This window comes from Nostoc sp. TCL26-01 (assembly GCF_013393945.1).
Taxonomy (GTDB): domain Bacteria; phylum Cyanobacteriota; class Cyanobacteriia; order Cyanobacteriales; family Nostocaceae; genus Trichormus.
This window is the reverse complement of record NZ_CP040297.1, coordinates 3783701-4706446: the sequence shown is the minus strand read 5'-3', so window position 1 is coordinate 4706446 and position 922746 is coordinate 3783701. Positions and strand designations below refer to the sequence as shown.

General features: G+C 40.8%; 785 protein-coding genes, 4 tRNA genes, 20 pseudogenes and 3 CRISPR repeat arrays (1 of these 812 running past the window's edge). Of the genes and pseudogenes, 383 read left to right on the top strand and 426 right to left on the bottom strand.

Going from position 1 to position 922746, the window contains the following annotated elements:
• Window positions 1-294 precede the first annotated feature (294 nt).
• Window positions 295-5970: an ATP-binding sensor histidine kinase gene (locus tag FD725_RS20330; RefSeq protein WP_179049819.1), complete on the top strand. Its 5676-nt coding sequence runs from the start codon at window positions 295-297 to the stop codon at window positions 5968-5970.
• Window positions 5971-6075: 105 nt separating this feature from the next.
• Here FD725_RS20330 and FD725_RS20325 read toward each other — a convergent pair whose 3' ends face one another.
• The 6 genes from FD725_RS20325 to FD725_RS20300 all read right to left on the bottom strand — a co-directional run bounded on the left by FD725_RS20325 (window position 6076) and on the right by FD725_RS20300 (window position 11357).
• Complete coding sequence (locus FD725_RS20325; RefSeq protein WP_179049818.1) at window positions 6076-6825, bottom strand: hypothetical protein; 750 nt, start codon at window positions 6823-6825, stop codon at window positions 6076-6078.
• 712 nt (window positions 6826-7537) lie between these two features.
• Window positions 7538-8320, bottom strand: coding sequence for a hypothetical protein (locus tag FD725_RS20320; protein WP_179049817.1), 783 nt, complete (start codon window positions 8318-8320; stop codon window positions 7538-7540).
• Between the two features lie 450 nt (window positions 8321-8770).
• Window positions 8771-8965, bottom strand: coding sequence for a 30S ribosomal protein S21 (gene rpsU, locus FD725_RS20315; protein ID WP_067764598.1), 195 nt, complete (start codon window positions 8963-8965; stop codon window positions 8771-8773).
• A gap of 117 nt (window positions 8966-9082) precedes the next feature.
• Entirely contained in the window at window positions 9083-9391 is a 309-nt protein-coding gene (locus FD725_RS20310; protein WP_179049816.1) for an RNA-binding protein, read from the bottom strand.
• 233 nt (window positions 9392-9624) lie between these two features.
• The gene (locus FD725_RS20305) at window positions 9625-10494 is read right to left on the bottom strand and encodes a 3'(2'),5'-bisphosphate nucleotidase CysQ (RefSeq protein ID WP_179049815.1); all 870 of its coding nucleotides are present in this window, start codon (window positions 10492-10494) and stop codon (window positions 9625-9627) included.
• Window positions 10491-11357 (bottom strand): sugar kinase, encoded by an 867-nt coding sequence (locus tag FD725_RS20300; RefSeq protein ID WP_179049814.1) that lies wholly within the window; start codon window positions 11355-11357, stop codon window positions 10491-10493. The genes FD725_RS20305 and FD725_RS20300 overlap by 4 nt, the downstream gene beginning before the upstream one ends.
• 146 nt (window positions 11358-11503) lie before the next feature.
• Between FD725_RS20300 and rsmI the strand changes: the two genes are divergently transcribed.
• Complete coding sequence (gene rsmI / locus FD725_RS20295) at window positions 11504-12361, top strand: 16S rRNA (cytidine(1402)-2'-O)-methyltransferase (protein WP_179049813.1); 858 nt, start codon at window positions 11504-11506, stop codon at window positions 12359-12361.
• Window positions 12362-12479: 118 nt separating this feature from the next.
• On the opposite strand, the gene FD725_RS20290 is transcribed toward rsmI, so the two are convergent.
• Window positions 12480-12677: a hypothetical protein gene (locus FD725_RS20290; protein ID WP_179049812.1), complete on the bottom strand. Its 198-nt coding sequence runs from the start codon at window positions 12675-12677 to the stop codon at window positions 12480-12482.
• A 359-nt stretch (window positions 12678-13036) separates the two neighbouring features.
• Between FD725_RS20290 and mnmE the strand changes: the two genes are divergently transcribed.
• Window positions 13037-14428, top strand: coding sequence for a tRNA uridine-5-carboxymethylaminomethyl(34) synthesis GTPase MnmE (gene mnmE / locus FD725_RS20285; protein ID WP_179049811.1), 1392 nt, complete (start codon window positions 13037-13039; stop codon window positions 14426-14428).
• Here mnmE and cofG read toward each other — a convergent pair.
• Window positions 14390-15400, bottom strand: a complete 1011-nt coding sequence (gene cofG, locus FD725_RS20280) for a 7,8-didemethyl-8-hydroxy-5-deazariboflavin synthase subunit CofG (protein ID WP_179049810.1) — start codon at window positions 15398-15400, stop codon at window positions 14390-14392. The two genes, mnmE and cofG, sit on opposite strands and share 39 nt — an antisense overlap.
• A 227-nt stretch (window positions 15401-15627) precedes the next feature.
• On the opposite strand from cofG, the pseudogene psbA (FD725_RS20275) reads away from it, so the two are divergent.
• Window positions 15628-16712, top strand: a pseudogene (gene psbA, locus FD725_RS20275) (photosystem II q(b) protein).
• 74 nt (window positions 16713-16786) lie between these two features.
• Here the strand turns inward: psbA (FD725_RS20275) and FD725_RS20270 are convergent.
• On the bottom strand, window positions 16787-17410 hold the full coding sequence (locus FD725_RS20270; protein WP_179049809.1) for an FMN-dependent NADH-azoreductase: 624 nt from the start codon (window positions 17408-17410) through the stop codon (window positions 16787-16789).
• A 135-nt stretch (window positions 17411-17545) separates the two neighbouring features.
• Between FD725_RS20270 and FD725_RS20265 the strand changes: the two genes are divergently transcribed.
• Window positions 17546-17887, top strand: coding sequence for a helix-turn-helix domain-containing protein (locus FD725_RS20265; protein WP_179049808.1), 342 nt, complete (start codon window positions 17546-17548; stop codon window positions 17885-17887).
• A gap of 13 nt (window positions 17888-17900) precedes the next feature.
• Here FD725_RS20265 and FD725_RS20260 read toward each other — a convergent pair whose 3' ends face one another.
• The 4 genes from FD725_RS20260 to FD725_RS20245 all read right to left on the bottom strand — a co-directional run bounded on the left by FD725_RS20260 (window position 17901) and on the right by FD725_RS20245 (window position 20978).
• Window positions 17901-18284, bottom strand: coding sequence for a salt stress protein, Slr1339 family (locus FD725_RS20260; RefSeq protein WP_179049807.1), 384 nt, complete (start codon window positions 18282-18284; stop codon window positions 17901-17903).
• Between the two features lie 57 nt (window positions 18285-18341).
• Window positions 18342-19247 (bottom strand): Rpn family recombination-promoting nuclease/putative transposase, encoded by a 906-nt coding sequence (locus tag FD725_RS20255; protein WP_179049806.1) that lies wholly within the window; start codon window positions 19245-19247, stop codon window positions 18342-18344.
• A 22-nt stretch (window positions 19248-19269) separates the two neighbouring features.
• A complete protein-coding gene (locus FD725_RS20250; protein ID WP_306296880.1) occupies window positions 19270-20277 on the bottom strand; it encodes an alpha/beta fold hydrolase in 1008 nt (335 codons plus the stop codon).
• 89 nt (window positions 20278-20366) lie between these two features.
• Window positions 20367-20978, bottom strand: a complete 612-nt coding sequence (locus FD725_RS20245; RefSeq protein ID WP_179049805.1) for a hypothetical protein — start codon at window positions 20976-20978, stop codon at window positions 20367-20369.
• A gap of 412 nt (window positions 20979-21390) precedes the next feature.
• Between FD725_RS20245 and FD725_RS20240 the strand changes: the two genes are divergently transcribed.
• A complete protein-coding gene (locus FD725_RS20240) occupies window positions 21391-21807 on the top strand; it encodes a biotin carboxylase (RefSeq protein WP_179049804.1) in 417 nt (138 codons plus the stop codon).
• A gap of 70 nt (window positions 21808-21877) precedes the next feature.
• On the opposite strand, the gene FD725_RS20235 is transcribed toward FD725_RS20240, so the two are convergent.
• From FD725_RS20235 to upp, 3 genes are all read right to left on the bottom strand, one after another.
• Window positions 21878-22156, bottom strand: a complete 279-nt coding sequence (locus FD725_RS20235; protein WP_179049803.1) for a YggT family protein — start codon at window positions 22154-22156, stop codon at window positions 21878-21880.
• Window positions 22157-22319: 163 nt separating this feature from the next.
• The gene (locus FD725_RS20230; protein ID WP_179049802.1) at window positions 22320-22670 is read right to left on the bottom strand and encodes a hypothetical protein; all 351 of its coding nucleotides are present in this window, start codon (window positions 22668-22670) and stop codon (window positions 22320-22322) included.
• Between the two features lie 168 nt (window positions 22671-22838).
• Window positions 22839-23489, bottom strand: coding sequence for a uracil phosphoribosyltransferase (upp, locus tag FD725_RS20225; RefSeq protein WP_179049801.1), 651 nt, complete (start codon window positions 23487-23489; stop codon window positions 22839-22841).
• A 424-nt stretch (window positions 23490-23913) separates the two neighbouring features.
• Here upp and crtH point away from each other — a divergent pair, with 424 nt between their 5' ends.
• The gene (crtH, locus tag FD725_RS20220; RefSeq protein ID WP_179049800.1) at window positions 23914-25437 is read left to right on the top strand and encodes a carotenoid isomerase; all 1524 of its coding nucleotides are present in this window, start codon (window positions 23914-23916) and stop codon (window positions 25435-25437) included.
• A gap of 90 nt (window positions 25438-25527) precedes the next feature.
• On the opposite strand, the gene FD725_RS20215 is transcribed toward crtH, so the two are convergent.
• The 5 genes and pseudogenes from FD725_RS20215 to FD725_RS20195 form a co-directional block, all read right to left on the bottom strand.
• The gene (locus FD725_RS20215) at window positions 25528-26463 is read right to left on the bottom strand and encodes an alpha/beta fold hydrolase (RefSeq protein WP_179049799.1); all 936 of its coding nucleotides are present in this window, start codon (window positions 26461-26463) and stop codon (window positions 25528-25530) included.
• A gap of 327 nt (window positions 26464-26790) precedes the next feature.
• A pseudogene (locus FD725_RS20210) lies at window positions 26791-27141 on the bottom strand (DUF4112 domain-containing protein); the annotation flags it as partial.
• A gap of 86 nt (window positions 27142-27227) precedes the next feature.
• Entirely contained in the window at window positions 27228-28130 is a 903-nt protein-coding gene (locus FD725_RS20205) for a YihY/virulence factor BrkB family protein (protein WP_179049797.1), read from the bottom strand.
• 190 nt (window positions 28131-28320) lie between these two features.
• Entirely contained in the window at window positions 28321-28734 is a 414-nt protein-coding gene (locus tag FD725_RS20200) for a hypothetical protein (RefSeq protein WP_179049796.1), read from the bottom strand.
• 56 nt (window positions 28735-28790) lie between these two features.
• Window positions 28791-29663: a zinc metalloprotease HtpX gene (locus tag FD725_RS20195; RefSeq protein ID WP_179049795.1), complete on the bottom strand. Its 873-nt coding sequence runs from the start codon at window positions 29661-29663 to the stop codon at window positions 28791-28793.
• Between the two features lie 451 nt (window positions 29664-30114).
• Here FD725_RS20195 and crcB point away from each other — a divergent pair, with 451 nt between their 5' ends.
• The gene (gene crcB / locus FD725_RS20190; protein ID WP_179049794.1) at window positions 30115-30513 is read left to right on the top strand and encodes a fluoride efflux transporter CrcB; all 399 of its coding nucleotides are present in this window, start codon (window positions 30115-30117) and stop codon (window positions 30511-30513) included.
• Window positions 30514-30626: 113 nt separating this feature from the next.
• Here crcB and FD725_RS20185 read toward each other — a convergent pair whose 3' ends face one another.
• Window positions 30627-30911 carry a DUF2470 domain-containing protein gene (locus FD725_RS20185; protein ID WP_179049793.1) on the bottom strand — a complete coding sequence of 95 codons (285 nt, stop codon included), beginning with the start codon at window positions 30909-30911 and terminating at the stop codon, window positions 30627-30629.
• A gap of 219 nt (window positions 30912-31130) precedes the next feature.
• Here FD725_RS20185 and FD725_RS20180 point away from each other — a divergent pair, with 219 nt between their 5' ends.
• Window positions 31131-31889 (top strand): metallophosphoesterase family protein, encoded by a 759-nt coding sequence (locus tag FD725_RS20180; protein ID WP_179049792.1) that lies wholly within the window; start codon window positions 31131-31133, stop codon window positions 31887-31889.
• A gap of 10 nt (window positions 31890-31899) precedes the next feature.
• Here the strand turns inward: FD725_RS20180 and FD725_RS20175 are convergent, their stop codons facing one another.
• Window positions 31900-32757 (bottom strand): M48 family metallopeptidase, encoded by an 858-nt coding sequence (locus FD725_RS20175; RefSeq protein ID WP_179049791.1) that lies wholly within the window; start codon window positions 32755-32757, stop codon window positions 31900-31902.
• Window positions 32758-33042: 285 nt separating this feature from the next.
• Here FD725_RS20175 and psbA (FD725_RS20170) point away from each other — a divergent pair, with 285 nt between their 5' ends.
• The 3 genes from psbA (FD725_RS20170) (at window position 33043) to FD725_RS20160 (ending at window position 37287) form a co-directional block, all read left to right on the top strand.
• On the top strand, window positions 33043-34125 hold the full coding sequence (gene psbA, locus FD725_RS20170; RefSeq protein ID WP_179046298.1) for a photosystem II q(b) protein: 1083 nt from the start codon (window positions 33043-33045) through the stop codon (window positions 34123-34125).
• A 131-nt stretch (window positions 34126-34256) separates the two neighbouring features.
• Window positions 34257-35345: a chorismate synthase gene (gene aroC, locus FD725_RS20165; RefSeq protein ID WP_179049790.1), complete on the top strand. Its 1089-nt coding sequence runs from the start codon at window positions 34257-34259 to the stop codon at window positions 35343-35345.
• Window positions 35346-35634: 289 nt separating this feature from the next.
• On the top strand, window positions 35635-37287 hold the full coding sequence (locus FD725_RS20160; RefSeq protein WP_306296879.1) for a hypothetical protein: 1653 nt from the start codon (window positions 35635-35637) through the stop codon (window positions 37285-37287).
• 84 nt (window positions 37288-37371) lie between these two features.
• Here the strand turns inward: FD725_RS20160 and FD725_RS20155 are convergent, their stop codons facing one another.
• A complete protein-coding gene (locus tag FD725_RS20155; RefSeq protein WP_179049788.1) occupies window positions 37372-41247 on the bottom strand; it encodes a hypothetical protein in 3876 nt (1291 codons plus the stop codon).
• 486 nt (window positions 41248-41733) lie between these two features.
• Here FD725_RS20155 and FD725_RS32180 point away from each other — a divergent pair, with 486 nt between their 5' ends.
• The 7 genes from FD725_RS32180 to FD725_RS20125 all read left to right on the top strand — a co-directional run bounded on the left by FD725_RS32180 (window position 41734) and on the right by FD725_RS20125 (window position 48798).
• Entirely contained in the window at window positions 41734-41916 is a 183-nt protein-coding gene (locus FD725_RS32180) for a hypothetical protein (protein WP_218653127.1), read from the top strand.
• An 88-nt stretch (window positions 41917-42004) separates the two neighbouring features.
• Window positions 42005-42691, top strand: a complete 687-nt coding sequence (locus tag FD725_RS20150; RefSeq protein WP_179049787.1) for a Crp/Fnr family transcriptional regulator — start codon at window positions 42005-42007, stop codon at window positions 42689-42691.
• 11 nt (window positions 42692-42702) lie between these two features.
• Window positions 42703-43485: a DUF2232 domain-containing protein gene (locus FD725_RS20145; protein ID WP_179049786.1), complete on the top strand. Its 783-nt coding sequence runs from the start codon at window positions 42703-42705 to the stop codon at window positions 43483-43485.
• 120 nt (window positions 43486-43605) lie between these two features.
• Window positions 43606-44796 (top strand): nicotinate mononucleotide-dependent phosphoribosyltransferase CobT, encoded by a 1191-nt coding sequence (gene cobT / locus FD725_RS20140; RefSeq protein WP_179049785.1) that lies wholly within the window; start codon window positions 43606-43608, stop codon window positions 44794-44796.
• Between the two features lie 184 nt (window positions 44797-44980).
• Entirely contained in the window at window positions 44981-46054 is a 1074-nt protein-coding gene (gene recA / locus FD725_RS20135) for a recombinase RecA (protein ID WP_179049784.1), read from the top strand.
• A gap of 382 nt (window positions 46055-46436) precedes the next feature.
• The gene (locus FD725_RS20130) at window positions 46437-47519 is read left to right on the top strand and encodes a polysaccharide pyruvyl transferase family protein (RefSeq protein WP_179049783.1); all 1083 of its coding nucleotides are present in this window, start codon (window positions 46437-46439) and stop codon (window positions 47517-47519) included.
• A 97-nt stretch (window positions 47520-47616) separates the two neighbouring features.
• Window positions 47617-48798 (top strand): hypothetical protein, encoded by a 1182-nt coding sequence (locus FD725_RS20125; RefSeq protein WP_256871670.1) that lies wholly within the window; start codon window positions 47617-47619, stop codon window positions 48796-48798.
• A gap of 126 nt (window positions 48799-48924) precedes the next feature.
• Here FD725_RS20125 and FD725_RS20120 read toward each other — a convergent pair whose 3' ends face one another.
• Together FD725_RS20120 and FD725_RS20115 are read right to left on the bottom strand one after the other, a co-directional pair.
• Window positions 48925-49620: an FHA domain-containing protein gene (locus FD725_RS20120; protein WP_179049782.1), complete on the bottom strand. Its 696-nt coding sequence runs from the start codon at window positions 49618-49620 to the stop codon at window positions 48925-48927.
• A 417-nt stretch (window positions 49621-50037) separates the two neighbouring features.
• A complete protein-coding gene (locus tag FD725_RS20115) occupies window positions 50038-51630 on the bottom strand; it encodes a serine/threonine-protein kinase (RefSeq protein WP_179049781.1) in 1593 nt (530 codons plus the stop codon).
• A 460-nt stretch (window positions 51631-52090) separates the two neighbouring features.
• On the opposite strand from FD725_RS20115, the gene FD725_RS20110 reads away from it, so the two are divergent.
• Window positions 52091-52252: a metallothionein gene (locus FD725_RS20110; protein WP_179049780.1), complete on the top strand. Its 162-nt coding sequence runs from the start codon at window positions 52091-52093 to the stop codon at window positions 52250-52252.
• A 118-nt stretch (window positions 52253-52370) separates the two neighbouring features.
• On the opposite strand, the gene hemL is transcribed toward FD725_RS20110, so the two are convergent.
• A complete protein-coding gene (gene hemL / locus FD725_RS20105; protein WP_179049779.1) occupies window positions 52371-53669 on the bottom strand; it encodes a glutamate-1-semialdehyde 2,1-aminomutase in 1299 nt (432 codons plus the stop codon).
• Between the two features lie 109 nt (window positions 53670-53778).
• Between hemL and FD725_RS20100 the strand changes: the two genes are divergently transcribed.
• Complete coding sequence (locus tag FD725_RS20100; protein ID WP_179049778.1) at window positions 53779-53973, top strand: ChaB family protein; 195 nt, start codon at window positions 53779-53781, stop codon at window positions 53971-53973.
• A gap of 95 nt (window positions 53974-54068) precedes the next feature.
• Entirely contained in the window at window positions 54069-54719 is a 651-nt protein-coding gene (hisIE, locus tag FD725_RS20095) for a bifunctional phosphoribosyl-AMP cyclohydrolase/phosphoribosyl-ATP diphosphatase HisIE (protein ID WP_179051614.1), read from the top strand.
• Between the two features lie 461 nt (window positions 54720-55180).
• Here the strand turns inward: hisIE and FD725_RS32615 are convergent, their stop codons facing one another.
• On the bottom strand, window positions 55181-55312 hold the full coding sequence (locus FD725_RS32615) for a hypothetical protein (RefSeq protein ID WP_256871669.1): 132 nt from the start codon (window positions 55310-55312) through the stop codon (window positions 55181-55183).
• Window positions 55313-55406: 94 nt separating this feature from the next.
• On the opposite strand from FD725_RS32615, the gene FD725_RS20090 reads away from it, so the two are divergent.
• Entirely contained in the window at window positions 55407-55604 is a 198-nt protein-coding gene (locus FD725_RS20090) for a DUF2811 domain-containing protein (protein ID WP_179049777.1), read from the top strand.
• A gap of 415 nt (window positions 55605-56019) precedes the next feature.
• Here the strand turns inward: FD725_RS20090 and FD725_RS20085 are convergent, their stop codons facing one another.
• A complete protein-coding gene (locus tag FD725_RS20085; RefSeq protein ID WP_179049776.1) occupies window positions 56020-56736 on the bottom strand; it encodes a response regulator transcription factor in 717 nt (238 codons plus the stop codon).
• 691 nt (window positions 56737-57427) lie between these two features.
• Between FD725_RS20085 and FD725_RS20080 the strand changes: the two genes are divergently transcribed.
• Entirely contained in the window at window positions 57428-58051 is a 624-nt protein-coding gene (locus FD725_RS20080; protein WP_179049775.1) for a CPP1-like family protein, read from the top strand.
• A 109-nt stretch (window positions 58052-58160) separates the two neighbouring features.
• Here the strand turns inward: FD725_RS20080 and FD725_RS20075 are convergent, their stop codons facing one another.
• The 3 genes from FD725_RS20075 to FD725_RS20065 all read right to left on the bottom strand — a co-directional run bounded on the left by FD725_RS20075 (window position 58161) and on the right by FD725_RS20065 (window position 61104).
• Entirely contained in the window at window positions 58161-58877 is a 717-nt protein-coding gene (locus FD725_RS20075) for an HAD family hydrolase (protein ID WP_179049774.1), read from the bottom strand.
• Window positions 58878-59242: 365 nt separating this feature from the next.
• Window positions 59243-60283, bottom strand: coding sequence for a 4-hydroxyphenylpyruvate dioxygenase (gene hppD, locus FD725_RS20070; RefSeq protein ID WP_179049773.1), 1041 nt, complete (start codon window positions 60281-60283; stop codon window positions 59243-59245).
• Between the two features lie 116 nt (window positions 60284-60399).
• Entirely contained in the window at window positions 60400-61104 is a 705-nt protein-coding gene (locus tag FD725_RS20065) for an SDR family oxidoreductase (protein WP_179049772.1), read from the bottom strand.
• A gap of 172 nt (window positions 61105-61276) precedes the next feature.
• Here FD725_RS20065 and FD725_RS20060 point away from each other — a divergent pair, with 172 nt between their 5' ends.
• Window positions 61277-61417: a hypothetical protein gene (locus FD725_RS20060; RefSeq protein WP_179049771.1), complete on the top strand. Its 141-nt coding sequence runs from the start codon at window positions 61277-61279 to the stop codon at window positions 61415-61417.
• Window positions 61418-61461: 44 nt separating this feature from the next.
• Here FD725_RS20060 and FD725_RS20055 read toward each other — a convergent pair whose 3' ends face one another.
• The 12 genes from FD725_RS20055 to sufR all read right to left on the bottom strand — a co-directional run bounded on the left by FD725_RS20055 (window position 61462) and on the right by sufR (window position 74976).
• Entirely contained in the window at window positions 61462-63132 is a 1671-nt protein-coding gene (locus FD725_RS20055) for an alpha/beta hydrolase (protein ID WP_179049770.1), read from the bottom strand.
• 29 nt (window positions 63133-63161) lie between these two features.
• A complete protein-coding gene (locus tag FD725_RS20050; RefSeq protein WP_256871667.1) occupies window positions 63162-63989 on the bottom strand; it encodes a nickel/cobalt transporter in 828 nt (275 codons plus the stop codon).
• Window positions 63990-63998: 9 nt separating this feature from the next.
• Window positions 63999-64445, bottom strand: coding sequence for a DUF6640 family protein (locus tag FD725_RS20045; RefSeq protein ID WP_179049769.1), 447 nt, complete (start codon window positions 64443-64445; stop codon window positions 63999-64001).
• A gap of 99 nt (window positions 64446-64544) precedes the next feature.
• Complete coding sequence (locus FD725_RS20040) at window positions 64545-65192, bottom strand: NADPH-dependent F420 reductase (protein WP_179049768.1); 648 nt, start codon at window positions 65190-65192, stop codon at window positions 64545-64547.
• A 99-nt stretch (window positions 65193-65291) separates the two neighbouring features.
• Window positions 65292-66203 (bottom strand): AraC family transcriptional regulator, encoded by a 912-nt coding sequence (locus FD725_RS20035; RefSeq protein ID WP_179049767.1) that lies wholly within the window; start codon window positions 66201-66203, stop codon window positions 65292-65294.
• On the bottom strand, window positions 66184-67290 hold the full coding sequence (locus FD725_RS20030; protein ID WP_179049766.1) for an alkene reductase: 1107 nt from the start codon (window positions 67288-67290) through the stop codon (window positions 66184-66186). Before FD725_RS20030 ends, FD725_RS20035 begins: the two co-directional genes overlap by 20 nt.
• A 224-nt stretch (window positions 67291-67514) precedes the next feature.
• A complete protein-coding gene (locus FD725_RS20025; protein WP_179049765.1) occupies window positions 67515-68978 on the bottom strand; it encodes a catalase in 1464 nt (487 codons plus the stop codon).
• Between the two features lie 249 nt (window positions 68979-69227).
• Complete coding sequence (locus FD725_RS20020; RefSeq protein ID WP_179049764.1) at window positions 69228-69788, bottom strand: DsbA family protein; 561 nt, start codon at window positions 69786-69788, stop codon at window positions 69228-69230.
• A 306-nt stretch (window positions 69789-70094) separates the two neighbouring features.
• The gene (locus FD725_RS20015) at window positions 70095-70727 is read right to left on the bottom strand and encodes a response regulator transcription factor (protein WP_179049763.1); all 633 of its coding nucleotides are present in this window, start codon (window positions 70725-70727) and stop codon (window positions 70095-70097) included.
• Between the two features lie 3 nt (window positions 70728-70730).
• The gene (locus FD725_RS20010; protein WP_179049762.1) at window positions 70731-73751 is read right to left on the bottom strand and encodes a GAF domain-containing protein; all 3021 of its coding nucleotides are present in this window, start codon (window positions 73749-73751) and stop codon (window positions 70731-70733) included.
• Between the two features lie 62 nt (window positions 73752-73813).
• On the bottom strand, window positions 73814-74074 hold the full coding sequence (locus tag FD725_RS20005) for a hypothetical protein (protein WP_179049761.1): 261 nt from the start codon (window positions 74072-74074) through the stop codon (window positions 73814-73816).
• A gap of 236 nt (window positions 74075-74310) precedes the next feature.
• On the bottom strand, window positions 74311-74976 hold the full coding sequence (gene sufR, locus FD725_RS20000; protein WP_179049760.1) for an iron-sulfur cluster biosynthesis transcriptional regulator SufR: 666 nt from the start codon (window positions 74974-74976) through the stop codon (window positions 74311-74313).
• A 245-nt stretch (window positions 74977-75221) separates the two neighbouring features.
• On the opposite strand from sufR, the gene sufB reads away from it, so the two are divergent.
• The 4 genes from sufB to FD725_RS19980 all read left to right on the top strand — a co-directional run bounded on the left by sufB (window position 75222) and on the right by FD725_RS19980 (window position 80199).
• Window positions 75222-76661 (top strand): Fe-S cluster assembly protein SufB, encoded by a 1440-nt coding sequence (gene sufB / locus FD725_RS19995; RefSeq protein WP_179049759.1) that lies wholly within the window; start codon window positions 75222-75224, stop codon window positions 76659-76661.
• Between the two features lie 91 nt (window positions 76662-76752).
• Complete coding sequence (gene sufC / locus FD725_RS19990; RefSeq protein ID WP_179049758.1) at window positions 76753-77541, top strand: Fe-S cluster assembly ATPase SufC; 789 nt, start codon at window positions 76753-76755, stop codon at window positions 77539-77541.
• Window positions 77541-78905 carry a Fe-S cluster assembly protein SufD gene (gene sufD / locus FD725_RS19985; protein WP_179049757.1) on the top strand — a complete coding sequence of 455 codons (1365 nt, stop codon included), beginning with the start codon at window positions 77541-77543 and terminating at the stop codon, window positions 78903-78905. Before sufC ends, sufD begins: the two co-directional genes overlap by 1 nt.
• A 31-nt stretch (window positions 78906-78936) precedes the next feature.
• Window positions 78937-80199, top strand: a complete 1263-nt coding sequence (locus FD725_RS19980; RefSeq protein ID WP_179049756.1) for a SufS family cysteine desulfurase — start codon at window positions 78937-78939, stop codon at window positions 80197-80199.
• A 61-nt stretch (window positions 80200-80260) separates the two neighbouring features.
• Here the strand turns inward: FD725_RS19980 and FD725_RS19975 are convergent, their stop codons facing one another.
• Window positions 80261-82201: an FAD-dependent oxidoreductase gene (locus FD725_RS19975; RefSeq protein ID WP_179049755.1), complete on the bottom strand. Its 1941-nt coding sequence runs from the start codon at window positions 82199-82201 to the stop codon at window positions 80261-80263.
• Between the two features lie 655 nt (window positions 82202-82856).
• On the opposite strand from FD725_RS19975, the gene FD725_RS19970 reads away from it, so the two are divergent.
• On the top strand, window positions 82857-83342 hold the full coding sequence (locus FD725_RS19970; RefSeq protein WP_179049754.1) for a hypothetical protein: 486 nt from the start codon (window positions 82857-82859) through the stop codon (window positions 83340-83342).
• Window positions 83343-83436: 94 nt separating this feature from the next.
• Here the strand turns inward: FD725_RS19970 and FD725_RS19965 are convergent, their stop codons facing one another.
• The 3 genes from FD725_RS19965 to FD725_RS19955 form a co-directional block, all read right to left on the bottom strand.
• Window positions 83437-84303, bottom strand: coding sequence for a hypothetical protein (locus tag FD725_RS19965; RefSeq protein ID WP_179049753.1), 867 nt, complete (start codon window positions 84301-84303; stop codon window positions 83437-83439).
• A gap of 68 nt (window positions 84304-84371) precedes the next feature.
• Window positions 84372-84962 (bottom strand): DUF1517 domain-containing protein, encoded by a 591-nt coding sequence (locus FD725_RS19960; protein ID WP_179049752.1) that lies wholly within the window; start codon window positions 84960-84962, stop codon window positions 84372-84374.
• A gap of 62 nt (window positions 84963-85024) precedes the next feature.
• Complete coding sequence (locus FD725_RS19955) at window positions 85025-86575, bottom strand: pentapeptide repeat-containing protein (protein WP_179049751.1); 1551 nt, start codon at window positions 86573-86575, stop codon at window positions 85025-85027.
• A gap of 106 nt (window positions 86576-86681) precedes the next feature.
• Between FD725_RS19955 and FD725_RS19950 the strand changes: the two genes are divergently transcribed.
• The gene (locus tag FD725_RS19950) at window positions 86682-87521 is read left to right on the top strand and encodes a prephenate/arogenate dehydrogenase (protein ID WP_179049750.1); all 840 of its coding nucleotides are present in this window, start codon (window positions 86682-86684) and stop codon (window positions 87519-87521) included.
• Between the two features lie 264 nt (window positions 87522-87785).
• On the opposite strand, the gene FD725_RS19945 is transcribed toward FD725_RS19950, so the two are convergent.
• The 4 genes from FD725_RS19945 to hisD all read right to left on the bottom strand — a co-directional run bounded on the left by FD725_RS19945 (window position 87786) and on the right by hisD (window position 92091).
• Window positions 87786-88634: an HIT family protein gene (locus FD725_RS19945; protein ID WP_179049749.1), complete on the bottom strand. Its 849-nt coding sequence runs from the start codon at window positions 88632-88634 to the stop codon at window positions 87786-87788.
• Window positions 88635-88763: 129 nt separating this feature from the next.
• A complete protein-coding gene (locus FD725_RS19940) occupies window positions 88764-89747 on the bottom strand; it encodes a ferritin-like domain-containing protein (protein ID WP_179051612.1) in 984 nt (327 codons plus the stop codon).
• A gap of 121 nt (window positions 89748-89868) precedes the next feature.
• Entirely contained in the window at window positions 89869-90294 is a 426-nt protein-coding gene (locus FD725_RS19935; protein WP_179049748.1) for a universal stress protein, read from the bottom strand.
• A gap of 486 nt (window positions 90295-90780) precedes the next feature.
• The gene (hisD, locus tag FD725_RS19930; RefSeq protein WP_179049747.1) at window positions 90781-92091 is read right to left on the bottom strand and encodes a histidinol dehydrogenase; all 1311 of its coding nucleotides are present in this window, start codon (window positions 92089-92091) and stop codon (window positions 90781-90783) included.
• A gap of 807 nt (window positions 92092-92898) precedes the next feature.
• On the opposite strand from hisD, the gene rpsT reads away from it, so the two are divergent.
• Both rpsT and FD725_RS19920 read left to right on the top strand, forming a co-directional pair.
• Window positions 92899-93192: a 30S ribosomal protein S20 gene (gene rpsT / locus FD725_RS19925; protein ID WP_179049746.1), complete on the top strand. Its 294-nt coding sequence runs from the start codon at window positions 92899-92901 to the stop codon at window positions 93190-93192.
• 79 nt (window positions 93193-93271) lie between these two features.
• Entirely contained in the window at window positions 93272-94057 is a 786-nt protein-coding gene (locus FD725_RS19920) for a TatD family hydrolase (RefSeq protein ID WP_179051611.1), read from the top strand.
• Window positions 94058-94155: 98 nt separating this feature from the next.
• Here FD725_RS19920 and FD725_RS19915 read toward each other — a convergent pair whose 3' ends face one another.
• The gene (locus tag FD725_RS19915) at window positions 94156-94440 is read right to left on the bottom strand and encodes a hypothetical protein (protein WP_179049745.1); all 285 of its coding nucleotides are present in this window, start codon (window positions 94438-94440) and stop codon (window positions 94156-94158) included.
• Window positions 94441-94898: 458 nt separating this feature from the next.
• Between FD725_RS19915 and rpoB the strand changes: the two genes are divergently transcribed.
• The 8 genes from rpoB to opcA all read left to right on the top strand — a co-directional run bounded on the left by rpoB (window position 94899) and on the right by opcA (window position 111357).
• Window positions 94899-98252, top strand: a complete 3354-nt coding sequence (rpoB, locus tag FD725_RS19910) for a DNA-directed RNA polymerase subunit beta (protein ID WP_179049744.1) — start codon at window positions 94899-94901, stop codon at window positions 98250-98252.
• Window positions 98253-98379: 127 nt separating this feature from the next.
• Window positions 98380-100257 carry a DNA-directed RNA polymerase subunit gamma gene (locus FD725_RS19905; protein ID WP_179049743.1) on the top strand — a complete coding sequence of 626 codons (1878 nt, stop codon included), beginning with the start codon at window positions 98380-98382 and terminating at the stop codon, window positions 100255-100257.
• A gap of 85 nt (window positions 100258-100342) precedes the next feature.
• Complete coding sequence (locus tag FD725_RS19900) at window positions 100343-104398, top strand: DNA-directed RNA polymerase subunit beta'' (protein ID WP_179049742.1); 4056 nt, start codon at window positions 100343-100345, stop codon at window positions 104396-104398.
• 619 nt (window positions 104399-105017) lie between these two features.
• Window positions 105018-105302, top strand: a complete 285-nt coding sequence (locus FD725_RS19895; protein ID WP_179049741.1) for an RNA-binding protein — start codon at window positions 105018-105020, stop codon at window positions 105300-105302.
• Window positions 105303-105708: 406 nt separating this feature from the next.
• Complete coding sequence (gene fbp / locus FD725_RS19890; RefSeq protein WP_179049740.1) at window positions 105709-106758, top strand: class 1 fructose-bisphosphatase; 1050 nt, start codon at window positions 105709-105711, stop codon at window positions 106756-106758.
• A 227-nt stretch (window positions 106759-106985) separates the two neighbouring features.
• A complete protein-coding gene (gene tal, locus FD725_RS19885) occupies window positions 106986-108131 on the top strand; it encodes a transaldolase (RefSeq protein ID WP_179049739.1) in 1146 nt (381 codons plus the stop codon).
• A gap of 202 nt (window positions 108132-108333) precedes the next feature.
• Entirely contained in the window at window positions 108334-109863 is a 1530-nt protein-coding gene (gene zwf, locus FD725_RS19880) for a glucose-6-phosphate dehydrogenase (RefSeq protein ID WP_179049738.1), read from the top strand.
• 114 nt (window positions 109864-109977) lie between these two features.
• Window positions 109978-111357 (top strand): glucose-6-phosphate dehydrogenase assembly protein OpcA, encoded by a 1380-nt coding sequence (gene opcA, locus FD725_RS19875; RefSeq protein ID WP_179049737.1) that lies wholly within the window; start codon window positions 109978-109980, stop codon window positions 111355-111357.
• 116 nt (window positions 111358-111473) lie between these two features.
• On the opposite strand, the gene FD725_RS19870 is transcribed toward opcA, so the two are convergent.
• From FD725_RS19870 to FD725_RS19860, 3 genes are read right to left on the bottom strand one after another with little or no spacing between them, the layout of a single operon-like run.
• On the bottom strand, window positions 111474-112331 hold the full coding sequence (locus FD725_RS19870; RefSeq protein ID WP_179049736.1) for a metal ABC transporter permease: 858 nt from the start codon (window positions 112329-112331) through the stop codon (window positions 111474-111476).
• A 10-nt stretch (window positions 112332-112341) separates the two neighbouring features.
• Complete coding sequence (locus tag FD725_RS19865) at window positions 112342-113178, bottom strand: metal ABC transporter ATP-binding protein (protein WP_179049735.1); 837 nt, start codon at window positions 113176-113178, stop codon at window positions 112342-112344.
• A 14-nt stretch (window positions 113179-113192) separates the two neighbouring features.
• Window positions 113193-114260 (bottom strand): metal ABC transporter substrate-binding protein, encoded by a 1068-nt coding sequence (locus FD725_RS19860; RefSeq protein WP_218653126.1) that lies wholly within the window; start codon window positions 114258-114260, stop codon window positions 113193-113195.
• A gap of 630 nt (window positions 114261-114890) precedes the next feature.
• Between FD725_RS19860 and FD725_RS19855 the strand changes: the two genes are divergently transcribed.
• Window positions 114891-116498: a cobyrinate a,c-diamide synthase gene (locus tag FD725_RS19855; RefSeq protein WP_179049734.1), complete on the top strand. Its 1608-nt coding sequence runs from the start codon at window positions 114891-114893 to the stop codon at window positions 116496-116498.
• Between the two features lie 172 nt (window positions 116499-116670).
• On the opposite strand, the gene ribBA is transcribed toward FD725_RS19855, so the two are convergent.
• On the bottom strand, window positions 116671-118326 hold the full coding sequence (ribBA, locus tag FD725_RS19850) for a bifunctional 3,4-dihydroxy-2-butanone-4-phosphate synthase/GTP cyclohydrolase II (RefSeq protein WP_179051609.1): 1656 nt from the start codon (window positions 118324-118326) through the stop codon (window positions 116671-116673).
• Between the two features lie 377 nt (window positions 118327-118703).
• On the opposite strand from ribBA, the gene argC reads away from it, so the two are divergent.
• A complete protein-coding gene (gene argC / locus FD725_RS19845; RefSeq protein ID WP_179049733.1) occupies window positions 118704-119762 on the top strand; it encodes an N-acetyl-gamma-glutamyl-phosphate reductase in 1059 nt (352 codons plus the stop codon).
• Window positions 119763-119864: 102 nt separating this feature from the next.
• Here the strand turns inward: argC and eno are convergent, their stop codons facing one another.
• Complete coding sequence (gene eno, locus FD725_RS19840) at window positions 119865-121154, bottom strand: phosphopyruvate hydratase (RefSeq protein WP_179049732.1); 1290 nt, start codon at window positions 121152-121154, stop codon at window positions 119865-119867.
• Between the two features lie 282 nt (window positions 121155-121436).
• Here eno and FD725_RS19835 point away from each other — a divergent pair, with 282 nt between their 5' ends.
• Window positions 121437-121994 carry a Uma2 family endonuclease gene (locus FD725_RS19835; protein ID WP_179049731.1) on the top strand — a complete coding sequence of 186 codons (558 nt, stop codon included), beginning with the start codon at window positions 121437-121439 and terminating at the stop codon, window positions 121992-121994.
• A gap of 109 nt (window positions 121995-122103) precedes the next feature.
• On the opposite strand, the gene FD725_RS19830 is transcribed toward FD725_RS19835, so the two are convergent.
• Window positions 122104-122412 carry a hypothetical protein gene (locus FD725_RS19830; RefSeq protein WP_256871663.1) on the bottom strand — a complete coding sequence of 103 codons (309 nt, stop codon included), beginning with the start codon at window positions 122410-122412 and terminating at the stop codon, window positions 122104-122106.
• Between the two features lie 26 nt (window positions 122413-122438).
• A complete protein-coding gene (locus tag FD725_RS19825; RefSeq protein WP_256871662.1) occupies window positions 122439-122912 on the bottom strand; it encodes a GNAT family N-acetyltransferase in 474 nt (157 codons plus the stop codon).
• A gap of 598 nt (window positions 122913-123510) precedes the next feature.
• Here FD725_RS19825 and FD725_RS19820 point away from each other — a divergent pair.
• The 3 genes from FD725_RS19820 to clpB all read left to right on the top strand — a co-directional run bounded on the left by FD725_RS19820 (window position 123511) and on the right by clpB (window position 127833).
• Entirely contained in the window at window positions 123511-124353 is an 843-nt protein-coding gene (locus FD725_RS19820) for a hypothetical protein (RefSeq protein ID WP_179049730.1), read from the top strand.
• A gap of 123 nt (window positions 124354-124476) precedes the next feature.
• A complete protein-coding gene (gloA, locus tag FD725_RS19815; RefSeq protein WP_218653125.1) occupies window positions 124477-124911 on the top strand; it encodes a lactoylglutathione lyase in 435 nt (144 codons plus the stop codon).
• A gap of 285 nt (window positions 124912-125196) precedes the next feature.
• Complete coding sequence (gene clpB / locus FD725_RS19810; protein WP_179049728.1) at window positions 125197-127833, top strand: ATP-dependent chaperone ClpB; 2637 nt, start codon at window positions 125197-125199, stop codon at window positions 127831-127833.
• 138 nt (window positions 127834-127971) lie between these two features.
• On the opposite strand, the gene FD725_RS19805 is transcribed toward clpB, so the two are convergent.
• The 4 genes from FD725_RS19805 to FD725_RS19790 form a co-directional block, all read right to left on the bottom strand.
• Window positions 127972-128163 (bottom strand): hypothetical protein, encoded by a 192-nt coding sequence (locus tag FD725_RS19805; RefSeq protein WP_179049727.1) that lies wholly within the window; start codon window positions 128161-128163, stop codon window positions 127972-127974.
• 98 nt (window positions 128164-128261) lie between these two features.
• Window positions 128262-128807, bottom strand: coding sequence for a DUF948 domain-containing protein (locus FD725_RS19800; RefSeq protein ID WP_179049726.1), 546 nt, complete (start codon window positions 128805-128807; stop codon window positions 128262-128264).
• A gap of 79 nt (window positions 128808-128886) precedes the next feature.
• Complete coding sequence (locus FD725_RS19795; RefSeq protein ID WP_179049725.1) at window positions 128887-129237, bottom strand: YtxH domain-containing protein; 351 nt, start codon at window positions 129235-129237, stop codon at window positions 128887-128889.
• 114 nt (window positions 129238-129351) lie between these two features.
• Window positions 129352-129699: a hypothetical protein gene (locus tag FD725_RS19790; RefSeq protein ID WP_179051606.1), complete on the bottom strand. Its 348-nt coding sequence runs from the start codon at window positions 129697-129699 to the stop codon at window positions 129352-129354.
• 244 nt (window positions 129700-129943) lie between these two features.
• On the opposite strand from FD725_RS19790, the gene FD725_RS19785 reads away from it, so the two are divergent.
• Together FD725_RS19785 and FD725_RS19780 are read left to right on the top strand one after the other, a co-directional pair.
• On the top strand, window positions 129944-130345 hold the full coding sequence (locus tag FD725_RS19785; protein ID WP_179049724.1) for a hypothetical protein: 402 nt from the start codon (window positions 129944-129946) through the stop codon (window positions 130343-130345).
• Window positions 130338-132470, top strand: a complete 2133-nt coding sequence (locus tag FD725_RS19780; protein ID WP_179049723.1) for an SUMF1/EgtB/PvdO family nonheme iron enzyme — start codon at window positions 130338-130340, stop codon at window positions 132468-132470. The genes FD725_RS19785 and FD725_RS19780 overlap by 8 nt, the downstream gene beginning before the upstream one ends.
• A 306-nt stretch (window positions 132471-132776) precedes the next feature.
• Here FD725_RS19780 and recN read toward each other — a convergent pair whose 3' ends face one another.
• On the bottom strand, window positions 132777-134528 hold the full coding sequence (recN, locus tag FD725_RS19775; RefSeq protein ID WP_179049722.1) for a DNA repair protein RecN: 1752 nt from the start codon (window positions 134526-134528) through the stop codon (window positions 132777-132779).
• Window positions 134529-134959: 431 nt separating this feature from the next.
• Here recN and FD725_RS19770 point away from each other — a divergent pair, with 431 nt between their 5' ends.
• Window positions 134960-136975, top strand: coding sequence for an AarF/ABC1/UbiB kinase family protein (locus FD725_RS19770; RefSeq protein ID WP_179051605.1), 2016 nt, complete (start codon window positions 134960-134962; stop codon window positions 136973-136975).
• Between the two features lie 757 nt (window positions 136976-137732).
• Window positions 137733-138614, top strand: coding sequence for a tetratricopeptide repeat protein (locus FD725_RS19765; RefSeq protein WP_179049721.1), 882 nt, complete (start codon window positions 137733-137735; stop codon window positions 138612-138614).
• A 236-nt stretch (window positions 138615-138850) separates the two neighbouring features.
• Here FD725_RS19765 and FD725_RS19760 read toward each other — a convergent pair whose 3' ends face one another.
• Window positions 138851-139243, bottom strand: coding sequence for a response regulator (locus FD725_RS19760; RefSeq protein ID WP_179049720.1), 393 nt, complete (start codon window positions 139241-139243; stop codon window positions 138851-138853).
• 303 nt (window positions 139244-139546) lie between these two features.
• Here FD725_RS19760 and FD725_RS19755 point away from each other — a divergent pair, with 303 nt between their 5' ends.
• Complete coding sequence (locus FD725_RS19755) at window positions 139547-142063, top strand: DNA topoisomerase (ATP-hydrolyzing) subunit A (RefSeq protein WP_179049719.1); 2517 nt, start codon at window positions 139547-139549, stop codon at window positions 142061-142063.
• A 158-nt stretch (window positions 142064-142221) separates the two neighbouring features.
• Here the strand turns inward: FD725_RS19755 and folE are convergent, their stop codons facing one another.
• From folE to FD725_RS19730, 5 genes are all read right to left on the bottom strand, one after another.
• On the bottom strand, window positions 142222-142938 hold the full coding sequence (folE, locus tag FD725_RS19750; RefSeq protein WP_179049718.1) for a GTP cyclohydrolase I FolE: 717 nt from the start codon (window positions 142936-142938) through the stop codon (window positions 142222-142224).
• 283 nt (window positions 142939-143221) lie between these two features.
• Window positions 143222-143947 carry an SDR family oxidoreductase gene (locus FD725_RS19745; RefSeq protein WP_179049717.1) on the bottom strand — a complete coding sequence of 242 codons (726 nt, stop codon included), beginning with the start codon at window positions 143945-143947 and terminating at the stop codon, window positions 143222-143224.
• Between the two features lie 529 nt (window positions 143948-144476).
• On the bottom strand, window positions 144477-145457 hold the full coding sequence (locus FD725_RS19740; RefSeq protein WP_179049716.1) for an acetyl-CoA carboxylase carboxyltransferase subunit alpha: 981 nt from the start codon (window positions 145455-145457) through the stop codon (window positions 144477-144479).
• 106 nt (window positions 145458-145563) lie between these two features.
• Complete coding sequence (locus FD725_RS19735) at window positions 145564-146583, bottom strand: long-chain acyl-[acyl-carrier-protein] reductase (protein ID WP_179049715.1); 1020 nt, start codon at window positions 146581-146583, stop codon at window positions 145564-145566.
• A gap of 381 nt (window positions 146584-146964) precedes the next feature.
• Complete coding sequence (locus FD725_RS19730; RefSeq protein ID WP_179049714.1) at window positions 146965-147660, bottom strand: aldehyde oxygenase (deformylating); 696 nt, start codon at window positions 147658-147660, stop codon at window positions 146965-146967.
• Between the two features lie 276 nt (window positions 147661-147936).
• On the opposite strand from FD725_RS19730, the gene FD725_RS19725 reads away from it, so the two are divergent.
• The 8 genes from FD725_RS19725 (at window position 147937) to FD725_RS19690 (ending at window position 159295) form a co-directional block, all read left to right on the top strand.
• Window positions 147937-148761, top strand: coding sequence for a carbohydrate ABC transporter permease (locus FD725_RS19725; RefSeq protein WP_179049713.1), 825 nt, complete (start codon window positions 147937-147939; stop codon window positions 148759-148761).
• 264 nt (window positions 148762-149025) lie between these two features.
• Window positions 149026-149250, top strand: a complete 225-nt coding sequence (locus FD725_RS19720; RefSeq protein WP_179049712.1) for a hypothetical protein — start codon at window positions 149026-149028, stop codon at window positions 149248-149250.
• A 204-nt stretch (window positions 149251-149454) separates the two neighbouring features.
• Window positions 149455-151821 carry an S-layer family protein gene (locus FD725_RS19715; protein ID WP_256871661.1) on the top strand — a complete coding sequence of 789 codons (2367 nt, stop codon included), beginning with the start codon at window positions 149455-149457 and terminating at the stop codon, window positions 151819-151821.
• Between the two features lie 54 nt (window positions 151822-151875).
• A complete protein-coding gene (locus FD725_RS19710; RefSeq protein WP_179049711.1) occupies window positions 151876-153489 on the top strand; it encodes an AAA-like domain-containing protein in 1614 nt (537 codons plus the stop codon).
• Between the two features lie 92 nt (window positions 153490-153581).
• Window positions 153582-154208 carry a type I restriction enzyme HsdR N-terminal domain-containing protein gene (locus FD725_RS19705; RefSeq protein WP_179049710.1) on the top strand — a complete coding sequence of 209 codons (627 nt, stop codon included), beginning with the start codon at window positions 153582-153584 and terminating at the stop codon, window positions 154206-154208.
• A gap of 169 nt (window positions 154209-154377) precedes the next feature.
• A complete protein-coding gene (locus FD725_RS19700; RefSeq protein ID WP_179049709.1) occupies window positions 154378-158214 on the top strand; it encodes an AAA-like domain-containing protein in 3837 nt (1278 codons plus the stop codon).
• A gap of 405 nt (window positions 158215-158619) precedes the next feature.
• Window positions 158620-158823 (top strand): hypothetical protein, encoded by a 204-nt coding sequence (locus FD725_RS19695; protein WP_179049708.1) that lies wholly within the window; start codon window positions 158620-158622, stop codon window positions 158821-158823.
• A gap of 271 nt (window positions 158824-159094) precedes the next feature.
• Complete coding sequence (locus FD725_RS19690) at window positions 159095-159295, top strand: type II toxin-antitoxin system HicB family antitoxin (protein WP_179049707.1); 201 nt, start codon at window positions 159095-159097, stop codon at window positions 159293-159295.
• Here the strand turns inward: FD725_RS19690 and FD725_RS19685 are convergent.
• The 5 genes from FD725_RS19685 to metG all read right to left on the bottom strand — a co-directional run bounded on the left by FD725_RS19685 (window position 159279) and on the right by metG (window position 163598).
• The gene (locus tag FD725_RS19685) at window positions 159279-159632 is read right to left on the bottom strand and encodes a DUF5615 family PIN-like protein (protein WP_179049706.1); all 354 of its coding nucleotides are present in this window, start codon (window positions 159630-159632) and stop codon (window positions 159279-159281) included. The two genes, FD725_RS19690 and FD725_RS19685, sit on opposite strands and share 17 nt — an antisense overlap.
• Window positions 159629-159865, bottom strand: coding sequence for a DUF433 domain-containing protein (locus FD725_RS19680; protein ID WP_179049705.1), 237 nt, complete (start codon window positions 159863-159865; stop codon window positions 159629-159631). The genes FD725_RS19685 and FD725_RS19680 overlap by 4 nt, the downstream gene beginning before the upstream one ends.
• A gap of 77 nt (window positions 159866-159942) precedes the next feature.
• Window positions 159943-161100 carry an LPS export ABC transporter periplasmic protein LptC gene (gene lptC, locus FD725_RS19675; protein ID WP_256871660.1) on the bottom strand — a complete coding sequence of 386 codons (1158 nt, stop codon included), beginning with the start codon at window positions 161098-161100 and terminating at the stop codon, window positions 159943-159945.
• Between the two features lie 104 nt (window positions 161101-161204).
• Complete coding sequence (locus FD725_RS19670) at window positions 161205-161834, bottom strand: NYN domain-containing protein (protein ID WP_179049704.1); 630 nt, start codon at window positions 161832-161834, stop codon at window positions 161205-161207.
• 162 nt (window positions 161835-161996) lie between these two features.
• Window positions 161997-163598, bottom strand: coding sequence for a methionine--tRNA ligase (gene metG, locus FD725_RS19665; protein WP_179049703.1), 1602 nt, complete (start codon window positions 163596-163598; stop codon window positions 161997-161999).
• A gap of 379 nt (window positions 163599-163977) precedes the next feature.
• Between metG and FD725_RS19660 the strand changes: the two genes are divergently transcribed.
• A complete protein-coding gene (locus FD725_RS19660; RefSeq protein ID WP_179049702.1) occupies window positions 163978-164703 on the top strand; it encodes a 1-acyl-sn-glycerol-3-phosphate acyltransferase in 726 nt (241 codons plus the stop codon).
• A gap of 336 nt (window positions 164704-165039) precedes the next feature.
• Complete coding sequence (locus tag FD725_RS19655) at window positions 165040-165882, top strand: alpha/beta fold hydrolase (RefSeq protein ID WP_179049701.1); 843 nt, start codon at window positions 165040-165042, stop codon at window positions 165880-165882.
• Here the strand turns inward: FD725_RS19655 and dcd are convergent.
• Together dcd and FD725_RS19645 are read right to left on the bottom strand one after the other, a co-directional pair.
• Window positions 165879-166448: a dCTP deaminase gene (dcd, locus tag FD725_RS19650; protein WP_218653192.1), complete on the bottom strand. Its 570-nt coding sequence runs from the start codon at window positions 166446-166448 to the stop codon at window positions 165879-165881. The genes FD725_RS19655 and dcd overlap by 4 nt on opposite strands.
• Window positions 166449-166534: 86 nt before the next feature.
• Window positions 166535-167071, bottom strand: a complete 537-nt coding sequence (locus FD725_RS19645) for a P-loop NTPase family protein (protein WP_179049700.1) — start codon at window positions 167069-167071, stop codon at window positions 166535-166537.
• 233 nt (window positions 167072-167304) lie between these two features.
• Here FD725_RS19645 and FD725_RS19640 point away from each other — a divergent pair, with 233 nt between their 5' ends.
• Window positions 167305-167718 carry a heavy metal-responsive transcriptional regulator gene (locus tag FD725_RS19640; protein WP_179051601.1) on the top strand — a complete coding sequence of 138 codons (414 nt, stop codon included), beginning with the start codon at window positions 167305-167307 and terminating at the stop codon, window positions 167716-167718.
• A 247-nt stretch (window positions 167719-167965) separates the two neighbouring features.
• On the opposite strand, the gene rppA is transcribed toward FD725_RS19640, so the two are convergent.
• A complete protein-coding gene (gene rppA, locus FD725_RS19635) occupies window positions 167966-168658 on the bottom strand; it encodes a two-component system response regulator RppA (protein ID WP_179049699.1) in 693 nt (230 codons plus the stop codon).
• A 108-nt stretch (window positions 168659-168766) separates the two neighbouring features.
• Between rppA and hisG the strand changes: the two genes are divergently transcribed.
• The 4 genes from hisG to FD725_RS19615 all read left to right on the top strand — a co-directional run bounded on the left by hisG (window position 168767) and on the right by FD725_RS19615 (window position 174118).
• Complete coding sequence (hisG, locus tag FD725_RS19630) at window positions 168767-169411, top strand: ATP phosphoribosyltransferase (RefSeq protein WP_179049698.1); 645 nt, start codon at window positions 168767-168769, stop codon at window positions 169409-169411.
• Window positions 169412-169530: 119 nt separating this feature from the next.
• The gene (locus FD725_RS19625; protein ID WP_179049697.1) at window positions 169531-170976 is read left to right on the top strand and encodes a cytochrome ubiquinol oxidase subunit I; all 1446 of its coding nucleotides are present in this window, start codon (window positions 169531-169533) and stop codon (window positions 170974-170976) included.
• 172 nt (window positions 170977-171148) lie between these two features.
• Entirely contained in the window at window positions 171149-172162 is a 1014-nt protein-coding gene (cydB, locus tag FD725_RS19620; RefSeq protein WP_179049696.1) for a cytochrome d ubiquinol oxidase subunit II, read from the top strand.
• A gap of 114 nt (window positions 172163-172276) precedes the next feature.
• The gene (locus FD725_RS19615; RefSeq protein WP_179049695.1) at window positions 172277-174118 is read left to right on the top strand and encodes a tetratricopeptide repeat protein; all 1842 of its coding nucleotides are present in this window, start codon (window positions 172277-172279) and stop codon (window positions 174116-174118) included.
• Between the two features lie 446 nt (window positions 174119-174564).
• On the opposite strand, the gene FD725_RS19610 is transcribed toward FD725_RS19615, so the two are convergent.
• The 7 genes from FD725_RS19610 to FD725_RS19580 form a co-directional block, all read right to left on the bottom strand.
• A complete protein-coding gene (locus FD725_RS19610) occupies window positions 174565-175848 on the bottom strand; it encodes a glycosyltransferase family 87 protein (RefSeq protein ID WP_179049694.1) in 1284 nt (427 codons plus the stop codon).
• Between the two features lie 187 nt (window positions 175849-176035).
• Window positions 176036-177358 (bottom strand): hypothetical protein, encoded by a 1323-nt coding sequence (locus tag FD725_RS19605; RefSeq protein WP_179049693.1) that lies wholly within the window; start codon window positions 177356-177358, stop codon window positions 176036-176038.
• 66 nt (window positions 177359-177424) lie between these two features.
• Window positions 177425-177763, bottom strand: a complete 339-nt coding sequence (locus FD725_RS19600; RefSeq protein WP_179049692.1) for an SMR family transporter — start codon at window positions 177761-177763, stop codon at window positions 177425-177427.
• Between the two features lie 20 nt (window positions 177764-177783).
• Window positions 177784-178353, bottom strand: coding sequence for a YqeG family HAD IIIA-type phosphatase (locus FD725_RS19595; protein WP_179049691.1), 570 nt, complete (start codon window positions 178351-178353; stop codon window positions 177784-177786).
• A gap of 107 nt (window positions 178354-178460) precedes the next feature.
• A complete protein-coding gene (locus FD725_RS19590) occupies window positions 178461-179441 on the bottom strand; it encodes a decaprenyl-phosphate phosphoribosyltransferase (RefSeq protein ID WP_179049690.1) in 981 nt (326 codons plus the stop codon).
• Window positions 179442-179903: 462 nt separating this feature from the next.
• The gene (locus FD725_RS19585; RefSeq protein WP_306296878.1) at window positions 179904-180833 is read right to left on the bottom strand and encodes a polysaccharide deacetylase family protein; all 930 of its coding nucleotides are present in this window, start codon (window positions 180831-180833) and stop codon (window positions 179904-179906) included.
• A 62-nt stretch (window positions 180834-180895) separates the two neighbouring features.
• Window positions 180896-182284: an ABC transporter substrate-binding protein gene (locus FD725_RS19580; protein WP_372726685.1), complete on the bottom strand. Its 1389-nt coding sequence runs from the start codon at window positions 182282-182284 to the stop codon at window positions 180896-180898.
• Between the two features lie 234 nt (window positions 182285-182518).
• Between FD725_RS19580 and FD725_RS19575 the strand changes: the two genes are divergently transcribed.
• The 5 genes from FD725_RS19575 (at window position 182519) to FD725_RS19555 (ending at window position 187306) form a co-directional block, all read left to right on the top strand.
• On the top strand, window positions 182519-183277 hold the full coding sequence (locus tag FD725_RS19575; RefSeq protein ID WP_179049689.1) for a YebC/PmpR family DNA-binding transcriptional regulator: 759 nt from the start codon (window positions 182519-182521) through the stop codon (window positions 183275-183277).
• Window positions 183278-183410: 133 nt separating this feature from the next.
• A complete protein-coding gene (locus FD725_RS19570; protein WP_179049688.1) occupies window positions 183411-183704 on the top strand; it encodes a hypothetical protein in 294 nt (97 codons plus the stop codon).
• 649 nt (window positions 183705-184353) lie between these two features.
• Window positions 184354-184560 carry a hypothetical protein gene (locus FD725_RS19565; protein WP_179049687.1) on the top strand — a complete coding sequence of 69 codons (207 nt, stop codon included), beginning with the start codon at window positions 184354-184356 and terminating at the stop codon, window positions 184558-184560.
• A 501-nt stretch (window positions 184561-185061) separates the two neighbouring features.
• Entirely contained in the window at window positions 185062-186336 is a 1275-nt protein-coding gene (locus FD725_RS19560) for an FAD-dependent hydroxylase (RefSeq protein WP_179049686.1), read from the top strand.
• 172 nt (window positions 186337-186508) lie between these two features.
• Window positions 186509-187306: a hypothetical protein gene (locus tag FD725_RS19555; RefSeq protein WP_179049685.1), complete on the top strand. Its 798-nt coding sequence runs from the start codon at window positions 186509-186511 to the stop codon at window positions 187304-187306.
• 287 nt (window positions 187307-187593) lie between these two features.
• Here the strand turns inward: FD725_RS19555 and FD725_RS19550 are convergent, their stop codons facing one another.
• The 4 genes from FD725_RS19550 to FD725_RS19535 all read right to left on the bottom strand — a co-directional run bounded on the left by FD725_RS19550 (window position 187594) and on the right by FD725_RS19535 (window position 195988).
• Entirely contained in the window at window positions 187594-188070 is a 477-nt protein-coding gene (locus FD725_RS19550; protein ID WP_179049684.1) for a HetP family heterocyst commitment protein, read from the bottom strand.
• A 99-nt stretch (window positions 188071-188169) separates the two neighbouring features.
• The gene (locus FD725_RS19545; protein WP_179049683.1) at window positions 188170-188310 is read right to left on the bottom strand and encodes a hypothetical protein; all 141 of its coding nucleotides are present in this window, start codon (window positions 188308-188310) and stop codon (window positions 188170-188172) included.
• 1007 nt (window positions 188311-189317) lie between these two features.
• Window positions 189318-192461, bottom strand: coding sequence for a peptidase domain-containing ABC transporter (locus FD725_RS19540; RefSeq protein ID WP_179049682.1), 3144 nt, complete (start codon window positions 192459-192461; stop codon window positions 189318-189320).
• Between the two features lie 1115 nt (window positions 192462-193576).
• Entirely contained in the window at window positions 193577-195988 is a 2412-nt protein-coding gene (locus FD725_RS19535; protein ID WP_179049681.1) for a GH116 family glycosyl hydrolase, read from the bottom strand.
• Window positions 195989-196308: 320 nt separating this feature from the next.
• Between FD725_RS19535 and FD725_RS19530 the strand changes: the two genes are divergently transcribed.
• Window positions 196309-196551: a DUF1902 domain-containing protein gene (locus FD725_RS19530; RefSeq protein WP_179049680.1), complete on the top strand. Its 243-nt coding sequence runs from the start codon at window positions 196309-196311 to the stop codon at window positions 196549-196551.
• A gap of 38 nt (window positions 196552-196589) precedes the next feature.
• Here the strand turns inward: FD725_RS19530 and FD725_RS19525 are convergent, their stop codons facing one another.
• Complete coding sequence (locus tag FD725_RS19525; RefSeq protein ID WP_179049679.1) at window positions 196590-197216, bottom strand: hypothetical protein; 627 nt, start codon at window positions 197214-197216, stop codon at window positions 196590-196592.
• Between the two features lie 182 nt (window positions 197217-197398).
• On the opposite strand from FD725_RS19525, the gene FD725_RS19520 reads away from it, so the two are divergent.
• On the top strand, window positions 197399-199024 hold the full coding sequence (locus tag FD725_RS19520; protein WP_179049678.1) for a hypothetical protein: 1626 nt from the start codon (window positions 197399-197401) through the stop codon (window positions 199022-199024).
• Window positions 199025-199410: 386 nt separating this feature from the next.
• The gene (locus tag FD725_RS19515; RefSeq protein WP_179049677.1) at window positions 199411-200580 is read left to right on the top strand and encodes a metallophosphoesterase; all 1170 of its coding nucleotides are present in this window, start codon (window positions 199411-199413) and stop codon (window positions 200578-200580) included.
• Window positions 200581-200722: 142 nt separating this feature from the next.
• Here FD725_RS19515 and FD725_RS19510 read toward each other — a convergent pair whose 3' ends face one another.
• Window positions 200723-201946: an FIST N-terminal domain-containing protein gene (locus tag FD725_RS19510; RefSeq protein WP_179049676.1), complete on the bottom strand. Its 1224-nt coding sequence runs from the start codon at window positions 201944-201946 to the stop codon at window positions 200723-200725.
• A gap of 337 nt (window positions 201947-202283) precedes the next feature.
• On the opposite strand from FD725_RS19510, the gene FD725_RS19505 reads away from it, so the two are divergent.
• From FD725_RS19505 to FD725_RS19470, 8 genes are all read left to right on the top strand, one after another.
• Window positions 202284-202520 carry a Calvin cycle protein CP12 gene (locus FD725_RS19505; RefSeq protein ID WP_179049675.1) on the top strand — a complete coding sequence of 79 codons (237 nt, stop codon included), beginning with the start codon at window positions 202284-202286 and terminating at the stop codon, window positions 202518-202520.
• Between the two features lie 313 nt (window positions 202521-202833).
• Window positions 202834-203430 (top strand): DUF3177 family protein, encoded by a 597-nt coding sequence (locus FD725_RS19500; RefSeq protein WP_179049674.1) that lies wholly within the window; start codon window positions 202834-202836, stop codon window positions 203428-203430.
• 40 nt (window positions 203431-203470) lie between these two features.
• Window positions 203471-203764 carry a hypothetical protein gene (locus FD725_RS19495; protein WP_179049673.1) on the top strand — a complete coding sequence of 98 codons (294 nt, stop codon included), beginning with the start codon at window positions 203471-203473 and terminating at the stop codon, window positions 203762-203764.
• Between the two features lie 362 nt (window positions 203765-204126).
• Window positions 204127-205239, top strand: a complete 1113-nt coding sequence (cbiD, locus tag FD725_RS19490; RefSeq protein ID WP_179051598.1) for a cobalt-precorrin-5B (C(1))-methyltransferase CbiD — start codon at window positions 204127-204129, stop codon at window positions 205237-205239.
• 222 nt (window positions 205240-205461) lie between these two features.
• The gene (guaA, locus tag FD725_RS19485; protein ID WP_179049672.1) at window positions 205462-207084 is read left to right on the top strand and encodes a glutamine-hydrolyzing GMP synthase; all 1623 of its coding nucleotides are present in this window, start codon (window positions 205462-205464) and stop codon (window positions 207082-207084) included.
• A 311-nt stretch (window positions 207085-207395) separates the two neighbouring features.
• Window positions 207396-207956 carry a GNAT family N-acetyltransferase gene (locus FD725_RS19480; protein ID WP_179049671.1) on the top strand — a complete coding sequence of 187 codons (561 nt, stop codon included), beginning with the start codon at window positions 207396-207398 and terminating at the stop codon, window positions 207954-207956.
• Between the two features lie 194 nt (window positions 207957-208150).
• Complete coding sequence (locus tag FD725_RS19475) at window positions 208151-209647, top strand: dolichyl-phosphate-mannose--protein mannosyltransferase (protein WP_179049670.1); 1497 nt, start codon at window positions 208151-208153, stop codon at window positions 209645-209647.
• Between the two features lie 171 nt (window positions 209648-209818).
• Window positions 209819-210283 carry a VOC family protein gene (locus FD725_RS19470; RefSeq protein ID WP_179049669.1) on the top strand — a complete coding sequence of 155 codons (465 nt, stop codon included), beginning with the start codon at window positions 209819-209821 and terminating at the stop codon, window positions 210281-210283.
• A gap of 17 nt (window positions 210284-210300) precedes the next feature.
• Here the strand turns inward: FD725_RS19470 and FD725_RS19465 are convergent, their stop codons facing one another.
• Both FD725_RS19465 and FD725_RS19460 read right to left on the bottom strand, forming a co-directional pair.
• Window positions 210301-211062, bottom strand: a complete 762-nt coding sequence (locus FD725_RS19465; protein ID WP_179049668.1) for a class I SAM-dependent methyltransferase — start codon at window positions 211060-211062, stop codon at window positions 210301-210303.
• Window positions 211063-211112: 50 nt separating this feature from the next.
• Entirely contained in the window at window positions 211113-211892 is a 780-nt protein-coding gene (locus FD725_RS19460; RefSeq protein ID WP_179049667.1) for a hypothetical protein, read from the bottom strand.
• Between the two features lie 13 nt (window positions 211893-211905).
• Between FD725_RS19460 and FD725_RS19455 the strand changes: the two genes are divergently transcribed.
• The 3 genes from FD725_RS19455 to FD725_RS19445 all read left to right on the top strand — a co-directional run bounded on the left by FD725_RS19455 (window position 211906) and on the right by FD725_RS19445 (window position 214175).
• Window positions 211906-212067 (top strand): hypothetical protein, encoded by a 162-nt coding sequence (locus FD725_RS19455; RefSeq protein WP_179049666.1) that lies wholly within the window; start codon window positions 211906-211908, stop codon window positions 212065-212067.
• Window positions 212068-212228: 161 nt separating this feature from the next.
• Window positions 212229-212483 (top strand): DUF4212 domain-containing protein, encoded by a 255-nt coding sequence (locus FD725_RS19450; RefSeq protein ID WP_179049665.1) that lies wholly within the window; start codon window positions 212229-212231, stop codon window positions 212481-212483.
• 9 nt (window positions 212484-212492) lie between these two features.
• Window positions 212493-214175, top strand: coding sequence for a sodium:solute symporter family protein (locus FD725_RS19445; protein ID WP_179049664.1), 1683 nt, complete (start codon window positions 212493-212495; stop codon window positions 214173-214175).
• 117 nt (window positions 214176-214292) lie between these two features.
• On the opposite strand, the gene FD725_RS19440 is transcribed toward FD725_RS19445, so the two are convergent.
• Both FD725_RS19440 and FD725_RS19435 read right to left on the bottom strand, forming a co-directional pair.
• Window positions 214293-215138 (bottom strand): tetratricopeptide repeat protein, encoded by an 846-nt coding sequence (locus FD725_RS19440; RefSeq protein WP_179049663.1) that lies wholly within the window; start codon window positions 215136-215138, stop codon window positions 214293-214295.
• 426 nt (window positions 215139-215564) lie between these two features.
• Complete coding sequence (locus FD725_RS19435; protein ID WP_179049662.1) at window positions 215565-216485, bottom strand: ribonuclease D; 921 nt, start codon at window positions 216483-216485, stop codon at window positions 215565-215567.
• Window positions 216486-216781: 296 nt separating this feature from the next.
• Between FD725_RS19435 and FD725_RS19430 the strand changes: the two genes are divergently transcribed.
• A complete protein-coding gene (locus tag FD725_RS19430) occupies window positions 216782-217690 on the top strand; it encodes a MoxR family ATPase (protein WP_179049661.1) in 909 nt (302 codons plus the stop codon).
• Between the two features lie 575 nt (window positions 217691-218265).
• Window positions 218266-218628, top strand: coding sequence for a four-helix bundle copper-binding protein (locus tag FD725_RS19425; RefSeq protein ID WP_179049660.1), 363 nt, complete (start codon window positions 218266-218268; stop codon window positions 218626-218628).
• A gap of 316 nt (window positions 218629-218944) precedes the next feature.
• Here the strand turns inward: FD725_RS19425 and FD725_RS19420 are convergent, their stop codons facing one another.
• Window positions 218945-222328 carry a leucine-rich repeat domain-containing protein gene (locus FD725_RS19420; RefSeq protein WP_179049659.1) on the bottom strand — a complete coding sequence of 1128 codons (3384 nt, stop codon included), beginning with the start codon at window positions 222326-222328 and terminating at the stop codon, window positions 218945-218947.
• A gap of 453 nt (window positions 222329-222781) precedes the next feature.
• Here FD725_RS19420 and FD725_RS19415 point away from each other — a divergent pair, with 453 nt between their 5' ends.
• The 4 genes from FD725_RS19415 (at window position 222782) to FD725_RS19405 (ending at window position 225148) form a co-directional block, all read left to right on the top strand.
• Entirely contained in the window at window positions 222782-223300 is a 519-nt protein-coding gene (locus FD725_RS19415; RefSeq protein ID WP_179049658.1) for a hypothetical protein, read from the top strand.
• Window positions 223297-223548 carry a hypothetical protein gene (locus FD725_RS32610; protein ID WP_256871659.1) on the top strand — a complete coding sequence of 84 codons (252 nt, stop codon included), beginning with the start codon at window positions 223297-223299 and terminating at the stop codon, window positions 223546-223548. Before FD725_RS19415 ends, FD725_RS32610 begins: the two co-directional genes overlap by 4 nt.
• A gap of 27 nt (window positions 223549-223575) precedes the next feature.
• On the top strand, window positions 223576-223974 hold the full coding sequence (locus FD725_RS32605; RefSeq protein ID WP_256871658.1) for a hypothetical protein: 399 nt from the start codon (window positions 223576-223578) through the stop codon (window positions 223972-223974).
• A 253-nt stretch (window positions 223975-224227) separates the two neighbouring features.
• Window positions 224228-225148 carry a TIGR01777 family oxidoreductase gene (locus FD725_RS19405; protein ID WP_179049657.1) on the top strand — a complete coding sequence of 307 codons (921 nt, stop codon included), beginning with the start codon at window positions 224228-224230 and terminating at the stop codon, window positions 225146-225148.
• A 66-nt stretch (window positions 225149-225214) separates the two neighbouring features.
• On the opposite strand, the gene FD725_RS19400 is transcribed toward FD725_RS19405, so the two are convergent.
• From FD725_RS19400 to FD725_RS19390, 3 genes are all read right to left on the bottom strand, one after another.
• A complete protein-coding gene (locus FD725_RS19400) occupies window positions 225215-225460 on the bottom strand; it encodes a hypothetical protein (protein WP_179049656.1) in 246 nt (81 codons plus the stop codon).
• 151 nt (window positions 225461-225611) lie between these two features.
• On the bottom strand, window positions 225612-226052 hold the full coding sequence (locus FD725_RS19395) for a M48 family metallopeptidase (RefSeq protein ID WP_179049655.1): 441 nt from the start codon (window positions 226050-226052) through the stop codon (window positions 225612-225614).
• A gap of 112 nt (window positions 226053-226164) precedes the next feature.
• Window positions 226165-226521, bottom strand: a complete 357-nt coding sequence (locus FD725_RS19390; protein ID WP_179049654.1) for an iron-sulfur cluster assembly accessory protein — start codon at window positions 226519-226521, stop codon at window positions 226165-226167.
• Between the two features lie 465 nt (window positions 226522-226986).
• Here FD725_RS19390 and FD725_RS19385 point away from each other — a divergent pair, with 465 nt between their 5' ends.
• From FD725_RS19385 to FD725_RS19370, 4 genes are all read left to right on the top strand, one after another.
• The gene (locus FD725_RS19385; protein WP_179049653.1) at window positions 226987-228627 is read left to right on the top strand and encodes a hypothetical protein; all 1641 of its coding nucleotides are present in this window, start codon (window positions 226987-226989) and stop codon (window positions 228625-228627) included.
• Window positions 228628-230755: 2128 nt separating this feature from the next.
• Entirely contained in the window at window positions 230756-230932 is a 177-nt protein-coding gene (locus tag FD725_RS19380; protein WP_179049652.1) for a ribbon-helix-helix protein, CopG family, read from the top strand.
• A 254-nt stretch (window positions 230933-231186) separates the two neighbouring features.
• Window positions 231187-232626, top strand: coding sequence for a 9,9'-di-cis-zeta-carotene desaturase (gene zds, locus FD725_RS19375; protein ID WP_179049651.1), 1440 nt, complete (start codon window positions 231187-231189; stop codon window positions 232624-232626).
• Between the two features lie 43 nt (window positions 232627-232669).
• Window positions 232670-233113: an SRPBCC family protein gene (locus FD725_RS19370; protein ID WP_179049650.1), complete on the top strand. Its 444-nt coding sequence runs from the start codon at window positions 232670-232672 to the stop codon at window positions 233111-233113.
• 272 nt (window positions 233114-233385) lie between these two features.
• Here the strand turns inward: FD725_RS19370 and cysE are convergent, their stop codons facing one another.
• Window positions 233386-234114 carry a serine O-acetyltransferase gene (gene cysE, locus FD725_RS19365; RefSeq protein WP_179049649.1) on the bottom strand — a complete coding sequence of 243 codons (729 nt, stop codon included), beginning with the start codon at window positions 234112-234114 and terminating at the stop codon, window positions 233386-233388.
• A 230-nt stretch (window positions 234115-234344) separates the two neighbouring features.
• Between cysE and FD725_RS19360 the strand changes: the two genes are divergently transcribed.
• The 3 genes from FD725_RS19360 (at window position 234345) to FD725_RS19350 (ending at window position 236457) form a co-directional block, all read left to right on the top strand.
• The gene (locus FD725_RS19360; protein WP_179049648.1) at window positions 234345-234800 is read left to right on the top strand and encodes an Rrf2 family transcriptional regulator; all 456 of its coding nucleotides are present in this window, start codon (window positions 234345-234347) and stop codon (window positions 234798-234800) included.
• A gap of 424 nt (window positions 234801-235224) precedes the next feature.
• Window positions 235225-235383, top strand: coding sequence for a DUF2256 domain-containing protein (locus tag FD725_RS19355; RefSeq protein ID WP_179049647.1), 159 nt, complete (start codon window positions 235225-235227; stop codon window positions 235381-235383).
• A gap of 105 nt (window positions 235384-235488) precedes the next feature.
• Window positions 235489-236457, top strand: coding sequence for an isoaspartyl peptidase/L-asparaginase (locus FD725_RS19350; protein ID WP_179049646.1), 969 nt, complete (start codon window positions 235489-235491; stop codon window positions 236455-236457).
• Window positions 236458-236459: 2 nt separating this feature from the next.
• On the opposite strand, the gene glmU is transcribed toward FD725_RS19350, so the two are convergent.
• The 3 genes from glmU to FD725_RS19335 form a co-directional block, all read right to left on the bottom strand.
• Window positions 236460-237809 carry a bifunctional UDP-N-acetylglucosamine diphosphorylase/glucosamine-1-phosphate N-acetyltransferase GlmU gene (gene glmU / locus FD725_RS19345; protein WP_179049645.1) on the bottom strand — a complete coding sequence of 450 codons (1350 nt, stop codon included), beginning with the start codon at window positions 237807-237809 and terminating at the stop codon, window positions 236460-236462.
• Window positions 237810-237999: 190 nt separating this feature from the next.
• A complete protein-coding gene (locus tag FD725_RS19340; protein WP_179049644.1) occupies window positions 238000-239229 on the bottom strand; it encodes a two-component system response regulator in 1230 nt (409 codons plus the stop codon).
• Between the two features lie 571 nt (window positions 239230-239800).
• Complete coding sequence (locus FD725_RS19335) at window positions 239801-240688, bottom strand: tRNA (5-methylaminomethyl-2-thiouridine)(34)-methyltransferase MnmD (protein WP_179049643.1); 888 nt, start codon at window positions 240686-240688, stop codon at window positions 239801-239803.
• 100 nt (window positions 240689-240788) lie between these two features.
• On the opposite strand from FD725_RS19335, the gene FD725_RS19330 reads away from it, so the two are divergent.
• Complete coding sequence (locus FD725_RS19330; protein WP_179049642.1) at window positions 240789-241607, top strand: sulfurtransferase; 819 nt, start codon at window positions 240789-240791, stop codon at window positions 241605-241607.
• Window positions 241608-241824: 217 nt separating this feature from the next.
• Here FD725_RS19330 and FD725_RS19325 read toward each other — a convergent pair whose 3' ends face one another.
• Both FD725_RS19325 and FD725_RS19320 read right to left on the bottom strand, forming a co-directional pair.
• Window positions 241825-243093, bottom strand: coding sequence for an EndoU domain-containing protein (locus FD725_RS19325; RefSeq protein WP_179049641.1), 1269 nt, complete (start codon window positions 243091-243093; stop codon window positions 241825-241827).
• 325 nt (window positions 243094-243418) lie between these two features.
• Window positions 243419-243910 (bottom strand): hypothetical protein, encoded by a 492-nt coding sequence (locus FD725_RS19320; protein WP_179049640.1) that lies wholly within the window; start codon window positions 243908-243910, stop codon window positions 243419-243421.
• Between the two features lie 391 nt (window positions 243911-244301).
• On the opposite strand from FD725_RS19320, the gene FD725_RS19315 reads away from it, so the two are divergent.
• From FD725_RS19315 to FD725_RS19295, 5 genes are all read left to right on the top strand, one after another.
• Entirely contained in the window at window positions 244302-245075 is a 774-nt protein-coding gene (locus FD725_RS19315; protein WP_179049639.1) for a lipase family protein, read from the top strand.
• A gap of 59 nt (window positions 245076-245134) precedes the next feature.
• On the top strand, window positions 245135-246259 hold the full coding sequence (locus FD725_RS19310) for an RNA-guided endonuclease TnpB family protein (RefSeq protein ID WP_179049638.1): 1125 nt from the start codon (window positions 245135-245137) through the stop codon (window positions 246257-246259).
• A gap of 136 nt (window positions 246260-246395) precedes the next feature.
• A complete protein-coding gene (locus FD725_RS19305) occupies window positions 246396-250283 on the top strand; it encodes a DUF2157 domain-containing protein (protein WP_179051597.1) in 3888 nt (1295 codons plus the stop codon).
• A gap of 92 nt (window positions 250284-250375) precedes the next feature.
• Window positions 250376-251554, top strand: coding sequence for a sulfate adenylyltransferase (gene sat, locus FD725_RS19300; RefSeq protein WP_179049637.1), 1179 nt, complete (start codon window positions 250376-250378; stop codon window positions 251552-251554).
• 238 nt (window positions 251555-251792) lie between these two features.
• Window positions 251793-253910, top strand: a complete 2118-nt coding sequence (locus FD725_RS19295; protein WP_179049636.1) for a caspase family protein — start codon at window positions 251793-251795, stop codon at window positions 253908-253910.
• 485 nt (window positions 253911-254395) lie between these two features.
• On the opposite strand, the gene FD725_RS19290 is transcribed toward FD725_RS19295, so the two are convergent.
• The 3 genes from FD725_RS19290 to psaM form a co-directional block, all read right to left on the bottom strand.
• Complete coding sequence (locus FD725_RS19290; protein WP_179049635.1) at window positions 254396-255685, bottom strand: cation:proton antiporter; 1290 nt, start codon at window positions 255683-255685, stop codon at window positions 254396-254398.
• Window positions 255686-256183: 498 nt separating this feature from the next.
• Window positions 256184-256600 (bottom strand): hypothetical protein, encoded by a 417-nt coding sequence (locus tag FD725_RS19285; protein ID WP_179049634.1) that lies wholly within the window; start codon window positions 256598-256600, stop codon window positions 256184-256186.
• A gap of 1014 nt (window positions 256601-257614) precedes the next feature.
• Window positions 257615-257710, bottom strand: a complete 96-nt coding sequence (gene psaM, locus FD725_RS19280; protein ID WP_179049633.1) for a photosystem I reaction center subunit XII — start codon at window positions 257708-257710, stop codon at window positions 257615-257617.
• Between the two features lie 158 nt (window positions 257711-257868).
• Between psaM and FD725_RS19275 the strand changes: the two genes are divergently transcribed.
• Window positions 257869-259122, top strand: a complete 1254-nt coding sequence (locus tag FD725_RS19275) for an FGGY-family carbohydrate kinase (RefSeq protein WP_179049632.1) — start codon at window positions 257869-257871, stop codon at window positions 259120-259122.
• 143 nt (window positions 259123-259265) lie between these two features.
• On the opposite strand, the gene FD725_RS19270 is transcribed toward FD725_RS19275, so the two are convergent.
• The gene (locus FD725_RS19270; protein ID WP_179049631.1) at window positions 259266-260552 is read right to left on the bottom strand and encodes an APC family permease; all 1287 of its coding nucleotides are present in this window, start codon (window positions 260550-260552) and stop codon (window positions 259266-259268) included.
• A 174-nt stretch (window positions 260553-260726) separates the two neighbouring features.
• On the bottom strand, window positions 260727-261686 hold the full coding sequence (locus tag FD725_RS19265) for a ribonuclease Z (protein WP_179051596.1): 960 nt from the start codon (window positions 261684-261686) through the stop codon (window positions 260727-260729).
• Window positions 261687-262137: 451 nt separating this feature from the next.
• Here FD725_RS19265 and FD725_RS19260 point away from each other — a divergent pair, with 451 nt between their 5' ends.
• The 5 genes from FD725_RS19260 to FD725_RS19240 all read left to right on the top strand — a co-directional run bounded on the left by FD725_RS19260 (window position 262138) and on the right by FD725_RS19240 (window position 270137).
• Window positions 262138-263088, top strand: coding sequence for a response regulator (locus FD725_RS19260; protein ID WP_179049630.1), 951 nt, complete (start codon window positions 262138-262140; stop codon window positions 263086-263088).
• An 894-nt stretch (window positions 263089-263982) separates the two neighbouring features.
• On the top strand, window positions 263983-266103 hold the full coding sequence (locus tag FD725_RS19255) for a hypothetical protein (protein ID WP_179049629.1): 2121 nt from the start codon (window positions 263983-263985) through the stop codon (window positions 266101-266103).
• 9 nt (window positions 266104-266112) lie between these two features.
• Window positions 266113-267492, top strand: a complete 1380-nt coding sequence (locus tag FD725_RS19250) for a hypothetical protein (protein ID WP_179049628.1) — start codon at window positions 266113-266115, stop codon at window positions 267490-267492.
• 20 nt (window positions 267493-267512) lie between these two features.
• Window positions 267513-269018 carry a hypothetical protein gene (locus FD725_RS19245; protein WP_179049627.1) on the top strand — a complete coding sequence of 502 codons (1506 nt, stop codon included), beginning with the start codon at window positions 267513-267515 and terminating at the stop codon, window positions 269016-269018.
• A gap of 12 nt (window positions 269019-269030) precedes the next feature.
• Entirely contained in the window at window positions 269031-270137 is a 1107-nt protein-coding gene (locus tag FD725_RS19240; RefSeq protein ID WP_179049626.1) for a hypothetical protein, read from the top strand.
• A gap of 227 nt (window positions 270138-270364) precedes the next feature.
• Here the strand turns inward: FD725_RS19240 and ruvC are convergent, their stop codons facing one another.
• Complete coding sequence (gene ruvC / locus FD725_RS19235) at window positions 270365-270856, bottom strand: crossover junction endodeoxyribonuclease RuvC (protein ID WP_179049625.1); 492 nt, start codon at window positions 270854-270856, stop codon at window positions 270365-270367.
• Window positions 270857-271029: 173 nt separating this feature from the next.
• Between ruvC and yvcK the strand changes: the two genes are divergently transcribed.
• Both yvcK and tsaE read left to right on the top strand, forming a co-directional pair.
• The gene (gene yvcK / locus FD725_RS19230; protein WP_179049624.1) at window positions 271030-272403 is read left to right on the top strand and encodes a gluconeogenesis factor YvcK family protein; all 1374 of its coding nucleotides are present in this window, start codon (window positions 271030-271032) and stop codon (window positions 272401-272403) included.
• A 232-nt stretch (window positions 272404-272635) separates the two neighbouring features.
• Window positions 272636-273091: a tRNA (adenosine(37)-N6)-threonylcarbamoyltransferase complex ATPase subunit type 1 TsaE gene (tsaE, locus tag FD725_RS19225; protein WP_179049623.1), complete on the top strand. Its 456-nt coding sequence runs from the start codon at window positions 272636-272638 to the stop codon at window positions 273089-273091.
• Between the two features lie 421 nt (window positions 273092-273512).
• On the opposite strand, the gene FD725_RS19220 is transcribed toward tsaE, so the two are convergent.
• Window positions 273513-273665, bottom strand: a complete 153-nt coding sequence (locus tag FD725_RS19220; RefSeq protein ID WP_179049622.1) for a hypothetical protein — start codon at window positions 273663-273665, stop codon at window positions 273513-273515.
• A gap of 914 nt (window positions 273666-274579) precedes the next feature.
• Window positions 274580-274652: transfer RNA gene (locus FD725_RS19215), tRNA-Ala, on the bottom strand.
• A 59-nt stretch (window positions 274653-274711) separates the two neighbouring features.
• On the opposite strand from FD725_RS19215, the gene FD725_RS19210 reads away from it, so the two are divergent.
• Entirely contained in the window at window positions 274712-275626 is a 915-nt protein-coding gene (locus FD725_RS19210; RefSeq protein ID WP_179049621.1) for a rhodanese-related sulfurtransferase, read from the top strand.
• A 66-nt stretch (window positions 275627-275692) separates the two neighbouring features.
• Here FD725_RS19210 and FD725_RS19205 read toward each other — a convergent pair whose 3' ends face one another.
• Window positions 275693-277282 carry a mechanosensitive ion channel family protein gene (locus tag FD725_RS19205; protein ID WP_179051595.1) on the bottom strand — a complete coding sequence of 530 codons (1590 nt, stop codon included), beginning with the start codon at window positions 277280-277282 and terminating at the stop codon, window positions 275693-275695.
• 460 nt (window positions 277283-277742) lie between these two features.
• Between FD725_RS19205 and ahcY the strand changes: the two genes are divergently transcribed.
• Complete coding sequence (gene ahcY, locus FD725_RS19200) at window positions 277743-279020, top strand: adenosylhomocysteinase (RefSeq protein WP_179049620.1); 1278 nt, start codon at window positions 277743-277745, stop codon at window positions 279018-279020.
• Between the two features lie 301 nt (window positions 279021-279321).
• Here the strand turns inward: ahcY and FD725_RS19195 are convergent, their stop codons facing one another.
• The 7 genes from FD725_RS19195 to FD725_RS19165 form a co-directional block, all read right to left on the bottom strand.
• Window positions 279322-280716: a TldD/PmbA family protein gene (locus FD725_RS19195; protein WP_179049619.1), complete on the bottom strand. Its 1395-nt coding sequence runs from the start codon at window positions 280714-280716 to the stop codon at window positions 279322-279324.
• A 118-nt stretch (window positions 280717-280834) separates the two neighbouring features.
• Window positions 280835-281635, bottom strand: a complete 801-nt coding sequence (locus tag FD725_RS19190; protein WP_179049618.1) for a D-alanyl-D-alanine carboxypeptidase family protein — start codon at window positions 281633-281635, stop codon at window positions 280835-280837.
• Window positions 281636-281664: 29 nt separating this feature from the next.
• Complete coding sequence (locus FD725_RS19185) at window positions 281665-282348, bottom strand: uracil-DNA glycosylase family protein (protein ID WP_179049617.1); 684 nt, start codon at window positions 282346-282348, stop codon at window positions 281665-281667.
• Between the two features lie 157 nt (window positions 282349-282505).
• Complete coding sequence (locus tag FD725_RS19180; protein WP_179051594.1) at window positions 282506-283588, bottom strand: tetratricopeptide repeat protein; 1083 nt, start codon at window positions 283586-283588, stop codon at window positions 282506-282508.
• A gap of 523 nt (window positions 283589-284111) precedes the next feature.
• A complete protein-coding gene (locus FD725_RS19175; protein ID WP_179049616.1) occupies window positions 284112-284429 on the bottom strand; it encodes a hypothetical protein in 318 nt (105 codons plus the stop codon).
• Between the two features lie 593 nt (window positions 284430-285022).
• Window positions 285023-286861: an ATP-binding protein gene (locus tag FD725_RS19170; protein ID WP_179049615.1), complete on the bottom strand. Its 1839-nt coding sequence runs from the start codon at window positions 286859-286861 to the stop codon at window positions 285023-285025.
• A gap of 17 nt (window positions 286862-286878) precedes the next feature.
• Window positions 286879-287772: a phosphate/phosphite/phosphonate ABC transporter substrate-binding protein gene (locus FD725_RS19165; protein ID WP_179049614.1), complete on the bottom strand. Its 894-nt coding sequence runs from the start codon at window positions 287770-287772 to the stop codon at window positions 286879-286881.
• 536 nt (window positions 287773-288308) lie between these two features.
• On the opposite strand from FD725_RS19165, the gene FD725_RS19160 reads away from it, so the two are divergent.
• Window positions 288309-289055, top strand: coding sequence for a DUF561 domain-containing protein (locus FD725_RS19160; protein ID WP_179049613.1), 747 nt, complete (start codon window positions 288309-288311; stop codon window positions 289053-289055).
• 165 nt (window positions 289056-289220) lie between these two features.
• On the opposite strand, the gene FD725_RS19155 is transcribed toward FD725_RS19160, so the two are convergent.
• Complete coding sequence (locus FD725_RS19155; protein ID WP_179049612.1) at window positions 289221-290369, bottom strand: DegT/DnrJ/EryC1/StrS aminotransferase family protein; 1149 nt, start codon at window positions 290367-290369, stop codon at window positions 289221-289223.
• Window positions 290370-290868: 499 nt separating this feature from the next.
• Here FD725_RS19155 and fetB point away from each other — a divergent pair, with 499 nt between their 5' ends.
• Window positions 290869-291648, top strand: a complete 780-nt coding sequence (gene fetB, locus FD725_RS19150; protein WP_179049611.1) for an iron export ABC transporter permease subunit FetB — start codon at window positions 290869-290871, stop codon at window positions 291646-291648.
• A 329-nt stretch (window positions 291649-291977) separates the two neighbouring features.
• Window positions 291978-292631, top strand: a complete 654-nt coding sequence (msrA, locus tag FD725_RS19145) for a peptide-methionine (S)-S-oxide reductase MsrA (RefSeq protein WP_179049610.1) — start codon at window positions 291978-291980, stop codon at window positions 292629-292631.
• Window positions 292632-292786: 155 nt separating this feature from the next.
• On the opposite strand, the gene FD725_RS19140 is transcribed toward msrA, so the two are convergent.
• The gene (locus FD725_RS19140) at window positions 292787-293977 is read right to left on the bottom strand and encodes a serine/threonine-protein kinase (RefSeq protein ID WP_179049609.1); all 1191 of its coding nucleotides are present in this window, start codon (window positions 293975-293977) and stop codon (window positions 292787-292789) included.
• A gap of 66 nt (window positions 293978-294043) precedes the next feature.
• Here FD725_RS19140 and FD725_RS19135 point away from each other — a divergent pair, with 66 nt between their 5' ends.
• Both FD725_RS19135 and FD725_RS19130 read left to right on the top strand, forming a co-directional pair.
• Entirely contained in the window at window positions 294044-294376 is a 333-nt protein-coding gene (locus FD725_RS19135; protein WP_179049608.1) for a DUF565 domain-containing protein, read from the top strand.
• Window positions 294377-294514: 138 nt separating this feature from the next.
• Window positions 294515-295384: a glycerate kinase gene (locus FD725_RS19130; RefSeq protein WP_179051593.1), complete on the top strand. Its 870-nt coding sequence runs from the start codon at window positions 294515-294517 to the stop codon at window positions 295382-295384.
• Between the two features lie 125 nt (window positions 295385-295509).
• Here the strand turns inward: FD725_RS19130 and FD725_RS19125 are convergent, their stop codons facing one another.
• Both FD725_RS19125 and FD725_RS19120 read right to left on the bottom strand, forming a co-directional pair.
• Window positions 295510-296502, bottom strand: a complete 993-nt coding sequence (locus FD725_RS19125; protein WP_179049607.1) for a PleD family two-component system response regulator — start codon at window positions 296500-296502, stop codon at window positions 295510-295512.
• Complete coding sequence (locus tag FD725_RS19120) at window positions 296499-300353, bottom strand: PAS domain S-box protein (RefSeq protein ID WP_372726684.1); 3855 nt, start codon at window positions 300351-300353, stop codon at window positions 296499-296501. The genes FD725_RS19125 and FD725_RS19120 overlap by 4 nt, the downstream gene beginning before the upstream one ends.
• A gap of 1387 nt (window positions 300354-301740) precedes the next feature.
• Between FD725_RS19120 and FD725_RS19115 the strand changes: the two genes are divergently transcribed.
• The gene (locus FD725_RS19115; RefSeq protein WP_179049605.1) at window positions 301741-302460 is read left to right on the top strand and encodes a PEP-CTERM sorting domain-containing protein; all 720 of its coding nucleotides are present in this window, start codon (window positions 301741-301743) and stop codon (window positions 302458-302460) included.
• Window positions 302461-302789: 329 nt separating this feature from the next.
• Here FD725_RS19115 and FD725_RS19110 read toward each other — a convergent pair whose 3' ends face one another.
• On the bottom strand, window positions 302790-304385 hold the full coding sequence (locus FD725_RS19110) for an iron uptake porin (protein WP_179051592.1): 1596 nt from the start codon (window positions 304383-304385) through the stop codon (window positions 302790-302792).
• 358 nt (window positions 304386-304743) lie between these two features.
• Here FD725_RS19110 and FD725_RS19105 point away from each other — a divergent pair, with 358 nt between their 5' ends.
• Window positions 304744-305745, top strand: coding sequence for a metal ABC transporter substrate-binding protein (locus FD725_RS19105; protein ID WP_256871968.1), 1002 nt, complete (start codon window positions 304744-304746; stop codon window positions 305743-305745).
• Between the two features lie 50 nt (window positions 305746-305795).
• Complete coding sequence (locus FD725_RS19100; RefSeq protein ID WP_179049604.1) at window positions 305796-306566, top strand: metal ABC transporter ATP-binding protein; 771 nt, start codon at window positions 305796-305798, stop codon at window positions 306564-306566.
• Between the two features lie 167 nt (window positions 306567-306733).
• On the opposite strand, the gene FD725_RS19095 is transcribed toward FD725_RS19100, so the two are convergent.
• Window positions 306734-307000, bottom strand: a complete 267-nt coding sequence (locus FD725_RS19095) for an ArsR/SmtB family transcription factor (RefSeq protein ID WP_372726742.1) — start codon at window positions 306998-307000, stop codon at window positions 306734-306736.
• A gap of 298 nt (window positions 307001-307298) precedes the next feature.
• On the opposite strand from FD725_RS19095, the gene FD725_RS19090 reads away from it, so the two are divergent.
• From FD725_RS19090 to FD725_RS19080, 3 genes are all read left to right on the top strand, one after another.
• Window positions 307299-308189 (top strand): metal ABC transporter permease, encoded by an 891-nt coding sequence (locus tag FD725_RS19090; RefSeq protein ID WP_372726683.1) that lies wholly within the window; start codon window positions 307299-307301, stop codon window positions 308187-308189.
• Window positions 308190-308264: 75 nt separating this feature from the next.
• A tRNA-Phe gene (locus FD725_RS19085) sits at window positions 308265-308337 on the top strand.
• A 173-nt stretch (window positions 308338-308510) separates the two neighbouring features.
• A complete protein-coding gene (locus FD725_RS19080) occupies window positions 308511-309665 on the top strand; it encodes an Arm DNA-binding domain-containing protein (protein ID WP_179049602.1) in 1155 nt (384 codons plus the stop codon).
• 143 nt (window positions 309666-309808) lie between these two features.
• Here the strand turns inward: FD725_RS19080 and FD725_RS19075 are convergent, their stop codons facing one another.
• The 4 genes from FD725_RS19075 to FD725_RS19060 form a co-directional block, all read right to left on the bottom strand.
• On the bottom strand, window positions 309809-310087 hold the full coding sequence (locus tag FD725_RS19075) for a hypothetical protein (RefSeq protein ID WP_179049601.1): 279 nt from the start codon (window positions 310085-310087) through the stop codon (window positions 309809-309811).
• A gap of 233 nt (window positions 310088-310320) precedes the next feature.
• Window positions 310321-311322, bottom strand: a complete 1002-nt coding sequence (locus tag FD725_RS19070; protein ID WP_179049600.1) for a hypothetical protein — start codon at window positions 311320-311322, stop codon at window positions 310321-310323.
• A gap of 52 nt (window positions 311323-311374) precedes the next feature.
• On the bottom strand, window positions 311375-331141 hold the full coding sequence (locus tag FD725_RS19065; protein WP_179049599.1) for a hypothetical protein: 19767 nt from the start codon (window positions 331139-331141) through the stop codon (window positions 311375-311377).
• 313 nt (window positions 331142-331454) lie between these two features.
• Entirely contained in the window at window positions 331455-331727 is a 273-nt protein-coding gene (locus FD725_RS19060) for a hypothetical protein (RefSeq protein WP_179049598.1), read from the bottom strand.
• Between the two features lie 53 nt (window positions 331728-331780).
• On the opposite strand from FD725_RS19060, the pseudogene FD725_RS19055 reads away from it, so the two are divergent.
• Window positions 331781-331951, top strand: a pseudogene (locus FD725_RS19055) (transposase); the annotation flags it as partial.
• Window positions 331952-332046: 95 nt separating this feature from the next.
• On the opposite strand, the pseudogene FD725_RS33165 reads toward FD725_RS19055, so the two are convergent.
• From FD725_RS33165 to FD725_RS19040, 4 genes and pseudogenes are all read right to left on the bottom strand, one after another.
• A pseudogene (locus FD725_RS33165) lies at window positions 332047-332214 on the bottom strand (IS701 family transposase); the annotation flags it as partial.
• Between the two features lie 338 nt (window positions 332215-332552).
• Window positions 332553-332726: a hypothetical protein gene (locus FD725_RS19050; protein WP_179049597.1), complete on the bottom strand. Its 174-nt coding sequence runs from the start codon at window positions 332724-332726 to the stop codon at window positions 332553-332555.
• Window positions 332727-332862: 136 nt separating this feature from the next.
• Window positions 332863-333162, bottom strand: a complete 300-nt coding sequence (locus tag FD725_RS19045; RefSeq protein WP_179049596.1) for a hypothetical protein — start codon at window positions 333160-333162, stop codon at window positions 332863-332865.
• A gap of 136 nt (window positions 333163-333298) precedes the next feature.
• A complete protein-coding gene (locus tag FD725_RS19040) occupies window positions 333299-333568 on the bottom strand; it encodes a hypothetical protein (protein ID WP_179049595.1) in 270 nt (89 codons plus the stop codon).
• A 24-nt stretch (window positions 333569-333592) separates the two neighbouring features.
• Between FD725_RS19040 and FD725_RS32600 the strand changes: the two genes are divergently transcribed.
• Window positions 333593-333715 (top strand): hypothetical protein, encoded by a 123-nt coding sequence (locus FD725_RS32600; protein ID WP_256871657.1) that lies wholly within the window; start codon window positions 333593-333595, stop codon window positions 333713-333715.
• Here FD725_RS32600 and cas2 (FD725_RS19035) read toward each other — a convergent pair.
• From cas2 (FD725_RS19035) to cas1 (FD725_RS19020), 4 genes are all read right to left on the bottom strand, one after another.
• Window positions 333705-333983: a CRISPR-associated endonuclease Cas2 gene (cas2, locus tag FD725_RS19035; protein WP_179049594.1), complete on the bottom strand. Its 279-nt coding sequence runs from the start codon at window positions 333981-333983 to the stop codon at window positions 333705-333707. The genes FD725_RS32600 and cas2 (FD725_RS19035) overlap by 11 nt on opposite strands.
• Before the next feature lie 2 nt (window positions 333984-333985).
• The gene (cas1, locus tag FD725_RS19030) at window positions 333986-335029 is read right to left on the bottom strand and encodes a CRISPR-associated endonuclease Cas1 (protein ID WP_179049593.1); all 1044 of its coding nucleotides are present in this window, start codon (window positions 335027-335029) and stop codon (window positions 333986-333988) included.
• 742 nt (window positions 335030-335771) lie between these two features.
• Window positions 335772-336065 carry a XisI protein gene (locus tag FD725_RS19025; protein ID WP_179049592.1) on the bottom strand — a complete coding sequence of 98 codons (294 nt, stop codon included), beginning with the start codon at window positions 336063-336065 and terminating at the stop codon, window positions 335772-335774.
• A 25-nt stretch (window positions 336066-336090) separates the two neighbouring features.
• A CRISPR array of direct repeats spans window positions 336091-337944; the repeat unit is 35 nt; unit sequence GTTTCCATTAATTCAACTTCCGAAGAAGTTTAAAG.
• Window positions 337945-338155: 211 nt separating this feature from the next.
• Window positions 338156-340162 carry a CRISPR-associated endonuclease Cas1 gene (cas1, locus tag FD725_RS19020; RefSeq protein ID WP_179049591.1) on the bottom strand — a complete coding sequence of 669 codons (2007 nt, stop codon included), beginning with the start codon at window positions 340160-340162 and terminating at the stop codon, window positions 338156-338158.
• 229 nt (window positions 340163-340391) lie between these two features.
• Between cas1 (FD725_RS19020) and FD725_RS19015 the strand changes: the two genes are divergently transcribed.
• On the top strand, window positions 340392-341159 hold the full coding sequence (locus tag FD725_RS19015) for a DUF4384 domain-containing protein (RefSeq protein WP_179049590.1): 768 nt from the start codon (window positions 340392-340394) through the stop codon (window positions 341157-341159).
• A gap of 163 nt (window positions 341160-341322) precedes the next feature.
• Window positions 341323-345147, top strand: a complete 3825-nt coding sequence (locus FD725_RS19010; RefSeq protein WP_179049589.1) for a CHAT domain-containing protein — start codon at window positions 341323-341325, stop codon at window positions 345145-345147.
• 42 nt (window positions 345148-345189) lie between these two features.
• Here the strand turns inward: FD725_RS19010 and FD725_RS19005 are convergent, their stop codons facing one another.
• From FD725_RS19005 to FD725_RS18985, 5 genes are all read right to left on the bottom strand, one after another.
• Window positions 345190-345639, bottom strand: coding sequence for a SitI3 family protein (locus FD725_RS19005; RefSeq protein WP_179049588.1), 450 nt, complete (start codon window positions 345637-345639; stop codon window positions 345190-345192).
• A 27-nt stretch (window positions 345640-345666) separates the two neighbouring features.
• Window positions 345667-347487, bottom strand: coding sequence for a hypothetical protein (locus tag FD725_RS19000; protein WP_179049587.1), 1821 nt, complete (start codon window positions 347485-347487; stop codon window positions 345667-345669).
• Between the two features lie 201 nt (window positions 347488-347688).
• Window positions 347689-348072, bottom strand: coding sequence for a hypothetical protein (locus tag FD725_RS18995; RefSeq protein WP_179049586.1), 384 nt, complete (start codon window positions 348070-348072; stop codon window positions 347689-347691).
• Window positions 348073-348269: 197 nt separating this feature from the next.
• Window positions 348270-348641 carry a hypothetical protein gene (locus FD725_RS18990; RefSeq protein WP_179049585.1) on the bottom strand — a complete coding sequence of 124 codons (372 nt, stop codon included), beginning with the start codon at window positions 348639-348641 and terminating at the stop codon, window positions 348270-348272.
• Window positions 348642-348900: 259 nt separating this feature from the next.
• Window positions 348901-349116, bottom strand: coding sequence for a hypothetical protein (locus FD725_RS18985; protein WP_179049584.1), 216 nt, complete (start codon window positions 349114-349116; stop codon window positions 348901-348903).
• 51 nt (window positions 349117-349167) lie between these two features.
• On the opposite strand from FD725_RS18985, the gene FD725_RS18980 reads away from it, so the two are divergent.
• Window positions 349168-350043: a DUF4351 domain-containing protein gene (locus tag FD725_RS18980; protein ID WP_179049583.1), complete on the top strand. Its 876-nt coding sequence runs from the start codon at window positions 349168-349170 to the stop codon at window positions 350041-350043.
• Window positions 350044-350175: 132 nt separating this feature from the next.
• Here the strand turns inward: FD725_RS18980 and FD725_RS18975 are convergent, their stop codons facing one another.
• The 18 genes and pseudogenes from FD725_RS18975 to FD725_RS18890 form a co-directional block, all read right to left on the bottom strand.
• A complete protein-coding gene (locus FD725_RS18975; RefSeq protein WP_306296877.1) occupies window positions 350176-352386 on the bottom strand; it encodes a WYL domain-containing protein in 2211 nt (736 codons plus the stop codon).
• A 10-nt stretch (window positions 352387-352396) separates the two neighbouring features.
• A CRISPR array of direct repeats spans window positions 352397-353526; the repeat unit is 37 nt; unit sequence GTTTCCATTAAATCGTCTCCACATTGTTAGTAGAGAA.
• 259 nt (window positions 353527-353785) lie between these two features.
• Window positions 353786-355480, bottom strand: a complete 1695-nt coding sequence (locus tag FD725_RS18970; protein WP_179049582.1) for a hypothetical protein — start codon at window positions 355478-355480, stop codon at window positions 353786-353788.
• Window positions 355481-355753: 273 nt separating this feature from the next.
• Window positions 355754-355912 carry a hypothetical protein gene (locus tag FD725_RS18965; RefSeq protein ID WP_179049581.1) on the bottom strand — a complete coding sequence of 53 codons (159 nt, stop codon included), beginning with the start codon at window positions 355910-355912 and terminating at the stop codon, window positions 355754-355756.
• Between the two features lie 38 nt (window positions 355913-355950).
• Complete coding sequence (locus FD725_RS18960) at window positions 355951-357744, bottom strand: RAMP superfamily CRISPR-associated protein (protein ID WP_179049580.1); 1794 nt, start codon at window positions 357742-357744, stop codon at window positions 355951-355953.
• A 2-nt stretch (window positions 357745-357746) separates the two neighbouring features.
• Window positions 357747-358160, bottom strand: coding sequence for a hypothetical protein (locus tag FD725_RS18955; RefSeq protein ID WP_179049579.1), 414 nt, complete (start codon window positions 358158-358160; stop codon window positions 357747-357749).
• A 2-nt stretch (window positions 358161-358162) separates the two neighbouring features.
• Window positions 358163-359029 (bottom strand): type III-B CRISPR module RAMP protein Cmr4, encoded by an 867-nt coding sequence (gene cmr4 / locus FD725_RS18950; RefSeq protein WP_179049578.1) that lies wholly within the window; start codon window positions 359027-359029, stop codon window positions 358163-358165.
• The gene (locus FD725_RS18945) at window positions 359026-360180 is read right to left on the bottom strand and encodes a type III-B CRISPR module-associated Cmr3 family protein (protein WP_179049577.1); all 1155 of its coding nucleotides are present in this window, start codon (window positions 360178-360180) and stop codon (window positions 359026-359028) included. Before FD725_RS18945 ends, cmr4 begins: the two co-directional genes overlap by 4 nt.
• Window positions 360158-363382, bottom strand: coding sequence for a type III-B CRISPR-associated protein Cas10/Cmr2 (gene cas10 / locus FD725_RS18940; protein WP_179049576.1), 3225 nt, complete (start codon window positions 363380-363382; stop codon window positions 360158-360160). The genes FD725_RS18945 and cas10 overlap by 23 nt, the downstream gene beginning before the upstream one ends.
• 261 nt (window positions 363383-363643) lie before the next feature.
• Window positions 363644-363907, bottom strand: coding sequence for a hypothetical protein (locus tag FD725_RS18935; protein WP_179049575.1), 264 nt, complete (start codon window positions 363905-363907; stop codon window positions 363644-363646).
• A gap of 214 nt (window positions 363908-364121) precedes the next feature.
• On the bottom strand, window positions 364122-366203 hold the full coding sequence (locus FD725_RS18930; RefSeq protein ID WP_179049574.1) for an NACHT domain-containing protein: 2082 nt from the start codon (window positions 366201-366203) through the stop codon (window positions 364122-364124).
• Window positions 366204-366407: 204 nt separating this feature from the next.
• A pseudogene (locus FD725_RS18925) lies at window positions 366408-367150 on the bottom strand (IS1 family transposase).
• Window positions 367151-367298: 148 nt separating this feature from the next.
• Window positions 367299-367694 (bottom strand): annotated as a pseudogene (locus FD725_RS18920) (type I restriction endonuclease); the annotation flags it as partial.
• 111 nt (window positions 367695-367805) lie between these two features.
• Entirely contained in the window at window positions 367806-368192 is a 387-nt protein-coding gene (locus FD725_RS18915) for a type II toxin-antitoxin system VapC family toxin (RefSeq protein WP_179049573.1), read from the bottom strand.
• Entirely contained in the window at window positions 368189-368440 is a 252-nt protein-coding gene (locus FD725_RS18910) for a type II toxin-antitoxin system Phd/YefM family antitoxin (protein WP_179049572.1), read from the bottom strand. Before FD725_RS18910 ends, FD725_RS18915 begins: the two co-directional genes overlap by 4 nt.
• A 164-nt stretch (window positions 368441-368604) precedes the next feature.
• Window positions 368605-368880 (bottom strand): AbrB/MazE/SpoVT family DNA-binding domain-containing protein, encoded by a 276-nt coding sequence (locus FD725_RS18905; protein WP_179049571.1) that lies wholly within the window; start codon window positions 368878-368880, stop codon window positions 368605-368607.
• 695 nt (window positions 368881-369575) lie between these two features.
• Window positions 369576-369839, bottom strand: coding sequence for a hypothetical protein (locus tag FD725_RS18900; protein ID WP_256871656.1), 264 nt, complete (start codon window positions 369837-369839; stop codon window positions 369576-369578).
• A gap of 107 nt (window positions 369840-369946) precedes the next feature.
• Window positions 369947-370183: pseudogene (locus tag FD725_RS18895) on the bottom strand (DUF4351 domain-containing protein); the annotation flags it as partial.
• 133 nt (window positions 370184-370316) lie between these two features.
• A complete protein-coding gene (locus FD725_RS18890) occupies window positions 370317-371714 on the bottom strand; it encodes an amidase (protein ID WP_179049569.1) in 1398 nt (465 codons plus the stop codon).
• 245 nt (window positions 371715-371959) lie between these two features.
• On the opposite strand from FD725_RS18890, the gene FD725_RS18885 reads away from it, so the two are divergent.
• Window positions 371960-373480 (top strand): hypothetical protein, encoded by a 1521-nt coding sequence (locus tag FD725_RS18885; protein ID WP_179049568.1) that lies wholly within the window; start codon window positions 371960-371962, stop codon window positions 373478-373480.
• Window positions 373481-373752: 272 nt separating this feature from the next.
• Here FD725_RS18885 and FD725_RS18880 read toward each other — a convergent pair whose 3' ends face one another.
• Window positions 373753-374754, bottom strand: coding sequence for a hypothetical protein (locus FD725_RS18880; protein WP_179049567.1), 1002 nt, complete (start codon window positions 374752-374754; stop codon window positions 373753-373755).
• A gap of 495 nt (window positions 374755-375249) precedes the next feature.
• Between FD725_RS18880 and FD725_RS18875 the strand changes: the two genes are divergently transcribed.
• The 4 genes from FD725_RS18875 (at window position 375250) to FD725_RS18860 (ending at window position 378977) form a co-directional block, all read left to right on the top strand.
• Window positions 375250-376020, top strand: a complete 771-nt coding sequence (locus FD725_RS18875; RefSeq protein WP_179049566.1) for a class I SAM-dependent methyltransferase — start codon at window positions 375250-375252, stop codon at window positions 376018-376020.
• Window positions 376021-376024: 4 nt separating this feature from the next.
• The gene (locus FD725_RS18870) at window positions 376025-376741 is read left to right on the top strand and encodes a TenA family transcriptional regulator (protein WP_179049565.1); all 717 of its coding nucleotides are present in this window, start codon (window positions 376025-376027) and stop codon (window positions 376739-376741) included.
• A gap of 210 nt (window positions 376742-376951) precedes the next feature.
• The gene (locus tag FD725_RS18865; RefSeq protein WP_179049564.1) at window positions 376952-377503 is read left to right on the top strand and encodes a heme NO-binding domain-containing protein; all 552 of its coding nucleotides are present in this window, start codon (window positions 376952-376954) and stop codon (window positions 377501-377503) included.
• A gap of 16 nt (window positions 377504-377519) precedes the next feature.
• A complete protein-coding gene (locus FD725_RS18860) occupies window positions 377520-378977 on the top strand; it encodes a sensor histidine kinase (protein WP_179049563.1) in 1458 nt (485 codons plus the stop codon).
• Between the two features lie 75 nt (window positions 378978-379052).
• On the opposite strand, the gene FD725_RS18855 is transcribed toward FD725_RS18860, so the two are convergent.
• Window positions 379053-379967, bottom strand: coding sequence for a hypothetical protein (locus tag FD725_RS18855; RefSeq protein ID WP_179049562.1), 915 nt, complete (start codon window positions 379965-379967; stop codon window positions 379053-379055).
• Between the two features lie 27 nt (window positions 379968-379994).
• On the opposite strand from FD725_RS18855, the gene FD725_RS18850 reads away from it, so the two are divergent.
• Both FD725_RS18850 and FD725_RS18845 read left to right on the top strand, forming a co-directional pair.
• A complete protein-coding gene (locus FD725_RS18850) occupies window positions 379995-380900 on the top strand; it encodes a metallophosphoesterase (RefSeq protein ID WP_179049561.1) in 906 nt (301 codons plus the stop codon).
• A 518-nt stretch (window positions 380901-381418) separates the two neighbouring features.
• A complete protein-coding gene (locus tag FD725_RS18845) occupies window positions 381419-381892 on the top strand; it encodes a hypothetical protein (protein WP_179049560.1) in 474 nt (157 codons plus the stop codon).
• 86 nt (window positions 381893-381978) lie between these two features.
• Here FD725_RS18845 and FD725_RS18840 read toward each other — a convergent pair whose 3' ends face one another.
• Entirely contained in the window at window positions 381979-383157 is a 1179-nt protein-coding gene (locus FD725_RS18840) for a DUF4336 domain-containing protein (protein WP_179049559.1), read from the bottom strand.
• A 487-nt stretch (window positions 383158-383644) separates the two neighbouring features.
• Here FD725_RS18840 and FD725_RS18835 point away from each other — a divergent pair, with 487 nt between their 5' ends.
• The gene (locus tag FD725_RS18835) at window positions 383645-384343 is read left to right on the top strand and encodes an ATP-dependent Zn protease (protein ID WP_179051587.1); all 699 of its coding nucleotides are present in this window, start codon (window positions 383645-383647) and stop codon (window positions 384341-384343) included.
• A gap of 41 nt (window positions 384344-384384) precedes the next feature.
• Here the strand turns inward: FD725_RS18835 and FD725_RS18830 are convergent, their stop codons facing one another.
• Together FD725_RS18830 and FD725_RS18825 are read right to left on the bottom strand one after the other, a co-directional pair.
• Complete coding sequence (locus tag FD725_RS18830) at window positions 384385-385404, bottom strand: GGDEF domain-containing protein (RefSeq protein WP_179049558.1); 1020 nt, start codon at window positions 385402-385404, stop codon at window positions 384385-384387.
• Between the two features lie 882 nt (window positions 385405-386286).
• The gene (locus FD725_RS18825) at window positions 386287-386487 is read right to left on the bottom strand and encodes a heavy-metal-associated domain-containing protein (RefSeq protein ID WP_179049557.1); all 201 of its coding nucleotides are present in this window, start codon (window positions 386485-386487) and stop codon (window positions 386287-386289) included.
• Window positions 386488-386765: 278 nt separating this feature from the next.
• On the opposite strand from FD725_RS18825, the gene alaS reads away from it, so the two are divergent.
• The 3 genes from alaS to FD725_RS18810 all read left to right on the top strand — a co-directional run bounded on the left by alaS (window position 386766) and on the right by FD725_RS18810 (window position 391552).
• Window positions 386766-389408: an alanine--tRNA ligase gene (gene alaS, locus FD725_RS18820; RefSeq protein WP_179049556.1), complete on the top strand. Its 2643-nt coding sequence runs from the start codon at window positions 386766-386768 to the stop codon at window positions 389406-389408.
• Window positions 389409-389700: 292 nt separating this feature from the next.
• Window positions 389701-390642, top strand: a complete 942-nt coding sequence (locus tag FD725_RS18815; protein ID WP_179049555.1) for a Dam family site-specific DNA-(adenine-N6)-methyltransferase — start codon at window positions 389701-389703, stop codon at window positions 390640-390642.
• 265 nt (window positions 390643-390907) lie between these two features.
• A complete protein-coding gene (locus FD725_RS18810; protein WP_179049554.1) occupies window positions 390908-391552 on the top strand; it encodes a Uma2 family endonuclease in 645 nt (214 codons plus the stop codon).
• 118 nt (window positions 391553-391670) lie between these two features.
• Here FD725_RS18810 and FD725_RS18805 read toward each other — a convergent pair whose 3' ends face one another.
• From FD725_RS18805 to FD725_RS18795, 3 genes are all read right to left on the bottom strand, one after another.
• Window positions 391671-392786 (bottom strand): sensor histidine kinase KdpD, encoded by a 1116-nt coding sequence (locus FD725_RS18805; RefSeq protein ID WP_179049553.1) that lies wholly within the window; start codon window positions 392784-392786, stop codon window positions 391671-391673.
• Between the two features lie 9 nt (window positions 392787-392795).
• Window positions 392796-393857 carry a hypothetical protein gene (locus tag FD725_RS18800; protein WP_179049552.1) on the bottom strand — a complete coding sequence of 354 codons (1062 nt, stop codon included), beginning with the start codon at window positions 393855-393857 and terminating at the stop codon, window positions 392796-392798.
• A 447-nt stretch (window positions 393858-394304) separates the two neighbouring features.
• Window positions 394305-395948 carry a B12-binding domain-containing radical SAM protein gene (locus tag FD725_RS18795; protein ID WP_179049551.1) on the bottom strand — a complete coding sequence of 548 codons (1644 nt, stop codon included), beginning with the start codon at window positions 395946-395948 and terminating at the stop codon, window positions 394305-394307.
• A 302-nt stretch (window positions 395949-396250) separates the two neighbouring features.
• Here FD725_RS18795 and FD725_RS18790 point away from each other — a divergent pair, with 302 nt between their 5' ends.
• Both FD725_RS18790 and murQ read left to right on the top strand, forming a co-directional pair.
• Window positions 396251-396679 (top strand): DUF3110 domain-containing protein, encoded by a 429-nt coding sequence (locus FD725_RS18790; protein WP_179049550.1) that lies wholly within the window; start codon window positions 396251-396253, stop codon window positions 396677-396679.
• A gap of 191 nt (window positions 396680-396870) precedes the next feature.
• Window positions 396871-397797, top strand: coding sequence for an N-acetylmuramic acid 6-phosphate etherase (gene murQ / locus FD725_RS18785; protein ID WP_179049549.1), 927 nt, complete (start codon window positions 396871-396873; stop codon window positions 397795-397797).
• Window positions 397798-398030: 233 nt separating this feature from the next.
• Here the strand turns inward: murQ and FD725_RS18780 are convergent, their stop codons facing one another.
• Window positions 398031-398909 (bottom strand): NAD(P)-dependent oxidoreductase, encoded by an 879-nt coding sequence (locus FD725_RS18780; protein WP_179049548.1) that lies wholly within the window; start codon window positions 398907-398909, stop codon window positions 398031-398033.
• A gap of 324 nt (window positions 398910-399233) precedes the next feature.
• Entirely contained in the window at window positions 399234-400397 is a 1164-nt protein-coding gene (locus tag FD725_RS18775; RefSeq protein WP_179049547.1) for a class I SAM-dependent methyltransferase, read from the bottom strand.
• An 88-nt stretch (window positions 400398-400485) separates the two neighbouring features.
• On the opposite strand from FD725_RS18775, the gene FD725_RS18770 reads away from it, so the two are divergent.
• Window positions 400486-401061, top strand: a complete 576-nt coding sequence (locus tag FD725_RS18770; protein ID WP_179049546.1) for a phosphotransferase — start codon at window positions 400486-400488, stop codon at window positions 401059-401061.
• Between the two features lies 1 nt (window position 401062).
• Here FD725_RS18770 and FD725_RS18765 read toward each other — a convergent pair whose 3' ends face one another.
• Window positions 401063-402397, bottom strand: coding sequence for an RNA-guided endonuclease TnpB family protein (locus FD725_RS18765; RefSeq protein WP_179049545.1), 1335 nt, complete (start codon window positions 402395-402397; stop codon window positions 401063-401065).
• A 68-nt stretch (window positions 402398-402465) separates the two neighbouring features.
• Between FD725_RS18765 and tnpA the strand changes: the two genes are divergently transcribed.
• Entirely contained in the window at window positions 402466-402888 is a 423-nt protein-coding gene (tnpA, locus tag FD725_RS18760) for an IS200/IS605 family transposase (protein ID WP_010994128.1), read from the top strand.
• Window positions 402889-403097: 209 nt separating this feature from the next.
• Here tnpA and FD725_RS18755 read toward each other — a convergent pair whose 3' ends face one another.
• Window positions 403098-403649: a Uma2 family endonuclease gene (locus FD725_RS18755; protein WP_179049544.1), complete on the bottom strand. Its 552-nt coding sequence runs from the start codon at window positions 403647-403649 to the stop codon at window positions 403098-403100.
• Window positions 403650-403951: 302 nt separating this feature from the next.
• Here FD725_RS18755 and FD725_RS18750 point away from each other — a divergent pair, with 302 nt between their 5' ends.
• Entirely contained in the window at window positions 403952-408400 is a 4449-nt protein-coding gene (locus FD725_RS18750; protein ID WP_179049543.1) for an S-layer family protein, read from the top strand.
• 205 nt (window positions 408401-408605) lie between these two features.
• Here FD725_RS18750 and FD725_RS18745 read toward each other — a convergent pair.
• Window positions 408606-408678, bottom strand: a tRNA-Ala gene (locus FD725_RS18745).
• Window positions 408679-408944: 266 nt separating this feature from the next.
• Between FD725_RS18745 and FD725_RS18740 the strand changes: the two genes are divergently transcribed.
• From FD725_RS18740 to FD725_RS18710, 7 genes are all read left to right on the top strand, one after another.
• A complete protein-coding gene (locus tag FD725_RS18740) occupies window positions 408945-409517 on the top strand; it encodes a hypothetical protein (protein WP_179049542.1) in 573 nt (190 codons plus the stop codon).
• 240 nt (window positions 409518-409757) lie between these two features.
• A complete protein-coding gene (locus tag FD725_RS18735; RefSeq protein WP_179049541.1) occupies window positions 409758-411020 on the top strand; it encodes an MFS transporter in 1263 nt (420 codons plus the stop codon).
• A 235-nt stretch (window positions 411021-411255) separates the two neighbouring features.
• Window positions 411256-413154, top strand: coding sequence for a biosynthetic-type acetolactate synthase large subunit (gene ilvB, locus FD725_RS18730; RefSeq protein WP_179049540.1), 1899 nt, complete (start codon window positions 411256-411258; stop codon window positions 413152-413154).
• Between the two features lie 371 nt (window positions 413155-413525).
• Complete coding sequence (locus FD725_RS18725; protein ID WP_179049539.1) at window positions 413526-415379, top strand: response regulator; 1854 nt, start codon at window positions 413526-413528, stop codon at window positions 415377-415379.
• A 136-nt stretch (window positions 415380-415515) separates the two neighbouring features.
• Complete coding sequence (locus FD725_RS18720) at window positions 415516-417855, top strand: PAS domain S-box protein (protein WP_179049538.1); 2340 nt, start codon at window positions 415516-415518, stop codon at window positions 417853-417855.
• A 257-nt stretch (window positions 417856-418112) separates the two neighbouring features.
• Complete coding sequence (locus tag FD725_RS18715; RefSeq protein ID WP_179049537.1) at window positions 418113-418493, top strand: response regulator; 381 nt, start codon at window positions 418113-418115, stop codon at window positions 418491-418493.
• Between the two features lie 265 nt (window positions 418494-418758).
• A complete protein-coding gene (locus FD725_RS18710) occupies window positions 418759-419139 on the top strand; it encodes a response regulator (protein ID WP_179049536.1) in 381 nt (126 codons plus the stop codon).
• A 90-nt stretch (window positions 419140-419229) separates the two neighbouring features.
• Here the strand turns inward: FD725_RS18710 and FD725_RS18705 are convergent.
• The 8 genes and pseudogenes from FD725_RS18705 to FD725_RS18670 form a co-directional block, all read right to left on the bottom strand.
• Window positions 419230-423442 (bottom strand): annotated as a pseudogene (locus FD725_RS18705) (chemotaxis protein CheB).
• Window positions 423443-424057: 615 nt separating this feature from the next.
• A complete protein-coding gene (locus FD725_RS18700; RefSeq protein ID WP_179049535.1) occupies window positions 424058-425419 on the bottom strand; it encodes a cytochrome P450 in 1362 nt (453 codons plus the stop codon).
• A gap of 14 nt (window positions 425420-425433) precedes the next feature.
• Entirely contained in the window at window positions 425434-425859 is a 426-nt protein-coding gene (locus tag FD725_RS18695) for a type II toxin-antitoxin system VapC family toxin (protein ID WP_179049534.1), read from the bottom strand.
• Window positions 425846-426112 (bottom strand): type II toxin-antitoxin system ParD family antitoxin, encoded by a 267-nt coding sequence (locus FD725_RS18690; protein WP_179049533.1) that lies wholly within the window; start codon window positions 426110-426112, stop codon window positions 425846-425848. Before FD725_RS18690 ends, FD725_RS18695 begins: the two co-directional genes overlap by 14 nt.
• Window positions 426113-426152: 40 nt before the next feature.
• Window positions 426153-427253 (bottom strand): Gfo/Idh/MocA family protein, encoded by a 1101-nt coding sequence (locus FD725_RS18685; RefSeq protein WP_179049532.1) that lies wholly within the window; start codon window positions 427251-427253, stop codon window positions 426153-426155.
• Window positions 427254-427522: 269 nt separating this feature from the next.
• Window positions 427523-427990 carry a DUF4870 domain-containing protein gene (locus FD725_RS18680; protein ID WP_179049531.1) on the bottom strand — a complete coding sequence of 156 codons (468 nt, stop codon included), beginning with the start codon at window positions 427988-427990 and terminating at the stop codon, window positions 427523-427525.
• Window positions 427991-428060: 70 nt separating this feature from the next.
• Window positions 428061-429230: a DUF1822 family protein gene (locus tag FD725_RS18675; protein WP_179049530.1), complete on the bottom strand. Its 1170-nt coding sequence runs from the start codon at window positions 429228-429230 to the stop codon at window positions 428061-428063.
• Between the two features lie 125 nt (window positions 429231-429355).
• Window positions 429356-430531, bottom strand: coding sequence for a sigma-70 family RNA polymerase sigma factor (locus FD725_RS18670; protein ID WP_179049529.1), 1176 nt, complete (start codon window positions 430529-430531; stop codon window positions 429356-429358).
• Between the two features lie 81 nt (window positions 430532-430612).
• Between FD725_RS18670 and FD725_RS18665 the strand changes: the two genes are divergently transcribed.
• Together FD725_RS18665 and FD725_RS18660 are read left to right on the top strand one after the other, a co-directional pair.
• Window positions 430613-431404, top strand: coding sequence for a hypothetical protein (locus FD725_RS18665; RefSeq protein ID WP_179049528.1), 792 nt, complete (start codon window positions 430613-430615; stop codon window positions 431402-431404).
• Between the two features lie 131 nt (window positions 431405-431535).
• Entirely contained in the window at window positions 431536-432006 is a 471-nt protein-coding gene (locus FD725_RS18660; protein WP_179049527.1) for a hypothetical protein, read from the top strand.
• Window positions 432007-432256: 250 nt separating this feature from the next.
• On the opposite strand, the gene FD725_RS18655 is transcribed toward FD725_RS18660, so the two are convergent.
• From FD725_RS18655 to FD725_RS18645, 3 genes are all read right to left on the bottom strand, one after another.
• Window positions 432257-432526 carry a hypothetical protein gene (locus FD725_RS18655; protein WP_179049526.1) on the bottom strand — a complete coding sequence of 90 codons (270 nt, stop codon included), beginning with the start codon at window positions 432524-432526 and terminating at the stop codon, window positions 432257-432259.
• Window positions 432523-432741 carry a hypothetical protein gene (locus FD725_RS18650; RefSeq protein ID WP_179049525.1) on the bottom strand — a complete coding sequence of 73 codons (219 nt, stop codon included), beginning with the start codon at window positions 432739-432741 and terminating at the stop codon, window positions 432523-432525. The genes FD725_RS18655 and FD725_RS18650 overlap by 4 nt, the downstream gene beginning before the upstream one ends.
• A gap of 77 nt (window positions 432742-432818) precedes the next feature.
• A complete protein-coding gene (locus FD725_RS18645; RefSeq protein WP_179049524.1) occupies window positions 432819-434225 on the bottom strand; it encodes a tyrosine phenol-lyase in 1407 nt (468 codons plus the stop codon).
• 459 nt (window positions 434226-434684) lie between these two features.
• On the opposite strand from FD725_RS18645, the gene FD725_RS18640 reads away from it, so the two are divergent.
• Window positions 434685-434822, top strand: a complete 138-nt coding sequence (locus FD725_RS18640; protein WP_179049523.1) for a hypothetical protein — start codon at window positions 434685-434687, stop codon at window positions 434820-434822.
• Window positions 434823-434890: 68 nt separating this feature from the next.
• Here FD725_RS18640 and FD725_RS18635 read toward each other — a convergent pair whose 3' ends face one another.
• Window positions 434891-435151 carry a hypothetical protein gene (locus tag FD725_RS18635; RefSeq protein WP_179049522.1) on the bottom strand — a complete coding sequence of 87 codons (261 nt, stop codon included), beginning with the start codon at window positions 435149-435151 and terminating at the stop codon, window positions 434891-434893.
• A gap of 641 nt (window positions 435152-435792) precedes the next feature.
• Here FD725_RS18635 and FD725_RS18630 point away from each other — a divergent pair.
• The 5 genes from FD725_RS18630 (at window position 435793) to lepB (ending at window position 442854) form a co-directional block, all read left to right on the top strand.
• Window positions 435793-436407, top strand: coding sequence for a helix-turn-helix domain-containing protein (locus FD725_RS18630; protein ID WP_218653124.1), 615 nt, complete (start codon window positions 435793-435795; stop codon window positions 436405-436407).
• Window positions 436408-436411: 4 nt separating this feature from the next.
• Window positions 436412-439126 (top strand): peptidase domain-containing ABC transporter, encoded by a 2715-nt coding sequence (locus FD725_RS18625; protein WP_179049521.1) that lies wholly within the window; start codon window positions 436412-436414, stop codon window positions 439124-439126.
• 31 nt (window positions 439127-439157) lie between these two features.
• Window positions 439158-440681 carry an HlyD family efflux transporter periplasmic adaptor subunit gene (locus FD725_RS18620; RefSeq protein ID WP_179049520.1) on the top strand — a complete coding sequence of 508 codons (1524 nt, stop codon included), beginning with the start codon at window positions 439158-439160 and terminating at the stop codon, window positions 440679-440681.
• Window positions 440682-440744: 63 nt separating this feature from the next.
• A complete protein-coding gene (locus FD725_RS18615; RefSeq protein WP_179049519.1) occupies window positions 440745-441500 on the top strand; it encodes a peptidylprolyl isomerase in 756 nt (251 codons plus the stop codon).
• A gap of 778 nt (window positions 441501-442278) precedes the next feature.
• The gene (gene lepB / locus FD725_RS32595; RefSeq protein ID WP_372726741.1) at window positions 442279-442854 is read left to right on the top strand and encodes a signal peptidase I; all 576 of its coding nucleotides are present in this window, start codon (window positions 442279-442281) and stop codon (window positions 442852-442854) included.
• A gap of 122 nt (window positions 442855-442976) precedes the next feature.
• On the opposite strand, the gene FD725_RS18605 is transcribed toward lepB, so the two are convergent.
• Complete coding sequence (locus FD725_RS18605; RefSeq protein ID WP_179049517.1) at window positions 442977-443795, bottom strand: Uma2 family endonuclease; 819 nt, start codon at window positions 443793-443795, stop codon at window positions 442977-442979.
• Between the two features lie 49 nt (window positions 443796-443844).
• On the opposite strand from FD725_RS18605, the pseudogene FD725_RS18600 reads away from it, so the two are divergent.
• A pseudogene (locus tag FD725_RS18600) lies at window positions 443845-444078 on the top strand (peptidylprolyl isomerase); the annotation flags it as partial.
• A gap of 50 nt (window positions 444079-444128) precedes the next feature.
• Here FD725_RS18600 and FD725_RS18595 read toward each other — a convergent pair.
• The 4 genes from FD725_RS18595 to FD725_RS18580 form a co-directional block, all read right to left on the bottom strand.
• Window positions 444129-444806, bottom strand: a complete 678-nt coding sequence (locus FD725_RS18595) for a hypothetical protein (RefSeq protein ID WP_179049516.1) — start codon at window positions 444804-444806, stop codon at window positions 444129-444131.
• A 118-nt stretch (window positions 444807-444924) separates the two neighbouring features.
• Window positions 444925-446259, bottom strand: coding sequence for a tetratricopeptide repeat protein (locus FD725_RS18590; protein ID WP_179049515.1), 1335 nt, complete (start codon window positions 446257-446259; stop codon window positions 444925-444927).
• Between the two features lie 240 nt (window positions 446260-446499).
• Window positions 446500-446682 carry a hypothetical protein gene (locus FD725_RS18585; RefSeq protein ID WP_179049514.1) on the bottom strand — a complete coding sequence of 61 codons (183 nt, stop codon included), beginning with the start codon at window positions 446680-446682 and terminating at the stop codon, window positions 446500-446502.
• A 437-nt stretch (window positions 446683-447119) separates the two neighbouring features.
• Window positions 447120-447410 carry a hypothetical protein gene (locus FD725_RS18580; RefSeq protein WP_179049513.1) on the bottom strand — a complete coding sequence of 97 codons (291 nt, stop codon included), beginning with the start codon at window positions 447408-447410 and terminating at the stop codon, window positions 447120-447122.
• Between the two features lie 555 nt (window positions 447411-447965).
• Here FD725_RS18580 and FD725_RS18575 point away from each other — a divergent pair.
• Window positions 447966-449735 carry a ShlB/FhaC/HecB family hemolysin secretion/activation protein gene (locus FD725_RS18575; protein ID WP_218653123.1) on the top strand — a complete coding sequence of 590 codons (1770 nt, stop codon included), beginning with the start codon at window positions 447966-447968 and terminating at the stop codon, window positions 449733-449735.
• Between the two features lie 197 nt (window positions 449736-449932).
• Here the strand turns inward: FD725_RS18575 and FD725_RS18570 are convergent, their stop codons facing one another.
• Window positions 449933-450940: a PstS family phosphate ABC transporter substrate-binding protein gene (locus tag FD725_RS18570; RefSeq protein WP_179049512.1), complete on the bottom strand. Its 1008-nt coding sequence runs from the start codon at window positions 450938-450940 to the stop codon at window positions 449933-449935.
• Between the two features lie 554 nt (window positions 450941-451494).
• Window positions 451495-451938, bottom strand: a complete 444-nt coding sequence (locus FD725_RS18565) for an aspartyl protease (RefSeq protein ID WP_179049511.1) — start codon at window positions 451936-451938, stop codon at window positions 451495-451497.
• 167 nt (window positions 451939-452105) lie between these two features.
• Between FD725_RS18565 and FD725_RS18560 the strand changes: the two genes are divergently transcribed.
• On the top strand, window positions 452106-452489 hold the full coding sequence (locus FD725_RS18560; protein ID WP_179049510.1) for a nucleotidyl transferase AbiEii/AbiGii toxin family protein: 384 nt from the start codon (window positions 452106-452108) through the stop codon (window positions 452487-452489).
• Window positions 452490-452593: 104 nt separating this feature from the next.
• Here the strand turns inward: FD725_RS18560 and FD725_RS18555 are convergent, their stop codons facing one another.
• The 4 genes from FD725_RS18555 to FD725_RS18540 form a co-directional block, all read right to left on the bottom strand.
• On the bottom strand, window positions 452594-453349 hold the full coding sequence (locus FD725_RS18555) for an outer membrane beta-barrel protein (protein ID WP_179049509.1): 756 nt from the start codon (window positions 453347-453349) through the stop codon (window positions 452594-452596).
• A 187-nt stretch (window positions 453350-453536) separates the two neighbouring features.
• Window positions 453537-453827, bottom strand: a complete 291-nt coding sequence (locus tag FD725_RS18550; protein ID WP_179049508.1) for a hypothetical protein — start codon at window positions 453825-453827, stop codon at window positions 453537-453539.
• Between the two features lie 174 nt (window positions 453828-454001).
• Window positions 454002-454724 (bottom strand): hypothetical protein, encoded by a 723-nt coding sequence (locus FD725_RS18545; protein WP_179049507.1) that lies wholly within the window; start codon window positions 454722-454724, stop codon window positions 454002-454004.
• A 113-nt stretch (window positions 454725-454837) separates the two neighbouring features.
• Window positions 454838-457546: a filamentous hemagglutinin N-terminal domain-containing protein gene (locus FD725_RS18540; protein WP_179049506.1), complete on the bottom strand. Its 2709-nt coding sequence runs from the start codon at window positions 457544-457546 to the stop codon at window positions 454838-454840.
• 328 nt (window positions 457547-457874) lie between these two features.
• Between FD725_RS18540 and FD725_RS18535 the strand changes: the two genes are divergently transcribed.
• Together FD725_RS18535 and FD725_RS18530 are read left to right on the top strand one after the other, a co-directional pair.
• Complete coding sequence (locus tag FD725_RS18535) at window positions 457875-460712, top strand: S8 family serine peptidase (RefSeq protein ID WP_179049505.1); 2838 nt, start codon at window positions 457875-457877, stop codon at window positions 460710-460712.
• Between the two features lie 497 nt (window positions 460713-461209).
• Entirely contained in the window at window positions 461210-463864 is a 2655-nt protein-coding gene (locus FD725_RS18530) for a CHAT domain-containing protein (RefSeq protein ID WP_179049504.1), read from the top strand.
• 45 nt (window positions 463865-463909) lie between these two features.
• Here the strand turns inward: FD725_RS18530 and FD725_RS18525 are convergent, their stop codons facing one another.
• From FD725_RS18525 to FD725_RS18515, 3 genes are read right to left on the bottom strand one after another with little or no spacing between them, the layout of a single operon-like run.
• The gene (locus FD725_RS18525) at window positions 463910-464641 is read right to left on the bottom strand and encodes a DUF928 domain-containing protein (protein WP_179049503.1); all 732 of its coding nucleotides are present in this window, start codon (window positions 464639-464641) and stop codon (window positions 463910-463912) included.
• Between the two features lie 25 nt (window positions 464642-464666).
• Window positions 464667-466571 (bottom strand): CHASE2 domain-containing protein, encoded by a 1905-nt coding sequence (locus tag FD725_RS18520; RefSeq protein WP_306296874.1) that lies wholly within the window; start codon window positions 466569-466571, stop codon window positions 464667-464669.
• Between the two features lie 26 nt (window positions 466572-466597).
• Complete coding sequence (locus FD725_RS18515) at window positions 466598-467293, bottom strand: response regulator (protein WP_179049502.1); 696 nt, start codon at window positions 467291-467293, stop codon at window positions 466598-466600.
• A gap of 475 nt (window positions 467294-467768) precedes the next feature.
• Here FD725_RS18515 and FD725_RS18510 point away from each other — a divergent pair, with 475 nt between their 5' ends.
• From FD725_RS18510 to FD725_RS18500, 3 genes are all read left to right on the top strand, one after another.
• Window positions 467769-469460 carry an NAD-binding protein gene (locus FD725_RS18510; RefSeq protein ID WP_179049501.1) on the top strand — a complete coding sequence of 564 codons (1692 nt, stop codon included), beginning with the start codon at window positions 467769-467771 and terminating at the stop codon, window positions 469458-469460.
• A 50-nt stretch (window positions 469461-469510) separates the two neighbouring features.
• Window positions 469511-470242 carry a hypothetical protein gene (locus tag FD725_RS18505; RefSeq protein ID WP_179049500.1) on the top strand — a complete coding sequence of 244 codons (732 nt, stop codon included), beginning with the start codon at window positions 469511-469513 and terminating at the stop codon, window positions 470240-470242.
• Between the two features lie 196 nt (window positions 470243-470438).
• Window positions 470439-470585, top strand: coding sequence for a hypothetical protein (locus FD725_RS18500; RefSeq protein ID WP_179049499.1), 147 nt, complete (start codon window positions 470439-470441; stop codon window positions 470583-470585).
• A 103-nt stretch (window positions 470586-470688) separates the two neighbouring features.
• Here FD725_RS18500 and FD725_RS18495 read toward each other — a convergent pair whose 3' ends face one another.
• The 3 genes from FD725_RS18495 to FD725_RS18485 form a co-directional block, all read right to left on the bottom strand.
• Complete coding sequence (locus tag FD725_RS18495) at window positions 470689-471939, bottom strand: DUF4912 domain-containing protein (protein WP_179049498.1); 1251 nt, start codon at window positions 471937-471939, stop codon at window positions 470689-470691.
• A 394-nt stretch (window positions 471940-472333) separates the two neighbouring features.
• Window positions 472334-473323, bottom strand: a complete 990-nt coding sequence (locus FD725_RS18490; protein ID WP_179049497.1) for an AEC family transporter — start codon at window positions 473321-473323, stop codon at window positions 472334-472336.
• A 97-nt stretch (window positions 473324-473420) separates the two neighbouring features.
• Window positions 473421-475706, bottom strand: coding sequence for an IMS domain-containing protein (locus tag FD725_RS18485; RefSeq protein ID WP_179049496.1), 2286 nt, complete (start codon window positions 475704-475706; stop codon window positions 473421-473423).
• 939 nt (window positions 475707-476645) lie between these two features.
• On the opposite strand from FD725_RS18485, the gene pdhA reads away from it, so the two are divergent.
• From pdhA to FD725_RS18465, 4 genes are all read left to right on the top strand, one after another.
• Window positions 476646-477680 carry a pyruvate dehydrogenase (acetyl-transferring) E1 component subunit alpha gene (gene pdhA / locus FD725_RS18480; protein WP_179049495.1) on the top strand — a complete coding sequence of 345 codons (1035 nt, stop codon included), beginning with the start codon at window positions 476646-476648 and terminating at the stop codon, window positions 477678-477680.
• An 86-nt stretch (window positions 477681-477766) separates the two neighbouring features.
• On the top strand, window positions 477767-478636 hold the full coding sequence (locus tag FD725_RS18475) for an aldose epimerase (RefSeq protein ID WP_179049494.1): 870 nt from the start codon (window positions 477767-477769) through the stop codon (window positions 478634-478636).
• Between the two features lie 62 nt (window positions 478637-478698).
• Window positions 478699-478770 (top strand) — tRNA-Lys (locus FD725_RS18470).
• A gap of 154 nt (window positions 478771-478924) precedes the next feature.
• The gene (locus FD725_RS18465; protein WP_179051583.1) at window positions 478925-479620 is read left to right on the top strand and encodes a Uma2 family endonuclease; all 696 of its coding nucleotides are present in this window, start codon (window positions 478925-478927) and stop codon (window positions 479618-479620) included.
• Between the two features lie 25 nt (window positions 479621-479645).
• Here FD725_RS18465 and FD725_RS18460 read toward each other — a convergent pair whose 3' ends face one another.
• From FD725_RS18460 to FD725_RS18450, 3 genes are read right to left on the bottom strand one after another with little or no spacing between them, the layout of a single operon-like run.
• Window positions 479646-479882 carry a type II toxin-antitoxin system HicB family antitoxin gene (locus tag FD725_RS18460; RefSeq protein WP_179049493.1) on the bottom strand — a complete coding sequence of 79 codons (237 nt, stop codon included), beginning with the start codon at window positions 479880-479882 and terminating at the stop codon, window positions 479646-479648.
• On the bottom strand, window positions 479882-480118 hold the full coding sequence (locus tag FD725_RS18455; protein WP_179049492.1) for a type II toxin-antitoxin system HicA family toxin: 237 nt from the start codon (window positions 480116-480118) through the stop codon (window positions 479882-479884). Before FD725_RS18455 ends, FD725_RS18460 begins: the two co-directional genes overlap by 1 nt.
• On the bottom strand, window positions 480111-480317 hold the full coding sequence (locus FD725_RS18450; protein ID WP_179049491.1) for a hypothetical protein: 207 nt from the start codon (window positions 480315-480317) through the stop codon (window positions 480111-480113). The genes FD725_RS18455 and FD725_RS18450 overlap by 8 nt, the downstream gene beginning before the upstream one ends.
• 173 nt (window positions 480318-480490) lie before the next feature.
• On the opposite strand from FD725_RS18450, the gene fba reads away from it, so the two are divergent.
• From fba to FD725_RS18435, 3 genes are all read left to right on the top strand, one after another.
• Complete coding sequence (gene fba, locus FD725_RS18445; protein ID WP_179049490.1) at window positions 480491-481570, top strand: class II fructose-bisphosphate aldolase; 1080 nt, start codon at window positions 480491-480493, stop codon at window positions 481568-481570.
• 266 nt (window positions 481571-481836) lie between these two features.
• Complete coding sequence (locus tag FD725_RS18440; RefSeq protein WP_179049489.1) at window positions 481837-482037, top strand: hypothetical protein; 201 nt, start codon at window positions 481837-481839, stop codon at window positions 482035-482037.
• Window positions 482034-482297: a type II toxin-antitoxin system RelE/ParE family toxin gene (locus tag FD725_RS18435; protein WP_179049488.1), complete on the top strand. Its 264-nt coding sequence runs from the start codon at window positions 482034-482036 to the stop codon at window positions 482295-482297. Before FD725_RS18440 ends, FD725_RS18435 begins: the two co-directional genes overlap by 4 nt.
• A 34-nt stretch (window positions 482298-482331) precedes the next feature.
• On the opposite strand, the gene FD725_RS18430 is transcribed toward FD725_RS18435, so the two are convergent.
• Entirely contained in the window at window positions 482332-484671 is a 2340-nt protein-coding gene (locus FD725_RS18430; RefSeq protein ID WP_179049487.1) for a WD40 repeat domain-containing protein, read from the bottom strand.
• A 319-nt stretch (window positions 484672-484990) separates the two neighbouring features.
• Between FD725_RS18430 and FD725_RS18425 the strand changes: the two genes are divergently transcribed.
• The 4 genes from FD725_RS18425 (at window position 484991) to FD725_RS18410 (ending at window position 489336) form a co-directional block, all read left to right on the top strand.
• Window positions 484991-486076: an aromatic ring-hydroxylating dioxygenase subunit alpha gene (locus FD725_RS18425; protein WP_179049486.1), complete on the top strand. Its 1086-nt coding sequence runs from the start codon at window positions 484991-484993 to the stop codon at window positions 486074-486076.
• Between the two features lie 277 nt (window positions 486077-486353).
• Entirely contained in the window at window positions 486354-487391 is a 1038-nt protein-coding gene (locus FD725_RS18420; protein WP_179049485.1) for an NADP(H)-dependent aldo-keto reductase, read from the top strand.
• Window positions 487392-487437: 46 nt separating this feature from the next.
• On the top strand, window positions 487438-488565 hold the full coding sequence (locus tag FD725_RS18415) for an aryl-sulfate sulfotransferase (RefSeq protein WP_179049484.1): 1128 nt from the start codon (window positions 487438-487440) through the stop codon (window positions 488563-488565).
• A 105-nt stretch (window positions 488566-488670) separates the two neighbouring features.
• Window positions 488671-489336: a glutathione S-transferase family protein gene (locus tag FD725_RS18410; RefSeq protein ID WP_179049483.1), complete on the top strand. Its 666-nt coding sequence runs from the start codon at window positions 488671-488673 to the stop codon at window positions 489334-489336.
• Between the two features lie 144 nt (window positions 489337-489480).
• Here FD725_RS18410 and FD725_RS18405 read toward each other — a convergent pair whose 3' ends face one another.
• Complete coding sequence (locus FD725_RS18405; protein WP_372726682.1) at window positions 489481-489888, bottom strand: four-helix bundle copper-binding protein; 408 nt, start codon at window positions 489886-489888, stop codon at window positions 489481-489483.
• Between the two features lie 622 nt (window positions 489889-490510).
• Between FD725_RS18405 and FD725_RS18400 the strand changes: the two genes are divergently transcribed.
• The 5 genes from FD725_RS18400 (at window position 490511) to FD725_RS18380 (ending at window position 494327) form a co-directional block, all read left to right on the top strand.
• On the top strand, window positions 490511-491698 hold the full coding sequence (locus FD725_RS18400) for an acyl-CoA dehydrogenase family protein (RefSeq protein WP_179049482.1): 1188 nt from the start codon (window positions 490511-490513) through the stop codon (window positions 491696-491698).
• Between the two features lie 113 nt (window positions 491699-491811).
• Window positions 491812-492897 carry an aliphatic sulfonate ABC transporter substrate-binding protein gene (locus FD725_RS18395; protein WP_179049481.1) on the top strand — a complete coding sequence of 362 codons (1086 nt, stop codon included), beginning with the start codon at window positions 491812-491814 and terminating at the stop codon, window positions 492895-492897.
• 30 nt (window positions 492898-492927) lie between these two features.
• The gene (locus FD725_RS18390) at window positions 492928-493725 is read left to right on the top strand and encodes a phosphate/phosphite/phosphonate ABC transporter substrate-binding protein (RefSeq protein WP_179049480.1); all 798 of its coding nucleotides are present in this window, start codon (window positions 492928-492930) and stop codon (window positions 493723-493725) included.
• Window positions 493726-493809: 84 nt separating this feature from the next.
• Window positions 493810-494046, top strand: coding sequence for a CopG family ribbon-helix-helix protein (locus FD725_RS18385; protein ID WP_179049479.1), 237 nt, complete (start codon window positions 493810-493812; stop codon window positions 494044-494046).
• Window positions 494043-494327, top strand: a complete 285-nt coding sequence (locus FD725_RS18380; RefSeq protein ID WP_179049478.1) for a type II toxin-antitoxin system RelE/ParE family toxin — start codon at window positions 494043-494045, stop codon at window positions 494325-494327. Before FD725_RS18385 ends, FD725_RS18380 begins: the two co-directional genes overlap by 4 nt.
• Here FD725_RS18380 and FD725_RS18375 read toward each other — a convergent pair.
• On the bottom strand, window positions 494324-495571 hold the full coding sequence (locus tag FD725_RS18375) for a tetratricopeptide repeat protein (RefSeq protein ID WP_179049477.1): 1248 nt from the start codon (window positions 495569-495571) through the stop codon (window positions 494324-494326). The two genes, FD725_RS18380 and FD725_RS18375, sit on opposite strands and share 4 nt — an antisense overlap.
• A gap of 294 nt (window positions 495572-495865) precedes the next feature.
• Here FD725_RS18375 and ssuD point away from each other — a divergent pair, with 294 nt between their 5' ends.
• From ssuD to FD725_RS18360, 3 genes are all read left to right on the top strand, one after another.
• Window positions 495866-497026, top strand: a complete 1161-nt coding sequence (gene ssuD / locus FD725_RS18370) for an FMNH2-dependent alkanesulfonate monooxygenase (RefSeq protein WP_179049476.1) — start codon at window positions 495866-495868, stop codon at window positions 497024-497026.
• Between the two features lie 194 nt (window positions 497027-497220).
• Window positions 497221-497460 carry a hypothetical protein gene (locus tag FD725_RS18365; RefSeq protein WP_179049475.1) on the top strand — a complete coding sequence of 80 codons (240 nt, stop codon included), beginning with the start codon at window positions 497221-497223 and terminating at the stop codon, window positions 497458-497460.
• Window positions 497457-497699 (top strand): hypothetical protein, encoded by a 243-nt coding sequence (locus FD725_RS18360; RefSeq protein WP_179049474.1) that lies wholly within the window; start codon window positions 497457-497459, stop codon window positions 497697-497699. Before FD725_RS18365 ends, FD725_RS18360 begins: the two co-directional genes overlap by 4 nt.
• A gap of 4 nt (window positions 497700-497703) precedes the next feature.
• Here the strand turns inward: FD725_RS18360 and FD725_RS18355 are convergent, their stop codons facing one another.
• Complete coding sequence (locus FD725_RS18355) at window positions 497704-498471, bottom strand: ATP-binding cassette domain-containing protein (protein ID WP_179049473.1); 768 nt, start codon at window positions 498469-498471, stop codon at window positions 497704-497706.
• A gap of 47 nt (window positions 498472-498518) precedes the next feature.
• Window positions 498519-499346, bottom strand: a complete 828-nt coding sequence (ssuC, locus tag FD725_RS18350) for an aliphatic sulfonate ABC transporter permease SsuC (protein WP_179049472.1) — start codon at window positions 499344-499346, stop codon at window positions 498519-498521.
• A gap of 1474 nt (window positions 499347-500820) precedes the next feature.
• Here ssuC and FD725_RS18345 point away from each other — a divergent pair.
• The 9 genes from FD725_RS18345 to FD725_RS18305 all read left to right on the top strand — a co-directional run bounded on the left by FD725_RS18345 (window position 500821) and on the right by FD725_RS18305 (window position 512670).
• Window positions 500821-502623, top strand: a complete 1803-nt coding sequence (locus FD725_RS18345) for an iron uptake porin (protein WP_256871654.1) — start codon at window positions 500821-500823, stop codon at window positions 502621-502623.
• A gap of 351 nt (window positions 502624-502974) precedes the next feature.
• Window positions 502975-503796 (top strand): class I SAM-dependent methyltransferase, encoded by an 822-nt coding sequence (locus tag FD725_RS18340; protein ID WP_179049471.1) that lies wholly within the window; start codon window positions 502975-502977, stop codon window positions 503794-503796.
• Window positions 503797-503812: 16 nt separating this feature from the next.
• Window positions 503813-505177, top strand: a complete 1365-nt coding sequence (locus tag FD725_RS18335) for an LLM class flavin-dependent oxidoreductase (protein WP_179049470.1) — start codon at window positions 503813-503815, stop codon at window positions 505175-505177.
• Between the two features lie 236 nt (window positions 505178-505413).
• Entirely contained in the window at window positions 505414-506943 is a 1530-nt protein-coding gene (locus FD725_RS18330) for an amidohydrolase family protein (protein WP_179049469.1), read from the top strand.
• 273 nt (window positions 506944-507216) lie between these two features.
• Window positions 507217-507867 carry a dienelactone hydrolase family protein gene (locus FD725_RS18325; protein WP_179049468.1) on the top strand — a complete coding sequence of 217 codons (651 nt, stop codon included), beginning with the start codon at window positions 507217-507219 and terminating at the stop codon, window positions 507865-507867.
• Window positions 507868-508031: 164 nt separating this feature from the next.
• A complete protein-coding gene (locus tag FD725_RS18320; protein ID WP_179049467.1) occupies window positions 508032-508673 on the top strand; it encodes a DsbA family protein in 642 nt (213 codons plus the stop codon).
• A gap of 63 nt (window positions 508674-508736) precedes the next feature.
• The gene (locus tag FD725_RS18315) at window positions 508737-509735 is read left to right on the top strand and encodes an aldo/keto reductase (RefSeq protein ID WP_179049466.1); all 999 of its coding nucleotides are present in this window, start codon (window positions 508737-508739) and stop codon (window positions 509733-509735) included.
• A 40-nt stretch (window positions 509736-509775) separates the two neighbouring features.
• A complete protein-coding gene (locus tag FD725_RS18310) occupies window positions 509776-510816 on the top strand; it encodes an ABC transporter substrate-binding protein (RefSeq protein WP_179049465.1) in 1041 nt (346 codons plus the stop codon).
• A gap of 3 nt (window positions 510817-510819) precedes the next feature.
• Window positions 510820-512670 (top strand): ABC transporter ATP-binding protein, encoded by a 1851-nt coding sequence (locus FD725_RS18305; protein WP_179049464.1) that lies wholly within the window; start codon window positions 510820-510822, stop codon window positions 512668-512670.
• Between the two features lie 367 nt (window positions 512671-513037).
• Here the strand turns inward: FD725_RS18305 and FD725_RS18300 are convergent, their stop codons facing one another.
• Window positions 513038-513592: a cysteine hydrolase family protein gene (locus FD725_RS18300; RefSeq protein WP_179049463.1), complete on the bottom strand. Its 555-nt coding sequence runs from the start codon at window positions 513590-513592 to the stop codon at window positions 513038-513040.
• A 425-nt stretch (window positions 513593-514017) separates the two neighbouring features.
• Between FD725_RS18300 and FD725_RS18295 the strand changes: the two genes are divergently transcribed.
• Complete coding sequence (locus FD725_RS18295; RefSeq protein WP_179049462.1) at window positions 514018-515109, top strand: response regulator; 1092 nt, start codon at window positions 514018-514020, stop codon at window positions 515107-515109.
• Between the two features lie 87 nt (window positions 515110-515196).
• Here the strand turns inward: FD725_RS18295 and FD725_RS18290 are convergent, their stop codons facing one another.
• From FD725_RS18290 to FD725_RS18270, 5 genes are all read right to left on the bottom strand, one after another.
• Window positions 515197-516378, bottom strand: coding sequence for an MFS transporter (locus FD725_RS18290; protein WP_179049461.1), 1182 nt, complete (start codon window positions 516376-516378; stop codon window positions 515197-515199).
• Between the two features lie 690 nt (window positions 516379-517068).
• A complete protein-coding gene (locus FD725_RS18285; RefSeq protein WP_179049460.1) occupies window positions 517069-517764 on the bottom strand; it encodes a M23 family metallopeptidase in 696 nt (231 codons plus the stop codon).
• A 652-nt stretch (window positions 517765-518416) separates the two neighbouring features.
• Window positions 518417-522886, bottom strand: coding sequence for an FG-GAP-like repeat-containing protein (locus FD725_RS18280; RefSeq protein ID WP_179049459.1), 4470 nt, complete (start codon window positions 522884-522886; stop codon window positions 518417-518419).
• Between the two features lie 257 nt (window positions 522887-523143).
• Window positions 523144-523311: a hypothetical protein gene (locus FD725_RS18275; protein WP_179049458.1), complete on the bottom strand. Its 168-nt coding sequence runs from the start codon at window positions 523309-523311 to the stop codon at window positions 523144-523146.
• A 112-nt stretch (window positions 523312-523423) separates the two neighbouring features.
• Window positions 523424-524266 carry an FAD-binding domain-containing protein gene (locus FD725_RS18270; protein ID WP_179049457.1) on the bottom strand — a complete coding sequence of 281 codons (843 nt, stop codon included), beginning with the start codon at window positions 524264-524266 and terminating at the stop codon, window positions 523424-523426.
• Between the two features lie 542 nt (window positions 524267-524808).
• Here FD725_RS18270 and FD725_RS18265 point away from each other — a divergent pair.
• Window positions 524809-525345, top strand: a complete 537-nt coding sequence (locus tag FD725_RS18265; RefSeq protein WP_179049456.1) for a DoxX family protein — start codon at window positions 524809-524811, stop codon at window positions 525343-525345.
• Between the two features lie 224 nt (window positions 525346-525569).
• Here the strand turns inward: FD725_RS18265 and FD725_RS18260 are convergent, their stop codons facing one another.
• The 9 genes from FD725_RS18260 to FD725_RS32990 form a co-directional block, all read right to left on the bottom strand.
• Window positions 525570-525797 (bottom strand): type II toxin-antitoxin system RelE/ParE family toxin, encoded by a 228-nt coding sequence (locus FD725_RS18260; protein ID WP_372726681.1) that lies wholly within the window; start codon window positions 525795-525797, stop codon window positions 525570-525572.
• Between the two features lie 35 nt (window positions 525798-525832).
• Entirely contained in the window at window positions 525833-526072 is a 240-nt protein-coding gene (locus tag FD725_RS18255; RefSeq protein WP_179049454.1) for a hypothetical protein, read from the bottom strand.
• A 432-nt stretch (window positions 526073-526504) separates the two neighbouring features.
• Window positions 526505-528982, bottom strand: coding sequence for an S-layer family protein (locus tag FD725_RS18250; protein ID WP_179049453.1), 2478 nt, complete (start codon window positions 528980-528982; stop codon window positions 526505-526507).
• Between the two features lie 150 nt (window positions 528983-529132).
• Window positions 529133-530935 (bottom strand): ShlB/FhaC/HecB family hemolysin secretion/activation protein, encoded by a 1803-nt coding sequence (locus tag FD725_RS18245; RefSeq protein ID WP_179049452.1) that lies wholly within the window; start codon window positions 530933-530935, stop codon window positions 529133-529135.
• Between the two features lie 116 nt (window positions 530936-531051).
• Window positions 531052-532029, bottom strand: coding sequence for a hypothetical protein (locus FD725_RS18240; protein WP_179049451.1), 978 nt, complete (start codon window positions 532027-532029; stop codon window positions 531052-531054).
• Window positions 532030-532062: 33 nt separating this feature from the next.
• A complete protein-coding gene (locus FD725_RS18235; RefSeq protein ID WP_179049450.1) occupies window positions 532063-533235 on the bottom strand; it encodes an MFS transporter in 1173 nt (390 codons plus the stop codon).
• 115 nt (window positions 533236-533350) lie between these two features.
• On the bottom strand, window positions 533351-533533 hold the full coding sequence (locus FD725_RS18230) for a hypothetical protein (protein ID WP_179049449.1): 183 nt from the start codon (window positions 533531-533533) through the stop codon (window positions 533351-533353).
• A 332-nt stretch (window positions 533534-533865) separates the two neighbouring features.
• Window positions 533866-534657: a hypothetical protein gene (locus FD725_RS18225; protein ID WP_179049448.1), complete on the bottom strand. Its 792-nt coding sequence runs from the start codon at window positions 534655-534657 to the stop codon at window positions 533866-533868.
• A gap of 368 nt (window positions 534658-535025) precedes the next feature.
• Window positions 535026-537707: a calcium-binding protein gene (locus tag FD725_RS32990; protein ID WP_179049447.1), complete on the bottom strand. Its 2682-nt coding sequence runs from the start codon at window positions 537705-537707 to the stop codon at window positions 535026-535028.
• A gap of 443 nt (window positions 537708-538150) precedes the next feature.
• On the opposite strand from FD725_RS32990, the gene FD725_RS18215 reads away from it, so the two are divergent.
• Window positions 538151-539983 carry a tetratricopeptide repeat protein gene (locus FD725_RS18215; RefSeq protein WP_179049446.1) on the top strand — a complete coding sequence of 611 codons (1833 nt, stop codon included), beginning with the start codon at window positions 538151-538153 and terminating at the stop codon, window positions 539981-539983.
• 175 nt (window positions 539984-540158) lie between these two features.
• On the opposite strand, the gene FD725_RS18210 is transcribed toward FD725_RS18215, so the two are convergent.
• On the bottom strand, window positions 540159-540464 hold the full coding sequence (locus tag FD725_RS18210) for a hypothetical protein (RefSeq protein WP_256871652.1): 306 nt from the start codon (window positions 540462-540464) through the stop codon (window positions 540159-540161).
• A 250-nt stretch (window positions 540465-540714) separates the two neighbouring features.
• Here FD725_RS18210 and thrB point away from each other — a divergent pair, with 250 nt between their 5' ends.
• The 3 genes from thrB to FD725_RS18195 all read left to right on the top strand — a co-directional run bounded on the left by thrB (window position 540715) and on the right by FD725_RS18195 (window position 544194).
• Complete coding sequence (gene thrB / locus FD725_RS18205; protein WP_179049445.1) at window positions 540715-541629, top strand: homoserine kinase; 915 nt, start codon at window positions 540715-540717, stop codon at window positions 541627-541629.
• A gap of 8 nt (window positions 541630-541637) precedes the next feature.
• Entirely contained in the window at window positions 541638-542177 is a 540-nt protein-coding gene (locus FD725_RS18200; RefSeq protein ID WP_179049444.1) for a hypothetical protein, read from the top strand.
• 403 nt (window positions 542178-542580) lie between these two features.
• Complete coding sequence (locus FD725_RS18195; protein ID WP_179049443.1) at window positions 542581-544194, top strand: NAD(P)H-quinone oxidoreductase subunit 4; 1614 nt, start codon at window positions 542581-542583, stop codon at window positions 544192-544194.
• Between the two features lie 271 nt (window positions 544195-544465).
• On the opposite strand, the gene FD725_RS18190 is transcribed toward FD725_RS18195, so the two are convergent.
• The 7 genes from FD725_RS18190 to purC all read right to left on the bottom strand — a co-directional run bounded on the left by FD725_RS18190 (window position 544466) and on the right by purC (window position 552929).
• Window positions 544466-545212: an SDR family oxidoreductase gene (locus FD725_RS18190; RefSeq protein ID WP_179049442.1), complete on the bottom strand. Its 747-nt coding sequence runs from the start codon at window positions 545210-545212 to the stop codon at window positions 544466-544468.
• Between the two features lie 395 nt (window positions 545213-545607).
• The gene (lpxB, locus tag FD725_RS18185) at window positions 545608-546762 is read right to left on the bottom strand and encodes a lipid-A-disaccharide synthase (RefSeq protein ID WP_179049441.1); all 1155 of its coding nucleotides are present in this window, start codon (window positions 546760-546762) and stop codon (window positions 545608-545610) included.
• A 210-nt stretch (window positions 546763-546972) separates the two neighbouring features.
• Entirely contained in the window at window positions 546973-547791 is an 819-nt protein-coding gene (gene lpxA / locus FD725_RS18180; RefSeq protein WP_179049440.1) for an acyl-ACP--UDP-N-acetylglucosamine O-acyltransferase, read from the bottom strand.
• Window positions 547792-548040: 249 nt separating this feature from the next.
• On the bottom strand, window positions 548041-548541 hold the full coding sequence (gene fabZ / locus FD725_RS18175) for a 3-hydroxyacyl-ACP dehydratase FabZ (protein WP_179049439.1): 501 nt from the start codon (window positions 548539-548541) through the stop codon (window positions 548041-548043).
• A gap of 72 nt (window positions 548542-548613) precedes the next feature.
• Window positions 548614-549441 carry a UDP-3-O-acyl-N-acetylglucosamine deacetylase gene (gene lpxC / locus FD725_RS18170; protein WP_179049438.1) on the bottom strand — a complete coding sequence of 276 codons (828 nt, stop codon included), beginning with the start codon at window positions 549439-549441 and terminating at the stop codon, window positions 548614-548616.
• Window positions 549442-549594: 153 nt separating this feature from the next.
• Complete coding sequence (locus FD725_RS18165) at window positions 549595-552087, bottom strand: BamA/TamA family outer membrane protein (RefSeq protein WP_179049437.1); 2493 nt, start codon at window positions 552085-552087, stop codon at window positions 549595-549597.
• 104 nt (window positions 552088-552191) lie between these two features.
• Window positions 552192-552929 carry a phosphoribosylaminoimidazolesuccinocarboxamide synthase gene (gene purC / locus FD725_RS18160; protein WP_179049436.1) on the bottom strand — a complete coding sequence of 246 codons (738 nt, stop codon included), beginning with the start codon at window positions 552927-552929 and terminating at the stop codon, window positions 552192-552194.
• Window positions 552930-553650: 721 nt separating this feature from the next.
• Between purC and FD725_RS18155 the strand changes: the two genes are divergently transcribed.
• Window positions 553651-553929, top strand: coding sequence for a hypothetical protein (locus FD725_RS18155; protein ID WP_179049435.1), 279 nt, complete (start codon window positions 553651-553653; stop codon window positions 553927-553929).
• Between the two features lie 207 nt (window positions 553930-554136).
• Here the strand turns inward: FD725_RS18155 and FD725_RS18150 are convergent, their stop codons facing one another.
• The 5 genes from FD725_RS18150 to FD725_RS18130 all read right to left on the bottom strand — a co-directional run bounded on the left by FD725_RS18150 (window position 554137) and on the right by FD725_RS18130 (window position 562156).
• Window positions 554137-556734 carry a GAF domain-containing protein gene (locus FD725_RS18150; RefSeq protein ID WP_179049434.1) on the bottom strand — a complete coding sequence of 866 codons (2598 nt, stop codon included), beginning with the start codon at window positions 556732-556734 and terminating at the stop codon, window positions 554137-554139.
• Window positions 556735-556947: 213 nt separating this feature from the next.
• A complete protein-coding gene (locus tag FD725_RS18145; protein WP_179049433.1) occupies window positions 556948-558084 on the bottom strand; it encodes a glycosyltransferase family 1 protein in 1137 nt (378 codons plus the stop codon).
• 369 nt (window positions 558085-558453) lie between these two features.
• Window positions 558454-559074, bottom strand: coding sequence for a TMEM165/GDT1 family protein (locus tag FD725_RS18140; RefSeq protein WP_179051579.1), 621 nt, complete (start codon window positions 559072-559074; stop codon window positions 558454-558456).
• Window positions 559075-559341: 267 nt separating this feature from the next.
• A complete protein-coding gene (locus tag FD725_RS18135) occupies window positions 559342-560331 on the bottom strand; it encodes a protochlorophyllide reductase (RefSeq protein WP_179049432.1) in 990 nt (329 codons plus the stop codon).
• 169 nt (window positions 560332-560500) lie between these two features.
• Entirely contained in the window at window positions 560501-562156 is a 1656-nt protein-coding gene (locus FD725_RS18130) for a hypothetical protein (RefSeq protein WP_179049431.1), read from the bottom strand.
• 482 nt (window positions 562157-562638) lie between these two features.
• Between FD725_RS18130 and lipA the strand changes: the two genes are divergently transcribed.
• From lipA to FD725_RS18110, 4 genes are all read left to right on the top strand, one after another.
• The gene (gene lipA / locus FD725_RS18125; protein ID WP_179049430.1) at window positions 562639-563505 is read left to right on the top strand and encodes a lipoyl synthase; all 867 of its coding nucleotides are present in this window, start codon (window positions 562639-562641) and stop codon (window positions 563503-563505) included.
• Window positions 563506-563567: 62 nt separating this feature from the next.
• On the top strand, window positions 563568-564497 hold the full coding sequence (locus FD725_RS18120; protein ID WP_179049429.1) for an NAD(P)H-dependent glycerol-3-phosphate dehydrogenase: 930 nt from the start codon (window positions 563568-563570) through the stop codon (window positions 564495-564497).
• A 761-nt stretch (window positions 564498-565258) separates the two neighbouring features.
• Window positions 565259-566509: an RNA polymerase sigma factor SigC gene (gene sigC, locus FD725_RS18115; protein WP_179049428.1), complete on the top strand. Its 1251-nt coding sequence runs from the start codon at window positions 565259-565261 to the stop codon at window positions 566507-566509.
• Between the two features lie 511 nt (window positions 566510-567020).
• Window positions 567021-567476: a Fur family transcriptional regulator gene (locus tag FD725_RS18110; RefSeq protein WP_179049427.1), complete on the top strand. Its 456-nt coding sequence runs from the start codon at window positions 567021-567023 to the stop codon at window positions 567474-567476.
• Between the two features lie 130 nt (window positions 567477-567606).
• Here the strand turns inward: FD725_RS18110 and FD725_RS18105 are convergent, their stop codons facing one another.
• Together FD725_RS18105 and cobN are read right to left on the bottom strand one after the other, a co-directional pair.
• Complete coding sequence (locus tag FD725_RS18105) at window positions 567607-568881, bottom strand: peptidoglycan-binding protein (protein WP_179049426.1); 1275 nt, start codon at window positions 568879-568881, stop codon at window positions 567607-567609.
• Window positions 568882-568899: 18 nt separating this feature from the next.
• On the bottom strand, window positions 568900-572868 hold the full coding sequence (gene cobN, locus FD725_RS18100) for a cobaltochelatase subunit CobN (protein ID WP_179049425.1): 3969 nt from the start codon (window positions 572866-572868) through the stop codon (window positions 568900-568902).
• An 84-nt stretch (window positions 572869-572952) separates the two neighbouring features.
• Between cobN and FD725_RS18095 the strand changes: the two genes are divergently transcribed.
• A complete protein-coding gene (locus FD725_RS18095; RefSeq protein ID WP_179049424.1) occupies window positions 572953-574959 on the top strand; it encodes a GAF domain-containing sensor histidine kinase in 2007 nt (668 codons plus the stop codon).
• A 30-nt stretch (window positions 574960-574989) separates the two neighbouring features.
• On the opposite strand, the gene FD725_RS18090 is transcribed toward FD725_RS18095, so the two are convergent.
• From FD725_RS18090 to FD725_RS18080, 3 genes are all read right to left on the bottom strand, one after another.
• Entirely contained in the window at window positions 574990-575289 is a 300-nt protein-coding gene (locus tag FD725_RS18090) for a protealysin inhibitor emfourin (RefSeq protein WP_179049423.1), read from the bottom strand.
• Between the two features lie 123 nt (window positions 575290-575412).
• Complete coding sequence (locus FD725_RS18085; protein ID WP_179049422.1) at window positions 575413-576495, bottom strand: M4 family metallopeptidase; 1083 nt, start codon at window positions 576493-576495, stop codon at window positions 575413-575415.
• A gap of 412 nt (window positions 576496-576907) precedes the next feature.
• The gene (locus tag FD725_RS18080) at window positions 576908-578197 is read right to left on the bottom strand and encodes a dihydrolipoamide acetyltransferase family protein (protein WP_179049421.1); all 1290 of its coding nucleotides are present in this window, start codon (window positions 578195-578197) and stop codon (window positions 576908-576910) included.
• Between the two features lie 453 nt (window positions 578198-578650).
• Here FD725_RS18080 and FD725_RS18075 point away from each other — a divergent pair, with 453 nt between their 5' ends.
• Window positions 578651-579151, top strand: a complete 501-nt coding sequence (locus tag FD725_RS18075) for a hypothetical protein (protein WP_179049420.1) — start codon at window positions 578651-578653, stop codon at window positions 579149-579151.
• Between the two features lie 63 nt (window positions 579152-579214).
• Here FD725_RS18075 and FD725_RS18070 read toward each other — a convergent pair whose 3' ends face one another.
• Complete coding sequence (locus FD725_RS18070) at window positions 579215-579664, bottom strand: YlqD family protein (RefSeq protein ID WP_179049419.1); 450 nt, start codon at window positions 579662-579664, stop codon at window positions 579215-579217.
• 45 nt (window positions 579665-579709) lie between these two features.
• Complete coding sequence (locus FD725_RS18065; protein ID WP_179049418.1) at window positions 579710-581686, bottom strand: long-chain fatty acid--CoA ligase; 1977 nt, start codon at window positions 581684-581686, stop codon at window positions 579710-579712.
• Between the two features lie 954 nt (window positions 581687-582640).
• Here FD725_RS18065 and FD725_RS18060 point away from each other — a divergent pair.
• A complete protein-coding gene (locus tag FD725_RS18060; protein WP_179049417.1) occupies window positions 582641-582820 on the top strand; it encodes a hypothetical protein in 180 nt (59 codons plus the stop codon).
• Between the two features lie 205 nt (window positions 582821-583025).
• Here FD725_RS18060 and FD725_RS18055 read toward each other — a convergent pair whose 3' ends face one another.
• On the bottom strand, window positions 583026-584297 hold the full coding sequence (locus FD725_RS18055) for a lipid-A-disaccharide synthase (protein WP_179049416.1): 1272 nt from the start codon (window positions 584295-584297) through the stop codon (window positions 583026-583028).
• A gap of 67 nt (window positions 584298-584364) precedes the next feature.
• Between FD725_RS18055 and FD725_RS18050 the strand changes: the two genes are divergently transcribed.
• The 13 genes and pseudogenes from FD725_RS18050 to FD725_RS17995 all read left to right on the top strand — a co-directional run bounded on the left by FD725_RS18050 (window position 584365) and on the right by FD725_RS17995 (window position 595713).
• The gene (locus FD725_RS18050; RefSeq protein ID WP_179049415.1) at window positions 584365-585135 is read left to right on the top strand and encodes an Rpn family recombination-promoting nuclease/putative transposase; all 771 of its coding nucleotides are present in this window, start codon (window positions 584365-584367) and stop codon (window positions 585133-585135) included.
• 4 nt (window positions 585136-585139) lie between these two features.
• A complete protein-coding gene (locus FD725_RS18045; protein WP_179049414.1) occupies window positions 585140-585334 on the top strand; it encodes a hypothetical protein in 195 nt (64 codons plus the stop codon).
• A 39-nt stretch (window positions 585335-585373) separates the two neighbouring features.
• Window positions 585374-585979, top strand: coding sequence for a hypothetical protein (locus FD725_RS18040; protein WP_179049413.1), 606 nt, complete (start codon window positions 585374-585376; stop codon window positions 585977-585979).
• A gap of 748 nt (window positions 585980-586727) precedes the next feature.
• Entirely contained in the window at window positions 586728-590717 is a 3990-nt protein-coding gene (locus FD725_RS18035; protein WP_179049412.1) for a magnesium chelatase subunit H, read from the top strand.
• Between the two features lie 84 nt (window positions 590718-590801).
• A complete protein-coding gene (locus tag FD725_RS18030; RefSeq protein ID WP_179049411.1) occupies window positions 590802-592604 on the top strand; it encodes a DUF262 domain-containing protein in 1803 nt (600 codons plus the stop codon).
• A gap of 48 nt (window positions 592605-592652) precedes the next feature.
• Window positions 592653-592877 carry a DUF433 domain-containing protein gene (locus FD725_RS18025; RefSeq protein WP_256871651.1) on the top strand — a complete coding sequence of 75 codons (225 nt, stop codon included), beginning with the start codon at window positions 592653-592655 and terminating at the stop codon, window positions 592875-592877.
• Complete coding sequence (locus FD725_RS18020; protein WP_179049409.1) at window positions 592874-593230, top strand: DUF5615 family PIN-like protein; 357 nt, start codon at window positions 592874-592876, stop codon at window positions 593228-593230. The genes FD725_RS18025 and FD725_RS18020 overlap by 4 nt, the downstream gene beginning before the upstream one ends.
• A 148-nt stretch (window positions 593231-593378) precedes the next feature.
• Window positions 593379-593690, top strand: coding sequence for a HigA family addiction module antitoxin (locus tag FD725_RS18015; protein WP_179049408.1), 312 nt, complete (start codon window positions 593379-593381; stop codon window positions 593688-593690).
• Window positions 593691-593819: 129 nt separating this feature from the next.
• Window positions 593820-594395 (top strand): Uma2 family endonuclease, encoded by a 576-nt coding sequence (locus FD725_RS18010; RefSeq protein WP_179049407.1) that lies wholly within the window; start codon window positions 593820-593822, stop codon window positions 594393-594395.
• Between the two features lie 123 nt (window positions 594396-594518).
• Window positions 594519-594620 (top strand): annotated as a pseudogene (locus FD725_RS32575) (type II toxin-antitoxin system HicB family antitoxin); the annotation flags it as partial.
• 143 nt (window positions 594621-594763) lie between these two features.
• A complete protein-coding gene (locus FD725_RS18005; RefSeq protein ID WP_179049406.1) occupies window positions 594764-595180 on the top strand; it encodes a XisH family protein in 417 nt (138 codons plus the stop codon).
• The gene (locus tag FD725_RS18000) at window positions 595168-595509 is read left to right on the top strand and encodes a XisI protein (protein ID WP_179049405.1); all 342 of its coding nucleotides are present in this window, start codon (window positions 595168-595170) and stop codon (window positions 595507-595509) included. Before FD725_RS18005 ends, FD725_RS18000 begins: the two co-directional genes overlap by 13 nt.
• 21 nt (window positions 595510-595530) lie before the next feature.
• The gene (locus FD725_RS17995; protein ID WP_179049404.1) at window positions 595531-595713 is read left to right on the top strand and encodes a hypothetical protein; all 183 of its coding nucleotides are present in this window, start codon (window positions 595531-595533) and stop codon (window positions 595711-595713) included.
• A gap of 145 nt (window positions 595714-595858) precedes the next feature.
• Here the strand turns inward: FD725_RS17995 and FD725_RS17990 are convergent, their stop codons facing one another.
• Window positions 595859-598273: a Tn3 family transposase gene (locus FD725_RS17990; RefSeq protein WP_179049403.1), complete on the bottom strand. Its 2415-nt coding sequence runs from the start codon at window positions 598271-598273 to the stop codon at window positions 595859-595861.
• Between the two features lie 177 nt (window positions 598274-598450).
• A pseudogene (locus FD725_RS17985) lies at window positions 598451-599360 on the bottom strand (tyrosine-type recombinase/integrase).
• A 77-nt stretch (window positions 599361-599437) separates the two neighbouring features.
• Here FD725_RS17985 and FD725_RS17980 point away from each other — a divergent pair.
• Complete coding sequence (locus tag FD725_RS17980) at window positions 599438-599896, top strand: zinc ribbon domain-containing protein (protein WP_179049402.1); 459 nt, start codon at window positions 599438-599440, stop codon at window positions 599894-599896.
• A gap of 75 nt (window positions 599897-599971) precedes the next feature.
• Window positions 599972-600214: a Uma2 family endonuclease gene (locus tag FD725_RS17975; RefSeq protein ID WP_256871650.1), complete on the top strand. Its 243-nt coding sequence runs from the start codon at window positions 599972-599974 to the stop codon at window positions 600212-600214.
• Between the two features lie 122 nt (window positions 600215-600336).
• Here FD725_RS17975 and FD725_RS17970 read toward each other — a convergent pair whose 3' ends face one another.
• The 4 genes from FD725_RS17970 to FD725_RS17955 form a co-directional block, all read right to left on the bottom strand.
• Window positions 600337-600780 carry a PIN domain-containing protein gene (locus FD725_RS17970; protein ID WP_179049401.1) on the bottom strand — a complete coding sequence of 148 codons (444 nt, stop codon included), beginning with the start codon at window positions 600778-600780 and terminating at the stop codon, window positions 600337-600339.
• Complete coding sequence (locus tag FD725_RS17965) at window positions 600768-600989, bottom strand: hypothetical protein (protein WP_179049400.1); 222 nt, start codon at window positions 600987-600989, stop codon at window positions 600768-600770. Before FD725_RS17965 ends, FD725_RS17970 begins: the two co-directional genes overlap by 13 nt.
• A 56-nt stretch (window positions 600990-601045) precedes the next feature.
• On the bottom strand, window positions 601046-601444 hold the full coding sequence (locus FD725_RS17960) for a RidA family protein (protein WP_179049399.1): 399 nt from the start codon (window positions 601442-601444) through the stop codon (window positions 601046-601048).
• A gap of 74 nt (window positions 601445-601518) precedes the next feature.
• Window positions 601519-601950 (bottom strand): NUDIX hydrolase, encoded by a 432-nt coding sequence (locus FD725_RS17955; protein WP_179049398.1) that lies wholly within the window; start codon window positions 601948-601950, stop codon window positions 601519-601521.
• 366 nt (window positions 601951-602316) lie between these two features.
• Here FD725_RS17955 and malQ point away from each other — a divergent pair, with 366 nt between their 5' ends.
• Window positions 602317-603831, top strand: coding sequence for a 4-alpha-glucanotransferase (gene malQ / locus FD725_RS17950; RefSeq protein WP_179049397.1), 1515 nt, complete (start codon window positions 602317-602319; stop codon window positions 603829-603831).
• A gap of 128 nt (window positions 603832-603959) precedes the next feature.
• Here the strand turns inward: malQ and FD725_RS17945 are convergent, their stop codons facing one another.
• Window positions 603960-604769, bottom strand: a complete 810-nt coding sequence (locus tag FD725_RS17945) for a RodZ family helix-turn-helix domain-containing protein (protein WP_179049396.1) — start codon at window positions 604767-604769, stop codon at window positions 603960-603962.
• Window positions 604766-605560, bottom strand: coding sequence for a pseudouridine synthase (locus tag FD725_RS17940; protein WP_179049395.1), 795 nt, complete (start codon window positions 605558-605560; stop codon window positions 604766-604768). The genes FD725_RS17945 and FD725_RS17940 overlap by 4 nt, the downstream gene beginning before the upstream one ends.
• 293 nt (window positions 605561-605853) lie before the next feature.
• On the opposite strand from FD725_RS17940, the gene FD725_RS17935 reads away from it, so the two are divergent.
• Window positions 605854-606567 carry a DUF2993 domain-containing protein gene (locus tag FD725_RS17935; RefSeq protein ID WP_179049394.1) on the top strand — a complete coding sequence of 238 codons (714 nt, stop codon included), beginning with the start codon at window positions 605854-605856 and terminating at the stop codon, window positions 606565-606567.
• 178 nt (window positions 606568-606745) lie between these two features.
• Here FD725_RS17935 and FD725_RS17930 read toward each other — a convergent pair whose 3' ends face one another.
• Both FD725_RS17930 and cbiT read right to left on the bottom strand, forming a co-directional pair.
• Window positions 606746-607636, bottom strand: coding sequence for a phosphatidate cytidylyltransferase (locus FD725_RS17930; protein ID WP_179051577.1), 891 nt, complete (start codon window positions 607634-607636; stop codon window positions 606746-606748).
• A gap of 178 nt (window positions 607637-607814) precedes the next feature.
• Window positions 607815-608417, bottom strand: coding sequence for a precorrin-6Y C5,15-methyltransferase subunit CbiT (gene cbiT / locus FD725_RS17925; RefSeq protein WP_179049393.1), 603 nt, complete (start codon window positions 608415-608417; stop codon window positions 607815-607817).
• Window positions 608418-608487: 70 nt separating this feature from the next.
• On the opposite strand from cbiT, the gene FD725_RS17920 reads away from it, so the two are divergent.
• The gene (locus FD725_RS17920) at window positions 608488-609882 is read left to right on the top strand and encodes a serine/threonine-protein kinase (RefSeq protein ID WP_179049392.1); all 1395 of its coding nucleotides are present in this window, start codon (window positions 608488-608490) and stop codon (window positions 609880-609882) included.
• A gap of 625 nt (window positions 609883-610507) precedes the next feature.
• Window positions 610508-611389 carry a 2OG-Fe(II) oxygenase gene (locus tag FD725_RS17915; RefSeq protein ID WP_179049391.1) on the top strand — a complete coding sequence of 294 codons (882 nt, stop codon included), beginning with the start codon at window positions 610508-610510 and terminating at the stop codon, window positions 611387-611389.
• A 338-nt stretch (window positions 611390-611727) separates the two neighbouring features.
• Here the strand turns inward: FD725_RS17915 and FD725_RS17910 are convergent, their stop codons facing one another.
• On the bottom strand, window positions 611728-612204 hold the full coding sequence (locus FD725_RS17910; RefSeq protein WP_179049390.1) for a hypothetical protein: 477 nt from the start codon (window positions 612202-612204) through the stop codon (window positions 611728-611730).
• A gap of 389 nt (window positions 612205-612593) precedes the next feature.
• Between FD725_RS17910 and FD725_RS17905 the strand changes: the two genes are divergently transcribed.
• Window positions 612594-613349, top strand: a complete 756-nt coding sequence (locus FD725_RS17905) for a hypothetical protein (RefSeq protein ID WP_179049389.1) — start codon at window positions 612594-612596, stop codon at window positions 613347-613349.
• A 150-nt stretch (window positions 613350-613499) separates the two neighbouring features.
• On the opposite strand, the gene FD725_RS17900 is transcribed toward FD725_RS17905, so the two are convergent.
• Window positions 613500-615212: a diflavin flavoprotein gene (locus FD725_RS17900; RefSeq protein ID WP_179049388.1), complete on the bottom strand. Its 1713-nt coding sequence runs from the start codon at window positions 615210-615212 to the stop codon at window positions 613500-613502.
• Between the two features lie 52 nt (window positions 615213-615264).
• On the opposite strand from FD725_RS17900, the gene FD725_RS17895 reads away from it, so the two are divergent.
• The 3 genes from FD725_RS17895 to FD725_RS17885 are packed head-to-tail and all read left to right on the top strand — an operon-like array spanning window position 615265 to window position 615792.
• On the top strand, window positions 615265-615372 hold the full coding sequence (locus FD725_RS17895; protein WP_179049387.1) for a DUF433 domain-containing protein: 108 nt from the start codon (window positions 615265-615267) through the stop codon (window positions 615370-615372).
• 59 nt (window positions 615373-615431) lie between these two features.
• Window positions 615432-615665 (top strand): hypothetical protein, encoded by a 234-nt coding sequence (locus tag FD725_RS17890; protein WP_179049386.1) that lies wholly within the window; start codon window positions 615432-615434, stop codon window positions 615663-615665.
• Window positions 615652-615792, top strand: a complete 141-nt coding sequence (locus tag FD725_RS17885; RefSeq protein WP_256871649.1) for a hypothetical protein — start codon at window positions 615652-615654, stop codon at window positions 615790-615792. The genes FD725_RS17890 and FD725_RS17885 overlap by 14 nt, the downstream gene beginning before the upstream one ends.
• Window positions 615793-616661: 869 nt before the next feature.
• Here FD725_RS17885 and FD725_RS17880 read toward each other — a convergent pair.
• The 8 genes and pseudogenes from FD725_RS17880 to FD725_RS17845 form a co-directional block, all read right to left on the bottom strand.
• Window positions 616662-619610, bottom strand: coding sequence for a HEAT repeat domain-containing protein (locus FD725_RS17880; RefSeq protein WP_179049385.1), 2949 nt, complete (start codon window positions 619608-619610; stop codon window positions 616662-616664).
• Between the two features lie 105 nt (window positions 619611-619715).
• Window positions 619716-620126 carry a hypothetical protein gene (locus FD725_RS17875; protein ID WP_179049384.1) on the bottom strand — a complete coding sequence of 137 codons (411 nt, stop codon included), beginning with the start codon at window positions 620124-620126 and terminating at the stop codon, window positions 619716-619718.
• Window positions 620127-620286: 160 nt separating this feature from the next.
• A pseudogene (locus FD725_RS17870) lies at window positions 620287-620931 on the bottom strand (Rpn family recombination-promoting nuclease/putative transposase); the annotation flags it as partial.
• 129 nt (window positions 620932-621060) lie between these two features.
• Window positions 621061-622695 (bottom strand): reverse transcriptase domain-containing protein, encoded by a 1635-nt coding sequence (locus FD725_RS17865; RefSeq protein ID WP_179049383.1) that lies wholly within the window; start codon window positions 622693-622695, stop codon window positions 621061-621063.
• A 294-nt stretch (window positions 622696-622989) separates the two neighbouring features.
• Window positions 622990-623199 (bottom strand): hypothetical protein, encoded by a 210-nt coding sequence (locus FD725_RS17860; protein WP_179049382.1) that lies wholly within the window; start codon window positions 623197-623199, stop codon window positions 622990-622992.
• Window positions 623200-623276: 77 nt separating this feature from the next.
• Window positions 623277-623489, bottom strand: a pseudogene (locus FD725_RS17855) (DUF2887 domain-containing protein); the annotation flags it as partial.
• Between the two features lie 262 nt (window positions 623490-623751).
• Window positions 623752-624207, bottom strand: coding sequence for a DUF29 domain-containing protein (locus FD725_RS17850; RefSeq protein WP_179049380.1), 456 nt, complete (start codon window positions 624205-624207; stop codon window positions 623752-623754).
• A gap of 228 nt (window positions 624208-624435) precedes the next feature.
• Window positions 624436-626160, bottom strand: coding sequence for a diflavin flavoprotein (locus tag FD725_RS17845; protein WP_179049379.1), 1725 nt, complete (start codon window positions 626158-626160; stop codon window positions 624436-624438).
• A 109-nt stretch (window positions 626161-626269) separates the two neighbouring features.
• On the opposite strand from FD725_RS17845, the gene FD725_RS17840 reads away from it, so the two are divergent.
• On the top strand, window positions 626270-627118 hold the full coding sequence (locus FD725_RS17840) for a pantothenate kinase (RefSeq protein ID WP_256871648.1): 849 nt from the start codon (window positions 626270-626272) through the stop codon (window positions 627116-627118).
• On the opposite strand, the gene FD725_RS17835 is transcribed toward FD725_RS17840, so the two are convergent.
• The 6 genes from FD725_RS17835 to FD725_RS17810 all read right to left on the bottom strand — a co-directional run bounded on the left by FD725_RS17835 (window position 627111) and on the right by FD725_RS17810 (window position 633104).
• A complete protein-coding gene (locus FD725_RS17835) occupies window positions 627111-628565 on the bottom strand; it encodes an amidohydrolase (protein ID WP_256871647.1) in 1455 nt (484 codons plus the stop codon). The genes FD725_RS17840 and FD725_RS17835 overlap by 8 nt on opposite strands.
• Window positions 628566-628925: 360 nt before the next feature.
• A complete protein-coding gene (locus tag FD725_RS17830) occupies window positions 628926-629492 on the bottom strand; it encodes a hypothetical protein (RefSeq protein ID WP_179049378.1) in 567 nt (188 codons plus the stop codon).
• 319 nt (window positions 629493-629811) lie between these two features.
• Complete coding sequence (locus FD725_RS17825) at window positions 629812-631872, bottom strand: ribonuclease catalytic domain-containing protein (protein WP_179049377.1); 2061 nt, start codon at window positions 631870-631872, stop codon at window positions 629812-629814.
• A gap of 218 nt (window positions 631873-632090) precedes the next feature.
• Window positions 632091-632306, bottom strand: coding sequence for a 30S ribosomal protein S18 (gene rpsR / locus FD725_RS17820; protein ID WP_066383809.1), 216 nt, complete (start codon window positions 632304-632306; stop codon window positions 632091-632093).
• A gap of 2 nt (window positions 632307-632308) precedes the next feature.
• Complete coding sequence (gene rpmG / locus FD725_RS17815) at window positions 632309-632503, bottom strand: 50S ribosomal protein L33 (protein ID WP_179049376.1); 195 nt, start codon at window positions 632501-632503, stop codon at window positions 632309-632311.
• 43 nt (window positions 632504-632546) lie between these two features.
• The gene (locus FD725_RS17810; RefSeq protein ID WP_179049375.1) at window positions 632547-633104 is read right to left on the bottom strand and encodes an RDD family protein; all 558 of its coding nucleotides are present in this window, start codon (window positions 633102-633104) and stop codon (window positions 632547-632549) included.
• A gap of 109 nt (window positions 633105-633213) precedes the next feature.
• On the opposite strand from FD725_RS17810, the gene FD725_RS17805 reads away from it, so the two are divergent.
• Both FD725_RS17805 and glp read left to right on the top strand, forming a co-directional pair.
• Window positions 633214-634287: an FkbM family methyltransferase gene (locus FD725_RS17805; protein ID WP_179049374.1), complete on the top strand. Its 1074-nt coding sequence runs from the start codon at window positions 633214-633216 to the stop codon at window positions 634285-634287.
• 95 nt (window positions 634288-634382) lie between these two features.
• Window positions 634383-635612: a gephyrin-like molybdotransferase Glp gene (gene glp, locus FD725_RS17800; RefSeq protein ID WP_179049373.1), complete on the top strand. Its 1230-nt coding sequence runs from the start codon at window positions 634383-634385 to the stop codon at window positions 635610-635612.
• 49 nt (window positions 635613-635661) lie between these two features.
• Here the strand turns inward: glp and ftsY are convergent, their stop codons facing one another.
• The 16 genes from ftsY to htpG all read right to left on the bottom strand — a co-directional run bounded on the left by ftsY (window position 635662) and on the right by htpG (window position 657359).
• Window positions 635662-637245 (bottom strand): signal recognition particle-docking protein FtsY, encoded by a 1584-nt coding sequence (gene ftsY / locus FD725_RS17795; protein ID WP_179049372.1) that lies wholly within the window; start codon window positions 637243-637245, stop codon window positions 635662-635664.
• Between the two features lie 206 nt (window positions 637246-637451).
• Window positions 637452-638096: a transcription antitermination factor NusB gene (nusB, locus tag FD725_RS17790; protein WP_179049371.1), complete on the bottom strand. Its 645-nt coding sequence runs from the start codon at window positions 638094-638096 to the stop codon at window positions 637452-637454.
• A gap of 109 nt (window positions 638097-638205) precedes the next feature.
• Window positions 638206-638979 (bottom strand): DUF502 domain-containing protein, encoded by a 774-nt coding sequence (locus FD725_RS17785; protein ID WP_179049370.1) that lies wholly within the window; start codon window positions 638977-638979, stop codon window positions 638206-638208.
• Between the two features lie 548 nt (window positions 638980-639527).
• The gene (locus FD725_RS17780; RefSeq protein ID WP_256871646.1) at window positions 639528-640460 is read right to left on the bottom strand and encodes a glycosyltransferase family 2 protein; all 933 of its coding nucleotides are present in this window, start codon (window positions 640458-640460) and stop codon (window positions 639528-639530) included.
• A 128-nt stretch (window positions 640461-640588) separates the two neighbouring features.
• On the bottom strand, window positions 640589-641434 hold the full coding sequence (locus tag FD725_RS17775; protein WP_179049369.1) for an HpsJ family protein: 846 nt from the start codon (window positions 641432-641434) through the stop codon (window positions 640589-640591).
• 277 nt (window positions 641435-641711) lie between these two features.
• Complete coding sequence (locus tag FD725_RS17770; RefSeq protein WP_179049368.1) at window positions 641712-642395, bottom strand: TIGR04282 family arsenosugar biosynthesis glycosyltransferase; 684 nt, start codon at window positions 642393-642395, stop codon at window positions 641712-641714.
• 197 nt (window positions 642396-642592) lie between these two features.
• A complete protein-coding gene (locus FD725_RS17765) occupies window positions 642593-643117 on the bottom strand; it encodes a Tfp pilus assembly protein FimT/FimU (RefSeq protein WP_372726740.1) in 525 nt (174 codons plus the stop codon).
• A gap of 72 nt (window positions 643118-643189) precedes the next feature.
• Window positions 643190-644173 (bottom strand): glycosyltransferase, encoded by a 984-nt coding sequence (locus FD725_RS17760; RefSeq protein ID WP_179049366.1) that lies wholly within the window; start codon window positions 644171-644173, stop codon window positions 643190-643192.
• Between the two features lie 239 nt (window positions 644174-644412).
• Window positions 644413-645426, bottom strand: a complete 1014-nt coding sequence (hpsE, locus tag FD725_RS17755) for a hormogonium polysaccharide biosynthesis glycosyltransferase HpsE (RefSeq protein ID WP_179049365.1) — start codon at window positions 645424-645426, stop codon at window positions 644413-644415.
• Window positions 645423-646394: a hormogonium polysaccharide biosynthesis glycosyltransferase HpsE gene (gene hpsE, locus FD725_RS17750; RefSeq protein ID WP_179049364.1), complete on the bottom strand. Its 972-nt coding sequence runs from the start codon at window positions 646392-646394 to the stop codon at window positions 645423-645425. Before hpsE (FD725_RS17750) ends, hpsE (FD725_RS17755) begins: the two co-directional genes overlap by 4 nt.
• A gap of 303 nt (window positions 646395-646697) precedes the next feature.
• Entirely contained in the window at window positions 646698-647342 is a 645-nt protein-coding gene (locus FD725_RS17745; RefSeq protein WP_179049363.1) for a type II secretion system protein, read from the bottom strand.
• A 39-nt stretch (window positions 647343-647381) separates the two neighbouring features.
• A complete protein-coding gene (gene hpsC / locus FD725_RS17740) occupies window positions 647382-648386 on the bottom strand; it encodes a hormogonium polysaccharide secretion pseudopilin HpsC (RefSeq protein WP_179049362.1) in 1005 nt (334 codons plus the stop codon).
• Between the two features lie 44 nt (window positions 648387-648430).
• Entirely contained in the window at window positions 648431-649177 is a 747-nt protein-coding gene (hpsB, locus tag FD725_RS17735) for a hormogonium polysaccharide secretion pseudopilin HpsB (RefSeq protein ID WP_179049361.1), read from the bottom strand.
• A 168-nt stretch (window positions 649178-649345) separates the two neighbouring features.
• On the bottom strand, window positions 649346-654310 hold the full coding sequence (hpsA, locus tag FD725_RS17730) for a hormogonium polysaccharide biosynthesis protein HpsA (protein ID WP_179049360.1): 4965 nt from the start codon (window positions 654308-654310) through the stop codon (window positions 649346-649348).
• Between the two features lie 591 nt (window positions 654311-654901).
• On the bottom strand, window positions 654902-655138 hold the full coding sequence (gene rpmB, locus FD725_RS17725) for a 50S ribosomal protein L28 (protein ID WP_179049359.1): 237 nt from the start codon (window positions 655136-655138) through the stop codon (window positions 654902-654904).
• A 250-nt stretch (window positions 655139-655388) separates the two neighbouring features.
• Window positions 655389-657359: a molecular chaperone HtpG gene (gene htpG / locus FD725_RS17720; RefSeq protein WP_179049358.1), complete on the bottom strand. Its 1971-nt coding sequence runs from the start codon at window positions 657357-657359 to the stop codon at window positions 655389-655391.
• 217 nt (window positions 657360-657576) lie between these two features.
• Between htpG and FD725_RS17715 the strand changes: the two genes are divergently transcribed.
• Window positions 657577-658302: a bifunctional 2-polyprenyl-6-hydroxyphenol methylase/3-demethylubiquinol 3-O-methyltransferase UbiG gene (locus tag FD725_RS17715; RefSeq protein ID WP_179049357.1), complete on the top strand. Its 726-nt coding sequence runs from the start codon at window positions 657577-657579 to the stop codon at window positions 658300-658302.
• A 102-nt stretch (window positions 658303-658404) separates the two neighbouring features.
• Here the strand turns inward: FD725_RS17715 and FD725_RS17710 are convergent, their stop codons facing one another.
• Both FD725_RS17710 and FD725_RS17705 read right to left on the bottom strand, forming a co-directional pair.
• On the bottom strand, window positions 658405-658716 hold the full coding sequence (locus FD725_RS17710; protein WP_256871645.1) for a transcriptional regulator: 312 nt from the start codon (window positions 658714-658716) through the stop codon (window positions 658405-658407).
• A 358-nt stretch (window positions 658717-659074) separates the two neighbouring features.
• Window positions 659075-659485, bottom strand: coding sequence for a hypothetical protein (locus tag FD725_RS17705; protein WP_179049356.1), 411 nt, complete (start codon window positions 659483-659485; stop codon window positions 659075-659077).
• 492 nt (window positions 659486-659977) lie between these two features.
• On the opposite strand from FD725_RS17705, the gene FD725_RS17700 reads away from it, so the two are divergent.
• Both FD725_RS17700 and FD725_RS17695 read left to right on the top strand, forming a co-directional pair.
• Window positions 659978-661048: a DMT family transporter gene (locus FD725_RS17700; RefSeq protein ID WP_179049355.1), complete on the top strand. Its 1071-nt coding sequence runs from the start codon at window positions 659978-659980 to the stop codon at window positions 661046-661048.
• A 264-nt stretch (window positions 661049-661312) separates the two neighbouring features.
• Window positions 661313-662491 (top strand): peptidoglycan-binding protein, encoded by a 1179-nt coding sequence (locus FD725_RS17695; protein ID WP_179049354.1) that lies wholly within the window; start codon window positions 661313-661315, stop codon window positions 662489-662491.
• Window positions 662492-662544: 53 nt separating this feature from the next.
• Here FD725_RS17695 and FD725_RS17690 read toward each other — a convergent pair whose 3' ends face one another.
• From FD725_RS17690 to hetF, 3 genes are all read right to left on the bottom strand, one after another.
• Complete coding sequence (locus tag FD725_RS17690) at window positions 662545-663000, bottom strand: DUF2141 domain-containing protein (protein ID WP_179049353.1); 456 nt, start codon at window positions 662998-663000, stop codon at window positions 662545-662547.
• Window positions 663001-663151: 151 nt separating this feature from the next.
• Window positions 663152-664519, bottom strand: coding sequence for an ATP-binding protein (locus FD725_RS17685; protein WP_179051574.1), 1368 nt, complete (start codon window positions 664517-664519; stop codon window positions 663152-663154).
• A gap of 359 nt (window positions 664520-664878) precedes the next feature.
• Window positions 664879-667389 (bottom strand): cell division protein HetF, encoded by a 2511-nt coding sequence (hetF, locus tag FD725_RS17680; protein WP_179049352.1) that lies wholly within the window; start codon window positions 667387-667389, stop codon window positions 664879-664881.
• Between the two features lie 2283 nt (window positions 667390-669672).
• Here hetF and FD725_RS17675 point away from each other — a divergent pair.
• A complete protein-coding gene (locus FD725_RS17675) occupies window positions 669673-669993 on the top strand; it encodes a thioredoxin family protein (protein WP_179049351.1) in 321 nt (106 codons plus the stop codon).
• Between the two features lie 34 nt (window positions 669994-670027).
• Here the strand turns inward: FD725_RS17675 and FD725_RS17670 are convergent, their stop codons facing one another.
• Together FD725_RS17670 and FD725_RS17665 are read right to left on the bottom strand one after the other, a co-directional pair.
• Window positions 670028-670261, bottom strand: a complete 234-nt coding sequence (locus tag FD725_RS17670) for a hypothetical protein (protein ID WP_179049350.1) — start codon at window positions 670259-670261, stop codon at window positions 670028-670030.
• Window positions 670262-670434: 173 nt separating this feature from the next.
• A complete protein-coding gene (locus FD725_RS17665; protein ID WP_179049349.1) occupies window positions 670435-672285 on the bottom strand; it encodes a S8 family peptidase in 1851 nt (616 codons plus the stop codon).
• Window positions 672286-672409: 124 nt separating this feature from the next.
• Between FD725_RS17665 and FD725_RS17660 the strand changes: the two genes are divergently transcribed.
• Entirely contained in the window at window positions 672410-672826 is a 417-nt protein-coding gene (locus FD725_RS17660) for a hypothetical protein (RefSeq protein ID WP_179049348.1), read from the top strand.
• Window positions 672827-672956: 130 nt separating this feature from the next.
• Complete coding sequence (thiD, locus tag FD725_RS17655) at window positions 672957-673793, top strand: bifunctional hydroxymethylpyrimidine kinase/phosphomethylpyrimidine kinase (RefSeq protein WP_179049347.1); 837 nt, start codon at window positions 672957-672959, stop codon at window positions 673791-673793.
• A gap of 127 nt (window positions 673794-673920) precedes the next feature.
• Here thiD and FD725_RS17650 read toward each other — a convergent pair whose 3' ends face one another.
• From FD725_RS17650 to cobU, 6 genes are all read right to left on the bottom strand, one after another.
• Entirely contained in the window at window positions 673921-674877 is a 957-nt protein-coding gene (locus tag FD725_RS17650) for an alcohol dehydrogenase catalytic domain-containing protein (RefSeq protein WP_179049346.1), read from the bottom strand.
• A gap of 52 nt (window positions 674878-674929) precedes the next feature.
• Window positions 674930-675499 (bottom strand): hypothetical protein, encoded by a 570-nt coding sequence (locus FD725_RS17645; protein ID WP_179049345.1) that lies wholly within the window; start codon window positions 675497-675499, stop codon window positions 674930-674932.
• A gap of 473 nt (window positions 675500-675972) precedes the next feature.
• Window positions 675973-676788, bottom strand: coding sequence for an inositol monophosphatase family protein (locus tag FD725_RS17640; RefSeq protein ID WP_179049344.1), 816 nt, complete (start codon window positions 676786-676788; stop codon window positions 675973-675975).
• 24 nt (window positions 676789-676812) lie between these two features.
• Complete coding sequence (locus tag FD725_RS17635) at window positions 676813-678240, bottom strand: BCD family MFS transporter (protein WP_179049343.1); 1428 nt, start codon at window positions 678238-678240, stop codon at window positions 676813-676815.
• Between the two features lie 219 nt (window positions 678241-678459).
• Window positions 678460-678888: a hypothetical protein gene (locus tag FD725_RS17630; RefSeq protein ID WP_179049342.1), complete on the bottom strand. Its 429-nt coding sequence runs from the start codon at window positions 678886-678888 to the stop codon at window positions 678460-678462.
• 129 nt (window positions 678889-679017) lie between these two features.
• Window positions 679018-679572, bottom strand: a complete 555-nt coding sequence (cobU, locus tag FD725_RS17625) for a bifunctional adenosylcobinamide kinase/adenosylcobinamide-phosphate guanylyltransferase (protein ID WP_179049341.1) — start codon at window positions 679570-679572, stop codon at window positions 679018-679020.
• A gap of 360 nt (window positions 679573-679932) precedes the next feature.
• Here cobU and FD725_RS17620 point away from each other — a divergent pair, with 360 nt between their 5' ends.
• From FD725_RS17620 to FD725_RS17580, 9 genes are all read left to right on the top strand, one after another.
• Window positions 679933-680718 carry a hypothetical protein gene (locus FD725_RS17620; RefSeq protein ID WP_179049340.1) on the top strand — a complete coding sequence of 262 codons (786 nt, stop codon included), beginning with the start codon at window positions 679933-679935 and terminating at the stop codon, window positions 680716-680718.
• A gap of 242 nt (window positions 680719-680960) precedes the next feature.
• On the top strand, window positions 680961-681896 hold the full coding sequence (locus FD725_RS17615) for a glycosyltransferase family 2 protein (RefSeq protein WP_179049339.1): 936 nt from the start codon (window positions 680961-680963) through the stop codon (window positions 681894-681896).
• A 38-nt stretch (window positions 681897-681934) separates the two neighbouring features.
• Window positions 681935-682876: a glycosyltransferase family 2 protein gene (locus FD725_RS17610; protein WP_179049338.1), complete on the top strand. Its 942-nt coding sequence runs from the start codon at window positions 681935-681937 to the stop codon at window positions 682874-682876.
• Between the two features lie 173 nt (window positions 682877-683049).
• Window positions 683050-683613 carry a hormogonium polysaccharide biosynthesis acetyltransferase HpsU gene (gene hpsU, locus FD725_RS17605; RefSeq protein WP_179049337.1) on the top strand — a complete coding sequence of 188 codons (564 nt, stop codon included), beginning with the start codon at window positions 683050-683052 and terminating at the stop codon, window positions 683611-683613.
• A gap of 298 nt (window positions 683614-683911) precedes the next feature.
• Window positions 683912-684136 carry a hypothetical protein gene (locus tag FD725_RS17600; RefSeq protein ID WP_179049336.1) on the top strand — a complete coding sequence of 75 codons (225 nt, stop codon included), beginning with the start codon at window positions 683912-683914 and terminating at the stop codon, window positions 684134-684136.
• Window positions 684137-684220: 84 nt separating this feature from the next.
• A complete protein-coding gene (locus FD725_RS17595) occupies window positions 684221-684931 on the top strand; it encodes a cadmium resistance transporter (protein ID WP_179049335.1) in 711 nt (236 codons plus the stop codon).
• A 59-nt stretch (window positions 684932-684990) separates the two neighbouring features.
• Entirely contained in the window at window positions 684991-685611 is a 621-nt protein-coding gene (locus FD725_RS17590; protein WP_179049334.1) for a hypothetical protein, read from the top strand.
• Window positions 685612-685815: 204 nt separating this feature from the next.
• Window positions 685816-687057: an HhoA/HhoB/HtrA family serine endopeptidase gene (locus tag FD725_RS17585; protein ID WP_179049333.1), complete on the top strand. Its 1242-nt coding sequence runs from the start codon at window positions 685816-685818 to the stop codon at window positions 687055-687057.
• A gap of 426 nt (window positions 687058-687483) precedes the next feature.
• Window positions 687484-687927: a hypothetical protein gene (locus tag FD725_RS17580; protein WP_179049332.1), complete on the top strand. Its 444-nt coding sequence runs from the start codon at window positions 687484-687486 to the stop codon at window positions 687925-687927.
• Window positions 687928-688205: 278 nt separating this feature from the next.
• On the opposite strand, the gene FD725_RS17575 is transcribed toward FD725_RS17580, so the two are convergent.
• From FD725_RS17575 to FD725_RS17555, 5 genes are all read right to left on the bottom strand, one after another.
• A complete protein-coding gene (locus tag FD725_RS17575) occupies window positions 688206-688535 on the bottom strand; it encodes a low molecular weight protein tyrosine phosphatase family protein (protein ID WP_179049331.1) in 330 nt (109 codons plus the stop codon).
• Between the two features lie 101 nt (window positions 688536-688636).
• Window positions 688637-690100: an alpha-amylase gene (locus FD725_RS17570; RefSeq protein WP_179049330.1), complete on the bottom strand. Its 1464-nt coding sequence runs from the start codon at window positions 690098-690100 to the stop codon at window positions 688637-688639.
• A gap of 465 nt (window positions 690101-690565) precedes the next feature.
• Entirely contained in the window at window positions 690566-691108 is a 543-nt protein-coding gene (locus FD725_RS17565; protein ID WP_256871644.1) for a GNAT family N-acetyltransferase, read from the bottom strand.
• 104 nt (window positions 691109-691212) lie between these two features.
• Window positions 691213-692043: a dienelactone hydrolase family protein gene (locus FD725_RS17560; protein WP_179049329.1), complete on the bottom strand. Its 831-nt coding sequence runs from the start codon at window positions 692041-692043 to the stop codon at window positions 691213-691215.
• Between the two features lie 267 nt (window positions 692044-692310).
• Window positions 692311-692823: a calcium-binding protein gene (locus FD725_RS17555; RefSeq protein WP_179049328.1), complete on the bottom strand. Its 513-nt coding sequence runs from the start codon at window positions 692821-692823 to the stop codon at window positions 692311-692313.
• A gap of 100 nt (window positions 692824-692923) precedes the next feature.
• Between FD725_RS17555 and FD725_RS33160 the strand changes: the two are divergent.
• Window positions 692924-693031 (top strand): annotated as a pseudogene (locus FD725_RS33160) (hypothetical protein); the annotation flags it as partial.
• A gap of 73 nt (window positions 693032-693104) precedes the next feature.
• Here the strand turns inward: FD725_RS33160 and FD725_RS17550 are convergent.
• Both FD725_RS17550 and FD725_RS17545 read right to left on the bottom strand, forming a co-directional pair.
• Window positions 693105-693338 (bottom strand): hypothetical protein, encoded by a 234-nt coding sequence (locus FD725_RS17550; protein WP_179049327.1) that lies wholly within the window; start codon window positions 693336-693338, stop codon window positions 693105-693107.
• Window positions 693328-693603 carry a hypothetical protein gene (locus FD725_RS17545; RefSeq protein WP_218653199.1) on the bottom strand — a complete coding sequence of 92 codons (276 nt, stop codon included), beginning with the start codon at window positions 693601-693603 and terminating at the stop codon, window positions 693328-693330. The genes FD725_RS17550 and FD725_RS17545 overlap by 11 nt, the downstream gene beginning before the upstream one ends.
• Before the next feature lie 142 nt (window positions 693604-693745).
• Here FD725_RS17545 and FD725_RS17540 point away from each other — a divergent pair, with 142 nt between their 5' ends.
• Window positions 693746-694063, top strand: coding sequence for a prevent-host-death protein (locus tag FD725_RS17540; RefSeq protein ID WP_179049326.1), 318 nt, complete (start codon window positions 693746-693748; stop codon window positions 694061-694063).
• A gap of 51 nt (window positions 694064-694114) precedes the next feature.
• On the opposite strand, the gene FD725_RS17535 is transcribed toward FD725_RS17540, so the two are convergent.
• Both FD725_RS17535 and FD725_RS17530 read right to left on the bottom strand, forming a co-directional pair.
• Entirely contained in the window at window positions 694115-694423 is a 309-nt protein-coding gene (locus tag FD725_RS17535; RefSeq protein ID WP_179049325.1) for a type II toxin-antitoxin system RelE/ParE family toxin, read from the bottom strand.
• The gene (locus FD725_RS17530; protein ID WP_179049324.1) at window positions 694420-694695 is read right to left on the bottom strand and encodes a type II toxin-antitoxin system ParD family antitoxin; all 276 of its coding nucleotides are present in this window, start codon (window positions 694693-694695) and stop codon (window positions 694420-694422) included. Before FD725_RS17530 ends, FD725_RS17535 begins: the two co-directional genes overlap by 4 nt.
• Before the next feature lie 53 nt (window positions 694696-694748).
• Here FD725_RS17530 and FD725_RS32570 point away from each other — a divergent pair, with 53 nt between their 5' ends.
• A complete protein-coding gene (locus FD725_RS32570; protein WP_179049323.1) occupies window positions 694749-694952 on the top strand; it encodes a hypothetical protein in 204 nt (67 codons plus the stop codon).
• 203 nt (window positions 694953-695155) lie between these two features.
• Here the strand turns inward: FD725_RS32570 and FD725_RS17520 are convergent, their stop codons facing one another.
• Together FD725_RS17520 and FD725_RS17515 are read right to left on the bottom strand one after the other, a co-directional pair.
• Window positions 695156-695419, bottom strand: a complete 264-nt coding sequence (locus FD725_RS17520; protein WP_179049322.1) for a type II toxin-antitoxin system RelE/ParE family toxin — start codon at window positions 695417-695419, stop codon at window positions 695156-695158.
• A complete protein-coding gene (locus FD725_RS17515) occupies window positions 695416-695664 on the bottom strand; it encodes a hypothetical protein (protein WP_179049321.1) in 249 nt (82 codons plus the stop codon). Before FD725_RS17515 ends, FD725_RS17520 begins: the two co-directional genes overlap by 4 nt.
• A 72-nt stretch (window positions 695665-695736) precedes the next feature.
• On the opposite strand from FD725_RS17515, the pseudogene FD725_RS17510 reads away from it, so the two are divergent.
• Window positions 695737-695937 (top strand): annotated as a pseudogene (locus FD725_RS17510) (DUF2887 domain-containing protein); the annotation flags it as partial.
• A gap of 948 nt (window positions 695938-696885) precedes the next feature.
• On the opposite strand, the gene FD725_RS32565 reads toward FD725_RS17510, so the two are convergent.
• Window positions 696886-697011, bottom strand: coding sequence for a hypothetical protein (locus FD725_RS32565; RefSeq protein WP_256871643.1), 126 nt, complete (start codon window positions 697009-697011; stop codon window positions 696886-696888).
• Between FD725_RS32565 and nifB the strand changes: the two genes are divergently transcribed.
• The 7 genes from nifB to nifD all read left to right on the top strand — a co-directional run bounded on the left by nifB (window position 697005) and on the right by nifD (window position 703812).
• Window positions 697005-698444 (top strand): nitrogenase cofactor biosynthesis protein NifB, encoded by a 1440-nt coding sequence (gene nifB / locus FD725_RS17505; protein ID WP_179049320.1) that lies wholly within the window; start codon window positions 697005-697007, stop codon window positions 698442-698444. The two genes, FD725_RS32565 and nifB, sit on opposite strands and share 7 nt — an antisense overlap.
• 123 nt (window positions 698445-698567) lie before the next feature.
• Window positions 698568-698918: a DUF362 domain-containing protein gene (locus tag FD725_RS17500; RefSeq protein WP_179049319.1), complete on the top strand. Its 351-nt coding sequence runs from the start codon at window positions 698568-698570 to the stop codon at window positions 698916-698918.
• Between the two features lie 2 nt (window positions 698919-698920).
• Window positions 698921-700117, top strand: a complete 1197-nt coding sequence (nifS, locus tag FD725_RS17495; protein WP_179049318.1) for a cysteine desulfurase NifS — start codon at window positions 698921-698923, stop codon at window positions 700115-700117.
• Between the two features lie 143 nt (window positions 700118-700260).
• On the top strand, window positions 700261-701163 hold the full coding sequence (nifU, locus tag FD725_RS17490) for a Fe-S cluster assembly protein NifU (RefSeq protein WP_179049317.1): 903 nt from the start codon (window positions 700261-700263) through the stop codon (window positions 701161-701163).
• Between the two features lie 100 nt (window positions 701164-701263).
• Window positions 701264-701425 carry a hypothetical protein gene (locus FD725_RS17485; RefSeq protein WP_179049316.1) on the top strand — a complete coding sequence of 54 codons (162 nt, stop codon included), beginning with the start codon at window positions 701264-701266 and terminating at the stop codon, window positions 701423-701425.
• Entirely contained in the window at window positions 701422-702309 is an 888-nt protein-coding gene (nifH, locus tag FD725_RS17480; RefSeq protein WP_179049315.1) for a nitrogenase iron protein, read from the top strand. Before FD725_RS17485 ends, nifH begins: the two co-directional genes overlap by 4 nt.
• Before the next feature lie 114 nt (window positions 702310-702423).
• Entirely contained in the window at window positions 702424-703812 is a 1389-nt protein-coding gene (gene nifD / locus FD725_RS17475; protein WP_179049314.1) for a nitrogenase molybdenum-iron protein alpha chain, read from the top strand.
• Between the two features lie 266 nt (window positions 703813-704078).
• On the opposite strand, the gene FD725_RS17470 is transcribed toward nifD, so the two are convergent.
• The 6 genes from FD725_RS17470 to FD725_RS17445 all read right to left on the bottom strand — a co-directional run bounded on the left by FD725_RS17470 (window position 704079) and on the right by FD725_RS17445 (window position 706523).
• The gene (locus tag FD725_RS17470; RefSeq protein WP_179049313.1) at window positions 704079-704552 is read right to left on the bottom strand and encodes a hypothetical protein; all 474 of its coding nucleotides are present in this window, start codon (window positions 704550-704552) and stop codon (window positions 704079-704081) included.
• Between the two features lie 258 nt (window positions 704553-704810).
• Window positions 704811-705002: a hypothetical protein gene (locus FD725_RS17465; RefSeq protein ID WP_179049312.1), complete on the bottom strand. Its 192-nt coding sequence runs from the start codon at window positions 705000-705002 to the stop codon at window positions 704811-704813.
• Window positions 704986-705474: a type II toxin-antitoxin system VapC family toxin gene (locus FD725_RS17460; protein WP_179049311.1), complete on the bottom strand. Its 489-nt coding sequence runs from the start codon at window positions 705472-705474 to the stop codon at window positions 704986-704988. Before FD725_RS17460 ends, FD725_RS17465 begins: the two co-directional genes overlap by 17 nt.
• 69 nt (window positions 705475-705543) lie before the next feature.
• Window positions 705544-705942, bottom strand: a complete 399-nt coding sequence (locus tag FD725_RS17455; protein ID WP_179049310.1) for a hypothetical protein — start codon at window positions 705940-705942, stop codon at window positions 705544-705546.
• 142 nt (window positions 705943-706084) lie between these two features.
• Entirely contained in the window at window positions 706085-706345 is a 261-nt protein-coding gene (locus FD725_RS17450) for a BrnA antitoxin family protein (RefSeq protein WP_218653122.1), read from the bottom strand.
• Window positions 706308-706523, bottom strand: coding sequence for a BrnT family toxin (locus FD725_RS17445; RefSeq protein WP_372726739.1), 216 nt, complete (start codon window positions 706521-706523; stop codon window positions 706308-706310). The genes FD725_RS17450 and FD725_RS17445 overlap by 38 nt, the downstream gene beginning before the upstream one ends.
• A gap of 220 nt (window positions 706524-706743) precedes the next feature.
• Between FD725_RS17445 and FD725_RS17440 the strand changes: the two genes are divergently transcribed.
• Window positions 706744-706983, top strand: coding sequence for a CopG family transcriptional regulator (locus tag FD725_RS17440; protein ID WP_179049308.1), 240 nt, complete (start codon window positions 706744-706746; stop codon window positions 706981-706983).
• The gene (locus tag FD725_RS17435) at window positions 706983-707339 is read left to right on the top strand and encodes a type II toxin-antitoxin system PemK/MazF family toxin (protein WP_179049307.1); all 357 of its coding nucleotides are present in this window, start codon (window positions 706983-706985) and stop codon (window positions 707337-707339) included. Before FD725_RS17440 ends, FD725_RS17435 begins: the two co-directional genes overlap by 1 nt.
• Window positions 707340-707671: 332 nt before the next feature.
• Here FD725_RS17435 and FD725_RS17430 read toward each other — a convergent pair whose 3' ends face one another.
• From FD725_RS17430 to FD725_RS17420, 3 genes and pseudogenes are all read right to left on the bottom strand, one after another.
• Window positions 707672-707881 carry a CopG family antitoxin gene (locus tag FD725_RS17430; protein WP_179049306.1) on the bottom strand — a complete coding sequence of 70 codons (210 nt, stop codon included), beginning with the start codon at window positions 707879-707881 and terminating at the stop codon, window positions 707672-707674.
• Window positions 707878-708060, bottom strand: a pseudogene (locus FD725_RS17425) (BrnT family toxin); the annotation flags it as partial. The pseudogene FD725_RS17425 and the gene FD725_RS17430, both read right to left, overlap by 4 nt.
• A gap of 66 nt (window positions 708061-708126) precedes the next feature.
• Complete coding sequence (locus FD725_RS17420; RefSeq protein WP_179049305.1) at window positions 708127-708315, bottom strand: hypothetical protein; 189 nt, start codon at window positions 708313-708315, stop codon at window positions 708127-708129.
• Window positions 708316-708442: 127 nt separating this feature from the next.
• Between FD725_RS17420 and FD725_RS17415 the strand changes: the two genes are divergently transcribed.
• Window positions 708443-708826, top strand: a complete 384-nt coding sequence (locus FD725_RS17415; protein ID WP_179049304.1) for a hypothetical protein — start codon at window positions 708443-708445, stop codon at window positions 708824-708826.
• 244 nt (window positions 708827-709070) lie between these two features.
• On the opposite strand, the gene FD725_RS32560 is transcribed toward FD725_RS17415, so the two are convergent.
• A complete protein-coding gene (locus FD725_RS32560; RefSeq protein ID WP_256871641.1) occupies window positions 709071-709208 on the bottom strand; it encodes a hypothetical protein in 138 nt (45 codons plus the stop codon).
• Between the two features lie 253 nt (window positions 709209-709461).
• The gene (locus tag FD725_RS17405; protein ID WP_179049303.1) at window positions 709462-710064 is read right to left on the bottom strand and encodes a hypothetical protein; all 603 of its coding nucleotides are present in this window, start codon (window positions 710062-710064) and stop codon (window positions 709462-709464) included.
• A 453-nt stretch (window positions 710065-710517) separates the two neighbouring features.
• On the opposite strand from FD725_RS17405, the gene FD725_RS17400 reads away from it, so the two are divergent.
• The 4 genes from FD725_RS17400 (at window position 710518) to brnA (ending at window position 712044) form a co-directional block, all read left to right on the top strand.
• Entirely contained in the window at window positions 710518-710751 is a 234-nt protein-coding gene (locus tag FD725_RS17400; RefSeq protein ID WP_179049302.1) for a hypothetical protein, read from the top strand.
• 173 nt (window positions 710752-710924) lie between these two features.
• The gene (locus FD725_RS17395; protein WP_179049301.1) at window positions 710925-711530 is read left to right on the top strand and encodes a hypothetical protein; all 606 of its coding nucleotides are present in this window, start codon (window positions 710925-710927) and stop codon (window positions 711528-711530) included.
• Window positions 711531-711614: 84 nt separating this feature from the next.
• A complete protein-coding gene (locus FD725_RS17390) occupies window positions 711615-711815 on the top strand; it encodes a BrnT family toxin (protein WP_179049300.1) in 201 nt (66 codons plus the stop codon).
• Complete coding sequence (gene brnA / locus FD725_RS17385; RefSeq protein ID WP_179049299.1) at window positions 711805-712044, top strand: type II toxin-antitoxin system BrnA family antitoxin; 240 nt, start codon at window positions 711805-711807, stop codon at window positions 712042-712044. Before FD725_RS17390 ends, brnA begins: the two co-directional genes overlap by 11 nt.
• Before the next feature lie 25 nt (window positions 712045-712069).
• On the opposite strand, the gene FD725_RS17380 is transcribed toward brnA, so the two are convergent.
• Together FD725_RS17380 and FD725_RS17375 are read right to left on the bottom strand one after the other, a co-directional pair.
• Entirely contained in the window at window positions 712070-715651 is a 3582-nt protein-coding gene (locus FD725_RS17380) for an NB-ARC domain-containing protein (protein ID WP_179049298.1), read from the bottom strand.
• Between the two features lie 96 nt (window positions 715652-715747).
• Window positions 715748-716362: a GNAT family N-acetyltransferase gene (locus FD725_RS17375; protein WP_179049297.1), complete on the bottom strand. Its 615-nt coding sequence runs from the start codon at window positions 716360-716362 to the stop codon at window positions 715748-715750.
• Between the two features lie 87 nt (window positions 716363-716449).
• Here FD725_RS17375 and FD725_RS17370 point away from each other — a divergent pair, with 87 nt between their 5' ends.
• Window positions 716450-717295, top strand: coding sequence for a bifunctional transcriptional activator/DNA repair enzyme AdaA (locus FD725_RS17370; RefSeq protein WP_256871640.1), 846 nt, complete (start codon window positions 716450-716452; stop codon window positions 717293-717295).
• Between the two features lie 81 nt (window positions 717296-717376).
• Here FD725_RS17370 and FD725_RS17365 read toward each other — a convergent pair whose 3' ends face one another.
• From FD725_RS17365 to FD725_RS17350, 4 genes are all read right to left on the bottom strand, one after another.
• Window positions 717377-717703 (bottom strand): hypothetical protein, encoded by a 327-nt coding sequence (locus FD725_RS17365; protein WP_179049295.1) that lies wholly within the window; start codon window positions 717701-717703, stop codon window positions 717377-717379.
• A 91-nt stretch (window positions 717704-717794) separates the two neighbouring features.
• Complete coding sequence (locus FD725_RS17360; RefSeq protein WP_179049294.1) at window positions 717795-718754, bottom strand: orange carotenoid-binding protein; 960 nt, start codon at window positions 718752-718754, stop codon at window positions 717795-717797.
• A gap of 263 nt (window positions 718755-719017) precedes the next feature.
• On the bottom strand, window positions 719018-719596 hold the full coding sequence (locus FD725_RS17355) for a hypothetical protein (protein ID WP_179051571.1): 579 nt from the start codon (window positions 719594-719596) through the stop codon (window positions 719018-719020).
• 81 nt (window positions 719597-719677) lie between these two features.
• Complete coding sequence (locus FD725_RS17350; protein ID WP_179049293.1) at window positions 719678-720667, bottom strand: Rieske 2Fe-2S domain-containing protein; 990 nt, start codon at window positions 720665-720667, stop codon at window positions 719678-719680.
• 115 nt (window positions 720668-720782) lie between these two features.
• On the opposite strand from FD725_RS17350, the gene FD725_RS17345 reads away from it, so the two are divergent.
• The gene (locus FD725_RS17345) at window positions 720783-721403 is read left to right on the top strand and encodes a TetR/AcrR family transcriptional regulator (RefSeq protein ID WP_256871639.1); all 621 of its coding nucleotides are present in this window, start codon (window positions 720783-720785) and stop codon (window positions 721401-721403) included.
• A gap of 13 nt (window positions 721404-721416) precedes the next feature.
• Here the strand turns inward: FD725_RS17345 and FD725_RS17340 are convergent, their stop codons facing one another.
• From FD725_RS17340 to FD725_RS17330, 3 genes are all read right to left on the bottom strand, one after another.
• Entirely contained in the window at window positions 721417-721968 is a 552-nt protein-coding gene (locus tag FD725_RS17340; protein ID WP_218653121.1) for a hypothetical protein, read from the bottom strand.
• Between the two features lie 44 nt (window positions 721969-722012).
• The gene (locus FD725_RS17335) at window positions 722013-722738 is read right to left on the bottom strand and encodes a DJ-1/PfpI family protein (protein ID WP_179049291.1); all 726 of its coding nucleotides are present in this window, start codon (window positions 722736-722738) and stop codon (window positions 722013-722015) included.
• Window positions 722739-722910: 172 nt separating this feature from the next.
• Window positions 722911-723330: a DUF6220 domain-containing protein gene (locus FD725_RS17330; RefSeq protein ID WP_179049290.1), complete on the bottom strand. Its 420-nt coding sequence runs from the start codon at window positions 723328-723330 to the stop codon at window positions 722911-722913.
• A 115-nt stretch (window positions 723331-723445) separates the two neighbouring features.
• Between FD725_RS17330 and FD725_RS17325 the strand changes: the two genes are divergently transcribed.
• The 4 genes from FD725_RS17325 to FD725_RS17315 all read left to right on the top strand — a co-directional run bounded on the left by FD725_RS17325 (window position 723446) and on the right by FD725_RS17315 (window position 725711).
• Window positions 723446-724111 (top strand): LuxR C-terminal-related transcriptional regulator, encoded by a 666-nt coding sequence (locus FD725_RS17325; RefSeq protein WP_179049289.1) that lies wholly within the window; start codon window positions 723446-723448, stop codon window positions 724109-724111.
• A 405-nt stretch (window positions 724112-724516) separates the two neighbouring features.
• Window positions 724517-724945 carry a hypothetical protein gene (locus FD725_RS17320; protein WP_179051569.1) on the top strand — a complete coding sequence of 143 codons (429 nt, stop codon included), beginning with the start codon at window positions 724517-724519 and terminating at the stop codon, window positions 724943-724945.
• A gap of 12 nt (window positions 724946-724957) precedes the next feature.
• Window positions 724958-725086 carry a hypothetical protein gene (locus FD725_RS32555; RefSeq protein ID WP_256871638.1) on the top strand — a complete coding sequence of 43 codons (129 nt, stop codon included), beginning with the start codon at window positions 724958-724960 and terminating at the stop codon, window positions 725084-725086.
• Between the two features lie 55 nt (window positions 725087-725141).
• Complete coding sequence (locus FD725_RS17315; RefSeq protein WP_179049288.1) at window positions 725142-725711, top strand: Uma2 family endonuclease; 570 nt, start codon at window positions 725142-725144, stop codon at window positions 725709-725711.
• 11 nt (window positions 725712-725722) lie between these two features.
• Here FD725_RS17315 and FD725_RS17310 read toward each other — a convergent pair whose 3' ends face one another.
• A complete protein-coding gene (locus tag FD725_RS17310) occupies window positions 725723-726283 on the bottom strand; it encodes a Uma2 family endonuclease (protein ID WP_179049287.1) in 561 nt (186 codons plus the stop codon).
• A 298-nt stretch (window positions 726284-726581) separates the two neighbouring features.
• On the opposite strand from FD725_RS17310, the gene FD725_RS17305 reads away from it, so the two are divergent.
• On the top strand, window positions 726582-727181 hold the full coding sequence (locus FD725_RS17305; protein ID WP_179049286.1) for a hypothetical protein: 600 nt from the start codon (window positions 726582-726584) through the stop codon (window positions 727179-727181).
• 166 nt (window positions 727182-727347) lie between these two features.
• Here the strand turns inward: FD725_RS17305 and FD725_RS17300 are convergent, their stop codons facing one another.
• The 7 genes from FD725_RS17300 to FD725_RS17270 form a co-directional block, all read right to left on the bottom strand.
• Window positions 727348-728013, bottom strand: coding sequence for a hypothetical protein (locus tag FD725_RS17300; RefSeq protein WP_179049285.1), 666 nt, complete (start codon window positions 728011-728013; stop codon window positions 727348-727350).
• Window positions 728014-728215: 202 nt separating this feature from the next.
• The gene (locus FD725_RS17295; RefSeq protein ID WP_179049284.1) at window positions 728216-728626 is read right to left on the bottom strand and encodes a hypothetical protein; all 411 of its coding nucleotides are present in this window, start codon (window positions 728624-728626) and stop codon (window positions 728216-728218) included.
• 206 nt (window positions 728627-728832) lie between these two features.
• Window positions 728833-729231, bottom strand: a complete 399-nt coding sequence (locus tag FD725_RS17290) for a type II toxin-antitoxin system VapC family toxin (RefSeq protein WP_179049283.1) — start codon at window positions 729229-729231, stop codon at window positions 728833-728835.
• Window positions 729216-729491: a hypothetical protein gene (locus FD725_RS17285; protein WP_179049282.1), complete on the bottom strand. Its 276-nt coding sequence runs from the start codon at window positions 729489-729491 to the stop codon at window positions 729216-729218. Before FD725_RS17285 ends, FD725_RS17290 begins: the two co-directional genes overlap by 16 nt.
• Window positions 729492-729522: 31 nt before the next feature.
• The gene (locus tag FD725_RS17280; protein WP_179049281.1) at window positions 729523-729660 is read right to left on the bottom strand and encodes a hypothetical protein; all 138 of its coding nucleotides are present in this window, start codon (window positions 729658-729660) and stop codon (window positions 729523-729525) included.
• A 10-nt stretch (window positions 729661-729670) separates the two neighbouring features.
• Entirely contained in the window at window positions 729671-730006 is a 336-nt protein-coding gene (locus FD725_RS17275) for a type II toxin-antitoxin system RelE/ParE family toxin (protein WP_179049280.1), read from the bottom strand.
• Window positions 730003-730263, bottom strand: a complete 261-nt coding sequence (locus FD725_RS17270) for a type II toxin-antitoxin system ParD family antitoxin (RefSeq protein ID WP_179049279.1) — start codon at window positions 730261-730263, stop codon at window positions 730003-730005. The genes FD725_RS17275 and FD725_RS17270 overlap by 4 nt, the downstream gene beginning before the upstream one ends.
• Window positions 730264-730301: 38 nt before the next feature.
• On the opposite strand from FD725_RS17270, the gene FD725_RS32550 reads away from it, so the two are divergent.
• Window positions 730302-730436: a hypothetical protein gene (locus tag FD725_RS32550; protein ID WP_256871637.1), complete on the top strand. Its 135-nt coding sequence runs from the start codon at window positions 730302-730304 to the stop codon at window positions 730434-730436.
• Window positions 730437-730496: 60 nt separating this feature from the next.
• Here FD725_RS32550 and FD725_RS17260 read toward each other — a convergent pair whose 3' ends face one another.
• Window positions 730497-731072, bottom strand: a complete 576-nt coding sequence (locus tag FD725_RS17260; protein WP_179049278.1) for a hypothetical protein — start codon at window positions 731070-731072, stop codon at window positions 730497-730499.
• 210 nt (window positions 731073-731282) lie between these two features.
• Here FD725_RS17260 and FD725_RS17255 point away from each other — a divergent pair, with 210 nt between their 5' ends.
• The gene (locus tag FD725_RS17255) at window positions 731283-731774 is read left to right on the top strand and encodes a hypothetical protein (RefSeq protein WP_179049277.1); all 492 of its coding nucleotides are present in this window, start codon (window positions 731283-731285) and stop codon (window positions 731772-731774) included.
• A gap of 66 nt (window positions 731775-731840) precedes the next feature.
• Here FD725_RS17255 and FD725_RS17250 read toward each other — a convergent pair whose 3' ends face one another.
• From FD725_RS17250 to FD725_RS17240, 3 genes are all read right to left on the bottom strand, one after another.
• Window positions 731841-732119, bottom strand: coding sequence for a type II toxin-antitoxin system RelE/ParE family toxin (locus tag FD725_RS17250; RefSeq protein WP_179049276.1), 279 nt, complete (start codon window positions 732117-732119; stop codon window positions 731841-731843).
• A complete protein-coding gene (locus FD725_RS17245; protein ID WP_179049275.1) occupies window positions 732100-732312 on the bottom strand; it encodes a hypothetical protein in 213 nt (70 codons plus the stop codon). The genes FD725_RS17250 and FD725_RS17245 overlap by 20 nt, the downstream gene beginning before the upstream one ends.
• A 151-nt stretch (window positions 732313-732463) precedes the next feature.
• Window positions 732464-733882 carry a site-specific integrase gene (locus FD725_RS17240; RefSeq protein WP_179051568.1) on the bottom strand — a complete coding sequence of 473 codons (1419 nt, stop codon included), beginning with the start codon at window positions 733880-733882 and terminating at the stop codon, window positions 732464-732466.
• A 100-nt stretch (window positions 733883-733982) separates the two neighbouring features.
• Here FD725_RS17240 and FD725_RS33155 point away from each other — a divergent pair.
• The 13 genes and pseudogenes from FD725_RS33155 to FD725_RS17180 all read left to right on the top strand — a co-directional run.
• Window positions 733983-734132: pseudogene (locus tag FD725_RS33155) on the top strand (nitrogenase molybdenum-iron protein subunit alpha); the annotation flags it as partial.
• Window positions 734133-734348: 216 nt separating this feature from the next.
• On the top strand, window positions 734349-735887 hold the full coding sequence (nifK, locus tag FD725_RS17235; protein WP_179049274.1) for a nitrogenase molybdenum-iron protein subunit beta: 1539 nt from the start codon (window positions 734349-734351) through the stop codon (window positions 735885-735887).
• A 151-nt stretch (window positions 735888-736038) separates the two neighbouring features.
• Window positions 736039-736362 carry a Mo-dependent nitrogenase C-terminal domain-containing protein gene (locus FD725_RS17230; RefSeq protein ID WP_179049273.1) on the top strand — a complete coding sequence of 108 codons (324 nt, stop codon included), beginning with the start codon at window positions 736039-736041 and terminating at the stop codon, window positions 736360-736362.
• A gap of 441 nt (window positions 736363-736803) precedes the next feature.
• Entirely contained in the window at window positions 736804-738243 is a 1440-nt protein-coding gene (gene nifE / locus FD725_RS17225) for a nitrogenase iron-molybdenum cofactor biosynthesis protein NifE (protein ID WP_179049272.1), read from the top strand.
• Between the two features lie 82 nt (window positions 738244-738325).
• Entirely contained in the window at window positions 738326-739657 is a 1332-nt protein-coding gene (gene nifN / locus FD725_RS17220; RefSeq protein ID WP_179049271.1) for a nitrogenase iron-molybdenum cofactor biosynthesis protein NifN, read from the top strand.
• Between the two features lie 142 nt (window positions 739658-739799).
• Window positions 739800-740213 (top strand): nitrogen fixation protein NifX, encoded by a 414-nt coding sequence (gene nifX / locus FD725_RS17215; protein ID WP_179049270.1) that lies wholly within the window; start codon window positions 739800-739802, stop codon window positions 740211-740213.
• Window positions 740210-740686 carry a NifX-associated nitrogen fixation protein gene (locus tag FD725_RS17210; protein ID WP_179049269.1) on the top strand — a complete coding sequence of 159 codons (477 nt, stop codon included), beginning with the start codon at window positions 740210-740212 and terminating at the stop codon, window positions 740684-740686. Before nifX ends, FD725_RS17210 begins: the two co-directional genes overlap by 4 nt.
• An 80-nt stretch (window positions 740687-740766) precedes the next feature.
• Window positions 740767-740982, top strand: coding sequence for a CCE_0567 family metalloprotein (locus FD725_RS17205; RefSeq protein ID WP_179049268.1), 216 nt, complete (start codon window positions 740767-740769; stop codon window positions 740980-740982).
• On the top strand, window positions 740979-741296 hold the full coding sequence (gene nifW, locus FD725_RS17200) for a nitrogenase-stabilizing/protective protein NifW (RefSeq protein WP_179049267.1): 318 nt from the start codon (window positions 740979-740981) through the stop codon (window positions 741294-741296). The genes FD725_RS17205 and nifW overlap by 4 nt, the downstream gene beginning before the upstream one ends.
• Window positions 741297-741307: 11 nt before the next feature.
• Complete coding sequence (locus FD725_RS17195; RefSeq protein ID WP_179049266.1) at window positions 741308-742111, top strand: HesA/MoeB/ThiF family protein; 804 nt, start codon at window positions 741308-741310, stop codon at window positions 742109-742111.
• A 100-nt stretch (window positions 742112-742211) separates the two neighbouring features.
• Window positions 742212-742583: an iron-sulfur cluster assembly accessory protein gene (locus FD725_RS17190; protein WP_179049265.1), complete on the top strand. Its 372-nt coding sequence runs from the start codon at window positions 742212-742214 to the stop codon at window positions 742581-742583.
• A gap of 309 nt (window positions 742584-742892) precedes the next feature.
• Window positions 742893-743192 (top strand): 2Fe-2S iron-sulfur cluster-binding protein, encoded by a 300-nt coding sequence (locus FD725_RS17185; RefSeq protein ID WP_179049264.1) that lies wholly within the window; start codon window positions 742893-742895, stop codon window positions 743190-743192.
• Between the two features lie 106 nt (window positions 743193-743298).
• Entirely contained in the window at window positions 743299-743544 is a 246-nt protein-coding gene (locus FD725_RS17180) for a FeoA family protein (RefSeq protein ID WP_179049263.1), read from the top strand.
• A gap of 22 nt (window positions 743545-743566) precedes the next feature.
• Here FD725_RS17180 and FD725_RS17175 read toward each other — a convergent pair whose 3' ends face one another.
• On the bottom strand, window positions 743567-744388 hold the full coding sequence (locus FD725_RS17175) for a pentapeptide repeat-containing protein (protein ID WP_179049262.1): 822 nt from the start codon (window positions 744386-744388) through the stop codon (window positions 743567-743569).
• A gap of 50 nt (window positions 744389-744438) precedes the next feature.
• Between FD725_RS17175 and FD725_RS17170 the strand changes: the two genes are divergently transcribed.
• The gene (locus tag FD725_RS17170; protein ID WP_179049261.1) at window positions 744439-745374 is read left to right on the top strand and encodes a phosphodiester glycosidase family protein; all 936 of its coding nucleotides are present in this window, start codon (window positions 744439-744441) and stop codon (window positions 745372-745374) included.
• A 204-nt stretch (window positions 745375-745578) separates the two neighbouring features.
• On the opposite strand, the gene FD725_RS17165 is transcribed toward FD725_RS17170, so the two are convergent.
• Window positions 745579-745788, bottom strand: a complete 210-nt coding sequence (locus FD725_RS17165; protein ID WP_179049260.1) for a molybdopterin-binding protein — start codon at window positions 745786-745788, stop codon at window positions 745579-745581.
• 700 nt (window positions 745789-746488) lie between these two features.
• Between FD725_RS17165 and FD725_RS17160 the strand changes: the two genes are divergently transcribed.
• Entirely contained in the window at window positions 746489-747085 is a 597-nt protein-coding gene (locus FD725_RS17160) for a CBS domain-containing protein (protein WP_179049259.1), read from the top strand.
• A gap of 214 nt (window positions 747086-747299) precedes the next feature.
• Window positions 747300-747764: an ankyrin repeat domain-containing protein gene (locus FD725_RS17155; RefSeq protein ID WP_179049258.1), complete on the top strand. Its 465-nt coding sequence runs from the start codon at window positions 747300-747302 to the stop codon at window positions 747762-747764.
• A 196-nt stretch (window positions 747765-747960) separates the two neighbouring features.
• On the opposite strand, the gene FD725_RS17145 is transcribed toward FD725_RS17155, so the two are convergent.
• On the bottom strand, window positions 747961-750690 hold the full coding sequence (locus FD725_RS17145) for an HAD-IC family P-type ATPase (protein WP_179049257.1): 2730 nt from the start codon (window positions 750688-750690) through the stop codon (window positions 747961-747963).
• A gap of 129 nt (window positions 750691-750819) precedes the next feature.
• Here FD725_RS17145 and FD725_RS17140 point away from each other — a divergent pair, with 129 nt between their 5' ends.
• The 3 genes from FD725_RS17140 to FD725_RS17130 all read left to right on the top strand — a co-directional run bounded on the left by FD725_RS17140 (window position 750820) and on the right by FD725_RS17130 (window position 753608).
• Window positions 750820-751956 (top strand): ATP-binding protein, encoded by a 1137-nt coding sequence (locus FD725_RS17140; protein WP_179049256.1) that lies wholly within the window; start codon window positions 750820-750822, stop codon window positions 751954-751956.
• Window positions 751957-752041: 85 nt separating this feature from the next.
• On the top strand, window positions 752042-752722 hold the full coding sequence (locus FD725_RS17135) for a Uma2 family endonuclease (protein WP_179049255.1): 681 nt from the start codon (window positions 752042-752044) through the stop codon (window positions 752720-752722).
• 181 nt (window positions 752723-752903) lie between these two features.
• The gene (locus FD725_RS17130; RefSeq protein ID WP_179049254.1) at window positions 752904-753608 is read left to right on the top strand and encodes a Uma2 family endonuclease; all 705 of its coding nucleotides are present in this window, start codon (window positions 752904-752906) and stop codon (window positions 753606-753608) included.
• A gap of 90 nt (window positions 753609-753698) precedes the next feature.
• Here the strand turns inward: FD725_RS17130 and nifV are convergent, their stop codons facing one another.
• The 5 genes from nifV to FD725_RS17105 all read right to left on the bottom strand — a co-directional run bounded on the left by nifV (window position 753699) and on the right by FD725_RS17105 (window position 758807).
• A complete protein-coding gene (gene nifV / locus FD725_RS17125) occupies window positions 753699-754829 on the bottom strand; it encodes a homocitrate synthase (protein WP_179049253.1) in 1131 nt (376 codons plus the stop codon).
• Window positions 754830-755264: 435 nt separating this feature from the next.
• Window positions 755265-755762: a phosphate-starvation-inducible PsiE family protein gene (locus FD725_RS17120; RefSeq protein ID WP_179049252.1), complete on the bottom strand. Its 498-nt coding sequence runs from the start codon at window positions 755760-755762 to the stop codon at window positions 755265-755267.
• 125 nt (window positions 755763-755887) lie between these two features.
• Window positions 755888-756517 carry a hypothetical protein gene (locus FD725_RS17115; protein WP_179049251.1) on the bottom strand — a complete coding sequence of 210 codons (630 nt, stop codon included), beginning with the start codon at window positions 756515-756517 and terminating at the stop codon, window positions 755888-755890.
• Between the two features lie 223 nt (window positions 756518-756740).
• A complete protein-coding gene (locus FD725_RS17110; RefSeq protein WP_179049250.1) occupies window positions 756741-757265 on the bottom strand; it encodes a hypothetical protein in 525 nt (174 codons plus the stop codon).
• A 291-nt stretch (window positions 757266-757556) separates the two neighbouring features.
• Window positions 757557-758807, bottom strand: a complete 1251-nt coding sequence (locus FD725_RS17105) for a glycoside hydrolase family 10 protein (protein WP_179049249.1) — start codon at window positions 758805-758807, stop codon at window positions 757557-757559.
• A 350-nt stretch (window positions 758808-759157) separates the two neighbouring features.
• On the opposite strand from FD725_RS17105, the gene FD725_RS17100 reads away from it, so the two are divergent.
• From FD725_RS17100 to FD725_RS17090, 3 genes are all read left to right on the top strand, one after another.
• Window positions 759158-759613, top strand: coding sequence for a hypothetical protein (locus tag FD725_RS17100; protein ID WP_179049248.1), 456 nt, complete (start codon window positions 759158-759160; stop codon window positions 759611-759613).
• A 278-nt stretch (window positions 759614-759891) separates the two neighbouring features.
• Window positions 759892-760743 carry a hypothetical protein gene (locus tag FD725_RS17095; RefSeq protein WP_179049247.1) on the top strand — a complete coding sequence of 284 codons (852 nt, stop codon included), beginning with the start codon at window positions 759892-759894 and terminating at the stop codon, window positions 760741-760743.
• A 330-nt stretch (window positions 760744-761073) separates the two neighbouring features.
• Window positions 761074-763572, top strand: a complete 2499-nt coding sequence (locus FD725_RS17090) for a CHAT domain-containing protein (RefSeq protein ID WP_179049246.1) — start codon at window positions 761074-761076, stop codon at window positions 763570-763572.
• Window positions 763573-763623: 51 nt separating this feature from the next.
• On the opposite strand, the gene FD725_RS17085 is transcribed toward FD725_RS17090, so the two are convergent.
• The 4 genes from FD725_RS17085 to FD725_RS17070 all read right to left on the bottom strand — a co-directional run bounded on the left by FD725_RS17085 (window position 763624) and on the right by FD725_RS17070 (window position 771760).
• On the bottom strand, window positions 763624-764838 hold the full coding sequence (locus FD725_RS17085; protein ID WP_179049245.1) for a DUF6575 domain-containing protein: 1215 nt from the start codon (window positions 764836-764838) through the stop codon (window positions 763624-763626).
• 12 nt (window positions 764839-764850) lie between these two features.
• Entirely contained in the window at window positions 764851-765267 is a 417-nt protein-coding gene (locus FD725_RS17080) for a hypothetical protein (RefSeq protein WP_179049244.1), read from the bottom strand.
• 89 nt (window positions 765268-765356) lie between these two features.
• Window positions 765357-770453, bottom strand: coding sequence for a hypothetical protein (locus FD725_RS17075; protein WP_179049243.1), 5097 nt, complete (start codon window positions 770451-770453; stop codon window positions 765357-765359).
• Window positions 770432-771760 (bottom strand): P-loop NTPase fold protein, encoded by a 1329-nt coding sequence (locus FD725_RS17070; protein WP_179049242.1) that lies wholly within the window; start codon window positions 771758-771760, stop codon window positions 770432-770434. Before FD725_RS17070 ends, FD725_RS17075 begins: the two co-directional genes overlap by 22 nt.
• 789 nt (window positions 771761-772549) lie before the next feature.
• On the opposite strand from FD725_RS17070, the gene FD725_RS17065 reads away from it, so the two are divergent.
• Window positions 772550-773200: a Uma2 family endonuclease gene (locus tag FD725_RS17065; RefSeq protein ID WP_179049241.1), complete on the top strand. Its 651-nt coding sequence runs from the start codon at window positions 772550-772552 to the stop codon at window positions 773198-773200.
• Between the two features lie 84 nt (window positions 773201-773284).
• Window positions 773285-773617: a XisI protein gene (locus FD725_RS17060; protein ID WP_179049240.1), complete on the top strand. Its 333-nt coding sequence runs from the start codon at window positions 773285-773287 to the stop codon at window positions 773615-773617.
• Between the two features lie 27 nt (window positions 773618-773644).
• Here the strand turns inward: FD725_RS17060 and FD725_RS17055 are convergent, their stop codons facing one another.
• The 8 genes from FD725_RS17055 to FD725_RS17020 form a co-directional block, all read right to left on the bottom strand.
• Window positions 773645-774196 (bottom strand): Uma2 family endonuclease, encoded by a 552-nt coding sequence (locus FD725_RS17055; protein ID WP_179049239.1) that lies wholly within the window; start codon window positions 774194-774196, stop codon window positions 773645-773647.
• A 104-nt stretch (window positions 774197-774300) separates the two neighbouring features.
• A complete protein-coding gene (locus FD725_RS17050) occupies window positions 774301-775071 on the bottom strand; it encodes a COP23 domain-containing protein (protein ID WP_179049238.1) in 771 nt (256 codons plus the stop codon).
• A gap of 69 nt (window positions 775072-775140) precedes the next feature.
• Complete coding sequence (locus FD725_RS17045) at window positions 775141-776823, bottom strand: M48 family metallopeptidase (protein WP_179049237.1); 1683 nt, start codon at window positions 776821-776823, stop codon at window positions 775141-775143.
• Window positions 776824-776984: 161 nt separating this feature from the next.
• Window positions 776985-777230 (bottom strand): hypothetical protein, encoded by a 246-nt coding sequence (locus tag FD725_RS17040; RefSeq protein WP_179049236.1) that lies wholly within the window; start codon window positions 777228-777230, stop codon window positions 776985-776987.
• Between the two features lie 98 nt (window positions 777231-777328).
• Window positions 777329-780022, bottom strand: a complete 2694-nt coding sequence (locus FD725_RS17035) for a PAS domain-containing protein (protein ID WP_179049235.1) — start codon at window positions 780020-780022, stop codon at window positions 777329-777331.
• A 2-nt stretch (window positions 780023-780024) separates the two neighbouring features.
• Window positions 780025-780480 (bottom strand): response regulator, encoded by a 456-nt coding sequence (locus FD725_RS17030; protein ID WP_179049234.1) that lies wholly within the window; start codon window positions 780478-780480, stop codon window positions 780025-780027.
• 154 nt (window positions 780481-780634) lie between these two features.
• Entirely contained in the window at window positions 780635-782884 is a 2250-nt protein-coding gene (locus tag FD725_RS17025) for an ATP-binding protein (protein ID WP_179049233.1), read from the bottom strand.
• A gap of 434 nt (window positions 782885-783318) precedes the next feature.
• Window positions 783319-784224, bottom strand: coding sequence for a cation diffusion facilitator family transporter (locus tag FD725_RS17020; RefSeq protein WP_179049232.1), 906 nt, complete (start codon window positions 784222-784224; stop codon window positions 783319-783321).
• A 542-nt stretch (window positions 784225-784766) separates the two neighbouring features.
• Between FD725_RS17020 and FD725_RS17015 the strand changes: the two genes are divergently transcribed.
• The 4 genes from FD725_RS17015 to FD725_RS17000 all read left to right on the top strand — a co-directional run bounded on the left by FD725_RS17015 (window position 784767) and on the right by FD725_RS17000 (window position 789504).
• Window positions 784767-786035 carry an FAD-binding oxidoreductase gene (locus FD725_RS17015; RefSeq protein WP_179049231.1) on the top strand — a complete coding sequence of 423 codons (1269 nt, stop codon included), beginning with the start codon at window positions 784767-784769 and terminating at the stop codon, window positions 786033-786035.
• Between the two features lie 38 nt (window positions 786036-786073).
• Complete coding sequence (locus FD725_RS17010; protein WP_179049230.1) at window positions 786074-787423, top strand: (Fe-S)-binding protein; 1350 nt, start codon at window positions 786074-786076, stop codon at window positions 787421-787423.
• A 147-nt stretch (window positions 787424-787570) separates the two neighbouring features.
• Window positions 787571-789235 (top strand): hypothetical protein, encoded by a 1665-nt coding sequence (locus tag FD725_RS17005; protein ID WP_179049229.1) that lies wholly within the window; start codon window positions 787571-787573, stop codon window positions 789233-789235.
• A 38-nt stretch (window positions 789236-789273) separates the two neighbouring features.
• Window positions 789274-789504, top strand: coding sequence for a hypothetical protein (locus FD725_RS17000; protein WP_179049228.1), 231 nt, complete (start codon window positions 789274-789276; stop codon window positions 789502-789504).
• A gap of 51 nt (window positions 789505-789555) precedes the next feature.
• Here the strand turns inward: FD725_RS17000 and hemW are convergent, their stop codons facing one another.
• Complete coding sequence (gene hemW / locus FD725_RS16995; RefSeq protein WP_179049227.1) at window positions 789556-790749, bottom strand: radical SAM family heme chaperone HemW; 1194 nt, start codon at window positions 790747-790749, stop codon at window positions 789556-789558.
• A gap of 418 nt (window positions 790750-791167) precedes the next feature.
• On the opposite strand from hemW, the gene FD725_RS16990 reads away from it, so the two are divergent.
• Window positions 791168-792244: a PIN/TRAM domain-containing protein gene (locus FD725_RS16990; protein ID WP_179049226.1), complete on the top strand. Its 1077-nt coding sequence runs from the start codon at window positions 791168-791170 to the stop codon at window positions 792242-792244.
• A gap of 5 nt (window positions 792245-792249) precedes the next feature.
• Window positions 792250-792450, top strand: a complete 201-nt coding sequence (locus FD725_RS16985; protein ID WP_179049225.1) for a hypothetical protein — start codon at window positions 792250-792252, stop codon at window positions 792448-792450.
• 17 nt (window positions 792451-792467) lie between these two features.
• On the opposite strand, the gene FD725_RS16980 is transcribed toward FD725_RS16985, so the two are convergent.
• A complete protein-coding gene (locus FD725_RS16980; RefSeq protein WP_179049224.1) occupies window positions 792468-792830 on the bottom strand; it encodes a hypothetical protein in 363 nt (120 codons plus the stop codon).
• Window positions 792831-793086: 256 nt separating this feature from the next.
• On the opposite strand from FD725_RS16980, the gene FD725_RS16975 reads away from it, so the two are divergent.
• The 3 genes from FD725_RS16975 (at window position 793087) to FD725_RS16965 (ending at window position 795990) form a co-directional block, all read left to right on the top strand.
• Window positions 793087-793497: a hypothetical protein gene (locus FD725_RS16975; protein WP_179049223.1), complete on the top strand. Its 411-nt coding sequence runs from the start codon at window positions 793087-793089 to the stop codon at window positions 793495-793497.
• A gap of 73 nt (window positions 793498-793570) precedes the next feature.
• Window positions 793571-794359 carry a hypothetical protein gene (locus FD725_RS16970; RefSeq protein WP_179049222.1) on the top strand — a complete coding sequence of 263 codons (789 nt, stop codon included), beginning with the start codon at window positions 793571-793573 and terminating at the stop codon, window positions 794357-794359.
• Window positions 794356-795990 carry a RimK family alpha-L-glutamate ligase gene (locus FD725_RS16965; RefSeq protein WP_179049221.1) on the top strand — a complete coding sequence of 545 codons (1635 nt, stop codon included), beginning with the start codon at window positions 794356-794358 and terminating at the stop codon, window positions 795988-795990. The genes FD725_RS16970 and FD725_RS16965 overlap by 4 nt, the downstream gene beginning before the upstream one ends.
• Before the next feature lie 111 nt (window positions 795991-796101).
• Here FD725_RS16965 and FD725_RS16960 read toward each other — a convergent pair whose 3' ends face one another.
• Both FD725_RS16960 and FD725_RS16955 read right to left on the bottom strand, forming a co-directional pair.
• Complete coding sequence (locus FD725_RS16960) at window positions 796102-799113, bottom strand: calcium-binding protein (RefSeq protein ID WP_179049220.1); 3012 nt, start codon at window positions 799111-799113, stop codon at window positions 796102-796104.
• 488 nt (window positions 799114-799601) lie between these two features.
• On the bottom strand, window positions 799602-799847 hold the full coding sequence (locus FD725_RS16955; protein WP_179049219.1) for a hypothetical protein: 246 nt from the start codon (window positions 799845-799847) through the stop codon (window positions 799602-799604).
• A gap of 238 nt (window positions 799848-800085) precedes the next feature.
• Here FD725_RS16955 and FD725_RS16950 point away from each other — a divergent pair, with 238 nt between their 5' ends.
• Entirely contained in the window at window positions 800086-800544 is a 459-nt protein-coding gene (locus FD725_RS16950) for a hypothetical protein (protein WP_179049218.1), read from the top strand.
• A 188-nt stretch (window positions 800545-800732) separates the two neighbouring features.
• The gene (locus FD725_RS16945) at window positions 800733-800885 is read left to right on the top strand and encodes a hypothetical protein (protein WP_179049217.1); all 153 of its coding nucleotides are present in this window, start codon (window positions 800733-800735) and stop codon (window positions 800883-800885) included.
• Here FD725_RS16945 and purN read toward each other — a convergent pair.
• Window positions 800871-801527 (bottom strand): phosphoribosylglycinamide formyltransferase, encoded by a 657-nt coding sequence (gene purN, locus FD725_RS16940; protein ID WP_179049216.1) that lies wholly within the window; start codon window positions 801525-801527, stop codon window positions 800871-800873. The genes FD725_RS16945 and purN overlap by 15 nt on opposite strands.
• Before the next feature lie 102 nt (window positions 801528-801629).
• Between purN and FD725_RS16935 the strand changes: the two genes are divergently transcribed.
• Together FD725_RS16935 and FD725_RS16930 are read left to right on the top strand one after the other, a co-directional pair.
• The gene (locus FD725_RS16935) at window positions 801630-802517 is read left to right on the top strand and encodes a carbohydrate ABC transporter permease (RefSeq protein ID WP_179049215.1); all 888 of its coding nucleotides are present in this window, start codon (window positions 801630-801632) and stop codon (window positions 802515-802517) included.
• A 432-nt stretch (window positions 802518-802949) separates the two neighbouring features.
• Window positions 802950-803579, top strand: a complete 630-nt coding sequence (locus FD725_RS16930) for a pentapeptide repeat-containing protein (protein ID WP_179049214.1) — start codon at window positions 802950-802952, stop codon at window positions 803577-803579.
• Window position 803580: 1 nt separating this feature from the next.
• Here FD725_RS16930 and FD725_RS16925 read toward each other — a convergent pair whose 3' ends face one another.
• The 3 genes from FD725_RS16925 to fraC all read right to left on the bottom strand — a co-directional run bounded on the left by FD725_RS16925 (window position 803581) and on the right by fraC (window position 806110).
• On the bottom strand, window positions 803581-804354 hold the full coding sequence (locus FD725_RS16925) for an ABC transporter permease (protein ID WP_179049213.1): 774 nt from the start codon (window positions 804352-804354) through the stop codon (window positions 803581-803583).
• Window positions 804355-804499: 145 nt separating this feature from the next.
• Window positions 804500-805531: a septal junction protein FraD gene (gene fraD / locus FD725_RS16920; protein ID WP_179049212.1), complete on the bottom strand. Its 1032-nt coding sequence runs from the start codon at window positions 805529-805531 to the stop codon at window positions 804500-804502.
• Between the two features lie 33 nt (window positions 805532-805564).
• A complete protein-coding gene (gene fraC / locus FD725_RS16915; RefSeq protein WP_179049211.1) occupies window positions 805565-806110 on the bottom strand; it encodes a filament integrity protein FraC in 546 nt (181 codons plus the stop codon).
• A 276-nt stretch (window positions 806111-806386) separates the two neighbouring features.
• Here fraC and FD725_RS16910 point away from each other — a divergent pair, with 276 nt between their 5' ends.
• Window positions 806387-807523 (top strand): cob(I)yrinic acid a,c-diamide adenosyltransferase, encoded by a 1137-nt coding sequence (locus FD725_RS16910; protein ID WP_179051566.1) that lies wholly within the window; start codon window positions 806387-806389, stop codon window positions 807521-807523.
• 221 nt (window positions 807524-807744) lie between these two features.
• Here the strand turns inward: FD725_RS16910 and FD725_RS16905 are convergent, their stop codons facing one another.
• Window positions 807745-808002: a DUF4278 domain-containing protein gene (locus FD725_RS16905; protein ID WP_179049210.1), complete on the bottom strand. Its 258-nt coding sequence runs from the start codon at window positions 808000-808002 to the stop codon at window positions 807745-807747.
• Window positions 808003-808175: 173 nt separating this feature from the next.
• Window positions 808176-809042, bottom strand: a complete 867-nt coding sequence (locus FD725_RS16900; RefSeq protein WP_179049209.1) for a WYL domain-containing protein — start codon at window positions 809040-809042, stop codon at window positions 808176-808178.
• 100 nt (window positions 809043-809142) lie between these two features.
• On the opposite strand from FD725_RS16900, the gene cas3 reads away from it, so the two are divergent.
• The 17 genes and pseudogenes from cas3 (at window position 809143) to FD725_RS16815 (ending at window position 828735) form a co-directional block, all read left to right on the top strand.
• On the top strand, window positions 809143-811320 hold the full coding sequence (gene cas3 / locus FD725_RS16895) for a type I-D CRISPR-associated helicase Cas3' (protein ID WP_179049208.1): 2178 nt from the start codon (window positions 809143-809145) through the stop codon (window positions 811318-811320).
• Window positions 811321-811646: 326 nt separating this feature from the next.
• Window positions 811647-811829, top strand: a complete 183-nt coding sequence (locus tag FD725_RS16890; protein ID WP_179049207.1) for a hypothetical protein — start codon at window positions 811647-811649, stop codon at window positions 811827-811829.
• 73 nt (window positions 811830-811902) lie between these two features.
• Window positions 811903-812121: a DUF433 domain-containing protein gene (locus FD725_RS16885; RefSeq protein ID WP_179049206.1), complete on the top strand. Its 219-nt coding sequence runs from the start codon at window positions 811903-811905 to the stop codon at window positions 812119-812121.
• Between the two features lie 17 nt (window positions 812122-812138).
• A complete protein-coding gene (locus tag FD725_RS16880; RefSeq protein WP_179049205.1) occupies window positions 812139-813158 on the top strand; it encodes a YhcG family protein in 1020 nt (339 codons plus the stop codon).
• Between the two features lie 113 nt (window positions 813159-813271).
• On the top strand, window positions 813272-816625 hold the full coding sequence (cas10d, locus tag FD725_RS16875) for a type I-D CRISPR-associated protein Cas10d/Csc3 (RefSeq protein ID WP_179049204.1): 3354 nt from the start codon (window positions 813272-813274) through the stop codon (window positions 816623-816625).
• A gap of 44 nt (window positions 816626-816669) precedes the next feature.
• Window positions 816670-817686 (top strand): type I-D CRISPR-associated protein Cas7/Csc2, encoded by a 1017-nt coding sequence (gene cas7d, locus FD725_RS16870; RefSeq protein WP_179049203.1) that lies wholly within the window; start codon window positions 816670-816672, stop codon window positions 817684-817686.
• Window positions 817686-818393: a type I-D CRISPR-associated protein Cas5/Csc1 gene (cas5d, locus tag FD725_RS16865; protein ID WP_179049202.1), complete on the top strand. Its 708-nt coding sequence runs from the start codon at window positions 817686-817688 to the stop codon at window positions 818391-818393. The genes cas7d and cas5d overlap by 1 nt, the downstream gene beginning before the upstream one ends.
• 24 nt (window positions 818394-818417) lie before the next feature.
• The gene (locus FD725_RS16860) at window positions 818418-819029 is read left to right on the top strand and encodes a 2OG-Fe(II) oxygenase (RefSeq protein ID WP_179049201.1); all 612 of its coding nucleotides are present in this window, start codon (window positions 818418-818420) and stop codon (window positions 819027-819029) included.
• Between the two features lie 39 nt (window positions 819030-819068).
• Window positions 819069-819941 (top strand): CRISPR-associated endoribonuclease Cas6, encoded by an 873-nt coding sequence (gene cas6 / locus FD725_RS16855; protein ID WP_179049200.1) that lies wholly within the window; start codon window positions 819069-819071, stop codon window positions 819939-819941.
• Window positions 819942-820081: 140 nt separating this feature from the next.
• Window positions 820082-820447 (top strand): four helix bundle protein, encoded by a 366-nt coding sequence (locus tag FD725_RS16850; RefSeq protein WP_179049199.1) that lies wholly within the window; start codon window positions 820082-820084, stop codon window positions 820445-820447.
• Window positions 820447-821109: a CRISPR-associated protein Cas4 gene (cas4, locus tag FD725_RS16845; protein WP_179049198.1), complete on the top strand. Its 663-nt coding sequence runs from the start codon at window positions 820447-820449 to the stop codon at window positions 821107-821109. Before FD725_RS16850 ends, cas4 begins: the two co-directional genes overlap by 1 nt.
• 112 nt (window positions 821110-821221) lie before the next feature.
• Complete coding sequence (gene cas1d, locus FD725_RS16840) at window positions 821222-822223, top strand: type I-D CRISPR-associated endonuclease Cas1d (protein ID WP_179049197.1); 1002 nt, start codon at window positions 821222-821224, stop codon at window positions 822221-822223.
• A 29-nt stretch (window positions 822224-822252) separates the two neighbouring features.
• Window positions 822253-822525 (top strand): CRISPR-associated endonuclease Cas2, encoded by a 273-nt coding sequence (cas2, locus tag FD725_RS16835; RefSeq protein ID WP_179049196.1) that lies wholly within the window; start codon window positions 822253-822255, stop codon window positions 822523-822525.
• A 255-nt stretch (window positions 822526-822780) separates the two neighbouring features.
• Window positions 822781-823820: direct repeats of the CRISPR family, unit length 37 nt; unit sequence GTTTCTATTAACTAAAATCCCTATCAGGGATTGAAAC.
• 87 nt (window positions 823821-823907) lie between these two features.
• Window positions 823908-824318 (top strand): annotated as a pseudogene (locus FD725_RS16830) (transposase); the annotation flags it as partial.
• A 331-nt stretch (window positions 824319-824649) separates the two neighbouring features.
• Window positions 824650-826233, top strand: a complete 1584-nt coding sequence (locus FD725_RS16825; RefSeq protein WP_179049195.1) for a hydantoinase B/oxoprolinase family protein — start codon at window positions 824650-824652, stop codon at window positions 826231-826233.
• 472 nt (window positions 826234-826705) lie between these two features.
• Window positions 826706-827665 (top strand): M23 family metallopeptidase, encoded by a 960-nt coding sequence (locus FD725_RS16820; RefSeq protein WP_179049194.1) that lies wholly within the window; start codon window positions 826706-826708, stop codon window positions 827663-827665.
• 263 nt (window positions 827666-827928) lie between these two features.
• Complete coding sequence (locus FD725_RS16815) at window positions 827929-828735, top strand: peptidoglycan-binding protein (RefSeq protein ID WP_179049193.1); 807 nt, start codon at window positions 827929-827931, stop codon at window positions 828733-828735.
• A gap of 142 nt (window positions 828736-828877) precedes the next feature.
• Here FD725_RS16815 and FD725_RS16810 read toward each other — a convergent pair whose 3' ends face one another.
• Window positions 828878-829618, bottom strand: coding sequence for a Uma2 family endonuclease (locus tag FD725_RS16810; RefSeq protein ID WP_179049192.1), 741 nt, complete (start codon window positions 829616-829618; stop codon window positions 828878-828880).
• 346 nt (window positions 829619-829964) lie between these two features.
• Between FD725_RS16810 and serA the strand changes: the two genes are divergently transcribed.
• The 3 genes and pseudogenes from serA to FD725_RS16795 all read left to right on the top strand — a co-directional run bounded on the left by serA (window position 829965) and on the right by FD725_RS16795 (window position 833149).
• Window positions 829965-831545 carry a phosphoglycerate dehydrogenase gene (gene serA / locus FD725_RS16805; RefSeq protein WP_179049191.1) on the top strand — a complete coding sequence of 527 codons (1581 nt, stop codon included), beginning with the start codon at window positions 829965-829967 and terminating at the stop codon, window positions 831543-831545.
• Window positions 831546-831804: 259 nt separating this feature from the next.
• Window positions 831805-832725 (top strand): 50S ribosomal protein L11 methyltransferase, encoded by a 921-nt coding sequence (gene prmA / locus FD725_RS16800; RefSeq protein WP_179049190.1) that lies wholly within the window; start codon window positions 831805-831807, stop codon window positions 832723-832725.
• 99 nt (window positions 832726-832824) lie between these two features.
• Window positions 832825-833149, top strand: a pseudogene (locus FD725_RS16795) (DUF433 domain-containing protein).
• Between the two features lie 144 nt (window positions 833150-833293).
• Here the strand turns inward: FD725_RS16795 and trxA are convergent.
• Window positions 833294-833611: a thioredoxin gene (gene trxA / locus FD725_RS16790; RefSeq protein WP_179049189.1), complete on the bottom strand. Its 318-nt coding sequence runs from the start codon at window positions 833609-833611 to the stop codon at window positions 833294-833296.
• A 483-nt stretch (window positions 833612-834094) separates the two neighbouring features.
• Here trxA and fabG point away from each other — a divergent pair, with 483 nt between their 5' ends.
• The gene (fabG, locus tag FD725_RS16785; protein WP_179049188.1) at window positions 834095-834838 is read left to right on the top strand and encodes a 3-oxoacyl-[acyl-carrier-protein] reductase; all 744 of its coding nucleotides are present in this window, start codon (window positions 834095-834097) and stop codon (window positions 834836-834838) included.
• 225 nt (window positions 834839-835063) lie between these two features.
• Here fabG and FD725_RS16780 read toward each other — a convergent pair whose 3' ends face one another.
• Window positions 835064-836146, bottom strand: a complete 1083-nt coding sequence (locus FD725_RS16780; protein ID WP_179049187.1) for an MraY family glycosyltransferase — start codon at window positions 836144-836146, stop codon at window positions 835064-835066.
• Window positions 836147-836304: 158 nt separating this feature from the next.
• On the opposite strand from FD725_RS16780, the gene groL reads away from it, so the two are divergent.
• Window positions 836305-837972 (top strand): chaperonin GroEL, encoded by a 1668-nt coding sequence (groL, locus tag FD725_RS16775; protein WP_179049186.1) that lies wholly within the window; start codon window positions 836305-836307, stop codon window positions 837970-837972.
• A gap of 336 nt (window positions 837973-838308) precedes the next feature.
• Here groL and FD725_RS16770 read toward each other — a convergent pair whose 3' ends face one another.
• Window positions 838309-839025, bottom strand: coding sequence for a heme oxygenase (biliverdin-producing) (locus FD725_RS16770; protein ID WP_179049185.1), 717 nt, complete (start codon window positions 839023-839025; stop codon window positions 838309-838311).
• Window positions 839026-839642: 617 nt separating this feature from the next.
• Between FD725_RS16770 and glmM the strand changes: the two genes are divergently transcribed.
• The 7 genes from glmM (at window position 839643) to FD725_RS16735 (ending at window position 848936) form a co-directional block, all read left to right on the top strand.
• Window positions 839643-841103, top strand: coding sequence for a phosphoglucosamine mutase (glmM, locus tag FD725_RS16765; RefSeq protein ID WP_179049184.1), 1461 nt, complete (start codon window positions 839643-839645; stop codon window positions 841101-841103).
• A gap of 668 nt (window positions 841104-841771) precedes the next feature.
• On the top strand, window positions 841772-843418 hold the full coding sequence (gene hpsL / locus FD725_RS16760) for a hormogonium polysaccharide biosynthesis protein HpsL (protein WP_179049183.1): 1647 nt from the start codon (window positions 841772-841774) through the stop codon (window positions 843416-843418).
• A 157-nt stretch (window positions 843419-843575) separates the two neighbouring features.
• The gene (locus FD725_RS16755; protein ID WP_179049182.1) at window positions 843576-844694 is read left to right on the top strand and encodes an acyltransferase; all 1119 of its coding nucleotides are present in this window, start codon (window positions 843576-843578) and stop codon (window positions 844692-844694) included.
• 21 nt (window positions 844695-844715) lie between these two features.
• Entirely contained in the window at window positions 844716-845708 is a 993-nt protein-coding gene (hpsN, locus tag FD725_RS16750; RefSeq protein ID WP_179049181.1) for a hormogonium polysaccharide biosynthesis glycosyltransferase HpsN, read from the top strand.
• A gap of 53 nt (window positions 845709-845761) precedes the next feature.
• The gene (gene hpsO / locus FD725_RS16745) at window positions 845762-846937 is read left to right on the top strand and encodes a hormogonium polysaccharide biosynthesis glycosyltransferase HpsO (protein WP_179049180.1); all 1176 of its coding nucleotides are present in this window, start codon (window positions 845762-845764) and stop codon (window positions 846935-846937) included.
• 269 nt (window positions 846938-847206) lie between these two features.
• The gene (gene hpsP / locus FD725_RS16740) at window positions 847207-848382 is read left to right on the top strand and encodes a hormogonium polysaccharide biosynthesis glycosyltransferase HpsP (protein WP_179049179.1); all 1176 of its coding nucleotides are present in this window, start codon (window positions 847207-847209) and stop codon (window positions 848380-848382) included.
• 173 nt (window positions 848383-848555) lie between these two features.
• Window positions 848556-848936 carry a hypothetical protein gene (locus tag FD725_RS16735; RefSeq protein ID WP_179049178.1) on the top strand — a complete coding sequence of 127 codons (381 nt, stop codon included), beginning with the start codon at window positions 848556-848558 and terminating at the stop codon, window positions 848934-848936.
• Between the two features lie 113 nt (window positions 848937-849049).
• On the opposite strand, the gene FD725_RS16730 is transcribed toward FD725_RS16735, so the two are convergent.
• From FD725_RS16730 to FD725_RS16715, 4 genes are all read right to left on the bottom strand, one after another.
• Window positions 849050-849400 (bottom strand): hypothetical protein, encoded by a 351-nt coding sequence (locus FD725_RS16730; protein WP_179049177.1) that lies wholly within the window; start codon window positions 849398-849400, stop codon window positions 849050-849052.
• A 21-nt stretch (window positions 849401-849421) separates the two neighbouring features.
• Window positions 849422-850549 (bottom strand): substrate-binding domain-containing protein, encoded by a 1128-nt coding sequence (locus FD725_RS16725; protein ID WP_179049176.1) that lies wholly within the window; start codon window positions 850547-850549, stop codon window positions 849422-849424.
• A 111-nt stretch (window positions 850550-850660) separates the two neighbouring features.
• The gene (locus tag FD725_RS16720; RefSeq protein ID WP_256871636.1) at window positions 850661-851389 is read right to left on the bottom strand and encodes a hypothetical protein; all 729 of its coding nucleotides are present in this window, start codon (window positions 851387-851389) and stop codon (window positions 850661-850663) included.
• Window positions 851390-851436: 47 nt separating this feature from the next.
• The gene (locus FD725_RS16715) at window positions 851437-853149 is read right to left on the bottom strand and encodes a VWA domain-containing protein (protein ID WP_179049175.1); all 1713 of its coding nucleotides are present in this window, start codon (window positions 853147-853149) and stop codon (window positions 851437-851439) included.
• Window positions 853150-853514: 365 nt separating this feature from the next.
• On the opposite strand from FD725_RS16715, the gene FD725_RS16710 reads away from it, so the two are divergent.
• The 3 genes from FD725_RS16710 to FD725_RS16700 all read left to right on the top strand — a co-directional run bounded on the left by FD725_RS16710 (window position 853515) and on the right by FD725_RS16700 (window position 855446).
• On the top strand, window positions 853515-854153 hold the full coding sequence (locus tag FD725_RS16710; RefSeq protein WP_179049174.1) for a peroxiredoxin: 639 nt from the start codon (window positions 853515-853517) through the stop codon (window positions 854151-854153).
• 90 nt (window positions 854154-854243) lie between these two features.
• Window positions 854244-854828 carry a Uma2 family endonuclease gene (locus tag FD725_RS16705; protein WP_179049173.1) on the top strand — a complete coding sequence of 195 codons (585 nt, stop codon included), beginning with the start codon at window positions 854244-854246 and terminating at the stop codon, window positions 854826-854828.
• A 33-nt stretch (window positions 854829-854861) separates the two neighbouring features.
• Window positions 854862-855446: a Uma2 family endonuclease gene (locus FD725_RS16700; RefSeq protein WP_179049172.1), complete on the top strand. Its 585-nt coding sequence runs from the start codon at window positions 854862-854864 to the stop codon at window positions 855444-855446.
• Between the two features lie 65 nt (window positions 855447-855511).
• Here the strand turns inward: FD725_RS16700 and FD725_RS16695 are convergent, their stop codons facing one another.
• The 4 genes from FD725_RS16695 to FD725_RS16680 form a co-directional block, all read right to left on the bottom strand.
• The gene (locus tag FD725_RS16695; protein ID WP_179049171.1) at window positions 855512-856126 is read right to left on the bottom strand and encodes a hypothetical protein; all 615 of its coding nucleotides are present in this window, start codon (window positions 856124-856126) and stop codon (window positions 855512-855514) included.
• Between the two features lie 132 nt (window positions 856127-856258).
• Window positions 856259-858445: a dynamin family protein gene (locus tag FD725_RS16690; RefSeq protein WP_179049170.1), complete on the bottom strand. Its 2187-nt coding sequence runs from the start codon at window positions 858443-858445 to the stop codon at window positions 856259-856261.
• Between the two features lie 98 nt (window positions 858446-858543).
• Entirely contained in the window at window positions 858544-860625 is a 2082-nt protein-coding gene (locus FD725_RS16685) for a dynamin family protein (protein ID WP_179049169.1), read from the bottom strand.
• Window positions 860626-860641: 16 nt separating this feature from the next.
• Window positions 860642-860968, bottom strand: a complete 327-nt coding sequence (locus FD725_RS16680) for a DUF3040 domain-containing protein (protein ID WP_179051564.1) — start codon at window positions 860966-860968, stop codon at window positions 860642-860644.
• A 286-nt stretch (window positions 860969-861254) separates the two neighbouring features.
• Between FD725_RS16680 and FD725_RS16675 the strand changes: the two genes are divergently transcribed.
• From FD725_RS16675 to FD725_RS16655, 5 genes are all read left to right on the top strand, one after another.
• The gene (locus FD725_RS16675; RefSeq protein ID WP_179049168.1) at window positions 861255-861485 is read left to right on the top strand and encodes an addiction module protein; all 231 of its coding nucleotides are present in this window, start codon (window positions 861255-861257) and stop codon (window positions 861483-861485) included.
• Complete coding sequence (locus tag FD725_RS16670; RefSeq protein WP_179049167.1) at window positions 861482-861787, top strand: type II toxin-antitoxin system RelE/ParE family toxin; 306 nt, start codon at window positions 861482-861484, stop codon at window positions 861785-861787. Before FD725_RS16675 ends, FD725_RS16670 begins: the two co-directional genes overlap by 4 nt.
• Window positions 861788-861947: 160 nt before the next feature.
• On the top strand, window positions 861948-862199 hold the full coding sequence (locus FD725_RS16665; protein ID WP_179049166.1) for a DUF433 domain-containing protein: 252 nt from the start codon (window positions 861948-861950) through the stop codon (window positions 862197-862199).
• Window positions 862183-862491: a hypothetical protein gene (locus FD725_RS16660; protein WP_256871635.1), complete on the top strand. Its 309-nt coding sequence runs from the start codon at window positions 862183-862185 to the stop codon at window positions 862489-862491. Before FD725_RS16665 ends, FD725_RS16660 begins: the two co-directional genes overlap by 17 nt.
• Before the next feature lie 101 nt (window positions 862492-862592).
• Complete coding sequence (locus tag FD725_RS16655; protein WP_179049165.1) at window positions 862593-863567, top strand: cysteine synthase A; 975 nt, start codon at window positions 862593-862595, stop codon at window positions 863565-863567.
• 68 nt (window positions 863568-863635) lie between these two features.
• On the opposite strand, the gene FD725_RS16650 is transcribed toward FD725_RS16655, so the two are convergent.
• The 3 genes from FD725_RS16650 to FD725_RS33150 form a co-directional block, all read right to left on the bottom strand.
• Window positions 863636-863932 carry a hypothetical protein gene (locus FD725_RS16650; protein ID WP_179049164.1) on the bottom strand — a complete coding sequence of 99 codons (297 nt, stop codon included), beginning with the start codon at window positions 863930-863932 and terminating at the stop codon, window positions 863636-863638.
• A gap of 137 nt (window positions 863933-864069) precedes the next feature.
• Window positions 864070-865194, bottom strand: a complete 1125-nt coding sequence (bchI, locus tag FD725_RS16645) for a magnesium chelatase ATPase subunit I (protein ID WP_179049163.1) — start codon at window positions 865192-865194, stop codon at window positions 864070-864072.
• 146 nt (window positions 865195-865340) lie between these two features.
• Window positions 865341-865388: a hypothetical protein gene (locus tag FD725_RS33150; RefSeq protein WP_372726738.1), complete on the bottom strand. Its 48-nt coding sequence runs from the start codon at window positions 865386-865388 to the stop codon at window positions 865341-865343.
• 83 nt (window positions 865389-865471) lie between these two features.
• Here FD725_RS33150 and FD725_RS16640 point away from each other — a divergent pair, with 83 nt between their 5' ends.
• Both FD725_RS16640 and FD725_RS16635 read left to right on the top strand, forming a co-directional pair.
• Complete coding sequence (locus FD725_RS16640; RefSeq protein WP_179049162.1) at window positions 865472-865726, top strand: UPF0175 family protein; 255 nt, start codon at window positions 865472-865474, stop codon at window positions 865724-865726.
• Complete coding sequence (locus FD725_RS16635) at window positions 865719-866219, top strand: DUF3368 domain-containing protein (RefSeq protein ID WP_179049161.1); 501 nt, start codon at window positions 865719-865721, stop codon at window positions 866217-866219. The genes FD725_RS16640 and FD725_RS16635 overlap by 8 nt, the downstream gene beginning before the upstream one ends.
• A 294-nt stretch (window positions 866220-866513) precedes the next feature.
• Here FD725_RS16635 and FD725_RS16630 read toward each other — a convergent pair whose 3' ends face one another.
• The 5 genes from FD725_RS16630 to FD725_RS16610 form a co-directional block, all read right to left on the bottom strand.
• Window positions 866514-867704: an FtsW/RodA/SpoVE family cell cycle protein gene (locus FD725_RS16630; protein ID WP_179049160.1), complete on the bottom strand. Its 1191-nt coding sequence runs from the start codon at window positions 867702-867704 to the stop codon at window positions 866514-866516.
• Between the two features lie 63 nt (window positions 867705-867767).
• On the bottom strand, window positions 867768-868763 hold the full coding sequence (locus tag FD725_RS16625; protein WP_179049159.1) for a UDP-N-acetylglucosamine--LPS N-acetylglucosamine transferase: 996 nt from the start codon (window positions 868761-868763) through the stop codon (window positions 867768-867770).
• A gap of 152 nt (window positions 868764-868915) precedes the next feature.
• On the bottom strand, window positions 868916-869533 hold the full coding sequence (locus tag FD725_RS16620) for an FHA domain-containing protein (protein WP_179049158.1): 618 nt from the start codon (window positions 869531-869533) through the stop codon (window positions 868916-868918).
• Between the two features lie 3 nt (window positions 869534-869536).
• Entirely contained in the window at window positions 869537-870202 is a 666-nt protein-coding gene (locus FD725_RS16615) for a hypothetical protein (protein WP_179049157.1), read from the bottom strand.
• A gap of 5 nt (window positions 870203-870207) precedes the next feature.
• The gene (locus FD725_RS16610) at window positions 870208-871089 is read right to left on the bottom strand and encodes a hypothetical protein (protein ID WP_179049156.1); all 882 of its coding nucleotides are present in this window, start codon (window positions 871087-871089) and stop codon (window positions 870208-870210) included.
• A gap of 348 nt (window positions 871090-871437) precedes the next feature.
• Here FD725_RS16610 and FD725_RS16605 point away from each other — a divergent pair, with 348 nt between their 5' ends.
• Window positions 871438-872625, top strand: a complete 1188-nt coding sequence (locus FD725_RS16605) for a glycosyltransferase family 4 protein (protein WP_179049155.1) — start codon at window positions 871438-871440, stop codon at window positions 872623-872625.
• Here FD725_RS16605 and FD725_RS16600 read toward each other — a convergent pair.
• The 3 genes from FD725_RS16600 to petJ are packed head-to-tail and all read right to left on the bottom strand — an operon-like array spanning window position 872589 to window position 875135.
• Complete coding sequence (locus FD725_RS16600; RefSeq protein ID WP_179049154.1) at window positions 872589-873746, bottom strand: glycosyltransferase; 1158 nt, start codon at window positions 873744-873746, stop codon at window positions 872589-872591. The two genes, FD725_RS16605 and FD725_RS16600, sit on opposite strands and share 37 nt — an antisense overlap.
• Window positions 873747-873751: 5 nt before the next feature.
• Window positions 873752-874771, bottom strand: a complete 1020-nt coding sequence (locus FD725_RS16595; RefSeq protein WP_179049153.1) for an aldo/keto reductase — start codon at window positions 874769-874771, stop codon at window positions 873752-873754.
• A gap of 28 nt (window positions 874772-874799) precedes the next feature.
• Window positions 874800-875135, bottom strand: coding sequence for a cytochrome c6 PetJ (petJ, locus tag FD725_RS16590; RefSeq protein ID WP_179049152.1), 336 nt, complete (start codon window positions 875133-875135; stop codon window positions 874800-874802).
• Window positions 875136-875412: 277 nt separating this feature from the next.
• Between petJ and FD725_RS16585 the strand changes: the two genes are divergently transcribed.
• Complete coding sequence (locus tag FD725_RS16585; RefSeq protein ID WP_179049151.1) at window positions 875413-876213, top strand: histidine kinase; 801 nt, start codon at window positions 875413-875415, stop codon at window positions 876211-876213.
• A gap of 69 nt (window positions 876214-876282) precedes the next feature.
• Here FD725_RS16585 and FD725_RS16580 read toward each other — a convergent pair whose 3' ends face one another.
• The gene (locus FD725_RS16580) at window positions 876283-876474 is read right to left on the bottom strand and encodes a YqaE/Pmp3 family membrane protein (protein WP_179049150.1); all 192 of its coding nucleotides are present in this window, start codon (window positions 876472-876474) and stop codon (window positions 876283-876285) included.
• Window positions 876475-876615: 141 nt separating this feature from the next.
• The gene (locus FD725_RS16575; RefSeq protein WP_179049149.1) at window positions 876616-877011 is read right to left on the bottom strand and encodes a phage holin family protein; all 396 of its coding nucleotides are present in this window, start codon (window positions 877009-877011) and stop codon (window positions 876616-876618) included.
• 336 nt (window positions 877012-877347) lie between these two features.
• Here FD725_RS16575 and rtcA point away from each other — a divergent pair, with 336 nt between their 5' ends.
• Together rtcA and FD725_RS16565 are read left to right on the top strand one after the other, a co-directional pair.
• Window positions 877348-878388: an RNA 3'-terminal phosphate cyclase gene (gene rtcA / locus FD725_RS16570; protein ID WP_179049148.1), complete on the top strand. Its 1041-nt coding sequence runs from the start codon at window positions 877348-877350 to the stop codon at window positions 878386-878388.
• Between the two features lie 247 nt (window positions 878389-878635).
• Window positions 878636-878875 (top strand): hypothetical protein, encoded by a 240-nt coding sequence (locus FD725_RS16565; RefSeq protein WP_179049147.1) that lies wholly within the window; start codon window positions 878636-878638, stop codon window positions 878873-878875.
• A gap of 42 nt (window positions 878876-878917) precedes the next feature.
• Here FD725_RS16565 and FD725_RS16560 read toward each other — a convergent pair whose 3' ends face one another.
• Both FD725_RS16560 and FD725_RS16555 read right to left on the bottom strand, forming a co-directional pair.
• Window positions 878918-879481, bottom strand: coding sequence for an SRPBCC family protein (locus FD725_RS16560; protein WP_179049146.1), 564 nt, complete (start codon window positions 879479-879481; stop codon window positions 878918-878920).
• A 435-nt stretch (window positions 879482-879916) separates the two neighbouring features.
• The gene (locus FD725_RS16555) at window positions 879917-880408 is read right to left on the bottom strand and encodes a GNAT family N-acetyltransferase (RefSeq protein WP_179049145.1); all 492 of its coding nucleotides are present in this window, start codon (window positions 880406-880408) and stop codon (window positions 879917-879919) included.
• Between the two features lie 515 nt (window positions 880409-880923).
• Here FD725_RS16555 and FD725_RS16550 point away from each other — a divergent pair.
• Complete coding sequence (locus FD725_RS16550) at window positions 880924-881829, top strand: hypothetical protein (protein WP_179049144.1); 906 nt, start codon at window positions 880924-880926, stop codon at window positions 881827-881829.
• 444 nt (window positions 881830-882273) lie between these two features.
• Here the strand turns inward: FD725_RS16550 and FD725_RS16540 are convergent.
• From FD725_RS16540 to FD725_RS16510, 7 genes and pseudogenes are all read right to left on the bottom strand, one after another.
• Window positions 882274-882495, bottom strand: a pseudogene (locus tag FD725_RS16540) (response regulator); the annotation flags it as partial.
• Between the two features lie 4 nt (window positions 882496-882499).
• Window positions 882500-882817, bottom strand: a complete 318-nt coding sequence (locus FD725_RS16535; protein ID WP_179049143.1) for an antibiotic biosynthesis monooxygenase — start codon at window positions 882815-882817, stop codon at window positions 882500-882502.
• Window positions 882818-882827: 10 nt separating this feature from the next.
• On the bottom strand, window positions 882828-883253 hold the full coding sequence (locus tag FD725_RS16530) for a hypothetical protein (protein WP_179049142.1): 426 nt from the start codon (window positions 883251-883253) through the stop codon (window positions 882828-882830).
• Between the two features lie 137 nt (window positions 883254-883390).
• Window positions 883391-884653 carry an exonuclease subunit SbcD gene (sbcD, locus tag FD725_RS16525; RefSeq protein WP_179049141.1) on the bottom strand — a complete coding sequence of 421 codons (1263 nt, stop codon included), beginning with the start codon at window positions 884651-884653 and terminating at the stop codon, window positions 883391-883393.
• A 142-nt stretch (window positions 884654-884795) separates the two neighbouring features.
• The gene (cysH, locus tag FD725_RS16520) at window positions 884796-885521 is read right to left on the bottom strand and encodes a phosphoadenosine phosphosulfate reductase (protein ID WP_179049140.1); all 726 of its coding nucleotides are present in this window, start codon (window positions 885519-885521) and stop codon (window positions 884796-884798) included.
• Window positions 885522-886894: 1373 nt separating this feature from the next.
• Window positions 886895-888157, bottom strand: coding sequence for a bifunctional sterol desaturase/short chain dehydrogenase (locus FD725_RS16515; RefSeq protein ID WP_179049139.1), 1263 nt, complete (start codon window positions 888155-888157; stop codon window positions 886895-886897).
• Window positions 888158-888374: 217 nt separating this feature from the next.
• Complete coding sequence (locus FD725_RS16510) at window positions 888375-891326, bottom strand: UPF0182 family protein (RefSeq protein ID WP_179051563.1); 2952 nt, start codon at window positions 891324-891326, stop codon at window positions 888375-888377.
• Between the two features lie 243 nt (window positions 891327-891569).
• Between FD725_RS16510 and FD725_RS16505 the strand changes: the two genes are divergently transcribed.
• Window positions 891570-892013, top strand: a complete 444-nt coding sequence (locus FD725_RS16505; RefSeq protein WP_179049138.1) for a cyclic nucleotide-binding domain-containing protein — start codon at window positions 891570-891572, stop codon at window positions 892011-892013.
• Between the two features lie 190 nt (window positions 892014-892203).
• A complete protein-coding gene (locus FD725_RS16500; RefSeq protein ID WP_179049137.1) occupies window positions 892204-892647 on the top strand; it encodes a hypothetical protein in 444 nt (147 codons plus the stop codon).
• Between the two features lie 10 nt (window positions 892648-892657).
• On the opposite strand, the gene FD725_RS16495 is transcribed toward FD725_RS16500, so the two are convergent.
• On the bottom strand, window positions 892658-893092 hold the full coding sequence (locus FD725_RS16495; RefSeq protein WP_179049136.1) for a hypothetical protein: 435 nt from the start codon (window positions 893090-893092) through the stop codon (window positions 892658-892660).
• Between the two features lie 148 nt (window positions 893093-893240).
• A complete protein-coding gene (locus FD725_RS16490; protein ID WP_179051562.1) occupies window positions 893241-893933 on the bottom strand; it encodes a hypothetical protein in 693 nt (230 codons plus the stop codon).
• 438 nt (window positions 893934-894371) lie between these two features.
• Between FD725_RS16490 and acs the strand changes: the two genes are divergently transcribed.
• On the top strand, window positions 894372-896345 hold the full coding sequence (gene acs / locus FD725_RS16485) for an acetate--CoA ligase (protein ID WP_179049135.1): 1974 nt from the start codon (window positions 894372-894374) through the stop codon (window positions 896343-896345).
• A gap of 186 nt (window positions 896346-896531) precedes the next feature.
• Here acs and FD725_RS16480 read toward each other — a convergent pair whose 3' ends face one another.
• Window positions 896532-897335 carry a PhzF family phenazine biosynthesis protein gene (locus FD725_RS16480; RefSeq protein ID WP_179049134.1) on the bottom strand — a complete coding sequence of 268 codons (804 nt, stop codon included), beginning with the start codon at window positions 897333-897335 and terminating at the stop codon, window positions 896532-896534.
• 89 nt (window positions 897336-897424) lie between these two features.
• Between FD725_RS16480 and psbM the strand changes: the two genes are divergently transcribed.
• Window positions 897425-897541 carry a photosystem II reaction center protein PsbM gene (psbM, locus tag FD725_RS16475; RefSeq protein WP_179049133.1) on the top strand — a complete coding sequence of 39 codons (117 nt, stop codon included), beginning with the start codon at window positions 897425-897427 and terminating at the stop codon, window positions 897539-897541.
• A gap of 82 nt (window positions 897542-897623) precedes the next feature.
• On the opposite strand, the gene FD725_RS16470 is transcribed toward psbM, so the two are convergent.
• Both FD725_RS16470 and FD725_RS16465 read right to left on the bottom strand, forming a co-directional pair.
• Window positions 897624-898475 (bottom strand): universal stress protein, encoded by an 852-nt coding sequence (locus FD725_RS16470; protein WP_179049132.1) that lies wholly within the window; start codon window positions 898473-898475, stop codon window positions 897624-897626.
• Window positions 898476-899579: 1104 nt separating this feature from the next.
• Window positions 899580-899888: a DUF3067 family protein gene (locus tag FD725_RS16465; RefSeq protein ID WP_179049131.1), complete on the bottom strand. Its 309-nt coding sequence runs from the start codon at window positions 899886-899888 to the stop codon at window positions 899580-899582.
• Window positions 899889-900116: 228 nt separating this feature from the next.
• Between FD725_RS16465 and petC the strand changes: the two genes are divergently transcribed.
• The 7 genes from petC (at window position 900117) to FD725_RS16430 (ending at window position 908316) form a co-directional block, all read left to right on the top strand.
• Window positions 900117-900656: a cytochrome b6-f complex iron-sulfur subunit gene (gene petC / locus FD725_RS16460; RefSeq protein ID WP_179049130.1), complete on the top strand. Its 540-nt coding sequence runs from the start codon at window positions 900117-900119 to the stop codon at window positions 900654-900656.
• A 118-nt stretch (window positions 900657-900774) separates the two neighbouring features.
• On the top strand, window positions 900775-901776 hold the full coding sequence (gene petA, locus FD725_RS16455; protein ID WP_179049129.1) for a cytochrome f: 1002 nt from the start codon (window positions 900775-900777) through the stop codon (window positions 901774-901776).
• 87 nt (window positions 901777-901863) lie between these two features.
• Entirely contained in the window at window positions 901864-902967 is a 1104-nt protein-coding gene (gene proB, locus FD725_RS16450; RefSeq protein WP_179049128.1) for a glutamate 5-kinase, read from the top strand.
• 257 nt (window positions 902968-903224) lie between these two features.
• Window positions 903225-904208: an AAA family ATPase gene (locus tag FD725_RS16445; RefSeq protein ID WP_179049127.1), complete on the top strand. Its 984-nt coding sequence runs from the start codon at window positions 903225-903227 to the stop codon at window positions 904206-904208.
• 49 nt (window positions 904209-904257) lie between these two features.
• Window positions 904258-906738 carry a S8 family peptidase gene (locus FD725_RS16440; protein WP_179049126.1) on the top strand — a complete coding sequence of 827 codons (2481 nt, stop codon included), beginning with the start codon at window positions 904258-904260 and terminating at the stop codon, window positions 906736-906738.
• 387 nt (window positions 906739-907125) lie between these two features.
• Window positions 907126-907494: a cyclic nucleotide-binding domain-containing protein gene (locus tag FD725_RS16435; protein ID WP_179049125.1), complete on the top strand. Its 369-nt coding sequence runs from the start codon at window positions 907126-907128 to the stop codon at window positions 907492-907494.
• 36 nt (window positions 907495-907530) lie between these two features.
• Window positions 907531-908316 (top strand): carbonic anhydrase, encoded by a 786-nt coding sequence (locus tag FD725_RS16430; protein WP_256871634.1) that lies wholly within the window; start codon window positions 907531-907533, stop codon window positions 908314-908316.
• Between the two features lie 276 nt (window positions 908317-908592).
• On the opposite strand, the gene FD725_RS16425 is transcribed toward FD725_RS16430, so the two are convergent.
• The 8 genes from FD725_RS16425 to FD725_RS16390 all read right to left on the bottom strand — a co-directional run bounded on the left by FD725_RS16425 (window position 908593) and on the right by FD725_RS16390 (window position 914135).
• On the bottom strand, window positions 908593-908904 hold the full coding sequence (locus tag FD725_RS16425; protein WP_179049123.1) for a DUF6679 family protein: 312 nt from the start codon (window positions 908902-908904) through the stop codon (window positions 908593-908595).
• Between the two features lie 545 nt (window positions 908905-909449).
• Window positions 909450-909665: a hypothetical protein gene (locus FD725_RS16420; RefSeq protein ID WP_179049122.1), complete on the bottom strand. Its 216-nt coding sequence runs from the start codon at window positions 909663-909665 to the stop codon at window positions 909450-909452.
• 316 nt (window positions 909666-909981) lie between these two features.
• Complete coding sequence (locus FD725_RS16415; RefSeq protein WP_179049121.1) at window positions 909982-910773, bottom strand: Nif3-like dinuclear metal center hexameric protein; 792 nt, start codon at window positions 910771-910773, stop codon at window positions 909982-909984.
• On the bottom strand, window positions 910773-911522 hold the full coding sequence (locus FD725_RS16410; RefSeq protein WP_179049120.1) for a hypothetical protein: 750 nt from the start codon (window positions 911520-911522) through the stop codon (window positions 910773-910775). The genes FD725_RS16415 and FD725_RS16410 overlap by 1 nt, the downstream gene beginning before the upstream one ends.
• A 244-nt stretch (window positions 911523-911766) precedes the next feature.
• The gene (locus tag FD725_RS16405) at window positions 911767-912180 is read right to left on the bottom strand and encodes a secondary thiamine-phosphate synthase enzyme YjbQ (protein ID WP_179049119.1); all 414 of its coding nucleotides are present in this window, start codon (window positions 912178-912180) and stop codon (window positions 911767-911769) included.
• A gap of 43 nt (window positions 912181-912223) precedes the next feature.
• Window positions 912224-912532 (bottom strand): hypothetical protein, encoded by a 309-nt coding sequence (locus FD725_RS16400; RefSeq protein WP_179049118.1) that lies wholly within the window; start codon window positions 912530-912532, stop codon window positions 912224-912226.
• Window positions 912529-913026: a hypothetical protein gene (locus FD725_RS16395; protein WP_179049117.1), complete on the bottom strand. Its 498-nt coding sequence runs from the start codon at window positions 913024-913026 to the stop codon at window positions 912529-912531. Before FD725_RS16395 ends, FD725_RS16400 begins: the two co-directional genes overlap by 4 nt.
• Before the next feature lie 17 nt (window positions 913027-913043).
• Window positions 913044-914135 carry a glycosyl transferase gene (locus tag FD725_RS16390; protein WP_179049116.1) on the bottom strand — a complete coding sequence of 364 codons (1092 nt, stop codon included), beginning with the start codon at window positions 914133-914135 and terminating at the stop codon, window positions 913044-913046.
• Window positions 914136-914230: 95 nt separating this feature from the next.
• Between FD725_RS16390 and FD725_RS16385 the strand changes: the two genes are divergently transcribed.
• The 3 genes from FD725_RS16385 (at window position 914231) to FD725_RS16375 (ending at window position 916555) form a co-directional block, all read left to right on the top strand.
• Window positions 914231-915283 carry a YhcG family protein gene (locus FD725_RS16385; protein ID WP_179049115.1) on the top strand — a complete coding sequence of 351 codons (1053 nt, stop codon included), beginning with the start codon at window positions 914231-914233 and terminating at the stop codon, window positions 915281-915283.
• Between the two features lie 72 nt (window positions 915284-915355).
• Window positions 915356-916027, top strand: a complete 672-nt coding sequence (locus FD725_RS16380; protein WP_179049114.1) for a ComF family protein — start codon at window positions 915356-915358, stop codon at window positions 916025-916027.
• 69 nt (window positions 916028-916096) lie between these two features.
• Entirely contained in the window at window positions 916097-916555 is a 459-nt protein-coding gene (locus FD725_RS16375; RefSeq protein WP_179049113.1) for a PPC domain-containing protein, read from the top strand.
• Between the two features lie 348 nt (window positions 916556-916903).
• Here the strand turns inward: FD725_RS16375 and FD725_RS16370 are convergent, their stop codons facing one another.
• Window positions 916904-917200 carry an RNA-binding protein gene (locus FD725_RS16370; protein WP_179049112.1) on the bottom strand — a complete coding sequence of 99 codons (297 nt, stop codon included), beginning with the start codon at window positions 917198-917200 and terminating at the stop codon, window positions 916904-916906.
• A 506-nt stretch (window positions 917201-917706) separates the two neighbouring features.
• Here FD725_RS16370 and FD725_RS16365 point away from each other — a divergent pair.
• The 7 genes from FD725_RS16365 to FD725_RS16335 all read left to right on the top strand — a co-directional run.
• A complete protein-coding gene (locus tag FD725_RS16365; protein ID WP_179049111.1) occupies window positions 917707-919260 on the top strand; it encodes a DEAD/DEAH box helicase in 1554 nt (517 codons plus the stop codon).
• On the top strand, window positions 919190-920410 hold the full coding sequence (locus FD725_RS16360) for a DUF790 family protein (protein WP_179049110.1): 1221 nt from the start codon (window positions 919190-919192) through the stop codon (window positions 920408-920410). Before FD725_RS16365 ends, FD725_RS16360 begins: the two co-directional genes overlap by 71 nt.
• Before the next feature lie 328 nt (window positions 920411-920738).
• Window positions 920739-921236 carry a molybdenum cofactor biosynthesis protein MoaE gene (locus tag FD725_RS16355; RefSeq protein WP_179049109.1) on the top strand — a complete coding sequence of 166 codons (498 nt, stop codon included), beginning with the start codon at window positions 920739-920741 and terminating at the stop codon, window positions 921234-921236.
• Window positions 921237-921292: 56 nt separating this feature from the next.
• Window positions 921293-921535, top strand: a complete 243-nt coding sequence (locus tag FD725_RS16350; protein WP_179049108.1) for a hypothetical protein — start codon at window positions 921293-921295, stop codon at window positions 921533-921535.
• Between the two features lie 72 nt (window positions 921536-921607).
• Window positions 921608-921874: a type II toxin-antitoxin system ParD family antitoxin gene (locus FD725_RS16345; protein ID WP_179049107.1), complete on the top strand. Its 267-nt coding sequence runs from the start codon at window positions 921608-921610 to the stop codon at window positions 921872-921874.
• Window positions 921871-922167, top strand: a complete 297-nt coding sequence (locus FD725_RS16340) for a type II toxin-antitoxin system RelE/ParE family toxin (RefSeq protein ID WP_179049106.1) — start codon at window positions 921871-921873, stop codon at window positions 922165-922167. Before FD725_RS16345 ends, FD725_RS16340 begins: the two co-directional genes overlap by 4 nt.
• 396 nt (window positions 922168-922563) lie before the next feature.
• Window positions 922564-922746 carry the beginning of a filamentous hemagglutinin N-terminal domain-containing protein gene (locus FD725_RS16335; RefSeq protein WP_179049105.1) on the top strand. 2493 nt of this gene lie beyond the right edge of the window, so 183 of the gene's 2676 nt are visible here — the first part of the coding sequence; its start codon is at window positions 922564-922566; its stop codon lies off the right edge, out of view.

The window sequence follows — 922746 nt, the reverse complement described above, 5'->3', positions numbered from 1 at the left end:
GATCAGGAAACATATCCCCAACTTAGTAAAGTTAGAAGTCGGGGATTTCCCTATTCTCATCATCAAGTTAATTATTTGAGACTTACGCAAGCCTCACCGATTTATAGTTGAGGTAGACAAGCATTTTTACGCAGAGTTTAATAAAAAATCAAAATTCATTAAGTGAAATCTCTCAGAAAGTAATTTCGTCTGGATGATTTAAATTAACTTAATTTGTGATTTATAAAATATGAGACAAATAAATGATAAAAGGGAATAATATATCAAAGTAACAAATTGTGTAACAACGCTGCGATGTTAGTATTACCCAATACATTATTTCCTCTTTCAGGATATCGTATCATAGAGCAAATCTATTGGGGCAGTAAAACCTCAGTTTATCGAGGCATCAGAGAACAAGACCAAAAGCCAGTAGTTATTAAACTGATGCGGAATGAATATCCCACCTTTCAAGAAATTGCTCAGTTCCGCAATCAGTACACAATTACTAAAAATCTCAACCTAGAAGGGATAGTCCAACCTCTGATCTTAGAAAACTACCGCAACGGTTACGCTCTAGTCATGGAGGACTTTGGCGGTATCTCGCTCAAAGAGTGGATACAACGTCATGAAAGTACCGAGGGATATTGTCTTGGGTTGAGTGAATTTTTTCATATTGCTATAGCGATCGCCGCTACACTAGAGAAATTACATTGCCATCGCATCATTCATAAAGATATCAAACCTGCCAATATTTTAATCAATCCTTACACTCAAGAAGTTAGACTCATTGACTTTAGCATTGCTACTCTCTTACCCAGAGAAATTCAATTTTTGACAAATCCTCATGTCTTAGAAGGAACAATAGCCTACATATCTCCTGAACAAACAGGGAGGATGAACCGAGGAATTGATTACCGCAGTGATTTTTATTCTTTGGGTGTCACCTTCTTTGAACTCCTCACAGGACAGTTACCGTTCACTAATACTGATCCGATGGAGTTAATTTACTCCCACATTGCCAAAAAACCACCAAACCTAGACAGCATCAAGGAAGAAATACCGCCGATTTTATCTGATATTGTCATGAAACTCATGGCAAAAAATGCCGAAGATCGTTACCAAAGCGCCCACGGACTCAAGCATGATTTGGAAGTTTGTCGTGACAAGTGGCAAAATACTGGCTACATTGCACTTTTTAAATTAGCAGTTAAAGATATCTCCAATCGTTTTCTCATTCCCGAAAAACTCTATGGTCGTCAACTAGAAGTTACCACCTTACTTGCGGCTTTTGAGCGTGTAACTAAAGGTACGACCGAAATGGTTTTAGTTAAAGGGTTATCTGGTATTGGCAAAACTGCTGTCGTCCATGAAGTTCATAAGCCGATTGTTCGCCAGCAAAGCTACTTTATTACAGGGAAATTTGACCAGTTCCAACGCGATATTCCCTTATCAGGACTAGTCCAAGCTTTTCAAGACTTAATCAGACAGATTCTGTTAGCAACTGATGAGCAAATTCAACAGTGGAAAGCGAAGATTCTGTCAGCATTGGGTGAACAAGCTCAGGTAATTATTGATGTCATCCCGGAATTGGAACTAATTATTGGTAAACAATCAGCAGTAACTCAACTCTCAGGTAACGCTGCCCAAAATCGGTTTAATTTTTTACTCCAAAAATTTGTACAGATATTCAGCACAAAAGAACAACCTTTAGTAATTTTCCTTGATGACTTGCAATGGGCAGATACAGCTTCTTTAAGGTTCATTCAATCATTAATGAGTCATAGCAACGCAGTTAAAAATAATTCTTCTTTATTTTTAAATACAACAAAAGAGAATATCTGTACAACCATATTTGAGGAAGAATTTTGGGAAATAGATGAAATAGCAGCGACAGCATCAAACGGAGAAGGATTACTGCTAATTGGTGCATATCGTGATAACGAGATTTATTCAGCACATCCTTTAGCTTTAGCAATACAAGAAATTGAGAAAACAGGAACTAAAGTTAGTCATATTGTTTTAACTCCATTGAATCAAAATCATCTCAATATGTTAATTGCCGATACTCTTTGTTGTCGGGAGGAAATAGCTGTTTCTCTCAGCCAAATGGTGTTTGCTAAAACCAAGGGTAATCCCTTTTTTACAACTCAATTTCTTAAGTCTTTACATCAAGATGGCATTATCAAATTTAACTTTGATGTTGGTTATTGGCAGTACGATATAGAAAAATTACAAGCCTCAGCTCTCACCGATGATGTCGTAGAATTCATGGCAATGCAAATTAAAAAATTGCCAAAAATGACTCAAGAGGTATTACAACTAGCTGCTTGTATTGGTAATGAATTTGACTTAAAAACTCTGGCAATTATCCACGAAAAATCTGTTGTAGATACGGCATCTCACTTGTGGAGTGCCTTACATGAGGGAATAATTTTACCCCAAACTGAAATTTATAAGTTATTTCAAGGCGCTAATAGTGACACAGAAATAATTGTTCGACAGCTACCACATGATACTGATCTGCAAATTCCTAAATACAAATTCATCCACGATCGCGTCCAACAAGCCGCCTATTCGTTAATCCCGGAAAATCAAAGACAGCAAATTCACTTGAAAATTGGATTACTTTTATTAAAAAGTACTCCAGTAATAGAACGAGAAGAAAAGATTTTTCTGTTTGTGAATCAGTTCAATATTGCTCTGGAATTCATCACAGATCAGCATCAGCGTGATGAACTAGCTCAGATGAACCTTGTTGCTGGACGTAAAGCATTAGCTTCAACTGCATATCCAGCTGCACTAAAATATTTAAAAACAGGAATTTGCCTACTTCCCAATGAAAAATGGGAAAGCCATTATGGACTAACTCTCGCTCTCTATGAAACAACAGCAGAAGCAGCATATTTAGCTGGTGATTTTGCACAGATGGAAGAATTTGTGCAAGTAGTCCTAGTCCAAGCAAAAACATTGCTGGAGCAAGTAAAGGTTTATGAGATTAAAATTCAAGCCTATACATCTCAGAATCGACTTTTAGAAGCAATTGCGATCGCCAAAGATGTCCTTAAACAGTTTGGAGTTAATTTTCCAGACAAGCCCAACGAATTGCATATCCAACAAGAATTGGAAGCAACAAATGCCATGTTGACTGAAACAACAATGGATGATTTACACAATTTGCCATTGATGTCATCTGTCGAACATCTCACAATCATGCGGATTGTATCGAGCATGATCCCAGCTACTTACCTTGCAGATCCCTTGCTCTTTCCACTACTGATATTGTCACAAGTTAAACTATCAGTGCATTATGGCAATGCACCTCTATCTGCATTTTGCTATGCCTGCTATGGCATCCTCTTAAATGGTATTAAAAAAGATATCGAAGCAGCTGATCAGTTTGGTCAATTAGCATTAAGTTTGCTTGCCAATTTCAATTACAAGGAAATTACAGCAAAAACTTTGTTTGTGGTTGGGGCATTCATTGTGCATGGGAAATCCCACATTCGGGAAACTTTACCAATTTTATTGGAAGGTTATCAAACAGCAATGGAAGTAGGAAATTTAGAGTTTGTTGGCTATTGTGCTAAAGATATATGCCAGCATTCCTACTTGATAGGTCAAGAATTACTCACATTAGAACAAGAAATACAATCTTATACCCAATCCTTAAATAAAATCAAGCAAACAACTACGTCAAATTATTGCCAAATATATTGGCGATCTGTTCATAAGTTATTAGGAAAAAGTGAAACCTATGATTATTCATCAGGAGAAAAATACAACGAAGATGAAAATCTAACTTTATTTACTGAAGCTAATGATATTACTGGACTACACTACTTTTATTTTCATAAACTTATTCTTTGTTACTTTTTTCACGATTTTGAACAAGCTAGAGAAAAGGCTGAAAAATTTAAGCACTACTTAGCTGGAGGCACAGGATTTGTCACTATACCAATATTTTATTTCTATGATTCTCTCATCGCCCTAGCAATATCTTCAGAAAATAAATCTGATCTAGATAACTTGCTAACTCAAGTGGCTGATAACCAAGCAAAATTAAAGCAATGGGCAGATCATGCACCAATGAATTATTTGCACAAATTTTATTTGGTTGCAGCTGAAAATCATCGTATCATGGGTCAATATGTTGAAGCCATAGAATGCTATGAAAGTGCTATCTCTCTAGCTAGAGAAAATAATTATATTCATGAAGAAGCACTAGCTAATGAACTTGCAGCAAAATTCTATTTTGCATGGGGCAAAATGAAAATCGCTCAAGTCTACATAACAGATGCTTATTATTGTTACAGTCGTTGGGGAGCTAAAGCCAAAGTAGATGATTTAGCAAAACGCTATCCCCAATTACTTACAGCGATTATCCAGCAAGAAAAAATTAGCCATCAAAAAAGAGATGAAATTACCTTTGCTAATTATCAATCTATATCTAACTGGAGTAATCACCAAACAGTTATTGGCTCACAAAAAAGTATTGCTGACTCCTTAGATTTAGCAACTCTCATTAAAGCTTCACAAGTACTTTCTGGAAAAATTGAACTTGAGCAATTACTAGCAACCTTAATGCAAGTTGTAATGGAAAATGCGGGAGCTTCCAAAGCCGCTTTAATTCTTCATCAAAGTGATAATTTAGGACTGAGTATTGCTGCAATTAGTTCCAGTTCATCAGTTGCGCCTATTTCGATCCAGTTACCGTTAAATTCTCTAGAATCTAGTGATGATGTACCGATTACTTTGATTAATTACGTCAAACGCTCTTTAGAAATTTTTGTCACTGATGATGCCAAAACAGTGACTTTTTTGAGTAGCGATCGCTATATTATTCGTGAACAACCCAAAAGCCTTTTATGTATTCCTATTATCAATCAAGGTAAATTATTAGGTGTTCTTTATCTAGAAAATAACCTGACAACAGGAGTATTCACACGCGATCGTTTAGAAGTTCTGAAACTCCTGACTACTCAAGCGGCAATTTCTCTAGAAAATGCTATGCTCTATCAGAATGTGGCACAAGCAAATCAAAGCTTAGAAGAATACAGTCATAGCTTAGAAGCAAAAGTGGAGTATAGAACACAGGAGCTATACGAAAAAAATCAACATCTACAGCAAGCTTTGCAAGAACTAAAACGTACACAAACGCAATTAATTCAAAGTGAAAAGATGTCTTCTTTGGGGCAAATGGTAGCGGGTATTGCTCACGAAATTAATAACCCCATCAACTTTATTCATGGCAATATCACTTATGCAAGCGCATACATTCAAAGTTTATTGGAATTAATTGCTGTCTATCAGCAAGAATATCCTCAGCCTACAAATCGAGTAAAACAGAAAGCTGCAGCCATTGAATTAGATTATTTGCTAGAGGATTTACCGAATATTATCGAATCCATGAAAAGTGGTAGCTCACGGATTAGTCATATTATTCTCGGTTTACGCAACTTCTCCCGCTTAGATGAATCAGAAATGAAACCTGTTGATATTCATGAAGGTATTGATAATACTCTGATGATTTTACAACACAGGTTGAACGCCAATGATGGTTCACCCAAAATTCAAGTAGTCAAAGATTATGGGCAATTACCGCAAATTACTTGTTATGCCGGGCAACTCAATCAGGTTTTTATGAATATTATCAGTAATGCGATCGATGTTTTAGACGAATCACTTGTCAATGTCTCAATAATTAATCAGCCAACAACTATTGATCATCCCACAATTTGTATTCGCACTGAATTAACCAAATTAAACACAGTCCAAATCCGTATTGCTGATAACGGTGCTGGGATGACAGAGGAAGTGCGGCAAAAAATCTTTGATCCGTTTTTTACTACTAAAACTGTAGGAACTGCTACAGGCTTAGGTTTGTCTATTAGTTATCAAGTCATTGTAGAACAGCATAAGGGTAAATTAACTTGTAATTCTGCTCCCATACAAGGAACAGAATTTATCATTGAGATTCCCAATATTTGAGCTAGATATCTCGTAGAGGTTTACAAATGTACCCCTCTACAAATGAGCAGCTTTATTGGCAAAAGTTGACATACCTGTATTGGTAGATATCTAGCCTGATAGAGTTCATGCAGATATTACTGCTTGCTTAATCTTCATTTTTGTAGTGAATGGTTGATGGTAAGAGTGTGTCTTGGCAAATGTTACCATTTCATTACACACATCTGTAAAATCTGCAAACACTCTATTTACCAAAGTAAAAGCTTTTTCTTGTTGTTCTTGTGTCAATTGGATGTTTTCAATAAAATTTTCGACATTTTCCATATCCGCTTGTAGATGTCCTTGCTCTACAGCATGATGAGATTCACCAAAATAAGGATAATGTTGCTTAGTGATTTGCCGCAGTTCATTTGTGACTTGTGCGGTTGCAAACGAAAATACGAAACCCATTGCTTCTATAGATTCAATGATAGCTAGTTTCATCAAAACATCTTCTTCAAAAGTACACAAAGCAAATAAGTTACGAGAAAATTGGCGGATTTTTTGTGTTTCCTCACCCCACAAAAATCTCAGTGTATCTGTAAAGTTAATTGAGTGATCTAATTGCAGCAATTTAATATCTTGTAGAAACCATACCCAGTGACGAGCATCTTCATATGTATGCAGGTTGATCATCTCTTGAATTTTGTCAGTCGCTGGTTCTTTTCGCAAAATATCCTTGTTAAAATCTCTAAAATCCATCGCAAAGAATGCAAAACAAGGAGCCCATGCAAGCCTTTGTTTAGGATCAATATTTGTATCTTGCAGAAAATCAAAGAATGCTAATTTAGTGAGTTCTTGTTTTCTTTTTTCTATTAATGCTAGAACTTCTCTCATTTTAATTACCAAGTATTTGAGTTGTTAGGTTTTTCGCTAATGGGCTAATTTGATTGAAAAACGCTATATCTAGGGAATAAGACTGTTCTTGAAAACAGACTAGTTATAAAAAATACTTCATAACTAGCTCTCAGTAGCTTACGATTATGCAACAGGATTTTTAATTAAGTCTCAGTATTTTAACTTAATTAAACTTACTTAACTATTTTTTTATATTTTCACAAAAAATATAACTGTAATATTCTGTAATTACTAAGAAACATTGAGTTTTTTATATACATCGTATAAAATTATACTTTTTTGTTTGGGCGGTAAGTGTGTCTTTGATATTTTTTTTACAAAAAAAATACCAAACATATTTTGTATAGCTAAAAATCAATAAAAGCATATAAAAGTTTATTAAAGTATATCATTTGTATAAACCAATATTTAGTAAATTTTAATACTTTTAACTTAAGCGGTTGCACTTACTAGTCAAGAAACCATGACATAATCTAATTCATGTAAAAATTTTATCCCCTCAATGAAAAAAAGTAGTGATGAGATAAACCCTATATTTATGGGATTTTATACTTAATTACAGTGAAAATACATAGTATAAATTTAGGGATATAAATATTACAATACAAACTAAATATTGATCAGTACTAAATATTCTCAGGGTAAATACTGATGTCAAAAGCCAAGTATTATGTGAATAATTTTGACATAGCTATGGTTGTGCTGATCGCTCACGTATAGGTAAGTTTAAGTTCTCAGCGATCGCTGACAAGTATGGCTGAAAAACCCCTAAATCTTCTAGGTTGGCAAATTTTCCTGTGATGGAGGCTGGATTAAAGGACGTATTAATCACATAAAGTGTTGTGCCGTCGTAAGTCACATAACCAATGTATTGCTCTTGGATTCCCCCCTCTGGCTTAATTCCTACAAAACCGTAGCGCATTCCGGGTAACTGACCAATAGTTACTTGTTGAGGAGGATAATTTGAGAAAATTACCTTATTCCCATATTTAGCTTGATGATTTTTGGCAAAAGCTGTGTATGAATCTGCAACCCAAGATTGGAGTGCTTTGACTAGTTTGGTTTGGGATGTAGGATTTTGATAGTCTAATTTAGAGCCTAATGGAATAGAGGACTCTGTGAGATGCTTTTGGAAATTCGGATCATTTTGCGCTGGATACAACTCAGCTGCTACTGTACCCAAACTTACACCTTTGGCAGAAACGCACAGTAAAGGCTCGTTTCCCTCACAAGGTATAATTTCCCAACCATTAGGCGCAGAATTACTCCCTAACAATTTTTTCCAAATATTTCCCTGTTTTGACTTAGAACTTGTTAATGCAGTTGGTTGAGAATTAATAGTCTTAGTTGGAGTTACTACAGAAGAGGATTTGGGATCTTTGGTTGTAGAAAATAGAGGGAGAACAAATTTTGCTCCCAATGGGATGAGGGCTATTAAAATCACACCAATGATCAGATGATAAACACGTAACATTTTTTTGAAAATCTCAAAATAAAAACTAACTATAGATCAAATAAACATCCCCATAAAATTAATTTGGTGCTGTCAGAAACTCTTTTAGAGACGTAGCAGGCTACGTTTCTACATGATTTTTGGGAAATGTCTAATCTATCTACAATACTTTGTGAGTATACATGAGTGTAGATAAATATCTATCTGAGTTACAAAAATGAAACGCTATTAACCAGCTTTTCCACATTGGTATTATCTATATCAATCATCAGTATGGGTGATAAACAAGATCCCCGCCTTTTATAAAAAGACGGGGATCTCAGGTATTTACGTTTAATAACCTATCCAAGAGATAGGGGTTTTATAAGCACATCAAGGCATCAACACCTAGCACTCAACTTGAATGTTGGTTAATTAAGCGCCAATTTTATCAGAGATGTTACTCAAGGATGTTCGCCAGTTAGTCAAGACTTATCTGAAGCGAGTGTGGTTGCGACGATTTTGTTTATGTCTAGCCACTGCTTTACGCTTTTCCTTTTCTAACGGCGTTTCAAAGTGGCGCTTTTTCCTCATATCTTGGAAAATTCCTGCTTTAGAAACTTCCCGCTTGAATCTCCGTAATGCCGACTCAATTCCCTCATTCTCCCCTAAAACTACTTGTGTCATTCGCATTCCTCCCCATGATGGATGAATAGTTGAAGACTGGAGACAAAATAAAACATTCCAGCAGATTTGAGCCTTGGCTTTACCTGCTGGAGACTCTAAAGGCGCTGTTTGTAGGCTTTAGTAACGGCGGTTACTGCGGTTATTATTGCCCCAGCTACCGCCTCCACGTGGAGAGCTTCTTTCTTCACGTGGTTTAGCTTTGTTTACCTTTAAATCACGACCCATCCATTCAGCACCATCAAGTGCTTCAATAGCGGCATTTTCTTGAGCTTCTGTTTCCATTTCTACAAAAGCAAACCCACGAGGACGTCCAGTTTCACGGTCGGTAGGCAACTGAACGCGGTTAACTTTTCCGTACTCTGCAAAGGCTAGCTTTAGATCTTCCTCTGTAACTTGGTAGGATAAGTTACCGATGTAAATTGACATACAATGTCTCCGAATTCAGGAAATGTAGAGAGTTAAATTCGGAGAGATACTTTTTATAAATCAAAATGAGTCACTCAACCGAAAATAATTCTTATAGACACAACTATAGCACAGCTGTTAAATATTGGCAGGATTTAGACAGCTTATCTATAATAATGGTTGGTAATTGTTTGAATTCTGGAAACAGTCGGTTATTTGGTGAAAACCCTCAATGTTAGATTGCTCAGTAGAAGTTATGTTTCTAGCTGTGCCAAGATTTTTTTGGCTTCCTCACAGAGTTTTTCATGATAATGACCGTTGCTTGCAAGCAAACTACCCCATTGATTAATGTCTCCAGTATTATATTCTAATATAGTTCCATCAAAGTGTGTGAATTTACCACCAGCTTCTGTCAAAATTAACTCTGGGGCTGCAATATCCCAGTCTTTAGGAGCAGATTTACCAGACAAGGAAATGTAAAGGTCTGCTTGCTGTTCGAGAATGGTAGCAATTTTACAACCCACACTACCAACAGCTTTTTGATGGCGACAGGGTAAATTCTGCAATAGATAATCTAATCTTTGATTGCGGTGGGAACGGCTGACGACTATTATTAAATCCTCCAGTCTTTGATTTTTGTGGGTGAAGGATAATTGTACTGGTACGGAATCATTGTGAGTTTCGACAAATGTACCTCCGTCTTTGGTCGCATAGTATAATTTTTTTGCTTCTGGGATGGCTACAACAGCTAAGATAGTCCTGTTTTCTTTAACTAGGGCAATGTGAACTGCGTAATCCCCTGTTTTTTCAATAAAGTCGCGTGTTCCATCAAGAGGATCAATAATCCATACCCATTTAGATGTAGATGATAGGTCTATATTTAATTGTGATTGATAAGTTTCTTCACTGATATAGATAAAATCTTCTTGCCCCAGTGCTGATTGCAGCTGCTCTAAGATATATTGACTAACAGCAATATCAGCTATGGTGACAGGCTCGTTTTGCTTATACTCGATTCCCAGATTTAAATCTGCTGCTGTCTGGTGATAATAAGAGTGTAGGATTTTTGCTGCACCCCAACCTACTGTACGAGCGATCGCTAGTATTTCTTGTAAGTCTTTCATTCTACATCCATCCAACGGCGCGTACCAAAATGTTTACAAGCATTGGCGGCAATTATCGCTGCTTTCTCCAGTGCATCAGCAAAACTTGTTTGTAAAATGTAGTGGCAAAAAGCACCGTGCAAAATATCTCCAGCCCCAAGTGTATCTACTGCTCGAATAGCAGGTACATTTACAGTACCAGTTTTTTCACCACTTAAGTATTCAATTGGCTGTTCTCCGTGGGTGATAGCGATGTGGGGAATTCCCCAGTTGTGGAGATAGGCAAAAACTGTTGCTGGGGAATCACAATTAGGAGGGTGAAAGTTCGCCGAACAAATGGCGTAATCTACAAATGGCAAGATTTTTTCCAATCCTGGTTTCCAGCTACCACCATCAACAACGACAGGAATATTATCTGCTTTAGCGATTTGGGCTACGGTATGACCTACTTTTATTTGATGTCCATCAATGAGGACTATATCAATATTATGTAAAATATCTGGGGGAATTGAGTCATCATTAGCTTGTGTTTTTACAGCATTAATAGAAATGACAGCTCGTTCACCTGTGTTTTGGGTAACAATAATTGAAGAGACAGGGGGTGCAGTATCGGTAGTAGGATCAAGATCAGCGATCGCCACTGGATATTTATGTAAATCAGAGCGAATTAATTCTGTCATTGGGTGGGAACCTAGCACAATCAAAGCTGTAGCTTGATTACCCAAATAACTAAATGTCACCGCCGCATTGGTAGCAGGACCACCAGCAGCTACAGTATAGTCAACAGCAACTAGTTTTTGATTATTTTTGGGTGCAGATTCAGCTAGATAAATTAAATCTAACGTGACTAAACCTACAAATAAACCACGATAAGATTTTGTCATTGGTCAATAGTCATTAGTCAATAGTCATTAGTCAATAGATTTTCTTCTTGTCCCTGACTCAGCACTCAGCACTCCCTCACTCCCTCACTCCTCCACTCCCTCACTCCTCCATTCCCTCACTCAGCACTCATCACTCATTACTCTGAATGCAAACTGATCCTCAACCTAGAACACTATATATAGTTGGTACACCCATTGGTAACTTGGAAGATATCACTTTTCGGGCTGTGCGAATTTTGCAGACGGTGGATTTGATTGCGGCAGAAGATACGCGCCATACAGGGAAACTGTTACAGCATTTGCAGATTAAGACACCCCAGATTAGTTATCATGAACATAATCGTACCAGTCGTATTCCCGAATTGTTAGAAAATTTGCAGACTGGTAAAGCGATCGCTTTGGTGAGTGATGCGGGTATGCCTGGTATATCTGATCCTGGATATGAATTGGTGAAGGCTTGTGTTGAAGCGGGATTAACCGTTGTGCCAATTCCCGGTGCGAGTGCTGCAATTACGGCTTTGAGTGCGGCTGGACTACCAACAGATCGGTTTGTGTTTGAGGGTTTTTTGCCAGCTAAGAGTCAACAAAGACGAGAATATTTAGAGTTTTTGCAAACAGAGTCCCGTACTTTAATTTTCTATGAATCGCCGCACCGTTTGCGGGAAACTTTACAAGATTTAGCACAAGTGTGGGGAAGCGATCGCCAAATTGTATTAGCACGGGAATTAACTAAATTATATGAGGAATTTTGGCGGGGAAATATTGCCGAAGCGATCGCTCACTACCAACAACGAGAACCCCAAGGAGAATACACTATAATAGTTGCTGGTAATATTGCTAACGAAACCCAATTAACGGAAGCCCAACTCAAAGCTGAATTGCAACAGTTAATTAGTCAAGGGATAACGCGATCGCAAGCTAGTCGTCAATTGGCAAAATATACTGCTTTAAACCGCCGCCAAATTTATCAACTAGCCCTTTCTATAGTTGTCGATCCTGAGTAAGTTGCTAGTTATCAATTTTAGGACTGGTTATGGGTAACGATAAAGAATTCCCCATCAATTCTCAATTACCAATCACCAAATCCAAAAACTATATTTACATAACTAGCAACTCGGATGATTAATCTTCAGGCAGAACCCACTTTGGTGGTTCCGTCATTTTTTTGCGTAGACGTTCTTCCGCGATTTGCAGCATTTGGTCTAGAGAAGTCTCAGCAATAAATTGGGATGTAGCTTCTCTGAACTCAATATTTGGGCATTTGTTCCCCAAAACACAGCCGTTGACGCAAGCTTGAGCGCAGTCAATTTTTTGCTCCACAGTTAACTCCTCTCTACTTGGGGCGTTTTTCTACCCTCCAGATAAATTTTACCTTGCTCTTTGCTATGTAATTAGTCTCTATACTTACCATTTTAGGTAATAAGTAAGAGTCATTGGTCAATAGTCAATAGTCAATAGTCATTGGTCATTAGCATTTCTTCTTCTCCCCTGCACCCCTACCAAATCAGTTACCAGTTAACAGTTATCAGTTACCAGTTAATAAACGTTCACTGTTCACTGTTCACTGTTCACACCCCTGCACCCCCCACTCAGCACTCAGCACTCCCCCACTCCCTCACTCCCTCACTCCCTCACTCCAATCCTTGTTACGCTAATCATATATATGTAAAAAGACGCTGATGTCGGAACTGTTAGCTACTACTGGAACTATTGCGGCGATCGCTACTGCTATTGTCCCTCAACAAGGTAGCGTGGGAATTGTGCGAGTGTCTGGTTCTCAGGCGCTGGCGATCGCACAAACTCTATTTCATGCTCCAGGGAAGCAAGTTTGGGAGAGTCACCGGATTCTCTACGGTTACATCCGTCATCCCCAAACCCGGCAATTAGTAGATGAAGCCTTGTTACTGATCATGAAAGCGCCTCGTTCTTACACCCGCGAAGATGTGATCGAATTTCATTGTCATGGCGGTATTATGGCGGTGCAACAGGTGTTGCAACTGTGTTTAGAAAATGGGGCTAGGCTAGCGCAGGCGGGAGAATTTACACTCCGAGCATTTTTGCATGGGAGGTTAGATTTAACTCAGGCTGAGGGTATTGCTGATTTGGTAGGAGCTAAATCACCCCAAGCAGCCCAAGCCGCTTTAGCTGGTTTGCAAGGAAAATTAGCTCATCCGATTCGACAGTTACGCACTAACTGCTTAGATATTTTGGCGGAGATTGAAGCTCGGATTGATTTTGAGGAAGACTTGCCTCCGTTGGATGATAAAGTCATCATATCAGCAATTGAAAACATTAGCGCAGAAATTTCTCGGTTACTGGCGACTAAAGATCAGGGTGAACTACTGCGTTCAGGGTTAAAAGTAGCAATTGTCGGTCGTCCCAATGTAGGTAAATCCAGTTTGTTGAATGCTTGGAGTCAGAGCGATCGCGCCATTGTCACTGATTTACCCGGTACAACCCGTGATGTAGTGGAATCCCAGTTAGTTGTGGGGGGAATTCCCGTACAGGTGTTAGATACAGCAGGCATTCGAGCCACATCTGACCAAGTAGAAAAAATTGGTGTAGAGCGATCGCGTCATGCTGCCAATACAGCCGATTTAGTCTTACTGACCATCGATGCTGCTACTGGGTGGACAACAGACGACCAAGAAATTTACGAACAAGTACAACACCGTCCCCTAATTTTGGTCATTAATAAAATCGATTTAGTCGAAAAACAATTCCTCACATCTTTAAAATATCCCCAAAATATTCATCACATTGTCTATACAGCAGCAGCCCAAAAACAAGGTATTTCTCATCTGGAAACAGCTATATTAGCCCTAGTTAAAACCGAAAAACTCCAAGCAGCTGATATGGATTTAGCAATTAATCAAAGACAAGCAGCCGCACTCACTCAAGCTAAAATCTCTTTAGAACAGGTACAAGCTACAATCAATCAACAGTTACCCCTAGATTTTTGGACAATTGATTTACGGGGAGCCATTCATGCACTAGGAGAAATCACCGGGGAAGAAGTTACAGAATCAGTGCTAGATAGGATTTTTAGTAAGTTTTGTATTGGCAAATAAATCATGCTGAATTAGCAATTTTCGCCACTGCTTTACCACCTCTTGCAACTCTGCTGATAACCAATCATCAAACTGGGGATACACAGGCAAACGTGGCACTAATTCCCAACCCCCAGACTGTAAAATTTCTTGTAAAGTTTGTGCCTGAAGATGAGGATAATCAGGATTTACCTCATCTTTGGGGCTAATTCCTCCTAAATCTCTAGCACCAGCTTCTACACAAGCGAGTAACCATTGTTTATCTTTAACTAAGTTTGGGGGAATTTGAATTGTGATGTCTAGTGGTAGAATTTGACGTGCTTGAGCAATCACTTCTGGTAATTGATGCGGATTAAATGGTGGCGCATCAAAAGTTTGCTGAGTTCCTGGACTATGGGGTTGGAGAATAACTTCTTGAATGTGATGGTAGCGTTGATGCAAATTGGCGATCGCTGTCAACGTTTCCCACCAATCCTCAACAGTTTCTCCAATCCCCAAAAGTAATCCAGTTGTAAAAGGAATTTGCAATTTTCCTGCCCACTCTAATTGTTGTAGCCTTAGTTCTGGTAACTTACTTGGTGCATGACGATGCACTGTCTCTAATAATTTTGGTGTTAACTGTTCCAACATTAAACCCATCGAAACATTAACGTTTTTTAGCTGTTGCATCTCTGCAAAACTCAGTGGCCCCGCATTCGTATGGGGGAGAAAACCCATTGTTAACGCTGATTTACATAAATCATAGATTCTTTGGAACCATGCGGAACGCTGTGATGAATTGGGGTGGACTTCACCACTCAAAATGAGGATTTCACAGACTTTGTGGTTTTGCAATTGCTTGAAGATAGTTTCTGCTGTGGATAGACTCATCCAAGGGCTATTGCCAGGGTCAGTGCGAAAGTTACAGTAGCTACAACGATTGAAGCATTCATAGGTAGGCACAATCGTGTAAGCAGGGCTATAAGTAATGATGGAAAAATTAGCAACTGGCATGAGGCAGAATTTTTTATATGAATTATTAATATTTGTAATAAGGAGCCGAAAAAGTTTACCTTGTCTGTTTCTGCAAACCCTTGCAGATACTTAGTTATAGGATTTTAGCCAAAATTATCTAAAAATTCTTTCTCAAAACTCTTTACAAAACTAAATATTAAGATTAATGTAGTAAGCAAGGTAGAAACACCTACCAAAAACATACATAAAACCGCAATCATAAAGCAATGACCGCAACCTTACAACAGCGCCAAAGCGCCAACGTATGGGAACAGTTCTGCAACTGGATCACCAGCACCAACAACCGCATATACATCGGCTGGTTCGGCGTATTAATGATCCCCACCTTGCTAGCTGCAACCACCTGCTTCATCATCGCCTTCATCGCCGCCCCCCCCGTAGACATCGACGGCATCCGTGAACCAGTAGCAGGTTCATTAATGTACGGAAACAACATCATCTCCGGAGCAGTAGTACCATCATCCAACGCAATTGGACTACACTTCTACCCAATATGGGAAGCAGCATCATTAGACGAGTGGTTATACAACGGAGGTCCATACCAACTAGTAGTATTCCACTTCTTAATCGGAGTATTCTGCTACCTAGGACGTGAATGGGAACTATCATACCGCCTAGGAATGCGTCCATGGATCTGCCTAGCCTTCTCCGCCCCCCCGTAGCAGCAGCAACAGCAGTATTCTTGGTATACCCAATCGGACAAGGATCATTCTCAGACGGAATGCCCTTGGGTATCTCTGGAACCTTCAACTTCATGATCGTGTTCCAAGCAGAGCATAACATCCTGATGCACCCCTTCCATATGTTAGGAGTAGCAGGAGTATTCGGTGGAAGCTTATTCAGTGCAATGCACGGAAGCTTAGTAACATCTTCCTTAGTTCGTGAAACCAGCGAAAACGAATCACAGAACTACGGCTACAAATTCGGACAAGAAGAAGAAACCTACAACATCGTGGCAGCCCACGGCTACTTCGGTCGTCTCATCTTCCAATACGCATCCTTCAACAACAGCCGTTCCTTGCACTTCTTCCTAGCAGCATGGCCAGTGATTGGTATCTGGTTCACCGCCCTAGGCGTAAGCACAATGGCGTTCAACTTGAACGGATTCAACTTCAACCAATCCATCATCGACTCTCAAGGTCGTGTAATCAATACCTGGGCTGACATCATCAACCGCGCTAACTTGGGTATGGAAGTCATGCACGAGCGCAATGCTCACAACTTCCCCTTAGATTTGGCTGCTGCTGAGTCTGCTCCTGTGGCTATCAGCGCTCCTGCTATCCACGGTTAATCTTTGAGTTGAGTTTAATTCAAAAAAGCGCCACCCGTGAGGGTGGCGCTTTTTTGTTTGAGTTTTTAGATGAGTTACCAATTAGTTACAGCTTGAGCGATCGCATCCTTAGCTAGAGCTAGAGATTTTTGTCTCGCATCATCACCCAAGTTAAGGCTATCAGCGTGAATGAAAGTTATCTCAGTTAAACCGATGAAACCTAAAATAGCACGAAGATAGTTTTCTTGAAAATCGTAAGCTGCGTAGGGGGTTCCTGGTGGATACGTACCACCACGGGATGTAATGATCAAAACTTTTTTACTGCTATCCACTAAACCTTTGTAGCCGTTGGCATCCATTGTAAAGGTGCGTCCCACTCGCACAATTTGGTCAATGTAGGCTTTAAAAGTAGAGGGTATATTCAAGTTATACATCGGCACACCAAAAACGTAGCGATCAGCAGCTAAAAATTCGTCAATCAGGCTATCAGACAACTCAATGACCTCATTGAGTTCCGGTGTACGTTGATCTGGCGGTGTAAAAGCAGCAGCAATCCACGGTTCGTCCACATGGGGAACAGGATTGTGGCCTAAATCTCTGTAAGTAACGGTATCATCAGTATGAGTATCTTTCCAGGATGTAATAAACTCATAAGAGAGTGTACGAGAAATAGAGCGATCGCCACGAGGACTAGTATCAATGTGGAGAATATTCGCCATAGTTAAATTCCTCAAAGATAGGCATACAAAGAAAGTAGGACTAAGTATCAAAATACTTGTCCAATCGACTTTAAACTATGTACAGTTAATATAAAAGTAGGCACTCGAAAGTTAGATACTTACTAAAAAGTAACTATGAAAGCTGAAGCAGAAAATGATCGCAGGCTGTCTTGTGAGGTGGAAACTACTTTAAAAATAATCGGCGGACGCTGGAAGGTTTTAATAATCAGAGAATTAATGTCAGGAATAAAACGATTTGGTGAGTTGCAACGAGCTTTACCAGGAATTACACAAAAGATGCTCACCCAGCAACTTCGAGAAATGGAAGAAGACGGCATTATACATCGAGAGGTTTATGCACAAATCCCCCCCAAGGTAGAATATTCATTAACACCACTAGGAACAAGTTTACAACCAATTCTTTATGCCATGCACGAATGGGCTGTAAAACATTTTTCTTCAGAAAATTCTCAGTAAAACAATCGTTAGTTCACTTTTGTAGATATTCCATCGCTGCCTCTAATTTAGAACGATAATTCTCAGAAAATCTTTCAAACCAAAGTCCTTCTGGAGAAAATGGGTCTAATTTTTTTAACCAATCTTTTGCTCGATTTTGCAAAGCTTCTTTTTGTTGAGCCTTAATTTGCTCTTGTTGAATTCTTTGTTTTTCTAATTCTTGCTGCTTTTCTAACTCCTGGGCTGCATCTTTTGCTGCAAAGTCAGCCTGAACTTCTGCTAATAAGTTATCTATGACTGCTGCTGATTTGTTGGATGTAGTTGGCTTGACTAAGTTAGGCTTTTGCTGCAACTGCTTTAGTTGTTCGCCACTATATTCAGAGTGAATTTCAGCTAATAGCTTATCAATACTATCCATTGTTTTTAATTAACCTATATTGAAAAATAAGAGTGCTGAAGCTGAGAAAAAAGTTTTTTAGTAACTACGAACTGCTGCTAACCAAGCCTGTAAATCAGCCAAGCTGGTAAAATCTAACAATGCTTCAGATAAATCTTCAAGAATAGGTAAGGGTAAACTAGAAACAGAAGAACGCATTTCCTCAGATAGTTCTCCAAATCGCTTCGTCAAAAGTCTAATAATTAAATTTATTGTAGCTTCCTCTCGTCCCTCTTCCCGTCCTTCTTCCCGTCCCTCTTCCCGTCCTTCTTCCCGTCCTTCTTCCCGTCCTTCTTCCTTAATTTCTTGATAAACTCGCGTTTGTTGTAGCGTTATCCCTAGCATTTGTTCTACCTCTCCTCGGCTCAATTTTTCAAACTTGTAGACCATAATCGTTGTAATCATTTCTATTATGGCGCGACTTGCTATCGATGATGATTCTTGATTGGTTTTGGTTAACAAATATCTGGCTGCTTCTGGTACTTGGGTTTCTTCTAAGGTAGTTAGTACCATAACTGCTATCCATAAAGGCAAAGAGCGAATATCGCCTAATTCATCTAAATATACTCGATGCACTTGCTCACTATTTAGAAATCCACGATGGGGATAAACGTTACTTTGTTCAATCTTGTGAGATGGATAAATAATTACTGCCTGCCAGTCGCTAAATCTAGTAGAGTTGCGGTAGAAATATAGTGAAGACTCAGCAAATACTCTTGCATAAAGCTGTTCGTCTCGCTGAAATTGCACCTCACAGAAATAGACTACCCCTGCGCCTGCATTTTCTGGTGGTAAAAATACCCCGTCAATTTCAAATTTAGGTTCTTTAACAGCTACAGAATCAAATCGATAAGCATCCGCATTAGTTGGAGGATCTGTTAATAATTCAAATAACAGAGTAGGATATTGTTGAAATAATTTGTAAAAAATTGAGTCTCGGCGCATCGGAATTAAATCGTAATTACTTCTATTGTCTTTTTAGCTTTTCTATAATCATTTGAACAGCACTCAAAATTATCTCTGGTTGATCAATCCAAACAAAATGTCCACTTTGATGAGCTTGAAGTTGTGTACAATCTGTAGATAAATTAAGGATTTGTCTGTGCATTTGTTCCCGCAAATCATTGGCAGCCGCTATTGGTAAAAAAGTAGTCCACATGGATGGATGGAAAAAAGTATGAGCTTTGATACTAACTATGGGTATTGTTCCCGACTGACTATTTGATAGAATTTGGCGACTACTTGTATCTAAATTGAATAGTTCCCGAATCATGGTAATCCAATGCTGGGGGCGGCAGAAAGAACGTTTGATAGGTTTTAAATATTCTGATGAATATTTTCTTAATTCTGGTTTAATCAATTCAAATGTTCCCATCACTTTCAGTAAGCGAATAATCCCAAAAATTGACCCTAAGATTGACATGATAAATCCGGAAATAAAAAATAATTTTAACCCTTGTAAATAGATAGACATTTTTAACATTCCAGTTTCATGGAGTCCATCAGTCAGAACTATTCCTACTACTTTTTCTGGGAAATAATGTGCATATAATCTCACGTTATAGCTACCGAAGGAATTGCCTACAAGTATATAAGGTGGGGCAATCTCTGCTTGCGTAAGGAGTGAATTTAACTCTTTGACAATTTGTTCACTAGTGCGGGGATGAGGACTATAATCACTCCACCCATATCCAGCACGATCATAAATACAAACTTGTGTCAGCTTGGCTATTTCTTGTACCAGTAAATAACCTTCAATACCACCTAAACTATGTTCTAAGACAACCGTGGGAAGAGTGGGACTAGATTTTCCCAAAGTGTAAAGGTGCAAGCGATGTCCTCCCACATCAATTAGTTGTCCTGGTGGTGGATTTCTATCTTCTATCCTGCAAGCGATCGCTTGATAAAAAGTTGTAGCTAATAGTAGACTAGTTTCGATAAAGGACGACATTTGCCAAATATAGATAATATTCAAAGCTGGAAACGAGACACTCAAGTAACCTGTACTGAGTATAGGGGTTGAATTACCTTAATATTCGCTAATTTCTCTATCCCTGACTCCAACTACTGTTTCGGCCAGCGCCAGTTGTAGCGGTTCCATTCGTAGACACCTACAATTTCGTACTCAGCGCCGTTGTAGAAGCGAACAACGCAGTTAGTTATAGAATCAGCACCATTGCTAATTTCATCAATCTTGATTACGTTCACCAGAAACCATTCTCGTGTACAGGGGCCATCATCTTGCACCCATTCCCACAGGGCATTGGCAACTTCAATGCGATCGCCTACTCTAATTCTTAGGGCATCTTCAAAATAAGCATACTTGTCAAAGTGATATGACTCAACCCGATTTAACCATTGCAAGCCATAACGTTCACGAATAAACTGCACCTGTCCCGAATCGTTCTCATGCAGCCAATCGTTTAGTAACTGTACTTTCCAAGTGCGGTTTTTTTGTTCTTCGGTTTTGACGAACCCTAAAAATATCTCTAATTCTTCTGGAGTGAGTTCGTCTAAAGGATTGACAGTATCTAAGTTTCCCGAATGAGATTGCCGATAAAGTTCCTCGACCAATTGCAATAATATCTCCTTTTGCGTAGCAGTGAGAGGACAGCTAGCTGCATCACAACGATGAAAGGCTGTTTGCAAAACTGTTGTAATCTCATCGGGAGTCATAATGTGATATTGATCAAGGGTCTGATTTAATAATTATTACAAAAGTTAAATAAAAGTCGTTAGTCATTGGTCAATAGTCAATAGTCAGTGGTCATTATCATTTCTTCTTCTCCCCTGCTCCCCTACCAAATCAGTTACCAGTGACCAGTTAACAGTTATCAGTTACCAGTTAATAAACGTTCACTGTTCACTGTTCACACCCCTGCACCCCTCACTCAGCACCGGCTAAACGCCGCGCTACCGCTAACAGCACTCCCTCACTCCACCCTATCTCCTATCCCCTAATCTCCCCTCATCGGTATAAAGTTTAGTTAGGTTGACTTGCTACCTTAATACAGATATGAAAAAGAAAAACAGTACACCGCTATTATTGAATTTTTTGTTGTTAGCTAAATGCTACTATTCACGACTAATGACAACCATAGTGATTTCTGGCTTGATAGCCGTTGTCTCGTGGATATGGACACCCTCGGCTTTAGCTTTGACTCAGATTAAATTGTCAGACTTGTCATATCAGGAATGCCCAGCAGAACTGGCTAAGGGTGCTGTCACTAGTTCGGGTAGTGGGGCGGCTAACTGTTTTATTGTCACTGGTAAAGCAGAAAATGGTACATATAAGACTGTCTACGATGCAGATATCTTCGGGCGCATCTATGATGCCAATAACGATCCGATATTACAAAACCGTACTCGTCTAGGTTCTATTGCCGAAGTTCCACCGGGAACTAGCGATTTTGAGTTGAGAATTTCTGTACCTGCAAATCAGCCATTACCTCTGAAACTGAAGCAGTTTAAAGCATCTGGATTTAGCGCTCAAGTCCGCAAGTAGAAGTGAGATGATGAGACTTGTAGAGACGCTGTTGACCTCACGTCTCTACGGAGTCTGTGGAGAGTGAGAATTAAAATCCCTGGGCAAATGGTAGAGTCGTGAGGGTTTTGAGGAAATCGCTAGTTAAAGTTAGTACCAAAAAAGCGAGGATTGGGGAAAAATCCATGCCACCCAGGGGGGGGATAATGGAACGGAAGAGATTTAAATAAGGATCAGTTATTTGGCTTAAAGCGGAAAATGGTTGGTTATACCAGTTGATATTGGGGAACCAGGTTAATAGAACTCGAATAATCAACAAGTAACTGTAAATGGTTATGAAGGTAACGAGGGTAGTAATCAGTAGATTCATGGATGTATTTGTTTCCTACTAAGTGTCAAAAGCGGTCATATTATAGATTTTAATTCAGTCTATGCTATGAGGTATGCAGATCCTTGCCGCATTAACCGTCATGGGAATCGGGCGTGGAGGATGGTGGGTTTAATTAAGAGATAAAAACTATCTACAGAATTTTTTAAGCATCTGTACTGGGAGAACGATCGCCTGTAGACTGAGTTGGTGTACCGTTGACGTTGCCTAGATGCTTCCTGACTTCATCGATTGTGGCATTTAACTGAGCAATTTTATCTTCTAGCGATCGCCTTGCCGATTCTATTTCCAGATTCTCACCCTCAGAAGACATCATCTGACGACGTTTAGCGGAAACTCTTTTATTGTCTGTGGAACCGTTAACCTGTTCTTTCCCTTCTTCAATCAATTCGTCATCTCGTCTGGAAGCAATCACAGCGCCTAAAATACCGCCGACGACACTGCCAAATACTGCCCCTGCTAAAAAGCCACTAGCAAAACCATCACGCTGACTCATAACTTTACCGCCTTGAAGCAACTTTTAATTTTTACTACGTTATGGGTGTCAGTTGTTAGTTGTCGGTTGTCATTTGTTTGTCTAGGCAAATTATTGCTAATGACTACTGACGAATGACCACTGACAAAATTCTCATAAACTATTTTCCTGCTCTAGGTGCATACTAGCTTATGTGCCGAAGATGCGATCGCCTGCATCTCCTAGTCCTGGTACAATAAAACCCTGGTTATTAACTACTTCATCAATAGTAGCTGTGTAAATTATTAGACCAGGATAAGCTGCACTCAATTTTTGTAAAGCTGGTGGGGCTGCTACGACACAAACGATGCGTGTCAATCCTGGGTCAACACCACGTTGTACTAATTCTGCCATTGCTGTCATAATCGATCCTCCTGTAGCTAACATCGGATCGGTAATCAACACTCTGGTTTGTGGGTCAAATTTTGCTGGTAACTTATTCAAATAACACGAGGGTTCTAGTGTCTCCTCATCACGCACCAACCCCAAGTGATAAATCGAAGCCAAAGGAAGGAGAGTTTGCGCCCCTTCTAATAATCCTAACCCTGCCCGCAAAATCGGCACAACTGCCACAGGTATTTGGGGATTTATCACAGTTGCGGGACAGCTATCTAAGGGAGTTTGTACCACTGTTTCTTCCGTTGGCAACCACTCCCGCGCCGCTTCATAAGTCAGCCACCTGCCTAACTCAGTTATGGCGCTACGAAATAATACTGAAGGTGTAGCAGCATCACGGGCAACTGCCAGCCAGTGCTTGATGAGAGGATGGGGAGGAACGTAAACACGCAGTTGTACCGTCATAGCCCGAAATAGCCACTTTTAATTCTATAAGAACTGAAACATCATCATACTCTTTCTTGTAATTCCTAATTCATAATTCGTAATTCGTAATTATAAAAATTTGGTTTCAAATTGGTAGTCGGACAAAATTATTGCAAAAATTTTTCATTAGTAGTTGACATCTATTCTCAATCACAGTTATATTATTAGTCAGTGTTCTCCTCTCTTTAAGGATCGGCAGACGGGATTGGTCGGCGGTAGCAGACTCGTCCCTCTTTTTTGTGTATTGGTCAATGGTCAATAGTCAATGGTCAATGGTCAATGGTCACTACTCAGCACGGGCTGCATCGCCCCGCTACCGCTAACAGCACTCAGCACTCATCACATAAATAGAAGTATTATAAAATGCGGGCTTCTTAGTTAATTTCATGTAAGTGTAACGTTTATGTCCGCAACTTCCATTAACTCCCGAAATTCTTTATTTGACGTGATTGTTATTGGTTCTGGCATTGGTGGGTTAGTCACAGCAACCCAACTTGCAGCTAAGGGTGCAAAGGTGCTAGTGCTAGAAAGTTACGTGATTCCTGGTGGTAGTGCTGGCTATTTTGAGCGTCAAGGTTATCGGTTTGATGTCGGTGCTTCGATGATTTTCGGCTTAGGAAGCAAAGGAACGACGAATTTACTGACTCGTGCTTTAGCAGCTGTAGGTACTAGCATAGAGGCGATCGCTGATCCCGTACAAATTCACTACCACTTACCTAACCGCTTAGACTTGAAAGTTGAGCGAATTTATGACAATTTTTTGCAAAATCTTGCTGCTTATTTTCCTCATGAACAAATCGGGATTCGTCGTTTTTATGACGAATGCTGGAAAGTATTTAATTGCCTCAATCGCATGGATTTGCTGTCCCTAGAAGAACCTCGGTATCTACTTAGAGTATTTTTGCAGCATCCTCTAGCGTGTCTTGGTTTACTTAAGTACCTGCCTCAAAACGCTGGTGATGTTGCCCGTCGCTACATCAAAGACTCTCAATTACTGAAATTTATCGACATGGAATGTTATTGCTGGTCTGTTGTTTCAGCCGAGATGACACCAATGATTAATGCAGGCATGGTCTTTTCTGACAGGCATTATGGCGGTGTCAACTACCCCAAAGGCGGAGTAGGACAAATAGCCCAGAAACTAGTAGAAGGACTACAAAAAGCTGGAGGTAAGATTCAGTACCAAGCCAAAGTTACAAAAATCATCACTGAAAAAAACCGTGCTGTCGGTGTCAAACTAACTAATGGTGAAATTTATCAAGCTAAACGGATAGTATCTAATGCTACAAAATGGGACACATTTACAAAATTACTACCCGTAGATAAAATACCATCTAATGAGAAAAAATGGCAACAAATTTATCAAAAATCACCCAGTTTTTTTAGTTTACATATGGGAGTAAAAAAATCTGTCTTGCCCCACGGCACAGAATGCCATCATATTGTGTTGGAAGATTGGGAAAACATGATGAAGTCGGAAGGTACACTTTTTGTTTCCATTCCCACCTTACTTGACCCAGATTTAGCCCCAGAGGGATATCATATCATTCATGCTTTTACACCCCACTGGATAAGTGATTGGCAAGGACTATCTACAAGTGAATACGAAGGCCAAAAAGAAACAGTAGCTTGGCGAATTATTGATCGTCTAGAGAAAATTTTTCCTGGGCTAGATGCAGGTTTAGACTATCTAGAAGTGGGAACACCCCGCACTCATCGCCGTTTTTTGGGAAGAGAAGATGGTACTTACGGCCCCATACCCCGACGCAAGCTACCAGGGTTATTAAAAATGCCCTTTAATCGCACAAAAATTCAAGGGCTTTATTGCGTAGGAGACAGTACCTTTCCCGGACAAGGTTTAAATGCTGTAGCCTTTTCTGGCTTTGCTTGCGCCCATCGCATAGCCGTAGATTTAGGATTTTCATGAGAGGCTAGAGGTTATACCAATTAAAAATTCAAAATGAAGAAATAATGACCAATGACCAATGACTAATGACCAATGACCAATGACCTATTATTAAATAAATCCCGTATCCCGCAGAAATTTCAGAATAGCGTGATTCACAATCTTTGCAGAACCCGTTGAGGCATCATGATAACAGTTCTCTAAAATTTGCAAGCGGGAATTAGGTAGGTGTTGATGTAATTTTTCTCCATGACTAGCAGGAAACCAACTATCTTGATCACCCCATAAAATTAATGTGGGACACTCAATTACACTCAAGTTTTTTTGAATGTGACTGAGCATATTTGGTTTGTTTGCTTGCCAATTTTCGATTTCTCTGGCTGCTATTTGTAACTCTTCTGCAACTTTGACAATAGTGCCAGGAATTTCAATAAATGGATAAGTAATCCAGTACACATCTTCTTGAGTTAAAATCGATGGATCAAATAAGACTTTACGTCTCTCTACAGCCATGATTTCTCGCAATAAAGGCGCAAATACATAAGCTAGGCGCAAAGAGTCGATTGTTTGTAATATTTCTATGGGAGTTCTGGCCAGTAGAGACATCGCCCAATGGGGAAGTTGTTCAGTAAAAATCGGTGCATTGATCACTACTAACCTGCTGATCAATTGGGGATTTTTTTGAGCTAAAGCTAGGGCAATTAATGCACCTAGAGACTCAGCAACAACAATCGCAGGTTCATCACATAAACTTTGAATAATCCGTTCTAACTCAACAACTTGATGCCCATTTTGTTCTCTACGCCACCAAGGCTTTTCGGAAAAACCGAAACCTTTAGCATCGACACAAATGACTCGAAAATTTTGAGATAAGGGGGCTACGCTATAACGCCAATTATAGCTCCAACTACCCATACCATGTAGTAAAAATAATGGTCTACCCTTACCTTTTTCACCGTAGGCAATTTGTACTGGATAACCTTGTACATCACTAATAATTACACTTTGCCGCCCTTGAGGGAAAGTTGCTTGCCACCAATCTTTCATTCTTTTGATCAATGAGTGATCTCAACACTCGCTAAGACATTCTACAGTAGAAAATGAAGAGTAGGAAATAGTTTTCTCCAACTTATCGAACAGAATTCAGGAGTCAGGAGTTAGAATGGGCTAAACGCCCCGCTACCGCTAACAGCATGAATTCTGTACGACTGGCGGATGAATAAATGGGTCTAAAACCCTCTCCAAATCTACGATTTAGAGGTTTTCAATCAATCGATGATTCAGACCCGCAACTAATTTATTCTGACTCCTGTAGCTTGCTTCCCGTAGGGTATTCTGACTTCTGAATTCTTCTTCAAGGTTATTTTCTATTTACCTTAAGTGTTCTTCTATTAGCCTGATATTATATTCGTTTGCTGTCCAAGCAAAATCAAATAAGTCACCCAAAACAGGAATACTACCTACTAAAGTATCGATGATGATATTAAATATCATTTTCTGCAAAATCTTTTTGGGTAAACCTAATCTTGATGCTTCAAAGACGATGTAGCTAGACAGGAGTAAACCTAAAACATCCCCGCCAATGGGGATAAATCCGATGATGGGATCTAAACCAAGGGCAACCGGTGTGCCGGGGATAGCGATAACCTTATCTAACAGGCGACTCAATTGCCGCAGACGTTTGATAGTAATTGCTCGCTCACTGATAGAAGAAAACTCTGGCATTTAGGCGATCGCTCATTTATTTCTCATAAAATCGTTCAATATTATACTGCTATCTAAAACTTTTGCAAAAGTTGTAATGATATTTATTAATTAACCTTTGCTGATAAATTTTTAGACGCTTTTGAACGCATTTGTTCACCTACAGTTACGTTTAATTGGTCTCCAACTAACAAAACAGCAGCACTCATCCACAGCCACAGCATCAACACGATCACTGTCCCTACTGCCCCATAAACTTTGTTATAGTTACCAAAATTGGCTACATATTGGCGAAATAAGGCAGAAAGAATTGCCCAAAAAACTGCGGCAATGATTGCGCCTGGCATCATTGGTGTGCCTGGATTCCAAACACTAGGCCCGTAGCGATAAACAAAACCAAATGCTGTGGCAACAATTCCTAAAGCCAAAGGCCAGCGTAATAACTGCCAAAGATGTAGGAGGAAAATTAAAGAACCATTTTCATTTACAACTACTCCTAACAGTAAATCACTGATAAACACCAAAAAAGAAGCCAGTACCAAAAGTAAGATAGTTCCTACTGTCAAGCCTAAAGAGACAAGTTTTGCTTGCCAAAAAGGGCGGATTTTTTCTGGGGGTATTTGATGGATTTGATCAAAGGCTGTCATTGCTGTATTTACTGCCCCAGAGGCTGTCCAAATGGCGAGTATGAAGCTGAGAGAGAACAAACCGCTATTTTTGGGGTTGGTAATTTCTTTGCTAGCAAAATCACTAATTAATGTCATCGCATCATCTGGTACTACTTGACTCAGTTGTATCGCCAATTGTCTGAATGTGTCTTGCAAAGATGCTTCTAACAAACCAATGGCTGTAAGCATAGCCAGAATGGCGGGAAATAAAGACAAGATTGCATTAAAGGCAATTTCTGAAGCTAGCCCTAGCAGTCGTCTTTCGGAGATTCTGGTAAAAGTTTTTTTGATTGCAGCCCAGTTGAGATGACGAAAGAAGCGGAGAAAACGAGACGAAACCATGATTTCTAGTGATGGCAAATAAGTTACTCAAATAATTTGCCAGATTTTACGTAGCGATCGCATCTATCCTGACGCTAACTTTATCTATCGCTGAGAAGGCATTGATACAAAAAGATTTGGGGGTGTAAGTGAGAGAAACTCTTGCACTTTTACACCCCCATATTTTTATACCTACTCTCAAGAGCTAATTTTAACCTTCATGACGAGGTGCATTGAAAGCTTCCCAAGCAGCTTTAGCAGCATTCTGTACACGGACACTTAAGTCTGTAAAATCTTTCATCATTAAGTGCCAGTTTCTCTCAGTTTCGTCTTTGAAAACTGCCCAAAAATATTCTAGGCGATCGCGTTCGATAATTTTTTCTCCTTCAATTGTTTCTCGTGCTTTGCGTACTGCATTTAAATAAGTTTCGCGGGTAAGAGTTCCGGCTGATTCGGCTTCTGCTTGAGCGCGTCTTCTGAGTGCTTCAATCAGCGCTTTAGTTTCGCGCTTCACTTCATCAGTTTCTCCAGCCATTTCAGTTTCCACGATTTCGTTGGTTTGAGAGCTGATTTCCACCACAACGGTAGATTCGACAGTTTCAATTTCGATGTTGTTAGGATTCATAAGTTAATACGTCCTTTTAGTCAACAGTCATTAGGCAATGTACTTAACCCACATTGTTAATAAGTATTGGTCTGAATTTGTTGCTCTAATTTCAGCAACTGTGCAACTCGTGCTTCGGTAGATGGGTGACTGGAGAATAAATTACCTAAAAATTTCCCAGAAATAGGATTGATAATTAACAATGGTTCAAAAGCTGGATTTGCATCCAATGGTAGTTGACGCGCACTGGTTTCTAATCTTTGTAATGCACGAGCTAAAGCGCGGGGATTACCTGTTAATCTAGCAGAACCAGCATCAGCAGAAAACTCTCTTGTGCGGGATATTGCTAATTGAATAACGGTAGCAGCTAGAGGTGCAAGCACTACAGTTAATAATATTCCCAAGGGGTTTCCACCTCTATCGTTATCGCGTGAACCTGCACCGCCAAACCACAAGCTATAACTAACCATTTGTGCTAAGAAAGAGATAGCACCAGCAACTGTCGCCGCTACAGCTTGTGTTAAAGTATCACGATTAATAATATGACTCAGTTCGTGAGCAATCACAGCTTCTAACTCATCTTCTGGCAGAATATTTAAAATACCTTCTGTGACAGCAACAGCAGCGTGTTCTGGATCTCGTCCCGTAGCAAAAGCATTAGCAGTTTGGCTGGGGACAATGTAAACTCCAGGCATAGGAATCTGAGCGCGTTGCGATAATCTTTGCACCATGCGATATAGTCCTGGTGCTTGGCTTTCGTTTACGGGTTGCGCGCGGTAAACTGCCAAAGCAATTTTATCTGATTGATACCAAGAAAACAGGTTTGTAACTGCTGCTAACCCAATCCCGATCATCAAGCCATTAGTACCGCCAATTACCCAATAACTAATGGCAATTAATAAGCCACTGAGGGCAGCCAGTAAAGCCAGCGTTTTGAATTGATTTCCCATATTTTGCTCTCCTGCTAATGCTGTATTAATTTTTTTAAGCTTTCCTAAACAACAGCATTACTTAAGCCGTACCTTGATTGTATCTATCTGAACATGGATTTATCAGGTAGAAATTGCGCCCCAAGCTAAGTACGGTTTTCCCTCTCAAATTTATCAAATAAAAGTCATTAGTCATTGGTCATTGGTCATTGGTCATTGGTCAAAAACTAAGATTTTTGACTGTTGACTTTGGACTTTTGACAACTATTGCTTTTATTTAGTCTGCCAGTTGCGTAAATCTTGTTTATTAATTACTAGTAAAAATTTACTTTTTTGAACGATTGATTATTGATGTTATAAAATACTGTGTTAAAGATTACTTTTTAGAAAAATTAATCCTGAGCTAGTACTTATACTTAATGTTAGCTATGCCACTACCCATGAGTTAAGTCATCAAATTAGATGCTTATATATGTTACAAGACCCTAATCTACGTATTCCTATTGCCATTAGTTTAGGTGCGATCGCAGGTGCATTAAGCCGCTACTATATTACTTTCTGGTTTGTCCAACGCTTTGGGGCAAGTTTCCCCTACGGAACTTTCTTTATTAATCTTAGTGGTTGTCTAGCGATGGGATTTTTCACTACCCTAGCTTTAGAAAAAGTAGTGACTATTTCCCCAGAAATTAGATTAATAGTAACAACTGGATTCTTAGGAGCATACACAACTTTTTCCACTTACGGTTTAGATTCTGTCACCTTATTCCGTAACGGTATGTGGTTATCTGCAACTGGCTATTGGCTAGGTAGTGCCATACTCGGCATTATCAGCGTTCAGTTAGGTGTACTCCTCGCTAGATTATGGAGATAAATTAAGTAGGGAGTGCTGTTAGCGGTAGCGCGGCGATGAGCCGCGTGCTGAGTGAGAGGCAAGAAGAGAATCTCTTGACTAATGACTAATAACTATTGACCATTGACCATTGACTATTGACCATTGACTCGCGCCTGCTTAACCATAGCAATCAGAGTTTGATGAGCATCTTCTGCATCGGCTAAAACATGATCAAATTGAATCCGCACAGGTATAGTTTCTCCGTCTACTTTTGCGGTTAAATCCATACCTTGAGCATCAATAGAGAGCATTTGAGCGGATGTGGTTTGGGTGATTTTGCCAAATACCTGAGCATAGAGAACGATCGCATCGCTATGATCTTCATTCATATGTTTGCAGATGCGTGAGCTAATTTCAGCAGAAAACTGTTCAGACATTGTAAAGTTAGGTGTCAGTGACAAAACATCTGCCTAAATTTTAAGCTACCTGAGAGCTGATGGGTCGTCATCATTTGTTCTATGTAATTCCCCCGGATTTTGTGAGAACACGCTAACATAGCTTTAAACTTGTCAAGTAATTTTTACCTTTTGATACGGAATCCCAAGCGCTTAAACTGTAGCAAAAGTATTCAGCTAAGTTATTTCACTTAAGAACCAATGAGCGAAACTAGTCAACGTCGAATAGTTATTGGGGATGTACATGGCCATTATGAGGGATTGATGAGTCTTTTGGCAGCGATCACTCCTGGGTTAGATGACGAAGTTTATTTCTTAGGAGATGTGATTGATCGAGGCCCCCATAGCTCATATGTAATTAATCTGATCAAACAGCACAACTATCAATGTCTGTTGGGCAATCATGAACAGATGTTATTAAACATTCTCATGAGTGACACAATGTCTGTTCCAGCAATGCAAGCATGGTTACATAGTGGGGGACAAGCAACTATGGCCAGTTATGAAGACAGCAGCATTCCTGAAGAACATATAGATTGGTTGCAGAGTTTACCTACATATCTTGATTTGGGGGATGTTTGGTTAACTCATGCCGGAGTTGATCCCAATTTACCTTTGTCAGAACAGACATCTGAACAATTTTGCTGGATTAGACAAGAATTTCATAGTATTACTCAGCCATACTTCTGTGATAAACTGATTATTATTGGTCATACTATTACTTTTACTTTCCCTGGCGTTAGTCCTGGTAAATTAGCTAAAGGGCAAGGGTGGCTAGGTATAGATACTGGTGCATACCATCCGCGTAGTGGTTGGCTAACCGCTTTGGATGTGACAAATAACCTAGTCTATCAAACGAATATTTTTACAAACTCCTCACGTACCATACCTCTAGAAGATGGGGTAGTTAATGTTGATCCCATCAAAATAACAGCTCGCCGCAATAAACAGCGAGCATAATTATTTAGTTTTAGAGTAATTCTCGGATTCTCGCTCGATAGGCAGCATTATCCAATCCGTAACGTCCATTACTGGGTTGAGAAGCAATACTGCGTCTGAGGGCATCGATGCGATCGCTAGTTGCAGGGTGAGTACTCAAAAACGTGGGAACCGAACCGCCGCCTTTCAGCAATTTTTGCATGAAGGAAACCATACCTGACTGAGCATAACCGGCTCTTGTTAAAGTTCTTAATCCTCGTTTATCAGCATCAAATTCATCTTGACGACTACGGGGACGGTTGAGTGCGAGTTCTACGCCAATCCCTACTGCTGTGTTGCGATCTAAACCTGTGGCTGAAGCTACACCACTAGCTAGGGCTTTTTGGCGCATCTGTTTAACGAGATGTTTACCACCAATATGACCAATTTCATGAGCCATGACACTGGCTAGTTCTGCTTCATTGTCGGCAGTTTTCAACAAACCCGTATTGATATAAACATAACCACCCAAAGTCGCAAACGCATTCACAGCATCATCTTCAACCACTTGGAAGGTAAAAGGAAGATTTGGGCGATCGCTATTTGCCGCCAGGCGTTCTCCAATTTGTTCCACGTAGCGATTGAGTTCAGCATTCCGAGAAATTCTCACTTCACCACTACGCAATTGCTGATTCATTTGCTTGCCCAGATCAACCTCTTGGCGATCGGATATATTAGAAAGCTGGAGTATTTGCACTCCTTGTAACAACAGAGGCCTTAAATCTAAAGCCTTCCCAGTTAAAGGTGTACCGAGACACAGACTCACAGCGACTACCACTGAAATTAATGGATAAAACCAGCGTCGTCGCCACACACGATAATTAGCAACTAAACCTTTCCTGCTCATCATAATCCGGTCAGAAGATAATTGCGGAAGCACATCAATTAATTAGGACGTATTTACAGTTTTTTAAGTTGCATTCTTGACCAAGATGCTACATTTCACAGATGTATAGGGATAAACATGAGCGATCGCTCCTTATCTTGCCGTTCAATAAGTAAAACTCATCATTAATATCAACTCTACAAAATCTCTCCTACTTGATTAATTTTTGTAAAGCGGTGTAAATTACTAATACAGGCGAAAACAAACACGCCTGATACATACATAAAATACAACCGCAATTATAAAACCATGACCGCAACCTTACAACAGCGCCAAAGCGCCAACGTATGGGAACAGTTCTGCAACTGGATCACCAGCACCAACAACCGCATATACATCGGCTGGTTCGGCGTATTAATGATCCCCACCTTGCTAGCTGCAACCACCTGCTTCATCATCGCCTTCATCGCCGCCCCCCCCGTAGACATCGACGGCATCCGTGAACCAGTAGCAGGTTCATTAATGTACGGAAACAACATCATCTCCGGAGCAGTAGTACCATCATCCAACGCAATTGGACTACACTTCTACCCAATATGGGAAGCAGCATCATTAGACGAGTGGTTATACAACGGAGGTCCATACCAACTAGTAGTATTCCACTTCTTAATCGGAGTATTCTGCTACCTAGGACGTGAATGGGAACTATCATACCGCCTAGGAATGCGTCCATGGATCTGCCTAGCCTTCTCCGCCCCCGTAGCAGCAGCAACAGCAGTATTCTTGGTATACCCAATCGGACAAGGATCATTCTCAGACGGAATGCCCTTGGGTATCTCTGGAACCTTCAACTTCATGATCGTGTTCCAAGCAGAGCATAACATCCTGATGCACCCCTTCCATATGTTAGGAGTAGCAGGAGTATTCGGTGGAAGCTTATTCAGTGCAATGCACGGAAGCTTAGTAACATCTTCCTTAGTTCGTGAAACCAGCGAAAACGAATCACAGAACTACGGCTACAAATTCGGACAAGAAGAAGAAACCTACAACATCGTGGCAGCCCACGGCTACTTCGGTCGTCTCATCTTCCAATACGCATCCTTCAACAACAGCCGTTCCTTGCACTTCTTCCTAGCAGCATGGCCAGTGATTGGTATCTGGTTCACCGCCCTAGGCGTAAGCACAATGGCGTTCAACTTGAACGGATTCAACTTCAACCAATCCATCATCGACTCTCAAGGTCGTGTAATCAATACCTGGGCTGACATCATCAACCGCGCTAACTTGGGTATGGAAGTCATGCACGAGCGCAATGCTCACAACTTCCCCTTAGATTTGGCTGCTGCTGAGTCTGCTCCTGTGGCTATCAGCGCTCCTGCTATCCACGGTTAATTTCTCAGCTTAATCTAGCTCGAAAAAGCGTCTCCCTCACGGGGGGCGCTTTTTTGTTAATAAATTTAGTTTGTGTGCAGAGCGAAAACTCTAGGTACAATACATAAACTGCATCCTTTTGCTTCAACGTCATGGGAAATACTTTTGGACATCTATTTCGGATCACTACTTTTGGCGAGTCTCACGGCGGAGGCGTGGGAGTTGTGATTGATGGTTGTCCTCCACGATTAGAAATTTCTGCTGAAGAAATTCAACTAGAGTTAGATAGAAGACGACCGGGGCAAAGTAAAATCACTACACCCCGCAAGGAAGCAGACACTTGTGAGATTCTGTCTGGAGTTTTTGAAGGTAAAACTCTAGGAACACCAATATCGATTTTGGTGCGGAATAAAGATACTCGTCCCCAAGATTATGACGAGATGGCACAAAAGTATCGCCCTTCCCATGCAGATGCAACCTACGATGCTAAATATGGGATTCGGAATTGGCAAGGTGGGGGTAGGTCGTCAGCTCGTGAGACAATTGGACGAGTAGCCGCAGGTGCGATCGCTAAAAAAATTCTCCGTCAAGTTGCTAATGTAGAGATAGTCGGTTATGTCAAGCGCATCAAGGATTTAGAGGGTGTAGTAGATCCGAATACTGTCACCTTAGAACAGGTAGAAAGCAACATTGTGCGTTGTCCTGATGCAGAATTGGCAGAACGGATGATTGAATTAATCGAGCAAACTGGTAGACAAGGTGATTCTATCGGTGGTGTGGTGGAATGTGTAGCGCGGAATGTGCCGAAAGGTTTGGGTGAGCCAGTATTTGATAAATTAGAAGCTGATATCGCTAAAGCTGTGATGTCTCTCCCTGCTAGCAAAGGTTTTGAAATTGGTTCTGGCTTTGCGGGAACTCTGCTCACAGGAATTGAACATAACGACGAATATTATATTGATGATCACGGCGAAATCCGCACTGTAACTAACCGTTCTGGTGGGATTCAAGGTGGTATTGCCAACGGCGAAAATATCATTTTGCGAGTTGCATTTAAACCCACAGCTACCATTAGGAAAGAGCAAAAAACAGTCACTCGTGAAGGTGAAGAAACTGTATTAGCCGCAAAAGGCAGACATGATCCTTGTGTTTTACCACGTGCAGTGCCGATGGTGGAAGCAATGGTGGCACTGGTGTTGTGTGACCATTTGTTACGCCAGCATGGGCAGTGTGGAGTATTGTAGCAATTACGCTGTGTATTTTGGGAAATTGTGTATTTTGAGAAATACTGATTTTTCTTGGGTGAGTATTTTACTCGCCTTTTTTTACTAGTGTTGTTATGGTAGTAGATAACACATTTTACTAAGTGCGTTAGCGGAGCTTACCGTAGGTATCGCATCTACTGTCAACATGGATCAAGAACAGGAAAATCGGCTCAAACACTTCACTGCACTAAAATCTAAGTATCAAGCTACTAATTATCAAGAATCATCACCGTCAAGTTTACTGTATCTCATTTTACGTAAAGTTGATTTGGGACTTAAACTGAATGAATTAGAGTTTGATTGGTTAAAAGAGCAAAGACTTTTGGAAACAATTGAAGTTATTCAGCTACAGCAATTTAGCGCTGGAGAAGCTAAAAGAATAGAAGCTGATTTTGCTTATTTGAAAAGTAAGTATAAAATTACTAAACCTTGGGAATTTTCAATCGATAGTTTTTTGTACACGATACTTTGGAAACTAGAATCAGGAAATGATCTCAGTAACGTAGAAATAGAATTATTACAAAATAATAATTTTACGCAAACAGTGGCAATTATTCAGGATTTAAAAAAATTTAAGGACTTGAAAAAAAAGTATCAAGCTACTAAATATCAAGATTCATTCCCTGACAGCCGATTGTACAAAATACTCAAAAAAATAGATACAGAAGATAATTTAAACGACTCTGAATATGAATGGCTATTAAATCAAGAACTTTTTGAAACTATAGAAATATTTGAACAACAAAAGTCTGCAAAGCAGGCTCAATTTACTCAACTCAAGATTAAGTATAATGCCAGTCAACATCCATATACATCTCTATCTAGTCAATTATATCAGATACTACAAAAACTTGATGCAGATAAAAAACTAATGTATTCGGAAATTTACTGGTTAGAACAACAAGGATTGACTGAAACAATTGCTATTGCAGAAGAACTAGAACAAAAACGAGAATTTACTGCCTTGAAGATAAAGTATAAAGCAGCTCAATATGATAACTTATCGCCAACTAATTATCTATATACAATTCTAAAAAAGCTTGATTCAGAAAGTCAGTTAGATGAACAGGATTTGACATTTATTACTCAAGCTAAATTGGTAGAAACACTGAAAATTGCCAATGATAAATATGCTGATACTCTGAAATTAAAGATAGGAAAATCAGTAATCCTCAGTGAAGTAGAAATCACATGGTTAAATAATCATGGACGTGAAGATATTATTCTGTTAGCTCAACAAAAACATTTTGAAATACTCAAAAGAAAATATGGATTGATAGACCCTAATCTAGAAATGCAGCCATTTTACACAATTATGGTGAAGTTGGATAACAAGGAACGTCTAGATCCTCTTTTAGTTGCTCAACTATTAGAACAAAAAATGTTGTCTCGTGATGGTAAGATTGCCATTGCTCATTACAGACTAGAAGCAGAGTTTCATGAGCAAGAACTTAAGCGAACTGGAAATAAGTGGCAAATACCTACAGCTAGTAGTTATTGGCGTAAAGCAAATGAACCAGAACAAGCATTAAAATTAACTAATCTAGACTTAGGAAAAATCAAAGAAGGTAATCTCAAGTCAGCTATTTTAGTGACTAGAGGTGCAGCATTCAGAGATATGGATGAATTGGCTGATGCTGAAAATTGTGCCAGAAAAGCTATGGAATATCAGCCTGATAGCTATCAACCTTATACCTTAATGGGCGCAATTTCTTATGATCGTAGTGACTATGTGGAAGGTGATTATCGGTTTGAACAAGCAATACAACGTGGAGCTAAAAGTGAAGATATTGATGATGAACTAAAACGAGTATTCCGTAGTACAAAAAATCAAGAGAAACGACATGAAGCAGCAGAATATTTACTAAAAAAAGATGTAAAACGCTACTCTTGGGCTAAGTCTTATCTCAACAAATCCTAAGATAAATTTGTGTAATTTAATATGAATTAGGGTGTTGGGTTGCGTGTTGCTCCACCCAACCTACATCTAATATTTTCTGGGATATTAATGAGTTGATCTGACAACAAAATTCACAGTATAAGGTTCCTCTAGTGATTGTTGGGTGCTGGCTTTGATAGCATCTAGATAACGATGGAATACTAGCAATTGTTGGGGGTTGGGACGGTAGGAAAGATTGCCTTGTTTGGCAAAAAGTGGTGTAGTAGCGATCGCCTGATAATCAGCATTACTCAGAGAATTTGCTGTTAACCAGGTAGATTCGGGGGTGACTGGAATTAAGCCGGGGGGTAGTTCACCTTCTAGGAAAGCTAATAAGCGTTGCTGACAAATACTGGTATTAATTCCCCGTGCTTCAAATAATTGCAGTACTTCGTTAAAAGATAAAGTTCTGTCTGGCAATAGCCGCAGTAATTCGGTGAACAGGAAATAATCAGTATATTGATGTCGGGATTCTTCTAAAACTTGGGGATGTAAGGGTAGCATCGCCAAACCACAAGCAACTCGACTACAGTTAGGTGCGCCGTTTTCCCCCAGATAGGAGTCTTGAATAATCTTTGCACTGGGGAGTTTTTGCCTCAGCCAACGATTTACCACACCCAAATTAGCTACCCCACCAGTTAAAATGGCTTGATTAATCGCTTCTGTCGGGATACCCCGCGCCACCAACAACTTGTTAAGTTCGCGGTTGAGACGACGAACGAAGGGGACAAACACCTGACTTTCTAAATCTCGACGCTGTAATACCCAGCGTTGATCAGCTAAATCTAAACTGAAAGACTCTTGGTGTTGTAAAATCAACTTCAAAGCCAAAGCAGCATCAATCACCGCTTGCCCTAGCAAGGAACTTTCTAGACGCTGCTGGAGGCGAATCCGCGCATGGATATCAGGTTCACCGACGCGGGGTAATACTAATTCTTCCCACCCTAAACTCTGCCATTGCATTCTATCTACACCAGGAACAGCCGATTGCCATTGCCAAGGGTTACTGGTAATTTTTTGATGATCTTCTGGATTTTCCCAGCGAGATTGGCGATATTTTGTTGATAAAAGTAACTGACAGATAATATCCTGCTCCAGTCCTTTGCTGGCGTAGGCGAAACTGTGGAGCATGAAATTATTGTGTGTCAGTTGTGATAAGCTATCTGGGATATCGACTAGTGCCATTTCTGTGGCTGTTGCACCCACATTGATAATCAGGGTATGACCAATTAAGGGATGATCGCTGCTATTGGCTGGGGATAAGCCTTTGTGAGTACTTAATTGGACAGCTTCACCATTAGCACCGTCAAGGAAACTGAGAGTATTGGCGATCGCTTCTTCAACAAAAAAGACTTGCCCTGGATGTGGGACTAATTTACTGGTAAGTAAAGCTTCTCGCACATTAAAACGATATTGTTCTGACCAACTAGATGGACAATTGCAGATAATTCCCGCAATATTACTGGTAATATGATGGAAAGTCCGTTGATTTAGACCGACAGCTGTGGCAATTAACCCCTGAGTTGTGCTGTAACGGTCTGCCTTGAGGGTTAAAAGTAACTTTGAGAGCGATCGCACTACCCAAATCAAAGGCCCTGCTGAAAGTTCATTAAATTGCAATACAGGTTCCCATTTTTGCAGTTGATTTTTGTAGGGAATCGCCACCTGTAAATATGGCTTCAACTGCACAGAGTAAAGATGACTTTTCACATCAGGGGTTGATGAACCTGGTGTTCCTTCCATCCCAGAGGGAGTCACAGAAGTCGTCGGTAGATAAACCTCTGCTGGTAAGCGGAATGACTGCTGGAATGAATTTGCCCCTGGTTGTGTTTCGGCTGACCAATAAATAGGATACACCACACCCGTAGAGCGATTTAATAAAGCCGCAGAAATCCCTGTGGTTCCTAAATCAATCCCCAAATACCAAACAGAATCAGAACTTTGTGGCGTAACTTCTGGATTTGGCTGTATGGGAGTAGGTGTATTGACTGCTGTTTTGGTTTCGTTTTCGCTATTGGGGGTGAAGTCCAAAACTGTTTGTGTTTGCGGTAGAGATATGGAAGCAACCTGGGGAACTTCCACATCAGCAACCACGCTAAGATGATTTTCGGTTACTTCCGGTTCCTGTTGGCTATGAACTTCTGGAGTAATCTCGGCAAATTGTGTCTCTGATGACGGCTGCTCATCTAATTTAGCCAAATCTTGATGTAATTTCAGCCATTGCTCCTCATTTAAGGAAATATCTGGCAGCTTGATTAATTGAGTGACTTCTGGAGAAAGTAAATTTTCTTGAGGTGAAGCAGGGGTATAGTTATTGGCTAATTGTTCTGGTTGCTCATGGGGAATGACTACTGCTGGTGTTTGAGGTGCTGGAGTTACAGGTGATTTTTCTGTATCTATCAACTGTTCTGCCAAATCGACATCAGTGTTAATTGATAAATCTGCTAGGGTGGCAATAATATCATCATTTGTTGGCGGTGTGGAGATCGCTGGAGCCATTTCCAGTAAATTTGTTTGAGTTTCCACCTCAAACAACGGCGCTTGCCACAAATCTGATGATGGTGTGGAAGTAATTGGGGTTTCGTCTGAGTTCAGTTCAACTAAATCAAATAAACCCGTATCTGATTGATCAAACCACGCATCCGGCATCATTGCTGCCATATCCACATCTGCAACAGGATGAATCGGAGTTGTGGGTGCATCTTCCACATCCAAGTCTGGTAAATCAGTCGTCATGGACTCTGGATTGAATGCCATACCGACATGAGAAAAACGATCATTGCCAAACAAGCTCGCGTAGATTAAATCTACTTCATCACCTTCTAATTCCCAACCCTCCGAAAATAATGTTGTTGGTGTATCCGGCTCATCTGCTGCTAAAGGTGTATCAACACCAAGCTGTAAAAGTACTGCATCTAGCTCATCTGTGTTAGTAACTGCTTGATTATCTGGTGCTGGCGGTGTCGATACTAACTCTGGACTAGGTGTAGGAATGGGGTCTAGTTTAGGGGCTGGTGGAATAGTTGGCAAAGATAGCGATAAACTAGGCAGAGAATTTTCTTTGTCTTGGATAGATGAAGGTAAATTTGATACTTGTTGTTGTAAATACTGTGTCAAATTATTCAGAAAATCCGCCATTACCCTTTCGCCTTGCAAGCCTGTACTGTGCATTCTTGCCAGTGCTTGAGACAAAGACTCATGATAAGTATTAATATTGCGCTGTAGTGCGTCAAAAATTACGTTAACAGTCCCATCCAAGGACAACAAACGCTGATCTAATTCCTGAGTGAGTTGTGTTAAACGTTCCCCCTGTTCTGATGACTCCCAAAATGTTGGAGGTGGGGCGGTTGAATTCAAGCTAGAGCGATCGCTATCATGAACATCATGAGGAAGATTAGCCGTAGTTCCCGTTACCTGAACGGCTAAAGCTGGTGCTAAACGATTCATCAGCACCTGCAAAAAGTCGGTAATTATTTGCTCTTGATTCGCTAACTGCTGACTTAAGGAATAATTTTGTAATCGTTTTTGTTCCAACTGGCGAATTTCCTGCATCAGAATTGTTCGCTCTTGCAACAATGCGGTGATTTCTCCTTGCAAGGGTTGGATTAATTCGGATAACTCATTTTTAAATTGTTGAAATGAAGCATAACTATCTTCTTGCTGAGTTTGCTCCAGCTGTGTAGAAGACTGATGCTGATCTTGATTAATAAATTTTGTTAACAAAGATGAATTATAATTCTGTCCCGTAGCTAAATCGCGGTTCGCATTTTCTGCTATCTCACTCTCATAGAGATTAACTAAAAAAGTCCGAATTTTCTCCAAAACCTCATTTGGATCTTGCGCCTGACTAGACAGCAGCCGAGACAGGCGCTTACCACTGCTACTGAGTAAACTGTCAATATCTGCAATTAGTTTTTGAATTTCATCAGTACGGGAAGTCACTTTAAATTACCTTAGCTAGAACTTTTAGGTTAACTGGGTGGAAAATTAATTTGACAATTGTAGTTTTTTTAAGCTTTGTCTCTAAATTCCTGGTTTTAGGGTGTAAGGGTATAAGGTTTTACGGGTGAAGACATAATGATTTCGTTGGTTTTATAGTCATGACTCATTGCTTGATTAAAACTCTCAAATTGTCAGGGAATAGGGAGTGAGGGAAGAGAGATTTATCATAATTGATGATGAAACTTGTTTCATTGGGAATACCTACTTTCAAGTCAGTTGTTCAAGCGAATATTACAGCCTTTGGGACTTCATAGTATGAAAACACAAAAAAATCCAAACCGCCAAGCAAATTTTCTACTATGTAAAAACACGGGGGAGTAGAGAGTGAGGGAGTGCTGAGTGCGAAGTGCTGAGTGGAAGTCGGAAGTCGGAGAGTGGTGACTAATGACTATTGACTATTGACCATTGACTAATGACTAATGACTAATGACTATTGATTATTACCCATTCCCCTTTCTCACCCCCTTGCGAGTATTATTAGTTCTAACAGCATATTTACGAAAGGCAAACAGTTGTTGCGGGCCGGAAGTTCACACAGTTCTATCTCTTAAGATAGAGATTGTAGAGAAAAATGCTTCAATCACTAGCTGGAGTAGCAAACCGGGATGATTTTTTGTAAAAATAAGTACCTGAATCGCTTAGGCTGAATATAGCGCTCTTGTTTTTTTACACATAGCTGCTGAATCATAATGTTGTAATGGAAGACCGATATAACAATAATCCTTGGATGAATTTGATTTCTTTTTTTCAAGGATTACCAGAAAATGCCGTAAAACTAGCTCTTACTCATCTTGTTACTCGTACACACCCAGCTAATCAAGTCATCTTGCTAGAAAATGACTGGGGAGGTTCGGTATATTTTATAGTTGAAGGCTGGGTAAAAATCCGTACTTATAATTTGGAAGGGAAAGAGGTAACGCTGAATATTTTAGGTAAAGGAGAATTGTTTGGGGAAATGGCAGCACTAAATGAAGTAACTCGCTCTACAGATGTGATTACTTTGGCTACCACGGTGATTGGCAGTATACCATCCCAAGATTTTCTGAAATTATTGGAAACAGAACCAATGGCAGGAGTTCGCCTATCTAAGTTGATGGCTCAACGCTTGCGACAAGTCAATCGGCGCTTGCGGCTGCGGGAATCAGATAGTCAGTCACGGGTAGTAGATACATTGTTGTTTTTGCAAGAAAGCCAAGGAAAACATGGGCAGACAGGCACAGAAATTCCCAACTTACCTCACCGAGAAATCAGTAGTTTGAGTGGGTTAGCGCGAGAAACAGTGACTAGGGTATTGACAAGATTAGAAAAAAAAGGCTTGATTAAGCGAGATCAAGACACCATCTCGATTCCTGATGTCTTAGCTCTAGAAAAAATGTTAAATTAAAGACTTTCAAAATGAGTATTTTAGATTCTCAGCCAGATGAGCCAGAAGCAGATCCATCCCCTGAATCTCCAACCCCCGGCAATCAAAAGTCTAATCCACAAGAGCCGATAAGCGATCGCCAATCTTGTGTAGAGGCTGGCATGGAGAATCCTCACAAGCTACTGTCACCACAATTGAAAGTTGATGCGCCTTTGAGAATGGTGGAAACGGCATTTTTAGCAAGTGCCTCCAGTCTGATTTGGTTTATTAATTTTTACTTTCCTTTGGGGCCAGTATTACGGATATTTTTCCCTGTACCCATTGCTTTAGTTTATTTACGTTGGGGCAAACGAGCCGCGTGGATGGCGGCGGTGACATCTGGGTTACTATTGTCGGTGCTAATGGGGCCTGTCCGCAGTCTCTTATTTGTCATGCCCTTTGCGTTTATGGGGGTGTTACTTGGGGCTAGTTGGTATCGTCGTGTTTCTTGGATGATTTCTATGACTTTGGGTACTCTGTTGGGTACTTTAGGAGTATTTTTTCGCCTGTGGTTATTGTCCGTATTGTCGGGGGAAGACTTGTGGGTTTATTTGATTACCCAAGTCACGGAAATTACGGAGTGGCTATTCTTGCAGTTGGGTTTATTATCTAGCCCCAGTGTGTTCTTGATTCAAGTTGGGGCTGTAGTCTTAATTGTGATCAATAATTTTATTTACCTGTTTGTTGTTCATTTGGCAGCATGGTTACTTTTAGATCGGTTGGGCAATCCCATCCCTCGTCCACCCCATTGGGTACAAGTTTTGATGGATTATTAATGTTAGTCATTGGTCATTGGTCATTGGTCAAAAACTCATAGGATCATCACGTCAATGATTTATTGATTACTTTCATCGACTAATGACTATTGACTAATGACTATTGACTATTGACTAAAAATGATTCGTATTTATACGCAAATAAAACAAGGTGAAGCGTGGTTGCAACGATATAGCGATCGCCTACCTTTATTTACCTGTATCTTAGGTTTTACGGAAACGGCTTTAATTCCCGGTATCTCGGCGGCTGGGAAGACTCCAGAGGATCGGCTATATACGGCTTGTGCTGATGCAGAGTATTTATATTATGGTGCAGAACACAATCCCAAATTTCCTTTACCGCCATTGACTGCGGGTGCATCACCTGTCTTCATTTCTCGTGCGGTAGTTGAGTCACTAAATATCCCCTTATATTTATTTAATGCTGGTTTACCCCAACCTCCGGCTGTTCCCATAATTGACTTGGGTGGCTTTCCTGCTAAGTGTTTAAGCACAGGTGCGGCGATGTCATTAGCCACTGTACAGCACTTATTTGAGCAAGGGTTACTTTGGGGTGAACGTCTAGCTACTCAAGCTGAACAAGGATATGTAATTTTCAGTGAATGCGTTGTCGGTGGTACAACAACTGCCCTGGCAATTTTAACTGGCTTGGGTATTGAGGCAGTCGGTAAGGTCAATAGTAGTCACCCAATTTGTAATCACGAGCAAAAATGGCAGGTGGTGGTAGAGGGATTGGGGACTGGGGACTGGGGACTGGGGGACAAGGGGACAAGGGGACAAGGGGACAAGGAGAAAAATTATCCTTCCATCTCCCCATCCTTCTCCAATCCTCTAGAACTCGCTGCGGCTGTGGGTGATCCGATGCAGGTGGTGGTGGCAGGAATGGCGATCGCTGCTAGTCGCAGTTGTGGTGTAATGCTAGCAGGGGGAACGCAAATGCTGGCTGTCTATGCTTTGCTGAGTGCGATCGCTGAAGTTTACAATTTATCTTGGCAACCGACTCAAGTAATTGTGGGTACAACTCGTTGGGTAGCAGAAGACCCAACGGGTGATACTGTGGCATTAGCTCTGAATCTGGGTAAAAACCGTCAATATCCCCAAATGCAGGCTCCTCCTCTTCTGGCGACTAGCCTCAGTTTTGCTAATTCTCGTTATCCCCAACTCCAAGCTTATGAGCAGGGGTTTGTCAAAGAAGGTGTAGGTGCTGGTGCAGCTTGTATCGCCGCTAGCCTCTATCAAAATTGGCAACAAGAGCAACTTTTGCTAGCCATTGAATCCCAAATTGAACGTCTAATGAAAAGGAGTAGCTAATTGATGTAAGTGTTTGACATTCTGCAAAGTTACCCTAATCAGGTAGCGATTAGGTTAGGATCTTGTCAAAGTTACTTTTTCACCAGAGAAGACTTATACTAGAATTTTCCAGTTAAAATAGTATATCTGTTCTACTAAACTCCAAACCACACAATTCTTAGATCCATATATTTTAGAGGCACGAATGGCTATCAATACCGACACTTCCGGCAAGCAAAAAGCGCTGACTATGGTACTCAACCAGATTGAGCGCAGCTTCGGTAAAGGAGCAATCATGCGCCTGGGCGATGCTACTCGGATGCGAGTAGAGACGATTTCTACCGGGGCGCTTACCTTGGATTTAGCATTGGGTGGCGGTTTACCCAAGGGACGAGTGATTGAGATTTATGGCCCGGAAAGTTCTGGTAAAACAACAGTAGCACTCCATGCGATCGCCGAAGTGCAAAGAGAAGGCGGTATTGCTGCTTTCGTAGACGCAGAACACGCTCTTGATCCCACCTATGCAGGAGCTTTGGGTGTAGATATCGACAATCTGCTGGTTTCTCAACCAGATACAGGCGAATCAGCTTTGGAAATTGTTGATCAGTTGGTGCGTTCCGCCGCAGTTGACATTGTAGTGATCGACTCAGTTGCTGCGTTGGTTCCCCGTGCGGAAATTGAAGGAGATATGGGTGATGCTCACGTCGGTTTACAAGCGAGATTGATGAGCCAAGCTCTACGTAAAATCACTGGCAATATTGGTAAATCTGGTTGCACAGTCATTTTCATCAACCAACTGCGACAAAAAATTGGTGTTACCTACGGTAGCCCAGAAACCACAACTGGTGGTAACGCACTGAAATTCTATGCTTCAGTCCGCTTAGATATTCGTCGGATTCAAACCTTGAAAAAAGGAACTGATGAATTTGGTAATCGAGTGAAAGTCAAAGTTGCTAAAAATAAAGTTGCACCACCTTTTAGAGTTGCAGAATTTGACATTATCTTTGGTAAAGGAGTTTCTACTATCGGTTGTTTAGTAGACTTGGCTGAAGAAACTGGTATTCTCATCCGCAAGGGCGCTTGGTATAGCTACAACGGCGATAATATTTCCCAGGGACGAGATAATGCTATTAAATACTTAGAAGAAAAGCCAGAATTTTCTGAGCAAATTAAAAAACTGGTGCGAGAAAAGCTAGACAAAGGTGCTGTGGTTTCTGCTAACTCTGTAGCTAAGGCTCATGAAGAAGAAGAAGAAGATATGGATGTTGAAGAAGAATAATATTCATATCTAGCCTAGTATTAGTTTTTTGGTGTGATTAGTTAGGAAAAATCCATTAATTGAAAATGCAATCACACCACCCAATTCTGGGAATGAATACCATAAAGTTGGTGTTTATTAGCATATTCTAGGTAATATCTTCATGCCTTAATCAAAAAAATCTCCACCTTCTTTAAGAATCTGGGGATTTTTGATTTTTGATTCTTATAAATCAGATAAAACTATCATACTTCTTGTTTTTAGTTAGTACTTTTACTATTAACTAAATTATAAAATTTAGAAAAATAAATTCAGAAGTTCATTTTTTGATAGATAGAAAGTATAATTTAATTTTAGTTGGCGAAAGCAACATTTTTAACCACATTCTTGCGTTTAATTCAAAATGAAAATTTCTACACCCGAAAAAATTACAGAACATTTACACAATGCCCTATCAAAGGTAGGTAGTTTTCAATCATGTGCATTTCTAGACTATCCTGCACATCCAAACATAGGAGATAACCTAATATGGCTTGGTAGCATACTTTATTTAACTAATGTGATGGGTACAAAAATTAAATATGCTACTAGTAAATCCAATTTTTCTGCAACTACTTTAGAAGAAAAAGCTGGTAACTCACCTATAATACTGCATGGAGGAGGCAATTTAGGAGATTTATGGCCTGAGTATCAAAACTTCCGAGAATATATTATTTCTACATATTGCGATCGCCCAATTGTTATTTTACCTCAAAGCATATATTTTAGTAACTCTGCTAATTTAAAGAAAGCAGCAGATATTTTTAATCGCCATCCCGATTTAACTATATTCGTACGTGATAATCGTAGTTACACAATAGCCATTGATGCTTTTGATAGATGCAAAGTTTTTAAAGCACCTGATATGGCTTTCCAAATGACTGGTTTACCTAAAATACCGGACGTTAATAAATCAAAGTCCTCCATTTTGTATCACTGTAGACAAGATAAAGAAATAAATGAACAATTCCTAGCAAATATTTTGGAAATTCCTAATTTGTTAGTTGAAGACTGGGTTTCATATAAGTGGAAGTTTGGACATCCTGATAAAAGATTATCACGTTATGGTTCTCAATTATTCAGAGAACTATGGCAAAAAGGTCTGGCAAATCCATCTGAGTGGATATCTAGACAAAAATGGCAATATCTACATCCTTATAGTCCTGTGTTTAAGCAAATTGATAGACCATCCATACATCAATATTCATGGAGTTTAATGCACAGTGGTATTTATCAGCTTCAACAGCATAAATTAGTGATCACAAACCGATTACATGGACATATTCTCTGTACTCTTTTGCAGATCCCTCATATCTTCTTACCTAATAGTTATTACAAGAATGAGTCTTTCTATGAAGAATGGACTAAAGAAATTCCCTTTTGTAAATTTGTCAAAGATACTTCCAAAATCAAGTCCGTAGTTCAAAAATTCTTAGCAGATAGTTAAATCTTAAAACCATTTTTGAAAATCTCTAATTTGTTCTGCAATTTAAAGGTACAATCATCTTTTAAATTTATTTAATCAAGTAAGTTGGTAAAATTCAATGCTCCAAACTCATCTTTGGCCAGAAGAAATTGTTAGACATGAAGACTCATTACTCGTGAGTGTCACTATAGAAAATGCTCACAATATTCGGAAATCTCTTTGGTATCAAATTCCTTTAGAATATGAAAACCTAATTACTCACACCTGTGATCCTTTTGTCTTAGCAATTATGTTTATGGCAATGAGTCAGGGTACAAACTTAGTTGTTCATGGCGAAGTTTCACCTTCTCTGTTGCAAAATTTAGCGGAGTTTCAAGCTGCTTGGGTTACTTGGAAACCTAATCTTTACAGATTAATTGATATTTACGCAGAGGTAGAAAAAGAGCCAAGCAATCATCGAGATTTAGATAAAGTTATTACCACTTTTTCTGGTGGTGTAGATAGCTGCTTCACATCATTTAATCATCGCTCTAACAATTCTGTGAATGTAAAACGCAACTTACAAACAGGGTTGATGATTCACGGATTAGATATTCCTCTAGAACAAAAAGAAGTGTTTAATAATGCAGTTCACAAATCAAAGGAAATACTATCTAGTTTAGATGTGGATTTAATCACAATGAAAACAAATTTCCGCCAATTGATTAAACTAAATTGGGATAGTGTTTATGTCAATGCACTTGCATCTTGTCTGAGCTTATTACAACGTGGATATACAGTAGGCTTAATTCCCAGTGGTTCTTATTATAAGCAACTTTCCGTTTTTAATGCTTCTAATCCAGTTACAGATAATTTATTATCAAGTAATAGCTTTCGGATTATTCATGATGGTGCAGCCTTTACCCGGATAGATAAGATCCGAGCAATTACTAATAGCGCAGAAATTTTACAAAACCTGAGAGTTTGTTGGCAAGGAGAGCAAAAAGATCGTAACTGTTGTCGCTGTGAAAAATGTATTCGTAATATTCTTTGTTTTCGCGTTTTAGGTAGAGATTTACCACCTTGTTTTGCACAAGATGTGACAGACAATCAGATTTTACATATTCAGGCTCAGGGAGTTCCATTAGAAGCTCTTGAAGAAATTCTGATAGAAGCAAAATCTATTGGTATATCTGATAATTGGGTACAAGTATTAGAGCAAGCTATAAAACGCAATCGCTTAAAAATTTTATTAAAACAATATGTGCCTAATAATATCAGAAAAAAATTACAACCACTGAAGAAAATATTTGCTAAATAAGTATTGATAGTAGATTGGATTGACGTAAGGAAACCCAACACCCAGATATATGTTGAGCTTTTGAGTCGATGTTGGGTGGCGCTGCGCTTAACTCAACCTACCCCCTATGTGCTACTTGTTAATATTTTAGCCTGGTTTTAATGATGTGTTTCTTTGAAAGAGACGATCTAAAATAGCTGATTTTTTTTCTAAGCTCAAATCATTATGTTCACATTTGAGACTTTCGATGTAATTAAAATCTAGAGTAATTTGTACAGTCTCATCTAAATTTGCACTTGCACAAATTGTCTGCTCAGGGATTGCTTGTGCTAAAAAATCATTGGCGACTTGTGGTAATGTCCGACATTTATAATTGAGGAAAAAATCGCAAGTCAGACTTCCCAATCGGATGCGATCGCCATCTTTTAGTAGGATGGATTGATATACTCGTTCGCCGTTGACAAAAGAACCATTTTTACTTTTGAAATCAACTAGGTAAAACCCCTGGTTTTCAATATACTGTATCGCAGCATGGCAACGAGATAAATGTTTATCACCAGTATAAATCCCATTGTGGCGATCGCGTCCTATCGTCCAAATATGCTGCGATTGTTGTAACGTTTGTGTCTGATTTTCACAGAGGTTAGTGACGACATAAATAGCTGAATCATCAACAACACCTTGAACGTAACGCGGTTTCACACTATGCAAAGATGGTTGATATATGTTATCTAACTGAAGAATTTCATTCAGCAGATTACTATGTCTCTCATACAAGGAAACAAATACCTGATATAAACTTAACCGTCTTTCCATTTCTCGATCTTTTAAATTAGCTGTCATATCTATATCTTTATTTTTTCAAGAGTGTTTCACTAGTCATTGGGGTCAAGAATATTTTATTTCAGTCCAGAAGCAAACAAATGCTTTTGATTGCTTACCTCTCTATATAACCAAGACAGTAAATGTCAAAAATTTTATATCGTAATTTTAATATATATTATTTATTAACAACAATCAATAAAAAATGTGAAATATTTAAATATATATTTAAAATATTTAAAAAAAATCAGCCACATCAATAATTTATTTTTGCGTAATATTACTTAAGATTATTATTAATACCGAGAAATTACTGACAATATCAAATAACAATTACTAATTTGATTTTTACATAACCGATTACTAGCTCTTGAGGTGTGACTTTAAGCAAATCAGTTACAAATTACTAATTTTTAATTCATCCAATTTTTAGTTTCCTCATGACAACAAACCCCGTTTACCATTAGGACGGACTGTCATCCAATTGGTTTTAGCCAATGCTAATTGCTCATCAGTAATTTTTGCGCCTGTGAGATTAGCACCACATAAATTAGCTCCCCGGAGATTAGCATTACTGAGATAAGCATAACTAAGGTCTGCACCACGTAAGTCTGCTCCTTCTAAATCGGCATGATTGAAGTAAGCTTTTGTCAAATTAGTATCTTTAAGATTGGCGTGTGTCAGGCTAGCTCTACCAAAATCACTATTGTGGAGATTAGCTCCTTGAAGATTAGTATTTTGTAGTTGAGAAGAATGGAAATTTGTGTCTGATAAATCAGCACCTTGGAGGTTAAGCAAGTTTAAATTGTGCAGAGCAAAATCACGTCTTCCTTTAAGATAGGCTTTGAGAAAAGATTGGGTATCGAGTCTACGTCCAATTTTAGATTGTTGAATTTGTGAGCTATTGCCATTACTGTTGCTGTTAGGTAAAGCTGGCGATCTACCGACATCTAAGCGAGTGCCTTCTACAATTTTGGCTCTTCTGGCTCGAATTGCTGCTGCTACCTGTGCCATACCAACACCAGTGGCTGTCGCCGCAGGATTACTACATAAAACCGCAGAATCTTCCGTGCGGTTAGAAATTTGCTCTTTATCCGATTTAACTAATAATCCTTGAGCTAAACTTTCTAGATACGGCTCTATTTCTAAAGCTTTGAGTACGTCCTTGGCAGACTGGTAGCGATTGCGGACTGAGACTTCTAACATTTTCCGCAACACACTAATTAAATGATCACTGGCTAGTACCAAGTGTTCCCATATTACTTCGCCTGTGGTGGGATTATAATCTAAATCTTTAGGTGTTTTGCCTGTCAGTAGATAAACGCAAGTTACTCCTAGTGCGTAAATATCACTAGCATAGACTGGACGCATTGCCATTTGTTCTGGGGATGCAAAACCAGGAGTACCAATTGCATAGGCCGTCAATGCTGTCTGTCCTGATTGCCCGGTCAGAGCTTGGTTAACTTGATTTTTAACTGCACCAAAGTCAATCAGTACCATTCTGGCATCTTGAGAACGGCGAATTAAGTTAGCGGGTTTGATATCACGGTGAATAACTTTTTGTTCATGGATGTATTGCAATAAGGGAAGAATTTCACTTAAGAATTGCTTGACACCAGCTTCGCTAAATGTGCCATTGAGTTTAACTTCTTGTTGTAACGTAGAACCACTAATATATTCTTGAACTAAGTAGAATTGCTCCTGCTCCTCAAAATAGTCTAATAATCTTGGTACTTGGGGATGATTACCAATTCTGCCCAAGGTTTTAGCTTCTCGCTCAAAAAGTTCTCGCGCCATTTGCAAAAAATGTGGTGCTGTACCTGAAGGGCGTAGTTGCTTGATCACACAACTGGGTTCTCCCGGAAGAACTTCATCATAGGCTAAGAAGGTTGCACCAAAGCCACCCTGACCTAATGGCTTTTGCACTCGATAGCGATCGCGCAAAATCAAGCGCGAGCCACAAGTGTCACACCTTTGGCTGTATGCTACATTTTCTGGATTTGGACAGGTAGGATTTATACAGTAGCTCATGCACTATCAACTCACTGCACGAAATAATGGCGGAGAGCTTTAATGCTCTCTCTCAATTATGGAAATAAAAAATCTAATCCTACTAGGTAATTTTTGCGGGAAATCTTTTGAAGAGTTCCTAAAGTTGTACCGAAATCAATTCAAGTACATTATTCTATTAAGTATTTTTTTATACTAATTATTGAGATTATTTTTCAAGATATATTTTTTCTTACAATTCATATCTGCTGAGACTTGTATCTACTCCAACTGAATGATTAGCTATTTTTTCTACTTAGTTTTATAGTAAATTTACTGTTTTTATTGAATATATATACGTACTTTCACTTACGTTTACAGTTTCTACACAATTCTTGTTTTTTTACCTTTGAGACACAATTTAGATTTAAATTATATTAACTATACATGAACAGATATTCATGTATTCTAGTGAGATAGCTCGTAGGAAATGGAGAAAATTATGACAACTGTAACCCAACTAAAATGCGCTTGTCCAAAATGCCTGTGTATTGTGTCTGTAGAAGATGCCATTAATAAGGATGGTAAATACTACTGTTCTGAAGGTTGTGCAGAAGGTCATCAAACCCTCAAAGGTTGTCATCATCAAGGGTGTGAATGTTAATTAGTACTGAGTTGTGAGTGCTGAGTTGCGAGTAAGAAACTTATAAAATACTCTCCAATTACCCAGCACTCAGCACTCAGCACTGATTACCCATCACTCAGCACTCATCACTGATTACTCACAAACTTGATAGTACATCTTGGGCGATCGCTAAAGTTTGGTCAATATCTTCTTCAGTATGTGCCAAAGAAGTAAAACCAGCTTCAAATTGGGAAGGTGCAAGGTAAACACCGCGCTCTAACATTCCCCGATGGAAGCGACCAAATTTAGATGTATCTGACTTTTTAGCATCTTCGTAATTATGCACAGGGCCAGATGTGAAGAATAACCCAAACATCGCACTAATATGACCACCACAAGCAGCATGACCTGTTTCATGAGCAACTTGCAGTAAACCATCTGCTAGCTTTTTCGTCACGCGCTCCAAATACTCATAAGTACCGGGTTTTTGCAACAATTCTAGGGTTTTAATCCCAGCTGTCATTGCTAAAGGATTACCCGAAAGCGTCCCAGCTTGATAGACAGGCCCAGCCGGAGCAATCATTGACATAATATCTCGACGACCACCATAGGCTCCCACTGGTAAACCACCACCAATCACCTTACCTAAAGTTGTCAAATCGGGTGTGATGCCAAATTTTTCTTGAGCGCCACCATAGGCAATGCGGAAACCAGTCATCACTTCATCAAACACGAGTAAAGCACCATGCTCGTGAGTTAGTTCCCGTAAACCTTCCAAAAATCCGGCATCGGGAGTAATAAACCCAGCATTTCCCACAACAGGTTCTAAAATCACACCTGCAATCTGATCGTGGTTTTCTGCAAATAAAGCTTTCACAGCTTCCAAATCATTATAAGGAGCTGTCAGAGTGCTGCTAGTTGCCGATTTCGGTACACCAGGGGAATCAGGTAAACCCAGTGTGGCTACACCAGAACCAGCTTTGACGAGGAACATATCAGCGTGACCGTGATAACAGCCTTCAAACTTGATGACTTTTTCCCGGTTGGTAAAAGCTCGCATTAGGCGCAACACAGCCATACAAGCTTCTGTACCTGAGTTGACAAATCTGACCATTTCGATGCTGGGAACCGCAGCGATGACCATTTCGGCCAAGACATTTTCTAAGGCTGAAGGCGCACCAAAGCTAGTACCTTTTTCTAAAGCTTCATGCAGCGCCTTAATGACTTCCGGATGGGCGTGACCGCAAATAGCAGGTCCCCAAGTACCAACATAGTCAATATATTGGTTGCCGTCTACATCCCAAATATATGCTCCTTTGACACTGTCAAAGACGATGGGTTGTCCACCTACAGATTTGAAGGCCCGAACTGGAGAACTAACTCCACCTGGCATCAGGCTTTGGGCTGAGGCAAAGATTTCTTGTGATTTAGTGGTTTTAATTGAAGTGTTTACCAAGGTTCTCTCCTAACAATTGGCAATCAAAAAAAGCTCTATCTTAGGATAGGGTTAAAAATTGCTCAGAACTTCTATCGTATAAAATAAACAGAGCCGAAAAAATAACAATATGTTATACAAGTCAAATGAAGACTTGCCTGCGGATATTCGCACTCAACTATCTGAAGCATACCAGGATCTTTACCGAGCAGCTTTTAATTCAGCAATCCATTGGTATGGGGAAGTCTCCAAAGCCCACCAAGTAGCCTTAAGCGCTGTCAGAATGCAATCAGCGATGAATAAAACAGCAGTTTTACAAGGATAGATTTTCAGGTTGTTGAAAAAAACTGTCTCAGCTGCTCTATTTAGAATGGTATCGTGAAACCATGAATCATTCTCATGAGAGTTAAGTTAGCTGGTATGTTGATCACCGATTCACTATCAAAACAGAATGCGATCCCCGTAGAAGAAATCCGCTACGATGAACGGGGTTTAGTGCCAGCTATTGTCCAAGATTATTTGGATGGCACTGTTTTGATGATGGCATGGATGAATCGGGAATCGTTACAAAAGACTTTGGACACACAAGAAACATGGTTTTGGAGTCGTTCCCGCCAAGAGTTATGGCACAAGGGGGGGACATCAGGACATATACAAAAGGTGCAGAGTATTCGTTATGACTGTGATAGTGATGCTTTGCTGATAGGTGTGGAGCAAATTGGCGATATTGCTTGCCATACTGGGGAACGCAGTTGTTTTCATCAGGTAGAAGGGAAAATTGCGCCCCCACCAGGAGATACTTTGTCACAAGTGTTTCAGGTAATATGCGATCGCCGGGATCACCCCACAGAAAGTTCCTACACTTGCAAGTTGTTTGCCGGGGGCGATAACAAGATTTTGAAAAAGATTGGTGAGGAATCAGCTGAGGTTGTCATGGCTTTTAAAGATGACGATCCAGAAGCGATCGCTGGTGAAGTGGCAGATTTGCTTTACCATACTTTAGTCGCTCTCGCTCATCATCAAGTAGATATCAAGGCAGTTTATCGCAAGTTGCAAGAACGTCGTCGGTAAGAATTGCGTAATTCTTAATTCCCAAGAGAGAGCCTAGAAATGAACTAGCAGCCTCATAAAGGGTATTGAAGGAAGATTCACCGTGGTGGTATTGGGAAGGCTACATAGGTGAATAGAGGGGCATCTCAGGGGGTATAGGAAACATCCAGCTAGGGTCAACACGGCTAATGGCTAAAATCTAGGATTGAAAATGTATTAAATATAACTATGCTAATGACTAGAATGGTCAAGCAAGTTTCATAAGCTCAAATTTCATCAAAAAATTATGTTTTTGTAATTCTTATCATTCGCTGAAATTTTCCTCACTAATTCCACAGGGTTTCCACAGGGATTTTCACAGTTTTCCACAGATGTACTACGAGCTAATCGGCAGTTGCAGTTTTACTGGGGATTTTTCCTTAAGGGTATAAACAAACTTAAGTGACTGAGTTTTCATGAAGAAACGTAACAAAAAAACAGCCTTAACCCTGATTGTTACGTTTGAGTTTGTTTACCAGAGAATTGTTTTTAACATTTCGCAGCATTGACAAACCCACCCCCTCTGATCGCACAATGATTCGACCTGGGTTAATTGCTTGTGCAACAGTTGACATGGCAATACAGATGAATATCTGGAAAAATGTTGTTTAAAACTGTTGTCATCTAGGCAAAATTCCCAGTTTGCTCATCTCACCAAAGGAAAATCTCATGAAAACAACAGTTAGTATTTTTACGGAAATACCCGAAACTTTACACGAATCACTGAATAATTATTTAGAGACACATCCCGATTGGGATCAAAATCGCGTCTTGACAGCAGCACTATCTTTATTTTTGCTGCAAAATGGAGACAGCGATCGCCGTGCTGCCCGTGTTTATCTAGAAACCTTATTTCATCACTGCTAATGTCCGAAACGAGTATCGGCTATATAAGCCTGACTGATGATTGGTGGAGTTTCCCCAAAACCGTTTTTATTGACTAGAAAAATCCTAAATATTTACACAAAAATATCGCTCATAACTGACTCCACTACACGTCTTTGAGCGATTTTGTTTATTTATTGACAAGTAAGAGATAGGTTATACCAATTCAAAATTCAAAATGACGCGACGCTCCTGCGTCGCTAACGCTGCGCTATCGCGGACTCGCTCTAAGCGTTCGCGTAGCGTCTCGTAGAGAAGCTATGCCGTTCGCGTTAGCGTCTCTGAAAGAGAAGGCTTTACGCTACGCTAACAAAATTCAAAATTAGAAAAGCCAGATATCATCAGGGTTTCTAAGTTTGGATCTGTAGCATTCTTTTTTTTAATTGGTGTTACATCATCAAGGAGCTGTTTCTAACTGTGAGTGAGCAGGGCATTCAAATTTATATCCTACACCGCGTACAGTTTGAATTAATGCTGGTTGACTAGCATCTACCTCGATTTTCTTGCGAATTTGACCGATATGCACATCTACAACTCGCTGATCTCCGACATATTCATAGTCCCAGACTTCTTGAATTAATTCAGCACGTCGCCAAACTCGACCAGGATGGCTAGCTAAAAAATGTAACAAGTCAAATTCCAAAGCCGTCAAGGGTACGGGTTGACTATTAAGTGATACCTCGCGCCGTACAGGGTCAATCATTAGTTTTTCAAATATCAGGCGTTTTTGTTCGGCGGTAGTGACAACGCGCTGTCGTCTTAAAATCGCTCCCACTCTGACTTCTAACTCTCCTAAACCAAAGGGTTTGGTGAGATAGTCATCAGCACCTTTGGCAAAGCCGCGAATCTTGTCAGCTTCATCCGCCCGGCTGGTTAGCATCAGCACAAAAACACCGTTACGACTTTGCATCTCTTGGCAGAGGTTGAACCCAATCACATCTGGTAGGTTCACATCCAGAATTACCAAGTCTGGGTTAAATTGCTCGAATAGGGATAATGCAGTCTTACCATCTTCGGCAGCCTCTACTTGATAGTTTTGTTTGATCAAAAAGCGTTGGATTAAATTCCGAACCGCAGGGTCGTCATCAACTACAAGAATCTTGGCGGGAGCCATGACCATCACTTTGCACAAAAATTTTATGAAGATTAACAGGGGTATTGCGTAAACACGCAGTTTCCACTTGGGACTTATCTAAGAATCTATAGGCATTTGGGATAAATTTCCCAGTTACCCAAATAATAGTGTAATCATCATATGGGGCAATGACACTAAGAAAATTTTAGTAGCCACATCCACAAACGAGTACAAGTATTATGATTATCAACCTTTATATGCGATCGCTTGGTATTTTGGCATTAGCTATGGCAGTTAATCAACCCACAAATTTTGACTGCATCTGAGATGACAGTAGATATTTAAAATTTTTCAACTTTAAATTTTGCTGAGGATTGATCCGACTACTTAACCTTGAGGCTAATTTAGGGAAATCGAGTCAAGGTAAGGTAAATTGCCAAATCTGAAACATAAAAGTTATTTTTTCCTCAAAAATAGCTCTTAGGTATCCCTAGTTCAAATTCTAGAGTAGAGCCAGAATCAATCAACGACATGAGGGTATACACTGAGTTATGGCAATATGTTAAGGTAACTGTAGTTAAAATTCACAAGTTAATCTAATCAACCCGTGTTAATATCCTGGTAGAGCATAAAATTGGGTCGATACGTTTGTTTTCGATCAAGGTAAAATCTAGAGTTGTTTTTTCCGGCAAGAAGACTGCCCCTGACTAAGGCTGAAGTATAAACTCCCATGAGCGATCAAAATCCCTACGAAAAACTTGGGGTATCAGAAGAAGCTAGCTTTGATGAAATTCAGGATGCTCGTAATCGCCTATTGGAGCAATGCCTTGGCGATACGAAGAGTCTAGAAGCAGTTGAAGCAGCTTACGATGCTATTTTAATGGATCGGCTAAAGATGCGTCAGGAAGGTAAAATCAAAGTCCCTGAGCGTATCCGTTTTCCTGAAACTCGATTGCAATCTCCACCGAAAGAGAGCTTAACTCCTCGTGAGCAGTCGCCTGCATGGCTGCAAAAGATATTAGACCAGCCTTCCAGAAAAGATGTAATTTTGCCAGGGGTCTGGTATTTAGGTTTGAGCGCTGTTAGTGTTTTTTATTCGGCAGGCGATCAGGTTTTGCAATTGGCATTGGTGGTTGGGGTAGGAATTAGTATTTACTTTCTCAATCGCAAAGAGGGAAGGTTTGGTAGAGCAGTTTTATTCACACTGATTGGTCTGATTATCGGCTTAATCACTGGTGGACTAATTGCTGGATTGCTCTCGCAGCAACTACCTGCTATTAGTCTGACAGCCAACCAATTTTCGACGGTGTTAACTTTTATATTGTTGTGGTTGGTTAGCAGTTTTTTACGTTAGGTCGATTTAGTAAACCCAAAGTTACAAATTTTTTATTCTATTTAAAAACCCCTTCCTGAAAAGGAAGGGGTTTTTAACGACTATTTTTTGACGATGATGAAAGACAGTCTTATTTAACAGATGCTACTATTTCTCGGCTGCTGGTAGCTGGCTCTAAGAACATCTCTACAGCAGTACTTAAATTTGGCACAATTAAGTCTGGTTGGTAGAGTTTTAGTTGTGTGCGATCGCGAATACCAGACTCTACAGCCATCACTTTAATTTGATGTTTTTTAGCGGCGGTAATATCAGCTTCTGTATCTCCCACCATCCAAGTATCAGTTGCTCGTGGTAGTTCGGCTACTGCTTTGGTCATGAGTAGGGGTTTATCTTCAATATCGCGGGTTTTTACGTAGTCGTTACTTAAGCAATAACGGCGGTTTTCTGGAAAAAACTTACCCAAATCATATTTTTGCACAGCATAGTCTAGTTCCCAAACTCGGCGCATTGTCATGACGACTAAATCTACCCCAGCTTGTTGAATCTTTAACAACGCATCTACCGCACCTGGGATGGGAATGTCGTATTGAAAGAAATGTTCTGTATGTACACTGTCGCGGCGCAATTGAGAAAAGGCTTGGGCTTGCACTTCATCTAAACCAGAATTGAGGGCTATTTGATTCTCTGGCACACGCGATCGCTTTAGTTGCCAAAATTCTGCTTTAGACATTTCTCTAACGCGCTGCCCTGGTTTGCGGGTTTTCTCTAGACAAAATTGGTAAACACGGTAGTAACGTTCCGATACATCCATGATCGGGCCGTCAAAATCAGTAATTAGTCTTAACATTGGCAAAATATATTTTAACTTTTATGACAAATATTTTAACTGTTTTTGATGTATCGATATTTAAATTAATTAATCATAAAGTAAACACTCTCGTATAGCTAAAATTAATCACATCTATAGGAATCCGATTTGATTACTGAACAGACTTGTTGAGGTAGGTGACAGGTGACAGGTGACAGGTGACAGGTGACAGAAAAGAAGCAAATTAGAGGTGTACTGACTTTTTTGTGTAAGCACAGGCTACGCCAACAAAAATCAAATATGAGTCCCATAGGCAGTAAAAAGCTAGAGAGTTGATTTTTGCCTATATTGTCTTCTTCGTTCATGTCCTGAACTATCTAACAAGAGCTACATATAAGAAAAATCTATTGCAGGGTTCCCCGTTTGATTTGTTCGCTTTCAATTGCTGCAAATAAGGCGCGAAAGTTGCCTTCACCAAAGCCTTGGGCTTGAGAACGGCGTTCAATAAATTCCCAGAAAAAAGTTGGTTGAGCAAAAATAGGCTGAGTAAATATTTGTAACAGAACTCCAGTTTGACTATCTTGTTGCCAATCAACCAAAATTTCTTGTTGAGCGATCGCTGCTAATTCTGTTGGTGAGAGGGGAATTTGTGGACGCTGTTGTAGTTGAGAGTAATAGGTTTGGGGAACGGAAAGTAGAGGTAAACCACGGGAGCGAAATTGGGCGATCGCCTGGACGATGTGGGGTGTCTGTAAGGCGATGTGTTGAATTCCTGGCCCCCGGTTAAAATCTAAAAATTCTTGAATTTGCGAATTGCTAGACGCAGGTTCATTAATCGGTAACTGCACGCTACCGTCGCGGGAAACCATAACTTGACTGTACAAGGCAGAGCGATCGGTGTGAATTTTAAATGTCTGGCGGGGTTGAAAATCCAGAATGTTCTCATACCAAGTGGCTACAGATGCTAAATCACCTGCGGCGACATTTAAGACTATGTGATCAATGGCAGTAATCAAGCTGGTTGAGTTAGGGTGATGATTTTCATCTTGTTCCCTGGATGTTTCCACCAAGGTGTGAGTTAAACCACCCCAAGCAGCAATTTTGCCTGATTTGCGGGAAATATGCCCAATTTGGTATTCTCCCACCGATTGTAAAATTTTAGCCCCATGAGCTTGAGCGTGAGCGATCGCTGCTTCCACATCAGCCACAGCAAAAGCTACATCAGCTACCCCTGGTGGATGTTGACGGAGAAACTCAGCTACAGGACTGGTAGGTAACAATGGCGAAGACAGCAACAAGCAGACAGCACCACTTTGCACCACTTCTGTACAAGTGTGGAGAGAATGAATAGTACTAGCTACTACGGTAAAGCCGAGGTAGTGTACAAACCAATCTCGCCATACTTTGGCATCTTCGACATAGAAATGAACATGATCAATTTTCATATATATGGAAAATCCAGCACCACAGCTTATCTAACTGTAAATTTTGCCTTTTTGGCTAGATTTTCGATTCCTGCCTGAGCAAGAATTATGGAAACACATGACCATTCGTCCTAATTTTAGAAAAATAAGTGACTGTCCGGTTGAATATTAATTTCTAGTGGTACAGCTTGGGGTTCAGCAGACAGGGCAAAAAAAATGGCATTAGCAGCAGTTTCTGGACTGAGCATTTTTTTCCGGTCTACTTTTAAACTGACATGATCCCAGAAAGGAGAATCTACTCCACCGAAGTAAAACAAGGTAAATTTAACCCCAAAGCGCTTGAGTTCCTCAGCCATGCACTTACTGAAACCGACGACACCAAACTTAGAAGCTGAGTAAGCTGCTGCCATTGGCATGGAGTGTTTACCTAAAATGCCAATGACATTACAAATATGCCCTGATTTGCGCTTTTGCATCTCCTCGGCTGCTGCTTGAGTTGTGTAGAAACTCCCTTTGAGATTTACATCTAACATTTTGTCTAAATCTGCTGGTTCGATGCTGTTGTATGCCTTGAGAATTCCCGCACCAGCAGCATTTACTAAGATATCGATTTGACCAAACTCAGCAACAGTTTTTTGAATTAACGTATCTACTTGTGAAGCGTCCGTAATATCTGTGGGGATAGTCAAAACTTTACCTGTGAGATCATTGGCTAAAGTTTCTAAGCGATCGCTATCTCTGGCTGCTAGGACTAACTTTGCACCAGTAACTTCTAATTGACGAGCCAAGGCTGAACCAATACCACCAGTCGCACCCACAATCACAACAACTTTATCTTGCATACTATTCTTTATATTTATTTATATAGTTTTACACAATTTAGTATTGTAAAACTTCACTTGAAAAATAGTTATAGTGTTTCCCAGTTGAGTGAGGTATGTATTTTTAGTCAACAGAGGCTACCCGCATTTTTCACAAGCAGTAGGGGCGGGTTAAGTGAGATATTAGTGAATAATGTCAGCATATCTGTTAACCCGCCCCTACAACCTCTGGACTAGACAGGTGTACTTCATCGGCATGAAAATCGCCATACCATTCTTGCTGTTAAGTAATCAGACAGAATTAATTACACAAGTTATTTCCTGTAACCTGTAACCTGTCCCCTATCTCTACATAAGAATTTAATTGTGTCCAACTACTTACTTATTGGCTCCTGAAGTTGGATAAATCTGATTTAACAGTTGGGTGATGGCTTCTCCACTACCAGAATTGACTACACTTAGGTTTAAAGGTGGTTGAGTGATAAATTGAGCGTAGGCAGGGGTGAGATAAGACTTGTACTCTGGGCGATCGCGCAGATGGGTTTGGAAGAAGGCTAACCCCAAGACATTCATGTATAAGTGGACGCTTTTTCTATCAGGCCCTAGTAATCCTTGTGGTACAGGAATAACTGTTTCACTGGTTGGTACGTCGGATTGTACGGAGAAATGAGTAGCATTTTCAATCACAGCTAAATATTTATCCTGACTAGGTAAATTGGTAAAAGGGCGAATTTGTTCAGGAACGGCTGGAGTAAAGATATCTTGACTTCCCGCTACCATCATCACGGGAACGGAGATTGTCTTCATGCCTTTTTCGCCTAACACAACGCTATTTAAAGGATTCATTACCATAATCGCTTTAATGCGATCGTCTTTGATGGGGTAGTTTTCCGGTTTGAGGTCGATAGCCCGACATTGGAGAAAGGTGGAGATATTCAGGGAACGATTGGGGTTACATTCTTGACGAATTTTAGCAAAATCTAAGGTTCCTCCTGCTAACGCCAGAGCCGTGTAACCGCCAAGTGAATGTCCAATCAAACCAACTTGTTGCAAGTTTAATTTATCTTTAAATCTAGAGTCAGTTTGAGAAAGACCCTGGAGTTCATCTAAGAGGTATTTGATATCTAAAGGACGGTCAATTAATTCTGTAGGTTGAGGAGGACTAGCAATCCCAGTTAAAAATTGTTTAAATTGCTGAGAATTAGCGACAGGATGATCAAGAGCCGCAACAACAAAGCCATAGGATGCTAAGTGTTGGGCTAGGTAAACAAAACTATGGCGATCTTCTGCTAAACCATGAGAAATGACAATGACTGGTGCTGGTGCTGATATTGATTGGGGTAAGTAAATATCAACATCATATTTTCGTTCTAAAACGATTTTTGAGCGTCCGTCACGAGAGCGATCGTGTAAGTTTAAGGTGATTTTTGTGATATTAAATTCGCCGGATTTGCGAATATCTGGTTTTTGGGCAAAGTCTATTGCTGGGGAATTGGCAGCTTCTTGAGTTGCTAGTTGTTGAATTTTGGCAATTACTATATCTCTTTTTTGCAGTAGCTCAGACAACTGTCCCATTGTCTCTATCGTTTCCGATAAATTCAGCCGAATACTAGGACTAGAATAATGTTTGACGATATTAATTAAAGTTAATCCTTCTGGGCTGGCTGCCGATAAGATGAGGGCAGAACGTAGAGCATAAAAACCATTTTGTCTATTTTGAGTTTGCAGTAGTTCCCCAAACCTTTGCAGCATTTTTTCACCAATAGGTGAATAGGTAAATTGTGATATAATAGTAGGAGATAGTGAAAATTTTGTGCTGAGAAACTGTCGCAGTTGAGCTAATTGTTCTGGCTTAGTCCGATTTGTATAAAACGCAAAGTCTTTAGTGATTTTGCCTTCATTGACAAATAATTCTAAATCTGATCTAGCAATATCAAAATCACCAAAAGGCGGGTAATTAAACTCAATGCGCTCTGCACTCAATGCAGGAGTAATGAAGGCAAGAGAGGAGATGACACCAAAAAAATAGGCGACAGGTTTTGTCCACATGAGGGATTTATGAGGTTGTAGGTAAATAACTAAATCACGGAAATCGCCGTCAATGCTGCACCTGCGACAATTACAGCTACAGCACCGAGCATCGATAACTTTTGGAGTAATTTGGCACTATTAGGTAAGCGATCTATCCATTGATGAGCATAGACGACAACTAACCCGATCGCTACCAATACTGAGGCCAATCCTAAGCTAAATGCACTAATCAAGATCACACCATAAGCAGTTTGATGTAGAGCGATCGCACTCAACAACAAAACTAATGCTGATGGACAAGGTACAATACCCCCGGCAATACCCAAAGCAATTAACGATTTGGTTGGTGGATGATGGTGGTGATGATGATCATGATGATCATGATGATCATGATGGTGATGATGGTGATGGGTGTGTTCGTGGGCAGAAAGACGTTGATCAAGTAGCCAAAAACCTACTCCACAAACAGTTAGACCACTAAACAAACTGAGAATCGGATAGAGTTTTTCCGGCAAGATGTATTGTGAAGCAACCAAAGCGACAAGTCCCAGGATGAACACTCCCAGAGTATGAGTAATGGTTGTGACTAATCCTAAGATCAAAGCCTGTTGCGGCGTTCCTCTTGCGCCTACAAGATAAGCTGCTACCATTGTTTTACCGTGTCCTGGTGAAAGGGCGTGTCCAGCTCCAAACAGAAAAGCAATGATTAATCCGGTAAATATCAGACTGGGTGTGGGCTGTTGATGAATCAGGATTTTGGTATAAAATTCACCATGTCCAATATGCGCCAGGGCTGGCTTCTCGATGTACAGGATCAAAGCTCCTGATAGCATTAACCAAAGGTAAGGCATCCGTTGACGATGAGATTTATACATATCAATCAGCTAGATAATTTTCGAGGATATCTGCCTACTGCTGCGATATAGCCAGTAACCAATAGCGGCTAAGATTTCATTGATAGTAGCAACGACGACATTAGGATAAATTGTGATCCCAGCAATTACTGGTAAAGGTTCATCAGGCAATGCACTTAAGCTAGTTCCCGGAACTAATAAAGTCGTAAAGAAAAATGGGGCCCAGAACAGTACAGGAACCAAAGTAGCAACAGTAACACTGACATCTGATTCTAGCGATCGCCGCCACAGCAACCACAGAGCAACTACAGATAAACTACTCAGTAACCACAACATCACCACATCATGAAATCGGGCGTGAGGAACCCAAGTGGGGTTAAAAATATGGGTGGCGTTCCAATCAACGGCAACAGAAACCACGGCTGTGTTGACAATCACAACAGACAATAGAATTCGACTCAACTTTTGTTTTGACATATAAGTACCTAAACAAAATTAATTACACATATCGTCTTCCTGTAACCTGTTTCCTCTCTTCACAAATGAATTTAATTTTGTGCGACTACTTAGGGTTTCTCAGCGTTGTAATGCCTTAAGTCCTAAATTAGGAAACAACTGACTAGTGACAGCAAACTGTACCCAAGCAGTTGCTAAAGTTTCGAGGGAACGAGCTACAATTAAATCGCCTGCCTCTACAGCTTGATAACCGCATTCTGCAATCAAACCAGCGACAATTGTTTTAGCCTCAGCATCATCACCACAATAAAAAATGCTGGGGCGATCGCTTCCAAATTTTCTAGATTCGGCAGCCACTACTTCTGCAAAGGTAATGTTAAAGGCTTCCACGACTTTTGCCTTGGGTGCAAACTGCTGAATCATCTCTGCAACAGATGTTTTTAAGTCAGTGGCAATACCAATTGTTTTGCCTGTAAAGTCTGGTTGTAAGCCACTGACACAAGTAATAATGATCTTGCCATCAAGAGAACCTGTAGACTGAAAGACTGCTGCTAAAGAAGGTAGCCAGACAGCCAACATCACGACATCACTTTGGGCAACTGCGACTTCAGGTGTTCCCACTGTGGCATTCTCACCAGCCTCAGCAGCTAGTTGACGCAGTTTGCTCTCATCTCTAGAGTAGGAAAAAATCACATGATGCCCGGCTTTCGCCCAGATTTTACCCAAGCCCCCACCCATATTTCCTGAGCCAACTATGGCAATCTTCATGCGTGATTCCTCTGTTTTCCCATGAGACTCATCGGACAAAGATTACAATGTGCTACTGGAGGAAATATAGATGTTTCTTGCTGAATTTGGCTGAAAATTTTAGATGATTCTTGTCATGGGGCTATTTTCAGCAAAATATCTGGGTGTAACTCCTGTATATTTCTTAAAGTGTTTGGTAAAGTGGCTTTGATCGGCACAACCAACCATCTGAGCGATTTCGGCAATGGTGTATTTTCCTTGTTGCAGTAGTTGTTTAGCTTTTTCCATCCGTTGTTGCAGCACATATTGATAAGGTGAAACACCCATTGAATGCTTAAACAAGCGGCAAAAATGATATTGACTGATGTCAGCAATTTTGGCTAATTCAGTTAGCTGAATTGCTTGCTCCAGATGGCTGTGGATGTAGTTTAATATCTGCTGGAGTTTATGCTTGCCCAAGCCGCCAGGACTATGCTGAATTTTTGGGGGAAACGCACAGTGTTGTCGTAGTAGGTGAATAATTAACACCTGCTTCAGAGATTCTGCATACAGTTGTCCACCTATACCACCCGTGCTTAATTCTGCTTGAAACAAACGAGCGATCGCCTCTATCTGTGGATCATTAGTATTGACTTTAGTCAGTAACTCAACATTGTTTGCCGACAATCCGCCTATTTCTGCGGCCGTTTGCGATAACAATACTGGATCAATCACAAACATCAGCGATTCATCTGTACTTTGCCATGCCCAAATACCTGGTACTTGGGCTGGGCAAATCCAAAATTCTCCTTTATTTTGATTTTTTTCGGAAACTTGCTCACCAATCTGAGTGATTTGCTGTTGATTCCCATCGCTTAACAACAGACATAGTAAATGATGTTGACATCCAGGAAATTCCAACTCATCTGGTGATGAAAGATGGCGATCAATTGTCAACCCTGGTAGTTGAATGGTGATGTGATCGTAAGTGCGTGTTTTCTGCTCCAAAGCATTCATCCCACTACTTCCCAAATCAATTAACAGTTGTTGCATCCAGGAATGGATAGTCGGTATAACCTTTCTCACCTCCACCATAAAAGGTGTGACGATCAGCTGGATTTAACGGCGTATTTAATCGCAGACGTTTTGGTAAATCTGGATTAGCCAGAAACAGGATACCAAAAGAAACTAAGTCAGCATCACCCTTGGCGATCGCTGTATTTCCTGTTTCCCGATCAAATCCGCCATTAGCAATGATAGTCCCGGCATAAAGAGAACGAAATTCAGACACGGGAATCGGCTTACCACCATGTCGGATATCTGCTGCTGATGCTGCCATCAGGTGAAGATATCCTAAGCCAAAATGGTCAAGTGTAGCGATCGCATAGCTAAATATGGCTTCTGGATCAGAGTCACGGATATCGTTAAATGTGTTGCTGGGTGAAAGCTTAATACCGACACGATTTGCCCCCCAAATGCCACACACGGCTTCCGTCACTTCTAACAGAAATCGCGCCCGATTTTCGATAGAACCACCATAGGCATCAGTTCGTTGATTAGTGCCATCTTGGAGAAACTGATCAATGAGATAGCCAAAAGCCCCGTGAATTTCCACACCATCAAATCCGGCAACTAGAGCATTCTTGGCCCCCTGACGAAATTGTTCAACTACATCTAAAATTTCCGCCAGTTCTAAAGCACGGGGGGTGACAAACGGTTGCGAACCTGTATAAGTTGTAGCATTACCAGCAGGAGCGATCGCTGAAGGTGCTACAGGTAATGCGCCATCTGGTTGTAAGGATGGGTGAGAAATGCGTCCTGTATGCCATAGTTGCAAAAAGATGCGTCCGCCTGCACTATGTACGGCATCTGTCACCAACTGCCAGCCAGCAATCTGTTCTGGAGAATGAATTCCTGGTGTGGCAGGATAACCAAAACCCTGGGGTGATATTTGTGAACCTTCCGTGACAATCAGTCCTGCTGTGGCACGTTGAGCGTAATAAGTGGCGTTGAGTGCAGTCGGAACATTACCTTCACCAGCCCGATTCCGCGTCATGGGAGCCATAACAACTCGGTTGGGCAAGTTGTAGGGGCCAAGTTGGACGGGAGAGAATAAATCTGTGCTAGTTAGTTGACTCATATAGGAAATCGATTTGATTACTGAAATAATTTGCGTAGGTAAGGAATAGGCAATAGGCAATAGGCAATAGGCAATAGGTAATAGGTAATAGGCAATAGGCAATAGGTAATAGGCAATAGGTAATAGGTAAGAAGTTCTTTAGGTAAGAAGTTCCTTGACTTCAATTAGTTGCTCTTATGAATCCCCGACTTATTGATTCTGACTCCTGACTTCTGAATTCTTCTTCATTTTGGTGATACAGAAAGACCAAGTGCTTTAGCTACGCCTTCACCGTAGGCTGGATCAGCTTGCCTAAAGTGGGCTAGTTGTCGCTTGATGATAAATGAGGGTACACCTTGCATAGCTGCGGCAATGTTGCGGAATAATCTTTGCTGTTCGTCTTGCGGTAATAAACGAAACAGGTTGCCAGCTTGACTATAATCTTCATTACCATCACGGTGGTTGTAGCGATCGCCATCACCAGAAATTTTTAGTGGTGGTTCTTGGTGTTGAGGATCGGCAACAGGTCCACCAAAGCTGTTTGGTTCGTAATTCACAGCACCTTTAGCGTTATCATCGTGGCGCATCAAACCATCCCGATGATAGGTGTGGGCTTTGGTGGCGTGGGGACAATTCACCGGCAGGCTTTCATAATTGACTCCCAAACGATAGCGATGGGCATCAGTGTAAGACAAAATCCTAGCCTGGAGCATTTTATCGGGACTGAAAGAAATTCCTGGGACTACATTAGAAGGGGCAAAGGCCGATTGTTCTAGTTCGGCAAAGTAGTTTTCTGGATTGCGGTTTAATTCTAAAATACCTACTTCAATTAGAGGATAATCTCTGTGCGGCCAGACTTTAGTCAGGTCAAAAGGATTGTAAGGAGTTTTATCGGCATCCGCTTCTGGCATAATCTGCACCAGGAAACGCCACTGGGGATAGTCACCCCTGGCGATCGCATAAAATAAATCACGTTGGGCGCTTTCTCTGTCTTCCCCGACAATTTGGCTAGCTTCGGCGTTTGTGAGATTCTCAATGCCCTGTAAGGTTTTGAAATGGAATTTTACCCAAAAACGTTCATTTGCTGCATTGATGAAACTGTAGGTATGGCTACCATAACCGTTCATGTGGCGATGTCCTTGGGGCAAACCGCGATCGCTAAACAGAATTGTCACCTGATGTAGACTCTCTGGAGAAAGTGACCAAAAATCCCACATAGCGGTGGGATTACGCAAATTTGTTTGAGGATCGCGCTTTTGAGTGTGAATAAAATCGCTGAATTTCAAAGGATCGCGGACAAAGAAGACAGGGGTATTGTTACCTACCATGTCCCAGTTACCTTCTTCCGTATAAAACTTGACGGCAAATCCCCGCACATCTCGCTCGGCATCTGCTGCACCTCGTTCACCCGCCACTGTCGAAAAACGGGCAATCACCTCGGTTTGTTTGCCAATTTGCGAGAAGAGTTTGGCTTTAGTGTATTGAGTAATATCCTCAGTGACTGTAAAAGTACCATATGCCCCTGAACCTTTAGCATGAACTACCCTTTCGGGAATTCGTTCCCGATTGAAGTGAGCCATTTTCTCGATCAGGTAAAAATCCTGCATCAGTAAAGGGCCACGTGAACCCGCAGTCAATGAATTTTGGTTATCACTGACAGGAATGCCGGCATCAGTCGTCAATATTTCCGGTTCATGTTCTTGACTCATGATCTATCCTCAAATTTTGGTGAGAGTTCTTAAGAGGGTGTTGGAAAAGTTTCAGTAGGTATAAAAATGTCATTCTTCCTGACGCTCCGCGTCAGGAAGAATCTAGGTTTTGTGGCACATACCGAGATGTTTCATTCCGCTACGCTGCATTCAACATGACAAAGAAACAGACTTTTCCAACGTCCTCTAAGATGTGTCAGTACGAATAATTTCTGGGTATGGCTAGGGTTTCTGAAACTGATAAACTCCTTAAGCCTTACAGTTGGGGAGATTTCCCGCTTTAATCAGGGCTTCTAAAAGGCTTTCCACATCGCAGTGATTTTCATAGCGATAACTGTTGATGAAAAACGCAGGTGTACTACTAACACCACTACGCACACCACATTGAAAGTTTTCAGCTACTCGATCAGCATAGATGTGATTTTTCATATCTCGCAGGAATTGGGGAATGTTGAGTCCTAATTGATGGGCGTACTCTACCAAATAACCGTTACCCAGCGTTTTTTGATACTTGAACAGAGTATCGTGCATTTGCCAAAACTTACCTTGAGCCGCAGCTATTTCCGCAGCTTCGGCAGCTTTCTGAGATTGGGGATAAATTTGCGGTTGGGGAAAATGCCGAAAGGCAAAGTATATTTGATGATCTAGTTTTTTTTGAATTTGTTGGATAATCCTGTGAGCTTCGCCACTGTGAGGGCATTGATAATTGCCATACTCAACCAATACTACAGGTGCATTCGTCGCACCTTGAGTATGATCGCGTTCAGAAATCGGTGTAATTAATCTGTTACCATCATTAGTCTGACTCATGGAAAATTACGAATTACGTAGCTTGCTTCCGCGTAGCTGTATTACGAATTACGTAGCTGGCTTCTCGTCTTTGGCGAGTATTACGAATTACGAATTGGTAATTAGATATGGCTTCACTCTATAAAATCAGCCGTATTTTGTCCCTATGCCAAGGTTGAAGTTTTCTATATGGAGAAAAGTGTGTGGTGGTTAGACTATGAGGTGAGGCGATTACCTAGACTTAAGGCTAGGTATGATCTTCAGTGTTACCCAAAATTCTTGTAGAGACGTAGCACTGCTACGTCTCTACTTTTGGCGATGGGTGTACTACTCCAGACTGACAATTCCGCGTTTCAGGGCTGTAATTACGGCTTGGATGCGATCGCTTACGCCCAATTTGCTGAGAATATTATTAACGTGATACTTCACAGTTCCCTCTGATATCTGCAATACTGCACCGATTTCTTGGTTATTCATCCCTGTGGCCATGAGGCGAATCACTTCTAATTCTCGTCCACTTAGTTGTAAAACACCGATGCGCTCGGCTAATTTGGCTCCTACTGATGCGGGAATATATTTCTTACCAGCGTTTACTAAACGAATTGCTGTCAGTAGTTCATCAGGTTCGGCATCTTTCAATAAATAACCCTTGGCTCCTGCTTTTAATCCTCGATAGATGTCTTCATCACCGTCGTAGGTAGTCAGGACGATAATTCGGGAATTGGCAAACTCACCACAGATAGCAGTAATAGCGGCGACTCCATCCATCTCCGGCATCCGTAAATCCATCAGTGTGACATCGGGTTGATGTTGACGAAATGCCACAACAGCTTCGTACCCATTACAAACCTGACCGACAACAGCCATATCCGGTTCCCTATCTATCATCGCCGCCAAACCCTGACGAACGACGGGATGATCATCAACAATCAGGATGTGGATGGGATTTTTCTGAGTCATGGCTTAGATGCGGTTGATTAAGATTGTGATTTCCGTTCCCTGTCCTGGGATACTTTGGATTGTCAAGTGTGCGCCGATGCGATCGCAACGTTCTTTGATGCCAATCAAGCCAAAACCTTTGACAATCGACAAACTATCTGGATCAAATCCCTCTCCGTTATCTTTGATTTGCATGAGCAATTGTGTCGGTTCATACACCAGTTCCAGCTTAATTTCTCTAGCAGATGCGTGTTTGATCGCGTTTGTCAAGGCTTCTTGCCCAATACGCAGCAAGTTATTCTCTATCTCCACTGATAAGGGATATACCTGACCAATGACATTACAGATTGTCTGTGTATCAATTGATGCAGACATTTGAGCCGCTAGGCGGTTCAAAGCTTTAGACAAATTGCTAGTTTCTAAAATTTGTGGACGCAAAGCATTGACAGAACGCCGTGCTTCTGATAAACCTTCACGAGCGAGATCCCGCGCCTGGGTGATGTGTGCTTGCACCTCTGCCAATTCATTAGGCACGATCCGCAGAGCCGCACCCAACTGCACAATCACACCAGTGAAAGCTTGGGCTAGGGTATCATGAATTTCTCGTGCCATGCGGTTACGTTCTTCTAAAATCGCAGCTTGACGACTATTTTCGGCTAAATGGGTTAAATGAAGTGCTAAGGTTGCTTGCTGTGCCAAGGCCATGATTAATTCGATGTTTTGCGGTAAGCTCGTCCTGGGTTCTCGGAAACACAAACCAATAAATCCCAAGGGGCGAGAACCCAAAATCAAAGGCACGCGGACAATAGAACGATGTCCTTGACGACGATGCCATCTCACTCCGTAGTCAACCTCTTGTTCGCGCCAATGATCCAAATTAAAGAAAATTGCCTCACCTCGAAAGAGGGCTGCTTTCCAGACTGACACAATACTGCCCTTAATCGGTACTCGAAATGGTTCTAGTTCGGGAGTAGTTTTGATGGGAAGCACCTGTCCTTGTCGCACATATCGTTTCATCAGCTTTGTATTGGTAGATTCATCGTAGAGAAACAAGGCTGCTGCATAGGATTTGGATTGGGCAGAGGCTTCTAGAAGAATATGTTCCCAAAATGTTTCTAAGTTGGGTTCATCTGCTAGGCGATTAACACAGCCTCGTAGTGATTCATTGGCTCTGACAAGTTCAGCAATCTGCTTTTTTGCAGCTTTTTCTTGTTCTTTGAGGATAGCGGCTTGTTTTGCTTGTTCTGCTAACTGGGTTAATTGAATTGCCAGTGTTGCTTGATGTGCTAAGGCTTGTGCCAGTTCAAATTCTTCTGGGTTCAAGGTGGCTTTTTGGGTGAATGCCAATCCCAAAAAGCCTATAGCGGTATCACCCAGCATCAGAGGGATGCACATCGCTGTCTGATGTCCTTGTTGGCGATGCCAGACTAAAGCTTGTGGCCAGTGTTCGGGATGGGCATTGTCCCAAATGGGAAATTCTAGTGGTTGTTTTGTTTGTACCAAGATTTCCCAACCCTTAGTAATATCTGCGGGAATTGGTTCTAGAAATGGTTCAATATTTTGTAGCTGATCTTTGGGTAGTACCTGATCTTTCTCTGAACCCAAATGTAAACGCAGCGTATGGGTGGTAGGATCGTAAAGGAAGAGATGCGATCGCTCGGCATTCAGTTGACGTTTGATTTCGAGGATGACGTGACTGAGAAAACTATCTAGTTCGGAGTCTGCGGCTAGGCGATCAAGGCTATTTTTGAGGGCTGTATTGGCCTTAGATAGTTCGGCAACTCGTTCTTCCGCCGTTCTGGCGCGTTCGGCAATGAGGCGTTCAACTAATTGTTTACGGTGCAAGGCAGCGCCAATGCCCTCAGCCGCAGTGGTAAGTACGTCAATCTCCTGCTGACTCCAGTGCCGGGGGGCAAGACAATCATCAAAGGTGACAGCACCGATGTAATGCCCAGCGATAAATAATGGTACACCCCCAGAAGATTTGATATCAAGGGACTCAAACTGGACTCTGATGACATCAGGGAAGTGATCAACCGTCCGCCAAATCGAACGACCTGCATACAGTTCTGTTAGCATCATCTCGACATCATCGTTGTCAATGATGGCCATCGTCGGATGATTGATTTGGGGGACAATGCCCTCAGCTACCCACTCATAGGTGACACAGTGCTGTAATTTTTGTGTGGCTGGATTTTGCTGTTCTAGAAGGAGTTGGACACGACTGATATTTGCTACTTCGCCGATCGCTTGCAAGGCAGTAGGAATTGCTACATCAATATCTGCGGTTTCTAACAGGTTTTTTGTGACTTGAGCCACGACAGACAGTAGGCGATCGCGTTGTTGCAATTCTTCATTGACTCTTGCCAGTTCGGCTGTACGTTTTTGTTCGGTTTGCTGAATCCGTTGACGCTGAATGGCGCTACCGATACAAGCGGCTACAGTTTTGAGTAAGGCTAGTTCAGCCAATCCCCGCCGCTTTTCCTCTCGACAGTCATCAAAACCAAATGCTCCCCAGCACTGACCTTCGACAAAAATCGGGACGACGTGTAATACTTTGACACCAAGAGCCGCTTGTCCACTGCGAAACGGCTCTGGCATTGCTGCTAGGGGATAGCTAATACTTTTACCCTGGCACATCTGCTCATACCACTCGGCAATTCCCCCTGTTTCATAAATGCCTTGGGACTGCTGGGGATGGCTCATTTGGGCAACAGTATGAGGTGAATTCCATTCGTATAAAATCTTCCAGCAGTGTAGGGGTGCAGATGGATGAGGAAAATTCTCAATTACAGCAACGCGATCGCAATCTAAACTTTCCCCAATCATTTTTAGTGCAGTATTCACTGCTTCATCAAAGTTTTCTATCGCCAGAAAAGCATTAGCAGCTGTTGCGGTTGCTTCTAAAATGCGATCGCCTACGATGTCATGATTTTCTCGCAATTGGTTTGGTGCTGCAACCTGTTCTTGTTCAGCACGCAGCCAAATTTGCTGTGATTCTCCTGGTTGTGTTGTGTCGGCGTTAGTACACTTAGCACCCACCACAAATCCATCCTCAATGATGCTGACTGGGCTTGAGCCACGACAATTGGCTAATTAGGGTTAATTTACCACTTTAAGTATGAAGCTTCAATTCCCTGCTCTCTCCTGATTTTGCTGTCTTTTTCAAACCAGGCAATGACTTGTTGTGATGTCAAGTCTTCAATTGCCACACCATATTCTTGAGCAATATGTCGTAAGAGTTTCAGTGAAGAAATGGTCAATCTGGTTAAAAATTTTTCTGGGGAAGACAAAAGCGCCCCATCGACTTGGGCTGATTCTTCTAAGGAGAGAAATTGGGTTGATGGTTTTTGTGATGGTAAATCCATAAATTTGGATATTAAACGTTAGTTTTGCATAATGATCTGTGGAGTTATCCGTAAATTACTTTACCAATCTGTGATTACTAATGATTTAAATTAATTATGATATGGGAATACTAGTTGATTTGTGTTGGCGTAGCCTGTACTCACACAAAAAACTCCATACCCATCCAAATTACTTCTTCCCTATCCCCTGTCACCTATCCCCTGTCCCCTGTCACCTATCCCCTGTCACCTCTCCCCTATTTGCGCGCTTGCATTAAATAACAGCAACGATGTTCGCCGTTGATTAACCATTGGGTACGCTCGACGGTACAATCTGGTAAGACGGCGGCAAACATTTCTAATTCATGACCGCAAATGCTGGGGAAGGACTCAGCTACATTGGCAATAGCACAGTTATGCTCCATAAAGATAAACCGTTCTGCCTCGGTGGAGTCGGGATCTACAGGGTGATATTCTGCCATGAAACCTTCCGATTTTCGCAGTTTTACTAGATTGGCTACCCGTTCTTGGAGTGAACCGTTGCCGAGGCGATCGCGGTATTCTTGAGCTTTGCGCTCCCACTGTTTTTGTAAAATAGATGTAAATTGATCGTGTCCCACGGTTTCGGCTAAAGTGTCTAGTAGGGAAACAGCAAAATCACCGTGGCGATCGCTGGCTGTATTCTGTAGGCGATGCCGTCCTTGGCGACTTAATTGATAGACGTGCTGTGGTCGCCCCATCCCCCCTTGCACAGTATTGTTATATACCACAAATTCCTCCGCCTCCAAATCCTTAAGATGGCGGCGGATGGCTTGGGGACTGACTTCTAAAATAGTAGCTAGGTCAAAGGCTGTTGCCTGTGAATGTTTTAAGAGATACTCTAAAATCTCTTGCTTAGTCGAGGACTGCTGGGTAGTCGCCATCTTCTCTACGAAACGCTCCGCGAAAGTCCAAAAAAATTTTTGAGAAAATTTGACTTTGACAACATTGTTGTTGTTAATCTAGCGTAAAATGAAGATACATTAAACAACTTCTATGTTGTTTTACTCTCCATAACCATTCTAACAGCCGTGTCACCACTCAGTAATACGAGATGAGAATCGGCTAGACAAAGAGCCTGTCTCCCATCCTAAAGAGATTCAGCACCGAACACGAGAGAACACTACCGATGAGTGCCACTGTTAAAACCCTAGTCAACCAACCCTACAAGTACGGCTTTGTCACCGATATTGAAGCCGACACTATCCCGCGTGGACTAAGTGAGGACGTTGTCCGCCTAATCTCCGCCAAAAAGAACGAACCGGAGTTTATGCTAGAATTTCGCCTCAGAGCTTACCGCCAGTGGCAAAAAATGACGGAACCAACCTGGCCTAGCGTTAAGTATCCGCCGATAGACTACCAGGATATCATCTATTATTCAGCACCAAAACAAAAAAAAGCCAAGCTCAACAGCTTAGATGAAGTTGATCCCACCCTCCTAGAAACTTTTGAGAAGTTGGGTATCTCTCTATCAGAGCAAAAACGTCTAGCCAATGTGGCAGTAGATGCGATTTTCGATAGCGTTTCTGTCGCTACTACTTTTAAAGAGAAGCTAGCTCAAGATGGTGTGATTTTCTGCTCGATTTCGGAAGCACTACAAGAACATCCTGAACTCGTCAAGAAATATCTGGGTAGTGTTGTACCCATTGCTGATAACTATTTTGCTGCCCTCAACGCGGCTGTATTTAGTGACGGTTCCTTTGTCTACATTCCCAAAGGGGTGAAATGTCCGATGGAACTGTCTACCTACTTCCGCATCAACTCTGGTGATACGGGACAGTTTGAGCGTACTTTGATTGTGGCTGAGGAAGGTAGCTACGTTTCTTATCTGGAAGGTTGCACCGCGCCGATGTACGATAGCAACCAACTCCACGCGGCGGTGGTGGAACTTGTTGCCCTTGACAATGCTGAGATTAAATACTCCACAGTCCAGAACTGGTATGCTGGCGATGTTAACGGCAAAGGTGGGATTTACAACTTCGTTACCAAGCGCGGTTTGTGTCAAGGTGTCAATTCTAAAATTTCCTGGACACAAGTAGAAACTGGTTCCGCTATTACTTGGAAGTATCCCAGTTGCGTGTTGGTGGGTGATAACTCTGTTGGGGAATTTTACTCGGTGGCGCTGACAAATAATATGCAGCAAGCTGACACCGGCACGAAAATGATTCATATCGGCAAGAACACCCGCAGCACAATTATTTCTAAAGGTATCTCCGCAGGTAAATCTAGTAATAGTTACCGGGGTTTGGTGAAAATCAATCCCAAGGCTGAAGGCGCACGTAACTATTCTCAATGTGACTCGATGTTAATTGGGGACAATGCCCACGCTAACACTTTCCCCTATATTCAAGTGCAGAATAACACAGGGAAGGTAGAACATGAAGCGTCTACTTCTAAAATTGGGGAAGATCAGTTATTTTACTTTGCTCAACGGGGCATTTCTTCTGAAGACGCTATTTCGATGATGATTAGTGGCTTTTGTAAGGATGTCTTTAATCAGCTACCGATGGAGTTTGCGGTGGAGGCTGATAAGTTGTTGAGTTTGAAGTTGGAAGGTAGTGTGGGTTAACTTCTGTGGGAAATTTTTTCAACGCAGAGGGGCGCGGAGGTACGCGCAGAGGTACGCAGAGAAGAGAGAGAAGAGAGAGAAGAGAGAGAACATGATTATTGAAAATAGTCCGGTTGTGTTGTCAGTGAAAAATCTGACGGCGGAAGTTGATGGTACGCCAATTCTCAAGGGTGTGAATCTTGAGGTGCGCTACGGTGAAGTTCATGCGATTATGGGGCCGAATGGTTCTGGGAAGAGTACGTTCTCTAAGGTGTTGGCGGGACATCCGGCTTATAGGGTGACTGGTGGTGAGGTGATTTTCCAGGGTGAGGATTTGTTGGCGTTGTCACCAGAGGAACGGGCTAGAACTGGTGTGTTTTTGGCGTTTCAATATCCTTTAGAAATTCCTGGTGTGAGTAATTTGGATTTTTTGCGGGTGGCTTATAATTCTCGTCGCAAAGCGCAAGGTTTGGAAGAAATTGACGCTTTTGATTTTGATGATTTGATTGAGGAAAGGTTGGAAGTGGTGAAGATGAACGCTGCTTTCCTCAACCGGAGTGTGAATGAAGGGTTCTCTGGTGGTGAGAAGAAGCGCAACGAGATTTTGCAAATGGCACTGCTGGAACCGAAGTTGGCAATTTTGGATGAGACAGATTCTGGTTTAGATATTGATGCCCTGAAGATTGTAGCTCATGGGGTGAATCAACTGACTAGTTCTGAGAATGCCACGATTATGATTACTCACTACCAACGGTTACTTGATTATATTATCCCCGACTTTGTTCATGTGATGGCACGGGGGCAAATCATTACTAGTGGTGGTAAGGAATTGGCACTAGAGTTGGAATCTCGCGGTTATGACTGGCTGTTAGAAGATGCGGCGCTTGAGGTGGGTGTGTAATGACGATGCAAGTTTCTCCTAGTGCAGTTCCTAACTCGGATGCGGTGAGTTTGACTTCAGCTTTGTTAGATAGGGATGCTGATTTAGTTGGGTTGTTAAATCAGGTAAGCACACCAGTAACAGAAGGGTGGTTGCAGGAAATCCGCAATAGTGCAGCTAATTGGGTGCGTCATTCCACTATCCCTAGCACCCGTGAGGAAGAATGGCGATTTACCGATTTATCACAATTGCGGCGTGTGGAATTTCATCGTCCGGTGGAAACGTGGCGTGATGGTGTGGAAACGTTGGGTGATGGTGTGGAAACGTCGGTACGGTTGGTGTTTGTCAATGGTGTTTATGCACCGACATTATCCACAACCTCCGATTTACCTGCGGGTGTAATTGTCGGTAATTTACTAGATTTACCCATCACAGAACAAGAGCGTGTACAAAAATATCTAGCACAATCTGAGGGCGCACTAGAGGTATTTACCGCACTCAATACGGCGGGAATATCTGATGTGGCTGTGGTGTTGGTGGCGAAGAATGTCGTTGTGGAAACGCCAATACATTTATTATTTATCTCCCTTGCTAGTGACACCGCGACCATTTCCCAACCCCGATGTTTAGTGGTGGCTGAAGGTGGTTCCCAAGTGAGTTTGGTTGAGGAATATGTCACCCCGGATGAAGCAGGGGTTTACCTCACCAACGCAGTTACGGAAATTGCGATCGCTGACAATGCCCAAGTGATGCACACTAGAGTTGAGAGGGAAAGTACACAGGCTTTCCACATTGGCAAAACTGCGGTGACGCAAGCACGTTACAGTCGCTATACTTGTCACGCCATTAGTTTAGGTGGGAAGTTATCACGCCATAATTTAGAAATTTTGCAAACTGGTGAGCAAACAGAAACCATACTCAATGGTTTGACGATGGTTGCTGATCAGCAAGTGGCTGATACTCATAGTGCGATCGCTCTCAATCATCCCTATGGTACAACTAAGCAATTGCATAAATGTATTGTCGGCGATCGCGCTCATGCTATCTTCAATGGTAAAGTCTTTGTACCCAAACCAGCCCAGTTAACAGATGCAGCCCAGTTAAACCGTAACTTGCTGCTATCATCTAAAGCCAGAGTTGACACCAAACCCCAATTAGAAATTACCGCCGATAACGTCAAATGCGCTCACGGTGCAACCGTTAGCCAATTAGAAGACGATGAAATATTCTATCTCCAAAGTCGCGGCATCGATGCCAACGACGCAAGAAAATTATTAGTTAACGCCTTCGCCGCCGAAATCATCAACCAAATCCCCATATCCTCATTACGAGAAATATTACTCAACACCGTCACCACTTTTAAAGCCCTGACCAATGACCAATGACCAATGACCAATGACCAATGACCAATGACCAATGACTTATACACCCACAAAAACCCTAGCAGATAAAGTCCGCGCCGACTTCCCCATATTGCATCAGGAAGTCAACGGCAAAACCTTAGTTTACCTAGATAACGCGGCAACATCCCAAAAACCCTTGTTCGTGTTAAATGCTCTCAGAGATTATTACGAACAATATAACGCTAACGTCCATCGGGGCGCGCATACCCTAAGTGCTAAAGCTACCGATGCCTATGAAGGCGCACGGGATAAAATTGCCAAATTTATCAACGCCGCCTCCCGCCAAGAAATTGTTTACACCCGCAACGCCAGCGAAGCCATTAACCTCGTCGCTTACAGTTGGGGAATGAACAATTTACAACCAGGTGATGAAATTATTCTGTCGGTGATGGAACACCACAGTAATATTGTTCCCTGGCAATTTGTCGCTCAAAAAACAGGTGCAGTCCTCAAATTTGTTGAATTGACACCAGCACAAACCTTTGATTTAGAACAGTTTAAACAACTGATTTCTGACAAAACAAAACTGGTGTCAGTGGTTCATGTTTCTAATACATTGGGTTGTATTAACCCAGTGCAAGAGATTGCTGAGATTACTCACAGATACGGCGCGAAATTCTTAGTTGATGCTTGTCAAAGTGTTCCTCATATGCCTGTCGATGTACAGCAAATTGGCTGTGATTGGTTGGTAGCTTCTGGACATAAAATGTGCGCTCCTACAGGCATAGGTTTCTTGTATGGTAAGTTAGCATTACTAGAAGCAATGCCGCCATTTTTTGGTGGTGGGGAAATGATTGCCGAGGTGTATTTAGATCATTCTACCTATGCCGAATTACCCCATAAATTTGAAGCGGGAACACCTGCCATTGGGGAAGCGATCGCCCTCGGTGCAGCGATCGATTATCTTACTAATATCGGTATGGATAAAATTCATGCCTACGAAGCCGAATTAACAGCTTATTTGTTCCACCAATTAGAGCAAATTCCCCAAATTACGATCTACGGCCCCAAACCAAATGCCGAAGGAGAAGGTAGAGCCGCTTTAGCTGCATTCACCGCCGCCGATGTCCACGCTAACGACTTATCTACATTATTAGATCAAGAAGGTGTAGCCATCCGTTCGGGACATCACTGTACTCAACCATTACATCGTTATTTAGGTTTAGCTGGAACTGCTAGAGCTAGTCTATCCTTCTACAACACCCGCGAGGAAATTGATATTTTCATCAAAGCACTCAAGGAAACCTTAGACTTTTTTGCGGGGATATTTGGTTAAGAGTAGCTAGCAACATCTTTGAGGATGGAACTGGCGAATACTATCTATTCGCCCATCCTACTTAAATTTGCAACAACCCCTCTGGATTCACCGAGAAAAGCGATCGCCTCTGCAAACCTTCGCGGTGTAAAATCTCATTGGCTGCTAACAAACCACTACTCACAGCCCGCTCCATTAAACCGCAAGGGAAAGGCATTTTCACCCAGTCACCAGCAAATAATAAATTAGCAATGTTGGTGCTAGTTTCGGGACGTTCCCCATAACTATGAGGTGGATAACCAGAAAAGTTATGCTGATTCACCAATTCTCGATGCAATAGCTGTGCTGATTTTAACTCAGGAACTATCTCATAGAGTTCATTCTCAAAGGTTGTTAACAACGCTGCTTGGGTGGGAAATTCCTTTTCTTTGTAACAATAAGCGTGTAACTCAACGACACTACCACCAGTCCGTTGTGACCAATCAATAAATTGTTGTTGAATGCGATGATAAAGGGTGATACTGTCAGTTAATTGGTAGCCAGATAAAGAGGTGAAATTGCTTTGCTCCCAGGCAAAATCTCTGTCAAACCAGAAACGACACACTGCAAAAGGATCGGCAATACTAAGTTTTGTAACTTGCGATCGCACAGTTTGATCTACATCACCACTAATATGTTTAAATAATTGTTGTACCCCAGGAACATCGGTAGCAAAAACATAATAATCGGCAGTAATAGTCTGGGCTAAATTAGCATGATTACTTTTAGCTACCAACTGCAACTCATCATCCTGCTTCTGGACAACTTTTAACTTCTGTAAATCACGGTTAGCTGGCCCCTTCAACACTTTCCCATCAGCCGTAAATACAGCTCCATGACAAGGACAATGATATTGACCATCCTCTGCTTTTTTCACAGTACAACCTTGATGGGTACAAGTAAGAGCAATTGCTTCTTTACTACCAACAGGTAAAGCAAATACTTCATCGGCTGCACCAAAATACTCTGTATTTTCCTCAGCCATCACTGAGTTGCGTTGCACCCAAAAAGGCACATTTTCGCTATTACAACCAACATAATATTTTAACCCTTGAATTTTCCCCTCTGCTGCTGTAATTTCGCTGACTGTGACATCAGTAATAATTTTGCCACCACGATTTTGAATTGATTGAGCGACAGGTTGAACTAAACTTGTCCCCATATCATCTTTAGTACCATTAAAAGCTAGTCCTTCTGGGTTACCAAAAAAATAAAAATGGAAGAACTGCATCAATTCCCCCACACTCATTTCATCTGGTGCATTCAAACTAGATTTAGCAAAAGGGAGAAAATATAAGTCATACAAACCTTGAGGAAATTCTGTTTCTACCCAGTCAGCAACAGATATATTATCAAAGCGTTGATAATTCTTTTCTCGCTGAAAACCAGTGATGGCTTGGAAGACTTGCAAGTGTTTAATTTTAGTTAAATTAATTCCCCAATGGAAGCGGTTAGGGGAGGCGATCGCTAAGTCTACAATATTCCAAGGAAAGGCTGAATGACTAGGGCGAAAAACCTCCGGTTGGTATTTGTCACCCCGGTAAAGCACCGAATAAAAATTTAACGATTGAAAATTATCATTTACACCCAGTTCGGCCACGATACTTTTCAAATTATAGTATTGGGGAAAAAAACCATGAAAACCATGTTCCATCATGAAAGTTTCGCCAACAGCTGCTATTTGCCAACTAGCAATTTTGCCGCCGAGTTGGGGAGATTTTTCTAACAGTGTCACAGCAAATCCCCGTTGACTCAATTCATACGCACAAGCCAAACCTGCTAAACCACCGCCAATCACCACAACACTTTTTGCTTGATTCAGTAATCGTGGTAAATTTAAGGTATCTTTTTGAAATACCGTTGGTTTGGGCTTGCTAAACCGAGAGTATCCTGTTACTCCTGCAATTGCACCAATCCCAAAGACTTTTAGCAGCGTGCGACGAGAAATATTAGATGACTCTGGTAAATTAGATAGTAAACTCATACGACAAAATTAACTCTTCACAATCAAATACTGAGGTGAAATGATGGTTATTAGGACTTACGCACCTAACACAAAAATCCTGACAAGGATTTTTCACAGTCAATAGCCTCAAGTTAAAAAACTTGATTTTGGACTGTTGACCGAAAATATGGACGATATGTGCCACTACGTAAGTGCTAATTATAAGTGAGTAGATTTTGGGAGGATTTTCACCTGTTTCTGTAAATACCAAACGGAATTATTTTTGCAGAAACAGAAAAATTGTCAATGGTCTAGCGTTAAATGTGTAATAAATGATATTTGTCGCAAATTTATTTATACTTTGAGCAATTTTTTTATATGGCAATTTTCACTGATTTGTGTTAATAAAAATTGGAAAATTCCCGATTTTTAAAAATCGGAGAGCTGATTGATCATACATATCAACTATTGCTGTTCAAATATATGACTAGTATTTGATTATTGTTGGCGTAGCCTATGCTTACACAAAAAACTCAGTACAAGTCGATGAACTTCTTAGCTATTGCCTATTGCCTATTCCCTATTCCCTACCTACGCAAATGATTTTAGTAATCATATCGGATTCCTATACTAGGCACTTTTATCAAGTTAGCAAAGTCAATTTAGTTTATAGTCATGTGACAAAATTAAATTAATGAAAACTTTAGGTAAATTTATTAACATTGGCGCAACCTTAAGTCCATTGCTGATTGTAGGAGCGATCGCCACCACAGCACAAGCCCAATCAACACCTCTGTCTGAACCCAATGTCAAGCTGAATGTGCAACGTACCAGTGGTAATTGTCCAGCAACAGTTGGTTTGTGGTGGTTGACTTTACCCTACGAAGGCGGTGCAGAACATACAGTAGTCGCCGATACCAGAGCTTTTGCCGATACAGTCAAGTTAATTCCATCTCAGAATAAGCGGTTTGTCGAATTTGTTGCGCCTTTGCGTAGTGACTATGCTTCTTGTACTGGTCAAACCAAAGGGCAAGAATACAACTTTTATCATGTAGAGTTTAAAAATAAACAAGCCCACTTTCGGGTAGATTTACGCAAAATCAACGCTCCCGATCGCCTAATTACTTACAAAACTATAGCAGGTTCTCGTCCTTATGTGCGGTGGGCGATCGCCGATTAAGGGACTTCCAACTAAAAAATATGCTATCGCTTTGGTGAGCAGGGGTGTGAACAGTAAAAGTTTATTAACTGGTAACTGTTCACACCCCTTTCATTTAACGCCGTCTACTACCAAAACCAGTGCTACGACGACCAGTAGAACGACCACTACCAAAACTACTACCGCTAGGACTGCGTCTAGTTGTGCTAGAATTACCAGATGGTCTGAGGTTACTACCACCAAAACCAGAACCAGAAGGACGGTTAGTGGTGCGTGTCCGGACTGGAGAATTACCAGCTGATCTTCTAATAGTCCCTGTACTGCGGAAAGCAGTACGATTTCTCACGGCGGCGGGAGGTGCATTATAACGACTGCGATAGCTAGAAACTGCTTGATCATAACTGCTACCATAGCCACCGAAGCCACTCAAACCAATTCCCGGTTGATAGACAGGTGGTACATAGTACTGGGGTCTAAATAATAAGCTACCAAGTGCCTGACCCGCAATCCCACCAGCCACAGAAGCAGCGAAAGGTGTCCAGAAGTTGCTTTCCTGACGAACTACCACCGTTTCTTGTCGTCCTGTTTGGGGATTAGTTCTGTTTTCCGTCACGTTATGGACATATTCAATTTTAAAATCTTCTGTCAGGTACAGCACTGGTTGTCCATTGTCTACCTTTAGATAAGATTTTTTACCTTCTTTGATTTCCTCATCCGTCAGCCTAGCCATTTGTAAATTTTCGGTAGTAAAAGTTGGCGGCTGACTGTTGAGTAGAAATAACGTGTATTCCCCATTAGCATCATCATAAGTGGCCTGCTGTACTTGATACTGACCATCATTGAGTTTGGTAGTCGCAGAGGTTTCGCTCACATTCCTATTTGCGGAATTAGTTTGCTCACCTCCGCCACAGCCAAAAGTTGTGACGCACAAACTCAAGGCGAGGACAATCACTGTAAACTTACGTAGTATTGACATGATCATGGCACTATATTCTTATTTTCGAGCTTAACAGTTCTCTTGTGGGTGATAAGTACGGACAACCCTACAAGTTACAAAGGTATCAATTCTGGATAATATTGCAAGAGCTGATCATTTGTCAGTTCATCTCCTAACCTTGCCGGTGAGAAATGCACTTGCACAGCCCTCAGCTTGTGATTGTAATGTAAACTAATTAAGGCTCTTAACCCGCCTTTCAATTCTTGAATATTTGCCAAATCAGTTTCTAAATCTGGAACTTCCCCTTCATAGGCGACGGTAATCATCACCACAATGTTACGTGTTGTAGGTAGAGAAAGAGGCTGATTGACATCCGCAGGATCTAACTCCAAATCAGCACCATATCTTTCGGCGGAATCATTAAATAAAGTGTTAACATAATCTCCTGCTTCGCCTTCACTCCAAAACACATCACCTTCATTAGCAGCAGAGAGCCAATATTCATCATAGCGCAGCAGAGTTTCACAAAGTTCTACCAAACCTTCCCCTAAAACTTGCAAGTCCCCTTCTACATCGATCGCCTCTCTGGCTACCCGATTTAATTCTCCCAAAATGGGGGAAATTTCTGATCCAGCTAAATGGATAAATAACCGACAGACTACATAACGAGTCCGACCAATCATTTTGTTAAAGGTATCTCGCATTTTTGCCTCCGAGCAGTTTATCACTACAACTCTGAATATGATGCTACTAAATTACGTGTCGATTATTCATCTAGATAATGGAAACTGTTGATAAAATCTATAGTTGTATTTAATGGAGATAATAAGGAAGTAGCAGATTCACTAGATATATTAGCTAAAACTTTTACATCTTTCTGGGCAGAATTAATAAATTGTTTACCAAATCTGGGGTTATGATAAACAGTCAAAACCTGAGCGCTGGAATTGGTTAGGATTGTTTGAGTGGGAGCTTGGAAAAAATTGATTTTTGCTGCTAACTCCAAAGTTTTTTTAGTTTGTCTAATTTTTTGTGCCTGATTTATAGCTTGCTCTATTAATATAGTTAATTGCTTCATCCGATGGGGTGTTTTGCTCTCCCACTGAGATAGATTTTCTAAAACCGTTAGTAGATTTTTTTGTGTATTTCCGGCATCTATAAAAGGGAGAATAGCGATAAAAGCTGTAGGAAATAAAGCCGCATCGTTATCTAAGCGAAATGTGAATACAGTCCGCCGCCGACTGATTTCCACACTAGGAGGTTGTTTGAGTAATGGGTATTCTTGAGCAATGTTGTAGTAAGCACCTGCTAAGGCAAAATTAGCTTCTGATTCTAAAGCAGTATCAACAATAATGCAGATAGTTGGCGGTGTTTCATTAAAAAAGTCTTGCGATTCTTGAGCATTAAACTTTTGAATGATTGAGCGATCGCCTGTAGGGCTTAAATCCACCCATTCGCATTTTAAACCCCCAGTTTTTAAACCAAACCGCGAGGTAGAATAAAGTCTCGCTCCGGTTAAAGTAGCACTAGTTAAATCAGCACCTATCCATTCAGCTTTAATTAACTTAGCCTGCATTAAATTCGCATGAACAAAGCTAGCATTAGTTAAATTTGCATTACTCAAATCTGCACCAATTAAACTAGCTCCACTCAATTTGGCTCCACTTAAATCTGCCCAACTCAGATTTGCTCCATTCAAATCTGCCCAACGTAGGTTTGCACCACTCAAATCTGCGCCACTGAGATGAGCATGACGGAGATTTGCTTGCTTGAGTTCAGCATCCCGCAAATTGGCATTACTTAAGTCAGCACGACTCAAATCAGCACTGTTGAGATTCGACATTTCTAAGTTAGCGCCTACCAGAGAAGCACCTTTTAAAATTACTCCCCCTAAATTGGCTTGTCGCAGATTAGCTTGGCGGAGTGTCGCCTCCCGTAAGTCAGCACTGTTAAGATTAGCTTGGCTAAAATCAGCCAGACTCAGTTCAGCCCGGACTAACTCAGCACGTACTAATGAAGCTGCTCGTAATTGAGCGCGACTCAGGTCAGCACGAATTAAATTAGCCACATTCAAGCTAGCATGATTGAGAATCGCATTAGTTAAATTTGCACCACTCAGTCTAGAAACATTGAGTTTGGCATAACTCAAATCAACCTCACTCAAGTTTGCCCCACTCAAGTTAACTATACTCAAATTTGCTTGACTTAGATTTGCCCCACTAAGTTTGATTCCACTCAAGTTTGCTTCCGACAGGTCAACACCACTAAAGTTTCTCACTCCTGCCGTATATTTTTCTAACAATTCCTCGACATTCATAAATGCTAACCCTGAATAATAATTGATTTAGTAGTGAGTGGTGAGTGCTGAATTTGTGCCTAATAAATTGAGAAAATAAGTAACAGATAAACTCACAAAATTAAAAATGCAGATAGGGATTTTAGGATTGGGGTTGATTGGTGGTTCATTGGGTTATGATTTGCGATCGCAAGGTCATCATGTTTTGGGAGTTAGCCGCAAGCAATCTACCTGTGAGACAGCAGTCGCTTTAGGTAGTGTTGATGAAGCATCTGTAGACATGAGCCTGTTAGCAACCACTGAGATTGTATTTATTTGTACACCCATCGGACTTATTATTCCCCAAGCAGAGCAGTTGATTAAGCATCTAGCAAAAGCGACAATCATCACTGATGTGGGTTCAGTGAAAGCTCCGATAGTCGAAGCAATTTCGCCCCTGTGGGAAAACTTTGTCGGTGGACATCCGATGGCGGGAACTACAGATAGTGGTATAGAAGCTGCTCAGAAAAACTTATTTGTAGATAGACCGTATGTATTAACACCAGAACCCACCACACCCCCAACAGCGATCGCCATTGTGGAAGAAATTGTGCGATCGCTAGGTGCTAAAATTTACCATTGTCAGCCCACACAACATGACCAGGCTGTCAGTTGGATTTCCCACTTACCAGTCATGGTTAGTTCCTCATTAATTGCTGCGTGCATCAGTGAACCCGACCCAGAAGTCCTACAACTAGCCCAAAATCTAGCCAGTTCTGGCTTTCGTGATACCAGTCGTGTCGGTGGTGGTAATCCTGAGTTAGGTCTGATGATGGCACAATATAATCGTCAAGCATTGCTAGGATCATTACAACAATATCGCCACCATCTTGATGAATTAATTAACCTAATTGACCAAGCAGATTGGGCAACTTTAGCCACCAAGTTACAAACAACCCAACAAGCACGCCCCGATTTTGTCGAGTAACTTTGTCAACTGATAACTATAGGAATCCGGCTTGATTATTGAACAGACTTGTTTAGGTAGGTAACAGGCGACAGGTAACAGGTGACAGAAAAGAAGGAAATTAGAGGTGTACTGACTTTTTTTGTGTAAGTACAGGCTACGCCAACAGAAATCAAATATGATTCCTATATATTCATTTTCTAGAACCCTATTACCCATTACCCATTACCCATTACCCATTACCCATTACCTATCACCTATCACCTGTTACCTATTACCTATTACTTATTTAGGAATAACACTCCTCATACCACTTTTACTAGAGACAGTATCACCTTGGTAACGAGGGATAATGTGAATACTGGCGTGCATAATATTTTGCCCGGCGGCTCGATGAATATTCATCCCGACATTAAAGCCTTCAGGCGCAAATTCTGTTTTGAGAAGTTCTTGTACTTTATTCACCATCAACCAACAAGCAGATTGTTCTTTAAAAGGTAGTTCAAAATAATTACTAACATGACGTTTAGGAATCACTAAAACGTGCCCTTTACTGACAGGATAGCCATCAAAAATAGCATAAGCAGTTGCGGATTCAGTCAATAGTTTCAGACTTTTGCGAGGATTGCAAAATATACAATAATTAGATGAATTACGCTGATAATTATAATGAATATATTTATATATTTCCCGATTATCATCTAAATAAATAGATGGGAATGGTAGTTTGACAATACATTGATATGTCGGTTTTTTGTGAACATAATGTTCTCTAAAACCTTCTTTTTTAATATCTCTCCTGACAACATAATAAGCTTTGCCCCCTGGTTTTAATAAGTGTGATACTGCCATCAACACATTAGCTTGTTCTTCAGGAAACAAAACATTTAAAACATAAGAACAAATAATTGTATCAAATCGTTGATGAGGATATTGAGGAAAATAATAAGGGTCATAGCCTGTGATATCATAACCTCTTTGCTGCAAAAGCTTGACATCATTTCCAAAGCCACAACCAAAATCTAAGACTGTCCCTTGAAGTAGGTTTTGAGTTAATAAAAACTGTACCGGAAATGATAGGTAAGTTCTTTCTATTGCTGTCAGATGACTAAATTGATTTTTGTCCTGTTTCATGGAATGGAGATGTTTATTTTCTCCTGAATTTAGAGGCTAGGAAATGAAGAGGAGAGATTTTGATGTGTGGTTTTGGATTTTTTTAACCGCAGAGGAACACGGAGGTAAGCGCAGAGGGATGCAGAGTGTTTATTGTGTTAATTCGCTATGAATTAGTCTAGATTTCTCTGCTTCAGTAAATGGTTTACCAAACATACCTTGCAAATATTCTGGTGTTAGGCTATTGTGCCATTTCCATAAATGATTCATGACAGAGGTGAAGGTGAAAATGAGTGTTGCTTGATTATTTAAAGACCAAGCTTGCCATTGCAGTGTCTCCATCATCCGCCGGAGAGTGCGAATTAAACTGTTGCGTTGATAGTTTTGCGATCGCGTTTTGATCAGTGTCTTGCCTACTTTTATCGCAGAGGTATCGGGAAAAGCCCAGACACCAAAACCCCAGAATTTAGTCATGTGGTTGATTTCATCCTGAAGCAATTCCTCCAGCACATTTTGCAGTTCCCCAGTAGTGTGAGCCATGAGCCAGAGATACAGGCAAGCAGCACCATATTCAGTGGCTACACGGTGTAAACCATGACGATATAAATCATCACAAGCATCATCAGTGGGTAAATAACCTCTGATAGTACGCATTTTTGGGGTGACTTTCTCGCCAGTTAACTGGGTATAGATTTTCACTAATGCAGGCGTGTGTTGACGTTCTTCTTTCTCCCATAAGCCAATTTCTTGGAGGTTGTCATCTTTGTCAACAGTCCCACCGACAAAACGAGCCATTGGTAGATGCAATTTTTCTAAATACTGGCGGCTGGTTTGGGTATAACCCCGAATGGGTGCTTCTGTATCCAGTGCGCCTACGAGAATTGCTAGAAATACCTCTGGCTCAACAGCAATGATTTGATGACGATTAATTGCTTGCCAATCGATATGTTTCCAAGGGCGGGGTTGAGGATTTTGGAATTGTAATTGTAAATCTTGTAATCGCTCGTTTAGTATTTCTACTGTGAGATAACTATCTATCAGAGAACTAATGCGGCGCTGTGTCTGAAAATAGCCAGGATGAGGATAGTTGTCACCTGCTAAATCTTTGACAATTGGGCTGACGGCATTAAGCATATTTTTTGACATTAATCTCTGTCTGTGCGTCCAATAGCTTAAGCGATCGCACCCAAAATTGTCAGTGTACTAATTCATAATTCGTTATAAATCAATAAGCTTCAGTGAAAACGCTCTCATTTCACTTCGGCTTGACTACCAATACTGAACAGCCAGACTCCTCCACTACCTGATTACTGACTGAACCCAAAACTATTCGCTTCATCCCAGTTAAACCACGACTGCCAATAATAATCAAATCGGCTTTATGAATATTAGCCAGACGAATAATCTCCTCCGCCGGATCACCAGTCACTAATTCTAGTTCTGTGGTAACCGATAACTGCTCTTGGTAAGATTGCAGTTGTTTTTCCATTTGAAAATAAGAATAAGTTGTAGATTCTGGATGGGGACGATCAGCTGGTAGTTCCATTTCACTGTCATTTGTAGGAAAAACATGACACAGAATAGCTTTACTGTCCGCAGACAAAACCAAATCATCCAAAGTTTCCATGACTCGTGGTGCAATTTCCGAACCGTCTAAAGCTACCAAAATAGTTTTTACCATTGCTGTTTTCTCCTCAAGCTTAGACCCCTGATTAAATAATTTGTCGTTCGTCATACTCGCCTTCATGCAAGAAGCAAGCTACGTATTTTGTAATTAATGCTACAAGAAACTAAATTTATCGAAAAATCATGGGTTTTTATTGTTTTGAGTTTCTCTTACTTTAAGTGTCGGTGATGGTTACGAATTATTTAGTTATAAGTAGTTGGACACAATTAAATTCTTATGTAGAGATAGGGAACAGGTTACAGGTTACAGGTTACAGGAAATAACTTGTGTAATTAATTCTGTCTGATTACTTATCTTTAGACATAAATTACCTAGTTCCAAGCCTTCCTATAAGGTATTACGTAGCTTGCTTCCGCGTAGCGGTATTACGAATTACGTAGGCGCAAGCCTACTCTCCGAGAAAGCCTTACGGCTAACCCGTAGGGTATTACGAATTACGTAGCTTGCTTCTCGCCCTTGGCGAGTATTACGAATTCCGAATTACAAATTCCCCTCATCTTGCTGAACACGACGACGAACTGAATCAGCGTGAGAAGGTAAACCCTCGGCCGTGGCGAGTGTGTCAATTGCACCTGCAACTTTGTTGAGAGCTACTTGTGAGTATTGGATAATACTAGAATGCTTGAGGAAGGTTTCTACTCCCAAAGGTGAGGCATAACGAGCTGCACCAGACGTAGGCAGGTTATGATTGGGGCCAGCTAAATAGTATCCCACCGCTTCCGGTGTGGAATAACCCAAAAATATCGCTCCAGCATTGCGGATGTTGGGTAAAATTGCCCAAGGATCTTTAACTTCTAATTCTAGATGTTCTGGGGCAAACTCATTTGATAATTTTATAGCTGTTTCTAGAGATTCAACAACGACAATTAAGCCGTTATGGGCGATCGCTTTTTCTGTATCTATCCTTCTGGGATGATCTACCAACTGCCTTTCTACCGATAATTGCACATTTTTGGCTAAAGCCGGATCAGTAGTTAACAAAATTGCTGCCGCTAATGGATGATGTTCAGCTTGTGCTAGTAAATCAGTTGCCACATGAACGGGATTTGCCCCTTCATCAGCAATAATTAATACCTCACTAGGGCCAGCTAAAGCATCAATACCGACCGTACCATAGACTAATTTTTTTGCCAAAGTCACATAGATATTACCAGGCCCAGTAATTATATCTACTTTGGGAATCGTTTCTGTACCGTACGCTAAAGCAGCGATCGCTTGCGCTCCCCCCACTCGATAAATTTCCTGTACTCCAGCTTCTTGTGCTGCTACTAAAACTGCCGCATGAATTGTTTTCTCGTTTCTTGGTGGTGTCACCATGACTACACGGGGTACACCTGCCACCTTTGCCGGAATCGCGTTCATCAAGACTGTACTGGGATAGGCTGCACGACCACCAGGGATATACAAACCTGCACGATCTACAGGTGTGTAGCGTTTGCCCAACACAACATCATCATCACCAAATTGTACCCAACTTTTGGGGACTCGCTGACGATGAAACGCTTCAATTTGGCGGCAAGCTAGCTGAATCGCCCCCAGCAGTTCTTGTGATACCTGTTGGTAGGCTACGTCTAGTTCTGAGCCTGTGACACGCAGTTCTTCAGCTTTAAGCAGCTGATGATCAAATTCAGATGTATAATGCAATACAGCTTTGTCGCCTTGGCGTTTTACTGCTTGCAACACTTCTCGCACCGTTGCTTCTTTATGAAGCACCTGTTCGTCCTGAGTGCGATCGCAGATCCTTTGTAGTTCTGCTTTCACGTCTACCTGCTGAGTAATGATTCGCAGCATGGAGTAAGCACAATGCCAAAATTTTAGAATATACCTGCCTGAGAATTATTTCTGCTCTTTACCCAAAGGATGCCAAGCTAAATCTAATTCTCCTCTCTAGCTTAACCTGGATTTTTTTGATACTCTCAAGGCATCCAACACTTGAGTTGCTTGATTCCCTGACTCAAATGACTGGTAACGGCTCATCGGTCATAGGTAATGGTGAATAATTTTCTCTTAATTACCTATTACCAATTACCCTTTACCAGCGACTATAATAATTAGCAACTTGGGTAAGTAGTAAAATTTGAGTATGGCTTTCGCTTGTTTTTATACTTTCGTGCAGAAACACAACAAATTGAGTTTCTACATACTACTTAGCTTTTAAAACCCAGATATCCATTCTTTTCGTTTAGAGACTTGACTAAACGAGTGGTAGTTTTACTATTCGGTCAGGTCTTGCCAATTAGGAGCGTACTTTATTTTAAACTGTTTTCTCAGGTTTAACTAGTTATTGGTCATTGGTCATTAGTCATTAGTCATTAGTCAATGGTCAATAGTCATTGGTCATTGGTCAACAGTTAAAATTATTTTCCCCTTGTCCCCTTGTCCCCCACTCCCACACTCTTTACTCAGCACTCATCACTCCCTCACTCCCTCACTCCTTCCTGAATTACATAGTCCCCAATCCCCAATCCCCAATCCCATAGCATTGATGCTGAAATTTTTCTGGATAATTTTTTCCTAAACTTCAACATTGGCAAAATAAATGCTATATTAGTAAGCCTAGTAGTGTGTGTACACATAATTTTCTTTTTGGAATAGACTGTGGCCAATAATAAGTCAGCTCTTAAACGCGCCAAAATCGCAGAACGCAATCGGCTGCGTAACAAAACCTACAAATCAGCAGTTAAGACGCTGATTAAAAATTACCTGAAAGCTGTAGAAGTTCATGCAACTAATCCTACCGCAGAATCACAGGAGGAAGTGCAAACACGTCTAGCTGCGGCTTACAGCAAAATTGACAAAGCCGTCAAGCGTGGTGTACTCCATCCCAACAATGGGGCGAGAAAAAAATCCAGATTGTCCCACAAACTCAAGCCTCTGACCCAAACAGCTTAGTAGTCCAAAAGTCAAAAGTCAAAAGTCAAGAGTAACAACTATTGACTATTAACTTTTGACCACTGACTCTGATGGAAAAATGCAGCTGATTGACACCCACGTACACATCAACTTTGATACCTTTAGTCCAGATTTGGCAGCAGTGCGATCGCGTTGGCAACAAGCCGGGGTTGTACACCTCGTACATTCTTGTGTAGAGCCAGCAGAGTTTTCTAGTATCCAAGCCATCGCTCATCAGTTTCCGGAAGTGAGTTTTGCTGTAGGGTTGCATCCTTTAGATGCTGACAAGTGGCAGAGTGACACAGGAGAAAAAATCCAATCCCTAGCCAGTTCTGACTCGAAGGTAGTCGCAATTGGGGAAATGGGCTTAGATTTTTACAAAGCTGATAACTATGAGCAACAACGGCTAGTATTTGAAGCACAACTGGCGATCGCCTGTGAACTTAACCTACCTGTAATTATTCACTGTCGAGATGCCGCAGTGGCAGTCAGGGAAATTTTACAAAAATGGCAAGGGCATACAGGTGATAAAATCCGGGGGGTAATGCACTGCTGGGGAGGAACACCAGAAGAAACTCAATGGTTTATAGATTTGGGTTTTTATATCAGCTTTAGCGGTACAGTTACATTCAAAAACGCCAAAGCGATCCAAGCTTCTGCCATGATGGTGAAAAGCGATCGCCTGCTAATTGAAACAGACTGTCCTTTTTTAGCACCAGTTCCCAAACGGGGCGAAAAGCGGAATGAGCCTGCCTATGTCCGTTATGTAGCCGAGCAAATAGCCGCACTACGTCAAGAGACAATAGAGGCAATTTCGGCTCAAACTACCCAAAATGCCTGTGAATTATTCGGTTTGGTACTATAAAAGCTGACAAGCCAGACTCCACTTGCATTACAGTCACAAAATCATCGGCACATTCCCCACTAAAAATGAACAAAGTTTCTTTTACACCCAGTTGCCCACTAAAAAAATAAATTGCCGGGAGGACAAAATATGCTAAACTTAATCCCTCCAAAACATTTGCTGTGCGTCATAATGGTAAAGGAAGAAACTGAGAACCTCTGAGCTTGATTTTGTAAAGTTATCAACTTGACCATCTTCTCACCGCTACAAGTGGATGCTCTCAATGCTTGACTAAACCTAGCCACCACATTGAGAATAGCCTTGGCAATAAGTTTACTGACGGGGTATTCCGCAAAAATCATGAGCCGTTTCTGCTCTACAGCGATGGTTTCACTGCCTGCCACTGATTGAACCTATAGAAAATTGTTAAAAAAAATTGCCTTGTGATTAAAATCCCGCAAAATCAGGTCAATTTGCTTCCCAAACTCCAGCCTGTGACTTATTTCCTCAGTCTCAGGCTATTACCACGAGTATAAATAGTGGATTGCAGACACATCTGGAGCGCTTTTGGGAGGGGAAGTGAGGAAAGCAAATCAAATTCAGATCAATATCAAACAATTACTGTGGCAAAATCTGCTGCATAGCTTGACGAGGGCAAACTTGACTGGTGTCCAGGGGCTATTACCCCCCTTGCCAAAAGCCACCTCTCCGGCTTAAATTGCTGCGTTTGCCCTTAAGGGCAAGTAATCAGGTGAGAGATCAGGAGATGCTACCCAATAGCCAAGGATACTAACTAGCGATAGTAATAGTCCCACAGCAAAGTCCTTCATAAAGATTTAACCAGGTTGACAAAGGTAGAGGCATGACTAGCGAAAATTATATTGAACCCGCCTTTTTATTGCCCGATTTGATTGAAATCCAGCGTTCCAGCTTTCGCTGGTTTTTGGAAGAAGGGCTGATTGAAGAACTTAACTCCTTTAGTCCTATTACAGACTATACAGGCAAATTAGAACTGCATTTTTTAGGACATAATTACAAACTCAAGGAGCCAAAATACAGCGTCGAAGAAGCCAAGCGCCGGGACAGTACCTACGCCGTACAGATGTATGTCCCCACACGCTTGCTGAATAAAGAAACCGGCGACATTAAAGAACAAGAAGTATTTATTGGGGATCTGCCGTTGATGACCGATCGCGGTACGTTTATTATTAACGGAGCCGAGCGAGTCATCGTCAATCAAATTGTGCGATCGCCAGGAGTATACTACAAATCAGAAATAGACAAAAACGGTCGGCGGACATATTCAGCCAGTCTCATTCCCAACCGAGGCGCATGGCTAAAATTTGAAACAGACCGGAACGATTTAGTGTGGGTACGCATCGACAAAACCCGCAAACTCTCAGCCCAAGTACTATTAAAAGCATTAGGTTTATCAGATAACGAAATCTTTGATGCCCTACGCCACCCAGAGTACTTCCAAAAAACCATCGAAAAAGAAGGACAATTTTCCGAAGAAGAAGCCCTGATGGAGTTGTACCGTAAACTCCGTCCTGGTGAACCACCAACAGTATTAGGTGGACAACAACTGTTAGACTCTCGCTTCTTCGACCCCAAACGTTATGACTTGGGTCGCGTCGGCAGATACAAACTCAACAAAAAATTACGGCTATCAGTCCCCGATACCGTCCGCGTCCTCACCCCAGGCGACATCTTAGCAGCCGTCGATTACCTGATCAACCTGGAATACGATATCGGTAGTATCGATGACATCGACCACTTAGGCAACCGTCGGGTGAGAAGCGTCGGTGAATTGCTACAAAACCAAGTCCGAGTAGGCTTAAACCGCTTAGAAAGAATTATCCGGGAACGGATGACCGTATCCGATGCCGAAGTCCTCACCCCTGCCTCCTTGGTGAACCCCAAACCATTGGTGGCAGCCATCAAAGAATTCTTTGGTTCCAGCCAATTAAGTCAGTTCATGGATCAAACCAATCCTCTAGCAGAACTGACCCACAAACGCCGACTCTCCGCCCTCGGCCCTGGTGGTTTAACCAGAGAACGGGCAGGCTTTGCCGTGCGAGACATCCATCCTTCCCACTACGGACGCATCTGTCCCATCGAAACACCAGAAGGCCCCAACGCCGGCTTGATTGGTTCCTTGGCAACTCATGCGCGTGTCAACCAGTATGGCTTCCTCGAAACACCATTCCGACCAGTGGAAAATGGCTTGGTGAGATTTGACTTACCGCCAGTTTACATGACCGCCGACGAAGAAGACGACCTGCGGACAGCTACAGGTGATATCCCCTTAGATGAAAATGGATACATCAAAGGGCCACAAGTTCCCGTGCGTTATCGGCAAGACTGGGCAACAACCACACCAGAGCAAGTAGACTACGTAGCCGTATCCCCAGTCCAGATTGTCTCCGTTGCGACTAGCATGATTCCCTTCCTGGAACATGACGACGCTAACCGCGCCCTCATGGGTTCCAATATGCAACGGCAAGCAGTACCCTTGCTCAAACCAGAACGGCCGCTGGTAGGAACGGGACTAGAAGCTCAAGGTGCGAGAGACTCAGGGATGGTAATTGTCTCCCGGACTGATGGCGATGTCGTTTATGTCGATGCGACGGAAATTCGTGTCCGAGTTAGTGGTCAGTTTCCAGCCGTTACAGGCAAAACTACAGATCATGGACAATTAACAAGTCACAAAGGACAAGAAATTAGATACACCCTTTCTAAATATCAGCGTTCTAACCAAGATACCTGTTTAAACCAAAAACCCCTGGTGCGGATTGGGGAACGGGTAGTAGCTGGGCAAGTACTAGCAGATGGTTCCTCCACAGAAGGGGGAGAATTAGCACTAGGGCAAAATATCGTCGTCGCTTATATGCCTTGGGAAGGTTATAACTACGAAGACGCGATTTTGATTTCTGAGCGACTGGTACAGGATGATATTTATACCTCAATTCACATTGAGAAATACGAAATTGAAGCCCGTCAGACAAAGCTAGGCCCAGAAGAAATTACCAGAGAAATTCCCAACGTCGGGGAAGATGCTTTACGGCAATTAGATGAGCAAGGTATCATCCGGATCGGCGCTTGGGTAGAAGCTGGCGACATCTTGGTCGGTAAAGTTACACCCAAAGGTGAATCAGATCAACCCCCAGAAGAAAAATTGCTTAGAGCAATTTTCGGGGAAAAAGCGCGGGATGTGCGAGACAATTCTCTGCGTGTACCCAACGGGGAAAAAGGGCGCGTTGTAGACGTACGCTTATTTACTCGTGAACAAGGGGATGAATTGCCACCGGGAGCCAACATGGTAGTCCGGGTATATGTGGCTCAAAAGCGGAAAATCCAAGTTGGCGACAAAATGGCAGGACGACACGGAAATAAAGGGATTATTTCCCGGATATTGCCGATGGAAGATATGCCTTATTTGCCCGATGGCTCACCTGTAGATATCGTCCTCAATCCTTTGGGTGTACCCAGCCGGATGAACGTGGGACAAGTATTTGAATGTCTATTGGGTTGGGCTGGTCATAACTTGGGTGTCCGGTTTAAGATTACCCCCTTCGATGAAATGTATGGTGAGGAGTCATCCCGGAAAATTGTCCACGGCAAATTGCAAGAAGCACGGGACGAAACCGGGAAAGACTGGTTGTATAACCCAGATGATTCCGGGAAGATCATGGTCTTTGACGGCCGGACTGGTGAACCCTTTGATCGACCCGTCACCGTTGGTGTGGCTTATATGTTGAAGCTGGTACACCTAGTAGACGACAAGATTCACGCCCGTTCTACAGGCCCCTACTCTCTGGTTACTCAGCAGCCCTTGGGTGGCAAAGCTCAACAAGGTGGTCAGAGGTTTGGAGAAATGGAGGTGTGGGCGTTGGAAGCCTTCGGTTCAGCTTACACCTTGCAGGAATTGCTGACGGTGAAATCTGACGATATGCAAGGACGGAATGAAGCCTTAAATGCGATCGTTAAAGGTAAAGCCATTCCCAGACCAGGAACGCCAGAATCCTTTAAGGTGTTGATGCGAGAATTGCAATCCTTGGGATTAGACATTGCAGTTCATAAAGTCGAAACCCAAGCCGATGGTAGTTCCTTGGATGTGGAAGTCGATTTAATGGCAGACCAATCAGCTAGACGTACTCCCCCCCGTCCCACCTACGAATCTCTCTCCCGTGACTCTCTAGATGATGATGAGTAGAGAGTAATGAGTGCTGAGTGCTGAGTGCTGAGTATTTAAGAACTTAGTACTTCAGCATTCAGCACCTGGATATAACTCTACACAAACCTTTTAACTGAATAACCTACTTAGAACTCAGCACTTAAGTATGAGACCTGCCCAAACTAATCAGTTTGACTACGTAAAAATTGGCTTGGCATCACCAGAACGGATTCGCCAATGGGGTGAGCGTACATTACCCAATGGTCAGTTAGTCGGTGAAGTCACTAAACCAGAAACGATTAACTACCGTACTCTTAAGCCAGAAATGGATGGCTTATTTTGTGAGCGCATCTTTGGCCCTGCTAAAGATTGGGAATGCCATTGTGGTAAATATAAGAGAGTACGCCATAGAGGAATTGTCTGTGAGCGTTGCGGCGTGGAAGTCACCGAATCACGAGTGCGCCGTCATCGCATGGGGTATATTAAACTCGCAGCCCCAGTTGCCCACGTTTGGTATCTCAAAGGGATTCCTAGCTATATCTCCATTTTGCTAGATATGCCTTTGCGGGATGTGGAGCAAATTGTCTATTTCAACTCTTATGTTGTCCTCAGTCCTGGCAATGCAGAAACCTTAACCTACAAGCAACTACTGAGTGAAGACCAGTGGTTAGAAATTGAGGATCAAATTTATAGTGAAGATTCTCAACTGCAAGGTGTAGAAGTAGGTATTGGTGCTGAAGCACTGTTGCGCTTACTAGCTGATATTAATCTAGAGCAAGAAGCTGAAAGCCTGCGGGAAGAAATTGGTACTGCCAAAGGCCAAAAACGAGCCAAATTAATTAAACGCCTGCGGGTAATTGACAACTTTATCGCTACTGGTTCCAAGCCAGAGTGGATGGTGATGACAGTTATTCCCGTGATTCCACCAGATTTGCGCCCAATGGTGCAATTAGACGGGGGACGGTTTGCTACCAGCGATTTGAATGACTTATATCGGCGAGTAATTAACCGAAATAATCGTCTGGCTCGCTTGCAAGAGATTTTAGCACCGGAAATTATTGTGCGGAACGAAAAGCGGATGTTGCAAGAAGCAGTAGACGCTTTGATTGACAATGGTCGGCGGGGACGTACAGTGGTAGGGGCCAATAACCGACCCCTAAAATCTTTGTCTGACATTATTGAGGGTAAACAAGGACGTTTCCGGCAAAACTTGTTGGGTAAACGGGTTGACTACTCTGGACGTTCCGTAATTGTGGTGGGGCCGAAACTGAAGATTCACCAATGCGGTTTGCCTAGAGAAATGGCAATTGAGCTATTTCAGCCATTTGTAATTAATCGCCTGATTCGTAGCGGCATGGTGAATAACATCAAGGCGGCGAAAAAGTTGATTTCTCGCAATGACCCTAGTGTTTGGGATGTACTGGAAGAAGTAATTGAAGGACACCCAGTCATGCTCAACCGTGCGCCGACGTTACACCGTTTGGGGATTCAAGCTTTTGAACCAATTTTAGTGGAAGGTCGAGCTATTCAGTTACATCCTCTGGTATGTCCAGCGTTTAACGCCGACTTTGACGGTGACCAAATGGCGGTACACGTTCCCCTATCGTTAGAAAGTCAGGCGGAAGCGCGGTTGCTGATGTTGGCTTCTAATAATATTTTGTCGCCAGCTACAGGTAGACCAATTATTACACCTAGTCAAGATATGGTACTAGGAGCCTACTATCTGACGGCAGAAAATCCCCACGCCATCAAAGGTGCAGGTAATTATTTTGCTTCTTTGGATGATGTGATTATGGCATTCCAGCAAGAGCAAGTAGACTTACACGCCTATATCTTTGTCCGGTTTGACGGTGAACTAGAATCTGACCAACCAGATACAGAACCGCTAGAGGTCAAAGATAACGAAGATGGTAGCCGGACTTTACTTTATAAGTATCGTCGAGTTAGAGAAGATGCCCAGGGAAATCTCATTTCTCAGTATATACGCACAACACCGGGTCGCGTTATTTACAATAAAGCGATTCAAGAAGCACTAGCAAGTTAGGAAAGTCAAAAGTCAAAAGTCAAAAGTGTTTGACCAATGACTAATGACTATTGACTAATGACTATTGACTAAGGATTAATAACTAATGACTAACGAAAAAATGATTTTTCGCAATCGCGTTGTTGATAAAGGTCAACTGAGAAATTTAATTTCTTGGGCATTTACTCACTACGGGACGGCACGCACCGCAGTCATGGCGGATAAATTAAAAGACTTAGGATTTCGCTACGCTACCAAAGCTGGGGTGTCTATCAGTGTTGATGACTTAATGGTTCCACCCAGTAAGCGCAGCCTCTTAGAAGCAGCCGAAGAAGAAATTCGGGCGACAGAAGCGCGTTATCAACGGGGTGAAATTACGGAAGTAGAACGCTTCCAGAAGGTAATTGATACCTGGAACGGTACAAGTGAAGCCCTCAAAGATGAAGTTGTCGTTCACTTCAAAAAGACCAACCCCCTCAACTCTGTGTATATGATGGCGTTTTCTGGGGCTAGAGGTAATATCTCCCAGGTACGTCAGTTGGTAGGAATGCGGGGACTAATGGCAGATCCGCAAGGGGAAATTATTGACTTGCCGATTAAGACTAACTTCCGGGAAGGTCTGACGGTTACAGAGTATATTATCTCGTCTTACGGTGCGAGAAAAGGCTTGGTAGATACAGCGTTGCGTACCGCCGACTCTGGTTATCTGACCCGCCGTCTTGTGGATGTGTCCCAGGATGTGATTATTCGGGAAATTGATTGTGGGACAACTAGAGGGATTCCCTTACGGGCGATGACCGAAGGTAGTAAAACTCTCATTCCTTTAGGAAATCGCTTGCTAGGGCGGGTAATTGCCGAGGATGTCATACATCCAACCACAAAAGAAGTGATTGCTACACGCAACACCCCAATTTCTGATGACTTGGCGAAATATATTCAAAAAGCTGGTGTCACAGAAATTATATTGCGATCGCCTCTCACCTGTGAAGCTGCCCGTTCTGTGTGTCAGCACTGCTACGGCTGGAGTTTAGCCCACGCCAAGATGGTAGATTTGGGCGAAGCAGTGGGGATTATCGCGGCTCAAAGTATCGGTGAACCGGGAACCCAGTTGACCATGCGGACATTCCACACAGGTGGTGTATTCACCGGGGAAGTAGCACAACAAGTTCGTTCTAAAATCGATGGCACTGTCAAACTACCACGGAAATTGCGGACAAGACCTTACCGTACTCGTCACGGGGAAGATGCTTTGTATGTAGAAAGCAACGGCATCATCATTCTCGAACCGCGTAAGGAAGGATCAGAAACTCCTGTACCTCAAGAAGTTAACGTTACCCAAGGTTCTACATTATATGTAGTTGACGGACAGCAGGTAAAACAAGGTCAATTGCTAGCAGAAGTTGCCCTCGGTGGACGGACTACTCGGACTAACACAGAAAAAGCCGTCAAAGATGTGGCTTCTGACTTAGCTGGGGAAGTGAAGTTTGCCGAAGTTGTACCTGAGCAAAAAACCGACCGTCAAGGTAATACCACCACCACAGCCGCCAGAGGGGGGTTGATCTGGATTCTGTCTGGGGAAGTTTATAACTTGCCGCCTGGGGCAGAATTGACGGTGAAAAATGGCGATCGCATCGAGACTAACGGTGTCCTCGCAGAAACCAAGTTAACTACCTTACACGGTGGTGTGGTGCGCTTACCAGAAGCCACACCCGGTAAGAGTACTAGGGAAATTGAAATTATCACTGCTTCTGTGGTTTTAGACCAAGCAACTGTGACGGTTCAAAGTTCCCAAGGTCGCAATAACTACTTAATCACTACTGGGAATAACCAAGTCTTCAACCTCAGAGCCACACCAGGCACAAAAGTGCAAAATGGTCAAGTCGTTGCTGAGTTGATTGATGACCACTACCGCACCACCACAGGCGGTTTCCTGAAATTTGCCGGTGTCGAAGTCCAGAAGAAAGGCAAAGCCAAGCTGGGTTATGAAGTGGTACAGGGAGGAACACTGTTGTGGATTCCTGAAGAAACGCACGAAGTTAACAAAGACATCTCCTTACTGTTAGTTGAAGATGGTCAGTTTGTCGAAGCTGGCACAGAAGTCGTCAAAGACATTTTCTGTCAAAACAGTGGTGTGGTAGAAGTTACCCAGAAAAACGACATTTTGCGGGAAGTAGTGATTAAGCCTGGTGAATTGCTGATGGTGGATGATCCAGAAGCGGTGATTGGGCGAGATAATACTTTTGTGCAAGCAGGTGAGGAACTCTTAGGACAGACTGTTACAGAACTGCGTTACATCCAGTATGTAGAGTCACCAGAAGGCCCAGCCCTATTGAGTCGTCCAGTTGTGGAATTTGCTGTTCCCAGTAATCCTGATGTACCATCCACTACATCGGTAAGTCAACAAACCGGGCGCTCAATTCAATTACGAGCAGTCCAAAGACTGCCTTATAAAGATACCGAACGGGTGAAATCTGTAGAAGGTGTGGAACTGCTGCGGACTCAATTAGTATTAGAAATTGAGCAAGAAGGCGAACAAGAACACAATGCTTCCCCCCTAGCAGCAGATATTGAACTCGTCCCCGATACCGAAGATGAAGATATTCAGCGCTTGCAACTGGTGATTTTGGAATCCTTAGTACTGCGTCGGGATATTGCAGCTGATGCAACTCAAGGTAGTACCCAAACCAGTTTGGAAGTACAAGACGGGCAAACCATTGTCCCTGGTTCTGTGGTAGCTCGTACCCAAATCTTATCAAAAGAAGGTGGGATTGTGCGGGGTGTGCAGAAAGGCAGCGAAACAGTGCGGCGTTGTTTAGTCTTGCGTCAACATGACACCATCACCTTGAATGTCAGTACCCAGCCGAAAGTGAAAGCGGGTGATTTAGTTGTATCCGGGGCAGAAATTGCTCCTGGTGTGTTAGCTGAAGAATCTGGGCAAGTTGTCGCTGTGAAAAATGCACCAGAAACGGCAACAGCTCAAGACTCAGCCCTGAGTACCAAAAACTACGCAATTACCCTGCGTATTGGTCGTCCCTACCGAGTCAGCCCTGGTGCAGTGTTGCAGGTAGAAGACGGTGATTTAGTCCAACGGGGTGATAACTTGGTGCTGTTGGTGTTTGAACGGGCAAAAACTGGAGACATCATTCAAGGATTACCCCGAATTGAAGAACTACTGGAAGCTCGTAAACCCAAAGAAGCTTGTATCTTAGGTAAACGGGCGGGTGAATTAAAAGTAGTTTATGGTGATGGTGATGAAGCGATCGCTATCAAGGTCGTAGAATCAAATGGTGTAGTTACCGATTATCCTCTCGGGCCTGGACAAAATCTCGCTGTCCCCGATGGTTCTCAAGTCGCCGCCGGACAACCATTAAGTGATGGGCCTTCTAACCCCCACGAAATCCTGGAAATCTTCTTTAGTCTGGGTTCAGAAGATGGGGTTTACGCTTGCGCCAGCCATGCTTTGCAAAAAGTGCAAACCTTCTTGGTGAATGAAGTCCAGATGGTGTATCAATCCCAAGGTATTGATATCGCCGACAAACACATCGAAGTTATTGTCCGCCAGATGACTAACAAAGTCCGGATTGATGATGGTGGTGATACTACCATGCTTCCTGGTGAGTTGGTAGAATTGCGCCAAGTCGAGCAGGTGAATGAAGCCATGGCCATTACTGGCGGTGCAAGAGCGCAGTATACTCCAGTTTTGTTGGGGATTACTAAAGCATCTTTGAACACAGACAGCTTTATTTCTGCTGCATCCTTCCAAGAAACTACACGGGTTCTCACCGAAGCAGCCATTGAGGGCAAATCTGACTGGTTACGCGGTTTGAAAGAAAACGTGATTATCGGGCGATTAATTCCGGCGGGAACTGGTTACAATACCTACGACGAACCCGGTATGATCGAAGACTATGCAACCCTAGAAAGCACCAGCGTCTTAGACGAAACCGATGATCCTCTAGATATGGTACTAGATGACCGCACAGCTCGTGCCTACAATCTAGACAGTCCTGGTCTTGGGGAATCTGGATTTAATAGCCGTCGCTCAATTCTTGATGATGATGAGTTGATTGCTGACGAAATCCATGATCTTGTAGAAGATGACGTGGAAGATGATTACGAAGACGATGATGATGACGATGACGATGATGATTACGATGAGTAAAGTTTCACAATAAAAATGTCAATTAAAAAGGCAGAAGAAGAATTTCTTTTGCCTTTTTCGTAGTTATATGAAAAGTTGTGGAGTGTAGAGAAAACCTACTTTCTATCGCCTATTGGCTATTCCCTGTTTTCCCCAATCAGAGGATGTTTGAAAAGTATGGGGCGAATTATATTCGCCCAAGTAACATATTAGACTTTTCAAACAACCTCTCAGATACAAATCCTATAGAACTCATATTTTATTTTTGTTGGCGAAGCCTGCGCTTACGCATACAAAACTCAGTACACCTTTATTCTTGCTTCCCAGTTCCCAGTCCCCAGTCCCTTACCCCTACGAGTGATTCAGAAATCAAATCAGATGACTATATCAGCGTTACTGATTAACAGACTTTGTAATCTCTCTCACTTTGAAAATTATCACAATCAGTTATCATATGAGCGTATGCCTCAGTTCAGCTAGATGGAAGGTAAAAGTTGCAGTTAACGCCAGCAACGATGATTGCTGCTCTACAACATTTACTATCCTGTGACCAACTAAATACTAAGCAAAATTCGTTGTTTGCTTAGAAAAGTTTTCATGCTGAATTAGTTACTGTTTGTTCAGAATTACGTGATCCCACATGACTATCTACGTTGGAAATCTCTCCTACCGCGCCACCGAAGCAGACTTAAGAGCCGTATTTGCAGATTACGGTGAGGTGAAACGAGTGGTGTTACCTACCGACCGCGAAACAGGCAGGATGCGTGGTTTCGCTTTTGTCGAAATGAATGAAGACGCACAAGAAGACGCAGCTATTACAGAATTAGATGGCGCAGAATGGATGGGCCGTCAACTGAGGGTGAATAAAGCCAAACCGCGAGAAGATGACCGACGAGGTAGTTGGGCGAAAAAACAAGATTTTTAGGTTAGTAAACTATTCTAGCAAAATGTATTCTAATTATCAATTTCCTAAAGAATGACTTTTGCTAGATATAGACAAATAAAGCAGTAAAAACTGCACATTTAATCTCACTAAGACAGATAAGCGAAAGGAAAACACTCATCCTCACTTAATGAAACGCTTACCTGATATTCATTTTGTAATGATATATGTGTGTAGAGGTGTATATGTTCAAAATCCTTATACCCTTACACCCATATAGCCTTACTCTCTCATCACTAATTGCCAATTCCAGGTAAAGCGATCGCTTACTCTTCATTCCTTTAGTTTATCTAAAATCACATATATTTTCGGAAATTACCTTTCTAAGATAAAGGCAGCAACAGTTCATTCCACCCCACTCACAGCCAGCCATTAGGGAGTACATAAGATGACCAAAGCTTCAGAATCCTTGGAGTTGTCCAGCAACGACGCTACAGACAAAAGCCTAGATCGAGATTGTACAACCTTATCCCGTCACGTATTACAGCAACTGCAAAGTTTTTCCCCAGATGCACAAGATTTAAGTGCGTTGATGAATCGGATTGCTTTAGCTGGTAAACTAGTTGCCCGTCGCCTTAGCCGTGCTGGTTTGATGGAAGGTGTACTAGGATTTACAGGAGATGTGAATGTCCAAGGCGAATCCGTTAAAAAGATGGATGTTTACGCCAATGACGTATTTATCTCCGTGTTTAAGCAAAGCGGTTTAGTTTGTCGCCTAGCTTCCGAAGAAATGGACGAACCATACTATATCCCAGAAAATTGCCCCATAGGTCGTTATACCCTACTTTATGACCCCATAGATGGTTCATCCAACACCGACACAAATCTCAGCTTGGGTTCCATCTTTGCTATTCGTCAACAAGAAGGGGATGATAGCGACGGTCAAGCAAAAGACCTACTCACCAACGGACGCAAACAAATTGCGGCGGGATACATCCTGTACGGGCCCAGCACCATGCTGGTTTATACTATAGGTAGAGGGGTGCATTCATTTACCCTTGATCCTAGCTTAGGAGAATTTATCCTCACAGAAGAAAATATCCGCATTCCTAACCACGGCGCAGTTTACAGTGTCAATGAAGGTAACTTTTGGCAGTGGGAAGAATCTATTCGTGAATATATCCGTTATGTTCATCGCACCGAAGGCTACACAGCTCGTTACAGTGGGGCAATGGTCAGTGATATTCACAGAATTTTAGTTCAAGGTGGTGTATTTCTTTACCCAGGAACAATTCAAAAACCAGAAGGAAAACTGCGCTTGTTATATGAGTCTGCGCCCTTAGCCTTTGTGATTGAGCAAGCTGGCGGTCGTGCAACTACAGGGTTAGTAGATGTTTTAGAAGTTGTCCCGAAAAAACTGCATCAACGTACACCTTTGATTATTGGTAGCAAAGAAGATGTAGCAAAAGTAGAATCTTTTATTCAGAATGGTCATTAGTCATTGGTCAATAGTCATTGGTCAATAGTCATTAGCAATTCTTACTACCTCCCTCACTCCCTCACTCCCTCACTCTTTACTCAGCACTCTCCACTCCCCAGATTATCTCAGCTGGCCGATGCGCTAAGTGTTAGGCAAAGCAAAAATGCAAAAGTCACATGATGCTTTTGATGGGTTTTGTCAAATCACTCAGACACATCATTTACAGAGGGAACCGAATTATCGCCATGACTACCAATCATCTACTAGAAATTAAACAATACGGTCAAAGTATCTGGATGGATAATTTGAGCCGTGACATCATTCAATCAGGGGAACTGCAAAATCTAGTTAAAAATCAAGGGGTTTGTGGCATTACCTCCAACCCAGCTATTTTTGAAAAAGCAATTTCTGATAATGCGATTTACGATGCTGAGATAGAAGCGGGAATTCGGGAGGCATTACCAACGTACAAGATTTATGAATCCCTCGTTTTTGCTGATATTCGTCATGCTTGTGATATCTTGCGTCCTGTATATGAAGCCACGAATAGACTTGATGGTTATGTGAGTATTGAAGTCCCACCAACCATTGCCCATGATACCCAAGCCACAATTAACGAAGCCCGTCGTTATTATCAAGAAATTGGGCGGGAAAATGTGATGATTAAAATTCCTGGTACAGAAGCCGGGTTACCAGCAGTAGAACAGGTAATATCTGAAGGGATTAATGTCAACATTACCTTGTTGTTTTCTGTGAAAAGCTATATCAGCACAGCTTGGGCTTATATTCGTGGCTTAGAAAACCGACTAGCCAAAGGTCAAGATATTAGCCAGATTGCTTCTGTCGCTAGCTTCTTTCTCAGTCGAATTGATAGCAATATTGATGCCAAAATTGACGCTAAATTACAGCGTGGCGTTGATGATATTAGCGTAGAAGCAAAACTCAGGGCTGTCAAAGGTAAAGTAGCGATCGCTAATGCCAAGATAGCCTATCAAGAGTACAAAAAAATTCTGGCTGATAGTCGCTGGCAAGCCCTAGCCAATCAAGGGGCAAAAGTTCAAAGATTACTGTGGGCTAGCACTAGCACCAAAGACCCCAGCTACAGCGATGTCATGTATGTCGATGAGTTGATTGGTCAAGACACTGTAAACACTTTACCACCAGCGACAATTACCGCTTGTGCTGACCATTGTGATGTTGCTAACCGTATAGAAACAGGAGTCACAGAAGCTTACCAACTGATAGAAAGCCTCAAAGACCCAGACATCAACATTGATATTCATGCAGTCATGGACGAATTGTTAATCGAAGGTATTAACAAATTTGTCCAACCCTTCCAGTCCCTCATGAACTCTTTAGAGGGCAAAGTCAAGCTATTGTCACCAGTATAGAGACTGGGGACTAGGAACTGGGGACTAGTGACTGGGAAAAGGTACAGGCGTAGGGTGCAAGGAAGAGTAAATTTACCTCATCCCCAACCCCCATTACCCCTTATCCCCAGAGGGGGCCCCGAGTTCCCCAATACCCAATCCCCAATACCCAATCCCCAATCCCCCCCAATCTTCAACCTCCCACCTAAAATCCCCAACTCTTATGGTTAGTCTTCTAGAAAATCCTTTGCGCGTTGGCTTGCAACAGCAAGGAATGCCCGAACCCCAAATTATCGTTATCTTTGGCGCTTCTGGTGATCTTACCTGGCGCAAACTCGTTCCCGCACTTTACAAACTGCGGAAAGAAAGACGTATTCCCCCAGAAACCACCATTGTCGGTGTAGCCCGTCGGGAATGGAGTCACGAATACTTCCGTGAACAAATGCGTAAAGGGATGGAAGAAGCCCACGGTGGCGTTGACCCAGAAGAACTCTGGCAAGATTTTTCTCAAGGTCTATTCTACTGTCCTGGAGACATAGATAACCCCGAAAGCTATCAAAAACTCAAAGACCTCCTGGTTGAATTAGACGAAAAACGGGGAACCAGAGGTAACAGAATGTTCTACCTCTCCGTCGCGCCTAACTTCTTCCCTGAAGCCATCAAGCAATTAGGAGGCGCAGGAATGCTAGACGACTCCTACAAACATCGTCTAGTCATTGAAAAACCTTTTGGTCGAGATTTAGCCTCAGCCCAAAGCCTCAATCAAGTCGTCCAGAAATATTGTAAAGAAAACCAAGTCTACCGAATTGACCACTACTTAGGTAAAGAGACAGTTCAAAACTTATTGGTATTCCGCTTTGCCAATGCGATTTTTGAACCGTTGTGGAATCGTCATTTTGTTGACCACGTGCAAATTACCGTGGCAGAAACCGTAGGTGTAGAAGACCGGGCGGGTTACTACGAAAAAGCCGGCGCACTGCGGGATATGTTGCAAAACCATCTGATGCAGCTTTACTGTCTTACGGCAATGGAAGCACCCAACTCAATGGATGCTGACAGTATCCGCACAGAAAAAGTCAAGGCATTACAAGCTACACGCCTAGCAGACATCCATAACTTGTCACGTTCCGCCGTCCGTGGTCAATACAGCAATGGCTGGATGAAAGGTCAACCCGTACCTGGGTATAGAGAAGAACCAGGAGTAGACCCAAACTCGACTACACCCACTTACGTCGCCATGAAATTCTTAGTAGATAACTGGCGCTGGCAAGGTGTTCCCTTCTACTTACGCACTGGCAAGCGGATGCCGAAAAAAGTGAGTGAAATTTCTATTCACTTCCGCGATGTACCTTCACGGATGTTTCAATCCGCCGCCCAACAAAGAAATGCCAATATTTTAGCAATGCGGATTCAGCCTAACGAAGGCATTTCACTACGTTTTGATGTGAAAATGCCAGGAGCAGAATTCCGGACTCGTTCTGTGGATATGGATTTTAGCTATGGTTCCTTTGGGATTGCGGCAACTTCCGATGCTTACGATCGCCTATTCCTTGATTGTATGATGGGCGACCAAACATTATTCACCCGTGCAGACGAAGTAGAGGCAGCTTGGCAGGTAGTCACCCCCGCCCTTTCAGTTTGGGATGCACCTTCTGACCCCCTGATTGTTCCTCAATACGAAGCAGGCACTTGGGAACCAGCAGAAGCAGAATTTTTAATTAACCAAGACGGTCGTCGCTGGCGCAGGCTCTAAAAATTTAGTCATTAGTCAGTAGTCATTAGTCATTAGTTGGTGACATCAAAAACCACAACTGACAACTGACAACTGACAACTGACAACTCACATTCACAACTCACAAAATTGGCTATGACTACCCAAGCTCCTACCATTTTTTCACTGCAAGCCCCAAAAGATATTTCGCTCAATGAAATTGAAGCGGAATTAAATCAGATTTGGCAAAGCTACGGCATCACAGGCGAAGATGGCGCTTTACCTGCGGCAACTCGTGCTACCACATTCACATTAGTCGTTTACGAACCAGAAGAAACTCAGTATCTGCTGGCTTCTTTAGGATTCTACAACGGCCCGATTGATGGGATCTTAGGCCCTCAGACAGAAACTGCCCTGCGACAAGTACAAATTAAATACGCATTGCCAGAAACCGGCACAGCTACACCCGAAACCATTGCTAAACTACGGGAAGAATTTACTAAACGTCAGGGTAATGGAGCCACAGGTGAAATTGCTAACGGTAATACTTCCTACAATACCAGTGTAGTCAGTCCAAGAATTGCTGATGAAATTGCTCTGCGTAACCCTTGCCGCATTATTGCTCTGTGTCCAATTGTGGGTGAAGATGCAGGGGTAAAAGCGCAAGTTTCCGCCTATTGCCCAATTCAAAAACAATCTTCCAGTACCCTCATCTGTTGTGAATACATCACCCTCAGTGGTACACCTGCGGCCTTAGAACGTGTAGGTGGGATGATTCCGGCATTGTTGATTGGTGGTTTGCCCAAGTTCTTGTGGTGGAAAGCTACACCAGACCCCAACAATTCTCTATTTAAGCGCTTGGCAGCAGTCTGCAATAACGTCATTGTGGATTCTTGCAACTTTAATGAACCCGAAACCGATTTACTCAGCTTGCAATCCTTGGTAGAAACCGGTGTACCCCTAGCTGATTTAAACTGGCGACGCTTGGCTGCATGGCAAGAATTGACAGCCGAAGCTTACGATTCTCCCAACCGCCGCGCCGCACTAGGAGAAATTGACCGAGTGACAATTGACTACGAAAAAGGCAATCCCGCACAAGCAATATTATTTTTGGGTTGGCTAGCAAGTCGCTTAGAATGGCTACCTGTGGCCTATAAAAAGGAAAGTGGAGACTATGATATCACCCGCATTCACTTTCTCAACCAAGACCAAAGACAAATAGAAGCTGAATTGGCAGGGGTTCCCGTAGCTGATGTCGGTGATATTATGGGGGATTTAATTGCTCTGCGTCTAAGTTCTACCAATCCCCAAGCCAACTGTGGTACAGTGATTTGCTCAGAAACTGGCGGTTGTATGCGCATGGAAACTCATGGTGGCGCTCAAGCTGCTGGTCTGTTTCAACAGGTGAGTTCTCTATCTGAACAAAAAGCAGAAGCACTGCTGAGTCAGCAGGTACAACGCTGGGGTCGAGAGTCACTGTTTGAAGAAAGTCTGGCAGTAATTGGGCAAGTATTGAAGTTAGAAGTCAATGGTTAATTCAGTCAATATGCAAAAAAATCTCTAATAGTCAAAAAACTCATCCAGCCTTCAGATTGCTAGCGATTTTTCCTAAGAATCTGGAGGTATTTTTTGGTCGTTTTATCTGTAAGTTCCTAATCTTGATAATGTGGTGAAACCAGGGATGGGATGTAGCGTTTGCGGCGACTTTGAATATTTTTTCCCAATAAAACGCCACCGAAAATTAAAGTTGAAAGTAAGACAACACTAGCACCAGAGGCGATGTCTAGATAATAACTGAGATAGATGCCCACAAATGCGATCGCTGCCCCTAATATCCCAGAAATAATCATCACATAACCAAAGCGATCGCTTAACAATCGAGCGATCGAAGCAGGAATAACTACCGCAGAAATGATCAATGTTACTCCTAAAATATTGAGGGTAACAACTAACATTGTCGCCAACATTAAAGCAAACAGTGTATCCATCGCCAGTACAGGTACACCCTGAACCTGTGCTACTTCTCGGTCAAAACACCAAAATAGCAATGGTCGATAAAACAAAAATACCAAACCTAAAATTATTACCGTGACTCCCGTAACAGCCCATAAATCCGTAGGCGCAACACCCAATACATTACCAAACAAAGCCGCTTCAAAGTTTTGGCTAAACTTACGGTAAGTGCTGATGATTGCTACTCCCAAAGCAAAGCTAGCTGTTGTGACAATGCCAATTGCTGCATCTGAGTAGACTTTCCGTCCAGTTAAATATTGAATCAGCAAAGCAGCCGCAAATCCCCAAATCCCTGAACCAAGATAAAAATTTAGACCTAAAACATAGCTTAAAACTGCTCCCCCTAAGATGGCATGAGAAAGCCCATGAGCAATGTAACTCATCCGGCGAGTGATAATAAATACACCCATAACACCGCATAAAAGTCCCGCCATCATGCCGACAAAAATGGCCCGGCTAAAAAATTCGTAGGCAAAGGGTTTAAGTAGAAAATCCATTTGTTCTATTCTAGCTGTGGTTATTTGAGGTCGTTTGTCTCAAAATTGGCGGCAAATTATCTTCCATTTGATGCTGCAAAGAAGTATCACCACTGGCAATGAGAATCCGGCCATTTTGATGAAAGACAACCATTTCTGAGCCAAAAGTCTTTTTCAAGATCGGGGGGGTAAATATATCAATTGGTTGACCTTGGGCAATAATGCCGTGATTAAAACACACCACCCAAGGTAAATGAGTCGCTACAGAGTTGAGATCATGAGTAGAAAGCAGAATTGTCAACCCCTGCTGATTGAGTTCAGCCAACAGGTGTAATAATTCGTGCTGCACTCGTAAATCTGAACTACTAGTAGGCTCATCTAAAAGCACAATTTCCGGCTCTCCTACCAGCGCCCTAGCAATAAATACCCTCTGCTGTTGTCCACCTGATAGTTCACCGATGGGACGATGGGCAATGTGGTCAACTCCCACTCGCTCTAAAAGTGCTTTAGCAGCAAGGCGGTCTTTCCGGGAAGACCAAGGTAATAAATGCTGTTTGCGATAACGCCCCATCATGACTACTTCCAATGCAGTCACAGGAAAATTCCAATCTACTGTTTCCACCTGTGGTACGTAGCCCACTTTGGGAGGCGCTATTCCCGGCTGTAAACGCCTACCATGAAACCAAATTTCCCCAGCCCAAGGATGAACTAACCCTAAAATGGCTCTGATGAGGGTGGTTTTTCCACTCCCCGAAGGCCCCACCAAGCCAGAGAGTTGACCAGGATAAAGAGTCAAATCTATGCCTGTAAAGACTGGTTGAGTTTGAAACCCACAGGTGAGATTTTTAATTTCTAGTATTGGTTCCACTAGTTTTGTTAATACTATTGATTGGCGTTGGTAGCCGTTGCAGTTGGGCCAACCACATTAGCGGTGTTAAGTTTGTCAACCAACTTGGGATTGCCGCCTAGATTTTCTGCAATGATTCGCAGATTATTGGCCATCATGCCAATATAAGTGTGCTGGGGATTTTTATTTTCTAAGGCGTTGGCTGAACCTGTTCCTGGTAGTTCGTCATCAGCTGTGTTAGCTGTCTTGACCTTAGCTTCGCGGGCAATTTGCTCTTCTACTTTACTAGGGTAGACCTCAGAGCCAAATATGGCGGGTACTTGAAGTTTCCGAATCTGATCAATCAGCTTGGCAACATCTTGAGCGGAAGGTTCTTTAAAATCAGAGGGTTGAATTGCCCCAATGACTTGAAAACCGTATTCTCTTGCCCAATATGCCCAAGAATCGTGATAGGTCAAGAGTTTGCGGTTTTGGGGAGGAATACTTGCTACTACCTCTCGCGTCACTTGATCTAAAGCATCCAGGCGTTGCAAGTAGTTATTTAAGTTTTTGGTGTAGTAGTCTTTACCTTCGGGGTCTAACTGCGTTAACTGTTTAGCTGCTAGTTTAGCGTAGGCTTCAGCATACTTCGGGTTTACCCACAAATGCGGGTTGGGATCGCCTTTTTCTTTGGGAAAGCTAAAGTCAAAAATCCACTGGCTTTGGGTGATGGTGTTATTACCCAACTGATAAATATTTGTTTCTTTGGGTTTTGATGATTTTGCTAGCTTTTCTGTTGGGCTTTCCAAATAAAGACCATTGACGAGAATTAAGTTAGCTTTTGATAACAAATCGGCATCGCTGGGACGTGGCTCAAAGGTGTGAGAGTCAGCACCTTCGGGAATAATGCCTTTGACATCAAGGCGATCGCCTGCAATATTACTAACAATATTTGTCAGTGGAGCTACTGTTGTCACTACTAATGATTTAGTTTTGGTTTGATTCAGTACAGGTTCTGCTGTGCTGGTATTTTCTGAAGGACTGGGAGATACGGCAGTATTTTGTGAACCATTACAAGCTGTTAGCATCAGACTAAACGCTAACAACAAAGCAGAAGTTTTCATTATTGATATCTAGATAATTTTTGTTGTTATTTAATTTACTAGTACATCTTTTTTCCATTGTTCAATGTAATGCCCTAGTAGGGCATTTTTAGGTAATTTTTAGTTTTTTTTAAGATAAATCTGCTTTTAGTATGAACTTTTTTTTAAAGATGTTCACTGATTTGTATCTAAAGATAGATATTTGATAATTTGTTTTTCATCTGCAAAAATAGCTATGAGAAATTACATACACCATGAATATAGGAATCCGACTTGATTATTGAAATTTCTTGCATAGGTAGGGAACAGGTAATAGGTAACAGGTGACAGGGGACAGGTAACAGGTAACAGGTAACAGAAAAATAAGTAATAGAGGTGTACTGAGTTTTTTGTGTAAGCACAGGCTACGCCAACAGAAATCAAATATGATTCCTATACAAGAAAAGAGAATGGTAAGGATACATCCGTCAGAATACAGGAGTCAGAATAGTTCAAATTCTCATATTTGATGAGTAAGCTAATATTCCTAAACCCTGATTGATTCTGAATTCTGACTCCTGACTCCTGAATTCTATTTATAAATTAATCATCAATATCAACGTTATTGAATAAACTTATTAAGTATCAATTCTAGAATTATTCTTGTGTGGCATGGCTGTAGTGATTGCTGGAGAACGTAGCGGCGTGGGGAAAACAACAGTCACTCTGGCCCTTTTAGCCTCTTTATGTCGGCGTAATAACTCCGGGGCGATGGCTAATCATCCCATAGTTAAATCTTTCAAGGTCGGCCCCGACTACATTGATCCCATGTTTCATACCTATGTTACGGGTAGTGCTTGTCGAAATTTAGACCCAGTACTAACTTCAGAGGCTTACGTACAGCAGTGTTTTGTGACGCATCAGCAAAACAGTGAATATGCGTTGGTGGAAGGGGTCATGGGTTTATTTGATGGAATTGGACAACTTACAACTGATTTTGCTAGTACAGCGCATATTGCACGGTTGTTAGATTTGCCTGTGGTGTTGGTGATTGATTGTAGTCGGTTGTCTGGTTCAGTAGCAGCGATCGCTCACGGTTATTGTTCCTTTGATCCTAGAATTAAAATAGCTGGTTTAGTGCTGAATCGTGTTGGGAGCGATCGCCATCTCTGTTTACTCAAAAATTCCCTACAAGCTCTACAATTACCCATTCTCGGCGTAATCCGTCGTCAAGATAATATCACAATTCCCGACCGCCATCTCGGTTTAATCCCTACCGCCGAACTCCCCGAACTTGATGCTGTCATTCACCGCCTCGCTGATTTAGGCGATACTTGCTTCGATTGGCAAAGCTTGTTACCACTATTAAGAACTGAGGACAAGGGGACAAGAGGACAAATCAATTCAAAATTCAAAATTCGTCTTGGAAAGTTAGGCGGGACGGAAACCGACACCGCCTACTTTCCGCAAAATTCAAAATGGGACAAGGGGAGCCAGCACCGTGCGGGGGTTTCCCCCGTTGAGGTGACTGGCGTGACAAGGGGACAAGGAGAAAATACTTGTATAGATTCTTTCCCCCCATCTCCTCCTCTCCCCACTCCCCCATCTTTAAAAATTGCCGTTGCGTGCGATCGCGCTTTTAATTTTTACTATCAAGATAATCTCGACTTGTTGCAACATTTAGGTGCAGAGATTGTCTTCTGGAGTCCTTTAACTGATGAAGAATTACCACCAGGTATCCAGGGAATGTATTTTGGTGGCGGGTTTCCCGAAGTTTTTGCCCAAGAGTTAGCCGCAAATATTCATGCCCGTGATGCAGTGAAACAAGCTATTTTAAACGGGATACCCACGATTGCTGAGTGTGGGGGTTTAATGTATTTGTGTGAGCAAATAGTCGATTTTTCAGGGAAATCTTGGCCGATGGTGGGAGTGTTACCCACATCTGCGGCGATGGGTGGAGGCTTAACTTTAGGTTATCGTCGTGCTGTGGCTTTGCAAGATAGTTTACTGGTAAATGCAGGCACAAGCATTTACGGACATGAATTTCATCGTTCCCGCTTAATATCAACTCCAACAGAGCCACTTTTTGAAACCTATCGTTACGATTATCCAGAAAATATGGGTTGTGAAGGATGGGGTTTAGCTAAAAATATTCATGCTTCTTACATTCATTTGCACTGGGGTGAAAGTGTGGAAATTCCCCAGCGTTTTCTAGAGCAATGTAGACACATAAATTATGTAGAGACGTTGCAATGCAACGTCTCTACTGTTCACATTTAAAGGAAATTGGTATTACTGTGGTGTTTCACCATTTATTCATCCGCTAGCCATACAGAATTCATGCTGAATTCTCACTTATAAATTCTATATAGAAGATGAAGTTTGGCTACGTAGTTTTCTTGAGCATTGGACGTAGCGACTATCTTGAAAGTCAAGACAGTCGCTACTAATACTAAGAATCTAATTCTTTAGTGAAACTATAGATTTTCTGTGTTTCTAAACTACTGCTCAAGCTAGAAGGTAATTTATCAGGTGGAATTGTTTGTCTATCTAATTGGACTTGTAAATTGGTGAGAGGATCGCAACCGGCAGAAATCAGAAATTCTAGTTTCTGGATGTAAGGTAACTTTGCCAGGTTATCAAGAATTTGGCAGATAGCTTGTAGGTAAGGATGGCCAGTTTGGCTATACCAATCACAACTAGCAACTTTGGGTTGGTCAAAACCTAAGTGTACTATTAAGGATGCCTCGTCGAATAGAGCGATCGCTAAAGGTCGAGCTTCTTCCTGCAACAGTAAGTCATGACTTCTGACTAAATGGCGCAGTTTTTCTAGGCGTTCATAGCGTTTTGTTACTAGTTGCAGGTCGTCTTGCCACTGAATCGCTACTGTGACTAGATAAGTCTGCAACAGCATATGACCGAGTTTTTTGGCTTTGGTAGCTAGGTAATAGGAATTATAATCGTTGGCTTCAATCAGTAATGGCAGGCGATCGATTACTTCTAAACCATAACCTTTAACTCCAGCAATTTTACGGGGATTATTAGTTATCAGGCGAATTTTTTTAACACCTAAATCCATGAGCATTTGCGCCCCCATACCGTAATCTCGCAAGTCGGCGGGAAATCCTAAACGCTCGTTGGCTTCTACTGTATCCAGTCCCATATCCTGTAAGGAGTAGGCTTTGAGCTTGTTAATTAAGCCGATACCTCGTCCTTCTTGCCGCAGGTAAACAACTATACCTTGACCAGCAGTTTCAATCATTTTCAATGCTGCTTGTAACTGCATCCGACAGTCACAACGTAAAGAACCTAAAGCATCACCAGTCAGGCACTCCGAGTGCATCCTTACCATAACTGGCTCATCTTGAAAATGGTCAGGATCTCCCTTGACGATCGCTACGTGTTCACTGTTATCTACAGTGTGGCGATAAGCGTAGATTTTAAAATTACCGAATTGCGTAGGTAGTTCGGCAATACTCTCACGCACAACTAAGCGGTCATGTTGGAGGCGGTAACTAATTAAATCGGCAATACTGATAATCTTCAGATTGTAAGTTTTGGCATACTCGATTAACTGATGTAAGCGTGCCATCGAACCGTCAGGATTTTGAATTTCACAAATCACTCCTGCTGGGTACAATCCTGCTAGTCGAGCTAAATCAACAGATGCTTCTGTATGTCCAGCACGCTTAAGTACCCCACCAGCTTTGGCTCGTAAGGGAAAAATGTGTCCAGGACGGCGTAAGTCTGCGGGTTTTGTCGCTGGATTGAGGATAATTTGAATTGTGCGCGCTCGATCTTCAGCAGAAATACCAGTAGATACACCTAAATGGGGGCCAGCATCAACACTGACAGTAAAAGCCGTTTGGTTAGGGTCTGTGATATTAGTTACCATCAATGGTAAATCTAGTTCATCTAAGCGATCGCCTGTCATCGCCAAACAAATCAACCCTCTTGCTTCCACTGCCATAAAATTAATCATGTCAGGAGTAGCGAACTGAGCAGCACAAATCAAGTCGCCTTCATTTTCTCGATTTTCGTCATCTACCACCACAATGGCACGACCCGCTTTCAGGTCTGTTAAAGCAGCATCAATGGAATCAAACATAGAATTTTTGGTGAGAGAGGCAATGTTGTGAGTGGTTTCTTCTACTTGAGGAGATATACCCACACTGGGGTTTTCTCCAATGAGAACATTAGTTTGGGACTGCTGTGTATTTTTAGGTTGTGACACAGAGAGTTTAAGCTAGCAATAGTAAATTTTCTTAACAATTTCTTATTCTAGATTGTAGCTCCTTTACACAACAGAGATATAGACTAGCAATGTTTTGATAACAATATGAATGGGGAATGGGGAATGGGGAATGGGTAATGGGTAATGGGTAATGGGTAATGGGTAATGGGTAATGGGTAATGACTATTGACCAATGACTATTGACTAATGACCAATGACTATTGACCAATGACTAATAAGGATTTTAGAACATGAGCAATTTTAGGCGCGTACCCGTGGGGATTGTTGGCGCGTCAGGCTATGGGGGAGTGCAACTGGTGCGATTACTGATGGATCATCCAGAAGTGGAACTAGTTTATCTGGGTGGTGAGAGCAGTATCGGTAAATCATTTGCATCTCTGTATCCCCACTTAGCTCATGCAGTTAAATTACTGATTGAAGAAGTAGATGTAGAAACCATAGCGCGTCGTTGCGAAGTGGTGTTTCTCTCACTCCCAAATGGTCTAGCTTGCCAAATTGCACCAATATTGTTGGCACAAGGATGTAAAGTATTCGATCTGAGTGCAGATTATCGATTGCGTAACTTGGCAACTTATACCAGTTGGTATGGTAGGGAAAGAAGCGATCGCACTATAGCCGCCACCGCAGTTTATGGCTTACCAGAAATTTACCGCGATCGCATTTCCGATACTCAGTTAGTTGGTTGTCCTGGTTGCTATCCTACAGCCAGTTTATTAGCACTGTCGCCCCTATTAAAACAAGGTCTGATTGTACCAGAGACAGCAATTGTAGACGCTAAATCTGGCACATCTGGCGGTGGACGACAAGCCAAAACACATTTATTGTTAGCAGAAGCCGATAACTCTCTTGCCGCTTATAGCGTCGCACGTCACCGCCACACCCCAGAAATTGAAGAAGTTTGTAGCGATTTGGCTGGACATGAAGTCACAATCCAATTTACGCCACATCTCATCCCCATAGTTAGAGGAACTCTGGCGACTGTATACGCCACCCTCCGCGATCCTGGTTTGGTTGGAGATGATTTAACTACAATCTATACTGCTTTTTACCGTAATTCCCCTTGGATAAAAGTCTGTGAAACAGGGATTTATCCCCAAACCAAATGGGCAACAGGTAGCAATCTTTGCTATCTAGGTGTAGAAGTTGACCCCCGTACCGGTCGAGTAATTGTCATGTCAGCCATTGACAACTTAATCAAAGGACAGGCGGGTCAAGCAATTCAGTGTCTCAACATTATGATGGGTTGGGATGAGACTTTGGGTTTGCCGAAGTTGGGGTTTTATCCTTAATAGGGGACAGGGGACAGGTGATAGGAGACAGGGGACAGGGGACAGGTGACAGGGTAGGTTAAAAGTAGTATTCCCAATTCCCAATCCCCAATCCCCAATCCCCTACTTCGCCCCTAATCCCACAGCACCGGCATAAACTGCGCGATCGCCTAGTTCGTCTTCGATTCGCAGCAGGCGGTTGTATTTGGCTACTCGTTCGCTACGACACAGAGAACCGGTTTTGATTTGACCGGCACGGGTGGCTACGGCTAAATCGGCGATCGTTGTGTCTTCGGTTTCACCGGAACGATGGCTAATCACGGAACGGAAACCATTACGAGTCCCTAAGTCAATTGTTTCTAAGGTTTCAGTCAAGGAACCAATTTGATTGAGTTTAATCAAAATGGCGTTACCGGCTTTTTCTTGGATACCTCTTTGCAAGCGAGTAGCATTAGTGACAAACAAGTCATCTCCCACTAACTGTACTCGTGAGCCGAGCTTCTGAGTCAGTAATTGCCAATGTTGCCAATCTTCCTCATGTAAACCATCTTCAATGGATACAATTGGATATTTGTCAACTAACTGCCCTAAATAATCAATAAACTCTGTAGGGGCATGAGGTTTACCGTCATAGACATACTGCCCATTTTTGTAAAATTCACTAGCAGCTACATCCAGCGCTAAAGCAACTTGTTCCCCTGGCTTGTAACCAGCCTGTTCAATCGCCGCCACCAGCAATTCCAAGGCTACCTGATTCGATTCCAAGTTGGGAGCGAAACCACCTTCATCACCCACCCCTGTGAGTAACCCTTTGTCATGGAGAACTTCGCTGAGGGTCGCAAACACCTCTGCACCCCAACGCAACGCTTCCCGGAAAGAAGAAGCCCCCACAGGTACAATCATAAACTCTTGAAAATCAACGTTATTCGAGGCATGAGCGCCACCGTTAATCACGTTCATCAACGGCACGGGTAACAAATTCGCCAAAGGGCCACCCAAATAACGATAGAGGGGAATACCTAAAGCTTCAGCCCCAGCTTTCGCAGCTGCTAAGGAAACCGCTAAAATGGCATTTGCACCCAAATTAGATTTGTTAGCTGAACCATCCAGCGCAATCATTTTCCGGTCTAGTAGTTCTTGATTGAGAGCATCTAAGTCAATCAATTCTGGCGCTAGTACCTCATTGACATTGTGTACCGCTTTGAGTACACCTTTACCACCGTAACGGGATTTATCCTTGTCTCTGAGTTCGTGGGCTTCAAATGTGCCAGTGGAAGCCCCACTAGGAACCTGTGCTAATCCTACCGCACCACCTAGTAAGTGAACTTCTGCTTCTATGGTTGGTCTACCGCGTGAGTCTAAAATTTCGCGGGCAACAATCGCTTCTATAGCGGTATCAAGAATGTTACTCATTGATCTATTTGTCTCCTTCTTACCGTTAATCACACACAATCCAGTAGCTCAACCCCATCGTTAGCATATGCGCTGAAGTGACATATCGGCTGAGATTAAATGAAGATTTCCAAAAAAATTTATGGGGAAGAGTCAATGGTCAGTGGTCAATAGTCAATAGTCAATAGTCATTAGTCATTAGTCATTAGTTCTATACTCAGCACTCAGCACTCCCTCACTTCCTCACTCAGCACTCATTACTCAGGTTACAAATAGAATTATGGATTAGGGTAGGCGATCGCTATGACTCAACTCAAGGCTGAAATCACACTTGCAGAATACCTCGCATTACCAGATGGGGATATTACCTACGAACTAGTTAACGGCGAATTAAAACCTAAAATGGCACCAAAAAGATTTCATTCCAGAGTAACAGGCACAATCTCCATACTTTTAACGCCGTGGGCGCAAAGTTGTGGTGAGGTTGGTATTGAGTGGGCAATTACTCTCCAACGTCAGGGACGAGATTGGGTTCCTGTACCCGATTTACTTTATGTTTCTTTCTCTCGTCTCAATAGTGATGTCATTGAGGATGATGCTTGTCCTATCCCGCCAGACTTAGTCATTGAAATTATCTCTCCTGGTCAAAGTTTTGGGGAAATGAGTGCTAAAGCTACAGATTACCTGGATGCAGGTGTGATGAGAGTTTGGGTTGTCGATGCCAAAGCTAAAACGGTGAGTGTGTTCTATCCTGATGCCAGACCACAAACAAAAACTGGTGAAGAGAGTTTAGCAGATGACTTGTTGCTAGGGCTGCAACTCACACCCCAACAAATTTTCCAACAAGCAGGAATTCCTTAATTCTAAATCTTGATTTTCTCATCGTTGGCGCAATTGAAGATGAGTTTGATGAAATAAGGGAGAGAACGCAAACAGGCGATCGTTTTCAGCAGCCCTTGTGCCCGAATTATTATGCTGCACTGCTTGAATAGTTGTATACAGGAACCTGAATAAAATGATCAGGTTCTTTTCTATCTAGAATTGTCTGTTGTAAACGCTCTACGGTTGATGGGGAGAAAAATTGCTCGCCTGTTTCTTCATTTACACGGGCAGGCACGTTCTCAATCAGAACAATTTTACCGTTTAGATTTAAGGCGTATGTTACCTGCTTCTCAACCAATGTCTCATACCAATCAGTTGTCATCGTCACCACGTCTCCTTTGAGTAAAGTCTGCTCTTCAGCAAATTTACAACGTATTTCTACAATCAGCGTGGTCATTCAACTATTGTATTCTTGCGCTAATTTCATAATTTTCGCCGCATCTCGATCTGAAAGGCTTCAAACCCCAAACCCTCATAAAACAATTTTGCGGGTGAGTTTCGCAAAACATTGAGGTCAGCTTCCGTGCAGCCATTGTCTCGACCCCATTGAAATGCTGCTTTCATGAGCGATCGCGCAACTCCAGAGCAGCGATGTTCAGGAACAACATAAATTGCGTGGATATGCAGGGATGATTTTGGTAGAAATACAGAATGTAGCTCGATAATACTGGCTTCGAGAACGCCAATTAGTTGACTGGAGGAGACATTTAGTTCTGCTACGAGAAAAAGATGATTGGGAGATTCGATCTGCGATTGGATAGAATCTCGAAACCAGCTTGAAACAGAATGAGGATCTTGCAAGGCATGACCACCGAAGGATGCCATCGCATCGAGCATTGCTTGCAAAAATTCAATGACTGTATCGATTTCCTGATGAACAAGCTTTCGGATTTGCATACCCAGAATATTTACCTCAAAAAACACCTGCCTAATGACGAAATGTAGTTGCTCTGCCTAACATTGCTCATCCCCGCCGCAGAAAACCTCGCGTCTCAACACGCAACCTCTCGACGGTCGGTGTGCATGGGCGTTGTTAGCCTTTTCAAAGTGGAAAGTTCAGAAGAATTTTGCTTTTCTAAAATACTGCTTGATGACTTTTCTAAGTACCACATAGTAGCTTACATTTATTGCCAAAGATATCATTAAATAGAATATTGCGTACTGAATACTAAAATTTAATAAAATTACTATTGGGATACAGGTAATTGTAAAAGCAACAATGGCTCCTAGAAAACCAACCGTTAAAGGATAGATATTATTAATGTAGTTTTGCTCTTTTCCAAGATTAAGATTGAATACTTGAGAACATTCTTGTTCGTGAAGTTCCCTTCTAATTTCCTCCTCATAGCTCCGGAGGTTATGAACAACCCTTCATGAGAGAATTATATGGAATTTTTCCGTATAACATCTTTATTTTTTGCATTTGAAGTATTTAACTCATTACAGATTGGGGGAAAAGCAGAGAATAATGGATTATAAGTATGGGAAATCACTTATGAAATTTACTTTGAGTGCGATCGCATCCATGACTATTCTGAGCATGGTTGGGGGTGGGGTTGATGCTAGCCAATTGTCTTTACCAGAACAGCGTCTAAATTATGCTACAAGTATCAGCCAAGCTACTGAGCCTGTGGATTTAGCTTTGCTGGCTAAAAGTATTACTAATTTATTACAAAGCGATCGCTATCAAACTGATTCTCAGATAGAATTTAACGTCGGTACTCAAGGCACTCAGACAACAATTTATCTGCAAAGTAAAATGATTACCCAAGCGGGGCGCAAGTTTCGGGCTGAGATTGCCTACACAAAGCCAGGAGAACCACCTCAAACGGGAAATTTAGTGATTTCTAATGGCAAACAAGTGTGGATTTACCGTTCAGATTTACAGCAATACTCTGTTTCTTCCTATACTGACTTTAAAGACTCTAGCGATTGGGTTCTGATTGGTATCTCCTCTTTCGCTTTCATAGATTTTCCGGAGGAAGATAGAAAGGTTGTGGTCGATGGTAATCTATCAGCAAACAACGTCCTATCTTATCTCGGTTTAGCTAGCAACAGTGAACTACAAGGAAATCAGCAGACTCTTGATGGTCAATCAGTTTATGTTTACGGCTATAAAGACTCACAAGAAGGTTTTACACTCACAGCTTTTATCAATCCCGAAACAGCTAGTCTCCAGCAAGTACAGTTAGCTGGTAAATCAGACAACTTAGATATTCTCCTCACCGAAAAAATCCTCAGCAGAACCACCAACCCTACTATCAGTTCCAACACCTTCCAATTTTTACCCCCAAAAGGTACGACAAGAGTTAAATCACTTTCCATCAGTCCGTTGTGACATGGGGAATGGGGAATGGGGACTGGGTAATGGGTAAGAGTTTTACCAATCACCAATCACCAATCCCTCTGTACAATGTTGGCAGAAATCAATAATTTTGCTGAAGCAAAACCAAAGGTCACTATGCGCTTACTACATACAATGTTACGAGTGGGCAACTTGGAAGAGTCTTTGAAGTTTTACTGCGATGTTCTGGGAATGAAGTTGCTGCGGCGAAAAGATTACCCAGGTGGGGAATTTACCTTGGCTTTTATTGGCTACGGCGATGAAGCTGACAACACAGTTATAGAATTAACTTACAACTGGGGAACAGATAAGTACGATTTAGGTAATGCTTATGGTCACATTGCCCTTGGTGTAGATGATATCTATGCAACTTGTGAATCAATTAAAAGTCAAGGCGGTAAAGTAGTGAGGGAACCAGGGCCTATGAAACACGGTTCTACAGTAATTGCTTTTATTGAAGATCCAGATGGATACAAAGTTGAACTGATTCAATTGAGTAATCAAAGTTCGGCAGTAAAACAGGAAACTCCAGAACAACTGGTTACACAGTAAATTTGAGGTATTCGTAAATGGTAATGGGTAATTGGTAATTGGTATAAATCTTCCCCATTACCTATTACCCAGTCCCCAATCCCCATTTAACAAATTACCCTCACAGTGATATTTTCGTTTTAAATTAGGGATAGATAGCAGTTGCCGAGTAAATTAGGAGATAAGCAAAAATCAAACACGGACACAAAAAGACTTACAAGCTGATTCCCCATTCCCTATTCCCTGTTCCCTATTCCCTATCCCCTATCCCCTGCTATCTTTAATTTCACATTAAAAATTTTAAAAATGCAGCCTACAGATCCTAATAAATTTACTGATAAAGCCTGGGAAGCAATTGTTAAATCTCAGGATATAGTCCGTGCATATCAACAACAGCAACTAGATGTTGAACATCTAATTATGGCGCTGATAGAAGAACCGACTAGTTTAGCTATTCGGATATTAGCGCGTGCGGAGGTAGATCCGATACGCTTACAACAGCAATTAGAAGCTTTTACGCAACGTCAGCCGAAAGTAGGCAAAAGTGATCAACTATATCTCAGTCGTAGTTTAGATACTATGCTAGATAGGGCTGAGGAAATTCGTTTAGGCATGAAGGATGCTTTCATTTCTGTAGAACACATTCTTTTAGCCTTTGCAGACGATGAGCGTGTTGGTAGGCGCATACTCAAAAGTTTTAATGTAGACAGTGCCAAATTAGAGGCTAGTATCAAAGCTGTGCGTGGTAGTCAAAAAGTCACAGACCAAAATCCAGAATCACGTTATGAAGCCCTACAAAAATTTGGTAGGGACTTAACAGAACAGGCTAAGTCAGGAAAGCTTGACCCGGTAATTGGACGGGATGATGAAATCCGCCGAGTAATTCAGGTGTTATCGCGTCGTAGTAAGAATAACCCAGTATTGATTGGTGAACCTGGGGTGGGTAAAACAGCGATCGCTGAAGCATTGGCACAGCGTATAGTTAATGGAGATGTGCCGGAATCGTTGAAAAATCGCCAACTTATCTCTCTGGATATCGGTAGTTTGATTGCTGGGGCTAAATATCGCGGTGAATTTGAAGACCGTCTCAAGTCTGTACTCAAGGAAGTTACTGAGTCGAATGGGCAAATTGTTTTGTTTATTGATGAACTCCACACCGTTGTCGGTACTGGTTCCAATCAACAAGGGGCGATGGATGCTGGGAATTTGCTCAAACCTATGTTGGCGCGGGGTGAACTACGCTGTATCGGTGCAACTACCCTAGATGAATACCGCAAATTCATTGAAAAGGACGCAGCTTTAGAACGTCGTTTTCAACAAGTGTACGTAGACCAACCTAGTGTAGAAAATACTATTTCTATTTTGCGAGGATTGAAGGAACGCTACGAAGTCCATCACAATGTCAAAATATCTGACTCAGCACTGGTAGCTGCTGCTACGTTGTCGGCTCGTTACATTTCTGACCGCTTCTTGCCAGATAAAGCGATTGATTTGGTGGATGAAGCCGCAGCTCAGTTAAAAATGGAGATTACCTCCAAACCGTCAGAATTGGAAACTATTGACCGTCGGTTAATGCAGCTAGAGATGGAAAAGCTGTCATTAGCAGGGGAAGAGAAAGTCCCAGCCCAAACCAGAGAGCGTTTGGAACGCATAGAGTTAGAAATCGCCAATTTAACTGCAAAACAGCAAGATTTAACTAATCAGTGGCAAGGTGAAAAGCAAGTTCTAGAAGCCATCAGTGCTTTAAAGAAAGAAGAAGATGCTTTGAGAGTGCAAATCGAGCAAGCAGAACGTGCTTATGATTTAAATAAAGCAGCTCAACTTAAGTATGGCAAATTGGAGGGAGTGCAACGCGATCGCGAAGCCAAAGAAGCCAAGCTGCTAGAATTACAAAGCCAAGGTTCTACCCTACTGCGAGAGCAAGTCACCGAAGCTGATATTGCCGAAATCGTTGCCAAATGGACAGGTATCCCCGTAAATCGCCTGTTGGAATCAGAACGGCAAAAATTATTGCAACTCGAAAGCCATTTACACCAACGAGTCATCGGACAAGAAGAAGCAGTCGCCGCCGTCGCCGCCGCCATTCGTCGCGCCCGTGCGGGGATGAAAGATCCCTCACGCCCCATCGGTTCCTTCTTATTCATGGGGCCGACTGGGGTGGGTAAAACTGAACTCGCCCGTGCTTTAGCCCAGTTTCTCTTTGACTCTGAAGACGCTTTAGTACGCTTGGATATGTCCGAGTATATGGAAAAACACTCGGTTTCTCGGTTAGTGGGTGCGCCTCCAGGTTATGTAGGCTACGAAGAAGGTGGTCAACTTTCAGAGGTGGTGCGTCGTCATCCCTATTCTGTGGTGCTATTAGATGAAGTCGAGAAGGCACACCCCGATGTGTTTAATATTTTGTTGCAAGTATTAGATGATGGTAGGATTACTGATTCGCAAGGGAGAACAGTAGACTTCCGCAACACCGTCATTGTCATGACAAGCAACATCGGTAGCGAACATATTCTCGATGTTTCCGGTGATGACTCCCAGTATGAAGTAATGCGAAATCGGGTGATGGATGCTTTGCGATCGCACTTCCGCCCCGAATTTCTCAACCGGGTTGATGATACAATTCTCTTCCACACCCTCAGCCGTTCCGAAATGCGTCATATCATCCGCATCCAACTCAAGCGGGTGGAAAGTCTACTGCGAGAGCAAAAAATCTCCTTTGAAATCTCCCCAGCCGCCTGTGATTTCTTAGTAGAGCGAGGTTATGATCCAATTTACGGCGCACGTCCCCTCAAACGAGCCATTCAGCGAGAAATCGAAAATCCCCTCGCCACCAAGTTATTAGAAAATACGTTCATTGCTGGTGATACAATCTTGATTGATCAAGCTGAAACTGGTCTGACATTCAGCAATAAAGTGCTAGTTAAAGTTCCCACACCTCAGACATGATAATAATTCGTAATTCGTAATTCCGCTACGCGCAAGCAAGTAAAAATTTAGGTTGGGTTGAGGTTTTGGGAAACCCAACACCCGTATCCATACTAAATTTTTAAGATCCATGTTGGGTTGCGCTGCACTTAACCCAACCTACTTCTTGATTTTGAACGCCAGTCCGCACAATGGAGGAAACCCCCACAAGCGGCTGGCTCCTTTTGACCATTGACCATTGACCATTGACCATTGACCATTGACCATTGACCATTGACCATTGACCATTGACCATTGACCATTGACCATTGACCATTGACCATTGACCATTGACCATTGACCATTGACCATTGACTATTGACTATTGACTATTGACTATTGACCATTGACCATTGACAAAAAAGCCAGAAAACTTAGTTACACTGCGTAAGTTCTAACTTAGTCTGGGTTTAAAAAAACTCTTCCTCATCCATATCGTTGTCCCAGTTGGAAGACTCATTGTAACCATCATTGGTACTGTATGCTTCTGCCTTGGGACGACGGTTTTCTGGTTTTGCTGTTTCTCTTTCTCGTAGCGTGAGAGAAGATTGTTCTGTAGGCGGTAGACGTTCGACTGTTCGCCGTGTGGGTTTTTGGCGAGTGAAAGTTTTCCAAGCAGTTTTCACACCCACAAAAATGCTGCGTGTACCTACTTGGAGATTTTGAGCTTGCTTTTTTGCCCCATCTATGCTTTGGTCAACTTGTTGGACGACTTGACTGGCACTTTTGACACCTTCGCTGACATCATCAGTCAAATCTGTAATTTCTAACCCAGTGGTGCGGATAGCTTCTAGGGTAGGTGGTAACTCGCGTGAGAGTGTATCAAATAACTTTTCAGCGCTGCGGGCTGCTCGTGCTAACTCCTGCAAAGCGGGTATTGCCGCTACCAAGACAGCAGTTAAGCTGGCAGCGACTAAGAGAATAGACAGTCCCAACCAAAACAGGGGTTCAAGCACGGTAATTAGAGTTCAAAATACCCACGAAATACAAACCAAAAAATTCCCAATCAGAACACACTCATTAGCTGTAGGCAAATTATGAACGTTCTAATTCTTGGGGTAGAGGATCTGAGTCTTGGTTAGGTTTTTGCCGTTTCAAAACTTGATTTTCTCGCTGAGTAGCATCTACACCAGCTGCGATCGCTTCTTTTAATCTATCTAAAGTTTCATCCCAATTGCGTAAGGCATTGTTAGATAGACGGTCTGCTTGAATCTGTACACTTGTGGAAATATCTTCCGCTAATTCTGGGATAGCATCAGCAGATTTTCTCAAAAGTTTACGAGTTTCGCGCCCTGGGCGTGGAGCTGCAAGCAACCCTGCTAAAGCACCAATGGTAGCCCCTAGCATCACACCGCCAATAAATACTCCAGAACGGTTATTAGACATTTTTACTGTTTCTCTCCATACACCCATTTTAGGTGGGTTTTCGCCCCTTGCAAAACCTAAATGGTTTTAGATCATTAAGTTATCGTGACAACATCTCAACTATAAATGTTGCTTTTATGGCTTAACTGATTTTCTGGACATCTTTTTCCCAGATGTAGGATATGGTTTGCGAGAATAACGTCGCCAAGTTCGCTGTCCGAGTAAGAGAAGGCTGAGGATCTGTCTGACTTGCTGAAGTTGCGTTTGTAAGGACTGATTACCCTGGCGTAAATTATAGATGTTCTGTTGACCAAGATAAATATTTTCCGGTGCTTTATATAATAACTCATGGCTACAGCGTTCGTAGGCAGTGAGGCGATCGCCTATAAATACTATGAGCCGTTTCAGTTTCCAAATGCGCCAAGCTACATACAGCAGTATCAATGAAATTAGTGTGTTAATACCCACAACTACCATTACCATATTTGCCTTTATCGATAACTTGGCTTCCTTTTGATCATACCTGTTAGCGAACAACGACACACCCATCTGAGGATGCCATGAATGGGTGATAAAATCCCTCGTTCAACGACAAAATGGTTGGTAGAGACGTTGCAATGCAACGTCTCTACATCTATCGGGATAACTCCAACCCCTCGCAATTGCTAATTTAGCGAAAATTGCGATAATTTAGTTAAATATACTGAAATAATTAGGGTAAAGAGTAGTGAGTGATGTTCAAGTCTTAATTGACTTAAGTGATGCCGACATCGATTTAGAGCCAGAAGAATTAGAAGCATTAACCGCTAGTGTTGCCCAAGAAATTAGGGACATAGTTGAAGATGCAGAACCAGTGAGAGAGTCTGACATCCCCGACAACAGTAAACCAGCTTTAGCCGGATTTATCCCTGGAATGCTCACAACCTTCGTTAATCCTAAGAAAGCTAAAGAACTGCTTGATTCCTTGGGGAATCGTTTCTATGGTAAAACGTTGAAGTTGGATTATGAAGATAACGGTGCAAAATATAGCCTCGAATACACCAGCAAAGAGCAGTTAAATGATGCTTTAAGTGCTATTGAAAGACTATCAAAGGTAAAAGTCAGTGTAGTCAACAAGACTGATGGCTAAAGTTGCACTGCTGATTGGGGTGAGCGAGTATGAACCAGGTTTAAATGCCCTTCCCTCTGCTTCTCAAGATGTAGAAGCCTTCCAACAAGTTTTAATACATCCTGATATGGGGGAATTTGCACCCACAGATGTGACAGTGCTGATAAATCCCTCACGTCAGGTGATGGAACGGGCTATTTATAATTTGTTTACGAATCGCCAAAAAGATGATTTGGTATTATTTTACTTCTCCGGTCACGGGGTTAAAGATGAAAATCGCCATCTTTATCTGTCTAACCGGGAAACTACCCTGGAAAATAAAAGACTCATCATCCCCACAGCTGTATCTGCTAGGTATCTCCATGACAGGATGAATGATAGCAAATCTCAGCGACAGGTAATCATTTTAGATTGTTGCTTTAGTGGGGCTTTTCCCGATGGGTTTATGCCTAAATCTGATAGTTCTGTAGACATCGAAACTCAACTAGGTGCTAAAGGACGAGCAATTCTCACATCTTCCACTTCCCTACAATATTCTTTTGAGCAGGAAGGCTCGGAACTTTCTATTTACACTCGTTATTTAGTAGAAGGGATTGAAAAAGGTGCAGCAGACTTAGACGAAGATGGCTGGATTTCCGTGGATGAGTTGCATAACTACGCCAGTCGTAAAGTTATCGAAACATCTCCAGCGATGACACCACAGTTTTATCCTGTGAAGGAAGGGTACAGGATCAAATTAGCCAAAGCACCCATTGGTGATCCTCAACTCAAGTATCGTCAGGAAGTAAATAAACGAGCCAACCAAGGTAAATTTTCTATCCCTGCTCGTCGGTTGTTAAATTCTTTACGAACACAGTTACAGCTTACTTTAGAAATTGCCGAAGCAATTGAAGCAGAGGTTTTGCAACCTTATCTAGAATTTCAACGCAAATTGCAAGAGTATGAGGAAGTGCTAGATGAGTGTGTAAAAGCTGAGTATCCCTTAAATGAAATTACCCTGAATGATTTACAAGCTTACCAGCAACATTTAGGACTCACGGATGAGAATATTGCACCCATTCATCAACGTATCCTCCCAATAACCCCTCCCCCAGCCCCTCCCCTGCAAGGAGAGGGGAGCTTAACTTCTCCCTTCCTTGATATACCTCTCCCTGATATACCTCAAGAGACTGCTGCTCAACCCCTATTGCAAGAAGATGAGAGTCCAACTCCCCCCTTCCCTCTCTTCGAGACGCTGCGCGAACGTAGGGAAGGGGGGCTGGGGGGGTTAGGTCAATTTGCATTTGATGTAGTAACTGTCAACGTCGAAGGAAAGGAAACTAACCGTCAAAAAGGACAGGCGGAGTACTTTACTGCTGACTTGGGAAATGGTGTCGCCTTAGATATGGTTTCCATCCCCGGTGGTGAATTTTGGATGGGTTCCCCAGATGGTGAACTAAAGCGAATAAAGTATGAAAGTCCACAGCATAAAGTCACTGTTCAACCCTTCTTCATGGGGAAATTTCCTGTAACTCAAGCCCAATGGCGTGCTGTTGCAGCTTTACCAAAAGTTAGCCGTGACTTGGAAGCTGATCCATCTCGATTCAAAGGCGCAAATCGTCCTGTAGAGAGGGTATCCTGGTTAGATGCAACTGAATTTTGTGCGCGACTTAGCCAAAAACTGAGTCAAGAGTTTCGTTTACCCAGTGAAGCTGAGTGGGAATATGCTTGTCGTGCAGGAACCACTACCCCATTTCACTTTGGTGAGACAATCACTACCGATTTAGCAAATTACCGAGGGACAGATTGGGAGCATAACAGAACTGTATACTCAGGCTCTTATGGTAAAGCTTCCAAAGGGGTTTTGCGTGGGGAAACAACGGATGTAGGCAGTTTTGCTTTAGCTAATACCTTTGGATTATATGATATGCACGGACTGGTTTGGGAATGGTGTCTTGACTACTGGCATGATAATTATCAAGATGCGCCTACTGATGGTAGTCCTTGGTTAGTTGAAGGTCAAGAAAATGATAATTATTATCGACTGCTGCGTGGTGGTTCTTGGAACCTCAACCCTGGAGGCTGTCGCAGTGCGTACCGTGACAGGTATTCAGCCGACAACCGCTTCAACGGTCTCGGTTTTCGCGTCGTTCTAGTGTCCGAGTGAGGACTCCTTGCCCTTTGTACTCTTGCCCTTTTGCTCTTTACACTTCTTAACTCTTCTCTCCTATCTCCGCCGAAGGCGGATAAATTTTTTTGAGGAATTTAGAGCATGACAATATTTTCTCTGCTATTTAACAATATAGCGATTTTCATGCCGATGAAGTACACCTGCCTAGTTGAGAGGTCGTAGGGGCGGGTTAAGTGAGATATTGATGAATAATTGAAGCATATCTGTTAACCCGCCCCTACTGCTTGTGATAAATGCGGGTAGCCTCTGTAGCTTTAGTATTAGTAGCGATTGTATATTTTTTTAGTTGGAAGTCCCCTGGCGACGGTGGTTAGCGGCTTGTAATAACAAAGATTCGGCAAAAGCGATCGCATCACTTGCAGATTTGCCACCAGCTAGTTGTGCTAGTTCTTCCCGGCGAGTGGTTAAATCATCTAAGCTAGTCACACGCACAACGGTACGCTGTTCTGTGTTGCCATTATTACTTTTTTTACCTTTGCCCTGGGTAATAATTTGCTTATCTACACGGAAATGCTGATCAGCCATCGCCGCTACCAAAGGCTGGTGGGTTACACATAACACTTGCTGGTGTTGACTCAACTGGTGTAACTTTTCAGCGATCGCCTGGGCAACTCTTCCGGAAACTCCGACATCGATTTCGTCAAAAACTAGGGTTCCCACGGCATCAGCTTGCGTAAAACAGGCTTTGAGAGCCAATAAAAACCGACTCATTTCTCCACCAGAAGCGATTTCTGTCAATGGCTGCAACGGTTCGCCGGGGTTAGGACTAAACATAAAGGTAATTTTGTCTGCACCCGCCGCCGTGGGGATAGCTGGCAAAATCTCCACCTGAAACTTGACTTTTTCCATCGCCAGTGGTTTGAGTTCAGCTATCAATCTAGATTCCAGATGAGCTGCGCTTTTTTGGCGGAGATGGGTGAGTTTTGCACAGGCTTGATTTAATTTGGCAAAGCTGGCTTGTTCTTGCTGTTCTAAGCTTTCGATGGATTGTTCGCTATCGTTGAGTGCGGCTAGTTCTGCTTGGATGTTTTGATAATAGGCGATCGCTTCTGTTAAACTGGGGCCATACTTGCGACAGATTTGTTTTAATTCCCGGATACGTTCTTCTACTTCTTCTAAACGTTGGGGATCAGCTTCTAAACTTTCGCCATAAGTATTGATTTGCCTGGCAACTTCTGTTAAGGCTGTTTGAGCATCTCTAATTAAATCTAACAGTGGTTGTAATTGGCTATCATATTCCACCATGTCGTTTAAGGTGGCTTCACTATCACCCAACAAATCTGCGGCGGCTGGGGTTTCATCTTCGTTTTGATACAAGGCTTGATAGACTTTGTAACTCATTTGCTGCAAGTCAACGACATGATTGAGGCGTTCTCGTTCCTGCTGCAATTGTTCTAATTCTTGCGGATCACTAAGATTAGCTGTGGTTAATTCCTGGACTTGATAGGTCAGTAAATCTAGTTGTTGCAATCTATCTCGTTCTGATGTGCGGCGTTTTTCTAAGCTGGTATGCACCTGTTGATAGGTATTAAAAGCTGTAGCGATGAGTTGACGCTGCTGCATTAATGCGTCACCACCATATAAATCTAACCAATCACGTACTTGAGATGATTGTCCCACTTGGACTGTTTGACCTTGTGCCGTAATTTCTACCAAGCGATCGCGCAATCCTGTCATAATTTGACGATTGACTAACACACCATTCACCCGCGATCGACTGCGGATATTATTTGTAGTAGCGGCAATTTCTCTGCTGATGATAATCGAGCGATCGTCTATGAGATCAATTTCTTGTTCAGTTAACCACGCCGCAAAAGCCGGATTTGCCGCAAAAGTTGCTTCTACGATTGCTCTATTTGTCCCCGTCCGAATCACACGACTAAAGACTTTCCCACCCAAAACAGCATCAATAGCATCTAGAATAATCGACTTCCCAGCGCCAGTCTCACCTGTTAACACATTCAGTCCTGCGCCAAAGTCTAATTCTAGCTGATCAATCAGAGCAAAGTTTTCAATTCGCAGGCAGAGCAACATCAAGCTAAATCTCCTTGATTAGTGCTGAGTCAATGGTCAATGGTCAATGGTCATTAGTCAACAGATTCTTTTTTTCTCCTTCACTCCCTTACTCAGCACTCAGCACTCACTACTCAGCACTCACTACTCACTACTCTCAAAAGCCCTCAGCTATAGTCTTTCGACAACCAGCAATATCTACTACTATTGAATTAGCAAGCACATTTAAGTGTAGCAAAAAGGCAACTGTTAATAGACAAGAGGAGTGAGAAGAAAGTGCTGAGTCAGGAGTGAGGGAGTGCTGAGTGCTGAGTTAGGAGTGAGGGAGTGAGAGAATAAGAATTGCCAATGACCAATGACCAATGACCATTGACCATTGACCATTGACTAAAAATTATTTAAAGATATTGTTACAATACTTAACAAGTTCAATCCCACCGGTGGCTTTTTTCATGATTGTTAAGACAGTTCCCACGAATACCCGACCGATTGAGGGCGAACTACCAGCAAAGGGTACACAAACCTTGATTGTTAGCCCATCAGAAATCGTCAAACCAGGAAAATCGCAGGTGTATGTGACAACAGACCTTGAGCCTGAGACATTAGCATACGATCCTCTGGAGGTAGCAGCTCATTATCAAAACAGACCTTTACAAGTTTTACGGCGGATTTTCACAGTTTTAGTCCCGACTCTCTCCTTTGTCTGGGGGTTGTGGTGGGACAGTAAACGGGGAATTGTCGTGAAAAATGACCACCGTAGGGCAAGTCAGTTAAGAGAATTGCTGACGCAGTTGGGGCCGGCTTATATCAAAATTGGGCAAGCTTTATCTACTAGACCGGATCTCGTTCCTCCTGTATACCTGGAAGAACTGACAAAGTTACAAGACCAATTACCAGCTTTTCCTAACGAAATTGCTTATCAGTTCATTCAAGAAGAATTAGGACAGCCACCAGAAGAAGTTTACATCGAACTTTCAGCCAAGCCGATCGCAGCTGCTTCTTTGGGGCAAGTTTACAAAGGTAAGCTGAAAACTGGCGAAGAAGTAGCGGTGAAAGTCCAACGTCCGGACTTGAGAGAACGAATTACGATTGATTTATATATCCTCCGCAAACTGGCAGGTTTGGTACAAAGAAAAGTCAAGCGGGTGCGGAGTGACTTAGTTGGGATTTTAGATGAATTAGGCGATCGCATTTTTGAAGAAATGGATTATATCCACGAAGGTCAAAATGCTGAACGTTTTTTTGAATTATATGGTCATATTCAAGACATATATGTACCGAAAATATACTGGGAATATACCAACCGTCGTGTGCTGACGATGGAATGGATTAACGGCACAAAACTCACCCAGACAGCCGAAATCAGCGCCCAAGGTATAGATGCACGTTATTTAATTGAAGTTGGTGTGCAGTGTTCTTTAAGACAACTTTTAGAACATGGATTTTTCCACGCTGACCCCCATCCAGGCAACTTATTAGCCACAACAGATGGTAAATTAGCCTATCTGGACTTTGGGATGATGAGTGAGATTAAACCACCCCAACGTTATGGTTTAATTGAGGCGATCGTCCATGTCGTTAACCGCGACTTTGAAGGTCTAGCTCAAGACTACGTTAATTTAGAATTTCTCTCCCCAGAAACAGATTTAACCCCCATTATTCCCGCCTTCGGTAAAGTTTTTGCTAATGCTCAAGGCGCAAGCGTAGCTGAATTTAACATAAAAAGCATCACTGATGAACTATCAGCTTTGATGTACGAATATCCCTTCCGTGTTCCACCTTACTACGCTTTAATCATTCGTTCCTTAGTGACTTTAGAAGGTATTGCCATCTATATAGATCCTAACTTCAAAGTGCTGAGTGAAGCCTATCCTTATGTTGCCAAACGCTTATTAACAGACCCCGCACCACAGTTAAGAACATCACTGCGAGACTTGCTATTTAAAGATGGTAGATTTCGGTGGAATCGGCTAGAAAACTTGTTACGTAATGCCCGGAAAAATCAAGACTACGACCTCAATTTAGTAGTAAATCAGGGGATAGATTTTCTATCATCAGAACGTGGTGATTTTATTCGTGACAAATTGGTAGATGAATTTCTCAACGGCATCAATGCCTTAAGTCGAAATGTACTACATAACTTTACCTATTTGTTACGAGAAAGAGTAGGTATTACAGCCATCAACGAAACTCCAGGCGCAACAGTTGAACAACAACAAACCTTAGAGCATATCCAGAACATCCTAAATATTCTCCGCGAAACTCGTGGTTTTGACCCCACACAGCTTGCGCCGCAAATCGCTCAATTGTTATTCAATCCAGGGGTACAACGTTTAGGACAGCAAATTGCTAATCAATTAGTGCAAAAAGCGACAATTCGCTTGATTCGGGAATTATTAGCAGCAGAAGAAGTGAATAGAGAAATAGAACAACCAGAGAGGTTATCTCTAGCAGCAAGGAAAGTGTAAGATTTATCCATGAGCAAAAAGATCCCCGACTTCTTAAAGAAGTCGGGGATCTGAGTTTTTAAATTATGACAAATCAAATATGTTACTAATTATCTTACCAGTTATTGCTTTACTAATATTATATTTTCTTTTTGATCAACAAAATCAATGTTGGCGAAGTTCTATATTATCTGCATCTGTTTTTTGGGGTTTAATCCTCACTATAATTACAGAAATATTGAGTCTGATTAACTCTCTTAATCTAAGAGGGTGTTTGAAAAGTTTTAGTAGGTATAAAAATGTCATTCTTCCTGACGCGGAGCGTCAGGAAGAATCTAGGTTTTGTGGCACATACCGAGATGTTTCATTCCGCTACGCTGCATTCAACATGACAAAGAAACAGACTTTTCAAACGTCCTCTAACTTTTGTAGTGAGTTGCTGGATATTGGTTGATATTATCTTGGGTACTATTGGCTTTAAGTACTATCGCCAGCATGACAGATTGACATCAAAAAATTTAACTAGAAAATTACCTAAGTTTCTAATTTTATTGTTAGGTGGCGCATCATATATTAATGTTTTTGTCAAGTGATTTATATCTTACACTAGGCGACTGGAAGTCGCAGCTACATAGGCAAAATTCGTCTATACGGATTGAATTACGTTGCTGCGTTGCTGAATTTGCGCTAACGACTGTAACATTTGCCTGTCAACTAGAGGAGAGATCGTTTAAGCTAGCTGAAAGATTATTTGATTTATTGTTTAAGAGGCGGTAGTGTGCCTAGAAACGTTGGTTTAATTTCTCTTCTGGTTGTCTGTGGTTTATGGAGTATGCCCAAGGCAGCTCACGCACAGGCACTAATTCCGCATACAGTGCAACTAGATCCAGCAAAGTTGGAGAAGCAGGGGTTGAGTCTGGCACAAGAAGCAGCTCAACTAGGGCAATTTCAGCAGTACGAGTTAGCCTTACCCAGAGCGAGACTGGCTAGTCAGTTGGCTCCAGGGAATGATAAAGTGTGGTTTTTGTTGGGTGGCTTGCAGTTGCAAACCAAAAATTATGATGGAGCGATCGCCGCCTTAAACAAAGCCAGAACTATCAATCCTAAGAATGCTGATGTTTTTTTTGCATTGGGTTCGGCTAATTTTCAACAGCAAAAATATCCAGCAGCCATTGAGCATTACCAAGCAGGGTTAAAATTAAAACCCAACAATCCCGAAGGATTGTTTGATTTAGGCAATGCTTACTATATGGTGGGACGACTGCCAGATGCTATTGCCCAGTACAATAAAGCCGTCTCTTTGGATCAAAAATTCTGGCCAGCGATCAACAACATTGGTTTAATTAACTACGAACAGGGTAAAGTCGAAGAGGCAATTAAACAATGGCAAACAGCCGTAAGCCTTGATAAACAAGCCGCAGAACCATTATTAGCTTTAGCCGTAGCACTGTACTCTAAAGGCGATCGCCAACGAGCGCTCTCCCTGGGAGAAGCTGCACTCCGCATCGATCAACGTTATGGCAATTTAGATTTCCTCAAAGAAAATCTCTGGGGCGATCGCCTACTGTCTGATACCAAAAAATTCCTCGAATTACCCCGTATTCAGGCAGCATTAGAACAGCGAGAAAATATGCCCGCTAGACAACAAGTTCCACAATAGTAGTGAGTGCTGAGTACTCAGCACTTTTAACAGTGAACAGTTATCAGTAAACAGTTATCAATCGAGATAATTGAATCAGCGTTAACTGATAACTGATAACTGATAACTGATTTAAAATTGCCACTTGCTTATACTAATATTTCATAGTACGTTTATACTATAAAATTTAAAACTCTTCGCCCACAATACAACTGGGCGAAAATTTTTGAGGAATATTTGAGGTTTCAATGGTGATCTTAAGGAAGCAGTGCCAAGATTTGGTCAACAAACTGTTGATGGTCTACAACAGGCTTGGAGATGTAACCATCCGCACCACTGAGGGTGAGAAAGTTTTCGCGATCGCCTTCCATCGCGTGAGCCGTGACAAGAATGACGGGTAAATTTGCTGTTTGCGGGTCAGACTTTAACATTTGTGTAATCTTGATGCCATCAACAGATTTACCTTGGTAAACACTTCTAGATAGAGAAACATCCATTAAAATTAGGTCTGCTTCTCCTGATTGAGCGATTTTGATGACTTCTTCTACATTTTCAGTATGTTTCACATCCAAGCCAGCACGCTTGGTCAAAATCTTGGAAAAAACACGAGCATTAATCAGATCGTCTTCGACAATCAAAACTGTTTTCATGAGAAGTTTATTTATAGAGGTGAGGGGATCTAGGAATTCAAAATGAAATCATGGTTAAGTATCCTAGCTATGAAACTGTAGACGAACTAAATTAGCATGGGCAAATTACTACCCGGTTAAATTACTGTTCCGTCTTCTTTTTAATAGTCTATGTACCTCCCCGTCATCAAGGATAATACTACGGCTTTTTATCAGGTAATCATCAAGATTGTTTTTGGAATTCCTTTTCATCCGTTATGCTGTGTTTGCTGCCGTGTTTAGTGCCAGCGACCTTTATGTAATTCAATCTCAGGGAAAAAACTCATGGCAAAACAGTTAAACCTTCTCTCCACGGGACAGGTAATCACCACGGCTCTCCACACCGAGATGCAACGGTCTTACCTGGAATATGCCATGAGTGTGATTGTCGGCAGAGCATTGCCAGATGTGCGGGATGGCTTAAAGCCAGTGCATCGGCGGATATTGTATGCTATGCACGAACTCGGTTTAACACCCGACAGACCATATCGTAAATGCGCTCGTGTGGTAGGGGATGTGTTGGGTAAATACCACCCTCATGGCGATCAAGCTGTTTATGATGCTTTGGTACGACTGGTGCAAGATTTTTCCAGTCGTTATCCTTTGCTGGGAGGACATGGTAACTTTGGCAGCGTTGATAATGACCCACCGGCGGCGATGCGTTATACGGAAACGCGCCTCGCACCGATTGGTCATGAGGGAATGCTGACAGAAATCGGTGAAGAAACAGTAGAGTTTATTGGTAACTTTGATAATTCCCAACAAGAGCCAACAGTATTACCTGCTCAGTTACCGTTTTTGTTGCTCAATGGCTGTACTGGTATTGCTGTGGGGATGGCAACAAATATTCCCCCCCACAATTTAGGGGAACTCGTTGATGGTTTGATTGCGCTGATCGACCAACCAGACTTAACCGATGAGAAGTTACTAGATTTAATCCCAGGGCCAGACTTTCCCACGGGTGGGGAAATAGTTGGTGATACAGGGATTCGAGAAGCCTACATCACAGGTAAAGGTAGTATTGTCTTGCGGGGAGTTTCTACAGTAGAAGAAATTCCTGGTGGCAAAGGCAGCAAAAAACGCACAGCCATTATCGTTACTGAATTGCCATATCAAGTAAATAAAGCTGGCTGGATTGAAAAAGTAGCAGAATTAGTTAATCAAGGTCGCTTACAAGGGATTTCTGATCTGCGGGATGAGAGCGATCGCGAAGGGATGCGAGTAGTCATTGAACTGAAACGCGATACTAATCCCCAAGAAGTTCTCCAAAATTTATATCACCAAACTGCTTTACAAACTAATTTTGGGGCAATTCTTTTAGCGATCGTTGATGGACAACCCCGACAGTTAAGTTTGCGGCAATTGCTCTTGGAGTTTCTCAATTTTCGGGAACAGACACTCAACCGTCGCTACAGTTATGAGTTAGGGAAAGCAGAAAGTAGATTACATATCGTAGAAGGGTTACTCAAAGCCTTATCTCATGTAGACGCAGTGATTGAAATTTTGCGCCAATCAGCTGATGGTAGTACAGCCAAAATTAGCTTGTGTAGCCGACTAGATTTAAGCGAAGTTCAGGCGGATGCGATTTTAGCTATGCCATTACGTCGCCTGACTAGTTTAGAACAACAGAACCTACAGCGAGAATTTAGTGAACTTAGCGAACAAATAGCTTTGTTGCAGAGATTATTAAGCGATCGCCGGGAGTTACTCAAGGCGTTGAAAAAAGATTTGCGATCGCTCAAACGGAAGTATGGCGACTCCCGACGCACAAAGCTTTCATTAGATCAGAGTATCAAAGCGTTAGAAAAACCCAGAGGTAGAGGAGCAGAGGAGCCGAAAACCAAAGGAGCAGAAGAATTTGCAGAAAATATTCAGCCTTTAGAACCTGCGGAAGCAGCAATTTTAGAATTTACCCATCGGGGATACTTACGCCGACTTCAGCCAGGAAAAAAACTCAAGACGGAAAACGGTCTGCCAGATCACGACTTCATCATCCAAACCAATTTCACTGATACCCACAAAGAGTTGTTAGTCCTCACCAGTGGCGGTAAACTCTATCCTGTAAAAGTAGGCGACATTCCCCAAACTACTGGACGTTCACCACGAGGAACACCGTTGATTACCTTGCTGACTAGCACAGCTCAAGGTACACAGGAACCTGTAGTTAGCCGCTTTTTACTCCCAGAAAACTTAGACACACAGCAACTGATTCTTTTAACTAAGCAGGGCAGAATTAAGCGCTTATCTCTCGGTGAATTGACTAACTTAACCCGGCGAGGAATTACGATTTTAAAACTCAAAGATGACGATGAATTGTTGTTGACACAATTCACCAAGCCAGGAGAACACTTGATTTTAGCCAGTTCTGGCGGACGCTTGCTCAAATTCGCCATCAATGATGAACAACTACCTATTATGGGTAGAACAGCTATGGGCTTGCAAGCATTCCGATTGCTCAAATATCAGCAAATGGTTGGCTGTGTCAGTTCATCTCAAGCAGACCATTTATTGCTGGTGACAGAAGAGGGTTATGGAAAACGCTTACCCATCAATCAGTTAAAGTCTGTCAATCGTGGTGATTTAGGTACACAGTCTTTCAAATTTGTCAACAAAACCGACAATTTAGCTGGGATGGTAAATGCGATCGCCTCTGCGGAAGTGGCATTAGTCACGAACAAAGAACGAATAGTCCGCATACCTACAGAAACAATCCCCATCTTGAGTAGAGAAGGCAAAGGCGAAAGCATTATCCAACTCAACCGCGATGAAAAAGTAGTGACTGTAATTGAAGTTCGCTCTTAGTTTCATTAAATATGACGTAGAGACGTAGCATTGCTACGTCTCCAAGTTTCCATAAGTAAAGCGCATCAGTAGGATCTCAAAAACCCAGTATGGATTTTGATGTTGGGTTTCCTTGCGTCAACCCAACCTACTAGCACTCAGCACTCAGCACTCATCACTTAAAAAAACGCTGCTTGATGGCGAATCAAGTTAAAGAATTCTTCTCTGGTTTTATGTTCCTCTTGGAATACACCCAGCATGGCACTAGTAACAGTCCAAGAACCGGGTTTCTGTACACCACGCATCACCATGCACATATGGCTAGCTTCCATTACTACTGCTACTCCCTGGGGTTCTAAAATTGTTTGCACAGCTTCGGCAATTTGGCGAGTTAACCTCTCTTGCACCTGCAAGCGACGAGAATACATCTCGACAATTCGAGCTAACTTACTTAGTCCGACAACTTTCTGCTTAGGAATATAAGCAACGTGCGCCCTGCCCATAAAAGGCAACATATGGTGTTCACAGAGGCTAAAGAAGTTGATATCCCGGACTAGTACCATCTCGTTATGCCCTTCGTCAAAGATCGCCCCGTTAACCAGTTCTTCTAAAGATTGGTTGTAACCACTAGTGAGAAACTGCATAGCTTCTGCCACACGCTTGGGTGTTTTTAGCAAACCTTCCCGTTCAGGATCTTCTCCCACTCCTACTAATATTGCTCTGACAGCATCTTGCATTTGCTCCATTTGTTCTAGTGAAGGTGGATGCAATTCTGGTTGTCGTCCATTGTGAGTATTGCGATCTGGTCTGGTATTGATGGCATCTGCCAAGTCAGTAATCAAGGGAGATTGAGCGCGATTGGAACCGTTGGAACCGTTGGAACTAGCGATAGTCATGATATCTGTCTTGGTTATGGTGTGTTCGGTGATTAACCCCCTATGGGGGAAGAGGAAAATTCAAAATTCAAAATTCAAAATTTATTTACAGATGAAAAATTTTGCTTCTCAAATTTTGAATTTTGGTCTGGCGACGGTTAAAACAATTCTTAATTGATAATTCGCAAGTAATTCCTAGTAACAAACTTGGAAGTTAGAGATATACAAACGATTTGTTCTTCTCTATAAATTACGTAGCTTGCTTCTCGCATGAAGGCGGGTATTACGAATTACGAATTACGAATTAGAACGCGCCAGCACTGGGCATGATTGTCAATTCTTCAATGACTGCCTGTGGTGGTAATAAAGCAGTGTAGAGAATTGACTCGGCCACAATTTCTGGGGTTAGCATTTTGGTACGGTCAAAGTCAGCGTTAACAGTTTCTGTATCCCAAAGTGCGGTACTAACAGCACCAGGACAGATGGCGGTGACTCGAATACCGTGGCTACGTTCTTCTTGTGCCAAGGTTTGCGAGAGGGCCATTAAACCTGCTTTGCTGACGCAGTAGATTCCCCAGTCAGGAAAAGTTTGTTTGGCTGCAATTGAAGATACATTGATGATTGTGCCTGTATGGCGATCGCGCATTCTCGGCAAAATTACTTTGATACACTCAAATACGCTGGTTAGGTTCAAGTTGATGACTTGTTGCCAGTCTGCTAGGGGGGTGGCGCTAATGCTAGCTGTGTATGCCATGCCCGCATTGTTAACTAGAATATCTATATCTCCAAAATCATCGGCGATCGCTTGAATATTCGCTTCTACTTGCGATACTTCTGCTAAATCTACCGCATAGGCTTTGGCAGTCACTCCCGTCTGTTTTGCTGCTTCTACTACAGATGCCAATTTTTCTTGAGAACGACTGATTAGAGCAACATCTATGCCTGCTTTGGCAAAAGCTAAGGCTGTTGCTTTACCGATTCCACTACTTGCCCCAGTAATCAGAGCGCGTTTTTTCTGCTCCAAACTCATGCTTTCTCCCAATTTTTTGGCAGTTTTGCAAGCCCTTGCCACTCAATTATGAAAATCTTTCGGAACAAATAGATTAAATTAACCTTAAATTCCGATGATATTTGCTGACAAATGCTATGATTCTTTGTTATTATTAGTGTTCTCTTCAATTGCTGCTTTGTACAGGTTAACAAACAGTGGCTTGAGAACCTAGTTGATGACATGAAACCGAACTTATCGAACAGAATTCAGGAGTCAGGAGTCAGAATTCAGCATAAATTCTGTACGACTGGCGGATGAATAAACTGGTTTAAGACCCCCACTAAATTGAACATTTGGTGGTCTTCAATCAGTCGCGGGTCTGAATCCCCGACTGATTGATTCTGGCTCCTGACTTCTTCTTCAACAATACTTAACAAGCCACTCATCTACTTGAGTGGTTTTGTTTAGATATAAATACTTATGGCTGAGAAGATTGTTAAAAATCTTTAAGTAGCCATAGGCAATTATAGCACTGGTTTTGCTCTGATGAATCAATTAAGAGTAGTTGTTAATGGGCAACTTCTGTAAAAACGCCGATTTTGCGGAATTTATCATAACGTAATTGCCGTCTTTCTTGGGATGTGAGACGGTTAAGCTGCTCTAAATTATCCAGCAGGGCTTGTTTAAGGTTGGTGGCAGCCGTTAAGGGATCGGCATGAGCGCCACCGATGGGTTCTGGAAGAATTTGGTCAATAATACCTAAATTTTTCAAGTCATGGGAGACGATTTTCAGGGCTACGGCTGCTTGGGGGGCTTTGCTGGCATCTTTCCAGAGAATAGCGGCACAGGCTTCGGGGGTAGCCACAGTATAAACTGCGTGTTCAAACATTAACAGGCGATCGCCAACTCCAATCCCCAAAGCACCACCAGAACCGCCTTCACCAATGACAGTACAAATAATTGGTACATCTAAACAGAACATTTCCCTAAGATTGTAAGCGATCGCTTCCCCTGCCCCTTGCCGTTCTGCCACCACCGTAGGTAAAGCCCCTGGTGTGTCAATAAAAGTCAAAATTGGCATACTAAACTTGTTGGCGTGTTCCATCAACCGCATAGCTTTGCGATAACCGCCAGGGGTCGCCATGCCAAAATTTCGGGCAATATTATCCTTAGTATCTCGTCCTTTTTGATGACCCAACATGACTACAGGTTGTCCACCCAAACGCGCCACACCACCGATTAAAGCCGGATCATCACCACCACAGCGATCGCCATGTAACTCCATCCATTCATCAGTGATAGATTGGATGTAATCTAAAGTACTGGGACGGCGGGGATGACGAGCCACCTGCAATCTTTGCGCTGGTGATAGAGTACTAAAAATCTCCTCACGCAACTGCGTCGCCCGTGCTTCCAGTTTGCGAATTTCACCAGACACATCAACGCCATTTTCTTCTGCAAGTTGGCGAATTTGCTCAATCCGGTTTGCCAGTTCTGCCAGTGGCTTTTCAAAATCCAACAGTAGTGGTTTGCGTTCAGTTGTAGCCATCGTAAGATTTATAAGGTTGAGGGTTGAGTTAGAAGTCAACAGTCAAAAATCCCCAGTCTAGACATGATTGACTATTGACTATTGACTAAGGACTATTGACTAATGACTAAACCAGCAGTGGTCTAAACCCATGTTTCACTGATGCTCGACCAATCTGCTCCATTTTGTCTACGGTAATCTGATTACGTCCCCAAGAAAAGTTCGTGTACAACTTCTCAAATTCCAGCAGCATAGATTCCGCAAAACAAGCAAATAACTGCCGTGCTGGCACATCCATATTGACAATTTGCATGATTTTCCAGTCAATATCGAGGGAATGCTCGACGATACCACCGTTTAGCACATGAACACCAGGATACTGAACTTTGGTAGCCAGATTTTTGGGATAACCACCATCAATCAACAGACAAGGTTGCTTCAAGACTTTGGGGTCAATTTCCACGCCTTTAGGCATACTAGCCACCCAAACTACAATATCAGCTTGGGGTAACGCTTCATCCAAGGACATGATTTTACCTCGTCCCAGTTCGGCTTGTAATTCTTGCAACCTGTCTTGATTACGAGCAATGAGTAGCAATTCTTTTACATCGGTTCTAGCATCTAGCCAGCGAGTTACCGCACTACCAATATCCCCTGTCGCCCCACAGATAGCCACTGTTGCTTGCGAAAGTTCAATACCGAGTTGTTTTGATGCTTGTTCCACCTGCCGACAAATAATATAAGCAGTGTGGGTATTACCTGTAGTAAAGCGTTCAAACTCCAGCTTAATATTGCGAACTTGGCTAAACTGTTCCAAGTTAAAGTTTTCAAAAATAATTGACGAAAATCCCCCCAAAGCCGTGATGTTAATGCCATGCTTTTGAGCATGAGCCATCGCATTGAGAATTTTGCGAGTTGCCGCCTTAATCCGACGATTAGCCAGCATTTCTGGCAAAAAGCAAGATTCTACGTACTTGCCTTCGATGATCTCCCCTGTGACGCTAGTCACCTTAATATGATCGACAATTTGCGGTGGGGCGCTGCACCAAAAATCTAGCCCTTGATCGGCGTATTCTGGGTATCCCAGTTCTTGAGCTACCGCTTGAGCGTGTTCTAAACTTGTGAGATGTCCAATTAGACCAAACATGTAGTGATATCTTGAGCGTGTGCCTTGTCGAAAGCGTGGAATCAGTGGGTAAGAGAGTATACCTAACTTTTAAAAATACTATACAAAGTGTCAGATGAGTTAAGAGTGCTGAGTGCTGAGTGCTGAGTGGGGGAGTGAAGGAGTGGGGGAGTGAGGGAGTGGGGGAGTAATGAGTATTGGCTTAAGCGGGGATTCTTAATATTTTATTTGGTTTGCTTGTGCCAAAAGTTTAATAAGTGCAGAAAAAGAATTTTTTCTTGAATTCATCCCCTAGATTTACTAATTTATCACTCCCTACTTCCTACTCAGTACTTCCTACTCAGCACTCCCTACTCAGCACTCATCACTCAGCACTCAGCACTCCCTACTCAGCACTCACTACTAAACTGCTGCTAGTCCGTAAGCTGAAAGGCGCATAATATCTCTGGTGGTGAAACCAATATTGCTTAAAGCTTCGCCATACTGAATCATAAAATCTTCGACTAGGGCTTCTTTTTCCATAGCTAAAGTTGCTGCGTCTTTGTCAACTTGGTTGAGCATTTTCCAGACGATAGGTAGATTTTGGCGGTTAGCTGCTTCTAGTTCTGCTTTGGATTCAGCAAAATGTTTTTGTAACCAAACCTCACCAAAGTTGAGATGGCTATACTCATCTTTGACTACACCTTCAGTGATTTTTCTCGCAAAATCATCGGCAACAGGAATGTAGATATTGTAGGCAGCGATCGCAAAACATTCGATAATCAAAGATTGAATCAACAGGCAGGTCACCACCTTACCCTCAGCTGCGGCTTGTTGGAAATTTTCGTGCAATCCCGCAAAAAACTCTTTAGCAAACTGGATATCTGGAGTGACTTGCAAGTTACGTCCACAAGCCTCAAAGCCTTTTTTGTGGCGACTTTCCATTTTTGATAGCCGAATTAGTTCTTCTTGATGATCTGGCAGCAGTTCAGCTAGTTTGATGTAATTTTCATAAGCTTCTTGTTCACCTTCAATAACGATCGCATTAATACGACTGTAGGCATCTTTATATTGTTCGCTGTGGAAATCAAGTTCCAAATCGGCTGCAACCTGCTGCATGGTGTGTTTACTCCTGTAAACCTGAATTATTTGATACCAGACTTTAATTTACCCTATGAATTCAGGGTAATACTCGCTGTGGTTTAATTTTACTTAACAAATGCCTATGTTGTAGATTAGAGATTTCCATACTTGATGTGCAAGATTTGCGGCAAATGCCCAGGGCCAAATTCACAAGCACACATTAATCAGGCTTGGGTAATTCAGCCAAATGGTATATTGAGTGCAACTGTAGTATGTGAGTAATAGATAAACAATTGCTGGATTGGTTAACTCATGTCAAAATCCAACCATAATTGGCAATCTACTAACTTTTGGAGTTTAGCCGGACTACTCCTGGGGGCATTTATTGTCCTGTTGCCACTGTTTGTGGTCTTTCTCACGTCCTTTGCACCTCCAGGAAACTTAGAAGTTTTGCCCAAAAATAATTGGTCACTAGCTAATTACCGCGATGCTTGGCAACGAGGTAAATTTTTGCTGGCATTTGCTAATTCTACCTTGGTAGCGATCGCTGTGACGGCATTTCAAATTGTAACTTCGGCATTGGCGGGTTACGCCTTGGCTAGGTTGAAGTTTCGAGGTAGGCAAGCACTGCTATTATTCGTCTTAGCTACTTTGGTAATACCATTCCAGTTGTTAGTGATACCAATATTTCTAGTTTTGAAATGGGGACACCTGATTAATACTTACGGTGCGTTAATTTTACCGACTGCGGTTAACGGCTTTGGAATTTTTCTCTTACGTCAATATTTCCAGACAATTCCTGTAGAGTTGGAGGAAGCTGCCGCTATAGATGGAGCCAACCGACTACAAATTTTGTGGCAGGTCATGTTACCCTTAGCTCGTCCCGCTTTGGTGACTTTGTTCTTGTTTACATTTATTGGTGAATGGAACGATTTATTCAAACCTTTAGTATTCACCACTAGACCAGAATTAAGAACAGTCCAGCTAGCCTTGGCAGAGTTTCAGGAACAGTTTACCAACAACTGGCCTTTAATGATGGCAGCAGTGACAATTGCCACCGTACCGGTGATGCTGCTATTTCTCATTGGTCAACGCCAGTTTATCCGAGGTATCGCCACCACGGGGGTAAAGAGTTAGGGAATAGTCAATGGTCAATGGTCAATGGTCAATAGTCATTAGTCATTAGTCATTATTCTTATCTCACTGTCCCCTTGTCCCCTTGTCCCCTTCTTTCATTTTGAATTTTGAATTGATTTGTCTCCCTCACTCCCTTGAGGAATTTTCGGAGAAAAGCATAAAGTTTTGTGAAGCACTGCGTAATCCTTGGGAGACGAACTGAAGTACTCATTAGGACATTGAAAATCGCTTAAACAGATTAATTCAACAGGTGGGTAAACAGTTATGCAATCTCAATCACAATCAGATATTCAAAACGAGTTAACTTCAAGTATCAATCACTCTGAAGTTGAGGAAGTAGTTGCTGATGCTTTAGAAGCTGATACAAATGAACCAAACAATAGTGTAAAAAAGGTAGCAGTTGATAACTTTATGGCATCAAGCCAACCTGATCTAGCCCCAGAAACTTGCTGGATTGATGAAGACGGCAATAGGGTATGCTTACCTTAATATGACGTAGACCTAACTAGTTAATTTTTTAAATTCACTTCCATATACGCACTTTTAAGGAGTATAACTTTTTATACTCCTTTTGCATATTATGGGATACAAGGAATGTTATAAACTTTCTGAATAGGCTAGAAAGATATTACTGTTTTTTAGGTAATCTGTCTAAGCGGCCTTATTTGTAAAGTACTTCCTGGGAAATGTACGATGTCCGCTATAAGTAATTTTTGGGTCTGGTCGAAAAGTCTAGCATTGGCGGTCAGTGGTGTCATGGCTGTCTCAACACAATCAGTTATCGCCCAAATCACGCAGGATAGTACTTTACCTAATAATTCTCAGGTTACATTACAGGATAAAGTCATCATTATTGAAGGTGGTACGAGAGTAGGAAACAATTTGTTTCACAGTTTTAAAGATTTTTCAGTACCTAGTTTAACTACAGCTGAATTTAAAAATACAGATAACGTTATTAATATTATTAGCCGGGTAACAGGTAATTCTATTTCTCATATTGACGGCATTCTCAAAACTCAAGGTACAGCTAATTTATTTCTCATTAATCCTAATGGAATTATTTTTGGTTCTCAAGGAACACTAAACATTAGAGGTTCATTTGTTGCGAGTACTGCTAGTAGTATAAATTTTGCTGACGGGTTTAAGTTTAGTGCTACCAATCCCCAAATACCCGCATTACTAAAAGTAAGTGTGCCTATTGGCTTAGAATTTGCCCAAACGGCTAATCCAATCCACAATAAATCCCAAGCAAATCCCAATGGTTTACGTAATGTGGGACTACAAGTACAACCCAATAAAACTTTAGCACTTGTAGGTGGAGATATCTGGTTGGAAGGGGGAAATTTAACAGCAACTTCGGGAAGAATAGAGTTAGGAAGTGTTGCGCCAAATAGCCTAGTTAGTATTAACCCTACGTTTCAAGGTTGGACTTTAGGATATCAAGATGTCCAGAATTTTCAAAATATTCGCCTAACACCGATAAACGTGAACAATGTTCATGTTCCATCCCAAGTAGATGCTAGCAATAGAGAAGATAATGGAGGCAACATTCAAGTACAAGGTAACAATGTTGAACTCGCAGGTTATCTTGTTCGCTTGAGAACTCAAGCTACAGGTACAAAAGATGGTGGTGACTTAACAGTTAATGCCAAGAAATTAATTGTTCGGGATGGTGCGGTATTATCTACTGTGACTAGAGGAGAAGGTCATGGAGGCAAATTGACTGTCAACGCTTCTGAGTCGGTAGAAGTAATTGGTAGTTTTAGAGATCCCATTACAAGAGTAGTTAACCGTAGTGGATTGTTTAGTTCTACTGGGTTGGCGGGAAAAGCTGGTGAAATTAATATCAATACCAAGAATTTGCTGATTCAAAATGGCGGACAAATAGCAACAGATTCCATCGCATTATTTCGCAACTCTCGACTTATACCGGGTACAGGTGCAGGGGGAGATTTAACTATTAACGCATCTGAATCTGTAGAACTCAAAGGTACATCCAGTGGTTTAGTCGCTTTGACTAACACTTCTGGAGATGCAGGAAAAGTCACAATTACGACAAAAAAATTGATTGTCCAAGATGAAGCTAAAATCAATGTCAGCAGCTTATTTGATCCAAATTACACTTACCCCCTGAATGGACGCACTTTAGGAAAAGCAGGTGAATTAGTGGTAACTGCTAACTCCATTGTGCTAGATAATCGAGGACAACTCACGTCTAATAGTGATTTAGGTCGTGGAGGAAATATTACACTAAACATCAAGAATTTTTTCTTGATGGGTGGTGAAAGTCAAATCTCTACTAATGCAGGCAAAATATCAGGAGGTGGAGAGGGAGGAAATATTACGATTAATGCAGCTAATGGCTTTGTCATTGCCCGTTCCAGAGAAAATAGTGATATCACTGCCAACGCTTTCTCTGGTAATGGCGGCAAAATTAACATCAACGCTAGTAGTATTTTGGGATTTGTACCGCGTACTCGTGATGATTTGGTAAGTTTGTTAGGAACGGAAAATCCCGAAAGTTTAAACCCAAGTCAGCTACCAACTAATGACATCACAGCCTTTTCTCAGGCAAATGCTTCATTAAATGGTACTGTGCAAATTAACACACCTGATGTTGACCCCAGCAAGGGCTTAGTTGAATTGTCCACAAATACTGTTGATGGTTCTCGGCAAATCACCTCTAGTTGTAATCCCCGGAGAAACCAAGACAAAAGCTCATTTATTGCTACAGGCAGAGGAGGAATTGCACCTAGTCCTACTGATAAATTGATTAGTGATGCGGTGCTGACAGAGTGGATATCACTACCAATAGCCACAGGGAATCGTCATGATAGTATGCAAAAACAGCATACACAACAAATCCAGGAGAGCGATCGCTATTCTCCCATCATTGAAGCCCAAGGTTGGATAGTAGACCAAAATGGTAAGGTTGTTCTAGTTGCTCACTCACCCACCATCACACCTCATAGTCCGGTATTTGCTGCTTCCGTGGCTTGTAGTTTGCCGGGTAATTCTTCAGTTACTCCTCCCCACTCTCCATTTCCTCTTGTTTTCTAGCTGTTGTAAACTACATCTAGATAATCTGCTTGCATATACGTAATTAATAGCCCAGTGAAAACTATTCTGATTTTGTCAGCTCATCCCATCAACGGTAAACCTTTGCGTTTAAATCAAGAAGTCAGGGACATTGAAGCTGGGTTAGAACGTGCGAGAAACCGAGATCAGTTTCAGGTTATCTCTAAATGGGCAGTGCGGACTCAAGATTTACGGCGATCGCTTTTAGATTATAAACCTGAGATTGTCCATTTTTCAGGACATGGTGCGGGTGAGGCAGGTTTAGTTTTAGAAGATGAAGCAGGAAAAGGTCAGTTAGTCAGTACACAAGCCCTAGCCCAGCTATTTAAATTATGTCAAGCATCAATTGAGTGTGTGTTTTTAAACGCTTGCTACAGCGAGGTACAAGCGGAGGCAATTTCTCAACACATTGGTTGTGTGGTCGGGATGAATGAGGAAATTGGGGATGTCGCCGCTAGAGAATTTGCGATCGCATTTTATGACGCATTAGGTGCTAATCGGTCTTATGAGGATGCTTATGAGTTTGGCTGTAATGCCATTGACTTACAAAGTATCCCAGAGTCGGCAATTCCTGTCCTGAAAAGTAGAAATCTCAGAAATCAGCAAACCCAGACAACAACAGCCTTATCCTTAGAAATTCCCGAAGGACAAGTTGCCTTAAATTCGGCTTTCTACGTTACACGTTCACCAATTGAAACCGACTGTTATGAAGCAATTCTCAACCCTGGGGCTTTAGTTCGCATCAAAGCACCCCGACAAATGGGTAAAAGCTCATTATTGTCAAGAATTATCTACCATGCACGTCAACAAGATTATCAAACTGCTTATCTCAACTTTGAACAGGCGGATGGCGAATTCTTAAGTAGTTTAGATATGTGTTTGCAGTGGTTGTGTACTAGCATTACAGATGAATTGAATTTACCAAACCAGTTAGAAGATTACTGGAAAGGTGTTTTGGGTAGCAAAAATAAGGCTAGCAATTACTTCCAGAAGTATTTATTAAAGCAGATTGATACACCAATTATTTTAGGTTTGGATGAAGTGGATGAGATATTTAAACATCCCATAATTGCTACGGATTTTTTTGGGTTACTCCGTGCTTGGCATGAACGAGCTAAAAATGATCCAATTTGGCAAAAACTCAGACTAGTAATTGTCCATTCCAAAGAAGTATATATTCCTCTGAATATTAATCAGTCACCCTTTAATGTGGGTTTACCTGTTGAGTTACCGGAATTGAATCAAACCCAGGTATTAGACTTAGTGCAGCGTCACGGATTAAGTTGGTCTAAATCCCAGGTGGAACAGTTAATGGTGTTAGTGGGTGGACACCCTTATTTAGTCAGGGTGGCACTATATCACATTGCACGAGGTAGGATGACATTAGCACAGCTAGAACAAGTCGCACCAACCGAGGCTGGCCCCTACAGTGATCATTTACGTCGCCATTTGTTGAATTTACAAAATGACAGTGAATTGTTAGCAGCTATTAAAGCAGTAGTAAAGTCAGCACAACCCGTAGATATAGAAACCATAGAAGCCTTCAAACTCCGTAGCATGGGTTTAGTCAAATTCCAGGGAAATAAGATTATGCCATTGTGTCAATTGTATCGACAATATTTTAGCGATCGCCTGAAGGTTAATTCGTAATTTGTAATTCGTAATTGAGGGATAAAGATAATAACTAATGACCATTGACTAATAACCAATGACCAATGACTAATAACTAAAAGGAGAAAAAAATGGTTCAAGTTATCCAGGGAAAAGATGTCACCCTCAATCAGTTAATTGAGGAATTTGGTTTGCAACGTGTTGATGATCCCAACTTTTTTCCTGAGTGGCGACAAGACTTATTAGAACTCAATGACTCAGAACGGCAAACTCTTGACCAACTCAAGGGAGAATATCAACATTTATCACGCTACCCAATTTTAGAGCCTGTAGTCAAGATGGTGGTGCTATCTCCATTATTACGTTTAGCAGGCTTCTATCAACCGCCTTTCTACGTTGCTTCAGAGCAAGAAGTGGAAATTTCTTCTGAAGATGAAGGCACAATTATCCGAGGTCGGATTGATATATTAGTGTTTCATCCCCCATTTTGGGTTTTAGTTATTGAGGCAAAACGAGCGCAATACTCTTTAACAGTTGCAATTCCGCAAGCCTTGGCTTATATGCTAGCCGATGTAACTCCCGTAAAACCTGTTTTTGGCTTTGTCACTAATGGTAATGAATTTAGATTTATCAAACTTATAGAAGCTGAAGTTCCTCAATACGCCCTATCTGATTTGTTCGCTTTAGATAGCCGGGATGACCTTTATACTGTTGTCAAAGTATTAAAGCAACTAGCTCATTTAATTCGTAATTCGTAATTCATAATTATTGCGTGTATAAACAAACAATGCTTTCTTTTAATCCCGATTTTTCAGATAGAGGTAGGGTGTGTTATGCCGTAGGCTAACGCACCTTGAATTGTTGACTTGACGGTGCGTTGCGCTGCGCGACAACACACCCTACTTTATTATCTCCAAACCCCAAAACATGACTAATTATCAATACCAAGTCGGGGGTAGTCTACCCGCAAATGCGCCGACTTATGTGAAACGCAAAGCTGATGATGATTTGTATGCAGGCTTGAAGGCTGGGGATTTTTGTTATGTTCTCAACTCGCGCCAGATGGGGAAATCTAGCTTGCGGGTGCAGGTGATGCGGCGATTGCAGGCGGAGGGGTTTGCTTGTGCGGGGGTGGATGTTACGGCGATTGGGACGGCGGATATTACCTCAGAACAATGGTATGCGGGGGTAATAGATACGTTGGTGGGATATTTTGATTTATATATTGATTTCGATTTAGAAACTTGGTGGAATGAGAACGGTTTACTCTCACCATTGCAGCGTTTGAGTAAATTTATTGAAACAGTTTTATTAAAAAAAATCAGTGCAAGAATTGTCATTTTTATCGATGAAATTGATAGCATTCTCAGTCTGGCTTTTAACCTGGATGACTTTTTTGCGGTGATTCGGGATTGTTATAACCGCCGGGCGGATAATGCTGAGTATGAGCGTCTTACCTTTGCTTTGATGGGAGTGTCTACACCTTCAGATTTAATTCAAGATAAGGGACGTACACCTTTTAATATTGGTAGAGCCATTGATTTAACAGGCTTTGAACTGGAAGAAGCCGAACCTTTAGCACAGGGTTTAGCTACTTTAAAAAATCCTCAAGAGTTAATGACAGCTGTCTTAGCATGGACAGGAGGACAGCCATTTTTAACACAAAAAGTTTGTAATTTGTTGATTGCCAAAGAGACAGAATATATTGCGTCTCCACAAGAATTGGTAGCAGCAATTGTCAACAAGAAAATTATCGAAAATTGGGAAGGACAAGATGAGCCAGAACATTTAAAAACCATTCGAGACAGAATCATGCGGAGTGGTGAACAACGCACTGGGCGATTGTTGGGGTTGTGTCAGCAAATTGTCCAGCACGGGGAGATAGTAGCTGATGATAGTACCGAACAAACAGAGTTGCGGCTGTCCGGGTTGGTGGTGCGGCGGGATGGGAAATTGCGAATATATAACCGCATCTATGAGGAAGTATTTAACCAAGAGTGGTGTGAGAAGATTCTGGCTAAGTTGCGTCCTTATTCTGTAGCGCTGAGTGCTTGGGTGAAGTCTGAACGACAGGATGAGTCGCTGTTGTTGCGGGGAAAGACTTTGCAGGATGCTCAAGCCTGGGCGGTGGGAAAAAGTTTGAGTGATGTGGACTATGAGTTTTTGGGGGCTAGTCAGGAATTAGAAAATCGCATCGAAAAACAGGCAAGGGAAGTTTTAGCAGAGGCGAACCGCAAAGCTTATCAACGGATTCGCATTGGTTCTTTGGTGCTGGGTGTGGCTGTAATTGGGGCGGTAGCAGCTTTATTATTTGCTCAATATCAATTGGGGGAAGCACGAACAGCTAAGGCAGATTTAATACAGGCAACGAAAGAGACTGAAGCGACTAGACGAGATAAATTGCAAGTAGAAAAGAACTTACAGATTGCTGAATACAGACGCACAGTAGCTGATGACAAGGTACAACAAGCAGAGAAAACTTTAAATAAAGCAAATAAGCAAGTAGTAGCAGCTAAGGTACTATACCAAAAAGCTCAGATACAGGCACAGCAAGCAATTTCCCAGAAGCAAACGGCACAAAAACAGGCGCTAGTAGCTCAACAGCAGCGTGAGAATGCAGAAAAGCAGCGTCAAAATGCCATTGTGGGCTTGAAACTGGCTCAGACAGCACAACAGCAAGCAAAAAAGGAACTCCAACAAGCAGAATTAGCCCGGAAAGATGCTCTCACAGCTACGCAACTCGAACAAGAGGGAACAAATGCCTTGCGGGAATTTAGACCTTCTAGAGAAATTGAGGCATTGTTGTTAGCTGTGCAGAGTGGGGAAAAACTCAAAACTTTAGTCAAGGGTAAAAAATCTTTAGCAGATTATCCCGCTTATAGTCCTTTGTTTAGTTTGCAGAATATTCTACTGAATATTCGGGAAATAAATCGCTTAGAAGGTCATGGCGATGCGGTTAATAGTGTGGTGTTCAGCCCAGACGGCAAAACCTTAGCCTCCGCCAGTCTTGACAAGACGATCAAACTGTGGGATCGGGACACAGGTAAACTCATCTCTACCCTGGAAGGTCACGGCGATGGGGTATATAGTGTAGTGTTCAGCCCAGACGGCAAAACCTTAGCCTCCGCCAGTCGTGACAAGACGATCAAATTGTGGAATCGAGACACAGGTAAACTCGTCTCCACCCTAGAAGGTCATGGCGATGGGGTCAATAGTGTGGTGTTCAGCCCGGACGGTAAAACTTTAGCCTCCGCCAGTCGTGACAAGACAATCAAACTGTGGAATCGGGACACAGGTAAACTCATCTCCACCCTAGAAGGTCATGGCGATTGGGTCTATAATGTGGTGTTCAGCCCGGACGGCAAAATCTTAGCTTCTGCCAATGGTGACAAGACGATCAAACTGTGGAATTGGGACACAGGTAAACTCATCTCTACCCTAAAAGATCATAGCGAATCAGTCTGGAGTGTGGTGTTCAGCCGGGACGGCAAAATCTTAGCCTCTGCCAGTCTTGACAAGACGATCAAACTGTGGGATTTGGAGACAGGTAAACTCATTTCTACCTTAGTAGGTCATAGCGCTCCGGTCTCTAGTGTGGTGTTCAGCCGGGACGGCAAAACCTTAGCCTCCGCCAGTTATGACAATACAATCAGACTGTGGAATTGGGAGACAGGTAAACTCATCTCCACCTTAGATGGTCATAGCAGTTGGGTCAGGAGTGTGGTGTTCAGTCCGGACGGCAAAACCTTAGCCTCTGCTAGTGATGACAAGACGATCAAATTGTGGAATCGGAACCCAGGTAAACTCATCTCCACTCTAGAAGGTAATGGCGCTCCGGTCTCTAGTGTGGTGTTTAGCCCAGACGGCAAAATCTTAGCCTCCGCCAGTGGTGACAAGACAATCAAGTTGTGGAATCGGGAGACAGGTAAACTCATTTCCACCCTAGTAGGTCATAGTGATGGGGTCATTAGTGTGGTGTTCAGCCCGGACGGCAAAATCTTAGCCTCCGCCAATCTTGACAAGACAATCAAGTTGTGGAATCGGGAGACAGGTAAACTCATTTCCACCCTAGTAGGTCATAGTGATGGGGTCATTAGTGTGGTGTTCAGCCCGGACGGCAAAACCTTAGCTTCCGCCAGTGGTGACAAGACAATCAAGTTGTGGAATCAGGAGACAGGTAAACTCATTTTCACCCTCGACCGTCATGGTGCTCCGGTCATTAGTGTGGTGTTCAGCCCGGACGGCAAAACCTTAGCTTCCGCCAGTGGTGACAAGACAATCAAGTTGTGGAATCGGGAGACAGGTAAACTCATTTCCACTCTAGAAGGTCATGGCGCTCTGGTCATTAGTGTGGTGTTCAGCCCGGACGGCAAAATCTTAGCCTCCGCCAGTTATGACAAGACAATCAAACTGTGGGATCGAGAGACAGGTAAACTCATTTCCACCCTCGACGGTCATGGCGATGTGGTCTCTAGTGTGGTGTTCAGCCCAGATGGCAAAATCTTAGCCTCCGCCAGTGGTGACAAGACAATCAAACTGTGGAATCGGGAGACAGGTAAACTCATCTCCACTTTAGAAGGTCATCGCGATGCAGTCTCTAGTGTGGTGTTCAGCCCGGACGGCAAAACCTTAGCCTCCGCCAGTTATGACAATACGATCAAACTGTGGAATTTGGATCTTGATGATTTACTGGCGCAGGGTTGCAGTTGGCTGAAGGGTTATTTGATTAGTCATCCCAGTGCGCCGAGGGTTTGCGGGAGATGAGAGGGACGGGGTTTGGTGTCAAAATTCAGTTTAAATGAGAGTGGAAGGTGTAGGCGTAGCCTGGCGTAGACATCGCTCAAGATATAAACACCATTATTCTCGTTTAGAGCTTGAAGTTTTATGTTCCAAGCTCGAAGTTTCTCGTTCAAAGGTCGAGGTTTCTTGTTCCAAGCTCGAAGTTTCTCGTTCAAAGGTCGAGGTTTTCTGTTCCAAGCTCGAAGTTTCATGTTCAAACCTCGAAGTTTCTTGTTCCAAGCTCGAAGTTTCTCGTTCTCAACTTGAATGTTTGGGTTTGAAGGCGATCGCCTCCTGTAAAACTCATGATAAATGTATGATGGCAGGCGTAGGCGTAGCTCGTCGTAGACATCGCTCTATAGTAAAGATAATTACTTTGTGCAATCACTTATGAAAGCTGAAGAATATCCGTTTGTTCAGGAGTTAATTACAGATAAACAAGGTCAAGTTCTCAAAGTAGTCCTAGAATTTGAGGAATATCAGCGCTTGTTAGATGCGATTGAAGACGAAGGACTTTATCGAGCGATGGAAGCAGTTAAGGGGGAAACACCTTTAAGCCGAACTAAGGCTCTTGAGGAACTCGAACAACCATGAATGTAGCTGATCGCCCCTTACGAAATTCAGTATAAATGGAGATGAGTAGACATCGCTCAAGATATAAACAGATTTAATAATTTTAAACGCAGAGGAGCGCGGAGGAAAGCGCAGAGGAGTTTGGAGGATTTCTAGTTAGTACTTCAGTAGACCGGGAAATGCTATAAACAAGGTCAAGTTCTCAAAGTAGTCTGAGAATTTGCGGAATATCAGCGCTTGTTAGATGACTTACAATCAAAATTGATAAATCTATCTCTATTGAAAATACATAATGAAGCAAACAAAACAACTCACTGGCATTATTGAAAGAGAAGGAAACGGTTATGTATCACTCTGTCCTGAACTCGATATTGCCAGTCAGGGAGACACGATTGAGGAAGCACGGAATAATTTGATTGAAGCATTGCAACTCTTTTTTGAAGTAGCAGATCCTTCGGAAATTGGAGAACGTATTTTTATTGATGCACGATAATGTTTTCCCGACTCATTTCAATATAAGAATACTGCTTCAACAGTTCAATTAGAGACTGAAGATTAATGGAAAAAATATTTTCTAGTTCTGAGTTATTGATATTACCCGTCGTGATTAAAAGTAATTTATAGGGTTGGTTAATTGTTAAAAAAGAGTTGACAAAATCGGCATCTTTGGTAATTAAAATTCTATTTTCTCGGATTGAGATGGTATTAATTTCGTTATCTGGCGTAGCATTTTGCTTTACTAAATCTCTGGTATGGATTGTGTCGTAACCTGAATCTCTGAGAAAACGGGCAAGGCGTACTGGTAATTGAGCATCAACAAGAAATTTCATGAGGCAATTTTATGAATGCTTTTGACTTGGCTGAGTCGAGCAGCAAATAATAAGACAGCTAAAATATCTTGAGATTCTAAGTCATCATAATCAGCCAATATTTGCTCATTTGTCATCCCAGAACTGAGCAGTTCTAAGATGAACTCAACTGGGTAACGCAGTCCACGGATACAGGGTTTGCCGTGGCAGATATGAGGATTAACCGTGATACGTTGTAGAAGTGTGTAATCCATGTTTTTATGTCTAAGAATGCCGATTATCAGAATATCCGTTTGCAGAAGTCGGGGATCTAATTGGTGAGGCGATCGCTTTAATTCCCAGTCCTCGGTTCTTGGGGAATAATCTCTGTGACAACTCGACTACCAGCATTATTCCCGCCTCTGACGACAATATTTTCTGTGTCCAAATTACCCACGGCTGTTTCCCCCTGGAAATTTAGAGGTGGATCAACTTGTCGATAAGTGACGTTTCTCTGGGCTTCTAGGAGTTTTTTGTCGAGATACCAGGTCATTTGTTGGGCGTTGAGAGTCTGACGACGTTTACCGACAGCATTCACATTACCTGTTAAATAAGCGGTTTTTTGGGGTATTCTCAGTTCACCCCGATCGCCTGTAACAATTGTGTTTTCAGCCCGGTGGAATATGCGCACAGGTGCATTTGTGGTGGCTATTTCTGTGGTCATATTCCAATTCATCGAGTTACTAGTGATCTGGACTGGTGGGTCTAGTAAATCTATTTGGGCATTTTGTTGAATTGTGGCAATTTTGGTTTTAAGATTGACTTCGGCAGAGTTTCCCCGACCGCGATCGCTAATTTGATTGTTTTTATAACGGTCGATTTGAATCGGGCGATCGCCAATTAATTTTTCTTCTTTAATTTGCCAAATCAAATGTTCAGTCCGCATTTGCATTTGGGGATCAACTGAGTTAGCCACAACTCCCCCGAAAAATTCCATGCGTTGTTCGCGGGTTTTTACTTTGGCTTCTTGGGCTACTGCTTTGAGTTGTTTATGAGTACCATTGATTTTGTCGCGGACAATTAATAAATCTTCCTTGGGTCGCCATTCCAACTCATTACCTTGCAGAACAACACCGTTTTTGGGGTCTATGGCGACTATTTTCCCTTTGAGAAATAGTTGTTTACCATCCTGTTCAATGTCGGCTTTTTCGGCTTTGACTTGATAGACTATCTGTCCATCTTGATACAGTTCCCCGTAAGGATTAGCGGCTTCACCAATTTGTTTTTCTTTGGTATATTGTGCCTGTTTAGCTTTAACTCGCCAGACTGGTCGTCCTGCTTCATCGGCTTGTTCTAAGGTGACATCAAAGAAGGTTAAATTACTATCTTGATTAGTTGTCTCAGAATTATTTGTGGGAGCAGGTTTAGGCGTTTTCCCACTACAAGCAACTAATCCAAATATTAAGCAAATAGTTAAAGGTAAATAACACCAGTTTGTTTTCAAGTTCAAAAAAACCCAATCTGTAAACCCATAAAATCGGGGGGAAATTTGATTTGTTCCCCCCTGTTTTGTTAAATTTTTGCTCTTTTTTTACATATCTTGCAGATATGTCATTAGTCCTGAAGTTCTATGTGTTCGTCAGTCTCTCTGGGATCGTCCAAAAAGCCCATAGCGGATAATGGTCGATAGGGAAAGCTTTGACGTGGGGTTTTTTGAATGTCTTCTTTGATGGCTTCTAAATCAATATAGCGATCGCTAACATTAATTAAGCTATCACTGGTCATGGAGCGTAAACTCACAACCTCTACCCTGACCCCACGGTAGCTAACGGAATTGACTGCATAAGCCAAGTCCCCATCCCCACTGACCAACACGGCTGTATCATATGAGTCTACCAAAGCCATCATATCTACGGCTATTTCTACGTCTAAATTGGCTTTTTTCGAGCCATCGGGCAATTGGACTAAATCTTTAGCAATGACACGATAGCCGTTACGCCGCATCCACAACAAAAACCCTTGTTGCTTTTCGTTGGTTCTGTCTACACCTGTATAGAAAAAAGCTCGTAACAAGCGAGAACCACCAGTTAAACGACATAACAATTTGGTGTAATCAATTTCAATTCCTAATTGCAATGCCGCGTAAAATAGGTTCGAGCCGTCGATAAATATGGCGACACGACCCCTATTTTCTAAAACTTGCTCTGGCGTAAATATTGAATCATTTTCCAGATTATTCAACATTATTCTCATACCTCAATTTTATCTTTGTTAGTTTTGATACAAAATTATCAATTGTGATTTGTGAGATCGGTTTATGATAATGTACCGGGGCTAATTTTCAGTCCAGCCCCGATGATTTTTGACAAAAGAAATTGAACTGAATTGATGATAACTTAAAGGGATTTAACTGTTTTTTGCTGGTTCTATACGTTTAAAAATTGGTTGGGGTTGCCCCAGTTGTTGTTTATTAGATAGTAACCCCCATTGTGAATGGGTTGCAAAAGGGGCGGTAACTGCACTTTCTGGTTGCTGGTTAAAATCAATTTCCCAGCCCAGTTGTCGATAAATATCACTGCTGATGTTGGGAATTACTGGTGAAAGTAGATAAGCAGCTAGTCTAACAGATTCGAGAACTGCATATAGTACTTTTTCTACTTCCTGTTGTTTTCCTTGTTTGTACAATGTCCAAGGAGCTTGATCATCAATAAACTTATTGCTGGCTTGTACCAAAGAAAGCACTACTTCACAGGCTTGATTAAAAGCTAGTGATTCGTAACTTTTTTGGACTTTCTGCTCTAAATTTACACCGATGGCTTTCAATGGATTGTCATCCGTAATATTTTCATTGGTAATTGATAGCGCATAATTAGCACAGTATTTTTTCACCATGTTTAAGGTACGGTTAAGCAAATTACCTAAATCATTTGCTAAATCTGCATTCAAAACATTGATGAATCTAACTTCATTAAAGTCGCCATCTTTGCCAAATTCGATTTCCTTAAGGAAGTAATAACGAACTGCATCACTACCATACTGTTGCACGAGTGCCACAGGATCGACTGTATTCCCTAAACTTTTACCCATTTTCTGTCCATCTTTGGTCAAAAAACCATGACCGAAAACGCGCTGGGGTAAAGGTAAGTCAGCAGACATTAGCATAGCTGGCCAATAAACAGCATGGAACCGCAAGATATCTTTGCCGATGAGGTGCAAATTGATCGGCCACCATTTTGCTAAAGCATTTTCTAGGGTTGTTTCTGCTTCTGGTTCTAAGAGTGCTGTGACGTAACCTAGGAGTGCATCAAACCAAACATACAAGGTGTGTTTGGCATCAACGGGTACAGGAAAACCCCAATCTACATTCACCCGTGAAATAGAAAAGTCTTGTAAACCTTGGTTAACAAAGTTCATGACTTCGTTACGCCGACTTTCTGGTTGGATAAAGTCTGGCTGGGATTGATAAAAATCTTCTAGTTGAGTTTGGTATTTGGAGAGACGAAAAAAATAGTTTTGTTCATCTCGCCACTCGACTTGTTTATTGGTATGAATCGGGCAAAGATTTCCTTCTAAGAGTTCCCTTTCTTCTTTAAATTCTTCACAGGATACACAATACCAGCCTTTTTGCTGACCTTGGTAAATGTCTCCAGCCGCCCAGACGCGCTCAAAAAATTCTTTAACGATCGCCTCATGACGTGGTGATGTTGTCCGAATGAAGCGATCGTATTTGATATTGAGCAAATCCCATAAGGAGTAAAAACCCGCAGAAATTTGATCACAAAACTCTTGCGGCGCTTTACCTAAACTCTCGGCTGAACGCTGAATTTTTTGTCCATGCTCATCTGTACCCGTAATTAATAATACCTCATGTCCTAATAGCCGATGAAACCGTGCTAAGACATCGGCTGCCATTGTAGTGTAAGCACTACCAACATGGGGAACATCATTTACATAATACAGAGGAGTTGTCAGAGCAAATGTATTTTTTGTTTTATTCACTAGATTCATGCAAAATAAAAATCAAATTATTAAAACGTTTTATATTTTACTTTTATGGAGAAAAACTACGCAATTATATAACATTAGTACCTTTTTTTCAAACCACAATTTAATATTAGCAAATTTCCTAGCTGAAGAATTATTTTGTAATATCTATCAATCCGGCTAATTTTTAGGAAAAAATGGAAATTAACTACTCATAATTTTGGCAAATGCTAGTGATGATGTCTATGGTAACGAAGAATACAAAATCCTCAACCTCTTAGATGTGGCTGCTTTTGCACATAAGACATTTCTATCTTAAGACGGTAATAGCATTGGTAAAGAAATGTAAAAATTATATCAAGATAAACTGCGATATTTTGCCAAAAAAATACATTGATGAGCTATGAGTATCAATAGTCCTTTAGATATTTCTCGCACATTCTTAACAGCACTCTCAACCAGAATGTTCCCCTATTACGAGGATCGCATTCCCCAAGATGCCAGTTTGTTAATAGTGAGCAATCATCGCAGTTTTATGGATGCACTGGTTTTAATGGCAGCTTTATCCAGTCCCATTCGCTTTGCTTGCCATCACTATATGGGACAAGTACCTATCCTGCGAGAGATTGTTACAAGTCAACTAGGTTGCTTTCCCCTAGCAGAAAATCAACAGCGTCAACAAAGCTTTTTTGTGCATTCACAGCAATTATTGCAGTCAAAGCAGATGGTAGGAGTGTTTCCTGAAGGCGCTGATCCGATGGTAAAATCAACTCCAGTTGAGCAGGTAGGCGATTTTCGGCGTGGCTTTGCTCATTTGGCGCTGCGTTCTCAAGTAAAAGACTTGGCAGTTTTACCAGTAGCGATCGCTTCCTTAGAAGAAGTCAACACCACAGCTTTTCCTTTAAAATTTTTGAGTGTATTCGATCCGTCTGAACCATTATTTAATCAATCCGGTTGGCATCCTCTAGTCATCTATCAGCGAGTCGCCGTCTTAATCGGTCGTCCCTACTGGATTACACCCCAACATCACAAGCAATATCACGGCAAACAAGCAAAAAATGTTGTCACTGAACTCACGACACATTGTCACAACGAAATTGCCAGCTTGCTAGTTCAAGGTTGTTATTAAGAGTGCTGAGTGAGAGAGTGCTGTTAGCGGAAGCGGGGCGTTTAGCCCGTGCTGAGTGCTGAGTGCTGAGTGCTGAGTGCTGAGTGCTGAGTCAGGAGTGAGGGAGTGAGGGAGTGAGAGAATAAGAATTGCTAATGACTAATGACCATTGACCATTGACCATTGACCATTGACCATTGACCATTGACCATTGACCATTGACCATTGACCAATGACTTTATAGGAACTTTAATTTTATGATTGTATCTATTAGAGATGATTATCTAATTTACACAGAGTTTGGGTTAGCCATAGGGTAGAGTTTAGAGAATCAGGAAGTTGAATTGAAATTTTGCAATGGCAGAAGTTGAACTAAAACCGTGTTTCCTTGCTCCTCGACGAGTACAACCTGAGTACCCGTTGTTTGTGTATTTGCCAGGAATGGATGGAACCGGTCAGTTATTGCGATCGCAAACTGCGGGATTAGAAACTGGCTTTGATGTGCGGTGTTTGGCTATCCCTCGGCAAGATTTAACTAGTTGGGAAGTCTTAACTAGTAACGTTTTAGATTTAATCCATGCAGAATTAGAGAAAAGTTCCCAGAGAATAGTTTACTTGTGTGGTGAGTCCTTTGGGGGTTGCTTGGCGATGAAAGTAGCCATTCAAGCACCACATTTATTTAAACGCCTGATTCTGATTAACCCGGCTTCTGCGTTTCAGCTGCGTCCCTGGTTAGATTGGATGTCTCAACTGATTTACTTAGTTCCAGAGTGCCTTTATGATGTGGGTGCTTTGGGTTTGTTACCATTTCTTGCTTCATTGCCACGCATATCTCCGAATATTCGCCAAGAACTGCTAAAAACTATGCGTTCTGTACCACCAGAAACAGTAATTTGGCGCTTATCTTTGTTGCGAAAATTCGATGTGAGTGATGAACAGTTGCGTGCTTTAACTCAAGCAACTTTGTTAATTGCTGGTGCGAGCGATCGCCTTTTACCTTCTGTCAGTGAAGTGACACGGTTAAGCGATATTATTCCTAACAGCAAGGCTATAATTCTACCTCAGAGTGGACACGCTTGCTTGCTAGAAGAAGATGTGAATTTATATAACATTCTTCAGGCAAATAGCTTTTTAGAAAGTCCTGCTCAAGTTATGACCAAAATGACATTTAGAGATAAAGTTAAGAGCGATCGCCTCTAAACTTTTGCCAAAGTCACCTTCTCTAGCTGATCTTGATATTTACCCTGACGAGCTTCGTAACTAATAGCACAGGGTTCACCCTCCAGAAATAATAATTGCACCACACCTTCATTGGCATAAATACGACAATCAGCACTAGAAGAATTAGAAAATTCCAGTGTCAAATGACCACGCCAAGCAGCCTCCGCAGGCGTTAGGTTGGCTATTATGCCGCAACGTGCATACGTAGACTTTCCGATACATATAACCGTAATATTACCAGGAACCTCTAGTTTTTCTAAAGCCACACCCAAACCATAAGAGTGAGCCGGCAAAATAAAATAACTGCCATCATCATCTGTATGTAGTGAAGTTGGTTCCAAATTGTGAGGATTAAAGTTTTTCGGATCAACTACAGTTCCCGGAATGTGGCGAAAGATGCGGAACTCAGCCGCCGAAAGCCTAATATCATAGCCATAAGAAGATAAACCGTAGCTAATGACAGGTTGCAGGGTAGAAGATGGTTCTTTTGGGACTTTGCGGATTAAACTTGGCTCAAAAGGGGCAATCATGCCTTGTTGAGCCATTTCCTTAATCCAGATATCATTTTTAATCACAAGTTCACGGGTAATTCCAATCGACATACTAGGATACCGTGAACTGTGGATTTTGTTTAGGGGCGATGACTGCGACGAATCTCTGTAATTTGATCTGCCACATCTAAAATAGATTTTGGCATTTCCGTCCCAGTCAAAATAATATCCACATGAGCAGGACGTTTTGCCAGAAATGTTATCACATCAGTTTCGGGAATTAAGTCAAAGTTAATTGCCAAACTTAACTCATCTAGCACCACCAGAGAATATTTACCTGCGTACACTACCTGTTGTGTGTGTAGCCACAGCTTTTGGATGGCTTGATTTTCTACCTCATCTAGATGTGGTGTATCGATACAACGAGGCAAATCACAGCGAATCCAATCTAAATGTTGTCCTAATTGAATTGGTCTGTCTTGTCCTTGATTTATACCACCTTTGAGAAACTGCACAATTAACACTGGTGTACCTTGACCAGCAATTCTCAGTGCTTGCCCCATAACACTGGTAAAAAAGTTACGATGTGAACTAGTGAAAACTTGCACCAGTCCTTCTAGAGGGTAAGGTAAGCTATGAGATTGATTAGCACTGGGGGTTTCTAACTGGGCAACCATAGATTAAGTTTCAAGAAATTACAATAAACAAAAGTTAGATTTTGCAGAGATTTATATTCGTAGTTTTGTCTGGCAATCCGCTTTATAAGTCAAGCACTAGGCGGTATTTAAGTCAAGAGTTTAAATAAGAAATGAGAGCAGTGTTGATTCCATGACCATATCTACTTGATTCTCCATTTAACTGGAGAGTTTAGGATAATATGAAAACTTGTATCAAACAGGGGCAGGTGACTATGTTAGCCCAAGCAGAATCAAAACAAATTGGTTCAGTTGCCAAAGCAAGCGGTGTACCCATCAAAACTATTCGTTACTACGAAGAACTTGGCCTACTCAAATCATCAGGGAGAACTGAGGGTGGCTTTAGATTATTTAATAGCGATGTTTTATCTCGGTTACACTTTATCAAACGCGCTCAAAGTCTGGGGTTGACGTTATCAGAAATTAAAGAGTTTTTAAATGTTCATGATGCTGGAGAATTACCTTGTGAACAGATAAAAACTAAGCTAGAAGACAAAGTCACAGCCATTGATGAACAAATCCAACAATTACTCATTCTCAGACAAGAATTAACAGGACTGCTTTCTGGTTGGGAAATCAAACCTGAGAGTCCTCACACAACTATTTGTCCGATTATTGAAAGAGAATAGTCTAGGACTTACGCAGTGTCACCAAATTTTCTGGCTTTTTTGTCATTAGTCATTAGTCATTAGTCATTAGTCATTAGTCATTACCTACATTTCTCACAAAACGGTAGGGGCGGGTTCACAAATATGCTTCAATCTTTCACGAATATCTCATGAACCCGCCCCTACAGCCTCTGGGCTTCGGTTGCATAAATTTCGTGAGAAATTCGGGGTAAGTCCTATAGTCGTAGCGCACAGATGTGCGCTAATACTAGTCTATAGCAGAAGTACCGAAGCGATAGCCTTTACCATAGACTGTGTGAATGAGGGGAGTTTCCTTACCGACTTCAACCTTACGGCGTAGTAGTCTAATTAAAGCCGCAATGACATTACTGCTGGGTGATTCGCCATCTTCCCATAAATATTGGAGAATTTGGGCATGAGTTAGTAGTTGTCCAGTGTTTTCCATGAAGTATTGTAGTAGCTGGCTTTCTTTTTGCGATAGTTCAATGACTCGTCCTTGGCGATAAGCAACTTGGTTGTCGCAATCAAGTTCTAAGTCAGCTACAATTAGTTTCCCAGTTACACTGTCATAATTTTGAGAACCAGAACGACGCAATAAAGCCCGGACTCTAGCTAGTAACTCTCGTAATTCAAAGGGTTTGACTAAATAATCATCTGCGCCAGCATCTAAACCCTGTACGCGGTCATCTAGAGTATCTTTGGCTGTAAGGAATAATACGGGAGTAACTTTGCCCTGGTGGCGTAACTCTTGGCAAATCTCCAACCCTGTTTTTCCTGGCAGCATCCAATCTAAAATTAACAGGTCATAACTACCTGCTGCTGCCATTTCACTTCCTCTAGTTCCATCATAAGCTGCGTCTACACCATAACCCTCACGAGTTAAGACGTGACTCAGAGGATCTGTAAGTTCTACTTCATCATCAACTAATAAAATTCTCATGCTGCTTGTGGTAAGCAATAGAGATATTCTCAATAGTGAACTGTCCATCACCCATACTTGAATTTCAGGTGGGGATTTCTAGTTTTCATAAGGATACCAATACAAAAAATGTTAACTGTTGCACTACCCAAAGGGGAACTACTTAAAAATAGCATCCGCTTGCTGCAATCTGTAGGATTAGATTTTAGCGCTTTTTTAGACTCAGGTAATCGTCAACTTCAAATTACTGATGCTAGTGGACAGGCAAAAGGATTACTAGTGAGAGGACAAGATGTGCCTGTGTATGTAGAATACGGTCAGGCTCAAATGGGCATTATTGGGTACGATGTCCTTCAAGAAAAGAAACCGCAAGTAGCCCAGCTAGTAGATTTGCAGTTTGGCTATTGTCGGATGTCGGTGGCTGTTAAAGCGTCTAGTGCTTACAAATCGCCTCTAGATTTACCGCCTGATAGTAGGGTAGCGTCTAAGTATGTCAACTGCGCCCGTGAATATTTTCAAGGGTTGGATTTACCAGTAGAAATAGTCCCGCTTTATGGTTCTGTAGAACTCGGCCCGATTACCGGAATGTCAGAGGCGATTGTGGATTTAGTATCTACAGGGCGAACTTTGCGCGAAAATGGTTTGATTGAAATTACTACTTTGTATGAAAGCACAGCCAGGTTGATTGCTCATCCTCTGAGTTATCGTCTCAATACAGGTAATTTACATAACTTGGTTGAGCAACTACGTGAGGGAGTGTTGACGGCAGTTTAACCTAATCACGTCATTCCCTTCCCCATCCCTCTAGAGGGCGGTGCAAGTATGTCACAAGATTTGCTCTGAGGCTAAAACGTTTATCCTAAATAAGGTGGTTAGCTAATGGGGAATATTCAGTGGAATTTTTATCTGATTCCGTTGTGCTATCACGGATGCAGTTTGCCTTGACGGCGATATTTCATATGCTGTGGCCTGTCTTGACTACGGGGATGGGTATATATTTAGTCATTGTTGAGGGAATCTGGCTGAAAACTAAAAATCCAGATTATTATCTTCATGCTCGCTTTTGGGCTAAATTCTACGTGCTGAATTTTGGCATTGGTGTCGCAACGGGTATCCCAATGGAATTTCAATTTGGGACGAATTGGGCCCCTTTCTCAGAAGCGGTGGGAAATTTTTTTGGTAGTGTTATTGGGTTTGAGGCTTCTTGGGCATTTATGCTGGAAGCTGCTTTTTTAGGGATTATGTTGTTTGGTTGGGAACGGGTGAATCCTGCTATTCACTATCTCTCAACTATTTTGGTGGCTATTGGTGCAAACCTTTCTACTTTGTGGATTTTAACTGCTAATTCTTGGATGCAGACTCCCGCAGGTGGGGAATTGGTGAATGGTAAATTTATTGTCCATGATTATTTTCAAGCAGTTTTAAATCCCTTTATGGTCAATAGTGTGCTGCATATGTTTTTTGCCACACTAGAGACTTCGTTGTTTGTGATTGGTGGGATTAGTGCTTGGTATATTCTCCAAAAACGTCATGAAGCGTTTTTTGCTAAGTCTTTGAAGATTGCTTTAGCAGCTGCGATCGCAGTCGCTCCCTTACAAATATACATCGGACATTTAAGCGGTGAACAAGTCTATCACTATCAACCCACAAAACTGGCAGCAATGGAAGCCCAGTGGGAAAGTTCACCCGCAGGCAAGCCTGCTGACTGGAGTTTAGTCGCCATACCCAACGAAAAAGCCGAGAAAAATGATTGGGAAATCACTATCCCTAATGCTTTGGGATACATTCTGGAATTTAAACAGAATCTTTCTCAACCATTACGGGGTTTGAAGGAGTGGAAACCAAGCGATCGCCCCCACATGGTAGGTTTAATTTACTACGCTTTTCGGGTAATGATTGCGATCGGCTTTTTCTTTGCTGGGTTAATGCTGTTGAGTACTCTGCAATGGTTGCGTGGTAAACTTTCATCGGCAAATATTAGCCAGCAACGTTGGTTGATGCGAGCTTGGGTACTGGCAGCTCCTTTAGGATACATTGCTGTAGAATCAGGCTGGATTGTACGTTGTGTTGGTAGACAACCTTGGACACTTTACGGACAAATCCGCACTGTTGATGCAGCTTCCCAGCTTCCCGCCAGTAATGTTGTCGTCTCACTCAGCAGCTTTGCCATAGTTTACACAGTGTTATTTGTTGCTGCGATGTACTTTGGTAGCCGCATCATCCGCACAGGCCCAAATCTAGAATTACCAATCCCCGGCGTAGAAATTACCAAGCCTGCAGTAGATACAACCCCTGGTGAGTTTGTCCCCGATGAACGTCCAGTGGAAGCACAACAGTGAGTGAGGGAGTGCTGTTAGCGGAAGCGGGGCGATGAGCCGCGTGCTGAGTCGGGAGGGAGGGACAAGGGGACAAGGGGACAAGGGGAGAGTAAATTAATTACTATTAACCAATGACTAATGACTAATGACCATTGACTATTGACTATTGACTATTGACTAATAAGGAAATGATATGGAGACGCTTCAGTATTTTCTCCCACAAGTTTGGTTTGTGATTTTAGCCTTATTTCTCTTCCTGTATGTCATGTTAGATGGATTTGATTTAGGGGTGGGGATTTTATCGCTTACCTCCTCTGATGACGAACGGCGGGGAATTTTGATGACTAGTTTAAGTAACATTTGGGATGCAAATGAAACTTGGTTAGTTCTCATGGGAGGGGGTTTATTTGGTGCATTTCCTCTGGCTTATGCCACGATTTTAAATGCCTTGTATATTCCTATTTGGGTGATGATATTTGGGTTTATTTTTCGGGGTGTAGCTTTTGAGTTTCGGGAATTATCAAGACGAAAATTATTTTGGAATTTCGCCTTCGGTGCAGGGAGTTTTACGGCTGCATTGGGGCAGGGATTTGCTTTGGGTGCGGTACTCAAGGGTATTAAAGTTGATGAGACGGGACACTTTATTGGTAGTACTTGGGACTGGTTTAGTTTACCGTCTGTGTTAGTGGCGTTAACTTTAATTCAAGGTTATGTGTTGATTGGTTCAACTTATCTGGTGTGGAAAACTACAGGTGAGTTGCAGGAAACTCACTATAAAACGGCGAAACTTGCCGCTTGGACAACTTTAATCGGTGCAGTTTTGATCACGATTACTACACCAATAATTTACGAAAGTGCCAGAACAAAATTGTTTCAGCAACCCTTAGTTTATATCTTTGCTGTGATTCCTATCTTGGGTGTACTGTTGATTTGGCAATTATTACAGAGTCTTAACCGCAAAGAAGAACGTGCGCCTTTTGTTTGGACAATTCTTTTGTTTGTAGTATCGTTTTTTGGCTTGGGATTAATTGTTTTTCCTTACATCATCCCACCGCAAATTACAATTTATGAGGCAGCTGCTGATCCTAGTTCGCTGGTGATCATGATTATTTTTATTGGTTTCCTGATTCCCGTCATGTTGTTTTACAATCTTTATCAGTACATTGTGTTTCGGGGTAAGGTAACTGGTGGTAGTTATGGGGAATAGGGGATAGTCATTAGTCATTGGTACTGAAGTTTAGGAAAAAATTACATACTAGTCATGTGAAAAACTGACAAACTACTAGAATGGAAAGTGATGTGATGTTCTCCCATAGCTAAAGTGTCAGATTCTTTACCATTAGGCGATCGCTATCTCGCTCTCATTGACGAAATTGTCCAACTCACTCTCCAGGGCAAAATTAGCTCAGTGGAGATGGTGTACCAAATGCTGCAAAAAGGGATCACAGTTGGTACGGGGGAGGTGTTTGAGTTAGTGTTGAGCGATCGCTTAAATACTAGCCAATCTCAGGTAGATCGAGAAACAGATGAACTGAAAAAAGCCAAGGCTAGCCGGAGTTTACGCGCTATCAAGACGATCCAAAGTCAATGGCAAAGATATTCACAGCAAAATCAAGCCATAGAAGCGATCGCTAGTGCAGTGCAAGAAATTACCACAGCTACTGAGAGCGATCGTCTAGCTATATTCTTACGCATTATTGACCCTAATCTCAAAAACCCCCTGAATCTGTCACAACTCCAGCAATTAGCCAAGTCTCTACAACAATTTGCCCAGTTTAATCCTGATATCTCGCAAATCTCCCAAGGCATTACCCGTGGTTTAGCATCTTGGCAAAGAGTACAAGACGACTTGATTAGCTGGATGTATGAACAAAATCAGGCGTTAGGATTTGGTGGTGTACCGGGGGAAACTGGCCCTTGGGCCACTTGGGCAAAAAAAGTTAATAGTGAGTTACCCCAAGCTTTATTTCGTAGCCTAGCGCTTGAGCAATCTCCCATATCTTTTACCCAAAACCATCCCCAGATTACCTTGAGTGATTTGGTAGAAATAGCCTTGATTTTGCAATATCTGCAACGAGGTTTAGTTAACTGGTTTGACCAACAACCATACAATATTCAAGCAGGATCAAAATTATCCATTTCTACTTTTTTGACTTTTGCGGTAATTTGGAGTCAATTAGCTAGCGGTTTTCAGAGTCAAGCTGTTTATAGCAATGGCTGCTCACAAATCATGCTGCAAATTCTCCGCACTTTTGCCCAACGTGCCTATTTTCCCATGTATGGGGGGATTTTTGCTTCCTTTTCTGGTAGCTATTTGCGAGATGCTTTAGATTATTTGGATGAACCATTACGCTCAGTTGAGGGAACCCAGGAAAAAGCGCGAATTTTAACACTTTTAGGCTATTCTCAGCGTGCTTTGGGACAATATCAACGTTCTATTCAGTTTCATGAACAAGCATTAGAAATTGCCAGAAATGCAGGCGATCGCTTTTGTGAAATTGCCAATCTCAATCACCTCAGCCGTACCTATGTACAAGCAGAAAATTATGCTGAGGCTATTAATTATAGTCAAAGGGCGTTAATTTTGAGTCGGCAAGCAGGCGATAAGACAGGTGAGACTAATGCGCTGGTGAATCTCGGTTACAGCGAAGTGATGCAAGCGCAACAGCTAGAACAAATAGAACCAGAAACCTATGAAATGCCAATTAATTATTTAGAACAAGGATTAAAATTAGCGGAAAAATCCGGGGATATTCAAAGTAAAGCCTTGTGTGTCAGTAGCTTGGGTATTGCCTATTTAGTTGTTAGTCAGCCACAAGAGGCAATTAAATATTTGGAAGAAGGCTTTAAGACAGCCCAAATTTCTGGTGATTTGTACCTGCAAGGGAGAAATTTAGCATACTTAGCACAAGCCTACTCTCAATTACAAAATGTTGAGAAAGCCATTTACACTGGTTGTCTAGGAATGTATTTGTTAGAACAAATATCTTCCCAAGAATGGCGACAACCAGCCAAATTACTGACAATTTTACAAGGGCAAATAGGGGTAGAGAATTTTCTCAATTTCCTCCAACAATATCGGACTAAAATTATCTCAATTATTGGTGTAGATGGGTATGATTATATTCCTAATTTACTACAATTGTATCAGCAAGATATATGAGTTATGGGGATGTTAATGCAGATGAAGTTTTGCAAGCTTTAGAGGGTGTTGGAAAAGTTTCAGTAGGTATAAAAATGTCATTCTGACTGGAGCGGAGCGTCAGGAAGAATCTAGGTTTTGTGGCACATACCGAGATGTTTCATTCCGCTACGCTGCATTCAACATGACAAAGAAACAGACTTTTCCAACGTCTTCTTAGAACAGAATTTCTAAAATTTGTGTTGTTGATTAATATAGATAGTCAGCTAATACCAATTTCCTTTAAATGTGAACAGTAGAGACGTTGCAATGCAACGTCTGTACATAATTTATGTGTATCATGATTAACGTGAACTGGTATTACCTGTTCCCTACTTTCACGAAAGGAATTTTTCAGCAAGCCCTAATTAAAATCACAGCTAACCACTTTTCAAACAACCTCTAAACCTACATCTAGTGAGGAATTGCTATGCTTCTGTTAATGGATGTTTTGCACCATACCAACGAGCTGCTAGTAAGATTCCTAGTAATAAAAGACAGCCAAAAAAGTAATGAGAAACGAAAAAATAATAATACCAAAAATCGAACATAGAATTTTGAGAATCAATAGTATTAACTGGTAAAGACGTTAACAAGATACTGGACAACATACTCCTAGACCATAACCGTCCTTGAGGAATGGCTAATTGCTTGCCAATATATAGCCCAAAAGGTAAGAGCAAATATACATAGTAGTGTGTCCAAGAAATTGGACTAATCAGGAGAGATAAACAGATCACAATAGAAAACTCTAGGTTTTTTTGTGCCAAAGTTTTTGGTACTTTGGATTTCCAACATACCCAAATACTTGTACCTAAGAGTAATGCTAGCAAAGCATATCTAACTAATTTATAACGCCAATCAACCTCCAAAGGAGACCAATTAGTCAGATGATTAGAGGCAATGAAACGGCTTAAAAAACCATCAACTGACTGGACATTATAAGCAGCCAATGGTTTACCTGCATAAGTCTGGATACATTCTTGATACCAAGTTATGTGTAAATCTAGCCCAAATACCAACAGTGATGACCCGACAATTATCAACATACTGACAGCAAATCCTGTACAGGCCATCCATCGTTTCCTGAGAGCAAGATAAACAGCTAAAAGTAAAATGGGTGGTTTAATCACAGTGCCTATAGCTAACAAACAACCGAGCCAAAACTCTCGCTGATAGCGAATGCACAAAACTCCTAATAGTAAAAATAGTAAAACGAAATGGGAAGTATTACCTTCTCGAAAACAGTAGTAAAGAGGGCCATTAATCACAAAAAGACCCAGCAATGCTAACCTTCTCTGACCAGAAATATGGGAAAATTTGATTAAAATATAAATAATTGCAATAATCGCGGCAATACTAATAACAGACAGGAGAATATGCGCTTGATTAATGCTAAGGTAAGAAAAAGGAGTAAATAAAAAAGCCACAATCGGGATATTCACAAACTTATGTATACCGCCTCCTGGTTGATATAGTAGTGATGGATTTTCAATCACTAGGCGACCAGCAGGATAATAAGCTTTATCAAAATCACTGAATAAAACATAGGGGCTAGATAATGTAGCTAGAAGTATCGCTATTGCTAGAAATGGAATGCCATATCCTAACCAAATTAGCCAGCTATTTTTTATATATTTTTTAGCAACCAAATTAACAGCAAAAATCACTGAAATTGCCGCTATGTAACCTAAGTAAAGAATAACTCTCATTTTTTACCTAATAATTAATAATGTTTTGTGTGCTAGTAGGTTGGGTGTGATACAGCAGAACCCAACATCCTCATCGTGGTTGGGTTCTGCTGCTACATCTATTAAATATGAAATTAACCAAACCTACATAAGTAAAAACCCACAACTGCGAGATAAAAAACATTTTTTAGCTTCTAATCTCGAATCTCTATGGGGAAACTGAAGGTAAGTTGTTTTTTTGGATAACTTGCTGGCGTTGTGGGCCTTGAGTGTCAAAAAAATCTATGACTTTACTAAATTGCAGATTGTTGTTAATACTGACAGTGATGACTAACATTCCTGTTAATGCTAGAGCGATGGTTCGCGCACGAGTTAATGTACTCAGTGCCACCAATAAAACTAATAAAGGTGCAAAATGTAAGGAAAATAGAAACGTCTCATCGCCATATATGGAGTGCAATGCCAACTGTCCTAGTATTGTGAAACCGAGCAATAAGCGGAATTGGAGATGTTTTTTAATAGAAAATATTGCCCAGATACCTAAACCTAAAAGTCCAGCCCATAATCCAACAGCAATATAACCCCAAATACTACCTGATCCTGGTGCTGATGCTTGAACGCTCATGATTTGCCAGTGAGGCAATCGATTGTTAGGTAGCACATTAAACGATGGCATGATCAGCGAATGAAAAATAAAAGATTTCAGAGATGTTAATACTCCTCCTGATGCTGCCATATTAATGTATTTCTTTTCCTCGCGATCGCCTAGAAAAAATTGTACAGTAGGGAATATAGCCTTCTGCACAGACCAGAGTAAAACTACTACACAGAAGCCATTAACCGTAATTTGCAATGCACGCCGCCATTGGTAGTTAATGAAGGTAGCAAGAATGCCTACCATCCAGTTGGTAATTGTGAAACTCAAAGTCAGGGCGCTAACAATGACATACCAGGTATCGGTGACTGAGTAATGTAGGGTTATGGCAAAGAAGCACAGCCCAATTAAGATGGATAAAGAGCCAAATGAGTAAGTTTCTGGCACAACAAACCAAAAAATAGCGGCGGCACTTGTCATTGCTAAGATGCTAAATAATGTGGCATCAAATCGTCGGCAGCTAATCAATCTGAGGATGAGAAAAAATGTTCCCAACCATAAGCCAGCGACAGTCGCAATCACTAACCTCACAGCTGTCAGAGCTTCAATGCCAAATGCCAGTTTGAGAGCGAGTACTACTGGTAAAGTGAGTATGACAAACAGAGGATGGACTTTCGTGCGATAATGGTCAGCTTCGGGACGAACCATATCGTCAAATACTCGTGGACAGTCAGCCCCAAACCACACATTATAAGCATCTGGATCTACTATTCCTTGATGCAGTAACTGCGAGCCTTGATAAGTAAGAATTCCTCCTAATCCTGCTAAGATAGTGATGATAGAAATATCCAGCCAGTGCTTTTGGAGTTTGTCATAACTGCTTGCAGAAAAAAAGTTTTGAAGCTTGAAAATCAATTTGTCAAAAGAAAACTGCATAGACTTTGTAACTTTGACCTCATATCGTCATAATTCAATAGTGTTCCCATATTTGCCGATCAAAGTTTAAGCAGATTTAGCTAAGGCGATCGCACCAATTCCACTTAGCATTAAACCTACACCAATCCATTGGGTAACTAAAACTTTTTCTCGTAAAATGACTGCCCCGATGATAGTTGTGGCTACAATCGTTAATCCTATAACTAGGGGGTAGGCTGTAGATAAATTCAATTTCCCCAAAACCAAGATATAAAAAACTGTACTTAAGCCGTAGCTACAGATTCCTCCTAAAAGATATATATTTAGAGGATTTTGACCTGCACCTAGTTTTAATAAAGTTTGAGCTAGAGTATTTAAACCTACTGTAATCAAAATTAGTAAGGCAAAGACAATCGGATGATTCATCTGAATGATTTAGTTAATTTCTATGCAAAAATCTTATAACCAAAAGCCCCATCAAATTCCCACAATTCTTCTGTATGGGGATAGGGCATCTGTACCCATTTACCAGCTAATTTTTCCCACCATCGTGGAGGATGAGGTAAGCTGGCAACTTGAATACAGCGACAACCAGAAAGCTTTGCACCCATAACATCAGTATGGAAGCTATCACCAATCACAACTACATTTTTCGGAGACAAACGCATCTGTGTCATTGCTTGACGAAATGCAGGTGGGAAAGGTTTTTTAGCTGGACTAATCGCGGCAATATCTAAGCGATGAGACCAATATTTGACGCGGTAGCGACGTTTGCCATTGGAGAGAATAAATAATTTTAATCCAGCCAATTTTGCTTGGGAAATCCAATCTTCTGCCCAGGGTGATAAGTAGCGATCGTCTTCCGAGATGATTGTATTATCTAAGTCGAGGATAATGCCTCTAATCCCGGCTGCTTTGAGCCAGTCAATCTCAATTTGGGCTAGTTGAGTAATGCGTGTTGGTAATTTCTGCGTTTGTAAATCTAAGTTATCCAACTCAGGTTTGATATTTTTCATGTAGTTTAAAGACGATACAAGGCTAGAAATGAAAGACTGGACTCTACCTCATCTGATCAAGAACTGCTATTACCTATGACCTGTTACCTGTTACCTGTTACCTTTTATTACTGAATAATTCCTTGATTTTTTAACCAGAGAATCGCAAAACACACACAAATCCAACCCAGAACTGTAAATAAGATTCCTTTGTCTTTTAATAAGACTTCTTCTGGTCTTTCGCTACGTCCACCTTTTTCTGCGTGATCTTCACTGTCACTAATAATCTCTTGTGGATCACTGAGTAGTTGGTAGCGGAAAATGCCGTAGAGAACAAATGGGAGTGTTAATAACATCCAAGATGTCGATGCACCATGTAGCGCTGGGCCTGCACTCCAAAGAGTGTAAGAGACAACTGTACCTGTGGTAACTACACTTTCCATCCGTCCTAACAAGGGTAAAGAGTAGCGTCTCAATACAGCACGGAGTTTTGTACCTTGAACTTGTGCCAATCGCAACTCAGCTTTACGCTTTTCGATACCGAGAAATAAAGCCAACATGGCTGTACACAGCAAAAACCAAGCTGACAAAGCGATATTGGTAGCAGCCGCACCACCAAAAGCACGGAGTACAAATCCCGTGGCGATCGCAATAATATCTAAAATCACCATCCGTTTGAGTCGCAGGTTATAAGCAACTTGCAACATGGCGTAACCTGTTATCGCTAAACCCAACTCTGAAGATCGCCACCAGCTAAGACTCACTGCACTACCGAGTAGGATTACTGCCATAGCTATGGCTACGGGGATACTGACGAATCCAGCTGCGATCGGTCGTTTACACTTGACGGGATGCTGACGGTCAGATTCTACATCTGCAATATCGTTGATCAGATAAAAACCACTGGATGTACAACAAAATAAAGCAAATGCTAAAAAACTACCTAGTAGGGACTGTAAATTTATACTAAAAGCAAATAACGGTGCGGCAAATACCACAAGGTTTTTTGTCCATTGTCTTGGACGTAGTGCTGCTACATGGTATCTTAGATTTTTGGAGCTACTTGCTGCTAAAGAGCCTTTTGCTAAAGAGTTACGTCCAGTATCCATAAATTTTGTGTTGGGTTTCCCCAATAGGGTTGAAGTTACGCACTTAAGTTTTTTCACTAACCAGATATTACTATTTCTGAATATTTTTTTACTCGCGTAACGTAAGATTTTACTTAATCTTTAAGAGGTTTTACGGATGTTACACATAGAGAAAACCCTTAAAGACAGTATTTTCTGTATCAGAACGCCTGATTTTGATTCGGTTTTACGTATTTTGGCTGATATTGTGTGGATCACTTCACAAATAAACAAGATGTAGGGGAATTGGGGACAAATCAATTCAAAATGACGCTCGCGGACTCGCTCTAAGCGAAGCTATGCCGTTCGCGTTAGCGTCTCTGAAAGAGAAGGCTTTACGCTGCGCTAACAAAATTCAAAAATAATGACTCAGGACTAATGACCAATTACCAATGACTATCGCCTATTGCCTATTCCCTCTCTCAACTAGATAATTTTGCACGACTACTGACATTGCTGATTATTTATTAAAGATGCTTCTTTTGTATTTTTGAGGATTTGTTGAGGAGTTTTATGATAGTTGACGATCAAACGAGAGATTTGATAATAATTATTTTGGCAAGTATAATTTAAAATTTCATCATTATATAAATACCCTGATAAATAATATTTAGAAACATACAATTCTACTTGTTTGTTATGAGTCCCATAGGGATAGGCAAAATGAGATGCTACTGTTTGCTCAGGGTCTAAATCTTCTGTACAGTTTCTCAGGATAGTTCTAGCTTGTAAAATTTCATTGACAAGCTCTCGACGTGCTAATAATGTTAAATCTTTATGACTTAATCCATGAGATTGGATATCATAAAAGCCTGCTTTAAATCCTGCTCTTAATTCTTGACAACTCAGATGGGTGCTACGACGAATCCTTGCTGTTGCTAGATTGCCTGGGTTAATAAATAAAACTATTTTTACTTTTTTTCCATATTTTTTTTCGAGTTTTAGTAAGACAGGTAATAATTTTGTATGCACTGATTTATAGCCATCATCAAATGAAAGCATGATTGGCTTTTTTGTCCGATATTCATAGGGAATATCTTGGTTTTTGGTTAAAAAGAAATCATATAAATCTTGTGTTGTTAAAAACCAATAATTGTTAATAATTAAATATTCTAAAAGTTTTTCCATCTCTTGTTGAGAATAGTGCATTTCTTCTGTATCTACAGGCACATGAATGTTTTGCTTTTTACCATCTAGAATACCGTGAAAGCCTAAAATAGGAACTGTAGGTTTAGTATATTTAAAATTTATAGCTGCGAAAGAAATTAAAGAAACTAAAGCTAGAGTAGCAGGTAAATTTTGGGAGGTCATTTTGGTGGTAGTTTTGCCCTGGCAATTATTTTTTATACCATAATAAATAGGTGATTTTCCCAAAAATTATCCAGAGCGATCGCCTAATCATGACTGTGGCATTTGCCAGACTGAAAACTACACAGCTATTTGAAAATCAAATCTAAACGTTGTTGGCCAGCCTTGAGCGCATCGGCTGGAGAACTTTTACCCAACAATACAGTTTCAATTGCTCCACCGAGAATTACCGAAATGCGATTATATCCAGGGAAAGTCGGACGCGATCGCCCATATTTGGCTTGTTCTAAAAATATCTTAATTTGCGGTAACTGCTGGACAAATTCCTGATACTTTGCGCTTTGACGAGACTTTAAATTAATTGGTAAATAACCAGTCCCCAAAGCTAATTCTGTTTGAAATTCTTCACTGGCGGCATACTCTAGAAATGTAAACGCAGCTTTTTCTTTGGCTGGCGTAGTCTTAAACATAAACAGATTTTCACCGCCAATGACAGTGGCTGGTAATTGCTGGACGGGAATAGGAAAAACATCAAAATCAATCCCACTAGCTTGAAATTCTCCCAAAGTCCAAGGGCCAGTTAATTGCATGGCCACCTTACCAGCTAGCAAGTCATTTGTCTCATAACCTCGTTCCGGGGCAGACAAAACAGCAGAACCATCTGTAATTAAATCACGCCACAATTGCAAAGCAGCGATCGCCCCAGAATTATCTTGTAAAGTTACCCCAGCTGCATTTTGTGAATCTCCGCTTACCAACTCACCGCCGCCACTCCACATAAATGGTAGCCAAGTAAATACAGTAAACTCACCTTTACCCAAAGGTAATAACATCCCATGTTGATCAATCCGTCCATCCCCATCAGTATCACGAGTTAACTGCTTGGCAACTTGGCGCAACTCCTCCCAAGTCCGGGGTAACTTTGTAATTCCTGCCGCTTTAAACAAACTGGGACGGTAAAAAACACCAACATTATTTGTCGCAAAAGGGACTGCCCAAATTTTGCCCTGATATTCTAGAGACGGGAATAATGAAGGGTCAATTTCATCTTTGATAGGGGAATTCTCCAACATTTTATCCAAAGGCATCAAAGCATTTATTTCTGCCAATTGGCCCGTCATTGCTGGGTTGTACCACAAAATATCCGGAGGCGCATTACCGACAACGGCTGCCAAAATCTTAGGCATTTGTTGATCTTGCTGTCCCACATAAAGCGCCTCTAGCTGAATTTTGGGGTGAGTTTGGTTAAATTTATCCACCAGCTTTTGCAACACATCCCGATTTGGTGGTGGGTTCACCCCATGCCACAAAGTCAAATGAATAACCTGCTCTCCCCTTCCCCTCTGGATGATCTGACATCCACCCATAATCATCGTTACCGCCAGCAACACTAGCAGTAACCGCTTCAGACGAAATCGCCAATTTTTTCCCCTCACCCTAGAACTACCAGAGAAGAAAAAAAATTGCCAACAGCGCTGGTAAAACAGATTAAGCAATGTTTTGATGCTGATCATCATAGTGAGAGAGTGCTGAGTCAGGAGTGAGGGAGTAAGGGAGACAAATCAATTCAAAATTCAAAATTCAAAATGGAAGGGGACAAGGCAAATGACTATTGACTATTGACTATTGACTATTGACCATTGACTATTGACTATTGACCATTGACTATTGACTATTGACCATTGACTAATGACTATCACTAGAAGCTAGGTATATCTTAATCTTGGAAGAGAGATTTATTAGCTTGGGTTATGGCAGGACATAGTAAATGGGCAAATATTAAACGCCAAAAAGCAGCAGTAGATGCCAAAAGGGGTAAGACGTTTACTCAGTTATCGAGGGCAATTATTGTCGCTGCGAGGAACGGTATACCTGATCCGGCGGGAAATTTTCAACTCCGCACCGCTATCGAGAAGGCCAAAGCAGCAGGTATTCCCAACGATAACATTGAACGAGCGATCGCCAAAGGTGCAGGAACTTTTGATAGTGATCACAACAGTCTGGAAGAAATTCGCTACGAAGGTTATGGCCCTGGTGGTGTAGCCATCTTAATTGCAGCGCTGACAGATAATCGCAATCGGACTGCTGCTGACTTACGGGTAGCTTTTAGTAAAAATGGCGGTAATCTGGGCGAAACTGGTTGCGTGAGTTGGATGTTTGAGCAAAAAGGTGTGTGTGTCGTGCAAGGAGTAGTTGATGAAAACGAGCTTTTAGAAGCATCCTTAGAAGGTGGTGCTGAGTCTTACGAAATTACGGAAGATGAAACCACAGAGGTATTGACAGATATCGGTAATTTAGAAACCCTCAACCAGATACTGAAAGACAGAGGTTTTCTGGTGAGTGATGCTGAGTTGCGCTGGATTCCTAGTAATCATGTAGAAGTCACAGAATCTGAGCAAGCGCGATCGCTCCTCAAATTAATTGATACTCTAGAAGGATTGGATGATGTACAAAATGTTACATCTAATTTTGAAATGTCAGAAAACTTAATCGCTACAAGTTTTGTCTAGTCAGGAATTTGCCTAAAAGTGTCCTATTTTACTATTGTAAAAATAGACACGAAATTTTCATATCAAATATAAACAAATGACAAACGGCTATGGGATAGTTTAACCATCGAATCCAGAAGAGGAGACACTTCTTATGAATAAGTTTGCTCAAGCCTTGTTGCTCAGTTTCTTATTTGCTGCTCCCGTAGCCGTTTTTGCTCCTGTTGTTCAAGCTAAAACTGCTTCTAGCCAAACTGAAAATACTTCCTCCCCAGTCAAGACTAAAGCTATTAAATCAACAGGTAAAAAAATTAAACACCATCATCGTAGACATAAAGTTCATCATCATCAATCTAGCCGTCATATTACTCGGAAATCTTTAGCTAAAGCACCCACAACAAAAGTATCTACACCGAATAAAACTGTTGTCAAAACCCCACAGAAATAAGTCATACTATATTCTCTTCAGGCATCATCTAGCGCAAGACTATAGTTTGTTCTAGTGGTTAAATTTCGCTCCCTATACTTTAACCCTGCACAACATCAAATGCGGGGTTTTTATTTGATATAAACACCACACCATCTAGCTCTACAGCCCTACTGGCAAACAGTAGGGCTTTTCATTTTTGATGAAGCTATTACAACGTGAGTTCGACGGCTGAAAAAAACCCTCTCCAAACCTCTCACGCCAGTTGCTACAACGGGGGTAACCCGATGCCAGTTTGCACAAGTCGGGAGACCCGCCCATGCAACTGGCTCCGCAACGCACTGGCTCCCCTAAAAGGAGAGAGGCTTTAAAAGCTCGATTTTTCGTTGATCTGTGATGCTCTTGGCTCCCCTCTCCGCGTCGGAGAGGGGCTGGGGGAGAGGTCAAAAAAAGTTGTCGAACTCACGTTATTACAGTCTGTAAATAAAAAATAATCTTGTTTATATACTTTTTTATTTGTTAACAAAACGACAAATATTTTGACCTTTTTAAAAGTAAAAAATACTCTAAAAATATACATCAAAAATTCACATAGACAACAAACATTTGTCATATGTTGCTAACATAATGAACTCATCCAGAAACGGATTAATCAAATAAGGAGACACGAATGAATAAGTTCACCAAAGTTTTAGTTTTAACCTTAATCTTGACTGCACCTGTAGCAATTTCTGCAACCTTAATTCCAGCCTCTCCTGCAACTGCAGCTACGGCAGTTTCTAGACATCATAAGCAACATCGAATGAATCACAAAGTAAAGCATAAAATTTCTCGTCATCACATTCGCAAACATCATAAATCAGTACGACTTAAATAAGCATAAAAACTATAAATAGAGATGCTAAATGTTGCATCTCTATCAGTTTTTAGGAAAATTTTGTGGCGGGTTGCTGGACTAAATCAGTTACCAGTTAACAGTTATCAGTTACCAGTTAATAAACGTTAACTGTTTACTAAATACATTCCTAATGCTCTAGTAATCTAGAAGTAGGTTGGATTAAGTGCAGCGCAACCCAACATGGATCTTAAAAATCCAGTATGGATATTGGTGTTGGGTTTCCCAAAGCCTCAACTCAACCTACAATTACTGCATTTCTCACAAAACGGTAGGGGCGGGTTAACGAGATATTAGTGAATGATTGAAGCATATTTGTGAACCCGCCCCTACAGCCTCTGGACGGAGGTTTTATAAATTTTGTGAGAAATTCGGGTCTAGTAATCTAGTTCGGACATTGACGCTCTCATTTGTCACGCGACTTGCTCTAATTGGGGCGATCGCGTAAAAATATTAGTGAGAATGCCTTAACTTGTCTTAACAATGGCGCTAACCCAGCTTACTCAAACTATATCCCCTCAACTGACACCCGCCAAAGAGCGAGGATACGATTATGATTTGGTCATCGTCGGTGGTGGCATTGTTGGGTTAACTCTAGCTTCAGCCTTAAAAGATTCTGGCTTGAGTCTACTGCTAATTGAAGCTAAAGTTGCCTCCGCCGCCGTCGCCAAAGGTCAAGCCTATGCAGTTCATATGCTCTCAGCGCTAATTTACCAAGGAATCGGCGTTTGGGACAAAATTCTACCCCAGATTGCCAAATATCGGCAAGTTCGTCTTTCTGATGCCGATTATCCTGGTGTGGTGGAGTTTGTCACCACTGATTTAGGCACAGCAGAATTAGGTTATGTGGCAGAACACCAAGCATTACTGGAACCTTTGCAAGAGTTTGTCCACAATTGTCCAAATGTCACCTATCTTTGTCCGGCTGAGGTGGTGCGTACAAAATATCAGCAAGATGTAGTCGAGATAGACATCAAAATTGCCGAGCAGTTACAAACAGTCCGGAGTAAATTATTGGTAGCCGCCGATGGATCGCGATCGCCTATTCGTCAAGCAGCAGGAATCAAAACTCATGGCTGGAAGTATTGGCAATCTTGCATCGTTGCTTTTGTCAAACCAGAAAAAACCCACAACGATACAGCCTACGAACGATTTTGGCCTAGTGGCCCCTTCGCCATCTTACCGCTACCACAGAACCGTTGCCGCATCGTTTGGACAGCTCCCCATGAAGAAGCCAAAGCTTTGTGTAACCTAGATGATGAGCAGTTTTTACAAGAACTAACTCAACGCTTTGGCGAACACATGGGTAAACTAGAATTATTAGGCGATCGCTTTGTTTTTCCAGTCCAACTCATGCAGAGCGATCGTTATGTCCTCCCTCGTTTAGCATTGGTTGGGGATGCAGCACACAATTGTCATCCTGTAGGTGGACAGGGGTTAAATCTGGGAATTCGAGATGTAGCAGCTTTAGCACAGATCATCCAAGCAGCACACCAAGCAAGTGAAGATATTGGTAAAATTCAGGTACTAAAACGTTACGAACGCTGGCGACAAAAAGAGAACCTGACGATTTTAGGGTTCACTGATATGCTAGATCGAATGTTTTCTAATCAGTTCTTACCTGTAGTGTTAGTGCGTCGTTTGGGTTTATGGTGTTTGCATCATCTACCCATGCTGAAAATATTCATGCTCAAATTGATGATTGGGTTAAAAGGACGAACTCCCAAATTAGCCATTCGAGAAGCAATTCAAAATTAACGTAGAGACGTAGAGACGTAGCAATGCTACGTCTCTACACCATGTACATTGCTACGTCTTTACTCTATGTCCAATGCCTCATCTATATTTAAATATAGTTCACAGCTGACACTGACAAAACCAGGGATTCCATGAAATACTGATGCTGCTGATGTCTGATGGCTAAGGGTTGATGAAACATCTAAAATCCCGTTCCCAAGACTTGCGGAGCTTGTTTGAGAATAATATTACGATCGAATATGTGGCAGAACCCCTCAAAGCAGTGCCATCGCAAGCGGAAGTAGTAGAGGTTTTGCAATGGATGCGATCGCAAGATTTTGATGTCGTTGGTGTGGAAACGGGAGATACAATTACTGGTTATGTTGAACGCTCTAGTTTAATATCAATCCAGTCTGGTAAATGTGGTGATTATCAGCGAGTGTTCCATACTAAAGAACTGGTAGCTATTTCTACACCACTCATGAAGTTATTACCCATCTTGCAACAAACTCCTCGATTGTTTGTTCTCGACTGCAATCAGGTAAGTGGAATTATTACCTGTGGTGACTTGCAAAAAGCACCGGTGCGAATGTTGCTATTTGGTTTAGTGACTTTATTAGAAATGAATTTACTGAGGCTAGTGAGACTTTATTATCCTCAAGATTCTTGGCAGAATTTTCTCAAACCTGAGCGCTTAGAAGTTGCACGCCGATTATGGAAAGAAAGTCAAGAAAGAAACGAAGCCACAGATTTATTAGATTATCTCCAGTTTTGTGACAAACGAGAATTAGTTTTACATCAACCAGAACTGCTGCAACAATTAGAACTTAAATCTAAGCGTTCCGGCGAGAAATTCTTAAAGTCTGCCGAACAGTTGCGGAACCGATTAGCTCATGCTCAAAGTTTAGTGAGTGGTTCCTCTTGGAGTGATTTAATTTCTCTAGCAGAAGGCATGGAAAAGCTCTTGGTACGCTGTGAAGAAATTGAGTAAGGTTAAACTGTGTAAAACAACATTACAGGCCATTTTAGTCACAGAAGTTGACCCGCCACTAGAGATGGAGCCGATTTGTTGGTTACTACTGACCACTTATACCAATTCACTAAAAATCTGATACAGATTCAAATACGGAAACCCTTGTAGAACAAGGCTTTCTTAATTTTGAATTTTGTTAGCGCAGCGTTAGCGACGCAGGAGCGTCGCGTCATTTTGAATTTTGAATTGGTATTACAAGGGTGCGGCGAACCCAACATCAAGCAGGATGTTGGGTTTCCTAACAACTAATTATTCATGAAATCTAAATCAGAGAAATTGAAAGAAATTTCTTGAGTTACAGAAATTTGTGGCTCTAAATCTATATATTCTGATTCATGAATTTGCTCGGTTAACCACTGATCTAAATTGCCACCACGAATTTCTTTTGTTTGCTTACCTACTACTTCCAAATAGGCAATGTCTTTAATTTTACTCAAGCAATTAGATGGCATATTGGTGTTAGACCTGGTAATGGCAGATGATGGAGCGATTTTGATATTGTCATGCTGCTGTTGTACTTTGCTGGGGTTGGAGTTTTCTTTGAGTAAGCGGTTATAAGTGCGGTAAGGGATGTAGTGTAAGGGGTTATAACCGGCGAAGCGTAGCATGAGAACACACGCCCATGAATATTTACCAGCAAGAATTGCCTCGACTACTTTATCAAATTGTTGAGGGTTGATGGCTTTGTTGTAGCTGCTAATGCTTGTGATGTCTTGATTCATGGTGTTTTTGCTTTGGATAAAAGTATTTCGGTTGTCTGGTGATTTATACGGCAATTAAAATCGATCAGTTTGGTGATGAATTGAGAACACGTAGTTTAGTCAAACTAGGTGGGTTAAAACTGTTTTGATACTTTTGGATATTTTTGTGGAAGTTGCTGTTAAGTAAGTCAGATTACTGTTAGCAATTGATGCTACTTCAAGAGCTACATCTTTATAGGGATACAAATCATATAGTTTCATCTCTCACCTACCCCTTGTCATTTAATGTGACCAGCAGACAAACGTCTTTGTTCAGCTATCGGTAGACACAATTTTGTACTATTGAAGTCTATAAACTTCCAACTTTATCCCTGATATATTTCATGTGTGATTTCTTGCTCTTTAGTATGAATATGTATTCAGTTGTATGTATTTATTCTTGTTTGAATTATGACAATTACTTATCCATACTTTATCAAGAGTCCTATTCGTATTTATACTATCTTTTTTCATGAATGTCACCCGTTGATCAGTATTATATTCGTCAATTTTACTGAATATTTTTAATCTTATTTTATTCACTATGTCAATGAGTATTTTGAGCATTTTCAACTAGGTAATGAGGGGTTATACCCCTCGCCTACTGTGCATTTGAGACTTTAACCTACTCAAGAAATTTACCATTAAATAGATAGATAATCAATCATTCAAGATAGAAAATATCACCTTGTAGAAAATACAAAACATTCTTTAATTCAGGTTAAAAGCTTGTGACATAATCTGCATAACATACAGTTCTAAAGTTGGTTTTCCGTGTGTACTTAAGTTTCCGGAAAATTCTTTGGGTAAATGTCATGATTTTATTATATTTTGAGCAATGAAGTCTGTAATTTATGTTGTCGTATTTACAGTTTTATGATATGTTTCTTAGACGATATATAAATAATGAAACTTAAATTCAATGTAGAGGATTTAGACCTCACCCTCAGCCCCTTTCCTACAAGGAGAGGGGAGCAAAAAACCTGATTTTTTGTTATACCAATTTCCTTTAAATGTGAAACAGTAGAGACGTTGCAATGCAACGTCTCTACATAATTCATGTGTATGATGATGAACGTGAAATGATATTATTCCTCCTTCTCTTGTAAGAAGAAATAGGTTGGGATGGTGAGGTCTGTCGAATTCAGGTCTGTATGAGCAATGGGGTAAAAAGCTAATTTTTTGAGCTTCTGTTGCCGTTTCTGAGAAGGAAGTTGATCAAGTTAATACTAGATATTTAATTGTAGTTGAGCGAGGTGATGATAAAGACCAGCGATCGCCATTAATTCCTGGTGAGTGCCATGTTCAGCGACAACACCTTGATCTAAAACGAAGATATAGTCGGCGTGACGCAGAGTTGACAGGCGATGGGAGATGATAAAGGTGGTGCGGTTTTGACTAATTTGAGCCAGACTTTGTTGCAGGTGTCGTTCTGATTCGGCATCTAAACCACTGGTAGCTTCATCTAAAATCAAAATTTTGGGATCTCTAATTAAAGCACGAGCGATCGCAATTTTTTGTTTTTGTCCCCCAGAAAGCATGAAACCCCTTTCCCCCACTTGGGTGTCATAACCCAGGGGTAAGGCTTGGATAAAATCGTGTGCGCCTGCTAACTTGGCAGCAGCGATCGCTTGGACTAAACTAAACTCCATATCATGAAGCGTAATGTTTTCTAAAATCGTCCCAGAAAACAGAAAACTCTCCTGTGTCACCAACGCCAACTGACTCCGCAATGATTGGGGAGACACTCCAGAGATATCATTGCCATCAATCAAAATTCTGCCACTATCGGGATGATATAAACCTGCCAGTAAATTTGCTAAAGTGCTTTTACCGGAACCGCTTTGACCGATAATACCAATAGTTTGGTGTGGTCTGACTCCAAACGAGAGATTTTGTAAAGCGTTGCGTTCTTGAAAGGAATTATAGCGAAACGATACATTCTCAAACCTCACCTCACCCCGAATTGGTGGCATGACGAGTAAAGTTGTTTGCGAACTTCCTTCTGGTGTTGCTGCATAAACATCATTCAATCGTTCCACCGAAATCAAGATTTCTGGAAACTCATCCCATAATCCCACCAGCGCCAATACAGGATGAGTCACACTACTAGTCAGTAGATTAAAAGCGACAAACTCTCCCAAAGTCATTTGTCTACCTATCACCAAACTAGCACCAAACCATAAAATCAAAGTAGTGCCAATGTGCTTGATTAAATTCCGGGCGATTTGCCAGCGATGGGCTAGTTTTTGCCCTCGCAATCGCGCTTTCAACATTTTGAGGAAACGTTCTTCCCAGTACTTCTGCAAAGCGCGTTCAGAAGTGGTAGTTTTGACTGTGGCAATTCCCGTCATCATCTCTACCATTGCCGAATTTTGTCTAGCTGATTCCTGCAACACTTCTCTGGATGCTTGCTTAATATGGGGGCTGGCGACAAAAGTCAAAATCATGATGGGAATCATCCAAGCCAAGACTAACAGCGTGAGTTGCCAACTGTAATAAGCCATCAACCCTAAATACGTGAGGATCATCAACCCATCCACCACCGCACCAATAGCCCGACGGCTAATAAACATCTGGATTTTGCGGTTTTCTTGCACACGGCTGATAATATCTTCGACTTGGCGGGAAGCAAAAAAGTGTAACGGTAACTGCAACGTGTAGTTAATGAAATTGCCCACTAAGTTGAGATCGATGCGACTGGCAAAATAATCTAATAAATGTTGGTGTTGTGCTGTCAAGACAGTGCGCCACACACCCAAACATAAAAAGCTAAAGGCAAAGATATGCAAGTTCGACAAATCTTTGACAGGCATAATTTGATCGAGAACAACCTGTGTAAATATCGGTGTTGCCAGTCCAAAAACTTGTACTAATAAGCAGGCTAATATAATCTGCCTGAGTAACTTACGGTAATGCCATAATGTTTGCCCGTAGCGCCCTAGAGAAAATTTTTCACTTTTGAGGGTTTTAAAAGTTTCTGTAGGGTTGAGTAGTAAAGAGTAGCCCGTCCAACTAGCGCTAAATTGAGAACGAGACAACCAGCGTCTACCGACAGCCGGGTCAGAAATCAAAATGCGATCGCCTTTTATCTGCCAGACTACAACATAGTGCATTCCTTGCCAGTGAGCAATCCAGGGATGAGGATGCAACTCTAATTTATGCAAACTCGCCCTCACCGACAGCACATCATAACCCAAGGTTTGCGCCGCTACAGCTAAACCCTCTAGGGATGCGCCAGTCCTATCTACCTGTGCTAAATTTCTCAGACTATAAAGACTCAAGCGCTTACCCCAATATTGGCTAATCATTGCCAAACAAGCCGCACCGCAGTCTGAGGAACTCTGCTGTTGGATAAAAGGATAGGAATACCACAGCCTTGGTTTAGCAGCTGACTTTGTAACTTGGGGAAAGTCAATCTCTGCCATCTCTGATGTGACAAGGACTGTGGGAGCATCAGAGTGAGATGCACGAGTTGACAAATTAATTAGTTGCGGTAGTACAATTGCTGGTTTACTATCAACAATCTCTGGTGCTGCTGTTATTGGTTGTTGCTGATGGGTAAATAAATCTGGTGCAATAGCACTGGCTAAATCCCAATTTTTTGGTGATAGTTGGTAAACTAACAAATCTGTTTGCGCTGTGCCATTTGGCGGTGTGATATCGGGATATCCCCAACCATCACCGACTGAAGGTGTGACACTGGCAATAGATATTGATTGTACTTGACCACTCGCTAGCCAAAAATGCCCTTTTTCTGGGGGAGTTGCTGTTAATAAAGATGTGCCACTTGGGATGTGTGTTGGCACTAAATAAGGGAGTAATTTTGTTAATTGCGAACTAGTAAGTGTGTGTAATGCTGTATAGCTTTTAAAGAAAATTAGTGCTTGTCTCTCACTGGTGCAGCGTTGGAGATACTTTTCTAATTGAGGAAGACGCTGTAACCATCGCTGCAAATCAGCAATAGCGATCGCTGCAACTGAAACTGCACTGGCGGCGATCGCTCGATATGGTAAAACTTGCTGATAAAATAAATGATCTGCACCAAAAGTTTGTTCAGCTAATACCAATTGAGTCGAAATTTCTCGCCCCAGAGTTTGATTAAAACCCAATAACCTGACTCTACCTTGACAAACTAAATACAAAATATCGTTATTATCTAAAACTTCTGCATCCACAACATAATTTATCAGTTCATCTCCTAGCTCTAACTCACGCATTACCCAACTTTGGCTAAACTCTGAAACTAGACTTGTATCCCCTCCAACTAACCTCACAAGATTGAGGATAGCCGCTTCTGGAGTGGGAGATAGCTGATTATGAGAATTTTTTTCCAGCTCTCCCTGAACTCTTAACGATGAAGAGGGATTCATAGTTTAATTTCGGCTTGGTGTGTAAACTTTTAGCTTGGTTTTAAGTGAGTAGTTGCAACGTGCCATGAAATTTATATAGGCAAGTTAATTTAGCACTAGAGGTACAATTAACTCCTAATGTATCTTGATAAACTTTAGATATTTATCAATAGCTATTTGCTAATTTTATCAAACTTTAACTACTTCTTTAACCAGTATTTATGAACTTCATTTTTAATGAATGATAACTATTCATGAGTAGATCCGCTTACCGTAAAAATTTAATAATTTTTCTCAGCCTGTATATATTTATCCAACAATTTTGAGGCTATAACAGCAACATTGATTCCTCAAAAACAGAAAAATTATTTTTTAGATTACTAAAAAGTTACCTATGAACATAAATTTAAACTTCCCTGTTGTATTCATCATTTAGGCAAAATTAGTAACATTGTTATCCACAAAAAGTAGTCATTAATAGAGAACACAAGATTTTTTCTTAACCTTAGTTACATTTTCCTTTGGTTTAGTAAACACCCGGAAAATAAACCCAAAAATTGTTAACATCGATTCCTCAATTCACAACAAAACCTCACCCAAGAGACAGATACTAAGGCATCCATAACCCCTATTGTGTATCTTGGGTTACAGATTTTTCTTAATATCACTCTAGCAACAACGATAAATTTGGCAAGATAGTTATTACCCCTCATCCATGCACCAAACTTCTGAAATCCAGAATTAGAAAGCTACTAAGGATGAAAAATTTTTCTCAAAACTCAACTTTTTAACACCTGAAATCAGTTTTTTCCACACCAAGCCTAAAATCTTAAGGAAATTTTTAGATTTATTCAATCATATAGGAATCCGATTTGATTACTGAAATAGTTTGCGTAGGTAGGGAATAGGGAATAGGCAATAGGCAATAGGCAATAGGTAAGAAGTTCCTCCACTGGTACTGATTTTTTTCAATAATCAAATACTAGTCCTATAAGAGGGAGTGAGGGAGTGAGGGAGTGAGAGAGTGCTGTTAGCGGTAGCGGGGCGTTTAGCCCGTGCTGAGTGCTGAGTAAGAGTGAGGGAGTGAGGGAGTAAAAATTGCTAATGACTAATGACTAATGACTAATGACTATTGACTATTGACTATTGACCAAATAAATTCCCCAGATAGCCATCGCCCGTAGATAGGTGCTGGCGCGGAAAGTTCCGACGGCGGTGATGGCTTCTGGTGTGCGGAATTGTAAGCCATTTTGATAAATTTGCTCTACTACCGCTTTTGTTAGTCTGAAAGCTTCATCTTTCATGCCCATTTGGACGAGAAAAGCGGCTAACCCAAAGTTAATTCCTGTCCAAACTTCTAATGGGTGTGTGGCTTGGGGGTTTTCTGGTGAACCGTCGGGACGTACACCATTAGCTGCACCAAACTCACCATTAAAGAACTTGAGGAAACAAGCATCATAAACAGTTTTGAGAGCAGAGATAGCGCGATCGCCTGGTACAATATCCGGTAAATTCAGCAATTTAGCGTAGAATTGCCCACACAATTGATCTGCCATCACCACATCAGAACCGCTTTCACTATCGAGTCGATAGTATTGACCATTCCAGAGTTTTTCTTGATAAATAGGTAGAGATTTTGCTAACCAAGTTTCATAGATAGATTTTTGTTCAAGTAACTTTTCGGTTGAATCGGGGGAGTTTTTGAGTAAAATTTCACTAATAGCGATCGCCGCTTCTAAAGCAGCTAACCACAAGCCACCACAATAGGCGCTGACACCTTGTAATCGCCAATCATCAAAAGTTTGATCTGGCGCACCGGAATTTTCGGGAATTCCATCACCATCTAAATCGAATGTTTTTAGATAATTCAGAGTTTCGACAATCGCATCCCAACAATCAGCTAAGAATTGCACATCATCAGCACCAGTCAAGAGAAAATCTCGGTAAACTTGCAAGACAAAATCACTGCCTAAATCCTTCCACAAATTACAATCTTGATAACTGGTATAGTTAGTTTTCTCCCAGACGTGTTCGTTGGGTGCGCCTAAATCGTGGGGTGTTGCACCTGCTATTTTGCGGACAGCCATCGGACTTTCTGCACCAATAGTATAGTAATAACCAATCACACGGGGAGTATCATCACTTTGAGGAATTGCTCTAGCAAAGGCGCGCATCACCGATTTTTCTAGTTCGGGAAACAGTTGTAGCAGTGCAAAAGAACCATACAACCGCACATCTAAACTTTCATACCAACGGTAATCTAAGCACTCTAATACTGCAAACTGACCGATAGGATCAATTTCTGTAGCTGCACTCCACAGCGTACCACCGCTTGTGAGGTCATAAAGCTCATTAAATAGAGCCATTTTGAACCAATTCGGTAAATCTTCCCGATTCAAGATAGGTGCTTGCCAACTATTGATTTGTTCTTGCCAAATTTTATACTGTTCTAAAGCGAGAGTTGCGATCGCCCAAGCATTATTTCCCCCATTACCAAAAAAGTTTGTATATCTGCGGTAGTAATTCACTCCGGCGGCAAATTCTGTTACTGGTAAGTCCCAAGCCAGTGTAAAAGGGATTTCTAGCGTTTCTCCTGGTAGGAGAGTAAAACGAAGTGCGATCGCTACACCGATCTGTTCATCATCTCCAGCCGGACTTGCATCTATATAATTAGGTAAAGAGCCATCCTTCGCAAAACTCTGCCATACTTCCTCACCCGTCCCGACAGGATGCCATCGCGTGTGGTGAAACACTTCTACTTGGGGATGTTTCAGCGTCGCAATACACCAACTCCCCTCACCTTCCTGCACAGGTTCAGCCATACCAACCCGACTTAAACAGACACCAAAATACTGTGGACTCTCATTTAAATAATTGTAATTTCCCTGACTTTCACCCAAGCGTGGCTGATACTCATAAACTGGACTACCATCATCACGCACCCGCACATTTGGAGACTTCAGCGCATTGGTAAACCAGCCAATCATATTTTGCCAAGTCAGCATAATACTCAGAGTGATGGGTGCATTTGTAGGATTATGCGCCTGCCAAACAAACACCGCCACAGGGTAACTAGTTTCTTGGTAATTATCCGCCCAAATCGGGGAAAATTGCTCACAAGTTAACTCTGCTTGCAAGACATTCTCATAGACAAACCAACTGCGGGGATACAACGCATGATACGTCCCTGTTTCCTGTGTAGCCGTCGATGCTGGATACCATTGCCAATTTTCCAGACTTTCATCTTCTGGTGCTGCTGTAGATAAAGCGTAAGCTTGTGAAGATGTACCGTGAGATTCAAAGACGCTAAATTGACAAGCCGGAAAACTTTTGAAGATATGTTCCCCACCGTCAATATGCCACAGATTAAAATCTCCCCGCGAAGAACGACCAATACAACCAGCACCAAAGCCACCCAACGGCATACCATGCCAAGCACCATCATCAATATTACTGGCATAGCGGACAGTATAAGGTTTATCCCAACCTAAACCAATAGGACGGCTCCAAGTACAAGCGGGAATTTGCGGAGAGGATTGATTTGTCATTACCTGATGTCATAGCGTGCGTTCTGCTAAGGAAGCTTAACGCGATGTGTCATTTTTCTCAAGTGTATTAAATGTTAGGTTGAGTTAAGCGCAGCGCAACCCAACATAGATACTAAACTGTCAAGCGTTGAACTCGAATAGTCAGGTTTTTAGTTAGTAAAGTCATCAGCCATTGCCAAAGTGTTTTAGCTGCTGGGGTGAATTTGAATAGTGAGGTTTTTAGTAAGTAAAATATTAGATGTAGGATTAGAGTGTTGGGTTACGCTTTGCTCCACCCAACCTACATTTTTTAGCCGAAATTACATCATCACCGCTTGATAATGACACAAATCACATTTAAAGTTCAAGCATTTTGGGATACCGATGCAGAGGTTTGGGTAGCAACTAGTGATGACGTACCTGGATTAATAACAGAGGCTTCTACCATAGAGATTCTGACGCAAAAGCTGCGAGATATCATTCCAGAACTGATTACTCTAAACAAAATTATCCCTCTGCATTATGTCGGTTCTATCACCTTTGAACTAACTAGCTATCGACAAGAATTGATTGAGGTAGCTTAATAAATCTCAGCAAAAACACTCTTTTTACAAATAAATAATTAACTTTGCAGACCAACAGTAAATATCGACTGAAAAGGACTTGCCAATATCCCTAAAATCTTCTCAATTTCTTTAATGTAATATTCATCTAAATCAATATGAACTAACTGATTAGACAATTTTAAAAACTTCCAAATCACACCTGTTGTCACTACACCATAAATTGTCTTAGTATCATTGTTTTGCTGCTGATTAAATCTTTGAGCCGCTATCATTTCGGCAATACATTGTCCTAAACCACCTTTAATATTCTCATTCTTCGCTTCCACTAATGTAATCACAGGAGTGCGAACTTCGTAAAGTTCACTAGAAGCCGTTAAAATATAGTCACAATAACCACTCAAACCTGCTTCTGGCTCTACATTAAACTCTGTCCCAGAAAAGAAACCAATCCGAAAATTAAACAACCGACGAATCTCTAACAAAATAGGGGCAATAATCAATTCAGAACGAGCTTTTTCTGTATTAACTGCGTTGGCAAGTGGTAGATATTCGTTAAGTGTCGTTTTCAGATAAGCACTCGGTTCAATTGGTATAATTTCAGTAAATAAACGATTGGCTTCATCAAGTGTCAATCCAAAAGCAGCTTCAACCTGCCTCAAGCTTGTGAAGTTGCTATATGCCATATTATATTCTCAAAAGATAGTGATTGATTTCACAAATCTATCATAGCTTTGATAAACTTCCCAGATTCACTGCTGGAAAAATTTTAGCAATTCTAATCAATTTGCAGGATGCGTATATCTTGTGTAAATGACTGTAATTTAAGTAGTGAATATTGAAAGACTTAAAAAACAGGAATCGGGTTATGAAATACTTATTCATCATTTGCACACTCATACTGTATCTACTTTTGCCTAATCCGGCGCTAGCTCAAGCAAAACCGTCCTACAGCTTAATATCTGGACTAGGAACACATCAACATCCAGTTTCCACCCAAAATCCAGAAGCACAAAATTTTTTTGATCAAGGATTAAATTTAGTTTACGCTTTTAACCATGATGAAGCAGTGCGTTCTTTTCAACACGCGGCTGAACTCGATCCTCACATGGCTATGGCATATTGGGGTATTGCCCTGGCTTTAGGGCAAAATATTAATGCAGTCATTACCACCGAAAAAGAACAACTTGCTTATCAAACAATTCAGCAAGCTTTAGCACTTTTTCCCCAAGCATCAACGCAAGAACAAGATTACATTTTAGCTTTAGCAAAACGCTACTCTCCCAATATTTACGCTGATTTAAATCAGTTAAATCTAGACTACGCCAATGCAATGGCAACTCTAGCAAAACGCTATCCTGATGATTTAGATGCAGCTACTCTGTTTGCTGAAAGTTTAATGGATTTGCACCCCTGGCAACTTTGGACTCATGATGGTAAACCACAGGCAGATACAGAAGAGATTGTTGCAGTTTTAGAGTCAGTTTTGCAACAAGATCCTAACCATGCTGGAGCCAATCATTACTATATCCATGCTGTAGAAGCATCATTGCATCCAGAACGCGCCTTAGAAAGTGCCAAGCGGTTAGAAAATTTAGCCCCAACAGCAGGACACTTAGTACATATGCCTTCTCATATTTACTTTCGAGTAGGAGATTATTTAGGGGCAAAACGAGTTAATGAAAAAGCGATCGCTCAAGACGTACAATACATCTGTCACAATCAAATCCAGGGTATTTATCCCCAGTTGTACCTCAGCCATAACATCCACTTTCTGATGATAGCGAGTAGTATGGCAGGTAGACACAATGATGCGATCGCTGCCGCCAATCAACTCTTAGAACACCTGACTACTATAGACCCTCATTTACCTATGCTGGAGGGATTCTTGGGCAGTAAAATGCTGATACAAGCCAGATTTGGCGATTGGGATGACATTTTAAACACCCCAGCACCCGATGCTACCCTGCCAACCACCACTGCCATTTGGCATTTTACTCGCGGTTTAGCACAAGCAGGCAAAGGCAATTTAACAGCAGCCGCCAACGAAAGCCAAGCATTATTAACTGCAACACAAGCAATACCAGCCGAGGCGACTATTGGCTTTACCCCAGCTAACCGCATTCTCAATATTGCTCAAAAATTCCTCGATGGCAAAATTGCTAAAGCCAACCATGACTACGACTCTGCTATTAACATCTTCCAACAAGCGGTAACAGCAGAAGATAATCTCGATTATGTGGAGCCACCAGATTGGTACTTTCCCACCAGAGAAGCCTTGGGTGGTGTACTCTTAGTTAAAGGCGACTATGCAGCAGCACAACAAGTCTTCCGCGCCGATTTAGCCAAATATCCCCACAATGGACGCTCTTTATTTGGTTTGCAGGCTAGTTTGCAAGCACTAAAGCAAAATTCCCTAGCCAAACAAGCTCAAACTGAGTTTGTCGCAGCTTGGCAAAACGCCGACACCCAACTGGATATCAAACATTTGTAAACTTTCCATCTCTCATACCATTTCACGTTAATCGTGATACACATGAGTTATGTAGAGACGTTGCATTGCAACGTCTCTACTGTTTCACATTTAAAGGAAATTGGTATCAGGATTAAAGATTTCGATCCCCGACTTCTTCAAGAATTTGGGGATCTTGTTGCTGATGAATGATGGAAAATCTCTATAAGACTCGTATTTGATTCTTGTTGGCATAGCTTGTGCTGGTATATAAAAACTCAACACAAGTCGAGTAACTTCTTACCCATTACCCATTACTCATTAACAAATATTAACTAAATTCTCCGTTCTGCACGTTGGCGAAGCAAAGGTTATACTTTTTGGAAAAGGCTTACTTTAATTACCGTTTTTAATAATTTTGGAAATAAATGGTGCTAAATTTTCGCTTTGCCGTAGTTAGCGACTTACACATCGCGCTTCCTCACACAATTTGGGATCATCCTAGCAGGTTTCATTTGGTAGAAGTAAGTATCCCAGCCTTGGATAGCGTCATCGAACGTTTAACACAACTTGATTTAGATTTTTTATTGCTACCAGGAGATTTAACTCAACACGGCGAACCAGAGAACCATCTTTGGTTACAAGAACGTTTATCTCAATTACCTTTTCCAGCTTATGTTGTGCCGGGAAATCATGATGTTCCTGTACTAATGGCGAATCAACAATCAATTGCTATTGCTGATTTTCCTCAGTATTATCGCAAGTGCGGCTATAAAGATACTGACCAACTTTATTACACTCAGCAACTACTACCTGGAGTCAGATTAATTGGGCTAAATTCTAACTTTTTTAATCAACAAGGACAGCAGCTAGGACGGTTAGATGCTCAACAAATGCAATGGTTAGAAGAAGTACTAGCAGCAGCCGTTGATGAATTGGTACTAGTGATGGTGCATCACAATGTAGTCGAGCATTTACCCCATCAATCCAATCATCCGATGGCATCTCGCTATATGTTAGAAAATGCCCCAGAAGTACTGCAATTATTGCAACGTTACGGTGTTAAGTTAGTATTTACAGGTCATTTACACGTCCAAGATGTTGCTTGTACTGGAGGTGTATATGATATAACAACTGGTTCTTTAGTGAGTTATCCACATCCTTACAGAGTTTTAGAATTCCATCGAGATCAACAAGGTAAAGAATGGTTACAAATTTTATCTCATCGAGTGGAATCAGTCCCAGATTTTCCCAACTTACAACATTTATCACGACAATGGATGGGCGATCGCTCTTTTCCTTTCTTAGTCAAACTACTAACTCAATCCCCACTAAACTTATCATTAACACAAGCCCAAGAACTAGCCCCCAGTTTACGTGATTTTTGGGCAACCATTGCCGACGGTGATGCCCTTTTAGATTATCCCCAATTTCCTCAAGAAGTGCGCCACTATATCCAAACCTATGGAGCGATCGCCCATTCTGGTACACCAGCTTTCATTGATAATAATAGTACTTTACTGTTAGAAAATAGTGCAAAATATAGGACTGACACAGCAAATCAGCAAACTCTTGTGCGGATAGGGAATAGGGGATAGGGGATTAGGCAATAGGCAATAGGCAATAGGCAATAGGGAAGAGTCATTGGTCATTAGTAAAACTCTTACCCAATACCCAATACCCAATACCCAATACCCAATACCCAATACCCAATACCCAATACCCAATACCCATTACCCATTACCCATTACTAATTTCTCGACAAATCCCAAACACTGAAGTATATCCATGTAAAAAAGTTCTACCACCGACAGGGCCGATTTCGCCGCCGCAGAAAAAACCACCGACGGGGACATTGGGGATGTAGCGGCTAAATAGCCCAGAATCGAAGTGGGGTTTGCCATAGAGGCCTTCACCCCTACCAACACAGGCAAACATTAACGCGCCGATAGTCGAACTAGTCGAACCATCTATTCCTTGTCGTTGATAGCGTTCTAGGAGAAATTCTAAGTCTTCGGCTGAGGTTTGAGCATCCCGTAAGTGAAATTGTAACCTTTGTCCGGGACGAACTAGATCACCGATAGCGATCGCACCTCCAGCAGGATCTACCCCCAGAATACTGCGAACTAAAAAGTCTCCCTGCTGCAAAGACAGCTTAAATTCATCCATTGCTACCCCCACAAACAGAGAATTCTGTGCTAAAGCACGTTCTTGTTCACTGAGACTCGCAATCAAATCTCGTAACACCACCAAAGGAACTTTCTCATCTAGTTCTATGATGATGTTGCGTTCCGACTTGGTGACTTGCAGTGGTTGACCAATCGGTCTACATCCTTGAGCTACTATAGTTTCTACAACAATATTGCCACTCAACGCCAAGCCTACTGTACCCTCACGGTGTAGCTTATCATTACAAAATAAAGCCAGACGACCACCCATACCCCCAGCACTGGCTTGTCCACCCAAAATTACCGAACCAGGATAGGCAAAATCCAGCCCTTGTAACAAATCGTTCACTCCAGAAGAAAAAGCACTAGATAGCAAAATAAACTGGGGTATTGGTGATGCTGGCACACCAGTTAAATTCATCCAAGCATCTGGAGGACTATCTAAGTCGGGCAAATCTTCCGCTATCACGTGAAAAACTTGCAAGTTTACCCCTGGTAGATGAGCCAAAGTCAGACTCAGCGCTGCTTCTGCTTCTAGTTCTTGAGTTTGTCCACCAGCAGTAGTTCCAATCACACCACCACCACTACAACCAATAATTACAGGTACAGCCAGTTTTTCGGCTAGTAGAGGTAAAACCCTAGAATACTCACTGGCAAAAGCAGAGGAAATAAACACCAGTCCTAAATCAGGCGGTGCTGTTAACGATGAGACAGCCCGTTCTACCACATCTGCTATGGCTGCTTCTAAAGAAGGACGAGTTGATAGGGCATTTACCCACTGCATTCGGTCTACCATGAGTTTTGGACTTCTTTTTCTGTTGTGACTGGTAGTTGAGATTTTTGTCTTTCCCTAGTGCTGGTTGAACTTAGGAAGCTAGTTGTAGCCATTTCTACTACATTCACTAGATCATAGTGTACCCTTGGAGTTTTATAGTATTCGCACTCTCAAATCTTAAAAAATATCAGGGATTATGGTATGAAGCTACAGTTTGTTGTAATTGTTATCGATACATCAAACTTCAATCATAGCTGCACCAGCTGATTAGGTAGAATGGTGATCGATAGAACCTAAAAATAGCAATTTTTGCAACTTTTCTATACTGTTATTATCAACACACAACGAGACTAAAGCAATGACCGACACTCAAGCACAAAACCTTAACGAAAAAATCCAAGAAGAAGTAGAACAAGCCCGTGCTGTCTGTGATATATCAGGTAGCAACTCAGCAGAGTGTGCTGCGGCTTGGGATGCAGTTGAAGAACTGCAAGCTGAAGCCTCCCACCAGCGCCAAGACAAAAAGAAAAATTCTCTAGAACAGTACTGCGATGATAACCCAGATGCAGCTGAATGCAGAGTCTACGATGAATAAATTTCGTTAATTTTGTAGATTTGCAGATCCCCGATTTGTTTGGCAAGTCGGGGATCTGTTGTTAACTAACCAGCCAAAACTAGTGTTATGGTGTTAAGCGTTGCTCAGTCAAACCTTGATAAAGAAAAAGTAGAGACGTAGCAGTGCTACGTCTCTACAAGGATTTTCAGTAACGCCGAATTAATTTCTACCAAATGTCTCATACACATTTGAGAAATCAGTTTTGAGCTTACGTACAGGTTTAAAAATCAAAACAGACTTTTATACATATAATGCTGTCTAGGCAAATTTTTGATGATATTCGACAAAAACTATGGAAAATGAAGTTTGGTTTCGTCAGTTAGTCTGGATTGACTATCGACTAGCAGTATTATTTCTGATGATTATTCCCATTATTCTGTTGATTTGGGCTTATGTACAACAAACGGAAGCCATTCAACGGTTGTTAATGATTTATTTGCGAGTTTCCAGCCTCTTAGCCATTACCATCTACCTGATGATTGCTCAGTACCCAGTTAGTTTTATCTCTGGCTTAATGGGGCAAATCCTCATACCGATTTCACTGTGGTTTTGGGTGGATCTCAATGACGAAATTGAATATCAACCCAGCAGCTTGCTGAAGTTACTTTTTACCTCCTGGCGCTGGGCTGTAACCGTTTATGCTATTTTAGGAACCATTGCCTTTGTACCCTTTTTGGGTTGTGCTTTTTCTAGCAATGTTGTAAAAAATCCTGCCTGTAGCGTCTGGTTTGAAGCTCCCTTGCTGTTTAAAGACTACTTCCATCACAACACTAAACCCGCTTTTCTAGGCTTCTTGGGTATAGTTGGTCTAGCCATATATGTACTATATTTAAGCTACTTTGTTTTAATTAAGCTGGGTAAGCAGGGACGCTCCGCAACACCACAGTAATCTTTGACTGTGCTTCAATTCGCCATCTTCATCTGTCAACATGAACTCTATTGGTAAGCGATTAGAACAATACACCAGAAAGTATCCTCAAGAAGTTCTCTTAGTCACCGTAGTAATTGCCGATGAGCAAGATAAAATAGCTATTTTCAAAGGCTTTTCTAGCTCCTTAATGCGCCCAACGGCTTTTGATCCAGATATCCCCGTGATCCCCGATACAGCCACAATTATCAGTATTGACCGCATAGCCAGCCCTTATAATCCTGAAGCCCCTCGTTACATCCAAAGAGAAATTTCTTGGGAAGATATGCAAGTTCTTTTGGAGAGTGCTGAGTAATGAGTGCTGAGTGGTGTTAGCGGTAGCGGGGCGATGAGCCGCGTGCTGAGTGAGGGAGTGAGGGACAAGGGGAGCCAGCACCGTGCGGGGGTTTCCCCCGTTGAGGTGACTGGCGTGACAAGGGGACAAGGAAGGGGACAAGGGGAGAGTAAATTAATTACTATTCAATGACTAATGACTAATGACTAATGACTAATGACTAATGACTAATGACTATTGACTAATGACTAATGACTAATGACTAATGACTATTGACTAATGACTAATGACTAATGACTAATGACTAATGACTAATGACTAATGACTATTGACTATTGACTAATGACTAATGACTAATGACTAATGACTATTGACCAATGACAATTCGTAGCGGATATACTTTACCTGTTTTTGCTTGTGCGGCGGCTGTTGCGGCTTTGCATTGGTTACGTCAGCGTCAATCTTTACAAGTGGCGATGGTGGACTTAATTGAGCCGGCACAAGTGGCAGAAATTCTGGTTGAACAGGTAGCGGGACTATCTGATGGTATGGCTTTGGCTGTAACTCGCAGTGATCCTGGTGATAATCTGGATTTGACTAGAGATACACCAATTTGGGCGTTGGTGGAGTGGGGAGGAGTTGAGGGTGAGCAAGTAACTATTAAAGGTGGCGAAGGAATTGGTAAGCAACTGAATGCGGATAACCAACCAGCTATTTATAGTTATGCTCAGAAGTTGTTGCGGGAAAATTTAAGTCGATTACTAGCACCAACAGAAAAAATCACGGTGACAGTCATATTACCAGAAGGGCGATCGCTTGCTTTGCGTACTTCTAATTCGGCTTTTGGGGTGGTGGAAGGACTCTCTTTGTTGGGGACGACGGGAATTTCTCAACCTCTCAGTACACCTGCTCAGTTAGATGCTTTTCGCCAGGAATTACAACACAAAGCTAGTCAGTTTAACAGCTTGGTATTTTGCATTGGCGAAAATGGCTTAGATTTAGCACCAAAAATCGGTATTAACCCAGAGAAATTGGTAAAAACTGCTAATTGGTTAGGGGCAATGTTGGTAGAGGCTGATAGATTGGGTGTTAAGGAAATCTTATTGTTTGGCTATCATGGTAAGTTGCTAAAACTAGCCGGGGGCATTTTTCATACCCATCATCACTTAGCTGATGGCCGAAGGGAAATCTTAGCGGCGCACTGTGCTTTAGCAGGATTAAACTTAGCAGATATAGAAGTTGTGTTTCATAGTGCTACAGCCGAAGCGGCGCTAAAACACTTAAGAACATTAGATAGTTCTACAGGTAGTGATTGGGTAAATCAAGTTTACAGTGCGATCGCCCAAACTATCGATACTCGCAGCCAAGAATATATCCAAAGCCACAGTAAAAGAGGCGCAGCAGCGACGATTTGCGGTTCCATTTTATTTGACCGCGATCGCAAAATTATTGTAAAGAGCAAAACTGCTTGTAACTTACTGGAAAATTTATGTTAATTTATTATGAATAATCATAAATAATCCAAATAAATAATTTTTTCAGTAGCAACTCTAGGGTAAGTTATACGTTTTAATACTTGATCAAAATTTCCCCAGCTAGCGCATTTACTTAGCGTTAGTTATGGATTATCTTCTCGTTTACCAGCCTGTACGGCAGTAATGGTAACAAATTTAGACCGCAAAGCAACCATCTACCTCTAAAAGCGCACTTCTTTTATTATGAATACAGTGGTGACTCTACCAACCGAACAAGCCCCACAAACAGTAGAAGAGTTTGGGCGGCTTGAGCGTCAAATCATTGTCATATTAGACTTTGGCTCTCAGTACTCCGAATTGATTGCCCGACGTATCCGCGAGACTCAAGTATACTCTGAAGTTTTGTCTTATCGCACCTCGGCTGAACATTTACGTCAACTCAGTCCCAAGGGCATCATCCTTTCTGGTGGCCCCAGTTCAGTTTATAGCGATCGCGCTCCCCATTGTGACCCAGAAATCTGGAATTTAGGCGTACCGATTTTAGGTGTATGCTATGGAATGCAACTGATGGTTAATCAACTCGGTGGGGAAGTAGCCAAAGCTGACCGAGGCGAATATGGTAAAGCATCATTATATATAGATGATCCCACAGACTTGCTGACAAATGTGGAAGATGGGACGACGATGTGGATGAGTCATGGCGACTCAGTGACAAAAATGCCCCCAGGATTTGAATTACTCGCTCATACCGAAAATACTCCCTGTGCGGCTGTTGCAGATCATGAGAAAAAGCTTTATGGTGTGCAATTTCACCCAGAAGTAGTACATTCCATCGGTGGTTTAGCTTTAATCCGTAACTTTGTTTACCACATCTGTGAGTGTGAACCCACTTGGACGACAGCCGCCTTTGTCGAAGAAGCGATTCGAGAAATTCGCGCTAAAGTTGGTGACAAACGGGTGTTGTTGGCGCTATCTGGCGGTGTAGATTCTTCTACCTTGGCTTTTTTATTATACAAAGCGATCGGTGAGCAACTGACTTGTGTATTTATTGACCAAGGCTTTATGCGGAAGTATGAGCCAGAAAGGTTGTTGAAATTATTCCAAGAACAGTTTCATATCCCTGTTGAGTATGTTAACGCCCGCGATCGCTTTCTGGAAATCATGACTCATGTCACAGACCCAGAAGAAAAACGCCGCCGCATTGGTCACGAATTTATCCGCACATTTGAAGAAACATCCAAACGCCTCGGCCCCTTTGATTATTTAGCTCAAGGTACTCTCTACCCCGATGTCATCGAATCAGCTGACACCAACGTTGACCCCCAAACCGGCGAACGGGTAGCAGTGAAAATTAAGAGTCATCACAATGTTGGTGGCTTACCCAAAGACTTGAGATTTAAACTCGTCGAACCACTGCGGAAGTTATTTAAAGATGAAGTCCGCAAAGTCGGACGTTCTATCGGTTTACCAGAAGAAATTGTCCAACGCCAACCTTTTCCCGGCCCTGGTTTAGCAATTCGCATTTTAGGTGAAGTTACAGCCGAAAGGTTGAATATTCTCCGAGATGCTGATTTAATTGTTCGTCAAGAAATTAACCAACGCGGTCTATACAACGAATATTGGCAAGCATTTGCAGTCTTACTACCCGTCCGCAGTGTTGGTGTGATGGGTGACCAACGCACCTATGCTTACCCCATTGTCTTACGAATTGTCAAGAGCGAAGATGGCATGACAGCAGACTGGGCGCGTGTACCTTATGATGTGCTGGAAGCCATTTCTAACCGCATTGTCAATGAGGTCAAAGGTGTCAACCGCGTGGTTTACGATATTACTTCCAAGCCGCCTGGAACTATTGAGTGGGAGTAACTGATCTCACAGGACTTGCCCATAAAGGTTGTTGATTGAAACTAGGTGTGAGGTGTAAGGATTTTATGCCTCTAAATCTCCATCACCTCATACCCCTCATCACTAAAAGCCTCGTTATGAAGTCTTAGAGGTTGTTTGAAAAGTCTAATATGTTGCTCTTATGGGCGATTAGAAATCGCGTCTACACAGACAAAACCCACCTCCGTGGGTTGGAAATCCTTGATTTTGTATGAGTCTGCGGAGGCAGACTTTGCCTGTGTAGTAGCGAATTATATTCGCCCCATACTTTTCAAACATCCTCTGAGAGAAATATGGAAAACTTCAGTGCTGTGTTTAAAAACTTTCCCCAACTAACAACTAAAAACCTCATTCTCCGGGAAACAACCCTAGCTGATGCACCAGCAGTTTTTCAAATTTTTGCTGATGATGAAGTAACCAAGTATCATGATCTAGATACTGCTACTAGTGTAGATCAGGCGAAATTTTTGATTGAGCGACGTGCAGAAAGATTTCAAAATCAACAAGGTATTCGTTGGGGAATTGCCAGGAAAGAAGATAATCTAATCATTGGTTCTTGTGGCTATAGTATTAAAAATCGTTATCAGGCGGAAATAGGCTACGAACTTGCCAGAACATATTGGCGCAAGGGTTTGATGACAGAAGCTTTAAGCGAGATTATTAAATGGGGTTTTCAGCAATTAGATTTAAATCGGATTGAAGCATTTGTGCTGCCGGAGAATAATGCTTCTATTAAGTTACTGGAGAACTTACAATTTGTAGAGGAAGGACTATTGAGAGAATATGGATTTTGGAAAGGCAAATTTCACAATTTGCAAGTCTTCTCTTTGTTGAAAAGAGACTACAGTAATTAAGTGAGGTAAGCAACGCTTACTTTTTTTGTATATTCAGTGTCTCCAAAAGCAAAAATACTGGGAACTACCAAATAAAAATATCCCATCACTAGATAAGCAAGGAGACAAGGAGAGATTAGGGAGTTTGAGAGTGCTGAGTATAGGACTATTGCCTAATGACTAATGACCAATGACCAATGAATGACTAATAACTAATGACTAAAAATTGGTACAGAATTGGGTTGGTGGGGATATTTTTGCTGTCACTCACCTTGCGGTTTTGGGGGCTAGATAGGTTTAATACGCTGGTATTTGATGAGATTTACTATGCTAAATTTGGCAATAACTATCTTAACTCCATACCGTTTTTTGATGGTCATCCACCTTTAGGCAAGTATATGATTGCCTTGGGGATGTGGTTAAGCGATTATATTCCTTTTTGGCATGATGGTGTTAATGGACTGACGGGTTCTTTGCGATCGCCTATAAGTTATCGTTGGATGAATGCCCTTTCCGGCTCATTTTTGCCGATAATTATGGCTGGTATCGCCTATCAATTAAGTTATCGTCGTAGCTTTGCTTTATTAGCTGCTTTATTCACCGCTTTTGATGGCATATTTCTCGTAGAATCTCGCTATGCCTTAATCAATATTTATATAGTTATCTTTGGATTATTGGGGCAATGGTTGTTTTTATTAGCCTTAACTAGTCAAAATCAAAAACGCACGTTATATCTAGTGTTTTCAGGTATAGCTTTTGGTGCTTCAGTGGCTACAAAGTGGAATGGTTTATTTTTTCTGGCGGGTATTTATTTAATTTGGAGTGTGGGTTGGTTGGTCAACTTTTTCTCCAATGATATCACAGATGATTTATCTGCTTATACCAGCAATAACTCACCGTTTCCCTCAATTAGTTATCAGCAACCCACTAACCAAAACCTATCTGCACTCAAAAATTTAGCCCAAATTAAGTTTAAGCAAATTATCTTATTTTTGGGGATGGTTCCAGCTACAATTTATAGCTTACTTTGGCTTCCTCACCTGAAAATAAATCCCAAATTTGGGTTTATCAAAGTCCATGAAGAAATACTCGCATTTCATGAACGCCTGGGGGGAAATACACCAAAAGTACATCCTTATTGTGCAGCTTGGTATAAATGGCCGTTGCTAACTCGACCAATGGCTTATTATTACCAAACAACTCAAAATGTTCAAGATCCTTTACCTGTGTTGGGACCGCCTTTGCCTAATGGCACAGGAAAAGTGATTTACGATGTTCATGCAATGGGCAATCCATTTTTATGGTGGTTTGGTGTAGGTGCTTTATTATTTTTGTTAGGAATGGTCATAATTCAAGTAGCGATTCCTTCAGTACAGCAAAAGCGACTTTATTTTCCAACCAAACTTTCTACTGATACTTGGATAGCTCTATATCTAGTTTTAAATTATGCGATTAACTTACTGCCTTGGGTGAAGGTGACGCGGTGTGTTTTTATCTATCATTATATGACGGCTGTAGTGTTTGCATTTTTAGCGATCGCTTGGTTTGTTGATCAGTGCCTACGTAGTTATTATCCCCCTCTCAGGGTTGTAGGTGTATCAGTTGCTTTTTTAATTATCGCTGCTTTTATTTTCTGGATGCCGATTTATTTAGGTTTACCCCTGTCTTCTGAGGCTTATAAATGGCGAATGTGGTTGAAATCTTGGATTTAGCAAGATTTTCTCTGTGTCTCTGTGGTTTAATAAAATACTTTTTACCACGGAGGCATAAAGACACAGAGATAAGATGTTGATACCATTTCACGTTAATCATGATACACATAAATTATGTAGAGACGTTGCATTGCAACGTCTCTACTATAAAAAAGTTATGCTGTCATTGCTATGATCACAAGTCCTCAATCCCTAAACAGCGTTCTAGCACCTGGTAACTTGCGTAAGGTACATCATATTGCCTTAAATGTTCAGGATATGCAAGCTTCTCGACATTTTTACGGCCATATCTTAGGGTTACATGAACTCACAGGAGAGGAAATACCTGCAACTTTGATAGAACTAGTTCAAGCTGGGAAAGTTGCCAACTTTGTTACCCCGGATGGGATGATTTTAGATTTATTTTGGACACCTGATTTAACACCACCAAATCCAGATCCCGAACAGAGTTTTACTAGAGCCTATCATTTAGCATTTGATATCGATTCTCGCTTATTTGAGCAAGCCGTAGCAGTTTTGAGGGATAATAATATTGCGATCGCTCATGGCCCTGTGACTCGTCCTACAGGTAGAGGTGTATACTTTTACGATCCCGATGGCTTTATGGTGGAAATTCGCTGCGATCCAGATGAATAAATTACGCTTAATATGAATTACGAATTATTTTCAAATACCATCAAATGTTGTTGGGGTAGTAAATTTTTGGTGTCTCGCAATTTCAAACCCACAGTTGCCATTTCTTGACGTACTTGTTTTTGCGTCATCTTGTGCAGAAGTTTAATCATGATGAAAGGATTTTCTCCCCGATACTCTACCAGCACCACCCTACCACCTGGTTTTAGTGCTTGGACAATTCCTTGCATCACTTCTTGGGGATACTCAAACTCATGATAAGCATCTACCATGAGTGCGACATCTACACTTGCGGGTGGGAGATTGGGGTTATTGGGTGTTGCTAAAACAGTCTCAACGTTAGCAATCTTTTTCTCCTGTTTGAAAAACTCAATAATCTCCAACATTTCTGGCTGAATATCCACAGCCAAAACCTTACCATCTTTTAATAAAGGCGCAATTTGAAAGCTAATGTAACCTGTACCAGCACCAATATCGGCTACTACATCTCCAGGTTGTAAATTTAAGGCATTAATTAACTTACTTGGCTGTTCCTCTACCTCACGGCTACTTCGTTCCAACCAACCTGCACCTGAGTGTCCCATATACTTGGCAATTTCTCGCCCAAGATAATATTTACCAATGCCATCTGGACTGTGGATAGTCCGTTGTTCATAAACATTAGATTGTTTATTAGAGGATAGAGAATCTGCTGTTGCTATGCTAGGAGAATTTAACAGCCAACATCCCCACATCAACCCAATAATTGTTACCACACGCCAGAGTTTATCAATCATTAGCATGAAATTGTGGTGGGCAATGCCCACCTGTGAGTATTTTTAAAAGTCAGCTATTAAACTAAGTAACTAGTATTTGGTACAATGGGGAAGAAAGCGTACTCATACCAAGCAGTCCAGATGAAACTGCGAATCCAGCGATCGCGTTTTTCTTGGCTTAATTCATACGCAAACTTTCCACTTGATACATCAATGGAAGATAGGTGAGAGTTACAACCGCAACCATGCTGATAAGTAAAACCGTATTTGGCAGCAATACTCTGTACCTTCATCTGCATGGCAAATACCTTACAAGCATGAAGCATAGCATCCCAAGAACGTTTATGTTGAATATCACGCTGATCAAATCGCAAAGCGCGTTCTTCAAATACATGATCTCGGTAAATTGGTGCTAAATGCACATGATAAAAACTGGCTGGCAATTCATAACCAAACTCCTCAAACAGTTCTAGTCCAATTTGCGCGACTTTGACTTCATCGGCGTAAGCAGCACCTCTTGATTTAAGATCCCACAGAATTTCCTCAAACTGGGGATAGTTATGAGTCATGAAATCATGACCATAAAAATTTAGGGTTTCTCGTGCCAATTGTCCAAATAGCTGACAAAACGATGATTTTAGGTAAGCTAATTCTGGACGTTCGTTAAACAAATCCACATCACCCTGTTCTAACTTGTATAAGAACAACTGTGCCATTTCCACATAAATTTGTGGATGAGAGAGTCCAATATTTACCTCTCCTCTGGCAATGTCTTGCCATACAGCAGGTAGTTGAGCAACAGGAACGGCATTTTCTCCAGCAATGACTGTAACATCAGGTAATTCAAGCAGCTGCATTTGCATAATCTCCGTGGTAGATTTTCTGGTTATCCTGGCTGCAAATATTTATACGCTGTTACGAGTCAAGACAATTGTCTCACCTGATACACAAGTATTTTCTCTTTGTGTCTCTGTGCCTTTGTGGTTGAATCAATTATTTTTTACCACAGAAACACCAAGAACACAGAATTAAGATTTTATTAAATTTTTACTATAGGCAAAGCAAGCTCAAACACCTTCAAGAGTTATCTTTGCCACGTATATATTTACTACAAAATTTAACAAATACATAGGGATTATCCAGAGTTATCACAACTTCTTGGTATCATCTTGTTGCACTTATGCTTAACAACAATGAATGAAAATCAGCGACGCTCTTACTGGCGTGCTAATACTGCTTTAATTAGAAATCTTTTAATCGTTTGGATGCTGGTTTCTATCGTTTTCAGCATTCTGTTGGTGCAACCACTGAATAGCTTACGTTTTTTTGGCGTGCCTTTTGGCTTCTGGATAGCGCAGCAAGGATCAATCCTGACTTTTGTGGCATTGATTTTTATTTACGCCTTCCAAATGGACAAGTTAGATCGCAAACATAATATTCAGAAATAAGGAAAAACAGTGTCAGTTGAAACTTGGACGATTTTAATTGTCGGACTCTCTTTTGTTGCCTACATTTATATTGGTTGGCAATCACGAGTCAAAAATAGTAAAGATTTCTATGTCGCCGGGCAAGATATACCTTCAATTGCCAATGGTGCAGCCACCGCCGCCGATTGGATGTCCGCAGCTTCGTTTATTTCTATGGCGGGGCTGATTTCTTTTTTAGGTTATGACGGTTCGATTTATCTGATGGGTTGGACTGGGGGCTATGTACTACTGGCATTATTATTAGCTCCCTATCTGCGGAAATTTGGTAAGTATACTGTGCCAGATTTTGTAGGCGATCGCTATTATTCTAATGTTGCTCGTTTAGTTGCAGTCGTAGCGGCGATTTTCGTGTCTCTCACCTATGTTGCAGGACAAATGCGGGGTGTGGGGATTGTTTTTAGCCGCTTTTTGCAAGTTGACATCAACACAGGTGTGATCATCGGCATGGTGATTGTCGGCTTTTTTGCTGTCTTGGGTGGGATGAAGGGCATCACCTGGACACAAGTTGCCCAATATGGTGTGTTAATTGTAGCTTACTTAATTCCGGCAATTGCGATCGCCTGGATACTCACAGGTAATCCCATTCCGCAGTTAGCATTTACTTTTAGTGATGTTGCCACTAAGCTCAATCAAATTCAGGTTGATTTAGGATTTAAAGAATATACTCAGCCTTTTGTGAATAAAACAATGATAGATGTTTTGTTCACAACGATTGCTTTGATGGTGGGTACTGCTGGTTTACCTCACATCATCGTCAGGTTTTACACAGTACCGAGTGTACGGGCTGCTAGATACTCGGCTGGTTGGGCGCTGTTATTTATTGCCATTCTTTATACTACTGCGCCAGCTCTTTCCATGTTTGCCCGTTATAACCTGATTACTACCCTGAATAATCAGACAGTCACAGAAGTACAACAGTTAGATTGGGTAAATAAATGGGAAAAAACGGGACTACTGGCTTTTGATGACAAAAATAAAGATGGTCGTCTGCAATTAACCCCCAGCAAAGACACCAACGAAATTAAAATTGATCGGGATATCATTGTCCTTTCCACACCAGAGGTAGCAAAACTCGCGCCTTGGGTGATTGCTTTGGTAGCAGCTGGTGGGCTAGCAGCCGCCTTGTCTACAGCATCGGGTTTGTTGCTGGTAATTTCCAGTTCTGTAGCCCACGATATTTATTACCGCATCATCGATTCCAGCGCCTCGGAACAAAAACGGGTGTTTGTTGGGCGCATCATGGTAGGTTTATCTATCGTTTTAGCTGGATATTTTGGTGTCAACCCACCAGGGTTTGTGAGTGAGGTGGTAGCCTTTGCCTTTGGTTTGGCGGCTGCTAGCTTCTTCCCTGTCATTGTTTTGGGAATTTTTGATAAGCGTACCAATTCCCAAGGGGCGATCGCTGGTATGCTAACAGGGTTAATTTTTACCATCATCTACATCGTTGGTGTCAAGTTTACCGGGATGCAGCCTTGGTTTTTTGGTGTATCTCCCGAAGGCATCGGTACTTTAGGTATGGTAATTAACTTAATAGTCACTCTAGTAGTTTCTCGCCTCACCCCACCACCACCACCAGAAATTCAGGCGATGGTAGAAGATTTACGTTCCCCTTCTTTAGATGAGGACGCACAACCAGTGCAAAGTGGACATTAGGTAGAAAGTGGGGAGATGGGGGGAGTGGGGGATGGGAGAAAGAGTAATAAAGAATTTTCTCTTTGTCTCCTTGTCCCCTTATCCCCTTATCCCCCTATCCCCTTACACCCCTAACCCTTACTGTCCCAACTCTTTGATATTATTCATCGCTTGCTGGTATAAATCGTTATTGTTTTGTTGTTGAAAAATGTTTGCTGCTTTTTGTAAATCTTCTAGTGCGCCTTGTTTATCGCCTTGGGCAGCACGAGCGTTACCTCGGTTATTGTAGGCAGGTCCGAAGTTAGAATTGAGACGAATAGCTTGATTATAATCAGCGATCGCTCCTTGTTGATCTCCTTGGGCAGATCGGGCATTACCTCGATTATTGTAGGCGATGAAATATCTGGGGTTGACGCGGATGGCTTGGTTAAAGTCTTCGATGGAACCGCTTTTATCTCCCTGAACTGAACGGGCGTTACCCCGATTATTGTATGCTTCGGCATAGTTGGGAGACAGGCGCAGAGCTTCATTGTAATCGGTAATAGCGCCGGCGTTATCTCCTAGAGAGGCGCGGGCATTTCCCCGACTATTGTAAGCTTCCGCATCGTTGGGGGATAGGCGAATAGCTTCATTGTAATCGGCGATCGCTTTTTGCTTATCTCCCAAATCAAAGTAAGCTAATCCCCGTGCTTTGTAGGCAGAACTATATTCAGGATCTAGACTAATAGCTTTATCATAAGAAGCGATCGCTGCTTGTGAGTTGCCTTGAGAGTGCTGTCTTTGTCCTTGAATATATAGTTGCCCAGCTTCCGAATTTCGCGTATTACGACGGTTGCTAGGAGCATTAACTCCTATTTCTGTCACTAATACATCTTTATTGTTACTACAGGAAACGCTGATAATGGCGCTCAGTGCGGTAAGCACACCTATAGTTAATCTTCTTTTCAGCTTCACCCGCCCTTGCTCCAATAACCGCAGTTTCATAAGTTGCTCTAAACCGTCATACAACTGGATGAAATTAGTACCGAATTTAGCTAATTATCTAACTAAAAAATGATTTTAACTGTATACAGATATGCCCAGTCAATCGACGTGTTAACTTCTCTATACTCGGTTTAATTAACAGTTATTTGCTACATAAATCGGGAAATTTATCAAATAAATTATCATTACATAAGTCTAGGACTTACGCACTCAACCAAGAAACCCTTCTGGGGGTGGTCAATAGTCAATAGTCAAAATCAAGTTTTTTTGGACTGTTGACTATTGACAAAAAAGTAGAGTGTGTTACGGCTTCCGTAACGCACCAAAAGCTTTTAGGTGAGGTGCGTTACTACAATACTTGGTCATAGGTCATGGGTAATAGTAAAAACCAATTACCAATTACCAATTACCCGTTACCAAAAACATTTAAGTATCTTCTGTATCGCTGCCCTGATTTTTGGGAGTCAAGCGCCAGGCTGTCGTTTGCTCAATATCTACAGACAGTTGTTCGAGATTCTCCCCTAAATCTTTTTGCAGCTTCTGAGTCAGTGTAACCGGAAAATCTAGGTTAATCCCTTGAGTTTGGACTAGTCTTGCCAATTCTCCAAACTGCGCCTTCACGACTTTGCGCTCATAACTGGTGAGCTGGCAAAATGAAGTTTCCTCAACACCTTGAGCCTGCATGGCTTTTTTCAAGCGTTCTTGTAGATGCTCATACTCAGAATTTAACAGCTTCCATTGATCTGCAATTTGGCTAAATTGTGCGCCAAGGGCTGCCAAATTTTCTAATTCTGGATCAGGATTGCTAGATATTTGTAATTTTAACAAAGATTGGTGTATTTGAGCAAGATAAATACAATCTAAATAAGCATATTCTATTTGGTCTTCCGTGAGTGGTCTTCGTCCCCAATCACTAGTTTGTGCTTGTTTATCTATATAGTTAAACTTACATAATGCTGTAGCTAATGTTTGTAATTGGTAGTTGGGTACTGGTAATAAATAGTAAGGAATTTTTTTAGCTATTTCTAAAGTACAAGTAATATTTTTAGCTTGCTTATTGCCAAGAAATTTAACATCATAACTAGAGTTGTGAAATACCTTTTCAATCTGGGGATTGACTATAATTTGTTGAATAAATTCAGTCACCACATCAGGCTGATTCAGGACATCTAAAAGATAAACGCGATCGCCACTCATATCGTGAGGATCATCTAACACTTGAATCAACGACAATTTAGGTTGACGACTATTAAAATCTGCAACTTCGGTATCTATCCACAAAATTGAAGTTTTCCTATACTCAGCAATAATGTCACGTATTTTGCTGGCATCAGTCAAGTATGGCATGAGCGATTATTTATACAAGCAGGAGACTTTTAGCTTAGTTTATCTTTAAATTGGCATGAGGCCGCGTCACAGATTTTTGATGCTTTTTGTCAAAGTCCAAAGTTCAAAAACCTTAACTTTGATCATTGACTACCCTCGTCAGAGTTTTTATTTTTGGCGCTTAAGTCCTATATTATTTAATTCTGCATTTTGCATTTTGCTTTAACTAAGTGGGAACACTGTAGATACAGGAATGGGGAATATAAGCATAGGTTATTCTCCATTCCGGTTTCTTATACCCAATCCCTCTGTGGTGCATGAGAGAAAACATTGCAGCTTTAACTCAAAACCTGAACCGTACCATCGTTGGTAAAACAGAAGCAATCCGCCTAGTTTTAGTCGCCCTACTAGCTGGTGGTCATGCTTTACTAGAAGATGTTCCGGGAGTCGGCAAAACCCTGTTAGCTAAATCTTTGGCACGTTCACTAGATGGGAAGTTTCAACGTTTACAGTGTACTCCCGATTTACTGCCAACAGACATCACCGGCACAAACATTTGGAATCCCAAAAGTGGCGAATTTAGTTTTCTATCAGGGCCAGTTTTTGCGAATATTTTGCTGGCTGATGAAATCAACCGCGCCACACCCCGTACCCAGTCAGCTTTGCTGGAAGTTATGGAAGAGTTCCAGGTGACAGTTGACGGGGTTTCTCGTCCAGTCCCCCAACCATTTTTTGTGATTGCGACCCAAAACCCTATTGAGTATCAAGGAACATTCCCCTTACCAGAAGCACAAATGGATAGGTTTATGTTGTCCTTGAGTTTGGGTTATCCCACTGCGGATGAAGAACTGGGAATGCTGCAAAATCTCCAGCATGGAATTAAGGTGGATGACTTACAACCTTGTATGACTTTGGCAGAGATAGCAAAATTACGTGAACTCTGTTCCCAAGTGAAAGTAGAAACATCTTTGCAAGAATATATCCTAGAATTGGTCAGAGCTACACGGCAAGATGAGGAAATTACCCTTGGTGTTAGTCCACGGGGGACAGTCGCCTTACAAAAAGCTACCCAAGCATTAGCTTTTTTGTCGGGACGTGACTATGCTATCCCCGATGATGTGAAATTTCTCACACCTTATGTTCTCTGTCATCGCCTCATCCCCAGGGGTGGACGCAGTGCTAGAAGTATAGTTGATCGGTTATTGCGATCGCTGCCTATTCCTTAAACTTCCTAAGTCAGTAGAAACATGGTGCCCTGCGGCTCATTTTTACTTTCTCAAACGCCCAAATCCTTGCACAGCCGTAACACAACGGCAATAAAGCGGGAGGAACGTCCACGCCGCTTTTTGCCTCCCCTACCTTAATATTTACTTTATAAATAGGCTCTTATTGCATAATCTTAACTTTTCAGCCAACATCTAGCTGAAGATTGATCTAAATTATCAAATTAACTTTTACATAAATTAATAAATCTTTTCTCAAGACTTTTGTCACAAAAATATGACCTAAATCCTAGTAAATTATCCCTGGAAAATGTCACACAGGCTGATGATTTTAGCTGCCCAAATTAAACCCCACTTTATTAGGGGCGTTTGTAATCCTGAATTGGCAAGAAGTTCCTGAAAAAGAACCTGAGAATCTTGGAGATAGTGTAGAAATGACCAGTAATTCTATCGGGAAAGTAGGCATATAAAAATCAGCATCAAAAGTATTATTGACTCCTTAAAAATATGGCATTAATGTTATAAGTAGTCTTTCTTGAAAGGCTAATTGTGCATCAAATAATCGTGAGGTATTTCCTATGATGATGATGATGACTGAATCTATGACTACCGAAATGCAAGCCTGTATGAAAGCTTGTATGGATTGTCATAAAATGTGCATGGAAACCATGACTTACTGCATGAGCAAAGGCGGTATGTATATGGATATGAGCATGATGGGCATGATGCGCGACTGTGCGGAAATGTGCATGATGTGCATGAACATGATGATGGGTGGTTCCGAATTCATGGGACGCACTTGTATGCTGTGTGCAGAAATGTGCGATCGCTGTGCCATGACTTGCGAACAAATGAGCGATGATCAAATGATGATGGATTGTGCAATGGCTTGCCGCAGATGTGCAGAAGCTTGCAGATCCATGCACATGATGCCTGCTTAATTTCATAACTTAGCAGAAGTTGATCTGCAACCTAATATTCAAGCGCTCAGGCTGTTTAGTCTGGGCGCTTGAAGTTTTCAGTTAATGTAGTTAATGTAGCGACTGTCTTGAAAGTCAAGCGATCGTTTGTATATCAATACCGTTCAGTTAGCGTTAAAAACCTTAAATTGTGTAGGTTGGGTTGAGGAACGTAGGCGTAAGCCTTCTCGCAGAGTAACCCAACATTTTCGCGGATTTGTTGGGTTTCACTGCGTTCAACCCAACCTACTACTTTGTGTAATTAATTTTGTTTAGCTACTTATATTGAGAGAATTGTCTACTCATCTAAACGCGCCATAATCGCTTGCTGCAATTCTGCAAAACCTGATTGGCTGTGAATATCGGCTTTGAGTGTATTCATATTTTGCAGGATATCCACTAGCCCATCAATAGTGGCTCTAATTTCTGTATATTCATTGATTGACCTTTGTAAACTCGGTACATTGGCAGCAGAAGAGAGTTGTTTAATTTTTGCTTCTAGTTCTTGACTTTTTGTTTCCCAATAGATGACATAATCTGCACGATCAACAGGGTCATAGATTTTTGCATCTGCTAAAACAATTGGAAAAATGCGGTCATAGAAGTTACCATTTTTAGCAATTTGCACCAGTTCAAACATACAATTGGGGGATTTTAAATACTTATCACTAATAACAGTAATGACACATTTACCGCGTCCAATTCGCTCCATAAACTCTTTGATCAGTCCTTTATAAACCAAGTCTCGCTGATCTCGAATGATTGTGATACCTTGTGACTGCAATACTTGATCTAAATGATTAACAAATTCTTCACTTTTCCCTTTCCAAGCATAAGATATAAAAATTTCTTTCTTACAGTCTGATGTAGATAGACACTCCATTTTTTGTTGTTCCTGCTTTTCTTGTTCTAATTCACTTTGTAATTGAGCAACTTGCGGATTAATTTTTCTATATTCTTGATCACTTGGGAATGAAAAATGATCAAGCAATCGGCGAACATCTACCATTTGCCGACTATTGCGACATTGAATATTGTAGTCACCGTCTTTGAGAAAATTGTGCAGATCACTTAAAGGAAAATAATATGGTATTTGACTACCTTGGCATTTCTTCTGACAGTTACAGGGAACTAAAGTTTGATATTGCAAACGTTCGTAAGAATTGTGGATTTTTTCTAGTTCATGGGTGACGACTCCCATGAGTTCTGTTTTACGGTTTCCAGCTACACGGACTGTAATTTCCCGTTGATTGTAGTTTTCTATGACTTCCGCACGGGTTTGGTCTTTGGTGAGAACTACGCCTGTTTTCCAAACTAATTTTTGCCGTTCAATCCAGGGGTGTGTTTCTACAATAAAGCGAGTCAGGATGCCTTTGGGCATGAAATCATAGGTGTAGCGTAAAATCAGATTGTTTGTATCGTCCCAGTTGTAATCTGCTTGTTCAATGGAGAGTAATTGAGGTGCAATGTAAGTACCTGGATGATTAGGAATTTCGTAGCAAAGCTTGAATCGCATCATCAATTGCAGTAATTCATCTCCCATTTCGGCATATTCGCTGCTTTGCCAAATATTTTTCAGGTCGTCTTGAGTGAAACAACCCAACTTTTGCTTAACTTTGTCGTTATCTAAAACTTTATAGACAGCAGTTGTTCCCCATTCTGGTTTGAGGATAACGCAGTGTTTGAGGGTAGGATCGTCTTGAAAGTGTAGGCAGACACCGAGGTCATGTAGATAGCTACTCAAGCGCAGCATATCTTGACGGTCTGTTAAATGATTAACTCGGCAAAGATTGTAGAATTCTTCCAAGCTGATGTAGTTGCGGGAATAGTTTTCTATCGCGGCTCTAACTCTTACCCAAAGTTTTGGTAAGGGTGTACCAACGTGGGGTAGTCTGCTGATGTATTGCTTAATTGCATCTTTTATTGCCGATAAACCGCGATTAGTGCTTAAGTTAGTGGTGAGAACTTTCTCTAAGTTGGTGAATTCTCCCCGCAATTGACGCTCATTGACTTCGCAATTACGGTCTTGTTTTTCGTTTTTGATAATCAGAACTGGACTGTTATAACTTAAGAGTTCAACAACCTTCAGCCACCAATAAAAATCAGTGTTTTCGCGGCGATCATCTGCTACTAAGGCATAGAGGGAACGCTTGCTGAGGAAAAACTGATGGGTTTGATGATAAATTTCCTGTCCGCCAAAATCCCAGATGTTGACTCGAAAATCTTTACCATCAGGTTGGGTAAAATGCCATCGGATCACCTCAATGCCTTCAGTTGATTGCTCATTTGGTTGCAGTTTATAAGCTTCGTCTGGGATTTTTTTGGCTAAAGAAGTTTTCCCTGCGCCACCTTCACCAACAATTAAGAATTTTGCTTCATATAAAGGTTCAGTTTCCGCAGGGTCTTGTACTCGGAAATAAAAATCGAGAATTTCTTGTACATCACCAGGATCTCGATATAATTCCTTTGACCCCAAAATTTCCGGTGGAATAGGGACTGGATTTCCTCGAAGATCCAGTTTGTTGAGGTTTGGCAATTGCCTAATTTCACTTGGCAGACTGCTCAGTTGATTATTGTAGAGGTCGAGCGTTTGCAGGTCAGTGAGTTGGAAAATTTCCGGCGGCAGACTGCTCAGTTGATTATTGAAGAGGTAGAGTGATCGCAGGTTGGTAAGTTGGAAAATTTCCGGCGGCAGACTGCTCAGTTGATTACTGCTGAGGTTGAGCGATTGCAGGTTGGTGAGTTGTCCAATTTCCGGTGGCAAACTGCTCAGTTGATTGTAGCTGAGGTAGAGCGATTGCAGGTTAATGAGTTGTCCAATTTCCGGCGGCAGACTGCTCAGTTGATTACTGCTGAGGTTGAGCGTTTGCAGGTTGGTGAGTTGTCCAATTTCCGGCGGCAGACTGCTCAGTTGATTATTGTAGAGGTTGAGCGATTGCAGGTTAGTGAGTTGTCCAAATTCCGGTGGCAGACTGCTCAGTTGATTATTGTAGAGGTAGAGCGTTTGCAGGTTAGTGAGTTGTCCAAATTCCGGTGGCAGACTGCTCAGTTGATTATTGTAGAGGTAGAGCGTTTGCAGGTTAGTGAGTTGTCCAAATTTTGGTGGCAGATTGCTCAATTGATTACTTCTGAGGTCGAGCGATCGCAATTCCGTAAGTTGTCTAATTTCTGCTGGCAAACTGCTTAATTGATTGTAGTTAAGGTTGAGCGATCGCAATTCCGTAAGTTGTCCAAATTCCGATGGCAGATTGCTCAGTTGATTACTGCTGAGGTCGAGCGATCGCAGGTTGGTGAGTTGTCCAATTTCTGGTGGCAGATTGCTCAGTTGATTATCTAAGAGGTCGAGCGTTTGCAAGTTAGTAAGTTGTCCAATTTCTGATGGCAGACTGCTCAGTTGATTACTGTAGAGGTTGAGGGTTTGTAGATTGATGAGTTGTCCGATTTCTGATGTCAGACTGCTTAGTTGATTAATCCAGAGGTCGAGTGTTTGTAAGTTGGTGAGTTGTCCAATTTCCGGCGGCAGACTACTCAGTTGATTATTACTGAGGTCGAGCGATCGCAATTCCGTCAGTTGTCCAATTTCCGGCGGCAGTGTTGTTAAGCTATTGAAAGAAAGGTTTAATTCTGTCACCTTGTCTTCAGCAGCTTGTGTAATAATTTGCAGCAGTTCTTCGTTGGTCATTTTCAGGTTTTTACACAGGTGATGTCTAACGATGAGTGCTGCTTAGGCACGCAGCAAAGAAATTGAACTAATTAATAATGTAGCTTGTATCAAGCGTTGCATCAGGGGACGTAAAATTTATACATAGATGCCGTAGCATATTTTACTGAGAAGCGTATCTGGGCAGATACCATATTCACAGACTCACATCTTGCACCTAGCCCCAGCGATTAGAAATCGCACGCCACTTGCGACAATGGGGGGAACCCCCACAACGCAGTGGCTTGGCTATACAAACCAAGTCCGCCTACGCGGACTAACATAACATCAAGCGTTTGAAACCCGCGCAGGCGGGTTTTGCCTGTGTAGCCGCGACTTCCAGTCGCCCGGTGCAAGATATGAGCAGACTGAGTTCAAAATTTGCGATTTGCGAATATAGAATATAAAGTATGATTGTAGTCAAAAGATAATACTATGTTGAAGCCTCAAGACGTTGTGATTCTGCTTAAAGTACATAGCTTGCCAAATTCTGAATGGATTTACAGTGAACTAGCTCACAGTTTACGTATGAGTCAATCTGAGGTTCATGCTGCTTTAAAAAGGTCTGAGTCTAGTGATTTATATGATGGTTCTTCTAGAAAAGTCAAAAAACGGTCTTTACTCGAATTTCTCATACATGGGATTAAGTATGTTTTCCCTGAAAAACCTGGTACTTTAAGTCGAGGTATACCCACAGCACATTCTGCCGAGCCTTTGAAAAACTTGATTAGTGTTGATCCTCATGATGCCTATAGTACTTATGTCTGGAGCGACCCAGAGGGTACTGTTAGAGGGCTAAGTATTAACCCTTTATATAAATCTGTTCCCGCCGCAGTCAAAAATGACCCAAAATTACATGAATTGCTGAGTTTAGTTGATGCAATTCGAGTTGGTCGTGTGCGTGAACAGAATATTGCCATTCAAGAACTTGAGCAGAGATTAATTAAACAATGAATGACTCGGTGCAAATGCTAGAAAAAGCCGCAAATTTACTGGCAAATGTCGAGAAACAAATAGTTTTTGTAGGGGGTGCAACAATCTCACTTTATCTTGATGAACTTTCTTCTGGTGATGTACGTTCTACTAATGATGTTGATTGTGTTGTTGATATCACGTCTACTGCCGAGTATTATCAATTTTCTCAGGAACTTCGCAATATTGGGCTAGAAGAAGATATAGAAAGCAGAATAATATGTCGTTAGCGTTATCAAAACTTAATAATAGATATTATGCCAACTAATTCCTCTGCACTTGGCTTTTCTAATTCTTGGTATGAACCTGGGGTTAAAAATTCAATTATCCATAAACTTCCAAGCGGACAAGAAATAGATATATTTCCATTGCCTTATCTCCTAGCGTCAAAGATTGAGGCATTTCAGGGAAGAGGTAATGGTAATTATTACTACAGTCATGACTTGGAAGACATTATATTACTGCTAGATGGTTGTCCTTCATTAGAAGAGGAAATACAGCAAGCCTCTGAAGACATAAAAAAATTTATAAAAGAGTGGTTTACACGCGAACAAGACGACCTCTTAGAAATTGCACCTAGCCACCTTTCATCAACATCTAAAAACGCTGGACGGGACAAAAGACTTTTATCTCTAATTGAAAGATTAGCTACGTGAATAGGGCGATCGCTGCATTTCTCACAAAACGGTAGGGGCGGGTTCACAAATATGCTTCAATTATTCACGAATATCTCGTTAACCCGCCCCTACAGCCTCTGGACTTCGGTTTGATAAATTTCGTGAGAAATCCGGCGATCGCCTACATACCTACAGTGGGCAAGTTGTCAGATCAGTTAATGCCCCATGCCCTATGCCCTAAAATTTGCTAAAAAACTTTAAAATAAGGGTTTGGCTGAGGTGCAGAAGCATTATGAAAGTAGCAATTACAGGCGCAACAGGATTTGTCGGGACTCGGTTGGTACAAAGACTCCATCAAGAAGGTCATCAAATACTGGTGTTAACTCGTAACACCACCTCTGGACGCAGAATTTTTCCTTCAGAAGCGTTTCCCAGTGTGGAAATTGTCGCTTACGCACCGACTAATTCTGGTGCTTGGCAAGATGCGATCGCTGGTTGTGATGGTGTAGTAAATTTAGCTGGAGAACCCATTGCAGAAACCCGATGGACACCAGAACACAAACGCGAAATTCTCAATAGTCGTCAAATCGGTACACAAAAAATCGTGGAAGCGATCGCTAAAGCCAATCCTCGACCCAGTGTATTAGTTAATGCTTCTGCTATTGGTTATTACGGCACAAGTGAAACAACCACTTTTGATGAAAGTAGCCCCACTGGTAGAGATTTCCTCGCTCAAGTTTGCCAAGCCTGGGAAGCTGAAGCTCAAAAAGTGAAAGATGCTGGTGTGCGTTTAGTCATCCTACGCTTCGGTATTGTGCTGGGATTAGGTGGCGCTTTGGGGAAAATGATTACCCCTTTCAAACTTTTTGCTGGGGGGCCGATTGGTAGCGGTCGTCAATGGTTTTCTTGGATTCACATAGACGACTTGGTAAACTTGATTGTCCAAGCTTTAACTCAGCCCCAACTAGAAGGTGTATACAACGCTACAGCCCCAAATCCTGTACGGATGAACGACTTAAGTCAAACTTTGGGACAAGTGATGAATCGTCCCTCATGGCTACCAGTTCCAGCCTTTGCCCTAGAAGCCCTGTTGGGAGATGGAGCGATCGTTGTTTTGGAAGGTCAACAAGTACTACCCAAAAGAGCTTTAGACGCTGGGATTAAGTATAAATATGCTAGTTTGCAACCAGCACTGCAAGATATTGTTAGGTAGAGTCCATAGTCCATAGTCCATAGTCAAAAGTGGAGGAGTTTTTGACCATTGACTGTTGACCATTGACTATTGACTAGATAAAAACTTACGAGACACCCAACTGATCAAACCACTAAGTAGCGCCCCACCCATAAGAATACCGATCGCCGGATTAAACACAGGTTGCCAAAGTTGATGCCACAAGTCCAGCCCTAGATTGATTCCAGCCGCATCACCCATCACAGCGATCGCAAACCAACCAAAACCCAAGAAAACCAAAAATACATCCGCTACCAAAATCAAATTCAGCCAGTTTAGTAATTTATCTTTCATAAAGTAAATGAGAGTGATGGGTAATGGGTAATGGGTAATGGGTAATGGGTAAGAGTTTGACCAATGACCAATGACCAATGACTATCCCCTATCCCCTGTCACCTGTCACCTGTCACCTGTCACCTATCCCCTATCCCCTATCCCCTATCCCCTATTCATTAAATAGCCAGTTCTTAACTTTCGCCAAACTTTGCCAGTCAGGTTTGCGATTTAGACCATCTTCAATACTATTTTGAATTTCTTCTCGCCATTCTGGATTGACTAACATTAACTGTTGAGTAAAATCAATATGCTGGCGTAAACCTTTTTGACCGGTTTCTAGCATGGCGACGGCGAGATTAACCCTAGCTTGTGGGTCTTGGGGGTTGATTTTTACGGCTTTTTGTGCTGCTTTGAAAGCTAAATTTGGTTTATCATCGAGTAGATATAACCAAGCTAGACAAATCCAGGCAGAACTGGCTTTAGGAGCGCGATCGCACACTTCTTTAAACACAGGGATTAAATCGGTTGCCGCTTCTCCCGCTTTATAGCGTGCTAAACCCTCCTCAAACAGGGAGTCAACAGTATTGGTAGTTTTAGTAGTATCTGTCATTAGTTGTTATTAGTCATGAGTCAATGGTCAATGGTCAATAGTCAATGGTTAATGGTCAATAGTCAATAGTCATAGGCTATTTAACTATGGACTGTGGACTGTTGACCTTTGACTAAACCCCAAATGACTTACCGCAACCGCAGGTTTGGCTAGCATTGGGATTAGTAAATTGGAAACCACCACCAATCATGGCATCACTGTAGTCGAGCATTAAGCCATAGAGATATAAAAGACTTTTGCGATCGCTGACAATTTTAAAGCCATCGTAGTCAAATACTTCATCCTGGGGAGTGATCTTGCTTTCTTGTTCAAAGTCCATCATGTAAGACATTCCTGAACAGCCACCTTGCCGCACTCCTACTCGCAAGCATAAGTCTTGTCCTTGCTTTTCTTGGAGAGATTTTACTTGCCGCAAAGCGGCTTCACTCAACAGTATCCCGCGTTGTTGAGACTGAGTTGCTTGTGTCATCCGCTTTTTTACTCCTTAATTTAGTTTAAAATACCCGATCTAGGCTTGTTACTGCCCTTGGGTGGCGCTATATTTTTGTATTTATTCTAGCGACAATGGTGTCGCTAATTGGCAAATTGTAAACACTCTGTCAAAAGCGGCGCAAGATTTTTATTCTAGAATTGAGAGACTCGGTATATTTAGAGATTTAACGCTGTGTGCAATTTTCTCTCACACCTCACCCCCAAACCCTTTCTTACCAAGGAAGGAGAACAAAAATCAACACCTCTGTTCACAACGAAGAGAAGTTTAGAAAGGGGTGGCGAAAATAAATTGTACTTGGCGTGATTTAGTATTTTGAGAGTTTCAGTTTTGTGGCAAGCTGAGTCACAATTCCCCTTCAAGTAGAGCCAGGAAAATTATTCCGTGGCTCATCATCCCCAACAGTTGATTTTGACGTTGCTTTGTTTTTGATTAACCCACTCTATGACAAGTTTTAATCGCTCTACCAGTCGTCGGTTGAAGAAATTAACCCAAATTCCTTCTGTATGGGAGGGCGATCGCCGTCCGTTGTCACCATCACATAGCCACTATACTGGTGCAGAATCTAAGGGTGATTGTATCTTGTGGGTCGATGGCTCACAAGGCATTGTTCGGGGAATGGATGTAGTATCACAAGAAACTGGTCCTGAAGCAATAGTTCGCACTCTCATGCGGGCAATGGAACATCCCCACAGTCCAGCCAAACCAGCCAGACCCCAAAAAATTGTAGTATGCGATCGGGAGATCCAATTTTATCTTCGTGGTGTCCTGCAAGATTTGGATATAGCTATTGACTACGCACCAGAGTTGCCGTTAATTGATGAACTATTTCGGGGATTTGCCGAAATTATCGATGCTCAAATCCCTGATTTACCACCACAATACGCCCAAGCGTTACCAGAAAAAGCTTTTGCTGTTTGGCAAGCAGCCCCTTGGGAATTTTTGGAAGAACAGCAAATCATCTCCATCGAGATTAATCAGTGGGATGTAGGTACACTCTACGCCTCTGTTATGGGAATGCTGGGGATGGAGTATGGTATCTTGTTTTATCGCTCAGAAGACTCTCTCAAGCGATTTCGCGCAGCAGTTTTAAGTGACGAAGAATCCCCAGGTGGTTTAGAAGAAGCTTTTCTCAAACAAGATTGTCTATTTCTGACTTTTGAGCATGAAGATGATTTTGATGATGAAGGTGAATTTGCGGATTTAGGAGATTTAGTTTCATCAGAAATCACCCCAACCTACGGTAATATCCACCCATTAGAAGGACTGCGCTCAGTTTTGTATGACGAAGAGGCTAGTGTTGTTTTCTTAGCTGTGGAGAGTCTTTGCCGCTTTATTCGTGATCATCGTCGTCAGTTAGCTGGGGCAGAATTTCCTAGTCTTAGTCATCGCTACCGCATTGCTTTGCCTGCTGCTGATGAAGATACAAAACCAGTGACGGTAACTGTTTCGACAATGCCAGAACTCGCAGCTGAATTAGAAGACATGGCTAGCTCAGATATAGAAGAAGACGAAATTGATCAGTTAGCCTTACCAGAGTTTCGGCCTTTACGAGATGATTTAATTCCCGAAGATTCCTTCTTAAGCTTGGGAGTTGTGTCTTGGGAAATGCTGGGGTATCTACGTCAAGGGGTGAAATCTCATCAAGTTGGTGAATTTAAACACGTGGGTGATGGTTTACCTGTGATTTTAATTCAAACCTCCCGCCCCAAAGCCAAAACTGTCATCGAAAATATTGAAGCCGCCGGCGGGTTGAAAGCGATTTGTTTTAATCCTGGTACTGATCCTGTTGATGGCGATCGCTACGATTTAGGTTTACTGCAAACTCAAAATGGGGAATTATTTCTGTTTGGCGAATTTTTAGATGAAGACCCCATTCATGTGGAAGCTCGCAAAAAGTGGAATCAACGTTGTAAAAATACTCAAGGCTATTGCGGTTTAATTATCGCTAAAGGCTTGACCGGGGCTTCTCGTGGTAATCCCCAATTGCGAGATATGATGGCTTTATTTGAAGCGCGATCGCTCTCACCCAAAGATTTAGGACTGGGTACTCTCCAACTCATACCCCAATTTCAACTCGAATAAGTTGAGCATTGTCCCCAGGCTAGATATCCTATCATATTAATTTTCTTATCTATATTGTCTATTTTGCAAGACAAAATTTTCAGAAATATCCATAAGCACTAGGCAAATAAGTTCTCTAGACCCTGTCCTCAATTGCCAATCTTCGCCTTTTTGTGTAAGCAGTTCATGACAAATACTAATTACGTTGCACTATAAAAATGCACTATAATCTTTAACCCAATCATATAAAAACGACAAGACATTAGACAAATAAACCAAAACTTAACTGGACCTCAGCATGACTTTGCTGAAGCCCCACTCCCAATTGAGTACTGATCCCAAATTTCGTGAGAAATTTCTAAAATCGGAGTCTAGAGGTTGTAGGGGCAGGTTCACGAAATATTCGTGAATAATTGAAGCAGATTTGTGAACCCACCCTACCGTTTTGTGAGAAATGCAGGTATTAAGTCATTACTCAGTCAATACCATAACAATATTATTTTATTAAATTTTCACAAATCAATTATAAAAATTTAGTTTTTAGTCATTATTTGGGTAAATTAAAATCGCCATAACAGTATGAAATTTTGTAAATAAGAGCGATAAAGATTGGTTGTTTTCAAATGATATCAACAAGTCTCAGGAATCGACTTTATATCCTTGCTAATTGACATTCTCTAGATTTTGTCAATCGTATTAATCAAAATTTTAGTCAAAATATTTTGAGCTTTATAGTTTGCTCATAAAGAATAAAAAAGCTAAAACATACTTTTGATAAAGATTAATTAAAGTACAAAAATCATGGCTATAATGTCTATACAACAAACAATAAAATACTGGAACTTATAAGTTTCTACTCATTTTTTTGTTAAGTCTGAAAATAAAGAAGTTCATCAATTTTTCGTAAATGGAGACAGTTTTGTTTCTAATTTATGTGCTAATTTCCAAATGAAATCTATTAACTTTAATCTATGTTTGAAAATACATAACGTAAGATAAATTCCTGAACTAAAATTTTCCAGCGTACAATTCTTGTAACTGACTAATACTGACTAATAGAGATTTTTTAAAGCTGTACTGTTGTCAATCATAAATTCCATCAATCAATAGTCAGTAGTTTATGAAAAATGCGAAAGACATTAGGAGCAACTATAGGAACAAAATCAAGCTACTTACATCATTCTTATTGAGGCAGTAAGATTTGCAGTTAATCTTCCCAGATTTAATTGCCAAGCTTGCAAGGATATGACTAAGTTAATTTTCTCGGACTTAAGCTATCTCACGGATTTTCTAGCCTTTTTGTCAACAGTCAACAGTCCAAAAACCTGAATTTTGACTATTGACCAAATCAGTTACTAGTTAACATTTATCAGTTACCAGTTAATCAACGTTCACTGTTCACTGTTCACTCTTATACAAAGCCCCTCAATTTATTGATGGGGATTAACTAGTCACTGTTCACGGTTTACCATGCTACTCTCATCAGGCTGTGTCTTGTGGGTGAGTAAATCCTATTTTTGTCTAGTTAACTTGAGTGTCAGACTTTTAAAGGAGAATCATCTCCTCGGAATAGTGACATTTGAAAGGCCTAGATGAGAATCTGGTTTTTGATCTGAAAAATAGAGTTCGCAGTCTAAAAGTGAGTAAACCGGGAAAAAAAGGCAATTATGGTGCTAAATTCACTGCATCATTGATGGGCAATCTATCCCACTTTCATCGTCCCAATTATTTACTGATCATCTTTCTTGGGTCATGTTGACTTGCAAGTGATTGCTCACGAAAAAGACTCTATTCAGGGTTATGGATGACATTAGACAGTGTAGAAAGCTAGATACTTTTAATAAAACCGAATTTTCAGGAGATTGATGACATGAACAATAACTAAGTTAATTTCATCTATACAATTTAATGGTCAGACTTTAGTGTCCTCTGACTCAGGTTAGTTGCCCAAGTAATGAGTGTACACTAAATATTCCTACCACAGTTGTAATTGATTTCTTATATTTTCTGGAAAACGACGAATAATTTGACAAAGCGAACATTTTTAGTATTAAAGGTATCGCTTGTTTCGGATCACAAATTCTGATAATCTTATCGTCTTCATCTTTGATTAAGTTGTTTTTGATGATGTCAATACACAGCAAATAGCATGATAATGACTAATAAAAAATGGGCCGTTAAACGTATAACTGTCAATTTAGCAGCACAGGAAGCAGAAAAACTGGAAAAATATTGTCAACAGACAGGTAGACCAGCAACTGATGTAATTAGAGAACTAATTAGAAGCTTACCTGTCCCAGATGATAATAAGGAAGTAAGTAGATAGGAGGTGTGGGCAAATTTATTTGCCATAATGTTTTTTTCTTTCGCATTTTAAGGATGAAACTTTGTCTACTGGAATCAGATCATCGATGTTAACTGCATCTAGTCACCAGAATGCAAAGGATTAATCAAAACGTATTAATCATCAGGGATCTAACTTTGCTATCCCTCAAACTGCTGTTTGACTTCATATTAAGTAGCAAATTCCGACACCAACCCAGTTACAATTTGTAAAGAAACTGAATAAGGAAGGACGGAATGCGTGTTGCAATTGTAGGTGCGGGATTGGCTGGGCTAGCAACCGCTATAGATTTAGCTGATGCTGGCTGTGAAGTCCATATTTTTGAGTCCCGTCCATTTGTGGGTGGTAAAGTCGGCAGTTGGATTGATGGTGATGGCAACCATGTCGAAATGGGTTTACACGTATTTTTTGGGTGCTACTACCAGCTATTTGAGTTAATGAAAAAGGTGGGGGCGTTTTCACATTTACGCCTCAAAGAACATACCCACACCTTTGTGAACAAAGGGGGACGTACTGGTGCTTTAGATTTTCGCTTCTTCACAGGTGCGCCTTTCAATGGGTTGAAAGCATTTTTCACTACGTCTCAACTTTCATTGCCAGATAAAGTGCAAAATGCGATCGCTCTCGGTACAAGTCCCATAGTCCGTGGTTTGGTGGACTTTGAAGGAGCGATGAGAACCATCCGTGATTTAGACAAAATTAGCTTTGCTGATTGGTTCCGTCGCCACGGTGGGAGTAATGGCAGCATCAAGCGGATGTGGAACCCCATTGCCTATGCCTTGGGATTTATTGATTGCGAAAATATTTCCGCCCGTTGTATGCTTACCATCTTCCAATTCTTCGCTGTCAGAAGTGAAGCCTCTGTGTTGCGGATGTTGGAAGGTTCTCCTGACGAATACATACACAAACCTATCCTCAAGTATTTAGAAGCAAGAGGCACAAAAGTTTATACCCGTCGGCAAGTACGAGAAATTCAGTTTACCCAAGAAGACGAAGAAACTCGCGTCACTGGGATAGTAGTTGCTCAAGGGGAAGATACACAAGTAATTACGGCTGATGCTTACGTCTGTGCTTGCGATGTCCCTGGGATTCAGCGAGTTTTACCCCAGGAGTGGCGCAAGTGGTCAGAATTTGACAATATTTATAAACTAGATGCCGTACCAGTAGCCACCGTACAGTTGAGATTTGACGGCTGGGTGACAGAACTGCAAGATGAAAATAAGCGTAAACAACTACAACAAGCAGCTGGGTTAGATAATTTGCTCTATACTGCTGATGCTGACTTTTCTTGCTTTGCGGATTTAGCTTTGACTAGCCCTAGTGATTACTATCGTCAAGGACAAGGATCTTTATTGCAGCTGGTGCTGACACCGGGAGATCCATTTATTAAAGAAAGTAACGAAGCGATCGCTCAACACGTCCTCAAGCAAGTTCATGAATTGTTCCCCTCATCACGGGAACTGAATATGACTTGGTACAGTGTGGTAAAACTCGCTCAATCCCTATACCGAGAAGCACCAGGTATGGATGCTTATCGTCCTAGTCAAAAGACTCCTGTGGCTAATTTCTTCCTAGCTGGTAGTTATACTCAGCAAGACTACATCGACAGTATGGAAGGAGCAACAATTTCGGGAAGACAAGCAGCCAAAGTCATCCTCGAAAATATTAAAAAATAGAGTCAGAACTGGTAATCTAATCAAATCTCAAATCTAAAACAGAATGTCTAACTGGCTAGAGCATAGCGTACAGGTAGAAGTCGAAGCCCCCATAGATTTAGTATGGGGCTTGTGGTCTGATTTGGAGCAAATGCCCAAGTGGATGAAGTGGATTGATTCAGTCAAAATTCCCCCAGAAAATCCAGACATATCTCTTTGGAAGCTCAATACTGGGGGTTTAGAATTTACCTGGAAATCCCGGATTCTGAAAATTATTCCTAATCAAATCATTCAATGGGAATCGATTGATGGCTTGCCTAACCAAGGCGCTATCCGCTTTTACGATCGCCACGGTAATAGTATCGTCAAGATGACCATTTCCTATGCTATTCCCGGTATTCTGGGGAAAATCATGGATAACTTATTTCTGGGACGAGCCGTGGAATCAACAATCCAAGCTGATTTGGAGCGATTTAGACAATATGCTGTGAGTATGAAAGCAAATTAAACAACGCGATGTGCGAATTATTCTGAAAACCCCTCTCCAAACCTCTCCCCGAAACGGAGAGAGGCTTTGAATCTTGCTCCCCTTCCCTTGTAGGGAAGGGGTTGGGGATTAGGTTTGAGAGAAAGTGGCACACCGCGTTAAACAAGTCGGCGCTACAGTTTTGTCACGGGGTTTGCAACCCCGCCACAAAACTTGCGGCTCTTTTGAAGCCAAAAACTTAAACCCGCCGAGTTTGTTAAATCCCCACACCCCCAAATCCCCACACCCCTAAACTAAATCCCCGCACCATCTAAAAATTCTTCAATCATCAAGTCAGAATTACTCTCAGTTTCTGGATAAATTTCTGCGTCACTCACTAAGACTGGTAATACATCTGTGGGTTTTTCCAGCTGATCTATTTGTTTTTCTAGAGCTTTTACTCTCTCAAAAAGAGCGCGGATTACCTCTGCTTCCACATCACGCACTTTTCCATGCGCTAGTGCATTGTTATTTGAGTTGTTGTCACGAATTACTCGTCCGGGAATCCCCACGACAGTTGTGTTGCTGGGAACATCTCGCAGTATTACCGAACCAGCACCAATGCGGACGCGATCGCCAATGACAATATTGCCCAAAACTTTTGCACCTGCACCTACCACTACATGAGCGCCCAAAGTCGGATGGCGTTTACCTGTTTCTTTACCAGTACCCCCCAAGGTAACACCCTGATAAATTAAAGCATAATCACCCACAATCGCGGTTTCACCAATCACTACTCCCATACCGTGATCGATAAATACACCTTCACCAATACTCGCTCCTGGATGGATTTCAATACCAGTCAAAAACCGACTAATATGGGAAATCAACCGTGGTACGAAGGGAACACCCATTTGATAGAGCCAATGTGCTAGACGGTGTAATAGTAGCGCTTGTAGCCCAGGATAACAGAACAAAACTTCCAGCAAGTTACGAGCAGCTGGGTCACGCTCATAAATGGTTCGCAAATCGGTTAGTAGCATACTCAATTTGACATCGTAGTTGCTAGGCGAGGCAGGAAAAAAAATAACTCTCCGCAAAAAATAGAGTAATTGTGAAGAATTTGGTAAGATAAAGTACGGTAACTCGATAGACTTTTGTTCTTTTTGGCTAGATAAGAGGGATATTATCACATCCCAAGACTGAGAAAGAATTAATTTCGCATAAAAATGCGATAAATCTATCAACTAACCGTATTACAAAGAGTAAAAACTTGAATAGCCAAAACTACACTCTCCTGGATCTTTCCTCCAAAGTGGAGTACGCGCTGCTGGCACTCTTGGAACTAGCAAGCCACCATAGCAAAAAAGTTCCTCTCACCATGAGTGAAATTACTGCCAAGCAACCCATACCAGAGCGCTATTTAGAACAAATTTTGACCAACCTGCGGCGTGCTGGTGTGGTACAAAGTCAACGTGGCTCTAAGGGAGGTTTTGTTTTGCTTCGTGAACCTTGGCAGATTACCTTACTAGAGATTGTCACTTTAGTAGAAGGTGAGAAAAAAGAAAAAGATGTTTCTCAGCCTCTCACGCTAGAAAAAACTCTAGTGTATGAAGTTTGGGAGCAAGCCAACACCGCTTCTATAGAGGTTCTCAAGAACTACACACTCCAGGATTTATGTCAAGAACGCGAAACCCGCGCTCAACAAAGTCCCATGTATTATATCTAGTCATCAAGGAGCATCTCTAAAGATAAAGAGCAGGGGAAGCAGGGGAAGCAGGGGGGAAAATCCCATGATCAGATTTGCTTTCACCCATTGAATATTTTATTTTCTGGAAGTCTCTTAGCACAGTAGTAGCACTTACTAGCGGCTACTATCTTATTCTAACGCGAGTTTGCTCAACCTCTCTTCAACAATACTTCGATATTTTAGTAGAGACGTAGCAATGCTACGTCTCTACATTTAAAATCTCTCTATAGAGAGATGCGAAAGCTGTATTAATTATTATGTAAGCGATTCTGACTCCTGAATTCTGACTCCTAACTCCTGACTCCTGAATTCTTCTTCAATGTATCCTCCATTTGTAGCAATTCAGATATAATCATCTTCTATATTTCTGGGAAATTTAGCCTTAGTCTGCACTCTGATTGATATGGGAAGTACCCCTTCTAAATCTGACTTGCCTACAAAAATTTGTCCGGTATGTCAACGTCCCTTCACTTGGCGGAAGAAATGGAAAGATTGCTGGGATGAGGTGAAATATTGCTCAGAACGTTGTCGCCGTCGCCGTTCTGAGGCTAAAACGAATTAAGTGCTGAGTAACGAGTCATGAGTTCTAAGTAAAAATAATAACTTGGAACTAATACCAACAGAAATTTTTAAATCGCAACTAAGACGCAAATAGCGCAAAGTATAGATGAAGTTACAGGTGCAACCAAAACTAATTATTCATGGAGGAGCTGGTAGTTCTCTCCAAGGTAAAGGAGGATTAGAGGCAGTACGCCAAGCGCTCCATACAGTAGTAGAGGAAGTCTACGCCCTATTATTGTCGGGAGTCAATGCTTCTGTAGCTGTGGTGCGGGGTTGTCAACTATTAGAAGATGAACCCCGGTTTAATGCTGGTACTGGTTCGGTGCTGCAATCTGATGGGCAAATCCGTATGAGTGCTTCTATCATGGATGGTGCGTTAGGGCGCTTTAGTGGTGTGATTAATATTTCACGGGTCAAAAATCCGATTGAGTTAGCGCAATTTTTACAAAATTCCCCCGACAGGGTGCTGTCAGATTATGGTGCGGCTGAATTAGCTAGGGAAATGCAAATCCCTAGTTACAATGCGCTGACTGATTTGCGGTTACACGAATGGATACAAGAGCGTCAGGATAACTTTAAAAGAACGATGGCTGGGGTGGTAGCAGAACCAGAATTGTTGGAAACTAGTAGTGCTGGACGCGGCACGATTGGTGTGGTAGCTTTGGATGCTTATGGAAAATTGGCTGCTGGTACTTCTACGGGTGGCAAAGGCTTTGAGCGTATTGGAAGAGTCAGTGATTCAGCCATGCCAGCAGGTAATTATGCTACCAACTATGCTGCCGTTAGCTGCACAGGGATCGGTGAAGATATTATTGATGAGTGTCTAGCCGCCAAGGTTGTAGTCAGAGTTACCGATGGAATGTCCTTGCAAGCGGCAATGCAGCGCTCTTTTGCTGAAGCAGATGACAACAAAAGAGATTTCGGAGCGATCGCCATAGATGCCAATGGAGCGATCGCTTGGGGCAAAACCTGCCAAGTGATCCTCGCCGCCTTCCATGACGGCGAAAAAATCGGTGATACCTTGGAACTTCCTGAAGGTACGGAAGTGGGTTATGTGAGGATGAGTGATGAGTGATTCTACTCTCTATTCTTCCTCCACCCTGATTTGATCACTTGACGTTCACGGGCAATCACCAAACAATCATTAGGAACATCATCTGTAATGGTTGAACCTGCGGCGACATAGACATCATCACCCAGAGTAACTGGGGCGACTAGGACTGTATTCGCACCTGTACTAGTCCGATCGCCTATTTTTGTGGGGTGTTTTTTCACGCCGTCGTAGTTGGCGGTGATTGTCCCTGCACCGATATTCACTTGAGTACCGACAGTTGCATCACCTAAGTAGGATAAATGCGCTGCATTAGTGCGATCGCCTAACTGAGTATTTTTTAGCTCGACAAAATTACCGATACGACAATTAGCACCAACTTGAGCATGACCACGTAGGTGAGCATAGGGGCCAATTCTAGTTCCTGTTTGAATAGTGCTATCTGAAACTACAGAATATAAAGCTGTGACATTTGCACCCAAATGACTATTTTCAATTAAACTTCCTGGGCCGATGCGACTCCCTGAATGAATGAATGTATTACCCCGGAGGTGAGTTTGAGGTTCAATAATCACATCTGGCTGTAATTCTACGGTGTCATCAATAGTAATACTCTGGGGATCTATGAGAGTGACACCAGCCATCATCCATTTTTCTTTGACTCGTGCTTGCAAAATTTCATAGGCTGTAGCTAGTTGTAGGCGATCGTTGATACCCAAGATTTCTTGCTCATCTTCTACATCTACTGCCATCACTCGACCGACTTGAGTCACGGCATCCGTGAGATAATATTCCTTCTGAGCATTATTTGCTTGTAAATGGGGTAGTACTTGGGCTAAATTTTCCCAACGGAAACAATAAATCCCAGCATTAATGCGGTGGTTTTGCTTTTGTGCTGGAGAACAGTCTTTGTCTTCGATAATTTGCTGGACAATATTGTCGCCATTACAAAACACCCGTCCATAACCTTTGGGGTTGGGTAGGTGAGATGTCAGGATGGTGGCAGCGTTTTGATATGTTTGATGTGTTTGTAATAGCTTTTCTAACGTTTGTGTGCGTAATAGTGGGACATCTCCATTGAGTACTAGCAAATCCCCCCCATAGCCCTCAAGATGAGGTAGCAATTGTTGGATGGCGTGACCTGTTCCTAATTGCACAGTCTGTTCCACAAACTCTAAACTAGAAGACTGGAGAGCTGTTTTCACTTCTTCAGCTTGATACCCAACAATCACTATCCGCCGTGAAGGTGAAAGCGGTTCTACACTGGCAATAACTCTCTCAACTATTGATCGCCCCCCCAAAGAGTGTAAAACTTTGGGTAGGTCTGATTTCATTCTTGTGCCGCGTCCTGCTGCGAGTATTGCTACGACTACCATAATTAGCTATCAGCTTTCAGTGAGTAGCGCTTTTTGCGCTTGGTACTTTAAGATTTAGGCTCAAATCATACCAGCTAATGAATGAAGAGTCATTAGTCATTGGTCAATAGTCAATAGTCAATGGTCAATAGTCAATAGTCAATAGTCAATAGTCATTAGCAATTCTTACTCACTCCCTCACTCAGCACTCTCACCGTTGGTGTCGGGAGAGAATAAACTCGGCGAATTGTTGCATGAGTTGAGGGTTACGCCAGCCTGACTCGGTTTCGTCTAGCATGATACATAATGCTTCTTCTATGGTAAATGCTCTTTTGTAGGGGCGATCGCTCGTCAGGGCATCATAGATATCGATTATCTGGAATACTTGTGCCAAGTAGGGAATTTCGCCTCCCTTGAGTTGATCAGGGTAGCCCGAACCATCCCAGCGTTCATGGTGATGGCGAATAATGGGAATTACACTTTGCATACTCCGTAGTGGTTTACAGATTTTTTCTCCAATTAAAACGTGTTGCTTCATGATTTCCCAATCTTCGGGAGTGAGTTTGCCCTTTTTTAGCAAGACTGCATCGGGAATACCCACTTTACCAATGTCATGAAGGTAACTACCCCACCGCAAATCCCGAATTTGTTGTCGTGAAAGGTTGAGGTATTCGCCAAAAGCTTGTCCCAAACTCACTAGCCTTTCGCAGTGATCACCTGTATTGGGGTCTCGACTTTCAATTGTACTCGCTATCGAAAATAGTACTTGTGCAGCATGGTCTAAGTCTTCATTTAAAAGTTTTTGCTGCACCAAAGATTTGACGCGGGCCACTAATTCTACTCGATCAAAGGGTTTGGTTAAAAAATCATCAGCTCCTACTTCGATACCACGAATGCGCGATCGCCGATCATTTAAAGCTGTGATAAAAATTACAGGAATGAGTCTGGTATGTTCATCTTTTTTGAGTAACTCACATACTTCAAACCCATCCATTTCGGGCATCATTACGTCTAGTAAAATTAGATCAGGTTGTTGTTGTTGAACTAATTTCACAGCTGAAGAACCACTATCTGCTTCGATAACTGTATACCCTTCCATTGCTAACAGAGCAACAGCTGTCATCCGACTAGCAGTATGGTCATCAACTATTAAAACTTTTGGCGCTTCTAAATCAAAGCCATTCACTTGAGAAAATTTAGCTTGTAAGGTTCTAGAGATTGGTGAGTTACAACAAGAATTGATCTCTGTATTTAGCCAAGCAGTAGTCTCTTTATTTTCTGTCAACAGAAAATCTTCTTTAGATAAGCCTTGGGTATAATCTTGCAGATTTTGCCTGCCCAAGACATGATTAGATCCAATATTATGGAGTTTTCTTGGGGGGTTTGACCCACTAGTACTTTGTTCAGTAGAACCTGGATGGTCGCCACTTCTTTGAATCACACAAGCACCCCAATCTTTTAAAAAACTTAATAGTGTCCTATTGTAAAACTAACTGAGCAATTGACTTTATGTTTAACTGACATCCTCGCAATTCTTCTACACGTTCTGAGACTGCCTATTGAAAGCATACACAGTATTGTGTGTATATGAAACGTGAGAATGCTTTTACAGTTGTTTTTCGATCAACTTCTCTGCTTCCTACTCCAGTATCATAAATTAGTAAAGATGTTAAATCAGGTTTTTTACTGATATTTCTTAACATAATCTTGATGAAGAAAAATAGACTTGCTAAGTCTATATACAAGTCATGAGGCTAAAGTTGCCAATTTCTAGCTAGCGCTGGTAAAACAAATATGTTTATCCGCAAAGCTAAGACGATCCTTGCTAACAAAAGGAGTATGAGGATTTTTTGTATCTCAAATTACATAAAACTTATAATCTTAATATATACATACTTTAAATTATTAATATATGTATCTCAAATTATTACGTTAATCGTTGCAAATTTTACAATTATTTTGTAATTGCGCATCGAAGACAATGATCTTGGTAATCATGACAGTATAATCGACTAAGGGTAATTACTGAGTAACCACCGTTTTCGCCAACGAGATGTTGGTTCTAGTAAACTCACCTGTTGCTCTTGTTGTCGGCGCTGCACTATCACATCAGTACAATCATTCAGTTGAGGATCACGATAAGGAATGGCTGCACGAGTCAGTAAATGTTCTTGTTCTGCTGGGGAGAGAACGAACAGTGCTGAGGTAGAATTGGTAGAATGAGCTGCTACTGTGCCAGGCGATCGCCTACCTACAGGTGGTGTAGAGCCGATTTGTAGCCCGGCTGTTATCAGTGCTGTACGTACAGATGCAGCACAAGAATAGGTAGCCAGTAACCCATCCTCGTGTAAACACACAGCTACTTCTCGAATAAACTCAACAGTCCACAATTGCGGACACTGGGGTGGTGAGAAAGGGTCTAAAAAGATGGCATCTGCTTGAAAACCTGATTGATTTAATTTTCTAATAGATTTTCTCGCATCACCAATCAATAATTCTCCCTGGAAATAATCTGTTTGTACTTGTTGCTCAAAAGCTAACTGAGTCAAAATTGATGTGTACTCATAATTCCAGTTGTTAAATAACTGGTGAGTAATTGCTGCCTGTGGTACAGATGGATTGAGTTCTAAGCCAATTAACTTGACAAAGCAATTAGGATTCACTCCCCAAATTGTTTCTAAAGCTGCTGCGGTGTTGTATCCTAGACCATAACAAATATCGAGTAAGTGTAAAACTGGTTTTTTCGCAGCTACAGCCAACTGAGTTGGACTAGCAAACTTAAAAAAACTTTCCTGCTTGGCCCCAAAATGACTGTGAAACGCCTCGTTAAATTCTTCCGAGAAAAAAGTAAAAGAACCATCTGCTGTGGCTTGCGGTACAAAGGTTTCAGATTTTGACATAAAGTAGTGAGTGCTGTTAGCGGTAGCGGGGCGTTTAGCCCGTGCTGAGTAGTGAGTGCTGACTAATGACTATTGACTATTGACCATTGACTCTTGACTAATGACTAACACCAAATTCCTTGTTTCCCCAAATTGGCTTTTAGAACATCTGCAAAATCCACAAGTTGTTATTGTAGATTGTCGCTTTTCTTTGGCTGAACCACAGTTAGGAAAACAGCAATATCAAACTAGTCATATAGAAGGTGCTTACTATCTAGATTTAAATTTGGATCTTTCTAGTCCTGTTAGTAAGCATGGTGGGAGACATCCTTTACCTAATGCTGATGACTTAGCTAAGAAGTTAGCAGCAATTGGGGTGGAGTTTCAAAAAACTTTGGTTGTGGCTTATGATGATTCTCGCTTTGCTTTTGCATCTCGTCTTTGGTGGCTATTACGCTATTTTGGACACGAACAAGTAGCATTGCTAGATGGAGGTTTTAGCCAATGGCAACAAACAGGATATCCGACAACCAATATTATTCCTCAACCCAAAATAGCTAATTTCATACCACAAATTCAACAAAATTTGTTAGTAGATGTTGAAGCTGTAAGAAATCGTAAAGATTTACCGACAGTAGTTTTGGTAGATTCAAGAGAGAGCGATCGCTACCGAGGTGAACGAGAACCGATTGATAAAATTGCCGGTCATATTCCTGGTGCAGTCAACTATCCTTGGTTAGAGGTGACAGACACGGCTGGTTACTCAATTCCTTTAACGGAACATCGTCAACGATGGGAAACACTAGAAACGGCTGAAGAGATTTTAGTTTATTGCGGTTCTGGTGTGACGGCTTGTGTGAATTTACTGTCTTTAGAGTTAGCCAATATTCATACGGGCAAACTGTATGCTGGTAGTTGGAGTGATTGGATTAGTTATTAGTCATTGGTCATTGGTCATTAGTAAATATTAAGTCCATGTAGGTTGGGTTGAGGCTTTGGGAAACCCAACATCAGATCCATACTAGGTTTTTGATATCTATGTTGGGTTGCGCTGCGCTTAACCCAACCTACACCTAATGCACTATTTTAGCCTTGCCACGCCACTACAATTTAAGGTTTGCTAGATATTGTTTCCTTTTCTTTTTTCTCAGCAAGCCCTAATTACAGTCGGGGTTACTCCCTGGGGTAGCATCGGGGTAGAAAGTGCGGATACCGCCTTCTCTCCTCACAAATACAGCTTTATAGGTGTTACCCTGATCTGTCACATTTAAATGACAAACTTGATTAGTAGTACTGGTGTTGGGATTGTTTTTATAGCCGAGAGAGGCGATAGAAAGAATTTCCTCAGCATTTAGGGTATATGGATAACCTTTGATGGTAGATTGAGCAGTGCCAGTACCAACTTTCATCACCACACCCATTGTGTAAACTACACCAGGAACAACTTCTTCTCTGAATGTGTTGTTATCTAGTCGCCCAGCTAAACCCTTATTTTGTAATTCTACATAGCGACCGACAAAATGTAACCCACCAATGGAACCACCTTGGACTGGTTCGCCGCAGAAGACATGATCAAATCCTGCCACATTAAACCAAACATCGGTTAAGTCTGCAAGAAAATCTGCATCTGAGGTACGTCCGATTTTTAGATATCCACCTACATAGGCTTTGATGTTTGCCAAAACGGTAGGATTGTTATTGAGTAGAGTTTGGAAGCCAGTGCGGCTGACTACTGTACCAGGAGTTCCACAAAGATTGACTACTGCTGTGTCAAACGCATTTAAGGTGGGGGCGGGAGGTGTGACATCAGCTGGGCTACCGTAGGCTAGTCCAGATACGGGATTATTGATATTGTCAAAGAAAGGTACGGAACCGGCTGGTAAGGAGGGAGAACCAGAAGAACCATAATCAGTGATGACTATATCATCAATGTTGGTTCGGTTTGCGCTGCCATCAGTTTTGCGGACTTCACAGCGAACGGTTCCAGAAATGTTGGGGGTAAAGCTGGCTGTTTGCAGTGATGTGGAATTGGTGGTGATGGTGGAACCGACTTGTGTCCACGATGTACCACTGGTAGTGGAACACCACAAACCCCAATTGGTACTACTATCAGAACCAAAAATGGCGTGTTTAATGGTAATTGTACCTGCACCTGTTGTGCGGTCGAATTTCATGGTTAATCTACCACTGTTGCGAATTCTGGCAGATTGAGTGCCACTTTTGCGATCGCTGCTAAGATTGCCAATTAGGGCTTCGTTAAAATTCCACACACCTGAACTTAAGGTAACATCAGCCGCAGCATAGCTGCCTTTTTGTCCAGTCTCAAATCCTTCGGAAATTGTCAAGCTATTGGCACTAGTAATGAAGCAGGAAAATATAATGATAGTTCCTGCTGATGTCTTCCAAGGCAAGCTTAATTTTGACATGATTAATTTGATATTTGTAATTAAGAATTTTTGGTGTAGATACTTGGTTATTCAAATACAATGAATTTCATATCTACATGAAAGTTTTTGAGATTGTTTTAACAATGTAGCGATATCAATTTCTCATGATTTGGTTAATCTGTGATTAAATACTTATTAAAATATCTAAAATTTTATTGATAAGGCTTAAAAGCCTGAGATCCCCGATTTCTTTAATAAATCGGGGATCTGAATTTATGGAAATTACAGGTTTTTGGATTTTAGACTATTGACTGTTAACAAAAAGTATGGAAACTTTTAATATTGCGATAATGTTTAAGCTAGATTAATCTTCATCTTTGACGCACAGTAGCCCAATCTGTCGATGGTTCAACATCACAACACCCGTATCAAATGTCGCTTCTGTTAGGGAATCCCAGGAACTAATTCCAGAGTAGTTATTTACAAATGTGGCATTAGTAAAAAACTGACAATCATCCTGAAACAAGTTAGATATTTTCTGAAAGATTGCTTCTGCTTCTGACAAACTCATGATTTCTACAGCGTAGGCTAGGTCTTTTGTCAGCACAAATTCGCTGATTTTTTGAGCTGCTTCTTGATTAATGGATTGCCAGCGATCGCCCAGAGGAGAATATCCCAATTGACTAACAAATGAATCGATAATTTTCTGGACATCTTGGGGGTTATTAGTATCACCATCCCAAGTGAAATTTTGGATAGCTATGAATGCTTCACCAAGATTACGCTTGGATAATAATTCCTCTCTCAGTTGGGAAATTTCTTGATGATTTATTGGGGTGGAAAAGTTGATGAGCATTGTATTAATTATCCAGTTTGATTATTGTTGACGTAGCTTACTGATCTGTGTGTTTAAATAATGGGTAATAGATGCTTTTACATGAAGGCTATTCTATTTGGAGTGATTTTTCATCTGCCAATTTCAAGATTGACGAAATGTAGAAAATGTATAGTAGGGAGTACTCATCCTATCTTGATTTTGTTGGTATGCTTTCCAGTCATACATCAGATGTCCATAAAATTTTGATATGTAAATTTTTCTTCTTATAAATAAAATAAATGATGTAACTTTTGGCTAAGTACACATTTTTTATTAAACACGATAAACAAGTAAGTGATACAATCCAAATACTTTAAAATTTCCTAGAATATTCTGTTGACAATCAAGTCTTCTAAGTGAGAGGAAGATTATGACAATTGATTATGCCAAAGCTTTGAAATATGCCATTTTGTGTAAGGATGTCTATAAAAGTTTTACATCTCAACCAATATTTACAGGCATAGTTGGAGAGATAGTCTTACTTAATCAAGCAAGTAGCGATACTCAAGGGGCTATTTTACCAAATGGGTCAGATTTAACTATTGTGTTTCGGGGTACTGAATCATCTTTAGATTGGGAAATTGACTTAGATACGCGACAGGAGAGAGCAGAATTTGATCAAAAAATAGTCAAAGAAAAGATTGTTGAGGAAGAAGAACAGGAACAAATATATCCCTACAAAGATCAGAGTGCTTCTGGTGCTTTGATGCACAGAGGGTTTGTGAATGCTTATTTTTCTGTGAGAGATACGATTTGTCAATATATTGGTAATAATGAAGTTAAAAGTGTAGTTGTGACTGGACATAGTTTAGGTGGGGCATTAGCAACCCTGTGTGCTGTGGACATTCAATATAATTTTCATGATAAATTAACTGCTATCGAAGCATATACTTTTGGTGCGCCGAAAGTTGGTAACAATGGCTTTAGAGAATCTTATAACCGCAGAGTTCCTAATAGCTATCGGATAATTCATGGGATGGATATTGTGGCAGCTTTACCACGATGGTGGCAGGGTGACTATCATCATGTAGATCAGGAATTACGCATTGGGCAAAGATTTAGTCTCAATTTTATTTCTGCACGATTTAAAGATCATGCTATGGACAGGTATATTGAGGTGTTAACAAAGCTGGCAAAAGGTTAAATAAGGAAAGGGGAATAGTTAATAGGTAATAGGAATACTTATAGTAGTATCATATCCGCATGAAAACCCTGAAGTTCAAACTGTATCACCACAAGAGAAATAGATTCCTCAAGCGCATGATCAATGCGAGTGGGGTAATCTACAATCATTGCATTGCTCTACACAAGCGGTACTACCGAATGTGGGGTAAATGCTTAAGCTGTGTAAAACTTCAGGCTCATATTGCTAAACTGCGGAAGCAAAACCCTTTTTGGCAGCAAGTAGGCTCACAAGCGGTACAAGACATCTGTCAACGCATTGAGAAAGCCTACCAATTATTTTTTAAACATAACAAAAAAGGAGTTAGACCACCAGGATTCAAGAAAGTCAAAAAATACAAATCATTCACCCTAAAACAAGCAGGATATAAGTTTTTGGGTGGCAATAGAGTAAAAATTGGTGGTCGAGTTTATCAATTTTGGAAGTCTAAAGAGATAGAGGGAACAGTCAAAACTTTAACCATTAAACGTACACCACTAGATGAGTTGTTCATGGTTGTAGTTGTTGATGAAGGTAGTAAATCAGAAGTCGAAGTTAAGACGAGTAAAATTGCTGGCTTTGATTTTGGATTGAAAGCATTCCTCACTTGTTCAGACGGCAGTAAAATTGAGTCGCCCCAATTTTTTAAGCAATCACTAAACACCATTAAGAAAGCCAGTAGGCAGCATTCCCAAAAACTTAAAGGATCATCTAATCGGGAACGAGCTAGAAAGAATCTAGTCCGCAAATATGAAGATATTTCTAATCGTCGCCGTGATTGGTTTTGGAAACTAGCTCATGAGTTAACTAACAGGTTTGATATTCTCTGCTTTGAAACTTTGAACCTTAAGGGAATGCAGCGAATTTGGGGTAGGAAAATATCAGATTTAGCTTTTGGTGAGTTTCTGGAAATTCTAGAGTGGGTTGCTAAAAAGAAAAATAAATTGGTTGTCTTCATCGACCGGTGGTATCCCAGCACGAAGACTTGTTACCACTGCGGTCATGTTCTGGAAAGTCTTGATATGTCTATAAGAGAGTGGCGTTGTCCCTCATGTCAGTCAATTAATGGGAGAGATGACAACGCAGCGCGTAATATTCAAGCAGTCGGGGCATCGACTGTTGGGTTAGGCGATTTAAGACGGGCAGTGCCTGCTATCGCTGTCTGACCCCAGAATCCCCGCAATTCTCTTGCGGGGAGTATGTCAAGAATTGATTAGTCAGCGCGACAAGTGGCACAGCGATCGCATAAATATATTAGTAGCCAATGATGATATTAAGTATATACTGATACGGCTGCGATTTATGTCATCGCCTCTTGATCCACCAATCAAAATTGAACTAAAGCTACCATCTTCCCATCCGCGACTACTGGAAGGGTTGGATATGTGGTTGCGCTTGGGTCTAATATCTGATACCCAAGTGAGAAAAATATGTCGAGAGTTTCTCAGTTGTGATGTGGAGTTGCAACCCCAGTTTGTTTCGGAACCACAAAGGATTGCAGAAAGGCCATTATTAGCTCAAATCCCAGAATCACCAAAACAAGCAAAACAACCAAAACAACCAGCACAACCCAGCATCCTCAGCAAAATGTTGCAGTCTTTAGGGGAAGAACTAAGTGTTCGCTGGTTGCTGTTTTTGGGTGTATTCCTGGTTGTTGTGTCGTCGGGAGTACTGGCGGCTAGTCAATGGGAAAAATTCCCGGCTTCTGGACAGTATGGAGTGTTATTGGCTTATACCTTGAGTTTTTGGGGGTTCAGTTTCTGGGCTGGGAGACAAGATAACCTGAGATTGACAGGGCAAACGTTGCTGATTGTCACCTTGTTGCTTGTACCAGTCAACTTTTGGGCAATGGACAGTTTTCGACTGTGGCACAATCCTCTAGACTGGTTGACAGTGGCGATCGCTGCACCAATTTTGACGGTAGTGACGGTTTTGCTCTGTAGCAATCGCACCCTAATTAATAATGTCTCTAGAAATAAATTACCTGTAATCAATATTCTGGGGTTAAGTTATTTGCATTGGGGTTGGAAATTACCCAACTTTCCCCTGATTACTATTTATGTGGCGATGATCAGCACAACTATCATCACCATCTATCACTATCGCCAGCAGCAACCCGCATCGGCGAATAAAACAGTTATCAATATATATGCTGCCGTTATTATTTACGGTTTATTACTCCTACTAACACGAGCAATTTTTGTTGCTGGTGTGGATGTGACGCAATTAGGGTTAGCTATTGGTATTTGTGGTTGGTTAACAACATGGTTAGGACAGCAAGAAAGACCAACAAATATCTCCCCTGAAACTTCCACATCTTCCCCCATCCCCAAATATCCCCAACTTTGGGAAAGACTCGGCGGGGTTTTACTCTTACTGGGTTGGTTAGTAGCCGTCACAGATCATCCAGCACAAGCGATCGCTATTAGCGCTTTAGCTTTGTGGGTGGAAAGAGTGCGTTTAGATAAATATAGTCTCCGGATTGATTTAGCTTTACTGTTTGTGATTGGTTTACAGTCAACTTGGCTGGGTTGGCGATTAGTCCCGCCGACATGGCAAAAGTTAGCGATCGCTTTTGGTACGCAACTCACTCAGTCACAAAATGAACCTTGGGCTTTGGTGAGTATTGCTTTATTTCCCTACGTCATCTTGATGGTAGTCGTCACTGAAAGCTTACGCCACGCCCAAAAATCACAATTAGCACAGTTTGGCGAACTTTTAACAATATTATTGGGAACCTGTTTAACGACAATTTCCACCGTCAATCCCACATTGCGATCGCTTAATTTGCTGTTATCGACAATCACCCTAGTCGTAGTCAGCAACCGCCGTGCTTCTGTACCTATTCCCTTGGTGTACCTGACTCACATCATGGGATTGTTGACACTTGGTTCTACGATTAACTGGCTATTACCCAATCTGAGTTCACATATCTGGGCTGGTATTCTCCTCGTGCTGATGTTGGCAGAGTGGGGATATAGTCTGGGGCAAGGATTATGGCAACGTAGCGGATGGTACATTGGTTTGGGACTAGCGATTGTCAGTTTCCTGTTGTTGTGGGTCAATACTCAGTTATATGTGCAGGGATTAGTCATCAATCAAGCTCCCTGGGGTGTGATGTGGTTAGTTACACCCATTGCTTTGACAGGGTTAGCCAGTCGCACCACTGCACAGCAACGAACTATCAACACTTGCTTAAGTGTATTAACTGTGGGGATGTCACAGTTATTAACTCTAGCTTCACCAGGAATCAGACTAGTTGGTTTAGCTGTGGGTACAGGTGTGATGTATGCTAACACTCGCTATTTACCCAACCAACAATTCGCAGGTATCACCGTTGGTTTTGGTTTAAGTTTGCTGACGGCGTTACTGTGGGAAGGGATACCGGGTTTACCACGTCTAGTTCTTGCTGGCTGGTATATTGTTGGGGCGATCGCCATTCTCGGTTTATGGTTAGGGCGGACTGTATTACAGCGACGGGATGATGAATTAGCTAATATCTATGCACGAGTGGCTGATAAATGGGCGATCGCTTTATGTGGCGTAGAATTACTGAATCTTACTCTCCATTCCTTGCTAGTTTATCAAGAGTGGGTAAATCCAGGATTTTTGTACTTAGTTGCCATAACTATAACTTTAGGAGCGATCGCTTATCGTAGTTGGCAACAACCAACAAATTGGGCATTTTATGGCATTGGTTGGAGTGTAGAGTTATTCATAGCCGAAGTGTTAGGCTTTGGCGATCGCTCAATTATCCGCGTAGCGATCGCAAATATCGCCTTGGGTTTAATCACTCAGCTTTTGGGAGAATGGTGGCGACGGCGCTATCAATTAACCAAGCTACCCCAGAGTTTTCATGTCTTGCCCATAGTATATGGCTTATTTAGCGTCTTACTACGATTAGACACCTTTAGCAATTGGTCTGGGTTGTGTACTTTGGGTGTAGCCTTAATTTTCATTGGTGTGGGGCGACGACGAGAAGACTTCAAACCCCTGCTTTACTTAGGCATTATTGGTGTATCCGTCTCCGCCTATGAAATCTTGTTCTACCAGATGTTACAAGCCTCTGGTGGTGGCTTGGGTGATGGTTTAATTGCTATGGCTGCCTTGGGGACAAGCATTATGTCTGCCTATCGTATCCTTGCACCTTGGCTGACAGACTACTTACGCCTCACCCCCAGAGAACTAAAACTAATTGCCCATCTCCACTGGGCTTGGAGTAGCGCTTTACTGATGACGGCGATTAACCAACCCATCGAAGTTAACCGCCTTGTAGGTTTGGGAACAGGAGCATTTTTAATTATCTACGCTTTCCTACAAGGGAGAAATTCTCCTACATCACCTGTTTCCCGTGTCTGGGGAGGCATCAGCACAGCAGATATCTGGGTTTACCTCGGCTTTTTAGAATTCATCGGCATGAGGATTTATTGGCGAGAAACTGCCGTGGGACAATGGTTAGCAGGCCCCTTAGTCCCGTGGAATGGAGCGATCGCTTGTGTATTTGCCTACTTCCTCTACATCTTACCTTGGGAAAGTTGGGGATGGTCAGCAAGACCGTGGCGACAAGCTGCCTATATTGCACCATTGGTAATATTAGCCGAAACCAGATTCCAAGTTCACCCCATCACCTTGCTGATAGCTGCTGGATTTTACATCTTTTTAGCTAAAGTCGGTGCAAACATTCGGTTTACTTATATTAGTGCTGTCTTGATAGATTGGGCGCTATTTTCCTGGTTTTATCGCTTCAATCTCACCGATTATTTGTGGTATGTCACAGTCGTTGGGTTATCAATTTTGTATATTGCTCAAATAGATCCTCAACTCAGACAACCAGAGTCAAAACTAGCTCGTCATAGCTTGAGAGTATTAGGGAGTGGTGTCATTTGTGGATGGGCAATATTGTTTCATCAACATATCCCCTGGCTACCAGGAGGGCTTGCCCTCATTGCCATTTTTGCCGGATTAGCTTTGCGAATCAGGGCTTTCCTCTATGTTGGTACAGCCGCTTTTCCTATTACCAGTGTCTACCAATTAGTGATTTTTAGCTTACGTTACCCATTTTTAAAATGGGTTGTGGGTTTACTAGTTGGTATTAGCTTGATTTCCATCGCTGCCAATTTTGAAACCCGACGCACCCAACTAAATTCCTTACTTCGCAACACCACTAATGAATTTGCCGAGTGGGAATAGGGACGTTGTCTATTCTCTGTTCTCTGTGTACCAGCATTTTGATAACCTGTACATAGTATGCAATTACATTTCTTGCTAAGAGGGGATTAAAGTTGAGCCAGCATTCAGATGCCATTGCACCGCACGGTGGAGAGTTGGTTAGTCGCATTGCCACACCAGAACAGAAGCAAGAGTTTCTTTCTAAGGCTGAGTTTTTGCCGCGAGTGCAACTTGATGAACGCGCCGTTTCTGATTTAGAAATGATTGCTATTGGGGCTTTTAGTCCCCTGACTGGTTTTATGAACCAGGAAGACTACGATCGCGTCGTGACAGAAATGCGTTTAGCTAACGGTCTTGTGTGGTCAATACCGATTACACTGTCGGTAAGCGAAGAAGTAGCTGCCTCATTAATGGAAGGTAGCTTGATTCGTTTGGATAATCCCAAGGGTGAGTATATTGGGGTTTTGCAACTCACACAAAAATATCGCTACGATAAAAATCACGAAGCCATTAATGTCTATCGTACTGATGATGCCAAGCATCCAGGGGTAAAGGTACTCTATAACCAAGGTGCTGTGCATCTTGCTGGTGATATCTGGCTATTACAACGCGATCCCCATCCCCTGTTTCCTGCATACCAAATTGATCCTCTGGCTTCACGGCAAATGTTTCAAGAGAAAGGTTGGAAAACTATAGTTGGTTTTCAAACCCGCAACCCCATTCACCGCGCCCACGAATACATCCAAAAATGTGCTTTAGAAACTGTGGATGGTCTATTTTTACATCCTTTAGTCGGGGCAACTAAGGAAGATGATATTGCAGCTGATGTCAGGATGCGCTGCTATGAAATCTTGCTAGAACATTACTACCCAGTAGATAGGGTGATTTTAGCAATTAATCCAGCCGCCATGCGTTATGCAGGGCCGAGGGAAGCAATATTTCACGCTTTAGTTCGCAAAAACTACGGTTGTACTCACTTTATCGTCGGACGGGATCACGCTGGCGTAGGTGACTACTACGGTACTTATGATGCTCAATATATCTTTGATGAATTTGCCCCTGGTGAGTTGGGAATTGTACCGATGAAATTTGAACACGCTTTCTACTGCACCCGTACGAAACAGATGGCGACAAGTAAAACTAGTCCTAGCAAACCAGAAGAACGCATCCACCTATCAGGAACAAAAGTCAGAGAAATGCTACGTCGTGGTGAATTACCCCCACCAGAGTTTTCCCGCCCAGAAGTAGCAGCAGAATTAGCGAGGGCGATGCGAGTTCAGGTTTTGGCGTGAGAGAGTGAGAAGTGAGAAGTGAGGAGTGGGGACAAGGAGACAAGGAGACAAGGAGACAAGGAGAAAATAGTTGTATAGGTTCTTTCCCCCCATCCCCCCTCTCCCCATCCCCCCATCCCCCCTCCCCCCTCCCCTTACCCTTCTCGCAAAAATCATCGTTCACTGGTAAAGTATATTTACACTCCAGACTTCAGCCCTATAAGCTGTTAGCTGACGAGCTGAGGACTGATGGCTAATTATGAAGCGTCGGACTTTTTTACAACGGATTGGCTCAATACTCGCAGTGTTGGGTGTGACTGAGACTGAGTGGTTGATGTTGAGCGATCGCTATTATCAAGCTTTAGCACAACCTACGCCACGAAAACTAGCATTATTAGTTGGGATTAATCAATATCGCCACAGTCCTACCTTGAGTGGTTGTCTGACTGATGTGGAATTACAAAAAGAATTATTAGTGCATCGGTTTGGCTTTCAGGGGTCTGATATCCTGACGTTAACTGACGAACAAGCTAGCCGAGAATTTATTGAAGCAGCTTTTTTAGATCATCTTGTGAAACAAGCTAAATCTGGTGATGTGGTAGTCTTCCACTTTAGCGGCTATGGTACACAAATCACGGTAGAATCTGAGCAGTTAAAGAATGCTTTAGTGCCGACTAATGAGAATCAAGCCGCACAAAATTCTCAAATAGCTGAATATTTACTAGAAGAAACCTTACTCTTATTGTTGCGATCGCTGCCTACAGATCATGTGACAGCTGTCTTGGATACTAGCTATTATCCCACTCCTCTCCAGCCTACTGGGTGGCGAGTTCGCTCTCGTGCAGATTCCCCAGAGGTAAAGTTAGTTAGTGGAGAGATTGATTTTCTCCAACAACTGAAGACACAAAATTTAGACCTCAATTCCACAGCCATCTTATCAGCCACAGCTGATCCCCAACAATCAGCTAGAGAAATACTCATGTCTGGTTTTAGTGCTGGGTTATTTACTTATGCTTTAACACAGCAACTTTGGCAGTCTACTCCCAAGACAACTATTCAAGTCAGCCTGTCTCATGTAGCCAATTCCGTACACCAATTAGGCAGTAAACAGCAACCAGGGTTACTGAGTCAGAAGAAAAATCAACCTGCTATCACCTTTGAGAATTTGCTCTTAGATCACGCTACTAGTGCCGAGGGAGTGATTCTGGCTATAGAAGATGATGGCAAAACAGCCTTGATCTGGTTGGGAGGACTACCCGCCCAGGTACTAGAATATTATGGTGTGAATTCTCGACTTTCCTTAGTGACAGGAGAGCAGTTAGTATTGCGATCGCGCACAGGATTAACTGCTAAAGCGATAATAGCCAAAACAGGAGAAATAATTCCCCTCCAAGCCGGGCAACTGCTGCAAGAAACTCTGCGGGTATTACCGAAAAATATTAACTTAGCAGTAGCCTTAGATACAAGTTTAGAGAGAATCGAAAGAGTCGATGCTACCAGCGCCTTGACGGGAATCTCACGCTTTTCTAGCGTCGTTGTCGGTGAACAACCAGCCGATTACGTGTTTGGTAAGTTACCACAAAACCCCAGTCGTTATGGTTTATTTACTCCAGGTGGTGAACTCATTCCCAATACAGATGGCGGAGTTGGGGAGGCTGTGAAAGTAGCAGCGCTGAGGCTATCATCAAAATTGCTCACCCTGTTAGCGGCGAAGTTGTGGCGACTCACAGAAAATCAAGGTTCTTCCCGTTTACCAGTCAAGGTGACACTGGAGATTGTTAACAATATATCGCCCAGATTGGTGTGGCAACAAGAAACAGTCCGGAGTCTCAACAATGAAACTACGCTCAAAAAACCTCCCGCTACTGTGGTAATACCTATCGGTAGCCGGATACAGTACCGAGTGCAAAATTTAAGCGATCGCCCAATCTATTTTATGCTTTTGGGGTTAAAAAATCATCGTACAGCGATCGGTCTTTATTCTTGGCAAACATCTCCAGAACCCAACAATCCCGATAATAAACCCCAACTCCAGCAAGTAGCGATCGCTCCTCATGAGACTATGACTTTACCACAGGCTGCACCCACATCAGGATGGGTAACTTCCGGGCCAGCTTACGAATGCGAACACCAAATCATTCTCAGTACTGCACCCTTCAACAGTACCTTAGAAGCCTTAGACAATGCTAAATATTCCACAGGAGATCAACAGCCTATTGGCACATTGGTAAATCCCCTAGAAATTGCCCAAGCACTACTACAAGACTTGCACAATGCCAATACTATCAAATCTGAGATGAATGGCACAGCAACAGATTCATACATCTTAGATGTCAACAATTGGGCAAGTTTCAACTTTAGCTTTCAAGTAGCATAATATGTAAGGATTCAGGAGTCAGAATACAGGAGTCAGAATAGTTCAAATTCTCATATTTGATGAGTAAGCTAATATTCCTAAACCCTGATTAATTCTGACTTCTGACTCCTGGGTGCTGAATTCTTACCCTAATATTATAGGACTTACCCTGCATTTCTCACAAAACGGTAGGGGCGGGTTCATGAGATATTCGTGAATGATTGAAGCATATTTGTGAACCCGCCCCTACAGCCTCTGTAATTCGGTTTTATCAATTTCGTGAGAAATTCGGGTTACGCAGTGTCCCCAAATTTTCTAGCTTTTTTGTCAATAGTCAACAGTCGAAAAAACTTGATTTTGACTATTGACTATTGACTATTGACCACTTTTAGAAGGATTTATTGGTTGAGTGCGTAAGTCCTATATTTAGATGCGTCAGTTCGAGAAAACCTAGCTGTACCGAGAAATTATTCTTACTGACGCATCCTACTAACTTCTAACTTAAATTAAACAGCAGCTTTTTCGTACTCTGTACCATTCAATAATAGAGTTAGCAGTGGTGATGCCATCAGGGTTGTGACAATCGCCATAATTACCATGATGGTAAATAACGTGGGAGTAATCACCCCTTGTTCTAAACCGATATTGAGGATAATTAACTCCATTAAACCGCGAGCATTCATTAAAGTACCAATAACTGCTGATTCTCGCCAATTCTCTTTAGCTAACTTTGCTGCTAGCATACAAGCAACACCTTTACCAATAATAGCGATCGCCACAATCAAAATAGTAATGCCCCACAAAATTGGTGTGTTGACTAACCCGATTTGGGTGTTAAGTCCAGAGAAGACAAAAAATATCGGCAAGAGAAAGGAAGTTGTCAAAAATTCCGTGTACTGGCGGATTTGTTCACCAAATTCTCCTCGTGGTGTTACTGCACCCAAGATGAATGCACCAAAAATTGCATAGATACCCGTGACATCAGTAAACCAAGCACAGAACATTAATACAATCAACAATAAAGTGAGGATTTGCCGACTTACACCACCATCTCGTCTTGTCAACGTCACAAATTTACTCAGCAGAGGCTGACCGATGAAAATTGCCAATAGCACGTAAGCAATCCCGCCACCGATCGCTAGAATAGCAATACTGCTAGAATTTTTTACACTAGCCAGGACAATTGCCAGTAAACACCACGCCACACCATCATCAACTGATGCTGCACCTATAGCTAATGTACCAAAGCGGGTTTTTGTCAAGCCCTTTTCGTAAAGGATGCGAGCTAGCATGGGAAATGCTGTAATAGTCATGGCCGCACCCATAAACAAAGCACCAGACCACAGTGTAACTTTAGGTTGGAAAAATTCGCCATTACCATGTAACCAGAAAGAAGCGATCGCACCTAAAATAAAAGGCGTAATAATCCCCGCCGCAGATAAAATTCCTGCACTTTTGATATGGTGTCTGATGAGTTTGGTATTAAATTCCAACCCAATGAGAAACATATAAATTGCTAACCCAATTTGGCTAATAGCATATAAAATCGACATCGACGGATTGGGTATTTTCGTCCCTAATGCAGTTAATATCGGTAGCTTGGGAAATAGCCATTGCTGAAATTCTGGTGCAATCAAACCCAGTAGCGAAGGGCCTAGCATCACACCTGCGATCATTTCACAAACAACATCAGTTTGACCAAGATAGCGTTTGCCAAAAATTGTGACAATGCGACAAGTAGCTAAAATGACTGTCAGTTGCAAAAATAACTTAATCACCAGATCGAAATTTGACATTGTATTTCCTTGGTCATGAGTGAAGATTGGGAGTTAAGCTGATACGTGCCTCTAGTCAAGAGTCAATAGTTAATAGTTCAAAAAAACTTAATTTTGAACGCCAGTCCACACAACCGGGAAAAATACGCAAAGATATACATCGGGTTTACAAGATCATGTTGGATGACGCAAAGCCTCCAACGCCATTTGCTACAACGCGGGAAACCCGATGCCAGTTTGCACAAGTCGGGAGACCCGCCCATGCAACTGGCTCCGCAACGCAGGGCTGCCCCAACCTACTAATGACTAATGACTAATGACTAATAACTAATGACTAATAACTAATAACTAAATAACTATTAAATAATTTATTTATGCAAGTAGTTGTTAGGTAGATGAGGAAAGTAACCCATAATTAAACATAGATATTAAGAGAATTTCAAGGCTATTTCCATTTGGCTGACGTTCAAGGCGCAAGCCTGTCCCTGGTGCTGAATTTCCCATTCTAGATCATAATTTTTAGGGTAAGGAAGATGGCGTATCTATTTCTGCTTCCTCTTGATTAGTCAAGACTATCGGCATCTGATTAGGTGCAAATTTGTATCCTTGCTGTTGCCTAATGCTATTAGTTTGACTGGGATCAAAATTCCGGTTTAGCTGTGTTTGTAAAGTACTGACCCGTTTTTCCATTTGCTTAACTTCAGTATGGACTTCCTGCAACTTATCTTGCTGTGACCATTGATAGGGTAAAAGTTGCGTTAAGGCAGATGCGGCGGCGGCAGAAATTGCAAAATTTACTGCTATCTTCGCTGTGGTTTCTATTGCCATCACTCGGTAAGAACGCTGACGTAGATGCCGTTTGGGACGAGGGACAGCACGATGTTGCGGTTGTGATTGTGGTTGTTGTGGAGGTTGAGAAGGTTGGATAGCGTTCATGATGCTTAAAAGAAATCACCTGATTGAATAGCTGAGTCGTCAATAGCTTACTAGCAATAATGACGGCTAAGATTAGCTGACATATTACTTCATTTTTTCCCAATTGCTACACGTATGATATTTGTTAAAAAAATACAAAACACACGTAGGTAACTGGTTGGCATAATTGTATCTAAATAGAATTCAGGAGTCAGGAGTCAGAATTCAGTTGGGTATTCTGTACGACTGGCGGATGAATAAACGGGTTTAAGACCCCCGCTAAATCAAAGATTTACCAGTCTTCAATTTAGTGGGGGATTCAGATCCGCCACTAATTGATTCTGACTTCTGAATTCTTCTTCAAGAGATTCAGCCACCAGTATTTGGAAACTGCACCTTATCTGCCAGGATTATTATTCTTTTAGTAGTGAATGTCAATTCCGAGTTGCAGTCTCACTGATGAACTTACTGTTACTGTATAATGTCCAATTTAGTGTTTACTGATTTGTGGGAATTAAACCATTCCAAAGTATCAATAAAAACTTACATTTGTCAATTTTAATCCGTTAATACAAGCTGAATCGTCAATAAAGCTCAGAACTTAAATTGATTCAGATTGGGTCATAGCTTACGGCGATCGCTTTAACTCTGGCATATCACTTTTGCTAACTTAAATAATATTACGTAAGTCATTTGTATAAAAAAATCAACTATTTACTCACTTGTTAGAGAACGTTGGAAAAGTTTGTTTCTTTGTCATGTTGAATGCAGCGTAGCGGAATGAAACATCTCGGTATGTACCACAAAACCTAGATTCTTCCTTACGCTCCAGTCAGAATGACATTTTTATACCTACTGAAACTTTTCAAACATCCTCTTAAACACAATAATCCAGACTGTCTGGACTATTGTGTTTGAGCATCAGCAACTTGACATCACACCTAGCTTTTTGGGTAACTGCTCATTAAAAGTTTTCATGATTAGTGTCCAACTAGATGTGACACCTTGCCACACTCATGATGTTGCTTTTTAGCCTTACTTGTAGAGTTCTGTTGCTAAACGCCAAGCCAGAATACCTGGAATTAGAGCCACAATCAGAGCAATGTACACTTGAGTATCGGAAATAGGCATGGGAAGAAACCTCCTAAACTTAAATCAATTTTGAACAGTTTCGTTTACTACTTTTCCTTGTTTCTCCAGCATTTTGGAATATCTTGTAACAAGATGCAACAAAAGCAGTTATTAGTCAGTAGTCTTAGTTATTTTTCATTAAAAAAATTTATAAAACTATGAATTTTTATTTGGGGATCGACTTTGGGACATCTGGTGCTAGGGCAGTAGTCATTGATGCGGCTGGTAATATTCAGGCACAAGTGCAGTATCCTTGGCAAACCAAGGATAATTTTAGCTTGGTGTCTAGTTGGCAGGAAGCTTTATTTAGCTTACTCACACAAATCCCAGAACAAGTGCGTCGAGAAGTGAAGGCGATCGCTATCAACGGTACTTCGTCTACAGTCTTATTATGCGATGCCACAGGTACACCAGTAGACACACCTTTACTCTACAACGATGGGCGGGGATCATCTGTGCTAGCAGGTTTGAGAGATATTGCGCCCCCAAATCATACGGTTTTAAGTGCCACCTCCAGCTTGGCTAAGTTGTTGTGGATGATGCAATTACCCTCCTTTAGCGAGGCGAGATATTTCTTGCATCAAGCCGACTGGCTAGGATTCCTCCTACATGGCAAGTTAGGTATCAGCGACTATCACAACGCCTTAAAACTGGGATATGACGTAGAAAAATTACAGTATCCAGAATGGTTAGAAAGCCTAAACATCCCCATTTATCTCCCCCAAATTCTACCGCCTGGAACACCGGTTGGAGAATTGCGTCCCCAAATAGCCCAGCAGTTTTTATTCCCACCAGATTGTTTAGTCTGTACTGGTACAACTGATAGTATTGCGGCGTTTCTAGCCAGTGGGGCAAAATCCCCAGGGGAAGCTGTCACCTCCCTTGGTTCCACCCTAGTCCTGAAACTCTTAAGTCGCACCCGTGTAGAAGATGCGCGCTACGGAATTTACAGCCATCGACTTGGTGATTTGTGGCTCACTGGTGGTGCTTCTAATACAGGTGGGGCAGTATTACGAGAGTTTTTTACAGATACTCAATTAGTAAATCTCAGCCGTGAGATTGATGAGAGTAAAACTAGCGAGTTAGATTATTATCCCTTATTGCAGGTAGGCGATCGCTTTCCCATCAATGATCCCCATTTACCCCCAAGACTCACACCCCGCCCAGATAACCCAGTCGAATTTCTCCACGGATTATTAGAAAGTATTGCCCGCATCGAAGCCCAGGGCTATGAGTTATTACAAAAATTAGGTGCAGACACCCTAAATCACGTCTACACCGCCGGTGGTGGAGCAAAAAATCCCACCTGGACGACTATTCGTCAACGCCATCTCCAAGTACCTGTAGATTCCTCCCACAACACAGAAGCCGCCTATGGTACGGCGTTGCTGGCGATGAGTGCTGAGTGCTGAGTGCTGAGTTGTGAGTGCTGAGTTGTGAGTGAAAAGACAATAACTAATAGCCCTTCTTTCTCCCTCACTCCCGGTTACTGAGCGTAGTCGAAGTACACTCCCTCACTCTCTTACTTCCCTACTCAGCACTCAGCACTCAGCACTTACATCACTACCCTCCGTACTTTATGCCAGATTAAACCAGCCGCAATTAAGCCTAAACCCACTTGCCAGATAGTAGACTCTACCCAAAAAGCTAAGAATAGACAAGATAAAAGACCAAGCCAACCTACCCATGTGGGGTAAAGTCGCTCTGATGGGGGGAGTTTTAAAGCGGCGAAATTGGTGATGGCGTAGTAAATCAGCACACTAAAGGCACTAAAAGACCATGTAGTTTTCACATTACCCAAGAGTACCAAGAAAGCGATCGCTACTCCCACAACTATCACCGCCCAGTAGGGTGATGTCTGTTCTCGATTCAATTGTGCTAAAAATTTTGGTGCATCGGTGCGTCTTCCCATGGCCAGTAAGACACGAGATAAACCCAAAATCAAATTCAACAGCACACCCAACATTGCAGTTATCGCCCCAACAGCCAAAACTATGGCCGCACCCGAACCTGCTACACTTCGTACCACCACTTCCAAAGGTGCAGCTTTCGCCACTCCCGTAGCACTAGTGAAAGCATCCGCACCAACAGCCGCTATTCCCACCGTTGCTACTGCTATGTACAGCAACATCGTCAATATTAGACAGACAATCATCGCTTTGGGAATAGTTTCTCTGGGAGACCGTGCCTCCTCACCCATTGTGGCAATACGTCCATAACCCGTGTAAGCCACAAACATCAAAGCACTAGCATGAAGTACATCCCCCAAAGAACCAGTAAAAAAAGGAGTCAAATTGTCCGCACCTTGCCCTAAAGCACGAGGTAGACAAGCAACAACAAAAACCCCTAAAGATACCAAAGTAACTAAGACAATTACTGTGTTAGCCAGATTAGAACGTTTAATCCCACTCAACACAACCAGAGTCATCACCACTACAGCTAAAATAGCTGACGGTACAACCCAACTAGTATCCCAACCCAAAATGTTAAATAAGTAACCAGCAAACCCCAAAGCCGCAGTTGCCGCCGAGGCTGTCTTAGCTACTAAAAACATCCAACCTGCAGTAAAACCAAAAGCCGGCGTAAGATATTTATAACCATACTCATACGTACCACCACTGACCGGGTGATTAGCGGCTAACTGGGCGCTATTCAAACCATTGCAAGTAGCCACAATTGCCCCAATCACCACAGCCAAAACAACCGCCGGGCCAGCAATCCCAGCCCCAATTCCAATACTAACAAATACACCCGTACCAACAATCGAACCCAATCCCATGAGAGTCGCACCAAACACCCCCAACTCTCTTTTTAACTGAGGTGGTGAATTAGTAATGGACATTCTGTAATGTCTCCCTATTTATTAAGGCAATAGTTATTGGTCAATAGTCAATAGTCATTAGTCATTAGTCATTATTTCTTCATTTTGAATTTTGCGGAAAGTAGGTGGTGTCGGTTTCCGTCCCGCCTAACTTTCCAAGACGAATTTTGAATTGATTTTGCACTCAGCACTCCTTTAAACACTTACCTTACTGAGTGTAACTTCTCTCCGCCTCGGCACATCATAAATCATGAAATCATGAGCCATATCTGTGTGGGGAAAAATGGCACGGGCTTCTTGGAGTAAATCTTTTAACTCTATGGGGTTGCCGGGAGCATAACGAGGGCTAAAATGAGTCATTAGTAAACGACGCACTCCAGCAGCTAAAGCTGTTTGTGCTGCCATTGTGGTTGTGGAATGTAATCGCTGAAAAGCCATGTCTGCATCTTGATGAGCAAAGGTAGCCTCATGAATTAATACATCGGCATCTTGTGCTAATGCCACTGCCCCTTCACAATAAACTGTGTCTGTACAATAGGCCATCTTACGACCAATTTCTGTGGGGCCACACAAGTCAGCACCATTAATCACACGTCCGTCAGCTAGAGTGACTGTTTCACCGCGCTTGAGTTGACCATAAATTCTCCCAGGAGGGATTTGTAAAGCTTTAGCCTTTTCTACGTCAAACCGTCCTGAACGGTCTTTTTCTGCTACACGATAACCAAAAGCGGTGATGCGATGATGTAAAGCATTACAACTGACGGTAAATTCTTCATCTTCATAGATGACTCCTGGACGGACGGTATGAACTTTAATTGGGTAAGAAAAATGGGTATGAGAGTAACGGGAAGCTGTTTGGATGTAGTCATTCAGTCCGGCTGGGCCATAAATATCAACTCTATCCACATTGCCAGCCAAACCACAACTAGCCAGCAGTCCCATTAAGCCAAAAATATGATCACCGTGCATATGGGTAATAAAAATCCGGGACAGTTGGCTAATTTTTAGGTCACTCCGCAAAATTTGATGCTGAGTCCCTTCACCACAATCAAATAACCACAACTCTGCCCTCTGTGGTAATCTGAGTGCCACACTGGAAACATTGCGCCCTCTAGTAGGTACACCAGAACTTGTCCCTAAGAATGTAATCTGCACGGCGTTTTCTAGCCTTTTCTTTGCTATTTTTACAGTTCTGCTTTCTATAGTGGCATGGTTGTTGAGTAATTGACTCACTTGTTTTTAATCTAGACTCTCAAAAAGCTTTGTCTCTACTCTCCATCTCACCGGTTGTTTGTGAGTTAGTGCAGTAATAGTTACAACTCAAAGATCCAAACTTGAAGATTCAGTATCAAATGAAACCATTGCGAAATAAAGAATGTATCAATTTGCTAGAAAAATCAGATGAAACTTGGTTACAAAAATAAAATTATGCAAATATTGCAAAAAACCAAGCTGGTCAATAATTCCCCCTAGATACAATTAGCACGTCTTCTATTTTGTAACTCCTAATATATGTGGGTGACTAACACGCTCAGTAAAATTAACCTGAAGCAATTTGTTAACACTCACTGAGGCTAAGAAAACTCTGTTGGTGTGTGTGACCTTCATGCCTAACCTGACTGTTCTGATTTTAGAGGATGAGCCAATATGGCTAACATTACACAAAGACCAGTTAGAAAAAGCTGGCATCCATTGCTATGCTACCCAAAATGCCAATGAAGCTATCGAGTTTGCCATAAGATATAACGTCAAGATAGCTTTGATCGACGAAATTTTGTTTGTTTCTCCTGGACAAGCAGGAGAATTGCAAGGCTTGCAAGGAAGAGGGGTTCTGCGTAAGATTATTCATCATGGTTTAGACACAAAGTTTATCTTCATTACCGCCTCACCTTATAACAAAGGTCAGTTCAATGAGCCAGGATTTTGGCGCGAGTATGTATCTTTAAAAATCCTGCCCGGAGTTGTCGAAGTCATTAACAAACAGGAAATCGAACATAATTTAGAGGAAACTTATGAGCGAATAATTAACATTATCCACAATCTCAATCAAGAGCCTCATAAGACCAGCCCAATTAATTGGGATAAAACTCCAGTCGTACGAGTTTTTCAATTAGTAAAAAACCTGCGTGTCGATTTGAGTACCGTCTTGTTCAAATTCAATTTCAACTTCAATATTAATTTAGAGGGGCAACCAGAGATGTCTACAACTAACATTAATTTACCCAACAGCACCGGTGTATTCAACATCAACAATCAGGCAGTTAACGGTAATCAAATCGGAGTACAAAACAATCATTACACAACTCAAGATTTAGAAGCTGCTCAGGAAATAGACGCAGTACTTGAGGATTTATCGCCAAACTACCCTATCCAGACAGATGCACAAAAACAAAGGTTTGCTGAGGCTTTTAGACGGGAAATTGAACAGAGGCCACAACTGATGACTAAGATTATAGCTGCCATTAAATCTGCTGGAATCGAAGCATTTAAGCAATTGTGTAGTCACCCCGCAGTTGACGTAGCACTTGCTGCATATGAAGGATGGCAAAATCCGTAATTGCTGAACGTTAGATTCTTGTCCTAGAGGATAGTCTAAATTGTGGTAGTGTGCTAAACCCCATCACTTACCACAATTGACGAAATCCGCAGTTACAAGTATTCATTCTTGAGATTAATGTCTCAGAATTTCCTGAAAGTTGCTGATATCAACACTACAGAGGCAGAATTAGCAACTCAGTGCTTGTAACTAGGTTACAAGTATTTATTTGAGCGATCGCCTACATCTCTGATAGCATCATCACTAGAGCATTTAAGGCGCAAAATAGCTTTCGTTGTAACTTGCATAACTGTTACATAATTTTCGTCTCTCAATTAGAGGTGATTAAAGCAGTGTCCAAGTATACAATCATGTCACTAGGCAAAGGCGATCGCTCTTTCTCTAATTTACTAAATTTTAATATAATTAAACAAGAAAAACATTTTATTTTCTCTTAATTATTACATAACATTTAATTTTACTATATAAGAATCCGATTTAATTTATGGACTTATTTGTCTGGGCGGGAAATAAGCAATAGGTAAGAGCTTATTAAATGTGTCTTGAGTTTTTATCTCCTAGCGCAGAATACGCAAAAAATTAAATACTAGTCCTATATAGCATTTCCTAATCTGCTGAGGTACTAAGTACATCGTTAAATAAAATTGGGTAATCTCCGCGCTCTTCCGCGTTTTCCTCAGTGCTCCCTGCGTTGAAAAACATTGTTTCTGTACCTCACTTACCTGAAAATCACTATATATGCAGATACTTATGAAATTAGGTTTTAAAAAACTTACAAAGCCTATTAAATATATAACAACTGTTTTAAAATATAAAATGCTATCAACCATAATCAACAATTTTAACTTTGCAGAGAAAATAAAATTATAAAATAGGAGTATATTTAAATACATTATGACTTCTAACCCATATTTCGTCAGTTATGTAGAAAGTATACAAGAATCTTTAGCAGTTTTTTCTATGACTGATGCTGAAGCCGCGAGATGTATGCAAATGAGTGATTCCATTAACAATTATCAACCTAAGTTTTTAATTTGTGAAATTTTGTTTAATTACAGATATCAAGAAAATGGTAAATCTGTTATTAAAAGAAGATTTGACCCTCATGTTTCTGACAGATTGTTAAACACCTTTCAACCAGAATCATTATTAGATGATGTCAGAAGATTATACGCTAATGCTCAATATCGCAATTTAGATTGGCAATCAGTTAAGTGGCAAAGCCCAGAGTCTGATGAGTTTGGTGTCTCAAATTTAGCCCAAGACATGAAGATTCTAGATGAAATTTTTTACAATAAAATAGAAAATTTAGAGATAGGTGCAGTTCTTTCACAATCAGACTTAGATGAAATCAAGCGGATCATTACAAAATTAATTAAAAGGTATGAAATAGAGTTTATTCCTACTAATTTTGGAGCTACAGCTATTATTTATGAAGCTTGGAAATTAGGTCATCTTTATTCTTTAGGAAATTATGAAGTAGATTCACGTAAATTTCAGCAAATGATTGATGGGCTATTTATTTGCGATAAACGACGCAACACCAAAAATTTTTTATTGACAATGGCTAATAATTTAGGTCTAAAACATTTAATAGAAATTGAAAAGAGTAAACTGAGAAATGGCAAAATTTGGACACGGAGGTTATACGATGATCCTTCTCAATCTTGGTTTGGTTGCGTAGAAAGGTCTTTAATTCATAAAATGGACTACCAAGATGACCAGAGATATACGGCAGATGATTATCTGATTCATTATCCCATCATCATTGACAATTACTGGTTTGTCGGCATGGCATATCTATTTGCTAAATGGGACAATTCTGTGAATATGAGAAATCCACAGCTTTTAGATAAACCAGAAATTTTTCAAAGAGAAAAATATTTTAAACTATACAACGTTATTCAAAAAGTTTCAGAAACATTGAAATTTTCTTTGAAGTTTGATGCGTTATCGAAAGTCCAATCTAATTTAAATAGTCAGTTAGAGTTGAGTGATTTATTTTTAGAAACAGTAAAAGATTACTTTGTGTGCTTTAACGTTTCTAAAACTGGGGAACCGCCCAATAAATCTACGACTAATGAGATGTTAGTTTATTCTAATCATGGGGTTGATATTTATGCTCCTTGCTGGTTAACAGAAAAACATAAAGATTTAATTCACGAAGAATTAGATGTCAGCAAAAAAATAGTAGGAATTGATATTCCTAAGTTATATGAAGAACTACAGCAAAAGATGCAAAAAGCTAAAGAAATTCAGATGGTTTCTAGAGAAGAAATAACTAAACAAGTAGCACATCAATCTGCCGGCTTAGTGGCTGAAGTTTGGGATGATCCAGCCAGAACTTCACTTAAATTAAGCACGGAATCATCTCTTTGGCAACTAAAATCTCTCATAGATATTTGGGGTAATTCTGACCTCAAAGTATCTAAAAATATTTCTGAAGAGCCAGAACCTGATTTTCCTGAGTGGGAAGCTTTCACCAATAAACAAGTTTTTCATGAGTTGATTAATATTAGTCTACGTCATGCCTTAAGACGTGCTACTTATACTCGGACATCAAAAGAAAGAACTGATGAGCAAACGCAACAATATGATATAAAAACAGTTGATCGAGCTTTAGAAATATCAGGAAAGTTAGAAGCAGTAACTGTATTTAGTCATGAGATTTTAGAAAAACCTTTGGAGGAAGCTATTGAGTGGTTGGATAGAGATTACCCAGAATGGCTGAGATGGCGAGGATTTGCTATTTGTTTTCATCATTGCTTTTGGCAAGCAGCGTATCACGCCTTTCGGGCTAAATGTGCTGGTCAATCAAGTCCATATCTATGTATACAGGTGAGTCATAACCAAGTAATAATTAAAAATTGCAAAATAATTAAGTCATTCCAAAATAAAGACCTACATGATAGCCAGTTTTTTGAATTTATAAATAAACGAATGCAAGGCATTTTTAATATCAAAATATTAGATATAGAAAATGATTTTTGGTATACAGTAATCAGTAAAAAATAATCTTTATTTATGTTAAAGCTAATTGAGTATTTTAGTCAAGATAAAAGATGTGTGGGATATGTCTGGAAGCAAGATCAAGGACAAAAAGTAATAGTTGTTATCGATGACTGCTTTAGATTAGTGAAATATGATCAACCGCCTAATGCACACGGCTATGGTTTAAAAGTTATTTTTGATAAACTTAGCCGTTATGATGATACACTAGCGATTGGTTTTTTTGATTTGCCTCAATCGACTGAACCTGAAGACATTCAATTAATTATCAATACTATAAAATCTTGGGTTATTGAATTAGATACTCAACACTACAAACTCTATTTATTAGTAGATTATTTTCATGGTCAAGATATGCAGGAAAGCAAAGCACATGGTTTAGAAGTTGTTGATTATTGGTATGAACATCAACCATTACAAGCTGAAAAAATTGCTCATTTAAGTATAGGTGGTGGAGACTTACGCAATCCTCATAATCTAGAGTGTTTCCGCAAAACCTCAATTCATGAGCATAAAGAAGATCATAAGCTGCTACCGCAAGAGCTTTTACATTGGTTAGATATTGAAGAACACCCACTTTCTCAACTGTGGCGTTACTCTGATAGATGGTTTTTAAATGATGAAAGAACAACTCTGGTGAAGCATGACTTTGCCGAAGTGAGAAAGTTCTTATTTAAAGCAGAAAATGATGATGATGAGAGTAGTGATTATCAAGCTAAGGAATATAAAAGAAAAATTGGACAGGCTTTACAACTAAATATACCTAATGTTTGGTGGGAAATTGAAGAATCAGCTAATAATATTCATGAGTCTTTAAAGTGTCTGGCGGGAGCTTTTTTCTGTGGACAAACAAATATTAATGCCAAGCGCAATATTTCTGTTGGTGCTGCTTATTTAATAGCCTTGATGGCTCATCAGAAAGTATATGGAAATATAGATGTATTTACACAAGATGCTGATGCTTGGAGTCATTGCTCACAAACTAGTAGCCCAGTTTTTGCTTTACAGGATCAAGAAACTGCACGCAAATCAGCGATCGCACTCTATGATCTGTTCTTTTGTTTATTTACACCCCGCAAGCAAAATGATTATCAAGAACATTCATCCGGAAATTCTTTAGTACGGAATGTATGCTTTTATAAAGCAGGTAAAGTTCTCAGAATTCAGCTTAACTGGAATGCTCAAAAACCCTCATCAGATCGCTCAGAAAGTCTGGCTCAGAGTATCAAGGGAATTCTTAATCAGCCGACCATAGATACTTATCAATTTGCTCAAAATACTAGAAATGCTTTTTGTAATTTATTGCGTCAAATAGCAATTAGTGAGAGTGGGTTTATGGGTCCAGGTACTATCTATATGGAAGCAGACACATTAGTAATTGCTTCTACAAAGTAAACAGAAATTACCATGAATAGATGATGAATAATATATCTTTAGATCAGCCTCCCCTAACTGCTTGTGTAATTTGCAGAGATAATAGAAGTTCTCTCTGGGCAGAGATTTTGTTAAATAACTTTCATGAAGTATATGTGATTGCTTCCAACAGTGATTATCGAAAATTTAATCATAGTGATACAGAGGGCGTAATTATCCCGGAGAGTAAATTGCCTCAGTCCGTAGATGCAATATTTTTTCACTCTAGTGATCATCTGCTTTGGCGTAATTGTCCTGTGAAATCTCAATATATTTTTGAGTTCAATACGCCTGGTACGCCTGAAGTCCAAGAAGGGATACTGCCGATATTACGGCAAACAGCACCTGATTTTGCGATTAAATCAAAAGATATTCAAGAGATAGCTAATTATATAACAGGAAAATATTTAAGTTTACCTGTTATATGCTGCCAAACTTTAGAATTATTGCCAGCCATATCACTACTTTGTCAGGCTTATTTAACAGTCTATTTACAGCAACCAAAAGTATGGGATTCATCATGGTGGCTACAAGGTTTAGGGATTTATGAGTATAACCAAAATCAAGGCGATCGCCTAATGAGTGCATTAGATAGTGAGTGGCAAATAACCAGGAGAAATAACCATGATAAACAAGAGATTATTACTTTAATCAAGCATATTTGTTTATTAATCAATTCTGTAAAACCCATCACTCCAGATATAGTTAAAGCAGCCCATCAAATTCTCAGTCCTCAGCCATGTTTACAACCTATAGATTTATCTTCACTTCCCATTCCAGTGCAGTTTAATTCCATCCTAGCAATTAAAGGTAGCCGCACAAGTACCGCTACAGCTATGGTAGTGTCTACCTTGCTACGAATTCCCATTTTCTTGATTGATGAAAATAAATATCGACATCATCGTAAGACTAATAAAAAATCTGTTATCGTCATCACAGAAAGCCAGTTGTCACACATACCAAAACTGAGATTAGAAGGCTTTAGTGGTGCTGTTTTAGTGTTAAGTTCCACTCCTTTTTCGCTCTTAAAGCAGCAGTATAGAGTTTTGCGCTTTGGAGAAGGTTCTCATGATTGTTTTGATACTCACACAGCACTTCCTCTCTTGCTCAATCAGCTAGCCAAGCTAGTACCTCTAGAACCAGAAAACTTGCAATTCCTACAAAAAGAATTAAAAGCTGTGCAGAAAATGAGGAATATGCAAATAACATCATGTCTGGAGAATATTAAACATCTGAAGAAGTTACCTCATGAAGATGCAATGAGAATCAAAGAGATAGAACAAGCTATTGAACAATGGCGAGCAGATGCTCGTGTAGCTTGTCATACAGTTGTGAAGATTGGAGATGAAAATAAACAATTACAACAGCACTTGCAAACAGCACTCAACAATATTAGTATTCAGGATCATGAACAAAGATATCAAGCGATAAATAAACTGGAGACAGCATTCAATCATTTGCAAGATTTATTGCAGGCTACTGGGGAAAAATTTATTTCTTCTTATTAAAAGGGTGAGAGTGTGATTGATTCAGCTATTTTAGTATTAGATGATGATGAACGTTGGCTAGCACTGCATGAACGGCGTTTACAACAAGCAGGTTTTCGCTGTCATTCGACTCAAGATGCTACAGATGCTATCAAAATAGCAAAGACTAACTCATCTATTAAGTTTGCACTAATTGATGAGATCCTTTATGTCCCTCCTGTTCCTGTAGCCGAGGAGCAACGGGAACTTCAGCGATGGCAAGGAAAGGGTGTTATTAGAGAAATTAGCACTCAACGCCCTGATATGAAAATTATCGTGGTGACAGCAGCGCCGGTTTCCCGTTCTCATGGTGATAACCAACTATTTAGACAAGAAACAGCAAAGCTACGGCGACAAAAAGGGGTTATTGATATCATCCACAAATCAGATATCGATGACGATCTTGAGAGTTCTTATGGCTGGCTCATAGACTTACTTAAACAGCCTGACTCTTCGGAAAAAGCTACTATCACTATACCAAAAGTTTTAATTGGTTTAGGGGTACAAAGTGCTGTATATGAAGTTGTAGCTGAAGAGTTGAAAATGGCTAAAAAGCAATATTTGCCTATAGCTGCGTACTTAAAAATAGTCAAACAAAAACAAAAAACACTGGATGAATTGTGGAACGCGGCTGAGGAGAAATCTGTACTATTAGAAATGCGTGGTTCTAAAAAACTTGACCAGATCAAGGAGATTAAAACTAGCTCAAGTGCTTTCAAAATATTAGCTTTTTTGGCAAAAAAAACGGTACTGCAACATGAAGTAATTATTCGTGAGCAAGATTATCATTGTTCACGACGTAAATTAAAAAGGCAAGTAGATAACATTCCTAAAAATGATCCTTTAGCTGTGAAAGATTTTGCCTTTGGTCATGATACAGATGGTAGATTGCGTTTGCGTACTGGAGTGCAACTAGAAGGTAGCAGCAACCAAAATTCTCCTCTGAAAGTAGCCATAAGCAGATTACGTGACCTATTAAGTAAAGTCAATGTAGGTCGTGCCGACAAGTTACTTCCGTATGAACAAGAGTATGGAGGTTATCAGCCTGGGTTTGAATTAGGTATTGTTCTTTACAAAATAAAAAAAGAGGCTAGAAGCTAGAGGAACGAAACCCAATATTTTCTAAAGCAACGCACCGCCAATGAGATTAAGACGGTGCGTTACTTCGTTAACGCACCCTACAAAAATAAAAATCTATCGCCACATTTAAAGCTTGCCACGCCACTAGAGGAACACAACCCAATATTTTCTAAAGTGTTAGGTTAACGCTATGGCTCAACCCAACCTACACAATTTAAGGTTTTTAACGCTAACTGAACCTTATTGACCTATAACTGAAACGAGGCTGCCAAAGCTACAGCCAAAGCATCAGCCGCATCGTCTGGTTTAGGAATTTGCTCTAAATCTAACTCTCGTGCTACCGCCTCTTGCACTTCTGCTTTATCAGCATTACCGTAACCTGTTAAAGCTTGTTTAATTTGAGCTGGGGTGAATTCCACATAGGGTAAATTGTGCTGTGCCAAGACTAACATAAGTACACCTCTAGCTTGTGCCACAAGGATAGTACTTGACATACGATAGAAGAAGAGTTTTTCAATTGCAACCAAATCTGGTTGTATATTGTCAATCAGGGTGTGCAAGTCATCGAACAAAATACACAACCGTTGTCCTACTTCCATATCTGCTGAGGTGCTGATCACTCCAAAATCCAAGGTATTTACTGTTGTACCCTGTATTTGGGTGGGGCTGGTTTTGTAAGTAATTGCCCCAAAGCCTAGAATTGCGAGTCCGGGATCTAATCCTAAAATTCGTTTTTCCATTAAATTCTCGTTTACCAAGCCAAGTTATAGTTTTTTAGATAACACTGGCAAATTTGATGACTTGCTTCTAGTCTAGATGGAATTCTTGATTCCATAACTTCATGCTTGGTGTTAAAACCAGTTAGTGTACGTTTTCTGTTATTTATTGTTTGTACCACGGCTCCAAATCAGGTATGTCAATCGGGTTTCTCAGACAAGCACTCCACGCGCTGCAACAACAGTCCCGCAGTCGAACTTCCTATCGGGTGAACCAGTGGTTCAAATGGTTATCCCCTGGACTATCGATTAAACGTTGGTTATTGATTAGTGTTGGGGGTGTGCTTTTGGCCATTCTGGGGTTAGCTATTTGGGTAAAGCTGACCCCAATTTTTTGGATGTTGGAGTTGATTAGGGGTTTTTTAGGAGCCATAGCCAACATTTTACCCAACTATATCAGCGGCCCTTTAGTGATTTTGGGTGGTCTGTTGTTACTTTTGTGGGGACAGACGCGCACCGTCGGTTCCATCACTCAGGTACTAAGACCAGCAGATGCGGAAGAAGAATTAATTGATGTCTTGTTAGCCCATCGTCGATTGTATCGGGGGCCAAAAATAGTTGTCATTGGTGGCGGTACAGGACTGTCTACATTACTCAGAGGGTTAAAAACCTATAGTGCTAATATTACAGCGATCGTGACGGTAGCTGATGATGGTGGATCTTCTGGGCGATTGCGTCAGGAGTTTGGTGTTTTACCACCAGGAGATATTCGCAATTGTTTAGCAGCTTTGGCAGATGAGGAAAAGTTATTAACAGAATTATTTCAATATCGCTTTCGGGCTGGGGATGGATTGACAGGCCATAGTTTTGGCAATTTGTTCTTAACAGCGATGAGTGAGATCACTGGTGACTTGGAACAGGCTGTGGCGGCTAGTTCTAAGGTGTTGGCGGTGCGAGGACAGGTTTTGCCTGCAACGTTGAGTGATGTGCGTCTCTGGGCAGATTTAGCCGATGGTCGCCGGATTGAGGGTGAATCTAGCATTCCCAAGGCTGGTGGTAAAATTGTGAAAATTGGCTGCTTTCCTGCCAACCCTCCAGCTTTGCCAGCAGCGATTAAGGCGATTAAAGAAGCTGATTACATTATTATTGGCCCTGGTAGTCTTTATACTAGTTTGATTCCTAACTTACTGGTGACAGAAATTGCTGATGCGATCGCCGAAACACAAGCCCCCCGCATTTATGTCTGCAATATCATGACCCAACCAGGGGAAACTCAAGGCTATACTGTTGCTGACCACATCCGCGCTATTGACAATGCTTGTGGGCAAAGACAACTGTTTGATGCTGTACTAGTACACAAAAAATCTCCCTCGGCTCAATCACTCATCCGCTATGCCCAACAAAATTCCCATCCTGTTTTCTTCGATCGAGAAGCTGTATCCCAACTAGGCAGAAGAGTTGTCTTAGCTAACGTTTTATACGAAGATGAGACTGGTTTTGTCCGTCATAACCCCCAGAAGCTAGCACGAGTTTTGTTGAAGTGGTATGGTGGCACACATCATGGGAAATGAGTTGTTTGATCATTGGTCATTGGTCAATTGTAGAACTTACGCACCGAAGATAAAAACCCTTACTAGGGTGATCAATAGTCCATAGTCAATGGTCAAAATTAAGTTTTTTTGGACTATTGACTATTGACCATTGACAAAAAGTGCGGGAAATCGGTGACACTGCGTAAGTCCTGAATTGTTTTTGTCTTCTCTAGCCTCTAGACTCTAGCCTCTCTCTTTAAGACAGTAAATTATGAAAATTCTTCTGGCTGATACAGCAGCGACGCTAAAGTTAGGTTTCATGCTTGGGCAAACTTTGAGTGCCGGTAGTGTAGTTTTGCTAGAAGGTGATTTGGGGGCTGGTAAAACTACACTAGTTCAAGGCTTGGGTAAAGGTTTAGGCATTACTGAATCGATTGTCAGCCCTACTTTTACTTTAATTAATGAATATATCGAAGGACGTATTCCTCTTTATCACCTTGATTTATATCGCTTAGATGCACAGGAAGTTTTAGCTTTAAACTTAGAAATTTACTGGGAAGGTGTTGAAGTGAACCCAGGTATTGTAGCGATTGAATGGGCAGAACGAATGCCTTATAAACCCAGTAGTTATATTCACGTAGGTTTAAACTACGGTGATGATGGTACTCGTCAAGCTGAAATTACGCCATTCAATTGTAATATCAGTGAATTCACTACTAATATCTAAATGGCTTGGCTGAAAATTGGGTAAAAACGCTCTCCAGTACTTCAGTAGTATTAGGTTTGCTATTTCAGTAAAGTACCTTTGTGGCGCTAGTAGCAATAATAAAAAATTCAACCCAAAGTACATTAGTCTGTTCCTAAATTTATCAGCACTACTAGCGTTATACCCAATCAAGCTCTACTTGATGATGATAAAAATTTTACCGATAGTCGAGGAAGAATTTGACACTCGTCCTATCTACCACTACCGCGTTCATCACAAAAATTTACTAACATAATTGTCTTCATAATCTTAAAGTCGATGAATTACTCTTCAATAGAACATTTAGTTACATTTGCCATTTATCGTTTTCACAATTAATCTTGCTGTAGATAGATGATCACTACACTCAAGGTATCTTTTAGAAGGTTTGTGCAAGTGATATCTAGCAAGCTGCAAGATTTTTTAATACCTGATTTCTCAAAACATTAGATTGGTCTAAAATCTGGTCTAACCTGTCTTCTAGTGGAGCATCTAGTTGATTAGGCTCTAGGAAGACTTTGATTGAACCAATAAATACTGGTAAATTTTTTTTCATTTATTTGCACTCTGGTTATTCTCTTACCTAGTTTGGGTATTTTCTCTATGAATTGCGTCTGAACTTTGCTAGAACAGATGCTGATTTATTGTTTCTTGCTGGGTTTTGCTAAGTAATGCTAAGATTCTTAGCAATGTCTCTGTCGGAAACATTAAGCCATGAGAGATGTCAGAAATAGGTTTTAAGAGCTTACAAATTAAGTGCATATAAAATTTTTATATGTATAAAACATTGTTTTCACAAAAATTTGCCCGTTTACTTAACCCTATTTTTCTCTACAGTTATTCGCTAAAAAATCCGGATAGTTAAATCCAAAAAGCCAACAGAGACAAGTTAAAGGCTTACTAATTTCCGTACTAGCGGCCTAACCCATCCTCGTACTTAAGTGTTCCCAAAACTAATTCCGGATCTATACCCGTAAAGTTACTAATTGTTAATTTATAAGTTAAGTTAATATAAAGAAATTATTTTAAAATATATTTTTATGATAAATACGTCTCTTGCTGACTGATAAATCCATCTCTTATAGGACTTACGCAGTGTTACCAAATTTTCTGGCTTTTTTGTCAATAGTCAATAGTGAGATAGTGCGTTCCTGAGCCACCCCCGTGGGCGGGTTTCCCGCGCCACTTGCTACAACGGGGGTAACCCCCGCAACGCAGTGGCTTGACTTGAGGGAGTGGCGTGTCGCCTTGCGTCGGAAAGCAACTATCGTTAGCGAAGCGTTAGCGACGTTCGCGTAGCGTCTCCCCTTGGGAGAAGGAGCGTCACCCGTAAGGGTCAATAGTCCAAAAAAACTTGATTTTGAACGCCAGTCTGCACAACGTGGGAAACGGCTATAGTGGGTTTTGAGATCCGTGTTGGGTGGCGCTGCGCTCTACGCAACATGAATCTCATTAGGTATGAATTACTAATGGAGGTTAGCGGACTCGAACCGCTGACATCCTGCTTGCAAAGCAGGCGCTCTACCAACTGAGCTAAACCCCCATAAAATTAAAGTTAGTAGTCTCATCATATTAACTGAAAATTCTGCTTTTGACAAAGGGATGCACCAAGAAAATACTCAAATCGTTGCCACATTCTATAAATTTGTAAGTTTGTTGGATTTTGAACTCCAACAAGAGCCGTTGTTGTCATATTGTCTAGAAAAAGATATTAAGGGAACGATTCTATTAGCTTCAGAAGGGATCAACGGAACGATCGCAGGTTCGCGTCCAGCAATTGACTCGGTGCTGGCTTATCTCCGTGCTGATCCCCGGTTAGCAGACTTAGAACATAAAGAATCAACTGCTGACAACCCACCATTTGAACGGATGAAGGTGCGGTTAAAAAAAGAAATTGTCACTTTGGGTTTGCCGGAAGTTAACCCCAATCAACAGGTTGGTATCTATGTCAGCCCACAAGAATGGAATGATTTAATTACTGACCCAGAAGTTACCGTAATTGATACTCGTAATGACTATGAGGTACATATCGGTACTTTCAAAGGCGCACAAAATCCCCACACGGATTCTTTTCGAGAATTTCCCGAATATGTACGCAATAATCTCGACCCCAGTCAGCATAAAAAAGTAGCGATGTTTTGTACTGGTGGGATTCGTTGCGAAAAAGCTTCATCCTTCATGCTATCTCAAGGTTTTGCGGAAGTTTATCACCTCAAGGGCGGTATCCTCAAATATTTAGAAGAAGTCCCAGCAGAAGAAAGCTTATGGGAAGGAGAATGTTTTGTTTTCGATGAACGAGTAGCGGTGAATCATGGTTTGGAAATGGGAAGCCACAATTTATGTTTCTGTTGTGGACATCCCCTGCTGGAGGAAGATAAGTTATCAGCTAAATATGAGGAAGGTATTTCTTGTCCCCACTGTTTTGACACTCTGACTGAGGATAAAAGATTGCGCCAGCAGGAAAAATGGCGACAATATTTGTTGAAGAACAGGAGTGAGGGAGTGAGGGAGTGCTGAGTAAATAGTAAACAGTACTAACCTGTAACCTGTAGCCTGTAACCTGTAACCTGTAACCTCTAACCTCTATTTACCATTGTCTTCATGGTGTAACAAATGATTTTCGTTGACCCAGATGGCTTGCTGGGGTACGGGGATGCCGATACCTGCTTGGTCGAAGGCGATTTTTAGACGGAGGCGGTATTCTCGTGCTACGTCCCATTGCTTGAGAGGTTGGGTTTTAATCCAGACACGGATAATTAAACCACGATCGCCAAAGTTTTCGATGCCTAAAACCTGGGGTGTTTCGATGATTTGCCATTGCCATAAGGGATCATGATCCATCTGGACAGCTACATCTTTAATTAACTGCAAAGCTTTACTAATATCGGCTTGATAGTCTACTGGTATAGTTAAATCGGCTCTAGACCAACGACTCGAAAGATTGGCAACTATTTTAATTTCGCTGTTGGGAATGGTGATTAACCGTCCTTCAGAATCTCTGACTTGAGTCATCCGCAAGTTGAGATTTTCGACTAAACCGCCAACGTTACCCACAGCAATCACATCACCCAAAGCATATTGGTCTTCTAAGATGATCAAAAAGCCATTGATGGCATCTTTAATTAAGTTTTGCGAAGCCAGCGATACAGCCACACCGACTAAACTAGCACCGGCTAATAAAGGCACAATATCTACACCCAAGGAGATCAGCGCAAATAATATACCAACACCTACACAGGCGCTCGTGGCAATACTTTTAGTCACGCCCGAAAATGTCGAAACTCTTAGCTGTAGACGTTCTGAAGCTTCTGGGGTGAGTAAAGCACCACTGCTGATTAGGGTGGTGGTAAAGCGATCGATGAGTGCATAACTAAAGCGAATAGCGACATAAGTCCCCACGGCAACTACTGCTAACCGTAAGGGAACTTGGGCGGCGGTGAGAATTGCTACTTGTAGCCCCCGTGTGTAAGGAAATAAACCCAAAATGATGAAATTTCCCCCGCCCCAAATTACAGCTTGGGTGAGTTGAAATAGCCGTCTTTTAACTTCTTGGAGATGTCGGTGCTGTTGTTGATTCAGTTGCGTGGTAATCTGTTTTGCTACTGGTGGGGTTTCCGGATCAGATTGTGTAGAGTGCTTGATGACACGACGTTGCCAACGAGTTACACCCCAACTGGTAAGAATCATTGCTAGGGCGATCGCTCCGGCAATTTTACTCTGATCGATGAGAAATTGCGTTTGTCGCTCTCTTTTGGCTCTTTGTAAGTCCTGTTGCAACGACTCGGTGATGCTATTGGCTAGGGTAAACCCATCGCCTTGCCCCAAGCTAGCATCTTGGGGGGTGATAGTCATTAAGTAGCGATCGTTGACGTAAATTACCGGCAATCCATTGAGTGTACGGACTCGTACCTGGGCTTGTTGTGCAGATGATCGGACATAATTTTGGGTAATTTCGTGCAAATTCTGCTCAATATTTTGTATCCGTTGTGGAAGATTAGTTTTCGTAGCTCCGATCTGAAATAAACGGCGACCATCCAAATAAACCCAGCCCGATATAATCCTGTTATCTGATTCGTTACTGATACTACTGGGAACTTGTAGCTGTGGTAAAAACGGCATCTGAGCTGTGGCTTTGGTTAGGGAAACAACAGTTATCGCCATTGAACCCATCATCGCCAAAAATCGCAAATACACTCCAACACCTCCTTAAATAATTCGTAATTCGTAATTCGTAATTAGGATTGACAAACGAGGTTATCTTCCATGATCAACATCAGTAATTGTACCTATCTAAGGTTGAGTTTTTCTCTCCATCCCTCCCCACTCATCACTCCCTCACTCCCTCACTCCCCACTCATCACTCAGCACTCAGCACTCATCACTCCCTCACTCCCTCACTCCCCACTCACCACTCAAGATAGATGACATCATTGGTAATACTTGTACCAAAAATTAAGTTAAAAGAAAAAAGCTGGGGATAGGGTTGATATTATGCTAAAGCTACGTGACGTTAGTTTAGAGAACTATTTACTAGCTCTTGGTTAATTAGCCCCCAAAATCGCTAGTGATGGAATAATCTAGTAGAGTGCGTAAGCATTTACGTAACTTTTGTGAATTTTTTGAGGAATTTTTCATGACCGCAACTTCTCCCCGATTAAAGCACGAGGTTAAAGACCTCGCCCTCGCTCCCTTGGGAAGACAGCGCATTGAATGGGCTGGACGGGAAATGCCAGTATTACGGCAAATCCGCGATCGCTTTGCCCAAGAAAAACCCTTTGCGGGGCTTCGCCTTGTAGCTTGCGCCCACGTGACGACAGAAACAGCACACTTAGCGATCGCTCTGAAAGCTGGTGGTGCAGACGCGCTGTTAATTGCGAGTAATCCTTTATCAACTCAAGATGACGTAGCAGCTAGTCTCGTCCTTGATCATGAAATTCCGGTGTTTGCCCAAAAAGGTGAAGATAACGAAACCTACAATCGTCACGTGCAAATTGCGCTAGATCATCGCCCCAACATTATCATTGATGATGGTAGCGACGTGGTGGCAACGCTGATTCAAGAACGTCAAAATCAGATTGCGGATTTAATTGGGACTACGGAAGAAACCACAACGGGAATTGTCCGACTCAAGGCTATGTTTAGAGATGGCGTTCTCACTTTCCCCGCCATCAATGTGAATGATGCTGACACCAAGCACTTCTTTGATAACCGCTACGGTACAGGACAATCAACTCTCGACGGGATTATCCGGGCGACAAATATTCTCCTTGCTGGTAAAACTGTGGTTGTTGTCGGTTACGGCTGGTGTGGTAAAGGTACAGCTTTGCGCGCCCGTGGGATGGGTGCTAATGTAATTGTCACCGAAATTGACCACATCAAAGCGATTGAAGCGGTGATGGATGGCTTCCGTGTCCTACCAATGGCGGAAGCTGCATCTCAAGGTGATTTGTTCGTGACTGTGACTGGTAACAAGCACGTCATTCGTGGTGAACATTTTGATACCATGAAAGATGGTGCGATCGTTTGTAACTCTGGTCACTTTGATATTGAACTTGACCTGAAATACTTGGCTAGTCAAGCTAAAGAAGTCAAGCAAGTACGCCCCTTCACTGAAGAATATAAACTCAACAACGGTAAATCCGTGATTGTGTTGGGTGAAGGACGCTTAATTAACCTCGCTGCGGCGGAAGGACACCCTAGTGCGGTGATGGATATGAGCTTCGCCAATCAGGCTTTAGCTGTGGAATACCTAGTCAAGAACAAAGGTAAATTAGCGGCTGGTTTACATTCAGTTCCCACGGAAGTTGATCAAGAAATCGCTCGCTTAAAGTTACAAGCATTGGGTATCACCATTGATAGTTTGACACCAGACCAAATTGAGTACATCAATTCCTGGACTAGTGGAACCTAAATTCAGGTTGAAAACTCAAATGTAGAATTGTGGGATAGGCGATCGCTTATCCCTTTTTAACAGTGAACAGTTATCAGTCAAGATAATTGGGTTTAAGTCCCCCACTTTAACAGTGAACAGTTATCAGTCAAGATAATTGAATCAGCGTTAACTGATAACTGAATTGTCTTTAATTTTGAATTTTGTTAGCGCAGCGTTAGCGAGTCCGCGATAGCGCAGCGTTAGCGACGCAGGAGCGTCGCGTCATTTTGAATTTTGAATTGGAGCGTTCGCGTAGCGTCTCGTAGAGAAGCGACTTGACCTATATCTCTCCTCCAACAACCACATCCCGAATTCGCAGACTGGGGCCACCACAACCTACAGGTAGACCATTTTGTCCACCTTTCCCACAGCCACCGGATTCATCCCAATAAAAATCATTCCCAATGGCTTCGATATCTGCAAGAGTTTGAAACACATTCCCCGAAAGCGTCACATCTTTTACAGGTTCGGCAATTTTGCCGTTTCTAATCATCCAGGCTTCCCCAGCACTAAAGGTAAACATTTCTCCATTTGTCATGCCACCTAACCAATTACGAGCGTAAACTCCTTCTTTAATACCCGTGAATAAATCGCCTACTGGTGTTGTACCCCTAGCAATCCAGGTATTAGTCATCCTGACAATTGGTGTGAAGTGATAATTCAGACAACGCGCATTACCTGTGGGTGTTTCTTCTAACTTGCCTGCGGTTTCCCGTGAATGTAAGCGTCCGACCAAAATACCATCTTTAATGAGTTGAGTAGTTGTAGCTGGTGTGCCTTCATCATCATAAAGATAGCTACCTCGATGTCCAGTTGGGGCTGCACCATCAAAAATTTGTAACTCTTCTGGGCCAAATCGCCTACCAATAGTCATCACTTCTAGTAAATCTGGGTTTTCGTAAGCCATATCAGCCTCGGAAAGATGACCAAAAGCTTCATGGACAAACAAACCAGTTAAAATTGGGTCAATGACGACTGTGTAAATATTACCTTTGACTGATGGTAAAGATAAGGCTGCAACAGCTCTTTGTGCTGCACTTTCAACTTGAGTATCTAAATTAACTAAGTCTTCGTAGGCTTTACGAGAACCTGTGGTTTCCCTACCCGTTTGTACAGTTTCACCATCCCTGGCTGTAGCGGCAAAGCGCATTTCCATATCTACCCAAGATTGCTCAATCAGAGTCCCTTCGGAGGTAGCAATAATCACTTTCTGGGCGCTGTCGCTGTAACGAACTGAGGTAGTAGTAATGCGATTGTCAATGCTTTTCAACACTTCAGTATAGCGATCGCACAACTGTTTTTTTTGCCATAAAGGTACATGGCGCGGATCTGTACCTGTTAAAGGTAAACTGCATAATGCTTGTACGGGATCAATCGGGGCAAGTATTGTCTCCTCATCACCAACCATGCGGGCGGCGGCAACGGCTTCTTCAATCCGTTCTTTAATTGTGGCTAATTGGTTAAAGCAACTCAACCCCCAACCACCCTTATAACAAGCGCGCACGTGTCCCCCAATGGAGATACCTTCGCTGAGGGTTTCTACCTTGTCGCCACGCAACAAGATATCAGTTCCTTCTGCTTCCTCTAAGCGAATCATCAAATAATCTACCCGTGATGAGTAACGGGTGATGAAGTCAGAAAGTAAATTTTGTACGTCAGCCAGTGTAGTAGGCATTTGTAGGTAGTTACCACAACGAACTGTATTTATTTTGCAATTTTTTGGGTAATCTCTGCTACTGCTTTTGAGATAATGTGGAAAAAGTTTAAAACAGTTAACTGATAACTGTTAACTGTTAAATTGGTGTCACCCAATAGGTAATGCCTCTGACAATTTTATTTTTTAACCCCAAGTTTTGTAAATTCGCTTCACTGACACCCAGATAAGTCCAGTGGGGGACATCATTTTCTACCGTTTGAAACCAACCATTTTCATAGAGTGCTTGCCTTTGTTGAGAATTAGAAACTCGTAAGTCAATTGCTAATCCCCACAGGTGTTGTGAGGCTCCAGGAGGCGCGACTACTCCCAGTATTGCTGTTTCTTTTCCTTGCCTGACCTTATCTAAGGTATATCTATTAGCATATTTTTGCCAAAATCTTAAATTTGTTGCAAAATTGCGTGTACAATCACTAGCACCATAGCCAGATTTTAAGGGGATATTCTGTAAAGAACGGGCTTTATTTAAAGCTGTTGCTGCTGATTTTTGTAAATAACAATTATTGGTGTTATTTACTTTATCCATGATTAAAGTAGTTTGAAATCCTTGGGTTTCCTGTTCATTGTTAAACAGAACTGTAGTGGGAAATTTGACTGTAGGATCTTGATCTACAAAAGCAGCACCGTAAGCACGCAGTAAAATATATTCGTAAGTTCCTGGCTGAGGAATTGTGGTTAAATTTTTAGCGATCGCTGATAAAAATCGTTCTTGTTCAGTTTGGGGAATAGTCGAATTTGGCTGAATTGGTGCAGTATAAAAATGATAACAAGATGTAGAGTCAGCAATTGTACACTCAGGGAATTGTTGAGTATTAGTAACTAGTTGAGAATGATGCAGCTGATTACTTGCAACTAATGCAAAAACTATGAATGCAGTCATAGCCAGAAACCATATCTTTCTCAGCTTTTTCAATTGCTTTCCCGGATTTCATTGTATTTAGCTCGGACTTCTTGTATATCTTGCCACATCAACCACTTGGGACTCCCTTGTTCTTTGGAAGGGTTACGCAATAAATACGAAGGGTGGAAAATCGGCATACACAAACGTCCTTCCCACTCTAACCACTGTCCACGAATTTTGGTAATACCTCGTTTGTCACCAGTCAAACCTTTCACAGCTGTTGCACCAGTTAACAAAATTATCTTGGGATTAACCAGGCGAATTTGTTCTAACAGGTAAGGTTTGCAAGCTGCTATTTCTTCGGGCGTTGGGACTCGGTTTTCAGGTGGACGACATTTATTGATATTACAAATGTAAACATCATTGTCAGTACTGAGATTGACAGAAGCCAGGATTTTCTCTAGTAATTGTCCAGATTTACCGACAAAGGGTAAGCCTGTTTCGTCTTCGTTTTGTCCTGGTGCTTCTCCCACAACCATAATAGCTGCTTGGAGATTTCCCCGTCCGACAACTGCATGAGTCCTGGTGTTACCTAATCCGCAGCGTTGACACTGATTGCAGTGGTGTGTCAACTCGGTCATACTTGTATATGTTCCAGGTGGAACTGGAATTTTGGCATTTGTGGGAATCAGCTCTTGTTGATCCAGGTTTGGTTGTTCGTTAAAGAGGCTGAGTTGGATTTCGCTACTCATGAAAATTCAGATAATTTGGTTTGGTGACAGTGAATCTGCCTGAGTGCAATTAGTTATGACTTTTGTCAGGTATGTATTGCCGACAAATACTGTTACTCAACACTTGTATTGACTAGATTCTTATTCTATCAGTGAATTTCCAGGATGATACAGTTACTTAGATATCTGTAGAGATGCCTTTTTGATATTGCATAGCTTTAGCGTAATCACCGAGGGCATAACAGGCAATTTTGAGACTAGCGAGTGCTTGTTCTTCCATGCGGCAATTTTTGAGACTTACAGCTAATAATAAGCGTGCTTCATAGTATGTAATTGCTCTTTTATAATCTCCCAAGGCTTCGCAAGTAACTCCTAGACTAGCGAGGGACTGTTCTTCAGCACGCTGATCTTTAAGTTCTTGGGAGAGTTGTAAACGTTTCTCATAGTATTTTATAGCTTTGGTGTAATCACCTATGGCGTAGCAAGCATTGCCCAAATTTTTTAGTACCTGAACAGCACTACGAGGATTTTTGAGAGAGAGGGCTATTTTTACACACTTCTCATAGTAAGCGATCGCCTTGGGGTAGTTATCCAAAGCATACCAAGTATTCCCCAAGTTTTTCATGACTTGTTCTATACCCCAATTATCTTTGAGTTCTTGGACAATTTTGAGGCTATGTTCTTGATATGCAATTGCTTGTGTCAAATTTCCTGATGCTTTATAAACCAATCCCAAATTATTTAAAGCTGCAACCTGACTCCGTTTATCTTGTAACTGTTGGGTTAATTGTAAACATTCTTTTAAAAATTCAGTTGCCTTGTTATGCTCATTCAGGTGACGGTAAGCATTCCCCAGATGAGATAGTACTTGCATTCGGACTGATGAATCTGAGATAGGCCCTAAAGATAAACACTGTTGAGAGTAAACAATAGCATTTCTATAATCTCCAGATGAATAAGCTATTAATGCTAAAAAAGCTAGTATCTGTTCTTGTTGCTGTATGTCCCCAGCCAATTCAAACATTGCTAGAGATTTTTGCAGTGACTCTACTGCTGCTATTAAATCTCCAGATTGTTGTTGTTGTACTCCTGTTCGTAATAATTGATATGCCTCTGAGAGATTTTTATCTTCCTCTTGTTCTAGCGGCAAATCTTGGTCAAATTCATGGGTAATGGTATTGCGCTTTACTTGTTTTAAGTATTTTGCAACTTGTACCGGAACTGTATTTTTGATAATGTTGTTCCGTTCACCTGGGGACATTTGACAAATTCCTGTTAACTGGCATGACATATCTAGTATTCCCAAAAATCTCATACTTCTTTCATGCAGATATAGGAACCCTCCATTTCTCACAAATCGGTAGGGGCGGGTTTACAGATATGCTTCAATCATTCACGAATATCTCATGAACACGCCCCTACAGACTCTAGGCTTCGGTTTTATAAATTTCGTGAGAAATTTGGGGTAAGAAGTGCCTTGACTGGTACTGATTTTTTTCAATCATCAAATACTAATCCTATACACATAAATTATGTAGAGACGTTGCAATGCAACGTCTCTAACAAAAATTGCATGGGATTCGTATATATATTGCCACAGAGCAGGTTGAGCAAGTGTGTTAGCAAAAGGAAATTTACCGATAACTTATATATACTCAGCAATTAATTTATCTGGATAAAATATTAGATTTATTTACAATAGCTTTAAAGCTCAGGTGATGATTTTACTTTTTTATAAAATATGAGATAACTATGAAAAATTACATAAAGAATATCAGTTTAACTCATCTATTCATGGGTCTTCTTGTATTCCAAACTTGTTCAAACTCTGCTTGCGTGATACCAAATTCTCGTAAATCTTCTTGTTCTAGTCGTTTATCACATAACATTCCATAATTATCTGCAAAATGGCTACCATCATAAAACAAGACATTACCGTTTGCGTAGACTTCTATTTGTCTTGTCACATATAAATCATGACCTACTTCCACTATCTCCATAAAGTAGGTGCTAGTACCCCAGGTATCATACTCTCCACCAAGGGTTTCATCCCAAAACCATTTACAGTATTTTTTTCCCTTATCCTTAGTTGATGAAGACATAATTTCTTTATTCCTATGAAGGACTATTGCTTTTAGTCTAATCTACAAGAATGTGTCTGAGACGTATCGAAACTAGTATATCGGATATAACTGAAGTTTTTGAGATCCATATTGGCGGCGCTGCGCTAAATCCAACCTACACCTAATGAACTATCTTAGCGTTGCCACGCCATTAGAGGACGTTTGAAAAGTCTGTTTCTTTGTCATGTTGAATGCAGCGTAGCGGAATGAAACATCTCGTTATGTGCCACAAAACCTAGATTCTTCCTGACGCGGAGCGTAAGGAAGAATGACATTTTTATACCTACTGAAACTTTTCCAACACCCTCTTAGGATGTGTTATGCCTAAAGCACCTTAAATTGTTGAGATTGCATTAAGCTACGTAACAACACACTCTAAATTAGAATTTCCTAACATACTTTAAATATAATAGCATCGACTTATACTAATTCGTAATTCGTAATACCCTATGGGTACTCCAAAGGAGAACTCGGAGAGTAGGCTTGCGCCTACGTAATTAATAAATCCTGATTATGTGTGGCTTTCCGGGTTTTAATCTGTTGCCAAAGTTTAGAAAAGTAGTATTACTGATTTAATTTATCTGTGTTTTTATAGGTAAAATTATCACAAATTCCGTACCTTCATTTAACTGAGAAATTACTTCTATTTTACCTTGATGTTTTTCAATTATTCGATAGCAGATACTCAATCCTAGCCCTGTTCCTTTACCGACTGGCTTAGTTGTAAAAAAAGGATCAAATAACTTTTTCTTAATTTCTGGTGGAATGCCATAACCATTATCTTTGATTTTTACTTGGATACAAGTATTATCTAGCAAAGAGGTTGATATCAATATTGTTTTGCTGATTTTATTATTGTCGTCCAATAGTGCATCGATCGCATTATTAATGATATTCATAAATACTTGATTAAGTTGTGCCGGATAGCATTCAACCAAAGGTAGTTGACCATATTCTTTAATTACATCTATGCCCAGCTTAATTCTGTGATTGAGAATTAAAAGTGTATTGTCAATTCCTTCATGAATATCTACTTCTTTAATGTCAGCTTCATCAAGGCGAGAAAAGTTGCGTAAAGATAAAACAATTTCGCGGATACGTTCAGAACCCATTTTCATGGATGATAATAAATTGAGTAAATCTTTACTAATAAACTCTAGGTCAATTTCTGCTACTGTTTCTGTAATAATACAGTGAGGATCAGGGTATTCTTGTTGGTATAAGTTGACTAAATGTAGTAAATCTTGAATATAGTTATCAGCACATTCAATGTTGCCATAGATAAAATTCACAGGATTATTAATTTCGTGGGCTATACCTGCTACCATCTGACCAAGAGAAGACATTTTTTCACTTTGAATAAGTTGTCCTTGCATTTCTTGCAATTCTTGTAAGGTTTTTTGCAGTTCTTTTGTACGCTCTTCTACTCGTTGTTCTAGTGTTTGATGTGCTTGTTTGAGTTCTTGAGTACGTTCTTCTACTCGTTGTTCTAATGTTTGATGAGATAGTTTTAATTCTTGAGTATAATCATCTGCCCATTTGACTAATTGATTGAGAGAGTTTGCTAGAGTTCCTACTTCATCATTACTGATGACATCAACTCTCATTTGAAAATTTGCTTCTTGCGTGATTTGTTGGGCGATGTTAGTGACTACTTGTAAAGGACGGGCAATTAATTTACTAGTTATGAGTGCCAGTAATGCTGCGATCGCTGTTGATAAAAGCATTCCTATGCCAATAAGTTTTAATCGCAAAATTCGAGCATTATTAAATTTAGTATATGCTTGATTTTTTTGGATTTCTGCGTGTCCTATAATCCGAATCAGTTCATCGGAAAGTTGTTCAAATTTGATATCAATATCAATACTTTTTTGCTGCTTAAGTACAACCAATAGTTGATTGAGAGGTAAATTATTTGAGGCAATTCTTGACCAAAGTATTTTAATATTTTGATTGTATAAGTTTGTATTGTCACGATATTTTTTTAAAAGTTGATTATATTCTTGATAGTTTAATGCTAAATCATTAGGGTAAGATTTTACAAAAATTTCTATGTCTGAAAGACGTGTATTTATTTGCTCAATTTCTTCTGTAAACTTATCTTTTTCAAACTCCAACCAGATAGAGTCATCTAATACAGGCACTAATCTTTGTGGATGCAGTCTAGCCCTAGATACTGCATTTTCTAAATCTTTTAAAAGATATTGTTGTTGATAAGATAAATTTAACTGTTTATAAGCTTTTATTTCATAATAATAGGCAATTAATAATCCACTGGCAGTACCTATTAAAGCAGTACCAAGAGCAATGGTATAGCCAAAATATATTTTTCTAGCAATACTCCAGTTACGGCTGAAATGGCTAAGATGAAAAATTACATTTTTAAATTTACTTGGACTAAAGCCTATCATTCATTTAACATTATTAACTATGAGAGAAAATTGCCTTGTCCAATTTTTTGATAGACTTCACGAATCATATTGTAGTCAGCATCTTGAGCTACCACTAATTCTGAGTCTTTATACTTTTGATTAGCTTTGGCGGTGAGCATACTTTGAATGAGTTTATCTTGATTTTTAATCATCTGCGATCGCATACTTTCTATAAAGTCAGATGCTAGCTGATTACTAGCTACAAATACATCACCGGGAAGCAGGGGACTTTTGAAGATGATAGTAAAATCTTTTGCCGATAAACCTTCAGCATCTAAAATATTCTGGTATCTATCAGATGCAGTTGCCCAAACATCTACCTCACCTTTTTTTAAAGCTTGAACTCCTTTATCATCTAAAAAAACAGTTTTTACATCATTTTTAGGATCTAATCCAGCATCTATTAGCAGCTTTGTCGGCGCTAGATGACCAGAAGTAGAACCGATTTTTCGCATAGCGATGGTTTTACCTTTTAATTGTGCTAGTGATTTGATATTGCTATCTGCACGAACTACAAAGATAGAATGGTAGTTTTTGCGCTTGACACCAATAATCGGAATAGCTTTTGCTCTAGCATTTAAAATCAGGTATTCTGATGGCCCTGCAAAAACAATATCTACTTTATTTGCTAATAAAGCTGGTGCTGCGGCAGTAGGATTTTCTACAGGAAAAAGTTCTATATTGATGCCTAAAACTTCTGCTAATGTATTACTAAAAGCTCCATAATCTCTTTTTAATTTATCAATGCCACTCACATCTGTAACTGTAAATCTAAGATTTTTGAGTGCGATGATTGTTGATGCGTTTGTACTATTGTTACTAGAATTAATCTTTGCTGTACAACCGCTAATAAATAAAACTACATATTTTAAAAAATTACGTCTTCGCATATTTTGAAATTACTAATCTTAAATAATTATGCCTATGTTCATAGACGTAAATTTAATCTATATGCAAACTTTTCTACCTCTGTAAGACTACGGAAGTTATATATAGAAAATATCAAAATATTTATATTTAAAAACGTATATTTTTGGGTTAAGAAAATATTAATACCTATTTATTCATATAAATGCTCTAAATTATGTCTCTGGTAATTAAGATTGAATTTAAAATCAAGTTATTACGCAGTTAGAGAAATACGATTTAATTCTGGAACTTATTGATGTAGACAAGCAAAAGTAAACAGTAATGGAATTCCAGAAGATTAAACCAGTAAACAGTTATCTTGACTGATAACTGTTTACTGATAACTGTTCACTGTTAAAAGGTACTGCTTTTTTACTTCTAAGCACAGGCTATACTCACAAAAACTAAATACTCGTTATATATTCATATTTAAACTTAATCTAAGTTTATAAAAATTATGTATGCCTAAAATGGCTGTAAAATAAACCTAATTATTCGTAGCTTCAACAGATTAATTATGGCAATGTACTCCACACTGCAACGTGCATTTACTGACCGCCGTGTACTAAAAGTAATTAGCGGTTTAAATAACTTTAACGCCGATCGCATCGCCGCCATTGTTAAAGCTGCTGAACTAGGTGGTGCAACTTTTGTGGATATTGCAGCCGATCCGGCATTAGTTCAACTAGCCAAAAAGTTGATCAGTCTACCAGTTTGTGTATCAGCAGTAGAACCAGAAAAATTTGTTTTAGCAGTAGCAGCTGGTGCAGATTTGATCGAAATCGGCAACTTTGATACTTTTTATGCTCAAGGACGCATATTTGCCGCAGCAGAAGTGCTGGAACTAACTCATCAAACCCGTGCGCTTTTACCAGAAATCACTCTATCTGTAACTGTTCCCCATATCCTCGAACTAGATCAACAGGTACAGCTAGCGGAAGAACTAGTCAAAGCGGGAGCAGATATTATTCAGACAGAGGGTGGTACTAGTAGCCAGCCTACTCACCCTGGAACTTTGGGATTAATCGAAAAAGCTGCTCCTACCCTAGCCGCAGCCTATGAAATTTCTCGTGCTGTATCAGTACCCGTGTTGTGTGCTTCTGGTATTTCTAGTGTAACTGCACCACTGGCGATCGCATCTGGTGCAGCCGGTATTGGTGTCGGTTCTGCTATCAACCAACTCAATAGCGAAGTGGCAATGATTGCAGCTGTGCGCGGCTTAGTGGAAGCATTGGGGAATAATAGAGTAGTCAGTGCTGAGTAGTGAGTGTTGAGTGAGGGAGTTGTGAGTGAAACAGTAGAGACGTTGCAATGCAACGTCTCTACATAATTTATGTGTATCATGATGTGTATCATGATTAACGTGAAATGGTATGAGTGCTGAGTAGAAGTCGGAAGTCGAATGACTAATGACTAATGACTACTCCCTTCATAAAACACTATCCTTGAGTGCATAAATCACTTGATCTTGCTGTTGGGTTGTTAGTTCAGGGAACATGGGTAAAGATAAAACCTCATTACCGGCTTGTTCTGCAACTGGTAGTTGTCCTGGCTGATAACCCAAATGTTGATACACTGGCTGCAAGTGTAAAGGGTAAGGATAGTAAACCATTGAACCTACTTGCTTTGCTTGTAAGCTATTGCGTATCTCCTCTCTGTATGCAGCACTAGTGCCATTACGTCCTTCTGTTAAGACGCGAATAGTGTATTGGTTCCAAACGCTAGTGCTACCAGCTAATTCTTGAGGGGGGATGATCCCAGGAATTTGACTGAGAAAGCGTTGGTAGTAAGATGCGATCGCTTGTCTTTGCTGATTCCAAGTATCGAGATAACGCAGTTTAATCAGCAAAATTGCCGCTTGGATGGCATCTAGACGACTGTTAACACCGATTTTTTCGTACTGATAACGATGTTTTTGTCCATGTTCTTTAAGAATTCTTACTTTAGCAGCAATTGCTGGATCATTTGTGGTAATAGCACCACCATCACCACAAGCGCCTAAATTCTTGGTGGGGTAGAAGCTAAAACAACCGATATGGCCAATGCTGCCGACTTTTTGTGTTCCCCACTTGGCTCCTGTAGACTGAGCGCAGTCTTCGATCACTGCTAAATTATGATTTTGAGCGATCGCCATCAGCGCCGTCATATCCACAGGCTGTCCAAATAAATGCACAGGGATAATAGCTTTAGTTTGGGGTGTAATCGCCGCCGCTACTTGCTGTAAATCAATATTAAAAGTTGTAGCATCGATATCAACAAATACAGGCTTTGCACCCACAGCACTGATTACTTCTGCCGTTGCTACAAAAGTGAAAGGTGTAGTAATTACTTCATCACCTGCGCCAATTTCTAAAGCGCGGAGTGCTAAAAATAACGCATCTGTACCAGAATTACAAGCTACACAATTACTCACACCATGATATGCGGCAAACTGCTGCTCAAAACTCTCTACTGGTAAACCACCAATATAACGGCCAGAAGCCAATATTTCTAAAACGGCTGTACTTACTTCTGCTTCTATGGAAGCATATTGCTGTTTAATATCAAAGGCAGGAATAGGATTTATGCTTTGAATCATGAGTTCTGATTTTATCTGAAGATACAAAGAATACACGTGGACTGTCAATTTTGGCTGATTGAATTGTGTTCAAAGAAGCTAGAAAAGACTGCCGTTCCAGATACGCATTCTACAAGGGTTTTTACTGAAATTATTTTATGGCTAGAAGGCTACTTTATTGATAACTTGTCGTGTCTGTTCTACAACTGGCCACTAAGGGATTGGGGAACTCGGGGCCCCCTCTGGGGATAAGGGGTAATGCAGGGTGGTTTCATACAAACAGAGAAAAAACAAAACTTTGTTTCAAAGCCTCTCCCCCCGTGGGGGAGAGGTTTGGAGAGGGGTCAAAACTTCTGCTACAAAGCGACAAATCAAGATGTATGTATTTTTCTTTTTTCGTATGAAACCACCCTGCTCTGGGGATAAGGGGTAATGGGGATTGGGGATACAAACCTGTAACCTATAACCTGTAACCCATAACCTGTAACCTGTAACCTGTAACCTGTTCTCTCTAGTCTCTATGCAAGATTTAATTAAGTTGGATTTAGTTGATTTAGCCATTGCAGTAGGATTAATGGCGATCGCTGTTGGTGTGTCTGCTTGGGAAAAACTAGGACTAGAGTTAAACTTAGCGATCGCCACTGGAAAAACTATCTTGCAATTACTAGTGTTGGGTTATGTTTTAGACTTCATCTTTGCTGTAGATCATCCTTTGGCAGTTTTAGCAATTTTGGCTCTAATGCTAACGATTACGGCGATTGTCGCACGAAATCGCATCAGTCAAAAAATTCCTCGTGTATTGCCTTTGGTATGGGGAGCAATTTTCATCAGTACCGCCGTGACAGTGTTTTATACAAATTTATTGATTATTCAACCTGACAAATGGTACGAACCGCGCTATATTATCCCCTTAGCAGGAATGGTGTTAGGTAATGCCATGAATGCAGCTGCGATCGCAGGTGAACGTCTAGTCAACGCCATTAAAACCTTTCCCATAGAAATCGAAACTCACCTAAGTTTAGGCGCAACCCCAGCACAAGCCATCAGCCAATACCGCAAAGAAGCCATCAGATCCGCATTGCTACCCACTCTCAATCAGATGATGCTTGTAGGGATGGTAGCCATACCAGGAATTACCACCGGACAGTTACTAGCAGGTATCACACCCCTCGATGCCATCTCCTACGAAATTGTGATTATTTTTATGGTTGCCCTTGCCAACTTACTAACAACAGTTTTAGTGACCAAAGGCTTGTCCCGTCAGTTTTTTACCCCCGCCGCACAGTTAAGTGCTGAGTGATGAGTGCTGTTAGCGGTAGCGGGGCGATGAGCAGCGTGCTGAGTGGGGAGTGAGGGAGTGGGGGACAAGGGGACAAGGGGACAAGGGGAAAGTAAATTAATTACTATTAACCAATGACTATTGCCTATTGCCTATTGCCTATTGCCTATTACCTATTGCCTATTACCTATTGCCTATTGCCTATTGCCTATTGCCTATTGCCTATTGCCTATTGCCTATTGCCTATTGACTATTGACTATTGCCTATTGCCTATTGCCTATTAACTTGCCACAACACCTAAAATATTCAGTAGATTAAAAATGTTTGTAAAAACTCAGAGTCAAAATCAATGGCACTATTCGGATTTGGCAAAAAGCTAGAAATGCCCACAGCTGAGAAAGCCTTACCAGGAAGGGCAGTATCCATGCCTGTACCTGCTCATCATTATGTCAACAACAATCCCCTTAAACCACCTTTTCCGGAAGGATTTGAGCAGGCGTTATTTGGTTTGGGATGTTTTTGGGGTGCAGAACGCAAGTTTTGGCAACAACCAGGAGTTTATACAACTGCTGTAGGTTATGCGGCTGGCTTGACACCCAACCCCACCTATGAAGAAGTATGTAGTGGTTTGACAGGTCACAATGAAGTAGTGTTAGTTGTATTTGATCCCAAAGTAATTGGTTACACCCAATTACTCAAAGTCTTTTGGGAAAGTCACAACCCCACTCAAGGAATGCGTCAAGGTAATGACGTAGGTACGCAATATCGTTCCGGAATTTATGTTTATTCTGAAGACCAAAAACAGGCAGCAGAAACTTCTAAAGATGCCTATCAGCCAGCTCTCAGCAGTGCTGGATATGGGCAGATTACCACAGAAATAATTGCTGCACCTGAGTTTTACTATGCAGAAGCCTATCATCAGCAGTATTTAGCTAAAAACCCTGGTGGATACTGCGGTTTAGGTGGCACAAATGTAGCTTGTCCTGTGGGTGTAGGGGTGTGAACAGTTATCAGTTATCAGTTATCAGTTATCAGTCAACGTTTATTAACTGGTAACTGTTAACTGATTTGGTAAGAGTGTAGGGGTGTAAAAAAGAAAATTTTACTCCTTACTCCTTACTCAGCACTCAGCACTCCCTACTCATACTTTTTGGGTTGTTAAAAAATAGATTTGACTAGAGCGATCGCACCCACCCACAGCATAATACTAACGGGTGCGCCAATTAAAACACCAGCGATCGCCCAGCCTCTTTGATGTGCTCTGAATTGTTCAATACTCCGCCATTGTCTACTTTTCCAAGCCCATTCATTACCTTTTGCACCCAAAGCAATTGTGGCTATCCAACCAATTTGGGGGATAAAACAAAACAATCCCACCCAAACCTGATTAGTCCATAACCATACCCAAGGCAGTAAGAATGCGCCCCAGTTCCACCCCAGAATTTCTTCTGGAGCTTGTTCTGTGGGATGATTAATACCACAACCAGAGTTATTGATAAATTTTTTCGTAGGTACTAGTTGATTTTTAGTTGTCGATTTGACTAAACCAGATTTCAACGTATCCAAAGCTTGACGAGCATCTGTAAAACGTTGTTCTGGTGCTGGTTCAATCAGCTTTTGCAACCATCTGACAAAACCTGGACTCAAATTAACTAAATCAGTAAATTGTAGTCGTAAATTTTGCTGGGGTAATTCCGCAGGCGCAACACCAGTCAATAAATGAATTAAAGTTGCCCCCAGTCCATATAAATCTGATGCGGGAACTGCCCTACCACCATATTGTTCCATTGGTGCATAACCGTAAGTACCCACCACAGTAAAAGTCACCCCTTCTTTGGCAGCTTTATCTTGCACAGCCCCAAAATCTACGAGATAAATATGTTTATCCTCACCCCAAATTAAATTACTCGGTTTAATATCTCGATGTAACACACCTGGATTCAATTCATGTAAATATGTGAGAATTTTTAATATCTCAGCTGCGATTTTCTTAGCTTGCTTTTCGGTGTATCTTTTACCAGTATCAAGTTTTTCTTTGAGTGATTCCCCAGGAATATATTCTTGGACTAAACCAAACCAGAGTGTCCGGTCATCAATACAAAAGTAGTCGATATATCGAGGAATACGCGGATGATTCAGCTGTTTGAGAATCTGAACCTCTCGCTCAAATAGTTTCAAGTCATCCCATTGTACACCACCACCAAAGGCCAGCAGCTTAACCACAACCTGCGAATTTTCCGCATTAGTAGCCTGCAAATCCTGAGCAAGCCAAGTTTGCCGAATGCCATTATGACCCAATTGACGTTGAATTTGATAACGCTCATGCAATATCTGTTCTACTTGCAGCATCTGACACCTGCTGACAATTTACGTAAAAGTGATTCCCTTACTATTCCAGGATAGACAATAAAAAAGATGCAAAACACTCGTCTGAACAACTTGTTCGAGGCCATTGCGGCAAAGTTAGCGCAATGGTTCTTAAATCCTTGGCGGCGGATGTCATTATTAGTGATTAGTTTTTTGTTTGGCTTTTTCTTAGGTACAGCCATCTCAACTACAGCAGGGCAAAGGGCTGAACTAGATATTGTGGTAGCAGGTGTTTTAGTATTATTGACAGAGGTTACTAGCAGAGTATTTTATAGTCCAGGTTTCTTTACTCGGCGATCGCTCTGGGTTGAAGCCATCAATCTCTTAAAAGTAGGCTTTACCTATAGCCTGTTCATAGAAGCCTTAAAACTAGGTTCGTAAGCATAAAATAATCTTTACCACTCACAACTCCCTCACTCCCTCACTCCCTCACTCCTTACTCAGCACTCAGCACTCACTACTCACTGTTTTTCGGAGAAGCAAGTGATACAAGAGCGATCGCCAATTCTAGAAAAGATTATGCCAGCTTTTAGCCAATTTTGCCAAACTAGCTTGCACATATCACCACAGCAGATGTTACCAGTGTTGTCGGATTTGTGGCTACCTCTGAGCATGAAAATCGCGGCACAACATGAAAAACTCAATCGTCCTTTTATTCAAGGGATTTTAGGTGGACAGGGAACTGGTAAAACTACAATGTCCTTAGTTCTCCAGCTAATTCTGCAAGAGTTAGGCTATCGAACTTTGTGTTTATCTTTAGATGACTTGTACAAAACTTATAGCGATCGCCTCATCTTAGCGCAACAAGATCCCCGCTTGATTTGGCGTGGCCCTCCAGGAACCCATGATGTAGATTTAGGCCTAGATGTATTCCAACAAATCCGCACAGGCAAAACCCCAGTCATTGTACCCCGCTTCGATAAATCTGCCCACGGGGGAGCAGGCGATCGCACTGAGCCAGAAGTTGTAGCTGGGGTTGATATTGTCATTTTTGAAGGCTGGTTTGTCGGTGTGCGCCCAATTGATCCAGATATATTTAATCAAGCACCACCGCCAATTCTCACTCATGAGGATAAAATCTTTGCCCGTGATATGAATCGTCTATTATCTACCTATCTCCCACTGTGGGAGCAATTAGACAGCTTAATTTTGCTCTATCCCACCGACTATCGTTGTTCTTTGCAGTGGCGACAACAAGCAGAACAAAAAATGATGGCCACTGGTAAATCAGGTATGACAGATACACAAATAGAAGAATTTGTCAATTATTTTTGGCGATCGCTACACCCAGAATTATTTATCAAACCTCTCACCAAATCTGCGGCATTAGTTGATTTAGTGATTGAGATCAATTCCGACCATACCTTTGGTGCAGTCTATCAGCCATGAGCATAATTCGTAATTCGTAATTCGTAATTCGTAATTACATGAGTTTCTAATCCCCTATTGCCTATTGCCTATTGCCTATTGCCTATTGCCTATTGCCTATTGCCTATTACCTATTACCTAATCCCCTACGCCAATTGAGGACTAGGATTCATAAAAAAAACCGGAGAGGATGATTGTTGGATATATTGCTCAGAGCGATCGCGCCCGGCAACTTTTGCTTGATATAATGCGCGATCGGCTGCGTCAATGATATCTTGAAAATCTGAGTTAGGTTGAGGAATTTCGGTAGCGACACCAGCGCTGATAGTGACATAATTGCCAATTTTAGAATTACTGTGGGGAATAGCTAATTTCCTGACAGCAGCACAAATGCGATTAGCTATGTGAAGCGCACCATCACCATAGGTTCTGGGCAAAATGACAGCAAATTCTTCGCCACCGTAACGAGCCACTAAATCAGCCGGACGTTTGACAGTATCTTGAATCGCTTTAGCGACAAATTGTAAGCAGCGATCGCCTGCTCGATGACCATAGGTATCGTTGTAAGATTTGAAGAAATCCACATCACACAGAATCAGCGACAAGGGCAATTGTTCTCGCGCCATGCGTTGCCATTCTTGAGCGCAATACTCTTCAAATCTGCGGCGATTAGCTATTTGCGTTAACTCATCAATAGTGACTAAGCGTTGTAATTCTCGGTTAGCAACTTCTAACTTTTGTTGCAACTGGGATTGCTGAATCAAACGTTTTACCCGTTGACGTAAAACCGGCCAATGAATTGGTTTTGTCACATAATCAATTGCACCAACATCAAAGGCCCGGTCAACTGATTCTTGATCTTCTAATCCTGTAATCATCAAAATTGGTGTGTACTGGCTATCATCCAACAACTGCAACCGAGTACAACACTCAAATCCATCCATGTCAGGCATGATAGCGTCCAGCAAGACAATATCAGGTTGCAGTTCGTGAAAAATGGCTAAAGCCTCTCTGCCATCTTGAGCTTCTGCTGTGCGATAGCCTTCACATTGAAGAGACAAACGTAACTGCGCCCGCATAAATGGTTCATCGTCAACAATGAGAATTAAAGATTGCTTTTGTAAAGGAGTAGTTGTCATGATACCTCCTGGTTAAGTTCTCTTTGCAACAATGTTTTGACTAGTTCATACTCTTTACGCAGTCGTGAGTTAATTTCCGCACAACCTTGGAGATTATTACTACGTCCTTTGATTTCTAGTTGTTTGCAAAGCTGTGATAAAAATACTGCCCCAACTGAACCACTACTAGATTTAAATTTGTGAGCCGTCTTCCATATAGCTTGAGTATCTTGAGTGGTGATTGCTACGTTCATATCTTGGAGTAATTTAGGAGCCTCAGTTAGGTAACAGTTGAGTAATTCAGCAAATGCCTCATTATCTCCTCCTAACATATCCCGTAATGCTTGCAAAATTTTTGTATCAATTGTTGCAAATTTTAAATTATTAATTTCTCCAAATATTTGATTTGACTCAGTGATATTTTGTGGTGTTTTTTTTGTCACGGTAAATTCATCGCTGCTAGAAGCATGGCATTTACTTAGTGCTTTAGCTAACTCTTCTATCTGGAGGGGCTTACTGATGTAGTCATCCATTCCAGCTGCCAAACAAGTTTCGCGATCGCCCCGCATCGCATTAGCGGTCATGGCAATGATTTGTGGGCGAGAACTGCCACTCCAGGTTTGAGCAATTAACCGACTGGCTTGCAAGCCATCCATTTCTGGCATATTGATATCCATCAAAATGACATCGTAAGGTTGACTCTGTAATGCTTCTAGAACTTCTAATCCATTAGCCACTACATCTGCGCCATAGCCCATTTTTTTGAGCATAAGTAAAGCAACTTTTTGATTCACTACTATATCTTCTGCTAGCAAAATCCGCAGTGGTAGTTGTTCTGCTAAACGTCCATTGATTTGATCAGGATCAGGATTGGTATGAGCAACAATAGCTTGTATGGGCTGATGCTGCCAATTATTGACTTCAACTAGAGGAGTCGTCAATGCCTCTAATTCTGGATGAGAAATAACTTGAGTAACCAGAGAAAAATAAAATGTGGAACCTCTAGACGCAGCCTGAGAAGACATGAGGTTATGACTGTGCCATTCAGCAGGCGGATTACCACCAACACACCCCCGGCTTTCTACCCAAAGATGGCCTCCCATCATCTCGCTTAATCTTTTACTAATCACCAGTCCCAGCCCTGTACCGCCGTATTTGCGAGTCGTTGAAGCATCCGCTTGGATAAACGGTTGAAATAATTTTTCCATTGTCTCTTGGGAGATACCAATGCCTGTGTCTTTGATGGTGAAAAGAATTTCGCAGCAGTTTTTAGCTTTTGGTGTTGTCAATGGTTGAGTGCGAACAGAAAGTAAAACTTCTCCTTCTGGAGTAAACTTAATGGCATTGTTGAGCAGATTCATCAGTATTTGCCGCAAACGGGTCAAATCTCCCACAATCTCGGTGGGTACTTGGGGATGAATCAGATAGGCTAATTTAATATCTTTTTGAGCTGCTTTGGGCGCTAATAGGTCGATGACTTGTTCTACACAAGTTCTCACATCAAAAGGTTGTTGTTCTAATTCCAACCTCCCCGACTCAATTTTAGAAAAATCTAAAATGTCGTTGATAATTCCCAGTAAGGCATCACCGCTAGTGAGGACTGTTTCGACAAAGTCTTGCTGTTGAGGGGTTAGTTCAGTCTCTAACAACAGTCCTGTCATGCCAATAACGGCATTCATGGGAGTACGAATTTCGTGGCTCATCATGGCCAAAAATTCGCTTTTTGCCCGGTTGGCAGCTTCTGCGGCCCGTTTTGCTTGCTCTAGGGCAAAGTTTTTGATGGTGAGTTCTTCTCGTTGCCGAGTTTCTTGCTCTAATAGCTGGGCTTGGGCTAAAGCGATACCCAGTTGATCTGCGACTGCTTCTAGGAGTTCAATTTCTTCGGGAGTCCACTGACGAAAATAGCTACATTGATGCAGACAAATTGCGCCGTTAGGTTCGCCTTGATAGGAGGTGCGCACAGCTAACAGGGATTTGAGTTGGACTTGATGACAAATGGATGCAGCAGGCTCTAGCAAAGCATCTTCGTAGACGTTAGCAGAGGCGATCGCTTTATCCTGTGCCATCATTTGTAAAACATGAGGATTAGCCGTCATCGTACATTCCCATTCCTGCATGGAGCAGTTACCAGGAACATTATTATATTCGGCTACTAGGGGAATGCGGGGGTGGGGGTGACTAATGTAAGAATGAATTAAGCAACGATCGACAGCAAAGGCTTGGCCAATCTGGGTGGCAGCCGTCTCAAAAATTTCCTGACTATCAAGGGTCTGCCGAATTTTCTGGGTGATTTTTCCCAGCAGTAGTGTGCGATGTAATTGTTTTTGCAGGGCTTCTTGCGCTTGGACTCGTTCGGTAATATCTTGAATAGAACCAACCATCCGCACGGGATTACCCTGCTCATCCCATTGGGCGATCGCATGAGATAGCACCCATTTATAAGTATCATCATTGCAACGCAGACGATACTCTACGACACAATGGGGAATTTGCCGATGGAGATAATCTTGTTTGATCGCTATCACCCGTTGATAATCATCGGCATGAATGCGGCTGATACAATCCTCATGACTACTAATTGATTGATAATTGGTGTCTTTGACTAATTTTGCCCATTGCGCCGAGCGAAAAGTTTGATTAGTCAGGATATTCCAATCCCAAATAGCATCTTGATTGCCTTCAATTACCAGTTGCCAGCGTTCCTCGCTTTTTCGCAATGCCGCTTCAGCTTGCTGGAGTTCTCTCAGAACTGCTTGCTGATCACTAATATCGACACTAGAACCAATAAAGTGAGTTAGCTGGCCGTTTTCGTCATGAATCGGGGAAACGCTTAATTGGTTCCAATATAAACTGCCATCTTTACGGTAGTTTCGTAGGATGACTTGGCAACTCTGTCCAGTTTTTAAGGCTAGTCGTAGTTCCTCTAATTCTTCTTGCATGGTATCTGTACCTTGCAAAAAACGACAGTTGCGCCCAATCACCTCAATGGCACTGTAGCCTGTGATTTGCTCAAAGGCAGAGTTGACATAAATTATGGGGTTGTTTGCCAGTTTGGCATCAACGATGGTGATGCCACTGTTGCTAGCAGCTAGCGCTCTTTCTCGCAATCTTAAGGTTTCTTCGACTAACTTAAGATCAGTAATATCAAACATGAAACCCCGTAATGTAACCGGAATTCTGTTGACTTGTACCACATTGACAATATCCTTGAGCCAGACGACTCTCCCGTCGCCGGCTAGCATTCGGTATTCAAATTCGTGGTTTTTCCCTCTGGCTGTGGCTTCTTGACAAAAATTTACTGCCCACTCTCGATCATGGGGATGGAGATGATTCAGCCAAAAATTCTCTTCATACCATTGAGAAAGGGGATATTCTAATAAGGTTTCTGCTTGCGGCCCAACGTAGGTAAAACGCCAAGTTTTTAAATCCACTTCCCAAGGTATGACTTTGACTGTTTCTAATAACTCTCGCAATCGAGTTTCACTGGCACGCAGAGCGATTTCTGTTTGGGTTTGTTCGGCAATTCTCTGGATGAGTTCTTGATGTTTGAGTTTATTGCTTTGAGCAAAATAAATTAGTAGTCCGACTGCTGCGGCATTGAATATGCCAACAATTAAGACAAATTTCGGTACAGGTGAGTGTAGACGTGTTAGAAGTTCTGGTAGATAAATCTGCGATCGCTCAGAAACTCTCTCTTGCTTGTCTATTGCTGTGGTAATCTCAGTTGTGGTGGCGATCGCTTGTTGTTGAATCAGTTTTTCAATGTTAATTTGCTCTTCAATCAGTAGTCCTAACCAAAGTAAAATCACCACAAAAAAGATGGCAATACCTGCAAGCAACGGCAGCAACTTCTCATTACTAAGCAATTTCACAGATTTACATCGGTGACATTTGTGCTGCCTATCCATCCACTTATTCATCCTCCAGCACTTCTAACACTCGTTTCACCACTGGTTTTTTATTTGTAAGGTAATCAAAATACTACAACAACAGAACAATTACTTAAATTATTTTCCTCCGAAAAATTATATTTTAGATAATTGCCCAGAAAGATTTTACTGCCATCAAAATACTTACTTGTTATTTTTAATCAATTTTGTAGGAGAATACTAGGCTATCTTGGTAGCATCTACAATAAAACTTTATTTATCTTTAATATTTCTGTTTCTTTGCTCCTCAAAAAACAAAATATACAGCTATTAACTTGCTAGTTGCTATATAATTGACAAGAAAAATCTATATAATTAATAACCATATCAATATCAAGAATGAGCTAACGTATATCTTGAAATACTGTATTTTATTTTCTATATACTACGCAATATATAGGAATCCGATTTGATTTCTGAATCACTCTTAGAGGTAAGGGACTGGGAACTGGGAAGAAAGAATAAAGGTGTACTGAGTTTTGTATGCCTAAGCGCAAGCTACGCTGTGTTGGGTTTCCTTACCTCAAACACCACTTCACTCAAGTCAAGCTACTGCCTTGGGGAGGCAGTTACCACGCCACTACGCCACCAATGGGGTATGAGGGATGGGGAGAGGGGAGACAGAATTGTCTCTTGCCCAGCTTCTCCAAAAGAATTGTTAAAATATTCAGGAAGATAGAGGTTAATTGCCTTGGGTAATATCTTTTTTTGGTAAATATTTCTAAAAAAACTGTGTTGGCTGTTACAATAATGTTAAGAAAAGTTGCCCGTTGCACTTGGGAACGCGCAAACGGGTTTTAACTCCATTGAAAAGACAACGCGAAAAATTATCGGGTAGACCAGCTGTGGGAGGCTGGTTTTTTTTTGCCTGAGAAACTTTTGATATGCAGATTGATTATTTTTTGTCAATACTGCTTGGGAGGTATTTACCTCGAAAAATTGCTCTAATTGACTAAAAATTTGTTAGCTTACCCAATTTGATTATACAAAAAAAATCAGTAATTCCCAGGTATCTTCTAATTTTGACTAGTTAAATACACTAGAGATAATTTAATTACCTGGCTCCCAAGGCTTTGATAGTAGTAAATATTACGCACAAATCTCTACCAAGCTCTCTAATCAAAATACATAACTAAAAAATAGTTAAGTAAATATACATATTCTTTTGATGAAGATTTAGGCTAAAAACTCTTATTTCAAGAGTTCTTTAGTTAATCCAGCATCCTAGAATCTCAATACAATGTTTGTGTAAAAATAACCGTTTTCCTCTACACAATAACTAATCAGGCGTGTCAGGCTATGAGTAGCAATTGATTCAGGAAATACATCAATGTTTACTCTTCAAAAACTCTCATTAGCTTTAGTTGGAACCGCAGTTGTGGTGATGGGTGCTAACCCAGCAAGCGCTTTAGTTCCCGCTAGCCCAATTACTTTAACTAGAGGTGGTAGCGCTCCTGTTGCTGGACAAGGTTCACAATCTCTTATTCCTGGCTCTCAAGTTGTTGACTTTAATTCAGGTACAGCGACTGATCCCAACGGATTTGTCACCTACTCTGCAACTAATGGCATCGTTCAAGGTAGCGTAGGTGGTGAATATGCTTCTCCATTCGGTAATGTCAGTAAATATCTGACAATTTCACCTGCTGGAGAAGATGTTGCTGGTGGAACTGGTTCTGTAACTCTCACCTTTGCTGACGCTGTTGATTACTTTGGTTTGTACTGGGGATCAGTAGATACATACAACTTTGTAGATATCTATAGTGATGGTATCATACTGCAAACATTCAGTGGTGTAGATGTTCCCGGCGCACAAGCTAATGGTAGCTGGACTAGCAATGCAGACAACGTTTTTGTCAACTTTCTCGCGGCTCCAGGCGTAACCTTTGATCAGGTAGTTTTGAGATCAAATGGTCGTGCTTTTGAAAGCGACAACCATACTTATAGAATTGCTGCTACCAGTGTTCCTGAACCTGGTTCTATGTTGGGTTTACTAGCTGTGGGTGCTGTAAGTTTTGGTTCTTTGATCAAACGTAAATCAAAGCTAGCTTAAGTTTCATTAAACAGTCATTTTAACTATAGTTATCAGGCAACGAACAAAGGATACGCTCGCAATTGAATACAAGTCATGAGATACCAAACCCAGTGAAAATACTGGGTTTTAATTTTTTTCTAAGAGGACGTTTAAAAAGTCTGTTTCTTTGTCATGTTGAATGCAGCGTAGCGGAATGAAACATCTCGGTATGTGCCACAAAACCTAGATTCTGACTGACGCTCCGCTCCAGTCAGAATGACATTTTTATACCTACTGAAACTTTTCCAACACCCTCTAAAAAAAGACGCAAAGATTTTCTTTGCGTCTTTTTTAATGAGATGAAAAAACTAGAAACTAAATGTCGTTCTTAGCGCACCAATGAAAACGCTATCATTATTGTCATTGTGGTCTGGCGCTGTTAACCAAATAATTCCTGGTGTGATGGTGATATTGTCGCTCAGTTTGTATTGATAGAAGGCTTCAATGTGGTAGGAAGTATCTTGATCTTCGGCTACTACACCAGTACTCGAACTTGTCACCTTGGGTTCCATACCCGCAATGATTCCCGCTAAGTTACCTTTCTTGCCAAGGTCAGGGAAGCCGAGGGTTACAGCATAATTCCAAATGTCCACATCTCCACGGTCGGCTCCTGTAAGGATGCGACTATTGGTATAACCAGCCCAACCACCCAAGACAAATTTGTCACTGAGGCCAATTGATGCTTGGATACCATAGGAGTTGCTAGAAAAAGCTTCTCCCCCGAAATCTGTAGCCGCATTACTACCTGTAAGTAGTGGCTGTCTGTAAGAATTGAGGTATGTTAAACCGAAGGTGATGCGATCGCTAGGTTTAACTGTCAACTGAGCTAATGCACCGTAAGCTCCATCAAATAAACCATTTTTATTTGTTGGGTTATTGGCTGTACCACTCAAATAACCTAAAGAAAGCGCCAGTTTATCACTAAATTGGTGGGTGACTCCCAAACCTGTACCACCTATTTGACCATAAATAGGGTTGCGTGTACCAAAGGTAGACAAAGCACCAAAACCCCCATCACCATCAAAGATGTTCACTGTGCTGGTGAGGTCATCTGCTGCACCAGCATTAGCAATGGCAATTACTTGGGTTTTGTCACCCAAGGGAAATCTGTACCACAGTGCATCAATAAAGGCATCGTTGCTGGGGCTAGCATTGGCAAAAAATTGGTTTCCTTCTGGGGTTTTTAGATCAGGGGTGGTGATATTGTTGGTTTGAATTCTGGTGAATAATGTATCTTTGCCAGTAAAGCTGGTGACAAATTCCACCCGCGCCCGTACTCCCAAGGTGGTATTCTGGTCTGTGATCTCTTCACCGTTGACGCGATCGCCTGATAAAACATCACTCACAACAGCCACAACTTGTCCTTGCAATTTAGTTGTGGTGGAAAATTGATTGGCTTCCAATTCAGTAGCACGTGCTTCTACAGCATCAACTCGACCTCTGAGTGTCGCTAGTTCGGCTGCAAATTGTTCTTGCAACTTTTGCAGTGTGGCTAAGTCTTCTTTTTTAACTAAATCAGCCGTAGCAGTAGCAATTAGTTCGTTGATTCTCTCTAGACAAGCATTCAAACCGGCGGCAAACTCATATCGAGTCATTGCCCGATTACCACGATATGTCTGATTGGGATACCCGGCAATACAACCGTAACGCTCTACCAATGATTGCAATGCTTGGAATGCCCAATCTGTAGGTTGAACGTCTGATAATTGAGACACAGAGGTAACTTGTGACATTACCTCTTGTTGAGTATTATTTTCAGCTTGATTGTCTTGGCTAACTATGCTTGATGGTGCGTTTGTTTCTGTTGAAGCAGTCGTCTCTTCTGCAAATGCACTATGTCCAAATAACAGCATAAAGCTGCAAAATAGCGGACTAATCAGCAAGTATTTCCCTAATTTTTGCATTTTTTTCCTCACACGTAACTCACACTCATCTGGGCTTGATAACTTCTTGATCAAGCTTTGGTGAGACCACATCTTCTTAATAAGTGTTCTCAGAATATTAACAGTACTGAGCAGATTTGGTAACAACAAAAGTCAAGAATTTATCAATTATTAAGTTCTTGTGAAGATACCAAATGTCAAATTATCCCCAAAACTTATGGTAATGGCCACTACATAGTCAAGTTATCTTGTGTAAATGAGAATGATAATTATTATAATATACGGTGTACAATGAGTATCATTGTCAAAATCATATTTTAACTCTGACTACAGCAGTGTCAGAATCCTTTCAGGGAGGAAAATCGTGATCTGGAATTGGATGAGACAGGCAACAGCTAAACCGAAACATGGCATCCTGTCGTTAGTAGCTTTATTAATGTTGTTCGCTACAGTTGGCTGCAACCAGTCAAATACGACTCAGGAAGCAACAACTCCACAGTCACCACAAGTACGGGAGGCTGCATCTACACCGTCGCCAGAGAAACAAAAGATAAAAGTGGTGACGACATTTTTACCAATGTATTTATTTACTAAAGCCGTTGCTGGAAATACCGCAGATGTGGAAATCCTCATCCCCCCAGGTACGGAGGTGCATGAGTACCAAGCGACACCAGAGAATGTCAAAGCGATCGCCACAGCTAATGTTTTAGTCAAGAATGGTTTGGGATTAGAAGCGTTTCTCAAAGATACGGTCAAAAATGCGCAAAATCCCCAATTAAAAGAAATCGATGCTAGTACTGGGATTAAACCTGTAAATGAAATTTCTCCAGTTGAGAATACAACACCAGCAGAAGACCATGATCATGACCATGCTGAAGGTAATCCCCATGTTTGGTTAGATCCAGTTTTAGCAAAACAGCAAGTGACAAATATTCGAGATGGGTTAATTGCGGCTGATCCTCAGCATAAAACTATCTATGAAGCCAATGCGGCTGGTTATATTCAAGAATTAGATAGTTTGCATAGTGAATTTCAGCAGACTTTACAAAAAGTGCCTAATTGCACCTTTATTACCTTTCATGATGCCTATCCGTATTTAGCACAACGCTACAAACTAAAACAATTAGCAGTAGTCCAAATTCCTGAAGATCAACTCTCCCCAACCGATGTCCAAAAAGCAGTTAATGCTGTCAGAAAATATAAAGTCAAAGCCTTATTTAGTGAACCAGGAGTAGATAACAAGTTACTTAAGAGTCTATCCCAAGATTTAAAGTTAAGTTTGCAAACATTAGATTCTTTAGAAAATGGCACAAAAGACCCACAACATTATTTCCAAGCAATGAAAGCTAATTTACAAACTCTAGAATCTAGTTGTAAATAGCTAGCGAAAATCCTTCCTCTGACTGTAAAATTATTTATCATTTAGAAATCATGACCTTGCCTATTTTAAAAGTTGAAGGATTAACTGTATATCAAGGTAATTATTTAGCTGTGCGGGATGTTTCTTTTGAGTTATCACCAGGAACTGACACAGCAATAGTGGGGCCCAATGGTGCTGGTAAAAGTACTTTAATCAAAGCTATTTTAGATTTGATTCCGCGCAGTATGGGTAAGATTGAAATATTAGGTCGTCCCCTTAATAGATTGGGAAATTTACGCCATTCGTTAGGCTATATGCCTCAAAATTTTATCTTTGACCGCAGCTTCCCCATTTCTGTTAATGAGTTGGTAGGATTAGGATGGGTAGCTAAACCACAAAATAAATACTCATTTTTTTCTATGATGACAAATCAAAATCATGAAAAAAATACAGCAGTAACTACAGCTTTAAGGCGAACTGATACTTATCATCTACGAAATCAGGCAATTGGAACTCTCAGTGGTGGTCAATTAAAGCGAGTTTTGCTGGCTTACTGTTTAGTTATCCCACGAAAATTACTAGTTCTAGATGAAGCCTTTGCTGGGGTGGATATGCAAGGTGCAGCAGATTTTTATGTAATGTTAAACGAATTAAAGCAGCAGGAAGGTTGGACGGTTTTACAAGTTTCTCATGATATTGATATGGTCAGCCGTCATTGCGATCGCATTCTTTGTCTAAATCAAACTGTGGTTTGCACTGGTCAACCAGATATAGCACTCTCACCCCAAAACCTGTTAGCAACTTACGGCCCTGGATTTAGTCGCTATCAACATCACCACTAAACAATTCAGAAATCAAAATACTTTTGCTTTGATTTTCTCCCACTAAATCATCCGCACAGCGTCTCGTAAAGAAGATTTAGTGGTTCACCCAGCTACAATTAGTGGCGGATTGAATCCCCTACTAATCGATTCTGACTCCTGAATTCTGAATTCTTCTTTAATTAGTCTCATTCGTCTTTTTCATCTAAATGTTCAGCAACAGCCTGATAGAGATGAAAAATATGATTGTCGTGGAGACGGTAAAATACATTTCGCCCCTGCTTGCGATAAGTTACTAAACGCATTGCGCGCAGGTTTCTCAATTGATGAGAAACAGCAGATTCACTCATATTGAGTAATGTAGCCATATCACTGACACATAGTTCTTTAGTAGCTAAAAAAGAGAGAATTCGCAGACGATTAGCATCTCCTAAAAAGCTAAAAAAATCTGCCATACGTTGAGCTTTTTCTGTACTGAGAACCTCATTAGCTAATGGCTTAATAATTTGGGGTTGGATATTTTCTGCAGCGCAAGCGGCATTAGATGGAATCATGTTAATTAAGGACATTAAATTATTTAACTTAAAAGTAATTCAGGTGAAAATTGATATCTAAAAAAATTTTTAATCCCAGACATGGTAATAATTATATACCTGAATGAAATTTTATAAAAAAATAATAATTAAGATATATTTCTAGGACTGTATTAGGTAAACCACTAAAAAATTGAGAAATCACCAAAAAATTAATTTTATGACTATGACAATTTTTGATTCTCTGCTGCCTATTTCTAGCCTTCTCAATTGGTTAGCTGTGGCTGGTAGCCATGATTTAGTGAGTTTACTGCAATTCCCCTTTATGCAACGAGCGATCGCTGGTGCTATTTTGATGGGAATATTGGGGGGTTTACTCGGCAGTTTTGTGACACTGCGCCAATTATCGTTTTTTAGTCATGCTGTTGGTCATGCAGCATTAGTGGGTGTAGCGTTGGGTGTATTGCTACAGGTCAATCCTACTTCCATGCTGTTGCCTTTTACTTTAGTTTTTGGTGTAGTTGTGCTTTACCTGATTGACAAGACCGATTTGGCTAGTGATAGTGTACTTAGTATAGTTCTCTCTGGTGCGTTAGCGATCGGTGTCATGCTCACTAGCCTAATTCAAGGCTATCGGGGCAACCTAATGGCAGTTTTGTTTGGTGATATTCTGGCTATTGACAACACAGATTTGATTTTGACTTTGTTGGTGCTTGTGAGTAGTAGTATATTCTTACTATCAACTTTGCCGCAACAAATTTTATTGACTCTTAACCTAGATGTAGCCAAAGTTCAAGGCATCCCGGTGCAATTGTACCGTTATGGTTTTGTCATCTTGCTTTCATTAGCCGTAGCTGTAGCTATTAAAGCCGTTGGTGTATTACTTGTCAATGCTTTTTTAGTGATTCCAGCTTCCACTGCCAAATTAATCACCCACCATTTTAGTAACTTTCTCTCTATGTCGATGATTGTTGGTGCTACTAGTAGCATTGTTGGCATGATTGTTTCCGGTACTTTTAACCTTGCTTCTGGCCCTAGTATTGTCCTTGTCCAGTTTCTTCTGTTTGCCACGGTGTTTACTTGGGTAAAGTTGCGGTTGAAGGCTGGATAATTTTTTTTGTTTAAACTCTTGCCAAATTATTTTATGTTTGCTACATTAAGTAATCGTGGCAAAGAAAAAACCCAAGCCGGGATAGCTCAGTTGGTAGAGCAGAGGACTGAAAATCCTCGTGTCACCAGTTCAAGTCTGGTTCCTGGCATCTCCTCAAACTAAGAAATATATAGATAAAACAAGGGTTATAAGCTCTCAACTAAACGGGAAGATAGCTTATAACCCTAAAACTTTGGGTATTTTTGGGCGAGTTTAGACTATTAATTGGTGTAAAGATGGTGTAAATGGTGTAAGCTATAGTACATTTACACTATAAAACAAATGTACTCAAAAACTCCTACAGGACGATCCTCTAAGGGGTCTGTCACCATAATTAATTCTAATGGTCGATTACAGTTGAGGTTTAGCTACGGCGGGAAGCGCCATTACTTTTCTACAGGGTTACCGGATACCCCTGCTCATCGGAAACTGGCGGAACTGAAAGCTTCTGAGATAGAAAAAGACATTTTATATGAAAGATTTGATGTCACTTTAGAGAAGTACAAGCCCAAATCCGCTCTCAGTAAGGTTACACCAGTTACACCAATTCAGAAACCAAAACCAGAGTTAGATGAGCTATGGAATAAATATAGTGATTTCAAAAAACCTCAAATCAGTCCTAGTACCTTCGCTAAAGACTTTACCAAGCATCGAAATCACATCGCTAAGTTACCCACACGATCGCTAGATAAAGCATCAGCTATTCGAGATTATCTCTTGGCAAATTTAACTCCAGATGCGGCCAAACGTTGTCTAACTCAGTTGAAAGCTTGCTGTAATTGGGCAATGAGAGAAGGGTTAATCGATGCGAACCCTTTTGCTGCTATGAAAATCAAAACCCCAAAAGGTGCGATAGAAGAACAAGATGTTAATCCTTTCACTAAAGAAGAAAGAGATTTAATTATTCGTACTTTTGCTAGCGATCGCCACTATAGCCACTACACTCACTATGTGCGTTTCCTTTTCTTTACAGGGTGTAGACCATCTGAGGCAATTGGTTTGAAATGGAAACACATTACCAATAGTGTTATTCAGTTTCGGGAATCTGTTGTTGTTTCTGAAGACGGCTTAGTCTTAAAAGAGGGCTTGAAAACCCAAAGAAAGCGGGATTTCCCCACTAATTCAGAAGTAAAAGCAATTTTGGATGATATCAGACCGAAAGAAGCTAATCCTGAAGCATTAATTTTTACCAGTCCAAAAGGAAAATTTATCGACCATCACAATTTTTCTAATCGTGCATGGAAAGCAATCTTAAGCAAATGCAGCATTCCCTATCGCAAAAGCTACCAGACACGACACACATTTATTAGTTTTTGTGTGGAATCACATATTAACAGCACTGCGATCGGGCGATGGACTGGAACCTCCGCCAAGATGATTGACAATCATTACGGTGCTACTAATTTTACAAATCTAAGACCACCTGAACTTTCTTGAATGGGGTAAAAATGATTCAACCAGAAGATAAGTTAATACAGCTTACGCTAACAGGTAAATACTGCCAAGTAACTTGTAAATTAATCAGAGAAGTTGGCAAACATCAGTTTTGGGATGCTACGTGCAGATTTTCTCAAGTCGGATCAAATGAAGGTACAGACGAAGAGAAAATAGCATTTTTTCTTTCTTATTTGCCATTGAGGAACACTTCTATGTTCCTGGTAGCGTGATGCTCCTATATAAGCAATCACATCCAAACCAAATTCATTCTGTGGTAGAGCTAGGGAACCTTCTTGCTCTGGTCTATATGCTTTTTTATACCGCATACATGACTGATTTTGACATCGCCGAATTTTTAGCTGTAGTTCTACTACCCCATTTAACGTTCTTATATGTCGAGGATTATTGTATTCATTCCACATTGCTTGACCACACGAAGGGCATTTTTTTTGAACACAATCGAGTACTTCAAACGATGTTGCCTCTGGTTTTAAACTTTTTCTTACCAAGTTCTTGCACCATTATTTCGCTACAAGCTCAAGATGACAGGATTTATGCTCCTCTCTAGTAAGTTTTGCCACGCTAGGTTTCTTCTTTTAGTGTCTTTGCTTCTGGTCTTGCCCAAAAACTATGATCTCCTGCTAGAAATGGCCGTTCATCCGTCGCTACCTCCTGTACTAGCAGTTTCATCAGTAACACTGACTGCTTTTCTCTGGCCTTTTAGTCCAAAGTCCAGAACATTACCGATTTTGAATAAAACTAAGATACTGATACACAGTAGTCCTAATGTTGAGGAATGTTCAGGAATTTGAACGACGAAACCGTGAGAGATGCCGTTAATATCTAAGTAGCTACCAACCACACGATTGCGATCGCTAATGTCGAAAGCTGAGATAGAGACTGCATCAGCTAGACTAATCGGTGAAAATGATTTACCAGATGCGTAAAACGCCTGGCTTCCTATATCATTGACGAAATTACCAACTATTTTATCTTGGTTGTTAATCCCGAATAATGTTGTAGAAAATGCCCCAGGAGCTTGAATAGTGGTGAATTTAGTGCCATCTAGCAGAAAACCGCTTACTAAGCCTGTGGAATCAGCGAAGAAACCGACCATTTTCCCTGCATCATTAATGTCAGTAACAAAAGTTACTAAAGACTCAGGAACATTAATGGTGGTTACATTACCGCCATTGAGCAGAAAACCGCGACTCACACCACTACTATCAACATAAGAACCGACAATGTGACCAAAGTTGTTAATGCCAAATACCGTAGTAACAATCGCATCAGGCACATCAATCGTCGTCAAATTACTGCCATCAAATAAAAAACCTGAATTTCTAGTACCATCGCTGAAGAATCCAACAATTTGACCGGAATCGTTGATGTCAAAGGCAGTAGTGCTGATGGCATTGGGAGCTTCTATATTACTGAATTTTTTATTGTCTAACAGAAAACCACGAACAGTTGTTTCATCAGCAAAATTACCAACAACTTGACTATAATTATTAATCCCGAAGGCATTGGTGGCCAGTGCATTCGGTACATCAATGGGGTTAGGAGGCAAAGCACTCAAGGAAGCAGCTTGCACTGTGGGAGCGATTGTTAGTGAGAGGCTAAATGTAGTCAAATAAACTGCTAGAGAGTGTTGCATTTTTCCTCAAAGTAATTTCAACAGAACCAATTTCACAGATTGAGAACAACTCTTAGGCGTTGCGGATGATTGCTGAGAAGGTGAAATCCAAGATAAAGTCAATTCCAGGACCGCCGTCAACTAGGATGCTACTACCTGGCACTTTACTGTTGATGGTGAAAGTATCATTACCAAAACCGAGGAAAATATTGGTCGCTTCTAAGAGTGTGTAGCTGATGCCATTACTCATACCTAAGCCTGTGATAGAGTTGGCTGTCATTGTGCCGGTGTTAGGCGCGCCATCACCGCTATCATCTACGTTTAAGGTATCCACACCAGCACCGCCATCGACGAAGAGTAGAGCTAAAATGCCGTTAACTATACCTCCTCTGTTTGGTGCAGAAGTACTGACATTGATAATATCGTTGCCACCGCCAGCAAATATGTTTGTAGTGCTACGGATAGAGCGCACATTAAAAGTTTCTGATCCTACATTACCATAAATCGAGGTTGTAGTACGAGGAAATGTACTGGAAATAGTAAAGTTGTTGTTACCACTGCCTAATATGATACTTAAATTGTTGATTTCTCGATAAGTGATCCCACTTGTCATACCTAATCCTGTCAACTGAGTATCAGTTAATGTACCTGTATTAGCTGTGGTATCACTGCTATCCCTAACTTCGAGGCTATTGTTCTCTGGCCCACCAGTGATGGTTAAAGCAGCTGCTATGCTATTGAGTGTCGGTGTTCCAGCACTCGCAACTTTAATGACATTATTACCTGTACCTGCATTCAGGGTTGTGGCATTAGCGATCGCTTGTACATTCAAATTATCCGCACCGTCACCTGCATTAATGGTAGTTGTCGCACTGGTACTGCTGACAGTAAAGGTATCTGCACCCCTACCCAACTCAATGTTGAGAGTTTCTACTGTGCCGTAGGTGATGGTAGCGGGACTTAAACCAGTAATTGTAGTGGCGGTTAATGTGCCTGTATTGTTTGTATTGTCGTTTGTGTCATTGATCCTTACGGTGTCAGTATCAGCACCACCATTGATGGTTAAAGCAGCTGCTATGTCATTGACTGTTCTTAGTCCGCGATTACCAACATTAATCTCATCATTACCTGCACCTGTATTCAGGGTTGTGCTATGACTGATCGCTTCTACATCCAGAGTATCATTACCACCACCTGTGTTAATTGTGGTTGCAGCACCGGTATTGCTGACAATAAGGTTATCTGCACCTGTACCCAAATTAATGTTGAGAGTTTCTGCTGTGCTGTAATTTATAGGACGGCCAAGACCCAAATTATCAATGGTGGTGCTGCTTAATCTGCCTCCGTTGTTAGCAGTATTAGCACTATTATTGATGTTTATGGTGTCAGTGTCAGCACCACCATTGATGGTTAAATCAGATGCTATGACATTGAGTGTTGTTGCTCCAACACTACCAACATTAATTACATCATTACCTGCATCTGCATTCAGGGTTGTGGCATTAGCGATCGCTTGTACATTCAGAGTATCATTACCACCACCTGCGTTAACCGTGGTTGTTGCACTGGTGCTGCTGATAGTAAAGCTATCTGCACCTGCACCCAGATTAATGTTGAGATTTTCTACTGTGCCGTAGGTGATGCTACCAGAACTTAAACCAGTAATTGTAGTGCTGGTTAATGTGCCTGTATTGGCTGCTGTGTCGCCACTGTCATTGATGTTTACAGTATCAATACCATTACCACCAATGATGGTTAAGGCAGCAGCGATCGCATTGACAGTATTCGATGTGCTACTACCAATATTAATTACATCATTACCTCCACCTCCATTAATGGTTGTGCCTGCACCGCTAGTTCCCTGCACGTAAATTAAGTCATTTCCTTCACCCGCAGTCACAGTATCTTCACCAGTACCACTGTCGAGGGTATCGTTACCTGCACCGCCAGTAATGTTATCGTTACCAGCATTACCATAAATGGCGATCGCTTGGTTAATAGCCGAGGCATTAATTGTGTCATTGCCTGAGCCACCTGTAATGGTGGTAGCTGCACTAACTGCTTGTACAGTTAAGTTATTTGAGCCACTACCGAGGTTGATATTTAGAGTTTCTACTGTCCCATAAGTGATGCCATTGCTACCCAAGCCTGTGAGGGCTGTGGCTGTGAGTGTACCTGTATTGTTAGCAGTGTCGCCACTGTCATTGATGGTGATGGTGTCAGTGTCAGCACCACCATTGATGGTGAGAGCAGCAGCGATCGCATTTACGGTTGTGGGTGTGCCACCACCAACATTAATCACATCATTACCTGCATCGGCATTCAGGGTTGTGGCATTACTGATCGCTAGTACATTGAGAGTATCATTACCGCCATTTGCATTAATCGTGGTTGTTGCACTGGTGCTGCTGACAGTAAAAGTATCTGCACCTGTACCCAGATTAATGTTGAGAGTTTCTGCTGTGCCGTAAGTGATGGTACCGCTACTTAAACCAGTAATTGTGGTGGACGTTAATGTGCCTGTGTTGGCTGCGGTATCACCACTGTCATTGATAGTGATGGTGTCAGTTTCACTACCACCATTGATGGTTAAAGCGGCTGCTATGCCATTGGCTGCTTGTGTTCCGGCACTACCCACATTAATCACATCATTACCTGCATCGGCATTCAGGGTTGTGGCATTAGCGATCGCTAGTACATTGAGAGTATCATTACCGCCACCTGCATTAATCGTGGTTGTTGCACTGGTGCTGCTGACAGTAAAGGTATCTGCACCTGCGCCCAGATTAATGTTGAGAGTTTCTACTGTGCCGTAAGCGATAGTGCTGGGACTTAAACCAGTAATTGTGCTGCTGGTTAATGTGCCTGTATTGGCTGCGGTGTCGCCATTGTCATTGATGTTGACGGTGTCAGTTTCAGTGCCACCATTGATGGTTAAAGTAGCTGCTATGCCGTTGACTGTTGGTGTTGTGGCACTACCCACATTAATCACATCATTACCTGCACCTGCATTCAGGGTGATGGCATTACTGATAGCTTCTACATTGAGGGTATCCGCACCGCCATTTGCATTAATGGTAGTCGTCACACTGGTGCTGCTGACAGTAAAGTTATCTGCACCTGCACCTAGATTAATGTTGAGAGTTTCTATTGTGCCGTAGGTGATGCTACCGGAACTTAAACCAGTAATTGTGGTGGCAGTTAATGTGCCTGTATTGTTAGCAGTGTCGCCATTATCATTGATGTTGATGGTGTCAGTTTGAGTACCACCATTGATGGTTAAAGCAGCCGTTATGCCATTGACGGTTGTCGGTGTGGCACTACCCACATTAATCACATCATTGCCTATACCTGCATTCAAGGTTGTGGCATTAGCGATCGCTTGTACATTGAGAGTATCATTACCGTCACCTGCATTAATCGTGGTTGTCGCACTGGTACTGCTGATAGTAAAGGTATCTGCACCTGCACCTAAATTAATGTTGAGGGTTTCTGCTGTGCCGTAGGTGATGGTAGCGGGACTTAAACCAGTGATTGTAGTGCTGGTTAATGTGCCTGTGTTGGCTGCGGTGTCGCCAATGTCATTGATGGTGATGGTGTCAGTATCAGCGCCACCATTGATGGTCAAACCAGCTGCTATTGTATTGACTGTTGGCACTCCGGCACTAACAACATTAATTACATCATTACCTGCATCTCCATTAATTGTGGTGACGCTATTAATCGCCAGCACATTAATTGTGTCTACACCACTACCGCCAGTGATGGTGGTAGTAGTATTGGGGTTGGTATTCTGCACCGTGAAACTATTAGCACCATCACCCAATTCCACAGTTAGATTTTCTATGCCGATGTAAAAGAGGCCACTAGCTGCCATGCCTAAGCCAAGAATGTTATTAAAAGTGATACTTCCTGTGTTGGCAATAGTATCAAAGTCGTCATAAACACCTAATGTGTCAACTCCTGCTTGTCCATCAATAGTTAAGCCAGCCAAAATATTATTGAGAGTTCTGCCAACTCTGCCAGCATCAGCTAGAGGAGTGCCAATTTCAATGCGATCATCACCTAAACCGCCTAATACTGTTGTGCTTCCACTGCTAGTTCCTTGCACAGTAATTAAGTCATTACCTGCACCACCTATGACAAAATCTTGACCAGTACCAGTATCTAGGCGATCATTTCCTGCACCACCAGTAATGCGGTCATTACCAGCATTACCGAAGATGGTAATAGCTTGACTAGAAGCAGAAGCATCAATTATGTCATCACCTGAGCCACCTGTAATGGTGGTGACAGCAGTAGTTCCTTGCACAGTGAAGTTATTCGAGCCACTGCCCAGATTTACTTTCAATGTTTCTACTGTACCGTAGGTGATACTGTTAGGACTTAAGCCTGTAATTGTAGTGGCGGTGAGATTACCTGTACTAGCGGCTGTATCGCCACTATCATCAATAGTTAACTCGTCATTACCTTCGCCGCCAATAATGGTTAATGCTCCGGTAATATTATTCACTGTGCCACCCAAATTCGGGGTGAGACTACCTATCTTAATCTGATCGTCGCCTGCACCAGCATCAATGGTGATGGCATTGGTTGCGGATTGAATATTAAATGTATCAATATTGCTACCACCACGCAGATTATGCACATTAGTAAAGGTCAAACCATTAACTGTGCCGTTAGCACCGTTGACTGTCCAAGTGTTGGCGGTATTTTTGCCAATGATGGTTGTGTTTGCACCATTACCAATAATTGTTTCTATCCCAGTCAAGGCGGGATTATTTAAGTCAATGATGACTGGGCTGGTGAAGCCAGAGAAATCTAGGAAATCTACGCCGCCAGCGTCGTCGTTACCACCGCCAATCGTACCAGTGATTTGTCCAGTACCGTTGAAATTAAAGCGATCGCTACCACCACCACCGTCAACACCGCCCGTAAAGGTCACGCCATCATTGACAATAAAGGTATCTACTGTTGCACCACCAATGAGGTTTTCAATATTTCTGAAACCATCTTTGAGGATTTCACTAGTGGTAACAGTCACACCATTAACGGTAAAGGTTTCCGGAGTTGCATCAGAGACTTTCCCTGCACCATCTCCTGTTAATGTCCAAGTTGTGGTGACATTTTCTTCTTGTTCGATGGTATCTTCACCGCCACCACCATCAATTGAGCCTGAACCAAACAGCACACCACCGCGCAGCTTGAAGACATCAACAGCATTGCTACCATTGAGGTTCTGAATATTGCTGAAATTAAACGTTGTTTGCCCTGGTGCGATGAAAGTACCGCTATTGATGCCATTAACTATCCAGGTATTAGTTACACCGCTAAAGCCACCGAGGAGTAAATTAACACCCACACCGCCGTCAATAGTACCTCCTGGTGAGACAGCAGCATTGTTCATTATGAAAGTGTCGCTGTTGAAACCACCTTTTAAGTTAGCAATATTACTGAACCTAAGTAAGAAGTTTTGTCCTTGAACTAATCCAGCATCCTGACTGTCAATTGACCAATTTAGGGCTACACCAGAGTTAATTTGTAGAGTATTTACTCGCGACACTCCACCACCCTGAATACCACCTCCGGCGCTGAGTGAAGCACCAGGTTGGAAGATGAAAGTATTAACCCCTAAACCACCCACTAGCTTACCGATATTGCTAAAGAGATTAATCGCTCCTTGCAGATTTCCTGTGTCAGCACCAGTAATCTCCCAAGTATAGGGTCTGCCATTAGTATTAGCTATCTGGATGGTATTAATACCAGCAAAGCCACCGCCATCAATGGAGTTAAAGCCGGATAAACTACCACCACCACCGACAATGAAAGTATCAGCCCCTAAACCGCCATCAATGTTGCCAGAGAGACTACCGTTGTTATCGAGAATGAATGTATTTTCTCCATTTCCACCTTTCAGGTTAGCAATATTACTGAAACCACCTGTGATACCTGTAACCGTTCCTGCATCTGCCCCTATCACAGTCCAAGTTGTCGTAATATTAGAATCGATCGCTAAAGTATCGTTACCACTTTCACCATCGACTGCACCTGATAGAGTACCACCGGCCAGAGTAAAGCGATCGCGTTCTGTTCCTCCTTGTAAACTGCCAACATTAGTAAAGTTAATGGTGGCGTTATTCCCTTCAATCGGTGAGAAACTCAGACTACCCGCATCAGTTCCTGTCACTGACCATTGATTGAGTACATTGAGAGCTTGGAGAGTATTATTACCACCTTTACCATCAATCGAGGAGACTACATCTTCGTCAGCTATGGTGAAGGTATCTGCATTGTCACTACCCTCAAGCCTAGTAATGTTATTGAAAGAAATAGCAGTTTTAGGAATTCCGGAGTAACGATCGCCTGTGAGAGAAATTGCCTGACCAGCAAAGGCATCTTCTAGAGTCGCTGCTAACTGAATCTCCTGATTATTGAGCTTGATCACAAAGTAATTAGAGAAAGCTTGCCCGGTGACTAAATTATGATTGCGTCTGTTGTCGCTAGTTAAGATAGTTCCCCCGCCAATACGATTAAATGATAATCCCTGCTCCCCTTGTTCGCCTTGTAATAAGCCAGCATTCTGCCCAGAAATTGTCCAATTAACAAAATTGGCACTGTTACTTCGTAAGATATTGTTTCCTAAAGCACCATCAAGGCTACCTGTCAGGCGAGCATTGTCATGGACAATAAAGGTATCAGTCCCATTACTGCCAATGAGGTTACTAATCTGCGAGAATTGATAGACGAAATTTGTTTCCCCACTATCAATTCCACGTAAATTCCAGATGTCAGATTGGCTTTGTTTTAAAGTATTAATTCCGCCACGACCGAAAATTCCGCCACGGTTGAAAGGATTAAAACCGTTAAATACATTTCTTCTGATTTTACCAGCATCCTTAATAGTGAACAAATCGCTACTCGCGCCACCAAACAGAGACTCAATATTTTGGAAATTGTTAACTGGTATAAGTTGTCCTTCCGCGATTCCACGATAACCGATAGGTATCGCCCTTCCTTCATTGGCATTAATGAAAGTTTCTGCCAAGGCAATTCTGTAGTCATCTATCTTAATCGCATAGTAGATGTTATCCCGACCTTGCTCGTATTTTTCTAAAGTCCAATCGTTCAAAGATAATCTATAATTGCTGAGAGCGCGGAAGGCGACAGCTTGACCATTAGACAAGTTATGGGGTCGAGCAAATTCAATAAATTCGCTGACATTTAATCCAGGAATATTGTCGGCTGAACTACGTATACGATTAACATCATTCGCCTTAACTAAAAACTGAGTGCCATTAAGGGGAATAGCAGATTGTAAGTCAATGGGGATGTTGCTACCTGTTTGTGTTAGTTGAATCGTTAAGTTATCTTGACGAATAACTCGATAATATTCTTTATTAACAAGTGTTTCAGTCTCACCCGCTTGATAATCATGTTGATATTGGACGAGATCGCCCGTTACAAAATTATGAGGGCTGGAGAAAGTAATTGTCTTGTTAGTTGTATCGACTCTGGAGCTATTGTAAGTAACATAGGCATATTGACTCCGGTTAAGTAGTGCGTTCTGCTCTAAGCCTTCGCCGCCGATAAAGGTGTTCGTCTTGATCAGTTCGTGGTTATTGCCGCCGTATATTGTTGGGGATAAGGAAATTGGAAACTTACTATTAGATAAATAGGTGAGTTGGACTGTAAAGTCATCTTGACGAATTACCTGATAGAAACTACCACTAACCAATCCATCAATATCTTTATTCGCTTGATCTGTGCCGTTACGATACTGGACGCGATCGCCTGTCACTAAGTTATGGCGATAGGAGAAGGTAATAGTATTGTTGCCAGGATTGACGACGGAGGAAGAACTACCATCAAAAGTTAGCCCTGTGCTGGGGAATATCTTGCCAGCATTAATGTCTTCAATGCCCCAAATATTAGCCGTATCGCTTCCTTGTAAGCTGTTACTGCCACCACCACCATCAATCGTTCCCGATAAACTACCACCAGGACGCAGGAAGAAAGTATCATTGTTGTCGTCACCTTTGATGTCGCCAATATTTTGGAAATTCAAGCGGACTTGTTTAGTTAACCAATGTCTTCCTGGTATGGAAGGCAAAGACAACCCAGTAACTGTTCTTCCTTGATTATCCACAAGGGAAACAGTTGACTCATCAATTCTCTTGACTGTATATAACTCACCGCGTTTTAGTCCGCTTATATCTTTATTTATCTCGTCAGGAGTGGAAAAAGCTGAAGTCGGTCCATAATACTCGTGAGCATATAAGACAGTCTGACCATCCAATAAATTGTGGGGCTGTTGAAATGTGATGCGATCAAATCTAAATAGGGCTGGCGGGACAGGTTGTCCTAATGAGTTAAATCCTCCTACTAAGCTCACTTGATCGTAAGCTTTTCCGGCATTGCCACCATCTATTTCCCAAGTAACACCTCCGCTACCAACACCATCCATCAGGATCGCGTTGTTTCCTTCTCCACCATCAATTTTTCCTATTACTCCCCAGTCAGTTTGTAATTTACCGTTAACTGTCAAAGTTGTGCTTTTGATGTTAAAGGTGTCGTTACCTGAGCCACCTGTTAAATTACCAATATGGTTGAATTCGATATTAGTATTAGAACCGCCTTGATTGAGAGTGTTGCTAACACCAAAACTTTCCAAATCTTCCAGTGCAAAGCCATTAGAGACATTAATTGTCCAGGTATTATTGGTATCAGTTGCAATTAAGGTGGTGCCAATACCGTTACCGATAAAGGTTTCGATGTTGTTAAAGTTATTGTCACCCAGGTTAATCACCACAGATCCGGTGGCTTGGGAGAAGTCAACCACATCGGGTGTATCAGCAAGATTATCGCCACCGTCAACTGTACCAGCTACCTGAGCGGTATCGAGGAAGTTAAAAGTATCTCCACCAGCATCGCTATTAATTATTGCTGCAATCAGGGCATCGTTAGCAAAGTTAAAGATATCATCGCCACCACCACCGCTTACTGTACCTGTAATATCGATGCTGTTGACGTTATCCGTCATGATCAAGCCATTAGCAGTGTTTTGGATGGTAACGATCAACTCAGTGGTAATACTGTCTGCGCCTTGCCCAATCGTGTAGCTAAATGTATCAGTCAGGCTTGTACCTACAGGTAAATTCACCACTTGCGGAGCGGACAATTCCACTGCATAACTGTAAGTCCCATCAGCATTAATATTCAGTCTGCCATAGTTACCTGCAATTACAGTGGATTCATCACCTGTAACTGTTGTGCCTTCAACATCGCTGATGGTGACGGTATCTTCAGGATTACGCGCCAATAACCGCGCCAGTAAGTTACCTGTAATCAGTGCCAAACTAAAGACATCACCTGTTGCATCCGGTGGTACTTCCTCATCAATATGCACTACTGCATCTGGGGCTGTGAAGTTAAAGGTATCGACACCTGCACCACCAACTAAGTTATTAAAGCCAATAAAGGTAATGTTATCAATAACTACCTCATTTTCGCCGATAATTTCCCAAGTATTGTCTTGATCTGAGCCGATGATGGTGCTGTTTTGGTCATTGCCGATGACGACTTCAAATTCGCTGAAGTTAATGTCTTGCAGATCGATCGTTACAGGGTTAGCAACACCTGATAAGTCGATGACATCCACTGTGCCATTAGTATTCTCTCCACCACTGACAGAACCAGTAATTGTGCCTGTACCATTGAAAATTACTGTATCGCCACCATCACCTGCGTCAATATTGCCCGTGAAGGTGACACCATCATTGACAATGAATACATCTGCATCCGCACCACCCACGAGATTTTCAATGTTGGTGAAGCCATTTCTGAGAATTAAGTTGGTAGTGACGGTTTGACCATTGACGGTGAAGGTTTCTGGTGTGGAATCGGAGATTGTACCGGAATCTTCGTCGGTTAAGATCCAGGTAGTTGTAAAATCATCATCATCATCATCGGCACTGCCTTCTTGCTCGATGGTATCGTCACCTTTGCCACCATCAATCGAGCCTGAACCATACAGCACGCCACCGCGTAGCTTGAAGATATCATCAGCATCGCTACCGTTGAGGTTTTGAATGTTGCTGAAGTCAAAGGTATAAGTTGTGCCATCCTTCGTGGCGGTGAAAGTGCCACTATTAACCCCATTCACAACCCAAGTATTGATAGTGTCAGCAATTCCACCACTTAAGATGTTAACTCCGGCACGTCCATCTATTGTGCCACCTTCGGCAACAGTGGCATCTTCTAACTTAAATTCATCGTTACCTGCACTGCCTTTTAAGTTGGCAATGTTGTTAAATTCTAAGAATAAGTCTTCTCCTGTCACTTCTCCGCCATTTTGACGGTTGATCACCCAATTGAGGTCTGTATCAGCATTGATTTCTAGGGTATTTAGTTCCGGGTCGCCTTGTCCACCCTCAACCGTAAAACCAAAGTTCGATAAACCATTGTCCTCAAAGACAAAGGTATCTTCTTCATTACCGCCAATCAGTTTTTTGATTTCCCTAAATGCGGTGGTGTCGTTGCCATTGTCAACTGTACCCGCGTTTTCGGCGTTAATTGTCCAGTTATTCTCGATATTACCGCCCTGTAGGGTATTGTCACCTTCACCACCTGCGATCGCACCTGTAATGTAGCCATCTTCATCGAGGATGAAGATATCATTGTCATCGCCACCAATCAGGTTAGCTATTTGAGTAAAGGCTGTGCTTCCAGAATCATTGGCAATATTCCCGGCATTTTCATCGGTAATTGTCCAAGTGTTCTCAACATTACCGCCCTGTAAGGTGTTGTCACCTGCTCTACCTGCAATCTCACCTGTGATGCGGTTATTTCTTCCTAGGATGAAGGTGTCGTTGTCATTACCACCTGTGAGGTTGGCTATTTGAGTAAATTCAGTGACCCCGCTAATATTACGGACTCTACCAGCATTTTTATTGGTAATTATCCAATTGTTCTCAACATTACCGCCCTGTAAGGTGTTGTCACCTAAACCACCGTCGATCCCGTCTGTAATTTCTACAATGTCTTGATCTACTTGCAGAACGAAGGTATCATCATCATCGCCACCAATCAACTTGCTGATTTGAGTAAATTGTGTTGTCCCGCCGCTATTCTCTACTTTACCGGCATTTTTATTGTTAATTATCCAATCGTTCTGGACATTACCCCCCTGTAAGCTATTTTCATCTTCACCGTCACTTTCGCCGCCGACGATCTGTGTGATGTGATAATTTTCTTGGAGGATGAAGGTATCATCATTATTACCGCCAATCAGTGTAGTGATTTCACTAAATTTCGTCGTTCCTGCACTATTGGTGACATTTCCGGCATTGTTATCGGTAATTGTCCAAGTATTATCGACATTACCGCCCTCTAAGATGTTTTCACCTAATCCACCTGCGATCGCCCCTGTGATGTGGCTATCTCCTGGCAAGGTGAAGGTGTCATTGTTGTCGCCACCTTTGAGATTGGCAATCTGAGTAAAGCTGATATTGTTTCTGCCGTTATCAACTATACCTCGGTTGTCATCAAGAATTGTCCATTCGTTATTGACATTACCGCCCTCTAGGGTATTTTCGCCTAAGCCACCGACAATTCTACCTCTGATCAGTTTGTTTTCTTGCAGGCTGAAGGTATCATCTTCATCGCCGCCGGTGAGATATTGTATTTCACTAAATTCCGTCGTCCCGCCACTATTGGTGACATTACCAGCATCGTCATCGGTAATTCTCCAGATGTTCTCGACATTACCACCCTGTAAGGTATTGCTACCTAAGCCACCGAAAATCGACCCGGTAATATGGCTATCGTCTTCGAGGATGAAAATATCTTCTTCATCACTGCCTATCAGGTTAGCAATGTCCCTAAACTCAGTTGTACCACCGCTATTGGTGATATCACCGAAATTTTCCCTAGTAATTGTCCAAGTGTTTTCGAGATCGCGACCCTGTAAAGTATTGTCACCTAACTCACCAGCGATTTCGCCTGTGATTTGACTGTCGTTTTCCAGGATGAAGGTATCATCGCCATTACCGCCAATCAGGTTGGCAATGTTGCTAAACTCTGTTGTCCCAGCAATATTATCAATACTACCTGTATCGTTACTGGTAATTGTCCAGGTATTTTCGACACTAACCCCTTGTAGGGTGTTGTTGCCACCATTGCCATCAATGCTACCTGCGAGGCTGCCTAAATTGCTCAAGGTGAAGGTATCATTACTGCTCCCGCCTCGCAAATTACCAACGTTGGTGAAGTTTATACCATTAACATTACCAGCATTTGCACCGCTAATTGTCCAATTGGTTGCTACATCAGGGCCAGTAATTGTATTGAAGTTAGCAGACCCACCACCGTCAATTGAACCACTCAAAACACCTGCAACACCGATAGTAAAGTTATCTGAACCTGCACCGCCTACTAAATTACCGATACCTGTAAAGCCGAGGCTGAGTCCCCCAACACTACCAGTATCTGGGGCGGTAATTGTCCAGTTATTATTACCATCAGCACCTACCAAGGTATCCAAGGTAGCTACTCCACCGCCGTTCAGCGTCCCACTAAGACTACCGTTTGCTGTCAAGGTAAAGCGATCTGCACCAGCACCACCAGCGAGATTACCAATATTCTCAAATCCGCCACTAATACCTGTAACAGTGCCACTATTAGCTGTATTTATACTCCAATCACCACCACTGGATTTACCAACTAAGGTATTCAAGGTAGCCAAGCCACCACCATCAATTGAGCTAGTTAAGCTACCAGCCTCGCTCAAGATAAAGGTATCGCTCAAAGAACCACCGATGAGTTTACCAGCATTAGTAAACGCTTTAACAAATACCCCATCACTAACTAGAGTGCCTGAATTTGGTCCTAATATATTCCAAACATTGATACAGTCGGGTGCTTCAAAACTTGCCCCACCGAGATCAATAACGTATACAGATTGACATCCTTCTTCATCATTTTCATCATCATTTTCAGGATCGTCAGGATCGTTATTAACCTTGTCTTCTGGATTTTTAATCTCAATTTTTGGTGGTTCTACTGGTTCTGGTGTGGGGGTTGGTTCGGGAGATGGTTCGGGGGTTGGGTTGATCTCAATTTTTGTTTCTTCGTTTGGTGTTGGTGACCCTGATGGAGTTGCAGAGACACTGATTGCTGTACCAAGTCCTCCACTACCTAAACTTCCTATTACCCATGAAACTCCCCCAATGATCACCGGGCCAACAACACTTGTAACTGGAGAAAGTACTCGAATTGTTCCGCCAAATAGAGCTTCTAATACAAGGTTGGTTGTCACCGCAGTTGAGATTATATTTTCTACACCAGTAACTTGAGTTGGTTTTGGTGATGGGTCTGGTGATGGGCTTGGTGATGGACTTGGTGATGGTGACGGTTCCGTTTTGACTTCAACAGTCTTCTTGTCTGTAATTTTAATTTTAACAGGTCGGGGATCTGGTGTTGGTGTTGGGGTTGGTATCACAATCACCAGTGTATTATTACCCTGTCCGCCTTGTAAATTTTCAACATTGCTAAAGTTAACATCGACTCCAAAGTTCACTTTGCCAGTATTATCCCCTGTGAAGGTAAAGGTGGTATCGGCATTGCCGGCTGTTAAGGAATCATCCCCATCTCCACCATCTATTGTGGTTGCTGGCCCGTTGGTTGTGATGTTTAACGTAATTTGATCTGCTCCATCTAAAGCTGCAACGGTGAGTTTTTCAACTGTGCCGTAAGTGACGGTATTAGATGGAGTTAAAACCACTGAGTTATCATTAACATTGAATACATCGTCTTCTGATGTACCTAAGACTGTCAGAGTGTCAGTTCCTTCATTGCCTTCGACTATTGAACCAGCTAAAGCAGTAACAATTAAAGTATCGTTTCCTGCACCCCCAATCAGAGTATCCAGACCGGCTGCACCGATGAGGATGTTAGCATCTGCATTGCCTATAAGGCTGTCATTTCCTGCTCCACTCGTGACGTTTTCTATGCTGCTGATCCCACCACTAATCGCTGTAGCAGTACCATTTGCTAGATTGACGTTCACCGCCGTGGTGTAACTAGCATAGTTGAGGGTATCTACATCTTCACCTCCGGCTAAAGTTCCTGTCAAAGTCGCGCCATTAGCGAAACTAAATTCATCGCTACCCGCACCACCAGTTAAGTTGAAAATCTCTGTACCACTGAGATTGAAAATATCTGCACCACTACCACCTATTAAGTTCTCAAAACCCGCAAAACTTAAGGTGTTGGTAGCTTGATACTGGTTTGTATCTAAATTCCAGATAGCGGTGGTATTGAGTCCTGTAATGGTGTCATTATTGGCACTACTGCCGAATATCTGCTCAATATTACTAAATCCACCGACAAGGGTATTTACTGTACCGTTAAACCCATCTAAGTCACCCAATCCAGTTAAGCTGACATTCCGAGCAGAGGTATAGGCAGTAAAATCGACTGTATCTATTCCTGTACCGCCACTGAATGAGCCATTAAAACTCGAACCATTGCTAAAAATTAAGGTATCAGCTTGATTACCGCCAATGAGATTTTCAAAACTGCTAAAGGTGAGGCTATTTATACTAATGTACTGATTTGTGCTGCCTAAGTTCCAACTAGCAATGTTGTTTGTACCTTGTAAGGTATCGTTTGCTGTCCCACCTATCAGAGTTTCTATGGTACTGATTTCACCAGTAATTTTGGTGGCTTTAGCAGTAGCCAGATTAATATTAATAGCTGTAGTGTAGGCAGAATAGTCTAGTGTATCGGCATCTATATCACCAGCGATCGCTCCTATTAATTCTGCATTGTCATTCAGTTGGAAAACATCTGCACCTGCACCGCCAAAGAGATTAGCTGTCTGTGTACCAGAGATAGTAAATGTGTCAATATCGTTACCACCTCGTAAATTCTCTATCTCTGAGAAGTTCAGTGTATTAGTGCTGATATAACGATTCGTACCGTCTATTTCCCATCTACCTGCGGTATTCAAACCTGTGAGGCTATCAGCACCACTACTGCCGATAATTGTATCAATATTATTAAAATTAGTAAGATTACCAAATACACCTGGGAAAATACCGCCTTCTGTTCCCGCAAAGCCATCACTTATGCCTACATCTGTGAGGATAAGTTGTTTAGCTGTGGTAGAGGCTGCATAGTCGAGAGTATCTATGCCACTACCACCATCAATTGTAACTATTAAGGTGGCATTGTCATTAAATCGGAAAACATCTGCACCTGCACCGCCAAAGACATTCACTGCGTCTCTATCAGAGATAGTAAATGTGTCAACATCGTTACTACCTACTAAATTCTCAATCTCTGAGAAGTTCAGTGTATTAGTGCTGAGATAACGATTTGTGCTATCTATTTCCCATGTGGCTGTCGTATTCCTACCTCTGAGAGTATCAGCAGCACTACCGCCAATGATTGTATTAATATTATCAAAAACGGTAAAATTACTAGATATAATGAGAATAGGGCCTTCTAGTCCAGCAAAGCCATCATTAGTGCCTAAATCTGTGAGACTAATTTCTTTAGCTGTAGTATAGGCTGCATAGTCAAGGGTGTCTGTACCTGTACCACCATCAATCCTCCCTGTGAGGGTGGCATTGTCATTAAATTGGAAGGTATCTGCACCTGCACCACCTGTGAGATTGGCTGTCTGTTCGCCACTAATAATAAATGTATTGCTACTGCTACCACCAACGAGATTTTCAATGGCGGAGAAGTTTAGTGTATTGGTACTTAGATAACGATTTGTGCCGTCTATTTCCCAGGTAGCTGTCGTATTTAAACCTGTGAGGGTATCAACTGCATTACTGCCAATTACGGTGTCAATATTATTGAATCCATTGGTAATGCTGGCTTCTGTGCCTGCAAAGCCACTAATACCTAAACCTGTGAGGGTAATTTGTCTGGCTGTAGTGTAGGCTGCATAGTCAAGGGTGTCTGCACCTGTACCGCCATCTATTATCCCTGTGAGGGTGGCATTGTGATTAAATTGGAAGGTATCTGCACCTGCACCACCACTGAGATTGGCTGTCTGTGTGCCAGAGATAGTAAAGGTGTCAACATTGCTACCACCAATGAGATTTTCAATGGCAAAGAAGTTGAGTGTATTGGTACTCAGGTAACGATTTGTGCCATCAATTTCCCATGTGGCTCCTGCATTTAAAGCTATGATGGTTCCTGCATTTAAACCTGTGAGGGTATCAACTGCACTACTACCGATGATTGTATCAATATTATTAAAACCATTGCTAATGGCTGCTTCTGTGCCTGCAAAGCCACTAATACCTAAACCTGTGAGGGTAATTTGTCTGGCTGTGGTGTAGGCTGCGTAGTCGAGGGTATTTACACCTGTACCACCATCAATTGTCCCTGTGAGGGTGGCATCGTTATTAAATTGGAAGGTATCTGCACCTGCACCACCACTGAGATTGGCTGTCTGTGTGCCACTAATATTAAATGTATTGCTACTGCTACCACCAACGAGATTTTCAATGGCAAAGAAGTTGAGTGTATTGGTACTCAGGTAACGATTTGTGCCGTCAATTTCCCATGTGGCTGCTGCATTTAAACCTGTGAGGGTATCAACTGCACTACTGCCGACTATTGTATCAATATTATTAAAACCATTGCTAATGGCTGCTTCTGTTCCGGCAAAGCCACTAATACCTAAACCTGTGAGGGTAATTTGTCTGGCTGTAGTGTAAGCTGCATAATTGAGGGTATCTGCACCAGCACCACCATCAATTGTCCCTGTGAGGGTGGCATTGTTGTTAAATTGGAAGGTATCTGCGCCTGCACCACCACTGAGATTAGCTGTTGGTGTGCCTGATATCGCAAAGGTATCAACATCACTACCACCAGTTAGATTTTCCACTCCTGAAATATCTAAACTGTTGGTGCTGGTATAACGATTTGTGCCGTCGATTTCCCAATTGGCGGTGGCGTTAATCCCTGTGAGAGTATCATTGTCACTGCTACCAACTACAGCATCAATGTTGGTAAAGTTATTGCTAATTGTTGTTTCTGTGCCGATAAAACCATCGCTGCTACCTAAGTTAGTCAGGGTGATTTGTCTAGCGGTGGTGTAGGCTGCATAGTTAAGGGTGTCTGCACCTGTACCGCCATCAATTGTCCCTGTGAGTAGAGCCGCGTTATTAAATTGGAAAGTATCTGCACCTGCACCACCTCTGAGATTAACTGTCTGTGTCCCACTAATCACAAAGATATCGACATTGTTGCCACCAATCAGATTTTCCCATCCAAAGAAACTCAAACTATTGGTGCTGGTATAAACATTTGTACCGTCGATTTCCCAATTGGCGGCGGCGTTAATCCCTGTAAGGGTATCGTTGCCACTGCCGCCGCTTAAGGTATTAATGTTGGTAAAGTTAACAGAAATTGTGCTTTCTGTACCGGTAAAGCCATCTTGACTACCTATGCTAGTCAGGGTAACTTGTCGTGCGCTGGTATATTCTGCATAAGTCAGGGTATCTGCACCAGTACCACCATCAATTGCACCTGTGAGGCTGGCATTGTTGGCAAATCGGAAGACATCAGCACCCGCACCGCCACTGAGATTAGCTGTTTGTGTACCGATAATGTTGAAGGTGTCGATGCCAATACCACCCACAAGATTGGTAAAGCCTGTGAAATCTAGGGTATTGGCGCTATTTTCGTAAGTGGAGTTGTTATTAATTTGCCAGCTAGTAATTAATGCGCCTGTTTTATCTTCGAGGGTGTCGCCTGTAACGTTTGATCCTGTGAGTTTATCTACACCTAAAAAGGCAACTGGCCCAATCCCACTAAAGCCATTAGTATCGGTTTTTTCTAAAACTGTGCGTTTGGGAGTAGTGAAACCACTTAAATTTAATTCATCCAACCCGGCTAAGGCATCAAAGACCACTGCTAATCCCGCATTAGCTACAGAGGCATCGATTGTGAGTTTATCTGCTCCCGCCGTACCGATAACTTTGATGAGGTTATCGACATTGGGAGTAATGACAGTGGAATCAATGACTGTTGAGGTGAGATTACTGAATAATTCAATGGTCGTGGTGTCGGCATTGTAGCGTAGGGTTAAATCCTGGGCGGTAGTGCTGGTAACTGTTGCAGCAGATAAGCGGATGTTGTTTTGACCGGTTAGGTCTTCGATGCGGGAGAATTTTAAGGTGCGAGTGCGATCGCCGAAGGCGGGTCTTCGACCATCGCTAAAGGTAGGATCAGCATCAAGATTCCACAAACTTTCACTAAAGGCGTTAGGATTGGCGGTGAGAGTATCTCTGGTATTTGCTGAACCAATAATGGTATTAATGCCAGTAAAGTTGACTGTTCCTGAACCATTAAATCCAGTGATATCCGCACCATTGAGAGTGAGATTAATTGCGGTGGGGAAGCTGCTAAAGTCGAGGGTATCTTCTCCTGCGCCGCCAGTAATTAGTCCTGTAGGATTGACACTCAATTGGAATAGGTCTGCTTGATTACTACCAGTGAGGTTTTCAAAGCTATTCCACTCTAGGATATTTGTACTCAGATAACGATTACTACCGTCAACTTCCCATGTAGCAGAGGCATTTAAACCGATGAGTGTATCTGTCGCTGTACCAGATGCGATCGCATTAATATTGGTAAATCCTCCGATGATGCTGCTGTGTGTCCCAGCAAACCCATCATTACCACTTAGACCTGTGAGGGCAACTTGCTGTGCTGTGGTGTAGGCGGACGCATCTATAGTATCGGAGTCTGTACCACCATCAATTGTGCCAGTTAAATTCGCAGCGTTGTTGAATTGGAATCTATCTGCACCCGCTTGACCTCTTAAATCAGCAGTTTGACTACCAGTAATAATAAAGGTGTCGGCATTGCTACCCCCAGTCAAATTTCTGAAGCCTGTAAAACTGAGGCTATTGGTACTGATATAACGATTTGTACCGTCTATTTCCCAGGTAGCAGAGGCATTTAATCCTGTGAGTGTGTTGCTACCACCACCACCAATGACGTTATCAATATTGGTAAATTGTCCTGTCAGGTTGCTTGTACCAAAAAACCCATCACTACTCCCTAGACCTGTGAGGGTGACTTGTTGTGCTGTGGTGTCGGCAGAATAATTAAGCGTATCAACTCCCGCACCACCATCAATCGTCCCACTCAATATAGAGCTGTTACTCAACTCAAATATATCTGCGCCTGCACCAGCGTTGATATTGACTGTTGTTGCATCATTAATGGCGAAGATATCTTGTAGACTGCCACCAATCAAGTTGTCAATATCATTAAAGTTAATCTGATTATTTAGCGTTCCTGTCCCATTGCCAGTGAGAGTCCACAGATTCGCCTGATTCAGACCAGTTAATGTATCGTTTCCACGGCCTGTGATGTTTTCTGTTTCTGTGAACTCAAATATATCTGTGATATTACCAGCGTTTGTCCCTGTGATATTCCAGTTGACATTTACTCCAGCAGGGCCAAATATTGTATCTGCGTCTGCACCGCCAGCAAATGATAATTGCCCACCAGTAGTTTGTAGAATTTGAATTAAAGACGCATCCAAAAATAGAGAATCATCCCCAGCTAAGAGATTGGCATTAATCTGCGTCTGGGATGAGAAAGTGAATATAGCATCTACTGAAGTGTAATTTGCATCGTCAATACTGTACTCTAACCTATCAGCATTGACTCGCAGATAAAGACTATCTCCCGCAGCACTACCTGTAAAGGTGATTGTATTTGCTGTTAACCCTTCAATTGATAACGGATTAATCGCAAAATTCACTAAGGGTGCAGATTCGATTGGTTGATTAGCGTCCATAAGTCTCTACTGGAATATATTCAAAAATATTGCCTAGACACGATTGAGTCATTTATTGTTATCGATCTAAGATGCGGCTGTTTGAAATGAAGCACACAGTGACCTATCAAACAATAAATTTGCTTTGGATGGTGATGTGTAAAGATATTATTAAGGCTTTTAATACAAGCCTTTAATTACTATGTAGGGAACAACTTGAAGTTTTAAGTAATTCTACTGAAAAACTTCTCACAATAATTAAACCACATAATCAGAAATTACGCAATAAATTGCTCAAACCCTGATAAATTCGTGTTTTTTGCTGTTCCTATCTTCAGACTTTTGCGTCTTCAGACCTTTTGCGTATTTCATGACTATTTGTGCTATTATTCGTGACATTCTGCACATCACCTGTAGGATAGCTAGAAGCCACAACTTCACCAGGACGACTAGGTAATCCACCAGTTCCTGTAATGACAAAAGTGCTTTCTTGCTTCGGACTACGAGCAATACAACTATTAGCAATTAGGGCGTTAGTATCAATAGGATTTCCTTGTAATTCTGTCAGTCCGTTTTGGATAGATGTAATATCAGGCACACCAATCATATTGCCGGAAATTGTACCAGTAGCATTAATATCCTAGTGTGGTAAAACTGTTCGTCTACGATGATGAAATCAGGGATATTTATCGATTACGTTGGGGAGTTGAATTGTTATGGAAGTTTTTAAAGATGCACTTAAAACTTGACAAATTAATTACTAAAAATGTTAATGGTATCACCATACAAATTTACGTTAGCTTGATAGCCTATCTGATTTTACCTAGTGTGGTAAAACTTACTAGAGAAGACGACTCTCTAAATTAGCCAAGTAACCCTTGGGGTCTCTGCGAAATCGATAATTTAATTTTGAAACCCTATGCTTTCAACTCTTGAATTATCTCTACCGCTATTTGGGGTTTGCTCTTATATTTATCGCCTTCTTTTAAGCGATTTTTCGGTTTAAATATTTGGAATATTAAAGGATAAGTAATCCCATCTACTACACCATAAGCATTTACGGATACTATTCCATTCTCGGACTTGTTAATACTGCATCCATCAATTCAAATACTGCATCTTTGGCCTTCCCCAAACTATCGTAGATAGCGGGCGCGGAATTTTTCTAGTTGTGTCAGGATCATCACGTCAATGATTTATCGATTACTTTCATTAACTTTACGGCAGTCAGCAGTAACACTGACTGCTTTTCTCTAGCCTTTCAGTCTAAAGTCCAGTATGTAGGAACATAGCTTCTGTGCGAGGACTTTTGTAATCTGCACTTTGTAAATAAAAATCCCCAACCATAAATTATAGTTGGAGATTAAGCACGTTTAGTGTGAATGAAATGCCAATGTTTCCATTAATTCAACTTCATATGAAGTCAAGCAATTCAAATTTGGGCATTAAATTTCAGCACAAACTTGACACTATTCACTTGTCTTTGCAGCACTTGTAGGTAAGCAGTCGCATCATTGTGGCGACGAAATCTCGCTACCACTATGCAATCATTCCTAGATAAATTGCGAATTATGCACCACGGACGTAGCTGCTCAAAGTATGTCATACTGACTCCTACAATTGCTGAAAATTAAATGAATAATGTGTTTTTGAATTACCTCAATTCACATTAGTTCAGGATATATATAGCAAAACAGGTCTAAACGATATTGACAGATTCATCCTTTTGTGGGTGCAAAATATCATGAAATAGCAAGACACAATAACTGTCTTAAATACTCAGGAATTTCGTCAATATGCTCTAGCAGGAAATCCATCAAACCCAGGTGAAGTAAATCATTACGTGTTGGGTTACGTCGGTTTTGACCATTTCTAAACCACCCCCTAACAGTAGAGTCAGAGCGATCGCAGATTATGGCTATTTGTTCGTAGCTGACTGCCCATTTGGAATAGAATTGTTGGGGTGTCATGCCAAATTCCCAATTGCTGTACATTGAAATCAGCCTTAATTCTCGCAGTTGCAATGGACGAGGTTTGGGCATAGAACAAAGTTAAGATGAGACGAAATTTAAATTTAGTAGGGTGCGTTATGGACGCTAGTCCTAAAGCACGATGAAAAGTGCTGAGATGGTAAAATCTCTGGTAACGTCTTACGGTGGCATTCTACTTTTGTCCTTATTAATGAGAATCTATGTGTACAATCTCAATACTTTGCTTATCGATGTAACGCCAGTAAAACCGTTTTGCCATAGATGCAGAAGAACTCCAAATATCACCATCTTTATAGCGATATCGATGTGTTCTTAAACTCCGGTAAGCTGCACCTTGTTCAGCAAAACATTTAAAAGCTTTGTCGTATTGCTTGCGGTCTGAAGAAGATAAAGTATCCAGTTTTTTTTGAACTTTGGAAGTGAAAACTAAACAGAATTTGGAAGATTGCAGCTGCATTCAATAGTTTCCGATTATCCAAACTTGACCGAAAGCCTTGAAATGTTTACATCACAAGCGGTGGCGATCGCGCTTTTTTTTCAGCAGTCATTTTGGTATATTGATTGTGGTAAATACTTTCTCAAGCTCGTAGCGACTAAACAATAAACGCCGCATCATCAATCACAAATTCCGGTTCTGTCCCCAAGACGGCAATCTTACAACGAGTGTGGGCAGACATCGGATAAAATCGCACTTGATCTTCGCGTTTATTTACCAGTCGAGTTAAGTATTTGGATAAAGTGGTGTACTGGTTCTCATCTAATACACACTCGAAAACTGACTTTTGTACTCGTAAACCGTAGGATTCTAGAAGTTTCGCCACCTTATTACGGCGAGTATCGCTAACAATGTCGTAGCATACTAAATAGAACATTACTACTTCACCAAGCTTAACGGTACTTGCGCTGGTGCAACAGCATCGGCAAAGTCAGAATGTGCAGGATGATGTTTAAACGCAAGCGGACGGTAATATTCCACGTCACCCAGCAGACACGCAAGGTATTCTCGTACTTGTAAGTCCATACATTGGCGATAGCTAACTTCCCCACCGTAGGGATGCAGCACAAATGTTCTTAGCTTGGCTTCCCAATGTTGCAGGAAACGTTGCAAAATATTACGTGGCTGACCTTTACCGTTTCCATTGCCATTTCCGTTGGTGTGGGGGAATTTTCGGGCGAAATTTAATACTAAGTCATCAACAATAGCAGTGCGAAACTCGGCGGTAAAATCCCAGGCTAGGGGTAACTCATGGCGTACATTGGGGTGTAGGATGGCGTAATCGGGATGAAGCCCTGCGGTGTCGAGCAAGGTATATATATATTGATGTAACAGTTGATATCCCAAGTTAAATAACCCGCTTATATGTTGTTGCTGAAAGCGCGAACAGGAGTTATGAAACTTGACTAATGAAGTAACAGCATTATAGTAAACCTGATCTGCTTCTTCGCTATATTCGCGCAGTTGCTCAACAGATGTTGCCAGTGATAAATTATCTATCAACAGCGTTAGGTATTTTAATGCACGCTGGGTTGTATGGTCGGCGTAATATCTAGTCCAGCTTTGCATAAATGTATGTTGATTATGCAACTTTGCCCAGATGATACTTTCCGCAGTCGCCCGATTCAATTCCTTATTACGTGTGTGTTGGCGTTGAAGAGTTTGATATTTATATTGGCGTTGTGTTGTGTTTTCTAATCTGCCTATTAATTCGCCATTGGGAGTTAAATAAAGGACTGGAATTTGATGAGCTACTACAGTTTTAATTACTTCATTGGGTAATTTGATGTTACCAAAGATAATAAGTTGGCTGACATTATTAATCCTGAGACTAACGCACTGCTTTTGCTGATGAAACACCTTTAAATAACTGTGTTGCAATTGGAGAATAGCATCTGGTTCTGTGATGTAAATTGTGGACATGGTTGGGATTAAATAAAAGGTTAAAAGTAAAAAAACGGAGGCAAATATTATGTTTTGCGCCTTGTTTTTTTACTTAATTACATCTTCCCAGATGCCTATATAACCTGATATATAACTAGAATTACTTTGTATATAAGTTTATATATAAGTTTTTTAGTCTATTTTTTTTGAGATTATGAAGATATAAAAAAAGCGATCGCCTTTTTTTCACACTGCTACTCATACAGTATGAAAGAGCGATGCTAATACCATTTCACTTTAATAATGATACAAATACGTGAGTCCGTCAGTCCGTCAGGGATTGTAAATCCCTGTCTCATAGCTAAAGTCCTCTCAAGAGGACTGAATATCAGAGTCCATTTTAATGGACTTAAGCTATGAGACCACCGTTTTAACGGTGGGCGGACAATACCCAACGAGTAAGGGATTGTAAATCCCTGTCTCATAGCTAAAGTCCTCTCAAGAGGACTGAATATCAGAGTCCATTTTAATGGACTTAAGCTATGAGACCACCGTTTTAACGGTGGGCGGACAATACCCAACGAGTAAGCTATATGTATCAGGATTTTTGTGAATTGGTATAACAGCACTTAACTTGTATTTCTCACAAAACGGTAGGGGCGGGTTCACAAAGGAAGCTTCAATCATTCACGAATATCTCGTTAACCCGCCCCTACAGCCTCTGGACTTCGGTTTTATAAATTTCGTGAGAAATGCGGGTTAAACACAATCATATGTTGGGTTAAGCAACACCATAGTTAGTATAAGGACGCTTGTAGGGAGGATGTAACCCCAGAATAATATCTTCTCTATCAACACCCATTGCTAATAGTTCTTCGCCAACATCGATATCAGTGGTATTTTGCTGAAGCCAAATTTTACCATCTTTGATATCAAAGTGTATAACAATGTGATAAATTCGCTTTAGGCCTTTCCAGCCAATACGCATCAATTGGTAGCGATCGCGTACTGGATCAAATAATAGTGCGCTTTCTATATCTTCATCACGGGATTTATATTCGCTATGCTTTTCCAAGAGGGTTTGGATACAAGCGCGATAATACTCTAGTTTATCCATTGCACTATCTGTTTAAAGAATTTAAAAACTACCAGAGACGATTTCGAGAGAATTGTTTCCATTAATTCAACTTCCGAAGAAGTTTAAAGGTGGGACGGCGTATTATTATGAGGTTGCTCCTCTGAGTTTCCATTAATTCAACTTCCGAAGAAGTTTAAAGAGTATTGCGAAATGTTTCTATGGCTAAATAGCGATGCCATTCGGTTTCCATTAATTCAACTTCCGAAGAAGTTTAAAGTTTCTAAAAAAACACGGTCTGGACTGGAATAAAGGTGTTTCCATTAATTCAACTTCCGAAGAAGTTTAAAGTTCTGATAAAATTCTTGAAGCTGAACTGCTGTTAGGGCAATAGTTTCCATTAATTCAACTTCCGAAGAAGTTTAAAGTCAAATATTGAACAAAACTTGGTAAGATCCTCTAAGAATGTTTCCATTAATTCAACTTCCGAAGAAGTTTAAAGACGGAGGAACCTTGGTGGCCGAAAAAGCCCTCGAGTCGTTTCCATTAATTCAACTTCCGAAGAAGTTTAAAGTCAATTTTCATGCTTCTTCAGTCTCCAAAACAGACGCAAGTTTCCATTAATTCAACTTCCGAAGAAGTTTAAAGAGTTTTCGGTGAGATAAGTATTTCTCACGCAAAAATGATTGTTTCCATTAATTCAACTTCCGAAGAAGTTTAAAGGCTGGCTGGACAGTCATCCAAGACGGCGCTTTGCGTTTCCATTAATTCAACTTCCGAAGAAGTTTAAAGAACCTGGCGAAAGTAATGCTGAATTTTCTAATCGCGGTTTCCATTAATTCAACTTCCGAAGAAGTTTAAAGGACAAATCGTCTCAATTGATCAGGTTGGATTCAAACGTTTCCATTAATTCAACTTCCGAAGAAGTTTAAAGTACTATTAACGATAGATATGGAGAGAGGGTTAGACCGTTTCCATTAATTCAACTTCCGAAGAAGTTTAAAGAAACTTGAATGTACGCCCCGTTACTCCTCCGCAGGCGGGTTTCCATTAATTCAACTTCCGAAGAAGTTTAAAGAAAAAACGAAGGGAATGATAGCGGGGAAAGCGGATCGGTTTCCATTAATTCAACTTCCGAAGAAGTTTAAAGAGCTAAGAACGATCAGCTTCTGCAAGATTTACATGAGGGTTTCCATTAATTCAACTTCCGAAGAAGTTTAAAGGAAACCGTTGTCGAACCCAGCACGCAAGTAAAGCCGCCAAGTTTCCATTAATTCAACTTCCGAAGAAGTTTAAAGCGTTCTTTCCGCTAAGACTTTTTGCTGTTCTGTATCAACAAGTTTCCATTAATTCAACTTCCGAAGAAGTTTAAAGACACTATCCATCGGGGTAGATAAACGTTTCCGCAATGTTTCCATTAATTCAACTTCCGAAGAAGTTTAAAGCACTTGTCGTAGTGTGGGTATTGTTCACATTATGGTGGTTTCCATTAATTCAACTTCCGAAGAAGTTTAAAGTGAAAGTTTTTTATCCGGTGAAAGCCGGGGAGAAACGTTTCCATTAATTCAACTTCCGAAGAAGTTTAAAGAATAACTCGAACTGCCTACGTCAGTAGGGTTGATGAAGTTTCCATTAATTCAACTTCCGAAGAAGTTTAAAGTAGAGTTTTGTACTATGGAGTATGTCCCCACTGATTGGTTTCCATTAATTCAACTTCCGAAGAAGTTTAAAGTTAAGAGAGGCAAAGCCGTTTTGCGAAGAGTAAAATCTTTGTTTCCATTAATTCAACTTCCGAAGAAGTTTAAAGGCTTCATTGACGCTGCTATTTGTTTATGATATATAATGTTTCCATTAATTCAACTTCCGAAGAAGTTTAAAGGGCTAGGCTCTGAAAACCTTACCTGAAGCTAATCCTACAGCAGATTTTCGGGGCTTGTCAAATTTACTCAAAATCAAGAGCCTAAATAGAGAATTAAACTAGAAAAACACAATCCCAAACCCTTACAGGATAAGCTTACCGGGGCATTCCACGAAACAATCAGGGTTTCAGCCATTTTACTTATGCCCCGAAATGACTCAACAGTTAAGTTTTACTTATCCCAAATCATTGGACGGTATACATCAACTTCACCCATCAAACAAGCAATATACTCCCGTACCTGTAACTCAATGCAGCGACGGTAAGGTACTTTACAGTCTGTGTGTGGATGTGTAATTTCTGTTTGTAATCTTTCCTCCCAGTGTTTGAGAAATTTTTTGAGTGCATGAGGTTGAAAATAAACACCACCACGTTCATCAGGTGAGGTAAAATCCTCTATGGTAAAAATGTTTTTATTAGTCAAATATATTACCAGAGAATCAACAACCAAAGCTCGAAACTCCTCCATTAAGTCAGATACCAAAGCTGGATGATTGTCACGAGGTACGTGCAAGTTACCAAAATGAGTATGTAAGCCTAATATCTGAATTAATGAGTGAACATTTTGACTTAATAATGTATACCCCAAACTCAACATACTATTAATTGGATCAGTAGGTGGTCGTTTAGTACGCTTCTCAAACACAAATTCCCCTGTCACCAATGAACCTAAAGCTTGAAAATACGTTGTTGCGGCTATCCCTTCATAGCCACGCAACATATTGACATCTTCAGCAAATGGTAGTTTCTCCATAAACAATTCCAGTTGACTAATGGCTTTAGTCGCCTTATCAGACTTCACCCGACGATTTAATCGCATCAACATAATTCTCGAATTATGCAATTTTGCTCGGACAATAGCCTCAGCTTGCTTCCTAGTAAACTCAGGGTTCCGCGAACATTCAACTTGACGCGCCAAATATTCCACCTTCGCCATCCCTTCCGCTTGCAACCTCCCAAAATATCTCCCCTTCTGCGACAAATACATAATCGGAATCCGTCGCTGTAATGCTACACTCACAGCACCATGAGAAACATTACAACAACCAAACAAAACAATATTCGTCACTCGCACAATAGGGATTTTAATTCTTAATTCCTGTTGATAAAAAACCTGGAACTGTTGGTTTTTTGCACTCAAATAAGCCCCTTGATCTGTTATATATAGTGTAGTCATAGATTCCTGCCAAAGATGAGATATGGGTGCGCGAGGAAAACTTACTGGCTTGCTGATATCACAAGCCTTTGGTGGACGAGAGACAAATTTAAATGGACGTTCTTTGGGACGAAAATAAGGCGTACCCGAAGCATTAGTTAACCATTCTCCCTCCGGCTTGGGTTGTGGAGGTGGTGGTGCATAAACTTTGCCATTAGCAAAGCGGTAGCCTAAAAATATAAACTCTTGTTGGGGTAGAAAAATCTGTGTTTTTTCCGGTTGCAAGGTGAGATAAAGTTCTCCCAACCAAGTGATAATTTTATCAAGGATACGGTTAGCTTCCTGCCAACTGCTACACGCAACAGCAAAATCATCACCGTACCTGACTAAATGAATATTATTACTCAGGCATTTTCTGTCAAAACTTGTGAGGTATAGATTAGCTAATGCTCCAGAAAGTATGCCACCTTGTAATACACCTTTACCGAAATTAATGTACTTGCCGGAAATCATAATTCCTGCTTTAATTTGCTGTTCTAGCAACTGCAATATTCCACTTTCTAGATGTAAAGCTTCTAAATTATTTAACAGTAATGCCAAGGACAAATTATCAAAAAACTGAGCAATATCAGCTTTGATAATCCAAGTCGGACGATACTGATAATAAGAGAAAAGCTGTTGTACTGCTTGTTGAATATTCCGCCCTGGACGATAAGCATAGCTACAATCCAGAAAGGCTTCTTCCAGAGGGAAATACAACTCTTCTAAAAGCAGCCGTTGCACAATTCTATCTCGGACAGTGGGAATACCAACTAATCGTTTACCTCCACTTTTTTTAGTTAAATAAAATCCTTTGGCGGGGCTAGGGTGATAAGATTCTTGTTGTAACTGACGTAGGAGAATTGGTAACTGCTCATCAACTGACGCTGCAAACAAGTCAACACTAATTCCATCCACACCAGCACTGCGACTTCCCGCACGGACTTGACTCCAAGCGAAATACAGTTGTTCAATGGTGAACATGATTAAGTAATAAGTAAAAAGTAAAAAGGCAAAAGAAATCAGTTCGTAGTAAGGACTTCAGTCCTTGACTTTCTAAAGACTAAAGTCTTTACTACAAACCGTGATACCTTTAACTTGATTGTCGCTAACAGCTATATAAGCACCTGTATAAGTTTTGCCCAGAGTATATAACTTTGTATATAATTTACAAAATACACCTAATTTCTTTTGACTTTTAACTTTCCTGACTATGCCCAAACGGACATTAACAGCATCCTCAAAAGGTATTGAAAAAGCTAAGTATGCCCTGTTACGTAAAAACTGGACTCAACAAACATTAGCTGATGATGTTCATGTAGCTTCTTGGGCAACTATTAGTAAATTTTTTAACGGTACACCTATTAGTTATAATCTTTTCACTGAAATCTGCATGATACTGGAATTAGACTGGCAAGATATCGCCATACCATCTAATTTAGATATTACAACCACAGAAAACCCTGAACAACCACTCACACCACTTGCAGAAATTTGGCATCAACTGCAATCATTAGGTCATCCCAGTGAAAAAATGGGTCTAGTGTTAGTTAAAGAAGAAACATTAGGTTGGAGTTGGCAAAATAAAACTATTTACGAAAAGTCTGTATCAATAGGTAGTAAAATTCGCTTTGAAATCAATCTAGAAAATCCAGGACACTTATTATTAATACAAAAAGATACATTAGGAAATATTTGGTGTTTCTGTCCCTCACGCTTTGCACCCCAAGCATATCTAGCTCAAGGTAAAACACTTCTACCGCAAGAAAATTCACCCATGAAATCTTTTCAAATTGAAGGAACACCAGGTAGAGAAACAATTTTTGCTCTCATTACAGAATCAACACCTATTTTAAATTGGCTACCGAATCAGAATGATGAACCATTGGAATTAACAGAAACCCATTTGAGTGAATTATGCGATTTTATTAGTCATGAGCCAAGCTGTAAAATTATGTACACAGAATATGAAATCAAATAAAAATTGTAGGTTGGGTTAAGCGAAGCGCAACCCAACATGAATATCGGCAATACAAAATGTATCAACCAAACATGAATATCACAAATGCAAAATATATATTGGTGTTGGGTTTCCTTACGTCAACCCAACCTACAGCTACAGCTACATCTACTGGAATTGACTTATGGAAGAAATTATTAACCAATTAATTCAACTTAATTTAGAAGTAGTCAGACTGGCTGGAGAGGGTAATTTATCACAAGCGATGATGATTGCTCAACAAGCTGTAAATATCGGGATAAGTCAGCAATGCACTGATAATTCTGCATATTGCGATAGCCTAAATAATTTAGCTGAATTATATCGCATTCAAGGGCGTTATTCTCAAGCCAAGCCTTTATATTTACAAGTTTTAGATATTAGAAAAAATCTCTTTGGTGTTGAGCATCCTGATGTGGCTCAATCTTTGAATAATCTAGCAGCATTATATTATGCTCAAGGTAACTATACAACAGCAGAAAAATTATTTTTAGAAGCTTTGGAGTTATGGAAAATATGTTATGGAGAAGAAGATTTTGAAATTGCCCCAACTTTAAACAATCTAGCCGAAATTTATCGAGAACAAGGACTATATTTCAAAGCTGAACAAGTGCATTTAGAAGCTTTATCAATGCGAAAAAGCTTGTTTGGCGATGAACATCCTGATATTGCCCAATCCTTAACTAATTTAGCAAATATTTATATTTTAATAGGACGCTATGCTGATGCAGAAAAAATGCAATTAGAAACACTGGCAATGAAAAAACAATTGTTGGGAGATAGACATCCTGATATTGCTGCTAGTCTAAATAATTTGGGAAAACTATATGATGCTCAAGGACGTTATTTAGAAGCTGAAAGCAAGTTTTGGGAAGCATTAGAAATTTCTCAGGAGATATTTGGTGATGCACATCCTGATATTGCGAATATCTTAAGTAATATAGGTGGTGTTTATCAGGATAAGGGAAATTATGTCGCAGCAGAGGAGAAGTTTTTAGAAGTTTTAGCGATGAATCGACACTTGCTAGGGAATGAACATCCTGATATAGCTCATAGTTTGGATAATTTAGCAGAAGTCTATCTGATTCAAGGCAAATATGTAGCGGCTGAGAATAAGTATCTAGAAGCCTATAATCTAAGAAAGCGTTTGTTGACTGCTGAACACCCTGATATGGCTGAAAGTTTAAGCAATTTAGGATTGATTTACACATATCAAGGACGCTATATAGAAGCCGAACGACAATATTTACAAGCCTTGCCAATCTTAGAGAAGTTCCGGGGAACAACACATCTATCTATTGCTAATATTTTAACTAATATGGCTGGACTTTATGAGGAGCAAGGCAATTATTCGGAAGCTGAACAAAAATATCTCCAAGCTTTAGAAATTCAAAGAAACAGTTTAACTAATGAACATCCTGTGATTGCTGATACTCTACATCAAATAGCAGCACTTTATCGGATACAAGGACGATATTCAGAGTCAGAACAAGTGAGTATCCAGTCTTTAGGAATGAGGAAACGTTTATTAGGAGAAAGACATCCGTTAATTGCAGCTAGTTTGAATAATTTAGCGGTGTTATATGATGATTTAACTCAATATGAGCAATCAGAGTCATTATTATTAGCAGCTTTAGAGATTGTGAAAGATGTATTTGGGAATGAACATCCACACGTAGCTAGTAGTATGAATAATTTGGCTGTGATTTATGATTTTCAAGGACGTTATCAAGAAGCTGAGACATTACATTTAGAAACATTAAAGTTAAGAAAGTTATTATTAGGTGAAGAACATATTCAAATTGCTACAAGTTTGAATAATTTAGGAGAATTATACTTTTCTTTGGGGCGCTACCAAGAAGCCGAACAAAAGTATTTAGAAACTTTAGCAATGCGAAAACGCTTACTGGGAGACGAACATCCTGATGTGGCCTTTAGCTTAAATAATTTGGCTACGCTCTTGGCTGCTACTCATCGTCCAGAGTCAGCTTTAGCATATCGTGTGCAAGCAAGTAAAATTAATAACAAGATGATTCGCAATATATTTGCGTTTAGTTCTGAGAGCGATCGCCTATCCTTTTTACAAAAAATTAGGAGAGATTTCGACTTATTCCTCTGTTTAGTATACACCTATCTCTCTCACTCAGAAAATGCCAAACTGGCTGCATTTGACTTCATACTACAACGTAAAGCCCTAACTGCATCAGCTCTAGCAGCTCAAAATGCTGCACTTCATAGTGGACGCTATCCCCAACTACAAGCACAGCTACGTCAGTTAAGCGATTTAAACTCACAAATCATCCACTTGACTTTTGCTGAAGAGTTGACCAATTACAGAGAAAATTTAGCACGATTACAAGCTCAATATAATTACTTACAAAAACAACTGGCTCTGCAAGTACCGGAAATTCAGTTATCTGAGCTAAACTTTGACCGTCAGGCGATTGAGCAAAGCCCACACTATGCGATGTCTGACGACAAGCCGCTTCTCTACGAAACGCTACGCGAACGCGCCTACGCATTAGCTTTACCACTCAACTCAATATTACTAGAATTTGTCCGCTTCGATGTGTTTGATTTTCAAGCCATCCCAGCGCAGGGACAAACACAATGGTATCCACCTCGGTATTTAGTCTTTATTTTCAAAGCCGGACAAGCAGATAAAGTAGACATGGTAGATTTAGGAACAGCCGCAACCATTGATCAACTGATTCAAGAATTTCGCTTACAAGCATCCGACTATACCCAAATGACATTAGGTTGGAGTAAAAATAGTCAAACTCCCACCCTACACATCAAATCTTATCATCCCCAAGCGGCAATTCAACTGAGTCAAGCACTGTTTGCACCCATTCGGGATTTAGTCAAAGATTGCAGACATCTAATTATTGCCTCTGATAGTAGCTTAAACTTAGTGCCATTTCAGATATTACCTGTTGATTCTACTAGTTCACGTCTATTAATGGATGAGTATACTATCAGTTATCTGAGTGTGGGTAGAGAAATTCTCCGTCCTCAACTCCAGTCATCAAGAAACTCTATATCTGCACCACTGATCATTGCTGATCCTGATTTTGATTTAAAAGCAGATTTAGTTTCACAAGAAGAACTTACTTCAACTAATGCACCTCTAGAGCAAATATCAGAATTACTTAACACTCTCACAGCTACAAGATTGCTTCGCGCTCCTGGTACAAAGTTTTTAGGCGAAAGTGTAGCTAAAAAACTCCCAAATGCACAATTACATTTAGGTGCTGATGCACTAGAAACACACTTAACAAATGGTAAGTGTCCTAGTATTATGCTGATTGCTACCCACGGTTTATTTTTACCCAACTCTGAGTCAAAACCAGTCGCTAATAAACCAAACCTATTGAGTATGGAACGTTTGCGAACAACTAAGGTAAAAAATCCCATGATGCGTTCTGGATTAGCTCTAGCTGGTGCTAATACTTGGCTATCTGGGGGAAATATTCCCAAAGATGCAGGTAAAGGTTTTGTGTTTGCTCAAGATATCGCCAATTTAAATTTATGGGGTAACGAACTCACAGTGCTTTCTGCTTGTGATACTGCTAGAGGCGACATTCAAATTGGTGAAGGAGTGTTTGGATTACGTCGTGCTTTTGCGGTAGCGGGAACAAAAACTTTGGTGATGAGTTTATGGCCTGTTTCTGACAAGGTGACTGCTTTACTTATGGAACGTTTCTTTGATAATTTGCATTCTAGTATAGGTTGTGTGGAAGCTTTACAAGAGGCGCAAAATTATATACGTAACATGACAGTTCAAGAATTACGACAGTCTGCTTTAGGTTTAGAAGTATTAAAAACATTGTTAGATGTAGAAGAATTATTTACAGAGAGTAAAATTAACTGCCCAGAAAATGATACACCTCTAAAGCATCCTTTTTACTGGGGAGCCTGGATTTGTCAAGGGGAAAACAATATTTTAGAGGAAAAGTTAAAAGGCTAAAGTATTTTATGTACACCGTAGGTTTAGGAAACGGGGAGGATATCAAAGCAATGGAGAGACTAAAGATTGTAATTTATATAGGGTATTCAGATTAGCCATTTCTGCTTCAATCCAAGGTTCACACATTTCCTGATTAAAGATTAATTCATGATTGATGCGTTGGAAAACAATAGTTTCATAATTGAAAAGCAGCATAGCATTTCCCTTAATTTGTATGAGCAAATTCATACAGGCTCGAATCATGATGCGCATTCCTTGCTCAAAATCTTGATTGGGATTAACACGAAAACCAACGAATACAGATGCTTTATAACCAAATTTTTCATTAAATAGTAGTTGGTTATCTTCATCTTCTATATGTGCATTAATGATAACACCTGAACCCAGTAAATTTTCTTGCTCCCAATTTAAATCAAGCTTTTGAGCTAGTATTTGTAATACTTGTTTTGGTGATAGATCAGTTTCCAGTTCTAATCCATAGCTTAAAGCCATGACACACTCCTTGTTTGCTAAAGTTATTTATGGGAATAAAGGAATAACTAAACCATCTTTGATCACAATAATTTCCTTTAATCCGTCAATTGGTTTTCTATTTAAAAGACTCTCTAATTCATTGACTTTGACATTACTGTCTTCAAGATTGAGAATAATTCTTTCAGCTTGACCTTCCTTGATTTTTTGGCTAATATTTTTACGAATTGTCTCCATATTAGAACTAGAAGGAGAATAAGCATCAAATGTTTCACCTTCTATTTTATAGTCAGGTTTTTTCCCATTAGGTAAAGGTGCTGGATTTTGTTCGACATCATAGCCTTTATCAGCGAGGATATCAGCTGATTCATTTTCTCGCTTAATACTTCTTTGAGTTTCTCTGTTAGATTGAGGATTAATTTCGCTTTTAGTACCGCGAGGTTTACTTCCTGGTTGTTTAGAGGCTGCTGTCCTGCTAGGTTTAGTTGTATCTTGATGATTTCTATGAGGACGTTGATTGTTGTTATTGTTCCCGCTACTATCATTACCAGTGTTATTTCTCCCACGAGCAATATCATCAGATTGGTTGATACCTGGTTTTCTAACTCTTGGTTTACCGTTAGCAATGCTACATAAAATATTGATTGCACCAGATACTCTACCACGGGGTATTCTTCTGCGATCGCACAATTCTAATCCTACATCTACAGCGTCTCTCCAATCTGGTGTAATTGTGCCTAATTCTGGTGACATCGCTAAAGGTTGTATATTTCTATCACCCTCTGGAATTGCTACTAGAGTCGTCACTAAATCGTACAAATCATAAACTGTTAAAGCCGCACCCAGAATAGTCAGTAATGGTAAAGCCTTACTTTTATCACTACTTAATTCTTTACTGTTTTGCTTATCTCTAATCCGCAGTAGCAACAAACCAGTATCTTGAGCATTTCCCTCAGTTATAAAGCGTGCATAAACACCGTTAGCCAGTTGACTCCAAGGAGTTGCTAGAATATTTCCTGTCCCTTGAGTTCCATCATTAATAATAAAAATATCTGATAAATTGCGCCAATCACTACCACGAGATACTAATCGTTGATGTACTCGTTTAGTTGCTAGTAAAGTCCGTCCTACATCTCCCAGATTTTGAGATATAAATACTTCAAAAGAAGGTAAATTTAAGTAGCGTGAACCTTGATTCCAAATTTTTTCTACTTGTTCCCACCATTCTTGCTTTAACTTAGCACGATGTTGAGGAATTAATTGATTGACTAATTCTTGCATTGGTTGGGGCATATTCTCATAGGATATACCTGATTGGATAGCCCAGGAAAGATTTTGTAAGTCTTGATGAGCAATATCAGAATTAGCTGTTGCTAAATTTAATGCTGCTAATACCTCCTTACGCTTTCCTCCATATTGTCCTAAGAGATAACGATGTCCATTGGGACTTGCTGCTACTTTTTGCAAACAGTAAGCATTGACAAAAATAACATAGTCACCAGCAGGTATAGTATCTTGTGGGTTAGCATTCTGTAAATCAAGCACTACAGGGTTAAATTCATTGCCTGGAAGGGAAGAAGTTCTCGGAAATAGTTTGTCACTGCTAACTGTGACTGGAGCATTTTTTTCTGATATTTCTTTGAGTTGTTTGGCTAATAGTGATTCTGTCAATTGTCCACTATCAACACAAAATCCCGCCACACAGATTTTTTTATCACCACCAATTATGCTATCTAATAAACCTTTCCGAAGTTCTGGTTGATGAGTCATAACCTCAGCAGCTATCGCCTGTTGTTGAATATTGACTACAATATTAATTAAAGTTAGACTCAGTAGTAAATTGGTAATTATTCTATTATTAAAATTCATGGTAAACTCCATTTAAAATTGCTCTCAGTTGAAGCTTTAGTAATATTTATAGATTACAGAATATAAAAAATTAATGTAATATTTTAATGCGAATGACAAAAAAATGTAGAAAATTTAACAAAATAAAATCCTCTTAATTGAGATCAAAATAAGAGGATTCACTAGAAAATATTCTCTATCAAAAACTTAAATTTTAATACACTAACCTACTAAATCTCCACCACAATAACAGCGATAGTTTCCGTTAGAACATATACCGCGCTGACCTACACATCGATAGCAGTAAAGGTTACAGCACTCGACACAAATTGATAGATTTTCTAATTTATATCTTTCACCACAACCATCACAATATTCTCTGGCACGAAGCATTTTATCGTAATTATCATCACCAATTGCGGCTTTATTAGCTTGTGCAAACTCGGCCATATCATCACTATATCCTTCTGTTTTTCCTCCGCGACTGTGACACCACAGAAAAACAAGCATACGGTCGTAATCTTTAGAAAATAGCTCTGTGTGACTTTTCCCGCTATCTTTCCAAAGTTGCACTGCTGTTTTGATACGTTCTCGAAAATTTGGCATGGTAATCTACTCGGATTACGGTTAATTATTAAATTACCAGTAAGAAAAGTGGATTGAGCAGTTATCTTACGCGAATGACAAAAATGGAAGAATTGACTTAGAAGTTTAGTAGGGTGCATCAGTGTCAAAAAACCTAACTAAACCAAGAAATTATTCCTACTGACGCACCCTACATTCTCAATAAATTGCGAATTGATTTATCTTCCTCTTGGTCTGTAATCTCCTCCATATCCATAAAATCTCACTACGGAAGTTGTACAGAGATTATATCGACCCATATCGTAAGTCCCGTTGCTGTAGACAGCTTTAACATCATAAACACATTGGTAGTTGTTATCATGAAATGTGACCTTTGTTGTTTCACCACTCGATACGATAGAGTTGAGAATGTTTGAACCCCAATAGTCAGAATATTGCGAAGAAACATAAAAACCAACAATTGCTAGTCTATTTCTGTTATAAACAGAGAAATCACGAATGTCGTTTGCTAAAGATTGTTGGTTAGTTACTGATAGAGTTGAGAATGCTAAGGTAGCACCTATTAAAGTGTTGCGAAGTTGGGTCAACATTGTATAAATCTCCTAAAGTTAAATAAACTCTGCTGAAAATACGCTTGATAAGTTCTGTGCTGAGAATGAGTCATTGCACATTTATGTGTTTATTTCCTCATTCACAGTTGATTAGTGGCGATACTTATAGATTACAGGTGATAAAAATAAAAATATCTTTCTTCATGCGAATGAGGAAGCCAGCTAATAAATATATGAAAAACCCCTATTTGGAATGAATAGGGGTTCAACTTTTATTAATCTAATTTATATATTCTTTCTAAAATTCAACTGGAGTTACCACCTTCACCCCTCCACCAAAACCCACAATCCATCGCCACAAATCAAAATCAGCTAAAGTCCACTTAGGAAAAGTGGCTTGAAACCGATGGGGAAAATTGCGATCGCGTGGCGGCTCTGAAAGAGCATCGCCTGTCCTCTTCAAACAAAATAATGACTCAGGTAAATTAATTGTAATCTTGTGAATTGGTAGCACAAGTTTTCTTATAATTAATCATTATGTTTAACAAACATCATCAATCAGTAAATGGCAGAATATGACAATCTCTGTAAAAACCTCGCCGAAAAATATCCCCGTGATTTTATTCGCTGGCTATTAAATCAAGAACCCCGTCAAATTAAAATCTTAAAAACCGAATTGAACATCGAACCAATTCGCGCTGATTCAGTGATATTTTTGCAAACAGAAAATTGCATCTTACACATAGAATTTCAAACCACAATCAAATCGAAAACCCCACTGGGATTGCGGATGCTAGATTACTACGTGCGCTTAACACGGAAATATCAACTTCCTGTGATACAAGTAGTAATTTTCTTGCAACCGACAACTGATGAAATTGCTTTTACTACAGAATATGTCAGCGAGACGACAATTCATCGTTATCGAGTGATGAGAATGTGGGAGCAAGATACAGCGATATTTCTGAATAATATAGGATTGTTACCGTTAGCACCATTAACTAGGACTGATTCCGCACCAGCGTTATTATCGCAAGTTGCTCAAAGTCTTGCTAGAATTTCAGATATTGAGACTAGACAGAATACGACTGCTTATACAGAAATATTAGCTGGGTTAAAGTTTGAGCAAGAGTTGATTCTGCGCTTTTTACAGGAGGAGACTATGCAAGAGTCTGTAATTTATCAGTATATTTTGAATAAAGGTGAACAGCGTGGTGAACAGCGTGGTGAACAGCGTGGTGAACAGCGTGGTGAACAAAAAGAGGCTTTGCGTTTTTTAACTCGTATGTTAAATCGGCGATTTGGCGAAATTGATTCAGCCATAATTGAGCGCATTCAAGTCTTATCTACATCACAATTAGAAGCATTAGGAGAAGAGTTTTTAGATTTTACGCAAATCGCTGATTTAGTCACTTGGCTTGAGCAAAATACTGGTAGTTAAATGATTCTGATTTTTCAAAAGAGAGATGAGATATTTGTATATCTCATCTCTTTTTCTTAAGATTATACAGCAGCAAAATTTCCATTAATCTAACTTCCGAAAGAATTTAAATTTTACTGTTCGGATTGATTTTCAAATGTCATAATTATTTAAAATTCCTACACCGATTGTCTTCACCCTCTGCACCAACTCTTCTGGAGTTACCACCTTTACCCCTGCACCAAAACCCACAATCCATCGCCACAAATCAAAATCGGCTAAAGTCCACTTGGGAAAAGTCGTTTGAAACCGATGGGGGAAATTGCGATCGCCTGTTTTCTGCAAACAAAATAATGACTCTGGTAAATTAGTTGTAATCTTGTGCATTGGTGGCGACATTTTCATCTGTGCAAACCGTTTTGTCCCCTCAGTAATAAAGGGATAAATCTGATCACTAAACCACAGTTCCACCGTCACACAAACTTGCATTCGTTTTTGGTTATCAGCACTGAGAAACAGTTTTTGATCAGTGGTGCTGTTTCCTAAGTACATACCCGCACCAGCTTTAAATAATTTTTGTAGCTTTTGTAACGTCCTTTCTTGTTCTTCCGGACTACGTTGTTTAGTCTGTAGTCTACCTAAAAATAGTCTATCCAGACGTTCAAACCTCAATAAACCAGCAGTTTCACCACTGACGCATTCATAACCCAAGTACCAAGCAAAGTTAGAAAACACCATTTGTAATGGATACGCTAAGAAAAAGTCTTTTTCATCTCCTGTGTATCTACCTACACCTGCAAACCGTTGTAACTCTAAAAGCCTTCCTTCTACAATTGCCGTCTCTAATTGAGCAAGATTATTACTTAACGCGCTACTATGGAGATGTTTGGAGTCTACGATAGAGGTATTGGCGATCGCGCGTACTGGATAAATATTTTCAGTATTTTCAATAATATGTGTTTGTAACAAACGCTGCTTAAATGTTTCGTAGATTGCTAAAGCCTGGGGGTCATTTAAACTGTTAGCTTGAGATTGAATTATATCAAATATTTTGATTAATTCCGCTTTAGAAAGGATACCTGTACCAGCAAAATAACCACTACGCATAGGAAAATTAGATAAGATTTTATAAGGTTTTAAAACTTTTTCAATATCTTTACGAATTGTAGCTTTTTCGCTATTAGGATTATAAATTACCCCAGCTTGTACAAGAGATTGAGTCAGAGTTTCCAAGCTACCACCACCCACGTTAGCTAAAAAAGGGTAGTGGACAATCAAGCGGATTGTACCGATTAAACGCTCAAATACTTGTTTGTCTGAGTAAGAGTGGACTCCATTTAAAGATATCAATTCATTGCTATCAAATTCTTGAGTATTTTGACTAGTTGCAGGGGAAGTAGCATTGATAATCCCTTGAGTTTCCAACCATTTTAAATCAGCAGCAATAGCATTTTCCTTTGCATAAACCACACCCCGCAGTTTAGCCATTATGCTAGTAATCTCTTCTATAGAGTTAGTAAAATTAGGAACGTAGCCAAGGATGTTTTCTAATAATTGAGGTTTAGTGAGATGAAATTCTCCAATACCAGGATAGTTAATGATTAAGAATATCAAATACATCAAACGCTCAAAATCTAGCAGATGACTATAACGATGGGGTGTGATATTTGCATGACGATTTTGGCAACTGACAATTTTCCGGGGAACATCTGCAATTAGTTTAACAATTTGAGGTGAGGAAAATTTGGATGTAGTCACATCAATTTTATTAACTGCGGTGAATCCTTCCCCAGTCATCGGCGGGAAATCTTGCAGCAGTTTATACATACTTTCAATAATATGGGTGGGAACTTGACGTTGGCGTTGTTGATTCCACTCAATGCAAGTTTGCAGTGGAGTTTGCAAGTACCAAGCAATCCAGTTAGGTTGAGTTAATTCCCATTCTGCAACTTGGCTATTGACTTTGAGTAAAAAATCAAAGCGAAAACAACGCTTATAATTAGTAGCATCATAGATGATACTTTTACCCTCACTCAATGCAGTACAAATACGGTGAAGGGCGATCGCCTCGATTTTGTGCCATTCCCCTTGAATCGTCGCATCACCATATAACTCTTCGCGGATGTCATCAGTTGAGATGATTTCGCAATTTCCTAAGCTAGATATGTGTTTTGCAAAGGTAGATTTACCGCTTCCTGGTGTCCCGATGAGAAAATGCGCGACTGCTTTGGAGTCAGTTTTGGTTGATACTTGATTTTTGAGTATGGCTGTTGGCATATATTTTGCTGAATTTGTTATGTTTGATTTTAGAGTGCGATCGTATGAGTGTGCTTTAGTGTTGGTGCGAATGACGATTTTTTCCATGACTCGGTAAGTTTCCATTAAATCTTCTCCACATTGTTAGTAGAGAAGCGTTCACTACACAAAAGTCTGGAAGCAGTTAGGTGGTTTCCATTAAATCGTCTCCACATTATTAGTAGAGAATTTGTTATTACAATACGGAACGCCGTATCTTAAAGTTTCCATTAAATCGTCTCCACATTGTTAGTAGAGAAAGCCCATAAATAAAGCCGTCTTACCTACTGGTAAGGTTTCCATTAAATCGTCTCCACATTGTTAGTAGAGAAAAGATTATCCTTGTGACGCAAAACTAAATATGGTCGGTTTCCATTAAATCGTCTCCACATTGTTAGTAGAGAAACTAATAAAAAAAGGAGATATTAATGATATTAAAAGTTTCCATTAAATCGTCTCCACATTGTTAGTAGAGAACTGAATAAGAGGAGACCAATTAGCATCGAAGCGCGTTTCCATTAAATCGTCTCCACATTGTTAGTAGAGAATGCATTTTATACTTGTCCTTCATCGCTTTGTTTGTTTCCATTAAATCGTCTCCACATTGTTAGTAGAGAAGATGCAGCCTCAAGATTTAGCTGAATTTGAGCAACGTTTCCATTAAATCGTCTCCACATTGTTAGTAGAGAACTGAGAAACGCTGATCTCGAAGGCGCTGACCTCGAAGGCGCTGTTTCCATTAAATCGTCTCCACATTGTTAGTAGAGAATCAAGGGAAGAGTTTTTATAAAAGCTTGGTTTTATGTTTCCATTAAATCGTCTCCACATTGTTAGTAGAGAATAGCCTAATCTCGGCCCAGTACGTTAGGTTTTGGGTTTTATGTTTCCATTAAATCGTCTCCACATTGTTAGTAGAGAATTTACGGATCAGGTAGGTATTTAATTCATCGTGCCGTTTCCATTAAATCGTCTCCACATTGTTAGTAGAGAAAGAGAAAAACTAGTTTAATACAAGTTAAATACTTGTTTCCATTAAATCGTCTCCACATTGTTAGTAGAGAAGATCGCCCGGAGGTTGCAGCAAGAATGCAAAGTTGTTTCCATTAAATCGTCTCCACATTGTTAGTAGAGAAAAGCGCGGTATACCCAGCGACGAGATAGCTTTTATTCAAGTTTCCATTAAATCGTCTCCACATTGTTAGTAGAGAAGGCTGAAGCCTGAAAGCATTGAAAAACAAGACTTACAGGACTTATTTTCGCGGATATCATTCAAAAGTACAATTTCAGCGATCGCCTGTCAATATCTCCTCTCTAGAAAAATCGCTCAAATGTATTTACAGCAAGGGTTTGAGAATTTGCGCGCATTCCTATTTCATAGAGAATGACGCAAACGCTGAACAGAAGAGGGTTTGAGGGTTATATAACATTTGTTCAATTAAAACAGCTAGAGATTCGCGCAATTGTCCTTTCATTGAACTGATCCTTGCAACCCATCTTGAGTTAACTGAGTTAGAACCCAGTCACGAACATCAGAGTAAATATAGTAAGGACTATTCAATCCAACATACTGACTAACAGGTTTATTAAAAATCCGTGCTGTTTGCTGACTGATATTCGTGATTTCTGTCAAAATTTCTGTCGGAAGACAAGCTTGATTAGCATATTTAATCTTATACTTTCTATCTTTTTCTAGTATTTTTCCCATACTTTCTAAAGAAACACCTTGAGAACTATGGATGATTTGGTTTCGTTTATCAATCCAATAATCCAGTTTATCTAAAGACTCAGTAATCTTTTGCCAAGCAGTTTTCTCTATGAGATTACTTCTAAAGTTAATTAGAGCATTGATAAACTTCCTTTTGCTAAATCTTCCTGGTAAACGGTATGGTGACTCATTATTACATTTTTTACCTTCTGCTCTTTCAAAGTCTTGCCATAATTGAGATTTAGATCCTACTCGATTTTTATCTACATACCAATCATCAGGATAGTTAGTTTTATCAAAATATTTCAACCCCTCTAAAGACTTAATTATATCATGTAAACTTTCTTCACCAAAAGAAGCTAATCTAGATAAAAAATGAGCAATTTGATTTAGTTGCCAATAAATACGACATTGTGTATAAATATTTAAAAGCCGATCATAATTATCATCACAAACTAATTTATGCAAATTACTAGATTGACGCAAATATTTATTTTCAACCTTTTTTAAGTCCTGACTAGCTTTAATATTATCCAAATTCAAACAATCTACCGCTACATTCAACGCTGTAATAACTTGTTCAATTAGAGAATCATTGATAGCACTTGCCTCAATTACATTTTCTTGGACTAAGGATTGTAAGTATCCTTGAAAACTTCTCATTAATTGAATAGAGCCATCAAAATCCCAGCGTTGCAAAATTTGATTAACTGCTTGATATTTTTGTCCTCGAATGTATAACCAATAAGCATTTAATTTACAAGGTGATGCTTCTCCTGCTAAAACTTTGATAATATCTAATTCTGGCTCTAGATAAGCTTGAAAATCTATACTCAAAGCCATAACTTGAATTCGCAAAGCGATTTGCATTTGCGGTGTACCACCCTTGAGACTAATTAAAATCTTATCCTCTCCCTGACTAATTTTATGCAATTGCTCATAATAATAATTAAACAGAGCATCTTGCTCAACAGGTTTAATATGCTGAGGAATAATGATTGGTGTAATTTGTAAATCTAGCATTTCTCTTTGCAACCAAATATTGAGAATTTCCGCCAGATTAACCGTATCTGTAGGATAACCATAAACTTCCGTCGATGGTTGATCAGTAACAAAATAATAAACGTGTTTGACATGAAACTTTTCCTGTGCAGTTTTGATAATTCCCCATATTCTGCCAGGAAGTAATCTGGAATGCCAGTAGTCAGGATTTTGTTGGTAATTTTCTAATATTTTGTGAGTTAAATCTCGAAATGAAGCATTATTATTCAGTTTGAGTTCATCACATAAAAATTCTTGAATGAATGCTTCACGCTGCGACCAAAGTGCTGCTTCATTAGAATGTGCAGGTGGTAACTTAATATTTGGTTCATTCCGTTCAAATTTTATAGGAAAATAGTGATCTTCGATTTTAACTGCTAAGTCAGAAGTACCGAGATTAGCAATAAGTATAGACATATTTTGGTTCTCACTAAACGTAATTTTTGGGCAATTTAACGGGGAACAGGGAATAGTTATCAGGTATCAGTTATCAGTTATCCTGACTTTTCACGTTGTATGGAAAAGTCTACGGAAAATCTAACTTCCGAACCAGAAATTCAAAGTCTCTCTCCTCGTAGGAGAGAGATTTAGAGAGAGGTTTTCCAGATAAGAGTGAAAAGTCAAGAACAGTTATCAAGCATATCAGCATAGACTTAAACCCAGAGATTTAACTGATAACTGATAACTGGTTTATAACCTACCCTGCCAAATTTCTCGATATTCCCTGATAGGATGCTGGCGTTGTATTAATGAATTGAAATATGCTTGACGTTTTTCATTATCAACCCCAAAGATAGTGACGACATCAAAGCGATCGCCAACACGCGAGATCCAAATAGGCGATCGCATCCGTATCGAACCACATAACTCTGAGGGGTGAGCCTTGTCTATGGAAAAACTTTAATTACCTCATTTTCATTTTCTAGTGTCCTGATAAAAGCTGCACGTTTTTTATTATCAAGTCCAAAAATTGTCACTGTTTGATAGCCTTGGTTTGGTAATGGGAAATTAGATTTAATAATCACAAAAGAAGGAGTTCCTAAATTACCACCAACTTCTGCATTACCATCACCCTGGCGATTTACTCCTTTATAACCACTGTTGTAGAGTGTTTCTAAAGCTGTACCATGTACATGAGGCTTATTACCTTCTTGTAACCAATTACGAACATCTTTAGGATGTTTTAAAGCAGGCGATCGCACTAAATAAATTGCCGCTTTTTGATTCAGCACATCTTGATAACGATTTCTCACACTTCCAGGATCACCAACAGCAGGACTATCTTGAGGACTCTGTATTGATATAAAATATTCACGTAAATCTTGTAGCAGTCTTTGCCAATCTTCTTGATTATAAGGTAACTGCATTCCAGATATTTCCCAGTAACACCCACGGAATCTAGGGTGATTCCAATGTAATGGTCGTCTAGAACCTTTGCCAATACCACTGATATGAGATGTTAGTTGTAACAGCTTTTGAATGAGTTTTAAATGAGATGCTGATTTTGCCTCTAATAAAATAGTACCGTGGTATTCATCAGGACGATTTTTCTCGGTAACTTTCTTGTTCAACTCCACATTAATAGAAATACTTCCTCTGTGACTTTTAGGCTCAATTGTGCCAAAAAAAGTATCCTCCAGCTTTTTACATTCTCGCAGTGAATAAATCCCTAGTGCAACTGCTCTGAACCAATAACGTAACACACCACGTAAAGCCACTGGACGAAATTCTGAGTTATTAGTATCAGCACCATGTATACCTTGCGTCCATAATTGGAATTGATGCTGAGATGCGTGAGGTAAACTTGTACAAAATTCACTGCGTCCATATCCCGCACTGACACGAGAACCAATTCCTACTTTTAACGCTTCTATTAACCATTGCTTGACAGTTTGGACATCTTGAAGACTTCCTCTCTTAGTTTTAGCTAATCCAATCCGCAAATGCGGTTGTTGCATAGAGATAAAATGATGAGGTACTGGTTGATATTGCAGGTTTTGATTACCATGCCATTGAGGATTAGTTATATCCATATTTAAGCAGGGTGCTGTGGGAAAAGCGTCAAAAATTTGCACACAACCAATACCATTATCAAGCGTACCTAATAAACGATCAAGTTCTGCCTCATCTTTAGCCCAAGCTTTCACTGCACCTTTGAGACTACTTGCAGGTACATAGGGAATACCATATACAGGATGAAGCGCAGGTAGAAGTAGTTCTTTAAAACCACGCATACCCCCGACACGTAAACGCCAAGGAAAACTTACATCAAGTATTTCATTAGCTAATCGACTAGTTTTATCAGCCAAATATTTATATAATTCTTCACAGGTCGAATCTGCATCAATTGCAGCTTTCAAGATTGTTTTACCACTCTCATCATCTGACAATGTGTGCTTCAGTTCTTGCAAAGGATTCATGATTTTTGTCACGCCTGAAGTCTGAACCAGACAATTAACTCGCTGACGTTTGAGCATATCTGGTAGTATATTTAATATTTTCTGAATATTTGCTTTTGCCTTTTTCTGTTGTTCTTCATCAGGAAACAATAAAGTAATACTGGTATTGTCAACTGCAACTAAAGAGCTATCCTTAATTATTTGATAGATAGCAGGAGGCTGTGGCTTTTGTTTCTTTAGCTTTTCCAAAAGTTTAGTCCATTCTTCTTGATACCAAACCATGTTTATTCCTCCGCTTCTCCTAAAATAGCAGTAGACCAGAAAGACCATTCCCTTGCTAACTTAATTGCTAAATGATTGAGGGCAGTATACTGTCGCAGATCCATATTGATTAAGCTACTCTCATCTTCTAAATTAAATTCTCCAGAGCTAATTTCTTGCAAATTCTTTAAAAACTTGCGATAGACATTCCCCTTGTATTTTGTATCTTCACTAGTTCTTCTCAAAAATTTACTAGCGTCTCCACTCAGCCGATGTAACCCCCAAGTAGATATATAAGTTGGTAATCCTTGTACTAAACCACTGGCTTTTTTCCAATACGGTTGTGAGATATGATATCTATCTTCTTCGTCATCTCTCAGAGAGATTAAAGCGTGATAAGCCTTTTTACTAAAAAACCGGGAATCTAGTTTTTGCATAGTTAATTTACCTGCTTAATTTCAATGGTTTTCAAATCTGTCCAACCTCTACCCAAGCTTTCTAGTCCACCAAACTGCAATCTATCTTGAAAAAGTTTGCCAATTTCCTGGCGAATATTTTTAGTTACATTTGTGTCCTTAGCTATTTTCATCCCCCAAGGTAAGAATAAAACTGCTTCAGGAGGAATGGCTTCTTCCGAACGAAAAGAACCACCTTTAACTGTTTTGGAATCTTTCTCTAAAGCTACTCTGACTTCTCTGACTAATCCTGTTTCGACAAGAGCAATACAATCTTCATCATTAATTACTACTAGTTTATTTTTGATTTCCCCCATCAAGTCATTTGTCTGGATTAAACTATCTAAAGCTTTGAAGATATGAGAAAAATCTATTCTGAGTAAATGCTCACGCTCAATTAATGCAGTTTGTAAATACAACTGTTCTGCTGGGAAACTGACTACTGCTGACTTATTTTTACTTAAATGACTTCTACATTGACGGGTAATATTTTTAACCTCTGAATTTTTCAACCAACGATTCCAGCGTTCTAGCCATAAAGGACAAGTTATCCAAATCATGTGATGACTTAAAGATGCTATGGGAAAAAGTAACAAGGTTGCATCTGCAAACCATACTTCCCCTTCTGTCGGTTGTTTTCCATCTTCAATTTTTTGACCAAAAAATATGTCAACTTCATTAGGACATATGCTTGTGAGTTCTGCACGAGTTTTACCTCGTATTCCTGAAGCTGGTAGATAAGGAAAATCTGTATGAACTTCCCTCGCAATACCCATTAAGTTTCCTTCATTGGAGCTACTACCAGTATGTAAAGCAGTCAGCAAATACACATAAGTTAGATAGTGATTCATTTTCTTATTCCCCACAAAATTGTTCCGTAATTAAGATATTTAAAAATCGCAAGTACGCCGTCATTTATTGATGGCAGTACAGATGTTTCCTTGGGAATCTGCTTGAATAAATACACTGTCCCTGGGGGTACGAATGCACGTTGCGGTAGCATGGGAGTTGCTGTATGCTTAGATTTACCACCCCATAAAATCGGGCGATCGCTAGCACAACTGAGTAGACTTTCTCGCCACACTCCAGGACAAATCCCATAAACAAATTTTTCAGGATCAGTTTGTGCTAGTCCAGGAGTTAACAGGTAAGCTTTATTGCAGTCTGACGATGGCTGCATAAACTCCTCAATAGCATCCCAATCAGGTAAACTCTCCAAAGGAGAAACTAAAGCCCGATGTCCCTCGCCTCCCAAACGCACTACAGATGATTCCAAAGTTGTGTTAATAGCTGCAACTAACTTCCAGCCAGTATGTAGCCGCACTGCAACTTCCGTAAAATAACCATCTTCATTTAGAACTTGGCGCTGGTTTGTTTGCATTTGAATATGAGGTAAAACCTGCACACTCCAAGGATCATCATGAAAGTCTTGAGGATTATGTAGACCTTCTCCCTTCAGGTATCGAATCAATGCACCAGCTTTTATCCAAGGTTTTGGACGACCACAAATCCATTCATTCTTACCTCTCACCGATGGACTATCACAGATATCTGCATTGTCAGTAATTGGCGGCGGAATCATGGGAACAAGATGATTTTCCTCTAGGGAAGCCGAACCAAAACAGACATCTTTCCATATAGGACTGCTAAGGTCTGATGGTTGCAGACAAACCAGACGCGACCATTCATCTAATTCCTCTATTTTGTCGTACTCTGGATTTTCATCTAGGTTATTACTACGTTCCTTCACACAAAGTAAATCCTTTGGTGTAGGTAGCCACAGTTCTTCACCTGTAGATGTCTCCCGCAGCAAAAACGGCCCAATAAATTCTAATTTTTCTGTAGTTTTATCTGTTTTGGTGACAGAACGTAAGGCTTGAAAAACAGCCGTTGGCATCGGTGGAAACATTCCCTTAGCCCATGCACCTTCTCCTGGGGAAAATGGTTTCGCCTCTCGGAATAATAAGACATCTAATGCTTCAATTGCATACCATTTTTTCATTTTCAGTTTCTTGAATCCAGTTACTTTCTACTTGCCAACGCGACATCAAAAACGCCGTAAATTTTAACAGCATAGACATATCTTCTGGCTCATTCCCTAAAGCATTATCTTGATTTTCTTTGCTTTTTTTACCTATGCAAAAAGCCCACTCTTCCCATTCATCTAACCAATTTAATAAAGCATTTTTGACATCTTCAGGAACTTGTTGATTACGACTTTGAAAAACCACCTCAGCAACTTGTCGGAATAACTTATCATTCTCTGTAACATCAGCATGACGCAGTAAATCCTCTGCTAATCTATACATAATTGGGCTGAAATCTACTTGTTCATAATTTTGACTAGCTTCGATAAATTTCCACCAACTTTCGAGTAAATGCCCTTTCATTAAGGCTTCCAGTGTATTGCCAGAACCGTAAATTATTTGGAAGCACAAACCATCTTTATTAGGTATTTTTTTATCTTTAACAATTCCCCCTAACAGCTTTTTCGCCTTATCTTTTTCTGCTGACCATAACTTTTCTAGAACAGTTGGTAAAGGCACACTTTTGTGAGCAATAACTACTCCTAAACTCATCGTTGCTTCTTTACCCATAGTAAATAACGGACGAGATGGAATATCGGCTGGCTTAGGTATTTCTTCATTCCATTGCCAATAACCACCCATACACCTAAATTCATCTTCAGGGTCTTCGCTACCACACCAAGCGGCACGTAATGAACGCAAAAACTTAGGTAAATCAGCTAATGGTAATGCTACCATTACATCATCTCCACCACTATAAATGACCCGCCCACAACAACGCTGTTCAGTGATATAAGGAACTAAGCGGTTAGAAAAATCAAGCAATGCTCGGTTGAGTCCAACGTGAGTAGCAGGCCCCATTCTTTTGCGTGTATTTTTTAATAATTCCTCCCATGCTTCTTTATCTCTGATATGATTTTCATCAACTAAATCCTTAATAATGTAATCTTCGTATTTTTTGAGCTTACGTCCATTAACATAACCGCCCATCCCATCGCCATCACCTAGTACCAACACCCACCAATCAGCAGGACTGCTATCACCAAAGTGTCTTTTTTGAACTTTATCAACGATACTTCTTAACGCAGATGTTTCTGAAGCTTCTAATCCCGATGTTTTTGAAGTTTCTAATCCCATATCATCTGCAAGCCATTTGCTAGAAAACATTACACCGTTGTAACCTTTTTGATAATCGGTATCTTTTCTTAAAGCCTCATCCGCTCGTTTGACTTGAAAAGGACGACGGGTAAGTTTTCTAAATTCTCGGTACTTACTCTCTTGATTTTGGAATTGCGGATGTTGTTTGAATTCCTGTTCTAAATCTTGCCAATATCTTGCAACTTTAGGAGCATTATGACTTGCAAAATGTGCTGCGGCAATAGAACAAAGATTCGGGAAACAAATTAACCCTTCATAATCATCATCATCACTCAAAGGAATTCCTAAAGATTGTGCTACACCCCCATATTTCCAAGCCATACGCTTAGTTAATTCAATCGCATTCAGTTTTTCAGAACCGTTGAATAACCCTGGATAAGCGAGTGCCATAACACGCCAAAATAAGCGTAGCGATTCTGAAGGTACACCGAACCCATTTTGGAATTTTTGATAATTAAAGCGCGGATATAAAGCACTATATTGACCAGAAAGGGTAGAACGTTCTCCAGGCGCAACGGGTATTTGCCAATTCCGGGTATTTTTAATTGCTTGAATCCCGTTACCAAGACGTGCTTGTAGACTTCCCCACCACGAACCTACATTAAATTTTCCGTATACAGGTTGTTCCGCAGGTGATGGTAACTCAATAATTGGTTGTGCTATCTGATTTTGTGAATTTATCCATGCTTGTAATTGATGATTTCCTTGCTCAATTTCTAGAGGTTGTTCAGGAGAACCTAACGGAACTGCGACAAAATAAGTTTCCCATGTGTTATTAATTTGCACATCCCAAAGTTGATTCCATTCCCAATTACCTCCTTGATAAAAATCTTGGAGAGTTTTTTTAATATCTCGACCTTTTTTTATCTTGGTAAGTTTATCTTGTTCTAATTCTGTTTCATTCTTATCTTGTACAAATTCGTCAGTGATTAAATTCCAAATTTCTGATAATTCCTGTTCATCCATAACATGGATAAACTCTCTGGCAATTATTTCCCAAGTTCTTTGTAATTCTTCTTGATTTTCTACTAAATCTCTTACTCTTTCTTTGACAGAACTTCTGACATCACGGCTGATTTTTAGCCAAGTGTCTTTTAGAGTTTGTTCTAAATACTTACCTAACTCTACCGCTTTTTGTTGATTAGGCATGAGAATAGTAATTACATTGGGAAACCCTGCTGTACTTAAACTTTGGGAATGAGAACTTTCAAAATTGTTTGCTGGATCAATTTTTATATGTTGGCAAGGATTTTTAAATATTGCTTGAATTTGTGGTAATTCACTAAAATGTTCAATCATCAAGGCATCAATGATTTCTTGACTCCACAATGAAGGAGTAATGACTGTATCTGGCCCATATTTTTTAGCAACTTCAAAACAAAGTAATGCACTAAAGTAATGCAGTAAAAATGACCCAGCCCAGAAATCAAGAAATTTACGTGATGACTTAATAAACTCTTGGATAGGAGAAAAGGTGAATAGCAGTAAATAAGGAGATTTATTGCTAGAATCTGACTCATTTTCATCAGAAAATATTGCTCCAGTTAAGGCGGAAACTGTGCTTTGATAACTGTGTAATGGACAGTCAGGTAAAATCCGATGCGTAGGAATTAAAAGAGCATTTCTTGCATCTTGATTAACTAACAGTTCTGGTAAGTATCGCCAAAACCACCAAAATACTGTCTCTGCGTCTTCTTCTTGAGCAATTCTACTAATATCTAAGGACTTGTCAAATGCTGTAACTGTAATTTTTTGTTGTTCTCCACTAATGCTATGACAAACAGTAATGTGATTTTCATTACTTTGAATTACTACATCATTCAAGCTAACACGATCCGAGGAACTGCTGATACGTAATGCTTGTTCAGCATTTTGGCTTTCCCACCATTTCTGTAAATCTGCCAAATATGGCTGTAAACAAGCTAAATTATCGTAAATATAATTCAAATCTACTCTCAGCCAATCAATTTTTTCTATTGCTCGTAAGAACGCATATATTTTTCTATGATAAACATTCATACCTGTCGATTACCAGTGACTAAATGTAAGTTATATCACTGCCTGCCAAGTCATAACTTTTTTCATGCGAATGACAAACAAAAGTATAAGTTTTGACATTGATTGTAATTTCAGTTCTTAATTATCGGTGAGAGGTTAAGATAATCTTACTTTTACCAATTAGAAATTATGCTGAAAATTTGGAACAAGCAGAGGTATGAAGTTAACTCTTGTACTGAATCGATGGAGTAAGAATAAAAGATGCTAGTATGGTAAAAGTTACTAGAGAAGACGACTCTCTAAATTGGCCAAGTAACCGTTGGGGTCTGTGCGAAATCGATATTGTTCAATTCTGGCTTTGTGGTGTTTTTGCAATTGAGAGCGTAATTCGAGCCAAGTATGAATATCAACTTGTGCTAAATCAGATGCGGTAAAAGAATGAAGTTTAGTAGCGAGCGCGCAGGCAAGTTTGACAGAACCACGAATAACAAGGGATGAGGGGGGAACCTTACGACCAGTACAACGACGTTGATGATGACGTAGCATACCAAAAGCGTGTTCTAAGTCATTATTAGTTCTAGGAAAATCTTCAATTTCATAACAATGAAAAAGTCCAAACCAGTAGCTGTGGGTGGTTTTTATAAAGTTATCGATTGCCGTGTTCAGTGTACCTGCTTTCTGCTTCTTTCTGTTGATTTGTAAATCTCCAAATATAACAAATTTGTCTATATTTTATTACCAATTTTCTATATTTATTCAGTCACATTAAGCTATATTTTTCTTCCCACTCATCAAATTTAATTCTATCAATGAAGATGTCAGGGATTTCCTCAATTGTTTTTTTTAGTTTTTGTAAAAAATTGCTTTCAAGTATTTCACTACATTGTGGCATAGCAAAGTCAGGATCGATAAATCCATTTTGAGATATAGCGATCATATTAGCGAGGGACACGTCAACAGTAATATCATTGCATCCATATTCAAGAGGATGTAGGTCATACGGAATATCATTAAGTTTACTAACAAGTCTTGTATCAAAATCTATATCAGGTCCAGTCAGCTTAGGCACAGCAAATTCAAGACCGAAATAAAATGCTCTAATCGAGGCTGGTTTCAAGCTAGTATCTACTGAATTTGCCTTTTTAACTAACAATGAAAAAAACTTCTGAAGTTTATGATCATTTGACAAATAACAGTCAATTTCTGTTTTGAGTAAGCAGAGTATTTCTTCAGGATTATCTACTATTTCAACAGTTAATAAAAAAACTTCTTGCCAATGTCTATCTAAAATATGGGCTATGAAATGTTCACAAAAGTCATTACAAAACCACTTCGCTACTAAATATTCTTGAAACGTCAGGTGTGAAAAAGACCAAACTTTCTGCGATCGCTCAATCAACAACCCATGCTGAGAAGCGATCGCTTTCAAAACTACTCGACTATCCCGCAGCCTAATTCCCAAAAACTCTGCTATGTAACCCTCAATTTCTGACTGCTCAAATAAAACATACTGCGGCTGCTCAAACTTTTTCACCGCCAGATAACTAAGTAACTCCAGCTTTCGTTCCAGTGATAAATCTCGGTAAATCTCATCTCGCTCAATCTCCCTTGACTTATCCCACTGCTCTAGTAGTAGCTCTAACCCTTCCTCATAAAGCTTGGAACGCTTTGAGTAGAACTTGCCAGTTTGGTTAAATACGGCACAAGTCAAACTCAGTAAAATTGGTGTAATTGCTAAATCTTGTATCGGTTTATTCGCTTCCAAAAAAAGCTGATTGAGAAACTCATGCGATCGCACTAATCCTGCTGAGTCATCCCCAATAACTGCCAAAAACCAATCCTCGGCAAATAATCTCACTTGAGCTTGATTAAAATCTGCTACTTCTACATAATCAAAACGCTCAAACCGCGATTCTTGGCTTTGCGTCCGACAGGTTACAATTACCTGCACCTGCGGATAAGAACGAGCAAACTGCTTAATTTGCTTGGTGATATTTTTACCATTTTCCCCTGTGACTTCATCTAAACCATCTAGCAATACCAATGCTCGACCTTGATGGAAAATCAAATTAATTTCTGTGTTTGATAATTGCCAGCACTGCTCAAAATAACGCTCCAGCAAATAGGCAAACTTACGTCCATCTTCTACAAACTCTCGTAATTTAATCAAGGTAGGAATTCGATGCGCTTGTAAATTGCCAGCGTTGCACTCGGTAACTATTCGTTGCAAATAAGTGGTCTTCCCTGAACCTGGTTTACCCACCACCATGAGATTTGTATTTTTCGCCAGTACCACTAGTCCTGAAACCCTTTGTCGCTCTCTACCTAAGCCAATGCGATCCAAACTGCGATAGCTTGGATTCTTACTGAAATCTTGCCACAGGTCATCGAGTTCTGACCTACGACTACTGCTCAGTTCCTCTAGGATGTTCACATCTACAAACAAATCACCTAAAGGAACCCAGTGATCTACACCCCATAGTGGCATCGTGCTATGTAATTTCTGAATATCATCATGAATGCGCGATCGCACTTGTTGCACCAGTTCATCAACAGACTGCTGGTTCTGCTCTTTAAATGCGGCAAATTGACCAGTGACTTTTAGTTCCTCAAGGAGAGACCGGACAATTTCTCGAATTATTTCTGCATCTGCGCCATGATAAGTGCGATCGCCTATATGAATTTCCTGTCCTTGTCCCAGGTGGACTGCATATTTCCCTTGCTGAGAGACAATTTGACCACCACCACTAAGCCATTGTTGCAGAACTGTTATGTCAGTTTCAGTCTGCTGTTTTTGGACGATTCGCTCAAGTATGGCGTTTAGTTCTTCAGGGGTGGTCATTTTGATTGTGGTTCAGCAGTCAATTTTTATTTGGGTTGAGATGGCGATCGCAACTAAGTAACTTATTTATATTACTGTTGTAAACATAACCTGATTTTATCGTTGCCAAACTTTAATAGTCATAGATTAGTAATTTGCTCAAAAATCGCGGTTAACTCTTGGGTCAAATATAAAATTGTAAGGCGTTGCTGAGTGCGGTATGAATCAATTAAGCACGAGGATAAAATGATACTTCAAGTAATGAAGTAATAATCTAATAGAGTATTTAAGCATTTCTACGGACTTAGAATAACACAGCGTTTTGCGATGGAGTCGTGCTAAGTAATGACGTAAACGAGTGTTTTCACCTTCTACTCTAGTCATGTAAATCTTGCTCACAATCTGATCACCTGGGTCAATAAACTGAGGGTAAACTTTCCATCCATCAGTGACATAAAAATAGCAATGCCAACAACAAACTATTTCCCATAAAGGCTTAAAAGTTTCTGCACTATGATCTCCCAATACCCAAGCTAAAATCCCCTCTTGAAAATGATTTACTGCCGTCCATAGCCAAATTTTGTTTTGTCTTGAAAAGTTTGCTCAACGGGGGGAACCCCCGCACGCAACTTTTCGCTTTTTGAGCCAATAAAAGTTTCTAATTCATCGAGTTCTCCAACTTCAGGAATTTCCTCGATTGGTGGTGCATCTGGTAAATTTTGACCCAGTTGTTTTACCCAAGTAATAATTGTCGTGTGATGGACACCTTTAACTCGTTCAATAGCTCGAAAACCCATACCATTGAGATACATCCGAATACATTCTTCTTTGATTTCATTGCTATAAGTTTTTGATGGCTCATAATCCTGAATAAACTGGCGACGGCAATTACAGCAAATGTGATTCTGTTTACCTCTTTTTATTCCATTCTTACGGATATGATGAGAGCCACATTCAGGACAATTCATGTTTTAGCACCTTATATTCATACCTTATTATGCAACGCCGATTTTTAATATCTAGGTTGTAATTATTCGCTTTCAAATCTGCAATTGAAACTTTCCAAGCAAATTCATTTTCCTCAACGATCGCCTTGGCAAAGCGATCGCTTGATTTGAGACAATCAGAAATCCGATTAATGGCAATCTGTTGATAATAGCGTGGCTGTTTTTTATCAGGACTGGGGTAATAATCTTGAGCTACAATTGGCTGAATATCTGAGTTAATACCCTTCCAATCACAGTATTTCTGCCAAAGTTCCTTCGGTGTCGGGAACTGATTGAGGGGAATTTCCCGTTCTCGTTGTCCTTCGGTAATGGTGCGATCGGACATCATAAAAGCGTCACCATTCGAGCTAAAGATGAATGGTACATCAATTAATTCACCAGTTGCGATCGCCTGTTGCATTCCCGCGCTAACGCCGTGATTATTATCTTTAGCTTCAATTACAGCCAGTGGTACGCCAGGTTTGTAATACAGCACATAATCAGCGCGTTTCTGCTCACCTTGACTCCAGCCATGAATTTCCGCTCATATTTATTCCTGTTTTATATCTATCATTTTTTTAGTGAAATGGTATCACTGATTGAGTCTTATTCATCTTTTAGCAATTATTATCTTTGGCTACCAAATTACATCAACAGGATACTGTGTGATTTTATTATCTACAGTAATTATGGGCATTTTTTCCACTTGACTTTGAGCAATAATTATTCGGTCAAAAGGGTCTTGATGTAAAGCAGGTAGATTGACGACTTGTAAAGCGTGATTCACTTGAATAGGCAAACTTTCAAATCGATTTATCGTCAACCGATTGGGAATGTAAGTTTCTGGTGGCTCTGGTAAATTTAATTTACCCAAACGAACTTTAATTACAATTTCCCATGCGCTTGCGGCACTAAAAAATAAGTTATTCCCTGGATCAGCAATTATATTTCTAGCTGTAGATGAGAGTCGGTTATCGTCAATAACCCACCAAATAAACGTATGGGTATCAAGTAATGCTCTCATGCTTCTGTGTCTGTTGGGTTGATAAAAGCATTTAGCACCTCGTCGGGGAGGGGAGCATCAAAGTCTGGGGAAATTATTACCTGACCACGATCTAAACCTGGAATTCGAGGTAATTTCTGTTCAGCAATTGGGACTATACGCGCGATAGGAGTGCCTGCTTGAGAAATAATCACTTCTTCTCCTTCTAGCACTCGACGGAGTAGTTCCGCAAATTCAGCTTGACCTTCCGGGATTTCTAGGCTGTACATATCTAGTTAATGACAAGGATATTAATATCCTGGCATAGAGTTGTCATGGCGATCGCACATTAGAAACGTGTCAGAATTGGCAATGCGATCGCTCTTACTAAATTAATGTAAGGGAAAAAGTGGGCGATCGCCTAATCACATATTTTGAAGCTAGGTTTTGTCGCTCAGTCATCACGAAGGCTACCACTATGCCATAATTCCTCAATACCTTGACGGATGGCATGATTCATATCTTCTAAAGATTTGGGTGCGCCTTGATATTTTAAGCAACCTGCAACATCATTTAATGTAGTTTCTACAAAGGGTTTCTTGGGTTTGAGAAGAATCCCATCACCCATATTAATGGCTATTAATTCCTGTCCGATTTCCCAGCCTGAAGCTTTCAGTGATTCTTCAGGAATAATTACTTTTCCTTCATTTGATATTTTGGTTATTTCCATATATTCCCAAGTTTTTTGTGTGAACCAAGATTCTCACTGTTTTGGTTCTTATATTGACACTTAATTGATCGGCTAAATTTAACCCTAATTCCTTAAAATTTAAATACATATTTAGCTATCATTGTCAAGATAAAAGTCTTAAGCTAACTAAGAAATAAAATTTTACATTTAAATTAGAATGAACTTTTCTCTTTAGGTTTTGGGTTTCTTTTCTTATGTGTGAAAGCTACTTTTAATAATTTCTAATAAATGGTGTAAAAATGGTGTAACTTATAATTTATTCACCTGAAAACCTTGATATAGAAAGATTTTGGACAGGACTAAAAATCCTCGTGTCACCAGTTCAAGTCTGGTTCCTGGCATAAATTGCAGCCTAATGTGCTACTTGGCATAAGGCATAACTGGTATAAAACTGACATAAGCTGACTAAACTCTTAGTCAGCCACATTCTTTATTTTGTGGTGTCTTCAAGTTTTTGGTGTAAATAGTGATCATTGCAAATAATTGCCCATTTGTGGTTCTGACTTATGAGGGAAAATTTACATTTAATCGCACCAGACGATTAAAATGGCTGCTATAAGAACTAATACTGCATCCCTGGGCTGCAAAATCCTAGAATTTTAGGTGAGTCTGAGTAGGCATTCAGGCTAGGTGTAGCTTTAGATAAATTAATTATTTTTGTTATTTTCTCAAGATTACATCAACAACTGTAACAAGTTTTCTATTATTTGGTAGCCCCATTTAATTGTCATCAATCCACAAATGATGCTGATGGAAAAGCACAAAATTAAGCCTGTGGCGAATGGGAGTGAATATCCAAAAAAACTCACATAGCCAACCCAGTTTATGAGAACAATGACTAAACCGATTGCTGCACCGACACTAAAGCGTTTAAGTAACTTTGCACTACTTTCCATCTGAGATTCCGGTTGATTAGGAGACATGGGTGATGGTTCCATAAATAGTCTTGGTTTGATTAATGCAGCAAAATTATCCGCAAATGAGTGAATTGATTTAAATTTAATGATGCGATCGCTTGTTTCTACATACTAGCCATACTACTATGTTATTGATTTAACCAAATATCTAAATCAGCAACAGTAGTAAAATCTAGTAATGCTTCACCTAGATTCTCTAATTGTTCAGTCGATAATCCTTGAACGCGCTCGATTAATGAGACATCAATCTTACCAATACGGCGATTGAGTTGACGGAGTATTAAGTCTTGTTTTCCCTCTTGTCGTCCTTCTTGCTTGGCTTGTTCTCTATCTTTTTGATATGGTGGTTCTAGTCGCATAATAATCTATTAATAGTCATTAGTAATTGGTCATTATTCAATAGTCATTAGGCAACAGATTCTTTTCTTCTCCCTCACTCTCCCACTCCCTCACTCCCCCACTCCCGACTCAGCACTCCTTCACTCCCTACTTAAAGAATTAAATTGCCAAGGCTGGACGATGTTGAATCCAGGGGTTAGCGGCTTCTAATTGGGCTGCAAGACTGATGAGAGTGGCTTCTGCTGCGGGTTTGCCGACTAACTGCACACTTATGGGTAAACCATTGTGATCGAAACCTACAGGTAGAGCGATCGCTGGTTGTCCTGTAGCATTAGCTGGGGGACAAGGGGCAACCCAATTAATAATTTGTTGAAATGTGTCTTCTGGACTCAAAGTAGCCCATTCACCAATGCGGATGGGTGAGTGTAAGTACACAGGCAACACCAAAACATCGATATCATCAAAAAATGCCACAATTTGCCGTGCGGCTATCTGCATTTTATAAACTGCTTGGATATATTCGGCAACTGTACCAGTCCGTGCCAATAGCCAACGATTCAATGGCTGCAACACTTCTGGGGGAATACCTGCGGCTGCTACACCAGATTGCCAAACAATTTGGAATGGTTCGACTAAGCCACTAAAATCTGGGGATTTTTGCACAACTTCATGACCAAATTGTGCTAGTAATTTCACTGTTTGCCAAACACCTTGTTGACAATTAGCATCAGCTTCACCTAAAGGGATCATGCCAGTACTAAAGGCAATGCGTAATTTCCCCGGTTGAGTTTGGGCTGCGGCTAAAAATGATGGTTCTGGGTCTGGTAGCCAGTAAGGATCACCAGTCACATAACCAGACATAGCATCTAACAAAGCTGCTGCATCAGCCACAGTACGAGCAATAGGGCCATTCGCCGCAATTCCTGCCAAGCGATCGCCTACAGGCGCTTTACTAACTCTACCTCGTGCTGGTTTAATTCCCACCAAACCACAACAAGCCGCAGGCCCCCGAATCGAACCGCCACCATCAGAACCTTGAGCAATGGCGCATAATCCAGCTGCTAAAGCCGCCGCCGCCCCACCACTGGAACCACCGGGGGTGTATTCTAAATTCCACGGATTTCTTGCAGGGGTGAATCCTGTCGGTTCTGTGTAGGGAAATGAACCTAATTCAGAGGTAGCGGTTTTCCCAAGAATCGTAAACCCAGCTTGTTTAATGCGAGTCACCACCCCATCATCAAATTCTGGGATGTTGTTTAATAATGCTGGACTACCGTAAGTACATGATACACCAGCCACAGTGTTGAGGTCTTTGATCGAAATAGGTACACCGAAAAATGGCGGTAATTCAGTGGTTTTTGTCAGTAATTCAGTTTTGAGTGTAGCATCAGCGATCGCTAATTCCGATGTCACTGTAAAATAACTACCCAATTCAGGATTCAACGACTGAATCCGTTCTAAATATATTTCTACCAACTCTAGGGGAGACACTTCCCGCCGTCGGATTAACCGCGCCAACTCTAGCGCTGGGGTAAAGGCTAAATCAGTTTCATTCATAGGTTGGTGATTGGGTATTGGAGATGGGGGATGGGGAAATAATGTTTTACGGGCTAATGTCCCATGACGTTCACAGTACTTCTCAATTCCCGTTGCTGAAAAGGAAGACTTGTTACTTTAGCAAAATTTGCGGGAATTATAAATCTATCGTTTCTGTGATTTATCAAGCAACTAAGTTCATTAGTGCAGGAAAGCCAGAGTTTCAGGACAAAGAACGCTGAGGCTAGGAAAAAGCAAATATATTTATGACTGAATTAGAAATACTAATTAATGACTTGCCTAAGATTGTTTATTGCCTCAAGCTGACTTTGGGTAATGCTCAAGAAATTATGCAACAAGTGGTGCTAATTAATCAAGCTCAGACGCAACTCCGCCATATTCAACAAGCGATCGCTCAAGACTTAAATTGTGTCAGCCTCAATAGTACATCTGTGGGTACGCTAGCCCCATCTAGTACTACCAACCGATTATTCGTCCCAAGTATTTGGCGTACAGAGCCTGCAATAACTGGTAATGTCAGATTAATCATAGAGAAATTTGGCAATTCCGAAACAGAAATATCTAGTAATGCCCTAAAATCTAAGATTGATTGCTGGATTGAATGGGGTGATTTATTGCAGGCGATCGCCGCAGATATTTTAAGCGATGCCCAGTTAATCAACCAAATCAATCTAGATATTCATCATCCCAGTTTAACTACACAAATTAAAATTATTGAAAATAGCTTAAAAATTAATCTTGCTGCTGACAATTCTCTGATTTTACAAAAACAAATTCAGCAACTTATTAGCATTGACCAGGATTTACTACAAGCCCAAAATCAATTAACTTATATTATCAATACTATTAAAAATAGCCATAGATTAGTAACAATATTATTGGCAATATCATCATTCTGTGGTCAATCCGGATTTTCTGTTGAGTGGTTAGATGATACCCATGAATTGATTATTTCTAGTGAGTTTAAATTTCAAGAATTAACAGATATACTTAATGACTGTGAAATTTTCCAAAATAAAATCAACTCATTTTTACTACAAAACCAAACCCTAAAAAAACAAGCACAAGAAAATTTAAACAAAAAAAAATCTCCAACCTGGTTATCCAGAATCACAAATCACAATTTAAAAACATTATTAAAAAAAAATCCCACATCTCAAGTCATACACAAAACTCTAGTTTTAGCTTCTAGTATAGCTGTCTTGGGTTTTGGAAGTTGGATAATTAAAGAGCAAATTATTCAATATCAGCAAGCAAAAATAAATATTGATCCAGAAATAAATGCTGTGAATAATTTTAAATCCGCTTTAAAATTAGGAATGGAAGCTTCATTTATCGCTCAAAATCCTCCCCATAATTTAACAATATGGCAGCAAGCAGCAATCAAATGGCAACAAGCAATAAATTTGTTAGAAACTATTCCAGAAAACACATCAGTTTCTAGCAAAGCTCAAGAAAAAATCATTCGCTACCGACGTAACTACATTGCCATCAAAGAAAGAGCCAATAACGAGAAGCAAGCGTCAGACAACTTAACCGCAGCTGAAAAGTTAGCCACAGAAGCTTCTTTCTTTTTGGAAACTTCTCCTAACTCCCTGTTAGTTTGGCAACAAGCTAAAGATAGATGGCAACAAGCAATTAAATTATTAGAATCAATTCCCAAAAATAGCTCTGTATACTATCAGGCACAAGCCACGCTTCCCAAATACAAAACACACTATACAGCGCTCAATGCCATCATTCAAAATAGAGAGCAAGCAAATTAGTCACCCCATGTGGGAAATTCAATATACAAGGTTGGTGTAGCAGTAGCGTCACTCAAAAACTCGATGCCAGTTGCACAAGTCGGGAGATCCTTCCTGTCCAACTGGCTTCCTAACCTACTAATGACTAATCCTGCATTTCTCACAAAACGGTAGAGGCGGGTTCACGAGAGATTCGTGAATGATTGAACCATATTTATGAACCCACCCCTACAGCCTCTGGACTTCGATTTGATAAATTTCGTGAGAAATTCGGGTAATGACCAATGAGCAATCTAATCAAACATTTTGACAAGGCGATATCCGCGTGTATATAGAGGAACAGGAGCGTTAGGACGCTGATTTTGTTTGAATTGTTCGACAGTTTCATCAAAGACAATTAGCGTTTCTTTGCCAACCTTCAACCATTCTTCGTAAGGCACACTCATATCTGCTTCTACACCACCGACAGTAGATGCTACCATTGCTCGATAAGCTGCGTTAAATTTTCTCCGAAACCGAAAATCTACGGAGATCCTTAAACCTTCAGTTTTCCGTCTTACGGTTTGGTGTAATCCACGAGCATCATTAAAGTACATTGTTCCATGTCGTAATTTTGCATCTGTATAAGATACAACCATTGGCACATCTTGACCTTCCGCGAAATCTGACATCACCCGCATAGCAGATAATTCCATTTCCCTGGGCATTTCACCTGCTTCGATAGTGATATGATCAATATCGCCAAACAGAGGTAAAACGACTACAGTGGCATCAGCATGAACACCAGCCCATACGTCACTATGGCATTTTGAACTAGCAAAAGGCAAAGCCATTTTCTCTGGGCTAGTTTTGCCATAAACCATCCGCAGATTTACTGGTAAATCTACTGCATCAATTAGATCATTAGCTCCTAATTGATAAAAAGCTTCGGCAACACTTTTTTGAAAAACGTTAAATGCCAGGGTATGTTCTTTTTTAGGCATTAACAGACCAGTACCAGTATAGTTTGGCAGATTGTTTCTCGCTTCTAGCAGTCGTTCGAGCATTTCTGCTTCAGAGAGAATGATAGGACTATTGAGACAAGCCGAAATGTAACCTGCTGCCGCAACTTTGATTTGCTGAAATAACTCAGGCTGTAAAGTATGTTCAAACAGCAGTCTGTACTGGTGCTGGGTAGCCATCCTCTCGGCCAGCTCATTAAAAAGTTTATCGCCTAGTTGAGAGAAAGCGATCGCTCGTTCGTCATCAGATTGGGTGTATGGTGGCAATTCTGCTAAAAGTTTTTCTGTCATCATCTGTCCTAAAGTCCTATTTAATTAGCTAAATTACTGATTTTTTCAGCCTGGTCGTTTTTAGCAACAAATCCTATCATTAAAAACTAACAAACTTAATATTTTTTTACTTCGTACAAAATACGGCTTTATTTTGTTTGTGAGCTTAAATAAAATATTAAATAGCATCCAGAGAAATAAAAATCATATAAAGCTAGTCTTCAAAACCAAAAGATAAGTTTATCGCCAAAAGAAAATATCAAAATCATTTCTAGAGTTTATGAAAAGAATTCATCCATAAACAGCTTAATTTTAAAGAAATCAAAAACTGCATCATCTTTGCTTTCCTTCGTGCCTAGCACAGCCTATGTTTTCAGCATCCAATTTCTCAATTAACAAAGTTCAGTGGGATTGACATTAAAAATCAAACAATTGAATGTTAAAAACTATATACAACATTCGCTCTTTTATTTATTTAGCTTACTCAAATCCTGCACAATTAAATCATAAATTATTCCCATGTCAACCTTGAAGAACAGCCACTCGACTAGAACTTTATACAATCAGACAGCATCCGCATGGATGAGAGAAAAACCTATTTCTCTCTCAGACTTTACAGCTAGACCTATTGTGCTAGGGCTTTGTGAACCTGTAGCTGAGTCACGAATACTGGATCTTGGTTGTGGTGAAGGCTATTGCAGTCGAGAGTTACGCCGACGAGGAGCTGCACAAGTGCATGGAATAGACATTTCCCAAAGCATGATTGCCGCAGCACGCTTACAAGAATCAGAAGACTCCTTGGGAATTAATTATGAAGTAGGATGTGCTACCGAACTCCAGCAATTCTCTGATGGCGAAATAGACCTAGTAGTTGCAGTTTTTTTATTTAACTATCTGACAATTGCTCAAACTCAAGAATGTATGGCAGAAGTTGCGCGAATTTTGCGTCCAGGTGGGCAATTTGTTTTTAGTATTCCCCATCCATCTTTCCCATATATGCGAGAAGCTGCTTATCCATTCTACTTTGAGGTCGGGGGTGCAGGATACTTCAGTAAACGAGACCAACTATTTCCCGGTGAGATTTGGAAACGAGATGGTTCTTCGCTCAATGTCCAATTAATTCATAAAACTTTTGAGGATTATTTTCAAGCTCTTAACCAAGCTGGTTTCAATACTATGCCAATTCTCAAAGAGTTACGTGTCACATCAGAACACATTGCCCTAGACGAATCATTCTTTGGCCCTTTGTTTGATTTACCCCTCCATTTAGCGATAAAAGTATCACGATAAAAAGATGAATTCTCTAATCAAAAATTCCTTCCGTGAAATCACGGATGATCATCCTTTGTGGCAGCATGAGTTTTTAATGCGCTGCCGTGACGGCAATTTATGCTTATCAGATGTACAGATACTAGCTGTACAAATGTACAAGTTTTCCAAAGAATTTAATCGGATTCTGGCTAGCATCTTATCTTGTTGTCAGGATGAAGCAGCGCAGTTAGTCATCTTGGAAAATCTATTTGATGAAATGGGACAAGGAGATATCCGCCAATCTCATCCAGAGTTGTTTCGTCAGTTTACTCGTGCGCTGGGTATTGATGACAAAACTCTCGCAGCCATACCTACTGCACCAGAAACTTTAGCTTTAATTGAAACTTACTTGAGAATACCCTCTCAGTATGGCTATTTAGCTGCCCTGGGTACAGTCTGTTATGCTTCCGAGGGGATTGTGAGTTCTTTATACACCCAACTGTATACAGGAATTATCGGTAGCGCTCCTTTACCTAAAGAATCCCTGATCTTTTTTGAAGTTCATATTGATGTAGATGATAGTCATGCAGCAAAATTAGCAGCAGTTATTGAACCTCGAATTACTCATGAAGAAGAAATTAAAGTCAAGCTAGCCATTATTGAAGCAATGGATGCGCGTGTCCAATTCTTTAACGGAATTCAGCGTCAAATTTCTCAACACAACTGGTTTCCTAATTCATTACTGCTTGCTGACGCATAGACTAATGTGAAGATAAAGAGTATAAATACGGTTGTTGTATATTTAAGCGTAGCTTTAAATACATAAGAGACGACCTAATTATACCAGTTTTTAGATTCTCAGTATGACTACGGTGAAAGTGTCCAAGGTGAATAACCGTTGTCTTACCGAGAATTTTTGAACATTAGTTGATGTTATTAATGATAATTAAGCGCAACAAGGAAGGCTTTTATGTATGGATTAGTCAATAAAGCGATTCAGGATATGGTATGTAGTCGCTTTGGTGAGGATATTTGGCGGGAAATCAAGCAGAAAGCAGAAGTAGATGTGGATGTTTTCATCAGTATGGAAGGCTATCCTGATGATCTTACACATAAGCTGGTAAAAGCTGCCAGTGTTGTTTTAGGATTATCTCCGACAGAGGTTATGCAAGCTTTTGGAGAATTCTGGGTACAGTATACATCTGAAGAAGGTTATGGGGAAATGATGGATATGAGTGGAGATACACTACCAGAATTTCTCGAAAATCTCGACAATCTTCATGCTCGTGTAGGTATTAGCTTTCCTAAACTAGAACCTCCATCATTTGAATGTAGTGATATCGAGGAAAATCATCTGAACTTGCACTATCGCTCTAGCCGAGAAGGATTGTCTCCGATGATTGTTGGTTTAGTCAAGGGATTAGGAACCAAGTTTGATACAGAAGTTGATATTACTCAAACTCAGTATCGAGATGATGGCGCTGAACATGATGAATTTTTAGTTAAATATAAACCCCGCTAAATGCTGTATCTATGCTATGCTTCCTCCTCACCTGAGTCTGACACCAGAATTATTTGCGAAGGCTTTTCCATTCCATTTTGTATTTAATCGGAAACGGGAAATTATCCAGGCTGGTGATGTTTTAGAACGCATTAGTTCTGAATTGCTGGTTGGTAATCAAATTGACCAGCATTTTTTGATCAATCGGCCAAATATTTCCGTTGATTTCGATGCCATTTATAAAAAGTCTCGCTCTCTTTTTATTTTGGAGTTTATCCCTAATGGAATGCACCTTAAGGGTCAAATGATATATCAACAGGAGCAAGATGTCATATTTTTTCTAGGCTCTCCTTGGATTACTGATATGGCTAGCCTCGCTCCTCTTGGTATTAAATTAAAAGACTTTGCAATTCATGATCCAATTGCGGATTTTCTTTTTTTACTACAAGCTAAAAACAGTGCTTTAGCTGATACTGAAAAATTAACAGTAGAACTAACTCAGCAACGAGCAGAGTTGCAAAATGCGCTGGAAGTGAGAGAACGTCTCACTAAAATTGCCCAAATGCAAGCTAAAACATTAAAAAAATCACTGAGCGAACTACAACAAACCCAAGCTCAATTAGTTCAGGCTGAAAAAATGTCTAGTTTGGGAAGATTGGTGGCTGGAGTTGCTCACGAAATTAATAACCCAGTTAATTTTATTTATGGGAATTTAAAATATATTAATGATTATACTCAGGATTTGTTAAAACTTGTGCATCTCTATCAGAATTATTATGATCATCCTGAGAGTGAAATTCAAAATCATATCCAAGCTATTGACTTAGATTTTGTGATGGATGATTTACCTAGAATCATTCATTCTATGGAAGTAGGCACTGAACGAATTACTGAGATTGTATTATCATTACGAAACTTCTCTCGTCTTGATGAAGCAGAGATTAAAAATGTTGATATTCATCAGGGAATAGATAGTACTTTGCTGATTTTACATAATAGAATGAAGCGAATAAACGATAATTTGGGAATTGAAATAGTCAAGAAATATGGCAAAATTCCTTTGGTAAATTGTTATCCTAGTCAACTCAACCAAGTATTTATGAATATTATTAGTAATGCAATTGATGCCATAGATGGTTATGATGATCACCGTTCTATTCAAGAAATTAAGTCTCATCCTAGTAAAATTACGATTACCACAGAAGTTTTAGAGGATAATTATGTTGTAATTCGGATTGCGGATAATGGGACAGGAATGACAGAAGCCGTAAAAGAAAAATTATTTGACCCATTTTTTACAACTAAGCCTGTAGGTAAGGGAACAGGATTAGGTTTATCTATTAGCTATCAAATTGTAGTGGAAAAGCATAGGGGCATATTGAAATGCGAATCTATTCTTGGACAAGGAACTGAGTTTTGGATTCAAATTCCTTTATCCATGAGCTATCAAGAAGTGAATTATGTTCAACCAGTCAATGTAAATAAGTCGGCGTAAATAATTTTGGGATAAGGTGATTGGGGATTGGTGATTGGGGATTGGTGATTGGGAATTAGTGATTGGTGATAGGAATCAGGGTTTTATTCTGGTTCGGCGTTGTAAAATAATCATCTCGTCACCGATAACGGGGTTACGGGCTATTAATCTATCTTGGGAATCAATCATTTCTAGATGGGAAAAATCTAGTTCTTGAGAGCGTTGGAGGATCTGTGATGCTAAATTATTTTGCTGGGACTCTTTGAGGGTGTACCAGTCGTCATTGATTTTGATGGTGAGGCTACTGGTGCGGAAATTGGCTTGAATCGATTTTATCAGCCCAGGAGGGATATTTGGCTCTCCGGTGCGTTGTAGGCGATCGCTCTCAGCCGACTGGAGATCATCACTAATTTCTCTCAGTTGCTTTTCGATGGCTGCAATTAATGTTTGTTCTGGTGTTAATACTGGGGTTGGGGTTGGTGTTGGTTCCGGTTCTGGTGGTGGAAGTTGTGTTGCTGGTTCTGGGGAGACTTCTGTTGTTGGTGATGGTTCTGGTGTAATTTCTGCTGTTGGTGCTGGTTCTGGTTGAGTGGTTATTGTCGGTGTTGGTGTGGGAATTTCTTCAACTGGAGGAACTGTAGCAACTTCTGTAGGTTTATTGGTGAAAATACTGGTGGTTGTCCACACCAAAATTACGGCAATACCAGCAATGATACCTGTCAAAGCTGTATCTGATAACTTAGTTGACAAATTCGATGGGATGAAAGCACGACTTTTCAGTAAGAATCTACTCCATCTCGATGACAACTGCTGTAAAAAACTAGGAGTATCTCCAGTACTCGGTGAGGGTGCTGTCTCCAACTTTTCTACAGTTGTTTCTAAAATGCCTATTGTCCCCCGCAAAATTTGGATCATAGTCGATTTCCAAACAGGCTGAACACTTCTTGCGGGAGGCGTAACTGTCGGTTCCGGCTGATTATTTTGGGGTTCAGGGGAATTGTCTTGTATCATTTCATGGATAGTGGCTGTAAGTAAATTATGAAAATCAACCGTCGGCAATTTTTATTTTTAAGTAGCCTCAGCGCTTTTGGTTCTGGATTAGTAGTGGGAAAATTGGCTTTTTTCAATAGTCGTAGTCCAGATTTTGCTACCGCCGCAACACCAAAGAAAGACTTAATCTTACGTTTTGTGTCTGTAGCTGATACTGGGACTGGCGCAAAAGGACAGTATGCTGTAGCCAGAGCCATGACACTTTATCATCAGCGCAATCCATATGATCTGGTAGTTTTAGCTGGTGATAATATTTACAATAATGGCGAAATTAGCAAAATCAAAGCAGTGTTTGAACGTCCTTATCAGGATTTGCTCAAACGGGGTGTGAAATTTCAAGCTTGTTTAGGTAATCACGATATTCGGACGGAGAATGGTGAGCCACAAATCCGTTATGCTGGCTTTAATATGAACGGTCAGCGTTATTATACATTTAGTCGGGATAGCATCCAATTTTTTGCTCTTGATACTAACAGTAATGCTGACTGGACAAACCAGCTATCTTGGTTGGAAAAAGAACTAAGTAGTAGCAAGGCTCCTTGGAAAGTAGTATTTGGTCATCATCCGATTTATTCATCGGGTGTGTATGGGAGCAATCCAGATTTTATTAAAACTTTCACGCCCTTATTTCAAAAGTATGGTGTACAACTTTACATCAATGGACATGAACATAGTTATGAACGTACTAGTGTCATTGATGGCACAACTTATTTAATTTGTGGTGCAGGTGCAGGTAATCGTCCTGTCGGACGTTCCCAGTGGACAGAGTATTCTACCAGCGATTTAAGTTTTGCTGCGTATGAGGTGTATCCAGACAGAATAGAGTTGAGTGCGATCGCTACTAATCATAAAGTCTTTGATGGCGGTGTTATTAGCTTAAAAACTAGGCTTTAAGCGGATGTTGGAAAAGTATGGGGCGAATATAATTTGCTACTACACAAACAAAGTTCGCCTCCGTGGACTGATGAAAGCTCAAGTATTTTCAACCCACGTAGGTGGGTTTTGTCTGTATAGCCGCGACTTCTAGTCGCCCAGGCAAGCTGAAATCACTGTTGATTATAGATAAATTTACTACATTATTTATCTCTGTATAATGTGAGTGTTAGGCTCAAATCCAAATTTCCAATACAGAGATAGATTGTTGTGTCTGATGAAGTAGCAGTAAAAAAAGTTAAAGCTACTAACGTAATTTCACAGAGATTATTGATATTCTCTAGCCCTTCACCTCTGGTTTTTTTTCAATCAGCAATCTTATTTTACAAATTTTCACTATTTCAGTTTACTTATGTGTCACTTTTGAAGATACTTATATATATGCAAGGTTATTTAGAGTTAAACTTAAAAATATAGGAATTAATTTCATTTTTCCTTAAGTATTGTAAAGTAAAGTTAATAAACTAGAGGTGTTTAATATGACCATCAGCAGTAATGGCAAAGCGGTCAGTCCTCGACAAAGACGTGCCAAGCTCAAAGGAGAAACAACAGTGGAAGTAGAAAATAACAAGGGTAATAGCTCAAATAAAGAGCAAAGCACTGAAGCGTCAGCAGAAGCATCCAACAAGCAAGAAGTTCATGGCACACTAGCCATTGCTGGCATCCGTCCTATTGCTAGTAGTGATTTGCAAGTAGCTGAGACAGTCTCAATTGCTGGGCTACGTCCGATTAGCACCAGTAATTTGCAAGTAGTTGAAACATTCAATGTGATGGGTATTCGTCCCATCGCTGCGAACGCGATTCATGTGGTTGACAGCATCAATCTTTCAGGAATTCGTCCCATTGCTTCTAGTGGATTGGTAGTTTCCCGCAGTTACTCGACAATGGGCAATCGTCCTGTAGCATCAAATGAGATTGATGATTCTGAAGGTTTGATGGGCTTTATAGATTAGATCAAAAATACTTTCATTAATTTAGTATAGATGTATTAACCCAGTTTCATTCGGCAACTGGGTTTTTAACTTTTATCTCTTGTTTATTATTCTGCTATAACTCTGTTTTTGGCGATGCCGCTTTTGAGGAGATTAGCCTCTAGTTCTCTGATAAAGTGCATATCTTCTATGGAAAGAGGTTGGTGACTAGGGTTAGCAGAATTTTTGGCTAAAAAATTGAAAGCTTGACAAAATTGCTCTGGAGTGGATGGAAATGGTGCATCAAAATGACAGGAAATAATCTGCTGAAAATCCCATTTTGCCACTTGATCAGACCAATTAAGTACTTGGGTTGGGTCTTGGGGAAGAATGAGAATTTGCAGAATTGGTGCGACAAATGGTCGTCCATTGCCAGATAAAGTAGTAAATGACTGTTGCCAATTTTGTTGCCAGCGAAAAGGGAAAAATCCCCAGTATGCCTTTGGTGAGCGATCTGGTGCTTGGAGTGCATCACGCCACATCTGCCCTAATCCAGTTAATTCTAAAGCACTGGGACGAAAGTAGATCGCAAATAGTGAAATACGCTGCCATCCTTGGCGACGATTAGCTGGATTATCCTCAATGATTTGTTGAGCATTTTCTCTGGAGTGAAATAGTAAAGGGTAAGGATCTAAGTGAAAAATGGCGGGTGGTTCTGCGGTTACGGATAATACAGAGTCAGTTACTAATAGAGTATGCGATCGCCTGTGAAAAAAAGCCACTTCCACAAAAGATCCTTTGCCTAAATTGATATCTAACACCTGATAATCGAAATCATCAGCAAAAGGCGCTTGAGAGCTAGCTGCTGGTAAAACTTGGGTACGTTTTTGGGGAAAACCTAACCAACTCAGAGGTAAGTTAAACGGGAAACTCCATTGGTGAGGGGCAACAAATACCTGAGCTTGAGGAAATTTTCTCGCAAAAGGGCCGACAAAAATCTTATGTTCTAAGCCAGAACTAGTTGGTAGAACAATGTACTTCACATCACCGTGCTTGGCTACTAACTCGTTTACCAAGCGCACACATTCATCAGTTGGCGCTACAGGTGCATAAATTAAGAGTCCGCCTGCATCTAGCTTGATGACAGTCATCCGAATTGGCACTATGGTGTAGAGAATGCCATGAAGCTGATCGAATGTCCAGATTGTATCCTGAACAATTTCTCGGCAAAGTGTCCGCCTTTTACCGTAAGGATAAAGTGGTAAGACAGGCCAAAATGGCCATGACCAGTCTTTGTTTTTAGTCATTGGTCAATAGTCATTGGGGATTGGTGATTGGTGATTGGTCATTTCTTGATCTAGGTTATGGCAGTTCCTGATCATATGAATAAACTGTAGAGACGTTGCATTGCAACGTATTTACATAATTTATGTGTATCATGATTAACGTGAAATGGTACAACCTCAACGAAATGTACCTTGCTGAAGTGAGAAATGCTGTGTACGGTAGATTTTAATTTGGCGAGGTATGTGGGATTGTAGGGATGAATGGCTGTTCGTACTTAACTTATGTACTTATGTAGCTGAAAAACTTTGTATGGGGGACATTCGTTAATCTAATTAAGAAAGATTAAGATATAATAAAACATCCGAAATAATATCAAATTTAAAAAATATTTTTTGCTGGGAGATAGCAGCAGTTATAGAGTCCTCAATTAGCTAGCTTGCTCTAAACCAGTGGTATCAAAAATCACAAATCATTTAGCGTGCTTTCCGTAGGGTATGACGAATTATGATGAGTCAAACAGCTTTAAATCTGATTGCAATATCTATTTTTTTGATGACTATGTCGTCTTTGTTGGGGCCGTTTGTTAATTTGTCACCGACAATTCCGGCGATCGCTACGTTTACAATTTTGGGGATAGCGACTTTTGATAGTTTCAGCTTGCAAGGTAAGGGCGGGACTATTCTCCTAGATTTGATTGCGAGGTTTTCACCACAATACCGCGATCGCATTATCCACCATGAAGCGGGACACTTTCTTGTAGCTCATTTACTGGGTATTCCTGTGACAGGCTACACTCTGAGTGCTTGGGAAGCTTGGAGAAAAGGACAGCCAGGACAAGGTGGTGTAACTTTTGATGATCGGGAATTATTAGCAGAATTGGCACAGGGTCAAATTAGCCCGCAGATGTTGGAGCGCTACTGTACTATTTGTATGGCGGGAATTGCGGCGGAAACTTTGGTCTTTGAGGGGGCTGAGGGTGGTAACGACGATAAAAATAAATTAGCAGCGATGTTAAAAGTTTTGGGTTTTTCTGAGTCAGTTTGTCAGCAAAAGCAAAGGTTTCATACTCTCCAAGCCAAAAACCTGTTGCAAGAAAATTGGTCTAGTTATGAGGCGTTAGTTCAAGCCATACAACAAAAGGCTTCTGTTACAGATTGCCAAGAAGCGATCGCTAATGCCAAAAGTGTTTTAGGGGCTAGAGTGTAGTTAATGTAATCAGGAACTTCATAAGATAGCAATATGACGAATTACGAAACTGCCTCTAAAGATGAGAGTTGAGATAATTGGTTCCAACCCAGAACTTGATTACGTCCTCCGGCTTTGGCGGCTAAAAGACATTGATCTGCACGGTGTAACAAACTCATGCCTGCTTCGTCATCATTAGCTTCTAGACAAGCAACGCCCAAGCTAATAGTAACATTCAAGATAAGTTTACTATTAATGCTAAACGGTTGCTCACTGACTAAACGATTGAGGCGATCGCCTACCTTCAGTGCTTCTTCACCGGTGGTATGAGCTAAAACGACCACAAACTCCTCACCACCGTAACGAAATGGTGTGTCTTGAGAACGGAGGTTATGACGTAGACGCATACACAGCAATTGTAAAAGGCGATCGCCTACCAAATGCCCATGCTGATCGTTGACTCTTTTAAAATAGTCTACGTCGAGAATAATCAAACTCAAAGGAATATTTTGATTGCGAGCTTTGGTGATTTGCCTCGGTAGATCCCATTCTAAAGCACGGCGATTGTTCCAGTCTGTTAACGAGTCGGCTAGAGCGATCGCGGATAAAATATCATTTTTCTCCATCAAATCACGGTACTTTTGCGCTTTACGTAATCCAACTGTTAACTGACCTAATATTAAGCTGTGAGTTGGCGATATATCCGTAAAGATATCATCTGTTGCTGCTGGTAACTGCCAGATATAAGCATCTGCACCTTGATGAAGCGCGGTAGCTGTCATCTCAAATTCCCATTCCCAGCCTTGTTGGCTTTTATTTGCTAGTTGTTGGAGACGATCTTCCACCAAAATGCAATGTATGCAAGACAGCTGAATCTGTTCTTTCAACCAGCCACACAGTTCTAGACTGCCTTTGAGACTTGCCTGCACAATTATGACATCGGGTGATGCAATTTGAATTTGCGACACTGCCTGACGAAAATCAGTAATGACTTCCAAATTAAAGGTAGTTTCATCACGGATCTGATCGGGAAGTTTTCCGAGAAAATTACTACTTCCAAAGACCAGAATGGTCATCTTCATTGCTTTATTTTTTGCCTTTTGTGTAGCCGAATTACACTGATATCTTGACGATTCATACATATATTGTCTCTGATGATGGAGACCTTATCTATATTTGTATATTTTTAGCTCTAAATGTACCAATACTTACTAATTTTAATATCCTCTTAATACATTTCATGAGATTGATAAAGACTATATAAAGACAAGTTCTTGTAATTAATCTGTACTGAATTTAGGTTTTTTTAGAAACAGTGTAAATACGGAAAAATTAACCCAAATCTTACGGAAATACTGTATTTTCCAGGTATTTAATATTGAAAATCATCAGTCAAGTTCGAGATTATATTCATACTGTTACATCACAGAAAAATTTCCTAGTATTTAACCAGATAAAAATGATAATTATTTGACTAATTTGGTATTTTCAGTAAAAACAACTAAATATTTTTTAAAAAAATATATTTCCAGCAGAAAAAATATGCGTGTTTTTTCGTATACTTGAGACTGCATCAGGGATTTCACAGACAAAATAGTTATTTTCAGCATAAACAGGTATATTGATAGCAAAATAATGAATTTTGATGAATTAGCAAATTCATGTTCCAGAAATGGCAGCATAAGACTAATAAAATATGATTCCTATATAAAAAAGAAAAATACTATGAAACTTAATTAGTCAAGTCTAATAGTATTTTGGTAAGAATTCAGCACTCAGGACTCAGAAGTCAGAATAAATCAGGGTTTAAGAATATTAGCTTACTCATCAAATATGAGAATTTGAACTATTCTGACTCCTGAATCCTTACGTATTTTTCTTGTCAATACATCTAAAGACTAAAATTCAGCATCTTGGATATGGCTAGATGATGTATTTGCTTTGGTGCAAAATGGAGATGGTAATCAATACCCTTCTATGGAATAACCTGCTGCCATGATTACTTGTTTAATAGACTCTTCAGATGCTTGGGATTCGACGATGACAGTTTTATCTTCAACATTGACATTGACAAGAGCATCTGGTTCCATCACATGAACAGACTCAATGATTTTATCTGCACAGTCATCAGAGACGATATTAGGGATTTTTAACTTTAAAGCCATGATTCACCTAAGTATTTACTGAAAATTAATTTAGCTAATACCTAGTTGTTATCCCTCTGACTAAAGATAGGTAATTGAAAAATTCTACACATAGAGATACAGAATAACCACTGACAATTTAGGGCTGCTGGCAGCAAGGGCAAACAAAATGCAAAAATATAATGAAGCTACTTATGAAAATACACTTAGTAGATCCACATCTTGTTGAAGATGGGGAATGACTTTTTCCCAGTCTTCAATCTCCAGTCCAGAGTTAACATTACTTGCTATTTTTTCCCATGTCTTCAAACCCCCAGCACCTCAGTGGTAACGAAATTCGTACCCGATTCCTCAACTTCTATGCCCAACGAGGACACCAGATTCTGCCAAGTGCCTCTCTCGTGCCAGAAGATCCAACTGTGCTGCTGACGATCGCGGGGATGCTACCATTTAAACCGATATTCTTAGGGCAGCGCACACCAGAATTTAAACGGGCGACAACTTCTCAAAAGTGCATCCGTACCAACGATATAGAAAATGTCGGACGCACCAAACGCCATCAAACTTTCTTTGAAATGCTGGGTAACTTCAGCTTTGGTGACTATTTTAAAGAACAAGCGATCGCTTGGGGTTGGGAAATCTCGACACAAGTTTTTGGCTTACCCCAAGAACGCTTAGTAGTTAGCGTCTTTGAGGAAGATGATGAAGCTTACGCAATTTGGCGTGATCAAATTGGTGTATCAACAGCCAGAATTAAGCGCATGGGTGCAGATGATAACTTTTGGGCATCTGGCCCTACAGGCCCCTGTGGCCCTTGTTCGGAGATTTATTACGACTTTCACCCAGAACGAGGGGATGAAAATATTGATTTAGAAGATGATACCCGGTTTATCGAGTTTTATAACCTCGTATTCATGCAGTATAACCGGGATGCGGCAGGGAATTTAACACCACTGCAAAATCAGAATATTGATACTGGCATGGGTTTGGAGAGAATGACGCAAATCCTCCAACAAGTACCGAATAATTACGAAACTGACTTAATTTTCCCGATTATTCAAACAGCAGCTAACATTGCTGGGATTGATTATTATAAGAGTGACGAAAATACCAAAGTTTCTCTCAAAGTCATTGGTGATCATGTGCGTTCCGTGGTTCACATGATTGCTGATGAAATCCGCGCCTCCAATGTGGGACGAGGTTATGTGTTACGGCGATTAATTCGGCGGGTGGTGCGTCATGGCAGATTAATCGGGATTTCTGGGGAATTCATTACCCAGGTGGCAGAAACAGCGATCGCTCTTGCAGAATCTGCATATCCCCATGTCCGCCAACGAGAAGCCGCAATTAAAGCTGAATTAGCACGGGAAGAAGCCAATTTCCTGAAAACTTTAGATCGAGGCGAAAAACTCTTAGAAGAAATCATCCAAGAACTGAAGCCGCAAGGACAAACCCAAATCAGTGGCAAAAATGCCTTTAAACTTTACGATACCTATGGCTTCCCTCTGGAATTAACTCAAGAAATTGCTGAGGAAAACAACCTCACAGTTGATGTTGAGGAATTCGAGAGGGAGATGGAAATCCAAAAAGAACGGGGTAGAGATGCCCATGAAAGCATCGATTTAACTGTGCAAGGTTCTTTAGACAAACTAGCAGAACACATCCACGCCACCGAATTTATCGGTTATACCCAAGCGGCGACAACAGCACAAGTGGAAGTATTACTAGTAGAGGGGATTTCTCAAGAAGCCGCAGAAGCTGGGACAGAGGTGCAAATTATCCTCAACCAAACCCCATTTTATGCTGAATCTGGGGGGCAAATTGGCGATCGCGGTTATATCTCCGGCGATGGTGTCCTTGTCCGTGTGGAAGATGTGAAAAAAGAATCTGACTTTTTTGTCCACTTCGGACGGATTGAACGGGGAACGCTGCGTGTAGGTGATCAAGTCACAGCCCAAATTGATCGTGCTTGTCGTCGTCGCGCCCAAGCTAACCATACTGCAACGCACTTATTGCAAGCTGCGTTAAAGAAAATTGTCGATGATGGTATTTCTCAGGCTGGTTCTCTTGTGTCTTTTGACAGGTTGCGGTTTGACTTCAACTGTCCTCGCGCTTTGACAATCCAAGAAGTACAAGAAATTGAGGAACAGGTGAACACATGGATTTCTGAAGCCCATGCTGCCAAAGTAGAGGTACTACCTTTAGCCGAAGCAAAAGCTAGGGGGGCTGTAGCCATGTTTGGGGAAAAATACGGGGATGAGGTGCGTGTGATTGATTTCCCCAGCGTTTCGATGGAACTATGCGGTGGCACTCATGTCAGTAATACTGCGGAGATTGGCGTATTTAAGATTATCACTGAAGCTGGTGTTGCCTCTGGGGTACGCCGAATTGAAGCAGTCTCTGGTGCGGCGGTGCTGGATTACTTGAATGTGCGGGATAAAGTAGTCAAGGATTTAAGCGATCGCTTTAAAGTCAAACCCGAAGAACTACCAGAGAGAATTACCACTCTGCAAACTGAACTACGCACCGCCGAGAAGCAATTGGAAACACTCAAAGGACAATTGGCGATCGCTAAATCGGACAGCCTACTACAAACAGCAGATACGATAGGTGACTATAAAATCATAGTTGCCGAGTTAGCAGACGTTGACCCCGAATCATTGAAAAGTGCTGCCGAACGCTTACTCCAAAAACTCGGTAATGGTGCAGTAGTGTTGGGTTCTGTTCCCGAAGCCGATAAGGTAAGTTTAATAGCAGCTTTTAGTCCAGAAGTCAACAAGAAAGGCTTACAAGCCGGGAAATTTATTGGGGCGATCGCTAAAATCTGCGGTGGTGGCGGCGGCGGTAGACCAAATCTAGCCCAAGCCGGTGGGCGTGATGCCAGTAAGTTACCATCAGCTTTGGCACAGGCGGAGAGTGAGTTAAAGTCTGCATTGAGTTAACTTCTTATAGGGCAGGTACGATACCTGCCCTGGTATAAAATACCTAAATTTTGAAGATGAACCATTTTTTTGATGCAAATGTACTATATTAAAGTACCTGATATGCTTATTTAACGTGAGTTCGACGACTGAAAAACCCCTCTCCAAACCTCTCCCCTAAAAGGAGATAGGCTTTAAAAGCTTGATTTTTCGTTGATATGTGATGCTCTTTGCTCCCCTCTCCGCGTCGGAGAGGGGCTGGGGGAGAGGTCAAAAAAGACTTGTCGAACTCACGTTTATTTAAATAAAATCAATGCTATCAACATTTCCCAAATTTTCATCATTTCCCACACATCCAAAACCCTTTCTCAAATGGGCTGGTGGCAAAAATCAGCTAATTGAGCAGATGAATAACTTTTTTCCACATCAATTATTAGATGGCTCAATCAAAAAATATGTAGAACCTTTTATTGGAGGTGGTGCAGTTTTTTTCTATATCGCATCTCAATATCAAATTCCCGAATTATTTATCTCTGATATCAATGAAGAATTAGTCATAGCATATAAGACTATTCAACATAATGTTAATGATTTAATTGGACTCTTGTCAGAGATAGAGAAAGAGTTTTTGTTACTTGATGATATTGCCAGAAATAAGTATTTTTACAATATAAGAACTCATTTTAATCAAAGAAAAAAATCTATAGATTTACAAAACTATAATTCTGAGTGGCTAGAACGAACTGCTCAACTGATATTTTTAAATAAAGCTTGTTTTAACGGACTTTTTCGTGTAAATTCTCAAGGTAATTTCAATGTACCAGTAGGCAAATATAAAAATCCTGGAATATGTGACCCAATTAACTTGAAATCTGTGGCTCAAATTCTGCAAAAAACCCATATTTATCATGGTGATTTTAGTCATTGTGAACATTTGGTAGATAAACATACTTTTGTGTATTTTGATCCTCCGTATAGACCAATTAGTAATACATCTTCCTTTAATTCATATTCACAAAAATCATTCAATGATGTTGAACAATTAAGATTGCGGGATTTTTTTAAAAAACTAGATGCAAAAGAAGCTTTACTACTATTGAGTAATTCTGATCCAAAAAATGAAAATATAAATGATACTTTCTTTGAGGTAGCCTATGCTAGCTATAGGATAGAAAAAGTCAAGGCTAAAAGAAATATAAATAGCAATGCCTTAAAGCGAAGCTCAATAAGTGAATTACTAATCATGAATTATTAGAGAATTAAATAGTTATTATTAATATTATCCAGTTATACAACTTTATATAAAACGCCTAATGTGTATTAGACGTTGAAACCACGCATTCTCGTGTAGAGACGTTGCATTGCAACGTCTCTACCAAGCGCGAAATCCTCGATATTGCGTTGATATTTATAATTCACATCAGACGTATAAAGAGTAATGGCACAGATAGCTTATAAGATGCGATCGCACTACAATTGAATTAGACAATTTACTATTCTTATACTAGCGTAAAAAAGTTATGTTACTAAAATTCAACCAGTTAATTGTACCTGCTGGTCATCAGTTATTGATTAAAGATATATCCTGGTCAGGATACAAACATATTTTGGCAGATTTGGGAGATAATCGTAATTCTAGAGTATCTTACAGTCAAGGGGTAGTAGAAATAATGGCTCCATTACCAGAGCATGAAGTCAGTAAAAAAATCATTGGAAATTTAGTAGAAATCTTACTAGAAGAACTTGATATTGAATTTTGGAGTTTAGGTTCTACAACTTTTGACAAAGAAAGTATGAATGCTGGTGTAGAACCAGATGATTGTTTTTATATTCAAAATGAAGCTAGAGTTAGAGGTAAAAACAGAATTAATTTGTCAATTGATCCGCCTCCTGATTTAGCTATTGAAATTGATATTACCTCTCGCACTCGTTTTAATAATTATCAAGCTTTAAAAGTACCAGAATTATGGCGATGGAATGGGAACAAGCTAGAAATTAATGTGTTGGTTGAAGATAAATATATAGAAACTAATAAAAGTGCTATTTTTCCTCATCTCCCTATTTCTCAGGTGATTCCTGAATATTTGATGAGGAGCAAAACCGAGGGGAGAAATGCGACCATGAAAGCATTTAGAAGCTGGGTACGAGAACAAATCGTTAGTTAACAGAACTTACGCAGTGTGACTAAATTTTCTGGCTTTTTTGTCAATAGTCAATAGTCAATAGTCCAAAAAAAAACTTGATTTTGACCATTGCCTTTTAGGAAAAGTACTATAGCTAAACTTAATATTTTGCTCTCGGTAGACGAAACCAGAAGCGAGAACCACCTTCGCTCAAAGGAGTATAACCGATACTTCCTCCCCAACGCTCAACTGTGATTCGGCAAAAATAAAGACCTAAACCAGATTTACCACTGCTATCTTTGCCTTGAGAAAATTTTTGAAATAAAGTGTTAACGACATCTGCGGATACTCCACTTCCCTTGTCATCAACACTCACATATACAAATTCTTCTTGTGATTGTATATCTATAGTTACCGTCGATTCAGGTGGGCTATAACGACAGGCATTTTCTAATAAGTTAGAAATTACTCTATCTAAACGAGATTTATCTCCTACTACTTTCCAGTTGGCTAGAGAATCAATCTTATCAGCTAATCTTAGATTTAGATTATTGAGTGTAAAATTTGGTCTTAATAGCTCCATCACATCTTGTACACACATGACAATATCTGGAGCTTCTTCACTCTCAATAGCAAAAGCTTCTGATGCTAACATCTCTGCTGAAAATGTATCTAAGACTTTTCTAATTAAAATTTCTTGATTAAAAGATTGCTGTCTACAAACTTCTAAATATGTTTTTCCTTGAGGAGTTAAATTTTCAAATTCCAACAAAGATAAACAGCCATTAATAGCATTTAAGTGTCCTGCCATATCATGAAGGAGACAGTGAGTTAAAATTTCTTGTTTTTGATTATTTTTGAGTAATTGCTGATAATTTAGTTGCCCTTCTCTGGCTTTCTGAATTATATACTGTTTATCTTGATAACTATCTTCTAAAACTTCAATTAACAAGATTTTTTTGTTTGCCATTAAAATGGCATAGGCTTCAAATTGATATTCTTTTCCCTGAGCATCTAATTGTATCCAAATACCTGATTTTAGTCTTTTATCATGACTATTCATCCAAAATTCTTCAGCATCAAAAAGAAAATTTTCTAAAAAAGCAAACTCTTCTTGAGGAATTGATATTTCCATTCCCAGACTAAATGTTTTACGACAAAATTTACTGAACCAATCAGGTAAATCACTAACAATTTTAAATAAGCCGGGATTCAGTCTCTCCAATACAACAATATTGAGAGCAGCAAACAAACTTTCTGTAATATTTATACTCATATAAGTAGTCTACTCTCTTGTTATTGGTGGTGCTAAAGGCTTTCTTGGTCTTCCACCGCCACCAATGCTGTTAGGGCTATTATTATCTACAACTTGTAGCTGAGTAAACAATTTATTGATGTCATCAAAAAAATCACCTTTATTCCCAGCCATATTAAAACCATAAGTTTTTCTAACTTCTTCGCTCACCCCAGATTCCATTTCAATATAATGAGCATCCCAGGCTGCATCGTCAACCACATAAGCACCATAGTCTTGCAGGGCAGAGAATATTTTTTTAGCTGGGGCAGTTTTCAGTTGTAGATTTTTCAGATTGACATCAGGTGGAATAGCGAGTAAGCTGCCTTGAACTAACGCTGGATTTTTGCCCTTGTAATCATTAGCTGCATAAGCATCAGCACGATCAGCAGGATAGCGAAAACCTCGCCGATCTTTGGAGTAATAAAGATATCGGTTGCCCCATATTACAACTTTCAGCGCGTGAGCGATCGCCTGATTATTAATCAATTCGCCTTTACGAATTGAGCCACCAATACTCGATAACCCAGAACCAAAATGTCCACCACCTCTACCATCACCATACAAGGATACATTAGGAAAGTATCTCCAACCGTAAACAGGCCCTCCCTGAATACATCTAGCTAACACACCAACTTGGACAAGAGTTTTACCATCAGGAAGTAAAAAAGCAGCCGCATTATTTGGTGTGTTCCGTGGCTTAATGGTCGCATCGGGAATAATTAGATCATCAGGAATTGGCAAAGAAATATACGCTGTATTTTTTCCTTGGCATCTTTTCGTCCAGCTACCAGGAGTGTATAGTGGTCGTTTAGGATCTGTGGCTTTCAGCTTAAATAAATACTCAATATCAGGTGCAATCCAAGCCGCTTTTTTAATCCCCGCAGGCACATATTTAGCATTTGCTCCTATGGGCATATTCCAAATTGAATTAGGAGTAAATGGTTGTAGCCAAGGGTTACGAGTAGTTTGGGGTGGAGTTTTTGCGAGTAGTTTTGTAGAAGTTAAGGATAGTAGAAAACATAAGATCAAAACAATAATTCTTATGTACATAAGTTAAGTTGGGGTGAGGAATTGAGGGAATAGTCAATAGTCAATAGTCAATAGTCAATAGTCATTGGTCATTAGTTATAGCTTTTCCTAATCTACTGAAGTACTGAGTACACCACGAATAAAATTGGGCAATCTCCACGCCCCTCTCTCTTGAAAAGTTTCCTACGCCGGGAAACCCGGCTTCGAGGAACTTTTCGCTGCGTTTTCCTCTGCGATCCTCTGCGTTTAAAAACATTGATTCTCTACCTCACTTAACTGGGAAACGCTATATTAGTCACTGGTCATTTGTTATTGCGTCAGGAAGAATAATTGTGCGGGAAGTTGGAGGCTTTGCGGAACCCAACATGATTTGAGGAACCTAATGTATATCTTGGTGTTGGGTGACGCTACTGCTACACCAACCTACAATTTTCTAGCTGGAAATTCTTGAAAAAATTTGCCAAGTTATTAATGACGTATTTTTTGAGAATAAAAGGAAGCCGATTCTTCGTTTCTGGCACAGTCTTGCGCGAACTTAATTAAATGATGTCCAACTAATCCCACGTGAATTAAGTTCTCAATGTTCCCGGTTTTGAGGGCGGGTTTAGCCATTTGCCAAAAAGTTTGCCGATAGTTACCCAATACACCCACACGCAGCAAAATATTAGTTAAATAAGTCAAGCCCTTGCGAATATTAGCCCAAGAAGTGCGAGCAGGGCTGTTAGGTAAGGCGATGCGGTTTGAGTAAGTATGTTCCATGTTGTAGGCAAACCGTTGATATAAAAACTCTGGCTCATAAGCTTTGGTGATGCAACGCTGCCACATGGCGACAACTTGCTCATAGGGCAGCAAAAATTCCACATTTGATTCCCGACTGTCATCAAAAATCAGCCTTCCTTCTGTCTCTAACCTCCGCCATAAAGGAGTTCTTGGTAAAGCATGAAGTAAGTTAATTGTCAACATAGGAATTTGTGACAGCCGAATAAATTCCAGAATTCGGTCTGCGGTTTCTGGTGTATCAGTATCTAAGCCAATGATGATGCCAGAGACTACTTCCATACCGTAGCTATTTAAGACCTTAATTGCTTCTAAAATCGGCATACTGAGATTTTGGTCTTTAGAAATAGAGTGGAGTGCTTCTGGTTCTGGTGTCTCGATACCGCAAAACACAGTACAAAAATAAGCCTCGCGCATCATGGCTAGGAGTTTGGGACTTTGAGCGAGGTTGAGCGTAGCTTCACAAGCAAATTGCAGAGGATAACCATTGCGCTTTTGCCAGTCAATCAAGTGAGGTAGCAATTGCATAGCTGCACGGCGATCGCCGACAAAGTTATCATCAACAAAATAGACTGCTCCCAAATTGCCAGATTGACGCATCGCATCAAGTTCAGCCACAACTTGCTCTGGAGTTTTCATCCGGGGATTGCGGCCATAGAGTTCGGGAATATCACAAAACTCACAACGATAAGGACAACCACTAGAAAACTGGACATTAGCCAAAAAATAATGATCGAGATTGAGCAGATGATAAGCTGGTGTGGGAAACTCCGTCAGGGGCAAACGCTCTTGGGTAGTAAACCGAATTTGTTGGGATGGACGTTGTAGATTTTGGTCGAGATACTCGATCATGCGATCGCTAGCATCTCCCAATTCACCCAGATGTAAAATATCAAAGTCAGGATAATATTCTGGACAACCAGATACCGAGGGGCCACCCAAAACCGTGATTTTGCCTGCTTGGTGAGCCAGTTGATTAATTTGATTAATTTGTGGCTTTTGGATGTGCATACCACTGACAATCACCACATCTGCCCATTGATAATCAGCTTTTTTTGCTGCACGCAAATTTTCATCAATAAACCGTACTTCCCATGCTTGGGGTAAATAGGCAGCCACAATTAAAATTCCTTGGGGTGGCATAAAAGCCTTAACATTACCCATCAGTGGATAAGCGTGATGAAACGTGCCAAAAGAACGGCTGTACTTGGGAAAGATGCAGAGAATCCGTCGATGATTGAGAGGAACGTAGCGGTTTTTTTTAGTGGTCAGCGTGGTAGCCACATCAGCCGATACAGGACTTTGGTTATCTAAAGACTTGAGTTGCACAGTCATCGCCAATTTTCCCCAAAAAATTGTGCAGCTAATTTGACTAATAAATTGTCAAATAGCTGTAATTTCCATTAGCTTACCGTGATATTTTCCAACTTTGTAACTGATAAACCTGTTTTTAGCAGCCCAAGATGATTGATCAGGGATCGAGCATCACCCTAAAATCTAGCTATCAAACCTTCATTTCCATGAAGGATTTTCAAAATGTCCCAAACTTTCAGTTACCCTGAAAATACTGCTGTGACTTTCCCAGGTACACGGTCTAGAAACTTAATTAATCAATAGACCTTAGAACATAAGAATAGATGATTACGCCAATGCGGGTTTTTGTTTTGATTTTTAATGCTAATACAGAAAATGAAGGGATTCATACGGTCAGAGTCGGCGATCGCAATAAAATTTTGATGTTTGAGTCCCAAGATGATGCCCTCCGTTTTGCTTTAATGTTGGAAGCTCAGGATTTTCCATCTCCGGCGGTAGAAGCGATCGATGCTGAAGAAATTAAGGAGTTTTGCGAAAATGCTGATTATGATTGGGAACTGATCCCAGAAAACAGCGACCTAGTGATTCCTCCAGAAAGAAACGTAGAAGACACTGATTGGCAACCAGATGGTCAATATGAGCAAAATGATAATGAAAGTTTCGATATTGACCAAGTACCACCAGCCCAAGAACCAGAATTTTCAGCGACGGAACTGGAAAATATTCGTCGTAAACTCGAAGGACTATTGTAATTTAGTCATTAGTCATTAGTCATTAGTCATTAGTCATTAGTGAGCTAGCACGGTCTTCTCCCAAAGGGAGAGGCTAGCGCCAAGGGGGTTTCCCCCATGAGTGACTAGCGAACCCGTAAGGGTCATTAGTCATTTGCCGATAATTAATGACTCAGATGCAAATGGCACATGACCAAGGAAGAGAAAAATAAATGACAAATTTACAAGAACGTGGGCATTTACTGACGGAACAAGTGAATCCTCTGAGTCTGAATTTAGACCAGCTAAGTTCATTGGCATTGGTGGAACTATTTAATAGCGAAGACCAGAAAGCTGTGGCGGCGGTAGCTGCGGCTAAGGAGGAGTTAGCTCAGGCGATTGAGCAGACAGCAGCACGGTTGCACCAAGGTGGACGCTTATTTTACATTGGGGCTGGCACAAGTGGTAGGTTGGGAGTATTAGATGCGGCTGAGTGTCCCCCGACTTTCTGCACCCCCCCAGAGTTGGTACAGGGAATTATTGCTGGTGGTGCTGGGGCTTTAGTCCGTAGTTCTGAGGATTTAGAGGATAGAGCAGAAGATGGAGATGCAGCAATAAGTCAACGCCATGTCACCCAGCTAGATGTGGTGGTAGGAATTACTGCTGGTGGCACAACGCCATTTGTCCACGGAGCGCTGAATGCTGCTCGTCAACGAGGTGCGTTGACAATTTTTATTGCCTGTGTACCGGTGGAACAGTTTAGCTTTGAGGCGGATATTGATATTCGGTTATTGACAGGGCCAGAAGTATTGACTGGTTCCACCCGCCTGAAAGCCGGCACAGCCACGAAATTGACCTTGAATATCTTGTCTACTGGGGTAATGGTCAAGCTAGGTAAGGTTTACGGAAATCGCATGGTGGATGTAGCAGTAACCAATCAAAAATTACGCGATCGCGCTTTACGCATCTTACAAGACCTCACCGGATTAAGTCGAGAAGCAGCAGGTTATTTGTTAGAACGCAGTGGCAAGTGGGTAAAACTGGCACTATTAATGCACTGGACAGGATTAGACAAAGTAGCAGGCGATCGCTTATTATCAGCACATCAAGGTGATCTCAGAGCAGCTGTTGCTAGTCATAATCAGAACGAAAAAACCTAGTGGACTGTCTAGGCTAAATTTGTGCATTAGTTGTGCATTATATGTAGTAGTAGGCGTAGTGGCGTGGCAAGGCTAAAATAGTGCATGAGCAGTAGGTTGGGTTGAGCGCAGCGCAACCCAACATGGATCTCAAAAACCTAGTATGGATCTGATGTTGGGTTTCCCAAAGCCTCAACCCAACCTACTGATCTCTCTCACTCGCTACTCAGCATTCAGTACTCACCACTCTCCTCCTACCCTCCACTCATCTCTCCCCAATCTCTAATTACAGAAAACAGCGCCGAGTAATCATCATTAGCAAATGACATTTTCATTGTTGTTTGTAAAATCTTCTGCACTGTTTCAATGCTGCTGAGATCCAAACCAAGATATTGAGCTTCGGAGATAAACAAATCTGTGTCTTTGAGTAGGTGTTTTGTAGGAAAATTAGGGTTGGCATAATTGCCGTCTAACATTCTTTGGAGCTTTTTGTCAAAAGTAGGTGCATACAATGCACTATTACGCAAGACTTGCATGAATTTTTCCACATCAATATCCTGACGCTGGACAAAAGCTAAACTGAGGGCAAAACTAGTGGTTAATGAAGCTATGAGTTGATTGAGGGCTAATTTTAACCCAGATGCAGTTCCTACCGGCCCGATGAGTAAAGGTTCAGGGCCAAAGTTCTGAAGTAAATCTAGGTGACGTTCATATTGTTGGGGTTCAGCACCTACCATGACTGTCAGCGTTCCGGCTTTGGCTTCCGGGATACTTCCTAACACTGGCGCTTCTATATATTCACCACCACCACCAACTACAGAATCTCGAATTTCTTGGCTTTGTGTAGAAGTAATTGTCCCCATTTGGATGATGGTACGTCCTTCCAAAGTCCGCCAAGAAGTATCTGAAAGTAACACATGATAAATTGCGGCAGCGTTCGTCAGCATGAGGATGATGCACTCAGCAGCCCGAATGGCATGACGAGGATGTGTCACCACTTCTGCACCAGCCGCTTGTAAGGGTGCTAGTTTTTCTGGGGTGCGGTTGTAGGCAACTACCTGTATATCTGCTGCTAACAATCTTTGGGCCATTGGTAGTCCCATGAGTCCAGTTCCCAGAAATGCCACCTTCATTATTCACGTTCCTTGAGTACAGCAATCCCTTGTCCATGATTTGATTGTAAGTAGAGACGCGGAATTTCGCGTCTGTACAAACTTTTGAATTTTGTACCACATACACTCAAATCCAGCAATCAGCCACCTGCGGCAAAAGTTGCCATGATGAGAACTGATAGCAAGATACCAGGAGTGAGTAGCGTTACTAACATTAATAGATCGTGAGTCGTCATAATTATTACTCCCCTCTAATGCTCGACTTCATAGTAGTAATTGTTATGCTAGTCCATATCCAGCCGATACAGCATTCTTAAATAGAGTTTTAATTTTTCCCATTGACTTTTACTCTGGCATCGCTAATCCTTTGAGTATTTGCCAAGAGTGTTTTTTCTCTAATCCTTTGCTTTGAATTAACACGCCAAAGTTACCTAATCCTGTAGGATCAATGAGTTGGTGTAGTGCTTCCCGTCGTTTTAGCAACTCAGATATGGGTATTTCTTGGTGAGAGAGGGCTGCAATGCGGTTTCCTAAGCCTAGCGCCATCAAAAATAAACCTTGTTGCGTCAAACCAACCTTCTCTAAACTACAACTTTCACCCCATCGTTCTAAAGCGGTAAAGTCAACATGGGCGGTGATGTCTTGTTGTCCCAGATTGACATAGGGGTTATCATGATGACGATGCTGATAGTAGCACTGGAGTGTTCCTAGCGATCGCCTGGGGTTATAGTAACGACTAGCGGGGTAGCCATAATCAATTGTTAGCACATACCCTTGTTGTAAGCGGTCTGCTACTATACTCAACCAGTCTAAAGCTGCTAAATTAATTTCACTACGGTAGCCATCCCCATAACCACCACACGCTAAATCAATCCCTACTAAGTTGAAATATGCTGCTAGCTGGGGTGTAGAAGGTTCTCCCGTAACTTCCTCTAACTTCCCATCTTCCCCCAGAGTTACATAAATCTCGCGCAGTTCCCTGTCTTCTACAATAAACTGATGTACAGGAAAGGCATCGACTAATTCATTAGCAAAGAAACAGCCAGTAATTGAGTTAGGTGTAATGTCTTCGAGATTGCACCAATGCACAGGTAAGTCTTGTAAACGCTGTTGTTGTTCTTGTCTTAATCCTGGAGATTTTTCCACAATGAGATATTGCAATCCAGCAAACAAATCGGCATATTTTTGCTGAGTGTATTGTAGGATATGCAACGCCAAAAGTCCTTGTCCCGCACCCATTTCTACCAAATAAAAGGGTACAGGTTTCCCCAATATTTCCCACATCTGCACAAATTGTTCTGCGAGTAACTCACCAAAGTCAGATCCCAGATTAACGGAGGTGAAAAAGTCGCCACCTTGTAAGCCAATTTTGACTGCATTGCTGGCATAGTAACCATATTCAGGATGATATAGTACCATGTCCATGTATTCAGCAAAAGTAATGCGTTGTTGGGGACTTGTGGTAATTTGATCAGCTATGGCTTTGTAGAGCGCTAAATTAGAAGTCATCGGTGGATATTCGGGAAAACTTTTATTAACCTTTTCAAACTTTACACATTTCAGTTTCATCTTGCTAACTTGACTGACTGAAAAAATTATGGAGCAATCTTACATTTCTGTTATTCATTCGATTCCTGATGGTGCAGCTTTAATTAATACTGTACTCTGCCATTATCCAATCAGTATGCCTCTTGGTTGCAAGTTGTATAAACGAGGACTCGATGATACTTATTTAGTAGAAACAGAAGACAAAAATTATATTTTGCGAATTTATCGACGTAGTTGGCGAAATAAGCAAGAGATTGATTTTGAGCTAGAAGTATTAGCATTTTTACACGCACAAAGTCAGGCGAAGCCGACACTATTTGATTTTGATCAATGTGGCTATGGTTGGCGTGCTTTTGATATTGCTAAATTTCTCCACGCATCGCTAAGAATGAACATAAATATTACAGTTAGGAATAAATTTGTTGAAGGTTATCAAACTATTCGTCAACTTAGTCAAGATGAACTGGAATCAATTCCTATATTTATGAAAGCTGCCCATATTTGGTTGATGGGAATTAGTGCTAATGCAGGTGAAGAAATTCTACCTTATGGATGGTTTACAGATGAGTGGTTAGATTCACGTTTAACTATGTTAAGAAGTCTAGATATGATGAGAACCACATGAACTACCCCTGGCTAACTTCGTTTGAGCCAGGGGTTTCTACATCCCCCAGCGTAGCCTGAGATTTCTGGCGCTTCCTCTGACCCAGGTTCTTCATGCTTCCCGCAGGTTTACGGGTACGTGAAGTAGAGCTAGAATCATCTGCGCCTACTAGGTTCGTTCCAAACCCAGGTAGTTGATTTGAGTGCCAAAGAAGCAACACTTCTCCAGAAGCGATATCACGTTGTTGAGTGTATCCACAATTGCTGCAAATATGCACTCTCTGGTCTAAGGTTTTCTTTTCCTGATGTCCACATTTAGGGCAAGTTTGAGATGGTTTTATCTTCTTGGTCGGTGCTTCAAGAAACACACCGCTAACATCATCCAACTTAGCCTTAAGGGATTGTTTAATCATCCCCATTCCGACATCAAGAATTGATTTATTTAGTCCAGACTTCTGCTTTTTACGTTTACCCTTCTTAGCCTTGGCACTCATGTTTTTAACTTCTAGTTGTTCAGTTACCACCGTGCTACTACCGCTAATTATTCGTATGGTAATTTGATGAACCCAGTTCTGACGTGACTCGGCTACTTTTCGATATACTTTGCTAATCTGCTGTTGAACTTTCTTCCATCTCCTAGAAGCTTTCTGTTTTTTCTTGTAGTTAGGTGAACGTTTACGACGCTTACCCTTACTTAATTGCTTGATTTTCTTCTCGGCATTCCTAAAAAATCTAGGCGCAGGAATCAAGCCATTTTCTTGTCCATTAGTCCAAGCAATTGCATCATTGCATCCTAGATCAATCGCAATAACACCATTATCTGTTTTGCGGCTATTTCTTAATAGTTCATCATCTATATCCAAAACTATAGATGCGTACCATTTGCCATTACGGTGAACTATATCTAGTGCTTTGGGATGACCCCATAACCTAGCTTGACCACGCATTTGGATAGAGCCAATTTTAGCCAGTTCTAAATAGCCGTTGTCACCTATACTGTGGCACTTCCATCCACTAAAGGATGGATAACTCCAACCAGAATAGCGGCGAATTGACTTGAATTTAGGATAGCCACCTAGACCTTTGAAGAAACGTGTGAATGCTAAGTCAACACGTTTTAATGTTGCTTGCAATGATTGGGAATTTATTTGCTTGTATTCAGTCCAAACTTCCTTGAAATCTGGCAGACAGTTCTGTTGTTCAAAGTATGAAACTGATTTACCAAACTTCTTGTAAGACGTAATTCTATTAGATACTGCGGCATTGTAGAGTTCCTTATGAAGTCTCCGGTGATAGTGTAATAAATCATTCACTTTTTTAGTTGGATATAACCTAAAAGTTGCTCTACGCAATGCCACTAATTACCACCTCCTTACAGTAATTGAAACTCATGGTATAGTACCATTGGTGAAAATCAGTTGTCAACATGAAAACTCAGTTTAGAAAAGCATCCCATGCTGTTTTTAGTATTCACTTACACGTCGTACTTATCGCCAAGTACCGTAAAGAGGTTATTACACAAGAAATACTTGTTAAGTTACAAGAAGTATTTAATCGTGTTTGCGAAAAACGCAAGTGTTTACTTACTGAGTTCAGTGGTGAAGATAACCATGTGCATTTGTTGATAGATGTGCATCCTGACAACAATATTTCACAGCTAATTGGTTCACTCAAATCAGCATCAAGTCGTATTATCAGAAAAGAATTTCAAGATTACCTGAAACAGTATTATTGGAAAGAGAAAGACCCTAGCTTTTGGACTGATGCCTACTCCGTTAATTCGGTGGGTGGCGCACCGCTAGAAATAGTCAAAGAATATATCCGTTCTCAAGACAAACCCGAAAGATAATGTTGTCAAAAACTCAACTGTCCCATTGGTTGTTTTACCTGCGGTAAAAATTACCAATAGGACGTTTCGCTTTTGACCCGCTTACATCCCCTCCCTGCTAAAAGCTGAGGAAGGGGAATTACGCAGATTCTGTTAAAAAACGATCTCTCAGATTTCGGAAAAAATCACTCAGGGGTTGTTGTCAAATTAATTTTGACACCGTGTAAGTCTTAATTGTTAATAATTCGTTCCACTACAACAGAGATATCTGGGAAGGCAAGTGGTTGAATTGTACCTATAGTCAATGTTAATTTTGTGGCGTATTCTCCATCTAATATATCTCGAAATATCACTAGATGTAACTTTTTCAGATTCACAACCCAATATTCTAAAATACCTGCTTGTGAGTAGATTTTACTTTTGGTTTCTAAATCTTTTTCTAAACTAGTATTAGCATATTCAACTACCCAGAAAATATTTTCTGGATAGGGGTGGTGCTGTCGATACTCGCGTCCTAAACGTTGGACAATAGCTATATCTGGTTCGGGTTCTGAGTTATTGGGTAGGGTGATAGGCTTGGCTTGACGTATTGTGGCACGCTGACCTAACAAATCCGTTAAATACTCCGCCGCTTCATGACTACAGTAAGCATGGGGTTCTCCTTCTGGCGACATTTCGACAATTTCCCCTTGTAGTAATTCCACTTGACGCGATCGCAAAATCCCAGCGTCAATCATGCGGTGATATTCGTCAATCGTCCACTTAGCCACAATCACAGTCATAGTTATCACCTACAGTGGGCAGAATGCGATAAGCGGAGTTTAAGCCTTCGGCGATCGCACTACCCAATGATTATTGATATTTTCCCATTTTAAACACAATCCCCATCATCTCCCTTCGAGACGTTGCAATGCAACGTCTCAGATATCATATTTCCTACCAAATAATATGAGATTTTTTGAAAACTCATATTAAATATTTATTTTCTTTATAAAAAGCGATTTTTCTAGAAATTTACTAGTCATTGCATAATTCCTCAGTTAATCGCTGAAAGGTATTCAGACCCACAGGAATAATACAAAATATGGCTATTCAAGGAACCAACAACGACGACAATAATTTGATCGGGACTGCTGGCAACGATATTATTCAGGGGTTAGGTGGCGATGACACACTCTCTGGACTAGGTGGAGATGACCAATTATCAGGCGGAACTGGATCTGACTCTCTATCTGGTGGTGCAGGTAAAGATCAATTTGTTTTAGAATATTTCAATGGTTCTGGTGCGACACGAGACGAAGATTTAGTAGTTGATTTTCAAAAGGGACAAGACCAAATTGATGTCAGAACTATCGGCATTAGTGACTTCAATACCATCTTAATTCTCGCTAATGATGATCCCGAAGCAAATGCGCTAATTACAACCCGCTATAATGTTTTTGACGATACTTACTATTATCGGTTAAAAATTGATGGAATTAGTAAATCGCAACTGCTAGCCAGTGATTTCAACTTCAGTACTGCGCTTGTGAATGATAACATCACAGGCACAAATAACGATGATGATTTGTTTGGTGGTTTAGGTAACGACACTCTCCAAGGTAACGGTGGCGATGACCGTTTGTTTGGTGAACAGGGTGATGATAAGTTATCGGGAGGCTCTGGCTCAGATACTCTCTATGGTGGTGCAGGTAAAGACCAATTTGTTTTAGAATATTTCAATGGTTCTGGTGCGACACGAGACGAAGATTTAGTAGTTGATTTTCAAAAGGGACAAGACCAAATTGATGTCAGAACTATCGGCATTAGTGACTTCAATACCATCTTAATTCTCGCTAATGATGATCCCGAAGCAAATGCGCTAATTACAACCCGCTATAATGTTTTTGACGATACTTACTATTATCGGTTAAAAATTGATGGAATTAGTAAATCGCAACTGCTAGCCAGTGATTTCAACTTCAGTACTGCGCTTGTGAATGATAACATCACAGGCACAAATAACGATGATGATTTGTTTGGTGGTTTAGGTAACGACACTCTCCAAGGCAACGGTGGCGATGACCGTTTGTTTGGTGAACAGGGTGATGATAAGTTATCGGGAGGCTCTGGCTCAGATACTCTCTATGGTGGTGCAGGTAAAGACCAATTTGTTTTAGAATATTTCAATGGTTCTGGTGCGACACGAGACGAAGATTTAGTAGTTGATTTTCAAAAGGGACAAGACCAAATTGATGTCAGAACTATTGGCATTAGTGACTTCAATACCATCTTAATTCTCACCAGTGATAATCCTGATGGCAATGCGCTAATTACAACTCGCTATAATGTTTTTGACGATACTTACTATTATCGGTTAAAAATTGATGGGATTAGTAAATCACAACTTTTAGTTAGTGATTTCAATTTGAAAACTGCGGTAGTTGATGACATTATCACAGGCACAAATAACGATGATGATTTGTTTGGTGGTTTAGGTAACGACACTCTCCAAGGTAACGGTGGCGATGACCGTTTGTTTGGTGAACAGGGTGATGATAAGTTATCGGGAGGCTCTGGCTCAGATACTCTCTATGGTGGTGCAGGTAAAGACCAATTTGTTTTAGAATATTTCAATGGTTCTGGTGCGACACGAGACGAAGATTTAGTAGTTGATTTTCAAAAGGGACAAGACCAAATTGATGTCAGAACTATTGGCATTAGTGACTTCAATACCATCTTAATTCTCACCAGTGATAATCCTGATGGCAATGCGCTAATTACAACTCGCTATAATGTTTTTGACGATACTTACTATTATCGGTTAAAAATTGATGGGATCAGTAAATCACAACTTTTAGTTAGTGATTTCAATTTGAAAACTGCGGTAGTTGATGACATTATCACAGGCACAAATAACGATGATGATTTGTTTGGTGGTTTAGGTAACGACACTCTCCAAGGCAACGGTGGCGATGACCGTTTGTTTGGTGAACAGGGTGATGATAAGTTATCGGGAGGCTCTGGCTCAGATACTCTCTATGGTGGTGCAGGTAAAGACCAATTTGTTTTAGAATATTTCAATGGTTCTGGTGCGACACGAGACGAAGATTTAGTAGTTGATTTTCAAAAGGGACAAGACCAAATTGATGTCAGAACTATTGGCATTAGTGACTTCAATACCATCTTAATTCTCACCAGTGATAATCCTGATGGCAATGCGCTAATTACAACTCGCTATAATGTTTTTGACGATACTTACTATTATCGGTTAAAAATTGATGGGATTAGTAAATCACAACTTTTAGTTAGTGATTTCAATTTGAAAACTGCGGTAGTTGATGACATTATCACAGGCACAAATAACGATGATGATTTGTTTGGTGGTTTAGGTAACGACACTCTCCAAGGCAACGGTGGCGATGACCGTTTGTTTGGTGAACAGGGTGATGATAAGTTATCGGGAGGCTCTGGCTCAGATACTCTCTATGGTGGTGCAGGTAATGATATCGCCGTTTATTTGGGTACTCGTTCTCAATATCAAGTAACCAGTAGCGCAGGTGTATTTACAGTTACCGACACAGTGGCTAATCGTGATGGAGTAGATACATTACGGGAAATTGAACAAATACGATTTTCTGACCAAACTATCACTATCGGTAGTGTTTTATCTTCTATCACCCTAGCAGTATCACCAGCTAGTGTCACCGAAGACGGCACAACCAACCTCACTTACACCTTCACCCGCACAGGCAGTACTACCAATGCTTTAACCATCAACTTTGGTGTAGCCGGTACAGCCACCCTCAACACCGACTACACCCAAACAGGTGCAGCTAGTTTCACAGCCACCACTGGTACAATTACCTTTGCTGCGGGTGCAAGTACAGCTATCTTGACGGTTAACCCCACCGCAGATACCTTTGTTGAAAATAACGAAACCGTTGCCTTAACCCTAGCAAGCGGCACAGGTTACACTGTCGGTACGACAACAGCCGTCACTGGAACCATTACTAATGATGATTTCCCATCTATCACCCTAGCAGTATCACCAGCTAGTGTCACCGAAGACGGCACAACCAACCTAATTTACACCTTCACCCGCACAGGTAGTACTACCAATGCTTTAACTATCAACTTTGGTGTTGCAGGTACAGCCACTCTCAACACCGACTACACCCAAACAGGTGCAGCCAGTTTCACAGCCACCACAGGTACAATTACCTTTGCTGCGGGTGCAAGTACAGCCATCTTGACTGTGAACCCCACCGCCGACACCACCGTGGAAAGTAACGAAACCGTTGCTTTAACCCTAGCAAGCGGCACAGGTTACACCATCGGTACAGCAACAGCCGTCACCGGAACCATTACTAATGATGATCCTTCTGGCATCACCATTAATCTTAGTCCTGGTCAGACAATAGTTGAAGGCTTGACGAGTCCGCAAAACGCAGCATATACCGTCACTCTCTCCCAAGCCAGTAGCCAAGTTATCACAGTTCAATATGGCACAGCTGGTGTTACAGCGATCGCCGGTTCAGATTACACTGGCACTACTGGAACTCTGACTTTCAACCCAGGCGAGACAAGTAAGGTCATCAATATCCCCATTCTCAATGATTCAGTTAACGAAGCAGATGAAACCTTTACCTTCAGACTGACATCTCCCACCAATGCGACTCTGGGAACAAGCAATACTGTCACCACAACTATCACTGATACCCTCAGTGCTGCTGTCACCACCACATTGCCGACCAATGTGGAAAACCTCACTCTTACAGGCACAGCCGCTATCAATGGGACAGGGAATGCAGGTAATAACATTCTCAAGGGTAATAGTGCTAATAACACCCTCTCCGGTAGTACTGGCAATGATACTTATGCTTTCGTAGCGAATACTGCCTTGGGAACTGACACCATTTCCGAAACTGCGACAGGTGGTATCGATACGATTGACTTTACAGGTAGCACTGTGGCCGTGAAGGTGAATTTGGGTGTGACTACTTCACAGACTGTGAATAGCAATCTCAAATTGATTCTCTCAGCTAATAACGTCATCGAAAATGCTACTGGTGGTACGGGTAATGACCGTCTCACTGGTAATTCGTTGAATAATATCCTCAGTGGTGGTAGTGGTAATGACCAAATCCAAGGTTTAGCTGGAGATGATACCCTCTTTGGCGGTGCGGGTGATGATATTCTCACTGGCGGTGCTGGTAGGGATAAGTATTTGTTCCAAGGTGGTGGAGTCAGCACTTTAGGTGTGGATTACATTAGCACTTTTGAAGTGGGACAAGACCAATTTGTCTTGAGTAAGGCTAGTTTCACGGCTGTGATTAATGGTGTGGGACAGGCTTTATCTGATTTTGCTGTTGTCAGTGATGATGAGTTTGTCAATGCCAGCAATGCCCGGATTGTGTTTAGCCAAGGTAGTGGTAGTTTATTCTACAATCAGGATGGTAATGTTTTGGGTACGGGAACTGTGTTTGAGTTTGCCCGTTTGGGTAATCCTGATATTACTTTGAGTGGTAGTGATTTTAGTTTGATTGCCTAGATTTATATAGAAACCCGACTTTTTAAATAAAGTCGGGTTTCTTGTTTTTAGGATCAATAGCTACATTTAGAAAAGTAGGTTGAGTTGAGGCTTTGGGAAACCCAACACCAATATCCATACTGGATTTTTAATATCCATGTTGGGTTGCGCTACACTTAACCCAACCTACTTCTAATGCTTAATCAATATGAGGTAATACAGAAAATGGAGCTAAGGGGAATCGAACCCCTGACCTCTTGAATGCCATTCAAGCGCTCTACCAACTGAGCTATAACCCCTTAATTTACTTGTGACAAAGCATCTAGCTTAGTTTTTGCTGTGGATTTGATTATGCACATATTTTCTTATTATTGCATATTATCTCAATCAAGGCAATAGGTTAGGACTGAAGCAGTGTGATTAATTCTCTGATTTTTTTGTCAACAGTCCAAAAAAACTGGATTTTGAGTGCTAGTTCTTACAAGTCGGGGAACCCGACCGTATATAATACAGAATATTTTAAGAAAAATAGATCAAAGAATTTTGTTAACCTTGAAAATAAGTAATGAATGTCATCGTTTGCCCTGGAATTCATGACTCAGCCTTAACTGACAGCTTCATATCAGGGTGGTTGTGTACAGATTCTCATGGCTCAATGAGTCAACATCATCTAAATGTACTAGTCGCTCCTGTTCAAGGTATGTCGGTCTTATCGTCGCCGCATATTTTGTGGTTCTTATGCGATCGCCTGGGCAATCAGCGAGAATCGCCGCTTATATTCATTAGTTTTAGTGCTGGTGTGGTAGGAGCGATCGCTGCTGCATGGCAATGGCAATTGCTAGGGGGAAATGTCCAAGCGTTTATCGCCATAGATGGTTGGGGTGTGCCATTGTGGGGTAACTTTCCGATTCATCGCCTCAGTCACGATTATTTTACCCATTGGAGTTCATTATTGCTAGGAAGTGGGCAACATAACTTTTACGCACAACCACCAGTTGACCATTTAACCATGTGGCGATCGCCCCAAATCATAGAAGGCTGGTGGATAGACTCATCCGAGGGAATCACTACCGCCAAAATCCACTTAACTGCGGCGGAATTTTTACATCGGTTATTAAAATGCCCTCAAGTAAAATAGTCCGGAAATCAGCCCAAATAAACAGGAGTGATAAATATGCGGATTTTAATATGTAGTAATGAGGATAGAAAAAGATAAGGGGATAGGGAGATGGAAAGAAGGGGGGAAATTTCATCTCCTTTCTCCTCACACCAGTCACCTCAACGGAGGAAACCCCTCCACGTTGCTGACTACCCTTGTTACCTGCTTGATACCCTCTCTCATCTCCCCATCTACCGTTGTTACTAACTAAACTTGCCCATGTTTCCCACTGAACCTGCTGCTGTTAATAACGGGTTTGCCGCACTGCTCAAAAACCGTGGCTTTATGCTCCTGTGGATTGGGCAACTAGTTTCCCAACTGGCAGACAAGGTTTTTTTCGTATTGATGATTGCTTTGTTGGAAGTTTACCCACCGCCGCCGGGGTTATCAAAAAACTCAATGTACTCAACCTTAATGGTGGCGTTCACAATTCCAGCAATTTTGTTTGGTTCGGCGGGAGGAATATTTGTTGACCGCTTGCCGAAAAAACTGATTATGGTGGGTTCAGATATTGTGCGGGGGCTATTGACGTTATGTTTGCCTTTTTTGCCAAGAGAGTTTCTGATCTTACTCATTCTCACCTTTGCTATCTCCACAGTCACACAGTTTTTTGCCCCAGCAGAGCAAGCAGCAATTCCGCTTTTAGTAAAGCGAGAAAATTTAATGGCAGCAAATGCCCTATTTAGCAGCACCATGATGGGAGCTTTAATAGTTGGTTTTGCTATAGGAGAGCCAATTTTGAGTTGGGCAAAAAGCTTGATGGGAGAAGCATACGGTCAAGAGTTAGTGGTAGGAGGATTGTACATTTTATCGGGAGCAATGATGCAACCGATCAAATTTAAGGAACATAAGCCCTCAGAAGCACAACGGACTGGAACGCATCCTTGGTCAGAATTTACCGAAAGTATCCGCTATCTGAAGAAAAATCCGTTGGTTCTCAATGCCATGCTGCAATTAACCACTCTGTATTGTGTATTTGCAGCTTTAACAGTACTAGCAATTCGGCTGGCGGAAGAATTTGGTTTAAAAGAAAAACAATTTGGCTTTTTCTTAGCCGCCGCCGGAGTAGGGATGGTGATAGGAGCAGGTATTTTAGGTCACTGGGGCGACAAATTGCATCATAAACCTTTACCTTTAATGGGTTTTTTGATGATGGCATTAGTTTTAGGCGTGTTCACGTTTACCCACAATTTAGTGCTAGCGCTGGGACTGTGTGCAGCTTTGGGTATAGGTGCGGCTCTAATTGGTGTACCGATGCAGACCTTAATCCAACAGCAAACACCACCGACAATGCACGGTAAGGTGTTTGGTTTTCAAAATCATGCTGTAAATATTGCCTTATCTTTACCTTTAGCCATCACCGGCCCCTTAACGGACGCTTTAGGCTTACGAGTTGTATTGATGACCATGAGTCTAGTTGTAGTCATAGTCGGTATTTGGGCATGGAAAAATACCCGTCGAGTATTGCAAGATGTGATTTAGTCATTAGTCAATGGTCAATGGTCATTAGTCAATGGTCAATGGTCATTAGTCATTAGCAATTCTTACTCCCCCACTCAGCACTCAGCACTCAGCACTCAGGACTCCCTCACTTTCCAAATCCCCATCTTTCTAAAGACATAAATTTAAATCAGAATTTAGTTGAAGTTTTCTATTAAGATTGAATTACTGACTACAGAATTTCAGCATTAACTTAGCTATCCTCTGAGGTTTGACCGTGACTGTGAGCTTGCCTTCCCCGATTAGTCCCTCACAAACAGAGAAACATACTCATTCCAGCCATTCGCCATCGCCAGTGATGACTCCTCAACGAGTGACTGGTGGTTTTGCGCTACTTGATAGTCTACTGCGCCACGGCGTTGAGTATATCTTTGGTTATCCTGGCGGCGCGATCCTGCCGATTTATGATGATCTTTACAAGGTGGAAGCAACTGGCAGTATTAAGCACATCCTAGTGAGACACGAACAAGGTGCGGCTCATGCTGCTGATGGTTATGCTCGTGCAACTGGTAAAGTAGGTGTATGTTTTGGTACTTCTGGTCCTGGGGCTACTAACTTAGTGACAGGTATTGCTACAGCCTACATGGATTCGATCCCGATGGTGATTGTCACTGGGCAAGTACCGCGCAAGATGATCGGTACAGATGCGTTTCAAGAAACCGACATCTACGGCATTACTTTACCAATAGTTAAACACTCTTATGTGGTGCGTGACCCTAAAGATATGGCACGCATTGTCGCAGAAGCCTTTCACATTGCTAGCACAGGACGACCAGGGCCAGTGTTGATTGATGTGCCGAAAGATGTGGCTTTTGAAGAATTTGATTATCTGCCGATGGAACCAAATTCTGTGAAGTTGCGGGGATATCGTCCTACGGTGAAGGGAAATCCACGACAAATCAATGCGGCAATTCAGTTAATTCGAGAAAGTCGTCGTCCTCTACTATATGTTGGTGGGGGGGCGATCGCTTCTAGCGCTCACGCAGAAATCACAGAGTTAGCAGAGTTGTTCAATATCCCTGTGACGACAACATTGATGGGGATCGGTGCTTTTGATGAACATCACCCCCTATCTTTAGGGATGTTGGGAATGCACGGTACAGCTTATGCTAACTTTGCTGTAACTGATTGTGATTTGTTGCTCTGCGTTGGGGCGCGTTTTGATGACCGAGTCACCGGGAAATTAGATGAGTTTGCTTCCCGTGCTAAGGTGATTCACATCGATATTGACCCTGCTGAAGTGGGTAAAAATCGCGTCCCGGAAGTACCAATTGTCGGTGATGTGCGGAAAGTTTTGATTGATTTGTTGCGTCGTTGCAAACAAATCGGTGCGAAAAGCACACCCAACCAGAACCAAGAATGGCTCAATTTAATTAACCGTTGGCGGGAAGAGTATCCTTTAGTTGTCCCTCAACATCCTGATAGCATCTCACCGCAAGAGGTGATTGTCGAAGTTAGTCACCAAGCACCCCACGCCTTCTACACCACAGATGTTGGTCAACACCAAATGTGGGCTGCCCAATTTTTGAAGAACGGCCCCCGACGCTGGATTTCTAGTGCAGGTTTGGGAACAATGGGTTTCGGCTTACCGGCGGCGATTGGTGCAAAGGTGGCGTTCCCTGATGAACAAGTTGTCTGTATTAGTGGTGATGCCAGTTTCCAAATGTGTTTACAAGAACTGGGTACAGCAGCACAATATGGTATAAATGTCAAGACCATAATTATCAATAACGGCTGGCAGGGAATGGTACGCCAGTGGCAACAAGCCTTCCACGGTGAGCGCTACTCATGCTCAAATATGGAAGTAGGGATGCCGGATATTGAGTTGCTAGCACAGGCTTATGGCATTAAGGGTATGGTGGTGACACAACGAGAGCAATTAAAAGAAGCGATCGCTCAAATGCTCGCCGCCGATTGTCCAGTTATTTTGAATGTCCACGTCACCAAAGACGAGAACTGCTATCCGATGGTAGCACCCGGCAAGAATAACGCTCAGATGGTTGGTCTACCCAAAAAACCACCAAAAACCAATATTGAGCCAGTTTATTGTAGCGATTGCGGCACAGTCAATGCTCCCAATCATAACTTCTGTTCTGAGTGCGGGACTAAATTGTGATTGTGATTTATTGGACATCTCCAATAAATTCGTAATAAAAACGTAGAGACGTAGAGACGTAGCACTGCTACGTCTCTACAAGGATCTAGGGTAACACTGGTAGCATCCTCATTCCTTCATTGGGTGAGGATTTTTATTTTTGCAGGATATTTTTGATTGCTATTGGCTTCTGTATTTTTTTTGCAACAGAGAATTTTCTAGTTAATTAAATTACGGATTGGGCTAAACATATACTGTGGTAATAATGATAAAAAGATAGGCTTATAAGCTTGATCATTACCTACTTCATCATTTCACCACTTTTGACAAATTCTGTGTCGTTCATTCTGTCTGAGTACTTTTGCAGATTCCGACAAAGGAAGGCTAATCCTGTGAAAATTTTGTTGGTTGAAGATGACCAGCCTACAAGTTTGGCCCTTGCCGATACCCTAATGGCTCATGATTATACAGTGAACTTAGCAGTAGATGGGCAAAGAGCCTTAGAATTAGCAACAACCTTTGAATATGACCTAATTCTTCTAGATGTGGGATTACCAAAGCTTGATGGTATTAGTGTTTGCAGACATCTCCGTAGCTTGGGATATAAAAGTCCCATTCTCTTGCTCACAGCAAAAGATCATACAACCGATAGAGTTATGGGTTTGGATGCAGGCGCAGATGATTATGTAGTCAAACCCTTTAATACTGAGGAATTAATGGCACGAGTACGCGCACTACTCCGGCGAGATAAAATAGTAAAATTTCCTGAAATAATTTGGGAAAATGTGCGTTTTGACACCATTAATAAAGAAGTGAGATGTGGAGAGCAACTGCTGCACCTGACTCCTAAAGAGTATTGTTTATTAGAGCTTTTTCTGCTCAATCCTAAGCGGGTTTTCAATCGTAGTCATATTTTAGAGCGTCTGTGGGATATTTCTGAGTCACCAGGAGAGGAGACAGTTAGCACTCATATTAAATGTCTACGTCAAAAGCTCAAAGCAGCTGGAGCATCAGATCCCATTGAAACAGTTCATGGGTTAGGGTATAGGCTCAGACAACCATCTCCATCCAAAGAATCAGTTATTTTTGCCACGCCATTTATTAGTAACCAAAAAAAACAGCACCTCAAAGCCACTACTAATCAAATTTGGGAAAAATTTCAGCATAAATTTGCCCAACAGATAGTGATTTTAGAACAGGTAGCCACAGCGCTGCAAACAAACCAGCTCACAGTTGAACTGCAACAGCAAGGACAGCAACAAGCTCATAAACTAGCAGGATCATTAGGGATATTTGGCTTGATGGATGGTTCGCAATTAGCGAGAAAGCTAGAGGGACTATTAGAGCAGCAAATAGTGTTAGAGGCATCAGCAATCAAGCAAATTGTCGAATTAGTAGAGTTGCTCCGCCAGGAAATATGTAAGACACCAGAATTAGCTTTAGAACCTGAGCAACAAGCTGATTCTCCCCTGATTTTAATTGTTGATGATGACCTGACTTTAGCAGAAAAAGTGAGAATGGAGGCGATCGCCTGGGGATTGCGCGTAGCAATTGCCCCAGACTTAAAAACAGCCCAAAAAGCGATCGCCCAAAATCTCCCCGATGTGATTTTACTTGACCTGGCCTTTCCTAGTCCTGTAGAAGATGGGCGCGTACTACTCAAACAACTAACACAAAAAATTCCTCAGATTCCAGTCATAGCTTTCACTGTCAAAGGTAGCTTAAATGACAGACTGGAAGTAGCCCGCTTAGGCGGCAGCATTTTTTTGCAAAAGCCCTTACCTACTTACGAAATTCTTAAAGCCGTAACCGACGTTTTAAACCAAAATCGCTCTCAAGCTGGCAATAAAGTGATGATAGTCGATGATGATGCAACTATGCTGACAATTTTATCTACCATTCTAGAAAAACTGAGCATAGAAGTCACAACCTTAAGTAATCCTCAGCAATTCTGGGAAGTACTAACAACCTCCAATCCAGATTTACTAGTACTAGACCTATCAATGCCTGGTTTAAGTGGACTAGATTTGTGTCAAATTGTGCGCAGTGATGCTAAATGGCATCATCTTCCAATTCTATTTTGGTCAGCCCACACAGAATCGACAGAAATCGACCAAGCATTCGCTGTTGGCGCTGATGGCTACATGAGCAAATCCACTCAATTAGCAGACTTAACAACTCAAATTGTCCGTCGTCTCAAGCGAGTTGGGTTTAGAGAGAGGGGAGAGAGTGCTGAGTGCTGTTAGCGGAAGCGGGGCGTTTAGCCCGTGCTGAGTAGGGAGTGGGGGAGTGGGAGAGTGGGGGAGTAAGAATTGCTAATGACTAATGACTATGACTATTGACTATTGACTATTGACCAATGACTATTGACTATAAAATTTTATGAATTCCAGGATTTATCAACGATTTTTACCTTATGGGGTGGCTATTGGTTCGGTGGCGATCGCTTTTTTGTTGACGTTCGTGCTAGAGTCAATGCTATCTCGTACTATTGCTTCATGCTTTTTTGTAGCGGTTGCTGCTACTACTTGGTACGGTGGGATGAAACCAGCCATAGTGACAACAATATTATCTGCATTGGTAATTCAATATTTTTTTATTACCCCAGTTAATCATTTAAATCCTGTTAGTTGGAGTGATGCTATTAGGCTGGTATTATTTTTTTGTAATGCTTCTATTATTAATTTACTAGGTAGTGACTTGCGAACCAGCAAGCGGAAAATTTTTCAACTTAGCCAGCAGTTATTAGAAGAAAGTGCAGAACAACTGAGGCTAGCGATATCCGCAACTCAAATGGGGTTGTGGAACTGGAATATTCAAACAGGGGAAATTAAATGGTCGCCTGAGCATGAGCTGGTTTTTGGATTAGCTCCTGGTACATTTGATGGTAGGTATGAAACTTTCGATGCTCGTCTCCATCCCCAAGACCGAGAGGGACTAAATCAAGCAGTGAACCGAGCAATTAAAAAGCGGAGTGTTTACCAGCATGAATACCGGATTATTTGGCAAGATGGGAGTTTGCATTGGGTTGAAGGTAGAGGGCAAGCATTTTATGATACAACCGGACAGCCATTGCGGATGATGGGGACAGTCATCGATATTAGCGATCGCAAACAAGCAGAAGCAGCTCTTGCTAAAAGTGAGCAATATCTGCGGACTATTATTGATGCTGAACCTGAGTGCGTGAAAGTCATCACGGCTGATGGTATTTTGCTGAATATGAATGCTGCTGGTCTAGCCATGATTGAAGCAAATAGCTTAGATCAGGTGCTTGGGCAATGTGTCTGTCCAATTGTTGCCCCAAATCATCAGCAAGCTTTTATGGATTTTACCCAACAAGTTGCCGAGGGAAATCCTGGTGTCTTGGAGTTTGAAATCATTGGACTCAAAGGTACTCATCGTTGGTTAGAGTCTCACGCTGTTGTGTTACCCGATGCAGATGAATCTGAGAATAAGGTACTGGCGGTAACTCGTGATATCACTGCTCGGCGGCAAGCTGAGATTGATCTGCGCAATGCTAAAGCTGAACTAGAAACTCGTGTCGCCGCACGAACAGCAGAATTAAGTCAAGCCAATATGCAACTACAAAAAGAACTCAGCGATCGCAAACAAGTCGAGGAAGCACTACAACAAAGTGAAGCTAAGTTTAGGTCTTTGAGTGAATGTTCACCCATCGGTATTTTTATGAGTGATGCTCAAGGTCTGACTACTTATACTAATCCCCGCGCTCAGGAAATAGGCGGTTATACCTTTGCTGAAGCTTTAGGTGATGGATGGTTAGAATTTATTCACCTAGAAGATCGAGAGCGTATACTTACAGAATGGTCTACAGTCACCTCGCAAAACCAAAGATTCTCCTTTGAAGATGTGCGCTATGTCCACAAAGACGGGACAATTCGCTACGCTAGGATTGAGTCTGCGCCAATCTTGAGTGCTGATGGTCAACAGATTACCCATGTCGGCACTATTGAAGATATTACCGCCAGTCGAGCGATCGCTCAAATGAAAAATGAGTTTATCTCTATTGTTAGCCATGAACTGCGTACCCCCCTCACCGCCATTCGTGGCTCACTAGGGTTGCTAGCGGCGGGAGTTTATGACAAAAAACCGGAAAAAGGCAAACGAATGCTAGAAATTGCTGCTGATCAAACTGATCGTCTCGTGCGCCTAGTCAACGATATCCTCGACTTGGGACGATTGGAGTCAGGCAAAACCAAGTTTGAAATGCAAAACTGTGATGCTGCTAAACTCATCCAACAATCTGTTGACACAATGCGCTCTAGTGCAGAAGCTAATCAAATTAAACTGTCTGTTAACTGTCCATCTCTGAGAGTCTGGGCAGATCCTGACTCTATCATCCAAACCCTGACCAACTTGTTGAGCAATGCCATCAAATTTTCTCCCCATGACACCACTATTTATTTAAGTGCCGAACAGATTGATACTCAAATACCCCAGATACCTATTTCAGTACAAACACTCACACCTTGTATACTATTTCAAGTTAAAGACGAAGGTCGAGGTATCCCACCAGAGAACATAGAAACAATTTTTGAGCGTTTTCAACAAGTTGATGCTTCAGACTCTCGCCAAAAAGGAGGTACAGGTTTAGGTTTAGCCATTTGTCGGCAGATTATTCAGCAGCACGGTGGCCATATTTGGGCAGAAAGTGTTGTAGATCAAGGCAGTATTTTTTACTTTACCTTACCAATTGTCAATTAGTCATTAGTCAATAGTCAATGGTCAATAGTCAATGGTCAATAGTCATTAGTCAGTGGGCATTAGCATTTCTTCTTCTCCTCTGCACCCCTACCAAATCAGTTACCAGTTAATAAACGTTCACTGTTCACTGTTCACACCCTTCACTTCCTCACTCCCCCACTCAGCACGGGCTAAACGCCCCGCTTCCGCTAACAGCACTCAGCACTCAGCACTCAGCACTCAGATATAGTAAACTTTTCCCGATTGTTCTCCAAATTATGCCAAGACAGCGTGTTTTAGTGATTGATGACGAAGAAGCCATCCAAGAAGTGATTCAAGCCTGTCTAGAAGAATTGGGTGACTGGGAAGTGTTCACGGCGGGATCAGGCAAGGAAGGGTTAATAATTGCTGAATCTCAGTTACCAGATGGCATTCTACTTGATGTCTCTATGCCTGAAATGAATGGTTTCGAGACACTCCAGAAATTACAGGAAAATTTAGTCACACAAGAAATTCCCGTTGTACTGTTGACAGCCAAAGTTCAACCTGCTGATTTGCAGCGTTTTTCTCAGTTAGAAATTGCCGGGGTGATTCAAAAACCTTTTGAACCATTGAAATTACTCGATTTAGTCGCTCAAGCATTTCAATGGGAATTATGAACTTTTCTAACTTCAAAATTTCTTCAATTATTTTTTTTAAAATCAAAAAACCAGTTCAAATTTGACAACACTAAGATTAAGTCGTGATTCGGATTAAATGCCAGAGCATATCTTTACGTTTGCTGTACACACAACTAGGGAAGAACAACACCAAAACAACATAGGTAATTGTTTTCGAGACTCTCCAGTATTGAGCAGCTTAAGTTCTGCATATGCAGATTTTGAGCTGGGGGAAATTGAGTATGAAAATTGGAGGGTGAAAGTGATGACAACCAAACGTATTTTGGTTGTTGATGATGAAGCTTTGATGCAGGAAGTTGTACAAGCTTGTTTGGAAGAAATAGCGGGATGGGAAGTGATCACTGCTAGTTCTGGCCAAGAAGCTTTAGCCAAGGCAGCCAGAGAACAACCCGATGCCATTATTCTTGATGTGATGATGCCTGGTATGGATGGAATAGAGTTTATGCAGCGTTTAAAAGCAGACTCTAATATCCAATCTATTCCTGTGATACTACTGACAGCAAAACTCGATTTTACAGAACCTGCTCGTTTAAGAATGTTAGGGGTTGCCGGAGCGATCGCCAAGCCTTTCGATCCCATCCTCTTAGTTGAGCAAATCGCCGCATACCTCGGTTGGACATTGTAATTCGTAATTCGTAATTCGTAATTCGTAATTAATAAATCCAGATTGTGTGTATTTTCATATGTAGAGACGTTGCAATGCAATTATCTACTTTTACCGATTCCCGGTATAACGAGCCAAAGAAGCAATTATAGATAACAATTGCTCTGGTGTAATGGGTTTAGCCAGATGGGCTTGGTATCCTGCGGCTAAAGCTGCGGTATACTCGGCGTATCCAGCATAGGCAGTGAGGGCAGCAGCTGGAATTTGCCCACCCTGTTCAGGACTGAGCGATCGCACTTGACGAATTAACGTATAACCGTCTTCTTCTGGTAAACCGATGTCGGACAGAAGTACATCATGGCCGTTGGGGTTGGCGATGAGTGTTGATAGTGCGGCTTGGGCTGATGCAACTGTGGTTACTTCAACTCCATTGTCTTCCAATACTAGTTGGAACAACCGACGGATATCTGGTTCATCATCCACAACCAATACTCGCAGACCTCTGAGTGATGGCATCTCATCAGTTGGGATTACTGTCTCGGTGTTTGAGATGATTGGCTGTTGAGTAGCCACAACCGAAATCTGGTCTTGGATACTTTGTAGCGGTAATCTGACTGTAAAAGTTGCCCCTTGACTTTCACCTTGGCTCTGGGCTTGTACTGTCCCACCATGCAGTTCTACTAAGTGGCGGACAATCGAAAGTCCTAGTCCTAAGCCAGGATTGGAGCGAGTTCTGGAGCCATCAGCTTGTCGGAAGCGCTCAAAGATATAGGGCAGAAAGTCAGCACTGATCCCACAACCTGTATCACTAACTTGAATCTGGGCGAAAAAATCAGTGTATTCGAGGGTAATGTCAACTCTGCCACTGGTGGGGGTAAATTTGATGGCATTGGAGAGTAAATTCCAGATCACCTGCTGTAAGCGAATGGGATCACCAATTATGGTGGTGGGGGAAGCATCTAAACGAGATGTAATTTGAATGTTTTTTGCTTCTGCTGAGAGTTGAACAACCTCGATTGCGGCTGTGATTATTGACACAAGTTCAATTGGCTGGGCATCCAGACGCAACCTACCAGAGCTAATGCGGGAGATATCTAACAAGTCACTAATTAGATGGGCTTGAGCTTGGGCGCTGCGCTCAATAGCTTCTAAACCCTGATTAACCGTAGCTTCATCCAGCTGATGTGTTCTTAGCAAGTTTGCCCAACCCAGCAGAGCATTAAGTGGATTCCGCAGTTCGTGGGAGAGAATCGATAGAAACTCATCTTTAGCGCGGTTGGCTGTTTCTGCGGCTGTACGGGCTGATTGCTCTTGCATTAGTAACTGAGTGCGTTCTGCTTCTAATTGCTTGTGCTGAGTAATATCTTCAATTACTAAAAGAATCATAGGGGCATCGTGGATGTGAGACAGTTTGCGAGCATTGAGCCGCATGATTTTATAGCCGATGTCCTCGAAGGTATGCTCGACTTCCAAATCTTGAAACTGGCTTTGATAGGGAAGAATGTCTTCTAGGAGCGATCGCAACTGGGGAATATTCCATTGCCCATTGCCGATATCATAAATGAGACGCTGTTCTGTTTCTTCTGCTAATACTTGGAATTTTTCGTAGAAAAACTGATTGGCGGTGATGACTCGTAAGTTTATATCCAGCACCACTAGGGATTCTCGCACAGTTGCCACAATCGCTTCTGCGTAATCTCTAGATTCTATAATCTGTCTGGCACTGCGTTTGAGAGCATCAATGTCAACCAACACAACTACAGCACCATCGATTTTGTTGTCTATTGTCCGATAGGGACGGATGCGTAAATCATACCAACGATGCTCTTGATCTTGAACTTCCTGGGCTTTAAAGTTGAGTGTGCTGATCACTTCGAGAATCTGTTGTTCTAGGTCAGGAATATTTAAGTTGTGATTGATATCACTTAATGGTCGCCCCACATCTGTAGGAATCAGGTTAAAAATTCTCTCGGCTACGGGAGTAAAGCGGCGAATCCGCAAATCACCTCCCAACATCAGAATGGGAATATTAATACTGCTGAGGAGATTTTGTAAATCGTTACTGATTTGAGTTGATTCAATATTGCGACGTTGCAGTTCATCGTTAATGGTGTTTAATTCTTCATTAGTTGCCTGAATTTCTTCTTTAGCAGTTTCCAGCTCCTCATTGGTACTTTGTAACTCTTCGTTACTAGAAAGAATTTCTTCGTTGGCAGCTCTTAGGTCTTGATTAGTGGCTTGCTGTTCCTCAATGATCGATTGTAAATACTCTTTAGTAGTGGCTAAGTCTTGTTTGAGTTTGTTAGTTTCCTGCTCTTTATTGGTTTGTCTTTGTTGCCGAGAGCGAGTAGAGCCGCTACTTATCTCTAACTGAGAAATTTCTGTGGTGAGGATGTCTGTAAAAATCACCAAAAAGTAGCGTTCTGATGTACCTTGAGGTTTAAACGGCACAACATCAATTCTGACGAGCCTGACTTCATCATGGTCTTTGATTGGTATCGCTTCTTTTCTGACTGATACTTCGTGCTTTTTGGCTTGGTGAATGGCAGTGCGCAGTTCTAGTCGCAATTCTTCCTTAGCCATTTTCAGCAGATTAAAGCTGGGCCTACCTGGTGGCGGTTGCAGATAGAAACTAGTCTGACCACGAAATTGCACTATTTCCAAATCGTTGTTAATAATTACACCGACCGGTGCATATTCACTCAACACAATTCGGTCAGCTTCTTTCTGCATTTCTAAATCATTCCAGGCATCTTCGCTCACAGTTGGCTGGGGGTTGAGAATTTCTGTAGGGTAGTTGCTAGCGATTAAATCAATCCCTAGACGAGCCGGAGCCATTTTGCGGGAATAAATTTTGTACTTGCGATCAAGCAATGTGAACAAGTCAGTAAACTCGCCCACTGTCTCTGATGTCCCTAACATCAAAAACCCTGTTGGTTTTAAACCATAATGGAAAACTGGTAAGAGCTTTTTCTGTATACTAGACCCTAAATAAATTAGCACATTACGACAACTGATTAAATCTAAGCGAGAAAATGGCGGATCACTGATCAGGTTTTGTCGCGCAAAAACACACAATTCTCTGACTGGCTTGCTAATCTGATAGCCTCCTTCCACTGGCACAAAAAAGCGCTGTAATCTTTCTGGAGAGACATCTAGTACTTGATTTTGTTTGTAGATGCCGCTTCTAGCTTTCTCAATTGCTACTTCATTAATATCAGTGGCAAAAATCTGGATAGGCGTACTAATTACCTGATTGCTCAAAAATTCTAGTAAGCAGATAGCAATGGAATAAGCCTCTTCACCCGTAGAACACCCTGCCACCCAAATGCGGATGGGAGAATCGGGGGTACGGTCTTTAGCAATAATGGGAAATACCTTAGTTTTGAGAGCGTCAAAAGCTTCGGGATCGCGGAAAAAATTAGTAACGGTAATTAGCACGTCTTGATATAGTGCTTTTACTTCTGCTGGATTATCTTGTAGATAACGGACGTAATCTTCTAGTCTTTCCAGTTTATATAAAATCATCCGCCGCAGGATGCGCCTCTTCAGGGTGGTTTGCTTATAGTGGTTAAAGTCAACTCCTGTCAAATTCTTGAGCAGACTAAAGATAACGGAAAGAGCATCTCCACCTTCTGGTAGTACTTCGGTTGTTTTTTCTGGGGTCAAGTGATTGACGTAGGGATGACGACTAATTTTAGCTAACTCCTCAGCGATCGCTTTTGGTGTCAAAATAAAGTCTACCTGACCAGAAGCCACAGCTGTATTTGGCATACTAGGAACTCTGGCTGATTCTTCACACTGGGCAAAGGTAATACCCCCAGCGGCCTTAATAGCTTCTAGTCCCCGTGAACCATCAGCATCACCCCCCGACAACACAACCCCAATGGCTTTGCTGGCACGATCCTCTGCCAAGGAAATAAAGAAAGTATCAACTGACATCACTTGTCCGCGAGTTTTCTGGCGCGGACTCAATTTCAACCGCCCTTGCTCAATAGTCATCATCGCATTGGGGGGAATAACATAGATATGATTTGGTTCGACGACCATACCATTCTTGACTTCCACCACAGGCATTTGCGTTATCCGTGAAAGCAGCTTCAGTCAACATACTTTTTTGATCAGGACTTAAGTGCTGAATCAACACAAATCCCATTCCAGTATCGGTGGGCAAATGGCTCAATAATTGTGTAAATGCTTCTAATCCCCCGGCTGAAGCTCCCATCCCCACAATGGGAAATAATTCACTTTGGCTTTCTTGTGCTTGTTCCTCTTGAGAGGGCGGATTAGATGCAGATTTTCTCGCAGGTTGCTTAGGATTCATTACACACAGGAGTTAAAAATCATTGTTTTCTTTTACCTGTAATTCAGTGATTAAGCAGAACTAATTATACGTAAAAAGTACGCGCAAAAGGAGAATTGGGAAGGCTAAGAGGAACCATTTACTCACACTGGGAACCGCAAAGCTCAATATTGTTAGAAATAATTACTTTCCCTATTGTTACTTTTGGTTAATTAATTGTGTTTAAATACTCAAAAAATGCTAACTGTAGCTTAACTCTAATTTTGATACAAAATATACAGGTACATTTTATAGATTCGCCATTTCTATAAAATAAAAAATCTATCTAGAGAAAGATTAAGAGCAAATAGCATTTCTCACAAAACGGTAGGGGCGGGTTCACCAGGTATTTCATGAATGATGGAGGCATATTTGTGAACCCGCCCCTACAGCCTCTGAACTACGGTTGGACACTGCGTTGCAAAGCAAATTTCTTAAATTCACCGAATCTTGTGGCAAAATCGGCTGAAGTTAACACGTGTATTATATAGACATCTGGTGAAAATGAATGTAGAGACGTTGCACTGCAACGTCTCTACAAGGATTTTGGGCAATGCAGAATTAATTTCTGGAGATATCTTATGAGAAAAAGCAGTTTTAAGAGCTTTTATATGTGTTTACTATCATTTTCATGCCCGCAGGTGCGGCTAAGGTTAAACCACGACGTACTGGCTTGACTGGGCGTTTTTTAACTAGTGATAGTTGAAATTGAGACAAAATTGTAGCTAAGACAATTTTCATTTCGTATTGGGCAAATGCTAGTCCGATACAGCGCCGATTTCCCCCACCAAAGGGTAAGTATTCATAAGGGGAAAATTGCTTTGCTAAAAAGCGTTCTGGTCGGAATTGTTTGGACTGTGGATAAACTGCTTCTCGATGATGAGCTAAATAAATACTAGGTGAAATGATAGTTCCTTTTGGCAGTTCGTAACCCATGATTTTTATCGGTTTTTTTACTTGCCGAAAGAAAGCATTAATCACAATTGGATAAAAGCGTAAAGTTTCTTGGCAAACTGCTGTTAAATAAGGCAGTTTGGCAATATCATTAGGTTCTGTATTGGTATTAATAGTATCTAATTCTGTTGATAATTTTTCCCTGACTGCTGGTAATTGATCAACCCAATAAAAAGCCCAAGTTAAAGCAGAAGCAGTAGTTTCATGTCCAGCAACCAACATAGTCATTAATTCATCACGCAGTTCTGCGTCTGACATTGGTTGTCCGTCGTCATAACGGGCAGAAATTAATAAACTGAGAATATCTTGACGGTTTTGTTCCGACTCGGTGCGACGTTCGGCTATCAAAGTATAAATTAATTGGTCAATTCTGTGAATCAGGCGCACCATCTTACCCCAAGGACTCCATGCACCTAAATCCTTTTGTAAAAAACTAAAGAAAAATGTCGTAGATACTAACGGTGAACCCATGAAGTCTAATAGGTCAGTGAGTAATTCTCGCAGTTCTTGAAATAATGACCCTTCATCGACACCAAAGACTACCCGCAAGATGACACGCATGGTAATTTCCTGCATGGAAGTGCGGATATTAAAAGGTTTACCAATTTGCCATTCATCCATGACTTGTTGAGTGATGTTGCGGATAGTTTGACCATAGGCCCGCATGCGTTCACCATGAAAAGGTGGTGTTAATAGTTGACGTTGACGCTGGTGGCGATCGCCATCTAATAAAATTAAGGAGTTATTACCCAGTAAAAGCTCTAAAATCTGACTACCTCCGCCTCCAGTCTCGAAGCAGTCGGCATTGGCTGTAAAAATTTGCTCTAATGCTTGGGGATGACTGAAGTACACCAGATGAGTCTCTCTACTCCCCCAAATGGTGAAGTTATCACCGTAGACTTGAGCAAAATCTTCCACATACTCTATAGGCTGAGTAATAAACTTGAATAGTCGCCGCCAGCGTGAGACTCTTGGGCCGTGGGGTAGGTTGTAGGTGAGTGTCATAAATGTGGGGTTTATTAGCTACCTGGAAGCATTAAATTCGTGAATGGACGGTTATTCTGCCAGCGATAAATAGAAAAGTCGCGCCTGTCACTGGTTAAGATTCGCTTTTCCTCAAAATGTTCTGCCAGCATTACTAGAGAAGCATCGGCAAAGTCCATCGGTATATCAGCATAGGTTTCCATCAACTCTACAATTCTTTGGAGATGAACTGTTTCCAAGTTAAAAATCGTCAAGTCTTCACTTTCGATAAAGTTTCTCAAAAACTTCGGTGGTGCTTTACTACCTGTTTCTCTAAGTAAAAGATAGCAAGTTTCAGTAATAACTGGATAGGTAGTGATAATGGGTTCGTTGATCGCTTCAAGAGCTATAATAGCAAGGTGATGAAATTGATCATTCGGACTGGCGATCGCTACAAAAAAGCCAGTATCAGCGAGAATCATCAGATAAACCCATTTCTGTACGGACAATTGCCTTATAGTTGCTAGACAGATGAGAGTCTGCGTCTGGCAAAGAACCAATAAATCCAGTTTTTTCAAACACTTCCAGAATTTTTTTGCCCCGTTGAGGCTTATTTTCCTTGACTTCCAGAAGTCTCAAAGCCTCACTAATGATATCAGCAACGCTTGTATACTTTCCTGTCTCAAGATATTGTTGAACAAGTTGTACTTGTTCAGGCGTAAGTAAGATATTCATCACAGTTATCTGGTAGGTTCTGTTTTTAAGGTATCATCTTTTAATTTGGCACATCCACCCAGCTTGAGGTTGCATGAGATTTATGGCATAAATCCATTAATAATTGAGAATAAATTCCTTCTTTTAAGGATGGGATTGTTTGTTGTTTGCTATCGATGCCTTTTACCCATTGGTCTACTACACGTAAGAAGGCACAAATGCGACCATCGGTGTAATGTTGAGGGAATAATAAGCGTTGGGGAATTTCGATTTCTTGTAGGGGTTGACCGATTTGCGAACCCCAAACCCGAAAACCGTGAATATAGTCTTTTTGATTCTCACTACCGATAACTAGAGTACCGCGATCGCCATACACTTCTACCCAATGTGTCCTAGCAGCATGAACCACTGCACTAATAGTTACTTGGCAAGGTGTACCATCGGCTAATTCCAATGACAGCAGACAAGTATCATCTGTCTCTACAGGTTTTAATTCCCCATTTGCAGGGTCAATTCTGGCTGGTATAGCTGTACTCAAATGAGCATTTAATCGGCGGACTGCACCAAACAACCAAGCAATATAATCAAAAGCATGGGAACCTAAAGAACCCAACGCACCCCCACCTTTTTCTAGAGAAGAATACCAGTTCCAAGGGCGGGAAGTATCAGCACGGGAAGAACCCAACCAATCAATTCTAATTAAGCGTTGATTGCCCACATAACCAGCTGATAAAAGTTCAGCAAATAACTGCCAAGCTGGCACAAAGCGAAATTCAAAATCAACGCTAGCAATTACACCTTGTTTTTGTGCTAGTTCGGATAGTTCTTGAGCTTCAGCTACATTTAAAGTAACAGGTTTTTCTAATAGTAAATGTTTTCCAGCTTGCAGTGCTGTCTTAGCCATTTCGTAATGTAAAAATGGCGGTGTAGCAATACTCACTGCTTGCACTTCTGGTAAAGCCACAATATCAGCTATGGTCTGGCAAGCATGAGGAATATTATATGATTTGGCAATGGTCTTAGCTTTCTCAATATCCCGGTGATAAACAGCAACTATTTCCGTCCGATGATGGGCTTGCAATGCCGGAATATGGACTTTCTGCCCAAAGCCAGTACCAACAATTGCCACCCCGATTTTACCCTGGTTTATTTGTGTAGTCATTAGTTATTAGTCAATAGTCATTAGTCAATAGTCATTAGTTGTAGGTTGGGTTAAGCGCAGCGCAACCCAACATGGATCTCAGAAACACAATATGGATATTGGTGTTGGGTTTCCTTACGTCAACCCAACCTACTAGCGCGGCAAGTCTAATTTATTGGGTTGAATAATTATAGAATACTGTCTTTTTCGGGTTTCTATATTTCTGGAACCAAACATTTTAAGCTTGCCGCGCTACTACACTTACTCAGCACTCAGCACTCATAACTCTTTTATCGCAAAAATCGCATTGTGAATGGATAGCGATAATGTTCACCATTGTAAGCTTTTGTGGCAGCAAAAGTGACTAAGAATAATTGTAAAAGAACTAATCCGATCGTAAAAGACATCCAAATTAATATGAGACTGTCTAAAACTTCACTCACTTGATTAATTTCCCCATTAGTAGTGACAGCTACACTACAACTAGCTAATACTAGTAACAAAGATATAACTATGACGACAACAATATAAAAAGTTAATGAGATTTGAAAATTTAAAGACTCTCGACCTTGAAAATCAACCCAAGGGTATTTAAATTTTCTCAGTTTCCAAATTAGCAAGGGGGCTAAGATATTTAAGGGTAAAAATAAGGGAATGCCTGACAAAACTACAGCAAATAAAATTAGCCACGCCAGCAATGCTGAGAAATGACACAACATAGCCCAGATCCGCATTTGTTTGTTGTGTTGTACTCTCATGGCTTGATGTCTCATGTGAATTGAGAAGGAATGCTTATCCACATTATCAAGAAAAAAGTCTCACAACAGCTTAGAATCTTAAAATCTCTTGGTCATAATTTTCGGGTAGGGGTTCGATTTCCCAAACTATCCCTTCTCCAGTTTCCAGGGCGACTTCCACATAGAGTTGTTCGACGGCGGTTGTGGCAATATCTTCGTTATTGGGGAATGGTTGTAAGTCTTCTGTCAACAAGCGCAATTTAAAGCCGCCAGGAATCGCTGCACCGACGTTAGCATTTCGTAACTCAAACCGCCAATATGGGGCATCGGCTTCGCCTTGGGGTGTTACCATCAGTTCATAGGTTTGACCAGCAATTGTCAATCTTTTCGCTAATGTCACTCCTGGTTGTCGATCTTCTGCACTCCGGGAAGCAGCCGCACTTAATTGTACATTCAGCCGTCCCCAACCCAGATTTTCGGCAATTTGGGTGACACCGTTTTCTAACCATTCCCAGACTGAACGTTGTTCTGGTAAACCCAAGCGGCGTTCGTATAGGCTTTGTCGCCAGCCACCATGTTCAATTAGTCCTCCCCACAATGGAAAAGGGATAGCCAAGCGGGGATGGATAATTTCGGGATTGCCTAAACGAGTGATTAAGTTTTGGGCTTGGGTTTGGGGTATGGTTGATAGGGCTGTAATGGTGCTGCGGGTAATTTCATTGGGGCATAATTGCCGGGCTACGGGTAATACACTGATGTCGTCGATCATCTCACTCGCGTTTATAGCATAAGTGCGATCGCCTGGATCATATTTGCCTTGATCCTGAAGTTGGGCATGAGTACAGTAACCCCAAACTTTCACATAGCCGCTATCTACTTCCACTTGCACCGCCAAGTAATAATCCCCAGCCCAGCTTGGTAAATCTACCCATTCTTGAGGTACACGTAATTCGCTTAAGTCCATAGCTTCACTGGGAACCAAAATAAATCTGGTTACGTCAAGACTGACTGCGGTTCCATTCACCAGTTCCCAAAAACTAGCGAGGGCAGTGGTAGATGGCCACACCTTTGCCCGTGTTGTAAATTCCTCTTGCAGCCAAGGCAAGACGGCACTCAAGCAAAGTTCGTTGAGATAAGCTTGATAACGTGAATAAGGATGGGAAAACAAATGACTCTCAAGATTTGCACCTGAAGTGGTAGGAATTTCTAATATCAGGTCTGTCGAGTCAGCAAAAGTGAAGACAGTAGGGTTAGCAGTCATAGGGTGTACTCCGGCAATCTCTTTGGCTGGGTTGGGTGCAAACTGAGAAATGTGCTATTTCTCGAACAGACTTGAAAATTGACAAATATTAATTAATAGTTAATTTTCGACTGTTTTAGCATATTTTATGTATTTGAAGCACTGTAGTAATTCTGTAACCAGTCTTCTATCAATGCACTCATACCCTTGAGTATGTCTGAAGTTAAAGAAATATGCAGTTTGTCTTGACTCCAGCTAGCCACAGACTTGAGCAGCATTTCTTTAGCTTTAGTGAGTCGTCGGGAAACAGTATACTGCTTCATGTCCAATTGTTGAGCGATCGCCTCTTGATTTAATTGTTGGGTATAGTATAGAGACAAAATTTCTGGCATGGGTGATTCTAGTTGAGCGATCGCTGCCACTAAAACATTGTTAATCTCCGTTTGTTGCGAATTTCTGGCTGCTTCTTCCTCTTGGCTAACGATTTCCTGAATTAAAGACGCTTGTTCTGTCCCTGGAAGATTATCTAAAATTTCCGGTGAATCATCGCCACCTCTGGCAACGTTGAGAGAATCAGGCGTGGGATAAAGATACTTACGAGTAGCCTTAGCTGCATTCAATAATAACTTTTCTAAAGTTGGGGGATTAGTTGGTTGAGTGCTTTGAGCATTGTAAGCTTTGGTAATCGCTTCCCAAGTAGCCTCATCAGGCCGAGACAGTTGACGAGAGTTAGCGGCTTTCGTCGGCACATATAGAGTTTTAAAACAACTCCAAGCCAGGATGTAAGCAGGAATCTCCGCCAGAGATAAACCGGCATTTTGCAAAGCCTCATCCAATCGCTTTTGGCTGATTTTGCGTAACAAACCCCAATCGGTACAGATATCAACTTCGTGGCGTTGACGTAAAGTTTCGCGGATAGCACTACCAAAAATAATACCGGCGTAGTTTTTCAGACTACTAGTTTGACTGGGATTAAACCCCTTGAGGACACGATCAATTTGAGCGATCGCCACCTGAAAACAGTCAGATAACTTATATTGTGTACTGACAAAACTTGCGGCTGTTTTTTGTGATGTCCAGTAACAAGGTTCTTGCAAATAAGCACTCAGATGCTGTTTCGCTAGAGACTGAGTTTCCGGAACCTGCCAAAACTTATACCAGTACAACGCCCAAAAATATTCCGAACCTTCCTTGGGGTTTTGCTGAAGACAACTGTGGATGCTGCGACGCAATCGTGATTCCGTCGCCCAACGACTGAAGCGATCTGCATCGAACTGCACAAAAGTGGAAAACATTTCCATGATGCTTTGCCGAGATTGCATAAAAAATTAGAACCCGACCTATAAAAAAACTGAAGACGTTAAACAACGCCTGCACAAACTTTACTACAAGGAATGAAAATCATGTTTCGAGTAGGCATTAAATCTTTAACAGTTGCGGGAATTGCCACCTTGACTGCTGCAACTAGTGTAATGGCTCAAGTCCCCACACTAAACAACTTACGCCTAGTCCAAGCCCCCAGCTTTAGTTGTGGACAACATCTGCGAACCTATATCGTCAAACCTCTAGATAACCGTCAAGGTTTTGGCATTCGCTGCGTCAAATTTAGTGAAGGTAGACCAGGAACAGCCATCCCCAGATTAGCATGGTACGGCGAAGGCAACTGGGGTGGAGCAACCTATCGCCACGCCGGACAAGCCATATACAGAGGTTCTACTCTGGTGGGTTTCGCTTCCGATATCCACGGTAACGGTGAAGATATTAACAACAACTTCCCTGGAAATCTCCGCGTCCAAGTGATTGGTGGTTCCACCATCCGCGTGACTGGTGCGTGGAATGAAGAATGGAAATTAGTCAACACTACCAACTACAAACCTTTATCCAGACCAAGAACTTGTGGTGGATATTTTGATGAATATCAAGTATCTGACCTAGGTGGTAGTCGTCAAGGTGAAGGCTTACGTTGTGTGTTGCGTGTCGGCCCTAAAAATACCACTTGGTTTGGCAATGGTAACTGGGGTGGTACAACGTATTCCCACATAGGAACCCGTTCCTTTAATGGATACGGTGCTGGTGATATTTGTGGCAATGGTTTCGGGCCAATTTGTAACACCTTTGGTTGGGGTTCATTGAATTTAACACAAGTTCCTGGTGGCTTTGATGTCACAGGTGCATGGAGTGAAAAATGGCGCTAAATCGATGCCAAAAAATCAAAATTTAATCAAGAGTTTTGATACATCGATAATCGCAGATATTTATTTGACAAAATCATTTTGTTCCCAATCCCCAATCCCCAATCCCCTATATTTAACGGAGTGTAATTAATATGTGGAAATCTTCTTTAACTCTTGCTGCTGCTAGCGTTGCTTTAACTGCTGCTTTTGCTACTCCCAGTTTGGCTGCACCTGGCGATTTTGTCGGTACTTGGGTAAATAAAGATGGCAATACTCGCGGTATTACCCGCTTGGTCGTAACTTCTGCTGGTGGCAATAAATTAAATATTCAAGTATTTGGTAAATGTCATCCCACAGATTGCGATTGGGGTACTACATCTTTACTGACTTATGGTGTAAATGTCCAAGATACCAATCATGGTTATGGATCAGCTAACTATAACAAAGGCTTCGCAAATACATTTCTCGGCTTGGGTCAATCTGGTCAAGAAATTATGGTGCAAAGCTACACCCAATTTTTAGATAATAGTGGTCGGCAAAACTATTATTCTCGTGAATACTTTCAGCGAGTTCCTGTTGTGAAAGTTCCCATCAGGAAGTTGCCAATCACCCCATTTAGATAAGCTTTTCAGCAATGTGGGGTGTGGGGGTAGAAAAAATGATTTTTATAGAACTTACGCACCGAAGATAAAAACCCTTACTAGGGTGGTCAATAGTCCATAGTCAAGGGGAGCCAGCCGCTTGCGGGGTTTCCCCCGTTGTGCGGACTGGCGTTCAAAATTAAGTTTTTTTGGACTATTGACTATTGACCATTGACCATTGACAAAAAGTGCGGAAAATCGGTGACACTGCGTAAGTTCTGTTTTATTGCTTTTACAACAGAGATAGTAACCTTTCATACTCTGTATGTGACCCTACCCAAAACCAAATAACTGTATCTCCCTCTAACTGTGCAACAGCTCGATAGCTTCTGCTGACTCTCGCAGAATAAATAGGTAATTCTGGATGCACTTTTTTGAAACGTAAACTCGGATGATTTGGATCTTGTTTAAATTGGCGATATGCTTCGCGGGTTTGCTTTTGCACGTTTTCAGGTAAATTACCAAAAGCTTGGCGAAACTGAGAAGTGATCCGAGAATTCACAATGTATCTGGATCTAATTGTTGAGTGTTACCTGCGCGATATTCAGCCATCGCTTGATCTGCCAAAAAAGCTAGAGCATCAGGAGAATGCTCAAAAGCTTCATCCCAGCGTTGTTCATCTTCCAGTTCTTCTAAAATCATCGTAGCCATAGCATTTTGTTGACTGACTGGTAAGCTTTTGAGTTTGATAATCGCTTGTTCAAGTAATTCTGTCATGGTGAATGATTATCCTCTGTTTGATTAATTTTCTCACAAAATCCGCCATCCCTTGAGGGTGAAGTCCCCCTTCACCCCTAGTTACCCAATGCAAATCTTGCTTGAAAGAAACGCAGATACTTCGGTTCGTAAATCATCTTCAATCCACCCAGGCGATCGCGGTTGTAATACACTTCTTCTACAGCCTCGGCGGTAAGATCCATGTGGGCTTGAGTATAGACACGACGGGGAATGGTCAAGCGCACTAGTTCCAACTCTGGATAATAATGTTCACCTGTGTCTTTATTCCGTCCGGCGGAAACAATACCTCGTTCCATCGCCCGAATTCCGGCTTCTAAATATAGTTCTGCGGCTAAACGTTGGGCGGGAAATTGGTCTTGGGGGATGTGGGGTAAAAAGCGTTTAGCATCTAAATAGATCGCATGACCACCAATGGGGACAACAATAGGGATATTCCACTCTAGGAGTTTTTGACCGAGATATTCAACTTGTCCCACCCGCGCCCGGATATGATCATCTTGCACGGATTCTTCGATACCCCGCGCCATTGCCTCCATATCCCGTCCAGCCATACCACCGTAAGTATGTAGTCCTTCGTAGATCACTACTCGGTTACGTGCTTCTTCGTAAATGTCGGGGTCATTCAGTGCTAACCAACCACCGATATTCACTAGGGCATCTTTCTTGCCACTCATTGTACAGCCATCTGTGTAAGAGCAAAATTCTCGTAAAATATCAGCGATCGCTACTTGCTGATAACCTGCCTCTCGTTGCTGAATAAAGTAGGCATTTTCTACCGCACGGGTAGCATCCAAAATAATCTTGATGCTGTAACTTTGGGCTAATTGATACACTTCCCGCAGATTAGCCATAGACATCGGCTGTCCACCAGCCATATTCACAGTTCCCGCAACGCATATATAAGGAATGCGTTCTGCACCTACCTGTTTAATTAAGTCAGTGAGTTTTTGCAGATCAACATTCCCCTTAAAAGGATGCAGAGATTGGGCATCATGGGCTGCATCGATAATCACATCGACAAATGTACCCCCGGCTAGTTCCTGATGTAGCCTTGTCGTCGTGAAATACATATTCCCTGGTATGTAGTCGCCAGGTTTGATGAGAATTTGCGATAGGATATTTTCTGCACCCCGTCCTTGATGGGTGGGGACAAGATAGCGATAGCCGTAATACTTTTGGATGGTTGCTTCTAGATTATAAAAGTTTTTACTGCCAGCGTAGGCTTCATCACCCAACATCATGCCTGCCCACTGGTAATCACTCATGGCAGAAGTGCCGCTATCGGTGAGTAGGTCTATGTAAACATCCTCAGAACGTAATAAAAATGTATTATAACCAGCTTGGGCGATCGCTGCTTCCCTTTCTGCACGAGTGGTCATTTTTAAGGGTTCCACTACCTTAATTTTGTATGGTTCTGCCCAAGAACGACGACGGCGTGGGGAAGTATTTTTATGATCAGTCATAGCAATTTTGGCTTATTAACTTCTTTAAGACTAGGAAAATAAATCAATCTCTGCTACTAACAAATAACACATAACCACTGACATACTTTTACAATACAGTTTTATACAAGATTAAGTCAGCATTAAGATTTTTGTCAAAATTGGTAAAATTCTCATATTTCATAGCGCTTGTGTAGGAAAATGAATTTTAGGCATCAACAAATATATTTTTGTAAACTTTTGTTTTGTGTCCAGATAAAAAATGCGTTCATAGCAACACCAAATCATTTATGAGAAACTATATCCCCCATTTTTCCCAATAGAGGATATCAAATTCTCAATCTTCACAAAAACGCATTGATAGCTGCCTGAATTTATTACGCGCTTACTTGTTTAATAACTAAAAACTTTCACAGATTAATTCATTCAGTATGAGTGTCATCAATCTGTTGAATCTGCATAAATATTGGAGAAAAGAAAATGGCAATTCGCAATAACTTAGGTAACAATCTATGGCAGAACGTCAGCAAAGATTCAGTTAGTTGGGGTTCCCTAGCCCTTTTGATCAGTGGCTTAGTGGTAGTTTTACTAATTCTGTTCAACTTTGCCAACGCCTAATTTATTCATGTCTACAATCATCATCCCGACTGAGCAATAAGTCGGGATGTTTTTTTCATGTAACAATATTAAGCATGAAGATTAGCTTGTTCTTGCAACCAAGGATCTACAGGCTCTCCGTCTTTACGACGCAATTCAATTTCTATGGCTATCACTTCTTTTGAGCCAGGAGGAGCAGGTTTTTGGTGAAAAATAATATCATAAGCCAAGGGATCGTGATTACGTTCCTTCAACCATTCCTGTACCTTAGTCATAGCAAAGAATGATTGACCTTGTTCAAACATCCGCGTAATCTGCATTTGCAGGGTGTAGGGATTGATACGACTCATATCTTAACTACCTTTGTACCAAAATTTTTTTGAGCTAGTTACATACTTGCTTAACTGCACAAAATTAGTATAACCAACTATACATTAGCGATCGCTGAATTTCTTAAGACCTTGCAATGTAATGTCTCTATGTAATTTATATAGGACTAGTATTTGATTATTGAAAAAAATCAGTACCAGTCAAGGAACTTCTTACCTATTCTCATATCTTGCACCAGGCGACTAGAAGTCGCAGCTACACAGACAAAACCCGCCTACGCGGGTTAAAAGTCAATACGGTTCAGTTAAGAAAATAAATGAATTACTACACATAAAACATATCTATTTTTTGGAGGGGGTTTGGGGGACGCAACCGTCCGAAGTTTTGTGGAAGGAAACCTTCCCCACAAACTTCTCCCAATCGGGGGTTTGGGGGATTCTCCCCCAAGTCTTGGTTTTTGGGAGATCAATAAGCTGACAACCTTAACTGAACCGTATTGGGTTAAAAGTCCCAATGGCAATACAGTTTTCTGCAATTTTATTGACAAAAACTGCATGATAAGCAGCATAAAAGGTGAATGAATAATATCTACATTTTTTTTACTCTGTACACTGTAAGTGAAAAAAATGTGACAGCAAGTTAGTAACTCTAGTTGAAAACTATGGCTCATAAAGAAGTGGAAGATATTTTGATGTCTGCCGATATTTCTCATGGGAAATATTTAACATCCTTTCAAAGAAAACTATTGTTAAAAAGTTTACAAGCCGATTTACCTGAGTTTTATTGCCAACGGATTCAAATTATGTTGCTGGCAGATATAGGTAAATCTCAAACAGAAATTTGTCGCCTGATTAAATGCTGTCCTGCTACAGCAAGACATTGGATACACATGGCTCGTTCTGGTATGGCTCATCAATGGAAATTATCGCCAATTGGTCGTCCTAAAGCTGTCAATGAAGAATATTTAGAGCGTTTGCAAGAACTAGTTAAAAATGACCCCCGCGATTATGGTTATAGTTTTCGGCGGTGGACAGCCAACTGGTTAAACAAGCATTTGGCAAAAGAATTAGGTGTAAAAGTTAGCGACTGTCACATCAAACGATTACTCAAACAAATGGGTTTATCGACAAGGCAATCAGCGAAAAATATCACTAAAAATTTGTCTCCAGAGGTGAATAGCTCACAAATTTCTATTAGCGACCTCAAGCATAAATATGTACTAGAAGACAATGAAGTTTTACCAATTCACTTTTTAAAATTAGAGAGCAATTCCTAAAGCTATGGTACAAAATCCAGCGACCATCAAAATCTCGTGGCAATTATGCAATCAAATCATCGGTTATTCTCTATCAGCATCAGAGTTCCAAAACTATGAGCAAAAATTTAGATACCTAGAACCGAAAGTAGGTAAATTTTGGCAAGGAACTGATGTGGAAGCGGGTATTTATATTGTCCTTAGCGGTAAAGTTAGGTTACTAGACGAAGCTGGGGAATTAATCACCACCTTAGAAGCAGGTGCATCATTTGGACATTTCACATTATTTCCTCATACTAACTTCAAACCTTATGCAGCCAGAGCCAGTACAAATGTCAGCTTATGTTTTCTCACTCATGAATTTCTCCAACAATTGATAGTGAAATATCCCTCGATCAGTGAGTATTTAAAAACACAAGCACATACTTTTAATGCTTTGTTAGTTAAATCTGATGAAAAAATTCATGAGAAAACATTAACAACTAATAATTCTATCTCTCAACCACAGATAAACAAACAAAAAAAGCTTAATAAAGCTGAATTTCCCCATCCTACACAAAGAGTTGGTCACTTATTACAGCGAGTCACACGACGCTATGCTTTTTTTGCACAACAGAGTGCATCTGATTGCGGTGCAGCGTGTCTTGTGATGGTGTCGCGTTACTGGGGGAAAAAATTTAGCCTTAACCGCTTGCGGGATATGACTAATGTTGACCGAAATGGGGCATCTCTGCGTGGGTTAACAGCAGCTGCTGAAAGTTTAGGTTTTAATACACGCCCAGTCAAAGCAAGTCTGAACCAATTAGCAAAGCAAAAATTACCTGCGATTGTGCATTGGGAAGGCAAACACTATATAGTTGTCTATGAAATTACTGCAAAACACGTCATTGTTGCTGATCCTGCTATTGGTCAACGTACTCTCACCCACCTAGAATTTCAAGCTGATTGGACTGGATATACACTGTTATTAGAACCAACGGCATTATTTAAAGAAACAAAAGAAAGTACTACTCCCTTTTGGCAATTTTTTGAGTTAATTAGACCTCATGGGTTGGTGATGTTAGAAGTTTTTATTGCTTCTTTATTTATCCAAATATTTGGACTCATCACTCCTTTATTTACTCAATTAATCTTAGACCGAGTGATAGTACAGCGTTCTGGTGTAACCTTAATGGCTGTGGGGTTGGGGTTAATGATGTTTAGTCTTTTTCGTGTGGCTATCACAGGGTTAAGGCAATATTTACTAGACCACACAGCAAATAAGATAGATGTGGCATTAATTGTCGCTTTCATTCGCCATACTTTACGACTACCTTTGAGTTTTTTTGAAACACGTTATGTAGGAGATATCATTTCCCGTTTACAGGAAAATCGCAAAATTCAGCGCTTTCTTTCTGGTGAAGCATTATCAATTCTATTAGATTTAATCACTGTTTTTATCTATCTGGGATTGATGTTTTGCTATAGTTGGCAATTGGCATTGCTATCACTAGTAATTATCCCACCATTTTTATTGCTAGCTTTGATTGCGACACCCTTTTTACAAAAAATTTCCCGTGAGATATTTAATGCTGCGGCTAAAGAAAGCAGCTATCTAATTGAGGCTTTGACTGGTGTGAGTACAATCAAATCTACATCTGTAGAACAAACAGTACGTTGGCATTGGGAAGAGTTACTACATAAGGAAGTCAAAACCAGTTTTTCGGGACAAGTTATTGGTAATCGCTTGCAAATTTTCAGTAACACCATAGAAGCGATCGCCTCTACTGGTTTATTGTGGTATGGGGCGCATTTAGTCATTCATAATCAGCTAACTATTGGACAATTGGTAGCATTTAATATGCTACTAGGTAATATTATCCGACCTTTCCAACGATTAACTGTACTCTGGAATGAATTACAAGAGGTGATTATTGCCGTAGAACGAATCAATGATGTTTTAGATGCTGAACCTGAAGAAGATTCACAGCAGCAGATTAGGCAATCTTTACCAGTAGTTCAAGGTCATATTCGTTTTGAAAATGTTACCTTTCGCTATCATCCAGAAAGTGATATCAATGTCTTAGAAAATCTCAATTTAGAAATTCAATCAGGGCAAACAGTTGCTTTAGTAGGACGCAGTGGTTCCGGTAAAACTACAATTTCTAAGCTAGTTTTAGGGCTGTATCCTCCCACAGATGGCAAGATATTAATTGATGATCATGATATTACTACTATTTCCTTATCTTCTTTACGCCAGCAAGTAGGAGTAGTTGACCAAGATACATTTTTATTTGGTGGCACAATTCGAGAAAATATCAGTTTAGGACATCCCGAAGCCACTATAGCAGAGATGACGACAGCCGCAAAATTAGCGGGGGCTGATGAGTTTATTAGAAAGTTACCTATGGGTTATGAAACCCAAATTGGTGAAGGTGGTGGTTTATTATCTGGTGGACAAAGACAAAGAATTGCGATTGCTAGGGCATTATTGGGTAATCCCCGGTTGTTAATTTTTGATGAGGCTACTTCTCATCTTGATACTGAATCGGAAAGAATTATTCAGCAAAATTTACAGACGATTCTGCGAGATAAAACTGCTTTAATTATCGCTCACCGTCTTTCTACTGTGCAGAATGCAGATTTAATTTTGGTATTAGATAAAGGTGTATTGGTTGAGAGGGGAACTCACACTCAACTTATGGCCAAGCGTGGACATTACTTTTATCTCAATCAAAAACAATTACAGGTTACAGAGTAAGCATTAGCAAATAAAATTTTGGGGATAAGTGATGACAAATATTCTTAATGGCAAGCTTAACAAACCGAGTTATAACAATGAACAGATTGAGGAAGCAGTGATATCTCCCATCATAGTTGAATCAAAAGATGATTGGTCTTTTGCTACCAAAGAATTATTAGATAGCTTGCCTCAAGTTTGGACAAGGGGTTTGTTATATTTTTTAGTTGTGTCTATCTCGATTATTTTACCTTGGGCAATACTTTTTAAAGTCGATGAAACTGGTACAGCGAGAGGGAGAATTGAGCCTAAAGGCAAGACAGTAAGATTGGATGCACCTGTGTCGGGAATTGTGCAAAAAATCATGACAAAAGAAGGGGAATCAGTTAAGGCAGGACAAAATTTATTAGTCCTGGATACAGATTTGTTGCAAGCAGAATTACGGCAAATTCAGGATAAATTAGAGGGACAATTAAATAGGCGATCGCAATTAAATTCCTCCCAAAATCAATTGCTAGTTGCTTTCACAACTCAGCAGCAACAAAATCGCTCCCAAGAATTAGAAAAGCAATCTCAAATAGACCAAGCACGGCAAAATTTAATTGCAGTTAACAATACCTATGAATTGCAAAAAGAAGAAAAAAAAGCACAAGTCAATCAAGCCAAACAAAACCTTGAATATAGTAAAACTGCTAATATCTTAATTAGTAGTAGTTCAGCTACTTCTCAACGAGAAGAAAAACGTTACCACCAACTTTGGCAAGCAGGTGTGATTCCGGAAACTAATTTTGTCGAAAAACAAGAGATAGCTAAAGAAAAACAAAAACTAGCCGAACAAAGTCAGTCAGATATTCAACAAGCTTACTTACGCCTAGCAGAACAACAAAGTAGTTATGAGCGAGTTGTCAAGCAAGGTAAAGCCGATATTACCCAAGCACAGTTACGCTTGAATGAGCAAGAACGCAGTTACCAAACCTTAATTCGTACCGGTAAGCTAGCTTTACTGAAAATCGCCGAACAACAAAAGACTTTAGAAGCAGAAATTACCACCTTAGCAGCAGAAATTGCTCAAACTAAAAGACAGATTGAATCATTAAATATTCAAATAGCACAACGACAAATCAAAGCACCAGTGTCCGGTACTATCTTTCAGTTACCGATTCAAAAAGCTGGTGCAGCCGTCCAACCAGGAACAATGGTAGCAGAGATTGCTGCTGTTGGTTCTCCTTTAGTGATTCGCGGGCAAATGGAGACTAATCAAAGTGGTTCTCTCCGGGAAGGATTACCAGTTAAATTAAAGTTTGATGCTTATCCTTTTCAAGATTACGGAGTTATAGAAGGAGAATTAATTGATATTTCTCCTACCACTATCGAATTAGATACAACTAATGGCAAAGCAGCAGCATATAACCTGGAAATTACTTTAAAACAACATTGCATTAAAAGCGGTAATAAATGTATCCCTTTACGTCCAGGTGATACCGCGACAGCTGAGGTGATTGTCCGTCAAAGGCGAATTATTGATTTTCTACTTGATCCATTCAAGCAATTGCAATCAGGTGGTTTGAAGTTGTAAGCATCAAATATCAATATTTATCTATATTTCTGCACCTAATCAATTCAAACGAGGAAAAACACCATGTCACATTCTATCACTATCACCAATGCAGATATTTTAGAGCAAGTCAAACTATCAGGTAAAATTCCTGAGATAATTGAGCAGATTATTCAGCGCAAAATTATCAAAAACACTGTAGCTGAAGCAGGTATAAAAATCGAGACAGAAGAATTGCAAAAAACAGCAGACCAGATGCGTTTAGTGAATAAATTAATTAGTGCTGAAGATACTTGGATATGGTTAAATAAACACGGCTTATCTCTAGATGATTTTGAGGATATTGTCTACACAAATCTCATCTCAGCCAAGTTAGCAACTCATTTATTTGCAGATAAAGTTGAGGCATATTTTTATGAACATCAACTAGATTATTTGGGTGTTGTTATGTATGAAGCAATGTTGGATGATGAGGATTTAGCTTGGGAACTTTTTTATGCCATTAAAGAAGGGGAAACTAGTTTTCATGATGTGGCTCGTATACACATTCAAGATATAGAATTACGGCGTAAATCTGGGTATTTAGGAATAGTGTATCGTCGAGATTTGCAACCAGAGATTTCTGCTGCTGTCTTTGCAGCTAAACCACCACAGCTTTTACAGCCAATTGTGACTTCTAAAGGCGTACATTTAATTTTTGTCGAGGAGATTATTCAACCACAACTTAATGAAAGACTCTGCCTAGAAATTGCTACACACTTGTACTATGAATGGCTGAAAATGCAAAGCCAAGAGGCTGAGGTTAAGCTTCAAATTGATGAGATAGTTAGCAATTCGTAATTTCTGACAGTACAAGTCACTAATATAGAAGTAGTATTTGATTTTTTAAATACACGTAGTGGCCTGGCAAGCCTAAAGTAGTGCATGAGGCGTAGGTTGGGTTAAGCATAGCCCAACCCAACAGAGATCAGAATGTTGGGTTACGCAAAGCCTCCAACGCCATGTAAGAATTTAACCTGATATCAAGTATTAATTTTTTATAACTAGGGCATCGCGCCTCTTGTTATTTTGACAAAAATAACCGATTTTTTACATAATCCTAATAGAATAGAGATTTGATATGTCGAAAGAACCGTGGCTAGCCGTAAATTTATCTCAAATATTTCCTGGGCTAGGACAAATATATTCAGGAAAAAAACTCCAGGGATATTTTCTTATATTTATTTATATTGCTCTATATATAATTGCAATATGGTTAATAGTCAGTGCCAAAGGTAATATCATAATCGGCTTTGGTCTTTTAGTAACTCTTTGGTTTGTCTGGTTGTGGAATCTTTTCGACGCTCATAGTGCAGCCAAAAGTAATAATACTCCAGAATTCGAGGAATTACGCAGGCAAAGTAAAGACCCTTGGCTTGCTATGTTCCTTTCACAGCTATTTTTTGGCATCGGCCACTTTTACATTGGTAAGTGGTTATTTGGCATATTCGCAGTTATCTTGATAATAGTTTTTTCAGGTATCTCAATATTTCTTTCACCGATTATTGATGCTGTGATTTCATATCTAGCATATGTGTTTTCCCCAGTGCATCGTCAAAGATCAAAAAACTGGGCGTTAATTATTGCAATACTAATAGCAATGTCAGGTTTATTATCTATAGGCACTGCATTTGTTACGAGAACATATCTAGCTGAAGCTAGATGGACACCTTCAGGCGCTATGGAACCAACTCTGCACGGTTCTCCAAACCAATGGGAGGCAGATAAAATTGTAGTTGATAAGTTGAGTTATCGCTTTCAAGATCCTGAACGTGGCGATATTATTGTATTTTACCCTACTGAAGCTCTACAAAAGGAACAATACAATGATGCCTTTATTAAGCGGATAGTTGGGCTACCTGGTGAAAAAGTAGAATTGCAGAATGGGCAGGTTTATATCAACAACAAACCTTTACCAGAAAACAAATATTTGAGTTCTAATCAGAAAACTGTAATTGATGTTTGCTCATCAGGAATTCAGCCACCTTACCTAGCAAAACCAGTCACCATACCACCTGCGTCCTACTTAGCTCTAGGTGATAATCGTAACAATTCTTACGATGGGCGTTGCTGGGGAGTTGTACCCCGCGAACTGATTATTGGTAAAGTCAGCAAAAGATTTTTCCCTGTCAGCCGCATTGGTAATGTTGAATAGGGTAGGTAGGGTGCGTCAGTATGAATAATTTCCTTGGTGTAGCTAGGTTTTCGCTCACTGACACGCCCTACATACTGCTACGAATTACTTTGACTTAGGTAAGCGCTGTCAATTTTGAATTTCTACTGTAATGGGGGTAAGTTATTTGGGTCAATACCCTGAGACTGTAAATAAGCTATTAGTAATTCTTTTTGGTGACGTTCTTGTTCTGCGCGTTGACGTTCTTGTTCCGCACGTTGACATTCTTGTTCCGCACGTTGACGTTCTTGTTCCGCACGTTGACGTTCTTGCTCAATTTGTTCTACAGCCCAAGGTAACAAATTACCATTTTGATCCCACCAGCGCAACCAATAACCAGTCCGCCCTTCTTTTATCCCTTGCCATGTTCCCAAAAATAAACCCATTTCCTCTACCCAATGATGACCATTTTCATCAGGTTGCTGCAACTCATAATGTCCATTTTCTAGTTGATAATATTCCAACAAACCACTATCAGGTTCAAAAATTAGGTAGATGGTAATTTGCAAAATTTGCTCATAGAAAAACCACTTTCCTGGAGGATATGTCCGCTTTACTGAATATTCTCCACCATCTTTATTTGAAAGAAATTCTATAACAAGGCTAGGGATTTCACCTTCAAGAATCGGTGTGTAACTTTTGCGATTGTTAATAATTTCTTTGACTGACGACACATATACCCAGTCGGGTGCTTTTATCATCAATTCCCCGTTGATTGTGGCACACAATCCAAAATTCGCAGCAATTAACATTTGCGGTTGGATGAAACCACTGATTTCTAAGCTTTCGCGCAATGCACCAGCCAATAATGGCTGACCGGTATTCTCCACTGGTTCATCCTCTAGTTGAAAGTCTTCAGGTAAGGCTTCCCAAGTGATTACCAGTTGATTTGATGACTTGGCTTGGCTAAGTAGGGTTGCCATATATGCAGCATCGGTGTCTGTTTGTCTTTTATTTTATCGCTTTCAGGGCAAGTCTGGGTATTTGGGAATAGTGTATCGTTGAGATTTGCAACCAGAGATTTCTGCTGCTGTCTTTGCAGCTAAAGCACCACAGCTTTTACAGCCAATTGTGACTTCTAAAGGAGTACATTTAATTTTTGTCGAGGAGATTATTCAACTACAATTAGATGAAAAAGCACGTCTAGAAATTGCTGCACATTTATATTATGAATGGCTGAAAATACAAAGCTATACTCTCCCTTGAAGGCTTACGCCTACGTTCCTCAAACCAACCTACGCAGTGTGTCGCTTAAGTTAATCAAAAATTTTGATGCAACGTTGTCCAACCCAATAAAAACCAGAACCATCAGGAAGAGGAACACGTACTACGCCACATGGTAATGGTCGTTTTATTGGTATTGGCGGTGTCGTTGCGATAATTAGTGTTGCATTTGTGTCTCTAATTATGTTGTTTATATTGCAAGAACTTTGGTATCTGGTGGCGGAAGCAATATAGCCTGGTGGTGGAGTAAAACCACAAATTATTTGTCCAGAAAAAGGGGTGGCAATAGTCGTAGAATTTGTAGATCCTAGCAATGAACTAGCCGTGTTACATCCACTTGTATATGAATAAGCGACAGGTACATAATTTGATGGCGTTGGATAAACAGAAGTGCTTCTGACTCCGCAGATTATTTGTCCAGAATAGGGCAATTGGTACTTTGTAGCATTAATATTAAAGCCACTACAGCTAGAGTAATAAAGATAAGCAACAGGTACATATCCAGGTGGAATATCTGTGTCTATTCCACATTTAATGATTTCTGATTGTAGAAATTCTGATGGTGGACTGACATCAACTGGATATGTTTCAAGTGGTTCTAGGATTATATTTCGTGGAAATTGCGCTGATGCTGGATTGTTAACAAGGGCTAATAGAGATACTATGGGTAAGGTTAGAGATAAGAGGTAACTAAAATAAATCCTGTTCATAGTTATTTGTACCCATCTAGATTAATGAATAGTGCTGAGTTAAAAGTTCAGAAGAAAAGTAGGGTGGGTGGAGAGACAGCAAAACCTAACATCATCCATTGCTCTCATCAAAGTTTCACTAAACCATAATTACTTCTCCAGCTTTCTTCAACTCAGAAGATGCTTCTGGTATGTAAGAAGTTCTGGGTTGATTTACTATATTTTTTTGCTGTTCTCGTAATTCTGATAAGCGCATATTACTCCAGTTCACAAGTGCTAAATTACCTAAACGAGGAGCTAAACGATTAAGTCGCTCTACAGCAGAAATGGCAAGTGAATCCATCTGGATTGAAGCGAGATAACAATCACAAGCTATATCTAATTCTCCTAGTTTTTCATGGCATTGACCCGCCATAAACCAAGCGATCGCTGTTCCTGGTGGCCCTAATCTAGCTGCGGAACGATACATCTTAGCAGCTTCTTCTATTTTTTCTTGCTTGATTAAAATTTCTCCTAATTCTAAACAATATCTGGGTTCTAATGGACTCATTTGAGTTAACTTTCTTGCTCTCTCTTCAGCCAGATCCAGATCGCGAAGCCAAAGTGCTTCTTTAGTTCGGCTTTCTAAAACAATACATTTGTTTTCTAAAGCTACTATTTGCTGATTTTCATTTTCAGCAGTTAAGCTTTCTGCATAAGATTGGCAGATATCCATTTCTTGTATTACTTTGTGTTTATCTTTTTGGAGGAGAGGAACAAAAACGACAGCACGATAATAGACACTAAGTAAAATTTTATAACTAAAATCATCGAGCAAAGGTTGAAGATTTTGAATTTCATTAGTAGCAATTTCTCGCCAATATTCAGATTTTTCTAGACTTCTGAAGTTTTTAGCATATTGTACTACTAGTTGTAAGGAAGCACTTAAACGTGTTGCACTTTTAGGTGCAGCATAATTAGCGATTTTTTCAAATTGCTCCAAGTCCTTTTCTTTTAAAATACCTTGATCTTCATTTAAGGAAAAATTAGAGATAGCTCGATATAAAGCTAGTTTGGCTAATACACTTTCGCTAGCTATCTCTACCTCAGACATCTCTGGTATATAATCCAAAACAGCTTTATGCAAACATAAGTTTCTTAAGAGACTTATAACTTTGATTTTTGTCGTTAGTTCAAGTTCTTGATAGTGAGTTAAGTGTTCACAAAGATTATTCCATCTTTTTGTTCTTAATTCATTTGGTAGTTCCAATGGATTATCAATTTTATATTGTTGCATACCGGTTTCTCGCAACAAAGATTCTCTAAATGAATATGGATATATTACTTGTGTTCCATGATTAACAGGGCTTTTATTGATTAAGTTACAATAACTGAACTCGATTCCATATAGATGTGGAACACCACCATTGAAAATCCCTAAATCTAAATAAGGGCGATATAGCCAAGCTATAGGTGAAGTGTTAATTACAGACATAATTTTTTATCCTTGAAGTGAGATTATACAGAGTAGTAAAATTAGTTAAAATATATAGAATTGAAAAATAACATCTTTTAAGAAAAAACAACCTACAGTATATATAACCTATAAGATTTATCAAAGTAACCCACAATGGAATCAAATAAAATACTTGAAAATTTCACTGTGGGATTAAAAACAGTTTTAAAAATGAACCCCAGTTTCTAAAATACTTGAGCGTGTTTGGGATTCTATGTATTAAGCATAACCATACATAGTAGGGTCGAGAGGTTCAGGTTGAGGACACCAACAACAACAACCGCCTCCACGTAAGGTACTAAAAGCGACGAAAGCTTCTGAGTTACCTTGCTCGGCCTCTTTCTTGATGTCAATTATTTCAGTTGATTCGGTATTTAGTTGGTGAATTTTAATTTCAGCCATTGGAAGATTACTCCTAACTCAAATTTTGTAAATTGGCATTGGACTTAAATTTGTCCTATTCCTTCTTATCATGTAGTACTTGTTTATGAAATTCAAGCTTAAATTAAATAATTAACGCACATAAATAATGCTGTTTATGTATTTATTAATGTAATGCTAATTTACAAAATACTATGTCAAATTGCCAGCAAAATTGATACAGCAACGCTTTACATCTATTAATTAGTTTTAATGTAAAATGTAAATGCTATTTAGTAGCATAATTGCTGCATTTAAGCTATTTTTTATTATCAAATATCTGATTTCATAGGCTGATAGTAAAAAACCTCGGTTTTTTTTGATAAACCGAGGTTATGGAAATTTTAACACTAATAATCTTGGCGTTGAGCGCTTTGAGCAATAAATCACTGACTACAAACTAGGATTTGAGTTTATGCTTAATAACGATAAGTAACTGTAATAAATGGGCCATCATTCCAACTCAGCTTAATATTCACATCTCCTATATTTATCCCATCGCGAACCCATCCTACGACTGTCTCTATGATTGTACTGATCACGCATCCTCCTAAAATTCCTTCCAATTCTAAATTAGACAGTTCAACTAATTCAACTTCGCCCGGTTGTAAGTTGTTGATTTTGATGTTAGCCATTGTGTAATATTCTCCAAAAAATGTGTTGTTTGTTTTGTAAGTAGATTCAATATTTAATCTTTCTGTGACAATCATCTCTGATTAGTTTAACTTTTTCAATGGCTTTAAACGTTAATAACGTACATAAATAATGTTATTTATATCTGTGTTTACAAATCCATAATACTAGTTTTGACTCATGGATTTTAAATAAATTAAAGTATGTACTATAAAGTGTGTTACTTTGTTGCATAACTACTACATTTAAGTTATTTTTTTGATGAAATACTTCATTTATCATCGAAAATCAAAAACGCTGCTTTCTCAAATAAACCAGAGTGCTGAAGTCGAAATCATCAGATGTACGAATTTACAATACAGTTTTCGGCAATCTTTCATGCAGATATGTTGATAGTCAGCTTTGATGCTGATGTGGGATAAAATAAACATCTGGAGACAAAGAATGTGGAGACGTAGCTACATCTCTACAAGGGTTTTGGGTAACGCAGCATTAATTTCTGGAAATGTCTAATGTATGGGAGAATGCAAAGCGCTATCCACACCGACTAGATTTTCCTACTTAACCGCTTGCAAGCGGATATAGACCGTGATACTTTAGGCTCAAACTAATTAAAAATACTTTACGTGTTAATGACTAACTCCAGAATTGTGGAAAAGATGGCATCCGGGTGGAATGATGCACGCCAACAGTTCCGATTTCAGTGTTACAGCATATCGTTACTCTTAACTTTAATTATTTTCCCGAATGTTACCTCTGCCCAATCAACGCCACCGCCAGGAGTGACAATTCCCTCCACCACACCGGAGACTATCGAACAAACTATTCCCAAGCCAAATCCGCCATCTCCCCCTCCTTCTATCTCTCCCTCGCCTGAACCAATTCTTCCTACTTCTGAGACACCCACACCATCAAATGCAACTTTTCCCAGTAGTGAAAGTTTTTTTGTGAACAAAATTCAAGTTTTGGGTGCGACAGTTCTCCAGAAGGAAATAGCAGATTTAATTAAGCCATTTGCAAATCGCCAAGTTACTTTTGCTGACTTACTGCAATTACGTACAGACATCACCGAACTTTATATTAAAAATGGCTATGTCACTAGTGGGGCATTTTTACCCAATAATCAGAATTTGACTGGTGGTGTGGTAAAAATTCAGGTGGTAGAGGGTGAGTTAGAAAAAATTGAAATATCTGGATTAAGGAGTTTACAATCAGTTTATGTGCGATCGCGTCTTGCTCAAGCCACTTCTAAACCCCTAAACCGCAAACGTTTAGAAGCCGCACTGCAACTATTACAACTAGATCCTATAATTCAACGAGTGAATGCAGAGTTAACCGCAGGTAGCACCCCTGGGCAGAATATCTTACAAGTGATAATTACTGAAGCACCAGCTTTTCACGGGGGGGTATTTGTGGCTAACAATCAATCTCCCAGTATTGGTTCCACCCAAGTGGGGGTGTTTATTAACCATGATAACTTGCTGGGGTTTGGCGATCGCTTCACTGCTGAATATGGCATGACGGATGGACTCAACCTCTATGATGTCAGTTATGCCGTTCCTCTCAACGCCAGCAACGGAACTCTCAATTTACGTGTAAACAACACCGACAGCCGCATTGTCAATAGTTTCCGCAATTTAAAAATTAGAAGTGAAACTCAAACCTACTCTTTAAGTTATCGTCATCCTCTCTATCGTCAACCCCAATCAGAATTTGCTCTCAGTTTGGGACTAGATTTACGTCACTCGCAAACATTTCTCCTTGATAATATCCCTTTTTCTTTTTCCCCTGGTGCGGAACGAGGAGAAGCAAAAGTTTCTGTGCTGCGCTTTGCTCAAGATTGGGTAAACCGCAATGACACAAGAGTTTTAGCTGCCCGTTCTCAATTTAGCCTGGGGATTGGGGCATTTGATGCTACAGTCAATGATACAGGTACAGATGGACGCTTCTTTTCTTGGTTGGGGCAATTTCAATGGGTGCAGCGTTTATCGCCAAAGACGTTACTCTTAACTAGGTTCAACGCCCAACTAACGGGAGATGCTTTACTATCCCTAGAAAAATTTAGTATTGGCGGAGTTGATACAGTTCGTGGTTACAGTCAAAATCAACTTGTCGCTGACAATGGTATGACAGGTTCAGTTGAAGTCCGCATTCCCTTAACATCAAACGCTAATACACTGCAAATCGCACCTTTTTTTGATTTCGGGACAGTGTGGAATAATCGTATTAGTAATCCGCAGCCACAGACGATTGCTGGTTTTGGCTTGGGTTTATTGTGGCAACCTATGCAAGATTTAAATCTGCGTTTAGATTATGGCATTCCTCTAACTGATGTGAATAGTCGAGGGAATACTTTACAAGATAAAGGTTTTTATTTTTCACTGCGATATCAGCCGTTTTGAAAAGGGAAAAGGGAATAGGGAATAGGCAATAGGCAATAGGCAATAGGCAATAGGTAATAGGTAATAGGTAATAGGCAATAGGCAATAGGCATCGAATGTAGAGTAGAGACGTTGCAGTGCAACGTCTCTACAGGGATTTCGGGCAACGCAGAATTAATTTCTACCAGATGTCTAATGGGTGAGAAGATTTTTTGTGGTTAATTTTTACTCGTTTCTGCCACACTATGTAAAGGGACTAAACCTACTTGATTAACTATTTCTTGACCTTCATCAGTTAGCAACATATTGGCGTAGGCTAAACCTGACTTTTCGTCTATTTTACCATCTCGTTTAATGACTACAAACAGTCGTCTAGTAATGGGATAAATATCTTGAGAAAAATCAGCTTTATTAACTTTTTTCCCAATACAAGGAGCCACAAAATTTTGATTATTGCTTCTAGCGATCGCCAGAGTTTTCACTAAACTTTGATCACAAACTTCTGATGCTGTAGCATAACCAATTGCACCGGAAATTTTCGCTACTTTTTTGATGCCACTTGTGGTATCTCTAATGTAAGGTTGTACGGAGTTACTAAAATTAGCTTTCTCTAAAACTGTTTCTTGAAAAAACTCCGGTGTTCCCCCATCCTTGGGGTCACGACTAATAGGGGTAATTGCTAAATCAGGGCCATTTATTTGTTGCCAATTGGTAATTTTGCCAGTAAAAATATCTTTAATTTGCGACACAGTTAAACCGGGAATAGATACTTGGGGATTGATATAAATCGCAATGCCATCAATAGCAACAGGTATTTGTTCTAATTGAAAAAACCTCAGTTTTGCAGCATTATACTCTGCATCTTTCACAGGTCGAGAAGATTGAGAAAAGCTTAGTTGCCCATCTATTAGCATTTTAATGCCAATACCAGAACCGGGTTTATTGCCTGGTGGTGGTTCAGTATAAACTAATGAATAATCTGGATGTGCTTGACGAATTCGCGCTACTATATTGGGATTTCTCAATGGCGCAAAGCTAGTAGAGCCTCCATATCTAAATATGCCTTGAGGAACATCAGGTACTTTAGTTAGATTTGTTTTTTTGTCTCCCCAATTGCTCAATTGAGATTGCCATAACCAGTAACTACCGCTAATAGTAGTCAGTAGTAAAACACTAGTGATACCTGCGGCGATCGCCTGAACAAAGATTTTATTAGTAGCACCCATGAAAGACTCCTGAAGTTGTGCGATCGGTGAAAACCCTAGACACAATTTTTTTACGCAACTTGTATTAAAATTATCTCTACCAGAGGTAAAAATACTCCTTCATTTATTATAGATATTTAACTGATATATATGTGGAATTCACAGAGTAACATCAAAGCCCAATGCCATTTATTCACCTTTTATGCAGGCTGAGATATCGGATTGAGTACATAATATTGCTCTAAACCACATTGTAATTTATTGTGTTGTCAAGTTTGTAATCACTGATGAAAGATCAGATTCCAGATTTCCTGGATTAATAAAGTAAATTTGCCGCAAAGCGCTATAAAATATGAGTAGCTAGCTACACATAAACCTATGGTTTTAGTTGCATGGAGTTGCGAATAAGCAGAACAAGAATGCCAATGTGGAGATGAAGCGATCGCACAACTAACTAGAAATTGAACGTTAGCATCAAGCATTACTAGCTGCAAAACTACGCGAATTAGGTATCGAGAAAGCAGAGGAGAATAACTAATGACTATTGACTATTGACCAATGACTATTGACTTTAATCACAAAACCATTAAATAAGTATCCTTTCCTTCCACTGGTAAAACCAGCAATTTTTGATTTTGCAAATCTGGTTCTAATCCTAAATCTTCTAAAGGTATTAATCCCAATAACGGATCTGCACCTTCTGGTAGTTCAATACAGTTAAAAATCCCTTCTCTTCCCTCAACCGCAAGATTTAACATTTTAAAAATCCGGGCTTTATGTACTCCTGTAGCTATTTTTACGTCTACTTCACCTTGTAGAGGTAATCCCAAATCAATAATAATATTTTTAGGTAAGCACAGTCTTGTTGCGCCTGTGTCCACTAAAACATCATGTAAAGTGATTGAGCGTACTTGTTCTACTGGAATAAATCCTCTTTCTGCAAGCGTCTGATCAATTTGGTTAGTAATAGTAATTGTGGTAGTTACTTTGCCCATTTTTTCACTTTTGCTACGTATCATATTATTCTCCTATAAATTAATCAAGTTCATTATTGAATAACGCAAATATTCTTTTTATTTCTATTTACATTTTATTGAATTTTATGAAAAACAAGATCCCTGACTTCTTCAAGAAGTCGGGGATATGAACCTCTCGAATTTCACAACAAAACAAGGATTGGTACGCTATGCGGATAATTGCATCCTTGAGCGCTGTCAATAATTTTGGTGTGCAGTTAGTTTTTGCAGGGGGAACTAGCTTATCAAAAGGGTTTGGACTTATTAAACGTTTTTCGGAAGACCTTGATTTCAAAGTAATTTTGCCAAAAGCAAATCCTACACGAAATGAATGTAGTAACTATCGAAAGCAAATTGTTGAAGTAATCCGTGGTAGTAGTTCAGAATGGTCATTGGAGGGCGAACCAAAGTCTGAAAATGCAAATTGTAAATTTACTTACAACATTCGATACAAAGAAAATTTTCACACACCTGCGGCACTTCGTCCCTATATAAAGTTAGATTGTATGCTAATGAATATCAGAAATTTGTTACAGGAATGTCTTACGCTGTAGAAGACGAATGCCCTTTCAAGAAAAACTAGATACCCGACTTATTCAGAAAGTTAGGTATCCGAATCTGGTATGGTGTGAGTTATATCTAAAAATTGGACTAATCTTCAAAAACCTTGACGATAACCAACACTCATACCCAGAGAATTGATAGAGTCGATATTAGCTTTATTCTCACCAGAGCCAGTACTAAAACTGCCGAGATTTTGATACTTTAATTCTACAAACACATTGCTTTTTTTAGCCAATTCATATTGAATACCGACTTTTCCTTGCAATGCTAAAGCTGTACCACCACTAGGGGGATTAGTTGCTTCACCAGATTTGAGTTCACTAAATTCCGGAAAACCAACACCTATTCCAGCACCAATATAAGAACGCCACTTAGAATCACTGGGAATATCCCAATAACCATTGACGAAGACGGTAGTTGCACTCACAGTACCGGTGAGTGGAATAGTAACATCACCACTTTTAAAAGTATTAACACCGTAAGAACCATAACCAACTTCGAGTTCAGCGCGAACTTCATCCCATTGATAACCTACTGCAATATTTCCTTGAAAAGCATTATCAACACCAATGGAAGCTGAATCATTACCTTGTCTAACAGTAATATTTTTGGGGGAACTACCACCAACACTTCCACTGATATACCAATAGTTTTTTTCAGAAAGATGAGGTGAATTTGCCGTGTTCAAATTTTGAGTAATTTCTAGATTTTCTGCTTTGGATTGAGGTGGCTGATTATGAATAGGAATCAAATCTGAAGCTTTTGTAGAAACTTCTTCAGCGTCAGTAGAGATAGCAAAAGATAGGCTAATTGGTATAGCCAATAAAAAAGAGTAAACACACTTATTCATGTCTGGATTGATGTTAAATTAATTATGTTGCTAGTGAAGATAGCTGTAGTGAGGAACAAATTGCCTCATGATGAAGATATGACTCTTATTTGAGTTGAGGTAATTTTTAAGACAAGGGAACACTAGAAAATAAATTATCTCAAGCTTACTTAATTAGTAGGAAAGATAAGTAGCTCGAAAATTCAGCTTATCTCAATCCACTAAAACCACTTCCTCCTAGTCCAATAAAACTAGAAGCAGTCTGATATGCCCATGCTAGACGATATATCTGATTTACTTCGTCATTAATACGTTGAAGACGTTGCTCGAATGTTTCTGAATTGGCAGATGAACCACTATTTACTCCTGAAATTAGAGATGTTGCAGCAAATAGTTGTCTAAAACCACCATTTATTTCTGATATTTCTGCATCAGTTAGATAAACTAATTCATTTTCAATTTTGGTAGATTGTAAGTTATTAATTTTGATGTTAGTCATTGTGAAATCTGCTCCAAAACTACTTATGCTTTGCTCAATATTGCGTAAAAGGCGATGCGACAAGAAGCAGCGCGATCGCAATTTAGTTGAAGAATTGCGAAATTTGGTGCTACAAAAGATACCCTGCAAAATAACGGTTTTACCTTTTCGTGACGATCTCAGGGCATTTTAGTTCTAAGGATTCCAAAATCTAGGCATCTGATGCACAAAATTAAATTGCTGCTCTAAGCTAGTAGAAGGTGGCAATGGTGCTGCTGGATACTGCCGATTTGCTTGGCTAGGTGATTGTCCGCCACGAGAAACTTTTTTATCGAGAGTATTATGATATACTAACTTCCACCCATTACTTGTACGTTTCCAAGTGTGTTCAAATGTGACTTCTTGGCGGATACTATCAGAACCAGGGATAGTGGCATCAACGTACTCAACACCCGTAACTTTGGCATAATTTCTGCCTACATCCCGACGAATAATATATGCACTTTCCCGATATTGACTCGTTTGTTGCCAAAACTGCTGATTACTTTGACGTAACTGTGCTAAATTAATCACCTCTCCATTGAATTGACGTGCTTGAAAATCAGGTGCAAAGTCAGCAAAACATCCGTATAAGTCTCTACGGCTACAGGCATTGAGCATGGCATTATAAGTATTCAATATATTTTGCCACTCTGTTGTTGAGTTTGCTTTGTATTCAGACCAACACCTCTCGAATTCTCTAGGTGGACAATTGAGCATATAGTCTGCGCTACCGTCTGCTCTAACAAAACCATTATTAATCACTAATGGGATGGTGATTAAACTAGCCAGGGTAAAAATTCCTTTTTTCATCATATTAAACTCACCACCAATAATTCCTTTATCAGACAGATTAAAGGAGATACTGACGTAATTCATTCACCTTTTATGCTGATTGGTATGCAGAAACTATCACTCAAGATTGCATAAAAATGTATTGTCACCAGTGTGCAGATAGTATATGCGATCGCTCCAACCAACCTGGAATCCAATTAACTACACTTACGACTCATCACCAAAAACCCATTAGCTAGTCGATACACTCCTTGTGCTTCCACAATCGGATCGCCTTTTTTCCACGAACTGCTTGTACTATTATTCGTGATATTCTGCACATCACCTGTAGGATAGCTAGAAGCCATAGCCTCACCTGGACGACTAGGTAAACTACCAGTTCCTGTAATGATAAAAGTGCTTTCTTGCTTCGGACTGCGCGCAATGCAACTATTAGCAATTAAGGCATTAATATCAATGGGATTGCCTTGTAATTCTGTCAGTCCATTTTGCAGAAAGCTAATATCAGGAACACCGATAATATTGCCAGAGATTGTACCAGTGGCGTTAATATCAGAGCGACCATTATTAATTAGCGACTGAAGACTATTTTTATCAGTTGATGTTGGTCTATAGTTAAATAGAGCATCACTAAATACAGCGCGAGTGTTAAACTTAATATCGCCGCCTTGCCCTTCTGGTGCGAAAGCGAGAATGTCACTATCTTCTAAAGCGATGATAGTATCTGATGTCAGGAAAATATTACCGCCTCTACCACTACCACTAGATAAATCGGTGCGGATATCACTGTTATTTCGCAGGTTAATATTTCTTGCAGTGACATTAAGATTACCACCGCCTGCTTGTTCTGCCCTAGCGCTAATACTACCATTTTTAACATTGAAATTTTCTCTAGCATTAATGTTAATATTTCCCGCAATACCTCTTCCTAAAGTGCGTGTAGAAACTGAGACGATATTATTAGGCAAGTTTAGGTCAGTTGTAAATAAGTTAAAGTTAGTTGTGAATAGAGATATGGTTCCACCATCGCCAGTAGATTCAGGTGAATTTGCACCTGCAAACACACCAGTACGCCTATTTATATTTGATGAAATAGCGAGACTATCTGCATAGATGCTAAGATCGCCAGATTTGCCACCGCCTATAGTTCCTGTAGTCACGAGTCCACCATTCGATACCTCAAATACACGAGCGTTAATTGTAATATTACCTCCGTTACTAGAATTCTCTGTTAATGCAGATATATTACCTTCTTCTGCTATACGAAAATAATCTGTGTTAACTATAATATCTCCTCCCTGACCAATTGCTCCATTTCGGGTTTCAGTGGATATGAAACTGGCAATTCCATCTCTATTAATTCCTGAAATAGTTACTCCATCAGTAGCATTAATACGAATAGTTGCACCTCTACCTTGTCCAGTTTCAGAAATTTGAGAATCAATTTGACCACCATTAATCAAGGTAAGTCTTTGTGTTTCAAGTTTAATATCACCAGCATTTCCTACAGCACCGATTCCTACTCGACTATTAATAGTGCTATTGTCAATAACTATTGCATTACTACTATTAATAAATATTTTACCTGCATTTCCCTGAGCAAAAGTTCCAGATGAAATATTACTGTTTATTAGTTGGAAACGTTTGGTATTGATTGTTAAATCGCCGCCATTACCTACATTAGGCACATCACCGAAAGGGGTAACTCCTGTGAAAATAACATTACGGTTGTCAGGATTCGAGCTAATTAACTCAACAGATTCTGAGGCATTTATATTAATGTTACCTGCATTACCTCCTAAATTACCATTAGCTTCTGCAACAATCAAACCACCATTTTTCATGATAAAATTTCTGGTTTTTAGTGTTATATCGCCTCCACGACTAGCACTGCTTGTTGTTGCTAAAAAACCAGTTGTTGTATCTACTGCATCTTTGGCATCTATTTCTATAGAATTTGTTGCTGTAACTTGAATATTTCCTCCATGTCCAATTGTTTGCTCTAGTTCTGATGTAGCAGTATCAGATAATATCAAGCCACCATTTGTTAACAGCAAGTTATTAGCATTAATTACAATATCGCTGCCATTTGCTCCAAAAGCAGCAATAAAAGACTGATTCAGCAAAACATCTGATTTCGCTACATCATCAGGAAAACTCAAGCGCACATCGTTACCATTAACAGTAAGTCCTACTGTTCCTGATGCAGTTAATCCTCCTATTTCGACCCTACCCCCAGATGCCCCAATAGTTCCCCCATCCATGACGATTTGACCAGTAGATTCAAGGGTAGGTGCAACGCGACCACCAAGTAAGATTAAACTCTTACCTGGAGCAGTAAATAATTGACCTCGATTTTCAATTGAGTTCGCGCCTTGGTTAGCAATTTGATTAAATAAAAATGCTGTTGGATTAATACTAAGTAAAGTATTTTCTGGTGCAACTGGTGACTTTAAAGAAAATTCAGCACCACCAGGGAATTGAATCGTATTAGCAGTAGTTGCAACAAATGAACCACCAATATTTAATTGAGCGTTTCTGCCAAAAATAATTCCATTGGGATTCATTAAAAATAAATTAGCAGTGCCTTGAGCGCTAATCAATCCTTGAATCTCAGATGCGATTCCCCCAGTTACTCGTGCAAAGATATTAGTAATAGTAGGGTCGTTGATAAAAACTGCTGCACCACCATTAGGAATATTGAAACTACTAAAACTGTGGAATAAATTTGTGTTACCAACTGTTGTTCCATCCAAAATAAAAGAATTTAAACCAATATCTATAACTTGTGTTCCTAATGTTTGGTCTGATGTGACTTGAGCTATGGCTTTGGCGTTTGTTGTGACAGTCAAACTGAGCAATAGTCCTAAACGCCACGACCAATTGCAATTAGACTGCTGGATCATAAATTTTTCTCTTGCGTGTCAGTTGTATCAACTGATATCTAGTCTCAAGCTTGAAGGGATAAATTGCAACGTTGCATAGATGAGTCTAAAGGGCAATACACTTTTATGCAATTTTACATACACAATTATGCTGATATCTATACAGAAAGTTGCATCTAAGTTTGCATAAAAGCTGAAGGACTAATTTCTGTGTTTTATTTACTCTGTGAATTGCTAAAGATTTTAAGTGTCAAAAATTTTCATAAAGTCAGAGTAAACATCCTGCATTTTCAGATCATCAGGCTATTTACTGGCATTGAAATATTCGCATAATACAAGAGGCAAACTTATGGCTACTTTCCCTTCCGATCCTTTATTTAAAAACCAATGGTATCTCTACGACACCGTAACCGTTGGTAATCAGACATATCGCCTTTTTGATATCAATGTAGTTGATGTATGGGATGACTATACAGGACGCGGTGTTCTAGTTGGTGTAATCGATGATGGATTTGATTACAACCACTACGATTTGAATAATAATTACGACAAAACGAAAGATTATGACACTATCGACCAAGATTCTGATCCTTCACCAGTTCTAGTTAGTGATAATCACGGGACAGCAGTAGCAGGTATTATCGCGGCTGAAGCGAATGGCGATGGTACTGTGGGTGTGGCTTACAATGCCAAAATCGCCGGTATTAGAGCTAACCCTGGTGAGTTTAAAGCTTTAGAACGTCTTGTGAATTTTGATGTTGTCAATAATAGTTGGGGTTTTACAGAAGCTTTCGCAGATAATTTTTATGATTTTCCACAAGTGGGACAAACACTTACTAATGCTGTGGCAAATGGACGTAAGGGGTTAGGAACAGCCATTGTCTTTTCTGCCGGAGATGGTCGTAAAGAAGGCGATAATACCAACTATCACAACTTTAAAAACTCCCGCTATGCTATTACAGTAGCTGCAATTGAAAGGGAGCATGGTTGGGCAACTTATTACAGTACTCCTGGTGCTTCTATTCTAGTTTCTGCCTTTGGGGAATCATATAGTGGTATTGGCCTTCTCACTACAGATCGCCTGGGATCTGCTGGCTCTAGTTCTACAGACTATACTCGTTTGACTGGCACTTCAATTGCTGCTCCTCAAGTTTCTGGGATAGTTGCTTTAATATTGGAAGCCAATCCCAACTTAGGTTATCGAGATATCCAAGAAATTCTCGCCTATTCTGCCCTTAAAAATAACCCTAAGAATGAAGGGGGAAGTAACTATATTTGGCAAGAGAACGGTGCTATAAACTGGAATGGCCGTGGTTTACACGTCAACCACGACTATGGATTTGGCTTGGTAGATGCTCTTGCTGCTGTGCGTTTGGCGGAAACTTGGCAAAAACAAAGTCGATTTAACAATGAGAAATCTCTTTCTTATAATTCCGGTAATTTAGGCTTGGCTATTCCAGATAATAATACAACAGGAATTAGTCATACTTTTACCGTTGCTGCGGGTTTAGATATTGATTGGGTAGAAGTAGAACTCAATCTGACTCATCCTTATCGGGGTGATTTGGTTGTTTCCCTGATTTCTCCAAGTGGGATTGAAAGTCGTTTGATTGATCGACCAGGCAATAGGCAGGATGATGGAGATGATATTGTGTTTAAACTTTCCAGTACGCAACACTGGGGAGAAAGCAGTGCTGGCAATTGGACACTCATAATCAAGGATTTAGGCCCTACAGATATCGGCATTTTCAATAATTGGAAATTGCATTTATATGGGGATACAGATACAGCCAATGATACTTATTTTTACACCAATGAGTATGGCATCTATGGTGCAACTACACTGACTGACAGTTCTGGTATCGATACAATTAATGCGGCGGCGATTACTTCTAGTTCTAACATCAACCTGACTCCAGGTTCTACAAGTACCCTTAAGGGAAAAAACCTAACCATCAGTTCAGGAACTACCATCGAAAATGCTTTTGGTGGCGATGGCAATGACACGATTATCGGTAACAGTGCTGCCAACGTTTTGTCTGGTGGTAGAGGTAATGATATTTTGATTGGTGATGTACTTATCAACCAAACTTCTACTTTTAGCAATACATCTGCCCTTAGTATCCCTGACGCATCTACCATTAACTCTAATCTGAATGTGAGTGGTTTAAGTGGTGCAATTGTTGATGTCAACGTCGCCTTAAATATTACTCACACATTTGCTTCTGACCTCGATGTTTTCCTGATTAGTCCTACGGGAACTCGTGTGGAATTGTTTACTGATGTAGGTGGTAGTGGAGATAATTTCACCTTTACAGTCTTAGATGATGAAGCCACAACATTAATTACGGCTGATACTGCTCCGTTTACCGGCATTTTTCGACCAGAGGGATTACTATCTGCTTTTGATAATCAAAACCCAAATGGCACATGGAAACTAGAAATCACTGATGACTCAGTTGGAGATGTAGGGACACTCAAGTACTGGTCACTGAATTTGACTGTTGCTACATCAAAAGTAAGCAATGATACTCTCAACGGTGGTAGAGGTAATGATGAAATGCGCGGCGGTGCTGGTAACGATACTTATGTTGTCGATAGCACTGGAGATGTAATTGTAGAAAACTTGAATGAAGGTACAGATACTGTTGAGTCTTCTATCACTTACACTTTAGGCGCTAACTTAGAAAACCTGACTTTGACAGGTATCGCCGCCATCAACGGTACAGGCAACACTGGAAATAATATCATCACAGGTAATAGCGGCAATAATACCCTCAATGGTGGCTCTGGTGTTGATACTCTCATTGGTGGTGATGGCAATGACATCCTCATTGGCGGTGCTGGTAATGATACACTCACAGGTGGATTAGGACGCGATCGCTTTACTTTCAATTCCCGTAGTGAAGGTATTGACAAAATTACTTACTTTAACGTAGTTGATGATACTATTGTTGTCTCGGCGGCTGGCTTTGGTAGTGGTTTGGTGGCTGGTAGTGCGATCGCAGTTAGTCAATTGGTTATGGGTACAGCCGCTACTACAGCTAGTCATCGATTTATCTATGATCGCAACAACGGTTCTCTGTTCTTTGATCAAGATGGTACAGGAGCGATCGCTAAAATTCAATTTGCTACACTCAATACTGGATTGACTTTAACCAATGCAGATATTTTCGTTAATGCTTAATAATTTGTAACTAACAAATTGTTCATCTTGCGGAACAGAGCAAATATTTACTCACAAAATCCCCGGCTTCTTCAATAAGTCGAGGATCGAAATCTTTCGATGGTTGTAAATCAACTTAGTTAAAAGTGATTTATTTAAGATTGAAACAGTCTTACTATTTAATACAAATTTGAGGAGAAGCCTATCCAATTCAGTGTTTCAGGTAAAAACAGAAAGTCGTAGAGTTGGCAGTAAAGGAAACGACACATAATAAGTTGGATCACATTTGGGCTACTAACTGCGATTTTTCTAGCCGGGTATACAACTCTACGACAATCATAACTAGAGTTTACAACTGAGCCGCACTATGTAAAATGTAGATTCTGGCAATTAAAAGTGCAGAAAACTGTATTGTTAATTTATTTTTATGATGATACGGATGATTGTTAATTAAATTTAACCACTATGGAAGTGGCAACAAAGGTATAATCAAATCAAATTATTTTTGTAATTATTTTGTGTTTAATCAGGGTTTAAAATCATTTACAGCTTCTTGGCTCGCATTAATATTTTTCGTCAGTCTGACATTCTTTATCTGGTTAGGAAATCTGCATTCAGAAAACTTAGTTAATGCTCAAGCTACTGATGCTGTGCAATTGGTGAATCGAGGTGTTGCTAGTTATCAAACAGGTGACTTTCAAGATGCGATTCAAGCTTGGCAATCAGCTTTAAATATATATCAAAAAAATAAGAGCGATCGCCAGATAGCTATTGTCAGAGAAAATTTAGCCAGAGCCTATCAACAGGTGGGTAATGTCGAATCGGCTTTGAGTTATTGGGAACAGCTAATAGCTGATTATCGCTCACAAAACAACGGGCAAAAAGTTGGGCGATCGCTGACAGAAATAGCGCAAATTTATAGTGGTATTGGTCAAACTAAAAAAGCAATTAATCTGTTATGTGGAGTGACAACCACACCTCTAGAAAAATTAGATTGTCAAACAGGAAGTGCCATTCAAATAGCGAGCGAACAAAAGGATCAACAAGGCAAAATTGCGGCTTTAGGTAGTGTGGGGGAAGCATATCGTCTGAAGGGGAATTATGGTTTAGCGATCGCCTATCTCCTAGCGGCTCAACATGGTAATAATCAAATATATAGTGCTGCTATATTCAATAGTTTAGGTAATGCCTATGCCAGTCGCGCTCAACTTTGGAATTTACGCGCTAATTCAGCCCAACAACAGGGTATTGTTAACGCTAGTAAATTTCAAGAAAATTCTCTAGATGATTATCGTCAAGCGGAAAAATATTTACAATTGAGTATTGCCGCAGCTCGTCAGCAAAATGATAAAACTGGTGAACTGCGCAGTTTATTAAATTTAGCTAAGTTAGCTTATCGCTCACAAAATAGCAATTTAGCTCAAGAAAATATCCAGCAGGCGCTAGCAATTCTGAATAAATCACCAGATGCTATCAACAAAATATATGCAACGATTGATTTAGCAAACTTGTTTGCTACAGGAACAGAATTAATATCACCATTAACTCAATGTCCAACTAAGGGCATAATTCCTGATGTCCCAGTGCGAGAACTATTAAATCAGGCTATCAATATCGCCCAAAAAATCCAAGATTCACGTTCCGAATCTTATGCTTTAGGTGCTATGGGACATTTTTATGAATGTCATCAAGCTTATCAACAAGCTTGGGAATTGACGCAAAAAGCTATATGGGTAGCTGATCAAAAATTGCAAGCTAAAGATAGTTTATATTTATGGGAATGGCAAGCTGCGAGAATTCTCCAAAACCCAAAGCAAAATCAACCTAGTCAAGCATTGCTGTTTTATCAGAGAGCTTATCATACATTAGAACAATTACGCAGCGATATTTTAATTGCTGATCGAGATTTTCAATTTGATTTTCGTGATATTGTTGAGCCTATTTATCGTCAGCTAGCACAGATCCAATTAGAGTTAGCTACGGCAAATGTTAAAAGTTCTCAAAAATCTAGTACTGCTTTAGATAGTGCTTTAGAGACGATTAACTCATTACGAGTAGCAGAAATTCAAAATTATTTTGGTAATGATTGCATTATTGCCTCTGTGAATAATCAAAATACCGACCAAACTTTAAATCAGGAGACTGTGGTTATTAGTTCTATTATCTTAGATGATAAAACTGGGATCTTGATTAGTTTACCCAATCAAGAAAAACATTTACATTGGCTATTGACGAGCAAAGAAAAATTTAAAGAGGAAATTAGCAATTTTCGTCAGGGGATAATTGCTGGACAAGAAACATTTATATACGATACAACTCAAGCAGAAAAGTTATATGACTTAATTATTCGTCCATTAGAACAATATTTTAATCCAGAGCAAATTAAAACTCTAGTATTTGTTCCCGATGGCTTTTTACGTAACCTACCTCTAGCCGCATTATATGACAAAATAGCCAAAAAATATCTGATTCAAAAATATGCGATCGCTACAATTCCCAGCTTACAACTAACCACCGCTAAACAACGAAGTTTACAATCAAGCAAAGCCTTAGTTTTAGCTGTGACACAAGAAGCAAAAATTGATGAGCAGATATTTCCTAAACTAACTAGCGTTCCTTTGGAAATCCAAGCGATTCAAAAAGAATTTCCTGAATATAAAAAACTAGAAAATCAGGATTTCATTACTGATAAATTAGCCAAAGAAATCAAAAACACTACATATCCTATCATTCACATTGCCACTCATGCCCAGTTTGGGATTATTCCAGAAGATACATTTTTAGTTACAGGCGACAACAATAAACTGACAATCAATCAACTCGAAATACTCCTGCGTCAATCTAGTAATACTGCTAATTCAGTTGAACTCTTAGCCTTAACTGCTTGTGAAACAGCAGTTGGAGATGACCGGGCAACTCTAGGTTTAGCTGGTGTGGCATTGCAAGCCGGTGCTAAGAGTGCAATGGCTTCTTTATGGCCTGTAGGTGATGATTCTACCGCAGATATCGTGGCTGAGTTTTATCATAATTTACGTAAATCTGGTATGAGTAAAGCACAAGCTTTGCAAGCAGCGCAGGTAAAGTTAATTAATGCTCAGGAAAATGAAATTAACGACCAGTACACTCATCCATATTACTGGGCCCCGTTTATTATGATTGGTAATTGGTTATAGTAAAAAACTAGCCACATTTCTTCCAGAGTATTTGCATACTCAATCTCAATTTCCTAGATTGATAATTTTTTGTAAGTGCTGGATTTGTTGTGTTTCTTCCTCTTTTTTAGGCAATTCAGATTTCATTAAGTCTTGAATTAAACTTAAGCCTACATCTCCTAATTGACCAGATTTAGCAGATTTTAATGCTGTTGCTAAAGCTTCATACCATAAATCTGATTCTGCATAAATATCTGCTTGCTGTTGATGACTGACTGTAGTTAAAAGTTTATCTTTAAGTACAGATGGCATTTCTATAACCATAAATTCGGCTCTTTCTACTAACTTGCTAGAGGAAGAATTTACACAATCAATTATCGCCACTTGCCAGAGATATTTTTTACCCGCTTTTAATTCTGGTTGGTTTTTAGTCCATGATAATTGGAATACTCCCGGTGAAACATTTTGTTCTACTGGACTACCTAATTCTTGAGGAATATTTTTAGTATTAAACTCGAAAATTCTCCATCTAATTTTATGGGAAGCAGATACAAAAGCTATGAGAGTAGGATGAGAAGCAGATGTATAACCAATGTATGTTTTTGGTGCTAGTAATGTCAGGGGAATTTTATCACTGGGACAGCCTCGACGGCCGCCTGTTCTGCTGTAGTCACTAGCAGGTTTTGGGTTACGTGGTTTAAAACCAGCAGTGGCTAGAGGTATTTCTAGTAAAAACAGCTTGAGCAAGAAACTAAATAAGAATAGCCAATAATAAAGATGTTTAAATTGATTTTTCATAGTTTTTGATTGGGAATGATGAATGTTATTCTTTACTAAAGATTTGCAGTTTTGAGCTTTTCAGTTTCCAGGTAATTTCACACAACGTTCCCTGGGGAGAAATGCTCTCACGCCTAAAGTCACCTCCTAGTTTTCTAGTGATATTTTTAAGTTGCTTTGTTCCCTTATTTTCTACAAATGACAGTATGCCAGCACCATTATCTTTAATCCTTAATTGGTAATAACCACGCTCATGAGAACCTATGGCTTCAATACGTTTAACTCCTGCGGCGTGTTTACCTACATTACATAAAGCTTCTTCTAAAAATAAACAAAGTTCTCGCTTAATTTCTAAATTTAAGTATTTATCATCTATTGGTTCAAATGCCCGGACTTTAACTTTGATACCTGGGAAATATGCCAGATCATCGCGCTCTAAAGTACTTGTATAGACTTCATAAAAAAGCTCATGAATGGGACGTTTTAAGTCCAGTTTTAATCGACTACCTAAACGGAGGCTTTCATCTGGTGATAGTGCTTTAAGTTTGAGATATTCCCCAATAGCACGAATTTCATAATTAAGTTTCTCCAATTGAGAGATTAATTCTTCATCGGATAGCCCTTGAGTGCGCATCTGTCTTAAAACATTTGCCAGAGTTTGTAGTGGCCCATTATGAATAATGTTAAATGCTTGTTCAATTGCGTATTGTCGCTCATTAATTTTAGATTTTTGAGCTTGATCATGTTGATAGAAAGCGAATGCACTTATTCCCATAGCATTCAGACTTAAAATTAATAAGTTTGGGGCTACGGGAATCCACCAACCAAACAAAATGAATAGATAAGCGATACTCAACAAACCACAAATTACTAATGCCATCAAGAACAGATTTTTGGTGGCTGATTGTGTCATGCGCCCAATGATCATTGGCACAAATCCCCATAAGATTATCCATAAATATTCACAAGTTTCTGACCAAGATTTTAGTTGCGATCGCCCACTGATCACAGCCTGAATTATTTGTGAACAAACATGAGCATGAAACTCAACTCCCGAAATTTCTCCAGGTAGCTTTGTTTGGGCGATCACCCCAGAATTCACCACATCAGGAACACTAGCCGCAGTAATACCAATTAAGACTATTTTACCCTGTAACCATTGGGGATTAAAATTACTATTTTTAATATCAGTAAATGATAAAACTCGAAATGGCTCTTTACCACTCCTAAAATTGACTAAAGTTTTTAAGCCAGTATCATTACCTCCTACATATCCCCCAAAATTTGATGTAAATCGTGAGATTTCTACATGATTAAATCTAATAGTTTCCTGGTCATTTTTACCAGTTTCAATATTTATTCCCTGAGCCGCTAAATAAGCGATCGCTAAACGTAAAGATAGAGAATACTTAGCTTCATCATAGTTTTGCGGATTTTTAGATGATGGAGTCCAAAGTAGGTAACGCCGATATTTACCATCTTCATCGGGGATAATGTCAGAAAACCCAACTTGTGTAGATGGTAGTGCAGCAGGCGGAAAAATTTCATCTGGGGGTAAGATTTTTTCAATAGCAATTAAATTTTTATTTGTCTGAAAAACATTGACTAATTCTGGATAACCAGGTGGAACAGGTATATCCCGAACAATATCCAGACCAATAGCAACGGGCTGATATTTTTGTAATGTCTTAATCAACTGAGCAAGATTTTTATCAGAGATTGGATAGCTTTCCATACTCCGAATATCCTGGTCATTTACACCAATAATTACCACTTGATCATCAGGTTTTTCGTCAGGACGATAACGCAAAAAGGTGTCTAACATCATCCACTCAAAAACTTGTAACCACCCAGATAATCTCGCAATTATCACAATAGTTAAAATCAAAAATCCTGGCATTGCTGCCCGTTGCCAAATCTCAATTTCTCTGGTAATTTTTTTAGGTAACACGATATGATGATTTTTCAGATAAATAATTAATCAATTAATCCTGCTTGTCGGGCGCGAATCTCTGTCTGGATACGCATATTCTGACCGGCTTTTTTACAATCTTCTGGATAAATACCCAATACATCTTGAATTTTTGTCCAATACGTCCGGACTGCTCTCTCAGACTTATACATACGTTCGGCAATGAGTCTATCTGTTAATCCTTCTTCAAACGCTAGTCTTAAAACATCTAACCACTCTGGTTTAAATTCCCATCCACTCTTAATATCTTTGGTATGAGTTCCCCCTTGGAGAGCAATCTTGACACGAGTGATAATTTCTGATTCTGATAATTCTTTATCAACGATCGCAAATCCGCCTTGATGCTCATCGATCTCGTGTTTAATTCTAATTAAAGCCTTGACATAACTACTTTGAACTAAAAAATTAGACTGACTATATTGCCGAAGTAACTTTTGTAATAGACTAATACCAGTATCAATTTGAGCTATTACTCCTGCTTGTTCAGGTATCGATAAATCCATCACAATCAAGTCAAACCGACAACTAGCAATTTCCTTTAAAGCAGCGATCGCCGTTTTAACTTTGACAATATCTGCGGTGGGATATTCTTGCTGAAGTAAGCTATAGGTTCCATTCAAGATTAACTGATGGTCATCAATGATGAGGATATTTAACGACGCTGATTGAGGTAAATCGGGATGAGGATAAACTTGAGTCATTTACGTTAATAATATTGATTATTTAATATTTTTTACAATAACATTAGCTGCGTAAGTGTAGCGAAAAGTGTAAAAAAAAGATATCTTCATACCCTGCTAGGGTGTAATACCAATTCAAAATTCAAAATTCAAAATTCAAAATTAAGAAAGTGAGAATTGGTATAGGTTACCGGATTTGGATCTGCGTCATATTTTTCGTGAAATGGTGTAAGGTTAACCCACTCAAAATGACATTAACATCCTGATTTCCAGTGATAAACTTCTCTGTGTCTTAGTGTCTTTGTGGTAGAAAAAGTAATTTATTTAACTACTAAGATACTAAAACACAAGATTAAGATGTCAAAGAAGAAAAAAACTGATTAGCACTTACCTTTTACCAACGTGCTTCTAGTTACAGTTCTATTGATAGGAAGTGAGCCACAATGTTGATTAATCAATAGAAATGCAGCCCTGCCTGTAATTATGCTGCTATTACATGAAACCTCGAATTATTGTTTGTGGCTTAGGACGTACTGGATATAAAATCTTCCGTTTGTTGAGACAACAAGGGGCATTTGTGGTAGGAATTCATCATAAACCTATCCCTAATGAAACCGGAGGAGATATAATCGTCGGCAATTTACACGCGGCGGCTACATTGACAGCAGCCGAAATTCAGCAAGCACATACTTTAGTCATAGCTGGCTCGGATGATGCGGTAAATTTGTCAATTATGATGCAAGCACGCATATTAAATCCCCACATTCGGATTATTAACCGTTTTTATAATACTAATTTAGGCGATCGCCTAGATCAAACACTGCCAGATCACCTCAGCATGAGTGTTGTCGGATTGGCAGCACCATTATTGACTTTTGCGGCTTTAGGTAATCAAGCTATTGGGCAGATTAAATTATATGAGCAGACTTGGCTGATTCAAGAAGAATATATTGATGAAAACCATCCTTGGTGGGGTCGCAAGCTCAATGATTTGTGGGAAGATCAAACCCAAATGCCGATTTATTACTTGCCTGTAGAAGGTGAGATCAATTTAGTCGCGGCAGTGCTATCTGAGCAAGAATTAAAAGTAGGCGATCGCCTAATTGTGGCTATTCAACCGCGTATCCGTTCTACTCGCAGATCCTTAATTAAAAAATTCCTCAAAGTCCTCACTAGTCTACGGCAATTTCAGCAACATGGGCAATCGGTAATTGTCGGAGCGCTCATTTTATTAGTAATTATTATCACTGCCACAATCACTTATATGTCTGCTGAATTGAGTTTATCTGTAGTCGATGCACTCTATTTCTCTGTAGGCATGATTACTGGGGCAGGCGGAAATGACAAAGTGGCAGAAAACGCGCCCAACAGTATCAAATTATTCACCGTCGTCATGATGCTAGTGGGGGCAGTGGTGATTGGTGTGTGGTATGCCATGCTGACGGATTTTGTCTTGGGGAACCGCTTCAAGCAATTTTGGGATGCTGCCCGGATTCCCCAACGTTATCACTACATCGTCTGTGGCTTAAGTGGGATTGGTAGCAAAATTGTCCAGCAACTCCACACTAGTGGTTACGAAGTGGTAGTCATTGAAACAGATTCCAATAACAAATACGTCAACTCTGTACGTGGATTGGGTATTCCCGTAATTCAAGGCGATGCTAGCTTCCGTACCATCCTCAAAACCAGCAATCTCGACTCCGCCGCCGCCGTACTAGCTGTAACAACCAATGATGCCACTAACCTAGAGATTGCCCTCAAAGCCAAAGGTTTAGCACCGAAAATTCCCGTCATCGTCCACTATGCCGATCCTGATTTTGCCGGCATGGCCCAACAGCTATTTGACTTTGAAGCCGTACTCAGTTCCGCCGAATTAGCAGCCCCAGCTTACGCGGCGGCGGCGTTAGGTGGGCGAATTTTGGGAAATGGGATTATAGGCGATCGCCTCTGGGTAGCTTTTGCCACATTAATCACACCATTACATCCTTTTTGCCATCACTTAGTCAAAGATATTGCGATCGCTGCTGACTTTGTACCCCTATATGTAGAAACCAATAATCAGCGTGTCCACGGTTGGGATTTACTCGGAATTTACCTCAATGAAGGTGATATTTTATATTTGACGATGCCCGCAAACCAGCTATATAAACTCTGGCGACATGATCGGGCATATGATCGTAATTCGTAATTCGTAATTTGTAATTTGTAGTATTAATTATGAATTGCTAGAGAGATTTTATGAACAAAATCAATGGTCATTTTAAAAACCTTGTCTTAGCTATATTCGTCGCTAGCTTTTCCTTATCATGTGACACCAACATTACCCGCACAACAGAATCAACCAAAGCAGTTGGACAACCACAACCACAAGCACCAATTAGCTATGGGGAATTAGTAATTAAAGAACAATCAGACTATTTGATGATTCCAGTGAATGCCACTGTATCTGATCAAGAACAAGACACTCTGAGCAAAATTTCCCGATCTTATGAGGGAGATTATGATAAGCGCAATTATCCTCTATCTAACATCATCTTTTATCGTAAACAAGATGGGGAAACTCATCTTCTCCTCAATAAAAAAGCGATAATTACTACCTTTGAATTAATCGAACCCAAAACAGCAGCCAAGACACCAACAAGAGTATGGTTGTATCAAATTGTTGACCAAGATACCAATAAAGACCAGAAATTTACTTCAGAAGATGCTGTGATTGGTTATATGTCTGATTTATCAGGCAAAAATCTCCAGCAAGTTACTCCGAATAATACTAAGATTCTTAATTGGGTTGTTGTCCCCAGTCAGAATTCCATCTTTATCAAAATCATTAAAGACTCTAACAATGACAACAAATTTACCCAAGCAGATAAAACTAATTTTGTCAGAGTTAATCTGGAACAACCTAATCTAGGAACAGAAATTATTAGCGAACAAATAGAGAAACAAATTCAGTCACATATTGTTAAGTAATTCACGAGCAAGAGAGGTGAGTGCTGAATTAATGTAGCTTGGGTGCTAAGTAGTTAAACAAAATTAATTACGCAATGACATAAAAAAAAGTGGGATGCTCCCCCCACAGCCTCTGGACTTCGGTTTGATAAATTTCGTGAGCAATTCGGGGTCAGTGAGTCTTTGATACTCGTGAGCAAGTATCAGCATCTCGTGAATGAGTCTTGAATACTCACAAGCAAAAGACTGCAAAGACAGCCCTCACGATGTTAAAAGGGATATTCTCTGGCTTACCGTTGCTAATTTGCTGGAATCAGCTAACAAACTATTACCGACAATTTCTCAACTATTCGGTTTGGGATAATTTCCTTAAGTAGTCGTGCAAAATAAAAATCCGCTACAGGATGACTATAGCGGGATAATTCAAAATTTTAATTGTCAAGAAGTTAAAGACTTGGTCTAAAATTCTATGAAAGCCATTCTAAAACAGCTTCGTCTTTGGTGTTGGTGTTCCGAGAAGGGGTTTCACGGTTGAACTTCATGTGGATTGAGCGTGTTTGCTCACCATCAGCCGCAACAGCCAAAATAGGATAGTCAATTAAGCCATCTTGGAAGGACATTTGGAAGCGGAATGTACCATCTGGATTGAGCTTAATCGGACGACCACCAATTGTCACGGTAGCATCGGGTTCAGTTGCACCGTAAACAATTAATTCTGCGTCAGCAATTAACCAGAACTTGCGAGGACGTACTGGGACGGCGGAAGCAGAGAAGCCCACACCAGACATTCCCACACCGGACATAGTTAAGCCAGAGGTGGTGGGAACTGCCCACATACCTACGCCAGAGGGGAAAATGTAAGAACTGATTGCTTGTTCGGGACGTACAGAACCAGCGACGTGTTGCTGAGAACCGAACAGAGAACCAGCAACTCGTTGTGCTTCGGCGGATTCGGCTAGACCAAAAATTTGGTCGTAGATGGGGTTGCCGTTGGCTCCAATTGCTGTGGTAGCTGCTGCTTTCTTCGCTGGGGGAACCAGTTCGTACAGGGTTTTGCCGCGTAAATCTTCTGCAAAGTTGACTGTGATGAAGACATCTTCAATCCAGTCGGAAGGATAGACGGGGGGGATATGAACACGGGCAGAACGCGCTAGAACTAACCAACGACCATCTACTGCACGATAACCGATATCGAGTACATAATCGCGATCGCTCACTGGCACTGGTATGTACCATTCTCTCGCTAGTTCATCAGCAGGGTATTCTTGGATACTGTGGGGGCTTTGGTATTCTAAGTTGATGTCGGTAACATCATAAATCCGCAGGGCTAGTTGTTGTCCCCCTTGGCGGCGCAAGTCTTCTTTGTGTTCGTTGGCGACATCCCAGTAAGCGTAAGCCCACTGAGGATCACGTGGTAGCAAAACAATTCGGCTGTCACCATAACCACCGGGTAAGTCTGCTAGTCCTTCATCAACATCAGCTAGAGAGCCACCGGTACGATCTTCTTGTCCTAATTCAAATTTCGCAGCTTCCACAGTTTCTTGCGCCTCCAGTGAACGAGATGGGTTGAGCAAAGTTTTATTGCGTTGTACTTCTTGAATCGATGCGAGTAATTGTGATTTCCGCATCCGGCTGTAACGAGAGATGCTAAATTCGCTGGCAACTTTACGTAGTTGCCGCAGTGTCATCTCTTCTAATGGTGGGCGTTCTTTCGCCATGAGTTTGGACTCCAGTAGCTTGAAAGGTCAGTGATTTCAACGGGTTTGAGAATGTTTGATAAAATGCCACCCTTCCCCAATGAATTTCTTATTCCCGACTCCTAGTTTTGCCCAGTGTGTATTTATTTAGTCTTTTATTAAAAGAGGGGATGCTCCCTTTCAAAACTTTGTTTATGCCAAAATCAGCATTTGGGTATTCAGAGGAGTCAATTTATTAAGTTTGTTAAATGAATATTAACCACTAACCCTTGGTCAGGATCAAGGGGTGTCAACAGGCTTTTTTACCTATTCCACGAACTTATTAGCTTTGAGGGGATCATTATGTTATGAAATCTTGATATTTAGCCTGGGATCAACGAGAGTCATGTCAGGGAAACATAACAATTTAGAAAACTCAACCAAAAACCTGAATCCACAAGGGCAGGATCAAGAGTAACAAGAGAGTTGAGAGCATAATACTGCTAGCAATCAAATCACGGTTGAGGTTGTACTCCTCTGCCAAAATCAGGCCAGCAAAAGCTGAGGGCATCCCTGACATTAACACCATAGCCAAACGGCGATCGCCTGATAAACCCAGCAACACAGTTGTCAGTAAACCAACAAGTAAGGGTGTAATCACCACCCTCAGCATCGAAGGGATCAACCCCAGTTGTAAATTCTTCCATCTTTCCAACTGCGCCAAGCGAATACCAGTCAACAAAAAAGCCCCAGCAATCACCACATCTACAGAACCTTGGAGTCCTGATTCTAGAATTGTTGGTAGTTTGATCCCCTGGGTGAGAGTTCCAATCAAAAAAGCCCACAGAGGCGGTACAGTCAACAGATCCCAGAGTTGCGTCCACCAACGATTAGTAGATTGATCATGGTTATAGTAACTAGCAATTAAGACACCTACACCGTAGGGGCCGATGACATTGTGAGTAATACTGAAGAGAACCACCCAATCGAGAGTATCAACATGAATCAGTGCGGGGGCGATCGCTAAACCCACAAAACCAGTATTGCCCAAAACAGCAGCCAGCAAAAAACTCCCCTTAGCAGAAGCATCCAGCCAAGGACTAGCTACCTCTTCACCCAAATCTGATTTAAATAAATGTGGTGAGATTTTTTGCCACCCCCACCACACCAACAACGCCACAATTAAACCCAGCAGCAATTCCCCAAAAGTAATTAATACTGCTAATATAGGTAAATCTGCTGTACCACTAAGTTGATTTTGATTACCTCTACGAGCCAGGGCAATTAACTCTAAAGGTACTCCCACCCAGTAAAGACCACGACCCAAAAGATTGGGCAACCACTGAGGAAAAAATCTAAACAGTAATAACCCCAACCCCGTCCACAGAATCAGGGGTGCATAAGCCTGAACTAAAGTTTCCGTCATCTAATCATCATAGGGATTTAACAGCACTCACTACTCAGCACTAATAAAGATAGACAACTTGAGTTTAGTTTATTTACAAATAAAATTTAATATTTATTTAATTTATGGCAGCTGACATTCGCTGAATGCGCCACGTATTCTCTTGACGAACTAATTCATAGCGGACACGTAAACTTTCATCAGAAGACTTATCTTTTTGACCATTTTCATAAAACTGCGTTATTTCCCTCACCGTAGCACCAACGATCGCCCGATTGGGATCTGTCTCAGATTTATTGACATATTCCACTTTCAGACTGTGGCTATATTTCCGATAGCGGCTATCTGCCACATCTTGCTGGGCAATCAAGCGCCACTGAGAAAGCGCAGAACCAGTTAAAATTTCATTCAAACTATCAATTTCATGGTCAGGCCCCAAAGCGGCAGCTTTAGTTGCTAACCAGGACTCAACTATCTCCTGGGCTGTCTCTTCTGTCAGGGGGCCATCTAATAATTCTGGTGGACTGTTCTTGTCAGGAATACTGATTGGCGGTTCATTGAGTTGAATCGATAATGGTGGACTTTGTAAAGATGGTGTAGGAAAAAATACATTCTTTAACCAGCCAAAGGTGGTGGAAACTAGGAGCCAGAAAACTAATATTCCAGCTAATGAACCGAACACTATCCAGACTAGTCTTGTCTTCCGGTCTAAATTGCCGGCAAAATTCTGCCGTTGTTGCGGATGGCTTGTGGGTTTGCGTCGCCGGCGCTTGGCGGGTTGGCGCGGTGGTGTGGTGGGATTTGCACCATTAACTCTCGGTTGTGGGGGTCTAGTTGCACTTTCTTTTGGGATTTCTGCTGGAGTGCTGACCGTACTGTAGATGTTTTCTCTGGTTGGATAAAAATCAGAGGATGGTGATCTTGGGTAGTTTTGTGTGTCTGGCAAAGCGGGATCAGGGGTTCTATTTTGAGGCGAATGACGATTTCCCCCTGTAGCATAACTACGTTGCGGCTCTTGTCGTGTTGGTGCTGGTCTTGACTTGGGTGAATTAGCGTTGGGTTGAGCAAAAGACTGACGATTAATTACTGACCATTCATTAGTAGTTTCTGCATCTGTGGGTAGAGCTTCTAAATACGCTTGTACTTGTTGGTTAGCAAAGTAATCTTTCAGTGACGCTGATTGTTGAGATAAATCTCGAAAATGGGGAAAGACTTCATTTTGTAACCATTGTTCGGCATATAGGCACAAACCCGGCAATAAATCAGGAGAATCCTGTGATTTTTCTCGAATTAAAGCCAAAGCTTCGTATTCCTGACTCAGTTCTAAAACGCGGGTAGCTTCTTCGGTTTGTCCTAGTAGCAATGCACACAGAGACTGTTCTAGATGCACATCTTGACGCTTAGACAACCGCATCAGCATTTGCTTGGCATGACGGATTAAAGCAGGTTGGCGTTGAGTAAATCCCCTAGCGATGGAGGCGTACACGGCTAGGTAAATAGCCACAGCCGAGGGACGTTTACTTTCAGCGTCAAATAACTTGTGTTGTTCAGCAACAGTTAAGTGGTGACGTAGTTGCTGGATAAATCGCAAAAAGTCATCAATATTTAAGCCTGACGCATCATTACCTGTACCATCAATACCACCGCGATCGTCCAGGATACTGTGGAGTAAATCTAGACCTTGACGACGTTCTATAGTTTTTTCTTGGGGTAGCGCCAGTAATTCTAAGATCCGGTAGGGGCGTAATTTGTAAAGATCGGCTTGCATTTCCGCTTGTACACTGGGGAATATCCCTTCATTGGCTAGCATTTCTTGACCAGTTTCCAGAGACACGGCAGCATTTTCGTAGTGTCCTTGTTGCCATTGTTCCCGGCCTAGTTCTAGACAAGCCAGTGCCATAGTCAAGACAATATCTGGACGATCAGAACCTTCCAGAAATTCTTCAGACTCTAGATATTTGCCAGCCCTGCTAACTGCTGTACCGTTGTGATTACCCAAGTAAGTACGACCCAGTTTGAGTACTAGTTCGTATTCTCCTAATTCTTGCAGAATTAACAAAGCACCGATCAATTCCTCTGAGGAAATATCGATACTGAGATTTTGTGTTTCGACCCGACCGTTATGGCCATCCGCCCGATTTTCTACTGCTACTTTGGTAGTGGTAGGATTTTCTGGATCATAAGCATGAGCCAGATATAGCTGGTCGTAACTGCTCCGTTCCTTGGGATCTGATAAAACCACGTAAGCTTCTTCTATGAGTTGTTTACGGGAAGCAATTGCTGCTTGAGAATACTCCCGTCGCGGTAATTGGACAATGCGATCGCTATAAGCTTGTCGCAATTGTTCCTCACTTGCCGCTAACGGTAGCCCTAAAATTCGGTAGTAATCTAGCGGAATTCGCACAGCCTACTTCCCCTGCACCGTGATCAACATAATTCACCTAGACCATTCCAGGCTTGTAAAACCGTGCCATAATCATACGGTGAATAATACCGTGCTGGACTTACACTATAAGTGTATATTGCAACAATTATTTTTGTTACTTCCTAAAATTGTGTGTCACATTTTAGTCCCCATATTTTCCCTTCGCCAAGGAAAGGTTGATACTTTGTCTTAATTCTTAGTATTTCTGCTGGCAATAACTGTTATCAATTTTGGACACTGTAAAATCAACACTGTCACCATTCTCAGGGACAAAAATGCTGCGTTTGCCAGTAGATATAATTAATTTTTCTCAGAGTATTTCTCTGGTTTTGCAGTTAAAGATGCACCAATGCTAAGGGTAGATGCCAGTAATATAAAGAACAAGATTATATCATAAATATATTATTATGACAACTATATACCTAGAATTTTTTGCCTGTATTTTTGGGAAATTGTTCATAGATATGCAGAAACCAAGCTATCCTGAGTGATAGCTTATGAAGTGGAATAGGGGACAGGGGATAGGGGACAGGTAACAGGTAACAGGGAAGGGGGAAATAAGCCGCCCACAAGGAGCGTAAAGCCTGCGGCATAGCTTCTCTACGAGACGCTACGCGAACGCTTAGAGCCTAGCAGGACGTAGTACGGTTTTAAATCAATATTAATTACCCAGTCGCACAGAATTTATACTGAATTCTGGCTCCTGACTCCTGAATTCTGTTCAATAAAATCAGGTAAATGGCTAAAAAATTGCTAATTTTGTGGCTTTTCTCCTGAAAATTACCAGGCAATGTTTTTAGTTCAAAAAAATTGGTTGTTGACTCTAGCAAACTTACACCGAAAAGAGGCAAAATTGCTGAGGGAACAACCTATGGAAAATGGTAAATTTCGATTTTAGGATAGGAATACTAAAAAATAATGGTTCAAGAACGCACACTACCTAAATTTGATACTGCTAATGCCCAAATCACCAAAGAAGAAGGGCTGGTTCTGTACGAGGATATGATTTTAGGGCGCTTTTTTGAAGATAAGTGCGCTGAAATGTATTACAGAGGCAAAATGTTTGGTTTTGTCCACTTGTACAACGGTCAAGAAGCAGTTTCTACTGGTGTAATTCAAGCAATGCGCCCAGGAGAAGATTTTGTTAGCAGTACCTACCGCGACCACGTTCATGCTTTGAGTGCTGGAGTCCCGGCTAGGGAAGTGATGGCAGAATTATTCGGCAAAGCCACAGGTTGCAGCAAAGGGCGTGGTGGTTCGATGCATATGTTTTCCGCCGAACATGGGTTGTTAGGCGGTTATGCTTTTGTTGCAGAAGGTATTCCTGTCGCAGCTGGTGCAGCTTTTCAAAGTAAATATCGCCGCGAAGTTTTGGGAGATCCCAAAGCCGATCAAGTGACAGCGTGTTTCTTTGGTGATGGTGCTGCTAACAACGGGCAGTTTTTTGAAACTCTGAATATGGCAGCTTTGTGGAAACTGCCAATACTTTTCGTAGTTGAAAATAATAAATGGGCAATTGGGATGTCTCACGAAAGAGCAACTTCCCAACCAGAAATTTACAAAAAAGCCAGCGTGTTTAACATGGCTGGTGTGGAAGTCGATGGAATGGATGTGTTAGCAGTGCGTGCAGTTGCTCAAGAAGCCGTCGCTCGCGCTCGTGCAGGTGAGGGGCCAACCTTAATAGAAGCCTTGACATATCGTTTTCGCGGTCACTCTTTAGCAGACCCTGACGAGATGCGGAGCAAAGATGAGAAGGAATTCTGGTTTTCTCGTGACCCCATCAAAAAACTAGCTGCTTATCTAATAGAGCAGAACTTGGCAGATGAGGCAGAACTCAAAGCCATTGAACGCAAGATTCAAGATATCATCGACGAGGCAGTAAAATTCGCTGAGAGCAGCCCTGAGCCTGATCCTAGTGAGTTATATCGCTTTGTATTTGCGGAAGACGAATAATAAAGTACTGAGTTGCAAGTGCTGAGTTCCGAGTCAAAATTACTCAGCACTCAGCACTCAGCACTCTCTCACTGAGGATGAAACTTGTGTTTAGTATTGCCATTCAACAGCAACAGTACAAAACTTATATCCTGACTGACGAAACTGTCGGTTCTCAGGTGGAAGTTGTACCAGAACGGGGTGGTATTATCACCCGTTGGCGAGTTAAGGGGGAAGAAATTCTTTATCTGGATACTGAACGCTTTACCCATCCAGAATTGAGTGTCAGAGGTGGTGTACCGATTTTGTTCCCGATTTGTGGCAACTTACCGGATAACTCTTACACTCTTAACGGTCAGCAGTATACTCTTAAACAGCATGGCTTTGCCCGTGAATTACCTTGGGAAGTTCTTGACCAAGTAACTAAAGACAAAGCTGCACTCACCCTAGTTCTCAAGAGCAACGAGCAGACAAAGGCAGTTTATCCTTTTGATTTCCAAGTGGTTTTTACTTACGAACTACAGGGAGACACTTTAGAAATTCGCCAGCAGTATGAAAATTTGTCATCTACACAGATGCCTTTTTCTTTTGGCTTTCATCCCTATTTTCAAGTTGGCGATAAAAATCAGCTAGAGTTGGAGATTCCTTCTCAGGAGTATCTGGATCAACAAACCAAAGAAATTCATCCGTTTAATGGCAAATTTGACTTCAACCGGGATGAAATTGATTTTGCTTTTGGGCAAATTACTAGTCAATCTGCTAGTGTGACAGACCATAGCCGAAAGTTGAAACTGACCTTAGACTCAGATAATGTTTTCTCTGTGCTGGTGTTTTGGACACTCAAGGGTAAGGATTTCTATTGTTTAGAACCTTGGAGCGCTCTCCGCAACTCTCTGAACACGGGTGAAAGGTTGACTCTGTTAGAGCCAGGAGATAGCTATACTGCATCTGTCAGATTAAGGGCAAATTTTTTCTAAAAGCCCTTTACAAATCTATGGATGTTTATGCTATGATGGCAAAGTTGCGAAACAAGCCGCAAGGGTCGCTAACTCAACGGTAGAGTACTCGGCTTTTAACCGATTAGTTCCGGGTTCGAATCCCGGGCGACCCATATAAAAGGAAAATACTGTGTAAAGGTGTGGTGAAGGTCACGCTTACACAGTATTTTTGGTGATATTCGTCAAACGCCTACACTAGCGCATAACACACGACAAGCTGCCCCAATTCGGTAGGATAGGGATATGCTCAACCCAGATACCATCATCATGGTAAAAACACCTTTAAAATACCGGACAATTCCCCTGTTGGAAAATGGCGACAAACTCAACCGCTACGAATTTGAGCGTCGTTACAATGCCATGCCCGAACTGAGAAAAGCCGAATTGATCGAAGGAATTGTCTATATTATGCCTGCGGCTGTGCGTTTTAGAACACATAGTCAACCGCATGGTTGGATGGTAGCATGGCTTGGGATTTATGAAGCAGCAACTCCTGGTGTAGCTTTGGGAATTGAACCGACTGTACGCTTAGACTTGGATAACGAACCGCAACCAGATGCGGTGCTGATCATTACACCAGAAGCAGGTGGTCAAGCAAGGCTGAGTGAAGATGATTATATTGAAGGTGCGCCGGAGTTAGTTGTGGAGATTGCTGCTAGCAGTGTCGCTATTGACCTGCATGGTAAGAAGCAAGCTTATCGGCGCAATGGTGTGAAAGAATATATTGTCTGGCAAGTGCTTGAGCAAAAAGTAACTTGGTTTTATTTAGAGCAGGGTGAGTATTTAGAGTTAGCGGCTGATAGTGATGGAATTGTGCGCAGTCGGGTTTTTCCTGGTTTGTGGTTGGCGGTCAATGATTTGTTAGCAGGAAATATGCAGCAGGTGTTGATGGTGTTACAAACTGGGTTGCAGTCTAACGAACATAGAGCTTTTGTAGAGAAGTTAGCCCTTGTAGGTGATTAAAATTAAGATTAGGCGATCGCTCGCTTTATAATGAAGAAGAGAATTTTTTCCTAGCGGGTGCAATAGGGATTTCTTTACCCTTTGCTTGATAATCTTCCTTAAGCAATTCCCAAGCTAAGTTCAGTTCCTCTAAGGCTTGTTGAGGAGTATCGCCAAAAGCTGAAATATTAGACATTTCTTGAAAATATGCTAACCAATCTCCTTGTTCATCAAAATATATACTAATAGTAAAACCATTAAAGTCATAGTTATTTAAAGTCATTACTCTTCTACCTCTTGATACTCAAAAAACTGCTGAATTTGATACAGCTTTGCTTTCCCATCTTTACGGGGCTGAATCGGTAAAGGTTGACCCTGTGGTGAATACCATAAGCGATGACTTCCTTTTTGACGGCTAAATTCCCACCCACTCTGGTTTAAGAGAGTTTCAAATTCATCAAAAGTCAAATTTTCTGGGCTGTTTTTAGCTTTTTGCCAGAGCTTCTCTCTTTTATTCATAACATTTATGATCATCAGACCGCACTACCGCCTGCTGTAGGCATTGGTAGACTAAAAATAATCTGTGGAGTAAATCACAACAATCAAACACGAAAATAACTTTTCCCCTACTGCCTTCTTCCAAGTAGATATGGGATAACACACTACCAAAGTCTTTATCTGTGCCGTAGCATACTTGACAGTAGTGTAGTTTTAGCATAAGGCATCTTGATTAGTAGTAGCGTAAAGTTTTTCAACATAAACACCCGTCACTAGTTATAATTTCCTATATGTTGAAAAAAGTCTTAAGATTTAGCGTAACACTTACATTTAAGTAAAAAATTACGCTGCTCTCACACCGACTAGCTGACAACCAAATTAGGAGGAACATCTATGGCGCTTGTACCAATGCGGCTGCTGTTGGATCATGCGGCTGAAAACGGTTACGGCATCCCAGCTTTTAACGTTAACAACCTGGAGCAAATTCAGGCAATCATGAAGGCGGCTGAAGAGACAGATAGCCCCGTCATTTTGCAAGCTTCCCGTGGCGCTCGTAACTATGCAGGTGAAAACTTCCTGCGCCACCTGATTTTGGCTGCGGTAGAAACCTATCCTCACATTCCCATTGTCATGCACCAAGATCATGGCAATGCTCCTTCTACCTGCTACTCAGCTATCAAGAACAACTTCACCAGCGTCATGATGGATGGTTCTTTGGAAGCTGACGCGAAAACCCCTGCTAGCTTCGAGTACAACGTTAACGTTACCCGTGAAGTTGTAAATGTAGCTCATGCTTTGGGCGTAAGTGTAGAAGGCGAACTCGGTTGCTTGGGTTCTCTGGAAACTGGTGCGGGTGAAGCTGAAGATGGACATGGTTTTGAAGGTACTCTTGACCATTCTCAACTATTAACTGACCCCGATGAAGCTGTTAGCTTTGTCGAAGCAACCCAAGTAGATGCTTTGGCTGTAGCTATTGGTACAAGCCACGGTGCTTACAAGTTTACCCGCAAACCAACTGGGGAAATTTTAGCGATTAGCCGCATTGAAGAAATTCACCGTCGTCTACCTAACACTCACTTGGTAATGCACGGTTCTTCTTCCGTACCCGAAGATTTAATCGCTTTGATTAACGAGTTCGGTGGTGCAATTCCTGAAACCTACGGTGTACCTGTAGAAGAAATTCAAAAAGGTATCAAGAGTGGTGTACGTAAAGTTAACATCGACACCGACAACCGTTTAGCCATCACCGCAGCTGTGCGCGAAGCTTTAGCCAAAAATCCCAAGGAATTTGATCCTCGTCACTTCCTCAAGCCTTCTATTAAATATATGCAGAAGGTTTGTGCTGAACGCTATGCACAATTCGGTACTGCTGGTAACGCTAGCAAAATTAAGCAAGTTACTTTGGAAGATTTTGCTGCTAAATACGCTAAAGGCGAACTCAACGCTGTTACCAAAGCTGCTGCTAAAGTTTAATTTTAGTCAAAGATAATAGGAACAATACTTTGCTCCTGCAAAATTTTTGATATTCATTTAAATCAACCGGGATACTTTTAAGTATCTCGGTTTTTTATTGTAATTTATACTAAAATATTTTCCAAAACTCCCAAATCCTTGCACAGCCGTAACACAACGGCAATAAAGCGGGAGGAACATCCACGCCGCTTTTTGCCTCCCCTACCTTAATATTTACTATAATCATGGTGTAAATATTAGCCACAAAAAAAGTAATGAGGTATATCATGCAACCTACAAAAACTAGACAGGCGTTACTCAAAGCTATTTATGAAGAATTAGAACAAGCTTATGACGACACTTTAGAAGATGTTTTAGAGTTACTAAAAATTCGTAAAAGTGAAGATGAAGAAGATATTCAGGATATTGATGCTGCAAAAAATGATACTACTATCTCTTGGGAACAATATAAACAAGAGAGTGCATGATTTATCAAATAGAAATTACAACTAGGGCAGCTAAAGAATTAAAAAAGCTATCTGGAGATATTAAACTTAAAATTGAAGAAAAAATTCAAGAGTTATCAAACAATCCTCGCTTCAATGGCGTGGTTAAGTTAGAGGGTGAAGAAGATACCTATCGTATTGGTGTAGGTAAGTATCGTATCTTATACGAGATTAAAGATGATTTATTAATAGTTAAAATCATTAAAGTTAGTCATCGTAGAGATGTTTATCGCCGCAAATAAAGCTAATTAATGACTCCTGTATTCTGACCCCTTTTTATTGTATTTTGTCTAGCTCCCAAATTTTGATGGTGGTATCGGTACTAGCACTGGCGAGGAAATGAGCATCTGCACTCAGCGCCAGGGAATTGATTGCACCTGAGTGTCCGGTGAGGGTGTGGAGTAACTTACCTGTGGTAATGCGCCAAATTTTGATGGTGGTGTCAGCGCTACCGCTAAACAAAAGTTGTCCATTAGGACTGGTAACTAGGGATTTAATATCGTCTGAGTGTCCGGTTAGGGTATGGAGAATTTGACCTGTGATCAGATGCCAAATTTTGATAGTTTTATCTGCACTACCGCTAAATAAGAGTTGTCCATCAGGACTCATGGCGATCGCTTTGACTTCACCATCATGACTATTGAGGGTGCGTACAGGATCGCCGGTGCGGGGGTTCCACAGGCGAATTTTGTTGTCGGAACTACCACTGGCCAGAATTGTCCCATCGGGGCTAATGGCGATCGCCTGAACTGCGGATGAGTGCCAAAGGGTGCAAATGCGATCGCCTTTTTGCAGGTTCCAGATTTTAATTTTATTACTGCCACTGGCTAAAATTTGTCCGTCTGGGCTGATCTCTACGACGTTGACGGGTTTTTGATGTCCTAAGAGGGTGTGAAGTAGTTTACCTGTTTTTAAGTTCCAGACTTTAACGTTACTTCTAGGGTGCTGACTACTACCCACGGCGAGAAAATTGCCATCGGGGCTGATGGCGACGGAGGAAACTTCGCCTAAATTACCTGTGAAGGTACGGATGATTTGGCTTGTTTGCAAGTTCCAAACATTGACTGTTTGATCAGCACAACCACTGACTAAAACTGTCCCATCGGGACTAATTGCTATGGATGTAACTGTGTTTGTATGCCCGGTGATGGTTTTGCTGAGGTTGGGGTATTCTAGACTCCGTTTGTATTTGAGATGAGCGATCGCCTCTAATAATTTTTCCACAGATTGCAGACTGGTGCGATCGCCAATGGCGGTAAAATATGACTTGAGTTTTTGGATATATTCTTCATCTTCAATTTTCACTGCCGAGAGCATCGCTTCTAGAGGGTGGGAAAATCCTTCCACTGAGACTTGACGCAGTTCCACCCATGTGCTAACGGAGTAATCGATCTGTTCTTGGGCAGATGATGAATCTGGGAGATGAGATAGACTCTCGGCTAGTTGCAAAGCCAGTTCTGGTATCCAGTACAGCCGTTCTTTTTCTAAGGCTTGGTAGACTTGTTTGTAGCCTGTGGCGATCGCTTGCACTGATTGCAAATCAATGGTATCTTGCAGCAAAATTGGTAATAACTCTGGCAACAGAGGCGCTGCATCATGATGCACTAGATGATAAACATCGGCTACCCAAGCAGTTACGAGAGAATGACAAGTGATTAATACTTGGCTAAGTTTTTCAATATCCTGATGATTGACTCGATATTGTAAAGACAACTTACTAATATCAATACCTTGTGCTTGCCATTTTTCGGATTTCTCCAAAAGGGCTAAGTTAAACACATTATCTTGACCAAACTGATTAATTTCTTCGATGTCTGTACCTATTTCCAGTAATTCATCTCTAATTTTTTTCCACTCTAAAGCCCGATTTCTTGCCGAATTTTGGACAATTTCTTGATAAGGTAAACGAGCAATAGTTTTATAGTAATAGTTTCCTTGCCCCAAACCCCAATAGGCAATGCGGAAATTTAAATAATCTCCATCATGTTCTGATTCTAAAATTAAAATTGGCTCTGTTTTTAATATGCCAAACAAAGCTTTGATACTGGATTCACTATGAAATCTTTTACTATCCCAAGCTCCTGCTAAAAATTCTACTGGTCTGGTGTGATTATGCAGCGAGTAATTTTGATTGATAAACTCTCGTAAACCTTCAGCTAGCATTAGCTCAATTTCTGCATCACCTGCTGTTTTTTTACCAAATTTGTCAAACTTAATTTTTGGTGGTGCGAGAAAAACCTTTAATGGTTTACATCCATAACTATAATGAGCATCTAGAATTTGTGACGGATATAATCTCAAGGGCCAGCTATCAAGAATTTTATTAACTTCTGGTAACTTTAGCGCTGTCTCTCTCTGTTGATTTGCTATCTGGAGTTGCGTCTCTCGCTGCTTGAGGGCTGATTGCTGTTGCAAAAGTTTTTCTTTTTCAATATTGTCGTGGGAATGATAATTTTGATTGACAGTATTTACAGTTTGGATAAATTCTTGAATTATACTTGGCAGTTGATATTGAGTTGTTCCTATACTTTCTCCACGTCTATTGTTGATGATAGTTACAAATACAGGAGCAAACTCGATTACTAATTGAATTAATAGCTTTAACCCTTGTTCCATAAAGGATTCCTGTTGAGTCAATCAATCACATTGATTTAGCTTGTATACCTTAAGTTCTAACTAATCTTGCTGTTGCATACAACAATAGCTAGATATCATCTATCGTACTACATGATAGGATTGTCAGCCTTGCTTGACTGCTCAAATAAGTTGAGCAGACATAATTAATACCATTAACCTTGTCACCAATACTTAAATAGCCTACTCTCAATTTTACTAATTATGAGTTGAGTTAATTTGGTAGTACTCAAAATAACTGTTTTGCTCAATTGCCTATGTTATTCCTAGAGCAACCGCTTCACTTTAAGTGAACCTGAAAATGGATGTTAACTCCCAGAATATCAAATCTATTCGTCAGCCTAAAATTTTTAATCATCCTGAACGTTTTATTGAAGGATGGTATTGGGTGATTCCATCTCAAAGCCTCAGCATAGGTGAAGTAAAACCTGTGACTATTTTAGGTAAAAATTTAGTGATTTATCGTGGAAAAAATCGACGAGTTGTCATTGGTGATGCTTATTGTCCACACATGGGCGCACATCTAGCTAAAGGTGAAGTAGTGGGTAATGAATTACGCTGTGGTTTCCACCATTGGCAATTTAATAGTGAGGGAATATGTGTAGATATCCCCTGTTTAGCCGCACCTCTACCTCTGAAATTAAAAACTTGGCCGACGGTGGAAAGATATGGGGGAATTTGGGTTTGGACTGGAGAAACTCCCAAACAAACTTTACCTTTCGTTCCAGAATTGGAGTTGCAGGAACTTGTCAGTGGTTTAGGTTCCTCTTTTGTTGTTGATTGTCATCCTAGTATATTAATGACTAATGCTATTGATACTCAGCATTTTCAGGCAATTCACAAGTTGCCATTAGAGATGAGCTTTGACAAACAAGAATTACATCAGAATGCAATTATTTTTCATAAAAATAAGTGTCATAACAAATCTCTGTTATTTATCAGATTTTTTCGTCCTTTGTACAAAAATCCAGTTTACAGTATTTGCTACTGGTATGGTAGTACATTTACAGTCACAGTAGGGACTGATTCACTGCGATTACATTTGATGATGACTCTACGTTTAGTTGCAGGTAATAAAGTAGCTGTTCAACCTATATTTCTGACGAAGAAACGCCGAGGTTTTACTGGTTGGTTATTTAATCGATTTGTATTGTGGCTGACTTATATTTTGCTACATTACTTTCTCAAAGATGATGTGCAAATTTTAGAGACGATGCAATTTGATTTAAGAACACCAATTAAAGCAGATCAGCCAATTATGCAGTTAATTCACCACGTTGAACGACAAAAACCTTTGGCGTGGAAGACTTGGTTATTAGCGCGATCGCCTGATACTCCTATCCCAGAGAATCAAACTAAATGGCGAGATGAAATGACTAATGACTAGTCAAAACTAAAAAACTTATCTGTAAATATAAAAGCTTACTGTGCAAGGGTTTTGCTGGTATAACACCATCCAGCAAGATTCGGACTTGATTTTATATGAATGTGTATGATAATCTACCTTCACCCTTTAACTACGGTTATTCGATAAACTAACCGTAGTTTAGGATTCAGCCATCCGCTAGCGATACACTGAGTCAGTCGAAGTGTCAGACTCCAATTCATGCTGAATTCTGTTTGATAAAATACTCGTTAATTTCCTGACAATTTAATTTATCAATATGCAGTATAACCAACTAGGTAATAGTGACTTACAAGTGTCAGAGATTTGCCTTGGCACAATGACTTACGGGCAGCAAAATACTATAGAAGAAGCCCATCAACAGCTAGACTATGCAATTGACCAAGGAATTAATTTCATCGATGCGGCTGAGATGTATCCTGTGCCGACTAGTGCAGAAACCTATGGCTTAACTGAAACTTACATTGGGGAATGGTTAAAACATCAAAAAAGAGATCAACTGATAATTGCTACTAAAATTGCCGGGCCTGGACGGGGCTTTAAATGGGTGCGTGGTGGGGCAAAAGCCATTGATCGAGACAATATTAAACAAGCTATAGATGATAGCCTCCAACGGTTACAGACTGATTATATTGACTTATATCAAATCCATTGGCCGGATCGCTATGTCCCACGATTTGGGCAGACAGTTTTTGACCCTTATCAGGTACAAGAAACAGTTCCCATCACAGAACAATTGGAAGTATTTAATGACGTGATTAAAGCTGGTAAAATTCGTTATCTTGGCTTAAGTAATGAAACCCCTTGGGGTGTAGCACAATTTAGCCACATAGCCAAACAATTAGGATTACCCAAAGTTGTCTCGATTCAAAATGCCTACAATTTACTCAATCGAGTTTTTGATGGCGCACTAGCAGAAGTTGTTTACTACGAACACATTCCTTTACTGGCTTATAGTCCTTTGGGATTTGGTTATTTAACTGGTAAATACCTCAACGGCAAACCAGAGAAAGCTAGAGTAACCTTGTTTGAAAACTTTGGTCAGCGATATTTAAAACCAAATGTGCAAGAAGCAGTAACAGCTTATGTGGATATTGCTAAACGCCATCATATCAGTCCAGCACAATTAGCGATCGCCTTCGTGCGGAGTCGTTGGTTTGTCGCCAGTACAATCATTGGTGCTACTACCTTAGAACAACTCAAAGAGAATATAGACAGTATCAATGTAGTTCTTGATAAAGAGCTGCTTGCAGAATTAGATGCAGTACATACTCGATATCCCAATCCTGCACCATAAAAGTGCTGGGTAGTTGTTTTTCCCTATCCCCAACCCCCTAAAAATTATGGCGATCGCCACAGCATCAGTAATTGACCAAAATACTATTCGTCGTCGTGGTACAGGTTTAAGAGCTTACAATCCTGACAAAGTATTTAAAGGATTGACACTGTTTACACCACTCACAGGTAACGGAGAAGTCTATCTGCTCAACTTGGAAGGAGAAGTTGTCCATCAGTGGAATTTACCCTATCCACCAGGACTATATGGTTATCTCTTACCCAACGGCAACCTATTTTATAATGGTAAAACTCCAGAAATTCCACCACGTTTTCCTTTGTGGGGTGCGTTTAAAGGTGGTGTTGTTTTAGAAGCAGATTCCCAGGGAAATATTATTTGGGAGTACAAACATCCAGATCATCATCATGATGGACGCAGACTTCGCAACGGTAACACGATATTATTAGCTCTGGAAAAGATACCTCAGTCTTTGATTCCCCGCATCAAAGGTGGTGTACCAGGAACAGAAGCAGACGGCGATATCTATGCTGATGTGCTTTATGAAGTGACTCCTGAAGGTGAGATTATCTGGACTTGGCACGCTTACGAACATCTAGACCCAGATATTTTTACTATCACTCCCCAGGATCAAAGACACGAATGGACTCATGGTAATACTGTCGGTGAACTAGCCGATGGCAATATCATAGTTAGCTTTCGGAATATTTCTACCGTGGCTATCATCCATCGCCAAACAGGAGAGATTATCTGGACACTGGGAGATGATGTATTAGCACAGCAGCATTTTCCTCACGAATTAACTAACGGTAATATCTTGATTTTTGACAATGGCGCACATCGTCGTCACACCGCGCTCAATTACTCTCGTGTGATAGAAGTCAACCGTCAAACTCAAGAGATAGTTTGGGAGTACACTGACAACCCACCACATAATTTCTTCAGTTCGTACATATCCGGCGCACAACGTTTAGCCAATGGGAATACTTTAATTACAGAAGGTGCTTTCGGTCGGATATTTGAAGTGACAGTTAGCAAAGAAATTGTTTGGGAATATATCAATCCTCACTTTGCCGCGCGGAATATTCCTGGTGAGAACTCAGCCGTGGCTCGTGGTGAGCAAAATTCAGTTTTCCGAGCTTTTCGTTATGCACCTGAAGAAGTTTCTTGGCTCTAAATAAACGTGAGTTCGACAACTTTTTTGACCTCTCCGATGCACAGAAGCGAGCAAAAAGCATCGCACATCAACGAAACATCAACCTATTTATAGAGGAACATCAACATGGCTGAAATCAAGATATATAGCGCCGTCGTTTGTCCTTATGCTCATCGTTCACGCTTGGTATTGCAAGAAAAAGGCATCGACTTTGATTTGATTGAGATTAATTTGCAAAACAAGCCAGAAGGATTTACGGATATTTCGCCCTATGGAAAAGTGCCAGCAATTTTACATGGTGAGCATAGAGTCTGGGAATCGGCTGTAATTAACGAATATCTCAACGAAGTATTTCCGCACCCACCGCTTTTACCTAGCAGTCCCATTGCTAAAGCCCAAGCTCGTATCTGGATTGATTTTGCCAATACTAGATTTGTACCAGCTTTTTCTGCTCTGTTACGTAGTCCCGATATCCAACAGCAAGAAGCAGCTAAACAAGAACTACATAAGCATCTAGAATTTATCGAGAATGAGGGTTTAGGGAAGTTATCAGCAGAAGGCCCCTACTGGTTTGGTGAAGCTATTAGTCTGGTAGATTTCACCTTTTACCCCTGGTTTGAGCGTTGGCCTGCACTCAAGCACTACCGAGGCTTGGCGATACCAGAGGAATTTACTCGTCTACGTCAGTGGAAAAAGACGTTGAAACAACGTGAATCTGTATTGGCGATCGCTAACAGCAAAGAGTTCTACATAGAGCGATATGCTAGATTTGCCACTCCTGTTGCTGTCTAGTATCGCTTTGTCCTAGATCAAGTATCGCCACCCAAAGATTTTGTTGGCTGGCGATAAATACAACATATGATTTTAATTAGAATCAAGTTTGCTATCAATCAAGCAACTCATGTTAGTCATTTAATTTATCTAACCTGGCTTGATTTAGCTAGATAGTAAGGCATCTTCTGTAACTAAACTGGATCTGCGGAAATAGGAAGCAGAATTTAATCCCATTTGGTGACAAACTGCGGCACACTGGCGGCAAATAGCTGCGCACAAGCTCATTGTGGCATCGTTAGTCATCTGTTCACAAGCCATCGCGGTGCGCTCGCAAATTTGGGCGCATAAGCTACAAGCGTTACCCATAAACTCAGAACCATCATTCATCATGTTGACGCACATCATGCACATTTCTGCACAATCCCGGATCATGGACATCATGGTCATGTCCATGTATTGACCACCTTGAGTTTTGCAGTATTGCAGAGTGTTAATGCAAGTAGTTTGGCATTCAACGCAGATTTGTTTGCCAGTTGCCATTTCGGTGAGCATGGATTCAGTGGTCATCATGATTAAAAGTCTCCTACTTTTTACTGTGGGGGATGTGCCTGTCTTAATTAGCTAAGTTAAAACTTTATTTTTGGGAAATCAAGAGTTTCCGAAACTCTGGTAATTGTAAGGCCGCTATTTCTATCTACTTGATGTAAATTCAGTGGCTTCTCAATATTTGCTGCTGATTTTATGCCTCCAAATCCTTGTATAGCAAGGATGAGCATATTTTTCCCGTTTATGGCAGATTACTCTTTTGTAATTGGCGATCGCTAAATATGCAAAATTTGCTGTTGAGCGAATTTAATGATTATCCTCAAAAATGTAATTTTATTTTCTAGTTGATAAAACGGCAAATGCTTGTCTGGTGAACGCTCTAGCTACATACATAATTGAATCAGCCCATTAACTCCGAAAATGCCATAAGTACATCTACTCATTTTCCGATAATATCAAAATTCTATGACTTTACTAAGTAATATCTCATCAACAGAATAAGTAAAAGTACTCTCTAAGCTTGTGAATTCTTTACAAAATCCCCTTGCCTTTTACAAGCGACCATGAGACACTACTCTGTAATCAATTTACTTAAAGTCTATCGATTTACAGTAGATTACAATTTGACCATTAAACTTAACAAACAATGGTGCAATTATTAGTTAAAGAAGAATCTGACTACTGGATTAAAATTGCTAACTCTTTATCTACACAACTGAAAGCCACTGCCGTGGAAAGAGATAGCCAAGCCGGACTACCAGATGTCGAAATTCAACGATTGAGAGAAACAGGTTTATTATCTTTAGTTGTCCCAAAAGAGTATGGTGGTGCTGGTGCAACTTGGATAGAAGCCTTAAAAGTAGTGCAAGAACTCTCGAACGCAGATGGTTCTATTGGCCAGTTATATGGCAATCATCTCAATTTAACAACCTTGGCACAGGTTTCAGGAACAGTAGATCAGAAGCAGAGATATTATCGAGAGACAGCCGAAAAAAATCTATTTTGGGCAAATGCCATCAATACGAGAGATACCAGACTAAAAATTACTCCTGATGGCGAACATTTTCGAGTTAGTGGTGTGAAAAGTTTTGGTACAGGTGTCGCCATTGCCGACTTGCGGGTTTTTTCTGCCCTTCAAGATGGTGTAGAGTTACCCTTCGTGTTCGTCATTCCCAAAGATCGGACTGGTGTTGCATCTAACCAAGATTGGGAAAACATCGGCCAACGTCGCACAGATAGCGATACATTCACCTTCCACGATGTTTTGATAAAAAAAGATGAAATTTTGGGATATCCTCATCCTCCTGATGGTGCTTTTAGTACATTTTTGGGAATCATCGCTCAACTGACGAAAACTTATGTGTATTTAGGATTGGCTGAAGGTGCATTAACATCTGCCAAACAATACACAATTGAGCAGACAAAACCGTGGATTACTTCTGGTGTCGATAAAGCTACTCAAGACCCATATATTCTGTATCATTATGGAAATTTTTGGACACAACTACAAGCAGCAATTAGTTTAGCTGACAAGGCTGCTATTCAAGTTCAAACAGCATGGGAAAAAGAAGTTAACCTCACTGTCGCCGAAAGAGGAGAAGTAGCAATTTCTGTATTTGCTGCCAAGGCTTTTGCTACCCGCATAGGTTTAGATATCACCACAAGTATTTTTGAAGTCATGGGAACTCGTTCAACAGCCACTAAATATGGTTTTGACCGTTACTGGCGAGATTTAAGAACTTTCACTCTCCACGATCCCGTAGATTATAAATTGCGTGATATTGGCAACTGGGTACTAACTCAAGAATTACCCTTAGTCACGCAATATTCCTAAGCCATGAATTTTCCTAAAGTAATCCTCTCATTTCTAATCGGTTGCATAAGGTGGATCAACCACCTTATTTACTTAATTTAAATTGATAATTTTTCACAACTTCATCATCAAAAATGCGTCAATTCATCCAAAATTTTCAAATCCGACCAGTTACTCGTCGTCATGCCCTATTTGCGCTTGGTTATAGCTTAGTATTGTCTACCACAATATTTAGTTGCAGTAATTCACAAAATAGCCCTCAGCAACAAGCAGCTTCACCCACGTCAAATGTAGCCAGTAATACTACTAATAAATTGGTGAGAATAGTTCGTTCCAAACAACTGACAGCCTTAGCTGTTTTGGAACAAAAACGTATTTTAGAAAAAAGATTAGAGCCTCTAGGCTACAAGATAGAATGGCCAGAATTTGCGGCTGGACCCCAGCAATTAGAAGCTTTAAATACCAACGCCCTTGAAATTGCTTTGACAGCTGAATCACCTCCTGTTTTTGCCCAAGCAGCCGGGACACCTCTGGTTTATTTAGCGGCTAATTCTGCTGATGGTCAATCAATTTCGCTGTTAGTTCCAGCTAACTCGACAGTGAAGAGTGTCAAAGATTTAAAAGGGAAGAAAATTGCTTCCCAAAAAGCATCTATTGGTCACTATCTCATAGTTAGAGCTTTAGAAAAAGCAGGTTTAACACTGAGCGATATCCAGCCAGTTTATTTACCACCTCCAGATGCAAATGTGGCCTTTAGTCAAGGCAAGGTTGATGCTTGGTTTATCTGGGAACCTTTTGTAACTAGAAATGTGCAGCAGAAAGTTGGCAGAGTTTTAATAGATGGTGGTGATGGTTTACGGGATACTAACAACTTTTACTCAACAACTCGTAAGTTTTATCAAGAAAATCCAGAAGTGATCAAGATTTTTTTAGAAGAATTACAAAAAGCTCAAAATTGGGCGAAAAATAACCCTAAAGAACTAGCACAATTACTTGCTCAAGCTACTCAACTTGATCCACCCACCTTAGAAATAATGCACAGTAAGTATGATTTCACACTCATACCAATTACTGAACAAATTATTACCAAACAACAGCAAGTAGCTGACAAATGGTATAGTTTAAAATTGATACCTAAACAAGTAAATGTTAGAGATGGTTTTCTCACTCCAGAACAATATGCAGAAATTACTCCCAAAGAAGTGTTAGCGAACAAATAGTATTAAAAGATTTACTGTTGTAGGATATGAATGAGTAGAAATAAAAGCTTGCGTGTGGTATCTTATCTAGCTCCTAATTGGTGGGAATTCTATCAAGCGATCGCCACATATTTAAGTCGGGTTTTACAAATCGCTACTCAACTAGAAGTAGGTAAATCTGATCCTCTAGCAGATCCTCTATTATTGCAAGACCAAATAGACCTAGCTTTTATTTGTGGATTGCCATTAATTCGCTATAGTCAAATATCTCCCCAGCAGTTGCAGACATTGGTTGCCCCTGTGATGCAGTCATCACGATATGGTAACCTTCCTATTTACTATGCAGATGTCATTGTCAATGCTCATAGTGATCACAAAAGGTTTGCCGACTTGTCAGGAAAAACGTTTTGCTATAACGATCTTGGTTCTAATAGTGGTTACAATTTACTCTGCCATTACTTAAGTCAAGCAAGATATCCCAAAAATTTCTTTGGCAAAACCCTACAATCTGGTTCACATCAGCATTCTATTCGCTGGGTCGTTGAGGGATTCGCAGACTGTGCCGCAATTGATAGTCTGGTATTAGAACAAGAACTCAAGAACTTTCCCGAATTATCACAGCATTTGCGGGTGGTGGAAGTGCTGGGGCCTTCTCCGATGCCGCCTCTGGTGGTAGCACAGCGCCTAGACATATCTCTAATTGAGCAAATGCGATTGGCTTTACTGCAACCAGATGCACAGATGCAAAGCGTGATGCAGCAGTTTGGAGTCAAGCGTTTTGCAACTGTGGAATTAAAAGATTATCAGATATTACATCAAATTTATAGCGATCGCTTTACGGTTAGATGATCTACAAGTTAGTCCATCGTGTTACTATGCAATACAGTATAATATAGGGTATTATAATAGTATTTCTAACTCATAAAGTTGACAATGAGCAAAGAAACTATAACCTTTCGTTTGGACTCAGAAAAACGCAAGTCGCTGGATGAAATTGCTTTACTATTAGAGCGCGATCGCTCTTTTGTATTAAACGAAGCAATTAATGCTTATCTAGAAATGCACTCATGGCAACTAGATCATATTCAAGAAGGTATACGTCAGGCAGATGCAGGCGAGTTCGCTAGTCCAGAAGAAGTGGCTGCTATATTTGCAAAATGGCGTAAATGAAAATTGTTTGGACTCGACTAGCTTTAGCAGATTTAGATGCAGCATACGACTACATAGCTGCAAGCGATCCTAATGCTGCTACAGATACTATAGACCGCATTGAAAAAGCTCTAGATGCGTTGCTAAAATATCCTCAAATTGGCAAAGTTGGTCGAATTCTTGGTACTAGAGAATTAACAATTACTCGTACACCGTTTATTATTCCTTATCGATTAGAAGCTGATCAAATTACAATTTTGGCTATTATTCACGGTGCTAGACGCTGGCCCGGTAATTTTTAAGACACGGCATAAACCCAACTCTGCTTTTGAGCCGATAACACCGCATCTTCATAAACTTGCCCAAATAAGACTCGCTGTGCATGACTCCCACCAATTTCATGCAAGCGTGACAAAATCGGCTTGAGTTCGGCAACTGTTGTCTGAAAATCTCCCTTGGCATGAGCTACCATCGCTCTAGCGGTGGGGATGGCAACCTCTAACCAACTCCATCGCAGGAAAGGATTAATACTCAAGGTGTGATACTGCATACTCACAAGCATTTGATTTACCCAATCATAGTGTCCAGCTTTAGCAAGGGCATAGACATAATGTAAGTCTTGAAATGGTAAAGCGTGTTCATCAATCCGGCTGTAAAGATAAGGACTGATGCCTTGCCAACGATCGCCCACATCTACACCATGTAATTCTAAGCGCAATAATAATGATATGGCTCCTACTTGATCTTTGGGAGATTGTTTATTGGCACGTTCCCAAATGTGTGTGTCATAAAGGTTTAGGACTTTCTCATGGTTTTGCAACTGCAAATAATATAGGGCGATGTGCCACCAGTTGTGAGTGTAGAGCATAGAGTTGCAGTTTTCCCAGGTATGAGCAAAACTCTCCATCCAAGCTATCCCTTCATAAACTCTTCCTTGCGTTTCCATAACATGAGCGATCGCATGATGCGCCCAAGGATCATATTTATTTACAGCGATCGCTTGATTAGCCATGTTCTCTGCTGCTTCTAGTTGGTGACATTGTTCTAATCCAAACGCCACCATACCGTATAAATAGTGATTTTCCAGATTGCTAGCTAAGACTTTTTGGGCAATTTGCCGTAATCTTACTTTATCACCCAAGTAAAAATAGTGATACTGTCCCTGCTGTACGGAAATCAAGTCACGCGGAAAGCTATCAGTAATTTCTTCATGAATGGCGATCGCTACCTCAATCTCCTGATTTGCCCAAGCGGTAATCCCTTGCACATATAATTTTTCTCTGGCAGTAATCTTGGCAGAATGCTGTTGTGCTGCGCGCAGATATGGTTGAGCTTGCTGCCAAGCTTTGTGGTTTTCTTGGGTGAGATAATAAGCTGCCGCATAAGCATGAGCTAATGCACAAGTGGGATCTGCGGCAATGGCTTGTAAAATTGCTGTCTGGGCATCTTTGCCATAACTCAACATCTGGCTGCTAAAACGGTTAATGGCAGCGATCGCTTTGACTGAATCTGTTGTTACTACTAGCCCTTGTGCATCTTCAAGCATGATTAGTTCCTTACACCAAAACTTTTTGAGGTGCGAATCACATCTCTAACTAGGTTATTTACTAAAGTACGGTAAGTCGGTCGAATTAGTGTACTTACTATTAACCATGAGTATGTCATACTCATGCAAAAACTGCAAGTGCAAACATCTGTAAGTTGATAGATTAACCGTATTTAGTTTTATCAAGGTCTTGATTTACTGCATACGCTATGCGATAGTCTAGAAAATACAAACTACAGTAAATCGGTAGACTTACCGTATAAAATTAGGGAATCTTCTTCCGACATAAATATCATGCAGCTACTTTGGTTTATTCCCACCCACGGCGAAGGGCGTTATTTAGGTACTAGCATTGGCGGGCGAGTAGTCAACTTTGATTACTGGCGACAGATAGCGCAAGCGGTAGATCACTTGGGCTTCACCGGGGCATTACTACCTACAGGTCGTTATTGTGAAGATGCGTGGATTTTGGCATCAACCTTGGTGACACACACCAAGCAAATGAAGTTTTTAGTAGCCATACGTCCGGGATTAATGTCACCGGGGGTAGCAGCCAGGATGGCAGCAACATTTGATCGCATTTCTGGTGGGCGTTTGTTGATTAACGTTGTTACAGGTGGCGACCCAGCAGAATTAGCTGGTGATGGACTGCATCTTGCCCATGACGATCGCTATAAATTAACAGACGAATTTTTAGCAGTATGGCGAGAAATTGCCGCCGGCGAAATAGCCAATTTCCAAGGGGATTATCTCAACATTCAGGATGGTAAGCTGTTATTTCCTCCAGTCCAAAAACCCCATCCCCCTTTGTGGTTTGGCGGTTCTTCCCCCATAGCTCAAGAAATTGCTGCTAAACACGTAGATGTGTATTTAACTTGGGGCGAACCACCAGCAGAAGTTGCCCAAAAGATTGCCTCTGTACGCCGACTAGCCGCAGCCCAAGGAAGAACATTACGTTTTGGCATTCGTCTCCACGTGATTGTGCGAGAGACAGAAAGCCAAGCCTGGGATGCAGCCAACGATTTAATTCGCTACGTAGATGAAGAAGCGATCGCCAAAGCCCAGCAAGCTTACGCCCGTATGGATTCTGAAGGACAACGCCGGATGACAACCCTACACAACGGCTCTCGTGAAGCCTTAGAAATTAGCCCTAATCTATGGGCAGGCATCGGCTTAGTACGTGGTGGGGCGGGTACAGCTTTAGTTGGCGATCCTGATACCGTTGCTCAAAGAATGTTGGCTTATCAAGAATTAGGTATTGACACTTTCATCTTCTCTGGCTACCCCCACCTAGAAGAAGCCTATCGAGTAGCAGAATTACTCTTCCCACGTTTACCCCTACAGCATCAACCAACATTAGAACCACAGCTATTGAGTCCCTTTGGCGAAATTGTCGCTCACCAAGAATTCCCCAACCAACCAGTCAAAGAAAAGACTGTAACCACCGTAGATTAACTATCCAGATTTACCATATTAATCATTAGCAGATGAGTATAACTTACCCATCTGTTATTTTTTGATGATATATAGTTTATTATAAATAAAATTGATTTGCAGTTAATCAAATACCATTCTTTTTTAAAGCAACACAGCCAGGATTCGCTGTTACAATACGACCAATCCGCTAAATTAAACGAGACAAACAGCTTATGATTACTCAAATGATGGTTCAACCCTCATTCTGGGTAGAATCTGGAATCAAACTCAGTCAAGTTAGGAACACATATTTATTTAAATTTACTGAAGAATTACAGTCTCGACTTGAAGAATTGTCTGAGAAGAAAAAAGCCGGATTGCTCACCTCAGAGGAAGATGCTGAATTGGCAGGCATATTGGAGCTTGATAGAATTTTTACCTTACTCAATGCCAAAATCATTTCTGAATCATGACGGTCAATGATGCCACCAGAAAATTAGTCACAGAATTAGTAGCAACCCAACATGATCTGAGGAACGCAATGTATATCTTGGTGTTAAGTAAAGCTACCGCTACAATCAACCTACAATTTTTTGGCAACCTTTTAGCCTTACAGCGCTACTACTGGATTGACACAACTGAGCAAAATACTGATTTATGTTGGGTTTCGCTGTCGCTCAACCCAACCTACTTTTATGAACTTAATCAATAGTCTTTTAATGACTCATTTGTAATACTTTATTTACACGAGTATCTTCATAGTTCATAACTCTTTCTAAAACCGCTTCCCTGATATTTATAAATAATTCACTAGCTCTGTCTCGTGGACGAGGCAAATTTACAGGCACATCTAAAGCAACCCATCCATCTTCAATTACTATCACTCTATCTGCTAAAGCAACAGCTTCCTCCACATCATGAGTCACTAAAAACGCCGTAAAACCTCGCTCTTGCCACAAATCTTCAATTAAATGTTGCATTTCCAAGCGAGTTAAAGCATCTAATGCTCCTAAAGGCTCATCAAGTAATAATAAACGTGGTTGACTCACTAATGCTCTAGCTAATGCTACCCGTTGTCGTTGTCCTCCAGACAATACATAAGGCCATTCACTTGCCCTATCTTTCAGTCCCACTTGTTCTAATACCCATTTAGCTTTTGGTTGCCAATTTTCCTCTAAACCCAAACCCACATTCTCAACTACACATTTCCAAGGTAGTAAACGCGGATCTTGAAACATAACTCTGACAGATTGACTGAGTTTGCGTAGTGGTTCTCCATCTAATAATATGCCACCTGTCGTAGGTTTATCTAAACCTGAGATCAGGCGTAATAAGGTACTTTTACCACAACCACTACGCCCGACAATAGCAATGAATTCACCTGGATTTACTTCCAAATTTAATGATTTTAAAACAGTTTTATTCCCAAAAACTTTAGTCAAATCTAAAATCTTTATTTGTGAACCTTCTGTGTGTTTAGCCATGAAAATTTCTCCTTTCTAATATCTGTTGCACTGCACTATACACGTCTTCATCCAGCAGATTTATAGTTGGGATTCCATGCTAAAAATTTGTTTTCTAGAGCTTTAGCAATGGAATTTGCTAGTTTTCCTAATAAGGCATAAATGACAATACTTAACACTACAACATCGGTTTGCATGAACTCACGAGCATTCATTGCCATATAACCAATACCGGAATCTGCCGCAATTTGTTCGGCTACAATCAATGACAACCACATAATCCCCAAGGAAAATCTGACACCAATTAAAATGGAAGATAAAGCTCCTGGGAAGATGATTTGCCACAAAAGCTGTGATGTTTTTAATCCATAAACTCTGCCCATTTCAATCAGCCCAGGATCTACACTACGAATTCCATGATATGTATTAAGATAAATTGGGAAAAAGACCCCGATGGAGACTAGAAACAATCTCGCTTGATCACCAATTCCAAACCATAAAATTACGAGAGGAATTAATGCTAGGTTGGGAATAGTACGCAGCATTTGCAAAGAACTATCTAACAATTGTTCTCCCAGGCGAGAAAACCCAGTGATTAATCCCAAAATAAAGCCAATACCACCGCCAACGATAAAACCAGATATGGCGCGTGCAGCACTTATTCCCATGTGTTGAAAAAGTTCTCCAGTCGCAGCCAGCTTAAATGCTGTAAAAACTACGCTGCTGGGTGCTGGTAAGATTCTGCTAGAGAGTAAACCAGTTCTAGAAGAAAATTCCCATAATAATAGTACGAAAAAAGGCACTATCCAAGGAATGATTTTATCAGCGTATTTGTGGTTGATTAGTTCTTCTAGAAATTGTTCACTGCGTTGAGGATTTTTCAGAGTAATAGTCATAAATTACCAACTTGTTGTTTGACAAGGTTCTGATTGACGAAATCTTTGTGGTGTGAAGTTTATTTGTTTTATCTCTAAAAGAGAGAGGAATTAATCAAGGGAGAACCCCAAAATTTACTTGGTTATCAGGGTACTCTGCCTCTAAAATACTTTATATTGACCGATTTACCGTATATTATAGTCAATCATACACGAAACTAAGTAAAAATCAATCCTAAAAGGTAGGTAGTTGGAAACTTTACTTAGTGTGAGTTGCTAACTAAAAAGTCAAAAAGTATTTAAATCCTTTGGATCAGCCGATATGAGTGTGAAACCATCATCTTTGGCAATAATTCTAGACCCTATACCAGAGATGATACTTCAAACATTCCTTTCTTTAAAAAAGTTTAAAAAACTGAATGCAAACACTCTATTAGTGATAACTGCATCATTATTACTATCAGCTAACGCATTGATCAGAGTATATCTAGTTAATAATCTTGGCATTTATCCACAAAGATAGTTGTAGTGATCAACACAAGTTACTACTGAAAAAACTATAGTAATTAGGACTTACGCACTCAACCAATAAACCCTTCTGAAGGTGGTAAATAGTCAATGGTAAAAATCAAGTTTTTTTGGACTGTTGACCCTTACGGGTGACGCTCCTTCTCCCAAGGGGAGACGCTACGCGAACGTCGCTAACGATAGTTGCTTTCCGACACAAGGCGACACGCCACTCCCTCAAGTCAAGCCACTGCGTTGCGGGGGTTACCCCCGTTGTAGCAAGTGGCGCGGGAAACCCGCCCACGGGGGTGGCTCAGGAACGCACCATCTCACTATTGACAAAAAAGCCAAAAAATCTATTGACACTGCGTAAGTCCTAATAATGCACTTTGGTTTTGGTTCAGACAACGTGGTGTAGTCATACTTACGTATATGGTCTATGAGTAGGCAGACAAATTAAATAAACGAAATAATTGCAGTTTCATCAACCTGCATATTCCTATATCTCTACGCCTCATTCTCCACCCGAAAATTAACTTGCGTTTTCACAGGTTTTTATATAATATACTTTAAACCGATTTGCTTACCGTATTTTATTCCAAGCAAATAGCTATTCAAAGTATTCTCAGGTGAAATTCTTTGCCTATGAGTACTTAATCTCTACAGGCTCGCAGAAAGTAACCACAATTATCTGGGAAAATTTGTCTAGTTACCATGCGGTTCTACAACTTCCCTAACTTCGGGAAGAATTTAAAAATTTGAATACCATCATTCATCAGAACTAATGAAACATATCAATAGCTTCATGACGTTAGTTTTGAGTGTTTGTAGTAGGCGGTTTAGTGCTAACTGCAAGCTTGCTAATTCACTAATTTAAGCTTGACAAAATACTAGGCTAGTGGCAACAGCAAGTTTTACCTCTGTCCTATCTCTGATAACTTTGTTGTTTTTTTAAACCAAGAGCATTTACTGTGAGGAGTGAAGAATCATGTTAACATTTCGTGGGAATTTTCAATGGCTAGTGTTTGTTATTACCATGCTCAATATGCTGGTGCTTCCTGTGCTGAGTCCAGAGAAAAGCCATGCCAACACGCCTGAATCTACAGATTCATTGCTATTAAACACTAATGATACTTCTGAACAGTCTTCAGAGTCTGTTGTTGAAAATAACCAAGATAATAATTACCTATTAAATCAGGTGACACCGCTTTCAGAGATTGTATCACCAGAAAATAGGCGAGCCAACACATCTAAACCAAAGGATAAAAATTCAGCAGCCAGTCAGGTTAATTCTGTGTCTCAGTTATCGGATGTGAAACCAACAGACTGGGCATTTCAAGCATTACAATCTCTAGTAGAACGCTATGGTGCGATCGCAGGTTATCCCGATAGTACATTCAAAGGCGATCGCGCTCTTACCCGCTATGAATTTGCCGCCGGTCTAAATGTAGCATTAGATCGCCTCAATGAAATCATCGCCAGTTCTACAGGAGATTTGGTTAAACGAGAAGACTTAGACACAATCAAAAAACTACAACAAGAATTTTCCCCAGAGTTAGCTAATCTCCGAGGACGAGTTGATGGACTAGAAGCCAGAGCAGCAATTCTCGAATCACAACAATTTTCGCCTACAACTAAACTCACTGGTCGAGTACAGATTGTGCTTGGCTCACTTCTAGCAGGTGATAACGTTCTCACGAAAAGACCAGCACCCCGCGTCGTGACACTGCAAGATTCAGTCTCTTTGCGATTAAATACCAGCTTTACAGGTAAAGATTCACTAGGTATCACAATGGGGGGTGGAAATATTGAATCCTTGGGGCAAACAAGAGCTGGATTACTAGGTACTTTTGATGGCAGAACTGCTGATAACGCCAACGTTACCAGACCACGTAATGATTTTTCGATTAGTGGTGTGCGTTATCGGTTTCCACTTTCTGACAAGACCCAAATCAATATTTATGCTTTATCTGATGGAGCTAATGAGCTAGGTTTTACGATTCCGATTAATCCATATTTTGAAAGTAGTTTAGCAACTGGTTCCAATGGGATTTCCCGATTCTCACGACGAGCTTTAGTCTATCAATATGGAGATAGTGGTGGTGGAATTGCCGTCCTCCACAAATTCAATCAACAGTTCCAAGTGGGAGTAGCTTATAGCGCACCCAACGCTAACAACTTTGCAGAGAATAATGGCTTATTTACAGGCCGATACTTAGCTTTGGCACAGGTACTATATACCAGTCCCAAGTCAAATTTTCGGGCGGCTCTGACTTACGTCAATACTTATAGTCCACCAAACGCTCAAGGTTTAAGTGGAACCAACTTTGGGCCAGCCGCCGGGAGTAACTTAGTGAATAGCACTGTACCTGGGACGGGAACTGTCGCTAATCTTTATGGTATACAGGCTTTTTATCGATTTAGTCCCAGGTTTGCTATCAATGGTTGGGTGAGTTATGCTGCACACCGCTACTTGGGGCGTGGTGATGGCAAAGCGATGGATTGGGCTGTAGGGCTGGCATTCCCCGATCTTGGGAAAAGAGGCAGTCTCGGAGGATTGTTTGTCGGTATGGCTCCAAAACTGATGAGTCTGAGCAAGAATGTAGATTTGGGAGCAGGCTTAGGACAAGCTGACAAAGACCTTTCCTTACATATTGAAGGATTCTACCAATATAAACTTGCAGATAATATTGAGATTACGCCGGGTTTTATTTGGGTAACTGCACCCGATTCTAATGACAACAACCCTGATAGTTTATTTGCATGGGTGCGTACTGTCTATAGGTTTTAGTTGGTCTTGAAGTCAGATATCAAAGCTATTTCACCCCTGAATTCTGCTGTCATTCATGAAATAGACTACTAATTTTCGTGCAAGTGCGATCGCCTTTGGTCATGATCCTCTCTAGCATTCATTTCCACACGGCTATCTTGATTAACAAACTTGTGTTAAGCACCACTTGCATTTTTCTCATAAATGTGTGAAGCTTTGTTTTAATAAAATACGGTAAATCAATCGAGTTTAAGTAGATTATTAAAAACCTACTAAAGTATTTCATTTACTGAGTGATCACAAAGCCAATAGTTTTCCCCATTTTCCATCCCCATGACTCAAATCTAGATTGATGATGCTAACAACTAACCTATGACTCAACTGAAAACACTACCAATCTACGATCCAACCTTATTTGAGGGTGCTGCTGAAGTTTACGCACAATATAGAACTAAATACCCACCGACAGTTTTTGAAAAACTCACAGAAATCTTTAATCTCAACGGTGAGGGAAGACTGCTGGATTTGGGTACTGGCCCAGGTTTAATTGCCATTTCCCTCAGTCCCAAATTTCAGGAAGTAGTGGCGATTGATCCCGATGCGGATATGCTCAAGGAAGCGCAACGCCAAGCAGCAACCACAGGCGCAGACAATATTACTTGGCTAGAACAAGGAGCAGAACTGATTAACCCTAGTTTAGGCAGCTTTAGACTAGCTACCATTGGTAGGGCGTTTCACTGGATGGAACGGGAAATTGTCTTGGAACGACTGCATGAATTATTGACAGATGATGGAGGAATTGCCCTGCTCAACACTGGTGATAATCCTTGGGTAAGTTCTTTACCTTGGAAACAAGCAGCCATTGAAGTAGTAAAAAAATGGTTAGGAGAAGAACGGCGCACCGGACAACGAGGACAAGGTATTCGTAAACCAGTTGATCCTCCTCACGAAGTCGTAATTGCTAACTCCAAATTCGCCCGCCAAGAAGTATACGAAGTGCCATTTGCCAAATCCTGGACAGTTTCTAGCTATCTTGGTTACTTATACTCTACAGCCTTCTCTCTGAAAATCTTTTATGGCGATAAGGCCGAAGCATTTGCAGCAGATATCACACAAGCCTTACTAGCAGTTGAGCCTTCTGGACACTTTACAGAAGAACTCAAAGCCACAATTCATGTCGTTTGGAAACATTAGATAAGAGAAAAAGCAGATGAGCAAAAAACGCCAGTTTCGTTTAGGTGCATTTATTCAAGCTACAGGACATCATGTTTCCGCTTGGCGACATCCCGATGCACAAATAGATGCTGGATTAAATTTCGAGCATTACAAAGAAATTACCCAGACTGCGGAACGTGGTTTATTTGATGCCGTGTTTTTGGCTGACAGTCCAGGGGTTTGGGGTGGCTCTCCAGAAACTCAAAAACGTAATGGTAAACTCGTTCATTTCGAGCCAGTCACACTCTTTTCGGCCTTGTCTGCTGTCACCAACAACATTGGCTTTATTGCTACGGCTTCCACTACCTATGAAGAACCCTATACCCTAGCTCGGAAGTTTGCTTCTTTGGACTACTTAAGCAATGGCCGAGCAGGTTGGAATGTCGTCACAACAGGTAATGAAAACGCCGCAGCCAATTTCGGACTAGAGCATCATCCAGAACATAGCCAACGTTACGAACGGGCAGAAGAGTTTGTGCAAGTAGTCAAAGGGTTGTGGGATAGCTGGGAAGATGATGCTTTCATACGTGATCGAGAAGCTGGTATCTATTTCGACGCAAACAAACTACATATACTTAACCACCAAGGCAAACACTTTTCTGTTAAAGGCCCCTTGAATGTCGGCCGTCCACCACAAGGTTATCCAGTGATTGTCCAAGCTGGAGCTTCGGAAGCTGGACGAGACTTAGCTGCACGGACGGCTGAGGTGATTTTCACAGCCAATCAAACTCTAGCTGATGCTCAGGAATTTTATGCCGATGTCAAAGGCAGACTGGCAAAATATGGACGCTCTCCAGATGATTTGAAAATTATGCCTGGAGCCTTCCCCATCATTGGCCGGACTGAGGAAGAAGCCCAAGAAAAGTACGCATTCATTCAATCCTTAATTCATCCTGATGTTGCTTGGGGCATTTTAAGCAACTATTACAAAGGTGTTGATTTATCACAATATTCTCTAGATGATTTAGCGCCGGAATTACCCACCGATACCAACAATAATAAAAGTCGCTTGAAGTTAGTTAAAGATTTAGCGACTCGTGGAACTCTCACACTGCGCCAGTTGTATCTTGCTCTGGCTACTGCACGAGGCCACCGCACTATTATTGGTACTCCTGAAAGTATTGCTGATCAATTAGAGGAATGGTTTAACAAGGGTGCAGCAGATGGCTTTAACATCATGCCACCCATTCTACCCACAGGATTAGATGACTTCGTGAACTTAGTCGTTCCCATCCTCCAGAAACGCGGATTGTTCCGTACTGAATATGAGGGCAGTACCTTACGTGAGAACCTGGGACTACGTCGTCCGAGCAATCAATTTGCTGTCAAACAAGTGGATGAGAGATTGGTTTTGGTATAGATAAATAGGGCTTGCGGAAAACGTCTGATTGTTGGGGTAGGGAATGGGGAATAGGCAATAGGCAATAGGCAATAGGGAATGGAGGGTGGGGAATAGAAAAGAGTGGTGAGTTTCGAGTGCTGTGGATGTTTGTATGGTGAGTCCAGTTGTAGTGAATAGACCACCTCTCATATTCTCACTCAGTACTCATAACTCATTTCTCAGCACTGCTTTTGTCATTTATTTAAGGAAAAAATATGACTGAATATAGCAGATTGAAAACTTCTCGCTCGGCTGCAATCAAAGCCAAGTTGGATTATCCAGTAATTGACACCGATGTTCACACCAATGATTTCTCACCTGCGTTGGAAGATTACATCGCTAATTATGGTGGTGCAAAACTTGTAGACGCATTACGCAAAGCAGAATCTTCTCGTCTCAATTCCAAAGTCAACGGTAAAGACTGGTATCAACAAACTCCAGAAGAACGTCAATATAATCGGACAATTCGTTCTCCTTGGTGGGCGAGAGTTACCCGCAATACGCTAGATTTAGCTACCTATACTTTGCCGGAACTATTTTATGAGCGTCAAGCAGAACAGGGATCAGACTATTCTGTGTTGTTTCCTAACAATGTTTTAGCACCTGCTGGAGCTAGTCTAGAACATCGCCAAGCATTACAACGGGCGGTAAATCACTATCATGCTGACTTGTATCGCCAATATAGCGATCGCCTAACGGTAGTAGCTGGTATCCCCATGACTACCCCTCAAGAAGCAATTGAGGAGTTAGAGTTTGCCGTAAAAACACTAAGTTTAAAAGTAGCGAATATTCCTGGTGGTGTGAAGCGACCAATTAAAGCGATCGCTGATAAATATCCCGCCGATCAATATCCAGAAGTCGCTAAATATGCCTCTTACATTGACTTTTACGGATTGGATAGTGAATATGACTACGATCCATTCTGGGCTAAGGCAGTTGAGTTAGGTGTACCAATTACTACCCATTACGGTAGTCAAGGTTGGACTGGACGCTCCTCCATCAGCAACTACATGAACAACCACATCGGTCACTTTGCTGATGGTTCCCAAGCATTTGCTAAAGCACTATTCTTTGGTGGTGTAACTAAGCGTTTCCCACAATTGCGTATAGCTATGCTCGAAGGTGGCGCAGATTGGGGCGCACACGTCTACATTCATTTGGTAGACCGATTCTCTAAACGCAGTCTCCAAGGACTGCAAAACTATAACCCAGAATTGACAAACTCTGATGAGTTGTTCTTATTGTTTGAGCGTTTTGGTAGCGAATTCCTAGCAGCACATCCACTAAGTAAAGAAGAATTGACAAAGAGCGTCTTGGGTTCTTCCTTCAACCGTCATAGCAGATCACCTATTGGTAGTGAACTAGAAGACTTTGCGGCGGCGGGGATTGAAACTATCGAAGATATCCGCGATCGCTGGGTAAATAGTTTCTTCTTCGGTTCCGAGTCTGACGATCGCACCATCAGCGCAGCATTCAACGACAAAGCCAATCCCTTGGGTGTGAAAATCAACGCTATCTACTCCTCAGATGTCGGTCACTGGGATGTACCTGATTTGACAGATCCTCTGGCAGAAAGCTGGGATTTAGTGCAAGAAGGCGTGATTTCTGAAGCGGACTTTAAGGCTTATGTCTTCGCTAATCCCTACAAGTTCTACACCCAAGCCAACCCCGACTTCTTCAAGGGTACGGCTGTTGAGTCTAAAGTACCTACTTCCCAAGTAGATAAGAAGCTTGTAATAGCCTAAGAGGTTGTTTGAAAAGTCAAAAAGTATACTAGAAACCCCTCTCCAAACCTCTCCCCGACACGGAGAGAGGCTTTGAAACCCTTATTTTCTTGTTCCCCTTCCCTAGTAGGGAAGGGGTTAGGGGTTAGGTTTTTGAGATTTTGGTGTTACGCATGATACTTTTCAAACATCCTCTGAGAGTGCTGAGTTAAAAGTGCTGAGTACTTTACTCAGTACTTAACCCAACCTAAATCTGACTTTCTTAATTACGAATTACGAATTGGTACTACAACTATGGCTATCGAACATCGCTCTGGTTTATTGCCTTATCTGTTCTCGGTTGCCTCTTCTGATGCTAACAAACCCGCGCCCTTGGTATTGTTTTTGCATGGAGCGCGCGATCGCGGCAATGATTTAAATATACTGTTGAAATGGGGTTTACCTCGTTTCGTCAATGAATCAAGCCCTTTACCTTACTTCTTTTTAGCGCCCCAACTTCCTGAAGGACAGACTTGGGTAGAGCGAGAATCAGATGTCATCGCTTTGTTGGATAATTTTATTGCCTCCCGATCTATCGATCCGTCCCGTGTTATCTTATCTGGATTCAGTTTAGGTACGGCGGGAGCATGGCACATCGGCGCTTCTCATGGCGATCGCTTTGCTGGTTTAGTCGCCGTGTCTGGTCGTGTTCCCCAAACTTTAGAACCAAATCAACTAGCTGCACTCAAAGAAATTCCTATTCAAATATTCCAAGGTGCTAAGGACGAAAAACTGTCAATTGAAGATACCCAGAAGATTGTCGATACCTTGCGAGTCGCCGGCGGTCAAGTAGATTTTACTGTATTAGCTGAAGGCGATCATTTTATTGCCGATGAAGTTTATAGTGACCCCAAGCTGCAACAGTGGTTTGTTTCACAAAGCCGTCGCACTTCTGTTGCTGTGTGATGCTTTATGTCTTACGCATCATCTGAACACTGGAACGAATTCTTCTCTAAATGTAAGGATGCTGGCGCTGATTTAGATTGGGGAACTCAATGGACGAAGTTTCACCTTCCGTTTCTCAAGTCCCCCAACATTAAAACTGTGCTTGACCTTGGTTGTTTTTTACAATGATTGAGATTGACAGCTACACAATCTATCACTCACCTAATGCGTATATTGGCATCACATTGTTAAATCGCGCTTTATGTGGGATACCCGTTGTAGTCAAGCGTCGCCCAATTTATATACCCAAAGAACGGGGAATCATGGTGGCAGACCTATTAGGCAGTAAAGAAACTCCTGTTCAAGGATCTTATCATCGAGAAGATTGCATCCGTTGGGCCGAGAAATTTGGGATCGAACTGCATTTAATCACTCGTGATCTCTTTCAAGAGCGTGCAAAGAGATGGGTTGCGTCGTCTTTGAATCGAGAAGAACTACCAGCCCGTGTTTATTATGCAGCTGTTGGATCTGGAAAAGAATCATTATTAGATCAAGCTTTCTTTCGTGCTGCTTGGGTAGATGAGATGGATGTAAATGAAGAGGAAGTTGTTAAACACTGTATATCCTCCTCTGGTCTGGATTGCGAGTATATTTTAAACCGCGCTTTCACTATTGAAATTACTCAAATGTTGAACCATTCAATAGATTTGTTTATCAAGGCAGCCTGTCCGGGTGTACCTACTTGGGTAATCGAAGGTGAGCGTTTCTGGGGTAAAGACCGTGTGGATTGGTTGGTAGAAAAGGTGCGCTCAATACTCCCAGAGTAAATTTTACATAGCTATATTTTCCTGGGAAATCAATTCAACAATTTCTCAATTAACTACAAATTCATGACCTTACCAACAACTAAACTCGGTCAAACCGGATTAACGGTTTCCCGTCTATGTCTCGGTACAATGACTTTTGGATTGCAGACAGACGAAGAAACCTCAAGACAAATCCTCGACACTGCTGCCGATGCTGGCGTTAACTTTCTCGATACAGCCGATGTTTATCCTCTTGGTGGGGGACTGGCGACGGCTGGACGTACCGAAGAAATCATTGGACGTTGGCTCAAAGGCAAACGTGAACATTTTATCTTGGCTACTAAGTGTGTGGGACGAGTGGGAACTGCTCCTTGGGATCAGGGTGCTTCACGCAAACATATCTTAGATGCTATTGATGCTTCCCTGAGACGATTAGGAACTGATTATGTTGACTTGTACCAATTACATTCTGATGATGCCTCAACCCCTCTCGATGAAACACTAGCAGCATTAGATACAATTGTGCGGGCTGGTAAGGTACGTTATATTGGGGTTTCTAACTTTTTGGCATACCGACTTGCACGGGCTTTAGGTCGTGCAGAGGTGCGAAATTTAACTCGTTTTGTCTCAATTCAACCCCGCTATAATCTCCTATTCAGGGAGATTGAGCGAGAACTTTTGCCCTTAGCTAAAGAAGAAGGATTAGGTGTAATTCCTTACAATCCTTTAGCAGGTGGTTTACTAACAGGTAAACACAATCTGGCTAACGGCCCTACAGCAGGTACACGTTTTACTTTGGGTGCTGCGGCGGAACGTTATCAAGAGAGATATTGGCGCGATCGCGAGTTCAATACTGTAGAAGAATTACGTACAGTGGCAGAATTTGCGGGATTATCGCTCACTACTCTAGCAGTGGCTTGGGTGTTAGCTAATCCCATCATTACTGCGCCGATTATTGGTGCTAGTCGTCCAGAACAACTAATTGACACTCTCAAAGCAACAGAACTCAAACTGGACGACAATTTGCAACAAAAGCTAGACGACATCACTGCCGAATATCGTCGGGGAGATGCTCTGCGTTAGTACAATTTTCCATCCCAAATATTTCATCTATTAAACAGCTATGATTAAACGCCGTCGTTTTTTAAATGTTGCTGGATCTGGTTTGGGCGGTTTCTCTCTGGCTTATTTGTTGGGAAGTTGTAGTCAACAAAGCCAAAATAATGCGGCAAACAGTACCAGTTCTCTGGAGATTAAAACGAAAGTTCTCCGCATGGGTTATCAAAGTGCGGGGGATCTTGTTCGTAATCGCAAAGTTTTAGAAAAACGCTTAGATCCTTTGGGAATCAAAGTGGAATGGTTGCAATTTGCCCAAGGGCCGCAACTCATGGAGGGGATGGCTGCACGTCGGGTTGATATCGGTTCAGTGGGAGAAACCCCACCAATTTTTGCCCAAGTTGCCGGATCAAATATTGTTTATGTTGTGGGTACACAAAGAACGCCAAACACAGGCAGAAGCAGTGTAATTGCTGTGCCACCAGAATCTCGACTGACAAAGTTTGAGGAGATTAAAGGGCAAGAAGTTTACTTTCAAAAAGGTTCGGCATCGCACTATTTTATTCTCAGAGCGTTGCAGTCGATTGGCTTGACTATCAAAGATATCAAAATCAAAAGTATACCGACTATCGAAGCGCGGGCTGCTTTTTTGGAAGGTCAAATTCCAGTTTGGATGACCAATGATCCACATTATGCGATCGCTGAAAAGATGAATCGGATTCGTGTCCTCAAAGATTCTGTAGGACTAGATTCTCCTGGTAGTTATTATATTGGCGATCGCCAGTTTGCCGAGGAAAATCCTGGCTTACTAAAAATCATCATTGAAGAACTACACGCTCTTGATAAGTGGGCAAGTCTGAATCGAAATGAAGTGAAAAAATTGATGGTTACAGAACAAAAACTCGATGAAGATGTAGCTGAGAGGGTGATGTCTCGACGCACTTTTGCTGGACGTAGAGGTTTAAGTCCGGCACTGATAGCAGAACAACAACGTGTAGCAGATTTGTTCTTTGAAGTGGGTGTAATACCCAAGAAAATTGATATTAAACAAGCATTACTACCGCCTGATCTATATGCTGCCATCACACCCGCAGAAATTATGGTTTAGTTAATGACGAAAAAGGTAAAACTGTCTAAATCTTTTCCACGTGCTGCGAATGCGCCAAATTTACCTGATACACCATTCAGGTTTATTTGCTATTTCGTTAACCAGTTTCGCTGGTGGTATCTATTAATGGTAATCTTGGAGGCATTGCACGCAACTTGTGGGATTATGTTGCCCTATGCCATTGGTGAGATCATCCGCACCGTCACGCGATCGCCAGGAAACAACAAACCCATTCTGGATGCTATCAGCCAACCCCTGATATTATTTACTGCCTTGAGTATAGGTGAAGTTGTCTTTGGGCGATCGGCGGGACTGTTGCAAACAATCCTCCATCCTGTCCACAGACAGCACATTGTTCGCTCCCTCTACGCTTACCTACAACATCATTCCCATCGTTATCTGAGCAGTAGTTTTGCCGGCGCTTTGGCACATCGCATCGCGGAAACTTCTTTGGGTGTAACTCAGACGATGCAAATGCTGATTACGGAATTTATGTCTGTGATCATTGTGCATATGGTTGCCACGATTTTACTGTATCGTGCCTATCCTCCCTTGGCTGCCTTTGTCGGCCTGTGGGCAGTTCTGTTCATCAGTGTTTCTTTCTGGTTAGCTACTCGCTGCCGAGTTTACTCCCGCAAAGCCGCAGCCGCCAGAAGTGAGACAACTGGCATAATTGTCGATGCAGTCACCAATCTCAGTAGTAGCCGACTATTTGCTCGTTTGGGTTTTGAACGACGTTATTTGAATGAGCAATTAAGACAAGAACTCAAAGAAGTAAGGAAATCCAACTGGTATTCAGAGCGAATTCGCTGGTTTCAGTTTATCTCTGCCGCCATTTTGAAAATCGGCACTCTGTATTACTCAGTTTCTCTCTGGAGTCAAGGATTAATTGCTACGGCTGACTTTGTGGTTGCTACTAGTTTGTCGCTATTAATTATCAGTGAAGCCCGCAACTTGAGCCGACGGTTTATAGAATTTTTTGAACATATCGGTAATGTGGCCAATGGTGTATTGACAATTGTTCAACCCCATGAGTTGATTGATCGGGAACAAGCGATCGCCCACTCAATCACCCAAGGGAAAATTGAGTTCCGGCAAGTCAATTTCAATTACACAGACGGTAAGAACGTATTTGAGAATCTCTCAATCACCATTCAATCAGGAGAGCGTGTGGGATTGGTGGGTTTCTCTGGTTCGGGCAAATCTACTTTTGTGAATCTGATTTTGCGTCTATTTGATCCCCAATCAGGACAAATTCTCATTGATGGAGTCGATATTCGAGATATGACTCAAGATGCTCTCCACGCTCAGATTAGTCTGATTCCTCAAGATCCATCTCTGTTTCATCGCACATTGATGGAAAATATTCGCTACGGACGCATAGATGCAACTGACGAGCAAGTAATTGCCGCAGCACGCAAGGCCTATGCTCACGATTTTATTACCCAGATCAAAGAAGGTTATCATTCTCTAGTGGGTGAGCGTGGTGTAAAATTATCTGGAGGGCAAAGACAACGGATTGCGATCGCCAGAGTTATCCTCAAAGATGCACCAATCCTGATCCTCGATGAAGCTACTTCCAGCCTCGATTCCATCACCGAAAAAGCGATTCAAGACACTTTAGATTTAGCAATGAATGGGAAAACTGTCATTGTCGTCGCTCACAGGCTATCTACCATTGCTCATCTAGACCGCATTTTAGTATTTGATCGAGGTCGGATTGTTGAAGATGGCAACCATACTCAACTCCTGGCACGCGGCGGTGCTTACTATAGGTTATGGAAAATGCAAGCAGGTGGATTCTTACCTGTAGAAGCCACTAATCACGACATATCTAAACTACCAACAGGATAGAGGCGATCGCAACTCTAGCAATACTGTAACTTTCATAGGAGTTGGAATTATTTTTGAGAATTTGGCAGGGAACTCGTTTAACGTGAGTTCGACGGAACCTAACCCCAACCCCTTCCCTACAAGGGAAGGGGCTAAAAATCTATATCTTAGTAAAGAAAAAAAAGTAGGGTTTTAAGCCTCTCCCCGACACGAGGAGAGGTTTGGAGAGGGGTTTTTTCAACCGTCGAACTCACGTTCGTTTAGGGTTGAATATTGATCCTAGTGCTGTTTGAACGAGAAATTGGCAAGAAGTACAGACAAGAAAGCAGAGAAGAATAACTAATGACTAATAACTAATGACTAATAACTAATGACTATTGACTAATGACTATTGACTATTAAGATGATTAATCCATTCAGAAGTACTGATGACTTTACTAATAAATGTATCTTGAGCAACTAAAGTAGCTCTGTGCAGTTCTTCATCACTAGCAACACCTGCATTATTTTTAAAAGCCAGGGTTCCTGTTGCATCACACAGAAACTCGACAGCAAAACCCAGATGAGAAGCTTGCCTAGCTGTTGTATCACAACACATTTGAGTCATATATCCAGCAATAACAACAGTATCAATTTCTCTTTGTCTTAGCCACGTCTCTAACTCAGTACCTGTAAAACTTCCTGGTAAATTTTTGTCAATTAAGAGAGCGTATGGACGTTTGGCAATCTCTGGGTGCAGTTCCCATTCTGGGCTACCTTTTTGAAAAATGGGAGAATCTGCTTGTGGCTGTGTGTGTCTGACTACAATCACGGGAATGCCACGCTCATGAGCAATATTCATTACTTGCAGAATATTATCTAAGTTTCCTGACGGATATGTCACTGGTAGTTTTCCAGTAAAGTATTCGTTTTGGACATCAATTACTAGTACAGCGCGTTTCATCTTGATTCTTCTGGAATGCAACATTTACATAGTGTAGGCGATCGCATCAACTGTTACCATTTCACGTTAATCATGATACACATAAACTATGTAGAGACGTTGCAATGCAACGTCTCTACTGTTCACATTTAAAGGAAATTGGTATGACAAGCTCAATCTTGATAATTCAGTCAATATTATGCTTAATTGCCAATTTGATTTCATCAGGATGAGCGTCTGCATACACCAAAGCATTAGCTAAATCCGTAGTTGTAATGAGATGACTAGAGTAGGGAACCATTATTTATTCGTAAACTGGGTGATTAATTTTGACAACCTATAATTCAGTATTACTGAAGTCCAAAATTATTTATTTATACTAATATTTTGTTGGAGCTTATCATTTAAGAGTAAGATTTAGTACCTAATGGATTGGAGAATATTGGGTGAAAATTCTCGTAGTTGAAGATGACAATTGCAGTGCTAAAATTCTGGAACAGGTGCTAACTAAGCTTAATTACAAAGCTGAGATAGCAAAAGATGGCGAAACTGGGCTGGCGTTAGCACAACAATTTGACTATGACTTGTTGATACTAGACATAATGCTGCCAAAACTGGATGGTGTGAGTCTTTGTCACCAGTTACGCCTACAAGGTCATCAAATGCCCATTCTCATGTTAACTAGTCAAAGTGATATGAGTGTGCGTGTCAATAGTTTAGAAGTAGGGGCAGATGACTATATTGTAAAACCCTTCAATTTATCTGAACTGATTGCGCGAATTCGGGCATTATTGCGACGAGGGAAAACAATCTCCACAAAAGTACTGACTTGGGAGAATTTGCGACTCGATACTACTACTAAAGAGGTGGTCTATGCTGGAAAGCGTCTGCATTTGACACCTAAAGAATATGGGTTATTGGAAATTTTTTTGCAAAATCCCCGCAGAGTATTTAGTAGAAGTGTTTTGTTGGATAAAATTTGGTCTAATGATGAGTTTCCTGGTGAAGAAGCGGTAACAACCCAAATTAAAGGTTTAAGGCAAAAATTAAAAACTAACGGGATGAAGGCGGATTTTATCGAAACAGTTTATGGGTTAGGCTATCGCTTAAAGGAAGAGACAAAATCTCCCAGTTATGAAGTGACACAAAAGCAGCAAGCTGAGGCTAACGTCATGTCCTTAGTGAGCAAGATGGGTGAAGAGTTTTTAGAGACAATACCACAAAGATTAGGATTAATTGAACAAGCGATCGCTCAAATATCCAACTTAACTCCCGATAGTCAGATAATCCAACAAGCACAAATGGAGGCGCACCGTTTAGCTGGTTCTTTAGGATGTTACGGTTTTTGTGAATCCTCGAAAATAGCACAAAATATCGAGCAGTTACTAGAAAAATGCCACACAGAACCACAAAATATAGCTTTGCAGTTGACAGCATTAATTAAATCATTACAACAAAGCTTGCAAAAACCTCCCTCTGTCTCTAGTACTGTACCAGTTTCAGGTTTAGGTAGGGAACAGGCGACAGGTAACAGGTGACAGAAAAGAAGGAAAGTAGAGGTGTACTGACTTTTTTGTGTAAGCACAGGCTACGCCAACAAAAATCAAATATGAGTCCTATATTAACTACTGACTACTGACTACTGACAAATCAGCTTTTAATTTTACCCAAGTGAAAAAGGGAATGGCTAAGAGTTGAGTTGCCGAAGAAAAAACAATTAAGGTAGAGATGGAATGATCGTATAAAACTCCCATGAGAGTGCTGCCGAGAAACCAAGCTACACCATAACCAGTACTGAAGATACCATAAGCTGTGGCGCGTTTGTGCTTGGGAACCATACCAGCGATCGCTGCTTTTAAAATTGATTCTTGTGCGCCCATACCGATACCCCAAAATGCTATACCTAAAAGTGCCAAATTAGCATCTCCCAGAAATACCAGTGGAGCAAACAAACATGAGAGAAAAGCGGCGATGATTAAGATAGAAATACCCAATTTATCAAACAGATAACCAAATATAAGGGCAGCTATAGCATCAATACCCATAGCAAAAGCATAAAACAAAGGTATGGTTTGTCCAGAAGCGATCGCTGATTTTTGAAAATGAAAAGCAATCAAGGGAAAATCCGCATATCCAGCTGCAATAATCGCTACCGCACCTAAATAAATCCAAAATATGCGTGGTAATCCTTCTTGCTGTTTTTGTTCCTCGGTTTCTTCTTCAAAGTCACTGGGATTAGGATAAAGAAATTGTAAAACCAATAACACAATCAATCCCAAAATCGCAGGTACAATCAAAATTGAAAACCCGTTACGATACTCTCCATAAAAATAGACCATTGCTGCTACAGCCAAAGGCCCCATAACAGCACCAGTTTGATCCATCGCCTCATGTAAACCAAAGCCAAAGCCTCTGCCAATTTGACTAACACCGTGGGAAAGCAGTGCATCTCGTGGGGGAGTACGCACTGCTTTACCAGTACGTTCCGCCATCATTAAACCTGCGGCTGCTTCCCACCTGCCAGTGAAAGCTAAGAGTGGCACGACGGCTGTGTTTAAAATGTAGCCTAAAGTTGTGATTCCCCAGTACTTACGTGACTGGTCACTTAAATAACCAATCACTAGCCGCAAACCGTAGCCAATTAACTCGCCAAAACCAGCTACTAATCCGACTACAGTGCCGCTAGCACCTAAAACTTCTAAGTAAGCTCCTGTAATACTACGCGCTCCTTCATAGGTAGCATCCGCACAAAGGCTAACAAATCCCAATAAAATTACAAATCTCAATGCAGCTGATTTTTGTGGCATACCATTCTTTGTTATTTACGGCTTTCATATTGAAGCACATGATGTCAAAAAACAGTTGCCAATGAACTTTGCTATCAGAAAATTTATGCTTGCTGTTAATACCATTTCACGTTAATCATCATGCACATGAATTATGTAGAGACGTTGCATTGCAACGTCTCTACTGTTTCTTGATAAATAGGCTCCAAATGATTTTTAAAGAGTGATGAGATGTAGCTTCTCTTAGAGACTGACGTTAAAGTAATGCCGTTTACAGTATTTTCATAGATGAATAATTTATTAGTTAATTAGGCTTAGATGAAAAATGATGAGGTGGGAATTTTGAATCAGAATTTAATCAGCTTTATCAGTTTTATAATTGCTATTAGCTTTAGTATTGCTGCCATTATTCTTATTCAATCACTTAATATACCTGCATTTATTACATTAAGTGCTTCTCTGTTGAGTAGCTCTATTTTAATCATTTTTATTTTTATACATAACCTAATATCACATTTTAAGTAGTTATACATTTTAAATAAATTGCATAAAAATTCCTCTGGTAATTAGCCAGAGGAGAAATATAAGAATTCTCTAATTAGGATGTTCTTTACTTACTTAGGATAGCAAAATCTATCAATTAAGATGTGCCAAAATGGCAAAAAACTCCCCTTGAGTTAGATGAGGATGTTTGAGCAATAGCCAAGAGTACTAATAACCAGAGTCACGGGTATTCTTTGATTCTTGGATAATGACTTGCGATCGCTGTACATTAATTCTTGATCCATCTCTAGCAATTTGCTGCTGAGAAAACATCTCTCTCAACACCATTGCCGGATCTACATAGTTATTGGCATACTTCATACCCCAATGGAGGTGTGGGCCAGTGGTACGTCCAGTCATCCCGACTCTACCAATTCTTGCGCCGGTGGGTATGGTTTGACCTTCCCAGATTTGGATACCACCTGCTCTATCAATCAAAAAACGCCGCCCAGAAGCACTATCAACATAACCCTCCATATGACAATAAGTGTGTTCCCATTCTCCTGATTTGATGACTATGTGAGTACCGCAAGCAGTGCGATCGCTTACCTTGACAACTGTACCACCCCACCAATTACGAATGTAGCTACCCTGTGGTGCAGCAATATCTAAACCACTATGAAATTCCCAATTAACGCCGCCTGTAGCCGAACGACGATAGCCAAAAGGAGATGTATATGCTTGAAAGTTCTCTACAGGGAAAGACGCTGCTAGCCAACCACCTTTGGCTGTTTTGTTTTGCTGTGCTTCTCTGGCTATAACAACTTTAGCTGCGGGTGATAAAGTGATGAAACCAACAATATTTAAACCTAATGCTAATAGCATGGCTCCAGAAAGTGCTACTTTTTGTTGCCTATTATTCATGCCGTTAATTCCTCAAGCCACCTAATATCATCAACAGAATTTTATGTGAATTTATGGTAAATTTAGACGCAATTCTCAGAGAGAATTTACATCCAACTATGGCAAAAAATGTGCTTTACATGGCTGACTGGAATTAATATTTAAGTATGTACTGAGAAATTTTGATGTCTTCCGTCAAACAGCTTACGACATCCGGCTTTAAGCTGTCAAATTTCTCATAAACGGGATGGCACAAGATGGCTATTTGCTGGTGAACAACTGTTTATTGATGTAAAATAGAGAGAGATTTATGGTAATACTTACGTATATAGAAAAGTAGGTTGGGGAGCCACTCACGTAGGCGGGTTTCCCACGCCACTTACTCATGGAGGAAACCCCCAAGACCGCAGTGGCTCGACTTAAGTGAAGTGGCTCTGTAGGCTTTGCGTAACCCAACATAATCTAAGGAACACAACGTATATCTTAGTTTTGAGTGAAGCGATCGCCATACTCAAGCTACAATTTTTTTGCCACATTTTAGGCTTGCCATGCCAGTAGTGGTGTGACAAGCCTAAAAGGACAGTATTACGCAAGCAAAATATTTAGATTGAGTTGCAAATGTTGAACAAGCGATCGCCTTTGAGGCTAGCACAGATACACAACTTGCTAAAAATTAAGTAGGTGTACCAGAGACAACAGTAAAATTAGTATTACTCAAAACCACACGATTAGAGAACAAAGCAATCTGCACCTGTGCAGTCGCACCACTACCATCAGAGTCAAAAGACAAAGCACCAGTAGCTTGATTGTAGATAAAACGCTGAGTAGAGTTATCAGCCGCACTCCCCAAACGGAACAAACCGGCATCCAGTGTTCCAGCTTGACTTAAGCCAAACTCAGAACCCAACAACAGCACCGTCTCACCCGCCTGGAAATCCAAGATAGTATCAAAAGCACTCCTACTTCCCGTCAAATCAAAAGTATCGATACCCACACCACCAACAAGGGTGTCATTCCCCGCACCACCAATCAGCAAATCATTTCCCCCTTCACCAGAGAGATAGTCACCACCACCATTGCCTGTTAGAGTATTATTCCCAGCATTACCAACTAAACGATTACTGACATCATTCCCAGTACCATTAATATTGCCACTTCCCACCAAAGTTAAATTCTCAAAATTAGTAGCCAGAGTGAATTCCACACTAGAGATAACAGTATCTGTACCCTCATTAGCAGCTTCTGTAATCACATCACTAACACTATCTATCTCATAGATATCATTGCCAGCACCACCATTGAGGGTATCATTACCACTACCACCATCAAGGCGATCATTACCAGCACCACCATTAAGGGTATCATTACCACCTTGTCCAACTAACCAGTCATCACCATCACCACCATTTAAAGTATTGCTGGCATTATTGCCGAAGATTTGGTTATTGAGACTATTACCAGTACCATCGATAGCAGCATTACCAATCAAGGTGAGGTTTTCCAGGTTTTCTCCCAGCGTCCAAGTGATAGAAGAGTTGACTTTATCTCTAGTTCCGCCTTCGGCAGTTTCGGTGATGGTGTCACCTATACTATCAACAGTGTAGATGTCGTTGCCATTGCCACCGATGAGGGTGTCATTACCAGGGCCACCATCGAGGTTGTCGTTACCTTCACCACCATTGAGAGTGTCGTTACCTTCGTTACCGTAGAGTAAATCATTGCCTTCACCACCGATGATAGTGTCGTTACCTGCACCACCGAAGGCGTAGTCATCACCTGTACCACCATCAAGATAGTCGTTACCACCTTTGCCAATGAGGTAATCGTTGCCTTCTCCACCTAAGATATTGTCATCATTCTCTGTGCCGTAGATGATGTCTGCTCCTGATGAACCTGTCAAGGCGGCTTTGACTACTAAAGCAAAGATATCACTTTCACTAGCAGTCGCTTTATCTGTGGCGGTGACTTTAATGTTGAGAGTGCTAACGTCTTGAGCGCTTGGTGTTCCAGAGAAGGTTTGAGTATTTGGGTTGAAACTCAACCAAGTGGGGAGATTATCGCCATTTTCTAAAGTAGCAGTGTAGGTGAGGCTATCATCTGGGTCAGTGTCAGTAAAGGTGTTGGCGGGTAGGGTAAAGTTAAAGACGACGGTTTGGATAGCGTTTTGGTCAGAGATAGGGTTGGTAAGCGTAGGGGGGTTGTTAGGTTTATCAGTGATAGTGAGGGTAGCTGCATTGCTATTTAGCAGCACTGTTAGGTTGTTGTTGCCGTAGTTGGCGTTGACCAAGTCGAGTTTGCCGTCGCCGTTGAAGTCTCCTACTGCTACTGAAGTGGGAAATAAGCCGACGCTGTAGGTAGAAACCGAGCCAAAGTTGCCATTGCCTTGCCCTAAAAGCACTGTCAGGTTTCCACTACTATTGTTTACATTAATCAAGTCGAGTTTGCCGTCGCCGTTGAAGTCTCCTACTTTTACCGACACGGGACTTATGCCGACGCTGTAGGTAGAAACCGAGCCAAAGTTGCCATTGCCTTGTCCTAACAGCACTGTCAGGTTGTGACTGCCAGCGTTGGCAATGACCAAGTCGAGCTTGCCGTCGCCGTTGAAGTCTCCTACTGCTACTGAATTGGGTTGTGAGCCGAAGATGTAAGTAGAAGCAGAGCCAAAGCTGCCATTGCTTTGCCCTAACAGTACCGTCAAGCTGTCGCCGTTGTTTGCACTGACCAAGTCAAGTTTACCGTCGCCGTTGAAGTCTCCTACTGCTACTGACAAGGGACTTAAACCGACGGTGTAAGTGGCAGTAGAGCCAAAGCTGCCATTACCTTGCCCTAACAACACTGTCAGTTTGTTGCCGAAAAAGTTGGCACTGACCAAGTCGAGCTTGCCGTCGCCGTTGAAGTCTCCTAGCGTCACTGAATAAGGAGCGAAGCCGACGGTGTAGGTGGAAGGTGAGCCAAAGCTGCCATTACCTTGCCCTAACAGCACTGTCACGTTGTTGCTGTCGTAGTTGGCACTGACCAAGTCGAGCTTGCCGTCACCGTTGAAGTCTCCTACTTCCACTGACCGGGGACGTGAGCCGACGCTGTAGGTGGAAAGAGAGCCAAAGCTACCATTACCTTGCCCTAACAGCACTGTCAGGTTGTCGCTGTCTAAGTTGGCACTGACTAAGTCGAGCTTGCCGTCGCCGTTGAAGTCTCCTACTGCTACTGAATAGGGAAGTGAGCCGACGGTGTAGGGGGAGGTGGTGGCGGGGGTAAAGTTAACGGTGCTGTTAGAGCCGAGGATGTAGTCGGAGCCGGCTGTGAGGTTGACGATGACGGTTTCGTTGGGGTCAGTGACAGCATCTTGACTGGCTTGGACTGTGAGGGTGGCTGTGGTTTGTCCTGCGGCGATGGTGAAGGTGTTGGCGGTGATATTGGTGATATTTGTGCCGGCGACTAGGGTGTAGTCGCTGCTGGTGGCGGTGCTGCCTGTGGTGTCGAAGTTGATGACTAACCCACCTGTGGGGGCTGGGGTGTCTAGGGTAATAGTGAAGCTACCATTAGCACCACCTTCAGTTGGGTTGCTGCCTGCACTGATGCTGACCTTGGGTGTGGTGTTTTGCAGTACTGTCAGGTCGTTGCTGCCTTGGTTGGCATTGACTAAGTCGAGCTTGCCATCGCCGTTGAAGTCTCCTATTGCTACTGACCGGGGATTTGTGCCGACGGTGTAGGTGGAAACAGAGCCAAAGCTGCCATTGCTTTGCCCTAACAGCACACTCAGGTTGTTGCTGCCGAGGTTAGGACTGACCAAGTCGAGTTTGCCGTCGGCGTTGAAGTCTGCTATTGCTACTGAAATGGGATTTGAGCCAACGGTGTAGGTGGAGGCGGAACCGAAGCTGCCATTGCTTTGTCCTAACAGTACACTCAGGTTGTTGCTGTCGTAGTTGGCACTGACCAAGTCGAGCTTGCCGTCGCCGTTGAAGTCTCCTACTGCTACTGAAAAGGGACGTGAGCCGACGCTGTAGGTGGAAACAGAGCCAAAGCTGCCATTGCTTTGCCCTAACAGTACTGTCAGATTGTCGCTGCCTTCGTTGGCACTGACTAAGTCGAGCTTGCTGTCGCCGTTGAAGTCTCCTACTGCTACTGACTCAGGAAGTAAGCCGACGCTGTAGGTGAAAACAGAGCCAAAGCTGCCATTGCTTTGCCCTAACAGTACTGTCAGGTTGTTGCTGAAATAGTTGGCACTAACCAAGTCGAGCTTGCCGTCGCCGTTGAAGTCTCCTACTGCTACTGAAAAGGGACGTGAGCCGACGCTGTAGGTGGAAACAGAGCCAAAGCTGCCATTGCTTTGCCCTAACAGTACTGTCAGGTCGTTGCTGTCAGAGTTGGTACTGACTAAGTCGAACTTGCCGTCGCCGTTGAAGTCTCCTACTGCTACTGAGGAGGGATTTGAGCCGACGGTGTAGGTGGAAACAGAACCAAAGCTACCATTGCTTTGCCCTAACAGTATTGTCAGGTTGTCGCTGAAGTAATTGGCACTGACTAAATCGAGCTTACCGTCGCTGTTGAAGTCTGCTACTGTCACCGACAGGGGAGTTGAGCCGACGCTGTAGGTGGAGGCAGAGTCGAATGACGGTAATATTCCAGGGTAGGCAATTGTGGCTGCTGTGGTGATGGCTAGGGTGGTGGATATCTCACCTCTGACTACTTCTAGTTCCCAACTGCCTCCTTGTTGGCTATTGCCGACTTTATTTGTAGCGGCGGCAATATTTGCTTCTGTCAGTTGGTGTAGTTGGTTGATGAAGGCTTGTCCTGTTTCACCTTGGGCTAGTTCACAGCTATAGATAAGTAAATCTGTGATTTGCCACTGCTGTAGTTGCTGTTGGTAATGGTGCAGGTTATCTAGGTTGAGTTGGGTGTTGCCTAGTTGCAAGTTGCCTGGGCTACCGTGAGCGATGATTTGCAGGCTGTGGATTTGTTGCTGGCTAATCAGGGCGGTAATTTGCTCGATGCCATCTTGCTGGGGGTGGAGGATGAGTACTGGTGTTGTGGGTGCGATGCCTGTTAGTAGTAATTGATAGTCTGGCACTCCTGCGTCGATGACAATCAGGGTTGTGTTTTGGAGTGAGGTTTCAATATTTGTGGGTGTTTTTGTGAGTGTCATGTTTGTGTTCTGAAGATTTAGTATAAGTGAGATATTCATGAGGAATTAGATCCCCGATTTTTTGAAGAAGTCAGGGATCTGAGTGTTGTGTGAACAAGAATCAGAATGTCTTGATGATTACTCTATGTGCTAGTGGTAATACTCAAATAAATATATACGTGTATCCTTGATAGTTGGTTATAACTTAGATACATTGCCGCGTCAATTGAAAATACATAGGACTTACGCACTGAACCAAAAAACCTTGCTGAGGGTAGTCAATAGTCCATATTGGCAATGTTAATCAATACATTCACAATGTCAGTCAATACATTGGCAGTGTTAGTCAATACATTCACAATGTCAGCCAGTACATTAGCAATGTCAGCCAGTACATTAGCAATGTCAGTCAATACATTGGCAATGTCAGCCAGTACATTAGACATCTGGTGAAAATGAATGTAGAGACGTTGCAGTGCAACGTCTCTACAAGGATTTCGGGCAACGCAGAATTAAATTCTGTCGATGGCAATAGGTAATATAGCGGTGCGTTGTCAGTTACTTTCTCCCTTTCTTACCTCGTTGCCAACTTTGGCTATTAGCTGGTTTGTTAAATTCGCCTTGGGGAAAAAGTCGTTTTTCTAATTCTTCGTAACTACCTTCAAAGTCACAATGACCATAGAGGGGACATTTTTGACAATACACGCTTTTAGTGTATCGTTCTAAGTTTTCGCGGTTGAAAAAATATGGTTTATGACTGAAAGTACTGGCTACCCATTGCCATGACATATTATTACTGGCAGGATCACCATCTAAAAGGTGTTCTAAAAACCATTTAGCCCCTGCTTGCCAGCGAATGCGTCGCCAATGGACAATGTAGGCAGCTAGCCACATCCGCAGATGATTGTGCAGGTAGCCAGTATCTTGTAATTCGCGGCTAAAGTTGTCAATGCAAACTAATCCTGTATTTCCTGCTGTGATATCTGCTGGCAAATCTGGTGCGTATTCGCTGGGAGTGTAACCAGTCTTATATTCTTCTTGGTCTTGCCAGATACCATTGCCGAGCTTGATATATAATCTTTGCCAGTAATCCCGCCAACCTAACTCATTAATGAGTTTTGTCGCTTCATCTGGATGACTAACTTGATCAAGTACATAATCACGAATTTCTCGCAGACTCAAAACTCCATAGCGGATGTAGGGTGAAAGTCGAGTGACATCGCCAGTTAAAAAGTTACGTGTTTTTGCGTATGCTACTGGGTTAACTTTTCTGAGAGCTGTTTGTGCAGCTTTTCTGCCACCTATGATATGACTGATTTCCTGACTCCTGGCTGCTGCTTGCGGGAACTGTTCCCGCAAATAAGCGATTAATTCCTCTCGATTACCAAATTCACGTAGCATAAATTCACGTATTTATAAACTTATCCAGCTGACAACATCTATTCTTAGAGGGTGTTTGAAAAGTTTCAGTAAGTAGAAAAATGTCATTCTGACTGGAGCGGAGCATCAGGAAGAATCTAGGTTTTGTGGCACATACCGAGATGTTTCATTCCGCTACGCTGCATTCAACATGACAAAGAGACAGACTTTTCCAACGTCCTCTTAGCAACTTAAATAAGTATGTTAGCGTACTTGTGTTGAAAATTTGAGCCACAGAGAAGCAAGAGATGGGGCAAAGACTCACCAACGCCATCCCAGCAGCACGTATCCTGATCTTCTACCCTCACTGATTCCTCACACTATCAATATTTGATTACCTCACTCTAGCTTCTCACCCCTTTTTTAACCCCACGTAACTGAGAAACACTGTATATAATAATCAAGGTGATACATTTAGTGATCGCAGCATTGATTTGCTTGTTTTCTCCCAAAAGTCTTGTTGATCCAAATTGCGACAATTTCCCTCAATCACAGTTGGCGTAACATCATTGGAGTGAAGGATAATGAATGAAAACAGAACCTACATTAATTTGAGAGACAAAGATATTGCGATCGCTTACCTGTTACTGCGAGTTCTGATTGGCGTGAATTATTTCAATCATGGATTCACCCGCATTGGTAACATTCCCGGCTTTGTGGAAGCCACTGTCAAACAACTAGAAAACTCTTATTTCCCCGAATTCTTAGTCAGGCTAAACTCTTATCTAGTCCCCCCGGTGGAGTTAATCGTTGGGATATTACTCACCATTGGATTAGCTACACGTAGCGCTTTGATAGTCACCTTTGTGCTGATGATCATTTTGAAATTAGGTGTGACATCAATCCAAAACTGGGGTGCAGCCACTTCCATGCTGAGTTATGGACTGGTACTATTTATTTTGCTAGCCGCCAACAGTTTCAATATTTACTCCATCGATCACTGGAGAAGCAAAAAACAAAACCTCGCCAACTCATCCACTCGTTCCCAACAAAATATCCTCAATTTCTCTTTCACCAAACTTGGTTGGAAACGCCGCAGACAGCAACGTCAAAATTTTTAGAGTCAATAGTGAGATAGTGCGTTCCTGAGCCACCCCCGTGGGCGGGTACAAGCTCCACTTGCTACAACGAGGGAAAAATCCCCAAGCGGCTGGCTCCCTTTGACTAATGACTAATGACTAATGACCACCCTCAGAAGGGTTTATTGGTTGAGTGCGTAAGTCTTGGGAAAGTTGACAGCCCCAGTCGGGAGCTGTAGGCGATAGCTCTAATTTTTTATTGCTTGTCAACTTTCATCTTTATATACCTCGCTACGATGTCCGACTGACACAACACTTACCAATAAAACATCATCGAAAATATCGTAGATAACGCGATAGTCGCCTACTCTAATTCGATAGGAATTTTCTTCACCTTTTAACTTTTTTACTCCGTTGGGACGTGGTTCTATTGCTAAGTCATCTATTTTAGTTTGTATGCGGTCTTGCAATTCTTGAGATAGTTTTCTAAACATTTTTCTCGCCGCATTGGTAAATTTAACTTCGTAGATCACGCTACGTCCTTTTTTCTTTCATTAGTGATTTCTTTTTTCATGTCTTCCCAGGCGATAAGACTATTATTTTCTATATCACTTTTAGCAGCATGATAGGCGATTAAATCATTTTCGTCCTCTTCATCTTCGATTTTTTTGAGTAGTGCATAAATCTCGTCTAAAGTACTGTCATAAGATTGATGTAACAGTACGTTGATTGCGTTGATTAACTGTTCGCGTTCGTGTTCAGTTTTCATTTTTAGACCTCTTTAACTGTTAATAATCTAAATGTAGTAGCTAACGTATATAACAATCCTATCCTACGGGCAGTGAAAGGCGGATATTTAATAGACACTTGATAGACATTTATAACAACAATTCCTCATGTTCTGAATTTCCCTTTCTTGGTGTTTCAATTTCACAACAGATTCCTCCACAACTTCTGTTGTTATTAAATCATTTCTCTTTTTGTTATCAATTAATTTTTTTAACTATGAAGTTTTCTCTTTCTCCTGTCTTTGTCACAAAACTTTACTTTCTCATCCAATTCTAGCTTAATGCTATTTCTTCTCATTAACTCTTTTTTCTTTCCACTCTATTTTAGTTTTTATGTACTACTAAAGCGACTTTTTATTGATGTGTGACAGTTAGGGTGCGGAAGGTGGGCTATAGTATTATTGATCACATTATTAGCTTGGAAAAACCGCAGCACAGGTTAATTGTTGCTGTGCCTGAATTGAAGATTGATCTGCAACTAACTCAATTTTGCCTTGGGTGTTACGATGCCAGGAAGTAGCTTGAAGCGGCATCTGTTGCAGTGCGGGTGTTGGTGCTGTCACATTCGTAGTGGTGCGGTATGTAGTCAGATTGCGGATATCTGACCAAGTACTTAAGCGTAGTTCGTTGTAAATATCGCTCCTCACTTCTAAAACTGGATTTTGTGGTATTCCACCGCGTCCCGTGGCGACAAAACGACTCCCTTGATTTGCAGAACAGCCACTAGCTATTTGTTGTGATGGGTCAGTGACATTTTCTGGCAACTCAACTAAGCCAGAATCAGCATCAATGCCGATGTGATTAATTTGAACTGTACCACTGACACCAAATTCCGAACTAGCCGTAATATCATTTTCATCTGTAATTTGAGGACGATATTGTAAACCGATGATTCCCTGTGTGGTGATTTGAATATTCCCGCCACGTCCTTGGAGAGCGTTGGCAAAAATATCGCTATTTTCTAATCCAGTAATTATGGGTGCATTGATACTGATATTACCGCCATTACCATTACCGCCTGCTGTAGCAGTGATTTGGCTATTGTCTCGTAGCAGCAATAACTTGCCAACTTGTAAGCCGATGTTACCACCATTGCCAGATTCGGTTTGGGCTTGAATTAAACCTTGATTTTTTAATTGGATGATATCTGCGGTGATATTCAAATTGCCACCATTGCCAGTACCTTGACTAGTTACACTCACAGTCCCACTATCTGTCAGGATCAGGTTGGGTGTATTAATGCTGACACTACCTGCATTCGCTGTCAGCATATCTGGTAAACCAAATAATTGCCGTAATTGCGGACTCAACCGGATAGCAGCCGAGTTGATGCTACTGTTATTATTAGGACTTTTACCACTAATGGCGATCGCTTCTGTGGCATTGATGTTCACATTTCCACCATTACCCACAAAAAATGCTGATGAGCCAACTGTGCCACCAGCTAAAATTTGTAATTTCCCAGTATTCAGTGTTAAATCTTGGGTATTTCCAGTAGCAAAGGTAGTAATACTAATGTTGCTATAGAGTCCAAAAGGGCTTTCCCCCATAACGGTAGTGTTTTGATTGTGAATTGTCACCTTTCCACTAGAACCACTGCCAAATGTCGTTGACGACAATGAGGCTCCACCGGCAACCAATAAACTATTACTATTGACAAAAACATCACTTGCTGAACCAACACCATTTGTAATCGTAGAAATACTGGATACACTACTGGGATTGAGAGGAGAGAAGCCCGATATCTCTACTGCTGATGCTGCCATCTGAATTTTGCCACTGTTAGCTATGCCGTATGTTAAGTTATTGATGCCTGAACCTTGCTGGAGCGTCAAGCGAGGAGTGATGATATTGATATTCGCACCATCTCCTGTGTTTAAAGCTTCAGAGCGAATACCACTGCGAATTTTGCTGTCAGATGTCACACCAATAATATCGATCGCAGCTGATGCTTGAATGCGAATGTCTCCACTAGCTAGATTGCCATAATTTTGCGCTAACACCAGGGAACCATCAGTGAATTGAATATTTCGTCCTTGCAGTTGAACGGAACCTGCATTAAATCCACTGACATCTAATAATGATTTCTGGGCTAATTGAATGTCACTAAAGCTTTGTCCAGAACTATACCCCAACATATAACCCTGAGTAGTAGGTATCAAATCAACTAGTCCTGCACTACCGAGACTACCTAATGCAATTCGCCCTTGTTCCGCCGTCAAAGTTGCCCCATTTAAATTCAAATTACCACCCACCAATGCCAGGGTTTGTCCAGGTTTTACCTTGAGTTCTGTGGGACTGGGAATGCGATTCACAGGAGCCAAATCACTATTAGTATTTAAGCTATGTCCTGTACCTTGGACTTGTATTGATGAAGGACTATTACCCATTTGCAGTCCAATCGGCACATTGATGGTTAATAATGTGTCAGCTTGGGAATTAACTGCACTAAACTCAATGCCATCACTAAATTTAATACTATTGGCTGTCGTGCCAATAAACGAACCACTAATATTCAGGCTGGCATTAGGCCCAAACATGATGCCACTAGGATTGAGCAAAAATAAATTAGCATGACCATTAGCTTGAATTAAACCATCAATATGGGAAAGATTACCCCCCGTCACACGGCTAAAAATATTGTGAATATCTGAGGCATTCTGGAAAGATACAGAACCATTGGTAGGAATAGAGAATTGGCTAAAACTGTGGAAAAGGTTGTTGCCTATGCGATCGCCATTAGTGATAATAAAATCATTGCCGCTTTGCGAAACAGTGGTTTTGAGACTACCATCGGCACTAACTTGGGCATTGGCAAAGCCGCACCACCAAAGCATCCCAGTTGTGCAAATTACATTCACCAAGTACCAACCAAAACCGGATGCCTTCATTGTTCAGTTCCCTAATACCTCATAATTAATAGGTTTCCCAAAATGGTAAGGGACTGAAACACTTGTAGAGATCAATGATACTGAGTTACACAACAAACACAAACAGTTTGCGTCACGACTACGACGAGAATTTTGAGGCAGTTTTAGAGATCAAAACGGCGAATAGCGTACTGAAAAATATAGCCCATTTTCTTGGAGCGATCGCTTCTCTCCTTCTACTGATGTTAAGGGTATTCCCCAATCCAAACGAGCTGAAAAGTCATCACCTTGTTGCCACAACAATCCTAATCCAGTACCTACCAAGGTACTGGGTGATGGATTTTCACCCTTTGTATTCCAACCTTTGCCCACATCGATAAATGGTGTCAGTTGTAAAACTCCTCCGAGTTTAGAAGCACGCAAAATCGGCAAGCGAAATTCTGCCGAAAACAAAAAACCATTGTCTGTCAGTAATGTATCCTGGCGATAGCCCCGCACACTCAGCTGTCCACCAAGCCCAAATTGCTCTAGGGGTACGAGAGAAGTTGCGGCAAGTTGCATATCACCCCTGGCTAAAAACAAAGTTTGTGGTGCTAACTGTCGTACCCATTGTGTCTGTCCCCGCCAAGCAAAAAAGCGGCTATCTGGTTCATCTTGATTGACATTTGTCCCCAACCAATTGACACCTAAACTAAATTGCGATCGCGCGGCGAAAACTTGTTGAGTACTGCGTTGGGTATACTCTTGCGTGAAGCGTAAGGCCGAAATATTGGTTTTGCCGTTGTCATCTGCACCAGGCGATAAAGCAAACCCACCAATATTATCTAGACCTAACTCAGTTTGGCTTTCTTGGCGCGAGAATGATAACCCCACGGCTAATTCTTGGGTAGGCTTTTGGATGAGTGGTTGTCGATAGCCAACTTCATAGGAGTGGATGTTTGATTGAATATCCAGGACGCTGAATGGTTCTTCAATCACGTGGTTCCATCCCTGGTTAAACCCAAAGGAGACAGTACCATTGTGAGCATTCACTGGTAATGTATAATTGAGATTGATCGTATTACTGCCATCGGTATTAGCATATGCCACACTCAGGGTATCACCAAAGCCCAGTAAATTGGCTTCTTGCAACTCCACACCCCGACGGAAACTACCGACACTAGGCGATCGCCCATTATCTAAAGTTGTTGTGAGCGAAAACGTATCGGCTTCTTCAACCTCTACTTGTAAGATGTTAGTCCCGGGACGTACACCCATCTGTAACTCCGCCGACAAGTTTTGCAACCGTGGATCAAGACGCAGTAATTGTAGCTTTTCTAGTAACTTTGGCACATTCAGAGGTTTACCAGCACCGAGGCGAATGCGATCGCGAATGTATTGACTACGCAATCGTCTGTTGCCGATGATTTTGATTTCTGACAAACTACCTTCGACTACCTGAATTTTCACCACCCCAGCTTCTACTGTCTGCGGTGTAATTAAAGCTCCAGTAGTGACATAGCCATGATCAGTGTAGAGCTTACTGATAGCATCTTTGACTTGCAATAACTCTGCAAATGATACCTCTCTTCCCACAAAAGGGTCTGTAATAGGGGCAAAATCTTTTGCTGAGAAAACTGTACTACCAACAACTTCAATGCGATCAATCCGAAACTTAGCATCACGATCATCCTCCGGAGGAGTTAGCTGCTGTGGTAATTGCACCGGAGGAAGTAATTGCTCTGACTCAGATGATGGCGGTAGCACATCTTTAGGTAAGGGAGTGCGATCGGTAGGTAAGGATGTAGGATCAGGTGTTTGAGCATAAGTGCAGCCAGTCGGAGACACTACCTGATAGTTATACAAGAATGTAGCTAAACTACAACTGATTGTGAGAATTTGCTGTCTCCAACCCGAACTAAAACAGGTTTTTAATATTTTTTGCTCAAGTTCTGCATCACTCTCATCTTTAACTATACTTTGCCTTCTCAGCATGCTTCCCCCTAACTTACCTACCTAAGATCAAGATCATTATTCCCTCACTGACGGAGATAATTAATCTATACCTTTGATTAATTTGGTACAGTAAAATTACGGATAGAATGTCCTGATTAAGTCTTGATAGGTAAACGGGAAATTGTCCATAAAATGAGCAAGAAGATCAAGTAAATCACCCCAACCAACCCAAACTCAATCAGAGGAATATAAGTTACTTCGTAAATTCTGCCTAAGCCGCGTTCAGTGAGTCCGTAAACAGCCAAGACGCTGACTAAAAAGCCTCCATAAATCATCCGTTTCATCGATATACTTACAGGCAGACCGTGAAGTTGGGTCAGCACCAGAATACCCAAAAAACCAAAGAGAAATGTTGGCCACTTAGTCTGTCCTAGCATCCACGACACAACCACACTATGTACAAGTACGGTAATTTCCAACGTGAATGTCCACCAACGATTGACATGAGCGCGGTTAAAGATTAACGACGATTGCAATAGCAACAAAAACATATAGAGAAAGCCAATTAAGTGTCCCCAAGTGGCTTCCATGGGATGATACCAGAAAGTATAAATAGCAGCGAAGGAGAAAAAGTAGCCGTGATACAGTTTGATAATTTGCAAAAACTGCTGATGGAATGGCACAGGATTACCAAAAAATAAGCCTCGTCGGGGTGTTTCCAAAATCAGTACAAAAACTAGTAGGAGGACAACTGCTCCCTGGGAAGCCCAAATTGAGGTATCTTGAGCCAGAGCATCATACCAAATATAAGTTTGGAGAAAGTGTAAAGCGGTGAATCCCAGATTAATCCCCAGCATCAGGTAATTAATGGGGTGCAATGCTGTTTTGTATGACAACTGCTTTTGCTGCGCCCACCAAATACATCCCCAGATGCTAAACTGATGCCCAATATACATACTCCAAGCTGTAGTTCGGCTCCAAAATGTAGGACTGGCCAGCTTCCAATAATACCAACTTAATCCTTGATCAGGAAGTTTAATAATGCTTGCAGGAATGCTCCCACCCAACCAAATTGCATAGGTGAGGAGAATGCTGACAAAAATGCCTAGAAACAATACTCGGCGACCAACCATAGTAATTTGTAATTCGTAATTTTTACTACATTTTTAAGTAACACTTTCTGCATTTGATAGAGATGGGCTTTTAGTGATTCGCAAACTGAGAGTTAAAGCTACTAACATTACTAAAAATCCCGTCAAAAAAGGAGCAGAACTACCAAATTTGCTAAAGCTGGCTCCTGCCCAAGTTGGCCCTCCAATACGTGCCAATGCGGAGCTAGAATTAGCGATTCCTAATATTTTCCCTTGTTCTTCTGGGGCTGCCATTTGGGAAATCAGGCTATTTAATATTGGTTGGCTGACACTAATTCCCCAAGCTATAAGTGTGGTAGCAATTAACAATAAAATTACGCTTTGTGAGTAGCAAATGAGCAGTAATCCTAAACCTAATCCTAATATTCCTAAAGTTAGTAACTTGATTTCACCCAAGTGTTTTTTAAGAAACCCAATTAGTCCTCCTTGAATAATCGTGCTGATAATTCCCATGAAGGCAAAAAGATAACTTGTTTGTTGCGGGCCCCAGTTCAATTGCTGCTTAGACCATAAAGCTAGTGTAGAGTCCATAGTAGCCACAGCAAAAGTAATTAAAAAGTAGATAACCACAAGTAGACAGAACTGTGGACGTTGTAATATTTGTAGAAAGTTTAGCTGTTTCTGTCGCTGTTGATGAGCTGATATTTTGGCTTTAGTTGCCGAAGTGAGGGATTCTGGAAGTAATACCCAGGCAAAAAACAATGCCCATAGAGATAATCCAGCTGCAAACAACGATGGGAGATGAAAGTTGGCGTTTTCTGGATCAGATCCTGTCAGCATACCACCGATCGCTGGCCCAAGAATGAAGCCAAGACCAAAAGCTGCACCGATGATACCCATGCCACGCGATCGCTTGGCGGGAGTGGTAATATCTGCAATGTAAGCCTGAGCTGTGGCAATATTCCCTGCCATCATCCCCGCCAGACCACGCGCAATAAACAAAATCCATAAAGTGTTGGCACAGCCCAAACTAGTGTAAGCAATGACAGAACCGCATAAAGTTATTAATAAAATTGGTCGGCGACCGTAGCGATCGCTCAATCTGCCCCATAATGGTGCAAATAAGAACTGCATTAATGAATAAATAGCTACAAGTAGAGTCGCTTGATGAGGTTTTGCACCGAATTGTTCAGCATACAAAGGTAGTATTGGTAGAATAATCCCAAAACCAAGTAAGTCTATAAACACAATCAAAAATACAATGAATATAGCCTTGCTGTTATTTTTACTCTCCATAGATGCAATTCACTCAGATTAGAAAAATTTTTGTAACTTGAATCAACCTATTCAACACAACTAGTCATTATTTCAAGCAAAATGTGTGAATTTGAGCTTGGTTGAGCAAAATAGCATGGAACAAACCTACAATCACAATCAAGCCAAGAATACCGCTAATGAAAGCAACAATTGTCTCGTGCTTGCGTATAGCTTTGCGGATCTTAGAGTCTATGATATCTTCGATATTGTCTAGTGTTTTGTATGACATTGAGTTCAACTTATTTAGAGATAAGAATTACTTGAATTTTACGTAAAAACGTAATGTTGAGTATGTGCAAAAGTTCTAAAATTTCAACTGAATTAGGAATAGATCATTTCAGTTTGGTACAAATTGTTAGTGAACATTCATATACTTTGCATAATCTAGCTAGTAGTTTAGCTAGTCAACTGTGCAGAGTATCAGAGAACTTAAGAACAATCAAAATTCTTTCTCCACACCCTACTTTCCACCTTCATTCGTCATTTTTATGTTGGTGGAATCATAGTAAGGTTATGCTTTGATGATTGATAAACTCCAGCTATTTTGATACAATCTAAAAATTAATTATGTCGTCGTAGTTTCACAACAGCACCAACAACACCAACAGCTAATATTGCTAAAGTATAAGTTGGTTCTGCAACTTCAACTGCAACAATACTAAACTTATTAATAGCTAGACCGTATTGTGGAGCCGAACTACTAAAGACGATCCGGGAGATGTTTGGTGTGTCACTACGAATCCCTAAAAATACTGCCGAATTATCTAATGCCAGCGAAGAAGTACTAAAAACTGAGAAAGTACCTAACAGGTTATTGAAATTATCAAAAGCACTGATAAAAGTTTCAACTTCCAAATTACTAATATCTACAGCTATCTGAGTTCCAACACCAAAAACAGGCTGATCAAAACTGATGGTAAAAGGCCCTCCGTTTCCTGGAGTAAGAGGATCAGGAGAACCAGGAGGCAGAGGTTGAAAACCAGATGTATCAATACCTCCAAAGAGAATAAAATCACCTGGAGCAAAGTTAGTCCGAATGCCGGGAGGAGGTAAAGTTTGAAAGACAAACGGTTGAGTAATGCGAGGATTAGTCTTTGGAGCTATATCTACATTCAACCCTAAACCACCTTGGGATGTGGCAGCAAAAGAGTTGGGTAAAAAAGCAGGAGCGATGGGATTGAATACTTTACCTAAACTTACCCAATCTACTTCATCATTAGCACCTAACGCATTGCGTTCAGTTACTAAAAATGTGGCTGCTTTAACTGGTAATGGCAGAACTGTGATGATAGCCGTAATTGCTGGTAAATATTTAACAGAAAGCTGACATAATCGATTGAGCGAAAAAGCCACAGGTTTTACTCTTTAATTTTGTAATGTAAGATGACCCCTCTCTAAGAAATCAATCAGTATTCAGTATAAATTACTGTGTCAACTTGATTCTTAGATTTTGGAGAATTTGCTGTGTTTAATAATTGTGTTGCAAAAACTTTTTTATGGCTAGTTGATCAATGTCTTATCAGCTAGATTTAGTGTTCTGCAACACAAATTTTATTTTCTGGATAAATACAATAAATTGTATCAATACCCTGAAAATATTATCACACTGCGTTATACCAATTCTCTCAAATTAGTCAACAGATACTTTCTTAGGAAAGTCTACCTGTATCTAAATTGGGTTAGCGGAGTACCATTGCGAATTGGTATAAGTTCTATGGGTTTTAGACCAACTGAATGCTCAAATTGCTAGCCAAATTTTCAATGAAAGCAAATTGAGTACCCAAGAAGGATAAGTTACCAGTAGAATTGTCATAAGTAAAGTCATTGATGCTGTTTGCACCAAATCCCAGTTTAGAAACTTGGATTTTGTCAGCTTCCGCAAACTTGTAGTCTTTGATAACATCAATCCCTTCTACTAAGGCATTGAAAATAAATGTATCCGCACCAAAGCCACCCGTGAGAGTATCTTTACCTAATCCACCAGTGATGGTGTCATTACCAAAGCCACCAGAGATAATGTCGTCACCAGCATTACCTAACAATCTATTATTTTGATTGTCGCCAGTAATTTTGTCATTGTCATTTGTGCCGATGACATTATCAAAGTTGATGACATTGAAGGTCAATGTTCCCAAACCAGGAACGTTAAGCGCAGAGATAGTTTGCGCTTGTAAGTCCGCAATGGCAGGTACACCAGGCAAAGATTGAGACGCATCGATGGTGTTGTTGGCAACACTAGCATCAGCAATCACTGTTTCTACTTGAAAAAGTTGGTCTTTGCCAAGTCCACCAGCTTTTTCAACTGTTCCCACACCTGATAGAATAATAGTCTTACCTAATTTGCTATAGTCTGCGGTGTCAACACCATCTCCACCATCGATGCTGTCGTCACCCTGACTACCTTTAAAGGTGTCATAATCTGCACCACCTATCAACTTGTCACTACCCGCACCACCATCAATCAGGTCATTACCAGCTCTACCATCGATGACATCATTGCCATCATTACCAGATAACTTGTTAGCTTGGTCGTCTCCAGCAATAGTGTCGTTAAGCTTTGTGCCAATGACATCATCAAAGTTAACAACAGTAAATGGTAATGTCACTGGTTCTGAATTACCAAGAAGCTCAACATTATTGGCAATTAAACTTTGAGCTTGCAGATCAACGGTGACAAATACACCAGGAAAAGATAAAGAAGCATCTATGGTATTGTTGGCAGCACTACCATCAGCAATAATCTTTTCAATTAAAAACAGTTGGTCTGTTCCGAATCCACCGCTTTTGGTAATTGTCCCTATACCTGATAAGGTAATACTCCGACCAAGACTGCCGTAATTTGCAGTGTCAAAGCCTTTGCCACCATCAATGCTGTCATTACCTCGACTGCCTTTGAAGATGTCATCGCCACCAAGACCAGATAATTGATTATCTTGTCTATCACCACCAATCTGGTCATTTTCATCTGTACCAATGACATTATCAAAGTTGATCACATTGAAGGTCAATATTCCCAAACCAGGAACATTTAAGGCAGAGATGGTTTGTGCTTCTAAATCAGCAACAGCAGGTACACCAGGTAAAGATTGAGACGCATCGATGGTGTTGTTGGCAACCGTAGCATCAGCAATCACTCTTTCTACTTTAAAAACTTGGTCTTGACCTAATTTACCTTTATCAATTGTTCCCACACCCAAAAGGGTGATGGTTCTACCTAATTTGCTGTAGTCTGCGGTGTCAACACCATCTCCACCATCGATGCTGTCATCACCTTGACCACCAATAAAGGTGTCATTACCTGTATCACCAGCTAACTTGTCACTACCTGCACCACCATCAATCAGGTCATCACCACCTCTACCTTCAATCAGGTCATTACCATCTTTACCAAATAATTGGTTTCTTTGTCCGTCACCTTTAATGCTGTCATCTTCGTTTGTACCGATGACATTATCAAAGTTGATGACATTGAAGGTCAATGTTCCCAAACCAGGAACGTTAAGGGCAGAGATAGTTTGCGCTTGTAAGTCAGCAACGGCAGGTACGCCAGGTAAAGATTGAGACGCATCAATGGTGTTGTTAACAACACTAGCATCAGCAATCACTGTTTCGACTTTAAAGAGTTGGTCTTGACCCAATTTACCTTTGTCAATTGTTCCCACACCCAAAAGGGTGATGGTTCTACCTAATTTGCTGTAGTCTGCGGTGTCAACACCATCTCCACCATCAATGCTGTCATCACCTTGACCACCAATAAAGGTGTCATTACCTGTATCACCAGCTAACTTGTCACTACCTGCACCACCATCAATCAGGTCATCACCACCTCTACCTTCAATCAGGTCGTTACCATCTTTACCAAATAATTGGTTTCTTTGTCCGTCACCTTTAATGCTGTCATCTTCGTTTGTGCCGATGACATTATCAAAGTTGATGACATTGAAGGTCAATGTTCCTAAACCAGGAACGTTAAGGGCAGAGATAGTTTGTGCTTGTAGGTCAGCAACAGCAGGTACGCCAGGTAAAGATTGAGACGCATCAATGGTGTTGTTGGCCACAGTAGCATCAGCAATCACTCTTTCTACTTTAAAAAGTTGGTCTTTGCCTAATCCACCAGCTTTTTCGACTGTTCCTACGCCTGAGAGAGTGATACTTCTACCTAAATAGCTATAGTCTGCTGTGTCAGTATCATCACCACCATTAATGCTGTCGTTACCTTGACCGCCTTTGAATGTATCATTGCCCCCATCACCAGCCAATTTGTCATTGCCATCCCCACCTTCGATCGCATCATTTCCCAAGCCGCCGGAAATAATATCATTACCACCACGGCCAAAAATTTGATCGTCACCATCAGTTCCAGACAGAAAGTTATCGTTGTTATCGCCAAAGATGACTGCCATAAGTATTTACTGCCCTTCAGGCTTTAGCTCAAATTGCATCGGACATATGCAATAATCGCATAACCAATTATTCAGAAATTATAAAAATGTGATGAAGTTCTATTAAGTCTCCGTGAATATACTCTAGTGAGAGTAAATATTTCCCCAGATAGACACCAAAAAAGGCGGATTGTGCAGGGGTATATTCTTGATCTACCCAGTACTTTTGAGGGAATATAGAAATCCGATGTGATTATGGAAAAAACTCAGTAGTCGAATTTCTCACGAAATAGATCAAACCGCAGTCCAGAGGCTGTAGGGGCGGGTTCACGAGATATTCGTGAATGATTGAAGCTTCCTTTGTGAACCCCCCCTTACCATTTTGTGAGAAATGCGGGAGTAGTCGAGGAACTTTTTACCTATTACCTATTGCCTTAAAAACAAGAGAATTTATTAAGTAAAGTATGAAATTTTATCATGAACTTGTCCCAGTAATTTTATCCGTATCTGTTGCTCTAGTGCCACACCAAATTGCCAATGCACTACCGGCGGTGGAAGTTGCGAAAATCGCTAAATCAATCACAGTCTTAATTGATAATAAAGATGTTTTTGGCAGTGGAGTAATTATTAAACAAGAAGGCAATACTTACACTGTTCTCACTGCTCAACACGTTGTATCAAATCCATCTCAATATGAAATCGTCACCCCAGATAATCAGCACTATTCCCTCAATTACAACACTGTAAAAAAACTGCCAGCAGTAGATTTAGCTGTCGTACAGTTTACTAGCAATCAAACTTATGCTGTTGCTAAAATAGGCAACTCTGACGACTCCATAGAAGGCACAACTGCTTATGTTTCTGGTTTTCCTAGAGCAACAGCAGCAATTAATAACAAAATTTACACCTTTGTTGATGGGCTGATTACTGCCAATGCTGCCAAACCACTTAAAGACGGCTATGCTTTAGTTTACAGTAATAATACATTACCCGGCATGAGTGGCGGCCCACTCTTAAATGAAAACGGTGAACTAATAGGAATTCATGGTAGAGGAGATGAAGCAGATATAGAAGTTTCTCAAATTAATTCTACTGTTGCTTATGTTAAATCAGGTTTTAATTTGGGCATCCCTATAAATACTTTTTTAAGACTGTCAGCCAATATAGGTATAGATGTAGGAGTTCGTCCTCCTAACACACCTGTAGCTACAGTAGCAAAAGCTGATGACTTCTATATCCAAGGTGGAGATAAGTATAAAAAGGGAGATATGAAAGGGTCTGTGGCTGATTATACGCAAGCAATTCGCATCAATTTTAAGTATGTGGATGCTTACAACAATCGAGGAGTAGCTCTAGCTAATTTAAATGATCATAAAGGAGCTATTGAAGATTATAATCAAGCCCTAAATATCAATCCTCGCTATGGCAATGCCTACAATAATAGAGGAGTAGCTCGTGCTAACTTGGGTGATAAAAAAGCAGCTATTGAAGATTTCAACCAAGCTATTCAGATTAATCCAAATGATGCAAATGCCTATTACAATCGGGGTATAGCTCGATCAGATTTAGGTGATAAAAAAGGAGCAATTGAAGATTATAATCAAGCTATTAAAATTAATCCTATTGATGCTGACACTTATACAGTTCGGGGAGTTGCCCGTGCTGATTTGGGAGATAAGCGTGGGGCAATTGAAGATTACAATCAAGCTCTCAAGATTAATCCCAATTTAGCATTAGCTTACAACAATCGAGGTCTGGCTCGTAGTAATTTTGGCGATAAAAAAGGAGCAATAGAAGATTATAATCAAGCTCTAAAAATTAATTCTAACTTAGCATTAGTTTATAACAACCGAGGTCTAGCTCGTGGTGATTTAGGAGATAAAACCGGAGCAATAGAAGATTATAACCAAGCTCTGAAGATTGACCCTAACTTAGCTCTAGCCTACAATAACAGAGGTGTATCCCGTTATCAATCAGGAGATAAAAACGGAGCGATCGCTGATTTTAATCAAGCCCTGAAAATTAATCCTCACTCTGCTGACGTGTATAACAACCGAGGACTTGCCCGTAGTGATTTAGGTGATAAAAAAGAGGCAATAGAAGATTATAACCAAGCACTGAAAATTAATTTCAACTATGCCGATGCTTACTACAATCGGGGAATTACTTACTATCAGTTAAAGAACAAGCAAGCAGCGATCGCCGATTTAGAAAAAGCAGCCAGTCTCTACATTGAACAAGGAAAAATAGATTTCTACCAAGAAACAATGCAACTAATTAAACGCTTTCAGCAATAGTTATCAAAACAGAATTCAGGAGTCAGAATTCAGAAACGATGCAGGAAATTTACGAAGACGTAATAAATATTTAAGTAGCATGAGCTTAGGGATAATCATTGAATAAAATACAACTTTTTTAGTTTGCGTTCATGTTCGCATAGCCTGACGTAGGCAAGTAACGAACCCTGGTATATTAAGATGCCCAACAAGTTTTTTCCGGAAACAGTCCTTTTTTCCAATATTGTCGAACCTTTACAGCTGCCCCTTGAAAAAAGGCCTGTGGGTTTTGAGTCGGTGTTTCTTGAAGCTCCTTAACTTCACCACTCAATTTGTCTAGCCATAAAGCTCCAAGATGATCTTCATTTGGCCCGAAGCTGTAGGTAACTCCGTTTTCATCCTCCTTGTCTTTTAAAATCAATATGTAAAAAGCCATAAAAAACAAGCGAATATTAGCGTATGCTTCAGGAGCATATTGCTCCCAACGTTGTAAATAATTCATTTAGAGATTTTTAATATAAAAATTTAATATATCTAAATATAATAACACTACGCATTAATTAAATACGTAAATCAAATCTTAAAAAATAAATCAGTATTTTTGCTACTTAGCTCAATAGATGATTGAGCATTTTTATGAGCAAATTAACCAGTTACATGAGATGCTGGTTGATTGGTGCGGTAAGTAGTCATAGTCTAAAAGCCAATGACTATTGACTATTGACTATTGACTATTAAATGAGTATTTGCAGATGTCTGTTGTTTCTTCCGTCACAGTTAAGGTTCCTGCCACCACTGCTAATTTGGGGCCTGGTTTTGATTGCATCGGTGCAGCCTTGACTATACATAATCAGTTCAAGTTCACCCGTTTAGATGTAGGTAGATTAATTATTCAAGTTACAGGTGCGGAAGCGGCACGAGTGCAAACGGATGAGAGTAATTTGCTCTATCAGGCGTTCGTCAAGTTATATCAATATATAGATCAGCCAGTACCGCCTGTGAAAATCGAGATTGAATTGGGTGTTCCTCTGGCGCGGGGTTTGGGTAGTTCAGCTACAGCCATTGTCGGTGGTTTGGTGGCGGCGAATCAATTGGCAAGTGAGCCGTTGTCACAGGTGCAAGTGATGGAATTAGCGATCGCCCTAGAAGGACATCCAGATAATGTCGTGCCGGCTTTGTTAGGCGGATGTCGTTTAGCGGCTACTAGTGAGACTGGTTGGGAAATTTGTGATGTTCCCTGGCATAGTCATATTGTTCCAGTAGTCGCAATTCCTGATTTTGAATTGTCAACCTCAGAAGCACGGCGAGTTTTACCCACTGCATATAGTCGCGCTGATGCAATTTTCAATACTGCCCATTTAGGTTTATTGTTGCGGGGCTTGGAAACTGGTAAGGGAGAATGGTTAAGAGCAGCTTTACAAGACAAAATCCATCAGCCCTATCGTCAGTCCTTAATTCCTGGTTACGAGGCGGTGAATGCGGCAGCGATCGCCTCTGGTGCGTATGGCATGGTAATTAGTGGTGCAGGACCGACGCTGTTAGCTTTAGCAGATGAGTCTCACGCCCCAGATGTGGCAACAGCTATGTCTACAGCTTGGCAAGATTCAGGTATTAATGCTGTAGTGCGATCGCTCTCTCTAGACACTCAAGGCGCAGTTAAAAATTAAAATTCAACATGAAAGAACTTAATCCCAGTTTGCCTTTAGAACAACTCCACTCAGAAATCGCCGTACTCCAGTCTGAAATCCAAATTCTTCAGCAAGAACAGGCAACGCTGACTATTAATAATAATGTCAACTCCAGTGACAATGATTCACCTCTGGCAATTGTGGAAGCTTATCGCCGCCAAGCTAGAGAAAATCCCCAGTTATTTGCTGAACTCAAAGGGATCGATGATGCGATCGCCACTCTCACGATTCAGCTTAACCGCAAACAAGCCGAATTAGCTCGCTGGCAAAATCAATCGTCACAAATCACCCGACAGCAGCAGCTAGAAGCAGCCAAAGAAGTTGCTCAAGTTCATGCCGAACGAGCCAATCAGCTAGCGGGAGAATTAGCTAAGGAAATCCGCCTCCTCAAAGCTTGTGCCGATCAACTCAGTCCCTTGTATTGGCAAGTCTATTACAAACCCTTCATCACCGGATTCAAAACTATCTCAGTTCCTTACGTCCGTTCAGATGGAGAAGTCTGGACAATTGTCAATCGTATTGTCTAGCAAATACTAGTTGGGGGTGTGGGAGACAAATCAATTCAAAATGACGCTCGCGGACTCGCTAACGCTGCGCTAACAAAATTCAAAATTCAAAATGAAAGAAGGGGACAAGGAGAGAATACTTCAGATTTTTCCCCCAATCCCCAATCCCCAATCCCCTCTTTGTAACGCTAGTGTGAGCGATCATTTTTTGTTGACGTTACAAAACTTTGTAATTAGAATGGATTCGCTACTAATCCTAGTGAGTATTTATTCTCATTTATGCTCACAATTGAGAATTTAATGAGTATATATCTCCATCAATCAGCAAAATTTAATTTCTTGGGAGAAAATAAAGTTTACAAAAGTACGAATTCCTTAATATAATGTAATTAAAAGCGAAAACAAAAAACGATTGTCAGAAGTGATGAATGCTATGGAATTTCCCTGGCTGACGGCCATAATTCTCTTTCCCTTGGTGGCATCCTTAGCCATCCCCATAATCCCAGACAAAGAAGGAAAAACAGTTCGGTGGTATGGTCTGGGAGTTGCGATCGCCGATTTTGCCCTGATGATTTATGCCTTCTGGCATAACTACGACTTCCAAAACTCAACCTACCAATTTGTCGAAAAATACTCTTGGGTTCCGCAAATCGGTTTGAATTGGTCTGTAGCAGTTGACGGCTTATCGATGCCCCTAGTGCTACTGACTGGCTTAATCAACACTCTGGCAATCTTCGCGGCTTGGAAAGTTACCAACAAGCCGCGATTATTTTATGGCTTAATGTTGGCAATGTATAGCGCCCAATTGGGTGTGTTCGTTGCTCAAGACTTGCTGTTATTCTTCCTGATGTGGGAAATCGAGCTAGTTCCCGTCTACTTGTTGATTTCCATCTGGGGAGGGCCAAAACGCCAGTATGCAGCCACCAAATTCATTCTTTACACTGCTGCTGCTTCTATATTTATCCTCGTAGGAGGTTTTGCCCTGGCATTCTCTGGAGATACAGTTACCTTCGATATTGCTTCTCTAGGAATGAAAGAATATCCCAAAGCCATTGAACTGCTAGCTTACGCAGGTTTCTTGATTGCCTTTGGTGTCAAACTACCAATTTTCCCTCTACATACATGGCTACCTGATGCTCACGGTGAAGCATCTGCACCTGGTTCCATGATTCTCGCTGGTGTGTTGCTGAAGATGGGTGGTTACTCCCTCATCCGCTTCAACATGGAAATGCTGCCTGATGCCCATGTCTACTTTGCCCCAGTCCTAGTCATCTTGGGTGTAGTCAACATTATCTACGGTGCTTGCTGTGCCTTTGCTCAAACCAACCTCAAACGCCGCTTGGCTTACTCTTCAATTGCCCACATGGGGTTTGTGTTAATTGGTTTAGCTTCCTACACAGAAATTGGTGTGAGTGGAGCCATGTTACAAATGGTTTCCCACGGTTTAATTGCCGCTAGCTTGTTCTTCTTAACTGGTGTGACTTACGAACGTACTCACAGCTTAATGATGGACAAAATCGGTGGACTGGGTAAAGTAATGCCCAAAACCTTTGCTCTGTATACCGCCGGTGCAATGGCTTCCCTGGCTTTACCTGGCATGAGTGGCTTCGTTGGCGAGTTGATGGTATTCCTGGGTATTGCTACCAGCGATGTCTACAGTTCCAGTTTCAAAGTTGTCGTAGTCCTCTTATCAGCAGTCGGCGTAATTCTGACTCCCATTTACTTACTGTCCATGCTGCGCCAAGTGTTTTACGGCCAGCAAAGTGAAGAGTTACATTTAGATACTGTAGTTCCTGATATCAAACCTCGTGAATTATTCATCACCGCTTGTTTGATAGTTCCCATCATTGGCATCGGTCTGTATCCCAAGTTGATCACACAGACTTATGATGTCAAGACAGTAGAAGTTGCCTCCCATGCCCGTCAGGTATTACCAGTTGTAGCTAGACAACAACCTACAAGCCTGTACTCACAGATTTTCACAGTGCCAACCCTGGCAAATGCTCAAGTCGAAAGTTTAGTTAATATTGCAAAATAAATATACATCCTACCAAGGGTGCTGAAAGTAAATTCTAATCTGAGGGGAATATGGGGGTGGTTGCATAACCACCCCCTAAATTATTAAACTCATAGCTTAAGTCCTGGAAAATGAACTATGATATTCAGTCCTCTTGAGAGGACTTTAGCTATAAGACAGGGATTTATAATCCCTGGTGGACGGGCTGATGGACGGGCGGTTTCACGTTAAGTTGAGACTAATGGCTACGGCAGTGTCCTCACCCGCGTGTTTGTATCATTTTTATCAGGATCTACCACTGCACTTGCACAGGGCCGCCAAACTTCCGCATTTCGGCAAAAAACTTGCCTTGCGCGCCGCCATCGGGAAGTGTTGCTAGATAAATGGCTGTTTCGGCTCCTTCTTCGGCTGTAAAAGGTGCATTTTCACCACCCATGTCAGTCTTCATCCAGCCGGGAGAATAGGCGTTAACGAGGATATTTGTATCTTGGAGTTCTTTAGCAAGAATGACTGTGATACCATTGACTCCGATTTTCGAGAGGCGATAAGAGGGTGCTAAGGGATAATAGTCTGTGGAAATGGCAGTTAAAGATGCCATTTCTGTGGAGATATTGACTATGCGTCCGTAGTTTTGCTCTTTCATGAGGGGGATTAATGCTTGAGAAATTCTGACTACTGCCAGAACATTGGTTTCAAAGGTAGTTTGCATCGTTTCTAGGTTAACCGTCAGCAAGCTAGACTCTTCTGGCTTTGGTGTAGGATTGACACCTGCATTGTTAACTAAAATATCTACTTTGCCATAGGTTTCCCGCAACCACTCAGTAAATTGTTGGACGCTAGCATCATTAGTTACATCGAGTAGATGATAGTCTGCATCAAACCCTTCATTGGCTAGTTGCTGTTTGGCTGCTAAACCTTCTGCTTCTTTGCGACTTGTGAGAATTACATGGACACCAATGTCAGATAATTTACGGGAAATTGCATAGCCTAACCCTCGATTACTACCTGTGACTACAGCAATTCTTTTGGGAGTTGTCATTTTGATGACCTGTAAAATGCTTTCAAATTTACTTTACTGAGATGTGATAAATTAAGCAAATTGATTACATTAATACATGACAGCGAAGTCTGTAGTATGACCTTGTTTTGGGTCTACAGTTTCATCGCTTATTTTAATAAGCGATCGCTCTTTTGAGTGCGATCGTCTAATCTTACAAGTCGTGATGCGTAAAGCCCCCAAGTATGAGGTACAAAACCAATATTTTGTCAGAAAATATAATTACTATTATCGCCTGCTTTCACGTTAAACGCGACCCTAAACAATGGCAGGATAGAAATATTTGAAAGTCTAGCGATCGCTTCAGAACAACTGTCTCATACCAATTCAAAATTCAAAATAAAGAGGGATAATTTAGTTTTTACAACTATTACTCTCTAAAACATCTCCAAAATTTCCTTCGCTGCCCGATCGCATACTCCTAATTCTCCCAAACTTTGACGCATTTCTTGATAATCTGCTAAGGTTTGCTGTCTGCGTTCAGGGTTAAGCAGTAATTCCATCGCTGCTTGCGTAATATTTTCTGGGGTTGCTTGTTCTTGTAAAAACTCTGGCACAATGGGCTTCATCACTACCAAATTAACTGGCGAAGCAAAGGGGATAGAGCCTTTGAGGATTTTTCTAGCAATCCAGACTGTAACAGGATGGAGGCGATAGACTACGACTTGCGGCACATTTAACAATGCGAGTTCTAAATTCACTGTGCCTGATTTGGTAATAGCGAAATCAGCCGCCGCAAATACTTCTTTTTGTTGACTTGAGACAATTGTCGCGCGTAAACCGTAATCCTTAATTGCTGCTTCTATGGATTTTCTATAAGCTTCCAAAGATAGAGGAATCCAAAAATGAACTTCTGGTAACTTAGCTTGGATATTTTGGGCAGCTTGAAAAATTACTGGTAATAAATATTTTAATTCTTGCCATCGGGAAGCGGGTAAGAGTGCGATCGCTATTTTTTCATCAGCAATACCCAACTGAGAACGGGCTGCTTGACGGCTAGGAGCGTTTTCCATCCGGTCAATGAGGGGATGACCTACCCAACTCACATTAGCGCCGTTATTGCGAAAATAACGAGCTTCTTCGAGGAAAATTGCCAATAGTTTATCAGTAAAACCGACAATTCGGGAAGTATTACGTAAACCGATCGACCAGACCCATTCTTGAGGTGCAATGTAATAGGCTACAGGCACATTGGGTAAATGTTTTTGCATATAGCTGCCGATACCCAGATTCGGCCCCATGTAGTCGATGAGTACTACTAAGTCTGGGGGATTTTGTTTGAGATAGGCGATCGCTCGGCGCTGTACCATCAGAGTAGGCAAAACGTATGGCAGAGATTCCAGCAAACCCATTGAACCAATACCAGTGGTATCGCCCAAAATCATCGCTCCTGCCTCTGCCATTTTGTCGCCACCCAAGGCCACAATCTCTAATTCCAGCCCAGCAGTCACCGCTTGACGCTTCAGCGCCGCAATTAACAGCGCTCCTTGCAAATCTCCTGATACTTCGCCAGTACTGATAAATATTCGCATTTTATCTGGGGATTGAGGGTTGGAGATGGGGGAATTAGAAGAATCCTCTCTTATCTCCTCAATCTTCCTTATTTCCCCTGACTTTCTCATCTTCCTCATCTCCCCGCTTTTTGACTAGGTACATAATTTCATTAATTCGTAGCAAATCCACTTTGGAAATCCTCAGCGTTCCTCTGCGTTTAAAAAGCTACGAACTTATGAAAAAGGGTACTACGATTCATCACTCCCGCCTGATTTACCTCTACCAGGGATCAAACCGCGTCTTCCTGGCATTTGCGAGAGTAACAGAAAGCGCCGGAGGTTTTGTAAATGTTCTGTATCCCCTAACAATTCCAACTGTTCTAGTGCTTCCTTAAACATAATGTTAGAACGGTAAAGAATGCGGAAGGCTTTTTTCAGTAGTTGTAAGTCGCTGGTTGCCATTCCCGAACGTTTTAGCCCGACTAAGTTGAGGGTTCTAATCCGTCCTGGATTACCCTCTACTAGCATATATGGTGGTACATCACGGTCAATCCGTGCCATACCGCCTACCATTGCTTGTCTACCAATATGGACAAATTGGTGGACACCTAAAACCCCGCTTAACCTGGCTTGTGATTCTATATGCACATGACCGGCTAAGGCTACAGAGTTAGCGATAATCACAGAGTCTTCAATCACACAGTTGTGAGCCACATGGACATAAGCCATTAACAAATTATTGTTACCAATAATTGTGGCTTGGCCTGCTCCGGTAGCGCGGTTGATGGTGACATACTCTCGAATCAAGTTGTTATCACCAATTTTGACCCAAGTAGGTTCCCCCACAAATTTTAAATCCTGGGGTTCCATACCAATAGCAGCACCTGTAAAAATCTGATTTCGCGCCCCAATTTCGCAAGGCCCTTCTAGCACTGCATGAGCGCCAATAATTGTTTCCGGGCCGACTTTAACGTGCGCTCCAATCACAGCATAAGCACCGACTTGCACTGTTGGGTGCAGTTCCGAATTTGGATGAATTACAGCAGTTGGATGAATAAGCGTCTTCAAGGGTGAATCTCCAGAACTGTCTTAAGGAGCCGACACTGGGCTTTGGTAGTCAAAGTTGCAGCGCCTGGCATTGCTGAGTGTGTGAGTGTTCTGTGACCGAATTTGTCGGGCAGAGCAAGTGAGTGTGTGTGGGCGACGAAAATCAAGAAATTATAAGATGCTCTTGTGGCTAATTTTTTTAACTGCTATCCTGTTTCAGGGTTCAGTTAAGGTAATTCACGGTTATACCTTCACCACGCCAGCTAATTTTTAGTTAATTAGAGAAAACATCAGTTCGCCTTCGGCTGCTAGTTGACCATCAACTTCAGCACGCGCTTGCATTTTACCGAAACGACGTTGTTTGATCCATAACAGTTCCACAGTTAATACCAGTTGGTCTCCTGGCACAACTTGACGGCGAAAGCGGACTTTATCGATACCCGCAAACACAAACAAACCCCCTTCTAATTCTGGTAGCTGGGTCATGACGATACCACCTACCTGTGCCATTGCCTCTACAATTAGCACTCCTGGCATCAGTGGTCTGCCTGGGAAGTGACCTGTAAATTGAGGTTCGTTGATGGTGACGTTTTTAATACCTACAGCTTTTTTACCTGGTACATAGTCAATAATTTTATCTACCAGGAGGAAGGGATAGCGATGGGGTAGGAGTTTATGAATTTCTTCAGATGAGAATGTTGTTTTCACCTCGGATGTAGTTATTGGCTCGTCGGTAGATGTGGGACTATTGACTTCAGAAAGGGTTGACATTAGCAGTGTGGTTGATTGTAATTTGAGAATTGAGTACGTTTAGGGAGAATGATTGATTTTAGATCGAAGCATTTAATTACTCAAATCTAAAATTTTTTGTGCCAGTTGGATGTGTAAATTATGACTGGCTTTATACGCCAAAAAGTGAGCGCGGGGGAAATGTCCCAATAGACTTAAATCTCCTACTAAGTCCAAAATTTTATGACGTACTGGCTCATTTGCAAATCTTAATGGTGGATTTACCCAGCCATCAGCACCACAAACGAGGGCATTATCCAAATTACCACCTTTAATTAACCCAGATTTCTGTAAATATTCAATTTGATGTAATAAACCAAATGTGCGGGCGGGTGCAATGTCTTGGGCAAAGCTATTCGTCATTAAGTGACTGTACCATTGATTACCAATGGCAGACACATCGAAGTCAATGCCGTAACTAAAACGGGTTTCTGGGGCTGGGATGGCTGCGACAAAAGCATCGTCTTGATGTATCCAAATTGGTGCTGGGATGACCAAGGGAATTGGCTCATCTACCACTGGTTGAGAGACTAAGCCAACTGCGGCAATACTCGCTACCCATTCCTGTGCTGAACCATCTAAAAGCGGTACTTCAGCACCGTCAATTTCAATGCGGGCATTATCTACACCCATTCCAGCCAAAGCCGCTAATAGATGCTCGACTGTACGCACACAGGCTTCACCCTTACCCAACTGTGTAGATAAAACAGTTTGATTCACTGCTGCTACTTGAGCAGGAATGATGGGTAAATCTGGCAAATCCACCCGCACAAAGTAGCGTCCACTACCCACATCAGCAGGTAATACCCGGACATGAGTACTGACACCACTATGCAGCCCGACTCCAGTGTGAGCGATCGCCTCTGCTAGAGTATGCTGCATAGGTAATAAGCGAATATATGTAAGTTTTGATTATTCATCACTCATCTTTGGTAAACACCCTGGTAATCAATGCGAAAATTAGCAAGGTCAAGGGTCAAGAGTCAACTGTCTACAGTCACAACTTTGACTAATGACCAATGACCAATGACTAACCTAAAACCTTTCCCCAATCCCAAAGTTAATTCGACTATCACCATCATCGTTGATACCGTAATCAATGCGAATTGGCCCTAGTGGAGATTGGACACGCACCCCTAAACCGTAACCGTAGCCACTACCACTTTTATTTAGCACTTCAGCTGCTCTGGTGCTGGTTCCCAAATCGCTACCCACATCAAAAAATAAAGCCCCACTGACTACTGAGAAGACAGGGAAACGATATTCCAGCGATGCTTGCACATAAGTGCGTCCACTACCCAAAGCACCTTCCTCATAACCCCGGACAGAATTACTTCCACCAAGGGTAAAGGCTTCATAGGGTGGCAAATCACCCAAAACTGTACCGCCTTGGATGTTAAAAGCTATGGTTTCTGGGCCTTTGGCAAAACCAGTAAATTTCACGGGTAGATATTGACTGTAACTACCACGTAATCTGGTGAGGAAAATACTCCCTGAACCAACAGGTACTGATTGATCTATACCTAAACGTAGGTAAGAACCACTAGTAGGTTGCAAAGGGTTATTGCGGCGATCGCGTTGTGCGCCTAGTTGCAATAAAATCAAATCGTCTTCACCTGTACCCGATTCACTCAGAGGCACTTCTGTTCCAGGTTTTAATCTGTCATTATCAAATACTGCCCCAGTTCTTCTGATGTTCCCGTCAGCATCACGAGTGGTAACTCGCTGATACTGAAAGCCTGCTGAAGCTGTCCATTCTGATCTTTCGTAGGGATTTGCTGACAAGGGACGAGTAAATGTGACACCACCACCGAAACGGGTGACACGCGGACGATCCTGATTATCTGGATCATTCTGATTGTTGGGGTTCGGGTCAAGAGTTCTGATATCGTTATCTTTCCCGTCAAAAATCAAGGAAATCGAACGACGACGGAAAATATTGGCTGTGTAGGAAGTGCGGTAAGGATCGCCAGCAATCCAAGGATCTGTGAAGCGCAAGTCAAACAAAAGTTCTCGCTCACCCACCTGGACTTCTGCACCTAATTTTTGGTTTCTCCCGTTGAGGTTTTGTTGTTGATAACTGACTGTGCCAAATAAACCACTAGCAGAACTAATCCCCGCCCCGGCGGCGATGGAACCACTACTACGTTCCACCACATTCACTACTACATTCACCTTGCTGGGGTCTGTACCAGGGTCGAGGGAGACGTTGACATCTTCAAACAGTCCTGTGCCGAAGACTCGCTGGAGGTCTTTCTGCACAGTGTTGCGGTTGAATACTTGCCCTGGCTTTAACTCTAATTCTCGCTTGACGATGTAGTCTTGTGTTCTACCCCGAATTGGTTGTCCTTTTTCGTCAGTTTCTTGACCTTCTTTATTGCGGAAGCGGACGTTAATATTCTCAACTACCCCTTCCGCTACTTGCAGTGTCACCACTCCACTTTCCGAGACTTGTGGCGCACCAATGACGTTAGCTAGCACATAACCTTGGTCTTGATAACGCTTAGTTAATTGCTTGATGCCTTCTTGTAAATCACGCAAGTTGAGGATTTTGCCATATTGCTCACGAAAGACTTCATCAGCAGTTTGTGCAGGTAATACGGAACCAACGTTAGTCCCAGGGTTAGCTTGGATTTGAACCTTTGTTAGTACTGGGTTCGGCTGGACGACAAAGCTGACTCTCACCCCTAAAGGTGTATCTTCTGGGGTGGCTTGGACGTTGGAGAAGAAGCCAGTAGCAAAGATGGCGTTGATATCTTCTTGTAACTGAGAACGGGTGGTGGTTCTGCCTGGTTGGGTACGAATGACGTTGTAGACTTGGGTTTCTAATTCTGGTGCAAGTTGCCCAGATTGCGCCCTTACTTGGACTTCTGATACCAAAACACGGGGTTCTGTGGTTTCTGGTGTGGCGTTGGGGGTATCAAAATTCTGCTGTCCAGGGATGGGACTTGGCGCTGGTGCGGGTGTTTGTTGTTGCTCAGTGCTGGGAGGGGGAGTCTCCGGCTGAGAATTAGGATCTGGGGTAGGAGTTGCAGGAGTTGGTTGGGGAACTTGAACAACTTTGGGCGTTGTTGTCCCTGGACGGTTGGTAGGGATAACAACGGGTGATTTGGCTGCTGATTGTTGTTTGGGCAAATTGTCCCTGAGAACAGCAGCTGATCCTCGCTGCCCAACTTCTGAAGCGACAATTTCCGCGATGGATGGCAACTTTTGCGCTATCAGGGTGGCTGTAGTTGGTGCAGCTATTGTGGGGACAACTACCTCTTGTGTCTCCGTTGTTGCGGATTTGGTTGATTGATTAGTCGATAATTTAACATCTGGAGATGGCAGCTTTGCCAGGGCTTTCACTTCCGTTAAATTAGGCTGAGATGGGGCGATTTCATCCTGTTGTAACTGTTGGTCTGTCGCAGATGGGAAGACCTCTGTTGTCGGTTCTAAACTGTTAGGAGTTTGTCCACTGGCACTCAGGCAACTACTCAAGGGTGCTGCAATTGCTACAGCCACCATTAATACTGGAGATAAACGCATTTTTTGTACAATCCTCTTCACTTCCACACACCATCACAAGGCGATCGCTTTTGATGTCAAAGGTCAAAAACAAATATAGTTGTTTGCTGTAAAAGAATCAAAAACTATTTTTTCATGTCTACTACTTGTAGGACTCTTTGTAAAACCTCCTGGTAGGCATCTTCGACATTTCCCAAGTCTCGGCGGAATCGGTCTTTATCCAGCACTCGTCGATTGGGATCTGCTTCTGCTGTGTTCCACAAACGGCAAGTATCCGGACTAATTTCATCTGCCAATAGTAACTGCTGTTGTGAGTCCAAACCAAATTCTAGTTTGAAGTCTACTAGAGTAATACCGCAACGTTGCCAAAAGTCCTGGAGAAATTGATTAATTTGCAATGCTAGATGGGTAATTGCCTCTACTTGTTCCGCCGTGGCTAGTTCTAGGAGTAACAGGCGATCGCGTGTTAAGAGTGGATCTCCCAATTGATCGTTTTTATAATAAAACTCGACTAAGGGCTGTTTGAGAATTGTACCCAGTTCTAAACCTGTTTGTTGACACAAACTACCCGCCGCAATATTACGTACTACCACTTCTAGTGGGATAATTTTAACTGCTTTTACCCGCATTTGGTTGGGAGCAGGGCTATCAATAAAGTGCGTCTTTATACCAGATGCTTCCAACTGTTGAAATAGCTGACTGGAAATACTACAGTTCATTCTGCCTTTATCAACGATACTGCCTCGCTTTTGAGCATTAAAGGCTGTTGCATCATCTTTAAAATCAGCCAGCAAAATTTCTGGATCGTCGGTTGTATAGAGAATTTTGGCTTTGCCTTCGTAGAGCCGGGAATGAACAGACATAGCAAGAAGTAGGGTGTGAGCGATGAGTAGCTTTTGTCCTTTCGGGCTTCACCATTTTATCTTTAGTTATTAACGATTAGCTATTAGCTGTAAAAGGAGGCACGGTCTGTTGTGTACACTTGGCTCTAATAAACCAGGGTTTGAGAGTCTGGGTGTCGGATATCAGGGTAGATAACCAAGTTTTTGTAAAATTTTCATCGATCACACTCATCAAGTTATATGATGAAGTTCTTTAAAATCTCAATAAAAATTAATATCACACCAATTCTCACAAAGAATGAAATAAGATGTAACAAATTGTCATTGCATAGGAGTCAAAAAATTTTCTCACTTCGCATCATGGGTAATTTTTGGCAGAAAAACTCAGATCAAGATATTTTTGCCATGACTACCTCTTCCTGGAACTAAAATCTCCCAATTTCTTGGGATATTCGTAAGTAAAATTGAGCTAAAGATAGAATCTATCTTCAGACAAAAAAGCTAAAATCAGTGTCTAGTTGTTTGCTCATGTGTTCATAATTCGTGTAGGTAAACTAAAAATGAATCTACACAACTATCAACCTCAGATAGTAATTTTCCCCAAATACGATTTTTTGTAATTTTTTTTGTAAATGAATAAATATCGGAGTTTCATAGTAAAAGTAAACTCCTCAACGGCAATTCTAGGAAAATAGGCTGCTATCAACATCAGCTTTAGACATAAAAAAAGGAAGTTATATAAATGGAGAAAAAATTAGTGGGTAAAGACGAATTTCTCTATCCCCGTGGTCGTTATTATGGTCATGTAAAGCCAGAAAACTTGGTATTTAATGCCAATTTGCAAGAATTTGCTCAACGAGTAAGTTACGTTTGCAACTTAGAAACAGGGGGAAAAATCTCCCCAGAAGAAGCTTACGACCAAATAAAAGCTCTGTGGAAGAACTTAAAACGCTCTAAAAAACAACTACAAATAGGTGAAAATCCCTTTCAGGATGGCGAAGATAAACCGGAAGAGAAGTGAGTAATGAGTGCTGAGTGCTGTTAGCGGTAGCGGGGCGTTTAGCCCGTGCTGAGTGAGGGAGTAATGAGTGCTGAGTGCTGAGTGCTGAGTGCTGAGTGCTGAGTGCTGAGTAGTGACTAATGACTAATGACTATTGACCATTGACTAATGACTAATGACTAATGACTATTGACTATTGACTATTGACTATTGACCATTGACCATTGACTATTTTCCCATCATTGTCCAAACCCCATCCCAGTGATTTGGAGGTGGTGTTTGTTGGTAGTAGTAGGCGCGTTCTAGGTGAATATTCACCGCTTGATCTTGAGGGTGAATATGTTTTGCGGCTGTAAAACAAGCGATCGCCTGTGTAAAATTGCGGGAGAGATAGGCGGCTCGACCTGTATGATAGTGAAAGAGGAACTCTTGAGTATTGGCATCTAAAGCAGTAGTGCGATCGCCTATTAATTCGTAGATGTTGACTGCTTGGTGTTTGCCTTTGACACGGATTCTATCTAACTGGCGTACCCAAATGCGATCGCTGCATAGTTGATAGGTAAACTCACTTAAAATGATGTCACAGCCATATTCTTTGGTGACTGCTTCCAAGCGGGAACTCAAGTTTACCCCATCCCCAATAACTGTGTAATCCATGCGTTTGTGAGAACCGATATTGCCAGAGACGACTTCCCCAGAACTAAGACCAATACCAATGCGGATTTGTGGTTGGGCTTGAATAATTCGCCGTTGATTAAATTCTGCTAGACGCTGGCGCATATCCAATGCTGACTGCACCGCCTGCCAAGCATGATTTTCTGTTAGTGGTAGAGGTGCGCCAAATACTGCCATTAAGGCATCACCAATAAATTTATCCAGAGTACCTTCGTAGTTAAATACTGCTTCAACCATCGTTTCAAAGTACTGATTTAGCAGTGATACAACTTCCGCCGCCCCCAAATTTTCTGTGAGTGTAGTGTAACCACGAATATCAGAAAATAATACAGTCACATCTTTCCGTTCGCCCACCATTAAAGCATCTTCCCCCAGTGCCATGACTTGCTCGGCTACATGGGGTGTAAGATAGCGATACATGGTTGTTTTCAGGCGTTTTTCCTGGCTAATGTCTTCTAAAACTACCAAACCACCCCTGACTCCGCCTTCTGGGTTGGTGAGATGATTCACTGTGAGATTAATACTGCGTTCGAGGATTTGTACTTGGGTGGAGTTTAAAAACTTAGATTGGGGAGTTAGGGGTAAATTCCAAGGTAGAAAAGTATCAGGATTAGAGCGATCGCGTACTGTTAAAATCGAGAAGGCATTACCCAGTTGTGCATCAGGAATTTCATTGGTAACTCGCATATCTGGACTCTGTAGTTGATAGACACCAACAGTTAAACTCTGCTCTGGTACATAATGTTTAGCTCCACTTTTTAAACTATCTTCCAAACGCATCTGCAAATTTTCAATTGGTATAACCTCCCAAATTAAACGACCAGTTAAGTTTTGTTCCCACAATATTTTATTAGCTTTGCTATTAGGTTCACCTAAAGGACAACCAAGTAATTCTAAAGCTGCATCATTAATTGTGACAATCCTACCTGTCATATCTGTGGAAATTACAGCATCTGACAAACTCTGTAAAATATCTTTTTGATATTGTTTTTCTAATAAAACATTTTCAAATAACCGAGCATTTTCCAAGGCAATTCCTGCCTGAATATTAAAAGCCCGCATGAATTCTTCATCGGAAGTAGAAAAACTCCCTTGTTGTTTATTAATTAGTTGTGTTACGCCAATCAATTCATTAGCCGAATTAAATACTGGCAAACATAAAATATTGCGAGTTATATAACCAGTTTTTCTATCTGTTGTTGGGTCAAATCGTGGGTCTTTGTAAGCATCGGGAATATTCAAAGCATCACCTGTAGAAGCCACATAACCAGCAATACCACGATTCGCAGAAATGCGAATTTCCATTAAATTTGTCGTGTCTGCTGCTGCTGCCACTTTAGTCCAAAGTTCACCCATTTCTTTCCGATACAAAAACAATGTACTTCTATCGGCTTGCATTAAAACTCTGGCTTGTTCCATCACTATCTGCAAGGTAGCTTCTAAATCTAAACTTTGCCCTAGTGTTTGAGTCGCACGTAAGAGTGCTGTGACTCCACGTTGATTACGCGCTGCTACATAAAAAGATTGACAAGTTTCTAAGATAATCCCAATAGAATCAGCAAAGTCTCGAAAATGTGCTTCATCATCACTATTAAAGGGAATATTGCCAGTCTTATTAGCTAGTTGGACGACTGCTACTACCTGAGTTTTACTACTCACCACAGGCATACACAAAATATTGCGAATTGTGTAACCCATTTGTTTTTCTAGCTCTGGGCTAAACAAAGGATGAGTAGCCGTTTCCGCAATATTTAAATATTGCCCCGTACTAGCCACATGACCAGGAATACCCACTGTAATCGGAGTCCGAATTTCTAAAAATTTTTGCCCATTATCTTGTGGTATTTTTGACCACAACTGACCTTTATCATAGTCAACTAAAAAAATAGTTGTCTGTTCTGCTTGGAGAATTTGCCCAATTTTAAGTGTGATGGCTTCTAATACTTTCTCCAGCATATTTTCCAGAGCTTCATTATTGATTAATTCAATAGCTCTGAGAAATTGCTGAAATTCGGCTGTAATAAATTCCAGTAAACAACCAAACTCGCTAACCGAAAGGTCTTTAACCCGACGCAATAGAGTGTGTGTCCGATTAACCTGTGTAAGTTCAGTTAATGTAGCCAAGACGCTACCTAAATTGGGAAGAGTCATTAGTTATTAGTCATTAGTCAATAGTCAATAGTCAATAGTCAATAGTCAATAGTCAATAGTCAATAGTCAATAGTCAATAGTCAGCACTCCCTCACTCTCTCCTCCCTCACTCAGCACGCTGCTCATCGCCCCGCTACCGCTAACAGCACTCAGCACTCCTTCACTCTCTCACTCCCTCACTCAGCACTCAACACTCCTTCACTCAGCACTCCTTCATCGTAACGCTGTCAACTGTTCTGTACGGATTACTTTTTGGTAGTAATCTTGTAGCTGATGTGTAGCGGCTGCCCAGCCCCATTTTTCAGCTTCTTGACGAGCGTTTTGGCGGATAGTGTTCCGTTCTTGGGAGTTGTCTAGGAGGCTGATAGTAGCAGCGATCGCATCTTGTATATCTGCTTTAGGATCAAAAAGATAGCCATTGACACCATCTGTGACAATATCTGGTATGCCCCCAGAACGGGCAGCCACCACTGGACAACCAGCTGCCATTGCTTCTAGCAATACTAAACCCAGTGTTTCTGTGCGGGAGGGAAAAATAAAAGCATCAGCGCTAGCAAACGCCGAGCCTAATTCCCGTCCCATAAGATAACCGACAAAGTTGGTATTTGTGCCAGCAAAATGTTTTTCTAGGGCTTGGCGATTGGGGCCATCTCCCACCAGGGCTAATCGAGCTTGCGGAATGGCTTCTAGGATGGGTTTGATCCGCTCAATTTCTTTTTCAGCGGAAAGACGACCGACGTATAGTAATAAGGGGCTTTCTGGATGATTTTGTGTGAGACGCGATCGCATTTCTAAACTAGCTAAATCAGGATGAAATAATTCTGTATCTACGCCACGTTGCCACAAATCCACCCTTTCAATACCGTGTCCTGATAGTTCTGCCATCATGGCGGTAGAAGTACAAAGATTGAGAGATGCTTGATTATGCGCTCCTTTCAGCAGTTCCCATAGTAACCCTTCTAACATCCCTAAACCGTAATGTTGCAGATACTGTGGTAGGTGAGTATGGTAAGAAGCCACCAAGGGGATTTTGAGAACTTTACTATAAAAAATCCCTGACAGCCCTAAAACAGCCGGATTCACCACATGAATAATATCTGGTTGAAACTCTTCTAAAGCATAACCAATAGCCGGGCGAGGAAGTGCCATTTTCAACTCTGGATACAGAGGTAAGGGAAAACCACTAACGCCATAAACTTTTGCTCCTTTGTGTTCCGTAATCCCACCATCAGGAGCAATGACTAAAACGTGATTTCCATGACGTTGCAGATAGTCAACGGTATGACGCAAGCGTGTCACAATCCCGTCAACCTTGGGTAAAAAGGTTTCAGTGAATAAGGCAATTCTCATACAAAACTAATCAGTCCAGGCAAATAATCCCAGCTTTTGGTGAACTTAGCTATAAACAACAGAGTAAACTGTCTCTGGCAACGTAATCAATGGTCAATGGTCAATAGTCAATGGTCAATGGTCATTAGTCATTAGTCATTTAGTCATTAGTCAATGGTCAATAGTCATTAGTCATTAGTCACTACTCAGCACTCAGCACGGGCTGAATGCCCCGCTACCGCTAACAGCACTCAGCACTCAGCACTCATTACTCACTCAGCACTCAGCACTCCCCCACTCCCCCACTCTCTCACTCCCTCACTCCCCCACTCAGCACTCAGCACTCAGCACTCATTACTCACTCAGCACTCCCTCTTTTTAAGAAAGTGCTCATCCTTCCATTCCAGCAACGATACCAAAAATCAAAAAGAGGCATCCGCCTGCAAAGGTGAGTTGACGCTCAGAGATTCGTCCTGCGATCATTTTGCCACCAATGACAGCGATCGCTGCACAAATAGCATGACCTAAAATTGCGCCAATTGTTACACCAATGATGTTATTACCGGCTGCTAGGGCGATGGTGGCAATTTGTGTGCGATCGCCCCACTCTGCCATAAATGTCAAAACAAAGGCTTCTGCTATAATTGTCCAAGGGGTTTTTTGTCTTGGTAGGTGTGAATCTGCTTTTTCTACGGCTGCTTTTGCCTCTTTGATCTCGTCTTCGGCTTTGTCATCCGCCGCCGACATTTTACTCGCGTCATATAACAGCTTTAGTCCGAAAGCCACAAACAAAGCAATTTCGGCATAATGAATATAAACTTTTGGTAACAAAGAAGCAGCTTGGCCAAATAGCACCGACAAAATTGTCATGGCGGCTAAAGCTGCTACCACTCCTGTAAATACCCATCGCCGTGAATGGTGCATGGCTAAAATCACAGCGATAAAAAAAGTTTTATCTCCTAATTCGGAAACTGTAATTAGTAGTAAACCTGCGGTAAAAGCCGTTAGCACTTTCTCAAGCTCCTCAAGAATCGTTGACCGATGTGCAGCTTGATGAATGCCAAAAGACCTCACCAAGCTTTACATCTTTGATGTAAACTCAGTGAAGGTCTCGCTCCCAAATATTTGATACTTGCCATCTAAACCAGGCTCATCGCCAGTATGTTGATTTAGATGTACTGGCTCTTATGTTTTGTGCCAGTAGCTACTCCCCTTCTTTCATAGATTTCAATATTATATCCATCTGAGATAGGAGTCAAGAGCTTAACCCAGTTGCTGTCAATTATGAACGGCGACTGGCTTTTGTCCGGCAATACCTACCAAATTAGCGCTTAAATCCCACAGGCGATCGGCTTTTTCGTCGTCGCGGGCTTGGGGAGAAACTCTTTGGACAAAGGATTTACCGTCTTTTTTCTGACGATTTCCCCAACTCCAATAAGCACCAGATTGCTTATACTCAGGTTCAGTGACTACATCTGCAACCCTTTCTCCTGCTAATTCTTGAGATACATAACCCCCAGTGATGTGCTTTTGGAACAAGGGGAAGAGTTTTTGAAATAAGGGATAGTGGTTGCGGAATAGTGGTGTTTCGGCTACACATCCTGGATAAAGCGAGGTGAAGGTGATACCAGTTGAATCGTGATAACGCCGATGTAGTTCCCGCATTGTTAGTACGTTACAGACTTTGCTGTCTTTGTAAGCCTTAACGGGTTCAAACTTTTTACCATCAATCATGGAAATTGGCGGTTTGAAGCCTTGAGCAAAGCCTTGTAAGTCACCCAAGTCTGGACGGGGTGGAATCTTCCCACCTAATTCGTCTGGGTTGTGGGTGACTGTTCCCAAAATGACGAGCCGCTTATCTGGTGCTGAGGATTGCTTTAAGTCTTCCAGCATCAGATTACACAAGAGGAAATGACCAAGGTGATTGGTCGTCATGGTTAATTCGTAACCTTCTGGGCTGCGTAACGGTTCTTTGATTAAGGGCATATAAATTGCCGCGTTACACACCAAAGCATCTAAGGATTTGCCTGTGGCTCTAAAGTTGCTCACAAACTGGCGTACACTTTCTAATGAGCCTAAATCAATGTGTATAATGCTGTAGCTGTCCTTGGGGATGCCGAGAGATTGGGCTGCTTGTTCTGATTTGGCTAAATCTCGGCAAGCCATAACAACGTGCCATCCTCTTTTGGCAAATGCTTTGGCTGCGTACAAACCAACTCCTGAAGAGGCTCCAGTAATTACAACTGTTGACTTGCGATCCTGTCCCATTCTCTTAAGACTCTATTTATCATCTTTAACTATTTTCAGGATTTTACCGCACCGAGTTACCACATCTCATGAGTCGATTACGGACTGTTACATACCGCTACATTAATCGTAACTTTTTGATTTAAATTCCTTAACAAAGCATCAATTTGTTCAGGAATATTGAACAGAGTTAATTGAGAAGATATACATTAGCTGTATCTGTTGTGAAAACGAGCTTGGCTGGTCTGGCGATCGCTCTATTTTGTACAATTTCAAATATCGGCCATAGTTTGACTGGCTCTGGTGGCGTAAACTTCACGTAAGTAATTTTTTCATAACTTGGGTCGTTGAGGATAGTGCCATCTATGAGTAGTAATCTTTGGGGATGAATGACATAATTACCAGACACACACACGTTGACCACGCTAATGTTCTTATGAGTGATATTGGTATCAATATATTTATACTGATTATTGGCTATGCGTTTACCTCTGACTCTGGGGTCACAAATAACTGCTCCATCTGGCAATTGATTAATAATTTTGGTGATATCTGCTGTATTAATTAACCGATTATTGCCATATTTACTCAGCATAAATTGATAATCATAGAATAGATTGCTCAAGCAAGAGTAGGTAATAATCATGCCAGTAATTACATAAAATATCAGATTTTTTTGTTTTGATAAGTTTAGATATGCTAGAGATGTAATAGTGAGAATAATTGGGGCAAAAATAATCAGTAACTTGTAGTGAAAAACTGTAGTTTCCGAATCCAGATTAGATGCTGCATATAAATATATGCCCCAAGTAGATAACCAAATACACCAAATATATTTATTACCTTTAAATTTAGTAATTCCCCAATACGTAATGATCGCCAGAAAAATCACAGATACTACTAAAGCAATCCACGAGTGATTCCAGAGATATGCTTCTTGAAATAGTTTGAAGTAATTCAAGAATAAATTACTAATTTTTTTACCTAAATTCATCAAAAATGAATTACCAGCTTGAGAATCATTAGTCACTATAGTTTTAAAAATACTTTTAGTATTCTGAAAACCACGGCTAAATTCGCCTATCCAATAAGGTGTTAATGCTAATATGGCTGAGAGAATGCTGACAATGGGCAATGATATTAAGAGATAACGTTTTTGTTTGACGACTTGATAGATAAAAACTCCACAACTAATCATAAATACGATAGGCAAAACAAACAGTGTGGAAGAATGTAAGCTGACTAAAATTGCCAGAGTCACGCCATAGCCAACCCACAGAAGCATTTGCACTGCTAACGAAAAATCTCCCTCCATTTGTAGATAGTACAGTAAGGTGAAAAGCAGCAGAAAAAAAGGAATCGAGCTAGGATTCCATTGAAAATTACTAATAAAGATTTCACCATACAGCAGACTATACCAAAAGCCAGCTAAACCACTGAGGAAAATTCTAATTGGTGTTTCAATATGTTCTAAAAGTTGATAAACTAAATAAATTAATAAAGGAATAGATAAAAATGAAAATAAAGCATTAGGTAAAGCTTGAAAAACCGGGTCTGCCCCTAAAATAGTAAAAGGGAAGAACAAATAATAATAAAGTGGTAAAATGTGATGTCTGCCGATAGTCGCAACTTGAGAACCAAGTGTGGGCAAATCTCCCTGCCACATATTAATGACAACAAAAGCATCTCTCACTTGATCAGGGTCTTGACCGATATCAAAGCTTACGTACTGGAAAACAGCAATAATTCTAGTGATTAAACCAATGGCGATCGCTAAAAATATCAGCAGATATCCTATTACTTGCACTCTCTTAAAATGCTGGGATTCCGAATTTAATTTATACATATTACTCCTTTAGGACTTACGCACTGAACCAAAAAACCCTGCCGAGGGTAGTCAATAGTAAACAGTGAACAGTGAACGTTTATTAACTGGTAACTGATAAGTAATCAGACAGAATTAATTACACAAGTTCTTTCCCGTAACCTATAACCTGTAACCTGTCCCCTATCTGTACATAAGAATTTAAGTGTGTCCAATTACTTAACTGTTAACTGATTTGGTCAACAGTCCAAAAAAACTTGATTTTGACCATTGACCATTGACTATTGACCATTGACTATTGACTATTGACAAAAAAGCCAGAAAACTTAGTTACACTTGCGTAAGTTCTATTGTATTAGACTGGGTTGAGCATCGATTGAGCATTTTAGACAAATGCAATAATGCTTTAATACATCTAAGTGAAAAGCCCAAAACAATTCTTTGGAACATTATTTGAGCATTAAATTTGGGTTAGAAGCTGTAACTGTTGATTTAGCGTGTTTATGAAAAAGCCAGACTGGTTGCGGGTTAAAGCGCCTCAATGGGAGCGCGTTGGTAACGTTAAAGAAATTTTGCGGGATTTAGCGCTGAATACAGTTTGTGAAGAAGCATCCTGTCCAAATATTGGTGAATGCTTCCAAGCTGGTACAGCCACTTTTTTGATTATGGGGCCAGCTTGCACCCGTGCTTGTCCTTATTGTGATATCGACTTTGAGAAAAAACCTCAAGCCTTAGACCCCACAGAACCAACAAGATTAAGTGAAGCTGTACACCGGATGAAACTCAATCATGTGGTGATCACTTCTGTCAACCGAGATGACTTAGCAGATGGTGGTGCGTCTCAGTTTGTCAAATGTATTGAAGCGGTGCGCGCACTCTCACCCCAAACTACCATTGAAGTATTGATCCCAGATTTGTGCGGTAATTGGGATGCGTTAGAGATCATTCTCCAAGCCTCACCAGAAGTACTTAACCATAATACAGAAACAGTACCACGTCTATATCGTCGAGTGCGTCCCCAAGGAAATTACGATCGCACACTAGAATTATTACAGCGCTCTCGGCAAATTGCTCCTTGGACATACACCAAATCCGGCATCATGGTAGGACTGAGTGAAACCGATGCTGAAATTCGCCAAGTTATGCAAGACCTACGCACTGTAGATTGTGATATCTTAACCATCGGGCAATATCTCCAACCCAGTCAAAAACACTTGCAAGTCAACGACTTTGTAAGTCCAGAGCAATTTGCTGCTTGGCAAGCCTATGGCGAAGAACTGGGATTTTTACAAGTCGTATCTTCACCCCTAACCAGAAGTTCCTACCACGCCGAGCAAGTGCGAGAATTAATGCAGCGTTATCCACGGTAGAGACGTACCATGTTACGTCTCTCCACATGAGTGATTATTTTTGAATTTCAAATTTTCCATCGGTGCAAGAAACTACCATATCAATATCAATATTAGGTGCAGGTGCTTGGGGTGAATCTCTCGCCAGTTTAGCAGCAGCAAATGGTCATGGGGTGAAAATCTGGTCACGCCGGGGATCAGAGACACTAGCTTCAGTTGTCGAAGATGCCGAGATCATTGTCTCCGCTATTTCTATGAAAGGTGTGAGAGAAGTTGCTACCCAAATCCAACCTCTCACCCTTCCCCCAGCAACAATTTTTGTCACCGCTACAAAAGGTTTAGAACCAGATACGATTAATACGCCTTCGCAAATTTGGCAATCAATTTTTCCTGACAATCCCATAGTCGTTCTATCAGGGCCAAATTTATCTCAAGAAATTCAACAATCTTTACCAGCCGCGACAGCAGTAGCTAGTCGTGTTGTCACCGCAGCCGAAACAGTCCAGCTAGCGTTTTCTTCCCCACGTTTTCGGGTATATACAAATCCTGATCCTATAGGTGTAGAGCTTGGGGGTACACTCAAGAATGTCATAGCGATCGCATCCGGTGTCTGTGACGGGTTACAGTTGGGAACTAATGCTAAAGCGGCTCTAGTCACTCGTGGACTCACAGAAATGGTGCGTATTGGCAATTTTTGGGGCGCTAAAACGGAAACATTTTATGGTTTATCTGGTCTAGGAGACTTGTTAGCTACCTGTAACAGTCCGTTGAGTCGCAATTACCAAGTAGGTTACCAACTAGCAAGTGGCAAAACTCTCACAGCAACTCTGGCAAATTTGCCAGGAACGGCTGAAGGGGTAAACACTTGTCAAGTATTAGTCCAACTAGCCAAGCAGCAAAATATAGTTATTCCCATTACCGAGCAAGTTCATCGTTTACTACAAGGTGAAGTGACACCAAGACAAGCTCTTGATGAACTGATGCTGCGCGACATCAAGCCAGAATATCACTAATAGGACTTACGCAGTGTCACTAAATTTTCTGGCTTTTTGTCAATAGTCAATGGTGAAATAGTGCGTTCCTATTGCCTTGCGTCGGAAAGCAACTATTGAACTCGTAACGGTCAACAGTCCAAAAAACTTGACTATTGACCATTGACCATTGACCATTGACTATTGACCACCCCCAGAAGGGTTTATTGGTTGAGGTGCGTAAGTCCTAACTAAAATTCTCGAAGCTAAATGAAGAAATATTCATCGGATACCAACTAAGTGTGAAGTATTGATGAAAAAGTACTAGCTATATACAACTCATGGATTGCTGGTAGCGGTTGTTGCAGACTACTCAATCATCTTCCATTACCTATTACCTCTACTGAGTCCAAAAAATCCTGAGAAAAAATTAGAAAATCGTCAGGAAAGTACTTACACATTCATGTAGATGTGACTATGCCGATGATAAACATAATTTCACTGAAATATGTTTATACCATTTACCAAAGTAATAGCTGATATCTATCAAGGTGGAAATGCTGACTAGGTAATTCGGAACTTAAAGCCTAATCATGGATTTGAATAGCTATTGGTTCAATCAGACGCTCACCAACCGAGCATAGCTTGGTGGCAATGTTTGAAAACAACCACTAAGTTTTTTTGCAAAAAAAATCTTAGTGAAAACCTCAACCGTGTTAGTTCATCTAGAATCACGGGAACAATAGCAACAGTTAATTAGCTGACCGCAATCTATTGTTACCTGGAGCCATAGAGACGATCTTATGCCAGCAACATCTTTTTACGCAGATGCCGCCTACAATACCCAAAAATCCAGCCAGGTGTTAGACCCGGATCTCACTGTCGATGAAGGTGAGTTGTCGGTCGATGATCTCCAAGAGTTGGAGATAGCTGCTGCTGATCCCGCTAACTTTGCTGTCGGCGCTAACCGTCGCAGTACAGATTTAGTGCGTCTATACCTTCAGGAAATTGGTCGTGTCCGCTTATTGGGACGGGATGAAGAAGTTTCTGAAGCCCAAAAAGTCCAGCGTTATTTACGGTTACGGACTGTACTAGCCAATGCTGCCAAACAAGGCGATGCTGTAGCCGCACCTTATCTTCACTTAATTGAAGTGCAAGAGCGTCTAGCATCAGAACTAGGTCATCGTCCATCTTTAGAAAGATGGGCTACTACTGCTGGTATCAACTTATCTGAACTTAAGCCAACTTTAGCAGAAGGCAAGCGTCGCTGGGCAGAAATTGCCAAGCTGACTGTGGAAGAATTGGATCAACTCCAGTCTCAAGGACTGCAAGCCAAAGAACACATGATTAAGGCTAATTTACGCCTAGTTGTGTCTGTTGCCAAGAAATATCAAAATCGCGGTTTGGAATTATTGGATTTAGTCCAAGAAGGTACGCTGGGTTTAGAACGAGCCGTAGAGAAATTTGACCCCACTAAAGGATACCGCTTTAGTACCTATGCTTACTGGTGGATTCGTCAGGGAATTACACGAGCGATCGCTACTTCTAGTCGAACAATTCGTCTCCCTGTCCATATTACAGAAAAGTTAAACAAAATTAAAAAAGCTCAACGCAAAATAGCTCAAGAAAAAGGTCGCACTCCTACTTTAGAAGACCTAGCTCTGGAGTTAGATATGACACCCAGCCAAGTACGCGAAGTTTTATTAAGAGTACCTCGCTCTGTGTCACTGGAAACTAAGGTCGGTAAGGATAAAGACACCGAATTAGGTGAATTACTAGAAACTGATAGTGTCACCCCAGAAGAAATGTTAATGCGAGAATCTTTACAAAGAGACTTGCAAAATTTGTTAGCCGATTTAACCAGCCGTGAGCGTGATGTCATTCTCATGCGGTTTGGTTTGGCTGATGGTCATCCTTATTCCTTAGCAGAAATTGGTCGCGCACTAGATTTATCACGGGAGAGAGTGCGGCAAATCGAATCCAAAGCTTTGCAAAAGCTGCGTCAACCCAAGCGTCGTAACCTCATCCGCGATTACTTGGAATCTTTAAGCTAATTCGATAGTCAATAGTCAATAGTCAATAGTGACAAAATTTAATACTATAGATTGTTGACTCTGGACTATCCAATTGCTAGGAATTCCAGCGATTTTCCCACTAACAGTTACTCATCCCTCATAAGAAATTTTTGCAGTTAAGAAAAGAATGGTTTTAATCGCCATTTCCCAAGAGATATGAGGTCATGGGTAGAGAAAATCCATAGTTAATTGATACAATGCTTGCATGGCTTGTATTCTACAATTTTAACTTTTGAATTAATTACTGTCAGTGGGGATAACCATCAGAAGATTTTATAGCAGTTGCTAAATAGATTAGAATACCTACTAATCATTAAGCATTGATAATTAAAGACTTTCCAGCCTTTTCTCTGTTCTCGGCTATAGTATGCAAATTTCATCAAGTATTGTTAAAATTTTGGTAAAGATTCTCAATAAGCAATATTTGTTGCAAATAGACCAAAACATTTGTTATATTCTCAACTAACAGGCTTTGTTGAGAAAAATTAGTATGACTGTCTACACAACAACTTCACTTAAGGCAGAGTTAAACGAGAGAGGCTGGCGTTTAACTCCTCAAAGAGAAACTATTTTACATATTTTTCAAGAACTGCCCCAAGGTGAACATCTAAGTGCAGAGGATTTGTACCACCGTTTAGAAACTGATGGTGAAGGTATCAGTCTTTCAACCATCTACCGGACGTTGAAACTGATGGCTCGGATGGGAATTTTACGGGAACTAGAACTGGGCGAAGGGCATAAACATTATGAAATTAATCAGCCATACCCCCATCACCACCATCACTTGATTTGTGTAAAGTGCAACTCCACTATTGAGTTCAAGAACGACTCAATCTTAAAAATTGGGGGAAAAACTGCTCAAAAAGAAGGCTTCCACCTACTTGACTGTCAAATGACCATTCATGCAGTTTGTCCCAAGTGCCAACGAGCGCTGATGCCACTGTAGCACCTGGGTATGATAACCAGAGAGAGTTACTCAAATCAACCTAGAACAGGAATTGTGAGCTATTTCTCACTCACTGTTATTGGAGGTAAGGAACCTGCTAACGACTTATACACAAATCCCAAAGCGGATGTTAAAAACGTCCGCTTTTAACGTCATTAAGACTAATACCGTAGAATTCTTGGGCTTGCTTGATCGCTTTTTTCGTGTCATCGGCCATGACACCATTGAGTTGACCTTTATAAAAACCCTTTTCTTGCAGTCGTCTTTGGATTTCTAAGACGTTAAAATCGCTTTTGGCAGCTTTATTGACTGATCCGTATAACTTAGCTCTAGTAGTAGGGCCAGCAACACCACTAGCAGTTAAGTAATTGGCTGATTGAAACCTCTTGACTGCATCTGCGGTGTAGGGGCCAAAATATCCATTTGGCTGTCCCTGTAGGTATCCTGCGCGAATTAACTGCTCTTGCAATACTCGCACAGCTTCACCGCGATCGCCTAAACTGAGTTTATCTTTACTAGTTGTATTCTTGGGAGGATTTTCTCCGCCAACCCCTATTGGTGGTAATTTGCGGAGGGTGTTTGGCCCAACAACCCCGTCAACATCTAATTTATAAGCTGCTTGAAATCTTTTGACAGCTTCTTCTGTAATGGGGCCGAAAATACCTGTAGCATTGCCGTAGTAAAAACCTGCTACTTTCAAGCGTTGTTGCAAAACCTTGACATTTTCACCTTCATCACCTTTGACAAGGTAATTAGGATTGCTGCGCTTGTTGGTTACTGTGCTACTAGCAGTTGTATTTTTAGTTTGTGTACTAGCAGCAGTATTTCTTTTTTGTGTAGTGGCTGTACTGGTTGGTTTGGTTGTTTGTCTACTGACAGTCGGGACTGTAGTTGTATTGGTTGGTTTGGTTGTTTGTCTACTGACAGTTGGAACAGTAGTTGTATTATTTTGCCTAACTGTTTGTGTGCTAGGAGTAGTAGGCTTAGGTGTTTGGTTAGTTACAGGTGATAAACGCCAGTTATCTAGTTTTTCTAAAGTGCTGGCTCCGACAACACCGTCAACTGGTAAACCAGCTGCTTGTTGGAAACTGCGGACGGCTGCTTCGGTGGTAAAGTCATAGACTTGAGTCACTGGAGCTTGATAAAAACCCGCTTGTTGCAGTTTCTGTTGCAAAGTTCTCACAGAAGGGCCTTGATCCCCTCGTTCCAATGCCCAGACGCTCGTCACACTACCGAGAATTGATAATGTGAGAGCTAAAGGTAGCATATGCTTCCAAGCCCTACTAGAAAGTCGTTTCCAGTCTGGTGTAGCTGCTGTATTAAACAAGTAGCTCAGAGACACCAAGTCACTAGATTCGGTTTCTTCGTGGGCGAAAGCTAGGTGCAAATAGGCTATGTTGTCCATATTAGTTTCCTACACCACTTATTTTTCTTCAATGGTTGCTTCAGCTTGATGTACTAAATTACGTAAGTTTTCCAGTGTTTGTATGTTTACATCCTGCCATAAATTGCGCTGGTGTGCCTCTAATAATCTTTCGGCAATATCACGCAACGCATGAGGATTTTTATCTTGAATATATGCGGAAACTACCGGATCAAGCAAGTATGCTTCCATGATGCCTTGATACATATAGTCTTCTACGCATCTGGCTGTAGCATCATAGGCGAATAAAAAATCTACTGTTGCTGCCATCTCAAATGCCCCTTTGTAGCCGTGGCGCATCATGCCCTCAATCCACTTGGGATTTACTACACGAGAACGATAGACTCTGGCAATTTCCTCTTTAAGTTGGCGGATTTTCGGATGGGCCGGAATGGAATTGTCACCAAAATAGGTTTGAGGATTTTTCCCTTGTATGGAACGTACAGCAGCCGTTAACCCACCTTGAAATTGATAATAATCATCAGAATCCAGCAAATCATGTTCACGGTTGTCTTGATTGTGCAAGACAATTTGCATCTGTGATAAGCGTTGGGTGAAGGCTTCGGGATTGGGGTTGGGGGGAGATGGGGGGAAAGAATTATCACCTTGTCCAATTCTGCCATTTTGAATTTTGAATTTTGAATTTTGAATTGATTCATCCCCTGAAGAATAAGCGTAACAACTCCAGTTAATGTAAGCACGGGCTAGGTCTTGATCGTCTTGCCAGTTTTGTGATTCGATTAGACCTTGGAGTCCAGCACCGTAAGCGCCTGGTTGAGAACCGAAGATGCGGTAGTGCGATCGCTCATATGCTACTTCCGGAGTTAAGCCTTGTTGTATCCAAAAATTCGTATCTTCGATGACTTGGGCTGCTAGAGGGTTTTGTTCTGGTGGTTCATCAAGTGCAGCGACGGCTTTAACTGCTTGATCAAATAAATCAATTAAGTTGGGGAAAGCATCGCGGAAAAATCCAGAAATCCGTAAGGTGACATCAACACGGGGACGACCCAAAATTGAGAGAGGTAAAATTTCTAAATCTACAACTCTCCGTGCAGCCCCATCCCAAACTGGTTGCACACCTAGTAGTGCTAAGGCTTCGGCAATGTCATCGCCACCAGTCCGCATCGCCGCAGTTCCCCACAAAGATAAGCCTAGTGTTTTAGGATACTCACCATGCTCCTGTGTGTAGGATTCAATTAAAGTCTCTGCGGCTTTGCGTCCAATATCCCACGCTGTTTCTGTGGGAATGGCACGAATATCAACAGAGTAAAAATTTTTGCCAGTCGGCAACACTTCCGGGCGACCGCGTGTAGGTGCGCCAGACGGGGCGCTGGGGACGTATCCACCATCAAGTCCGTGTAAGAGGTTGGTAATTTCTGTGTGGGTTTGTTGTAGGGATGGGAGGAGTTTGGTGCTAATCCAAGTTAGGGTACTGGGGAGTGCTGAGTGCTGAGTGCTGAGTGCTGAGTGGGGAGTGGGGGGAGTGGGGGGAGTGGGGGGAGGGGGGGGGTGGGGAGTGGGGAGGTGGGGGGTGATTAGTTGTTCTACTAGTAGGGCGGCGTGTTCTTCTAGGGTGGTGACGGCATCGCCGATTGTGCGGTGAGGATTTGGGGTTTTGTTAGCTAGGATTTGTTGAGCAGATGGGGATAATGGGGTGCTGAAATCGGCTGTGAGGGGATCGAAATCTAAGCCCCAGTCATCAGCTAAAGCCCTGGTGATACCTGAAGAATAGCGATTAGGGATGCGGGCGATCGCTACTATTAAATCTCTCAGTTGTCTGCCTTGGGGACATTGCCCAAAAATATGTAAGCCATCCCGAATTTGAGCTTCTTTCAATTCGCAGAGATATCCATCTAAGGAGTTGAGAATTAGAGATTCAAAATTCAAAATGTCTGATTCGTTTTGAATGCCTAAATCTTTATAAAGATTTTCTTGGATGACTAATTCCCGAATGCGATCGCGTATCGGTGGTAGGCGGGAAGGATCTAAACTTTCTGCCTCATAATATTCATCAATTAAATTTTCTAATTTTTGCAAAGCGCCGTACAACTCTGCGCGAGTCATGGGGGGTGTGAGATGATCGATAATCACTGCCTGGGCGCGACGCTTGGCTTGTGAACCCTCACCAGGATCATTGACTATAAACGGGTATAGGTGCGGCATTGCACCAAATGCTACTTCTGGGTAACAGTTACTAGATAAAGCCAAACTTTTACCCGGTAGCCATTCTAAATTGCCATGTTTCCCCACATGAACCACAGCATCAGCAGCAAAACATTGCCTCACCCAATAATAAAAAGCTAAATAGGCATGAGTCGGTTCTAAATCCGGCGCATGATAATTCAAGCTAGGGTCAAGATCATAACCCCGCGATGGCTGAATACCGATGAAAATATTGCCTAGTTGCATACCAGGGATAGGGAATGAAGAGGATGGGGAGATGGGGAGATGGGGGGCTTCGGGGCCCCCTCTGGGGTTGGGGGGAAATGGGGGGAAAGAATTGTCCCCTTGTCCTTCAGTTTCTAGTCCCCAACGCTCATTAATACTCTCTTGTACTTCTGTAGGTAAAGACGCAAAATAATTTTGATACTCTGTGGTCGATAAACTTTGCAGTATGGGACGTAATTCTCTGCCTTCTGGATCATTGGTGACACCAGAAGTGAGACGCTGAATTAACTCATCACCATTGTTGGGTATATCTTCTACTACATACCCAGCTTGCTGTAAAGCTTGGAGAATTTCTACACAACTGGCTGGTGTGTCTAGTCCGACACCATTGGCTAAACGTCCATCACGGTTGGGGTAATTCGCTAAAATTAGGGCAATGCGTCGCTGTTGGGGTGGCTTGGAACGTAGGCGTACCCAATTAGCTGCTAGTTGAGCTACGAACTGGATGCGATCGCTCACTGGTTCATAAACTACCACATCTGTTTCTAAATCAGGGTTACGTGTTTGCACTGCCTTAAAGGACACAGCACGGCTGATGATGCGTCCATCAACTTCTGGTAAAGCCACATTCATCGCTATGTCACGAGGAGAAAGCCCAGTCATCTGTGCTTCCCATTGTTCAATAAATCCGCCACTCAAAATAACTTGTAAAACCGGTATATCTAATTTTTCCCACAGTTCCACCTGGGGTATTTCACTATCTAAACGCGCCAAGGAAAAACTGGTGGTATTCAGTAAGATGGCAATCTGTTCTGAGTCTTTAGCTTGGAAAAACTCACACAATTCTATCTGCACATCCGGATCACGTAAGGAAGAAATAAACACAGGTACAGGTTGTAAATTTCTATCACACAAAGCCGCACACAACGCATCAATTACTTTAGTGTTACTCGCCAAGTAGTGCGCGCGGTAGAAGAGAATACCGACTTTAGGACGTGGGGAGAGGGAGAGAGAGGGGGATGGGGAGAGAGAGGGATGGACATACAACCCAACACGGGGAACCTGTTGCGGTGGCAAAGGATCATATGCAGTTGATAAGCAGGTATCAGCAACAAATTTGAGAGCATTAACAACATTTTCTACCCCACCTTCATGGAAATATTGCCATATTTGGTTAACAGTAGCCGCAGGCAAGGTAGACTGAGAGATCAATTCAGGATCGAGAGCATCGTCTCCTGGCATTACAATTAGTGTTATACCCTGACGTTGCACAATTTCTTGCACAACTTCTAAACCATAAGCCCAATAGGAACGTCCCCCTATCAGGCGCAAAATAATTACTTGAGCAAGTTCTAAAACTTGTTCTCCATAAGTATCTATACTTATTTGTTGCTGTAACAGCAACAGATTAGCAACTCTAATTGCAGGAAATTTTGCAGGTAATTTGGGGACGGCAGCTGCCAAAGTTTGAATATCGGTATCAGCAGCCGTAATCAATACAAAAGGGGCTGGGGTTTGTTCTAGAAAAATCACACCCTCTGACTGATTCCATCCTACTGATGTGGTACTTATACGATGCATAATCCTTTATTACCGCTTTAAACTGTTGGTTAGAACATAATCAAGCTATTTGTCAGCCTAGCCCCTCTTACCAGACTATTAAAAATGCTGAGTTCTTCTGATTTGAGCTTTTCTCGAAATTTGCCGTTAGTTGTATTCAATCAACTTGGAGAATTATTGCAGCAAATGGCTCAATCTGTAGAAACTGTTGTTGTAATTACAGAAGCTTTGTTATCACGAGTTCACTTATCAGTAGAATGGCAAAGGCAAAAATTTACGCTGATAGTTTCAGAGCGTTTTAGCGCGCTCTTACTGGGCAATTGGGAGCAAACAGAAGTACCAAATTCGACTACTTCTATTTGTGTTTTGCCTTGGCAAGAGTATGAAAACAATTGGGTTGCCAGGGAAATACCACAACCAGAAACCCCTTCAGTACTGGCTCAACTCCCTGTTACTGCTAACATCACTCAGCAATTACTACTCAGCACTAAATTAACTTTTGATACAGAAGCGATCGCTTCCTTCCTGTTGCAATTGAGAGATTTGTTTGACCATGATTCCCATACTTACCAACACCTTGAACGCTATCGTCAAATTCTTCGCCCCAATGATGCTACACTCCAAAGTCAATTTACACTGTTGTTATTAGAACATCTACTGCCTGGGCAAACTGAGACGGAAACAGCAGTACCTATTACAAACAATCCAGCAGAGCCTTATGCTTGTCAAGCAGTCGAAGATGCCTTGAAAAAACAGATTTCTCAAGAGCGACTGCTGAATCAAGTAACTACGCAAATTCGCAAAAGCTTAGATTTGCCTGTGATTATGGCGACAGCTATTGCTCAAGTACGAGAGTTTCTGGAATTAGACAGGTTAGTAATATATAAATTTGCAGGTTCTAGAGTCAACTCCCAAGAATCCACTCAACGGCAAATATCAGAGTGGCAAAATTACGGGGGTTGCATCGTTTATGAAGCTCGTGCGACGGATGCCATTCCCTCAGTATTGCATTATCAGGAAAAAACTTGCTTTGGTCGGACTTCCTCATGCTGGGAAAAGTATTCCCAAGGATTTACCTTAATCGTCGATGATATTGAAAAAACCTATGCTCTAGAAGAGTGCCTACTGAATTTTTTAAGGACAAGCGAAGTTAGAGCTAAATTAGCAGCCCCAATTGTTTTTGAAGATAAACTTTGGGGATTGTTGATCGCCCATCAATGCTATACTCCCCATCAATGGGTTGAGAGTGAAATAAACCTACTCACTTCAGTTGCAGAACAACTAGCGATCGCTATTCACCAAGAAGAATTAATGCGATCTCTGACTCAAGAAAAACAAACCCTGGAACAGCGCGTAGTTGAACGGACAATGGCTTTACGCGATGCCCTATTAGCGGCGGAAGCTGCTAGTCGCCTCAGAAGTGAATTTTTAGCCACCATTAGCCACGAATTACTCACACCTTTAACTTATGTGATTGGGATGTCTTCCACATTACTACGCTGGCCTTTGGGTGAATTGAGTCAACGACAACGAGACTATTTACAAACAATTCATGACAGTGGCGAACATTTATTAGAAATGATTAACGACATCCTCGATTTATCGCAAATTGAGGCAGGAAAAACAGTTTTAAACATTTTGCAATTTTCTCTAGCCAAGACAGCCGAAAATACCATAGAATCACTACAAGAAAAAGCCCAATCGCAGCAAATAAATCTTAAACTAGATTTACAAATAGACCCAAAACGCGATCGCTTCACCGCCGATGCCACAAGAGTAGAACAAATTCTCTGGAATCTTTTAACCAATGCCATTAAATTCACCCCAGAAGGCGGTAGCGTTACCTTACGCATCTGGGTAGAAGAAGACACCGCAATTTTTCAAGTAGAAGACACAGGTATTGGTATTCCTGAAGAAAAATTACCTTTACTATTTGAAAAATTTCAACAACTAGACACACCCTATCGCCGCCGCTACGAAGGCACAGGATTAGGTTTAGCCTTAACTAGACAATTAGTAGAACTACATCGAGGACGGATTGAAGTAGAATCTACCGTAGGTATAGGCTCAATTTTTACAGTGTGGATACCATCGCAAGAGAGTGGAGAGTGAGGGAGTGAGGGAGTGAGGGAGTGCTTTTCTCTAGGCTTTTAGTCCAAAGTTCAGTAGCCAAGCAATTAGTGGTTTTAAGCTGGTAGGTAATGCAGCTTCACTCACTATGATTGTGTGCTGTTGACTATTATCTTCTACTGTCAGCTGATATTGAAAGCGATCGCTTTGAGAACTAGAAGAAATAATTTGTTCAGGTAATGAAAATAAATCGGCTGTTGCTACTAGTTGTCGCAATTCTTCAGCTTCTGCTAATGGAAGTGTATTCGTGTCAACACTAATTTTCTTACTAATTCCTGCAAAGCCACCCGTCCGTTCTAAGAGTACCCGCATTTATTCATCAGACTGAAAGATAATTACACTCCAGTCTAACAATAACCACATCCACAATCAAAATTCCCCATGAGTTTAGTTCTACATGAGGACTTTCGATCTAATATCATTTGTAATGACGAATTACGTCAAAACTCCTACCTGTTTCCAAGCATTCTTGATTGCTTGATGTTCTGGGCTACCATCACCATAGAGTTCAGCTGCAACTTGTATAGTCATATCAGCTGCTTTTTGGAAGTCTGCCTTAGCACGTAGGCGATCGCGTAAGGCTACATACCAGATTTTACCTGCTTTTTCCCAAGCGTAACCGCCAATTTCTACTGCGGCTAGATAAAAAGCTCGATTGGGAATGCCTGAATTGATGTGTACCCCACCATTATCAGCCCAGCCAGTGTATTGATCTTTCACATGACCAGGTTGGGGATCTTGACCTAAAACAGGGTCATTGTATGCTGTTCCTGGTTCTTTCATGGAACGAATCGCTATACCCTTGACGTTGGGCATTAATAAACTATCTCCAATTAACCAATCGGCTTCAGCTGCTGTCTGGTTTTTAACTCTTTGTTTGACTAACGTACCAAAAACATCAGAAAAAGATTCATTTAACGCTCCTGGTTCACCATAGTATACAAGACCAGCTTCATGTTGAGTTACACCATGAGTTAGTTCATGTCCAATGACATCAATGGATTTAGTAAAGCGGTCAAATAATTCTTGATCACCGTCACCATAAACCATTTGATCGCCATTCCAAAAAGCATTATCGTACTTCACACCATAATGGACGGTCGAGTCTAAACGTAATCCTTTGTCGTCAATAGAATTACGTTCAAATATTTCGTAAAACAAGTCATATGTAGCACCAGCACCATCATAGGCTTCGTTGACAGCTTCATCATTACTGGGGGGATCACCTTCCACACGCACAATAGTTCCTGGTAATTGTTCACTGTCTTGAGCATTGTAGATTGTCCGCCGTTTTTCTCCTGGAGATGGAGCAAAAAAAACGTTGCCAACAACATTTCTCCGTCCACGCAATTGGGCTGAAACATTTAATGTTTGAAAAGCCCAATTCTTCTGCCGTGTTGTACCATTGACAGCAATATTTTCTAACATATGCGGTGGAATTACACAGCATATAGGGCATCTAGTATTGAGTGAATGGTCACACTGCAAACTAGATGATTTCTTTTTATTTCTAGCCATCTAATTTATTCTCACGAGGGAACTAAGCCGCGAAAAAAGCTGAAAAAATAAGGTAGATGGCTAATCCCTGGTTAATCTTTGATATTTCTATTTTCGGACATAATTTCTAAAAGTAAACAGTAGTCTATAAAGCGATCGCCGAGTCCCATATTATGTAAAAACACATATATTTGTAGATTCTTAATAGTTAATCAAGGCAACATCAAAGCATATTCTGTATTCACACTAGTTCTGTTTTAGTCTTTGATCAAAAACAAGATCCCCAACTTCTTAGAGAAGTCGGGGATCTGCACCTAACTACTAACTTTATGCAAAAAGTTTTTTTATGGCAGTTGCCAAGTAGATGAGGAAATTAATTAATCATCAAAAACAGGAACTAAGCAACTAGAAAATCCGTTCATTGTTCCCTATTTTAAAGTGTCAAAGATTGAGCATCAGTCTCAATAAATTTAGCTAAATCTTGTAAAAATGCTGCTGCATCAGCACCGTAAATAATCCGATGATCGGAGGTAATATTTACCTGCATTTGCTGTTTAACACCAAACAAACCATCAGCATTGGCTACTAGTTGGGGACGTGATGCACCGATCGCTAAAATTGAGCCTTGTCCTGGTGGTAAAATGGCATCGAATGTATCTACACCGAACATTCCTAAGTTCGACAAGGTAAAGTTACCACCACTATATTCGTCAGGTTGTAATTGTTTGGCTCTAGCACGATCTACTAAAGACTTCCAGGTGCGGGAAAGGGAATATATATCTACCTTGTCAGCATTTTTTAAGACTGGTGTAATTAAACCACCGCCATCCATTGCCACCGCGACAGCAATGTTGATATCAGCATGGTAAACAATACCTTGGTCTGAATAACTAGCATTTAACAATGGGTGTTTTTGCAATGTCATCGCCACAGCTTTTGCTAGTAGCGCTGTCATGGTCACGCCTTTAGATTTAATTTGCTTGTACAGTTTATCTAAACCATCAGTGGTAATTGTGTAACCCACACGGAAAACAGGCACATCTAAACTAGCTACCATGTTCCGAACGACAGCACTTTGTAGAGTATTAAATGGCACTACCTGTCCTGGAGTGACGGCAACAGGTGCTGGGACAGGTGCAGTTGTTCTAGATGGTGTGGGTACAACTGGGGTGGGGGTTGGTGTAGATACAGCAGGTGTGACGGCTGGTTGCTTGACTTTACCAACTACCGCTTCCACATCATCAGCGACAATCCGACCGTAGGGGCCACTACCTTTGAGAGTTGTTAAGTCAACTTTCAGGTCTTTCGCCAACTTACGGGCGCGAGGTGAGGCTACAAGTCTACCTTCAACGTGATTAGAACCATTTTGTGAAGCTGTGGTTGGTGCGGCGACGGCGGCAGCTACGGGTTCAGGGGAGGCGGTGGAAGTAGCTACAGCGCCGCCAGAATTGGCTAGGGACTGGGCTGCGGAGATTTCGGCTTCGGTTTCGGCTACGTAAGCGATCGCCACTCCTACGGGCGCGCTATCACCAGCTTCTACAACGATGTGGGCAAGATATCCTTCATAGAAAGATTCCACATCCATATCGGCTTTGTCTGACTCGACAACCACCACTGTTTCGCCTTTTTCCACTTTATCGCCTGGCGACTTCACCCAGGAGACAATTTTGCCTTCGGTCATGGTGGAACTCAGCGCCGGCATGAATATTTCGTGAATGCTCATAGGGTGGTATCAGAATCAATGGTTAATGGAATTTAACAGCTTTTGCCAGATCGAATTGTATCTTGGCACGAGGGTTTTATGGTGGAGATTTTATATTTTAGGTTAGGGAATGGGGAATGGGGAGTGGGGGAGTGGGGGGAGTGAGGGAGTGGGGGAGTGGGGGAGTGCTGAGTGCTGACTAATGACTAATGACTAATGACTATTGACCATTGACTAATGACTAATGACTATTGACTAATGACTATTGACCATTGACCATTGACCAATTTGCGGAACTTCTCAACAAGCTCAGGGTCTATTCAATGGGGATTGTTATATATATTTGTATTTTTGATAACTAATCGACGATACATTAAAGCTGTCCCTAGGTAGATGGTAGGGTGTGAGTGGTTTAACTTCAATTTAAGATTCACGGTGGATAATTAGCCTTTTGGAAATAGCTGCTTTAGTCTTATGTCAGTAAAATTGAAGTTGTTTTTAATTTTGCTACTGAGTGTTTTTGCCACTGCTGGGGCTGGGGTCTATATGAGTCAGCACCAGACAACTACATTGATTGTGGAGAGTCATAGTGAGCCACAGCAATTATCGGCAGTAAACAACTCTCAGGAAATTTTGGTAGATCCAGAGCGTAACCAATATCAAATTATACCATTAGAGAGTATCAATTCTCCACTCCAAGGTAGTGATCCGGCGACGCTGGCGATAAATTTTTTGGATGATTTTACTTTAGTTAGCGTGACAAGAAAGGTTGAGGTTGTTTATCCTCAGCATAATCAAGCTTTGGTGACGGTGACACAAGCTCTCAAAGGTAACAATAAATCTGGAAAGATTAAATACAGATTGGAGATGACTAGCTTTGGGCGATCGCTTTTAGCTAGTTCACCTCCTGTATGGCAAATTGTCTGGATTGGTTCGCAAAAATTCCCTACGAGTGAATTCAAAATTAAAAATTAAAAATTTCTCTTCATCAATTGAGGGAATCAGAGGAGTCAGTTACACAGCACAATTGACTTATGTTTAAATGTCGCCTCGAATGTCTTCAACAACACCATCGCGGATGACGATTTCTACCTGCATTTTGCTAATCAAGTTATCGCCTCGTTCCACGCGGAAAAAGCCTTCCATTTGAAATTGATTAACTTCTTGATCTAATTCCAGTAGCTGTACTTGCTGGAGGTTTTGCAGGAGTTGGTTTTTTTGTTCTAGGAATTCACTTTTCTTTTGATTGACTTGGAGTTGAATATTGTCAATTTGTTGCAGGGTTTGGGGGCCTGGTGGCTGGAGACTCTGTTTTTGAATTGCGGCGATCGCTCTTTGTCCTTCTATATCTAATTGTTGCAATTGCTGGTCAAGTTGATTGATTTGTGCTTGCAGTTGCTGTTGCACTTCCTCTTTCCACAAAGGGGTGACAATCACTTTGACGTTAACGATGCGCTTCAACAGCAATTGAGGGTTGGAGATATCCATAAAAGTTTCGCGTTCACTCTAAATTTAGTTTGCGGTGTGGAATCATCAGACAAACATGGCACTGATGAGGTCTTGGTAACGTTCTGCGACAACATTGCGCCGGATTTTTAGCGTTTGTGTCATCAAGCCATTTTCCATGGAAAATGGTTCCAGAATCAGTCTAAACGGCCCAACACGATCATCGGCACGATAACCAGGACGGTTCTTTACTTCCCGATTTAATTCTTGCCTGAATAAATCCTGGATCATTTTACTCTCCAGGTTAATTTTTTGACTGGATGAAGAGGTTAAATTATCATTGTCTACACTCAAGACGAGATTTTGATTTGCTGCCCACTGTGCTAGAGCTTCTAAATTAGGGACAATTAAAGCACCCAGACTGCGTTGATCTTGTCCGACTAACATGATTTGATCGATGTAGGGCGATCGCAAACAAGCATCTTCAATCGGCTGTGGTTCGATATTTTCCCCATTACTCAAGACAATGGTATCTTTTGCTCTGCCAGTCAGTACAAGTTCATTGTCTGGTGTCACCCAACCCAAATCACCGCTATCAAACCAACCTTCCGGATTAATTGCTTTGGCTGTTGCTTCGGGGTTTTGGTAATAGCCTTGCATGACTTGTGGCCCTTTCAGCAACACTAAGCCTCGTTCTCCAACTGGTAGAGGCTGGCGAGTCTCAGGATCTACAATTTTAACTTCTGTGCCGGGTATGGGTTGTCCGGATGTCCCAATAAAATTCCGCCAAGGACGACGCACATTAGTCACAGGAGAAGTTTCTGTTAAACCGTAACCTTGCAAAATCTGCACACCAATAATTTCAAAAAAGGTGTCTATGTGTCTGGGTAGCGCACCACCACCGCTAATTACTTGCTTGATTTTGCCACCTGTAGCTTCTCTCACTTTGGCATAAACTAATCTTTCTCCTAAAGCATGGAGAGGGAACAAAGCAGAGGCGAGGATACCAGCAGCAAAACGCTCTACAGATGACGCATGGAGATGATCTAAACTCAATCCTTGGGAAATTCTCCGGGCTTTGATATATCTTTCACTCGCACTTAGCAAAAACTGAATTAGGCGTTGCTTATTGGCTGGTTGTTCGCGGAACTGCTTCTGTACACCTTCATAGATGGATTCCCATAAACGGGGGACAGCTACCATGTAATTGGGTTTGTATTGTCTCAAGTCTCCTTTGACAGAACGCAAATTAGTATAAATTTGTGTGCAACCTTGAGACAGTAAGTAATACTCAACTGTCCTTTCATAGCTGTGCCAACTGGGTAAAATACTCAGGGCTGTATCACCTACTTTTGGTTGAACTACTACTCGGAATGTGGTGATTTGGTGTAGCAAATTGCTGTAACTGAGCATGACACCTTTGGGTTTGCCTGTAGTCCCAGAAGTGTAAATTAATGTTGCTAGTTTGTCGCGGTTTTGTTTGACTGGGACAAAGGTATGGTTTTGACCAATTTCGATTAACTGGAGAAAGTTGAGAACTTTTGGGGTTGCTTCTGTTGGTGGTGTTTCGTCGGAAAGTAAGACTACCAGGTGAATGGGTAAATCGTGGAGTCGATCTTTGAGTTTATTAAATGTTTTTAAATCTTCCACGACTAAGGCGGTGCTACCACTGTTAGCCAGGATAAATATTAATTCTTCTCGTTCGGCTTGGGAACTGCGTACCGCATCGACAGCGCCAGCTGTCATAATTCCTTGGTCGGCAATGAACCACCGGGGGCTATTATCAGAGACGAGGGAAATGCGATCGCCTGCTTGTACTCCTGATGCTTGCAATCCTGCCGCAAATAGCTGGATTTTTTCTGCTAACTGACTAAAAGTAATCTCTATTTCTGGTTGAGCATGAGGACTATAGAGAGCGATCGTCTCACCAAATTGTTGGGCAGCGATCGGCCAAATTTCTGGTATGGATTCTACGTTTGTATAGTCTACTAAGCCTTGTATTTCCTGACTTTCTTGCTTTGTAATATTGACGAGTAAAGCTGATCCTTGTTCACTGTTTACCATTGCTTATCACCTCAGATTTTATCAATTGTCTTTGTCTTAATTGATGCTGTTACTACGTTAGGATAGCTCTTTTCCATCTCTACACCATCTCAGGTATATACAGTTTCCTAACCTTACTGATAGTATTGATAAAAACTTATGCTAAAGTTAATTTATATAAACCAAAACTGATGATTTTGGTGTTCCTGTAGTTGTCAATGAAAATTGGCAATTGCTTACAGTAGCCACCTAGTTATTCACGGGGGTGATCACCTATAGCTTTACTTGATGCCTTTTTCCTAACTCTCATCAACATAGTTGCCTGTTTGGTATTTCCTAAGCTTCTATCCGTGATTCTTGACCCTCCCAGAGTCAAACATACCAAACGATTATCCCAGGGTCTAAAATCTCATGCAGCGAGAATCGAAATTACCAGTTTTCCCTACTGTACTGCTTACGCCATAACAGGTAGTCAGTATTGTAAATTTAGTCCGCATTTTTGTTCTCAGTGTTCGCCAAATTGATGGGCAGTTTCCATACTAATCTCTGCATAACTCTTACCCTGCATTTCTCATAAAACGGTAGGAGCAGGTTCACAAATATGCTTCAATCATTCACGAATATCTCATGAACCCGCCCCTACAGCCTCTGGACTTCGGTTTTATCAACTTCGTGAGAAATTCGGGTTACCATGTCTAGTTTTTTGTTCTACTTTGGTGGGGAATTTCATCAGTGAAAAACTCTATTCCCGACTTCTCCTAAAAGTCGGGAATCTCAATGAGAAAATTATCCTCAATTTGAGATACAATCTTTATATCTTCAGAATGTAGATAATTGAATATTTTATCTTAATAAAAATATATATATATTAAACTTATATCATTCAAAAGAAATTCAAATTATCAAATGTGACTAATAAAACAAATTATGTTTCACACTAGATAACAGAGTTCTTTTAGAAAGAGGCGGTTATCTATGAGCTTGATGGATGGTATCCTCTTAACTGTAGTCAACACTGTTGCTTGTCTAGTTCTACCAAAACTGTTATCAACAGTTTTGATGGCAAAACCTCAGAGTAAAACACCCAAGATACCTGTTATGCGATCGCCAGAGTCTACACCTGCTATTACTAGTTACGCTGATGTAGTTTCCTAATCAAGACATCGCCGACTAGTAACTTGTCAATGTTTGTAGTCAGCACTTAAAGTATTTCAAAAATTAAGATAACAGTTGCTGACGACGAACTGACTGAGTGATTTTCAATCAGCATAAGTAACCAAATAAAATCACTCACAAAGTTTACAAAAATCCAACTAGCGTAATATTTATTTACTCGCTGGAAGGTTAAAAGTTTGTTTTGTTAAATCCCGAAACTTTCTGTCTCTTCTTTAACTAAACTAGCGATCTTTTCTTCTGCACCACTTTCACCTCTAACACTGCGTAACTTTGCTTTGATATTGGCCAATTTTTCTGGATGATTTAAAAAATCCAAAACCATTTCTCCCACTTCTTGAGCTTGTAATTTACCGACAAGTTCTGGTACTATTTCTTCTCTCGCCCAGATATTTGGCCAAGCTAATAAACCTTTACGTCTGAGGAAAAACCAGTTAATTATCTTGGCAAATGTAGAACCAACTCCCGGCAAATTTGCTAACAATCCCGGTAAACCATCCCAAGAACGCATCGCATCAAGTTGTTGAGTAGGGAGTAAAACCAGCATTGGCACACCCAAAGCACCCAACTCAGCTGTATTAGCGCCAACGGTGGTTATGCAGATACTACATTGAGCCAATATTTCATAAGCAGGATTTTCTTGCCGTAGCTCTATATTTACCCCAGTACCAGTTTTAATGATTGGTTGTTGATTGTTTTGTTCACAAACAGTTAAAGAAGCACCAGAAAATTTAAATGTGTCCACAAAAGGGTTTTTTTGAGCATCCCCAAAACTAACTAAAGTCTGTAAATCCAAAGTTGGGGCTACAGGAATGATAAATTTTGTCTGGGGTTTTTGAGTGTGAATATATTCTGCGATCGCTAAAAATAATGGTACACCTTGGGTTAATTTTGCTGCTTTTGATCCGGGTAAAATACCGATGATTGGGGAGTGGGGAGTGGGGACTTGGGACTGGGTATTGGGTATTGGGGACTGGGCTGCTTGCATTAGGTCGCCGACGACGGTAAATTTGTGGGCGTATTTGGGTGATACTTTGGCTGCTGCTTCTGCTTTCATTATGCCAAAGCGATCAATTAAGTTGTGCCAACGAGCCTCCCATTCGGCGTAAACTACTGTCCGGTATCCGAGTTTTTTGCCAATAACTACAGGGAAAAATTGATCACCACCTAAGAAAACAACTACACCTTGACTGCGCCAATCCCAATTATCGAAAGTTTTTCCCCACAGCAAAAATTGCCAAAAATGCTCTGCTGCTTGTACTCTATCAACTTCTGGGTACGAGAGTGCGATCGCTGCTTCTTTGCCACTAGCATGAGGACAAGGTGATAAAACTACGGAAATTCTCACCTGTTCACGATCATCACCTAACTTTTCCCGCAATGCTTTCACCACAGGACGCACCCAGGTTGTTACCTCACCAGGGCCATTAGAAAGAATGAGAACATCTACTGGACTCATAAGTTAATAATTAAGAGTGAAATTAAGTCATCAAATAGACACGACGTTACTGATATAATGACAGACTATGTTTGATAACGTCTGTAAATTTCTGGCCGAATCATTTTCCACTGACTTTGCAACTTGGTTACTCAATCAACCAATTACACTCACTGAACTTAGTCCATCTGAATTATCACTCGAACCAATACGTGCCGACGCACTAATTTTGTTGCAGTCCGATGAAATCATCCTCCATCTAGAATTTCAAACTCGCCCAAAAGCCGATATTCCCTTTCGGATGTGTGATTATCGTTTACGGGGATATAGAAAATTTCCTGATAAAAAAATGCGTCAGGTAGTAATTTATTTACAACCAAGCGATTCTGAGCTAGTTTATCAAACGGAATTTGTCTTAGAAAATAGCTGGCACAGGTTCGATGTAATTCGACTTTGGGAACAACCAACGGAAATATTTCTCAATTCTCCAGGTTTGCTACCGTTTGCAACTTTAAGTCAAACCGATGATAAAACGCGAACCTTAGAAGAAGTCGCTCAAATTATTGAAGCAATCAAGGACACCCGCATCCGCAGTAATGTTGCGGCTTCAACCGCAGTGTTATCTGGGCTAGTATTAAATAAAGACCTGATTAAAAGAATTTTGCGGAGTGATATTATGCGCGAATCTGTAATTTATCAAGACATTTTGCAAGAAGGGATTCAACAAAACACTCAAGAGATTGCCATCAAAATGATTAATAAGGGTATTAGTCTGGAAATAATTGTTGATGTCACAGGTTTAACTATGGCACAGGTGCAAAAATTACAAGCTCAAGCAGAAGACACTCAAGCTCAGTGATATTATGCGCGAATCTGTAATTTATCAAGACATTTTACAAGAAGGGCTTGAGCAGGGGATTCAACAAAACACTCAAGAGATTGCCATCAAAATGATTAATAAGGGTATTAGTCTGGAAATAATTGTTGATGTCACAGGTTTAACTATGGAACAGGTGCAAAAATTACAGGCTCAAACAGAAGACACTCAAACGCAGTAATATTATCGGCAAATCCATGATTAATCAAGATATTTTGCAATGTCTTATAGTGACTTCTCTCTTGCTAAAGTCAAACGCGACTTTAACTTAACTATAGTTGAAAATGGTCGATTTCTGCCCGAAACAAAATCCATAGAACCTAGTATTTACCTTCAAGAAGCATTAAGTGAAGGATTACCAATAGCAACTGCAACAGGTTCAGAAAAAGCTCGTTCAGAGTTAATTATTAGTCCTATTCTTTTAGAAGTTAGAAAAATTCTCGAACGCAAAGTCAGCTTGTTTTCTGGTGAAGATTTTACAGTTGCACCAGATTTAGGTTTGAGTGGAACTTGTGATTTTTTAATTAGCAACTCATCCGAACAAATATTTATTGAAGCTCCTGTTATTGTGATTATTGCAGCGAAAAAAGGTGATTTAAAACCTGGTTTAGGTCAATGTGCAGCAGAAATGATTGCCGCACAAAAATTCAATGAAATAAATAATATACCTATTAAAACAATTTATGGCAGCGTTAGCAGTGGCACGGCTTGGCGATTTTTGCAGCTACAAGGGCAAATACTGAGGATTGATTTGCATGATTATACAGTGCCTCCAGTGGAAACACTATTAGGAATGTTAGTTTGGATGGTGCAAGAAGGTCAATAAGAGACTTCCAACTAAAAAAATATACAATCGCTTTGTTGAGTAGGGGAGGCAGGGAAAGAAAAATCCCATGAGCATATTTGCTATCACCCAGCGTTAGCGACGTTCGCGTAGCGTCTCTCCTTGGGAGAAGGAGCGTCATAGCAATTCAAAATTCAAAATTCGTCTTGAAAAGTTTCCTACGGCGGGAAACTTGCCTACAGAACTTTTCGCAAAATTCAAAATTAAGAGACTCTGATTTTACAACGGTTTCCGTGTTTGGATCTGTATCAGATTTTTAGTGAATTGGTATCACCCGTAAGATTCAACAGTCCAAAAAAACTTGATTTTGAACGCCAGTCCGCACAACGGGAAGGCAGTCGCGTGGGCGGGTTTCCCGACTTGAGCGAACTGCCGTGGAAACCCCCGCAAGCGGCTGGCTCCCCTTGACTATTGACTATTGACCACCCTCAGAAGGGTTTCTTGGTTGAGTGCGTAAGTCTAGATTTTTTAACTGTATTTTCAGCCACTACAAGGAAAGTATTAATTTTTCGTTACATAGTGCGAGCATTTACTCGTATTATTTATTAATGTCTGTTAACAAAGTTTGCGATTTTTATATCGATTTGTGTCAGATAGAAGACAAAATGCCCATTGGGTAAGGTTTTTCTGATAAAAAACTGATATTGCCGAACAAAATCACAAACCTTTAGCGGCAGCGATCGCTAGAGAATTCTTAGTAGAGAACACGCATCAAAGGAGCCGAGGAAGCATGTTCACCCACGTCAAGTCCACCATTAGACACATTGCGCCTGATAACCTGCGCGGACGTAATTTAATTAAGGTGGTCTATGTCGTGCTTGAGTCCCAGTACCAGAGCGCATTGTCGCAAGCTGTTCGCACGATAAACTCGAACAATCCTAACCTGGCGATTGAAATCAGTGGGTATTTAATTGAGGAACTGAGAGATCCCCAGAACTACGAAGAGTTCCAAAGGGATATTGCCAGTGCCAATATTTTTATCGCCTCGTTGATTTTCATCGAAGACTTAGCACAGAAAGTAGTTGCAGCCGTAGAACCACACCGCGATAGCTTGGACGTTGCCGTTGTCTTTCCCTCAATGCCAGAGGTGATGCGCCTAAACAAAATGGGCAGCTTTTCCTTAGCACAGTTGGGACAGTCCAAGAGTGCGATCGCTCAATTCATGCGAAAACGCAAAGAAAAATCCGGTGCGGGATTCCAAGATGGGATGCTGAAGTTGTTGCGAACTTTACCGCAAGTGCTGAAGTATCTACCAATGGAGAAGGCACAAGACGCTCGCAATTTTATGTTGAGCTTTCAGTATTGGTTGGGTGGTTCTCCAGAAAACCTGGAAAACTTCTTGCTGATGCTAGCTGATAAATATGTATTTAAAGGTGTAGAAAAACAAAATTCCGCATCTCAAGTGGAATATCAAGCACCAGTGGTGTATCCCGATATGGGAATTTGGCATCCTTTAGCCACAACCATGTTTGAGGATGTGAGAGAATACCTCAACTGGTACACAGCCCGTAAAGATATTGCCAGTGACTTAAAAGATCCCCTAGCGCCTTGTATTGGCTTGGTATTACAACGCACCCACCTAGTTACAGGTGATGATGCACATTATGTGGCGATGGTGCAGGAGTTGGAAGCATTAGGGGCTAGGGTATTGGCTGTGTTTGCCGGTGGTTTGGATTTCTCCAAGCCAGTGGATGCTTATTTCTACGAACCCACCACCAATACGCCGTTAGTAGATGCGGTGATATCTCTAACAGGTTTTGCTCTAGTCGGGGGGCCAGCCAGACAAGACCATCCTAAAGCAATTGATGCCCTCAAACGCCTGAACCGTCCTTACATGGTGGCCTTACCCTTAGTTTTCCAAACCACAGAAGAGTGGTTAGATAGCGACTTGGGGTTACATCCGATTCAAGTAGCTTTACAAATCGCTATTCCGGAATTGGATGGAGCGATCGAGCCGATTATCTTATCAGGTAGGGATGGGGCCACAGGGAAAGCGATCGCCCTCCAAGATCGCATCGAAGCTGTAGCCCAACGGGCTTTAAAATGGGCTAACCTACGTCGCAAACCCAAGCTGAATAAAAAGGTTGCTATCACCGTCTTCAGTTTCCCCCCTGATAAAGGTAACGTGGGAACTGCTGCATACTTAGATGTATTTGGTTCCATCTACGAAGTCATGCAGGCGTTGAGAAACAACGGCTACGATGTGCAAGACTTGCCAGCAAATGCCAAAGAGTTGATGGAACAAGTCATCCACGACGCACAAGCACAGTACGCTAGTCCCGAACTCAACATCGCCTACAAAATGTCAGTGCCAGAATATGAGGCACTCACACCATATTCCACACGCCTAGAAGAAAACTGGGGCCCACCACCAGGAAATCTCAACAGCGATGGACAAAACTTACTGGTTTATGGTAAGCAATTCGGTAACGTCTTCATTGGTGTACAACCAACTTTTGGCTACGAAGGCGACCCCATGCGGTTGTTGTTCTCCCGTTCTGCTAGCCCTCACCACGGCTTTGCCGCTTACTATACATATCTAGAGAGAATTTGGGGTGCTGATGCAGTACTACATTTTGGTACTCATGGCTCATTAGAATTTATGCCAGGTAAGCAAATGGGGATGTCTGGTGAATGTTACCCAGATAACTTAATTGGTAATATTCCCAACCTATACTACTACGCAGCTAACAACCCCAGCGAAGCCACAATTGCCAAGCGTCGCAGTTACGCGGAGACAATTTCCTACCTCACACCACCCGCAGAAAACGCAGGTTTGTATAAAGGTTTAAAGGAACTCAGCGAATTAATTGCTTCTTACCAAACCTTAAAAGATAGCGGTCGCGGTATACCCATCGTCAACACAATCATGGATAAATGCCGCATCGTCAACCTGGATAAAGATATCAACTTGCCGGAAACTGATGCCAAAGATATGACCCCGGAAGAACGGGATAATATCGTCGGTAGTGTGTACCGCAAGCTGATGGAAATCGAATCGCGGTTGTTACCTTGTGGCTTACACGTCATTGGTAAACCTCCAAGTGCAGAAGAAGCGATCGCTACTCTTGTCAACATTGCCAGCCTAGATCGTCAAGAAGAAGAAGTCCAAAGCCTACCCCGTATCATCGCCAACAGCATCGGCCGGGACATTGACGAAATTTACCAAAACAGCGACAAAGGTGTCCTAGAAGATGTCCAACTCCTACAAGACATCACCCTAGCTACCCGCGCCGCCGTTCGTGGCTTAGTAGAAGAACAAACCAATGCTGAAGGACGAGTTTCCCTAGTTTCCAAACTCAACTTCTTCAACATGGGCAAAAAGGAACCTTGGGTAGAAGCACTGCATCAAGCAGGTTATCCCAAAGTTGACACCGCAGCCCTCAAACCCTTGTTCGAGTACTTAGAGTTTTGCTTGCAACAAGTTTGTGCAGACAACGAACTCGGCGCATTACTCAAAGGCCTAGAAGGCGAGTACATCCTCCCTGGCCCCGGTGGCGATCCCATCCGTAACCCTGATGTATTACCCACAGGTAAAAACATCCACGCCCTCGACCCCCAATCCATCCCCACCGCCGCCGCCGTCCAATCAGCTAAAATTGTTGTTGATCGGCTACTGGCACGGAATAAAGCCGAAAACGGTGGTAATTGGCCCGAAACCATCGCCTGTGTCCTCTGGGGAACCGATAACATCAAAACCTACGGCGAATCCCTAGCCCAAATCATGTGGATGGTGGGTGTCCGTCCCGTTCCCGATGCCTTGGGACGGGTGAACAAGTTGGAGTTAATTCCCTTAGAAGAGTTAGGAAGACCCAGAATTGATGTAGTCATCAACTGTTCTGGTGTATTCCGCGACTTGTTCATCAACCAAATGAACCTGCTTGATCAAGGTGTGAAAATGGCGGCGGAAGCAGACGAACCATTAGAGATGAACTTTGTCCGCAAACACGCTCTGCAACAAGCTGAAGACATGGGAATTAATCTCAGACAAGCAGCCACCCGTGTTTTCTCCAACGCTTCCGGTTCCTACTCCTCAAACATCAACTTAGCAGTAGAAAACAGCACTTGGGACAGCGAAGCCGAGTTACAAGAAATGTACCTCAAACGCAAATCCTTCTCCTTCAATTCCGATAACCCCGGAATCATGGACGAATCCCGACAGATTTTTGAAAGTACCTTAAAAACTGCTGATGCAACTTTCCAAAATCTCGACTCCTCGGAGATCAGTTTGACAGACGTTTCCCACTACTTCGACTCAGATCCCACCAAACTTGTCGCCAGTCTGCGCGGTGATGGCAAAACCCCAGCATCTTACATCGCAGACACTACCACAGCCAACGCCCAAGTCCGCACATTATCCGAAACCGTCCGCCTAGATGCCCGTACCAAATTGTTAAATCCCAAGTGGTATGAAGGTATGCTGTCTCACGGTTACGAAGGTGTCCGCGAACTCTCCAAGCGGTTGGTAAACACAATGGGTTGGAGTGCTACAGCCGGCGCTGTAGACAACTGGATTTACGAAGATGCCAACGAAACCTTCATCAAAGATGCAGAAATGCAAAAACGCTTGATGAACCTCAACCCCCATTCCTTCCGCAAGATGGTATCCACCTTGTTAGAAGTAAATGGTCGCGGTTATTGGGACACTAGCGAGGAGAATCTAGATCGCCTCCGCGAGTTGTACCAAGAAGTCGAAGACCGCATCGAAGGCATAGAATAGGTTGTAAATGATAAGGGTGGGCGATTTGTCCACCTTTATCATTTATAAGAGTTGCAAAATAATAAAAATAATTAACAATACACTATGAGTATTACACCTAAAGGAATAAGTATATTGGAATTATATCGACTTTATAGAGAGAATAATCTTATTGTTAATCGTAGATACCAACGTAAACTTGTATGGGCTAAAGCAGAGAAAGCGTCTTTAATAGAAAGTATTCTTTTAAAATATCCTATTCCACTAATTTTGTTTGGAAAATTTAAAAAAGATGGAAGAGATATGTATGAAATTATTGACGGAATGCAACGATTAAATTCTATTTTTGGCTTTATCGAAAACCAATTTTCAATTCATACTAAGTTTTTTGATGTTACAAAGCATCCATTAGCTAATGAACTAAGTAATCAAGACGTATTTAAACGAGTACAAACAAGTATAGAAAATTTATTAAATGCTCAAGAATGTATAGATTTTTTAGAATATTCATTAGCTGTTACTATATACGAGGCTAATAGTAATAAAGAAATTGAAGATGTTTTTAATAGAATTAATTCCAATGGAAAACACTTGTCTGCTCAAGAAGTAAGATCTGCTGGAGTTACAAGTAATTTTGCAGAATTAGTTAGATTATTAGCTTCTGAAATTCGAGGTGATGTATCAAGAGAAATTGTTCCTCTTTCAGAAATGCCTGAGATTAGTATTGATTCTAAATCTATAGATTTAGGATATGGAGTTCTTGCAGAAGATACATTTTGGTGTCGTCAAGGTATTATAAGTAACTCTGATTTAAGGGAGAGTGCAGATGAACAACTCTTAGCAGATATAATACTTTCTATAGCTTTAGGAAAACCTTTTCCCGCAAGAAAGGAGAACTTTGATGCTTATTATGGCAAGGGAGATACAGATAAATCAGATGAAATAGAATTAGCAGTTACACGCTATGGGACAGATAACCTTAAAAAAGATATTAAAGCTATATTATCACAAATCAAAAATTCTGTTAATTCAGTCTCATTAATAGACTCAGCAAATGATAAAAACTTTCTCAGAAAGATTCTTAGTCGTGACGGAGGAGTTAGTAACCCAGTTAAGGAGCCGTTTTATACATTATTTATGGCTTTTTATGACCTAATAATTCAAGAATCTAAAGAACCTTTTGATTATCAAGCAATTTTTAGCGCTGTAATGGGACTTATGACAAAAATAGAAGTAAGCGCTAGTATTACATCTGATAAAAGAACAAGAAATATTGGTCTTACGAAAGGACTAATTCAAAATTATTTTAAATTGTCAACATCTACAATACGTAGTAGTGGCTCTTATGCTATAGATTTAGAGAACTACTTAAGGAGATCAAAAACAGAAGCTCCAAATTATGATTTTAAACAAGGACTGTTCTCGTTAAATCCTTCTAATCGAATTTTTGATAACAATTGTTTTGAGAAAATTTGCCAAAATATTGCAGCTATGGCAAATCTCGGTAAAGGAAAAAAAGGCTATATATTTTTAGGAATATCTGATACAGAGAAAGATACCAAGCTAATTGAAGAACTTGATAAAATTTCTGCTCCTAAATTCTTTCCATTTGGTATCGTAGGACTAGAGCGAGAAGCAACACTTCAAGGTATAAAACTCGATGAATATATACTGAACATAAGTCGAAAAATTAGAGACTCAAAATTACCTGAATCCTTAAAAACTAGTGTAAATACAGCGTTAACACCTATTACATATCATGACCACACAGTATTAATGATTGAAATTCAAGCAGGAAAAGAGCCTGTTTGGTATGACAACAAGCTCTATATCAGAGATGGGCATGAAAAACAGCCTCAAGATGTATCGGGTGAAAAAATTAGTGCAGTTTATAGCTTATTTAGTTGAAAAATAAGAAATATATCAGCCAAAATCATGCAAAAGCAGCTTAAACAAATGGTTGTATCCGATCCAAAAGTGATGATGGGAAAACCTGTGATTGTTGGTACACGCATCACTGTTGAGTTAATTCTAGAAAAGTTAGCTGCTGGTGAAACCCCAGACCAAATTTTAGAATCACATCCGCGACTCACACGCGAATCAATTCAAGCAGCTTTAGCATTTGCCGTTGAGGCTTTACGATATGATGTCATTTATCCTATTGTTGAGAACGCTTCTTGAAATTTCTAGCAGACGAGAATTTAGATTGGCAGATTGTTGAGCGTTTGCGTCAAGATAGCCATTTAGTGTGGTACGTTGCTGAAATGGAACGGGGAATTTCAGATGACGTAGTGTTGGATTTAGCCAATCAAGAAGAAGCAATATTATTAACATCTGACAAAGATTTTGGTGAGTTAGTTTTCCGCTTACGTCGTATCGTATCAGGTGTTGTATTAATTCGATTAGCAGGCTTATCTACAATCAGCAAAACAGAGATTATTGCCAATGCAATTAATCAACACAATGCTGAATTAATGGGAGCGTTTACTGTTATCACATCAACAACAATCCGCATTCGCAAACTTGATAATTGAATACTGAAAATAAGGTTACTTTACTATTGCAGATGGTGATGCTTATGATATCAATCTTGAGGATTATCATTAACTCCTGTGTTAATATCGTCTAAAATGGCTAGACATCGATACAGTTAAATAAATTATCAACTAATGAGTATTAATTATGGATAATTGGCAAGATATTACTGATACTCGATTAGTCAGACCAATACATCCTGGGGAAGTAATTGCAGATATTCTAGATGAGTTAGATATTGACACTACGAAATTTTCAGAAATTTTAGGAGTATCTAATCAAATAGTTAATGAAATTATTAATTGTCAAAGCTCGATTACAGTAGACATAGCAATCCGTCTTGGTAAAGCATTAGGAAATGGCCCTAGACTTTGGCTCAATCTTCAGCAAAAAGTAGATGTTTGGGATGCTTTGCAAAGCCATAAAGAAGAATATGAGCAAGTCATGACATTGGTTTAGAAGAATAGATATTAATACAAACTAGCATGAGTATTGGGAGCATAGCTATACCATAGCCCACAAAAGATATAATAATTTTGTAGATTATGGGTATTGACTTACTTAATTTTTCCTAGTGGCAATATCAGTATGAATGCTTTAACAGTCAATCTGCAATCCGTCTTGGACTTGACAGATGAGCAGTTTTTTAATTTATGTCAAGCAAACCGCGATTTGAGATTTGAACGCACGGCTAAGGGAGAATTGATTATTATGCCACCTACGGGGGGAGAAACCGGAAATCGTAACGCTGGGATAACTGCTCAACTTTGGATCTGGAATGAGCAAGATAAACTGGGAATAGCTTTTGATTCCTCGACAGGTTTTAAACTTCCTAACGGCGCAGACCGTTCCCCTGATGCTTCTTGGCTGAGACTAGAACGCTGGAATGCACTAACTCAGGAAGAAAAGACAAAATTTATACCACTTTGTCCCGATTTTGTCATTGAGTTACTTTCGCCAAATGATAGTTTAAAAGTTGCTCAGGAAAAGATGAGGGAATATTTAGATAATGGTGTGCGTTTAGGTTGGTTAATTAATCGCAAATCTCGACAAGTGGAGATTTATAGGCAAGGAAAAGAGGTTGAAGTATTGGAGTCTCCTACCACAGTGTCAGGGGAAGATGTTTTAAAGAGTTTTGTATTAAATCTTGGTTTAGTGTGGTGACAGAAAAAAGGCAGCCATTGTTAAAGAATTTGTGTAGTTTAATAAACACCAAATTTAATTAATATTGCTTATTGTCTTCTTGAATGCTTTCCATCATTCTTTGGTCTACTGATCTGTGAAGTAGCACTACAAAATGTAGAAATTATTATGCAGGAATGGATTGAAACTGCTCAAGAATTTGGTCGTCTAATTCCTGAACCACGACAACGTTTGATGTCTGCTTAATTTAAAATAAAAAGGCGATCAACAAACAGGCTATCTTCGCAGCTTACCGGAGGTATCGCTTTTAGGGATGTGGAGAGTGCGATGTTTTAGTATTCGCTTCGCACAATTAGTATAATTTATCTAACTCATATTACCAGAATGAAATGCCAGCTAAGGATATTTACCATGATGCTGTTAAAAATGCCTTAATTAAAGATGCCTGGACAATTACAGCTGATCCTTATTTTTTGCAGTATGAAGATGCGGAACTTTATGCTGATTTATTTGCTGAAAAAGCTATATTAGCAGAACAAAAAGGACAAAAAATAGTTGTTGAAATTAAGAGTTTTATTAGTCCTTCTCTTATGAAAGATTTTCAAAATGCCCTAGGTCAATATATTCTATACAGAGACATCTTGCAATTAGCCAATAAGAACTATGAGATATATTTAGCAATTAGAGATACAATTTTTGATACATTCTTTCAACGAAAATCTATTCAAGCAGTAGTAGAACTACATCAGATTAAGTTTATTATTTTCAATAATGAAAAAGAGGAGATTACTTTATGGAAAAAGTAGCAGAATATCGGCAGTTAATTAAACAGGTGCTTACCGAATATGATCATTTATCTCGCCAATCACCTGATACTCATTCAGAAACTTGTTTAGTATTTGATGAAATTCATGATCATTATCTCTGGTTAACAGTAGATTGGCAAGGTAGCAAAAGACTTAAATATACTCATGTTCATATCCGGATTAAGAATGAAAAAATTTACATAGAGGAAGATTTTACAGAGGAGGGAATAGCGACTGAATTAATCAGATTGGGCGTAACTAGCAATGATATTGTGCTTGCTTTTCAGCCTCCCGATGTGAGAAAGTTTACAGATTTTGCACCAGCTTGATATACAAACAAGTTGAAATATATGCTAAAAACGCTTTGGGCTACTGTTCGACAAGGAAAGATAGAACTGCTAGAGTTTGCGGAATTACCAGAAGGAACAAGAGTGCTAGTAACGCTGCTTCCTGATGATGAAAATGAATTTTGGCTTCAAGTCAGTCAAACATCACTAGATGCAGTTTGGGATAGCGCTGAGGATAATGTCTAGAATAGTTTGTAGACTAGGGGTATTGACTTACTTAATTTTTCTAGTGGCAATATCAGTATGAATGCTTTAACAGTCAATCTGCAATCGGTATTGAGCCGAGATACGTGTAAAAACCTGCAAGATGGTCTGGAAACCGTTACTATATCTACATTTCAAAGATTTCTGGTGGAAGATTAATAGCAGCTTCCAATGGTTGGGGAATATTATGTAAATTCACCACATAATCACCGTATCTTTTGATACCAAGAAGGTAGGAAATAGCAAACACAGGCCCAGATTGACCTTGAGTATCTGCGTGCAAAGTATCCGGTTGAATATCTGAGAGATTTTTCAACAACCCATCCAAAATATAGACAGCCTCCCACACACCACAGGTGATAAAGTGGGTAAACAAAGCAATATATTTATCAGAGACATGGTGATAAGCAATACCACCATAACCACCGTAGCGGATGTGATACTCGCTGTGTAAATTATTCTCGTATATCTCAAACTTGCTTCCGTCAGCAGCAGCCTTCTTCCCTGTACCCCAACAAGACGGTAAACTAAAACGGTTGTACGTATTGATAATATCCCGAATTGCCGCTTCAATTTTGGCAGCACTAATATGGCGACGGTTTGTATAAGAAATCATGTGAGAAGTCACTGCACCTTGGGAATGACGAGCCATCTGATTTGGGCCAAGATTACAGCCATAGCTAAACGTAGTAAAAATATAACGTTCAGCAGGCTCAGATATTTTGGGTTCGCTTCCTGAAAACAGACCAAAATGCCTTGTCCAGTTCAACCAATGCTCAACATTACAAAGGATTTCTAAGATACTACGTTCCGGCATTAAAGCCCGAATTTTTGATTCTAATTCTTCCACTTCATGCGTTTGAGCTAGGGATGGAATTCTTTTAAGTACAGGTTCTCCATCTTTATTGATAGTGAATTGTTTATCAACCGCACAAATCTTATCTACAGCGTCAGCGACAATCGTTAATTTATCCTGTAGGTGTTTAACAAAATCATCCGGGTTAGCAGGAAATTCAAGTAAGCGACAGTATGACTCTATCAATGGTTCACATTCAGCATGACTCAATAATTGTTCGCGGAAATCGGCATAACTTTCTGAACCTACAACACAAGCATCTCCTGTTTTAAATTCAGTCGCCAGGTTTGAAAAGATGCAAATTTCTAACTGCTGACGAACCAAAACCTCAGTGCCATCAATTTCTTCTACAACTAGCGCACGCCAGTTACTACTAATAAAATCTAAATCAATCTCATTAGGTAAATACTTAGCACGTTTGTGTTCATGGTCTAACACGAACTTTAATGCTTTAATTACTGATTCATCAGCAGAAGTAGAGAGAATATCTAAAGAACGTACCAAACTAAAAAGTGCTTTCCGATTGGCAGAATAAAACCGCCACATCAACGGTAAATGGTTGTTGGTGTTATACGCCGCAATCTCATCCAACTTTTGCAGCAACAATTCTGTACCACCATGTTCATCCAAAATTGATTGCACCTGTTCTCCAAAAACAGCATTATCCTGAGTTTCTTTGGCTTTTGTCGATGCTTTTAATACTTGCCCCAAGGTAGCCAATAACTCTGATGTTTCAGTTAAATGTTTATCGCGTAATTCCTGCAATCGCTGTTTAGCATTATTTTGAATCTTGAGGATACGTTTAATGAACATATCGACAAGATAATCACGGGTTTTCACCTGTGCCTCGTACAATAGACATAACAGCAATGTCCGACGTTTGGGTAAATTGATATCTTGAAATTCTGAGATATCCAAAGCCCTAGCCTGGGACGCAAAATGTCTAACTTTAGTTCTGGCAATACTTTGCAGCAGTCGCTTGGCATCACCAAAGGTCATAAGAATATCAAACTTACTTTGTAGGAGTTTTATCCCACTAAGTTTGGCACTTTTCGGTGGCGATTTTAGTAAATTAAGAGTAGCATTTTCATCTACCTCATTATCTGTAACCACCAGTAATTGGTCTAAATAAATCTGCTCATTGATGGAAAGCCCCTCAGAACAAAGTGCAAACAAGCGATTATTGACCATTGAACGAATGTGGCGAATTAATCGGTCAAGGGTGCTAAATGCTGGTAACTCGTATCGTTCTTTAACTAATTCTTCAATGGCTACATTGATTAAATCAGCAGGATGGTCTTTTACCTCAGCAGCTTCTGCAACTAATGCGGCTATTAATCTTTGACCTGTTTTATCATACTGTTTGACTTTCAGGTAATCCCGAATCGCCTGAAGATAAGTGTAGCGTTGGCGTTCAGATGGGACTGCTTTTACCCAATCTTGTAACTTTAAACACGACCGTATATGACGGGTAACCGCAATCGGTACTAATTCGGGGTGGGGAAAATAACCAAGTCGTTGGAAGGATTTTAGCATGACCATAAAACTAAGAAATCCTTCGTGGCTCTTAGTTTTGGACTTTGCAAACTTGATTTCTGCGCTTTGTGGGGTATAAAGCTCTGCAAGCTCTTTCGGGCTGGGAAATTGTTTGAATTTAGGATATGCAGTCCGGTCAATTAAGGTCATTCAAGTGATATTTGCAACATACAAAATGCCCAAAATAACTAGATAACGGTTGATCCCTCACTGTTCAACCCCATAGTATTTTATATTCTTTGTGGTAAACAGCGATAATTGTCATCAAAATATGGTTGCTTACTATCTCGCTTGCTTTAATTTTTGAAGAGAATAGTTCCAGGAATATCAGTCTAATTTATCAACTTTAGTCAACAGATTGAAGGCAAGACGTGCAGCTTCTTCTGCTTTTTGTGATGTAACTTTTTGATAGCGTAAAGTTGTTTGGATACTTTCATGACCCATCAATGCACGCAGTTGTTCAATACTAATTATGCCTACGCGCTCTGTGGCAAATGTATGTCGTAAATCATGAATACGAACACCTTGAAGGAGTGAGTGTTTATTGGTAATTTCTCGCCAGTAATCATGCAGTGTTCGGTAGCTCATTCTACTGATTTTCATCGTCACTGGATGCTGTGCTGTAAATAAGGCGAGTGATTGTTTATGTCGGTCGTAATTTATATATTTATTTAGTGCTATCGCCGTAGCTTCGTTGTAGAAACACCACCTTTGTTTATTTCCTTTTCCCAATACTTGAAATTTCCAATTAAGGAGGTCTACCGATTCTAGATTTAGTGCCAAAAGCTCACCAATTCTACATCCTGTGTGATGTAATAAATGCACAATCGCGTTAAGGCGGGGGTCATCGGCTACAGCGTTATACAGTATTTCTAACTGTGATGGAGTTAAGAACCGTATAATTTCATCTGTGCGATGTTCACCTTTTTCTCGTGAAGGTGGACGCTGTTTGATTCCCCGAATGGGGTTGGATTTTATGTATCCTTGTTCTATGGCAAAGTTAAATAGGCTTTGTAGTATCGCTTGATGCTTGTTGTGAGTTGTATATTTTAAATGTGTCAGGGTATTTAAATACTCGACTAATGTTTGACGACTGATAATTTCAATTGGCCCAACTTCCATACTCTTGCAGTAACAATCCCAAGGTCAGAGAATATGTCTCCTTGGTACTGAATGCCAACCCAGGACGTTCTAAAAATTCAACTACGACAGTGGCTAATGTTACTGTCTGTTTCACTTCAATTTGTGTGATTCTCTCAAGGTTTTTTCTGACTCAATCATATATCTTTTAGGCATGAAGCAAGACATCCTCTTATGGATACTTTAAAACTGCCTCGACCCCAAGAATCCCTGGCTGACTATATCAAGCGCATTAGAACATCTGTTGGGATGACTCAGTTTGAGTTGGCTATTGCTGCGGGAATTCATTCTCGGTCTATTGGGAAGATTGAACGAGGATTAACCACCAGACTCAATCATAAAACGCTGCGTGGTCTTGCTGGTGGCTTAGGCATTCCCCAGGAATATCTGGAAGCTGTTGAAAGGGGTGAATCCGTTAAGCCTGTCAGTGCAGTTAAGTTTTGCCCGCATTGCTGGACTCCTGGGGCGAATCCCGATCCTCTCTGGAGTCAAGTTAGGGCTAAGTTTTGTTATCTGTGCGGTATGCAGTTGCAGACGAGTTGCGCTCACTGTGGTGAGTTAGTTGTGTCTTTGAAGTATAAATTTTGTCCGATGTGCGGCAAGTCTTATAAACAGAAGAGTCAAAATCGCTGAAACATAGACACAGCAACTGTTTCCAGACCATCTTGCCGAAAATTACACGTATCTCGGCTCAATACCCAATCCGTCTTGGACTTGACAGATGAGCAGTTTTTTAATTTATGTCAAGCAAACCGCGAATTGAGATTTGAACGCACGGCTAAGGGAGAATTAATTATTATGCCACCTACGGGGGGAGAAACGGGAAATAGGAATGGTAGAATCAATCAACAATTAATGAATTGGGAAGTTGAAGTATTAGAGTCGCCTAACACAGTTTCAGGGGAAGATGTTTTAAAGGGTTTTGTGTTAAATCTTGGCAGAATATGGTGACAGGAAAAAGCAGTCATTGTCAAATAATTTCTGTAGTTTAGCACGATAAAAATTAAAATGATGACCAGTTCATTTTACAACTTTACTTCAAATTATATCCTACTGGAAAATCTGAAAAACCATTAAACTATCAATTGCTCTAACACTAACATTGATAAACCTGGTAGCGATGGTAAACGCGCATCATTAGTCAAGAAAAACGATGCACCTCCACGAATAGCAGCAGCAATCTGAATAGCATCTGGGGTTCTTAAGTTGTAATTTGCTCTTAGTTGAGCAGCAGTTTCCGCTATATCTGGAAAAACTTCGATAGTTGTCAATTCTTGGGAGTTGAACAGAATATCACGATATTGTTGAGCTAATGTCGTGTTTCCTTGCCGCAAGGGATAGACTAAGACTTCAGTGATAGTCAAAACTGATGTGACAACACTAAATTCACCACGAAACATTGCTTCAAAGAAAACATCTGTAATATCCAAATAATTAGGATTTTCTTCAATAAAATAAATAAGTGGTGCAGTATCCAATCCCACAATTTGATCATGTAACTGGACTAGCCATTCCATGAATCACGTTCCTGATTGATATATTCTTGAGCATCAATACCATTCCAAACTTCTTTACCCAACCCACGCAATTCTAAAATGCTACGCTTTGGCTGAGATGTCATCGTCACCCTTTGACTAATTAAACTAGATAAATCTTCAATTAATCGAACTTGTTCTTCAGGGGTTAAACTTTTAGCTTGTTGTAATACTTCCTGATAGCTAGACATAAGATTTACACTTTTAGTTTTCTGCTTTATATCTAAACATGAGCTTGAGTATATTCCTAAGATTCAGGAATTACGGCAATACAATCAATTTCTACTAGCACATCTTTAGGTAAGCGTGAGACTTCTACACAAGCGCGGGCTGGGGCTGTGGCTTCGTCAAAATACTGGGCGTAAACTGCATTCATGGCGGCAAAATTGTTCATGTCAGAGAGAAATACACTAGTTTTGACGACATTTTGCCAACTCGCCCCGGCGGCTGTCAAGATGGCTTTGAGGTTAGCGAATACTTGCTCAGTTTGCTTTTTTATATCATCTCTGTGGACAACATCACCTACTTGGGGATCGATCGCAATCTGTCCAGCAACAAATATCATCTTACCACTAGCAGCGATCGCTTGATTGTAAGGGCCAACGGGAGCAGGTGCTTGATCGGTACGAATAACTTGATGAGTCATAGATATCACTTTTTCTCACAATACTGCTGATTTACTAACTTTTACCGCAAAGGCGATCGCTTGTAAACTTCTTTCTAACCCAACCTGGGACGTATCCCATAATGACGATATCGCCAATAGTCTTGCAGAATGCGATCGTGATCAAAGCATAAGTTGCTAGGTACTTGCCAAGGTTCAAAAATACCTACACTTTTAGCATCATCTCCCGCTTTCGGTTCTCCTGTAGCGGTTGCCAAAAAGACAATACTAATAGTATGCTGACGCGGGTCACGGCTGGGATCAGAATATACCAAAAATTGTTCGATTAATTCCACTTTTAACTCTGTTTCTTCCTCTGCTTCCCGCCTCGCCGCTACTTCCACCGCTTCCCCATAATCGACAAAACCTCCAGGAATAGCCCAACCCAAAGGCGGATTATGTCGTTCAATCAAAACAATCGGCCTATGAGGTCGGTCTACCAATTCAATAATAATATCAACCGTCGGTGCAGGATTTTTGTAAGTCATAGTTAATAGTCAATGGTCAATGGTCAGTGGTCAATGGTCAATGGTCAATGGTCAGAGACTTTCAAACTTGTCCCCTATCACCTGTCACCTGTCACCTCTACCCTGTCACCTGTCCCTTGTCCCCTTCTTCCATTTTGAATTTTGTTAGCGCAGCGTAAAGCCTTCTCTTTCAGAGACGCTAACGCGAACGGCATAGCTTCGCTTAGAGCGAGTCCGCGATAGCGCAGCGTTAGCGACGCAGGAGCGTCGCGTCATTTTGAATTTTGAATTGATTTGTCTCCCTCACTCCCTCTCTACCGATAGCTTTCCAAGGTAGCCTTGGCGTGATAGATTCGATGGGATCGCTTCCTCCTGAATGTCAAAAATATGCCTTTTCGTAGATCAAGTGGCGTTTTGCTGCATCCCACCTCGTTTCCCAGTCGATATGGTATTGGGGATTTAGGTTTAGAAGCCTACAAATTTATCGATTTTCTTGAAAAAAGCTATCAACAATATTGGCAAGTGTTACCGTTGGGGCCGACTGGATACGGTAATTCGCCTTATATGTCATATTCGGCGATCGCTGGTAATCATTTGCTCATTAGTCCAGACAAATTACTGGATGAAGGTTTGCTAACTGAATCAGATTTTGCCAATTTACCAGACTTTGACACCCACAAAGTAGATTTTGACAAAGTTGCACCGACAAAGATTCAGTTACTCAAAAAAGCTTGTGAGAATTTCAAAACCAAAGCATCATCGATACAGCAGAAAGAATTTGCTGGGTTTTGTGAAACTAAAGCCTATTGGTTAGATGATTATGCCTTATTTATGGCGCTCAAAGATTCTCAAGATAGCGCCAGTTGGCATACTTGGGAACCAGAGTTAGCCAAGCGTGAACCAGAAGCCTTAGAGCAAGTGCAGCGTCAACTCACTGAGGAGATTTTTTATTATAAGTTCATCCAGTATGAGTTTTTCCGCCAGTGGTCTGATTTGAAGAGTTACGCCAATATGCGGGGGATCGATATTATTGGCGATATTCCGATTTATGTGGCTCATGATAGCGCAGATGTCTGGGCAAATCCAGATATCTTTTGCTTGGATGAAGAGACGGGAGAAGTTGCACTGATGGCTGGGGTTCCACCCGATTATTTTAGTGCTACCGGTCAGTTGTGGGGCAATCCAGTTTATAACTGGGAAAAATTGCAGCAACAGGACTTTAAGTGGTGGGTGCAGCGTTTTGAGGCGATGCTAGATTATGTAGATGTGATTCGCATTGATCACTTTCGGGGTTTTGAAGCTTTCTGGGCTGTACCGCAGGGGGAAGAAACTGCTATCAATGGTGAATGGGTGACAGCGCCGGGAGAAGAGTTATTTGATACGATTAGACAAAAGTTAGGGAAGTTACCTGTCTTAGCTGAAGATTTGGGGATCATTACACCAGAGGTGGAAGCATTACGAGATAAGTACGAATTTCCAGGGATGAAGGTTTTACAGTTCGCCTTTGGTTCTGATCCTGGAAATCCGTTTTTACCTTTCAATTATGCTCGTAATTTTGTTGTCTACACCGGCACTCACGATAATGACACAACTGTGGGCTGGTTTAATACAGCTAATGATTACGAGAAGCAAAATCTTTCGCTTTATTTAGGTTGCATTGATCCCCAAGGTATCCATTGGGATTTAATTAGGCTGGCTTTAAGTTCTATTGCCAATCAAGCAATTATTCCGTTGCAAGATATTTTGGGTTTAGGTAATGAAGCGCGGATGAACTTTCCTAGTGTGGCTGAGGGTAATTGGGAGTGGCGTTACCATTCCGCAGGGTTGAGTGATGAATTAAGCGATCGCCTAAAAGTTCTCACTAAACTCTACGGACGCGCCCCGCAGGGGAAACACGACTAATTCGTAATTCGTCATTAGGCCAAGATAATTTTTGGGTATCAGGGTGTAGAAGTGTAATGTTTTTAAGCACCTACACCCCTATACCCCTACACCCATCTACACCCCTATACCCCCATACCCTGACATTTTTATGGTTTAGCGGCTGCAATCTTCACCTCTTCCTCCTGTCCTGGTTCTCCCATTTCCTTGGCTGCTTGCTGATTTACACTCATCAGTACACCACCAGCATTAGTGGTTTTTACCGTTAGCTGTTCTTGGGCTTTCCAAACTCGGTGAGTGCCTTCTGGTAAAGTACCTTCAAACTCGGTTTTACCATCAGCTATGACGCGAATCCAGGATGATGCTTTGAGAGTGACACCAATCTGCACTGATTGATTACGTTTATCGCTGCTGAGGCGATCGCTGACTGGTTGGATTTTATTTGATTGTTGTGGTTGAGTGTGTTGAGAGTTGACAATAGTTTCTTGATCTATCGGTAGTGGAGCGTCTTGATTATCTCCCCGTAAATCAGCATTATTCAATAACTGAGATAGACTGCTGACAGAGCAGATAATGACAAATATGTAAAGTACATAAAGATGAATAGGACGCAGCAAACCAATTGATTTAGTTTGACCCACAGACTGAGAGTTTATTGGCTGAGAATCTACAGGAAAATGACTAGCAAATTCTGTACCTTTAAAGCCAAGTGCATCAGCAAATTGCCTGACTAAACCTTGAATATAAATTGGTTCTGGCAAATCTTGGAGATTGCCTGCTTCAATGGCTTGTAATAGCCGCCGGGGAATTTTGGTCATAGCGACCATTTCTTCCAAGGATAGACCTTTTTCTTGACGCGCAGTCCACAGTTGTGCGCCTAGTTCTGCTAACTTCTCGGCTCTTTGTTGGTCTAGGGAAATTTTTGGTGGCTCATTCTGCTTTCTTTTTAGCCATTTCATGACTTTTCTACACTCCTTACCTCAGCTGAATCTTTAATAGGTACGTCCTTTACCTGTTCTTGCAAACAGCGAATTTCGTCATCTTGGAGAACACGATAGTTCCCTGTGGGTAACGGGGGTTTTTGTGGTGGTTGTAATTGAATTGAACCGATCGCACTGCGATGTAACTCAGTGACTGGATATCCTAGCTGTTGGGCGATGCGGCGAATTTGGCGATTTCTTCCCTCCTGTAAGACAATTTCTAAGCGACTTTGATCAGCGAGACTTTCTAGGAAGCTTACCTTGGCTGGACGGGTTTTTCTCCCGTCTAACAGCACACCCTGTCGCCACATTGCTAACACGGCTTCAGGGGGATGGCCTTGAACTAAAACTTGATAAGTCTTGGGAATACTATGACGTGGATGAGTCAGCTTGAACGTCAAATCTCCGTCATTTGTCAGTATTAATGCTCCTGTAGAATCAGCGTCTAGCCGACCAACTGGATGAAGCCCTAAACCTTTACGTAATTTCTCTGGCAGTAAATCTAACACAGTTTTTCTGCCTTGAGGATCGTAGCAGGTAGAAACTACGCCGACAGGTTTATTCAGCAATAAATATGTCAGATGAGGATGCTGTTGGGCAGATACTGATTTACCATCAACAGTAATTATATCTCTGTCAGGGTTAACTTTTTGACCTAGTTGCGCCAAAACGCCATTAATCCGCACCCGCGATCGCCGAATCATTTCTTCAGCTTCTCGACGTGAGGCAATACCCCATTGAGAAAGAACTTTTTGTAACCGTGCCTCCATGTAGAAATTACTGATACTACTTTAAGGATTTATATAGTCAAAACTGACGTACTTTTAGAGATTGCTGACTCTTATTTATCAATGCTCAAGGGTCTAAAGTCCCAAAAAACTCGATTTTGAACATCGACTTTTGCCTAGTCAACACCCTTTTTCGGGTTGATCTATGTCAAGTCCGTCAGTCCTCATCACAATCATAATATTGACATTTCATAGATGGTAGCCATAAATGTTACAGTTAATGCTGATTTAAGTTCAGTTTCATACTGAGTAAATACCCATTAACCAGTGGTTAAATGCCAGACAATAATTCACAAACCAGAAATTTAAGCAAAATCCGCATCATTACCAACATCCTGACAACAGCCATCAAGTTGTGGCTGCGATCGCAAGTCAGCCAAGTCTCTCAACTCGATGTAGAGATTCAGGCTAGCGACAAGCAACTGCTCTCCGGTTCCATTCCTGGGGTGTCTATATTTGCTAATCACGCGATCTATCAAGGCCTCCATATTACACAAATTAAACTCGCAGCAGAGAATATTCAAGTCAATATTGGCCAAGTACTTAAAGGGCAGCCACTGCAACTGTTGCAGGTAGTACCTGTAAGTGGCGAATTGCTCATAGAAGCAAAGGATCTAAATAGTTCTTTATCTTCTGAGCTATTGTCTACTGCTTTAAATGATGTACTGGATAAACTTTTACCAGAATACGTCCCAAAATCCAAGCCTATTTTTTGGCAAGAGATAATTCTGGACAACCATCAAATCAAACTGAATGCTATCCTAACACCTACAACTGAACCTACACCCCTAGAAATTTGCTTACACATAGAATTGCTGAGTGGGCATGAGTTGCAACTATCAAAAATCCAAGTAAAGCAAAACGCAGTAGCGCTGTTAGACGGGATCGATACCTACAACTTGGATCTTGGTTCCGATGTCGATATCCAAGAACTCACCTTGATCCCCGGTAAATTGGTGTGCCGTGGACGAGTCAATGTCAACCCGTAAGATATGGGGAGTGGGAAGAGGATGGGGGGATGGGCAGAGGGGCAGAGGGGCAGAGGAGAAAAACTTCTTAACTCACTCCATCACTCACAACTCAGCACTCAGCACTCAGCACTCACAACTCAGCACTCAGCACGGGCTAAACGCCCCGCTTCCGCTAACAGCACTCAGCACTCAGCACTCACAACTTACTTAAAAGTGGCAAGATCAGAGTGACAAAATAGAATACTAGCGGGGCTGTGAAGATGTAACTATCAGTGCGGTCTAGGATACCACCATGACCGGGAATTAATTGTCCTGAATCCTTGACTCCAGCATCACGCTTGAGCATCGATTCAGTGAGATCGCCTAAAAGACTCGCCAAACCAATCAGTAAACCTAGTGTCATACCAGTAAAGAAAAATTTGGGTAATTCCAGATAATAAGCACCAACCAGAGCAACAACCAAACTAGCACTGATCCCAAAAACCGCACCTTCGACTGTTTTCTTGGGGCTGATATCAGACAGGCGAGTTTTACCAAAGAATTTACCTATGGTATAAGCGCCAATATCTGCTGCCCAAATGCAAAAAAAAGTCAGTGCTGTCATTTTCAAGCCTAGTGGTAGAGAGACAAAATTTTGTTCTTCTAGAATGTCTTTCCAGGCGGTAGGCCAGTATCCACCCAAGGGCAGATTACTGACTGCTGTAGTACCTATAGCGCGTAGCCTGACCCAAAAACTAGGCAAATAGCCCACATAAAATAACCCCATAATCGATGCTGAGACATCAGCGATCGTTGCCATTTTCGGCTGAAATAGGAGATAAAAACAAATAATAGTGCCGGCGATCGGCATGACAGCATCAGCTAAATTGCCATCCAGGGTACAAATAGCCAGCAAAACGAGACTGAGGAAGATAGTAGTTTTTGCTGCCGGCAAAATGCCTCTAGTTCGTACTAAATTAAAATATTCCTGCTGTCCCAAAAAGACAACAACTGCAAGCAAGATGGTGAAGTACCAACCCCCCAACAAGACAGCAACTAAAGCAAGGGCGATCGCAACAATTCCGCTAATAATCCGAGACCAAGGCATATGAAGTATTTGGGAGTGGGGATTGGGTATTGGGGATTGGGGATTGGGGGATTGGGGATTGGGGATTGGGGATTGGGTATTGGGGGATTGGGTATTGGGTATTAAATGTAAGAATAAGATCAATATAATTCATTACTCGTTTTCTAGTTCCCAGTCCCCAGTCCCTAGTCCCCAGTCCCTAGTCTAGTTTCTCACCACTGAGGATAAAAATAGGATCAACTGCCGCGAAGGTTTGAGAAAATCCCCTGGTTTCTAAGCGATTGACAGCAGATTGAACAACTTCGATATTTCTCGCTTGTAATTGAGAAAAGCTCTGGGAAATAGCATACAAGCTTTCGAGATTGCTGGCTGTGGCAATTACCCTACCTGATGAGGGCAAATACTCCCACACTGCCTGCAAGATATCTTGTATGGGTCGTCCTCCCTCAATACAAACTCGATGGGGAGCAACTGCGATCTCATGTAAACACTCTGGGGCGCTACCTTCCACGATTTCCACATTTTTCACATCGAAGCGATCGCAATTGCGTTTAATTAAATTAGCGACTTCTTCATCTCGTTCTATGGCAATAATCTGTCCTTGAGGACAAAGTAGTCCCACTTCTACAGGGATTGTCCCTGTACCCGCACCAATGTCCCACACAACTGAATCAGCTTCTAAACGTAGCTGAGAAATCAGCAACAGTCTAATTTCTCGTTGACTAAGGGGAATTCCCGGTAAATGCTCGAATAACTCATCGGGAATACCAGGAGTAACATAAGGCCAAAGTTGGGAAGGCATAGGAATACACGATTATATTTAAGATATAGTCAATCCAGTTTTTTACAACGTAGCGTTATTAACCATCATCATGATCGGAGAAATTTTCCACGCTCGCTACGAGATGCACAAGCAATTGGGGAAAACAGCAGGGCGACGGACGCTACTAGCTAAGGATGTTGTCACTGATGAATTGGTAATTGTCAAGTTGCTGGCTTTTAGTAGTGATTTTGAATGGGATGATCTCAAACTGTTTGAGCGTGAAGCTGAAACTCTAAAATCTTTATCACATCCCAGTATCCCTCGTTATTTAGACTATTTTGAGGTAAATTCTCCCACAATTAAAGGATTTGCTTTAGTACAGAGTTATATCCCGTCTCCAACCTTAGAGCAATATATCCAGTCTGGCCGCACTTTTAGTGAATCTGATGTGCAACAAATAGCCAGAGCGATTTTAGAGATTCTCATATATCTACATGGATTATATCCGCCTGTGATCCACCGTGATATTAAGCCTAGCAATATTTTGCTGGGAGAGCGTTCTGGTCATAGTGTTGGTCAAGTTTATTTAGTAGATTTTGGCTCAGTTCAAACAGCCTTACATACAGAAGGCGGAACCAGAACTGTTGTTGGAACCTACGGTTATATGCCGCCAGAACAGTTTGGTGGACGCACAGTACCCGCTTCTGATCTTTACAGTTTGGGTGCAACATTGATTTATTTAGTTACAGGTTCTCACCCAGCCGATTTACCCCAAAAGGATTTTCGCATCCAGTTTGCATCGGTAGTTTCTCTGAGTTCGGGTTTGACAAACTGGCTAAATTTGATGATTGAACCGAGTTTAGAGCGTCGGTTGGATTCCGCACAAGCAGCATTGACAGCTTTAGATCAGCCTGAGTTAACAAGTACAACTAGTACTCTCACGATTGGCAAACCAGCTGGTAGTAAAATTCACCTCACGAAGAATGAGGATAGCTTAGAAATTTTTATCCCTCCAGTTGGTTCTCAACCGGGAATGGTGTTTACCGGTTTATTTGCGATCGCTTGGAATTCTTTTATCCTATATTGGACTATCAATGCCATCTCCACATCTGCCCTAGTAGGACTCCCCCTACCTTTGTTCTCACTGCCTTTTTGGGGTGTTGGTTATTTAATGGTCTACACTTTACTGATGCGTTTATTCGGCAGTGTTCGACTACGTTTGCATAGTCAACAAATTAGCCTCACCCGTGAATTATTTGGCTTTAAATTCCATCGCCCCCGCCCCTCGCCTAGAGACAGTATTACCAAGTTAGTTTACATACAACCACATTTGAGCAAAGATGCAGATGGGACTCAAACCCAAACCCCAGCACAACTATATATTTGGGCAGGAATACAAAAATATCAGCTAGGGATGAATACTGGGATAAAATCAGCAGCAGAGTTAGAATGGTTAGCTCAAGAATTAAGCAATTGGTTGGATATGCCAGTTGATAGAGAATGAATCAATTCAAAATTCGTCTTGAAAAGTTTGCCGGGCGCGGGAAACCCGCGCAGGCAACTTTCCGCAAAATTAAATACAGTAAATATTAAGGTAGGGTGTGTTACAAATCAGTTAACAGTTATCAGTTATCAGTTACCAGTTAATAAACACTGTTCACTGTTTACGCACCATGTTTCTCGGTGCGTTAAGCGTTGCCATAACGCACCTGACAATTCAAGGTTTACTTTATAAATCACCTCTCAACGCCGGGAAAATACATCATTTCAACACAAAACATTCAAAATTTAATTTTTTATTCAAATACAAACTATTTTCCTCAGCAACATAATTTTATCACTTGATATTACTGCCAATATGGCTCCTATAAAAATCTACAAGCCGATATTATTATTGGAAATTTATTGGCAAACAGCCAAACTACAAGCATTTGCTCTATATATCGGGTTAAAACACCATATATGAGTAATCTTGATGAAACCAATGCTCATAAATATCTACATTGGTTTAATTATGATTATGAATTTCTAGTTCAGCCATATTTGGTGTTTTAGATAGGTTCAAAAAGCATATTTTCTCAGCTAATTTAGCTGCAAATTAACTGCATATCATGGGGATTGTCATCATCATGAAAACTATTGCTAAAAAGGTTCGTAATGAAATCATCAGAAAATTATATCGTTTACCTGTGGTGAGCAATCCAGCCGCACTTGCGTATCAAACGGCAATCATACATCACATCAATCAACTACCTGTGATTTCAGCGAATGATCTCAACTTAATTAACACTCTCCAACAGGAAGGTATTGTTACTACTTCATTAGCAGAACTATCAATTCCCTCAACTCCAGAAATGCTCCAATCTGCACAAAAATTGCTCCCAAAAATTTCCAATACTCTTCCCACAAGCAAAGACGAATTTACAATTCATGCCACTTCCGAGCAAATCATCGAACATTCGGAAATCTTTATGTGGGGACTGCAACAACGGTTGCTGAATATTGTAGAAAATTATCTTGGTCTACCAGTAGCCTATCATGGTGCTTATTTTCGTAGAGATATCATTAGTCCAGTTCAGAAAAAATCAAGACTATGGCATTTAGACAAAGAAGATCGAAAAATGTTCAAAGTGATTGTTTATCTTAATGATGTCAATGAAGATAGCGGGCCATTTCAATATATTCCTAAGTTGTTCACCTCATCTATTGCTGAATCTTTAAGATATGACGATAACTACATCACAGATGAAATTATGCAACAAGTGATATCTTCAGCTAACTGGAAATCCTGTACAGGCATTGCAGGTACAGTTGTTTTTGCTGATACGGCAAATATCTTTCATAAAGGTAAGTTACCAGTATCTTCAGAGAGATTTTCGATATTTTTTGACTACACATCTAGAACACCAAAACACCCATTTTATTGCAAATCTTCTCTTGCTGAAAAAGATTTGTTCACAATTAGTAAAAATCTGTCTGAAAATCAAAAACAGTACATTTTTTGGCGATAAATTATAATTTAAAGGATATTGGACAAGCAAGGTTAGGTTTTTATTGTAATTGCTAGATATAGGAATTTTATAGTAGTTCTATTTGATTTGTAAAAATCAGCCAGTAGGGTGTGTTACGGCTGTGCAAGAATTTAGGAGTTTGAGAGAGTAAGAATTAGCCGTAACGCACTATGTCTATCAGTGCGTTAAACGTTGCCATAACACACCCGACAATTTAAGGGTTACTTGATAATTATAAATTACCTATTATATCCCCAACTTTTTGAAGAGGATGGGGATCTTTGTATTCATGTTAGCATAGCGAGTGTCTTGAACTTGATTGGTTCACCGATTTTTACTTAGATTGTCATGTCAAACTGTTCTGGAAATGGATTGCTGATAACATTACTATACCCAGCACTAAAATCACCAAATTGACTTTTAATCGTTGGGGTTTCTGCTGAAACGCGATACTCAGAGGACTTAGGCAGTTCGAGTGAAGGTGAATAATTGAACGTTAGGGAATAAGTGCAGCCGTCACCTAAGATGCTACCTTGTGCGTTTGTAGAGGCTAACTCTACCTTTGGAATAGCTGCTCCTCCAGTAACGTTATGCCATATTTCTGCCTTCACTTTAATTTGGTTACAAGCAACAGATGTAGTATCAGTGCCATACGCAATCAGTTTTCCTCTAATAGTGTGTGAACTGGCTGTATTATTAACTTGAGCCGAAGTGTTCATTATTTGTAATGGCTCAATTTTAGCTTGGACTGCAATTGTACTAGTAATACTCAAAATGCTAATTCCCATGAAGAGAAAAAACTGTGGTCTTAACATAACGAAATTATCCTTTTTACGGTAGTTATATCATCATAACTTGACTCTAAAATCACGTGAGTTTGTGAGTATTTTTATTATTAACCGTTCATTAAGAAGATATTAAACTATTTGTGTTAGTTTACTAACATTTTCAGTACTAACTACCATAATCACTATAAAATACGTATTTATACTAAATCAAATATTTTCCTTAATACTAAAATAACTTTATCTTAAAAGCATTACAGACAATTAAATCTAAAATTTGCATTTAAAAAATCCTATGCTAAAGTGTTGTTTTACACTGCCAATTTTAGGGGTCAAAATATCATGGTGCGGCAAAATATATGCTTAATGTTTGCTCGTGACTCCTGAATTCTTTTTTGAAAATCACTAGGACAGATTCAATGATTAAATATCGCCAATTTTCTAAATATCTGGCTTGTTTGTCTTTAACAGCAGTATTAACAGCTGATTTAGCTACTCATTCAGTTGTTGCTCAAACGGTGATTAAATCATCTGTTGGTTTAAATGGTAAGAGTGTGACATTCAGTTGCAATGATAGTGAGTCGAGCATCAAAGCTAAAAATGGCCCCAAGGTATTGATGGGGCGAACAACTATTTATATCGGTTATCAGCAGGTATCATCTGTCAATAAAGATCCGCGCATTATTCGTTTTGATAATGGTGTGAAAACATGGTGTCGTAGTGATTACGAAACAACAAATGATGATGGGACAGGTTACGGTTTGTATTGGGATGGGGGAAGCGCTTTATATGGTGTTTTCTCTTCCACAGGAACCCAAACTGGTAATGATTTTCGGCGCTTTGCTAGTAAAGGTTGGCTGACTAGTTATGGCAATGGTGGCGGCGCAAAAGTTGCAGTTTTGGCTCAGATTAATCCTGCGAATGGCAACATTTTGAGTGCCAGCTATGTATCTGCTAAAAGAGCTAGTACTGGTAAAACTAACTCTTTGATTGTGACTAACCTGTCATGGAATAGTACAAGCAAAACTTTAACTTTGCAAGCTGATTCAGCCTGGACTCCCCGCCGTCCTGATAAAAATCCGATGACTTGTACTGCTTCACCCATCAAATATACAGCTACATTTGCTAGCGATTTGACAAAGGTACTTGCTGCTTCAGCTACGAACTGTTATTAACTGTCAGCAAGTTCGTAATTACGTAAGCTAGATTTTTTCCAAGTTTTCAGGGTTGTATCGCCTCACACAGTAGGGAACAGGGAACAGGAAACAGAATTGAAACTCCCTTGATATATGGCTTTGTTCTGAAAATTTCTACCTCATACCAATTTAATAATGATTGCCGGATTTGCGATGATGCACTGCTGTCACGCCATCTTGATTGAGGACTTTGCCATTTTCAACAGTGGCATAAACTAACCAATGATCGCCAGATTCCATCCGGTTTTGGACTGAACACTCTAAGTATGCAAGGGCATCTTCAAGTACAGGGCTACCATTTTCGGCTGCTGCGGTGGTGACATTAGCAAATCTGTCTTCGGCTGGGGCAAAGGGTTTGAGGAATTGCTTCATCAAGCCTAAGTGACTGCCTTCTTTGAGAATGTTGAGTACGAATTTGTTACCAGAGTGTGTCAGTGTTTCTACGGCGCGGTCTTTGGCAACAGCAATGGTTAAACCAGGGGGATTAAAGCTGGCTTGTGCTACCCACGAGGCTAACATGGCGCTAGATATTTCCCCTTGCTTGGCTGTGACAACACATAGGGAACCGACAATTCTACCCACGGCTTGTTCTACACTAGTAGCCGGGAGACTTTGAGTGCGGACTTTCCTGGCTTTCTTCAATGCTTGGGCAAAATCGGTTCCCGCTTCTTCGCATAGTTGCAGTGTGACTTCGTTGGGCTTAAATTTGACGCGGATGGCATCAAAACCAAAGCGATAACCAGCGTCTTTTAACTTACCTTCGATTAAATCAACGGCTTCACCACTCCAACCAAAGGAACCAAACACCCCAGCTAGTTTATTGTTAGTCGCAGTCGATAAGACAATACCTAAAGCTGTTTGTACTGGTGTGGGTGCATGACCGCCCAGCGTAGGCGAACCAATGACAAAGCCAGCCGATTTTTCTATTGCTGCTTGGATTTCCTCTGGGGCGGCAAATTCGCAGTTAATTGATTCTACCGCTACACCAGCTTTTGTAATCCCACGAGCGATCGCTTGAGCTAAGGTTGCTGTATTCCCATAGGCTGAAGCATAAATCAAGGCTACTGTCAAGTCTGCTGATGTCTGCTGTTGACTCCATTCCCGATAGGCATGAGTCAGATCGATTAAGCCGTAACGCACCAAGGGGCCGTGTCCCGTGGCATATAGGCGTACTGGTAAATCTGCCAATTTATCTAAGGCAGTTTCCACTTGCCGGGCATGGGGAGCCATCAAGCAATCATAATAATAACGGCGGTCTTCGTTGATAGTTTCCCAACCTTCATCAAATACTTGATCCCCGCAGATATGCGCCCCAAATAGTTTATCTGAGTAAAGAATCTCTGTTTGGGGATCATAGGTGCAGAGTTCGTCGGCGTAGCGGGGGTTGGGAGTAGGCACAAATTGCAAATTATGTCCCTTGCCTAAATCGAGGGTTTCGTCTCCCCGCATAATCAATATTGGTAAATCAGGATTTTCTAATGCGCCTCGCAAATTGATTGCACCAGGGTTAGAACAAACAAAGGTAATTTGGGGTGCTAGTTCCCACAAAGTTTTTAAGGTAGCTGCTCGGTTAGGATTAATGTGACCGAGAATCACATAATCTATAGTTTTTAAATCTAGCCGTTTTTGCAAAGCATCTAGATAAATTTGGGTAAAAGTTTCTCCAGGCGGGTCAATCAAGGCAATTTTATCGCCTTGAATTAAATAAGAATTAGCTGTCGTTCCCTTGGCTAAAGCATACTCAATCTCAAATCTGAGTCTTGTCCAACTGCGCGATCGCAGGACTGTTGTATCTGTGCCAATGGGCAGGATTTGTACGTCGCGGGGTTTAGTTTGGGGCATAGTTTTTGAATAACTTCTTTTTTTAAGTATTTATTTTTAATTCTACGCATTTATGTGCCGGAATATGGCATCTGGACACAGCAATAAGGATATCCTCAAAGCTTATCCCTATCTGGAAGAAGCTGATACTTATGAGGCACTTGCCCATGCTGGATGGTGAGTTGAAGTTTAAAATAAGCTCAGATAGATTTAGACCGATTTTTAAAAGTTTTGTCACCTATGACTACAGACATACAATTTAACGCTAAAGTCAATAACGGTACAATCGAAATTCCTGTTGAGTATCAAGATGAGATACACAACGCCGAAATAGTGAAAATTGTGATATTAAAGCCCTCGTCAAAAAAGAAACGTTTTCCACCAACGGGTATCATAGCGCAGCTAACTGCAAATCCTATCCAGATTGCCGATTTCAAACAACTTACCAGAGAAGAAGCAAATGAACGCTGGTGAGGTGACACGATGCTTTGTAGATTCCAATATTTGGCTTTATCGTTTTATTTTAAACTCTAGCGATCGCAGTGCAATACAAAAGCAACAAATAGCTACAACAGTTAAGATACAAGGCTGGGTTAAGTAGCGCAACCCAAAAAAATCTTGATGATGTTGGGTTTCCTTGCGTCAACCCAACCTAAAACTGCATCAACATTGTGAATGTATTGCCTGACGTTGTGAATGTATCGCCTGACGTTGTGAATGTATCGCCTGACGTTGTGAATGTATCGACTAACTCTAAGAGGATGTTTGAAAAGTCCTTAATTATCTATCAAATACTTTCAGATCCCCCTAAATCCCCCTTCAAAAGCAGGGCTGTTTCATTCCATTTCAAACAGGATTTGTCAAGATGGTTAGCAAGAAAATTGTCAGTAAGCGTGACGAAGAGATGAACATTTAAGCACTGAAATATCAGTAAAATAGTTGGTTTCATCGGCACGTCGGTAACAAAATAACTAATTTTTCATCGCTAGAACCCTTGATTTTTAAAGCTCTTTGGGGAATGAAACAGCCCTGCCCTTCAAAAGCAGGGCTGTTTCATTCCATTTCAAACAGGATTTGTCAAGATGGTTAGCAAGAAAATTGTCAGTAAGCGTGACGAAGAGATGAACATTTAAGCACTGAAATATCAGTAAAATAGTTGGTTTCATCGGCACGTCGGTAACAAAATAACTAATTTTTCATCGCTAGAACCCTTGATTTTTAAAGCTCTTTGGGGAATGAAACAGCCCTGCCCTTCAAAAGGGGGACTTTTTAAGGGGGGTTAGGGGGGATCAACTAGTGCTTAAAATCACAGTCAACCACTTTTCAAACATCCTCTAAAAGACTTGTGTGTACACAGTAGCCTTGCAGGAGAGAAGTACTCTGCGGGAAGCAAGCTATGGAAAGGGGTTTCAAGAATAAGTCGCACATCGCGTTAAATAACTATTTGTAACGTCGCTGCTGCAAAAGTGTTTAAATGATTCTGGTGAAAAGGATTTTCTTTAAGGTTCGCATGGTGCGAGTGGCAAAATTATGCTGATGCCAAGCTTGATAGAAATCGGGGTAAGGCATATTCTGGGCGCATTTCCAGGCTAAATTGTAGTATTGATAATCGAGTTGCCAATAACCACTTAAAGTTTTAACTACCTCAAAGCGATGTTTATTATCTTGTAAAATTCTCCCTAAGCTATCTGCTACCTGCCAACGGGTATAGTTATCCACATCCTGTGATTGCAGTAGTTGCACCAAAGCCGTGATCGCATCTGGATTTCCTGTACCGATTCTTCCTAAGCTAGATGCTACCTGCCAACGGGTATAGTTATCCACATCCTGTGATTGCAGTAGTTGCACCAAAGCCGTGATCGCATCTGCATTTCCTGTACCGATTGTCCCTAAGCTATCTGCTACCCGACTACGGGTGTCGTTATCCACATCCTGTGATTGCAGCAGTTGCACCAAAGCCGCGATCGCATCTGGATTTCCTGGGTCGATTGTCCTTAAGCTATCTGCTACCTGCCTACGAGTGCCGTTATCCACACCCTGTGATTGCAGCAGTTGCACCAAAACTGCGATCGCATCTGGATTTCCTTTACCGATTTTCCCTAAGCTATATGCTACCTGCCTACGAGTGTCGTTATCCACACCCTGTGATTGCAGCAGTTGCACCAAAGCCGCGATCGCATCTGAATTTCCTTTACCGATTTTCCCTAAGATATATGCTACCTGCCTACGAGTGTCGTTATCCACATCCTGTGATTGCAGCGGTTGCACCAAAGCCGCGATCGCATCTGGATTTCCTGGGTCGATTGTCCCTAAGATATATGCTACCCACTTACGGGTGTTGTTATCCACATCCTGTGATTGCAGCGGTTGCACCAAAGCCGCGATCGCATCTGGATTTCCTGGGTCGATTGTCCCTAAGCTATATGCTACCTGCCTACGGGTGTCGTTATCCACACGCTGTGATTGCAGCAGTTGCACCAAAGCCGAGATCGCATCTGGATTTCCTTTACCGATTGTCCCTAAGCTTTCTGCTACCCACTTACGGGTGTTGTTATCCACATCCTGTGATTGCAGCAGTTGCACCAAAGCCGCGATCGCATCTGGATTTCCTGGGTCGATTGTCCCTAAGATATATGCTACCCACTTACGGGTGTTGTTATCCACATCCTGTGATTGCAGCAGTTGCACCAAAGCCGCGATCGCATCTGGATTTCCTGTACCAATTTTCTCTAAGCTATCTGTTACCCGCCAACGGGTGTCGTTATCCACATCCTGTGATTGCAGCAGTTGCACCAAAGCCGCGATCGCATCTGGATTTCCTGGGTCGATTCTCCCTAAGCTTTCTGCTACCTCCCTACGGGTGTAGTTATCCACACGCTGTGATTGCAGCCGTTGCACCAAAGCCGCGATCGCTTTTTTACGGTCTGTTTGTTGCAGTGCTGAACTAGCTTCCTCTTGGATTGAACTTCGACTATTAATTGTCCAGTTGACAATTTGTTTGATTATTTTATCTGCTTTAAGATAATCTCTAAACTCTACAATGCCTGCGGCTGCTAAAAAATAGGCGCGATATTCATAAAATTTTTCACATCCGTCTTTGAAACTAACTAAAGCATCAATAAACTCTTGCTTTTGCTGTTTGATATCTTCTTCTGGTCGTCCTAACCAAAGTAATATTGTTTGCTTCCACTGCGGTTCAAAGATGCGATAAGTTCGTTGACTCGGATCATGAGGAACGTGCTTTAAAAAGAAATGCCAGTGATTAATTGCTTTAGCAGCAAAGTACTCTTGAAATGAAGCATGAAAGAAAGCATAAACTTTTTTATCATCTACGCCTATACAGTTCAGCCAGCCGCGATTTAGTGCCAAGTTCAGCAGCATCTCATCTTCTTGTTCCTTAAAGACGGAATTAACAAAATCTTGCGGCAAGCGAAAACGGATTTCTTTTTCGTCTATAGCTGCTTTAGCTAGTTTCCCAAGCTTGAGATTGAGTTGTTGCTCTTGGTGAGATGTTATGGGAAATTCGTCTTGTTTCCACTTGTAGAAGTCATCAACAAATTGCTGATAGAGTCCCGCTTGAGTATCTGGTAATTTGCCATCTTTTGATTGCCAATTAAAGCACAGCAGTGTCAATCGCAGAGGATTTTTCACTAAATCCTGAATCCTTTCTTTACCCGGTTCTTGCAACGCGATACATAACTGATTTCCAGTGTCGGGAATAGCAGCAAACCATTTGTGAATAAATTTCTCTACCTGTTCTGGATAAGAAAAATCTAAAGTGCGATAGATATCAAAATCATCAAGTGCATTACTACTACCATCCCACAGATTAACCCGACAAGTCAGCACAATTCGCGCTTGAGAAATCAACCCTGATTCCCGAAATTGGCGGGCAATTTCTGTTAAAGGATTAGATGCAGACATTTCATCTAATCCATCAAGTAGCAGCCACACTTGATTTTGATTAAACAGAGTAACAAAATCATCATCCTGTTGCTGAGTAGGTTTAGCTTTCCCTTTTTTCTTCACAGCAGCACTTAGCCAAGTCTCGAATAGATATTTCTCTAATTTTTGTTTTTCTTGTAAATCTGCTAAAGATACCCAAATGACAATCGACTGGGGAATCTTACGAGATACCCAATCAGCAATCTGCTGTAATAATGTTGTTTTTCCTGCACCTGGTTCGCCAATAATGGCAATTCGCTTACCTTGACTTTTCGGCGTGTTCTTCTGTTTGAGAACTTCTTCCAAAAAAGCATTATGCTCATAAGTTTTGGTAATTTCCGTCTCCTTGTACAGTTCTGAACCCTGTTCTGGAGAAATATTATCTTGAGGCTTCGACTGTTTTTTACGCTCAACTAATCCCAGTGGTACGTAAACATCATCAACTTGCAGTGCGACTCCTTCAGTTGATGTCAAAGGATTTGTTGTCAGCTTACGCCGTTCTGCAATTATTTCACGACAGACTTCACGCCAGTCATCGGGAGTTAACTTTGTCCCATCCTCCCCTGGGGACGGCTGTAGTCAATTAAATGTGACTGGGCCATGAAATTGAGATTGAAAAAACAAATTCTTAATCTCACCATTATTAATAACTGACGGATGTGACTGGATTTCTTCGGCTTTATTTTTAATTTCCTTAGCAGCCTCAGACTGATCATTATTAACTGCTGCTTCAACTTCTAAAACTGCTTGAGCAATTTCGGGATCTTGTGCGGCTTGTGTCAGTTCCAGCACTGCTTGACCGTAATCTAATGGTTGTGGTTCATTACTGGTAAGAGATGGGACTTTATTCTTGCGGCGCAGTAATTCTCTCAACTTACCAGGAGCAGCCCAGAAAGCATCACCAATATTTTCGCCGATTTTCTCCTGTGCTTTAGTCCACAGGGTAGTTGCGATCGCAGTAGCTACAGCAGTCAAGCTCACAGTTATCATAAATCCACTATCAATAAGCCAAATAGCGGCAAAATTTTATGTGTCTATTCTACTGGTAAAACTACTGATGCGCTAAATTTGCTAGCGATCGCTTTTAGTGGCTATCTTTACCAATTGGGGTAAGATGAAATGCGATCGCTAAAACTCATCAAAGGTAATCTTACCTGTATTTCTCCACAGATTCTACAGCAACATTAAATTGTTGAGCAATCTGTTCTACACTCATCCCAGTTTTTAGTAACAGGGGGACAGCAACTTTCAACAATTCAGCTTCCCTTTGTTCTAGACCTTGTTTTCGACCTTGTTCTAGACCTTGTTCTAGACCTTGTTCTAGACCTTGTTCTAGACCTTGTTCTAGACCTTCAGCTTTGGCTTCTTGATATACTCTTGTCTGCTCTAAATTCAGTCCTAGCATAGCTTCTACTTCCTCTCTACTCAAAGACGAAAACTTGTAAACAGCAATTGTTGTAATAATATCTATGATTTCTGTTTTCGGTAGTCTACCTGTTTCTTCTAATTTTACCCGTTGAATTAGTTGCTTGGCTTGCTCTGCCATTGCTTTGTCTGAGGCGGTCGTCAACTGCATTAAATTGATACCTATTGGTAGAGTATCAGCAGTACCTAACTCATCCAAATAAATGCGCTGCACTTGGTCGCTGTTTAAAAACAGACGATGAGTTTTTTTATCGTTTGGCTCTAAAGAGCGTGATGGAAATATTACCACACAGTACCAATCATCGTATTGGGATTGATTGCGGTTCAAATACATCATCGACTCGGTAAAAAAGCGATGATACAAAGCTTCAGGTAGAGTCGAGGGGAGCTATGACGCTCCGCCCCTCTCTGTTAAATCTGGACGTGAGACTTTCGCCTCATCCAGCTTCCGATATTCTTGAAGGTTAAGGTTTCTGTCTTTGCCACGCTTGGCTTTGGCTTACCAAGGATGATTTTCTAGATATTCCTCGGTAACTTCCCGACCAATTGGCGTTGTAGAACGTAGCTCCCTTTCCCTTTTGCCCATGTGGATGTAATCGTGGCAGCTTTCGTGTACTACCATGAGGTTTGATACCTTGCAGTTGCCGTGATTACCGTCTAAGTGATGTAGATGCACTCGTTCAATTGAAGTCAATTTGTGACCACAATACCCACAAGTATGGCTGTGCTTCCTTAATAGTTTCGAGGTAATGCCGTCGTATAGTTTACTGTTACGTTCACTCCAGTAAACTAAATCTCCATCAAAAGGGGATTTATTTCCTTTGACTTTGGTGTGACGGTTTTCGGAGTAAGGAACCAGTGGAAACGCTTGGTCTAGCAACTTCTTACTAGATTTGTGGTCAAGTTTTGTTTCCCGGTTAAACACCTTAAAAGCTCTGTATTGTATGTGATAGAGGTTCCATTTAGCACCGTCCATCTTACAGAACTTATGGTAATTTCGCCATCCTCTGACTATTGGGGAAAGCTTTTGAGCTTTCACAGTAGCGCCATAATTCGAGCTATTGACGATGTTCTTGACTTTGTTGCGGAATGCTTTGTAGTTTTCCTCTGAGGGAACACTTTTAAATTTTCCGTTTTGTTGGACGTAGAATCGCCAACCGAGAAAGTCAAAACCATCTGTCGAAGCGGTAAGCTTTGTCTTTTTCTTGCTAACTTTTAGCCCTCTTATTGCTAGGAATTGGCTGATGCGGTCAAGTATTAGAGTTGCATTGTCTTCAGGTCTTAGGAAAAATACCATATCATCGGCGTATCGGACACAGGCATTGACAATATCCTTTGTGGGGGTATTGGCTGTAATTTTGCATCCTCTTTTGACGTGATATTTGTGTATATCTTCTATACCATTCAGAGCGATATTTGCTAACAGTGGACTCACTACCCCACCTTGACAAGTACCTTGTTCTGGAAATTCCGGGTTGATTCCTGCTTTTAGGCATCGGAATATCCCCAGTTTTAGCCCTTTTGGGGCAGTCAGGTTTTCCATGATGGTTGAGTGATTTATTCTGTCGAAGCACTTTTCTATGTCAAGCTCAAGGATTCTTTTGTTGATGCCGTTTGCATGGGAACTGAGATTTTGGAAAATCTGTTTTTGGGCATCATGGGCAGAGCGCCCCGTTCTAAATCCGTAGCTTTGGGCATGAAAGGTGGCTTCGTGCGCTGGTTCTAATGCGTATTTGGCTAGACATTGCCAAGCCCTGTCTGCAATAGTTGGAACTTTCAGGTATCTGGTGGAGCCGTCTTTCTTGGGTATTGGTATCTGTCTGAGTTTGTTGTGATACCAGTTTGGCTGTCTGAGTGACAGTTCGAGGTGAAATCTCTCCTCATAAGTTAAGGCAGTTTTACCATCAATTCCCGCAGTCTTTTTCCCAGCGTTTAGCTGTGTTACTTGACGAATTGCCAGAAACCTAGCCGCACGAGATTTCAGGATTAGCTTTTGTAGGGACATTGCTTTACGCTTGTCTCCAGCTAGAACAGCTTTAAACACTCTTCTTTGTAAGCGGAAAAGATTCGCCCGAAATTTCTTCCAGGGTAGTGATTTCCATAGTTCACTGATATTTCTATCGTGTCTAACCATGCTTTACTCTAAGCAAGCGTTTTCTGAATACCTCACAACAGTTACGTTCTGTCCTACCCGATGTTTTTGGGGTTCCGTATCTCGTCTTACCTACTGGGGTTTTCGACCTTTCCCCAGACCAATACATCGTTTTTACTCGTTCCGTTCTTTTGATTGTTTGATGGTTTTGGGCAGTCCACTTTGCCTATCCTCTTCTCGGAGATGACAGCTATTAAAAGAATGATGCTGTGAGAATCTAGAGGATGTGGTCTACATTGGTTGTTCAGGTTGTAGCTTAATTCCTAAGACACTTTTTCAGGACTTGTTTACCCTTGCCATCTCCCCGTTAGCGCCAGTGTTGTTACCTGCTTGTTTTACAACTGATTGCGCCCTGTTCCCAGCTTCAGCCTCCATCATTCCGAGTATGGTCACTGTGGGCAGATAGGGAGTCACTTGTCTCCTCAAGGGTAGGTCTTGCTTTTCTAGGGTACTTGGCTCACCTACATCAAATGAACAGTTATACATTTTGAATTTGATTTTTCAGAATGTACCTTAGCCATAAATCCCTAGTTTCTAGGGGTTCCTGCTGAGAACGAGCCGCACTCTTTCTGAAATTGAACTTCTGCAAAAAAGATAACTCTGGGTGTTGCGCCTTCTGGTGGTAAGAAAACACCATCAATCCGAAAAGTAGTTTCTTTCACCTCCACTGACTCAAATCTATAGTTTTGCGCCTGTGCAGGACGGTTATCAACAAGTTCAAATATTAACCCTGGAAATCGCTTAAAAATTTGGTAATAAATGGAGTCACGTTTCACTAAAATATCGCCATATTGGGATTATTCAGAATTAATTTTATCAGTCTTTATCTGCATATCTAACAACAAAGCGATCGCTCTCAAATTAAGAGGATGTTTAAAAAGTATCATGAGTAACATCAAAATCTCAAAAACCTAACCCCTAACCCCTTCCCTACTAGGGAAGGAGAACAAGAAAATAAGGGTTTCAAAGCCTCTCTCCGTTTCGGGGAGAGGTTTGGAGAGGGGTTTCTAGTATACTTTTTGACTTTTCAAACAACCTCTAAGCTATAAAATCTGCATCAAGAATCTGAACTATAGAAAAAGGCGATTGTGCTGGAAACAATTCTGAGGGAAGCTGATATTTTCTGATAGTATCATTTCTCGCATCTGTATAACAATCTAGTAATACATCCTCTACAACAGATTTTAAACTGGGACTATCTTCTAAAAGATAAATTATTTGTCGTCTTTGCTCAACAATAGTATTACGCCATTCTTTAGCATTGTACTCTTTTTCTTCTGTCCAGTATTGCAGTTTTAATAAATGTTCAATTAAAATGATTAGACGATTTTTAAGTTCTTTCTTTTCGCTCCGCCCCATACTATCAATTTCTTCAATTAAATTCGCAATATCTAATTGTTCGAGTTTACCTTCCTGCAAAAGTTTAACTGTAGTTTGTATCCATAAGTAAAAATCTTGTTCATATAATGTTTTGTTAGTCTCAGAGGTCAACATAAAAATTTCTCCTGACTCAACAGAATAGGTAACAGGTAACAGGTAACAGAAAAAGAAGTAATAGAGGTGTACTGAGTTTTTTGTGTAAGCACAGGCTACGCCAACAGAAATTAAATATGATTCCTATATGTCTTAAAGCATGATAGCGATCGCACTTCCCCTCATACTCAAAAGTGCGATCGCTATTCATTCATCTTTTACAAGTCCTCTGATGAGTAGCAAAAAGTTTTAGTAGTGATTTCCCACCTTCCGGTGGTGGACTGCTGTCAATGCTTCTGGTTTGGAAACGCTGCCGGCGTAGACTGTGCTGTAGACTGCCCAATGATCGCCGCAGTCCATGCGGCTGGCGACTTCGCACTCGATGTAAGCTAGGGCATCGGTGAGGATGGGTGCGCCGTTTTGGGCTGGTTGGGTGCGGATGCCTTCAAAACGATCAGCACCGGGGGCGAACCGTTTGAGGAAGTGACGCATGAGTTTTTGGTAATTGCTTTCTTCTAGGACGTTGAGGACAAAGCGATCGCCTACTTGCATTAATGATTCAATCGCCCGATCTTTGGCGACTGCGATGGAGAATCCCAGAGGTTTGAAGCTGGCTTGTGCTACCCAGGAAGCTAACATGGCACTGGATACGTCACCTTTTTTGGCTGTAATAATATACAAACCACCACTAAGTCTACCTAGTGCTTTATCTAAATCAGCACCTAAAGACTTCATTGCTTTAATGCTGCGATCGCGTGTTACCCACTGACCTAAGTCTGTACCTGCTTCTTCACACTGTTTATAAGTGTTTTCACCAGGGGTTTGTTTGATGCGAATGGCGGGGAAACCTGTTGTCAAACCTAAGTTACGGAATTTAGTCAGGAGAGTATCTATCGGTTCATCATCCCCACCGCCAGTTTCAAATATACCGATCGCTTGTTTTTCGTTGGCAGAACCTAAAACGGTGCTGAGTGCGGCTTGAATACTGGCTGCACCGGAAGCGGGAGGTGTACCAATTACCAATCCCGCACAACGTCCAACTAGTTCGCGTAATTCTTGTAAATCGACTGGTGAACCTAAATCTACTATTTCTATCCCCACACCAGTTTTGCTGATACCATTGATGATTGCTTGGGCTAGGCGATCGCTATACCCATACTCAGAAACGTAGAATATGCCGACGGTTGTTTCTGGCTTGCTTTGGTTTTGACTCCACTTGCGGTAACGTCCGATTAATTCCTCGACGTTGTGGTAAAGTAATGGCCCGTGACCAGTGGCAATCATTTTCACGCTGGGTAATTCTCCCATCCGCTTGAGGGCAGACAATACAGATCGCGCATTCGGCCCCATCAAGCACTCATAATAATAGTGAAAATCTGCTTCAATGGTTTTTAAATCTTCATCGAAGGTACGCTCATCGCAATAGTGCATTCCGAAAGCATCACAGGTGTAGAGGGTTTGGGTTTTGTGGTCGAAGCTAAAGATGGTGTCAGGCCAGTGTAAATTAGGAGCGATGACAAACTCCATTTCGTGACCGTTGCCTAAATCTAAGCGATCGCCATTTTTGACTATCTGCCGCTTAAATGGTTGATGTACCAAATCTTCTAAAAATTGGATTGCTACTTTAGAAGCCACAACGGTAATATTGGGAGCCATTTGCAGCAAATCTCTGACTAAACCACTGTGGTCTGGTTCAGTGTGACTGACAATTAAATAATCGATATCTTGAGGATTGATTAATCCTGTGAGCGTATCTAAATAAAGCTGACGAAACTTTTCATGGGAAGTATCTACTAGAGCAATCTGCTCACCGCGTATCAGAAATGAGTTATATGTAGTCCCGTTTTGCAAACCGAACTCAATATCAAAGCGATCGCGATCCCAATCTAAAGAGCGAATTGCTGTCGTATCTTCCGCAATCTCCCCAGTTTGTATGGTGAGCCGTTTTTCAGCTTTATCTGTGAGTGCTACCATAACTCTCTCCTTAACACAATGAGTATTTATGCCTCTATTACTATTGTGACATGGGTTGTTTGTTAAGTTTTATTAAAAAATCTATAGATAACTTAAAAAAGTCAAAAGTGTGACATCAGACAATTATCCCAGACACATAAAAACTATATGGCTAGCCTTGGAAATTGGCAATTCCCGGCTGCATTGGGGTTTATTTTTCGGTAATACTCTAAATTGTACTTGGGATACTGAGTATTTACCTGAGTCAGTCGTACATGAATTGGCTGAGTCTCGAACACTAGATGAATTACTGAAGATTTTGCAACAAGGGGATAAGAGGAAAATTCTTTCTCCTCATCCCTCACTCCCTCACTCCCTCACTCCCTCACTCCCCCTGTCCCTCACCATCGCCTCTGTAGTTCCGCAACAAACGGCACTTTGGCAAAGCTACCCTAATGTTCGCGTCATCACGTTAGATCAGATACCCCTCAAAGACATATATCCTACATTGGGAATTGATCGGGCGTTGGCTTTGTGGGGTGCGGGGATAACTTGGGGGTTTCCGATGTTAGTAATTGATGCGGGGACAGCATTAACTTTTACTGCTGCGGATACTCATCAGTGTTTAGTTGGCGGGGCAATTTTACCGGGTGTAGGTTTGCAATTGGCGAGTTTAGGTCAAAAAACTGGACAATTACCGCAAGTGGAAATAAAGACAATTCCAGATTTACCTCGACGATTTGCACTAAATACCCCACAAGCGATTCAAAGTGGAGTGATGTATACCTTAGTGGCAGGAATTAGAGATTTTGTTGAGGAGTGGTGGCGTTTGTTTCCTCAAGGAAAGATAGTGATGAAAGGAGGCGATCGCCTTTTACTATTACATTATCTGCAAGAATTATATCCAGCGATCGCCACAAGTTTAATAGTGGAACCAAACCTGATTTTTTGGGGAATCAGAGAAATAGTAATTAATTAGAGGGTCGGAATTGAGCTTTAATTTTCTGGCCAATAGAAGTAGCTTCACGGCGAATCTTCTCAGTATCAAGCGTCAGCATCTGACGTTTCTGCATGAGAACTTGCCCATTCACAATCACAGTATCAACATCTTGGGCATCTGCTGCATAAACTAAATGCGAGATGACATTGTAAAGTGGCAGCATATGCGGTTCTTTAAGTTTCACCTGAATTACGTCTGCTTGCAGCCCCAACTTAATTGCACCAATTTTATCTGACAAGCCCAGTGCTTCTGCTCCGCCAAGTGTTGCCATCCGCAAAACTGTCTTAGCTGGTACAGCAGTGGGATTCAGGGTAGTCCCTTTATGGATGAGAGCAGTGAGGCGAATTGCATTCCACATATCCAGAACGTTGTTCGACGCGGCTCCATCTGTACCTAAACCAACCTTAACTCCTGCTTTCAACATCGCTGGAATCGGTGCAAAGCCGGAAGCCAGTTTTAAATTGGAGTCAGGATTGTGGATCACACCCACACCACGTTTAGCCAGCAGAGCAATTTCACTGGCGTTAGGCCAGACGACGTGTGCGGCAAATACACGGGGTTCTAGGAAGCTGAGATTTTCTAGATGTTGGACTGGGGTGGCGTTATAACGCTGCTGGACATCTCTAACTTCGGTTTGTGTCTCTGCTAAGTGAATCGTCAGGGGAACATCGTAATGACGTGCAGCGCGAATAGCTTGGCTCAGATGATCTGGTGAGACAGTGTAAGGAGCATGAGCAGCAATAGCCGGGATGATCCGTTCATTCTTGCCTTTCCATTGTTTCAGGAAATTGATCGCTGAGGCAAAGGCATCATCCCATCCTTGGAAACCAGGACTGGGAAAATCTATTGAGGAGGGCGCAATCACAGCCCGTAAGCCGCATTCATTCACTACATTGGCAGCCACATCTGGCTCAAAGTACATATCCACAAAGGTTGTTGTACCACCGCGTATCATCTCCCAACAAGCAAGCTGTTCGCCAACGCGGACAAAATTTTTGTCAACGAATCTTCCTTCTGCGGGGAAGATATAATTCTGGAGCCAATCCTCCAACGCCAAGTCATCCGCAAGACCGCGAAATAGAACCATTGCTGAGTGAGAGTGACCATTAACAAGACCCGGCATCATTACCATACCCTCACCTGGCAGCGTCCTGTCGGCTTTGTAAGCTGCCATGATTTTGTACTGAGTGTCTACGGCAACAATTTTGCCTTTTTGAATAGCGATCGCTCCATTCTCAATAATTGGTTGTGCCTCGTTCATCGTCACGATGAAATCGCTACTGACAATCAATTCTACTTTTTGTTTTCCTTGAGTGCCTAGATTATAGTTACTCTGAGCAATAACTATCTGACCGAAAAAGACAAACAACGTCGTACAAACAAAAAGAACTAACAGCTTATAATATTTTGTCAGATGATATTTCACGCTAAAATACCCTGGTTGAATTTTGCTTGTGACTTTATCATCGGTCTAATTGCCACCAATTTCACACTTTAAAATTGTGTTTTATATTAAATTAATTTTTAATCATTCTTCGCAATTTGGTAATCATAAATAGCGTTATTTTATAACTCTCATGAGAGAAAAAATAAAGACAAAATCTGCAATTATAAGTTTAAGAAAATTATTCTCATAGATTAATTACAGAGGGTTATTTGATTTTTAAATTCACGATAATTGCCAGCCAAAAATCCCCAGCTTCTCAAAGAAGTTAGGGATATAGCAGGGCGGAGCATTGTTACGAATTGATTTAGTTGGTAGGGATGTTTGTCAGCAGTCCAGTGATTAAGCTTTGGCTTTTTGAGTAGCAACTTGTCTACGCTTCATCACCCAGGCGATCGCCGCAGCAAAAATTGTACCACTCGTTGTTAATGGTTCAGGTATTGGAGTTTTAGAGGTAATATTATTTAATCCATTGCTCTGATCTATTGTCCCCTCTGTAGGATTTCTCAGACTAAGGCCAAAACTAACATTCCCGAACAGATAATAATCTGTACTTTGTCCGTTATCTTGACCTACATCAAAATATCCAAACAAAGACTTCGTGACTGTATCGTAGTTAAAGTCTAAAAAATCATAACCAATACTGCCATTAATAACTGGGGCAAAACTATTCAACAATTTTTTACTTGGGTCAAAAAAAGCGATTGTAATAGATTGCAGCTTTGAATTATCTATGGTTGTGTAACCTTGAGTTTCATCATAAGAAAATGAGCCTTTAGCTGAATACCCAGCATTACCAGTCCAATCAAAGTTGAGTGTAACTGCATGGACTGGGACAGCTTCTAGTAAACCCAGGCTCATTATTACCCCAGCCGTAGTAACGATACAAAGCTTTTGAGTTAATTTCATTAGAAAAACTTTTCCAATTTAATAATCTGTCTCAAGCCATCTGCGCTTAGTATAGATTATTGCATTGCTTAGTTAAATCTTTATCTACTAATATCAACTATCGGCAAACGTACACTTAATAATTATTTTCTTGACTTGTATGTTATTTTGTGTAGTATGCGGCAAAACCTCCGCAGTAGTCAGCATTTACCTTTAATGAATATTCAAGTTCATTAGGGGTGTAAGGGTGTAGGAGTTGAAGGTGTTGGGGCTAGTTCTTCCCCCTACACCCGCCCCAACGGGGCTTGTTACACCCTTGCCCCCCTAAACCCCCACACCCCTAATTTGCTGCTGTCTGGGCTTCTTGGTAGATAATCTCTTGGAACTGGATCACATCTTTTTGTGGGTCAGAAAAACTCACTTTGACTAATATCTGTTCACCCAATGCAGCTGATCGCTTAAATACCATTGGTAATTGTAAGCCCAAATCTTCTAACAATATCAGTGCTAAGTTGCTGTCTTCTCGTAGCCACATTAAAACCGTCACTTGCCAAATTTCCTCTGGATGACGGCGGAGATATTCTAATGCCCAATAGCGATTGGTTTGCCGTTCCACCATTGTCACTTCTTGGGTGGTGCTGGTGACAGTCATCATTACTTCTTTGAGTTGTTCGGCACTAAAAGGTGGTGCTTCTCCCCGCAGGTGGGCTTTGAGTTGAAAGTGGGTGAGTAAGTCGCTGTAACGACGAATCGGGGAGGTGGCTTGGGTATAAGTATTTAATCCTAAACCAGAGTGGCGGACTGGGGTGATGCTCATTTCACTCTTGGGCATACAGCGACGCATGGCACAAGCGCGAACAAAGCCTGGTGGTAATTGGAGAAGTTCGTCTTCTGGGGGTAATTCTGGTTGTGGTTGACCACGAAAGGGTAAGGGAATGTTATTAACTTGACCGTAACGGGCGGCAACTTCACCAGCTAAAATCATCATTTCTGCGACTAACTGCCGTGATGCGGAGTCTTCTAGGATGTCGATACTGATATCGTCACCTTTTACTTTAATCATCGCTTCCGGCATGGTGATGCTGATGGCTCCTTGATTGTAGCGCCAAGATTTGCGCTTTTTAGCCCAGGTCGCGATCGCTTCTATTTCCGGTTCTGCTTGTACGCCTAACTGCAACATCTCATCTGCATCTTCATAGGTGAGACGATAGGTAGGTTTAATAGAACTGGGATGAATCGTGAATTCTGCTACTGCCCCTGTTATATCTAAGACAACACCGAAGCTCAAAGCACAACAAACTTTACCTTGGACTAAACTCATCGGGCCAGTTGCCAACAACTCTGGAAACATGGGAACCATCCCCGTAGGCAAATAAACTGTACTGCCCCGTTTCCTAGCTTCTAAGTCTAAATCATCTTCTGGCACTAGGTAGCGTGTCGGATCAGCAATATGCACCCATAACCGTTCCTTACCGTCTGGGAGTTTTTCCCAACTTAGACCATCATCTATTTCTGTGGTGCTTTCGTCATCAATCGTATAAACCTTCAGGTGAGTCAAATCGAGGCGATTTGCATCTAAGTCTGTTGGCGGGAAATCCAAACGCTGTTGCGCCACTTCTAATACCTTGTTAGGAAACTGAATTGGGATAGACGAACGACGCAGGAACAAGTTTTCATTAGCACTCCACCATCCTAAGTCTACCAGTAGTTGAAAAGCTCCTTGGGGAGTTGCAGTTCGCCCCAAGAGATTCATTGTTTCTAAAACTGTGGCCGGGGGGGGATAAGCACGTGCCAGAGAATCAAAGTTTAGCCCTACCCGGACAATATCTGCCAGTAAGGCTGCGTATTTTTCCAATGCTTCTAGGCGTTGACGGTCATGGCGTGACCATTCTACTGCTTCACCTTGGAGTGCTTGCTCTATACGCACTAAAAATTCTTGCTGTCCTCTAGCTTTGAGGGCTTCTACTTCTATCTGGTGTTTGCGTTCTGCTACTTGAGCCGCCGTTCTCGGCTCGTAGGCATCACCTTTTTGCTTAAAATAAAGCTTGTCATCTGATAATAGGCAATGAGCAGCATAACAGGGAGCAGGTGCTGATTCCGAAAACAGTAAGTTAGCCATAGCAGCCGGTGTGACTGTTTCCCCATCCTCCACCAGTAATTCCCAAGCTACTTCCAAACTGGAAGGGTCTAAGAAAGGCTGGATTTCCTGCAAAAACCCACTGATATCAGATGGCTTGTAGGTACTACCGTTAACTATATATGTAATTTGTCTAGGCGCGAGGCTGTGGGGTTGACCGCGTTCATCTACCACAAACCAACGGGTCTTACCGTCTGGACGATCTACTACGCCTAAACGGCGATCGCCTTGAACCCTAAATTCAACTAGCGTCCCCTTCTCCACAACTCTCGCACTCTAGTAATTTTAGATTTTTGATTCTGGATTTTGGATTTCATCTATCATGTTAAATCCTTGATCCAACTATTTCTCATGCAGTGGTATATTTTACACTTTCTGATGTAGATTTAAGATTTTGGACTCAGATAGACAAAGCTAAATGTTGAACGCAATACAGCTTTTCCTCATAATCCAAAATCTGAAATCACAAATTCAAAATGGTTTTAGCCTTCTGCATTGATAAATGGCAGTAAAGCCACAATCCGCGCCCGTTTAATTGCTAATGTCAAGTCTCGCTGTTGTTTAGCAGTCAATCCAGTAATCCGTCGGGGTAAAATCTTACCACGTTCGGTGATGAACTTACGCAATAAATCAACATCTTTATAATCAATCGGTTCTCCAGGCTTGATGGGAGACAGACGACGACGGTAATAGCTCATCTTTACTTGATTTCCTTGTGAACAGTATGTTTATTACAGTGGGTACAGAACTTGTTCAGTTCTAAACGGTTGGTTGTGTTCCGACGGTTCTTAGTTGTTGTATACCGTGAAACACCTGGAGATCGCTTGTCTGGATTTGTCCGACACTCAGTACACTCTAGTGTCACTACAATACGGACACCTTTACTTTTAGCCATAATCTTACAAACGCTAAAGCCTGAAGAGAATTAACACAAATGACTATCTTCTCACATTTCGCCGCAAAATTTCAACTAGTCGCTTAACTTTTATATCCAGCGAATAGCCACGACGGGACGAAACAATAGAAGTTTTGGCGTAGCGGTCATGCCAAGCCTGCTGCATCTGAGTATCAGAGAAGGCAGCACCACAGTCAAGCGCTAGGGGAATCACTAGCAGTATAGCAGTGGGATTCGCCCTAATATTGCCCAAAGCAATGGACACTAAAATAGCACCAAAGCAAATTATAGCCTCTCGTTTCAAGAGTGCTTGTAATTCGGGAATCCTGGCAACAACTTGTCCGTCTTCCACTTCTAAAACTTTTAAATCAAACGCCCAACGCCCTAAACTCTGCCCTTGATTGTTGTAGACTACCAGCACTCGCAAAATTAGCCAACCGACAATAAAGACAAAAATTTGCGTCACTTGAATCCCCAGATTATTACTGCCAAGCAAAGAACTGACTAACCAAACACCAAGGAAATCTAACCCCAAAGCCAAGCCACGCCGCCAAGTATCAGCTTTAGGATAATGTTTTTTGGGAATTCGGGCGATCGTCATAACAATAGGGATTTTATTTACATTGAAAAAATTGTTGTTTTTATCTTTAATACTATGATGATGTATGAGGTGGACTCTGTTGTAAAAAATAAAAATAATTAAGGTTTCTATGTTGTTACTAAAAAAGATACTTCCAAGTTCTGTTAAGCACTCACTCAAGAATTTGCTAGGATTGAATTCTCTACAGCAAAAAATTGTAGATGTAGAACAACAGCTTCCTACCATACAGCAAAAAATTGTAGATGTAGAACAACAGCTTCCTACCATACAGCAAAAAATTGTAGATGTAGAACAACAGCTTGATACTATCCCACAAAAACTTATTAACATAGAACAACAGCTTGATATTCTCACAAAGTCGAATTTAGTTACAGAATTTTATATACCTAGAAATAGGTATCAGTTTAATGCTACATACTTAGGCAATAATCGAGTAATTGCCCCACATCCTTTGGCTTGTCATATCTTTTTAGACAGTCGGTGTATTCTAGTCACACCACAAATCATCAGTCAAGCTTATGAAACAGGGATAGTAAATTACTTAAAAGCCAATATTAAACCAGGAATGAAATGCCTAGAAATCGGTGCTAACCAGGGATTTCACACATTGACTATGGCATTTTTAGTGGGATCAGAAGGTCACGTTGTTGCATTTGAAGCAAATCCTCAGACATTCGCTTATCTCAATGACTCCATAGTTTCTAACGGTATTTTGCCAAGAGTTACTTTAGAAAATAAAGCAGCTTTTGACAAAGATGGTGTAGTTGAATTTAAACAACTTACACGTTATGCAGCAGGTAGTCATATTGCTCTTTATGAAGAAGATTGGACGGATTCACTTAATGACGGAAACACTATTTCAATTCCTGCGGTCGATATTAACGCTTATCTGCTAAATAACAATTTCATACCAAATTTTATCAAAATCGATGCAGAAGGAGCAGAACCTTATATATTTCGTAGCTTATTAGATGTTGTAAAACTAAACAATGAAGTAAAAATTATGATGGAATTCGTTCCAGGAACTTTTGAATTTGTTGGAGGTTTAGCATCATTTACTCAAGAGATTTCTTCACTAGGGTTTAAGTTTTTTGCAATTGATATATCGGGTATAATTCAAGAAGTAACAAATCAAGATGTGGTAGAGACTGTAGGATTTGCAGATTATATTATTTCTCAATAATAGCCTAATAAGTTGTACCTTATTCAGTAAGGTATTAATCTGAATAAAGTGCTTTTTGCTTAATCAAGGTATATAAAATTTTAGTAGCGATCGCTATGTTATCAGTCAGGGATGCCACAGAGATTATTTTTAATTTAGTCCAGCCGTTAGATAGTCAACAAGACACAGAAATCGTCGATTTATCTACAGCACATGGACGCATTCTGGCTACACCTGTAATTAGTCCTCTAGATTTTCCCCATTGGGATAATTCGGCGATGGATGGCTATGCGGTACGTTATGAGGATGTGCAAAATTCTAGTGGTGAACAGCCAGTTAGTTTAGAAATTGTCGCAGAAATTCCCGCAGGTGATCAACCACAGTCTACACTGCAACCAGGACAAGCCGCGCGAATATTTACAGGGGCGATGATGCCTCAAGGTGCGGATACTGTGGTGATGCAAGAAAGAACACACCGGGAAGATAACCGCGTGTTGATTATGGCTACACCAAAACCAGGGGAATTTGTCAGACGCAAAGCCGCTTATTATCAAGCAGGGACACAATTATTACCAGCAGGTATTAGGTTAAATGCACCAGAAATTGCTGTGTTAGCAGCTTTACAGTGTTCACAAGTCAAGGTTTACCGCCGTCCTCGCATAGCGATTTTTTCTACAGGAGACGAGTTGGTAACACTGGAACAGCCTTTACAACCAGGACAAATTGTTGATTCTAATCAATATGCTTTAGCTGCTTTGGTGCGGCAAATTGGTGCAGAACCAATATTACTAGGTATCGTCAAAGATCATCCCACAGCCTTGACAGAAACCATTAATTATGATGTCAATAATGCTGATATAGTCATTTCTTCCGGTGGTGTTTCTGTAGGCGATTATGACTATATTGACAAAATTCTAGCGGCACTAGGCGCAGAAATTCACATTCGTAGCGTAGCCATGCGTCCCGGAAAACCCCTCACTGTCGCCACCTTCCCTCAGTCTCCCATCTATTTCGGTTTACCAGGAAATCCGGCGGCAGTATTGGTGACGTTTTGGCGATTTGTGCAACCAGTGATAAGGAAATTAGGGGGACTGGCTGAGGGTTGGGAGCCAAGATTTGTGAAAGTGCGATCGCATGATGAATTGCGATCAGACGGTAAGCGCGAAGTATATGTTTGGGGAAGCTTACATTTGGTTGATGGAGTATACGAGTTTCATCAGGCTGGTGGGAGTCATAGCTCTGGTAATTTAATTAATCTGGCGCAAACTAATGCTCTAGCTGTGTTACCTGTGGGTAGAACATTAATTGCACCAGGGGAGGAGGTAGAAGTTTTAGAGAATGTTTGAAAAGTCAAAAAGTATACTAAAATCCCCTCCCCGAAATATCCTCCTTCCCCTAGCCACTTAACAAAGCTTCCACAAACTCGTAGCTAGAAAAGGGACGTAAGTCTTCAATGCCTTCCCCTGCACCAATAAAGCGGATGGGTAAACCTAGCTGCTGAACAACTGCCAAAGCAACACCACCCTTAGCAGTACCATCAAGCTTGGTTAAGACTACGCCACTAAGTTGGGCTGCTTGAGAGAAAACTTCGGCTTGTCGCAAGCCATTTTGACCTAGAGTGGCATCTAAAACCAAGAGAGATTCTATTTTGGCATCAGGGGCTTTTTTATCAATAATCCGGCGGATTTTACTGAGTTCATCCATTAAGTTTTTCTTATTTTGCAGTCGTCCGGCGGTGTCTACCAGTAATAATTCAGTATTGCGAGATTGAGCAGCTGCGATCGCATCAAAGACAACGGCGGCTGGGTCTGTATTTTTACCAGGATTAGCAATTACTTCTACACCACTTCTTTTCCCCCAAACTTTTACCTGTTCCACCGCCGCAGCTCTGAATGTATCGGCTGCACCAATCAAGCAGCGATAGCCTGATTTTTGTGCCAGGTGAGAGATTTTACCAATAGTAGTGGTTTTACCTGCGCCATTGACTCCCGTGATTAACCAAATATTCAGACTATCTTTATCTGGAGCAAAGCTAGGTGTGTGAGTTGTCTTGAGGGGTGCGTCTAGCATATCCCGCAAGATTTTTTTCAAATAAGCGATCGCTTCTTCTGGTGGGGTAACTTCGTCGCGCAGTTTTTTCTGGAGGGCATCGATAATATAATCTGTCGCTTCTACACCCACATCAGCTTGCAAAAGTAGCGACTCAATTTCTGACACAGCCGCTTGGTTGAGAGGCCCTTGTCCAACAATTGCCTTCAACTGGTTGAGAATATTCCGCCGGGTTTTATCTAAGCCTTGCCGGAGTTTTTTCAGCCAAGTAATCTCTTCAATAGAAATATCTTCTGCTCGTCTACCTTGAGATGCTAATACTTCTGCTGACCAAACAAACCCTTCATCAAACGACAATCCGCCAATTTCCTCGGCTGTTTGTGCTGTAGCAGTTGGTTGTATGACTTCTGGTTCTGGTACTTCAATTGCACTAGCAATCAACCGTTCTTGCTTGGCTTCCCGTTCTGCGACTGCCCGTTCGAGGAAGGATAATGTCGTTGGTGAGGTTTCTGGTGATATATCTGACGTTTCCGTAGATGCTGAGGCTAATGGTTCTGGAGATATTTCTATATTTTCTGGTGTAGTCGGCATGACTACTGACTCAGCTTCAGCTTTTACCTCTGTTACTTCTTCCTCTGGTGGTGCAGTAGTTTCCGTCGTGTCGATAACTGGTGATTCAGTAGTTTCTCCCTCTACAGTTTCTGTTGCTGAATCTGTTGTAGTCTCTACTTCTGAAGATTTTTGTTTTTCTTGAATATTTTTATAAGCAGCTTTCGCAAAGGCCAACAAGTCAGATGTAGAGTCTGGAACATCTGATGTCGGTGTTGACGTTGCGGTAGGTTCTGGTGCTGGGGGTGTTTCTCCCTGCTGTGTATCCGGGGGAGTATCTGAAGGATTGTTTTCGGGACGACGGAACCAATTAAAAACCATTGCAGCTAACGGTGGTAGTTATTTAGGTGAGTTATGAGTTATAAGTTTAATTTAACTGTGTACTCTTTCCTGGTGTAAAAACCTCCCAGTTATCCTCACCTGAAATTTCAATGCTGACGCTAAATTCCTTTGTGCCTTTGTGGTTAAACCAATGATTTTTTACCACAGAGACACAGAGACACAAAGAAAATATAGTGTCTAACCCATTACGAATTATGAATCAATTCTGCCTTTTTTTGTTCTGTGACTCGGCGCAGTACACCGTTGATAAATCGATGACCTTCATCGCCACTGTAGCGTTTAGCTAATTCTACCGCTTCGTTAATTGCCACACTGTTGGGCAGATTTAAAAATAACATTTCTGCCACAGCGATGCGTAAAATATCACGGTCAATTTGGGCTAGGCGTGTCATTTGCCAGTCTACTAGAGCTTGAGAAATTTGCTCATCAATCATCCGACGCTCTTCGCTGACTGTTTTGACAAGGGTGATAGCATATCTGCCAACTTCCCGATCCTGATTTGCCAACTGAATTAATTCCGGAAATTCCACTGCTGCACCTAGCTGATTAATTGCTGTTTGCGTGTAAGCAACTGCTTCTTGCAGCATAGTCCGAGCAGTATTTAAATCGGAAGCACGAGTTTGACTGGTTAATAGGCGATCGTTACTGCGTTGTAGTTCAGCCGCCGCATTATCCAGAGTGTCTTGTACTTCTGCTCTCAAGGTACGCACTGTAGCTAGAACTAACTTGGGTAGGTGTTCTTCTGTTAATTTTTTCGGGTTTACTGGTAACTGACTCAGGCTTAAAAGAGCCAGTTCACGAGCAATCTGCTGTGGTTTACGGTCTTGCATAGAAGTAAGTATTTCAGTACTAATTTAATTTTTTGGTGGCAAATTAATCAATATTTGATCAAGCCAGACAACCATCTTATCTATTTGGCTGCGACTTTACCGGATTTTTTTAGGTTTCTTCGATGGAGATGGCTGGATGTTTGAGCTTTTGGGTTGTTGTTTTCAGATTATGTTCTGGGGATATTTTCAAGGTTGTTAGAGGTGGATTTGGTGCAACAATGCCGCCAGAGACTATTACTTTAAAGGCATCTTCTACAGACATAGAGAGGTTGACTACTTCATCTTCGGGAACCACAGCATACCAACCTGTAGTTGGGTTTGGTGTAGTGGGAATAAACACACTCAGCATCGGGCGAGACATTTGGGATTGAATTTCGCTACTCATCACACCTGTAACAAAGGCGATCGCCCAAATTCCTCGACGCGGATACTCGACTAAAATCACCCGGCGAAATTTCCCATTGGAATCTTTGAGTAATGTCTCTAACAGTTGTTTGAGGGTTTTATATACCTGTCCCGCTAAAGGAATCGCCTGTAATAATCGCTCACCAAAGTCTAGCAACCACCTACCAGCGATATTTCGCGCCATCAATCCAATTACCAATATACTTAGTAGTGGTACAGCAAAGCCCACTGCTAAATTCAGTATACTTACTAGTATTGGATTTAGTCCATCAAAGGGATTAAGTTGTTTGGGAACTTGCGTAAGAAAATCAATTACCCAATTAGCGATGGTAATTGTCAACCAAATTGTTGTCGCTAGCGGAATGACTACCAGCAACCCAGCAATTAAGTCATTTTTTAAGTCTTGTTTTAAGCGCTCAATCCCCAAACTTCTACTCTCTTTTTTCAGGATAGTGGAACTTTCGTTATTGGTACTCATTCCAGTAAATATGTTGAATTGGCAAGATGTTTCTTGTGGTTTTTTATACCACCAATGAATACCCCAAGTACCAAGCTTGGGGAATGTTAGCTAATTACTACAAACTTTTGCTAGGGTGCGGTTACTACTAGCATAGAGCGAATTGAGACACATCCCCATCAAAACAAAAAGTATTTTTGTCTGGCAGGACTTTACTTTTCTTTGTACAACTTGTAAATGATTGTTGCAAATTTCTTAGTTATTACCAATAATATCGCACTCAGTTAAAAGCTGCTCATCTAGAAAAAGCTGGCTAATTTTAGTCGTCAGCTGAGTCTGTCTCTAACTTACAACAGACTAGGTAAAAGAGATTTTTCTGAAAACAGGGTTTACAAATATTAACTTTAGTCATTAGTCATTGGTCATTAGTCATTAGTCATTATTTCTTCATTTTGAATTTTGTTAGCGCAGCGTAAAGCCTTCTCTTTCAGAGACGCTAACGCGAACGGCATAGCTTCGCTTAGAGCGAGTCCGCGATAGCGCAGCGTTAGCGACGCAGGAGCGTCGCGTCATTTTGAATTTTGAATTGATTTCTCTCCCTCACTGAATTTTGGGGTTTCTGATGTGGTATGGTGAGATTCTGAGTTACTTTGTAGGTTGGGAACTAACTGTGCTTCTAGGCTAGGAGTAGGAATATTTTTCATTTCCCAAGCTTTCAGCAAAATCAGATACTCATAGAAAGCTTGTAGTGTACACCATGCCATCCCTGCTTGCCCGTCTAGGCAACCACCTAAAATAAAGTACATATATAAAAAACGTAGTAATGGCCTAGCAGGTAGTCTCAAAGATAAGTCTTTTAACGCCCGTCTTCTGGCAACTTCTGATTTACCGAAGAACAAATCTAGCCATTCCACCTTGCCATTTTCTAATTGGTGTAAAGTCTCCTTCGCTTCATCAGTCGAGTAACGGTTGTGTTTTTCAATCCAGCGACTTAAGCCCTTACTACAAGTGTAATGGGGATAGGTTTCTTTCAAAAAACTGGTAGCCCCATTGCAAACTTCTCTCTCAGTGTGACCATAATCTGTAAACCAAACCTTACCGTGACGGAACAGACGCATTTGGTAACGGGGGTATTGAGTGCTACGGCGAATCCACTGATTCATAAAAATCACCCGTTCGGCGACATAATAGCCGATGAAGTCAGGATTTTGAATTGCTTGTTCACATTCAGCAAACAATTCTGGTGTCATTCGTTCATCTGCTTCGAGAATATATACCCATTCATGTTTAGGGGGGATCGACTCTAGCATCCAAGTGCGTTGGCGGCCGTGGCTTTCAAAAGCGTGTTCGACAACACGGATGGGATAACGATGGGCAATTTCCAAAGTGCGATCGCTGCTACAAGAATCGACAACAATAATATCATCCGATAGCATCGCCGACTCAATACAGGCAGCAATATCTATTTCTTCGTTATAAGTCAATATGTAAATCGAGAACATTGCCTAGTTTTATAGTAATTTGGCTAAATACTCAGTATCTTTTGATTATCAGATGAGTTCAACAAACAGGCAGTAGGCACTTTCAAGATTATTTGATTTGCACTACTGCCCTATTGATGAATCATGGATTAACGGGCTGGCACTTTCTTAGTGCGTCCACCACCTTGAAAAGCACCCATACCTCTCAGTCCTGACCAACCGATGATGATGTAACCAATTGACAATATGAGACTGCTAATACCAATCCTTAACCCAGATTTCCAAGCATTATCTTTAGCTTGTTTCTCAGCGTCTTCTTTGCGTTGACGAATTTGATTCAATCTTTGATTAGCAAGTCCTTGGGGATCTGTTTGCTGGGCAATAAACTTATCCAATTCTTGAGGATTTGCTTTAAATTTCTTCAACAATTCTTTTTGTGCTGCTGGCAATTGGGGATTATTCAAAGCTTGTTGATATTTCTGGTCATTTTGCAACAATTCCGTAAACTGTGCTTTAGCTTGGTTACGTAATTGTTCTAACTGGGCTTTTCCTTGCTCGTTATTCAATTGAGCTTGAAATTGAGATAGCTGGCTTTGCAGTTGATTTTCTGCGTTTTGTGCTTCTTGATTGATTTGGTTGACAGCTTGTACACTAGCTTGGCGGACATTATTGAGATGTAAGGGAAAAATCAGCAAGAATATCAACCCTAAGATACTGGCAAGTATCAATACTGGGAATCTTAAATCAAAACCTGTCGAGCGATCGCTATCGCCAACACTTTCTATCCAGTATCCAGTAAATAATGCGCCTATTCCCACCAAAGGCACAATACCCCTGTCAACAAGTGCTGTTGCTAGATTGATTTGCCATAACCTATCTGTGGGTTGAAATGGCAATAACAGAATCAGGAAATCGAGTAAAAACGAGACAATTAAAACGATACCCACAATTTTGAGTATGAGGGCAGCATTTACAGAGGCAAAGCGGTTAACCATAGTTTTCCAGACTTTTACTAAATTCGAGTGATTGTCCTATTTAAAGTTACTTGAATATTGTTCCCGTAACACTGCTTGTTGTATGAATCTACCCATGTGGCTCACAAAAAAGTCAATGCCATCATGTTACAAAAATTTTCCCCCTGGGTTTGAAACTATACTACGGTAGCATTGGTTCTCTGAGGTGTCGCCAGAAAAGTTTTAGTGTTTTTCAATACAAGAAAATCATAATTTTACTTATATCATTTTAACTGTCAGGAAAATAGAGGCTAAAGTGTTATCCATTACCAAAATCCCCATCCCCTCGCAAGTATGATTTTAATGGTAGTGTCTCCCAGACTCTTTGCCAAATCAGTAAATCCTCTGGTCTATCAACATCAGACAAAATAGGCAAATACATAGATGAGATATTAAGTTGAGTAGCAATATCTACAGTCTGTTGTAATACTTGCGAGGTTCCCCAGTCAATATTTACAAATAATTCTGAGATAAAGCGGCGCAAACCAATTAAGTAATAACCACCATCAATCGCCGGGCCAATGACTAAATCAACACTTGACATTCGTGCAAAAGCTTGAGCCAGAATCAGAGAATTTGCACCTGGGCAGTCTGTACCTATTATAACCACTTGTTCTGCATGATTTTGAAACGCATCATTAAGCGATCGCGCCATCCGTAAACCCAGATCCCCTTCACCTTGGGATTGGTATACTAAGTCAAATCCCAACCACTCTTGCATTAGTTGCAAATTTCCGCCCACAAACCTCACTTCTGAAGATACCCTAACTTTTGTTTGCAGTTCTTTAACTTGCATCAGGGTATGTTCAGTCATCCGCCGTTGCAAATCAGCAGCCCCAACACCACCCAAAGTAGGTATTAATCTAGTTTTTGTCTTCCCCGGTTCTGGATAGCGCGTAAAAACAATTAAGTGCTGTCTATTAACCTGTAGTGATTTCAGCACACAAATCCTGCTTAATTTAGTTAATTATCACACTCACTATAGCAATCTGATTTGATTAAGGAGTAGTGAGTGCTGTTAGCGGAAGCGGGGCGTTTAGCCCGTGCTGAGTGAGGGAGTGAGGGAGTGAGGATCAATTCAAAATTCAAAATTCAAAATGAAGAAATAATGACTATTGACCATTGACCATTGACTATTGCCTAATAACAATAATCACCCCCACTATTAGCTGTACTACGCTCCTTTGCTGTACGTACGGCTCCTAAAATAGTGGAAACATACACACAACGCTTGACCTTGCCACCATATTTACCAGATAAAGTAATCCTTCCTAAAGGTGGTTGTCTGACATTACCTTGATAATCAAACTGGATGCGCCTGACACCGCTAGACTGCTGTAAAGTTGTTTCGTCATCTAGACGCACATTCGCATCTAAGTCATTCCAGTATGCAGCAGCAGGATTCACACTCATCGGATGAACAGCCCATTGAACCACACCATTTTGCTCACGAAAGCTAGCTTGCCAAGACAATTTTTCCTTGCTGGCTTGGCTTTGGGCTTGCCGCATGGCATTGTAAACTTCATTTTGCGCTTTATTGAGACGCTGAATTTCTAGAGAAGCCAACCAACTGGGTAATCCTATAGCGGCTAGTATACCAATCATTAAAAGAACTGCTAATATTTCCGGGATAGAAAAACCGTCAGTAGAGCAATTTTTTAAGATATCTTTTCTATGAACGAAATATAATCGATGCACCTGATATATAAATGAAGAATTTTAACTACCAGATATTAGTTAAAACTGTGGCTGTAAAGTTTTGACTCTTGGTTTAGTAAGTAAAACTGTAGATATATCCGCAGGCAAAATCATGATAAACATAGCTTTGATAAAAAGCTTGAAGATTAAGTTTAATCGTTGCCATCTAGAAGTATCATAAAGGAAGTAGTGCCAAACGAACTTGACTGCATTTGCACCTTTTTTTCTCTGAAATGGCTGTTGTAGAGCTTTACAAGCTAGATATTTATAAAGGTTAGCCAAGCTTAAATGCAAAATATGATTACCTATATTAGGCGCTGCTCTATAAGCTCGTTCAAGTACTTGTAAACAGGCTTTTTCTTGCCTGACAAGATTGGAAGATAATGAATTACCGCTAACTCGATACAATATTTGTACCACAGGCACAGCAACAAAAGAATTATGTGCAGCTAATCGCAACCACATATCCCAATCTTGAGCAGCCTTGAGAGATTCATCAAAACCACCCAATTCTATTAAAGCTTCTCTAGAAATTAAAGGGTTGGAACCATTTTCTAAAAAGTTGTTAACTAGTAAATCTGCGTAGACATTGCCATTGACAGTTGTATGTGTCCCCGCCACTAAAAAGTTACCATCTTCATCAATGTAGTTAGTCCAGCTATAAGCAACTTTCGCTTCTGGGTTTTTCTTTAATGCTGTCAACTGAGATTCCAATTTATCTGATGTCCAGATATCATCGGCATCCAAAAAGCTGATGAAGTTACCTACCGCCAAATTTAATCCCCGATTCCGACTCACATTTCCGCCTGCATTTTCAAAAGAAAATACTTTGAGTCGGGGGTCTTGAATTTTAGCAATAACGTCTACAGTTGAGTCCTGAGAACCATCATTAATGACAATTAATTCAAAATTTACAAAAGTTTGCTGTAAAACAGAATTTATTGTGGCTTTGATAGTTTTTTCGCAATTATAAGCTGGTATAATTACAGAGATTAGTGGTAAAGTTGAATTTAGTTCATTCATTGTTTATTTTTAGATTTTTAGTCACTAAAAATTGACAAGAATCCCTCATTCAATATGTTGAATGAAGAATACTCTAATGCCTCGGTTGAATAATTTAAATCAACCGATAATTAGACATCGACCGAATTTAATTCTGCATTGCCCAAAATACTTGTATTAGAGACGTTGCAGTGCAACGTCTCTAATACTACATTCATATTCGGAGATGTCTATTTTATGAATGGTTAGCTAATTTCAACTTATTCGATATTTTGGCTAGTAGCTTCAGAAGTTTTACTTAAATTATGGAAATAGAATACAAGTAAGTAGAAAGGACTTAGTAGACTGCCTAAATAGAAATTAAATTCGACAAGTGCCGCTATATCATTAGGTAAATTGTTTTTATATTTAATAATATGATGCAGTATTCTCCGCAGATTACCAAAAATAGTTTTTAGTAAAATTACTGGGGACTGCCATTTCTTAGCATTAATTAGTCTGAGTTGGAAAATACATAGTCCACAACCACGGGCTATATTCAGCAAATATTTTTTTTCAAATCGCCAATGGGGAATTTTATGAGCAATGTGCATAGCGGGGTTGTACCAAATTTCCCAGCCTGCTTTGTAGATGTGTAGCAAGGCTTCTGTATCTTCGCCACCAACCATTAAGTTACCGATTCTGCCCTTAAAAATTAACTCTTGAGGTACACTTTCTAACCAAGCTTGTTTGCGGATAACAAGTGCTGCACCTGGGGGTAATTTTAAGTTTTTGGCATCGAATATATATGCTTGTTGACCATGTTCTCGAATTGCCAAAAAAGCTTGAATGCGTGAGAAATTATCTGGGGGCTTTACTTCAAAATCACCATGTATCTGACCACTCCATGCCCCTGCTTGAGGATGGTCTTTACCAAAATTATAAGACTCTACAACCCAATCAGATGCGGGTAAATTATCATCATCAAGAAAAGCGACAAATTGCCCTTTAGCTTCATTGACAGCCCTGAGTCTGGCAAAGGCTAGTCCTTGTTGGGTTTCTAGGAAATAATGTAAAGAACATTGAGTGAATTGGTGTTGATAATTTTTGACAACATCAGGTGTGCGATCGCTGCTATTATTATCGATAACAATAACTTCCCATCGGATATTTTCTGTTCCTGTTTGCGTCAAAAGTCTGTCTAAAACTTGTGGTAGACGTTCTGCACCATTCCACGTCGGAATAGCCACAGTAAAATCTAATGTTTCCAAATTTTTCTCTATGAGTTCATTCATAATTTGTTAGCTTTATTTAAATAACCATTTTTCCATAGATAAAAAGGACTAATCAGGCTACTGAGAAACAATTCAGTTTCACACGCTACGACTAAATCAGTTTTTACCTTCGTGCCATACTTGAGAATTTGGACAATAATCTTTCTGATGTCATTAATCATGTAAAGAACAAACAGGAATGGTTTTTGATATGGTTTGACATTTGCCATTCTCGTTACATAGCGACTCAGCCCAATTCCTCTAAAGAAAGGAATGAGATATTCTTTTTTTAATCTGCCACTAGGTATTTTGTGATATAACTCCATCTCTGGGTTATACCAAACTTCCCAACCAGCCTTTTGGATGTAACACAACATCTCTAAGTCTTCGCTAGTGAGCATATTACCACTCACTCTACCAGTCAAAATCGGGTTTTCTGGGACACTCTCTAGCCATGCTTCTCGCCGGACAACTAGCCCCGCAGAAGGAGGCAGCAGCTTTTTGATGGGGTCGTAAAATAAAGGTTGATTACCTCGTTCGACAATTGCTAAAAATGGACTAATTCGACCAAAATTTTCTGGTGGTTCCACTTCCCAGTCCGGGTGAATTTGGCTACCATATGCACCAGCTTGGGGATATTTTTGTGCAAAAGCATAAGCAGCTGCTACCCAAGTTGATACTGGATAGTTGTCATCATCCAAAAAACCAATTAATTTACCCGCCGCAACTTCTACTCCGGTTTTTCTAGCGTAAGCTGCACCTTGTTTTGCTTCAAAGCAGTATTTCAAAGGGGAAGGACACTGCCAATTTTCTTGGTATGCCTTCACAACTTGGGCTGTATTGTCAGTACTGTTATTATCTACAACAATAATTTCCCAAGCAATATTTTCAGTGTTGATTTGATTTCGCAGCCTTTCTAGTAGTTCAGGCAAGCGATTCGCGCCGTTGTATGTCGGTATAGCTACGGTAAAATCAAGGCTGGCATTCATTGTTTATAGATGACAATTGGATTGAGTTGATTTCTCAATGTGTCGGTAACATAATTAGTAACATATAAGACTAAAAAACTGCACCTCATATCCTGCATTTCTTACAAAACGGTAGGGGCGGGTTCACAAATATGCTTCAATCATTCACGAATATCTCGTTAACCCGCCCCTACAGCCTCTGGACTTCGGTTTGATAAATTTCGTGAGAAATCCGGGATATGACAATTTTGCTTTGAAGACACAGTTTATCGTACAGTATTTTTATGGGGTATTGGTTAGCAATTAGCAACATCAACTACTTAGCTAATCACACTCGGCATCTCTCTTGGTAAGCGTTGCACCTAAGATGGTTTTTATGATAACGCAACGCTTGAGATTACCATTTGATGCAACAAGTTTGATGCCGGGCGTTTCTGTTGAACCTGTGGGAAAGTTGGGATTTATCAGAGTACCCATGTAATCAAAAGCAATTGTTTGTGGTGTACTCAAATCATCAAAGGAAGTACCAACAGTGTTTTTACCGCTAAGATTTGTTGTAAGTATAACTTGTCCAGGTTTAATACTTAAGTCTCCAATTAAAGACCGCCATCTATTGCTAGCTATAGAAGATGCAGCTTCTGTATCTGGATGAATGACAATTTTAGGTATTTGACTTTCAACTTTAAAACTAACACTGTAAGCCAGTTTTTTTTGTTTGGCTTGTCGCTGTGCATCTTGGATGGCTGCTAAAACAGCATCATTTGTTTTATTGACTCTTTGTCGGTTGATAAAAGCAGACCAACTAGGTAGAGCGATCGCTGCTAATATACCTATCATTAATACTACTGCGATTATTTCTATCATACTAAAACCAGCATCTGCTTGAGCAAATCTATTTCGCTGCTGGAATCTGGTTAAAAGAAATTTATGATTAAATTTTTGTAACTTCAATAAAGCTGTGCTGTGCATACTATCCTTTATATTGATTAGCTAAAGAAGTTGCAAAGGTTATTTGGTAAAGATGAATCCTCGACCCTGCGCCCGGACACTGACATTGGGGAAATAAGCAGAAACACTGTTAGTGAAGGGAATATTATTTTTGTTGTATAGGCGAACAAAAGCATTGCCCCTTAAATAAACCTGTGCTAGTATCTCTGTCGCATCGACACAGCCATAGAAGCCACTAACATTACCACTGCTATCATTTCCGACACGTTGTCCACTAGAGCAAGTTGCTGCGGGGGCATTAGTACTAGTACTAATGAAATCAACCAAAGTATCTACACGCTGAGTATAATTGTCCGATGCAGTTAATGCAGTTTGCCATTGGTTCATCTTTTCCTTGAGGCTAGCACCAGTAATAGTATCGGATAGTGGTGGTGGATTATACCCTGCACTACTATTGTTGCCTACAGCATTAGCATTAGCAGCATTAACTGTACCTCGAATTTGAAATCTACCAATTCGTGCTGAAGGCGACCATGTAGTGTTAGAACCATTGGGATTGGTGATTAGGTAATAAGCTACTAGGCTATAGGTATAGCCGTCATTTTTTACAGTATCAGTAGCAGAACTAACACCAACGCTACCCTCGACAAATTCTCGTTTCCAAAAAACCAATACTGGGGTGCAAACACTAGGATTAGTACCAGTACCGACACTACAATTAGGTGCAGATTTGACTGGTGGTATTTGGTCTCTAATTCCAGAAGAACCAATAGTGGTAGTATTGCGATCGCGTGTTAGCCCATCAGCATCGTAGATATAAACTGCCTGTTGTAAATCTCGTGCTATGTAATCTAGTGCGGCTTGCAGTTCTTGCTCAGTAGTGACTTTTGCTTGTTCTCGGCGATCGCTATCTAAAAGACCAGTCATAAACAACATTAAAGGTGTTATGACTAAAAAAGCCAGAATTATAGCTACCAATAGCTCAATTAAGGTAAATCCGCTATTTGTTGTCTTAATTCTCTGATGTTTTAAGTGTAGGCTGAGAATAAACTTTAGTGGACTCATTATACTGAGACTTCCTTTTGTTGACAGAGACAAAAAATCAACATTTAATTGCACCCACCAACACGAGCGCACAGGTCGCTGTATTTAGGTACAGTGTCACTAATTTCTGTAGTCATTTCTACTAGAGGTGTAATACGTTGACCTATACCTGCGGTAAAAATTGCTTGTTTTTTCAATGTAAGTGACTGACTATCGTTATAGTCCTTTGATGCTCTCAGACTGATGCTGCTTTTAAAGGCATCAGCTCTGTAAACTCTTACACCTAAAATATATCCATTGCTAGCTGTACTACCACTAACTGAGTTGTAGCGAAAAGCTTGTATCACCATATCTGTAGAGCTAGTATGTTCACATTTAGGAGGATCAGGAGGACTAGCAGTACTAACTGGTAGATTATCGAAATCTATGCAATACAAATTTGTTGGTGTATTTAATGGTGATGTTGATGTATTTGTGCAGTAGGAATTGGTATTACAACTAAAACTTCCTGAAGGTGTGGGAGCAGCAAATGTTGATATGTCAGCAGTACTTGCTGTTGGAGAATCTATTTTTTTAGCTCTGACTGCATCGATATATGACCTAGCAGCTTGAGTCGCTAATTCCACCCGTCGGGATTGTACACGAGTTGCTACTGATAGAGAAAGGACGGGAGCGATCGCTACTAGCAAAATGCCCACGACAATGATTGCTACCAAAGACTCGACAATAGTGAAACCCTGCTCACTAGATAGTGCTTTCTTTCTAACCCTATTTTTGTATAACCTTTGTTTACTCGCTTGTTTCCTAATCATGGCAATTTACCCAGTATTTACGACAAGTTTTTATGTCACACCTGCTCGAAAACTTCAATGATTTGTTGATATCAGTAATGGGTAATCGGAACAAAAAATAATTACCAATTACCCATCACCAATTACCAATCAAAACGGTAAGTCAAGAGATTTATCAGACTTGAGATATTAATCGTTGGGAATCGATTTACAATCACTGGGGCGATATTGACCAGGAACTGCATTTACATATGTCGTTCCCGTTCCCAGTTCACCAGCGCAAAGTAATGTTTTCACCCAAGCATCATCTCGACCAACTTCTCTAAAGAACTCATTCGGGCGACTTGTGGGAGGTGAGGTAAATCTTTGAGCAAATAAATCTGGTTGCTCTGACAATAACCCGACATCAAAACCCCAAGTTCTGTTAGTTGGTGGTGAGTAAGTTGGTAATAGACCGTCGCTGTTTTTCGTGGGATAAATATCTAAAGCATAATCAAACAAACTGAGATTATCCGCAGCAGTGGCAACTGTAGATTGTCTGCTGGAAAACATGGGTGAAATTGGTGCAGTAGCATAGCCACTTCGTTTTAATTGAATAAAGCTACCGCTAATTCTGGCTGTTCTGCTATCCCAATTTTCCAAAAACCTGACAAAGTTTTGTAACCCTGCTGAAAGTTCATCTGTCCTGCTGGGACTATTGCCTATAACAAAAGTAGCGTTGAATGTCGTGTTAGCTCCTTGCTGTAGCCAACTACCTCTAGAGTCATCACTATTGGCGATGGTAGTAGCATCTGCCCTTAAATTGGGAGGGACATTATTTGCATCGTGAATCTGCAAGACTGGTACTAAAAGCGGTTGACCATCTAAATCAGGGTCAGTACCAGCATCAGGGCCATCTATAGGGGGGTAATAGAAGAGTGGTTTGTCACTTGCGTAACTAATTGTTGTTATGTCTCCTGGGTTAGTTGTGCTAGTGGTGGTTCTAAACCAGAGAGCGCGGGTACTGGTGCTTGTTGAACCGTAATCAGTACCGTAGGTACAGCCATTATTGCTATAAGTATTACCTGTCGTGTCTAGAGGACAACTGACACCCATCGGTTTATAGATACCTGTACTGGATTCAACCAAGTTGTTGTTATTATCACGGGCAAAAGCAACCCGACGAGGAAAGCGTCTATCTTGATCTACTGAACCTTGCAGAGCTAACCTATCATTTGAAGTATCTCCGGCTCCTAGTCGTTGTCTGATTGTCTTACTACCAGTCCCGTATGTAGTATTCCACCAAGTTGAAGTGATGCTAGTTGAGCTTGGAGCCGCAGCAAGTGTTGCTCTTCCTAACTGATATGCCTTAATATCTCTTTCTAAGTCGCTACTGTTTACTGTTCCATCACCATTAACATCAAATGAAGCTATATCGCCTACATCACCATCCCCGTTTATATCAAACCCGACTACCCAGTCATTAGGCCCGCACTCTGAAATTAACAATTTGCGGCACATTTCCATGACATATAAAGGATGACTATTAACTCGGCGCTGAATTGGTGTGACTCCATTAACTACATAAGAATGAATAGCTTCTGTTCTAGGAGTATTACCACCACCTGTCCATAGGGAACTGGTAGCGTAGTTATTCTCCCAGAAGCCATTTTTCAAACGATTGCGTCTTCTATCGTCTAAAGTCGCTGGTAAAGCTGTGGGATTTAAGCCATCTTCTAATGCAATACCCGTGTTATTGTTCAGATCGTAGTCGCCGTATCTCCGTTGACCATCAACAAAATTGGTAGAAAGTAATGTCATGGAATCGGCAATAATCGTTGCAGGTCGCCAAAAGTCGCCAGTTGTATCACCAGCAGGTAAAGTACATCCTGGTCTGTTTTTACGACAAGCAAAGCTTTCATTACGGGTACTGCGATTGTAGAAGTTGGTAGTTGCTTCTGTTTCGGTAAATTCTTCAATCCCACTAGTAGTGCTTGTGCTGTGCAAATTAAAGTTACCCCTAATGTAGGCAGGCAAGTTTGTAACTAAAATCAAACCTTTTTCTTTAGAGTTATGAACATTTGTACTAGTTCTAGCTAATGTTCCTCCGTTTACTAGACGAATGCCATTTGGACGGCGACGAGGATCAAGCCTAAAGTCTGTGGGACTGAGTAACTTTGAATTGGATTCTTCCCGAACATTGCCTTCGGTATAGCCCACACTTTCATCACGCAAGCCATCATCTCTAGTGGCAAAAACAATGCCACTGTAAGGTAAAAGATACTCATCAGCTGTGATTGCCGTGTTAGTTATACCTATACTATTTGTTGTGCTTAAATCAATGTCTGTGACCCGAACTTCTAGAGGTTGACGCTGTTCAATGTCTACGTTGTATGTAGTTGATGTAATTGGTGTACTCAGTTGCTTTACTTCCCGCGCATCCAGGAACGCAGACTCACTGATTGCACCATGCTTAGGTTGGTTAGTGGGGGTTGCGACAAAAGAGTTTTCAGCACTCAAAATTGAAATAGCACACAACGCAGTATCAATCGCTGAATAGTCAGATAACTGTAAGCCTGTACTGGGTACTGTGGTGGGTAAACTACCAGCATTGGTAGCTTTTAAATTTACTAAGGCTTGTCGTAGAGAGTCATTAGCCCAACGCCCATTGGGAAATTTTAAGTTAGCTTGTCTTTCTAAACGAGCTTTGTTGGTGTTATAAAAGGTTCCTCTTCCGCCTGTAGGGTAACTGTAGACAATACCATTGTTAGATTTACCTCCAGTAGCAGAGTTCCAGGGTAGGTTAACAGTTGTGGGTGTAGTTGCTGGTGGTACTGGTGGAACAGTTAGACCTGTTTTATTTTTATTTGAGTTTTCATCTGAGGGGTCGTAGTAGCTACTGACACAAGCAATCGGCTCTTGGTCGTTACCCGAATCTACTTTATAGTGATAAACAGCCGTTGCCCGCATGAGTAAATCGCCTGGAAGATTACTTCCAGGGCTAGACATGGGCATAGTATCAGGCCAAACTAGTACATCATCTGTACCTGGGGTGACACCGGGAGCCGCAGTTGGTACAGGTAAAAAGGAATTAAGAGTGCGGGGGTAATATGGGCCAGTCGAAGCCGTAGTTGTAGCGTTGACTGTACTACCCGGCCCGTCTACATAGAGTCCTGCACCGGTAACAATTCTGACACCACCTACACTATCTAAATCGTTGATAGGATTTTTAGCAGCGTTTTCTTCCCAGAAGCCGTTGCGGTCAGATAGACCTAAGTCTGCAAGTGCCTGTATTTGGGTGTTTCGCCATCTTTGCGTTTGTGGTTCTGTACCATTTCTCGTCCATGCTTGGGCAGTAGTACCACTGGAGAAAATTGGCTGGTTTGCTTCTGAACCTACATATTTGTTATTAAGTACCCATTTTGCTGGGAGGTTATTACCTACTAAAATGCGATCGCCTAATTCAGTTTGAACCCCTTCTCTCCTTTGCAAATTGGGATGTGTGGCTCTTAGTTGAGCTGGGGTCATGGCGATAGTGGTTGCACCAGTTAACTGATTACTGGAGTTAATTGGTTCTCTCCAGCTTGCTGGAGGTGCGAGAGTGTCACCAATAGTGGTATCACCCAAGTTAGAACTGGTGTATCCTGTTGTCGCTCCTACTCCTGTGACATCTGATACTTCTGCAAAGGGTACTCTGCGGGTGCGATTTCGCAGATAAATTTCCATTTCGTCGTAGAGAATATTTTTTGCTGTTTCTAGATCGTCAGTACTGAGAATTTTATTATTGGCATTATTTTTTATGTCATCCGGGTAAGTGCTACCAGTAATAGCAGTTTTGAAAGCACTAGTAGTAGTGGCGCTATTACAACTTGTACATAATGCGATCGCATCTGTTTTCATCGCGGCGATGCGTTGGTTAAATGCCGCATCATTATATTCGACGTTACCAGCACTATTAGAAGCGCCTGTCGATCTGTTCGTACCATCAATGTCAGCAGTCGTGATGTTATTACCAAAACCTCTAAAAAGATCGACTGTAACACCACCACCACTTGCTAATGTGAAGCTACCATTTTTAACATTACCGCCAACAATAATCTGTCCGTTATCTTGATTATAAAAACACGATGTTTTACTACTAACTTGTCGAACAGTTATATTCCCGCCAACTTCAGCGACTAGCAAATTACTATTGGTATGAATTCGACCGTTAAGTGCTAAATTCGTACTACCAATCATTATTTCTAAGTCATTCTCAAACCAAACTGCATTATTTGGTAGAGGAATACGACTGCGGTCTTGTTGTAGTTCTAAAGCAACAACACTCTGGTTGCCTTTGTAAGTTTCGTATTCGGTTGTACTCAGGCTACCAATATTAGTAAGTGGCACATTCACAACATAAACAAAAAAGCTTTTCCCCAAATTTCCACTATTTAGCCGATACCAACTAGAATTACCTACCAAACTAGCAAAACCAGTGGCATTACTGCACGCCTGGTTTGTTGTGGCATTATCCATAGGTGGGGTTCTAGCTTCTAAGGAATTTCGTTTACGATTAAAATTTCCTGTTGTGGCATCTCTGGTGGGTGAACGGAAAAATATACCGTAGAGCGTAATGGTATCTTTTAGTCCATTATTATCTGTGTCAACGGCATATTTCCAAGCTGTTTTTAATGTTTCATCATTTTCTAATGTTGTACTGCTCGTTGGCTGAGAGATAGTACCACTATTATCTATATCGAAACCCATTTTTAAGCGAATTTCATCACCAAGCTTATATCTATCTCTTTTCAATGCTTCGTATAAAGAACTATCAGAGGGAGTTCCTCTTGGTAGCGTAGGATCTTCAAATAGAGCATCCATTTTAGCTCTAGCGCGATCAATGGCTGGTGTTGCTGCATTCAACACGACTTCATTTACCCGCACATTACTAGCATTTTTTGCCCTTTCAAAAGACCGAAATAAAATTGCTGTGGTTAGCAAAACAACTACCAACGCTACCATTGCTACTGTGGGTAAAACAAAGCCAGCGTTAACTGTACTACGCTTGCTTCTATTGACAAAAAACGTGCGTAGTAGCCAAATAATCTGTTTTTTAATTGGTAATAAATATTGTTTTCTAAATTTCCTAGAGCTTTTTTTTATTGTCTTGATTAGCTGGCGTTTGATAGGCATGACTGCTTTCCTGTCAACTATTTTGTTACAGAATTATCTTTTTTCGCAATTGACAATTATGCCTATAGATTTAATCTAAAGGCACATTTTAAAGTTATTTTCTTTTCTAGAAAACTGTTTTACTAACTCCCAATTTTGATTTTTTACTTTATATCATTGTTTTGGTTTTGAGTTTTTTCGGTAAATACTGAATTTTATCAAAATATTTAACTCATGAGTTAGCAAAGATAGCAGCATCATGAATTTACATTACTTTGATAAAAAGGTATTTCATGGGCAGCAGACTTTATGAAGATATCCCTATTTAGATGAACTTATATTACCCAACTAGACAATAAAATATGTCACTAAAGCAAAAATAAGATTAAATAATGAAAAACCTCCTCGACAAGAGAAGGTTGATTAAGTAAATATTCTTGATAAATTTTTATGAGATCAGAATACACCCAAAATTTTTCTAAAAAAAGGAAATTTATCCGAATTACTACCCCCTTGAGAAAGGAAGGGGGATACACTTACGTAAAACTCTCAAAGGAGATGGAAATTATCCAGGAAATACAACCAGGATATTCCATACCTTACTTGAGAATTTTAGTAATGATTGAGGTTAATCCCAGCTTCTTTTGCCATTGCTTCTAAGCCTTTGGTTTCTAGGCTTTTGATAGCTTTGGTGGATAGCTTCAGTTTTACCCAACGATTACCACTAGGCCACCAAACGCGCTTGCTTTGGAGGTTAACTTGTTGCAAGCGTTTGGTACGGCGGTGGGAGTGGGAAACTGCAAAGGCGTTGTTGGCCTTTTTACCAGTTAGGTCACAGCGACGAGACATAATGCGGATCTCCAGGTGAGAATTCAAGTACAGCCTTTCTATTTTAGAAGCTCTAGCACGAATATTAGTGATGCCAATGCAAAATATCTCTGTGTCTTTGTCTTGAAAAGTTCAGATGCCTGCGGCAAGCCGCAAAGCGTCTACGGAGGAAACCTCCGCTCCGACTTTTCGCTGTGTCTCTGTGGTTAGATAAATGATTTTTTTTCACCACAAAGGCACAAAGACACAAAGGAATTTGTTGAACAGGTTGCTAGCTATTTGCTTGTTGTGTCAGTTTGGTGAGTACTTCATTGGAACGTTCGACGAAAGATTTCATGCCGTCTGCGTCAAAGCCTTTCTGGGACATGAGTGCTAAATCGTAAACGTGTTGGCAAATTAAGTTAACTAGGGGATTTGTGGGTGATTGGGTGTCACTTTGAATGATTGTACCTTGATTGAGGTTGACGAGATTTTGAATGAGGGGATGGGCTGTATTCACTAGTAAAATGTGGTCTTCGGGAAATTCGGCATTTTGCTGTTGCATCATGGCGTTCATTTCTCGCAGACGGCGGAGAATTTCTGGTAGGAGAACGATCGCCGGTGGTGTACCTTGGGGATCATCAGACTTTAATGCTTCTGTGCGGATGTTGACTTTGGGTTTGTTGAGGGATTTTTCAAATAATTCTTTGATAATCTCACTCTTGGTTTTGTTGGTTGTGGGGTCAACGATTTCTCCAGCTTTGTCTTGTTCTAGTAGGGTATTATCTAAGTCTGAGTCTACCCGTGTAAATTTGACATCGTTGTATTCCCGTTCCAGGAAGTTAATGAAGTGAGTGTCGATGAAGGAGTCCATAAACAGGACTTCTAAGCCTTGGTTTTTGTGCAGTTCGATATAAGTGGCTTGGCTGGCTTCATCGGTGCTGTACAATACCCGGTTTTCGTGGCGTTCTTTGTTGCGTTCTAGGTATTCTTTTAAGGTAGTGTAAGGTGTGCCAGATGTGGCAGCAGGTTTGACATCTTGCCAAACATCTCCCTCTTGGGATTGTACTTCAACTGCGGGAGTTGCCGCCGCTTGTTCCTCAAGTTTGGCTGTGCTGCGAAAAACGATGATGTCTTCGACCTGTTTTTTAAATTTCTCGTCGTTGAGAACACCGAACTTGACAAAAGTCCCTAAGTCTTTCCAAGCGCTGATATATTGTTCTCGGTTGTCGCGGTACAGTTCTTTAAGTCTATCGCCTACCTTCTTAGCAATATAATCGCCGATTTTGCGGACTGTGCGATCGCCTTGTAAGGCACTGCGAGATACGTTCAGGGGAATATCTGTGCTATCAATCACACCCCGCATTGGTGTGAGAAACTGGGGAATGATTTCTTCACAGTTATCACTGACAAAAACTTGATTACAGAATAATTTGATTTGTCCTTTGGTGACATCAACATCAGGGCGCATTTTGGGGAAGTACAAAATCCCATTGATAATGAAGGGATAGTCTGTATTTAAATGCACCCACAGCAGGGGTTCTTCCTGGAAAGGATATAAATAGCGGTAAAACTCTAGATAATCTTCTGGAGTGAGATTATTAGCAGATTCCCGCCAAGCTGCTTTTTGTTGGTTTATGACTTCACCTTCCAGTTTGATGGGTACTGGCATGAAGTCGCAGTAAGTCTTGACAAGATTCTTAACTCGTGATGGTTCTAAGTATTCTTCTTCTTCTGGTAGGAGAGTTAAGGTAATTGTCGTACCAACAGTTGTGCGGGATGAATCTTCTAAGGTGAACTCTGGTGAACCATCACAAGTCCAATGAACTGCTTGTGCGCCTTCTTTGTAAGATAGGGTATCAATTTCTACCTTTTGCGCCACCATGAAGGAGGAATAAAAACCCAGACCAAAGTGACCGATAATAGGTTGGTCTGCTTTGCCTTGGTACTTTTGAATAAATTCTTCAGCACTGGAGAAAGCGACTTGGGTGATATATTTCTTCACTTCCTCTGCTGTCATACCGATCCCATTATCGGTGATGGAGAGAGTTTTTTGATCTTTGGCGATCGCAATCTGAATTTCCGGTTCATCCACATTTCCGGCGTATTCCCCAGCGCGAGATACCATTTTCAGCTTTTGGATGGCATCTACAGCGTTAGATACAAGTTCCCGCAAGAAAATTTGATGGTCGGAATATAGCGACTTCTTGATAATCGGGAATATATTTTCGGTATGAATACTGATAGTGCCTTGTTCCAGCATGGCTTTTAATTAATAAAAGTGTTATCAGTCAGGATTTTAACGGCTGTTCGCCAAGCTGTCACTCATCAGTGAATCAGTAATATCTGAACATAACAGATGCGGATTACCCTACTTAGTTATAGAACAGAGGTAATGGGTAATGGGGGATAGGAAAAAACTTAATTACAAATTTAACTAATCAAGAACTGCCTAATTGTAATTATTGGAGAATAAGAATATGAGTAACAAGGCTTCTGGAAATTTGTATGAACAACTTAAGGAAATTTATTATTCACTAATCAGATACGACCATGATCAGCCAATTATCGGCAAATTATTGGATAAATATGCTAAATCAGAAAAGTCACAATACCAAGTGTTAGATGTGGGTTGTGGATATGGTAAAAAAACTATAGCTTTGGCTAATGCTGGCTACGATGTTTTAGGTGTAGATGTGAATCCCCAACTTGTAGAGATTTGTCAAAAGCAAGGTTTAAATTGTATCACCTTAGAGGAATTATCTCAAAGAACAGAGAAATTCGATGCTATTTTAATGTCGCATATTATTGAACATTTCAATCCATCTGATTTGAAAGAGTTTATGGACTCTTATCTAGATAGACTCAAGTCTGGTGGATATTTAATTATTGCTACACCTTTGTTAACTGATTATTTTTACGAAGATTTTGACCACATCCAACCATACCTACCAGTGGGCATTTTAATGGTGTTTGGGAAAAGTACTACTCAGGTTCAATACTATTCTCGGAATAAACTTAGTCTCCAAGACTTACAGTTTCGTAAAAGACCTTACAGGTTTGTTTTCGTGCGAGGAAAGTGCATCAGAAACTGGACGACAAAGTTTTATCAAGTTTTAGAATTTATTAACGTATTGCTGTACTTTGTTTCATTTGGCTGGCTAGGGAAAAAAGACGGTTGGGTGGGAATTTTTCAGAAATATTAAATTTTTGTAAATTAGCTAGGTAAATAGGCTTGCATCTACACGAAAATAGTCTGCAAGCAATTCTGCTTGAATTTGACTAATCATGCGATCGCCGTCAACAATTTACAAGGCAACTTCCACTGAACCAAGCACCTCAGCTAGTTCTTGAGTTGTCATATCGCGCGCGTCCATCAGATGTCTTAACATCGAATTTGGTGTACCTTGGGGAATTGAGTAATGTGTTTCCTCAAACTTCTCGATTAACGTTATCAGCAGTTCCAACAACATCTCTTCTTCTGGTGTAAGATGAGAACGATGTTCTAAAGATAAAGCAAGTTTGATGGCTTGTTCATTTTCTTTTTCCGTGGTAATTGTTTTTGGCTGATACTCAGCTAGCAATCTACCATAAGATTCAGGGTTAAAAGTACGGGTCATTTTTCCATTTATCCCTATCATATTCGGCGTGAGTTAGGACATATTTAATTTTTTTAAAAGATATATTTATGTAGGTTGGGTGGAGTGAAACGCAACTCAAAATTACCACCTTATTTATGTTGGGTTACGCTATCGCTGCACCTAACCTACAAAACTACGGTTCTCAAGGTAGATAAAAGTAGTTCCTAGCAGTAGTAATAAGTAATGGGTCATTGAGAGGAAGTTATCATCCATTACCCATTAGATATCTCCGAAAATGAATGTAGAGACGTTGCAGTGCAACGTCTCTACAAGGATTTCGGGCAACGGAGAATTAAATTCGGTCGATGTCTATTACCCATTACCCATCCTTAATAAATTATCTTCTTCTTCTGATGTTGTTGCGATAGACATTAACTGCTGCACCGGCGGCTGCACCATTAATGGCATTATTTAGAGGTCTTCTACAACCACCAGTGATTACACCTGTTAATGTACTAGCACCAGCACCTACGGCTAAGTCTTGAACCACACTACGGTTTCTCCGATTTCTTCTCAGGCCATTTGCGCCATTAACAGCTGCACCAGCTGCTCCACCTTTAACAGCATTATCTAACACAGAACCACATCTGGTAAAAACTCCAGTTACCACACCAGCACCTGCGCCAATAGCTAAATCTTCGATAACTCTATCATCAGCAGCAGCAGGTTGGATGGGAACCAAGCTGACACTAGCTAAACTTGCAGCCATTAGGCTGGGTAGAAATGCGCGTTTTAGATTTAGTTTCATAACTTTCCTTTCTCCAAACATCCACAATTAGAGCAGAATTACATTGATATACCGTTGCAGAATAACAGATGTTTTGACTTTTAGTTTAAACAACTGCAAAGGTTTTTGTATGTGACTATTTTCATAATTACGATAACAGAATAGTAATTTCATCTACTAAAAGCAGCAAATATTTAATATTTATCAAAAGAATATTATCGAACAGAATTCAGGAGTCAGGAGCCAGAATTCAGTATGAATTCTGTGCGACTGGTGAAGCAGCGCGGTCTTGAGGGTTTCCCCCATGAGCGACGGCTGAACCCGAAGGGCGGATGTAGCTTGCTTTTCCGTTGGCGTAGCCTCTTGTAGAGAAGGAGTATAAATAGACAATTATCAAACTGGCACATGGTTTAAAGTTAGCGTTGAGTATTCTTTTCTTTACAAAAAGACACAATTAGGTAGAATTGGTTAAGGCAATCTCTGCATCTGTAAACCAAAGGCATCAGCAAACTCATGCAACTGAAACTCAGTGCATTCAAATCTCCCATAGCTTTGTTAATACTCATTGCCCCATTTTTCTTGTGGGGAACAGCAATGGTAGCGATGAAAGGAGTCATACCCCATACCACACCGTTTTTTATGGCGGGGATGCGTTTGCTACCGGCTGGGGTGTTAATTATACTAGCCGCAGTTGTATCGGGTAGACCACAACCAAGTAGTTGGCAAGCGTGGTTATGGATAGCTTTATTTGGAATAGTTGACGGCACTTTGTTTCAGGGTTTTTTGGCTGAGGGATTAGTCAAAACTAGTGCGGGTTTGGGTTCAGTGATGATTGACTCGCAACCTTTGGCAGTGGCTTTGCTGTCGTTGTGGTTATTTCAAGAAAGAATTGGTTTGTGGGGCTGGCTGGGATTAGGGTTGGGAGTCACTGGGATTAGTTTAATTGGCTTACCGGATGAGTGGATTTTCCGGCTGTTGGGTACAGGTGCAGAGGTGTCAATTGGCAACTGGCAGAACTTATTTGCTAGTGGTGAGTGGTTAATGTTGCTAGCTGCTTTGTCGATGGCTGTGGGAACGGTGTTGATTAGGTTTGTGACCAGATATACTGACCCTGTGACGGCTACAGGATGGCACATGATCATTGGTGGGTTGCCATTATGGGGAATTTCGTCAGTCATGGAATCACAACAATGGCAGCATCTAGTCGGTTCCGAGTGGCTGGCGCTGGGTTATGCTACTGTATTTGGTAGTGCGATCGCCTACGGTTTATTTTTCTACTTTGCCTCTAGCGGTAGTCTCACCAGTTTTAGTTCTCTCACTTTTCTCACACCTATATTTGCCCTGCTATTCGGTCATCTTTTACTCTCAGAAGTTCTCAGTACAATACAATGGGTAGGAGTATTTCTGACTTTAATCAGTATCTACCTGATCAATCAGCGTGATAATTTAGCTGGGCAGAACAAAAAACTGTCTGTTAGCGAAACTTCCACAACACAGCAACCCCAACTGGCAGAAGCATCGGTAAAAAAACTCAATTCTGTGACTGTACAGGTAAGAGAATCGAAACCAGAAACCTTACATTGAAGAGACAGAGACGTTGCAATGCAACGTCTCTACATAATTTATGTGGATCTAGTCTTTTTCCTCACAACCTCACACCCATACACCCGTCCCAACGGGACTTGGTAAATTTAAGTAGAAAAAAGCTAATGATCGAACAAGGTAAGGTAAAATACTAGCAACTAAAACTTAAATTTTTTCGTCAAAATAAAAGTTAACATTTACATAGTTTTAGGTTATTGGGCTACCAATAACTTCAAAAATACACTCAGGCTATAATTTTTTGATATGAGGCTACACCGTTCCTCAATTTTCATACTTACCTGTTTTTCTGGCGTGGGTTTTTGTTCAACGCAGGCGATCGCAGCGACAAATAACCCCACACCTACAATTCTCAAAGTAGCACAAGCTAACCCTACCGCCTCGACTGCACAAGTTTTACTTGATATCGGTAGCCAAGGCGCGGATGTGCAGAAACTGCAAAATCAATTGCAGCAGATAGGGTATTACAACGGCGTTGTAGACGGGAAATATGGCTTAAGTACGAAAATCGCTGTAGCCCAATTTCAAAAAGCCAAGGGTTTAAAAAGAGTTGATGGAATTGCGGATATAGCGACTAGGAAGGTTCTGCAAACAAACTTGACAAGTCAAAATGGTCAAAAGGAAGCTATCTCCCCGATTTTGACATCGGCTAGCACCACTGCCTCCAACACTGTTGATGCTAATGCTAGTACCAGGGATTTTCTGTGGTGGTCGATTCTTGGTCTAGGAACTTTAGGAAGTATCGGGGCAATTATTTTTGCTGTGAAATGGTTTGATCCCAAAAAACCAGCGAAAGTTACCAAACCCTCAACATTAAAAGCTTTAAGTCCAGCTAAACAAAATCCAATCACGCCTGTTTTACAAGAGTTAGCACACACAGCCAATTACCAAGAAAATACTGCCCAAGCAAACAATCCACAAACAGCAAAAGCATCTGTTGCTTCGCAGTCGCCACCGGTAGAACCAACTTCTCGCCTGACGAAACTTAATATTGTTGATGAATTAATTCAAGATTTACGTAGTACTGAACCAACAAAGCGACAAAAAGCCATTTGGGATTTAGGTCAGCAAGGTGACTCACGGGCAATTCAACCACTAGTAAATCTCTTGATTGATGCAGATTCACAACAACGAAATTTAATTTTGGCTGCTTTGTCAGAAATTAACATCCGCACACTCAAACCCATCAACAAGGCTTTAGCCATCTCCATGCAGGATGAAAGTCCCCAAGTAAGGCAAAACGCGATTCGTGATTTGACTCGTGTTTATGACATGATGAATCAAATGAGTCAGATATTAGTTCATGCCTTAGATGATGCTGATACAGAAGTGCAAGCAACAGCCAAGTATGCGCTTAATCAAATGAATAGAATGCGAAATACAACTGACAAGCAAAGTGCGCTGAAAAATTCTCAAGAAGAATGAGAGATTGGAGATGAGTTAACTACTCATGCCCAACCTCAAAGCGTGATTAAGAATTAAAAATATTTCATCTGAATTTGGATAGTCGTGTTAGGGCCAGCTAGTAGAATCGCGGCATCACCAAATTTAGGCGCACTGGTGCGAACTTCTGGGTTACGGGAAAAAGCAAAACCTTCAGTGGGCATCCCCAAATTATTGCGATTTAGGGTGCGATCGCTGTTACTATCGTGTATGGCAGCAACTGCGTAACTACCTGCTTTCAGATCATCAAAAGTAACGATTAACGGAGTCTCGCTAATAGGAAGACATTGGTTGTTTAATGACTTGTTGCGATCGCTAGGAAATCCTTGACTGCTAGCAAATATAGTAATGCAGACTTGCCCCTGTTTATTTTTCAATCCATCGATTTCTACAGTCAGCTTGCCATTAAAATTTGCCCTAGCATCTGATGTCCATGCCAGATTACTCAAAGCAGCCAGTAGAAACACGTTAACTGTCAATTTTTGCAGCATAAAATTTTAAACTACGACAAATATACTGTAATGGTTTTCCGTAGATTTATCATCATAAAACTCGGTTAATACTGGCAATTCTCCTGTATAAAAATGGGGAGTTGAGAATTGAGAGTAGGGAAAATGGCATCACAATACAAGGATTACCCATTTACCCATTGCGTTTGACGGGGATTTTCATAATAAATTCAGCACCTTGTCCAACTTTAGATACACAAAGCATCTGTCCACCATGTTTTTCTACAATAATTTGATAGCAGATAGATAAGCCTAAACCAGTACCCTTACCAATAGGTTTAGTTGTGAAAAATGGATCAAACAATTGCTTTTTGACATCAAGAGGAATCCCCATACCATTATCAGCGATGCTAATCACTGCTTGCTGATCCTCACTCAGTTCAGTCCGAATCATAATTTGTGGTTGGATGAATAGTTGAGGATTTTTGACTATTGATTCTTCCAACGCATCAATAGCATTTGCCAAGATATTCATGAATACCTGATTGAGTAAGCCAGCATAGCAGTCAACTAGCGGAAGTTTCCCATATTCTTTAATCACTCTAATGTTGAGATGGTTTTGATAATTCTTCAGCCGATTTTGTAAAATTAATAGAGTGCTATTAATTCCTTCATGTATATCAACACTTTTGATTTCTGACTCATCTAAACGAGAGAAATTTCGTAAAGCCAGCACAATTTGCGTAATGCGATCGCAACCACTCTCCATAGACTTTAAGAGATGAGGTAAATCGGTTTTGATAAACTCTAATTCACTCTTAGCGATCGCATTTTGAATATCAGCTCCTGGGTGAGGATAAAACTTTTGATAAAGACTGATAAGACTTAGTAATTCCTGACTATAATCCATAGCATGATGCAGATTACCAGCAATAAAATTGATAGGATTATTAACTTCGTGAGCAATACCTGCAACTAGTTGACCTAAAGCAGCCATTTTTTCATTTTGTAATAGTCGCGTATAGTTATTTTTCAAATTACGAAACCCAGCCTTAGCGACTTGGGATTGTTCTTGTACTTGTTCTAATCTAGCAAGTGTCAGACTATGAATTTGAGAATTAGCTAAGAGTAGCTGGTGAAAATCAATGATTCCATACTTTCCCGTCGAATTTTTGCTCAGAATTGGTTCGTAAACAAATTCAGGCGATCGCTGCAATGTTAATTGAGTTGCGTCTACAATTAAAGTCTCTTCAGAAAGGACGAAAAATTCTGGTTGGAGAAAGTTATAGAGACTTTCAAGTGGGCGCATAGCAAACAAACCAAAACTGTAAGGACGACTCATATGTTCAAAAAATTTCTGTCGTGAAATCATCCCTACAAATTCTTGGTTTTTAGTCAAGATAATTCCTGGTAATAGAGGCTCATCTTCAAAAAGTCTCATTAATTTGTTGCCAGTGAGATGTACCTCAATTTCCACCTCCCACACTGGCAATTCTTGTAAAGTCGAATCTAATTGCAGGCTCAAATCATTAGCACTTTCCATGCTATAAGTAGCTAGCATCATCTAATTCCTTTGCCTTATGGATATTTTTACTGCTGTTATATCTGACCAACTAGTCGTCTATCAAATTCATGTTGTTAAGTTCCCAGATCCCTGACTTCTTAAAGAAATCGGGGATCTGAATCAATGATGAAAAACGGTAATGAATTTTAGAGAACTGGCATTAAGTGCAGCCCGATAATAGAAAAGCAGTATTGCTATATTTAGTTTTCCCAAAAAATGTTTCAATATATTTACAATTACTCGGCTTTAACTTAACTTAATTAATTCTTTATAATAGTCAGATGTCAACATGATTTGTATTAGTCAGTGGTAATTATGATGACTTGTTGTTCCCCTTGTATTGTTACTATTTACACTCACTCCCCAGTACTTTTTTGCTGGAGAAGCGATCGCCAATCTTGTAAACTTTTTTCTGTCCACAACCAATTCTGGCTCAATTTATCGATTTGAAAATTAATCGGATCTTGTTTGAGGACTGTTTGCCGTAATTTAATCGCTTCATTCATATATTGTGCTTGTTTATCAGCAGATAAATTCCGAGCAGATTTATATAAGCCAAGCGCTAAACCTGCATAGGAAGTTAGAGCATCATGAGGTACAGCTTTATTGAGAGATACGCCTGTAGAAGCATTTGTATTTTGTTGTTTGAGTGCTAAATTTAAAGCTTTAAACCAAGAATCATTAGCCCGATTTAAATTCCCTTCGGCATAGTAAGCAAATCCTAAAGCATTTGTATAAATAAAAGAATCTGGATTAGCTTTTACCGCCGTTTCCCAATAACGACGAGCATCATCAATGCTATATTTCTTGTCACCTGTTTGGATAAATTGCCAAACTAATCGCCCTTTGAGAAAATTAATAGATGCTGGTTTTTCTGCTGTTGATGGGATTAAATTTAGGGCTATTTGTGCTGGTTCGAGAGCATTGCGATTAAGTAATTCTTCCACAGCTGCCAAACCAGCGTTTAAATCTCCTTGATTCAACTTTTCTGTAGCAGTTGCCGTGACAAGTGCTGTAGACATTTGTGTTAAGTCAATTGGCTGCTGATTGATACTAGGTGAAGATTGAGTAGGAATAGGTGGTATGTCGGCTACTTGAGATGATTGGCGATTTTGCCACCACAAACTCAAAGTAATCAGCGTAGCGATCGCACCTGCCCCCACAATACCAGCGATCGTCCAACGTTGACGACGGACGCGATCCCTCGCTGCCTGGAGGCGAAAATTCTCTAAATTTTGAGGTAGGCTAGGGGGAGTCTCATTTGTTGTAGGTGTGACTGTGCTAGAAAAATCCTGCCTGGGTGTAGGAGCGATCGGTCTATTTTCTGGTACAGATTGCCCCATTTCCCTGGTAAAATCTGGTTCTGTATTACCGATGCTTTGCTGATCTAATTGGCGAAATAAATCAGACACAAAAGCAGAATCTTCCGCATAACTTGGGTCATCATACTCAATTTCATCGACCAAATCGCCCCAAGTTTCTTCTCCTAACCAGTCCAACCCAGAAGTATCTCGCACCAAATGAGAGGGAATCGGATCTTCAATGGGTAAAGACATTTCTATTTGTGTGTCATCCACCACACCAGAGTAAATAGCTGTGTTACTTGCAGCCGAAGACGAACTATATTCATCTAATGAATTAACACTGGTAGCCGCAGAAACTTTAGGACTGAGGAAACCATCACACTCTGGCTGGAGATATAAAATTGGTAATGCCCAGTACATCTGATGGGAACCATAAGCAGAAATTAATCCCTGACGTACTCGACTCACGCACAAATCTACCGGATACCCCTGACTCAAATTACGGTAAAACAATTGTGTGAGTGTCAACGCCACTTCATCGGGAATGCGTTCTGACATAGCCAGTACACTTTGAATCCCCCGTCTGACTAAGCTATCTGTCAGGTTTCGTTCCCCTGTATCCTTAACAGTATTGGTAGCTGTGTATGTACCCCAACAGGAGTTAAACACCGCCATGCGGATATTGTTATTGACTAGTAAGCCTGCCAAATCATCGCCACTAAGGGTTTCTGTTAAACCAGTGCGACTACTGACTAAATATATTTGACCACCATTTGCGCCTAAATTACTATGCCCAGAGTAGTGTAAAACGTGGAATCTTCCTTGTTCTAAAGCTTGAGTTAATTCCTCTCTCCCTGGCTGATCTAATAAAGTCAGTGCAATTTCTGGTAAATAATTACTACCTTCGACACTTCTGGGTAGCTGACGGTTTAATTCAGCTTGTAGTCTAATAGCCTCTTGCTTAAGTAAATCCAAACTAACTTGATCTGGAGGTGATGCGAGTACCATCAAAACCCTAACCACACCATCTTCAGGAAAATTGTGTCTATTGGTAGAAGGTAAACGAGATACTGATGAGATACCACTTTGATAACGAGAGAAAGCAATGTAGGGGCCAGTTGCCAGGGGGCGATCGCCTGCGTGCATCACTTCCCACGGCAGACGTGCTAATCTTGTATCCTTGAGGCCTAAACGTAGACGCAAAACTTGTTGATGGTTCTGGGCAATTCCTTGAGCAGTAATCCAACTATCTCTAAGAGTACCTTGGAACAGCGCATTGTAAAATTGCTGACCTAATGCTACTAAATTAACTGAATTTCTACTGTTTTTATTTTCAGTGCTAGTGCTAGGAAAAACCTCCGGTTGATCGGAGACTATTCCATCTCCTTGCAACACGGATCTTAAAGGATCATTCATCAAATTTCCAGCATTTGCCAACCAATCATCCACAGGCCAAGTCACCAATTCTTCCGCCAATGGCACTCCCGGCGCGACTTGTTCCGTCCGCACCAAGTAGTCATTTTGCCCTACTGGCGTTACAGATAGATGAAATTCCTGGGTCACAAATGCTCCTCTTTGCCTCCTCAATCTAGTCAGAAACACGGAAGTTTCAATTGACTACTAATAAAATCGGGATTTCTAACCCTACTCATACTGTAGATGCAGCAAAGCACTGAATGTTTCTTAACCTACTAGTTTTGCTCGCCCTACTTCTACAACTTTATCCGGATTAGCTGACATCTGCCCAGAACAGTTTACTGGTAGATGCACCTTGATCTTTAAATCCCCTAGTTTGGTAATGTCCACTGGGGGTTTTTTCTATAACCAAGTATCTACTTAGAGTATTCCACAATATGCTCAGTAACTAAAAATCATTTCCATCGTGGCTGAGTGAGGGAGTGAGGGAGTGCTGAGTGCTGAGTAGAAGTCGGAAGTCGGAGAGTACTGACTATTGACTATTGACTATTGACCATTGACTATTGACCAATAACTATTGCCTCCTAATTTTGCGATATTTCTCCGGAATAGACCAAATAAAGCTAGAAGAACTAATTGGTAGATGCACCCTGATAATTAACTCCCCTAGTTGGCTGCCACCACTAGGGGCTTTTTTATGCTTAAAAAATAGCCATTATCTATAAAACTCATATTTGATTTTTGTTGGCGTAGCCTGTGCTTACACAAAAAAGTCAGTACACCTCTAATTTCCTTCTTTTCTGTCACCTGTTACCTGTCGCCTGTTACCTACCTAAACAAGTCTGTTCAGTAATCAAATCGGATTCCTATATTTAGCAATTTTTCCGGAATTAAACGACGAACAACAGAACAATTAATTGGTAGATGCACCCTGATAACTAACTCCCCTAGCTGGCTTACACCGACTGGGGGCTTTTTTTATGTTTAGCAAATAGCCATTATCTCTTTAGCAATTTTTCCGGAATTAAACGACGAACAACAGAACAATTAATTGGTAGATGCACCCTGATAACTAACTCCCCTAGCTGGCTTACACCGACTGGGGGCTTTTTTATGTTTAGCAAATAGCCATTATCTCTTTAGCAATTTTTCCGGAATTAAACGACGAACAACAGAACAATTAATTGGTAGATGCACCCTGATAACTAACTCCCCTAGCTGGCTTACACCGACTGGGGGCTTTTTTATGTTTAGCAAATAGCCATTATCTCTTTAGCAATTTTTCCGGAATCAGACGACGAACAACAGAACAATTAATTGGTAGATGCACCCTGATAACTAACTCCCCTAGCTGGCTTACACCGACTGGGGGCTTTTTTATGTTTAGCAAATAGCCATTATCTCTTTAGCAATTTTTCCGGAATCAGACGACGAACAACAGAACAATTAATTGGTAGATGCACCCTGATAACTAACTCCCCTAGCTGGCTTACACCGACTGGGGGCTTTTTTTATGTTTAGCAATCAATAATCCCAAATAACCTTTGAATCAGTTTCATTGGAAATATATTGATTGCTTATCTATGAAATTAACTCTGATGATGAACGAACCCTAATAAATAACTCCCCCAATTGACTGTCACCTGTAGGTGCTTTTTTTCCAGCAAAAGCAATTTCATTTGTGACAATTTTATCCGGGACATAGTGTTAAATCCTAGAACAGTTAATTGGTAGATGCACCCTGATAACTAACTTCCCCTAGTTGGCTGCCACCACTAGGGGTTTTTTATTGGTGATAAATCACAGCCGACCTTTACTTCAATTTTTCCGGAAGACTGGGATTTAAAATAGAACAACTAATTGGTAGATGCACCTTAATAATTAACTCCCCTAATTAACTGAGATTCACTGGTAGTGGGTGGATGCACCTTGATAACTAACTCCCTGAATTTAGTTATTAGTCGCTAAAGACTTTCGATAACTAACGCTTCAATTTGCCTTATTAGTTTGGTAGTTGCTGAGGGCTGAATTGTAGCCCAGGATTGGAACTACATTCTAGCGTGGATAGTGAATAATTGGGATGATTGTCACCATCTGTTGACTAGAATTTTTCGAGTCCTAAGAATCATAACCTACTTTTTTGATTTTTTGATGTCTAAATTTATCGTATTCTTGTGAAGAGTCGTTGAAAGAGAATTTTGTTTGGCGATAGGTCGTTAGCAAAGCTTCTCACGCATCTGGGGTCAGTAGTCACTATACTAGTGGGAAACAAATAACCGTTTTTGTGCAGAGAGAGCATATATTGGCGCTTGTGTCTAAATTTCTGATTTTCTCTAGATTGTTTACTTTTATGCCTGTATGGCATGATATCGGTAGCTCAGGCGTTATGCTGAAGTATATCGGCTACATCAACAAGAGACACAAAGCTACATGAGTTTAGCTGTCATTAAATTTTCTTCTGAAGAGTGCGGCATCTGCCACAAAATGTCTTTTTACGACCAAAAAGTATCTGAAGAACTGGGTTTACAATTTATCGATGTCAAAATGCAAGATACGGCGACTTATCGCAAGTATCGTCAGATTTTGCTCACCCAGTATCCTGACAAATCGGAAATGGGATGGCCTACCTATATTATCTGTGAGTCTCCCGAAGGAGAATTTAAAATCATCGGTGAAGTTAAGGGCGGTCATCCAAAAGGAGAGTTTAGAACCCGCATCCAGCAGGTTCTCGATGCCGCAGCTAGTGTATGAAGTGCTTGTACTAAAGTTGACTTGACAGAATATTTTAGTTTGAATCAAGCAGTTCAAAAGACTTAACTTCTAGGACAGGGCCAATCATGGCGATAGTCATGACATCATCGCGCACCTGTCCATTGATTTTGGCTTTTTGTCCTGCTTTCAACAAGTCTTTATCTGCCCCTTTGAGGATTTCGTAAGTCACACCCTCATCTGTAACTAATGCCCATGCGCCAGTACCAATGTTGCGGCGTTCGATTTTGCCTGTGATTGTGATGCTCATAATTAGAGTGCTGAGTGCTGAGTGCTGAGTTATGAGTGGTAAGTGGTGAGTTATGAGTGCTGATACCATTTCACGAAAATAAGGAAACAGATACAAGCACCCAAACTCAGACAAAGTGAGACTTTCTCAATTACGTAGCTTGCTTCTCGCCTATTACGAATTACGAATTACTCCTATGCTGTTTGTTCTTCGTTTTTCAAGGCTAAACGAGCTAGTCCATAACAAAGTAGGGCGTTGGTAATGAGAAATATACGAGCTAAGTTATCATTACCTAAACCCCAAACGGCTGGGTCTATGACTGCACTGACTGTTAAGCAAGCTGCAACACCAAGGGTAGAACCAACAGCAAACCATTTTCCGGTGGGATGACCTAGTAGTAATGCTATTAACACAATAGGAATCAACACACTGGCAAATATGGGATTCAATGCGTCGGTTCCCTGTAAGCTATTGCCTAATTCGGGAATGGAACTGCCTAAAATTCGGAAAGGCCACTGGGGTAAGTCAAATATATAGATGCCTTTGAGAAAGAATAAGCCAGAACTCCCGAAAATTAAGCCACTGGATAAAGACCAACTCCAAGTGAAGGGGAAGTAAACTCGTAAAAACCAAGCTAGTAAGTAGGAACCAAGTACCATTAATATCTTGGGTATGAGGGCGACAGCACCACCATCGAACCAGAAGCGGGGGTTGAGATAGCCGTTATCTCTTAGCCAACGGAAGAAATCTTGGAAACTGATTTGTCCATTGGCGGCTAGTTTCACTGCGGCTTCGGCGTTGAGTTGTCCTGCACCGTAGTAGTTGAGTCCATCGTCTTGAATGGCTCGTGCTGACTGCTTGAGGACGTTAAAAATTTCATCTGGTTCTTTCACGCCACTGGCTTTGATTAAAGCCGCTACACCTGCCACGTGAGGAGCAGCCATACTCGTACCTTGGAGTCCTAAAAATACTCCTTCGCCTTGTTCATTGATAGTTTCTTGCAGAATTGCGCCTGCATCCGTCCCCCCAGGGGCAGAAATATCAACGCCAGCACCAAAGTTAGAATAGGGGGCTTTTTCGCCATCGGGGCCAAAAGCGGAAACGCCGATAACATGGGGGTAACGGGCGGGATAGGAAGCGGAATTGGCATTTTCATTACCCGCAGCCCCAATAATCACCACACCTTTATTGTGAGCATAGTCTATGGCTTGTTTGAGTAATTGACTCTCACCACCACCACCCAAGCTCATGTTAATCACATCTGCGCCTTTATCAGCAGCAAATTTAATGGCTTCGGCAATATCAGCAACAGTACCGCCACCATAGGCACTCAGTACTTTCAAGGGCATGAGGCTAGCTTCGTAAGCAACTCCAGCTACACCATATTTATTATTGGTGGATTGAGCGACAGTACCAGCCACATGAGTACCATGTCCATTGTCGTCTGTAGCGGTTTCGCGATCGTTGACGAAATCATAACCTTGGACAAATTTGGTTTGTTGTAAGTCGAGGACTTTGGTAATACCCGTGTCAATGACTGCTACAGTTACCCCACTGCCTTTGGTTTGACTCCATGCACCTTCAATGCCGATTTTGTGGAGGTTCCACTGTTTGCTATAGTATTCGTCGTTGGGGGCAGTTAATGAGGGAGTGTATTTTTGCTCATCTTGTTGGGGTGACAAAATTTCTCCCAGCCAGACGGGTTTAGCTGGTGGAGTCAGATGATAGATGTAATTTGGCTCAATGATTTCAGTAGCTTTAGCAAAGGCAGATTTTTGCAGTGCTTGGAGTCGCTGGCGATCGCCTTTGATAATATAAACATGATCCGACTCGGAGAATTTATTATCTAATTGGGGCGTAACATTGTATTGTTGAGCGATCGCTTGTAAATCCTGCTTGATCACCTCTGCTGGAATATCTTCCCGAAAATCCAACAAAATTGTTTGAAATTCGCCTTTAGCTGCCAGTCCCTGAAAATTCAGGAAACCAAATACAGCAGATACCAGCCCGATGAAAAACAAGCATAATAATATAAGTTTTCTCATAGCAACTCATCACGCTTTTGGCCAGTTTTTTCACTACGATAACCTATCTGTGTGCCTGAAGGCGGTAATTTGTGATCTACTTAACTGTTTTTAGTTAAATCTTTCACCGAGGACTGTTGAAACAATGGAACGTGGTCTTTTTTGGTTGCCACTGTTAATTATATTTTTCTGGTTGGCTTGGCAAGGCTCTCAGGAGTATCAAAAGGTTGAAGCCTATCGTATCTGGGCAGAGCAATTTGATCGGGCTAAGTATGATATCTATGCTGTATTGGGTCAAAAGGATAACAATATTACCTGGGGAAAACCTACACCAAAAGGTCTAATTCAACTGCAAACATTCTCTTTAGATGATGTCAAAGAGATTCAACTTTTAGTTGATAACAAGGTAGTTAATTTAGAAACACCTCCACAAAAAGGTCGTTCTATCGGTCTAGAATTTAAATTTGTTGACTCTCCTAATTCTGTATTAGTGCCATTTACCGAAATTCCTTTAGCCGTAGAATGGGGGAAGTTTTTGCAGTCATTGGTCATTAGTCATTAGTCATTAGTCAATAGTCATTAGTCAATAGTCATTAGAAACAGAGTGAAAATTGACTCAGCACTCAGCACAGGCTAAACGCCCCGCTATCGCTAACAGCACTCTCTCACTCCCTCACTCCCTCACTCATTTTATGAACACTGAAATAATATCCAGGGTTCCTGTTGCTTTAACTATTGCCGGTTCTGATAGTGGTGGTGGTGCAGGAATTCAAGCTGATTTACGTACCTTTGCTTTTCATTGTGTCCACGGTACTAGTGCGGTAACTTGCGTTACAGCACAGAATACATTGGGAGTAGCCAGAGTTGATGCAATGCCACCAGAGGCAGTTGTAGCTCAAATACAAGCAGTTGTTGAAGATATTGGGGTGCAAGCGGCAAAAACGGGAATGTTACTTAACCAGGAAATTATTGCGGCTGTTGCTCAACAAGTAGAAGCTTTACAAATTGATAACTTAGTTGTTGACCCGGTGATGGTATCAAGGACAGGAGCGCAATTAATTGATGATGACGCTGTAAAAACGCTCTGTCAACAATTGATCCCCAAGGCAGCTATCATTACACCCAACCGCTACGAAGCGCAGATTTTAAGCGGTTTACCTGTAAATTCTCTAGATGATATGAGAGCAGCAGCGCAAGTCATTCATCGTCATTTAAAACCCAAAGCTGTCTTAGTTAAAGGTGGAGGGATGCAGGGAAATATACGTGGTGTGGATATTTGGTTTGATGGACAAAAGCTAGAAACTCTCACCACACAGCAAGTAGACACCAAAAATACCCACGGTACTGGTTGTACATTATCAGCTGCGATCGCCGCTAATCTAGCCCAAGGTGAAAATTTACCCCAAGCTGTACAAAAAGCCAAAGATTACGTCACCACCGCACTCACTTACGCCTTAGATATCGGCCAAGGACAAGGCCCAGTGGGGCATTTTTTCCCATTGTTAGTGGGGAGTGCTGAGTGCTGTTAGCGATAGCGGGGCGTTTAGCCCGTGCTGAGTGATGAGTAAAGAGTGAGTGAGGGAGTGTGAGAGTGCTGAGTGTGCTGAGTTTTGACTAATGACTAATGACTAATGACCAATGACCATTGACTATTGACTATTGACTATTGACCAATAACACCTTTAATACACCCCGATGTTGAGCTGTTTCAAAAGCTGTCAGTGCTTCCGTGAGGAGATAGGAGGTATGAATTAGGGGTTTTACGTCTACTTTTTCTTCCGCTAGCAATTGGAGTGCTGGGGGAAAAACACCACAACGGGAACCAATTAGTGTAATTTCATCTACTACTAAAGCTGACGCATCTAAACTCAGCTTGCCTGCATAGGTACTTTTTAGTACTAGAGTACCACGAGGGCGTAGAGATCGTTGAGCGATCGCAAATCCTTCTGGGTTGCCTGTACACTCTACAGCGATGTCAAAAGCTCTATCTGTTACAGCATCAACTAAACCAGTTTTAATTCCTCGTGCTTGTAGATGAGCTAGTTTGTCTGGGTGACGACCAACAACCAACAGTTGACAACCAGTTAAAGCCAGTGTTTGTGCTACTAGTAGACCTAACTTACCATCTCCTACGACCAACACGCGATCGTCTCTACTGAAAGTTACCTGCTGCTGAATTTCTAATGCTGCTGCTAGAGGTTCGGTGAATGTTGCTATATCTGTGGGTACATTTTCCGGTACTGGATGAAGATTTTCTACAGGTAAACACAAATACTCAGCAAAAGCCCCGTGACGGTTAACGATACCTAAAACTGTACGGTTTTCACAGTGAGTGGGTTGTCCACGACGACAAAAACGACATTTACCACAAACAGCGTTAATTTCTCCCACTACTCGCTGGTTAATTAAGTGTTCTGGCCCTTGTTCAACTACACCAACAAATTCGTGTCCTAAAATCCCAGTATAAGGATAGTAGCCTCTGAGTAGTTCCAAGTCTGTGTTACAGATACCTGCACGCAAGACACGCACCAAAGCTTCTCCCGGCGGTGGTTCTGGGATAGGAATATCAGAACGTAGTTGTAATTGCCTATTTTCTAGCCAGATTCCTTTCATACTAAAAATTACTTAGGCGCAAGCTTTCCCGTAGGGTATTACGAATTACGAATTAGTCTTCAAGTTCTGGTGTATTGGAGAATTTCACTTCTACTTTACTTAACCAAATTACCAAGTCGTTGGAGTGGACAGCAATTTCACTTCCCAAAGTTTTGATATACAGAAGACCATCACTAATAATTAAATCTCTGATGGGATACCATGAATTGCGAGTACGGATCAGCAAATCTAAGGGAATACCTAATTGTAATCTATTTTTACGGTATTTCCACCAAGCTCGCCATAGGGAGACTGATTTAGTACAGTGCATTCGATAACCTTGGGGCAATGGGCAGTACTGATAACGGTAGCAATTACGGTTATCTATTTCTCCTGTGAGAATGTAGTTGTGATCCGCTAGTGCTTCATTCATCAATTCCCAATAGGATGAGGTAGCTTTTATGGAGAATTCTAGTTGTGTATTAGTCAGTTGAGTAGTTGCAATTATGCCTTCTGTTTTAGCTAGTACTTGGTTGGTTTTATAAACTGTCTGAGCCTGTAAAGTCGCATTTGCTAACAAAATGTCTTGTTTTTGGATGGATTGGGCTACAAATTCTCTTAATAAATCTAAATTAGATAACATTGCTTTTTATACTTAATGCACCATCAGTATGTTAATATTTTGCGTAAATTAATTCAGGTAGATTATAAAGTTATAACTTTAAATTTTCACATTCACATAGTAGAAATACTGAAAATAAATATATTAGATGGATAGTTGAAGGTATGAAATTATCAACAACTTCATAAATAATCACCATGCTTGTTTTGATCATTATTTACTAAATAACTTATCTTGAATATCGGTTGAAGATTGGTAGCTATACTCAATATTTTCAGCCAAAATCCATAGATAGACAGTTTGGTATCATGTGCAATTTTTTAGACAACAAGTTAGGAAAATAAATTGATTCTATTGCCGATTTGATATTTAATTAGTATTACTGAAACTTTAAATACATAATACAGGATAAACAATTAAGATCCTGAGAAATTACCCAAGTCGTTTGTAAAATTTTGGCTACCTTACAGACAACTTAGGTAAATAAGAGTATCTTACGTAGTACGAATTTTTACATTTTTCATGAAAGGTGTAAAAACTGGGACTAATTCGGAACGACTGACAACGAGAGTGGGGAAAGAGCGATCGCCATAATCTTCCCCCACTAATAAGGGAAATGGTGGTGCATTGAGAGATATCCAGCTACCGCCAGATGCTTGGACAATGACCCAAGCACCTGCTAAATCCCAAACTTTAGGTGTCGCTTCCACACCCCCCAATGTTGCACCAGTGGCAACTGTGAGGAAATTATAGCTAGCTACACCCAGCATCCGAATTTTACATGGGAAGCCTGTTTGAATCACTGATAGGCTGCGAGAACAGAGATTAAAAAAGTGATTACTACTGGGATGATCACTACTGGTATGGATGGGGTGATGATTGAGAAATGCCCCTGATGGTGTGCTTAATCCCGATGTACCTGGCCAAAAACCGTGGAAGGCTTGATTAAGTGGTGGTGCGTAGACATAACCAAAAATCGGTGTACCTTGATAAAGTAAAGCCAGAGAAATCGACCAGATGGGAATACCCCGTGTAAAGTTAGTTGTCCCATCTAAAGGATCAACCACCCAACACCATTCCGTATCAGGAAAAGTATGTTCGCCTTCTTCACTCAAAATCCCATAGCCAGAAAAAGTAGAAGCGATCGCATCTCGAATTACCTGATCTGCCCATTTATCAGCTTGTGTTACTAAGCTACCATCAGCTTTTTGCAAAGCTTGCACCTGCCCAAAATCCTGCATTAGTTGCTGTCCCACTCTGATGGTGGTAGTCTGGGCAAAATCGAGAACTGTAGTCCAAAAATCGTTCATGAGCAATTCTCACGCAAAAGCATTTTAGTCTAACTCGCTTTCCAACACAGAAGCGATCGCTGTCTTGGCATTTGTCTGAAATTCTGCCACATTGACCCGACTTAAAAGCCACAATGCTACTAGTATGCCTAATGCTTGAGTAGCAAACACTGACCCATAGGCTAGGATGGGTGTCTGGAAAATATTTTTGCCTAAGTTCAATACTGCACCACCAGAGACAGTTGCAAGGGCCCTCGCCATTGCTTGCGCCAATCCCCAAGCACCAATAAATGTTCCCGCCGTTTCTGTGGCTGTTAAATCGAGCATTAAACTTAATCCACCAGTGGTGGTGACACCAGAAGCCAAACCAAACAAGATCAAGGTCATTTGCAACAATTTTTGATTCGCTGTTGTTCCTGCCAGGATAATCAAGATCATGCTGATGGCTACCCCAATGCAACCCAGCTTAGTTGTCTTTTCTTTACCCAAACGCGGTACAATCAAAAACCCCGTCAAGCCTAAGCCTAACAGGGTTCCTGTACCAAAGAAAGCATTGAGTTTTGTAGTTTCGGCGATCGTCATCTTAAAGACTTCACCACCATAGGGTTCGAGGACTGCATCTTGCATGAATAAGCTGAGTGTCAGCACCAACAAAAAGGTAAAAAATATGCCAGTTTGACGACTAGCAGTCAAAACTTTGAGTGCTTGGCCCAAAGTTATTTTATCTTCCCGATTAGCCACCACAGTCCGGCTACTGTAGCGGGAATATTTTTTTTCTACACCCACTGTAGCTACTAAACATAGTCCAAATGCTATTGCCGGCACAATGGTAAACAAGCGGTTGACTTGGGTTTGTAAGACTTCTAAAGGAGCGTTTAACTCTATTTGCTTGAGTAAACCACTACTCATAATCGCCCCAACAATAATTCCTACCATCAGCATCGACCAAACTACCCCGACTAATTTGGAGCGATTGTCCTCATCGGAAATATCCACCAGCAAAGCCGTAAATGGAGTGGAACTAGCGCTTAGAGCTAAACCATAAACAGCGAAAATCAAAGCCAATAGTGCTACCCAACCGGAGGTTGCATCTGTCCAAGTTCCAGCTTGCAAACTGAAACCAATTCGCCAAACTACTTGTACTGCTAAAAAAGAAGCGATCGCGCTTAAAGCTGATCCTAGCCAAACATAGCCTGTCCGATGATAACCAAACAAGGGCTTGGCATCAGACATTTGCCCAAACACCACTCGCGCCGGAGCGACAAATTGGTGCATAGCAATAGCTCCAGCTGTAATCAACGCCGGTACTTTCAACTCATCAATCATCACCCGGTTTAGCACTCCTAGTGTTAAAACCGACATGATGCCTAATCCCATCTGAAATAAGCCTAACTGCAACATCGTCTGGATTTTGACTTTTTGCTGGCTCAACTTATCTCTCTGGGAATCTTCAGGGATGTTGGGGACTTCCATAGCTATTTTCTAAAGGTATCTCTCTAGGATTTTCTGCGTCTTTTTTTAGGATAAAGGTCAGAAGTGACTCCACTACATTGAATATGAAAAAAGCTGGATTAGCCCTTCAGCCACTGTTTGCTAAGGAGTATCGCCCCAGTTCTCATTAAATAGCCACAAAAAATACTGTGCATTCTCACAGGGAAAGCACAGTAAATTAATTTAGATTAGTTATGTTTATTACTTGGTTTTCGTCAGATTTTGCAAAAGCCGATCGCGGATTACTTTGAGTTGTTCTTGATTACTAACTGGGTGTCTGGGTATTGGTATTTCCGTATTAGGCCAGCTTGGTAAAGTAGTACATGGACATGATTCTGGGGGCATACCGATGTTTCGCATGGGTACTGGCATGGTGCAACGGCTGCAAGCTAATATTTCCCATACTGGCGTTAGCATCTCGGCAATAGTCTCGTTAGTCCCCTCCAGATAACAATCACCTGACGATGGCAAGATAATCTTTTGCCAACATTCCTCAAATTCTTGACTATAGCGATCGCCTTGGAAAATAGGTTGAGGTAACAAGCTTGTTCCCCCATTACCGACCACTACTCTCTTACCCAACTGAAACCAGAAGGAGAGATATCTTTTGACTTCTTCTTTAGTTGCCATACCATGATCTTACAGTCGGTATTGGGAAATTTTTAATACAAACTTTTTAATTTTCTATTAAGAATCAGTCTGAGATTGCACGTTTAAATAACAAGCAAATTCTCTTAACATCTCTCAATAAATACTTAATCATTCATAATCTGATGATGTTGGTAACGGTGTACCCAGCAGTTTGAGATTTAAAGCATAACCACCAGTCACCAAATAGACAGCCGTGCACAGAGGACTTAACTGACGGACTAAAGCACCCAAGCGATCGCGGAATCTTCTACCTAAAGGATATGCTGGAACCACACCCCAACCAGTCTCTTCAGCCACAAAAAGCAGATCAGCCGCCACTAACTCTGCCGTCTCTAAAAATTCCGCTACAGTATCTTCCCATCTCACCTCATCCTGCTCTAAAAGATTCGCTACCCAAGTTCCCAAGGAATCAACCAAAACACAAGCATCCGGCTGAATTTCTCCAAGCGTAGCCGATAAATTCCCAGGAACTTCCAGTGTCACCCAATCTGGAGGACGACGATTTTGGTGTTGTTGAATGCGTTGTTGCCATTCTCCATCATCAGGACTCTTAGTTGCCGTAGCCACATAAATCACAGTTCGCTGTGATTGTACCGCCAAAATCTCAGCCCATTCACTTTTGCCAGACCTAGCCGGCCCCGTAATTAAAACGACTTTACCCAAAGTTATTTCTCCAGATATACAGGATAGAGGAAGGGGAGTGAGAGAGTGAGGGGTGTAAACAGTGAACAGTAAACAGTGAACAGTGAACGTTTATTAACTGGTAACTGATAACTGATTTAGCAGGGGAGGCAGAGGAAGCAGGGGAAGCAGGGGAGAAGAATAAATGCTAATGACCACTGACTAATGACTAATGACCATTGACTATTGACCATTGACATTAATAAACCTAAATAACTTTTAAGAGATAAAATTATTACCAGCATTTTATATGCAAAAATTAGCGAAAGCTAAGAATCTTAACAACCCCATTTTTCATGAATTTAATAGCCTTGGGGCAAGTCGATTTCAGGATAATACATTATGAAAGCAGGCATAAAACGGATTGAGGCAACCTTACACGATTTAGACACTAAAGATACTGCTGGAGAAGCAGGAGATGCGACTAAGCGGCCACTGTCTTTTAGGATTAGTGTCACAGCTAAAGATACTACAGAAAGCGAAGCTAGCGCTCAAGAAAAGACAAAGGAGTGGGAAGTAGACTCTCAAGCTGAACTGGGAACAGAACAAAATTTATTTCCTCACCACAGTTCTGTACAAACCTTTCCTACAGAAGAAGGGGTTGGAAAAACGCCTAGTTTGCCAAAATTTAAAACTCCTTCCTTCAGTAGCCATCGCCACGGTGCTAATCCCGCCTTGGCAATGAATATACTCCAAGAAATTCAAGAACACGTAGCTGGGTGGCAGCAGGAATTACAAAGCATATTACAACAAATTCAAGATATTTATTTGGAAGGGCCGATTGTTAATGGTTGGTTAGAATCTAATCCCAAAGAACCAGAAACAGGAAGTACAGCTACTCTGCGTCATGCAGAAGTCGATCGCCTGATGAATTATGTCGAAGAAATTTGTGCTAGTGAGGGAAAATCACCAGCTCAAATTACAGGTTACCGCCTCTGTGGGGTTGATAATTCTGGTCAAGTTTGGTCACGTCCTTGTCCATCAGATCAGCTAGCCAGTGTGAGTATGGCGATCGCTCGTTACCAAAAATTACGTCAAATGTTGGGACGCAAGCAATACCTGGAAACTAAACTTAGTCAACTAGCAGAAACACTGGTAGTTTTACACAGCCACATCCAGCAAACATGAAATTTTGATATTATTTCCGCAGAAACCCGGTTGGTAGCGAGGAAAGTCTGAGTATAGATTAGCTCTGGGCAATCACACCTGCTGGTAGGGAGTAGGAAATAGGGAACAGGCAATAGGCAATAGAAAAGAAGGGAGGTAAAACAAAGGTAGAGATTGCGTGAATATTTATGCTCAAGGACGGGCTACGGCAAAAAATCAATTACTAATTACCAATTTAGTTGTCAAATTCACAACCGATACTTATGCCAGAAATCCAAATCTCTGCCATTATTTGTACTCACAATCGTGATACCTATCTAGGTGCAGCGATTGATAGCTTGTTGGCTCAGGATTTCTCAGGTGAATTTGAAGTTGTGGTGGTAGATAATGGATCTAGCGATCGCACCCGCGAAGTTGTTGCCGAAAGAGAAAGCCATCCCCGGCTAAAATATATCTTTGAACCTACCATTGGTTTATCTGTAGCTCGCAATACTGGTGCTAAAGTTGCCAGTGCGGCGATTCTGGCTTATTTAGACGATGATGCAGTTGCTAGTCATCAATGGCTGCAAGTATTGTATGCAGCTTATCAAGAGAATGAACAACTAGCGATCGCTGGCGGTAAAGTCACCCTTTTGTGGCCTCCAGATATCCAGCCGCCACGGTGGTTATCACCTGGACTAGCAGGAAATTTAGGAGCTTATGATTTAGGTGATAGCATAATCTACATCAAGCAACCAGGGCTAACTCCCAGAGGCTTAAATTACTCCATCCGCCGCACTTTTCTAGAAGAAATTGGTGGTTTTGATCCTCATTTGGGTCGAGTAGGAAAAAACCTCTTATCTAACGAGGAACTGCAAATGACAGAATTTGCTCTCAAATGTGGTTGGCAAGTCGCTTATCTTCCAGAAGCTTTGGTGGCTCACAACGTAGCCCCAGAACGCCTCAATCGTTCTTGGTTCTTAAACCGGGGTTGGTGGCAAGGAATTAGTGAGTGCTATAGAGAACAATTATCTGGAAAAGCGGGTATCAGTCAGTTATCACGGGGAGGGGAAAGGTTTGTACGCGGTTTGTACAAAGCCATGCGATATTTTACAGATCCAGCAGAACGTTTTGATAACCTTGTATATAGTTATGGTCAGATAGGTTACTTAAACGCTGCCATTCAAGGTCTGCTGTTTGCCGGAAATAGTAAAAAGTAACAAGAAAGTAGTCAATAGTCACTTAAAATAAATCATATATGTCATTAAAAGTTCCTGTTTCTGTACTCATTCCCGCCAAAAACGAGGAAGCTAATTTACCAGCTTGTCTCAATAGTCTTCAAAGAGCAGATGAGATATTTATTGTAGATTCTCAAAGCAGTGACAAAAGCATTGAAATTGCTAAAGAATATGGTGTTAATTTAGTCCAGTTTTACTTTAATGGACGCTGGCCAAAAAAGAAAAATTGGTCTTTAGATAACCTACCATTTCGCAACAAATGGGTACTGATTGTCGATTGTGATGAACGTATCCCCAATGAATTGTGGGACGAAATTGCTCAAGTAATTAAAACTGAAGAATACGCAGGTTATTATCTCAATCGCCGCGTATTTTTCTTAGGTAAATGGATTCGTTATGGTGGCAAGTACCCCGATTGGAATCTGAGATTATTTCAACACAAACTAGGTCGCTACGAAAATTTGCACACCGAAGACGTTCCCAACACTGGCGATAACGAAGTTCACGAACACGTTGTTTTACAAGGTAAAGTCGGATATCTCAAAAATGATATGCTCCATGAAGATTTCCGTGATGTTTACCACTGGTTAGAGCGACACAACCGTTATTCCAACTGGGAAGCCCGCGTTTATTATAATCTCATCACAGGGCAAATGGATGACGGTACTATTGGAGCTAATTTATTTGGTGAAGCCGTCCAACGTAAACGCTTTCTCAAAAAAGTTTGGGTACGTCTCCCCTTTAAACCGCTTTTAAGATTCATTTTGTTTTATATTATCCGGCTAGGTTTTTTAGATGGACAAGCTGGATATATCTATGGCAGATTACTCAGTCAATATGAATATCAAATAGGTGTGAAACTGTACGAATTACGCAACTGTGGTGGACAACTCAACACCGCAAATTCTTCCACCACATTACCACCATCTCTAACTCCAGAAATCGAACAATCGACAACATAGAATAGTGATGAGTAATGGGTAATGGGTAATGGGTAATGGGTAATGGGTAATGGGTAATGGGTAATGGGTAATGGGTAAGAGTTTTACCAATGACTATTGACTATTGACTATTGACCAATGACTATTGACTATTGACCAATGACCAATGACTATTGACTATTGACTATTGACCAATGACTAACGACAAACCTTTCGTAGATTTACGCCAATATGACCAATCTAGGTTTGATCGGGGACGTTCTGGACTGTATATTTTGTTATGGTGGTTGGTACAGGCGATCGCTTTTCCCCTATCGCCTCATCCTTTAAATATTTGGCGTTGTTGGATATTACGGCTGTTTGGTGCGCGCATTGGTAAAGGCGTAGTTATTCGCCCTACCGCCCGGTTTACCTATCCCTGGAAAATCACTATCGGTGATTACAGTTGGATTGGTGATGATGTAGTTTTATACAGCCTAGATGAAATTTATATTGGTGAACAATGCGTAATTTCCCAGAAAAGTTATTTATGCACTGGTAGCCATGATATTCACGATCCTGCTTTTGGCTTAAAGACAGCAGGTATCACCATTGGTAATGGCGCTTGGGTAGCTACCGACTGTTTCGTCGCCTCAGGAGTGAACATAGGCGCAAATGCTGTCATCGGTGCGCGTAGTAGTGTTCTCACGGATATGCCTGCTGGGCAAGTATGCTGGGGTAGTCCTTGTCGCCCTCAATATGCCAGACTGAAGGAATAGGTGGGGATTTAGCATTGCCCGAAATCCTTGTAGAGACGTTGCACTGCAACGTCTCTACATTCATTTTCACCAGATATCTAATGTATATCTTGGTGTTGGGTGACGCTACCCCTACAATCAACCTACAATTTTTAGCAACATTTTACCCTTGCCGCACTACTCCGCAACTCAAAACCGCATAATTCATAAAATCAATTTATCAAATCAACAAAAAATAGTATTTGCAGTTATCATGTTTCAACCGTAGATTAAAAACATCAAGCAACACAAAGATGGAAATTAAACAGACGGGTGCAACATGAATCCATTACAAAAACTCTTCTCCAACAATATTGATGCCAAATTAGCTCAAAAACCCCAGGTTGTAGAAGTGGTAAAAGCAACCTCCAGTGAAAACATGACTTGTGGAGAACGCCTAGCCGATAAGTTAGCGGCTGAAGTTGGTTCTTGGAGATTTTTGATTAGTCAAAGTCTGGTTTTGGCAGGTTGGGTTTATATCAACACTATCATTACAGCATTTTAGTGACTGAAATATTCACTTGTATTGACAGACATCCACTAAACATAACTTAGACAAAGCCAGTGCCAAGATTGAGGAGAGATAGAAATGAATGAACTTATGACAGCAATTACCACCGGAATTACAGCTTTTACAGCGACTAACATAGATGATTTAGTCATCCTGACGTTGTTATTCTCCCAGGTGAATAAAACTTTCCGGAGTTGGCACATTGTCATCGGTCAATATCTTGGCTTTGGTACATTGATTGTAGCTAGTCTAGTTGGTTTTGCTGGAGGCTTAATCTTACCCGCCAGTTGGACTGGTTTGTTAGGTTTAGTACCCATCGCTGCAGGCATAAGTCGTCTTCTGCATCCAGAGGATGATTCCTCAGCTACAGATGAACCAGAAGCAGATATATCTAATTATTCCTCTCAGGTGTTGGGTTTTCTCTCTCCTCAAATATATAGTGTAGCATCGATAACTATTGCTAATGGTGGTGATAATGTAGGTATTTATATGCCATTATTTGCTAATACCAGTTTTTATAGTTTACTAATTATTATTAGCACATTTCTACTATTAGTTGGAGTTTGGTGTTTCATGACTTATAAACTGACTTGCCAGCCAATAGTTGCCAACATAATTACTCAATACGGCAACAATTTTGTTCCTCTCGTATTGATCAGTATCGGTGTGTTCATTGTTTTAGATCATGCTTCGTTGACTCCTATGGCTTTAGTCATAAGCTGTGTGTGCTTGGCGTTAATCATGAAAATAATTCAAGTTTACAAAGCACCTACTGTTAGCCGTCTATAGAAGCAAATAGAAAAGCTAATTGCAAATTTTCTATCTCGAAAACTACCAGGACAAAATCTATGAAACTTTTAAAAACAGCCCTCGTTGCCTTAGTACTTTTGCTAAATTTGTTCATTGCTCAACCCTCTTGGGCAGGCAGACCAGATTTAACAAAAAGTTCGGACTACACTGAAGTTACCCAAGCAATTGATAATCTCCTGCAAATCAAAAATACACCTGATCAAACTGAATATACTCCAGAAGAGATTCAAAAAAAATTGGGTGATTTGAAATTACAAAAATACATTTTAGAAACAGCACAAGATTGGGCACAATGCCGTAATGAAACAGGCAAAACTCTAGGTGTGTATGCTCACAAAGCCAAAAAATCACCTCAACAAAATACTCTCTACTTTTTAGGTGATGGTCAAGTTACAGATAACGATTGGAATTGTGATGGTGTTTATCTACCAACTGGTAGCTTAGTGACTGAACTAGGACAAGAATTAACCGAACCTCTAGCAATTAAAATTGTCGATGGAACACAATTAGTAGCTAAAGCTAATCCAGAAACTGGCGCTGTTGAATTCAATGTTCCGCCAACTCAAGTTTTTAAAGCAGGAGAAGGAACTTGGTCGATTCCTAACCTTTCCCAGGCTGATATTGATGCCAGTGTTCCTAACGCACCAATTGAAGATTAATCGCTATCCTGTTTAATTTGTGTAGCTTGAAATAATCAGATACCCGATTTTAAAAAAGTCGGGTATTTTTATATTCCATCTTCCCAGTACCCAATACCCAGTACCCAGTACTAAATTTTCACAACAGTGCAACAATATCGCCACAAAGTCGCCATAAACAATATTTAGATTAGTTACTAGATATAAATATCCTTACAGACAACTATGGCGAACCAAATACAAGATCAATCTCCAGCATTAAACAATAAAAATTATCATCAAGCTTCTTGGAAAAAAGCGGTGGCATCGCTATCATTGGTGCTTCTGGGATCGGGAATGACTTTAGCAGGTGGCTATTTAGCCGGAAATCAGCAGCAGTTGCGGGAAAAAGCAGCTGATTTAGCTGTTAGTCGTGTCAATGCAGCTCCACCATTACCGAATACCACAGATCCCAACTTTGTAACTCAGGTGGTGCAGAAAGTCGGCCCGGCTGTGGTGCGCATTGATTCTTCTCGGACTGTCAAATCTGAATTACCAGCAGAATTTAACGATCCCTTTTTCCAACGTTTCTTTGGTTCCCAATTACCTCAGTCACAATCAAAAGTCGAACGAGGTACTGGTTCTGGTTTTATCATCAGTAATGATGGGCGGATTATTACCAATGCCCACGTCGTCGATGGTGCGGATACGGTGACAGTGATACTCAAAGATGGGCGTAGCTATCAAGGTAAGGTATTGGGGAAAGATGAATTAACCGATGTTGCGGTTGTGAAAATTCAGGCAGACAATTTACCAACAGTAGCATTGGGGAATTCTGAGCAACTACAACCAGGACAATGGGCGATCGCTATTGGCAATCCTTTAGGATTAGATAATACAGTCACTACGGGTATTGTCAGTGCTACCGGACGTACTAGCAATCAAATTGGCGCACCCGACAAGCGCGTAGAATATATTCAAACTGATGCAGCAATTAATCCTGGTAACTCTGGTGGCCCTCTGCTGAATTACCGTGGTGAAGTTATTGGGATGAATACCGCCATTATCCAAGGCGCACAGGGTTTAGGCTTTGCTATTCCCATTGCTACAGTACAGCGTATTTCTAATCAATTGATCGCTACAGGTAAAGTACAGCATCCTTACCTGGGTATCCAAATGGTAGGTTTGACACCACAAATTAAGCAAAATATTAACTCAGATCCCAATAGTGGTTTGAGTGTGGATGAAGATAAAGGTGTTTTAGTTGTCAAAGTCATGCCTAATTCCCCAGCCGCCAAAGCAGGGATACGTGCTGGCGATGTCATTCAAAAGCTAAATGGAACATCTGTTGCTGATGCTAGTAGTGTGCAGAACGCAGTGGAAAATAGTCAAGTAGGTGGAGACTTGCAGCTAGAAGTACGACGCAATGGCCAAAACGTGAATTTAGCTGTCAGACCTGGTGCATTCCCCAGTCAACAGGTGCAGTAGGTATCACAGTAGCAAAACAGAAAAATTATCAACTCAGGCTGAAACACTTTCTTGCAGTGTGTTTCAGCTTTTTTTATAGAAATGTAATTAGATACACATATAAGAAATAATCAAGTATAGAGTAGTATTGCTAAAAAAGTTAGTGGCAAAATCCTTGCTGATAATGGATTTTAAGCCTCATACCAATTCACAAAAATCCTGATACATATAGCTTACTCGTTGGGTATTGTCCGCCCACCGTTAAAACGGTGGTCTCATAGCTTAAGTCCATTAAAATGGACTCTGATATTCAGTCCTCTTGAGAGGACTTTAGCTATGAGACAGGGATTTACAATCCCTGACGGACTGACGGACTCACGTATTTGTATCATTATTAAAGTGAAATGGTATCACTTGTCTCAGAAATATGCGGAGGTAATAGAAGATATGTCCAGTGTGCTTCAACAAACTGCTACACTTTCTCTAGCAGCTGCGATCGCCTTACTATTTGCTGGTTGTGGAGAAAGTAAGGTTGCTCAATGTAACAAAATCATCAAAGTTGCTAATCAAGCATCTGTATTAGGTCAACAATCTAGTAAAGATCCTCAAGCTGTTAAGGGTTCTCAAAGCTTGAAGGAGCTTGCTACCAAGATAGACCAAATCAGTACAGAAATGAAAGGCTTAGAAATCAAAGATGAAAAATTACAGGCTTTTCAAACGCGCTTTCTCAAACTCTATCAAGACATTAGCAAAGGTTTAAATGATACAGCAGCAGCTGTAGATAAAAAGAATATCAAGGATGCCAATCGCTTTTTGGCAACCTTACAAAAAAGTAGTGTGGAAGAAGGTGTGATAGTCAAAGAAATCAATAGTTACTGCTCTGGTAAATAATAATTCTCGATCAGCAAATTAGAGGTTCAATATAGCAGTTAGCATTACCTGATTATTTTATTTTTTAATTAAAATTTTGCCTAATAATCAACTGTATACTGCTATATTATACTACATATTTTTAAGAGGGTGTTGGAAAAGTTTCAGTAGGTATAAAAATGTCATTCTTCCTTACGCTCCGCGTCAGGAAGAATCTAGGTTTTGTGGCACATACCGAGATGTTTCATTCCGCTACGCTGCATTCAACATGACAAAGAAACAGACTTTTCAAACGTCCTCTAATATGTACCTAATAAAGGTATCACTTTTTTCTTTAAAATATCAATTAAAGTCGGCTGCATATATGCAAATTCATCTGGTATATCTAAACATATCACTTTCTTGTCTTTCAGGAATGGCTGAAAGTTTTTAGCTAATTTCTGTTTATGTGATTTTTCCATCACGAAAATTATATCAGCCCACTCAATAGCCTCAGAAGAAACTACTACTTGGGCAGAGCGATCTAATCCAGCAGAATCAGTCTCTAATCCTTCGTAGTCAGCAAATACAGCCTCAGCTGTGGGACTTCGTAATCTATTCTGGCTACAGATAAATAACAACTTTTTCATTAAGGACTTTCCCAGAAATAAATCATTAATTTTATGGGGTGAGCATTTTGCCCATCCCCCGATAAAATTTGAATTTTTAATTGATATCAAGGGTGAAATTTCTAGGCTTGAATCCACACCGATACTGAACCGCCTTGACAACGGAATTCACCCCAACCGGCATCATTAGTAAATACGGGTTCTTTGATGTGTTCTGTTAAGTCGATAAACTTAGTATTGGGTTTGCCAACTTCCATCCATTTGGAGCCTTCTGGGCCATCACTCAAAATAACAGCGATCGCTTGTGGATGATTTGCATCGCCTAAGCGTGTCCAACCAATCGTATTCCAGTGATCAAAGTAATCATACTGTGGGCCGTAAGCATAATGTTGGCGTGCGTAAAGTAACTTATCAATAATCCAACGATGGGCTGGCAGATAAATTTTGTATCCCCGATCCTCGTATTCTGCGCCGTAGTAGTCGGCGTAAAAGACACAAGGATAACCTTCTCTCCGCAATAAAATGATGGCGTAAGCTAGGGGTTTAAACCAAGGTTCGACAACAGATTCCAATGCTTGTAGAGGTTGGGAATCATGATTTTCCACAAATGTCACAGCATGGGTGGGACGTTGCTGCATTAATGTCCCATCCAAAATCCGCCGCATATCATATTTACCACCAGATTTGCTGGCTTGATGGAAGTTGTAGTGAAGCGGTACGTCAAATACAGACATCCGTCCACCAACAGTATTGATATACCAATTGAGGGTATTAATATCGTTAGCCCAATATTCCCCAACCATGAACAAATCTTTACCAGCATGGCGTTCTAACTCCTCAATCCATTGAGGAAAGAACCAAGCGGAAATATGCTTGATCGCATCTATACGAAAACCATCGACATTAGTATTATCAAGATACCATTTACCCCAATAAGTAACTTCGCCCCGCACCCACTCGTTTTGATAATCGAGATCGCAACCCATCAAATAAGCAAAATTCCCATTATCTAAAGCTACATAATCATCAAATTTTTTACCTTCTAATAAGTACACTGTACCGCGATCGCCACTGTTATATTCGTTATAATCAACAGCATCAAAGTGCCACCAATGCCACTCAAAGTTAGAATATTTACCTTTTCTCCCTGGAAAATAGTAATGGGAGTATGTTTTAATTTCTTGTAATCCACCTTTAGAATTCAGGCGATCGTTTTGGGGAAAGGGTGTTGCTTTGAGTGTTTCGGCTGCATCACCACCCATCTTATGATTCAACACCGTATCTGCATAAACTTGAATACCTTTGGCTTGCAGAGATTTAACTGCATCAATATACTGCTGGCGTGTACCATACTTAGTCCGAATCGAGCCTTTTTGATCAAACTCACCTAAATCAAACAAATCGTACACACCATAACCAACATCATACGATCCCGCAAATCCTTTATAAGCCGGTGGTAGCCATAAGGCTGTAAAACCTGCGTTAGCTAATTCCTGTGCTGAACTTTCAGCCTTGCTCCACAAATTGCCATCATTGGGGATGTACCAGTGGAAGTATTGCATGATCGTGCCATTCAGCTCTGCCATATTTCATCCTGTACACACTGAGAAATATTCTATATAGGTAAAGTAAGGATTGAGACAGTTACATTTGGAAAAAATACTTAAGATTTTTGAGAAAGCTTAACTTTTAGGTATTATGCAAACGGCAATTATTCAGAAGTGTGTTGAGTTCTTTAGCAATTTTAAAAGGGTTTTTACCTATGAAGATGGAGGCAATAACGGCTTCATAAGGATTTCTACCTGTGTGTTTGACAGCAGTTATGGCATCTTTGGTTGAAAATCCCCTAGCACTGACTAGCCAGGCGGCTAAAACGTGACCTGTACGCCCAATACCACCACTCTCTACAGCTAAACACTTATAATCTGTTTGACGTTGTTAATTGGTAATAGGTAATAGTAAAGATCAATTACCTGTTACCAACAAGACTAACCATATCGTAAGTAGTTAGCTGAACTTGATATGATTTGCTACCAAACATGAAAATCCATCTAGCTTCTAGCCCCTATTTTTAGACTATGTGGAGCCTGCAAACGGTAAAATACGTGAGGTAAATTGGCGTGTACGATGTCACCTTCATATCGAAATCCTAATTTTTGGATAACTCGTTGAGATGTAAAATTGGTAGTCATGGTAAAACAAGCCAACTCGGAAAAACCCAGTTGCTCAATAGCTATTTTGAGGATAGATTCACCCATTTCTGTTGCTAATCCTTGACCCCAAAATGCTGACATGAGGGCATAGGCTAACTCTACTACATCATTACCAGCTACATTCACATAGCGCACACCTCCACGACCAATAAATTTTCCATTGACTTTATCTCTAAATACCCATAAGCCAAAACCATAACGCTCCCAATGTTCTAAGTTTTTATCGATAAACTGTCGTGTCTGTTCAGGAGAACGCACACCACCAAGGGTGGCCATCACCTGCGGATCTTGGTGCATCGTATCAATCTCTGCAAAATGTTCAAAGCGCAAGCGCTCTGCAATCATGCGAGCTGTAGAAAATGCTTCTATCACAGGGTTCACACACAAATAAATCAAATCAATGGGTTGTACTAGCTACAAGTTGCAGCTAATATGCTTGACTACAAAGTGCGATTGACCAATTACGTACGCATTATTACTGAATTTTACACACCAGACTTTTTAAACCATGCTTGAAGACGTTTCCAACCATCAAGAGCTTCTTTTTGGCGGTAGGAAGGACGGTAATCAGCAAAGAAGGCATGGGGTGCGTCGGGATAGACAATGATTGCCGATTTACTGCTACTGGTTTTGAGTTGCTGACGCATTTGCTCAACAGTATCGAGGGGAATACCTGTATCTTTACCACCATACAGTCCGAGAACGGGAACTTTTAATGTAGAGGCAATATCAACAGGATGCTTGGGAGTGAGTTCTGTAGCATTACCGACTAACCGCCCGTACCAGGCTACACCTGCTTTCACTTGGGGATTGTGGGCTGCATATAGCCAAGTGATTCTCCCACCCCAACAGAAACCTGTAATTCCTAACCTGTTGCCGTTACCTTTGCTTGACTTCACAGCCCACTTGACAGTGGCATCTAGGTCAGATAGTACTTGAGCGTCTGGTACTTTAGCAACGATCGCCCTAATTTCATCTATACTACTTAATTTAGAGACATCGCCTTGACGGACAAATAATTCAGGAGCGATCGCTAAATATCCTAACTTGGCAAAACGGCGAGTCACATCTTGAATATGCTCGTGTACACCAAAAATTTCCTGAATTACTAGCACTATCGGAAAATTGCTGCCAGTAGCAGGAAATGCTCTATATGCTGGTATTTCACCATCTGGCACAGGAATTTTCACTGCACCAGCTACTAATCCTTGATTATCAGTAGTGATGACTCCGGCCGAAATGGGTTGTACTGCGGCTGCAAAACCTGTTGCTAAAGAAGCAGTAGCGATAAATTTGCGGCGTGTTATTCTTTTCATTATTTTTATATCCAGCTATCCAAGAGATGCTCAGTTTCAGTCAGTATTACTCTGAGATAAGGATGACAAGTCGAAATTTTACTCTGATGGAAACTTGATTTTTTCCATCACATAACAGCACTTTTTTGTAATACTTTTATTCCCTAAATTTACAGTAATATAAATTTCCTGTCTAGTATAAGTCAGTTTAAGCTCTGGTTAATTTATGTATGAGCGATCGCCAGCCTACATCTAGGCTGCTGAACAAGCCAGAGAGCAAAAATAGCATTATGCAATCACTGTAATTTGACTACTAGTCAGAGGGGATTGATTTACTAGTCGTGCAATCTTGATTTGAGCAATAGTACTTAAACCATCGGCATCAAAAAATAAGTTACCTGTAGATTGGTCATAAATCAAGCGATCGCTTGCTGTGGTTGCACTAGTACCTAACCGAAATACACTGGGATCAAGTACACCTAAAACTTGACTCAAAGCAAATACAGTTTGAGAAATCACCAGTTTGTCATCTGTAATGGAGAAGTCATTGATGGTATCAAAATCACCTGCTACAGGCAAAGTTAGATAAAAGCTATCTTTACCAGCACCACCAATTAATAAATCTTGTCCTTGTTGACCTATGAGTGTATCGTTACCTTGACCAGCATCGATAGTGTCATCACCGTTACCTCCAGTTAGGCGATCGCTACCATCACCACCCAACAAGGTATCATTGCCATTACCACCAGAGATATTATCAGACCCGACACCACCGTTGAAGGTGTCATTACCTCCACCCAAATCAACAACAGCATCAACCCAAGCGATCGTTTAATTTATAAATTTTTTGCGGTATATAGTTTAAATAACAAAAATATGAACCCTCAGACAGTACTCTCTTCTTAGGTCTGTCGCCATCAGCCCAGATGGCAAAACCCTTGCCAGTGGTGATGATAATGGCTTTTCCTTATTTAGTGACAAGACCATCAAAATTTGGCGGCTAAAGTAGTGAGTGCTGAGTTAGCAGTTTTGAATATTGAGCTAGACACAGAAAAAGTCACCTAAACTATCTCGGTAACGCCTTATTTATCGTCGCTATTTTCCGCGTCAATTCTCTGTTTAATCGCTTCCTCTGCTATGCGAATATTTTCTTCAATTGGTTGACCGTCTTCAGTAAACATTGACGGATATATAATTGCTTCTGAGTCAGGAGTACGGCGACTAAATAGAATTTCCAAAGCTTCTATATCTTCCCGATGAGCCAGTACATATACCCTTAATTCTTTTGTGGACATTTGAGCAAAATTAGGTTTCATTGACAAATCTCCAAGTTCCCTCACGAAATACAATGATTTGCAGTTCATCACCTGCCAAAATAAACACGTTGCCAGTTATGTCACTAAAACGAAATAGCTGAATATCCCGGTAGAAATTGGATAGGTACTGGCAAATAATTATACACATGAGTGCTTGCCGAGTTGTAGGATATATATTCTGTTCCTCAATTGTGGCATAAATAATATTAAGGCTTAAAGAGCTAAATGGCAAAACGCTTGTCAGTGGTAGTCGGGACAAGACCATCAAAATTTGGCGGCTAGAGTAGTGTTAGCGGAAGCGGGGCGATGCAGCCCGTGCTGAGTTAGTGGTTTTGCATATTGAGGTAGACACAGAAAAAGTAACCTAAACTAAAATCAAAATGACCTGCTATTAAATCTGAAAATCAATGAACTGGAAACTTGACGAAGCACAACAAAAACTGCCAGAGGTAATAGATGCTATTGCATCAGAACCTCAATTAATCTTCAAGGAGGAAAAATTAGTGGCTGCAATCATAGAACCTAACCTTTTCCAAAATTTCCTGGCTTGGCATCAGCAACAACAAGTCCCTTCTCTGGGAGATGCCTTTGTAGAACTACGTCAAATGTGTGCTGAAGAGAATTATACTTTAGAAACTCCTGCACGATGTAGCGGCGATCGCCATATCCCATTTGCTGAACTCTCTGAGCGATCGCTCAATTACAATTCATCTCCAATTAAATAATAATGGTTATTCTATTTCTAGAATTTTGTTGTAATTATTGTGAAAGAAATGTCAATCATCATCATTGTGAAATAGTGATGATAAATCTCGATAACCACTAATCACACGGAAAATTTCGACATTTTCTCCTATGGGCATATAAAGGATGAGATAGTTATCTATGGGGAGACTACGGATACCTAGTAGAATTTCGTCACGCTCTCTTCCTAATTTTGGGAACTGAGCAATTTTGATAAATTTAGCATCAAGTTTACTCAAGAACAACTCTGATTGAGTCAACCCAAACTTTTTTGCAATATAGTCTGCAATCTGCTCGATGTCCTGAATTGCAGGCTCAGTGAGGCGAAATTGTGGAGTCATACTTCGTCTGAGACACCGTAGCGCGATCTCAAATTGGCAAGAATTTGAGCCATTGCAGTTGAGCCATCAACTACTTTACCTTCTTGGGACGCTTCCAATCCAATACGTGCTTCCATCTGAAGCTCTCCCAGTCTTCCTTGATATATGTCTTCTTGTTGCTGTTCTAGTAGTTGTATTCCTGCAACAATAACGTCAACAGCATTATGATATTTACCGCTCTTTAGTTGGCGTTGTAGCAGGGCTTCTACCTCTGGGGGCAAAAAGATTTGCATGGAATTTTTTCAGAGTCAGGATTAACTCCATTGTAAGCGGTAAGCAAGGATGATTGTTGACATCACTCCTTAATCAAGATTATCTAGGTCAACGTGCGGGTGAATTAAGAGGATACTTACAAACTCAAGGAAAACCTCGCACTCAAGCGGACATAATTATTGCCGCAACTGCCGAAATTCACCAAATTACATTAGTAACTAGAAACACAAAAGACTTCGAGGGATGTGGTATTGCCATACTCAATCCATTTACTTGAGCAAAGTAGGGTGTGTGACGGCAGTGATAAGATTGAAAACATCACCCACATATTCAAATTGCCGTCACGCACCAAACAAATATTAGTAATATGAATCATGATAAAATTACCATAGTTAGTGGTAGCGATGACAAAACTATCAAAATTTGGCAGCTAGAGTAGAGAGTGCTAAGTTAGCAGTTTTGAGTATTATTGCAGGTTAATCAAGATTTTTTATAAACATCTTTCCGATGCTTGCACTGCAAAAGTTGCACGATTTGACTTTCATCATCAATCTCATAACGAACTCTATAATCACCAACCCGGATACGATACTCATTATCAAAACCTTTTAATTTGACAACTCCATCAGGACGGGGTTCCAAAGCAAGATTTTGAGTTTTCTCAACTACACGCTCCGCAATATCATTTGGCAAGTCGTCAATCTGCTTTTGTACAGATTTTGAAATAACGATAGTGTAACTCATGATGTTCGATTTGAGCGTTCAGCAAGATATTCATCCATAGTCATGGACTCACTAACTGCATACTCAGCACGAACTGCTTGAATTTCTGCCCGTGTTTCTGCATCGTCTTCGTACACCGCTTCTTCAGCTTCAAAAATTTGTTGCTCAATTATCTCTTGAAGTTGACGCTTTTCTTCTAAATTCAAAGAAGATATTGCTTCTGCAAAAGTTTCTAAGGAGAGTTGTAGTTTAACAATGACTGACATTTTTCTCTTATTAAGGATGTAGGCTTTTTTTGCATTCTTACACTATTATGCTTATAACGTTAGATATTTGCTGAAGTCAAGCAAACAGCCTTCAGAATAGATGGTGTATTTCTGCCCATCCAAAATCAAGAAGTACCGATTTATTTTGTCGAGGTTCAGTTTCAGCCAGACGCAGAGATTTACTTGCGCTGAGTATCAGAAATTTCTTTATACTTACGCCAAAATAGACGCAAAAATCCTTGGCGCGGCGTGGTGATTTATCCTACTAGGAATTTTGCATGGAATTTTTCAGAGTCAGGGTTAATTCCATTGTAAGCGGGAAGCAAGGATGATCGTAAAGACGGCTATTTATCGCGTCTCTTTTTTTAACCGAACAGTATTGGGCGATCGCTATAAATTAATCTAACTCATAATTCTCGGTTCTGTCTAACAGAGACAATCTCATTGTGACCAATAAAATTATCAAACAAACAAGTATTTAAACTTATTAAAAAAAGCAAGAAAAAATTAAATTTATTGAAAATCATCTGCATTAATTAAGTCTTTTGCCATGGTCTAAATGCCTGATAAAGCAAGACTTTCAAGCATAATTGCACATCATTTCTAATTAAATATTAAAAAAAAATAAATTACATTTTTCCCTAAAAAAAAATGATATGTTAGATACAGAATTGAATTTCGCACGTATCTGGAGTAGTACAACGTAATCTACTCCAGTTTTTCCCTCCAAATCCCTAGTAAATGATTGCTTTGACTAGGATTTCCGCAGGGTCTGAGTACAAAATTGTATAGTCATAAGTCAGCCCAAACAGCCCTTAAAACCTTGCTATGATTGGGTTACAGATGAGTACAACTAAATCCTGAACCCATTTCCATAAATACTCGTACCCCAGCTAAAAAATACTAGAACCCCTACCTGAAAAAAATCTTTTAAATTTCTTAACCCACCTCAAACTCTCCATCGGAGATTTTGAGTACAACTCTAATAAATCCAATAAATTCTATTCCAGAGAGGCGCACCACTCAAATGTGAGAGGACTGCTATAAATCTTATATCGCCAATCACTTAACGCTTCTACATAAATCAAAAGCGAAAAGTGGGTGGAGGGATGAGATAGCACTATGCCTTTGTGAATAGAAGTTGCGGCTGTACACACAAATTCTACCCCAGACCCAAAGTTGACACACACCAGCCCAAATCCCAGGATCTCACAACCTGCCCTACTCAGCGAAACCGCTACAAGGTAAATGTGACAGCCACAACTTCAATTCTGCGGGCAAAAAATTAGCAACGGCATCTCCCACAGTGGCAGCTAGTCCACCGACTTTTGCGAAATTCAATGACACCACAGGTTACAGGCTCCTCCTTTACCGAATTGACACCTACCGTAGCAAAATCAAGTGGTTGCGGCTGCGACAGCAACAGCAGCGCCACCGTGGAAAGGGACGAAAAGCTCCAAGAACGCATTGCTAAACATCCCTGCTACAGCGAAGAAGCTCATCATCACTACGCTAGAATGCACGTTGCAGTCGCTCCTGCCTGCAACATTCAGTGCAACTACTGCAACCGCAAATATGACTGCGCCAATGAAAGCCGTCCTGGGGTTGTTAGCGAATTACTGACACCAGAAGAAGCAGCACACAAAGTCTTAGTGATTGCCGGCAAAATTCCCCAAATGACAGTTTTGGGAATTGCTGGTCCTGGCGATCCTCTGGCAAATCCAGAAAAGACTTTCCGTACCTTTGAGTTGATTGCCGACAAAGCACCAGACATTAAGTTATGTCTCTCAACCAATGGTTTGATGCTGACGGAATATGTCGATCGCATTAAACAATTAAATATCGACCACGTTACTATCACCTTAAATACCATAGATCCAGAAATCGGCGCTCAGATTTATTCTTGGGTTCACTACAAACGGAGACGTTATAGAGGCGTTGAAGGTGCAAAGATTCTGCTTGAAAAACAAATGGAAGGCTTACAAGCCCTCAAAGAAGCAGACATCTTGTGTAAAGTCAACTCCGTCATGATTCCCGGCATTAACGACCAACACCTAGTTGAAGTCAACAAAATGATTCGGGAAAATGGTGCATTCTTGCATAATATTATGCCTCTGATTTCTGCACCAGAACACGGTACACACTTCGGCTTAACCGGTCAACGTGGCCCTTCCCAAAAAGAACTGAAGGGAGTGCAAGACCAATGCTCTGGCAACATGAAAATGATGCGCCATTGCCGCCAGTGCCGTGCTGATGCTGTAGGCTTATTAGGAGAAGATCGTAGCCAAGAATTTACTAAAGATAAATTCTTAGATATGGCTTCAGAATACGACTACGACAAACGTCAAGAAGTCCACGAAGGTATTGAGAAATTTAGAGAAGAACTCAAAGTAGCTAAGGAAAAAGCTGTAGAGAAGGTACAGGTAGCGTCTGTAAAAGACAACCCCAAAATCCTCGTAGCGATCGCTACCAAAGGCGGTGGATTAGTTAACCAACACTTCGGACACGCGAAGGAATTCCAAGTTTACGAAGTTGATGGTAGAGAAGTTCGCTTTGTCAGTCATCGCAAAGTTGACCATTATTGTCAAGGTGGATACGGCGAAGCAGCCACATTTGACAATATTGTGAAAACAATCGCAGATTGTCAAGCAGTTTTAGTCTCCAAGATTGGCGACTCTCCCAAAGACAAACTGCTCCAAGCCGGCATACAGACTGTTGAAGCTTACGACGTAATTGAGAAGGTTGCTTTAGAGTTTTACGAGCAATGGATTAAGGAATAGGGATTGGGGACTGGGAACTGGGGAATGGGAACTAGGTAATTAATTGACCCAATACTCAATACCCAATCCCTAATACCCAATCCCCGATCCCCAGTACCCAATCCCCAACAAGGAGATATAGTCATGGCTTACAAAATTACCAGTCAGTGCATTGCTTGCAATCTTTGTCGGTCTGTATGTCCCACCGGGGCAATCAAGGTAGCAGAAGACGGTCAACATTGGATTGACAGCGAACTGTGTACAAACTGCGTTGGTAGCGTTTACACTGTCGCTCAATGCAAATCTGGTTGTCCTACCTGCGATGGTTGCGTTAAAGTACCTAGCGATTATTGGGAAGGTTGGTTTGCTAATTACAACCGAGTTATAGCGAAATTAACAAAGAAACAAGATTATTGGGAGCGTTGGTTTAATTGTTATTCTCAGAAATTCTCCGAGCAATTGCAAAAGCATCAGGGTGAAATCTTAGGGGTATAAAAATGAGCATCATTTATCTGGATAATAATGCTACCACTAAGGTAGACCCAGAAGTTGTAGAGGCAATTATGCCCTACTTGACCGACTATTATGGTAATCCCTCAAGTATGCACAGCTTTGGCGGACAACTAGCCAAAGCGGTAAGAACAGCCAGAGAACAAGTTGCGGCTTTGTTAGGGGCTGATGAATCAGAAATTGTCTTTACCAGTTGTGGAACTGAAGGTGATAATGCTGCCATTCGCGCCGCCTTATTAGCCCAGCCAGAAAAGCGCCACATCATCACAACCCAGGTAGAACACCCCGCAGTCTTAAATGTCTGCAAACAACTAGAAACCCAAGGTTACAGTGTTACTTATCTTTCTGTGAATCGTCAGGGACAGTTGGATCTAGATGAACTAGAAGCTTCCCTGACTGGTAACACTGCTTTGGTGACGATTATGTACGCCAACAATGAAACAGGCGTAGTCTTCCCGATTGAGCAAATTGGTTTAAGAGTCAAGGAAAAAGGCGCAATTTTCCATGTAGACGCGGTACAAGCAGTAGGTAAGATACCTCTGAACATGAAGACCAGTACCGTAGATATGTTAACCATATCTGGTCACAAAATCCATGCACCAAAGGGTATTGGGGCTTTGTATGTCCGTCGTGGTGTGAGATTTCGTCCGCTATTGATTGGTGGACACCAAGAACGGGGACGGCGTGCAGGAACAGAAAATGTTGCCGGCATTGTCGGTTTAGGTAAAGCCGCAGAACTGGAAATGCTGCAAATAGAAACAGCGATTAAGAAAGAAACAAGGCTGCGCGATCGCCTAGAACAATCTTTACTCGCTAAAATCTCTGATTGCGAAGTTAACGGTGACGTTACGCAGAGATTGCCCAACACCACCAATATCGGTTTCAAATACATCGAAGGTGAAGCAATTTTACTCTTGTTAAATAAACACGGTATCTGTGCTTCATCTGGTTCTGCTTGTACATCAGGCTCACTGGAACCATCCCACGTCCTCCGGGCAATGGGTTTACCATACACAACTCTCCACGGTTCGATTCGCTTCAGCCTTTGTCGCTACACTACAGAAGCCCAAATCGATAAAGTCATCGAAGTCATGCCCGAAATCGTCGAACGCCTCCGCGCCCTCTCACCATTCAAAAATGACGAAGCCGGCTGGTTGCAAGAACAAACATTGGCTCATCGTTAATTAGGTTACAGGTTACAGGTTACAGGTTACAGGTTACAGGTTACATACAGGGAACAAGTTACACGTTACAGATAATTTTCTATCACCTATCACCTATCACCTGTCACCTCTCTCAACTCAAAACTCAGCACTCGGAACTAAATATGTGGGACTACACAGAGAAAGTATTAGAACTGTTTTACGATCCCAAGAATCAGGGAGTTATTGAAGAAAACGGCGAACCTGGTGTGAAGGTTGCCACTGGTGAAGTCGGAAGTATTGCTTGCGGTGATGCGCTGAGATTGCACATCAAAGTCGAAGTAGCATCAGACAAAATTATTGACTCTCGTTTCCAAACCTTTGGTTGCACTAGTGCGATCGCTTCTTCTAGCGCTTTGACAGAAATGATTAAGGGTCTAACCTTAGATGAAGCCCTCAAAGTTTCTAATAAAGACATCGCTAATTACCTCGGTGGCTTGCCAGAAGCCAAAATGCACTGCTCAGTTATGGGACAAGAAGCTCTAGAAGCTGCTATCTATAACTATCGTGGCATTCCTCTCGCTGCCCATGATGACGATGATGAAGGTGCGTTAGTCTGCACTTGCTTTGGTGTCAGCGAAAACAAGGTGCGCCGCATAGTTGTCGAAAATAGCTTGACTACTGCCGAGCAGGTAACAAATTACATCAAAGCTGGTGGCGGATGCGGTTCCTGTTTAGCTAAAATTGATGATATCATTAAAGATGTAAAGGAAAACAAAGCCGTAAGAAACCTCAACACAAAAAACGGCAAAAATACTACAGAAATTGCTAAATCTGGGCAAGCAAGACCACTAACCAACGTCCAAAAGATTGCCCTAATCCAAAAAGTATTAGATGAAGAAGTCAGACCAGTATTGATTGCCGACGGTGGAGATGTAGAACTCTACGACGTAGACGGCGACATTATCAAAGTCATCCTCAAAGGTGCGTGTGGTTCTTGTTCCAGCAGTACCGCCACCTTAAAGATAGCGATTGAATCCAGATTACGCGATCGCATTAGTCCCAACATTTTAGTTGAAGCAGTCTAAGTAGGAGTCAAGAGTCATTAGTCAATGGTCATTAGTCAATGGTCATTAGTCAAAACTCAGCACTCATCACTCAGTACTTATCACTTAATTACGAATCATCATGAACACTAATTCTACTGGTTATTCTGTGGAGCGATCGCCCCCTTTGGCGAACGTTCTACATAAGGCTCACTGCCAAAGCTCCATCAGGCATGAGCAGCCGACAAACAAACGCAAAGACCCACCAACTAACCAACCAATTGCAGGAAAGATAGAACCATGACTGACGAAAACATTAGACAGATAGCTTTCTACGGTAAAGGCGGTATCGGTAAATCTACCACCTCCCAAAACACCCTAGCAGCTATGGCAGAAATGGGTCAGCGCATTATGATTGTAGGTTGCGACCCTAAAGCCGACTCCACCCGTTTGATGCTGCACGCTAAAGCTCAAACCACCGTACTACACTTGGCTGCTGAACGCGGTGCAGTAGAAGACCTAGAACTTCACGAAGTTATGTTGACCGGTTTCCGTGGCGTTAAGTGCGTAGAATCTGGTGGTCCAGAACCCGGTGTAGGTTGCGCCGGTCGTGGTATCATCACCGCTATTAACTTCCTCGAAGAAAACGGCGCTTACCAAGACCTAGACTTCGTATCCTACGACGTATTGGGTGACGTTGTATGTGGTGGTTTCGCTATGCCTATCCGTGAAGGTAAAGCACAAGAAATTTACATCGTTACCTCTGGTGAAATGATGGCGATGTACGCTGCTAACAACATCGCTCGTGGTATTTTGAAATATGCTCACTCCGGTGGTGTACGCTTGGGTGGTTTGATTTGTAACAGCCGTAAGACAGACCGGGAAGCTGAACTAATCGAAAACTTGGCTGAACGTTTGAACACTCAAATGATTCACTTCGTACCTCGTGACAACATCGTTCAACACGCTGAATTGCGTCGGATGACTGTTAACGAATACGCACCTGACAGCAACCAAGGTCAAGAGTATCGCGCATTAGCTAAGAAGATCATCAACAACGACAAGCTCACCATTCCTACACCAATCGAAATGGATGAACTAGAAGCACTGTTGATTGAATACGGTATCCTCGATGATGATACCAAGCACGCAGACGTTATTGGTAAGCCCGCAGAAGCTACCAAATAGGTAATGCCGTAATCAGGAGATACGGAGACAGGAAGATTCAGAAGCAATTCCTCTTCCCTCTCTCCCTCCCCATCTATCCTTTCCCCCATTCGCTAAGAATTACTGAGGCAGACTATGACACCTCCCGACAACAAGAATCTTGTAGATGAAAATAAGGAACTGATTCAAGAAGTTCTCAAAGCTTACCCCGAAAAATCTCGCAAAAAACGCGAAAAACACCTCAACGTCCACGAAGAAAACAAGTCTGATTGCGGCGTTAAGTCTAACATCAAATCCATTCCTGGTGTCATGACCGCCCGTGGTTGTGCTTATGCAGGTTCTAAGGGTGTGGTTTGGGGTCCTATTAAGGACATGATCCACATCAGCCACGGCCCTGTAGGTTGCGGTTACTGGTCTTGGTCTGGTCGTCGTAACTACTACGTTGGTATCACAGGCATCAACTCCTTTGGTACTATGCACTTCACCTCTGACTTCCAAGAACGCGACATCGTATTCGGTGGTGACAAAAAACTAACTAAACTGATCGAAGAACTCGAAGTTCTATTCCCTCTCAATCGTGGTGTTTCCATTCAATCTGAATGTCCCATCGGTCTAATTGGGGATGACATCGAAGCAGTTGCTAAAAAAGCTTCTAAGCAATTTGGTAAGCCCGTTGTACCCTTACGTTGTGAAGGTTTCCGTGGTGTATCCCAATCTCTAGGTCACCACATCGCTAACGATGCTATCCGTGACTGGATTTTCCCTGAATTTGACAAGGTTAAGAAAGAAAACAAACTTGACTTTGAACCAAGCGCCTATGATGTAGCCCTAATCGGTGACTACAACATCGGTGGTGATGCTTGGGCTAGCCGGATGTTGTTGGAAGAAATGGGCTTACGTGTAGTAGCTCAATGGTCTGGTGATGGTACTCTTAACGAGTTGATCCAAGGCCCTGCTGCTAAGTTAGTCCTCATCCACTGCTACCGTTCTATGAACTACATCTGCCGTAGTTTGGAAGAAAAATATGGTATGCCTTGGATGGAGTTCAACTTCTTCGGTCCCACCAAGATTGCTGCATCTTTACGCGAAATCGCTGCTAAATTTGACTCCAAGATTCAAGAAAACGCTGAGAAGGTAATTGCTAAGTACACACCAGTAATGAACTCTGTACTAGAAAAATACCGTCCTCGCTTGGAAGGCAACACCGTTATGTTGTACGTAGGTGGTCTACGTCCTCGTCACGTTGTTCCCGCTTTTGAAGACTTGGGTATCAAGGTTGTCGGTACAGGTTACGAATTTGCTCACAACGACGACTACAAACGTACCACCCACTACATCGATAACGCCACCATCATTTACGATGACGTTACCGCCTACGAATTCGAGGAATTCGTCAAAGCTAAGAAGCCTGATTTAATCGCTTCTGGTATTAAAGAGAAGTACGCCTTCCAAAAGATGGGTCTTCCTTTCCGTCAAATGCACTCTTGGGATTACTCCGAACCTAGCGATGGGGTGCAGATATAAGGTAATGTAAGGTTTTTTAGTGATGGGAGAATAAAGAGTCTAGTTTTAGCCTAAATGGGCGTTTTAGGGTGATGTGAGAACAATATATTTTTGCTGCTTTAGATAATATAACTCTTATGGGATCTGGTTTTCGGGTTTTAGTTAGATTTGGGTGAGATAAAAATTGTAAAACAAAAGACTATTTTGATTAACATTATTTTAGATTAATTTGAGATGGTTGGGCGATCGCTTTTACTCAACAAGATGATAAGGTGAGCGATCGCTGGCTATCTAGCAAGACTGGGAGCAACTTTCTCTAAATAATCCCGAAATATTTGATTTGCTGTTTTGTGATCTCCTTCGGGAGACATATTGCACAGCCACCATAGAAAACTACTTTGGTAGCATCTTGGCTGATCAGTTGCAATTAATCGTCCAAGATGTTCACAGTTCCAGCCAGTAAAAGTGTACTCCCAACTCGAAAAAACACGAAGGGCTTGTTTTAGTCGCTCAATTGTTTGTTCTGGTTCAAAGGCGATTTCATCAATACCAACAACGAATTTAACCTCCTTTCTCTCAAACGGACACAACCCTTGACCTGTATCAAAAATGTGTGTGTCGGAAAGACCAATTCCATAGTGCCAAAATGGATCAGGTGGGTTTTGCCAGTTAAGTAAATGTCCATAACGCTTACTCGTTGGATCAACAAGACTTTCAACTCTTTCTATTGTCTTCTCAATCTCATTTGGAGATAACGGCATAACTGGAATTAGATACTTTATGGGATGGAGTCAGACTAATACTCTCAGCACAGGTTTACTCTACAATTATTTAAGCAGTGATTAGCTGTGCGATGATCTCTGATCGGTCGTAGTTCTGTAGGGTGCGTCAGCTTGGGTAAACTATTTCATCATGAAAATTAGTTAATGCTGATACCTACGGTAAGTTGCGCTAACGCACTCATGTCTAAAGTTAGCGATCGCTATGGTAAGCTACGCTAACGCAATAAAATTTTTTACTTAAGCTTCAATACCTTCTGATGGTGGTGATTTCAAAAGTTTTATCTGTTGATTATATTGTATGAGGTGAGGATATTGCTTCTGGAGTTCAATGTAATAATTCACCAAAGTCTGAGGGTTGTGTCCATTTTCCTGAGATATCAAGTGGCGAATTTTACGTATTTGACTGATTGTCTCATCCTTCTTCGTCATCTTGCGCTCCGATTAACTCTAATGGCGTGACTAACGTGGGAACGTATAAACCCAGCATAACGTTCAGCCGTCGGATATGCCCAAACTTGTTAGCATTTGCCAAGTGGCGACAATTCCAAGTCAACAGAAAATCACATTTATGGTACGAAGCCAGCGCAAGATGTAGTGCATCTCCGAGAGGATCACTAGGCATGAGATGTTGCTGAATATACACTTCAACAATTTCAGCAATTACACTTTCAATCGGAACAAATGACAAGCCACTAATCAGTTCTATTGCTTCCTTTTTTCTGGGAAAGTTACCGCGATTGAGTTCATCCAGCACTGCAACGCTAGTAACTAGCTCATAGTTATTATTTGCATTGTTCCACCATTCCCGTGTCCACTCTCGCCGTGCTACCATATCAGGCTCAGTACGTACCTCGTAATAAAAACTGGGAATAGATGTTTCAATGTAAACTTTTGGCTTCATTGCGCTAAGGAGTGAGATAAATGAAGGGTTTGATTATGATTGACCATATTAAATATCTCATCTTACCGATTAACTTGCTGTTGAGAATTTTGGTTTGACTTCAAACTCGAATTGAGAACGGTAAAAGCAAACGTCGAACTCAAGAAAAAAGTTGGTTTGACCGAGAATCAGTGGTACATTCGAGTTACGCACCCATGCAAATACTAACTCCACTGCTGCAAATTCTGCAATTTCAGCAGATGCAGATAAAGGGATAGCTGGCTGATTGCTAAGATTGCCGGCTAACTGAATAATAGCTTTGCGATCGCTCCAAGCAACCCCCAACTGAACATCTAACTCGTAGGGTAAAACATTAACTGTTGCTCCACTATCCACTAAACCAATTGTGTCAATGCTTTGATCGCCTCGTCGTAAAACAAGTGGTATTCTTGGTAGACTATCAAATTCTTTTTGTGTTGGGCTACTCAATAAACATCATGCAATGACCTTGATTAACTAGGCAATAACTACGATAAGCTACACTAACGCACAAAAGACGGCGATCGCTACAGTAAACTACACTAACGCATAAAATACACAGAGTAGGCGATCGCCCAGATTGATTAAACTCTCATTCTGATTTTACTTGGTGAGCTTGTGCATATATCCGCAATGCAGCAGCCATTTTCTGTTGATAATCTTCACCCTGAGACTTAAACCAAGCTAATGTTTGAGGGTTTATCTTGACAAGAACACTCAATGATGGAACAGGCTTCCACCAGCGAGACTTGCTAAAAAACTCCTCCGTCAAAGGTGGAATATCCGATGTATCAATCTCTTCTTCTGACAAGGAATCAAGCTTCTCCCAGTTCGTCTTTGAGGTATTGTTCATAGCGTTTTCGTTCATAAGGTAAAGCTTTCCGAAGTGAAATAATGCGGATTGTTTCTGCGTCTGGTTCTGTGAATACGACAACTACAACGCGTCCATCAAGCATTCCTAGTCCGATAAATCTATCTTCGCCGTAGTCTTGACGATCATCTAGCGAAATCCGAAGCGGTAAAGTAAAAATTCGATAAGCATCTGCAAAATCTAGTTCATGCTTGACAATATTACGCTAATTCTTTTGCTGATCCCATTCAAACCTCATACTCTAATTTTATCGATTTTGGGCAGTTGGTATCTTTGACACTCTCACCAAAGTATATATAGAGTCTGGCTAGTTTTCCAAGTCTGTCTTAATATTAAGATAAATTAGTAAGACATCATAGTAAGGCTAAGGAGGAATATTCTTGGCTAAAAAAGTTACTATTACCCTTGATGATGAGATTCTAGCTTTTATCGACCGACAGGCTGCGTTAGCTGGAGATACTCCCAACCGCAGTGGCTATGTCAATGCTGTTTTAGCAGAACATCGTCGCGCGATTTTAGAAGCAGAAATGATTGCAGCACTCAAAGAAGATAATGAAAATCCTGAATATCAAGCAGAAATAGCAGATTGGGATACCATTGTGGGAGATGGTATTGAATAATGCCAAACAGTGTTTTAACTTATCGACGAGGGGAAATTCGCTGGGTAACACTCGATCCAACTGTGGGTGCAGAAGTTCAAAAAACACGTTCTTGCCTGATAGTGCAGAATGATGTGATGAATCAATATGGTTCTTTAACTATAGTGATGCCATTTCGACCGGGAACGAAAAAAGCTCCTTATGTAGTGAATGTCAAAGCTACAACAAACAATGGTTTAGACCAAAACCGCTATATTGATGTTGCACAAATTCGTAGTGTTGATCATAGTCGAATATTGGGGTTAATAGGAATTTTGGAAGATGAATATTGGGAGAAAATTCGTGCTGCACTAGATATAGTTTTGAATTTTGAATAAACTTTGGTACTTTGCTGAAATCCTGGTGATTGCTTGTTAGTAGTTCTGTAGGGTGCGTCAACTTCGGTAAACTGTTTCATCGTGAAAATTAGTTAATGCTGACGCACCCTACTCGCTATTGGTTGCTAGTTTCTTCTATTGAACTATTAGAAATTATGTAATCTCTCTGAAATGTCTGTCTATGTTTCTTGGTTATCTAAAAAGTGATAGCACAAAAGACACACCGCAGGTATCGCCTGCGGTAAGCTGCAAAGATAGCATCCAACAACTGCTTTAGGCGATCGCACCCACAACCCATCGCAGGCGATCGCTTTTAATTAATGAAACTTTCACTAAGCCCAGTCTAAAGAAGGTCTACGCTTAGACTTGGCACAATCTTGTAAGTAGAGATTGATTAAAGTTTGATAGGGAATACCTGTTTCTTCTGCCAGAGTCTTGAAATACTCAATTACGTCTTCTTCTAAGCGGATTGTAATCTGCTTTTTTAGATTTTTTAGATATGGATTAGGAACAGACTCTGAAAAATCATATTCTTCTCTCATGGCAAAAACTCCTCATATTGCTGACGTTCGTGCTTTGTAGCTAGACGAGCAGAGATGATCCGAATTAAGCGATCGCTCTCCTTGTACAAGTGAGATACTATTAATAATCGAAACTCATCACTCATACCAAGCATCAAAAAACGATCTTCCTCAATTGAATGCTCTGGATCATAAATTAAACGGGCATTGTCGTCATAAAAGACAGTTTGCGCCTCCTCAAACGATACACCATGCTTACGTTCGTGTTATTGGTTGCTAGTTTCGTCTAAAGCTTTCTGTATCGCATCTCTACAAAACTGTGCAGGGTCATCTTGTGCTTGTACCGCTTGCTTCATTGATTCGGTGACGCGAAAGCTGAGATTAGCTGTCATGGGTTCTTCACCCTTTGGTTGTATCGGTTCTAAATTTTCTGGATTCCCCTTTCGATTAGGCATTGTTGAGAAATATAAATAAGGCTTGAACTGTCTGCGCGCAAACAGGTAGAGTTTTAAATCGGTAGGTAATCACCCTGGAAAAGTTGTTACCTGCCGATACCACTTTTAAAAAGGGCAATACTATTTTATGGTGTTTTCACGTCAAGAGCTGGAATTGTTAACGATTCCAGAATTAAGCCTGTTGGTTAAACGGTACGGATTACGACCTACAGGAACAGGTGGACAAAAGACAAGTTACCTCACTACCCTGATGGCGTTTCCAGTTTTAGCTCTCCAACAGTTAGAGGAAAGAAGAGGGTTAATTCGTCCAACCTTTGATCAATTACAGATAATAGCTGAGATTCTAGATCAAATGGGAACACTCACACCGGAACAGTCAGCATTGTTGAGGGTGACTTTTGAGGGTAGACGCATGGAATACCCCAAAAGATATGACCAAGAGAGATTACTCAACTTGTACAAAGTTAAGAATCATTTATCTGAAGTGATTGAACTATTAGGAATTATGTAATCTCTCTGAGATGTCTGTCTAGGTTTCTTGGTTATCCAAAGAGTGATAGCACAGACACACCGCAGGTATCGCCTGCGGTAAGCTGAGAAGATCGCACTCAGCACACATATTAAGCGATCGCAGTCTTGATAAGCGATGCTTTCTCTGCGAGACGCTACGCCAACGCGCCAAGCAGCCATAGGCGATACCTACGGTAAGCTCCGCTAACGCCCTAAAAAAATGCTAGGTTTCATATTTATATTGCTTAAATTCCAGCAATTTTATCTAACTCAGCAACGTGTTCATCTTCATAGTTTTCGATTAAAACACTAATGACTTCCATTAATGAAGCAAGTGGATGAGTTTCATCTTCACCAACTTGATCAATCAAACAATCTAGCATCTGTACCAATCGCTCATATTCCTCTTCAGTATGAGGAACAAAAACATTATCGGCAATGGATGATCAAGCGATAACAGTTTGATCGATGTTAAAACTTTGCATTATTCCTGCCATTTTTCTTGATCATATTCTGAATGCGTTAACACAGCACTGATGTAAATTTTTTGGTATTAAGTTTAACTGCAATTACTCTGACTTGATAATATTGTAAGTGCTATATAATTACCTTGATTTGCACTTCCTACTCAAAAACCTAATCACCAATGAATTGCTGAAAAATTGTCTGCACAATTGCTAAAATTGCCCCTACATTATCCAAGTAATATCTTTGTTGATCAACGAAAGCTATTTTTTGAGAAAGTTGCAAGAATTGCCATATTTCTCCTGTGGTTACGCATCCATACACAGGCTTTTCTAGCTGGTTAGCTGAACGATTAAATAAATCTGCTGCCACCATTTGTGCTATACATTGTCCTAATCCCGCTTCAACATCATTTTTCTTGGCTTCTACAACTGTGATAATTGGCGATCGCAATGGTGGTAATGCTGGAGCTAATGCGAGAATAAAATCACATTCTCCAATTAAACCTTGTGTGGGATCAACATCAAGTCTTTGTCCAGAGAAAATAGCTAACCTATCTTGACTAATATCGCGGCAAGCTAATAGAATCGGTGCAATAATAAACTCACTTCGAGCTTTTTCACTAATCAAAAATAATTGAGTTTGTTTTTTGAGAGCTTCATTTAACCAAGCAGGTATAGAAAGGGGTACAAGTTGAGGAAACAGATCAGCTTCTTGGGTAGTAATTCCCAGAACAGCCGCAGCTTTTTCTAGAGTAAAGTCACTGTAAGCCATAGTTTTGCAGTGCTTTGATTATAGGATGACATATCCTTTAGCGTAGCTTAACCGTTCCTTGTTCAATTAACTTGATTAGCAATACGATATCTACGGTAAGCTCCGAAGATATCACTCAGCAATACTTTAGGCGATCGCTCTCAGCATACACCGTAGGCGATCGCCTTTACTGATTAAACTTTCACTATGCCCAGTCTAGAGAAGGTCTACGTTTAGACTTGGCAGATCGCCTTTATTGATGATCATGTACGCGATCGCACCCTGAGCAACTGTCTCAAATCAGCGATCGCTCTCGTTGGTTACAGAAACGCTTAAGTTGAAAATAAGTTGAAAATAACTTGCTAAAGTTGCCTGGTATCAGTAGGTGAAAGTCGGCAAACTGGAACATGTAACAACTACCAGTTGCAGTAAGTAACCCAGTAAACACTAATTAGGAGATAAATTATGCGTTTTATGAAACCCAAAACTTTCATTATTGTAGGAACATTTGCGTTTATTACCAGCCTTGCCATTCCTCTAGGAAACCACTCTTTAAGGGCAAGTGCAAATTCAAAGTTTGACCGTCCCTACAATTTTGCTAAAAACCATGGCGCTAGCGACGGCATAGCAAAAGTTTTTGCATTCAGTATGGTGTTTTTAGCTCCGCTTGGTTTTCTTGCTATTAAAGATTCTTTTAAAAAAAAGTAATCGCGCTTGTAGTGATAGCTTTAAAACAAGCGATTGCTCTGTTACCAACTATCTCAAAGAAGCAATCGTTCTTTGAGCAACTATATCCAATGAGTGATGTCTAGCGACAAGAAGCAGAGCTTATAAACACTTGTGATGATGGTGCCACTTCAAATACTAAAGGAGCAAAGAATATGGAGAATTTACTGCTTGGACAAGCAACAAAACTAGTAGAGGCTATGGATAAAACTGTAGATGATAATCTACCTCAAAATATTGCGGACATTGTCAAGTTTCATTCCAAGGGTGCTGCTGCCGCAGCCATAGCTTCTGCTTGGGTTCCTGGTGCTGGAGGAGTCGCAGCCACCGCTATTTGTGCAGGTTTTATATGGACTATGTATGGGAGGATAGGTGCAGAAATAGATTTACCAATTTCTAAAAACATTCTGAAGTCCCTTGCATCTGGAGTGGCGACTAACATTGCTTCAGGCATTGTTGGTGTGATTGCTTTATCAACAGCATTTTCAATTTTCCCTGGATTAGGCAATATCGCAGCCTCTGCGATCATGGGAGGAACTTCCTATGCGCTGACATTAGCATCGGGTTATGTCTATCTAAAGATTATGACTCAACTTTTCAGTAAGGGAATTGATCCAACAACGCTTAGTGAACAGGAATTAAAGAATATTGCTAAAACCGTTACCAACGATAGTGATGTGAAGGATGTAATAAAAGGGGCGAAAGAGGAGTTCAAGTCCAAGAACGAGCGAGGTGAATTCAAATACTCACAAAAACTCTAAAAGAATTTCTCTAATCAGGTTCAATATTTTTTCGGCGATCGCCCCCTTACCACCTATTTCAAAAAAGCGTAGACGCGAAGCGGCTTGTCGATAGACATCTCCCACAACAAAACCTACCTTACACTATCCACAGATCCCAAAGCCATTGATGAACCAAGGTTTCTCGTAATTGGACTAATAAATGGGAAGCATTGGTCTGCCGTCATCACATACAGAGAAGAGCGGGTGCGAATCATATCAGTCAGGCGAGCAAGAGATGAAGAGGTAAAAATATATGAAGGCTGAAGAATTTGATGAAAAATTTGACTCTGGAGAGGATATTACCTCTTACTTAGACCTTTCTACAATTCGTCGTCCTGGCTACGAGCAGCGACGAGTAAATGTTGATTTTCCCTTATGGGTAATTGAAGCGCTTGATAAGGAAGCAGAGCGAATTGGTGTAACCCGACAATCAATTATAAAAGTATGGATTGCCGAGCGACTTGAACAGCATAGTCAAGTCAAAAATCTCTGATTGCTTGTAGGGACAGGTACTACTATTATTTTCCCACACCTTCCACCGCTCCCAACGCCAAAAGTGCCGATCGCTGCGCTGCTGTTAACCCAGCCACTCCCCTAATGTTCATCCCTTCATAAAGGCGATCTACCTTCAGGGTTTTAATGCACTCAATAGTTTCCATATCCCAAAGCTTAATTCCCGTATCTGGACTAGTATGAACCAAAATATTACCAACAGAATTAAAGCAAACAGAACATACTCCACTACTATGAGTATGCAACTGTTTTAAACAGGTAAAGTTATTGATATCCCATAGGCGAATTGTTTGGTCAGAACTGGCGGATGCCAAGATGGAACCATCAGGGCTAAAACTGACTGACCATACAGTAGAAGTATGTCCTTGCAACACTTTTACGCAAGTAAAGTTACTGGTATCCCACAATCGAATTGAGCCATCAACACTAACACTAGCCAGCATTTTACCATTAGGGCTAAAACTCAATGACCAGACTTGATCAGTGTGACCTGGCAAAGTTTTGATAAATTTCCCTTCACCCACATCCCACAACTTAACCAAGCAATCCCCACTACCTGTAGCTAAAATGTTGCCATCAGGACTAAAGCTAACTGACCAGATGTCACCTGTATGATCTTCTAATGTTTTTACACATTTATGCTTGTGAATATCCCACAATTTCACGCTCTTGTCTCTACTAGCACTAGCCAAGGTTTGACCATCAGGACTAAAGCTAACTGATGTTACTCCACCGCTATGACCGTATAAAGTTGTAATACAATGACCGGAAATAACATCCCACAACTTAATGCTTTTGTCATGACTGCCACTCGCTAATATAGAACCGTCAGGACTAAAGCAAACTGACCATACCCAATCTGTGTGACTTTGCAAAACTCTAGTACAGTATCCAGACGCAACATCCCATAGCTGAACTAAACCATCTAAACTACCTGTTGCCAACATACAATCATTAGAGTTAAAGCTGACCGGATGTACCCCGCTATGATGACCCTGTAAAGTTCTCACGCACAAACCTTTACTTACATTCCAAAAACGCACGCTGGAATCTTGAGCAACACTAACTATGGTTTGACCATCTGAACTAAAAGTGACTGAGAACACGTCACTGGTATGTCCGTGAAAAATTTTAATGCACGTACCTTGCTGGACATCCCACAACCTCACAGTGGAGTCAAAACTACCTGTGGCTATGGTTTGGCCATCTGAACTAAAGCAAACTGACCGTACTTCATTTTTATGGCCTTGAAATGTTTTGATATAAGTACCTTTACTCACATCCCATAATCGAATAGAGTTGTCACTACTGCTACTGGCTAGAGTTTTACTATCTGGACTGAAGCAAACCGATAATACGCTACTATCATGACCTAGCAATTTTTTTATACAAATACCTTCACTGACATCCCACAAGCGAATATCGCAATCATCACTACCACTTGCCAGGATAGAACCATCAGGACTAAAGCTAACTGACCATACCCCACTATTATGACCATGCAATACTTTGAGACACTTACCTAGACGGACATCCCACAACCGAATAGAAGTGTCTACACTACCACTTGCGAGAGTTTGGCCATCCGGACTAAAAGTGACAGAGTAAACAATACCTGTGTGTTGATCTAAAATTTTTAAGCAATCTCCCGTTTGTGTATTCCACAATTTGACAAGTCCATCATGACCACCACTTGCCAGGATTTGCCCATCTGGACTAAAAGCAACCGTCCAAACCCAATTCTTATGTCCCTTAAACATCAACAAGTTTTTTCCATCTGCCACTTGCCACAAATGAATTTGTCCATCCATATCACCCGTAGCCAACAGTTTTCCATCTGGACTCAAGGCAAGTGAAAAAATACTCTTTAAGCTTTTAGCAAATACAGACTGATCAAAAGTAGTATTTTGAAAATTAACTCCAGCTAAATTTACACCTTGTAAGTACGCTTGCCTCATGCTCAAATTTGAGAAGTCATACCCCTGTAAATTTACTTGCAAATGCTTTAACAAATTGAGGACATTGCCCCCAGCATAGCCAGTTAAGATTGCAGCTTGATGTCTTTGCTGCTCTAATATATCCTGCAACAAAATTACCAATTTTTGTTGACTGCCTAACTCTATTAACAATTGCTCAAGCAGGGGTTGGACAATTAATTGCTTTTGTGTCTCCCTGATGTAGTCTTTGCTTGTTGCTTTGATTAAAGCATGAGTTTGGAATAAGCCTAAACGGATAGACTTTTCCCCTACTAATTGTTGACAAACTTGTTTAACCAATCGCTGGGTAGTATATTCCATCACGACTGGTTGCAGGAAGAAATGTTCGCCGCTTTTTTCAATTAATGACCTTTGCAATAAAGATTTAATTGCTGAAGGTACGAGACGCTGGGAAGAAGATGTCACTATATCAGTAACTAACTCGCTAAGAAATACTGGCTCTCGATTAATTGTCAGCCAATACATTACTTCTGTTTCTACTGGTGACAATTGGTAGAACTGCCGTTCTAACAAGTCACCAATGTCCTCAAAAATTAGTATCCCGCGTTCCACATACTCTAAAACCGGCGCAATTCTACCGTCGAAAAGCTCTTGAGTTCCTGCTGCTACTATCTTGAGCGCTAAAGGATTTCCCCCGTAATGCTCAATGAGTTCTTGCCATTGTTGTTCTGTACCCGTGAATTGTCCTTTTTGTTGAAATAGCTCTTGTCCTTCGGTAGGATTTAACCCCTTTAATGCTAGAGATTTTACTCCTGTTCTCTCTCCTTCTAACGCTACCATTTCTCTGGGTTTTTCTCTGGAAGTGAAGAGAACACAACTTTTATGTGGTACTTCGCCAACGCGCTTGAGTAATTGACCATATCCCTCGTACCCAGCACGACATTGCCCTGCTTGACCACCAGCGAGAATTGTCTCAACATTATCTAAAATCAGCAGACATCGGTTTGATTGCAAACATTCCATCAGCTTTGCTAGTTTGCTATCAAAACTTTCGGCGATCGCTATCTCCTTTTGCAACGCCGACAGGAAAGATTGCAGGATGTTGGTGATTTGCTCCTCTACTGGCGGTGCATTTTGCAGGCTGCGCCACACCACTACCTCAAATTCGCTGTGAATTTGTAGTCCTAACTTCACCGCTAAAGTGCTTTTGCCAATACCACCAATTCCTATGAGTCCAACTAACCGACACTGTTCCTCTAATATCCACTGTTGTAGCTGCAATAATTCTGGACTGCGACCAAAAAACACAGATACATCCGGTGCTTCTGCCCAATCATACTGGGGGTTTGCTTGTCGAGTTTCTAGTACCTCTAAGGTCGAGGTTGTCCGGGTATAATCGCTTTTACACAACTCCAACCCAAAGGCATCGAAGGCGTACTGCAAGGAACTTTTATCTACAGGTTCCAAGCGTGCCAATATTCTAGATATAGTGTGTAGAGCTAAACGGGTGCGATCGCTTAGTTCTTCTAAAGAAAAGCTATCTCCACCATTCTCATCAGATTCGGCTTGAGCTTTGGCATCTCGAAATTTCTTCCAGCCGTTGAGGGTCAAGATTACACCCCGATTGCGTCGAGCTTTTTGCTGTATCATTTTTCAAGAACAATATCCTAGACTGATATTAGCAGTCTCAGTAAATTTACGATAGTAACTCAGCTTAAGGAAATCTGAACTTTTTAACCAAAGAGTTTAAGTATTTTCCTGGGATAAATCTTTTACTGGTGGTTGCTCAACTAAACCTAGATTGGGAGGTAGGGCAACATAAATGAGATGATCTACCCATTGCTCGTTCTCGTAAAGAAAGCCACGACGAATACATTCTTTTTGCATACCGACGCTTTCAGCTAGGGCAATTGATGGTTGATTATCTAGGTTAATAGCGGCTTCAATGCGATGATAACCCAGCGTCTCAAACCCAGCAATCAAGGCAGATCGAACGGCTTCCTTCCCAAAGCCTTTTTGCCAATATTGATTATGAATTTCGTAGCCTAAAATTGCCCACTGATATTCACGGCGACGAATTGTTGATAAGTCGATGTTTCCCAAGTGCTGATTAGTTTGGCGTGAGAAAATTCCCAAGACAAAAATCTGATCGCTTAACGCTTGCTGTTGATGACGCTGACACAAATCTGTAAACCACTGGCGATCGCAATGAGCTAAACTAACCAATCCATCATCATATTGATGTTGTTTGGGTAATCTTCCCGAAAAGCCGGCATACCAAACTTCGTAATCACTTGGCATTTGAGGACGCAGGATCAATCGTTCAGTCTGAATTGTCAATGTCCAGGAAGTTTCACTCATGCGCAAGAAACGGGTGGCTTTTAAGTCTTTAGAGTCAGTAAAGTAAAACAGAAACCTACCTTAGACTAAATGATTTTCCTGAAGAGTGTGAGTATCCATAACACTGAAGACTATAATCGGATTGCTCAGGCGATCGCCTTCATGCGGCAAAATCACCAGAGTCAGCCTGATTTAGCAACGGTAGCACAACATATAGGACTGAGTGAATATCATTTTCAACGATTATTTACTCAATGGGCAGGTATTAGCCCGAAGCGTTTTTTGCAATATCTCAATGTTGAGTATGCCAAGTCTAAAATTACGCAGACGAAAAATCTTCTAGACTTGACTCTGGATGTAGGTTTATCGAGTCCAGGACGATTGCATGATTTATTTGTAAATTTAGAAGCCATGTCTCCAGGAGAGTTCAAAGCAGGTGGAGCAGGTTTGCAAATTCGCTATGGTATTCACGAAACCCCGTTTGGTAAATCTCTGATTGCAACAACTATGCGTGGCGTTTGTAATCTCTACTTTTTGGATGGGGATGAGCATCTGTCTGAGCAAACACTCCAGTTAGAATGGAAAAACGCACAGATCATTCGTGATCAACAAGCGACTCAGTTATTATCTGAGCAGATTTTTTATTCAGTCAGCTTAAGCACAGAGAAACCGTTAACACTCTTGGTTAAAGGTACTAACTTTCAGATGCAAGTGTGGCGATCGCTGTTAAAAATTCCCGTTGGTGGTATTATTACTTATCAGACGGTAGCAGAAATGATTGGTCGTCCAACAGCAGTGAGAGCTGTGGGTAATGCTGTTGGTAAAAATCCCATCAGTTATTTAATTCCTTGCCATCGCGTGATTCGGGAGTCAGGGGAACTTGGGGGTTATCGATGGGGACTAGAGCGTAAGATTGCTATTTTGGGCTGGGAAACAAGTGATGGAGTTGCGTGATTGTGGGTAATCTTTGCAACTCCATCAGTGGCTATTGTCATTTTTATACAACCAAGTGATTTGGCTGTGTTTGTAGACTGGTTACATACGTGTAAGCGCGACGATTTTAGTTAACTTGTCAGTTGCTAGTCCATCTAGTTCATTGAGGTGTAGCCAACCTTCCTTAACTAATCTGGCGAAGACAAAGATTAAAACGGAATATCTATAGTCATATTTACCATCTATCTCGTGTCTCCTAGCGCTTAAGAAATTGTGTAATTGCCACACATCATTCAGTTCAGAAACTGTACTGGCTTGTTCACGCACTTCTTGAACCAAAGTACTGATTTCTCGCTCATAGGCTTTCTCGAAAGCTGTTTGAGCTACCTTCTCCTCTACCTTAGACCACTCAATGTCACTCACTTGCATTACTCTGTGCCATTTACTGAAAAGAACTGAGCGCTCTTGACCACAGAGCGCTCACACAACCGGTTACAGTCTATTTAGACTGAGCATTTCTCTAACGAACTAGATTTAAAAGTTCTTTAGGAGATGCTAACAAATCGATGGCGACAAAGAAAATCTTGCCATCGGGATTGAGCAAGAAGCGCCAAGCCATGTTCATACCCACAGCCGCACCAAACCAGGGAGTTTGGACTTTGCCGGTAACTTTGATTTGGGTATAACCATCTTCTGCGGGTTCAGAAACGCCTCGTTCGGGGATTAATTTCAGGTTTTGGCATTCTTCGTTGAAGAACCGCAATACAGCATCTCTACCCACAATAGGTCTTTGGAAAGGAGGTTGGAGAGCGCCATCGGGAGCAAATAGACCAATCAGTGCGCCAAAGTCGTTGGCGTTGAGATTGTCCATGTAACTTAGCACGGTGGGATTGGTTACACCTTCGATGGTGACTTGAGTACGTTGTGATGCTTCTTTAGGTGCGACAACAGGTTCGGCAACTTTGGTATAGTCACCCAATTTGTTGGGATCAAATCCCATATCAACTACCGCACTGCGTAAAACTGTAATCTGTTGACCTTGATCTAGTTCTCTAACTGCTTGCAGTACTGCTGAGGCGTTCGCGGAAAGCTCATAGCCAGAGGGAATAGGAGCAACAATACCCTGAGCCATCCATTCTCCTAGCTGATACCAGAAGCCAAGTTTGATATTTGGTGACCAGGTTGCATAGGTGCGACAGATTGGTGTGTCTGTACGGTTTGCCAAATCACACATGACTTGTGTCTGCTCTTCAAAAGTCATTTTGCGGATTTGTTCGAGGACTCCTTCAGCAAACTGCATTCTTGCCGCACCGGGAGCTGCAACTGTGATGGTGTTACCCATTTCTAGGTAAGCAAACCATGTCCATGCTAGTTGGTCTTCGGCATTGAGCTGATTAAATCTAGCGATCGCTGCTGGTACTGCATCAGCCGATAGTGTTTTCGGGAAAATACTCCGAGCTGAGTCAATGGTAAATGGCATATTATCAAACCTTTCTAAATTTACCTGAGAACGATCAGAGGGTAATGTTTTACTCTCGTTGATTAAGTTATCACAAAACTTTACATAAATTAACAAAAGTTTTTATTAGGATTTTTTATGCCGTATATTGGCGATTAAATATGGCTTTTCGCTATGGTGTTTGTGGTTAAGAATGATTTATTGAACCACAGAGGCACAAAGACACAGAGGAATTTGTCTTGACAAGTTAAGTATTTTGGCAATTAAATATAGTTTTTTCGGCTTTAGTCTGGGAAGGCTAAACCGGTTCTGGGATCACGGATATACAAACCTAGTGTCAGACTACGCATCACCTCATCCCAAACAGGTGTCATTTGTTCTGCTTGATCTGCCCAAAACTCGAATGTAATCAAGCATTGCACATTTGACCCTAAACCGATGCAAATCCGGGAAAAAGCGTCTCTTGGTTCTTCTTGAGTGTCGATAAACTTCAGTTCTGTCCAGACAATCTTGGCGGTTTGGCGCTTGAGGGTAATTATTTCCCCTTTTTCAATCACGTCACGGCTGTCGTCTTCTACAACTTTTTTTAAAGTAGATTTGAGAGGAAATAGGCTCCAGTCGCGGGGAGGTAGTTGATTGAAGGATACTTCTAAACAACTATCATCATCAGGTGGTTGTTTATCGCAGAACTTAAAGGATTTTTCTTGTGGCTCAAAATGCCAGTCTTGGGGGACGTTGAAGCGAACAGCCCCACGATTGGCCACAAAAATTTTATAGCCTGATGGAGATTCCCAGCGATGGTCGGGTTTTAGTTCAAGCGTTTCTTTAATCCACTGGAGATTGCTTTTTTTACGCTTTGTCATAGTTTTTTGCCACTCTGCTGAAAAGGCGATCGCCAACTCTGTTAATATTACCAAATTCCTGAGAGTTGATGTGACTGGCAACTATCGAGATAAATTTGGGTGCATAACGGCGGGAAAGCTGGCAAAGTTGCGTCGTACCCAATTCATCCCTACTTCATTGTTCAACTTTATTTGCTGAGGTGTGTTGGGGTAAATTTTTCCTAGAATTTTGGCATCTTGCTCTATGACTACATCAATCAACTTCAGTAGATTACCTTTGATTAGGTGGGCAATAGGAGAATAGGCTTTCATATACATTAAGACAAATACACGGGATTGATACTCTGCTTCTGGTAGATAAAAATGGCATTCTTTCAAGCTCAAGAGTTGATTCTCACCGTGCATTAATCCCATGAAGGGGAAAAAGTTTTCTAGATGTGCTTCTAATACTTTTGGCATTGCTAGCTGACCGGGATTTTTGAGAATATCTCGCCATGTCGGTCGTTTTCTGGGCTGTGACAAGTAAGCATGGGAATGTAAACCGTCGTCAATAAATTGCTTTACTTGTACTTGTTCAATCTCAAATAATTCTCGATGTGTGCCATTTTGATGGTTGTAGTCGTGCATATTGAGCAGTAGACTCAGAATATCTGTAGGAAGGCTACGTTCTCCTGTAACGCCGATAAACTGGTACTCGGCTGCAATCTCGTTCATCAGGGTGGGTATGGGAATTTGTGGTTGATATCCACCATAAGACCAAATAAAATCTTCTTGGACTATTAATTCTAATGGTTGGATGAGTGATTTGGTTGGTTTTTGGGAACCTGGTAGCACTGTGCAGCCAGAATGGTCGAATTCTAACGCATGAAAAGGGCAGGCGATCGCACTACTACCATCGCTTTTTGTGACACACCATCCTTCAGATAACATTGCACCCATGTGAGGGCAAGCATTGGGTAAGGCATTAATTGCACCATGCTCGTCTTGCCAAAATACGTAATCTTTGCCTAGTAAAGAAATTTTTTTGGGCTGATTGGGTTTGAGCATGGAACGATGTGCCAAAAGCCACGGCGAGCCTTGTAATTGCTTCATAAATATAATCCAAATAACTTATTAATTAGTTAGTAAGTTTAGCAATAGCTTGTAATTACGTCAATTCCCAAGGCACTTTGGTAAGATATAGAGGTTAATTAAGAATCAAAATATTGTGGTTCGATCAGGTAAACGAGATGCTGAAGTGACGCAACAGCAAATATTAGACGCAGCAGAGCGAGAATTTGCTCGACATGGGCTAAAGGGTGCGCGGATGAGTGCGATCGCTGATGGTGCTAAAGTGACAACTGCAACACTCCATTACTATTTTGAAAATAAAGAGAGCTTATATAAATCAGTCTTACAACGCCCTGTTGATGAAGTTCAAAGTAAACTGAGGCAAGTTGACTTTGATAGTTTATCCCCCGAAATCGCCCTTGAGCAGATTATTCGTCTTGCTATTACTAACGAAGCGCAAAATCCTCAACGGCAAATGCTGTGGTTTCAGGAAGCTAGCCAAAACCAGGGAATATACTTTAAAGAGTGTAATGTTTTTAACTTACATGAACCTCTAGTAAAAGTTTTAGAGCGAGGTATTGCAGAAGGGTGTTTTCGTCCCCTGAACCCATTTTTGGCATTGACGCATATATTAAGTGTTTGTCTGTTTTACTTCACTGTGCATGAAAACTGGAAACATCTGACACCAAATATTGAGCGCTTAAATCCAGATATGATTGGAGAACATACAGAGGCAGCGATCGCTTTTATTTTAGCAGGGGTAAAGCGATCGCCTTGACCATCAGACTAGATTAATCGACGACTTGTATACTACGCCACTCCTGCGCCAAAATAGCTGACCAGAGGAGAAAACTGATGAGTATCACTCCAGAAATTGCATCTAACCAAATCAAACTGTGCATTTTCGCAGACATAGGTGTCACACTGGGGAACAGATAGTGTCCTGGACTAGAAACACTCGTAATTGAATACAAGCCAAGCGACAGGTACGCTAACCAAAACATCCCTTTGGTATACAGCCAGTAACCCAAAAATCCCACGGGAGTCATGACAATGACAGTAGCAAAGATCCCAGCAGTTGTGAACCATTGCGGTTCGGGATACTGCTCTATAAATACGGCATTGTCTGTGTAGTGAAGCCAGGTAGAGATGAGATTAAGTAGGATAATAACTAGTAATATTTTTTGAGAGCGTTTGCTAAGATTCACGAGATTCTCCTGATTGCGGGAAAATTCTATTGGCAAGGAAATTCTGCCTTTTTCCTTTAGACATCTGGTAGAAATTAATTCTGCGTTGCCCGAAATCCTTGTAGAGACGTTGCACTGCAACGTCTCTACATTCATTTTCACCAGATGTCTTTTGTGTCTGTGTGGTAAAAAATCATTTATCATGAGAAGGTTGGCGATGATTTTAGTAGTATCCGTCCTGATGCTTGGCGTACAGCTTGACGATATTGGTTAAACATTGGCTCGTACTTTTGCAGTACCTTTTGTGTAAGTTCAGAACCTGCTAACTCTGGGCTACCTGTACCAAATGGGGGGTGGGGCGCATATTCCAGAGTTAATTCTATCTCTCTAGCTAAATCTTCTCCGCACAGTTTTCCTAACACAATTAATGCAGCATCAAAGGAACCAGAAACCGGACTAGCTGTCAGTCGATTTCTGTCGATGACAACTTCGCCGCCTTTGACAGGAATAGCGCCAAAGTGAGCCAGTTCGTCAACAATGTGAAAATTGCCTGTTGCCCGGTAGCCTTGAAGTAAACCCGCAGCCCCAAGGTTTAAACTACCAGAACAAATACCAATGAGATACTTTGCTTTGTTGCCTCGGTCTGCTAAGAATGCTAGGGTTTCTTCATCGGTCAAGATATTTGTTGTTGTAGCGCCAATGGCAAGGACATCTAAATTTTCTGGACACTCACTAAAGGTTGTAGTGGCGTGTATGGGAAAACTCGGATAGCCCATGATCAGTTCTTTGTGTTTCCAGATAAAATGAATATCACAGTCAGGAACAACACTAAATATTGTATATACACCAATAATGTCTGGAATATAGCAGTCAGGACTTACACAAATGCCGATTTGCAACTTATTGTCTGTATTTTGAGTGTTCATTTTTTTCCTTAAGTTTCAAATGGAGTCTGAGAGGGTGTTTGAAAAGTTTCAGTAGGTATAAAAATGTCATTCTGACTGGAGCGGAGCGTAAGGAAGAATCTAGGTTTTGTGGCACATACCGAGATGTTTCATTCCGCTACGCTGCATTCAACATGACAAAGAAACAGACTTTTCAAATGGAGTCTGAGTTTAATAGCGATCGCACTGATGTTTTATGGACTAAGCTGGTGGAAACAGAGAATAACGTAAAGCCGATGAGTGGATGCAATACGCCGAGAGGGATTGCAGATTTCAGGTGGATGGTGAGAAATTGTAAGATGAGCAGTATAGGTAAACTGATAGCAAGAGCTTGCACTCGGACAGGAAAGGGACTCAAATATGCCCATATCGCCAGAATCAGCGACAAGCCACAATACCCACGTACTAATAAAACGTGTAAATTCCACCACTCCGGCTGATAGAAATACGCCATTCCCACAGTTAGCACTTGGACACCTAAGCAGAGATTGAAAAGCACTGCTACAATATGAAACTTGAAGTCAATTTGTTGCCGAGATGTCGGCATTGGCTCAAAACTGGAGTTGATTGTCATACGTGGGTTATTTTTGTAAAGTAAAGCAGTAGAGGACTTGCCTCAATAAAGCCAAGATATAACTTGATTACTAACTACGCATAGGCCTCGATCGAGTACACTTTGCTCAATTTCCATGAATATATCTTTACAGAATCTCTTGCAAGCGATCGCTCATGCTCATGACCAAGAAGAACTACAGCAGGATATCATGGCTCAAGTGGGAGAGTATTTTGCGGCTCAACGCTGGAGGCTGTTTTTTCATGATCAGCTGGCTCTTTTACCAGTGCAATTTCAGAGTGTATTTCAAAGAGCCTTATCTGTAGAATCCAATCCCGTGTTACGCTACCTAGTTGAGCATCATGCACCCGTTCATGAGGGGTTAGTTGTCTCACCAAAAGCTTGGCGGCTGATTTGTCCCCGTGCTGATCACTATCATGTAATGTTAGGCCCCATTGTCAGTAATGGTAACTTGATTGGGGGCATTGGCTTAACACGCGATCGCTCTCATCCTGCTTTTGATACCCAAAACCTAGCAGACTTAAGCGCTTTATGTCTGCATTTATCAACTCGGTTAACAATCATCAGCGCACAGATAAAACCATCTTTAAAGACCGATTGTTTAACACCTCGTCAGATAGAAATTGCTGAACTGGTAGCTCAGGGATTGACTAATGCCGAAATTGGTTCAACTCTCCACATTACAGAACATTCTGTTAAGCAAGCTTTAAAACGGATCTTTCGCAAGCTGGATGTTTCCTCTCGTGCAGAGATGGTTGCTCAATTGTCGTTAAAATCCTGATTTTGGTCTAGACACGCTTACTACTGAAAATTTACTTGATCAATCAACGCTAATTTGAAAATATTACATATTAATTTTAATATTTTGAGTTATCAAATAGCCATATTGTTTTGCAATTTCAGTATTTTTTGTCCGTAAATAGCTATATTGCTTTTTTGTTTTGCTTATTTGTTAACTCATTTCAGTATTTCGCGCAGTTATTTTAGTGTTTTACATCAACAAAAAGCTAAATTGTGTTCTAATTTAGCTTTTTTGCTTACTCATTTGAGTAATTCACGCACTTGTGACAACTATAGCTGTGTAGCAAAAATTATTGCAGATTTGCCGAAATTCTCTCAGGTTGATCAATACGGAAATTTTTTAAGGTAAAGAATGTTAACCGTATTAGATAACAAGGTGGATATCATGGCTCGTAAAAAAAGAACTTCTCAGGTATTAGAAAAAGCAGCTCGTCGCGCAGCGAGTATCAATTCAATTAATCCAAATTTAGATTTAGGTAATGGACTGACTCTACCTGCATTTTTAACTTTGATTGAGACAATGCGAACTAGAGAAAATATTTACAATACTTCCCTTTCTAACCTGGATAAATTATATCTGGAAATGCTGGATACAGAACGCGAGTTAGCAGACATGGCAGAACATATGCTCTTGGGAGTTGCGACTCGATATGGTAAAAGCAGTGTGGAGTATGGTATGGCGGGAGGAGTCCCCAAGAACCAGCGCCGCAAGAAACTGCGAGGTGAGTCGCTAGCTTCCAGTTCACAGGAACCGTTATTTGTTGCCAATGTGGATACCAATACAAATGGAAAGAACGTACCAGTGACAAATTAACATCAATGAGGTGTGTTGTATCTTAGCACAACACACTATAATATTAAGCAAGTATGCGATCGCTATATCAGCTATTCTATGTACAATCAGCTTGTTTTGTTAAAAGCGATCGCCTATAGTGGACATCGTATTGCAACATAATATTACAATCAAATCCATGACAAAATAGTATTGTTGTTCTAGAGCCAATGGGATTATGGTTTCTACCGTCAAACACCGCTATAGTTTAGACGAATATCGAGCGATCGAAGAAAAAGCAGAAGGACGCAGCGAATATCAAGATGGAGAAATTGTCCCAATACTAGGAGAAACGCTCAAACACAGCCGCATCGGTGGTAATATTTTGACTAATCTTACCTCTGTCCTACGCGATACTCAATTCGAGCCAATTAACAGCGATTTAAGACTGTGGATTCCTGAATATCGACGGGGAGTATATCCAGACGTGATGGTTTTTGCAGGTGAACCACAACTGAATGAAGAACGTTTAGATGAAGTGTTAAATCCTATCCTGATTGTAGAAGTTCTATCTCCTTCCACCGCAGATTACGACAGACAACATAAATTTCGGATGTATCGCTCCATCCCCAGTTTTACCGAATATTTATTAGTCGAACAAGATGAACCTTTTGTCGAACGCTATAGTAAACAAACTCAAGGATGGTTGCTGAGTGATTTTAACGGTTTAGACCATTCTATTTTCCTAGAGTCAGTTGGGGTTGATTTACCAATGGCAGAAATTTATCGTGGTGTTGTTTTTGAATAACATTGTTTTGACTACAGCAACCAAGCAAACAAATCTTTAACAGCTAGCTGAAGTTCACCCACAAACGATGGTACAAATATAAGTGCGTCTGGTTCATCAAATACTTCTGTTTCTTGCTTAGGACGATAAACAAACACCGTTTGCTCATCTGGATCAATTAACCAACCCATTTGAGTTCCATGCTTCAGACAATGAAGAATATTTTTTGTCACTTTTGTCTGACTTTGATCAGGTGATAAAATCTCAATTGTCCAGTCTGGAGCAATAGAGAAAGTATTAGCCACCTCACCATTTTCATCACGTGGGATGCGACTCCAAATAAACACAGACACATCTGGAACTGTTGAGTGTCCACCAAAGGTACAACGCAACTCTAAAAATACTCGTCCAACCTGTCGTGGTTTAAGGATTATGTTAACGTTAGTAGAAAACTCCCCTTGAATTGCGCTGTGTTTTCCTTTTGGTATTGGCTTCTGGATAATTTGACCGTCTATGTATTCACTAGCAGGTTTCGTTTCTGGTAGTTTCAGAAACTCCTCTAAAGTTATAGATTTAGATGGGGTCTGTACCATTGAGACTCTTTTGACGAGGTAGTTTAATTAGCTTTATCAACATTCTACTGCAAAATAGATGTGAGGTTGAACTTATATAAATATACATCGTGATGTGGCAAGGTTAAAATATTGTATTAGTAGGTTGGTTGGAGGCTCTGCTAACCCAACATAATCTAAGAAACACAACGTATATCTTAATGTTGAGTGAAGCTACCACTACAATCAACATACAATTTTTGAGCAATATCTTAGCCTTGCCACGCTATTACAATACTTTCTTTAATTTGGAATTTTGAATTGTTAAAAGGTATTCCCAATGGCTTATAGCGACTTTACTTTGAGTACATTTAAAAATAAATTCAAGATTCATATTAATGAACAAACTGATTTGCTGGCAAATATTGAGCCTATAAAGATAAGTGATACACTAACAAATACTCTAGAAGAAACCACAGAGTTAGCTTTAGCAATCAATACAGAAAAAGCGCGCTCAGAAATGATTATTACACCAATTTTATTGGAGGTAAGACGTAAAGCGAATTATCAGATTAGTTTATTTTCAGGAACAGAGTTTAATGTTGAGCCAGAGAAAGGGTTGAATGGTTATTGTGATTTTGTGATCAGTCGTTCAAAGGAACAGTTGACAATTAATGCACCAGTCATGATAATTGTTGAGGCCAAAAATGAAAATATTAAAGGTGGATTAGGTCAATGTATGGCAGCGATGTTGGCAGCACAGATATTTAATGAGCAGCAAAGCAACCAAATTAAAACTATTTATGGCGCAGTAACAACAGGAGATATTTGGAAATTCTTGAAGCTGGAAAATGCTAATTTATTTGTTGATTTGAATAATTATTATATTAAAGAAGTAAATAAGATTTTAGGAATTTTACATCAAGGTATTCAAGGTTAGAAGCACTTCTTTAGCTGAGAGATAAGTTTTTACCTAATTAAAACATTTAATTGAAGAAGAATTCAGAAGTCAGAATACCCTATGGGAGCTTGCTACATCCACCAGTCGTACAGAATTCAGCATGAATTCTGACTCCTGACTCCTGTTTGATAAAATCTAGCTGATGTCATCTCTTAAATTCCGCAAATTCCAGCTTTCTTAAATCCTCATACTTGCTTTGTAATCTGCGGAAATTACTTTCAATCAAAGGAAAAAGTTTTTCTGGAAAAGGTTCATTCATATCCACAGGATTAAATCTTTCGAGTTCTTTTACTGAACGAATTGTTTTGTAAACTGCAACGTGCTTAATATATTTTAATAGCTCATCTATCAAGTCTTTGCTATTAGTGGAATTTTCTGCCAAATGAATTTTAGACTCTATAATCTCAACTATTTCTTGATGATTTTTGAGAATAAATTCTTTCTCTATCGCCACACTTGCAGCTTCTGGTAAAACATTTTGTTCTGGACTTAAAGATTTTATGCGTTTCCACATCACATTATCTTTCTCCAGCCTTAAGTATATCGGCCAGTAAAACTCAGAGATTTGTCTTTCAATCAATGCTAACTCTGAATTATAGCGAGTCATAGCAATTTGATTTTCTAGTTCAGAAATATGTTGCTGCTGTTGATTTTCTAGTTCAGCAATCAGTTGTCTTTGATGATATTTCTCATTAGTTTCATTTTTAAAAATCTCAAATCTTTTATTCAGCCAGTATCCTGCTACTAAAACAATGCCACCAAGTAAAATCTTATCCAGAACTAATTCAATAATCTTTTCAGTAAGAGCCATTTAGTGATTATCTCCCTTATACAATGTCAGACTAAAAATAATCTCACAATTGTAACCAGGAGTATGAACAATCAACCTACGTAATATTACAGATCGCCTAATTTTCTAGTACTTATGTTAAATTAACTTTGAGAAGTGCGATCCCTACGGTAAGCTCCGCTAACGCACTCCTCAAAACACCTCTTGATAAGTCGTGCGTCTGTTAATTGCGATCGTTGCCATTAGGGTCTGACAGTTGCATTACCTCAGAAAAACGTGAATACTGAACCATATCAGTAGGAGGATAATCTGCCGACACTGCTATTAAGCCAATTTTTATATCTTCTAAATAAATTATCCCTCCAATACGTCCTTTAACTTGGAAAGGGCCATGAAATAACTGGTACTTGGCAATGTATATCAAGAAAAAATTACTAATTTTTGTTGCCTTACCAAACATTTGCTGACAAGTTTTGTGGACAACAACATTTAAGTATTCATTATGAGCAGGTTCACCCATATCAGTGAATTCGGGATGATCTGCAAAATGATCCATATAAAATGACCAGATCACAGAAAGGTCTGCTTCCTTGGCCAGTTTTTGCTTAAGTTCCTGCAATCGTTTGATTTTCATAGTCTAGATATTGATAAGATGGGGCGAGCAGACAACACTGTTAACAATTTACCAGAGCGATCGCTCCAACACCTCTGCTTTTAATAAATAAGTACAGCAGTGATCTGTGTATGGTATGGTACTTCTTCTAAGATACAGGAGGGCTTCAGCATTAATTCATGTTCGTGATAAAATAGCATAAGCAAGCTGATGCAACGCTCCTTCTACTATTCCCAGTCTTCATACTTCAAGCCCTGAATACGACTAAATTCACGGGTGTTATGGGTGACAAGAGTGAGATTATTTGCTAAAGCGATCGCCGCAATTAATAGATCATTTGCTCCAATTGGAGTACCTAAAGCATTAAGACGAGCGCGAAGATTTCCAGCTATTTTTGCAGCTTGACGATCTAGTGGTAAATCAGCAAACTTAGCAAATAGATTTTCTAGATGATCTAGATTTCTGTTAACGTTTGAGCTTTTGTATGCAACGTAATACAATTCACTATAAACAACCGTACAAATGTAAATTTCCTTAAAAGGGATTGATAAAATCTTTTGAGTAACAGGTGAATTTGGTGAATTGAGAATTTGAATACACGCATTTGTATCTAGGAGGTAGGCCATTGAATCTCCTCCCGTTCTTCAAAAGGAAGCTGTTCTGGACGTTCAAGTGGTTCACCTTCCCAACTACCTACTACCTCTTCCACAAATCTATGAGAGTATCCTAACTCTTCCGGCGTTTTGCTCGGAGACTGTGATAATTTTTTGATTACAGGTTGAAAAACAATTACCACATCTAATTCTTGGTTGGCAATTTCAGGTGGAAGCTGGATTTGTAAAATTCCATCATCACCAATATATGTTCTAATTTTAATACTTTCCATCACCTGATCTGCTAACTAGAACCCGATATCCTTATAATATCTTGCTTATCGTTATGATTAAATTTACCAGATCAAACTCAGTGGTGATGGTCGTCGACCAACCGTAGGTCATCGCCTGCTGTAATTCCCTAGCTTCAAAATCACTCAAAATTCCAGCAAACTTCGCCATAATTTTGATTTTACAAATCATCTTTGTCTAATTCGCTAAGTACATCTGCTAAATCTCTTGCTCCATGAAATATCCGCAGAATTTCAATGGTAGTATCCTCAATACGATAGAAAATTAGATAATCCTGAAAATCTTTGATGCGCCATTGTCGGATTTCATTCAATCTCGATACCACTAACTGCGTTACCTTTCCCATCTTAGGAGTCTTTGCCAACTGAGCAAATGTCACTTCGGCGGCACTTAAGAATTTAACTGCTGCATCTGCATTCCCATTGACCAATATATAATTTGCCAAATGTCGCAAATCTTGTGTTGCTCGGTCTTTGACAATTAAGCGATAGTTCATCTGTCGCTTGGATTTCCTATGCTGTTCTGACCTAAAACGGTAGAACGCAAATTCTGCCAATATTCCGGTGTTACTTCCTGCCCTTGAGAATCAATACCTTCTTTTAAAAATGCTTCTAATTTTGCTTGTGCCTTGCGTTTTTGATCTTGCTTTACTAAATCCAGAAAATATTCCTCAACGCTGCTATATGCACCTGCCATTACTTGAGCTTCTACATAAACGCGCACCTCATCAGGTATATCAATACTGATATTCATCGACTTTCAAACATAACTACGCTTATTATTTTAACTCTGTGCGGCATCAGCTTTGTAAATTACCTCAACAATGGGCTTTTTCGAGTATTCATCGTTTTATTGAGCAAAAGATTTATCCGTTAGATTGGGGTGGTGGTGAAGTTCAGCTTTCATCAAATGTTTGGGATGTTTGAGAGGGTGGTGTGTTGCGCCTTGCGGCAACACACCCTACTTTTTCTTTCTTTTTTATCCTATCAAATTCTTGGTGGAGATGGTGGTGGAGTTTTTCCACCAGTGCTTGCCCATATTACAAAGCCCAAAAAGGTAAGAATGCCACCTGCCATTCCTGCAAAGAAGTTGTTATTCTCTCGCTGAGTTTCCAAGCGATTATTATTGTTGGCATCATTAATACTTTGCAATATTTTCGCTATCTCTAATTTATATTTTGCCAATTCCATCAACACTTTTGCTACTTCTGACTTAAAAGAATCGGATTGAGTCTGAGTTGCAAGCAGCCTAATAGTTTCTTCAATAGTCCTTAAAGAATCTGTTACAGAATTAATAACTTGTATTTGTGTAACAGTTGTTCCTTTAAGGTTCTCCATTTGGGCAGAGCTTGCCTGATCGAGACTAGTTTTGATACCCTGTGTTGCAAGTCCCAGAGATGCTAGAAATTCACTGGGAAACATTTCTATTAGCTTTTTTAGGTCTTCAGCAGTAATTTTTTTAGAATTTACCGCATCCATAACTTTGTCTAATTTATCCTGATCCAATGTTTTTAGATCCTGGATACCAGTTTCTTGTTGTATTTTTTCAATGTCATTACTCATTATCCTGTAGTCCTCAACCTGCAAAGATTTATAGGATGCCTCAGAGTCAATATTGACTTATTTCAAAGGGTTCAAAAATAATACAAGTAACACTTAAATTCTCAAAGCGGAAAATAGCGGATTAAAAAAAATTACGAAATAGACGGAAAAAGTCTGAAAAATACGGATAAGGTCTGCTAAAATGCTTTGTAACACTTTACATCCTTAAATATGCAAGTTCACGAACTATTACAATTTGTGGATAACGCTGTTTATCTTAAGACAGGTCAGCATCTCAATGACTTACAGCGTGGAGTTATTGAAGGAACACTAAAGTATCAAACTTACTCTGATATTGCAGATACTTGTGGTTGTAGTCCTGGTCATGCCAAGGATGTAGGGTATGAACTTTTGCAAATGTTATCTGATATTTTTAATGAGCCAGTTGATAAAGGTAATCTTAAATCCGTTTTAGACCGTCAACGGAATATCAATATTTCTCTCGGTGAGAATAGTAGAATTGACAGTAATATAATTGGCTGTATAACAGTTACTTCCAAACAACCAAAAATCAAAGCTAATAAAAATAATCCTGATAGTTATAATTCGCAACAGATTAATAAAAATCAAACTAAAATTTATAAATTACGACAGTTTGGTTTAAATGACGAGCAAATCGCAGAAGCTTTAGATTTACCCTTGGAGGTAGTTAAGCAGTTTTAACAGTAAGCATCATTATTTTACTATTGTGAAAAGCTCAAAAAATATCTGAAACCACTAAAATATTCTTTATTTATAAACATCTCCTCTCATACCAATAGTGTAAATTTCAATTTCACCAGAATCGATAGTAACTGTAAAGATAATTCTAATTTTACCAAGCCGCAGTCTATAAAATCCTTCCCAATCTCCCTTCATTTTTTTAATATCAAGCTCTGTGAAGGGAATAATCCCCTGTTCCTCAATAATAATGAGGAGTTGGTTGAGTTTCTCTTGAATTTTATCAGTCTCTTCAATATTTGCTTTTTCTAAAAACTTAATGGCATTCTTACGAAATTTTATTGCCATATCTAACCCACTCTGTCATATCAACTGATTCCTCTTCTTCATAATCTGATGGTGAACCAAAAATTTCATTCAGTTCTGTTTGTTCTTCATCACTCACATAGGGTATAAGAACTTGACAGAGCAATATTCGCTCTTCTCTCAAAACTTCACGTATGCTCTCTTTAATTAATGCTTTAAGTTCGTGAATTTCCATTGTTTTTTTGATAACACAAGAAATATACTATTTACAAATCGATCCAGTTTCACTTATATAGTTTAAGTATTTGCTTTAAGGTTTTTATTGACATATTTTTTTAGGGATAGATCATAACAGTAGATATGATAACATATCAAAAACCATTAAATTAACTACGCTTGTAAACTAACTCCATCTTTAACTTCTCAATCTCCAACTTTAAGTTTTCATTTTCCATTTTTAACCTTGCATTCTCCTCTCTAATAACCTCAACCTCATTCCTCTTAGTCAAAGCCTGATTAATCGCCAACTTCCGCATATCTAGGGAGAACCAACGCTGATAGGTTTGGGTGTGAACTTGCACACTATGCCCTAAATTATCGGCTGCTGCTTTGATGGGGATGCCTAAAATATGCGCGCGAATTGCCCAGGCGTGGCGTAAGTCATAGGGTTTAAAATCTAAGCCGATTTTACGGAACCACCAGCTAACCCGTTGTGTTAAAGCTGTGATTTCTGCATGATTACTTTTATCTTTTTTACTAATTGCTATTGCCAGCATTTCTAAATATTTGGGGTTTCTTAAATCAAATTCATCTATCCATTCTTTGTGTAATGGTAATGCTTGTCTTTCTCCAGTCTTACATTCTTTATTTACTTTCCATGTTAAGTCTGTGTTTTCTTGGCTTAACCACCAATTAATATCAGGATTAATAAATATTTCTCTGGGGCGTAAACCAAAAACTGCTAACATCCCATACGTCCAGCGCCAGAGTTGCCAGCTATCTTTTACATCGTCGTTAACTTGATTACCTCTGGTAGTTAGATAGTCTGCAAATTTGGTAATTCCTGATAGGATTTCTGTGTCTGTGGGGATGTTGCGGGAATTGCGATCGGGCATTTTGGCATACTTAGACAAATCAATTTCTATATTGAATGTTTGACAAAATGCCGATATGGCTCTGGCAGCATTATATCTAGCCCATTCTTTATCGATTTGTGCGATTGAATTGATGAGATTTTCCGCAGTAGCCAAATCTTGGGGATTTGTGTATCGTTGGGTTCGGGAAAAATAGTAAAAGAAGGTGTGTTCGCTTTTTGTCGTGCGTTTATGGGTTTTAAAATACTCTTCGGCAAATTTTTCTAGTAACTCTCCTACAGTTTTTAAATCTTTTTTATTTACTTCATTGCCTAAATATTTGTCATTCCATGCAAAGGTTTTCCGGGCGATTAATTTACCTAACTCGTAGGCTTCCTCTTCTGCTGTTTTGAGTCCATCTAAGTTAGCAGGAAGATTTAAACTGAGGTTGTATTGTTTTCTGCCAGTGCCGTTTGTATCTTTGTCTCCTGGTTTAATCGGTAATGTTGCTCGTAATTGCAGACTTCCGTTTGATTCCCGGATTGAGACTTTTGTTTTTGCAGACTTCAACCGCAGATTTACCTTTTCTAATTCTTCTAGTACTTTTGTTTTCATGTGTTCTCTTTGCTGCTGTGCTTGCAGACTTGAGCCGAGAAAACTGCCATCGGTAGATGAGACTGGCTCTAAGTCTGCAAAGGCTTGTTGATATTTGTCTTGACCCTGATTTTGTATCACTGTGGTATTAGCCTATATTTAGCCTAAAAATTAATATGTTTTGAGTAAACAATGTTCGGAATTAACACTGCTTATTGTAAACAATAGGCTATTAAACCACAAAAAGAATTACTCCGGCCCTTATCACGGTTATGACGGATTTGCTATCTTCGCTCGTGATATGGACTTAGCACTCAACAGCCCAACTTGGGGATTAATTGGCGCTCCTTGGAAGAAAGCTGCGACAAAAGCTAAGGCTGCTGCCTAATTTCCAGGTAAATAGACGGATAGCCTGGGGTTTTTAGCCCCAGGAATCTGGAGAGGAATGGTGAATGCTGAATGCTGGATAGATAGATATTTTATTCATTATTCATGATTTATCATTCGTGACTCTCTCGATGGGAGTGAACCCCCCAGGCTATGTCAAATCATCACTTAAAAACCAACCAGCCAAACCAACCAGCAAGCGTAGAGAGATACACAAATGCCACAGAATCCAGATAGAATTGTAGACCACGTTGATTTATTCAAACAGCCAGAATACACCGAACTGTTTGAAAACAAGAGAAAGAACTTTGAAGGCGCTCACTCTACTGAAGAAGTAGAACGGGTATCTGAGTGGACAAAATCTTGGGACTACCGGGAAAAGAACTTCGCTCGTGAAGCACTGACAATTAACCCTGCTAAAGGTTGCCAACCTGTAGGCGCAATGTTTGCTGCTTTGGGTTTTGAAGCTACTCTACCCTTCGTACAAGGTTCTCAAGGTTGCGTTGCTTACTTCCGTACACACTTGAGCCGTCACTACAAAGAGCCTTGCTCCGCAGTGTCTTCTTCGATGACAGAAGACGCAGCCGTATTCGGTGGCTTGAACAACATGATTGAAGGTATGCAAGTTTCATACCAACTGTACAAGCCAAAGATGATTGCTGTTTGCACTACCTGTATGGCTGAAGTTATTGGTGACGACTTAGGCGCGTTCATCACCAACTCTAAGCAAGCTGGTTCTATTCCTCAAGACTTCCCCGTACCCTTTGCTCACACTCCTAGCTTTGTTGGTTCTCATATCACCGGCTACGACAACATGATGAAGGGCATTCTGTTAAATTTAACAGAAGGCAAGAAAACAGCTAACAGCAACGGTAAAATCAACATTATTCCTGGTTTTGATACCTATGTAGGTAACAACCGCGAAGTTAAGCGGATGCTGAATGCAATGGATGTTGACTACACCATCCTGTCTGACAGCAGCGACTACTTCGATTCACCCAACACTGGTGAATTCGATATGTATCCAGGCGGTACAAAGCTAGAAGATGCAGCTGATTCTATCAACGCTAAAGCGACTGTTGCACTCCAAGCTTACACCACACCCAAGACCCGTGAGTATATCTCTACTCAATGGAAGCAAGAAACAAAAGTATTGCGCCCCTTCGGTGTTAAGGGTACTGATGAATTCTTGACAGCTATCTCTGAATTGACTGGTAAAGCGATTCCTGAAGAATTGGAAATCGATCGCGGTCGTTTAGTTGATGCTATCACTGATTCCTACGCTTGGATTCATGGTAAGAAGTTCGCTATCTACGGCGATCCTGATTTGATCATCTCCATCACCAGCTTCTTGTTAGAAATGGGTGCTGAACCAGTACACATCCTCTGCAACAACGGTGATGACACCTTCAAGAAAGAAATGGAAGCGATCCTCGCAGCTAGCCCATTCGGTAAAGAAGCTAAAGTTTGGATTCAAAAAGACTTGTGGCACTTCCGTTCCTTGTTGTTCACTGAGCCTGTAGACTTCTTCGTGGGTAACTCCTACGGTAAGTACCTGTGGCGCGATACCAAAATCCCCATGGTACGGATTGGTTATCCTCTGTTCGATCGCCACCACTTACACCGCTATGCTACTCTCGGCTACCAAGGTGGTCTAAACATCCTCAACTGGGTTGTTAACACTCTGTTGGATGAAATGGATCGTAACACCAATATCACTGGTAAGACCGATATCTCCTTTGACTTGATTCGCTAGAACTTGCGCGATTAAAGTCTACAGACAAATGAGTGCTGAGTCATGAGTTCCGAGTGCTGAGTAAAATTTCCTACTCAGCACTCAGGACTCAGCACTCAAAACTTCCCGATTCCCAATCCCTATTTCCTCTATTCACCTCAACTTCCTAAGTATGTCATCAACTCACACTCACCCTCATCCTAATTTCCATCCACCCAACTATAAGAAACCTGGCGCTTTTGATGTTCTTAGTCCTTTGCGTCGGTTAGTGGAAAATGTTCCCGTTAAACATAATCGTTTCGCTCATATCATCTGTCAAGTAATCCCTTGCTGTTGTCCTTTTGAGCGAAATATTAGTTTATTTGGGAAGTCTATCCATATTCCCGCTTTGTGTAAACTCAATCCGCTTTATGACGATTTTGTCGGGTTGCGTTTTCGCGCTTTAGCTTATTTAGCTGATGAATGTGGAGAGGATGTAACGAAGTACATTTGCTAGAGGCTAGAGGTTAGAGGCTAGGGGCTAGAGATGAGATATTTTCTGGCTTTTTGTGTTACCTAATCATTTGGCAATCTATCTTGCAAAGGTCTATTTTATGAAAATGAACCCACCGATACACACTGATGAATTATGCTAATTCATTCAGAAAAGTACAGATGTAATTCTACTTTCTTAATTACGAATTACGAATTACGAATTACGAATTAACTTGTGTGTCTGGTTTAGAGAAGATTTTTGCAAGAGTTTATTATGAACAGTCATCAGTTGATGAGTTGATAATTAAATCAGTTAACAGTTATTACAGTTTCAGTCGGGGATTTGACCCCAAGATAAATACATCACTGATAACTGTTAACTGATAACTGTTAACTGTTAAAAACTCATTGCTGATGACTAATAACTGACAATTATCAATGTCGATCGCCTACGAGAAGAGAGATGAAGAACACCCAAGGTAAAATCAACGAGCTGCTGAATGAGTCGGGATGTGAGCATAACCAACACAAACACAGCGAAAAGAAGAATAAGTCTTGTACGCAACAAGCGCAACCGGGGGCGGCTCAAGGGGGCTGTGCTTTTGATGGGGCGATGATTTCCCTTGTCCCGATTGTCGATGCGGCTCATTTGGTGCATGGGCCGATCGCCTGTGCTGGTAATTCTTGGGGTAGTCGTGGTAGTCTCTCTTCTGGACCCCAAATGTATAAGATGGGTTTCACTACCGATATGTCAGAAAATGATGTGATTTTCGGTGGAGAAAAGAAACTCTATAAGGCAATTTTAGAAATACATCAGCGCTACAATCCATCGGCGGTGTTTGTCTACGCTACTTGTGTGACGGCTTTGATTGGTGATGATATCGATGCTGTGTGCAAAACTGCGGCAGAGAAAATTGGCACTCCTGTGATCCCAGTAATTGCGCCGGGATTTATTGGTAGTAAGAACTTAGGCAACCGCTTTGGTGGTGAATCTTTATTAGAATATGTTGTCGGCACAGCAGAACCGGCATACACAACACCCTATGATATAAACTTAATTGGCGAATATAACATCGCCGGGGAAATGTGGGGAGTCCTGCCGTTACTAGAAAAATTGGGTATTCGCGTCCTGTCCAAAATTACAGGCGATGCTCGGTTTGAAGAAATCCGCTATGCTCACCGCGCCAAGCTGAACGTGATGATCTGTTCACGGGCGCTGCTCAATATGGCGAGAAAGATGGAGGAAAAATACGGTATCCCCTACATTGAAGAATCTTTTTATGGCATTGATGATATGAATCGGTGTCTGCGGCAAATTGCGGCTAAATTGGGCGACGCTGATTTGCAAGCGCGGACAGAAAAGCTGATTGCTGAGGAGACGGCTAATTTAGATTTGGCACTGGCTCCTTATCGCGATCGCCTCAAAGGTAAGCGAGTTGTATTATATACAGGTGGTGTTAAGAGTTGGTCGATTATCTCGGCAGCCAAGGACTTGGGCATTGAAGTTGTGGCTACCAGTACGAGAAAGAGTACTGAGGAGGATAAGGCAAAAATCAAAAAGTTGCTGGGTGTCGATGGCATCATGCTAGAGAAAGGCAATGCCAAAGAACTGCTGCAACTGGTGAAGGATACACGAGCTGATATGTTAATTGCTGGTGGTCGGAACCAATATACAGCCCTAAAAGCCCGGATTCCCTTCCTCGATATCAACCAAGAACGCCATCATCCTTATGCTGGCTATATGGGGATGATTGAGATGGCGCGGGAGTTGTACGAAGCGCTTTATAGCCCGATTTGGGAGCAAATTCGCAGACCTGCGCCTTGGGATGAGGATGGAACCTGGGTACAAGGATATACAAGTAATCAAAATCATATTTTGGCATCTATAGAGGAGTTTATCTGATGGCGATCGCTATCGTTCCCTATTCCCTATTCCCTGTTCCCTGTTCCCTGTTACCTGTTACCTCTATAGAGGAGTTTATCTGATGGCGATCGTCACCATCCCTAATAAATCGGTTGCAGTTAATCCTCTCAAACAAAGTCAAGCTTTGGGCGCATCTCTGGCATTTTTGGGATTGAAGGGGATGATTCCTCTGTTTCACGGTTCCCAAGGTTGTACAGCTTTTGCCAAGGTGGTGTTAGTCCGGCATTTTCGGGAAGCAATTCCCCTCGCCACGACAGCAATGACGGAAGTAACTACCATTTTGGGTGGTGAAGATAATATCGAGCAGGCTATTCTCACTTTGGTGGAGAAGTCTAGCCCAGAAATTATCGGGTTGTGTAGCACTGGACTGACAGAAACCAGGGGCGATGATATAGAACGCTTCCTCAAGGATATACGCGATCGCCATCCCGAAATATCTCACCTCCCAGTTGTATTCGCGCCTACACCAGATTTTAAAGGGGCGTTGCAAGATGGATTTGCGGCGGCTGTGGAAAGTATCGTTACAGAAATTCCCCAACCAGGGAGAACCAGAAGTGAACAAGTGACAATTTTGGCTGGTTCTGCTTTCACACCAGGAGATTTGCAAGAAATTAAAGAGATTGTCACCGCTTTCGGCTTAGTCCCCATCTTTGTTCCTGATATTGGTGCTTCCTTAGATGGACACCTAGAAGATGAGTATGCAGCAATCACAACTAGCGGCACAACTGTAACCCAGCTACAAAATGTTGGTTGTTCTGCCTTTACCATCGCCTTGGGTGAAAGTATGCGCGGGGCGGCGCGGATTTTGGAAGATCGGTTTAACATCCCCTACGAGGTGTTTACTGAACTGACAGGATTAGAACCAGTTGATGAATTTTTACAAGCCTTAGCCATCCTCAGCAGTCAACCAGTTCCAGAAAAGTACCGCCGTCAACGTCGCCAACTCCAAGATGCGATGTTAGACACACACTTTTACTTCGGTGCAAAGCGCATCTCTTTAGCCCTAGAACCAGACTTACTTTGGTCAATGGTACACTTCTTACAGTCAATGGGGACACAAATTCACGCCGCCGTCACCACCACACGTTCACCTTTGTTAGAAAAACTCCCCATCAAGAGTGTCACTATTGGTGATTTAGAAGACTTTGAAGAACTAGGAGTGGAATCTGACCTACTAATTGGTAATTCTAATGTAGTTGCGATCGCTAAACGTCTTTCCATCCCCCTCTATCGTCTCGGTATCCCCATCTATGACCGTTTAGGTAATGGTCATTTTACCAAGGTCGGCTATCGCGGCTCAATGGAAGTCTTATTTGGCATCGGTAACTTATTTATAGATGCGGAAGAAGCGAGAGTTAAAAGTTTATGGGGAATAGAAGTTAGTGCTGAGTAACGAGTGCTGAGTGCTGAGTAATTTTACTTCAAACTCAACACTTCAAACTCAACCCTCAGAAATCCTGTACGGGCGTATTGCAATACGCCCCTACTCCCCACTCAGCACTCACCACTCAGCACTAAAAAGAGGAGTAATCAGAATGAAAATTGCCTTCACCACCAGCGACCGAGTTCATGTTAATTCTCACTTTGGATCGGCAAAAGAAATTGATGTTTATGAAATCAATGCTGAAGGATATCAATTCTTAGAAACATTGAAATTTGAGAGCGATTTAAAACAGGATGGAAATGAGGATAAACTCGCGCCAAAACTAGAAGCATTGGGTGATTGTGCCATTGTTTATGTTGTGGCTATTGGTGGGACTGCGGCTGCTAAATTAATCAAAAAAGGTGTGACTCCCGTAAAGGCGCGATCAGAGGAAGAAAAAATTAGTGAAATCCTCAATAAATTAGTCGAAACCTTGAAAGGAAATCCCCCACCTTGGTTGCGGAAAGCCTTGCAACCAAAAACCACAAATTTTGCTGATGAAATTGAGGACGAAGCAGTAGTATGAGTCCAGAAAATAATTTAAACGGCACTGCTGATAGTGTAGTTGCCACCTCACCATTTTTAAAAACATTAGTCTTACAAATCCGGGGACAAGATGCTTATGGAGTTTACCGGAGTTGGGCTGATGATTTACTTCTCAAAGCTTTCGTTGTCACCAAACAAAAGAAACGGGAAATTTCGATTGAAGGTGAAGTTGACGCAGTAACTCAAGCCCGAATTATGTCATTTTTCCGGGCTGTAGCTGCCAGAATTGAACAAGAAACAGGCTTAATTTCTCAAGTTGTGATTGATTTAAGCCATGAAGGTTTTGGTTGGGCGCTAGTTTTTTCTGGTCGTCTTTTACTCACTGTCAAAACCTTACGAGATGCACATCGCTTTGGTTTTGAATCTCTAGAAAAGCTAGCAGAAGAAGGCGAGAAATTTGTTGAGAAAGGACTTGATTTAGCTAAACGCTATAAAGAAGTGAGCAAACTGTAAATAAACTCTGTGCCTCTGTGTCTCTGTGGTTAGTTAAATCTTTTCCACCACAAAGGCACAAAGACACAAAGGAGAAAAAGATGCAAGTAGAAGAAACGAGTATTGAGGCACTTAAAACCAAAATCAAACGCCTCAACAGTCAAGCTGGGCAAATGAAAATGGATCTGCATGATTTAGCAGAGGGTTTGCCGACAGATTACACAAAAATTATGGATGTTGCGGCGGCAACTTTTGAAATTTATCGTCAGCTTGACGAACTTAAGCAACGGCTCAAGCAATTGGAGAATGTTAAATGACTAAGACTATCGAAGACTTCAAGAAAATTGTAGATGCAGAAGAATATTTTCAATTCTTTGAACTACCTTATGACCAAAAACTTGTCAATGTTAATCGTTTGCATATTTTGAAAAAATTCGCTCAACTAATTAGCGAAATAGATACGAATTATCCTAATTTAAGTGTTGAGGAAAAGTTAACTCAATATTCTTTAGCTTTGCAACAAGCTTATGAGGTTTTTCTAGAGTCATCACCCCAAGAACAAAAGCTGTTCAAGGTGTTTAACGACAAGCCAAAAAATGTAATCACGCTGACAGAACTCTCGTCTGATTAAGAGGTATTAAAGTGATAGACCTAACGCCTACCGAGTTAGAACGTTATAGTCGCCAAATGATGCTTCCTAATTTTGGCGAAGCAGCTCAAAAGCGCCTAAAGTCAGCAACGGTTTTAGTGACAGGAGTGGGGGGATTAGGTGGTACGGCGGCGCTTTACTTAGCAGTAGCAGGCGTTGGGCGACTAATCCTAGTCCGGGGTGGTGATTTGCGACTTGATGATATGAATCGTCAGATTCTCATGAGTGATGATTGGGTAGGTAAACCAAGGGTATTTAAAGCGAAAGAAACCCTACAGGCTATCAATCCTGATATCCAAATAGAAGCAGTCCACGATTACATTACCCCAGAAAACGTAGATTCACTAGTGCAATCTGCTGATATGGCGCTAGACTGCGCCCACAATTTTACAGAACGTAATTTGCTGAATGAGGCTTGTGTGCGCTGGCGGAAGCCAATGGTGGAGGCGGCGATGGATGGGATGGAAGCTTATCTAACAACGATTATTCCTGGTGTGACTCCTTGCTTATCTTGTCTGTTTCCCGAAAAGCCGGAATGGGATCGTCGTGGTTTTTCTGTTCTCGGTGCTGTCTCTGGAACCCTGGCTTGTTTGACAGCCTTGGAAGCGATTAAGTTAATCACTGGCTTTAGTCAGCCTCTACTTTCACAATTGCTGACAATAGACATGAATCGGATGGAATTTGCTAAACGTCGTTCATACCGCGATCGCTCTTGTCCAGTATGCGGCAATAATGCACCCTGGCGATACAACCAGCCTAATTCTATGGAACCCAGTAGTAATTGCACACATGGTTAGTCATTAGTCAATGGTCAATGGTCAATGGTCATTAGTAATTAGTTAGCACTCATCACTCATCACTCATCACTCATCACTCAGCACTAAATAGGAGATTTTAATGACTGTCACTTTAACAGAAAAAGCAGAATTTCGTCTGCGAGCATTCTTACAAGGTTCCGCAACTGACACAGAAGAGACAAAAAAAGGTATCCGCGTCTCTGTCAAAGATGGTGGTTGTAATGGCTACGAATATGCAATGGATATCACCAGCAAACCGCAGCCAGATGATTTAGTAATTCCTCAAGGTAAGGTGTTAGTTTACGTCGATGCTAAAAGCGCACCTCTTTTAGAAGGAATTGTCATCGATTTTGTCGAAGGGGTAGTAGAAAGTGGTTTTAAATTCACTAACCCCAACGCCACTAGTACCTGCGGTTGTGGAAAATCTTTCCAAGCAGGTGACTGTTCACCCGAAGGTGTACCTTGCAGTTAAATAATTCGTAATTCGTAATTATTTTCCTAATACTAGTAGTCTACTAAACAAATTTTGATGCTTAAGAAGACGCAATAAATCGCTGTCTCTATAAAACATCTATTCGTCAATTAGTCCTGAATAGACTACTAAAAAATTATTTCTTCAATTACGAATTACGAATTACTAAAGGCTTCCTGTAAACGCAACGGACACTTGCTCCCCATCAAATGCAGTGTCTAAATCCGCATCATTTCTCGAAGAATTCAGGGAGAATTCAAAACTTCGAGAAAGCCAATTTAATCCTATAAATCTGAGGAGAATCGGAAAATGGCTAGCTATCAAGTTAGATTGATTAACAAAAAAGAAGACCTCGATACCACAATTGAGATCGACGAAGAGACAACAATTTTGGAAGGGGCTGAAGAACATGGTATCGAATTACCTTTCTCTTGTCATTCTGGTTCTTGTTCTAGCTGTGTAGGTAAGGTTGTAGAAGGCGAAGTTGATCAATCTGATCAAATTTTCTTAGATGATGAGCAAATGGGTAAAGGATTTGCTCTACTTTGTGTTACCTACCCTCGTTCCAACTGCACAATTAAGACACATCAAGAACCATATCTTGCTTAATCAATTGCTGTAGTCGCTACTAATCACAGCTTTTGTCAGCATAGTTTATGTCAGGATGAATGACATTCTTCATCCTGATTTTTTATCCTCATTTGAGATACTATTAATGTTTACTCCTTTTAGCGTAACTGGTAGCTCATTGGATTTGCTAAAAACAGGCGATCGCGGTATAGTCAAGTTCTGTAAGATTCAAGATAAAACTATTATCAAAAAATTCTCATCACTAGGTTTAACAACAGGCACGACTATCACTGTAGAACAGCATTTCCCTACTTTAATTGTTAAAGTGGGTAGTATTTTATTAGAAATAGATAAAGAATTGGCACGGGCTATTTATGTGCGGATAATTTAAATAATTTTTCTTAAGGTGTCTTTCATAATATTACACCTGTGAAATAAACTTTATTTAACTTAAACTCTGCGTCGAATTTAGCATCCTCTAAATTTGCACCTCTAAAATTGGTAATACCAGTTTTCGTGATTTCTTGAATCACTAATTTTAGCGATCGCATTGTCAAAGCCAGTAAAATCAAAGTCAATATCCCCCAAAAACCACCGATAATATAATGTTGGATACTGAGATATGCAAAAGCTACACTACTAATTAAAAAAGCTAAACTATAATTACATATAAAACCTGCAACTGCAATAATTACCCGTATCCAACCATTCTGAAAAGTCAAACATAAAATTGCTGTGATCATAGATGCAATCAATGCTGAAATTACAGCAGCCTGGGGATTCTTATTATAAAAAATCCCACCATAATAAAAACCCATTAATGCGGCTGAGGCTATTCCTGATAAAATTGTGATGATCTTTTCTAAAATTGGCTGCGCTGGAAAAACTCTCCTGAAACTTGCACTGATTCCAGAAATTAGCAAGCTAATAACTAAAGCTTGAGTGTAGTTCCATGCGGGTAGTTCTGGAGTATTGCCTAGTACACCAAATCCCATTTCACTAATTGCTGTAAAAACTATCAATCCAACTATCAATGCAGTGATTAACAAACTGATAAAAACTCTGGGTGATTGACCAAATTTAGCTTTCACAAAATTAACTCTTTGTAATTGTGCATGACGAAAATCACATCCTCGTAAATCAGCACCACTAAAATTTGCGTCATTAAGTTGGAGTCCGGTAAATGAGCGATTTTGCAAATTTTGATTACAGAAATTCAGGCGATCGCTATTCATTTGCAAATTTTCAGGTAAAATAATTTACCTTTAAATTAACAAATTTAGTAATGAAATGGCTATTTTTTCCTAAAAAAACTAACTATTACTGGATTATCAGCACTATTTTTTTATCTTTACCCATATTAATGTATGGTTGGAGTCATTTTATTCGTCCACACCGCAGCGAAACAAAACAAAAATTATTTCCTGGGATTGTTTATCAACGTCTGATAGAATCAAATCCCCGTCCAGTAGTGATTCATACTGTTACCATTGATTTAACGACACCAAAAATTAAACCAGTAGTAACTCCCAGTATTGAAAATTCAATCAACAATACCATTGATCATGAAACTAAAGCTAGAACCACAGTAGAATTTGTCCAAGAATTTCCAGTTCAACTGGCAATTAATGGCAGTTATTTTTATCCTTTTAGTGAAGTGACACCTTGGAGTTATTATCCTCATAGCGGAGATAAAACCAACACAGTAGGACAAACTATTGCTAATGGTAAAATCTATGCCCGTAAAAAATCAAACTGGTATGTTTTATGCTTTACTAACAAGAGTCAAGCTCAAATTCCCGGTGGTGAAGAGTGTCCAAAAAATACTACTCAAGGAATAGCCGGAGATGACATATTAATTTTTCAGAATAAACCCAAAAATCCGGCAAATTTCTACAACGAAAAACCATATCCCAGAGTTGTGGTAGCTACCGACAAACTAGGGAAAAAATTATGGTTAATTTTAGTGGATGGCAAGCAACCACTATATAGTGAAGGCATGACTAAAACTGAATTAACACAATTTTTGACAAAATTAGGAGTCTATTCAGCCATAAATCTTGATGGCGGAGGTTCTACCACCTTAGTAGTTGCAAATCCAGAAAATCAAGGTAAGCCAAAAGTTTTAAATGCACCAATCCATACTAAGATACCAATGCGTTCTCGCCCAGTTGCTAATCATTTAGGATTTTATACTGATTTTTACTCAAAAATTGAGTGAATAACTTAATTTTTAGACAGCAAAACCAGTTTCTTCATGATTTAAGTTTTTAGCGATCGCTCAATTAAAGAATGAATTATATCAAAGTGCTGACACCAAAGAGGTAGTGACTTACTAACAGGTGCAGATAAGTTAGTAGACAGAGGTGTTGCTGAATTTGATTGCTTTATCGTCGGTACTGCTGATGGGTGCTGAAAACTACATTTAATCAATGGCGACTATGACATCCGAGGATTTAATCAAGGCATAAGCTTGTTTACCCTCAGCAAGTTCTAACTTGTCAGCAGATGATTTGGTAATAATGGAAACTATCTCTACCCCAGGTGCTAGTTCTAAAGTTACTTCTGTGTTAACTGAACCAGCAACAACCTTTTTCACTGTGGTTTTCAAAAAATTGCGAGCGCTAACTTCCATATTTTTATGACCCTGGATGTTTACATCAGTTACAATACCAACATTTTGAATAGCTAATTGGTATTTTTAGATTCTCTTAATAATTTTGTTGGATATAAATTAAACAATCAAAAAAAATCAGTACACCTCTGTCCCCTCTTTTCCTATTCCCTACCTACGCAGATAATTTCCATAATCAAGTCGAATTCCTATATATTTATTTTATAGACAACGTGATAGATAAATGATATTTGATTAAAACCTCAATCGCTGGATAAAAAAATCTGACATCATACAAGATAACCCTCAAAATGACTGCTGTTTTAGTAATTTTTAAGCGTATTTAATCAATGTATACGCGGATCTTGATAAACATTAATAATCCTGGCTGATCAGAGTGATACTATATAAGTAAGCTAAATTGTTAGCAGTGAACCTAAACTCAATCAAAAGCGATTATGAGGTTCTCTCAGACATTCTTCCCTTAATACTGGTGCAACTAAAAAATTGAGTAGACAATGATTACCGTCAGCACAATATTCTGGGAACACTGCGTAAATATTTCCACCGAACAACCAGATTAATAAGTATGTCTCTCACTACCTTAAGCGTTTTTCCACACCAAATTTCTATTTGAGTGTAGGCTGTGCAAATGCAGTTTGGGAAAATTGCAGCAGTTTAGAAATCATTCCCTTACTTGCAAAAATAAGGAGCAGTAATTATGAAAGCCAAACAAATTATGACTCAAGATGTAACTACTATTCGTGGTTCTGCCACAGTAGCAGAAGCAGTGAGATTATTAAGGCTGAAAGGACTGCGTGCTTTGATTGTTGAACCTCGTCACAGTGGGGATGCTTATGGTATTGTGACTGTGGCTGATATTGCAGGCAAGGTTGTTGCTTATGGTAAAGATCCTCAGAGACTTCATGTTTATGAAATTATGAGTAAACCTTGCATCGTTGTCGATCCTGATCTCGATGTAGAATATGTAGCCCGGTTATTAGAAAACACAAATGTGTGGTGTGTACCTGTAATTAGGGGTGAATTACTGGGCATAATTTCTGTGAGCGATATTGTTGGCAAGAGTGATTTTATTGCTAAACCAAAACTAGTATTTTTGCGCAAAGAATTACACAAGGCGATCTCAGATGCACGGGGAATTGCTGCTAACTATGGTTCAGATTCTAAAAGAGCGATTGAAGCTTGGGATTTCGTAGACGAGATTGAAGCTGAAGCTTGTTTTTATGGTTTACCAAAACCAGAAAAAACTTCACGAGAGCTATTTTCTGAACAACCACAACTTGTTACCGCAGGTTAATACCTGCATTTCTCACAAAACGATAGGGGCGGGTTAACGAGATATTCGTGAATGATTGAAGCATATTTGTGAACCCGCCCCTACAGTCTTTGGACTTCGGTTTGATAAATGTCGTGAGAAATTCGGGAATTGTGTTGAGAAATGGTGGGCATTGCTCACCATTTACTCTACTTAGGGATGATGAGGAAAATTTGTTTAGAAACAATAATTGATTATGAACTTACAGAGTCAGCAAAATATGAGTACAGCAACTAGTAAATGGTTAATTACTAGAGGCTATGATCCTGAGAATTTAAATCAAAGAGGAGAAAATGGTGATACGGCTTTAATCAAAGCCACACGAGAAGGTGTTTATCCGGTTGTGCAAGAACTCATTGATTTGGGTGCAGATGTCAATGCGAAGAACAATGATAATAATAATGCTCTCTGGTTTGCTTGTTTTGGCGATCGCTATGATTTAATCAATTTGTTGCTAGGCTCTGGCATTAATATCAATAACCAAAATGATAATGGTGCAACTGTATTAATGTATGCAGCATCAGCAGGTAAAATGGAGGTTGTTAAATTATTACTACAATATAAGCCTAATTTAGATTTAAGAAATTTGGATGACTTTAAAGCCATAGATTTTGCCAGCAATGTGGAAGTTTTAATGATATTAAAAAATGCCAGAAAATGATTTTTAAAAGATTTATTTATTAGTTGGTGCTGATATTAAAAGTGCGAGCGATCGCTATCCGTTGCTTTTGTCCCCTAGACAGGTTATCTGGGTAGTATTGGGCATAATTTTGCAAACCTACAGCTTGTAGAATAGCAGTGATTTTTGCATCTACATTTTTATTTATAAGTTTGACTTTAGCGATCGCTTCGCTAGATTAATTTGGTGGATCAAAACGATTCACAATTGTAGCCCATACAATCATTGGTGAACCTACCCCTAAACAAAACAACCACTGCTGTAAACTCAAAGGTGCTGTCTCAAACACGTCATTAATTAATGGCACATGGGCAAAGATAATTTGTAAAACGATCGCACCGATAATGCCAAATGCGATGGCGGGAATATCAACATTCTCTTTAATTGTGCCGTCCATTTTGGCGATTAAATTGGGAATTAATTGACTAATACTCAAGAGATAAAATATCCGTCCAGCAATGAGGGAGTTAATCGCCATTGTTCTGGCTAAATCAATGTTACCTGTTGTTTGGCGGATATATTCAAAAACACCAAAGATGACAATCCAGTTAAATAATGAAATTGCTAAGATCCGTTTGATGCGACTGCCTGATAGTAAGGGTTCATTGGGATGACGGGGCGCTTGCTGCATGACGTTTTGTGCTTTCGGCTCAAAGGCTAAAGGCACGGTCATAGTGATGGAATTTAGCATATTTAACCAGAGGACTTGTAGGGATAAAATCGGTAAATCTCTGGCAAATAATGTACTAATTAAAATTGTCATTGACTCCCCACCATTAACAGGGAGAATAAAGCAAATTGCTTTCAACAGGTTTTTATAAACTGCTCGTCCTTCCTCAATTGCTGCTTCAATGGAAGCAAAGTTATCATCAGTTAGCAACATATCTGATGCTTCTTTGGCGACTTCTGTACCCGCGCCACCCATAGCAATCCCTATGTCTGCTTGTTTTAAGGCGGGTGCATCGTTGACACCATCCCCTGTCATGGCGACTACTTCACCTTTGGATTGCAAGGCTTCGACTAGACGCAGCTTTTGTTCTGGTGCAACACGGGCAAAAACTACTCCTTCTTCAGCAACTTGGGCTAGTTCTGTTTGATCCATTTTGGCTAGTTCTGCACCAGTGAAAGCGAGAACTGAACCATTTTTATTGATACCCATACGACGAGCGATCGCCTGAGCTGTGATCGCATGATCGCCTGTGATCATCTTCACCTGAATTCCGGCTGATTGACAAGCTTGTACGGCTTTAATCGCACTCTCACGCGGCGGATCGATCATGCCCTGCAATCCTAAGAAAATTAACCCATCAGCTATATCTGCATGATCTATACCATTTTGGCGATCGCTGACTGACTTTTTCGCCAACGCCAATACCCGCAAGCCTTGGCGCGCCATGATATTCACTTCTCGTTCAATGGTTGTGCGCCACGCTTCGCCCAGTTGGGATTTTCCATCACTATCTAATATCTGGTGACAGCGCTGAAGAATTGATTCTACTGAACCTTTAACATAGATAGTCTTACCGACTGGTGTGGTATGCAGGGTTGCCATATATTGATAGTCAGACTCAAAGGGAATACTATCAACTCTCGGCATTTCTCTTGCTAAAGTAGGCTGACTCAAACCTGCTTTATTCGCTGATGTAATTAACGCCCCTTCGGTGGGATCTCCCATCACCACCCATCTACCATTCTTTGTTTCTAAATGAGAATCGTTACACAGCAAGCCAGCAACGAGACATTCCTGCAAACCTTGAGCGCTGTTTAAATCAATTGGTTGATCATCTATTAAAATTTCTCCATCGGGCGCGTAACCTACACCACTAACTGTATATTGATGTCCTCCGGCGTAGATTGCTTGTACTGTCATCTGGTTTTCTGTCAAAGTTCCGGTTTTATCAGAACAAATCACAGTCGCACTACCCAAGGTTTCCACTGCCGGTAATTTGCGAATAATGGCGTTACGCCTTGCCATGCGGGAAACACCAATCGCTAAAGTCACAGTCACAACGGCTGGTAAACCTTCGGGAATAGCACTAACCGTTAACGTGACTGCTGCTTCTAAGGCTTCTTGAAAACCTCTAGAGCTTAAACCGACAGCAAAACACAGGGTTGCTAATCCCAACACCATGTATAGCCAATTTTGACTAAATTTATTAAATTTTCGGGTTAAAGGAGTAGAAATATCTGTATGTTGCTCCATTAACTGAGAAATTCGTCCTGTTTCGGTATGATTTCCTGTAGCGACGACAATCCCAGTCCCTTGTCCGAAGGTGACAAAACCCCCCGCATAAGCCATGTTTTTGCGTTCTGCTAATCCTGTATCTGGCTGTAAAACTTGGGGATCTTTTTCTATGGCGACAGATTCACCAGTCAAGGCAGATTCATCAATTTGCAGGTTCCGCACTTGAATTAAGCGTAAGTCTGCGGGTACTTTATCGCCAGAAGTCAGCAGCACCACATCCCCAGGGACTAATTCTCGTGAGGGGACGCGGATTTTTTGCCCATCCCGAATAATAGTAGCCTCTGTGGTGATGGCTTGGGCTAAGGCAGCGATCGCACTTTCGGCTTTTGATTCTTGGATAAATCCGATTATGGCATTGGTGGTAGTCACACCCCAAATTACCCCAGCATTCACCAAGCTACCACTCAACGCTTTCACCAAACCTGCAAACAACAAAATAATTAACAATGGCTGGTTGAATTGCAGCAGAAACTTTAACCACCAAGGCTGAGTTTTCCTGGCGGTGAGTTCGTTTGCTCCCACACTTGTGAATAACTGTTTTGCTTGGGCGCTATTTAAACCCATCTCTGCATCGGTTTTCAGATTAGCGATCGCTTCTGGTATATCTAAGGCGTGCCAAACTGTCGGCTGTTGTTTTCCTGGTGCAATTACAGCTTGCATCATAATTATTTGTTTTCTGTGAATTGGTGTTAAAAATAAAATAACACTATTTATTAGTGCCAAAATACATTTAACACTATTTATTTTCAATAGCTAGCATAATTATCACCAATGGTTGCGGAAAGATCGAGTATGCTATCCCTTAGAGTGAGGATGAGAACTACCCCTATACCTCAAAGTAAAAACGTGAATCTGGATTTATCTACACCATTACAACTGATTGGGCGCTCAGGAGAATTTCAGCGCATTGTTGAAGTCCTAGCGCAAGATGGTGACTTGTTAATTACTGGAGTACCCGGTAGTGGGAGACGTACTTTAGTCAGAGGAGGTGCAGAAGAAGTCGGTGCTGTTGTGCTGGAGGTAGACTGTATCCGCGCTACCGATGGTGGGAGATTTTTACAGTTATTAGCAGAAGCGATTAGTCAAAATTGGCAACCAGAGAAAATTCACAACTGGGTTACTCAAACTGAGAGTGAGTTTTTTGGCTTTCATCCCGAAAGTAAGCTGAAATTATTGCGTCCCCTCAGCGAAAAACAGCTATGGCAAGCATTTGAACTATTGCTAGAGTTGCCGCAAATCATGGCTATTGATTTAAATCAGCGCGTAGTGTTGATTTTACAGAGTTTCCCCCACATCCGTTCATGGGATCGCAATGGTTTATGGGAAATAACATTCCGGCGTAAAATCAAAGCACACACTCACGTCAGTTATGTTTTGATTGCCACCATTGCTGAGACAGGGAATTATGCAGATGAAGATAATTATCCCTTAGAAACCTTACAGTTACCACCCCTCAGTAGAGATATCCTGGCAATGTGGGCGAGAGAAATCTTACATACAGCCAAACTCACATTTGATCCGCGTTCCGCAGCACTGCAATTATTTTTAGACGCAGCACAGGGACATATTGGTGATGCGATCGCTTTAATTCGCCGCTTGCAAACTTCTACTCGTGCTGATGGGTTGATTAGCGAGCAAGATGTTCAACAGGCGATCGAAGGATTGCTCAAAGATTTATCAATGACTTATGAATCTTTACTCATGTTACTACCAGCTAACCAAGTACATCTTTTAGAATGTTTAGCTTTAGATCCTACAGAAAAACCTCAAAGTAAAGATTACATTCAAAAACACGGACTTTCTAGAGGTGGTAGCCTCCAAGGTGCGCTAACTGGTTTACAACATAAAGGTTTAATTTATGGTGCAGAACAAGGTTATAGATTAGCACTACCATTATTAGCTTTGTGGTTACAACAAAGATTGAGTTGAACGAAACTCCCAGGAGAAAAATTACCGTTTTCAACTCCTTGCTAAAATTAGTGATATCAGTCAATTTACTATATACAAGAAAACTATGATATCTACTCAGATAAATTCTGCTCTTTTAACAATTCCGCCCTTAGAAAATGGTGACAAGCTCACTCGTGCTGAATTTGAGCGACGTTACCATGCTATGCCTAATCTCAAGAAAGCAGAATTAATTGAAGGAGTTGTTTACGTGGCATCACCATTGAGAATCAAAAGTCATGGAGAACCTCATGCTTATGTTATGGGTTGGTTAGCTACATACAAAGCAGCGACCCCAGGCGTGGGTTTAGCTGACAATACGACAGTCATCATAGATGCTGACAACGAACCTCAACCAGATGCTTTATTAAGAATTGAAAACGGAGGACAATCATCCATTACTGATGATGATTACTTGGCAGGAGCGCCCGAATTAATTGTAGAAATTGCGGCTTCTAGTGCTTCCTATGATTTGCATGAAAAATTAAAAGTTTATCGTCGTAATCAAGTTCAAGAGTATTTAGTTTGGCGAGTGTATGATCACCAATTTGACTGGTTTAAGTTACAAGCAGGTGCATATATTCCCATAGAACCAAATCCAGATAATATCATTTGCTCTCAAGTCTTCCCTGGTTTATGGTTAGCTAAATCAGCACTATTAGCAGGAGATTTAGCTCAAGTATTAGCTGTTTTACAGCAAGGATTATCTACACAAGAACATCAAGATTTTGTCCAAAGTAAATATTAAGGTAGGGGAGGCAAAAAGCGGCGTGGATGTTCCTCCCGCTTTATTGCCGTTGTGTTACAAATCAGTTATCAGTTACCAGTTAATAAACACGGTTAACTGTTCACTGTTTATCCACCATATTTCTCCGTGCGTTAAGCCTAAAATGAAGAATGTTAGTAATTCGCCATCAGCATTAAAAGTTATGATATCTGTTGATAAAAATTATTCTGTTGGGACAATTTTGCCCTTAGAAAATGGTGACAAGCTCACTCGTGCTGAATTTGAACACCGCTATCATGCTATGCCTCATATCAAGCAAGCAGAATTAATTGAAGGAGTTGTTTACTTGGCATCACCTGTAAGAGCGAAAAAACACGGTAAACCTCATAGTCACATTATGACTTGGTTAGGCACATATGAAGCTGCTACTCTAGGAGTAGAAACACTGGATAATACTACAGTGCGTCTCGATGCTGACAACGAACCTCAACCAGATGCTTTATTAAGAATTGAAAACGGAGGACAATCATCCATTACTGATGATGATTACTTGGCAGGAGCGCCCGAATTAATTGTAGAAATTGCGGCTTCTAGTGCTTCCTATGATTTGCATGAAAAATTAAAAGTTTATCGTCGTAATCAAGTTCAAGAGTATTTAGTTTGGCGAGTGTATGATCACCAATTTGACTGGTTTAAGTTGCAAGCAGGTGCATATATTCCCATAGAACCAAATCCAGATAATATCATTTGCTCTCAAGTTTTCCCTGGTTTATGGTTAGCTAAATCAGCACTATTAGCAGGAGATTTAGCTCAAGTATTAGCTGTTTTACAGCAAGGATTATCTACACAAGAGCATCAATCTTTTGTGCAAAAATTGAGTGAATCATCCATCAGCCAAAAACAATAGAGACGTAACGATGCTACGTCTCTAATAATCAATTTGTGGGTGAACCACTATTGGCGAGATTTACCCTCTGATAATTCGGGAATCTAAAATTCAACAAGCACGAGAATGTTGTTGTACCTGAACTAGAGACAAAAGTTCTTGTGAGGTGAGGCTGCGTTTTTTCTGTACAGATTCTTGTCGCACTGCATCTAATACAGATTGCGTTTCTTCGTGATTCAAAATAATGCCGTGTTGTTGCAACACACTAGATAATAGATGTCTACCAGAATGCTTACCTACGACTAAACGCCTTTCTCTACCAACTTCTTCTGGTGCAAATGGCTCATAGGTATGGGGATTTTGTAGTACACCGTGAGCATGAATTCCTGATTCGTGAGCGAAAGTATTTTCACCGACAATTGCCTTCCAAGGCGGTACATCATAACCTGATGCTGAAGCTACTAATTGAGATATTTCTGGCAAACGCCTTGTATCTATTTCTAAATCATAGTGATATATATGTTTAAGAGCCATCACAACTTCTTCTAAAGCTGCGTTTCCGGCTCTTTCGCCTAAACCATTAACTGTAGTATTTACTGATAAAGCACCTGCTTTGATTCCGGCGAGAGCGTTGGCGGTAGCTAAACCGAAATCATTGTGAGTGTGCATTTCTATGGGTATAGATAAGGATGTGACTAACTGTTTCACCTGGGTGTGTGTTGTGAAGGGATCAAGAATACCTACTGTGTCACAAAAGCGAAATCGAGATGCACCCCATTCTTGAGCTGCGAGTACAACATCCAACAGAAAGCTTTCTTCAGCTCTAGATGAATCTTCGCCACCGACAGATACAAAAAGTCCTTGATCTACAGCAAAGCTAATACTGTCTTGGAGTTTTTGAAAAACTACTTGCCATTGTCCTTGAAATTTGGCAGCAATTTGAATTGTGGAAACAGGAACAGATATATGTACTCGTTGTAAACCACAAGCAATAGAAGCTTGAATATCAGAAATTACAGCCCGGTTCCAGCCGAGTAGATGTGCTGATAAATCTAGGTTAGTAATTGTGGCGATCGCTTGTTGTTCTGTTTTACCCATTGCTGGGGTTCCCACTTCAATTTCCTGCACACCAATCGCGTTGAGAAATTTAGCGATCGCTATTTTTTCTTCTAGGTTAAAAGCAACGCCAGCTGCTTGTTCTCCATCGCGGAGCGTCGTATCATTAATCAAAACTTGGTTCATTTGGTAAATGTCTCCGAGGAAACAAAGGTAGATTGTTAGCCTGAATTTGGTAGAACACACTCTAAAACTAAATGAGTGCCATAACTACATTTAGCTAGAACTTTTAGCACATATCTAGCACACTTAATTTAACGTGAGTTCGATGCAAAGGATTTTGACCTCACCCCCAGCCCCTCTCCTACAAGGAGAGGAGAGTAAAAACGTTAATTCATGAAGCCAGCAATTAAAAAGAGAAAAATGAGCAATTTTTCCACAAAGTCTAATTTTTTAGTTAACTAGACGTAAGCTTTAACATATCATTTCGACTTCTTTCTGCATACTGTAGACACCATCACCTTTTTATCTAGGGGATAATGATTTTATGCAAATATTTCCTAAAAATTAAATGTACCTATAAACATTGGCAAAATTATTGCCATAGATACTATTGCCAATTTAATCTGCTTTTAAATCAGACATTAACTCTGTGGTTTCTGCTACTGATTCAACATCAGTGATTCTCACGTGTTCAAAAAAGCGAGAGATCCAAGGTAACGCCATTAAAATTCCTGCTAAAACTAGCAAGAATATCGAAATTCCTAAAAGCTGATCACGGGGAATTTCCAAAACACCACGCAAAATTACCTCTCGTAATGCGGAAACTATGGTAATTTCTGCGGCTGCGCCTACTGATATCTTTTGTGATTGCAAATAGTCAATTAATAAGCGAAATAATTCTACTAGGATCAAAATAAATAAAATATCTGATGTGACTTCCCGTAAATCTAATGGACGCAAAAATGACAAAAACATATCTCCCAAGCGGATCAGCATAACACAAAATAAGCCGACGCAAAGAGAAATAATAATAATATCTTGAAAAAATTCTAGATTATTGACAATTCTATCTCGATTAAACCAGCTATTTATCTTGATAATTATCCTTTGGGGCATATTACCTCTAGAGATTCATAATTTATCTCTATGTTAAGTAATTTTAAAAATAAATTTTATAATCATTTAGACAGTTTTTAGTAAATCGATAATTTTTTTAAATTAAAATGTGATTTACACAACATTTACTTGCTTTCGGAATCTCGAATCCACAATGCTAAACCTCCTCCACGTCCACGAGCCGCAATCAAATCTTCTGTAACTATAAAAAAAGCAAAAAAGGGTAGCTTAGTGATAGGTTGAGTATAAAAATCTTCAGTCTGCATTTTACCAGAGCGAATTTGCTGACGGTAAATTGTCCGTCCAAATACATTAATCAACATTTGCGTAAAATCGAAAGCCAATAAATTTTTCTTACCTAAATGTTTTGCTGGCCCTGTAAGTTTTAATGTGACTGTACTCCATTGCACTTGATTGCTAATCTCACCTCTAGTTAAATCTTGTTCTGAAGCGTAACTAAAGGCAAGATGAATGGCTATAAATTGAGGTATGTACCAACCTTTACCTAAAATAATCCCCCCTCGTGCTTTAGCTTTTTTTGTACCTGTCGCAAAACACAATCGCCATTTACCTATTAAGGACTCAAAATTATTAGTTAGCTGTTGTTGCTTGGCTACTTTTTCGGCTTGTAACAAAGCATTCACTAATACTTCCGGTGTGGGACGAGAGCTATTTTTGGCTCGATAGGCTGTTGCTACCTGAGATAGGATGAGTGCAAAATTATCTGTATCGGTAGATGTCAAGTGATTATTCATGAGCTAGCTAAAAATTTAATTTTTTCTTTATTTTTATCATTGAATATCCGCTAGGTTAGTATACCAAGATTTATTGCTCAGTGAGCTGATTTGGGGTGTAGAAATAAAGAGCGATCGCCTCAACTAAGACAGGCGATCGCTTTGAGCTTTTAGAGGAAATTATATAGTTGACCTACTTATGATCAAAGCATTGAAAGTCCCCAGAGATTATGAAAATTATTTGTTAAATGTGAACTGTGTTTAAATTTTTCGTAATTACGTTTACTGGCCCAGAACAATAAATACATAGTTCATTGGCAATCTCTACAGCCGCTTGAGGACTCTTATCTAAATACATAGCTGTTAAAGCAAAGTGCTGTCCTGCTCCAATAGCACTGAATTCATTAATTTTCTCAACTAAGTAGCTATTGCTAACTCTAAAGATTTCGCTTCCCATACCAATTAAATAGCTATTCTTACGCCCAAAAGTATCATCCTTTTTTTTAGCCCAAGCATAAAATTCGACAATAAAATCTAAAACTGACTCTATTGTTGCGGCTGATGGCTTATGATTTCTGGCAAAGATTTGCATAAAACTTAATTCCATCACATGACCCACGCTACCAATAATCATGTCATTAACTTCAAATAACTTACCCTGTTCATCTCCAGTTACACGAGAATTTTCAGTTAAGTAACCATTCACACGAATACTATCAGCTGCAAACTCTAATTTATCAGGATATTTTTTCGCGGCAACAACGCTCATAATTATTGAAGTTAAGACTTATTACTTATATTGTATCCAAAAATAAAATAGATTTATTAAATCAATTTCCTCTAGTCCAGAGATCGTAGTAGGGGCGGGTTAACAGATATGCTGACATTATTCACCAATATCTCACTTAACCCGCCCCTACCGCTTGTGAGAAATGCGGGTAGCCTCTGTTGACTAAAAATATGTACCTCACTTAACTGAGAAACGCTACATTACCTATTACCTATTACCTGATCTACGCAAATCAGTTGAGTAATCAAAGCAGATATAGCATTGATTGATTTAAGGTTTCCAGCCTGTGATAATATTGGGATATTTTGCTGGTTGAGAGAAAATTTGCTCAAAGCCATTCTGTCGTTGTGATGGTGTTTCTTGACTCAAATTCCAGAGAGTTTCGTAGAAAAAGAAAGAGACTCCAGCAAAATTGCGATCGCGTACTTTCTGCACTTGAGTTTTTAGCTGTTGCATGGGTACAGAGCGATTTTTCAACCCAGCTAAAATCCCCACACTCACAGGAATATGTTGTTTAGCTGCTTTGACTTCTGGATATTCTAATTCTTTGACAAACACATTCAAATCATCTCGATAAATCTGCAATACCAATTCTTCAATTAGTCCCATGCGTTCCCATTTTTGCCAGTCTGCTAAAAAGTAATCGTAGGAGAAGCGTTGGGGATTAGGAGCCACGGAAACTAAGCAATCTTTTTTAACAGCTTTGATGGCTTTAAAAACTCTTTGCATGAAGTTGGTGATTTTACTGGCTCGCCAACGCACCCACTCAGTATCTTTAGGATTTTTGGCTGGGGCTTTTCCTCCGTGTTCTCGCTTATATAAAGCCACTGTGTAGGCATCATAGCCCAGTTCTGAGGGTAAGCCGAAATGATCATCGAATTGAATCCCGTCAATATCGTAGTTGCTGACGATTTCTATGATTAAATCTTGGATAAATTGTTGCACATCAGGACGAAAAGGATTTAACCAAACTCGGTTATGTGTGCCTTCTTTGACGATGCGAGTACCGTCACTGCGATTAGTCAGCCATTGGGGACGATTTTTAGCTAGCAGCGAATCAGCCGGAGCCATAAACCCAAATTCAAACCAAGGAATGACGGTTAACCCCCGTTTATGTCCCTGATCGACGATTTCCTTGAGCATATCTCGCCCTTGTAATCCTGGAGTGGGATCGAGGGATTTGCCAATTACCTTTGCTGCCACTTTGCTAGGATAAAGTGTATATCCCCAGTTCCATACCGCCGGATACACTGTGTTGAAGTTAAGTTCATCAAGGCGTTGTAGGGATTTTTTTAGGCGATCGCTCTCAAATAGTACATCACTATCAATATTAGTTAACCACACTCCTCTTAACTCAGATGTCAGTGATGAACTAGGTGTGATTTGAGCATTCACAGGTAACGATAGCATCACTGTAGTTACCAAGCTGAAAATCATGATGATTGCAAACCATGTCTGCTTTTGAATTTGATAAACTTTCCGTAACAAAAAATCCTCACACCACTCTACAAATGTTTTCATACATCTTTACAGAAATTACACCAGAAAACATGAACCATGACTGCTATGGCTGACTAGAAGTTGCATTTTTAACTACAAGCTGGCATAAAACAATATAAATTTATCTCTAACTAGCAGACTATTTTGATGACATTTCTTTGCTTTGCTGACTACACTATCTTTATACTTAATTGACAAATGTAAAATCTATACTTCATATTCAGCTATTTTTCCATATTTAGGATTATGCTAAATGTTAGGAATAAAAATTAATCATCCAATTGCTAAAAAACACTGAAAATAAAACTAACGTTCCTCAGTAAAAGTACTGGCAAAGCATACCACTTGAACAAGTAAACATCAGGCTAATCATGAAAAGTTTAAGTAATTCACCAGATGTACTGACAGATAGTACAGTAGCGGCTCAAAGATTAGCAAGAGCAATGATGCTTGCTGGTGGAGATTTTTCCTTGATTTTAGCCTGTTGCAACTCTGTTAAAAGACAACAGCAAATACTGAATCTATTACATAAATCTTGCTTAACCAAGATCCAAGAGGTGACGCTGTTACCAACAGATGAGACACTTTACACAACCATTAAAACTGCCATTGGCACTGCTCAACCGGAAGCTCTAATAGTCAAGGGTTTAGAATCTGTCGAAGCAATAAACCAACTCATTCTGAGTGCAAATATCATGCGAGATGAGTTTCGCAAAGACTTTCATTTTCCCTTAGTGTTGTGGGTCAATGATGAAATTATCCATAAACTAGTTTGGTTAGCACCTGATTTGAAAAACTGGACGGCTAATACTATTAGATTTGAATAGATTTGCCAACACTTATTCACGAATATCTCATGAACCCGCCCCTAGTAGTTTGTGAAAAATGCAGGTATGCAGGGAGGTAGGCAATACCTACGGTAAGCTCCGCTAGCGCTCTAATTGCTGTTTCTACAGAAATACTGAGGAACAAATCATGAAGACAAGAGTGTCTAACTTCACATATACTGCAAAGATAGACTAGCAAGTGTTCATACTTAAACCTCAGTTTTGATCTTTGCTAAACTCACCTTGATTGTTGATGTCAGCACTTTATCTGAGGAATTATGTTAAGAAATCATCCTAACACCAAACAAGCCCGAATTTTTACTGCTTTAATTTTAACTGGGATTTTATCTGTAAGTAGTGGATTTACAGTCATCAAGAGTGCAACTGCTCTACCCAGAGATATTCTAGCCGCAACACCAAATGAACTTTCCCCAAAAAATACAAAAGTCAACCGCTTACCACGTCAAGTAGCTGATGCTGTCCTCAAAGACTTATCACAGCGACAAGGAATTCCCCTCAGAGAATTAAATATTACTAGTTATCGTCAACAAACTTGGCGAAATGGTTGTTTAGAACTAGCCCAACCAGATGAAATCTGCACCCAAGCTTTAGTTCCGGGTTGGCGAGTTGTGGTTTCTCGTGGTAAACAAAACTGGATTTATCATACCAATCAAACAGGTTCCGTTGTCAGACTCAATCAAAGTCACACAAGCACTGTTCAACCAATACCTATTCCCACTAGCGAGTTACCGCCACCCTTAGATAGAAATGTCATTTTCCGAGAAATTTCTAGTGGTGGCTTTGCTGGGAGAACTTACCAAACAGTGTTACTCAATGATGGGCAATTGATTCGCGTGCGCATTGGTGATGCGAATGACTCTGAACGGAGTGTGCGTCGTCTAACTCGCCAACAACTAAGGCAGTTTCAACAATTGCTACAACGTGCTAGAAGTGGTTTTAATAATCTCCGCTATCCAGCCCCCCAAGGAGCAGCCGATTTTATTACTTACACTCTCACTAGTCGCCAAGGTACGGTGGAATACAACGATATTTCCCAAGAGAGTTTACCTCAGAATATACAAGCAGTCATTAAAGCTTGGAAAAATCTAGCCAGTCCAAATAATTCATAAGCTAACTTTCACATCCTCAATTTTTGGTGATAAACTTCTCTGTGTCTTAGAAGGTGTTGGAAAATTTTCAGTAGGTATAAAAATGTCATTCTGACTGGAGCGGAGCGTAAGGAAGAATCTAGGTTTTGTGGCACATACCGAGATGTTTCATTCCGCTACGCTGCATTCAACATGACAAAGAAACAGACTTTTCCAACGTCCTCTTAGTGTCTTTGTGGTGGAAAAAGTAATCTTAGGGTGTAGGGTGTAGTGAACCTCAAAATTCAGTGGCGATGGTTTTTGTGCTTTCTCATATCTTTGCTCTGCACTATCAGTTCACCGGTGCTAGCAATGATTCCTCCCACGATTAATCCCTCCAGCCATGCAGCTGTCACTTTGATAGAACAGGGTAAAACCTTATATGATGCTGGGCGTTTTGCCGAAGCAGTGCAGGTATTACAGCAAGCATCTCAAGCCTACAGACAACAGGGTGATGATCTTAGACTGGCAGCAACTTTAAGTAATTTGTCTTTAGCCTACCAACAACTAGGGGACTGGCAACAAGCCCAACAGGTAATTACTGAGAGCTTGGATTTACTCAGAGGCAAAAATCAGCAAGTATTTGCCCAATCTCTAGATATTCAAGGCCGTTTACAACTAGCAATGGGTAAACCAGAGGTAGCTTTAGCGACTTGGCAACAAGCAGCAGAAATTTATCGACAAAGCAAAAACCATCATAGCGAAATCCGATCGCAAATCAATCAAGCCCAGGCATGGCGTACCCAAGGCTTTTATCGTCGGGCTGTCAAAATCTTATTAGAAGTCGGGCAGAAGTTACAATCACAACCAGATTCTTTAGAAAAAGCCGTAGGATTGCGATCGCTTGGTGATGCCTTAATGGTAGTCGGAGATTTAACCGAGTCGCGCACAGCCTTAGAGCAAAGTTTAGCAGTTGCCCAGCGCTTGCGATCGCCAACAGAAATTGCTGCCAGTTTATTCAGCTTGGGCAATCATGCCAGAACCAAACTGCAAATGCCAGAAGCGATCGCTTATTATCAACAAATCATCACCACATCAGCCCCACCCCTGACAAAAATTCAAGCCCAAATCAATCACCTCAGCTTGCTGCTAGAAAATCAGCAACACACACAAGCTCAAGCTTTAGTACCCTCAATTCAAACCCAAATCAACCAACTCTCCCCCAGTCGCGCCAGCATCTACGCTCAAATTAACTTTGCCCAAAGTCTCATGAAAATGGGTGTAGAACCAATAGCAATAGGAAAAACCCTGCCCCCACTGACAACTCACAACCTAGCCTTATTACTAGCCAATACAGTTAAACAAGCGCGGAACTTGGGTGATACCAGGGCTGAAGCCTACGCACTTTTGAGTTTAGGTGGTTTGTACGAACAAAACCAGCAATGGGCAGAAGCCAAAACCGTCACCCAACAAGCATTAATCATGGCTCAGGGTAGCAATGCCCCAGATATTATCTATCGTTTAGAGTGGCAATTGGGTAGACTGTTATGGGCGCAAAAAAATATCCCGGAAGCAATTACCGCTTATGATGCGGCGGTAGCCACCCTCAAATCGTTGCGTAGTGACTTAGTAGCCGTCAACCAAGATGTGCAATTTAACTTTCGGGATAGTGTAGAACCTATCTATCGTCAATCAGTAGAGTTATTGTTGCAGTCTCGTCCCGAAAAAGTAGATGAAAAAACACTAGATAAAGCCCGTCAACGGATTGAAGCTTTACAACTGGCAGAGTTAGATAACTTTTTTAGGGAAGCTTGTCTGCAAGGCCAGACTGTGCAACTTGATAAAGTGGTAGATCAAGATAACCCAACTGCCGCAATTTTTTACCCGATTATCCTACCGCAACAAATTCAAGTCATCGTCAAAATTCCTAACAAGCCCCTCCAACATTACAGCACCGACATCAGTGAAACAGAAGTAAACAAAGTTCTCAGTGGATTACGCAAAAATCTAGTAAATCCCACTGCCACCAAAGCGATTAAAGCACAAGCCCAACAGGTTTACAATTGGCTAATCAAACCCATCGCTCCACAACTAGCCACCAGTGGAGTCAAGACTCTGGTATTTGTGCCAGATGGCGCTTTTCGGAATTTACCACTAGCCACTCTCTATGATGGTAAAGAATATTTAGTCGAAAAATATGCGATCGCTCTGAGCGTTGGTTTGCAACTCCTCGATCCCAAACCCTTAGAACGCAGGCAACTCAGAGCCTTAACTGCCGGACTAACCCAGCCTCCACCCAATTTTCCCGACTTTGCCCCCCTACCTGCAATCAAGTCAGAAGTGGATCTAATTGCCAGCGCGGGAGTCTCCACCACCAGCTTGCTAGACCAGAAATTCACTCGTCAAGCCCTAGAAAAAGAAGTTAATACAGTTTCCTTTAACGTTGTCCATCTGGCAACTCATGGTCAATTTAGTTCTCGTGCGGAAAATACCTTTATTTTAGCCTCTGATGGCCCCATCAACGTTACCCAATTCGACACCCTCCTGCGTAGTCGAGAACGCATCCAACCAGGAGCGATCGAATTATTAGTTTTAAGTGCTTGTCAAACAGCAGTTGGAGATAATCGCGCCACCCTGGGTTTAGCTGGAGTCGCTGTCCGCGCCGGGGCGCGTAGTACAATAGCATCCTTATGGCAAATTGATGATCAATCAACAGCCTTATTCATCGGGGAATTCTATCGCGGACTCAAAAGTAGTGACATCACCAAAGCCGAAGCCCTCCGCCGCGCTCAGATGAAATTACTCAAACATCCAAACTACAAAGCGCCGAGTTATTGGTCTGCTTATGTGTTAATTGGTAATTGGTTGTGATGGGGTAATAATTCAAGTTTATGGATTTGGTAATTTGTAATTACAAGTGAATTAAGACTTCACCTCCGTAAACTCTGGGCTTGTTGATAACTTTAGTCCCAACAACTCATAACCATGCTTTTCCTTACCAACCACAGCAGATAATATTACATAGTCTTGAATAGTCGCTTCATAGACTGACGCTTTGCAAATTGTTTCGACATCATTAATAGCCGAATCTGCTATGAGACATTTGTATGTTTTCCTAGAACCAACTTCTTGTAAAGTCGTTTTTCTATTTTTGTAATTAATTTGCACCAATTTTACATTCACCCGAATTTCTGCTTCTGCTTTTATTTTTGTCTTACCGATGATATCAAGAGCCTTGCGTACAGTTTCCAATTCTATTTCTCCTGTTTTCTTTGGGTGTTCAGGAGAAGCCCAATCTATATGTAATTTGCTTATACCAATTCTAGTTAAAGCTTTTAAAAATTCAGTGTACTTACGTGCAGTTTTTTGGTTTAGTATATTTAATTTCGCCTGTAATTCATCTTGGGTTGCTCCAAGATTTATTAGTTGTATAAATTCTTTTAAGCATTGCCCTAAAAAAGACTCATCTAATCCCAAAGTATCTTCTGTATACACAGTTCCTTCTAAACGCATCCCAAAAGATCCGCTAAAAACTCCAGATATAACTATTTGAGTTTGTTCTTTAACCTCTGGTTGTATTATATGACTTGCTGATTTACCTAATTTTATTTGTCCTATGGCATCCAGGATTTCTTGTAGTGAATATAAAATTAAACCTAATTCTCCCACAGGAGCTTCTTTAGTTTCTTCATCTGGAAACTGTAAAATTAAATCTATAATTTCTCTTTTCTTATATTTAGCAATTAACTCGATTTCGTTGTTAGAGTTATTTTCTAATTCAATTATTTGACCCAGAGATGGTAGGTAATCTTCTTGTATTTCCTGACAATCAATGGGTTTGACGATAGCATTTAACCCATCTTCATAAGGTATTTCTACTAAGTAAACAAAAGCATCTTCAGTATTAGTAAATATATCTCTCAGTTCGACAGCCCCATAGTTTATATCCTGGAATCTGGATGAAGATACAGGCGCGTACAACCATATTTCGGCGAAGTCGGAACTATCTACACAGACAACAATAAAAATTAATCCAGATTTATTTTTGCAAGAAAACAATACTGGCTTGTCATAAAAGTCATAAACTTCTATGATTTCAAGCTGTCCTAGTATTGTCTTTTTAGGCAAAAAACTCATATTTATAAGCTTTTAGGTTTTATTAGTCTCTTGTCCGGATAAGTCGATTACATTAAATTTCTCCCAAGGCTTGCTGTTTTCTGTTATCCACCAAGTATGATGAGATTTTTCGTTTTTTGATGGAGTATGTTTTAAATTACCCATGTCTTCACTCAACTTACCCTGAGCAATTTTTGTGTTTTTGAATCGCGGAATTCTCAGAGATAGATTTCTCACATCACTCAAAGATGAATGAATTGATAACCCACAGGCTTGGCATTCGGATAAACTTGTTGGACATTCCTTGTTTGGATATTCTTGCCTCCATGACAGAAAGTCTTCTGGTCTGGGTTTTTCATGTGTCTTTTTCAGAAGTCTATAAAATTCCCCTAGTGCGGCAATTGATTCTGGTGGAGGGCAATTTTCTGGGAAATCTTTTGAATATACCATTAATATTGTTTATGAACTGTCAATAATTTGCTAACTGAATAGTATTAATTTACTACAGTTAACAAGCAAAATTTGTAAAATTTTACCTACTATTTCCCTGGACACAAAGCGCGATCGCTATTTGTCACTTTGGGGTTAGTTTTGAGATAATCTCGTAGCACGTTACAACCTCGTGCTAGTAAATTTTCGAGTTTTAAATCGGCTAAATTGCGAAAAATTACCTTACCGTTACCACTACCTGCTGCCAATGTTTTACCATCGGGACTGAAATTGACGCTGGTTAACTCATCTTTATCACCTTTTAAGACCATCAAGAGCGTACCTTTACGATTCCACAGCCTGACTTTATCATCGCTACTGGCGGCTAGGGTTTGACTATCAGGACTAAAGCTGACGCTAATAAAACTGTCTCCATTTCCTGTCAGATTTCTTAACAAATTCCCATCCCGATTCCACAATTTCACTGTACTATCAATGCTGACTGATGCTAAAACTTGACTATCTGGCGACCAAGCTACCCCATTAACTCGGCGGCTATGGTCTTTGAGGGTGTTAAGTATTTGACCTTGCCGATCCCACAGTTTGACTGTCGCATCGTCGCTGGCAGAGGCTAATAATTCACCATCGTGGCTAAAGCTGACCCAATTGACTGTATCAGTATGACCTTGTAAGGTGTGGAGTAATTGACCGTCTCGACTCCATAATTTTACTGTTTTATCTTTACTGGCTGAAGCGATAACACGGCTATCTGGTGACCAAGCTACAGCTAAAACCTCATCATCGTGACCTTGGAGGGTGTGGAGTAGTTGACCGTCCCGACTCCATAATTTTACCGTTTTATCTTTACTAGCGGAGGCGATCGCTTGACCATCTGGCGACCAAGCCACACCCCACACTTGTCCATCATGTCCTGAGAAAGTCTTTAATAATTTACCATTCCGTGCTATGATTTTAACTGTTTTATCCCGACTCGCTGCCGCTAAAGTCTGACCATCAGGACTAAAGCTAATACTCGTCACCCAGTCATCACCATCAGCTTTGGGGTTACGCCGCAACACATCGTCCCAACGCCAGAGAATAACTGTCTTATCCCGGCTAGCTGAGGCCAGAGTCCGACCATCAGGGCTGAAACTGATGCTATTGACCCAATTATTATGTCCTCTTAAGGTTCCCAAGGACAAACCGTCTGGATTCCATAATTTCAGTGTCTCATCCAGACTGCTGGAAGCAAGAGTTTGACCATTGGGACTGAAACTCACACTAGTTACCCCCGCCGTATGTCCCGATAAGGTTTTTAACAAATTGCCTTGGAGATTCCAGAGTTTGATAGTCTTATCAAAGCTAGCGGTAGCGATGGTTTGAGAGTTAGGCGACCAAGCTACACCTAAAATGGCATCATCATGACCTTGCCAACTAGCGAGTAATTCACCCCTCAGACTCCAAAGTTTAATGCTTTTGTCAGCACCGACAGAAGCGAGAATTTTCCCATCAGGTGACCAAGCCACACCCAAGACTGCATCAGTATGTCCAGTTAAAGTTCTCCGCAGTGTTCCATCTCGTCCCCACAGTTTCACTGTCTTGTCACTACTGGCGGAAGCAATAGTCTGGCCATCGCGGCTGAAACTGGCACTATTGACGACATCAGTATGTCCTGTTAAAGTTCTCTGCAATTGACCCTGGCGATTCCACAATTTGACTGTCTGGTCTTGACTAGTAGAAACAATCAGTTGTCCATCCAAACTGAAGCTCACACTATTGACTACATCAGTATGTTGGGCTAAATTAGCCACAAAACTGCCATCAAAACGCCAGAGTTTAATCGTGTTATCGGCACTAGCGGAGGCAATTAATGCCCCATCAGGGCTAAATGCAGTACTGTTAACTCCAGAAGTATGACCTTCCAAGCGATTATATTCCCTAGCGCCAACAATTGCTTGATACAAGGCAGTTTTTACTTGTTCTCTAGTATTGTCATCTACCCAAATTGCCCGTTGCAGTTTCCTCCCGGCTTTGATACCTTCTTTGAGAGCATCAAGACCTTTTTGGGATGCAAACAAAGCTTCACTGGAAACACTCAAGGTTTTAATTTCACTATCGACAGCTGTGACAATGGAAACGCTCAAACCCAAAATGGCTAAAATAGAAGCAGTTAGAGCAATTTTTAGGGAACGATTTAATTTGGCTTCACTGACTCTTTGTTGTTCTTGACTTTCTGCTAATTGAGCAGTTAATTCTTTCTCTTTGACTTCAGCGCGTAATTGTTCAATTTCTAGTTGACTGAGTTCTTCTCGCTTGCGTAACTCGCGTAATTCTGTGACTAAATCTAATCCCTGTTGGGGATAGATATCTGTGAATTTAGACTGTTGTTTTTTTTGTCTCAATTCACTCTTGAGGCGTTCAATTTCCGTTTGACTTTGTTCTACTCGGCGACGCAGTTGGTTAAGTTGGACTTGCAAGCTTGATTCTTGTTGTTGCAGGTAGCGAATTAAGTCTACTAAATAATCATGAATCAATTGATAGCGTTCGGGAACATCGGGAAATAAAACTACTAACCCAGAGCGCACTAAAATATCTAATACTAACTCTAATTTACTGGCATCTTCTAACTCGGCTAATTCACTCGTCAATTCTGCACGAGTTTTAAACGGACGTTTGTTACTTTCATCTGTTAATAAATATAAGACGAGTAAAGCTGCTCGCTCGTTTTCTGCACCACAATCTTTAATCAGTTCTTTAATATATCTTTCTATGAGTTTATTGGGGCGATATTGTTGATATTGTGATAAGGTATTGATGCGTTCGTCTTGGAGTTGTGCGCCGACGACTTGTAATTCAATAGGTCGGACTTCTCCTAATTCTGTCGATAAATCCTCAACTAAAGCATCAATTAAATCTGGTTCTAAATTAGATTGCGATCGCTCAGTTAATTTCTGAATAATTGCCTTAGCATATTCGGGAGAAAAATTATTTAATTGATAGCGGATATGTTTATCGAGAATATTATTATTAATGGCTTCTAAATTAGCCAGGTGTTTAAATTCTAATAATTGGTGTAAATAATCTTCTCTTAAGGAAAACACAATTTTTACAAAAGATATATTGAGACATTGACTTAAGAATTGATCAAACTCTTGTTTTTGTTGTCTGTCTGTATAACCAAAGAAAAATTCTTCAAACTGGTCAAATATTAAAACAGTAATTAAATGATTATTGGCATTTTGGTGTAATTGTTGGAAGATATCATCAATGGTGATGGGTGTAGCGGGTAGAGATAACACCTCTGGGGCAATGCTGATATCTCCGGCGATATGCGTAACGGCTTCATTTAGCGCTTTACCTAATTCTCGTACCCAATCAGTGTATACTTGCAATACTACAGGCACAGCAATTTGATCACCGATCGCTCGATTTTGTAATGCTGGCACTAAACCCGCCGTCACAGTAGAACTCTTCCCCACACCAGAAGGGCCATGAATCACAATCAACTTTTGATCAGCCCGGCTAATTCTGCCAATTAAGTTATTAATATCACGTTCTCGACCAGAAGCGGCAATTTCCAAAGCTACGCTGCTACTTCCTGATGGTGACATCAAGGCTGGGTTAGTTGCTTGTCTTTGAGGTTGCAGTCTTCCCGCCCCAATAAAAGCCCGAAAACCGTACTGTTGCTCGACAGAACGCCGTTTTTGGCGAATACAATAGGCTTCTAAATATCTGCCAGCTTCAAAATAAAGCGATCGCAATGTCCGTAACAGCCGAATATAACGATGGGCATCATATTGATGGGCGCTATTTTCTAACGCAGTAGTTAATTCTTTGGCAGCTTTATCTAAATATTCTCGTGCCACTGAATGCTCACCTAACTTTTGTTGAGCTTTGGCTAAAATTAAATAATATATCTGCGCTAACAGTAAGGGAAATAAGCAATCATGGGGGTTACTATCACTGTAATTTTCTGACTCAGCTAATTTCAATAGGGATACGTGCGCTAAAATACTCGCCTGTACCCACCGTGACTGCTGTAACGCCACCTGTGCTAAAAAACCGTAGTCACAAGCTAGTTGAATTTGACTACCATAAGTTTGATGCAATTCTAAGGCTTTTTGGGCGATCGTTTGTAATTCTGTCCAGGATTGCAGATGTTCTAAAACTTCGGCTAATTGTCCAATAAACTCAGCCGCAATATCCGGCCTACCCGCCGCCTGCAATACCTGCAAACATTCTTGCAAGTAGAATTTCGCTGCATCCCAATGACGGAGATGATCTAGTTGATTTTGCTCGGCTAGGCGACAGTAGCATAGACCAATGTAGTATAGCAGCACTCCCTGTCTGAGAATTGGGGAAGATGGAGGCGTGGGAGGAGTAGGGGAAGTAAAAACGTCCTGTTCTACCGCATCTGTGGGATCACCTATTTCTACCAAGTGTTGCCAAACTTGCAAACTTTGTTGAAAATGACTTAAGGCGTAGTTAATGCGATCGCTGACATAATCATCCAACCCAAAAACAAACTTTAAACTGGCATTTAATTCTGGTTCTAACGTGATGCCGCGATCATGCAACTCGGCAATGGCACAATGGAGTTCATCACTATGTTCCCAGACTTGTTCTAAAGTCGGATAGTCGTCTATAACTGGCGGTTTTGAGCTGGTCGTATCCTGGGGTAATATTTTGGCAAACAAAGAGTCAGTTTCTCGATGCAGAAATTGTAACAACTCTGGGGTCGTCATTTCCAACCGAATCGGGGTTGCTGCCCAGCTAGCAAAATCGGGCGCTAATCGGACTAATTTCTGCAAAACTGTTTCTGTCACCCAAAAAATCATCGGAAATGGGTGACGTTTGGGAAATTCATCTCGAATTTGATTAATTGACCTCAATAAGTCGTCAATTTCCTCGACGGTTTCTAAACCCAAAATCATCAAAGCTGATGGTGGTTCTGCATCAGCCAGTAAATTCAGATGGATAGTTGTATAGAGACTTCTGGTATTGTGAGGTAAGACGACCTTCTGGATAGGAATAGCGATCGCTAATTCATCGAGTCGTCGCAGGATACGCTCTTGCAAAACTCTGTAATTACACTGAACTAAAACCACGGAAAAATGACCGCTAGATAAAGCGATCGCTCGCCATAAACTCCGTACAGCACGTTCATTTGCGGCACGAATATCTGCTACTGGGTATCCTTCAGCCATGACTTGAATCTCTGTGTCTCTGCTAAAACTGGGTTGACAGCAAACCAAGCACCTTGATGATCCCGGTATTCAAACACAAACAAACTCCGCAACAATGTATGGTATTCAATATCACCTCTAACTTTTTGCTGTGCTACTACTTGAAAGATTAAATCCCACTCATGAGTATCAATGGCATTGGCACGATAATCCCGTTGTCTTTGAATCACCAACTCGACACACTCCCTTTCAAAGGGTGGATCTTGTTCTCGCAGACAGTCAAACAGCAACCCCAACAAATCCCGTACATGACCACCACTGATCAAGCACAATCGATCTAGTGTTTCTAAACTATCAAACACCTCTGTAATTAAGCCTAACCGATCGCTGGTGGCAATGTCAGGAAAAGCTCTAGCTAACACCATTTGCCGCATCAATGCCAATCCCTGAGCAAAAATTTCCCCAGAGCGCAGACGTACAGGTATCATGGGTAAAACCTTCGGTGCGACACCACCACCCAAGCGATGTTGCAATTCGGCGCTATCGTTGGAGAAGGTCAAGGCCAGTGGAATAGTATAAACTACATGACAGTTGAGTTTCCGTAACTGCTCACCCCGTTCTATAAATAAATATTCTGGCAGCGATCGCCCCGATGGTAAAGGGCGAATTGCCACTCGATCTAAATTATCGACAATTACCACTAACCCCTTTTTACCTTTAGCTTTGAGTTCTTGGTTAGCACGTTCGAGCAATTCTTGGTTAATCGACTGCAAAATATTCTGTGTACGCGGTTCGAGATAATCACGCAACCGCCGCCGTAACTGGGGACTTTCTTTAGTCTTGGCAGTAATTTTAGCAATGCCTACAGATAACTCAGCTTCCACACCCAAGTCAATAGGAGTTTGCAGAAAATCCACCACCTCTGTAAACAATTTAGTAAAGTAACTGGGTTTGAGGCGGATTTTGAGAGCTTCTAAATTTTCGCTCACTTGACCAGCGATCGCCAGTAAAATATCAGTCACATCCACATCAGCCATTTCTAAGACATGGGTGGACTCAAAATAGACTACCTGAAATTGTTGCTCCTCTAACTCAGCCTTGAGTCGTAATAACTCTGTAGATTTGCCACAACCAAGATGTCCTGTAAATAACTGACAAGTCGGAGATGCTGGCGATATCTTCGTAATTGTCCGCAGCAGGGCCTCAATAATTTTACCACCCCGTACTGAGGCAAAATCGATATAATAACGGCGATCGGTGGCATTTTCCACCATCAGAGGTCGGCTGGGATTACAAGCTTGATAAAATCTTTCTAAATCTAATGCCATAACAAATCTAATTTACAGGGGAATTGGTAATGGGTAATTGGTAATGGGTAATTGGTAAGATTACTACTGTTGTAATAGAGCTTTTTGAGTGCTGCCACAAGCTATGCTGCATGGCAAATTAGTGCTAATGTCAATAAAGACCAAATACTCATTTTATAGTCATCTATGAACTTTTAGTCCTTTGTGCTTGCAAACAGCACAACTTGCACAAAGTACTCAATGATTTAGAAATATTTCCGCCAGTTAAAATATCTGATTTGGCGATCAGACACAGTTATGATAGCTTTTACACAGTCAGCCACAACTATATAAATATAGCAAATTATCCAATATCCAACTCACCCATAACTGATACCAATTTCCTTTAAATGTGAAACTGTAGTAGAGACGTTGCAATGCAACGTCTCTACATAATTTGCAATGCAACGTCTCTACATAATTTATGTGTATCATGATTAACGTGAAATGGTATGAGCGATTTGCTCTTATAAATATTAGAAATATTTTCTTGATCAAAAGGTACTTTTAGGTACACTTTAATCTGATATTGGGTTGCGCTCCACCAACCTACAATTATTTGCTAAAACTGGGATTTAATGAATTTAGGTTTAAACTATAGCTATATATAGATTACCGACACCAGAGGAGTTAGTAGAACAAGAAAGAGAACGCGCCGAACGACTGGCACAGAGGTTGCGGGATTTGGGAATTAACCCTGATGAGATTTAGCAAATTGTCTAGTGTATGGACGTGTAACTGGATTATTGATTGTTAGTTGAGTGTAGTTTTATGGTTACTCAAACAATTCAAAACCCATCTGATGATGTTTCGTCTGTCGAAGTGCCATTTGTTGTTTTATACAACGTCAGTTGGCAAACATACCAATCGTTGTTAGCCGATATGGGAGAACATCGAGCAGCGCGACTTGCATATCATCATGGAGTTCTGGAAATTAAAATGCCATCAAAACTGCATGAACTCATCAATCGACTTTTAGAGCGCATCATCACTACCCTAACAGAAGAATTGGAGATGAATGTGTTAGCGCTTGGTTCGACAACCTTTGAGCAAGAGGAAATCGCACAAGGAGTTGAACCAGATTCTTGTTTTTATATTCAAAATGCTGAGTATGTCAATCTGGAAGATAACCAACCACCTACCAATTTACCACCCGACTTGGTCGTTGAAGTTGATATTACCAGCTCATCAAAATCGCGCTTAAGTATTTACAGAATTATGGGAGTTCCGGAAATCTGGCGCTACCATCGCCAAGGTTTAGTGATTTTGCAGTTACAAGCAGGGCAGTATGTAGAATGTGAATACAGTTTAGCCTTTCCGAAAGTGACAGGAGAATTTTTAAGAGTATTAGTAGAACAAGGCAAACAAGCCAAGAATCAAAACGCAGTTATGCAAACATTACGCAATTGGTTAAGTGAATAGTTTTAGAGGAGCGATCGCTTTCCTCTGGCTCGTGTTATTTTATCTTGTAGTCTAACAATTTATTGATGAGGAGGTAATCGAACGATGGCTACCGTCAATGAATATAGAGAATATATCCAAAAATTACTAAACGAACACGCCAAACTTGTATGGGATGAACGTATTCAAGCCCAAACAATTTTTGATGTGGAACATGACCACTATCAACTAGTCTATGTTGGTTGGCGCAATTCCAAACGGATATACGGTACAGTGCTTCACCTCGATATTATTAATGGCAAAATTTGGGTTCAGCAAGATGGTACAGAAGTGGGTATTGCCAATAAATTAGTTGCACTGGGAGTTCCTAAGCAAGATATTGTCTTAGGTTTTGATCCGCCAAAAATGCGTCACTATACTGATTTTGCCGTGGGATAATTAATTGTGAAAAATTGAGTGTTAGCATCAGTTGCTAATGATTGCACAGACGGATACAGCTACATCTGGAAATGCTATCGGGTAAATCGTCCCATCTATGAATGTAGATTTAACCCTATATTCTCCATCTTGGGGTTCACGAAATATTATCAGCTGTTTTGTCTTTAAGTTAACCACCCAGTATTCAGGGATGTTGACTTCAGCGTAGATTTTACTTTTAATCTCTAGGTCTTTTTCTAAGCTGGAATTGGCGTATTCAATTAGCCAAAAGATATTTTCTGGATAAGGGTGATGAGCTAAGTATGCACGCCCTAATCGTTGGACAATAGCAATATCAGGTTCAGGTTCGGAATTGTTTGGTAAGGTGATGGGTTTATCTAGACGAATCATTGCCAAATCACCGATTAATTTAATTAAATACTCTCCGGCTTCACTACTAAAATAGGCGTGGGGTTCTCCCTCTGGCGACATTTCGATAATTTCCCCTTTCAGTAGTTCTACCCGTCGATGATCTAAAATACCTGCCGCAATCATGCGATGATATTCGTCTATTGTCCATTTGGCTGTAGTTAGAGTCATAGCGATCGCTTTTTTCTGGCTCTACTGATCTTATCTCATGATAAATAGGGTGAGCGAAAGCTCACCCTATGGCAAATATACATACGGTTAAAATACCACCAAAATTAACGGAATTTATCAGGATTCAGGCGAGTCCGGACTTGATTGGGAGATTGGCGACGAATAGCTACACCATTTCTTAAGCTTCTGGCTGTGCCACCATCTCTGGGGTCGAGGTAAGGTTTAAGATCAATCCCGCGTTTGGATGAACTGACGCGATTATTACCATTACCTAAAAGGGTACGACCTAAGTTATAAAGATCATCACCGCTTCCTCTGTAAGTATTGACAGCGACAGTTTGATCCCCATTATCAGCCGCAACTAAGTTTTGAAAAACATTGTTACGTACAGTGTAGGGGTCTTTGCCACGGGGGACAGTCAAGACAATGCGACACTGAGAGTTAGCGTCAGTTGTCACACAAACAACGTTTTCCCTATTGAGAACAGATGTTTGCAGTTCTTGTAAGCCATCTGGACGATAGGATTCTAAGCGACTGGCAATAGTATTACAACGTAATTGGGGATTCCAGCCACCACCTAAAGCCGCAGGCGCAGCCCAAGGGAAATATTGCCCAGGTTGGCTTTGGGGTTGATACATCACGGTATATTGACCGTTATAATACTGACAGCTAAACCGAGCTATGCCGTCAATGGGTGCAGAGGTGGGTACACCATTATCGGTGGGATAGGGTGTGTTGGTGGAAGTTGATGAACCTGAAGGTACAGTGGGGACGACGACATTATCATCAATTTGGGCAAAGGCTGCGGAATTACCCAGGAAAAAAGCTAAACTCAGACTGCTAAAAACAGCAACTTTCCAACTTTTAGACAACATGAAGGCTCCTCAAATAGTCAGAAATTAGGGTATTGATAATTCAGTTGACGCAAAATTTTGTCTTTTGATTCATTCAGTGGGTTGTTTTTTTTCTGCTTGTTCTTTCTTCTCTTGTTCTTTTCTATCTTTGAGTAGCTTTTTCACTTTGGCTTTAATCTCTAGATGACGTTCTACACCTTCGTAGGCGTAACGGTTATAACTACTGCGAGAAATCAAGTTTTCCAGATAGGTGACTCGTTCATTACCGCCTGGGTGAGAAGATAACCAAGTGGGAGGCTTATATTTTTGTTGTTTTTCTAATGTCACCATGAGATTACGCAAACCATCAGCCGCATAACCACCAGCCACAATCAAACGTGTACCGAGAATATCGGCTTGTCGTTCCATATCACGGCTGTAGGTGAAGGCAAATAATTGACCAATAGTTCCCCCAAAAGGTAGATATTGAGTCACGTTAGAGATGAGATTACCTTGGGTAACTAATTGAAAACCGTGGGATAACACAACATGGGATAATTCGTGGCCAATTAATCCAGCTAATTCTGCTTCTGAGTTCGTTTTAGCGATCGCACCTGCATTGAGAAATATTTTCCCACCCGGCAGGGCAAAAGCATTCAAGTCCTCTTCAGGAATGACAAAAAATTCATATTTAAATTCCTTCCGTCCTGAAACATTGACTAGTTTTTGTCCAATTTCATTGACATAGGCTAAAACATTCTCATCCACAATCAAAGGTAGTTGTTTCTTGGCTTGTTTCGCTACCGATTCACCTACAGATCCTTCACCTTGTAATAGCAAGATGGTAGAATCAAGGGCAGAAAATGGCCCTAATAAACTGCCTGTGACGGCATACCCCAACGCACCTGTAATAATGTTGCTAATGACATTACCGCGAATTTCTGAGCGAATATAAGACTTGTAGCGTTTGAGATTGTCTTCGGCTAATTGGGTAAACTCTGGCGCTTGGGGATTTTTCGGGTTGAGAATGGCAAATTGTCTGGCGGCTAAAGATGCTTCCATCCATTTGTTGGCTTTAGCCAAGGCTGTAACTTTAGCTTTGATTAATTCTGGTTGATTGGGATACAGAGAAGATCCCCGTTCTAAAATTTCTAATGCTTCTTTGGTGCGATCATATTGTATGAGTACTTCAGCATAACGAATATGACCGGGAATAAATTCGGGATATTGTTCTACCAATAATTGCAGAGGTACTAAAGTCCTGGTTTGCAACTTGCTAGCTATCCCCGCCTCGGCTTCTCGCCAATAGACTTTCCCGGCTGGTGATAGTTGTGTGGGATCAGAAATAGCTGGTTTCCGTTCTGAGGATATACCTGTTTTGACAAAGGGTGCTTTGACTTCCCGGTAAATTTTTTCGGCTTCAGCAATGTTTCCTGCTAAGTACAGCTTATCTGCTTCGATGAATTTTTGCTGACGAGCAACTTCTTCTGGTGTGGGTGGTGGATCTTCTTCTGAGTCTGGCTTTTGGGGTTCTTTGGGTTGGTTGGGATCTGTCGCTTCTGGCGGTGGTGTTGACTCTGGTTGTGGTTGAGTTTGAGATGAGCGTTTGAGTGCATCCCGCAACTTTTGCTCTGAGGTTTCTGACTGGGGTGTGTTGCTTGGTTTAACAGCAGCTGGTGGTTCTTGGGCTGGTACGGGTGCTGTCGGTTGGGTGAGAATAATCACAAGCGATGTGCCAACTGACAATAGTATCCAGTTCAAAGTTAGCAGCAGAGACTTCGCGGTTCGTTTCATGCTGAGATTCACTTAATACAAAAGGCTCCTATATTTAGGGTATGAGTAACTAGCCTCATCCGCATAGGGCGATCGCTTTTGCTTTACAGTAACTATAAGAATGCAGTATTAGTAATAACACCGCACTAATGATGACATTGACATCACACACAAACCGTCTTTCATTCGTCGTGATTCAAGATTGACTCCAAAATTTCTGGCGTTAAACCTCTTTGGACGGCTCGTCTACCAATTTCATCCATTGTTTGTCTGAGCTTGTCAATAGCATCCTGCTTGCTTGTCATGGAAGACTTTAGTAACACTGCAATTCGGGCTTCAATTTGTTCCCGTTCGTCTTCAGTGGCATTGCGGTATGCCTCTGCTATCTCAGACGGAACTTTAATAGTAATTTCTTCTTTAGTAATCATAGTCTGTTTGCTTCCATAATTTCTCATCTTTAATTATGTTACTGCCTCGCTTTTTCTTCCCCTACACCCCCAGTTCTTAAAAACAGATTAATTGCTTGCTACACAGGCAAAATAATTGTGAAAGTAGATCCTTGATCTGCGCCGGCACTGGTAACGTGAATTGTGCCACCGTGTAATTCTACTAGATGACGAGCGATCGCTAAACCTAAGCCGATGCCATCTTGAGCATGAGTGCGTTGTGCTTGACGGTAGCGTTCAAATACGTGGGGTAAAAACTCTGGACTAATCCCTATACCTGTGTCTGTGACTGTGATGTGGGCTTGTGAGTCTTTGTGTAACAGTTCTACTTTGACTTTTCCCCCTGGGGGTGTGAACTTAATGGCGTTAGAAAGGAGATTTGCTAAAACTTGTAACAAACGATTGACATCACCAGTGATTGATAGAGTTGAATCATCTATGATGGATTCTAAATGAATATTTTTAGTATTGGCTGATGGATAAGCCGTCTCAATTGCTGCACCGATGATTGCTGACAGATTAACTGATAAGGATTCTAACTGTAACTTACCTCTGAGAATGCGGGATATATCTAATAAGTCTTCTAAAAGTTTTGACTGAGATTGTGCATTACGTTCAATGGTTTCCAAGGCACGATTAAAAGTGGCTTCATCAAACTGACGATTGCGGAGGAGTTGCGCCCAACCAAGAATAGCATTGAGTGGCGATCGCAAATCATGAGATACCATAGCGACAAACTCATCTTTGGTTTTGTTGGCAGCTTCAGCTTCTGCGCGGGCAATTTTTTCCAGTTGTAAAAGTTGGTTCCGTTCCGCTTCTAACTGTTTGCGCTCATCAATATCGGTACTTGTGCCAAACCACCGGAGTATTTGCCCTTGTTCATCTTTAATGGGTATAGCTCTTGCTAAATACCAGCGATAAATGCGATCGTGTTTTTGACAGCGTAGTTCTTGTTCGTAAATTTCTCCCGTCTGAAAGACTTGTGTCCATGCTTGCATCACTTTTTCTAGATCATCTGGATGAACGATTTTTTGCCAGCCAAAGCCTAATGCCTCCTCAAGTGTTAGTCCAGTATATTCACACCATTGTTGGTTGACATATTCACATTCACCATGACGATTTTTAATCCAAACGAGTTGGGGTATACCATTAGACAAATAGCGGTAACGTTCCTCACTTTCACGCAATGCGGCTTCTACCTGTTTACGTTGTGTTAAATCAAGGACAAAACAAACACTGTAGCCTACTTCTGCTCGTCCTTCAATTTGAGCAATGCCTAATAAAATCGGTATACGAGTACCATCTTTGCGAACATACTCTTTTTCAAAAGGAGTACAAACTCCTGAAGTTTGTAACTCTTGGATTTTTTGCTGGTCTAAGTCTTGGTATTCTGGAGGTGTTAACACATCCCAACGGATAATTCCTGCTTCTAATTCCGGACGAGAACGGCCGATAATTTCTAAAAAAGCATCATTGGCTTCATATATTCGCCCGCTAAAGTCACCAAAATATATCCCGACTATATTAGATTCAACAATCCGGCGGAATTTAGCTTCACTTTGACGTAATGCAGCTTCATTTAGTTTACGATCGCTAATATCTGTTGTACTACCAACTACCCGCACCGCCTGTCCATTTTGATCTCTGGTAATTACTCCCTGGTCTAAGACATACAGATATTGACTATTCTTGTGGCGTACTCGATACTCAAAAGCATAATTATTTTGATTCACAGGAATATTCTGGAATTGCTGCACTAAGAAATGTCTATCTTCTGGATGAACCTGTTCTTGCCACCATTGCAGCGTTGGTACAGTTTCTTCCAGAGAGTAGCCTAAAATCTTAGTCAGTCCCTCAGTTCTGGTGACGATATTTTTTTCCACATTCCAATCATAAATCAGTGCATTCACGGCAGCAGCAGCGAGACGAAAACGCTCATTACTAGCACGTAATTCTTCTTCCATCTGCTTACGTGCAGTGATATCAAAAGCTGTGCCAACTATTTGCTGTGGTGAACCATCACTATTTCTGGTGAAGATAGAACTGCGACTACAAAACCAATACCATTCTCCATTGGCGTGGCGCATCCGATACTCATGTTCTATGATGTCCCCATCCTCAGCCGATTTAAACCTCTGGCAGACATCAGGAAATTGAGCTAAATCTTCAGGGTGCATTAATTTGACTAGGAATTCTTTACCCCAGGTTTGTATATTTTGAGGAGAATAGCCAAGTAGTTTAGTTATTTGACCATTAATATAGACGTTCCGTTGCTCCTCTAAATCGTAAACGTACAAAATTCCTGGTGTTGTATCAGCAATACGAGCGATAAATTTTTGGCTTTCTCGCAGTTGTTCCTCACTGCGTTTGAGTTCTTTGCGTAACTGTGACTGAAGAATGGCTGAGTGAACAGTTGAGCGCAAACGTTCTGCCGTTGTTTGTCCTTTGACGAGGTAGTCATAGACACCACTTTTCATGGCTTGGACAGCGATCGCTTCATTCCCATAACCAGTTAACATAACTATTGCTGGCATAGTTTTCTTCACCAGCTCTTGTAACTCTGCCAAAAACTCTAACCCATCTTGGTCTGGTAACAAAAAGTCCAATAAAATCACATCAGGTGAAAATTCCCGACACAATTCTAACGCTTCTTCTCCTGATTCTCGTTCTAGAATCCTGTAGCAATTTTCTAGGTCTTGCTGGAGATAGCGGCGATACACCTGACGATCTTCAGGAGAATCATCAATAATTAAAACAGTTAGCGATTGCACCATGACTACTTGCTAACAGCATCAGGAAGAATCACGATATCTAACCAGTAAGTTAAAAAACTGTGAATAGTTTTCACCAACCGATTAATATCAATGGGTTTGACAATATAACTAGCCACACAGTATCTGTAGCATATTTCGATATCCTTGGGATTACAAGAAGTCGTGAGTACAATTACAGGAATATATTTCAGATCCTTATCCTGCTTCAGTTGAGCAAGAATTTCTCTACCATCAGTTCCTGGCAAGTTGAGATCAAGTAAAATAATTGCTGGACGTGGCACAGCTTGGTTATTGTTGTAAATCCCTTTATGGTAGAGAAAATCTAAAGCATCATCACCATCATGACAGCGAAAAATCGGGTTTAACACCACTTCTTTGTGCATAATTCGCCGCAAAGCTTCATAGTCTTCGTCACTATCTTCAATTATCAGCAAAGGTTGAGCAATATTACCAATCATGAATTTGTGGGAGTGAGAGAGATAAGTGCAGGGGTGCAGGGGTGCAGGGGAGAAGAAGAAATGCTAATGACCACTGACTAATGACTATTGACTATTGACTATTGACCATTGACTATTGACCATTGACTATTGACCATTGACTAATGACCATTGCCTATTCCAACGTGAAATAAAAAGTACTCCCTTCACCGTAGATAGACTCTAACCAAATTTTACCCCCATGTCGTTCGACTATTTTTTTAGCAATAGTGAGTCCTGCACCTGTCCCGCCACCATACTTGCTTGGCCCGTGCAAGCGTTTGAAGATGCGGAAAATTGCTTCAAAGTGTTTTTCTCGAATACCAATGCCATTGTCTCGGACGTAGAAGGTGGTTGTTGGGGATGGATGTTCTAGATAGCCAATTTCAATCCATTTTTGGGGTTTATCGTTGTATTTAATGGCGTTGGCTATCAGGTTGCTAAAGACCTCACCGATTTGGATGCGATCGCAATACACTGTAGGTAATGGTCGAGGAATTCTAATTTCTACTCCTGTTTCTTCAATTCGCCCACTCAACATATCTAGAATACGATGTACAATCTCGTTAAGATCAGTTTGCTGCATGAATAAATCAACTCGCCCCAATCGAGAAAAATGCAGCAACGAATCAATTAAATCTTCCATCCTTTGCGTTAGACGAATTAAGGTAACTAATTTTTCCTTACCTGGTTCATCAATAATTGTGCCGTAGTCTTCTATTAAGAAATTGGAATAATTGTGAATCCCCCGCAATGGTTCTTTTAAATCGTGAGAAGCAATGTAGGCAAAAGCATCTAATTCTTGATTACTGCGTTCTAATTCAATATTCAGTTGAGCTAGTTCATCGGCTTTCCGCAATACTACACCAATAATTGCATTTCTTAACTCCAGTGCTGCATTGACTTCAAAAGATTTCCAGGGAAGTGACTTCAACAATACTGTTTCTTTCCATAACTCAAAAGACTTGCGGGGTGATAAGCGAACTCCCCCGTTTGCCGTCACTTCTACCGGTTTATTTGGGTTCCCACCCCAATCTACAGTTCGCACTACCTCCGGACGAAACCACAAAACATAGTTTTTCTGACTTTTAGAAATAGAAAGTGCTATCAAACCACTAGCCACATCTCGCATTTTTTCTGCTGCTGGATAAACTTGTGCTAGAGACTCTGTATAGAAAATTTCGTCCTGGAGATTTTGACTAATCCATTCCACTAAATTCTGAATATCTGCTGTCGTAGGAGTTTGCCCCACAGGGTAATAATTACTATTAAAACAAACTACTGCTCCCTGTGCATTTACCAAGTTAAGTAGATTTGGTTCATAGTTAATTAAACCATCAATAAAGTTAGTTTCCCCTGACATGTACTCTATTAACTTACTCTGAACAGATTTTAAGTGAATTTTGGATTCTGTATATTCGCTATCTTCTTTATTGCTCATTTCCACAGAAGTCATTTGTCCCAAAAATTCACAAGCCGTACGAATTTCATAGGGAATATATTTTGGAACTTGATGATGGCAGGCAATTAGTCCCCATAATTTTTGATTTTTCATAATAGAAATCGACATAGAAGCTGTCACACCCATATTCTGCATATATTCAATGTGCAAAGGTGAGACGCTACGCAAAACTGCTCTACTTAAATCTAAAGGCTGATTATTTAAAGGATTACAGAGAGGAATCATTGCCACTGGTTGATAGTGTGCGTTGGGAATCAGCCTCAACCAATTTTGGCTATATAGCTGTCTGGCTTGTTGAGGAATATCAGAAGCCGGATAGTGTAACCCTAAATAAGATGTGAGATATTCTGGTTTTTCTTCAGCAATTACTTGACCATGCCAATTTTCATCAAATCGATAAATCATTACCCTGTCAAAACCAGTAATTTTTCGTACTTCTTGAGCTAGAGTTTGACTTAAGCCAATAACATTAGCTGCACCTTGTATTTTTGACATAGCTAGCTTTACTTGATGGTAAAACCTAAAAAAAGTATTATTCTTTTCCGATGAGCTAGGCTCTAACTCTAGAATTAAACATCCGTCAGAGCGATGCACAATTCCGTCAAAATATAAGGTATTATCAGCTATTTTGATACAAAACTCGATAGGATTAATGACTGGTAAATCTTCATGAGCTAAACAATCTTGTAGTAAATTAATTTGTTCTATTTCTAGTAAACAACTTAAATGTTGATCCAGTAGTTGTTCGGGATAAATACCAAAAAAATCAAAGGTATTATTACTAACTTGTAGTATGGTTAATTCTACCTCTTGCAATGCTAGCAGTACACCATGAGGCTGAATAGAGCCAGGAATATGAATTGGCTCTTTATTACAGTTACTAAGGTCAACTTGAAAGGGGATGGTTGTGTCGTTGGTGTTCACTTTTCAGTCCTCATGATTACACCCAAAGTAGAGACTGACTATAAATATACTTTCGCTATCATAATTCTATTGAAGTTCTGATAATTATTCACAGCAAATAGTTTACAGTCTCAGCATAACAATGAGTGCAGATATGAATAATTACATCTACACTCATGATTCTTGGTAACTAGCATGAGTAGGTTTAAATTCATTTAAACCTGTCATATTTGTGCGTAAATCTTTATTTATGACAATTTAAATAAACTTTAATTTTTATAAAGGCAAGTGAAGAGTCAATGGTCAATGGTCAATGGTCATTAGTCATTATTCTTATCTCACTGTCCCCTTGTCACGTCAGTCACCTCAACGGGGGAAACCCCCGCACGGTGCTGGCTCCCCTTGTCCTCTCACTCCCTCACTCCCTCACTCCCTCACTCATCACTCAGCACTCATCACTCTTTTGTTCCTGGTGCAAAACTAATTTGCTCAGATTGATAGGCGGGTGGTTCTACGTGAATGGAAATTCTGACGGGGCTGAAGCGTTCTTCTAGTCTGCTTTCTACTTCTTCAGTAATGCGGTGGGCTGTTTCTACGTCTGGTGCATCTACGATTAAGTGCATTTCCATGAAAACTTGACGACCGAGAATTCCCCGTGAGGCGATTTGATGACAATTAATTACCCCAGGTACAGAAACAGCGATCGCATGAATTGCTTCTGGTGCGATCGCCATTTGATCTACCAACCAAGGTAAATTATCTCGCAAAACTGACCAACCACTCCAAAATACCAACAATGCCACAGGAAATGCCAATACTATATCCAGCCATTGATAACCCAGCCAAACCCCAATCAAACCACCAATGACGGATATTGTCACCCAGACATCACTCATGGTATGTGTGGCATCAGCAATTAAAATTTGGCTATTTACTCGCTTACCTTCATTGCGTTCGTAAAAGGCGACAAAAATATTTATACCCAAGACAATCAATAATAACCACAACTCAGGCGGTGAAATTCTCACAGTTGCGCCACCTTTGAGAATACGCTCAATTGCTCCTTGAAGAATTTCAAAACAGGCGATTCCCAAAAATGCAGCAATTCCCAAAGCACCCACAGCTTCAAATTTATGGTGTCCGTAAGGATGCTCGCGATCTGGATAGGGAGAAGAAAACCTACTAGCAAATAATCCTAAAACATTGTTAGCACTATCTGTGACACTATGTAAGGCATCGGCTAGCAGACTGAGTGAACCTGTAAAGTATCCAACGAATGCTTTAAGTCCCATTACAAATAGATTGAGTAATAGGGTAATAATTAAAACTTTCCGTACTGCGGCACGGTTATCGTAAGCCATAGATATTTTTTAACATCAGGTTATATGAATTTTAAGTGTACTTCTAATATGAACGTGCAAACAAAATAAGTTGTATCAAAATCTTACGCAGTAAGGATTACCTCTAGCTATAAAGTTGTATAAATCACTGATTTTATTGAGATTATTTTTAATTAAAAATTGCTACAAGCTGGATAAATGTTAGTATTAGCTTTACAGGTTTTAGCACATTTTTAGCATTAGTCTGAGAGTAGGTTGGGTTGCGCTGCACTTAACCCAACATGGATCTTAAAAATTCAGTATGGATATTGGTGTTGGATTATGCAAAGCCTCCACTCAACCTACTAATTTTCAGCTTTTCTGCTTAACCGAGCAGTATTGCCACCCAACCAACTAATACTACTTTAATTTTGAATTAATAATTTTGAATTTTGAATTCCCCGAAGGGGTTGACCACCCTAATTTATGGTTTATTGGTTGAGTGCGTAAGTCCTACTAGTTATGGTTGTCGATTTTGTGTCATCATCACAGAGAATGAGATGTAGGGAATCACCAATAAACTGATGACAGCCATTGCTTCTACTCTTGCATCTATAGTTGGTCAAGAAAATATCGGTTACTTAGAAAAAAACCTCGAACTCTTTCAAGTTATAGCTTCTGGGAAACCTCCCAGTTGCATCGTCTATCCCCAAACTCCAGCACAGCTAGCCGCAGTCATTGCCACGGCTAACCAAAATAACTGGCGCGTCCTCTCTTGTGGAAGTAGAAGTAAAATCACTTGGGGAGGATTAACAAAAGATATTGATGTGGTGGTGAGTACAGAAAGGATCAATCAATTAATTGCACACGCCATTGGTGATTTGACGGTGACGGTGGAAGCGGGAATGAAATTTTCCCATCTTCAGCAGATTTTAGCAGATGCACGACAATTTCTCGCCCTTGATCCCTCTACACCAGAATCAGCAACCATTGGCGGGATTGTGGCTACGGCTGATACTAATTCTCTGCGACAACGTTATGGCAGTGTCCGTGACCAAGTTTTAGGTATTAGTTTTGTCCGTGCTGATGGTGAAATTGCTAAAGCTGGGGGACGGGTGGTAAAAAATGTTGCTGGATACGACTTGATGAAGTTATTTACAGGCTCGTATGGGACATTGGGAATTATTACTCAAGTAACTTTTCGTGTCTATCCTCTACAAGAAGCATCAGGAACGGTAGTATTAACTGGTGCAGCAGAATTAATATCGCAAGTTGCTAATACTTTACGTGGTTCAGCATTGACACCCACTCAAGCTGATTTAATTTCTCCTCAATTAGTGTCAAACTTAGGATTAGGTCAGGGTGTGGGATTAATTGCTCGGTTTCAAAGTATTAGTGAAAGTGTTAAGGAACAATCTCAGAGATTGAGGGAATGGGGAGAAAAGTTAGGTTTAACAGTGGCTATTTTTGCCGACACAGATGAAAGTCATTTATGGCAGAGATTGTCAAAACAAATACATTCTCCCGCTACAGAGTCTGTAATTACTTGCAAAGTAGGCATACTACCCACTGCGGCTGTCGAGATTTTGCAGCAAGTAGGAGTTGGGTTGATTCATCTTAGTAGTGGTCTAGGTGTGTTACAAGTAGAGGATGAAAAGCAGGTTGAGCGATCGCGATCGCACTGTCAATCTCACAAGGGTTTTTTAACAATTCTCCAAGCACCACTGGCGGTTAAACAACAGATAGATGTATGGGGATACACTGGCAATGCTTTGCCATTAATGCGGCAGATTAAACAACAGTTTGATAGCAAAAATATTTTAAATCCAGGTCGATTTATCAGTGGGATTTAAGCAATTAACTCAAGAGTGCAGCCAGGGAAAAAATGGATATGCAAGTTTCTGAAGATTCTCTTAATAATACTGCCAGTATCAAAAATTTACAGGGATTTGACGGGAATCATCCACCTGATCCAAAATTAATTGATAGTTGTGTCCATTGTGGATTTTGTTTATCAACTTGTCCTAGTTATCGAGTAATTGGCAAAGAGATGGATTCGCCCAGAGGACGGATCTATTTAATGGATGCAATTAATGAGGGTGAAATTGCTTTAAATACTGCCACAGTTGAGCATTTTGATTCTTGTTTGGGATGTCTTGCTTGTGTGACGACTTGTCCTTCTGGTGTGCAGTATGACAAGCTAATTTCTGCTACTCGCCATCAGGTAGAACGGAATTATTCTCGCAGTTTACCTGATAAATTAGTGCGTCAATTGATCTTCTCTCTCTTCCCCAACCCAGATATTTTACGTATTTTATTAATTCCTTTGTTATTTTATCAAAAATCAGGTATTTCTCAACTAGTTCGCGCTACAGGATTACTCAATTATATATCCCCAAGATTGGCAGCAATGGAATCAATTCTGCCACAAATTACTCTGAAAAGCTTTCAAGATAACCTACCAACAATTATCCCTGCCCAAGGCAAGCAACGTTATCGAGTCGGGATGATTTTAGGATGTGTACAACGGTTATTTTTCTCCCCAGTAAATGAAGCAACAGTGAGAGTTTTAACTGCCAATGGTTGTGAAGTTGTTATTCCTAAATCTCAAGGTTGTTGTGCCGCACTCCCCGAACACCAAGGACAAACAGCACAAGCCAAAGCGTTAGCTAGACAGATGATTGATAGCTTTGCTGATAGTGATGTGGATTATGTGATTATCAACGCTGCTGGTTGTGGTCATACTTTAAAAGAATACGGTCATATCTTAGAAAGTGACCCAGAATATCGAGAAAAAGCCCAAGATTTTGCGGCTAAAGTTAAAGATGCTCAAGAATTTTTAGCTACTGTTGGTTTAACAGCTAAACTTTCACCACTGACAGATCAACCTGTGAATTTAGTTTATCAAGATGCTTGTCATTTATTACATGGACAAAAAATTAGTGTCCAACCTCGTCAAGTGTTGCAGCAAATTCCCGGTGTGAAAATTAAAGAACCATTAGATGCGGCTTTATGTTGTGGTAGTGCTGGGGTTTATAATATGCTGCAACCGGAAGTGGCTGAAGAATTGGGTCAGCAAAAAGTCACGAATTTATTAAACACTGGTGCTGAATTAATCGCTTCTCCTAATCCCGGTTGTGCTTTACAAATCACCAAGCATTTACAGTTACAGGGTAAGAAAATTTCTGTGTTGCATCCTATGGAATTGTTAGATTATGCAATTCGTGGTGTGAAGTTATAGCGGTTTTCGCTCACTGGATCTCCCAAAGCTTTTTAAGCTATGGAAAAAAAGTAGGAAATCAAAACAAAAGATTAAATTGCTTCTAAACTTTTCACGTTGGCTACCCAAACGGCTTATGATCTAGGACTGTCTTATAATCAGATTTTCATGCTTAGATTTTTAATCCCTCCTATTGGTGAGAAACCCAACAGGAAATCGGCTTTATTATGGTTAACTCTCAGCCTAATATTTGTAGTATATTACAGTCTTTTAGGACTACAAAGAGCATTCAAAAGTGAGTATGTTGCTCAGGATGATGCAAGAGTATATGTATTTTGGATGCAGCAATTTGTAGATCCAGAATTATTCCCTCATGATTTAATAGCAAATTATTTTAAATCAATTACGCCATTAGGATTTGCAACTTTTTACAAACTAATGGCTAGTATAGGAGTTCATCCTCTATTTTTAAGTAAAATCTTACCCATCTGTTTGGGTTTGATTATCACTATCTACTGTTTTTGGCTTTGCCTCGAAATTTTTCCCATACCTATTGCTGGGTTTATTAGCACTTTACTGTTAAATCAAAGTCTCTGGTTCAAAAGTGACTTAGTTTCTGCCACACCCAAAGCTTTTGTATATCCCTTACTACTGGCATTCTTGTACTATTTTCTGCGTCAGTCATGGCTAATTATTTATCTAATAATTGTCCTGCAAGGACTTTTCTATCCTCCATTATTATTTATTTCTTTAGGAATCTTACTCATTCATTTGCGGCGTAATTATGTTTGGCTAGTAGTTATTCTAGGATTGGGATTTTTAGTGATGTTACCTTATGCTTTGACTTCTTCAGAATTTGGGCCGGTAGTGACTGCCTCTCAAGCTAGGACAATGCCAGAATTATGGACAGGAGGACGACATCCATTTTTTGACAGTAATCCTTGGCAATTTTGGCTGATTGGACAACATAGTGGTATAATACCGCCGTTAATGCCACCGCTAATTTGGATTGGTTTGTTGTTACCAATACTGCTGCGAAATGGATTTCAATTCTCGTTAGTTAGTCTATTAACAATTCAAGTTAAAATATTACAGCAAATTATCATAGTCTCTTTATATTTATTTTTTGCAGCCCATGCCGTGCTGTTAAAGCTGTTTTTTCCTACTCGTTATACAATTCATAGTCTACGAATTGTTATGGCTATTGCAGCTGGTATTACTGTAACTTTAATTTTAGACAAGTTTTTTCATATTTATCAGGAAAAACACAATTTATGGCAATTAATCTTAGCAGCTACTTTAGTTTTTGTCCTCCTTTTCTACCCCAATCTCTCAGACCATTTCCCCATAACCGATTACCGACAATCTGGAGAATCAGCTTTATATAAATTTCTCCAACAGCAACCTAAAAATAGTTTAATTGCCACTCTTTCAGATGAGGCTGATAATATCCCAACTTTTGGGAAAAGGTCTATTTTGATAGGCAGAGAATACGCACTTCCTTTCCATCTTGGTTACTACTCCCAGATTCGTCAACGTACTACTGATTTAATTCAGGCTCAATACAGTCAGAACTTAGAACCAGCAAAAAGATTAATTCAAATATATAAAGTAAATTTATGGTTGGTGGAACATACAGCTTTTAAGCCAGAGTATTTAACTCAAAAAACCTGGCTGAGAAGTTTTCACCCAGCTTTTACAAAAGCTTTAAATAGCTTGGAACAAGGCATTACTCCAGCATTAGCAAAGTTAACGAAAAAATGCTCGATTTTAGAAACTGAGAAATTTTCTCTATTAAAAGCAGACTGTATTACAAATTCTCCCCAGTCATAAACGGAGTTTGAGCAAATTACCAACAACATTTCCAGCAGATGATTCCTCAAGCTACAGCAGATTTTAGCCTAGCTGTGCTTGGTGTTTTGGTGCAGCAAGTATCTGTGACAGTGGAGGCGATCGCTCATACAATCAATGCTGATGAGTATGATGTGGAGGAAGTCTTAGAAGATTGGGTAGAGTTCTTGCAACAGCAACAAATCGCAGGGGAAACTCATTACAGCCTGTATCATGCCAGTTTTCGCCACTGGTGTCAAAATCAGCTGTAGGGGGCAGGAGGTTGATTTTGTGGTAGGGTTTGTAGTGAAAGCGCACATAGTTCACGATCCCAGCTGACTAAACAAGTCGGCTAACACCACATTAGAAAACAAAAAACCATTGGGATCATGCAACTGCAACCTTTCATCGACAACTTGCACCCATCTTTTAGCAAAATAGGGTTGTAAACATTGGCGAATTTTAGCTACTTTCTCCTGTCCAAACTTTTCTCTGAGTGCTGGTAAACTCACCCCTTCTGCTAAACGTAACCCCAGCATTAATGTTTCTAACAATACATCTGCTTGTGGTGTGATCTCCCAATCAATTACACCATGATTAGCAATTAATTCTTGCACCCATTGATAATATTCCTTAGTCTTGCGGGGACGAGTGAAACGCTTACCATCTATGTAACTAGCTGCACCCATGCCAAAACCATAATAAGGGCGGTTTTCCCAATAAACGCGGTTATGCTGACACTGGTGTCCTGGTTGGGCATAGTTAGAAATTTCGTAATGTTCATAACCGGCATTATGTAAAACCTGTTGTCCCATTTGGTACATTTTTACCGTGGCTTCATCCGTAGGTAAGGGCGTGTCACCGGGCTTGTAATAGCGACCAAAAGCTGTTCCTGGCTCAATGGTCAGGTCATAGATAGAGATGTGAGTGGGAGCAATTTTAACTGCTGTGTCTAAGGAATCTTGCCATTGATCTAAAGACTGATGCGGCAATCCAGAAATTAAGTCTATGCTAAATTCGGGAATCTCGACTTGGTGAATCAAATCTACAGCTGAGAATATATCTTTAACCGAGTGCGATCGCCCAGCTATTGTGAGTAATTCTTCTTGAAACGCTTGTACACCCAAACTTACCCGGTTGACACCGACGCTACAATATCCCTTGATATGTGCTAAATCAAAGGTTCCCGGATCAATCTCCATAGAAATTTCTGCACCAGAGGCAATCCCAAAACGCTTTTCTAATACTTCCAGTATCCGTTGTAATTGCTCTATGGATAATAGCGAAGGTGTCCCACCACCAAAAAAAACTGTCTTCAGAGGTTGGTTAAAGGTTGGTGTAACCGCAATTTCTTGGCATAGGACATCAACATACTGAGAGATAGTAGCAGATGTTTCCCCCCGCAGGCGATCGCCTACAACAGATACAGGAAAATCACAATAAAAGCACCGCCGTCGGCAAAAGGGAATGTGTACATAAGCAGAACTAGCCATGTCACCAACAGTAACTTTTTGCATATTTGTGAACAACAATAAACTTAATTAACGGAAAATTGGATTTGTAGTTATTGGTCAATAGTCAATAGTCAATAGTCATTAGTCATTAGTCAATGGTCATTAGTCATTATTCTTATCTCACTGTCCCCTTGTCACGCCAGTCACCTCAACGGGGGAAACCCCCGCACGGTGCTGGCTCCCCTTGTCCTCTCACTCCCTCACTCAGCACGGGCTAAACGCCCCGCTTCCGCTAACAGCACTCCCTCACTCCCCCACCAAAATTATGAGAAATATTAAGCAAAAACACATTAGTTATAATGTTTGCAGATATTGCCTGCATAAAACCCTAGTCTAAGTCAATATAGTTAGTCTCTCTGACCGATGAAATTAAAAATACTTGACTTTATCGGGTAAAACAGTCGCAGGAAACAACACAACCATGCTTGATGCCATTATTATTCTTTCATTCATCCTGGCAGCAGCAGGAATCGGGTTCTACACCACCGAACTACTACCCAATGGTACGCTAGACAGGGTGACGAATCTGGAAGCTCTACGCTTAACTTTTGCTGTCTTTGCTGCCATTATTGGTGGGGCGATCGGATTGAGTTTTCAAACTACATATCGGCGTTTAGAAACCCAAGTCCGAGAAATGCCCCTAGAGGTGATTTTAACCCGTGCCATTGGCTTAGTGATTGGCCTATTAGTAGCCAACCTCATGCTAGCACCGCTATTTTTGTTACCAATCCCGGCAGATTTTAGTTTTATTAAACCACTGGTAGCCGTAGTTGGTAGTATTATTCTTGCCGTTACAGGTATGAATTTAGCTGACACTCACGGACGTGGTTTATTAAGATTTATTAATCCCAACACTGTGGAATCAATGGTAGTGGAAGGGACATTGAAACCAGCCAATACCAAAGTTTTGGACACTAGTTGTATTATCGATGGGCGCATTGAAACGCTGCTAGAAACTGGATTTTTGGAAGGACAAATCATCGTCCCCCAGTTTGTCTTGCAGGAACTGCAACAGGTAGCTGACGCTAGCAAAGACCAAAAACGAGTGCGGGGAAGACGAGGATTAGAAATTCTCAACCGAGTCAGAGAAAATTACCCAGATCGGATTTTAATCAACGCATCCGACTACGAGGATATTGCCACAGTCGATGCTAAATTGGTGCGTTTTGCTCAAGAAATTAACGGCACACTGCTCACCAACGACTACAATTTATCAAAAGTTGCCAGTGTGCAAAAAGTGCCTGTTTTAAATGTTAACGACTTAGTAAACGCCGTCCGTCCTACTTATTTACCTGGGGACTACCTCGACTTGAAAATTCTCAAAGAAGGTAAAGAACCCAGCCAAGGTATCGGCTATCTCGATGATGGCACAATGGTTGTCGTGGAAGAAGGTAGCAGTTATGTGGGTGGTGAACTGCGAGTGGTAGTTACCAGTGCTTTGCAAACCTCCGCCGGACGCATGATTTTTGCCAAACCCCAAGCTTCAGCCTTGGCGTGAGGGAAATGTCTGGTACAAATAGAGTTAAGTTATGCGATCGGTGTAGCCAAGCTGCACCGATTTTGTATAGGGTGAAATACGAAGATGGGGGTAATTGGATTTTCGTCTGCCCTCAATGTTGGACTGGTGTCAGCGAGAATAACCCCTTTTACGTTTACGGTGGAACATGGAAAGCCGTCAAGAATAGGAAGAAGCGCAAAGGCTGATGAAAGAGAGCAACAATTCAACAACTCAGACCTTCACCTGGAATAACGCTACAACCAGTATTGGGATCAAAGTAACCACCGTTCTCTAAAATATCACCAAAAGGTGTTCGCCGTCCGGGGGTTGATGAGCTTTGATTAGGTCTAAGTATGTTTCCTTGGACTCTTGGGTTCCCTTCATAACCCCAGTCACCAGTATTTACATCCAGCCAATAGCGACCAGACGGAATACTATAACCTAGAAGTCTCTCTAAATTATACAGCTTTTGCCCTTGAAACAGTTCTCCATTAATTACCACCCATCCTTGTGCTGTAGCGGTTAAGCTCAAAGGCCCAATCAGAGAGCAGATAGAAAGCACAGTAGCCAAGATTAGTTTTTTCATAATCCATCATTCCCTTTTCTTCATCAATTTTGCTGATTTGCAGTTAGATTTACTGAGCTTGCTTTGTCTTGACAAGGTATTTCTACTTTTTCTAACGAAGACTCCAGGCAAAATATTCCCAGAGTAGTAATTAAACATTGCATAAAATTTCATGGGTAAACCTACTAAAGAGATAGCAGCTGACATCAATAGGTAATGAATAGATGCAAGCTGCTTAACATCTCAATTACTCAATGAGGTTGTCAAAATTATGAAGATGAGAGCTACATTATCAGCTCGGTTTTTGTTGATGTTGAGTCTGACTATTCCGGCTGTCATGCTATCTACAATAGCTGGAGCCAAAGCTCAAGAAGCGTCACCTGGGCAGGTTAATTTGCGTCAAAGTCAACCTTTCATTCAAGATAGTTTCCGCCGTGATACTCTCTTGGATTTGCATAAATCACCAATATTTAATACCGATGGTGGGACTGGAAAGGAAGCCTCTGATAAAGGTAAGGATGCTTCTGATAAAGGTTCCGATAATAAAGAAGCTTGTGATAATCCCTGCGGTGGATTTTTCAATTATAAAGACCGCTATATTTTACCAGCAGATAGTTTACAAGCTCCTGTACAACTCCAGAATATTCGTTCTAAATCTCTGCTCAAAGGTAATAGTCCGATTTTCTAGAATGTCAGTTTTGTAGTTTAGGGGCTAGCCTCTAGCCTCTAGTTTCTAGCCCCTTTTCCCAGATAATAAAACAATGGACTTGATAATTGTAGGCGATCAGAGCGATCGCTTTTGTACGGAAGTTCTCGATTTAGTACAACAAATAGGCTACACTGCGGACATTTTAAATATCTATGATGCGGCTAGGTTATTCTCGGTTGGTGTGGAAGATGGACAAGTTTGTGTCACCCCCGATATCCCACTTTTACTAAGAATCCAACCACCATCTACTATTCGCAAAAGTTTTGATGATTCATTCATGTATGGTGAATGTTTATCAACTTTATGGGCAGCTGCTACCCTGAATAAATCCACAGTCATTAATCGCCCTACAGCTAATGGGATTTGGGGTAAAACCTCCTACTCTTCTGTGTTAACAGCGATGCGTGGGGGTTGGCGTGACAACGACATTGAGTTATTTTCCTCACAAATACTCTTACCCGCAACCCAAAAACTCAATCAACAATGGTATGTGCAAGATTTATCCACATACAACACCACCGCTTACCCGAATATTCCTCCTGGAGAAGGCGCTTATCGGGGACGTTGGGCAGATTTTGATCCTGGTTATGAAGTTGTTGTGGTTTTAGATAATCAAGCCTGGCGTTCTACCAATGTTCCTCTCGAACATTTATTACTAGAAGAAAAAAGTATTTCCCTAATTAGAAATTTAGATTTGACCTTTGCTACTGTCACTTGGAGCATTTCGGAAAACTTAGAAGATGCAACTCTAGCACGGATTGATCCCTTTCCGATGATGGAGCAAATTCAGTTTGTTTGGCCTGTGCTTGCGCCTGCACTTTTGGAGGTTTTGTTCTCATGATTTACGTCATTGGTATTGACTCAGACCGCACTTTTCGTCATTTCGTTCGTGAAACAACCAAGCGCAGTATCGCAGTTCAAGCAATTAACCTCCGTGATGTCATTCTCACTGGAGATTGGCGACTGGCGCTACCTGATGATGGGTTGAGTTGGTTGAGTGTGGGGGATAAAAAATATCAATTAGATCCCCACGCCGCTTATTATTGCCGAATTATTGATCTCTCTACCGTCCAATCAGACATGGCTTTAGCAATGCGTTGGCGGAGTTTATTAGCTGCACTTTGTTCTTGGTTAGAACATATTCCCGGAGTCGTGATTAATCGTCCTGGTGGGCGTGCTGATAATTTTTCTAAACCATTACATGAATATTCTTTGCAATCTTGGGGCTTTAATGTTCCCGCTAGTCTGACTAGTTCTGATGGGGAACTTTTAGCCGCTTTTGCTAGTGTTGGTAAAACTGTCGTTAAACCAGCATCGGGTATTCGGGCTGATAGTCGCCTAGTTACAGCCGAAGAATTTGTAGATTTTCACCCATCCCAAGGGCCAGTACATCTACAAAGATATGTTTCTGGGGCTGATGTCCGCGCTCATGTTGTGGGTGATCAAGTTCATGCGGAAATTATTAATTGTCCTCAAGTAGATTATCGCCGTTCTTATGAAGAAGCAAAATATTCTCCTTGGCAATTACCAGAGTCTTTATCTCAACAAATTATTGCGGCTACGGCTGCTTTTGGTTTACAGTTTGCTGGCTGGGATTTTAAGGTGACAGAAGACCATCAATACTGGTGTTTAGAAGCAAATCCTATGCCAGGATATGATGGTTATGATATTCGAGATCAGGGACGAATTACTGATTCGTTGTTAGCCTTGCTCACTCAACAAAATCCATCTGTAAAACAATTTTATCATGGTGGCATACTGTCAGCAGAAATCATCACCACAGAACAATGTGCTGAAGTTTATTCTACAATTCAAGACTTAAAAGAACATTGGCTTTCTAGAGGACAAGAGCCATCGGCTTTTTTCACATTGGGAACAGCAGCATATTTAGACTTTTTAAATATATCTAACTTTTCTGGTGATTATTACCCAAGAGCAAAACAATACAATTCTTTGTTGCAACAACATTTTGCTTGGCTGTATGAATTAGTCAGAAATTCTTTAGAAAAACAACTACAAGCCCCAGTTAGTTATCATGATGACTTTGCCTTACCAGGATTTCATATTTGGCAAACACCAGCTATTTTTACTAAGTCTACAGCATCAGTTCACTTTGATTTACAGTACCAAAATCTGAATTGGCAAAATAAAGACACAATAGATTTCCGTCAGACAATTTCTTTTACTTTACCCATTAAATTACCTCATTTGGGTGGGGGACTGAATGTTTGGGATTTAACTTATGAGGAATTGACCAACAGTCGTGATCCCCATGATTTAGGTGATATTGAGGTGATGCAGCGCTTGAGAAACAAGACTTTTCATCCCTATACTGTGGGAAATATTGTCCTGCATGGTGGACACTCACTACATCAAATTGGGGCGATCGCTAAAGTTTATCCAGATGATGAGAGAATTACCTTACAAGGTCATGGGGTATACCACAACGGTAGATGGTTACTTTATTGGTAAGAATGAGCAATGGGGGCTGTGAGTGTCTCTTTTATCAAAAAAATTTACACTTGTTAGCAGCTCCCCACTCCCAGCAGATGATTATCTTAACGTGAATTCGACAAGCAGTCCTTAAGCAATAACCAGGATGTCATTGGCTGTTAAGGCTGGAGCAACGATGAGGCTAGCAATTTGCTGTTGTGCCGCAGCACCAGTACCATCAACGTCAAAGAACAATCCACCCGTCACAGAATTATAGATAAAGCGTTGAGAAGCGGTTGTTGCAGAGATACCCACAAAGAACTGAAGACCTGGAAGTACACCAGCTGTTAAACCACCACCAAAACCAGAGGCAGAAACCCCAATCTTATCAGCACCAGGAGTAAAATCAGTGATGATATCTAAACCTTCCCCAGGATTTAAGAAGGTGAACTGATCGTTGCCAGCACCGCCAATTAAAACATCAGCACCACTACCACCGATAAGATTATCATTACCAGCGTCACCTAATAAGACATCACTGCCAGCACCGCCCTTAAGAACGTTGTTGCCAGCATTGCCACTAATACTGTCATTCTGAGCAGTACCTGTGACATTCTCGAAATTGTTGACGGTGAAGCTGAGGTTAGTGTTAACGCCACCAATCAGCACATTGTTTGCTGTCAAGCTGTTGGTTGCCAGATTGGCAGTGATGCTTGTGTTCCCAGTAGCTGTGGAGGAGTCAATTGTATCGCCCAGTAGGACGGAAGCAGTGATGATTTCAATCCCATTCAACTGGTCAGTACCAAATCCACCTGCTTTGGTGACAGTACCTGTGGGGCCAAGAACGATGGTTTGTCCTAGCGCACTGTAATTGGCAGTGTCAGTACCGACATCGCCGTTGATGGTGTCATTACCTTTACTACCACCAAACACATCATTACCTGCACCACCACTAAGAACGTTGTTAGCCGTATTGCCGGTAATGCTGTCATTGCGAGCTGTACCTGTGACATTCTCAAAACCACTGACGGTGAAGCTGAGGTTAGTGTTAAAGCCACCAATCAGCACATTGTTTGCTATCAAGCTGTTGGTTCCCAGATTGGCAGTAATGGTTGTGTTCCCGGTGGCTGTGGAGGAATCAATCGTATCGTTCAGCAGGTTAGAAGCGATGATGGTTTCGACTCCATTCAATTGGTCAGTACCAAATCCACCTGCTTTGACAACAGTACCTGTGGGGCCGAGAACGATGGATGTTCCCAGTCCACTGTAGTTGGCGGTATCAATGCCGGCATCACCGTTAAGGGTGTCATTGCCTTTGCTACCACGCAACACATCATTGCCACCACCACCACTGAGAATGTTGTTGCCACTATTACCAGTCAGGTTGTCACCACCAGCAGTACCGATGACATTCTCAAAGTTATTGACGGTGAAGTTGAGGTTAACAGCCACACCACCAATTACCACATTGTTGACAATCAAGCTATTGATACCTAGATTGGCAGTAATTGTGGTGTTACCAGTTGCTGTGGAAGAATTAATCGTATCGCCCAGTAGGACAGAAGCGGTGATGATTTCAATCCCATTCAACTGGTCAGTACCAAATCCACCTGCTTTGACAACAGTACCTGTGGGGCCGAGAACAATGGTTTGTCCTAGCGCACTGTAGTTAGCGGTGTCAGTACCTGCATCGCCGTTGATGGTATCATTGCCTTTGCTACCACCAAACACATCGTTACCAGCACCGCCTTTAAGAATGTTGTTGCCACTATTACCAGTAATGCTGTCATTCTGAGCAGTACCGATGACATTCTCAAAGTTATTGACGGTGAAACTAAGGTTAGTGTTAAAGCCACCAATCAGCACATTGTTTGCTATCAAGCTGTTGGTTCCCAGATTGGCCGTGATGCTTGTGTTACCAGTTGCTGTGGAGGAATCAATTGTATCGCCCAGTAGCAGAGAAGCGGTAATGATTTCAATCCCATTCAATTGGTCAGTACCAAATCCACCTGCTTTGACAACAGTACCTGTGGGGCCGAGAACAATGGTTTGTCCTAGCGCACTGTAGTTGGCAGTGTCAGTACCTGCATCGCCGTTGATGGTATCATTGCCTCTGCTACCACCAAACACATCGTTACCAGCACCTCCACTCAGGATGTTGTTAGCGTTGTTGCCAGTAATACTGTCGTTTTGAGCTGTGCCTCTGACGTTTTCAAAACTACTAACAGTGAAGTTGAGAGTTCCTAAACCAGGAACATTGTTAACAATCAGAGAATTAGCCAGTAAATTTACTGTTACTGAGGTTGGACTGGTGGCATCAGAAGCATCAATCCAGTCGTTGAGTGATGAAGTTGCAAAAATTCTCTCGACTTGAACCAGTTGGTCTGTCCCAAAGCCAATGCCTTTGGTGACGGTTCCAGTGGACTTCAAGGTGATTGCTTGGCCTAAAGCACTGTAATCGGCTGTGTCAATCCCACTTTCACCATTGAGTAAGCTGCTGCCACTGGCATCTAAGACGAAAAAGTAATCATCCCCAGTGCCACCGATGAGGGTATCACTGCCAGCATCATTAAACAGAATGTCGTTGCCGCTTTCGCCGAAGAGAAGATCGTTACCAGTTCCACCAAGTAAGATATCATTGCCATTGCCGCCAAAAAGGAAGTCATTGCCGCCTTGGCCAAATAGGAAATCGTTCCCATCCAGTCCAAAAATAAAATCATGAGTGGCTTTACCAATCAAAACATCATTACCAGCAGTGCCAATAATGATGTGAAATAGCTTTTTAACAAAAGTAGCATTGGCTACCTGGGCATCAGTCTTTGAAGAAGTTAAAAGTACATCACTTGAAGACAGTGACTGACTAGCAGTCAAAAATTCCTCGAAAGCAACTGGATCATTTGCTACATCAGGAGCAAACTTGATAACAAAATCATTAAGTGTATCGCTAGTGGTGGCAATAACTTCGGCTGGCGGGTTAGCCAACTGAATTGATTCCACAAAAGCTGCATCAGTGAACAAACGGACGAAATCAGTAGCAACTACCTTTCCTGAAAGTAATTCCTCATTCAAAGTATCAAGGTTGAATTCAGGTGAGGGTTTAATGTCCACAATGGTGGGGTCTGTAACAAACTCATCTGCCACTGGTTGAAGAGATGTAGTCATGTACTGTGATTTTCCTTCCGTTAAATATTTGCCTGGACTTTGACTTCCGACAAAGTGCTTAGACAAATATAAATAAAACATTAAATTGTTTATCTTGAACGTTTCCTAGAACACATTGAATATGAAGTTTTTGTAAAGTGATGTACTTTTAACATATAATTTCCTTGTTCTGGCTGGATTTAGAGGAATTTGCCTACCTCAAAGTTATGCAAAAATGTAATTTATGTTGTTTCGGCACTGATATGAAATTGGGTTCCGCAGATTATGTTGAGTTGCGCAAAGCCTCCAACGCCACTTGCTACAACGCGGGAAACCCGATGCCAGTTTGCACAAGTCGAGCCACTGAGGTCTTGGGGGTTTCCCCCATGAGCAAGTGGCGTTGGAAACCCGCCCATGCAACTGGCTCCGCAACGCAGTGGCTTTCCAACCTACTAATACTACTCAGTGGTGATGATTTTTTGATGATACAGCAGCTTAGATTGAGTAACTTAGCCTAAATACTGTTGGATTTGTTGTGTCAGATAAGTTTTGATTAAATCGAATGTCTCTAGAGGAAGACCAACCGTACCTAACGCAACAAGGAGACTCAAAGTTCCTAAAATTAATGCTAGGGTGCGACCAAAACAGCCAGGATTAATTTCCAAAAATCCTAGTTTTATCTGTCCTAAAACAGAAATTACTAGAAAAACTATACCCGCTATTAATAAATAATTAGTTAAGTCTGAATTTATCATCTATTGTTATAGAGTCCCATTATTTGAATTTTAGCAGAATGAGATGGCGATCGCCCAACTCAGATTACAATTGGACATTTACTATATTTTGGTCAAACTTCACCCTGTTTACTTAGCCATGACTTGATCCCGTCTATATTGGCAAAACTCAAATATCTCAAATTTTATCACTACTACACTAGACTTTTGCTTCACCTCTAGATTAAACTACACTAATAAGGTAGGAATAGTGTATTTTATGCAAACCGTCGAAAAAGTTAATCAGCAACCTCATCTAGCAGCAGACAGCATCCAGGAACAGTTACAACAAACTGCATCCGGAGACTTGAACACAAACGTTTTTAAAAAACTCAGAGGTGGTTTTTTTCTAGTATTGGGATATCTATTATCTCCCTTGTGCTGGTGGAATGATTTGTTGTTTAATTTGCCAATCGCCTACGGTTTTGGTTATCTATGTAGTCTATTTTCTCCTAACTTATTTATGCCTTGTGCAATTGTGGGTTACTGGCTCTCAAATGTGATTGGTATTCTGCTAATGCAATTTGGTTCTCAGGATATTTTTCAAAAAACATCCAAAGAGCGTAACCTCAAGAAAGAATTATTTTCTGGTTTGATATCTTCAACTGTTTATACTTTGGTAATTATTGCATTAGTTCAGTTGCAGATTATTGACACACCTGATTTATTTCCTCGATAGTCAATGGTCAATGGTCAATGGTCATTAGTCATTTGTATTTTAGGGTGGGCAATGCCTACCCTTTTATTTTACAAGACTTGATGGATGTTCTCATCTATGGGGAGCAGAGAAACAAAAAAATTGCATAAGTTTTGAGATTAGTTCTGTTAAGTAACTAATTAGACTTAACTATATTAAAGGAAAAATCTATGCAGCTTACAACTTTGCTCAATTCTATATTTATCGTAGCGTCTCTGGCTTTAATACAAGGCATTGCTGATGCTCAAACAGCTACAAATAACATCAGCAAGACAACTCAAACTAACATAGGACAATCAGGTTGCATACTAAACTGTCGTTAAACTAGCCTGAGTTGCCAAGGCGATCGCCTGTGGTAAGATACGGTGTTCCTGAACTTGAATTCTGGCGTGGAGTGTTTCTGCTGTATCATCTGGCAAGATAGGTACAGCCGCTTGCATTAATATCAAACCGCTATCTACTTCTAAACATACTAGATGCACTGTACAGCCAGTAATTTTTACCCCAGCTTGTAAAGCTTGTTCGACAGCATGAAGACCTTTGAAGCTGGGTAATAAACTGGGATGGATATTGAGAATTCTATTGGGAAAAGCTGCGATAAATACTGATGTGACTACCCGCATCCAACCAGCTAAAACTACCAGATCGACATCATATGCTTGCAGAGTTTGCACAATCTTTCTGTCGAAAGCTTGGCGATTGTTGTATTCTCGGTGATTCAACAAAACTGCATCAATACCTCTATTAGCTGCTTTTGTGGCTACTTTTGCTGTAGGATTATTATAAATTAAAACTTGTATTTGGGCATTAAGTTGCTTGTCGGCGATCGCTTGAGCAACTGCCTCAAAATTGCTACCACTACCAGAAGCCAATATCCCCAATTTCCAAGGTTTGCCATCATAAAATTGATGAGTATTCATGCTAGGAGAAACAAGGCTCAAGGTAGAATCAGGGCAAAGAGTCATAATATAATTCAAAATTCCCATAATGTTATTCTGATACCCGACTTCATTAAAGGAGTTGAGCATCTTGTTAGTCAAGAATAATTAGCCCAGAGGAAAATTATCATGCCAAAAGCATACCCTAAATCATGGTTAGACAATGATACATTTGCTGCTTGGACTTTTCTTGCACCTGCTGTAATTTTGCTAGGTGTGTTTGTTTTATGGCCTATTGCCTATTTGTGTTACCTCGGCTTTACTGCTGGTAGCTTCACTTCCACAGGTATTTATTGGGTAGGGTTAAAAAATTACTGGCGATTGTTACTAAACCCTGATTTTTGGCAAGTTATTAGTAACACTGTTTATTTTACTCTTGCTTCCTTAATACCTAGTTTAGTTATTCCTCTGGGACTAGCAGTATTACTCAATCTTTCTCTAGCATTGCGGGGAGTATTACGGAGTGCCTATTTTCTGCCATCAATTATTTCTTTGGTAGCGGCTGGGTTAGGATTTCGCTGGTTATTTCAAACTTCCGGGCCTGTTAACGCTTTTTTAAATATATTGGGTATCCCAGAGATTTCTTGGCTAGGAGATACATTTTGGGCAATGCCTGTAATTATTATTTTAAGTATTTGGAAACAATTAGGTTTTAATATGGTGGTGTTCTTAGCAGGGTTGCAAGCTATCCCACCCAGTCGCTATGAAGCAGCCGAATTAGACGGTGCTAATGCTTGGCAACAATTTTGGCATATTACTTTACCAGGATTACGACCAACTATTATATTTGCCACCATTACCACTGCTATTTTTACATTGCGGAGTTTTGAGCAAGTTTATGTCATGACTGGTGGTGGCCCTCTCAATACAACTAACTTACTTGTTTACTACATCTATCAAGAAGCTTTTGGTCAATTTGATTTTGGTTATGCTGCCGCCGCCGCTACAGTATTATTAGCTTTTACTTTGGTATTAGTTTATTGGCAATTACGCACTTGGGGAGAAGAGTCGCAATAGGTAAGAGTCATTGGTCATTGGTCATTAGTAGGTTGGATGGAGGCTTTGCGTAACGCAACATGATCTGCGGAACCCAATGTATATCTTGGTGTTGTGTAAAACAGTAGAGACGTTGCAATGCAACGTCTCTACATAATTTATATGTATCATGATTAACGTGAAATGGTATGACATCGATATTTGCCAGGATGGTATCTATTAAATGATAAAACTTGTATACTGCAAAAACTAGAATTTTCTAAGTGTGTCATTTGTTGACACTATTAACATTCCCTGACTTTAATGAGACATAGGAACTGTTAAAATAGCTGAACAAAAGTATCATTTACCAGTGCAGAGAAATCTACCGATTTAGCTTTCAGGGTGCAATTTCGATACACACTTACTTTGACAATTGACATTTACGCTCATTGACACTCGCAGGTGAACACCATGAGAAATTTTGCTGAACCGCAAGAATTAATACTGAGTCAAATCAAAGATAAATTTTGTCAGCGTCGAGATTTCAGTGGCTGTGATTTAAGTGGGATGAATTTAGTGGGTGCAGATTTAAGCTTTGCTAATCTATGTGGTTGTAATCTCAGTGGTGCAAACCTCTCTGCGGCAAATTTAATGCAATCTAATTTACGGGAAGCTAATTTATGTGAGGCTAATTTATCGGCCGCTAATCTGATGAATGCGGATTTAACTGATGCAAATTTGTGTAGGGCTAATTTGTGGCGATCGCAATGTCATAAAATTAATCTCTGGGGTGCTTCTTTATGCGAGGCTAATTTGCATGAAGCCGACCTCAGTCAAGCGACATTAATAGAAGCATCTCTAATAGAAGCTAATTTATGCAAAGCAAATTTGACTGATGCCAAGTTATCTGGAGCTATATTACTAGAAGCTAACTTAACAGCCGTCAATTTAACTAATGCGAACCTGACCTGGACAAACTTAACTAAAGCTAATTTAAGTGACGCTAAACTGCAAGATACCAAAATTGCCTATGCTAAGTTGCGAGATACGATTATGCCTGATGGTAAAATCAGTTACCCGCAAATAGTCATTTTTGAGTGAACTAAAATTCTTTTCGAGAGAAAATAAAAATAGCGATCGCTAACAACATGGTACTGTAAACTATGCCATAGCCCGCATGACCAATTAATGTGGCTGTATCTGGTAATGCTTGCAGACCATAAACAGCATCATTTTTTAAATCTAACCGAGATAAATCAGGCAGTATTAAGTATAAACTTTGGATAGCCTGTTCTATTACTGGATTGCGGCTAAGTCGGCTGAAAGCGACTAAATTTTGTGTAATATTCCCCATCAAATACACAGCAAATGTGAGAGCAACTGCTAACAAAGAGCTAGTAAATACTCCGAATGTAATGGCAACAGCAGTCATTAAAGATAATTGCAAGCACAAAAAAATAGCCGCAATTAAAATACTTGTTGTCGGATGGGAAATATTGCCAAACTGCAAAAAGACTAAATAAATTGCCGTCATACTAGCAATCAAAACAGTCAACACAGCCGATAAACCAAAAAATTTACCCGCAATCAATTCTCCACGACTGAGAGGTTTAGCAATTAATAACAAAATAGTTCGTTTCTCAATCTCTTTATTAACTAGTCCCGTACCAATAAACACAGCGATAATCAAACCGATAACGTTCATCGCCGCCAGTCCAAAATCTAGAAACATTTTGTCGTCGGTACTAGCAGCAAACTCCGGTAAAGCCCGAATAGCGATCGCCAAAATCAGAGCATAAAGACCGATAATATATAAAATGCGATCGCGCACAACTTCTTGGAATACATTCTTCGCAATTACAAAGGTTTTAGCCATAGTTAGTTATTAGTCAATGGTCAATAGTCAATAGTCATTGGTCAATAGTCAATAGTCATTGGTCACTCCCTCACTCCCTCACTCCCAACTCAGCACGGGCTAAACGCCCCGCTACCGCTAACAGCACTTAGCACTCATTACTCCCTCACTGCTGTGGTGGTGGTGAACCGACGAACATTTTATTAGTGCGATCGCATTGTATCTCTGCTACTGTGTTTTTATCTTCCGCTAATCTACGGCTTGTATTAGTCGTTCTCGTAGATACTGGGACTTGGGTTATCTGGCAGGATTTTCTCAGATAATAACCACGGGGATTAGAAGTTGGGCCTTCCCAAATATTCAGCAAATCTAACCTGTAACCAGATGGAATATTAACTGCACGTGGTTCTACACGCCACAGTTCTTTTTCTTCATATTGACCCAAATTTTTCTCTATTACCTGTTGACCTAATTGACGTACGTTGACATTTGCTTCAATCAACCATCTCTCAGCTACTGACCAAGGTTTTTCTGCAATCTGTTCTTCAACTAATGGTTGTAACCTATTGAGGACAAGAACACCATTTTGCGGCATCTTTTCTGGTATATCTCGATTAATCACAAAAGTACTACGACTAAAGTTGTCTGCCAATAAACTAGGGTATTCTTGCAACCATTTATCCATAACAAAATAAAACTGCAACCAGCAACTTAACATCATAGAACTAGCGACTAAAATGATAATTTTTTGCCGAGCTTCTGGTTTGGGAATCTTGGCTGTAGAATCTGTATCTGTGCCTTCAATAAATTCTGGAAGTGCTGTAATTAATGCTGATATTGTCGGCCACAGAACAATTGTTCTCGGTGTAATTATATCTTGCTGATTACCAAAAGCAAAAACACTGACTAGAAATCCTGTCAGAACAGCTCCCACCGGCATAAAAGTACCTGGAATCCTCAAAGGATCATCAGTGGTATACCAAGCTGTACCCGCAATTAAAAATAGCCATCCACACAGAGCGATAAAATCCCGAACATACCCCAAAGCAAAATAAGATAATCCCCAAGAAAAGACACTCAAATAAACTAACGTCTGCCAAGAAAAAGCCTTGGGTGGAACTAAGATTTTTTTAACTCTTTCATAAACATCTTCAACAATTTTGAATACCCCAAAAAAATCCTTGATTAAAAAACTCATAAATATACCTCCATCAACTATTTAGGTATTTACTTATCTATTACGCAGTAGTAAAATAAGAGTAATGCCAGTGTAACTTAATGAATTAGCAATCAGTGTAGTCGTAACTAAATTTGTACCTTGAAATCTAGCTCTACTCAAAATGCGCCATTTTTGACGCTGAAGTACTTGTATTTCTTGCTTATCCTTACCTATTTTTAAATCATCACTTAAGGAAAATACAAATATTCTGAGCAGGAAAAACTTCATCAAAAAAGTGGCAAAGAAAATACTAAAAGTAGTTAAAATTATCATTCCTTGAGCATTAGGTGATTTAAAAATATTAAAAAATACATAGCCAATTAAGTCTGCTTTTAATTCTACTGGCAGTACAGGCTCTATAAAAAAGAAGATAACCCAACCAAGCACCCCAGAAAATATATTGACAGCGATCGCATAAAAAGTACTAGTTTTTTTATCAAACTTCAAGCGCAGATGATAGACATAAGCTTCTATCGGGATAGCAATCAGTAAAAATAATAAATTAAACAAAAATGCACCCACAGGCAAAATACTCGGCAGCGTAATGTCTTCAAACATAAGTAACCAAGAGAAAAAAGAAACTGTAGAGAGTATAGCCGTAATTTACGATCTTGGTGTGTATGAAGTAGTGAGTAGTGAGTGCTGAGTGAGGGAGTGACTAATGACTATTGACCATTGACTAATGACTATTGACTATTGACCATTGACTAATGACCATTGACCATTGACCATTGACCATTGACCATTGACCATTGACCATTGACCATTGACTAATGACTATTGACTCTTACCTTCGGTAAGATAGGAGACTGCCACATTAGAGCTTTGCAACAGATGACAAGGAACGGTATCGGTATCCGCACGGCGCAAGTGCGTTCAGAACGGCTTACTGGTCAAATTCACATATATGATGGTGTGGGTAAAGGTAAGTCTCAAGCAGCTTTGGGGGTTGTTTTGCGCTCGATTGGCTTGGGGATAAATACACCCAACAATTCTAATCGGGTACTATTGCTACGGTTTTTAAAAGGGCCTGAGCGTGATTATGATGAAGATGGAGCGATCGCTGCCCTACAGCGTGGATTTCCACATTTAATCGATCAAGTCCGCACTGGGAGAGCAGAATTTTTTGGTGTGGAGGAGATTACAAATTTTGATCGTGTGGAAGCGGCGCGGGGTTGGGATGTAGCCAAAGGAGCAATTGCTTCTGGTTTATATTCTGTTGTCGTTTTGGATGAACTTAACCCCGTCCTCGATTTGGGCTTGCTTTCTGTTGATGAGGTAGTGCAGACAATAAAATCTAAGCCGCAAGAATTGGAAATCATTGCCACTGGTAGAGGTGCGCCACAAAAATTACTCGACATTGCGGATTTGCACTCAGAAATGAAACCCCAACACCATCCCATTGCCAATGAACTCTTGATTCAAGGGATCGAAATTTATACAGGTGCGGGTAAAGGTAAATCTACCAGTGCTTTAGGTAAAGCTTTACAGGCCATTGGTAGAGGTATCAACCATCCCGGTTCAACGCGGGTACTGATTATGCAGTGGCTCAAAGGTGGTAGTGGTTATACAGAAGATGCAGCGATCGCCGCCTTACGTCAATCTTATCCGGAAGTGGTGGATCATCAACGCTGCGGTCGAGATGCGATCGTCTGGCGCAATTCCCGCCAAGAATTAGACTATATAGAAGCCGAACGGGGTTGGGAAATCGCCAAAACAGCGATCGCTTCTGGACTCTACAAAACCATCATCCTCGATGAACTTAATCCCACCGTTGACTTAGAATTGCTTCCCGTTGAACCCATTGTCCAAGCTTTATTACGTAAACCTCGTGACACCGAGATTATCATTACTGGCCGTTGTCAAAATCACCCTGATTACTTTGATTTAGCCAGCATTCACTCGGAAGTTTATTGTCATAAACACTACGCTAATCATGGCGTAGAACTAAAACGGGGTGTTGATTTTTAAATTAGTCAATAGTCAATAGTCAATAGTCAACAGTTTAAAAAAACTTGATTTTGACTATGGACTACTTGATTTGATTCCTGAAATTACTTGCGTAGCGAGAGAATAGGGAACGAAGCAAGTATTAGATGTAGGTTGGATTAAGTGCATTGGCTCCCCAACTGACAATTCTTGACTATACTTATACTGTAATCTTGCTACGCTAGTAAAATCGCCTTGAGAAATTAAACTAAACTAACTTTACCTTGTATATTTCGATTGACAAGGTAGTTAATTCCGCGAAAGCTCAATTTATAGGTTACGGATGGTTGAGTAGTATCTTCCATTGGGGCGCTGGGGTCAACATGATAACTCACTCCACGATACATTAAATTATAAGCTGTTCCTCTTCTGGCAGATGGTTGAAACGGCTGTTGTACTTCTCTGTTTGCAACACTATGAGGATTGCATTCGTAGCTAGCACCGCGATAATAGAGTTTCATTTTTGTCTCCTGTCGATTTGCTGTTGAGGAAGATTGATGACACTTGAACTATCATCGGTAAACTGGAGATTTATGCAAAATTCTGGAAACAGATGAGAAATCAAGCGGATGCTAGCAAAGTCCCTATCGGAATTCGCTTTGATAAGTGAACTGATTTGAGCAGATGAATTAATTTACTGCTTAATTTCAAGGTCGTACAACTGACATAAGGTAAGCAGTTTTTGTTGAATAAGCGATCGCACATTCTCCGGCGCTACAATTACACAATCAGGAGCATATTGCATCACTTCTCGAATAAACCAAAATGTACTAAAGACACGCCTCACAACTCGCCGTATTTTTTGTGTATCTGGAAGCCATTCATTGATTTTGTCTTCTGGTTTAGGTTGATAAGCAAAGGCTAAACCTGTAAATAGATACATTTCTACATCTATTTCTGATAACCCCAAACGCCACTCACCCGTCACAGGTAAAACTGCTGCGTCGTGTATTCTATCTAAACGCAAACTCCAATTGTGGTGTAATTCTTCTACATCCAAGTTACCCTCGGTTTCCTCACACCAACAATCAAGATATTGACGTTTTTCGTGTGGTGTAACTTGGGCGTAACGTACAGTAAAATTCCAAACGTGATGTCTAGCATCTTGATAACTAAGTTGAAACGGTTGCTGACGTAAGATGTAACGGTCTATTTCTAAACGCCACTGTGGCGGTAAGTTTCCGATAAAACTTTCAATCTCGGTTCGCAGAAGTATTGGTAGTTCACTACGTTCGAGTAACATTTGTGCGATTATCTGTGCTTGCTCATTCTGCCCGATGTCTGCTAATACTCGCATTGCTCGGTCAAGCGCACGGATACGCGATTCTTTCCAGTCGTAATTTTTACCAATAGTTAACTGATGACGAGCGATCGCTTCTATGAGTTTAGAGATATTCGGGCGATCGCCCCACATCATACCAAATTCCAGAGCTAAGTTTTCTAACTCAGCTTTATCGCGTTCTGATATCGACAGTGTAATAGATTGACCTTTTCGACTCATTAAAAATGTCCGTATACTTTATACAGCTATTCTCTTGTCAACTTCTATTTTGCGTGCCAATATAGTTTTTAACAACCAGTTACGGACACTATTTAAGTTTATGTCCGAAAGTTACAAAATTAATCTCAAACCCATTTATTCCCAAACCGTCCCCACACCTGATGGGGTGCAAATACCAAAAGGTTGGTCACTATCTTGGCATCAAGTCGCTACTTTAGAAGCACTACGTAATCCCAATATTGACGTAGTATTCAACACTGCAATGACAGGCGATGGTAAAAGCTTGGCTGCATATTTAGAAGTTCTTCAGGGGGAATTTTCCGCAATTGGACTTTACCCAACTAACGAATTAGCCCGTGATCAAGAAACGCAGATTCAAGGATATGTAGAAATATTTCAACCAGCAAATCAACCGCGTGTAGTCAGATTGAGTGGTGCTGATTTAGAAATTTATGCAGAAAATGAAGGATTGAAAAAAGGTCAAGCAATTGGTACGCTTACCAGCCAAAGAGAAGCCTTATTAACCAACCCTGATATTTTCCATTATTTACATAGAGGGGCTTACATAATTCACGGTGATAGTCCCGACAAACTCTGGGGAAAAATCGACAAAGATTTTGACTTGTTTATTTTTGATGAATTTCATGTTTTTGCTGCACCACAGATAGCCAGTGTGATTAACACCATGTTGTTAATTCGCTGTACAAATCGCCGCAAGAAATTTCTGTTCCTTTCTGCAACACCAGATAGTAATCTAATTGATAGATTAAAATTGGCGGGATTTCGTTGTCAAGAAATCAATCCTATTGAGCAAGATAAATATCAATTTCCTGATACACTAGAACAAGAACAGCAACTTAAAACCCAAGGATGGCGACAAGTTGCACGGACAATCTCGCTGAATTTTATTCCTCTAGAACCGAGCTTTAAAGCATCAGAAGCTTGGTTAAAAGAAAATAGCAATTTGATTTTAGAGCAGTTTCAGCAATATCCCGGAAGTAAAGGAGCAATAATTCTTAATTCCATTGCAGCAGTTAAGAGACTTAAACAATTTTTTAAGCTAATTTTCCAAGCTCATGATTTAACAGTAGAGGAAAATACAGGTTTATCAAGTAAAACTCAGAGAGAGGATTCATTAAAAGCAGATTTACTTATTGGCACTAGTACTATTGATGTAGGTGTCGATTTTAAAATCAATTTCTTGATTTTTGAATCTTCCGATGCAGGTAACTTTATTCAACGATTGGGTCGCTTAGGTAGGCATGATAACTATGAGAAAGATGGTAAAGAAATTCAGTTTCAAAATTTTACAGCTTTTGCCGTAATTCCTAACTTTTTGGTAGAACGTTTATTTCTGGGAGATACACCACCTTTAGAAGTCAATCAAATTTGCGATCGCCCTAGTTTTCATCACATAATTGCTGATAAATATCGCCAAATTAATGATTTTCGTGGCTATTACAAACGTTGGGGTGCAGTACAGTCAGTTAAAATTTGTTGGAAACTGCAAGATAAGACCATTCAACAACAGTATGCAGCTAGTTTAAAGGCATTTAGCCAAGCTTGCGAACAGGTTTTTGATACTAAGCTGAAGTGTCATGCAGGCAGTATAAAACGATGGTTGAAAGAATGGCAGGAGATAGGAGGTAAATCAGGAAATCCCATTGCAGATGATGCTGCTAGTTTTCGCGGTTCGAGTCCTCTGCAATGTGGTTTGTATGATTTGACCGAAGAAAATGAACTAGACAGATTTAAAACCTACGATTTACCAAGCATTTTAGGGAATTTAGAAATTGAAATGTGGACAGATGCGGCATTTACACGGACACTTAAAGAAACCGCAGCACGCACTGGACAACCCATAGCCAAAGGCAGATTTGCTCACTGTCTAGCATTTATGAAGTTGCGTTCCTACCGCGAGGAACGGCTAAATTGGAAGTTTACTTATTCTGGCGACTTGCAACCAATTGCAGATGCTTGGAAAGTTCAGGTTTTAAAGGGCGTGGAAATTTGGCAACCTGAAAACTACTGGATTGGGGAAATTAACAAAAAATTGAAGAAAGAAGGTTTAGTCTGCTACGTGCTGCGCCGTCCTGTAGCGGAAGTGCGGATGCGGCTACGGCTACCGATGCACTTTCAGATTTACCCCATTAGCGATCAGTATAGCTTTCATGATGCTAACGCACCGTATGCGATCGCTTTTGGTCAATCAGCATTGTTGCTTGATACTTTGGCGTACACATTTAAAAGCAAAGGAGATGAGATATGGATTGGTTGAGGTTTCAATCCCTGATAGGGATTTTAGGCACTGATTTACAGTCGGAGGGCGTAAGCCTGCAAGTGCAGCAACGGAAATTTCAATCCCTGATAGGGATTATTAGTTACCCTCTACATTCAATTATATAGAAATGTGTCCTCAAAATTAAACTTGTCTTCAGATGCTGAACTTATAAAGCTGTGTTAAAGTCTACTTGGTGGCGTAAGCCTTCAAGTACAAAGACGGAGATTCGCTGTTCCGATGCTTGCATCCGTGTAGCGTAACACCTTTTTATGAACTTTAAAGGGCATAAACCACCATTCAGACAAATCCTGGAGATAACAAAAATGAGTGGTGAACAATTAGTTCTCTTTGATGTGGAACTTTACACAGTTGGGCAGGTTGCTCCAGTCAATAGTAAAGAGTTTCAGGTTGAAGAAGTTCAACAGTGTGTCAGGTACGAGCAACTCGTCCTATTTCCACAACAGCCTCATCAAATTCGTAGAGAGTTATTGATATTGGCTGCTTAAGTTAACTAAGGGGGCTAAGAATTCATCATTTCAAAAGCCCCCTCTTTAAACTTAAACATCTTTGAGATAAACCATGAACGAACAAAAACTATTAGAACGAATCACAGTCAACCCACAAATATTTAGTGGTAAACCAATTATTCGCAGTCGCCGCCTAGCTGTTGAACATATTTTAGAAATGATAGCGGCAGGAGACAGTATCGAAACTTTGCTACAGGGTTATCCTTGGTTGGAAAGGGAAGATATACAAGCCTGTTTAATCTATACACGTCGGTCAGTTTGTGATGAATAAGTTGAACATTTACCGCTATGAGTAAACCAATTCCAGACGATTACAGAAATTTACTAATGGAAGTCAAACAACGCATTCGTTCTGCTCAGTATGAAGCACTGAAGGCCGTAAATAAAGAACTCATTGCTCTCTACTGGGATATTGGACGGATGATTTTTACCCGACAACAGGAAGCTGGCTGGGGAAAATCTGTAGTAGAACAGTTAGCAAAAGACTTACAAGGAGAGTTTCCAGGAATTAGCGGATTTTCTGCTCGTAATATTTGGAGAATGCGAGATTTTTATCTGACTTATCACTCGAAAGAAATTCTGCCACCAATGGTGGCAGAAATTGGATGGACTCACAATATAGTTATTTTAGAGAAGTGCAAAGATGACTTAGAACGCGAATTTTATATCAAAATGACGCGCAAATTTGGCTGGACAAAGAATGTTTTGATTCACCAAATTGAAAACCAAACCTATGAAAAAACTCTGCTAAATCAAACTAATTTTGACCAAACTGTTTCATCAGAAATTCGTAACCAATTAAAACTAGCTGTTAAAGATGAATATACTTTTGATTTTTTGGAATTAGGAGATGAATATAGTGAACGACAATTAGAAGAGGCAATTTTAACCAGAGTTGAGCCATTTTTACAAGAGATGGGCGGTAAATTTGCATTTATTGGTAGTCAATATCGCCTAGAAATTGATGATGAAGAATATTTTATAGATATCCTGTTATATCATCGTACTTTAAAGTGTTTGGTAGCTATAGAACTGAAAATCGGCAAGTTTCTACCTGAATATGTCGGCAAAATGCAGTTTTATTTAGCTGTTTTAGATGACAAAGTAAAACTACCTGATGAAAATCCGTCTGTGGGAATTATTCTTTGCAAATCTAAACAGAAAACAGTTGTTGAATATGCACTCAAGGAATCTAATAAACCGATTGGTGTAGGCACTTATCAAGTAGTATCAAAATTGCCTCAAGAATTAAAAAATCAACTACCTGCTCCTGAGCAAGTTGCCATATTATTGAAAGGATTTGAATAGAATTAGGTAGGTACGAATAAACCTAGTTTTTAAATCTATAAGTTTGGCATTGTAACAATATCCGTTTTATGTATGACAAGCTAATTCTTATTTAATCTTATTGAGTTAAGACGATGGCTAAAAAAAGTAAAACTTCAGATGATTTTCAACAATTATCGCTCTTAGAAACAGAAAACGATACTGATTCTGATACAGCAGATGAAGATTGGTTATCGGGTGATTTTGGATTTGATGGTGATGGTAGCCGCACTATCGAAACCCAAGCAGAATTACTCAGTCTAAAACTACTACGCGAAGCAATTCAAGCACAAAATCCTGATGATTCGGTAATGGCAGATTTTGCTGAATATGTGTTACCAAATCTTTTACGTATAGCAATTGGTGTAACAGCTAAAGGTGGAAAGTATTTTGATGCGATCGATCAGCAACGAGAAGCCGAAGGAAAAACTAAAGTCAGAAGAGATAACGCTGCTGATCAATCATTGAATACACACTTATTAAATGGATTATTCCCAGCTAATTTAATTGAGAGACGGTTACAGCAACTCGATACAACAGTCCGGCGAGTGGTGAAAGAAAAAGAACGGCGTTTAGTAATTGCTGGGTTTATTTTACATGACTTTGAAAAGTTCCCTGATGTCCCAAATGATTGCCGCAAGTTGCCGTTAGGAGAACATCGTCCAATTATTGATATAAAAGTTCGTCAATTGGGACTGGATAAGTTTATTAATCCAGAGAATCCAGAGACTTATCAAGAATATATTGATGATTTATTGTGCATGGCTTATAATGCACAAAGTCGCTGGGATACTAACTGGAACTTTTCAGAATTTGGGTTGAATCCAGTATTGCGCGATCGCACTCTGCGACAATTATCAGGTTTAACTTTATTAGCTGACTCCCTCGCCTCAATTGTTAAACATCCCCAAGATGCAGAACACCCTAAACTTAAAGAAGTTCTCCACTTTTTAAGTGATGGACAATTAAAACTTACCTATCACAGCATTGCTGAAAATAGAGGGGTTTTAACTAATGTCGTTAACAATGCTTTAATTCAGGCTCATACTAGTCTGAATACAGAGGAGGATATCTATTATGAACCTCTGTTATATCTGCCAACAGGCGTAATTTATTTAGCATCTCGTTATGCACCTCCTATTTCACCACAAGATTTACCAGACAGAGTAGTTGATAATATTAAATCGCTTTGTGCGGGACAACTACACCTGAGACAAACAGGTTTTGGTAGAGATGGTAAAGGCATGAAATATGCCGAATATTACAACTTATTTTTTGACTCTCCTGGCTTGATGCAGGTAGCGTTAGATGCAACTTTACGCATCTTAAATCCTAACAAAGACTCTGTTGCTAAAAGTCGCAGTGAGAATTTAATTAAGTTTCAGCAACAAAGTGTTTTATCGGCTGACTATGACTTTAAATTTGATGATGATATCCGCATTGATCAAATAGCTGAGTTTGGTGATTTAGTTAGTCGCAAAATCTGGGATGAAACAGTAAATAGGATTGAGGATATTCGCAAGAAAAATAAAAAGTTGCCAGAAGTACCAAATTTAGATTTAACTCATAAAGTCGCAGAATTTTGGAACTTGACAACATACTTACCCCAAATTCGAGAAATTCAACGCATTAACGAAAGCCTCAAAGAAAACAAATTAAAAGGCAATACGGGAGGTGTACCGTATGAATGGTATTATCTTGCAGCCAAATATTTAGAAAATCATCCTGGAATTGAGAGTGTACGTGACACTTGTCAGCAAGTTATTCAATATCTCACAAACTTAATTTCACCCATTATTGCACAGTACGAATTACCTGATGGTTGGGATGATTTAAGGCTTTGGGTATCACGAGTTGTGATGTTATCCAACACGCATCAAGAAGCATCAGCGACAACTCAAGTCGATACATTTTTAGCTGAGTTGAGTAACTATAATGCTGCCAAAAAACCAGGACGGGGTAGACAATTAATCTGCTCCATTTCCCATTCTGCTTACACAGTTACAGAACAGATGGAATCGGCAGTATTATTTACTCCCCAAGTTTATACAAATAAGCAAATGTTAGGAGGTTCTAACGCCAAGCGCAACATCTCTAGTATTGCTGGTGTAGAGATGATGCTGAGGCAAATTTTAATGAATCAAACGCAAGCAGTAGGTAAACGATTTGAAGATGGTAAATATCGCTATCTCTACTTTTATCCGACTTATTATTTCACACCAGAAACCAACAAGTTTTTACAGAAAGCTTACAACGGTATTGCTCAAACTCGCTTTGATACTAGCGTTCGTAATCACTTTATCACCAAAGATTTACAAGCGAACTTAGAACGAGAAAATTATCAAAGTGTCGATGCTTTTTTAATTGATGAAAACTTACAACCTGACAAAGACCGCACATTTAAACTGTCTTATCCTGAAGACCAACCTTTAACATTTTATTTCATGGCACTACCACCAGGACGAGATAGCACCGATACCGAATCTTGGATAATGCCAAGTTGGTTGGCGTTTGCTTTTCCGATGATTTTAGATGTTAAAACTGTGGTGTCTGAGTCACCAATTCCTCCATTTAATGATGGTGCGGAATTTGAAGAAAGCGTTTTTCTCGATAGTGCGCCTCATGCTTTCCGTGCATTAGTCAGACGCGATCGCTTCCGTCTAGATTACATCCTGGAAGGTTGGCATGACAACGGCATTCAATATCCCGCACCTCTAAATGTGCTTACCGCCGCCTACGCAATCCATCTTGATGTGAATGCTAGACAAGGTAAATCTGGTTACGATGCCAACTGGGGTAGATTTACTGAACTAGCAAAGGATTTTGAAACTAGTCCTTTGTACGTTTTTTCTTACCTCAATCGTTGGGTACGTAACCAAGGAAGTGAAACAGCACGTATCGAGAAAATTAGGCTTTATGCCTATCATTTTTATCCTTGTTTTGACCCTTATGTGCAGTATGACATGAACACAAAAACGTTGATTGTGCAAGCAGAATCAAGTCTGAATCATCCAAAGAATTTAACAGAACTTTATCGCCGTTTTTATCGAGCGAATAAGCGTTATAATCCTAAATCTAATGCTGTGTTAAAACCAATTGATATTGCAGCAGAAACTATCCTTAAAGCTGAATCAAGTGTATTTCATGGAGAAACATTAGTAGCGGCTGTTGCAGCAGAAGTTTTTAAACTAATGGATCGCGTTCATGCTTCCACTGCGGAAGGACGCTGGGTAATGAGTAAACGCGAAGAAGAAAGACAAGCTGTGTTGGATTTTGCCAAGTATTTTGTCATCGAAGTATTTGAGAAAGCTTTTGCTGGCGATCGCGCTCGTTTAGCAGGACGACAAATCAATTTAATTCGTGATACTTGTGAGTTTCTTTACCGTTTAGAAGACGACAAAGAAAACGCAGCTAAAGGTGATAAATCCACCGAATCTGACGATGATTAATTAGCTATCTGAAGTCAAAATTACTAAATCATTTGGAGATGAATATGGCATTGCTCAAAACTGTTGATTCTCAGTTATTTCAAGCCGAAATTCCTTATAAACCAATGGGTAAATACGCCCACTTCCTGACAATTCGTATCACAGAATCTTACCCTTTATTTCAAACAGATGGAGAATTAAATAAAGCACGAGTTAGAGCCGGAGTTAAAGATAAGACTACAATTAGTCGTTTGTCAATGTTTAAGCGCAAACAATCTACCCCAGAACGTTTAGTAGGACGAGAATTACTCCGAAAATATGAATTGATGAAACCGGAAGACTGCGAATATAACGTCAACTTTGCAATGGATAATCCTGACTGTATTATTTATGGTTTTGCGATTGGTGATTCCGGTTCAGAAAAATCAAAAGTTGTAGTCGATACAGCATTTTCTATTACTGCATTTGATGAATCTCACGAAACTTTTACCCTTAATGCTCCCTTTGAAAATGGTACAATGGCTTCCAAAGGAGAAAATGGTTCAAAACCCGGTGAAGTTACTAGCAGAATTAACCAACAAGACCACATTAGACCGCAAGTTTTCTTTCCTAGTATTGTCACCCTCAAAGACCCCACAGAAGCTAGTTTCCTTTACGTTTTTAATAACATTTTACGCACCCGCCATTATGGAGCGCAAACAACTCGTACAGGTAGAGTAAGAAACGAGTTAATAGGTGTTGTATTTGCTGACGGAGAAATTACCAGTAATCTGCGCTGGACTCAAGCTATATATGACCAAATGAAAGCTAATAATTCTCTAACATCTCCTGATCCTTTAGATGAAGATGAAGTAATTACTGCTGCTAAAAATGCTATTGCAACTTTGATGTCGGAAGAATTTATTGTGCATACTGACTTTATTGGTGATGCTTTTGAGCCTCTATTTCAAGAAGTAAAAAACCTCACTGCGAATGAAACAGGAATTAAAAGCATCTTACAAAAAGCTGATGCTGAAGCTAAGGCTTACGCCAACAAACACATTAGTAAAAAGAAACCTGCTGCGAAAGCGGGGAAAGAGTGATGGTATTGATTTACCGTTGTCAATTAGAATTGCACGACAGCCTCTATTTTGCTACTCGTGAAATCGGACGACTCTACGAAACAGAACCAGTAATTCACAATTATGCTCTCTGTTATGCACTGGGGTTAGTTGATAGCGAAATCTATTCTACCACCGTTGCTGAAGAAGATTCCTATCGTTATTTTTGTCCTGAACAAGTACCAAAATATGAGGAGCATTTAACACCTCTGAATCAACAAGGTATTTATGTCACTCCAGCGCGTTCTATGGGACATTCTGCTATTCTCAACACATGGAAGTACGCTAACAACAACTATCATGTGGAAATGGAGAAAACCCAGAAGAATATCCCTAGTTTTGGCAGAGCAAAGGAGATAGCAGCAGAAAGTGAATTTGAGTTTTTTGTGATTTCTCAAAACGAACTGAAATTACGCAAATGGATTCGCTTAGGTAAGTGGATGAGTAAGGCGGAAGTGACAGTTGAACAGTTACCTAAACCACAAATCACTGAAGGTATATTTACTTGTAAATATCCTTTCAATCCTTTGGATGTGATGTTTACTAATCAAGTGATTAGCTACGATGTGGTGAATATGCCTCCAGTTAGTCTAATTCAAAATGTGCAAATGCGAGGACAATATTACTATTTTGGTGATGTTAAGGATGTAAAAATTCCGGCTCGGATGGCATATCATTTTCGTAGTTAATTATTACTGCATCGCTCCCCACTTGTGAAACACTACCAACAACAACCAAACGCCTTCCCTAGCGACTATCTTAACCACCTTTGGGGAGAAATCCATGCTTGTCCTTACTTTGCTGTCAACAACCTCAACCGCGATTTTGTCGGTACTAAGGGATTTTCTGTAGTGTTCAGGCGATCGCACATTCTCAAAGTAGCGCAAAACTTCCCCTACTTCCAACCGTACCTAGATTTGGCTCTCCAACCTAACTGTAACGCTTTTTACCTCAATCCTTTACTCCTCAAGGAAGGTTCCCGTGTAGATCCACATATAGATCGTTCTCTGCGTTCCTATTGCAAAACCATTGAACCGCCTATGTTTGTTAGTGTGCTGTATGTGCGAGTACCAGAGGATATGCAGGGAGGGGAGTTGGTACTCAAGTCGCACAAACGTCAACTGGGACAAATTAAGCCACAGATGAACACCTTAATTTATTTCCAAGGAGATTTAACCCATTCTGTAAATGCTGTGAAAACGCCAGGAAATCGCTTGAGCTTGGTTTGTGAACAGTATAGTTTAAACGATGGTGAACTCCAAGACATTCCAGAGTTTACCATTGAATCCAGAGCCAATCACCTTAACACCAAAAAACGCACTTAAGGTTTTGAATTTTGAATTTTGAATTTTGAATTATTTAATATGCCTCATAGTTTAGTCCTTAATTTGTTGCCCCAATCACCAATTCCTCCACAATATCTCACTGGCAGACATTTACACGCCCTATTTCTCACCCTTGTTAGTTCAGTTGATAGCACATTAGGCGATCGCTTACACAATGCTACCGCAGATAAAGCTTTCACTCTCTCACCCTTGCAAATTAGGGGACAGGGGGATAGGGGACAGGAGCGTGGTAGGTATAAAGCAAGAGTTTCTCCTAGTCATTTACAATACTTTCATCAGGAAGCTATTCCCGCCGGAACTCCCTGCTGGTGGCGTGTTTCTCTCCTTGACGACACCCTTTTTAGTCAACTAACGCAACTATGGCTCAATCTAAACCCTAGTCATCCTTGGCATCTCGGCCCAGCTGACCTATATATTACCAGCATTCAAGGCACACCCCAATCTACTCAACCTTGGGCAAATGCTTGTACTTATGCTCAATTGTATGAGCAAGCTAGTGAAAGCGAACGCACTTTTAATTTTACCTTCTCCACACCTACAGCCTTTCGTCAAGGACAATATGATACCACTCTCCCCACGAGAGAATGTATTTTTAACTCGTTACTTTCTCGCTGGAATAAATACAGCAACATAGAATTTTCTCAGATTGGGCTTGAGTCAATATTTCCCTCATTTCTCAACATTCATACAGAAATAGTGGCTGATTCCCGGAGTAAATTTATTGGCATTCTTGGAGATATTAGCTATCGGATATTAGGGGATGCTGAACCAATGCAAATTAAGCAAATCAACGCTTTAGCTGATTTTGCTTTATATGCAGGAGTGGGACGCAAAACTACAATGGGTATGGGAATGATACGTAGGTTACAGGTTACAGGTTATAGGTTATAGAAAGAGAGTATTAAAAAGGGTATAGGTTAGAAGTGATGAATAAGTGGAAATACTACTTGATGGCAATCCTCTGATTTTCAAGCAATCTCATATAAAATGTCACCCGTCACCTGTCACCTTTCCCCTATTACCTATTACCTATGAAAATTGAATCCCATCGAGATTTAATTGTCTGGCAAAAATCAATGGATATGGTGGTGCAAATATATCAATTAACCAGCAATTTTCCATCAACAGAAATATATCGAATTACATCACAAATTACTCGTGCAGCTATATCTTTTCCTGCAAATATAGCTGAAGGTCATGGACGTAGCAGCAGCAAGAATGATTATGCTCATTTTTTATCTATATCTAAAGGTTCATTAATGGAAACAGAAACTTTTTTGATGCTGGCTGTAAGACTTAATTATCTGACTCTAGCTCAAGCTAATCCAACATTATCTCTGATTACAGAAATCAGCAAAATGCTCACTACTCTTCGTCATCGTGTATTAAAAAGCTAATGACTAATCAAAACATCACAAATATTCTTTCACCTGAAATACCTCATCTGTCACCTGTCACCTGTCACCTGTCACCTGAAGAATACGTTCCAATTGCCGCATTGAATCAATATGCTTACTGTTCCCATCGCTGCTGGCGGATGTTTTGTGCCAATGAATTTGTTGATAATCAATATACCATTGAAGGCACAAGTTTACATGAGCGCGTCCATACGATAGGCGAAGGACACCGGGAGGAAACTTGGCAAATCCGAGCGATTTGGTTGAAGTCAGATAAGTATAAACTCATTGGTAAATCTGACTTAATTGAATCCCAATCTGGTCAATTTTATCCGGTGGAATATAAGCGGGGACACAAAGGTGAATGGGATAATGATGAATTGCAAGTCTGCGCCCAAGCTTTGTGTTTAGAAGAGATGACAGGGCAAACAATTACTACAGGATATATTTATTACGCCCACTCTCATCAACGACAATTGGTAGAGATTAATCAAGAGTTACGGCAAAGTGCGATCGCTACCATTCAAGCCGTCACAAATTTGCTCACAACAGGCATAATGCCTAAACCAATTTATAGCAAACGCTGTGAAGGATGCAGTCTTAATTTGCAATGTTTACCTAGAGCTTCCGCAAGAATAAAAACTTATCAAGAAGCTAACTAACTTTTTAACTATCTTGATTTTGTGTTTAAGTCTGCAAGAACAGACTAAATTTGTGTAGCCAAGATTTTTCATCTTTTGGCTAATAATTAACATATCCATTGTAGGTGAAATTATGGGGACAGTTTACATCACACAAGATGATTCATTTATCAGCAAAGTTGACGAACGGCTGAATGTCAAATTTGAGAAAAAAACAATTCTCGATGTACCATTAATTAAAATTGATGGCTTAGTAGTTATGGGACGAGTCAGCATTTCTCCTGCGGCTGTCTTTGAACTCATCGACAAAAAAATTCCCTTAACTTTCCTCACAAATAACGGTAAATATCTTGCTAGTTTGGAGCCAGAAATGGGTAAAAATATTTTCGTGCGAACTGCTCAATGGCAAGCGGCTGGAGAATCACCCCAAGCAATCCATGTAACTCAAGGTTTTGTTAGGGGAAAACTGAAAAACTATCGCCACAGTTTATTAGAAGCACAGCGTCGCTATGCAGTTGATTTAAATAGTAATATCACTCAATTAACTAATGCGATCGCTTCCCTAGAAAAAGCTAATTCTATAGATACCATTAGAGGTTTTGAAGGTGCGGGAAGTGCTGCTTATTTTGGTTGTTTTAATCAACTCATTCGTGTCGATAACTTCAGCTTCACTACCCGTAACCGTCGCCCACCCATAGATCCTGTCAATTCTCTTTTGAGTTTAGGATATTCTTTATTACGTCACGATATCCAAGGAGCCTTAAATATTGTCGGCTTCGATCCCTATTTAGGATACTTACACACAGAACGATATGGTAGACCTTCCTTAGCATTAGATTTAATGGAGGAATTTAGACCTTTAATCGTAGACGCTGTTGTTTTAACTGCCATCAACCGCCGGATGCTATCACCAAAAGATTTTATTACCGAACCCATCAGTAATGCAGTTTCACTCACTAAAGAAGGATTACATATCTTCTTGAGATTATATCAAGAGAAAAAACAAAATAAATTCAAACACCCAGTTTTGCAAAAGCAATACACCTATCAACAAACCTTTGAAATCCAAGCTCGCCTATTAGCTAAATATCTACTCGGAGAAATAGATAAATACCCTCCTCTAGTCATGAGATAGGTTTCTAAATTTTGAATTTTGAATTATTTATGTATTTAGTCATTTCCTACGACATCCCAGAAGATAAACGTCGCACTAAAATTCACAAGACACTCAAATCTTATGGTCAGTGGATGCAGTATTCTGTTTTTGAATGCGACTTAACACCAACCCAGTATGCTAAACTGCGATCGCGTATAGCAAAACTGATCAAACCAGACCAAGACAGTATCCGTTTTTACTTCCTCTGTGCTTGCTGTCAACCAAAAGTAGAGCGCATCGGCGGCGAAATGCCAATAGATACCACTGTCTTTTTTGCGTAACTTCTGCGTCAACCTGTAGGTGTTTGGCAAACAAGCTCAAATTTTTAGCCCCAAATGCTTATCCCTGCTGCTTTTAAAACCTCTCACACTACAATTGAGGTTGACGCAACCAACCAAAGCCTTATTTTTACAACCTTTCCAGCACTTTTCTCACAATCACTCTTGACAATCCAAAGTCTGAAAAGCTACCTTGATGTGGTATTCATGAAACTGCACCTTGAAAACCAAATACATCAAGCATTTCAAACCCAGGCCGTTTCTATTAACTAAAATCCCTATCAGGGATTGAAACTTATAAAATCCCTTCGCCTGCTTGGCGCTGGGGTTTCTATTAACTAAAATCCCTATCAGGGATTGAAACACGACAACCGGAAACTAGCCAGCGATGCCAAATTGTTTCTATTAACTAAAATCCCTATCAGGGATTGAAACGGCGGACTTGTCTGGAAATGGCAGATCAAATCGCGTTTCTATTAACTAAAATCCCTATCAGGGATTGAAACAGCTATTTCAATTACCTTGTTGTTTTTGAATTTTTGTTTCTATTAACTAAAATCCCTATCAGGGATTGAAACTACCAGATAAACCCCACTACAAAATTGAACTTACGTTTCTATTAACTAAAATCCCTATCAGGGATTGAAACGAACCTCATTGAGCTTACTGATAATTGCATCACAGGTTTCTATTAACTAAAATCCCTATCAGGGATTGAAACACTACTATGGTAGTATATTCTTAATGGTTGAGGGCAAGTTTCTATTAACTAAAATCCCTATCAGGGATTGAAACGTTTGGCGCAGAGGGATTACCAAAAAAGATTGACGTTTCTATTAACTAAAATCCCTATCAGGGATTGAAACGATTGATTCCCATAGATTGGCAAAGGCATATTTAGCGTTTCTATTAACTAAAATCCCTATCAGGGATTGAAACGAATCGCTCCGTCAAGTTTAGCTTGGAATTTTTGGAGTTTCTATTAACTAAAATCCCTATCAGGGATTGAAACATTTAAGGATTATTGATGGATCTTTAAGTGACAATGTTTCTATTAACTAAAATCCCTATCAGGGATTGAAACGAATTACTAAAGTTACTGCAATGCTTAAATTATCAGTTTCTATTAACTAAAATCCCTATCAGGGATTGAAACTGATTCATCATCTAAGATGAAAGAATATGAACAGCGTTTCTATTAACTAAAATCCCTATCAGGGATTGAAACTCATGTAGCATCAGTTTCCAGCGCAGAGATAACGTTTCTATGAACTAAAATCCCTATCAGGGATTGAAACAGCAGCCCCTATTGTTAACCTAATCCCTCTTTTGTTACTATGGGGAGAGTATAATCAGGAAAAAAGCAGACAAAGTAAGTAAGAGGAATGGTTACGGCGCGCAGACAGCCAGTAAGCACAGTGGGATTCATAGATAACTATTGCCAGCACTATTATTCAGTATTTGAGGATGTGAGGCATTTTGAAGCCTTCAAATTCTTACATTTGGGCATACTTTCAGAAATCCCTCGAAAAACCCTACCAGAAATAGCTAAAACAATGGGGTTAAAAGATAGCCAAACACTACATCATTTTTTGAGAGATGCACTGTGGGATGTCAAAAAATTAAGAGAAATTAGGCTGTGGTTGAGCAAAACGTTTATTGGAGAAAGAGAAATAATTTTATGTATTGACGAAACCGGAGATCAAAAAAAGGGAAAATCAACAGATTATGTGACTAGGCAATATATTGGAAACTTAGGTAAAACAGAGAATGGAATAGTATCCGTCCTATATTTTTTACTGTTTGATTCAACCTTGGCTCACAGTATTTAACATTCCTGGTATGAAGCGTTGCTTTTTGAGATTAATCGACTTTATGAATGATTTTCGCGCTTCTCCAGTCAGTTTCTCTGTTGCTAGTTGAGTTTCTTGTCAATTTTTCTTTTCCTAAAGTAACAAAAGAGGGATTAGAAAATAAAATATTCAATGGGTGAGAGCAAATATGATCATGAGATTTTTCCTCCCCTGCTTTCCCTGCTTCCCCCGCCTCCCCTGCTCACCAAAGTAATTGTATATTTTTTTTAGTTGGCAGTCCCTTATATTTAGCGATCGCTCACAGGATGCAAAAATGTATATTACATCTCCACCCGACCCCGTGCGGTTAGAAATATTTAAAAACCTTTATCAATTTATCGCTGAACAAATGGGGATTGTTCTCCAAAATACCGCCGCATCAGTCAACATCAAAGAACGTTTAGATTTCTCCTGTGCTATTTTTGATGCTGCTGGATTATTAGTTGCCAACGCTCCTCACATCCCTGTACATCTAGGTTCAATGAGTGAAAGTGTGCAGAGTTTAATTAATGCTCAAAGCAACACGATCAAACCAGGAAATGTATATCTATCTAATAATCCTTATAATGGCGGAACTCACCTTCCCGATGTCACTGCCATTACTCCCGTATTTCTAGAAACTAGCAAACATCCCTCTAGTCCCCAGTTCCCAGTCCCCAGTCCCCTATTCTACGTCGCTGCTCGTGGACATCAAGCCGATATTGGTGGTATTACCCCCGGTTCCATGCCTCCTCACAGTACTACAGTAGAAGAAGAAGGAATTATATTTGATAATTTTCTGTTAGTTGAACAGGGAAATTTTCGGGAAACAGCAGTGCGGGAGTTACTACTAAATCATCCTTACCCTGCCCGTAATCCTCAGCAAAATATTGCTGATTTTCATGCACAAATTGCTGCCAATGCACGAGGAGCGCAGGAACTGCGTCAAATGGTTTCTCAATATGGACTCCACACAGTACAAGCTTACATGAAATTTGTGCAAGATAATGCTGAGGAGTCAGTGAGACGAGCAATTGATGTTCTCAAGGATGGCTCATTTATTTATGAAATGGATAGCGGTGCTGTTATTCAAGTTAAAGTTACCATTAATCGAGAAAATCGCAGCGCCATTATTGATTTTACTGGCACATCCAAGCAATTAAAAAGTAACTTTAATGCCCCCAAAGCTGTCACCCAAGCAGCAGTTTTATACGTCTTCCGGACTCTAGTTGATGATAATATTCCCCTAAATGCTGGGTGTCTGAAACCTCTAGAAATCATCATTCCCGAAGGCTGTATGCTCAACCCAACCTACCCAGCCGCAGTGGTAGCAGGTAATGTAGAGACATCCCAGACCATTGTTGATGCTTTATATGGTGCATTGGGAGCGATCGCTGCTTCTCAAGGAACCATGAATAATATTACCTTTGGTAATCAGCATTATCAATATTATGAAACCATATGTGGTGGTTCTGGTGCAGGATCTGACTTTAACGGTACTGATGCAGTCCACACTCATATGACTAACTCCCGCTTGACTGACCCAGAAGTTTTAGAAACCCGCTATCCTGTACAAGTAGAAAGCTTTTGTCTACGTCCTGATAGCGGCGGTAAAGGCAAATATTCAGGTGGTAACGGTGTGATCCGCCGCATCAAGTTTCTGGAACCAATGACAGCCAATATTCTTTCTAGTCATCGCCGTATCCCTCCCTTTGGATTAAATGGTGGGGAAGCAGGACAAGTCGGACATAATTGGATACAACGTCAAGATGGAACACAAGAGAATTTAGACAGCACCGCCACAGTCGAAATGCTATCTGGCGATGTTTTTGTGATAGAAACCCCTGGAGGCGGAGGATTCGGTTCAATCCGCAGTTGAATAATGTAAGTACTCAGAGACGATAATTACATATAGTAATCCGATTTGATTTCTGAATCACTTGTAGAGGTAAGGGACTGGGGAAGGTGGGGCCCCCTTTGGGGATAAGGGGTAATGGGGACTGGGAAGAAAGAATAAAGGTGTACTGAGTTTTGTATGCGTAAGCGCAGGCTACGCATACAAAAATCAAATATGAGTCCTATATACTATTCTCTTGCCTATCACCTATCCCCTATCACCTATCACCTATCCCCAATCCCCAAAAATAAATCTGATGTTCTCCAACTACCGATCAAGAAGATTTTTAGCTGTTCTTGCCTAATTTATCTTACCCTGACACTTTCCGTGTCAAATCTCCGTCTTTCTAATCTACAGCATCTATCAAAGTGATAAATTTAACCAAAAACTTCCCTGATACTTCTACCAAGACGATGAAATAACGAATACATATATTGTATCTGAACTATTTTTTATGTTCTTTAACTTAGCTAAAAAAGTCACTACCCTACGCTGCTGTACTTATGGCTTGATTGGTTTAACATCAGTACTCAGCATGAGTTCTTCTGCTTTAACTCAAGTAGCTGGTAACTCTTCTATCCGCAAAACATCTGTTTCTATTCCTGTTCCCAGTAATAACTTAAGTAATAACTTGATTTGGCCGACTCAAGGATACATTTCACAAGGCTTTCGCAAATACCGTCATGAGGGGATAGATATTGCAGGCGCTTCTGGAACCCCAGTTGTAGCAGTAGCAGCAGGGAAAGTAGTCAAAGCTGGATGGGATGATTGGGGACTGGGGAATGCTATAGAAATTAAACATTCCAATGGCAGTGTTACCGTTTACGGACACAATCGTCGCTTATTAGTGAGTCAAGGTCAACAGGTCAAACAAGGTCAAATCATTGCCGAAATGGGATCTACTGGCAACAGCACAGCACCTCATTTACATTTTGAATATTATCCCAATGGTCGAGTTGCAGTTAATCCTGTAAATTTCTTAGCATCTTCTACCGCTAGTAAAATTCCCTCATCACAAATTGCCAGTTCTGCCGCTAAAGTTCATCAAGCCAGCAAATCAGTTCAACCAATTTACCCACCCCAAGTAGAACAGCCAGTTTCCCCTGCACAATCAATTCCCATTCATGTTGCACCTGTAAATCCTCATCTCGGATGTACTGGTGTGACTGTCCTCAAAGGTGAGACAGCCAACTCACTTGTCAAGGTTTGCGAAGAAAATGGGCAATTATTTTATATTGGTGAGTTGAAGCAAGACCCCAGCCAACCTGTAAAAGTTCCCGCTTGGAACATTGGTAACAACAAATATCGTGCAGATAATGGTAGTTTTTCTTACTTAGTCAGTCCAGAAAAAGTAGAAATTTGGCGTAATGGTAGCCAGATACGTACTGATAATTTTTATACTTCTACTAGATAAAAAAGTGAGTTAATTTGTCAGCGAAAATATCAAGGATTTTTGATTTAATTGGCAAGATTATTTCCTCATGGAACATCTGCTTGATGCAGTGATTCTTAAGTATACAGGCTTAGTCACAGTTACTCAGGAAATATTTTTTTATAAACTTTTTTGTTTTTTAATGACATTAAAATTAAAAACATCTTATGATTATCAGTAGTCTAAAATACACAAATCTAGTATTCATTGTCATCTTTTAGCTATTACACATAAGGCGTTCACCAATGGAATTTGTTGCTTATTCCTCTATGGTCATTGCCAACCAACAGGCAAATGGTCAGGCTGAATATCTCGAATATGAGCTTCCCAAATTTGAGTTGAACTGGCGCAAACTCCTCAAGTCTTCTGCTTGGTTATCTGTAGCTGGCTTGATGGTATTGTTGACAACTCTGACTCAGTCTGCTTTAGCTGCTTACGTACGTACTAATGGCAGCTGTTTAAATGTACGTAACAACCCCAGCATTAATGCCGAAGTTGTAGACTGTATCCCTAATGGCACTCGGATCTCCACCGTGGGGAGAGTTAATGGTTTTGCCCAACTATCTGATAACAGATTTGTCTCTGCCAGATGGGTGAGTGGCACATCCAGCAGTAGCTCAGATAAACCAATGAACGGTGGTGGTGGTGTTGGCGGCAGAGTCACTCTCAGCTTGGGTTCTAGAGGTCAGGCCGTTTCCGATGTCCAGAGAGCTTTGGGGATTGAACCTACAGGATACTATGGTTCTGTAACTGCTCGTCGAGTTAGAGAGTTTCAGTCTAACAATGGTTTGCGTGTAGATGGGGTCGTGGGTACTCAAACTCGCAATGCCTTGTTAGGTGGTAGCAGACCGCCGACTGGGGGGCCTGTGAGTCTCAGCTTTGGTTCTCGTGGTCAAGCAGTTTCCGATGTGCAGAGAGCGTTAGGTGTTGAACCTACAGGATATTTCGGTTCTGTGACTGTCCGCCGAGTCAGAGAATTTCAAGCAAATAATGGCTTGCGTGTAGATGGCGTAGTCGGCCCAGAAACTCGTAGTGCTTTATTTAGAGGGTAAAAATAGTTTCTATGACTAAAAAGCCTTAACTGTGTGTGTTTGCAAGTCTAAACATAGATAGTTAAGGCTTTTTTGCCCATAGTCGCTATTCACTGAAAGCGGCGGTAAACTTCATCACCAAGGTGGGTGGTGTCATCTATTCTCAACTCAGCTGATCTGGATCTACTCCTAAAGCTCTTAGTTGTTCCGCTAATTGTTGGGCGCGTTGAGCCGCTTGTTGGGCGCGTTGAGCTTCTTGTTGGGCGCGTTGTTCTGCGAGTTTAGCTTGTTGTTGTGCTTGTTGGACTTGTTCTTGGGGTGTAAGGTATCGCTTTCCTAGCTCATCGTACCAATACATCCACTCACGTGTTACGCCACAATAATTACCACGTTCGCAACCAATTCCCAAACCTACTTCCGGTAGCCACACTGGGTTTCCTGATTGCAATTCGTATTTACCATTAACTAATTTATGTACTTCTAGATGGGGCTTGCGACGACGACGAGAGGAATAAATAACGTAATATAGTACACCTAAAGCTTCGTAGTCATGCAATTTATCACTGTATTCTTTACGGTAGTTTTGAGAAACCACCTCTAACACCAAAATTGGTAAAACATTTTCATCCCACAGCACATAACTGGGACGCAGTTCCTCATCATAAAACCGTTCTACACCCAGGCTTAAAAACCCATCTGGGACAATCGCTGGTTTATCTGGATGATAATAAATACCCATGTCTACTCCGAAGAACCAGTCCATACGTTCTTCCCAAAGTAGCAACAGCATGGCTTTTAGCAACCCTGGTATCAGTTCTTGTAGTTCATTATCCACAGGCGTTTCATCAGAATCGGGTAGTTCTTCAGCTGAGGGTAAGTACCTTGGCAGATCGAAGTTTAACATGACTGGTTGCCTCAAAACTTATATACCAGTGTCCTCAAGAGAATTATAGCGATTTATGAGGGTAGGGGATACTGAGGCGATCAGCAACGCTGGGCGGAACGCGATCGCCTATCACCACAGAAATCTTGGTAACTCTTAACTATTAATAAACAAATAAGTTTTTGGTACTGCTCATGGTTTATCATTTACCCGAAGGATGGCATTAACAGTTACTCATCTTCTCATTACTAAGTGTGGATAAAGGATGAGTTGTTATTCAAACAAATATTTTTGCTGAATTGCCACGAATAAAGACTAAACTAAAAAGTCTTGTGCAGCAAAACTTGTAATTATAAATGATGTAATCATGTCTAAGGTTCTTGTCTCCGATCCTATTGACCAGGCTGGCATTGACATTCTTTCTCAAGTTGCTACTGTTGATGTCAAGACAGGTCTAAAGCCAGCAGAATTAATAGAAATTATTGGTGAGTATGATGCGTTAATGATTCGTTCAGGAACACGTGTCACTCAAGAAATTATTGAAGCCGGCACACAGCTGAGAATCATCGGTCGTGCTGGGGTGGGCGTGGATAATGTTGATGTGCCTGCTGCTACCCGGCGAGGGATTGTTGTAGTTAATTCCCCTGAAGGTAACACCATTGCTGCTGCTGAACACGCCTTGGCAATGATGTTATCTCTGTCGCGTCATATCCCCGATGCCAACGCTTCTGTCAAACGTGGAGAGTGGGATCGCAAAACTTTTGTCGGTGCGGAAGTTTACAAAAAAACTATCGGTATCGTGGGTTTGGGTAAAATCGGTTCTCATGTCGCCGCAGTTGCCAAAGCAATGGGCATGAAATTACTTGCTTATGATCCTTTCATTTCCACCGAACGGGCAGAACAAATCGGGTGTCAATTGGTGGATTTAGATTTGCTGATTCAGCAAGCAGACTATATCACCTTGCACATCCCCAAAACATCGGAAACTGCCCACCTGATCAACGCCACCACGCTGGCAAAAATGAAGCCCACCGCCCGGATTATCAATTGCGCTCGTGGTGGGATCATAGATGAAGCAGCCTTAGCCGCAGCTATTAAAGCGGGAACGATCGCGGGTGCAGCTTTGGATGTGTTTGAGTCAGAACCCCTGGCTGAATCAGAATTGCGATCGCTCGGTAAAGAAGTCATCCTCACCCCCCACTTAGGCGCATCAACTACAGAAGCCCAAGTGAATGTAGCCATTGACGTAGCTGAACAAATCCGCGATGTTCTCTTGGGTTTACCCGCCCGTTCCGCCGTCAATATCCCCGGACTCGGCCCCGATGTCTTGGAAGAACTCAAACCCTATATGCAGCTAGCGGAAACCTTGGGTAACTTGGTAGGACAACTAGCAGGGGGACGAGTGGAATTACTCAACGTTCGTCTGCAAGGAGAACTGGCAACTAATAAAAGCCAACCCTTAGTAGTGGCATCCTTGAAAGGACTACTTTATCAAGCCTTGAGAGAACGGGTAAATTACGTCAACGCCAGCATCGAAGCCAAAGAACGAGGAATTCGCGTCATCGAAACCCGCGACGCTTCTGTACGTGACTACGCTGGTTCGATTCGTTTAGAAGCTATTGGTACTCTGGGTACACATTCTGTCACTGGTGCATTGTTAGGAGAAAAAGAGATTCACCTCACCGATGTTGACGGATTCCCCATTAACGTCCCCCCTAGCAAGCATATGCTGTTTACCTTGCACCGTGATATGCCAGGCATTATTGGCAAACTTGGTTCTTTACTAGGCAGCTTTAATGTCAACATTGCCAGTATGCAAGTAGGACGCAAAATCGTCCGTGGTGATGCAGTCATGGCTCTCAGCATCGATGATCCCTTACCCGATGGTATTTTAACCGAGATTACCAAAGTACCGGGAATTCGAGATGCGTATACAGTAACACTATAAAAGAGGACAGGGGACAGGGGACAGGGGATAGGGGACAGGGGACAGGGAAATAGGTCATTGGTCATTAGCATTTCTTCTACACCCCTACACCCCTACCAAATCAGTTACCAGTTAACAGTTATCAGTTACCAGTTAATAAACGTTCACTGTTCACTGTTCACACCCCTGCACCCTCACTCCCTCACTCCCTCACTCAGCACTCAGCACTCAGCACGGGCTGCATCGCCCCGCTACCGCTAACAGCACTCAGCACTAAAAAATGGCTAATACTTGGTGGGAACTACAAATTTCATGTGAACCGGCACTGGAAGACTCTGTTTTCTGGCGACTGGAAGATTTTGGTTGTCGTGGTACGGCTAGCGAAAGTAAAGGCAGTTCCTATTTAGTGCGGGGTTATTTGCCCATATTCCAAGCCCAACTACTAGATTTAGCAGCACTGGGATTATGGTTGCGGCAAGATGCTTTGTGTGTAGGATTATCTATTCCTAGCTTGAGTTGGCAGCTAATTGATGAGGAGGATTGGGCGACTAGCTGGAAACAATACTGGCATCCACAGGAAATAGGCGATCGCTTTCTCATCAATCCGGCATGGCTACCTTTACCAGAAAACTCAGATCGCTTAGTCATTCGTCTTGATCCCGGTGTTGCATTTGGTACTGGCAATCATGCGACAACCCAACTGTGTCTAGAATCTCTGGAAATGCGCCTCAGTCAAGTTCCTCAATCTTTTACGAATACAGGTAGTAAACAAGAGTCTGTCATTATTGCAGATATTGGTTGTGGTTCTGGTATTCTGGCGATCGGTGCTGTCTTATTGGGAGCAGAGAAAGTTTATGCCGTGGATACTGATCCCTTAGCAGTCCAGTCAACTTTCAGCAATCGCGCTCTCAACGATGTTAGCCCAGAACGTTTAGTACCCGCAGAAGGTAGTGTAGACATTTTAAAGAAACTAATTGCACAGCCTGTAGATGGAATTGTCTGCAATATTTTAGCTGATGTGATCATTCAATTAGTGCCAGAAATTAGTGAGATTACTAAACCTAGTACTTGGGCAATTTTTAGCGGTATTTTAGTTGAGCAATCTAACTCCGTTGTTGATGCTTTAGAGAAACATGGTTGGGTTGTGGCTACCATGTGGAAGCGCAAAGAATGGTGTTGTTTAAACGTGCGACGTTCTTAAAAGAAAGTTGGATGGGAGAGCAAGCTTTTTTACTGAGACTATGCTGCTTTAGTTAAAATATTTAGATATAGTCTTTTTTCATCTGAACTCAGCAATACTATGACGCTTCAGAACTTGGAATCAGAATTACTGGCTTTAACACCAAATGAAAAAGCACAGGCAATTCAGCTACTTGCTCAAAGCTTAGGCAACTCTTGGCGAGGGATTGAAAAAACTCCAGGAATATGTGGTGGCGATGCGTGTATCGCCACCACATATTCCTGTCTGGGTTTTAATTAATGCTCGTAGGTTAGGTATTAGTGAAGCTCAACTTTTGAAAGATTATCCGACTCTATCGGCAACTGACTTAACTAACGCTTGGGTTTATGCCACTGTATATCAAGAAGAAATTGATACAGCTATTCGGGAAAATGAAGAGGAATAATGGCTCGTTTGTACGCAGATGAACTGCCAAATAATTCTAGCGTTCTTGATTAGGTAAGTAAGTTACCAAAAAATTCTAAAATCCCAACTTAATAATTATTAATATGTAGAGATACAAAAAATTGTATCTCTACCTTAACATTGCTTAAAAGAAACTTTGTAGATGCTGGATTAGCTGTGGTGCTTGTACCACACCCTCAATACGCTCCACTGGCTGACCTTGCTTGAACAATACAAGGGTTGGTAGAGCAGTAATTTGATACTTGGTGGCTAATTCTGTGTATTTTTCAGTGTCAATTTTAACAATGCGTAAATTGTCTTTAAGTTGAGCATTTACCTGCTGTAAAATTCCAGTCATCATCTGACAAGGACCACACCAGTCAGCGTAAAAATCTACTAAAACAGGTACATCAGAACCAGATAGCATCTCTTCAAAGCTGTTGAATTGTTTTTTAGTAGTCATATGACACACACCAATTATTTATTGATTGAATTCAATATTAATGTCTGCTTTCTGAAAATGGTGTAACATTATTTTATTTTTATTGTTGCTAAATTTATCGTTCCCATTTCAATAGGGGATAGGGGACAGGGTATTGGGAAAGAAAAATAAAACAATATTCACAATAACCATTAGCACGTTCATAAACTGATTTCCTAAGAGCAGAGGAAACATACGTACTGATTTAATGACATTGTTTATTTCCTAATTGCTGCTAACAGCTTATAGATGTTAATGCTAGCAATATTAGCAGCCTAAAAGAATTATATTTTATTCAGAGGATAAGTACTTAGAGATAATTAATTACACATATTTTTCTTCTGTTGCCTATTGCCTATTGCCTATCTCCACAAATGAACTTAATTTTGTCCAACTACTTATCAGATGTTCCCCAAATCACCATAAGATAATTAGCGCGGTATCTCCAAGATAGAGGAACATAACATGAGTTCATTACAAAATCAGGTAGCTATTGTTACTGGTGCGTCAAGGGGGATTGGTAGAGCGATCGCTCTCCAATTAGCTGCCCAAGGGGCAAAAGTAGTGGTTAATTATGCCAGTTCTAGCACCGCAGCCGATCAGGTAGTTGCAGAAATTACGGGTGCTGGTGGGGAAGCGAACGCGCTACAAGCTGATGTTTCCCAAGCTGATCAAGTAGATGCACTGATCAACACAGTGATGGAAAAGTTTCAACGAGTGGATATTTTGGTGAATAATGCTGGTATCACCCGCGACACTCTACTACTACGCATGAAAACAGAAGATTGGCAAGCCGTAATCGACCTCAATCTCACTGGTGTATTTTTATGTACTCGCGCTGCCAGTAAAATCATGCTGAAGCAGCGTTCTGGTCGCATCATCAACATTACCTCCGTTGCTGGACAAATGGGTAATCCTGGTCAAGCAAACTACAGCGCTGCTAAAGCCGGTGTGATTGGTTTTACCAAAACAGTTGCGAAAGAACTTGCTTCTCGTGGTATCACAGTTAACGCTGTTGCTCCCGGTTTCATCGCTACAGACATGACCAGCAACCTCAAAGCTGACGATATTCTCAAATACATCCCTTTAGGTCGCTACGGTCAACCAGAAGAAATTGCTGGTATGGTACGCTTCCTAGCATCTGACCCCGCCGCCGCTTACATTACTGGTCAAGTCTTTAACGTCGATGGTGGCATGGTGATGGCTTAGACAGTGCTGAGTGCTGAGTCATGAGTGCTGAGTGCTGAGTCATGAGTAGTGAGTACTGAGTGCTGAGTGGGGAGTAATAAGTGGGGAGTGATTTTAGCGATAGTAGATTGTAGCCCTTACTGAGTGCTGATTCAGGAATTTTAATAGAGTCATGAGTTATGCTTTATTGTTGTTTTAAATCTTAATTCCTTACCTTTTCTTAACTCAGCACTCAGCACTCATCACTCAGGACTGTTGGCGGATTCTTTGCCAGACAGTGAAGCCGAGCAGAATGATAATACTGCTGGCTGTGGCAATAATCACCGTCAAAGTCATGCCTTGGATTCTCATTGCCAGCAAATTACAAACTAAGGTTGCTGACCACAAGGTAAATGCAGCGTGACGTTGAGATAATCCCCAAGCGAGTAAGCGGTGGTGTAGGTGGTCTTTGCCAGGGGTGCTGAGGGGGTTTTTTCCTGCTAGCAACCGCCGAATAAATACTTGTGTAGTATCTAATACTGGCAAGAGCAAAAATAAAACTGTAGGGCCGAGAGCAAATAGAGTATTGCGTTGTAGGCTACCTAAAATACTAGTAGCAGCTAACACATAACCAAAAAAGTATGCCCCAGCATCACCCATGATGATTCTGGAGGGGTGAAAATTGTGACGTAAAAAGCCTAAAGCCGCACCTCCCAAGGCAGCCAAAACTAAGGTAGCCGCAGCTCGATTAGGAAACTGGGCAGAAACTCCCAATAAACTCATGGCAGCGATAAAACTAATTCCTCCTGCCAATCCATCCATGCCATCCATCAAGTTAATGGCATTAGTGATGCCCACCACCCAAAGCACGGTGAGCAACATGGAGAGAATAGAGTCAATGGGCGTACCGAAACTCACATTCACACTAATGCCGTTAGCCACCAGCAACAAGGCTGTGATAATTTGCGCCCACAACCGAACAGAGGGGGGTAATCCGAACTGATCGTCTATAAAGCCGACCAAGACTAGGATGGAACCCCCTAGTAAAATAGTCAGTACTTGAGCTAAGACGTTCTGTAGCTCAATGGGTCTTAAAAGGCTAGCTAAGACCAATGCGGCAATCACCCCCGCATAAATAGCTAAACCTCCTGCATTGGGCAAAGGTTCTCGATTGAGTCGTCGGGCGTTGGGTTGATCAGCCCAACCTACCCTTAAGGCAAATTTGCGTACCGTGGGAATTAAACGCCACGTTACTAACCAAGCCAAGATAAACGTGAATACTACTGCCAACCAGCCGGAGCCGCTAGGGTCAGCAATGCCAAGAGACCTAAGGGAGTTGTACAGATTCATCTCCCGATTCAACCATTACTGCCAGTATCCTACATGAGCATCAAGAGTATATTAATCAATTTTTTTGATTTCTATTTGTGATTTCAGTAGTTTGGTTACTTAGCACTCTGAGCCTGTGAGTGCTAAATTGTCTAATGGAAGCGCTAGAGAAAGAAAAAATGGCAAAAATTATTTCATTCGATGAAGAGTCACGGCGGGCTTTAGAACGGGGTGTCAATGCCCTGGCTGATGCTGTGAAAATCACTTTAGGGCCAAAAGGTCGCAACGTTCTGTTAGAAAAAAAATTTGGTACGCCCCAAATTGTCAATGACGGGATTACCGTGGCCAAAGAAATTGAATTAGAAGATCCTTTGGAGAATACTGGGGCTAGACTGATCCAGGAAGTAGCATCTAAAACTAAAGATGTAGCTGGGGATGGTACAACCACGGCTACCGTTTTGGTGCAAGCCTTGATCAAAGAAGGTTTGAAGAACGTCGCTGCTGGTAGTAACCCAGTTAGTTTAAAACGGGGTATTGAGAAAACTACTGAGGCTTTGGTAGAAGAAATTGCCAGAGTTGCCAAGCCAGTCGAAGGCAGTGCGATCGCTCAAGTTGCTACTGTCTCAGCTGGTAACGATGAAGAAGTCGGTAACATGATTGCCGAAGCAGTGGCTAAAGTCACCAAGGACGGTGTAATTACTGTTGAGGAATCAAAATCCCTGACAACGGAACTAGAAGTAGTTGAAGGGATGCAAATTGACAGAGGTTACATTTCCCCCTACTTCGTCACCAACAACGATCGCCTGACGGTGGAATTTGAAAATGCGCGGATTCTGATTACCGATAAGAAAATCAACAGCATCCAAGATTTAGTTCCCATTTTGGAAAAAGTCGCTCGTTTGGGTCAACCTCTGCTGATCATTGCTGAAGATGTAGAAGGAGATGCCCTAGCAACTCTAGTTGTTAACAAAGCGCGGGGTGTACTCTCTGTAGCAGCGATTAAAGCACCGGGATTTGGTGAACGTCGTAAAGCATTGCTGCAAGATATCGCCATTCTTACCGATGGTCAGTTAATTTCCGAAGAAATTGGCTTGAGCTTAGATACAGCCTCCCTGGAAGCCTTGGGAACTGCCCGGAAAATCACAATTGAAAAAGACAACACCACAATTGTTTCTGGAACAACCACCAAGCCAGAAATAGAAAAGCGCATTGCTCAAATCCGTAAACAGTTAGAAGAAACTGATTCCGAATACGATCAGGAAAAATTACAAGAACGCATTGCCAAGTTAGCAGGCGGTGTCGCAGTGATCAAGGTCGGTGCAGCTACTGAAACCGAACTCAAAGACCGCAAACTGCGAATTGAAGACGCACTCAACGCTACCAAGGCGGCTGTGGCTGAAGGTATTGTTCCTGGTGGTGGCAAAACCCTGATTTACTTGGCCTCAAAAGTAGATGCAGTGAAAAATCATCTCGACGAAGAAGCCAGAATCGGTGCTGATATTGTCAAACGGGCGCTAGAAGCTCCTCTACGCCAGATTGCTGACAATGCTGGTGAAGAAGGTTCAATCATTGTTTCTAAGGTTAAAGAGAACAGCAATTTTAACTTCGGTTACAACGCTGCTACGGGAGCATTTGAAGACTTGATTGCTGCTGGTATCATCGACCCCGCAAAAGTTGTACGTTCGGCTTTGCAAAATGCTGCTTCTATTGCTGGTTTGGTTCTCACCACCGAAGCGATTGTGGTAGAGAAACCAGAGAAAAAAGCTCCTCCTGCTCCTGATGGCGGCATGGGTGGCATGGGCGGCATGGGCGGCATGGGCGGCATGGGCGGCATGGGGATGTTCTAAGAATAGGGGATAGGGGATAGGGAATTAGGGGACAAGGGGACAAGGGGACAAGGGGACAAGGGGACAAGGGGACAAGGGGACAAGGGGACAAGGGGACAAGGGGACAAGGGGACAAGGTGAAGGATTTTCCGCCGCTCTCCCCATCCCCCCATCTCCCCATCTCCCCATCCCCCCCCATCTCCCCATCCCCCCATCTCCCCATCTCCCCATCTCCCCATCTCCCCATCCCCCCTCTCCCCAAACGTTAGGGGCAGCTTCCCGGAGATCGCCTGCTTCTTTACAGGTGAACCCAGGGGAACTGCCCCTTAATTTGGCAAAAATTTACTTGATAAAAATTTACTCAGCCGTTGCGAGTTCGGTACTGCCCCGTGTGCGTTTGCGGGTCAAGGTGTTGTACAACATGACACCGATCGCTTTGATTAAGTTGCCTTCTAATTCTTGGAACATCTTCATGTTCACACCAAAGGCGGCGTTAGCTTCATCGACAATGCGATCGCCTGTAGCGTCATCAATGGGCATCTCATCTAAAATTTGCCGATATTTGGCTTTGAATCCCTTCTCATCTGTAATATCTGCAAATTCATAGAATGCAGTTCCTTGCCCATCTGTCAAATTCATCGCTGTCACCGCAATGTTTTTGAGAATTTGTCCCCCAGATAAATCACCTAAATAACGGGTGTAAGAATGAGCAATCAACAATTCTGGTTCTGTTGCTGATATTTCCCGAATACGTTGTACATAAGCCTCACCTGCTGGCGATAGTTTGATTTGTTCGCGCCAGTTTGCACCGTAATAATAGCTCAGGTCTTGCTCTAAGCTGTGCTTACGATTGAGTTGGGGAAAGTTAATTTTAGAAACAATCGGGTGTTGGCTATGCTTTTCCATTTCCTCTTCCATCGCCGAGTAGACGAAGTAAAAGTTAGCCACTAACTTGCGGTAAGAACTTTTTTCTACTACTCCTTTTAAAAAGCACTTGACAAAACCAACGTTTTCTGCCATCGTGTGAGCTTTTTTTGTCCCTACACGCAGTTTGCTTGCTAAATTGCTGCTCATGCTAAACTTCTCAACTTTAAAAAGGTCAACTGCTGGAGTTTTAAATTACAGACAGCTAAAAAATGCCATTAAAACGTTACATTAAAACTATTTGATGAGAATTTATATTAATATTTTTTAAGTTCAAGCAGTGGTGAGTGCCGTAAAACCCTACGGGCATAGCTAGTCATCAGTTGAGTGCTTTGTATAAGATTTATGTGAAGTTGTTAATTTACCACTGGCGACTATGAGAGGCAAGGGTTAAACTGAGGGGCAGCAAACTTTATCAAAAATTTACTATGTAATAACTTTTTTTAAGTATTTTTACATAAGCTAATTTAGAGAAATAAAGATTCTTATCCAAAAAAAATAACTATCATAAAAGCAAAACACAAGGTATCTACTTGTAGTTGTTGAATTAAAGTGTAAAGTTACGTAAGTTCGATAGAACAGAAGCAGAGGGAGTTATAAGTGGTGAGTTATGAGTGCTGAGTAACGAGTAGTTAGTGGCAATTCTTAATTTTCCCTCACTCCCTTACTCCCTCACTCTTCCTCAGCCTTTAGCCCTGGCTCTAATTTTCTCGAACTGACTTTTAAGTGATGATTTTTTAGTGTGATTGTGTGGGGTGTTTAAATATATGGTTTCGTCGATAACTCGAACTCAAAGCTACATCAGAGAATCTGCCTGTAAATCGGATGAACTAGGAAATAATTTTGCCCCTAGCTTGATATCTTTGCCCGCTACGCCTCTGTTTGGCACAGATGGCATCCGTGGCAAAGTGGGAGAGTTATTGAGTGCGCCTTTGGCTTTGCAAGTAGGTTTTTGGGCGGGTGTGGTTTTACGTAGTCATGCCAGTCATTCGGGGCCAGTTATCCTGGGGCAAGATTCTCGTAATTCCAGTGATATGTTGGCGATGGCTTTGAGTGCAGGGTTAACAGCAGCTGGTTTAGAAGTTTGGTATCTGGGTTTATGTCCTACTCCTTGTGTGGCTTATCTAACTACTGTGAGTGCAGCCATTGGTGGGGTGATGATTTCTGCTAGTCACAATCCCCCGGAAGATAACGGGATTAAAATTTTTGATGCTAATGGTGGCAAGTTACCCCAAACGTTACAGAAAGAAATAGAAAGGGGAATGCGCGGTAATCTTGCCGTTACGAGTGGTGTCAATCATTGTGGCAGGCATTACTCACGTCTGGAATTGATTAGGGACTATGGTGAGGCTTTGCAGCAACCCTTAAAACCGACAGTAAATCTTCAAGGGATGAAGATTGTTTTAGATTTAGCTTGGGGTGCAGCAGTTGGTTTAGCACCAGCAGTATTTCGAGAGATGGGGGCTGGGGTTATATGTTTACATGATGCCGCAGATGGCGATCGCATTAATGTTAACTGCGGTTCCACTCACCTAGAAATTTTGCAAGCTGCTGTCAAAGAACACAATGCTGACTTGGGTTTTGCCTTTGATGGTGATGCTGATCGTGTGTTAGCTGTAGATTCTACTGGTCGTCCTGTAGATGGCGATTATATCCTCTACCTCTGGGGTTTACATCTCAAACAACAGCAACAGCTACCCGATAACTTGATTGTTTCCACAGTCATGGCAAATTTGGGCTTTGAGAAGGCCTGGCAAAAACAAGGGGGGCAGTTAATTCGTACCGCCGTTGGGGATCAATACGTACAGGCGGAAATGCTGAAAACTGGAGGAATGCTGGGTGGTGAACAATCTGGGCATATTCTGTGCCGTCACTATGGCATTACTGGAGATGGGTTGTTAACAGCCTTACACATCGCCAGTTTGGTAAAACAAGCTGGTGTTTCTTTAGCAGAATTGGTAGACCAAAGCTTTCAGACCTATCCTCAATTATTGCGGAACGTGCGAGTTTTAGATCGCGATCGCCGTCTAGGCTGGCAAAATTGTGAACCAGTACAACAAGCGATCGCTCTGGCAGAAACAGCAATGGGTGATAATGGGAGAATCTTAGTCAGGGCTTCTGGTACAGAACCAGTTATTAGAGTCATGGTAGAAGCCGCTAACGCCGAATTGGCTAACTACTGGACAGAGGAACTAGTCGCTCAAGTCCAGCAACACCTAGCAGTTTAAAGGGAACACGGAATAGGGGACAGCCAAATCAGTTAACAGTTATCAGTTATCAGTTACCAGTTAATAAACGTTCACTGTTCACTGTTCACACCCCTGCTTCCCCTACTTGCCTAAATTCATCTCTCTGTTCTGCAACGCCTTTTCCTGGCAGCTTCTGTAAACAACCCTGAAGGTGAGTTTGCAGAAGCTGCACAGTTTATGTTTATATAAATGCAAATACATTTTGTATTACGCCACTGATCTAGTTAAATCCAGGGGGCGATCGTCAATAGTCAAATAACCGCAACTTTTAATCTAGCAAAACCGACATAAATAAACATCCTTTTATCTATTATTGATGATTAACTTTAGGACTTACGCACTGAACCAAAAAACCATAAATGAGAGTGGTCAATAGTCCATAGTGAGATAGTGCGTTCCTGTCGCCTTGCGTCGGAAAGCAACTATCGAACCCGAAGGGTCAAAAATCCAAAAACCTTGATTTTAAACGCCAGTCCGCACAATGGGGAAACCCCAACAACCGGCTGGCTCCTATTGACCATTGACCATTGACTATTGACTATTGACAAAAAAGCCAGAAAACTTAGTTACACTGCGTAAGTTCTAAAGCTAATCATCAATTCTTCCGTAAACTTCGTCTTCTGAGACTAATAGGTTAAAGTGTCTCTATGGCAATATTAAAATCAAAAACAAAACGCTCTAAAAAATCTAAAAATCAGTCAAAATCAGAATCTCCTACTCTTACTCTGCAAGAAAGACTAGCCGCAAAGCGCAAAGCTAACCAAGCACGCAAAGAACTGACTAGTGTGCTAACTACTGTGATCTTTGTTAGTCTTTTCGTGGGTCTTTTGCTGTTTTTAGTCAGTGGTGTCAAAACGGCCGTACCTGTTGTTTTGGGGATTGTGGTGATTACCCTTTGCTACAAATATCCTCGTGTCGGTCTTTTAGCATTCCTAGCCTATGTACCCTTTGGTGGTACTATTACCTACTACATTGGCAACAGTCCCATCCTACAATTAGCTAAAGATGCTTTTTACTTTCCAGCTTTAATTGCCATCTGGCAAATTTGTCGTAAACAAAACCTACCTCTTATTGTTCCTAAATCTATTAGAACACCATTATTTATCTTATTTAGCTTATGTTTACTAACGTTGGTATTTATTAATGGCAGTCAGCAATTAAACCCATCAGGTATTGAATTCCTGCCAAAAGCACCTGTAGAAATTCCCTTAGGCATGGGTATTTTGGGATTAAAAGTATTGTTAGGTTATGTGTTTCTGATCGGTTGTGTTTATCATCTAATTAAAGATAAAAAGGATTTTCTTTTAGTCACACGCATACAGGTTGCCTTAATTTTAATCTGTGGTGTCTTGGGAATTATTCAATATTTCTTCTTGCAAGTGGGAATATGTCAAGGTACAAGAAATGCTGCTGGTGGTGACTTATTTAAAGCTACATTGGAAGCCAGATGTTACTTTGGTGGTGCTTTAGTCTACAGTCCAGATGAAGGCATTATCCGTCTACCAGGAACCTTTGTTGCTCCTTGGCAATGGGCATGGTTTTTAATTTCTAGCACTTTTTTTGCCTTTGCTTCGGGATTTTCTGATCCTTCTTTCATTTGGCGGATAATTAGTTTAGGTTCTATGGCAACGGTATTTATTAATGCCGTTATTTCTGGACAAAGAATTGCCTTGGCTCTAGTACCCATTTGCTTTATCATCTTACTATTCCTGACAGGTCAAATTGGTAACCTCAAACGTTTTATTCCCATCGGTGCGGGACTCGCTCTTGTTTTGGGAATTGCTATGGTAAATAACCCTGATGTCGTCAAAGAAAGAACAGAGAGTTTCACTGGGCGTTGGGAAGCTTCACCACCCCAAGAGTTTATTATTCAACAATTTGAAGATACTTGGAAAGGTTTAAATAGCCCATTAGGCATGGGTTTAGGACGAGCTACTAATTCTGCTCGAACTTTGGGTGCAACCAGATTGATCGAAACTTATTACCCCAAAGTGATGTATGAGGTAGGAATTGTCGGATTATTGGGCTTTATCGCTTTTGTAACTAGTATGACAATTGCGGGATTTAAAGCATATCGCTCAGTTAAAAACCGCAACTTACGCACTTATGCAGCTGCTATGTGGGTGTTTGTCTTGTTTATTAGCTACAACACCTATTACTACCCACTTGATGTTGATCCAGTGGCTGTATACTACTGGTTTGTAGCTGGATTGTTATTCAAATTACCAGTGTTAGATAAACAAGAGAAGGAAGAGCTAGAGCCGAAGAAAAAAGGCAAACGCTTTCTACTCTGAAGCAGATTAACTGAGAATATCTCAGTATATTCACTGCGGTAGATCCATTTCTATATATTAAGATAGACAATGGATAAATACACCTGAGTATTTATTGAAATTGATATCTTTACTAAAGGTCAACAGGTATCAGCAAAATTGCTAGATATCAAAATATATGAATAATAAAATTAACGCGACTCGATTTAATTGGATTGATCAGATAAAAGGATTAGCAATTTTATCAATTGTGTTGTTTCATTTTTTCCAAAATTATCTTGATCGGTTACCGATCATTATAGTTTTAGATAGAAATTTTGCTAAAATTGGCTATGCTGCTGTAGATATATTCTTCGTCATGGCAGGGTTAAATACGAGTTATGCTCTAATATCTAAGTTTGGTAAAGACGGTATAGAGCAAATGAATATTAACTGGAAGTCATGGTTACAGAAGCGTTTGTCTAGGATATATCCAGCTTATTTATTAGCAGTAATTATTACTTGTTTATTATATTTATTGTTTCAATATTCAAAAATAAAGTCTCCTATTAATTTTGTTCTGTCTGTGATAGGTATAGCAGGAATCAGGTTACAAGAAATTAATCCTGGATTTTGGTTTTTTACTGCTATTTTAGAAGCTTATTTAATCACACCCTTAATTTTTGGCGTTTGTCGGAGGAATCCTCAAAATATCCTGTTTTGGGGAACTATTTTAGGCGTAATCACTAAAGTCATAGCGTTAGATTTTAAGTTAAAAGGAAATATTTTTAGTTATCTATTCTTTTTGCAAAATAATTTTATCGGCAGTTATATAAATCAGTATTGTCTTGGTCTTTACTGGGGATTTGTTTTTGCTAAACATAAAAAATTTAGGAAGGTAGATTATGTGGTAGTAACAATAATTTTTAGTGTGGGATTTTTTGTTTATGCTACTTTTAGTATGACTCAAATTGATATTATATATATGTTGGGATTTGATATGTTATTTACTCCCTTTATGTTTTTGATGATTAAGGAAATATTATGCTACCTAGATAAGGTCAAGCCATTATCATCTGTGTTGAGTTTTCTATCCTTACTAGGGATATATTCTTATCAAATTTATTTAATTCACCAACCTTTATATTTTGTTTTATTACCGAAAATTATCCCGGCTTTACATTTAAATCCTTATTTCAGGACAATTATTGTCTTCGCCATAACTGCTATTGTCTTGATAGCCTATGTATATTTATTTACGAGACTGGAAAAATATATGATGAAAGCATTGGCATCCGTCACGAAAAAGTCAAGTTAGGACAATTAAGTATAAAAAACCATGAATAATCAGCCCTTAATTAGTGTCATTATCCCCACATACGGACGAGAAGAACCGCTAAGAGATAGTCTTGTAGATGTATTAAATCAAGACTATGCAAATTATGAGATTATAGTAGTAGACCAATCTCCAACACATAAACCAGAAATCCAAGCTTATCTGGAAGAACTAGCCGCAGCCGAGAAGATTAAATGGTTTCGTCTCAGTTGGGCGAGTTTACCAGGGGCGCGTAATTATGGTGTAAAACGCTCATCTGGGGAGATAATTTTATTTATTGATGATGATGTTAAATTAACCCCTGGATTTTTAGCAGCCCATGCGAAAAACTATGTGCAGAAGCCAGAGATAGGGGCTGTGGCTGGACGAGTATTTGACAGAATGAAATTGGGTGATTCTGGGGGAGAGGTAGAAATTGAATATCTACCACCAGAAGCGATGGACCCAGGAATTGCTTGGTATCATATTGACTTAGTGCATACGATTAAACCCCAGCAGGTTTTAACCGCCAGGGGTTGTAATATGTCTTTTCGCCGGGAAATTTTCACCAAGTATGGACTGAGATTTGATGAAAGGTTCCGGGGTAGTGCGGTGCGAGAAGAGTCAGACTTTTGTTTACGGTTGCGAAAGACTGGGTATAAGATTTGGTATGACCCGGAGGCAGATTTAATCCATTTAGGAGAAGAAACAGGTGGGTGTCATGATATTAGTATGCGATCGCTCAAATATCAAATCACCTTTTATCACAATCATTTCTTGATGGGGTTGAAAAATCTCACCGCCAGCCAAGCTTTACGCCTATACGCCCGTTTATTTGACTGTCATGTCCTCGGCCGTCCCCCTTGTCATAAAAGTGGTTCTCCCGTCAAAATAGTTACGCGCGGAGTATTCTATACATTGGGTTTTCTTAAAGCTTTGGCTACTTTTATCCAATCAGCTTGGAATGATGGTCAAATTTATAGTCAGTTGGATCAAGAGTCAATAGTTAATAGTTAATAGTCATTGGTCATTGGTGTAACAACTGACAACTAACAACTAACAAATATCAAATGAAAATCCTCGTTGCCAGTCATACGTATATCGTAGACCTTAACTGCGAAAAATTGCGGGCTTTATCTCAATTACAACCAGGGATTGAGGTGACAGTTGTAGTCCCTAAAACTTGGAATCCTGGTGGTGTGCAAAATAAGATTATTGAAACACATTACAGGGATGAAGGTGCATTTAAAATAGTCCCGGTTGCTAATTTTAGTCAAAATCATCAAGGGCTATTGACTTTTGGGACTGATTTAATATCTTTATTACGAGAGTTTCGTCCCCAAATTATCCAAGTTGAACAAGGTTCTAGGGGGCTTGCATACACTCAAATGATTGTCTTAAACCAGTTATTAGGACTTAAGGCAAAAAATATCTTTTTTACTTGGTGGAATTTACCCTACGAATTAAAATTACCCATTGCCTTATTAGAAAAATATAACCTGAAACACAGTCACGGGATCATTTCCGGGAATCAGGATGGGGCAGAAATTTTAAGACAAAGAGGATATCAAGGTAAGATTAAAGTCATGCCTCAACTGGGTGTAGACGAAACTTTATTTACTCCCCAATCTCAACCGGAGTTAGCAGCTAAGTTAGGTATTACACCAGATGATTTTGTCATTGGATTTGTGGGGCGATTTGTTCCTGAGAAAGGTTTGTTAACACTTTTACAAGCATTAGTGAATTTACAAGATAAATCTTGGAAACTTTTACTTTTAGGTCGTGGTGTTTTACGAGAAGAGTTAATGAAAATTGCCACGGAAAATAATATTCAAGATAGAGTCATTTTACTAGAAAGTGTACCGCATCATGAAGTCGCTAATTATATTAATTTAATGAGTACTTTAGTGCTACCTTCAGAAACGACTTATAAATTTAAAACTTTAACTTCCGTCGGTTGGAAAGAACAATTTGGTCATGTCTTAATCGAAGCAATGGCTTGTCGAGTAGCTGTGATTGGTTCTGATTCTGGTGAAATTCCTTATGTCATTGGTGATGCGGGTTTAGTATTTCCGGAAGGTGATGCTAATGCTTTGGCAAATTGCTTATCACAACTCATAGACAATCCAGATTTAACTCAACAATTGGCAGAAAATGGTTATCAAAAAGCTATGGTTAAATATACCAATAAAGCTTTAGCTAAAGAGCAGTTTGAGTTTTATCAGTCATTGGTCAATAGTCAATAGTCAATGGTCAATGGTCAATAGTTAAAATTGTAGGTTGGGTTGACGTAAGGAAACCCAACACTAATATCCATACTGGGTTTTTAATATCCATGTTGGGTTGCGCTACACTTAACCCAACCTACGTTTAATGCTACGTTTAATGCACAAATTTAGATTTAGCCTTGCGACGCTAGTAGGGTGCGTCAGTAGGAAGAATTTATTGATGTAGGTAGGTTTTCTTCAGTGATACAGCATACATTTTGAATATTTTTTGATCTGGAAGTCCTTAAATGAAAATTTTACAAATTGTTCCATCGATTTCTCTAATTTATGGTGGCCCTAGTCAAATGGTGTTGGGGTTAGCGCCTGCTTTAGCAAAAGCGGGTGTGGAAGTTACTGTAATTACGACTGATAGTAATGGTGATAATGGACAAGAACCTTTAGATGTCCCTTTGGGTATTCCCATCAAACAAGACGGTTATGAAATAATTTATTTTCGCTGTGCGCCATTTCGCCGTTATAAATTTTCTCTAGATTTACTAAACTGGTTAAGAATTCATGCACATGAGTTTGATTTAGCCCATATTCATGCTTTATTTTCACCTGTTAGTAGTGCGGCAGCTACTATCTGTCGCAAACAAAAGTTACCTTATATTTTGCGTCCTTTAGGTACACTTGATCCGGCTGATTTACAGAAGAAAAAACAATTAAAAAAACTATATGTAGCACTGATTGAACGGCGTAATTTAGCTGGTGCATCTGCCGTCCATTTTACCAGTGAACAGGAAGCTAAAATATCAGCAAGATTTGGGGTGAAGACGCAAGATTTAGTCATTCCTTTGGGTGTAATTCCGCTACAAACAAGTGGGGAGAATGCAGCTAATAAGTGGGAATTACCACAGGATGTACCCTTACTATTATATATGTCGCGGATTGACCCGAAAAAGGGATTAGATATATTGATTCCTGCCTTGGAGAAGCTGTTAGCAACTGGAAGTGAATTCCATTTTATTTTAGCTGGGACAAATCCCCAAGACCCAGATTACGAACAGAGCATTAAAGATCAGATAGCTAATTCACCATTGCGATCGCATACTACCATCACCGGCTTTGTCAGTGGTGAACTCAAAGCTAGTCTACTGCAAGCGGCTGATATATTTGTCTTACCTTCATACTATGAAAACTTTGGTATCGCGGTTGCTGAAGCAATGGTGGCGGGGATACCTGTAGTTATTTCCGACCAAGTGCATATTTGGGAACGGGTACGGGATAGTAATTCCGGTTGGGTGGGGACAACAGATGTAGAATCACTTGTAGAACTATTGCCACAAGCGCTGCAACATCCCCAAGAACGCCAACAACGGGGATTAAATGCCCAACAGTATGCTTTACAACATTTTAGCTGGGAGGCGATCGCCAAGCAAACAATCCAAGCTTACAAGCAAATCATCACAGTCCGAAAATAGTAGAGTAGATGCAGATTTTTGGGAAAACTCAACCTTTAATCCATTTGATCGAATCTCCAGAATGATCACCTTCTCTTTCCGGGTATTATCAAATTAGTTACGTCCAAAATTCACTTGATATTTGCTAGTGAATCGCATAACCTAGATAGTCAACTATCTCTTTGAGTCAATTTATGAACAAAAAACTCATACTTAATTTGCTTGCAGGTTCTTCAATTTTTACATCACTGATGTCTACACTGACGATTATTAATCCTGCTCATGCTAATAGTAATCTTACCCAGCGATTAGTACATACTAATGACGGTCGTACTTGTATCACTAATCCTCATGGGATGAAGGATTTTGTCTGTATTCGAGATTCTGAGAGAGATCCCAAAGCCTCTCCACCCAAATCGATGGTCATATCAGCACAGCCATCTGATAGAACAGTTGCCGAACTAAATTTTACCGATGAAGAAAGCGAAGCGGCAATTAGAATATTTAAGTGTGACTGTCCATTTTGCATTAATTCCTTGCGACAGTTACGTGGTACAGGCAACTTGGTGTACTAATTTTTAGGAGTGCTAGCTGACAAGATAGCATTTTTGTTTTTAAAAATTTTTACTAGCATTTTTGTAACCAAATACTACCCAAATCTCCGTTGATACACAAGAACCGAATTATTTTAATCGTGAAATTTTTGGCGTACTGTTTTTATCACTTTCCCTTCATTATCAAAGTGGATATGAAACTGAAACCAAGCAAAATCACCAAAGGGTGCTGCACCATCATTGCCATAACTCCACGAGGTTTGCTCATTGGCTAATGACTCTGGTGGAGGTAAAATTTTTAAAACTTCAGCCTTTGTCATTCCTGGTTTAATGCTGGCGAATTTTTCATTTGTAAAACCAGGTGGTAACTGGGTATCAATTAAAGGATTAAAAATAAATTCACTCTCAGTAAAACACTGAAGCCATATAACCACAGGTAAAACAAACAGCCATAGAAATGCTATCAAACCCTTGATAAATTGCATTGTGAATTTTGTCTTAGCAACTTAATTTACACGTTCCCAAAGACGCTGAATTTCTGTGAAAGTTGCAGAATTTGGTGGTGGTAGGGTTTGAATATTAGGTTTAACTTCTGCACCGGGAATATTTTGGTTCCAAGGACTTTTTGGGACAGTTTTTAAATCCACAGAGTTATTGACAGGACGGAACCCATACTGGACTAACACCGCTTGCTGTGCAGGTTCCGTCAAAAAGTCCAGAAACTTCTTCGCCGCATCCGCAGTTCCACCATCCACATCTCGACGGACAATTGCCGCCGTAGCGGTAGACTCAATAGAGGGGTTTAAGTAGTAGATTTGGTATGGCTTGCCTTGGTTTGCGGCTGACTGTTGCCAACGATAAAGGGCTATACTTTCGTATACTGTAGCTACATCAGCATCATTGGGGCCTCTAGCAATAAATTCTTGTAAGAGAATATCTGTTGACCTGGGTGGCTGATAAACTGATTTTTTCACCAACCCAAATAATGATTGTACAGATGGATTATTGAAACTATTAGTGTCAACTTTTGTGCCTAATTTGGCTTCTGTCCACAAGTTTAATGTTACTTGACCACTGTTAGAACGGGTGGGGTCTGTGGTGACAAAATCAAAGCTACCCCAATCTTTAGTGCCACCAATTTTTTCCCAATTACTAGCTTGCATGGCTTGTTCCACTTTTTGCCATTGAAAACGCCCATCTGGAAACAAAACTTTACCTCGTTCTGGCCAGGCAATCCCGACTAAGATAGTTTTGGCGATAGGTCGAGGAGAATCATAAAAAGGGGTAGTATTATTAGTAGCGCGGAGGCGATCGCTTAATTCTGTTAAAATCTCTCCATTAGCCGGAATTAACACAGTTGGTTTAAAGTCATTTTTCTGGTCAACATATTTGTTAACCATATCTTGAGAACCTTGGAATTGTAATTGTAACTTAATGTTAGGATTTTTCTGCTCAAATTTTGTTGCTAGCTGTTGTAATGGTTCTTGTAATTCCGTACCACTGACAATAACTATGGTTTTTTGTAATCCCGGAATGGGTGCATAAGTCAAACCCAAAGCTGCGAGGATGATAGCAACCGACGTAATATATCGCTGAGATGGTGGTTTAGAGGTATTTTTTAATTTTGATGGCATAATTGGTAAATTTTTTAGCCCAAAATCAAGATTATTTGAGGAATAACTCTTAACTCTGTGTCTTTGTGGTTAATTAAATTTTTCACCACAGAGTCACAAAGACACAAAGAGTTACTTACGCACTAGCAAATCAATATTTTCTTCTAAAGAATTAAGTTCATCACTCAGTAATTGCAACTCATTAATTTTTTCAGAATCACTTAAATCGTAAGTACGTAACTTAGTTTGTAACTGTTGGAAAATCCCAAATGAATCTTGTAACAAAGTAGAAATATTAATAATCCTAGCTAACCGTGTATCTTCACCTTCTTGTGCTAACTGAATATTGCGCTTGAGACTATCTGCTAGCTGATTAAGATGCTGTTTAGCCACACCCGAACTAGAACGGAGTTTTTGCTGAACTTCTGCTAATTGCTGTTGCAATTCATTAACCGAAAGTAGTGAATTTTTTCCATGCAAACTCAAAGCTAGATGATCAATTTTAGCAGGCAGTCCGACAGCGCGATCGCAGTTCATTTGCAACCCTGCTAAAAGTTCCAGTTGAAAAGCATCCGTTAATAGCTTCTTCACCTCCAAACCCATTTCATTAGCTTGATTTGCCAAAGCTAAAGCCGAGGACTTGACAGCATTAATTTCCCGTTCCAACTCTGGATTATCTAACTCCAAATACTGCGGTTCACGAGACTGCAAAAAACCAGCCCCCACCACCGCAACACCAGCCGCAAGCGGAATCATCACAGGACTCGGTAACTGTACAAATCGCACACCAACAACTAAACTTATACCTCCAGCCAACACAGCCACCGGATAAAACAATGGGTTAACTAACTTCCACATCATAAAAAAACTCCGCGTTACTCTGCGCTTACCTCAGCGTTCCTCAGCGTTTAAAATTCCACCTGTAAATCCCCCATCAACCGCGAAATCGTCTCCGGATCACCCTTAGAATAATACCCCCCATTCAACTCAGCAATTTTTTTCAAAGCATCAGCATTAAACTCCCCCTCATTCCCATAACCAACTGTAAAAAATCCAATCCTTTTGTCACTAGAAAATCCACTTTTCTTCAATTCTGCTGATAGCTGATCTAAAGAAGTTTGTGAACCAGAATCCTCACCATCAGTTAATATCAACACAGCATTAATCGCATCTTTCCGCAGATTTTGCTGTAACCAATTGCGCGCTTCAATAGCAGCATCATATAATCTTGTCCCCCCATCAGCACTGAGTCCGCTAATAAATTGCAAACCGCGATCGCGTCCTTGGGGAGTACCATCAACTAATACAGGTGGACGAATCTGCGAATCAAAATCAATCAAAGCAATTTGCTCTTTTGCACCCAAATTATTAATGTAATTTTGCAAAGTACTCTGTACGGCTGGTAACTTATTTCCCTCCATTGAACCAGAAGAATCTACCACCACCACCACTAATGATGGTTTCTTCGACGCTTCTTGCCAAGATTTCAACATTGCGTCTACCACCTCTGGCTTGGGAGGTCTTAAAGAATCATACTTGGCTTGTGCTACCACCCCAAATTCTGGGGAAAACTTAGCACCCAAAGCCACTCCCGGAGTTCCTGGACGCAGACCTAAATCCGTGGCAATTTTTTGCGTATCAGGCGATCGCCAATAAGTGATAAACTTCTCTGCACCAGCCTTTTCATCAGCACTCACCCAAGGCGCATTCGGAACAATTGCCCGCATATTCGATGTAAAGGTTACTTGAGGGTAAACTGCCTCATAGCGTTGTTGCCCTGGTGGCAAGTTAGAATTAGCTGCAATCACGCTAGACTCGTATACCGAACCCACCGAAGCCCAAAATGGGCCATTCTTCACCATCGCTTGCGCCAAAGAATTGGTGGAAATACCGTAGCGAGTAATCTTACTTTGGATTTGCTGAATTTGTGGTTGGAAAGTTTGCACATCTGCGATTGTTAAATTTTCCGGACGTTTTCCAGATACGCTGACATATTGTGCAACCAGTGTTTGTAACCCAGAATTAGAACGAGTCGGTGCAGTATGGACGTAATTAACTTTTAACGGTGGTGAAGCTGGGTCAATATCCCGGTGAGTTTTCGCCGTTACTAAAGCCTTATAAGGGTCAGGAACTTTTCGCAACCCTCCGGCTACATCCGGTTGTGCCATAAATACCATTGGGGTATTGGCTAGCAAAGGCGCGTCGGTAATGTTGGGGATGTAGTTTTGCCCTGGAGAAATCTGATTAATACGGTAGATTAGCTGATTGTGATATATATCTCCATCGAGAGAAATAATTGTGGGAAAATCTGCTGCATCAGCTTGCACTGTGCCATTTTTTAGCTGAGTGGTCAAAGCCACCAACTTAGTCACCACATCACCGCTACCCTCAGACTCACATTGCACCCGAAAAGCTGTACCGTTGTCTAATTTTGGTTGCGTTGCATTAAAATTTTTTGCGGCTTGGTTACAAAAGTCTCCTAAAGCACTACCCACCAAAACTTTAATTTTCAAACCCGTAAAATTATCTACTGAGTTAGCATCGCTGTTACAAGCAGTTAGTAACAGGATACCCAAGACTGCTGCTAGGCGCGTACTTAACGAAGACCCTTTGAGAATCATCTCTCCATCCTAGAAAGTCAGTTATCTAAAATCTCTGCAATATCTAATGACAAGACACTTATGTGTTAACACAATCCATCAAAATTAGTGACAGATTACACAATTTCCTCTCACAACTACAAATCCTCATCCAGCTATTTCGGAAAACTTACCCAACAAATTAGTTTAGAGCCTGGAAAAAATAGATCGCAATTTATGTGATAATCAGATTCCGTCAGTATTATTCCCCATCCAGAACAGTCTGCTGAAGTGTAAAAAATTAAAATTTTGTTACAAACTACTAAAAGTCGATGGGGAAACCGATGTTTTTTGTCATTATGGCAAGATAGAATACATAGGCCTTACTTAACTACAGGGAATCTTTTATGGCTCTCCGTCTTGGTGATACAGTACCCAACTTTACGCAAGCCTCTACACATGGCGACATAGATTTTTATGAATGGGCGGGAGACAGCTGGGTTGTGCTGTTTTCTCATCCTGCTGACTATACCCCAGTTTGCACAACTGAACTAGGCACAGTAGCTAAACTCAAACCAGAATTTGACAAACGCAACGTCAAAGCGATCGCTCTGAGCGTTGATAATGTAGAATCTCACAATGGTTGGGTTGGTGATATCGAAGAAACCCAAAACACCACCCTCAACTACCCCATTTTGGCAGATGCAGATCGTAAAGTTTCCGACCTTTACGACATGATTCATCCCAATGCTAATGCAGCTTTAACAGTGCGATCAGTTTTTGTCATTGATCCCAACAAAAAACTGCGTCTTAGCTTCACCTATCCCCCCAGCACCGGACGTAACTTTGACGAACTGTTGCGAGTAATTGATTCTCTGCAACTCACAGATAACTACAGCGTCGCCACCCCAGCTGACTGGAAAGACGGCGATAAAGTTGTCATTGTCCCTTCCCTCAAAGATCCCGAAGTGTTGAAAGAAAAATTCCCCAAAGGTTATGAAGTAGTTAAACCCTACCTACGTTTAACTCCCCAACCTAACAAGTAAATTTCTCACTTCAGTTCATTTCAAAACGCAAAGGTGCAATTGGCATCTTTGCTTTTTTGCATGAGAATAAAAATAAAGCGGTTAAAGATTATGTTTTCATCCCCTTTGGTACTAGAACTTCCGCCATCCATGCAAATGACAGATGAACAGTTCTTCGAGTTCTGTCAGGTAAACCGTGACCTACGTATTGAGCGAGATAGATGCGGACACATATCAATTATCCCACCTACAGGTTCAGAAACAGGAAATCGAGAATTTAATATCGCTGTACAGCTAGGAATTTGGACAGAACAAGATGGTACAGGAATAGCGTTTAGTTCTAGTACAGGATTTACTTTATCCACGGGTGCGGAACGCTCCCCCGATGCTTCCTGGATGAAATTAGAACGGTGGAATACTCTCTCGTCTGAACAAAAAAAACGATTTGCACCAATTTGTCCAGATTTTATCATTGAATTGCGATCGCCAAGCGATAATCTCCAACCCCTGAAAGATAAAATTCTGGAATACATGAGGGAACCAGGAGTACAATTAGGTTTTTTGATTGACCGCAAACAACGTCAAGTTTATATTTATCGTCCTGGTCAACCAGCAGAATGTTTAGAGAATTCTGACACAGTTAAATGTGAACCAGTGTTACCCGGATTTGTTTTGCATATGAGTAAAGTTTGGTAGAGCAATATTTCCGAGAAAATTTGTCGAGGTATTATGTTTTCATCTCCTTTGGTAATAGAACTTCCGTCATCCATGCAAATGACAGATGAACAATTCTTCGAGTTCTGTCAGGTAAATCGTGACCTACGTATTGAGCGAAATCAATTTGGACAGATATCAATTATGCCTCCTACTGTTTCAGAGACAGGTAATCGAGAATTTAATATTTTAGGACAGCTATGGTTTTGGTCAGAAAAAGATGGTACAGGTATTTGTTTTAGCTCCAGTGCAGGATTTACATTATCAACAGGTGCAGAACGTTCTCCTGATGCGGCTTGGATAAAACTAGAACGGTGGAATAATCTTTCACCCGCACAAAAGCAAGGTTTTGCTCCCATCTGTCCTGATTTTGTAATTGAACTCAGATCCCCCAGTGATAATTTGCCTACTCTAAAAAACAAGATGGCAGAATATATGAGGGAACCGGGAATACAATTAGGCTTGTTAATTGACCGCCAACAACGTCAAGTTTATCTTTATCGTCCTGGTCAACCAGAGGAATGTTTAGATCATCCCGACACAGTTAGCTGTGAACCAGTTTTAACCGGATTTGTTTTGCATATGAGTAAAGTTTGGTAGAGCAATATTTCCTATAAAAGTTGTTGAGGTATTATGCTTTCTATCCCCCTTAGTATGAAAACATCTTATCTCTTTGTTGGTCTTGCAGAAGGTGAACAGTTCTGATTATTTCTATTATTAGTAGTTTTAGAAGCCTGAGAATTACTAATACTAACATCTTGAAAATTGACTTTGTAGTCTGCATTAGTAAAGTAACTAACTTCAACCGCAGATAAATTGGTTATTTGCTGTGGTAATTCAAAGCTGAGACTTCCCTTGATAGGAACATTTGGAATTAAATTTGTATAAGCGTCGCTAGGAGATTTTTCTGAGCCTAATTGAATTTGGTTAGGTAAGTATTGATTGCCAGAAGAATCGATACTTCGAGAGTTGTTGTTGCCAAAGCCATTGCCATAAATTCGTATTTGTAAATCTTGTTGTTTATCATCTAGATTTGTGATTAAAATCGCACAAGTTACTATTGCGCGGTTTCTCTGACAGCTTTGGAGTTGAAACCTTAGACCATTATCTTCAACAGTTAGTTTAGCTGCTGGCGTTTCCTGTTTTAGTCCTTGTGCAATTGTATGTGCCGCAGTGACAATGGGTAAGTATGAAAGAGTAACAGTTGCAACTGTTGCTCCAGCACTAAACATCACGCTACACAGAACAAGCGTTTTAGTAAATTTTTTTACATTAAACATAAAACATAAAATACACTACGTATTAGCTCGCGTGCTACATAGTATATAACTTTTTAAAGAAATTAGAGCGAAATATATTTAAAAATCAACATTTTTAGCCCTTTTTGCTTTGTGTATATACTGTCTGGGAAGTTAACTATTTCCATCTGACAAAATTGTATAAGCTTCATTAACTAAGTGCATCTTCTCTTGTGCTTGTTTTTGTAACTGTGAGTTACCAACAAATAAATCTGGATGCCATTTTTTAACTAAAGTTCTGTAAGCTTGTTTGATATCCGCTAAAGAAGCACCTTGTTTTAATCCTAAAGTTGTATAAGCGCGGATAATTTTATCTTTTTCTCCTGAGTTTTTCGGTTTTTGACTAGGAGTTTTTTGCTGCTTACCATTTTGAAAACCGGGAGAACGCATTTGTGCTTTCATTTGTGCTATTTCTTCATCTAATTCCCATCTATAAAACTTTGCATCTAATTCTTGTGGATTAGGAGAAGGAGTAGCTTTTGGTGGCGGTTCTACTTTTTTAGTAGTTGTTGCTTTCGGTGGTTCGCTAGTAGTATTTCTTGGTGGGGAAGCGTAAACTCTTTCTGGCTGTTGGACAGATGCTTGTTGTGTTGGCTGAGGTTTTGGTATTTCTGTGTAGGGATGATATTGAGAATTTATTTTGGCTTTTGCTAATTCACTCAATAATTGATTAAACCCATTTTGTAATTTATTTAAATCTTCCCGTTTTCTAGTCAATTCTAGTGCTTCTTGACTGACTTGAAAATAGATGACTCGTTCAGAGTGACGCTCATATTCATCTAAGATTGATAAACCTTGATAGCTGAGTTGAGCAAAATAATCCTCAGTTGCAGATATACAAATTTTGGCAACTTGTTGATGATAAGATTCATGTGCTGATTTTTCATCTTGCTGCTGCACATTCTTATTTAACAAATAAGAAATACTTCCCACCACAGCCGCACCTACAGGCCCTCCCAATAACCAACCTATACCACCACCTACAGCGATTGAACCTGGTTCACTCCAGGTGTCATTATGATTTGGCTTTGGGGGTATTGTAATGATTGGTTCACTGGGTAAAGTTATGAATAAATCTTCTGGCCGTTCTGCTTGAAAAAACTCATAAGCTTGATAAAGCCATTTGACTACAGCTAATTGTAAATCATGTAAATCTTTTTTTAGCTTGAGAACTTGCCAAGATTTAAAGTTATTTTCTGCCAATGCAACAGCCGCATCAGCTTGATATTTAGCAAGTAATTGAGGTAAAGCTAGCCAATCCCGTAACTCTGAAATACTAGTAGTAAAACCTTGTTTAATTAAATTTTGTGCTTTTTGTTTAATTTGCAATTTAGCATTTTGTTTGTCATCTATGGCTTGAATTTCCAGACGAAGCGGGTCAATTTTATGCTTTAATGATAGTTGAATTTGGGAAGCGATCGCCTGCACTCTCGGCAACCTCACACCACCGCGATTTTGTTGTAAAATCCCCACAATATTTTGCAAAGCCGCTTCAAAAGCTGCTAAACCGCTACTACTCGCCGCAGCCACATCACCCTTTAACCTTGCTCTCAAGGCTGGTAAAGCATCAACCCGATATAAATTACTAAACCCTGGTGGTAATTCAGCACGAAAACTTTCTGCAACAAACAGCAGTCGATTTTGTACCTGTTTTTGTTCTTCTATTTCCAGTAAATTCAGAAAATTCGCCACAAAAATAACAGTTTTAATTCCTCTATCTAACAACCAATCGCGTAAATTTTCTCGTTCTCCCAAAGTCATTAATTTGCGTGCATCTAGTAACTGCACAACTAAATCTGCACCTAAAAGTTGCTCTTTGATTAATTTATCTTGTTCTTCTCTATCATTAGTTCCTGGTAAATCCACAAACTCGACACCAGTTTCTAAAAACGGATGAGGACAAAAAACCTCCACAGATGCAACATCATTTCGCATCTGTCTATTTCCATCAAGAATGGCGTATGTTTGTAAAACTTCTGTACCACTGCGATAGATTTCCGTACCATCTACCAACATAATCCGAGTTCTAACATCTGAACCATATTTAACACTAATCGCCGCGCCTGTAGTGGGAATCAAATCAATGGGTAAAGTCCGAGTTCCCAACATGGCATTTAGTAGAGTCGATTTACCATGATTAAAAGGCCCGAATACCGCAATACGAAAGTTAGGATTCTTTAGATAATTACATATAGATATCACATCTTGATTTAGCCGGGAATTACGCTCTAAATCTAATAACTTAGTTGCTGATTTGAGAGTATCTACTAAACTTCCATAACCTTCATACTGCTGTGGCATACTTCCCCTCCCCTCAAAATTTCCTCCCAACAAGCAAGGAGGATATAAAAATCCTCCCCACCTCTTTCAAACTCCGCGTGCCTCTGCGTTAAAAAAACTTACCTATAATAAGCCAACAAACCACTATAAGCAGCCTCAATTTTTTGCAACTGAGCAATAACATCCTCTTGCAAATTCTTCAGCCGATTTAACTCACCTTCTCGATTAATCTCTCGTGTTTCTTTCTGCTTAAGTAAATTATCCAACTCAGATTTGCGAGCCGTAATATCATCATTAATCCGCTTACTCACCTCTCTTTCATAAGCATCAAAACACTCTTTTACTGCATCATACACAGTTTGAGATTGTTCATGTGCTACTTGTGGGAGATATTTAACCAACTCTTTTTTAGCAGTTTTGACTAACTCCTTCCGTGCTTGATCTGCTTGTAAAAAGCCAACACCTAAACCCAATAAAGCAAAGCCAATTGGGCCGAGAAATACACCTGTGACTGCTGTGATGATTCCCCCAATACCAATCACAGTGAAGTAATTTAATAAGATGTTTTTCCAGTCAAAGCCAGCACCTGCTAAAGCAACACCTGCTAAATTTCCCCTAGACAAAGATAACAATCCCATTGCCCATTTTGCCCAACCGGGGGAGTTATCATCTTCTGTGGTAGTTGTGGCATTAACTTTAACTTTTTGTCCAGTTAATTTTTCGGTAATTTGGTCTGTAACTTGACTGTAGGATGCACCGTATTTTGATGCACTGCGAGATAGTTCTCTAAAAGCTGTGTTAATATCTTTCTCTGCGGTTAAAGTCCAGGCAGCAAATTTGTCTGTAATATATTCTTCAAACGCTTTTTGCAGTGCGGCATTAAATGCTTCTCGTTTACCACTACTGAGAAAATCCAAAATATTTAATTCTGGTTGATAGCGTAAGAAATCATTTTCAAAGGTATTTCCTAAGCCTAGTACGTAACTACGGAATGATTCCGATATGGCTCTAGATTGGCTATCTCTGGTAGTAAGAATTTCTTTTTGAAACTGATCTCGAATATTCGTTAGTTTGTTAAATTCTGGTTCTACAGAATCAATACGCTTCTTCAATTCATTAACATCTTGATCGAGTAATGGTATACGTCTGGCAATGGCTTCGCGGGTATGATTAACAGCTTGTCTCGATAATGTTCTGACTTGTCGTAGTTCAGCGATCGCTCTTTCTCTAGTTAGAAAAGTATTTAGCGCTCCCATAAACTCAGGAAAGCCAGTCCCTGATAAATCTGCATGGGAATCTTTCAACCGTCGTCGCAATGCTTGAATCGATGAAAGTTCAAACACTCTTTCATCATAAATGTCTTGTCCATCGACAAAGCAATATTCACTTAAATTAGCTCTAAAAACTTGTCTGAGTCTATTTTCAGAGGCTTTTAATTCTTCTGCATCGTCTGGATCAATTAAGGATTCTTTTACCTGATCCCAAGCATTAACTAAGAAGAAAACTGATAAGCCTCTACCTTTAATGTAATTTTCTAAATAGCGACGTTCACCTAAAGTACAAGGTTGAGAAGCTCGCATGACAAATAAAATCGCATGACAGTTATTCACATAACCTAGAGATAATTCGTTGCGTGCTTCCGTATCATTTAATCCAGGACTATCAACAATTTCAATGCCTTTCTCTAAGAAACTTAAAGGATATTCAACAATTGCGTAATCAACATCAGGAAATGCTTGTTTCTTTTCTTGTTCTAACTTTTTAGCTTCAGATGGATCAATTGTATATTTATATTTAAAACTTTGAAAATCTAAAGTTTGTGGACTCTTGCCATCATTAAAATGGATTGTTACTGTCTTCTCTGCACCATAGCGCAAAACTGTCAATACTGCCGTACAAGGATTAACATCACTAGGTAGCAAGTTTTCCCCAATTAAAGCATTGAGAAATGTGCTTTTACCCCGTTTCATATCGCCTAAAACTAATAGGCGAAATACACCTTTTTGCAGATTTTTACTAGCGACAGCAATATCTGCTAAATCTCTTTCTAAACTTAGCTTTCCTGATGATGTGTCACCGTCAAGTTCAGCTTGGGTAATTGTGTCAGATAGTTTGTTTAAACAAACGGCAATTTCTGAACGTACTTGAGCAACACGCTCTAAATCTTGGATAAATCTATCACTGGCGACTTGATTAACCATAATAATGACACCTTAACTAATGATTATTGTTTCGAGATGCAAAAAATAGCTGGTAACAAACCCATCCTAAAACTGCAATAATTACCACCCCAGCTAACACCGAAGCGATTCTTACTGCAACTAACGCCGCTACACCTAAAGCAAATAACTTTCCCCCCAAAATAACTTTTTTCATCCAGGGTTTAGGAGTATCTGGGGATTGATGTTTGACTGTTTTCTGCACAGGAACATCATTTGGCGAAATTTGCTGTTCTAGTTCGCGGAGTCGCAATTCTACTTCTTTCTGACGTAGTATCCGTTCTCTTTGCTCAAGTTCTTGATGGCGATCGCTTTGTGATGTCATTGCTATCCACCCCATCGAGGATGTTACTAATAATTTTAACACTTACTAAAACAATGTATATTAACTCACAGCAATATTTATTAGCCACAGTAAAATCACAGTGTTGATCACCTGTTAAGCTGACTTCAGAACTTAGATTCCATAGATTTTAGTCGTTTTTCGGAAATTTGACTAAAAATTATGCAGAATTGTTAGTTAGTCAAGTTAGCTTTACCTATAAACTAATAAAGCAGTTAAAATCGGATAGTTAATCCTATAATAAAAATTGTTGGGGAGACCCCAAAGTATGAGTGAAACGGCGGAAAAACTTAAACTCGAACTTTCTCATCTGTCTGCAAAAGAACGTGCTGAGATTGCTTACTTTTTAATTCATTCTCTAGATGAAGGTGCAGAAGATAATCCAGAAACTGCTTGGGATACAGAATTAAATCAACGGTTAAATAATATTCATCACCAAGTAGCTATTGGAGAACCATCATTTCAAGTGTTTTCTGAGTTACGAGAAAAATATTCGTGAAGTTTATTGTTATTCACACCGAAGCTCGAAAGGAGCTTGATGCTGCAATAGCTTACTATGAGGATCAAAAAGTAGGCTTGGGGCTAGATTTACTGTCTGAAGTGGAAAAAGTTATTCTGAAAGTTCAGCAAAACCCCAATATGGGAACCCCACACAAGATTGAAGGAATACGTCGTTATGCTGTTCAAAGTTTTCCCTATATAATTTTTTATACAGAACTGGAAGAAGTAATTTGGGTGATTGCGATCGCACATGGTAAGCGCAAACCAAATTATTGGAAACAAAGAAATATAGAAATTTAATCAAAAAAGACTCTGTTTTCAGTAAAATCTAGAGCCAACCCCGCATTTGTTGTTCTGATTATGTCATTTTGCTGGACAAAGGAGCAATGACCGCCCGCCTAGAAGCGATCGCAGCTTACTAAATGCTAGGATTTCATCAATTCTATTTAGTGAACTCGTTATGAAAATCCAACAAATTCTTGATGATCAAGGTATTATTCATACCGATCCAGAAATTATGAGTGGAGTGCCTGTGTTTGTTGGCACACGAGTTCCCTTACAAACCTTGTTTGATTACCTAGAAGGTGAATCAGGTTTAGCTGAGTTTCTGGAAGACTTTCCCCATCTGAAAACACCAACATTGCAAGTTTTGGAAGCGATAGCGAAAGCCATGCTGGAGCAGGAGAGAGAAGCTAGTGTTCATTCTGCTTGATGAAAACCTCCTGAGTAAAAAACTGAAAAAACCGTTCCTAGATGTAGGACATACAGTTCACAATGTGGAAGATATGGGCTGGCGTGGTACAAAAGATCGAGAGCTTTTAGCTTTAGCAAATATATTTCCATTCGATGTTTTCATCACATCTGACAAAAACTTGCCATATCAGCAAAATTTGCGAAATCTATCGTTGCGGGTTTTCGTATTTAACACTAGCAGTACTCGTCCTGCTCATCTACTTTACGCCTCTGCTACCATCCTTAGTTCCTGGCTCAATGACGTTGATTGATGATGAAGGTGATATAACTCCTTTTAAAGTTAAGTAAGATGTATATCCTGTCACCACTATGAGCCACAATTTTGATATGGACTCAAATCAAGCAAGGCACAATGGATATCAAAAATGGCTTCATAGGCACTATTGGTAATACACCTCTGATTCGCTTAAATAGTTTTAGTGAAGAAACAGGTTGCGAAATTCTCGGTAAAGCTGAGTTTCTCAATCCTGGTGGTTCTGTCAAAGACCGTGCTGCACTATATATTATCCAAGACGCGGAAGAAAAAGGTTTACTCAAACCCGGCGGAACTGTAGTAGAAGGAACGGCTGGGAATACGGGGATAGGACTGGCGCATATTTGCAATGCTAAAGGTTATAAATGCCTGATCATTATTCCTAACACCCAATCTCAAGAAAAAATTGATGCTCTGGCAGCTTTAGGTGCAGAAGTTCGTCCTGTACCTGCTGTACCTTACAAAGACCCAAATAATTATGTCAAACTATCTGGTAGAATTGCGGCTGAGTTAGATAATGCTATTTGGGCAAATCAGTTTGATAATTTAGCTAATCGCCGCGCCCATTACGAAACCACAGGGGCAGAAATCTGGACACAAACAGATGGTAAAGTGGATGGCTGGGTAGCATCAACTGGTACGGGTGGGACATTTGCAGGTGTGGCGCTGTACTTGAAAGAAAAAAATCCGGCGATTAAATGCGTTGTGGCTGATCCCCTGGGTAGTGGACTTTACAGCTACATCAAGACTGGGGAAATAAAACTAGAAGGCAATTCGATTACAGAAGGGATTGGCAATAGTCGCGTCACAGCTAATATGGAAGGTGCGCCGGCTGATGATGCAATACAAATAGATGATCCGGAAGCTTTGCGGGTAGTTTTCCAATTGCTGCGAAAAGATGGGCTGTTGATGGGTGGTTCGACTGGGATCAATGTGGCAGGGGCTGTAGCTTTAGCCAAGCAGTTGGGGCCAGGACACACCATCGTCACTATCTTATGTGATAGTGGCTCTCGCTATCAATCGCGGATATTCAACCGTGAATGGCTAGAATCTAAGGGGTTGTCTATGGGTTAGTCATTAGTCATTAGTCATTAGTCATTGGTCATTTGTATATAGCTATGGACTTTTGACTATTGACTAAATTAGAGAGTTTTCATTAAATCGGCAAAACCGTATAGGCTGATGAACAGTAGTAATAATGCTGAGAGTTGGGTAACTTTGCGTTGGGGTGAGGGAGCGATCGCTTCTCGGACTAATATAGAAGTTGCTGCACCAACTACAAAGCTTAAACCCAGGATCATGTAAGGCTTATCTGGTATGATTGTGGCGATCGCTAACATGGCGATCGCTAGCATCAACATCACTAGTTCTACAAATCTGGGTGGGTTGTATTGGCTAGCTAAGATGAAGGTATTTACCCAAGAGTGCCAAAGTCTCATAAGTAGTGCTGAGTGCTGAGTAATGAGTGCTGAGTCAGGGAGTGAACAGTTATTACTACAGGAGTTTTTTACTGAGTCAGGGATGAAGTCTCGTTTTCTTTCTGACTTCAGCTGTAATTACTGTTCACTGATGAGAACTAGCGAACACCTGTTTTTACTTGACCTGCGCCATTTCTTTGAGTAGCATCATCCTCTGACAACTCTACACCAAAGACGCGGGCGAAGGCTTTTTCTACCTTGTAACCAGAATCGATGGCTTCTAGGGGGTCTTTGCGGAGGCGGTGACGCAGACATAGGGTAATGACACGGCGGATGTCGTCTACTGTGACTTCGGTGCGTCCTTCGTAAGCGGTGAGGGCTTTGGCGGCGCGGTTGGTGACGATATCACCCCGCAGACCGTCTACGTCTAGTTCTGAACAAACTTCGGAAATTTTCACCCGTAAGTCATAATCAAGCTTGACTTCTGGTAATAGATTTTGGGCGTTGACGATTTTTTGTTGGAGTGATTCTTGTTCGGGTTTGTATTTTTCTAAAAATACGGGGGGATTTTGGTCAAATTCTGACCTTTGTTCGACGATTTGCACTCTTAAAGCTGGTTCTTTGACTGTGTGGATTTCGGCGTGCATTCCAAAACGGTCGAGGAGTTGGGGACGCAGTTCGCCTTCTTCAGGGTTACCGGAACCAACGAGAACAAACCGGGCTGGGTGGCGGATAGAAATACCTTCCCGTTCTACGGTGTTCCAACCACTAGCCGCCGAGTCGAGTAACACGTCTACCAAGTGGTCATCAAGTAAGTTAACTTCATCGACGTAGAGAATACCCCTATTTGCTTTAGCGAGTAGTCCTGGTTCAAAGGCTTTCACACCTTCAGACAAGGCTTTTTCGATATCGATAGTACCGCAAACCCGGTCTTCTGTCGCCCCTAGCGGCAAGTCTACCATTTGGACTTTTTTCAGTTCGATGGGAATTTCTGCCCCTTGGTCAGCTTTTTGGCGGACTTCATCACTCATCAAGTCGGGGTCGCTGGGGTCACTATTGAAGGGGTCATTGGCAACTACTGGGATTTCTGGCAATAGGTCAGCCAGCGCCCGGATGGTTGTGGATTTACCTGTACCGCGATCGCCCATAATCATTACACCACCGATTTTGGGATCAATCACGTTTAATAGTAGCGCCAGTTTCATTTCTTCCTGGCCCACAATTGCCGTAAATGGGAATACCACGCGACGCGCACTTGCCGTGGGTTGAGCAGTTGGAGTCACTAAATTACCTTAACAATATTTTTCTGATTACAGTCTTTTATTGTGACACAGCTGGGGGTGCGGAGAAGATTAAATCAATTCACAATACCGCAAGCGGTAGGCTAACGCCAACGCAATTCGCCCCCTTTCTCTTTTGGGATGGGCTTCTAGCCCGCAAGATGTGTTAAAAATTCTTCAATTTCCTTACTCCCCATGTCTTCAGGATGGCGCTTATTATGAAAAAGGATATTGATTCGGTATGAACAATGGGTATTTCCAATAAACTAGTGATCAGCCTATGTCATTACAACTGAAAATAGACTACCCAGCAACACTTCCTGATGCCTTACAAAAGACACGAGAACAGTTTGAACAAGAAGCTAAATGGGCAATGGCGGTAAAACTCTTTGAAATGAAACGTCTATCTTCAGGTATGGCAGCTGAATTAGTAGGCACTGATAGAGTTTCTTTTTTACTCAATTTACATCATTATGGTGTAACGATGATTGATTTAACAGAAGATGAACTGCTGACTGATTTAGAGAATGCCTAAAACAGAAAAAATAGTTATTAACACTGCTCCCTTAATCAGTATAGTAGCGGCAATTGGTGATTTAGATGTATTGCGATCGCTGTACGCTCAAGTATTAGTTCCTTTTGAAGTTTGCCAAGAAATAATAGCAGGAGGTACAAGTGGGTTTGCAGTACCAGAATTTGAGGTTGCCAATTGGTTAGAGAAATCGCCAAGCCCTCTCAATATATCTCCTCTTTTACTCAATTCTCTGGATTTAGGTGAAGCATCTGTAATTCAGTTGGCTTTAAATCAAAATATCCAAACTGTCTGCATAGATGAAACGGTAGGTAGAAGAATAGCTAGGTTAAGTGGTCTTTCACTCACAGGCTCTATTGGCATTTTATTACGAGCTAAGGAGGAAGGATTTCCTATTGTTATGCAGCAAGCCATTGAACGTATGAAAAACAAAGGTATCCGGCTTAGTGATACAGTCATCAACTTTGCACTTCAACAAGCAGGAGAGACAAGTTAATCACTAAATGCCACAATGGCGATCGCTATCTGAGAATCAAGGTGCGATCGCAGTACAAAACGCGATTATTACACAAAGTTAATGGTTTTAAGGTACAGCCTATTATACATACAAAATGCGATCGCTTTGATCTTATGGGGTGCGTTACTTTGTGAACGCACCGAACCAATCATTAGGTGCTACGACAGATAGGGAATGCTTCAAAGAAACCTGTTATTTATTGCTAACTTGCAAAGGAGTTAGTTTTTAATTAGAACAGTGAACAGTCATCACTCACTTGATAACTGTTCACTGTTAAAACATCCGCCGACGCTGTCGTCTATTTGCTGATTGGGGTCTTCTTAATGGGACTACTTCGGCTTCGCTGCTCTCTCTGGCTACACGAATTAACAAAGCTGTACCGATTAAGCTGGCTATCATCGAGTTACCACCATAACTAAACATGGGTAGGGGTAAACCTGTGGTGGGTAAAGCACCTGTAGCTACGCCAATGTGTAGCAATGATTGTCCTGTCATGACTATGGTGACACCGATCGCTACCAAGCGATGCACAGGATTTTTAGCTTTTAGGGCGACAATTAAACCCAAGGTGGCAAATAAGGCTAGGAGTGTCAGCAAAACTATACTGCCAATAAAGCCAAATTCTTCAGCAAAGACAGCGAAAATAAAGTCAGTGTCTTGAATGGGCAAATAAAATAATTTTTGTTGCGACATCCCAAATCCCGCACCCCAAGTTTTCCCAGAACCAACGGCTAAGAGGCTCTGTACTAACTGATAACCGTCACCTGTGGCATCTGCCCAAGGGTTGAGAAATGACATCACCCGTTTGCGCTGATATTCTTTGATGCTAATACTGAGTAGGCCTAATAAAACTCCTCCAACGGCTGTTCCTGCCAAGTATTTGTAAGGTACACCACCTGCTAGGGCAATTAGCCAAATTGTCATCCCGCAAAGGGCGGCTGTACTGAGGTTAGGTTGAGCCAGAATCCCTAATATGACTAAACCAAAAATCCCTAGCCAAGTCAGACGGACTCGCCAAGTTAACTTTTCCCATTGTCCAAATAATCTGGCACTTTGTAGTACTAAAAAGGGTTTAATTAATTCTGAGGGTTGAATGGGAATAGGTCCAAGGGCTATCCAACGGGCGGCATCAAAGGCTTTTTTCCCTAATCCGGGGATGAGGGTAACAAAAATTAGTACTAAAAATAGCCCTAGCAACCAATGGGATTTACCCATGATTTTTTGTAAGGGTTGATTGACGATGATGTTAAAACCAATCAGGGAAGCGAAAACCCAGAGGATTTGCCGCTTAAAGTAATACAACCCATCGCCTTGACGGACATCAGCTACTACATAGGATGCTGAAAACAGCATAATTAACCCGACAAAGAGCCAAGTAAATGTTAGCCAGCGCAACAGTCGCGCTTCTAATGCCCAAGTGGAAACTGAATCATCAAAAAGTGGAATCAGGCTACGTAGCTTCACGATTCATTACAGGGTAAAAAGTTAGGAGTTAAGGATTAAGAGTTAGAAATAACACTCATAAACTTATAACTCATAATTTATGATGTGATGTACTGCTTGGATAGCACCATTGGTGTAAGTTCGCACGAAAGATTGATTTTTCGTGTCTCTTTGGTCTAGTAATATCCTGACTGTAGCCAGCGCTTCGGCGATATTTTGCACCCAATAACCTTTGCTAACTCTTTTGTGTTGGCGATCATACAGTCGCGGTAGTGCCAATGCTACCAAAGGTACACCCACAGAGGCACATTCGTAAACCGTGTTGTATCCTCCCCCACCAACAACAATATCCGCCGCCGCTAGACATTCAATACCGGGATGATGGACTATCCACAAACTTTCGGGACAATTTACAGGACACACAGGAGATAAAATTCTGACTGTACATTCTGGGAAAGCTTGATGTAACGCCAGTGTGAGTTGACCAAATAGAGATAATTCTGATGCTTGACCAGATGCACAAATTATGATACTTAAACTTGATATATCAGATGGAAAGATATGCGATCGCACACTCATCTTATCGGCTAATTCCTCAGAGTTGCGAATTAACCACGGTGCTGTGTGCAGGACTCCAGGTAAATCAGCCAATGCTAAATCTGTTCCTTCCCCAGGTACAATTACAGCATCAAAGTTTGCCACAACAAACGATCGCAACTCTTTCTCGATCACATAACGAGGATTGATATCTCGATGAATGAGAATTCGCGGTATGTGTGGCAACTGGGGTAAAATATCTACTAATTCTCCACCTAAACCTCTGGGGAAGGTGTCAATAATTAAGCAATCATAGTGAGTATTGAGTAAGATTTCCCGGACTTTTACACAAGTTGCCGAAAAACTTGTATTGTCAGGAATCCAATGTATTAAACAACCTTCATTGTTAATTTGTGATGCGTACGGACTATTCGTAATAATGCGAACTTTTCGTTGCTTGGCTGCAATTCTCCCCAACGACAAAGCACGAGTCAAATGTCCCCAACCACCCCCAAGGGCATAAATTAACCAAGTTTTAGTCATTGGTCAATGGTCAATAGTCAATAGTCAATTGTCAATAGCAAGAAAATTTTATCTTGAATTGTAACTACGAATTACGTAGCTTGCTTCTCGCCTTTGGCGAGTATTACGTAGGCGCAAGCCTTCCCGTAGGGTATTACGAATTACGAATTATTTTAACTTGCTCCCATATTTTGTTCAAAATCTCCATCATATTCATTTTCTAAACTCATGGCATCGGCTTCTGTAAAGTCTACATTGCCGGTTTCCGGGTTATAATAATAGCGATCGCGGTTATAATAATAATCACTTCCCCAACATCCAGAGTGATAATCGCCGTAACCAGAATAGTAAGCGTAATCTTCTTGATACGTTGGGTTACAGTGAGGGCAATCTATTCTATCTGTACGTCCACAACGACGTTTAAATAGAAATCCTACCATGCGATCGCACTCACCACTTGATACAGTAGGAGTAAAGTTGACGACTATTTCACAACTACCGATTTGCAGGCGATCGCCATTATCTAAACTACCATTATTTAGCTGTACACCATTAACTTGAATGCCATTGGGTGTATTTTGGCTAATAATGATTAACTCCTGATTTTGCCAATCAATTAAAGCGTGGTAGTCTGCTATTAAGTCATCTTCGATAGCTATTCTGGAAACTCTTTGACCATTGTTTTGTGGTGGCATGGCTGAGAATTGTCTGCCAATAGCTACTGGGGTTTCTAATATTGGTTCGCGGCGATTTCCCGTGTTAGGATCTATCCAACTTAGCTGAATCTGCAAGACTTATTTACCTCCTGTGGAACTGACAGCGTAAGCTAAAGCCGCTTGTTGTTCGCGGGTGAGTGCATCAAAACCGAAGCAAGCGAAGGCGATGGGGGATATATTTGATTTGGTTGAAAACACAGTTTTTCCCGATGGATTTCTTAAAGAGATTTTGCCTTCTTTAACTCTCACTTGATAGACTAGTTTTTTATCTGGGCTAGTAATTGCTAAACCATTATTATCGGCATTGATACTGTATATCTCTTTTTTACCTCCATCTACTAACTGATAACTATTCCCCTGCTGACTGAGAATATATAAATCTTGCTTACCTTCTGAATTTTGTAATTTCCAGTTACTATTAGTAGCGAATACATAACCCAAGGTTTTATCTTGAGCATTCTTAAATTTAAATTTTCCGGCTTTATCAGCTTTGATTCTGACTAGTTCTTGATTACTTGCATCAACTAACTTGGCTCCATCGGCTTGTTTTTTCAGAGAAAATAACTCAGCACCACCTTCAGTTTTAAATTTAACTTTATCAGCACTTTCTGTCACATTCGTAGTAACCGATGTTGCCGATGGACTATTGGGATTGACTGTGGAGTTATTCGCCTGATTGTTATTGCAACTAATTAATGTTAGTAGCAAGCAGGAGACACAGATGTTAAACAATATTTTCTGCATATTCATTATTTAGCGATTAGCTTGGCTAAATTTAAAACTTGATAACCACTTAAAAACATGGATGTAATTGTTTGATAAACTGCATATTCATCTTCAGCAAATTGTGGTGCAAGTCTCACACTGATCTGAATAGCTTTTTCTGTCACCCTCAAGCCTCGCAGAATTGATGTTTGAGGTAGCTTAATGGCATCATTAATTTCATTTTTAAAAATTTTCACTGCTCCATAGCGGCGTTGCGGGTAAGTCAAGCTCAAGTCGATATCTAAACCACCAGATTTTGATTTTGATTTATACTTGCTTTTGCCACTACTACCACGTTTCCAGCCATATTGTTTTTTAGCCATGCCTGTTAAACGTAGCTCAAAACGAGTTTTATCTAAAAACTGACTTTTAATTATCAACCACTCATGGAGAAAACTATCTATTTTCCATCCCGATTTATGTGGATGGGAATTAGTGCTGATGAGATGCTCTTTTTTTTCAATTGCTTGAAATGACAAATTTATATCAAATATAGATGCTGTATCCATATCCCTTGCCAGCATCTGCACAACTTGCTTGGTTAAATTATATCGATAGTTACCAATATTTAAATGTTTGAATTTGCTCCGTCTGACCAAAGCATAGATACTAAATATTAGCAAAGCCAGGGTAGTGAAAAATAAGGCGATCGCTATTCCACCCTTGTCACTAACTACAATAGCAAATATGAATAAGACAATTCCCCCGATAAAACTAAACAGAGCTTGCTTACCATACTTTTTTTGTTGGCGTTCTGCTAGACTATCAATCTCTGATAGGGTTTGTAAATCATGCATGACATTGACTAAAGGAGCTTGGACTGCATAAAGGAGATTTTTCCGAAATTGGCTTAATTCAATAGGCATATTATTTCAATCCTATTAACTTACTTTAAAACTTATGCACCGAACACAAAAATATTGACAAGGATGGTCAAATGTCAAAACCAAATTGCATAAAAAATCTGTGACACTGCCCAAGTCCTATACTTTTATAGCGTTTCTTAATCTGATGAGGTATTAGTACATTGCTAATAAAACTGGAAAACCCTCCTCTCCCCTCTGCGTTTAAAACATGAATCTCTACCTCACTTAACTGAGAACCACCATATTAATTTTGATTAATAACTTTTATTTTTTAAAAACAAACCTATGCAAGTTCGCCGTCAGTATAACAAACTGCAAATTACCTGTCAACGCCATATATAGATATTTGTGAATCAACAAAACATAGCATATATTTCTTTTGATATTGTGCCTGCGCCAAAAGGAGCAGCAATTCATATTGCCGCTTTTTCTCAGGCTTTAGCAACAGCTTTTGGTGAGATACATTTAGTAACAGTTTCACCAACGACAAAATTAATATATTCCCCGCAAATCTATCCCAATATTCAACAAACAATGTTGCCAGCATTGGGAGACAATTTGATTCAACGAGTTTTACATTTTCGTCGTCTGTTGCAGCAATGGTTACACAAACAGCGATTTGCTATTATCCATATTCGTTCAATTTACGAAGGTTATATAATTGCTCGTAATAAAAAGCAATATTGTGACAAATTAGTTTTTGAAGTTAATGGTTTACCTTCCATTGAGTTAAAATATCGTTACCCGGCTGTTGTTGATGATCGGGAATTATTACACAAGCTATATTCGCAAGAACAAGTTTGTTTAGCAGCAGCAGATTTACTCATCACACCTAGTAGTGTGACAGCTAAATATCTCCAAAGTCGAGGCATATCAGCCGAAAAAATTAGGGTAATTCCCAACGGTGTAGATTTGAATGTATTTACTTATAGTGAAAGTCAGCAAAATTCCAGCTTACAGATGCTATATTTCGGCACGCTTTCACCTTGGCAAGGTGTGAATCTGGCGGTGGAAGCGTTAGGATTAGTGAATAGAGATTTGACTGCTGATTTAACAGTCATTGGACAAGCTAGAGATTATCAAATCAAAGGTTTAAAACAACTAGCTAATAAATTAGGAGTGGCAGATAAGTTAAATATCTTAGAACCAATGCCACAAAACCAGTTAGTAGAACATATCCATACTGCCGATGTAATTTTAGCTCCTCTCACAGCCAACGATCGCAATTTAGTTCAAGGCTGTTGTCCCCTCAAAATCCTCGAAGGGATGGCGACAGGAACCCCCGTCATTACTAGTGATATGCAGGTAGTACAGGAATTAGGAGAAAACGGCGTGCATTTTTTAGCAGTCAAGCCAGGTTCAGCTAAGGCGATAAAAGATGCCGTGTTACAGTTACAGAATCATGGGGAATTAGCGACTTACTTAGCAACCAATGCTAGAGTGCGAGTTGCCGAGGATTATACTTGGCAACGTGCAGGTACAGCCTTAACTACAGCTTATCAAGAACTGGGAATCAAGCGATCAATGAGAGTTTGAAGTTGCTGTTTTTCTTGAGATATGGAATATTGATTGAGGATGCGATCGCGTGCTGCTTGCTTGAGCAAGTTTTTCTCTACTACTGGCATTGTCACACACTCCAACACCGCCTCACCTAATTTATGCAACTGGGAACGAGGCAACAAAAAGCCATGTTCACCATGTAAAATCACTTCGGGAATACCACCCGCATCACTAGCAATACAACAGCAACCACAAGCCATCGCTTCTAACAAGGCATTGGGCATACCTTCCCATAATGAAGGCTGGAGATAAATATCGCATAATTGTAGATGAGCTGCAACTATTTCTGGGTTAGCTAAATGTCCTGTAACTATCACCCTTTGAGCATCTTCTGGCTGATTACTGGCATATAATTGCAGCACAGATTCTTGGGCAACCCTAACTTCGCCAATAATTAATAGACAAGCTGGATATTTTTGCCGCACTGTTGTCAAAGCAGTTAACAAAAACTGTTGTCCTTTCTTTTCTCTTAATTCCCCAGAAAATCCTAACACCAATTCATCAGCATTAATTCCCAAAGACTCTCTCAATTCCTCAAGAGATGGCACAGGGGAAAAAATTTCTGTATCCACCGCATTTTTCAACACCAAAACATCATCTCGTCCACTCAACAATTGAATTTTGCGAGACATATCTCCACTCACGGCGGTAATGACTTTGGCATTTTGCAAAGTCCATTGTAACCGCGCAAAATCACCAGGAGGAAACATCTCTCTATCAATATCATTACCACGCGCACTCACGGTACTGGCTATTCCCTGCAATTTCGCAAACCAAGTAGCCAAAAAACCACTAGGAAATAAATAATGTCCCCAAATTGCCTGATAATTACGAGTTTGATGTAACCACTCTAAAAAATTTAAAGTGTGCGGCATTGTCATATCCCAATGGCGATATAAACCAATGCGATAGATGCGTGGCTTTTCATCTAAAGATGTGGGTGGTAAGACTTCACCCGGTTGTAAATAACGACTCCAAGTAACAACATCCACCTCTAGATTTAACTGAGATAATCTAGTTACTAATCGTGTGGCACTACTAGCTAAACCTCCCAAATCAGGAGCAAATCTTTCGGTAATCAATAAAAGACGTTGCATAACTATTAACGCCGATATTCATCACCACAATCACCGATTAGTTGGTACAAATCTCGTGATTGACTAGATATATTATTGATACTGTTTCTATCTTCAGTATCTAAACTAAAACCAAATACCTTGGCATTATCATCCATGTGTTCAGATAACCCCAACCTAGCCCCAACTATGACACCACCAACCACAGATTGCTCTAAAATAAATCGTGTTGCCACATTCGCAATACTCACTTCATGCTTATCAGCAATTTGCTTGAGGGTAGATAATAACTCCTGAAATAATCGCCATCCCCCCCAAGCATCAATCATATTTTTATATTTTCGCAAGCTAACCGTAGCTAAATCCAAACCTCGCGGTTCTGGTTGCCCTAAATATTTTTCTGATAATAAACCACCGCAAAGTGTGCCATAGGTAAAAAGTTTAATGTCATGCTGTTGACAAAACTCTACCATCTTCACTTCTGGACGACGATCTACTAAAGAAAATTGCACTTGGTTAGAGACAATTTTAATACCTGCTTGAGTAATAATTTGCAAATGTTCTGTATCAAAATTTGTCAAAGCCAAATGTTTAATTTTGCCCTCCGTTTGCAATTCACTCATATATTGGAGAGCATCCAAATAATTTTTATCCTGATATTCCCACCAATGGAATTGCAGCAAATCTAAAGCATCTACATCCATCCGTCGCCGGGATATATCAATATTTTCCTCAACCAATTTCTTCGTCATCTTACCAGGACGAGGAACCCATTTTGTCAAAGCTTGAATATTAGCTAAAGCTGCTTTGCCTCTGTTAGCAATTAACTGACGACGAAACTCCCCGATAAAGTCTTCCGCCGGGCCATAGTGATCTGCTAAATCCCAAGTAGTAAAGCCTGCATCTACATAAGCTAACATCTTCTGGATAGCAGCTTGGGGATTAATTTTACCATGCCCACCGGATACTTGCCACATACCATTTAATATCCGACAAATATTTAAATCAGATGTAAATTGTAAACGACTCTCTGCTGATAACATCATTGTTTTTTAATTTTGTATTTTGAATTAATTATCGCCAACCTTTCTCTGCTTGTTCCAAAACATAACTTGCCACTGCTTGAATTTCCTCGACACGCAAACGGTCTTTGTAGGCTGACATATTATTTTTACCATTAGTTACAATCGATTGGACTGCTGCTAACGAATCCATACCATATTTTTTCAAAGCTTTTTTTTGTAAATTCTTCCCCCGACGAATAATATTGCCGCCATTAATATGACATCCCGCACAATGAACACTAAATATTTGCGCCCCATCAGGTTTATCTTGGGCGATCGCAGGTAAACTCACAGTACTAATTAATAACAAAATAGTTACTAATACCAACTTAACTAACTTCTCCACTCCCTTTCCTCAAATAATCATAAAATCCTTACCCATCATCCCATAAATTAACAACAAATTATCTCAGCTTCATACAAAACTCCTCACATACCATAATGCACCGCCAAACGACACTCCGCGTACCTCCGCGCCCCTCTGTCTTGAAAAGTTTCCTACGGAGGGAAACCCTCCTACAGAACTTTTCGCTGCGTTGAAAAAAATATTCTATCTCAAGGAAGTACCTCAACCATAAGGAATACACCATAATTAAAGGTATACCCACAACCAAAAATTAAGAATGACAAATAATATCAAACAACAAATTCAAACAGACATACAACAAGCAAAAGCAACTGGACAATTAAGAAGTGAAAGAATTAGAGAAATTGTCAAAGCCGCAGTTGCTCAAGTAACTTCAGAATTGCAAGAAGGTTCTAGCGAAATCAGAGCAATTGTCAAAGATGCTGTTACAACTGTCATTGAAAACATTCAAGATAAAAGCACAGAAATTAAAGAAGACATCACAGCCTCAATTGAAGGAGCCATCGAAGGCGCTAACACCAAAAGACACGCCGCAATTGTCCAAACTCAGTCAGAATTGCAAAGACTCCAAGCCCAATTAGATAGCGAAGAAGATAAATTTCAGCAAGACGTTGATGGCATCCTAGCCGAAATTTCTGAAACTAGTCAGGAAAAAACAGCTCATACTAAAACAGCCATTGACTCTGCTATTGAAAGTATCAAAAATAGTGAAGAAGCATCACTATTGAAGAAACGTTACGCACAACTACAAGCGCAACTATCCATTGTCAGGGCTAATTTAGCTGCCCGCTACGGCGGACGCTCAGAAGAAGTCAAACATTATTTAGATGAGGCGCAAAACTGGTATAATCAAGCCCGTCCTCAAGCTGAAGCTGTAGCTGCCCAAGTAGAACAGAAGCGATCGCAATTAGAATATAAGCTTGGTGAAGCTGGTACAGCTGTCGCCAAAAAAGAGCGTCAAATTAAACAAACCCTGAGAGAGTTACTCCTAGCAACTGCTGACTTATTTAAGGATAAAGAACATCCTGAGCAAGACAAAGAAGTCACACGTAGATAGAATCCATACAACCATAAAATATCCCCAACTTCTCTAAGCAGTCGGGGATATTTAAAATCCAGTCAAAACTTAGTAAATATCACCTTCTCTATTGAAGGCTTCTTCGTGTTTGGCAATTACCCAAACAGCGTGAATACTACCAGGAAGCCAGCCTAAGAGTGTTAGCAAAACATTAATAACTAAAGTAGGGCCAACACCAACTGTTAAGAATACTCCAAGCGGAGGTACTAATAAACCGAGAAGAATACGTAGTAATTTCATGGGATTGTTGCTTATTTGTGGACTCTGTTTAACACATTGTTCTCAGGAAACCAAATGAATAACTCCATCTTAGGAACTATTTTCATTTGGCATTACATAATGGGTTAGGTAGACAATTTAACTAACCCTTATCACTAAGTTCTAGCTTGATGGCAATTCGGTTCTGGATTTTGTATCTCCACTTAAAACCAGATTCTTTTCAGCAAAATAGTTGTTAATGAAAGTGGTAGCGAAAGACAGCACCACAGGCCCCAAAAGGAAAGCTATCAGACCATGAACGCTAAATCCGGGAACCAAAGCTCCTGCTAAAGAGAAACATAAACCGTTAACAACTAAGGAAAATGCTCCTAAGGTTAAAAGGTTAAGCGGTAATGATAAAGCTGATAAAATTGGTCTGACAGAACCATTAATCAAACCAATGACAACAGCCGCAATTAAAGCAGCCGGGAAGTTGGCAATATTCACACCAGGCACAACTAAATCAACAATTAGCAAGCTGAGTGCTGTTGCTAAGACTGTTAAAAATGTTCCCAACATTTTTTTACCTAAAATCTAATAGTTTATTTGTGTTTTCTCCTCCTATCTTTAACAATTTGGGAAAAATCAGCATCTCTTGCAAGATAGAGAGGGTTTCTACCATCTGGCAGATTATCTGCAAGAGGAGTGGGGTGTGGGCAGAATTAATTGTTACCTGCGGTTAAAATTTAAAAAATTGTTGATCCTGACGGACTGATGAATACTGATAAAAGTAAAATGCTACAATTTGAAATTCAAAATTAAAGTATCCCTCAGCAATTACGTAGCTTGCTTTTCATCTTTGGCAAGTATGACGTAGGCGCAAGCTGCCAGCAGAGTTACGAATTACGAATTAGCATGATTGAAATTGACGGTTCCTACGGAGAAGGGGGTGGGCAAGTCCTACGTACATCCCTCAGTCTAGCCGCCATCACTGGTGAACCCATACGCATTACAGGAATTCGCGCTGGACGTAAAAAGCCAGGGTTAGCCGCACAACATTTAACAGCAGTGCGGGCGGCGGCGAGAATTTGTCATGCACAATTGTCTGGTGATGCGTTGAGTTCTACAATACTGGAATTCATTCCTGGTAGTGGGGTACAAGCAGGAACCTACAGTTTTGACGTGAGTGAAGCACAACAAGGTAGTTCAGCTGGAGCAATCACTCTAGTTTTACAGACAATTCTCTTACCCTTAGCTTTAGCCAATGGCGACTCTCAAGTAACACTCCGGGGTGGAACTCATGTCATCTTTAGCCCCACCATGACCTACATTGAACAAGTCTACCTACCAATGCTCCGCCGTATGGGCATAGAGGCACAAGTCAAATTAGGCGCTTGGGGATGGTATCCCCAAGGTAGGGGAGAAGTAAATATGCAGGTGCGGGGAGGGTGTCAACTCGGCGCTATCAACTTGCTAGAACGGGGAAACTTACAACAGGTGCGGGGAATAGCTGTGGCGACGGAATTACCAGCCCATATTCCGCAACGCATGGCAAATCGTGCCGAGAATTTTTTACGCACAGCCGGTTTAAGAGTTTCCATACAAGCTTTGCGAGAAAAAGGCATCGCTCCAGGGGCAGGAATTTTTTTAACAGCTGAGTATCAAAATAGCTTAACTGGATTTGGTGGCTTTGGACGGTTGCGATTGTCGTCGGAAAAAGTCGCGGAAATTGCTTGCGAACAACTGCTACATTTTCATCAGACAGGCGCACCAGTAGATGAACACCTAGCAGATCAATTATTACTACCTGCGGCTTTAGCTGCCAAAGAAAGCCAATACAAAGTGGCAGAGATAAGTACCCACTTAACAACCAACGCCGCCGTAATTGAGAAATTTGGACTGTCGGAGTTTCAAGTAGATAAAGCCGCAAAAGTCGTCGCAGTCAAACCACTTTAAAATTCAAACTAGCCTTTGTCTAGGATGAGTATACTTACAAAAACTTCACTATTTGATATGTTTTCTCGTGCCTCAAAACTAATTAAAAGCATTGTATCTTCAACAAAAGAGACTTAATAAAGCTTGATTGATATTTTAAAGACTAAATAAAATCCAGTTTTCTCAGATTCTATAAACCGGAATTATCTGATGATTTAATGTATGGTTAATTAACTATAAAAATAAAAATTTTGGGAGATAAAATTTGATGTCTTTAGAGCAAGCGTATGCTTTTTATGAAGTTTTGATGTCAGATAAAACCATTTATGAACAATATTTGATTAATTGCCGTCGTCGGGGTTTATTAGGCTCTTATCATTGGGACAAAACTAAAATAGTCAATTTTGCTTCTAGTCTCGGTTACAAATTCTCTGAGTATGAACTAACTCAGGTATGGTTTGAAAGCCAGCCTATTGTTAGCCACCGTTTATCAGTTGTTAGTCATTAATTTATTACCCCGACTTGTGGAATCAGTCGGGGTTTTGTTGACTTACCTTGATTGACTTTGACAAATCACTTGTCGCATTTGCCGCATATTTGCTGGTAACTCAAAGTTCATAGCTTGCTGAATCAACATTGAAGGTATGGGAATACTGGGTGTGGCTTGAACACTATAGGCTAGTAAAGTACCGTTACCACAATCTTTTAACTCTACACGAGCTGTAAAATCAACGAAAGTCCCTTTTTCCATGCGGAATTGAATTTGTTGTCCTAATACTTCGACAACGTTGAGGTAAATCTCGACTTGGGCGGTGAAAAAGAAAAAGGCTTTTTGGGCTGCTTGATAGAGGCGCTTTACTTCACCTCGTTGTAAAACTTCGCTTCTGGTAATATCAGGAAAGTATTGTACCCAACGAGGGTAATCTGTCACCTGCTGCCATACCTGCGATCGCACTAAGGGTACATACATAAAAGCCGATACAGCACCACCCCAGGTGGTATGCGATCGCGTTCGCACTAAAATTTCACCCTGCATCAGTAGGTTTTGCTTTTCTTGACTCCACGTCATATCCGAACCCGCAATAACTGAGTCTGAGATATAGGATGCAGACATATTAATTCTCGTTACTCCTCAACTACTCCACCTACTCAGGTTGAAATGACAACCTGTTCAATATTTAGTTCCAGTTCCCTCAAATGGTTTTCCGGAACCAAATTTATCTATCATGCTATTATTGCGAAAATCTACTTAAAAAAACGTGTATATAGTTACATTTAAAAATTTTATGGTTAAGTTTAAGTATATGCTATCTACTACAGACAATACTAACCTCCACAAAAGTAAATAGGCAATGGTGAATCATTTTTTATTTGCTCGAAGAATTATATGGGACTACCCCTTTCCAGGTGACTTTAATGTTCTGAACTTCTAGTGAAAAACTACTCTGTGTCTTTGTGGTTAAATCAATTACCCTTTTACCACGAAGCCACAGAGACACAAAGAGGAATTTTTGAACTAAAATTTTTATCCACCTGGAAAGGGCTAGTTTTATGGTATTTGTCGTCCCATGATGACTAAATCTCTTTTGATCCCGTCTAAATCAGCGACTTGGGGTAAATATCCCCATTTTTGAAACTCAAAAGTGGTAAACAGCTTTAAACTGGGATGATTGTGAGCAAAAATATAACCAATGAGAGTTGTTAAACCCAAATTAGGACTTTCGTGAATGGCTTGGGCTAACAGTTGCTTGCCTAACCCGCACCGATGGAAAGCTGGTGCAATATAGATACTGAGTTCGGCTGTTGATTTGTAGGCTGGTCTTCCGTAGAATGATTGGAAACTCAACCACCCAGCAATTACTCCTGCTTGTTCGATTACCCAAAGAGGACGTTGATGAGGCGATCGCCCTTGAAACCAAGCCAGGCGACTTTCTACTGTGACTGGTTCTAAATCAGCTGTTGCCATACGCCCAGGAATAGCAGCATTATAAATGGCTACAATTGCAGGTAAGTCAGTTTTAATTGCATGGCGGATGGTCATCGCTGCCGTCTGAAAAATAATATTGAGAAAATATTTAAAAATGATACAGCTTTAATAGTAAAAATTTCATAACTTTTTGCAGAGTTATTACAATCTTTTTCTAAGAAATTGTCAAAGTTACATGATTTTTGAGCAATAGTCTATGGAATTGATCCTGGAGTTGCCAGATACCCGACTTCTTTAATCAGCTTGGTAGGTGACTACACTAACTACGTACCTCATTGTCCCGCTATCGCAACATAACTATTTTTAAGCAAACGATATTGCACCATCAGCTATGAGTCGATTATCTAAAACCATAAATTCTCTTAAAATCGTGAGAGGCTGAAATACTTTACTTGATGAAATTACTAATAGATATTTTAATTTTTTCCTCTGTCGCCAGATTTATTTTTTAGGATTTTGTTGAATTTAATTAATTACAATCTGCACTCTATCTTACAGCCAAAGGTAGAGTTTTATTACATTATTTATTATTAACATTAATAAAGTGAAGAATATTTAACTTATTTTCTATGCCTGTTAATTTTTCTGATCATGATCAGCATTTAGTAACAAAACAGCATCACAATTCTATAGAAACAGAATTTTATCAATTTATCAATAAGTTTAAAATAGGAGTCTGGTTTCTGGGGATTCCGTCATGGCTGTTTGGCATCACCGATAGAAGTATAGCGGCTTTTGCTGATGGTACGTTATCCATAACAGAAATATTTCAACTTCTGACAACAGCTTTCTTTTTTGTCAGTTGGCTATATCTTAAACCAGAAAATAGCCTGGATGAAAATACAGGTTGCTCATACCTCAATCAAACCGATAAATTTGGGTTGAAAAAACGGCATATGATTAGCCAGGAATATATTTTGCCATTTCCTTATTTTTGTCAAATTTACCATCTTTTGAACCTAAAACATTTAGAAACTGTTCACAAGTTTAGTTTAAATAACCTGAAAATTCTCGGTATAAATGATTTTCAAACAACTAGTTTTGGTGGTATTATTAAATTTACTACACTTTTAGACTCACCTGTTAATGCTTTAAGGATTTGGAGACAACCAATAGTTGAGGTTGATCTCATTTTACATAGTCCATATACAATTGAATTGAGTATTCCAGTTTACGATAACAAAAGAATCATAGTGATATTTTATGCTTTTCCTTTGCAGGAAATGGAACACCAGCTATTTATAGAGATTTATAGTGATTTAGATTGGCCTAAACCTTTTTTACAAATATTATTACATTTTGCTTCTTGTTTGACTTTATTTGAAGATTTGCCTTATTTACGCAGTTTGGCTGAAACTAATATAGAGCGTGTATACAAGTTAAGTAAGTTTTCTCAACAGGCTAATATGTTATTATTTAAAAGATTCATTGAACTGTATGGTTCAAACAAGGAAAAAATTAAATTACTGAAGTAGATTAGTGCAATTGAAGAAGAATTCAGAAGTCAGAAATAAAATGGTTTGAGGCTTTCTAGTGCTTGATTGAGTTCATCTGTGCGTTGTTCCATAATGCGAGTAGCATTCCGTAATTGCAGATGTACTTGGATGCGGGCTATCACTTCTTCTGCTGAATTGGTTTGGTGATGTAGTCCACAGCACCCAAACTCAAGCCTTTGATTTTATCCACGGTGTCATACCAATTCAAAATTCAAAATGACGCGACGCTCCTGCGTCGCTAACGCTGCGCTATCGCGGACTCGCTCTAAGCGTTCGCGTAGCGTCTCGTAGAGAAGCTATGCCGTTCGCGTTAGCGTCTCTGAAAGAGAAGGCTTTACGCTGCGCTAACAAAATTCAAAATTAAGAAAGCCTTGTTCTACAAGGGTTTCCGTGTTTGGATCTGTATCAGATTTTTAGTGAATTGGTATCAGACAGCGCCGTCATGAAAATCACCGGAATCTCTTTAGTCGTGGGATTGGCTTTGAGTTTTTGACAAGTTTCAAAACCATCAATCCTCGGCATCATCACATCCAACAAAATTAAGTTGGGTTGGGATGTTTGCATTCTTTGTAGGGCAGTTTCCCCATTTTTGGCGATCGCTACTCGATAACCCTGTTCACTAAGCAAATCAAACAATAAATGTACTTATCTATGGCAATTTATCAGCTAAATTCCCGCCTGAGATGAGTTGAAAATGTTCAACGGTGGGAAATGGGTCATAAAAATGGTGGAGGAGTTTTTTCCATTCTTGATATTCAGCCGAACCTCTAAACCCGACTGTGTGAGCTTCTAAAGTTGACCATTTCACCAATAATAAATATCTTCCCTCAACTTCGATGCAGCGATGTAGTTCATGGGAGATATAACCATTCATTGCCGAAATAATATTTGCGGCTTGCTGGAATGTACTTTCAAAGTCTTGCTCAGTACCACGTTTGACACTGAGCATTACTGCTTCCAAAATCATGATGATGGTTTTAGAGGATGTTTACACGACCATCATCTAGTATATAGACAGAGCGATCGCCAGGAACTCGCCAAGTAGGACGTAATTCTACCCGCAAAGTCCCAATATTTGGTTTAGACACAATAGCTTGTAATGATCTTCCTTCTTTCTCCCAAAACACCAGAGAAATATTGGGTTCTGTAGTGTCTCTCTGTTCTAGTTGTAATTTCTGTTTTGGCCGCAGCAAGATAGGAGTAGTACCTTGCAATTTTTCTAGTTCTACTAAATTAGGCGTATTATTTACCACTTCTACCCGCACACGTTGTCCCGGCGTAAATTGCAGTGCTTTTTCCCCACAATTAGAAGCACAAGTTCCAGCTAATGTTGTTTTTGACTGATCTACGGTTGCTACCAAGATAGTAGCTGCAACCAATGCAACTGGCAATATTTTGAACATATTATACAGCATAACTACTTATACAAAATAGTAGTTCAATACAGTACTACTCAGCCTCAGCAAATATTCCAGAGTTGGTCAATAGTCAATAGTCAATAGTCAATAGTCATTGGTCATTGGTCACTACTCATCACTCATCACTCAGCACTCATGACTCCCCACTCAGCACTCATTACTTCCACATCATCAACTAGTAGCTTTTCTGCGGCTTCTAGCATGGATGTGGCTAAATCTTTGAGGTCTTCACGATTTTGGAGGTAGGTTTTTAAGGCTTCCATTGGGTCTATACTGTTGCTAGCACTTAATTCGGGAATGCGGGGTCTGGCTAATTGACTTAATAACTCTGCTTGAATGGTGTAGGTATGAGCAGCACTTAAGGCATTGTGGAGAGAGGTACTGTCAACAACATCCATTTGTTCAGAACGGAGTTTGTAAATTAGTCGCACTACGGCATCTTGAATATCATGTTTAGCGATCGCTTTTACAATAGCAGCTTGTGGATCATCGGCTTTGGATACATCCACTTCGATGGTGCGGAAAGTCCGGACTGGTAAAGGGCAAAATTCCCATTTGGCGCTTCCTCGTTCCAGTTCAATCATCACATAACCCTTATCCTCTTTTTCTTCGCTAAAATCTACCCGTTCAATACTTCCGGGATAAATCACTGGTGGGTTATTCGATTTATTCAAATTCTGATGGCGGTGGACGTGTCCCAAGGCGACATAATCAAAACAAGGACGAGTCAACAAAGATAAAGGCAAAGTAAAACCTTTCCCCACAGCCAAAAAGCGTTCAGCGCCTAAAGTGGCATTATCAGCCATTAAATGAGCCAAAAGCACTGTCGGAACATCAGCATCAAGCCGACGAATCTCTCCTTCAATGACTACTTGCAGACGTTCTGTTAATAACTGGTTGACTTCCGCCAGAGATAAACCCTCTGTGTCTTGGCGAGTCATGAGTGTGGAACGAGTTAACCAAGGTAAGGTGATGATTTGCACTTTACCGCTACGGGTTTGGATGTGGTGAGTCATTAATTTATCACCGACAACAAATCCCGGTACTCCCAAGGTGCGGTAAATATTTAAACTTGCACCTCCCTGTCCTTGGGAATGTTGATCATGGTTTCCCACCAACAACACTGTGGGAATCTCCGCATCCACAAGACGACGAAACTGGCTAGCAAAAGCTTCTTGCACATAAGGCGGCGGTGTGGCATCAGGAAACGCATCGCCCCCAAATATGACTAAATCTACCGGATCTGCTAGCGCTCGGTCAATACATCGAGATAAAGTATTGACAAAATCCTCTAATCGTGTATTTAATCCCGTAGCTGAATTAATCCGTCCGTGGGAAAATCCGCTTCCCATGTGGATATCGGAGAGATGGAGGATTTTGAGCATGATTAGTCAATTGTCAATGGTCAATAGTCAATAGTAAATGTTATTTTCGGCTTTGGAATATTAAATGTTAACTAGTTAATAGTTAACACCTAGGCTTGGAACCATTGACTATTGACTGTGGACTATTGACTAAATTAAAAAATTAAATATGAATCCCACATTCGGTTTTATTGCTGCCACGCCAACGTCCAGCACGTTCGTCTTCACCTTCGCCTACTTTTGTAGTGATGGGTTCGTCGCCAATGCTGGGATAGCCTTGGTCATGTAAGGGGTTGTAAATTACTCCGTGTTCTGCTACGTAATCCCAGCTATCTTGACGTGTCCAGGTAGCTAGAGGATTGATCTTTAGCCGACCTTTGTGATCTAATTCAAATACGGGCATATTAGCACGGGTCACTGCTTGGTCACGGCGACGACCAGTAATCCAAGCAATAGTGTTTAATTCATCTAAACCACGTTGTAGGGGTTCAATTTTGGTGACGTGATGAAATTGGGCAATATCTTGATCCCAAAGTGCTTCACCATATTTAGCTGTAAAAGCTTCGCGGGTATCTATATCGGGAGTTTTATAAGTTTGCAGATCCAGGTTATAAATTTCTTTGGTTTTGGCTACTAGTTCTAAGGTTTGGGGGAAGTGAAATAAGGTATCGAGAAATATTACAGGTACTGGTTGCTGAAGTTCACTATATAAGATGTGGGTAATTACCAAGTCATCCACATTAAAGGCGCTGGTTTGCACCAGTCCTGTTGGTATATGCTCTATAGACCATGCCAGAATTTCTTTAGGTGTGGCAGTTTCAAACTGTTGATTTAATTGGTCTAAGTCAAAGCTGGTCACTTGGTTTTTAGATGCTGTGGAAGCTGTCATGATAATTTCCAGTTAAATTTTTATTACCTTGATTAATCTCAATTTTACCCTACAAAGGCACGTACATCGCTCGGCTATTAGGTAATTTAGGTAATTATATTGTGCGGAAATCACCACTTGAAAGCATCGCATCATAAAATCAATGGCGATCGCTTGATATACATATTCAAATCTTATTAATAAAATCTTTATAATATTATTTATTTATCATTTTCTACATTCTAACGAGAATAATTTGATGAATGCACTTTAAGTAATTACCCCAGTCTTTACTAAGAAAGTTTAAGGGATTTTAAGTTTTAGCTGTTTTTTATAGATATTTATACGGTGGCTGATATCGTGAATAAACAAATAAATTACAGGATTTTACAAAAATGAGAAATACTAAATCACCCACCCCAGTGCGAGAGTATGTATTTCTGGGTGCTTTAATCATGCTAACTAGCGCTAGTATCATTACGATTATGAGCGTATTCTAAGTTTAAACAAAACGTCTTTTGCAAACAAACTTTACATAACTCCCTTCAATTATGATGGGAGTTTTTACGTTTTGTATCTAGATTAGTCAATAGTCAATGGTCATTGGTCAATGGTCATTGGTCATTGGTCATTGGTCAGCACTCAGTACTCCCCCACTCCCCAAATCAGTTACCAGTTATCAGTTACCAGTTAATAAACGCTCACTGTTCACTGTTTACACCCCTCACTCCCCCACTCATACCAATTCACTAAAAATCTGATACAGTTCCAAACACAGAAACCCCTGTAAAGTCAGGCTTTCTTAATTTTGAAGTTTGAATTTTGAATTGGTATCAGCACTTATTTGCTGATAACTTGAATATCCTATGAAATATCTGCAAAAGATAGTTGGGGATCAAAGTTTTAAGCAATTATTGCAGAAACCTACAAAATATTAACTTTGGTAAAATAGCTATTGATTATTACTAGCTTGGTGCTAACTTAAATATCAAGACACCAAACAAGAAATAACTAACCTAAATGGGTATATGACTCGGTGTCTCCTGTCATCAACCCAAGTAAATTTCAGCATAATTTATGCGATGTGGTAAAAAGCTTTTAAAAGAAGCCAAGCCAAATCCCAAAGCGGAAAAACAAAGATTGCTGAGTTTACTAGTTGTTATGTCCACCCTAGTTGTGAACTTTCTTAATTGTCTATCCAATCTAACAACTTGAAACTTGTAAATTACTGAAAAACCTGGTCAACTCGTACCAGGTTTTTCACTGTTTGAAGATAGCGTCACCCAACACTAAGATATACATTGAGTTCCTCAGATTATGTTGGGTTACGCAAAGTCTCCATCTAACTTACATTTCTTCTTAACTTAGTTTTGCTACATTTTTCTGCTCAAAACTTAAGATGCGATATCTGGTTTGTTAACTGTTTTGCTAAAACTGCGGTAATAGAACCAAGTACTAATTTCTTTCCAAGGAAACAGCACATAAGTCAGAGGATTAATCGTCACGATAATATTGCGAAAATCGCGGCGGGCTAAAAATAAAATCGCGCGAGATACTTGCTGTGGAGACATCACTCCATAAGGATTAAGTTGACTTTTAAAAGGGCCGAGAATTAATTTGCGAATGACACAATCATTATCTAAGCGCTTGAGAGTTACTAGGTTTCCTAATGTGCGTTTACTCAGTTCATAAAGTGGACTCAACGCTGGAGATACCTCAGCTTCAGAGGTATTTACCCAGATTTCTTTGGTGGCTTTGGCTTGTGGACCTGTAACTGTGGAGATAAATATATCCATCAACCGTAATGCAGAGAAAGTATTCACTTCATAGGAAGAGTTAATTGCTGCTGGTGTGCGGTTGGTGTAGACATTAACCCCATGATTGATGATTAAAATATCAACTTTTTCTAAACTATTTTTCAGTTCGTCTTCATTCCCTAATTGCCAAGAAATTATTTTTACACCAGCATCAGTTGCTAATTTATCTGGATTAGTGGTTAAGGCGATAACTTTAGCATTATGCTTGAGTAATTCGGCTGTCAAAGCTTGTCCTAAAGCACCTGATGCACCAGTTAAAGCGATGGTTTTACCTTTTAAAGAAAGTCCGGTTCCCAACACCTTATCTACTAAGGAAAATACACCACTATAATAAGCGTTAACATCATCAAAATGGTGTCGCCAGTGGTAAGAGCGATTTACCCACCACACAGTAGGAATTGTTTGCAAAGGGCCTGGTAAATGATTGTAATCTGTGTCAATGGTTCCTTGAAAATATCGCAAGGATGCACCACCCAAGAAAGAACAAGCGTAAGCAACTCCCAACCATAACCCGGTTTGAGGGATAACTAAAGCAATTACTGTCAACACTAATATCAGTAAGCTTGACTCTAGGATGTCGTGGTAGAGTTGGGATTCTTGATAAGCTTTGAGAGATACTACCGATAAATCCCGACGATATGCCATATGATGCTTATTGTGCCATTTAGCCAGCCAATTTACTTGATGACATAAGGCATGGTATGAGTCTCTCAAGATTTCCGCCAGCAGTAGAGAACCGCACCCCCAAAGAGCAAATTGCCAACAAGCATTTACTAGTACCCAATCAATCTGTAATCTAGCCTCCATCTGAGTTAAGCTTTCAGCCAATGTGTGTATCATGTGTTTCTGCACTTCACTTGTCTTAATCTTTATTTATATTCTGAACAGAATAGATTAAGAAAGAGTTACAAATCAATCTGCAATTAGCTGAGTGCTGAGTGGAAGTCGGAAGTCGGAAGTCGGAAGTCGGAGAGTAGTGACTAATGACCAATGACTAATGACCAATGACTAATAACTAATGACTAATGACTAATGACTATTGACTATTGACTCTTCCCTATTCCCTCCCTTCTTCCACAGGACGAATAATTGTTGGTGCGGGTGTGAGTGCTGGTTGGAAGATGCCTTGTAAAGCTTGTTCTAGAGTTTGTGCCATGACGATGCGGTTTTCGTAGGCTACGACTACTCTGACTAGGGTGGGGAGACTATTTTGAGTGGCTTCTAGGTAAATGGGTTCAACGTATAGCAGAGATTGTTCGATGGGAATTACTAGTAAATTTCCTTGAATTGCTCTAGAACCTTGACGATTCCACAGGGAAATTTGTTGAGATATTACGGGATCTTGGTTAATTCGAGCTTCGATTTGTTCTGTTCCGTAGATGAGGCGTTCTTTAGGAAAGACATATAGTAATAATCTACCGTAGTTATCCCCATCCGATCGCGCGGCTAACCAAGCAATTAAATTTGTCCGTTGTTTGGGAGTGTAAGGTAGCAACAGGATAAATTCTTCAAAGGGGACGGTGGGTAAACTGGTAATCACATAATAAGGTTCAACTAGACGAGTTTCACTGCCGTAAATTTCATTGGGTATCTGCCATTGATCCTCCCGGTTGTAAAATACTTGTGGATCAGTCATGTGGTAAGTCATCAATCGTTCCGACTGAATGGTGAAGAAATCTAGCGGATAACGAATATGACTGCGGAGAGTATTTGGCATACTACTTAGTGGCTGAAACAAATTGGGAAAGATTGCCGACCAAGTATTTATAATCGGATCTTCAGCATCAGCGATATAAAAGTTCACACTGCCATTGTAGGCATCAATGACTATTTTGACAGAATTGCGAATGTAGTTGATACCATTACTATTGGGGTCTGAGTAAGGATAGCGATCGCTGGTTGTATAAGCATCGACAATCCAGTAAAGATAGTTCTTTGTACCTTTATCATTAGGATTGGCATCAGCAGCGATTAAATAGGGGTCACTATCAAATTTTAAAAATGGTGCGATCGCTTGAATTCTTTGCTTGATATTGCGTCTAAATAATACCTTGGTTTGTGGTAAAAAGTCTCTAGTAAATAACATTTGCCAATCTTTTAAGTACATGGCAAATAAACTGCGTCGCCACCAAGAACCAATACTCACACCGCCTTGTCCATCGTAGGTGTTGTAAACGTTATCGCTACCACTGGGATAATCTAATTCTCTAGCTTTTGTCCCCGTCATCACATAAGTATTGGTAATTTCACCGTAGTAGATGCGGGGTTGTCCGATGGGAATGCTATCACGAATCGCCGCATTCGCCGTAGATAGGGCATCATTATTACCACTGATATCCTTAACAAAATACTCTGGTAATCCCCCATCACCAACGGTATTTACTGGACTCATCGTAAAACCGTAGCCGTGGGTATAAATTAAATGTTGGTTTACCCATGTCTGCGCCTGTTGTGGAACTGCACTATAGTCTAATTCTCGTGCAGCAATTAATACCTGTCGCCGTTCAGGTAAGGTGAGGGTTGGTGAGTCTGGTTCTAAGGTGTAGCGGTCAATATCGGCATCGGGAAATTTATAATAAGGACGAATTTGTTGTAGTTGACGGTTGGTTTCTAATAGTGGACGCTGATCCCATAGCCGAATGTTACGAATTGTCAATTCGTTGACTTGCAGATCGGCTGCGGTTAAGTTACCTTGAGGGTTGAATGTTCTGGCATCAATGACTTCTAAATCAAATGCCTGTCTAGTCAGAGCAATTGTCCGTTGGATGTATGGTTGTTCCCGTTGTAATTCGTTAGGCTCAACAATGAAAGACTGCACTGCCCCAGGTAAAATATAGCCAGCCCCAACTACGACAAATAAATATACACCTAATCCATAAATAGTAAATCGCTGGTACTTAGGCTGAGAACGCCAAAAAATTGTTTGCCACAACAGATAAAAAGCGATCGCTACTGCCAACACACACAACAAGCTATAAACTGGTAACTGTACAGTGACATCAGTGTAACTAGCACCGTAACTTACTCCACGGGGAGAATAAACCAGTTCATAACGACTCAGCCAATAACCCAACGCCACCACCAGCATCAACAAGCCAGCCATACCAGATAAATGGCGTTGCTGCTGGGGTGAAAAACCAGGGAAAATTCCTTGACTGAGACTGTCACCTGACAGGAGATAGGTAAGGGTGACGGCGATGAAGCCATATAAGAATATTCCCATGAACCAGAGTTCTATCAGTTCCCACAATGGTAAGGAAAATACATAAAGACTGATATCTTGTCCAAATAGAGGTTCAGTACTGTTAAAAGATGTGGGGTGGAAATATTGCAGCACCTTGGCCCAGTTTTGAAACAAGATGGAACCAAAGATGATGCTCAAGATGATGGCGATCGCTCTGAGGCAAAAATGTGAGTAAATGAGAATAGCGATCGCTACACCTACAATTAAGCCGATACGCCAAACTTGAGTGGAAATCTGTTTTCCTAGTTGCCAAATTTTATCTATGCTCAAAGCAGTAGGTGGTAAGCTACCTTGGTTCCAAGTAGGATACCAATAGGCTAGAGCAATTTGACCATAGTGAGCCAAGATTAAGCCTACCAATAAGCCGAGTACCACAGCTACAGGTAAGAGGATTCTTAATCTCCAAGGCTTTAAGCGCACTTCCTGAGATATCTTTGGTGCATTAAATTTGCCATACTGCGGACTGAGAAAGTCTTTCAGTTCAGTGCGCGGTTCTGCGGCTGGTGTAAATTGATTAATTTTTACCGACTGGGGATAATTCAGCCGTTGCGCTAAAGTTAAGTTTCCCAACAAATAAGCCGCACTTATCCCCGCACCCATTATCCACAAACTGCCACGAGTCACCAAGCGCAACAGGAAGACTTGCAGATAACCGACTTCTTGAAACCAAAAAATTTCTCCCCCCAAGCGGGAACTCATACTCACGAGTAGCCACACACCCAGGAAGGGAATTAATAAAGTTCTCAAGTACCATTTACCGGACATTCTTTTATGATTGGGCATGGGGGAATTAGTGATGATTCCTATGTCCTATTCATGATTATCAGCAATGATTTAGCTATTCTCAATCAATCTGTAGCGTATACTTGCTAACAATTGACAGTTTTGCTCTTAACATCTGTTTATCTATGGCTGCATCTACCCATCAGGAGTGTTTACTAGACAATGACTTATCCTCTCACCCACCCTTCCCTTCTCCCTCCTGCCTCTTTAATGTAACTGTTAATTATGCTCAGTAGCGTTGACCGTTTATTATTTGTCCGGCGAGTACCGATTTTTAAAGAATTGCGGGATGATTTTATTGTGCGGCTAACTTCCGTGATGCACGAACTGCAATTTCCCGCCCATCATACTATTTTTCGACAGGGGGAAGAAGGGCGATCGCTATATATTGTTGTCTCTGGTAGAGTCAAAGTACATATTGGCGATAAACTACTCGCAGAAGTAGATCAAGGAAAATACTTCGGCGAAATGGCAGTATTTGATACCCAACCTCGTTCTGCTTCTGTGACGACTTTAGAACCATGTGAATTTTTGGAACTAACTCAAGAGCAACTATATGATGCAATTGAAGAAACTCCCGAAATCGCTGTGAATATTATTCGGGAATTATCTCGTTTAATTCGGCGATTGAATGAAAATATTAACGTCACCGTTCCCCAAGGTCGATAAGTTTGCTGGCAACTTTGCTTCACCCAACAAAATTTATACTTTTCTTTGTGTCTTTGTGTCTTTGTGTTTAAATAAATTACTTTTTCACCACAAAGGCACAAAGACACAGAGAGGAATGACAAGTAACAAAGTTTTAGTGTAAAATCATGCCATTAAGAATGTAATAATACATAAAGCCAGGTTGCTCTCGATGGTTATTAGCTACACTCAGTTACAGACAAAAAAGCTGATTATCTGCTTAGGCATCTTCTGTAGTTCTTCCGGCACATTAGTCCCGCAAGCAGTTTACTCTCAAACTAGCACTACGCCAAGTCTACCCGTGATCAAAATCTTAAGAGTAACAGCTAATGGAGGCACTACTTTTAAGTTACAAGACAACTGGTTTCGTCAATCCGGGGAAATTACCCAAAGTAATGAGAAGTGTTCTGTGAGAACGGGTGATAAATTCTTTGTCTCATCTCTTAACGATAATCGCAACAGCACAGATGAATACCGTAACGGTAATCGGGTAGAGAGACTCAAAGACTATTATACAGTTCAATTTGATCGACCATTGCCTTGTAATCAGCAAAATCAAACATGGTATATTTTTAAAAACCATGTACAACAATTGCAAGCTGTGCCTGTACGTTAACTTTCTGAAGTTACAAAATCTCTGCCAGTTTTTTCAGTAAACTATCGGCTAAACCTGATATCTCGACTTCACCTGTTAACACATCAGTTAACAAATGTTGTATTGCCAATAGCCTTTGCTCAATATCAGGAATTTGCCAACATTCCTCTAGGTTGACTGCTATCTCAAATAATGAACGTTCTCCTAAATGCTGTCGGAGTCTCACCGCATCTAGGTCATTACTGACTAGAAATTCTTTGATGTGATCAAGTATTGAACTGTGATAAGTCCCATCGTTGCCCCAAGTTTCTAGCCAATCTCCATCAACATCGTCAACGTAAATATGGATAAAATTTAACCCATATTGCAGCCAATCTTGCTGCATTTCTCTGGCTGTGGTTAAGACTTCTGTGAATTTGTCCACCTGATTTTTGTAGCTATTAGTAGTTTCTTTTTGGTTAGCCATATCAAGCTATGATGAGCCGATAAATTATTTAACTAGGTAGGTAATAGGTAATAGGTAACAGGTAATAGGTAAGAACTTCATCTACTTGTAGTGAGTTTTTTCAATAATCAAATACCAGTCATAATAAATGATGAAATTTTTCATTATCTCAAGAGAAATTCAAATATTTACCCCCAGCCAAATAATCACTGTTATAGAGTGCAACGTTCACTAATTGGTTGACGAAATTCGCATTTTGCGGGTTGTAACTTAAAAACAACCCTCTTTTAATTTCCCACGATCGCAGTGTATTTTCCCAGGCTTGGTATTTTTGGTGATGCAATTCCTGACAGACGCTAGTAACTTGAATACATAGTGGTTGCTGGTGGCGATTACTGACAATCAAATCGGTGGCCATAGATAAGTCTGCTATGTAGCGCTGCCAAAAACTCCCGTCTCGACTGGTAATATCTTGCGCTATAGCTCTAATGATATCATCATCGACTTGATTAAACTCCCCGGCCATTAATTTTTGTTTCCAAATATAGAACTTGGAGTCACTCGCATTAATCCATTTGGGAAATAGATAACCATACCAATATCTTTCGTTCGGTGTCATCTGCTCAAACTTGGCTTGTTGTGCTTCTGGTGAAGGTAAAGATTTAATCAACAGCCAAATGGTAGAGTCCGTAATTACTTCCAAAAGAAATGCCAAGACAAACGGTTTAGCCATCAAGGAACCCGGCTTGAGATTTTTTACCCAACGATTGATTTCATCCAATCTTCTGGCTAAATTCGGGTCTAGCAATGATGCCTGCTCAATTAGCACCTGGATCTGCTCTTTAATTTCTTTTGCTTGCAAACGATGCCTTACTTTCAAGGAATTACGCTTTTAGACAATTTATACTTAATTTACCTTGCCAATAAATTATTTAACAGATATGTCCAATGTATCGTAACATTACCTGACTGTTTAGTCATGAGTCATGAGTCATTGGTCATTAGTCATTAGTCAATGGTCATTAGTCATTATTTCACTACTTTTTCACTCATCACTCCCTCACTCCCTCACTCAGCACGGGCTAAACGCCCCGCTACCGCTAACAGCACTCAGCACTCATCACTCCCTCACTCCCCCACTTCCTCACTCAGCACTCAGCACTCCCTCACTCACCACTCAAACTGATGGTACTTATAGAGATACAGTTAGGCAATTTTAGCTTAATGAAAATCTAAACATTGTTTGACACAACTGGGTTAAAAATAGTTTTCAGTCACAATCTTAATTATTTGCATCACCATGTCTCAACCAACCATAGAGTCAATCCTACAAGAGAACCGCCTATTCCAGCCTCCTGGGGAATTTTCTCAAAATGCTCACATTCAGAGTATTGCAGATTACCAAAATCTTTACGACAAAGCTAAGGCTGATCCACAAAAATTTTGGGCAGAATTAGCTGAGACAGAATTGCACTGGTTCCAAAAGTGGGACACCATATTAGATTGGCAACCACCTTTTGCTAAATGGTTTGTCGGTGGGAAAATTAATATTTCCTACAACTGTTTAGATCGACATCTCACGACTTGGCGCAAAAATAAAGCCGCTTTGATTTGGGAAGGTGAACCAGGAGATTCACGGACACTGACTTATGCTCAATTACACCGAGAAGTCTGTCAGTTTGCCAATGCTTTAAAACAACTGGGAGTGCAAAAAGGCGATCGCGTTGGTATTTATATGCCGATGATACCCGAAGCCGCGATCGCCATGTTAGCTTGTGCCAGAATTGGCGCACCCCATAGTGTAGTGTTTGGTGGTTTCAGTGCCGAAGCCTTGCGCGATCGCTTAATTGATGCCCAAGCTAAATTGGTAGTTACAGCTGATGGTGGTTGGCGTAAAGATGCGATCGTTCCGCTTAAGGAACAGGTAGATAAAGCCTTAGCTGATGGGGCTGTACCATCTGTAGAAAACGTCTTAGTTGTCAAGCGTACCGGGCAAGATGTTTATATGCAGTCGGGAGGAAGGGATCACTGGTGGCATGATTTACAAAAAGGTGTATCAGCCGATTGTCCCGCCGAACCAATGGACAGCGAAGACTTGCTATTTGTCCTCTACACTTCTGGCAGCACAGGCAAACCCAAAGGCGTTGTCCATACCACTGGTGGTTACAACTTATATACCCACATGACTACCAAATGGATTTTCGACCTGCAAGACACCGATGTCTACTGGTGTACTGCCGATGTGGGTTGGATTACCGGACATAGTTACATCGTCTACGGCCCCCTTTCCAACGGTGCAACCACACTCATGTACGAAGGTGCGCCCCGTGCCTCTAATCCTGGTTGTTTCTGGGATGTAATTGAGAAGTATGGCGTGAATATTTTTTATACTGCTCCCACAGCCATCCGCGCCTTTATTAAAATGGGTGAACATCATCCCCATGCCCGTAACCTCTCTTCCTTACGCTTATTGGGAACGGTCGGTGAACCAATTAACCCAGAAGCTTGGATGTGGTATCACCGTGTCATTGGTGGTGAACGTTGCCCCATCGTCGATACTTGGTGGCAAACAGAAACTGGTGGCATCATGATTACACCTCTACCAGGGGCAATCCCTACCAAACCGGGTTCGGCAACTCGTCCCTTCCCCGGTATTCTCGCCGATGTGGTGGATTTAGAAGGGAATACTGTCCCCAGGAACGAAGGAGGTTATTTAGCAGTAAGATATCCTTGGCCAGGCATGATGCGGACTGTTTATGGTGATCCAGAACGCTTCCGCCGCACCTATTGGGAACATATCCCCCCCAAAGATGGCCACTACACCTACTTTGCCGGTGATGGTGCGAGAAAAGATGCAGACGGTTATTTCTGGGTAATGGGACGTGTTGATGATGTCCTCAACGTCTCTGGACACCGCTTAGGGACAATGGAAGTAGAATCAGCCCTAGTTTCCCACCCAGCCGTAGCTGAAGCGGCGGTAGTAGGTAAACCAGACGAACTCAAAGGCGAAGAAGTAGTAGCTTTCGTCACCCTAGAAGGCACTTATCAAGCCAGTGAAGACTTGAGTAAAGAATTAAAACAACACGTAGTCACTGAAATCGGGGCGATCGCCCGTCCCGGCGAAATCCGTTTTACCGATGCATTACCCAAAACACGCTCAGGTAAAATCATGCGGCGATTACTCCGCAACCTCGCCGCCGGACAAGAAGTATCTGGTGATACCTCGACTTTAGAAGACAGAAGCGTTTTGGATAAATTGCGAGAAGGAGTATAAGAATGTAAAGTAGCCCAGCCACCAGATTTTTGCTGTTCTCTCTGTGTCTCTGTCTTGAAAAGTTCAGATGCCTGCGGCAAGCCGCAAAGCGTCTACGGAGGAAACCTCCGCTCCGACTTTTCGCTGTGTCTTTGTGGTTAAATAAGTTTTTTTTACCACAGAGGCACTAAGACACAGAGAAATTTATTACTCTCTCATTAACAATTCTCCCCGCATCACTGTTACAGCTTGCCCAGATAGATAGACGCGATCGCCTCCGGGATAGCTGACTTTAACAACTCCACCGCGACTAGAGGCTTGATAGGCAAGGAAGTCGTCTTTACTCAGGCGATCGCGCCAGTAAGCAGCCAAGCAACAATGGGCAGAACCGGTCACAGGATCTTCGTCAATGCCCACTCCAGGCGCAAAGAAGCGAGAGACAAAATCATAAGGAGAATCAAAATTAGCCTTGCTGGTGACGATTACCTTCCCTACTGGTAACGTTTTTAGTAGCTGGAAATTCGGCTGCATTTGCCGTACCAAATCTTCAGACTCCAATTCGACCAAGTAACCCAGAGAATTTTGGTAAACATCAGTGTCAGTAATCCCCAAGGCTGCTAAAAGTATTGGCGGTGCGATCGCCACTTGTGAATGATTCACAGGAAAATCCAACTCAATCCATTCGCTTTGTCGCTTGGCAATGAGCAAGCCGCTTTTAGTGTAGAATCGAGCAGCTACATCAAGGGATAAATGCCCTTCTGACCACAGTACATGAGCGCTAGCTAAAGTAGCATGACCACAAAGCGGTACTTCCACGGTTGGCGTAAACCAGCGTAGACTAAAGCCATCATCTTGCTTGACTAAAAAAGCCGTCTCTGATAAATTCATCTCCCGTGCTACATTTTGCATCCAACTATCCTCTAGAGGAGTTGGCAAAATACACACAGCAGCAGGATTCCCAGCAAAAGGTTGATTAGTGAAAGCGTCTACTTGAATAATTGTTTGTCTCATAGATATTCAGTAAAAAAAAGAGCAAACACTGGCATCGTTGATGCTATTCTGAAGTTGTTGACTGGAAAGTAAAGAGAGGCTTCCTCCCCATGCAAGTTAATGACTTAGGGTTCGTTGCGAGCATTCTGTTCGTACTAGTTCCCGCAGTATTTTTAATAGTTCTGTACATCCAAACTGCCAGCCGCGAAGGTAAAAAAGATAATTAATCGCTTTGTGTATAAAATCAATAACCCCTACATCATTTGATGAAGGGGTTTTTACTTAACAATTGCCAAACCTGCAAGTAGGTTAAGCATTTGTCCTGGCTAGTAATACTGGACAGGTGGCATTAACTCGAACATAGTCAGACAAAGAAGCACCGATGAGTCTATCTATATCGACAAAATTCTTTGCAACCGATGGACGGCGATCGGGAGAACCGAGTAATAATAAATCTATGTTCAACTCTTCAGCCAAACGACAAATTTCCTCACCTGGTTTACCGGTACTAGTGTAGCAGCGAGTCTGCACACCATATTTTTGAGCTTCCGCGACTGCTGTTGCTAAAACTGAATTTTTTTCTGGACTAATTTCAGTTGGTTCTGAGTTCTTACCACGCAAATCAGTAGTTACATTCGCTAAGATTAATTGACTACCGGGAATGCCACGCAGTAAGAATAAAGCCAAATTTAAGCAATGTTTTGCAGCATCAGAATTGTCCATCGCTACCATAATGCGCTTAATTCTTTTGACATAAATGTCATCTTTAACGAGCAACATCGGGCGAGAAGACAATTGAAAGACATACTGACTAACTGAGTTAGATAAAATCGATTGCAAACGCTTGAGTCCTCGTGAACCCATAATGATTAAATCAGCATCGATTTCATCAGCTACTTTACAAACAACATCTTTGGGATCACCTTGGCGTAAAATTGAAGAAACTTGACTAGGATCTAAATTCAAAGATTGAATTGCATTCGCCAGGATTTTACCGCCTTCTTCCCATTTATCAGTCATGGCAGTAGACGTACTTTGAGGTGAGACTACGTGCAGAACTGTAACTTTTGCAGATTGAATGGATGGTACTTCTTTCAAAGTCTTGAGCATTTCTTCTGCATGACCTAATCCAGAAACCGCTAGCAAAATTTTTTCAATCATTGTTAGTTCTTGTTGTTAAGATTGTTTGGTGTTTAATTTTTTGTTCTTGGTTCGGATGAGATTTTCACCACCTTGCTCAACAACCTAGTAATTAAGCTAGCACAAACCCACTTTTAACCATTAGTCATTAACACTTAAAAAGGATTACCCTTTTAAGAAACTAATGTTTTTAAAGTTTTATTGCGCTTGAATGACTTAACTTTTAGCTAGGTTTCAATAGTTTAAGCTTACTCTTAATTCTGCCTGATGAAATTCACAATTTATGATATTAGTTATTATTTTTAATCTATGTTAAATATTTTTAATCATAAAAAAGTTAAGTATTGCAAAGATATTGTTTAAATAACTCACTAAGAATATATGGGTGTTAAGTAGAACGGCGTAAATATTTGTAGTTGGGATAAGGCAGGGGGCAGGAGGCAGGAGGCAGGAGGAAAGAGGGTTTTAGCCTAATTTATCTTTCTTAAGATAGTTGTGTTTTTTCCCACCGACCTACTTATCTCCAGATATAAAAACAGAGTAATTTATTCAGATTAATATATTTTTTTTATATTTAGTATAATTAAAAATACTATAAAAATTCGATTTGATATCTGTTGGCGTAGCCTGGACTAGCCTATAAAAATCTCAGTATATGTAGTAGAAAATTCGTAGGTTGGGTTGAGGAACGTAGGCGTAAGCCTTCTCGCAGAGTAACCCAACATTTCTGGGGCTTGGTTGGGTTTGACTTCGTTCAACCCAACCTACAAATATTCTTAACCGAGTAGTATTGGGTTGAGTGCTTAAGAGGATGTTTGAAAAGTTTTGGGCGATTAGAAATCGCTACTACACAAACAAAGTCCACCTCCGTGGACTAACACAAAATCAAGTATTTCAAACCTGCGGAGGCAGGTTTCGTCTGTGTAGCCGCGATTTCTAATCGCCGGGGTGGTATTAATTTAGACTTTTCAAACACCCTCTAAGTCTTAAATCAGATAGTCAGGAATTTTAGAGCGATCGCCCCACTATCATCTCAACGCCATAAAATCAACTATACTTAAGTCAAATTAATCACCACGCCTTAACAAAATTATAAGTAATAATTACAAAAGAGCTAGTCTTGAGTTATACCATCCATTCAGAGGCACGTTCACCTAAATCTAAGGGGATGCTGACGGCTTTACCCAATCGAGGCCGTTCCTTTGTTTGGGTGATGAATGTTTGTACCTGTACTGAGCTACCCAAAGCTTGCAGGTAATTGGCAACACTATCCAGATGTTCTTGATATTCCGTCTCACTCATGGGAAAAGAAGCTTGCTCTAAATATTTCCACATGACTTGGAGAAATATTTTTCCTTGAGTACGCCGGAATTGGACATCATAAGAGTGTCCCCATTTATTTAACAACAGTTGGCGTAATTCCTGTCCTGTCATAGTTTTTCTCAACTAGATTTTACATTTAGTTATGATGTTAAGTTCCGTAACTCAAGTATGATAAGGATATAAAGAAATGTAATGCTAACAGAAAGGATGCTCGACATATCTTGAAACAAAGAATTACAGCATCGTTAAGAGCGTTAGCATTTCGACTCAGACAGGAGTGGCTCAAGTGTTAGCACTCTTGTCGAATGCTTAACAAAATACACACAGAGCGCGTAGATTATGGCTCAATTTTCTGAATCAATAGACGTACCCGATATGGGGCGACGTCAGTTCATGAACTTGCTAACTTTCGGAACTGTCACCGGAGTGGCTCTGGGAGCATTGTATCCCGTTGTCAATTACTTTATTCCACCAGCAACAGGTGGTGCAGGTGGCGGGACAACAGCAAAAGACGAGCTGGGCAACGATGTTAGCGTCAGCAAATTTCTGGAAAGCCATAATGTAGGCGATCGCACCCTAGTCCAAGGACTCAAGGGAGACCCCACCTATATTGTGGTAGAAAGCAAAGAAGCGATTACCGATTACGGTATCAACGCCGTCTGCACCCACTTGGGTTGTGTTGTTCCTTGGAACGCTGCGGAGAACAAGTTTAAGTGTCCTTGCCACGGTTCTCAATACGATGCCACCGGTAAGGTAGTGCGTGGCCCTGCACCCAGGTCTTTAGCCTTGAGTCACGCCAACGTAGACAACGACAAGATAGTTCTCACCACTTGGACTGAAACCGACTTCCGCACCAATGAAGAACCCTGGTGGGCGTAATTGAGTGCTGTTAGCGGTAGCGGGGCGTTTAGCCCGTGCTGAGTTGTTAGTCTAAACCAATGACTAATGACCAATGACTAATGACTAATGACTAAATTCAATCGTTGCCCTTATTGAGATGAGAAATGCTTGTACAATGGCGAGGTTAACTCGCAGTGCTAGAGCGATAGTCAAAGGATTGCTCATAGCGATCGCTAGTGTGACTTTTTTCTTTACTAGTGATCTAGTCCTTCCCCAATCTGCTGCTGCTTATCCTTTCTGGGCGCAGCAAACCTATCCAGAAACTCCTCGTGAACCTACAGGGAGAATTGTTTGCGCTAACTGTCACCTAGCAGCAAAGCCCACAGAAGTAGAAGTTCCTCAATCTGTACTACCCGACACCGTATTTAAAGCCGTTGTCAAAATTCCCTACGACACCAGCGTGCAACAAGTTGGTGCTGATGGTTCTAAAGTCGGTTTGAATGTCGGTGCTGTACTGATGTTACCTGAAGGCTTCAAGATTGCTCCTGAAGACCGCATTCCGGAAGACTTGAAAGAAGAAGTTGGCGATGTTTACTTCCAACCCTACAGCGAAGATAAAGAAAACATTGTCCTAGTCGGGCCTATCCCTGGCGAACAATATCAAGAAGTGGTCTTCCCCGTTCTTTCTCCCAACCCTGCTAACGACAAGAATATTCAATTCGGTAAATATTCAGTTCACGTCGGTGCAAACCGGGGACGTGGACAAGTCTATCCTACAGGCGAAAAGAGCAACAATAACGTTTACAACGCTGCGGCTACTGGCACAATTAGCAAAATTGCTAAACAAGAAGGCGAAGACGGTAGCGTTAAATATTTAGTAGACATCAAAACTGAGTCTGGAGAAGTTGTTACTGACACTGTTCCCGCAGGCCCAGAGTTGATTGTTTCGGAAGGACAAGCAGTTAAAGCGGGTGATGCTTTAACCAACAATCCTAACGTTGGTGGCTTTGGTCAAAAAGACGTAGAAATCGTTCTGCAAGATGCTAACAGAGTTGGTTGGTTGATTGCTTTCATTGCACTTGTCATGTTGGCTCAAGTCATGCTAGTTCTGAAGAAGAAGCAAGTTGAAAAAGTTCAAGCTGCGGAAATGAATTTCTAAATTCTTTCTTAAATCAATATTTTGAAGACAGGTTGTTTGCCTGTCTTTTTTATTCTCAACGCAGCCAAAATCGGAAATCTGCTGTAAATGACGAAAACGATTGTTGTCAAAATTGGCACTTCTAGCCTGACTCAACCCGCAACCGGACAGCTAGCCCTTTCTACTATTGCCACTTTGGCAGAAACCCTCTGTGATCTGAGACGGCAAGGTAATCGGGTAATTTTAGTGTCTTCTGGAGCTGTGGGGGTGGGTTGTGCGCGTTTGGGTTTAACGGAACGTCCCAAAGCGATCGCACTTAAGCAAGCTGTCGCCGCAGTTGGTCAAGGTCGATTAATGCGCGTATACGACGATTTATTCACCACCTTACAACAACCAATTGCCCAAGTTTTACTCACTCGTAGCGATTTGGTACAACGCAGTCGCTATCTCAATGTCTACAACACATTTCAGGAATTGTTAGGACTGGGTGTCATCCCTGTAGTTAATGAAAATGATACCGTCGCCGTAGACGAATTAAAATTCGGTGACAATGACACTCTTTCGGCATTAGTTGCCAGTCTAGTAGAGGCAGATTGGCTATTTTTGCTCACCGATGTAGACAGATTATACTCTGCCGATCCTCGTTCTGTACCCGATGCCCAACCCATCTCTTTGGTCACAAGTATTAAAGAATTGGCAGCAGTGCAAACAGGTAATCAAGGTTCTCAATGGGGGACTGGGGGAATGGTGACTAAAATTTCCGCCGCCAGAATTGCCATTGCAGCTGGAGTGCGTACCGTCATCACTCAAGGGCGATTTCCCCGCAACATCGAAAAAATTCTCCAAGGCGAAGCCATTGGCACGCATTTCCAACCCCAACCAGAACCAACTTCTGCTCGTAAACGGTGGATTGCCTATGGTCTGATTCCCTCTGGCAAATTATATCTTGATGCTGGGGCGATCGCTGCAATTGTCGAAGCAGGCAAATCCTTATTACCCGCAGGAATCAAAGCCGTAGCTGGGGAATTCGACCCCCAAGATGCTGTGCAGTTACTAGACAGACAAGGTAATGAAGTCGCCAGAGGGCTAGTCAACTATAGCAGCCATGACTTACAAAAAATTTGCGGTCATCATTCCAAAGAAATTCCGTCCATCTTAGGTTACATAGGCGCAGAAACTGTAATTCACCGGGATAACTTAGTGCTGATTTGAAGGAGGTAAGAGAGAGTAGCTCGTGGCAAACCATAGGCTAGGCATAATAGGGATAAGAAATGTAAAAAGGCTAGTCTTAACTCAGGGAAGAATCCTTAAGTATTGCTTTTAGCATGAAAATATAGTATATTTGTTCTATAAAAAATTATAAAAATATATCTTTTAATTTATTTATCTGTTAAAAGCAGCTTGTAAAGTTGTAAAGTAGGATGCTTTTCTTTATTAGAAATTGAGAGGCTTTATAGATAAATTGCCTTATGTCAACAGCCCGCCATGTTATTGCGCTCTTAAAGAGCTACCTAGAAGGTGAGGAGCAGCAATTTTTCTCTGTTGCTCTACAAATGGCTGCACATGAAGCACGACAAGGACACACGAAAGTTGCTCAAGATATCCAAATTCTCATTGATCAAGCAAAAGAACGCAAATCTGTTATTGAGCGTAAAGCCTCTCTTGTACCGCTCACCCAACCTAAGAGAGAATTAATAAATCTTGTATCGGTTCGTTATTCAGACACAAGACTTATTGATATGGTTATTCCTCCAGTTTTAGAGAAAAGATTAGAGCGGATTATTATAGAAAATATTAAGCAGCATCGTTTAGCTGAGTATAATCTTAAACCTCGTCGCAAAATACTTTTAGTTGGACCATCAGGTTCAGGTAAGTCGATGACTGCTGCTGCTCTTGCTGGAGAGCTACAACTTCCTCTTTTTACAGTTCTTTATACTGGTTTAATTACAAAATTTATGGGTGAGACAGCTAATCAGCTTAAACTCATATTTGATGCAATGCTGGTAACAAGGGGTGTTTATTTTTTTGACGAATTTGACGCTATTGGTTCACAACGCGCTTCAGTTAATGACGTTGGAGAGATTCGCCGGGTTTTAAACTCCTGCTTGCAGTTTTTGGAGAATGATGACAGCCAAAGCCTAATCATTGCTGCCACCAATCATCCTGATTTATTAGATAAGGCTCTTTTTCGCCGTTTTGATGACGTTATTGAATATGAGCTACCAAATCAAGAAGTTGTTCGCAAGTTGCTAGAAACACGTCTAGTCCATTTTGATACTGAGTGGCAAAATTGGCAGCATATTATTGAGAGTGCTAGTAGTCTAAGTCAAGCAGAATTAGTTAGAGCCGCAGATGAAGCGGCTAAAATAGCCGTGATTTCTGATCAGGATTCAATATCTGAAGAAAACATCATTTCTGCGATACTAGAGCGCAAAAATATCATCTTTAGGTGATTACTGTATGATTTTAATAAAGATGTGTTTAAAATAACCTCTCAATCCAATGCCTGATTACCAAAGGAATCTCCCTAATTTTTATATAGTTGTAAAGGGGGATAGCCAAAGTTACACATATCCTACGAAGCCAGTCAACAAAAAACCCTTGCCCTATCGTAATCGTATAAAACACGCTGAAAATTTGCAGCAAGCTTTTGAGAAAGCTCTTGAAAATTATCAGCAACAAAAACCTTTGCGCGAGGCAGAACTTGCAGTTGGAGAAGTCGGTTTTTATTTAGAGTTCCAGATACAAAAAAGCGAACTGAAAGCAGTTGAGTTATTGGAAAATAAGCCCAAGCAAATCGAGTTGCTAGCTGTTCATTCATCAGATAAGGCAGATGAAATTGTATCAGCAACTGTATTTGTACCAGAAAAAGCATCAGATTTTTTTCCTTCAAAAATAGAAGCTTATCGTGATGAAGAAACTGAAAAAGGTAATCCGAAAAACGAACCTTTAATAGCATGCTTGGAAGATATTAACTTAGGTACAGTGCGTGCGTTGTTCACAGACAATATTGAATTTCCTTCTGAATCTCAGGAGGTATGGTGGGAAGTTTGGTTACGTAATGGTTGTCGTGAATCTTTCCAGCAAATAGCTCAAATACTCGATATTAGAACAACAGAAAACTCAATTACCTTTCCTGAAAGAGAAGTAGTTTTGGCTTTGACATCTGTAACAACATTATCACGAATCATTAATAATAATGGTTTAATTGCCGAACTTCGCCTAGCTAAAGATTCACCGTCTATGTTTTTTGATATGGATATGCAAGAACAGGCAAGTTGGGTACAAGAACTTGTAGGACGAACTGTAATAGCATCGAATATTAATTTAGCTGTTTGTTTATTAGATAGCGGCGTTACACGCTCACATCGTTTAATTGAGCCAGCTCTTGCTCCTCATGATTTGTTTACGTGTAATCCAAGCTGGGGCGTAGCAGACAGCAAACATTGGCGTGGGCATGGTACTGATATGGCTGGATTAGCCCTCTATGGAAACCTTTACAATGCACTCGCAACATCAAGCAAAGTATATCTTACCCACAGATTGGAATCCGTAAAGATACTTCCAGACCAAGGAGAAAACGACCCTAAGCTCTATGGAGCAATTACAAAGGAAGCTGTTTCTCGTGTAGAAATTAGCAATCCTAAGCGCCAACGTGTCATTTGTATGCCTGTTACGAGTGAGATTGACAATCATAAAGGAGTTCCTTCTTCTTGGTCAGCAGCTGTAGATCAAATTTGCTTTGAATTTCAGCGACTCATGGTTATTCCAGTTGGCAATATAAGTGGGGATATCATATCTAATGAATATCCTAATCGAAATGATGTAAGCCAAGCAGAAAATCCTTCCCAAGCGTGGAATGCACTTGTTGTTGGTGCTTATACTGATAAAGTCAATATAAGTAATTCAAAGTATGCTCAATGGCAAACGATTGCTCCTGCTGGCGACCTTTCACCTCGAAGTAGAACTTCTCTTTTATGGACTGATAAGTGGCCTATCCGACCGGATGTAACTTTTGAAGGAGGCAACCTAGCCACTGATGATCCTCATTCTCCTGGCATGGATATTGATGACTTACGACTTCTAACAACTTATTATCAACCGAATGTACGGCAATTTAATCTTTCTGGAGATACCAGCGCGGCAACAGCTTTGTGTAGCTATGTGGCAGCGCGTATTTGGGCTGAAAATCCCGAATACTGGGCAGAAACAGTTCGTGCCTTAATAGTTCATTCTGCGGAGTGGACTCCTGCAATGTATAGCCACCTATCTAGAAATCCTTCACAGAAGGAAAAAGTATCTACCTTACTGCGTCGATACGGATATGGTGTTCCTAGTCTAGAGAGAGCGCTTTTTAGTAGCCAAAATGACTTAACTATGATTTGTGAAGATCAGTTCCAGCCTTTTCATAAAGATGGTGGTAAGGGTTCTGTAAAAACAAAAGAAATGAACCTTCACATACTACCCTGGCCGACACAAGAGCTAGAAAACTTGCGTGAAGCAAAAGTAGAAATGCGGGTAACACTTTCATATTTTATCGAACCCAATCCTGGAGAGAGAGGATGGCAGAATAAACATTCTTATGCTTCCTATGGTCTGAGATTTGCTATTAAACGCTCTGAAGAGACTTTAGATAGTTTTAGACAACGGATTAACAAAGAAGCACGAGAAACTGAGGAGAATATAACATCTACTAGAAGTGGCGACAGTGGATGGTTTTTAGGTATCAAAACATGGAATCGGGGTTCAATTCATTCTGATATTTGGCAAGGTACTGCGGCTGAATTGGCTCAGAAAGATTCTATTGGTATATATCCTGTTAGCGGTTGGTGGAAATATAATCCCAAGTGGGAAGGCTGGAATAAAACAGCTAGATATGCCCTAATTGTTTCTATACGAGTAATAGATGAAGTTAATGTTGATATTTACACTCCTATTTCTCTTTCTAACAAAATTAAGCAGACTGTACCTATTAATCTCTAAATTTAAATGGCTTTTTCCCACTACAATATCTACCCAAACCGCAGAAAAACCTACAACACCAACCACATACTCACAACGCTGGAACCTCAAACCTCTTGTCACAGCTAAAAAAATAAAAAAAGTCGCAGAAATCACCCTAACCGTGAGATTGGGGAAACTTCTGCTACACTCCTTGCACTATATAACTATATAAAAGATACCAGTGTTTTTGGGTTTATGGCTGCCAAATTGCCAAAAATATTTTTTGCCAATTGTTAAATTTAATACAAAAAGGTTTCAATATATGTTTTTCCCTAGCATAATTTCGTAGTTAGAAGTTTGGCAGAAAGTAGTATAATTTTCACTGATTTCGTGTTGTCTACTGAAAAGCCGCGTTTTTCCACAATTATGCTAAGTCCCGTAGTTACAATCAGTATCTTTCAAAAACAACCAGACCCTCAAGCATTTTCGGCTGGCCAAGTCATCTTTGCAGAAGGACAGACGGGTGATTATATGTATGGTATTTTGACAGGAGAGGTAGATTTAGTAGTTAATGGTAAAGTTGTAGAAACAATCGAAGCAGGCCAGATATTTGGTATAGGTGGATTGGTAGGGGTACACAATCGGACTTATACAGCGATCGCTAAAACAGATTGTCAACTGGCTTATTTAGATGAGAAAAGATTCCTGTTTGCTGTCCAAGAAACACCTGTCTTTGCCCTAATGGTAATTAGAAATTACGCCGAGCGTTTAAATCGTTTGCAGCACTTAGTTTAAATAGCTAATGACAAATTATTTTAGTTGAGTCATACCTTGTACAGAAGGCAATTACTAAAACTTTTGGGTGTGAGTGCCGTTGGGACTCCTTTATCTATTTGTGTCACATCCCCAGTTTTGGCGACAACAGCGAACTGGGGATATATTGGCAAAGCCAGTCCAGAACATTGGGGTGATTTGGCTCCTGAGTTTCAGCTTTGTCAACTAGGTCGCCAACAAACGCCAATCAATTTACAGATTGCGGGAGTAAAAACTGCCCAGAGTAACAGTGAGGATTTATTAGTAATTAATTATCAGCCCACACCATTACACTTGATCAATAATGGCAAAACAATCCAGGTGAATTATCAACCAGGAAGTTACATCAAGTATGGGAACGACACCTTCGAGCTAATTCAGTTTCATTTTCATCACTTGAGTGAACACCGGATTAACGGTAAGTCATATGATATGGAACTCCATTTTGTTCACCGACATAAAACTGGCAATTTAGCAGTCTTGGGTGTGTTCTTACAAGCAGGAGCTTTTAACCCCAAACTACAACTCATCTGGGATGCTATGCCACAACAGCCAGGGAGAGAAAATAGAGTCAAGGATATTTATATTGATGCTTGCCACTTTTTACCAGCACAACGCAGATTTTTGACTTATTCAGGCTCTTTAACGACTCCACCTTGTTCAGAAAATGTCCTCTGGTGCGTAATGGCAATGCCTATCACCGCATCCCCTGAACAAATAGCTAAGTTTAGTCAAATATTTCCCACCAACGCCCGCCCAATTCAACCTCTCAATCATCGCCTAGTTACAGAAGTACTTGAGTGAGGGAGTGAGGGAGTGAGGGAGTGCTGAGTGCTGTTAGCGGTAGCGGGGCGATGCAGCCCGTGCTGAGTCAGGGAGTGAGAGAGTAAGGGAGTACTGAGTGCTGACTATTGACTATTGACTATTGACTATTGACTATTGACTAAAAATCCTGAGTACGGTGTTTTACTCAGGATTATTAAGTCAGTTATGAGGAAGGTACAAGTGAAAAGAGGTTTCTTAAGAAAAGTTTAGATTCTCAAAACTACTTGACCTCTTGCTCCTTGTTTTTTGCCTTCTTTATTCAGGATTAGAATCGGGGTAATGGTTACGGATGCGCTCGGCTTCTGGACAGTCTTCAGTCATGAGAGGTTCAATATTGCCGCGTGGTACTGAAGCTAATTTTTGGGTAACAGCGCCGATGCTTTCGAGCCGAACCATTTCTTCCCAAGCGCAAATCTCGTCTTCTTCTTCTGTTTCATAGCGTAGGGTAACTAAGTCTCCCTCTATGTCGATGATGCGGGCGCGTTCTATCCAGCGTTGCTGGTCCCGCAAGAAAACACATACCTCCCGCCCGTCGCAACACAGTTGATAAATCTTGCGGTGTAGCATGTACTGCTTCTGCCTTTTTAAACAACGTAGTTAAACCTTGAAAAACTTGGGTTTGACCCCACTTAAATAATGCCCTGAGAGATTGAGTGAGTTTCACGGTTGAGAATCAGTTTGTTTGGTGACTTCACCTAGAGACTTACTTGTAGTTATGAGTTTGGGGAAAATTCTGGCTCATAAACTGGTGGTTACTGCACCAAAATTCTATCTCTTTCAGGGTTATTTAGGGAATGTTTGGTTCATAGAAGTCAAACAATTCCGGATTGATCCTCACCAGAGGAATAGTATCTGGTAAGTACTTCCTACCATTATGTAATAATAAATACTCCAAAACAAGCGATGATTGCGGTTGTTCAATTTGCCTACTTGTAATCATTAGCATTGCTGAGAAGCCTGGGGAGTCGGCTTGACGTTTACCCCTACGTATTTGATCTTAACTCATTCTTTGGCTGACCTACACGGTTTTCGACAACAACAGCCCAATAGTTATGAGTTGAAGATTTTTGCCAAATACAGCATGACTATTTACACGCCAGAATTTCGTAGTATTAGCGAGATTTGAAACGAGAGAGAGATTCCATGAGCAGTTTTGATGATGCTTCTCGTTTGATTTGACCTGTACTAACTGCATCATACAAAGATGCTAAGGGGGCCATATCTTCAGGTTGATAGCATTTGGTAGCCAGCACTTGATGGAGTAAACCCTCAGATTCAACACTAAGATATCCAGTTTCAAAGGCAGATTCAATAAGTGCGCGAATCATCGTGATTTGGAGTGAGCAATTTTTCATCTCTAGTTTGGAATAATCTAGACTGCGACTGATTGATATGAAACGGCATTTAGTTGTGATTATAATTACATTTATTTGTGATCTGAGTCACAGTAGTATTACAGAAGGAGATTTCCTGGAGTGTCCATAAATCAGTCTTGCCCTTTTAAAGAGAGATGAAAATATATGTTGTTTCTGCAACATTGATTATTAAATAATTACTGAATTTAAAAAAAACTATGTATTACTAAACAATAATTAACATTTACCAAAAACTAAGGTTTTAGGTGTGAGGAAAAAACACCTGCTTCTAACTCTCTAAAAACTGGCGAAAATCTTCATCTTTCTGACTTAATTGCACCCAGTCTAGATTTAAAGACTGAAATTTTTGTACCAAGCGATCGCAAGCAGGACGTTCGGTGGCATAATGTCCAGCATCAATTAAGATGACACCGCGATCGCGACTCTCTTGGAACTGGTGGAATTTACAATCAGAAGTTAGGTAAGCTTGTGCGCCAGTGTTTGCGACTGCGGAAATAAAACCAGCCCCTGAACCACCCAACACAGCCACCCGTAAAATCATCTCTTGTAAATTTGCACTGGGGGAGAAAATTAAATCTGGTGGGGCTAGCCGGGTTTGAATCAGCGTTAGTAATTCCTGTAAAGTTAAAAATGGCTCTAGCAAACCAACACGTCCATAACCCAATCCGCCTTGAGTAGGGACAATAGGTGCAACATCCTTAAGTCCTAAAATTTGTGCTAAAACATCGGCTGTCCCATCCGCTACTTGGTCAAAATTGGTGTGAGCGCTGTAAATGCCGATATTATGAGAGAATGCTAATCTGATCATGTCGGCGATCGCTTCACCCCGACATAGAGATTTGAGAGGATGAAAAATCAGGGGATGATGGGCAAAAATTAGATTGGCTCTCACTGCTATAGCTTCTTCCATTACCGCCAAAGTCGGTGTCAAACACACCAAAACCCTAGCAGATTCTTGCAACACACCAGGCTCAAGTTGCCAGCCACAATTATCCCAACTTTCACACCAAGCGGGATTTGCCCATGCTTCAAACCAAGTAATTAAATCAGCAATTTTCATTAATGCGTATTTGGTTGGATCTTTAATTTTACTGCTAATTGCTGACGCATTTCCTGAAAAGGTTGATTCCAAACAGGGATTGCATGCCAATTCCAAGCTGGTACTGGTATGAGTTGCTTTTCAGCTAGATGAGTTAACAACAGATATTCATCTTCAGGTTCACGAGAGAAAATAAAAGGATTACGGAAACCTGTAGCACACAAATTATAAGACTGAGACTGACCTTGATCAATGCGTTGCAAAATTTCCTTACCTTTAGCTAATAAATAATCAAGAAAATATAGACTAAATGGTTCTATACCTGCACGAATTGCTGAGTCTTTTTGTACCCATCTTGCCCAATCAAAACCATAAATAAAATCATGGACATAGCGGAAGCGGATTTCGTTTTGAATGCCGAACATTTCTGTTAAACAAACCATCTTTTGTCCAAAAGCTTCTAGAAAAGCTACTCCCCCTTCTTGCGCAGCTAAAGCCAGGTTTAGCATACTACTAACCATGAAATCAAAATCCCAGAAGATATTTTCTGGGAAGTTTTTTAACTGAGCATTAACTATAATTTCCAATGTATAACACAATGTATTAATTAAGTCTGTATCTGTAGTTTCTTCTGTAATTAAATTCCCCAATTCCACAAAACTAGTCATCATCGTTTTTTGGGGATTAAGGGTTAAGCTGTTAATCTGTGACTGAGTAAGTATATCATCCAAAAATTGAAACTTATTCGTTGATGTTGTCTGCTGTTTCATACTAATGGAAATAGCTTAGATGGCAGTAAGTCAATATTATTTTATATCTAGAGCAAAACACTTATTCAAATAATATTAATAAACTTAACTTTTAGAATAACAGCTATAGGACTCCTATTTAATTTTTGTATGCCTAAGCGCAGGCTACACATACAAAACTCAGTATATATTGATTTTCTAGAACCCTATTGCCTGACTACGCAAATCAGTTTAGTAATCAAGTCGGATTCCTGTATAACAGTTGCTAGGACGAAATATGCACAACTAACTCTCGAACATGATTGTGCTGACGATGTTCCCAAATATATATCCCTTGCCAAGTTCCTAAAACCAAATGACCATTATTAATGGGTATATGTTCAGAAGTGTGAGTCAATGCGGTGCGGATATGTGCTGGCATATCATCATCACCTTCGGCATCGTGGATATATTTGGCTGATTCTGGGACAAGTTTAGCCATAAAATTAGCTAAATCCACAAGTACATCAGGATCAGCATTTTCTTGAATTACTAAACTGGCGGAAGTGTGGCGTAAAAATAAAGTACAAAGACCAGTTTTTACCCCTGATTCTGCAACTATGGCTACAATTTTTGAGGTAATATTTTGAAATGATTTGCCGTTAGTAGAAACTCTGAGTAATTTTTGGTAGTGAGTCATATTCAATATTTATTGTTGGTAAATATAAAACCTAAGAAATTTTTTATTCATGTTGACTTTGCTTGTTTTCATCTTTTGATTCAGAGATATATGACAGACCTAAAATAAACATCACCATTATGGGAGCCAATTTACTCAACAAGCGAAACATTAGTAGTGTCCGCAATAAATTAGTACTTAATCTTGGATCTTGTTTTTTTGTTTGTCTATTAAGCCAAGGATAAGCAAAGTGATTCCAAGGGATAATAGGATCATTAGGTAAATTGTGAGCTAAAACTGTAATATTAGCTGTGTCTGGCTCTGGTAAAATTAACCGCTCCTTAGAAGTTGTATTTTCTGGTTTGGTATTCATAGTTTTTGTAGTTCAGGGATAAAATAAGCTGTCACTTGATGTAATAGGGCGAAAAAAGCAATTGTAGCAGTCACAACAGCAGAATATCTGAGTGATTTGGCAATATCTTCTACTCGAATCTGATTTTCATTATAAGTCTCTCTCAAGTTAATTAACATCTGTAACTTATATTTTGAGGATGATAACTCTAAATATCTCTGGAAAAAATCTTCAGTTTCGAGGTTGGGAGTAATAGAAAATTGACGAGGTAATAAAGCCCTGATTAACAATATAAAGTTGAAGAACATTAATAATAACTCTATCCCACTAAAGAGACTGAATTTAGTAAGGAGTCTAGAAATTGTCAAAAAGCTTAATAATGCGGTATTTGTAACAAACAGAATATTTATTTGCGTAATTAAAATCTGTCGTTCTTCTTTTTGTCTGTCTACAACTCGCCGTACATCTTGAACAGATAGTTCTAAAGTTTCCTGATCTATTTCGGGAAATTCCATGCTCAATCTATCTGATTTTAAATGATTTTATGAGATTGTAGATAATTAATCATAGCTTGAGCGATCGCCTGATTTCCGTCTTTAGCTAGTGGTTGAGATTGTCTGGGTGGTTGCAGTGGTTGGAGAAGAAAATCCCAATTACCGTGAAAAAATTCCTCTGGAGTGAGGATTTGATGGAAGTTGTAATTGGCCAAACCTCCTAAAAGAAATGGTGTTTCCGCAAAGTCATCACGGGGAATGGTGACTAAAGGTATATCTAAACGGGTGGCTTCGGCAAAAGTGCCGTAACCAGGCTTAGAGACAACTCGTCCGCAAATGGGCATAAAATCCACAGGGCGATATTGACGATCGCTAATTTTGATTAAATTAGGTAAATTAGGGGCAGATTGATCAAAAACGATAAATTGCCAATCAGGATAACGGCGGAGGTTATCATAAGGGATTTGCTGTAAACCCAAACCACCAAAAGTCAACAAAACCGTCTTTTCTTTGGGTGCAGTGATCCCCCAAACAGCACGAATATCTTCATCGGAGAACCGGGGAGAACCACCAGTCAAACCCACATCAGTAATATGAGAGAAAGCTGGTAAAGGTTCATGGAAGGGTAAACGAAACAAGCGATCGCATTTACTGTAACAATCACTAATCCAATCAGCAATAGCGACAAATTCACCCCCCCAGTCGCGGTAGATAAAATCCCAACCAAAATTACTCATCATCCAGCAAGGTATCCCCGCCGCTTTCGCAAACAAAGGTGCGAGAAAGGGAATATCAGCCAATATTAAATGCACGCGATTTTGCCGCAAGAAATTTACTTCGGAAGCAATCAAAGAATTTTGCTGCTTTTTAATTTCTAACAACTTTGCTAAAGTTGCAGCTTTATCCATATTTAAACTATCCGACTGCACCACCCCTAAATCAAAAGCACGGGGACGATGGATAAAATCACCTTCGATATAACATTCCAGCAACCACCGTGGCGCAGTCGTCACCATAATTAACAACACTTCTGGACACAACTTTTGGATAGTTGCCGCAACGGATGCAGTGCGAGTAGCATGACCAAAGCCATGATTAGTGATGGCTACGTATAAAATAGGGCGTTCCATAGGATATTAGTTACATAAGAGATTCACCGAACATGATATTCCTCTTTTGCCCTGATTAAACATAGAAACCATGATCAACAACAAGCAACAAGATTATGCCGAATAAATTCTCATTAACGGATGGCTATGATGACTTTTTGCGGGAGTTACAAGAACGCATACGCAGCGCTCAAGCAAGAGCAGCTTTGTCTGTTAACCGTGAATTAGTGTTACTTTATTGGCAAATAGGGTGCGAAATTATCATCAGACAGCAGCAGCAGGGATGGGGTGCAAAAGTTGTCGAACGTCTTGCCAGAGATTTAAAAGCAGCTTTCCCAGATATAAAGGGATTTTCAGCACGTAATCTTAAGTATATGCGAGCTTTTGCTGAAGCTTACCCAGATGAGCAAATAGTGCAGCAGGCTGCTGCACAAATTCCTTGGTTTCATAACTGTGTAATTTTAGATAAAGTTAAAAATAATTTTGAGCGTCAATGGTATATACAAAAAACCATAGAAAATGGTTGGAGTCGGAATATTTTAAACCTACAAATTGACAATAGACTTTTTGCGCGTCAAGGAAAAGCTATCAATAACTTTAATATCATATTACCTTCTCCGCAATCAGACATTGCTAGAGAAACTTTAAAAGACCCTTATATTTTTGATTTTTTAATTTTAGGAGAAGCCACGCAAGAACGAGAATTAGAAAAAGAACTTGTTAAACACATTACTCATTTTCTTTTAGAATTAGGTGTAGGATTTGCTTTTGTTGGACAACAGTATAATTTAAAAATAGGAAATGATGATTTTTATGTAGACTTACTTTTTTATCATGTGAAATTACATTGTTTTGTAGTGGTCGAACTGAAAACGGGTAAATTTAAACCTGAATATGCAGGCAAAATTAATTTTTATCTTTCGGCTGTGGATGATTTGCTCAAATCAAATCTAGATAGTCCTTCCATTGGTTTAATTTTATGTGCAAGTAAAGATAATGTAATTGCTGAGTATGCCCTGCGTGATGTTAATAAACCAATTGGTATTGCTGAATGGCAAACTAAACTTACTAAGTCATTGCCAAAAGAGTTACAAACAAAATTGCCAACCATTGAACAGCTGGAGACAGAACTGGAACATTTGTCTGTAGGAGTTGAGGATGAAGAATGATTAAAAATATCAATAAAATCGTTCATCTTTTTCTAGCTCAATTTAAAATAAGTGAACCAGGAGTCATAACAAATGTTTAAAGGGTTACTTGACCTATTTTTAAAAACTAATTGTTTATTGTGCCAACGTTCTACATCTCAAGAATTTTGTGATAACTGTACCAGACAGCTAAAAAATTGCGCCAACAAACACTCTACAGCTTTATGGCAACCGCCCATACCCGTATTTAGCTGGGGGGTGTATGGTGGTATTCTTAAAAGGGCGATCGCTGTGATGAAGTACGAAAATCAACCCCAAATTGCCCAGACTTTAGGACAATGGTTAGGCGAAGCGTGGTTGTTAAGTTCTCTTCACCAAGAATCACAAATTTTAGTTGTACCTATTCCCCTCCACCCCAGCAAGCAAAAACAACGGGGTTACAATCAAGCCGCATTGATTGCCCAGAGCTTCTGCCAAACAACTGGGCTAAAATTAAAACAACATGGATTAGCCAGAGTGCGCGAGACTACAGCGCAGTTTGGTTTATCGGTGTCTGAGCGAGAACAGAATTTGACTGAAGCTTTTGCCATGGGGTCAGATTTCCCACCTCGCCGTCCCCACGCTCCTGTATTGTTAGTGGATGACATTTACACTACTGGCGCTACTGCCCAATCTGCTGTGCAAACACTCCGTCAACATCAAATTGTAGTCTTAGGGTTGGCGGCGATCGCTACTGGTGTGAAAAATCTACACACTAAAAATTAATGGGCAAGCTATCTCTGACAAATCTATAATTAACCAAACTACCCTGTTTTTGTGGGGACAGCCCAGGCAATGACTAGTCATACTTTTATTCAAAATTTCCAACGCATCATCATCTTTCCGGCGACTTTACTCGCTATTGGTATGAGTGCAACAGCAGCGTTTGCTCAAAGTAAGTTATATAGCCCTATTCCACTCACCAATAGTACAGAACTTGCTGATACACTTTCTGATAAGGATATTCCCACAGGTCAGGGTGGATTCGCCCGTGATTATGTAGTCAAACTAACTAAGGGTGATAATCTGGCTGTGGATTTATCATCTGAGAGTTTTGATAGCATCATCACATTACTAGCACCCGATGGCTCAACCCTAGCAGAAAATGATGATGGCCCTGATGGTACTAGTAATTCTCTCCTGTTTACACGCATCAATGAAACAGGAACTTTTATTATTCGTGTACGCTCTTTTGGCGAAACTGGGGTTGGGCCTTTTAAACTGAAGGTGACAAAGTTACAACCCATGAAATGAGAGGGAATAGGGGACAGGGGACAGGGAAGGGGGAAATAAGCCCCACAAGGGACGACGTTATAAACCAATATTCTTCACCCAGAAACAGTAGAGACGTTGCAATGCAACGTCTTTACATAATTTATGTGTATCGTGATTAACGTGAAATGGTGTGAGTCGGTCGAAGTGTTAGACTCCAATTCATGCTGTTAGCGGTAGCGGGGCGTTTAGCCCATTCTGACTCCTGATTTCTGAATTCTGTTCAATAAATCTGGCAGCAAAAAAGCTCAAGTAGTGATACTTGAGCCAAAACTTAAGCAAATGAATTTGCTGTTTTTATAGGTTAGCTACGAAGCTAAATCTATTTCTTTAGTAGCGGTTACGGAAATTGCCTCTATTCCCACCACCAAATGAACCTCTGTCTTCTCTGGGTTTAGCCTTATTAACTTTGAGGTCTCGTCCCATCCATTCAGCACCATCAAGAGCATCAATAGCTGCTGCTTCTTCAGCATCTGAACTCATTTCTACAAAACCAAAGCCACGCATCCGGCCTGTTTCACGGTCAGTGGGTAACTGGACTCGTTTAACAGAACCATACTCAGCAAACACAGCAGTCAAAGTTGCTTCTGTAACTTCGTAAGAAAGATTTCCTACATAAATCGACATAAATTGTCCCCAAAATCAAAAATCATAGGTGTATAGAGATTTAGATTTCGGAGAAAAGTCTGTAAATACCACAAGGAAAAAGCCTGTCAATACTAAAAACAAACGCCGTCGCCGAATTAATTCTCGTCTTCTAGTATGACATAGGGACTAATGAACAGGGAGGAGTTACCGAAAATTTTCTCAAAATTCTAACCAAAGAAGGATGGGTTATCTGATGCTACTTTCAAGAAACACATTGGTTTGGGGGTGGGTATAGGGAGAACTTGTAATCTCTAGATTTTTGTTCTCAGCAGTATCACGTCCATTTTGCGTTATTAGTAATCAAGGGGCTAGTTATTAACTCTGAGGTTTTGAGTCACTGAGTTAGTCAAAGTGTTGGACTCCAATTCATCCTGTTAGCGGTAGCGGGGCGTTTAGCCCATTCTGACTCTAGACTCCTGAATTCTATTCGATCAAAATTCTCTCCTCAGTGCCTAATCCCCAATGTCCATTCACTAACGCTGTCAATGGTTCGTACTCCCACCTTAACTTTTGATCGTGGCACACTTATCTTACATCCACCGCCACGCGGCAAAGCTTGGACGGATTATGCTACGTGGGATGATAGAGTAGAAAAGTTTCGGATTCCGGCGATAAGATACCGTGCTTTGGTGGAAGCACTGCAAGCAGAAGACGTTTATTTTATTGATGAAGCTAAGGGATTTTACTCGATAGATTTGGTGGCAAGTTTGGAAATGGAACCTTACCCACACCAGAGTGAGGCTTTAGCTGCTTGGAAACTGGCGGGTAGACAAGGGGTGGTAGTTTTACCTACGGCGGCGGGAAAGACTTATCTAGCGCAGATGGCGATGCAGGCGACACCGCGTACGACCTTGATTGTTGTGCCAACTTTGGATTTAATGCACCAATGGTATGCTCATTTGGTGGCAGCGTTTCCTGATGCTGAGGTGGGTTTATTGGGGGGTGGTTCGCGGGATAAATCACCGATTTTGGTGGCTACCTATGATAGTGCAGCGATTCATGCAGAAGCTTTGGGGAATCAGTATGCTTTGATTGTGTTTGATGAATGTCATCATCTCCCCACAGATTTTAACCGAGTGATTGCCGAATATGCGATCGCTCCCTATCGTTTAGGCTTATCAGCGACACCAGAACGCACTGATGGCAAACACGCTGACTTAAATATTTTGATTGGTAGGGAAGTCTATCGCAAACGTGCCGAGGATTTGGCGGGTAAAGCTTTAGCGGAACATGAAATTGTGCAAATCAAGGTGAAGCTATCACAACATGAGCGAGAAAGATATAACAATTTAATTCAAACTCGTAACGATTTCTTACGCCAAGCCAAAATTTCTTTGGGGAGTATTCAAGGTTGGCAGATGTTTGTGCAGATGAGTGGGCGATCGCAAGCTGGGCGTAGAGCCATGCTAGCACACCGGGAAGCCAAGGAAATTGCGTTAGGTACTGATGGTAAGTTGCGAATTTTAGCTAATTTACTCGCCAACCATTATCCCGAACGTATTTTAATTTTCACGGCAGATAATGCCACTGTTTATAAAATTTCCCAAGATTTACTAATCCCTGCTATTACGCATCAAACACCAGTTAAAGAACGCCATGAAATATTAACTAAATTTCGGGAGGGTGAATACAATACTTTAGTGGCTTCTCATGTGTTAAATGAAGGTGTGGATGTACCTGCTGCTACCATCGCTATTATTTTATCTGGGACTGGTTCAACTAGAGAATATATTCAACGGTTAGGCAGGGTTTTACGTAAGGGCAATATGCCAGATAAACAAGCGATTTTATATGAAGTAATCGCCGAAGATACCAGCGAAGAAAATACTTCTGCTAGACGACGAGGTGAGGAAAGAAAAGGGAATTTACAAGTTGTCTATGGTAGTGGTAATCATCCCACAGCTAAAGCAGCAGAACAATTAGAAATAAGTTATGTAGTTGATAATTCTCCCATAAATAATCAGGGCAATGCTACCAACAGAACTCCTAAGCCATCGGCAAAACGGCGAAGAAATCATTCCCAAGAGACTGAAAATTGATCATAAAACTATAGAATTAGCTAATGAGTTAATTGTCTGTTTTCAAGCCGCTTTGGGTAAGACACAAGGAATGCTAGAAAGTCAACTTTTAGATTTAGAAGGAGACGCTACAGATTATCGAGTTAAACGGGGGTTAGCTTATATTATTAAAAGCAATTTTTGCACCTTTGAAGTGGTGAGTCCCCTAGAACCACCAATGTTAAGAGAACGAGTGTTTTCTCTATCAGCAAAATCAGTTGTTAGTCGGGAATCTACCCCAGCTACCTTGAGTAAAATTGCAGCTGAATTAACTCAAGAATTAGAACGAGAGGTTTTACTAGAACAAGTTCGGGATGGACTGTATGCTGATTTGTCAGAAAATAAAATTTTGACTAATTTCGATGTACCCACACCAGTCGATATCTTAAATCGCTATAACTTATCTCAGGTACAGGGAATATTCTATAAAGCCAGTAAGCTTATATTAAATGCTCATCGGAATGTCCCCGGAGAATATAAACTATTATTTCGCTATCTGAAGCTATTTCAATTAATGGCTTATATCGAAGGTGATGCTGACCACGGGTTTACCATTACCATTGATGGGCCTACCAGTTTATTTAATTCTAGTACACGCTATGGTTTAGCGATCGCTAAAATGATTCCCGCCTTACTTCATGTCACAAAATGGAGTCTAGCGGCTACACTACAAATTCGTGATGTCTATACAGATACCTGGAAAACCGGCAGATTTACACTCAATTCTGAATGTGGTTTAGTATCTCATTATTCCAAAGGTAAGCCCTACGATAGTATGTTAGAAGCATCCTTTGCTGATAAATGGGATGGATTAAAAACTGAGTGGGTATTAGAACGAGAAGTAGACTTAATTCCCATTCCTGGTAGTGTGATGATTCCCGATTTCCGGTTAGTCCATCCTGATGGACGTGATTTTTTATTAGAAATTGTCGGTTATTGGCGACCAGAATATTTACAAAAAAAGTTTTCCCAAGTCCGTCGTTCTGGGTGTGATAATTTGATTTTAGCGATTTCTGAAAGATTAAATTTAGAAAAAGCTGGAGTTAAATTAGATAATGTACCAGCCAAAATTATTTGGTTTAAAGATAAATTATTACCAAAGTCAGTGTTAGCAGTGTTGGAGGAAATTTAGTTATTAGTCATTGGTCATTAGTTATAATTACAAAATCATATCGCACTCATATTTTATTTTTGTTAGCGTAGCTTGTGCTTGCAGATAAAAAGTCAGTACATATGGAAGAACTTGCTAGCTTGTTGCCTATTACTTACCTATACAAATCATTTTAGTTATGACTTACGCAGTGTCACCAAATTTTCTGGCTTTTTTATTAATAGTCAACAGTCCAAAAAAACTTGATTTTGACTATTGACTATTGACCATTGACTATTGACTACCCTCAGAAGGGTTTATTGGTTGAGTGCGTAAGTCCTATTAGTAATCAAAGGGGATGTTTATAATTATGAAATCAATCTTGCCATCTACACTTAATACTGTGATTAAGCCAAAAGTTGAAGACAGTTTTGCTATTACTTTTGCGCCTCTATCTCTAGAAGAAATCTATGCCAAAGCTAATGACTCAGCTAACGGTGCGGTGGTAGTCATGAGTGGTATGGTTCGGAATCAAACTGATGGTAAACCTGTAGTTTCTCTGGAATATCAAGCTTACGAACCAATGGCATTGCGTGTATTTTATCAAATTGCTGCTGATATTCGCTCTACTTGGCCGGATGTAAATCGGGTGGTAATTCATCATCGTCTTGGACATTTACAAGTTGGAGAAATTAGCGTTTTAGTAGCAGTTGGTTGTCCTCATCGTAGTGAGGCGTTTGCAGCTTGTCGCTATGCTATCGATACCCTCAAACATAATGCTCCTATTTGGAAAAAAGAACATTGGGAAGATGGTTCTAGTAGTTGGGTAAGTGTCGGCGCTTGTGAACAGTCAGGAGAAAATTGCTGAGAATGTGGCGAAATTGTTAGAACAAAGTTAGACAAAAGTTGAGAACAGGATAAATTATGAACGCTTATAAAACCTACATCACCATTACAGATCCAAAGCAGGTAGTATTATCTGATTTACCATTTAAAGTAGGACAAAGAGTTGAAGTGATTATTTTGACAGAGGATAATCAAAGAGCTAGTTTAGCAGCAGAATTAAAAAAGTTATTCAAAGAAATACAAGCGACACACGCAGATAATCCCTTGACAGAGGAAGAGATAGCAGCAGAAATAGAAACGTATCGTCGCAGGGTTGCATAAATATTTTTTTGTCTCACGCAGAGGCGCAGAGACGCAAAGCAGAGATTAATTTTTTTATTTGAGGTAATAGTTATGAATATCACACTTAAGCCAGAAATTGAGCAATTTATCCAAGCACAACTTGCTACAGGTAGATATGCAAATGCTGAGGAAGTGATTAGTAAAGCATTAAAATTGCTAGAAAAACAGGATAAGGAGTATCAGGAATGGGTAGAAGAAACTCGGCAAAAAGTTGATGTTGCAATTGCAGAACTCGAACGTGGTGAAGGGTTAGATGGTGAGACTGTAGTAATGCAAATACTCGACAGATTCCAAAAAGCGCGTGAGAGTCAGGAATGAGTAATTACATTATCGCACCATCTGCAAGTCGAGATTTAAACGAAATTGCTGATTACTTTCTTGTAAGAAATCTGGAAGCAGGAGAAAAATTATTTAGAGAATTTAATAAAAAGTGCCAAAATTTAGCAAATTTTCCTAGCATGGGACGTAGTTATGCTCATATTAAACCCTCATTGCGTGGTTTACCCTTAGATGGATATGTAATTCTTTATCAAGTTCTTGATGATGGGGTGGAAATTTTGCGCGTGGTGAGTGGTTATCGAGATTTGGAGTCTTTGTTTGAGGATGAGTAATAATTTTAATTAATCACATGACTTTTTTTAGCATAAAAACACGCTGGAAAGAACAGAAAATCGGAGATACCTGTATTGTAGGTGATGGCGCTCAGGCATCTTTAAAAAGACAGCAAACAGGCATAATGTATTTGAAAGTATCTATGATGCTGGTACGTAAATGCTGTAGAAAATAAATTCCTGGCAATATACAAGATAGTGCAGCAGTGGCTTATTGAATATACATACTAAAAAAAATACAAATATTACTAAAATAAGTGCTGATTTTTTCCAGAAAAAACAGCTATTAATGTTGTAAGCCTATAAAAACTACTTTTTAAAAACAAATACAACAATATAATTTCCTCTTTAATTGTCGCAAATCTGCATTCCTCTTATTTTTATTGTGCAATAAATATGCTCAAGCCTACGTTTTTAGCTGGGATTGGTATTCTTTTATTTTGGCTACTAAACATCACGTCCACCAAAGCAGAAATTATTCCTGATAATACGCTACCTAATAACTCAACTGTTAGACCTGTGCGGAATATTCAGGTAATTGAGGGAGGAACTCAAAGGGGAGAAAATTTATTTCATAGT

Excerpts from the sequence above, each read along its gene's own strand:
- FD725_RS18090 (WP_179049423.1), bottom strand. The coding sequence starts at position 575,289 with ATGCGGGTACTCTTAGAACGGACGGGTGGCTTTGCAGGAATTAGTAAG.
- crcB (WP_179049794.1), top strand. The coding sequence starts at position 30,115 with ATGTTACAAGACCCTAATCTACGTATTCCTATTGCCATTAGTTTAGGT.
- FD725_RS18780 (WP_179049548.1), bottom strand. The coding sequence starts at position 398,909 with ATGAAGGTGGCATTTCTGGGAACTGGACTCATGGGACTACCAATGGCC.
- FD725_RS19415 (WP_179049658.1), top strand. The coding sequence starts at position 222,782 with ATGTTGAAGCCTCAAGACGTTGTGATTCTGCTTAAAGTACATAGCTTG.
- FD725_RS19935 (WP_179049748.1), bottom strand. The coding sequence starts at position 90,294 with ATGGTAAAAACTATTTTGGTAGCTTTAGACGGTTCGGAAATTGCACCA.
- FD725_RS18635 (WP_179049522.1), bottom strand. The coding sequence starts at position 435,151 with ATGAGTCGTATCAATCCCTACACCCTGCAAATGCAGATTACGCGGATG.
- cas3 (WP_179049208.1), top strand. The coding sequence starts at position 809,143 with ATGTCCGAAAGTTACAAAATTAATCTCAAACCCATTTATTCCCAAACC.
- FD725_RS19505 (WP_179049675.1), top strand. The coding sequence starts at position 202,284 with ATGACCGACACTCAAGCACAAAACCTTAACGAAAAAATCCAAGAAGAA.
- FD725_RS19745 (WP_179049717.1), bottom strand. The coding sequence starts at position 143,947 with ATGAGTTTGGAGCAGAAAAAACGCGCTCTGATTACTGGGGCAAGTAGT.
- FD725_RS16565 (WP_179049147.1), top strand. The coding sequence starts at position 878,636 with ATGTCTTTAGAGCAAGCGTATGCTTTTTATGAAGTTTTGATGTCAGAT.
- ahcY (WP_179049620.1), top strand. The coding sequence starts at position 277,743 with ATGACCGCAACTTCTCCCCGATTAAAGCACGAGGTTAAAGACCTCGCC.
- FD725_RS17180 (WP_179049263.1), top strand. The coding sequence starts at position 743,299 with ATGTTTACTCCTTTTAGCGTAACTGGTAGCTCATTGGATTTGCTAAAA.
- FD725_RS32610 (WP_256871659.1), top strand. The coding sequence starts at position 223,297 with ATGAATGACTCGGTGCAAATGCTAGAAAAAGCCGCAAATTTACTGGCA.
- fba (WP_179049490.1), top strand. The coding sequence starts at position 480,491 with ATGGCGCTTGTACCAATGCGGCTGCTGTTGGATCATGCGGCTGAAAAC.
- FD725_RS18080 (WP_179049421.1), bottom strand. The coding sequence starts at position 578,197 with ATGAGCATTCACGAAATATTCATGCCGGCGCTGAGTTCCACCATGACC.
- FD725_RS17805 (WP_179049374.1), top strand. The coding sequence starts at position 633,214 with ATGTTGTTACTAAAAAAGATACTTCCAAGTTCTGTTAAGCACTCACTC.
- FD725_RS32615 (WP_256871669.1), bottom strand. The coding sequence starts at position 55,312 with ATGTCAACTGTTGCACAAGCAATTAACCCAGGTCGAATCATTGTGCGA.
- FD725_RS16440 (WP_179049126.1), top strand. The coding sequence starts at position 904,258 with ATGCCTGATTACCAAAGGAATCTCCCTAATTTTTATATAGTTGTAAAG.
- eno (WP_179049732.1), bottom strand. The coding sequence starts at position 121,154 with ATGAGTAACATTCTTGATACCGCTATAGAAGCGATTGTTGCCCGCGAA.
- FD725_RS16850 (WP_179049199.1), top strand. The coding sequence starts at position 820,082 with ATGAAAATTGAATCCCATCGAGATTTAATTGTCTGGCAAAAATCAATG.
- hpsE (WP_179049364.1), bottom strand. The coding sequence starts at position 646,394 with ATGAATGCCAGCCTTGATTTTACCGTAGCTATACCGACATACAACGGC.
- cas2 (WP_179049594.1), bottom strand. The coding sequence starts at position 333,983 with ATGTTCTATTTAGTATGCTACGACATTGTTAGCGATACTCGCCGTAAT.
- fabZ (WP_179049439.1), bottom strand. The coding sequence starts at position 548,541 with ATGTCAACCCTTTCTGAAGTCAATAGTCCCACATCTACCGACGAGCCA.
- cobT (WP_179049785.1), top strand. The coding sequence starts at position 43,606 with ATGATTCGTATTTATACGCAAATAAAACAAGGTGAAGCGTGGTTGCAA.
- FD725_RS17000 (WP_179049228.1), top strand. The coding sequence starts at position 789,274 with ATGATTCCTCAAGCTACAGCAGATTTTAGCCTAGCTGTGCTTGGTGTT.
- FD725_RS32560 (WP_256871641.1), bottom strand. The coding sequence starts at position 709,208 with ATGCTAGATTGTTTGATTGATCAAGTTGGTGAAGATGAAACTCATCCA.
- FD725_RS18885 (WP_179049568.1), top strand. The coding sequence starts at position 371,960 with ATGACTGAATTAGAAATACTAATTAATGACTTGCCTAAGATTGTTTAT.
- FD725_RS19460 (WP_179049667.1), bottom strand. The coding sequence starts at position 211,892 with ATGCAGCTGCTTGAATTACCTGATGTTACAGTCATTGCTGGAGAAAAT.
- tnpA (WP_010994128.1), top strand. The coding sequence starts at position 402,466 with ATGAAAACTCAGTTTAGAAAAGCATCCCATGCTGTTTTTAGTATTCAC.
- FD725_RS17395 (WP_179049301.1), top strand. The coding sequence starts at position 710,925 with ATGGAGAATTTACTGCTTGGACAAGCAACAAAACTAGTAGAGGCTATG.
- FD725_RS18955 (WP_179049579.1), bottom strand. The coding sequence starts at position 358,160 with ATGCAAAAACTAGATTCCCGGTTTTTTAGTAAAAAGGCTTATCACGCT.
- FD725_RS17255 (WP_179049277.1), top strand. The coding sequence starts at position 731,283 with ATGCAAGTTCACGAACTATTACAATTTGTGGATAACGCTGTTTATCTT.
- FD725_RS20040 (WP_179049768.1), bottom strand. The coding sequence starts at position 65,192 with ATGAAGATTGCCATAGTTGGCTCAGGAAATATGGGTGGGGGCTTGGGT.
- FD725_RS19205 (WP_179051595.1), bottom strand. The coding sequence starts at position 277,282 with ATGATGGGTTCAATGGCGATAACTGTTGTTTCCCTAACCAAAGCCACA.
- FD725_RS16530 (WP_179049142.1), bottom strand. The coding sequence starts at position 883,253 with ATGTTCAAAATATTGCCAGTTGCATTGGTTGCAGCTACTATCTTGGTA.
- FD725_RS17130 (WP_179049254.1), top strand. The coding sequence starts at position 752,904 with ATGATATCTGTTGATAAAAATTATTCTGTTGGGACAATTTTGCCCTTA.
- cbiT (WP_179049393.1), bottom strand. The coding sequence starts at position 608,417 with ATGCCTTCCCAACTTTGGCCTTATGTTACTCCTGGTATTCCCGATGAG.
- FD725_RS16755 (WP_179049182.1), top strand. The coding sequence starts at position 843,576 with ATGAATAATAAAATTAACGCGACTCGATTTAATTGGATTGATCAGATA.
- FD725_RS16575 (WP_179049149.1), bottom strand. The coding sequence starts at position 877,011 with ATGTTGGGAACATTTTTAACAGTCTTAGCAACAGCACTCAGCTTGCTA.
- FD725_RS17400 (WP_179049302.1), top strand. The coding sequence starts at position 710,518 with ATGAAACCCAAAACTTTCATTATTGTAGGAACATTTGCGTTTATTACC.
- FD725_RS19285 (WP_179049634.1), bottom strand. The coding sequence starts at position 256,600 with ATGAACGCTATCCAACCTTCTCAACCTCCACAACAACCACAATCACAA.
- FD725_RS19130 (WP_179051593.1), top strand. The coding sequence starts at position 294,515 with ATGCCAGCTTTTAGCCAATTTTGCCAAACTAGCTTGCACATATCACCA.
- hpsN (WP_179049181.1), top strand. The coding sequence starts at position 844,716 with ATGAATAATCAGCCCTTAATTAGTGTCATTATCCCCACATACGGACGA.
- FD725_RS17415 (WP_179049304.1), top strand. The coding sequence starts at position 708,443 with ATGGTGTTTTCACGTCAAGAGCTGGAATTGTTAACGATTCCAGAATTA.
- FD725_RS19110 (WP_179051592.1), bottom strand. The coding sequence starts at position 304,385 with ATGCAAAAATTAGGGAAATACTTGCTGATTAGTCCGCTATTTTGCAGC.
- FD725_RS17175 (WP_179049262.1), bottom strand. The coding sequence starts at position 744,388 with ATGAATAGCGATCGCCTGAATTTCTGTAATCAAAATTTGCAAAATCGC.
- FD725_RS16810 (WP_179049192.1), bottom strand. The coding sequence starts at position 829,618 with ATGTTAAACTTCGATCTGCCAAGGTACTTACCCTCAGCTGAAGAACTA.
- FD725_RS17630 (WP_179049342.1), bottom strand. The coding sequence starts at position 678,888 with ATGGCAACTAAAGAAGAAGTCAAAAGATATCTCTCCTTCTGGTTTCAG.
- nifU (WP_179049317.1), top strand. The coding sequence starts at position 700,261 with ATGTGGGACTACACAGAGAAAGTATTAGAACTGTTTTACGATCCCAAG.
- FD725_RS16425 (WP_179049123.1), bottom strand. The coding sequence starts at position 908,904 with ATGCTACACCGCAAGATTTATCAACTGTGTTGCGACGGGCGGGAGGTA.
- FD725_RS16415 (WP_179049121.1), bottom strand. The coding sequence starts at position 910,773 with ATGAAAATTGCTGATTTAATTACTTGGTTTGAAGCATGGGCAAATCCC.
- FD725_RS16950 (WP_179049218.1), top strand. The coding sequence starts at position 800,086 with ATGCAAACCGTCGAAAAAGTTAATCAGCAACCTCATCTAGCAGCAGAC.
- FD725_RS18770 (WP_179049546.1), top strand. The coding sequence starts at position 400,486 with ATGGAGCAATCTTACATTTCTGTTATTCATTCGATTCCTGATGGTGCA.
- FD725_RS17575 (WP_179049331.1), bottom strand. The coding sequence starts at position 688,535 with ATGAAAAAGTTGTTATTTATCTGTAGCCAGAATAGATTACGAAGTCCC.
- ssuC (WP_179049472.1), bottom strand. The coding sequence starts at position 499,346 with ATGACTATTACTCTGAAAAATCCTCAACGCAGTGAACAATTTCTAGAA.
- FD725_RS18910 (WP_179049572.1), bottom strand. The coding sequence starts at position 368,440 with ATGTACAGCCTAGAAATCCCGGAAGGTCAAGCTGAATTTGCGGAACTA.
- FD725_RS18155 (WP_179049435.1), top strand. The coding sequence starts at position 553,651 with ATGGAGAAAAAATTAGTGGGTAAAGACGAATTTCTCTATCCCCGTGGT.
- FD725_RS19155 (WP_179049612.1), bottom strand. The coding sequence starts at position 290,369 with ATGATTCAAAGCATAAATCCTATTCCTGCCTTTGATATTAAACAGCAA.
- FD725_RS18555 (WP_179049509.1), bottom strand. The coding sequence starts at position 453,349 with ATGAATAAGTGTGTTTACTCTTTTTTATTGGCTATACCAATTAGCCTA.
- FD725_RS18735 (WP_179049541.1), top strand. The coding sequence starts at position 409,758 with ATGTTTCCCACTGAACCTGCTGCTGTTAATAACGGGTTTGCCGCACTG.
- murQ (WP_179049549.1), top strand. The coding sequence starts at position 396,871 with ATGACAAATTTACAAGAACGTGGGCATTTACTGACGGAACAAGTGAAT.
- FD725_RS20035 (WP_179049767.1), bottom strand. The coding sequence starts at position 66,203 with ATGCAACAACTGTTAATTGATTTGGGAAGTAGTGGGATGAATGCTTTG.
- FD725_RS20005 (WP_179049761.1), bottom strand. The coding sequence starts at position 74,074 with ATGGATTTACCATCACAAAAACCATCAACCCAATTTCTCTCCTTAGAA.
- FD725_RS17405 (WP_179049303.1), bottom strand. The coding sequence starts at position 710,064 with ATGGCTTACAGTGACTTTACTCTAGAAAAAGCTGCGGCTGTTCTGGGA.
- FD725_RS20310 (WP_179049816.1), bottom strand. The coding sequence starts at position 9,391 with ATGTCAATTTACATCGGTAACTTATCCTACCAAGTTACAGAGGAAGAT.
- FD725_RS17550 (WP_179049327.1), bottom strand. The coding sequence starts at position 693,338 with ATGAAACCTAATTTTGCTCAAATGTCCACAAAAGAATTAAGGGTATAT.
- FD725_RS17185 (WP_179049264.1), top strand. The coding sequence starts at position 742,893 with ATGGCTAGCTATCAAGTTAGATTGATTAACAAAAAAGAAGACCTCGAT.
- FD725_RS18790 (WP_179049550.1), top strand. The coding sequence starts at position 396,251 with ATGATTACGCCAATGCGGGTTTTTGTTTTGATTTTTAATGCTAATACA.
- ssuD (WP_179049476.1), top strand. The coding sequence starts at position 495,866 with ATGCAGCTACTTTGGTTTATTCCCACCCACGGCGAAGGGCGTTATTTA.
- FD725_RS19295 (WP_179049636.1), top strand. The coding sequence starts at position 251,793 with ATGAAGCGTCGGACTTTTTTACAACGGATTGGCTCAATACTCGCAGTG.
- lpxC (WP_179049438.1), bottom strand. The coding sequence starts at position 549,441 with ATGCAGCATACTCTAGCAGAGGCGATCGCTCACACTGGAGTCGGGCTG.
- FD725_RS18505 (WP_179049500.1), top strand. The coding sequence starts at position 469,511 with ATGAACAAAATCAATGGTCATTTTAAAAACCTTGTCTTAGCTATATTC.
- FD725_RS20200 (WP_179049796.1), bottom strand. The coding sequence starts at position 28,734 with ATGAATCCTAACAACATCGAAATTGAAACTGTCGAATCTACCGTTGTG.
- FD725_RS20245 (WP_179049805.1), bottom strand. The coding sequence starts at position 20,978 with ATGACTCCCGATGAGATTACAACAGTTTTGCAAACAGCCTTTCATCGT.
- FD725_RS16980 (WP_179049224.1), bottom strand. The coding sequence starts at position 792,830 with ATGAAAAAACTAATCTTGGCTACTGTGCTTTCTATCTGCTCTCTGATT.
- FD725_RS17485 (WP_179049316.1), top strand. The coding sequence starts at position 701,264 with ATGAACACTAATTCTACTGGTTATTCTGTGGAGCGATCGCCCCCTTTG.
- ruvC (WP_179049625.1), bottom strand. The coding sequence starts at position 270,856 with ATGGAAAAACGAATTTTAGGATTAGATCCCGGACTCGCAATTCTAGGC.
- FD725_RS17325 (WP_179049289.1), top strand. The coding sequence starts at position 723,446 with ATGAATATATCTTTACAGAATCTCTTGCAAGCGATCGCTCATGCTCAT.
- FD725_RS16410 (WP_179049120.1), bottom strand. The coding sequence starts at position 911,522 with ATGAAACAGCAGACAACATCAACGAATAAGTTTCAATTTTTGGATGAT.
- FD725_RS19435 (WP_179049662.1), bottom strand. The coding sequence starts at position 216,485 with ATGCCATACTTGACTGATGCCAGCAAAATACGTGACATTATTGCTGAG.
- FD725_RS19015 (WP_179049590.1), top strand. The coding sequence starts at position 340,392 with ATGCCCAAACGGACATTAACAGCATCCTCAAAAGGTATTGAAAAAGCT.
- FD725_RS19825 (WP_256871662.1), bottom strand. The coding sequence starts at position 122,912 with ATGCAAATCCGAAAGCTTGTTCATCAGGAAATCGATACAGTCATTGAA.
- FD725_RS16905 (WP_179049210.1), bottom strand. The coding sequence starts at position 808,002 with ATGAAACTCTATTATCGCGGTGCTAGCTACGAATGCAATCCTCATAGT.
- FD725_RS16695 (WP_179049171.1), bottom strand. The coding sequence starts at position 856,126 with ATGTTTAATGTAAAAAAATTTACTAAAACGCTTGTTCTGTGTAGCGTG.
- FD725_RS18345 (WP_256871654.1), top strand. The coding sequence starts at position 500,821 with ATGTTAACATTTCGTGGGAATTTTCAATGGCTAGTGTTTGTTATTACC.
- thrB (WP_179049445.1), top strand. The coding sequence starts at position 540,715 with ATGTCTGTTGTTTCTTCCGTCACAGTTAAGGTTCCTGCCACCACTGCT.
- FD725_RS18835 (WP_179051587.1), top strand. The coding sequence starts at position 383,645 with ATGAGTCAAACAGCTTTAAATCTGATTGCAATATCTATTTTTTTGATG.
- FD725_RS20185 (WP_179049793.1), bottom strand. The coding sequence starts at position 30,911 with ATGTCTGAACAGTTTTCTGCTGAAATTAGCTCACGCATCTGCAAACAT.
- nifD (WP_179049314.1), top strand. The coding sequence starts at position 702,424 with ATGACACCTCCCGACAACAAGAATCTTGTAGATGAAAATAAGGAACTG.
- FD725_RS17100 (WP_179049248.1), top strand. The coding sequence starts at position 759,158 with ATGAAAAGTTTAAGTAATTCACCAGATGTACTGACAGATAGTACAGTA.
- hpsO (WP_179049180.1), top strand. The coding sequence starts at position 845,762 with ATGAAAATCCTCGTTGCCAGTCATACGTATATCGTAGACCTTAACTGC.
- FD725_RS17715 (WP_179049357.1), top strand. The coding sequence starts at position 657,577 with ATGAGTAACAAGGCTTCTGGAAATTTGTATGAACAACTTAAGGAAATT.
- FD725_RS17705 (WP_179049356.1), bottom strand. The coding sequence starts at position 659,485 with ATGAAACTAAATCTAAAACGCGCATTTCTACCCAGCCTAATGGCTGCA.
- FD725_RS19820 (WP_179049730.1), top strand. The coding sequence starts at position 123,511 with ATGAAATTTACTTTGAGTGCGATCGCATCCATGACTATTCTGAGCATG.
- FD725_RS16550 (WP_179049144.1), top strand. The coding sequence starts at position 880,924 with ATGCCTGTTAATTTTTCTGATCATGATCAGCATTTAGTAACAAAACAG.
- purC (WP_179049436.1), bottom strand. The coding sequence starts at position 552,929 with ATGTCTGTTCATTCCCGGCTCTACGAAGGCAAAGCCAAAATTCTCTAT.
- FD725_RS18650 (WP_179049525.1), bottom strand. The coding sequence starts at position 432,741 with ATGACAGAATTACTTGAACAAGCGATTATCAAACTCAAAAGCTTACCA.
- FD725_RS17580 (WP_179049332.1), top strand. The coding sequence starts at position 687,484 with ATGTCCAGTGTGCTTCAACAAACTGCTACACTTTCTCTAGCAGCTGCG.
- nifW (WP_179049267.1), top strand. The coding sequence starts at position 740,979 with ATGACTAAGACTATCGAAGACTTCAAGAAAATTGTAGATGCAGAAGAA.
- FD725_RS18515 (WP_179049502.1), bottom strand. The coding sequence starts at position 467,293 with ATGACTCAAGTTTATCCTCATCCCGATTTACCTCAATCAGCGTCGTTA.
- FD725_RS19470 (WP_179049669.1), top strand. The coding sequence starts at position 209,819 with ATGATCACAAGTCCTCAATCCCTAAACAGCGTTCTAGCACCTGGTAAC.
- FD725_RS19550 (WP_179049684.1), bottom strand. The coding sequence starts at position 188,070 with ATGAATCAAGACATCACAAGCATTAGCAGCTACAACAAAGCCATCAAC.
- FD725_RS17960 (WP_179049399.1), bottom strand. The coding sequence starts at position 601,444 with ATGACTCATCAAGTTATTCGTACCGATCAAGCACCTGCTCCCGTTGGC.
- FD725_RS19695 (WP_179049708.1), top strand. The coding sequence starts at position 158,620 with ATGAAAGCTGAAGAATATCCGTTTGTTCAGGAGTTAATTACAGATAAA.
- FD725_RS16445 (WP_179049127.1), top strand. The coding sequence starts at position 903,225 with ATGTCAACAGCCCGCCATGTTATTGCGCTCTTAAAGAGCTACCTAGAA.
- FD725_RS18880 (WP_179049567.1), bottom strand. The coding sequence starts at position 374,754 with ATGATGACAGAAAAACTTTTAGCAGAATTGCCACCATACACCCAATCT.
- FD725_RS18800 (WP_179049552.1), bottom strand. The coding sequence starts at position 393,857 with ATGTACATAAGAATTATTGTTTTGATCTTATGTTTTCTACTATCCTTA.
- FD725_RS18230 (WP_179049449.1), bottom strand. The coding sequence starts at position 533,533 with ATGTCATACAAAACACTAGACAATATCGAAGATATCATAGACTCTAAG.
- FD725_RS17135 (WP_179049255.1), top strand. The coding sequence starts at position 752,042 with ATGATATCTACTCAGATAAATTCTGCTCTTTTAACAATTCCGCCCTTA.
- FD725_RS17295 (WP_179049284.1), bottom strand. The coding sequence starts at position 728,626 with ATGAAAATCAAACGATTGCAGGAACTTAAGCAAAAACTGGCCAAGGAA.
- FD725_RS20325 (WP_179049818.1), bottom strand. The coding sequence starts at position 6,825 with ATGAGAGAAGTTCTAGCATTAATAGAAAAAAGAAAACAAGAACTCACT.
- FD725_RS20150 (WP_179049787.1), top strand. The coding sequence starts at position 42,005 with ATGGAAGACCGATATAACAATAATCCTTGGATGAATTTGATTTCTTTT.
- FD725_RS18110 (WP_179049427.1), top strand. The coding sequence starts at position 567,021 with ATGACTGTCTACACAACAACTTCACTTAAGGCAGAGTTAAACGAGAGA.
- FD725_RS19970 (WP_179049754.1), top strand. The coding sequence starts at position 82,857 with ATGAAAACTTTAGGTAAATTTATTAACATTGGCGCAACCTTAAGTCCA.
- FD725_RS17020 (WP_179049232.1), bottom strand. The coding sequence starts at position 784,224 with ATGGCTTACGATAACCGTGCCGCAGTACGGAAAGTTTTAATTATTACC.
- FD725_RS18005 (WP_179049406.1), top strand. The coding sequence starts at position 594,764 with ATGCCAGCTAAGGATATTTACCATGATGCTGTTAAAAATGCCTTAATT.
- FD725_RS16710 (WP_179049174.1), top strand. The coding sequence starts at position 853,515 with ATGGCTCTCCGTCTTGGTGATACAGTACCCAACTTTACGCAAGCCTCT.
- cas5d (WP_179049202.1), top strand. The coding sequence starts at position 817,686 with ATGGTATTGATTTACCGTTGTCAATTAGAATTGCACGACAGCCTCTAT.
- pdhA (WP_179049495.1), top strand. The coding sequence starts at position 476,646 with ATGGTTCAAGAACGCACACTACCTAAATTTGATACTGCTAATGCCCAA.
- FD725_RS18620 (WP_179049520.1), top strand. The coding sequence starts at position 439,158 with ATGACAAATATTCTTAATGGCAAGCTTAACAAACCGAGTTATAACAAT.
- FD725_RS18740 (WP_179049542.1), top strand. The coding sequence starts at position 408,945 with ATGAATGTCATCGTTTGCCCTGGAATTCATGACTCAGCCTTAACTGAC.
- FD725_RS18665 (WP_179049528.1), top strand. The coding sequence starts at position 430,613 with ATGTTTCGAGTAGGCATTAAATCTTTAACAGTTGCGGGAATTGCCACC.
- FD725_RS17250 (WP_179049276.1), bottom strand. The coding sequence starts at position 732,119 with ATGGCAATAAAATTTCGTAAGAATGCCATTAAGTTTTTAGAAAAAGCA.
- FD725_RS18260 (WP_372726681.1), bottom strand. The coding sequence starts at position 525,797 with ATGTTTAGAAAACTATCTCAAGAATTGCAAGACCGCATACAAACTAAA.
- FD725_RS18130 (WP_179049431.1), bottom strand. The coding sequence starts at position 562,156 with ATGTATAAATTAAATTCGGAATCCCAGCATTTTAAGAGAGTGCAAGTA.
- FD725_RS19060 (WP_179049598.1), bottom strand. The coding sequence starts at position 331,727 with ATGATTGGTGTGCCTGATATTACATCTATCCAAAACGGACTGACAGAA.
- FD725_RS18870 (WP_179049565.1), top strand. The coding sequence starts at position 376,025 with ATGAATTCTCTAATCAAAAATTCCTTCCGTGAAATCACGGATGATCAT.
- FD725_RS20265 (WP_179049808.1), top strand. The coding sequence starts at position 17,546 with ATGAAAGCTGAAGCAGAAAATGATCGCAGGCTGTCTTGTGAGGTGGAA.
- FD725_RS16560 (WP_179049146.1), bottom strand. The coding sequence starts at position 879,481 with ATGTCTGCATCCTATATCTCAGACTCAGTTATTGCGGGTTCGGATATG.
- FD725_RS17170 (WP_179049261.1), top strand. The coding sequence starts at position 744,439 with ATGAAATGGCTATTTTTTCCTAAAAAAACTAACTATTACTGGATTATC.
- FD725_RS19575 (WP_179049689.1), top strand. The coding sequence starts at position 182,519 with ATGGCAGGACATAGTAAATGGGCAAATATTAAACGCCAAAAAGCAGCA.
- FD725_RS19165 (WP_179049614.1), bottom strand. The coding sequence starts at position 287,772 with ATGCGAAGACGTAATTTTTTAAAATATGTAGTTTTATTTATTAGCGGT.
- psaM (WP_179049633.1), bottom strand. The coding sequence starts at position 257,710 with ATGCCTATTTCCGATACTCAAGTGTACATTGCTCTGATTGTGGCTCTA.
- FD725_RS18980 (WP_179049583.1), top strand. The coding sequence starts at position 349,168 with ATGGCAGAATATGACAATCTCTGTAAAAACCTCGCCGAAAAATATCCC.
- FD725_RS16690 (WP_179049170.1), bottom strand. The coding sequence starts at position 858,445 with ATGCCACAGCAGTATGAAGGTTATGGAAGTTTAGTAGATACTCTCAAA.
- cas10 (WP_179049576.1), bottom strand. The coding sequence starts at position 363,382 with ATGAATGTTTATCATAGAAAAATATATGCGTTCTTACGAGCAATAGAA.
- recA (WP_179049784.1), top strand. The coding sequence starts at position 44,981 with ATGGCTATCAATACCGACACTTCCGGCAAGCAAAAAGCGCTGACTATG.
- FD725_RS18410 (WP_179049483.1), top strand. The coding sequence starts at position 488,671 with ATGGCTGAAATCAAGATATATAGCGCCGTCGTTTGTCCTTATGCTCAT.
- FD725_RS19500 (WP_179049674.1), top strand. The coding sequence starts at position 202,834 with ATGGAAAATGAAGTTTGGTTTCGTCAGTTAGTCTGGATTGACTATCGA.
- FD725_RS18190 (WP_179049442.1), bottom strand. The coding sequence starts at position 545,212 with ATGACAACTCCCAAAAGAATTGCTGTAGTCACAGGTAGTAATCGAGGG.
- FD725_RS17980 (WP_179049402.1), top strand. The coding sequence starts at position 599,438 with ATGGATACTTTAAAACTGCCTCGACCCCAAGAATCCCTGGCTGACTAT.
- FD725_RS17650 (WP_179049346.1), bottom strand. The coding sequence starts at position 674,877 with ATGAAAGGAATCTGGCTAGAAAATAGGCAATTACAACTACGTTCTGAT.
- FD725_RS19390 (WP_179049654.1), bottom strand. The coding sequence starts at position 226,521 with ATGACACAAGCAACTCAGTCTCAACAACGCGGGATACTGTTGAGTGAA.
- FD725_RS18055 (WP_179049416.1), bottom strand. The coding sequence starts at position 584,297 with ATGAGTCCAGTAGATGTTCTCATTCTTTCTAATGGCCCTGGTGAGGTA.
- folE (WP_179049718.1), bottom strand. The coding sequence starts at position 142,938 with ATGACTATCGCTAGTTCCAACGGTTCCAACGGTTCCAATCGCGCTCAA.
- FD725_RS19860 (WP_218653126.1), bottom strand. The coding sequence starts at position 114,260 with ATGAAAACTTCTGCTTTGTTGTTAGCGTTTAGTCTGATGCTAACAGCT.
- FD725_RS18585 (WP_179049514.1), bottom strand. The coding sequence starts at position 446,682 with ATGGCTGAAATTAAAATTCACCAACTAAATACCGAATCAACTGAAATA.
- FD725_RS19830 (WP_256871663.1), bottom strand. The coding sequence starts at position 122,412 with ATGACCACGCTGATTGTAGAAATACGTTGTAAATTTGCTGAAGAGCAG.
- FD725_RS18640 (WP_179049523.1), top strand. The coding sequence starts at position 434,685 with ATGGCAATTCGCAATAACTTAGGTAACAATCTATGGCAGAACGTCAGC.
- FD725_RS17205 (WP_179049268.1), top strand. The coding sequence starts at position 740,767 with ATGCAAGTAGAAGAAACGAGTATTGAGGCACTTAAAACCAAAATCAAA.
- FD725_RS19335 (WP_179049643.1), bottom strand. The coding sequence starts at position 240,688 with ATGTCAAAATCTGAAACCTTTGTACCGCAAGCCACAGCAGATGGTTCT.
- sbcD (WP_179049141.1), bottom strand. The coding sequence starts at position 884,653 with ATGCTCAAAATCCTCCATCTCTCCGATATCCACATGGGAAGCGGATTT.
- FD725_RS17780 (WP_256871646.1), bottom strand. The coding sequence starts at position 640,460 with ATGTTCTCGATTTACATATTGACTTATAACGAAGAAATAGATATTGCT.
- FD725_RS17330 (WP_179049290.1), bottom strand. The coding sequence starts at position 723,330 with ATGACAATCAACTCCAGTTTTGAGCCAATGCCGACATCTCGGCAACAA.
- FD725_RS18320 (WP_179049467.1), top strand. The coding sequence starts at position 508,032 with ATGATTGAGATTGACAGCTACACAATCTATCACTCACCTAATGCGTAT.
- FD725_RS17360 (WP_179049294.1), bottom strand. The coding sequence starts at position 718,754 with ATGCCATTTACCATTGACTCAGCTCGGAGTATTTTCCCGAAAACACTA.
- lipA (WP_179049430.1), top strand. The coding sequence starts at position 562,639 with ATGAAAAAGCCAGACTGGTTGCGGGTTAAAGCGCCTCAATGGGAGCGC.
- FD725_RS19590 (WP_179049690.1), bottom strand. The coding sequence starts at position 179,441 with ATGGATACTGGACGTAACTCTTTAGCAAAAGGCTCTTTAGCAGCAAGT.
- hpsE (WP_179049365.1), bottom strand. The coding sequence starts at position 645,426 with ATGAATGAACTCATAGAGAAAAATTTGGAAACATTAGATTTTACTGTG.
- FD725_RS16505 (WP_179049138.1), top strand. The coding sequence starts at position 891,570 with ATGCTCAGTAGCGTTGACCGTTTATTATTTGTCCGGCGAGTACCGATT.
- FD725_RS18715 (WP_179049537.1), top strand. The coding sequence starts at position 418,113 with ATGCCAAGACAGCGTGTTTTAGTGATTGATGACGAAGAAGCCATCCAA.
- zwf (WP_179049738.1), top strand. The coding sequence starts at position 108,334 with ATGGTTAGTCTTCTAGAAAATCCTTTGCGCGTTGGCTTGCAACAGCAA.
- FD725_RS16935 (WP_179049215.1), top strand. The coding sequence starts at position 801,630 with ATGCCAAAAGCATACCCTAAATCATGGTTAGACAATGATACATTTGCT.
- FD725_RS17090 (WP_179049246.1), top strand. The coding sequence starts at position 761,074 with ATGATTCCTCCCACGATTAATCCCTCCAGCCATGCAGCTGTCACTTTG.
- glmM (WP_179049184.1), top strand. The coding sequence starts at position 839,643 with ATGGTTTCGTCGATAACTCGAACTCAAAGCTACATCAGAGAATCTGCC.
- FD725_RS16355 (WP_179049109.1), top strand. The coding sequence starts at position 920,739 with ATGAAATCAATCTTGCCATCTACACTTAATACTGTGATTAAGCCAAAA.
- FD725_RS18200 (WP_179049444.1), top strand. The coding sequence starts at position 541,638 with ATGAAAGAACTTAATCCCAGTTTGCCTTTAGAACAACTCCACTCAGAA.
- petA (WP_179049129.1), top strand. The coding sequence starts at position 900,775 with ATGAGAAATGCTTGTACAATGGCGAGGTTAACTCGCAGTGCTAGAGCG.
- FD725_RS19260 (WP_179049630.1), top strand. The coding sequence starts at position 262,138 with ATGCCTAACCTGACTGTTCTGATTTTAGAGGATGAGCCAATATGGCTA.
- FD725_RS18695 (WP_179049534.1), bottom strand. The coding sequence starts at position 425,859 with ATGATTCTCGCTGATACTGGCTTTTTTGTAGCGATCGCCAGTCCGAAT.
- FD725_RS17620 (WP_179049340.1), top strand. The coding sequence starts at position 679,933 with ATGAAAGCAGGCATAAAACGGATTGAGGCAACCTTACACGATTTAGAC.
- FD725_RS19040 (WP_179049595.1), bottom strand. The coding sequence starts at position 333,568 with ATGCAGCTGCAATCTTCCAAATTCTGTTTAGTTTTCACTTCCAAAGTT.
- FD725_RS20330 (WP_179049819.1), top strand. The coding sequence starts at position 295 with ATGTTAGTATTACCCAATACATTATTTCCTCTTTCAGGATATCGTATC.
- FD725_RS17560 (WP_179049329.1), bottom strand. The coding sequence starts at position 692,043 with ATGAAAAGAATAACACGCCGCAAATTTATCGCTACTGCTTCTTTAGCA.
- FD725_RS18675 (WP_179049530.1), bottom strand. The coding sequence starts at position 429,230 with ATGACTGCTAACCCTACTGTCTTCACTTTTGCTGACTCGACAGACCTG.
- FD725_RS19325 (WP_179049641.1), bottom strand. The coding sequence starts at position 243,093 with ATGTCAAAATTAAGCTTGCCTTGGAAGACATCAGCAGGAACTATCATT.
- FD725_RS17955 (WP_179049398.1), bottom strand. The coding sequence starts at position 601,950 with ATGACTTACAAAAATCCTGCACCGACGGTTGATATTATTATTGAATTG.
- FD725_RS18290 (WP_179049461.1), bottom strand. The coding sequence starts at position 516,378 with ATGCCACAAAAATCAGCTGCATTGAGATTTGTAATTTTATTGGGATTT.
- FD725_RS20075 (WP_179049774.1), bottom strand. The coding sequence starts at position 58,877 with ATGTTAAGACTAATTACTGATTTTGACGGCCCGATCATGGATGTATCG.
- FD725_RS17775 (WP_179049369.1), bottom strand. The coding sequence starts at position 641,434 with ATGGTTAACCGCTTTGCCTCTGTAAATGCTGCCCTCATACTCAAAATT.
- FD725_RS19600 (WP_179049692.1), bottom strand. The coding sequence starts at position 177,763 with ATGAATCATCCGATTGTCTTTGCCTTACTAATTTTGATTACAGTAGGT.
- FD725_RS20025 (WP_179049765.1), bottom strand. The coding sequence starts at position 68,978 with ATGAGTCAAGAACATGAACCGGAAATATTGACGACTGATGCCGGCATT.
- FD725_RS18805 (WP_179049553.1), bottom strand. The coding sequence starts at position 392,786 with ATGAGTATAAATATTACAGAAAGTTTGTTTGCTGCTCTCAATATTGTT.
- clpB (WP_179049728.1), top strand. The coding sequence starts at position 125,197 with ATGCAGCCTACAGATCCTAATAAATTTACTGATAAAGCCTGGGAAGCA.
- FD725_RS17540 (WP_179049326.1), top strand. The coding sequence starts at position 693,746 with ATGAACTGGAAACTTGACGAAGCACAACAAAAACTGCCAGAGGTAATA.
- FD725_RS20240 (WP_179049804.1), top strand. The coding sequence starts at position 21,391 with ATGACAACCATAGTGATTTCTGGCTTGATAGCCGTTGTCTCGTGGATA.
- FD725_RS19430 (WP_179049661.1), top strand. The coding sequence starts at position 216,782 with ATGAGAGAAAACATTGCAGCTTTAACTCAAAACCTGAACCGTACCATC.
- FD725_RS17450 (WP_218653122.1), bottom strand. The coding sequence starts at position 706,345 with ATGAACAATACCTCAAAGACGAACTGGGAGAAGCTTGATTCCTTGTCA.
- FD725_RS18550 (WP_179049508.1), bottom strand. The coding sequence starts at position 453,827 with ATGACTAACATCAAAATTAATAACTTACAATCTACCAAAATTGAAAAT.
- FD725_RS16900 (WP_179049209.1), bottom strand. The coding sequence starts at position 809,042 with ATGAGTCGAAAAGGTCAATCTATTACACTGTCGATATCAGAACGCGAT.
- FD725_RS18465 (WP_179051583.1), top strand. The coding sequence starts at position 478,925 with ATGGTAAAAACACCTTTAAAATACCGGACAATTCCCCTGTTGGAAAAT.
- hpsU (WP_179049337.1), top strand. The coding sequence starts at position 683,050 with ATGACTAACGACAAACCTTTCGTAGATTTACGCCAATATGACCAATCT.
- FD725_RS19100 (WP_179049604.1), top strand. The coding sequence starts at position 305,796 with ATGACCTTGCCTATTTTAAAAGTTGAAGGATTAACTGTATATCAAGGT.
- FD725_RS16615 (WP_179049157.1), bottom strand. The coding sequence starts at position 870,202 with ATGCAGAAAATATTGTTTAACATCTGTGTCTCCTGCTTGCTACTAACA.
- FD725_RS17830 (WP_179049378.1), bottom strand. The coding sequence starts at position 629,492 with ATGAAATTAACTCAAAAGCTTTGTATCGTTACTACGGCTGGGGTAATA.
- FD725_RS18545 (WP_179049507.1), bottom strand. The coding sequence starts at position 454,724 with ATGAATTACGTCAGTATCTCCTTTAATCTGTCTGATAAAGGAATTATT.
- cmr4 (WP_179049578.1), bottom strand. The coding sequence starts at position 359,029 with ATGAATCACTATCTAACTTATGTGTATTTGCTGACTGCTTTACATACT.
- FD725_RS17035 (WP_179049235.1), bottom strand. The coding sequence starts at position 780,022 with ATGGTGCAATCGCTAACTGTTTTAATTATTGATGATTCTCCTGAAGAT.
- FD725_RS18305 (WP_179049464.1), top strand. The coding sequence starts at position 510,820 with ATGACGAAAAAGGTAAAACTGTCTAAATCTTTTCCACGTGCTGCGAAT.
- FD725_RS18685 (WP_179049532.1), bottom strand. The coding sequence starts at position 427,253 with ATGACTACACAAATAAACCAGGGTAAAATCGGGGTGGCAATTGTTGGT.
- FD725_RS17930 (WP_179051577.1), bottom strand. The coding sequence starts at position 607,636 with ATGCCTTGGTCTCGGATTATTAGCGGAATTGTTGCGATCGCCCTTGCT.
- FD725_RS16730 (WP_179049177.1), bottom strand. The coding sequence starts at position 849,400 with ATGCAATTTATCAAGGGTTTGATAGCATTTCTATGGCTGTTTGTTTTA.
- FD725_RS18825 (WP_179049557.1), bottom strand. The coding sequence starts at position 386,487 with ATGGCTTTAAAGTTAAAAATCCCTAATATCGTCTCTGATGACTGTGCA.
- FD725_RS18040 (WP_179049413.1), top strand. The coding sequence starts at position 585,374 with ATGTCTTATAGTGACTTCTCTCTTGCTAAAGTCAAACGCGACTTTAAC.
- argC (WP_179049733.1), top strand. The coding sequence starts at position 118,704 with ATGAGCAATTTTAGGCGCGTACCCGTGGGGATTGTTGGCGCGTCAGGC.
- cydB (WP_179049696.1), top strand. The coding sequence starts at position 171,149 with ATGGAGACGCTTCAGTATTTTCTCCCACAAGTTTGGTTTGTGATTTTA.
- FD725_RS19250 (WP_179049628.1), top strand. The coding sequence starts at position 266,113 with ATGTTAAAGCTAATTGAGTATTTTAGTCAAGATAAAAGATGTGTGGGA.
- FD725_RS18405 (WP_372726682.1), bottom strand. The coding sequence starts at position 489,888 with ATGATGACCACTGAATCCATGCTCACCGAAATGGCAACTGGCAAACAA.
- FD725_RS18830 (WP_179049558.1), bottom strand. The coding sequence starts at position 385,404 with ATGAAGATGACCATTCTGGTCTTTGGAAGTAGTAATTTTCTCGGAAAA.
- FD725_RS19405 (WP_179049657.1), top strand. The coding sequence starts at position 224,228 with ATGAAAGTAGCAATTACAGGCGCAACAGGATTTGTCGGGACTCGGTTG.
- FD725_RS17230 (WP_179049273.1), top strand. The coding sequence starts at position 736,039 with ATGTCATCAACTCACACTCACCCTCATCCTAATTTCCATCCACCCAAC.
- FD725_RS16960 (WP_179049220.1), bottom strand. The coding sequence starts at position 799,113 with ATGACTACATCTCTTCAACCAGTGGCAGATGAGTTTGTTACAGACCCC.
- FD725_RS19755 (WP_179049719.1), top strand. The coding sequence starts at position 139,547 with ATGGCAAAACAGTTAAACCTTCTCTCCACGGGACAGGTAATCACCACG.
- FD725_RS16360 (WP_179049110.1), top strand. The coding sequence starts at position 919,190 with ATGCTACCAACAGAACTCCTAAGCCATCGGCAAAACGGCGAAGAAATC.
- FD725_RS18595 (WP_179049516.1), bottom strand. The coding sequence starts at position 444,806 with ATGAACAGGATTTATTTTAGTTACCTCTTATCTCTAACCTTACCCATA.
- FD725_RS18195 (WP_179049443.1), top strand. The coding sequence starts at position 542,581 with ATGAATGCTATGGAATTTCCCTGGCTGACGGCCATAATTCTCTTTCCC.
- FD725_RS18075 (WP_179049420.1), top strand. The coding sequence starts at position 578,651 with ATGTCAGTAAAATTGAAGTTGTTTTTAATTTTGCTACTGAGTGTTTTT.
- FD725_RS19380 (WP_179049652.1), top strand. The coding sequence starts at position 230,756 with ATGATAATGACTAATAAAAAATGGGCCGTTAAACGTATAACTGTCAAT.
- psbM (WP_179049133.1), top strand. The coding sequence starts at position 897,425 with ATGCAAGTTAATGACTTAGGGTTCGTTGCGAGCATTCTGTTCGTACTA.
- FD725_RS17055 (WP_179049239.1), bottom strand. The coding sequence starts at position 774,196 with ATGACTCTAACTACAGCCAAATGGACAATAGACGAATATCATCGCATG.
- sufB (WP_179049759.1), top strand. The coding sequence starts at position 75,222 with ATGAGTGCCACTGTTAAAACCCTAGTCAACCAACCCTACAAGTACGGC.
- FD725_RS18750 (WP_179049543.1), top strand. The coding sequence starts at position 403,952 with ATGGCTATTCAAGGAACCAACAACGACGACAATAATTTGATCGGGACT.
- FD725_RS16675 (WP_179049168.1), top strand. The coding sequence starts at position 861,255 with ATGAGTGAAACGGCGGAAAAACTTAAACTCGAACTTTCTCATCTGTCT.
- FD725_RS18050 (WP_179049415.1), top strand. The coding sequence starts at position 584,365 with ATGTTTGATAACGTCTGTAAATTTCTGGCCGAATCATTTTCCACTGAC.
- aroC (WP_179049790.1), top strand. The coding sequence starts at position 34,257 with ATGGGAAATACTTTTGGACATCTATTTCGGATCACTACTTTTGGCGAG.
- nifV (WP_179049253.1), bottom strand. The coding sequence starts at position 754,829 with ATGAACCAAGTTTTGATTAATGATACGACGCTCCGCGATGGAGAACAA.
- FD725_RS17570 (WP_179049330.1), bottom strand. The coding sequence starts at position 690,100 with ATGGCAGAGCTGAATGGCACGATCATGCAATACTTCCACTGGTACATC.
- FD725_RS17810 (WP_179049375.1), bottom strand. The coding sequence starts at position 633,104 with ATGACGATCGCCCGAATTCCCAAAAAACATTATCCTAAAGCTGATACT.
- FD725_RS18455 (WP_179049492.1), bottom strand. The coding sequence starts at position 480,118 with ATGAATAAAAGAGAGAAGCTCTGGCAAAAAGCTAAAAACAGCCCAGAA.
- FD725_RS19255 (WP_179049629.1), top strand. The coding sequence starts at position 263,983 with ATGACTTCTAACCCATATTTCGTCAGTTATGTAGAAAGTATACAAGAA.
- upp (WP_179049801.1), bottom strand. The coding sequence starts at position 23,489 with ATGACGGTACAACTGCGTGTTTACGTTCCTCCCCATCCTCTCATCAAG.
- FD725_RS17535 (WP_179049325.1), bottom strand. The coding sequence starts at position 694,423 with ATGACTCCACAATTTCGCCTCACTGAGCCTGCAATTCAGGACATCGAG.
- FD725_RS20020 (WP_179049764.1), bottom strand. The coding sequence starts at position 69,788 with ATGAGTCAGACTAATGATGGTAACAGATTAATTACACCGATTTCTGAA.
- FD725_RS17120 (WP_179049252.1), bottom strand. The coding sequence starts at position 755,762 with ATGCCCCAAAGGATAATTATCAAGATAAATAGCTGGTTTAATCGAGAT.
- FD725_RS17860 (WP_179049382.1), bottom strand. The coding sequence starts at position 623,199 with ATGTATAACTGTTCATTTGATGTAGGTGAGCCAAGTACCCTAGAAAAG.
- FD725_RS18420 (WP_179049485.1), top strand. The coding sequence starts at position 486,354 with ATGCAGTATAACCAACTAGGTAATAGTGACTTACAAGTGTCAGAGATT.
- FD725_RS19870 (WP_179049736.1), bottom strand. The coding sequence starts at position 112,331 with ATGGATTTTCTACTTAAACCCTTTGCCTACGAATTTTTTAGCCGGGCC.
- FD725_RS18795 (WP_179049551.1), bottom strand. The coding sequence starts at position 395,948 with ATGACTGTGCAACTCAAGTCTTTAGATAACCAAAGTCCTGTATCGGCT.
- FD725_RS18860 (WP_179049563.1), top strand. The coding sequence starts at position 377,520 with ATGCTTCCTCCTCACCTGAGTCTGACACCAGAATTATTTGCGAAGGCT.
- FD725_RS16685 (WP_179049169.1), bottom strand. The coding sequence starts at position 860,625 with ATGGTTAATCAAGTCGCCAGTGATAGATTTATCCAAGATTTAGAGCGT.
- FD725_RS19105 (WP_256871968.1), top strand. The coding sequence starts at position 304,744 with ATGAGACAGGCAACAGCTAAACCGAAACATGGCATCCTGTCGTTAGTA.
- FD725_RS18335 (WP_179049470.1), top strand. The coding sequence starts at position 503,813 with ATGAGCAAAAAACGCCAGTTTCGTTTAGGTGCATTTATTCAAGCTACA.
- FD725_RS18900 (WP_256871656.1), bottom strand. The coding sequence starts at position 369,839 with ATGGAACCATCACCCATGTCTCCTAATCAACCGGAATCTCAGATGGAA.
- FD725_RS18085 (WP_179049422.1), bottom strand. The coding sequence starts at position 576,495 with ATGGCTAGAAATAAAAAGAAATCATCTAGTTTGCAGTGTGACCATTCA.
- FD725_RS19805 (WP_179049727.1), bottom strand. The coding sequence starts at position 128,163 with ATGGTCAATGGTCAATGGTCAATGGTCAATGGTCAATGGTCAATGGTC.
- sufC (WP_179049758.1), top strand. The coding sequence starts at position 76,753 with ATGATTATTGAAAATAGTCCGGTTGTGTTGTCAGTGAAAAATCTGACG.
- FD725_RS19715 (WP_256871661.1), top strand. The coding sequence starts at position 149,455 with ATGTCCGCTATAAGTAATTTTTGGGTCTGGTCGAAAAGTCTAGCATTG.
- FD725_RS17905 (WP_179049389.1), top strand. The coding sequence starts at position 612,594 with ATGATTAAATATCGCCAATTTTCTAAATATCTGGCTTGTTTGTCTTTA.
- FD725_RS19065 (WP_179049599.1), bottom strand. The coding sequence starts at position 331,141 with ATGGACGCTAATCAACCAATCGAATCTGCACCCTTAGTGAATTTTGCG.
- FD725_RS19580 (WP_372726685.1), bottom strand. The coding sequence starts at position 182,284 with ATGATGATCAGCATCAAAACATTGCTTAATCTGTTTTACCAGCGCTGT.
- FD725_RS18775 (WP_179049547.1), bottom strand. The coding sequence starts at position 400,397 with ATGACTTCTAATTTAGCGCTCTACAAAGCCATAGCTGATCAAATTACC.
- FD725_RS18700 (WP_179049535.1), bottom strand. The coding sequence starts at position 425,419 with ATGACACTCACCTACAACCTACCCCACGGCCCAAGAGTCTCACGCTGG.
- FD725_RS18460 (WP_179049493.1), bottom strand. The coding sequence starts at position 479,882 with ATGACTTTAAATAACTATGACTTTAATGGTTTTACTATTAGTATATAT.
- FD725_RS19095 (WP_372726742.1), bottom strand. The coding sequence starts at position 307,000 with ATGGCAGATTTTTTTAGCTTTTTAGGAGATGCTAATCGTCTGCGAATT.
- hpsL (WP_179049183.1), top strand. The coding sequence starts at position 841,772 with ATGGCAATATTAAAATCAAAAACAAAACGCTCTAAAAAATCTAAAAAT.
- FD725_RS19725 (WP_179049713.1), top strand. The coding sequence starts at position 147,937 with ATGTCAAAATCCAACCATAATTGGCAATCTACTAACTTTTGGAGTTTA.
- FD725_RS18365 (WP_179049475.1), top strand. The coding sequence starts at position 497,221 with ATGATTACTCAAATGATGGTTCAACCCTCATTCTGGGTAGAATCTGGA.
- FD725_RS16625 (WP_179049159.1), bottom strand. The coding sequence starts at position 868,763 with ATGACTAAAACTTGGTTAATTTATGCCCTTGGGGGTGGTTGGGGACAT.
- FD725_RS19045 (WP_179049596.1), bottom strand. The coding sequence starts at position 333,162 with ATGCCCAAACCTCGTCCATTGCAACTGCGAGAATTAAGGCTGATTTCA.
- nifN (WP_179049271.1), top strand. The coding sequence starts at position 738,326 with ATGGCGATCGTCACCATCCCTAATAAATCGGTTGCAGTTAATCCTCTC.
- FD725_RS18755 (WP_179049544.1), bottom strand. The coding sequence starts at position 403,649 with ATGACTGTGATTGTGGCTAAGTGGACGATTGACGAATATCACCGCATG.
- FD725_RS18215 (WP_179049446.1), top strand. The coding sequence starts at position 538,151 with ATGAAATTTTATCATGAACTTGTCCCAGTAATTTTATCCGTATCTGTT.
- FD725_RS18105 (WP_179049426.1), bottom strand. The coding sequence starts at position 568,881 with ATGGACAACATAGCCTATTTGCACCTAGCTTTCGCCCACGAAGAAACC.
- FD725_RS17785 (WP_179049370.1), bottom strand. The coding sequence starts at position 638,979 with ATGAGTACCAATAACGAAAGTTCCACTATCCTGAAAAAAGAGAGTAGA.
- FD725_RS19540 (WP_179049682.1), bottom strand. The coding sequence starts at position 192,461 with ATGAATCCCTCTTCATCGTTAAGAGTTCAGGGAGAGCTGGAAAAAAAT.
- FD725_RS17005 (WP_179049229.1), top strand. The coding sequence starts at position 787,571 with ATGCTTAGATTTTTAATCCCTCCTATTGGTGAGAAACCCAACAGGAAA.
- FD725_RS18670 (WP_179049529.1), bottom strand. The coding sequence starts at position 430,531 with ATGCAATCTCGGCAAAGCATCATGGAAATGTTTTCCACTTTTGTGCAG.
- FD725_RS16580 (WP_179049150.1), bottom strand. The coding sequence starts at position 876,474 with ATGAAATTACTACGTATTCTTCTCGGTTTATTAGTACCTCCGCTTGGA.
- FD725_RS18395 (WP_179049481.1), top strand. The coding sequence starts at position 491,812 with ATGCGTCAATTCATCCAAAATTTTCAAATCCGACCAGTTACTCGTCGT.
- FD725_RS17500 (WP_179049319.1), top strand. The coding sequence starts at position 698,568 with ATGGCTTACAAAATTACCAGTCAGTGCATTGCTTGCAATCTTTGTCGG.
- FD725_RS17355 (WP_179051571.1), bottom strand. The coding sequence starts at position 719,596 with ATGACAAAGCGTAAAAAAAGCAATCTCCAGTGGATTAAAGAAACGCTT.
- FD725_RS16350 (WP_179049108.1), top strand. The coding sequence starts at position 921,293 with ATGAACGCTTATAAAACCTACATCACCATTACAGATCCAAAGCAGGTA.
- FD725_RS17075 (WP_179049243.1), bottom strand. The coding sequence starts at position 770,453 with ATGGCTGAAGGATACCCAGTAGCAGATATTCGTGCCGCAAATGAACGT.
- FD725_RS16405 (WP_179049119.1), bottom strand. The coding sequence starts at position 912,180 with ATGACTCACTACCAAAAATTACTCAGAGTTTCTACTAACGGCAAATCA.
- FD725_RS18095 (WP_179049424.1), top strand. The coding sequence starts at position 572,953 with ATGCTGAGTTCTTCTGATTTGAGCTTTTCTCGAAATTTGCCGTTAGTT.
- FD725_RS18660 (WP_179049527.1), top strand. The coding sequence starts at position 431,536 with ATGTGGAAATCTTCTTTAACTCTTGCTGCTGCTAGCGTTGCTTTAACT.
- FD725_RS19135 (WP_179049608.1), top strand. The coding sequence starts at position 294,044 with ATGCAAAACACTCGTCTGAACAACTTGTTCGAGGCCATTGCGGCAAAG.
- FD725_RS20115 (WP_179049781.1), bottom strand. The coding sequence starts at position 51,630 with ATGAGCTACTGTATAAATCCTACCTGTCCAAATCCAGAAAATGTAGCA.
- FD725_RS17110 (WP_179049250.1), bottom strand. The coding sequence starts at position 757,265 with ATGAGCGTTGTTGCCGCGAAAAAATATCCTGATAAATTAGAGTTTGCA.
- FD725_RS19795 (WP_179049725.1), bottom strand. The coding sequence starts at position 129,237 with ATGTCTAATAACCGTTCTGGAGTATTTATTGGCGGTGTGATGCTAGGG.
- FD725_RS17290 (WP_179049283.1), bottom strand. The coding sequence starts at position 729,231 with ATGGCCTACCTCCTAGATACAAATGCGTGTATTCAAATTCTCAATTCA.
- rppA (WP_179049699.1), bottom strand. The coding sequence starts at position 168,658 with ATGAGAATTTTATTAGTTGATGATGAAGTAGAACTTACAGATCCTCTG.
- FD725_RS19955 (WP_179049751.1), bottom strand. The coding sequence starts at position 86,575 with ATGAATGTCGAGGAATTGTTAGAAAAATATACGGCAGGAGTGAGAAAC.
- FD725_RS16480 (WP_179049134.1), bottom strand. The coding sequence starts at position 897,335 with ATGAGACAAACAATTATTCAAGTAGACGCTTTCACTAATCAACCTTTT.
- FD725_RS20235 (WP_179049803.1), bottom strand. The coding sequence starts at position 22,156 with ATGAATCTACTGATTACTACCCTCGTTACCTTCATAACCATTTACAGT.
- FD725_RS20175 (WP_179049791.1), bottom strand. The coding sequence starts at position 32,757 with ATGATGAGCAGGAAAGGTTTAGTTGCTAATTATCGTGTGTGGCGACGA.
- FD725_RS18450 (WP_179049491.1), bottom strand. The coding sequence starts at position 480,317 with ATGCTAAAACTACACTACTGTCAAGTATGCTACGGCACAGATAAAGAC.
- ftsY (WP_179049372.1), bottom strand. The coding sequence starts at position 637,245 with ATGGTTTTTAATTGGTTCCGTCGTCCCGAAAACAATCCTTCAGATACT.
- FD725_RS20195 (WP_179049795.1), bottom strand. The coding sequence starts at position 29,663 with ATGGGAAATCAATTCAAAACGCTGGCTTTACTGGCTGCCCTCAGTGGC.
- FD725_RS16400 (WP_179049118.1), bottom strand. The coding sequence starts at position 912,532 with ATGAATACCAAACCAGAAAATACAACTTCTAAGGAGCGGTTAATTTTA.
- FD725_RS20255 (WP_179049806.1), bottom strand. The coding sequence starts at position 19,247 with ATGCGCCGAGACTCAATTTTTTACAAATTATTTCAACAATATCCTACT.
- FD725_RS17615 (WP_179049339.1), top strand. The coding sequence starts at position 680,961 with ATGCCAGAAATCCAAATCTCTGCCATTATTTGTACTCACAATCGTGAT.
- sufR (WP_179049760.1), bottom strand. The coding sequence starts at position 74,976 with ATGGCGACTACCCAGCAGTCCTCGACTAAGCAAGAGATTTTAGAGTAT.
- FD725_RS17600 (WP_179049336.1), top strand. The coding sequence starts at position 683,912 with ATGAATCCATTACAAAAACTCTTCTCCAACAATATTGATGCCAAATTA.
- FD725_RS18330 (WP_179049469.1), top strand. The coding sequence starts at position 505,414 with ATGACTGAATATAGCAGATTGAAAACTTCTCGCTCGGCTGCAATCAAA.
- nusB (WP_179049371.1), bottom strand. The coding sequence starts at position 638,096 with ATGCAAGACCGTAAACCACAGCAGATTGCTCGTGAACTGGCTCTTTTA.
- FD725_RS18325 (WP_179049468.1), top strand. The coding sequence starts at position 507,217 with ATGGCTATCGAACATCGCTCTGGTTTATTGCCTTATCTGTTCTCGGTT.
- hpsA (WP_179049360.1), bottom strand. The coding sequence starts at position 654,310 with ATGCCTATCAAACGCCAGCTAATCAAGACAATAAAAAAAAGCTCTAGG.
- FD725_RS19660 (WP_179049702.1), top strand. The coding sequence starts at position 163,978 with ATGAGTATCAATAGTCCTTTAGATATTTCTCGCACATTCTTAACAGCA.
- FD725_RS17890 (WP_179049386.1), top strand. The coding sequence starts at position 615,432 with ATGACTACAGACATACAATTTAACGCTAAAGTCAATAACGGTACAATC.
- rpsR (WP_066383809.1), bottom strand. The coding sequence starts at position 632,306 with ATGAGCTATTACCGTCGTCGTCTGTCTCCCATCAAGCCTGGAGAACCG.
- FD725_RS17635 (WP_179049343.1), bottom strand. The coding sequence starts at position 678,240 with ATGGAAGTCCCCAACATCCCTGAAGATTCCCAGAGAGATAAGTTGAGC.
- FD725_RS18630 (WP_218653124.1), top strand. The coding sequence starts at position 435,793 with ATGGCTCATAAAGAAGTGGAAGATATTTTGATGTCTGCCGATATTTCT.
- FD725_RS16515 (WP_179049139.1), bottom strand. The coding sequence starts at position 888,157 with ATGATACACACATTGGCTGAAAGCTTAACTCAGATGGAGGCTAGATTA.
- FD725_RS19770 (WP_179051605.1), top strand. The coding sequence starts at position 134,960 with ATGATTGTTAAGACAGTTCCCACGAATACCCGACCGATTGAGGGCGAA.
- FD725_RS17970 (WP_179049401.1), bottom strand. The coding sequence starts at position 600,780 with ATGGAATGGCTAGTCCAGTTACATGATCAAATTGTGGGATTGGATACT.
- FD725_RS18625 (WP_179049521.1), top strand. The coding sequence starts at position 436,412 with ATGGTACAAAATCCAGCGACCATCAAAATCTCGTGGCAATTATGCAAT.
- FD725_RS16650 (WP_179049164.1), bottom strand. The coding sequence starts at position 863,932 with ATGAGACTTTGGCACTCTTGGGTAAATACCTTCATCTTAGCTAGCCAA.
- FD725_RS18380 (WP_179049478.1), top strand. The coding sequence starts at position 494,043 with ATGAAAATTGTTTGGACTCGACTAGCTTTAGCAGATTTAGATGCAGCA.
- FD725_RS17965 (WP_179049400.1), bottom strand. The coding sequence starts at position 600,989 with ATGTCTAGCTATCAGGAAGTATTACAACAAGCTAAAAGTTTAACCCCT.
- FD725_RS20090 (WP_179049777.1), top strand. The coding sequence starts at position 55,407 with ATGAAAACAACAGTTAGTATTTTTACGGAAATACCCGAAACTTTACAC.
- FD725_RS16595 (WP_179049153.1), bottom strand. The coding sequence starts at position 874,771 with ATGATGTTATCAGCAGAGAGTCGTTTACAATTTACATCTGATTTAAAT.
- FD725_RS16820 (WP_179049194.1), top strand. The coding sequence starts at position 826,706 with ATGTTCTTTAACTTAGCTAAAAAAGTCACTACCCTACGCTGCTGTACT.
- cas1 (WP_179049591.1), bottom strand. The coding sequence starts at position 340,162 with ATGTTCACCATTGAACAACTGTATTTCGCTTGGAGTCAAGTCCGTGCG.
- FD725_RS19400 (WP_179049656.1), bottom strand. The coding sequence starts at position 225,460 with ATGAAAGATAAATTACTAAACTGGCTGAATTTGATTTTGGTAGCGGAT.
- FD725_RS20305 (WP_179049815.1), bottom strand. The coding sequence starts at position 10,494 with ATGAAAGACTTACAAGAAATACTAGCGATCGCTCGTACAGTAGGTTGG.
- FD725_RS18720 (WP_179049538.1), top strand. The coding sequence starts at position 415,516 with ATGAATTCCAGGATTTATCAACGATTTTTACCTTATGGGGTGGCTATT.
- FD725_RS19740 (WP_179049716.1), bottom strand. The coding sequence starts at position 145,457 with ATGGCTACAACTGAACGCAAACCACTACTGTTGGATTTTGAAAAGCCA.
- FD725_RS17920 (WP_179049392.1), top strand. The coding sequence starts at position 608,488 with ATGATCGGAGAAATTTTCCACGCTCGCTACGAGATGCACAAGCAATTG.
- FD725_RS18840 (WP_179049559.1), bottom strand. The coding sequence starts at position 383,157 with ATGACTAAAAACAAAGACTGGTCATGGCCATTTTGGCCTGTCTTACCA.
- FD725_RS19320 (WP_179049640.1), bottom strand. The coding sequence starts at position 243,910 with ATGCTCATCAACTTTTCCACCCCAATAAATCATCAAGAAATTTCCCAA.
- hemW (WP_179049227.1), bottom strand. The coding sequence starts at position 790,749 with ATGCAAAAAGTTACTGTTGGTGACATGGCTAGTTCTGCTTATGTACAC.
- FD725_RS17935 (WP_179049394.1), top strand. The coding sequence starts at position 605,854 with ATGCCAGACAATAATTCACAAACCAGAAATTTAAGCAAAATCCGCATC.
- FD725_RS17115 (WP_179049251.1), bottom strand. The coding sequence starts at position 756,517 with ATGAATAATCACTTGACATCTACCGATACAGATAATTTTGCACTCATC.
- thiD (WP_179049347.1), top strand. The coding sequence starts at position 672,957 with ATGAACACTGAAATAATATCCAGGGTTCCTGTTGCTTTAACTATTGCC.
- FD725_RS17585 (WP_179049333.1), top strand. The coding sequence starts at position 685,816 with ATGGCGAACCAAATACAAGATCAATCTCCAGCATTAAACAATAAAAAT.
- FD725_RS20100 (WP_179049778.1), top strand. The coding sequence starts at position 53,779 with ATGTTATACAAGTCAAATGAAGACTTGCCTGCGGATATTCGCACTCAA.
- FD725_RS17940 (WP_179049395.1), bottom strand. The coding sequence starts at position 605,560 with ATGGAGGCACGGTTACAAAAAGTTCTTTCTCAATGGGGTATTGCCTCA.
- FD725_RS17990 (WP_179049403.1), bottom strand. The coding sequence starts at position 598,273 with ATGACCTTAATTGACCGGACTGCATATCCTAAATTCAAACAATTTCCC.
- cas7d (WP_179049203.1), top strand. The coding sequence starts at position 816,670 with ATGGCATTGCTCAAAACTGTTGATTCTCAGTTATTTCAAGCCGAAATT.
- brnA (WP_179049299.1), top strand. The coding sequence starts at position 711,805 with ATGAAGGCTGAAGAATTTGATGAAAAATTTGACTCTGGAGAGGATATT.
- tsaE (WP_179049623.1), top strand. The coding sequence starts at position 272,636 with ATGAAAATTCTTCTGGCTGATACAGCAGCGACGCTAAAGTTAGGTTTC.
- FD725_RS17900 (WP_179049388.1), bottom strand. The coding sequence starts at position 615,212 with ATGCCCCAAACTAAACCCCGCGACGTACAAATCCTGCCCATTGGCACA.
- FD725_RS17700 (WP_179049355.1), top strand. The coding sequence starts at position 659,978 with ATGCAACTGAAACTCAGTGCATTCAAATCTCCCATAGCTTTGTTAATA.
- FD725_RS18605 (WP_179049517.1), bottom strand. The coding sequence starts at position 443,795 with ATGGCAACCCTACTTAGCCAAGCCAAGTCATCAAATCAACTGGTAATC.
- FD725_RS20205 (WP_179049797.1), bottom strand. The coding sequence starts at position 28,130 with ATGGTTTCGTCTCGTTTTCTCCGCTTCTTTCGTCATCTCAACTGGGCT.
- recN (WP_179049722.1), bottom strand. The coding sequence starts at position 134,528 with ATGTTGCTCTGCCTGCGAATTGAAAACTTTGCTCTGATTGATCAGCTA.
- FD725_RS17865 (WP_179049383.1), bottom strand. The coding sequence starts at position 622,695 with ATGGTTAGACACGATAGAAATATCAGTGAACTATGGAAATCACTACCC.
- FD725_RS16770 (WP_179049185.1), bottom strand. The coding sequence starts at position 839,025 with ATGAGCAGCAATTTAGCAAGCAAACTGCGTGTAGGGACAAAAAAAGCT.
- hpsC (WP_179049362.1), bottom strand. The coding sequence starts at position 648,386 with ATGAGTCCACTAAAGTTTATTCTCAGCCTACACTTAAAACATCAGAGA.
- FD725_RS18355 (WP_179049473.1), bottom strand. The coding sequence starts at position 498,471 with ATGGCTAAACACACAGAAGGTTCACAAATAAAGATTTTAGATTTGACT.
- hpsB (WP_179049361.1), bottom strand. The coding sequence starts at position 649,177 with ATGATTAGGAAACAAGCGAGTAAACAAAGGTTATACAAAAATAGGGTT.
- FD725_RS18045 (WP_179049414.1), top strand. The coding sequence starts at position 585,140 with ATGCGCGAATCTGTAATTTATCAAGACATTTTACAAGAAGGGCTTGAG.
- FD725_RS19315 (WP_179049639.1), top strand. The coding sequence starts at position 244,302 with ATGACAATTGATTATGCCAAAGCTTTGAAATATGCCATTTTGTGTAAG.
- FD725_RS17515 (WP_179049321.1), bottom strand. The coding sequence starts at position 695,664 with ATGTCAGTCATTGTTAAACTACAACTCTCCTTAGAAACTTTTGCAGAA.
- FD725_RS20060 (WP_179049771.1), top strand. The coding sequence starts at position 61,277 with ATGTCAGCATATCTGTTAACCCGCCCCTACAACCTCTGGACTAGACAG.
- FD725_RS19980 (WP_179049756.1), top strand. The coding sequence starts at position 78,937 with ATGACTTATACACCCACAAAAACCCTAGCAGATAAAGTCCGCGCCGAC.
- FD725_RS18845 (WP_179049560.1), top strand. The coding sequence starts at position 381,419 with ATGACCATCAGCAGTAATGGCAAAGCGGTCAGTCCTCGACAAAGACGT.
- FD725_RS19075 (WP_179049601.1), bottom strand. The coding sequence starts at position 310,087 with ATGTGGAATGAATACAATAATCCTCGACATATAAGAACGTTAAATGGG.
- FD725_RS18855 (WP_179049562.1), bottom strand. The coding sequence starts at position 379,967 with ATGATACAAGACAATTCCCCTGAACCCCAAAATAATCAGCCGGAACCG.
- FD725_RS17045 (WP_179049237.1), bottom strand. The coding sequence starts at position 776,823 with ATGAAACGAACCGCGAAGTCTCTGCTGCTAACTTTGAACTGGATACTA.
- FD725_RS18690 (WP_179049533.1), bottom strand. The coding sequence starts at position 426,112 with ATGAATATCTTACTTACGCCTGAACAAGTACAACTTGTTCAACAATAT.
- fetB (WP_179049611.1), top strand. The coding sequence starts at position 290,869 with ATGCAAGATTTAATTAAGTTGGATTTAGTTGATTTAGCCATTGCAGTA.
- FD725_RS18565 (WP_179049511.1), bottom strand. The coding sequence starts at position 451,938 with ATGATACGTAGCAAAAGTGAAAAAATGGGCAAAGTAACTACCACAATT.
- FD725_RS19530 (WP_179049680.1), top strand. The coding sequence starts at position 196,309 with ATGACACAAATCACATTTAAAGTTCAAGCATTTTGGGATACCGATGCA.
- FD725_RS18960 (WP_179049580.1), bottom strand. The coding sequence starts at position 357,744 with ATGGTTTGGTATCAAGAAGAATGGACTAAACTTTTGGAAAAGCTAAAG.
- FD725_RS19440 (WP_179049663.1), bottom strand. The coding sequence starts at position 215,138 with ATGAAACTGCGGTTATTGGAGCAAGGGCGGGTGAAGCTGAAAAGAAGA.
- FD725_RS18560 (WP_179049510.1), top strand. The coding sequence starts at position 452,106 with ATGCGGATAATTGCATCCTTGAGCGCTGTCAATAATTTTGGTGTGCAG.
- FD725_RS16345 (WP_179049107.1), top strand. The coding sequence starts at position 921,608 with ATGAATATCACACTTAAGCCAGAAATTGAGCAATTTATCCAAGCACAA.
- FD725_RS18965 (WP_179049581.1), bottom strand. The coding sequence starts at position 355,912 with ATGCGATCGCCTATTTGGATCTCGCGTGTTGGCGATCGCTTTGATGTC.
- FD725_RS16735 (WP_179049178.1), top strand. The coding sequence starts at position 848,556 with ATGAACAAAAAACTCATACTTAATTTGCTTGCAGGTTCTTCAATTTTT.
- rpmG (WP_179049376.1), bottom strand. The coding sequence starts at position 632,503 with ATGGCTAAAAGTAAAGGTGTCCGTATTGTAGTGACACTAGAGTGTACT.
- FD725_RS18525 (WP_179049503.1), bottom strand. The coding sequence starts at position 464,641 with ATGAAAAATCAATTTAAACATCTTTATTATTGGCTATTCTTATTTAGT.
- FD725_RS19355 (WP_179049647.1), top strand. The coding sequence starts at position 235,225 with ATGGGAAGTACCCCTTCTAAATCTGACTTGCCTACAAAAATTTGTCCG.
- FD725_RS16970 (WP_179049222.1), top strand. The coding sequence starts at position 793,571 with ATGGACTTGATAATTGTAGGCGATCAGAGCGATCGCTTTTGTACGGAA.
- FD725_RS16705 (WP_179049173.1), top strand. The coding sequence starts at position 854,244 with ATGTTTTCATCCCCTTTGGTACTAGAACTTCCGCCATCCATGCAAATG.
- FD725_RS19115 (WP_179049605.1), top strand. The coding sequence starts at position 301,741 with ATGTTTACTCTTCAAAAACTCTCATTAGCTTTAGTTGGAACCGCAGTT.
- FD725_RS18815 (WP_179049555.1), top strand. The coding sequence starts at position 389,701 with ATGCTATCAACATTTCCCAAATTTTCATCATTTCCCACACATCCAAAA.
- nifS (WP_179049318.1), top strand. The coding sequence starts at position 698,921 with ATGAGCATCATTTATCTGGATAATAATGCTACCACTAAGGTAGACCCA.
- FD725_RS17285 (WP_179049282.1), bottom strand. The coding sequence starts at position 729,491 with ATGGAAAGTATTAAAATTAGAACATATATTGGTGATGATGGAATTTTA.
- FD725_RS18265 (WP_179049456.1), top strand. The coding sequence starts at position 524,809 with ATGAATGAAAACAGAACCTACATTAATTTGAGAGACAAAGATATTGCG.
- FD725_RS18285 (WP_179049460.1), bottom strand. The coding sequence starts at position 517,764 with ATGAATAATAGGCAACAAAAAGTAGCACTTTCTGGAGCCATGCTATTA.
- FD725_RS19905 (WP_179049743.1), top strand. The coding sequence starts at position 98,380 with ATGAGACCTGCCCAAACTAATCAGTTTGACTACGTAAAAATTGGCTTG.
- FD725_RS18875 (WP_179049566.1), top strand. The coding sequence starts at position 375,250 with ATGTCAACCTTGAAGAACAGCCACTCGACTAGAACTTTATACAATCAG.
- petC (WP_179049130.1), top strand. The coding sequence starts at position 900,117 with ATGGCTCAATTTTCTGAATCAATAGACGTACCCGATATGGGGCGACGT.
- FD725_RS19180 (WP_179051594.1), bottom strand. The coding sequence starts at position 283,588 with ATGTCCCCAGGTGAACGGAACAACATTATCAAAAATACAGTTCCGGTA.
- FD725_RS16365 (WP_179049111.1), top strand. The coding sequence starts at position 917,707 with ATGGTTCGTACTCCCACCTTAACTTTTGATCGTGGCACACTTATCTTA.
- FD725_RS19920 (WP_179051611.1), top strand. The coding sequence starts at position 93,272 with ATGCAGCTGATTGACACCCACGTACACATCAACTTTGATACCTTTAGT.
- FD725_RS19900 (WP_179049742.1), top strand. The coding sequence starts at position 100,343 with ATGACTAACGAAAAAATGATTTTTCGCAATCGCGTTGTTGATAAAGGT.
- FD725_RS16635 (WP_179049161.1), top strand. The coding sequence starts at position 865,719 with ATGCCTAAAACAGAAAAAATAGTTATTAACACTGCTCCCTTAATCAGT.
- FD725_RS18490 (WP_179049497.1), bottom strand. The coding sequence starts at position 473,323 with ATGACGGAAACTTTAGTTCAGGCTTATGCACCCCTGATTCTGTGGACG.
- FD725_RS18425 (WP_179049486.1), top strand. The coding sequence starts at position 484,991 with ATGGATGTTAACTCCCAGAATATCAAATCTATTCGTCAGCCTAAAATT.
- FD725_RS16510 (WP_179051563.1), bottom strand. The coding sequence starts at position 891,326 with ATGTCCGGTAAATGGTACTTGAGAACTTTATTAATTCCCTTCCTGGGT.
- FD725_RS18615 (WP_179049519.1), top strand. The coding sequence starts at position 440,745 with ATGTCACATTCTATCACTATCACCAATGCAGATATTTTAGAGCAAGTC.
- FD725_RS16990 (WP_179049226.1), top strand. The coding sequence starts at position 791,168 with ATGCTTGATGCCATTATTATTCTTTCATTCATCCTGGCAGCAGCAGGA.
- FD725_RS18495 (WP_179049498.1), bottom strand. The coding sequence starts at position 471,939 with ATGGCGAAAGAACGCCCACCATTAGAAGAGATGACACTGCGGCAACTA.
- FD725_RS20085 (WP_179049776.1), bottom strand. The coding sequence starts at position 56,736 with ATGGCTCCCGCCAAGATTCTTGTAGTTGATGACGACCCTGCGGTTCGG.
- FD725_RS18430 (WP_179049487.1), bottom strand. The coding sequence starts at position 484,671 with ATGGAACAAGGGTTAAAGCTATTAATTCAATTAGTAATCGAGTTTGCT.
- FD725_RS18975 (WP_306296877.1), bottom strand. The coding sequence starts at position 352,386 with ATGGAAAAAATCGTCATTCGCACCAACACTAAAGCACACTCATACGAT.
- FD725_RS17375 (WP_179049297.1), bottom strand. The coding sequence starts at position 716,362 with ATGAGTGAAACTTCCTGGACATTGACAATTCAGACTGAACGATTGATC.
- FD725_RS17945 (WP_179049396.1), bottom strand. The coding sequence starts at position 604,769 with ATGAAATGGCTAAAAAGAAAGCAGAATGAGCCACCAAAAATTTCCCTA.
- FD725_RS19835 (WP_179049731.1), top strand. The coding sequence starts at position 121,437 with ATGACTCAACTCAAGGCTGAAATCACACTTGCAGAATACCTCGCATTA.
- FD725_RS17745 (WP_179049363.1), bottom strand. The coding sequence starts at position 647,342 with ATGCACAGCACAGCTTTATTGAAGTTACAAAAATTTAATCATAAATTT.
- FD725_RS17470 (WP_179049313.1), bottom strand. The coding sequence starts at position 704,552 with ATGCCGTTATCTCCAAATGAGATTGAGAAGACAATAGAAAGAGTTGAA.
- FD725_RS17610 (WP_179049338.1), top strand. The coding sequence starts at position 681,935 with ATGTCATTAAAAGTTCCTGTTTCTGTACTCATTCCCGCCAAAAACGAG.
- FD725_RS16715 (WP_179049175.1), bottom strand. The coding sequence starts at position 853,149 with ATGATTCTCAAAGGGTCTTCGTTAAGTACGCGCCTAGCAGCAGTCTTG.
- FD725_RS18400 (WP_179049482.1), top strand. The coding sequence starts at position 490,511 with ATGGTGCAATTATTAGTTAAAGAAGAATCTGACTACTGGATTAAAATT.
- FD725_RS19370 (WP_179049650.1), top strand. The coding sequence starts at position 232,670 with ATGTCTAACTGGCTAGAGCATAGCGTACAGGTAGAAGTCGAAGCCCCC.
- FD725_RS19680 (WP_179049705.1), bottom strand. The coding sequence starts at position 159,865 with ATGGATTACACACTTCTACAACGTATCACGGTTAATCCTCATATCTGC.
- nifB (WP_179049320.1), top strand. The coding sequence starts at position 697,005 with ATGACACCACAGGTTACAGGCTCCTCCTTTACCGAATTGACACCTACC.
- opcA (WP_179049737.1), top strand. The coding sequence starts at position 109,978 with ATGACTACCCAAGCTCCTACCATTTTTTCACTGCAAGCCCCAAAAGAT.
- rpmB (WP_179049359.1), bottom strand. The coding sequence starts at position 655,138 with ATGTCTCGTCGCTGTGACCTAACTGGTAAAAAGGCCAACAACGCCTTT.
- mnmE (WP_179049811.1), top strand. The coding sequence starts at position 13,037 with ATGTCGGAACTGTTAGCTACTACTGGAACTATTGCGGCGATCGCTACT.
- FD725_RS17665 (WP_179049349.1), bottom strand. The coding sequence starts at position 672,285 with ATGAGAAAACTTATATTATTATGCTTGTTTTTCATCGGGCTGGTATCT.
- lpxB (WP_179049441.1), bottom strand. The coding sequence starts at position 546,762 with ATGCGAATATTTATCAGTACTGGCGAAGTATCAGGAGATTTGCAAGGA.
- FD725_RS19605 (WP_179049693.1), bottom strand. The coding sequence starts at position 177,358 with ATGCAGTTTTCTTTTGACAAATTGATTTTCAAGCTTCAAAACTTTTTT.
- crtH (WP_179049800.1), top strand. The coding sequence starts at position 23,914 with ATGTCCGCAACTTCCATTAACTCCCGAAATTCTTTATTTGACGTGATT.
- FD725_RS16655 (WP_179049165.1), top strand. The coding sequence starts at position 862,593 with ATGGATATCAAAAATGGCTTCATAGGCACTATTGGTAATACACCTCTG.
- FD725_RS17260 (WP_179049278.1), bottom strand. The coding sequence starts at position 731,072 with ATGAGTAATGACATTGAAAAAATACAACAAGAAACTGGTATCCAGGAT.
- FD725_RS17095 (WP_179049247.1), top strand. The coding sequence starts at position 759,892 with ATGTTAAGAAATCATCCTAACACCAAACAAGCCCGAATTTTTACTGCT.
- FD725_RS16985 (WP_179049225.1), top strand. The coding sequence starts at position 792,250 with ATGTCTGGTACAAATAGAGTTAAGTTATGCGATCGGTGTAGCCAAGCT.
- FD725_RS17465 (WP_179049312.1), bottom strand. The coding sequence starts at position 705,002 with ATGACGAAGAAGGATGAGACAATCAGTCAAATACGTAAAATTCGCCAC.
- FD725_RS19465 (WP_179049668.1), bottom strand. The coding sequence starts at position 211,062 with ATGCTAATGATTGATAAACTCTGGCGTGTGGTAACAATTATTGGGTTG.
- FD725_RS19245 (WP_179049627.1), top strand. The coding sequence starts at position 267,513 with ATGATGAATAATATATCTTTAGATCAGCCTCCCCTAACTGCTTGTGTA.
- FD725_RS18535 (WP_179049505.1), top strand. The coding sequence starts at position 457,875 with ATGGCTACTTTCCCTTCCGATCCTTTATTTAAAAACCAATGGTATCTC.
- FD725_RS18255 (WP_179049454.1), bottom strand. The coding sequence starts at position 526,072 with ATGAAAACTGAACACGAACGCGAACAGTTAATCAACGCAATCAACGTA.
- tal (WP_179049739.1), top strand. The coding sequence starts at position 106,986 with ATGACTACCAATCATCTACTAGAAATTAAACAATACGGTCAAAGTATC.
- cas6 (WP_179049200.1), top strand. The coding sequence starts at position 819,069 with ATGCCTCATAGTTTAGTCCTTAATTTGTTGCCCCAATCACCAATTCCT.
- FD725_RS19940 (WP_179051612.1), bottom strand. The coding sequence starts at position 89,747 with ATGCTTAATGCCGTCAGCCCAATTGTCAAAGATTTAGCAGGTGACAAC.
- FD725_RS16420 (WP_179049122.1), bottom strand. The coding sequence starts at position 909,665 with ATGATTCGCGCACTTATTGAATCTGCCTTTGAAACTGGATATCTTAGT.
- FD725_RS19010 (WP_179049589.1), top strand. The coding sequence starts at position 341,323 with ATGGAAGAAATTATTAACCAATTAATTCAACTTAATTTAGAAGTAGTC.
- FD725_RS19545 (WP_179049683.1), bottom strand. The coding sequence starts at position 188,310 with ATGAAACTATATGATTTGTATCCCTATAAAGATGTAGCTCTTGAAGTA.
- ribBA (WP_179051609.1), bottom strand. The coding sequence starts at position 118,326 with ATGTTTGATTCCATTGATGCTGCTTTAACAGACCTGAAAGCGGGTCGT.
- glp (WP_179049373.1), top strand. The coding sequence starts at position 634,383 with ATGTTATCAGTCAGGGATGCCACAGAGATTATTTTTAATTTAGTCCAG.
- FD725_RS17335 (WP_179049291.1), bottom strand. The coding sequence starts at position 722,738 with ATGAACACTCAAAATACAGACAATAAGTTGCAAATCGGCATTTGTGTA.
- hisIE (WP_179051614.1), top strand. The coding sequence starts at position 54,069 with ATGTTGATCACCGATTCACTATCAAAACAGAATGCGATCCCCGTAGAA.
- FD725_RS19730 (WP_179049714.1), bottom strand. The coding sequence starts at position 147,660 with ATGCAGCAGGTTGCAGCCGATTTGGAACTTGATTTCCACAGCGAACAA.
- FD725_RS18810 (WP_179049554.1), top strand. The coding sequence starts at position 390,908 with ATGTTACTAAAATTCAACCAGTTAATTGTACCTGCTGGTCATCAGTTA.
- FD725_RS18250 (WP_179049453.1), bottom strand. The coding sequence starts at position 528,982 with ATGAAGGCATCCGGTTTTGGTTGGTACTTGGTGAATGTAATTTGCACA.
- yvcK (WP_179049624.1), top strand. The coding sequence starts at position 271,030 with ATGTCAATCGGGTTTCTCAGACAAGCACTCCACGCGCTGCAACAACAG.
- FD725_RS18315 (WP_179049466.1), top strand. The coding sequence starts at position 508,737 with ATGACCTTACCAACAACTAAACTCGGTCAAACCGGATTAACGGTTTCC.
- FD725_RS16555 (WP_179049145.1), bottom strand. The coding sequence starts at position 880,408 with ATGACCATCCGCCATGCAATTAAAACTGACTTACCTGCAATTGTAGCC.
- FD725_RS16665 (WP_179049166.1), top strand. The coding sequence starts at position 861,948 with ATGAAAATCCAACAAATTCTTGATGATCAAGGTATTATTCATACCGAT.
- FD725_RS16700 (WP_179049172.1), top strand. The coding sequence starts at position 854,862 with ATGTTTTCATCTCCTTTGGTAATAGAACTTCCGTCATCCATGCAAATG.
- FD725_RS19655 (WP_179049701.1), top strand. The coding sequence starts at position 165,040 with ATGGCAGAAGTTGAACTAAAACCGTGTTTCCTTGCTCCTCGACGAGTA.
- FD725_RS19305 (WP_179051597.1), top strand. The coding sequence starts at position 246,396 with ATGTCATCGCCTCTTGATCCACCAATCAAAATTGAACTAAAGCTACCA.
- FD725_RS19000 (WP_179049587.1), bottom strand. The coding sequence starts at position 347,487 with ATGAATTTTAATAATAGAATAATTACCAATTTACTACTGAGTCTAACT.
- cysE (WP_179049649.1), bottom strand. The coding sequence starts at position 234,114 with ATGCTACTAACCGATTTGCGAACCATTTATGAGCGTGACCCAGCTGCT.
- FD725_RS20045 (WP_179049769.1), bottom strand. The coding sequence starts at position 64,445 with ATGTCAAAACAAAAGTTGAGTCGAATTCTATTGTCTGTTGTGATTGTC.
- FD725_RS19720 (WP_179049712.1), top strand. The coding sequence starts at position 149,026 with ATGCAATCTCAATCACAATCAGATATTCAAAACGAGTTAACTTCAAGT.
- FD725_RS17310 (WP_179049287.1), bottom strand. The coding sequence starts at position 726,283 with ATGGTACAGACCCCATCTAAATCTATAACTTTAGAGGAGTTTCTGAAA.
- FD725_RS20145 (WP_179049786.1), top strand. The coding sequence starts at position 42,703 with ATGAGTATTTTAGATTCTCAGCCAGATGAGCCAGAAGCAGATCCATCC.
- FD725_RS20080 (WP_179049775.1), top strand. The coding sequence starts at position 57,428 with ATGAGCGATCAAAATCCCTACGAAAAACTTGGGGTATCAGAAGAAGCT.
- zds (WP_179049651.1), top strand. The coding sequence starts at position 231,187 with ATGCGTGTTGCAATTGTAGGTGCGGGATTGGCTGGGCTAGCAACCGCT.
- FD725_RS17685 (WP_179051574.1), bottom strand. The coding sequence starts at position 664,519 with ATGCTAGCTACTTATAGCATGGAAAGTGCTAATGATTTGAGCCTGCAA.
- hisG (WP_179049698.1), top strand. The coding sequence starts at position 168,767 with ATGTTAACTGTTGCACTACCCAAAGGGGAACTACTTAAAAATAGCATC.
- FD725_RS17320 (WP_179051569.1), top strand. The coding sequence starts at position 724,517 with ATGGCTCGTAAAAAAAGAACTTCTCAGGTATTAGAAAAAGCAGCTCGT.
- FD725_RS18930 (WP_179049574.1), bottom strand. The coding sequence starts at position 366,203 with ATGACCACCCCTGAAGAACTAAACGCCATACTTGAGCGAATCGTCCAA.
- FD725_RS17545 (WP_218653199.1), bottom strand. The coding sequence starts at position 693,603 with ATGGTCTTGTCCCGACTACCACTGACAAGCGTTTTGCCATTTAGCTCT.
- FD725_RS19270 (WP_179049631.1), bottom strand. The coding sequence starts at position 260,552 with ATGTCCATTACTAATTCACCACCTCAGTTAAAAAGAGAGTTGGGGGTG.
- FD725_RS17275 (WP_179049280.1), bottom strand. The coding sequence starts at position 730,006 with ATGAACTATCGCTTAATTGTCAAAGACCGAGCAACACAAGATTTGCGA.
- FD725_RS19895 (WP_179049741.1), top strand. The coding sequence starts at position 105,018 with ATGACTATCTACGTTGGAAATCTCTCCTACCGCGCCACCGAAGCAGAC.
- FD725_RS18275 (WP_179049458.1), bottom strand. The coding sequence starts at position 523,311 with ATGTCTAATGTACTGGCTGACATTGCCAATGTATTGACTGACATTGCT.
- FD725_RS16680 (WP_179051564.1), bottom strand. The coding sequence starts at position 860,968 with ATGACATCACAAAGCGATCGCCATCAAGAACTTGAGCAAAGAGAACGG.
- FD725_RS17435 (WP_179049307.1), top strand. The coding sequence starts at position 706,983 with ATGCCAAACAGTGTTTTAACTTATCGACGAGGGGAAATTCGCTGGGTA.
- FD725_RS17315 (WP_179049288.1), top strand. The coding sequence starts at position 725,142 with ATGGTTTCTACCGTCAAACACCGCTATAGTTTAGACGAATATCGAGCG.
- FD725_RS19420 (WP_179049659.1), bottom strand. The coding sequence starts at position 222,328 with ATGACCAACGAAGAACTGCTGCAAATTATTACACAAGCTGCTGAAGAC.
- FD725_RS19790 (WP_179051606.1), bottom strand. The coding sequence starts at position 129,699 with ATGGTAATGGTAGTTGTGGGTATTAACACACTAATTTCATTGATACTG.
- prmA (WP_179049190.1), top strand. The coding sequence starts at position 831,805 with ATGGCTAATACTTGGTGGGAACTACAAATTTCATGTGAACCGGCACTG.
- FD725_RS19220 (WP_179049622.1), bottom strand. The coding sequence starts at position 273,665 with ATGAAAAAAAATTTACCAGTATTTATTGGTTCAATCAAAGTCTTCCTA.
- FD725_RS16470 (WP_179049132.1), bottom strand. The coding sequence starts at position 898,475 with ATGATTGAAAAAATTTTGCTAGCGGTTTCTGGATTAGGTCATGCAGAA.
- FD725_RS19690 (WP_179049707.1), top strand. The coding sequence starts at position 159,095 with ATGAAGCAAACAAAACAACTCACTGGCATTATTGAAAGAGAAGGAAAC.
- FD725_RS20055 (WP_179049770.1), bottom strand. The coding sequence starts at position 63,132 with ATGTGGACAAAACCTGTCGCCTATTTTTTTGGTGTCATCTCCTCTCTT.
- guaA (WP_179049672.1), top strand. The coding sequence starts at position 205,462 with ATGAATACAGTGGTGACTCTACCAACCGAACAAGCCCCACAAACAGTA.
- alaS (WP_179049556.1), top strand. The coding sequence starts at position 386,766 with ATGTCTTCAAACCCCCAGCACCTCAGTGGTAACGAAATTCGTACCCGA.
- FD725_RS18145 (WP_179049433.1), bottom strand. The coding sequence starts at position 558,084 with ATGAGAATTGCCTTATTCACTGAAACCTTTTTACCCAAGGTTGACGGG.
- FD725_RS19050 (WP_179049597.1), bottom strand. The coding sequence starts at position 332,726 with ATGACATACTTTGAGCAGCTACGTCCGTGGTGCATAATTCGCAATTTA.
- FD725_RS16925 (WP_179049213.1), bottom strand. The coding sequence starts at position 804,354 with ATGGCTAAAACCTTTGTAATTGCGAAGAATGTATTCCAAGAAGTTGTG.
- FD725_RS19080 (WP_179049602.1), top strand. The coding sequence starts at position 308,511 with ATGTACTCAAAAACTCCTACAGGACGATCCTCTAAGGGGTCTGTCACC.
- FD725_RS18135 (WP_179049432.1), bottom strand. The coding sequence starts at position 560,331 with ATGGGACAGGATCGCAAGTCAACAGTTGTAATTACTGGAGCCTCTTCA.
- FD725_RS17340 (WP_218653121.1), bottom strand. The coding sequence starts at position 721,968 with ATGAATGTAGAGACGTTGCAGTGCAACGTCTCTACAAGGATTTCGGGC.
- FD725_RS17520 (WP_179049322.1), bottom strand. The coding sequence starts at position 695,419 with ATGAGTTACACTATCGTTATTTCAAAATCTGTACAAAAGCAGATTGAC.
- FD725_RS18070 (WP_179049419.1), bottom strand. The coding sequence starts at position 579,664 with ATGGATATCTCCAACCCTCAATTGCTGTTGAAGCGCATCGTTAACGTC.
- hppD (WP_179049773.1), bottom strand. The coding sequence starts at position 60,283 with ATGAAAATTGATCATGTTCATTTCTATGTCGAAGATGCCAAAGTATGG.
- malQ (WP_179049397.1), top strand. The coding sequence starts at position 602,317 with ATGCCTTTTCGTAGATCAAGTGGCGTTTTGCTGCATCCCACCTCGTTT.
- FD725_RS16880 (WP_179049205.1), top strand. The coding sequence starts at position 812,139 with ATGAGTAAACCAATTCCAGACGATTACAGAAATTTACTAATGGAAGTC.
- FD725_RS16385 (WP_179049115.1), top strand. The coding sequence starts at position 914,231 with ATGCCGAATAAATTCTCATTAACGGATGGCTATGATGACTTTTTGCGG.
- FD725_RS17210 (WP_179049269.1), top strand. The coding sequence starts at position 740,210 with ATGAGTCCAGAAAATAATTTAAACGGCACTGCTGATAGTGTAGTTGCC.
- FD725_RS17875 (WP_179049384.1), bottom strand. The coding sequence starts at position 620,126 with ATGATAACTGTGAGCTTGACTGCTGTAGCTACTGCGATCGCAACTACC.
- msrA (WP_179049610.1), top strand. The coding sequence starts at position 291,978 with ATGGCACTATTCGGATTTGGCAAAAAGCTAGAAATGCCCACAGCTGAG.
- FD725_RS17165 (WP_179049260.1), bottom strand. The coding sequence starts at position 745,788 with ATGGAAGTTAGCGCTCGCAATTTTTTGAAAACCACAGTGAAAAAGGTT.
- FD725_RS20180 (WP_179049792.1), top strand. The coding sequence starts at position 31,131 with ATGAGCGAAACTAGTCAACGTCGAATAGTTATTGGGGATGTACATGGC.
- FD725_RS16610 (WP_179049156.1), bottom strand. The coding sequence starts at position 871,089 with ATGCCTATTGAATTAAGCCAATTTCGGAAAAATCTCCTTTATGCAGTC.
- serA (WP_179049191.1), top strand. The coding sequence starts at position 829,965 with ATGTCTAAGGTTCTTGTCTCCGATCCTATTGACCAGGCTGGCATTGAC.
- FD725_RS18680 (WP_179049531.1), bottom strand. The coding sequence starts at position 427,990 with ATGAGAGTACAACACAACAAACAAATGCGGATCTGGGCTATGTTGTGT.
- FD725_RS16890 (WP_179049207.1), top strand. The coding sequence starts at position 811,647 with ATGAGTGGTGAACAATTAGTTCTCTTTGATGTGGAACTTTACACAGTT.
- FD725_RS16500 (WP_179049137.1), top strand. The coding sequence starts at position 892,204 with ATGGTTATTAGCTACACTCAGTTACAGACAAAAAAGCTGATTATCTGC.
- rpsU (WP_067764598.1), bottom strand. The coding sequence starts at position 8,965 with ATGACACAAGTAGTTTTAGGGGAGAATGAGGGAATTGAGTCGGCATTA.
- FD725_RS18945 (WP_179049577.1), bottom strand. The coding sequence starts at position 360,180 with ATGAAAAAATGGTATGCAATTGAAGCATTAGATGTCTTATTATTCCGA.
- FD725_RS19090 (WP_372726683.1), top strand. The coding sequence starts at position 307,299 with ATGACTATGACAATTTTTGATTCTCTGCTGCCTATTTCTAGCCTTCTC.
- FD725_RS32605 (WP_256871658.1), top strand. The coding sequence starts at position 223,576 with ATGCCAACTAATTCCTCTGCACTTGGCTTTTCTAATTCTTGGTATGAA.
- FD725_RS18270 (WP_179049457.1), bottom strand. The coding sequence starts at position 524,266 with ATGCTACGTGAATTTGGTAATCGAGAGGAATTAATCGCTTATTTGCGG.
- FD725_RS16495 (WP_179049136.1), bottom strand. The coding sequence starts at position 893,092 with ATGGCTAACCAAAAAGAAACTACTAATAGCTACAAAAATCAGGTGGAC.
- FD725_RS16395 (WP_179049117.1), bottom strand. The coding sequence starts at position 913,026 with ATGGAATTTCCCGAAATAGATCAGGAAACTTTAGAACTATCTGTTCAA.
- FD725_RS18710 (WP_179049536.1), top strand. The coding sequence starts at position 418,759 with ATGACAACCAAACGTATTTTGGTTGTTGATGATGAAGCTTTGATGCAG.
- FD725_RS19535 (WP_179049681.1), bottom strand. The coding sequence starts at position 195,988 with ATGACAAATCAATCCTCTCCGCAAATTCCCGCTTGTACTTGGAGCCGT.
- FD725_RS16370 (WP_179049112.1), bottom strand. The coding sequence starts at position 917,200 with ATGTCGATTTATGTAGGAAATCTTTCTTACGAAGTTACAGAAGCAACT.
- FD725_RS16965 (WP_179049221.1), top strand. The coding sequence starts at position 794,356 with ATGATTTACGTCATTGGTATTGACTCAGACCGCACTTTTCGTCATTTC.
- psbA (WP_179046298.1), top strand. The coding sequence starts at position 33,043 with ATGACCGCAACCTTACAACAGCGCCAAAGCGCCAACGTATGGGAACAG.
- FD725_RS16390 (WP_179049116.1), bottom strand. The coding sequence starts at position 914,135 with ATGGAACGCCCTATTTTATACGTAGCCATCACTAATCATGGCTTTGGT.
- FD725_RS19515 (WP_179049677.1), top strand. The coding sequence starts at position 199,411 with ATGGTGCTAAATTTTCGCTTTGCCGTAGTTAGCGACTTACACATCGCG.
- FD725_RS17885 (WP_256871649.1), top strand. The coding sequence starts at position 615,652 with ATGAACGCTGGTGAGGTGACACGATGCTTTGTAGATTCCAATATTTGG.
- cas2 (WP_179049196.1), top strand. The coding sequence starts at position 822,253 with ATGTATTTAGTCATTTCCTACGACATCCCAGAAGATAAACGTCGCACT.
- FD725_RS18570 (WP_179049512.1), bottom strand. The coding sequence starts at position 450,940 with ATGGGTGCTACTAATAAAATCTTTGTTCAGGCGATCGCCGCAGGTATC.
- FD725_RS17670 (WP_179049350.1), bottom strand. The coding sequence starts at position 670,261 with ATGAGCATCACAATCACAGGCAAAATCGAACGCCGCAACATTGGTACT.
- FD725_RS19520 (WP_179049678.1), top strand. The coding sequence starts at position 197,399 with ATGAAATACTTATTCATCATTTGCACACTCATACTGTATCTACTTTTG.
- purN (WP_179049216.1), bottom strand. The coding sequence starts at position 801,527 with ATGACTCTTTGCCCTGATTCTACCTTGAGCCTTGTTTCTCCTAGCATG.
- proB (WP_179049128.1), top strand. The coding sequence starts at position 901,864 with ATGACGAAAACGATTGTTGTCAAAATTGGCACTTCTAGCCTGACTCAA.
- FD725_RS19190 (WP_179049618.1), bottom strand. The coding sequence starts at position 281,635 with ATGACTGCATTCATAGTTTTTGCATTAGTTGCAAGTAATCAGCTGCAT.
- FD725_RS19425 (WP_179049660.1), top strand. The coding sequence starts at position 218,266 with ATGATGATGATGATGACTGAATCTATGACTACCGAAATGCAAGCCTGT.
- FD725_RS17280 (WP_179049281.1), bottom strand. The coding sequence starts at position 729,660 with ATGGCGAAGTTTGCTGGAATTTTGAGTGATTTTGAAGCTAGGGAATTA.
- FD725_RS19595 (WP_179049691.1), bottom strand. The coding sequence starts at position 178,353 with ATGAAAAATATCAAACCTGAGTTGGATAACTTAGATTTACAAACGCAG.
- FD725_RS18510 (WP_179049501.1), top strand. The coding sequence starts at position 467,769 with ATGAAACCTCGAATTATTGTTTGTGGCTTAGGACGTACTGGATATAAA.
- FD725_RS17530 (WP_179049324.1), bottom strand. The coding sequence starts at position 694,695 with ATGCAAATCTTTTTGCCCCCAGAGGTAGAAGCCCTGCTACAACGCCAA.
- FD725_RS19855 (WP_179049734.1), top strand. The coding sequence starts at position 114,891 with ATGGCTGTAGTGATTGCTGGAGAACGTAGCGGCGTGGGGAAAACAACA.
- FD725_RS19275 (WP_179049632.1), top strand. The coding sequence starts at position 257,869 with ATGAATTTTTATTTGGGGATCGACTTTGGGACATCTGGTGCTAGGGCA.
- FD725_RS19950 (WP_179049750.1), top strand. The coding sequence starts at position 86,682 with ATGCAGATAGGGATTTTAGGATTGGGGTTGATTGGTGGTTCATTGGGT.
- FD725_RS18010 (WP_179049407.1), top strand. The coding sequence starts at position 593,820 with ATGAATGCTTTAACAGTCAATCTGCAATCCGTCTTGGACTTGACAGAT.
- FD725_RS20030 (WP_179049766.1), bottom strand. The coding sequence starts at position 67,290 with ATGAGTCAACTAACTAGCACAGATTTATTCTCTCCCGTCCAACTTGGC.
- groL (WP_179049186.1), top strand. The coding sequence starts at position 836,305 with ATGGCAAAAATTATTTCATTCGATGAAGAGTCACGGCGGGCTTTAGAA.
- FD725_RS18375 (WP_179049477.1), bottom strand. The coding sequence starts at position 495,571 with ATGCTTGAAGATGCACAAGGGCTAGTAGTAACAACAGATTCAGTCAAA.
- FD725_RS18340 (WP_179049471.1), top strand. The coding sequence starts at position 502,975 with ATGACTCAACTGAAAACACTACCAATCTACGATCCAACCTTATTTGAG.
- FD725_RS18240 (WP_179049451.1), bottom strand. The coding sequence starts at position 532,029 with ATGGTTGGTCGCCGAGTATTGTTTCTAGGCATTTTTGTCAGCATTCTC.
- FD725_RS17305 (WP_179049286.1), top strand. The coding sequence starts at position 726,582 with ATGGCTTATAGCGACTTTACTTTGAGTACATTTAAAAATAAATTCAAG.
- FD725_RS19310 (WP_179049638.1), top strand. The coding sequence starts at position 245,135 with ATGAAAACCCTGAAGTTCAAACTGTATCACCACAAGAGAAATAGATTC.
- nifK (WP_179049274.1), top strand. The coding sequence starts at position 734,349 with ATGCCACAGAATCCAGATAGAATTGTAGACCACGTTGATTTATTCAAA.
- FD725_RS16375 (WP_179049113.1), top strand. The coding sequence starts at position 916,097 with ATGACTAGTCATACTTTTATTCAAAATTTCCAACGCATCATCATCTTT.
- FD725_RS19945 (WP_179049749.1), bottom strand. The coding sequence starts at position 88,634 with ATGAAACAGGACAAAAATCAATTTAGTCATCTGACAGCAATAGAAAGA.
- cobN (WP_179049425.1), bottom strand. The coding sequence starts at position 572,868 with ATGCATCGTATAAGTACCACATCAGTAGGATGGAATCAGTCAGAGGGT.
- FD725_RS17065 (WP_179049241.1), top strand. The coding sequence starts at position 772,550 with ATGGTTACTCAAACAATTCAAAACCCATCTGATGATGTTTCGTCTGTC.
- FD725_RS19685 (WP_179049706.1), bottom strand. The coding sequence starts at position 159,632 with ATGAAATTTCTTGTTGATGCTCAATTACCAGTACGCCTTGCCCGTTTT.
- FD725_RS32990 (WP_179049447.1), bottom strand. The coding sequence starts at position 537,707 with ATGGCAGTCATCTTTGGCGATAACAACGATAACTTTCTGTCTGGAACT.
- FD725_RS19525 (WP_179049679.1), bottom strand. The coding sequence starts at position 197,216 with ATGGCATATAGCAACTTCACAAGCTTGAGGCAGGTTGAAGCTGCTTTT.
- FD725_RS17420 (WP_179049305.1), bottom strand. The coding sequence starts at position 708,315 with ATGCCTAATCGAAAGGGGAATCCAGAAAATTTAGAACCGATACAACCA.
- FD725_RS16585 (WP_179049151.1), top strand. The coding sequence starts at position 875,413 with ATGACAAATAATATCAAACAACAAATTCAAACAGACATACAACAAGCA.
- FD725_RS16825 (WP_179049195.1), top strand. The coding sequence starts at position 824,650 with ATGTATATTACATCTCCACCCGACCCCGTGCGGTTAGAAATATTTAAA.
- FD725_RS17660 (WP_179049348.1), top strand. The coding sequence starts at position 672,410 with ATGGAACGTGGTCTTTTTTGGTTGCCACTGTTAATTATATTTTTCTGG.
- FD725_RS16435 (WP_179049125.1), top strand. The coding sequence starts at position 907,126 with ATGCTAAGTCCCGTAGTTACAATCAGTATCTTTCAAAAACAACCAGAC.
- sufD (WP_179049757.1), top strand. The coding sequence starts at position 77,541 with ATGACGATGCAAGTTTCTCCTAGTGCAGTTCCTAACTCGGATGCGGTG.
- FD725_RS18030 (WP_179049411.1), top strand. The coding sequence starts at position 590,802 with ATGAGTATTACACCTAAAGGAATAAGTATATTGGAATTATATCGACTT.
- FD725_RS17140 (WP_179049256.1), top strand. The coding sequence starts at position 750,820 with ATGCTATCCCTTAGAGTGAGGATGAGAACTACCCCTATACCTCAAAGT.
- FD725_RS16955 (WP_179049219.1), bottom strand. The coding sequence starts at position 799,847 with ATGATAAATTCAGACTTAACTAATTATTTATTAATAGCGGGTATAGTT.
- FD725_RS16780 (WP_179049187.1), bottom strand. The coding sequence starts at position 836,146 with ATGAATCTGTACAACTCCCTTAGGTCTCTTGGCATTGCTGACCCTAGC.
- FD725_RS18970 (WP_179049582.1), bottom strand. The coding sequence starts at position 355,480 with ATGTCTATACTTATTGCTAATCTCGGTACTTCTGACTTAGCAGTTAAA.
- metG (WP_179049703.1), bottom strand. The coding sequence starts at position 163,598 with ATGAATCTAGTGAATAAAACAAAAAATACATTTGCTCTGACAACTCCT.
- FD725_RS16600 (WP_179049154.1), bottom strand. The coding sequence starts at position 873,746 with ATGCAACGTCTTTTATTGATTACCGAAAGATTTGCTCCTGATTTGGGA.
- hpsP (WP_179049179.1), top strand. The coding sequence starts at position 847,207 with ATGAAAATTTTACAAATTGTTCCATCGATTTCTCTAATTTATGGTGGC.
- FD725_RS17245 (WP_179049275.1), bottom strand. The coding sequence starts at position 732,312 with ATGGAAATTCACGAACTTAAAGCATTAATTAAAGAGAGCATACGTGAA.
- FD725_RS19610 (WP_179049694.1), bottom strand. The coding sequence starts at position 175,848 with ATGAGAGTTATTCTTTACTTAGGTTACATAGCGGCAATTTCAGTGATT.
- FD725_RS18865 (WP_179049564.1), top strand. The coding sequence starts at position 376,952 with ATGTATGGATTAGTCAATAAAGCGATTCAGGATATGGTATGTAGTCGC.
- FD725_RS19210 (WP_179049621.1), top strand. The coding sequence starts at position 274,712 with ATGCACCAAGAAAATACTCAAATCGTTGCCACATTCTATAAATTTGTA.
- FD725_RS18035 (WP_179049412.1), top strand. The coding sequence starts at position 586,728 with ATGTTCACCCACGTCAAGTCCACCATTAGACACATTGCGCCTGATAAC.
- FD725_RS19555 (WP_179049685.1), top strand. The coding sequence starts at position 186,509 with ATGAAACATCTAAAATCCCGTTCCCAAGACTTGCGGAGCTTGTTTGAG.
- FD725_RS17690 (WP_179049353.1), bottom strand. The coding sequence starts at position 663,000 with ATGCTGCAAAAATTGACAGTTAACGTGTTTCTACTGGCTGCTTTGAGT.
- FD725_RS18280 (WP_179049459.1), bottom strand. The coding sequence starts at position 522,886 with ATGACACTCACAAAAACACCCACAAATATTGAAACCTCACTCCAAAAC.
- FD725_RS19195 (WP_179049619.1), bottom strand. The coding sequence starts at position 280,716 with ATGCCTACTACACTGGCTGACGTACAAAATTTACTTTCTGACTTCATC.
- rpoB (WP_179049744.1), top strand. The coding sequence starts at position 94,899 with ATGACTAGCGAAAATTATATTGAACCCGCCTTTTTATTGCCCGATTTG.
- FD725_RS17160 (WP_179049259.1), top strand. The coding sequence starts at position 746,489 with ATGAAAGCCAAACAAATTATGACTCAAGATGTAACTACTATTCGTGGT.
- FD725_RS17040 (WP_179049236.1), bottom strand. The coding sequence starts at position 777,230 with ATGATTACTAAAGAAGAAATTACTATTAAAGTTCCGTCTGAGATAGCA.
- FD725_RS18540 (WP_179049506.1), bottom strand. The coding sequence starts at position 457,546 with ATGATCCAGCAGTCTAATTGCAATTGGTCGTGGCGTTTAGGACTATTG.
- FD725_RS17850 (WP_179049380.1), bottom strand. The coding sequence starts at position 624,207 with ATGTTGACCTCTGAGACTAACAAAACATTATATGAACAAGATTTTTAC.
- FD725_RS18165 (WP_179049437.1), bottom strand. The coding sequence starts at position 552,087 with ATGCGTTTATCTCCAGTATTAATGGTGGCTGTAGCAATTGCAGCACCC.
- FD725_RS17060 (WP_179049240.1), top strand. The coding sequence starts at position 773,285 with ATGGCTACCGTCAATGAATATAGAGAATATATCCAAAAATTACTAAAC.
- cas10d (WP_179049204.1), top strand. The coding sequence starts at position 813,272 with ATGGCTAAAAAAAGTAAAACTTCAGATGATTTTCAACAATTATCGCTC.
- gloA (WP_218653125.1), top strand. The coding sequence starts at position 124,477 with ATGCGCTTACTACATACAATGTTACGAGTGGGCAACTTGGAAGAGTCT.
- fraC (WP_179049211.1), bottom strand. The coding sequence starts at position 806,110 with ATGTTTGAAGACATTACGCTGCCGAGTATTTTGCCTGTGGGTGCATTT.
- FD725_RS18210 (WP_256871652.1), bottom strand. The coding sequence starts at position 540,464 with ATGAATTATTTACAACGTTGGGAGCAATATGCTCCTGAAGCATACGCT.
- FD725_RS17105 (WP_179049249.1), bottom strand. The coding sequence starts at position 758,807 with ATGAAAACATTTGTAGAGTGGTGTGAGGATTTTTTGTTACGGAAAGTT.
- hisD (WP_179049747.1), bottom strand. The coding sequence starts at position 92,091 with ATGCTGCGAATCATTACTCAGCAGGTAGACGTGAAAGCAGAACTACAA.
- FD725_RS19640 (WP_179051601.1), top strand. The coding sequence starts at position 167,305 with ATGTTAGCCCAAGCAGAATCAAAACAAATTGGTTCAGTTGCCAAAGCA.
- FD725_RS20015 (WP_179049763.1), bottom strand. The coding sequence starts at position 70,727 with ATGACTCAGAAAAATCCCATCCACATCCTGATTGTTGATGATCATCCC.
- FD725_RS17050 (WP_179049238.1), bottom strand. The coding sequence starts at position 775,071 with ATGTTGTCTAAAAGTTGGAAAGTTGCTGTTTTTAGCAGTCTGAGTTTA.
- FD725_RS17155 (WP_179049258.1), top strand. The coding sequence starts at position 747,300 with ATGAACTTACAGAGTCAGCAAAATATGAGTACAGCAACTAGTAAATGG.
- FD725_RS18065 (WP_179049418.1), bottom strand. The coding sequence starts at position 581,686 with ATGGTAAACAGTGAACAAGGATCAGCTTTACTCGTCAATATTACAAAG.
- FD725_RS18390 (WP_179049480.1), top strand. The coding sequence starts at position 492,928 with ATGAGTAGAAATAAAAGCTTGCGTGTGGTATCTTATCTAGCTCCTAAT.
- FD725_RS20110 (WP_179049780.1), top strand. The coding sequence starts at position 52,091 with ATGACAACTGTAACCCAACTAAAATGCGCTTGTCCAAAATGCCTGTGT.
- FD725_RS19385 (WP_179049653.1), top strand. The coding sequence starts at position 226,987 with ATGACAAGTTTTAATCGCTCTACCAGTCGTCGGTTGAAGAAATTAACC.
- FD725_RS19185 (WP_179049617.1), bottom strand. The coding sequence starts at position 282,348 with ATGAGTAGCGAAATCCAACTCAGCCTCTTTAACGAACAACCAAACCTG.
- FD725_RS17645 (WP_179049345.1), bottom strand. The coding sequence starts at position 675,499 with ATGTTATCTAATTTAGATTTATTAAGAGAATTTGTAGCCCAATCCATC.
- FD725_RS17350 (WP_179049293.1), bottom strand. The coding sequence starts at position 720,667 with ATGAAGCAATTACAAGGCTCGCCGTGGCTTTTGGCACATCGTTCCATG.
- FD725_RS20120 (WP_179049782.1), bottom strand. The coding sequence starts at position 49,620 with ATGACAGCTAATTTAAAAGATCGAGAAATGGAAAGACGGTTAAGTTTA.
- fraD (WP_179049212.1), bottom strand. The coding sequence starts at position 805,531 with ATGAGTTTTTTAATCAAGGATTTTTTTGGGGTATTCAAAATTGTTGAA.
- FD725_RS16910 (WP_179051566.1), top strand. The coding sequence starts at position 806,387 with ATGACAAGGAACGGTATCGGTATCCGCACGGCGCAAGTGCGTTCAGAA.
- FD725_RS18415 (WP_179049484.1), top strand. The coding sequence starts at position 487,438 with ATGGCGATCGCCACAGCATCAGTAATTGACCAAAATACTATTCGTCGT.
- FD725_RS16975 (WP_179049223.1), top strand. The coding sequence starts at position 793,087 with ATGAGAGCTACATTATCAGCTCGGTTTTTGTTGATGTTGAGTCTGACT.
- FD725_RS18850 (WP_179049561.1), top strand. The coding sequence starts at position 379,995 with ATGAAAATCAACCGTCGGCAATTTTTATTTTTAAGTAGCCTCAGCGCT.
- FD725_RS19565 (WP_179049687.1), top strand. The coding sequence starts at position 184,354 with ATGAATAAGTTCACCAAAGTTTTAGTTTTAACCTTAATCTTGACTGCA.
- FD725_RS19005 (WP_179049588.1), bottom strand. The coding sequence starts at position 345,639 with ATGGCTTTAAGCTATGGATTAGAACTGGAAACTGATCTATCACCAAAA.
- FD725_RS19350 (WP_179049646.1), top strand. The coding sequence starts at position 235,489 with ATGAAGTTACAGGTGCAACCAAAACTAATTATTCATGGAGGAGCTGGT.
- FD725_RS17270 (WP_179049279.1), bottom strand. The coding sequence starts at position 730,263 with ATGAATATCAGTATTGATATACCTGATGAGGTGCGCGTTTATGTAGAA.
- FD725_RS19760 (WP_179049720.1), bottom strand. The coding sequence starts at position 139,243 with ATGAAAACAGTTTTGATTGTCGAAGACGATCTGATTAATGCTCGTGTT.
- FD725_RS20260 (WP_179049807.1), bottom strand. The coding sequence starts at position 18,284 with ATGGATAGTATTGATAAGCTATTAGCTGAAATTCACTCTGAATATAGT.
- FD725_RS17845 (WP_179049379.1), bottom strand. The coding sequence starts at position 626,160 with ATGGTAGCACTCACAGATAAAGCTGAAAAACGGCTCACCATACAAACT.
- FD725_RS20270 (WP_179049809.1), bottom strand. The coding sequence starts at position 17,410 with ATGGCGAATATTCTCCACATTGATACTAGTCCTCGTGGCGATCGCTCT.
- FD725_RS18385 (WP_179049479.1), top strand. The coding sequence starts at position 493,810 with ATGAGCAAAGAAACTATAACCTTTCGTTTGGACTCAGAAAAACGCAAG.
- FD725_RS19560 (WP_179049686.1), top strand. The coding sequence starts at position 185,062 with ATGGCGCTAACCCAGCTTACTCAAACTATATCCCCTCAACTGACACCC.
- FD725_RS19160 (WP_179049613.1), top strand. The coding sequence starts at position 288,309 with ATGGCAATGTACTCCACACTGCAACGTGCATTTACTGACCGCCGTGTA.
- FD725_RS16535 (WP_179049143.1), bottom strand. The coding sequence starts at position 882,817 with ATGATTTTGGAAGCAGTAATGCTCAGTGTCAAACGTGGTACTGAGCAA.
- fbp (WP_179049740.1), top strand. The coding sequence starts at position 105,709 with ATGACCAAAGCTTCAGAATCCTTGGAGTTGTCCAGCAACGACGCTACA.
- FD725_RS18150 (WP_179049434.1), bottom strand. The coding sequence starts at position 556,734 with ATGACTCTTCCCAATTTAGGTAGCGTCTTGGCTACATTAACTGAACTT.
- FD725_RS19735 (WP_179049715.1), bottom strand. The coding sequence starts at position 146,583 with ATGTTTGGTCTAATTGGACATCTCACAAGTTTAGAACACGCTCAAGCG.
- FD725_RS19475 (WP_179049670.1), top strand. The coding sequence starts at position 208,151 with ATGACTAAAAATTGGTACAGAATTGGGTTGGTGGGGATATTTTTGCTG.
- FD725_RS18360 (WP_179049474.1), top strand. The coding sequence starts at position 497,457 with ATGACGGTCAATGATGCCACCAGAAAATTAGTCACAGAATTAGTAGCA.
- FD725_RS19170 (WP_179049615.1), bottom strand. The coding sequence starts at position 286,861 with ATGATAGGCTTTAGTCCAAGTAAATTTAAAAATGTAATTTTTCATCTT.
- FD725_RS32180 (WP_218653127.1), top strand. The coding sequence starts at position 41,734 with ATGACTATTGATTATTACCCATTCCCCTTTCTCACCCCCTTGCGAGTA.
- FD725_RS17430 (WP_179049306.1), bottom strand. The coding sequence starts at position 707,881 with ATGAGAGAAGAATATGATTTTTCAGAGTCTGTTCCTAATCCATATCTA.
- FD725_RS17760 (WP_179049366.1), bottom strand. The coding sequence starts at position 644,173 with ATGAATGAACTAAATTCAACTTTACCACTAATCTCTGTAATTATACCA.
- FD725_RS17145 (WP_179049257.1), bottom strand. The coding sequence starts at position 750,690 with ATGATGCAAGCTGTAATTGCACCAGGAAAACAACAGCCGACAGTTTGG.
- FD725_RS17070 (WP_179049242.1), bottom strand. The coding sequence starts at position 771,760 with ATGGCATTAGATTTAGAAAGATTTTATCAAGCTTGTAATCCCAGCCGA.
- FD725_RS18060 (WP_179049417.1), top strand. The coding sequence starts at position 582,641 with ATGAGCTTGATGGATGGTATCCTCTTAACTGTAGTCAACACTGTTGCT.
- sigC (WP_179049428.1), top strand. The coding sequence starts at position 565,259 with ATGCCAGCAACATCTTTTTACGCAGATGCCGCCTACAATACCCAAAAA.
- FD725_RS17010 (WP_179049230.1), top strand. The coding sequence starts at position 786,074 with ATGCAAGTTTCTGAAGATTCTCTTAATAATACTGCCAGTATCAAAAAT.
- acs (WP_179049135.1), top strand. The coding sequence starts at position 894,372 with ATGTCTCAACCAACCATAGAGTCAATCCTACAAGAGAACCGCCTATTC.
- FD725_RS18000 (WP_179049405.1), top strand. The coding sequence starts at position 595,168 with ATGGAAAAAGTAGCAGAATATCGGCAGTTAATTAAACAGGTGCTTACC.
- htpG (WP_179049358.1), bottom strand. The coding sequence starts at position 657,359 with ATGCTGGAACAAGGCACTATCAGTATTCATACCGAAAATATATTCCCG.
- FD725_RS20230 (WP_179049802.1), bottom strand. The coding sequence starts at position 22,670 with ATGAGTCAGCGTGATGGTTTTGCTAGTGGCTTTTTAGCAGGGGCAGTA.
- FD725_RS17015 (WP_179049231.1), top strand. The coding sequence starts at position 784,767 with ATGACAGCCATTGCTTCTACTCTTGCATCTATAGTTGGTCAAGAAAAT.
- FD725_RS20215 (WP_179049799.1), bottom strand. The coding sequence starts at position 26,463 with ATGAAAGATTGGTGGCAAGCAACTTTCCCTCAAGGGCGGCAAAGTGTA.
- FD725_RS19070 (WP_179049600.1), bottom strand. The coding sequence starts at position 311,322 with ATGCAACACTCTCTAGCAGTTTATTTGACTACATTTAGCCTCTCACTA.
- FD725_RS18310 (WP_179049465.1), top strand. The coding sequence starts at position 509,776 with ATGATTAAACGCCGTCGTTTTTTAAATGTTGCTGGATCTGGTTTGGGC.
- FD725_RS16725 (WP_179049176.1), bottom strand. The coding sequence starts at position 850,549 with ATGCCATCAAAATTAAAAAATACCTCTAAACCACCATCTCAGCGATAT.
- FD725_RS18590 (WP_179049515.1), bottom strand. The coding sequence starts at position 446,259 with ATGTCTGTAATTAACACTTCACCTATAGCTTGGCTATATCGCCCTTAT.
- FD725_RS16340 (WP_179049106.1), top strand. The coding sequence starts at position 921,871 with ATGAGTAATTACATTATCGCACCATCTGCAAGTCGAGATTTAAACGAA.
- nifE (WP_179049272.1), top strand. The coding sequence starts at position 736,804 with ATGAAGAACACCCAAGGTAAAATCAACGAGCTGCTGAATGAGTCGGGA.
- FD725_RS18500 (WP_179049499.1), top strand. The coding sequence starts at position 470,439 with ATGAGTCTTGAATACTCACAAGCAAAAGACTGCAAAGACAGCCCTCAC.
- FD725_RS19450 (WP_179049665.1), top strand. The coding sequence starts at position 212,229 with ATGAATGAAAATCAGCGACGCTCTTACTGGCGTGCTAATACTGCTTTA.
- FD725_RS19495 (WP_179049673.1), top strand. The coding sequence starts at position 203,471 with ATGAACTCTATTGGTAAGCGATTAGAACAATACACCAGAAAGTATCCT.
- FD725_RS16930 (WP_179049214.1), top strand. The coding sequence starts at position 802,950 with ATGAGAAATTTTGCTGAACCGCAAGAATTAATACTGAGTCAAATCAAA.
- FD725_RS19705 (WP_179049710.1), top strand. The coding sequence starts at position 153,582 with ATGGTTCAAGTTATCCAGGGAAAAGATGTCACCCTCAATCAGTTAATT.
- FD725_RS17590 (WP_179049334.1), top strand. The coding sequence starts at position 684,991 with ATGAAACTTTTAAAAACAGCCCTCGTTGCCTTAGTACTTTTGCTAAAT.
- FD725_RS18905 (WP_179049571.1), bottom strand. The coding sequence starts at position 368,880 with ATGGAAATAACCAAAATATCAAATGAAGGAAAAGTAATTATTCCTGAA.
- cas4 (WP_179049198.1), top strand. The coding sequence starts at position 820,447 with ATGACTAATCAAAACATCACAAATATTCTTTCACCTGAAATACCTCAT.
- FD725_RS17460 (WP_179049311.1), bottom strand. The coding sequence starts at position 705,474 with ATGAAGCCAAAAGTTTACATTGAAACATCTATTCCCAGTTTTTATTAC.
- trxA (WP_179049189.1), bottom strand. The coding sequence starts at position 833,611 with ATGACTACTAAAAAACAATTCAACAGCTTTGAAGAGATGCTATCTGGT.
- FD725_RS18245 (WP_179049452.1), bottom strand. The coding sequence starts at position 530,935 with ATGCTGAGAAGGCAAAGTATAGTTAAAGATGAGAGTGATGCAGAACTT.
- FD725_RS17365 (WP_179049295.1), bottom strand. The coding sequence starts at position 717,703 with ATGCAAGTGAGTGACATTGAGTGGTCTAAGGTAGAGGAGAAGGTAGCT.
- rtcA (WP_179049148.1), top strand. The coding sequence starts at position 877,348 with ATGATTGAAATTGACGGTTCCTACGGAGAAGGGGGTGGGCAAGTCCTA.
- FD725_RS19780 (WP_179049723.1), top strand. The coding sequence starts at position 130,338 with ATGGCTAAAGTTGCACTGCTGATTGGGGTGAGCGAGTATGAACCAGGT.
- FD725_RS19960 (WP_179049752.1), bottom strand. The coding sequence starts at position 84,962 with ATGCGAGATACCTTTAACAAAATGATTGGTCGGACTCGTTATGTAGTC.
- FD725_RS17915 (WP_179049391.1), top strand. The coding sequence starts at position 610,508 with ATGAAAACTATTGCTAAAAAGGTTCGTAATGAAATCATCAGAAAATTA.
- cofG (WP_179049810.1), bottom strand. The coding sequence starts at position 15,400 with ATGCCAGTTGCTAATTTTTCCATCATTACTTATAGCCCTGCTTACACG.
- FD725_RS19395 (WP_179049655.1), bottom strand. The coding sequence starts at position 226,052 with ATGACAGATACTACTAAAACTACCAATACTGTTGACTCCCTGTTTGAG.
- FD725_RS19510 (WP_179049676.1), bottom strand. The coding sequence starts at position 201,946 with ATGGTAGACCGAATGCAGTGGGTAAATGCCCTATCAACTCGTCCTTCT.
- FD725_RS17695 (WP_179049354.1), top strand. The coding sequence starts at position 661,313 with ATGAGGCTACACCGTTCCTCAATTTTCATACTTACCTGTTTTTCTGGC.
- FD725_RS18435 (WP_179049488.1), top strand. The coding sequence starts at position 482,034 with ATGATTTATCAAATAGAAATTACAACTAGGGCAGCTAAAGAATTAAAA.
- FD725_RS19645 (WP_179049700.1), bottom strand. The coding sequence starts at position 167,071 with ATGGTTGCCCAGTTAGAAACCCCCAGTGCTAATCAATCTCATAGCTTA.
- FD725_RS17595 (WP_179049335.1), top strand. The coding sequence starts at position 684,221 with ATGAATGAACTTATGACAGCAATTACCACCGGAATTACAGCTTTTACA.
- FD725_RS17300 (WP_179049285.1), bottom strand. The coding sequence starts at position 728,013 with ATGGCTCTTACTGAAAAGATTATTGAATTAGTTCTGGATAAGATTTTA.
- FD725_RS17710 (WP_256871645.1), bottom strand. The coding sequence starts at position 658,716 with ATGACCCGTACTTTTAACCCTGAATCTTATGGTAGATTGCTAGCTGAG.
- FD725_RS19330 (WP_179049642.1), top strand. The coding sequence starts at position 240,789 with ATGACTAACACCAAATTCCTTGTTTCCCCAAATTGGCTTTTAGAACAT.
- FD725_RS16945 (WP_179049217.1), top strand. The coding sequence starts at position 800,733 with ATGCAGCTTACAACTTTGCTCAATTCTATATTTATCGTAGCGTCTCTG.
- FD725_RS19125 (WP_179049607.1), bottom strand. The coding sequence starts at position 296,502 with ATGACAACTACTCCTTTACAAAAGCAATCTTTAATTCTCATTGTTGAC.
- FD725_RS18025 (WP_256871651.1), top strand. The coding sequence starts at position 592,653 with ATGGTTGTATCCGATCCAAAAGTGATGATGGGAAAACCTGTGATTGTT.
- fabG (WP_179049188.1), top strand. The coding sequence starts at position 834,095 with ATGAGTTCATTACAAAATCAGGTAGCTATTGTTACTGGTGCGTCAAGG.
- dcd (WP_218653192.1), bottom strand. The coding sequence starts at position 166,448 with ATGGCTCAACAAGGCATGATTGCCCCTTTTGAGCCAAGTTTAATCCGC.
- FD725_RS17030 (WP_179049234.1), bottom strand. The coding sequence starts at position 780,480 with ATGATTGGTAATATTGCTCAACCTTTGCTGATAATTGAAGATAGTGAC.
- FD725_RS18300 (WP_179049463.1), bottom strand. The coding sequence starts at position 513,592 with ATGAAACGCGCTGTACTAGTAATTGATGTCCAAAACGAATACTTTACT.
- FD725_RS20320 (WP_179049817.1), bottom strand. The coding sequence starts at position 8,320 with ATGTTACGTGTTTATCATCTGATCATTGGTGTGATTTTAATAGCCCTC.
- FD725_RS18990 (WP_179049585.1), bottom strand. The coding sequence starts at position 348,641 with ATGTTGACCCAACTTCGCAACACTTTAATAGGTGCTACCTTAGCATTC.
- FD725_RS17910 (WP_179049390.1), bottom strand. The coding sequence starts at position 612,204 with ATGTTAAGACCACAGTTTTTTCTCTTCATGGGAATTAGCATTTTGAGT.
- FD725_RS18915 (WP_179049573.1), bottom strand. The coding sequence starts at position 368,192 with ATGAGAGCATTACTTGATACCCATACGTTTATTTGGTGGGTTATTGAC.
- FD725_RS17640 (WP_179049344.1), bottom strand. The coding sequence starts at position 676,788 with ATGAACGATTTTTGGACTACAGTTCTCGATTTTGCCCAGACTACCACC.
- FD725_RS16815 (WP_179049193.1), top strand. The coding sequence starts at position 827,929 with ATGGAATTTGTTGCTTATTCCTCTATGGTCATTGCCAACCAACAGGCA.
- FD725_RS20065 (WP_179049772.1), bottom strand. The coding sequence starts at position 61,104 with ATGCAAGATAAAGTTGTTGTGATTGTGGGTGCGACTGGTGGTATTGGT.
- cas1 (WP_179049593.1), bottom strand. The coding sequence starts at position 335,029 with ATGTCCACAATTTACATCACAGAACCAGATGCTATTCTCCAATTGCAA.
- FD725_RS19290 (WP_179049635.1), bottom strand. The coding sequence starts at position 255,685 with ATGTCAAATTTCGATCTGGTGATTAAGTTATTTTTGCAACTGACAGTC.
- rsmI (WP_179049813.1), top strand. The coding sequence starts at position 11,504 with ATGCAAACTGATCCTCAACCTAGAACACTATATATAGTTGGTACACCC.
- FD725_RS19965 (WP_179049753.1), bottom strand. The coding sequence starts at position 84,303 with ATGATCATGTCAATACTACGTAAGTTTACAGTGATTGTCCTCGCCTTG.
- FD725_RS16380 (WP_179049114.1), top strand. The coding sequence starts at position 915,356 with ATGTTTAAAGGGTTACTTGACCTATTTTTAAAAACTAATTGTTTATTG.
- FD725_RS20125 (WP_256871670.1), top strand. The coding sequence starts at position 47,617 with ATGCTCCAAACTCATCTTTGGCCAGAAGAAATTGTTAGACATGAAGAC.
- FD725_RS19570 (WP_179049688.1), top strand. The coding sequence starts at position 183,411 with ATGAATAAGTTTGCTCAAGCCTTGTTGCTCAGTTTCTTATTTGCTGCT.
- FD725_RS20300 (WP_179049814.1), bottom strand. The coding sequence starts at position 11,357 with ATGACAAAATCTTATCGTGGTTTATTTGTAGGTTTAGTCACGTTAGAT.
- nifX (WP_179049270.1), top strand. The coding sequence starts at position 739,800 with ATGAAAATTGCCTTCACCACCAGCGACCGAGTTCATGTTAATTCTCAC.
- glmU (WP_179049645.1), bottom strand. The coding sequence starts at position 237,809 with ATGGTAGTCGTAGCAATACTCGCAGCAGGACGCGGCACAAGAATGAAA.
- FD725_RS19975 (WP_179049755.1), bottom strand. The coding sequence starts at position 82,201 with ATGAGTTTACTATCTAATTTACCAGAGTCATCTAATATTTCTCGTCGC.
- FD725_RS17995 (WP_179049404.1), top strand. The coding sequence starts at position 595,531 with ATGCTAAAAACGCTTTGGGCTACTGTTCGACAAGGAAAGATAGAACTG.
- FD725_RS18580 (WP_179049513.1), bottom strand. The coding sequence starts at position 447,410 with ATGATTGTCACAGAAAGATTAAATATTGAATCTACTTACAAAACAAAC.
- FD725_RS17085 (WP_179049245.1), bottom strand. The coding sequence starts at position 764,838 with ATGAGTTTTTTGCCTAAAAAGACAATACTAGGACAGCTTGAAATCATA.
- FD725_RS20050 (WP_256871667.1), bottom strand. The coding sequence starts at position 63,989 with ATGTATAAATCTCATCGTCAACGGATGCCTTACCTTTGGTTAATGCTA.
- FD725_RS17895 (WP_179049387.1), top strand. The coding sequence starts at position 615,265 with ATGTGCCGGAATATGGCATCTGGACACAGCAATAAGGATATCCTCAAA.
- cas1d (WP_179049197.1), top strand. The coding sequence starts at position 821,222 with ATGGGGACAGTTTACATCACACAAGATGATTCATTTATCAGCAAAGTT.
- FD725_RS18890 (WP_179049569.1), bottom strand. The coding sequence starts at position 371,714 with ATGAATGAAACTGATTTAGCCTTTACCCCAGCGCTAGAGTTGGCGCGG.
- nifH (WP_179049315.1), top strand. The coding sequence starts at position 701,422 with ATGACTGACGAAAACATTAGACAGATAGCTTTCTACGGTAAAGGCGGT.
- FD725_RS19670 (WP_179049704.1), bottom strand. The coding sequence starts at position 161,834 with ATGTTGAATAATCTGGAAAATGATTCAATATTTACGCCAGAGCAAGTT.
- FD725_RS16720 (WP_256871636.1), bottom strand. The coding sequence starts at position 851,389 with ATGATGTGGAAGTTAGTTAACCCATTGTTTTATCCGGTGGCTGTGTTG.
- FD725_RS19700 (WP_179049709.1), top strand. The coding sequence starts at position 154,378 with ATGACTAATTATCAATACCAAGTCGGGGGTAGTCTACCCGCAAATGCG.
- FD725_RS17190 (WP_179049265.1), top strand. The coding sequence starts at position 742,212 with ATGACTGTCACTTTAACAGAAAAAGCAGAATTTCGTCTGCGAGCATTC.
- FD725_RS20130 (WP_179049783.1), top strand. The coding sequence starts at position 46,437 with ATGAAAATTTCTACACCCGAAAAAATTACAGAACATTTACACAATGCC.
- FD725_RS17380 (WP_179049298.1), bottom strand. The coding sequence starts at position 715,651 with ATGATACAGCAAAAAGCTCGACGCAATCGGGGTGTAATCTTGACCCTC.
- FD725_RS19480 (WP_179049671.1), top strand. The coding sequence starts at position 207,396 with ATGGAAAACTTCAGTGCTGTGTTTAAAAACTTTCCCCAACTAACAACT.
- FD725_RS18645 (WP_179049524.1), bottom strand. The coding sequence starts at position 434,225 with ATGACTGATCATAAAAATACTTCCCCACGCCGTCGTCGTTCTTGGGCA.
- FD725_RS17080 (WP_179049244.1), bottom strand. The coding sequence starts at position 765,267 with ATGGTATATTCAAAAGATTTCCCAGAAAATTGCCCTCCACCAGAATCA.
- FD725_RS19140 (WP_179049609.1), bottom strand. The coding sequence starts at position 293,977 with ATGCTGCAAGTAGAACAGATATTGCATGAGCGTTATCAAATTCAACGT.
- FD725_RS18575 (WP_218653123.1), top strand. The coding sequence starts at position 447,966 with ATGACTAACTCCAGAATTGTGGAAAAGATGGCATCCGGGTGGAATGAT.
- FD725_RS18015 (WP_179049408.1), top strand. The coding sequence starts at position 593,379 with ATGGATAATTGGCAAGATATTACTGATACTCGATTAGTCAGACCAATA.
- FD725_RS16640 (WP_179049162.1), top strand. The coding sequence starts at position 865,472 with ATGTCATTACAACTGAAAATAGACTACCCAGCAACACTTCCTGATGCC.
- cysH (WP_179049140.1), bottom strand. The coding sequence starts at position 885,521 with ATGACAGCTTCCACAGCATCTAAAAACCAAGTGACCAGCTTTGACTTA.
- FD725_RS16465 (WP_179049131.1), bottom strand. The coding sequence starts at position 899,888 with ATGACAGGACAGGAATTACGCCAACTGTTGTTAAATAAATGGGGACAC.
- FD725_RS18440 (WP_179049489.1), top strand. The coding sequence starts at position 481,837 with ATGCAACCTACAAAAACTAGACAGGCGTTACTCAAAGCTATTTATGAA.
- FD725_RS18995 (WP_179049586.1), bottom strand. The coding sequence starts at position 348,072 with ATGCCAAATTTTCGAGAACGTATCAAAACAGCAGTGCAACTTTGGAAA.
- FD725_RS16885 (WP_179049206.1), top strand. The coding sequence starts at position 811,903 with ATGAACGAACAAAAACTATTAGAACGAATCACAGTCAACCCACAAATA.
- FD725_RS19175 (WP_179049616.1), bottom strand. The coding sequence starts at position 284,429 with ATGTCTTCATCAACTAAGGATAAGGGAAAAAAATACTGTAAATGGTTT.
- FD725_RS18935 (WP_179049575.1), bottom strand. The coding sequence starts at position 363,907 with ATGCTACGTCATCATCAACGTCGTTGTACTGGTCGTAAGGTTCCCCCC.
- FD725_RS17675 (WP_179049351.1), top strand. The coding sequence starts at position 669,673 with ATGAGTTTAGCTGTCATTAAATTTTCTTCTGAAGAGTGCGGCATCTGC.